At 43.0% G+C, this 922,746-nt stretch carries 856 protein-coding genes, 8 tRNA genes, 1 other RNA gene, 11 pseudogenes, 3 riboswitches and 2 other annotated features (2 of these 881 cut by a window edge); of the genes and pseudogenes, 160 read left to right on the top strand and 716 right to left on the bottom strand.

Translation table 11 applies throughout. The annotated features are described in order from the left end of the window. The 8 genes from BMW45_RS22050 to BMW45_RS22015 form a co-directional block, all read right to left on the bottom strand. A protein-coding gene (locus tag BMW45_RS22050; RefSeq protein ID WP_092249059.1) for an ABC transporter permease crosses the window boundary here: on the bottom strand, window positions 1-856 show its 5' portion. It extends 164 nt beyond the left edge of the window; the window shows 856 of its 1,020 coding nt (coding positions 1-856); the start codon lies at window positions 854-856; the stop codon falls past the left edge of the window. Between the two features lies 1 nt (window position 857). Next, window positions 858-2,369 (bottom strand): sugar ABC transporter ATP-binding protein, encoded by a 1,512-nt coding sequence (locus BMW45_RS22045; RefSeq protein ID WP_092249057.1) that lies wholly within the window; start codon window positions 2,367-2,369, stop codon window positions 858-860. 42 nt (window positions 2,370-2,411) lie between these two features. Further along, window positions 2,412-3,590 carry a sugar ABC transporter substrate-binding protein gene (locus BMW45_RS22040; RefSeq protein ID WP_025232801.1) on the bottom strand — a complete coding sequence of 393 codons (1,179 nt, stop codon included), beginning with the start codon at window positions 3,588-3,590 and terminating at the stop codon, window positions 2,412-2,414. A 508-nt stretch (window positions 3,591-4,098) separates the two neighbouring features. Further along, entirely contained in the window at window positions 4,099-4,845 is a 747-nt protein-coding gene (locus BMW45_RS22035; protein WP_092249055.1) for an HAD-IIB family hydrolase, read from the bottom strand. Continuing rightward, complete coding sequence (nagA, locus tag BMW45_RS22030; protein ID WP_092249053.1) at window positions 4,846-6,030, bottom strand: N-acetylglucosamine-6-phosphate deacetylase; 1,185 nt, start codon at window positions 6,028-6,030, stop codon at window positions 4,846-4,848. Between the two features lie 7 nt (window positions 6,031-6,037). Next, complete coding sequence (locus tag BMW45_RS22025) at window positions 6,038-7,360, bottom strand: family 4 glycosyl hydrolase (RefSeq protein WP_092249051.1); 1,323 nt, start codon at window positions 7,358-7,360, stop codon at window positions 6,038-6,040. A 118-nt stretch (window positions 7,361-7,478) separates the two neighbouring features. Continuing rightward, a complete protein-coding gene (locus tag BMW45_RS22020; RefSeq protein WP_092249049.1) occupies window positions 7,479-8,849 on the bottom strand; it encodes a class-II fumarase/aspartase family protein in 1,371 nt (456 codons plus the stop codon). A gap of 10 nt (window positions 8,850-8,859) precedes the next feature. Continuing rightward, on the bottom strand, window positions 8,860-10,434 hold the full coding sequence (locus BMW45_RS22015; protein WP_025232796.1) for a PTS transporter subunit EIIC: 1,575 nt from the start codon (window positions 10,432-10,434) through the stop codon (window positions 8,860-8,862). 179 nt (window positions 10,435-10,613) lie between these two features. On the opposite strand from BMW45_RS22015, the gene BMW45_RS22010 reads away from it, so the two are divergent. Then, window positions 10,614-12,161: a helix-turn-helix domain-containing protein gene (locus tag BMW45_RS22010; protein WP_166433442.1), complete on the top strand. Its 1,548-nt coding sequence runs from the start codon at window positions 10,614-10,616 to the stop codon at window positions 12,159-12,161. A 113-nt stretch (window positions 12,162-12,274) separates the two neighbouring features. Here BMW45_RS22010 and BMW45_RS22005 read toward each other — a convergent pair whose 3' ends face one another. Further along, window positions 12,275-13,462, bottom strand: coding sequence for a phosphopentomutase (locus BMW45_RS22005; protein ID WP_092249045.1), 1,188 nt, complete (start codon window positions 13,460-13,462; stop codon window positions 12,275-12,277). Between the two features lie 295 nt (window positions 13,463-13,757). Further along, a complete protein-coding gene (locus BMW45_RS28275) occupies window positions 13,758-13,952 on the bottom strand; it encodes a hypothetical protein (protein ID WP_092249043.1) in 195 nt (64 codons plus the stop codon). A 158-nt stretch (window positions 13,953-14,110) separates the two neighbouring features. On the opposite strand from BMW45_RS28275, the gene BMW45_RS21995 reads away from it, so the two are divergent. The 3 genes from BMW45_RS21995 (at window position 14,111) to BMW45_RS21985 (ending at window position 15,848) form a co-directional block, all read left to right on the top strand. Then, on the top strand, window positions 14,111-14,896 hold the full coding sequence (locus BMW45_RS21995; protein ID WP_092249041.1) for a GGDEF domain-containing protein: 786 nt from the start codon (window positions 14,111-14,113) through the stop codon (window positions 14,894-14,896). An 84-nt stretch (window positions 14,897-14,980) separates the two neighbouring features. Next, the gene (locus BMW45_RS21990) at window positions 14,981-15,340 is read left to right on the top strand and encodes a winged helix-turn-helix transcriptional regulator (RefSeq protein ID WP_092249039.1); all 360 of its coding nucleotides are present in this window, start codon (window positions 14,981-14,983) and stop codon (window positions 15,338-15,340) included. A gap of 88 nt (window positions 15,341-15,428) precedes the next feature. Further along, entirely contained in the window at window positions 15,429-15,848 is a 420-nt protein-coding gene (locus tag BMW45_RS21985; RefSeq protein ID WP_092251157.1) for a pyridoxamine 5'-phosphate oxidase family protein, read from the top strand. A gap of 208 nt (window positions 15,849-16,056) precedes the next feature. On the opposite strand, the gene BMW45_RS21980 is transcribed toward BMW45_RS21985, so the two are convergent. From BMW45_RS21980 to BMW45_RS21900, 17 genes are all read right to left on the bottom strand, one after another. Then, a complete protein-coding gene (locus tag BMW45_RS21980) occupies window positions 16,057-17,661 on the bottom strand; it encodes a PTS system mannose/fructose/sorbose family transporter subunit IID (protein WP_092249037.1) in 1,605 nt (534 codons plus the stop codon). Window positions 17,662-17,686: 25 nt separating this feature from the next. Then, window positions 17,687-18,919, bottom strand: a complete 1,233-nt coding sequence (locus BMW45_RS21975) for a M24 family metallopeptidase (protein ID WP_092249035.1) — start codon at window positions 18,917-18,919, stop codon at window positions 17,687-17,689. 24 nt (window positions 18,920-18,943) lie between these two features. Beyond that, window positions 18,944-19,423 carry a PTS sugar transporter subunit IIB gene (locus BMW45_RS21970; RefSeq protein ID WP_092249033.1) on the bottom strand — a complete coding sequence of 160 codons (480 nt, stop codon included), beginning with the start codon at window positions 19,421-19,423 and terminating at the stop codon, window positions 18,944-18,946. Further along, window positions 19,420-19,833, bottom strand: coding sequence for a PTS sugar transporter subunit IIA (locus BMW45_RS21965; RefSeq protein WP_092249031.1), 414 nt, complete (start codon window positions 19,831-19,833; stop codon window positions 19,420-19,422). Before BMW45_RS21965 ends, BMW45_RS21970 begins: the two co-directional genes overlap by 4 nt. Continuing rightward, window positions 19,826-21,715, bottom strand: a complete 1,890-nt coding sequence (locus BMW45_RS21960; protein WP_092249029.1) for a BglG family transcription antiterminator — start codon at window positions 21,713-21,715, stop codon at window positions 19,826-19,828. The genes BMW45_RS21965 and BMW45_RS21960 overlap by 8 nt, the downstream gene beginning before the upstream one ends. A 255-nt stretch (window positions 21,716-21,970) precedes the next feature. Further along, a complete protein-coding gene (gene rpoN, locus BMW45_RS21955) occupies window positions 21,971-23,341 on the bottom strand; it encodes an RNA polymerase factor sigma-54 (RefSeq protein ID WP_092249026.1) in 1,371 nt (456 codons plus the stop codon). Window positions 23,342-23,458: 117 nt separating this feature from the next. Beyond that, the gene (locus BMW45_RS21950; RefSeq protein ID WP_092249022.1) at window positions 23,459-24,487 is read right to left on the bottom strand and encodes a 1-aminocyclopropane-1-carboxylate deaminase/D-cysteine desulfhydrase; all 1,029 of its coding nucleotides are present in this window, start codon (window positions 24,485-24,487) and stop codon (window positions 23,459-23,461) included. Window positions 24,488-24,651: 164 nt separating this feature from the next. Further along, a complete protein-coding gene (locus BMW45_RS21945; protein ID WP_092249017.1) occupies window positions 24,652-25,962 on the bottom strand; it encodes an L-cysteine desulfidase family protein in 1,311 nt (436 codons plus the stop codon). A gap of 163 nt (window positions 25,963-26,125) precedes the next feature. After that, window positions 26,126-26,383 carry a glutaredoxin gene (locus BMW45_RS21940; protein WP_025232786.1) on the bottom strand — a complete coding sequence of 86 codons (258 nt, stop codon included), beginning with the start codon at window positions 26,381-26,383 and terminating at the stop codon, window positions 26,126-26,128. Between the two features lie 18 nt (window positions 26,384-26,401). Continuing rightward, on the bottom strand, window positions 26,402-27,676 hold the full coding sequence (locus BMW45_RS21935) for a dicarboxylate/amino acid:cation symporter (protein WP_092249014.1): 1,275 nt from the start codon (window positions 27,674-27,676) through the stop codon (window positions 26,402-26,404). A gap of 63 nt (window positions 27,677-27,739) precedes the next feature. Then, window positions 27,740-28,915, bottom strand: a complete 1,176-nt coding sequence (locus BMW45_RS21930) for a MalY/PatB family protein (protein WP_092249011.1) — start codon at window positions 28,913-28,915, stop codon at window positions 27,740-27,742. Between the two features lie 282 nt (window positions 28,916-29,197). Continuing rightward, a complete protein-coding gene (locus tag BMW45_RS21925) occupies window positions 29,198-31,282 on the bottom strand; it encodes a sigma 54-interacting transcriptional regulator (RefSeq protein WP_092249008.1) in 2,085 nt (694 codons plus the stop codon). Window positions 31,283-31,433: 151 nt separating this feature from the next. Beyond that, on the bottom strand, window positions 31,434-32,210 hold the full coding sequence (locus tag BMW45_RS21920) for an ABC transporter ATP-binding protein (RefSeq protein ID WP_092249005.1): 777 nt from the start codon (window positions 32,208-32,210) through the stop codon (window positions 31,434-31,436). Then, entirely contained in the window at window positions 32,207-33,199 is a 993-nt protein-coding gene (locus tag BMW45_RS21915) for a FecCD family ABC transporter permease (RefSeq protein ID WP_092249002.1), read from the bottom strand. Before BMW45_RS21915 ends, BMW45_RS21920 begins: the two co-directional genes overlap by 4 nt. Continuing rightward, window positions 33,186-34,130 (bottom strand): ABC transporter substrate-binding protein, encoded by a 945-nt coding sequence (locus tag BMW45_RS21910; protein WP_166433441.1) that lies wholly within the window; start codon window positions 34,128-34,130, stop codon window positions 33,186-33,188. The genes BMW45_RS21915 and BMW45_RS21910 overlap by 14 nt, the downstream gene beginning before the upstream one ends. Next, a complete protein-coding gene (nirJ2, locus tag BMW45_RS21905) occupies window positions 34,127-35,140 on the bottom strand; it encodes a putative heme d1 biosynthesis radical SAM protein NirJ2 (RefSeq protein ID WP_092251156.1) in 1,014 nt (337 codons plus the stop codon). Before nirJ2 ends, BMW45_RS21910 begins: the two co-directional genes overlap by 4 nt. 40 nt (window positions 35,141-35,180) lie before the next feature. Then, window positions 35,181-35,381, bottom strand: coding sequence for a hypothetical protein (locus tag BMW45_RS21900; protein WP_092248996.1), 201 nt, complete (start codon window positions 35,379-35,381; stop codon window positions 35,181-35,183). A 107-nt stretch (window positions 35,382-35,488) separates the two neighbouring features. On the opposite strand from BMW45_RS21900, the gene BMW45_RS21895 reads away from it, so the two are divergent. The 3 genes from BMW45_RS21895 to BMW45_RS21885 are packed head-to-tail and all read left to right on the top strand — an operon-like array spanning window position 35,489 to window position 38,450. Next, window positions 35,489-36,742 carry an ABC transporter substrate-binding protein gene (locus BMW45_RS21895; protein ID WP_092248993.1) on the top strand — a complete coding sequence of 418 codons (1,254 nt, stop codon included), beginning with the start codon at window positions 35,489-35,491 and terminating at the stop codon, window positions 36,740-36,742. Continuing rightward, window positions 36,739-37,440: a GTP-binding protein gene (locus BMW45_RS21890; RefSeq protein ID WP_038281541.1), complete on the top strand. Its 702-nt coding sequence runs from the start codon at window positions 36,739-36,741 to the stop codon at window positions 37,438-37,440. The genes BMW45_RS21895 and BMW45_RS21890 overlap by 4 nt, the downstream gene beginning before the upstream one ends. Continuing rightward, window positions 37,437-38,450, top strand: coding sequence for an ATP-binding cassette domain-containing protein (locus BMW45_RS21885; RefSeq protein WP_092248990.1), 1,014 nt, complete (start codon window positions 37,437-37,439; stop codon window positions 38,448-38,450). Before BMW45_RS21890 ends, BMW45_RS21885 begins: the two co-directional genes overlap by 4 nt. Before the next feature lie 91 nt (window positions 38,451-38,541). Here BMW45_RS21885 and BMW45_RS21880 read toward each other — a convergent pair whose 3' ends face one another. The 23 genes from BMW45_RS21880 to BMW45_RS21770 all read right to left on the bottom strand — a co-directional run bounded on the left by BMW45_RS21880 (window position 38,542) and on the right by BMW45_RS21770 (window position 66,171). Beyond that, entirely contained in the window at window positions 38,542-40,302 is a 1,761-nt protein-coding gene (locus tag BMW45_RS21880; protein WP_092248987.1) for an FAD-dependent oxidoreductase, read from the bottom strand. Further along, window positions 40,299-41,582, bottom strand: coding sequence for an FAD-dependent oxidoreductase (locus tag BMW45_RS21875; protein ID WP_092248983.1), 1,284 nt, complete (start codon window positions 41,580-41,582; stop codon window positions 40,299-40,301). Before BMW45_RS21875 ends, BMW45_RS21880 begins: the two co-directional genes overlap by 4 nt. A 10-nt stretch (window positions 41,583-41,592) precedes the next feature. Further along, complete coding sequence (locus BMW45_RS21870) at window positions 41,593-42,444, bottom strand: carbohydrate ABC transporter permease (protein ID WP_038281532.1); 852 nt, start codon at window positions 42,442-42,444, stop codon at window positions 41,593-41,595. Between the two features lie 122 nt (window positions 42,445-42,566). After that, a complete protein-coding gene (locus tag BMW45_RS21865; RefSeq protein ID WP_025232758.1) occupies window positions 42,567-43,463 on the bottom strand; it encodes a carbohydrate ABC transporter permease in 897 nt (298 codons plus the stop codon). A gap of 82 nt (window positions 43,464-43,545) precedes the next feature. Then, window positions 43,546-44,943, bottom strand: coding sequence for an ABC transporter substrate-binding protein (locus BMW45_RS21860; RefSeq protein ID WP_092248980.1), 1,398 nt, complete (start codon window positions 44,941-44,943; stop codon window positions 43,546-43,548). 157 nt (window positions 44,944-45,100) lie between these two features. Next, entirely contained in the window at window positions 45,101-46,738 is a 1,638-nt protein-coding gene (locus BMW45_RS21855) for a response regulator transcription factor (protein ID WP_092248977.1), read from the bottom strand. Then, on the bottom strand, window positions 46,713-48,560 hold the full coding sequence (locus BMW45_RS21850; RefSeq protein WP_242883209.1) for a cache domain-containing sensor histidine kinase: 1,848 nt from the start codon (window positions 48,558-48,560) through the stop codon (window positions 46,713-46,715). Before BMW45_RS21850 ends, BMW45_RS21855 begins: the two co-directional genes overlap by 26 nt. A 702-nt stretch (window positions 48,561-49,262) precedes the next feature. Further along, entirely contained in the window at window positions 49,263-49,643 is a 381-nt protein-coding gene (locus BMW45_RS21845) for a Rid family detoxifying hydrolase (protein ID WP_092248970.1), read from the bottom strand. A 61-nt stretch (window positions 49,644-49,704) separates the two neighbouring features. Beyond that, window positions 49,705-51,588, bottom strand: coding sequence for a TRAP transporter permease (locus BMW45_RS21840; RefSeq protein ID WP_242883208.1), 1,884 nt, complete (start codon window positions 51,586-51,588; stop codon window positions 49,705-49,707). Window positions 51,589-51,613: 25 nt separating this feature from the next. Further along, window positions 51,614-52,669: a TAXI family TRAP transporter solute-binding subunit gene (locus BMW45_RS21835; RefSeq protein ID WP_029701685.1), complete on the bottom strand. Its 1,056-nt coding sequence runs from the start codon at window positions 52,667-52,669 to the stop codon at window positions 51,614-51,616. A 10-nt stretch (window positions 52,670-52,679) separates the two neighbouring features. Continuing rightward, window positions 52,680-53,090, bottom strand: coding sequence for a PPC domain-containing DNA-binding protein (locus BMW45_RS21830; RefSeq protein WP_092248964.1), 411 nt, complete (start codon window positions 53,088-53,090; stop codon window positions 52,680-52,682). Between the two features lie 4 nt (window positions 53,091-53,094). Further along, complete coding sequence (locus tag BMW45_RS21825; protein ID WP_092248961.1) at window positions 53,095-54,456, bottom strand: FAD-dependent oxidoreductase; 1,362 nt, start codon at window positions 54,454-54,456, stop codon at window positions 53,095-53,097. A gap of 10 nt (window positions 54,457-54,466) precedes the next feature. Then, window positions 54,467-55,381: a dihydrodipicolinate synthase family protein gene (locus BMW45_RS21820; RefSeq protein ID WP_092248958.1), complete on the bottom strand. Its 915-nt coding sequence runs from the start codon at window positions 55,379-55,381 to the stop codon at window positions 54,467-54,469. Between the two features lie 325 nt (window positions 55,382-55,706). Further along, window positions 55,707-56,357, bottom strand: a complete 651-nt coding sequence (locus tag BMW45_RS21815; RefSeq protein WP_092248955.1) for a Crp/Fnr family transcriptional regulator — start codon at window positions 56,355-56,357, stop codon at window positions 55,707-55,709. A gap of 324 nt (window positions 56,358-56,681) precedes the next feature. Further along, window positions 56,682-57,437: a copper homeostasis protein CutC gene (locus BMW45_RS21810; protein ID WP_092248953.1), complete on the bottom strand. Its 756-nt coding sequence runs from the start codon at window positions 57,435-57,437 to the stop codon at window positions 56,682-56,684. 129 nt (window positions 57,438-57,566) lie between these two features. Next, window positions 57,567-58,271, bottom strand: coding sequence for an SIS domain-containing protein (locus BMW45_RS21805; RefSeq protein ID WP_092248951.1), 705 nt, complete (start codon window positions 58,269-58,271; stop codon window positions 57,567-57,569). Between the two features lie 89 nt (window positions 58,272-58,360). Next, window positions 58,361-59,182: a PTS system mannose/fructose/sorbose family transporter subunit IID gene (locus BMW45_RS21800; RefSeq protein ID WP_092248948.1), complete on the bottom strand. Its 822-nt coding sequence runs from the start codon at window positions 59,180-59,182 to the stop codon at window positions 58,361-58,363. After that, window positions 59,163-59,966 (bottom strand): PTS mannose/fructose/sorbose/N-acetylgalactosamine transporter subunit IIC, encoded by an 804-nt coding sequence (locus tag BMW45_RS21795; protein ID WP_025232742.1) that lies wholly within the window; start codon window positions 59,964-59,966, stop codon window positions 59,163-59,165. Before BMW45_RS21795 ends, BMW45_RS21800 begins: the two co-directional genes overlap by 20 nt. 3 nt (window positions 59,967-59,969) lie before the next feature. Further along, window positions 59,970-60,872 (bottom strand): PTS sugar transporter subunit IIAB, encoded by a 903-nt coding sequence (locus BMW45_RS21790; RefSeq protein WP_092248945.1) that lies wholly within the window; start codon window positions 60,870-60,872, stop codon window positions 59,970-59,972. A gap of 292 nt (window positions 60,873-61,164) precedes the next feature. Then, window positions 61,165-61,980 (bottom strand): MurR/RpiR family transcriptional regulator, encoded by an 816-nt coding sequence (locus BMW45_RS21785; RefSeq protein WP_092248942.1) that lies wholly within the window; start codon window positions 61,978-61,980, stop codon window positions 61,165-61,167. Window positions 61,981-62,118: 138 nt separating this feature from the next. Continuing rightward, on the bottom strand, window positions 62,119-63,141 hold the full coding sequence (locus BMW45_RS21780; protein ID WP_092248939.1) for an HlyD family secretion protein: 1,023 nt from the start codon (window positions 63,139-63,141) through the stop codon (window positions 62,119-62,121). 16 nt (window positions 63,142-63,157) lie between these two features. Beyond that, the gene (locus tag BMW45_RS21775) at window positions 63,158-65,476 is read right to left on the bottom strand and encodes an FtsX-like permease family protein (RefSeq protein WP_092248936.1); all 2,319 of its coding nucleotides are present in this window, start codon (window positions 65,474-65,476) and stop codon (window positions 63,158-63,160) included. Beyond that, window positions 65,470-66,171: an ABC transporter ATP-binding protein gene (locus BMW45_RS21770; RefSeq protein WP_092248932.1), complete on the bottom strand. Its 702-nt coding sequence runs from the start codon at window positions 66,169-66,171 to the stop codon at window positions 65,470-65,472. The genes BMW45_RS21775 and BMW45_RS21770 overlap by 7 nt, the downstream gene beginning before the upstream one ends. 210 nt (window positions 66,172-66,381) lie before the next feature. Here BMW45_RS21770 and BMW45_RS21765 point away from each other — a divergent pair, with 210 nt between their 5' ends. Next, a complete protein-coding gene (locus tag BMW45_RS21765) occupies window positions 66,382-66,957 on the top strand; it encodes a TetR/AcrR family transcriptional regulator C-terminal domain-containing protein (protein WP_092248929.1) in 576 nt (191 codons plus the stop codon). A gap of 208 nt (window positions 66,958-67,165) precedes the next feature. Here the strand turns inward: BMW45_RS21765 and BMW45_RS28070 are convergent, their stop codons facing one another. Further along, complete coding sequence (locus BMW45_RS28070) at window positions 67,166-67,318, bottom strand: hypothetical protein (protein WP_166433440.1); 153 nt, start codon at window positions 67,316-67,318, stop codon at window positions 67,166-67,168. Continuing rightward, window positions 67,315-68,184: a LysR family transcriptional regulator gene (locus tag BMW45_RS21760; protein WP_092248926.1), complete on the bottom strand. Its 870-nt coding sequence runs from the start codon at window positions 68,182-68,184 to the stop codon at window positions 67,315-67,317. The genes BMW45_RS28070 and BMW45_RS21760 overlap by 4 nt, the downstream gene beginning before the upstream one ends. A 106-nt stretch (window positions 68,185-68,290) precedes the next feature. Here BMW45_RS21760 and BMW45_RS21755 point away from each other — a divergent pair, with 106 nt between their 5' ends. Together BMW45_RS21755 and BMW45_RS21750 are read left to right on the top strand one after the other, a co-directional pair. After that, the gene (locus BMW45_RS21755) at window positions 68,291-68,947 is read left to right on the top strand and encodes a heterodisulfide reductase-related iron-sulfur binding cluster (RefSeq protein ID WP_092248923.1); all 657 of its coding nucleotides are present in this window, start codon (window positions 68,291-68,293) and stop codon (window positions 68,945-68,947) included. A gap of 32 nt (window positions 68,948-68,979) precedes the next feature. Continuing rightward, window positions 68,980-69,693: an oxygen-binding di-iron domain-containing protein gene (locus BMW45_RS21750; RefSeq protein ID WP_092248920.1), complete on the top strand. Its 714-nt coding sequence runs from the start codon at window positions 68,980-68,982 to the stop codon at window positions 69,691-69,693. Window positions 69,694-69,703: 10 nt separating this feature from the next. Here BMW45_RS21750 and BMW45_RS21745 read toward each other — a convergent pair whose 3' ends face one another. The 12 genes from BMW45_RS21745 to BMW45_RS21690 form a co-directional block, all read right to left on the bottom strand. Further along, window positions 69,704-70,516 carry an EcsC family protein gene (locus BMW45_RS21745; RefSeq protein WP_092248917.1) on the bottom strand — a complete coding sequence of 271 codons (813 nt, stop codon included), beginning with the start codon at window positions 70,514-70,516 and terminating at the stop codon, window positions 69,704-69,706. A gap of 121 nt (window positions 70,517-70,637) precedes the next feature. After that, complete coding sequence (dhaM, locus tag BMW45_RS21740) at window positions 70,638-71,018, bottom strand: dihydroxyacetone kinase phosphoryl donor subunit DhaM (protein WP_025232732.1); 381 nt, start codon at window positions 71,016-71,018, stop codon at window positions 70,638-70,640. Between the two features lie 17 nt (window positions 71,019-71,035). Continuing rightward, window positions 71,036-71,662, bottom strand: coding sequence for a dihydroxyacetone kinase subunit DhaL (gene dhaL / locus BMW45_RS21735; RefSeq protein ID WP_092248914.1), 627 nt, complete (start codon window positions 71,660-71,662; stop codon window positions 71,036-71,038). Between the two features lie 83 nt (window positions 71,663-71,745). Continuing rightward, entirely contained in the window at window positions 71,746-72,732 is a 987-nt protein-coding gene (gene dhaK / locus BMW45_RS21730; protein ID WP_092248912.1) for a dihydroxyacetone kinase subunit DhaK, read from the bottom strand. Window positions 72,733-72,767: 35 nt separating this feature from the next. After that, entirely contained in the window at window positions 72,768-72,971 is a 204-nt protein-coding gene (locus tag BMW45_RS21725; RefSeq protein WP_092248909.1) for a hypothetical protein, read from the bottom strand. Window positions 72,972-73,030: 59 nt separating this feature from the next. After that, window positions 73,031-73,390 (bottom strand): DUF1667 domain-containing protein, encoded by a 360-nt coding sequence (locus tag BMW45_RS21720; RefSeq protein WP_025232728.1) that lies wholly within the window; start codon window positions 73,388-73,390, stop codon window positions 73,031-73,033. Window positions 73,391-73,393: 3 nt separating this feature from the next. After that, entirely contained in the window at window positions 73,394-74,659 is a 1,266-nt protein-coding gene (locus tag BMW45_RS21715) for an NAD(P)/FAD-dependent oxidoreductase (RefSeq protein WP_092248906.1), read from the bottom strand. Window positions 74,660-74,677: 18 nt separating this feature from the next. After that, window positions 74,678-76,114, bottom strand: a complete 1,437-nt coding sequence (locus tag BMW45_RS21710; RefSeq protein ID WP_092248903.1) for an NAD(P)/FAD-dependent oxidoreductase — start codon at window positions 76,112-76,114, stop codon at window positions 74,678-74,680. A 138-nt stretch (window positions 76,115-76,252) separates the two neighbouring features. Beyond that, window positions 76,253-76,966, bottom strand: a complete 714-nt coding sequence (locus tag BMW45_RS21705) for an MIP/aquaporin family protein (protein ID WP_092248900.1) — start codon at window positions 76,964-76,966, stop codon at window positions 76,253-76,255. 54 nt (window positions 76,967-77,020) lie between these two features. Continuing rightward, window positions 77,021-78,529 carry a glycerol kinase GlpK gene (gene glpK, locus BMW45_RS21700; protein WP_092248897.1) on the bottom strand — a complete coding sequence of 503 codons (1,509 nt, stop codon included), beginning with the start codon at window positions 78,527-78,529 and terminating at the stop codon, window positions 77,021-77,023. A gap of 85 nt (window positions 78,530-78,614) precedes the next feature. After that, window positions 78,615-79,184: a glycerol-3-phosphate responsive antiterminator gene (locus BMW45_RS21695; protein ID WP_025232723.1), complete on the bottom strand. Its 570-nt coding sequence runs from the start codon at window positions 79,182-79,184 to the stop codon at window positions 78,615-78,617. Window positions 79,185-79,478: 294 nt separating this feature from the next. After that, window positions 79,479-80,135: a thioredoxin family protein gene (locus BMW45_RS21690; RefSeq protein WP_242883207.1), complete on the bottom strand. Its 657-nt coding sequence runs from the start codon at window positions 80,133-80,135 to the stop codon at window positions 79,479-79,481. Between the two features lie 503 nt (window positions 80,136-80,638). Between BMW45_RS21690 and BMW45_RS21680 the strand changes: the two genes are divergently transcribed. Further along, entirely contained in the window at window positions 80,639-81,232 is a 594-nt protein-coding gene (locus BMW45_RS21680) for a hypothetical protein (RefSeq protein WP_092248887.1), read from the top strand. A gap of 503 nt (window positions 81,233-81,735) precedes the next feature. On the opposite strand, the gene BMW45_RS21675 is transcribed toward BMW45_RS21680, so the two are convergent. From BMW45_RS21675 to BMW45_RS21635, 9 genes are all read right to left on the bottom strand, one after another. Then, complete coding sequence (locus tag BMW45_RS21675; RefSeq protein ID WP_092248884.1) at window positions 81,736-82,011, bottom strand: helix-turn-helix domain-containing protein; 276 nt, start codon at window positions 82,009-82,011, stop codon at window positions 81,736-81,738. 10 nt (window positions 82,012-82,021) lie between these two features. Continuing rightward, entirely contained in the window at window positions 82,022-82,894 is an 873-nt protein-coding gene (locus BMW45_RS21670; RefSeq protein WP_092248881.1) for a hypothetical protein, read from the bottom strand. A gap of 248 nt (window positions 82,895-83,142) precedes the next feature. Beyond that, on the bottom strand, window positions 83,143-83,775 hold the full coding sequence (locus BMW45_RS21665) for a nucleotidyltransferase domain-containing protein (protein ID WP_242883205.1): 633 nt from the start codon (window positions 83,773-83,775) through the stop codon (window positions 83,143-83,145). Between the two features lie 73 nt (window positions 83,776-83,848). After that, entirely contained in the window at window positions 83,849-85,336 is a 1,488-nt protein-coding gene (locus tag BMW45_RS21660) for a WD40/YVTN/BNR-like repeat-containing protein (RefSeq protein ID WP_092248875.1), read from the bottom strand. A 20-nt stretch (window positions 85,337-85,356) separates the two neighbouring features. Further along, window positions 85,357-87,624, bottom strand: a complete 2,268-nt coding sequence (locus BMW45_RS21655) for a YARHG domain-containing protein (RefSeq protein ID WP_166433439.1) — start codon at window positions 87,622-87,624, stop codon at window positions 85,357-85,359. 252 nt (window positions 87,625-87,876) lie between these two features. Beyond that, complete coding sequence (locus tag BMW45_RS21650; RefSeq protein WP_092248869.1) at window positions 87,877-88,911, bottom strand: Cfr family 23S rRNA (adenine(2503)-C(8))-methyltransferase; 1,035 nt, start codon at window positions 88,909-88,911, stop codon at window positions 87,877-87,879. A 161-nt stretch (window positions 88,912-89,072) separates the two neighbouring features. Continuing rightward, window positions 89,073-90,551 (bottom strand): Lsa family ABC-F type ribosomal protection protein, encoded by a 1,479-nt coding sequence (locus BMW45_RS21645; protein ID WP_092248866.1) that lies wholly within the window; start codon window positions 90,549-90,551, stop codon window positions 89,073-89,075. Between the two features lie 444 nt (window positions 90,552-90,995). Then, a complete protein-coding gene (locus BMW45_RS21640) occupies window positions 90,996-91,364 on the bottom strand; it encodes a hypothetical protein (protein WP_092248863.1) in 369 nt (122 codons plus the stop codon). A 36-nt stretch (window positions 91,365-91,400) separates the two neighbouring features. Continuing rightward, window positions 91,401-93,713 carry an HAD-IC family P-type ATPase gene (locus tag BMW45_RS21635; protein WP_092248860.1) on the bottom strand — a complete coding sequence of 771 codons (2,313 nt, stop codon included), beginning with the start codon at window positions 93,711-93,713 and terminating at the stop codon, window positions 91,401-91,403. A gap of 335 nt (window positions 93,714-94,048) precedes the next feature. On the opposite strand from BMW45_RS21635, the gene BMW45_RS21630 reads away from it, so the two are divergent. Together BMW45_RS21630 and BMW45_RS21625 are read left to right on the top strand one after the other, a co-directional pair. Then, entirely contained in the window at window positions 94,049-95,521 is a 1,473-nt protein-coding gene (locus BMW45_RS21630) for a sensor histidine kinase (RefSeq protein ID WP_092248857.1), read from the top strand. A gap of 1 nt (window position 95,522) precedes the next feature. Next, complete coding sequence (locus BMW45_RS21625; RefSeq protein ID WP_092248854.1) at window positions 95,523-96,212, top strand: response regulator transcription factor; 690 nt, start codon at window positions 95,523-95,525, stop codon at window positions 96,210-96,212. Between the two features lie 72 nt (window positions 96,213-96,284). On the opposite strand, the gene BMW45_RS21620 is transcribed toward BMW45_RS21625, so the two are convergent. Both BMW45_RS21620 and BMW45_RS21615 read right to left on the bottom strand, forming a co-directional pair. Continuing rightward, on the bottom strand, window positions 96,285-97,265 hold the full coding sequence (locus tag BMW45_RS21620) for a slipin family protein (RefSeq protein ID WP_092248851.1): 981 nt from the start codon (window positions 97,263-97,265) through the stop codon (window positions 96,285-96,287). Window positions 97,266-97,794: 529 nt separating this feature from the next. Next, a pseudogene (locus BMW45_RS21615) lies at window positions 97,795-98,961 on the bottom strand (RtcB family protein). 216 nt (window positions 98,962-99,177) lie between these two features. On the opposite strand from BMW45_RS21615, the gene BMW45_RS21610 reads away from it, so the two are divergent. Next, a complete protein-coding gene (locus BMW45_RS21610; protein WP_092248848.1) occupies window positions 99,178-100,443 on the top strand; it encodes a WYL domain-containing protein in 1,266 nt (421 codons plus the stop codon). Window position 100,444: 1 nt separating this feature from the next. Then, complete coding sequence (locus BMW45_RS21605; protein WP_092248845.1) at window positions 100,445-101,422, top strand: WYL domain-containing protein; 978 nt, start codon at window positions 100,445-100,447, stop codon at window positions 101,420-101,422. A gap of 97 nt (window positions 101,423-101,519) precedes the next feature. Here the strand turns inward: BMW45_RS21605 and BMW45_RS21600 are convergent, their stop codons facing one another. From BMW45_RS21600 to BMW45_RS21575, 6 genes are all read right to left on the bottom strand, one after another. Then, window positions 101,520-102,779, bottom strand: coding sequence for a cytochrome P450 (locus BMW45_RS21600; protein WP_092248842.1), 1,260 nt, complete (start codon window positions 102,777-102,779; stop codon window positions 101,520-101,522). A gap of 356 nt (window positions 102,780-103,135) precedes the next feature. Beyond that, window positions 103,136-103,408: a CPCC family cysteine-rich protein gene (locus BMW45_RS21595; protein WP_242883203.1), complete on the bottom strand. Its 273-nt coding sequence runs from the start codon at window positions 103,406-103,408 to the stop codon at window positions 103,136-103,138. 18 nt (window positions 103,409-103,426) lie between these two features. Then, window positions 103,427-103,831 carry a GNAT family N-acetyltransferase gene (locus BMW45_RS21590; RefSeq protein WP_207649137.1) on the bottom strand — a complete coding sequence of 135 codons (405 nt, stop codon included), beginning with the start codon at window positions 103,829-103,831 and terminating at the stop codon, window positions 103,427-103,429. Between the two features lie 188 nt (window positions 103,832-104,019). Next, entirely contained in the window at window positions 104,020-105,165 is a 1,146-nt protein-coding gene (locus BMW45_RS21585) for an MFS transporter (protein WP_092248836.1), read from the bottom strand. Next, the gene (locus BMW45_RS21580) at window positions 105,158-105,619 is read right to left on the bottom strand and encodes a MarR family winged helix-turn-helix transcriptional regulator (RefSeq protein ID WP_092248833.1); all 462 of its coding nucleotides are present in this window, start codon (window positions 105,617-105,619) and stop codon (window positions 105,158-105,160) included. The genes BMW45_RS21585 and BMW45_RS21580 overlap by 8 nt, the downstream gene beginning before the upstream one ends. 220 nt (window positions 105,620-105,839) lie before the next feature. After that, window positions 105,840-107,357, bottom strand: coding sequence for a VanW family protein (locus tag BMW45_RS21575; RefSeq protein ID WP_092248830.1), 1,518 nt, complete (start codon window positions 107,355-107,357; stop codon window positions 105,840-105,842). A gap of 466 nt (window positions 107,358-107,823) precedes the next feature. Here BMW45_RS21575 and BMW45_RS21570 point away from each other — a divergent pair, with 466 nt between their 5' ends. Together BMW45_RS21570 and BMW45_RS21565 are read left to right on the top strand one after the other, a co-directional pair. Continuing rightward, window positions 107,824-108,636 (top strand): motility protein A, encoded by an 813-nt coding sequence (locus BMW45_RS21570; RefSeq protein WP_092248827.1) that lies wholly within the window; start codon window positions 107,824-107,826, stop codon window positions 108,634-108,636. 10 nt (window positions 108,637-108,646) lie between these two features. Continuing rightward, a complete protein-coding gene (locus BMW45_RS21565) occupies window positions 108,647-109,324 on the top strand; it encodes an OmpA/MotB family protein (protein ID WP_092248824.1) in 678 nt (225 codons plus the stop codon). A gap of 111 nt (window positions 109,325-109,435) precedes the next feature. On the opposite strand, the gene BMW45_RS21560 is transcribed toward BMW45_RS21565, so the two are convergent. From BMW45_RS21560 to BMW45_RS21515, 10 genes are all read right to left on the bottom strand, one after another. Beyond that, a complete protein-coding gene (locus BMW45_RS21560) occupies window positions 109,436-110,578 on the bottom strand; it encodes an ABC transporter substrate-binding protein (protein WP_092248821.1) in 1,143 nt (380 codons plus the stop codon). Window positions 110,579-110,654: 76 nt separating this feature from the next. Beyond that, on the bottom strand, window positions 110,655-111,671 hold the full coding sequence (locus tag BMW45_RS21555) for an ABC transporter permease (RefSeq protein WP_025232703.1): 1,017 nt from the start codon (window positions 111,669-111,671) through the stop codon (window positions 110,655-110,657). An 18-nt stretch (window positions 111,672-111,689) separates the two neighbouring features. Further along, the gene (locus BMW45_RS21550) at window positions 111,690-113,183 is read right to left on the bottom strand and encodes a sugar ABC transporter ATP-binding protein (RefSeq protein ID WP_092248818.1); all 1,494 of its coding nucleotides are present in this window, start codon (window positions 113,181-113,183) and stop codon (window positions 111,690-111,692) included. A 153-nt stretch (window positions 113,184-113,336) separates the two neighbouring features. Then, a complete protein-coding gene (locus tag BMW45_RS21545) occupies window positions 113,337-114,353 on the bottom strand; it encodes a substrate-binding domain-containing protein (protein WP_166433438.1) in 1,017 nt (338 codons plus the stop codon). Beyond that, on the bottom strand, window positions 114,331-116,127 hold the full coding sequence (locus BMW45_RS21540) for a cache domain-containing sensor histidine kinase (RefSeq protein WP_092248813.1): 1,797 nt from the start codon (window positions 116,125-116,127) through the stop codon (window positions 114,331-114,333). The genes BMW45_RS21545 and BMW45_RS21540 overlap by 23 nt, the downstream gene beginning before the upstream one ends. Then, on the bottom strand, window positions 116,128-117,699 hold the full coding sequence (locus tag BMW45_RS21535) for a response regulator (protein ID WP_092248810.1): 1,572 nt from the start codon (window positions 117,697-117,699) through the stop codon (window positions 116,128-116,130). A gap of 523 nt (window positions 117,700-118,222) precedes the next feature. Continuing rightward, a complete protein-coding gene (locus BMW45_RS21530; protein ID WP_330390848.1) occupies window positions 118,223-119,851 on the bottom strand; it encodes a glycoside hydrolase family 43 protein in 1,629 nt (542 codons plus the stop codon). 21 nt (window positions 119,852-119,872) lie between these two features. After that, a complete protein-coding gene (locus BMW45_RS21525) occupies window positions 119,873-121,045 on the bottom strand; it encodes a glycoside hydrolase family 5 protein (protein WP_092248804.1) in 1,173 nt (390 codons plus the stop codon). Between the two features lie 23 nt (window positions 121,046-121,068). Continuing rightward, window positions 121,069-121,296 (bottom strand): HPr family phosphocarrier protein, encoded by a 228-nt coding sequence (locus BMW45_RS21520; protein WP_092248801.1) that lies wholly within the window; start codon window positions 121,294-121,296, stop codon window positions 121,069-121,071. A gap of 29 nt (window positions 121,297-121,325) precedes the next feature. Then, a complete protein-coding gene (locus BMW45_RS21515) occupies window positions 121,326-122,696 on the bottom strand; it encodes an MFS transporter (protein ID WP_025232698.1) in 1,371 nt (456 codons plus the stop codon). 243 nt (window positions 122,697-122,939) lie between these two features. Here BMW45_RS21515 and BMW45_RS21510 point away from each other — a divergent pair, with 243 nt between their 5' ends. From BMW45_RS21510 to BMW45_RS28065, 3 genes are all read left to right on the top strand, one after another. Continuing rightward, window positions 122,940-123,803, top strand: coding sequence for an AraC family transcriptional regulator (locus BMW45_RS21510; protein WP_092248798.1), 864 nt, complete (start codon window positions 122,940-122,942; stop codon window positions 123,801-123,803). A 367-nt stretch (window positions 123,804-124,170) separates the two neighbouring features. Continuing rightward, window positions 124,171-125,358 (top strand): collagen-like protein, encoded by a 1,188-nt coding sequence (locus tag BMW45_RS21505; RefSeq protein WP_092248796.1) that lies wholly within the window; start codon window positions 124,171-124,173, stop codon window positions 125,356-125,358. 731 nt (window positions 125,359-126,089) lie between these two features. Further along, window positions 126,090-126,266, top strand: a complete 177-nt coding sequence (locus tag BMW45_RS28065; protein ID WP_166433437.1) for a hypothetical protein — start codon at window positions 126,090-126,092, stop codon at window positions 126,264-126,266. Between the two features lie 1,148 nt (window positions 126,267-127,414). Here the strand turns inward: BMW45_RS28065 and BMW45_RS21500 are convergent. From BMW45_RS21500 to BMW45_RS21450, 11 genes and pseudogenes are all read right to left on the bottom strand, one after another. Next, window positions 127,415-129,607 carry a DEAD/DEAH box helicase gene (locus tag BMW45_RS21500; RefSeq protein WP_092248794.1) on the bottom strand — a complete coding sequence of 731 codons (2,193 nt, stop codon included), beginning with the start codon at window positions 129,605-129,607 and terminating at the stop codon, window positions 127,415-127,417. Window positions 129,608-129,613: 6 nt separating this feature from the next. Then, window positions 129,614-130,930: an ATP-binding protein gene (locus BMW45_RS21495; RefSeq protein ID WP_092248791.1), complete on the bottom strand. Its 1,317-nt coding sequence runs from the start codon at window positions 130,928-130,930 to the stop codon at window positions 129,614-129,616. A gap of 4 nt (window positions 130,931-130,934) precedes the next feature. Next, window positions 130,935-132,623 carry a TerB N-terminal domain-containing protein gene (locus BMW45_RS21490; protein WP_166433436.1) on the bottom strand — a complete coding sequence of 563 codons (1,689 nt, stop codon included), beginning with the start codon at window positions 132,621-132,623 and terminating at the stop codon, window positions 130,935-130,937. 506 nt (window positions 132,624-133,129) lie between these two features. After that, window positions 133,130-133,300 (bottom strand): annotated as a pseudogene (locus BMW45_RS29185) (peptidoglycan-binding domain-containing protein); the annotation flags it as partial. Between the two features lie 72 nt (window positions 133,301-133,372). Beyond that, window positions 133,373-133,606 (bottom strand): annotated as a pseudogene (locus tag BMW45_RS29180) (YHYH domain-containing protein); the annotation flags it as partial. 808 nt (window positions 133,607-134,414) lie between these two features. Continuing rightward, window positions 134,415-134,888 carry a GyrI-like domain-containing protein gene (locus tag BMW45_RS21475; RefSeq protein ID WP_092248778.1) on the bottom strand — a complete coding sequence of 158 codons (474 nt, stop codon included), beginning with the start codon at window positions 134,886-134,888 and terminating at the stop codon, window positions 134,415-134,417. A 170-nt stretch (window positions 134,889-135,058) separates the two neighbouring features. Then, window positions 135,059-135,685 (bottom strand): hypothetical protein, encoded by a 627-nt coding sequence (locus BMW45_RS28605; protein WP_092248775.1) that lies wholly within the window; start codon window positions 135,683-135,685, stop codon window positions 135,059-135,061. Between the two features lie 73 nt (window positions 135,686-135,758). After that, window positions 135,759-136,181 carry a hypothetical protein gene (locus BMW45_RS21465; RefSeq protein ID WP_092248772.1) on the bottom strand — a complete coding sequence of 141 codons (423 nt, stop codon included), beginning with the start codon at window positions 136,179-136,181 and terminating at the stop codon, window positions 135,759-135,761. A gap of 425 nt (window positions 136,182-136,606) precedes the next feature. Continuing rightward, window positions 136,607-137,062, bottom strand: coding sequence for a hypothetical protein (locus tag BMW45_RS21460; protein WP_092248769.1), 456 nt, complete (start codon window positions 137,060-137,062; stop codon window positions 136,607-136,609). 238 nt (window positions 137,063-137,300) lie between these two features. Further along, window positions 137,301-137,546, bottom strand: a complete 246-nt coding sequence (locus BMW45_RS21455; protein ID WP_092248766.1) for a hypothetical protein — start codon at window positions 137,544-137,546, stop codon at window positions 137,301-137,303. Beyond that, window positions 137,515-137,724, bottom strand: a complete 210-nt coding sequence (locus tag BMW45_RS21450; RefSeq protein WP_092248763.1) for a hypothetical protein — start codon at window positions 137,722-137,724, stop codon at window positions 137,515-137,517. The genes BMW45_RS21455 and BMW45_RS21450 overlap by 32 nt, the downstream gene beginning before the upstream one ends. A 275-nt stretch (window positions 137,725-137,999) precedes the next feature. On the opposite strand from BMW45_RS21450, the gene BMW45_RS28600 reads away from it, so the two are divergent. Genes BMW45_RS28600 through BMW45_RS28590 form a run of 3 tightly spaced genes read left to right on the top strand, consistent with a single transcriptional unit; the run spans window position 138,000 to window position 139,272 of the window. After that, the gene (locus BMW45_RS28600) at window positions 138,000-138,458 is read left to right on the top strand and encodes a tyrosine-type recombinase/integrase (protein WP_242883201.1); all 459 of its coding nucleotides are present in this window, start codon (window positions 138,000-138,002) and stop codon (window positions 138,456-138,458) included. Window positions 138,459-138,463: 5 nt separating this feature from the next. Further along, the gene (locus BMW45_RS28595) at window positions 138,464-138,859 is read left to right on the top strand and encodes a site-specific integrase (protein WP_242883199.1); all 396 of its coding nucleotides are present in this window, start codon (window positions 138,464-138,466) and stop codon (window positions 138,857-138,859) included. Beyond that, window positions 138,856-139,272, top strand: a complete 417-nt coding sequence (locus BMW45_RS28590; protein ID WP_242883197.1) for a tyrosine-type recombinase/integrase — start codon at window positions 138,856-138,858, stop codon at window positions 139,270-139,272. Before BMW45_RS28595 ends, BMW45_RS28590 begins: the two co-directional genes overlap by 4 nt. A 225-nt stretch (window positions 139,273-139,497) precedes the next feature. Here the strand turns inward: BMW45_RS28590 and wecB are convergent, their stop codons facing one another. The 10 genes from wecB to BMW45_RS21400 all read right to left on the bottom strand — a co-directional run bounded on the left by wecB (window position 139,498) and on the right by BMW45_RS21400 (window position 151,198). After that, a complete protein-coding gene (gene wecB, locus BMW45_RS21440; protein ID WP_092248760.1) occupies window positions 139,498-140,589 on the bottom strand; it encodes a non-hydrolyzing UDP-N-acetylglucosamine 2-epimerase in 1,092 nt (363 codons plus the stop codon). Window positions 140,590-140,593: 4 nt separating this feature from the next. Further along, window positions 140,594-141,859: a hypothetical protein gene (locus BMW45_RS21435; RefSeq protein ID WP_092248757.1), complete on the bottom strand. Its 1,266-nt coding sequence runs from the start codon at window positions 141,857-141,859 to the stop codon at window positions 140,594-140,596. After that, on the bottom strand, window positions 141,843-143,294 hold the full coding sequence (locus BMW45_RS21430; RefSeq protein ID WP_242883195.1) for a glycosyltransferase: 1,452 nt from the start codon (window positions 143,292-143,294) through the stop codon (window positions 141,843-141,845). Before BMW45_RS21430 ends, BMW45_RS21435 begins: the two co-directional genes overlap by 17 nt. Window positions 143,295-143,426: 132 nt before the next feature. Then, window positions 143,427-143,570, bottom strand: coding sequence for a hypothetical protein (locus tag BMW45_RS28060; RefSeq protein WP_166433435.1), 144 nt, complete (start codon window positions 143,568-143,570; stop codon window positions 143,427-143,429). 247 nt (window positions 143,571-143,817) lie between these two features. Next, window positions 143,818-145,572, bottom strand: a complete 1,755-nt coding sequence (locus BMW45_RS21425; RefSeq protein WP_092248751.1) for a DUF5050 domain-containing protein — start codon at window positions 145,570-145,572, stop codon at window positions 143,818-143,820. A gap of 167 nt (window positions 145,573-145,739) precedes the next feature. Next, a tRNA-Ala gene (locus BMW45_RS21420) sits at window positions 145,740-145,813 on the bottom strand. Between the two features lie 145 nt (window positions 145,814-145,958). Continuing rightward, window positions 145,959-147,338: a 23S rRNA (uracil(1939)-C(5))-methyltransferase RlmD gene (rlmD, locus tag BMW45_RS21415; RefSeq protein ID WP_092248748.1), complete on the bottom strand. Its 1,380-nt coding sequence runs from the start codon at window positions 147,336-147,338 to the stop codon at window positions 145,959-145,961. 169 nt (window positions 147,339-147,507) lie between these two features. Continuing rightward, window positions 147,508-147,801, bottom strand: a complete 294-nt coding sequence (locus BMW45_RS21410) for a hypothetical protein (protein ID WP_025232686.1) — start codon at window positions 147,799-147,801, stop codon at window positions 147,508-147,510. Window positions 147,802-148,017: 216 nt separating this feature from the next. Next, window positions 148,018-150,303, bottom strand: coding sequence for a DNA helicase PcrA (gene pcrA, locus BMW45_RS21405; RefSeq protein WP_092251154.1), 2,286 nt, complete (start codon window positions 150,301-150,303; stop codon window positions 148,018-148,020). Window positions 150,304-150,337: 34 nt separating this feature from the next. After that, the gene (locus BMW45_RS21400; RefSeq protein WP_092248746.1) at window positions 150,338-151,198 is read right to left on the bottom strand and encodes a patatin-like phospholipase family protein; all 861 of its coding nucleotides are present in this window, start codon (window positions 151,196-151,198) and stop codon (window positions 150,338-150,340) included. 114 nt (window positions 151,199-151,312) lie between these two features. Here BMW45_RS21400 and BMW45_RS29225 point away from each other — a divergent pair, with 114 nt between their 5' ends. Further along, window positions 151,313-151,402 carry a hypothetical protein gene (locus BMW45_RS29225; protein ID WP_465220286.1) on the top strand — a complete coding sequence of 30 codons (90 nt, stop codon included), beginning with the start codon at window positions 151,313-151,315 and terminating at the stop codon, window positions 151,400-151,402. Between the two features lie 18 nt (window positions 151,403-151,420). Here the strand turns inward: BMW45_RS29225 and BMW45_RS21395 are convergent, their stop codons facing one another. The 21 genes from BMW45_RS21395 to BMW45_RS21290 form a co-directional block, all read right to left on the bottom strand. Continuing rightward, entirely contained in the window at window positions 151,421-153,196 is a 1,776-nt protein-coding gene (locus BMW45_RS21395; RefSeq protein ID WP_092248743.1) for an ABC transporter ATP-binding protein, read from the bottom strand. Beyond that, window positions 153,172-154,914 carry an ABC transporter ATP-binding protein gene (locus BMW45_RS21390; protein WP_092248740.1) on the bottom strand — a complete coding sequence of 581 codons (1,743 nt, stop codon included), beginning with the start codon at window positions 154,912-154,914 and terminating at the stop codon, window positions 153,172-153,174. The genes BMW45_RS21395 and BMW45_RS21390 overlap by 25 nt, the downstream gene beginning before the upstream one ends. A gap of 481 nt (window positions 154,915-155,395) precedes the next feature. Next, window positions 155,396-156,883: an aldehyde dehydrogenase family protein gene (locus tag BMW45_RS21385; RefSeq protein WP_092248737.1), complete on the bottom strand. Its 1,488-nt coding sequence runs from the start codon at window positions 156,881-156,883 to the stop codon at window positions 155,396-155,398. A gap of 364 nt (window positions 156,884-157,247) precedes the next feature. Next, window positions 157,248-157,973: a DinB family protein gene (locus BMW45_RS21380; protein ID WP_092248734.1), complete on the bottom strand. Its 726-nt coding sequence runs from the start codon at window positions 157,971-157,973 to the stop codon at window positions 157,248-157,250. Between the two features lie 53 nt (window positions 157,974-158,026). After that, window positions 158,027-158,389, bottom strand: coding sequence for an MmcQ/YjbR family DNA-binding protein (locus tag BMW45_RS21375; RefSeq protein WP_092248732.1), 363 nt, complete (start codon window positions 158,387-158,389; stop codon window positions 158,027-158,029). 23 nt (window positions 158,390-158,412) lie between these two features. Next, the gene (locus BMW45_RS21370; RefSeq protein WP_092248729.1) at window positions 158,413-158,826 is read right to left on the bottom strand and encodes a DUF3788 domain-containing protein; all 414 of its coding nucleotides are present in this window, start codon (window positions 158,824-158,826) and stop codon (window positions 158,413-158,415) included. A gap of 155 nt (window positions 158,827-158,981) precedes the next feature. After that, complete coding sequence (locus BMW45_RS21365) at window positions 158,982-159,317, bottom strand: cupin domain-containing protein (protein WP_330390847.1); 336 nt, start codon at window positions 159,315-159,317, stop codon at window positions 158,982-158,984. A gap of 16 nt (window positions 159,318-159,333) precedes the next feature. Beyond that, window positions 159,334-159,804 (bottom strand): NUDIX hydrolase, encoded by a 471-nt coding sequence (locus tag BMW45_RS21360; protein ID WP_092248726.1) that lies wholly within the window; start codon window positions 159,802-159,804, stop codon window positions 159,334-159,336. A gap of 204 nt (window positions 159,805-160,008) precedes the next feature. After that, the gene (locus BMW45_RS21355) at window positions 160,009-160,368 is read right to left on the bottom strand and encodes a heavy-metal-associated domain-containing protein (RefSeq protein WP_092248723.1); all 360 of its coding nucleotides are present in this window, start codon (window positions 160,366-160,368) and stop codon (window positions 160,009-160,011) included. A gap of 401 nt (window positions 160,369-160,769) precedes the next feature. Beyond that, on the bottom strand, window positions 160,770-163,796 hold the full coding sequence (gene lacZ / locus BMW45_RS21345; protein WP_092248716.1) for a beta-galactosidase, LacZ type: 3,027 nt from the start codon (window positions 163,794-163,796) through the stop codon (window positions 160,770-160,772). A 90-nt stretch (window positions 163,797-163,886) separates the two neighbouring features. Then, window positions 163,887-164,720, bottom strand: a complete 834-nt coding sequence (locus tag BMW45_RS21340; RefSeq protein WP_025232673.1) for a carbohydrate ABC transporter permease — start codon at window positions 164,718-164,720, stop codon at window positions 163,887-163,889. Window position 164,721: 1 nt separating this feature from the next. Further along, window positions 164,722-165,612, bottom strand: coding sequence for a carbohydrate ABC transporter permease (locus BMW45_RS21335; RefSeq protein ID WP_092251152.1), 891 nt, complete (start codon window positions 165,610-165,612; stop codon window positions 164,722-164,724). Window positions 165,613-165,688: 76 nt separating this feature from the next. Beyond that, window positions 165,689-167,062: an ABC transporter substrate-binding protein gene (locus BMW45_RS21330; protein WP_025232671.1), complete on the bottom strand. Its 1,374-nt coding sequence runs from the start codon at window positions 167,060-167,062 to the stop codon at window positions 165,689-165,691. Between the two features lie 99 nt (window positions 167,063-167,161). Beyond that, window positions 167,162-168,715: a response regulator transcription factor gene (locus tag BMW45_RS21325; protein WP_092248713.1), complete on the bottom strand. Its 1,554-nt coding sequence runs from the start codon at window positions 168,713-168,715 to the stop codon at window positions 167,162-167,164. Then, window positions 168,712-170,493, bottom strand: coding sequence for a sensor histidine kinase (locus tag BMW45_RS21320; protein ID WP_092248710.1), 1,782 nt, complete (start codon window positions 170,491-170,493; stop codon window positions 168,712-168,714). The genes BMW45_RS21325 and BMW45_RS21320 overlap by 4 nt, the downstream gene beginning before the upstream one ends. Before the next feature lie 77 nt (window positions 170,494-170,570). After that, entirely contained in the window at window positions 170,571-172,271 is a 1,701-nt protein-coding gene (locus tag BMW45_RS21315) for a DUF2264 domain-containing protein (RefSeq protein ID WP_092248707.1), read from the bottom strand. 33 nt (window positions 172,272-172,304) lie between these two features. Continuing rightward, window positions 172,305-173,474 carry a glycoside hydrolase family 88 protein gene (locus tag BMW45_RS21310; RefSeq protein WP_092251151.1) on the bottom strand — a complete coding sequence of 390 codons (1,170 nt, stop codon included), beginning with the start codon at window positions 173,472-173,474 and terminating at the stop codon, window positions 172,305-172,307. Then, window positions 173,458-175,287, bottom strand: a complete 1,830-nt coding sequence (locus tag BMW45_RS21305; RefSeq protein ID WP_092248704.1) for a glycoside hydrolase family 2 protein — start codon at window positions 175,285-175,287, stop codon at window positions 173,458-173,460. The genes BMW45_RS21310 and BMW45_RS21305 overlap by 17 nt, the downstream gene beginning before the upstream one ends. Window positions 175,288-175,291: 4 nt before the next feature. Beyond that, on the bottom strand, window positions 175,292-176,128 hold the full coding sequence (locus BMW45_RS21300) for a carbohydrate ABC transporter permease (RefSeq protein ID WP_025232665.1): 837 nt from the start codon (window positions 176,126-176,128) through the stop codon (window positions 175,292-175,294). Between the two features lie 17 nt (window positions 176,129-176,145). Next, on the bottom strand, window positions 176,146-177,213 hold the full coding sequence (locus tag BMW45_RS21295) for a carbohydrate ABC transporter permease (protein WP_025232664.1): 1,068 nt from the start codon (window positions 177,211-177,213) through the stop codon (window positions 176,146-176,148). Window positions 177,214-177,396: 183 nt separating this feature from the next. Further along, window positions 177,397-178,740 carry an ABC transporter substrate-binding protein gene (locus BMW45_RS21290; RefSeq protein ID WP_092248701.1) on the bottom strand — a complete coding sequence of 448 codons (1,344 nt, stop codon included), beginning with the start codon at window positions 178,738-178,740 and terminating at the stop codon, window positions 177,397-177,399. 373 nt (window positions 178,741-179,113) lie between these two features. Here BMW45_RS21290 and BMW45_RS21285 point away from each other — a divergent pair, with 373 nt between their 5' ends. The 7 genes from BMW45_RS21285 to BMW45_RS21255 all read left to right on the top strand — a co-directional run bounded on the left by BMW45_RS21285 (window position 179,114) and on the right by BMW45_RS21255 (window position 189,029). Further along, window positions 179,114-180,949: a sensor histidine kinase gene (locus tag BMW45_RS21285; protein ID WP_242883193.1), complete on the top strand. Its 1,836-nt coding sequence runs from the start codon at window positions 179,114-179,116 to the stop codon at window positions 180,947-180,949. A 5-nt stretch (window positions 180,950-180,954) separates the two neighbouring features. Further along, window positions 180,955-182,571: a response regulator transcription factor gene (locus BMW45_RS21280; RefSeq protein ID WP_092248695.1), complete on the top strand. Its 1,617-nt coding sequence runs from the start codon at window positions 180,955-180,957 to the stop codon at window positions 182,569-182,571. Between the two features lie 14 nt (window positions 182,572-182,585). Beyond that, the gene (locus BMW45_RS21275; RefSeq protein ID WP_092248692.1) at window positions 182,586-184,391 is read left to right on the top strand and encodes a heparinase II/III domain-containing protein; all 1,806 of its coding nucleotides are present in this window, start codon (window positions 182,586-182,588) and stop codon (window positions 184,389-184,391) included. 145 nt (window positions 184,392-184,536) lie between these two features. Next, window positions 184,537-185,070: a DUF4489 domain-containing protein gene (locus BMW45_RS21270; RefSeq protein WP_092248689.1), complete on the top strand. Its 534-nt coding sequence runs from the start codon at window positions 184,537-184,539 to the stop codon at window positions 185,068-185,070. 138 nt (window positions 185,071-185,208) lie between these two features. Further along, the gene (locus tag BMW45_RS21265) at window positions 185,209-185,808 is read left to right on the top strand and encodes a DUF4489 domain-containing protein (protein ID WP_330390844.1); all 600 of its coding nucleotides are present in this window, start codon (window positions 185,209-185,211) and stop codon (window positions 185,806-185,808) included. Window positions 185,809-185,819: 11 nt separating this feature from the next. Next, a complete protein-coding gene (locus tag BMW45_RS21260) occupies window positions 185,820-186,560 on the top strand; it encodes a hypothetical protein (protein ID WP_092248686.1) in 741 nt (246 codons plus the stop codon). Between the two features lie 402 nt (window positions 186,561-186,962). Then, window positions 186,963-189,029 (top strand): collagen-like domain-containing protein, encoded by a 2,067-nt coding sequence (locus tag BMW45_RS21255; RefSeq protein WP_092248683.1) that lies wholly within the window; start codon window positions 186,963-186,965, stop codon window positions 189,027-189,029. Between the two features lie 105 nt (window positions 189,030-189,134). Here the strand turns inward: BMW45_RS21255 and cls are convergent, their stop codons facing one another. Next, a complete protein-coding gene (gene cls, locus BMW45_RS21250) occupies window positions 189,135-190,685 on the bottom strand; it encodes a cardiolipin synthase (protein ID WP_092248680.1) in 1,551 nt (516 codons plus the stop codon). A 165-nt stretch (window positions 190,686-190,850) separates the two neighbouring features. Then, on the bottom strand, window positions 190,851-192,134 hold the full coding sequence (locus BMW45_RS21245; protein WP_025232654.1) for an O-acetylhomoserine aminocarboxypropyltransferase/cysteine synthase family protein: 1,284 nt from the start codon (window positions 192,132-192,134) through the stop codon (window positions 190,851-190,853). A gap of 147 nt (window positions 192,135-192,281) precedes the next feature. Here BMW45_RS21245 and BMW45_RS21240 point away from each other — a divergent pair, with 147 nt between their 5' ends. Continuing rightward, complete coding sequence (locus BMW45_RS21240) at window positions 192,282-193,388, top strand: DUF362 domain-containing protein (RefSeq protein WP_092248677.1); 1,107 nt, start codon at window positions 192,282-192,284, stop codon at window positions 193,386-193,388. Between the two features lie 86 nt (window positions 193,389-193,474). On the opposite strand, the gene BMW45_RS21235 is transcribed toward BMW45_RS21240, so the two are convergent. From BMW45_RS21235 to BMW45_RS21200, 8 genes are all read right to left on the bottom strand, one after another. Further along, entirely contained in the window at window positions 193,475-195,403 is a 1,929-nt protein-coding gene (locus tag BMW45_RS21235) for an LTA synthase family protein (protein ID WP_092248674.1), read from the bottom strand. A 133-nt stretch (window positions 195,404-195,536) separates the two neighbouring features. Beyond that, complete coding sequence (locus BMW45_RS21230) at window positions 195,537-196,025, bottom strand: zinc ribbon domain-containing protein (protein ID WP_025232651.1); 489 nt, start codon at window positions 196,023-196,025, stop codon at window positions 195,537-195,539. 72 nt (window positions 196,026-196,097) lie between these two features. Next, a complete protein-coding gene (locus BMW45_RS21225) occupies window positions 196,098-198,275 on the bottom strand; it encodes a DUF6449 domain-containing protein (RefSeq protein WP_092248671.1) in 2,178 nt (725 codons plus the stop codon). Continuing rightward, the gene (locus BMW45_RS21220) at window positions 198,250-199,149 is read right to left on the bottom strand and encodes an ABC transporter ATP-binding protein (RefSeq protein WP_092248668.1); all 900 of its coding nucleotides are present in this window, start codon (window positions 199,147-199,149) and stop codon (window positions 198,250-198,252) included. Before BMW45_RS21220 ends, BMW45_RS21225 begins: the two co-directional genes overlap by 26 nt. Further along, on the bottom strand, window positions 199,115-199,540 hold the full coding sequence (locus BMW45_RS21215) for a GntR family transcriptional regulator (protein ID WP_025232648.1): 426 nt from the start codon (window positions 199,538-199,540) through the stop codon (window positions 199,115-199,117). The genes BMW45_RS21220 and BMW45_RS21215 overlap by 35 nt, the downstream gene beginning before the upstream one ends. 89 nt (window positions 199,541-199,629) lie before the next feature. Beyond that, window positions 199,630-200,472: a DUF4397 domain-containing protein gene (locus BMW45_RS21210; RefSeq protein WP_092248665.1), complete on the bottom strand. Its 843-nt coding sequence runs from the start codon at window positions 200,470-200,472 to the stop codon at window positions 199,630-199,632. Between the two features lie 168 nt (window positions 200,473-200,640). After that, a complete protein-coding gene (gene nifJ / locus BMW45_RS21205; protein ID WP_092248663.1) occupies window positions 200,641-204,180 on the bottom strand; it encodes a pyruvate:ferredoxin (flavodoxin) oxidoreductase in 3,540 nt (1,179 codons plus the stop codon). A gap of 241 nt (window positions 204,181-204,421) precedes the next feature. After that, window positions 204,422-206,140, bottom strand: a complete 1,719-nt coding sequence (locus BMW45_RS21200) for a VanW family protein (protein ID WP_092248660.1) — start codon at window positions 206,138-206,140, stop codon at window positions 204,422-204,424. 181 nt (window positions 206,141-206,321) lie between these two features. On the opposite strand from BMW45_RS21200, the gene BMW45_RS21195 reads away from it, so the two are divergent. Further along, window positions 206,322-207,176 carry a PHP domain-containing protein gene (locus BMW45_RS21195; RefSeq protein ID WP_092248657.1) on the top strand — a complete coding sequence of 285 codons (855 nt, stop codon included), beginning with the start codon at window positions 206,322-206,324 and terminating at the stop codon, window positions 207,174-207,176. Window positions 207,177-207,197: 21 nt separating this feature from the next. Here the strand turns inward: BMW45_RS21195 and hemB are convergent, their stop codons facing one another. Then, window positions 207,198-208,181, bottom strand: a complete 984-nt coding sequence (gene hemB / locus BMW45_RS21190) for a porphobilinogen synthase (RefSeq protein ID WP_092248654.1) — start codon at window positions 208,179-208,181, stop codon at window positions 207,198-207,200. A gap of 220 nt (window positions 208,182-208,401) precedes the next feature. Here hemB and BMW45_RS21185 point away from each other — a divergent pair, with 220 nt between their 5' ends. Then, window positions 208,402-208,656 (top strand): hypothetical protein, encoded by a 255-nt coding sequence (locus BMW45_RS21185; RefSeq protein ID WP_025232642.1) that lies wholly within the window; start codon window positions 208,402-208,404, stop codon window positions 208,654-208,656. Here BMW45_RS21185 and BMW45_RS21180 read toward each other — a convergent pair. Further along, window positions 208,653-209,696 carry a P1 family peptidase gene (locus BMW45_RS21180; RefSeq protein ID WP_092248651.1) on the bottom strand — a complete coding sequence of 348 codons (1,044 nt, stop codon included), beginning with the start codon at window positions 209,694-209,696 and terminating at the stop codon, window positions 208,653-208,655. The genes BMW45_RS21185 and BMW45_RS21180 overlap by 4 nt on opposite strands. A gap of 165 nt (window positions 209,697-209,861) precedes the next feature. Between BMW45_RS21180 and BMW45_RS21175 the strand changes: the two genes are divergently transcribed. The 3 genes from BMW45_RS21175 (at window position 209,862) to BMW45_RS21165 (ending at window position 212,461) form a co-directional block, all read left to right on the top strand. After that, window positions 209,862-210,101, top strand: a complete 240-nt coding sequence (locus tag BMW45_RS21175; protein ID WP_025232640.1) for a hypothetical protein — start codon at window positions 209,862-209,864, stop codon at window positions 210,099-210,101. A 249-nt stretch (window positions 210,102-210,350) separates the two neighbouring features. Continuing rightward, window positions 210,351-210,884 carry a PadR family transcriptional regulator gene (locus BMW45_RS21170; protein WP_092248648.1) on the top strand — a complete coding sequence of 178 codons (534 nt, stop codon included), beginning with the start codon at window positions 210,351-210,353 and terminating at the stop codon, window positions 210,882-210,884. Beyond that, window positions 210,881-212,461, top strand: coding sequence for a flavodoxin family protein (locus tag BMW45_RS21165; RefSeq protein WP_092248645.1), 1,581 nt, complete (start codon window positions 210,881-210,883; stop codon window positions 212,459-212,461). The genes BMW45_RS21170 and BMW45_RS21165 overlap by 4 nt, the downstream gene beginning before the upstream one ends. A gap of 48 nt (window positions 212,462-212,509) precedes the next feature. On the opposite strand, the gene BMW45_RS21160 is transcribed toward BMW45_RS21165, so the two are convergent. From BMW45_RS21160 to BMW45_RS28050, 4 genes are all read right to left on the bottom strand, one after another. After that, a complete protein-coding gene (locus BMW45_RS21160) occupies window positions 212,510-213,646 on the bottom strand; it encodes an AI-2E family transporter (RefSeq protein ID WP_092248642.1) in 1,137 nt (378 codons plus the stop codon). Window positions 213,647-213,658: 12 nt separating this feature from the next. After that, the gene (locus BMW45_RS21155; protein ID WP_092248639.1) at window positions 213,659-214,813 is read right to left on the bottom strand and encodes an alanyl-tRNA editing protein; all 1,155 of its coding nucleotides are present in this window, start codon (window positions 214,811-214,813) and stop codon (window positions 213,659-213,661) included. Window positions 214,814-214,947: 134 nt separating this feature from the next. Beyond that, window positions 214,948-215,238 carry a hypothetical protein gene (locus BMW45_RS29175; RefSeq protein ID WP_207649135.1) on the bottom strand — a complete coding sequence of 97 codons (291 nt, stop codon included), beginning with the start codon at window positions 215,236-215,238 and terminating at the stop codon, window positions 214,948-214,950. A 39-nt stretch (window positions 215,239-215,277) separates the two neighbouring features. After that, window positions 215,278-215,427 carry a hypothetical protein gene (locus BMW45_RS28050; protein ID WP_166433177.1) on the bottom strand — a complete coding sequence of 50 codons (150 nt, stop codon included), beginning with the start codon at window positions 215,425-215,427 and terminating at the stop codon, window positions 215,278-215,280. 77 nt (window positions 215,428-215,504) lie between these two features. Between BMW45_RS28050 and BMW45_RS21145 the strand changes: the two genes are divergently transcribed. Together BMW45_RS21145 and BMW45_RS21140 are read left to right on the top strand one after the other, a co-directional pair. Beyond that, window positions 215,505-216,071 carry a hypothetical protein gene (locus BMW45_RS21145; protein WP_092248633.1) on the top strand — a complete coding sequence of 189 codons (567 nt, stop codon included), beginning with the start codon at window positions 215,505-215,507 and terminating at the stop codon, window positions 216,069-216,071. Between the two features lie 57 nt (window positions 216,072-216,128). After that, entirely contained in the window at window positions 216,129-216,416 is a 288-nt protein-coding gene (locus tag BMW45_RS21140) for a hypothetical protein (protein WP_092248630.1), read from the top strand. 60 nt (window positions 216,417-216,476) lie between these two features. On the opposite strand, the gene BMW45_RS21135 is transcribed toward BMW45_RS21140, so the two are convergent. The 14 genes and pseudogenes from BMW45_RS21135 to BMW45_RS21075 all read right to left on the bottom strand — a co-directional run bounded on the left by BMW45_RS21135 (window position 216,477) and on the right by BMW45_RS21075 (window position 233,161). Then, a complete protein-coding gene (locus tag BMW45_RS21135; RefSeq protein ID WP_092248627.1) occupies window positions 216,477-217,811 on the bottom strand; it encodes a LysM peptidoglycan-binding domain-containing protein in 1,335 nt (444 codons plus the stop codon). 90 nt (window positions 217,812-217,901) lie between these two features. Next, window positions 217,902-218,984 carry a CPBP family intramembrane glutamic endopeptidase gene (locus BMW45_RS21130; RefSeq protein WP_092248624.1) on the bottom strand — a complete coding sequence of 361 codons (1,083 nt, stop codon included), beginning with the start codon at window positions 218,982-218,984 and terminating at the stop codon, window positions 217,902-217,904. Between the two features lie 204 nt (window positions 218,985-219,188). Beyond that, entirely contained in the window at window positions 219,189-219,845 is a 657-nt protein-coding gene (locus BMW45_RS21125; protein ID WP_143057075.1) for a hypothetical protein, read from the bottom strand. 7 nt (window positions 219,846-219,852) lie between these two features. Next, window positions 219,853-220,011, bottom strand: coding sequence for a hypothetical protein (locus BMW45_RS28045; protein WP_157803140.1), 159 nt, complete (start codon window positions 220,009-220,011; stop codon window positions 219,853-219,855). A 278-nt stretch (window positions 220,012-220,289) separates the two neighbouring features. Beyond that, window positions 220,290-221,321: a GDSL-type esterase/lipase family protein gene (locus BMW45_RS21120; protein ID WP_242883191.1), complete on the bottom strand. Its 1,032-nt coding sequence runs from the start codon at window positions 221,319-221,321 to the stop codon at window positions 220,290-220,292. Between the two features lie 17 nt (window positions 221,322-221,338). Continuing rightward, window positions 221,339-222,760: an MBOAT family O-acyltransferase gene (locus BMW45_RS21115; RefSeq protein ID WP_092248618.1), complete on the bottom strand. Its 1,422-nt coding sequence runs from the start codon at window positions 222,758-222,760 to the stop codon at window positions 221,339-221,341. Window positions 222,761-223,109: 349 nt separating this feature from the next. After that, window positions 223,110-225,524 (bottom strand): leucine--tRNA ligase, encoded by a 2,415-nt coding sequence (gene leuS, locus BMW45_RS21110; RefSeq protein WP_092248615.1) that lies wholly within the window; start codon window positions 225,522-225,524, stop codon window positions 223,110-223,112. Between the two features lie 110 nt (window positions 225,525-225,634). Next, window positions 225,635-225,884, bottom strand: a binding site (T-box leader). Window positions 225,885-225,970: 86 nt separating this feature from the next. Then, complete coding sequence (locus tag BMW45_RS21105) at window positions 225,971-226,882, bottom strand: CPBP family intramembrane glutamic endopeptidase (RefSeq protein ID WP_242883189.1); 912 nt, start codon at window positions 226,880-226,882, stop codon at window positions 225,971-225,973. A gap of 83 nt (window positions 226,883-226,965) precedes the next feature. After that, window positions 226,966-227,712 (bottom strand): GntR family transcriptional regulator, encoded by a 747-nt coding sequence (locus BMW45_RS21100; RefSeq protein ID WP_092248610.1) that lies wholly within the window; start codon window positions 227,710-227,712, stop codon window positions 226,966-226,968. 12 nt (window positions 227,713-227,724) lie between these two features. Further along, window positions 227,725-228,372 (bottom strand): hypothetical protein, encoded by a 648-nt coding sequence (locus tag BMW45_RS21095; RefSeq protein WP_092248607.1) that lies wholly within the window; start codon window positions 228,370-228,372, stop codon window positions 227,725-227,727. 16 nt (window positions 228,373-228,388) lie between these two features. Further along, window positions 228,389-229,360: pseudogene (locus BMW45_RS21090) on the bottom strand (hydantoinase/oxoprolinase family protein); the annotation flags it as partial. A gap of 236 nt (window positions 229,361-229,596) precedes the next feature. Next, a complete protein-coding gene (locus BMW45_RS21085) occupies window positions 229,597-230,448 on the bottom strand; it encodes an IS3 family transposase (protein WP_242883299.1) in 852 nt (283 codons plus the stop codon). Continuing rightward, window positions 230,415-230,975: a COG3415 family protein gene (locus BMW45_RS21080; protein WP_092248602.1), complete on the bottom strand. Its 561-nt coding sequence runs from the start codon at window positions 230,973-230,975 to the stop codon at window positions 230,415-230,417. Before BMW45_RS21080 ends, BMW45_RS21085 begins: the two co-directional genes overlap by 34 nt. Before the next feature lie 83 nt (window positions 230,976-231,058). Beyond that, window positions 231,059-233,161, bottom strand: coding sequence for an elongation factor G (locus BMW45_RS21075; protein ID WP_092248599.1), 2,103 nt, complete (start codon window positions 233,159-233,161; stop codon window positions 231,059-231,061). A gap of 267 nt (window positions 233,162-233,428) precedes the next feature. Here BMW45_RS21075 and BMW45_RS21070 point away from each other — a divergent pair, with 267 nt between their 5' ends. Further along, entirely contained in the window at window positions 233,429-235,516 is a 2,088-nt protein-coding gene (locus BMW45_RS21070; protein ID WP_092248596.1) for a sodium-translocating pyrophosphatase, read from the top strand. A 126-nt stretch (window positions 235,517-235,642) separates the two neighbouring features. On the opposite strand, the gene BMW45_RS21065 is transcribed toward BMW45_RS21070, so the two are convergent. From BMW45_RS21065 to BMW45_RS20980, 18 genes are all read right to left on the bottom strand, one after another. Next, window positions 235,643-236,584, bottom strand: a complete 942-nt coding sequence (locus tag BMW45_RS21065) for a BadF/BadG/BcrA/BcrD ATPase family protein (protein WP_092248593.1) — start codon at window positions 236,582-236,584, stop codon at window positions 235,643-235,645. Between the two features lie 21 nt (window positions 236,585-236,605). After that, window positions 236,606-237,670 (bottom strand): acyltransferase domain-containing protein, encoded by a 1,065-nt coding sequence (locus BMW45_RS21060; protein WP_092248590.1) that lies wholly within the window; start codon window positions 237,668-237,670, stop codon window positions 236,606-236,608. After that, a complete protein-coding gene (locus BMW45_RS21055; RefSeq protein WP_092248587.1) occupies window positions 237,648-240,086 on the bottom strand; it encodes a hypothetical protein in 2,439 nt (812 codons plus the stop codon). The genes BMW45_RS21060 and BMW45_RS21055 overlap by 23 nt, the downstream gene beginning before the upstream one ends. Before the next feature lie 4 nt (window positions 240,087-240,090). Then, window positions 240,091-240,957, bottom strand: coding sequence for a carbohydrate ABC transporter permease (locus tag BMW45_RS21050; protein WP_025232623.1), 867 nt, complete (start codon window positions 240,955-240,957; stop codon window positions 240,091-240,093). A 10-nt stretch (window positions 240,958-240,967) separates the two neighbouring features. After that, window positions 240,968-241,888, bottom strand: coding sequence for a carbohydrate ABC transporter permease (locus BMW45_RS21045; RefSeq protein ID WP_092248584.1), 921 nt, complete (start codon window positions 241,886-241,888; stop codon window positions 240,968-240,970). 73 nt (window positions 241,889-241,961) lie between these two features. Further along, a complete protein-coding gene (locus BMW45_RS21040) occupies window positions 241,962-243,389 on the bottom strand; it encodes an ABC transporter substrate-binding protein (RefSeq protein WP_092248581.1) in 1,428 nt (475 codons plus the stop codon). Window positions 243,390-243,590: 201 nt separating this feature from the next. Continuing rightward, window positions 243,591-245,396 carry a sensor histidine kinase gene (locus BMW45_RS21035; protein WP_092248578.1) on the bottom strand — a complete coding sequence of 602 codons (1,806 nt, stop codon included), beginning with the start codon at window positions 245,394-245,396 and terminating at the stop codon, window positions 243,591-243,593. Between the two features lie 15 nt (window positions 245,397-245,411). Further along, window positions 245,412-247,001 (bottom strand): response regulator, encoded by a 1,590-nt coding sequence (locus BMW45_RS21030; RefSeq protein WP_092248575.1) that lies wholly within the window; start codon window positions 246,999-247,001, stop codon window positions 245,412-245,414. Continuing rightward, on the bottom strand, window positions 247,001-247,987 hold the full coding sequence (locus tag BMW45_RS21025) for a reverse transcriptase family protein (protein WP_092248572.1): 987 nt from the start codon (window positions 247,985-247,987) through the stop codon (window positions 247,001-247,003). Before BMW45_RS21025 ends, BMW45_RS21030 begins: the two co-directional genes overlap by 1 nt. A gap of 498 nt (window positions 247,988-248,485) precedes the next feature. Next, complete coding sequence (locus BMW45_RS21020) at window positions 248,486-249,277, bottom strand: BtpA/SgcQ family protein (RefSeq protein WP_092248569.1); 792 nt, start codon at window positions 249,275-249,277, stop codon at window positions 248,486-248,488. Window positions 249,278-249,302: 25 nt separating this feature from the next. Next, a complete protein-coding gene (locus BMW45_RS21015) occupies window positions 249,303-250,289 on the bottom strand; it encodes a translation initiation factor eIF-2B (protein ID WP_242883187.1) in 987 nt (328 codons plus the stop codon). Window positions 250,290-250,352: 63 nt separating this feature from the next. Beyond that, on the bottom strand, window positions 250,353-251,081 hold the full coding sequence (locus BMW45_RS21010; protein WP_092248566.1) for an amidohydrolase family protein: 729 nt from the start codon (window positions 251,079-251,081) through the stop codon (window positions 250,353-250,355). A 23-nt stretch (window positions 251,082-251,104) separates the two neighbouring features. Beyond that, complete coding sequence (locus tag BMW45_RS21005; RefSeq protein WP_092248563.1) at window positions 251,105-251,932, bottom strand: PTS system mannose/fructose/sorbose family transporter subunit IID; 828 nt, start codon at window positions 251,930-251,932, stop codon at window positions 251,105-251,107. 16 nt (window positions 251,933-251,948) lie between these two features. Next, window positions 251,949-252,695: a PTS mannose/fructose/sorbose/N-acetylgalactosamine transporter subunit IIC gene (locus BMW45_RS21000; RefSeq protein WP_092248560.1), complete on the bottom strand. Its 747-nt coding sequence runs from the start codon at window positions 252,693-252,695 to the stop codon at window positions 251,949-251,951. 16 nt (window positions 252,696-252,711) lie between these two features. Then, window positions 252,712-253,200 carry a PTS sugar transporter subunit IIB gene (locus BMW45_RS20995; RefSeq protein WP_092248557.1) on the bottom strand — a complete coding sequence of 163 codons (489 nt, stop codon included), beginning with the start codon at window positions 253,198-253,200 and terminating at the stop codon, window positions 252,712-252,714. Window positions 253,201-253,214: 14 nt separating this feature from the next. Further along, complete coding sequence (locus BMW45_RS20990) at window positions 253,215-253,610, bottom strand: PTS sugar transporter subunit IIA (protein ID WP_092248554.1); 396 nt, start codon at window positions 253,608-253,610, stop codon at window positions 253,215-253,217. Then, a complete protein-coding gene (locus BMW45_RS20985) occupies window positions 253,607-254,347 on the bottom strand; it encodes an amidohydrolase family protein (protein WP_092248551.1) in 741 nt (246 codons plus the stop codon). The genes BMW45_RS20990 and BMW45_RS20985 overlap by 4 nt, the downstream gene beginning before the upstream one ends. A gap of 207 nt (window positions 254,348-254,554) precedes the next feature. Then, window positions 254,555-255,295: a GntR family transcriptional regulator gene (locus BMW45_RS20980; RefSeq protein WP_092248548.1), complete on the bottom strand. Its 741-nt coding sequence runs from the start codon at window positions 255,293-255,295 to the stop codon at window positions 254,555-254,557. Between the two features lie 279 nt (window positions 255,296-255,574). Between BMW45_RS20980 and aroF the strand changes: the two genes are divergently transcribed. The 3 genes from aroF to aroA are packed head-to-tail and all read left to right on the top strand — an operon-like array spanning window position 255,575 to window position 258,977. Then, the gene (gene aroF, locus BMW45_RS20975) at window positions 255,575-256,591 is read left to right on the top strand and encodes a 3-deoxy-7-phosphoheptulonate synthase (protein ID WP_092248545.1); all 1,017 of its coding nucleotides are present in this window, start codon (window positions 255,575-255,577) and stop codon (window positions 256,589-256,591) included. Continuing rightward, the gene (locus BMW45_RS20970) at window positions 256,588-257,685 is read left to right on the top strand and encodes a prephenate dehydrogenase (protein WP_092248542.1); all 1,098 of its coding nucleotides are present in this window, start codon (window positions 256,588-256,590) and stop codon (window positions 257,683-257,685) included. Before aroF ends, BMW45_RS20970 begins: the two co-directional genes overlap by 4 nt. A gap of 14 nt (window positions 257,686-257,699) precedes the next feature. Further along, window positions 257,700-258,977, top strand: coding sequence for a 3-phosphoshikimate 1-carboxyvinyltransferase (aroA, locus tag BMW45_RS20965; RefSeq protein ID WP_092248539.1), 1,278 nt, complete (start codon window positions 257,700-257,702; stop codon window positions 258,975-258,977). A 78-nt stretch (window positions 258,978-259,055) separates the two neighbouring features. On the opposite strand, the gene BMW45_RS20960 is transcribed toward aroA, so the two are convergent. After that, window positions 259,056-259,568, bottom strand: a complete 513-nt coding sequence (locus BMW45_RS20960; RefSeq protein ID WP_025232614.1) for a cysteine hydrolase family protein — start codon at window positions 259,566-259,568, stop codon at window positions 259,056-259,058. Between the two features lie 307 nt (window positions 259,569-259,875). Here BMW45_RS20960 and BMW45_RS20955 point away from each other — a divergent pair, with 307 nt between their 5' ends. The 4 genes from BMW45_RS20955 to BMW45_RS20940 all read left to right on the top strand — a co-directional run bounded on the left by BMW45_RS20955 (window position 259,876) and on the right by BMW45_RS20940 (window position 263,834). Next, window positions 259,876-260,616, top strand: a complete 741-nt coding sequence (locus BMW45_RS20955) for a GNAT family N-acetyltransferase (RefSeq protein WP_207649133.1) — start codon at window positions 259,876-259,878, stop codon at window positions 260,614-260,616. A gap of 85 nt (window positions 260,617-260,701) precedes the next feature. After that, window positions 260,702-260,946 (top strand) — a binding site (T-box leader). 90 nt (window positions 260,947-261,036) lie between these two features. After that, window positions 261,037-262,104, top strand: coding sequence for an ABC transporter substrate-binding protein (locus tag BMW45_RS20950; protein WP_092248533.1), 1,068 nt, complete (start codon window positions 261,037-261,039; stop codon window positions 262,102-262,104). A 79-nt stretch (window positions 262,105-262,183) separates the two neighbouring features. Beyond that, a complete protein-coding gene (locus tag BMW45_RS20945) occupies window positions 262,184-263,068 on the top strand; it encodes an ABC transporter permease (protein WP_092248530.1) in 885 nt (294 codons plus the stop codon). After that, the gene (locus BMW45_RS20940) at window positions 263,061-263,834 is read left to right on the top strand and encodes an ABC transporter ATP-binding protein (RefSeq protein WP_092248527.1); all 774 of its coding nucleotides are present in this window, start codon (window positions 263,061-263,063) and stop codon (window positions 263,832-263,834) included. The genes BMW45_RS20945 and BMW45_RS20940 overlap by 8 nt, the downstream gene beginning before the upstream one ends. Before the next feature lie 72 nt (window positions 263,835-263,906). Here BMW45_RS20940 and BMW45_RS20935 read toward each other — a convergent pair whose 3' ends face one another. From BMW45_RS20935 to BMW45_RS20895, 9 genes are all read right to left on the bottom strand, one after another. Next, window positions 263,907-265,850: a glycoside hydrolase family 127 protein gene (locus BMW45_RS20935; RefSeq protein ID WP_092248524.1), complete on the bottom strand. Its 1,944-nt coding sequence runs from the start codon at window positions 265,848-265,850 to the stop codon at window positions 263,907-263,909. A 27-nt stretch (window positions 265,851-265,877) separates the two neighbouring features. Further along, window positions 265,878-266,927: a LacI family DNA-binding transcriptional regulator gene (locus BMW45_RS20930; RefSeq protein WP_092248521.1), complete on the bottom strand. Its 1,050-nt coding sequence runs from the start codon at window positions 266,925-266,927 to the stop codon at window positions 265,878-265,880. Window positions 266,928-266,990: 63 nt separating this feature from the next. Further along, a complete protein-coding gene (locus BMW45_RS20925; protein WP_092248518.1) occupies window positions 266,991-267,842 on the bottom strand; it encodes a carbohydrate ABC transporter permease in 852 nt (283 codons plus the stop codon). 12 nt (window positions 267,843-267,854) lie between these two features. Next, window positions 267,855-268,778: a carbohydrate ABC transporter permease gene (locus tag BMW45_RS20920; protein ID WP_207649131.1), complete on the bottom strand. Its 924-nt coding sequence runs from the start codon at window positions 268,776-268,778 to the stop codon at window positions 267,855-267,857. Between the two features lie 128 nt (window positions 268,779-268,906). After that, complete coding sequence (locus tag BMW45_RS20915; RefSeq protein ID WP_092248515.1) at window positions 268,907-270,223, bottom strand: ABC transporter substrate-binding protein; 1,317 nt, start codon at window positions 270,221-270,223, stop codon at window positions 268,907-268,909. 362 nt (window positions 270,224-270,585) lie between these two features. After that, a complete protein-coding gene (locus BMW45_RS20910) occupies window positions 270,586-271,611 on the bottom strand; it encodes a sugar kinase (protein WP_025232604.1) in 1,026 nt (341 codons plus the stop codon). 73 nt (window positions 271,612-271,684) lie between these two features. Beyond that, window positions 271,685-272,716 (bottom strand): sugar kinase, encoded by a 1,032-nt coding sequence (locus BMW45_RS20905; RefSeq protein WP_092248512.1) that lies wholly within the window; start codon window positions 272,714-272,716, stop codon window positions 271,685-271,687. Window positions 272,717-272,764: 48 nt separating this feature from the next. Next, entirely contained in the window at window positions 272,765-273,415 is a 651-nt protein-coding gene (locus BMW45_RS20900; RefSeq protein WP_092251146.1) for a bifunctional 2-keto-4-hydroxyglutarate aldolase/2-keto-3-deoxy-6-phosphogluconate aldolase, read from the bottom strand. Between the two features lie 110 nt (window positions 273,416-273,525). Further along, a complete protein-coding gene (locus BMW45_RS20895) occupies window positions 273,526-274,287 on the bottom strand; it encodes an IclR family transcriptional regulator (RefSeq protein ID WP_025232601.1) in 762 nt (253 codons plus the stop codon). Between the two features lie 215 nt (window positions 274,288-274,502). Here BMW45_RS20895 and BMW45_RS20890 point away from each other — a divergent pair, with 215 nt between their 5' ends. Beyond that, window positions 274,503-275,504 carry a LacI family DNA-binding transcriptional regulator gene (locus BMW45_RS20890; protein ID WP_092248509.1) on the top strand — a complete coding sequence of 334 codons (1,002 nt, stop codon included), beginning with the start codon at window positions 274,503-274,505 and terminating at the stop codon, window positions 275,502-275,504. 29 nt (window positions 275,505-275,533) lie between these two features. Then, window positions 275,534-276,937, top strand: a complete 1,404-nt coding sequence (gene uxaC / locus BMW45_RS20885; protein ID WP_092248506.1) for a glucuronate isomerase — start codon at window positions 275,534-275,536, stop codon at window positions 276,935-276,937. 173 nt (window positions 276,938-277,110) lie between these two features. On the opposite strand, the gene BMW45_RS20880 is transcribed toward uxaC, so the two are convergent. The 15 genes from BMW45_RS20880 to BMW45_RS29025 all read right to left on the bottom strand — a co-directional run bounded on the left by BMW45_RS20880 (window position 277,111) and on the right by BMW45_RS29025 (window position 290,908). Beyond that, window positions 277,111-277,899 carry an RnfABCDGE type electron transport complex subunit B gene (locus BMW45_RS20880; protein WP_092248501.1) on the bottom strand — a complete coding sequence of 263 codons (789 nt, stop codon included), beginning with the start codon at window positions 277,897-277,899 and terminating at the stop codon, window positions 277,111-277,113. A gap of 15 nt (window positions 277,900-277,914) precedes the next feature. After that, window positions 277,915-278,493 (bottom strand): electron transport complex subunit RsxA, encoded by a 579-nt coding sequence (gene rsxA / locus BMW45_RS20875; RefSeq protein WP_025232597.1) that lies wholly within the window; start codon window positions 278,491-278,493, stop codon window positions 277,915-277,917. A 12-nt stretch (window positions 278,494-278,505) separates the two neighbouring features. Next, window positions 278,506-279,300: an electron transport complex subunit RsxE gene (gene rsxE, locus BMW45_RS20870; RefSeq protein WP_092248498.1), complete on the bottom strand. Its 795-nt coding sequence runs from the start codon at window positions 279,298-279,300 to the stop codon at window positions 278,506-278,508. A gap of 11 nt (window positions 279,301-279,311) precedes the next feature. After that, complete coding sequence (locus BMW45_RS20865) at window positions 279,312-279,923, bottom strand: RnfABCDGE type electron transport complex subunit G (protein ID WP_092248495.1); 612 nt, start codon at window positions 279,921-279,923, stop codon at window positions 279,312-279,314. A gap of 1 nt (window position 279,924) precedes the next feature. Next, window positions 279,925-280,848, bottom strand: coding sequence for an RnfABCDGE type electron transport complex subunit D (locus BMW45_RS20860; RefSeq protein WP_092248492.1), 924 nt, complete (start codon window positions 280,846-280,848; stop codon window positions 279,925-279,927). Between the two features lie 11 nt (window positions 280,849-280,859). After that, complete coding sequence (gene rsxC, locus BMW45_RS20855) at window positions 280,860-282,182, bottom strand: electron transport complex subunit RsxC (protein ID WP_092248489.1); 1,323 nt, start codon at window positions 282,180-282,182, stop codon at window positions 280,860-280,862. 529 nt (window positions 282,183-282,711) lie between these two features. Continuing rightward, window positions 282,712-284,583 carry an ABC transporter ATP-binding protein gene (locus BMW45_RS20850; protein ID WP_092248486.1) on the bottom strand — a complete coding sequence of 624 codons (1,872 nt, stop codon included), beginning with the start codon at window positions 284,581-284,583 and terminating at the stop codon, window positions 282,712-282,714. Then, on the bottom strand, window positions 284,583-286,322 hold the full coding sequence (locus BMW45_RS20845) for an ABC transporter ATP-binding protein (protein ID WP_092248483.1): 1,740 nt from the start codon (window positions 286,320-286,322) through the stop codon (window positions 284,583-284,585). Before BMW45_RS20845 ends, BMW45_RS20850 begins: the two co-directional genes overlap by 1 nt. Before the next feature lie 4 nt (window positions 286,323-286,326). Beyond that, window positions 286,327-286,830, bottom strand: coding sequence for a MarR family winged helix-turn-helix transcriptional regulator (locus BMW45_RS20840; protein ID WP_092248480.1), 504 nt, complete (start codon window positions 286,828-286,830; stop codon window positions 286,327-286,329). Window positions 286,831-287,022: 192 nt separating this feature from the next. Continuing rightward, window positions 287,023-287,646 carry a hypothetical protein gene (locus tag BMW45_RS20835; RefSeq protein WP_092248477.1) on the bottom strand — a complete coding sequence of 208 codons (624 nt, stop codon included), beginning with the start codon at window positions 287,644-287,646 and terminating at the stop codon, window positions 287,023-287,025. A gap of 32 nt (window positions 287,647-287,678) precedes the next feature. Beyond that, window positions 287,679-288,056, bottom strand: a complete 378-nt coding sequence (locus tag BMW45_RS28040; RefSeq protein WP_092248474.1) for a hypothetical protein — start codon at window positions 288,054-288,056, stop codon at window positions 287,679-287,681. Between the two features lie 253 nt (window positions 288,057-288,309). After that, window positions 288,310-289,443 carry an anaerobic sulfatase maturase gene (locus BMW45_RS20825; RefSeq protein ID WP_092248471.1) on the bottom strand — a complete coding sequence of 378 codons (1,134 nt, stop codon included), beginning with the start codon at window positions 289,441-289,443 and terminating at the stop codon, window positions 288,310-288,312. 323 nt (window positions 289,444-289,766) lie between these two features. Then, on the bottom strand, window positions 289,767-289,955 hold the full coding sequence (locus BMW45_RS20820; RefSeq protein WP_092248468.1) for a hypothetical protein: 189 nt from the start codon (window positions 289,953-289,955) through the stop codon (window positions 289,767-289,769). A 201-nt stretch (window positions 289,956-290,156) separates the two neighbouring features. Next, window positions 290,157-290,708, bottom strand: coding sequence for a DEAD/DEAH box helicase family protein (locus BMW45_RS20815; protein ID WP_092248465.1), 552 nt, complete (start codon window positions 290,706-290,708; stop codon window positions 290,157-290,159). Between the two features lie 80 nt (window positions 290,709-290,788). Further along, entirely contained in the window at window positions 290,789-290,908 is a 120-nt protein-coding gene (locus BMW45_RS29025) for a DUF6886 family protein (protein ID WP_334292946.1), read from the bottom strand. A gap of 241 nt (window positions 290,909-291,149) precedes the next feature. Between BMW45_RS29025 and BMW45_RS20810 the strand changes: the two genes are divergently transcribed. Next, complete coding sequence (locus BMW45_RS20810; protein ID WP_092248463.1) at window positions 291,150-291,641, top strand: DUF4489 domain-containing protein; 492 nt, start codon at window positions 291,150-291,152, stop codon at window positions 291,639-291,641. Between the two features lie 359 nt (window positions 291,642-292,000). Here BMW45_RS20810 and ssrA read toward each other — a convergent pair. The 11 genes from ssrA to BMW45_RS20750 form a co-directional block, all read right to left on the bottom strand. Further along, window positions 292,001-292,343, bottom strand: a transfer-messenger RNA (tmRNA) gene (ssrA, locus tag BMW45_RS20805). A 183-nt stretch (window positions 292,344-292,526) separates the two neighbouring features. Then, window positions 292,527-293,861 carry a H2O-forming NADH oxidase gene (nox, locus tag BMW45_RS20795; protein ID WP_092248460.1) on the bottom strand — a complete coding sequence of 445 codons (1,335 nt, stop codon included), beginning with the start codon at window positions 293,859-293,861 and terminating at the stop codon, window positions 292,527-292,529. A gap of 106 nt (window positions 293,862-293,967) precedes the next feature. Beyond that, the gene (locus tag BMW45_RS20790; RefSeq protein ID WP_092251145.1) at window positions 293,968-295,011 is read right to left on the bottom strand and encodes a ribonucleotide-diphosphate reductase subunit beta; all 1,044 of its coding nucleotides are present in this window, start codon (window positions 295,009-295,011) and stop codon (window positions 293,968-293,970) included. Window positions 295,012-295,057: 46 nt separating this feature from the next. Continuing rightward, window positions 295,058-297,316, bottom strand: coding sequence for a ribonucleoside-diphosphate reductase subunit alpha (locus BMW45_RS20785; RefSeq protein ID WP_092248457.1), 2,259 nt, complete (start codon window positions 297,314-297,316; stop codon window positions 295,058-295,060). Between the two features lie 236 nt (window positions 297,317-297,552). Then, entirely contained in the window at window positions 297,553-298,494 is a 942-nt protein-coding gene (locus BMW45_RS20780; RefSeq protein WP_025232528.1) for an ABC transporter permease, read from the bottom strand. Further along, the gene (locus BMW45_RS20775; protein ID WP_092248455.1) at window positions 298,495-299,529 is read right to left on the bottom strand and encodes an ABC transporter permease; all 1,035 of its coding nucleotides are present in this window, start codon (window positions 299,527-299,529) and stop codon (window positions 298,495-298,497) included. Further along, entirely contained in the window at window positions 299,526-301,055 is a 1,530-nt protein-coding gene (locus BMW45_RS20770) for an ABC transporter ATP-binding protein (protein ID WP_092248452.1), read from the bottom strand. The genes BMW45_RS20775 and BMW45_RS20770 overlap by 4 nt, the downstream gene beginning before the upstream one ends. A gap of 11 nt (window positions 301,056-301,066) precedes the next feature. Next, window positions 301,067-302,140 (bottom strand): BMP family protein, encoded by a 1,074-nt coding sequence (locus BMW45_RS20765; protein ID WP_092248449.1) that lies wholly within the window; start codon window positions 302,138-302,140, stop codon window positions 301,067-301,069. A gap of 36 nt (window positions 302,141-302,176) precedes the next feature. Then, window positions 302,177-302,938 (bottom strand): MerR family transcriptional regulator, encoded by a 762-nt coding sequence (locus tag BMW45_RS20760; RefSeq protein WP_025232524.1) that lies wholly within the window; start codon window positions 302,936-302,938, stop codon window positions 302,177-302,179. A 33-nt stretch (window positions 302,939-302,971) separates the two neighbouring features. Beyond that, window positions 302,972-304,366, bottom strand: a complete 1,395-nt coding sequence (locus BMW45_RS20755; protein WP_092248445.1) for an amidohydrolase — start codon at window positions 304,364-304,366, stop codon at window positions 302,972-302,974. Window positions 304,367-304,524: 158 nt separating this feature from the next. Further along, window positions 304,525-305,487 (bottom strand): tRNA dihydrouridine synthase, encoded by a 963-nt coding sequence (locus BMW45_RS20750; protein ID WP_092248443.1) that lies wholly within the window; start codon window positions 305,485-305,487, stop codon window positions 304,525-304,527. A gap of 139 nt (window positions 305,488-305,626) precedes the next feature. On the opposite strand from BMW45_RS20750, the gene BMW45_RS20745 reads away from it, so the two are divergent. Beyond that, on the top strand, window positions 305,627-306,577 hold the full coding sequence (locus tag BMW45_RS20745) for an N-acetylmuramoyl-L-alanine amidase family protein (RefSeq protein WP_166433434.1): 951 nt from the start codon (window positions 305,627-305,629) through the stop codon (window positions 306,575-306,577). 396 nt (window positions 306,578-306,973) lie between these two features. Continuing rightward, complete coding sequence (locus BMW45_RS20740; protein ID WP_092248438.1) at window positions 306,974-309,058, top strand: sodium-translocating pyrophosphatase; 2,085 nt, start codon at window positions 306,974-306,976, stop codon at window positions 309,056-309,058. A 100-nt stretch (window positions 309,059-309,158) separates the two neighbouring features. Here BMW45_RS20740 and rd read toward each other — a convergent pair whose 3' ends face one another. The 8 genes from rd to BMW45_RS20700 all read right to left on the bottom strand — a co-directional run bounded on the left by rd (window position 309,159) and on the right by BMW45_RS20700 (window position 316,598). Next, window positions 309,159-309,317: a rubredoxin gene (gene rd / locus BMW45_RS20735; protein ID WP_013272313.1), complete on the bottom strand. Its 159-nt coding sequence runs from the start codon at window positions 309,315-309,317 to the stop codon at window positions 309,159-309,161. Between the two features lie 111 nt (window positions 309,318-309,428). Then, window positions 309,429-309,773 (bottom strand): cupin domain-containing protein, encoded by a 345-nt coding sequence (locus BMW45_RS20730; RefSeq protein WP_092248435.1) that lies wholly within the window; start codon window positions 309,771-309,773, stop codon window positions 309,429-309,431. A gap of 34 nt (window positions 309,774-309,807) precedes the next feature. Beyond that, a complete protein-coding gene (locus tag BMW45_RS20725) occupies window positions 309,808-310,149 on the bottom strand; it encodes an arsenate reductase family protein (protein WP_092248432.1) in 342 nt (113 codons plus the stop codon). Between the two features lie 98 nt (window positions 310,150-310,247). Further along, window positions 310,248-311,861: a mannitol dehydrogenase family protein gene (locus BMW45_RS20720; protein WP_092248429.1), complete on the bottom strand. Its 1,614-nt coding sequence runs from the start codon at window positions 311,859-311,861 to the stop codon at window positions 310,248-310,250. A 13-nt stretch (window positions 311,862-311,874) separates the two neighbouring features. After that, entirely contained in the window at window positions 311,875-312,957 is a 1,083-nt protein-coding gene (uxuA, locus tag BMW45_RS20715) for a mannonate dehydratase (protein ID WP_092248426.1), read from the bottom strand. Window positions 312,958-313,220: 263 nt separating this feature from the next. After that, the gene (locus BMW45_RS20710; RefSeq protein WP_025232514.1) at window positions 313,221-313,895 is read right to left on the bottom strand and encodes a GntR family transcriptional regulator; all 675 of its coding nucleotides are present in this window, start codon (window positions 313,893-313,895) and stop codon (window positions 313,221-313,223) included. 115 nt (window positions 313,896-314,010) lie between these two features. Then, entirely contained in the window at window positions 314,011-315,888 is a 1,878-nt protein-coding gene (locus tag BMW45_RS20705) for a DUF4914 family protein (RefSeq protein ID WP_092248423.1), read from the bottom strand. Between the two features lie 344 nt (window positions 315,889-316,232). Next, the gene (locus tag BMW45_RS20700) at window positions 316,233-316,598 is read right to left on the bottom strand and encodes a Na-translocating system protein MpsC family protein (protein ID WP_092248420.1); all 366 of its coding nucleotides are present in this window, start codon (window positions 316,596-316,598) and stop codon (window positions 316,233-316,235) included. Window positions 316,599-316,959: 361 nt separating this feature from the next. Here BMW45_RS20700 and BMW45_RS20695 point away from each other — a divergent pair, with 361 nt between their 5' ends. From BMW45_RS20695 to BMW45_RS20680, 4 genes are all read left to right on the top strand, one after another. Beyond that, the gene (locus BMW45_RS20695; RefSeq protein WP_092248417.1) at window positions 316,960-318,258 is read left to right on the top strand and encodes an MFS transporter; all 1,299 of its coding nucleotides are present in this window, start codon (window positions 316,960-316,962) and stop codon (window positions 318,256-318,258) included. Window positions 318,259-318,291: 33 nt separating this feature from the next. Beyond that, window positions 318,292-318,699: an arsenate reductase ArsC gene (locus tag BMW45_RS20690; protein WP_092248414.1), complete on the top strand. Its 408-nt coding sequence runs from the start codon at window positions 318,292-318,294 to the stop codon at window positions 318,697-318,699. A 182-nt stretch (window positions 318,700-318,881) separates the two neighbouring features. Continuing rightward, complete coding sequence (locus BMW45_RS20685) at window positions 318,882-319,715, top strand: pentapeptide repeat-containing protein (protein ID WP_092248411.1); 834 nt, start codon at window positions 318,882-318,884, stop codon at window positions 319,713-319,715. 110 nt (window positions 319,716-319,825) lie between these two features. Continuing rightward, window positions 319,826-320,695 carry a helix-turn-helix transcriptional regulator gene (locus BMW45_RS20680; RefSeq protein WP_092248408.1) on the top strand — a complete coding sequence of 290 codons (870 nt, stop codon included), beginning with the start codon at window positions 319,826-319,828 and terminating at the stop codon, window positions 320,693-320,695. A 130-nt stretch (window positions 320,696-320,825) separates the two neighbouring features. Here the strand turns inward: BMW45_RS20680 and purD are convergent, their stop codons facing one another. From purD to BMW45_RS20600, 15 genes are all read right to left on the bottom strand, one after another. After that, window positions 320,826-322,100 carry a phosphoribosylamine--glycine ligase gene (gene purD / locus BMW45_RS20675; protein ID WP_092248405.1) on the bottom strand — a complete coding sequence of 425 codons (1,275 nt, stop codon included), beginning with the start codon at window positions 322,098-322,100 and terminating at the stop codon, window positions 320,826-320,828. Then, on the bottom strand, window positions 322,100-322,699 hold the full coding sequence (gene purN, locus BMW45_RS20670) for a phosphoribosylglycinamide formyltransferase (RefSeq protein WP_092248402.1): 600 nt from the start codon (window positions 322,697-322,699) through the stop codon (window positions 322,100-322,102). Before purN ends, purD begins: the two co-directional genes overlap by 1 nt. Beyond that, window positions 322,693-323,718: a phosphoribosylformylglycinamidine cyclo-ligase gene (gene purM / locus BMW45_RS20665; protein ID WP_092248399.1), complete on the bottom strand. Its 1,026-nt coding sequence runs from the start codon at window positions 323,716-323,718 to the stop codon at window positions 322,693-322,695. Before purM ends, purN begins: the two co-directional genes overlap by 7 nt. A 24-nt stretch (window positions 323,719-323,742) precedes the next feature. Next, window positions 323,743-324,261 carry a 5-(carboxyamino)imidazole ribonucleotide mutase gene (gene purE, locus BMW45_RS20660; protein ID WP_025232504.1) on the bottom strand — a complete coding sequence of 173 codons (519 nt, stop codon included), beginning with the start codon at window positions 324,259-324,261 and terminating at the stop codon, window positions 323,743-323,745. A gap of 242 nt (window positions 324,262-324,503) precedes the next feature. After that, window positions 324,504-326,318, bottom strand: coding sequence for a methyl-accepting chemotaxis protein (locus BMW45_RS20655; protein WP_092248397.1), 1,815 nt, complete (start codon window positions 326,316-326,318; stop codon window positions 324,504-324,506). A gap of 214 nt (window positions 326,319-326,532) precedes the next feature. Next, complete coding sequence (locus tag BMW45_RS20650) at window positions 326,533-328,608, bottom strand: aminopeptidase (protein ID WP_207649129.1); 2,076 nt, start codon at window positions 328,606-328,608, stop codon at window positions 326,533-326,535. A 5-nt stretch (window positions 328,609-328,613) separates the two neighbouring features. Then, the gene (locus BMW45_RS20645; RefSeq protein WP_092248394.1) at window positions 328,614-328,934 is read right to left on the bottom strand and encodes a calcium:proton exchanger; all 321 of its coding nucleotides are present in this window, start codon (window positions 328,932-328,934) and stop codon (window positions 328,614-328,616) included. Next, window positions 328,903-329,400 carry a VanZ family protein gene (locus tag BMW45_RS20640; RefSeq protein WP_025232500.1) on the bottom strand — a complete coding sequence of 166 codons (498 nt, stop codon included), beginning with the start codon at window positions 329,398-329,400 and terminating at the stop codon, window positions 328,903-328,905. Before BMW45_RS20640 ends, BMW45_RS20645 begins: the two co-directional genes overlap by 32 nt. A gap of 168 nt (window positions 329,401-329,568) precedes the next feature. Beyond that, on the bottom strand, window positions 329,569-329,718 hold the full coding sequence (locus BMW45_RS28035; RefSeq protein WP_025232499.1) for a hypothetical protein: 150 nt from the start codon (window positions 329,716-329,718) through the stop codon (window positions 329,569-329,571). 113 nt (window positions 329,719-329,831) lie between these two features. Beyond that, window positions 329,832-330,509 carry an orotate phosphoribosyltransferase gene (gene pyrE, locus BMW45_RS20635; RefSeq protein ID WP_092248391.1) on the bottom strand — a complete coding sequence of 226 codons (678 nt, stop codon included), beginning with the start codon at window positions 330,507-330,509 and terminating at the stop codon, window positions 329,832-329,834. A gap of 1,137 nt (window positions 330,510-331,646) precedes the next feature. Next, window positions 331,647-332,549 (bottom strand): dihydroorotate dehydrogenase, encoded by a 903-nt coding sequence (locus BMW45_RS20620; RefSeq protein WP_092248386.1) that lies wholly within the window; start codon window positions 332,547-332,549, stop codon window positions 331,647-331,649. Beyond that, a complete protein-coding gene (locus BMW45_RS20615) occupies window positions 332,550-333,326 on the bottom strand; it encodes a dihydroorotate dehydrogenase electron transfer subunit (protein WP_092248382.1) in 777 nt (258 codons plus the stop codon). Between the two features lie 9 nt (window positions 333,327-333,335). Beyond that, window positions 333,336-334,253, bottom strand: a complete 918-nt coding sequence (pyrF, locus tag BMW45_RS20610; protein ID WP_092248379.1) for an orotidine-5'-phosphate decarboxylase — start codon at window positions 334,251-334,253, stop codon at window positions 333,336-333,338. A 54-nt stretch (window positions 334,254-334,307) separates the two neighbouring features. Further along, window positions 334,308-334,964, bottom strand: a complete 657-nt coding sequence (locus BMW45_RS20605; RefSeq protein ID WP_092248376.1) for a YkgJ family cysteine cluster protein — start codon at window positions 334,962-334,964, stop codon at window positions 334,308-334,310. Window positions 334,965-335,110: 146 nt separating this feature from the next. Further along, window positions 335,111-335,992: a LysR family transcriptional regulator gene (locus BMW45_RS20600; protein WP_092248373.1), complete on the bottom strand. Its 882-nt coding sequence runs from the start codon at window positions 335,990-335,992 to the stop codon at window positions 335,111-335,113. A gap of 105 nt (window positions 335,993-336,097) precedes the next feature. Here BMW45_RS20600 and BMW45_RS20595 point away from each other — a divergent pair, with 105 nt between their 5' ends. The 4 genes from BMW45_RS20595 (at window position 336,098) to BMW45_RS20580 (ending at window position 338,328) form a co-directional block, all read left to right on the top strand. Next, a complete protein-coding gene (locus BMW45_RS20595) occupies window positions 336,098-336,664 on the top strand; it encodes a chromate transporter (protein WP_092248370.1) in 567 nt (188 codons plus the stop codon). Beyond that, window positions 336,661-337,230 (top strand): chromate transporter, encoded by a 570-nt coding sequence (locus BMW45_RS20590; RefSeq protein ID WP_092248367.1) that lies wholly within the window; start codon window positions 336,661-336,663, stop codon window positions 337,228-337,230. The genes BMW45_RS20595 and BMW45_RS20590 overlap by 4 nt, the downstream gene beginning before the upstream one ends. Then, window positions 337,227-337,718 (top strand): LURP-one-related/scramblase family protein, encoded by a 492-nt coding sequence (locus BMW45_RS20585; protein WP_092248364.1) that lies wholly within the window; start codon window positions 337,227-337,229, stop codon window positions 337,716-337,718. The genes BMW45_RS20590 and BMW45_RS20585 overlap by 4 nt, the downstream gene beginning before the upstream one ends. A gap of 196 nt (window positions 337,719-337,914) precedes the next feature. After that, window positions 337,915-338,328 carry an Hsp20/alpha crystallin family protein gene (locus BMW45_RS20580; RefSeq protein WP_092248361.1) on the top strand — a complete coding sequence of 138 codons (414 nt, stop codon included), beginning with the start codon at window positions 337,915-337,917 and terminating at the stop codon, window positions 338,326-338,328. A gap of 84 nt (window positions 338,329-338,412) precedes the next feature. On the opposite strand, the gene BMW45_RS20575 is transcribed toward BMW45_RS20580, so the two are convergent. Together BMW45_RS20575 and pepF are read right to left on the bottom strand one after the other, a co-directional pair. Beyond that, window positions 338,413-339,186, bottom strand: a complete 774-nt coding sequence (locus tag BMW45_RS20575; RefSeq protein ID WP_092248358.1) for a nitroreductase family protein — start codon at window positions 339,184-339,186, stop codon at window positions 338,413-338,415. A 34-nt stretch (window positions 339,187-339,220) separates the two neighbouring features. Beyond that, a complete protein-coding gene (gene pepF, locus BMW45_RS20570; protein ID WP_092248355.1) occupies window positions 339,221-341,005 on the bottom strand; it encodes an oligoendopeptidase F in 1,785 nt (594 codons plus the stop codon). A gap of 138 nt (window positions 341,006-341,143) precedes the next feature. On the opposite strand from pepF, the gene BMW45_RS20565 reads away from it, so the two are divergent. After that, window positions 341,144-341,914: a GNAT family N-acetyltransferase gene (locus BMW45_RS20565; RefSeq protein ID WP_092248353.1), complete on the top strand. Its 771-nt coding sequence runs from the start codon at window positions 341,144-341,146 to the stop codon at window positions 341,912-341,914. Between the two features lie 41 nt (window positions 341,915-341,955). On the opposite strand, the gene BMW45_RS20560 is transcribed toward BMW45_RS20565, so the two are convergent. From BMW45_RS20560 to BMW45_RS20530, 7 genes are all read right to left on the bottom strand, one after another. Further along, window positions 341,956-342,591 (bottom strand): GNAT family N-acetyltransferase, encoded by a 636-nt coding sequence (locus tag BMW45_RS20560; protein ID WP_092248350.1) that lies wholly within the window; start codon window positions 342,589-342,591, stop codon window positions 341,956-341,958. A gap of 276 nt (window positions 342,592-342,867) precedes the next feature. Further along, window positions 342,868-343,596 carry a YebC/PmpR family DNA-binding transcriptional regulator gene (locus tag BMW45_RS20555; RefSeq protein ID WP_025232458.1) on the bottom strand — a complete coding sequence of 243 codons (729 nt, stop codon included), beginning with the start codon at window positions 343,594-343,596 and terminating at the stop codon, window positions 342,868-342,870. Between the two features lie 158 nt (window positions 343,597-343,754). Next, window positions 343,755-345,161 carry a hemolysin family protein gene (locus tag BMW45_RS20550; RefSeq protein ID WP_092248347.1) on the bottom strand — a complete coding sequence of 469 codons (1,407 nt, stop codon included), beginning with the start codon at window positions 345,159-345,161 and terminating at the stop codon, window positions 343,755-343,757. 95 nt (window positions 345,162-345,256) lie between these two features. Then, window positions 345,257-345,604 (bottom strand): type II toxin-antitoxin system PemK/MazF family toxin, encoded by a 348-nt coding sequence (locus BMW45_RS20545; RefSeq protein WP_013272276.1) that lies wholly within the window; start codon window positions 345,602-345,604, stop codon window positions 345,257-345,259. 206 nt (window positions 345,605-345,810) lie between these two features. Then, window positions 345,811-346,998: an alanine racemase gene (alr, locus tag BMW45_RS20540; RefSeq protein ID WP_092248344.1), complete on the bottom strand. Its 1,188-nt coding sequence runs from the start codon at window positions 346,996-346,998 to the stop codon at window positions 345,811-345,813. 39 nt (window positions 346,999-347,037) lie between these two features. Next, a complete protein-coding gene (locus BMW45_RS20535; RefSeq protein ID WP_092248341.1) occupies window positions 347,038-348,546 on the bottom strand; it encodes an NAD(P)H-hydrate dehydratase in 1,509 nt (502 codons plus the stop codon). Between the two features lie 105 nt (window positions 348,547-348,651). Then, entirely contained in the window at window positions 348,652-349,323 is a 672-nt protein-coding gene (locus BMW45_RS20530; protein ID WP_025232454.1) for a redox-sensing transcriptional repressor Rex, read from the bottom strand. A gap of 252 nt (window positions 349,324-349,575) precedes the next feature. Between BMW45_RS20530 and BMW45_RS20525 the strand changes: the two genes are divergently transcribed. Continuing rightward, on the top strand, window positions 349,576-351,489 hold the full coding sequence (locus tag BMW45_RS20525) for an ABC transporter ATP-binding protein (RefSeq protein WP_092248338.1): 1,914 nt from the start codon (window positions 349,576-349,578) through the stop codon (window positions 351,487-351,489). Window positions 351,490-351,549: 60 nt separating this feature from the next. Here BMW45_RS20525 and BMW45_RS20520 read toward each other — a convergent pair whose 3' ends face one another. From BMW45_RS20520 to BMW45_RS20510, 3 genes are all read right to left on the bottom strand, one after another. Then, window positions 351,550-351,726 (bottom strand): conjugal transfer protein, encoded by a 177-nt coding sequence (locus tag BMW45_RS20520; RefSeq protein WP_166433433.1) that lies wholly within the window; start codon window positions 351,724-351,726, stop codon window positions 351,550-351,552. Between the two features lie 14 nt (window positions 351,727-351,740). Further along, the gene (gene mgtA, locus BMW45_RS20515) at window positions 351,741-354,500 is read right to left on the bottom strand and encodes a magnesium-translocating P-type ATPase (RefSeq protein ID WP_278320804.1); all 2,760 of its coding nucleotides are present in this window, start codon (window positions 354,498-354,500) and stop codon (window positions 351,741-351,743) included. 209 nt (window positions 354,501-354,709) lie between these two features. Then, window positions 354,710-355,771 carry an N-acetylmuramoyl-L-alanine amidase family protein gene (locus BMW45_RS20510; RefSeq protein WP_092248332.1) on the bottom strand — a complete coding sequence of 354 codons (1,062 nt, stop codon included), beginning with the start codon at window positions 355,769-355,771 and terminating at the stop codon, window positions 354,710-354,712. A 178-nt stretch (window positions 355,772-355,949) separates the two neighbouring features. Here BMW45_RS20510 and BMW45_RS20505 point away from each other — a divergent pair, with 178 nt between their 5' ends. Next, window positions 355,950-356,183: a hypothetical protein gene (locus tag BMW45_RS20505; RefSeq protein ID WP_025232449.1), complete on the top strand. Its 234-nt coding sequence runs from the start codon at window positions 355,950-355,952 to the stop codon at window positions 356,181-356,183. Between the two features lie 114 nt (window positions 356,184-356,297). Continuing rightward, window positions 356,298-357,278 (top strand): dimethylarginine dimethylaminohydrolase family protein, encoded by a 981-nt coding sequence (locus BMW45_RS20500; protein ID WP_092248329.1) that lies wholly within the window; start codon window positions 356,298-356,300, stop codon window positions 357,276-357,278. A gap of 175 nt (window positions 357,279-357,453) precedes the next feature. Here BMW45_RS20500 and BMW45_RS20495 read toward each other — a convergent pair whose 3' ends face one another. From BMW45_RS20495 to BMW45_RS20435, 13 genes are all read right to left on the bottom strand, one after another. Next, window positions 357,454-358,731, bottom strand: coding sequence for an adenylosuccinate synthase (locus BMW45_RS20495; RefSeq protein ID WP_092248326.1), 1,278 nt, complete (start codon window positions 358,729-358,731; stop codon window positions 357,454-357,456). 101 nt (window positions 358,732-358,832) lie between these two features. Continuing rightward, a complete protein-coding gene (locus tag BMW45_RS20490) occupies window positions 358,833-359,726 on the bottom strand; it encodes a LysR family transcriptional regulator (RefSeq protein WP_025232447.1) in 894 nt (297 codons plus the stop codon). Between the two features lie 66 nt (window positions 359,727-359,792). Next, the gene (purB, locus tag BMW45_RS20485) at window positions 359,793-361,223 is read right to left on the bottom strand and encodes an adenylosuccinate lyase (RefSeq protein WP_092248323.1); all 1,431 of its coding nucleotides are present in this window, start codon (window positions 361,221-361,223) and stop codon (window positions 359,793-359,795) included. A gap of 137 nt (window positions 361,224-361,360) precedes the next feature. Further along, a complete protein-coding gene (gene purF, locus BMW45_RS20480; protein ID WP_092248320.1) occupies window positions 361,361-362,803 on the bottom strand; it encodes an amidophosphoribosyltransferase in 1,443 nt (480 codons plus the stop codon). Between the two features lie 126 nt (window positions 362,804-362,929). Then, a complete protein-coding gene (gene purC / locus BMW45_RS20475; RefSeq protein ID WP_092248317.1) occupies window positions 362,930-363,637 on the bottom strand; it encodes a phosphoribosylaminoimidazolesuccinocarboxamide synthase in 708 nt (235 codons plus the stop codon). Window positions 363,638-363,783: 146 nt separating this feature from the next. After that, on the bottom strand, window positions 363,784-364,155 hold the full coding sequence (locus BMW45_RS20470; protein WP_025232443.1) for a hypothetical protein: 372 nt from the start codon (window positions 364,153-364,155) through the stop codon (window positions 363,784-363,786). A 207-nt stretch (window positions 364,156-364,362) separates the two neighbouring features. Further along, the gene (locus BMW45_RS20465; protein WP_025232442.1) at window positions 364,363-364,677 is read right to left on the bottom strand and encodes a hypothetical protein; all 315 of its coding nucleotides are present in this window, start codon (window positions 364,675-364,677) and stop codon (window positions 364,363-364,365) included. 79 nt (window positions 364,678-364,756) lie between these two features. Further along, window positions 364,757-365,512 (bottom strand): 4-hydroxy-tetrahydrodipicolinate reductase, encoded by a 756-nt coding sequence (dapB, locus tag BMW45_RS20460; protein WP_092248314.1) that lies wholly within the window; start codon window positions 365,510-365,512, stop codon window positions 364,757-364,759. Window positions 365,513-365,550: 38 nt separating this feature from the next. Continuing rightward, window positions 365,551-366,435, bottom strand: a complete 885-nt coding sequence (dapA, locus tag BMW45_RS20455) for a 4-hydroxy-tetrahydrodipicolinate synthase (RefSeq protein WP_092251142.1) — start codon at window positions 366,433-366,435, stop codon at window positions 365,551-365,553. Window positions 366,436-366,612: 177 nt separating this feature from the next. Further along, window positions 366,613-366,787, bottom strand: a riboswitch (Lysine riboswitch). Window positions 366,788-366,810: 23 nt separating this feature from the next. Then, window positions 366,811-367,314: a cob(I)yrinic acid a,c-diamide adenosyltransferase gene (locus BMW45_RS20450; RefSeq protein WP_025232439.1), complete on the bottom strand. Its 504-nt coding sequence runs from the start codon at window positions 367,312-367,314 to the stop codon at window positions 366,811-366,813. Between the two features lie 202 nt (window positions 367,315-367,516). Next, window positions 367,517-368,143: a single-stranded DNA-binding protein gene (locus BMW45_RS20445; protein WP_092248311.1), complete on the bottom strand. Its 627-nt coding sequence runs from the start codon at window positions 368,141-368,143 to the stop codon at window positions 367,517-367,519. Window positions 368,144-368,355: 212 nt separating this feature from the next. Beyond that, window positions 368,356-370,188, bottom strand: a complete 1,833-nt coding sequence (typA, locus tag BMW45_RS20440; RefSeq protein ID WP_092248308.1) for a translational GTPase TypA — start codon at window positions 370,186-370,188, stop codon at window positions 368,356-368,358. Between the two features lie 237 nt (window positions 370,189-370,425). Further along, window positions 370,426-371,082 (bottom strand): YigZ family protein, encoded by a 657-nt coding sequence (locus BMW45_RS20435; protein WP_092248305.1) that lies wholly within the window; start codon window positions 371,080-371,082, stop codon window positions 370,426-370,428. A gap of 259 nt (window positions 371,083-371,341) precedes the next feature. Between BMW45_RS20435 and BMW45_RS20430 the strand changes: the two genes are divergently transcribed. Then, window positions 371,342-373,993 (top strand): transglycosylase domain-containing protein, encoded by a 2,652-nt coding sequence (locus BMW45_RS20430; protein ID WP_092248302.1) that lies wholly within the window; start codon window positions 371,342-371,344, stop codon window positions 373,991-373,993. A gap of 83 nt (window positions 373,994-374,076) precedes the next feature. Here the strand turns inward: BMW45_RS20430 and spoVAE are convergent, their stop codons facing one another. From spoVAE to BMW45_RS20370, 13 genes are all read right to left on the bottom strand, one after another. After that, on the bottom strand, window positions 374,077-374,433 hold the full coding sequence (gene spoVAE / locus BMW45_RS20425) for a stage V sporulation protein AE (protein ID WP_025232434.1): 357 nt from the start codon (window positions 374,431-374,433) through the stop codon (window positions 374,077-374,079). Between the two features lie 169 nt (window positions 374,434-374,602). Then, entirely contained in the window at window positions 374,603-375,622 is a 1,020-nt protein-coding gene (spoVAD, locus tag BMW45_RS20420; protein WP_092248298.1) for a stage V sporulation protein AD, read from the bottom strand. Window positions 375,623-375,654: 32 nt separating this feature from the next. After that, complete coding sequence (locus BMW45_RS20415; RefSeq protein WP_092248295.1) at window positions 375,655-376,107, bottom strand: SpoVA/SpoVAEb family sporulation membrane protein; 453 nt, start codon at window positions 376,105-376,107, stop codon at window positions 375,655-375,657. 40 nt (window positions 376,108-376,147) lie between these two features. Then, the gene (locus BMW45_RS20410; protein WP_025232431.1) at window positions 376,148-376,576 is read right to left on the bottom strand and encodes a stage V sporulation protein AB; all 429 of its coding nucleotides are present in this window, start codon (window positions 376,574-376,576) and stop codon (window positions 376,148-376,150) included. Further along, window positions 376,563-377,189, bottom strand: a complete 627-nt coding sequence (locus BMW45_RS20405) for a stage V sporulation protein AA (RefSeq protein WP_092248292.1) — start codon at window positions 377,187-377,189, stop codon at window positions 376,563-376,565. Before BMW45_RS20405 ends, BMW45_RS20410 begins: the two co-directional genes overlap by 14 nt. After that, window positions 377,186-377,347, bottom strand: coding sequence for a hypothetical protein (locus BMW45_RS28030; RefSeq protein WP_166433172.1), 162 nt, complete (start codon window positions 377,345-377,347; stop codon window positions 377,186-377,188). The genes BMW45_RS20405 and BMW45_RS28030 overlap by 4 nt, the downstream gene beginning before the upstream one ends. Before the next feature lie 62 nt (window positions 377,348-377,409). Continuing rightward, window positions 377,410-378,123, bottom strand: coding sequence for an RNA polymerase sporulation sigma factor SigF (sigF, locus tag BMW45_RS20400; protein ID WP_092251141.1), 714 nt, complete (start codon window positions 378,121-378,123; stop codon window positions 377,410-377,412). 5 nt (window positions 378,124-378,128) lie between these two features. Further along, window positions 378,129-378,563 (bottom strand): anti-sigma F factor, encoded by a 435-nt coding sequence (gene spoIIAB, locus BMW45_RS20395; protein WP_143057072.1) that lies wholly within the window; start codon window positions 378,561-378,563, stop codon window positions 378,129-378,131. A gap of 10 nt (window positions 378,564-378,573) precedes the next feature. After that, a complete protein-coding gene (locus tag BMW45_RS20390; RefSeq protein WP_025232427.1) occupies window positions 378,574-378,915 on the bottom strand; it encodes an STAS domain-containing protein in 342 nt (113 codons plus the stop codon). Between the two features lie 231 nt (window positions 378,916-379,146). Next, entirely contained in the window at window positions 379,147-380,463 is a 1,317-nt protein-coding gene (locus tag BMW45_RS20385; RefSeq protein WP_092248286.1) for a tetratricopeptide repeat protein, read from the bottom strand. Between the two features lie 11 nt (window positions 380,464-380,474). Next, window positions 380,475-380,615: a hypothetical protein gene (locus tag BMW45_RS28025; protein WP_166433171.1), complete on the bottom strand. Its 141-nt coding sequence runs from the start codon at window positions 380,613-380,615 to the stop codon at window positions 380,475-380,477. After that, complete coding sequence (locus BMW45_RS20380) at window positions 380,608-381,933, bottom strand: bifunctional folylpolyglutamate synthase/dihydrofolate synthase (protein WP_092248282.1); 1,326 nt, start codon at window positions 381,931-381,933, stop codon at window positions 380,608-380,610. The genes BMW45_RS28025 and BMW45_RS20380 overlap by 8 nt, the downstream gene beginning before the upstream one ends. A gap of 316 nt (window positions 381,934-382,249) precedes the next feature. Next, a complete protein-coding gene (locus BMW45_RS20370; RefSeq protein WP_092248276.1) occupies window positions 382,250-382,633 on the bottom strand; it encodes a RidA family protein in 384 nt (127 codons plus the stop codon). Window positions 382,634-382,893: 260 nt separating this feature from the next. On the opposite strand from BMW45_RS20370, the gene BMW45_RS20365 reads away from it, so the two are divergent. Next, the gene (locus tag BMW45_RS20365) at window positions 382,894-383,514 is read left to right on the top strand and encodes a DUF1836 domain-containing protein (RefSeq protein ID WP_092248273.1); all 621 of its coding nucleotides are present in this window, start codon (window positions 382,894-382,896) and stop codon (window positions 383,512-383,514) included. Between the two features lie 49 nt (window positions 383,515-383,563). Here the strand turns inward: BMW45_RS20365 and BMW45_RS20360 are convergent, their stop codons facing one another. Further along, window positions 383,564-383,866: a YerC/YecD family TrpR-related protein gene (locus BMW45_RS20360; RefSeq protein ID WP_025232421.1), complete on the bottom strand. Its 303-nt coding sequence runs from the start codon at window positions 383,864-383,866 to the stop codon at window positions 383,564-383,566. Between the two features lie 85 nt (window positions 383,867-383,951). Continuing rightward, window positions 383,952-384,761: a Cof-type HAD-IIB family hydrolase gene (locus BMW45_RS20355; RefSeq protein ID WP_054789532.1), complete on the bottom strand. Its 810-nt coding sequence runs from the start codon at window positions 384,759-384,761 to the stop codon at window positions 383,952-383,954. Between the two features lie 155 nt (window positions 384,762-384,916). On the opposite strand from BMW45_RS20355, the gene BMW45_RS28785 reads away from it, so the two are divergent. Together BMW45_RS28785 and BMW45_RS20350 are read left to right on the top strand one after the other, a co-directional pair. Further along, window positions 384,917-385,048, top strand: a complete 132-nt coding sequence (locus BMW45_RS28785) for a hypothetical protein (protein WP_278320803.1) — start codon at window positions 384,917-384,919, stop codon at window positions 385,046-385,048. 78 nt (window positions 385,049-385,126) lie between these two features. Beyond that, window positions 385,127-386,134, top strand: a complete 1,008-nt coding sequence (locus BMW45_RS20350; protein WP_092248270.1) for an ABC transporter substrate-binding protein — start codon at window positions 385,127-385,129, stop codon at window positions 386,132-386,134. Between the two features lie 170 nt (window positions 386,135-386,304). Here the strand turns inward: BMW45_RS20350 and BMW45_RS20345 are convergent, their stop codons facing one another. From BMW45_RS20345 to BMW45_RS20320, 6 genes are all read right to left on the bottom strand, one after another. Further along, a complete protein-coding gene (locus BMW45_RS20345; RefSeq protein WP_092248267.1) occupies window positions 386,305-388,176 on the bottom strand; it encodes a sialate O-acetylesterase in 1,872 nt (623 codons plus the stop codon). Beyond that, window positions 388,173-389,057, bottom strand: coding sequence for a carbohydrate ABC transporter permease (locus BMW45_RS20340; RefSeq protein ID WP_025232417.1), 885 nt, complete (start codon window positions 389,055-389,057; stop codon window positions 388,173-388,175). The genes BMW45_RS20345 and BMW45_RS20340 overlap by 4 nt, the downstream gene beginning before the upstream one ends. Before the next feature lies 1 nt (window position 389,058). Beyond that, the gene (locus tag BMW45_RS20335; protein ID WP_310579774.1) at window positions 389,059-389,880 is read right to left on the bottom strand and encodes a carbohydrate ABC transporter permease; all 822 of its coding nucleotides are present in this window, start codon (window positions 389,878-389,880) and stop codon (window positions 389,059-389,061) included. Between the two features lie 232 nt (window positions 389,881-390,112). Then, window positions 390,113-391,498, bottom strand: coding sequence for an ABC transporter substrate-binding protein (locus BMW45_RS20330; protein WP_092248261.1), 1,386 nt, complete (start codon window positions 391,496-391,498; stop codon window positions 390,113-390,115). 100 nt (window positions 391,499-391,598) lie between these two features. Then, window positions 391,599-393,554, bottom strand: a complete 1,956-nt coding sequence (locus BMW45_RS20325; RefSeq protein ID WP_242883184.1) for an alpha-glucuronidase — start codon at window positions 393,552-393,554, stop codon at window positions 391,599-391,601. After that, window positions 393,551-394,684 (bottom strand): Gfo/Idh/MocA family protein, encoded by a 1,134-nt coding sequence (locus BMW45_RS20320; RefSeq protein WP_242883182.1) that lies wholly within the window; start codon window positions 394,682-394,684, stop codon window positions 393,551-393,553. The genes BMW45_RS20325 and BMW45_RS20320 overlap by 4 nt, the downstream gene beginning before the upstream one ends. Before the next feature lie 273 nt (window positions 394,685-394,957). Here BMW45_RS20320 and BMW45_RS20315 point away from each other — a divergent pair, with 273 nt between their 5' ends. Genes BMW45_RS20315 through BMW45_RS20305 form a run of 3 tightly spaced genes read left to right on the top strand, consistent with a single transcriptional unit; the run spans window position 394,958 to window position 397,833 of the window. Continuing rightward, window positions 394,958-395,773 (top strand): AraC family transcriptional regulator, encoded by an 816-nt coding sequence (locus tag BMW45_RS20315; RefSeq protein WP_092248255.1) that lies wholly within the window; start codon window positions 394,958-394,960, stop codon window positions 395,771-395,773. 14 nt (window positions 395,774-395,787) lie between these two features. Then, window positions 395,788-396,708 carry an NAD-dependent epimerase/dehydratase family protein gene (locus tag BMW45_RS20310; RefSeq protein WP_092248252.1) on the top strand — a complete coding sequence of 307 codons (921 nt, stop codon included), beginning with the start codon at window positions 395,788-395,790 and terminating at the stop codon, window positions 396,706-396,708. Between the two features lie 33 nt (window positions 396,709-396,741). Then, window positions 396,742-397,833 carry an aldo/keto reductase gene (locus tag BMW45_RS20305; RefSeq protein WP_092248249.1) on the top strand — a complete coding sequence of 364 codons (1,092 nt, stop codon included), beginning with the start codon at window positions 396,742-396,744 and terminating at the stop codon, window positions 397,831-397,833. A gap of 80 nt (window positions 397,834-397,913) precedes the next feature. Here the strand turns inward: BMW45_RS20305 and BMW45_RS20300 are convergent, their stop codons facing one another. Beyond that, window positions 397,914-398,870, bottom strand: a complete 957-nt coding sequence (locus tag BMW45_RS20300) for a D-2-hydroxyacid dehydrogenase (RefSeq protein ID WP_092248246.1) — start codon at window positions 398,868-398,870, stop codon at window positions 397,914-397,916. Between the two features lie 297 nt (window positions 398,871-399,167). On the opposite strand from BMW45_RS20300, the gene BMW45_RS20295 reads away from it, so the two are divergent. The 4 genes from BMW45_RS20295 to BMW45_RS20280 all read left to right on the top strand — a co-directional run bounded on the left by BMW45_RS20295 (window position 399,168) and on the right by BMW45_RS20280 (window position 402,220). Continuing rightward, on the top strand, window positions 399,168-400,115 hold the full coding sequence (locus BMW45_RS20295) for a 2-hydroxyacid dehydrogenase (RefSeq protein WP_092248243.1): 948 nt from the start codon (window positions 399,168-399,170) through the stop codon (window positions 400,113-400,115). Window positions 400,116-400,206: 91 nt separating this feature from the next. Further along, window positions 400,207-400,279, top strand: a tRNA-Ala gene (locus BMW45_RS20290). Between the two features lie 6 nt (window positions 400,280-400,285). Continuing rightward, window positions 400,286-400,359 (top strand) — tRNA-Val (locus BMW45_RS20285). A 577-nt stretch (window positions 400,360-400,936) separates the two neighbouring features. Next, window positions 400,937-402,220 (top strand): LysM peptidoglycan-binding domain-containing protein, encoded by a 1,284-nt coding sequence (locus tag BMW45_RS20280; RefSeq protein ID WP_092248240.1) that lies wholly within the window; start codon window positions 400,937-400,939, stop codon window positions 402,218-402,220. Window positions 402,221-402,356: 136 nt separating this feature from the next. Here BMW45_RS20280 and BMW45_RS28580 read toward each other — a convergent pair whose 3' ends face one another. The 4 genes from BMW45_RS28580 to BMW45_RS28780 form a co-directional block, all read right to left on the bottom strand. Continuing rightward, entirely contained in the window at window positions 402,357-402,635 is a 279-nt protein-coding gene (locus BMW45_RS28580; RefSeq protein ID WP_166433492.1) for a YmaF family protein, read from the bottom strand. Continuing rightward, complete coding sequence (locus BMW45_RS28575; RefSeq protein ID WP_166433404.1) at window positions 402,632-402,922, bottom strand: hypothetical protein; 291 nt, start codon at window positions 402,920-402,922, stop codon at window positions 402,632-402,634. The genes BMW45_RS28580 and BMW45_RS28575 overlap by 4 nt, the downstream gene beginning before the upstream one ends. A 679-nt stretch (window positions 402,923-403,601) precedes the next feature. Continuing rightward, the gene (locus BMW45_RS28010; protein ID WP_166433432.1) at window positions 403,602-403,853 is read right to left on the bottom strand and encodes a hypothetical protein; all 252 of its coding nucleotides are present in this window, start codon (window positions 403,851-403,853) and stop codon (window positions 403,602-403,604) included. A gap of 105 nt (window positions 403,854-403,958) precedes the next feature. Next, entirely contained in the window at window positions 403,959-404,435 is a 477-nt protein-coding gene (locus BMW45_RS28780; protein WP_278320802.1) for a hypothetical protein, read from the bottom strand. Window positions 404,436-404,535: 100 nt separating this feature from the next. On the opposite strand from BMW45_RS28780, the gene BMW45_RS20260 reads away from it, so the two are divergent. Then, window positions 404,536-404,838, top strand: coding sequence for a hypothetical protein (locus BMW45_RS20260; protein WP_092248231.1), 303 nt, complete (start codon window positions 404,536-404,538; stop codon window positions 404,836-404,838). Window positions 404,839-405,220: 382 nt separating this feature from the next. Here the strand turns inward: BMW45_RS20260 and BMW45_RS28775 are convergent, their stop codons facing one another. From BMW45_RS28775 to BMW45_RS29020, 6 genes and pseudogenes are all read right to left on the bottom strand, one after another. Further along, window positions 405,221-405,346, bottom strand: a complete 126-nt coding sequence (locus BMW45_RS28775) for a hypothetical protein (RefSeq protein WP_278320801.1) — start codon at window positions 405,344-405,346, stop codon at window positions 405,221-405,223. A gap of 205 nt (window positions 405,347-405,551) precedes the next feature. Then, window positions 405,552-405,794 (bottom strand): hypothetical protein, encoded by a 243-nt coding sequence (locus BMW45_RS20255; protein ID WP_092248228.1) that lies wholly within the window; start codon window positions 405,792-405,794, stop codon window positions 405,552-405,554. Between the two features lie 134 nt (window positions 405,795-405,928). Continuing rightward, window positions 405,929-406,150, bottom strand: coding sequence for a hypothetical protein (locus BMW45_RS20250; RefSeq protein WP_092248225.1), 222 nt, complete (start codon window positions 406,148-406,150; stop codon window positions 405,929-405,931). Between the two features lie 469 nt (window positions 406,151-406,619). Beyond that, window positions 406,620-407,210: a nitroreductase family protein gene (locus BMW45_RS20245; RefSeq protein WP_092251139.1), complete on the bottom strand. Its 591-nt coding sequence runs from the start codon at window positions 407,208-407,210 to the stop codon at window positions 406,620-406,622. Window positions 407,211-407,316: 106 nt separating this feature from the next. Further along, the gene (locus BMW45_RS20240; protein WP_092248222.1) at window positions 407,317-407,841 is read right to left on the bottom strand and encodes a GNAT family N-acetyltransferase; all 525 of its coding nucleotides are present in this window, start codon (window positions 407,839-407,841) and stop codon (window positions 407,317-407,319) included. Window positions 407,842-408,332: 491 nt separating this feature from the next. Then, window positions 408,333-408,446, bottom strand: a pseudogene (locus tag BMW45_RS29020) (rubredoxin-like domain-containing protein); the annotation flags it as partial. Window positions 408,447-408,802: 356 nt separating this feature from the next. On the opposite strand from BMW45_RS29020, the gene BMW45_RS20230 reads away from it, so the two are divergent. The 6 genes from BMW45_RS20230 to BMW45_RS20205 all read left to right on the top strand — a co-directional run bounded on the left by BMW45_RS20230 (window position 408,803) and on the right by BMW45_RS20205 (window position 412,997). Continuing rightward, window positions 408,803-410,476 (top strand): S8 family peptidase, encoded by a 1,674-nt coding sequence (locus BMW45_RS20230; protein WP_207649118.1) that lies wholly within the window; start codon window positions 408,803-408,805, stop codon window positions 410,474-410,476. A gap of 529 nt (window positions 410,477-411,005) precedes the next feature. Continuing rightward, window positions 411,006-411,269, top strand: coding sequence for a zinc ribbon domain-containing protein (locus tag BMW45_RS20225; RefSeq protein ID WP_092248215.1), 264 nt, complete (start codon window positions 411,006-411,008; stop codon window positions 411,267-411,269). 227 nt (window positions 411,270-411,496) lie between these two features. Further along, the gene (locus BMW45_RS20220) at window positions 411,497-411,826 is read left to right on the top strand and encodes a winged helix-turn-helix domain-containing protein (RefSeq protein ID WP_092248212.1); all 330 of its coding nucleotides are present in this window, start codon (window positions 411,497-411,499) and stop codon (window positions 411,824-411,826) included. Between the two features lie 72 nt (window positions 411,827-411,898). Beyond that, complete coding sequence (locus BMW45_RS20215; RefSeq protein WP_092248209.1) at window positions 411,899-412,486, top strand: DUF2238 domain-containing protein; 588 nt, start codon at window positions 411,899-411,901, stop codon at window positions 412,484-412,486. 119 nt (window positions 412,487-412,605) lie between these two features. Then, window positions 412,606-412,791, top strand: a complete 186-nt coding sequence (locus BMW45_RS20210) for an alpha/beta-type small acid-soluble spore protein (RefSeq protein WP_025232395.1) — start codon at window positions 412,606-412,608, stop codon at window positions 412,789-412,791. 17 nt (window positions 412,792-412,808) lie between these two features. Then, complete coding sequence (locus BMW45_RS20205; protein ID WP_025232394.1) at window positions 412,809-412,997, top strand: hypothetical protein; 189 nt, start codon at window positions 412,809-412,811, stop codon at window positions 412,995-412,997. A gap of 119 nt (window positions 412,998-413,116) precedes the next feature. Here the strand turns inward: BMW45_RS20205 and BMW45_RS20200 are convergent, their stop codons facing one another. From BMW45_RS20200 to BMW45_RS20180, 5 genes are all read right to left on the bottom strand, one after another. Next, a complete protein-coding gene (locus BMW45_RS20200) occupies window positions 413,117-414,916 on the bottom strand; it encodes a glycoside hydrolase family 2 protein (protein ID WP_092251137.1) in 1,800 nt (599 codons plus the stop codon). A 32-nt stretch (window positions 414,917-414,948) separates the two neighbouring features. Then, a complete protein-coding gene (locus tag BMW45_RS20195; RefSeq protein WP_092248206.1) occupies window positions 414,949-415,779 on the bottom strand; it encodes a carbohydrate ABC transporter permease in 831 nt (276 codons plus the stop codon). After that, entirely contained in the window at window positions 415,769-416,668 is a 900-nt protein-coding gene (locus BMW45_RS20190) for a carbohydrate ABC transporter permease (protein WP_242883179.1), read from the bottom strand. Before BMW45_RS20190 ends, BMW45_RS20195 begins: the two co-directional genes overlap by 11 nt. A gap of 75 nt (window positions 416,669-416,743) precedes the next feature. Then, window positions 416,744-418,159: an extracellular solute-binding protein gene (locus BMW45_RS20185; protein ID WP_092248200.1), complete on the bottom strand. Its 1,416-nt coding sequence runs from the start codon at window positions 418,157-418,159 to the stop codon at window positions 416,744-416,746. 346 nt (window positions 418,160-418,505) lie between these two features. Then, window positions 418,506-419,426 carry an ArsR/SmtB family transcription factor gene (locus tag BMW45_RS20180; protein ID WP_092248197.1) on the bottom strand — a complete coding sequence of 307 codons (921 nt, stop codon included), beginning with the start codon at window positions 419,424-419,426 and terminating at the stop codon, window positions 418,506-418,508. Between the two features lie 342 nt (window positions 419,427-419,768). Here BMW45_RS20180 and BMW45_RS20175 point away from each other — a divergent pair, with 342 nt between their 5' ends. The 3 genes from BMW45_RS20175 (at window position 419,769) to BMW45_RS20165 (ending at window position 422,907) form a co-directional block, all read left to right on the top strand. After that, window positions 419,769-421,130 (top strand): APC family permease, encoded by a 1,362-nt coding sequence (locus tag BMW45_RS20175; RefSeq protein ID WP_092248194.1) that lies wholly within the window; start codon window positions 419,769-419,771, stop codon window positions 421,128-421,130. A 143-nt stretch (window positions 421,131-421,273) separates the two neighbouring features. After that, entirely contained in the window at window positions 421,274-421,930 is a 657-nt protein-coding gene (locus BMW45_RS20170) for a GNAT family N-acetyltransferase (protein WP_092248191.1), read from the top strand. Between the two features lie 95 nt (window positions 421,931-422,025). Continuing rightward, entirely contained in the window at window positions 422,026-422,907 is an 882-nt protein-coding gene (locus tag BMW45_RS20165; RefSeq protein WP_092248188.1) for an EFR1 family ferrodoxin, read from the top strand. Between the two features lie 70 nt (window positions 422,908-422,977). Here the strand turns inward: BMW45_RS20165 and BMW45_RS20160 are convergent, their stop codons facing one another. The 10 genes from BMW45_RS20160 to BMW45_RS20115 all read right to left on the bottom strand — a co-directional run bounded on the left by BMW45_RS20160 (window position 422,978) and on the right by BMW45_RS20115 (window position 433,385). After that, complete coding sequence (locus tag BMW45_RS20160) at window positions 422,978-423,196, bottom strand: hypothetical protein (RefSeq protein ID WP_025232385.1); 219 nt, start codon at window positions 423,194-423,196, stop codon at window positions 422,978-422,980. Between the two features lie 119 nt (window positions 423,197-423,315). Then, window positions 423,316-424,020, bottom strand: coding sequence for a response regulator (locus BMW45_RS20155; protein WP_025232382.1), 705 nt, complete (start codon window positions 424,018-424,020; stop codon window positions 423,316-423,318). A 65-nt stretch (window positions 424,021-424,085) separates the two neighbouring features. Further along, window positions 424,086-425,579 (bottom strand): sensor histidine kinase, encoded by a 1,494-nt coding sequence (locus BMW45_RS20150; protein ID WP_092248185.1) that lies wholly within the window; start codon window positions 425,577-425,579, stop codon window positions 424,086-424,088. Window positions 425,580-425,702: 123 nt separating this feature from the next. Then, complete coding sequence (locus tag BMW45_RS20145) at window positions 425,703-426,788, bottom strand: sodium ion-translocating decarboxylase subunit beta (RefSeq protein ID WP_207649117.1); 1,086 nt, start codon at window positions 426,786-426,788, stop codon at window positions 425,703-425,705. Between the two features lie 409 nt (window positions 426,789-427,197). Further along, a complete protein-coding gene (locus BMW45_RS20140; RefSeq protein WP_092248179.1) occupies window positions 427,198-427,728 on the bottom strand; it encodes a nitroreductase family protein in 531 nt (176 codons plus the stop codon). Between the two features lie 49 nt (window positions 427,729-427,777). Then, entirely contained in the window at window positions 427,778-428,827 is a 1,050-nt protein-coding gene (locus BMW45_RS20135) for a glycoside hydrolase family protein (RefSeq protein WP_242883178.1), read from the bottom strand. 129 nt (window positions 428,828-428,956) lie between these two features. Beyond that, complete coding sequence (locus BMW45_RS20130; RefSeq protein ID WP_025232377.1) at window positions 428,957-429,394, bottom strand: RbsD/FucU family protein; 438 nt, start codon at window positions 429,392-429,394, stop codon at window positions 428,957-428,959. Between the two features lie 14 nt (window positions 429,395-429,408). Then, complete coding sequence (locus BMW45_RS20125; RefSeq protein ID WP_092248176.1) at window positions 429,409-430,098, bottom strand: class II aldolase/adducin family protein; 690 nt, start codon at window positions 430,096-430,098, stop codon at window positions 429,409-429,411. A 13-nt stretch (window positions 430,099-430,111) separates the two neighbouring features. Next, window positions 430,112-431,578, bottom strand: a complete 1,467-nt coding sequence (locus tag BMW45_RS20120; protein WP_092248173.1) for a rhamnulokinase — start codon at window positions 431,576-431,578, stop codon at window positions 430,112-430,114. A 13-nt stretch (window positions 431,579-431,591) separates the two neighbouring features. Continuing rightward, on the bottom strand, window positions 431,592-433,385 hold the full coding sequence (locus BMW45_RS20115) for an L-fucose isomerase (protein ID WP_092248170.1): 1,794 nt from the start codon (window positions 433,383-433,385) through the stop codon (window positions 431,592-431,594). A 245-nt stretch (window positions 433,386-433,630) separates the two neighbouring features. Between BMW45_RS20115 and BMW45_RS20110 the strand changes: the two genes are divergently transcribed. Then, window positions 433,631-434,488, top strand: coding sequence for an AraC family transcriptional regulator (locus BMW45_RS20110; RefSeq protein WP_092248167.1), 858 nt, complete (start codon window positions 433,631-433,633; stop codon window positions 434,486-434,488). 125 nt (window positions 434,489-434,613) lie between these two features. Here BMW45_RS20110 and BMW45_RS20105 read toward each other — a convergent pair whose 3' ends face one another. From BMW45_RS20105 to gcvT, 8 genes are all read right to left on the bottom strand, one after another. Next, the gene (locus tag BMW45_RS20105; RefSeq protein ID WP_092248164.1) at window positions 434,614-435,489 is read right to left on the bottom strand and encodes an AraC family transcriptional regulator; all 876 of its coding nucleotides are present in this window, start codon (window positions 435,487-435,489) and stop codon (window positions 434,614-434,616) included. Between the two features lie 19 nt (window positions 435,490-435,508). Then, window positions 435,509-436,627, bottom strand: coding sequence for a C45 family autoproteolytic acyltransferase/hydolase (locus BMW45_RS20100; RefSeq protein ID WP_092248161.1), 1,119 nt, complete (start codon window positions 436,625-436,627; stop codon window positions 435,509-435,511). Window positions 436,628-436,884: 257 nt separating this feature from the next. Further along, window positions 436,885-438,297 carry a dihydrolipoyl dehydrogenase gene (gene lpdA, locus BMW45_RS20095; RefSeq protein WP_092248158.1) on the bottom strand — a complete coding sequence of 471 codons (1,413 nt, stop codon included), beginning with the start codon at window positions 438,295-438,297 and terminating at the stop codon, window positions 436,885-436,887. 18 nt (window positions 438,298-438,315) lie between these two features. Continuing rightward, a complete protein-coding gene (locus tag BMW45_RS20090; protein ID WP_092248155.1) occupies window positions 438,316-439,314 on the bottom strand; it encodes a lipoate--protein ligase in 999 nt (332 codons plus the stop codon). Then, window positions 439,298-440,758, bottom strand: coding sequence for an aminomethyl-transferring glycine dehydrogenase subunit GcvPB (gcvPB, locus tag BMW45_RS20085; protein ID WP_092248152.1), 1,461 nt, complete (start codon window positions 440,756-440,758; stop codon window positions 439,298-439,300). The genes BMW45_RS20090 and gcvPB overlap by 17 nt, the downstream gene beginning before the upstream one ends. A 4-nt stretch (window positions 440,759-440,762) precedes the next feature. Continuing rightward, complete coding sequence (gcvPA, locus tag BMW45_RS20080; protein WP_025232367.1) at window positions 440,763-442,082, bottom strand: aminomethyl-transferring glycine dehydrogenase subunit GcvPA; 1,320 nt, start codon at window positions 442,080-442,082, stop codon at window positions 440,763-440,765. Window positions 442,083-442,095: 13 nt separating this feature from the next. After that, complete coding sequence (gene gcvH, locus BMW45_RS20075) at window positions 442,096-442,479, bottom strand: glycine cleavage system protein GcvH (RefSeq protein ID WP_025232366.1); 384 nt, start codon at window positions 442,477-442,479, stop codon at window positions 442,096-442,098. A gap of 25 nt (window positions 442,480-442,504) precedes the next feature. Beyond that, the gene (gcvT, locus tag BMW45_RS20070; protein ID WP_092248149.1) at window positions 442,505-443,587 is read right to left on the bottom strand and encodes a glycine cleavage system aminomethyltransferase GcvT; all 1,083 of its coding nucleotides are present in this window, start codon (window positions 443,585-443,587) and stop codon (window positions 442,505-442,507) included. Between the two features lie 164 nt (window positions 443,588-443,751). Beyond that, a riboswitch (glycine riboswitch) is annotated at window positions 443,752-443,834 on the bottom strand. Window positions 443,835-444,109: 275 nt separating this feature from the next. Here gcvT and BMW45_RS20065 point away from each other — a divergent pair. Beyond that, window positions 444,110-445,438 (top strand): sensor histidine kinase, encoded by a 1,329-nt coding sequence (locus tag BMW45_RS20065; RefSeq protein ID WP_092248147.1) that lies wholly within the window; start codon window positions 444,110-444,112, stop codon window positions 445,436-445,438. On the opposite strand, the gene BMW45_RS20060 is transcribed toward BMW45_RS20065, so the two are convergent. Both BMW45_RS20060 and BMW45_RS20055 read right to left on the bottom strand, forming a co-directional pair. Further along, window positions 445,430-445,792, bottom strand: a complete 363-nt coding sequence (locus tag BMW45_RS20060; protein ID WP_278320820.1) for a GGDEF domain-containing protein — start codon at window positions 445,790-445,792, stop codon at window positions 445,430-445,432. The two genes, BMW45_RS20065 and BMW45_RS20060, sit on opposite strands and share 9 nt — an antisense overlap. Before the next feature lie 214 nt (window positions 445,793-446,006). Further along, on the bottom strand, window positions 446,007-446,498 hold the full coding sequence (locus BMW45_RS20055; protein ID WP_092248141.1) for a Csac_0668 family 2Fe-2S cluster-binding (seleno)protein: 492 nt from the start codon (window positions 446,496-446,498) through the stop codon (window positions 446,007-446,009). Window positions 446,499-446,955: 457 nt separating this feature from the next. Between BMW45_RS20055 and BMW45_RS28005 the strand changes: the two genes are divergently transcribed. The 3 genes from BMW45_RS28005 (at window position 446,956) to BMW45_RS20045 (ending at window position 448,445) form a co-directional block, all read left to right on the top strand. Beyond that, on the top strand, window positions 446,956-447,108 hold the full coding sequence (locus BMW45_RS28005; protein WP_166433431.1) for a CPC_1213 family protein: 153 nt from the start codon (window positions 446,956-446,958) through the stop codon (window positions 447,106-447,108). A 55-nt stretch (window positions 447,109-447,163) separates the two neighbouring features. Continuing rightward, on the top strand, window positions 447,164-447,385 hold the full coding sequence (locus tag BMW45_RS20050) for a heavy metal transporter (protein WP_092248138.1): 222 nt from the start codon (window positions 447,164-447,166) through the stop codon (window positions 447,383-447,385). Window positions 447,386-447,554: 169 nt separating this feature from the next. After that, on the top strand, window positions 447,555-448,445 hold the full coding sequence (locus tag BMW45_RS20045) for a helix-turn-helix transcriptional regulator (RefSeq protein ID WP_092248135.1): 891 nt from the start codon (window positions 447,555-447,557) through the stop codon (window positions 448,443-448,445). 41 nt (window positions 448,446-448,486) lie between these two features. On the opposite strand, the gene BMW45_RS20040 is transcribed toward BMW45_RS20045, so the two are convergent. The 6 genes from BMW45_RS20040 to BMW45_RS20015 form a co-directional block, all read right to left on the bottom strand. Beyond that, window positions 448,487-450,334 carry an ABC transporter ATP-binding protein gene (locus tag BMW45_RS20040; RefSeq protein ID WP_092248132.1) on the bottom strand — a complete coding sequence of 616 codons (1,848 nt, stop codon included), beginning with the start codon at window positions 450,332-450,334 and terminating at the stop codon, window positions 448,487-448,489. A gap of 3 nt (window positions 450,335-450,337) precedes the next feature. Further along, entirely contained in the window at window positions 450,338-452,059 is a 1,722-nt protein-coding gene (locus BMW45_RS20035; RefSeq protein WP_330390832.1) for an ABC transporter ATP-binding protein, read from the bottom strand. A gap of 518 nt (window positions 452,060-452,577) precedes the next feature. After that, window positions 452,578-453,798 (bottom strand): FAD-dependent oxidoreductase, encoded by a 1,221-nt coding sequence (locus BMW45_RS20030; protein ID WP_092248127.1) that lies wholly within the window; start codon window positions 453,796-453,798, stop codon window positions 452,578-452,580. A gap of 74 nt (window positions 453,799-453,872) precedes the next feature. Then, window positions 453,873-454,430, bottom strand: coding sequence for a YeeE/YedE thiosulfate transporter family protein (locus tag BMW45_RS20025; RefSeq protein ID WP_310579650.1), 558 nt, complete (start codon window positions 454,428-454,430; stop codon window positions 453,873-453,875). 19 nt (window positions 454,431-454,449) lie between these two features. Then, window positions 454,450-454,677 (bottom strand): sulfurtransferase TusA family protein, encoded by a 228-nt coding sequence (locus BMW45_RS20020; protein WP_025232355.1) that lies wholly within the window; start codon window positions 454,675-454,677, stop codon window positions 454,450-454,452. Window positions 454,678-454,705: 28 nt separating this feature from the next. Beyond that, window positions 454,706-455,392 (bottom strand): YeeE/YedE thiosulfate transporter family protein, encoded by a 687-nt coding sequence (locus BMW45_RS20015; RefSeq protein WP_092248124.1) that lies wholly within the window; start codon window positions 455,390-455,392, stop codon window positions 454,706-454,708. A 251-nt stretch (window positions 455,393-455,643) separates the two neighbouring features. Between BMW45_RS20015 and BMW45_RS20010 the strand changes: the two genes are divergently transcribed. Next, a complete protein-coding gene (locus BMW45_RS20010) occupies window positions 455,644-456,543 on the top strand; it encodes a LysR family transcriptional regulator (RefSeq protein ID WP_092248121.1) in 900 nt (299 codons plus the stop codon). Here BMW45_RS20010 and BMW45_RS20005 read toward each other — a convergent pair. The 27 genes from BMW45_RS20005 to BMW45_RS19875 form a co-directional block, all read right to left on the bottom strand. After that, window positions 456,533-456,754, bottom strand: a complete 222-nt coding sequence (locus BMW45_RS20005) for a sulfurtransferase TusA family protein (RefSeq protein ID WP_092248118.1) — start codon at window positions 456,752-456,754, stop codon at window positions 456,533-456,535. The two genes, BMW45_RS20010 and BMW45_RS20005, sit on opposite strands and share 11 nt — an antisense overlap. A gap of 228 nt (window positions 456,755-456,982) precedes the next feature. Next, window positions 456,983-458,140: a Sapep family Mn(2+)-dependent dipeptidase gene (locus BMW45_RS20000; protein WP_092248115.1), complete on the bottom strand. Its 1,158-nt coding sequence runs from the start codon at window positions 458,138-458,140 to the stop codon at window positions 456,983-456,985. 3 nt (window positions 458,141-458,143) lie between these two features. Continuing rightward, complete coding sequence (locus tag BMW45_RS19995; RefSeq protein ID WP_092248112.1) at window positions 458,144-459,112, bottom strand: N(4)-(beta-N-acetylglucosaminyl)-L-asparaginase; 969 nt, start codon at window positions 459,110-459,112, stop codon at window positions 458,144-458,146. A 15-nt stretch (window positions 459,113-459,127) separates the two neighbouring features. Continuing rightward, window positions 459,128-459,652 (bottom strand): GrdB-related putative oxidoreductase, encoded by a 525-nt coding sequence (locus tag BMW45_RS19990; RefSeq protein ID WP_092248109.1) that lies wholly within the window; start codon window positions 459,650-459,652, stop codon window positions 459,128-459,130. 15 nt (window positions 459,653-459,667) lie between these two features. After that, on the bottom strand, window positions 459,668-460,999 hold the full coding sequence (gene celB, locus BMW45_RS19985) for a PTS cellobiose transporter subunit IIC (protein WP_092248106.1): 1,332 nt from the start codon (window positions 460,997-460,999) through the stop codon (window positions 459,668-459,670). Window positions 461,000-461,058: 59 nt separating this feature from the next. Then, window positions 461,059-461,379, bottom strand: coding sequence for a PTS sugar transporter subunit IIB (locus BMW45_RS19980; protein WP_025232347.1), 321 nt, complete (start codon window positions 461,377-461,379; stop codon window positions 461,059-461,061). 38 nt (window positions 461,380-461,417) lie between these two features. Further along, entirely contained in the window at window positions 461,418-461,756 is a 339-nt protein-coding gene (locus BMW45_RS19975; protein ID WP_025232346.1) for a PTS sugar transporter subunit IIA, read from the bottom strand. Between the two features lie 150 nt (window positions 461,757-461,906). Beyond that, window positions 461,907-463,826, bottom strand: a complete 1,920-nt coding sequence (locus tag BMW45_RS19970; protein WP_092248103.1) for a BglG family transcription antiterminator — start codon at window positions 463,824-463,826, stop codon at window positions 461,907-461,909. Window positions 463,827-463,873: 47 nt separating this feature from the next. Then, window positions 463,874-464,965 carry a DUF871 domain-containing protein gene (locus tag BMW45_RS19965; protein WP_092248100.1) on the bottom strand — a complete coding sequence of 364 codons (1,092 nt, stop codon included), beginning with the start codon at window positions 464,963-464,965 and terminating at the stop codon, window positions 463,874-463,876. A 135-nt stretch (window positions 464,966-465,100) separates the two neighbouring features. Then, window positions 465,101-465,358 carry an HPr family phosphocarrier protein gene (locus BMW45_RS19960; RefSeq protein ID WP_092248098.1) on the bottom strand — a complete coding sequence of 86 codons (258 nt, stop codon included), beginning with the start codon at window positions 465,356-465,358 and terminating at the stop codon, window positions 465,101-465,103. 311 nt (window positions 465,359-465,669) lie between these two features. Then, the gene (locus BMW45_RS19955) at window positions 465,670-466,149 is read right to left on the bottom strand and encodes a hypothetical protein (RefSeq protein WP_143057070.1); all 480 of its coding nucleotides are present in this window, start codon (window positions 466,147-466,149) and stop codon (window positions 465,670-465,672) included. A gap of 4 nt (window positions 466,150-466,153) precedes the next feature. Next, window positions 466,154-467,053, bottom strand: coding sequence for a peptidylprolyl isomerase (locus BMW45_RS19950; RefSeq protein WP_092248094.1), 900 nt, complete (start codon window positions 467,051-467,053; stop codon window positions 466,154-466,156). Continuing rightward, a complete protein-coding gene (gene srtB / locus BMW45_RS19945) occupies window positions 467,043-467,828 on the bottom strand; it encodes a class B sortase (RefSeq protein WP_092248092.1) in 786 nt (261 codons plus the stop codon). The genes BMW45_RS19950 and srtB overlap by 11 nt, the downstream gene beginning before the upstream one ends. Before the next feature lie 9 nt (window positions 467,829-467,837). Next, window positions 467,838-468,443, bottom strand: a complete 606-nt coding sequence (locus tag BMW45_RS19940; RefSeq protein ID WP_025232339.1) for a hypothetical protein — start codon at window positions 468,441-468,443, stop codon at window positions 467,838-467,840. Window positions 468,444-468,469: 26 nt separating this feature from the next. Continuing rightward, complete coding sequence (locus BMW45_RS19935) at window positions 468,470-481,081, bottom strand: hypothetical protein (RefSeq protein ID WP_092248089.1); 12,612 nt, start codon at window positions 481,079-481,081, stop codon at window positions 468,470-468,472. A 1-nt stretch (window position 481,082) separates the two neighbouring features. Further along, the gene (locus BMW45_RS19930; RefSeq protein ID WP_092248086.1) at window positions 481,083-481,883 is read right to left on the bottom strand and encodes a hypothetical protein; all 801 of its coding nucleotides are present in this window, start codon (window positions 481,881-481,883) and stop codon (window positions 481,083-481,085) included. 128 nt (window positions 481,884-482,011) lie between these two features. Continuing rightward, entirely contained in the window at window positions 482,012-482,557 is a 546-nt protein-coding gene (locus tag BMW45_RS19925; protein ID WP_092248083.1) for a hypothetical protein, read from the bottom strand. Continuing rightward, on the bottom strand, window positions 482,554-483,099 hold the full coding sequence (locus BMW45_RS19920; RefSeq protein WP_143057069.1) for a hypothetical protein: 546 nt from the start codon (window positions 483,097-483,099) through the stop codon (window positions 482,554-482,556). Before BMW45_RS19920 ends, BMW45_RS19925 begins: the two co-directional genes overlap by 4 nt. Before the next feature lie 38 nt (window positions 483,100-483,137). Beyond that, complete coding sequence (locus BMW45_RS19915; RefSeq protein WP_143057068.1) at window positions 483,138-483,983, bottom strand: hypothetical protein; 846 nt, start codon at window positions 483,981-483,983, stop codon at window positions 483,138-483,140. 175 nt (window positions 483,984-484,158) lie between these two features. Further along, window positions 484,159-484,986: a hypothetical protein gene (locus BMW45_RS19910; RefSeq protein WP_092248077.1), complete on the bottom strand. Its 828-nt coding sequence runs from the start codon at window positions 484,984-484,986 to the stop codon at window positions 484,159-484,161. A gap of 58 nt (window positions 484,987-485,044) precedes the next feature. Continuing rightward, window positions 485,045-486,667: a DUF11 domain-containing protein gene (locus tag BMW45_RS19905; RefSeq protein ID WP_092248074.1), complete on the bottom strand. Its 1,623-nt coding sequence runs from the start codon at window positions 486,665-486,667 to the stop codon at window positions 485,045-485,047. A 191-nt stretch (window positions 486,668-486,858) separates the two neighbouring features. Further along, on the bottom strand, window positions 486,859-487,377 hold the full coding sequence (locus BMW45_RS19900; RefSeq protein ID WP_092248071.1) for a hypothetical protein: 519 nt from the start codon (window positions 487,375-487,377) through the stop codon (window positions 486,859-486,861). Window positions 487,378-487,552: 175 nt separating this feature from the next. Further along, the gene (locus tag BMW45_RS19895) at window positions 487,553-488,281 is read right to left on the bottom strand and encodes a LytR/AlgR family response regulator transcription factor (RefSeq protein ID WP_025232330.1); all 729 of its coding nucleotides are present in this window, start codon (window positions 488,279-488,281) and stop codon (window positions 487,553-487,555) included. A gap of 693 nt (window positions 488,282-488,974) precedes the next feature. After that, window positions 488,975-489,223, bottom strand: a complete 249-nt coding sequence (locus tag BMW45_RS29170) for a LytTR family transcriptional regulator DNA-binding domain-containing protein (RefSeq protein ID WP_166433430.1) — start codon at window positions 489,221-489,223, stop codon at window positions 488,975-488,977. 486 nt (window positions 489,224-489,709) lie between these two features. Continuing rightward, window positions 489,710-491,554 (bottom strand): ABC transporter ATP-binding protein, encoded by a 1,845-nt coding sequence (locus BMW45_RS19885; protein WP_092248065.1) that lies wholly within the window; start codon window positions 491,552-491,554, stop codon window positions 489,710-489,712. Then, on the bottom strand, window positions 491,551-493,311 hold the full coding sequence (locus BMW45_RS19880) for an ABC transporter ATP-binding protein (RefSeq protein ID WP_092248063.1): 1,761 nt from the start codon (window positions 493,309-493,311) through the stop codon (window positions 491,551-491,553). The genes BMW45_RS19885 and BMW45_RS19880 overlap by 4 nt, the downstream gene beginning before the upstream one ends. A 122-nt stretch (window positions 493,312-493,433) precedes the next feature. Continuing rightward, the gene (locus BMW45_RS19875) at window positions 493,434-493,868 is read right to left on the bottom strand and encodes a MarR family winged helix-turn-helix transcriptional regulator (RefSeq protein ID WP_330390831.1); all 435 of its coding nucleotides are present in this window, start codon (window positions 493,866-493,868) and stop codon (window positions 493,434-493,436) included. A gap of 280 nt (window positions 493,869-494,148) precedes the next feature. Here BMW45_RS19875 and BMW45_RS19870 point away from each other — a divergent pair, with 280 nt between their 5' ends. Next, window positions 494,149-494,370: a hypothetical protein gene (locus tag BMW45_RS19870; protein ID WP_092248060.1), complete on the top strand. Its 222-nt coding sequence runs from the start codon at window positions 494,149-494,151 to the stop codon at window positions 494,368-494,370. 358 nt (window positions 494,371-494,728) lie between these two features. On the opposite strand, the gene BMW45_RS19865 is transcribed toward BMW45_RS19870, so the two are convergent. The 7 genes and pseudogenes from BMW45_RS19865 to BMW45_RS19835 all read right to left on the bottom strand — a co-directional run. Further along, a complete protein-coding gene (locus tag BMW45_RS19865) occupies window positions 494,729-495,976 on the bottom strand; it encodes a cation:proton antiporter (protein WP_092248057.1) in 1,248 nt (415 codons plus the stop codon). After that, entirely contained in the window at window positions 495,973-496,584 is a 612-nt protein-coding gene (locus tag BMW45_RS19860; protein ID WP_092248053.1) for a TetR/AcrR family transcriptional regulator, read from the bottom strand. Before BMW45_RS19860 ends, BMW45_RS19865 begins: the two co-directional genes overlap by 4 nt. Window positions 496,585-496,827: 243 nt before the next feature. Beyond that, window positions 496,828-497,724 carry a PHP domain-containing protein gene (locus tag BMW45_RS19855; protein WP_092248050.1) on the bottom strand — a complete coding sequence of 299 codons (897 nt, stop codon included), beginning with the start codon at window positions 497,722-497,724 and terminating at the stop codon, window positions 496,828-496,830. 1 nt (window position 497,725) lies between these two features. Then, window positions 497,726-498,883 carry an MFS transporter gene (locus BMW45_RS19850; RefSeq protein ID WP_092248047.1) on the bottom strand — a complete coding sequence of 386 codons (1,158 nt, stop codon included), beginning with the start codon at window positions 498,881-498,883 and terminating at the stop codon, window positions 497,726-497,728. Window positions 498,884-498,896: 13 nt separating this feature from the next. After that, window positions 498,897-499,895: an ROK family protein gene (locus BMW45_RS19845; protein WP_092248044.1), complete on the bottom strand. Its 999-nt coding sequence runs from the start codon at window positions 499,893-499,895 to the stop codon at window positions 498,897-498,899. Window positions 499,896-500,173: 278 nt separating this feature from the next. After that, the gene (locus BMW45_RS29165; protein WP_416388674.1) at window positions 500,174-500,401 is read right to left on the bottom strand and encodes a nitroreductase family protein; all 228 of its coding nucleotides are present in this window, start codon (window positions 500,399-500,401) and stop codon (window positions 500,174-500,176) included. A 143-nt stretch (window positions 500,402-500,544) separates the two neighbouring features. Next, a pseudogene (locus BMW45_RS19835) lies at window positions 500,545-500,949 on the bottom strand (family 1 glycosylhydrolase); the annotation flags it as partial. 253 nt (window positions 500,950-501,202) lie between these two features. Here BMW45_RS19835 and BMW45_RS19830 point away from each other — a divergent pair. Beyond that, window positions 501,203-502,000: a helix-turn-helix transcriptional regulator gene (locus tag BMW45_RS19830; protein ID WP_166433429.1), complete on the top strand. Its 798-nt coding sequence runs from the start codon at window positions 501,203-501,205 to the stop codon at window positions 501,998-502,000. Here the strand turns inward: BMW45_RS19830 and BMW45_RS19825 are convergent. From BMW45_RS19825 to BMW45_RS19680, 30 genes are all read right to left on the bottom strand, one after another. Continuing rightward, on the bottom strand, window positions 501,992-503,149 hold the full coding sequence (locus BMW45_RS19825; protein WP_092248036.1) for a glycoside hydrolase family 88 protein: 1,158 nt from the start codon (window positions 503,147-503,149) through the stop codon (window positions 501,992-501,994). The genes BMW45_RS19830 and BMW45_RS19825 overlap by 9 nt on opposite strands. 272 nt (window positions 503,150-503,421) lie before the next feature. Further along, window positions 503,422-503,697 (bottom strand): hypothetical protein, encoded by a 276-nt coding sequence (locus tag BMW45_RS19820; RefSeq protein WP_092248033.1) that lies wholly within the window; start codon window positions 503,695-503,697, stop codon window positions 503,422-503,424. A 412-nt stretch (window positions 503,698-504,109) separates the two neighbouring features. Continuing rightward, window positions 504,110-504,550, bottom strand: coding sequence for a hypothetical protein (locus BMW45_RS19815; protein WP_092248030.1), 441 nt, complete (start codon window positions 504,548-504,550; stop codon window positions 504,110-504,112). Further along, a complete protein-coding gene (locus BMW45_RS19810) occupies window positions 504,547-506,070 on the bottom strand; it encodes a Y-family DNA polymerase (RefSeq protein WP_092248027.1) in 1,524 nt (507 codons plus the stop codon). The genes BMW45_RS19815 and BMW45_RS19810 overlap by 4 nt, the downstream gene beginning before the upstream one ends. 261 nt (window positions 506,071-506,331) lie before the next feature. Then, on the bottom strand, window positions 506,332-507,144 hold the full coding sequence (gene ant(9), locus BMW45_RS19805; protein WP_092248024.1) for an aminoglycoside nucleotidyltransferase ANT(9): 813 nt from the start codon (window positions 507,142-507,144) through the stop codon (window positions 506,332-506,334). Between the two features lie 270 nt (window positions 507,145-507,414). Next, the gene (locus tag BMW45_RS29160; protein WP_416388673.1) at window positions 507,415-507,666 is read right to left on the bottom strand and encodes a GNAT family N-acetyltransferase; all 252 of its coding nucleotides are present in this window, start codon (window positions 507,664-507,666) and stop codon (window positions 507,415-507,417) included. Between the two features lie 152 nt (window positions 507,667-507,818). After that, window positions 507,819-508,223: a GNAT family N-acetyltransferase gene (locus BMW45_RS19795; RefSeq protein WP_092248018.1), complete on the bottom strand. Its 405-nt coding sequence runs from the start codon at window positions 508,221-508,223 to the stop codon at window positions 507,819-507,821. 99 nt (window positions 508,224-508,322) lie between these two features. Then, a complete protein-coding gene (locus BMW45_RS19790; protein ID WP_092248015.1) occupies window positions 508,323-508,844 on the bottom strand; it encodes a dihydrofolate reductase family protein in 522 nt (173 codons plus the stop codon). A gap of 89 nt (window positions 508,845-508,933) precedes the next feature. After that, a complete protein-coding gene (locus tag BMW45_RS19785; protein ID WP_242883176.1) occupies window positions 508,934-509,353 on the bottom strand; it encodes a MarR family winged helix-turn-helix transcriptional regulator in 420 nt (139 codons plus the stop codon). A gap of 366 nt (window positions 509,354-509,719) precedes the next feature. Further along, window positions 509,720-510,181, bottom strand: a complete 462-nt coding sequence (locus BMW45_RS19780; RefSeq protein WP_025232302.1) for a cupin domain-containing protein — start codon at window positions 510,179-510,181, stop codon at window positions 509,720-509,722. 39 nt (window positions 510,182-510,220) lie between these two features. Continuing rightward, complete coding sequence (locus BMW45_RS19775) at window positions 510,221-511,306, bottom strand: ethanolamine utilization protein EutH (protein WP_092248012.1); 1,086 nt, start codon at window positions 511,304-511,306, stop codon at window positions 510,221-510,223. A 24-nt stretch (window positions 511,307-511,330) separates the two neighbouring features. Then, window positions 511,331-511,603, bottom strand: coding sequence for a EutN/CcmL family microcompartment protein (locus BMW45_RS19770; protein WP_013272194.1), 273 nt, complete (start codon window positions 511,601-511,603; stop codon window positions 511,331-511,333). Window positions 511,604-511,616: 13 nt separating this feature from the next. Beyond that, complete coding sequence (locus BMW45_RS19765) at window positions 511,617-512,234, bottom strand: hypothetical protein (RefSeq protein ID WP_092248009.1); 618 nt, start codon at window positions 512,232-512,234, stop codon at window positions 511,617-511,619. Between the two features lie 5 nt (window positions 512,235-512,239). Next, complete coding sequence (gene eutD, locus BMW45_RS19760) at window positions 512,240-512,875, bottom strand: ethanolamine utilization phosphate acetyltransferase EutD (RefSeq protein WP_092248006.1); 636 nt, start codon at window positions 512,873-512,875, stop codon at window positions 512,240-512,242. A 10-nt stretch (window positions 512,876-512,885) separates the two neighbouring features. Continuing rightward, window positions 512,886-513,623 (bottom strand): hypothetical protein, encoded by a 738-nt coding sequence (locus tag BMW45_RS19755; protein ID WP_092248003.1) that lies wholly within the window; start codon window positions 513,621-513,623, stop codon window positions 512,886-512,888. A gap of 92 nt (window positions 513,624-513,715) precedes the next feature. Further along, a complete protein-coding gene (locus BMW45_RS19750; RefSeq protein ID WP_013272190.1) occupies window positions 513,716-514,015 on the bottom strand; it encodes a BMC domain-containing protein in 300 nt (99 codons plus the stop codon). Between the two features lie 59 nt (window positions 514,016-514,074). Next, window positions 514,075-515,553, bottom strand: coding sequence for an acetaldehyde dehydrogenase (acetylating) (locus BMW45_RS19745; RefSeq protein ID WP_025232297.1), 1,479 nt, complete (start codon window positions 515,551-515,553; stop codon window positions 514,075-514,077). Further along, window positions 515,540-516,088: a BMC domain-containing protein gene (locus tag BMW45_RS19740; protein ID WP_092248000.1), complete on the bottom strand. Its 549-nt coding sequence runs from the start codon at window positions 516,086-516,088 to the stop codon at window positions 515,540-515,542. The genes BMW45_RS19745 and BMW45_RS19740 overlap by 14 nt, the downstream gene beginning before the upstream one ends. A gap of 11 nt (window positions 516,089-516,099) precedes the next feature. Next, window positions 516,100-516,753 carry an ethanolamine utilization microcompartment protein EutL gene (gene eutL / locus BMW45_RS19735; RefSeq protein ID WP_092247997.1) on the bottom strand — a complete coding sequence of 218 codons (654 nt, stop codon included), beginning with the start codon at window positions 516,751-516,753 and terminating at the stop codon, window positions 516,100-516,102. Window positions 516,754-516,783: 30 nt separating this feature from the next. After that, entirely contained in the window at window positions 516,784-517,689 is a 906-nt protein-coding gene (gene eutC / locus BMW45_RS19730) for an ethanolamine ammonia-lyase subunit EutC (RefSeq protein ID WP_092247994.1), read from the bottom strand. Next, the gene (locus tag BMW45_RS19725; protein ID WP_025232293.1) at window positions 517,689-519,068 is read right to left on the bottom strand and encodes an ethanolamine ammonia-lyase subunit EutB; all 1,380 of its coding nucleotides are present in this window, start codon (window positions 519,066-519,068) and stop codon (window positions 517,689-517,691) included. The genes eutC and BMW45_RS19725 overlap by 1 nt, the downstream gene beginning before the upstream one ends. 19 nt (window positions 519,069-519,087) lie before the next feature. Continuing rightward, window positions 519,088-520,518, bottom strand: a complete 1,431-nt coding sequence (gene eutA, locus BMW45_RS19720; RefSeq protein WP_092247991.1) for an ethanolamine ammonia-lyase reactivating factor EutA — start codon at window positions 520,516-520,518, stop codon at window positions 519,088-519,090. Window positions 520,519-520,546: 28 nt separating this feature from the next. Next, window positions 520,547-520,891 (bottom strand): BMC domain-containing protein, encoded by a 345-nt coding sequence (locus tag BMW45_RS19715; protein ID WP_092247988.1) that lies wholly within the window; start codon window positions 520,889-520,891, stop codon window positions 520,547-520,549. A 24-nt stretch (window positions 520,892-520,915) separates the two neighbouring features. Continuing rightward, window positions 520,916-522,055, bottom strand: coding sequence for a 1-propanol dehydrogenase PduQ (locus tag BMW45_RS19710; protein ID WP_092247985.1), 1,140 nt, complete (start codon window positions 522,053-522,055; stop codon window positions 520,916-520,918). A gap of 22 nt (window positions 522,056-522,077) precedes the next feature. Further along, window positions 522,078-522,656 (bottom strand): cob(I)yrinic acid a,c-diamide adenosyltransferase, encoded by a 579-nt coding sequence (locus BMW45_RS19705; protein ID WP_092247982.1) that lies wholly within the window; start codon window positions 522,654-522,656, stop codon window positions 522,078-522,080. Between the two features lie 4 nt (window positions 522,657-522,660). Next, window positions 522,661-523,098 (bottom strand): EutP/PduV family microcompartment system protein, encoded by a 438-nt coding sequence (locus BMW45_RS19700; RefSeq protein WP_092247979.1) that lies wholly within the window; start codon window positions 523,096-523,098, stop codon window positions 522,661-522,663. Between the two features lie 16 nt (window positions 523,099-523,114). After that, entirely contained in the window at window positions 523,115-523,459 is a 345-nt protein-coding gene (locus BMW45_RS19695) for a BMC domain-containing protein (RefSeq protein WP_092247976.1), read from the bottom strand. Between the two features lie 217 nt (window positions 523,460-523,676). Continuing rightward, window positions 523,677-525,665 (bottom strand): FAD-dependent oxidoreductase, encoded by a 1,989-nt coding sequence (locus BMW45_RS19690; RefSeq protein WP_092247973.1) that lies wholly within the window; start codon window positions 525,663-525,665, stop codon window positions 523,677-523,679. Window positions 525,666-525,687: 22 nt separating this feature from the next. Beyond that, window positions 525,688-526,128: an aconitase X swivel domain-containing protein gene (locus tag BMW45_RS19685; protein WP_092247970.1), complete on the bottom strand. Its 441-nt coding sequence runs from the start codon at window positions 526,126-526,128 to the stop codon at window positions 525,688-525,690. Between the two features lie 2 nt (window positions 526,129-526,130). Next, window positions 526,131-527,402: an aconitase X gene (locus BMW45_RS19680; protein WP_092247967.1), complete on the bottom strand. Its 1,272-nt coding sequence runs from the start codon at window positions 527,400-527,402 to the stop codon at window positions 526,131-526,133. A gap of 178 nt (window positions 527,403-527,580) precedes the next feature. Here BMW45_RS19680 and BMW45_RS19675 point away from each other — a divergent pair, with 178 nt between their 5' ends. Beyond that, on the top strand, window positions 527,581-528,180 hold the full coding sequence (locus BMW45_RS19675) for a TetR/AcrR family transcriptional regulator (RefSeq protein ID WP_092247964.1): 600 nt from the start codon (window positions 527,581-527,583) through the stop codon (window positions 528,178-528,180). A gap of 120 nt (window positions 528,181-528,300) precedes the next feature. On the opposite strand, the gene BMW45_RS19670 is transcribed toward BMW45_RS19675, so the two are convergent. Beyond that, window positions 528,301-529,068 (bottom strand): AAC(3) family N-acetyltransferase, encoded by a 768-nt coding sequence (locus tag BMW45_RS19670; protein ID WP_166433428.1) that lies wholly within the window; start codon window positions 529,066-529,068, stop codon window positions 528,301-528,303. Between the two features lie 510 nt (window positions 529,069-529,578). Here BMW45_RS19670 and BMW45_RS19665 point away from each other — a divergent pair. Both BMW45_RS19665 and BMW45_RS19660 read left to right on the top strand, forming a co-directional pair. Further along, complete coding sequence (locus BMW45_RS19665) at window positions 529,579-529,944, top strand: RidA family protein (protein WP_242883174.1); 366 nt, start codon at window positions 529,579-529,581, stop codon at window positions 529,942-529,944. 345 nt (window positions 529,945-530,289) lie between these two features. Beyond that, window positions 530,290-530,946 carry a CatB-related O-acetyltransferase gene (locus BMW45_RS19660; RefSeq protein ID WP_092247958.1) on the top strand — a complete coding sequence of 219 codons (657 nt, stop codon included), beginning with the start codon at window positions 530,290-530,292 and terminating at the stop codon, window positions 530,944-530,946. Between the two features lie 86 nt (window positions 530,947-531,032). Here the strand turns inward: BMW45_RS19660 and BMW45_RS19655 are convergent, their stop codons facing one another. The 9 genes from BMW45_RS19655 to BMW45_RS19620 all read right to left on the bottom strand — a co-directional run bounded on the left by BMW45_RS19655 (window position 531,033) and on the right by BMW45_RS19620 (window position 539,689). Beyond that, complete coding sequence (locus BMW45_RS19655) at window positions 531,033-532,496, bottom strand: ABC transporter substrate-binding protein (protein WP_207649116.1); 1,464 nt, start codon at window positions 532,494-532,496, stop codon at window positions 531,033-531,035. A 68-nt stretch (window positions 532,497-532,564) separates the two neighbouring features. Beyond that, complete coding sequence (locus tag BMW45_RS19650) at window positions 532,565-533,458, bottom strand: carbohydrate ABC transporter permease (RefSeq protein ID WP_025232279.1); 894 nt, start codon at window positions 533,456-533,458, stop codon at window positions 532,565-532,567. Beyond that, window positions 533,458-534,423, bottom strand: a complete 966-nt coding sequence (locus BMW45_RS19645) for an ABC transporter permease (protein WP_092247952.1) — start codon at window positions 534,421-534,423, stop codon at window positions 533,458-533,460. Before BMW45_RS19645 ends, BMW45_RS19650 begins: the two co-directional genes overlap by 1 nt. Window positions 534,424-534,449: 26 nt before the next feature. After that, on the bottom strand, window positions 534,450-535,706 hold the full coding sequence (locus BMW45_RS19640; protein WP_092247949.1) for a Gfo/Idh/MocA family protein: 1,257 nt from the start codon (window positions 535,704-535,706) through the stop codon (window positions 534,450-534,452). Window positions 535,707-535,746: 40 nt separating this feature from the next. Continuing rightward, on the bottom strand, window positions 535,747-536,829 hold the full coding sequence (locus tag BMW45_RS19635) for a hypothetical protein (RefSeq protein WP_092247946.1): 1,083 nt from the start codon (window positions 536,827-536,829) through the stop codon (window positions 535,747-535,749). A 13-nt stretch (window positions 536,830-536,842) separates the two neighbouring features. Continuing rightward, window positions 536,843-538,132, bottom strand: a complete 1,290-nt coding sequence (locus BMW45_RS19630) for an acyltransferase domain-containing protein (RefSeq protein ID WP_092247943.1) — start codon at window positions 538,130-538,132, stop codon at window positions 536,843-536,845. A 10-nt stretch (window positions 538,133-538,142) separates the two neighbouring features. Continuing rightward, complete coding sequence (locus BMW45_RS28260; RefSeq protein WP_207649115.1) at window positions 538,143-538,826, bottom strand: DUF4832 domain-containing protein; 684 nt, start codon at window positions 538,824-538,826, stop codon at window positions 538,143-538,145. A 41-nt stretch (window positions 538,827-538,867) separates the two neighbouring features. Beyond that, complete coding sequence (locus BMW45_RS28255; RefSeq protein ID WP_207649114.1) at window positions 538,868-539,464, bottom strand: hypothetical protein; 597 nt, start codon at window positions 539,462-539,464, stop codon at window positions 538,868-538,870. Between the two features lie 12 nt (window positions 539,465-539,476). Beyond that, entirely contained in the window at window positions 539,477-539,689 is a 213-nt protein-coding gene (locus BMW45_RS19620; RefSeq protein WP_092247940.1) for a hypothetical protein, read from the bottom strand. Window positions 539,690-540,150: 461 nt separating this feature from the next. Here BMW45_RS19620 and BMW45_RS19615 point away from each other — a divergent pair, with 461 nt between their 5' ends. Beyond that, complete coding sequence (locus tag BMW45_RS19615; RefSeq protein ID WP_092247937.1) at window positions 540,151-541,173, top strand: LacI family DNA-binding transcriptional regulator; 1,023 nt, start codon at window positions 540,151-540,153, stop codon at window positions 541,171-541,173. Window positions 541,174-541,312: 139 nt separating this feature from the next. Then, window positions 541,313-542,779 carry a NosD domain-containing protein gene (locus BMW45_RS19610; protein WP_166433427.1) on the top strand — a complete coding sequence of 489 codons (1,467 nt, stop codon included), beginning with the start codon at window positions 541,313-541,315 and terminating at the stop codon, window positions 542,777-542,779. Window positions 542,780-542,828: 49 nt separating this feature from the next. Here BMW45_RS19610 and BMW45_RS19605 read toward each other — a convergent pair whose 3' ends face one another. The 11 genes from BMW45_RS19605 to BMW45_RS19555 form a co-directional block, all read right to left on the bottom strand. Continuing rightward, window positions 542,829-543,791: a transketolase family protein gene (locus BMW45_RS19605; RefSeq protein WP_207649113.1), complete on the bottom strand. Its 963-nt coding sequence runs from the start codon at window positions 543,789-543,791 to the stop codon at window positions 542,829-542,831. Further along, window positions 543,779-544,618 carry a transketolase gene (locus BMW45_RS19600; RefSeq protein ID WP_092247932.1) on the bottom strand — a complete coding sequence of 280 codons (840 nt, stop codon included), beginning with the start codon at window positions 544,616-544,618 and terminating at the stop codon, window positions 543,779-543,781. Before BMW45_RS19600 ends, BMW45_RS19605 begins: the two co-directional genes overlap by 13 nt. 18 nt (window positions 544,619-544,636) lie before the next feature. Continuing rightward, window positions 544,637-545,290 (bottom strand): fructose-6-phosphate aldolase, encoded by a 654-nt coding sequence (fsa, locus tag BMW45_RS19595; RefSeq protein WP_092247930.1) that lies wholly within the window; start codon window positions 545,288-545,290, stop codon window positions 544,637-544,639. 229 nt (window positions 545,291-545,519) lie between these two features. Further along, window positions 545,520-546,713 (bottom strand): ROK family protein, encoded by a 1,194-nt coding sequence (locus BMW45_RS19590; protein WP_092247927.1) that lies wholly within the window; start codon window positions 546,711-546,713, stop codon window positions 545,520-545,522. Between the two features lie 182 nt (window positions 546,714-546,895). Then, entirely contained in the window at window positions 546,896-547,636 is a 741-nt protein-coding gene (locus tag BMW45_RS19585) for a sugar isomerase domain-containing protein (RefSeq protein ID WP_092247925.1), read from the bottom strand. Window positions 547,637-547,639: 3 nt separating this feature from the next. Further along, window positions 547,640-548,371 carry a creatininase family protein gene (locus BMW45_RS19580; protein ID WP_207649112.1) on the bottom strand — a complete coding sequence of 244 codons (732 nt, stop codon included), beginning with the start codon at window positions 548,369-548,371 and terminating at the stop codon, window positions 547,640-547,642. A gap of 11 nt (window positions 548,372-548,382) precedes the next feature. Further along, window positions 548,383-549,372: a phosphotriesterase family protein gene (locus tag BMW45_RS19575; RefSeq protein WP_092247922.1), complete on the bottom strand. Its 990-nt coding sequence runs from the start codon at window positions 549,370-549,372 to the stop codon at window positions 548,383-548,385. Between the two features lie 93 nt (window positions 549,373-549,465). Then, window positions 549,466-550,761 carry a PTS ascorbate transporter subunit IIC gene (locus BMW45_RS19570; RefSeq protein WP_025232264.1) on the bottom strand — a complete coding sequence of 432 codons (1,296 nt, stop codon included), beginning with the start codon at window positions 550,759-550,761 and terminating at the stop codon, window positions 549,466-549,468. Window positions 550,762-550,784: 23 nt separating this feature from the next. Next, window positions 550,785-551,057, bottom strand: coding sequence for a PTS sugar transporter subunit IIB (locus BMW45_RS19565; protein WP_242883172.1), 273 nt, complete (start codon window positions 551,055-551,057; stop codon window positions 550,785-550,787). Window positions 551,058-551,072: 15 nt separating this feature from the next. Further along, window positions 551,073-551,507 (bottom strand): PTS sugar transporter subunit IIA, encoded by a 435-nt coding sequence (locus tag BMW45_RS19560; RefSeq protein ID WP_092247915.1) that lies wholly within the window; start codon window positions 551,505-551,507, stop codon window positions 551,073-551,075. 9 nt (window positions 551,508-551,516) lie between these two features. Further along, window positions 551,517-553,613: a BglG family transcription antiterminator gene (locus tag BMW45_RS19555; protein ID WP_092247912.1), complete on the bottom strand. Its 2,097-nt coding sequence runs from the start codon at window positions 553,611-553,613 to the stop codon at window positions 551,517-551,519. A 376-nt stretch (window positions 553,614-553,989) separates the two neighbouring features. Between BMW45_RS19555 and BMW45_RS19550 the strand changes: the two genes are divergently transcribed. Then, complete coding sequence (locus BMW45_RS19550) at window positions 553,990-554,256, top strand: hypothetical protein (RefSeq protein WP_092247909.1); 267 nt, start codon at window positions 553,990-553,992, stop codon at window positions 554,254-554,256. A 204-nt stretch (window positions 554,257-554,460) separates the two neighbouring features. Here BMW45_RS19550 and BMW45_RS19545 read toward each other — a convergent pair whose 3' ends face one another. The 24 genes from BMW45_RS19545 to hypB form a co-directional block, all read right to left on the bottom strand. Then, complete coding sequence (locus tag BMW45_RS19545) at window positions 554,461-554,643, bottom strand: hypothetical protein (protein ID WP_092247905.1); 183 nt, start codon at window positions 554,641-554,643, stop codon at window positions 554,461-554,463. A gap of 155 nt (window positions 554,644-554,798) precedes the next feature. After that, the gene (locus tag BMW45_RS19540) at window positions 554,799-556,115 is read right to left on the bottom strand and encodes a LysM peptidoglycan-binding domain-containing protein (RefSeq protein WP_092247902.1); all 1,317 of its coding nucleotides are present in this window, start codon (window positions 556,113-556,115) and stop codon (window positions 554,799-554,801) included. 167 nt (window positions 556,116-556,282) lie between these two features. Further along, complete coding sequence (locus BMW45_RS19535) at window positions 556,283-556,849, bottom strand: flavodoxin family protein (protein WP_092247899.1); 567 nt, start codon at window positions 556,847-556,849, stop codon at window positions 556,283-556,285. 14 nt (window positions 556,850-556,863) lie between these two features. Further along, window positions 556,864-557,400, bottom strand: coding sequence for a flavodoxin family protein (locus tag BMW45_RS19530; RefSeq protein ID WP_092247896.1), 537 nt, complete (start codon window positions 557,398-557,400; stop codon window positions 556,864-556,866). Between the two features lie 166 nt (window positions 557,401-557,566). Next, the gene (locus BMW45_RS19525; RefSeq protein ID WP_092247893.1) at window positions 557,567-558,469 is read right to left on the bottom strand and encodes a glycyl-radical enzyme activating protein; all 903 of its coding nucleotides are present in this window, start codon (window positions 558,467-558,469) and stop codon (window positions 557,567-557,569) included. Continuing rightward, the gene (locus tag BMW45_RS19520; RefSeq protein WP_092247890.1) at window positions 558,462-560,732 is read right to left on the bottom strand and encodes a pyruvate formate lyase family protein; all 2,271 of its coding nucleotides are present in this window, start codon (window positions 560,730-560,732) and stop codon (window positions 558,462-558,464) included. The genes BMW45_RS19525 and BMW45_RS19520 overlap by 8 nt, the downstream gene beginning before the upstream one ends. A 155-nt stretch (window positions 560,733-560,887) precedes the next feature. After that, entirely contained in the window at window positions 560,888-561,652 is a 765-nt protein-coding gene (locus BMW45_RS19515) for a DeoR/GlpR family DNA-binding transcription regulator (protein WP_092247887.1), read from the bottom strand. Window positions 561,653-561,776: 124 nt separating this feature from the next. Then, window positions 561,777-563,684, bottom strand: coding sequence for a PTS fructose transporter subunit IIABC (locus tag BMW45_RS19510; protein ID WP_092247884.1), 1,908 nt, complete (start codon window positions 563,682-563,684; stop codon window positions 561,777-561,779). Between the two features lie 546 nt (window positions 563,685-564,230). Beyond that, window positions 564,231-564,668: a GNAT family N-acetyltransferase gene (locus tag BMW45_RS19505; RefSeq protein ID WP_092247881.1), complete on the bottom strand. Its 438-nt coding sequence runs from the start codon at window positions 564,666-564,668 to the stop codon at window positions 564,231-564,233. A gap of 26 nt (window positions 564,669-564,694) precedes the next feature. Further along, window positions 564,695-565,552, bottom strand: coding sequence for a YitT family protein (locus BMW45_RS19500; protein WP_092247878.1), 858 nt, complete (start codon window positions 565,550-565,552; stop codon window positions 564,695-564,697). Between the two features lie 190 nt (window positions 565,553-565,742). Further along, a complete protein-coding gene (locus BMW45_RS19495; RefSeq protein ID WP_025232248.1) occupies window positions 565,743-566,414 on the bottom strand; it encodes a FadR/GntR family transcriptional regulator in 672 nt (223 codons plus the stop codon). A 123-nt stretch (window positions 566,415-566,537) separates the two neighbouring features. Continuing rightward, entirely contained in the window at window positions 566,538-568,640 is a 2,103-nt protein-coding gene (locus BMW45_RS19490) for an ADP-ribosylglycohydrolase family protein (RefSeq protein ID WP_092247875.1), read from the bottom strand. Window positions 568,641-568,702: 62 nt separating this feature from the next. Next, window positions 568,703-569,692, bottom strand: a complete 990-nt coding sequence (locus tag BMW45_RS19485) for an ADP-ribosylglycohydrolase family protein (protein WP_242883170.1) — start codon at window positions 569,690-569,692, stop codon at window positions 568,703-568,705. Window positions 569,693-569,712: 20 nt separating this feature from the next. Then, window positions 569,713-571,188, bottom strand: coding sequence for an extracellular solute-binding protein (locus tag BMW45_RS19480; RefSeq protein WP_092247872.1), 1,476 nt, complete (start codon window positions 571,186-571,188; stop codon window positions 569,713-569,715). Between the two features lie 62 nt (window positions 571,189-571,250). Continuing rightward, a complete protein-coding gene (locus BMW45_RS19475) occupies window positions 571,251-572,138 on the bottom strand; it encodes a carbohydrate ABC transporter permease (RefSeq protein ID WP_092247869.1) in 888 nt (295 codons plus the stop codon). 10 nt (window positions 572,139-572,148) lie between these two features. Next, window positions 572,149-573,069: an ABC transporter permease gene (locus BMW45_RS19470; RefSeq protein ID WP_092247865.1), complete on the bottom strand. Its 921-nt coding sequence runs from the start codon at window positions 573,067-573,069 to the stop codon at window positions 572,149-572,151. A 17-nt stretch (window positions 573,070-573,086) separates the two neighbouring features. Next, entirely contained in the window at window positions 573,087-573,407 is a 321-nt protein-coding gene (locus tag BMW45_RS19465) for a DUF4387 domain-containing protein (RefSeq protein WP_025232242.1), read from the bottom strand. A gap of 19 nt (window positions 573,408-573,426) precedes the next feature. Continuing rightward, window positions 573,427-574,791, bottom strand: a complete 1,365-nt coding sequence (locus BMW45_RS19460) for an acyclic terpene utilization AtuA family protein (RefSeq protein WP_092247862.1) — start codon at window positions 574,789-574,791, stop codon at window positions 573,427-573,429. Between the two features lie 122 nt (window positions 574,792-574,913). Next, window positions 574,914-575,225, bottom strand: a complete 312-nt coding sequence (locus BMW45_RS19455) for a PTS sugar transporter subunit IIB (RefSeq protein ID WP_092247859.1) — start codon at window positions 575,223-575,225, stop codon at window positions 574,914-574,916. Window positions 575,226-575,328: 103 nt separating this feature from the next. Beyond that, on the bottom strand, window positions 575,329-576,162 hold the full coding sequence (locus tag BMW45_RS19450) for an alpha/beta fold hydrolase (RefSeq protein WP_166433491.1): 834 nt from the start codon (window positions 576,160-576,162) through the stop codon (window positions 575,329-575,331). Window positions 576,163-576,458: 296 nt separating this feature from the next. Further along, entirely contained in the window at window positions 576,459-577,511 is a 1,053-nt protein-coding gene (locus BMW45_RS19445; RefSeq protein WP_092247852.1) for a DUF5692 family protein, read from the bottom strand. Window positions 577,512-577,644: 133 nt separating this feature from the next. After that, window positions 577,645-577,986 carry a hydrogenase maturation nickel metallochaperone HypA gene (locus tag BMW45_RS19440; RefSeq protein ID WP_054789404.1) on the bottom strand — a complete coding sequence of 114 codons (342 nt, stop codon included), beginning with the start codon at window positions 577,984-577,986 and terminating at the stop codon, window positions 577,645-577,647. A 20-nt stretch (window positions 577,987-578,006) separates the two neighbouring features. After that, window positions 578,007-580,697 (bottom strand): FAD-dependent oxidoreductase, encoded by a 2,691-nt coding sequence (locus tag BMW45_RS19435; protein ID WP_242883168.1) that lies wholly within the window; start codon window positions 580,695-580,697, stop codon window positions 578,007-578,009. Window positions 580,698-580,768: 71 nt separating this feature from the next. After that, a complete protein-coding gene (gene hypB / locus BMW45_RS19430; protein ID WP_092247846.1) occupies window positions 580,769-581,437 on the bottom strand; it encodes a hydrogenase nickel incorporation protein HypB in 669 nt (222 codons plus the stop codon). A 314-nt stretch (window positions 581,438-581,751) separates the two neighbouring features. Between hypB and BMW45_RS19425 the strand changes: the two genes are divergently transcribed. After that, on the top strand, window positions 581,752-582,453 hold the full coding sequence (locus BMW45_RS19425; protein ID WP_025232234.1) for a FadR/GntR family transcriptional regulator: 702 nt from the start codon (window positions 581,752-581,754) through the stop codon (window positions 582,451-582,453). 305 nt (window positions 582,454-582,758) lie between these two features. On the opposite strand, the gene arfA is transcribed toward BMW45_RS19425, so the two are convergent. From arfA to BMW45_RS19385, 8 genes are all read right to left on the bottom strand, one after another. Further along, window positions 582,759-584,267 (bottom strand): arabinosylfuranosidase ArfA, encoded by a 1,509-nt coding sequence (gene arfA / locus BMW45_RS19420; protein ID WP_092247843.1) that lies wholly within the window; start codon window positions 584,265-584,267, stop codon window positions 582,759-582,761. A gap of 39 nt (window positions 584,268-584,306) precedes the next feature. Next, the gene (locus BMW45_RS19415; protein WP_242883167.1) at window positions 584,307-585,872 is read right to left on the bottom strand and encodes a glycoside hydrolase family 43 protein; all 1,566 of its coding nucleotides are present in this window, start codon (window positions 585,870-585,872) and stop codon (window positions 584,307-584,309) included. Window positions 585,873-585,893: 21 nt separating this feature from the next. Then, window positions 585,894-587,312, bottom strand: coding sequence for a family 43 glycosylhydrolase (locus tag BMW45_RS19410; protein WP_092251129.1), 1,419 nt, complete (start codon window positions 587,310-587,312; stop codon window positions 585,894-585,896). Window positions 587,313-587,337: 25 nt separating this feature from the next. Then, entirely contained in the window at window positions 587,338-588,216 is an 879-nt protein-coding gene (locus BMW45_RS19405; RefSeq protein WP_092247840.1) for a carbohydrate ABC transporter permease, read from the bottom strand. A gap of 14 nt (window positions 588,217-588,230) precedes the next feature. Beyond that, window positions 588,231-589,130 (bottom strand): ABC transporter permease, encoded by a 900-nt coding sequence (locus BMW45_RS19400; protein WP_092247837.1) that lies wholly within the window; start codon window positions 589,128-589,130, stop codon window positions 588,231-588,233. Between the two features lie 80 nt (window positions 589,131-589,210). Continuing rightward, window positions 589,211-590,941, bottom strand: a complete 1,731-nt coding sequence (locus tag BMW45_RS19395; RefSeq protein WP_092247834.1) for an extracellular solute-binding protein — start codon at window positions 590,939-590,941, stop codon at window positions 589,211-589,213. A 153-nt stretch (window positions 590,942-591,094) separates the two neighbouring features. Next, on the bottom strand, window positions 591,095-592,792 hold the full coding sequence (locus BMW45_RS19390; protein WP_092247831.1) for a response regulator transcription factor: 1,698 nt from the start codon (window positions 592,790-592,792) through the stop codon (window positions 591,095-591,097). A 1-nt stretch (window position 592,793) separates the two neighbouring features. After that, complete coding sequence (locus BMW45_RS19385; RefSeq protein WP_242883166.1) at window positions 592,794-594,632, bottom strand: sensor histidine kinase; 1,839 nt, start codon at window positions 594,630-594,632, stop codon at window positions 592,794-592,796. A 113-nt stretch (window positions 594,633-594,745) separates the two neighbouring features. On the opposite strand from BMW45_RS19385, the gene BMW45_RS19380 reads away from it, so the two are divergent. Beyond that, complete coding sequence (locus tag BMW45_RS19380; RefSeq protein ID WP_092247823.1) at window positions 594,746-595,636, top strand: polysaccharide deacetylase family protein; 891 nt, start codon at window positions 594,746-594,748, stop codon at window positions 595,634-595,636. A 673-nt stretch (window positions 595,637-596,309) separates the two neighbouring features. Here BMW45_RS19380 and BMW45_RS19370 read toward each other — a convergent pair. From BMW45_RS19370 to BMW45_RS19310, 13 genes are all read right to left on the bottom strand, one after another. Next, window positions 596,310-596,789 (bottom strand): DUF4489 domain-containing protein, encoded by a 480-nt coding sequence (locus BMW45_RS19370; RefSeq protein WP_092247817.1) that lies wholly within the window; start codon window positions 596,787-596,789, stop codon window positions 596,310-596,312. A 303-nt stretch (window positions 596,790-597,092) separates the two neighbouring features. Then, a complete protein-coding gene (locus tag BMW45_RS19365) occupies window positions 597,093-599,051 on the bottom strand; it encodes an FAD-dependent oxidoreductase (protein ID WP_092247814.1) in 1,959 nt (652 codons plus the stop codon). 88 nt (window positions 599,052-599,139) lie between these two features. After that, window positions 599,140-599,907 (bottom strand): 3-ketoacyl-ACP reductase, encoded by a 768-nt coding sequence (locus BMW45_RS19360; RefSeq protein ID WP_092247811.1) that lies wholly within the window; start codon window positions 599,905-599,907, stop codon window positions 599,140-599,142. 83 nt (window positions 599,908-599,990) lie between these two features. Next, complete coding sequence (locus BMW45_RS19355) at window positions 599,991-601,019, bottom strand: zinc-dependent alcohol dehydrogenase (protein ID WP_242883165.1); 1,029 nt, start codon at window positions 601,017-601,019, stop codon at window positions 599,991-599,993. A 17-nt stretch (window positions 601,020-601,036) separates the two neighbouring features. Next, a complete protein-coding gene (locus BMW45_RS19350; protein WP_092247806.1) occupies window positions 601,037-602,407 on the bottom strand; it encodes an oxidoreductase in 1,371 nt (456 codons plus the stop codon). A gap of 21 nt (window positions 602,408-602,428) precedes the next feature. Beyond that, window positions 602,429-603,268 (bottom strand): sugar phosphate isomerase/epimerase family protein, encoded by an 840-nt coding sequence (locus tag BMW45_RS19345; RefSeq protein WP_092247803.1) that lies wholly within the window; start codon window positions 603,266-603,268, stop codon window positions 602,429-602,431. Between the two features lie 9 nt (window positions 603,269-603,277). Continuing rightward, on the bottom strand, window positions 603,278-604,291 hold the full coding sequence (locus BMW45_RS19340) for a LacI family DNA-binding transcriptional regulator (protein ID WP_092247800.1): 1,014 nt from the start codon (window positions 604,289-604,291) through the stop codon (window positions 603,278-603,280). Between the two features lie 106 nt (window positions 604,292-604,397). After that, the gene (ilvD, locus tag BMW45_RS19335) at window positions 604,398-606,056 is read right to left on the bottom strand and encodes a dihydroxy-acid dehydratase (protein WP_092247798.1); all 1,659 of its coding nucleotides are present in this window, start codon (window positions 606,054-606,056) and stop codon (window positions 604,398-604,400) included. Window positions 606,057-606,105: 49 nt separating this feature from the next. Beyond that, complete coding sequence (locus tag BMW45_RS19330) at window positions 606,106-606,810, bottom strand: ABC transporter ATP-binding protein (protein WP_092247795.1); 705 nt, start codon at window positions 606,808-606,810, stop codon at window positions 606,106-606,108. A gap of 3 nt (window positions 606,811-606,813) precedes the next feature. Further along, window positions 606,814-607,581: an ABC transporter ATP-binding protein gene (locus tag BMW45_RS19325; RefSeq protein WP_054789386.1), complete on the bottom strand. Its 768-nt coding sequence runs from the start codon at window positions 607,579-607,581 to the stop codon at window positions 606,814-606,816. Next, window positions 607,581-608,444, bottom strand: a complete 864-nt coding sequence (locus BMW45_RS19320; protein WP_092247792.1) for a branched-chain amino acid ABC transporter permease — start codon at window positions 608,442-608,444, stop codon at window positions 607,581-607,583. The genes BMW45_RS19325 and BMW45_RS19320 overlap by 1 nt, the downstream gene beginning before the upstream one ends. A 12-nt stretch (window positions 608,445-608,456) precedes the next feature. After that, on the bottom strand, window positions 608,457-609,329 hold the full coding sequence (locus BMW45_RS19315; protein WP_025232209.1) for a branched-chain amino acid ABC transporter permease: 873 nt from the start codon (window positions 609,327-609,329) through the stop codon (window positions 608,457-608,459). Window positions 609,330-609,356: 27 nt separating this feature from the next. Beyond that, window positions 609,357-610,574 carry an ABC transporter substrate-binding protein gene (locus BMW45_RS19310; RefSeq protein WP_092247789.1) on the bottom strand — a complete coding sequence of 406 codons (1,218 nt, stop codon included), beginning with the start codon at window positions 610,572-610,574 and terminating at the stop codon, window positions 609,357-609,359. Window positions 610,575-610,958: 384 nt separating this feature from the next. On the opposite strand from BMW45_RS19310, the gene eda reads away from it, so the two are divergent. Next, window positions 610,959-611,912 carry a bifunctional 4-hydroxy-2-oxoglutarate aldolase/2-dehydro-3-deoxy-phosphogluconate aldolase gene (gene eda / locus BMW45_RS19305; protein WP_092247786.1) on the top strand — a complete coding sequence of 318 codons (954 nt, stop codon included), beginning with the start codon at window positions 610,959-610,961 and terminating at the stop codon, window positions 611,910-611,912. A gap of 199 nt (window positions 611,913-612,111) precedes the next feature. Here eda and BMW45_RS19300 read toward each other — a convergent pair whose 3' ends face one another. The 4 genes from BMW45_RS19300 to BMW45_RS19285 form a co-directional block, all read right to left on the bottom strand. Beyond that, complete coding sequence (locus tag BMW45_RS19300; protein ID WP_207649110.1) at window positions 612,112-613,479, bottom strand: PQQ-dependent sugar dehydrogenase; 1,368 nt, start codon at window positions 613,477-613,479, stop codon at window positions 612,112-612,114. 94 nt (window positions 613,480-613,573) lie between these two features. Next, on the bottom strand, window positions 613,574-614,419 hold the full coding sequence (locus tag BMW45_RS19295) for a 2-oxoacid:ferredoxin oxidoreductase subunit beta (protein ID WP_092247783.1): 846 nt from the start codon (window positions 614,417-614,419) through the stop codon (window positions 613,574-613,576). After that, the gene (locus tag BMW45_RS19290) at window positions 614,420-616,087 is read right to left on the bottom strand and encodes a 2-oxoacid:acceptor oxidoreductase subunit alpha (RefSeq protein WP_092247780.1); all 1,668 of its coding nucleotides are present in this window, start codon (window positions 616,085-616,087) and stop codon (window positions 614,420-614,422) included. A gap of 607 nt (window positions 616,088-616,694) precedes the next feature. Then, entirely contained in the window at window positions 616,695-617,237 is a 543-nt protein-coding gene (locus tag BMW45_RS19285; RefSeq protein WP_092247778.1) for a DUF4489 domain-containing protein, read from the bottom strand. Window positions 617,238-617,859: 622 nt separating this feature from the next. Here BMW45_RS19285 and BMW45_RS19280 point away from each other — a divergent pair. Together BMW45_RS19280 and BMW45_RS19275 are read left to right on the top strand one after the other, a co-directional pair. Beyond that, window positions 617,860-619,872, top strand: a complete 2,013-nt coding sequence (locus tag BMW45_RS19280; protein WP_092247775.1) for a KUP/HAK/KT family potassium transporter — start codon at window positions 617,860-617,862, stop codon at window positions 619,870-619,872. 162 nt (window positions 619,873-620,034) lie between these two features. Beyond that, entirely contained in the window at window positions 620,035-620,418 is a 384-nt protein-coding gene (locus BMW45_RS19275; protein WP_278320819.1) for a TetR/AcrR family transcriptional regulator C-terminal domain-containing protein, read from the top strand. A 174-nt stretch (window positions 620,419-620,592) separates the two neighbouring features. Here BMW45_RS19275 and BMW45_RS19270 read toward each other — a convergent pair whose 3' ends face one another. The 7 genes from BMW45_RS19270 to BMW45_RS19240 all read right to left on the bottom strand — a co-directional run bounded on the left by BMW45_RS19270 (window position 620,593) and on the right by BMW45_RS19240 (window position 628,051). Further along, a complete protein-coding gene (locus BMW45_RS19270; RefSeq protein WP_092247769.1) occupies window positions 620,593-620,877 on the bottom strand; it encodes a DHHW family protein in 285 nt (94 codons plus the stop codon). A gap of 14 nt (window positions 620,878-620,891) precedes the next feature. Next, a complete protein-coding gene (locus tag BMW45_RS19265; protein ID WP_092247766.1) occupies window positions 620,892-622,298 on the bottom strand; it encodes an MBOAT family O-acyltransferase in 1,407 nt (468 codons plus the stop codon). Window positions 622,299-622,310: 12 nt separating this feature from the next. Next, the gene (locus BMW45_RS19260; protein ID WP_092247763.1) at window positions 622,311-622,919 is read right to left on the bottom strand and encodes an SGNH/GDSL hydrolase family protein; all 609 of its coding nucleotides are present in this window, start codon (window positions 622,917-622,919) and stop codon (window positions 622,311-622,313) included. Between the two features lie 156 nt (window positions 622,920-623,075). Then, a complete protein-coding gene (locus tag BMW45_RS19255; protein ID WP_092247760.1) occupies window positions 623,076-624,812 on the bottom strand; it encodes a sensor histidine kinase in 1,737 nt (578 codons plus the stop codon). Then, window positions 624,809-625,483 carry a response regulator transcription factor gene (locus BMW45_RS19250; RefSeq protein WP_092247757.1) on the bottom strand — a complete coding sequence of 225 codons (675 nt, stop codon included), beginning with the start codon at window positions 625,481-625,483 and terminating at the stop codon, window positions 624,809-624,811. Before BMW45_RS19250 ends, BMW45_RS19255 begins: the two co-directional genes overlap by 4 nt. 188 nt (window positions 625,484-625,671) lie before the next feature. Beyond that, window positions 625,672-625,854, bottom strand: a complete 183-nt coding sequence (locus tag BMW45_RS19245; protein WP_207649109.1) for a DNA-binding protein — start codon at window positions 625,852-625,854, stop codon at window positions 625,672-625,674. A 247-nt stretch (window positions 625,855-626,101) separates the two neighbouring features. Then, window positions 626,102-628,051: an NAD(P)/FAD-dependent oxidoreductase gene (locus BMW45_RS19240; RefSeq protein ID WP_092247754.1), complete on the bottom strand. Its 1,950-nt coding sequence runs from the start codon at window positions 628,049-628,051 to the stop codon at window positions 626,102-626,104. Window positions 628,052-628,240: 189 nt separating this feature from the next. Between BMW45_RS19240 and BMW45_RS19235 the strand changes: the two genes are divergently transcribed. Both BMW45_RS19235 and BMW45_RS19225 read left to right on the top strand, forming a co-directional pair. Next, on the top strand, window positions 628,241-628,537 hold the full coding sequence (locus BMW45_RS19235; RefSeq protein ID WP_166433490.1) for a winged helix-turn-helix transcriptional regulator: 297 nt from the start codon (window positions 628,241-628,243) through the stop codon (window positions 628,535-628,537). Between the two features lie 399 nt (window positions 628,538-628,936). After that, complete coding sequence (locus tag BMW45_RS19225; protein ID WP_092247745.1) at window positions 628,937-630,223, top strand: IS4 family transposase; 1,287 nt, start codon at window positions 628,937-628,939, stop codon at window positions 630,221-630,223. A gap of 227 nt (window positions 630,224-630,450) precedes the next feature. Here BMW45_RS19225 and BMW45_RS19220 read toward each other — a convergent pair whose 3' ends face one another. Together BMW45_RS19220 and BMW45_RS19215 are read right to left on the bottom strand one after the other, a co-directional pair. Next, complete coding sequence (locus BMW45_RS19220) at window positions 630,451-631,368, bottom strand: IS3 family transposase (protein ID WP_278320818.1); 918 nt, start codon at window positions 631,366-631,368, stop codon at window positions 630,451-630,453. Window positions 631,369-631,411: 43 nt separating this feature from the next. Next, window positions 631,412-632,089: a helix-turn-helix domain-containing protein gene (locus BMW45_RS19215; protein WP_092247739.1), complete on the bottom strand. Its 678-nt coding sequence runs from the start codon at window positions 632,087-632,089 to the stop codon at window positions 631,412-631,414. Window positions 632,090-632,236: 147 nt separating this feature from the next. Here BMW45_RS19215 and BMW45_RS28000 point away from each other — a divergent pair, with 147 nt between their 5' ends. Next, a complete protein-coding gene (locus BMW45_RS28000; protein WP_166433403.1) occupies window positions 632,237-632,380 on the top strand; it encodes a hypothetical protein in 144 nt (47 codons plus the stop codon). 133 nt (window positions 632,381-632,513) lie between these two features. Here the strand turns inward: BMW45_RS28000 and BMW45_RS19210 are convergent, their stop codons facing one another. The 4 genes from BMW45_RS19210 to BMW45_RS19195 all read right to left on the bottom strand — a co-directional run bounded on the left by BMW45_RS19210 (window position 632,514) and on the right by BMW45_RS19195 (window position 638,302). Continuing rightward, a complete protein-coding gene (locus BMW45_RS19210) occupies window positions 632,514-635,165 on the bottom strand; it encodes a cation-translocating P-type ATPase (RefSeq protein ID WP_092247736.1) in 2,652 nt (883 codons plus the stop codon). Between the two features lie 587 nt (window positions 635,166-635,752). Beyond that, window positions 635,753-636,067, bottom strand: a complete 315-nt coding sequence (locus BMW45_RS29155) for a DUF3837 family protein (protein WP_242883290.1) — start codon at window positions 636,065-636,067, stop codon at window positions 635,753-635,755. A 155-nt stretch (window positions 636,068-636,222) separates the two neighbouring features. After that, window positions 636,223-637,806 carry a S8 family peptidase gene (locus BMW45_RS19200; RefSeq protein ID WP_092247733.1) on the bottom strand — a complete coding sequence of 528 codons (1,584 nt, stop codon included), beginning with the start codon at window positions 637,804-637,806 and terminating at the stop codon, window positions 636,223-636,225. 226 nt (window positions 637,807-638,032) lie between these two features. Further along, complete coding sequence (locus tag BMW45_RS19195; protein WP_330390919.1) at window positions 638,033-638,302, bottom strand: LexA family protein; 270 nt, start codon at window positions 638,300-638,302, stop codon at window positions 638,033-638,035. Window positions 638,303-638,657: 355 nt separating this feature from the next. Between BMW45_RS19195 and BMW45_RS27555 the strand changes: the two genes are divergently transcribed. The 3 genes and pseudogenes from BMW45_RS27555 (at window position 638,658) to BMW45_RS29150 (ending at window position 640,302) form a co-directional block, all read left to right on the top strand. Then, the gene (locus tag BMW45_RS27555) at window positions 638,658-639,092 is read left to right on the top strand and encodes a hypothetical protein (protein WP_143057067.1); all 435 of its coding nucleotides are present in this window, start codon (window positions 638,658-638,660) and stop codon (window positions 639,090-639,092) included. A 37-nt stretch (window positions 639,093-639,129) separates the two neighbouring features. Continuing rightward, window positions 639,130-639,738, top strand: coding sequence for an ATP-binding protein (locus tag BMW45_RS19190; protein WP_166433426.1), 609 nt, complete (start codon window positions 639,130-639,132; stop codon window positions 639,736-639,738). 58 nt (window positions 639,739-639,796) lie between these two features. After that, window positions 639,797-640,302: pseudogene (locus BMW45_RS29150) on the top strand (accessory gene regulator B family protein). Between the two features lie 326 nt (window positions 640,303-640,628). Here the strand turns inward: BMW45_RS29150 and BMW45_RS19175 are convergent. Both BMW45_RS19175 and BMW45_RS19170 read right to left on the bottom strand, forming a co-directional pair. Further along, window positions 640,629-641,477 carry a PhzF family phenazine biosynthesis protein gene (locus BMW45_RS19175; RefSeq protein WP_092247718.1) on the bottom strand — a complete coding sequence of 283 codons (849 nt, stop codon included), beginning with the start codon at window positions 641,475-641,477 and terminating at the stop codon, window positions 640,629-640,631. A gap of 272 nt (window positions 641,478-641,749) precedes the next feature. Then, window positions 641,750-641,822: transfer RNA gene (locus tag BMW45_RS19170), tRNA-Ala, on the bottom strand. A gap of 211 nt (window positions 641,823-642,033) precedes the next feature. After that, a riboswitch (FMN riboswitch) is annotated at window positions 642,034-642,150 on the top strand. An 83-nt stretch (window positions 642,151-642,233) separates the two neighbouring features. Between BMW45_RS19170 and BMW45_RS19165 the strand changes: the two genes are divergently transcribed. Both BMW45_RS19165 and BMW45_RS19160 read left to right on the top strand, forming a co-directional pair. Further along, window positions 642,234-642,902, top strand: a complete 669-nt coding sequence (locus tag BMW45_RS19165) for an ECF transporter S component (RefSeq protein WP_092247715.1) — start codon at window positions 642,234-642,236, stop codon at window positions 642,900-642,902. 409 nt (window positions 642,903-643,311) lie between these two features. Continuing rightward, entirely contained in the window at window positions 643,312-644,112 is an 801-nt protein-coding gene (locus tag BMW45_RS19160) for a CPBP family intramembrane glutamic endopeptidase (RefSeq protein ID WP_092247712.1), read from the top strand. Window positions 644,113-644,305: 193 nt separating this feature from the next. Here the strand turns inward: BMW45_RS19160 and BMW45_RS19155 are convergent, their stop codons facing one another. From BMW45_RS19155 to xylB, 4 genes are all read right to left on the bottom strand, one after another. After that, on the bottom strand, window positions 644,306-645,784 hold the full coding sequence (locus BMW45_RS19155) for an L-fucose/L-arabinose isomerase family protein (RefSeq protein ID WP_054789381.1): 1,479 nt from the start codon (window positions 645,782-645,784) through the stop codon (window positions 644,306-644,308). A gap of 76 nt (window positions 645,785-645,860) precedes the next feature. Beyond that, window positions 645,861-646,487: a DUF4867 family protein gene (locus tag BMW45_RS19150; RefSeq protein WP_092247709.1), complete on the bottom strand. Its 627-nt coding sequence runs from the start codon at window positions 646,485-646,487 to the stop codon at window positions 645,861-645,863. An 18-nt stretch (window positions 646,488-646,505) separates the two neighbouring features. Then, window positions 646,506-647,159, bottom strand: coding sequence for a fructose-6-phosphate aldolase (gene fsa / locus BMW45_RS19145; RefSeq protein WP_092247706.1), 654 nt, complete (start codon window positions 647,157-647,159; stop codon window positions 646,506-646,508). 32 nt (window positions 647,160-647,191) lie between these two features. Beyond that, on the bottom strand, window positions 647,192-648,715 hold the full coding sequence (gene xylB, locus BMW45_RS19140; protein ID WP_092247703.1) for a xylulokinase: 1,524 nt from the start codon (window positions 648,713-648,715) through the stop codon (window positions 647,192-647,194). Between the two features lie 382 nt (window positions 648,716-649,097). Between xylB and BMW45_RS19135 the strand changes: the two genes are divergently transcribed. Then, on the top strand, window positions 649,098-649,703 hold the full coding sequence (locus BMW45_RS19135) for a sugar O-acetyltransferase (protein ID WP_092247700.1): 606 nt from the start codon (window positions 649,098-649,100) through the stop codon (window positions 649,701-649,703). Between the two features lie 8 nt (window positions 649,704-649,711). Here the strand turns inward: BMW45_RS19135 and BMW45_RS19130 are convergent, their stop codons facing one another. Next, on the bottom strand, window positions 649,712-651,562 hold the full coding sequence (locus tag BMW45_RS19130; RefSeq protein ID WP_092247697.1) for an ATP-dependent nuclease: 1,851 nt from the start codon (window positions 651,560-651,562) through the stop codon (window positions 649,712-649,714). A 130-nt stretch (window positions 651,563-651,692) separates the two neighbouring features. Here BMW45_RS19130 and BMW45_RS19125 point away from each other — a divergent pair, with 130 nt between their 5' ends. Continuing rightward, window positions 651,693-653,063, top strand: coding sequence for a citrate transporter (locus tag BMW45_RS19125; protein ID WP_092247694.1), 1,371 nt, complete (start codon window positions 651,693-651,695; stop codon window positions 653,061-653,063). A 27-nt stretch (window positions 653,064-653,090) separates the two neighbouring features. Then, window positions 653,091-654,941, top strand: coding sequence for an asparagine synthase (glutamine-hydrolyzing) (gene asnB, locus BMW45_RS19120; protein WP_092247691.1), 1,851 nt, complete (start codon window positions 653,091-653,093; stop codon window positions 654,939-654,941). A gap of 55 nt (window positions 654,942-654,996) precedes the next feature. Here asnB and BMW45_RS19115 read toward each other — a convergent pair whose 3' ends face one another. After that, window positions 654,997-656,286 (bottom strand): FAD-dependent oxidoreductase, encoded by a 1,290-nt coding sequence (locus BMW45_RS19115; RefSeq protein WP_092247689.1) that lies wholly within the window; start codon window positions 656,284-656,286, stop codon window positions 654,997-654,999. 216 nt (window positions 656,287-656,502) lie between these two features. Here BMW45_RS19115 and BMW45_RS19110 point away from each other — a divergent pair, with 216 nt between their 5' ends. Beyond that, window positions 656,503-657,297, top strand: coding sequence for a MerR family transcriptional regulator (locus BMW45_RS19110; RefSeq protein WP_092247686.1), 795 nt, complete (start codon window positions 656,503-656,505; stop codon window positions 657,295-657,297). 37 nt (window positions 657,298-657,334) lie between these two features. Here BMW45_RS19110 and BMW45_RS19105 read toward each other — a convergent pair whose 3' ends face one another. Both BMW45_RS19105 and BMW45_RS19100 read right to left on the bottom strand, forming a co-directional pair. Then, entirely contained in the window at window positions 657,335-659,269 is a 1,935-nt protein-coding gene (locus BMW45_RS19105; protein ID WP_242883164.1) for an APC family permease, read from the bottom strand. A 253-nt stretch (window positions 659,270-659,522) separates the two neighbouring features. After that, window positions 659,523-663,272 carry a phosphoribosylformylglycinamidine synthase gene (locus BMW45_RS19100; protein ID WP_092247683.1) on the bottom strand — a complete coding sequence of 1,250 codons (3,750 nt, stop codon included), beginning with the start codon at window positions 663,270-663,272 and terminating at the stop codon, window positions 659,523-659,525. 310 nt (window positions 663,273-663,582) lie between these two features. Here BMW45_RS19100 and BMW45_RS19095 point away from each other — a divergent pair, with 310 nt between their 5' ends. Further along, the gene (locus BMW45_RS19095; RefSeq protein WP_092247680.1) at window positions 663,583-663,900 is read left to right on the top strand and encodes a hypothetical protein; all 318 of its coding nucleotides are present in this window, start codon (window positions 663,583-663,585) and stop codon (window positions 663,898-663,900) included. 79 nt (window positions 663,901-663,979) lie between these two features. Here the strand turns inward: BMW45_RS19095 and BMW45_RS19090 are convergent, their stop codons facing one another. Both BMW45_RS19090 and BMW45_RS19085 read right to left on the bottom strand, forming a co-directional pair. Beyond that, window positions 663,980-664,591, bottom strand: a complete 612-nt coding sequence (locus BMW45_RS19090; RefSeq protein WP_092247677.1) for a histidine phosphatase family protein — start codon at window positions 664,589-664,591, stop codon at window positions 663,980-663,982. A gap of 18 nt (window positions 664,592-664,609) precedes the next feature. After that, window positions 664,610-665,218: a sigma-70 domain-containing protein gene (locus BMW45_RS19085; protein WP_092247674.1), complete on the bottom strand. Its 609-nt coding sequence runs from the start codon at window positions 665,216-665,218 to the stop codon at window positions 664,610-664,612. 141 nt (window positions 665,219-665,359) lie between these two features. Between BMW45_RS19085 and BMW45_RS19080 the strand changes: the two genes are divergently transcribed. Continuing rightward, window positions 665,360-666,235 (top strand): LysR family transcriptional regulator, encoded by an 876-nt coding sequence (locus BMW45_RS19080; RefSeq protein WP_092247671.1) that lies wholly within the window; start codon window positions 665,360-665,362, stop codon window positions 666,233-666,235. Window positions 666,236-666,282: 47 nt separating this feature from the next. Here the strand turns inward: BMW45_RS19080 and BMW45_RS19075 are convergent, their stop codons facing one another. Both BMW45_RS19075 and BMW45_RS19070 read right to left on the bottom strand, forming a co-directional pair. Further along, window positions 666,283-668,649, bottom strand: a complete 2,367-nt coding sequence (locus tag BMW45_RS19075) for an ATP-dependent DNA helicase (protein ID WP_092251126.1) — start codon at window positions 668,647-668,649, stop codon at window positions 666,283-666,285. A gap of 193 nt (window positions 668,650-668,842) precedes the next feature. Further along, entirely contained in the window at window positions 668,843-669,085 is a 243-nt protein-coding gene (locus BMW45_RS19070; RefSeq protein WP_025232174.1) for an HPr family phosphocarrier protein, read from the bottom strand. A gap of 437 nt (window positions 669,086-669,522) precedes the next feature. On the opposite strand from BMW45_RS19070, the gene BMW45_RS19065 reads away from it, so the two are divergent. After that, window positions 669,523-669,593 (top strand) — tRNA-Trp (locus BMW45_RS19065). A gap of 225 nt (window positions 669,594-669,818) precedes the next feature. On the opposite strand, the gene BMW45_RS19060 is transcribed toward BMW45_RS19065, so the two are convergent. From BMW45_RS19060 to BMW45_RS19020, 9 genes are all read right to left on the bottom strand, one after another. Next, window positions 669,819-670,322 carry a GNAT family N-acetyltransferase gene (locus tag BMW45_RS19060; RefSeq protein WP_092247668.1) on the bottom strand — a complete coding sequence of 168 codons (504 nt, stop codon included), beginning with the start codon at window positions 670,320-670,322 and terminating at the stop codon, window positions 669,819-669,821. 116 nt (window positions 670,323-670,438) lie between these two features. Further along, window positions 670,439-671,032: a TetR/AcrR family transcriptional regulator gene (locus BMW45_RS19055; protein ID WP_092247665.1), complete on the bottom strand. Its 594-nt coding sequence runs from the start codon at window positions 671,030-671,032 to the stop codon at window positions 670,439-670,441. A gap of 45 nt (window positions 671,033-671,077) precedes the next feature. Continuing rightward, window positions 671,078-671,848 carry a flavodoxin family protein gene (locus tag BMW45_RS19050; protein WP_092247662.1) on the bottom strand — a complete coding sequence of 257 codons (771 nt, stop codon included), beginning with the start codon at window positions 671,846-671,848 and terminating at the stop codon, window positions 671,078-671,080. Window positions 671,849-672,291: 443 nt separating this feature from the next. Next, a complete protein-coding gene (locus tag BMW45_RS19045; protein WP_092247659.1) occupies window positions 672,292-672,810 on the bottom strand; it encodes a hypothetical protein in 519 nt (172 codons plus the stop codon). A 375-nt stretch (window positions 672,811-673,185) separates the two neighbouring features. Next, window positions 673,186-673,950, bottom strand: coding sequence for a hypothetical protein (locus BMW45_RS19040; RefSeq protein WP_092247656.1), 765 nt, complete (start codon window positions 673,948-673,950; stop codon window positions 673,186-673,188). Window positions 673,951-674,371: 421 nt separating this feature from the next. Next, window positions 674,372-675,067 (bottom strand): hypothetical protein, encoded by a 696-nt coding sequence (locus tag BMW45_RS19035; RefSeq protein ID WP_092247654.1) that lies wholly within the window; start codon window positions 675,065-675,067, stop codon window positions 674,372-674,374. A gap of 22 nt (window positions 675,068-675,089) precedes the next feature. After that, window positions 675,090-675,590, bottom strand: coding sequence for a hypothetical protein (locus BMW45_RS19030; protein ID WP_092247652.1), 501 nt, complete (start codon window positions 675,588-675,590; stop codon window positions 675,090-675,092). A gap of 185 nt (window positions 675,591-675,775) precedes the next feature. Continuing rightward, the gene (locus BMW45_RS19025; protein WP_092247649.1) at window positions 675,776-676,105 is read right to left on the bottom strand and encodes an LPS biosynthesis protein; all 330 of its coding nucleotides are present in this window, start codon (window positions 676,103-676,105) and stop codon (window positions 675,776-675,778) included. Window positions 676,106-676,794: 689 nt separating this feature from the next. Next, on the bottom strand, window positions 676,795-678,078 hold the full coding sequence (locus BMW45_RS19020; protein WP_092247646.1) for a LysM peptidoglycan-binding domain-containing protein: 1,284 nt from the start codon (window positions 678,076-678,078) through the stop codon (window positions 676,795-676,797). 642 nt (window positions 678,079-678,720) lie between these two features. On the opposite strand from BMW45_RS19020, the gene BMW45_RS19015 reads away from it, so the two are divergent. After that, complete coding sequence (locus tag BMW45_RS19015; RefSeq protein ID WP_025232152.1) at window positions 678,721-678,921, top strand: cold-shock protein; 201 nt, start codon at window positions 678,721-678,723, stop codon at window positions 678,919-678,921. A 512-nt stretch (window positions 678,922-679,433) separates the two neighbouring features. Here BMW45_RS19015 and BMW45_RS19010 read toward each other — a convergent pair. Next, window positions 679,434-680,729: a LysM peptidoglycan-binding domain-containing protein gene (locus BMW45_RS19010; protein WP_092247643.1), complete on the bottom strand. Its 1,296-nt coding sequence runs from the start codon at window positions 680,727-680,729 to the stop codon at window positions 679,434-679,436. Between the two features lie 536 nt (window positions 680,730-681,265). On the opposite strand from BMW45_RS19010, the gene BMW45_RS19005 reads away from it, so the two are divergent. Beyond that, entirely contained in the window at window positions 681,266-681,880 is a 615-nt protein-coding gene (locus BMW45_RS19005; protein WP_092247640.1) for a peptidase E, read from the top strand. Between the two features lie 399 nt (window positions 681,881-682,279). On the opposite strand, the gene BMW45_RS29140 is transcribed toward BMW45_RS19005, so the two are convergent. The 5 genes from BMW45_RS29140 to BMW45_RS18990 form a co-directional block, all read right to left on the bottom strand. Continuing rightward, complete coding sequence (locus BMW45_RS29140) at window positions 682,280-682,687, bottom strand: HAD domain-containing protein (protein WP_416388671.1); 408 nt, start codon at window positions 682,685-682,687, stop codon at window positions 682,280-682,282. A 52-nt stretch (window positions 682,688-682,739) separates the two neighbouring features. Continuing rightward, the gene (locus BMW45_RS27990) at window positions 682,740-682,886 is read right to left on the bottom strand and encodes a hypothetical protein (RefSeq protein ID WP_166433425.1); all 147 of its coding nucleotides are present in this window, start codon (window positions 682,884-682,886) and stop codon (window positions 682,740-682,742) included. 28 nt (window positions 682,887-682,914) lie between these two features. After that, window positions 682,915-683,151, bottom strand: coding sequence for a hypothetical protein (locus BMW45_RS19000; RefSeq protein ID WP_025232149.1), 237 nt, complete (start codon window positions 683,149-683,151; stop codon window positions 682,915-682,917). Between the two features lie 448 nt (window positions 683,152-683,599). Then, entirely contained in the window at window positions 683,600-684,046 is a 447-nt protein-coding gene (locus tag BMW45_RS28250) for a DUF3955 domain-containing protein (RefSeq protein ID WP_207649108.1), read from the bottom strand. Beyond that, window positions 684,037-684,519, bottom strand: coding sequence for an RNA polymerase sigma factor (locus tag BMW45_RS18990; protein ID WP_092247637.1), 483 nt, complete (start codon window positions 684,517-684,519; stop codon window positions 684,037-684,039). The genes BMW45_RS28250 and BMW45_RS18990 overlap by 10 nt, the downstream gene beginning before the upstream one ends. A 472-nt stretch (window positions 684,520-684,991) precedes the next feature. On the opposite strand from BMW45_RS18990, the gene BMW45_RS27985 reads away from it, so the two are divergent. Continuing rightward, on the top strand, window positions 684,992-685,168 hold the full coding sequence (locus BMW45_RS27985; RefSeq protein WP_166433424.1) for a hypothetical protein: 177 nt from the start codon (window positions 684,992-684,994) through the stop codon (window positions 685,166-685,168). Window positions 685,169-685,478: 310 nt separating this feature from the next. Here BMW45_RS27985 and BMW45_RS18985 read toward each other — a convergent pair whose 3' ends face one another. Next, on the bottom strand, window positions 685,479-686,336 hold the full coding sequence (locus tag BMW45_RS18985) for a DUF6544 family protein (RefSeq protein ID WP_092247634.1): 858 nt from the start codon (window positions 686,334-686,336) through the stop codon (window positions 685,479-685,481). Window positions 686,337-686,767: 431 nt separating this feature from the next. Here BMW45_RS18985 and BMW45_RS18980 point away from each other — a divergent pair, with 431 nt between their 5' ends. Beyond that, window positions 686,768-687,223, top strand: a complete 456-nt coding sequence (locus tag BMW45_RS18980) for a hypothetical protein (protein ID WP_092247631.1) — start codon at window positions 686,768-686,770, stop codon at window positions 687,221-687,223. A gap of 408 nt (window positions 687,224-687,631) precedes the next feature. Here BMW45_RS18980 and BMW45_RS18975 read toward each other — a convergent pair whose 3' ends face one another. Then, entirely contained in the window at window positions 687,632-687,877 is a 246-nt protein-coding gene (locus BMW45_RS18975) for a hypothetical protein (RefSeq protein WP_025232143.1), read from the bottom strand. Between the two features lie 550 nt (window positions 687,878-688,427). Between BMW45_RS18975 and BMW45_RS18965 the strand changes: the two genes are divergently transcribed. The 3 genes from BMW45_RS18965 (at window position 688,428) to tnpA (ending at window position 691,583) form a co-directional block, all read left to right on the top strand. Further along, window positions 688,428-688,790 carry a BlaI/MecI/CopY family transcriptional regulator gene (locus tag BMW45_RS18965; RefSeq protein WP_025232141.1) on the top strand — a complete coding sequence of 121 codons (363 nt, stop codon included), beginning with the start codon at window positions 688,428-688,430 and terminating at the stop codon, window positions 688,788-688,790. 3 nt (window positions 688,791-688,793) lie between these two features. Continuing rightward, entirely contained in the window at window positions 688,794-690,878 is a 2,085-nt protein-coding gene (locus BMW45_RS18960) for a M56 family metallopeptidase (protein ID WP_092247624.1), read from the top strand. 243 nt (window positions 690,879-691,121) lie between these two features. Continuing rightward, a complete protein-coding gene (tnpA, locus tag BMW45_RS18955; RefSeq protein WP_092247621.1) occupies window positions 691,122-691,583 on the top strand; it encodes an IS200/IS605 family transposase in 462 nt (153 codons plus the stop codon). 179 nt (window positions 691,584-691,762) lie between these two features. Here tnpA and BMW45_RS18950 read toward each other — a convergent pair whose 3' ends face one another. The 17 genes and pseudogenes from BMW45_RS18950 to BMW45_RS18870 form a co-directional block, all read right to left on the bottom strand. Next, entirely contained in the window at window positions 691,763-692,371 is a 609-nt protein-coding gene (locus BMW45_RS18950) for a S8 family serine peptidase (protein WP_092247618.1), read from the bottom strand. Between the two features lie 138 nt (window positions 692,372-692,509). Beyond that, window positions 692,510-693,262: a MurR/RpiR family transcriptional regulator gene (locus BMW45_RS18945; protein WP_092247615.1), complete on the bottom strand. Its 753-nt coding sequence runs from the start codon at window positions 693,260-693,262 to the stop codon at window positions 692,510-692,512. Between the two features lie 153 nt (window positions 693,263-693,415). Then, window positions 693,416-694,765 (bottom strand): 6-phospho-alpha-glucosidase, encoded by a 1,350-nt coding sequence (locus BMW45_RS18940; protein WP_025232138.1) that lies wholly within the window; start codon window positions 694,763-694,765, stop codon window positions 693,416-693,418. Window positions 694,766-694,787: 22 nt separating this feature from the next. After that, window positions 694,788-696,335 (bottom strand): alpha-glucoside-specific PTS transporter subunit IIBC, encoded by a 1,548-nt coding sequence (locus tag BMW45_RS18935; RefSeq protein WP_092247612.1) that lies wholly within the window; start codon window positions 696,333-696,335, stop codon window positions 694,788-694,790. Between the two features lie 212 nt (window positions 696,336-696,547). After that, on the bottom strand, window positions 696,548-697,945 hold the full coding sequence (gene radA, locus BMW45_RS18930) for a DNA repair protein RadA (protein WP_025232137.1): 1,398 nt from the start codon (window positions 697,943-697,945) through the stop codon (window positions 696,548-696,550). A gap of 117 nt (window positions 697,946-698,062) precedes the next feature. Next, on the bottom strand, window positions 698,063-698,476 hold the full coding sequence (locus BMW45_RS18925) for an endosialidase (RefSeq protein WP_092247609.1): 414 nt from the start codon (window positions 698,474-698,476) through the stop codon (window positions 698,063-698,065). Window positions 698,477-698,578: 102 nt separating this feature from the next. Next, a pseudogene (locus BMW45_RS18920) lies at window positions 698,579-700,922 on the bottom strand (ATP-dependent Clp protease ATP-binding subunit). A 16-nt stretch (window positions 700,923-700,938) separates the two neighbouring features. Further along, window positions 700,939-701,970 (bottom strand): ATP--guanido phosphotransferase, encoded by a 1,032-nt coding sequence (locus BMW45_RS18915; RefSeq protein WP_092247606.1) that lies wholly within the window; start codon window positions 701,968-701,970, stop codon window positions 700,939-700,941. Continuing rightward, window positions 701,963-702,547, bottom strand: a complete 585-nt coding sequence (locus tag BMW45_RS18910; RefSeq protein ID WP_092247603.1) for a UvrB/UvrC motif-containing protein — start codon at window positions 702,545-702,547, stop codon at window positions 701,963-701,965. Before BMW45_RS18910 ends, BMW45_RS18915 begins: the two co-directional genes overlap by 8 nt. Window positions 702,548-702,569: 22 nt before the next feature. Then, window positions 702,570-702,956: a GntR family transcriptional regulator gene (locus BMW45_RS18905; protein ID WP_092247600.1), complete on the bottom strand. Its 387-nt coding sequence runs from the start codon at window positions 702,954-702,956 to the stop codon at window positions 702,570-702,572. 225 nt (window positions 702,957-703,181) lie between these two features. Then, window positions 703,182-705,029 carry a cadherin-like beta sandwich domain-containing protein gene (locus BMW45_RS18900; RefSeq protein ID WP_092247597.1) on the bottom strand — a complete coding sequence of 616 codons (1,848 nt, stop codon included), beginning with the start codon at window positions 705,027-705,029 and terminating at the stop codon, window positions 703,182-703,184. 24 nt (window positions 705,030-705,053) lie between these two features. Then, window positions 705,054-707,375 carry a dockerin type I domain-containing protein gene (locus tag BMW45_RS18895; protein WP_092247594.1) on the bottom strand — a complete coding sequence of 774 codons (2,322 nt, stop codon included), beginning with the start codon at window positions 707,373-707,375 and terminating at the stop codon, window positions 705,054-705,056. Window positions 707,376-707,673: 298 nt separating this feature from the next. Continuing rightward, window positions 707,674-709,086, bottom strand: a complete 1,413-nt coding sequence (locus BMW45_RS18890; RefSeq protein ID WP_092247591.1) for an oxaloacetate decarboxylase subunit alpha — start codon at window positions 709,084-709,086, stop codon at window positions 707,674-707,676. Between the two features lie 67 nt (window positions 709,087-709,153). Further along, window positions 709,154-710,302: a sodium ion-translocating decarboxylase subunit beta gene (locus BMW45_RS18885; protein ID WP_092247588.1), complete on the bottom strand. Its 1,149-nt coding sequence runs from the start codon at window positions 710,300-710,302 to the stop codon at window positions 709,154-709,156. A 56-nt stretch (window positions 710,303-710,358) separates the two neighbouring features. After that, window positions 710,359-710,772, bottom strand: coding sequence for a biotin/lipoyl-containing protein (locus tag BMW45_RS18880; RefSeq protein WP_092247585.1), 414 nt, complete (start codon window positions 710,770-710,772; stop codon window positions 710,359-710,361). Window positions 710,773-710,793: 21 nt separating this feature from the next. Further along, entirely contained in the window at window positions 710,794-711,564 is a 771-nt protein-coding gene (locus tag BMW45_RS18875; protein ID WP_092247582.1) for an OadG family transporter subunit, read from the bottom strand. 17 nt (window positions 711,565-711,581) lie between these two features. Next, on the bottom strand, window positions 711,582-713,036 hold the full coding sequence (locus BMW45_RS18870) for an acyl-CoA carboxylase subunit beta (protein ID WP_092247579.1): 1,455 nt from the start codon (window positions 713,034-713,036) through the stop codon (window positions 711,582-711,584). 300 nt (window positions 713,037-713,336) lie between these two features. Between BMW45_RS18870 and BMW45_RS18865 the strand changes: the two genes are divergently transcribed. Beyond that, the gene (locus tag BMW45_RS18865; RefSeq protein ID WP_092247576.1) at window positions 713,337-713,879 is read left to right on the top strand and encodes a beta-class carbonic anhydrase; all 543 of its coding nucleotides are present in this window, start codon (window positions 713,337-713,339) and stop codon (window positions 713,877-713,879) included. Between the two features lie 87 nt (window positions 713,880-713,966). On the opposite strand, the gene BMW45_RS18860 is transcribed toward BMW45_RS18865, so the two are convergent. After that, the gene (locus tag BMW45_RS18860; protein ID WP_092247573.1) at window positions 713,967-715,304 is read right to left on the bottom strand and encodes a CitMHS family transporter; all 1,338 of its coding nucleotides are present in this window, start codon (window positions 715,302-715,304) and stop codon (window positions 713,967-713,969) included. 126 nt (window positions 715,305-715,430) lie between these two features. Next, the gene (locus tag BMW45_RS18855; RefSeq protein ID WP_242883163.1) at window positions 715,431-717,608 is read right to left on the bottom strand and encodes an ATP-binding protein; all 2,178 of its coding nucleotides are present in this window, start codon (window positions 717,606-717,608) and stop codon (window positions 715,431-715,433) included. Between the two features lie 97 nt (window positions 717,609-717,705). On the opposite strand from BMW45_RS18855, the gene BMW45_RS18850 reads away from it, so the two are divergent. Then, complete coding sequence (locus BMW45_RS18850; protein WP_025232121.1) at window positions 717,706-718,392, top strand: response regulator transcription factor; 687 nt, start codon at window positions 717,706-717,708, stop codon at window positions 718,390-718,392. Here BMW45_RS18850 and citC read toward each other — a convergent pair. The 9 genes from citC to BMW45_RS18805 form a co-directional block, all read right to left on the bottom strand. After that, window positions 718,382-719,410 (bottom strand): [citrate (pro-3S)-lyase] ligase, encoded by a 1,029-nt coding sequence (citC, locus tag BMW45_RS18845; protein ID WP_092247570.1) that lies wholly within the window; start codon window positions 719,408-719,410, stop codon window positions 718,382-718,384. The two genes, BMW45_RS18850 and citC, sit on opposite strands and share 11 nt — an antisense overlap. Continuing rightward, a complete protein-coding gene (citG, locus tag BMW45_RS18840) occupies window positions 719,398-720,312 on the bottom strand; it encodes a triphosphoribosyl-dephospho-CoA synthase CitG (RefSeq protein WP_092247568.1) in 915 nt (304 codons plus the stop codon). Before citG ends, citC begins: the two co-directional genes overlap by 13 nt. After that, on the bottom strand, window positions 720,313-721,875 hold the full coding sequence (citF, locus tag BMW45_RS18835) for a citrate lyase subunit alpha (protein ID WP_092247565.1): 1,563 nt from the start codon (window positions 721,873-721,875) through the stop codon (window positions 720,313-720,315). A 1-nt stretch (window position 721,876) separates the two neighbouring features. After that, window positions 721,877-722,776 (bottom strand): aldolase/citrate lyase family protein, encoded by a 900-nt coding sequence (locus BMW45_RS18830; protein WP_092247562.1) that lies wholly within the window; start codon window positions 722,774-722,776, stop codon window positions 721,877-721,879. After that, the gene (gene citD / locus BMW45_RS18825) at window positions 722,773-723,075 is read right to left on the bottom strand and encodes a citrate lyase acyl carrier protein (RefSeq protein WP_025232116.1); all 303 of its coding nucleotides are present in this window, start codon (window positions 723,073-723,075) and stop codon (window positions 722,773-722,775) included. The genes BMW45_RS18830 and citD overlap by 4 nt, the downstream gene beginning before the upstream one ends. 104 nt (window positions 723,076-723,179) lie before the next feature. Beyond that, the gene (gene citX, locus BMW45_RS18820; RefSeq protein WP_092247559.1) at window positions 723,180-723,713 is read right to left on the bottom strand and encodes a citrate lyase holo-[acyl-carrier protein] synthase; all 534 of its coding nucleotides are present in this window, start codon (window positions 723,711-723,713) and stop codon (window positions 723,180-723,182) included. 39 nt (window positions 723,714-723,752) lie between these two features. After that, window positions 723,753-724,328, bottom strand: a complete 576-nt coding sequence (locus BMW45_RS18815; RefSeq protein ID WP_092247556.1) for a hypothetical protein — start codon at window positions 724,326-724,328, stop codon at window positions 723,753-723,755. A gap of 134 nt (window positions 724,329-724,462) precedes the next feature. Further along, on the bottom strand, window positions 724,463-725,308 hold the full coding sequence (locus tag BMW45_RS18810; protein WP_092247553.1) for a YitT family protein: 846 nt from the start codon (window positions 725,306-725,308) through the stop codon (window positions 724,463-724,465). 222 nt (window positions 725,309-725,530) lie between these two features. Continuing rightward, complete coding sequence (locus BMW45_RS18805; RefSeq protein ID WP_092247550.1) at window positions 725,531-726,847, bottom strand: D-alanyl-D-alanine carboxypeptidase family protein; 1,317 nt, start codon at window positions 726,845-726,847, stop codon at window positions 725,531-725,533. A 137-nt stretch (window positions 726,848-726,984) separates the two neighbouring features. On the opposite strand from BMW45_RS18805, the gene BMW45_RS18800 reads away from it, so the two are divergent. Beyond that, window positions 726,985-728,229, top strand: coding sequence for a DNA polymerase Y family protein (locus BMW45_RS18800; protein WP_092247547.1), 1,245 nt, complete (start codon window positions 726,985-726,987; stop codon window positions 728,227-728,229). Between the two features lie 5 nt (window positions 728,230-728,234). Here BMW45_RS18800 and BMW45_RS18795 read toward each other — a convergent pair whose 3' ends face one another. Together BMW45_RS18795 and BMW45_RS18790 are read right to left on the bottom strand one after the other, a co-directional pair. After that, entirely contained in the window at window positions 728,235-729,113 is an 879-nt protein-coding gene (locus BMW45_RS18795; RefSeq protein ID WP_092247545.1) for a YitT family protein, read from the bottom strand. 38 nt (window positions 729,114-729,151) lie between these two features. Further along, a complete protein-coding gene (locus tag BMW45_RS18790; RefSeq protein ID WP_092247543.1) occupies window positions 729,152-729,421 on the bottom strand; it encodes a U-box domain-containing protein 56 in 270 nt (89 codons plus the stop codon). 89 nt (window positions 729,422-729,510) lie between these two features. Here BMW45_RS18790 and BMW45_RS18785 point away from each other — a divergent pair, with 89 nt between their 5' ends. Next, window positions 729,511-730,434 (top strand): RluA family pseudouridine synthase, encoded by a 924-nt coding sequence (locus BMW45_RS18785; protein WP_092247540.1) that lies wholly within the window; start codon window positions 729,511-729,513, stop codon window positions 730,432-730,434. On the opposite strand, the gene BMW45_RS29135 is transcribed toward BMW45_RS18785, so the two are convergent. After that, window positions 730,397-730,603 carry a methyltransferase RsmF C-terminal domain-like protein gene (locus BMW45_RS29135; RefSeq protein ID WP_330390822.1) on the bottom strand — a complete coding sequence of 69 codons (207 nt, stop codon included), beginning with the start codon at window positions 730,601-730,603 and terminating at the stop codon, window positions 730,397-730,399. The two genes, BMW45_RS18785 and BMW45_RS29135, sit on opposite strands and share 38 nt — an antisense overlap. 11 nt (window positions 730,604-730,614) lie before the next feature. Continuing rightward, a pseudogene (locus BMW45_RS18780) lies at window positions 730,615-731,244 on the bottom strand (RsmB/NOP family class I SAM-dependent RNA methyltransferase); the annotation flags it as partial. Window positions 731,245-731,348: 104 nt separating this feature from the next. On the opposite strand from BMW45_RS18780, the gene BMW45_RS18775 reads away from it, so the two are divergent. Continuing rightward, a complete protein-coding gene (locus BMW45_RS18775; protein ID WP_025232106.1) occupies window positions 731,349-731,924 on the top strand; it encodes a hypothetical protein in 576 nt (191 codons plus the stop codon). 165 nt (window positions 731,925-732,089) lie between these two features. On the opposite strand, the gene yedF is transcribed toward BMW45_RS18775, so the two are convergent. The 25 genes from yedF to BMW45_RS18650 form a co-directional block, all read right to left on the bottom strand. After that, window positions 732,090-732,704 (bottom strand): sulfurtransferase-like selenium metabolism protein YedF, encoded by a 615-nt coding sequence (yedF, locus tag BMW45_RS18770; RefSeq protein WP_092247537.1) that lies wholly within the window; start codon window positions 732,702-732,704, stop codon window positions 732,090-732,092. A gap of 1 nt (window position 732,705) precedes the next feature. Then, window positions 732,706-733,074 carry a helix-turn-helix domain-containing protein gene (locus tag BMW45_RS18765; protein WP_025232104.1) on the bottom strand — a complete coding sequence of 123 codons (369 nt, stop codon included), beginning with the start codon at window positions 733,072-733,074 and terminating at the stop codon, window positions 732,706-732,708. 194 nt (window positions 733,075-733,268) lie between these two features. After that, window positions 733,269-733,601, bottom strand: coding sequence for a DUF1292 domain-containing protein (locus BMW45_RS18760; RefSeq protein WP_054789827.1), 333 nt, complete (start codon window positions 733,599-733,601; stop codon window positions 733,269-733,271). Between the two features lie 98 nt (window positions 733,602-733,699). Beyond that, window positions 733,700-734,224 (bottom strand): cob(I)yrinic acid a,c-diamide adenosyltransferase, encoded by a 525-nt coding sequence (locus tag BMW45_RS18755; RefSeq protein ID WP_092247534.1) that lies wholly within the window; start codon window positions 734,222-734,224, stop codon window positions 733,700-733,702. An 84-nt stretch (window positions 734,225-734,308) separates the two neighbouring features. Then, window positions 734,309-736,153 (bottom strand): ATP-dependent helicase, encoded by a 1,845-nt coding sequence (locus tag BMW45_RS18750; protein ID WP_092247531.1) that lies wholly within the window; start codon window positions 736,151-736,153, stop codon window positions 734,309-734,311. A 129-nt stretch (window positions 736,154-736,282) separates the two neighbouring features. Continuing rightward, complete coding sequence (gene gltX, locus BMW45_RS18745) at window positions 736,283-737,743, bottom strand: glutamate--tRNA ligase (protein WP_092247528.1); 1,461 nt, start codon at window positions 737,741-737,743, stop codon at window positions 736,283-736,285. A 126-nt stretch (window positions 737,744-737,869) separates the two neighbouring features. Beyond that, a complete protein-coding gene (mgtE, locus tag BMW45_RS18740; RefSeq protein WP_092247525.1) occupies window positions 737,870-739,219 on the bottom strand; it encodes a magnesium transporter in 1,350 nt (449 codons plus the stop codon). A gap of 349 nt (window positions 739,220-739,568) precedes the next feature. Beyond that, window positions 739,569-742,121, bottom strand: a complete 2,553-nt coding sequence (locus BMW45_RS18735) for a transglycosylase domain-containing protein (protein ID WP_092247522.1) — start codon at window positions 742,119-742,121, stop codon at window positions 739,569-739,571. A gap of 132 nt (window positions 742,122-742,253) precedes the next feature. Then, window positions 742,254-742,326 (bottom strand) — tRNA-Thr (locus tag BMW45_RS18730). A gap of 205 nt (window positions 742,327-742,531) precedes the next feature. Beyond that, the gene (locus BMW45_RS18725) at window positions 742,532-743,476 is read right to left on the bottom strand and encodes an L-lactate dehydrogenase (protein ID WP_092247519.1); all 945 of its coding nucleotides are present in this window, start codon (window positions 743,474-743,476) and stop codon (window positions 742,532-742,534) included. Between the two features lie 65 nt (window positions 743,477-743,541). Further along, window positions 743,542-744,609 carry a type IV pilus twitching motility protein PilT gene (locus BMW45_RS18720; protein ID WP_092247517.1) on the bottom strand — a complete coding sequence of 356 codons (1,068 nt, stop codon included), beginning with the start codon at window positions 744,607-744,609 and terminating at the stop codon, window positions 743,542-743,544. Between the two features lie 18 nt (window positions 744,610-744,627). Next, on the bottom strand, window positions 744,628-745,101 hold the full coding sequence (locus BMW45_RS18715) for a hypothetical protein (protein WP_025232095.1): 474 nt from the start codon (window positions 745,099-745,101) through the stop codon (window positions 744,628-744,630). A 13-nt stretch (window positions 745,102-745,114) separates the two neighbouring features. After that, window positions 745,115-745,525 (bottom strand): hypothetical protein, encoded by a 411-nt coding sequence (locus BMW45_RS18710; RefSeq protein WP_092247512.1) that lies wholly within the window; start codon window positions 745,523-745,525, stop codon window positions 745,115-745,117. Beyond that, window positions 745,518-746,009, bottom strand: coding sequence for a DUF4860 domain-containing protein (locus BMW45_RS18705; RefSeq protein ID WP_207649107.1), 492 nt, complete (start codon window positions 746,007-746,009; stop codon window positions 745,518-745,520). Before BMW45_RS18705 ends, BMW45_RS18710 begins: the two co-directional genes overlap by 8 nt. A gap of 15 nt (window positions 746,010-746,024) precedes the next feature. After that, window positions 746,025-746,348 carry a hypothetical protein gene (locus tag BMW45_RS18700; RefSeq protein ID WP_092247509.1) on the bottom strand — a complete coding sequence of 108 codons (324 nt, stop codon included), beginning with the start codon at window positions 746,346-746,348 and terminating at the stop codon, window positions 746,025-746,027. Between the two features lie 11 nt (window positions 746,349-746,359). Continuing rightward, window positions 746,360-747,412, bottom strand: coding sequence for a type II secretion system F family protein (locus BMW45_RS18695; protein WP_092247506.1), 1,053 nt, complete (start codon window positions 747,410-747,412; stop codon window positions 746,360-746,362). A 28-nt stretch (window positions 747,413-747,440) separates the two neighbouring features. Further along, window positions 747,441-748,424, bottom strand: coding sequence for a transglutaminase-like domain-containing protein (locus BMW45_RS18690; protein ID WP_242883288.1), 984 nt, complete (start codon window positions 748,422-748,424; stop codon window positions 747,441-747,443). Window positions 748,425-748,443: 19 nt separating this feature from the next. After that, window positions 748,444-749,181, bottom strand: a complete 738-nt coding sequence (rlmB, locus tag BMW45_RS18685) for a 23S rRNA (guanosine(2251)-2'-O)-methyltransferase RlmB (RefSeq protein WP_025232089.1) — start codon at window positions 749,179-749,181, stop codon at window positions 748,444-748,446. Then, complete coding sequence (locus BMW45_RS18680; protein WP_092247503.1) at window positions 749,178-749,636, bottom strand: Mini-ribonuclease 3; 459 nt, start codon at window positions 749,634-749,636, stop codon at window positions 749,178-749,180. The genes rlmB and BMW45_RS18680 overlap by 4 nt, the downstream gene beginning before the upstream one ends. Further along, on the bottom strand, window positions 749,621-751,024 hold the full coding sequence (gene cysS, locus BMW45_RS18675) for a cysteine--tRNA ligase (protein ID WP_092247500.1): 1,404 nt from the start codon (window positions 751,022-751,024) through the stop codon (window positions 749,621-749,623). Before cysS ends, BMW45_RS18680 begins: the two co-directional genes overlap by 16 nt. An 83-nt stretch (window positions 751,025-751,107) precedes the next feature. Further along, on the bottom strand, window positions 751,108-751,650 hold the full coding sequence (gene ispF, locus BMW45_RS18670) for a 2-C-methyl-D-erythritol 2,4-cyclodiphosphate synthase (protein ID WP_092247497.1): 543 nt from the start codon (window positions 751,648-751,650) through the stop codon (window positions 751,108-751,110). 92 nt (window positions 751,651-751,742) lie between these two features. Next, window positions 751,743-752,669: a diacylglycerol/lipid kinase family protein gene (locus BMW45_RS18665; RefSeq protein ID WP_092247494.1), complete on the bottom strand. Its 927-nt coding sequence runs from the start codon at window positions 752,667-752,669 to the stop codon at window positions 751,743-751,745. A 133-nt stretch (window positions 752,670-752,802) separates the two neighbouring features. Next, window positions 752,803-752,876 (bottom strand) — tRNA-Met (locus BMW45_RS18660). 36 nt (window positions 752,877-752,912) lie between these two features. Further along, window positions 752,913-752,985 (bottom strand) — tRNA-Val (locus tag BMW45_RS18655). Window positions 752,986-753,218: 233 nt separating this feature from the next. Further along, a complete protein-coding gene (locus BMW45_RS18650) occupies window positions 753,219-754,106 on the bottom strand; it encodes a LysR substrate-binding domain-containing protein (RefSeq protein ID WP_092247492.1) in 888 nt (295 codons plus the stop codon). Between the two features lie 129 nt (window positions 754,107-754,235). Here BMW45_RS18650 and BMW45_RS18645 point away from each other — a divergent pair, with 129 nt between their 5' ends. After that, the gene (locus tag BMW45_RS18645; RefSeq protein WP_092247490.1) at window positions 754,236-755,234 is read left to right on the top strand and encodes a YeiH family protein; all 999 of its coding nucleotides are present in this window, start codon (window positions 754,236-754,238) and stop codon (window positions 755,232-755,234) included. A gap of 79 nt (window positions 755,235-755,313) precedes the next feature. On the opposite strand, the gene BMW45_RS18640 is transcribed toward BMW45_RS18645, so the two are convergent. Continuing rightward, on the bottom strand, window positions 755,314-756,237 hold the full coding sequence (locus tag BMW45_RS18640) for an NYN domain-containing protein (RefSeq protein WP_025232082.1): 924 nt from the start codon (window positions 756,235-756,237) through the stop codon (window positions 755,314-755,316). A gap of 230 nt (window positions 756,238-756,467) precedes the next feature. Between BMW45_RS18640 and BMW45_RS18635 the strand changes: the two genes are divergently transcribed. Genes BMW45_RS18635 through BMW45_RS18625 form a run of 3 tightly spaced genes read left to right on the top strand, consistent with a single transcriptional unit; the run spans window position 756,468 to window position 757,572 of the window. Beyond that, window positions 756,468-756,656 (top strand): spore coat associated protein CotJA, encoded by a 189-nt coding sequence (locus tag BMW45_RS18635; RefSeq protein WP_025232081.1) that lies wholly within the window; start codon window positions 756,468-756,470, stop codon window positions 756,654-756,656. Continuing rightward, entirely contained in the window at window positions 756,656-756,952 is a 297-nt protein-coding gene (locus BMW45_RS18630) for a spore coat protein CotJB (RefSeq protein WP_025232080.1), read from the top strand. The genes BMW45_RS18635 and BMW45_RS18630 overlap by 1 nt, the downstream gene beginning before the upstream one ends. Further along, on the top strand, window positions 756,952-757,572 hold the full coding sequence (locus BMW45_RS18625) for a manganese catalase family protein (protein ID WP_025232079.1): 621 nt from the start codon (window positions 756,952-756,954) through the stop codon (window positions 757,570-757,572). Before BMW45_RS18630 ends, BMW45_RS18625 begins: the two co-directional genes overlap by 1 nt. Window positions 757,573-757,614: 42 nt before the next feature. On the opposite strand, the gene carB is transcribed toward BMW45_RS18625, so the two are convergent. Then, complete coding sequence (gene carB / locus BMW45_RS18620; protein WP_092247488.1) at window positions 757,615-760,818, bottom strand: carbamoyl-phosphate synthase large subunit; 3,204 nt, start codon at window positions 760,816-760,818, stop codon at window positions 757,615-757,617. Beyond that, entirely contained in the window at window positions 760,818-761,891 is a 1,074-nt protein-coding gene (locus tag BMW45_RS18615) for a carbamoyl phosphate synthase small subunit (protein ID WP_092247486.1), read from the bottom strand. The genes carB and BMW45_RS18615 overlap by 1 nt, the downstream gene beginning before the upstream one ends. A 278-nt stretch (window positions 761,892-762,169) precedes the next feature. Here BMW45_RS18615 and BMW45_RS18610 point away from each other — a divergent pair, with 278 nt between their 5' ends. Then, window positions 762,170-762,367 (top strand): hypothetical protein, encoded by a 198-nt coding sequence (locus tag BMW45_RS18610; protein ID WP_025232076.1) that lies wholly within the window; start codon window positions 762,170-762,172, stop codon window positions 762,365-762,367. A 107-nt stretch (window positions 762,368-762,474) separates the two neighbouring features. Further along, window positions 762,475-763,380, top strand: a pseudogene (locus BMW45_RS18605) (peptidoglycan-binding protein); the annotation flags it as partial. A 32-nt stretch (window positions 763,381-763,412) separates the two neighbouring features. Here BMW45_RS18605 and BMW45_RS29130 read toward each other — a convergent pair. Together BMW45_RS29130 and BMW45_RS18595 are read right to left on the bottom strand one after the other, a co-directional pair. Further along, on the bottom strand, window positions 763,413-763,649 hold the full coding sequence (locus BMW45_RS29130) for a LytTR family DNA-binding domain-containing protein (RefSeq protein WP_416388670.1): 237 nt from the start codon (window positions 763,647-763,649) through the stop codon (window positions 763,413-763,415). 15 nt (window positions 763,650-763,664) lie between these two features. Continuing rightward, window positions 763,665-764,207: a response regulator gene (locus BMW45_RS18595; RefSeq protein WP_092247482.1), complete on the bottom strand. Its 543-nt coding sequence runs from the start codon at window positions 764,205-764,207 to the stop codon at window positions 763,665-763,667. 286 nt (window positions 764,208-764,493) lie between these two features. On the opposite strand from BMW45_RS18595, the gene BMW45_RS18585 reads away from it, so the two are divergent. Further along, the gene (locus BMW45_RS18585; RefSeq protein ID WP_092247478.1) at window positions 764,494-764,805 is read left to right on the top strand and encodes a hypothetical protein; all 312 of its coding nucleotides are present in this window, start codon (window positions 764,494-764,496) and stop codon (window positions 764,803-764,805) included. Between the two features lie 62 nt (window positions 764,806-764,867). Here the strand turns inward: BMW45_RS18585 and BMW45_RS29015 are convergent, their stop codons facing one another. Further along, window positions 764,868-765,191: a YmaF family protein gene (locus BMW45_RS29015; RefSeq protein WP_242883284.1), complete on the bottom strand. Its 324-nt coding sequence runs from the start codon at window positions 765,189-765,191 to the stop codon at window positions 764,868-764,870. Next, window positions 765,188-765,502, bottom strand: a complete 315-nt coding sequence (locus BMW45_RS28560) for a hypothetical protein (protein WP_242883330.1) — start codon at window positions 765,500-765,502, stop codon at window positions 765,188-765,190. The genes BMW45_RS29015 and BMW45_RS28560 overlap by 4 nt, the downstream gene beginning before the upstream one ends. A 238-nt stretch (window positions 765,503-765,740) precedes the next feature. On the opposite strand from BMW45_RS28560, the gene BMW45_RS18575 reads away from it, so the two are divergent. Continuing rightward, the gene (locus tag BMW45_RS18575; RefSeq protein WP_092247474.1) at window positions 765,741-766,094 is read left to right on the top strand and encodes a hypothetical protein; all 354 of its coding nucleotides are present in this window, start codon (window positions 765,741-765,743) and stop codon (window positions 766,092-766,094) included. A 208-nt stretch (window positions 766,095-766,302) separates the two neighbouring features. Beyond that, window positions 766,303-767,586 carry a LysM peptidoglycan-binding domain-containing protein gene (locus BMW45_RS18570; protein ID WP_092247472.1) on the top strand — a complete coding sequence of 428 codons (1,284 nt, stop codon included), beginning with the start codon at window positions 766,303-766,305 and terminating at the stop codon, window positions 767,584-767,586. A 70-nt stretch (window positions 767,587-767,656) separates the two neighbouring features. Here the strand turns inward: BMW45_RS18570 and BMW45_RS18565 are convergent, their stop codons facing one another. From BMW45_RS18565 to BMW45_RS18380, 38 genes are all read right to left on the bottom strand, one after another. After that, complete coding sequence (locus BMW45_RS18565; RefSeq protein WP_092247470.1) at window positions 767,657-767,974, bottom strand: hypothetical protein; 318 nt, start codon at window positions 767,972-767,974, stop codon at window positions 767,657-767,659. Window positions 767,975-768,422: 448 nt separating this feature from the next. After that, window positions 768,423-768,854, bottom strand: a complete 432-nt coding sequence (locus tag BMW45_RS18560; RefSeq protein WP_092251122.1) for a DUF4489 domain-containing protein — start codon at window positions 768,852-768,854, stop codon at window positions 768,423-768,425. 134 nt (window positions 768,855-768,988) lie between these two features. Then, complete coding sequence (locus BMW45_RS18555) at window positions 768,989-769,822, bottom strand: hypothetical protein (protein ID WP_092247468.1); 834 nt, start codon at window positions 769,820-769,822, stop codon at window positions 768,989-768,991. A gap of 54 nt (window positions 769,823-769,876) precedes the next feature. Continuing rightward, the gene (locus BMW45_RS18550; protein ID WP_092251121.1) at window positions 769,877-770,299 is read right to left on the bottom strand and encodes a phage holin family protein; all 423 of its coding nucleotides are present in this window, start codon (window positions 770,297-770,299) and stop codon (window positions 769,877-769,879) included. An 11-nt stretch (window positions 770,300-770,310) separates the two neighbouring features. After that, the gene (locus tag BMW45_RS18545) at window positions 770,311-770,448 is read right to left on the bottom strand and encodes an XkdX family protein (RefSeq protein WP_092247466.1); all 138 of its coding nucleotides are present in this window, start codon (window positions 770,446-770,448) and stop codon (window positions 770,311-770,313) included. Further along, window positions 770,441-770,899: a hypothetical protein gene (locus tag BMW45_RS18540; protein WP_092247464.1), complete on the bottom strand. Its 459-nt coding sequence runs from the start codon at window positions 770,897-770,899 to the stop codon at window positions 770,441-770,443. The genes BMW45_RS18545 and BMW45_RS18540 overlap by 8 nt, the downstream gene beginning before the upstream one ends. A 13-nt stretch (window positions 770,900-770,912) precedes the next feature. Next, window positions 770,913-772,826: a hypothetical protein gene (locus BMW45_RS18535; RefSeq protein WP_092247462.1), complete on the bottom strand. Its 1,914-nt coding sequence runs from the start codon at window positions 772,824-772,826 to the stop codon at window positions 770,913-770,915. A 10-nt stretch (window positions 772,827-772,836) separates the two neighbouring features. Then, window positions 772,837-773,370, bottom strand: a complete 534-nt coding sequence (locus tag BMW45_RS18530; RefSeq protein ID WP_092247460.1) for a hypothetical protein — start codon at window positions 773,368-773,370, stop codon at window positions 772,837-772,839. Further along, complete coding sequence (locus tag BMW45_RS18525; RefSeq protein WP_092247458.1) at window positions 773,371-774,174, bottom strand: phage tail-collar fiber domain-containing protein; 804 nt, start codon at window positions 774,172-774,174, stop codon at window positions 773,371-773,373. Between the two features lie 12 nt (window positions 774,175-774,186). Then, the gene (locus BMW45_RS18520) at window positions 774,187-774,738 is read right to left on the bottom strand and encodes a phage tail protein I (protein WP_166433422.1); all 552 of its coding nucleotides are present in this window, start codon (window positions 774,736-774,738) and stop codon (window positions 774,187-774,189) included. Then, entirely contained in the window at window positions 774,731-775,882 is a 1,152-nt protein-coding gene (locus BMW45_RS18515; RefSeq protein ID WP_092247454.1) for a baseplate assembly protein, read from the bottom strand. The genes BMW45_RS18520 and BMW45_RS18515 overlap by 8 nt, the downstream gene beginning before the upstream one ends. Further along, entirely contained in the window at window positions 775,857-776,174 is a 318-nt protein-coding gene (locus tag BMW45_RS18510) for a GPW/gp25 family protein (RefSeq protein ID WP_092247452.1), read from the bottom strand. The genes BMW45_RS18515 and BMW45_RS18510 overlap by 26 nt, the downstream gene beginning before the upstream one ends. A 14-nt stretch (window positions 776,175-776,188) precedes the next feature. After that, window positions 776,189-776,587, bottom strand: a complete 399-nt coding sequence (locus BMW45_RS18505; RefSeq protein ID WP_092247450.1) for a phage tail protein — start codon at window positions 776,585-776,587, stop codon at window positions 776,189-776,191. Between the two features lie 88 nt (window positions 776,588-776,675). Next, entirely contained in the window at window positions 776,676-777,065 is a 390-nt protein-coding gene (locus BMW45_RS18500) for a hypothetical protein (RefSeq protein WP_092247448.1), read from the bottom strand. An 11-nt stretch (window positions 777,066-777,076) separates the two neighbouring features. After that, on the bottom strand, window positions 777,077-778,108 hold the full coding sequence (locus tag BMW45_RS18495; RefSeq protein WP_092247446.1) for a phage late control D family protein: 1,032 nt from the start codon (window positions 778,106-778,108) through the stop codon (window positions 777,077-777,079). Beyond that, window positions 778,101-778,328, bottom strand: coding sequence for a tail protein X (locus BMW45_RS18490; protein ID WP_092247444.1), 228 nt, complete (start codon window positions 778,326-778,328; stop codon window positions 778,101-778,103). Before BMW45_RS18490 ends, BMW45_RS18495 begins: the two co-directional genes overlap by 8 nt. Before the next feature lie 11 nt (window positions 778,329-778,339). Next, complete coding sequence (locus tag BMW45_RS18485) at window positions 778,340-781,924, bottom strand: phage tail tape measure protein (protein WP_092247442.1); 3,585 nt, start codon at window positions 781,922-781,924, stop codon at window positions 778,340-778,342. Window positions 781,925-782,076: 152 nt separating this feature from the next. After that, window positions 782,077-782,445, bottom strand: coding sequence for a phage tail assembly protein (locus BMW45_RS18480; protein ID WP_092247440.1), 369 nt, complete (start codon window positions 782,443-782,445; stop codon window positions 782,077-782,079). A 12-nt stretch (window positions 782,446-782,457) separates the two neighbouring features. Further along, the gene (locus BMW45_RS18475) at window positions 782,458-782,991 is read right to left on the bottom strand and encodes a phage major tail tube protein (protein ID WP_092247437.1); all 534 of its coding nucleotides are present in this window, start codon (window positions 782,989-782,991) and stop codon (window positions 782,458-782,460) included. Between the two features lies 1 nt (window position 782,992). Then, a complete protein-coding gene (locus BMW45_RS18470; RefSeq protein ID WP_092247434.1) occupies window positions 782,993-784,444 on the bottom strand; it encodes a phage tail sheath family protein in 1,452 nt (483 codons plus the stop codon). A gap of 6 nt (window positions 784,445-784,450) precedes the next feature. Further along, the gene (locus BMW45_RS18465) at window positions 784,451-784,768 is read right to left on the bottom strand and encodes a hypothetical protein (RefSeq protein WP_092247431.1); all 318 of its coding nucleotides are present in this window, start codon (window positions 784,766-784,768) and stop codon (window positions 784,451-784,453) included. Further along, a complete protein-coding gene (locus tag BMW45_RS18460) occupies window positions 784,765-785,307 on the bottom strand; it encodes a hypothetical protein (RefSeq protein WP_092247428.1) in 543 nt (180 codons plus the stop codon). Before BMW45_RS18460 ends, BMW45_RS18465 begins: the two co-directional genes overlap by 4 nt. Next, the gene (locus tag BMW45_RS18455) at window positions 785,307-785,897 is read right to left on the bottom strand and encodes a hypothetical protein (protein ID WP_092247425.1); all 591 of its coding nucleotides are present in this window, start codon (window positions 785,895-785,897) and stop codon (window positions 785,307-785,309) included. Before BMW45_RS18455 ends, BMW45_RS18460 begins: the two co-directional genes overlap by 1 nt. Next, window positions 785,894-786,226, bottom strand: coding sequence for a hypothetical protein (locus BMW45_RS18450; protein ID WP_092247421.1), 333 nt, complete (start codon window positions 786,224-786,226; stop codon window positions 785,894-785,896). Before BMW45_RS18450 ends, BMW45_RS18455 begins: the two co-directional genes overlap by 4 nt. Continuing rightward, window positions 786,223-786,492 carry a hypothetical protein gene (locus BMW45_RS18445; RefSeq protein WP_092247418.1) on the bottom strand — a complete coding sequence of 90 codons (270 nt, stop codon included), beginning with the start codon at window positions 786,490-786,492 and terminating at the stop codon, window positions 786,223-786,225. Before BMW45_RS18445 ends, BMW45_RS18450 begins: the two co-directional genes overlap by 4 nt. Before the next feature lie 4 nt (window positions 786,493-786,496). Beyond that, the gene (locus tag BMW45_RS18440) at window positions 786,497-786,826 is read right to left on the bottom strand and encodes a DUF2190 family protein (RefSeq protein WP_092247415.1); all 330 of its coding nucleotides are present in this window, start codon (window positions 786,824-786,826) and stop codon (window positions 786,497-786,499) included. Between the two features lie 23 nt (window positions 786,827-786,849). Continuing rightward, complete coding sequence (locus BMW45_RS18435) at window positions 786,850-788,370, bottom strand: phage major capsid protein (protein ID WP_092247412.1); 1,521 nt, start codon at window positions 788,368-788,370, stop codon at window positions 786,850-786,852. Further along, complete coding sequence (locus BMW45_RS18430) at window positions 788,367-789,017, bottom strand: HK97 family phage prohead protease (protein WP_330390817.1); 651 nt, start codon at window positions 789,015-789,017, stop codon at window positions 788,367-788,369. Before BMW45_RS18430 ends, BMW45_RS18435 begins: the two co-directional genes overlap by 4 nt. Further along, complete coding sequence (locus BMW45_RS18425; protein ID WP_092247409.1) at window positions 788,941-790,470, bottom strand: phage portal protein; 1,530 nt, start codon at window positions 790,468-790,470, stop codon at window positions 788,941-788,943. Before BMW45_RS18425 ends, BMW45_RS18430 begins: the two co-directional genes overlap by 77 nt. Window positions 790,471-790,475: 5 nt before the next feature. After that, window positions 790,476-790,712, bottom strand: a complete 237-nt coding sequence (locus BMW45_RS18420) for a peptidylprolyl isomerase (protein WP_092247406.1) — start codon at window positions 790,710-790,712, stop codon at window positions 790,476-790,478. Window positions 790,713-790,722: 10 nt separating this feature from the next. Next, window positions 790,723-792,567: a terminase gpA endonuclease subunit gene (locus BMW45_RS18415; RefSeq protein ID WP_092247403.1), complete on the bottom strand. Its 1,845-nt coding sequence runs from the start codon at window positions 792,565-792,567 to the stop codon at window positions 790,723-790,725. Next, entirely contained in the window at window positions 792,567-793,106 is a 540-nt protein-coding gene (locus BMW45_RS18410) for a DNA-packaging protein (protein WP_092247400.1), read from the bottom strand. Before BMW45_RS18410 ends, BMW45_RS18415 begins: the two co-directional genes overlap by 1 nt. A 292-nt stretch (window positions 793,107-793,398) precedes the next feature. After that, entirely contained in the window at window positions 793,399-793,806 is a 408-nt protein-coding gene (locus tag BMW45_RS18405) for a type II toxin-antitoxin system HicB family antitoxin (RefSeq protein ID WP_092247397.1), read from the bottom strand. A gap of 52 nt (window positions 793,807-793,858) precedes the next feature. Next, window positions 793,859-794,041 carry a type II toxin-antitoxin system HicA family toxin gene (locus BMW45_RS18400; protein ID WP_092247394.1) on the bottom strand — a complete coding sequence of 61 codons (183 nt, stop codon included), beginning with the start codon at window positions 794,039-794,041 and terminating at the stop codon, window positions 793,859-793,861. Window positions 794,042-794,151: 110 nt separating this feature from the next. Next, on the bottom strand, window positions 794,152-794,913 hold the full coding sequence (locus tag BMW45_RS18395; protein ID WP_092247391.1) for a DNA adenine methylase: 762 nt from the start codon (window positions 794,911-794,913) through the stop codon (window positions 794,152-794,154). A gap of 157 nt (window positions 794,914-795,070) precedes the next feature. Then, the gene (locus tag BMW45_RS18390) at window positions 795,071-795,589 is read right to left on the bottom strand and encodes a hypothetical protein (RefSeq protein ID WP_092247388.1); all 519 of its coding nucleotides are present in this window, start codon (window positions 795,587-795,589) and stop codon (window positions 795,071-795,073) included. A 3-nt stretch (window positions 795,590-795,592) separates the two neighbouring features. Further along, window positions 795,593-795,799, bottom strand: coding sequence for a hypothetical protein (locus BMW45_RS18385; RefSeq protein ID WP_092247385.1), 207 nt, complete (start codon window positions 795,797-795,799; stop codon window positions 795,593-795,595). A 62-nt stretch (window positions 795,800-795,861) separates the two neighbouring features. Beyond that, window positions 795,862-796,248, bottom strand: a complete 387-nt coding sequence (locus BMW45_RS18380) for a hypothetical protein (RefSeq protein WP_143057065.1) — start codon at window positions 796,246-796,248, stop codon at window positions 795,862-795,864. A gap of 304 nt (window positions 796,249-796,552) precedes the next feature. Between BMW45_RS18380 and BMW45_RS18370 the strand changes: the two genes are divergently transcribed. Beyond that, the gene (locus BMW45_RS18370) at window positions 796,553-798,301 is read left to right on the top strand and encodes a collagen-like domain-containing protein (RefSeq protein ID WP_242883160.1); all 1,749 of its coding nucleotides are present in this window, start codon (window positions 796,553-796,555) and stop codon (window positions 798,299-798,301) included. Between the two features lie 399 nt (window positions 798,302-798,700). Here BMW45_RS18370 and BMW45_RS18365 read toward each other — a convergent pair whose 3' ends face one another. From BMW45_RS18365 to BMW45_RS18305, 15 genes are all read right to left on the bottom strand, one after another. Continuing rightward, on the bottom strand, window positions 798,701-798,985 hold the full coding sequence (locus BMW45_RS18365; RefSeq protein ID WP_207649106.1) for a DUF3850 domain-containing protein: 285 nt from the start codon (window positions 798,983-798,985) through the stop codon (window positions 798,701-798,703). A 34-nt stretch (window positions 798,986-799,019) separates the two neighbouring features. Then, the gene (locus BMW45_RS18360) at window positions 799,020-799,244 is read right to left on the bottom strand and encodes a hypothetical protein (RefSeq protein WP_092247379.1); all 225 of its coding nucleotides are present in this window, start codon (window positions 799,242-799,244) and stop codon (window positions 799,020-799,022) included. Window positions 799,245-799,279: 35 nt separating this feature from the next. Then, window positions 799,280-799,720, bottom strand: a complete 441-nt coding sequence (locus BMW45_RS18355; RefSeq protein ID WP_092247376.1) for a single-stranded DNA-binding protein — start codon at window positions 799,718-799,720, stop codon at window positions 799,280-799,282. After that, window positions 799,717-800,871 (bottom strand): DUF4317 domain-containing protein, encoded by a 1,155-nt coding sequence (locus BMW45_RS18350; RefSeq protein ID WP_092247373.1) that lies wholly within the window; start codon window positions 800,869-800,871, stop codon window positions 799,717-799,719. Before BMW45_RS18350 ends, BMW45_RS18355 begins: the two co-directional genes overlap by 4 nt. Further along, window positions 800,864-802,246 carry a hypothetical protein gene (locus BMW45_RS18345; protein WP_092247370.1) on the bottom strand — a complete coding sequence of 461 codons (1,383 nt, stop codon included), beginning with the start codon at window positions 802,244-802,246 and terminating at the stop codon, window positions 800,864-800,866. Before BMW45_RS18345 ends, BMW45_RS18350 begins: the two co-directional genes overlap by 8 nt. A gap of 11 nt (window positions 802,247-802,257) precedes the next feature. Then, window positions 802,258-804,162 carry a PcfJ domain-containing protein gene (locus BMW45_RS18340; RefSeq protein ID WP_092247367.1) on the bottom strand — a complete coding sequence of 635 codons (1,905 nt, stop codon included), beginning with the start codon at window positions 804,160-804,162 and terminating at the stop codon, window positions 802,258-802,260. Then, entirely contained in the window at window positions 804,159-804,620 is a 462-nt protein-coding gene (locus BMW45_RS18335) for a Cas9 inhibitor AcrIIA9 family protein (protein ID WP_092247365.1), read from the bottom strand. Before BMW45_RS18335 ends, BMW45_RS18340 begins: the two co-directional genes overlap by 4 nt. A gap of 12 nt (window positions 804,621-804,632) precedes the next feature. Then, window positions 804,633-804,992 (bottom strand): RNase H family protein, encoded by a 360-nt coding sequence (locus BMW45_RS18330; protein WP_092247362.1) that lies wholly within the window; start codon window positions 804,990-804,992, stop codon window positions 804,633-804,635. Then, entirely contained in the window at window positions 804,992-805,399 is a 408-nt protein-coding gene (locus BMW45_RS18325; protein WP_092247359.1) for a VRR-NUC domain-containing protein, read from the bottom strand. Before BMW45_RS18325 ends, BMW45_RS18330 begins: the two co-directional genes overlap by 1 nt. An 8-nt stretch (window positions 805,400-805,407) precedes the next feature. Then, window positions 805,408-805,662, bottom strand: coding sequence for a hypothetical protein (locus tag BMW45_RS18320; RefSeq protein WP_143057064.1), 255 nt, complete (start codon window positions 805,660-805,662; stop codon window positions 805,408-805,410). After that, window positions 805,620-805,871: a hypothetical protein gene (locus BMW45_RS18315; RefSeq protein WP_092247353.1), complete on the bottom strand. Its 252-nt coding sequence runs from the start codon at window positions 805,869-805,871 to the stop codon at window positions 805,620-805,622. The genes BMW45_RS18320 and BMW45_RS18315 overlap by 43 nt, the downstream gene beginning before the upstream one ends. An 11-nt stretch (window positions 805,872-805,882) precedes the next feature. Then, window positions 805,883-806,704 (bottom strand): rolling circle replication-associated protein, encoded by an 822-nt coding sequence (locus tag BMW45_RS18310; RefSeq protein ID WP_242883159.1) that lies wholly within the window; start codon window positions 806,702-806,704, stop codon window positions 805,883-805,885. 238 nt (window positions 806,705-806,942) lie between these two features. Beyond that, a complete protein-coding gene (locus tag BMW45_RS27970) occupies window positions 806,943-807,107 on the bottom strand; it encodes a hypothetical protein (RefSeq protein WP_166433421.1) in 165 nt (54 codons plus the stop codon). Between the two features lie 34 nt (window positions 807,108-807,141). After that, window positions 807,142-807,312: a hypothetical protein gene (locus BMW45_RS27965; protein ID WP_166433420.1), complete on the bottom strand. Its 171-nt coding sequence runs from the start codon at window positions 807,310-807,312 to the stop codon at window positions 807,142-807,144. Window positions 807,313-807,397: 85 nt separating this feature from the next. Then, window positions 807,398-807,595 carry a hypothetical protein gene (locus tag BMW45_RS18305; RefSeq protein ID WP_092247347.1) on the bottom strand — a complete coding sequence of 66 codons (198 nt, stop codon included), beginning with the start codon at window positions 807,593-807,595 and terminating at the stop codon, window positions 807,398-807,400. A gap of 131 nt (window positions 807,596-807,726) precedes the next feature. Here BMW45_RS18305 and BMW45_RS18300 point away from each other — a divergent pair, with 131 nt between their 5' ends. Further along, the gene (locus BMW45_RS18300; RefSeq protein ID WP_092247344.1) at window positions 807,727-808,107 is read left to right on the top strand and encodes a helix-turn-helix domain-containing protein; all 381 of its coding nucleotides are present in this window, start codon (window positions 807,727-807,729) and stop codon (window positions 808,105-808,107) included. A 49-nt stretch (window positions 808,108-808,156) separates the two neighbouring features. After that, entirely contained in the window at window positions 808,157-808,522 is a 366-nt protein-coding gene (locus BMW45_RS18295) for a hypothetical protein (protein WP_092247341.1), read from the top strand. A gap of 43 nt (window positions 808,523-808,565) precedes the next feature. Here BMW45_RS18295 and BMW45_RS27960 read toward each other — a convergent pair whose 3' ends face one another. Further along, on the bottom strand, window positions 808,566-808,709 hold the full coding sequence (locus tag BMW45_RS27960; RefSeq protein ID WP_166433419.1) for a hypothetical protein: 144 nt from the start codon (window positions 808,707-808,709) through the stop codon (window positions 808,566-808,568). A gap of 348 nt (window positions 808,710-809,057) precedes the next feature. On the opposite strand from BMW45_RS27960, the gene BMW45_RS18290 reads away from it, so the two are divergent. Further along, window positions 809,058-810,557 carry a recombinase family protein gene (locus BMW45_RS18290; RefSeq protein WP_334292945.1) on the top strand — a complete coding sequence of 500 codons (1,500 nt, stop codon included), beginning with the start codon at window positions 809,058-809,060 and terminating at the stop codon, window positions 810,555-810,557. 37 nt (window positions 810,558-810,594) lie between these two features. Beyond that, window positions 810,595-810,984, top strand: a pseudogene (locus BMW45_RS18285) (peptidoglycan-binding domain-containing protein); the annotation flags it as partial. A 93-nt stretch (window positions 810,985-811,077) separates the two neighbouring features. Here BMW45_RS18285 and BMW45_RS18280 read toward each other — a convergent pair. From BMW45_RS18280 to BMW45_RS18235, 10 genes are all read right to left on the bottom strand, one after another. Beyond that, complete coding sequence (locus tag BMW45_RS18280; RefSeq protein WP_092247338.1) at window positions 811,078-811,980, bottom strand: DUF368 domain-containing protein; 903 nt, start codon at window positions 811,978-811,980, stop codon at window positions 811,078-811,080. Window positions 811,981-812,132: 152 nt separating this feature from the next. Further along, complete coding sequence (locus BMW45_RS18275; RefSeq protein ID WP_029701569.1) at window positions 812,133-812,903, bottom strand: N-acetylmuramoyl-L-alanine amidase; 771 nt, start codon at window positions 812,901-812,903, stop codon at window positions 812,133-812,135. Window positions 812,904-812,995: 92 nt separating this feature from the next. Further along, window positions 812,996-813,451, bottom strand: coding sequence for an Lrp/AsnC family transcriptional regulator (locus tag BMW45_RS18270; RefSeq protein WP_025232072.1), 456 nt, complete (start codon window positions 813,449-813,451; stop codon window positions 812,996-812,998). Between the two features lie 103 nt (window positions 813,452-813,554). Further along, on the bottom strand, window positions 813,555-814,784 hold the full coding sequence (locus BMW45_RS18265; RefSeq protein ID WP_092247335.1) for an LL-diaminopimelate aminotransferase: 1,230 nt from the start codon (window positions 814,782-814,784) through the stop codon (window positions 813,555-813,557). A 17-nt stretch (window positions 814,785-814,801) separates the two neighbouring features. Continuing rightward, on the bottom strand, window positions 814,802-815,614 hold the full coding sequence (dapF, locus tag BMW45_RS18260; protein ID WP_092247332.1) for a diaminopimelate epimerase: 813 nt from the start codon (window positions 815,612-815,614) through the stop codon (window positions 814,802-814,804). A gap of 15 nt (window positions 815,615-815,629) precedes the next feature. After that, entirely contained in the window at window positions 815,630-816,178 is a 549-nt protein-coding gene (locus BMW45_RS18255) for an ANTAR domain-containing response regulator (protein WP_092247329.1), read from the bottom strand. Window positions 816,179-816,220: 42 nt separating this feature from the next. Beyond that, the gene (gene glnA, locus BMW45_RS18250; RefSeq protein WP_092251116.1) at window positions 816,221-817,558 is read right to left on the bottom strand and encodes a type I glutamate--ammonia ligase; all 1,338 of its coding nucleotides are present in this window, start codon (window positions 817,556-817,558) and stop codon (window positions 816,221-816,223) included. Window positions 817,559-817,712: 154 nt separating this feature from the next. Beyond that, complete coding sequence (locus BMW45_RS18245) at window positions 817,713-819,581, bottom strand: heavy metal translocating P-type ATPase (RefSeq protein ID WP_092247324.1); 1,869 nt, start codon at window positions 819,579-819,581, stop codon at window positions 817,713-817,715. Between the two features lie 16 nt (window positions 819,582-819,597). After that, complete coding sequence (locus tag BMW45_RS18240; protein ID WP_054789816.1) at window positions 819,598-819,822, bottom strand: cation transporter; 225 nt, start codon at window positions 819,820-819,822, stop codon at window positions 819,598-819,600. A gap of 39 nt (window positions 819,823-819,861) precedes the next feature. Next, window positions 819,862-820,245, bottom strand: a complete 384-nt coding sequence (locus BMW45_RS18235) for an ArsR/SmtB family transcription factor (protein ID WP_029701568.1) — start codon at window positions 820,243-820,245, stop codon at window positions 819,862-819,864. Window positions 820,246-820,624: 379 nt separating this feature from the next. On the opposite strand from BMW45_RS18235, the gene BMW45_RS18230 reads away from it, so the two are divergent. From BMW45_RS18230 to BMW45_RS18220, 3 genes are read left to right on the top strand one after another with little or no spacing between them, the layout of a single operon-like run. Beyond that, on the top strand, window positions 820,625-821,425 hold the full coding sequence (locus BMW45_RS18230) for an ABC transporter ATP-binding protein (protein WP_092247321.1): 801 nt from the start codon (window positions 820,625-820,627) through the stop codon (window positions 821,423-821,425). Between the two features lie 12 nt (window positions 821,426-821,437). Continuing rightward, window positions 821,438-822,241: an ABC transporter permease gene (locus BMW45_RS18225; protein ID WP_092247318.1), complete on the top strand. Its 804-nt coding sequence runs from the start codon at window positions 821,438-821,440 to the stop codon at window positions 822,239-822,241. Between the two features lie 13 nt (window positions 822,242-822,254). Continuing rightward, a complete protein-coding gene (locus BMW45_RS18220; RefSeq protein WP_092247316.1) occupies window positions 822,255-823,040 on the top strand; it encodes an ABC transporter permease in 786 nt (261 codons plus the stop codon). A 71-nt stretch (window positions 823,041-823,111) separates the two neighbouring features. Here the strand turns inward: BMW45_RS18220 and BMW45_RS18215 are convergent, their stop codons facing one another. The 9 genes from BMW45_RS18215 to BMW45_RS18175 all read right to left on the bottom strand — a co-directional run bounded on the left by BMW45_RS18215 (window position 823,112) and on the right by BMW45_RS18175 (window position 834,482). After that, window positions 823,112-823,462, bottom strand: coding sequence for a NifB/NifX family molybdenum-iron cluster-binding protein (locus tag BMW45_RS18215; RefSeq protein WP_092247313.1), 351 nt, complete (start codon window positions 823,460-823,462; stop codon window positions 823,112-823,114). Window positions 823,463-823,479: 17 nt separating this feature from the next. After that, a complete protein-coding gene (locus BMW45_RS18210) occupies window positions 823,480-824,850 on the bottom strand; it encodes an MATE family efflux transporter (RefSeq protein WP_092247310.1) in 1,371 nt (456 codons plus the stop codon). Window positions 824,851-824,871: 21 nt separating this feature from the next. After that, complete coding sequence (locus tag BMW45_RS18205; protein ID WP_092247307.1) at window positions 824,872-825,822, bottom strand: glycoside hydrolase family 25 protein; 951 nt, start codon at window positions 825,820-825,822, stop codon at window positions 824,872-824,874. Window positions 825,823-825,876: 54 nt separating this feature from the next. Next, complete coding sequence (gene ytvI, locus BMW45_RS18200) at window positions 825,877-827,004, bottom strand: sporulation integral membrane protein YtvI (RefSeq protein ID WP_092247304.1); 1,128 nt, start codon at window positions 827,002-827,004, stop codon at window positions 825,877-825,879. A 56-nt stretch (window positions 827,005-827,060) separates the two neighbouring features. Next, window positions 827,061-828,113, bottom strand: coding sequence for a histidinol-phosphate transaminase (hisC, locus tag BMW45_RS18195; protein WP_092247302.1), 1,053 nt, complete (start codon window positions 828,111-828,113; stop codon window positions 827,061-827,063). After that, the gene (locus tag BMW45_RS18190; protein WP_092247299.1) at window positions 828,110-829,318 is read right to left on the bottom strand and encodes a pyridoxal phosphate-dependent aminotransferase; all 1,209 of its coding nucleotides are present in this window, start codon (window positions 829,316-829,318) and stop codon (window positions 828,110-828,112) included. Before BMW45_RS18190 ends, hisC begins: the two co-directional genes overlap by 4 nt. An 85-nt stretch (window positions 829,319-829,403) precedes the next feature. Further along, the gene (locus BMW45_RS18185) at window positions 829,404-832,382 is read right to left on the bottom strand and encodes an EAL domain-containing protein (protein WP_092251115.1); all 2,979 of its coding nucleotides are present in this window, start codon (window positions 832,380-832,382) and stop codon (window positions 829,404-829,406) included. 220 nt (window positions 832,383-832,602) lie between these two features. Next, complete coding sequence (dapF, locus tag BMW45_RS18180) at window positions 832,603-833,463, bottom strand: diaminopimelate epimerase (RefSeq protein ID WP_092247297.1); 861 nt, start codon at window positions 833,461-833,463, stop codon at window positions 832,603-832,605. Next, complete coding sequence (locus BMW45_RS18175) at window positions 833,460-834,482, bottom strand: D-alanine--D-alanine ligase family protein (protein WP_092247294.1); 1,023 nt, start codon at window positions 834,480-834,482, stop codon at window positions 833,460-833,462. Before BMW45_RS18175 ends, dapF (BMW45_RS18180) begins: the two co-directional genes overlap by 4 nt. A 145-nt stretch (window positions 834,483-834,627) precedes the next feature. Between BMW45_RS18175 and BMW45_RS18170 the strand changes: the two genes are divergently transcribed. Together BMW45_RS18170 and BMW45_RS18165 are read left to right on the top strand one after the other, a co-directional pair. Continuing rightward, window positions 834,628-835,470, top strand: a complete 843-nt coding sequence (locus BMW45_RS18170; RefSeq protein ID WP_092247292.1) for an AraC family transcriptional regulator — start codon at window positions 834,628-834,630, stop codon at window positions 835,468-835,470. Between the two features lie 113 nt (window positions 835,471-835,583). Beyond that, window positions 835,584-836,561 carry a DUF4349 domain-containing protein gene (locus BMW45_RS18165; protein ID WP_092247289.1) on the top strand — a complete coding sequence of 326 codons (978 nt, stop codon included), beginning with the start codon at window positions 835,584-835,586 and terminating at the stop codon, window positions 836,559-836,561. Window positions 836,562-836,630: 69 nt separating this feature from the next. On the opposite strand, the gene BMW45_RS18160 is transcribed toward BMW45_RS18165, so the two are convergent. From BMW45_RS18160 to BMW45_RS18110, 11 genes are all read right to left on the bottom strand, one after another. Beyond that, complete coding sequence (locus BMW45_RS18160) at window positions 836,631-837,923, bottom strand: O-antigen polymerase (RefSeq protein ID WP_092247286.1); 1,293 nt, start codon at window positions 837,921-837,923, stop codon at window positions 836,631-836,633. 99 nt (window positions 837,924-838,022) lie between these two features. Further along, window positions 838,023-839,738, bottom strand: coding sequence for a phosphoenolpyruvate--protein phosphotransferase (ptsP, locus tag BMW45_RS18155; RefSeq protein WP_092247284.1), 1,716 nt, complete (start codon window positions 839,736-839,738; stop codon window positions 838,023-838,025). A gap of 34 nt (window positions 839,739-839,772) precedes the next feature. Beyond that, a complete protein-coding gene (locus tag BMW45_RS18150) occupies window positions 839,773-840,036 on the bottom strand; it encodes an HPr family phosphocarrier protein (RefSeq protein WP_025232049.1) in 264 nt (87 codons plus the stop codon). A 37-nt stretch (window positions 840,037-840,073) separates the two neighbouring features. After that, entirely contained in the window at window positions 840,074-841,378 is a 1,305-nt protein-coding gene (locus BMW45_RS18145; protein ID WP_092247281.1) for a CdaR family protein, read from the bottom strand. Beyond that, window positions 841,356-842,228 (bottom strand): diadenylate cyclase CdaA, encoded by an 873-nt coding sequence (gene cdaA / locus BMW45_RS18140; protein WP_092251114.1) that lies wholly within the window; start codon window positions 842,226-842,228, stop codon window positions 841,356-841,358. The genes BMW45_RS18145 and cdaA overlap by 23 nt, the downstream gene beginning before the upstream one ends. 23 nt (window positions 842,229-842,251) lie before the next feature. Then, on the bottom strand, window positions 842,252-843,199 hold the full coding sequence (locus BMW45_RS18135; protein ID WP_092247278.1) for an ABC transporter permease: 948 nt from the start codon (window positions 843,197-843,199) through the stop codon (window positions 842,252-842,254). Continuing rightward, on the bottom strand, window positions 843,196-843,624 hold the full coding sequence (locus tag BMW45_RS18130) for a hypothetical protein (protein WP_092247275.1): 429 nt from the start codon (window positions 843,622-843,624) through the stop codon (window positions 843,196-843,198). The genes BMW45_RS18135 and BMW45_RS18130 overlap by 4 nt, the downstream gene beginning before the upstream one ends. 192 nt (window positions 843,625-843,816) lie before the next feature. After that, the gene (locus BMW45_RS18125; protein ID WP_092247272.1) at window positions 843,817-845,028 is read right to left on the bottom strand and encodes an ABC transporter permease; all 1,212 of its coding nucleotides are present in this window, start codon (window positions 845,026-845,028) and stop codon (window positions 843,817-843,819) included. A gap of 14 nt (window positions 845,029-845,042) precedes the next feature. Then, a complete protein-coding gene (locus BMW45_RS18120) occupies window positions 845,043-846,251 on the bottom strand; it encodes an ABC transporter permease (RefSeq protein WP_092247269.1) in 1,209 nt (402 codons plus the stop codon). Continuing rightward, the gene (locus tag BMW45_RS18115) at window positions 846,245-847,036 is read right to left on the bottom strand and encodes an ABC transporter ATP-binding protein (protein WP_092247266.1); all 792 of its coding nucleotides are present in this window, start codon (window positions 847,034-847,036) and stop codon (window positions 846,245-846,247) included. The genes BMW45_RS18120 and BMW45_RS18115 overlap by 7 nt, the downstream gene beginning before the upstream one ends. Window positions 847,037-847,048: 12 nt before the next feature. Further along, window positions 847,049-848,431: an efflux RND transporter periplasmic adaptor subunit gene (locus tag BMW45_RS18110; RefSeq protein ID WP_092247263.1), complete on the bottom strand. Its 1,383-nt coding sequence runs from the start codon at window positions 848,429-848,431 to the stop codon at window positions 847,049-847,051. Window positions 848,432-848,706: 275 nt separating this feature from the next. Between BMW45_RS18110 and BMW45_RS18105 the strand changes: the two genes are divergently transcribed. Then, on the top strand, window positions 848,707-849,369 hold the full coding sequence (locus tag BMW45_RS18105) for a superoxide dismutase (protein ID WP_092247260.1): 663 nt from the start codon (window positions 848,707-848,709) through the stop codon (window positions 849,367-849,369). A 290-nt stretch (window positions 849,370-849,659) separates the two neighbouring features. Continuing rightward, a complete protein-coding gene (gene larE, locus BMW45_RS18100) occupies window positions 849,660-850,496 on the top strand; it encodes an ATP-dependent sacrificial sulfur transferase LarE (protein WP_207649105.1) in 837 nt (278 codons plus the stop codon). Between the two features lie 159 nt (window positions 850,497-850,655). On the opposite strand, the gene BMW45_RS18095 is transcribed toward larE, so the two are convergent. Continuing rightward, complete coding sequence (locus BMW45_RS18095; protein ID WP_025232031.1) at window positions 850,656-851,048, bottom strand: pyridoxamine 5'-phosphate oxidase family protein; 393 nt, start codon at window positions 851,046-851,048, stop codon at window positions 850,656-850,658. A 143-nt stretch (window positions 851,049-851,191) separates the two neighbouring features. Here BMW45_RS18095 and BMW45_RS18090 point away from each other — a divergent pair, with 143 nt between their 5' ends. After that, entirely contained in the window at window positions 851,192-851,614 is a 423-nt protein-coding gene (locus BMW45_RS18090) for a winged helix-turn-helix transcriptional regulator (RefSeq protein ID WP_054789796.1), read from the top strand. Between the two features lie 100 nt (window positions 851,615-851,714). Here BMW45_RS18090 and BMW45_RS18085 read toward each other — a convergent pair whose 3' ends face one another. The 23 genes from BMW45_RS18085 to allC form a co-directional block, all read right to left on the bottom strand. After that, on the bottom strand, window positions 851,715-852,887 hold the full coding sequence (locus BMW45_RS18085) for an efflux RND transporter periplasmic adaptor subunit (protein ID WP_092247254.1): 1,173 nt from the start codon (window positions 852,885-852,887) through the stop codon (window positions 851,715-851,717). Between the two features lie 26 nt (window positions 852,888-852,913). After that, window positions 852,914-853,594, bottom strand: a complete 681-nt coding sequence (locus BMW45_RS18080; protein WP_092247251.1) for an efflux RND transporter periplasmic adaptor subunit — start codon at window positions 853,592-853,594, stop codon at window positions 852,914-852,916. Window positions 853,595-853,613: 19 nt separating this feature from the next. Continuing rightward, the gene (locus tag BMW45_RS18075; RefSeq protein WP_092247248.1) at window positions 853,614-855,449 is read right to left on the bottom strand and encodes an ABC transporter ATP-binding protein; all 1,836 of its coding nucleotides are present in this window, start codon (window positions 855,447-855,449) and stop codon (window positions 853,614-853,616) included. Then, window positions 855,446-857,176, bottom strand: coding sequence for an ABC transporter ATP-binding protein (locus tag BMW45_RS18070; protein ID WP_330390810.1), 1,731 nt, complete (start codon window positions 857,174-857,176; stop codon window positions 855,446-855,448). The genes BMW45_RS18075 and BMW45_RS18070 overlap by 4 nt, the downstream gene beginning before the upstream one ends. 107 nt (window positions 857,177-857,283) lie before the next feature. After that, a complete protein-coding gene (locus tag BMW45_RS18065) occupies window positions 857,284-857,772 on the bottom strand; it encodes a MarR family winged helix-turn-helix transcriptional regulator (protein WP_092247243.1) in 489 nt (162 codons plus the stop codon). A 311-nt stretch (window positions 857,773-858,083) separates the two neighbouring features. Continuing rightward, on the bottom strand, window positions 858,084-858,830 hold the full coding sequence (locus BMW45_RS18060; RefSeq protein ID WP_051515252.1) for a MurR/RpiR family transcriptional regulator: 747 nt from the start codon (window positions 858,828-858,830) through the stop codon (window positions 858,084-858,086). Between the two features lie 239 nt (window positions 858,831-859,069). Next, the gene (locus tag BMW45_RS18055) at window positions 859,070-860,452 is read right to left on the bottom strand and encodes a 6-phospho-beta-glucosidase (protein ID WP_092247240.1); all 1,383 of its coding nucleotides are present in this window, start codon (window positions 860,450-860,452) and stop codon (window positions 859,070-859,072) included. Between the two features lie 164 nt (window positions 860,453-860,616). After that, window positions 860,617-861,300 (bottom strand): RpiB/LacA/LacB family sugar-phosphate isomerase, encoded by a 684-nt coding sequence (locus BMW45_RS18050; protein ID WP_025232022.1) that lies wholly within the window; start codon window positions 861,298-861,300, stop codon window positions 860,617-860,619. Between the two features lie 32 nt (window positions 861,301-861,332). Then, a complete protein-coding gene (locus BMW45_RS18045; protein ID WP_092247237.1) occupies window positions 861,333-862,328 on the bottom strand; it encodes an aldo/keto reductase in 996 nt (331 codons plus the stop codon). A 23-nt stretch (window positions 862,329-862,351) separates the two neighbouring features. Further along, a complete protein-coding gene (locus BMW45_RS18040; protein WP_025232020.1) occupies window positions 862,352-862,801 on the bottom strand; it encodes a PTS sugar transporter subunit IIA in 450 nt (149 codons plus the stop codon). A gap of 13 nt (window positions 862,802-862,814) precedes the next feature. Continuing rightward, on the bottom strand, window positions 862,815-864,776 hold the full coding sequence (locus BMW45_RS18035; protein WP_092247234.1) for a BglG family transcription antiterminator: 1,962 nt from the start codon (window positions 864,774-864,776) through the stop codon (window positions 862,815-862,817). A 24-nt stretch (window positions 864,777-864,800) separates the two neighbouring features. After that, entirely contained in the window at window positions 864,801-865,685 is an 885-nt protein-coding gene (locus BMW45_RS18030) for a class II fructose-bisphosphate aldolase (protein ID WP_025232018.1), read from the bottom strand. An 85-nt stretch (window positions 865,686-865,770) separates the two neighbouring features. Continuing rightward, entirely contained in the window at window positions 865,771-866,877 is a 1,107-nt protein-coding gene (locus BMW45_RS18025; protein WP_025232017.1) for a PTS fructose transporter subunit IIC, read from the bottom strand. A gap of 45 nt (window positions 866,878-866,922) precedes the next feature. Then, window positions 866,923-867,231, bottom strand: a complete 309-nt coding sequence (locus BMW45_RS18020; protein WP_025232016.1) for a PTS fructose transporter subunit IIB — start codon at window positions 867,229-867,231, stop codon at window positions 866,923-866,925. 194 nt (window positions 867,232-867,425) lie between these two features. Further along, the gene (locus tag BMW45_RS18015) at window positions 867,426-869,057 is read right to left on the bottom strand and encodes a PucR family transcriptional regulator (protein ID WP_092247231.1); all 1,632 of its coding nucleotides are present in this window, start codon (window positions 869,055-869,057) and stop codon (window positions 867,426-867,428) included. 142 nt (window positions 869,058-869,199) lie between these two features. Then, window positions 869,200-870,420, bottom strand: coding sequence for a dicarboxylate/amino acid:cation symporter (locus BMW45_RS18010; RefSeq protein WP_092247227.1), 1,221 nt, complete (start codon window positions 870,418-870,420; stop codon window positions 869,200-869,202). 14 nt (window positions 870,421-870,434) lie between these two features. Next, window positions 870,435-871,283, bottom strand: a complete 849-nt coding sequence (locus tag BMW45_RS18005; protein WP_166433418.1) for an oxamate carbamoyltransferase subunit AllH family protein — start codon at window positions 871,281-871,283, stop codon at window positions 870,435-870,437. 4 nt (window positions 871,284-871,287) lie between these two features. Then, window positions 871,288-872,553 carry a YlbE family protein gene (locus BMW45_RS18000; RefSeq protein ID WP_092247221.1) on the bottom strand — a complete coding sequence of 422 codons (1,266 nt, stop codon included), beginning with the start codon at window positions 872,551-872,553 and terminating at the stop codon, window positions 871,288-871,290. A 40-nt stretch (window positions 872,554-872,593) separates the two neighbouring features. Then, window positions 872,594-874,360, bottom strand: a complete 1,767-nt coding sequence (gene fdrA, locus BMW45_RS17995; RefSeq protein WP_092247218.1) for an acyl-CoA synthetase FdrA — start codon at window positions 874,358-874,360, stop codon at window positions 872,594-872,596. 38 nt (window positions 874,361-874,398) lie between these two features. Then, window positions 874,399-875,448 (bottom strand): ureidoglycolate dehydrogenase, encoded by a 1,050-nt coding sequence (gene allD / locus BMW45_RS17990; RefSeq protein ID WP_092247215.1) that lies wholly within the window; start codon window positions 875,446-875,448, stop codon window positions 874,399-874,401. A 32-nt stretch (window positions 875,449-875,480) separates the two neighbouring features. Then, window positions 875,481-876,272 carry a (S)-ureidoglycine aminohydrolase gene (allE, locus tag BMW45_RS17985; protein ID WP_092247212.1) on the bottom strand — a complete coding sequence of 264 codons (792 nt, stop codon included), beginning with the start codon at window positions 876,270-876,272 and terminating at the stop codon, window positions 875,481-875,483. Window positions 876,273-876,296: 24 nt separating this feature from the next. Then, the gene (locus BMW45_RS17980) at window positions 876,297-877,550 is read right to left on the bottom strand and encodes an MFS transporter (protein ID WP_092247209.1); all 1,254 of its coding nucleotides are present in this window, start codon (window positions 877,548-877,550) and stop codon (window positions 876,297-876,299) included. Window positions 877,551-877,567: 17 nt separating this feature from the next. Next, complete coding sequence (allC, locus tag BMW45_RS17975) at window positions 877,568-878,797, bottom strand: allantoate deiminase (protein ID WP_092247206.1); 1,230 nt, start codon at window positions 878,795-878,797, stop codon at window positions 877,568-877,570. A gap of 634 nt (window positions 878,798-879,431) precedes the next feature. Between allC and BMW45_RS17970 the strand changes: the two genes are divergently transcribed. Continuing rightward, window positions 879,432-880,790 (top strand): MATE family efflux transporter, encoded by a 1,359-nt coding sequence (locus BMW45_RS17970; RefSeq protein WP_092247203.1) that lies wholly within the window; start codon window positions 879,432-879,434, stop codon window positions 880,788-880,790. 3 nt (window positions 880,791-880,793) lie between these two features. Here BMW45_RS17970 and BMW45_RS17965 read toward each other — a convergent pair whose 3' ends face one another. The 10 genes from BMW45_RS17965 to BMW45_RS17915 form a co-directional block, all read right to left on the bottom strand. Further along, a complete protein-coding gene (locus tag BMW45_RS17965) occupies window positions 880,794-881,009 on the bottom strand; it encodes a DUF6485 family protein (RefSeq protein ID WP_092247200.1) in 216 nt (71 codons plus the stop codon). Between the two features lie 155 nt (window positions 881,010-881,164). Then, window positions 881,165-881,389 carry a sporulation initiation factor Spo0A C-terminal domain-containing protein gene (locus BMW45_RS17960; protein ID WP_092247197.1) on the bottom strand — a complete coding sequence of 75 codons (225 nt, stop codon included), beginning with the start codon at window positions 881,387-881,389 and terminating at the stop codon, window positions 881,165-881,167. Window positions 881,390-881,494: 105 nt separating this feature from the next. Continuing rightward, window positions 881,495-882,274 carry a hypothetical protein gene (locus tag BMW45_RS17955; RefSeq protein WP_092247194.1) on the bottom strand — a complete coding sequence of 260 codons (780 nt, stop codon included), beginning with the start codon at window positions 882,272-882,274 and terminating at the stop codon, window positions 881,495-881,497. A gap of 351 nt (window positions 882,275-882,625) precedes the next feature. Then, a complete protein-coding gene (locus BMW45_RS17945; protein ID WP_166433417.1) occupies window positions 882,626-883,483 on the bottom strand; it encodes an ATP-binding protein in 858 nt (285 codons plus the stop codon). A gap of 447 nt (window positions 883,484-883,930) precedes the next feature. Then, a complete protein-coding gene (locus tag BMW45_RS17940; RefSeq protein ID WP_166433416.1) occupies window positions 883,931-884,644 on the bottom strand; it encodes a LytR/AlgR family response regulator transcription factor in 714 nt (237 codons plus the stop codon). A 338-nt stretch (window positions 884,645-884,982) separates the two neighbouring features. Continuing rightward, window positions 884,983-885,825 (bottom strand): carbohydrate ABC transporter permease, encoded by an 843-nt coding sequence (locus BMW45_RS17935; protein WP_092247181.1) that lies wholly within the window; start codon window positions 885,823-885,825, stop codon window positions 884,983-884,985. A 3-nt stretch (window positions 885,826-885,828) separates the two neighbouring features. Beyond that, window positions 885,829-886,734: a carbohydrate ABC transporter permease gene (locus tag BMW45_RS17930; RefSeq protein WP_092247178.1), complete on the bottom strand. Its 906-nt coding sequence runs from the start codon at window positions 886,732-886,734 to the stop codon at window positions 885,829-885,831. A gap of 93 nt (window positions 886,735-886,827) precedes the next feature. Further along, window positions 886,828-888,207, bottom strand: coding sequence for an ABC transporter substrate-binding protein (locus tag BMW45_RS17925; protein WP_092247175.1), 1,380 nt, complete (start codon window positions 888,205-888,207; stop codon window positions 886,828-886,830). 22 nt (window positions 888,208-888,229) lie between these two features. After that, complete coding sequence (locus BMW45_RS17920; protein WP_092247172.1) at window positions 888,230-889,414, bottom strand: trans-sulfuration enzyme family protein; 1,185 nt, start codon at window positions 889,412-889,414, stop codon at window positions 888,230-888,232. A 93-nt stretch (window positions 889,415-889,507) separates the two neighbouring features. Further along, window positions 889,508-890,191, bottom strand: a complete 684-nt coding sequence (locus tag BMW45_RS17915; RefSeq protein ID WP_092247170.1) for a FadR/GntR family transcriptional regulator — start codon at window positions 890,189-890,191, stop codon at window positions 889,508-889,510. A gap of 589 nt (window positions 890,192-890,780) precedes the next feature. Between BMW45_RS17915 and BMW45_RS17910 the strand changes: the two genes are divergently transcribed. From BMW45_RS17910 to BMW45_RS17900, 3 genes are all read left to right on the top strand, one after another. Further along, the gene (locus BMW45_RS17910; protein WP_092247167.1) at window positions 890,781-891,344 is read left to right on the top strand and encodes a GNAT family N-acetyltransferase; all 564 of its coding nucleotides are present in this window, start codon (window positions 890,781-890,783) and stop codon (window positions 891,342-891,344) included. Window positions 891,345-891,468: 124 nt separating this feature from the next. Beyond that, the gene (locus tag BMW45_RS17905; protein ID WP_092247164.1) at window positions 891,469-892,377 is read left to right on the top strand and encodes an AraC family transcriptional regulator; all 909 of its coding nucleotides are present in this window, start codon (window positions 891,469-891,471) and stop codon (window positions 892,375-892,377) included. Window positions 892,378-892,402: 25 nt separating this feature from the next. Continuing rightward, window positions 892,403-892,894, top strand: a complete 492-nt coding sequence (locus BMW45_RS17900; RefSeq protein WP_092247161.1) for a pyridoxamine 5'-phosphate oxidase family protein — start codon at window positions 892,403-892,405, stop codon at window positions 892,892-892,894. 442 nt (window positions 892,895-893,336) lie between these two features. Here BMW45_RS17900 and BMW45_RS17895 read toward each other — a convergent pair whose 3' ends face one another. From BMW45_RS17895 to BMW45_RS17885, 3 genes are all read right to left on the bottom strand, one after another. Further along, entirely contained in the window at window positions 893,337-894,218 is an 882-nt protein-coding gene (locus tag BMW45_RS17895; protein ID WP_092247158.1) for a DMT family transporter, read from the bottom strand. A gap of 16 nt (window positions 894,219-894,234) precedes the next feature. Beyond that, window positions 894,235-895,035 (bottom strand): thioesterase domain-containing protein, encoded by an 801-nt coding sequence (locus tag BMW45_RS17890; protein WP_278320817.1) that lies wholly within the window; start codon window positions 895,033-895,035, stop codon window positions 894,235-894,237. A gap of 109 nt (window positions 895,036-895,144) precedes the next feature. Then, window positions 895,145-895,372, bottom strand: coding sequence for a hypothetical protein (locus BMW45_RS17885; protein WP_092247152.1), 228 nt, complete (start codon window positions 895,370-895,372; stop codon window positions 895,145-895,147). A gap of 658 nt (window positions 895,373-896,030) precedes the next feature. Between BMW45_RS17885 and BMW45_RS17880 the strand changes: the two genes are divergently transcribed. Both BMW45_RS17880 and BMW45_RS17875 read left to right on the top strand, forming a co-directional pair. Beyond that, on the top strand, window positions 896,031-896,636 hold the full coding sequence (locus BMW45_RS17880; protein ID WP_029701553.1) for a helix-turn-helix domain-containing protein: 606 nt from the start codon (window positions 896,031-896,033) through the stop codon (window positions 896,634-896,636). A 267-nt stretch (window positions 896,637-896,903) separates the two neighbouring features. Continuing rightward, a complete protein-coding gene (locus BMW45_RS17875) occupies window positions 896,904-897,560 on the top strand; it encodes a phosphatase PAP2 family protein (RefSeq protein ID WP_207649104.1) in 657 nt (218 codons plus the stop codon). Between the two features lie 229 nt (window positions 897,561-897,789). Here the strand turns inward: BMW45_RS17875 and BMW45_RS17870 are convergent, their stop codons facing one another. The 13 genes from BMW45_RS17870 to BMW45_RS27955 form a co-directional block, all read right to left on the bottom strand. Continuing rightward, on the bottom strand, window positions 897,790-898,545 hold the full coding sequence (locus BMW45_RS17870) for a LamB/YcsF family protein (protein WP_092247146.1): 756 nt from the start codon (window positions 898,543-898,545) through the stop codon (window positions 897,790-897,792). A 10-nt stretch (window positions 898,546-898,555) separates the two neighbouring features. Continuing rightward, window positions 898,556-899,365, bottom strand: coding sequence for a putative hydro-lyase (locus BMW45_RS17865; protein WP_242883157.1), 810 nt, complete (start codon window positions 899,363-899,365; stop codon window positions 898,556-898,558). 32 nt (window positions 899,366-899,397) lie between these two features. After that, window positions 899,398-900,426 carry a 5-oxoprolinase subunit C family protein gene (locus BMW45_RS17860; RefSeq protein WP_092247141.1) on the bottom strand — a complete coding sequence of 343 codons (1,029 nt, stop codon included), beginning with the start codon at window positions 900,424-900,426 and terminating at the stop codon, window positions 899,398-899,400. A gap of 4 nt (window positions 900,427-900,430) precedes the next feature. Next, complete coding sequence (pxpB, locus tag BMW45_RS17855) at window positions 900,431-901,120, bottom strand: 5-oxoprolinase subunit PxpB (protein ID WP_092247138.1); 690 nt, start codon at window positions 901,118-901,120, stop codon at window positions 900,431-900,433. Further along, on the bottom strand, window positions 901,108-902,199 hold the full coding sequence (locus BMW45_RS17850) for a DUF4392 domain-containing protein (protein ID WP_330390806.1): 1,092 nt from the start codon (window positions 902,197-902,199) through the stop codon (window positions 901,108-901,110). Before BMW45_RS17850 ends, pxpB begins: the two co-directional genes overlap by 13 nt. Window positions 902,200-902,205: 6 nt before the next feature. Continuing rightward, window positions 902,206-903,063 (bottom strand): aminotransferase class IV, encoded by an 858-nt coding sequence (locus tag BMW45_RS17845; protein ID WP_025231958.1) that lies wholly within the window; start codon window positions 903,061-903,063, stop codon window positions 902,206-902,208. After that, window positions 903,060-903,719, bottom strand: coding sequence for a cytidylate kinase-like family protein (locus BMW45_RS17840; protein ID WP_092247133.1), 660 nt, complete (start codon window positions 903,717-903,719; stop codon window positions 903,060-903,062). The genes BMW45_RS17845 and BMW45_RS17840 overlap by 4 nt, the downstream gene beginning before the upstream one ends. Window positions 903,720-903,731: 12 nt before the next feature. Then, window positions 903,732-904,430 carry an ABC transporter ATP-binding protein gene (locus BMW45_RS17835; RefSeq protein WP_092247130.1) on the bottom strand — a complete coding sequence of 233 codons (699 nt, stop codon included), beginning with the start codon at window positions 904,428-904,430 and terminating at the stop codon, window positions 903,732-903,734. Next, on the bottom strand, window positions 904,423-905,208 hold the full coding sequence (locus tag BMW45_RS17830) for an ABC transporter ATP-binding protein (protein ID WP_207649168.1): 786 nt from the start codon (window positions 905,206-905,208) through the stop codon (window positions 904,423-904,425). Before BMW45_RS17830 ends, BMW45_RS17835 begins: the two co-directional genes overlap by 8 nt. 23 nt (window positions 905,209-905,231) lie before the next feature. Continuing rightward, window positions 905,232-906,248 carry a branched-chain amino acid ABC transporter permease gene (locus BMW45_RS17825; RefSeq protein ID WP_092247124.1) on the bottom strand — a complete coding sequence of 339 codons (1,017 nt, stop codon included), beginning with the start codon at window positions 906,246-906,248 and terminating at the stop codon, window positions 905,232-905,234. Window positions 906,249-906,259: 11 nt separating this feature from the next. Further along, a complete protein-coding gene (locus BMW45_RS17820) occupies window positions 906,260-907,150 on the bottom strand; it encodes a branched-chain amino acid ABC transporter permease (RefSeq protein ID WP_092247121.1) in 891 nt (296 codons plus the stop codon). A gap of 50 nt (window positions 907,151-907,200) precedes the next feature. Further along, window positions 907,201-908,433 (bottom strand): ABC transporter substrate-binding protein, encoded by a 1,233-nt coding sequence (locus tag BMW45_RS17815; RefSeq protein WP_092247119.1) that lies wholly within the window; start codon window positions 908,431-908,433, stop codon window positions 907,201-907,203. A 331-nt stretch (window positions 908,434-908,764) separates the two neighbouring features. Then, window positions 908,765-908,908: a hypothetical protein gene (locus BMW45_RS27955; RefSeq protein ID WP_166433415.1), complete on the bottom strand. Its 144-nt coding sequence runs from the start codon at window positions 908,906-908,908 to the stop codon at window positions 908,765-908,767. 458 nt (window positions 908,909-909,366) lie between these two features. On the opposite strand from BMW45_RS27955, the gene BMW45_RS17810 reads away from it, so the two are divergent. Further along, a complete protein-coding gene (locus BMW45_RS17810) occupies window positions 909,367-910,743 on the top strand; it encodes a collagen-like domain-containing protein (RefSeq protein ID WP_092247116.1) in 1,377 nt (458 codons plus the stop codon). Window positions 910,744-911,090: 347 nt separating this feature from the next. Here BMW45_RS17810 and BMW45_RS17805 read toward each other — a convergent pair whose 3' ends face one another. The 12 genes from BMW45_RS17805 to murQ form a co-directional block, all read right to left on the bottom strand. Beyond that, complete coding sequence (locus tag BMW45_RS17805) at window positions 911,091-911,771, bottom strand: fructose-6-phosphate aldolase (RefSeq protein WP_092247113.1); 681 nt, start codon at window positions 911,769-911,771, stop codon at window positions 911,091-911,093. A 19-nt stretch (window positions 911,772-911,790) separates the two neighbouring features. Continuing rightward, window positions 911,791-912,717, bottom strand: a complete 927-nt coding sequence (locus BMW45_RS17800) for a glycyl-radical enzyme activating protein (protein WP_092251113.1) — start codon at window positions 912,715-912,717, stop codon at window positions 911,791-911,793. Window positions 912,718-912,749: 32 nt separating this feature from the next. Beyond that, window positions 912,750-915,104: a glycyl radical protein gene (locus BMW45_RS17795; RefSeq protein WP_092247110.1), complete on the bottom strand. Its 2,355-nt coding sequence runs from the start codon at window positions 915,102-915,104 to the stop codon at window positions 912,750-912,752. Window positions 915,105-915,127: 23 nt separating this feature from the next. Beyond that, on the bottom strand, window positions 915,128-915,826 hold the full coding sequence (locus BMW45_RS17790) for a histidine phosphatase family protein (protein ID WP_092251112.1): 699 nt from the start codon (window positions 915,824-915,826) through the stop codon (window positions 915,128-915,130). 356 nt (window positions 915,827-916,182) lie between these two features. After that, on the bottom strand, window positions 916,183-916,803 hold the full coding sequence (locus tag BMW45_RS17785) for a hypothetical protein (RefSeq protein ID WP_092247107.1): 621 nt from the start codon (window positions 916,801-916,803) through the stop codon (window positions 916,183-916,185). Then, window positions 916,793-917,296, bottom strand: a complete 504-nt coding sequence (locus BMW45_RS17780) for an RNA polymerase sigma factor (RefSeq protein WP_242883155.1) — start codon at window positions 917,294-917,296, stop codon at window positions 916,793-916,795. Before BMW45_RS17780 ends, BMW45_RS17785 begins: the two co-directional genes overlap by 11 nt. A gap of 220 nt (window positions 917,297-917,516) precedes the next feature. Continuing rightward, window positions 917,517-918,044, bottom strand: coding sequence for a hypothetical protein (locus tag BMW45_RS17775; protein WP_092247104.1), 528 nt, complete (start codon window positions 918,042-918,044; stop codon window positions 917,517-917,519). A gap of 111 nt (window positions 918,045-918,155) precedes the next feature. Beyond that, a complete protein-coding gene (locus BMW45_RS17770) occupies window positions 918,156-919,097 on the bottom strand; it encodes a Gfo/Idh/MocA family protein (protein WP_092251110.1) in 942 nt (313 codons plus the stop codon). Between the two features lie 128 nt (window positions 919,098-919,225). Further along, the gene (locus BMW45_RS17765; protein ID WP_092247101.1) at window positions 919,226-919,849 is read right to left on the bottom strand and encodes an HD domain-containing protein; all 624 of its coding nucleotides are present in this window, start codon (window positions 919,847-919,849) and stop codon (window positions 919,226-919,228) included. Between the two features lie 217 nt (window positions 919,850-920,066). Continuing rightward, entirely contained in the window at window positions 920,067-920,663 is a 597-nt protein-coding gene (locus tag BMW45_RS17760; protein WP_092247099.1) for a GNAT family N-acetyltransferase, read from the bottom strand. Window positions 920,664-921,304: 641 nt separating this feature from the next. Continuing rightward, window positions 921,305-922,315 carry a serine hydrolase domain-containing protein gene (locus BMW45_RS17755; protein ID WP_092247096.1) on the bottom strand — a complete coding sequence of 337 codons (1,011 nt, stop codon included), beginning with the start codon at window positions 922,313-922,315 and terminating at the stop codon, window positions 921,305-921,307. Between the two features lie 4 nt (window positions 922,316-922,319). After that, window positions 922,320-922,746, bottom strand: partial view of an N-acetylmuramic acid 6-phosphate etherase gene (gene murQ / locus BMW45_RS17750; RefSeq protein WP_092247093.1) — the end only. The gene runs 485 nt beyond the window's last position; the window shows 427 of its 912 coding nt (coding positions 486-912); the start codon falls outside the window, past its right edge — the gene reads right to left on this strand; it ends in the stop codon at window positions 922,320-922,322.

Genomic DNA, 922,746 nt, shown 5'->3' with positions numbered 1-922,746 from the left:
TGGCTTTTCCGGCGCCCAATACAGAAAACCCGATATAGGCCGCACATACAGATGGCATTAAGTACGAATCACCTGCTGAAATCTGCGCCGTTCCTACACGTGCTGCCAGACAGATTCCGCCGATTGACGCAAAGATAGCTGACAGAAAGTATGCAAGGATCTTATACTTTGCTACCGGAATTCCGGAAAGCTGGGCTGCCTCAGGATTTCCTCCTACAGCATACATGTATCTGCCGTGTTTGGTGTAATTTAAGAAAAAGTATGCAAACAGTACCACGCAGATCATGATGATGATCAGCCATGGTTCCTTTCCCAATGCCCGGAAGGCTTCGGGAACAAGGCCGGGAGCCTGGGTCCCATCGGCGCGGGTCATACGCTCTGTGATGGCGCCGCCCTTGGAATAGGTCATGGAAACTCCCTGATACATAAACATTACGGAAAGTGCCGCAACCATATCCGGTATCTTGAATTTAACGATCAAAATGCTGTTGATGACTGCAACGCTTAGGCATATGAGCACCGTAAGAATGATGGAAACACCTATATTGATGTTGTGCCATACAAAGCATGTCATAACAAAAACATTGGCAAACTGAGCCGTAGCTCCAATGGAAAGATCCATGCCGTTTACCGCCAGGGCAAACGTAAGACCGATAGCGATGATGGTGGTGATGGATACCGCACGGAGGATAGTGATCATATTAGACTGGGTCAGAAACATGCTCGCTCCCGTATCCTTGCTCCAGTTTCCAAACGTAAACAGGATGAACATGATAAGCATCGTTGCGATGGTACCCCATTTTGTCACAAAATCCCCGACGTTCCTTTTCTTTTTTACCTTCTCTGCCCCAGACATATCATTTACCTCCTGTCGAATAGTAAAGCAGTTCTTTTTCGTTCGTATCTGCTGCGTTTAATTCTTTAATGATTTCTCCGTCATACATCACATAGATGCGGTCGCAGATACTTAATATTTCCTGGAATTCGCAGGTGGCATAAATAATACCTTTTCCCCTGGCTGCCAAGCCTTCAATTAACTCATACATATCCTGCTTGGCTCCCACGTCGATCCCTTTGGTCGGCTCGTCAAAAATATAAACCTCTGAATCCTTATTCAGCCATTTACCAACGACCACCTTCTGCTGGTTTCCGCCGGACAGAAGGGCGACAACCTGGTTCTCGGATGGGGTCTTAATTCCAAGGTCGCGTATCATATTTTTGGCGTCCACTTTTTCCCGTTTCTTATTTACTACAGAAAGGCGGTTCGTATATTTTTCCATGGCTGCCACAGAGATATTGGAAACTACCGGGTCCGAAATCAGGACACCTTCTTTTCTCCGCTCCTCCGGAACCAGTGCAAGCCCATGTTTCACGGCCTGGGTAGGCCCTTTTGCCTTGATCACTTTTCCGTTTAACTTCATGGTGCCGCCTGACTGCTGGTAAGCGGAGAACAGGGTCTTGCAAAGCTCTGTTTTGCCAGCGCCCACCAAGCCTGCCACGCCGATAATCTCTCCTTTGCAAACGGTCATGTTGATATCTTTTACTTTGCCTTCCCTTTCGGAAAGGTTTTCTATCTCAAGCAACGGCCCGCCGATCTCGCACTTTTTCTTGATGTAATTATCCTCATAGCTACGGCCTAACATATATTCGACAAGAGTATTTACTTCCAGTTCTCTAGAAAGCGGCAGTTCAGTCACCAGTTTGCCGTCTCTCATAATGGTAATATTTTCACAAATCTCGTAAAGCTCACTTAACCGGTGGGAAATAAACACAACTCCCACATTCTCTTTCGCTAACTCACGCACCACCCGGAACAATTCCAGTGTCTCGGAATTGGATAGAGGGGCCGTGGGCTCATCCAAAATCAGGAACCGGCACTTTTCCGCCACGCATCTGGCTATGAGAACCATCTGTTTTTGTGCCAGAGTAAGTCCTGATACCTTTTTATTAATATCCACATCTACATTTAATTTCTTTAATACCGTTTCTGCTGCCTGCCTGATTTCTTTCCAGTGCACGATTTGCTTTCGCCCCATTTTATTGACCAGCGTGTTGAACATTACATTCTCAGCCACGGTCAGATAGGGAATCAGCGCGGTGTCAACTTCCTGAAATACGATTTCTATCCCAAGATTTTTAGCGTCTTTGGGGCACCGGATTTCCACCGGTTCCCCTCCAACGTAAATTTGTCCTGTATAATGCGTATTGACACCGGCAAGCACTTTCATTAAGGTGGACTTACCTGCGCCATTGGCACCCACAAGCGCATGAATCGTACCACTTTTCAGACCAAAATCAACTCCATCCAAAGCCTTAACTCCAGGAAATTCGATGGATATATCTTTCATTTCAAGTTTTACTTCGGTCATGGCATCTCTTCCTTAATTATGTAATGAATACAGAGCGTTTCTTTAATTTACATATTTGTTCTTGATTGTATCAGTATAAAGAGCGCCCTTAGGATCTTCGGCATCGCCCCATCCATCAATGATGCTGCTCAAATCACTCATGGTTGTCTGAGCATTGAGCTGGGTTGTTTCGATGTTGCATGCATTTAAGTTAAAGTAATCCGGTGTTTCTTCTCCCATAAATTTAAGAGCTAAAAGACGGGCATCTACAATACCGATCAGTTTCGGATCAACGGCTGCGGTAGATTTCCACACATCAGGATTCTTTACCATTAACTGAATGTCATCGTTGGATACGTCAATGGTGTACATTGGGATATCGGTACGTCCTGCATCGTTTAATGCCTGCAGTACACCCTTTGCCAGCTCATCGTAACAGCCCCAGATGGCATCTACGGAACCTTCCGGATATTTGGGAAGAATAGCAGCTGTCTTATTGGTCATATCGCCGCGGGCATTGGCTGAATCAGATGGTGCAATTACTTCCAGAGTCTGGATCTTGCCTTCTGCTTCCAGCTTGGTATAGATTTCGTTACGTCTGTCTAACGGAGGGATTCCAGGGCCCATGAAGGTCTTTAAAACTTTCATTGGGTACTTTCCGCCTTTTGCTTCAAACTCTTTCATCATGTAGCCAAGGGAAAGCTCGGCCAGCGCCTGATCGTTCTGAGCGGTAGAAGTTACTCCGGAAAGAAGCTCGCCGCTTGCATCGCCGCCCTTATATGGCATGGTATCAAAGGTAACAACCTCCATGCCTTTGTCTCTGGCAGGCTTTAACATATCATAGGAATAAGACAGCTGTCCGTGAGATACGATAATTCCCTGATAATCTTTTGCAATAACCTGAGCCACAGTCTCCTGAGCCTTTGCATCATCGCCGTCCGTTACAAAAGTGTCTACGGTCCAGCCAAACTTCTTCCCCTCGGATACACAGCCATCTAAAAACTGCTGGGTATGGTCTCCTGCTGCCAGGTTCCGCACAACGGCGATTTTCTTTCCTGCCAGAGAGCCTGTGGACTGGGCGTTTTCTACCTTCTCCGCTGTAGTCGCCGGTTCCGTCTTAGCTGCTTCCGTCTTTGCTTCTGTGGATGCCGGTGCAGCTGTTGCTGCTGTGCCGCTGCTGCCGCATGCAGTTGTTGACAATACCATTGCTGCCGCAAGCACCATTGCTAACCTCTTTTTCATAAAGTAAACCTCCTTTAAAAATATAAAATATAGTTTTCTATTCCGGACACACCCAACCTGTCCTTCCTGTAGAAATTGTAGCATATTGTATCCGGTTTTGCAATATTTTTATTTGATTTTATTTATTTATTTTGTTTTATACTGTATTTCATTGTGTTTTATGTTGTTTTATGTCCTATTCAGGATGTATTTTTCATTATTATATATATCGACCCATTTTCTTCCATATAAAATAGTGTTAAACAAATAAAAAGTATTTGTAATCAAGCTTATCATTGTTTACTTGTGTTTAAAGTAATGTATTCCTTGTTTTTTATCTTACTCCATTCTTCCATAGCCAGTTACACGGCAAAAAAAAGAGGGAAACAGCAGCCTGCAGGCCAGATCCAGCAAAAACTGTTTCTAACCGGCAGGGTACTGTTTACCCCTTTTGCCATTCTATAAGAAAGCCTGAAAATATCCGTACGGGCTGCACCTTCAGCCTCTCAAAGGTGATTTATGACGTTCTTTAAGGCATTGATAAATATTCTGCCACATCTTCTACTATCAATGAGGCAGCCGCCTGAACCTCAGGATCCCCGCTTTGCAGGGTCGCACCGCCATAATCTTTAATCATCTGTAAGTCATTGAAACTGTCGCCAATGGTCCTGATTTCATCAAACCCGCCCCAATACCTGGAGATCCACTCCACAGCCGCCGACTTGTTCACGCCCTTTGCCACAATATCCCCATTCCAGACATTGGCGTAAGCGGATATCAAAGGGAACCGCTCATTCAGCCGGGCACACAGCGTTCGGATCCACTGCACATCCTGCCTGCGCCTGTGAACCTGGATGATCTCTTCCAGGCTATGGATCTGGTCAATGGAAACCTGCCCGTCACAGGGCTTTTGAGTGGTAGCCCCGGAGCTTGAGAGAACATTCACCTTTCCGTTTCGCATGGATACACCGCTTCCTTCCTCACCAAGACCGTGAAGGTACCAAAGCACTTCTCTGGCCGTTTGATCATCTATGGTCCTGCAAAACAGCTCTTTTCCCGTTTCATCTAACAAGAGAGCGCCATTGTTTAATATAAGGGCATCAGGCTTTATCGAATACTTCTCCAAAAACACACGGACTGAAGATTCATTGCGTCCTGTGGCAATGACAAACCGGTTTCCTGCTGCCTGCCAATCACCGATCGCGTTTAAGTTTTTGGCACTGATACAGCCATCTATATATAAGGTCCTGTCAAAGTCACTTACAGCACATTTCATCTATTCCCGTATCTCCTTTCCACGGCAAAAAACGCTGACCAGATTCAAATTTGAATCCACGATCGTTAGGTCCGCATCCTTGCCGGGTTCTATGCTGCCCTTCCTGTCATCTGCATGAATATACCGGGCAGGATTTAAGCTGGTCATCCTCATGATATCAAACCAATTCACAGAGGTATGTCTGGCCATGTTCTGAATGGAGCCTATGTAACTTAACTCCAGTTCTCTGACTGCCTGATAATTCTTAGGGTCCATCCATTCCTCCCTGCCGTCATAGTGAGATATCCGTACCTTATCTCCCTCCTTTATAAATTTCATTTTCCTGACATAATGATCAAATTCCGTCCGGGTCTGGGCAAGACCGCTGCAATCCGTAGTCATGATAATGCGTTTGCTGCCTTTGATCCGGAAAGCAATGTCAAAGGCCTCATGAGACACAGTCATACCTGTCTGCTTGGCAAATTCACACATCATATCATCAAAATACAGGGCAGCTCCCGCCACTCCCAGCTCCCGGTGATGGAACCCACGCATTCCGCTGAAGGTATGGGTAAAACCGCCGATGCCGGCATCCTTTATCTCTTTGATCTGGGAAAAGGTGGCCCCGCTGTGGCCGACAGATGTCTGTATTCCCTTCTCTTTGCAGAATTCCAGTACCTCTCTTGCCCCATCCTGTTCCACCGCAATGGTCATATACCGGCAAAGCTCTTTGTTCCGGAAGCTGTTATAGATGTCCTCCATCACCTTAAGGCTCGGAAGTATGCAGCACTCTTCCCTCTGCATCCCCCGGTAAAGGGGATTGATAAATGGCCCCTCCAGATGAACTCCTAACATCTCAGCTCCCGGATAATCTGCCTCATAGGCATCATCCGCAGCTTTGATGCAACGCTCGATTTCCGGAATGGTATCCGCTCCCGAGGTCGCCAAAAAAGAAGTAACTCCTGCATAGGGAAGGGTGCGGCACATTTCTTTTAATGCGTCTGCACTCTTCTCAAACCAGAAAGAGCCTGTCGCCCAGCCATGGATATGGATATCAATGAATCCGGGCAAGATGACAAAATCAGAAAAATCTTCGTATTGCCCTGTATAATCCTTATGCAGCGCCTTTATTTTCCCATGTTCCATCTCTAAAAATCCGTCAAATTCCTGGTTTTCAAGAATTATATGTTTTGAATAAAGTACCATAATCCACCTACCTTAACGTCCAATAATCTTTATTTGCAGCCATCAGGTCATCTAACACCGCTTTTGCCTTGGAAGGGTCCACAACCGTACGGTTCAGCGTCAGCGCCATCAATGCCTTTGTATAATCTTTTTCCAAAAATGCTTCCACAGTCAGAAGCTCATAGGCATACTGCCCTTCCATCAGTCCCTTGTAATAAGGCTTTATGGGCCCAAAGGGATACCCCTTTGCTCCGTCTTTTCCAATGGTTCCTGCCACCTCTACGATTGCCTCCGGTTCAAAATTATCAATGATCCCCTGGTTTTTCACCATCACAATAAATTCCTTATTCAGATCATAGGCAATGGATTCCGCAACCTCCACCATCAGGTTTCCAAACACACTGTTCGTAAGCATTTCCAGTCCATCCATGTGGTCTTTCCCAACAGCCCTGGCGCAAAGTTCAAACACTTCCTTTTCCCTGGAATCCCGGGATTCATCGGCACGGGTGTAATCCGGGTCGCTTTCCTCCACGATTTCATCGGGAAACATGTAATACTGCATATAGGTGGTAGGAATATATTCATCCATTAATCTCATGTATTTGTTCACCCTTACATAGGTATCCAGCCATGATTTTGAACGCTGCTCCGCATTAAAAGGCTTAAAGTCATGATCTTTTAAATAAGACCGCAGCGTGTCAAAGTAATCATTTCCCTCCGTATCCGTAAGCTCCGTAAACCACCCGAAATGATTCAGTCCAAAGTAACGTGCCCGAAGGCTTTCCTGGGGCACTCCAAGAATTTTGGAGTAGCTTTTCATCAAGGAAAAAGGCTGGTCGCACAGGTTTAAAATACGCTTATCATCAGGAAACAGCCTGTCAAGACCCAATGCCACAATAGCGGCAGGATTGGTATAATTTAAAATCCAGGTGTCCTTAGAATAGGAACGGACCTTTTCCACCATCTCCTTCATGGCTCCCAGAGAACGCATCCCGTAAGCAAATCCGCCGGGACCGCAGGTCTCCTGCCCGACCAGTCCGTAACGCAGGGGAATCTTTTCATCCAGAGAGCGCATCATTGTCTTTCCTACCCGCATCTGACAGAAGATAAAGTCAACATCCCTGTAAGCTTCATCCTCATCCGTTGTAAATACCACCTCACATTCCGGATAATAGGATTTTAATACCAGACGGTCGTAAGCCTCCATTAATCCCATGCGCTCTTTATCTATATCATAAAAGATAATTTTTGAAAGAGGAAAACGTTCCTTATAATTGACCAGCGTACCCACAAGTGCCGGAACACGGGCACTCCCCGCTCCGGAAATTGTAATCACATGTTGTTTTCTCATGTTACTCTCCTTGTATTCTTAATCATGAAAGGGAATGCCGCAAATCACTGCCGCATCCCCTTGTTTGAATAAATACTGCTTTTTATTCGCCAGCCGCAGCTTCCGTAACGCCGTTTTTCTATTCTGACTCCAGCTTTTCCTTCAGCTTCTTTGCTCCTATAAGAGCCTTCTGGGCCATCTCCTCTGCAAGCACGCTGCAGAGCCCTGTGTAGTTTGCGGGGTCGATCATGGATTTTAATTCATCTGCCGAAAACATGGAGGCAAGGGTTTCATCCTCAGTCAGCACATTATAATAATCATTTCCTTCCAGCTCCACCATCATGGCTTTTTCATACATGAGTTCATGAGCTCTGTCCTTGCCGATTTTTTCAGCCACATTCATCATTACCAGTTCGCTGTTATCAAGGCCCTGATTTAAGTTCACATTTTTAAGCATCCACTCTTTGTTGATCTGCAGGGTGCGGCTTAGTTCTTCGGCTCTTATAAGGACCTCGGTCGTCAGCTGAAGGCCTTCCTCCATAATTCCTTCAAACAGCATATAGGAGCTGCTGTCCCCTTCAAACATCCGCACTGCAGAATAAAGCCCGACAGAGGGAAGGGAGTAAAGCTTCTGGGAATTGGCGATAATCCCCTTGGCTAACTTGGGATTGATCTTCTGTGGCATGGTGGAGCTGCCGATGGTTCCCGGGGTAAAGGATTCGCTGACCTCAGAGAATTCCTCAACGCCGGTATAATAAACCTCTTCCGCTATTTTGTGAAACGTATTACATAGAAGAGACAGATTCATTAAATATTCCAGTTTCATCTGACTCATGTTCCGGCTGGGCACGTCCATAGAGCCCATACCCAGTTTATGGGCAACCCGATTCTGGATTTTGCGGCCAACAAGACCCGTAGAATTAAAACCTCCTACTGCCCCTCCCATCATGGCTACAAACACCCGTTTCTCGCTTTCCTCCAGCCGTTCCAGAGTGTTCATCAGCTCGCTGATCCAGACGGAAACCTTATATCCATAGGTAATGGGTATGGCATGCCTGCCATGGGTTCTCCCAGCCATGACTGTATCTGCATGGTCTAAGGCCAGCCTGCCCAGATTTTCCAGGATATCTGCAAGAAAGCTTTTGAAAACAGAATTTACCTGCTTTGCGATATAAAGTTGGGAAGTCTGCTGGATGTTCTGGGTTGTAACCCCGTAGTGGACATATTTTCCGCCCTCGTCACTGCAGGCCTTCACCAGCACCTTTACAAAGGGGACAAACCCATGGCCCACCTTTGCCTTGATCCGGTCCATTTCCTCAAGATCCAGATCTTCAAACCGGACCGCCCCAATGTTCTTAGCAGCTTCCATTGGTATGAAGCCTTCCTCTGCCTGGGAAAGAGCCAGGGCAGCCTCCACTTTAAGCCACGTCTCATATTTGAATGTTTCACTTAACAGTCTTTTAATCCCTCTGTCATCCAGTTTACTCTTAGAATCATAGAAAGCTCTCATCGTACACCTCTTATTTCTTCATAGCATCATCTACCGCATGCCGGACAAATTCCACATGTGGCCCAAATACAACGTGAATGTGATCCGTTGACGGGAAGAAGATACCCGCACAGCCAGAATCCTTGATTTTTATCTGATCCACCTTGGTCGGATCTTTTAAGTCCACCCTCAGGCGGGAAATACAGTTTTCCACACTCAGGATATTGTCCTTGCCGCCCAATCCCTTAATAACAACTTCCGCAATTGCCGGCCAGTTCTTTTCCTTCAGAAGAATGCTTGCTGATTCTTCGATTTCAAACCCTTCCCGTCCCGGTGTCTCCAAATTGAATTTAACAATAAACCATTTGAACACCAAGTAGAACACGATGAAGTTTCCAATTCCCAGAAGGATAAGGTTCAGCCAATGTGTATTTTCATACAAAAGTCCAAAAATACCAAAGTCAAAAATCGTTCCGCGGATATAACCAATGGAGATATGAAGCATCTGGTAAGGAATCGATCCAATACCGCTCATAATGCAGTAGAGAATAAACAAAGACGGTGAAATAAACAGGAATGAGAATTCCAGCGGCTCTGTGATATTACCTAAAAATGCAGTCAGGCAGCAGGTAAGGATTACGCCTTTTGCGATCTTTCTGTTCTTTAAATAAGAGGTTCGGTACATTGCCAGCCCCACAGCCGGTACACGGAATAAAGTTGTTAACATCTGTGCGCCTCCCAGATAACTAGTAAGGGTAGGCATCAGCTGACCCCAGTATTCACTGCTGGGCCCTAAGTTAAAAAGAACTTCATTGGTGGCATTTAAGATTCCAACATATTCGGTCCCATTAATCATATAGGTTCCGCCGGCTTCAGTAAAACGAACCATGGAGGAAAGAACGTGATGCAAGCCAAAAGGAATCAGCGCACGGTTTAATGCATAATAAATGGCATTTCCTATGTACGGTGTTGTAAAGATAAAGGAAATGCTGATAAGGAAATTAGTCAGCAGATTCCAGAACACCGGAATGATCAGTCCGATAGGGATTATTGATACAAACGTAATGATGGGAATGGATTTCTTCCCTCCAAAGAAGGCAAATGCAAGGGGAAGCTCCAGGCGGTAAAACCGGTCTGCTACCTTGGCAGCCACCAAACCTGCGATCAGGCCCCCCAGCGCCTCGATCTTCAGTGTCTGAATACCAAGAACCGTACCCTGCCCCACCTGAGCCGCGACTTCCGGATCAGCCAGAGTTCCCGTCTGTTTCAGATAAATACCCATTACCACGTTCAGTGTTAAATAGCCGACTACTGAAGAAAAGACAGCAATCCCTTTTTCATTTTTTGCCATTCCCTGAGCAACGCCCATGGCAAACAGCAATGGAATATTGTTAAATATAATGCTTGTAATGGTCTGTAAGCTGGATAAAATAAGCTTTAGAACCTGATTTCCCAAAAACGGAAATTTCTCTATCATGTAGGACTGCCCTAACGCACTGCAAATACCCATAACCATACCAATAGGTGCAAGAAGCGCGATTGGCAGAAGGAGAGACCGCCCAAATGTTTGGATGCTGTCTTTCCAGCTAGACTTTTTATTGCTCATATTTTTTCCCTTCCTTTGTTATGACATTGTGTGTTTTAGGCGCCTTTTAAACTGTGTACATTATGGCAGATTCTACGAGTTGCTTCAAGGCAAAATATTTACATTTTATTGTTGCGTTTAGTTGCCCTTAACTTTATAATGAAACCATTATAAGCATAACAGTAATGGAGGTATCTTTCATGGGATTAAGCTACAATGATTTAAGCCTGCTGCGGTACATACAAAAAAGACAGCGCATTTCCCTTTCAAAGGTTGCCCTGCAGTTTCAAAAGGATGAAATATCCATACGCCGGACCATCGAGCGGATCAACCTTTTCTCCCACAAGCCCCTGGTGGAAATACAAAAGGGCTTCTGCCTAAGCCCCCTAAACTACAAAGAATTTGTGGATTTTATCCAGCAGATCACCATGACTGACTATAACAGTTCCTACATCGAGCGGATCCGCATCATGATCGTGACCATTTTTTTCGACGGTTATGTCAATGCTTCTTCTCTATATGAAAACTGGGGACTTTCCCTGACCACAAAAAAGCAGGATACCGCCCATTTAAGGCAATTCCTGTCCGGGCACGGTCTCAGCCTTGTGACCTTAAAGAAAAAGGGGCTTACCATTGAAGGCGATGAACTGCAGCTTCGGTTTCTTGTTATCGACATCCTTCATCCCTTGTTAGAGTTTACGCCGGAAAACCGGATTGCGGTCCGCAAGGCCAATACTCCCCTGGAAAAACAATGCTACGATCTGGCAAATACCGATCTTCAGTCCGTCTCCCATCAGGCAGTGGAACGGCTGAACTTCTTTTTAACAGAATACAATCTGTCTTTAAACTATCCTTCCAAAAAGTTTCTACTGCTGTTTATCTGTATCATGGAGATCCGGCCTGTTGACGAATCCATGAAATTTTGTTACCGCCTGCCCTTGGCGCCATTAAATATCCGCTTTGTTGATGACATCAAGGAAAACAGGCTGTACAATGTGGCCTTCAGCATGATGAACTTTTCCCGCAGTCTGGATTTCCCTTTTGACAAGCGGCTGTGGTATACCACCGAGCAATTTACGGAGCAGGTGGTGAGTCATTTAAAGCACCCTTTTACCATCCAGGAAGAATTCATCAATGAGCTTTACAACTATCTATACCGGGAAATCACCCTGGATCACTTTCATTGCACGTTTGTGGACAAGACCGTAGAAAATACGAAAGAACAGTTTTCAGACCTGTATGATACTGTCAGAAAGTACGAGGTGTACTTTAAAGCTTCCTATAATTTTTCTTTCATGGATGAGCATCTTTCTACCCTGACCCTGATGGTGCAAAAGCACATCCTACGCAACCGTACCATAAACCGCCAGTATAAGAAAATCGTTGTGATGACCAGCATCAACTTTGAACGGGTCAGTTTTTTCCTGGAACAAATTAAGGAATACGTGGAACTGCAGTGGATGGGGACCTTAAACATTAACGAAATCCACAGACTGAAAGACTTGGATTATGATTATATCTTTTGCTTCTCATCCCGGATTTTTAATATCCTTCATGCTCATAACCTTCCTGTCATCCGCATGAATTTCTTTGTAGACAGCAGTGATATGAAAACCCTTCTGGCAAACGGCTTTTCTACACGGAAGCACCGTTTCCTGACCACCAGCTTTGTTTCGGAAATCGGAGGAAAAAGCGAATCTGAAATAGAAGCATATTTGAAAGAAAATTACGGAGATTATTTTGTGTGAGAAATCGAAACAAGGATAATTCCTTATGAAAGACAACTAAAAAAAGCACCTGACTTTGTCTATGATAAATTTTGTAAAATCATCATCATAGACAAAGCGGTGCTTTTAGAATCCTAAAGCAATTCCTCTATTGACTCTCCAATCATATCCTGAGCTTTTTGCAAACCGAAATTATCCAAAACCGTTGCCCCGATCACTGCAAATGTATTCTGTTCCTTTAATTCTTCGCAGTTGGCATAAGAAGCCGAATAGGCCAGGAAAGGCACCTGTTCCTTTGTATGGTCGCTTCCCTTAAAGGTGGGATCGTTGCCATGGTCTGCCGTAATCAGAAGCAGGTCATCATCATTTAAAAGCGGCAAAAGCTCTCCCAGCTTTTCATCAAACCGTTCTAATTCAGCCCCGTAGCCAATCGGATCCCGGCGGTGTCCCCACAGGGCATCAAAATCAACCAGGTTCACGAAGCACAGACCGTTAAATTCTCTTTTCGCGATCTCTATGGTCTGTTCCATGCCATGAACACTGCTTTGGGATTTATTGCCTTCTGTAAGCCCTTCGCCATCGAAAATATCATAGATCTTTCCTACGCTGATCACATCCAGGCCTGCATCCTTTAATACATTAAGAGCAGTGGTTCCAAAGGGCTTTAAGGCATAATCATGGCGGTTTGGAGTTCTTTTAAACTCGCCTTTCTTCCTGCCGACATAAGGTCTTGCAATGACCCTGCCGACCTTCCATTCATCCCTTAAGGTAAGCTCCCTTGCAATCTCACAGCAGCGGTAAAGCTCCTGCAAGCCAAAGGTATCCTCATTGGCACAGATCTGTAACACGGAATCTGCAGAAGTGTAAACGATCATGTCCCCGGTAGCAATCTGATGCTCTCCCAGTTCATCCATGATTTCCGTACCGCTGGCGGATTTATTTCCGACAATCTTGTGTCCGGTGCGTTTTTCCAGTTCATCAAGCAGTTCTTTAGGAAAACCTGTATCCGTAAACGTTTGGAAAGGCTTTGTAATGTAAAGCCCCATCATTTCCCAATGACCTGTCATGGTGTCTTTTCCCACACTGGCTTCATTAAGTTTTCCATAATAAGCCTTAGGTTCAGCTACTGGCTTTACATGCTTTAAGGAACGCAGGTTTCCCAAACCAAGCTTTTCTAAATTAAGCAGATTAAGATGATCCACTGCAGCATCAATATGGCCCAGGGTATCGCTGCCCTCATCGCCGTACTCTGCGGCATTGTTCATAGCACCTATTCCTAAAGAATCAATTACAACTACAAATATACGTTTAAATCGTTTCATATTACCTCCCTGCGCTTTGTTCGCAACATAAGTCTTATACATCTTGCAAATAATTGTCTTCCAGGATCATTGAACAGGCTCCGATTACGATTTCCTGAAGCCCTCACCCTTGTCTGCTTTATTATTTTATTCAAACATTCCCTGTCTGACTCATGATATTTAAAATTCGGATCCAGATACACACACCGCCGGTATTGCAATTGGCATAGATCTTTTGAGCATATCTTTCCCCTATATTATACAATTTTGTAGAATTTTTGCAATCTTTTTCTCTGTTTTCTATGAATTTTCCAAACTATCTGGCCGGATCGTACCCTATCACAGTCCAGATCCCGGTATCATCCTGACGTACAAGCCGCTTTAAATAAACATACTTTGCAACAGATTTTTCATCTTTGATTTCTGCAATGGCATCAATTCCGTTATTTAAAATGATCTTGATATTTTCGTAAGCAATTGGATAATCTCCTACTATGCCCTCCGGCGACAATAGCAGGCTTACAAAAAACCTGAGTGCTAATAATATTTTATAAATTTCCCCGTTCTTTTGCTAGGCCTATCGTTATTACTTCTTCGTTGACAAATACCATGGGAAGAATTAAGATGTTTGTAATTATGAGTAATCGGAATTCGTATTAGCTGGGTCTGATGAAGCTCAAATCAGCTAAAAGGAGCAAATTTGGTGAACAATGTCTTATTAAGCATCCTCTTAATCATATCTTCAACATTACTTGGGAATTTAGTTTTATATGGAATCAGGAAGAAAGAAATTCCCGATTCTTTCCTTCTCTTGCAAAGATAAAAATCGGGGATTCCATTCATTTAGTCCAGGAATTAAAGGATTATAATTTTTCTGCCAAACAGTCCTTTAACGAGATTCATGGCAAGATACTTCGCTTTAAAGTCATTAATATAAAGAATGATAAAGTGAGAATATACGTTGTTGATGATATTACGGAATCAGAGCGGGCTAAGAAACAACTGGAAATTCTGGCTACGGAAGATGCCTTGACAGGGCTTTATAACAGGCGGTATTTTATGGAAAAGGTAGAAGCCGGTACAGAAGAAGGAAATATTGTAATTATTGACTTAGATCATTTTAAATCCATTAACGATACCTTTGGTCATATAGAGGGAGACAGAGTTTTAAGAAATTTCGGTGGTGAGCTTAAGCGTTTCTTTGATCATCAGACCGTATGCCGGTATGGGGGTGAGGAATTTGCCATATTTTTGAAGGGTGTTGACATGGAAGAAGGATTTAAACAAATAGAAACCTTGAGAGAAAAAACAGCGGGTATGGATTTTTCCAGGAGGGTCACCTTTTCAGCAGGAATGGCGGAATGCAAGGATTGTAATGTGTCAGAAGCATTTATCAATGCTGACCGAAAGCTTTATGAAGCAAAGGAGAACGGAAGAAATCAGACCAGGTACTAGTAACAGCATTTCGCATAGAGGTTATGCACAGAAAATCCAGAAAACGCCGGTATATATATAAAGGAATATTTTGCAGGTGAAAATATGAAAATACGCGATGAATACACATGCCCTTTGGAATTGACACATGATATTACGAAAGGCAAGTGGAAACCAATCATTTTATGGCAGCTGGGGAAGGGAGTTATGTCTTTGACCCAGCTTGAAAAAGACATTAAAGGTATTAATCAGAAAATGCTTCTTGAGCATCTGAAAGAGCTTATGGATTACGGAATGATAGGCAAGCATTCTTTTGAAGGATATCCGTTAAAAGTTGAATATTTTTTGACCGAACGCGGCAAAAAGCTGTTGGATGCCATCACAATCATGCAAAGCATAGGCATTGACATCATGAAAGAAAACAATATGACTGACTTTTTACAAGAAAACGGTTTTATAGACTGAGCATACCTACAAAAATGTGAGTAATTTACTGCCTGATTCTTTTATGCTATAGTTTTCCCATAAACAAACTCAGGAGGAATATAAAATGATGAGGGATGCAGAGAAAACGATCGGCAATTTGATTGACAAGCAGGGAGTTTCTTTTATAAGCTCATTGGATGATGAGGGATTCCCCAATACGAAAGCAATGCTGCCGCCAAGAAAACGGGATGGGATTAAGACCTTTTATTTTACTACAAATACCTCTTCCATGCGTGTCAAGCAATTTCGCAGCAATCCAAAGGCATGTATCTATTTTTGTGACAAACGGTTTTTTCGCGGTGTTATGCTAAAGGGTACAATGGAGGTCTTAGAGGATGCTGCAAGCAAGGAAATGATCTGGCAAGAGGGAGACACTATGTATTATCCAAAAGGAGTTACGGATCCGGATTATTGTGTGCTGAAATTTATTGCACAGACAGGCAGGTATTATGCTAACTTCAGTTCTGAAAACTTTATGATTGATTAACACATGTAATTTCATTATTTCTTATATCATGACTGCCTATAAGAATCAGCGGGCAGATATAAAATATCTGCCCGCCTTTCGTCGTTTATTATCTTTTTGCATTAATCATACCTATCTGCAGGGGCGCTGGTGGCACGTCCCCACTCTGTTTTCACCTGGTTATTAACTACCATAACGTCATAGGAATAAATACCTTATAATATAGCTTTTAAGCAATAAGCCCAAGTATACCGATGTAATATCCGATGATACCAATCAGCATAAGAATCAATACAACGAGGACCGGTGAAACCTTTCTTTTAAGCAACAGCCAAGTTCCGATAATAAGGCCAAAGGGAAGCAGATTGGGCATCAGTCCATCTAAGACACTCTGTAAAACAACGGCAGTCTGGCCAATATTTATCTGAAGAGGGACATATACCAGTACTTTCTGCGCGCCCATGGCACCTATCACCATGAGACCTAGAATACCAAATGCATCCGTAAGGCGGGTGATCGATCCTGAGCCTTCACCCAGAATATTCATAACCGATTTGCTGCCCTGTTTATACCCCATGTTATACAAATTATATCCGAGAACCATCATGATTCCGGAAAAAAACAGGAAAAAGAGTATCGGACCCGAAAAATTACCTTTTAAGGCCAACGCACAGCCAATTGATACTAAAATCGGATAAATAATGCCTCCTACAAGGCTATCGCCCACTCCGGCAAGCGGGCCCATAAGACCCGACCGTAATCCATTGATCATTTCATCTGAAATATCCGCTCCATTTGCACGTTCCTCTTCAAGGGACGCACAGATACCCGGAATAATATTTCCGATAAAAGATGGTTCTGTGTTAAAGAATACCAGATACCGTTTTAAAGCTGCTTTGATTTCTTCCGGTTCCTTATAAAGACGTTTGATAACAGGCAGCATAGCCAGTACATTGCCTGATGCCTGCATCCTCTCATAATTATATCCCACCTCAGCACCCAGGCCAATTAACCAATGTTTTATGAGATCCGATCTATGCAGCCTGATATTTAATTCTATCTTCGAAGCCACCTCAATACTGTCCGAATACTCTTCAATTTCCTTCTTCGTATTTGCATAATAGACAATAACAGCAATGCATGCTCCCAAAATAGCAATTGCTATAATGCTCAAATCCAAAAACGTAGTTAAGAAAAATCCGATAACAAAAAAAGGAATCATCTTTTTCTTTCCCAAATAATTCAATAGCATAGCGACACCGAGGGCCGGAAGAAGATTACCGGCAATACTAAGTGCATTAACGAAAGATAGTGGGATTTGTCCCAACAGACGGTTAAAAAAGTCTCCGCCCAGGAACATCAGGATAAAAGCCGGTGTTCCGTTGATAACAAGAGCCGTCAGCTGAGGAAACAGCCAGGCATTGAAGAATACTTTACCAAGCTCTCCTTTTTCAGCATTCGTATCAAGCCGGTGTACCCAGAATACGTTCAGAGTCATCTGCAGATTCCACAGCAGAACGCCCAGCAGCCCAATTGGTATTGCTAGTGTAATTGCCAGATCAGGAGCAGCTTTTGCCAGTATGGTAATTGCAGTTCCATACACTCCTGCAATGCCGATATTAGAAGGCATGGTTCCACCGGCAGAAATCCAACCTATATATGCCAAGTTGATGGTAGCCCCAGCCATAAGCCCCAGCAGTGGATCACCTAAAATAATACCGACTACTGTACCATTGATAAGCGGATAACAAAATGGCCAGGTAATCGGGCTCCACACTCTGCCGCTTGCCAGATTTGCTGCAATTGCCAGTAATAAAGCTTGAATAATTATCATATTTAACCTCCTATCTGTTGTTGAATTAACAAAAATCCCCCAGTGTATAAAGTGCCTTTCCCGGCCCGGATAACCATTCCGCTCCGTTTTCCGTGACAAGCGCCTCATCTTCCATACGGAAAGAAATCCGGATTGTCCCTGCTCCCTTTTCAGAATCATATGGATATACGCCATTTTCCAGAGCAAAAACCATTCCAGGTTTTAATATCTCATCACAGTCGTCGCTGATATTAGGATATTCCGTAACATTAAGACCGGTGGAATGCCCACTGGAATGTAACACTTGACTGCCACATCTGGATTGTCTTAAATATCCTTCAATCGCCTTATTAATATCTGATACCCTTGCCCCGGGTTTTAATATATCAAAACCTGCATGAACACAGCTTCTGGCCGTTTCTGCCATCTCTATGTATTGCTCTGGGGGCGAACAACCAAGATAAATCACTCGTGTCAAATCAGAAGCATACCCGTCTATATGCCCGCTGATATCTACAAGTACAATATCTCCGTGGTCTGTAATACGGTCTGTAGCATAGCTGTTAAATGTATGGTATTTATCTTTGCCGGAATTAATTGTCAGATACGATATTTTATCCACACCTCCTTCTGCCATCCGGCTTGCTATTCCTCTGGCAATGTCTTTTTCTGTAGTAATTCCGGGACGGATTTGAAAAAATGTATCTATAATCGCCCGCTCTGTTATATATCCGGCTGTGCGGATCCTTTCAATTTCCCAGCCGGATTTTATCATACGGGCCCTGTTTATTGCCATTGTTCCATCAACAAATTTAATCCCGCTAAAAGTTTCAACCAGATTTTTCAACATATTAAGCGACCAGAAAAAGTGTTGCCCATCTCCTGCTTCCAGTCCTACCCTCTTGACGGGTAAATCAAGTTCTCCCATAAACTTTTTCATAGCATCAACGGGATCTTCCGAATTAAGGGGTCCCAAATTACGGCTTTTCGTTCCAGAAGCATAAATGCGGGTACACCAGCTGACATTTTCTACTGTGGATTTTTCCAGTATTCTTAAGGATATTGCCGGTTCACCGATTCTTGGCACAAATACCAGTACCGGCCTGAACAAGCTGGATGTGTACCAGGAACGATACGCCGTAGAGTAAAAAATATTTTCGGGCGAAGACAGCAAGAGCATATCAATACCTGCTATTTCCATCTCTTTTTGCAGCTTTTGAATATGGTCCTCATACTCTGCTTTTGGGAATGATTTTAAGTAATCCGGATGTTCCTTCATAACTTGCTCCTTTCTCATTCTGTGTTATGACAAAAGCTTCCTTATATTCACTTCTTTATCTCCAGGAACCAGCTGATAGCAAATCTCTACGCCGCTCCCGATTATCCGTTTAAAACACTCCCTTTCTTCTTCATTGGCAGAAACATTTTTATTAAACGTCATTCTTCCTGCCTTTGCCCCCATGCCTCCTAATATGATTTTAGGTACTTTAATCCCTGCGCGTAGCAATGCTTCCAATATTTGAGGTATCTTTACCAGAATCATGACATTCTCTTTAACAAGCGGATCCTCTTTTAAAAAATCTATTGCATCTTCTTGATCCATAATAATAACTTCTACCCCCACCGGAGCTGCTGCCTTATATATCCTTTCCATCAGCTTGTTTTTCGACAATTCATCATCTATTATAAGAATTCTATTGATTGGATAACGCTTTATCCATGCAGTCACCACTTGACCGTGAATTAACCTGTCATCAATCCTTGTCACCAATATATTTTTCATGGTATATTCTCCTCACTTAAAAATGTATCACAATTATAAACGCTATTTTTAGCAGCCTCTTCCAGGCCATTTATGGCTGAGAGCATATTTTGGGACATACGCCTGTTAAGGACTTCCAGTAAAAGCGGAAAATTAATGCCTGTAAAGTGACTGAACCTGCACTCTGTCCCCAGCTGCATCATAGTATTAAACGGAGTCCCGTTCATAAGATCAGTTAAGACAAGTACCTCCTGCCCCTTGCTTGTGGAATCCAATATGGAATTCTTAATGCTGTTTCTTAATTCATCCACATCACAACCTAAATCCAATCCATATGCAACTGTCTCCTTTTGTTCGCCAAATACCATGGCAGATGCCCGTATAAATTCTACCGCAAGATTACCATGCATAAAAAGAATAATTTTAAACATTTGACTCTCCTTCCGTAAAAAAATTGATAAAATCAGGAAGCACAGCATCCGGACAATTATCCAACAAATACACTATTTTTGAAGAAAACAACATGAAATCAAAGTTGCACATGTCAATGTGTACTTCCAGTATTCGTTTGCTGCTGTCATCCAGCACAAACACACAACGATTTTCTTCCTGTTCATTAATAGAATACCTATAGCGAATATCTTTTAAGGCCTTTATAGTTATCAAAACAGCATTATTCATGGCCGGATAACAAGTAAGAAAGTCAACATCACAGCCTATATCACGCAGATCATAAACAATCCGGACCAGCTCTAGCTGATAAACAGAGAATTTTTTATCTGTCTTCCAAAATAACTCCTGTATATTTCGGAAATCTTTATCATCCAGTATGGGAGAGACGTATACATAAGGAATCGAATCTTCTTCCAGCATGAATGTAGAGATACAGAAATCGCAGTTCCCTTTTTTCGCAAGCCTGTATCCTTCCATAGTGCACATGTTAATATTCCATTGCGGAAACCGCTGCTGAAGCCTTAACTTCATGAGATTCGCCACACTTTTAGCCATATCTGTAACAAATAATACCCTGGCATGCTCCGATTGTCTCACAATCTCTCCTAGAATATAAAGCATTAAAAAACTGATTTCGTCTATGCTGAGTTCCGGGATCTGAAACTTTCTAGCCAATATACAGCATATAATCTTGCACACATTAAGCGTACTCTGATAATCCTTTATCAACAATTCCATCAGCGGATTGCTGGCTGGCGTACCGTTATACAGCCGGTTAAGCATAAGAATGATATGGGAAATAACATTTTCACAAAATACGGGATTTTCCCTTAAATTAATATTGGTTATTGCAGCAAAAGCGTCAATAAAATCTTCACTGAAAAAGTGAAACACATCATCTGCACAGATACCGTTGTCTATTACCCTGCTCAAATATGATGCCAAAAATATATTTCTGATTCCCTCACGTTCCGAAAGAGCCAGGTTTATCCGATACTGCCCGTATATCTGTTCTGTAACCTCATCCACAATCTCTTTTATCCCTTTTACTTCCCTCAAGTTGGTCCTTCCGGTATCTGCGGCTGTTCCCAGACGGTAACCGTTTTTGATTCTATATACCATAACAAGCAGACTTAAGGTTACATTTTCAAATTCATTATCATCAAACTTGTAACTATACTTCTTCTCAATCCAGCATACAAGACGGTTTACAAAGCAGATATCATCCTCTCTGAATATATCCAGTATAATGCCCGGTGCATTGGATTCTGAATCTGAGTCTCTTTGATCATTGCAAAATGTTCCGTTCTTCATTAATGCCGTATTTATATCTAAAATTTGAGAAATAATGTATACAAGAGCCTGACGTATGTTGCGTTCTTCTCCACATATCATCGTTCCATTCACCGATTTTCCGATTTTTAATGTGAAGCGCCCCAGCATTTCATCTAAAAAAAGCAAATCATTATTAATTGTGCCTTTACTGACGTAATATTTATAAGCCAGGGAGGACAGGGAGGTATATTCATTTGAATACAACAGCAGGTTCAAAACAATATCCATTCTCCTGGAGCCTCTCTCCATGAATTGTTTTTCTAAAGACTGGCCCGCATATGAAAGATATGCTATATGGTTATTCATCTGTGCGCTGAGATCCTGGTTTATTATGATTCTAATTCCCACCCCGCTTTTCTTTTCAATTTCGGCTTTGAACTTTTTCAAAAATCCTTCAACCTGTTCCAAATCCCTTTGCAATGTTTTTGAAGACACCTGAAGTTTCTCAGCATAAAACCCCATGGGTAATAATTTACTGCTGTTATTTAAAAGCAAATTTAAAAATGATACCTGCCTTTTATTCATTTGACGTCCTCCTAATTTGAATTATAACGATTTTCCAATCAAAACTAAAGGAAAGGCTTTTTGAAATTATGTCCATATTATTATGGACATAGATGTACACCTGTCCATTTTTAATTTCCTGTGTTTTTATTTGAGGTTTGAAATACCTACATTTATTTTAACACAGGAGTTATTTATATCTAAAGATATTCCCTCCCCGCAGAGAAGGGGAGTATTCTTACTGTGACAAAAAACGAGTCAACTAAAACTTTAATTTTAGTTGACTCGTTTATTCATATCATTTTTCATTTTCCGTTCAAAACTACCTGAGATCCCTATCTCTTCCCGGTATTTGGCGATAACTCTGCGGGAAAGGCGGCACCCTTTTTCACTAAGTAATTCTGCAAGTTTTGAATCACTAAATGGCTTTTCTTTGTTCTCTTCATTCACGAGTTCACGTATTAATTCTTTGACGCCATCCGAATTAATCAGGCTGCCGTCACTTACGGGAACTGACGCAGAAAATAAGTTTTTCATCAGAATACAGCCTGCGGGAAACTGAAGATATTTATCCTTAACAGCACGGCTTATGGTGGATGTACTAACTGACAGTTTTTCTGACATTTGTGTCATGGTACACGGTTTAAGCTTCCCGGAGTACCGGAAAAACTCATCCTGCTCTTCCAATATTGCATTTGTTATTAGGATAATCGTCTTTCGCCTCTGTTCCACTGCATGAATGAGAAATTTTGCCCGCTCTAGCTTCTTCTTAAAGTATTCAAAAAGCTCCTGTTCTTTTACTTCCGCCATCATCTGGAGATAGTAATCATTTAACTGATAGTCGCCGCACCAATTATCATTGATTTCTATATTCCATTTCCCATCCGGGCCCATAGTAACGATAACATCCGGAACAATATATTGCTTTTCGTTCTCTCCAAACCCCTGCAGCGGCCTTGGATTCAATGTACTTATAAGAGCAATATATCTCCTGGCCTGAGCCGATGAAATATCCAATGCACGGGTGATTGAACTGATCTTCCCCTGAGATATGTCTGTTAAATGATTTGTGATCATTTTTTTTAGAATTTCATCATCCAATCCCAGAATTTCGATCTGAATTAATAAGCATTCTGCCAGATTCTTTGCGAATATACCGTATGGCTCCAACTTTTTTAAATCTGATAAACAGACTTCAATCACCTGTTCATTCACACCGGTTAACTGTGCAATCTCCGGAACTTCCAAATCGATAAACCCATTACGATCCAGGCTTTGAATTAAAAAATCAATAACACCTAATTGTTTATCCGTGTAACGTTCTAACTCCAGCTGCTCATAAATATAGGTATAAATATTTTTCGTATTTGAAGTATCAAACTCCTGGCTGCTGCTCTCATTGCCTTCCTCTAAAAAAACTGCAGTATTTTTTAAAGGCTTGCAGTAATTTGATTGATACCACGCTTGATAATCTTCCTGAGTATAAGATTCGGCTCTGGAATTTATTTGTTCCAGTAAAGGATTTTCCATATATTCATTTTCCATATACCGGCTCAGCTCACAATTGCATAATGCAAGCAATTCCAGTGAAGATATCTGGTTTTGAGATAGCAGCTGACGTTGTTCAACCGTTAATTTATGTTTCATGGCGACCTCCCTTTGCAACCATTGCGTTAGAAATATTATACCACAAGGCAGTCTGAGTAAAAAGAGCGAAGTTTTAAATCACCTCGCTCACTTTTATCACGGAGTATGTCACTTTATTTATTCAAGAATTGTAACCCCATCAATTAATTCCTTTTCAAATTCCATCCTATGATGCTTCGTGTATAATCCTGGCGCTCCTCCTGTATGGATCATGATGATCTTCTCACCTTTTTTGATTTTCCCTTCCTTAACCATATCAATGATTGCGGCAAAACATTTTCCTGTGTAACAGGGGTCGAGCAGGATGGCTTCTTTTCCTGCCATCAGACGAACCGCATCTCTTACCTCCTTTGAAGGTAGATTGTATCCGCCCCGGACATAATCCTTTTCAATATGAAAATCTTTTCGTCCAGCACTTATTTTCATTCCATACTTTTCTTTTACGCTGTCAAACAGCGCAACAATGCTATGCTCTTTGTAATCATCAAAGGGAGAAATCGCCACACCGGTTAATTCCAGGCCGGAGTCTTCATTATGGAATCCACAATATAAGCCCATATAGGTCCCTAAGCTGCCTACTGCAGAAATAACCCGTGCATCTCCGATTCCCATGGCAGCCGCCTGCTTTGTAAGTTCAACTGCACATTCATAGTACCCCAGGATACCGACATCATCAGAACCACCAAGGGGTATGTAATAAACAATCTCTCCCTGAGCTTCATATTTTTTGATTGTGTCCCCGACCAACTCTTTATACTGATCAAGAGATGGACGGCCGTCATCTTTTTTAATGATTACTTCAGCGTCCATTAACCGGTCCAACAGTAAGTTTGCCGACAATTCTCCTGGGTAATCCCCAATTGCAACAATCGCACACCTCATATTGTGCTTAGCTGCCACAGCCGCCGTCAAACGGCCATGATTTGTTTGTACGCCGCCCTCAGTGATAAGCATGGTTGCCCCTTTGTTTTGTGCTTCTTTTAAAATATACTCCAGCTTTCGAAGCTTATTGCCTCCCATGCCCAGACCAGTCATATCATCACGCTTAAGATACATTTGGATCCCTAATTCTTCTGATATATTTTTAAGATACTCCAAAGGAGTGGGTAAATTCAATAATGAGACTTTCTCTTGACCTAAAACCATAATAATACCTCCTTACATAGATGCCAATATTTTCAGCTGTAAATATAAATGAATCAATCCGATATTCGCAGTCCGCCTCGCTGCTTGATGAGGGTCAATTGCCGACGCTGTAAAAAAAACGGCCTTTTGTATATTACATGTGGCAATGACCGTTTATATTCCAGTTACTCGCCAATCATGATCTTAACAATTTCGCGGTCTGTCTCACGCATTCCTTCCTTGCCAAGCCGCCCGACATTACGTATGGTCTCCTCAACATCACGGTTAATAATTCCTTCACCAGAACGAAACTGTTGCTCCCCATTTTTAAACATGTCATGGCCTAAGAGCCCTGCCATAATGCTGGTGGCTATTTTCCCTGCACAGGAAGGCTTGGCTCCGTCACAGATCATGCCAGATGTAATGACAACAGAATTTACAAGAGTATGTGCTATCTCCTCAAATCCGCCGCCTAACAGATAGGCGATACCGCAAGCGGCAGCACAGCCAGCACTGACAACACCGCAATAAGCTGACAAACGGCCGATACCAGTCTTTTCATGGATGGATACCAGGTTTGCAAGAGCAAGGGCACGATATAATTTATCCCTTGTTACCTCCAAATCATTTGCATACTCAATCACGGGCACTGAAACCGTGATCCCCTGATTACCGCTGCCGGAGTTAATGATTACCGGTAGTTCACAGCCGCTCATTCTTGCATCACTGCCGGCCGCTGCCTTGGCAATTGCGCGGTTACGGACATCATTTCCGTAAGAGGCCAGCCAGGTGCTTCCTATGTTTGCGCCATAATCATTCTTTAACCCCTCTTCAGCAATCGCCATGTTGTAATTGATTTGAGGATCTAATATGCCTTTTACATCGTTGACCTGCAGAGAATCAGCAAATTCGATAATATCGTTTAAGTTTAGCAGGCTTTTATCTGTTAAGCCCACCTCCAGAGTCTTTTCAACACTATTTACGCTCCCTGGTTCACAGCTGGCTTCAAAATTAAATAATGTTTCTCCATTTTTCTCAAGCAATATGATATTTGTATGATATTGGGCGATTCTCAGTTTTACATACTCATTCCCTTTAAATAAAATGAGCACGATATCAAACGTCAGTTCTCTGTCTATCGCTTTTACCGTAATTGGCACATGATTCACAAAGTCTCTTATCTCTGACTTTTTATCGTTACTAACTACGGAAATAACCTCCAGATGCTTGGAAGCGTCACCTGCAACAATTCCTGCTGCTACTGCTGCCTCAATTCCCTTTAAGCCATCCGTATTAGGTACCACAACGCTTTTTACATTTTTAATAATATTATAGCTTACATGTACTTCTACTTTATCAGGCAAGCCGCCAAGCACCTCTCTTGCTTTTGCCGCACCATATCCTAAGGCAATCGGTTCTGTACATCCCATTGCCGGTACTAACTCTTCTTTTAAAATCTGCACATATGTTGTATAACGTAAATCTTTCGTATCCATATCAATCCTCCCCATTGCCTTAGACTTCCGACTTATTATATCATCAATCGGATATTCGCAATCCGCTTCGCTGCTTGATGAGGTTAAAAAGCGGGGTTTATATGGAAGTTTCCTATATACCCCGCTTTCTTAAAATTCAGAATCCACTCACCTTTTATGGATATTACAGTTTTTCCAATACCTCATCTAAGTCTAAGGTTTTGGTACCGTCTTCAAGAATAAAAAATGGAATTCCAATACCACCGTTCTCTTTAACCGCTTCATATGCCGGTTCCGATTCACGTGCAGCAAGATATGCTTTTAAATCCTTTAAATCCGCTGATAAATTTTTAAAATCTACGCTGGCTTTCCTATCGATCAGCTTATTCAGCGCGTACAGTGTGTCTGGACATAAGTGGCTTCCAATAATTGTTATTTTCATAAGTTTCTATCCTTTCTTTTATGCAGTAATATCTGATTTTTCGACGAATTCTTTGTTGTTGCTTGTTAAGTGATTATTAATCCATTCTTTCCCTTCAACCATTCTGGCTACCATCATGGAAGCTATGGCATCACCAGATGAATTTAAGCAGGTAGCAGCAGGGTCAAACAGGAAACCTAAGGTTGCAATTAACGGAAATGCCTCTGGTGGAAAACCAAAAAGACCGACGATCAGCATTTCGCCTACCAAACCTCCACCCGGCGCACCGGATAATACAAATGCGGATAAAATCGCTACAACAATTGACATTGCATAAGTACCAACTCCTGTGAACGGTTGATGAAACACTCCAAACAAAAATGCAATCTTAACAATGGAAGATAATACCGAACCGTCCATATGCATGGTCGCTCCCATTGGAAGAACAATCTCTCTAATATCCTTTGGAACTCCCATTTTGTCACAAGCGTCCAGATTTACAGGCAGAGCAGCCATTGAGCTTTGAGTTGCGAAAGCCGTCAATGCAGGAGTGGGTACAAATTTCAGCATACGGCGAACCCCTTCTTTACCACCTGCCATATAGGAATATAACGGGAAGAATATTACAACATAAATTAAGCAGAGTGGATAATACAAAATCATGGAACGACCGTAATCACCAATCAAACTTGGTCCAAACTCGCCTACTAAGTTGGCAAAATATGCACCCAGACCAATCGGAGCAAATTTCATGATTAAATTGACCATCTTCATGATGACATTATTTAAGTTCGTAAGCATTTTTCCCACAGGACTTTCATCACCGCCACATGCACTTACACAGAATCCAAACATGACAGAAAAAATAATCAATGGAAGCATGTTCTGGCGGCTTAAAAGTTCAGGGAAATCAGAAACAGTAAGAGCTCCGACAATCATGTCACCAACAGCGGTAGCTTCTCCGACTTCCGATGCCCCCATAGCAATTGATGTGCTTGCTGCAGGCGGGAAAATATTCACTGCAAACAGAACCAGCACAGCTGCGACAGCGCCAGTGCCGATAAAAACAACGATAAGATTCACTAAAATACTACCAAGGCGTTTCATATTTACCATGCTTCCCACGGCACTGGAAATAGATACCATAACCATCGGAACAACGATTGTAAACATCAAGTTAAGGAAAATATCACCAAGCGGTTTAACAATTGCAGCCTTCTCACCTGCAACCAATCCAAAACCAGATCCGATCAGGATTCCCAGCACCAACAGGATAGGGAACCGATAGCTTTTCCAGATATCTTTTTTATTCATAAGTACACTTCTCCTTTTTACCCCATAATTTTGATTTCAAGTGACTTTCATAATTCCTTTATCTTAAAGACGATTTACCGCATCCTCCAGCTGTTTCATGGCTATTTCCAGCACGCTTCTCGGACATGCTGCATTTAACCTCATATAGCCGGAAAGGCTCCGGCCAAAGGTATAGCCTTCATTTAATCCCAATTTTGCTTCTTCAATCATAAACTTTCTTAATCTTTCATTATTCATTCCCAATTCCCGGCAATCCAGCCATACCAGATAAGTAGCATCCGGTACATTGGGTTTGATTTTAGGAATGTACTTCTCACAATAATCTCTGATAAACTCAAAGTTTTCAGAGAGATATGGAAGCAGTTGTTCTAACCACTCTTCCCCCTCGTTAAACGCCGCTTCCATGGCTACGGAGCTGAATGCATTATTCCTGTGAATGTCTAAATTCATCCAGAACTTATCAAAAGCCGCCTTCATCTCCAGGTTCGGGAAAACATTCGTTGACGCCTGTAATCCTGCAAGATTAAATGTTTTTGTACCAGAAATACAACTTATGACATGATCTCTGGCCGTTTCTGATATCATAGCGGTTGGAATATGTTTCTTGCCATGGAACACCAGATCAGAATGTATTTCGTCAGAAACCATCAGCACGTCATTGGCATGACAAATCTCAAACATCTTCTGCAGCTGCTCTTTCGTCCAGACGATCCCAAGAGGATTATGGGGGCTGCACAAAAGAAAGATTTTCACATTCGGGTCTTTTGCTTTCTCCTCAAAATCCGCAAAATCAATTGTCCACTTTCCATCCTGTTCAACCAGTTGGTTTTCAACTACGTTTCTTTCCCATGCCTCTGTTATATCGTAGAACTCAGAATACACGGGAGTCTGAATCATAATAGAATCCCCTTTCCTGGTAAACACCTTGACAATTGCAGACAGTGCAGGTACAACTCCCAGGCTCCAGCTTACTTTTTCCTTATCAATCTTCCAGCCATGCCTGCGGAATTGCCAGCCAAGTATTGCATCAAAATAGGAGTCAGGCCGATATGTATATCCCCAGATCCCTTCCATTGCTTTTTCTACGCATGCATTGATGATTGGCTGTGCCGTTTGGAAATCCATATCTGCGACCCAAAGCGGAATCACATCCGCGGTACCAAACTTTTTTTGCCTCTCATCGTATTTTCCAGCGCGATTTTCACTTCGGTCAACTACGATGTCAAAATTATACTTCATATGAAGCTCCTTTCAGTTTTATATTTATATATAGAGCAACACACATGCCAACTTTTTATGAAATAGAAAATATATTAATAAAAACGTAGAAAAAGCCTGTAAATACTGCCTTTTCTACGTTTATCCTTTTATAATCATCATGCAGAACTTTGCCGAGAAATAAAGCCCTTTTCTTCCCGGTCTTTAATTGGTTGTAAACTGTCTATTATTTGGTTGTTAATTGGTTGTTAATTAGTAGTTAATAGACAAAAATGTGGTCATATGCCAGATTATCTTAGTCAATTAATTGGTAATCCAATCGACTCCTTTTTTAGTAATACTACTTCCGCCTCTGCCCCTTGCAACAATTACGTAGCCGTTTTCCTCTAATCTGCCTAATATTTTACGCACCTGAGGCTGAGTCAACTTTACCTTGCGCTTCTGCGCTTCCAACAGTATTTTATCCCGTCCAATGGACTGTCCTGTACGTTCTGCATTGTATAGAATTTCCAGAATCACCCGTTCCTGTTCGGTAGGCATATGCGATGCATTCTGGTACTGAAGCGGCTCATCTGCGGCGTACAGTTTCAGTTCAGCATCTTTTATCTCACCCGCCTCTTCGCAGTATTTACCTATACGAAAAACCGGAGGTAAATCATCAATTGTTATGACGGTATGGCCGGTAAAGCACAAATAATCTACGACATTACGCAGTTCCCGTATGTTTCCCGGCCACTGGTATTGGCGAAATAACTCCTTGATATCATCACTTAAACGGAATTTTCCTCCAAGTTCTTTACGAAAACTATCCAGAATTAAGAATACATCTTCCGCTCTCTTTCGCAGCGGAGGGATTAACACCGGCAATGCGTTCAGTCTGTAATAAAGATCCTGCCGGAACGTACCTTCCGCTACCTTTTGCTCAAGCTCTTCATTTGTCGCAGCAACGATCCGCACATCAACATGAATAATTTGATTTCCGCCAACCCGCATAATTTCTCGTTCCTGCAAAACACGCAGCAGTTTTACCTGCAGCGCAGGGCTCATGCCTTCCACTTCATCTAAAAACAGTGTCCCTTGATGTGCGAACTCAAATAAACCTGGGCGGCCTCCCTTTTTCGCACCGGTAAAAGCTCCTTCTTCATAACCAAACAGCTCACTCTCCAATAAATTTTCCGGCATAGCCGCACAGTTAATTGCTACAAAAGGCTGTTCCCTGCGCTTTGACGCATTATGGACGGAATGTGCAAACAGTTCTTTACCGGTTCCTGTTTCCCCAATTAACAATACCGGAGATTCTGTGCCGGCCATTTTATTTAAGATAGATTTAGTCTTTAAGATAAGGTCGGACTCTCCAATCACATCATCAAAACAATATTTGGCTCTATGTCCCTGGCCCTTTTTCATCAATTGAACCCGAAGTTCGTTTTGCCGGCGCTCCATCTCATTGAACTTCTGCAAGATGGCAAAAGCACCAATACAGACATCCCGCCTTAACACCGGCCGCACATAAAGGCTTACCAGATTTCCTGCAACCCTCACTACTTGAGGATTCGTCTCTTTTTTCTCCTCTAAACATTTCCGGAATGGGATATAAGGGAATTCTTCTTCCCCCATGTTTGTAAGACTAAGATTTTCAGGAACACGGGTGATATCGGCAGCATTTTTGTTGATTGCATATATTTCACCATGTTCATTTACCGCGATCACTCCCTGATCAAGTACTTCCATGAGAATATCAAACTGACTCTCCAATCTCCTGGAACGGTTGAACATCTGGTCAAAATAATAGGTATTGGTGCATACCGATTCCTGATACTGTTTAAACGAGGCTTCTTCCAGTAAATCATCAAACCCCAGCCTGAAGGCGGCTTCAATCATGGTATCGGCAGAGCAGGTTCTCTGTCCCAGATTTATAATTGTGGGAATTCCGCTTGGCACATAACGCTCTTCATCCGGAGTAACAGCAATCTCTGCCATATCAGTCAGCTTGCTTCCCGGCGCATAGAGTATAAACTTTAAATGGGTTATCCCCAGCTGCTCCAGCTGTGTTACCGCTTCCCTGGCCATAACCTCAGTGATATTAACAAAAATGACTTTTGTTCCCTTTGGAATCTCTTCCAAACGGCGTACAGCTTCTTTAAAATAAGTAACCTGAATTTCCATCCGCTGTGCATCTGACGGAATATATCGATTCGTATTCCCCATGGCGTCAAAAGCATCTGTCGAGCCCATATACAAATCGCACGGTTCCATATTCGCTGCCGTTCCATCCATCATGCTATAATTTCGTACAACAGCCCGTTCCTCAAACACCGACTGAACCTGCTGCGCATATGCTTTTCCCGCAAAAGGGTCTAATGCAATAACTGCAATACTTTTTTTCATGCTTTACCTTCCTGTGATGACAAAAGAATCAAACATCAGCTTACGCTTTTCTTACTCCTGCTGCTTTTAGTATAACATAGCAAAAAAGGCAGGTAAAGCCATACCTATCGATCATTTCCGTATGAAATGGATGGTGTATAACAGACGCTTATTATAATTTAAAGGAATAATAATAAGACTTCCCCTTTTCTGTCAGCCTCCGGATATCTACCCTAAAGATATCACTGATGCAGCGATGAACCCTGTGGTCCGAAGCTTCCTCATAAGCGACCACCTTTCCATTTTCCATCACAGCCAGCCGGTCTGAGTAATTAAGAGCCAGATTAAGATCATGCAAAACCAGCACAATGGTTTTTCCAAGTTTCCTGTTTAAACTGTTTATAAGCTCCATAATTTCAAAGGAGACATTAATATCAAGATACGTTGTGGGTTCATCCAGAATAATAACCGGCGTATCCTGAGCCAGTACCATGGCAAGAAAGACACGCTGGCGCTCTCCTCCGGAAAGCTGGCGCATATTTTTGCTTCGCAGAGACTGGCAGTATGTCATTTCCATGGCATATTCCGTCAGCCGTTTATCCTCGGCAGAAGAGAAACTGATTGGAGACTGATGTGGATATCTACCTGACATTACCGCATCTTCCACTGCCATATCCGGTATGTGGCTGCTTTGAAGCAGCACAGATACACTCCTGGCAAACTCCTTTCGTTTCATAACGCCGATCTCTTTATTCTCTAAAAATACCTTTCCCTTATCCGGATGCAACAGACGGGAAGAAAGCTTTATCACCGTGCTTTTTCCACACCCATTGGGCCCGACGATGGTGGTTATCTTTCCTTTTTCAAACGTTAAATCCATCCCATGGATCAGCGGCTGCCTGTTATAAGAATAAGTCACATCCTCAAGCCTGATCATAATTTCCATCATTCCTTCCGCCTGTTTTTTAGAATCAGATAAAGAAAAAACGGTCCTCCCATCAAGGACATCAAAATACCCACCGGCAGCTCATAGGGCAGGAATAAGGTTCTGGCAAGCAGATCACACAAAATTACGAAGATACCACCTGTCAGAGCGCTTGCGGGTATGACATACCGGTTGTCCTGACCGATCATTAATTTCACCCCATGGGGAACCAGAAGGCCCACAAAACCGATCATCCCGGCGAAGCTGACCGCCGCGCCTGCAAGTATGGCTGCAATAGCCAAATAGGCACAACGGCAGGCATTTACATTCATTCCCAGGGTTTTTGCACTGTCTGCCCCAAGATTTAAAATGTTTAAACCCTTGGAGCAAAGCAGTGCCAGAATAAAGCCTGCAGCTATAAAAACCGAGGGATAGACAAGTACATTTGAAGTAACAGAGGAAAGTCCTCCTACCAGAAAATTTCCTGCACCTACGTAGGCATCGGGATATAAAATCATAATCGTATTCATTCCTGCGCTGAAAATACTGTTTACCGCAAAGCCTGTCAAAACCAACAGAACCCTTGACAATCTTCCGGTCATGGTAATGGCAAGAACCAGCATACAGGCAAGGAGGGCACCGGAAAACGCCGACAAAGGCAGGAGGAGCGGGTCTGCCGGAAGAAATGCAGATGCCAGCAAAACAAAAAGTCCGGCTCCTGCATTCACGCCTATGATATTAGGACTTGCCAGAGGATTGTTTAACACGGACTGAATGATCGCACCGGATACTGCAAATGCGCTTCCTGCAAGCAAGGCTGCTGTGACCCTTGGCAGGCGGACCGTAAGAAGAATCCGGTATAAAAAATCTTCAGGCTCTCCTGCAAACAGGGTAGCTACGAGAACAGTTGGCCGGATGTTACTGGCTCCCAGACATAATCCCAGCAAAACCGAAACCGCAAGCCCCACAGTTGATAAAAGGATAAGCAGCCTCGCATTATTATTTCTTCCCATATAGAATCTCCGAAAGGTATTGATAGCTTTCTGCCCATTTTTCATTGGGTTTATAAAGGAACTTTTCCTTTGGCAAAAGAATATAACGGTTATTTTTAACGGCGGTAAGGCCATTCCATGCCGGATTTTTTTCAATGCTTTCCTTTAAATTCTTCATGGCAAGGGTATCGTCATTTCCCATGGGGATCACAAAAATATAATCCGGATCTTCTTTTACGATGCTCTCCATGTTAAACTCCTTTAACAGGCTCTGATTCTCGTCAGCTATGTTTTTACAACCCAGATCATTTAACATGTTTCCTGTCATGGTCTTGGAATTTTGCGCCACCGCTCCGCCGGAATAAGTAATGAGAAGTAAAACAGAGGGAGGCTCCTCAGCTTTTGCCCTGTCGAGGATTTCCTCAATCTCTGTTTTTACAGCCAGCCCATTTTTTTCATACAGCTCTTCTCTTCCGGTTATTTCCGTACAGGTCTTAAGCATGGACAGATAGTCATCAAAATATGTGACTTTAAAATAGGCAGCCGTAATGCCCGCTTGTTTTAAAATCTCTTTAAGCGCTGCATGCTCCTTTGTTTCTGATGACAATAGAACCAGATCCGGGTTTAAGGCTATGATTTTTTCTACATTGGGATTGTTATATTTCCCCACGGATACAGTTTCCTCCGAAAACTCCAGTCCTCTTTCATCAAATGCATCATCCGTAACACCGGCCAGACTGCCTCCGGCTGACAGCCAGACTTCTGCAAAGCTCCCCATTAACGCCACCACACGCTCCGTTTTCCTGATCGTCACCTCCTGCCCAAGGGCATCGGTAAAGCAGTATCCCTCCGGCATCACAGCAGCCGGTTCCCCTGTCTTTTTGCCGCACCCGGCAAGCATATTTACTATCATAAAAAGCATCACTGCATACACCATAGATTTTTTCTTCAATTTATTAAGGCACCTTCTTTGCATAATTGTTTTCCGTAAGCGCAATAGCTGTCTTCTGCCATATAATCGCCGTCATGATAATATCCTGCCCGCGCACGGCAGCCTCCGCACTCTTCTTTGTAAATGCAGTCACGGCATGTCCCCTTGTAATTCCGGGTGCGCAGGGTTTTAAACAGGCTGCTGTTTTTCCATATTTCATCAAACGGTTCTTTGCGGATATCTCCTGCTTCCTCAACCATATAGGCACAGGGGCGGACCTTTCCAACAGGGCTTACCACGCAGTAGGAAAGTCCGGCCAGGCAGCCTCTGGTAAAACGGGTATCAACTTCCAGCTCCTTTGCCACTCTTGTAAATTGAGGGGCACAGGTGGGTTTGATATCAATGGGAACTTCCTTCTGCTTCTTCATGATAGTCTGCAGAAGCCTTTCGTACTCCTTGACTTTCAGCGAGGTTTCTTCTAAATATCTCCCTCTGCCAACCGGAATCAGAAAAAACAGGTAATTTGCTACAGCGCCTGATTTCACGCTGAAGTCAATAATATCTTCCACTTCCTCCTGATTCCAATCCATGACCGTAGTATGTATCTGAAAGGGCAGGCCGGCTTTTTTACAATTTTCGATTCCCTCTAAAGTCAGCCGGTATGCATTTTCATCTCCCCTGAATCCGTTATGTTTTTGTTCATCCAGGCTGTCAAGGCTGATCCCCATGACTGCAGCTTTGCATTTCTTTAAATTCTTAGCCGCTTCCTCCGTAATCAGCATACCGTTGGTGCCAAAAACAGGTCGAAGGCCCACACCGGCTGCATAGGATACCAGGGTATAGATATCCGGGCGCATTAACGGTTCCCCTCCGCTGAATATCATAATGCGAAAACCAGCCCTGGCGATTTCATCGATCAGCCTTTTGGCTTCTTCCGTTGTTAATTCATCTGCCTTTTTACTGCCGGCATCCTGGTAACAATGCTTGCACTTAAGATTACACTGGTTTGTTGTCATCCACGAAACGATCATATGCTTTCTCCTTGTACTATTCTTTAAGCCATTTAATTCATCATAATTCCAACAGCTCTTTTTCATTCCATAATTTTTTGATTTTTACCGATATATTAAAATAAAACGTTGTTTTCAGTGCTTTCCAAAAGTCAAATCCATTATATGTTCCGAATTCAAAACCAGAGGAAATATAGATAAATTCTTTTAACCATTCATGGGAAACAGGTGTTATAATATAGTTTTTAATAAATAGTATCAATAACGGTTCCTCATGTGTTGTAATTACAACAACAAAATGGGAAATCATATGTTATGATAAACATATCGAATAACCCAGAATTTTATCGCATACAGAAAGGAAGAAAAATGGCACATTATATAAATATTACTGACACCATTTACGATATAACCGAAAAATTCCCCGAAACAATCGGACTGTTTGTTGCAAATGGTTTTGAGCAATTAAACAATCCAATCATGCGCAACACCCTTGGTAAGACGGTCACTCTGGAAATGGCCTTATCCATGAGAAAGCTAAATCAGGAGCTTTTTATAGAAAAACTGGAAGAAACCATTAACCAAAACCTTCCGGACCTCACTTCCGGACTTACCCCTACGAGAAAAGAAGAAGGCGGTGATATCCGCATTGAAGGGGTACTCCCCTGCCCCATTCGCCTTCCTCTTTTGGAAAAGTTTGAAGCCTGGATGGCTTCCCAGAAGGATTCCATGGACTATAAGGTGGACTACAATTTAAAATCTGCCAACCTTGGACTTGATGATGTAAAGGAACGGATCATCGCCGCAGACGGCAACGCTGATGCCTTATCCGATCTCTATCTTTCAGCTGGCTTTGACTTGTTTTTTGATAAAAACCTGATGGGACGTTACCGGGATTCCGGTACCTTTGAAGATATTTCTGATATGAAACAAATAAATCCTGATTTTGACAATGACGCCATTTCTTTAAAAGATCCAAAAAACCAATATGCCATCATCGGCATTGTTCCTGCGGTTATTATGGTGAATACCGCTGTTTTAGGAGACCGTCCGTTTCCTGAAAGCTGGGCGGATTTAATGAAGCCTGAATTTGAAAACAGCGTCAGCATGCCAATGAAGGACTTGGACATGTTCAACGCATTTTTGCTGCATATCCACCGGTATTACGGGGATGATGGCATTGAAAAAATGGGAAAGTCTCTTTTGCGCAGCATGCATCCGGCCCAGATGGTAAAATCCCATATATCAAAGGATGGAAACAAGGTTCCCGCTGTTACGATTTCCCCTTACTTTTTTGCCAGTATGGCAGATGAGAAAAGTCCCCTCCGGCCCGTATGGCCAAAGGATGGTGCGATCATCAGCCCGATTTTCCTTTTGGCAAGTACAAAGAACAGGGAGAAGGTCAAACCATTTGTGGACTTCCTGTATTCCAGAGAAATAGGTGAAATCCTTTCCTCTAACGGGAAATTTCCTTCTACCAATCCGCTGGTAGACAACCACTTAAAACCAGATCAGAAATTCATGTGGCTTGGCTGGGATTATATTCACAGCCATGATATCGGAGCGCTTATCAAGACTACAGAACAGCTGTTTTATCAGGCAGCGGAAAAGGAGGCTTTATGAATCTGATTATTGTATCAGGCCCCCCTTCCTCCGGGAAGACGTCTGTGATATTAAAAACCATCGCCTCTTATCAGAGCAGAAATATAAAGGTAGGTGTTGTCAAATTTGACTGTCTTTATACGGATGACGATGCTGCCTATGAAAAAGCCGGTATACCGGTAAAAAAGGGGCTTTCCGGTGCCTTATGCCCAGACCATTTCTTTGCTTCCAATATTGAAGAGGTGGTAAATTGGGGCAATGAGGAAAAGCTGGATTTACTCATCACAGAATCCGCCGGTCTTTGCAACCGCTGTTCCCCCTATTTAAAGGAAATCAAGGGAGTTTGCGTCATTGACAATCTTTCCGGCATCAATACTCCGAAAAAGATCGGCCCCATGTTAAAATCCGCTGATTTTGTGGTGATTACAAAGGGGGATATCGTGTCCCAGGCGGAACGTGAGGTTTTCGCCTCCTGTGTAAGCTCCGTAAATCCCCGTGCCGTCACCATGCATGTAAACGGCTTAACCGGGCAGGGAGCCTACGAGCTTGGAAGCCTTCTCTATGATGAAAACCAAAACATTGAATCCGTCCAGGGCATGCAGCTTCGCTTCCCTATGCCTTCTGCTCTCTGCTCCTATTGTCTTGGAGAAACAAGGATCGGAGAAGCATTTCAGATGGGAAACGTTAAAAAAATCAATTTGGGGGCAGATAAGACATGATGGAATTAAGCTTAGACCAGCTTCTTAAGGAATATCCCTTTGTAAGCTCATACTTTGAACAAAACAGACTGGATATTGCAGGGTATGGAGATAAGACCTTCCGGGAATATTTAGAACATTTTACAGAGGAGGAATTAGAGGACCAGGCCATTGACAAGGAAAAACTCCTGTCCAATCTTCCTGTTTACTTAGAACAGATGAGTGCATTTCTGGGTCTTGAAAAAAGCAACCGGGTCCTTTCCATGACAATCCTGGCGGGAAATGACAAATCCGGCAATCCGGAAGGCTTTACAGAACTAACGGTGGAAACCTCTCAGATTATATCCATCGTAGGGCCTACAGGGTCCGGCAAAAGCCGCCTTTTGGCAGATATCGAATGGGCGGCGCAAAAGGATACGCCTACAGGCCGCAGCATTTTGATCAACGGAAAGAAGCCGGATAATAAATGGCGTTTCTCCTCCAACAACCGGCTGGTGGCACAGTTATCCCAGAACATGAATTTTGTTATGGACCTTACGGTAGAAGAATTTTTAAGGATGCATGCCGTAAGCCGTCTGGTGGAGAATCCCCAAACTGTTATTGAACAGATCATCCTGGCCGCCAATCATCTGGCAGGTGAAAAATTTGACATAACCACTCCTGTCACCAGTTTAAGCGGAGGGCAGTCCAGAGCCCTGATGATCGCAGATACTGCTATTTTAAGCTCTTCTCCCATTGTTCTTATCGATGAAATCGAAAATGCCGGAATTGACCGTAAAAAGGCTCTTGAGCTACTGATCTCCTCCGATAAGATCGTGTTAATGGCAACTCACGATCCTCTACTGGCACTTATGGCAGACAAGCGGATCATCATTAAAAACGGCGGTATCAGCAAAGTCCTGGATACCAGCGAGGAAGAAAAGCTCTTGTTAGAGGAGCTTGAAAAGATGGATTCCCTGATACAGACTGCACGTCAGGAGCTGCGTAAGGGAAGTACCTTGTCTGCGAAAACCCTGGACATAGGACTATAATACTATTTAGAGAAAAGAAGAATCCTGTTTGTCAGGGGAGTGTTCAGACATCCTCCGGCAAACAGGATTTTTGCTTATCCTATCGTAATACTTATTTACAGGAATAAATCCTCACTTCAAAGATCCCTGCTTCCCTGCTTCCATATGTAGAAATTGGGCTGATCCTGATGGTGTCTCCTACCGTACCGCCTATTAAGAGCTGCTGAAGTCTCTGTCCATGGGACTGGGCCGCAATATGCTCCACAACTTCCCCTTCCAGAAGGATATCCACTTCATATTCTTTTAAAAGCTCCGACGGCGGCCCGGACTTCTGTCTGGATAGCACGCCCTGGTTTATGGAAGGAGTAATCTCCCTGCTTAAATTGGAATCCAGTACCAGACATATTTCCCGGATAGGCGTCTTCCCTGGCAGGGATAGGAGCAGGGAAGGGCGGTCTTCCATGGCTGCACGCCAGCAGTTTGACTCTTCAGCCACCGTTCTTGCCACTCCGTTTACCGCCTTTTCCGGCTCACATCCCGGAATATGGTGGGTCGCTGTCACCACTGCCTGCCTGGCGAAATCATCAGCATCCTGGTTGACAACAAAGGGGATATAGCAGCCATCCTTTAAAAGCTCCTGCTGCAGTTCCCCCACACAATCAAGGATTTCCCTCGGCCCCAGATTCCTTTTTACTGCCATGGAAGCGGCCGTACCTACCGCCTGACCAACGACCGCACAAGTTCCCATAACCCTTGTGGAGGAAAATGCCACATGGGAACAGCTGATTGCCCTGCCTCCTAAAAACAGGTTCCGGATGTTTTTTGAATACAAGCACCGGTAGGGTATGGAGTATATGCCGTTTACCTGGTTCCAGACCGTTGGATCATCGCTCTCATTTAAAAAGCCTTCTACCGTATGGATATCCATAGGCCAGCCCCCATAGGCTACGGCATCATCAAACCGGGTGCTCTCCAGACAATCCTTTTCTGTCAGAACATAATCTCCTATGAGCCGGCGGCTTTCTCTTTTTCCAGGCAGAAAGCCAACCCATTCCAGTTCCATACGCTCCGCACCGTGTTCTCCGCCGTTTTTAATATGATCCCATACTCCAAATACAGCCTTTAACAGATCATCCCGAAGCTCTTCCCCTTGGGAAATTACATCCCGTTCTCCGCCTCCCAGCTCGATCCACCAATACCCGGAGGTGACATCACTGTGATCCCTCAGCCTAAGCTGCTCCTCGGTATAGGTATTGGCCCAGAAAGGCTTTATAAAGGGCACCTCATGTCCCATGTCCCGAGCCTTGAACATGAGGGAATTTCCCATGGTATAGGGGTCTTCTTTTTCCGGAGCAAGGGACTCTCCATATTGGGAGCTGCTTTCCCTTCCAATCCGGTACTCCGCTCCCGCCTTAGCCCCCAGAACGCCGTCACCCGTGGCATCCAAAAACTGAGTACCGAAAATGCGGAACGTTTTCTCGGTTGTCATCTGCAGAGCACATACCGCCTCGATCCTGTCACCATCGCACAAGACCTCCGTCATATGAGTATTTAAATAAAGGGTCAGGTTTTCCTGATAATGAATCTTTTCCCATAGAACGGAATCAAAAATCGGATACACCATCTCTGGATTTCTCCGCTTGTTTTCCAGAAGTATTTCTTCTATTATTCCGGTTTCACGGGCATTTGAAACCGCCATGTGATGGTCTGCCCCACAGATATGCATCCGGATTTCGGAGCTGGCATTGCCGCCTAAAACAGGCCTGTCGTGGATCAAGGCCGTTTTCGCACCTCTTCTTGCGGCAGCAATGGCCGCGCAGATGCCGGACATACCGCCTCCGACTACGACAAAGTCATAATGATATGTGTTCACGGATTCACCCCCAATTCCATAAGGCGGCTCTGAATCTTTTTCACTTCAAGGTCTCTGGGCACTGTTTCAGAAGCGGCGCACATGGCTGCTGCAATCCCCACCGCCTGCCCCATATTGGCGCAGATCGGCATGACCCGGTAATTGGAATGGGCCATGTGGGTTCCTGAAATATTTCTTCCCGCCAGATACAGATTGTCAATTTCCAATGGTACGAAACAGCCGTAAGGGATGGTATACCCTTTTGTCTGAGGAAAATGCTTTTGACTGCCGGTTTCGTCTAGGCCATTGCCGGTTAAATTGTGTACATCAAAATTAAAGCAGGCCTTTGCCACCACCCAGTTGTCAAATACCCTGGCCTCCAGGATATCCTGCGGACGAATGGTCTCCACTCCCTTAAAATGCCTTGTTTCCCTGATTCCTACCAGGGATGCAGAGCTGATGATATAACAGTTTTCAAAGCCCGGTACATATTTTCTAAGGAAAGCAACTATTTTCTCCATCTGCTCTCTGCATACAAGGGTTGCCTTCGTCAGATCCTCGGCATTTGTACCGTCCACTCCGGTACAGTTGGTCATATTGCAGGTGACCACTCCCGGAAGCGTTGTCTTGTAAAGGAGCACATGTCCCGCAGGCTCTGGCAGATGCTTCTTCCCCAGCTCCTGTAAATCCCCGTCGGGAAGGTCAAAGCTTTCTTCAAAGCCGCCGGGAAAAACACCTCTCTCCTCATCAACGCCTGCCACCTTAAACATGATTGTAGCCGGCTGCATGAGTCCGTCGCCTTCTCTGCCCTTAAAATAGGGAGCCCCGGCCTTTGCCGCTATGTCACCATCACCTGTAGCGTCAATGACGATCTTCGCAAGAACAGCCTCCCTGCCAGACTTGCTTTCCAGGATCGCTCCCTTGATCACATTCCCCTCCATAATAACATCACTGGCAAAAGTATACAGCCTGAGACTTACCCCTGCCTCCATAAGCATGCGGAGAAAAACCGTCTTTAAGCGCTCAGGATTAATGATCTGCCGTCCTTCCCCGGAAAACTCTGCCGAACGGCTCAGGATTTCCTCGTAAAATCCCCCTTCCGTGCTTCCCGTCCAGTGGCTCATAAGTCCTGCCGTGGCAATTCCTCCCACATCTCCTGCCTGCTCCACCAGCATGGTCACAGCGCCTTCTCTTGCCGCTGCAACCGCTGCCCCGATTCCTGCCGGTCCTCCCCCCAGCACCAGCACATCCACCTCACGTATTACAGGTATCTCTCTCTTATTTTCCGTTATATATTTCATATCCTCAACCTTATCCTTTCACTGCACCAGCCACCAAGCCCTTGACAAGAAACTTCTGCCCCAGTAAAAATACGAGAAAAGCCGGAATCAGGGCAGAGGCCGCTGCTGCCATGACCAGATTATACTCCGTCACACTCTCTTCTATAAAATTCGTAAGGGCAATAGGAATTGTATACAATCGCCAATCGCTTAAAAATACCAATGGCTCCAGATAACTGTTCCAGTTCCACAGGAACACCACCATTGCAAGAGATGCCATATTAGGCTTAGCAATAGGAACCATGATCTTTAACCATATGAGAAACTCGTGGGCCCCATCTACCCTTGCCGACTCTCTCAGTTCATCCGGAATCTGCATAAAATACTGGCGCATGAGAAATGTGCCTGTAATGGTAATCAGCCCCGGAAGAATAAGGGTTAAATGGGTTCCGGTGAGCCCCATTTTATTAAACATAACAAACTTGGGGATCAGGGTCACCTGACTGGGGATCATCATGGTGGCCAGATAGATCAGGAAGAGGATATTCCGTCCTCTGAACTTTATTTTAGCAAAGGCATACCCTGCCAGAGTGCTGGTAAGCACTGATCCCGTCAGATTGATGACGGCGATCTTTATGGAGTTCCAATATGCTAGGCCGAAATGGTAATCCCTGACTGCCAGGCCTCCCACATTCCACACTTTCTTGTAATTATCAGGATAAAAATATTTTGGTATCCATTCAATCGGAAGCTTCATGACATCCAGAGGAAGCTTCATTGATGCCGAAAGCATCCATAAAAACGGGGTGACCATGGAGACAGCCAGAGCCCCTATGACTACGGTAAATAGGACCCTAAGGATGATCCGTTGATGTTTCTTCATTCCAGGCGCCACCTTTCTTCTTTATTGCCCATGTCCTTTGGGCATACAGGTATACCCGCAGGGTGTTTCTTCTTTATTGCCCATGCCCCTTGGGCATATAGGTATACCCGCAGGGTGTTTTCTTAATAGCTGACCCATTTTTTCTGCCCCGCCCATTGGAACATGGTTATGCCAAAGAGGATCAAGAACAATATCCACGACATGGCGGAAGCATATCCCATCTTGTAGAAGGTAAAGGCCGAAGTGTAAATATAGTAAACCAATACATTGGTGGCCGTTCCGGGGCCGCCTCTTGTCATGATCTGAATAGGCGCAAACACCTGGAACGAAGTGATGAACGTAGTAATGATCAGGAAAAATGTAGTAGGCGATAAAAACGGGATCGTGAGCTTAAAGAATTTCTGAACCTCTCCTGCTCCGTCAATATCCGCCGCCTCATAAACATCCTGAGGAAGTCCCTGAAGTGCCGATGTATAGATCATATTGGCATATCCCACTCCTGACCATACGGTCATAAGCATCAGCGCGGGCAAAGCCCAGGTTGTATCTCCAAGCCACTGAGGAGGATTCTCCACTCCAAATAACTTCACCATCTGGGTAAATGGCCCCCAGGGGGAATACATCATCACCCAAACAATGGCAACCGCTACGATATTGGATATGTAGGGCATAAAAAGCGCCAGCCTCATGGGAAGTCTGGCAACGCAGTATTTATCAATGATGACCGCTAACACCAGTGCCAGAAAAACGGTCACCGGTACCACTCCAACCGCAAAAATGATGGTGTTAATCAGGGAACTGGTAAACCATCCATCCTGCCACATGTCAATAAAATTTTTAAGTCCGATAAAATCCCAGTTGCCGATCCCTTTGGTATAATCCCAGTTCGTAAAGCTGATGATCAGAGAAAAGATCATGGGAAATAAGGTAAAAAGGCATACACCGATAATATTGGGCAGAATGAAAGCATAGCCGGTTAGATCCACCTTTAACTGTCTGCTAAGCCTGATTTTCTTCATGTTCAGTGGTTCCCTCCTTTCTTCTTTTTATTATCCCGGGGCTGCGTAATGGAACCAGCAGCCCCAGGGAATTTTTCTCTGATTATTTCTGCAAAAGCTCATCAGCTCTGGCTTTGGCTTTATTCATACCTTCCTCCGCCGTCTGCTTTCCGATAAATATCCCTTCCAGTTCTTCCACCGCGATTTTCTTTACCTCTGCAATATGGTTGGTGATGGAAGGTACCGCGTAATTGTCTGCCGGTGTTATAAGGATCTTCTGGGTAGTTTCCGCATCTAAATAATCCTCGGCTCCCATGACAAACGCCTCTGTTACCTCAAGGGCATTATAAGTATTGGAAGCCGGCACCCGGCCTCCTTCCACTACGGGAAGCATTCCCTCGTTAGCGTACCATTTTGCAAATTCCCATGCTGCCTCAATGTTCTGGGACTTTGGATTGATGCACAAATGGTCGCCATAGCCTCCCTGGGTATAATTTCTCTGTCCTTTTTCCACCACAGGATAAGGAGCAAATGCCGTCTTAAAGTCATGGGGATAACTGGCCTGGTCCTTAACGCTTCTTACAATCCACGGGCCCACCGTCATCGCAGATTTTCCGGTCAGGAACATGCTTTCCTGAGACAGCTTTTGGGTCACAGAATCCGTATGAGTAGGAGATGTTTTATCCACATTCATCATGTTATTGATCAGCTCAACGGATTTAAGCACTACAGGATCATCAAAGCTGGTTTCCTTGTCATTTTTATACATAGGATCTCCGCCGCTTGTCTGGGCCACCAGGTAAGTGAAAAGATAGGTCAGATCCTGCTGGGAATTCCAAAACATGCCGTATACCTTATCCTGACCTTCTCCATGAGTAAGCTTTTTGGCGATCTCACGGAATTCGTCAAATGTCCATTCCGTAGGAATCTCAATCCCGGCTGCTTCAAACATGTCTTCATTTAAAACGATTCCATACTGATCCAGCTTTGTAGGAATGGAATAAGGCTTTCCGTTTATGTAATACGCCTCTGCCAGGGTCCCGAAATATTTTGTCAGTTGGAAATCATCACGGGCAATCAGTTCCGAAAGATCCAGTGCCATGTTACCTTCCGCGCGCTTTGTCAGAACATCGGTGCTGTATGTCATATAAAGGTCCACACCGTCTCCTGAGAGAAGATTTGTTTCCAGCTTTAAATTTCCCGTATCATCATTTACAAACCGTTCGTACTCTACCTGTATCCCTTTGTCCTTGTAGAGCTGGTTAAAATTATCACAAACAGCCTGAGGACCAGCTTCCGCAGGAACGCCTCCCCACATCCGCAAAACTACAGGTTCTCCATTTCCTGCTTTTGGCGCTTCTGTTTTTGATTCATCTGTTTTAGCCGTCTCCGCAGACGCAGTTACCTGTTCTGTTTTCTGGCCGCTCTGGCAGCCGGCCATCACTGACATTGCCATTAGAGATGCCATGCCGAGTGCCCCTAACTTTTTCCACTTTCTCATTATACCTTCCTCCAATAGTTTTGATTTCTTTTATACTATAGCAAAAACAGCAGACAAGTGATATCCCTCTGTCTGCTGTCTTTCTTTCAATTCTTTCGATTTCCGGCTTCACTGGTTTCTTCTTTTGCCAATACTTTAAAATCCTGCTATTTTTCTTTCAGATTCTGCTATTATCCTCCGCTTTCTTTAACCAAGCCTGGCGATATTCCAAAGGAGACTGTCCCACACTCTTTTTAAACTGCGTGCTGAAATAATTGGGATTAAAGATTCCAACCTCATCTGCAATCTCATTTACCTTTAAATCGCTGCTTTCCAGTAAGTATCTGGCATGCTCCATTCTCACCCGGTATACATATTCCAAAAAGCTAATCCCTTCCTCCTTTTTAAATACGTGGGAAAAATAACTGCCGCTCATGTTCACCATTGCCGCAATTTCTGCAACCTGCAGTTCTTCCTTCATATGACTTCGGACAAAACTCTTTGCTTCGGCAACCTCTTTTCTCAATATTCTGCCGCTGTTTGATTCATACTCCTTTTTATACTGTTCCAACAATTCCAATACGGATTGCCTGATTTTTTCAAGATATGTATAATCATTGATGGAAGCCTCCATGTTTATTCCGTTCTTATCCAGGAACAGATCTATATCAGCTCTGCTGCGGGCAAAGGAGGCTGCCAGGGTTCCATAGGCCTTTCTCAGAAGATAACGGATTTCCTCAGGCTCCCACCGGTTCTTTTCTTTCAGGAATTCAAATAAGTCCTCCAGAAACTTCCTCATCCCGAAAAAGTCGTGTTCCGCCGCCAGACGTTCTAAAACAGAGCTGTGAAACTCGGCCGGAAGAACCGCCTCTTCCTTAACGCTCCTCTCGTATGGATGAAGCTTTCCAGGTTCTGAAAAAAAACGCATGTTTAATGTACCCCGGTTCTGAGCAATGGCCTCCTTTAACGCTTTGATCCCAGTACATTCCCTGCTCAATGCTCCGCTTACCTCCAGACCGTAATACTGTCTGGCGCAGCTGGAAAAGATGCCAAACTCCTTCTCCATTGCTGTAAAAAAGGTCTTATGATCCTGATTTTCTTCCAGGTTTACTGCCACGGCAAAATCATATTCCCCATATTGGAACACTTCTGCACGGTGATGGCGGTTGAACAATTCACTAAGGATATTTTCCATGGTAAATATCAGGAGCTCCAAATCCATAAAATCCCCCTTTTTTCTTACCACCTTAAAATCATCGATGGTAATGGAGAGGATATGGAACGGATGGTCAAAATTTACGGAAAGAGGCAGCCTCATCAGTTCCTCTAAATATTTCTTCAAAAAGGTTTCAGAGTTTAAAATTCTTTTAAACAGTCCCCTCTTTATGACTTCCAAATTGCGTTCCGCCAGTGCAGAGGTTTCCTGGACTGTATCGGTCCCTTTCCCTGAGGAGGTGGCTTCATCCATGATTTTCAGCAGTTCCTCCGGCTTCACCGTCAATTTAAAAACATAATCAAACGCCCCCATTTTCATGGCATTTCTTACATTGTCAAAATCATTATAGCTGCTTAAGACAACAAACTGGATGTAAGGATATTTTTCCCTGCACTCAGAGATCAGCTCAAAGCCATCCACCGGGCTCATCTTTAAATCCGTAAGAACGATATCCGGCTGGTACTGTCTGATCTTTTGAAGTGCCTCTTCCCCATCCGATGCATCACAGACAATCTGGTATCCATAGTTTTCCCATTTGATCAATGACTGGATTCCCAGGCGCACCAAAACCTCATCATCTACAATCATCACCCTTTTCATCCCCTGATTTCTCCTCTCTGATTACCGGAAGTGTGAACAATACCACCGTCCCTCTTGTTTTAAGACTTTCTATGGTCAGCCCATACTCATTGCCGAAGGTAATTCGGATATACTCATCCACATTCTTGATTCCGATGCCTGTCAGCTTGCTTTCCTTTATCCGGCCTTCTCTGGAGGCCTCAAATTGCCTGATAACATTAGGGGAAATACCTACTCCGTCATCCTCCACATATATGTTAAGGCTGTCCACCTCTGCAGATCCGTAAATCCGGATCAGGATTTCTTCCCTTTCCTTGTCATATCCATGTATGATAGCATTTTCTACAATGGGCTGAAGGATAAATTTAGCTGTTTTCAAATTCAGAATGTCTTCCTCAAGTTCCATTTCCAGCCTGCAGTGATTTCCGTAGCGGCAGTTTTGGATATAAAGATAATTCCTGATATTCTCCACCTCTTCCGCCACCGTTACCAGGCAGTTTTCCCTGCTCATGCTGTATTTTAATATATGGGCCAAAGCATCAATTCCATCTACGATATTATCCGCACCTCTTATGATCGCCATCCAGCGGATAGTAGACAGGGTATTGAATAGAAAATGGGGATTTAACTGTGCCCGCAAAGACTCATACCGGTATTTTTCCTTTATCTCGTGCTCATTTTTAAGCTCTTCAAACAAATGGCGGATGTTAATGGACATTTGCCGGAAGGAGCGGTTTAACTGGCCGATCTCATCGGACCGCTTCATATCGATATCTTTCAAATCCATATCCAGCGTGTAATTTTCCATTTGGCCGCTGAGTTTTACAATGGGCTTAACCAGCATCCTGATGGAAAGATACAGAATTAAGACAAGCGCGCATATGACGATCAGGATGATCAGATTCATCCTGCTCCCGATCATTTCCACCTGATTGGTCACTTCCTGATAATTGGTGAAATGAAAGACTTTCATCTGCTGATCGTTAAACACCCACGGCTTTGGTATGGTGTAATAGCTTATAAGAAAGTTTCCTCCTGCAGACTGATACCGCAGGCTCCCGCTTTTTTTCTTCTCCGTCTCCCGGAACAGATTCCTTATATCCTCTTCATGAATGAGCCCCTGGGTGTCATTCTGCATTAGCACAGTTCCTTCTCCCACACAGACATAGGCCATGTCACCGGCATAGGCGTATTCCATCAAAAGGTCGCTGAATTTTTTCTGGTCAATGCTGATGATAAGCGTTCCTATGACATTACCCGTTGTATAATCATTGAGCAGGGATTTTGCCAGAGAAATGTAGGTCTGATCTTTCTGTTCCCCAATAATATAGGCCGGATTAAACATTGCCCATACAATATGCCCATTGTTCTCCCTGCTCTTTTTCACCCAATCCTGATCCAGGAGAAACTGGTAATCCTGGTAATTCATGCTCCAGTTGGAGTATATCCTGCTGTAATCATCAAACAGAATGATCTTCATATCCTGAACGAAGTCAAATCCGCTGGCAATGCTCAGCTTATGTATCATCTGGTCAAAATACTTCGTGTTTTCATATTCAGACGTATTGGAATCTGTAATACGCCTTTGCAGTTCTTCGTCATATACAAAGACGTTGGTCAAAGCGGCTATGTTTTGTAAATTATCGCAGATATTCCGTTCTCCCCTTGAAATGTTCTGAATAACTTTTTCACTCAGCTTTTCCTGGATAAAATGTTCCATGCTGACGCGTACGTAAATACAGGTTCCTGCCAAAGGCATGACCACACATAGCAGTAACAATAGAAACATCCGAACAGATAATTTAGAAGGCTTTTTCATCCCTTTTCCTCTTTCCGGTATCATTTATATGAAGCTCCATATATCCGTCGCAATGAGCGTTTGAAAATATGGCAATTTTTATTATAGCAAATATTTTATTTCCTGCAAAGATGGGCATTTTTTTAAATATGATAACATATCTTAAAACCCTCTTGGTATTTTCGCTTCAAATCCCGTATATTTTAATTGATTTTATTTCAGTTTTTAAATAGTTTTTTCAATGTGTCCATAACCTGTAATATCCAGCCGCACTCCGGCGAATGCTTTATCTGTTCCTTTTTGTTCATACGCCCTCGTCCATTTCCACGAAAGAGCATAATAAATGGGACGCGTTATTTTTAACTGCGTCCCGTCTTACTTTTCCCGTTACCTGACTTCCAATAAAGAGTTTGTTTTACTGGATTTCTTAGTGTTTTTTATTCAATTAGTATAACAGTTAACTTGCTAATCCAGATTCTCTTTAATTTTATAATTGTTTTTATGATGTAAATTTCGGGAACATTATGCCTGTCATCTACAAAATAGTCAAACAGCATATGAACAGCCTTGTATCCTTGGGTCCATGGATCCTGGCAAAGAGTAAAATAAAAACTCCCTGATACATAAACTGACGTACGGTCTCCACATCGTCAAAACTTATTACATGCGCACTTGCAAGGATAGCCGTAATGGCCAAGTAGGCGCAACGGAAGGCATTTACTTTCATGCATGAGCTATATCATTTAATTATTTTACTGCAATTGCTTCAATTTCTATCTTTGCATCTTTTGGTAGTTTTGCTACCTGGAATGCTGCTCTTGCCGGAAAAGGAGCCGCAAAATATTTTGCGTACATTTCATTCATGGCTGCAAAATCCTCCATATCCTTTAAATAAACAGTTGTCTTTACAACATCAGACATGGTATATCCAACTTTTTCTAAAATTGCTTTTATATTTTCCAGAGACTGTTTTGTATTTGCTGTAATATTATCATCTGAGAAATCACCTGTATTGGGATCAATCGGAATCTGACCTGATACGAAAATCATACCATTTGACAGAATCGCCTGAGAATAAGGTCCAATAGCTTTTGGTGCAAATTCTGTTTCAACACTTTGTTTATTCACTTCTATATCCTCCTAATAAAATTTATTCTGAAGACTGCGTTCTTCATTCGTATTTATATACCTATGCTAATACACGATATTTTCTCCGTGCTTCTATCTGCCGTCCACCATATAACACGACAAACAATACAATACCAATCGCTGAATGAACAAAAAATGGAGTGATTGCTAATACAATTACAACCAGATAGCCTATTCTTTCAAATATAGTAATCCTGGATTCAACATATCCCTGTAGCAGGCAGGCCAGTGAATAGCAAATTACGATACTAGATAAAATAGTCATCAATGTTTGGAAACTAAAGGTTAAGGTTACATAATCCGTATTCAGAACGAATGCAAATGGAAGGATAAATCCAGTTATACCAAGCTTTACAGCAGTCAATCCAACCTTCATCGGATTTTCTTCTGCTATACCAGCCGCCGCATACGATGCAACGGCCACGGGGGGAGTAATAGCAGAAAGTGAGGCAAAATACATCAGGAACAAGTGTGCTGGTAAAAGAGGTACTCCTAAACCGACTAAAGCCGGTGCAATTGCTGTTGCACATACGATGTATGCAGCAGTGGTCGGAAGCCCCATTCCAAGTACCGCACATACAAGCATAGCCAGTATAAGACTGGGAATTAAAGAATTTCCTCCCATCTGAACGATAAAGTTAGAAAATTTAAGGCCAAGTCCTGTAAGAGAGAAAACTGCCACAACGATTCCTGCTGTTGCACAAGCACCTACAACGGAACACAAGGACTTTCCTGCACTTACTGCTCCATCTATCATATCCTGCAATTTCATGCGATTTTTTCCGTCCAATAATCCCAAAATAATAATAGATGCTGTTGCAAAAATAGCTGCCTTCATTGGAGTTGTTTTAAGTACAAGCATCATGAATAGAAGAACTGCAACAGGAACAAATAATTTCATACCACGCTTTAAGGATTCGCCTAAATCTGGTATTTCACTTTCATCCAAACCTTTAATACCATATTTTACTGCTTCTAAGTCCACCATTTTCATTAAACAGAAGTAGTACATAAATGCTGGAAGCAATGCTGAGATACAAACAGTTGCATACTGTACGCCAGTAACATCTGCTAACACAAATGCTGCTGCACCCATAATGGGAGGCATAATCTGACCACCAGTAGATGCTACTGCTTCGACCGCTCCAGCTACATCTTTTCGATATCCACTTCGCTTCATAAGTGGTATAGTAAATGCACCGGTACTAACTACGTTGGCTACACAACTACCAGAAATTGTACCAAAAAAGGCACTGGCAATAACCGCCATTTTCGCGGGTCCGCCACGTTTTTTTCCAGCCAATGCAGTTGCAATATTTTGAAAAATCTCATCCGCACCAGATACATTAAGAAACGCAGCAAATAATAAAAACAGGTACACATTTGTTGCAGAAGTTCCAATCGGTGTACCATATACACCTCTATCACTAAAAATTGCCAGTACAACTCTCTGCATGGAATAACCTCTATGACCAAATAGCCCCGGTATCTTATTACCAAAGAGAGCATAAATTATAGCAACAATTGCGATAAGAGGAAGCACATTTCCAAGAACTCGCCTCCCTGCCTCTAATACAATCAGGGTAATGATAATGCCGAATACAAACAGCTGATTATTTAGTTTATTGTTTTGCATATTAAACACATAAGACTCATAGTTAATAATTACGTAACCACTTACAACGATGGTAAGAATAATTAAGGTCCAATCTGCAACGCGGCAGGCCATTTGAATGGAGGGAGATAACTCTTTTCCCTTTCCCAACGGATTCGTCAGAAAAATAAAGAACAGGCCCAAAAACAAATGCCATGCATAAAATAAGATACTAGGCATTGTAAAGAAAGTATAATTGCCTACATGAATCACTACCGCAAAGAGTGCTAAAGCTATTATCATAGTTTTATTAATTTTTTGGTATTTCATTTTTTCCCCACCAATCTTTAGTTTTCTATTCAACATACTCCTCGGGAATTAACTCTGCTGGTATATCTGATCCGATTTCCTTTAAATACTGAACAGTCCCTGCATGTAGAGGAATGTTAAAGTACTTACAATATTCAGGAACAGCATGAGTTAAACTTTTATGTATTTCAACTAACTCCGGATTGCTTTCAAATAACGTTTTTGTAAGAAGATAACCGTACTCCTGAGATACATCAGTACTTCCGACTAACATGTTCCACTCAGTTACAACAGGCAGATCCTCTGTTATGCCTTTATAAGAACCTGCTGGCAGCACATCCGGACTATAAAACGGAAACATATCTGTTAACTGCTTTTGCTCTTCTTCTGTTAGCCCAATAAAGCCCAAATCTTGTGTAGCTTCCAATTCTGTAATGGAGGAAAATGGAGGATAAGAGAACATAACCGCCGCATCTAACTGGCCATCTCCTACTGCTGATGCTGTAGCTCCAAAACCGTCATTATAAATCGAAGAAGGTTTAATTCCCATCTCATCAAACGCCTGACGAAGTACACTGTCCATCGCCGCTCCCTTAGAGCCCAAACCAATAATTCTGCCATTCAAATCTGTTAAAGTGTTAATATTGGCAGATTTTAATGAATACATTGTCATGTAAGAAGGATATAACGGTACCATTCCTCTAACTTTATCAAGTGGCTCTCCGGTGATACTCGGATCAAGTGTTGAGGTCATTGCAATACCGATTTCTGCTTCACCGTTTTGTATCATGGTAAGATTTGCTGTGGAACCTCCGGTTTCTTCTGCTGTAATAACAAAATAATCCGGAAGTTTATTATTTAATATGGTGGTAGCACCACCACCAATCAAATAGAAATTACCTCCTGAAGAACCAGTTCCTAAGGAATACCGCAGCGGTGATGACGGTTTTTGAATGTTTCCATGATCTGCTGCTCCTGAGCTGGAATTATCTGCTTTATCTGCTACAGCTGCGGTTGTTCCTCCTCCTGAATTCTCGCTACATGCAGTTAATAAAATACCTAATGCTAACGAAAGTGCGACTAATCTTATTATCTTCATCATAACCTCCCAATTAATTATTGTTTTTTAATGGCACCATAAAAACGCGAAGCGAACGAAATGCCTTCCCACATTTAAGCCCTCCTCCATACACATGTCCCCCTGCAATGGCACAGCTTGCATGAATATGGACAAACAGTGGACTGTTTTTGTCAGGATATACTGACTCCAATTCCGGATCCATCTTCTCCCTTCTCATAATTTCTCCACTAAAAGATAAGATTTCAGCAGCTCCGAAGCACGGAGTAACGCCTGTCCTTAGCGGCAGCCTATTCTCAATCGGAGACGTAAAGCTGATATCTTGCACAGATCCCACTGCTCCTATTACGCTCACTTCTTCCCAATCCTTTTTTAACACAAATTCCGTAATTGCTTCACGAATATCCTCCCCTCCCGGAATTATGACATCATATAATTTTGCCATTTCTTCACTGCCTTTCTACCATCTTAATCGCTTGACTGGCCGCAATCAAAACCGGATCGTATACAGGTGCAACCGGTGGTGCATAGACCAAATCCAGTTCACTGATTTGTGTCACCGTCATTCCACAGGTAATAGCAGCTGCAAATACATTGATTCTTCCTGCTACACTCTCACTTCCGATACCTTGGGCTCCTAAGAGGCGTCCTGTACTTTTATCTAAGATAAGGCAAATCTTATTGTCTTTTCCTCCCGGATAATAGGAGGCCTTATCTGCTTTGGTGATAATTGATATTGCAGGATTCAACCCTGCCTGTTTTGCCTGTTCTGCAGAAAGACCGGTGGCAGCAATCGTTAAATCAAATACTTTGGTTACCATTGATCCTAGCACACCAGGGAAAATCTCTTTTCCACCTGCCAAATTTTCCCCTGCAACTTTTCCTTGTTTGTTGGCAGTAGTCCCAAGCGGAACATAAGTCGGGCGCCCTGTGACCAGATGTTTCATCTGAACGCAATCTCCACAAGCCCAGATTGATAAATCGTTTGTCTGCATTCCATCATCAACGACGATTGCATCCTTTATGCCAAGCTCTAATTCCGCCGCTTTCGCTAAATCAGTAGCTGGCTTAACGCCAATTGACAATAGCACGAAATCAACATCCTGCCTCTCACCTTTTAAGGTCATTACCGCCTTTACATGACCATTTTCCGTTTGAAACTCGCCTACTTTTGTATTAAGATGAACTTTAACACCATTTTTTTCCAAATTCTCTTTTACTATATCAGAAAAATTGGCATCCAAAAATGGTAATAAACGGTCCATCATTTCATACAGATGGACTGATATGCCTCTTCTCATCAGTTCTTCCGCCATTTCAAGACCAATAAACCCTCCACCGATTATCGCAGCAATTTTCCCAGAAGTTAAAGCCCTTTCTTTTAAGATGATTCCATCTTCCACTGTTCTTAAATAATAAACACCATTTGAATGCACACCGGGAATCGACGGTTTTATCGGAACAGCACCGGTAGCAATTACAAGCTTATCATACATATAATTTCTAGTTTCTTTTGTATTCAAATTCATGACCGAAACGCTTTTCTTTTCCCGGTCAATTTTAGTTACTTCATGATGAGTGAAAGTGGAAATATTCCTTTTTATTGTCAGATCATTTGCAGAAATTGCAATCAAATCTTCCGGTTCATCAATTAAACCTCCCACAAAATAGGGTAATCCACATGCACCGTAACTTACATATCCGGACTTTTCGAATACTTTAATATCTAACTCCGGGTTTAAGCGCCTCGCTTTTGAAGCGGCGCTTAAACCTGCAGCAGTTCCTCCTATTACAATTAGTTTCTCTCCCATAGCTGTCTCCCTATTTCATCCCATACTTATCTATGACGCCCATCTCACCCATCATCGTCTCCAGTTCTGCCAGGCGGTTCCCGCCATATGCTTGATACGGCTTTCTTAAATGTCCTCCAGGCAAACCTAAGATATTAAGTGCAGCTTTGATAACAATAGGATTAGAAAAATCATAAAGTTTCTGCAATAATGGGAACCATTTGAAATAATCACGGCGGCAATCTTCCACAATTTCCATATTGGTCCATGGCCTGGAGTAAGAGGCCGCTTCTTCCGGAATAATATTTCCTCCAATATTAGCGGTACCAGTGCCACCTACTGCCAAAGTTGGAATAACAATTGAATATTTTGGATAATCACAGCACATAATTTTGATCTTATCTCCGCAAAGTCTCTGAACCTGAACTAATTGTTCTACACTTGGCATTGCCTCTTTATCAACAACAAAATTCGAATGGTTATCAGAGAGTTTTTTGATTGTTTCCGGCATAATCTGTACGCCTAATCTTGATGGATTATTGTAAATACCACAAGGTATGTCAACAGCACTCATACAAGTATTCAGATGTATATAAGCTGCTGTCTGCGGAATCAGTACATAAGGGGGGACTGTAAAGATTACACCATCTGCCCCTTCTTTTTCACAAAATTTTGCAAATTCTACGCTTTGATCCGTTGTCATTGCAGATGCACTAAAGAATACCGGAATTTTTCCCTTTGTCATTTTTATAACTTCTCGTACAATGTCCTGTTTCTCTTCCTGCGTTAGGAGGGTAACCTCTCCTGCGGAACCTAATACAAATAGCTGGGATGTACCATATTTTATTTGACGTTGGATTAAGGTATCAAACCCCTGATAATCAATTTTGTCATCCTCTGTAAATGGTGTGGGCATAGCTACCCAAGATCCTTGTAAATTTGTCATGAAAACTTTTCCTCTCTTTCAATTGAATATATCTCTTCACAAGTTATATGTGATAGGATTTCCTTAATTTTGGTGCTTTTTATATGTTTCCTTTTTTCCTCTTGAACCATCTTTATTTATTTCGTATACAATCCATATTTGTTTTTTGTTTTTTTATTATAAACGGTATATTCATATGCTTCAACATAAGAGTAAACAAAGTATATTTTACTAAAATGCAACATTTCACACATCAATTCAAAAACATTTCCCACAAAAAAGACACAACAAAAAAAGATCACAGACATCTCAGCCTATGATCTCAATATTATTTTTCCATTTTAGTTCAATTATCAGAATAATCTTTACATTTTGCAACATTAACCTGAATATTTCTATTTAAAATTCGTATAAACCCATCTGAACAAAGTTCATTTATTAACTTGTTAACAGTAACTCTAGCGCCTCCAACAATCGTACTCAATTCGTATTGTGTATAAGAGACCTTTAGTTTATACCACTTATTTTCGACTATTTCTGATGTATCTATAGTAGAACAAAAAAGTTTTTTCAGTCTGTCTTTACAGGAATTAAAGGTTAAATTAGCTATTTCATATCTCATTATCAGCATTTTTTTTGAATAACTTTCAAATACAGCATCACGAAATAACTTATTGTTGTCTAATAATTCTTGATAAATAGATGAAGGAATTTTATATAAGGTCGTCTTGATCTCTGTTTTAGAAAATAATCCAGTGGGTTCCTTAACCGAACAGGGTGTCTCTCCAAAGAACCAACCGTCACTTAATGTATAAAGAATTTTTTCGGCTCCGTCACTTCCCATCATGTAGTGTCGCGTTCTACCACTTTTAATGTATATGACTTCTTTTAAATATGTACCTGGCTCTAAAAAAATATGCCTAGCTGGATAAACACATTCTTTACCATATTGTTTTATCAGATCTTCAAGTTCTACATTCGGTTCAAGTGGTACCATTAGATTACCTGTATCAAAATTTATATCGTTCACCCCATTTCATATACATTAATTATATACAAAGTATACCATAGTTAATTTCTTTTAGCAACGTACTTTACCCTCAACATCTATGACATCAAATGGTCAGCTGGCAATCCCATCAGTGTCTTTTGGGGTATCAAAAAGAGAGGGGATTGAACACCTCTCTCTAAATTAGATTTAAAATAATCTGCCAGCATTGTTAAAACTTAAATACTCCAGGGCAGTTGAAACCAGTCTTTGATTTCTAGAGCTGTATACTTAATAATCAGAACACAGCCCCTGCCGGAATTCTATTTCGCTTTACTTAATCGAAACATTTTTTAAAACTTGAACAGCCTGTTTTGCTTTTTCCTCTGATGTCTGCCAAAGGGCATATTCATCTCTTTCAGGAAGCCCCATGCTACTTCCTGCTTTTCGATATGTCATCATGCTTCCCACCTCAATTTTTCCGGACATATGATAAGAGGTGATTCCGGTAAGAGGAATTAATTTATCCATTACTTCAGCATTAATCCCTCCTGCTGCCAGGATTTCGATTCTTCCTTCACTTTTCTCATAAAGCTCTTTTAACATCTCTCTGCCGTCCCATGCATTGCCACATTGTCCGCCAGTCAAAATGGTTTCCATTCCCAAAGAAACTGCCTGTTCCATCGTTTCCATTGGGTTTATGCAGGCATCATATGCTCTGTGAAGTGCAGTGTCCATGTCTCCGGCTAATTTTATCAGTTCGGACATTCTTCCCTCGTCCAGTCTGCCATCCGGCCTTAAAATTCCCATTACCACACCGTCAGCTCCCAACTCACGATACATCTGTACTTCTTCTTTTAATTGTTCAAATTCATAAGCATTATAACAATAATCACCGTATCTGGGACGCAGAAGGACACGGACTTTTATATCCGTATATTTTTTTACCAGCTTAAACAGCGCCATTCCAGGAGTCACACCGCCGATTACCAAATTGCTGCAAAGCTCAATCCTGTCTGCTCCTGCGTTATCCGCATTTACCGCAGACTGCACACAATCTGCACATACTTCTAATACCGAATGCTTCATAATAACCTCATACTCTCAGAATCATTATTTTACCAGAAACTCGCCTGCCTATTCTATCGCTGATATGCTTTGATCCATAACTTCTTTCCTTAAATAATCGTAATGGTAAATCACAGGCACTCTTTGTTTTTAAATATGCCAGATTCTATCTGCATATTTCTGTTCAAGAGTATTATTAAATTCTCTTCCTCCGTCAATATTAGCGCTCTTGTAAACCGGAGGCTCATATCCTTTTGCCATCATATCTTGTACCGCTTCATAAATCATTTGCTGCAGAAGAAGGCATGTGCTGAGTGAAGAGGTTCCGCAAACTTTGTAGTCCAACCCTTCAACTTCCAGGGCTGCATCCCCAAATGTGGAATGGTTATCCAAAACCACATCTGCGAACTCATATAAAAGCTTACCGGAAGAATGTCTGGAAGTTGAGCTTTTTGATACTTCCAGTGCAGTTACTACGATCAGCTTGTTGCCTTTTTTCTTTATGTAATCAGCCATTTCTATTGCGAATGGGTTTCTGCCGGAGTTAGAGATCAGAATGAAAATATCATTCTCTCCTATGTTCACCTGCCGCATTAAAAACGGAGCATTACCTTCCACACTCTCATACATTCCTTCCGCCTTGTCACGGATAAGCTTGCTTGGAATCAAGCCTCCTGCTCTTCCGCATACTTCAATTGCACCTGCATAGGAATGCCCGCTACCAAATGCCTGCAGGATTCCTCCGTTTCTGATAGAATCAGAAACTAATATAGCCGCCTCATGAATGTGCTCCTGTTCTGCTGCCTCCAGTTGTTCCATAATCTTTTTTGATTTGTTAAAAAACTCTAATCCCATAATATCTCTCCTAACTGTATCATTTAATTTATCCACCATTCCCTGACCGGAACATTTCTGCCCATTGCTGGAAACGATATGTTGTCTGTTTATCCCAAAAATCCAATTGCAGCAAATATGATGGATGCTGCCATAACAATCAAGATTGCCTTCGTAGAGGTCATCTTTTTCTTACCAAGTAAAACATAGATCGCGGCTACAACCAGAACCGGAACAAGGCTTGGCATGATCTGGTCTAAAATGTCCTGTCCTGCCAAAGTGACATCTCCAGATATAAACGTTGCTGTAACATTCGCATTTACTACAGTCGGAATCAAAGCACCGACCACGGTAATACCAAGCAGTGTTGCCGCACTTGTCAATGCGTCCAGTTTATCTTTTGCAGAAACAATTAATTTTGTTCCCTCTCTGTATCCAATTCCAACTGTGATATAACGGAATGCCATGATTGCAATGTTAACCAATATCCAGATAACGACACCTGTCACATTCCCCTGCTGTCCCATATATGCGGCTATGGAACCGCAAATCGTCGGTATCAGGACTCCAAATATGGTATCACCGACGCCTGCAAAAGGCCCCATCAGACCTGTTTTAATGCCATTTGCGGTTTCAACCCCATCTGTGCTGCTGTTTTTTCCTTCTGCCTCTGTTGCAACATCAATGCCCAGTATAAATCCGCCCATATGGGGAGTCGTGTTAAAAAACTGCACATGATTTCTCATTGCTGCTTTTAACTCATCATCTTTTTTATATAATTTACGCAGAACCGGGAGTATGGAATATAGATAGCCTATTGCCATCATCTTTTCATAGTTCCATGTAATCTGTGATGCCAGAATCCATCGTTTGCTTACACTATTTATATCCTGGCTTGTAATCTTTTCCTGATTAATCTTCATATTCTCCATCTAACAATCCCTCCTGAACTGCACCCTGATTTACTACAACAACGTTCTGGTTTTTCGCCGCCTCCTGCTTAAATGCGATGATTGCTAATGCAACTCCCATGATTGCTACTCCAACCATAGGTACTTTCAAGTACGCTGCTGCAATGAATCCAATGAGCAGATAAGCAATGTAATTTTTAACAGGAAGATATCTAAGCAGGATTGCAATGCCCACTGCAGGAAGCAGTCCTCCTGCAACTGACAGACCGCTCATTAACCATTCCGGCATATACTCTGTAATGGCATTTACAAGGTTCTGCCCGAAAATCAACATCAGGAAAACCGGAATTGCTCTGGAAAGCCCCCACGAAAAAGCTCCCAGCCATGTATTCCTTGTAATCCCCTTAAAGTCCAATCTTTCTATTGCTGCCTCGACTCTCTTGGAAAAGAACACATTGGAAAATCTTGCAAGGACATCAAGCTGTACCATCAAAAGTCCTACAGGCACCGCCAGTCCCATACCAAACTCCATTCCTTTTCCCGACGTGATTGCAAATACGGTCCCAATCATGGCTCCAGTTACATAATCAGGTATGGATGCCCCTCCATATGTACCTACTCCAAGGATCATCAGCTGAAGAGTCGCCCCTACTGCCAGTCCTGTTCCTATATCGCCCATAACAATACCGGTAATTGTCCCAATGATAACCGGTTGGTTTGCAAATATAGAAGTAGATAATCCTTCACAAATAAAAAAGAAAGCTAATAATGTCAATACTAGAATCTGCCACACTTGAATTCCCATTCTCTATGCCTCCTTGTTTAAAAAAGATGTGAATTTCTTCTTATCGTCATTCGGTACCATCTGGGCATATACCCGCACGCCGGATTTCTCTATATCCAGAATATCCTTAATTTCTTCCTTCGTGCAGTATACGGATTTAGTTATTTGCTTCCGTCCGTCTTTCACTCCCATGTTTCCAATGTTTACTTCCTTTACTTTGACCCCTGCATCAAGTAATTCACGGATTGTATCCGTCCTCCTTACTATGAGGAATACTCTCTGTCCTGCGTACGCACCTTTGTTCAGCCTCCTCGCTGCATTAGCTACTGACAGGACGCTTAGCCTGATACCTGACGGAACTGCTGCCTGCAGAGCATTTTTGCCAATTTCATCAATCAAGATATTGTTGTCTACTATCATAATTCTTGTAACGCCTAGAGTACGTGTCCAGAAGGTTGCCACCTGACCGTGAATCAGACGTTCATCCAGTCTGAAATTCACGATCCCGTTATTTTCCACCGGTTCAGAAGATTCAACTACTTTCGTAGTCTGTTTTACGGCAGATACCCCTTCTCCGGTAATTATTTCCCTTGACTGTTCAATCGCATTCTCCAGCGTATCACCTACATTCAATGCAATCAGCATGCCCAGACATAGTCCTGATACCAGCGCAACAGATGGATACTCATGTCTTATGACAATTGCTGCATTATAAGGCGTCCCCCCCTTTATGTCAGTAATAATCGCCTGACACTGTTCTGCTCCTTTTTCCTCAAGAATCTTTCTGTAAGCACTCTCAACCGATTCTTTCGTCATTTCTTCTGTAAAAGTCACTACTAAAAACTGGGGTGCTGCTCCAGTAATCATTTCGCAGCTCTTTTTACAGGCCTCGGCATATTCGCCATGCGAAGCAATAATAAAATACATATCCCTTCCTCCTAACGTTTTCACTATCTTTTTATTGGCAATGTCACCCTCCCCATAATTCTACGGCTATTTATAGCCCTCGTACATCTCTAACTCCTTTCATGACTAAATTTAACAACTTATTATACATAACGACTTGCAACTCATTATAAATAAAATCATTTCAAAAATCTTTGAATTTCGCTTTTTGGAAACTTTTTTAGCAACTTCACCTTAATTATCCAAACAAAATTTAGTTATTTTTAACAAAAAAAACAGACTCTTCATGAAAGTCTGTCTTTTATCGGTTTATCTATTTTTCACTTTTCTCTATCCTGACTTTTCTGTAGCTGTCCACAATCAGATTCACGACGATACGTTCAACAATCAGATGATTCTGCACATCCGTCGTTAAGTGATATAAGACCGGGTATGTGATACAGGGGTCATATGCAGCCGCTTTGTTCGAAGTAATAAGTGCTATCCGGCCCTTGGTTTTTTTGATAAATAATTTGGATGAATTCAAAGCTTTCAGCCCATCCCGATAGATGTACTGTCCAGAATTAGAAAATATAATAATCAGAGTATCCTCATCTGCCTGATTAATAAATTGTTCCTGCTTTGTATCAAAGAGATTTGTTTTTATATATTTCCTCTCCTCAGCAAACATATACATAAAATCCATAGCAACCGTTTCCGAATAAACGGCTCCGAATGCAGCAACTTTATCATAATCATAAATTGCTTCTGCCAGTTTTTGAATCTGTACCATATTAATTCCGGACAGAAAATTCTTAATATCACCAGATAGGATATTCAAATATCGTTCAATTCCTTGTGCTTCAATAAACTCGTTCATCGACAATTTTTGTTCGTTTCCGGTATATCTGCTTCTTTTCTTCTCATTCCTCACATTATCCCTAAACTCTTTGTAATCCTCAAAACCAAGGCGCTTTATGAATTTAGAAAGTGTTGACTTGGAAATGTGGCATTTTGCCGCGACCTGATCAATCGGCATAAATTCAACCTCGTATATCATATCCAGCAGATTTTTCGCGATATGTGCATCCGTAGAACCAAACTCACAGTCATTCAGTAAATTTAACAAACGATAAGCTACAATATACATCCATCATCATCCCCAATGCAAGAAATGTCTATATTTCTTTTATAGTAAGTATATTGTATATTCCAAATTTGTCAACTTCTTTATCCTCAGCTTTCACCGAATATTCTTCCGTGTCCCGGGAAGCTCTTTATTAGTTTTTTATTCCGGTTCCTTATCTGTAAAATAAACATCTACCGTATATCCCGGCTTTAATATTTTTTCCTCATCATCAGGCAGGACCCAAACCTTTATAATCCGGTTTCCGTCCTTTTCCTCCGCCATGGCAGCAATCTGGGATACGGAACCTTTCAGCTCCAAATCCGGATTCATGACCGGAACGATCCTGACCGAAGAATCCAAAGTGATCTCACTGATATACTCTTCGTCAACTTCCGCACTGATGTATGCAGAATCCTGGTCAATGATATCCATAACCAGTATCTGTTTTGAATCACTGCCGAGAATTGTCCCATTTTCTACCGTTATATTTTTAACGATTCCATTCTCTACATTGGAAACGATCTGATTTCCTTTCAAATAAGGCTTATTCAGTCGAGACTTATAAATATCCAGTTCCTTATCAAGGGCCGCATTGCTGCTGGCCTGTTGGTTTAAGTTGCTGCTGTTGCTCTTTGTCAGCTGATCCAACTGAACCTCCAGCACTTTTAAGCCGGCTTTCTGGGATTCTAAATTAGTCACATATTTGTCATAATCTGTTTTAGAGATATCCCCTGCATCAAATAATACCTTTGCATGATTCAAATCTGTCTGGGCTACCTCCACATTTCTTCTCTGCGAGCCGATCTGAGCCGTTACGCCGGCAGTATTCTGATCAATTCCTTCTAAAGCCGCTTCCCCTGCAGTTCTCTGATCTTCCAGTTTGGCAATTGTCTTTGTAAACTCATCCATATTTAATATTGCAAGGACATCTCCTTTATGGACCACATCTCCTTCTTTCACTTCTATCGAATCCACAATTGCCGGAAAATCAATGACCATCTGGTAAGAAGTGCGGTATTTTACTTCACCCCAGGCATCGATCTCTCTGTTTTGCTCCTGTTCCGTCTCCGCCTGCTGTCTTTCACCGGCGCTATCTGCTTTCTTTCCGCCGCATCCCGTCACCAGCAGGCTTGCACACAGGAACATTGCAACACCATGTTTCCAAATATATTTCTTTTTCATTCTTCATCCTCCTCGATTATTCTACGCTTTTCAGTGCTTCCAGCATATCAATCCGTTTCATTTTTCTTGATACAACTGTGTTAACCAAAATCATGAATAACAGGGTCATCACTGCTGAGATCCCAATGTTTACGATACTCAGGCTGCCGTTTAAATCAAAATCATCCCCGAATCCGGCAACAAAAATAGTGGTTATCATTTTACCAACCGGTATCCCCAGGACGATTCCGGCGACTGTTGATATGAAATTTTCAAAAAGCACCAGATAGCGTATTTCTTTTTCATAGAATCCAAGGACCTTCAGTGTTGCCAGATCCCGGACTCTTTCAAAAAAGTTTAAATTACTCATATTATAAATAACAACAAAAGCCAGGCTGCTTCCGCTGACAATCAGCATGATTGCGGCAACATTTACAATATTGATATTCGATTCAAAATCCTTTTTCTGCTGGGTTCTTAAAACTGCGCGGACGATCCTGCTGCTGTTCAGTATGTTCTGATCCGGCTCAGCATTCCATTTTACCAGAAGATAACCCGGCTCATAATCTCCGCCCAGGGCTTCCCAGTAGCTGTCGCGGGCATAGATACCCTGACCGATCGTCATACTGGCTATCCCTATTATCTTAACCGTTTTATTGCCTTCACCAGGTATTTTCAGTTCTACTCTGTCTCCTTCGGATGCTCCTAAAAGCTCCGAAAGTTTACGGGTGATAATGATTCCTTCATCCGGTACAGAAATCTGCTGTCCTTTTAGGTCAGTCAGATATATCAGAGGACTTTCTTCCGGCAATAGCGTCAGTTTTACCACCTTCCTCATACCGGAATCCGTGGTCACCTGAACACTCGTTTCCTCCATATCCTGAAAATCCCCATCAATCTTTAAATTTTTAATAAAGCGGTGGCTGACTCCCCTGTCCAGCTTCAGACGCTGGTCATAGGTGTACATTTCGCCAAACGTCTGCTCTGACAGACCATTTATCATGGTCTTTAAAGATAAGGCTCCTATGATCAGACCGGAACAGCCCATGACCCCCAATATGCTCATTCCCATACGGGCCTTATTCTTTGAAATATTCCTGGCAACCAGCTTACTGCTGAATTTCATGGAATCCCATATTCCGGTAAAGCGTTCCAGAAGAATATGATTCCCTTTTTTAGGAGGCTTTGTCCGCAGCAGCTCTGCAGGAACTTCCCCAAGAAGCTTTAAGCAGGAGTAACAGGAGATTCCTCCTGTGCTGATCACAATCAACAGCGTACATAATATTATTTTAACAACATTCAGTTCCAGACTGTAATCAGGAAAAACAAAGAGCGATTTTAAGTTGCTCATTAAAATTCTTCCTATGATATTTGGACCTGCTATGACGCCTGAAATTGCACCCAAAACTCCGACATATATGCCATAGGAGGTATAATGCCACATGATCACCCGTTTCTCATAACCGGAAGCTTTTAAAATACCAATCTGATTCCTCTGATCCTCCACCAGACGTACCATGGTGCTCAGTGTAATCAGTGCCGTAACGAGAAAGAAAATACTGGGGAATATCATTGACAGAATTCGGAATAGATTCATTCTTGCATAGGTATTTTCCAGACTGGTATGATCTGTATGATTTACAATACCTCCCAAACGGTCACCGAATATCTGCTCCAATCCTGCTTTTACATCAGCTTCCTTTGCATCAGCCGTCAAGCGGACAGAAACCTGGTTATACACCTTCTGACCGCCGAATGCTTTGCCGACAGCCTCAATATCCACCATGATAAAGCCATATTTTCTGGAATCAGGAATCATAGAAGAGGAATCCTGAATGGATAATATATGTTCACTATTTAACGCCAGCTCTTCAATGGGAAATTCAAGCCATACTTCATTCAACTTCACACTGATTTTATCCCCGACAGAAAGGCCGTGAGCTTTGGCAAAGGACTGGTCTAATACAGCTCCGCGCTTTGTCGTCTGACGGCCTTCCGTCTTATAGGGCATATCCATCGTATAGCCCGAGGGCATGGCATAAATCCGTAATACCGGGGAGTCCGGAAGATCTGCATCACAGTTAATAACCAGGCGTCTTTCCGCTTTCTTTACCCCTTTCAGGCGCTCTGCTTTCCACATATCCCTCTCTGACGGATTTGATGCCGTCAGCCATAGGTCTGATAAGCCTGTGCTTTGATACATGCCCTCGGAGCGCAGCTTCATCGTCATCCAAATACTGTCCAGACCTGTTACGATGCTGATGGCAATCATCGACATTAAAAATATGGATACAAACTGGACCAGGGATTTTTTCATATCCCGCAGGGATTTAATAAACAGCGTATGTTTTACCATACAATCTCCTCCACGTCCTTTGGTTCCAGATTCTGCCTTATCTCATAAACCTTTCCATCTCTCATATGTATGACCTTCTGAGCCATATCCGCTATAGGTGCATTATGTGTGACAATGATTACTGTTTTATCCATATCTCTTGCAATATCTCTGATTGATTTAAGAACCTTTCTCCCTGTTCCGGAATCCAGCGCACCCGTTGGTTCATCACACAGTATAATATCGGGATTTTTCGCAAGCGCCCTGGCAATGGAAACCCTCTGCTGCTCCCCTCCGGACATCTGACTGGGGAAATTATCCTTTCTGTCGCTTAATCCTACCCGGTTCAGTATCTCCCTTGCATCCAGAGGATCCTTACAGATCTCTCTCGCCAGCTGAATATTTTCAAGAGCGGTTAAATTCGGTACCAGATTATAAAACTGAAATACAAACCCAATCCTGTGCCTCCGATATGCAGTCAGCTCTTTTTCTGTCATTCCGGAAACCCTGGTATCTCCCACCAGAATAGTCCCCTTTGTTGGGCTGTCCATGCCTCCAAGCATATTCAAAATGGTTGTTTTACCAGCTCCGCTCTGACCGAGGATCACATTAAAGGATCCCTTTTCTATTTCAAAGCTGATTCCATCCACTGCTTTTATGATGCTGCCTCCCACGTGATATTCCCGCTCTATATCTTTTAATTCGATAAAACTCATGTCAGATTCCTCCTTTTGCAGCTGAATACAGTCGATCTCATTCCTCCTGCATTTCATTAATATAATACTTAAAAACAATTTATGGTACGGTCAATTAACCCGGTTTTGTGTGAAATACGGACAAAACCCGGTTAATTGTTGGCTAAATACAGACGTTTTATTGATTTTTTTAAGGTGGGGTTATATAATCAATCCATCAGGAGGATATCTATGAAGCATGAGACCACAACTTTAATGACAAAAAAAGCCATTGCGGCATCGCTAAAAATAATTATGGAAAAAAAGCCCCTGGATAAAATCACAGTTAGGGAAATCATTGAGGACTGCGGTATAAACCGGAAGACCTTTTATTATCACTTTAGGGATATCTATCATCTGATTAAATGGATTTTTGAAGAAGAAGCGATCGAAGTCGTTAAGCAATATGATCTGATCGTAAATTATTATGATGCAATCCAATTTGTTCTGGACTATGTGGAAAAAAATAAACTGATTTGCAACTGTGCCTTCGATGCCATTGGCCGGGACGAATTAAAACGTTTTTTCCAGAAAGACTTTCTATTTATCATCCAAAACATTGTGGACCAGTTGTCGGAAGGTAAAAAGGTTCCAAAAGACTACCAAGCATTTCTGGTGAATTTCTATACAGAAGCGCTTGCATCTCTTCTTATTAACTGGTTACGTGATAAAGAACATTATGATAAACAAAAAATTATCCGGTATGTACATATTACCTTATTCGGTTCTATCGAATATGCATTGAACAATGCGGAAAAAGAACTCTGATCTTGACTCATGGTCTATCAACTGTTTTTTACAGATTTCGGTCTTTTCCCTTTTTTTTATATTATAATGCAAATTCCAGGCATGTCAAGAAAAGCTGTATTATGACTGCACAGAAAGCTTATAGTCAAGATAAGTATTTTTTAAAATAGATCTCAAGAAGCTTTCGCCATGAATCCTCTCACAGCTCATATAAAAAGCAGATCTTCCTCTAGCCGAAGATCTGCTTATTGCTGCTTTCAACACGATCTGACCAGTTTTCATCTTCTGCCAGCTCAAAATTATCCTGTAATTCTTTGTTTCTCCACCATGAAGAAAAATTACCTATCACAGCAAACAGTGCTTTGAGTGTTATATTTATCAAACAAGTCCCCTGACAATATCTAAAAATGTACTTTTGGCATTTGATAAATACTTGGAATTATCACTAAGTATGATGCCTATGGGGATAAAAGGGTCCTCCATTTCTATCGGAAGCTCTATAACATCATCGGAAAATGCAGGGTTTGATATAACTACACCGACAGAAGGGAATTCGTGAATTAAATATGGTATTGCGGTAATTTGGCTGACAGTATAGCAAAAAGGCGTTGTATTAACATGGGAATACGATTTTCTGAATTTCAAATTATATAAGCATCTTTCTCCACCAATTAGCAAGGGATAATTTGATAATTCCTCAAGAGAAGTTATGCAGTTCATGGTTTCAGCATATTTTCTTGAAATGATAAAACACATTTTTTCCTTATAAAGCTCTTCAAAATAATAGGAAGTGGTAATATCGGCAGGATAACTGCCAATGGCAAAGTCTATGGTTTGCCTGTTGAGATTTTCACAAAGCTCACATGAGTTGTTTACTACAAAATTGCAGATTATATGTGGTTTGATCTCTCTGAATTTCTTTATGGCCTTTGACAAAATATGAATAGCAACAGTTTCATTTATACCAATATTAAGTATTCCAACTTCTTCCTTTTCTACCTTGCTTGAATGCTCAATCACATAATGCCAGTGGTCAATAAGACTATCCACTTCTTTGGCGAATAATTCGCCTTGAGCTGTTAGCTTAATTTCTGCCCCTCGGTCAAACAAGCTGAATCCAATTTCTTTTTCTAATTTCTGAATTTGTGTAGTAACCGTAGATTGTGCATAGTTAAGATTTTGTGCCGCTTTTGAAAAACTACCTTCTTTCAAAATTGTTTGAAATGATCTTAATTCTTTTAAGTCCATCTTAGCCCTCCATTCAATATATTGATAGCATACTTCATTTAATTCAATTTTACAAATAAATTAATTTAAGTTATGATATAGGAAATAGAGAGAAGGAGTGATTTAAATGAAAGAAGTTTTTGCGCCAGGGTGTGCTTTATTACTTTATAAACCAGCGTTGGCGGATAAAACAATGAGTTTCTTACGAGAATATGTTGATAGCAATATGAAGGGACATATGATTTGTTGCAGGCACGAGCCGAGGTTAGAAAACGATACGAAAGTAATCAATACATGCCCGGGGTGTGATCGGCGGTTTAGAGGGATTTACGAGGGCGTGTCTACTATCTCACTATGGGAAGTGATCGCGGAATGCAAAACCTTTCCATTTCCGAATTATAACGGAATGGAAATGTCTGTTCACGATGCTTGCCCGACCCGCACCGAAGAAAGGGTACATAATGCTATTCGCAAGCTCTTGGCACACATGAATATCCGTGTTGTCGAACCTGAAAACACCCGCCATAAAGCATCTTGCTGCGGCGACAGCTTTTATGATTCGCTTCCTGTCAAACGTGTCCATGAACGTATGAGAATAAGAGCCAATGAAATGCCGAGAGAAGATGTTGTGGTTTATTGCCTTGATTGTGTTAGGTCGATGTCAATCGGTGGGAAAAAGCCTCATTACATTCTTGATCTGCTCTTTAATGAAGAAACAATACCGGATGAGCTAACTCCCGAATCTTGGCGGGACAGGTTGAATGATTACATTGAAAAACATTGACATTCAGATTTTATTTGACAGGAGGACGAATAATGACAACACGCGTTAACGAGATAGAAAAAGATATATACAGAATATCGATCAGCTTCGATGAACATCGATTAGACCCCGCAAGCGGTTTTGAGTTTAATCATTTTTTGATCAAGGACAAAAAAAGTATGCTCATTCATACAGGCGGCAAAAATTTATTTGAGGCACTCAAGTCCGCTGTTTCTGAACTTATTCCGCTAGAGGATTTAAGCTATCTCGCATTCTCACACTTTGAATCCGATGAATGTGGTGCTCTTAATAATTGGCTGGAAGCAGCGCCTAATGCAATTCCACTTGTAGGTGAGTTTGGCCAGGATACTGTGGAGGATTTTTCATCGAAAGCACCTGAGCTTGTTGAAGATGGGCAACTACTTGCTCTTGGACGCAGAAGCATTCTTATACTTGAAACGCCCCACATTCCGCATAATTGGGATGCCATGCTCTTTTTTGAAACAACTAGTGGCATTTTATTCAGCTCTGATCTTGGAGCGCATGGCGGCATACGAGTACCAATAACGGAAGAGGATATGACACAAACAATACTGGAGTTTCAAGAAGAGGCACGATTCATTCCTGATGGCAAGGATTTAATAAAGGTTGCCAAAAGACTTGAACAACTCGATATATCTTATCTGGCAACAATGCACGGTTCAACATTAAAAGGCCCATATATAAAGAAATTACTTCAAGCATGGAAAGGAGCAGAGCAACAATAGCTATTCTAGCTTAAACATCGGACGATTTAACATGTTTTTGTTTATTCATGTAATATCTCTTTTTATATTTCACACCGGCAAATTTACTGATTTTACGGATGATGCTATAATTAACAAGGCCTCCCACCGCTCCTATCAATGGGATACCCTGTATGAATTTTGCAGTTAATAACGACTCCGATAGTATTCCTGCTGTAGTTTTTATAATTTCGTCCAAATTAATTTCCGGAATAATTTTATAATCGATGTCCTCGCCTAATTTTTCAAGTTTTTGATAGAATTCTTTCTGCTGCTCCTGTTTCGCCATTGCAGTACAGATCAAAAGCAGGATATAAGCTTTTTCTTCCTCTGTTTCATAATGATATCCATAGCTTAAAGCAATTTCATAAACAGATTTCATGACCAAGGATAAAAAAAGCGGGATATCTGGCAAGCCGATTCCTAATGCCCCCAAAACTCCTCCTTCCAGTACAGAAATGGAAGAATTAAACATCTGGGACTGCTTGGAATGCCGGTCCAGACGTTTCAAATATTTTCTTTTGGTTACTTTGTCAATGGCATAATTATTTAAATCATATTCCAACTGTATCTTATCTTTATCATAAGTTTTCTCTATATAAATATAACCTTTTTCAAAAACCAGTCGGAAGCCTTTATAGAATGCCGTCTCCAGGGCGGTTTTCAGTTTGTTTGGAATATAACTTTGAATTTTATCAGCAACAGGCTCTATGGAAGCTTTTAATAATGGATTTTCCTTTTTGTTAAGCAATTTATTTTCTTCTTTTTTTATCTGCTTCACCTGCTTATCGAATTGCCGTCTCATATATGTCAGCCTCCCCTTTCCGTGAGTCCTTGGTTTTAGATTACTTTATCAAACATTGATCATACAAAAAGAGCTATGTTACCATTTTTTACGGTGGTTCATAGCTCTCTTATTGCCATATTTAAAACTTCCTGGTCCCTCCTACTTTCGCAAGATCTCCCTTAATCGTTTCAAAATCCATTCCGGCAGCCGCATCTATGGAGGCTACAACCGCACCTTCCACTAATGGGCAATCTACCATTTCCACCTTTTTGTCCTCCAGCATTTCGATTACCATCTCAGTGGTCATGACGGCACTGCCCATATCCATGAGCACCAACACTCCGTCGTCGGTATAAACAGATTCAATCGCAGCCTGTATTTTCTCAAAGCTGGTGCCAAAGCTTCCATCTTCGAGCCCGCCTGCCGGGGCAATCTGCGCATTGGACGCCATGATTTTTGTCAGTTCCACAACACTTTTTGCCAGCGAATCACTGTGAGATACGATGACTAATCCAACCATCAATGATACACCTCCCTTCAGCCTGCCACTTTAGAAATCACTTCCAACATAAAAGAATAAGACGTAGCCCCCGGGTCCTGATGCCCCAGGCCCCGTTCACCCACATAACTGGCCCGGCCTTTGGTGGCAATCAGATCCTTTGTATGCTCCACTCCTGACCATGCTGCCTTGACTCCTGCGTTAAGAACTTCCCCAACTGTTTTCCCTTCCTGAGCAGCCTGATCCATGGCCTGATAGGACGGCACCATAGCATCCAACATGGTCGCCTCCTCCACCACTGCCTTACCACGCTGTTCTACTGCTTCGATGGCAGTCTTTATGACCGTCAGAAAATCGGTGATATCCACATCTTCCTTTCCAGCCATGGCCTGTCCAGCCTTCATGAAAGCAGATCCGTATAACGGACCAGAAGCCCCGCCGACAGTTGAAACAAGCGTCATTCCTACTGTCTTTAATATGGTCCCGATATCCTTGCCTTCCAAACCGGTTAGCTTTTCATTTACCGCAGCAAAACCACGGGCCAGGTTAATACCGTGATCACTGTCTCCAATCGGCTGGTCCAGTTCCGTAAGATAATCCTTTTGTTCTTCCATTTTTAAACTGATTGCTTTTATGATTTCTAATACCTTTTTACTGTCTGCCATGGCAATCCACCTTTCTGATCCATATTTACATTGATAAAGTCCCCGCAATAAGCGGGGACTGAAAAAATACAAAAAATATCCCTTTATTTCCAAGCAGGCGTATCTGCGACCGCATCTAAAAGCTGCTTCATTTCATCATCCAGACGAAGAAGGGAGATTGAAAAGCCCTGCATTTCGATGGAGGTCATATATTCTCCGACAAAGGTTTTATGTATCCGTATACCTTTTTCTGCCAGAACATCAGTAACACGATTGTTAATGATATAAAGCTCCATCAGCGGTGTTCCGCCGGCACCATTAATCATAACTGCTACTTCGCTGCCTGCATAATCGATATCTTCAAGAATCTGACTCAGCAGCATATCAACGATCTCATCCGCCTTCTTAACCGGCTCTTTATGGGTTCCCGGCTCTCCGTGGATGCCGATTCCGATTTCCATCTCATCATCGGAAAGGGTAAATCCCGGTTTCCCCGCAGCCGGTACCGTACAAGGTTCAATCGCTGCTCCCATCGTTCTTACATTATCAATTACTTTTTGCGCAGTTGCCTGCACTTGATCAAGATCTGCACCAGTCTCGGCCATAGCACCTGCTATTTTATGCACAAAGACTGTCCCTGCCACTCCTCTGCGGCCGATCGTATAAAGACTGTCCTTTACTGCCACATCATCATTCGTGACAACATGCTTCACGGTGATGCCTTCCATCTCCGCCATCTCTGCGGCCATCTCAAAGTTCATGACATCACCGGTGTAATTCTTTACGATCATAAGCACACCAGCATCCGTAGCGACCGCTTTAATGCCCTCATAGATCTGATCCGGAGTCGGGGAGGTAAAGACCGGACCCGCAACTGCGGCATCCAGCATTCCGGTTCCGACGAAGCCGCCATGAGCCGGTTCATGCCCGCTTCCGCCGCCGCTGATTAAAGCCACCTTACCCTCTTTCTTCTCGGCCCGCACAACAACATTACCGCAATCCAGCTTTTTCAAATGCCGGGGATAAGCCTTCACCATCCCTAAAATCATCTGTTCTTCCACCAATGCCGTATCGTTGATAAATTTTTTCATTGAGAACCCCCTTGTCCATTCATTATATTATGAATTTATTCATCTTCACCCAAACAATTCATATCATTTAAGCCGCAAGTTTTATCCTCTTCTTCATCCTCTAAGCAGTTCATATCATTGATACCGCAGGTTTTATCGTCTTCTTCTCCAAGACAATTCATGTCATTCAAGCCGCAGGTTGTATCTTCATCTTCGGTTAATCCGTTCATATTGTTGATATCCATTTTCTTAATCTTCATAGAAAGTCCTCCTTCGACTAATCATTCACAGCAACACAGAGCCTCAAAAAGGCCCACTGTCATCTACACTCTTTCGTCGCCACGATATCTACTCCTGTTCCTGCCACATCAGGCAGGATCACATCGCCGATCCGGACAGGCGCTTTCACCGTGATACCTTTGAGTGCTTTTACACATTCAAAGATTTTATCTTTGGGTATATCCTCTCTGGTTTTAACCGATACCATGTCGGATTTACCGCCTTCCACCTTCACGGTGGAGGTGACGATCCTTGTGGGATTGGTAACTTCCTTTCGGCCATATACCTCACCTCGATTACAGGTATTTCCTGTAATGTTCACGATTTCTCCGCCTTCCAGTTCCACGGTCAGAGGACAGCCCATAGGACAGCTGATACAGATAAGTTCTCTTTTTTCCATGACCTATGCCTCCTCTATCCTTATTGTAATCCTGTCAACATCCGGATGCAACAGTAACTTTTCTTTTTCCAGCTTTATTTCTTCCATTTCTCCTGGTGCCATCACCATCCGTTTCCGATGCAATACCCTCTCGTTATTAAAGTATACACCGATATAGCAATTTTTATAAACATTTCCAACCCGGAACCGAACGATTTGAGTTGCCTCCATACGTTCTGGGATAATCGTGCTTGGAACCGTATAACGGACCCCATCAGTTCCCTCAAGACTGATTACCCGGCCGCCCGTTTTCTGCGTTCCATTTTTCACATATGCTGAAGCATTCTTTCCGGCAGCAGCAGCTTCTTCCGAAACAAAATCCACCAAATCATGCACATGAAGCACGTTCCCGCAGGCAAAGACTCCTTCCACATTTGTTTCCAGACTTTCATCTACAATCGGGCCTGATGTGACCGGATTTAAAACCACTCCCATGGCACCGGAGAGTTCATTTTCCGGTATCAGCCCGACCGATAAAAGCAAGGTGTCACAGGAATATTCCTCTTCTGTTCCTGCAATTGGTTTCCCCCTGTCATCCACTGCCGCCAGAGTAATTCCCTCCAGCCGCTCCCTGCCTCTGATCTCGACTATCGTGTGGCTCAATTTAAGCGGAATTCCATAATCATCCAGGCACTGGACAATATTCCTTTTAAGCCCTCCGGAATATGGCATGATTTCAGCCACCACCTTAACCTTGGCTCCTTCCAGAGTCAGTCGTCTGGCCATAATCAATCCAATATCACCGGATCCAAGAATCACTACTTCGCGCCCGGGCATGTAGCCTTCCATATTTACAAGGCGCTGTGCTGTACCGGCTGAAAAAATACCGGCCGGCCGGTATCCAGGTATATTGAGAGCTCCCCTGGAGCGTTCTCTGCATCCCATCGCCAGGATGACCGCCTTGGCCTGGATATCAAACAGTCCCTCCTCCCTGTTCATTGCCGTAACTACCTTGTCAGGGCTGATTTCCATAACCATTGTATTTAGAACATATTCAATCTTATGCTTTTCCACTTGTTCCGTGAAACGAGCCGCATATTCCGGCCCTGTCAATTCTTCCTTAAATGTATGCAGTCCAAAACCGTTATGAATGCACTGATTTAATATCCCTCCGAGCTCCTTATCCCTTTCCAGGATCAATATGCTTTCAGAGCCGTTATCCCGGGCCGCAATCGCCGCAGCAAGGCCAGCAGGACCGCCGCCAATTATCACAATATCATATTCTTTCATCCGAAGCGCGCCCCCTTTTTATATTCTGTCCTTGTTATATCCGACTAACAGCTGTGAATTCCCGCCGGATTTCGTTATTTCTGTCATGGGAATGCCCAGTTCCCGGTGCAGAATCTCCATTGTTTTAGGCATGCAAAAACCTGCCTGACAGCGTCCTGCTCCTGCCCTGGTCCGGCGTTTGATACCATCTAAGGTACGGGCGCCCAAAGGCCGGTGAATGGCGTCTAAAAGCTCCCCTTCCGTTACCATTTCGCAGCGGCAGATAATATTGCCATATGCCGGTTCCTTCTCAATCAGAGCTGCTTTCTCCTCTTTTGACAAAGTATCTAAATCAATGTTTCCTTTTCGGGTTCCGTTAAAATCAGGATTTACGTTTAAATCCAGCTTTTCCCGTAAAATTTCTGCTACCATTTTGCCGATTGCCGGACTGCTTGTAAGACCGGGCGATTCAATGCCTGCACAGTCCACAAAACCCGGTGCATCATCAAGCTCCCGGATTATAAATTCATGATGGTCTTCATGGGCCCTTAAGCCCGCAAAAGAAGTGATCACTTGTCTCATCGGCAGATTCTTCACGTTCAGACAGGCCTTTGAAAGTTCATCAAGGCCCTCCCTGGTGGTCGCTGTGCCTTCCTTATCCTCTATATCAACTGCGGTTGGGCCGATGATAAGATTTCCATGAACCGTAGGAGTTACCAGTACCCCCTTGCCATATTTACTCGGTAGTGCAAAAATTGTCCGTTTCACATGCTTTCCTGCGTTTTTGTCCAATAGAAAGTAATCGCCCCGCCGGGGAGTGATATGGATCTTTGATTCACTGACCATATTATGAAAGCGGTCTGCATAAACACCGGCCGCGTTCACCACATACCGGGTCTCATGCACACCCTTGTTTGTTTCCAGCTTCCAGCCACCTTCGATCTGCGTTATACTCTCTACCTCAGTATCAAATTTAAAGTCAATGCCATTGGTATAAGCATTTTCTGCCAATGCAATATTCAAATGAAAGGGACATACAATCCCTGCTGTCGGAGCAGATAAAACTGCAATCACCTCATCTGCCAGGTTTGGCTCCATTTCCCTGATTCTTTCCTGGTCTGTAATGATTTCCAGATCCTTTACACCATTTTTAACGCCCCGGTCATAAAGGGTCTGCAGATTCGGCAACGATGCTTCATCCAGGCATACAACCAAAGACCCGCACTGCTCAAAAGGAATATCAAGCTCCTTAGAAAGCTCTGGCATTATTTGATTTCCTTCTACATTCAGCCTGGCCATCAAGGATCCTTCTGCCGCATCATAGCCGGCATGGATGATGGCACTGTTGGCCTTGGTGGTGCCACAGCACACATCTTCTTCCTTTTCCAGAACGCAGGCATTCACCTTATATCGGGAAAGTTCGCGTGCGACGGCACTGCCAGATACACCCGCTCCAATAATAATTACGTCATACATACTTTTGTGTCCTCCCTTTCATATATTACCAGAAGCGGCACAAACAAGACGTGTTTCCACGCCTATTTGCGCCGCTCCATTCTCCCGCAATCCATATATGATATTATCGATCAGGATGGTTATATGATTATCTCAATATTATGCCCAGGGAATTGCCTGATACAGCAGTACCGCAGCAACCGCACCAATGACCGGGCCGACAATCACAACTGGAGCATATCCCCAGTTAGAATCGCCTTTGTCCTTAATCGGAAGAACACTGTGGGCAATACGCGGACCAAGGTCACGAGCCGGATTAATCGCATATCCGGTCAGTCCGCCAAGAGACATACCAACAGAAACGATAATACCAAATACCAGGAATTTATCCAGACCGGTAGCAATGCCGCCAACCTGTGCAATACCCTTAATACTAAACATCAGTACGAATGTACCGATAGCTTCACTTAAAATGTTGCGTCCCATATTGGGAATGGCAGGTCCTGTTGAAAATACACCCAGCTTGGTAGCTTGAGATTCCGTTGCATCAAATTGATCCTTGAAGAGAAGATAAACAAGAACCGCCCCACAAAATGCACCGGCAAACTGAGCCACTATGTAACCGGGAACCAGACCCCAGGCCATGCTTCCATCCAAAGCTAACGCAATTGTTATTGCAGGATTAAAATGAGCACCGGAAGCTGCGCCGAAGATAAAGGCCGGAATTAAAACAGCAAGACCCCATGCAAAGGTAATTTGGATTGAACCAGCACCTTTCATACCAGACTTGTTTAATGTTACGTTTGCTACAACGCCATCGCCTAAAAGAATCAGAATCATTGTTCCGATAAATTCTGCTATATATGGCAACATAATGTATCCCCCTTGTTCATTTTTGCAAATCTGTCAATAGTTACAAAAATAGTTTTAGTCTTCGTTTTTTTCTTCCTTTGACCATCCAAAAGAATACTTAACGGCTTTGTTCCAGCCATTTATCATTGTTTTCCTCTTATCCTCTGAGATTTCCGGAGTAAAGGTTTTATCAATTGCCCAGTTATTAATGACTTCTTCTTTATTTGCCCAGTAGCCAACTGCAAGCCCTGCCAGATATGCAGCTCCCATCGCGGTCGTCTCGACACATTGTGGGCGGTTAACCGGTGCATCAATGATATCTGCCTGCGTCTGCATCAGATAATTGTTGGCACTTGCGCCACCATCTACCTTAAGAGCAGCCAGCTGAATGCCGGAGTCAGCACGCATCGCCTGCAGAACATCGTTTACCTGATAGCAGAGGGAATCCAGAGTTGCCCGGATAATATGATATTTGTTTACACCACGGGTAATTCCAACTAAAGTACCTCTGGCATACTGATCCCAATGAGGTGCACCAAGACCTGTAAACGCCGGAACCACATAACAGCCGTTGGTATCCTTAACCTTCTTTGCCATATACTCGGAATCCTGAGCAGAATCGATCAGCTTTAATTCATCCCGCAGCCATTGAATCGCAGCACCCGCCACAAAGATTGAACCTTCCAGTGCATAATTCACTTTGCCGTCCAATCCCCAGGCAATCGTTGTTACGAGACCATTCTTAGAGAATACCGGCTTCTCACCGGTGTTCATCAGCATAAAGCATCCGGTTCCATATGTATTCTTTGCTTCACCGGCATTAAAGCAAGTCTGGCCAAACAATGCGGCCTGCTGATCGCCTGCGGCGCCGCCGATCGGAATGATGCCGCCGAAAAACTGCGGATCACTTTCCCCATATACGCAGCTCGATGGCTTAGCTTCCGGAAGCATTGATTTCGGGATATTAAGTTCTGCCAGAATTTCATCATCCCACATTAACGTATTGATGTTAAACATCATGGTACGGGAAGCATTGGAGTAATCCGTTACATGAACCTTACCCTTCGTCAGCTTCCAGATCAGCCAGGTCTCTACCGTACCAAACAGTAATTCACCCTTTTCTGCACGTTCCCGTACACCTTCTACGTTATCAAGAATCCATTTTAACTTTGTCGCTGAAAAATAAGCATCAATTACTAAACCTGTTTTCGCCCGGAAGGTGTCAACTAAGCCTTTTTCTTTCAAAGAGTCACAGTATTCGGCGGTTCTCCGGCACTGCCATACAATCGCATGATATACGGGCTCCCCAGTCTCCTTATCCCATACAATTGTTGTTTCACGCTGATTCGTGATACCGATTGCCGCGATATCTTCTGCGCGTGCACCGATCATTGATATAGCCTCAACTGCAACTCCAAGCTGTGTTGACCAGATTTCATTTGCATCATGCTCTACCCAGCCTGGCTTTGGAAAATATTGTGTGAATTCTTTTTGTGCCACACTGCACATCTCACCCTTTTCGTTAAAAAGGATACATCTGTTACTTGTCGTACCCGCGTCCAATGCCATTACATACTTCGCCATAAAAACCCTCCTTCTTAGTCGTTGATCCCATTCTTCAGTGACATTTATACTCAACTGCTTTTCTGCAAAACAGTTCAGTTCCTTTTTACATTTTCCATACCATCGGATTGGTTGTGGATACGGATATCGCACCTGCTGCAAGGGCTTCCATCACATCTTCTTTGTCCGATATCAATCCTCCGGCTATCACCGGCACCTTGACCAGACTGCATACCCTCCTAATCACCTTTGGCATCAGACCGGGCAATATTTCAATGATATCCGGCCTGGCTACGTTCATCAGCCTATCTATATTTTCAAAAGCCATCGAATCCAGGACAAATATTCTTAATGTTGTAAATAATGATAATTCTCTGGCCCGCTTAATCAGTGCCGGCTTCGTTGAGATAATACCGTCCGCTTTCGTATTATTCTTAATGAAATCAACTGCAATTTCTCTACCGCTTAAACCGGTAATCAGGTCAATATGTACCATAGCTACTTTATCCGCATCTTTGATCTGCTTAACAATCGAACTTAAATTGCAGATATCCCCGAACAGGATAAATACCACCCGGATCTCCTCCATGTTACAGCAGTCGGCAAGACCTTTCATATCCTTTACCGCCGCGATAACCGGATTGCTCTCAAACAAGTCGTAATATTTCTGGTCCATTGGAGCTCCTCTCTTTTTTGCATCGATATCCTTTTTGACATCTGGCCGCAAAAGCCTGCCAGTAATTATCCGAAACGGAAAAAAGAGCATAGTTTAGAATCAACATTTCTGTTGTTCTGCTATGCTCTCATCATCTCCGCATGATTATTACCTTGAACTCAATATAGCACATTGTATATGCTCTTTCAATAGTTCAAATTTTTTTCTACAAAATCAAACAGTTTATCGGCATCTTAAACTACATTTTTGTACAATTTGTATATTATTTTAAATTTTTATTTTTATTTTTAGTTATTATTTTAACAATGTGACAATTTCCTCTATTGCTTTGTTCCCCATATGGATTTCTTCATCATTGAATATGATCATCGGCACACGCTCAATATTATACTTGGTAACCAGATCCGTATAGAGTGCCGCATCGATCATTTCCGCATCGATATCCGGATTTAAAATGGCAATCTGCTGACAGGCCGCCACTACCCCAGGACAATGATGACACGACAAGGATACACATATCTTTATATTGGTTTTTGATTTGAGCTTTAAAATCTTTTTTCGCAGGCCTCCCGATATCTTCTGCCCCGGACCTGCAAGATTATATATAGCCAAAATAAAAGAATTGATTTCTTTCCCGCCCGGAATTCCGTGAAAAGCACAGCGGCCATAGCTTCCCGCCTTGTAAAGACCGGTGACCGGCAGAAAAGTCGTATCCAGCTCCGGAACCTGATCCCCCTCCTCCGGGGAGTAGAGCTCCAGGCCTAGCTTTTCACTGAGAGAGACAATCGTTTTCAAAAATGAAGCCATCTGCAGATCTTTCTCCCGTGATATATCCACCACCGCTTTGATCGTCACCGGGTCTTTCATTTTTTTTAATATATCAGACAACTGCTCTTTCAGATCCTGATCAATCAAATCACTTTCTGCCGATATTGTTGTAATATCAAGCATAACAGGCACCTCCTCATATGTTGTTAGTTTCTATACCTCATTGATTGAGATACAATCATAAATATTCTTCTGCAAGCTTATTTTATCGAAAAAAATGCTGACTATCAATAGTAATTTTTTAATTTGTCTCACAACAAATATTATTGGAGAAATAAGACGCCGCATTTTTTACAAAATGAGCATCTTTCTATCATTATATCAGCGAAAGCTTATCCAAAGCCCTCTTCAACCTCTTAAGCCCTTCCATCAGCTTTCAAGGCCGGGCATGTTAAAGGTTAAAGGTCTTGCTGGCGGAGCTGACCAGATACAGCTGGTCGTATTGATTCCCCCCTTTAAGCTTTTCCGGAGGGTGACTGATTTACACTGCACCGGCATCATATCTTCCGGAAATGGCACTCTCTTGATTTTCTGTCACTCAATTTCCCTTTCTTTGGAATAACACGTATCTTAAATTTATTTACGCATATATTATAAAAATTGGTAAAATCCTTAAGAGGCCACGAATGCACATATGTAATTCAGGTACAATCACGCAAATTGGACGAATGCTGCAAATCCATAATGCAGTGGTTGATGAGGTTTTTCTTATTAATAATAATATCGGATATTTAGACATTCTCTACGCCAATTATGGACAAAATGAAACTATATCAGAAGCCTTAAGACTTAATGTAACCATTAGCACTGTCATACTAAATTCATACGGCTATCATATATTATTATCCGACATCGAAGAGGGCATGTTGGTAGATTCCTTATTTTCATCGATTAATGCAGGACTCACTCCACCACAGGCTGATGCAACTTTAATTGTTGCAAGGACATACGATCAGCCGCCACTGAACTTTATTATAGACCGAATCGCAAAAGTAGATATCGATAACTCTTTTCTCTTTACTGGCGATCCTAATAATACAGATAATCAAATAAGATTTAATATCAGCAACATAACTACGATTCGAGACAAAGACAGTAACCCTGTTCCTCTTCGTTCACTTCATCCAGGTTTATTAGTAGACGTGATCGTGGCTCACATCAATTTTCAAAATTCGGTTATTCCAAATGAAGCCGATGCTCTGCATGTTCAAATATTATAACTATTACTTAATGTTTTAAATTGGGGAAGAGAATTGACTATAATGGAAATATAAAAGAAAGCATCCACTCCAAAAGTGAATGCTCCCAAGTTTAAAAGTTAAATATCCTTACAGACACCGCCCAACCTGTTGGCAGACAGGGTGGGCATTTTTATTTCCACTTATTTCTCTTATCGAGAAAGGCAAGAAACCTTCGACCCTGCCTGATGTTTTTCGAGTGTAGAAATTAATCCATGGTTTTTAACTTTTCTTTCCTTTCACAAACTCTTCACAGATTTATCAAACTCCCGTCACAATTTACAGGTATATTAATAACTGTAAAGAGGCCAATAACCCTTTAAAATAAAACTTTTTTTCATACAGCCGGCAGGATTCCCCCGATCTTGCCGGCTCCTCCCTTTTATCAGACAAAACACATCTGCTCCTGATTCTTACAATCTTAATTACATTATAATCCTCTGTTCCACTCCGGCCACATTGACCTCTGGAAATTACTATCTCATCTATTCCTGGTCTTTCGCAGATTCCTGAAGCAGTTCCTTTATCTGCGGTATTGTTTTGCCGCTCTGACGCATTTCCCTTATTTCCTCAATACGGGTGATTGCTTCTACACGTCTGAATCTCCTAGTCAGATTCGTTTCAGCCTGTTCAAAAGGCAGCATCCCCTCTTCTGTATAGAACTTTAGGGTACTGTATCTGGTATCGGTCAGTCGTACCAATTCTCCGATTGATACATATTCTGATTCCATTATTTTTTCAATTGTTCGCTGTCTTGACATGTCCAGCTCCTTACAGATTGTAACGACGTAATCTTACTCCATGAATTGGCATTCTGCCGCTGATTGCTTCAGGGATTAGTTCATATTTAATATTATCAATTTTTACAACCGGAACTGCCCCTTCTCGAAGTACCTCATATACATGCCCCTGTGAAGATATTCGATCCAATACATTCTTCAATCGCATCTGTGCGTTTGGAAAATATTCTTCCGTATCGATAAAGATCGATTGTTTTCTTTCAAAGAACGGGAATATGAAATTAAAGCCTTTTCCTGTCTCAGTAGCAGCTGCCTGGCTTTTCATACGTAAAAAACCAGCCACTACAGTCCCCCATAAAGAACGTACCCCAATGGGATAAAGTGCTTTTGCCAAGGTACTTTCACTGCGAATGCCTGTCATCCGCGCTGTGATTATATTCTGTTCATAGACAGAAAAGACCTGAAAGAAGCAAAGGGACTCTAATAACAGCCATACCAAAATAATGCTTTCCTCTGAGATTGGTCCATCTTCAAAAAACTCAGCCCTTAATAAATCTAACTGGCATTCATACTCCCTTGAATCGCTTACATAGGTTTTTAGCTTAATATTTTTATCGTAATATAAATCACAGCCTAACAAATTAGGAACCTTAGAAAGCAGCTGTTTGCTTTGTAATCGTTCCGCGTAAGTTCGTTCCAATGCTTTTTTATCTGCTTTTTTCATGGCATCTTTAATTCCTTCTTCATTAAAGTTCCATTTACCCGTCCCAGAGTCGTAGTTTTCCTCCAAAAATACAGCAGCAGCTAATACTTTTAATACATTCTGCTTAGCAGTTTCTCTATGCTCGCTCTCATTACCGTTAAAGCCAATTAGTACAAAACGTTCTGATAATGTTAAATCCATAATAATCCTCCTTTAACTGTATTAATAATTTGGTTTACTTACTACTTACTACTTACTACTTACTACTTACTACTTACTACTTATGATTTATATTATCACTTTGTGAATAAAATTACAATAGCTTGCGGTGTTAATTCCAGATAGTTATTTGAATTTTCGGATCAGATACTTTTACTCGTTAAATGTTTGCCCTCCAGGAACACTAAAAAAGCAGCCCCTACATAAACAGGTGCTGCTTTTATTGAAAATTATCCCAAAATCTTTAGAAAAATATCATTTAGATTTTCCCAGTCACGCTTTCTGCCATCTGAAATACCTTCCACATAGGCCTTTTGTCTTCCTATTTCATCGATGATGAAATCCCGGATAATCGGAATTTGCATGCATTTTTCTCTTTCATCGCTCCTTTTTTTAATTTCCAGCAGCTCGTCAATTCCATTTCGCAGTTCTGCCGTCATATCCATTTTCATAAGATCATCAAAAGATACTGGAGGCGGGCATTGGTATTCATGTATGTATTTTCCTGCAAGCAGCGGTCTTAACGCATAAAAATACTTTTTATATTTTACCGACTCTTCCTGCAAATACTGGCTATACGTACTAATTGCAGTTCCATAATAATGATATGCTGCCGCTTTCACAGAGAAGTAGGTTTTTGCCTCATCATATATCTGTTTCCATAAATCTGTTGTCTTATATACAATCGGGGACTTACTCCATTCAAATAAAGTCGCATTTCCTCTGTAAAACTGCTTTAATGCTTTCTTTAAATCCCAACCATTGATATCCAGCACTTCATCAAGCTGCCATTCTATAACATCTCTTGATTCATTGAGTTTAAGATAATCTTCTTTTCTCCTGACATAAATAAACCGGACCACTTGTATTCTTTAACTTCTTGAAATCTTTCATTTTCTCTCCCCAGTATTCACTATCGTCATTATTTCTCTATTACTATCTGATCTCCATGACAAATTCCCAGCTGATTCCTCCATCTTCTGAATGGTAAAAAACCTCTTGTCCCCCATCAGCCCCCTGTCCTATCACCATTTTCAAAATCCCATCTTCTTCATATGGCATTTGGGGGAAATCAAACGGGGAATCCTGATTCGGATCTTTTTCCATAACGGAATACGGAAGCTGTACTGGCTCTGTCGTTTTTCCACCATCATCTGTCCGGTATAGCTCTGCCTCATCGCCGCCATTATGTGAAAGACAGAAAAATCCCAGCTTTTCGTCAATAAAGGCAATACCTGCGGCCACCCCGGCCTGACCTAAAAACGGATCTTGATTCACAACCTTCCAGCTTTTTCCTCCATCATCACTGCACTCCAGGTTGTAATAGCGGCTGCCAAGAGCGGCATCTACTACATTCAGGCGGAACCAGTCACCATTTTTAAATTGAAATTCTTCATCTGGATTGATTGCAGCAGGCTTCTCTTCAGCCAATGCTTCTCTGTCAGATTGCTCTTCCTCTTCTGATGCCGCCAGATAGCGTATTGGGGTAATTTCATTTTCTTTGCCCGGTATAAATAAAGAAACTGTATACCCTCGAATATTGGATCCGGTCTCAGAATTCGCCGGCCTGCCCTCATTTAAATCCACCCAATTGATTCCCGTCGAATCATTTCCCCAATCCCGCACTCCATAATAAATGATTCCGTATTCTTCTTCCCCCCATTGTTGTACGGCCTCTTCCAGAACTACTTGTTTTAGTATATCAACCATCGGCTGCAATTTCTTACGGTCTTTGTCCTGCTCTGATACTGATCCATCCAAATAAACAGTCGCACGTTTTGACTTGCTCCCATCATAGTTTATTAAATAGGTCTTTAAATTTCCTCTGTCATCATTACCATACAAATAGGTTTCCAACGAAGTTATGGTTCCATCTGGTTTGAAATGAAGATTAAAACTGGTAGCTACATATAGATCATCCGGCATTTGAAGCTTCTGCCCCAAATCCGCTATCATTTTATCGATTCCACCTGAAAAAACATTATCATGAGCAATCTCTACAGTCCTTTTATGGGTTTTTTCATATAAAAACCATGATAATTTCCCATTAAAATTACTGGCGCTAAGTACAATTTTCTCTCCGTAAAACAATGTAGTTCCAATAAAAAATAACAGAAGCACCGACATATAACCTCTATATAACCATCGGCCTTTATTCTTCTTTCGTAATTCGGTTTCTTTCACAAAATTAGTTTGTTCTTCTGTCCTTCTCCCCTTTTTAATAGCCGCTATAATCGCTATCAAAAGCATCATACAGAAAAATATCATACAGCCTGCTAATATCGGTATATTCCTTCTCTTTCCTCCAAACTGGCACAATCGGTATAAGCGTTGCAGAAACACAAGATATACCGCTGCTGTCAGAGGATTTATCAACAAAAGCCAAAATGCTTTCCAACTAATTCTTCCTTTATTCTCTTGCATGGGATACAGCCTCCAAATTCCTACTCCATACTTTTCTGCTGTTCCTGAATCAAACGGATATTGAAACGCTCTGTTTCATTCAGCACATCTTCTTTAAAATCTTTTGGATCAATCATTCCTTCATACCAGCTGCATTGATTAAAATACCTCTGCAATTCTTCATCAGCAAACCGCCTGCCATGTCTTGCATAAATCTCGTTTCTTGCAATCCGCAGCTGACTGGCTGAAAGATTCCATAAATCCGGCTCCTGCAAAAGGCTATCACTGCTGTTAGGAAATACAAATTCAGAGCCGTCATATTTTGCAGTATCAGACTGAATCCGGAAAGTATCCTGTATTTGACTGATTTCAAGATGCATTTTATTGTATTCTTCCATTATGGAACTGTCTTCCATATAAAACGTCACATCTGTGGGCAGTGACATTACATATACATAGGGACCATCATATCCCCATATGTCATAGTCTGGCAGATTAACATAGCTGCAGTCCGAGTACGCCTGAATATAGAATAAAACCCCATCCCCCATCAAATCATAAGATTTTTTCTGATGGTAGCTGCACCCTCCTTTAAACTCATTTCTGACCGCCAGGCGATTCCATTCTTTTGGCAAATTCAGCTCAAAGCCTGGCGCCTGGGAGTTAGAAGCCTGAATAGTCGGCTCCTGCTCCGTTTCCGACATCTCTGTTTCCATCGGCTCTTCTTCTGCCTTCTCGGTGGCATTTGTTTGCTGTATGAGTTCTTCAGCTTTCGTCTCTTCATATACTCTCGTTTTGCTTGTTCCCCAATGATGTGAACCCATAAACATAAGAATTACAAACAGCACCGTGTAAATGCCAAGTACTCCGGTTAAAACAATCCGGCACACAAGTCCGGTCTTATCTTTCAGGAAGCCGGGAGATTCCACATAGGTACAAGCTCCATATCCCATCGCCTCCCTGACTGCTATATTTTCAGGGCTGTAGGAAAGCAGATTACCGCAGATATTTTTTGCCTTCTCCATTTCACCTGCTTGTTCATAAACGTTCATCTGAATAGGCATGAGCGGCATGCAATGATATGCATCTGGATAACGATCACAATATACATTTACATAGGCTTCCACCTGTCCAAATTTCTGATCTATATAAGCCTTCCTGATTTCAGATAACAGAAGCATCGCATCTCCTATCCTTTTTAGTTGGGGATGATTTTTAACAAGCTGCTTCTGGTGTGAATATTCTGCTTCGGCATCTTCTTGCCTTCCCAGCTCTATGAAGCATACGTAGCATAGATTGCTTTGAGCCAGCTGCATCAGTTTCTTTTCCTGAACGCCCTTCCAGCCAAAATCAGCCAGCTTCAGCGCCTGCTCATATTTTCCAGCCCTGGCAAGTCCGGCGGCAGCATTATGTACTTGTTTTTTATAGTAAGACTGCAGCCGATAGGGACCATAGGCTGCCTCCATTAAAAAAGCTGCCGCCGCAGTAAGGGGCCGGTTCTCTTTTGTAAGTACCTCCATATGCTTTTTTGCCCAATAAGCTTCCAAAGCACCGCCTAAGCTTAAAATCACCAGAGTTACTATAAAAACAGTTCCTATGTAGTCTAATGAATTCAGAAAGACCCACTTGTATAAATATTCCTGGAAAATGTAAAAACCTGATCCGCAGGCGAATAATAATATCAGGCATCGGTTCCAGTATCGTCTCCTGTCATGAATCAAAAACCACCGCTTCCCCGCCTCAAATGCTGCCTGATTCTCTGCGTCATCCATAAATTCCAGTAATCTTTCTTTTGCATAGTCTCTCTTTTTACCATTATTTTTAAAAAGCAGAAAAATGCCCGGTACCCCAAATATGGCAACGGCAAACAGGTAAAGGTACACCCGAATATTTGCCATCTCTCCCTGACTATAGTGAATCGAAGACAACCCCACAGAACTTAACAGTTCCCATTGCCAATTATCTGTGTTGTCAAGGCCAAACAACAAAAGATGGATCGGCGTACTATCTGATGTTTTTCCCCTGATATTTCCCTCTATTGTCTGTCTCGTCTGCTGCTCTTCCAATTTTCCGGTATAGCTGACCGTAACATGAACGCCTTTTTCCGCAGCAAAGATATCAACGTCCTCGCCATTTGCCCCAATATTAATTACAAAGCTCTGCTTTGCTGGCATAATTTCTATATCCAAATAATGCAGCCGCTTTCCTTCAATCAAAGAAATCCACAATACAAAGCAGCCGATTAAAATGCCCAACCCATAATACAAGTAACGCATTTTGCTTAACTTTACTCCGCCTTTTTTATTCATTCTTCCTCCCCCGCAAATACATATAGAATAATTTAATGATAGCATAAAAATTAATGAAAGGAATAACGAAATCATAAATATTTCCAAACGAATTATATTAACAGCAAGCAGATCACCGATGGATTGATCCAGGAATCCCTGCAACATGCAAAAAAACAAGGTACAGATTTTTATTTCTGTACCTTGTTTACTACTATTGGCTTATGAACAAATCATAAGTGTAGGTGCCTGGTATAAAATTTTCGGCTAGCATCATAATTCATTATCATAATGCAGCTGTCCGCATGCAGCACTAATTTCAGAACCAAATTGCGTTCTAATAGTTACGCTTATACCGGCCTTCTTTAGGGTGCCGCCAAATTGTCTGATAGCACCTGAAGATTGAAATTTTAAAGCTGTTTTATCCGTGGAATTATAAGGGATTAGATCAATGTGATATAAATGTCCCCATGAACCGCGACTTTTCAATAAACTTACAACTGCTTCTGCATGATCTTTGGTATCATTAATTCCTTCAAGCATAATATAAGCAATAAACACTCTCCGCCCCGTATGAATGATATGTTCATCTAATGCTTTCATTACTTCATTCAATGGAAACTTTTTATTTATTGGCATTAAATCGCTTCGTTGTTTATCAAATGGTGAATGAAGGGAAAAGGTCAGATTCACTTGTGGAAATTCTCTGGTCAATCTTTGAATTCCCGGTATAATGCCAATTGTTGAAACAGTTATTCTTCGCTGCCCTAACCCAAATAAACTTTGATCCGTTAAAATTTTTACTGCGTCAAATAACTCCGGATTTGCAAAAGCCTCACCCATTCCCATAAACGAAACACTATTGAGTTTATGAGAATTAAAAAGGAAATAAAGTAATTGGTCAGTGATCTCATCAACAGTAAGATTACGTTTAAAACCAGCACTTCCCGTTGCACAAAAGCGGCAGCCAAAACCGCAGCCGCATTGGGTAGATATGCAAAACGATTCCCAGCCCTGCTTATATTTTAGTCCAACAGCTTCTATTTTTTCTCCATCAGATAATTCAAACAGCAATTTTTCAGCTTGTTTGGAATCTTGTATAAAAACAGGTTTTACACTTGATACACGATTTCCAAACTCATTTACTAAAGCCATCCTTAACGCTTTTGGCAGTATCTGCATATTATCAAAATCATCTATTCTTTGATGAAAAACAGCATTTATAATCTGTTCGTATCTATAATCAGGTAATTTCATATCTGATACTATTTGTTTCATTATTTTATATTTTGTTTTTGTCTGTTTCACGCAGGCTTCCTCCTCACTTTAAATCGTTAGGAAGCAAAGCCAGTATGATTAGCGACTTATACTACTCCATGCAAGCGTCGCCCAAAACATCCGGCTTTGCATGGAGCCTATTGTGTGTTGCTATTATTAACTCTTTATACATATTAATTTCCTTTTCTACTTTACAATTTAATCGTTTTTGTTGCCACATTTTCACAAAATGTTCTGTCATGCTCGACAAACAAAATTGTCAGTTCATGCTCTAATAATAATTTCTCAATCTGCATACGGGAAATGACATCAATAAAGTTCAATGGCTCATCCCAAATATATAAATGTGCCCGTTCACACAGACTTTTAGCAAGCAATACCTTTTTCTTCTGTCCTCCGCTAAAATCCTCGATATGTTTTTCAAACTGTTCTCTTGAAAAATCAAGCTTTCTAAGCATGGATTTAAATAAGCTCTCGTCAATACCGTTCTTATCCGCATACTCAGATAAATCACCATATAAATCTGAAGTATCTTGTGAGACATAGGAAATGATTAAGTTGTTGTTCTTTCTTACAATTCCACTATGAGGGGTGTCATCTCCATTAATCAATTTTAAGATGCTTGATTTTCCACTGCCGTTCTTTCCTTGAACAGCAATTTTTTCACCTTGCTCAATGGTGAAACTTATTCCTTGACAGACAATTTTATCATCATAATTAATTGCAACATCTGTTAACTCTACAAGCTTTTTATCATGGAACTTAGACGGTGCTAATTTTAAGCTTTCATTTGATTCAATATTTTTAAGAAGCTTTGACTTTTCCTCTATCATGTTTTGTTGTCTGGATTCTATATTTTTAGCACGCTTCATCATTTTTGCAGCTTTATGTCCAACGTATCCTTTATCTAATTTGCTTCCGGAATTAGTGGTTCCAAACTTACTACTTTCAACATTATCTGACCAGGTGGATGTCCGTTTCGCCGAGCTCGAAAGTCTGTTAATGTCCTTTTTTAATTTTTCATTTTCTGCAAGCTCAAAATTATCTTGTAATTCTTTATTTCTCCACCATGAAGAAAAATTTCCTTTTTGTATTTCGATATTAGTTTTATTAATAGACAAGATATGATCTACACAATTGTCTAAAAAAGACCTGTCATGGGAAATCAGGATAAATCCTTTCTTCTTTTTCAAGTAATCACTCAGTTTTTGTCTGGCTTCAGCATCCAAATGGTTGGTTGGCTCATCGATCAGTAAGAAGGATTTCTCCTTCAAAAACATAGCAGCCAACAGTGCTTTCGTCTGCTCTCCTTTCGATAGTGTATAAAACTGCCTATACAAAGTGTCATAGTCCACATCTAATAATGACAATTCTTTAACTATCTCCCAATCCTCTGAATTTGGACTGATTTCCCTTATGATATCTATGGTGAAATTACTTTGTTCCTCCACTTCATAAGGAAAATATTCAAACGTCACATTCGCTGAAATGCTTCCGCTATATTCGTATTTACACAACAAAAGATTTAGAAAGGTAGTCTTCCCTCTGCCATTTCTTCCGGTAAAGCCTAATTTCCAATCGGTATCAATCTGAAAGCTTACATTTTCAAAAATATTATCATAACTACCTTCATAAGCAAAGGTTAGGTTTGCTACATTTATTAAAGACATATTTTTGTCCTCCTCTGAATTTAATCATATAAATAACAAAGTCGGAACGATAGGCGACTTTATTATTACACCATATATGTGTCGCCTGCAGTATCCGACTCTATATGGATATTAACATGTGTTATCAAAGTGTCTGTATTTATCATAATTTATTTATCCTCCTTATGAAATTTTATAAAAAATAAGAGCTGCAAGAATTAATTATTCTTACAGCTCATAAATATACGCAGTTAAGCTAAAAATTATAGCACAACACAAGTGTATAAATTAAGAGAAAAAAGAATATCTTTCTTGCATGAGTACACAAAACAAACAGGACAGCCCTGTTTCGCCTTGTATTAAGTGTACTGGAAAAATTAGCAAGAAAAATTAATCATTTTTTCACCTCGAATTATTTTTTATTATTATACTATTATTTACTTGAAAAGTCAACAAAGAGTTAATTTACGGTGTTCGATTCGATATCTCCTTCTCTATAAAGTCTTTTGAAATATTCATTGCATCTATGATCGGAGTGAATCGCCTGTACGGAATTGCTTCTTTGTCATATTTAATTTGAGACTTCTCAGTTTTGCTTATGATTGACAGAACAGGCGGTAATGCTTTTATTAAATCAGTTTTAGTATACCTCCCTATATTACTATCTTTTTCTATTAAAGCTTTTGAAATATACAAAGCCTTAATTCTATTCTTTAAAAGAGAATGCTGCGATGTACCTTCTGCAAATTTTAATTGCATTTTTTCACAATTTTTGATGGTAGTAAATATGAGCTGTAATGCAGCATCCAGCTCTTTTTGCGAATAATTTTCCATGTATTTCACCTCGTGAGATTAGCGTCAGGCTGGAATTTAGCCAAGGTTTTCATGCTTCTCAATTTTGGGGGTTATACAGATCAGAAGTGTCAAAATTAGCAAGAGTCCCACAAACACTTTCCCTATATAAGACAACATCGCCGTTGTTATGGCAGAAATTTCAAACAACTGAGGCAGTATCCACAGCGCCCCAAATGCCCCTAACACCATTGTAACACAAATAAATACACGCAGCTTTGTAAATGGAATACAACTTTTAATAACCGAAAGCATAGATACGAGAATTAAAAGCATGTACATAATCGTCTGCCTTTGCTGTGTATCAAATGGTAAGGTAAGGCTGATAAAAATGATTCCGGCTGTAATAGTCAGCGCAAATGGCGCTGCATTTGCCAATGCTGTCCTTAAGAAAGAGCTGCGGACTCTCTTTGTATTCGATTCAAAAATTGTCAGAAACGATGGATACGCTTCAATAAAAGCGTCAATCAGCGTAATTTGAATTGGAATAAACGGAAAAGGCATATTAAACAGCAGGAAGAAAATAGACAACAGCAAAGAATAGATCGTCTTTATAAAGAATACCCCTGCGGTTCTGGCAACATTATTAATCACTTTTCTTCCTTCCAACACCACCTGCGGCAGATTTGCAAAATCTGAATCCAATAATACGATCTGTGAAATCTGGCGGCTGGCATCACTGCCTTCGGCTATTGCGATAGAACAATCTGCTTCTCTAAGGGCTAAAAGATCATTCACTCCATCGCCAGTCATCGCCACCTGATGTCCTGCGCGCTTCATAGCCATCACAAGCAGCTGCTTTTGTTTCGGTGTCACCCGGGCGAATACAGTATACTTCATGCATATGCTGTCATAATCCATATCCTCTCCAAAGGAGGACAGATCGACTGCATTTTCCCAATCCTTTAATCCTGCTTTCTTCGCGATGATAGAAACTGTTTTGATATGATCACCGGAAATAACTTTTACGTCAACGCCTTCTTTACGAAAATACTCCAGCGTTTTTGCAGTGCCTTTTCGAATGTTATCTTCTAAAATAACGGCGCATAGTGGTTCAATCTCATCCGGCAGTTCTCTTTCATTTTGCCATTCACCATCGTAAATGCCTATTATAACAGCACGGCAGCCCTTTTCAATCTGGTGCTCTACAGCCGCAGGCAATACGTTCATAATCCGCTCAGCCGCACCGATGAATACTGTTCCGGCAGTGTTAAAGCTGACCGCGCCCCACTTCCGAAGGGAGGAAAAAGGAATTTTATATGTCTTCTGGTACACGGAATTTGTTCCAAAATGTTCTTGAAGAGCTTGAAAGGTTGCGTTATTATCATCACTCGCAGCAAGATAAGACTGAATCAGCGGTGACAGTTCTTTATTTGGAAAATCCCTTAACGGAAGCACTTCCTTAACCTTCATCTTACCGTCTGTAATGGTTCCCGTTTTATCAAGGCACAGAACATCCACATGCGCTAGTGTCTCCAGAGAATAGATATTCTGAACCAGAATCTTCATGTTTGCCAGACGGATAACGCCGTTTGCAAGCGAAACAGCAATCAGGAGCACCAATCCTTTGGGAAGCATCCCCAAAAGTGCCGCCGAAGAAGATATTACCGCATCCGAAACCAATACTTGCCTGAGCATGATTGCCTCAAGGAACAACAGAATCCCCAACGGCACAATAAGAAAGCTTGTAAAGCGGGTTACCTGTTTCATGGAACCGAGCAATTCAGACGAAACTCTCTTGGTTTTTTTTGTTTCCTCCATGAGCTTCACGGCATAATTTTCACTGCCTACGTGCGTTGTTTTCGCATAACACTTTCCAGTAACGACAAAGCTTCCGGAATAAAGCTCGCTGCCCTCTGTCTTTAATATGGCATCACTCTCGCCGGTTAGCAGCGATTCATTAACTTCTGCCATACCGCCAAGCACAATCCCGTCATTACAGATTTGATGTCCGCTTTCCAGTACCATTACATCATCTATAACGATGTCCTCGGTTTCTACAACGATCTCTCTGCCGTCTCTTACCAATTTTGCCTTTGGCCGGTTTAAGATCGACAGCTCGTCTATCAGTTTTTTCGCTTTTAGTTCCTGTGCAATCCCGATTACAACATTAATTATAATAATGACAATAAAAATCATATTGGAATAAGCACCGACAGCAAAAAGCGATGCAGCAATTATAAAATTGAGCAAATTGAATAATGTAAAAATGTTTTCTTTAAATATCTGCGCTTTGGTTTTTGTAATGGAACCTGGTTGTTTACCCAAATCTCCCCGTTCTTTGCGATCCATTACTTCCTGCGCAGACAGACCTTGCATTGGTGCCTCCATATTTTCCTCCATTTATATCGTCTTATTTTCCGTTTATTAACCATATCATCTAACATTAACCACTTTTCATCATCGGATGGACAGACTGAACAACATCAGTCCTTTTATCTTCACATGCTATACCAGTTCAGATAAGTTATATTATCTAAACATAAAGTCCAGTTAAATTAAAGTTAAACTCTTCATAAACTAAACAGCTTCCCTGATTTGGCAAAACTACATTTCATGCGATATAAGAAAGCAGCAAATATTTTTTATTTGTTTATGCAGGGTTAAAGACTAATAAAAAAAATTATGCTATACTTTTAAATATTGTTTACAAGGCGGTGTTTTATATGAAAATAAAAGCAATATTTAATAAAAATATAACAATAAAAAAACGGCTTGTTATTTCCAATATTCTGATGATCATTGGACCGGTAGTAATCACTTCATTTATTGGAATTGTTTGTGCTGGCATTCTCTGGTTTGTCGTCACATCTGGCTCGGGTCTTGGTTTTAATGACAGCGAAGACTTTTATAAGGCCAGCCGGGGCATTTCCATGATCGTCGAGAAATCACTGAAAGAAGAAAAGAACGCAAACCTTGCGGAGGATCTGGCTGGGATCAGCAGGATACTGGACAAAAACTCCATAGCATTATCTGTGGATTCTTCCGGTAAAACTCTCTATCAGTATGGGAGTGCAACCGAAGCAGATAGAATTCTGATGGAAGCTGAAGCGATATTGGGAGGAAAAGGCTTTGTTTCCAACGGGACTCGTGAGCTTTATGTTCAGCAAGTCGAAAATAATGGCGCCGTTTACCGCATCGCCATTTTTGCCAGCCCTTCAAAGCTATCCTATAGTATCTTGAAAGTTGTTCTTGTTATATTGGCGGTTATTCTTTTGATTGCCATACTCTTCTCCATCCTGCTTACTAACCGATTTCTTACGAAGTTTGTGTTCCATAAAATCGAACAGCCGCTGAACATTCTTTCTGACGGCGTAAGACAGATCAGAGATGGAAATTTAGAGCACCGCATTGAATATGATTGTCAAGACGAGTTCGCACCTATCTGTGCCGATTTCAATGAAATGGCCGCCCGGCTCAAAGCCTCGGTGGAACTGACTGACCAGCATGAGCAAAGCCGCAAGGAACTTCTGGCAGGTATCTCCCATGACCTGCGCAGTCCATTGACTTCTATACGGGCTTATGTGGAAGGGCTACTGGATGGGATTGCCAAAACACCGGAAAACCAAAAAGGATATTTAGAAATCATCAAAAGCAAAGCAGAAGACATTGACCGTATGCTGTCCAAGATTTTCCTATTCTCCAAGATGGAGCTTGGTGAATACCCAGATAACCCGGAGTTCCTACGGCTTGACGATGAAGTACGGCAGTTCATACGGGCATTAGGGACAGAGTATGAGGAAAAGGGACTGGTTTTATCCACTAATGCCCTTGTTCCAGCTGCGGTGTTGGTTGACCCGGACCAGCTTCGGCGTGTGATGACCAACATTATGGAGAACAGCGCCAAGTATAAAACAAAGGATAAAGGTACTCTGACCATCTCCCTGTGGGAAGAAAACGGCGGATACATCCTTTCCCTTTGTGACGATGGACCAGGTGTTCCAAATGAAGCACTGTCCCACCTGTTCGAAGTGTTTTATCGCAGTGATCCTTCCCGGCAGGATCCTCATCGCGGCAGCGGTCTTGGTCTTGCGATCGCCGCCAATGCGATACAACGCATGAATGGAACGATTGACGCAAAAGCTGGCAAAAACGGTGGTTTGGAAATTGTAATTTGGCTGCCAAAAGCGGAGGAATAATATGGAGAAAATACTGATTATAGAAGATGATACAGCAATCGCAGCAATTGAGCGAGATTACCTTGAGATCCATAATTTTGAAGTGGAAATTGCGACGAATGGAAATATCGGTTTGGAAAAAGCATTACAGGGCTGCTACGATCTGATCCTGCTTGATCTAATGCTTCCGGGTATTGACGGTTTTACCATCTGCCGCAAGCTGCGGGAGACACTGGACATTCCTATCCTGATGGTCACGGCCCGTTGGGAGGATATTGATAAGATACGCGGACTCGGACTTGGCGCAGATGATTACATTGAGAAGCCTTTTTCTCCCAGCGTGCTGGTAGCACGGGTTAAGGCGCACCTGGCTCAATATGCCAGATTAAAGAAATCGGATAGGACTGCGCCGATACAGATTACCTTTGGCAATATCTGCATCAACACCGATACTCGCAGGGTCTATGTAAATGACATTGAAATCGAACTGAAAAACAAGGAATATGAGCTTTTACTGTTTATGGCACTCAACGAAGATGTGGTCTTCAACCGGGAAACGCTTTACGAGCGTATCTGGGGTATGGAGGCCATGGGCGATAATGCCACTGTCGCCGTCCACATCAACCGTCTGAGGGACAAAATTGAGGAAGATCCAGGCAACCCCCGGTATATCCAGACGGTGCGGGGTGCGGGGTATCGGCTTAAGGCGTAAATTTCACAAACAGGCACCCCTGGTACATTTCCGAGCCAAGGGCAGCCCATTTGTGAAATCTGTCATTTATGTTTATGCGTATCCGCCCATCAGCTTTGCCGTATTCAGAAGTGACCGAGTGGAAGCCACTTCCTCTCTCCTGGTGATAACATTTGCCTGAGCTTTCCGCTCAGCGATCAACACAGTATTCATAATCTCCCGGATCTCTCCAGGTAAAATAATATCCTTAATCCCTACAGTCAAAAATTCGATGCAGTATTCATCCTGCACTTCTTTCAGCTGTGTGCAGATAAAACCGGAGATTTCTTCTTTTTGCTCCAGAATCTCATCCAACCGATATTTGCCGATATATTCTCTGACCACCAACTGCACGCAGGCATATATCTGAGCTTCTTGATTCTTAATGGTCTCAAGCATTCTTTTCACCTGAGTGACCCGGTAAGTACATAACAGATTGACTCTGATACCGATTCGGTCGGCTGTCAGGATTTCCTGGCCGTTGATCTCTATGGATCTTGCTCTTAAATCAACTACCTGGCATACTACGTCTTTGGCATAAGTCCAATAAAAGTAGGTACCGGCCGCTAATTCGCCCACAATCTGATTGTCAAAATATAAAATACCTGTTTCGCCCGTTTTAATCTCAATTTTCTTATAATATTTTAACGGAATATGAGCCAGGTAGGATTTGGTGATCTCCGCCTTCATCTTCGGCTCTCTCATATCCAACAGTTCATAATCATATCGATTCCAATTGTTCCAATACAGATATACCGGATCGGTCAGCACCTGCTGTACCACACCATTTAATCGCAGAATGCCAATGTGTCCCTCGGGGATCTTAATATGTAAAACTTTATCAGCAAATATTTGATCCTGCAATAATACCTCTACAGGCAATGTGCCAAAACCGACGGAACCTTCCATTTTTTCTATTACAACTTGATAACCGAGCATTCCCGGATACCAGTACTTTCCGCAGTATAAGGTTTTGATAAAAATACCGTCCTTCATTAAAAAACCACATTGGTTCTGATTAATTATATATTTCATAGCTTTCACCTCTTATTTATTATTCACGCTTGTTATAGATGTTGTTTGGGAATGTAAGCCTGATATCTGCCACAGAGATGCTGCGGACCGATCGGCTTCAGCCTGGTTTCTGATCTGGTTCCCGGCCGCCCGGAAAGCCGTCTTCTGACTTTCCTTCTGGCCGGGCATGAGAATCGAAAACTGTACTGCAGCGAATGATCAGTGCGAGGCTGCTTCTCTGTTGCCATAGCCGCGTTACGGGACCGATACCGGCGTCCCCGGGTTACCGGAATTAGTCGGTTATCTGGTTCCGCTGGCAGGCAGATACCATGTTTACATTTCATAAAGTGGGACACTTAGCAGGTGTCTTTTTGATTTCTCTACCATTGAGATACGGTTCCATAACCGGCAGGATTTGAACCTGCAACAAATCAATTTGAGCGATCTTGTGGATTTTCCTTCCACCTCGCATTTATATAATTCCTGCGGCATACCGAACTGTATCACAGCCGGCACCATCCAGCTCTGGATGCTGGTATATAGCAGGTAATTACCCTTTTACCACTGCGACGGTCTTTAGCTGAGAGACAATTTCTACCAAATCGGTCTGATTTTTCATCACAGTCTGAATATCTTTGTAAGCAAATCGGCTTTCTTCTGCCACATCTGCCTTTTTCGTTTTACCCAGGACAATTCCCTGTTCTTTCAGATCATTTAAGACCTCTTCACAGCGAAAAGCAGCCATTGCGCCCTTACGGGAATAAGCCCGGCCAGCACCGTGGGAAGATGTACAAAAACTCTCTTCATTTCCCTTTCCTTTGACCACATAGCTGTAGGATCCCATTGCACCAGGAATTACTGCCAGTTCCCCATTGCGGACTCGGGTAGCACCTTTGCGGTGTACCCAGACATTCTTATCATAGTGATTTTCCAAAGCTGCATAGTTATGATGGCAGTTAATCTCCTGACCAAACAAGACCTCCTGGTTTAAATACTTCTGAATTTTAGAGGCAACAATATCTTTCACGTGTTCCATCATCCGGGCCCGGTTTTCAAAGGCATAATCCATAGCCAGATTCATCCAGGTAATGTATTCCTGACCTTCTGTTGAATCAACCGGCAGAAACGCCAGCCGATATTCATCGGGTACCTGTGAATACCACGCCGTATTCAAGGCTCTGGCTTTCTTATGGTAAACATCACAGATGCTCTTGCCAAAATGGCGGCTGCCGGAATGTAACATAATTCATAAGTAGCCATCCTGATCTTCCTGCAGTTCAATAAAATGATTTCCGCCGCCCAGGGTGCCTATCTGGTAATAAGCAGATTCAATCAAAGGAAACAGATCCGGATTGCTTTGGTATTGTTCAGCACGAGTAAGAGCTTGATCCAGTACCTGGGATAGCTGTTTTTCTTTATGGGATTTAAAACCCACAGGAACATTTCGCATAATATCTGCGATGATAGTCTGCACCAACGTGCCGTTACCGGTCATTACTTCTTTTAGCGTGGCAGCCTTAATATCGGTAGAGACAAAGTTCATTCCGCAGCCGATATCCACGCCAACTGCGTTTGGAATAATGACGCCGCTGGTGGCAATCACACCACCGATGGGCATTCCCATGCCGGTATGCGTATCCGGCATCAGGCACACCCACTTATGTACAAATGGCAGATCAGCCAGGTGGTACGCCTGCTCCAAACAGCTTTCTTCCATCTGATCTATATTTTCCAGCCAGACCTTGATCGGCTTTCTTGTTCTATCATTATAAATAACAAACATTCTTTCATTCCCCCATTTCCATTTTTTACCATGGCTATATCATAACACCGTATTTTATATTAATCATTTAAAAAAAGTTGCGAACTTAACCATTGTCCTTATATAATAGTCTCAATGAATATTTTTTTAATGAAGCAGGAGCACAAAATCATGGCAGAATTCAACGAGCTGATCAAACATTTTAATAAAGTACGTACTTATGTACGAGATTTCTATGTCTATGGTTTCAAATCGCGGATGGATTATCCGGAATCCGTCCGACGCACTTACGACAATGAGCGGCGACGGATTGAAAGCTGGTTTGCCGATTATATTCAGTACGACTATGATTCCAGCCATAAAAAATCGGTTGCCATCACTATGGACAGCAACCGGATCGACAGTAATCCGTTATTTAATGTATGGAAAACCAAAAGCTTTACAAATAATGATATTATGCTGCACTTTTTATTGCTGGATCTGATGCAGGATGGGAAATCCCGCAATGTGGATACCATAAACGATGAATTGATGGAACGTTATCAGGTTCTGTTTGAAGTACAGACGGTTCGTAAGAAACTGATGGAATATGAGCAGAACGGGTTGTTTATGGTTAAAAAAGAAGGCCGACAGCATGTGTATACGGCTTACCCGGATTGGCTGACCAGCCATCCGGATTTATATAATGGCCTGAAAGAAGCAGCTTCTTATTTTCAGACCGCCGCCCCATTTGGTTTTGTCGGAAGCACCATCCTGGATTCACTCCGATGCCAGAATGATCATTTTCGGTTTCGCCACGATTATCTGGCACATACCCTGGAGGATGAGGTGCTGCTGCCACTGCTTACTGCCATTAAAGAAAAACAGCAAATTTCAATACAGATCAAGCATATCAGAAGCGGGCATATAAATGAGTTTGAGTGTGTTCCGCTAAAGATCCGGGTCAGTACCCAGACCGGCCGCCGCTACGTGTGTGTCCGTAGGCTGGCAAACGGGCGTCTATCGACTTACCGGCTGGACAGCGTTCAGAATGTTTCGCCGCTTAAATCAGAACCGGATTATGACCGATACTTAACTGGCTATGAGAAGAACAGCCGCTATACCTGGGGTGTTTCCTTTGGCTGCCGCCGGGAGCCAGAACGAGTTTGCATGCAGATAAGCCTGGATGAAATGACGGAAGGCTATTTGATCGACAGGCTTAATCGGGAAGGCCGCCAGGGCCAGCTGAAACGTATCCAGCCAGATATCTACGAATATACGATTGAGTGTTGGGACAGTGCTGAGATGATTCCCTGGATTAGAACTTTTACCGGACGCATTCTTAATTTCACCTGTTCAAATAAGCAGGTAGAACTACGTTTCTGGCATGATATGAAACGAATGCAAAAGATGTATGCCGAGGAAACCAGCGAAACCATGTCTTTAGGAGGACAGTAACATGGAACTTTTTTCAGAAATATATAATTGTTATTATCAGGTTGTTGCCCGAATATTGGAAGAAGCATCCCAGACACCGATCAGTCCGGCCGAAATGACTAGAATTGCCGAGAAATATGGTTACGACGAAAGCGTGCTTACCATCATTCCTCATCTGCTTGATGGCGACTGGGCTTTGCTTACACCGGACGACAGTGGTAAGAATTTTACTTCCCGATTGTCGCAGCCAGTCCGCTTTCCGCTTACCACGCTTCAAAAATCCTGGTTGAAGACACTGCTTGAAGATGAACGGATCGGCCTGTTTTTCACTGACAAACAGTTGGAACTGCTCCAGCGGCTATTGACTGATACCGCCCCACTGTTTGTTCCATCCGCTTTTCAATACTTTGATCACTATCAGGATCGGGATGTGATTAACTCCTCTTTTCGGCGGCACTTTCAGCTGATTCTGAAAGCTATAGAACAACACCAGACACTTAAAATCTCCTATTACTCGGTTAAGGGACGACTGATGGAGTTTACCTATCTTCCCTGCAGGATTGAATATTCCGCCAAAGACGGCAAGTTCCGGCTCTGCGCCCTTTATCGCCGACGAAATGGCTGGCGCATGGATATTTTACATATCGGACGAATATTAAAGATAGAAGAAACAGGATATTATATCGAAGAGCCGGTTGATATGGACCGATTTACAGAAGATGCCCTCTGTGAGGAACCGATTGTTATGGAAATTTCAGATGAGCGAAATGCTCTGGAAAGAACCATGCTTCATTTTTCCTGTTATCAGAAAAAGGTTGAAAGAGTAGATAAAACAGGTAAGTATCGTTGTTCCATCTATTATGATAAAACCAGGGAAACCGAGCTGTTAATTCAGGTTCTGGCTTTTGGCCCAGTGGTACGGGTACTAGGACCGGCTTCGTTTCTGAATCAGGTCAAGGAGCGGGTTAGTCGGCAGCAAAAACTGATCTTATCCTTTTAGGGGAACCTTTTAGTTAGTATTGAACTTCCCAAATCAATAACTGACTAATCGGTTCCCTTGTCTTCAATCCGCTTAATCCGCCCTTGCAATGTGTCTGTTACAATTTCTTTCTAATGTTTTTCATGATAAATCCGCTTTCAGGCAAAGTGGGTATTCTTGAAAGGCTGTAGTTTAAGTCTTGTTCTGGAACTTCAAAGTCAACTTTGTTAACAAGAAAGTTTAAACTTGCTTTCATCATTTCAATCGTAATACCTTCACCAGGACAGCGATGCCCCTTTCCTGGATCACCACCGCCTTGAGGGATAAAACTAAATGTCCGGTCTTTTTTTTCTTTAAAGCGCTCCGGCCGAAATTCATCAGGATTACTCCATATTTTAGAATCATGATTCATCCCATAAACATCAAGCAATACAAGTACTCCCTTTTTAAATTCATAATGATTCCAGTCAAAGTCCTTGTGTACCCTTGCTCCTAAAAATGGGGTAAACGGATAGTATCGGCGAACTTCCTGTACAAACAATTCAAAATAATTGTTATCACCACGCATCAGTTCTTCATGACACTCAGGATGTTCATACATTGCTAAAGCTGTAAAAGTAATGTATGTTGAAATAGCGACAATTGGTCTTATTACGTTAATAAGCTCTTTTGCAGCCATAAGCAACTCCATTTGGCTGCCATCAGACTCTCTGTGAAAAGCCATTAAATGAAGTGCGGAATCATCTTTTACTATCAGCTTCTCTTGTCTCACATCGTCTATGATTCCTCTTATCCATTCCTCGGTTCTGTTCCGTGCCGTCTTTCCTTTCCAGTATCTGGGCCCAACTCCGCCCAGCCCATCAATCATTGCGCAAAAATCATCTGCCCTGCTTTCTACATCAGATTCCGGCAATGGAACTCCGGTCCAGAAACATGCTATCTTGCATATAACATTTTTAGCTTCGTGAAATAGTATAACTTCATCCATATTCTCCCATTTATGAACGGAAGCTTCCATTTCTTTCTCAAAAAGCTCAGCAAGTTCCTTTTGATGAACCTCAGTCATTAACGACATAAATAATAGTTTTCGCTGAATATGTGCTTTATTATCCATCCCCTGAATGGCATTAACTCCAAACAGTGTTTTTTGTATTCTCTTTGGCATTGCACCTTTTCGTTGAAATAACTCTTCATTATAAAAAATCTTACATGCCTCTTCTCCACTTATGCAAATTGCTTTTTCTCCCATGATATGGGTTTCGAAAATATTGCATTTATAAAGATCCATTCTATTTTTGATAAAAAGATATCCTTCTTCCAATAATTTAAGAGTGTGATCTAAGCCTTTATCCTGTACAATTCTCTCTTTAACTTCCATTCCTTCTCCACCTTCAGTTTCTATTATAATTTTTTAATATTGTAGATACTTTTGGGTTTATTATCGCTCTATTATCGATAAATATTCATAGAGAACAGACCTTAAAGCACGGTTTCTTTGCAATGAAAGCAAATGGTTACTGATAAAGAGTTCTCAGTTTAAAAAGAAATAAAGTTTAAACATCATTAAATCATCAACATTGTATTTTCAGTTTTATCTAAACCTACTCATGCTATAGGCTCCATGGCCTCTGGTAGCAATGATTTTTTAAAAGGCGGCTGCCATTTAACAACAAAGGGTTGTCAAATGGTAGCCGCCCAATATAGGATTTCTTATTTCCAAAACTAAAGTCCCCGCTATTTTGTACCTGTTATCTCGCATTCTTTTGGAGAACGGACATTTGATATCATCGTCTCCTCACAAGCACCATATTTTTTATAATTGCTGCGTCCTTCCAGAATTGTTAATCCATGATTACAATCACTTGGCTCATTTTCAGAAGAAATAAAAACATCATTTTCCCAGAAGCATACAGGGCAAATGAAACTAACAGCCTCTTTTGTAGGAACAGGATATGTATAATAATCGCAGCATGGGCATTTATATCTCGATGCCAAAACCTTTTTCAATTTCTCTGTTTCCTCCAGTTATATTTTTTTCACCATGCCAACAGACTTTGGAGCCGAATATTCAAATCCAAATTTTTTATATAGTTCATCTGCCGGAACATCAGCAATCAGACTAACATAAGAATTTTTCGGAATGTTATTCTCCAGGTATGTATTTATTTCTGACATAATCAGTTTACCTAGGCCATTTCCCTGGTATGAGGGGGCAACAGCAATGTCTACAATATGATAAAAGCATCCTTTATCCCCTATAACTCTTCCCATGCCAATTAGTTTATCAGAGTCCCTTAAAGTAACAATAAAGATAGAATTTTTCAATCCTGCTTCTGATGCCGATACATCTTTTGGGCTCAAACCAGAAATTATTCGTAAATTATTATATTCCTGTGCATTTGGAATTTCATACGAAACAGCTATATCCATATACATATTTCCTTTCCCTCTTTTTTATATTGAAAATCAACTTTCTATTTTATCCCTCAAAATATATCCGATATTAAATGGTACGGCTTAATTGTGAAATAAAAATTTAGGTAACCTCGCATCTTGTTTCATCACCAAACGTAACACCCAACGGTACCGTTTGCTCCTTGATGTCATTGGTAATTATACTACTTTTCTGCTCTCCTTTTAAGTCTTAAATCAATAAAATAAAGGATCCCCGCTAAAAATGGGAATATAGCCATCAATGCAAACATCATCTCGTATCCTGCAAAAGTAGATATGATTCCTGCCAAAACTGCACCGGCTCCGATTCCACCATCAAAACCCGTAAAAAATGTAGCATTTGCGGCACCAGTTCTTTCCTTAGGGACTTTAATAATTGCCATTGTCTGTAAACTGGATTGAGCTGCACCTATGCCGGTTCCATAGATCACCGCACAAATCAGGATAGTAATTAAGCTGTTACTTACCGAAAGCAACAGTAATGCGATCGGTATAAGAAGTACCCCCGACCAGACACCCATGCCAAAGCCCCTGCGGTCAACGAGCTTTCCAAAGTATGGACGGGTAATCAGCATACTTATAGCATATACAGTAAAAAAAGCTCCTGTACCTGAAATGGATTTTTGCACTCCATACAGCGCTAAAAAGGTAATGATCGCCCCCCATGTAATCATAATTAAAAATATAACAACAGATGGTAGAGCAGCTTCTTTCGCATACAAAGATGGTCTTGGAGTCATTGAACTTTGTACAGCAGGACGGTTATTAAAATTCATGACAAAAACCAAAGAAATAGCAATTATTAAAAATACAGCTGCCAGCATAATATTATTCTGCATTCCAAGCGACAAGGAAATCGCCGGAGCAAGAGCCATAGCAATACTGCTCGCAAGGCTAAAATATCCCATACCCTCAGAAAAGCGTTCTTTTTGTATGTTATCAGAAGCTGCCGTGCTGCACGCTGTGTTGGCAATTCCCCAAACCATTCCATGTACACATCTGATGACTATGATAATTTCGATCAAAGGAAAAAACCAATACGCCGTTGTTGTTAATAGCATACCGATTAATCCCATAACAAAAATCCATTTTCGCCCGTATTTATCCAATGCAATGCCGGCAAAGGGACGAATAAGTAATGTGGCAATTGTCATGATTCCTTGCAGCCATCCCAAAACGCTGTCATTCGCTCCAAGTGATTTCAAATAAGGCGGTAATGCGGAAGGAAATAATTGAAATGAAAAAAACATAAAGAAGTTTACTAATGTTATGATAACTAAATTTCTTGTCCAGAGCTTTGTTTTATTCATTTTCGTACTCTTTCTCTGACAATAGCATATTCTCAGAAATAATATTATTCAAGACCTTCTGCATGAGGGTTAGGATCTGTGAAATTTCAGTCTGAGATAGATCTCTTGTGGATACATCAATAATTTTCTGAAATATACTCTGGACAAAAGGAGATTTTTCCCGCCCCTTATCTGTCAGATACAAATGCTCTAACCGGCCATCCTCTTTGTCTTTTTGTCTTATGACATACCCCTTTTCCGTCAGGTTTTTCACTGCCTTTGCGGTAGTAGATTTGCTTATGTGCAAATGTTCACTTAATTCTTTTTGTGACAGACCTTCTCTCAAAGAAATAACAAGGAAAAAGTCATATTGTCCATTTTTTATATCTAAATCATTTAAAGTACTACTAAGCAGAATTTGTATATTGCGATAGATTGCGGCATTCACCTGCCCTATGGTAACGTTATTTTCCATATTAATCACCTCTTTTAATATAGTTGCAAAGGAAACTATCTCTAGCTTAACACAAATTAGTTTCCTTTGCAACTAATTTTTATACTGGTTGCTGTTGCATTTACTCATGCCGCATTCTATGCCAAAAATATAACCAGGCTTTATCGACTGACAGCGGCAGATTTACAAAAAAAGGTACTCCAACCGTTTGTAAAACGTTTGAAGTACCTTTTTCCATATCTTATTCTGCTCCAGGAACCACCGGTATGTCCGTCTCAGGAACAGTAGATTCAGAACCTCCACCCCCAGGTCCGATCTCAGAATTCTCTTGCACTTCCGTGGTCTGCGGCTGTGTCTCCGGAGACGTCTGGGACTCGGTTTCCGCAGGAGGCACCGTGGTATTCCGATTAATGACTGCAGGTTTCCCTTTATAAGTACTATTATGAAGCGGCTCTTCCTTAATCACCGTATCTCCCTTTTTATACACCCGGTAGCTTTTATAAACGCCGCCAATGGTGCCCTTATCGACTACCTTTTCCGTTCCATAGGGCAATGAAGGGTTTTCTTCGTATACAGGCTCCATCGGCTCCAAATCACGAACCTTCTCGGAGCGGATTGTCACTTTTACCCCATCCTCAAGGACAGGAAGCCCCACCAGAGAGATCTTTAAGCTTTTCCCGTCCAGTGCAGCCCGGACCGCCATGGTATGACCGCTGGTATTTATAAATTTTAGATCCGGACCTGCGTAGCCGTCAAAGCTGACCATAGCATCCTGTCCCTTTTCCACATAGGACGGTGCAAAGCTGTGGGCATTGCGCTCCGTAGTTTTAAAGCCGACTTCAATGATGGCATGATACAGAGTGGTTGATACCTGGCACACACCTCCTCCCGGTTCTTCAATCAGGACTCCGTTCCGGTATGCACCAGCGGGCTGGTATCCTTTTTCCTTTGTACGGTTCCCTGTGGTATTGTTAAAGGAAAATTCTTCTCCCGGCTTAAGTATTAGGCCATTGAGAGAATCTACTGCCAGACGGATGTTTTGATTTCTGTTTTTATTATCCGTCGTCGTCGTGGTAAAGGTTCCAACGACCTCATACTGCTCTTTAGCCTGGGCCTGAGTCATTTCAGGAGATGTTTCCTTAAAACCTGCCATGATTTCAGCCTGGTAATTCTCTGATTTTACCGCTTCCATCAGCTGTTCCACCAGCTTTTCCTGATCCAGAATCCGGCCGTTCTGTTCTTTTGTATACACGAAAGCTCCGCTTGTCTTATTGAAAGACTCCAGCTCGGAGTTGACTGCACTTTTATTCCAGCGTTCTGCAAGCGAAGCCGCCTGACTGATAAATGGCTCTCTTAAGGCCTCATAATCAATTTCATACTGCTGTGTCTGATCCGGGGGCGTTCCCTCCAATTGCTTTATTATCGCCTGAAGCTGTGGTTCTAAGAGATTGTCTAATAAAACTGAATCCTTCCCGTCACTGACAATCAGCTCCCACTGATAACGCTCATTCAGGGTTTCTTCTGCCTCCATTACCGTAAGCCCGGTCAAGTCTGTCTGTCCCACCCTGGCTGCGAAAAGGATTTTATCCCTCAAGTCCGCGGCAGTTCCCTTTTCTGTCTCTCCCACTGACTGCGTGCTGTTGGAACCGGCCCTGGAATACAGATATCCTCCTGCTGACAGGGCTGCTAAGAGCAGCACGCCAACTGCTATATTTCTATTTCTTTTAATTTTTCTTCTTCTTTCCCTGTATTTACCCATAGATTCAATTCCGCTCTCCTTTCATCGTCTGCTCATTGATGCTTTTCATAATATCCTCGGAAAGCTGTCCCCTTGCATAGCCAAATGCAATTCCAACCCGCGCCTAGAACCATCAGGGCATCGTTCCCACACTCTTATCAATGGAAAACCCTAATGTATCTCTTTTGCAATACGAAGGTTTTTGATTCTGTACTTTAATCAGTTACAGTTTGTAACTGTAAATATATCATTTACACTACTTTGTGTCAAGAGTTCTGGGAAGATTTCATAACAAAATTTGTCTTCATAAAAAGCATTTTATCTTAACGAAGAAAATCGATTCCAGTAGTAATATAAAGATAGCATAAAGAAAACATTTGATCCCTTAACTGCCATTAAATCCTATGTTTAATCAACCGATATAAGATTGTCATGCAAAATACCTAAGAGGTTTATACTTCTGAAAATTACTGTTAGGAGGTTTTCAATGTTTAAATTTACAAGCTCAACATTGATCGGACTTGTATTTGGTGCATCTCTGATAGTCGGATCTGTATTTGTATCTGGTCATGCAGAATTATTTTGGAACGTGCCCTCGGCATTTATTATTTTCGGTGGAACCATAGGAGCCACTATAATGGCATTTCCTCCTCAAAGGCTTAAAACCATAGGAACTGTAACTAAAAAGGCATTTTCAAATTCACATTTTGATTTAAAAAAGGATATTGCTTCTTTAGTCAGATGCGCTGAAATATCCCGTAAGAATGGGCTTCTGGCTCTTGATAATCATATTGATGATTTAACTGATGATGCATTCTTGAAGATGGGAATTCAACATATCATTGATGGTGCGGATGAAGATCAGTTGAGAAATTTATTGGAAGGTTCTACCTATTTCATGAAACAGCGGCATCAAAAGGGTGCCGCAATGCTGGATATGATAGCGGCTACCGCTCCTGCACTGGGGCTTCTCGGAACCTATGTAGGCCTTATCCCCATGCTGAATAATCTGGATGATGCAAGTACGCTGGGCCCCATGATGGCGCTGGAACTGGTTTCTTCTTTTTACGGAGCTTTTGTCGCCTACGTCATCTTTGCGCCTCTGGCTAAGAGGCTGAAATTTATGAATAAAGAAGAGGAAACAAGAAGAGAGTTGTTGATTGAGGGACTGGCCGGAATACAGCAGGGGAAAAATCCAAGGCTGATCAGAGAAGAATTGCAGGCGTTTGCAAATATAGCCCTGGATACGGAAGGGGAAGATGCTGAAAAACCGAAATTTCGTTTTAAATCAAGGAGGTGACTGATTAGTTATGGGCAGATTCCATAGGATTGAAGAGGAATATGAGGAGGAAGAGGCAAGCTGGCAAGACAGCTACAGTGATTTGATGACTGATTTGCTTGCTATTTTCGTAATTTTGTTTGCATTTGCCATGATGAATCAGGCACTTACAATTCAGGAAAACAAAAGAGAAAAAGAAGCAGCTGCAATCCAGCAGCAAAACAATTTCGTATCGAATGCAGAAGAGTTCAACAAGCTCTATGAATACATTAAAACATATATAGAGGAAGAACAGCTTACCAATGAATTAAGCGTTACAAAGCTGGGGAACGATCGGATATTGTTACGTGTTGCGGCTTCCGTATTTTTTGATTCGGGAAGAGCCGAAATCGATGACGCTGCAGAACCTGTGCTTCAGAAAATTTCCGAAATATTGGTAACATATCAGGACTCCTTTAAAATGGTAAGAATAGAAGGCCATACGGATAACCGTCCAATCAATACTCATCTCTATGCCAGTAACTGGGAGCTTTCAACAAGCCGTGCCGTCAACGTTCTTAGGTGGCTTCTGGATACCTCCGGAATTGAAGCGAAAAAATTTTCTGCCATAGGCTACAGCGAATATTATCCTGTCGAAGATAACTCTACCAGTGAAGGCAAAAGAAAGAACAGGCGGGTGGACTTTTTTATAGAGGGAACAAACGATTAAGCCAGGATTTGATATATCCATTGTGTAGAAACGTAAAATGAAAAGAAAGCCATTTCCCAACTTCCTAAAAACTGGAAACGGAAACGGCTTTCTTTTCTCTTAAATCATGTTTTATTTATACAGACATGGCGCTACTTCTGCTGAGTCCATATTCGAGGCGTCGTACCATAGACAGCCTGTGTCAATATCGTTAACCGGTTGTCCAGTTGCCGCCTTTGCTGCCAGCATAACCGCCTGATAACCGATTTGTACCGGATTCTGGGTAATGGAGCCTGCCAGAATCCCGGCCTTTACGGCGTCAAGCTGAATGGAGCCGGAATCAAAACCTACACCGATCACTTTATCCGGTCCCAGCTTCTGAAGGCTTTCATTGGCAGTCACCAAATTCTTTGCCGTAAACTCATTGGAAGCATAAATGGCAATCAGATCGTTCTTATTTAACAACGTACTGGCTACGATTACGCAGGCTGCGTCATCTACGGTTGCCGGAATTCCCACGTCAATAATCACCTTTGCCCAGTCAGACTTTACGTTGTACTTGTCATGTCCTTCCACCGCACAGTTGCTTTCTCCGATCAGGGTACGCATTTTATCGATAAAGCCTCCGGTTCTCTCTCCAATAGACTGGGAGGTGGCATCCTGAGAAACCACTCCGATTCTTACTACCTGGGCAGGATCTGTTACCTGTTCCTTGATGATGTCGTACATCTTTTCAGCTGCCAGACCTCCTGCCACATAATTATCCGTTGCAGCATTGGCTACAATGGCGCCTTTTGGCGCATCCGGAACACCGGAGTCAAAGCCTACGATAGGGATGCCTGCCGCCTGGGCATTGGAAATGGCATCCATAGAAGACTGAGTGTCAAGAGCTGCCAGACAGATGGCGCTGGGTTGTTTATTAACCGCATTGTTTAACTGCTCAATCTGTTCAGCTACGGCGCTTTCATTGGCCGGTCCTACAAAATTGGTAGATTTTAAACCTAATTCCTTTGCCGCCTGCTCTGAACCCATCTTAACTGCCTTCCAAAAATCATGCTGAAATCCCTTTGCCACGATCTCCACCGAAATACTGCTGTAGTCAATTGTACCACTCTCCGCTATCTTCGGACTTTCGGTCTTTGAAGCCTCTTCCTTCGCGGCCGGAGCGTCTGTAGAAGCAGGTGCCGGAGCCTTTGTCTCTCCGGAACATCCAATCAGAACTGCAGAAGTCATTGCCGCGCATAGAAATGCACCAAGTAAACGATTTTGTTTCATTTGAAAACCTCCCTAAATAATTTTTTATAATTTCCCGCTTTTAACGGAAGATTATTTAATAATAAATGGAATCACTTTAAGCCTTTCCCTGCTTTCTCCGGTTCAGCACATCCACAAAAACTGCTATCACAAGGACAAATCCGGTAATTAAAAGCTGGTAATGAGGCTGCACCCCTATAAAAGGAAGACCGGTTTTTAAAACAGCCATGATAAATACGCCAATCAGGGTTCCCGCAATAGAGCCTACGCCGCCCGCCAGGCTGGTTCCGCCGATAACAACTCCTGCAATGGCATCCAGTTCAAAACCGTTACCCGTACCAGGCATCAGAGTGGAATATACGGCCGCATAGGATACCCCTGCCAGGCCGGCAAATAATCCACTGATGACAAAGGCCAGAGTTTCATATTTCATCACATCCACACCGGACAGCCGTGTGGCCTCTTTATTGCTTCCCAAAGACAGAATGTAGCGGCCCGGTCTTGTTTTATTCAGAAGAACAGCCATAGCCACAGCCAGAATGATAAGCAAAATAAAGCCTGTTGGTATTCCTGCCTGGGGAAGCCCCGGCGCCTTCAGCTTAAAAAGGCTTCGAAAGGCCCCTCCGGAAGCCGTTGCCTGCGGGAAGGTTACAGTAGCTGTATTGGTGACAATAGAGCCTAAGCCTCTGGTAATCATCATCGTTCCCAATGTGGCGATAAAAGCCGGGAGTTTCATAACCGATACCATAATTCCGTTAGCCAGTCCGAATAAACCTCCCAGAAGAACAGCCAGAACCACGCACACTGGCATAGGCAATCCGGCCTTGGTAAACAGGGTTCCCGTTATAAGAGAGCAGCAGATACAGGATGTTCCTATGGATAAATCAATACCTCCGGTAATGATGACAAAGGTCACGCCGATTGCCATGAATCCGATATAATAAGAAGAATCCAGGATACTGATAATGGTGCTGTATTTTGCGAAATTTTCCCCAAAAAACCAGAAAAACAGGAATAACACTACTAATGCGATAATTGCGACTAATTTTTGAGTACCGATTGCCTGAAGCAGGCTTCCATGTTCTTTTTTTGCCTGATTGTTTTTGTCTTCCATTTTCATAATTCCTCCTAGTTAATTTCTTATGGTAGCAGCATGCATGATCTTTTCCTGGGTCGCCTCATCAATGTTTATTTCTCCCGTCTTACGCCCCTCACACATTACCAGAATACGGTCACTCATCCGAAGGACCTCGGTCAGCTCTGAGGAAATCATGATAATTGATTTTCCCTGTTTGACCAGCTCATTCATCAGCGTGTAGATTTCACTTTTCGCACCTACATCGATCCCTCTGGTTGGCTCATCAAAAATCAGGATTTCACAGTCCCTGGTAAGCCATTTGGCAATAACCACTTTCTGCTGGTTCCCTCCGGATAGATTTCTCACCTGCTGATGCACAGAAGGAGTCTTGGTCTTTAAGGCTTTCACGTACTTCTCCGCGGTCCTTACCTCCGCCTTGTTGTCAAGAAACATCCCTCTGGTAAACTGCTTTACAGAAGACATGGTGGTATTTACCACCACCGACTTTTCCACGATAACACCATACCGTTTCCGGTCCTCAGATAAATAGCCGATTCCTGCCTTTACCGCATCTTTAGGAGAACGAATATCCGTCTTTTTTCCATTGACGAAAATATCTCCGCTATCCTTTTTATCCGCTCCGAAGATAGCCCTGGCAGCCTCCGTGCGCCCAGCTCCCATAAGCCCGGAAAAGCCCAGAATCTCCCCCTTATGAAGTTCGAAGCTTAAATCCTTTACGGTTCTTCCTACATTTAAGTTCTCCACCTTAAGAACCACCGGAGCATCATCCGGCACGCTGCTTATTGTCTTAGGCGCCTCATAAACAGTCCGCCCCACCATCATGCGAATGATATCATCCTTCGTACAATCCTCAGTAATGAGAGTCCCCACATATTCGCCGTCACGCATGACGGTAACACGGTCCGTGATCTGATTGATCTCATCCATCCGGTGGGATATGTATATAATTCCGATTCCTTTGTCACGCAGGCCCCGGATGATTTTGAACAGCTCACTGATTTCAGACTCCGTCAGTGCCGCCGTCGGTTCATCGAATACAATTACCTTGGCCTCTGTGGAAATAGCCTTTGCTATTTCACACATCTGCTGCCGCCCTACCGTCAGGCGCCCCATATTTTCCTTTGGATCTATTTTTATATTCAGCTTACGAAAGAGCTCTGATGCATCCTCTGCCATCCTTTTGTCATCTACAAGCCTTCCGCTCATCCTCTCTCTACCGATAAAGATGTTCTGGGCGACGGTCAGATGATTCATCATATTTAACTCCTGATGAACGATTACGATTCCTGCGTCCTGGGCCTCCTTCGGGTTTTTAAACTGTACTTCCTGTCCTTCAAAAACAATGACTCCCTCGTCCCTGCTGTAAATGCCGGTCAATATTTTCATCAACGTGGATTTTCCTGCGCCGTTCTCTCCCATAAGAGCATGAACCTCTCCCCGTTTCAGCTCCAGACCGGCCTTGTTCAGCGCGTAAACCCCTGCAAAGGATTTATCAATATCCTTCATGGTCAAAATAACCTCTCCCACTGATCTCCCTCCGTTCCTCTCCGTCTCTTTAATCTTGCATCAGTATATCAAGATAAGGGTTTTAAAAAAATTGAAAAACCTCCCAAAATAGGTTAAAATATTACTTTTTCAAGTATTTTAACCCTTTTTGGAAGGTTCTTTTCCTTCTACATTCTATTGGCTGTTGATTTCTTCTTTTTTCGTTGCCCTGCTTCCCAGAAAAGGAAACAGCAGCTTTTCATTTTCTTCGGTATAAATATCCTTTACAGTAACCAGCTTGGAGCCAGAGTTTAAAAATAGATCGGTTTTACTTCCTTCTATGCGTTTAACTGCCTCTTCAATCCCCAGATACCCCATATTAAACGGATTCTGAATGGCCAGAGCCTGATATACACCGGATTCCAGAAGCTGAATCTGAGATACGGAGCTATCAATTCCAAAGGTTTTCACCTTACCTTTAAGCCCCAGATCCCGTACTGCGCTGGCGGCACCGAGGGATGAATATTCATTGAACCCGGCGATAATATTGATTTCAGGACGCCTTTTTAAAAGCTGTAAGGTTACATCATAGGCCTCCTGATAGATAGAATCACAGAATACCACCTCTTCAATGGCTTCAGCCTCTTTTCCCAGGCCGGCCCGTATTCCCTTCTCCCGGTCTATGGCAGTAGAGCTGCCTTTTACATGCCCTACCAGTCCGATTTTGGGATTCTCCGGAAGAAGTTCCTTCATATACTCCCCCAGCCTTCTTCCAATTTCCACATTGTCCGTGGCAACAAGAGGAATCGACAAACTTTCATTGATATTGGAATCAATGAGAATAACCTTGACTCCCTGATTTACTGCCTGTCTGATGCTGGAGGTAGTCCCCTCATAGGAACAGGGACTGACTAAAATCGCATCCGGCCTTCTGCCCGCCGCCTCCAAAATCAGCCGGTTCTGCCCTTCTACATCCGATTCCGTTTCCGGAGCCATCAGGCTTAATTCTACGTTATACTCTTTTGACGCAACCTGGGCTCCCGCTATAACGGAGGACCAGAATTCGTTACTCTCGTCAATCTTTTTGGGAATCAGAATAATCTTAGGCCCTGCCTTCTCTCCTGTTGTTTCATAAAGCTGATAGCAGATTCCAAAGACTGCTCCCAGAAAAAGCAGGTATGCTCCCAGCTTAAATGCCGTGCTCTTTTTCACCTTCACCGCCTCCCTCCATGTCCGGAATACGGACAATTGCTGCAGTTCCCACGCCGGGGCAGCTTTCATAACAGAGCCCGTATTCCCTGCCATAATACAGTTTCAGCCGGGTCTGCACATTATACACTCCCACTCCATTTCTCTCATAGTTGACCTTATGCTTTTGGAATATGGATTTCATCTGTTCTTTGGTCATCCCTTTTCCGTTATCCGTTACCTTCAGTATAATATCCCTACCCTCCTGGTAGGCCTCAATCCGGATAAGCCCCCTGCCGCCCTTATATTTTATGCCGTGGTAGATGGCGTTCTCAGCCAGAGGCTGCAAAACCAGCCTAATCACCGGTTTCTCCAATATAGCTTCATCAATGACCATTTCATAATCCAGCTTGTCCTTATAGCGCATCTGCTGAATATCCAGGTAGTTTTTTACATAATCGGTTTCCTGCCTTATGGTAAAAAGCTCCTGATCGCTGCTGATAGACCGCCTTAAAAGCCTGGCTAATGCCATGGTCATATGGACCACTTCACGGTTCTTTCCGGCTTCGGCCATCCACACAATGGAATCCAGGGTGTTGTAGAGAAAATGGGGATTAATCTGAGACAGCAGGGCCTTCATTTCATTCCTGCGTTTTTCCTCCTGTTCCCGGATGTTTTCCGCCATCAGCTTTTGAATCTCATCTGCCATCATGTTGAAGGCTTTTCCTAAGGTCCTGATTTCATGGTCAGGAACTCGGGTTAGATCCACCTGTTCAAATTTTCCTTTTTCCACCCTTTTCATGGAATCCTGCAGAAGAATCATGGGCTTTGTTATTCTGCGGGAAAGAATTGTCACGGCTGCGGTCAGAACCAGGCACAGCAGCAGGGTAACCAGAGTATAGATCAGCTGAGTCTGGGAACGGTTCTTTAAAAGCTCTGAAGTATAGGCCACTCCCACTACTGTCCAGCCTGTTTTTTGGGACTCTGTTATGGTATAGAGCTTCTGCTGCATGCCCTTGCCGCTTAAGAAATATTCCTCCCTGCACTCAAGCACTTCTTTCATCTGTTCTTCCTTTAAGCCGCTGTAGATCAACTGCTGCTTGGGGTGGTAGAGAATGTTCCCCTTTTTGTCCAGAATAAATACATATCCTCTGGCTCCCAGATCGATTCGTTCGCACTGCTCCTCAATGGCCTTGTAATTTAAATCAATAAAGAAAACTCCTTGATTTTTCGTGCTGCCCGGATATCTTAAGGGACTGCTCAAGGTCACTACCCAGGGGTATTCGTCCGTGATGATGTTCTGCACCCGGGAGGATGAAAGAACCGTCATCCCTTTACCGGCCTCCAAAGCGTCCCGGTACCAGGCTTCGTGAAGAATATCCGCATACGGATTTAAAGTCTGGGTTCCGTCATTTATCAGGATATTGCTCGGACCGGCCACGGCGCCGATATTGTAAATATCATTCCGTGTTTCCCTTACCAGCCGGAAACGTTCCAGTACGCTGCTTCTTAGCTCTTCCCTGCGGATCGGATCCCTTTCCGAAAACAAATACCGCAGCAGGTCCTTATCGCCTGACATCAGATAGGATATATTCTCCATATAATCAAGATAGGAATCTATGTTATGGTTAGCCTGCTCAATCAGCTGCATGGTGCCGTTCACGGAATTGTTTAGGACATTTTTTTCGGTATACCGGAAGGAAAAGCCATAGATTAGAAGCAGGGCGGAAAGGATGATGGGAAGGAAGCAGATCAGCATACCGGAGCGGATGCTTTTAAATTGAAAACGGAACCTCATTTATCTCCTCTTTTCCTTTGCATATTCTGTAGGCGTCTTTCCGGTGGCCTTCTTAAAGGCAAGACTGAAATAATGGGGATCTCCGAACCCGGTCTTCTCGGCTACCTGATAAGTTTTTAAGCTGGTAGTTTCCAGGAGTTCTCTGGCCTTTTCCATGCGGGTATCACTTAATACCTCTACGAAGCTTTTTCCGATACATTCCCGGAACATGGCGCTGAAACGGCTGGGACTCATAGCCAGGTAGCTGCATATGGACTGAAGGTTTAAAGAGCTTTCGCCATAGTGGCTCCTAATATAATCTACGGCTAGTACCGCCCGCTCATTCCCCTTCCTATCCTTTACCTCTGCCACTGCATCTACAAGTCCTCCAAAAATTGCCTCCAAAGCCGTCCGTTCTTCCTCCAGTGACTTTTTTCCGTCTATTTGCGAGATATATTTATTTACCTGCTCATACGCCTCAAAGCCTTCCATACCCATTACCTCCAGCATGGATCTGGCCTCAGAGAGCGTATGAATGATGATGCTTTTGGCACGGTCCTTTTTTAAAAAGGATTCCTGTATCCGCAGGCAGAGGCTGTAAAGAGCCACTCCTGCTTTCTTTTTTTCTCCTTCCCTGACCGCGTTAAGTAAATCCTCCTGAAGTTTTTCCCATTCTTCGAAAACAGCCGCTTTCTCAGCCCTTTCCCTGTACAGAATGGCTCCTGCCTCCTGGCTGTAGCGGTATTCCAGCATATCCTCTGCCTCCTCATAGGACAGATAAAGCTGCGCCGTACTATTTACAGGACTTCCGATTCCAATGGTAAGCCTGATACCCATGCAATTTTTAACGCTATCTGAGATCATTTGAAACAGTTTTTCTGCCTTTTCCCCCCATCGTTCATGAAAGTTCCCCAACAGCAGAAAAACCAGATGGTGATCCAGCTTCTGAATCACATACCCAATACCTGATCTTCCAATGATCTCAGCTGCAATATTATAAACAGCAAAGCACAGAAGTTCTGCTGACTCCTTATCCTCTCCCCTGATTTCCGCATCCCCGACAGCAACCATACACTTAGATCCACGAAGGGCAATGCCATAGGATTTAAGCTCTGCCTCCAGTTCGGCAGCAGAACTGTTCCCGCAGATCAGGCGCATCAGAAGCTTTGACTTTAAAACCTCTCTATTCTTAAGCAACCTTCTCCTTTCCCGGCTTTCCTGATCCAGCTTTTCGCGGATGCCGTCAAGGGCCTGTCCCAGCTCTTCAAGAGAAAAAGGCTTCAGAATATACTCTCTTACCCGGTATTTTAAGGCCTGTTTGGCATATTCAAAATTATCATAACCGCTTAATATGACCACACAGATATGCGGGTATTCCCTGGAAATCAGGCGGCTTAACTCCAGGCCATCCATATAAGGCATACAGATATCCGTCAGAACTACCTCTACCGGATTGTCACGGATATAATCCATGGCATCCTCCCCATGCTGAAAACTCCCCTTCAGTTCAAATCCCCTGCTGCCCCAGTCCATGGTTTCCTTTACTGCCTCACGGACTAAAAATTCATCATCAACAAGAATCACACGATACATAAACCTTCCCCATTTCTGACTCTCATTATAATACACAGTACTTCTTTTGCCTAGAAAAAAACAAGGCTTAAGCAGACGAATCCTCTTAAGCCTTTGGTTTTTTGCTATTCTGTTATTTTGGGATCCACGTCTATGGTTACCGCACCATAGAACCGGCAAGGTGTTACGGTAAGAGTAATATCCACTCCTAATTTTTAAACTGGTCTGCACAGGTTGCGCTCTCTGGTTCCCCTAAGGGCTCCCGGACCTTTAAGTACTCCGTCAGCGGTGGACCGGATGCAGATTACCGGATATTGATCGATTGATCAACTTGCCGCAATATTGATTCTTCCTGAATATTTTTAATAAGTCTATTATACTATTGCCGTCATTTTGTTTCTTGTGATATAGTAGCAAAAAGCATAATTATATTCATGTTTTTTCCAAATATTGCCGGATATCTGAGAGAAGGACCTGCTCTATTATAATCATAACAAACAAAACCAGGTATGCACTCTTGGCTTTTATTGTTTTTATGTATTATTTAGGAAAGATCTTCGTATTCAAAAAAATCAAAATCTGCAAAATGTTGGTGAAGCATTCGATCTGCACAGGTCATACCTACAAATGTTCCTGTAAACTCTCCATATTTACAATATTCATCTGAAAACTTCGTAGTATCAAACTCTTTGCCAATACGGAAATACTGTTCTCCATCGTAACTCCATTCAAAAAAGGTCTTCCTATTCTCAATCCGGAGCCGGAGATAAACAGGCACATCCTTCACCGGAGTTCTGGTATCCAGATACTCTGTTCTTGTTCCGTTTTCCAGCTGTATCACGGAAATAGCACTTTGTCCCAATGTCTGACTATAATATTTTCTTAAATTGATATAATTCATATTATCATAATACATAATCAATCCTGCACTATGCTGATATATCTCCGGCTTAAATTCCATTTTAGTGGTTATGACGGCATTTACTGAGGTTAACTTTCTGGCAAGGATGCTCGCTTTGTTTAATGATGTTCTTGATTCCTGGCCTCGAATACGCACATATCCCGGCCTTGCTTTGACATCCGCAAAGCTTTCCGGTGAAATTCTTGGTGCATAATACTGGATCCCTAATGTATCACTGTTAAAATCATCAAAGTCCGGGATCTGTGGCATCGGGTATTCCGGAAGTTTGCTTTCTTCAAAATTTTCTTTTGCAAAATTGCTTTTATCTGCCATACGCAGCCACCCGTCATCTGTCCACATCATTTTCTGCATGGCTGTTTCTCTTCCCAGCGTACACCGCAGCTCTGGTACAAACGGTCTGGCTGTTAAGTGTACCAGATAAACTTCTCCCAATTCATTTTCCACATAGCTGCCATGCCCTGATTTTTGCAGCACGGACTCCGGATTGTAATATTTCGGTTTTAAATGATCCGGATCTTTTCTTTCGTTAAACTCTCCGGGAATAGAAGTCACGATTGGATTCATGGGATCTTTTTCATAAGGACCCCAGACATTTTCTGAACGTCCCATAGTTACGCTGTGGCCATACCCCGTACCACCTTCCGCACACATGATGTAATAAAATCCTTTGCGCTTATATAAATGCGGTGCTTCAATGCAGCCTCTGTCTGTCCCCCCATACCAGAAACGTTTGGGATAACCGATAATCTTCTTTTTAACAGGAGAATACTCTGCAATACAGACTGCCCCCGGCTTTTCATATCCTTCCCTCGTCTCCCATTCCAGTGAAACAATATATTTCTTACCGTCATCATCATGAAGGATAGACGCATCAAAGCCTGCCGAATGAAGATAGATTGGTTTACTCCATGGACCCTTTATATCACTGGCTGTAATCAGATAGTTATCTACATCGAAATATCTTGCGTTCATAGAATTCATGACACCATAAATCACATAAAACAACTTCTCTTCTTCACAATATGTTAAGCATGGTGCCCAGATTCCTTTCGCGGACGGTAATTTTCTAATATCCGCCTGTTTTTCACTGCGGATGACATGAGTATACAATTCCCAGTTTTTTAAATCTTTAGAATGATAAATAGGAAGTGCCGGCATCCATTCAAAAGAAGATACTATGACATAATAATCATCACCTGCTTTGCATATACAGGGATCGGGATTAAATCCTGGAAATATTGGATTTTTCATGATATGATTCGCCCCCTCCTTCTATACATGTTCAACAGGAAACCACCCCTGAGCGACTGATTTACCAAAATCCCAGGAATCCCAGCCAATCCATACCGGTTCATTGACCGTATCCAGCAACAGCTTATAATTCCAGTAAAAATATCCATTTCCGCCATTCCATGCATCCAGCTGTACTTTTGCAAGTTCCTCATAGATTTCCTTTTTTTGCTTAGGCGTATAAAATTCCTTTTCCACACCTTCTATGCCATTGAGTACTGATTGTCCGCCTTTGGTGTCATGTCCGCATACAAGCGAATTAAACAAACACCATTCTCCGCAAATTACAGGGCAATACTGCGCCATCTCTTTGATGGATGCCTGATATTTTTCTTTCACATAAGTAACATATCCTTCCACACTTTGCGGACAACCGTCTATTTCTGCCATCATCAGATATTGATGGGTATCCAAAATAATATTTTCAAACTCATCTTTCAGCATGAAATCCTTCCAGACAGAAAAATTAAATCCATCGTGAAATACGACTGACTTTTCTGCCGTCATATGTTTCCGAATCCTCCTATACGCTTCCATATAGAATTGTTTGAGAAACTCCATGGGAACCGGGGCATTATACTTTGCCATCTCCTTATCTACCGGTTTGTACCTTTCCTCTATATTGAAAGAATCCCATGCCGCTTCCGTCAATGGTTCATTGACAGGTTCTATGCCTAGAAGGCCTTTTCTATTTCCATATCTTTCCGCTAATTTTTCCAAAAGCTCTAATGTGAATTCTACATTCTCTCTGCTGCTTGCCCAAGTACACACCCCGGATAAACCACCATTATCAAATCCGTTCTGGCTGCCTGGCACTGTATGTAAGTCAATCAAAATCTGCAATTCATACTTTTCTGCCCAGCCAAACGCCTTATCCAGTTCTTCAATACAACCAATAAATGGGGGGCAGTCACCAAATATAAAATAAGGAACCGGTATTCTGACTGCATTCATATGATGAGATTTAATAATCGCAAAATCCCTTTCCGTGATATACTCACTGCGATGCACCTTTATTCTTGCCTCATACACTTCTTTTGACAGCTGTCTGGGAAGATAGTATTCATCTTCAGCTGTTGTTCCGGCAAATAATGCCGGACTCATCCATTTCTCCAGCACCAGCCAATTTCCAAGATTTACGCCTTTTATCTGCATTGTTCTCCTCTCCTCCTTGTTTACTATACAAGAAAATCTCTGAATTTTTCTGATACTTCTATATCATCATCACTATCCACCAGTAATGTCAGCGGATGTTCCAAATCTAAACTGAAAATTCCCATAATAGATTTTGCATCTACATAATATTTTCCCGTCTGTAGATCTACATCACAGCTATATTTTGAACATATATGATTAAACTTCTCTACTTCTTTCATGCTGTTTAATTTTACACTTTTTTTAATCAATATCTTTACCTCCGGTGTTTTTTCTATTTTTATTTGACTGCACGTTCTTTTAAGTCTGCAATAATTCCATCAAATTCTTTATCCAGATTCCAGAACTTCATAATAACCAATCCGATTGCATATACCCCTATCGGTATCAATACAAAGCAAATACGAATAGAGAACAGTGCAGAAGCTGACTGTACTGCCGCTCCTCCTATGTATCCTCCCGCTGCCAGAATCCAGCCAAGCATTGCAGAGCCAAGACCGCTTCCAACCTTGTACCCGAAACTGCAGGCGCTGTTTACTAGTCCAGCCGTCCGATATCCTGTCTTCCACTCTCCATAATCAATGGTATCCGATACCATTGCCCACATAGTAGCTCCGCCGCAGGCTCCACCGATACCACGAATGATACTGGAAATTATAATTAACATTGCAGAACCACCTGAATAGGTAAGAACCAGCATTCCCACAATATTTACAACTAACCCTGCCACAAATACATTTCTTTTTCCAAATCTCTTTACAAAGTTTGCTATAAGAAACATACATGCAATCTGAGCTACATTCATTGTGCTGTTAATGGTTGCTACCAAATTAGAATCGCCAAGAATTTCTCTTGCAAAATAAACAGTTGCTCCTCCATTGATAGAAAGATTCAGAAAGAAGATTGCAAGCACTACCGTTATCATAATCCAATACTTATTTTTAAACAGAGCTTTAATTCCTTCTTTAAATGAAACGACAGTTGCTTCCCCTGTTTTCTCCTCTTCCACAGTTTTTACTCTTTCCTTCGTGCCAAAGAAATTAATTAAAAATGCAACCACTGACAATAGCCCTAACACACAAAATGTCTTTGTCCAGGCACTGGCATTATTTCCAAAGAATTCCACTAACGGCAGGGTAAAAGTGTTAATGATCAATGTACCTGCCGTTGCCAGCAGATTTCTGAAAATACTAAGTACGGAACGTTCATATGGATCCTGTGTCATTAACGCATTCAATGTAGAATATGGAACATTAATTGCAGTATAGATAATGGTAGAGGCCAAATTGTAAGTAATAAATACATACACTAGTTTAGGTGTCTGTGCCCATCCCGTTGGTACTGAAAACAATAAAATTCCCGACACTGCAAATGGAATACACATTCTTAACAGCCAAGGTCTCGCTTTTCCAAAACGAGATTTTGTTCTATCTACAATCACACCCATAATAATATCACTGATTCCGTCAAAAACTCTGGATAAAAGCATAATCGTTCCTACTGCCGCTGCACTTACCCCAGCGTAATCTGTGTAATAAAATAACAGAAAAGCCGTCATTGAAGTATAAATAATATTACACCCGAAATCTCCACACCCATAGGAAAAACGCTCCACAAATCTTCGCAAAGTCAATTTTGTCTTTATTTCCATAGTTTTCTCCTTATTTTCACAAAAAACATTTGCATTAAAAGTTTATATTAAGTTCGGCGCGCCTTATATTGTGTTTAAAATATATCATAAGTACTTTTTTCATCATAGATTTTATCTTGACGATAAAGTAGGTCAATATTGACTTTTTTTCTCCATGTATTATACTTAATTTGAATTAATTCAGAACTGGGCAGAAATCATTGAACATAAACTATCATAACTTGGTTTAGGAGAGGCGCCTATATGAAAGAACCAGCAGAACAGCTTCGTATGCATGAATATGTGGAAATACCATCTACAAAAGATATTTATTTTAAACATTATTTTGATCAGGGGCGTCTGGTCTCTAACCACTGGCACAATGAACTGGAGATTATTTATTTGTTAAAGGGAAATCTGGATGTCTCCATTGGCAGTAGGACTTTGCATTATCAGAAAAACGATCTTGTTCTTATTAATTCCAAAGTAGTTCATTCTACCATATGTACAGCACCTAATGAATCTATATTGGTACAAATCCCTTATACTTTTTTAAAACGGTATATTCCGGACGTCGATAGATATATGTTTCATATAGACTGTTTTTCTACAAATCCGATTGTCCAGACAAAGATTACCCAACTAAAAGAAACACTTCAAAAAATGCTCATTGTTACAGAATATCACCCTGAAGGAGAATGGTTACACTTTGGTTCTCTTCTATTTGAATTGCTATATCTTCTATACCACGATTTTAAAATTACAGATCCTCAAGCCGGGTTTCAACAACAAGCAAAAAACCTAAACAAATTGGATTCAGTTTTAGATTACACACAAAAGCATTACAGCAAATCGATTTCGCTGAATGAAATTGCCGATATTGCAGGATTCCAGTCCCAATACTTTTGCCGTTTGTTTAAAAAAAATATGGGAGTAACTTATCTGCAATATCTAAACGAAATCCGCTTATCACACATTTATCAAGATTTAATTACAACTGAACTTCCTATCCAGGAAATATTGGAGCTTCATGGATTTACCAATTATAAATTATTCCGGAAAGTATTTGCTCAGAAATTCCAAATGACACCTTCAGAGATCAGAAATTTACAAAACAAAAAGCAATAATAACTGTACTTCCTTGCCGAGCAGCTTCGATGAAATCTTGAAATCTTCCCCAGCTTTTGTCGGCAAATCTCTTTTTTATGGCAAATATTCTGGAAATTTCAGTTTTCTTTTCTAACCCATTCAATCTTTTTTCCACACCCTGCTATTACGAAAGCATTTTATAATGTGATTTCTCAAAGTTAACACCCTCAATACAATCTAAACTTAGCAAAAATATGGAATAAAGGGTTTCTTCAATATTTTATAAGCAAGTTCTTGACCTGTATTTAACATATTTGTACAAGTAAACATATGTTATATGTATAAAGAAAAAATTTCTTTATGATATTTTAGATAATAAGTTAATAATTAAAGTAGGTGAATATATATGAATGATAATCAATGCTGTAAATGTCGTTGTTCATGCCCAACTGAACCTAAATGTTGTCGTCAAGGGCCTACTGGACCAACTGGGCCTACTGGACCTACTGGACCTAGAGGCTTACAAGGGCCTACTGGACCTACTGGGCCTACTGGGCCTACTGGGCCTAGAGGTTTACAGGGACTACAAGGGCCTACTGGACCTACTGGGCCTACTGGGCCTAGAGGCTTACAAGGGCCTACTGGACCACAAGGGCCTATTGGGCCGACTGGACCACAAGGACCTACTGGACCTACTGGACCACAAGGACCTACTGGACCACAAGGACCTACTGGACCACAGGGGCCCATTGGACCTACTGGACCACAAGGACCTACTGGACCTACCGGACTTACCGGTGCAACAGGCCCTACTGGACCTACCGGACTTACCGGTGCTACAGGCCCTACTGGACCTACCGGACTTACCGGTGCAACAGGCCCTACTGGACCTACCGGTGCAACAGGCCCTACTGGACCTACCGGGCTTACCGGTGCAACAGGCCCTACTGGACCTACCGGACTTACCGGTGCAACAGGCCCTACTGGACCTACCGGACTTACCGGTGCTACAGGCCCTACCGGACCTACCGGACCTACCGGTGCGACAGGCCCTACTGGACCTACCGGACTTACCGGTGCAACAGGCCCTACTGGACCTACCGGACTTACCGGTGCTACAGGTCCTACTGGACCTACCGGCGCAACAGGTCCTACCGGACCTACCGGTGCAACAGGCCCTACTGGACCTACCGGAACGCAAGGGCCAACAGGACCAGCCGCGTTTACCCCAGCCTATGGGACTTTTTTCAATGACGAGACATTGGTAGATGTAACTGGACCCTTACCGTTGTTAACATTTTTGTCGGTGCCTCCTGTTGGCCTTAGCCATACACCGGGGTCTCCTATGGTAACGGTATTGAACGCAGGTGTATACAAAGTCACTTATGAAGTGAACGATTCCTCAAGCACTCCATTCGCGTTGAGCATAAATGGAGTCGCTTTACCCGGTAGTGTCTTAATTCCTCTCACCGGAGGCTTTTTTTCGGGTGTGGCGACACTTGCGCTGGCAGTGGGTGATACGCTTGAGATTGTACTTTTAGGGACTTCTGGTCTCGTCAACCGTGTGCTCATGGATGTTCTAAAGGTTAGTTAATAACGGAACCGATAGAAAAGCTGCCGACAGGTGGTAACTCTTTGCTTAATGGAGGGAGTCAAGTTAAAATTCTCTGAATATTTTTCTTTCCAGCAAAAAAAACATGAGCAGATATGATAAGAAAGAAAAAATAGAAAAATGTAAAAACAGAAAAATTTTATAATCATTGTAAATGCCACTATTTTCTTAGGAATAGTGGCATTTTGCTTGTACATGATTTATCAACGCTGCTCAGGGAAAACAGTACAGGTTGAGGTACTTGAAGAATTTTTCGAGTTTTTTGAACTACCGCAAACTGATGAAGACTATGAGAAGTTTAAAAATAGTTGTACTGGAGTTGCTAATGAATAGTTAAGTAAATACTAATTTAGCGGTTTAAAATGGGTTTCCAAACGCTTCTTTGATATCTCAATCCACTCAAGTCCAGTTAAATTCTAAAGCCGCAAGTCTGCACCTGTCATATTATTGGTGGCAGTCATATCATTTTTCTACATGGATCCTTTTCTGATGTTGACTGCACTTTCTCTTTCAACGGAACCGGCATCATCAATCAAATCAACGTGAAAATCTTTTGTGCACTCATAAATCATTATATTTCCTTCCTCCCAAGACTCTGGGAAATACTAATTTTCATAATATGTTCCTTCCTGCTCCATTAAGCAAATCCTTAACATTTTGTATATTATTTTTTGTTCTACAGACACTACTAAAAAGCGAAAGGAGCGTCAATCTTGAATAGCAAAGATATATCTTCCAAAAAACAGGGCAGTGCTACAGACAATAATGTCAGTAATAAAAATGTTACCCATACAGATCATCGTTCGAAAACCGCATCAAATAGCGATTATATTGATCCATTTTATACTCCTCCGGGTGAAGGCCCTAAACCTAGAATTACATCCAATTAGGCATCATCCGGTAACGCAAGGGAGGTTTAAATCTCCCTTGTTCTTCTTTGCATCATCTTTCCAACACCTGTTAAGCATTCCTGGCAAATCTTACAGTGGGATCATTTGGCCTTTTCATCAGCTTCTTGTCGTGAACCATAGTTAGGTTTCTTTCATATTTTTGAGGTGATATGATGGAAAACAATTTATCTAAATTACTTTTTAAGAGTACCAGCACTAGACGTTACTTTATAACACTCCCAGTATGGCTGCAGATAATACTGCACGAAAATCATTCATACATTGATACCGCTGCGCAATTGCACCATGTTGCCGGGATATTATTACAGCAGAAAAACTGGGTTTAATAAATCACGTAGTGGACATAAGACCATATCTCCCAGCATTATATTCGCATACTATGATTCCTTCGGCTTCTCACACCGTTCATACTCTATTATCCATACACGGGGATTTGCTTCCCAACCATAACTGACAAGTATTCCCTGGAAGTTTCCGGGCTGAAATAGTTTTCTGCCGTTAATATCATGCTTACACATCCTTGCTATTTGCAAATACGTCCGATGCCTGCTGTGGTTTTTCTTTAGAAATGTCCTTAACTTCTCCTTCAACCGCACATCCAATTCGTGAATTAGAAAAATGCACCCTTGCAAAGAACGCTGACGCTCTGTAAGCATTAATTCCGGGAAAGAGGAAGAAAAATCGGCATGGTATTTCGTAACACCGAAGACCTGTTCTTCATTCCGCACAAGAAAATTTGGCGATAATCTTTATACCGTATTGAAAAACACATATATAACACATAAGAAAAACCGTATTCTTTATGGTTAATATTATATTGACCACTATTTGAAACAAGAGAAAGATAAAAAGGGGAATTATGGAGAATGGGGCAGACCCAAAAGACGTTCAGACGAGACCGGGGCACAGCAATTTAGCTACCACCTTACAGGTATACACCCATACTATTGATAAAATGGCAGACAGGAGTAGCTATATTTGAGGAAGCTGTCAACAACTGAAAATTACGTTGATAAATCGTTGACAACTTCCTTTCTTTATTCTTTTTATTCTAAAATGTAACGTAATTACAAGGATAACAGGCAAATAGTTTTGACATTGTTCCCCATAAATACAACACCCCTGTACTAAAATGCCTCTTTTAACCCCTCAAAATCCAAATAGTCCTCTATAAATTGTTTTCGTAGTAAGTTAAAAGGAATAAACTCGTTATATTTACCGTTAATCTGCACTTTCTCAGGTAAAGGAAGCTCATATAAATCTAATTCAGATTTAATAATATCGGAAATTATATATTCCAATTCTTCTTTCGTTCCAGTAAAATTCACCTCTAAATAAACACAAGTAATCCAAGGGTGTTTACTTCTTATGTTCCTTTTCAATAACGCATAGTGAAGAGTCAATAGCTGTCGTGTCCCCACCCAAGGGAACACCGCGTATTTTTTATCGGAAAGAGGGGTAACCAGATTTTCTAAAATACCGCTGTTTCGAGCAATGTATTGTATTTCCGTTAATCGTTCACGGCACCTCTCACTCAAGTACGGATATGGCAAATCACCTTGAAGAATGCTGCGGATTTTTTTTACTAAAACAGTATGCAGCTCCGCATCGAAATCTACGTCCCAGTCAACTACAGAAATACCTGGTACTTTTTTAACAAAAACAACCTTTGATTTTGTATTGACATCAACCGTTTCCCATGTCATGCCCGCCAATGCAAAACGAGTACCAACAGGGTAAATCTTATCAACAGTACCGATTGTGCGGTTTTCATCCTTAACTAGCAAATATTCTGGAGCAAGGAAAACCGTGAGAAAATGATGATTATTTACAATTTTTTCTCCTTCTCTGCCGATAATCAAGCCCCCATGTTCTGTTCGCTGTAATTGCTCAATATTAATAAGATGAGTCAATAACTGTTTATAATCCTCCTGGGAAATATGGCTAAAGCAACCCAAAGTAAGGATAGCCTGTGCAAGAGCTGCAGGGGAAAGTTCACCACTGCTTTTTAAGTGACTCATCGTTTGATGATACAGAAGGTTATACGCATGATGATGCGGATAAATTGGCTCTATCCAATGATCCTTTATATACAACTCAATAATAGCAATCGTTCGGATAAACTCCCAATTGATAGGCCCCAGTGTATCAGCTGAATTGATTCGGATATCTTCAACAAAGGTGAATAGCAGTTGTGGAACCTGACCTCGGCGCCCACATCTGCCAAGCCGCTGTGCAAAGCTAGAAACGCTAAGCGGGGCGCCGACCTGTACTGCCTGATCGAGCGAACCAATGTCAATACCTAACTCCAATGTAACGGTTGCACCGGTGACAATTTTATCATCACTTGATTTCATCTCATCCTCTGTGTTTTCGCGAAGCAACGCAGAAACATTTCCATGATGGACCCGGTAAACATCGGGCGCTTTTTTTTGTATCGCAATTTCACGAAGATTCGCCATAACAAGTTCGGTTTCTTCCCGGCTGTTTGTAAAGATGATAGTCTTTTTATCAAGCGTCATCTTAAATAAATATTCGTAATGCTCGCGATCACCCATATTCCCGCCTGTTGCAACCTTGTTATCGCTTGCATCGTTGTCAGCGATATCACGCTCATCGTGTAGGTTAACAAAACGTTCGACATGAAGTTTGATACGCTTCTTTCCATCTTCCGCTATAGGAGCGGCACAGTTACGGCCGGTTCCTGTGTTGAGCCAGTTCTGCGCGAAAGACACGTCACCGAGGGTTGCCGAAAGGCCGATACGCCTTGGATTTACGCCAGTCAGCTTCTGAAGACGTTCTAAGATGCACAGCAGCTGAACACCGCGTGCATCACGCATAAACTGATGTACTTCATCAATAATGACAAATCGCAAATCAGAGAACATTTGGAGGCAAGCGCCACGCTTATTGGTTAGAAGGCTTTCTAGTGATTCCGGGGTGATCTGGATAATCCCTTCTGGATGCTTGATTAACTCATTTTTCTTGGTTTGTGATGCGTCACCGTGCCATTTACAAACAGGAATATGTGAATCAACAAGTAACTGCTCAAGGCGTTTGAACTGGTCGTTAATAAGAGCTTTCAGCGGTGAAATATACATTATGCCTACCGAACGGGAAGGTTTCTCATACAGCTCCGTAAGCACAGGCAAAAAAGCCGCTTCAGTTTTTCCAGAGGCTGTGCCAGAGGAAAGCAGTAAATTGTCATCGCTGCCCAAAATGACCTCGCAAGAGGCAACCTGAATTCCACGTAATTCCTCCCATTTGTTCTGATATATGAAATCCTGTATAAAAGGAGCAAGTCTGTTAAATACATCCATCTTAGTTTACACCTCGAAATCTAAAAAATCACTGTGTATAGTTTCATCGGACAGACCACCCTTGGCCATTTCAAAGCTGTTGCTGCCTAAAATATCAGACACACTTTTCTTTGGGTTCTGATGCAGAATATTAACAAGTTCGATGAAATCACGGATGATTTCTCTCGGAGTGATATGTGTGCCTGCACCAACACGATTATATTCCACTGTCAGAAAGTACAGTAAATCCTCGTGACTCATCGTAGGGGTATAGTTGTATAGCTGTGCATGAATGTCCCGCAGTTTTTCAACGAGTACATACACCTCTTCTTGCGTAAGCATTTGCAGCCTAATAATGGGAGCGGTTAAGTCCTTCATCTCATCAGTGGCAAAATGTCCTTCTGCAAGGCGTGATCGAAGAGCTTCATAACTGAACAAACCTTTGTATTTATCTTCAATACACTGAGGTGTACCGCCGATTAAAAATCCAATATGCTTTGCTTTGCCCTGTAGCACATCGTTATACATAGTCAGAATTTTTTCATAATTGTTTTGTCTTGTGATGGAGTTTGGAATCTTAAAGATATTGACAAGTTCATCAATGAAAACCAATAGCCCTTTATATCCGGCGTTTACTAAAAAAATAGCAAATAATTTCAAAAAGTCATACCATGTTTCATCCGTAACAATGAAATTAATATCCAAATCTGCCTTTGCTTCTTTGCGGGATGCATATTCGCCGCGAAACCACTTCAGTACATTTGATTTCATTGCAGCATCATCTTGTTGGTATGCTCTCCAGTAAGTAGCAACTGCCTTGGCGAACTCAAAACCGTTGACCATACCCTCAAGAGAACCAGCTACGGCATATATCTGTTTTTCAACTAATAGATTGAACTCTTCACCTTCTGCTTCGGACTGTGCTCTTATAGACGCCTGTATGCCTGAGATCCATTTTTCCAGAATCAACGGCAGTGCACCACCATCCGGCTTTGATTTCGTTGAAAGGTTTTGGATAAGTTCTTTGTATGTTGCAAGTCCCTGCCCTTTTGTTCCCGCAAACCGTCGTTCAGGCGAAAGGTCAGCATCAACCACCGCAAAGCCTCTTGCTGTAGCATAATTGCGTATGGTTTGAAGTAAAAAGCTCTTACCACTGCCATACTTGCCAACAATAAATCGAAAAGAAGCACTTCCATCCTCAATCATATCAATATCATGTAAAATCGCTGCGATTTCCTGTGTTCGCCCTACGGTGATGTATTCAAGTCCTACGCGGGGAACGACACCACCCTTTAATGCATTTATTAGTATATTGGCTATCCTCAACGGCAATTTATTTTCCATTAGATTACACCATTTCCTTAATTTTATTTATATATTCTTCATATATAGTCAAACAATCGTCAAGTTCAAGAATGTTATCACCAATTGTGTCAATCGCCTTTTCATTAATACTGTCAGCCAACACTTCCAGCATAACCCCGTTGGCATCTGCAAAATGCTTCAGATTTGTATCCCCTTGAAGTATTAATTTAAGTGCATTCACTTCTGTTTCTTCGAGTATATTAAAAAGACTTGTCCAATTGTCTTGCATTGCCACAGAGGAATCGGCAAAAACAGTTTGAGATATAACAGGATTAGTCTCTACTGTGCTTGATTCAAAATACATCATAGGTTCGGTATCTGGCACGATTAGTTTTTCCTGAGTGTCGTCAGCTTCAAGTCTTATTTTATGAAGAGAAGTTTCATCCACGGATACAACAATTTTTGTTGCTTCTTTGTAATACTCATTCACCGCTTCGTGAATTATATTTTCAAGGGAAAGGCCCGCATATTCAAGTTTTTTTATAAGCCCACTGTCAACTAAATTAATATCAGCAGACAGCTTGTGTTTGAATTTTGTAACTTTTCGTAACTCGGATTCTGTTTGTTTCATAATATAGCCAATGAGTTGCCGACCGCTATTCATAGATAATGTGGAACTAAAAGACCAATTGTTTTTAGAACATATATATATTTCTTTATCAGAAAACACAACTTTCTTATCCGTTATCTTAATTGATGAATGAAACAATGCATCCTTGAAAGGCGTCCATACAGACATCTTATTCGTCGGATAAAAAATCAAATCGTCAAAAATGATACCAGCTCTATTAAAAATAACTCTAAGTTTATGAATTACAGTACAAAAACAATCACTAAGCTGCTCTTTTGTCTCATCGGTAAAGAAAATTGATTTTCTGATATCATACTTTGAAACATTGCAAAATAGATCAAAATTGTCGTTCATGTCTGATTCGTACATGAATACTTTGGCATAATGTGCTTGAAGATTATTTTCGCAGACAAATTCTTTAAATGGCTTCGGGAGATCATAATAAATATGATAGTCCTTTATCCACTTAATCACATATTTATCAATCGAAGAGTCAAAACGCTTGAAAGCTCTCCAGAAAGACATAAGCTTATCAAGTCCTTCCTGAGAGTCAGCCACTCCGATATTATGAATCAGCTCGTAAATATAAACAAAGGCATATGATAATGAAACGTTTGTGACATTACCTTTTCTTACATCAGTCCGCCATGTAAAATATGTTCTGAGCTGCGCATAACTCATTTGTTGGTAATAAGGAAAATAGTTTGAAAACTCTACATAACCATTGTAATCATCCTCGTAATCCTTCATGAAAACTGCTTGTTTATAGAATACTTTTGAATTACTAATCCGTGTTTGTTTGTTATAAAAATGAGAATTGAAATTAGAAGGAAGCTGAATATCTCTTGCTATTTGTCTCATTTCATTAAATATTTTACGATTCTCATCAACGATAGGATTTACTACTTGCGGCTGAGGGGTAGAAAATGCCTGATTGCTGTTTGTTCCTCCATCAATTTCAATCTCTGCAAAAACCTCACCTTCAAAGGAAACAGAGGTGACATTTTGTAAAAACTGTTTTAATTGATTTTCCTTTTCTTCAAAAAAAGATATTTGGCCCGGTATTTTAACAGATTTATATTTCTTGTCAAATTTGTTCATACGCATTTTAATTACGAGAAATACCCGCTACCTCCTTTTTTGATAAACTTCTCTTAAAAGTCTATTCCTTTCAATCTTTAACAGCTGTAAACAAACTTAATTCATCATCATCTTCATCACAATTCTTTTATTGCGACCTATAGAGATAATATACCATATTATTATGGATAAAGCAAACAAATGTTCTTACCGTTAATTCCCTCCACACTGTGTGTTCAAAGCAAAACTCTCAATAGAAAACAAGGCACAGGTTATTATCCCTGTCCCTTGTTTTCTACTATCGGCTGTTTCTCCACACCATTCTCAACAGCATAAGCATTTCCATTTTCTGATTCAATAAGACTAGCCTTTGACTCTTTTTTTGATCACCAACGCGGAAATTGTAAATTTACTAATTTTAGAATCGATGACATCTTCCAACAGCAAAAACAGTTATAATTTTAAATGGAACAGGAATAGCCCTGTTCCAACGATATATAATCGGTACTAAATATACCATTATGCTATTACTGCAGGTTGATTTCCAGTGCTATTGTCACTTGCTCACCAATGATTCCATCTACAGTCAAACCATTGTCTTCCTGAAATTTCATCAATGCACTTTTAGTCTTCTTCCCCATAATTCCGTCTGGCGTTCCACAGTCATATCCTCTTTCATTCAGTGCTTCCTGTACCGCCTTTACCGTTTCTGTGTCTTTTGATACCGTCTCTACCATAGTTGTTGATACAGTTGTTGATGCCTTTGTCTTATAAGGGCAAACACCGCCACTGTGTAAATGAGGTGGGTATCCACCACAATGATAATGGTAACTTCCAAGCCCACTCTTATTTTTGTTGTCCTTATGCCCACCACTTGAATCAGTTCTTCCCGAATGAGCTTGTGCAGTAATCACAACTGGGTTTTCGAATGCGGATACAACAGGTAATACCGTGACAATAAATGCCAGCAAAACAGCTAATAGTAATTGACAACTCTTTTTCATCAAAGTCCCCTCCGGATTTAATTATTTCTATAATCTTACCATGTTATAGTCAATACGTATATTATAATCTAAGTTTTCATTCAACAAATTCCGACATTGGCATGCAGATATTCTTTATGCCTCTCCATACTATACTTCGTCAAGGAATGGCTTATCGATGGAATAAACATGGATCTGTTCCCATAGAAAATAGTATAGTTATATAGAAAGAGGATGTCACTCCATCACTTTATTTTAGTGATTTTGCAACACCCTCCAAATTTTTAATTAGATGGTGATTCCTACCAAATTTCTCAGCTATTCGATGTTTGATCCGACATCTGCATTAGCGTTAATCCTCATGAGATTAGATAAAATAACACAAACTAAAAAATAGAAAGACTTTTTAATAGTCTTCATATAAACCTTTCTTACTAAAATTTATCAATGTTTTTTTACAAAACAAATTCCATATTATTTTGGTTCGATCAAATATTAGAAATAAAATAACGATTATCACAATACAAGTGATTGTTCTGTAGGAAGTAAGTGTTGATCTGGTAATGACACCAACAACATAAAAAAAATACACAAAAATTATTAACAATATTTCATAGATCTTAATTTTCTTTATATCATAATAATCTTTTTCTTTATCACTTAAAATCCTAAAACTCTTGAAGTGAGCTTTTTTATCTTCTAGTATTCGTCTAATAATCATAAAAAAAAGAAATCCAAATGCTAATATATTCATAAAATCCATAAATATCAAATTAGCTTCCCCATTTCAGAAAATTGTTAGGTATTCTTTAATATTCTTCACCTTATCTCAGTGCTTCAACTTTACCGGGATAAAAACCTCCATCTGTCCCCATCCCTGTGCGTCCATAACAGCTTTTGGCGTGATAATATGCCCCATGGAATAGTGATTGGGACGAATATCCAATTTTAAAAAGTCAGAAGCTTTAATATAGTCGTATACTTCCTTTTGCAATCTGTCATGGGTTTCTCCGTCGCCGTCCCGATAAGCAAATGTAATGTACAGACCTCCCTCAAACTCAACGGTTTCAAAGCCGCCGGTTTCTCCGCTTTCCGTCAATGCCCAAAGCCACACCATTCCCCCGTTTTCTTCATCATAATAAAGAAAATCCCTCTGCATAAAGCTTTCCTCTGGTTTCGGTATGACACCTGAAAAGAAATTGTCAAAGCTTCTCAAAATTCCTTCATCGGCAAAATCGCCGACTTTGTCTACCCCTGATGTTACCGCCTGAAAGGGCGGTAATGAAATAATTATGAAATTCATATAAGTAATTTTACGTGCTTTTTTCTACAGTCGTCCGTTTTCTTAAAAGAACCAGCCGTTTTAAAGCACGCGTAATAAATCAGCCATTCTTCTCTGCTTTAAATCGTTCAATCACGGCCACAACCTGGTCCATACAATCGGCAGAGTCCCGCAGTTTATGAGCAATCCTTTTACGCATGGATTTCATCCTGTAACGCATCCAGCGTGACGTTAAAGCCACCGCCTATTGCTTCTAAATCTGTGCCATTATCATTATTCCAGTAGCGTCCTGTTTGCGCATAAAGTGCAATCACGTCATTGATAAAAGTCATATCAGGATTCAGCTCAAGTGCCTTTTCCAAAAAGCCCTTACAGCCGCCGCTGTTTGTAGCAAGACAGCAAACATACACGGTATGCATATCCCAGTTATTAAATTCACCGGTTTTTACCCGCTCAAAATAGCCGCCGTCAATTTGGTCTGCCCATATGCGAAACGCCTTTACTCCAAAGCAGTAATGAATGTTTTCATAACCGAGCATCCGCGGCAGGGATAAAATCCGCTCCCGGTAAATTTCCCCTAAAACCCTGTTTTCCTGCCTTTCACCGATAAACAGCCAGCCGTGGCAGTGCCCCGTTTCGTTCTGATAGTCGTCCGTCAATAAATCAGCAGCTGAAATCCGATCCGGCTCTTTTCCGCCTCCACACATATACAACATTCCTTCTGGGAGATTTAGTTGACTTACAATCTCAACTAACTTCAAGCCTTTTAAGTACATGGCCTTTGCCTGTTTTATTCTTTCATCTGGTGCTCTTGCCAAGCCTCACCACCTCACTTGTGTTGTTTTATTGTATTAAAAAAGAGACGGAGTCGACCGCCTCTTAAATTATATATTAATTATAATCTTTTCTAATAAACACCTTCACTTTGCTAGCATTAATGGTTTCATCAGATAGTCCTGACTGTCTTAAGCAATCATAAAATACATCTCTTCCTTTTGTATCAGCTAAAAAGATTGTATTATTAGTGGCAATTATACATGATTGATTTAATTCGCTGCATGAAGTAGTCGATGATACAATTCCGCTTACAGCATAAATTGTATCATTGACACACCGCACAATATTATCCATATCATTTTCAGCTACATTCGGATAACTAAAACCAATAACTATATTATATTCTACAGTCCTGGTACTAATGCAGGAATACTCAACCTCATTACACTCCTCAAAATAACAGGATCTCCTATTGCATTTAGTTATATATGGCTCTACGGTTTTAATTTCATATATCTTGGTTTCAAAGTATGGCATGTTACTCCCTTTATATAACCTTTTAATATAACATATACAATTACATCAAAAAAGTACAGTACGTTCTACAAAGAAAACACCCATCGAACGACAAATTTCGACAGGCGATTCCTTAGGAGGTGTATTATGATGAAGCTGAGAGCCAAGGCAAAGGAATTCTAAGTCTTACGACCTACTCCCATTCGGGAACCCAGCCTTTTAATCGGTTCCCCCGGAATTGGATCGGGATCTACAGCCAGGGGGTTTGCTGTTGCTCTGCCGTTGAGCTATGAACCGATATGCCGGTTGTCCGGCATGCCCTTATTGTTTAAAGTCTATTAATGGATAACTTTTAGACTTGACACTAAATAGTGATTGATTGGATTTGCTGTACAGTTTTTCCATTTTAATTATATCACATGACCCCCGTGACAAACGTGACACTTTCACTTGACACGCATAAATCTAGAGAATTTTTGCTTGCAGGCTTCTTCTGTATACCCTTCTCCCATGGCGGCAGCTACATCTTTCCAGATCATTCCGTCGATGCAGCTAAACAAGAGGATATTTCTAAGTTCACTTTCTTCCAGGCTATATATGTATGTCTCTACATCGATTACTCTTTTTTCTAGATCAACCACATGCAGTTCCTTTTTGGCTCTCCGTTCTCTCAATTCTGTTCTTTTTTTATTTATGTCCTGGTAATCACCATTGCCTCGTATTATACATATCCCCAGGGGCTTCTTACCTCTTTTCCCTTTAGTAACAACGTCCGTTACTTCTCTTTCCGTGGGAATCATGCTGTCAATCTCTCTCTGCAGTTTGTCGATCCGGATCTCTTCTGCTTCAATCTCTTTTTTTATGGAGAGATATTGCTTTAGAACATTCTTATCCAGCTCCATGCACTTTCCTCCCGCTTGCCAATAACTCAAATCTTGCTGCATTCCATTTCAATTTGAAAAGGTCTTGTTCTTTATCCTCTGGTATGAAAAGATATTTACTCTGGTATCTGGTCTGCTGATCTGCATAAACAGATACCTTATTCCTTGATACCCCTAATAGCTTTTCCGCAGCCTCTGCAGTGTAACTCCCTATCCTTTCATTATCAGCGTATACGCTTATATTTTCTTTGCTCCCATGCTATCCCTCCTGTCCTATAATAGCTTCAATTTCCTTTTCAATGTTATCCAAAGCCTTCCACGCACTCTGCTCTGCCGCTTTTTTCTTCTGGTCATGTGTCATTACCATGGTGTCACTGTGATTTTGCTTATGTATTGCAATCACTATCCTGATCTGGCTTATCTGGTTCTCGGCCCGTTCTGCTTCTGCAGCACGCATTCTGAAATATTCCCGGTCATGTTCCATCTTCATTTCTGCCGCTGTCATGTGCCTTACCTCCTCCGCTTAACATTGACAATACAATTATTGAAATAACCAATCCACCCACTCCTAGTACTGGCATTGCAATACCTGTCACCAGGGCCAACATGGCGGTCATTGTAAAAACATACATAACGAATAACTTAACCATCATTGTTACCGCTTCTTTCATTATCTCTTTCATGAGATATCCTCCTTCATACCATCTTCCCGACGTTGGCAATATGGTTAATCAACAAGCAAATATCAGACAACTTAACAGAAAGCGAATTAAATTTTATAATAGAAGTTATAGAAGTAATGAAAGAACACAAAAAAACAATTAAAAAAACCGCCCCCAATTTTATTGTTAGGGACGGATTACATAGATTACCAATGACAAGTCACTGATATACCTAGCTTGCACCTACAGTATATCAACTATGGCGCTAACTGTCAATTATTGGCATGGCGTTATTTTTGTACCCAAATTTAAGGAGGGCAATACAATGGGACAACAGAAAAAGAGGTAGCAAATGGGAATATTCCTTCGAGGGGGCCTCTGTTGCCGGAAAAAGAAAGACTATATCAAAATCTGGCTTCCGGACAAAGTCCGATGCACTGACCGCGGGAACACAGGCCATGAATGAATATAATAATTCCGGTAAAACTTTTTCACCTGCCGAAATTAGCATATCAGATTATCTCGATTACTGGTTTGATAATTACTGCAAATTAAATCTTAAATATAACACACAACTTGGGTATATACAGTTAATAGAAAATCATTTGAAGCCAACATTCGGAGCTTATAAGTTAAAGTCATTAACATCTGCTGCCGTACAGGAATACGTTAATCAGCTCAGATTGAGAGGTCTTGCACGATCATCCGTTGTTGGCATTTTATCAGTATTATTACCTCTTACGAATATGCGATAGAACCTTTGGGTTATATAAAAGAAAACCCTTGTCAACGTGTCAAAATGCCACGTTTTGAGCGAGGAGCAAAAGAAAGGTATATTATCCAGCCTGATGAATTTAAGCGAATTATCGAACGCTTTCCTGAAGGAAGTCCGTATTATGTTCCTCTCATGATAGGTTACTACACAGGACTTCGGATTAGTGAAGCATTTGGACTCACTTGGAATGATATTGATTTTGATAATAGAACGATTAGCGTAGATAAAGCAATAGTTAAAAGAAATTATGGAGTTGATGCAAGAAAGGTAATTGAGCAAAAGTGGAAAAAGGAAGAAAAATCGGCATGGTACTTTGGAACACCAAAGACCCGTTCTTCAGTCCGTACCATAAAATTTGGTGATAACTTTATACAGTATTGAAAAAGAAAAACCGACTTCTTTATGGTGAATATTATATTGACCACTATTTGAAACCAGAAAAAGATGAAAAGGGCAATCTTATATATAGAATTATTCCAGCGGAGCGTTGTATTGAATGCGCATTGGAAAGAGTTGAAATGATATGTGTTCACGAAAATGGCGATTATGTTAGTACTGACTCCTTTAAATATTGTAGCCGAGTGATACATCATGAATTGAAACTTGCCTTTGATTATCACTCTCTCAGACATACTCACGCTACTGTTTTAATGGAGAATGGAGCTGACCCAAAAGACGTACAGATGGGACTAGGGCACAGTAATATAGCTACTACCTTACAGGTATACACCCATGCTACTGAAAAAATGGCAGACAGAAGCGTAGCTATATTTGAGGAAGCTGTCAACAACTAGAAATTCCGTTGACATATCGTTGACAACTTCCCCATTTTTTGTTCTGTTGGTTCTAAAAATACACGTATTTACAGGGATAATAGGCAAATAGTTTCCACGTTACTCGATGCTGTGATTCGGATGCCGGGAGGGCGTGGTTGAGCCTTGGCGGAGGTTCGCCATTTCTTAAACATTCTTTAGAAAATCTTTTTGTTCAGAAGATTCACAATATAAGGATTCCCCTTGTTATTGCAGCAATATATCCACGATCTGCTCACTGGCAGAACCATCACCATAAGGGTTCGCCACTGCACTCATTTTTTGATACTCTTTCTGATCTGATAAAATCAAATGAGCAGCTTGATAAATATCTTCCTCATTGGTTCCTACCAGTCTCAGGGTTCCGGCGGCAACACCTTCGGGACGCTCAGTCGTATCCCGCATAACAAGGACCGGTTTGCCAAGGCTCGGAGCCTCTTCCTGAATCCCGCCGCTATCGGTTAATATGAAACAAGATGCTGCCATGATATTATGAAATTCCAGAACATTAAGTGGATCGATCAGATGAATTCGATCATGCCCTCCCAGAATCTCATTGGCCGCTTTCTGCACTGCAGGGTTTCTGTGAACCGGATAAATGACCTTTACATTCTCAACCGTATTTACGATCCTGATAACGGCACGGAGCATATTATCCAGCGGAATACCGATATTCTCCCGCCGGTGTGCTGTCAGAAGAATCAGTCGGCTCTCTCCCACCCATTTAAGCTGCTCATGCTGATAGCCATTTTGTACCGTTGTTCTCAAAGCATCAATCGAGGTGTTACCGGTTACATGAACGGTATTCACATCTTTTCCCTCGATAATCAGGTTATCGGCTGCTGCCCTGGTTGGGGCAAAATGCAGAGATGCAATAAGCCCCACGCACTGCCGGTTGAATTCTTCCGGAAACGGAGATTTCATATTATGAGTACGAAGTCCGGCCTCTACATGGCCAACCGGAATCGCCAGATAAAAGCATGCCAGCGCTGCTGCAAACGCTGTCGTAGTATCGCCGTGCACAAGAACTATATCCGGCTTGACTGTTTCCAGAACCGCTTTCATTCCGCCGAGAATCAGCTGCGTAATCTCAAATAAAGTCTGGCCGCTCTGCATCACCGACAAATCATAATCCGGCTCCACCTCAAACACTGCCAATACCTGATCGAGCATCTCCCGGTGCTGCCCTGATACGCAGACAACCGTCTTTACATTCGCTCTCTTTTTTAATTCTTTTACCACGGGACACATTTTAATTGATTCCGGGCGTGTTCCAAACGTAACCATAATTGTTTTCAAATACCTACCTCTTTTTTTCCTGAGGAATCATTTTCAATGAATTCATCACATCGATCCACGCCTTTTTCGTATTTTCAAAGTCCGTAAAATGCTCATTCACAAGTGCCCGATATTGGCGAAACTCTTTTAATATAATCTGAAAATCATTGTTACCGAAATACTGACAAAACTTTGGCAACACCGCTTTCAGGGCTTCCTCAATGCTTTCCATCTTCTTTAAATATTCCTTCGGCTGAGTGATATACAGCAGCAGCGGCTTATAGCGAATCCAGCCGATTGCCGCCTGCAAAAACCTCTTTGATGCAAAGGGAGTTTCCGTATCTATCGCCTTTAGGTGTTCCGGCAGTATACCGCTGAGCAATTGCCCATATGCAGAATAAGCATCATGAAAGGTATAGCACCCTACCTTAAGAACCCGGCAATCGCTGATGCAGGTACTTAAAAATGTATCTTCCCCTCTGGCACCAGGCGGATTATAGAACGGAAATATCTTATCGGTTTCCTTTAGGCAGATTGCCAGGTTTGCTCCGGAAATAAACTTCATACCATCTACCGCTTCCACCCATTCGGTCTGAGTATGCTCCATGATCTCCGCACTGGCATAAGTAACACCTCCGGCTTCCATCTTCTCTTTGACTGACTCCCAATTAATAATATCGTTACTGATAGCTCCAATAAAAGTGTGAAACTCATCTTCAGACAGCGTTTCATTAAACCGGAACTGAGGAATTGGCGATATATAGCCACAGTGATGTCCATGAGTCATATCAGCCTTCTGAATCCCTTTGATATGAGCAGACAAAATCTCCTGTCCTTTCCAGGCGATGCCCTGCTCCAGTCGGATATTGGCAATCGGATATTCGTCATCATCAAGAAATATAATGGAATCCATCTTATTCTTAACCGCAAAATACAAGACTGCATTCCGTAACATTGCATAACCTTCGCCAAAGATCAGCTTTGCTTCCCTGGCTGTAATTACTTTGTCTTTCACAAGAGCGTCCGCTTCTGTAGAAATAGCGGACGGCCCCAGATAGTGAGCCGAATCAACAGCACCCAGAAGCTCCTCGTCCGTAATCTGATAATCACTCACCTGGGTTCCCTTATAGTTCAGATCATAAGCAACAAAAAGATGAAGGGCATACTGTTCGCAATCCAGCTCATCATTTTCTGAAAAGCTCTGAATATAGGCTTTGGCAACTTTTTTAAAATTTTTCCGGCCGGTTACAAAGCCAATCCCAACATTGATTTTCTTATTGTTTTTTCTCATCAACCATCCATTCTGCCAAATCAGGACTAGCATCCAGAATCGAATCATACTGCTCCCTGATCCCGAAAACAGCATCCGGGTCCAGCTGCTGATACCGATTCTTCTTCCTAATTCGGTCAGCTTCCCTGGCCCAGCCGAAATGCTGAATCCGATATGAAGTTTTATAACTTAATTCCTCTCCATCATAAGCAGGGAACCGTCCACAGTGCTGAGCCTTCGTATTCCACTTATAAACCGTCTCCGGCTGATATCGGAGCAAAAAAGAATGATGTCTTTTATGAGCATTCCAAAATTCATCATCCCGGTATTGTGTTTCATTCCACATATCATACAATGGGAAACTGAACGCATTGGCTGACGCATTGTCATTGATGAGTTTATCAATATCTTTCCAGAATGCCTCTTCCATTATCTCATCCGCATCCAGATTTAATATCCATTCCGGATTGGTTTTTATTGTTTCTTCCCATTGCAGCTTTCTAAGACTTGCTTCATCAGCAAACATAGATTGCTGGTTGGTAATCAGATGCACTACAACCTCCGGCATCGCTTCCCGACAGATTTTTGCCGTATTATCCGTACTTGCATCATTAATAATAACAGCCTCATCAATACAGTTTTGGAGACTGGTAAGCATTTTCTTTAAATAACGTTCTTCTTCATTTCTGACAATCATAGACAGTGTGATTTTGTGGTTGCTCCGCTTCGGATGCCGGATCTGGGGAATGCCGTTTTTACATTGCCGTACATAATCAGCCGCTCCCGGCAAATCCCGTTCCCGATAGATATGATAAGCAGGATATGTTGTATCTACATAAAGAGACAGGCCCAGAACTTCAGCCCGAATACAGAAAAAACGATCCTCGCCATGAATGGTCAGATTCATAATCGGCGAAAAATCAACTCCTTTTAGCAGAGCTGCCCGGCTAAGCAAGGTACAGGCTCCCAGCCCCCCAACCTTATATACTCCTGGTATTTTAAGTTGGTCGAGAAAGGCATCTCTTCTCTTTTGCATTTCTTTTTCATCCAATTCCTCCCCTAACTGCCGGGGAACCAAATCATATTCATCAAATAACCATACATTAGGTTCCAGTGGTGTATTGTAATGCCACCTGCTCCAAAATATTTCTGAGACAATATCCGTTTTAACTGATTTTAAATGTTCAATCAAATCCGGATGCAGAATCAAATCAGAATCAACAAAAAACAGATAATCGTAGTTATGCCGGATTGCATGCTGAATCATCTTATTCTTATACTTTGCCACCCGAAACATCAGTGCATCACTCCAATAGTGGGATCCTTCATCACACATATAAGTGCTTCCCTTATCACCCAAAAGAATCGTTACCGCCGACTTTTCCGGTTTGAATAACTCCAGCAACCGGCTTGACTGTGGATCCGTATTATCATCGGTAAATATATAATCAATCATGATGGATTCTCTTTTCAACTGCTGTAGGGAACCTAGAAATGTACTCAATATCTCCGGCTTTTGAAAGACCGGACTACCAATTAAAACTGTTTGTTTCTTCAGTTAATTCACTTCCCTTCTCCTAGCCTGTGATTATCTCCCCCGGTTCTGTTTCATCTGTCGTTTGCTTGGGACCTGTTCTACAGCTGGCTCTGGTTTTAATGAAGCCGGGTTAAGATTAACATCAGTTACCACACGTTTTTTCTTTTTTTGTTTCTTAGGATTCTTATCTCCCATAATTTATACCTTCCTTTCTTTAAATTAATACAAAAAAGCCACCTACCATAATGGGAAGTGACTTGGTTACCTATTTAATCAAGTTGTCTGCAATTGATAGCTGCTGACTGCTTAAGTATAGCACAGTTTGGGAGATCGTGTCAAATGCTGCTTACCTTTAATCAAAAAAACGATGGTTCCGTCCATCTTGTGGCTTTAACCCCTGCTTTCCTTCTAAACCACAATACGTCATCCGCCTGTGACCATATTAATCATTTTGCTTTCCAGATAAGCTCCCAACCTTCCACTTTTTCAATATCCAACGCGGATTATCCAACTGCCAAAGATTGTCGTTGATATAACCTGCAGCAGACAGCGCATTATCAAAGCTCTCTTCCTGTATAACATCGTCCCGAACGATTTTCATTTTCCTATTTACAAGCTTTTGTTCTATAAAATGATAAACCTCATTTGTCAATTCATAAGACAAACTATTCGTAACCACGAACTCACCGTCAATAAACTGATAAATATCCCACTCTTGTCTGCCTGCTCCCGAGCCTCCGGTTGAGTAAATATATTTTTTCTCTGGGTCAAGCGCGGGATTGCAAATGCCGGCAAACGATTCAGATTTGACAAATGACGACGTTTCCGGGTTCCATAGCCAGCAATCATACCACGTATTGGAATGTGCACCGCCAAAAGTATTCAAGATAATCACATCTTTATATCCGTCAAAATTTACATCTGCAACATGCAAACCCATTGTGTCCATCATTTCAGTATAAACGTAGTTTCCGACCACTACATCATCAATAGTCTGTGAAAAGTCTGCCGAGAGGATGGAACGACCGTTTTCATCGTAGACCTTCAGACCCATAACATAGCCTGGCATCCAATCGCCCGTCTGCGTTATCCCTGTGGCCACAAAACGGTATTCCGGCATATCTTTACGCAGACGAGCGTTGATTTCATAGGTCACATCCTTGTACACATTGCTTGTTAAATCCATTAAAAGCTGTTTGTCTTTGCCATCTATGTTCATAGAATAGATATTTGCGCCGGTTATTGTATAATAAATCCGGCTATCTCCAACGACGAGCCAGTCCGCGCTATCGTCGGACAGGAGTTTCCTATCGCTGCCGTCTGAATTTATGCTGTAGATTTTCCCCTCATTTCCATTTTGGTAATAAATTCGGCCATCAACCACATTTATACTTAACGTATAGTCGTCGTTCAGCTTATGCCTATCACTGCCGTCGGTTCTGATAGCATAAAGTTTGGAACCGTCATTCTCATTGTTATAATAAATCCAGCCGTCTGCCACACTCAAAAGATATGGGCTGTCATCGGTCAACTTTATTCTATCGGTTCCATCGGTTTTTACGCTGTAGATACCCTTGATACCGCTAAGTTCACCGGAATAATAAATCCGGTCACCGACCACATTCATATACAAGGGAATGTCACCATTCAATTTTTTCCTGTCACTGCCGTCGATGTTCATACTGTAAAGTGTAAAGCCGTCATCAGTATTGCTATAATATATCCTGTCGCCGATGATATTAATATTCCCAGAATCATCGTCATTCAGCTTTTTCCGCCCGCTGCCGTCGGTATTCATGACGTAGATATTCATCCCGTCATTCCCATTTTGGTAATAAATCCGGTCGCCGGATGCACAGAACCACGGCGTCCAATCATTGTTAAGTTTTCGGTTATCACTGCCGTTGACATTCATACTGTAAAGTGTTCCATTATCATAGCTGTTAGTATAATAAATCTTTTCGCCTTGAATCACACAGTTCCCACAGTTATTTACAACCTTTGATGTGATTACCGGGGTGCCAGACAGTGCATTTTCCGATTCTGACGTTGTAGAGAGCGCGGAAGGTTTGGCATCGCTTGCTTCGATTTCCGGAATACTAGTTACTACTTCCGCAAGTTTCTTACTTTGAGTCCCGCAACTGCTGAAACTCAGAATAGATAATAAAACGATAAAAATAGCCACACTTTTTTTCATACCTGCTCCTTTTTAGTAGGAAAGACCATCATGTTAACTATTTTATAACCATAACAAGCAATTATTTTCTTGCTTATGAATTTCCCATTATATAAATAATATTTTGATTTATGTTATTCACTTATTGCTCCTTTCCACAAATTGGTGCCTGTGACTTACCGTTTAAGTGAAGATAGTGGGATTCGAATCCATGACCTCTTGAATGCCATTCAAGCGCTCTCCCAGCTGAGCTATACCTTTCATTTCCTGCCTATCTATATTAATAATTTAGAAAGGTTTTACCTTCAATTATCTTATGTCATCCGTGGAAGCAGCGAAAAAACGGGGCCAAAAATCGCATTTTTTAGTCCTGGTATTTTATGCTAAAAATCACAACATCTTGTGGTCTAACCCTGGTTTTTGTCCTCATTACCACAATACGTCATCATTATCACCGTCTCAACGTTCGCCGTCGAAGGAAACATATCCACACAACAAACCTTCTCCACCCGATACCCTCTCTCTTGAAGAACAACCAAATCCCTAGCCAAGCTAGTCGGCTTACAAGAAACATAAACCATCCGATCCACGCCAAAATCAACAATCTTCCCCAACGCCTTAGGATGAATCCCATCTCTCGGCGGATCCAAAATAATCAAATCCGGCTTATCTTTTAACTCGTCAATGATCTTAAGTACATCCCCGTCAATAAATTCATAATTATCAAGACCATTCAGTTTTGCATTCTCTCTTGCCGCTTCCACCGCCTCTTTAACGATTTCCACGCCAACCACCTTTTTGGCAACCGGAGCAATGATCTGAGCTATCGTACCTGTTCCGCTATATAAATCAAAGACCACCCTATCCTTAGTCTCTCCCACATATCCTCTGACCGTCTCATACAAAACTTCCGCCCCAAGGGAATTGGTCTGGAAAAAAGAAAACGGGGAAATTTTGAACTTCAGCCCTAAAAGCTCCTCATAAAAATAATCCTGTCCATATAAAATATCAGTCCTGTCACTCTTAACCACATCTGCTAGACTATCATTTAAAATATGGAGAATACCCACAATCTTCCCATTTAAAGAAAGCCCCAGCAACAGATCCGTAAGAGGCTTCAAATCTACCTCTTCCTGCGTTGTAGTAACCAGGGCCACTAAAATCTCACCGGTCTTAACAGCCCGGCGCACCAAAAGATGACGCAGATATCCCGTATGCTGCATCTTCTTATAAAAACCGGTCCCTAATTGTTCGAAATACTCCTTTACTGCCTTCAGGATGTCACAAAAATCAGGATTGACAATCTTACATTCCGTAGTAGTCACCACGTCATAAAAACTTCCCCTCTTATGCATTCCCAAAGCAAGAGGGCCATCCTTATATTCATCCCCAAAGGAAAATTCCATCTTATTCCGGTATTCCGCTTCTACAGGGCTTGGCAGAATCCCTTCAAATTCATAATCCTCGCAGACTCCGTCAATAAGGGCCTTAACCTGCTGCTCTTTGATCTTAAGCTGCTCCGCATAGGGAATTGTCTGATAAACGCAGCCCCCGCAGCTTCCGAAATGAGGACATGGATTCTCTGCCGATTCCAGGCTTGAATGCTCCAATACCTCAAGAATCCGCCCCTCACAGCGCCCTCCTCTTTTTTTGTTTATCATAACCCGGACCTTCTGGCCGGGAAGTGCATGCTTTACCGTAATTTTCCCCTCCGGAAGTTCAATGATTCCCTTGTCAGGAAAATCAAATCTTCCTATCGTACCTTCGTATATCTCACCCTTTTTCACTATGCGTACTCCTCTTCTATCTTTATCTCTGCAGGCAAACCGCCAGGCGCAAATATTTACATTTCTGCATCTGGCAAATGCTGCAGGCCATATGACTTTTTCTAATTCCAATCGAGCAAAAAAGCGTGTCTCACTATCTGAGGCACGCTCTCTCTTTATAATGCCGATCCTACTCTTCAGAACCTTCGCCCGGTTTATCATCTTCAAAGAAATCATCGTCGAAATCATCATCAAAATCGTCTTCGAAATCTTCTAAATAGTCCGGTGTGAAGAAACGGTATACGGTATAGGCAATTCCTGCCACCGCCGCCACTGCACCTATGATAGCCAGTATCCAGAGGATACAGTTTTTCTTCTTTTCTTCCTGTTCCCTTCTATGAAGCAATTCATTTACTCTGCTTGAGTTCATAAGATCTTCCAGCTTACTCATGGCTTCTTTACTCATTGCATCAAATCTGTTCATAACTCCACGTCCTTTCTGAGAGCCTTGCTATTTTATGCCCATTTTTCAGGGCAGAACCCACCACACTTTATTGGGTGTAAAGGGATGCCTGTAAGGCATTTCCTTCATATCTTCCGGCTAAGTTTTAGTCTCTCTGCCTGTCGCAGTTATTATACCATTATATTGATTCTTTTACTATCATTTTTGCTTTTTTTTAATAAATTATGTATTTTTAGATCAAACTCGTACAAGTTTCAGCTTGGCAAAGGAAGCAAACATTTTTTTGATGCCTGCCTGATCAAACTGGACTGTGACTTCAAAATCCCTTCCGCCGTCCTTGATTTCCAAAACCTCGCCTTCCCCAAACTTCACATGGCTGACCCGGTCCCCTTCTTTATAATTTAAAGAAGCTGATTTTTCTACGGTAAATGCTTTGCCAAAGCCAGGGGTTGATACGGGCGTTGCGGTTTTTGATGCATATGAGTTGTTTCCAGGTCCAAAACTGCTGACACCCGCGGTCCGGCCGGATGATTTCGTTTTTCCCCATGGGAGACCGCTGTCATCGTAATCCGTACGAGAGGCAGACAATCTTGGCTCCAGCTTATTTGAATCCAAAAGCACATCAGGAATTTCATCTATGAATCGACTGACCTTGGAATATCTGGTTTCTCCATTGACCATACGCTGCCTCGCCGCCGTCATCATCAGGAAATTCTGAGCTCTGGTGATTCCAACGTAGCAAAGCCGGCGTTCTTCTTCCACATCTTCCTTATCATCTGAGGAAATGGACATCATGCTTGGGAACAGCCCGTCCTCCATGCCGCTTAAATACACTCTTGGAAACTCAAGTCCCTTGGCGCTGTGAAGAGTCATAAGTGTTACTCTGTTTTCCGAGTCATCCATCCGGTCCACATCAGCTACCAGGGCTACCTCTTCCAGAAACTCACTTAAGTTGGGATGCTCATGCTCCCCTTCAAAGCTGACCGCCTTATTGATCAACTCTTCTATATTTTCCAGACGTGTCTGGTACTCGATTTCACCTTCAGCCTCTAATTCCTTCTGATAGCCGGTTTCATCAAGGACATCTTCGATCAGTTCATGGATCGAATACGTCTCTTCTTCAAGCCTTCCCCGGAAATCCTCGATCTGTACTGTAAATTTAAGAACCTTCTCCGCCGTTTTACCAAGTCCCGGCACAGCCTTTGCACGGCAAAAAGCATCATAAATGGAAAATTCATGTTCAGAAGCAAAAGCCTGCACTTTTCCCAGACTGGTCGCTCCAATTCCCCTCTTGGGCACATTGATGATTCTTAAAGAGGCTAAGTCATCCTGTGCGTTGGCAATGGTCTTTAAATAGGACAGGATATCCTTAATCTCTTTTCTCTGATAGAAATTCACGCCTCCTACCATACGGTACGGAACATTATGCTGAAGGCATTTTTCTTCAATCAGACGGGACTGGGCATTGGTCCTGTAAAGGACAGCGCAGTCCTGGTAGTCAGAAGAGCTGTTTAAAATATCACGGACAATGGCATCTGCCTCTTCCGAAGCGTTATCAAACTGCTTAAACTGTACCAGTGGACCTTCCTCATTGGCAGTCCATAGGGTTTTATCCTTCCGCCCCCGGTTATGGTGGATCACCTCATTGGCTGCATTTAAAATGCTCTTACTGGACCGGTAGTTCTGTTCCAGCTTAATCACTTTTGCTCCCGGATAAGCCTTTTCAAAGTTTAGGATATTTTCAATGTTAGCGCCGCGGAATTTATAGATGGACTGGTCGTCATCTCCAACAACACAGAGATTCCTGTATTTTCCTGCCAGCAGGCTTATGAGCTTAAACTGGGCCGTATTAGTGTCCTGATACTCATCCACCATAATGTATTTAAAACGTTCCTGATAATAATCCAGGATTTCCGGATTATTCTGGAACAGCTGCACGGTTTTCATGATTAAATCATCAAAGTCCAGGGCATTGTTCTTTTTTAGCTGGCTCTGATATTCTTTATAAATCTGCGCCACTTTTTTCTGCCTGAAATCACCGCCGGCATTCAGTTCAAATTCCTGGGCCGTTACAAGCTCGTTCTTTGACGTGGAAATAAATCCAAGCATCGCCCGGTCCTTATAGATCTTGGGATCCATATCAAGGCCCTTTAGTACATGGCGCATCAGAGTTTTCTGGTCATCGGAATCATATATGGTGAAATTCGTCGTATAACCAAGGCTTTCAATGTGCCGTCTGAGAATGCGCACACAGGATGAATGAAAGGTGGATACCCAGATGCTGTCCGCACCAAAGCCCACCAGACGGTCTACACGCTCCCGCATCTCACCTGCCGCTTTATTGGTAAAAGTGATGGCCAGGATATTCCATGGATTGATGCTTTTCTCTTCTATTAAATAGGCAATGCGGTGTGTAAGAACCCTGGTCTTACCGGACCCGGCTCCTGCCAGCACAAGAAGCGGTCCGTCCGTATGGAGTACCGCTTCCTTTTGCATTGGATTCAATGTATCATAAATGCTCATAAATTGTACCGTACTTTCCTTTCCTCTTTCATTCTCACTCTTCAATCTCTAAATACTTTTTCAGCTTCCCCATATGTTCTTCCGCCAGACGCCGCCCATCCCCGTACAGGGCCTCCAGCTTTCGCTTATCTTTTTCAGTTCTCTGAACTGTAACATGCTTATCCGGACGGATGACATAGATTCTTCCCTCTTCTTCCAGCCGGTCAATCTCCTCCTGCATCCGGTTATACCGGTCCGGGACCTCATTTAAAACCTTCATAAGCTCAGGCAGAGGGGCGAAATAGCGTTCATACCCTTTTTTCGTCCATTTGTCAAGCTGAGGTTTCCGATATCCGTGCTCCCTGGTGAGAATCACAACGATCTTATCATATCCCAGATCAATGGCTCTCTGATATGCAATGGACATGGAACAGCCTCCATCCAGATACTTTTTTCCTTTTATCGGGATCATACTGGATAAAATAGGAAGACTGCTGGAAGCCTTTACAGCGCTGATAAAATCATCGCAGGAACTCTTTTCAAAATATTCCGGCTTACCTGTCTTACAGCGGGTGGCAACCACCTCAAAGGTCTGCTGGGACTTCTCAAAAGTATCATTATCAAAGGGAACCAGTGTATCGCACAATTCCCCAAACAGGAAATCAAAATTAAAAATGGAGCGGTTTTTTACCATATTCCGAAAGCTTAAAAACCGTTTATCATTGACGTAATCCAAATCCACTTTAATGGTACGGCCGATCTGTTTGCTTACATAGCTCATGCCGCACATAGAACCGGCTGATACTCCGTTCACATAGGACATTTCAATTCCCTGTTCCATGAATACATCCAAAACCCCGGCCGTAAATACGCCCCTTAGGGAACCCCCTTCTAAAACCAATGCTCCTTCTGTCATCTTATATCACCTCGCCTTCTATTCTATTGCATTTCGACCGTTCGGTCAATCTTTTTTCCAAACCATGGTATTTTTGAAAGCTCATTGCCTTAATCCGCACGCCCACTTTGTGGTATATTTGCCCCTAATTCAGCTGGTACAGTGAACTGCAACACCTTCAATTGGAGCAAATCCCCCACAAAGTATGCGCACATCTTGCAATAATCAGTTTCCAGATACGCCCTAGGAAAACTGGCTCTGGTAGAGTTTATAGTAGGCGCCTTTTAGTTCCATGAGTTCCTCATGGCTTCCGGCCTCCATGATATTTCCCTGGTCAATAACAAATATACGGTCAGCCTTGCGGATCGTAGAAAGGCGGTGTGCAATGACAAAGGAAGTCCTGCCCCGCAGAAGTGCATCGATTCCCTGCTGTACCAAAAGCTCGGTATGGGTGTCAATGCTGGAAGTAGCCTCATCAAGGATCAAAATCCCAGGCATTGAAACCATGGTTCTTGCAAACGCCAGAAGCTGCCTCTGTCCGATGGAAAGGCCTGCCCCTCTCTCGCTGATTACCGTATCATATCCGTTTTCCAGCTTCATGATAAATTCATGGGCATTGACTGCTTTAGCTGCCTCTGTCACCTCGGTATCAGACGCATCCAGACGTCCGTATTTGATATTGTCCCGTATGGTTCCGGAGAACAGGAAATTATCCTGGGTCATGATTCCCATCTGACTCCTTAAGCTATTTAAAGTCACTTCTTTTATTTCGTGTCCGTCAACAAATATCTTTCCGCCGGTTGTTTCGTAAAAACGGCTGATCAGATTTACAATGGTGGTCTTTCCTGCGCCTGTTGGTCCTACTAACGCAATGGTTTCTCCAGGCTTAACGGAAAAATTAACGTCATCAAGAATCAGCCGGTCCGGCTCATCTCCATAAGCAAAGGATACGTGCTCAAAGACCACCTCACCCTTAATTTCCGGTAAGATCTCTGCTCCCTCCTGATCAGTAATTTCCGCTTCCGTATCAATGATATCAAAAATACGTTCTGCTGCGGAAATATTGGTGGTCAGTTTATTATAAAAGTTAGCCAGATTCCGAATCGGGCTCCAGAACATAGCGATATAGGTTGAAAACGCAAGAAATGTACCGATTCCGATATTCTCCACTCCAACAATCCGGATTCCTATAAAATACAGCAGGAAACCACCCAGTCCCCAGGTTACTTCTACAAGCGGGCCGAAGCCATCCGCTACAATAACCGCATCCATGAAGGATTTATAATGCTGGTTAACCAGGTCATGAAATACCTCTTTTGTCTCTGGTTCTGCCGCAAAGCTCTGTATGATCCGGATCCCGGATAAATCTTCATGTACATAAGCATTTAAATTTGATGTTTTTTTACGGTAGATCTGCCACCTTCTATGAACCGTGGTCTCAATCAGAAACATGCCCACAGCCAATATAGGAAGCGTCAGCAGTGCCGCCATCGCCAAGCGGTAATTCTTTATCAGCATGATGACCGCCACACAGACGACCGTAATCAGATCCGGTATCAGCTGAGTCACACTGTCTGATAACACATCCTTTAAAGCATTCACATCTCCAATAATTCTTGCAAGTATCTTTCCCGTTGGCCGGCTGTCAAAAAAGCCAAAACCAAGAGTCTGAATATGCTTATAAAGCTCTTCCCTGATATTCAAAAGCACACGGTTTGATACGTCCGCCATAAGGCGCATACGCATCTTGGTGCCTGCAAGGAATAAAAGGAATAGCACGATTGCACCAGATCCCAGCCATAAAAGGCCTGTCATATCCTTTTTAGCCACACAGGAATTGATGGCATATTCCATCATAAGGGGTGCTGACATACTGATGGCTATGGTTCCAGCCATGATAAAAAGAACGATGACGATCTCCTTTTTAAAATCCAGGAGATATCGGTACAGGCGAAGCAGGGTATCCTTTTTAAAAACTTCCTTGTGATCTTCATCTATTCTGCTTGAATTGACTGCCATTTCATCTCCTCCTCTCCATACTGTACCTGATAGGTTTTATAATACTGTCCACGCATTTCCATAAGCTCCACATGGGTTCCCCGTTCCACGATCCGTCCTTCATCTAAGATCAGGATCTCATCGGCACGGCGCACTGCAGAAATGCGGTGGGCGATAATGATTTTCGAACTGTCCTTTAATTCTGTAAGATGGGCCTCGATCTCTTTCTCTGTCTCCATATCAAGAGCTGAGGTGGAATCATCAAGGATTAACAGAGGCGTTTCTTTTGCAATGGCTCTGGCTATGCTGATCCTCTGCTTCTGTCCCCCGGAAAGCCCGACTCCCCGCTCCCCGATTACCGTATCATACTGCTCGGAAAGCTTCTGAACGAAGCCGTGGGCTCCTGCAGAAATGGAAGCTTGCTGCACGCTTTCCCATTCCGTCGCATCCTTATTTCCAGTCTTAATGTTTTCCGTAATACTGTCTGAAAAGAGGAATACATCCTGCATGACCACCGATACCTGACCCCTTAGAAATGCTAAGGGCAGATTCTTTACATTGATCCCGTCTAAAAGGATTTCTCCCTTTGTTACGTCATAGAAGCGCTCGATCAAATTGACAATGGAACTTTTACCGGAACCGGTGACCCCCATGATGCCAAGGGTTTTTCCCTTTGTTAAGGTAAAATCAATGTCACTCAAAATACTCTTTCCATCCAGTTCAAAGTCTACATGCTGAAAGACCAGTTCTCCCTGGATCGACTCCGGCAGGACCGGATTCTCTGGATTGCGGATGACCGGCTGCTCCTCCATGATCTTTTTGATCTTTTTGTTGGAAGCCACCGCTGCTGCAATATCATTACTGAGCCAGCCCACCATTTCCATCGGCCAGATAATGTTATTGGCATACTCGGAAAATGCCCCCAGATCTCCAATGGTCATCTTATCGTTAATGACCAAAATACCGCCTACAACAATAACTGCCATTAAAAGAACCTTAGACAAAAAGGAGATGTTAGGCTGGTAGCGGACGATCAGTTTGGCCTGCTTCATGTTTAAATCGTAATACCGCTTATTGTGTTTCCTGAATTTCTCGATCTCGTAACCTTCTCTGGCAAAGGCTTTAACGGTACGGACCCCGGCCAGATTCTCCTGTGCAACCGTATTTAATTCGGCGGTCTGCTCACTGATCTTATCGTAAACCTCTCCCAAACCGTTTTCCATTTTAACCGCATACCAGGCGATCAGAGGGAGAATTACCAGCGGAATCAGAGTAAGGCTGGGACTTAGACGGTACATACAGACAATAACAATAACCGTGTGAATGGAACATTCTAACACCAGCATTCCCACAAATCCGAAAGCGTTCCAGATTCGTTCCGCATCATCCTTGATTCTGGCCATCAATTCTCCTGTATTATGGCTGTCAAAATACCCCATGGACAGGGTCTGGATGTGGTCAAATAAATCCTTCCTTAAATTGCAGCCGATCCCGGATGCGGCATAGTCAAATATAAATTCCTTTGTGTACTGAAGTACCGCTCTTCCAAGTCCAATTCCCACAAGCCCCAAAAGCAGCCTCATAAGAATCTGCATCTCTCCTCCCACAATAACATCGTCAATAATATGCTTTGTGATCTGGGGAGCCGTTGCATCCAAAAGGATGCTGACGACCATAGCCACAATCGCCAAAGCATACAGAAAACTGTACTTCTTTCCATACTTCCATAGATTTTTCATACTTTTCCTCCTTTATTTACTGCAAGCATGAATGGGTTTTCAGCCCTTATATGTAAAAAAACCGAAAAAAACTGCATAGTGCGGTCTTTTTCGGTAAATTGCAAAAAAATAGCCGCAGTCAATTCAGACTGCGGTTAAAACTCATTGAAGCAGCTCCTGATTAGAGCCGTCACTCATCCCTTGACGTCGATCATCATGAGATTCTATCTTCACTGAGGCAGACTGAATTAATATAAAATAATTTTTCTATTCTATTCATTCCATTTGCACAATAGTTGCGTTTCATAGTATCTGCCTCCTTTTCTTAGAATTATTGGTATTAATTGTACAATTACTAGAATACTGCCAATTTTTTATTTTGTCAAGCAATATATCACTTTTCTTTATCTATTACATTTTTCGATTCGGTCAATCTTATTTCCATGCAAAAAAGCGGCTTTGGAACTATGTCGTCCAAAGCCGCTTTCTGCCTACTTTTTAATTATTTAACCGGATAAAAACCTGACGGAGATTCACTTAAATTAATCATGATATTCTTTGTCTGGGTGTAGTGTTCCAGAATGACCTTATGTGTCTCACGGCCGATTCCCGAAGTCTTGTATCCTCCGAAAGGAGCTCCCTCAGGAATGGAATTATAGGTATTAACCCACATACGTCCGGTCTCCACCGCTCTGGCAACCCTTATTGCCCTATTGATGTCCCTGGTCCATACTGCTCCGCCCAGTCCGTACTGGCTTTCATTGGCCATGGCCACAACCTCATCCTCTGTCTTAAACTTAATAATACATGCCACAGGTCCGAAGATCTCTTCCTGCGCTACCCTCATGTCGTTTGTCACATTGCCAAGGAGTGTAGGCCTTAAAAAGGCTCCGTTTTCCAGTCCGTCTTCCAGAATCTGCTCTCCGCCACAAAGTACGGCAGCACCTTCCGATTTTCCTATCTCTATGTAGCTTAAAATCTCCTTCATATGCCCTTTGCTGATCTGGCTTCCCATCTGGGTATTTTCATCCCACGGAAGGCCGACCTTTACTTGGTTAAACCGTTTAACCGCTTCTTCCACAAACTTGTCGTAAATGCTTTCCTGCACAAAGACCCTGGAACCCGCACAGCACACCTGGCCCTGGTTAAAGAGAATACCCAGCTGTAAACCATCCATGGCCATCTCCCAATTACAGTCCTCAAAGAAAATATTAGCTGATTTGCCTCCCAGCTCCAAAGTAGCCGGAATCAGCTTTTCCGCTGCTGCAAGGGCCACGTTCTTTCCTACTTCCGTTGAGCCGGTAAATGCCAGCTTCCGGAAACCTTCATGTTCCAAAATATACTGCCCTGACTTGGAACCTGCTCCGGTAATAACATTAAACACCCCTGCCGGGATCACATCCTGGATCAGCCTTGCCAGTTCCAGAACGCTGAGCGAAGTGGTGCTGGAGGTCTTAAAGACTGAACAGCAGCCGCTTGCCAGTACCGGTGCCAGCTTCCAGGCTGCCATCAGGAAGGGAAAATTCCAGGGAACGATTTGCCCAACCACGCCGATAGGCTCTTTGAGGATCAGACTTAGGGTATTTTCTCCCAGCATATTGGCACTGCCCTCTTCCGCAAGAATGCAGCCTGCAAAATAGCGGAAATGCTGAGCTGCAAGAGGAATATCGACCGCCATTGTTTCCCTTATGGGTTTCCCGTTGTCCAGGGTTTCCACCATGGCAAGATGTTCCCTATTTTCATCTATGATATCCGCAATCTTATTCAGAATGGCAGCTCTCTGGTTTACCGGTACATGCTTCCAGGTGTCAAAAGCCTTCCATGCTTCCCGGACCGCCTCATCAACGTCTTCCTTTGTTGCCTCGGCACACTCAGTCAGCACCCTACCATCGGCCGGACAGATACTTGGAAATGTTTTTCCATCGGAAGCATCCTTCCATTGTCCGCCTATGAATAACTGATATTTTTTTTGAAGCTCTACGTTCTGCATAATTTTATCTCCTCTCTTTTATTGTCTTTGGTTCAGATATCTTAATTTATGTATCCATTATACCCCTGCAATTTAATCTGTCAATTTAAATATATTTTTAACATTATTGATATTTAATTATCCTTTAATGTTTATTTTTTAACATTATGAATTATTTCCCCATATTAAATAAATTCTTTTAGAAACCTATCTCTTAAACAGGATTAAATTTATCAATGCTTAAAATTTCTTCTATCCCAATTCGAGTTGATTTTATTAATAGTTTGATATTTTTTTCACATTTCACTTCTTTTTCAGCATAAGATTTTTTAGGGTATTTTCATTAAATAAAAAACCGCAGTTCTTCCTGACTGCGGTCAAAAACTTATTGAAGCAGCTCCTGATTAGAGCCGTCACTTATCCCTTGATACCGCTTCTTCGTCCGGATAAATTCCTTCCACTTGCAGCAGTCATTTAGATGAAGCATAACATGGCGGGTAGGCGGCATCAGTAAAATCCCTGCCACGTCCTTTTTACCCCAAAAATCCAGAAGCCAAACAGAATCTTCCTGTTTTGTCACTCCGCCTTCTGAAAGGATTTTATCAAGACCTGATGACGGAACTTTCGTTCTCATATCGGCTGATGATAAATTTTTAACTATATTCCTGGTTCTGATTCCGACCTCGTTCCTGTAATGAAGCAGCTCTGTAACATTGATTTTTCGGCTTAGGTCCATGATCTCGTCGTCTGACAGGGAATTGCCGGTGTCAGTGATTGGAGAGTTCATTCTTTGTTTCCACCCGTCATCAAAGAGCTGGTTCCCGCCTCCCGCCAGGATTCCCATGGTCAGATCTTCGATCCTGGCAATATGCCATAAAACCCATGCTATGGTTTCATCCTTACCGGTTGGCATGATGGCGTACTCATCTGCTTTTAGATCTCCAAGAAGTCTGTCCACTTCATTTTCTTCCCCTTCCGACACTTCTGAAAGGTGAAGTTCCCTATGCAGGTCTAAAAAGAGAGATTTTGCCCGCTCGATTTCATCTTCCTTACGGATTATTTTATTTAAAGCCTTATGCACATCGCTTAAACCTTCTCCAAAGTATTTCATATGTGTTCCACCTGTTTTCCCCTCTTTGCTTACCGGGGAATCCTATAGAAAGTTCACTCTCCCAGCAATTCACTTTGTTTCTTCTTCGTCAGCCCGGTTAATACCAGACGGTATGATTTTTCAAGTAAATCCTTCAGCAAATCATCAGGAACGTTTCCATCTGCTTTTATGGAATTCCAGTGAACCTTATTCATATAATAGCCGGGGATGATATCCTCATACTGCTGCCTTAAGAACTGCCCTTCTACCGGTTCCAGCTTTAATGTGATCAAAGAGTCCCTGCCTTGGTCATCCTTGCACACCGCCGCAAACATCTTGTCACCAAGAAGATACCTGGTCCAATTCCATTCCTCCTTGAAATCACTGGATACACCTTTCATTGATTTCAAGTATTCATCAATCCACTGATACCTCATATATTTCCTCCGAATCATTTATATTACTTTTTATTGGGCCTTCTTTTTATCTTTAACAACTGCACCATATCATCAAAAAGCGATTGATCCTTTATCATAAACATGATCCATTTTCCATCGTGGTAGGTCGTTGATTCATCGTATACTTTCTGGACCTCCGGGGAATAGTTCTGCCTTTCCCGTTCAAAGGTTTCCCGTTCCGCTTGTCCCAGAATTACCATGAATCCAAAGCAGTTTTCTTTGGCATACAATGCACAAAGGGTTTTCCCGCCTCTGCGGTATTTGTACTCGTACTTCCACCTTTTGCCGCCGCTGTTCCACTGGCGTTCCATATCATACTTCTCTTCGATTCTTTCACAAAGGCCTTTCCATGCTTCAAATAAAGTCTCCCCTATCAGGGAAGTCATTTCTTCTTGTGATGGTATCTTTTCCAGCATAATATCCCCCTCACTTAATAAGTTTTACGTGCATAGGTTACCGGTGCATCCTTTCGCTTTGACGTTTTCTTCACGGTCAGCCCGCTGTCTTGAAAACGTTTGCATACAACCTTCATATTTTGGCATTATACCATCCCAAATATGACAACAGTATGTCACTGTTGAGGAACAACCGCAAAGAAAATCAGGTCAGCCCCGCTGTCATTGATCATGCTGTGAGCAAAGCCTTTGGGACAATAGTGACACAGTCCAGCCTGTATGGCTTCTTCTCCGCCGTCAAACAGCATTTTCCCTGTTCCCTGTAGAAAATATATGATTTCACTGCTTGTATCGTGGGTATGCATTCCTATGGTTGCGCCCGGCTCCAGCTTTCCATAGAGAATCTTATTGCTCTTATCTACAAGCATTTTTGCCTTAAATTCTTTTTCTCCGCCGTTAAAACGGGGGAGTATGGTTTCCTCTATCTCGTCAAAATTAATAATCATGATCATCCAGCCCTTCTTAATCTTATTTATCCAGTATCTGCGGCTTTTCTACCCGGCCATTAAGAAAACAGAGAAGAATCCTATCCATCAATGCCGGCATGATCTCAGGATACGTCAGGGAATCAGGCATCTCATCCAATAGCCGTATCTTTTCTATCTCAAACCCCGTCGGCATTTCTCCAAGTTCTTTGACTTCACTATAAAACAGCATTCCAAAAGATTCTTTTGAACTCTCCTCGTTCTCATCAAGATTCCGAACCGAATATCCACTGACCGGCTTCAGGATATATTCTGTTGCTCCCGTCTCCTCATAAAGTTCCCGGTTGGCAGTCGTTACGATATCTTCCCCCTTTTCCCGGTGTCCTCCAGGAATTTCAAGGGTGTCCCGGTCCTTGTGCTTACAGAATATCCATTTGTTCTGATACCGTGAAGCAATGACTGCATACTCCAGTAAATGATCTTCAACAGAATCATAAAATGTTACTTCTATCATCAGATCCCCTCCTATCTGATATCAACTTACCATGTATGAAAAAGAAAAACAATCTATTTTTTTAATAATTTAGGACTATAAAAACAAAAAAGCAGCAGACAATCATGGATTCGAAATAAAACCATCTTAGTCCGCCGCTTACTGCAATCAATCTTTTTTCATATATCTTATGACCTGTTTATTCTGTCATACCAGTTAATGCATTTATTTGATCTTCCCGGGTGTATATCCTGCTTTTCTTACCATCTCTTTCAGCTCATCCTCTGACATCTGATCTTTCATATGTATGACTGCCAGTTTCTTCTTCAAATCCACGGAAGCATATAATCCTTCCCGGCTATTAAACTCATTCTCTACTCTCTTTTTGCAATTGCCGCAGGTCATTCCTTCTACCTCCAGGGTTCGCGTATAGGGATAATGGGAAATATTTTTATCAGCAGCTTTTATTTTCTTCACTTCGCTGCCGCCGCTTCCGCAGCAGCCATATTTCGTCCTATTTATGGTGCTTCTTAATCCAAAGTAGCAAATTACAATTAAGATCGCACAAATAATTGCAGTAGACATCCTGTAACCTCCTCTGTCCTTTTTCTTCATTTTATACACGAATGCATCAATGAGATATGCCTTCCTATCCGGTTGATGCCCGGTAAATCGGGGTATGCTGCTCATGAACTCAAGTTTATAAGATTATTTCTTTCAGCAACCCATTCTTTCCAGTCATTCCAGCCATTCCAGCCATTCCAGCCATTCCAGCCAATCCAGCCATTCCAGCCATTCCAGCCAATCCAGCCAATCCAGCCAATCCAGCCAATCCAGCCAATCCAATTCTATTATAATACAATATCATGAAAAAAGGACACGATTACCTGATTATTTTTATCAACAATCTAAATTTTCCTCCCACAAAAAATAAAAGCGGCAGACCGTAAGTGCTATTTCAAACCCCTGCCGTCTGCCGCCTTCATTTATGATCTTCTTTCAATAATAAACTCTGTTACAAGCTCTTCTTCCCCGCTTATGCAGTACTCCCGGTGAACCGGCGCTCCCCAGCTGTCATCGCCGCCGATGCCTCTCATGGCGCCTAAAATGTTCACTACCGTATATCTTGGTGACGGAAGCTCCTCTCTGTGGGTAGCCGCTTCCAGTTCCTCCGCCGTATAGGGAAGTACGGAAGCATCAAACGCCTGGCCTGCTGCGCAAAAACTGATGGAATGACCCTCCATGTCCGATACCTTAAGCCAACGGACTCCGGTTCTGTTGCCACACTCCTGAGGCACCAGATAACGGGAAAGGTTGTTATCCGGAGTATCCTCATAGATTCCCAGCCTCGCACCTTCATTCCTGTCGCAGTAATTTTCCTCAGGTCCTCTTCCATACCAGGTGAATTTCTTAGCTGCTTCCGGTGTGATGAGCCTCATTCCAAAGGCTGGAAGCTCTGGCAATCCCTTTTGCCCCCGGAATACGGCCCTTACATGAATCGTTCCCCTTCCATCTACTTCGTAGGTAACCTCTGTTGATGCCTTAGGAACAGTAGAAAGGCCATAGGTATAGGTCACCTTTATGCTTCCTTCCTTCTCTTCCACCGCACAATTCTCATAATAAGGGAACCTGCCTGCTCCATACCACACAGAACTTGCCACGGAAAACTTATTTCCTTTATCATTATCCGTAGTCGCCCTCCAGTACACCGGCATCATCGGTCTTCCGATCCATTCTTTTCCGTCGTAAACCAGGGAAACGATACCGCCTTCCTGCTTGGAGAACAGGATCCGGAATCCATCTCCCATAACGCCGACGTTGACGTCGCCATGAATTACTTTCAAAGGCTGTCCGCTGCATTTCTCCTGCTGCCCTTCTTCTATGACTGAAACCGTCTCACCAAAGGCTGTTTCATAGCCGGAATCTGCCCATAAGGTATCACTTTTAAGTAGAGCCGAAACCTGGCAGACATATTCTCCAGGCTCTGTGAAATCAGGTACCGTGACGGCTTCATACCTTGTATCCAAAGGCTTAACCGATGCATCAAAGCTCTTCTGATAAACCGGTTCCCCGTCCTTTAAAACCGAATATACAAACTCAAGGTCAGAGGTATCTGTAAATAATCTTCTGTTTTCTATGGATACGCCTTTGGAGTCAGGAATCAGGCGGATATCCTGATACAAGTATTTTACCTCCTGAGCCTTTGGAGAGATGGTCCTGTCTGCATAAGCGATCCCGTTTCCGCAGAAGCTGTAATCCGTGGGCCTGTCGCCAAAATCCCCGCCATAGGTCATATACTCCTTGCCGTAAGCGTCTTTTTTCATCAGAGACTGGTCAATATAATCCCAGATAAAGCCGCCCTGATACATCTCATACCTGTCTTCCAGATCCGTGTACTTTTTCATCCCGCCAAGGGAATTGCCCATGGCATGCATGTATTCACAAAGAATAAAGGGCTTCTTTGGATCTGTATTTAAGTATTCCTCTACCTCAAATGGTTTGGCATACATCCGGCTTTCCATATCGCTGGTACGGTCAAATTCCCGGTTCCAGAACACGCCCTCATAGTGAACCAGCCTGGAAGGATCCCGTTCTTTGAAAAACTCTGACATAGCAAGAATGTCTTCTCCTGCATAGGATTCATTTCCGCAGGACCATATCAGCACACTTGGATGGTTTTTGTCCCGTTCCAGCACTGACTTTGCCCGGTCCACCACGCAGTCCTTCCACTCAGGCAGGCTTCCGGGTACATTCCAGGATGGTTCACAGGCTCCCATCTTCTGCCAGGAACCATGGCTTTCCAAATTCGCCTCATCAATGAGGTAAATCCCATATTCATCACAAAGCTCATACCACAGGCTCTGATCCGGATAATGACAGGTCCTGACCGCATTGATGTTGTGGCGCTTCATAAACCGGATATCCCACATCATATCCTCTTTTGTAATGGAGCGGCCTCTTCTTACATTGAACTCATGACGGTTGATTCCCCTGAATACGATTCTCTTTCCGTTTAAGCACATCAGCCGGTCTTTCATTTCAAAACGGCGGAATCCCACCTTCTGAGGAACGATCTCCTTCACATTTCCCTGCTCATCGTACAAGATGATGGTGAGTTCATACCGGTATGGATCCTCACCGCTCCATAGATGGACATTGGATATGCAGGCGGTAAATTCCACTACTTTCTTTGCCGGAATAGGTTCCCAGGAGGCAACTGTTTCTCCAGCTTTATCCTTTAATACAGCACGGATACTTCCCTTTATTTCTCCTGTAAGGGTCAGTTCTCCACGGAACAGGCCATCCCGGTAGTCATCGGATACGTCCCCATGAATGAATAAATCCTCCACATGGCATTCCGGAACCGCATATAAATACACATCCCGGAAAATCCCGGAGAACCGGAAGAAATCCTGATCCTCGATCCAGCTGGCGCTGCTTCTTTTATAAACCTCTACAGCAAGGCGGTTGGATCCTGGCCGTACCGCATCCGTAATCTCAAACTCAGAGGGTGTAAAGGAATCCTCTGAATATCCGATAAAGGTTCCATTCAGCCAGACATAAAAGGCTGTTTCCACTCCCTGAAAGGACAGGAACAGTCGTTTCCCTTCTAGCGGCTCCTCCAGTTCAAACTCCCTTAAGTAGCTTCCCACCGGATTATTCTGCCAGTCAACATGGGGAGGCCTGATGTCAGCCAGACCATCCCATGGGTACATGGTATTGATATACTGGCATCCGCCATATCCCTGAAGCTCCATATGTCCCGGAACCTCAATGGTGCCAAAGCTGTCCAGATTAAAATCACTTTCGTAGAAAAGCTCATTCCGCTCCCCGGGATTCTCTGCATAGGAAAATCTCCATGTCCCATTTAAGGATTGGCGCTGTCCCATAATCCCCCTTAGAGCTTCTGCTTCCGTTTCATAATAGCAGTGATCGGAATGGGCAGCCAGACGGTTTACCGCGAAAACCCGCGGATCCTCCAGCCATTCCAGTTTTGCGGTCTTCTGATCCATTGAAAGAAACCTCCTTCTATAAATATTAAGTCCATTATAATCCACCACTTTAAAAGAATCCATGGCATTTCTTACGATTTCCTATATCTTTTATTCTTTCACCGCCCCGGCAGCGATTCCCGCCAGAATGTATTTCTGGAAGAAAATATAGATAAGGATCGTCGGCAGCATGATGATGATGATACCTGCCGCCAGCTTCTGCCACGATCCCTGCTGGGCATTGGCATAATTCATCAAAAAGGTTGTTAACGTACGAAGCTTATTCTTTGGCATATATAAGTATGGAATATACATATCATTGATGATGGTAATTGCCTTGATGATCACCACGGTAGCTGTGGCAGGCGCCAACAAAGGAAATATGATCCTCGTAAACAGACCGAAATAAGAACAGCCGTCCAGGAGCGCGCTTTCATCAAGAGACACCGGAAGGGTAGAAATGAACTGCCGGTAAATATAAAGCTGCATCAGATCCGATGCCACATAAATCACGATGGGTGCCCCAAGCGTATTGTAAAGGCCAATGCCGTTAATGATTTTAAATCTGGCAATTTCCGTTACAAAGCTGGGAATCAGCATACCCAGGAAAAAAAGGCTCATAATCACTTTTTTAAGCTTAAACTCAAAACGCTCCAGAATAAATGCAGTTATGGTTCCAAACAACACATTAAACAGAATGCTGACTGCAAGTATGATGCCCGTATTCTTAAAACCTATCAGGAGATATTTATCTCCCACCACCTTTTGAAAGTTTGAAAATGTGATCCGTTCCATAGGCGGCAAAAGCAGGGGAGAGGTATTCACCATATCCGCCTTTGTCTTGAAAGCGGCAAACAGGGTTAAAAGGATAGGCGCCAGAACGACCAGGACCATACCCATGCAGATGATCTGTTTTAATCCCTGTTCCATTGTACGTCTTTTCATCTTATTTTCTTCCCCCCTTCAAAATTCCGTGAATGATCTTGTTCTGGACCAGATAAATGACAACGATCATGACCATAATCGCCACCGCCATGGTGGAAGCAAGGCCAAAGTTGCTATATTTAAAGGCTGTATCAATGGTATAGAGCGTAAAGGTGGAGGAAGCATATCCCGGTCCTCCGCTGGTCATGACATAGGGGATATCAAACACCTGAAGAGCGCCCCGGATGTTGTCGAAAAGGACAAAATCCACCATGAGCATAATAGACGGTATCTGAATGTACTTGAACATTTGCCACGCATTTGCTCCATCCACTCTGGCTGCTTCCTGTACATCCTGGGGAAGAGACTGCAGGGCGGCCATAAAAAGGATGACATGGTACCCGGAAAATCTCCACAGGGAGACAAATGCCAGCACGAAATTGACGATTTTAGGGTCGGACAGCCAGTTTCTTATCAGGCTCTCCAGATGAAATAAGGTTAATATCTCATCAAATGCTCCGTTTATAGGAGAAAAGAAATAGGAAAAGGCATAGGAAATTGCAACCCCGTTGATGATATACGGCATAAAAACCATGGTTTTATAGAATTTTGACGCCCTAAGCCTTGAGGTTAAAAGCACTGCAAACATCAGCTCAATGGGAATGAATATCAGATGCCCGAAAAAATACACCCCATTGTTGCGGAGGGACAACCATAAGTCCCTATTCCGAAACATGGCTGTGTAATTGCCAAAACCGATATGATCATAGGTTTTGGAGTATCCGTCCCAGTTTGTAAAGCTCATGCGGATTAAGTCAAAGGCCGGAAACACCACAAACCCGATGAGCAGTACCATAGGAACGACAAGGGCGCATACAATAAATCTTTTTTTCTGTTTTTCCAGAGAATTCATAGATACCTCCTGATTTAAGTCCTTGGAAGAAAAGGGGGGCAGGGCTTCCATCACCCTGTCCCCCTTTCCACTCTGTTTATTTTATTCCAAGCTTGGTTCTGGCTTCCGCCCATTTTGTATTGAGTCCATCCAGTTCTGCTTTTAAATCAAAGCCATTGGTAAACATCTGGGCACCCAGCTTCTTGTAATCAAATGCGATATCGTTCTGGATCGCCTGGAAATTATCTCCGCCGCCGTCATACATAACCAGTTCCTTATCCGGCTGCTGATCATCTGCCTGGGCAAGGATCGGGTCCTTTTCCTTGGGGAAGTTCTTCATGGAAGATGCACTGGTTACATAATTGATATATCCCGGGTACCATTCTTCGCTGTAAAACCATTCTACGAAAGCCTTTGCCAGCTCCGGATTCTTGCTGTGAGTGGTTACTCCCATAAAGGAGTCGCCCTGTACGATAACCCGGAAAGGATCGTCTTTGGAATCTCTTACCGGAAGGTAGAAGGTGCCAAGTTCCGAAGCATCATCGGTACCGCTCTGAATGTTCTGCAGGCCCCAATCTCCCAGAGCAATGATAGCCGCTTTTTTCTGGGCAAACAGGGATGTTACCTGATCGTTGCCCATGCCAAGTGGATCTTTGCCGAACACATTTTTGCTGAATAAGCTGTTAACCTTATTGTATGCCTTGTTAATGTCGGTTCCATCTGCGAACGGAGCGTCTGTCTTTGCCATGTCGTTCCAGTTCTGTCCATTGCCGCCCTGAAGTGCAGGCATAAATTCCATGTAAGGATAATCCGGCCATTCATCCTTTGCGCCAAGAGCGATAGCCATGAAATCCGGGTCGTTTTTCCCATAATAATCCTGAAGGGTCTGAGCTGTTTTCTCAAAATCTTCCCATGTGGTGGGAACCTCTACACCGGCTTCCTTAAACATGTCTTTCCAATAATAAACGTATTCATAACCTGCTGTCATTGGAATTCCCAAAACCTTGCCTTCCATTGCATATCCGGAGGCCAGCTCGTTGTTTTTCGCTGCTTCCAGCCCGGATAAATCCACCAGATAGTCCTTGAACCTGGATAAGGTGAAGGGCTTGTTAAACATAACATCCGGAAGCTGGTTTGCTGATGTTCTCATCTTCATGGCATTCCAGTATTCGGAATCATCCTTGATCTTTTCTACTTCAATATCTGCATTGGGATATTTCTCCTGGAATTTCCCAACCATATCATTTTCATCAATATAATCCATCAGGTTGTTGTCCCATATGGCAAATACCAGACTGCCTTTTATATCTTCCTTTGCCTCCGGTTTTCCCGCTTCTGTCGGGGTCTCATCCTGACCTTTCGCCGTGGTTTCTTTTGGAGTTTCCCCGGTTCCATTTGATGAGGAACAGCCGGTCATAACCCCTATTGCCATTGCTGCACAAAGCCCCAAAGCCAACACTCGTTTTCTCATTTCTGTAATACCTCCCTTGTTTTGATGATATTATCTTACCATTTCAAAACAGCCTTCTCCATGAGATATGGTTTGAAAACTTGATCTATCGTCAGGTCTTTATTTCCGGTACCCGCCCGGACTTACTTTGCACAGTTTTTTAAATACTCTGGTAAAATGCTCCACACTGTTATAGCCAACGCTCTGACTGATTTCATAAATCTTTAGATCCGTTGTCTCCATCAGCTCTCTTGCCTTTCGAATGCGGACCTCGGTCAAATAGTTGCTGAAGGTCATCCCTTCTTCTTTTGTAAATCTGGTGCTGAAATATTTTTCATTCAAACCGATAAAACTTGCCACACTTCCCAGCGTAAGCTCCGGATTGGCATAATTGTCCATAATGAACCGTTTCGCCCGGATCATCATATCCGCCTGCTTCCGGTCTGCATGGTGAGCATTATAATCCATGATCCAGCGGCAATAATTATTCAGCCATAATTCAAGGCTCCGCATTTCATCCAAACGGCCGATTTTCTCATAATAATTGACCTCTTCCGCAAACAGGGCGCTGATGTCGTCGTGGTTATCCGAAAGCTGCCAGGCTATGCTGCAGATGAGATGGAGGCAGACCTCTTTGGCAGCTTTTAATTCCATTTTATAAAGTTCTGAAAAGAAACCTTTCTTTTCCGTCCATACGGCCAGCTCATCGCCTACCATCAGGCCCTTTAAAAGCTTTTCATAATCCCGTCCGGCCTGCCGGACCTGCTGGAAGGAGACCGTATCTTTTTCCCATGGATCGCAGATCTTCCCTTTCCCCTTTAAATACTTTAGCCTTAACTGCTCTCCTGCCTCTTCAAACCGGTTTAAGAAATCCTTTGTGCCATTTCCGGGCCTGCTGATCCCTGCGGAAACGGAGAGATTCATAAAATGCTTCCACACATTGCATAACTGCTTACAGGCGGAAACTGCATTCTCCCTATACTGCTCCGGATCGGTGATGCGGTACAGCAAACAATAGCGGGAAGGCGCCACTGCTCCAAGAATGCAGCGGGAAGCCACTCTGGGGATCTGTCCAGCCAGCTCTAACATGGGCTTTATTAGTTCTTCTTCAAAATCCTCTCCAAAACGGGCCGATGCCTTATGAAAGTCTTCTATTTCAAATTGCATCACCAGGTATTCATGTTGAAAAAAAGTCTCATCAAGGGACTGTCTTCCCATGGCCATATCTACAAGAAGGACAGAATCCGGTACTTTTACCACCGGATTTTTCTCTTTCCCTGTTTCATTGATGTGATCGTGAAAGACCTCTTCATCCAAACGTTTCAGCATAGCTGCAAGGGTTTCCTCTGTTAATCCAGTCTTTAACAGGTAATCGCAGGCTCCCAGACGGAAGGCATCCCGGACCAGCTTGAAATCATCATAACCGCTTAAAACCAGTACTGCCGGCATGGTTTTTAAGCTGCTTAACTCCTCTAATAGGCCTATTCCATCCATAACCGGCATTTTCATATCGGTGATTACTAAATCCACCGGATGATCCTTGATATATTCCAATGCCTGCTGGCCATGAATGGCATCCGCGGCAATCTGATACCCCATCTCTTCCCAGTTGATCAGGGAGCGCAGGGTAATCCGTACTATAGTATCGTCATCCACGATCAGGACATTTCTCATTGGTCTTCCGGTTCCTTTCTTCTTATGGGAATGCGGATGGAGGTTCTTGTGAACCGGCCCTTTCCGCTTTCCATCACAAATTCACAGCTTTCGCCATAATTAAGTGTAAGCCTGGTTTTTACATTAGTAATTCCGATGCTTACATGATCCTTTTTCCCTGCCTTTTCCTCTTCCCCATTCAGGATCCGGCTCATCTCTTCTTCAGACATTCCCTTTCCGTTATCCCGGATCTCTAGGAACAGAAATCCATCTGCTTCACGAGCCGTCATCCAGATGATTCCCATTTCATCCATAAGGCCGCTAAAACCATGGACTATGGAATTTTCCACCACAGGCTGTAAAATAAGCCGCGGAACCAGGCAGGAAAGGCAGGATTCCTCTATTTCATATTTTATATCAAACCCGTCGGAATAACGGATTTTCATCAGATAGATAAAACTGTCTAAAACCTCCAGCTCCTCTTTTAATGAATAAAATCCCGTATTGCTGCGGAAGGAGCAGGATAATATTTTTATGAGCGCCTCCGCCATGCGGGCAATGGACTCATACTTTGACATCTGCGCGATAAACCGGATAGAATTTAAGGAATTCACCAGAAAGTGGGGATTGATCTGAGACTGCAGCGCCCTGATTTCTGCCTCATGCTTTTTCTGCTGCTGTTCCTCATTTTCTTGTATCAGCTGTTTTAACCGTCTTGTCATACGGTTAAAGGAGTGGATCATCAGGCGCAGCTCTTCCTGCCCTTTTGGTTCTACATGAACCAGAAGATTTCCCTCCTCCACCTTTTTCATGCCCTCAACCGTATGATGGATGGGGTCAATGATGCTTTTTAAGAAGTAGCTGGAAAAACGGTAAAACAGTGCAAACAGGAAAAGTGTAACCGCTACAATGACGGCTGCAGTCCTGTTAAAGCTTCTTGTAAGGGCTTCATATGACACTACGCTGATGATCTTTAAGCCGGTCACCGGTTCTTCGGTCACCACTCCCATATACCGTCTGCCATTTGCCTGATACCGGAATTTGGGCTGCTCCAGGGAAATTTTCCGGGGCAAAAGAGCCATCGTACCTTCTGCGTCGAAAATAACCTTTCCTGACTTGTCCACAATCATGGTAGATCCCAGCAACCGTTCCTTATTATAATCTTTTATAAGCCCCCCGGTCCTGGATGTAACAAACAGCGCCGTCATCTCTATGACCCCGTCCCGGTCTACATCCATTCCGGGTGACAGGCCTGCGGCAATGGTCAGGGTATAGGCATTTTTTCTGGAATTTGTTACACTGCGGTCATAAAAACCCACCTTAACCACGTTAGGTGCTGCCAAAGCCTCCTGATACCAGGAGGAAGCCCTCAGTTCCTCCATGCCTAAGGTAATATCATCCTTCATATACGTATGGTCCCCGTCTTTCATATAAAATACGGCAGACAGGATGTCCTGCACCGGAACCATGGCATAATGAAAGGATTCTGTCAGGATCTTCGTATATAGGTATTTTTCAGCCACATCTTTTGTATTGGTCTTTGCTGCATTTTTTATAACTTCATTGTCGTTGACATATACGAAATGGGATAAACGGAGAGATACATCCTTTACTTCGCCGCCCAGAGTGGAGGCGATGTTATCCTGGGCACGCCGGATGTTGGAAACTGCGGAATCCACCATCATGGTACGGATAATGAGGATGGACAGTAAGATTATAAAAAGAATAGGAATCACAATGAGGGCGAAGAAGCTGTTATAATAAGAAGCCTTTAATTTCTGCTTTTTATTCATCCACATCTTCTCACGCCCTCCTCGCTGCTGCCTGTTTATGACTTTATTATACAGCGGAAAAACATTAAAATCAATGCATCATTCTATCGGATTATGCTTTCCACCTTTGTTTCCAGCCGAATGGTTTCCCCTTTTTTAATGCGATAGGAAACCGCCGGTATGGAAGCATTGGGATAAAGCACATTGGTATTGGGATCAGCCTCTATTACCAGGCCTGCTGCCTCCGGGCCTTCGCCGGATACCATACAGTCCTGTTCTCCAGAGGATACAAATGCTCCCTTCCCCTCTGCCTTCTGCTCATAATTTTCTGTGAATTTTTCCACAGAAAAGCCGCAGTCATAGGCGGTACAGTCGTACTGGCTCTCAATCACATGAATCCTTAAATGGCCGTACTCTTTCGGAATAATGGTAGAGGTAACCGTAATCCCCTGGAAGGGATGCCATCTGCTGACCACCCGGTCTTCCAAAACCTCATAGGAGTCGCTGTACTTCCGGACGAATACGTAATCATCTCCGTCAATGACAAAGGCCAGGGAAGAATCCGGAGCATTTTCATGAAGCACAATCTGGCTTTTTGCAACGGAAAATCCAAACCGGGTGGAATAGGCAAATTTGGAGTACTTCTCCGGTACATGGCCGTGTCCGTATTTCTCACAAACTCCTGCCGGGTAGGCAATCACATCCTTTCCATGGCGATGCATCACCATATCCGCCTGCTTTAACATTTTTACCGGCTCCAGCTTTGGTAAGTCCTCCGCCTTTGCAGACCAGAAGGGATGATCATCGGGAAGCCCCAGACACAAAAGGGTCTTCATCCCCCAGTAAGGGGAGCCTGGCGCATTGTAGCGTTCCGCCATGACTAAGTTGGGATATCCGTACCCAATGGTCAGCACGCCGTCACGGTCAAAGATCTTCTGCTCCGTCCACCAGTTCAAATGGCGTGCCAGGATTCCCTTTACAACTCCTGCCGGAATATCATCAAGCCCTGCAAATACATAGGCAGACCAGAAGGCTGCTTCTCCAAAACGGTAGGACAGGCTTCTTCCGTAAGGGAGAGCGGATCCGTTTTCGTCAAACCAGTATATAAAATCTCTGGCAAACCGCTTTGCCCGTTCCTTAAACAGGAGGCACCGTTCCGGCTCTTCCTCCTCCATTGCCACCGCATACAAAAGCCCGTAATAATGAATGGCAAAGGAAATGTAATAATCCTTCTGACTGGAACCTCCATCCCGGTACCAGCCATCTTCAATATAATAGCTTTCGATTTTTTCAAGACCGGAAGCCAGCCGTTCTTTACTGTACCGGCAGCCCAGCTTTTGCAAAGCAACGTTCACAAGAATCATGAAAAACTGCCAGTTGCAGTCAGGTATGATATATTCATTGATTCCGTAAAGCCATTTTGCCAGATTCTGCTTTTCTTCCCCGCTTAAAGGCTCCCATAATTTTTCCGGAGTGAAAATCAAGCCACTGGCGATAGCCGCCATTTCCACAAACCGCTGGTCATAATCCTTAAAACCACCCCAGTATTCCGGATGAGAAGGATCGGTGCCGCTTGCAAGGCCTTTCTGATAAATCTCCTCAAATCCCTTGCCTCCCCCAAGCCACAAAGGAACCAGTGCCCACAATGGCCGGGAAAATGCCTCCATCTCTATACTCACCTTAGGATATGTGACACCGCTGTCTCCAAGAGAAAGCCTGGCACACCCTTTGCTGTACAATGGCTTTAAAGGATTTAACACCTGGAACATCCATTGCCTAAAATCCTGTTTTGTTTCAAGTTTCATCTATATTCGCCTCTTTTCGAATTGTTTCGATTATTACCAATATGGATTCCAATCCTTAGACAGCCTGGTTAAGGCCTCCATGTAGAAATAATCTCCCCAGATGTTGCACTCATCCACACCTTCCGGTGTGCAGGTATTGTAAGGAGATTTCTTGGAATACGTGCTGTGAAGCACCAGTCCATTGGATTCCTGTAAATCCTTAACCGCATAATGTTCCACAACGGACTCCATGATCTTTTTTGCTATGGATACGTAGCAGACGGCGTCAGACTCATCCATATACTTTGCCATTTCAAGCATTCCGCAGGCTGCAATGGAAGCTGAGGAAGAATCCCTCGGCTCCTCAGAGCCTTCGCCAAATTCCAAATCCCAGTAAGGTACCAGATCCGAAGGAAGGTGGTCTAAGAAATATCCGGTCACATGCTTGAAATCTTCAATGTATTCCGGCCGCTTTGTATACCGGTAAGCAAGGGCGCATCCATAGATTCCCCAGGCCTGTCCTCTGGCCCAGGCAGAGCCATCCTTATATCCCTGGCAGGTGGCCCCATGATCCGGCTTCCCTGTCTCCATGTTCATGAAAAACGTATGCCAGGTGGAATAGTCCTCCCTTATAACATTTGCAATGGCAGTATGGATGTGTTTTTCTGCTATCTCGCGGTATTTCTGGTCTCCGGTTTCTTCCGTGGCCCAGTATAATAAAGGGAGGTTTAATAAGCAGTCAATGATAAAGCGGTAATTTTCCCGCTGGTTCATGGGACCCCAAGCCTGAATAAACTCACCCACCGGCTGAAAACGGCTGATCAGCTGGTCTGCCGCCTTGATTGCCGCATCCTTTGCGGTTTCATCACCCACCAGTTTATAGGCAGCCACACAGGAAGGGGTATACAAAAACCCCATATCATGATGATCCACTTCCACCTTGCGGTCGATCCGGTCTAAAAAGCTTTTCGCCTGGATCTGTCCGGCCTTTTTCAGTTCGTCTGTCTTGCTCCACTCATAAGCCAGCCATATCTGTCCGGTCCAGAAGCCAGTGGTCCAGTTTACATTGGGAGTTGGATGATAGAATCCATCCTCGCTGTATGCTTTTTTAAAGGAATCCGTAAATTCTTTTAAATTATCCTTCACCTGTTTTACAGCGAAATCCATGGCCCCCAGGCACTTTGCCTCTGTGAGTTCCTTTTTTTCTTTAAGCAAAGTCTCCATCTGTCTGTTCACGTTTTCTTACCTCCTCGTAATATTCCTTCATGATTAAAAAGGCAGGCTTCTCCCGCATCCGGTCCGCTGTTACAAGACCCTTGATGTTGTATCCCTTTTGATACTTTCCAAGCCGTTTCGGCGTCCGGTAATCAAATAGAATCCAGGGCGCAGTACCCTGAATATAATCGATCTTTCCAAACATTTCAACCTGCTTTTTATAAATTTCCTTCTGTTCTTCCTCAGAGCCCCGTACCTTGCCGCCCTCTGCACTGGAAGCCAGATAACCGTCCCCTCCGAATTCGCTGATAACAACTGGTTTCTCGGGCTTAGACCCTTCTAAAATATCAGCCAGCTTTTCGTAATCCGGATCATACCAGCCATAGTATTCATTAAATCCAATGACATCCAAATGCTTTTCCAGTCTGTCGGAGATCCTTAAGTTCACCGCATCCACCAGACAAGCGGCGGATACCAGGCGGCTGGAATCGAATTCCTTTGCTGTTTCTGCTAACTCCTTCATAAAGTGGTAGCGCTCATCGGTATCAGGATTTTCATTTCCTACGGACCAGATAATCACACTGGCCCGGTTATAATCCCGGTTCATCATCTCGGTCAGCTGGTTTTTACCATCCTCTAAGGTCCGGGGATTTGCAAAATCGATCCACCAGTAAACCGGAATTTCTTCCCATAGAAGAAGGCCCGCCTCATCTGCCAGTTCCGAAACCCACTCCGTATGAGGATAATGAGCCAGACGGAGGAAATTGCAGTTCATCTTTTTTGCCCAGTCAAATGCCTGACGGATGTCCTCCTTCGTAACCGCCTTTCCATGGTTCTCTGTCTCCTCATGAAGGCAGACACCCCGAAGGAAAACCGGCGATCCATTTAAAAGAATTTCTCTGCCTCTGGTTTCCACGGTACGAAAGCCCACACGGTCTTTCACCTGATCCAGAGTTTTACCGCCGGAACGAAGATTCAGGAAAACCTCATACAGCTTAGGACTTTCCGGGCTCCACAGAGAAAGTCCGCTGATTTCCAGTGTCAGCTGTCCCCGTCCATCTGCTCCCAGGGGAACCGCTTCTTCCACCTGAAGCTCTGGTATGGAGAAAACTGCTTCCCCTTCCTCAAAGTCCTCAAAACCTCCAAGAGTCACGGATACACTGATTTCCTTTTTTTCCCGATCTGCAAGGGATACCTTCATCTCCTTAATATAAGTCTGAGGTACGCAAAGAAGAGATACACTCCGGTATATGCCCCCGTATAAAAACCAGTCCGTATTCTCACTTGGTATCTGATCCTGCCGTCTGGTGTTGTCAGCAACCACGATCAGCCTGTTATCCTCTTTTAAGTCTTCTGTAACTTCAACACAAAATGGGGTTGAACCCCCTTTATGGACACCAAGGAATTTTCCGTTTAAAAAGATCCTGGCCTCATAGGATACTGCACCAAACCGCAAGAACACATGCCCTTTGGAAGAATCCTTAAAAGAGAACCGGCGGCTGTATACCGCCGGTCCCTCATAATAAAAATATTCCGGCTTCGCAAGGTTCCATACTCCCGGTACCTGGATCTCCTCCCAGTCGTCAAAGCCATAATCCAGAGGAACCCTAAGCCCCTCTGAATTCACCTCCTGCTCCAGAAACCATTTGGCCCTTAAGCAGTTATCATACATATCGACGGAAAAGTTCCAGGCTCCGTCCATGGACCGCTCTGTCCTGCCGCCTGGAAACACATAGGAATTGGTCCCCAGGCAGGGGGAGGCGTAGCTGTCCTTATAAGCCTCGTTATGGATGTTATCCACGAAATTTTTTATTGTTTCCATTTCTTTATCCTTTCACTCCGGTTGCTGCAATGCCTTCTACGAAGTATTTCTGCAGGGACAGGAACACGATGAGGACCGGGATCAGGGAAAGTACCGATGCAGCCATGATCAGGCCATATTCGGAACTGTACTGGCTGATAAACATCTTAAGCCCTAACTGCAGGGTCTTTTTCGCTTCTGTTTTCAGATAGATCAGGGGCCCTAAAAAGTCGTTCCAGGTACTTACAAAGGTAAAGATGGTCAAGGTTGACAGCGCAGGCTTTGACAATGGGAGCATGATCCTTCCATAAATCTGATACTCGCTCATGCCGTCGATCCTGGCAGCCTCGCACAGTTCATCGGGAATCCCCTGATAGAACTGGCGCATCATGAATACGCCGAAGGCAGAGAACGCCTGAAGGAAAATGATCGCAAGATGGGAATCATTCAGCCCGAATTTTCTCATCATCATGAACTGGGGAACCATATATACCTGCCATGGAACCGCAATGGTGGCGATGTAAGCCATGAATAAGAGATTGCTGTATTTGAATTTCAGCTTTGCAAATGCATAGGCAGCAAAGCTGCTGGTCAATAGCTGTAAAAAGGTAACGATCAAAGTGATCTTCACCGTGTTTAATACAAAGGTCATAAGCGGGATCTTTGTCCAGATATCCAGATAATTCTGCCATCTTGGATTTTCCGGTATCCACTGGATCGGGAAAATAAATACGTCCTTATCCAGCTTTAAGGAAGCCGAGAACATCCATGCAAATGGAATCAGCATAACAACTGTCAGAATGATCAAAACCACATAGAGGAGGCATCTGCTGATTTTATAATTTGTGCTTTTTACTTTCATTTCGTTTCCTCCTTATTCTAGTTTGCATATTTCTTCTCGCCGCGGAACTGAACCAGCGTGATGGCAAGAACCATTAAGAACAGCACCATTGCTACCGCACTTGCATAACCTAAATTCCAGTTGCGGAACGCCTCTTCGTAAATGTGGTAAACCAGAACCATTGCCTGGGAACTTACAATTCCGTTGGAACCGCCTGCCAGCATGTAAACGATGTCGTAAACCTTAAAGCAGTTGATGGTCAGAATGATGGTAACAAAGAAGGTGGTAGGCTGAAGCTGGGGCCATGTGATATACCGGAACCTTTGCCAGGAATTGCAGCCGTCAAGGCCTGCCGCCTCATAAAGCTCTCCATTGATTCCCTGCAGTCCGGCCAGATAGATAACCATGTAGTAGCCCATATTTTTCCAGACGCTGAACAGTACAATGGTAAACATCACCCAGTGAGGATCCGCGGACCACTTTGGAAGACTTTTTGCATTGACGCCCAGATGATAAAGAATCATGTTTATGGGACCGCTTTTCTGGGGGCTGAACAGCATATTCCATACGGCTGCCACCGCTACTAAAGACGCCACATAGGGGAAGAATCCCACCGTACGGAAGAAATTTCTTCCCATTACTTTCTGGTTTAAGACCACGGCCAGTCCTAAGGCACAGGCCAGTGTCAGAGGAACCGTTGCAATACAGTATACAATGGTATTGATAAAGGACGAATGGAATCTGGCACTTCCAAGCATATCAATGAAGTTCTTAAGTCCGGCAAATTCCAAGGGGCTGTTGCCATCCCATTTCATAAATGCCAGAATAAAAGCAAAAATAATGGGGCCAAGTGTAAATACTGCAAATCCGATAAAGTTGGGGGCGATGAAGGAGTATGCAACCATATCCCTCTTTTCCTGACGTGTGAACCGTTCCCCTGTCCGCACCTTTTTTATTTTCTCATCTATTGTCTCGATTTTCGCAATCAGGACTTCCCGCTTACGGGTTCCTTCAGTCTCTCTCAATAAAAGGCTTAAAGCATCCCGTTTCTTATTTAACTCTGCGATTTTTTCCTGTTTTTGCGCTTCTGTTATTGTCTTCGCCATATTGCTTATCCTCCTTTTCCCGTTTTTATCGTCTATAGAATCAAGCGGATATGCTTTCCTATCCGTTGACGCCCGATGAAGCGGGGCACGCTGTTATTTCAATCGTCAAATCAAATCAGAAGTTTCTTTAAATGAGGCGGGCTTTTTTCTGCCCGCCTCTGTGATATCGTTTTTGTTTACCTGTTACTTAGCCAGAATTGCACTTACCTTTTCATTCATCTGGGCAATGCCTTCATCTACGGACATGCCGCCTGTCATGATCGCATCATGGGCTTCGTTTAATACAGTCTCAATTTCGGAGTTCTTTGCATTTACAGGCATCTCTAAGTATAAGTTAGAGGTGTTAAGAGCTTCTACGCTGGTTCCGTCATCCTTAGGGAATCCGTCTGCACTGGATACCAGATCAGCAACCGTGTTGTTCATAACGGCTGGGATCGTGCCGGTAGATGCAAGGATTTCCGCACCTTCTTTTCCGCTTACGAAGTTAATAAATTCCCAGGCAAGATCCTTATGAGGAGCTTTGGCCGGAATTCCTAAAGAGGTTATGGTCGCAAGGGTGGAGCCTGGTTCTACTCCATCTGCGTGTGGATATTTAGCAATGCCCCAATTGGTGCAGTCTGTGTACTCGCCGGTACGTACCTTATCCATTAAGGTAGAGATAAACCATGTACCCATGTTCATCATAGCTACATTTCCCTGGGCAAATGCGCCGGAATAATGTAAGCCGCTAGTCTTTAAAGTAGCATAGTCCTGGCTTACTCCGTCTTCCTGCTCTCCAAGAATCATTTCATAATACGGTTTTAAGAATTCGTATTTTCCATCCAGAATGGTGTTCTTTCCATCCAGAACGCCGAAAAGCTGTACGGCGGATCTCCATGTATGGTAATGAGCGCCATAAACCTCCTGTCCGGGAGTGTCTACGGTCAGGCTTCTTGCCAGAGCGTCATACTGTTCAAATGTCATATCATTGGTTGGATAAGCAACGCCTGCTTTGTCAAAGATATCTTTATTATAGAATATCACCCAGAAATCATTGCGGAACGGAAGCTGATATAATTTTCCGTCAACCGTAATCTGATCGGTAAGGCCTTTGTACTGTGTCAGATCAACATCTGAAGACTGGATATAGCTGTCCAGGGGTTCTAAAACACCTTTGTTCACAAGCGTCATATAGCCAGGAACATCCTTTATGGTAACTACGTCAAAGTCAGAACCGCTTCCGGTAAGCTCTGTTGCCAGAACCGTCTGATAATCGGTGGACCCTAAATCAACCATTTCTATCTTCACATCCGGATGCTCCTTTTCAAAAGCATCGATGAGAGGCTGGTAATAGGTTGTTAAGCCGATATCCCATACGGACCATTTTAATGTAGTCTGCCCTCCTGCTGCCTCTGAGGCTTTCGTAGCATCCGCTGCAGCACCTTCTGTGGAAGCTGCCGTGGTTTCCTTGGAACCGCCGCCGCATCCGGCCAGACTGGCTGCTGCCATAGCACAGGCCAGAACAATACTCAGTGTTCTTTTTTTCATTGTAATCCCTCCTGATTTGATTGTTTTTCAGTAAACCCAGCATAATTCCCGTGGTTTACCATGGATCTTATTATAACGCTGGATTGCGGTTTTAAAAATGGAATTTATCTTTCATAATATTCACTTTTTATTCACACTTCTTTTACACTTTGTTAAAACATGCACTTTTTTATGATAAGCAGTAATATTTCTCTTTTGTATACAAATTAACACGTTTGTATATAAAAAGCAGCCGATTTTTCATTGACATTTTACATTAAATAGGCTACCTTTGTAGATGTTAAAACCATTATCACAAGCTATCCATTGAAAGAAGGGACTTTATTTTATCATGTGGAAAAAGCTCATCCCAAAGACCATAAGAGGAAAAATCATGGTACTGACGGCAGCCATTACGCTGCTCATCACCATTCTGACTACAACTGTCTGTTTCTCAGTTTTCCAGTCCTTCTTAAGAAAAAACCAGATCCAGTCTGCGGAATTCAGCCTTCAGGTCGTAAGCAACAACATTAGTGCTGATATGAAGGATATTATCTATTTCAGCAAATGGTGCTGTTCCAACAGTGCCGTACTGGATTATCTGGAAGCGTTTAAAGACCAGCCAAAGCTTCCTACCGCCACCAGGGACTTTGATAATCTGCGCCCTATGGCCCTTTCCTCCCACAGCCGTTTAAAGGAAGAATATTACAATACCAGGTCCAATGAATACATGTCCCGGGTCATTGTTTCTTCTTCCAATGAAAACAATTACCTTCAAATAGCGGCTTTGGCAAACTACTCCTCCTCCTATGCAGCCAGGATCATTAAAAACGAACCATTCTTTGAAACACTTTACAGATCCGATGATTTTCTCTGGCTCGGCCTGGTAAAAGATCCATTTTCCAATATAAGCATGGACCAATTTATTCCCATCGTACGTCCGGTTTCCAACAAATTTAATTCTGAAGTCATTGGCTGGACTTATGTGGAAATTTCCTCCCGGATCTTCACCGATTATCTGGCCTCCTATCCTCTTCCAGAGGACAGTATTCTATTTATTACCATTGGAGATAAAATCTATGGTTTTAATTCAAACGGCTTAAAGGAAATGGAAATGCCCTACATCAATCCTGAAAAGCTGGCCGGAAACGACTCTCTCTCCAAAGGAACCAGAGTTCTCTCCGTTACCATGAACGATGGAAAAAAACGCACCCTGGTGGAACGTCCCATCGAGGGTATGGCCGGCTGGAGTTTATCCCAGGTACTTTCTGAGCAGCAGCTTGGCCAGCAGAAAAACTTATACACCCTTTTAATCCTGGCAATCTGCCTTACCATTGTCTCTTTGGGCATACTCCTCGCCTTCCTGTTAAACAAGATTATCATGGACCCCATTCACAGGCTCAGCAGTAAAATTCATGATATCTCAACCGGGGATTTTTCCAGGGATACGGCCATTGAGTGGAATCATGAGCTGGGAGAAGTCGGTAAGGGAATCAATAATATGTCAGAAAACATTAACACCCTGATGGAAAAACGGGTAACGGATGAAAAACAGAAAAAGGATTTGGAATACCAGATTCTGCAAAGCCAGATCAATCCCCACTTCCTATATAATACATTAAATTCCATCAAGTGGATGGCAACCATTCAGAATGCAGACGGAATTGCAGATATGACCACAGCCCTGGCCAGGCTCCTTAAAAATGTTTCAAAAGGTACCACTTCCATGATTCCCTTAAGGGAAGAGCTGGATCTGGTAAAGGATTATTTCCTGATCCAGAAATATCGCTACGGCGGAAGTGTCACCATCGAATATTTCATTGAGACAGAGGATCTATACAATTGTGAAATTCACCGTTTTACCCTCCAGCCCATCATTGAAAATGCTCTGTTCCACGGAATAGAGCCTGCGAAAACAGCTGGAAAGATCACTGTTTCAGCCCGTAGCATAAATCTGGGTCTCAAAAAAGCACTTAAAATAGATATAACCGATAACGGCATAGGAATGTCCAAAGATACCATTGATAAGGTTCTCCATGAGAAGGCCGACAGCCAGAACAAAACAGAATTTTTCCGGCAAGTTGGGATCAGCAACGTAAACAGGCGCATCCAATATGATTTTGGCCCGGAATATGGAATCACCATTGACAGCTGTCCTGGTAGCTTCACTACCATGACCATTTTAATACCTTATGCCCTTTATACAGAAAATCAAACAGCCGAAAGGTAATATATATGATAAAATTATTGATTGCAGATGATGAGCCATTGGTTCAGATCGGATTAAAATCCATGATAAACTGGGCGGATTACGGCATTGAGATCTGCGGCACTGCTATGAACGGGCAGGATGCCCTTGAAATGATCGCAGAATATTCACCGGAAATTGTCATTACCGACATCCGCATGCCAATTATGAACGGGCTTACCCTGGCAAAGACCTGCCGGGAAACCTACGGAAAGATCCCCCTGTTTATTTTTCTAACAAGCTACGAAGAATTCCAGCTCATCAAGGAGGCTATGACCTATGAGGCCGTAGACTACTTAATCAAGCTGGAATTAAATGCAAAGGCCCTGGAGGAAGCCGTAAAAAAGACCCTCTCCCGTCTGGAAACCATTCAGGTCTCCATGGGATATAAGGATTCAGGACGTCCCTTATTACAGAGCTATTATGAAAAATTTTTTATGCGGCTCCTGCATAACCTTTTTGACAGTGAGGAACAATTTGAGCTTCAGACCAGAGATTTAAGGCTGGACTTTACGGAAACCTGTTATTTTACCGCTCTTTGCCAGATCCAGGAAGAAACCAGCAGGGAAATGGATTATGGAAAACTCATGAACCTTTATAACAGCGCTTTGCAAATGGCAAAGGAAATTATCAGCAGGCATCTTCCCGCCTATGTGGTAAGTCTTGATATGAAGCACTTTGCAGTGGTATTTCACCTCTCCGATTTGGCAGTTTATAGAACAGAAGCTGTTTTTGATGCATTTCGCAATGTGGCAGATATGATCCGGAATTATTTTAACGTTTCGGTTCTCACGGGAATCGGAACTCCGGTCAGCCAGCCCTTAAAAATCAGCGAATCCTACCAGGAAGCCCGCCAGGCATTTGGACGGGCCGGTACCGCACAACCCATCGTGATGTTCACCGGCAATGATACAGCCTCGATCCGCAATGCTTTTAACATCTCCGTATTTAAAAGCGAGATAACCAAGGCCTTTAATGAGTTTGATACGGATGTTTTATACCGTACTCTGACCGAAATCATCCAGCTGTTTGAAACACATCCCCTTCGGTTTTCCCAGGCCGCAGACGGAGCCTGCAACATTCTTTACTTAGCGCTTTCCCTTCTTCCCGACGGAGAAGAAAATATGTCAGAGATCTTTTCTTCCTACAGTGACGGGTACCGCTCCATATATCGTTTTACCAATGTGGAACAGATCGCCGAGTGGATGACGATTTTCCGGGACGGCCTTTGTGAAGTGCTGAAATCCAAACGAAAAACCTACAAAGCTCATGTTATAACCAATGTACAAAAGTACATCATTAACCATGTATCAGAAAAACTCACCTTAAACGAAGTGGCCGGAGTATTCGGCTTAAGTCCCAATTATTTAAGCATCCTGTTTAAGAAAAACTGCGGGACCGGCTTTTCAGAATTCATTGCCCAGGCTAAGATCAACCGGGCCAAGGCCCTCCTTATGGAGCAGGATATGAAAATCTATGAGGCCGCTGATCAGCTTGGCTTTGAGAGCGCCTTTTATTTCAGTAAAGTTTTTAAAAAAGTCACCGGGCTTTCTCCCCGTGAATTTATACAGCAAAATACCGTCAACCCTGACGAAAACAAATAAGGAGTGTACATGCCATGATTACAGAACTTGCAAATGCGTTAAAGAAACCTTTGTCCTGCTTTTCTCCCTTTCCCCAGGCCTCTGACCGGGATACCTGGAATTCTCTGCCTGAGGATCTGACAAGCCGCCTCATTAAAAACGGAGAAGCATTTTTAAACTTTGATTATCCTTCACTGACTGCTGTAGATTACATGGAGTTTACCAGAAACGGAAACAGAAGCCGTTTTCAGGATAAGCTGTTCTTAAGAAGGACCGCTCTTGATGCCCTTGTTCTGGCTGAATGCGCAGAATATAAGGGACGATTTCTTGATGATATCATCAACGGACTTTCTTTGATCTGCGAAGATAACGCATGGCAGCTTCCTGCCCATAACTCCTACATCCGCGACACACCACCCTCTATCCTTCCTGATGTTACCCGCCCTGTCATTGATCTGTTTGCAGCGGAAACCGCCTCCGTACTGGCCGTGGCAGAGTATCTTTTAAGGCAGGAGCTGGATTCCGTCACTCCCTTCCTCTCAAAGATGATCAATAAAAACCTTGAGGAGAGGATTTTCACTCCTTACCTTAATGAACACTTCTGGTGGATGGGTGACGGGGCCAGCCACATGAATAACTGGACAGTCTGGTGTACCCAGAACGTACTTCTCTCCGCCTTCACAAGAGAAATGCCAAAAGCCCAAAAAGAGGATATATTTAAAAAGGCATGCAAAAGTATTGATTATTTTCTGGTTGAATATGGAGAAGACGGCTGCTGCGATGAAGGCGCCCAATACTACCGTCACGCAGGATTATGCCTGTTTAACTGCCTTGAAGTTTTAAATGGAATTTCAGATAATGCCTTTATTCCTGCGTACGAAATCGAAAAAATCAGGAACATTGCCTCCTACATACTGACCGCTCACATTCATGATGTTTATTACGTGAATTTCGCCGACTGCTCTCCCATTGCCGGACGATGCGGAGCCAGGGAATACCTCTTTGGCAAGCGGACGAAAAATGAGGAGCTTATGTCTTTTGCCGCAGAGGATTACCAAAGCAGTGAAGATCCCTTAACGGTTGAGGAACATAACCTGTTTTACCGTTTACAGACTGTATTTACCCATAAGGAAATGACTTCCTTTGCCAAATCTCCAATTGCCCACCGGGATTTCTGGTATGAAAGCGTTGGGCTTTTCATCGCCAGAGATGAGCATCTTTATCTGGCCGTAAAAGCCGGGGATAATGACGACAGCCATAATCACAACGACACAGGGAGCTTTACCATTTACAAGGATGGGAAACCCATGTTTATAGACGTTGGGGTAGAGACCTATACGAAAAAAACCTTTTCAAAAGACCGGTATGACATCTGGACCATGCAGTCCCGGTATCACAATCTGCCTACCTTTTTTGACGGCGGGACCCAGATCATGCAAAGGGCTGGATCTGATTACCGGGCAAAAAACGTGACCCATCAATTAGGAACCTCTGTCTGCCATATTTCCATGGATTTAGAAGCTGCCTACCCGGATCAACGTATTAAATCCTACACCCGAAACGCTGTACTGGAAAAGGGAAAAGAAATCACTATATCCGATCATTATGAAGGAGATCTCCCATGTCCCGTTCTGTCCCTTATGTTCTATGAAGAACCCACTGTATGTGAAAATACCGTACAGATCGGCGATTTGGGCAGCCTTCTTATCGATGGTGCATCAAATATACAAAAAGAAGTGATCCCAATTACGGATGAACGTTTGAAAACTTCATGGAAGCATGATGTTTACCGGTTACTGGTTACTATGGATCATAAGGATCTGACCTTAAAGATCCGCTGATTGCAGGATCGGCTGCTAAATTATGGTTTCATAAGATATATTGTCTATTGAGTTGTAGCATATTTTTTTCTTTATAATATAATGTAGTATACCATGATGGTATAACGAAACATTCCTAATTATTAAGCAAAATGGAGGTCACATCATGAATGATCTTGATATGAGAATATGTGAATGCGATTGTGATGAATGTGAGGACTGCACATGTAATTTAACATGTGAACGGTCAAGAAAGCACTTAAAACCAAACAGGACAATTTTAAAATGCGGTAGCCAAGGTGGCGTAACCCTGCCAGTAGCAACTGTAGCAGGCGCAGCATTTACTTTGGCTACGGTAAACGTAGATACAAAAGGATTAAAGAACCCTTGCATTAAATTTGAATTTGCAAGTAATATCGTAACAACAGCTGCTGTTTTAACTCTGAATTTCCAGGTATTCAAACAGTGTAGAGGCATACTGACTCCTATTCCGGTAGGACCTATCTGGACTTTCTCACGGCTTGTTGCTGTTACTGAAAGTGACTCCTTCTCCTTCTTCGTTTGTGACTGTGATATGTGCGACGATGACTGCTGCACTTACAGCGTTGTTGCTACGGTTGCTGGCGTTGCTACGGTTGGTGTTACTTCAATTCACAATGCAATCCTTGCTGCGATCATCGTAGATAACGACTGCTTTTAATTTCGGGTTCAAATGGTGGGTACAAGGGCTGTATGTCCAATAGCTGCATAAAATAACTTTCTATCATAGATAGAGTATTTGGCCAAACCCGGCTGAATGCTCTATCTATGAGCATTCAAATAAGGAGCTGGGCCCATTATGTATAACCGCTTATTCAGTATGTCATGCCGTCCTAATTTTTCATATCGCAGTACAGCCAATAGGAATCCGCAGCCTCCCCAGCCAATCCAACCCCAAAAACCTAACCAAAGCCAGTATATACAAAATAATCAGATGAGTTCTTGTGATTTACCCCCCGCAGACCAGGTTTTAATAAAGAGTTCCGCTAAGGGAGGAATCATTTTACCTGAACATACAGAAAAAAACGCTACATATAACGTAGCTTCACTTAATATAAATACCAGCAGCTACAGGAATTTTGTAATTCATTTAAATTTTTCCTGCAATATACTTACCTCCAGCGCCCGCATGCATCTAAGGTTTCAGTTGTTTAAGCAAGAAAGTAATCAGGCGGCTCCGACTCCTGTCAGTTCCAGCCTGGTTTACAGCAGAAATGAGAATAGCAGGGAAACAAATACTTTTTCTTTCATGGCCTATGATCTTGACTCCATGGGGTGCAGATGCTGCAATTACAGCGTATATGTGGAAATTATGGGCTTTGATACCATTGGCACCATTATGATTACAAATCCAGTTCTTATAGCATCTATCATTGAAAATAATAGTGGAATTGTATAGAGGGGAATTTCATGACAAATCAAACAAATATAAGATTTACAGACTCTACTATAACTATTGAAGAAAATACGATTAGATGGGAAAATCATATGATCAAAACCGCAAATATTTCTCATATATGGCTGGGAAACTGCTGCTCGGATAAAACATTTCCATTCCATTTTGTTCTCATCTTATTACTCATAGCTTTGTCTGGTACCAGCCCTGCAAGCATCATCGGTATACTGCTGGCTCTGATCCTTTACCCCGCCGCCTGGTTTTACTGGAATAAGAAGCAGGAAAGTTCCTTAGGTATCAATTTTGAAATCAGCTCCGGTAAAATTTACTCTTTTGTTTGCAATAACGAGGAATTTACCCGTCAGGCCTACGACCTGATCATCGATCTTATTTCAAAAAGGTATACGAACTCAAGCCTTCAAATCAGCTTTCTTGGGGATGGAAAGATCATAGATAATTCCGACAAAGAAAAGGAATCTTCTTCCGGTACGCAAACGATGAACCTTATGGCAGGCGGTATGAACGAACCAGTTATCAAGGAACTGCAAAAGTTATCTATGCACTATACTAAAAATAGTGAAATTAATAATGAAATTTTGAATTTGATTGAAAAAACAATCCAATCATTAAATATGAATGATAAAACTGAGGCAAAAAAATTCTTCAGCAGTTTTATTACTATGGGACTTATTAACGATTGCAATGAATTGGGGCTAAATGCTCTGATTGATGAAATAAAAGCTAATATCTATTGATCGGTATCTATTATGAAAGTTCTCTTGACCTTATACCATAAGAATAAAACGGCTTGTTCGTTTATGATAGACGCTCCTTTTTGATAAGTTTTGTGCTTATCGAAAAGGAGTATTTTATATTGTGATAAATTCTATAAGCCTATGGGGCAAGCCTTGGCTTTGACGCTCACGCTATCTATAAATCCAGTAATCTACCTACAATCATCCGTAATATTTCCTTTCTAATTCGCAGTGATTTTGCCGCTATTATTAAGTTCAACCATTTCCTAACAAACTTGTCATTTAATACATATCATAAGGTATAAAGGAGAACGAAAGTCCTTTATATTCTGATTTTTATCTTGTATAAAACGCTTATAAGCAGAAAATCACAATATTACACCTTAACAGGAGGGAGCTATAATGAATAATTGCAGAAATTGGGATGATAGACGCTGCTGTGATGAATGCTGTTGCCCAGGCCCCCGAGGCTGTCCAGGACCAACTGGCCCTAGAGGCCCTCAGGGACCAACCGGACCAACTGGACCTAGAGGGCCTCAGGGACCGACCGGACCAACTGGACCTAGAGGGCCTCAGGGACCGACCGGACCAACTGGACCTAGGGGCTTCACGGGACCGACCGGGCCACAGGGACCGACTGGGCCTCAGGGACCGACTGGGCCTAGAGGCATCCAGGGACCGACTGGACCGACTGGACCGCAAGGACCTCAAGGGCCGCAGGGACCTGCCGGACCACAGGGACCAATAGGACCTCAGGGACCTCAGGGAATACAAGGACCAACTGGACCGACCGGCGCTACCGGACCGACTGGACCTAGAGGGCTTCAGGGACCAACTGGACCGACCGGCGCTACTGGCGCTCAGGGACCAACTGGACCAACCGGACCTACCGGTGCTACTGGCGCTACTGGTGCCCAGGGACCAACTGGACCGACCGGCGCTACTGGTGCTCAGGGACCAACTGGACCGACCGGTGCTACTGGTGCTCAGGGACCAACTGGACCGACCGGCGCTACTGGCGCTCAGGGACCAACTGGACCGACTGGACCGACTGGCGCTACCGGCGCTCAGGGACCGACTGGACCGACTGGACCTAGAGGGCTTCAGGGACCAACTGGACCGACCGGCGCTACCGGCGCTCAGGGACCGACTGGACCGACCGGACCGACCGGCGCTACTGGCGCTCAGGGGCCAACTGGACCGACTGGCGCTACCGGTGCTCAGGGACCAACTGGGCCAACTGGACCGACTGGACCTAGAGGGCTTCAGGGACCAACCGGACCGACCGGTGCTACCGGCGCTCAGGGACCAACTGGACCGACTGGCGCTACCGGTGCTACCGGTGCTCAGGGGCCAACTGGACCGACTGGCGCTACCGGTGCTACTGGCGCTCAGGGGCCAACTGGACCAACTGGGCCAACTGGACCGACTGGACCTAGAGGGCTTCAGGGGCCAACTGGACCAACCGGTGCTACTGGCGCTCAGGGACCAACTGGACCGACCGGTGCTACTGGCGCTCAGGGACCAACTGGCGCTACCGGTGCTCAGGGACCACAAGGACCTCAAGGACTTCAGGGACCACAAGGACCGGAAGGACCCGAAGGACCCGAAGGACCACAGGGACCACAGGGACCTCAAGGAATCCAAGGACTTCAGGGGCCACAAGGACCAGAAGGACCCGAAGGACCGGAAGGACCGGAAGGACCACAGGGACCACAGGGACCTCAAGGAATCCAAGGACTTCAGGGGCCACAAGGACCAGAAGGACCGGAAGGGCCTGAAGGGCCGCAGGGACCGCAAGGACCTCAGGGACTGCAAGGACCACAAGGACTTGAAGGACCCGAAGGACCGGAAGGACCGGAAGGACCTCAGGGGCCGCAGGGACCGCAAGGACCTCAGGGACTGCAAGGACCTCAGGGACCTCAAGGACTACAGGGGCCAACTGGACCGACCGGACCTACTGGACCAACTGGTGCTAATGGTGCTACCGGTGCTACCGGCGCTACTGGTGCTACTGGCGTTCAAGGCCCAACCGGACCTACTGGACCTGCAGGACCATTTACGCAATTACGTGGATTTGACCTGCAGCTCACTGGAGGTACCTCAGTAGCAAATGGAAACCGTGTAATATTCAATACCATTTTAAACAATCAGAGCCTTAATATTTCTTATAACACAACAACAGGCGTTGCAACGCTTAATGCAGAGCAAAATTACTATGTATCATGGTGGGTAGCTACAAATGGCGCAGGCCCAGCTACTTTTGTGGAATTTTCTTTAGAGATCAATGGAAGCAGCGGTATAGCATCATGCTCGCCAATCGTAACAGGCCAGTTAAGTGGAATCACCCTGATTACTGTAGGCGCTATCCCATCCACCATTGCACTCGTTAACACAACAGGGCAGACCGTTTCTTACGGTGCGACCCCAGTTCAGGCACACATGACTATTTTCCAGGTTTCCCAATAATTACTGATGCAAAGTATTTTTAAAGATCTATGATTTTAAAAAATGCGTCGGGAGTATATGCTTCCGACGCATTTTTACATAAACAGCAGTATATTTCCTGTTGCTCTACATAAGCGGTGCAAACAGTCTGAGCGCCCGCCCTGCCAAAACTTCATACCAGGGATAATTCCTGCAATCTTCCATGGTGATTCTACGGCATTGGGCCAGAGTGTTATGAAAATCTCTCTGTATATCCCGAATAACTTCATTCCGATACAGGTAGACTGCACATTCAAAATGAAGGTAAAGGCTTCTGAAATCCATATTAATAGTTCCGACTACTGCCTTGATGTCATCGCTTGCGTATACCTTTGCATGGACAAAGCCTGGCATATACTCGTAAATCTGGACCCCGGCCCTTAACAGTTCTCTATAGTGAGACCTTGCAAGCAGGAACGCGTATTTCTTATCCGGTATCCCCGGCATAACGATAACGACCTCCACGCCCCGCTTGGCGGCAAACGTAAGAGCCTGGATCATTTCATAATCAAGAATCAGATATGGCGTCATAATGTGGACATAATGTCTGGCAGAGTTTATGATGTCCAAATAAACTTGTTCCCCAACCGATTCCTGATCCAAAGGGCTGTCCCCGTAAGGAATCACAAATCCATCCATGCTAAGCTCCAAGGGATAAAAATATTCCGGATCTCTTAAATATTTCCCATAGTCCTCAGGCTCCTTTTCAGAAATGTTCCACATCTGCAGAAACATCATGGTAAAGCTGGTAACGGCATCCCCCTTCAGCATGATTCCTGTATCCTTCCAATGGCCGAAACGCACACGCCGGTTAATATATTCGTCTGCCAGGTTTACTCCTCCGGTAAAAGCGGTAAGACCGTCCACCACAAGGATTTTTCTATGGTCCCGGTTGTTCTGGTAAGTGGTGAATGCAGGCTTAATGGGAGAAAACATCTTTGCATTAATTCCCCTTGCCTGTAATTCCTTTGGATAGCTAAATGGAAGCAGGGTCAGGGAACACATGCCATCATACATGAACCGGACTTCCACCCCCTCTTTTGCCTTTCTCTCCAGAATTTCCAATATAGCTTCCCACATTTCTCCGCGTTCTACAATAAAAAATTCCATAAAAATAAACCGCTTTGCACCCTCCAGCTCCTTCTTCATCTCTTCAAACATGGTTTCACCCAGCGGAAAATACTGCACATTCGTATTTTTATATGCCGGGTAATGGCCTGAATGTTTGATATAGTAAGCCAGATTGGCATTTCGCCTGCTGATTCTGGACAAATCCTCCATGACCCTTGGGCTCTGGGTCAGATAGGTTTCCGTATCTTCCATGTTGACCCGCAGCCGTTTATTTGCCAGTTTTCCCACAATCTGTAGCTCAACAAACAGATAAAAGAATGTTCCAAACACAGGAACAGCCGCGATTGGGATCATCCAGGCCAGCTTAAAGCTGGGATTTTCCTCTTTGTTCAGAATATAAATGATAACAAATGCACCCAGCAGAGCAGAACCACCATAGAAATATGCGAGGTAACGGCTTAAAAAGCGGTATGCCGCAAAAAGAATAGCCACTTGTATGATAAGAGAAATGACCGCAAACGTAGTCCGGCCAAAAATAATCCTCAGCATTCTCCTGATCAGTTTCATCTTGTGCACCTCCTATGCTGCCAATTCAACAATCACATCTTTTTAATTATACAGCCTGCATCTTTATCTTGCAACATCCGGAAGGCTCTGTATCCTTTTCAAAGACGTCAAAAACAACGGGAAAACCGCTGATACCGCAGTCTTCCCGCTCCTCATACTTTTCTTTTACTGTTCCAGCGCCTGTCTGATATCTTCCATAATATCCTCTGCATTTTCGATACCAACACTCAGCCGGATCATGGACGGATCAACTCCTGCTTCAACAAGCTGTTCATCCGTCAGCTGTCTGTGGGTATGACTTGCCGGATGTAAAACGGAAGTACGCGCATCTGCCACATGAGTCACGATAGCCGCCAGTTTCAGTCCATCCATAAACTTAACCGCAGCTTCCCTTCCTCCCTTTAAGCCAAAAGAGATTACGCCGCAAGTGCCATCAGGCATATATTTTTTTGCCAGTTCATGATATTCGTCTCCCTCAAGACCCGGATATTTGATCCAAGCCACATCTTCCCTTGAGCTTAAATACTGCGCCACTTTTAACGCATTTTCGCAATGACGGGGAACCCGAAGATGCAGGGTTTCCAGACCAAGGTTTAAAAGGAAGGAGTTCATTGGGGAGGGAATCGCACCAAGATCTCGCATCAGCTGAGTAGTCGCTTTTGTAATATAGGCCTTTTTTCCAAACTTTTGGGTATATACAATGCCATGGTAGGATTCGTCGGGTGAGGTAAGCCCCGGATACCGCTCAGCATGAGCCTCCCAGTCAAAGTTTCCGCTGTCAACGATACAGCCGCCTACGCTGGTGGCATGTCCATCCATGTATTTTGTTGTAGAATGTGTTACGATATCTGCGCCCCATTCAAAAGGACGGCAGTTGATCGGAGTTGCAAACGTATTATCCACAATCAGAGGAACACCGTTCTTATGTGCAAGCCTCGCAAACTTCTCAATATCAAAAACCACAAGAGACGGATTGCCGATGGTTTCACCAAATACTGCCTTTGTATTTGGCTTAAATGCCTTTAAAAGCTCTTCTTCTGAAAGGCCCGGATCCACCAGAGTGGATTCAATGCCCATCTTTTTTAAAGTTACGGTAAACAGGTTGGTGGAGCCGCCGTAGATTGTAGCAGAGCTGATTACATGATCTCCCTCCTGGCAGATGTTAAGCAGCGCATAAAAATTGGCAGCCTGTCCGGAAGAAGTCAGCATAGCAGCCTCCCCGCCTTCCAGCTCGCAGATTTTAGATGCCACCGCATCATTGGTAGGATTTGCCAGTCTGGTATAAAAATACCCCTCATCCTCCAAATCAAACAGCCTTCCCATCTTATCGCTGTCATCATACTTAAATGTAGTGCTCTGAAAAATCGGAAGCACCCTGGCATCGCCGCTTTTCGGCTGCCAGCCGCCCTGTATGCAAACCGTCTCTCTGGAACGAATGTTCTGACTCATCTTATATCCTCCTGTGAACCGTAGTCATTTGCTTCTCCTAGTTTAGCATAAATAGTTCTGGAAATAAAGTCCAAATTGCCTTCTTGAATTCCCTGATTATTTACAGTATAATAAGCGGTATCATATCACGGATTAAAGGAGACCGAAATGGAAAAATCAAAGGTTTACTATACGAGCTTTCATGCCACCTTTCAGGAAAACCTTCCTCAGAAATTTAAGAGACTTATAAAAACTGCCGGAATGCTGGAGCAGATTGACTTTCAGAATAAATATACAGCCATAAAGATTCACTTTGGCGAGCTTGGAAACCTGTCATTTCTACGCCCCAATTATGCAAAAGCAGTGGTGGATCTTGTAAAATCCCAGGGCGGAAAACCATTTTTAACGGATTGCAACACGTTGTATGTGGGAAGCCGGAAAAATGCTCTGGACCATTTGGATACCGCTTATGAAAATGGCTTTTCCCCTTTCTCAACCGGATGCCATGTTTTAATTGCCGACGGCTTAAAAGGAACGGACGAAAGCCTGGTTCCCATTAATGGGGAATACATAAAGGAAGCAAAAATCGGACGGGCTGTAATGGATGCCGATATCTTTATTTCTCTTACCCATTTTAAGGGCCATGAAAGCACCGGCTTTGGCGGAGCTTTGAAAAACATTGGAATGGGCTGCGGCTCACGGGCAGGTAAAATGGAGATGCATAACTCCGGAAAGCCACATGTAAGCGAAGAAACCTGTATCGGATGTCATGCCTGTGAAAAGAACTGCGCCCACAGCGCCATCTCTTTCCAGGATAAAAAGGCTTTTATTGACCATAACAGGTGCGTAGGCTGCGGCCGCTGCATCGGAGTCTGTCCTGTGGATGCCGTTGAGACTGACTTTGATGAGTCCAATGACATCCTGAACTACAAAATTGCAGAATACACCCAGGCAGTTCTCGGAGACCGGCCAAATTTCCACATCAGCCTGGTTATGGATGTATCTCCTTACTGCGACTGCCATTCAGAAAACGATATCCCCATTATACCTAATGTAGGTATGTTTGCTTCCTTTAACCCGGTAGCTCTTGATATGGCCTGCGCAGATGCCGTAAACCGCCAGCCTGTTATGGCAGGAAGCATACTGGAAAAGCACGGCAGCCATCACCATGACCATTTTAAAGACACTCATCCCAACACAAACTGGAAATCCTCCATTGAACATGCGGTGAAAATCGGTCTGGGCAGCGCGGAATACGAATTAATTTCGCTGTAATACAGCATTGTTTAAGATATACCCTTTTATGTGAGACATAAAGAGGGGAGGCGCAAAAGTATTGCGCTCTCCCCTCTTTTTCCTACTCAATTCAAATCTCTGATCCTGTTCGTCCAGTGATGGGTTTTGCTCTCTCCAAGTGGGACCTTGTCCCTTCCGATCTGCCAAACGGAAAGCGCTGAATCCTTCATCTTCTTTTCAGGAACACCTTTTGCAATAATAAGCTCCGGCCATACAAACGTGGTTTCCACAGCCTTTCCGTCAAAACATATCCTGGAATAAGGAGTAAAATTTTCCCCGTAAACCAGAACATTGGAATCATTGTACACCACATGGTCAACAACGATATCATCAATTCCCATTTTAAGGTTTGTGGACTGGTAAGGACTCTCTCCGCCGTAAACTTCTCGGCTTCCATAAAGAATATCATATTCCAGAGTTTTCATATCCCTTAAATAACTTTCTTCTTCTGTTTCAGGATTACTGAAATATTTCTGATGAAACCTCATCATAGTTCCCTCATGAATGTTAAGCATATCCAATACATGAGCTGCAAGCTGATAAGCCTCCACATTCTTTTTCTCCACAGGAAGATTCATGTTGTTCCATATCACATATTCGGTTTGAAACAGGGAACGGTTCTTCATCTCATCCTCTGACCACTCAAATCCAGGTAAATGGTCCCCGTACATGACCAAAACAATAGGTTCCTTCCTGGTACGCAGGGTGTTGACAAGAGAACGGATAAACTGATCCATCTCTCCGATCTGCTGGCAGTAATACTCAAAGTTTGGATATTTCCCATGTCCCTGAACAGAAATGGTATAGATAAAATCAGGGCCTGCCGTAGAATCCAGTGTCCTGATGATCTCACCGGTGAGAATCTTGTCCTTGCACCAGCCCGTTGGATTTCTTTCTACGTTATTCATATATTCAATGGGGGTAAAGGTATCAAAGCCAAGCTGGGAAAACACCCGGTTCCTGTCATAAAAAGTTGCCTCGTTGTTATGGATCGCATGGGCACTGTAACCTAAGTTTTTTAGATCAAAGGCCACGCTTTCGCAAGGAGTTTTCTTTAGCACGGTTTTATAGGGATACTCTCCTGGGCCGAAAAAATCCAGATTCATGCCTGTAATCGTTTCAAACTCCGTATTTGCGGTACCTGCACCCACAGAGGGTACACTTAAATAGCCTCCCGGATAGCTCTGTTGAAGGTGGTGGAAAAACGGGATGGGATCATAATTTACCGGATTGTTTTTCCATAAAGAAGGATCAAAAAAGGATTCCAGCTGAATCATGATCACATTCGGCTTTGTATCCTCAGACAGAGCATACGTGTTCTCCGGAACCAGTTCCTCATCCCGGATCTCTTCCATTGTCTCGGTCCCATATCCCTCCGGCTTGGAAATACCGGTGTTAAACATGGAATTGGAAAAGCAGTATGGAAAACCATAGCTTTTAAATGCCTCTCCGATATTGCCGAAATGAACTGCCACCAGTCCCGTATTCATAGCGGCGCTTGTCAGTCCCAGCACAACCACTCCACTTATGACAATAAGCCCTGTTCCAAGGCCGTACCGGACTTTTTCCTTAGAAACAGGCGCTTTGCGCCAAACTGCGGCTATAAATATAACTGCTGATACAATGCCAGCCCCAATAAAGATAATCTGCATCCAGGTAAAATAAACCGTGGCCAGGCTGACCGCATACTTTATCAGACGAAAATCTGCCGCAGTAAAGGGGGTAGTCCGAAAGATAAGCAGGATGCCGTTAACCACTCCCATAAAACACCATATCAACGATATGGTAATGCAGGTAAATGCCTTCCGCTTCGTCACAAATACAACGGTAAAGGGAAGGGCGATGATCAGTGTATTCAATAGAAAAACCGGAAAACTTCTCCATATATAAAAACCAAGGCTTGGCAGCGATTTTCTGCTGACCAGTTCAATAAAGACATTGATAATGGCAGCAAGTGCAAAAAGCCTTCCAAACCATTTGACATATAGTTTCATGATATACCTCATTGCAGCTTATTTCTTTTCAGAGTCGGATTTAGTCTACCACATTTTACGGAAAATTTACATACTTTTTTTAATTGAAAATAATAAAATAAAGGCCGGCTTTTTAAGCCGGCCTTTTAAGTAACTATTCCTGTTCTTCTGTAGGTTCAAATGCGTCTTCACTAACCGTATTAATTCCGGCAGTTGGATTTACTTCCTCTGCAGGCGCTTCCGGTTCCACTTCCTCCACAATATCTTCTTCTGTATCAGTCTTCTGGGCTGCTTCCTTTACAGGAGCTCCACACTTTCCACAGTAATAGGAACTTTTTGGAACTTTAGCTCCACACTCCGCACAGATACGGGTTCCCTCGCTTTGGCTCAGTTCGATCTCCAGAGCGGCAATTCTTTCCCGGCTGGCCCTAACAGCTTCGTAAGCCTTTGCATAAGCTTCATCCGGCTCTTTGTTCGCTTCGTAAAATTGTTTACCGATGACCGCATAAGCTTCTTCCAGCTTTGTTTTCTCTACACTGATCTGCGTCTTTAGCTGTATCGTCTCAGTCAGCGCTTTTGCCTTGGTTGCAACCTCTTTGCCGGTATCACTAAGTGTCTTTCCCAGCTCTTCAAAAAATGCCATCCGTGATTCCTCCTTTGACTTATGCTCCTATCATTTTAACGTCATTGGAAGAAAAAGTCAATGAAAGACTGCTTACACGTCTTTTTTTATCTTATTGATTTCATTTTTAACGGATTCCGGCAATTGATTCAAAGGAATGGTACAGGAAGTTTCACTTCTTCTTCCCCCTGATTCCGTTACTGCTGAGAAGCTAATCCGTTCCTCTCCCCTGCCGCCAAAAGGATTCATGTTGGAATACCCATCGATTGCCGCAAAGCTCATGATCTGACTAATCTGTTCCTCATCGGTAATTGTTAAATATTGAGAGTCTTTATCTTCATATGTGGAACGGTAATCATTGAACTGATAGGCATCGATATTGATTTCTTTGACATTTTCCAGGCTATTCCAGCTCTCTACGTCAACCTCACACTCTTTCAATAGTTCCAGAGTGTTTTTAAAGGAAGGATAAACCGGATAATACCCTCTTGAGGTAACATCGCTGTATTTCCAGGAGCTCTGGATTTCTTCCCGCTTTGTTTCCGCATTTGCCTGCATCTTCGTTAAAAACTGGATGGTAGCCACCGGATATTCCTTTTCCATGGTTTCCACTTTTAAGTTTTTTAGATCCTCTTGATAGGCAAGGAGTAATTTATCTGTCATGGCTTTCTCTGTACCGTTTCTGTCACGGCTGACAACATTGGTCTGCTCTCCCCTGCTTATCCTAACCCAGGCAGTATCTTCCGGAGTCTGGAGAAGGATGGGATAAACCGCTTTTGCAAACTCCTGGTTCTCAAAGATCTCCGCGATCTCAGGCCGGACTTCATCTCCGGATAAATGGTAGGTGCGGTAAATATTCTTGCCGTTTTTAAGCGTGTATTTTATGGAAAAATTATAGCTTATACTTCCATTGTCCCACGTATCAGAATAATCATCTCCATGATGCAGCTTCTGGTTCCAGTCCACAGCATCACGTACCAAAGCCAAAACCGGCGCCGTATCCTTAAGCTTCATATGATTGAATATATATTCATCGGAATCCTGATACTCCCAGTAATATTCTCCCAGGGAATTCTGCTTTGCGCTTCCATAAGAAACCCAGAAGTTCACATCCGACATGGAAACCGCAACGGATTCGATGGAGGCTTCAGACGGTATATATCCGTCATACCCAAACAAATCATAACGGAAGCCGCAGAATATCACTGCTGCCAACAAGGCACAGGCTCCCATCTGTTTCCAATGGCAAAACAGTTTTCTGAATTCAAAATGATAAATGATCTCAATGACGCAGTGGGATAAAAGCATTCCGCAAATCAGTCCGAATATACCCCAGCCTACGCTGGAACGCATGGACCAGAAAAAAATGCTTCCGCCAAGAGACGATAAAACCACAATCGGAATCCTGATTACCGGCATGCTGATCTTAAATGCCATGGCTCTTCCTGCTGCTTCTGAGCCTCTCTTTTTATACAGCCAGAAAGAAAGGAGGGTCAAAACTACTGTTACGGCAAGAACCGCTAAAATCCTGACAGTCTTAGTTCCTGCCGGACTCCCTGGCTGCAGCCGATCTAAGTTTACCATGAACAGGGCAAATGCCGAGCATTTATCCATGAACCGGTTAAATACATTCCCGCCTGCGCGGTAGCTGGTATAGAAAAAGCTGCTGTAGCAGTATTCCAGAATTCCGATCACACATACAAAATAAAATTGCAATACCAGATTTCCAAGAATTCCAACCAGAACATTTCCTGTTAGAATCATGGATATCACAGTCACGGAATACATCATGCAGTAGTGGATCATAAACAGCAGGAATCCCGAAAGGGCTGTTTTCCATACCTCCACAGGAGAAATGCCGTTCACTGCAATCACTCCCATGGCAATGATTAAATTCACCCCATATACGGCTGCCGGAATAAGAATACCATTAAAATAATTCACCCAGAACAAATGCTTCCTGTTTACTGGAATACCGTGATAAAAATCCACCTTCTGCCTGGAATGAAGATAAGAAAAGCTGGTCACTCCCATAATAAGTGACAGGAGTATAATCACTGCCGCAACCCAGCCGTTCTGAAAGCCCAGCCAGGATTTCAGGGTGGATATAATATACGTAAGATCAATTTCTCCTCTCATTCGTTCACTTAAAGAAAGTGCGATTCCCACCGGAAAGGTAAAGAAAAACACTAAAAATGACAGTGCCATGGACCAAAGGCGTCTTTTGCCATCTTCTCTTAATAGATTATAAAATAAGCTTTTTGATGTCATATCCTGCCACCTCCGTCTCGCTAATGAATATTTCTTCCAGAGATAATGGGATAATCTCATAAAAAACCGGTTGGTAAGATTCCATCAGCCCTTCCACTTCTTCTCTGGTTCCCCTAACCGTAATGGTATAGAGTTTTCCTCTTGTTTCTGTCTTAATACGCTGCAGGGCCGTTAAGTCTTCGGCAGTCATCCCATCCTTTAAAACACACTGCAGCTTATGGATGTTGAGTTTCATATCATCTAAATCCCTGGAAAGCAGTATCCCACCCCTGTGAAGAAGACCCACATGATCGCAGATATCCTCTAACTCTCTTAAGTTATGGGAAGCAATGATAGGAGTTAAATTTCTCTCAGACATATCATTTGCAAATATGCTCTTAACTGCCTGGCGCATCACCGGATCAAGTCCGTCAAAGGTTTCATCACAGAAAAGATAATCCGTATTGGCACATATCCCGCAAATGACGGAAAGCTGTTTTTTCATACCCTTAGAAAAAGTATGGACCTTTCTCCGGGCTTCCAGTCCGAAACTTCCCAAAAGATTGTGGAAGCGTTCCTTGTTAAACTGGGGGTAGATCCTGCTGTAGAACTCCATCATATCAAGGGGTGAAGCGTTATTAAAATAGTATTGGTCGTCGGAAATGTAGAAAAACCGGCCTTTCACCTTTTCATTTTCAAAGATCTGTTCTCCATCGATGGTAACATTTCCTTCATCAGGCTTTAAGATACCGCTCAGCATCCTTAAAAATGTACTTTTTCCAGCTCCATTGGTTCCAATCAGGCCAAATACATTTCCATCCCGTATCTGTGCGCTTACATGGTCCACTGCCACTATATCGTCAAATTTTTTTGTCAGATTCTCTGCTTTTATCATCCTCTCTCTCCTCCCCGGTCAAATATTCCTGTCTTACCCATTCCTCTGCAATCCATGTATGAGCTTTATCCTCTGTCAGACCTGCCCGTTTTGCTTCCTGGATCCAGTTAAGAAGCTCCTTTTTCAGTTCACTGTTCTTAAGCGCACGAATGGAACTGGAATCTGCCACAAAGCTGCCTCTTCCTTTCACGGAATAGATGAATCCTCTTCGTTCCAGCTCCGCATAAGCTCTCTGAATTGTATTGGGATTAATGGATAAATCTGTTGCCAAAGCGCGGACAGACGGCAGCTGCGCATCCTGTTCCAACACGCCGCAAATCATAAGATCCTTTAGCTTTTCTACAACCTGCTCGTATATTGGCCTGCGGTCTTTGTAATCAAGCAGTATCATATTCCACCTCCTAGTCTGTATTAATACTCTTAATACACTTAGTATAGCAAAAAACCTCTGAACTGTCAATCAGAGGTTTCCAATTTTTTCTAAGGCCTTCGGTCTTCGACAATCAGAATACGAATGGCATCCTCCACATTACTCCAGTTAAATACGTACAAGGTATAGGAAGCATTGCCCCGTATATAAATATCAGAGGTCAAAAGGAGGTTTCCGTTATGAGTGATGCTGTTAGACACTGAGACCATATAAAAGCCTGTTGAGACATACTGGAAGCTGGTCACTTGCATATAATTTACATCAAAGAACGTTACGCTTTGTCCATTTAGGATCACATGAACCCCTTGGTTTGTTATGGATAAGTTGCATACACGGAAACAGCCTGTGTTAATTCCGGCATTGCAGTACATATCCAAAATTACCATCAAATCCAGTCCGTGATCCGTATTGATGATCGCGACAGTAACCGCACGGTCAACTGGAACCGTAATCTGCTTTACAACGTATGCATATCCATCCTGGCCGCCTACGGTTATGGTCTGCTCTCCTGCAGAAACCCGGCCATGCTGGCTCATTTCTCCGTTACTCAATCCGTTCACAGCCAGCTGATTGTTGATATAAATAAGAAACGGATTATAGCCGGCTACCGCATTTAAAAACCGGACAAGACCGTTTTGATCCGTCACACAATAGTAGCACGGAATGATTGGTTTTGGGAATACCGTAATAATAGAGGTCCCGGTACCATCAGGGCCTGTTTCAGAAAGTGGAAAATCGGGTACAGGCTGTGGTGGTTCCTCTAATGGTTTCTCCCCAGTTTCATCTGTATTGTTCCCGTTTTCTTCATCCGCTGGAAACTCGTCTTCTTCCGGAGCTGGCGGCATGTTCGGCTCCATATCCGCATCATTCTGCATATAAAATAAACTTTCCATAGAAGCCCTCAATTTTATCGCTATATAGTAAGTTTATTCTCTCATAAAAGCCCAGTGCCTGTATTATTTTAAATACTCCCGCCTTTTTGTGTAAAATCTTTGAATCCATCTATAAAAACAGGCCCGGATGGTTTCATCCGAGCCTGTAACTTATTATATAAAGATCAATTAATCATTGCCGTATAAAGTAACCAGCTTCCGCAGGTATTCATACCGCTCTTTCGCATCTGCCTCATTCTTTGCAAATAATTCAGCTGCTCTCTCAGGATTCTTCATAGCCAGGGAAGCATAACGAACCTCGCCCTTTAAGAATTCCTGATATCCTTCTAATGCAGGAGCCTTGCTGTCTAAGGTGAACTTCTTCTCAGCAGCTGGATTGTAGCGGAAGTTGTTCCAGTAACCGCACTCAACAGCCAGCTTCTCTTCTGTCTGAGCCTTGGACATGCCCTTCTTGATACCATGGCTGATACATGGAGCATAAGCGATGATCAGAGATGGTCCTGGATATGCCTCTGCCTCAGCGATTGCCTTAACAGTCTGTGCATAATCAGCGCCCATGGCGATCTGTGCAACGTATACATAACCATAGCTCATAGCGATACTTGCAAGATCTTTCTTTCTTGTTTCCTTACCGCCTGCTGCGAACTGTGCAACAGCACCTGTCTTGGTAGCCTTAGAGGACTGTCCGCCGGTATTGGAATAGATCTCTGTATCAAATACCATAACGTTAATATCCCTGCCGCTTGCAAGTACGTGGTCAACACCGCCGAAGCCGATATCATAAGCCCAGCCGTCGCCACCGAATATCCACTGAGATTTCTTAGCAAGGAAATCCTTATCCTTAATGATAGTCTTGCATGTATCACACTCAATGCCGTCTAATGCTGCAACTAACTTATCGGTTGCAGAACCATTGGTTGCGCCTGCCTCAAATGTATCCAGGTATTCCTTACAAGCTGCCTTAATTTCATCGGAAGCCTTCTCGGAATTCATAACCTCTTCAACTTTGGCCTTTAAGCCGCCTCTGATAGCGCTCTGAGCCAGCATCATACCATAACCGAACTCTGCATTATCTTCGAATAAGGAGTTTGCCCATGCAGGACCCTGTCCCTTTGCATTTACGGTATACGGTGTGGATGGTGAGGAGTTGCCCCAGATAGAAGTACATCCGGTTGCGTTTGCAATATACATTCTGTCGCCGAATAACTGGGTGATCAGTTTTGCATAAGGTGTCTCGCCACAGCCTGCACATGCTCCTGAGAACTCAAGAAGAGGTTTCTTGAACTGGCTGCCCTTAACGGTATTCTCTTTAAACTTGTCGATAACTTCCTGCTTGATCGGAAGTGTCTGGCCGAAATCATATACTTTCTGCTTCTCTTCGCAGTTTTCTTCCATGTTGACCATAACAAGAGCCTTCTCGCCCTTCTTTCCAGGACATACGTTTGCACAGGAACCACAGCCTGTACAGTCAAATGCGGATACAGTCACAGCGAACTGGTATCCTGGCATGCCTGTCATCGGAAGAGTCTTCATCTCCTCTGGCTTTCTTGCTGCTTCTTCCTCAGTCAGAGCTACGGAACGGATAACAGCGTGAGGACATACATAGGAACAGAAGTTACACTGGATACAGTTTTCTGGAACCCAGCCAGGAATAGTAACTGCAATACCGCGCTTCTCGTATGCGGAAGAGCCGGATGGTGTGGAACCATTGACATAATCGCTGAATGCGGATACAGGCAGGGAATTTCCTTCCTGTGCATTTACCTTAGACTGAATGTTATTAACGAAATCAACGGCATCCTTTCTGCCTTCCGTAATAAACTTATAATCAAGACCTTCATCTTCGCAGTTTTTCCAGCTTTCAGGAACGTCTACCTTAATAACGCCCTTTGCACCTGCATCGATGGCTGCCCAGTTCTTCATAACGATTTCTTCACCCTTACGTCCGTAGGTTGCCTTTGCAGCAGCCTTCATCAGTTCGTTCGCCTTCTCGGAAGGAATGATTCCGGTCAGCTCGAAGAATGCGGACTGAAGGATGGTGTTGATACGTGTCTGGCCCATACCGGTCTCAATACCGATCTTTACACCGTCGATGGTGTAGAATCTGATATTGTGGTCAGCAATGTACTTCTTCACCTGTCCTGGAAGATGCTTCTCAAGACCAGCTGCATCCCATGGGCAGTTTAATAAGAAGACACCGCCGTCAACCAGTTCCTGAACCATGTTGTACTTACGGATATAAGCAGGATTGTGACAAGCCACAAAGTTAGCCTGACGGATCAGGTAAGTGGACTTGATCGGCTTGTGTCCAAAACGTAAGTGAGACATGGTAACACCGCCGGACTTCTTGGAGTCATAATCAAAGTAAGCCTGAGCGTACATGTCTGTGTTGTCACCGATGATCTTGATGGAGTTTTTGTTGGCACCTACGGTACCATCTGCGCCAAGACCCCAGAACTTACAGTTTGAAGTTCCTTCCGGAGTGGTAACGATTGGTGTGCCTGTCTCAAGAGATAGATGGGTCACATCATCTACAATACCGATCGTAAACGGACTCTTCTCCTTGTTATCATAAACAGCAACGATCTGAGTTGGTGTTGTGTCCTTGGAACCTAAACCATAACGACCGGTTAAGATCTTCACCTGATCAAACTTAGTTCCCTTAAGAGCTGCAACAACATCAAGGTATAACGGCTCGCCTAAGGAACCTGGCTCTTTTGTTCTGTCTAATACAGAAATGGTCTTAACGGTATCCGGGATTGCATCAATGAAAGCCTGTGCAGAGAAAGGACGGTATAAGCGAACCTTGATTACACCTACCTTGTTTCCGGAAGCCAGAAGATAGTCAAGAGTTTCCTCAATGGTATCGTTTACGGAACCCATGGAAATGATTACATGCTCCGCATCCGGTGCGCCGTAGTAATTGAATAATTTATAATCAGTTCCGATCTTTGCGTTAACCTTATCCATGTATTTCTGAACAATTGCAGGCAGAGCATCATAATAAGGGTTGCAGGCTTCTCTTGCCTGGAAGAAAATATCAGGATTCTGAGCGGAACCTCTTAATTCCGGATGGTTTGGATTTAATGCACGGCGACGGAATTCGTCAATCGCGTCCATACTTACCATCTCTTCTAAGTCCTCATAATCCCAGGTTTCGATCTTCTGGATCTCGTGGGATGTGCGGAAACCGTCGAAGAAGTTGATAAATGGTACTTTTCCCTCGAGTGCTGCCATATGAGCAACCGGAGTTAAGTCCATAACTTCCTGTACGCTGGATTCGCATAACATAGCACAGCCTGTCTGACGGCAAGCATATACGTCGGAGTGGTCACCAAAGATAGATAAAGCATGGCTTGCAACTGCACGTGCGGATACGTTGATTACACCTGGTAACTGTTCGCCTGCGATTTTATAAAGGTTCGGGATCATCAGTAAAAGACCCTGAGAAGCTGTATAGGTGGTGGTCAGCGCACCTGCTGCTAAGGAACCGTGTACTGCACCTGCTGCACCTGCCTCAGACTGCATCTCTGTAATCTGTACTTTCTGACCGAAGATATTGGTTCTTCCGTCTGTCGCCCATTCATCTGTTGCTTCAGCCATAGGTGAAGATGGGGTAATTGGATAGATAGCCGCTACATCAGTAAATGCGTATGACGCATGAGCTGCTGCATGGTTACCATCCATGGTTTTCATTTTTCTTGCCATTCTTGATTTCCTCCTGCAAATGTGAATAATGTATAAATTGGTTCCCGTATAGGGAAAGTGACCTGACATTATTATAACAATTATTCAACAAAAAGCAAATATTAAAACAGGAAAATTAAGTATTATTTTCGAAACAATCCGATAAAAAGGGACTGGAACGAGTATTCTGTCCAGTCCTGTCTTTTTTTGTTTTGTTTTTATTTTGTTTTTATTTTGTTTTTATCGTGTTTTTATTTTGTTTTTAGTTAAAAGGGTTGGGAGGAATGACATTCTGGCCTCCGTTATCGCCTGCCGCTTCTGTGGTAGAAGACGGTCCCTGGGGCTGGGTAGGCTGAGTTTCCGTGGTACCGGGGCCCTGAGGTCCTCCGGAATTTCCAGCCGTCTCATTATCGTGAGGTGCGGTGGTCTCTCCCGGTCCCTGGGGACTTACTCCAGTGGTTTCAGGGGCAGAAGTCGCCGGATCAGTGGTCGGAATGACAACTCCGGATTTATTCCGCTTGATGGTAGCCGACTTTCCGCGGTACGTACTGTTATGGAAAAACTCATCGCTAACCACAACGCCATTCTTTTTGGTAACCAGATTGGTCACCCAGCGGCTTCCCTTGGTCTCAGCCTTAACGATCTTTTCCTCCGTAGGCTGAAGTGTCTGGTCTTCCTCGTAAACCGGCGCCGGAGCATCTAATTCTGCTGTTTTCTTCGATGTCATGGATAATGTGACACCCTCCTCCAGAATCGGAATTCCCACAATAGAGATCTTAAGCTTCCGGTCGGCAAAGCTGGTTCTGATGGCTATTGCAGTGGTAGAATTATTGACAAATTTCATATCAGGTCCGCCGTAGCTGACCATAGCATCCTCTCCCGGTGTTACATAGGAAGGCTCGTAGCTGTGGGCGTGGCGCTCCGTAGTAGAAATCCCTGCGAATACTACCGCATTATATAAGGTAGAAGACACCTGGCATACGCCTCCTCCGGGCTCCTCAACTAATTCTCCGTTCAAATAAGCGCCTGCCGGACGATATCCCTTTGCAGTGGAACGCTCCCCTGTGGCTTTATTAAAGGAGAATTCTTCTCCCGGCTGCAGAATTACCCCGTTCAGGGCCTCAGAAGCCAGTTCGATATTCTTATTCCTTGCACTGTTAGCCGTAGTAGTTGTAGTATAAGTACCTATGACCTTATACATTTCCTTTGCCTGGGCTTCCGTTATCTTAGGGGCAACTTCCTTGCCTTCCGCCGCGATAACCGCCTGGAAATTCTTATCCTTGAGCTGGGTCAAAATATCCAATGCCAGCTTATCCTGATTAATCACAACTCCGTTTTTCTCTCCGGAATAGACAAATTTCCCGGCACTTTTATCAAATCCTGAAATAGAACCGTTCTTGGCCGCAACATCCCATTTTCCTGCGATGGCTTTTACCTCAGCCTGAACGTCTTCATCCAGTCCGTCAAATTCAAGGGTATAACTTTCCTTTGGTTCACCTGAATATATTTCTTCAAGCAGGGAATCCAGCTTTTTGTCCAGCAGATTCTCAATTTCGTACTGATCGTCATGATAGGTGACCTTCATTCCCCACTGATAATTCTTTTCAATGGCATCCCGGGCCTCGTCCCTGGACATGCCGGCGATGGAGATTCCATCGACTTTAACTTCTTTCCGTAATTCCGGCTCTGAAACGGTTGTGGTATTGACCTCCGTCTCCTTTGCCCTACGGCCTCCAATAAGCTTAACAGCCGCCATAATGCAGATAAAAGCAGCAACAGCCAGAATGATCGCCAGAAGAATCTTTGTAATGTTATACTGAGGGCCTCTTTTTCTTTTCTTTCCCCGCCTTTGCTGATAGGAGCTGCCCGTTCTGTAAGCCTGTCCTGTCCTGCGGCCTGTTTCCGATGCATTTTTACTGCTTCCATTCCGGGAAGAATTGGTTCTTCCCCCACCTCTTTGTCTGTTATCTATTTGATTCATTAACTTCACCTTTTTACATGATTTTGTAGCTTTACATTGAGTAGTATACCATACTTTGTGGGAAATGCTATTACGATTTTATGAATTTTCTTAATTATTTTTCGTCTTTTTTCAACATTTTACAGAATGAAAAAAACATGTTACTATAGTGTTACCAATCTATTTCATTTTGGAGGTTTTTATGAAATTTATCGATTTGCATGTTCATTCCAATGCTTCGGATGGCACATTCACTCCCTCCGAAGTGGTGGCCCTGGCCGTAGAAAAGGACCTGGCTGCCATTGCACTGACCGATCATGACACCATTGACGGTCTTTCAGAAGCCCAGGCTGCTGCTGCCGGGCTTCCAATTGAAATCATCCCCGGAATTGAACTCTCCTGCGTGTACCAGGGAGAAGAAATTCACATCCTGGGGATTTATGTCGATCCAACGGACCGGGTATTTATCTCAGAAACGGATGCTCTTAAAGAAATTCGAAAAAAAAGGAATGAGGAAATGATACGCCGTTTCCAAAATGCCGGCATTTCCATCACATTAGATGAAGTAATGGCAGGAAATCCTGACACGGTCATAACCCGTGCTCATTTTGCCCGGGTTCTTCTTGAAAAAGGCTATGTAAAGAATATGGACCAGGCATTTAAAAAATATCTGAACTATAGCGGCCCCTACTGCCCACGCAAAGAAAAGATCACGCCGGAGCACGCCATGAAAATCCTTACCGATTGTAATGCTTCCCCTGTTTTGGCCCATCCATACCAATATCACCTGGGAGATAAAAAAACAGAGGAACTGGTCTGCTATTTAAAGGATCTGGGGCTTCAGGGTCTGGAGGTCTACCACTCTTCCAATAATCAGTATGAAAGCGGCAAATTAAGAAAACTGGCCCGGAAATACGACCTCTTTCCCACAGGCGGCTCTGATTTTCATGGGAGCAACAAGCCTGATATCAGCTTAGGTGTCGGACGGGGAGGCCTTCGGATAACTGCGCTTCTTTTAGACGATATTAAAAGGATACGGAGGGAGAAGGGCCTTTGATCCCCTCCCCCGCCATCTTTATCAGCCGATTTTTCCTTCATCCATGAAACGGGCAAGTTCTATTGCGTAATATGTAATAAGGATATCCGCCCCTGCGCGGTATATACTCACTGCTGACTCACAAACAATCTTTTCTTCCTCAATAAAACCAGCTTTAGAAGCCGCTTTTATCATGGCATATTCACCGCTTACGCTGTATGCGGCCACAGGAAGGTCGTGACGGTCTGCCACTTCTCTTATGATATCCAGATAAGAAAGTGCAGGCTTTACCATCACGATATCGGCTCCTTCCGCCACATCTAACTCCACTTCCTTTAATGCTTCTTTCCTGTTATGATAATCCATCTGATAGCTTTTCCGGTCTCCAAAAGCCGGCGCAGATCCGGCAGCCTCCCGAAATGGCCCGTAAAATGCGGAGGAATATTTGGCAGAATAAGCCATGATCGGCACATTCACAAATCCTGCCTCATCAAGGGCCTGTCTCATGGAACCGATCCTGCCATCCATCATGTCGGAAGGGGCCACCATATGAGCTCCTGCTTTTACATGGGATAGGGCTATCATGTTCAAATATTTCAGGGTCTTGTCATTATCAACCGATTCTCCGTCAAGGATTCCACAGTGACCATGGGATGTATATTCACACATGCACACATCCGTAACAATGTATACCATAGGATAATGCTCTCTGATAAAGCGGATGGCCCGTTGTACAACGCCCTCCTCATCGTAGGCCTGGCTGCCGCAAGTGTCTTTATGAGCCGGAATTCCAAACAACAGGACTTTTTCCACACCGGCATTTACGAGCCGGTCCATAATTTGCGGGAGCCGGTCCACGCTGTAGCGGTATTGGCCTTCCATGGAAGGGATTTCTTCCACAATTTCTTTTCCATCCACCACAAACAGCGGATAAATAAGAGATTCCTTTGAAACTCTGGTTTCCCGTACCATTTTCCTTAAGGTATCTGATGTTCTTAATCTTCTTGGTCTGTATAATAAATCCATATCCAATCCCTCCATTTTATTTTACGCAGGCTATGAGCCAGGCTGCATTCTTTCAACTGGCAAATGCTGTAGGAACAAATTTCCCTTAGCTTACTGCGAGGTATTTGACCTTGTCCATTATACACCCTCTAAAATAAGATTCAAGTAATTCTTGCAGCAATGGAAAAGATTGCTTATAATAGTATCCATATAAAATGAATCAGAAATGAGGTACTGCTTTATGGAAGAATTCTATCAGGCAATTGAAGAAGCCATCCGCATGACCGGCTATAAAGGCCCGGTGGACGGGGAAGAAATCTACGACGAGATATGCGATGAGATTGAGGATAAGGAACCGGGGGCCTATGTATTCATGTCAAAGAAAACGGATGATACTTTTTTCGAATATAAAATCCAGGTTTTCGAAGACCAGTTTAATTTAAGCTCCATTGACATTCACTCGCCTGATCAGGTTTATCACGCAGATTTTGATTAAGACCGCTCTTTGGAAAGCCACAGGTCCGTCAGGGAATGTACCACATTACCTTTGCAGCCTGTGGTTGTTTTTGCCATGGCAAGAGAATTGAGGACCGCTTCCTCCGTCGCTTCTGCCGCAGCCGTAAAGGCCGTCTCCAGGGCACTTTCTTTTAGAATGCGGATGGAGAGCAGTTCTTTTTCTGCCTGTTCCGATATCCGGTTTGCCGTGGTAAAGCCAATCATAATATCTCCGCTTCCGTGTCCCATATAGGAACCTGTTCTGGAAAGCCCTACCCCGGCCCGCTTTATAATTCTCTTTAACTGACGGTCTGAGACAGGAAGATCCGTAGCTATGACGGTCATGATAGAGCCTCTGTCCAGAACCTGCGGCTTTGTTATCCGGGCAATTTCCTCTCCAACAGTCCGCCCGCCTATCATCAGGTTCTCGGTGCTTCCAAAATTCGACTGCACCAATACTCCAAGGGTATAGGTCTCTCCTCCGATTATAAACCTTCTGGAAGCAGACCCGATTCCTCCCTTTAAGCCATAGCATACCGTGCCGCAGCCGGCTCCTACGGCCCCTTCTTCAAAATCCGGCACAGCATCTTTAACAGCCGCCATCACCTCTTTCAGTCCTATAACCCTTTCGCTGATGTTATTTAAGACCGAATCATTGCACTCTCCCACTACAGGATTTACAGAAGCTAACTCTGCCCCCTCTTTCCTGCATCTCTCAAGCATTAAATCCACCAGAGCATCGTGAACCTTCCCCACATTTAACGTATTGGTAAGGGCAATGGGTGTTTCTAAAGTTCCCAGTTCTTCCATCTGGATCAGTCCCTGGCTTTTGCCAAAACCATTATGAATATAAGCCGCTGCCACCAGCTTTTTTTGGAAGGGATTGTCCTTACAGGGAATGATGACCGTGACTCCTGTTTTGTGATCCATGGTATCGATCGTGTTATGTCCCACCAGAACACCTTCCACATCCGTGATTTTATTAAGGGGTCCCGGAGCCAGTCTCCCCGTGATGATGCCATATTCCCGCATCCTCTTCATGATCCTATCCTCCCTTTTCACATTTATGTTCTTATTATACATAATAAACAGTGGTTTAACTTCTTTTTCTTATTTTTTCCATATTGTACCAGAGAAAGAACACTGCTATAATAAGGACGTAGGAAATGACATTCATTTCACGGACATTTCAGAGGAGGGATTCACATGAAAATTCAAAATATCACAGATGTAGAAAAATTTTTCAAGGTAATCGAGCAGTGCAAAGGCACCGTTGAGCTGGTTTCCAAGGAAGGTGACCGGATCAACTTAAAGTCCAAATTAAGCCAGTACTTATCCATGGCCACCATTTTTTCCAACGGCAGCATCATCAATGAACTGGAGCTGGTTGCTCATGACCCGGAAGATGTAGAAAGACTCATTAAATACATGTATCAGGGAGAATAACAGAAAAAAAGAGATTATGTTTCTGATAAAAACCGTAGGATCATTGTGTCCTGCGGTTTTTATCTTGCTCTGACCCCTGCCCTTTTTGCGCTCTGCCAGCCATAGAATCATGCACGCCTCATAGTTATCTGAAATAGTGTGAAAAACAACAGGTTAAACTCGACACTATACCCCCTTTATTATATAATCAACTTGTTGAATATATAATAAAGGGGGTATATATATGTCGCTGAAGCATGGTCTGTTGGATTGCTGAATTATGGCTCAATGACGGGCTATGAGCTGGATAAGGCATTTAAGGATTCTCTTTCGTTTTTCTGGCAGGCAAAGAACAGCCAGATTTACCGTGAACTGGATGCCATGGAGCGCTGCGGCTGGCTGACCAGCGAGCGTGTGATCCAGAACCAAAAGCCCAACAAACGGGTGTATAGCATAACAGACAGCGGAAAAGAGGAACTTGGCAGCTGGCTGTCCTCGCCGGAATCGGATATTGCCGACGCAATGCGTATAAGAAGTGCATTTCTGATGCGCGTATTCTTCGCCGGAGAGACAGATATCGATCAATCATTGGAAATGCTCCGCACCTATCGCAAACAATGTATGGAAAGCAGCAAGGAAATGAACGCCGCCCATGATATAATCTCTGAATATGGAGCAATTGTCGGCGACGACCGAAAATCAAAATATTGGGAAATAGTAGCGCTTTACGGAGATGTGTTTTTCGACGCCGGACTTAACTGGGCAGACAAGGCGATTGCTATGTTAGAGGAGATGAAACGATGAAAATTTTAGTTGTAAATGGTTCTCCCAAAAGTAAAAGCAGTAATACCATGTACCTTACCCGTGCATTTTTAGAGGGAGCCCAATGGGAAGATGCCGAGATTATTGACGTAGCAAAAGCTAACATAAAGAACTGCCTGGGATGCTTTGCCTGTTGGAGTAAAACACCGGGAACGTGTGTCATAAACGACGATATGAGTGAAATTCTCGCCAAAATGATTGCAGCCGATGTGATCATCTGGTCTTTTCCGCTGTATTATTTCAGCGTTCCCGGCGATTTGAAAAATCTCATTGACCGGCAATTGCCACTGAATTTACCTTTCATGGCGGAGGGAAACGAAAGCGGAAATCATCCGGCAAGGGTTGATTTGACCCATCAAAAACACCTTGTTATTTCGACTTGCGGCTTTTGGACACAAAAAGGTAATTATGACGCTGTTATAGCCATGTTTGACCACTTATGCGGCAAAGGCAGCTATACGTCAATTCTATGCGGGCAGGGAGAACTGTTTCATTTTCCGGAATTAAAAGGCCGCACGGATGCGTATCTGGATATCGTCCGCCGTGCCGGGGCGGAATATGCCGCCGGAGGAATTCGTTACGGGACACAGGCAGAGCTTACGGAGCCTTTATATCCCCGAGATGTGTTTGAAAAAATGGCTGATGCCTCCTGGGGTATTTCTAAAAACGATGATGCCGCTACGGAAGATGACAGCTTAAACTTCACGATTCAGATGTCGGCTCTATATAGGCCGGATGGTGTGGAACGTGTATTGGAGTTTTATTATACCGACATTGATAAAACCTATCAGATCATGCTGACAAACCAAGGGGCCGAGGTCATAACGGACGGTTTCAAACCTTATACCACAAGGATTGAAACGCCGTATTCCCTCTGGCGTTCCATCTCCCGCGGTGAAATTTCCGGACAGGATGCGTTATTTAAACGGCTTTATAAAATACTCGGCGATTTTAACCTCATGCTTAAGTGGAATGAGTTGTTTGGTACACCGCCATCAAATTCAACCAGTAAAATACCGCAGCGCAAAACCAACATGATGACCTTTCTCCTGCCCTGGATTGTCATTTGGACAACAATAGCCATTAATCCCACGATTGGTGCTGCAGCCGGCATTGTCACAGCTGCGTCTGTGACCTTATTATGGTTTGTGTTCCAGCCTGTTATCTATGAGCAAATCAGCATCCCGATTGTAACCGGACTTTCGCTGGCAGTCTTATTCGGCGCAGATACGAGGCTGGTCGTTTCCGGCAGCTATTTGATATTCGGATTGATATGGATCATCGGTGCGTTTCCCAAAATACCACTGACCGCCCATTACAGCGCAGCGCACTATGGCAATGAAAACGCATTTTCGAATCCGCTGTTCATGAGAACAAACCGCATTTTGACCGCTGCCTGGGGAGGCTTATATGTAATTACACCGATTTGGACCTATATTCTGATGGGTACCGATTTCTCATCTTATATCGGTTTAATCAATTCTGCTTTGCCTGCGTTTATGGGTGCTTTTACCGTATGGTTCCAGAAATGGTATCCGGCGCGGTGGGCGAGAGGATAGGGACAGAAAGCTGCCCTGCTGGCCGATAGAACCAGCAGGGCAGCTTTTTTATTTTTTGTTTTTAGGATTCTTCTGCTTTTCCAGCCTTTCATTCACAATTTCCCGGAGAATGGCATACACCACGGAACAGAGTGGAATAAAAATCAGCATTCCTACAATTCCCATGGCGCTGCCGCCGATGGTGACTGCAACCAGGACCCAGATGGAAGGAAGTCCCACGGAATTTCCCACTACATGAGGGTAGATAAAGTTTCCTTCCACCTGCTGAAGCACAAAGAAGATGATTAAAAAAATAAATGCATCCAATGGCCTTACCATCAGCATTAAAAACGCCCCGATGGCACAGCCGATAAATGCCCCGAACATCGGGATCAGGGCTGTAAATGCAATCAAAACGCCGATAAGTATCCCATATGGAAGGCCAAAGGCCGTCAGGGTCAAAAAAAACATACTCCCAAGAATGACTGCTTCCATGCACTGTCCCGTAAGGAAATGGGAAAAGGTTTCAGAAACCAGCGTTAAAATCTCAAGCGTCCGTAAGGACACCTGTTCCGGAAGAAATGCCTTCATCAGCTTTTGTATCTGCCGTGAAAGAGTCTCCTTCTGAAGAAGAATATAAATAGCAAAGACAAGGGCGATTAAAAAGGCGGTCATCCCACTGATAATGGAAAGAGCGGCCGACACGGTGGAAGAAAGTACCGAACCCGCTCCCGCGGATAAAAATCCAACCACGTTTTCCAGAAAGGATTTCCAGTCAATCTCAATGCTGTTGATATAATCCGCGATTTCAGGATTCTGGACAAACAGCCTCTCCGCTTCCTCTTTAACACCTGCAAGAAACGCCGGAATGCTGTTTTGCAGGCTTATAACGGTATCAATAAGCTGAGGTAACACTACAAAAATAACAAGCAGAAGGAGCCCAATTACAAACACCAGGGTAAGGCAAAGGCTTAACGGCCTTCGGATTTTGTTATCTTTCTTTACCGGCAGCAATTGCTCGATCCTGCGCATCGGCACATTGAGGATAAAAGCCATAACGCCTCCCAAAAGAAAGGGCGAAATAAATCCCACCATCTTCATCGCCAGGGCAAACAGGCTGCGATAATTCCAGCCCGCCACCACCACGATTACGGCAAATACGATCAGGCCCCGTATTTTTTTAATTGTACTGTCATTAAATTCCATCATACTCTCCTTTTATGACTCCTCTTCAAAAGCTTGTCTGATATCTTCCTGTAAGGCCTGAAAGGTGCCCTGGGCCATCAGGGAGCTTCCACCCCCCCGGCCATTTAATCTTCCATTTAATGCTTTGCTCAACGCCCTCATGTCCTTCTGACCGCTTCCAAGTGCATACTGAAAGATACCCTCATCTCCGGAACATGCCAAAACAACGCTTCCCTTCTTTCCTTCATACAGCATCGTGCAAAACTGTCTCAGCTGTACCGGGGATAAGTCACGTTCAAAAACCAGAAGAGGCGCATCCAGTTCGGGATAATCTCCGGCCTTTCTTTCTAAAAGTTCTTTGGAAAGCTGGCCGATTCTTCCATCCTTTTTCTGCCCTTCTTCTTTCAATCTGTCAACTGCCTCCAGGAGATGATCCGGTTTTGCCGACAGCAGGACGGAAATTCCGGATACTGCCTTCTGTTTTTTGCGGTAATCTTCCAGAGCCATCCTTCCGCACAGCATGGTCACCCTGACACCGCCCTTATTATGAATCATCCCAGTCACTTTCAAAAAACCGATTTCTCCCGCCGTTATCACATGGGTTCCGCAACAGGCACACACATCGCCTCCCGGAAACTCGATCAGCCGGACTTGCCCGCTCAATTCCTTTTTGCTCCGGTAATCGATAAGGGATAGATCTTCCTTTGACGGATAAGACTCCAGAACCGGGATATCCTGCCAGATGAGTTCATTCACTTCCGTTTCTACCGCCTCTATCTGTTCCATGGTGAGGATTCCGTTAAAGTCCACGGTCACCTCATCCTTTCCCATGTGAAATCCTACGTTATCAAGGCCATAATGCTTATGTACGATTCCCGACAATATATGCTCTCCGGAATGATTCTGCATATGGCAGAATCTCCTCTCCCAGTCTATGATTCCATTCACCCTGCTTCCAGCCTTTAGGGGCTTATCCGTTATGTGAACAATGCCTTCCGTCTTTTCCCTAACATCAAGGACCGCCGCTTCCCCCAGACTACCAGTATCAGCCGGCTGTCCGCCGCCCTCTGGATAAAAAGCCGTCCTATCTAAAAACACCTCAAAAAAGCAGTCCTTTCCCGGCCTGCAATCTATCACTATCGCTTCAAATGTTTTAACATAAGGTCTGTCATAATATAATTTTTCCATCTTTTGCTCCTCATTTCTCTGTTGTACTAATTATACACAACAATTGGATAAGTTCAATCATAACAAATCTAAAATTTTTAGAAAAATTGGAAACAGTGGCAAGCTGACATTCATACACTTACATTGTAAACAAATTATTTGGAGGAACCAATATGAGTGATCTGGCAGCAACTAACTGTGGATGCGGATGTGATGGAGGATGTGGCAATAATGGATGCGGCTTCAATATTATCTGGCTGATCATTATCCTGTGCTTCTGTGGCGGTGGCGGCGGCTTCGGTGGCGGTTGCGGTGGCGGTTGCGGTAACAGTTGCGGAGGCGGTTGTGGTAATGATGGTGGATGCAGTTGGATAATCATCATTCTTCTGCTCTGCTGCTGCGGCGGCGGCGGAAATAACTTCTTCTGCTAAGCAAACATAAAACAAGGCCCGATCTTTTACAGATCGGGCCTTGTTTTTTATTTATTAACGGCTCTGACCATTGTTTTTTCCAGGTCGTTGAAAAGAGTTCTGGCTGCTTACTCCTTTTAAGGAGCTCTTGTTCTGTTTTCTCTTCATGCAATCTTCATCAATTTCATATACTGAATTTCCATCTATGATTAATCGGCTTTTCATATCTAAATCACTCTCCTGTAATACTAATATATGCAGACGCATATATTGTCAACAAGAAAAGTAAGGAATCTTATGCCATGAACAACGAGCAAAATATTCGCGCAAATGATCTGGACTCCCTTATCGGTGATAATCATCTTCAGATGATGAAGGCTGCCCTGCCTTATATGAGTGTTTCCCAGCAGCGTTTTATGTCCTACTTCGTTAAAATAAACGAGCTGCGCCGCACCATTGATCTTTTTGAAGAAGGAGAGGTAGCTGCCATGGGACTCAACTCCTCAAGGGAAAGAGAGCGGAATAACAACCCCCTTGACATGCTGAACACCATAAAGTCCTTTGCGAATCCGGCGGAACAGGATCTCATTGACCTTATTATCAACTTCTCCCAGGGCCTTAGACTGGCCAACTCTTCCCCGGATCCAAGCCCGGTACCAAGTTCCACCATTCCGGTCCAGGCCCAATCCCAGTTCCAATCTCAATCCCAGACTGAAGGATCCAGCAAGCCTACTGGCAACCACCGGCAGAATAATAACTCCTTTGGACGGATGCCACTGGATCAGCTCAAGAATTTCATGCCACCGGATCAACAGGCCAAGTTTGAAACCATGCAGCTTATGATGTCGGCCATGCAGCAGATGAATTAATCCATGTTTCTCCCTGGCTCCCTTACCATATACCATAGAAAGGAAAAATGACAACCTATGAATATTAATTGGAAACAAGACCCCAGACTTAGAAATATGAATCCGCAAAAACTCTCCATGCTGTCCGAATTTGCAAAGCGGGTAGAATCCACTCCAAAAGACCAGCTTGTTCCAACACTTTTAAACTTAAATGCAGAAGCAAGCCGAAAAGGCATTCAGTTCAGTAATGAAGAGACTGACCTTCTCATTTCCATTATGAGCGCCAACATGACTCCAAACGAGCGGAAACGAATGGATACCTTGCGCATGCTTTCCCAAAATATAATGAAGCGCAATACAAAATAAGAAAAAGGACATTATGGGCGGTCCCAATAGGGATCCGCTATAATGTCCTTATTTTACCACTCAGCACTTTGGCCTGAACCTTGGTCGGCATCCTTGCTTCGTCACACTCTCCATAAGCTTCTCTATGTAATATTTAGTATTAATAATAAACCACATTTGAGCATCAAACCTCATAATTGTCCAAATAGATAAGCCCTGGAGGTTATATTCTTCTGCCAGCCCTGCTCTTGCGTTAAAGCTTCTTGCATCTTTAAACCAAACTACATGCATGTTCCCATCACAATCCTCATAGTAAAAGTAAGGCGCCTGTGCTGCATCATTAAATTGTATCGGCAGATCGTTTTCCGCTGCAATTTGTACCGCTCTATTATTAGTCATTACAATAGCAGCTGTGGCACCTGGAACATATGGAAGTGTCCAATCATAACCTAGGGTGGTAATTCCAAAAATGATTTTTTCATTAGGAATAATACTAACTGCGTAATCTAATAATTCTCTTAAAACATAAACCGGGAAAACTGAATTAGGGTAGTTGTAAATCCTTGCCCAATCATAGGAGGCAAATATGATTCCATCTACATAATCAGACAATTTAGCATAATCTAATTTTTCAAAACTGACGTAAGGGGTATCAATATTCGTGATAGGTGTTACGGTAATCAAGATCCTGAAACCTTCTGCATGAAAAATCGCCGAGGCTTTCTTCAAATAATCCGCAATGCTATTGATATTGTCAAAGGTGATGTCTTCGACATATATGTTAATCCCGTAATAACCTTTCCTTTTTAATATTTGAAGAGCATATTCAATAAGACGATCTTGTATTGTAGGATTATTTAAAATTTCATAGTTCACATCATGGCTCACTATTCCTTCTTCCGTGATAGTAGAAACAAACAACATGGGCGCAACTCCATATGCTTTAGCCAACTGGATAAGCTCAGTGTCGTCAGCCCTGGCAATAATTTCTCCCTCACTTGTAGCCCTGTAATTGAAAATAGTTAAATAAGTTAAAAAAGGCAGTGTTTTTATTAAAACCGAATTATCAATATATGGAAAGGCATAGCCTCCGGTGTTAATTGCTCTTGTTCTATTCGTTTGATAATTTATAACAATCGTTTCACCGGAGTACAAAAATTCTCTATCTGAGAGATAGGGATTGTTTCTCAGTAATTCTATCCGTGAAACATTATGCTGCTCCGCAATACTATTTAAAGTATCGCCGGGCTGGACGGTATAGATTGTTTCCGGTTGAACAATCACAATGGTTTGACCTATTGCTAAATTATCAGGATTTGTAATTCCGTTTTCTAATATTAATCTGTCAACAGGAATTTTGTAATATTCTGATATTGATTTGATGGTTTCGCCGGGTTGGACAACATGTATGATCATGGCTTTCCTCAAATGATCTTATTAATTCAATTATATGCTAATCCTACATGTTCATACGATTAAAATTTCACAGTCATCTGACTGTGCCTATTATTCCATCGTATCCTGCCATTGTGCCAGTTCTTCCAATTTCTTCATCTGCCGATCCACTCGTTCATCCATTGTTGGAAGTCTCCGGCTATGGTTTTTAAAATAACTTGTAAAAATAACACCTGCAAACAACAGTGTATTGACCACTAGTAATACAATCACACCATTCCATGTTACGTCCTGATTTTGCAGAACTTCCTCCGTATAATTTCCGGTAATAATCGGAACCAGATTATTGTTAATAAAATGCAAAATAACAACCGTCCATATATTATCGGTTTTTAAGTAAGCCCAACCATAGAATATTCCCAATGTAACACATGTAATTAATTGTCCTGTCAAGCTTATAAGCCCAGCAGAGGGAGAGGAATAATAAAAGAAATTAATGGGTAAATGCCACACTCCCCAAGCAATTCCAAGAACTAATACACCGCGAACCATTCCAAACTTTTTTTGCAGTATAGGCTGAAGAAAGTACCTCCAACCATATTCCTCTCCAAAAAATGCAATAAATATTAAAAAATAGTTTATGGGCAACGTGATTAACATCAGCCAGGTAACAGGCTTTTGTATTAATTCAAACATGGTTTGCATTTGACCGCTTAAGATATACATGATAACGGTTCTGCCAAAGTAAAGAATTAAATACAGCAGAATAATAAGAGCAGTTTTTTTCCAACGCCCTCCTTTCAAGCCATAGGCAATGCGCTTATCTTTCTTCTCAGTAAGCAGTAAAATCCATGCGATAACAGAACCAAGTATCATTAAATATTGTGAAATAACATTCCAGCTCATTCCAGGTACAATAATACTCGCTACTGTACAAACCAATAACAAGAAACTAAAAAATAAATAACCAATAAAAAATCTCTTAGGAATCAGAGGATCTTCTTTGTGTGTAATTATAGCAGCCAGTATCGCTCCCGAAGCAGGGTAGAACATTTGGGCCGAAGGGAAAACCGATACATCAAGCCCCTTACTATAGCCAATTCCCATTAAAATCCCTAAGATATAAGGTAATGCAAAGGCCACACCCAGAAAAATAAGCAACTGAGTTTTCTCATAATTTTTTTGACGTTCCATTTTGTTCTCCTTCTTTAAATGGCCTCAGCCAAAAGCTGGACAGCCAACCTTGCAGTATCGTTATTATCAAGCACTGTTACCATTATAAATGCGTTAAATGTATAATAAAGAATAAATTTATAAAACCATACACTCACACATGAACAAAGTACTTGAAACAACAATGATATTACCCTTTCGACACATAGTTTTTGAACAAATACCCTAAAAATCTTCATTTAAGAGATAAACAGCAAAAGTGATCCCGGTCTGTGTATCATAAATAACGGATATATAACCATCTTTATATTTAAAATGCATGTCGCCATTTTGATCACTAATCGGCTCCCCAAAGGCATTCTGAAAGCTTTCCGCTTTATCACCGATTTTAGCACCTTTGAAGTCCAAATCTTCCCGCTGTGTAAATACCTGGTTGACAATACCAGTATCTGAATTAAACCATACTCTAATTCCAGTCTCTTTATATTCCAAACCGCCCTCGTCTACTGGTTCCGGCTTCTCACTTATGTTATTGTTCAGTTCTTGTTTACTCAAACCCAATAAATTAAAATATATTTCAAAAGAGCTGACTTCGTTATCAGAGGAAGACACTTGGTCATGAGTAACTGACTCCTCTTCGGAAACGGCAATAGGGGGAGCCTGTGCGACAGAATTCTCACTGACCTTTGAACTGCTTTCCGTTACTGCGGTATCTTGCGGATTCGTCCCGGGGGAAGAACTGGACGTACTTGAGCATCCATTTAATAAAATAAGGCACAGCAACATTATTACAGTCCATTTAATGGGTGTTTTTTTGTATTGTGAAATCATGATAATTCTCCTTTTATTTTGATTTGCTGCGGTTTTTACGTTTAAAGTCAATGAACTATTATAAAACCCCTTCATTCTTTAAAATTGACTTAACCGACTTTTTCTCCAAACAATATATTCCAGCAACCTTTCTGATGTCTCCACATTTTATATATTCATCAATAATATCCTGTTCAGTAAACTCATAATTAATTGGTTCATTCATGTATTCGGTCATAAAATTACTCTCTTTCCAGTATTTTTTATCATTATACTATTTCATTAACATAAAAGCCACCAGATTTTCATAATCCAATGTATATCCGCCGTATAAACTTTGATTTGACCATGAAGCAATCTGATAACCAGCTGCATCATTTTAATTGTCCCTGTATCAATGTACATAGAAGCTATATCATCCACTAATATTCACTAAAAGAAAACACCCATCGATTAAATTTTGACAGGTGTTTAACTAAACATCTTAATAGGTAATACCATAAAGTTCAAAATTAATTAAACCTTTTTTTCCTTCAGCCATTTTACCCACTCGGCATAATATTTTCCCAATATATGGGAACCGTCTGTCGAGTAAGCCTGGTTCAGGCTGCCTCCTTCATCGTCAAATATTTCATTAACATCAATATAATAGCAGCTATTTTCTTCTGCTATCTTCTGTATTTCCTGATTCAACCGATTAATTTTACTGTTACTGTAAACAGGACTTTTTTCTGATTTTTCACTGGTAATGTGGAGATTTGCTTCTAAGACCATGATTGCTTCTGGCTGCATTTCCTTGATTTTGTCCAAAACCTCATTATATTGTTTTATAGTCTGGGACATATCATAACCCAGTTCGTTGATCCCAAGCATAAGGTAAATCATCTGGTAATGTTCGCTTGAAAGAACCTCATCCAGAGTTAGTTTCTCACCTCCTGATGAGACGCGGGCAGTTAATACATTGAAAACGCTCATGCCGGAGTTTGCAAATACTGAGGCATTCCCCAAATCTCCATACTCGGAAAGCCCCATGGTTCTTGAATCTCCAATAAAAAGTACGCCCTGGAAATTTTCAGGCGGCTCCGGCCTTTGTCCTGGCTGCAGCAACATGGAAGACGGCCTAAATTCTGCATTCCTATCATTTGACCCGCTCGTATTGCCCGTTACATCTGCACCACTTGCTACGCTTACACCGTCCATTGCGTGCTCATCAGCAGTTTCGCTTGAACTATCGGTGGTGTCTTCACCACTTGCTTCGCTCGCACCGACAATTGCACTCTCATCAGCAGTTTCGTCTGAACTTTCAGTTTCGTTTGAATTTTCAGTTTCGTCTGGACTATCAGTTTCGTCTGGACTATCAGTTTCATCTAAATTGTCAGATTCGTCTAAACTATCAGTTGTATCTATACTGTCTCCATGCGACCATTTGCTTCCTTCCAGGTTCAGCCTCAGGGTTGTTAACGGATCCACGCTTCCTGCTGATGCATGCAGAACTGCAATCAGTACCAGACTGACGGCTAAAAGAAGGGTAAACCAGTATTTTCTCATTGCTTATTCCTCACAATCTAAAAATTGAAATACATAAACGGATCATTTGCGCCCATTTTCATACAATAGACACACAGCCAGAATATGATCAATAGGGCGATTGCTGTACATAGGCTTTCCCGTTTTCTGTCATACAGTCTTCGCGGAAGACCAGTCATGAAAATGAGACCAGCGCATAAGGACAATCCATAGCTCCTTCCGTATTTCAGGAAATCTCCGGCAAAATATGTATATTTCCCGACAGGCGACAGAAAGGGAAATAGCCGTTGAATATAAATTCCCAACTGTGAAAAATCCGTTATTGCAAATAACATCCATGTAAGAGGAATTGCAAACAGCATATACACATGTCCCACAACTCTCCAGCGTTCCAGTAGTTTTCCCAGTCCCAGCTTCTCCAATGATATAAGCGCAAACAGAACAAATCCCCATAAGAGAAAGTTGGAGCTTGTTCCGTGCCACAGTCCGGTCAGGAGCCATACGACAAGCATGTTTCGAAAGGTTTTTAAGAGTCCCTCACGGTTTCCGCCCAGCGGAATATATACATAATTCCGAAACCAGCCGCCCAGAGTCATGTGCCATCTGCGCCAAAAATCTGTCATGGTCAGAGCCATATAGGGATGGTTGAAGTTATCAGGAAGAGGAAATCCCAACATCATCCCCAGTCCCCTGGCCATCAGGGAATAGCCATAGAAATCAAAATACAGCCGTAGGCTGAAAGCTGCCAGTCCCATCCACGCAAGTGGCGTTGAAATACTCTCATATCCTACTGCTCCAATTTGGCTCCACAGTCCTCCTATCTGGTTTGAAAGCAGCACCTTCAATCCCAGTCCAATTGTAAATTCCCGAAGTCCTGCTTCCACTTGTTCCATAGTATGGACCCGCTTTTTAATTAACTCCCTAAGAGAAGTATAGGTTACAATCGGTCCGGATATGAGCTGAGGAAACATGGTCATATACAGGGCAAAGTCCAGAAATGATTTTTCTGGTGCCACATCCTTCCGATACACATCGGCCAGATAAGAAATGGCCTGGAAAGTATAAAAGCTGATTCCCAGCGGAAGAGCCAGATGAAGGGCAGGAACGGCCGCTTTCTCCAGCCCTCCATTTTGTAGTAATAAGCTGATCTGTTCAATCAAAAAGCCTGAATATTTAAACAGAATCAGCCAAAACAGGTTGTAGGCAATTCCTAAGCGATACCATTTCCTGCGTCTTAAGCGAGATTTGTATCGTTTCATTTTCTTGCCAACCCAGAAATTAACGCAGACAGATAACAGCAAAAGCACCATATAGGCCGGATGCTCCGCAACTCCATAAAAATAAAAAAACAGGCTTCCTGCAAGTAGGCAGAAATTTTTTGCTCTATCCGGGCATACAGAATAAAGAAGCAGAAATATCGGCAGAAATTGAAATATAAACTCCAAGCTACTAAAAATCATTTAACATTTATTCCTAACATATGTATTTATTATATTAGACGAAATAAGAGACCGGAAAGTTGCAGAATCCTGAAAATTTTGTACTATTTAGTAATTAAACTACGATTTAAAGCATCAGTTCCACTTAGAGTCTCCTATGTTTTCCTTTAAACTTAAAATGAAACACATGTTTCAAAGTGCACCTTTACAATGCATCTATGACGCACCATATTGCCCATATTGCCCTATTAACGACATGGGCGGGGATTTTTACATACATTATTTCAACACTAAATAAGGACATTATAAGCCATTTTTCAATAGCCTATAATGTCCTTATTTTAAAGGTTATCCGCCTATAAAGACGGTTTTATTTGCACACGATATTTACAATTCTTCCAGGAACATATATTTCCTTAACAATGGTTCCGGTTATCTTATCCGGGATCAAAGCCTTGCCTGCTTCAATGGCATCTTCCTTAGATACGTCTGCAGGAAGTTTTACCACTGCACGGGTTTTTCCGTTCACCTGAACTGCAACTTCGATCTCGTCATCCTTCATGGCCTCTTCATCACATTCCGGCCACTGAGCATGGAATACGGAAGCCTCGCCGCCAAGCTGCTGCCACAGCTCCTCACCGATATGCGGAGCAAAAGGAGCAACTAAAACTACAAAGGCTTTCAAGGTTTCTTTGTCAATGCCGCCGGTCTTCTTGGCCAGGTCGATTAATTTATTGTTATATTCCATAAATCCGGAAATTACCGTATTTAAGTTAAACTGATTGAAACGCTGTTCAATATCAAAGATCAGCTTGTTGCGCAGACGAAGCATTTCTCTTGTGGCTTCTATATCCTTATTGCTGCTATCCGCTACCAGATTCCAGAAGCGGTGCAAGAAACGGCTGACACCTTCGATTCCCCTGTCATCCCACTCTGCATCCAATTCCGGCGGCCCTACGAAGAGCTCATACATACGGAGAGCATCACAGCCATAGTCTCGCACCAAATCATCAGGAGATACCACATTTCCCTTTGACTTGCTCATCTTGATTCCATTCTTTCCGTTGATCATGCCCTGATTAAACAGCTTGGTAAAGGGCTCATCAAAATCCACTACACCGATGTCGTTTAAGAACTTGGTGTAAAAACGGGAATACAGAAGGTGAAGGACAGCATGTTCCACACCGCCGATATACATATCAACCGGAAGGTATTTTTTCGCTTTCTCCTTGGATACCAGTTCATTATCGTTATGACTGTCAACATAGCGAAGGAAATACCAGGAAGAACCGGCCCACTGAGGCATGGTGTTGGTCTCTCTCTTAGCAGGAGCGCCGCATACCGGACAGGTGGTATTCACCCATTCATCAATATCTGCCAGCGGAGATTCTCCCGTACCGGTAGGCTGGTAGCTTTCCACCTCCGGAAGGGTGAGAGGAAGCTGGTCTTCCGGAACCGGAACATTGCCGCAGTGCGGACAATGAATAATAGGAATAGGCTCTCCCCAGTAACGCTGTCTGGAGAATACCCAGTCACGCAGCTTAAAGTTTACGGTTTTCTTTCCAAGACCCCGTTTCTCGATCATAGCCGGAGCTTCTTTTTTAAGAACAGAGGACTCCATTCCGTTCCACTCACCGGAATTGATCATCGTTCCGCTGGCATCGGTATAGGCTTCGGTCATGTTTTCGATTTCCTCGCCGTCCTTTGAAATAACCTGGACAATGGGAATGTTGAACTTCTTCGCAAACTCAAAATCCCTGTCATCATGGGCAGGCACGCACATGATTGCACCGGTACCGTAGTCAGCAAGCACATAATCGGAAAGCCAGATGGGTACCTTGGCGCCGCTTATGGGATTTACTGCATAGCTGCCGGTAAATACACCGGTCTTTTCTTTATCCTGAAGACGGTCCACGTTTGACTTCATGGATGCATCGTAGATATACTTCTCAACCGCTTCTTTATTTTCCGGAGAAGCAAGGCCTGCGGCAAGGGCGTGTTCCGGCGCAAGTACCATAAAGGTGGCTCCGTATAAGGTATCAGGTCTGGTAGTATAAACTGTGATGTTCTCCTCTTTTCCGTCTACCTTAAAATCAACCTCAGCTCCATAGGATTTGCCGATCCATTCAGACTGCATCTTCTTGACCTTTTCCGGCCAGTCAAGCTTATCCAGATCGTTTAATAAACGGTCTGCGTAAGCGGTGATTTTTAACATCCACTGTCTTAAGTTCTTCTTTGTAACTCCGGTTCCGCAGCGCTCGCAGCAGCCGTTTACCACTTCTTCATTTGCAAGTCCTGTCTTACAGGATGGGCACCAGTTGATAGGGAATTCCTTCTCATAGGCCAGGCCCTTTTTAAACATCTGAACAAAAATCCACTGGGTCCATTTATAAAATCCGGGATCCGTGGTATTAACCTCCATATCCCAGTCATATACGGCTGCGATCTCATTGATCTGACGCTTAATGTTCGTCACGTTTTCCGCCGTGGATTTTGCTGGATGGACTCCCATCTTGATGGCGTAATTCTCCGCCGGAAGACCAAACGCATCCCAACCCATGGGGTGAATCACATAGTGTCCCTTTAAAATCTGATACCGGCTCCAAACATCAGAAATAACATAGCCTCTCCAGTGGCCTACATGAAGACCGCTTCCTGAGGGATATGGAAACATATCCAGACAGTAATACTTCTGCTTCTTTCCATCATCAACATTGATGGGGCTCTTTGCCCAGTTTTCCCGCCATTTTTTTTCAATGGCGCTGTGGTTGTATGACGCTGCCATAACAAAATTTCCTCCTTTTACGACAGGGTTTTTCCCTGTATCAAATGTCTGCAGATAAAACAATATCCGTATGAACGTATAAAAAAAGCGCCTCAGACCGTTCATACGGCCATAGAGACGCAGGATCTACCGCGTGGTACCACTCTATTTCATACAAGTTTCGTATGCTCTCACTGGATATGAAAAAACATATCCGCCCGCTGTAACGGTCAGGACACCGGCAATGCCTACACAGAAAGCAGAGCTTCCTTCAGCACGCTACTCAAAGGCGAGTTCGGCTGTCATTCCCAACCGGCTTCCACCACCCGCCGGCTCTCTGTATGTTTCAGACAGCTTACTACTCCTAATCACAGTATTTTTGCTAACTACAAATTTAACATAATTGACGAATTGTGTCAACCGTATTTTAAGAAACCCAGAATTTCTATGATTGTCTTTCTATTTCATTAACTGGACGAAATGATAAAGGTCACAGCCGAAACAAGAAAAAACAAAATCATTCCAAGATTTAAAAATAGTATTTTAAATGCCCCTTTGCCCCATGTCTCCATAAGTCCGGGATGAAACACCAACTTTTTTTGATTGATAAAAAACAAAACAGTTCCGGCAATTACCTCTCCAAGCATAAAAATAGAGTAGATTACGGTAAGCTGCGGATCGTCTCCTATATGAAGAGCCACAACAGAGCCGAGGAAATTAATGATCATATGAAAAATAATGGTATAGCGAAGCTTCCCCGTCTGAATATAAATATAGGCTAACACCACACCGATTCCAAAGGCATAAAAGAACTGATAAAAGTTTCCGTGACTTAAGCCAAAGACAACGCTGGATACTAAAATCGCCGCCTTATCTCCATAGAGCCGGATCCGGTCAATTAAGATCTTACGAAACAGGATTTCTTCACAAATTGGGGCCATTACCACCATGGTAACAAAAATTGACCAGGTGCTTAAGCCCTTCATCACTTCCTCTACCGGGTTGACCATAGGCTTTCCCAACAAAGCACAGACTATACTCATAAGGCTCTGACCCATAAGATTTCCAAAAAACAGGGCACTCATACAGACCAGGAATCCGGAAACCAGCATTCCTGCCCCGGCTTTTCTTGACACGGGTCTGCATAAAACCGGCATATCCTTTATTATCAGCCAGGCAACGACCCCTCCCACAAGGTAATTCGCCAGGGAAACAAATACCATATACCAGTTTCCAAAGGTTATATTCATGCCAAACCGGGATAGTAAAAGAGCAATGACTCCTACCTCAAGCTGTATAACAATCGTTACAAGAAGGAATGCTCCATATCCGATCCCCACTCTTGTAAACGCCTTCCATGCATTTCTTCTGTCTTCCACTATTCTCATACCTCCTGCCAGTTGGTATCAGTTTATCACAGATCAGAAAAAAGCGCAATTATTCAAAGCTCCCCTCCTACTGGCTATGCATGATATTTCAGTTTAGTGTCCACCAAAAAGTCAATGCCCAGCTCATCCGGTTCTCTTCTAATTTCTTTATTTTCACGATCAAACAATTCCGGGTATTTGGATACCAGAGGCCGTTCCTTGCTGATCAGACGGTTCAGATGATGGTTTAAAACTCCATGAAGCTGTTCAGAATCCTTTGCAAGGATGGCATCCACCATTTCTCTATGCTGCTTTACAACCCCGGGTTCAATTCCGGAGTCCGCCATCGCCAGCATCTGGATTCTTCTGTAATGGCCGGAGTTTGCCGCCAGAATATCATTGCAGTATCCCTTGTTGGCTCCTTCGTAAAAGATGGAATGAAAATACATATCCTCTGCCCGAAATGCCCGGATGTCTTTTGTTTTTTCAAGCAGCTCCTGTCTGTCCAAAGACATCTCCAATGCGGTGATCGCCTTTAAATTGCATACCGCCATAAATTCCAGCATCACATTTTCTTCCACGCAAATCCTAAGAAACCGCTCATTGCGTACCTTATCATAATCAATCTTAGATATCATGGTTCCGCGCTGGGGAAGAAATGTAATGAGCCCCTCCTTGGAAAGGCTGATTAATGCGTCCCTGACCGGAGTTCTTCCAACCTCATAGGACTCGCTGATGTCCTTGATGCTGAATATCATTCCAGGGCGCAGCTTCAAATCCAGTATATCGGATCTCAATACATCATAAATGGTATCTTCCTGGTTGTTTTCTATGACGCCCATGAATGCCTCCTGTTAATAACTTAATACTTCCCTGTACATCTTCAGGGCTTCGTTTGAATTATAATTATAATACAAAAGAATATCAAGAGCAAATGGTGAATAAAGAATTCCATTTATTTTCTTTGAAAAATACATGCCGGCAATCTCAGATAACGCCCTGATGGTTGATTTATTCTTGTAGCCGAACAGTTTCCACAGAATCACTTTTTCTCTTCTGGTATAGATTCCCTCTTCCTCTTCCTCAAGAAAATGAAAAATCTCATGCCCCAGGATCAGCCTTTCAATCTGTTCCATGGGAAACAGGCATTCAAACAGGCCATTTTTCGCCGCCAGCTCTATGGGTTCCTTCATAATCTGTATCTTGTCCGGAGGGGTAAAAAGAGCAAATAACACCCTGTCTGCTATCTGCCCACTGTCCGCGTACTCCACGCTAAGTTTTAATTTTTCTGCCAGTTCCCAGGGATCCCACGTTCCCAGACTGCTCATAACCTTATCTGCCATTTCATATCCGCAGCGGATCGCCTGTTCAATCATCCTCTTTTTTTCCGATTCGCTGACTTTGTCACGCAGGATGTCCCTGGAGAATGCATACATTCCCCAGGACAGATCATCCACCTGCGCAAGGCTTTCTGCCATTTCCCGCAATATCATCTCCGACATATCCGTCTCCATACATTTAATTTTGTTTTACGTTGGCTCCGACAATCATAATTTCTTCATCTGGCTCCAAAGATGATACCTCCAGATCGATCAGAAGTTCCAGCTGTTCAAAATCCTGGGCAGCAAAATCCGTGACCCGGGCACCCATACAAATGTAATAATCCGGCCTTATAATCAGGTCCGTCTGGTAAACAGCCATATCATCCCAAAGCTGTTTTAACGCTTCCAGATAATCTGCCGCTCTGACCTTCCGGCACATACCTCTTCCCCTCTGCACCTTAATAAAGCCCTTTTTATCAACGATACGTATGGCACCGGGAGAGTCGTCCTCCACCTTTTCCCCGTAGATATAGAAGTAATCCGAACTTGCCAGCAGCTTTGTTTCCCTATCTGTAATCCGCATATCCTGGGCAGCTAGATGCCTGGCTTCCGTTTCATCGCATTCCTTTAAAAGATCTGCTGTTTTAACCTCCGTGGATCCGGTTGCAATTGCCGTTACCTTGGAGGTCTGAGGATCAATCTCAATGTGGATTTCTACTGATTCTGCAGTTGCTCCGGACTCAATGGCTTTGTTTAAGGCCTCATTCTTAATGGCACGGATATCTTCCTTAGATGGAGTGGGTATAATGCGTTCCACCACATCCCGCACCATGGAAAGAGCAACACCAATGGAAGAAATGACTTCTGCATTTTCCGGTATGGAATATTTAACGCCCATCTTTTCACTAAAATAGATAATCAGGGAAGCCGCTCCTCCACCTACGCCGACCAGGGAGATCTGATCTTTTTCCAGCTTATATTTCTCCGCCAGTTCCAGTATGACGGGTTCAATCTTTGCATAGGCCTTTTCCATGATCTGCTTTGCAATATCTTCCGCCGTGGTGCCGCAGTAATCAGCTAAAGCCGCCATGGCCTTTCTGGCAGATTCCACATTTCCGTAAGAAAAATGCTCTGGCTTTACCAGTCCCAGCACATTGGCCGCGCAGGAAATCCGTCAGCACTCCATAAGCCTTCTAAAAGCCGAATCCCAGTTGTCTCTTGAAGATCACTTAAAACATCGGTACTTTCTCAAGCCTTGTATCAGACGATATTCAGGCCCAGTATAAGGAAATCGCTGAGCAGATTAAGTCCGGAACCTTTATCCAGTAATGAGAAAACCCCATTGCAGGGCATACAAGTGATATGTACCCAGTTTTCTGGACACATCATTATTCAACTGGATGATTAGGCACTCTTGATGGATGTCTTCCTGTATATTACAGGAGGCATCCATTTTGTTTTTGATTGAATTCTCCTGTTATTATAATAATCTATATATTCATCTATTGCTTTCTTAAATTCATCGAAGGATCCAAAATCCTTTTCATGCCCATAAAACATTTCGGTCTTTAGTCTTCCGAAAAAAGTCTCCATAATGCAATTATCGTAACAGTTTCCTTTACGAGACATAGATTGAATTATTCCATATTTCTTTAATTCATTACGATAGTACGCATGTTGGTACTGCCAACCTTGATCGGAATGAAAGATGATTCCTTCAGTATTACTAAATTTCCGAAATGCTCTTTCTAACATGTTAGATATTTGCTCCATATTTGGACTTTTTGACAAATCGTATGAGATAACTTCATTTGTATTCATATCTAAAATAGGCGAAAGATAACATTTTCCCCATGGCAGGTTAAATTGAGATACATCTGTTGTCCATTTTTGAAGTGGAGCAGTTGTACAAAAATCTCTATTAATTAAGTTGTCAGCTATTCTGCCAACTTCGCCCCTATATGAATGGTATTTCTCTTTAGGTCGTTTGCCGGCCAACATCATCTTATGCATTAATCGTTGTACTCTTTTGTGGTTTATGGAATATCCTTTATTTAATAATTCCTGATGAACTCTGCGAACACCATATCGTTGCTTATTGTCTTCAAAAATCTTATTGATTTCATCCATAAGTTTCTGATTTTTGATTACGTCAAAACACACATGATTTAATTCATAATAGTATGTAGATTTTGATAATCCTACAGCTTTCAATAAATGCTTTAAGGCATATCCTTTTTCTCGGAGTTCCTTAATGATTGCTGCTTTTTCGCCTTGAGTTGCGCAGCTTCTTTTTCTCGTCTCAAGGCGATAGATTTTTTTATTGATTCATTTTCTGCTTTAAGGTACTCTGTCTCTGCCCTTAATCTAATTAATTCTTCTCTTTCAGAAGGTGAAAGTTCTTTTGGTTTATTGTCTTTTTTCATGAAGGGCTCCTTACCATGTCTACCTTTCTTTAAATACAGACCATCGTACCCTTTTATTTTATATATCTGTACCCATTTAGACAATAGGCCTGAATCAATTCCAGCAATTATTGCAACACTTTTTTGTGATTCTCCAGCTAAAACTCTAGCTACAAGAGAATACCTTTCTTCAGCTGTACGTTCTTTACATGTTGAAGGATGCTTTAAAGCATCAATTCCATAAATATCTGCAATTCTTGACCAAGTAACAATTCGTTTTCTAAAATTCTTTTGACCAATTCCTGCTGGTGTTTCAGGCCATTGGCCATTTCTGTATAGCTCGACACAATTTAATTTAAATACAAAATCATATTTCACGTAAAAACCCCCTTTACTGGTGCTGTCCAGTAAAGGGGGTACATATCAAAGCAGGCGCTGCAATGGGGTTTCCTATGACTTATTTAAACTTCCATCCTATCAATCTTTGATGCTCTTTCTTCTACTTCTCTCTTCTGCACATCTCCCGGAGCCAGTTCATAGCGGCTGAATTCATATTCATAGGTTCCGATGCCTCCAGTCATGGAGCGCAGATCCGTATTATAGCCATACAGTTCAGACATAGGCACATCTGCCTCAATGACCTGCTTTCCGCTATGGTTGGAATTCATTCCCAAAACGCGCCCTCTCCTGCGGTTTAGATCTCCCATAACATCTCCGGTAAATTTATCCGGAACCGTAACCTTAAGGAATGCGATCGGTTCAAGCAGAACCGGATTTGCATCCATAAAGCCTTTTTTAAAGGCCATGGTTGCAGCCATCTTAAAGGCCAGCTCTGAGGAGTCAACCGGATGGTAAGAACCGTCGGTCAGCGTAGCCTTTAATCCCACTACCGGATAAGCGGCAAGCGGTCCTTTTAAGACGCACTCGGCGACTCCCTTTTCAACTGCCGGGAAATAGTTTCTTGGTACAGCTCCGCCAAATACGCTTTCAGCAAATACATAAGGGGCTTCTAAATCCCCGGAAGGTTCAAAGGACATCTTTACGTCGCCGTACTGTCCATGTCCGCCGGACTGTTTCTTATACTTACCCTGGACCTCCACTTTCTTACGAAGGGTTTCCCGGAAGGCAAATTTCGGTTTACTCAGTTCAATGTCAACCTTATAGCGGTTTAATAATTTGCTTACAACCACCTCCAGCTGCTGGTCACCGATGGCATAAAGGAGTGACTGGCGGTTTTCCGTATCAGTGACTGCCTTTAAGGTCCAATCCTCTTCCGTCAGCTTTGCCAGAGAGCTTGAAACCTTATCTTCGTCGCCCTTTGTCTTGGTCTTATAACGCATATACGTATATGGAGTGGATATCTCCGGTTTATGATAGACGATCGGTGCAGAGCGGAGAGCTATGGTATCGCCGGTCTGCGTCACGTTAAGCTTTGACACGGCTCCGATGTCTCCCGCTTTTAATTCCGTAACTTCAATGGCCTCTTTCCCTCTTAACACGTATAGCTTCCCGACCTTTTCCTCTGTATCCTTATTCACGTTATAAATGGCGGAATCAGGATTTAAGGTGCCGGTACAAATCTTTAACAGGGAATACTTTCCAATAAACGGATCCACAATCGTCTTAAACACACGGGCTGACAAGGATACATGATCGTTATACTTCGCTGTAAAGCGCTCACCCGTGGAAATATCCACGCCGATGCACTCAAAATAGTCGGGGGACGGAAAATACTTATCTATAGCCTGAAGCACCATCTTGGCGCCCTGGGCGTTAATTCCGGAACCAAGCATGACCGGAACGATATTTCCTTTTATCACATGTTCCCGAAGGGCTGAAGAAATCTCATCAAGGGTAAACTCATCACCGGAGAAATAGCGTTCCATATATTCCTCGCTGGTTTCTGCTACGGCCTCCATAAGAGCTTCACGGGCAATTCCCAGGTTCTTCTGGCTATATTCAGGAATCTCACATTCTTCATAATCACTGTTGACGGTAAAACGCCGGCCTGCCATTTTAACAATATTAACAAAACCTACGAACTTTTCATTTTCACGAATCGGGAGGTGGAACGGCGCAATCTTTCTTCCGAACTCTTTATCAAGCTTTAATAACAATTCACGGAAACTTGCATGGTCGTCATCCATATTTGTCACAAAGAAAAGTCTGGGAAGCTTGTACTTTTCGCAGAGTTCCCACGCCTTTAATGTTCCAACTTCAATACCTGCCTTACAATTCACAACTATTACTGCTGCATCCGCAACACTGATGGCCTCTTCAACTTCGCCAACAAAATCAAAATATCCGGGAGTATCAAGCAGGTTGATCTTGATGGGGCCATCCTCTCCTTTATACTCCAAAGGAATCAGGGTAGTAGAGATGGAGAACTGTCTCTTAATCTCTTCTTTGTCATAATCGCTGATGGTATTGCCATCGGTAACTTTTCCCATTCTGCTGATGGCTCCGGTAATCAACGCCATAGCCTCTGCCAGGGTGGTTTTACCGGCGCCCCCGTGCCCAAGTAAGGCGACGTTACGGATCTGTTTGGTTCCATACACGTTCATAAACATTCCTCCTGTTCGGTATTTAAGTCTATAACGATATTTTACTAAAAATGTCTTATAATTGCAAGCAAAAGGTGCAATTTGCACAAACATTTTTTATACATATCCCAATTCAATAAAAGAAGCGGTTGCTGTTATGAAAGATGATAAAATATTTATACAATCTTAACAACATCTGAGTTGAAATATACAAAAATCGTGATAAAATATACAATGAAATAATAGCAAATTTTTTCAAACTGAAGAAAGTAGGAGGTTAATGGTGCTATGGGTAATTTAAGCTTATTTCTAATCATTTCCATTCTTGTTTCTATTTTTGCGTTTGCTTTTGCAGTGTGGTTGTACCGCTGGGTATCTGCACAGCCATCTTCAAATCAACGGGTGAAAGAGGTTGGGAGCTACATCAGACAGGGGGCAAATACATTTTTAAAAAAAGAATACATTGTTTTATCAAAGTTTTGTGCGGGAGCAGCGCTTCTGATTTTTCTGTTCCTTCCGGCTCCCATCTGGAGCGGGGGCACGGTTTTACATAACCTTACCATTGTTCTGGCATACCTATGCGGAACTGTTTTTTCTGCCGTCGCTGGTAAAATAGGAATCCAGGTAGCTACCATAGCTAACATTAAGACGGCTGAAGCAGCTCAGAGAGGCGGCTTAAAGCCTTCTTTTCTGTCTGCCTTCCGTGGCGGTGCCGTTATGGGAATGGCAGTCGTGGGAAGCTCACTTTTAGGAGTGACTCTTGTTATGATGATAAGCGGAGATTCCGTTGCACTGTTGGGCTTTAGCTTTGGTGCCAGCTCCCTTGCTTTATTTGCCAAGGCAGGCGGCGGTATTTTTACAAAGACCGCGGATATCAGTGCAGATCTTGTTGGGAAGGTAGAACTTGGGATCCCTGAGGATGATCCCAGAAATCCGGCGGTAATTGCCGATAATGTTGGAGATAATGTAGGAGATGTTGCCGGAATGGGCGCAGATCTGTTCGATTCTAACGTGGCTTCCACAGTATCCGCCCTGGTTATGGCGATCGCTCTTAGCAAAAAGATAGGCGTCGACTATGCAGCCATGGTATTCTGCTACGCTTCTCTGGGACTTTTATCTTCGATCATTGGAGTTATGGCCGCCCGTATGGGAAAGAAGGGCGATCCTACCATGGCTCTTAATATGAGTACATATATTACCACCGGCATATTTGCCGTACTTACTGCCGGGGCAACAATCGTGTTTCAGTTTGACTGGCGTATCTGGGGAGCAACGGCTATAGGCTTATTTGTTGGTGTCATTATTGGAATTACCAGTGATTATTTTACAAACGATAATAAAAAACCTGTACGTAATGTTGCAAAGGCCTCTGAGTCAGGACCTGCATTCACCATTCTTTCCGGTGTTTCCTATGGTTTTTTAAGTGTACTGCCTGCTATGGTGGGAATCGGTATCTCCGCCATGATTTCCTATAACCTTTGCGCTTCCATCGCTCCTGAGGATCCTACTGCAGGAATGTTTGGAATTTCTATGGCCGCGGTTGGAATGCTTTCCATCGTCGGCATGATCATCTCCAATGATGCGTATGGTCCGATTGCCGATAATGCCAGAGGACTTGTGGAGATGGGAGATCTGGGAGATGAAGCACTTGAAATCACAGACTCGCTTGACAGCGCTGGAAATACAGTAAAAGCGGTAACAAAAGGATTTGCCATTGCGGCAGCCGGATTGACCATTATCTCCTTGCTTGGTGCATTTATGAGTGAGGTAAACGATGCGGCCGGTACTACAGTACTTACCGGATTTGATATTATTAATCCCACAGTATTTTTCGGAATGCTGGTAGGAGCTTCCGTTCCGGCTATTTTCTCTGCTATGCTGATGCTTGGGGTAGACCGCAATGCACAGAGAATGGTATCGGAAATCCACCGTCAGTTCAGGGAGATCAAGGGACTTAAGGAAGGCAAGCCGGGAGTGGTACCGGAATATGACAAATGCATTGATATCGCTACCAATGGTGCATTAAAGGAACTGATTCCTGCCGGACTCGTCAGCATTCTCGTGACCATTGTGGTCGGGTTTGTAGGCGGTGTTGAATCCGTCGGAGGATACCTTGCAGGCAATATTATCAGCGGTCTCCTGCTCGCCCTGTTTATGAGCAATTCCGGAGGGCTGTGGGATAATGCAAAGAAATACATTGAGGCCGGAGGAAATGGAGGAAAAGGAAGTGAAGCCCATAAGGCTGCTGTAGTAGGGGATACGGTGGGTGATCCCTTCAAGGATACAGCTGGCCCGTCCATCAATACACAGATAACGGTGGTTTCTCTGGTTGCTTCTTTGATGTCTTCCTTATTTTTGGCATTTTCCCTGTTTTGATTGATAACGGCTGGACTTAATATGATCGCGGCAGACCGCCGCGCACAGACTATAAAAAAACGGTGTCAGGACACAAATCCTGGCACCGTTTTTAAGATTCAGTGAAACCTATATCTTTCAAACATTTTATAAAGTTCTTCTTTCAGTTTCCTGCGCCCTGGCAGCCTTAAGAGCCGTATCCAGCGCACTCATCTCTGGTATCCCGATCTCAGTGCCCGGCAGTCCTACCCGGACCTTCGCTTCCACCATACTCCGGATTATATCATTTTTAACCAGTACACTGCCCCAGAGCCAGAGGTTTAACTTGTCCTCAGGACTCTTTCCAGCCATCTTTGCTTTCGTATCCCGAATAAGCCCCCACAAGGCATCCCCGCATTCCCGGTGAATGCGAACGGCTTCATGATCACCAAGGGCTGCCGCCTGATATGCAAACAAGGATATTCTGGCGATCTCAGACTTTTCCATAAGATTGGCATTGATAAAATCATCTATTTTCTCCAGCGTATCAAGCCCTGTCTCCTTAATAATAAGTGGTGTGAGAACGGGACATTTGATTCGTCCGGACAGATCATCTCCTACTGCTTTTAAGGTTTTTAGCCCCATGTCAAACCCGCTTCCCTCGTCGCTAATGATGTGATTCCAGCCGCCGGTCCGATAGATACTTCCTTTTTTATCTCTCCCAAAGCATACCGAACCGGTCCCTGATATGACTACCAAAGCCGGATCCTCTGTCATGTGAAGAAAGACCTCGCAGTCATTTAACACCAGCAGCCTTTCATGAGGAAATCCCATCTCCTCAAAGCTGGACCTGCAATCATGCTCATCAGACGGAGAATCGATCCCGCTGGCTGCAACACAGATGCCCAGGCAGAAGCCCGGTTTCAGATGAAGTTCTTGAAGGGCCGGAAGTACCAGATCCCGGTATCGAAGCCGGCTTTTCTCCGCCCCATCCGTATTGAGACTGCAGCCCGGTGCTGTAAATTCTCCAAGTACCTCTCCATCCGAACCGCAGATTTTAAGCCTTCCATTGGTTCCGCCAATATCCAATCCTGCATAATATCCTTTCATAATGCCTCCTCCATATTGGTTTCATTTCCACGGCAGAAAGCCTGCTGTGGTAAACATCTCCTTCCCTCCAAGAAGATATTTTTTTAACGATATTTGCAGCGAGGTGCTGCATGGGTAATTCTCCAGTTTTTCCATAGAACAATCAAACCCCAAAACCCGTTCCAGAATCTGGGGCTGTACCACCTTTAAGGGCATTTTGTTAAAGCGCTTCATAAAACTTATAATCCGGCTTTTCTCCGGCAGAATAGCCTCCAGATGAGGATCCAGCAGCCAGCTGTCACAGACCAGAAGGCTTCCTGAATAATATTCTTTTGCCGTTTCCAAAGCAAAATCAATTTTATCAGGAGAAAGGTCTGCCCCTTCCGGAATGTGAACTGCTACCGCCTTTTCTCCCGGAGCCAGTTTAAGCTCCCAATCAGACAAATTAAGCGTTACCGTTTTCTCCATCTCAAGCAATCCCTGCTTAAGATCCGGCGAAAAACCAGTCACCGTTTCTTTCAGAACATTTACATATGTTTCGGACTCCCTGTTAAATTTTCTGCCATTGGTCCCCGAAAAATAACCATCCTGATCTACTTTAAGTCCAGGACATGCCAAAGCCTTATATTCGCCGGTCTGCCTGTTTTTATAAATCAGGAAAGGTAATTCATAAGTCACCTCCTCAAACTGCAGGCTGCCAAACCGACGCACCCTACCGGAAATGGACCGGAACACCCACTCAATCTGATCAAGGCCCACCTTATCCCCATGGTATCTCCGGTAAACCTTAATCCAGATTTCTATATCCTTCATGGATTCCAGAAGAACCCATTCCGGGATCCCCTGATTTTTAAATTCCTCAATAGCCTCCGGCAGCATCCAGTCTATATAAACGACCGGAAGCAAATAAGCATCCAGGTTCAGCATTTTCGCATGCCGGATCCCCAGCTCCACCGCTTCTGCGGCGTGTTCCGGGTTCTTTCTTTTCAGCAGAAGCTCCTTGCACCATATGTAATTACTCATAAAAAAAGGATAACTGCGGAAAACGGCGGATGCAGAAGCAACCGCCTTTTGAGTATCTTCACTAAATATATTGTGTCTTATCATGATTTTCCATAAACCTCACTATTAACCCGCCTGCTGCCAGTACACGGTCCTTTTCATTAAATTCCGGCCGTAAGCTTTCCGCATAAGCCGTAAACTCATCCAGGGATTTAAAATCATGGCTGCTGCCGCATACGCAAAAGTATGCCATATCATCTCCATAGGTCCTGTATTCACAATCAAAAAGCTGGTCATTAACAGATTCCATCACGCCGCTGCACCACAAAGCGGCAAATCCATTCTTCTGCCTGCCCAAAAGCCAATGATCCCGGATCACGACCTCCTGGAATTTTGGAGCCGGGAAATAGGCGTGGGTAAAATGTATTGGATGCTCCTTAGGAATGTGGTAAACCGCGCCCAGAAGATTCCCCTTTTGAGCCAGAGCCGGCATCACTCCGTTTCCATACCAGAAGCCCGGTCTCATGGAACTGGAGTCACAGGTCCCTCCCGGATGGTTGGTGAACAGATCCGTCTCTTTATCCAGGGCTGCATACCACATGTGCTGCTGGTAACCGTAAACTCCCGGTTCAAAACAGGTGGTTCCGTGGAATCTTTCATTGAGGGACTTGGTGTATTCACAGGTTGAAGGATCTGCATCCGGATCCAGAGTCAAATTCTTCCAGCGCTCAAATCCCGGATCCAGTCTTGGGGACTGAACTGAGGTCATACAGTATTCCGGAGTCTTTTTCAGGCAGATCAGGGCATTTCCCGTAGAATAGCTTTCATCTGCCGATTCTTCCATAAGCTGTATCAAATCGGCTGGCAGCCGGTATCTGCTGCTGGCATAAAAGCCCAGCCAGCCCTCTCCAAAGGAATAAGGAACTTTGGGATTGATTAAATTCATCAGCGCCTGGGCCCCCTGTTCAAAGGGATGGACCACTTCCCGGTATACACGTCCCATGGGAGCGATAATGACCCCATCGTAGGTGTGACGGCAGAGCATCTCTAAAAGACGGTCCGTAATTTTTACAGCGCGTGCAGAGATCTCTGGCTCCGAATAATCAATGACATTTAACAGGGCGGCAAAGGTGACGCACATATAAACTGTGCTTAAGAATTCTTCAAAGCCGTGTTCTTCCACATCCTCCAGCCAGCGCTCCACCTTGGCCTTTCCTGCTTTCAAAAGCTCCCTTCCGGTCATATCCGCACGGGGGAAGTAATCATCCGGATACATTTCCCCTGCATTCATGGCACAGGTATAGAACATCAGGGAATGATTCTCGCTCCAGAAACACATGGCATCGGAGCCTTTCTGGTCCATCCAGTACCTCCAGTTAAGAAGTACCTCCTTTACCCGTTTTGCCATGCTTTCATCCACCGGATAATTCTTTAAATACCGGATCAGGCCGCACACCAGGAAATCAGAGCAGTCATACCGGCTTTCGATCTGGTCAAGGGTCTCGTAAAGCAGGTCTATATCCCTTCCATCTTCCATGCTAAGGGCTTTCCTAGCAAGGATGTTTGAAATGGAAAAGCCAAACTTGTCTCCTCTGGATAAGCTTTCCGCATTCCCAATCCTGTGGAAAATGGCATCCCTGTTTTCTTCAAAGTTCTTTCCATCTGAATACACCGGCTTCTGGGCCAGAATGTTCTCCACCTTTCTGGTGAGAACGGCATGTTCCTTCCTGACGCTTACTATAATCACTCCAGGCTTTTCTTCGTCTAAGACCACTTGATTCCTGCCGCTGATCTCCTGCCACTCCTTCCGGCTCTTAACTTGAGCAAAATCAGGACTCTGGCTGTCATAAGCCAGCCAGGTGCCCTGGGGAGCATTTCCTTCATAGGTCATAACAGAATCCCGTATGCAGAGAGAACTAAGCCAGTTCTCCGTACGAACCAGTTCATCGGTTTTTTCACTATCAGGAAGAACAACGTTGATATCAGATGTATGATCCAGGATCTGGATTCCGAATAAGGTTCTGGTATCCCGGACGCCAAGAGTCTGAAGGCTGACATAGATCTGGTTGATGCCTTTCTTTAACCGAAGCTCCATGGTCTCTTTCCGGATGGGTTTGTAGACAGGCGGGTCCATATGGCACATAGATTCCCCGTTGCACCAGACATCCACTGCGGCATAAGACCATACAACGGCCTTTACCGTCAAATCCCTCTCAGCCAGGATTCCGGTAACTGCATCCAGCTCCACCTTCTGAAGGGTGGAATAAAAGGTGCTTTCATCTACAAACCAGTTTCCATAGTGGTAATAGTATCTCCATGGCATACCAAGCCGGCTGGTTTCTCCCAAAGCCACAGGCCCTTCCGGAAGGGCCATGCTTTTGTCTGCCACCAATGATCTTAAATATTTCTCATAGCGCAGCTGATTGTCATCGGTTTCTTGATTGATAAAATCCGTTTCCCTTGGGCCGGATACCAGGTAATTGGTAAGAAAGCCCGATCTGTTTAAATGTAATTTTTCCATCTTCTTATCCCTTTACCGCGCCAGCAGTCAACCCGCTCATGAAGTAGCGGCTGGTGCACATATATATGACTATGATCGGTATGATTGAAATTGTAGAGCCTGCAAACATCAGGTTCCATGCAGCCGTTCCGTCTCCGCTGTTCTTTAACATGACAACGCCCACGGTCAGAGGGCGGAGCTTGTCGTTGGACATGGTGAACACCAGCGGCATGATGTATTCATTCCAGCCGGTACGGAACGAAAGGAGTCCAATGGTCGCAATGACCGGTTTTAAAAGTGGTAATATTATTTTATAATAAATCTGGAAAAAAGTACAGCCATCTAATTTAGCCGCCTCATCAAGTTCCTTGGAAATGGTATTCATAAATCCACGTACCAGGAAAATGTAGGTTGCCTGTCCCATACCAGTGGAAATCAGGATTATGCTTAGAAGAGAGGTGTTCATTTTCACCTTCACAGCGAGTTCAAACAGTGGTCTTAAGCTTACACTTCCCACGTTGACAAACATAAAGGCCACAAAAATGCTGTACAATAACTCTTTTCCTTTGAATTTTTTTCTTGCGAACACGTATCCGGCCATGGTCGTTGTCAGGATGGACAATACCATGACACCAAGGCTTATCATAAGGCTGTTCACAGTATAGACCGCGAAATTGGCCTTTTCCCAGGCCTGCTTGTAGTTGTCAAAGATAAATGTTTTAGGCAGAATGTCAGTGCCTCCTAAAAGCAGTTCATTATTCGCCTTAAAAGATCCCAGTATAATATAGATAACCGGGTAAAGGGTGATCAGCGAAATAACCAGGAGAAGCAGGAACAGAAGGCTTCGCATTACTTTTGTCTTTTTTGAATATACGGTATGTGTCTTTTCCATATCTGCCTCCTTAAACCACATCATCCAGTTTTCTTGCAAGGTACATGTAAACGGCTGTAATCACGCCGATAATAAGAGCCGCCATAATGCTGAGTACGGTTGCATAACCGATCTGGGGCGTTGTCTGCGAACCGAATATCAGCTTATAAATATAGGTAAACATTACCTCAGATCTGCTGTTTGGTCCTCCATTTGTAAGTACAAGGATCGATTCATAATCCTTCAGTGCCGTAGTTATAGCCAGCATTAAGATAACCTTTAAGACAGGACTCAGCATGGGAAGGGTAATATAAAAGAATGACTGTACCCCATTAGCCCCGTCCATCTTGCAGCTTTCGTATATTTCTTCCGAGATGCTGGAAAGACCTGACATGAACAGTATCATATAGTTTCCGAATCCACCCCATACCGCCACGATGATAATGGAAATCATAACGATGGAGGCGCTTCCAAGCCAGTCAATAGGGGAATGAATCATTCCAAGCTTCTGCAGATAAGCATTCAATACGCCGTTGTATACGGCAAAGATAAATCCGAATATAAGGCTGTAAACGGCGGAGCTTATGACCGTAGGCATGAAAAAAACCCCACGGAAGATTCCGCTTCCCTTGATCTTCTGATTCAGCAATACAGCAAGAAGCAGGGATAAGGGTATGATGATGATTAACTTCATCACAGCATATTCAAAGGTATGAAGAACGCTGCGCCAGAAAACGGCATCCTGAAACATTCTGGTAAAGTTTTTAAATCCTATATAGTAGGCTGTAAATCCGTTATAATCATAGAAAATATATCGGAAAAGCCAGCAGAAAGGATAGATGGATATCACCACCAGCAAAAACACTGCCGGAAGCAGCATGAAAACAGAAGCAAAATCCCCCCTGCTGCCTGCCCGTTTCAATCGCTCCGCAAAGCTTAATTTTTCTTTCATGAGTCGTATCACCTTTCTTTAAAACAGGGGCTGCTTTTAGTTAGTCTAAAAACAGCCCCTCTGCTCTCTGCACTTATTTGTCTAAGTACTCAATAGTTCCTGCATTTGGATGCATCGGGTCAAAGTCCTTGATGATAAGTCTCTTAATCTTGCCCATGCTTACATCATTGTCAAGCGCCTCATTGTATCTCTTGTTTAAATCTTTGATCGCATCATCAGCACTGACATTGCCTAAGATCGCATTCCAAAGAGTTGCTATATAATCATCACCCTGGATAGCCACTGCCGGTACTGCCGGATATACGCTTTCGTAATCCTGTAATTTGAAATCTGCCAGTCTGCCGGTCTTAGAGGAATCGATCGCATCGCTCATATAGCTGGAGATCGGAAGGCAATAGCCGCCCTCTAAGTAGCCCTTTAAGAAATCTTCGCTGGAAAAGAACTTAATAACTTCCCATGCAGCGTCTTTATTCTTGGAAGAAGAAAGCATCATGTACCCCTTCTGAGGCTGAATGGTTAAAGCACCCTTTACTTCTCCGTCAAGAGTCGGAACGGTGGATACTCCCCAGTCAAATTTAGTAACCGGGAACTGGTCGGTAAACACGCCTGCTTCCTGAGATGCATTACCCCAGAGAGCAAATGCACCCTCTGCAAACTGTGCTCTCATGGCGTCAACGCCCTGGGATACGGATCCTGGAAGAACGCTGTTATCTTTAAAGAACTGGTTGCTCTTTTCGATCACCGGTTTGTAACCGTCAAAATTAAATTCGCCATTCTTATAGTCGTAACGGTAGATACCGCTTGTCTCACAGGTTCCTTCAATCCATCTGATGAAGGGAACGCTTGAAGTAAAGGCAACACCGTAGTTTTTCCCACCGCCGTTTTCCGTTACTTTCTTAGCCAGATCAATGACACCATCTAAGGTATTCGGGAATTCGGTAACACCCGCAGCTTCCACCAGAGCCTTGTTGTACTCCATTCTTACACCGCTTCTCATGCCTGTGGGAATCCAGTATACATTGCCGTTGATCATGTCGATTCCTTCATACTGAAGCTTGCTGGCCTCGGTAACCTTCTCATAATCAGCATCTGTAATTCTATCATTTAACGGCTCCAGGATTTTTGCATCTGCAAAGGTCTTTAAATCAAAGCCGCTCTGGCCTGCACTGATCCCTGCAATATCAGGTGCCGTGCCGGAGGAATATGCCATGGAAAGCATATTTGCATAATCGTCTGTTACCACAGTCATCTCTATCTTGATGCCCTTGTCATTGGTCTCATTGAATTCGCTGATCTTCTGATCCACGTACTCGGAGTCATGACGGTCATTGGTCCAGACCTTAATCACGGTTCCCCCTGCTGAAGCGGCTTTTGTGCCCTCCCCTTCTGCCTGATTCTGCGCTGCAGTTGTGCCGGCCGTACCTCCTCCGCCGGAACAGCCGGTCAGTGTTGCAGCAGCCAGGACTCCTGCCATCATAAAACTCAAAGCTCTTTTTTTCATAACTTTCTCCTTTCCAAACTTATCATAACGTATTTGCCTTGATGCTATTATTTTAACCATTTCAAGTTTATTATGACATGGCATTTTCCATGTTTAATGTAACATTTTTAAACATTGTACCGCTGCAGACAGCCAAATGAAAATAAAAGGAGGCATCCCGCAGGCCATTATCCTGCATTTGGGATACCTCTCTTACGCTTCTTATTTTCCTGGAATGCGGATCACCACACTGTTCCTGTAATATGGAATCGTCTGAAAATCCATCTCCGCTTCTCCGTAATAGATTTTCAATCTTGTATAAACATTATGAAGACCGATATGATGGCCGCCCGCCGGTTCATTCCGGTAAATGGTGTCACGGGCTTTATCTATATCAATGCCGCAGCCATTATCAGTAACTTCAATGTAAATCCAGTCTTCTTCCCGGTAAAAACGAACATCAATGGAAGGAATGCACACCGCCTCCCCCCACTTCTCATCCCGAAAGCCATGTTTGATGGAGTTTTCCACCAGGGGCTGTAATATCAATTTGAGAATCCGGTACTCATTAAGCTCCTCCTCTACATAGGACTGGAAGGAAATAGACTTATTGGTCCTGTGGTTCATGATATTGATGTAAGCTTCCACATGGGCGATTTCATTTCTGACCATGATAAGCTCATCCCCATAATTCAAACCAATCCGCATAAAGGTCCCAAGGTTATTGATCATGGATGATGCCACCAGAGTGTGGTTATTCAGCACTTCAAGGTTGATGCCTTCCAGTGTATTGTAAAGCAGATGGGGATTAATCTGTTCTGCCAGAAGCTGTATCTCCAGCTGGTATTTTTCATGCTCATCTTCCTTGATCTGGCTGATTTGGGACTGAATGGTACTGTGCATGGAATTGACCGCTGCATTCAGTTGTCCGATCTCATCATCGTATTTTGTTTCATATGGCTCTTCATATTGATTCTCCTTGATCTGCCGGATGCTCTCCATAAGCCGTTCCAGAGGCGAGGTGATAAACTTAGATAAAAGAGCGGAAAATATCACAGAAAATATCAGACCGGCGCCGCCCATTAAGATGATGAATTGATTCATGGCTGCGATTTTCCTGTTTAAAGATTCTTTGGAAAGAACGCTGATCAGCTGAAGGTCCGAAAAGGGAAGCATCTGGGAATAAACCACATTGTCCGTCAAATCCGCAATCTGGCGGATCTGGGTATCCTTATTATTTCCCTTTACTCCCCGGATAAAATCCTGGCTTTCTAACACCATTCTCATGGACTGGGGATTTTTAATGCTGATGTTATTCCCCCTGGAATCCACCACAAAATAAGAGCGTTCAAAATAATTGGCATTGGATAAGGACAGCCTGCTCTGAAATTTCTGCAGATTTAACAGGACCACCAGTCTGGTGGAAACTTCTTCTCCCTTTGTGGTGATCACCACATTATCACCGGGAATCAGCGTTGATAGGGGAATCACAATGGGAATCACGTCCTGCTGCTGCAAAAAAGGGCTCAGACAGTTAGGAAGCCAGGTAATCTCATCAATGGTTCCATAATCAGCAAGGAAATCGGATAAGTTTTTCTCCGGTCTCACTCCATATGCATAAACCGTATTGCAGGTTCCATCCTTATTGACCATAAACACCGACTCAATCATGCTGTTGCTGCTTATAAGATTGATGAGCTGGACCTGAACCCCTTCCTGGTTTAAATAGTTGTTCTGATCCCGGCCGCTTACTACCACCCTTTGTATGGCAGGGGTGGAAGCAAAGCTGATTACATTGGTAAGCAAGGTATCATACATGTTATTTAAGGATTCCGAAATTACATTCATGGTATCCTGCATCTGCATTTCCACTTCTTCATAATAGAGTTTGTTAAAATAACCCCTTGCAAAAATGCAAATAAAAATTGTCAGCATGATGTCGATGCTGAACATGCAAATCCGGATTTTGGAAGCGATCTTCCTGTCTCCAATAAATTTAAAAACTGTTTCTTTTAACCGTTTTATCATATCTGCCTTTCCAAATTACGGTGTTTTTCCGCTGTTTCTGTTGTAATCCGAAGGAGAGACACCCGTGTTCTGTTTGAATACCCGGTAGAAGGAACGGTAATCGTCGTAGCCGGTTGCAGCGGCCACTTCCGCCACCGGCATATCCGGCATCCGCTCCATAAGTCCCTTGGCATGATCCATTTTGATCCGGATCACATAATCCCTGAAATTAATTCCCGTCTTTAATTTAAAATAGCTGGTAAAATAAACATCACTGAGATTTACGTGCCTTGCCACGTCCTTAGCCAGAATCTTTTCTCCCATATGGGATTTGATATAATACTCCGCCGCCTGAATGATCTGGTTCTTCGGCCCGTTCTCTCCGGATCCCTGCTTTCCCGCACACGCTTCCAGAAAATCCTCCATATAAGCCTTCAGCTCTTCAAAGGTACGTATGGTATTAATGGGGAGGATGACTTCCGCCTGGGAAAATTCTTTGCCGCTACCCAGTTCCTTCTGAATGTCCGTAATCAGATAAATACACATCCCACGGATATAATTGGGCGGAGGCATCGGCACATAAAGAAGCTGGGAAAAATATTCCCGGCAGAATTCCCGTATTTGCTCCGTCCGGTTCATAGCAATCGAATACATCAGATTGTTATAATCCATCTGGTTTGCTGCTGCAGGCGGCGGCGCAGTGCACAAGATGCTCTCATCAAAGATCCTATGATCTGTCTCATAAAAGCTGTAGGACAGGCACATAAGGGCTGTTTTATAGGAATTGGAGCAGTCCGTAAGCGAGGCTCCTTCCTTACCGATTCCGATCGTTAAGTCCATAGTCGAATCCCGGTTCACCCGTTTTAAGCACCGGACCGCAAGGAAACGGTAATTCACAGGCAGATCTCCCGGCTGCATGGTATGGATGATCGTTAAAAGCTCGCTGGAGCTTGAGATAAGAAATTCATATCTGGTTTCCTGAAGTTCTTCGCTCACAATATCCATCAGATAATTGATCTGCTGAAACTCATCCTCTTGTTCCCCGTCTTCTTTCCCCTGAATGGAAAAAACCATGACCCGAAAAGGACTGTCATTTAACTTAAGTTCCAGCCGTCTGATTTCATCCTTAATCTCATCATAGGAATAAAATTCGTTCTTTAACAGTCTCTTTAAGAATTTTTCTTTTGGCTCAGACTTGACATTTAAATAGGCAGAATAAGAATGGATATGGTTGGACTGGAGGATCTCCTCTTTCTGCTGCCTGATCTCCGTCACTAGTTCATCGATCTTAATGGGCTTTAGAAAATAATTCTTAGCCCCCAGCTGAATTGCCTTCTGCGCATATTTAAAATCTCCATATCCGCTTAAAATAATAAAATTGGTATGCAGCTTTTCGTTTTTTACCCGTTCCATCAGCTGCAGCCCATCCATGCCCGGCATGCGGATATCGGTAATGACAATGTCCGGATTGCAGGACTTAATAATCTCATAAGCCTCCCTGCCATCCTCTGCAGTGCCCACGATGGTAATGCCAAACTGCTCCCAGGGAACAACCGTAGACAGCCCATTGCGGATCGTCGCTTCATCGTCCGCAATCAATAGGGTTATATTTTTATTTGCATCCATTATTCTGATTTCCTCCCAAGTACAGCCAAAAGCTTTTGCTCCGCCTCCTGAAACCACTGATCTTCAGGATTCACTAAAAGAATATACTGTATTCTTCCCAAAAGAGAAATAAGATACTGATTCTCCGGAATTCCCGCAGTACTTTTGTTCCTCTCCATATGGGACTTTGCCCCGTATTTCTGGCAGTAAAAAATCTCCTGCCTCAGTTTCCTTCTGTAATCCCGGGAAACCTGCAGTTTCTCATTGACCACGATTCCCGTGACCGCCTGCCTCCCGTTGCGGTATAAGATCCTGGTCTTAGTTTCATTCAGTTCAAACCCCATGGAATTTAAAAAGCCGGATACCTTCCGGATAACCAGGTCCGGATTAAAATCACCGGAAAACGTCATATCATCACAGTACCTGGTATAGGAAATTCCTTTATTTTCGCACCATTTATTTACGGATTCATCAAAATGCTTCATAACCAGGTTGGAAACTGCAGGCGAAGTGGGAGCCCCCTGAGGCAGAAAATCGTTGCAGCAGCATAAGGCAGTCAGCATGGTTCCTACAGCAGGAGGAAAATACCGGACGGGAAAAACGCTATTTAAAATCATTGGAAATGAAATACTGCCGAAAAAGTCTTTGATATCCAGCTTCACCACCACATGTTTTCCTGTATGGACCCTGGCATTGGACACCACTCCTGCACCTTTGTGGTAGGCGGTGGCACAGCTGGGGACCTCATATCCATCCAGGATATGATGCAGGATATTCCTCTGTATTCTCATCAGCATATAATCCGGTACCATGAGACTCCGCTGCTTCCCGTCTCTCTTTGGAATACGGACGGTGCGGTAATGGCGTTCTGTATGGTTGCTGAACGCATAAAGACATGCCATTACCTTCTGGTCCGGCCAGCTGGTATTCCCCAGAAGCCGGAAAGATAATAGCATGTCCCTGCAATACTCCTTTGTGCAGTATTTCCATAAATCTGTCTGATACATCGGCTCCTCCATCGTAGTTATATTCTGAAATTCTTTCTTATTCTTCAAAAAACAACAGAAGCAATACAAACATGATGCCGTAAGATGCGAAGATGTACAAGCCGCAGGCGCAGGCACATGCAATGTGCGGTAGTACTTCGCAGCAGATTATGGCCTTTTCCTATCCCATGAAAATCCCGGCAGCGACTCGCTGCCCGGCCGCAGGCTCATTACTCGCGGAAAAACTATTGCTTCTGCTGTTATGATATTTATTCTAACACAACTCCTCAATATTTACGAGATATGTTTTTTACGATTTCACGGACTATTAAGCCTGGTACAACAAGCGACGCGCACCCGCATAGCGGGTAGTTTATATTTCGCACGCTATGCGGGCCCAACAGAGTCACGACCCATAAAAAATGCGCGGATCAGGACTTTCATACGTCCTGATCCGCGCATTCGATTATGGAATATTACGCCCGTCAGCGGTACGGGAGATTATGATTACCTTAGGCTTCACGATCCCCCTTCTCTCGCCTCATTTATAAAAATCCTGGCCCGTTCCGGATCAATAGGATTTTTCATATCCCCGTTCTTAATCCAGGTGGCAACGGAGACACCGTCAAAATATTTCATCAGTTCACGGATATTTTCTCCGGTGGCTCCCCCTCCGAGAAAAATCGGTGTGTCTTTCACGCGGGGTCTTGCTTCTTTTATCATCTCGATGCTCTCCGCGGCATCCTTTCCGGCCATGAACAGGCCGTCCGCAAATGCCTCATTCACACACTCCCAGGCAGCGTCCCCAATGGGTTTCCTGCCAAGAGGTATTCCGTGCACCTCGTAGACATCCGCATACACCGGCACCGTAGATCCGGTGCGTTTTCTCAGCGCGGCAATATCCACACATTGAGCCTTAAGAATTCCTGCGCTGGTTATGCTTGCTCCTGTATACAAATGCTCCACCCGCACAAAGTCAGCTCCCACTGCATCGGCCACCGAAAGCCCTGCTACCCCATCCCAGTTCATCAAAATTCCCATGATCAGCTCCGGAAAGCGCTTCCGGATTTCATATGAGATTCTTGTCATATACGCAATTGCCTCAGGATTTGATTCCTGTCTGACAGGCATATCATTCATATTCTGCACGATAATACCGTCAAAATGATTCCTGGCAACCATCTCCGTTTCTCTGAGAGCCCTGTCCACAATCTCCCCAATTGCCATATCCCTGTGGCGGTAACTGCCCGGAAGCGGCTCCGGCTGTATCATGGACAATATGATCTTCTCCGTACGGCCAAAACAATTCATCTGATCCTCATCCCTTCTTGACTTATTATAGTTCTCCCCTTAAATTTTTGCTGTATTCCATGCTGATCCCATACATTTGCCCCGAGGGAATAACACCTATCTCCGTAATAAACGCGCGAATCGCCCCGGGTTCCACACCTACTAGCTCCGGTGTCACAAAATCAATGCCTTTCTTATCGATATCATCGTCCCATCCAGCCGTGAGCTTATCTTTTAAGTCATTGTATACCAGGTACTTTCTCCTGCCGGTCACAGGTCTGATATCGAGCTTGATAAAAGGTGTCAGAAAATAGAGAGGAATCTTATAATAGCCGCATATAAGTCCCACAATATCGGAGCCGGTAGTATTAAATCCTGTCCCATCAGGATAAAATGTCTCCGCCCCCATGAATACACCGTCACAATCCCTCAGATAATACATCATAGCGGCTTCCGGTATGAATTTAATCTTATGCCCCGCTTCCTGGCAAGCTCTTACAAAGGGCCTTCCGCCGTCGATCACCCTGCTCTCCGCTATATAGATTTCGTACTGTTTTCCATTTTCCTTCAAGCCGCGAAGGAATTTCTCAACCGTGCTGGAATAATCATAGACAAATATTTTCTGCATCGGCTCCGCCAGTTTGACACCATAGGAGACACACTGCCTGACCGCATCGGCCGCTGTGGCCGCATAACTGTTCTTATCCTCAATCATGCGTTCAGCGGCCGATTCCATATCCATACCTGCATATTCTCGCACATTGTGTATCATCAAAAGGATGGCATTGCTCACAGCCTGACTGGCCTCTCCTCTCGTGGCGATGAAGAATTCCGCCACCGTCAATATCTCATGGATCACCTGGCTTACAGGCCGTTTCTCTTCCTTTCCCCGCAACGCTATGGCCTCTATCATATCGCCAACCATCGCGATGTGATTGCTGGCCCCGAGAACCTTCTGCTCCACAATCGAATCAAACGCTTCTCTCATATTATGAGGGAGTATCTCCCTAACTTCATTCGTCATCAAATTCATTCGATAGATCTCCCCTCTTCCCATCTTGAATTTTTCCGGACACACATCCTGGTGAAACCGCTTTTAGACATAGCCCAGCAGTCCGGCCGCATTCTCGCCAAACAGAAGCCTCCTGTACTCGTCATCCAGATGGAACATATCGAATACATCCAGGGAGCACCTGGTCAGGCGTTCCGGATAGGAGGAGCCGAATACCAGCTTTTTTGCTGGCAGTGATCCGATGGCCTTTTTTAAAATCTGAACCTCATACTGATTGGAGGTTTCCAGTAAAATATTGGAATAATGCGCCGCCAGATCCACGCAGCCGTAGCCGTAGTCAAAGCAGCCCATATGGAGGAAAATAAAGGTAATATCCGGATGTCTCTTTACGTGCCCCAGCCATTGCTGAGGCATGGATCGGGCGCCAATACCTGTAAACACCTTCACCGGGACCCCTTTTTTCTCCGCAACCTGAAGCACCCTGTCTATACCATCACACGTATCAGGATAGTAGCCGTGCTCCACCGACTGAAATTCCAGCATCGCCATCCCCGGAAGCGTCAGAACTTCTGCCGCTTTTTTATCACAGTCCTCCTCCTTGGGATTGATCACCGCACACCCAACCAGACGTCCGGGATGGGCGGATACAAAGCCGGAAATATATCTGCTGCCCTCCTCCACAGTCCAGCCGTCCATCGCCGATACTACCCGGACGTCCACCTTGTTTTTTTCCATATCAAGGAGAAGTTTTTTTTCCTCTTCCTCCTGACAGGACAGATTCCGTTTTATATGAGAATGGATATCCACTATCATGAAAAGACACCTCCTGTTTATCGTTATCCCAGAATTCCGCAGTAAGCACCGACGATTCCCACTATCATCGTGATGAGAATCAGTCTGATCGCAGATATTTTCTTCTTTGATATCAGAAAATACATCAGTCCGGTATAAAGCATCCCCAGAATGCCCGGCATCAGCCCGTCCAGGGTTTCCTGAATGCTCAAAACAGTATCTCCACTCTGATATACAATGGGAATCGAAATGACTACCAGGGCCGGTATAAAGCCCCCGACAATCACATAGGCCGCAATCGCCGCCAGCTCGGAGATCCTGCTGATAAGCCCGCTGGACTGAATCTTCTCCACGAATTTTACACCCTGCTTATAGCCCTGGAATACCCCCAGATAACGCACACCCAGCGAGACAATGGACATGCCGATAATAAAGAATATAGGACCCGCCCATCCAAGGCCCGCTGTGATCAGGGATATGGCGATACCGGCAAGTATAGGTCTGGCAGTACCATTTAACAGAGAATCGCCCAATCCCGCCAGGGGTCCCATCAGCGCCGTCTTCACAGCATTGATGGAATCGGCATCAATGTCCCCCTCCGTTGCGTACCGTTCCTCCATCGCGGCGGCAACACCCACGGGTATTGCCGATGTAATATCGTTGGTTAGAAAGTATTCCATATGCCGCGCATATGCCTCTTTCTTCTCATCGGGATCATCATGGTACTTTTCAATCACAGGCATCATGGCTTCTGTAAAGCCTGCGTTCTGCTGACGTTCATAGTTGTTGGCTCCTCTAATAGTAAGCTGATGTAAAAATACCTTCCATAAATCACGGTTTGTCAGCTTTGCATTATTGTGCTCTGCATTCATATCATTTTCCTCCCTGTCATGCTTTTTCATCTGCAATCTTAAAATAATAGTACATCGCCACACAGATTACGGCCAGCAGCGCCACCCCGATCATATTGATACCCAGATAGGAGGCCACAAAAAATCCCAGAAGAAAGAATGGCCATAATTTCTTCACCTTGATGGAATTGAGCAGCAGCGCAAATCCAACCGCTCCGATCATGCTCCCTCCCACGGAGAGTCCCGTGATCACCTTCTCAGGTATCGCATTGATAATTCCCTGCACATAGGCAGCTCCAAAGTAGATGGCCAGAAATGTGGGGACTCCGTAGAGAATCGCGTTAACCGCCATGGGAAAGACCAGATTATTCGCGACAATCCCTCTTGGATCCAGCCTCTCTGCGGCTTTCTCAACCCGGTGCATAAAGAAAACGTTGATCACTGAATTCTGAAAGGTCTCCGCCATCTGTCCGATAAAGGAAACAGGAAGAGCGGTAGCCACAGCCAGATCGGTTCCGCCGCCGCCCAGGATTGCAATTCCGGTGGCAATAGCTGTACTGATGGTTGGGTTGGGGGGTACCGCAGTTCCCACAAAGATAACCGCCAGGAACATCAGCTCCACCGTAACCCCCACATCAAATCCTGTCTTTACATCCCCCATGATAAGTCCAACCACTGGGCCGACTACTATCGGACGAAAAATATGTGTCTGCGTTGTATGGGAATCAATAAATGCAATCGTCACAAATAATGCCACTAAAAATGCCTGCGTAATTAAGCTCATGTTTTTCTCCCCCTTATTAAGCCAGTTTGTTTTTCTTCAAAAGCTCCAAGACATCCTGGCCGCGGTCACTGGGAATCGCACGCACTTCCAGGGTCACTTTGTTGTCATAGATCTTCTTAATCATCTCCACATCCTCCGGGAACACCCAAAGGTTACCCAGCACCTTTGTCTTGCCCTTCTTCATATTCAGATTACCTACATTAATACTCTCTTTCACAACTCCCGACTCAACCAGTTTAAGAGCCTGCTCCGGTCCTCGCACTAGCAGCAGAACCTTTCCCTTGTCCTCTCCGGACCGAAGATATTCAGCTGCATCATCAAGGCTCAATATCTTCAGGGTGACGGAATCAGGCGTCGCCATCTTAAGCAGGCTCTGCTGAAACTCATCCTTCGCTGCCTTGTCATCTGCCACAACAATCGTCTTTGCATCAGAGTAAGCAATCCACGCCGTGATAATCTGCCCATGAATCAATCTGTCGTCAATACGAAATACACTTACGTCCATTTCTCTTCCTCCTACTATAATCTACTCAAACCGATAGTCGAACCACTCTGCTGCTCAAGATAGGATGTCAACTCCTGCAAACTTACCTCACTACTCTGACTCCTAACAATCGCCTCAACCAATATCGGAAGATTCATTCCATATATTACAGCTACATTGTCATTCTTAAATGAATATCTGGAAACCACATTGAAGGGTGTTCCGCCTTTGATATCGCACAGAATCAGGTACTGGTTGTCCAGCGAAGTATCAGTAATCTTTTCCCCAATCAGCTCGTCCAGCTCATCTGCCCCCATCTCCTCGCCAAAGGTGACAAAGTCCAGGTTATCCTGTTCTCCCATCAGCATCTTTACCGACTGCATCATTCCCTGGGCCATGCCTCCGTGTGAGGTCATCACAATTTTTATCATGCTCTCGTCTCCAATCTCCACAAATATTCTGCGTTCTTCTGGAAGATGTATTCCAGCTTTTCCTCAGAAATATTTAACTCATAGAACTTCTCCACCTCAATATTCACCGGTTTGTAGGGCCAGTCTGTTCCGAAACACACTCTCTGCGGACCCAGCACTTCAATTGACCGAAGCAGAACCTCCACATCCATCTGCCCGGAAGTCTCCACCCACACATTCTTCAAATCCTTGACGGCCTCTATGGTAGAAAGACCGAATTCATAATATCCGATATGGGTGAACAAAAAATCGATCCCCGGAAACCTTCTGGCATATTCAGCCCATGTATATGGGGTGGAAAATGGCGCCGTACCCACATGTGTCTGAACGTGGACACCGTATTTCTCAACCTCAGCCAGAATGTCATTTAAAGCCGGCGTATTATCCGGATAGTATCCGTGTTTCCATGAATGGAACTTAATCCCGTCCATCTTATAATCTCCCAGGCAGCGGTTAACCTCGTCAATGGCATCCGGCGCCTTGGGATTGATAAAGGCATAGCCCTTAATAATATCCGGAAATGCTTTCATAGCTCTGTAAACCAGATCATTCTGCTCCCTCGTGGAAATACCCGATAAGCTGCTGATCCCCACTTTCTCAATACCGTAAGCCTTCAGATCATTCACCAGTTCTTCCGGAGAGTTTTCATCCCCTGAGCTCGTCTTGCCCAGATGAGAATGAATATCATAGATAAGCATGCGACCATCCTCCTGACTCTCTTTAACATATTAAGATTATAACGTTATGACGTTAGTTTAATCAATTTATGGCAGTTTGTCAATAGTTTTTCCAAAATAAATAAAAAAAGAAGATCTCGACCAGAAAATTGACCAAAACAGATCAAAATAATGACGAAATCTTCTTACAAAACCAATAAAGCCCAGGCCAGCCTGTCTCAACCATTGTCAATCCAGCTGCAGCTCTACCTTATATTTATAATATTCAGGATTATAAAACATCTCTACATACTCAAAAGGTATCCTGTCACCCGAATAAGTTACACGTTCCTTATAAAAGACAGCCGTCCGGGCCACAAGTCCCAGTACCTCCAAAATCCGCGAAGATGGAACCTTTACCTCGAGCAGTTCCGTGGCCGTGGTGGGAATGATACCGCCTGACTTAAGAATTGCGTAGAGGGAAACATCCGGGCCAAACTGCCCGGCCTTAAGCTCCAGGCTCGGAAGTCTTTTGATATATGATTTGTGAAGACCCACCACCACTCCCTCACGGTACCGTTTTCTCTCAACATAATACACCGTCTCTCCGGCCTTAAGCTCCAATGACTGTGCCACCTTCTGATCCGGTACCATCTCCTTAAAATCCAGGAGCTCCGAACTGGCATTTTCCCCATACAGCTTTACATCATCCGTAAAGCTGGTCAGCTTCTTCATATCGTAGGCATGCTTTGACTTACAGACAATCGTTCCCTTTTTTCCCCTGTTTTTTTCAACCAGCCCTTCCTGGGCCAGCATTTCGACCGCTCCCCTTACAGTAACTCTGCTAACCCCATATATGCGCTCAAGCTCCGGTTCCGAGGGAATTTTGTCGCCTGTTTTCAGAACGCCACTCTGAATTTTTTTGAGCAGATCCAGATATATCTGATAATGCAGAGGTACCTTTATTTTTTTATCTATCACCGAATCCATGTTGCCACTTGACCTCCTGTACCTTTCTCATACTACACCTAAAACATTATAACCTTATGACGTTATTATATCACCATAACACAAATTTATCATCACCTTTTTTATAACTTTAAAAAAATCAGAAAATTGAAAAGTTAAATTCCACTTCTCTATATGAAAACCCTTTCCTGATAATAATTTGCGTTAAAGCGTCGAAGTTTAACGCGTAAAAGCGTTGACAACTTTCCTGCAATGGATTACAATGGGGAATATATTTGCAAAAGAGAGGACATAAAAAACATGATCATTATTATGAAACCTAACGCTTCTGAGGAAGCTGTTGGTAAAATAAAAGACTTAATCGAATCAAACGGACTTCAGGCTCATTTATCAAAAGGGACGGAAGTGACAATCGTAGGCGTTGTAGGCGATAAGACAAAACTCCAGGGCGCAAACATTGAGATGTTAGAAGGTGTTGACAAGATCGTTGCCGTAACCGAAACCTACAAGCTGGTGAATAAAAAATTTCATCCGGAAGATTCCATTATAACCATTGGAAACGCAAAAATCGGACCCGGCCATCTCACCATAATGGCAGGTCCATGCGCCATAGAAAATCACGATATGGTACTTGAAACTGCTTTTGCAGTAAAAAAAGCAGGCGCCCAGTTCCTGCGCGGCGGAGCCTATAAGCCAAGAACCTCTCCATACGCATTTCAGGGTCTTGAGGAGGAAGGGCTGAAATACATGAAAGAAGCCAGGGAAGCCACCGGGCTTAACATAGTCTGTGAAGTCACAAGCCTGCGGGCTCTTGAAACATCCGTAAAATATGTGGACATGATCCAGATCGGTGCAAGGAATATGCAGAATTTCGAGCTTTTAAAAGAAGCAGGAAAAGCTGGCATCCCGGTTCTGTTAAAGAGAGGCCTGTCCGCTACCATTGATGAATGGCTGAATGCCGCAGAATACATTGCTTCTGAAGGTAATACAAATATCGTGCTTTGCGAACGGGGGATCCGTACCTTCGAGACTGCTACCAGAAACACCCTGGATATCAGTGCCGTACCGGTTATCCGCGCTAAGAGCCACCTACCAATCATCATTGACCCAAGCCACGCCACCGGAGTACGGGCTTATATTGAGCCGATTTCCAAGGCTGCCATAGCAGTAGGTGCTGACGGGATCATCGTGGAAGTTCATCCATGCCCATCCTGCGCTCTGTCCGACGGCCCCCAGTCCCTGACCTTTGAACAGTTTGATAATTTGATCGATGAATTAAAACCTTACGCCAAGCTTGCGGGGAGGACATGTGAATGAGCGATGCCACCATTGCCTTTATCGGGCTTGGTCTCATCGGCGGTTCTATCGCCAGAGGGATCAAGCGTGAAGAACCAGATACAAAAATCATGGCCTACATGCGCACCCGTTCCAGGCTTTTGCAGGCAAAGGAAGACGGGATCGTTGATGTCATCTTAGATGGAGTCGGAGAAGAACTCCGGGAATGCGATCTTATCTTCCTCTGTACTCCTGTGGAGTACAACGCAAAGTATTTGTCAGAAATCCAGCCTTTCTTAAAGCCTGGAGCCATCATTACCGACGTAGGAAGCACCAAGACGGATATCCATGAGGAAGTAAGCCGTCTTGGCATGGAAAGCAGGTTTGTGGGAGGACACCCTATGGCCGGTTCGGAAAAGACCGGATATGAGAACTCCACCGACCATTTGCTTGAGAATGCTTATTATATCATTACCCCTACCCAGGCTTCTTCAGAGGAACAGGTAAGCCGTCTGGTGCGGATCGCAAACATGATCGGCTCCATTCCCCTCGTCCTCAATTATGAAGAGCATGACTTTATCACCGCAGCAATCAGCCATCTGCCCCATATCGTAGCCTCCAGTCTGGTAAACCTTGTAAGGGCTTCCGATAATGAAGAAGGGCTTATGAAACGGCTTGCTGCCGGAGGTTTTAAGGACATTACAAGAATCGCTTCTTCCTCTCCGGAAATGTGGGAACAGATCTGTATGACAAACAACCAGAATCTTTCTGTGATTCTGGAACGCTATATTGCCTCTTTAAGTCAAGTCCTGGGTGAGCTTAAAGCAAATGACAAACAATCGATTTACCAGCTATTTGAAACCTCCAGGGATTACCGCAACTCCTTTTCAGAAAAGGTACCGGGACTCATTGCTCCGGATTATTCCTTCACGGTGGATATGGCTGACGAAGTAGGCGCTATCTCCACCTTATCCGTCATCCTGGCCGCTAAAGGCATCAGCATTAAGAACATCGGCATCAACCACAACCGGGAGCACGGAGAGGGAACTTTAAGGATTGCGTTTTATGACAAAGAAACCATGGACAACGCATGGAAACAGCTGGAACGGTACCACTACGATTTAATTTCAAATTAAAAGAGAGGATTCCTATGAAATTCACAAAAGCCTCCCCTTTAAAGGGCGAAATAACCATACCAGGTGACAAGTCCATCTCTCACCGCAGCGTGATGTTTGGTTCTATTGCAAAAGGAACCACGGAAATCAGCCACTTTCTCCAGGGGGCTGACTGTCTTTCCACCATCTCCTGCTTTAAGAAAATGGGAATTCAGATTGAAAACAACCATGACACTGTCATTGTCCATGGCAATGGACTCCGGGGCTTAAAAAAACCGGAAACAATCTTAGACTGTGGAAACAGCGGAACCACCACACGCCTGATCTCCGGTCTTCTGGCTGCCCAGGATTTTGATGTAACCTTAACCGGTGACGAATCCATTAGGAAACGACCTATGAAGCGCATTATGGAGCCTTTATCCTTAATGGGGGCTGATATAAAGAGCGTAAAGGAAAATGGCTGTGCTCCTCTTTCCATAAGCGGTAAAAAGCTTCACGGCATCCATTATACAAGCCCGGTAGCTTCCGCCCAGATAAAATCCTGCATCCTATTAGCCGGACTGTATGCAGAGGGCGAAACAATGGTGACGGAACCTTATGTATCCAGAAACCATTCGGAAATCATGCTGAACTATTTTGGGGCCAATGTTAAGACAGAAGGAACCACCGCCTGCATCGCTCCCGCCGAAGAACTCTACGGGAATAAGATCGTTGTTCCGGGGGATATCTCTTCTGCTGCTTACTTTATTGCGGCAGGCCTGATGATTCCGGGATCAGAAATACTGATTAAGCATGTCGGAATTAACCCTACCCGGGACGGAATCATACACGTTTGCCAGGATATGGGAGCTGATATCACTCTTTTGGAAGTAAATACGGATTCCGGGGAACCTACTGCGGATATTCTGGTAAAATCAGGCTCTCTGCACGGCATTACTATCGGCGGAGCTATTATCCCTACCCTCATCGATGAGCTTCCCATGATCGCCGCCATGGCCTGCTTAGCAGAGGGTGAAACCATTATTAGGGATGCGGCGGAATTAAAGGTAAAGGAATCCAACCGTATTGAGGTTATGGTGAGGAATTTATCTGCCATGGGAGCCGATGTAGAGGAAACAGAGGATGGCATGATCATCAGAGGCGGAAAGCCTCTTCGCGGTGCTGTCATAGACAGCAAGCTGGATCACCGGATCGCCATGACCTTTGCAGTTGCAGGGCTTTGTGCAGAAGGAGAAACAGAAATCTTAGGCGCAGAATGCGTGAATATCTCTTATCCTGGCTTCTATCAGGATCTGGAGAGATTGATGAAATAAAATAGATCAGCCATACATTTATGTCTGATTACAAAAATGCCGGGAGAACTTAAGTTCAACCCGGTATTTTTATTGATTCTATAAAACTTCGATTTGGCACATCTTCATAGCCTCTAACGAATTTTCATGGCTTTTTACAGTCACACCCGCACAGCAGGAGGAGTCCACCAGCACCGGAGTCTCAGGAAGAAAAGCTTTGACCAGCAGGGCATTGGAAATTACACAGATGTCCGTACATAAACCAACAAGTTCAATGGATTCATATTCTCTTTCTGTCACATATTCTCCAAGCACTGAGCTTCCAAACGTGTTTTTTTCAAAACGTATTCCCTGAAATTCCTTTAAGGAATTATCAAGCTCCCATCCGGCTGTTCCCCTGACACAATGAACGACTGGAAGCTTTTTCCCCTCCTGAGAGTTAAGATAATTCTCCTCGTGGGTATCCAGGGTGAAGATCACTTCATCTCCTGCTGCCTGATATTCCTCTATTTTTCTTTTTACCTTAGGAACAATAGACACCGCCTCGGGCGTTCCCAGGGAGCCGTCGATAAAATCCTTTTGCATATCTACTACGATTAACAACTTTTTCATGGACAAACCTCCGATAATAAATAGTGTTTATAGTTTAACACATTTGCACTCATTAGCATATTATTTTTCTTCACATTTTTGCTGGAATTATTTTTACTTTAATGCCATCTTCGTTTACATCTATATAAGATACAAGGAGGTATAAAATTACGTTCTCTCCGTTCCCACTTACGAAAAGTGAAATTTCCGCAGCAATCAATAAAAAGAAATGTATGGATGGATAGCAATTAATATAGTATAATTTTTCGATAATAATGAAAGTTGATATAAAGATAATTTATATTAGTTTTGATCAGAAAGTAAGGTGATGAAAATGCACAGCAATGTTGCAGCCATGTTTAACGATTGGGAAGAAGCTCTAATATGGTCATGTTTGCAAGGCCATATGGGAAATATTATCTTGGATAATGAAAAAAATCCCTCGTCTGCAATGATTGAAATCGGTGACTTCTGCTTTTTCGCAGGCCAGCCAAATACCGCCCTTTTTCATGATTTAGAAGGAGAAAAGCTGCTCATACCGAAAGATAAGGCTTGGGAAGCACTGATCGAGAATTTTTTTGATGGGCGGGTGAGTAAAATATTTCGCTATGCAATTAAAAAGGAACCAGATGTTTTTGATAAAGCAAGATTGGCTTCTTTTATTAATGGTCTCGATGATTGTTATGAGCTTCGGATGATAGACAGGGAAGTATATGAATTAGCTGGACAGGAAGCATGGTCCGTGGATTTATGTTCTCAGTTTAAAGATTATGCTGACTATCAGCGGCGTGCATTCGGGGTATCAATATTACACAATGGTGAATTGGTGGCAGGTGCTTCCCCCTATGCTGTTTATAATAATGGTATTGAAATAGAGATAGATACAAAACCCGATTATAGAGGCAAGGGACTAGCGACAGTATGCGGCGCCAAATTGATTCTTGAAAGCCTGGAACGAAATGTTTATCCAAGTTGGGATGCTCATGACTTACGTTCTGTAGCTTTAGCGGAAAAACTCGGTTATCACCTTTCTCATCCATATGTAACATATGAACTGATAGGCAGGTAGGCAGACAGGCAATTTCTGACTTTTTCTAATTAACAGTTGACAAATCCATACAGACGTATTAATATACTGTTTAAATGAAACAAAAATAAAACCGTTGAAAAAGAAGAGTAAGCTTTCCAGGCAATATTTCAGAGAGCCGCCGTTGGTGCGAGTGCGGTATAAAGCTGATAGCTGAATGGACTTTTGAGGGCGGCCCCGAACCATTGTTCCAGTAGGGGCTGACGGAGACCACAACCGTTATTTCTCGTGGCATATATGTTAGTATATGAAAAGTGGGCTTTAATAAAGTCAATTTGAGTGGCACCGCGGATTGTATGATTCGTCTCAAGTACGTTTTTTTGCGTACTTGGGACTTTTTTTATTTTCAGGATATCCGTTCCCTCTTCTTGCCAACGGAAACCATCTTAAGGAGGAAATATTATGAAAAAATCGATTAAAACCCTGTTACTGGCTGCTGTGGCAGCTGCCGCACTCTCCGGCTGTTCTTCCAAGGCAGCTCCGGAAAAAACTGCTGATAATAATTCTACAACCCAGGCATCTTCTGGTACTGAGGCTGGAAATGCTGCAGACGGCACATCCTATACCATCGGTGTCGGACAGTTTGCAGAGCACGGTTCCCTTGATAACTGCCGGGAAGGCTTTATACAGGGCCTTGCAGAAGAAGGAATCGAGGAAGGGAAAAACTTAACCGTCATGTATGAAAATGCTCAGGCTGACGGAGGAACCGCAAGCCAGATCGTTAATAACTTCCTTTCCAGAAAAGTGGATTTGATCTGCGGCATCGCTACCCCAATGGCACAGGCTGCCTATAGCGGAGCAAAAAAGGCCAGCGTTCCCGTCATTTTCACAGCAGTTACAGATCCGGTTGCCGCGGCTCTGGCTAATGAGGATGGAACTCCGGTTGGGGAAATCACCGGAACCAGCGATAAGCTTCCAGTGGAAAAACAGCTGGAAATGATCCGCAAGATTCTTCCCGATGCTAAAACCATCGGCATCCTTTACAGCACCAGTGAGGTGAACTCAGAAACAGCAATCAAGGAATATAAAGCCGCAGCCGCTTCCTATGGCTTTGAAATCGTAGAAGGCCCGGTGTCCGCAACTGCTGATATCCCCCTGGCAACTGACAGCATTCTGGAAAAGGTTGACTGCTTAAACAACTTAACGGATAACACCGTAGTAAGCTCTCTTCCACTGATCCTGGATAAGGCCGGAAAGAAGAACATACCAGTATTCGGTAGTGAAGTAGAACAGGTTAAAATCGGCTGTCTGGCTTCCATTGGTCTTGATTATGTGGATTTAGGCAAACAGACCGGTAAAATGGCCGCAAAGGTATTAAAGGGCGAAGCAAAAGCAAGCGAAATAAACTTTGAAGTGATCAAAGAAGCCGCATTCTACGGAAATTCAAAGGTTGCCGAAAACCTGGGAATTACCCTTCCGTCAGAGCTTACCGATTCCGCTGCTGAAATTTTTACAGAGATTGCCCACTAGTAGCAAATCGAGGATTCGCAAACCGCGACCCTACCTGCTTAAGTTAAATACAAGGAATATAATTGGAGGAAGTTAAACCATGTCAATCATACTTGGCGTTTTGGAAGAAGGCCTGGTCTATGCCATTATGGCGCTGGGCGTTTACATCACTTATAAGATTCTGGATTTTCCGGATCTTTCAGTCGATGGAACCTTCCCTTTGGGAGGCGCAATTACCGTTACCATGATCCTGGCCGGAATAAACCCGGTGGCAACGCTATTTATTGCCTTTGCTGTCGGTGCCCTGGCCGGATGCATCACAGGCTTTATACATGTAAAATTAAAGGTACGGGATCTTCTGTCAGGTATCATTGTCATGACTGCCCTCTATTCTGTGAACCTAAGGGTAGCCGGAAAGTCCAATGTCCCATTTTTTAATAATGATTCCATCTTTGAAAACAGTTTTGTAAGCCGCCTGTTTCCCGGGAAGCTTGCAGATATCAGCGTTATGATTATATTAGCGGTCATTGTGGTGATCGTTAAGCTTTTGCTTGATCATTATCTAAAGACCCGCTCCGGCTATTTGTTAAGGGCTGTGGGTGACAATGAAACCCTTGTTACCTCTCTTGCCAAGGACAAAGGCATGGTAAAGATCATCGGCCTTGCCATCGCAAACGGCCTGGCTGCACTGGCCGGTTCCGTATACTGCCAGCAAAAAGGTTTTTTTGAAATCAGTATGGGAACGGGTACCATTGTGATCGGCCTTGCCAATGTAATCATTGGAACAAAGCTGTTTAAACGGGTTGGGTTTGTAAAATCCACCACTGCAGTCATTATCGGATCTATCATTTACAAAGCCTGCGTGTCTTTTGCCATTTATCTTGGAATGGAAGCATCGGATTTAAAACTGATCACATCAGTGCTGTTCCTGGCTATTCTGGTGCTCAGTAACGGCAGGGAAAAGAAGGTGAAACAACATGCTTGAACTTCAAAACATCAATAAATACTACAACCAGGGAACGGTCAATGAGACGTGCCTGTTCCAGAACTTTAATCTCACCATTAAAGACCAGCAGTTCGTATCTGTGGTAGGAAGCAACGGCTCCGGTAAGACTTCCATGTTAAACATCATCTGCGGAAGCATTCCTTTGGACAGCGGTTCTATCCTGGTAGGCAGCGTCGACATCACCAACATGCCGGAATTTAAGCGCCAGCGCCGTATCGGAAGAGTCTACCAGAACCCGGCAATGGGCACATGTCCCAATATGACCATCCTGGAAAATATGGCTCTGGCCGATACCAAGGGAAAGCCTTTTAATCTTCTTCCCGGTACAAACAAGCAGCGGATAACCTATTACAGGGAGCAGCTTCGTTTCCTGGGCCTTGGCTTAGAGGATAAGCTGCATGTAAAGGTGGGCGTTCTTTCCGGCGGTCAGAGGCAGGCTATGGCTCTTCTCATGTCCACCATGACTCCCATTGAATTCCTGATCTTAGATGAGCACACCGCTGCCCTGGATCCCAAAACTGCCGAGAACATCATGGTACTGACAGATAAGATTGTAAAGGAAAAGCATTTGACCACCATTATGGTTACCCATAACCTTCGGTATGCAGTAGAATACGGAAACCGCCTGCTGATGATGCATCAGGGAAATGCCATCATTGATACAGAAGGGGACGAAAAGTCCAATATGGATGTAGAACACATTTTAGATAAATTCAATGAGATCAGCATTGAATGCGGTAATTAGATCATTATAATTATTTCAATAAAAGAAGATCCGGCAAGGTACCTTGCCGGATCTTCTTTTGACTGCCCATTCTTACTTTTCACGCATCCACACAATCATTTCACCCTTGCCCCGGTTATTCCAGCAGCAATAAGGAATCGCTTTAAACGTATCATTCCTATAAGAAGGTCTTTCTTCCTCATAGAGAGAATCGCCTACCCTGGAGTAATCAATGCGCATGCCTTCCAGCCCGGCACACATGGTTCCGCCGAGCAATGATTCGTCAAACTCTTCCTTAGGCGGTACCGAACTGTCCATGATGTCTGATGCCAGATACTTGCCGTTATCCGCTTCCTCAAGACAATACACCATAGGCCCTTTCATCAGGCAGACCTTCCCGATGTTGTCACGAACTCTGGGATTGCATCTTACAAAGCGGAAAGAAACATCAAAAACCACTGTGATCTTATCTCCTGCCTTCCATTTACGTGTCAGATATATGTATCCTTTTTCCAGGCAAATGGCTTCCTTGACACCATTGACACTTAGTTCCGCTTTGCCGGAATAGGACGGTTTCCGGATCCCTACAGTAAACTCCTGCCCGTCTGTTTCCGGAGTAACTTCCAGTACTACATCATCTTTTACCGGATAATCAGAACTGAGTAGAAGCTCCACACGGCCAGAGGACAGGCCGGTTTCAATCCTGCTGCCGATAAATAAGTTCACGTATACAGTATTCTGCTCTGAAGCATACATATAATTGCCCAGGGAAGTAAGGGTCCTTGCAATATTAGGGGGACAGCAGGATACGCCAAACCAAAGCTGCCTTGTGGTCTTTACATGGCGGTAAGTCGGATTTTTCTCTGCAATCTCCGGAACCACCTCTAAAGGATTGACATAAAAGAAATGCTTCCCATCAAGGGCGATTCCCGCCAAAAGTGTGTTGTATAATGCCTTTTCTACTATATCTATATATTTTCCATCCTTTGTGATCCGAAACATCCGGTTGGAAAACATGGCAAGCCCCACTGTGGCGCAGGATTCCGAATAGTTTGAATTGTTCGGCAGATCATAATCCGTGGTAAATCTCTCCCCATAGGATGCAGAACCAATGCTTCCGGTGATGTACATCCGTTTTTCCACAATGTTGTTCCACAGGGTTTCGCATTGTTTTAACAGTTCTTTATCCTGATATTCATAAGCTAAGTCAGCCATAGCGCTGTATAAATAAACTGCCCGCACCGCATGCCCTTCCGCTGTTTCCTGTTCCTTCAAAGGCATATGGGATTGGTTATAATCCAGGTCAAAATCTTTAAATTCCGGAAAGATGAAATTCTGATTCTTGATACAGTCTTCGTTTAAAAAATAACAAGGTCTTTCCCCTCTGGTACGCACAAAAAAATCAGCCAGTTCCAGATATTTTGTCATTTTTGTTACCCGGTAAAGCTTTACCAGAGCCAGCTCTACTTCCGGGTGCCCCGGATAGCCATGGATTTTCTCCTCTTCCCTGCCAAATACCTTACACATGAAATCGGCAAACTTACAAACCACTTGAAGAAATCTCTTCTTGCCCGTTGCTTCATAATATGCCACAGCCGCTTCGATCATATGTCCTGCGGTGTAAAGCTCGTGACCCTCAAACAAGTTAGACCACCGCCTATTGCCTGTAATTGAGTAATACGTATTCAAATATCCATCTTCGCACTGGGCTCTGGCAATTAAATCGATGGCGCTGTCAGCGGCGGCTTCCAGTACCGGATTCTTCTTTTTAGCGAGGGAATAGGCGACGGCTTCCAGCCATTTGGCAACATCCGTATCCTGAAATACCACGCCCTTGTGTTCTCCCTTTTCATCGCCGCAGGCAATTCGGAAATTTCTGATGCAATAGCTTTTTTCGGCCCCTTCTACCCGATCATTGATCAGCTCCCATTGAAAGGGTAATATAACATTATCCACCAGATCAATATACCTGTTCCAGAATGGATCATTAATTATAATGCTTTTTAAATCCACTGTTGTCAACTTACCAGCTTCCATATCTTTTCCTCACTCATCAATTAGTTTTTATTCATAAACCTCAGATTCGTTCCGATTCTTTACCGACTCTCCTTCGATCAGGGCGCAGGGCAGGGTGATGTTTACATCTCCCACACTGGTTCCATGAATGCTTTCCAGCAACAGCTCCATGGAACGGTATCCCATTTCCTGAAGAGGCCTTTCCACCGTGGTGATTCTTGGAGTCACATACTGGACAATATCTCCATTATCAAAACCCGTAACTGAAATATCGTCTGGAATTTTAAGTCCGAGCTCTCTCGCAGCATCATAAACACCCACTGCCATATCGTCGTTCATCGCTACAATCGCAGTTGGAAAGTTCTTTTTATTAAGAAGCTTTCCGGCTGCCTCCTTTCCGTCCCGGTACTTCCAGTTTCCGCAGACAATGTTCTCAGGCTTTAATTCTATCCCTGCCTCGTCCAAGGCTCTCTGAAAGCCTTTAAACCGGAGGGCAGCAGGCTCTGATCCCTTAAGCCCGTTGATCACGCCAAACTCCTTGTGTCCATTGCTTATTAACATCTGTGTCATCTGGTAAACTGTTTTTTCGTTGCTATAGCGGACCGAGGATCCTTCCTCATCCGTATAGCAGTAGCAATATACCACCGGTTTTTTTATATCATGAAGCACATGGCTTATTTTGCGGTCATGCATCCCCACATAAATAATGCCATCCACCTGCATTCCGATTAATACATCCACCGCCTTGTCGATGTCCTTCTGAAAATTTGAAATATGTTCAAACTGGGATTCTATCTTGCTAAGAAGCCTTAAATTGTTTAAGATGGTATTATATCCTCTGGCTTCCGCAATTTCATTGATCCCGTCAATGATATGAGCCGTATGCCAGACGGTAATGTCTTCAACAATCACACCGATCAGGAACGATTCATTTGTCCGAAGACTTTTCGCCAGGATATTGGACCGGTATCCTGTTTCTTTTATGATCTTTTTTACCCGTTTTCTTGTCTCTTCACTTACCTGAGCCGTATTATTGAGTACATATGATACTGTTGCTGCGGATACACCGGCCATAGAAGCAATTTCTTTTAATGTCATGGTAATACTCCTCTTTCCTCTTTTTCCGTTCCTTTATCCATCACTTCATGGCAGCCCATTTCCCTATCCTTTTAAACCGGAAGTTTTGATCCCCTCAACCAGGAATCTGGAACCAAACAGGTAAAGAAGCATCGGGGGCAGAATCATAAGAGATGAAGCTGCCATAATTGACGGCCAGTTAATAACAAATGCATTACCAGAAGTATACATAAATGTCGTCATTAATGCAATGGTCAGCGTTCTCCACTTGTCGCTGTTAATATAGAACACCGGCTGGGTCAGCTCATTCCACCAGAATACACTGGACAGCACGCCAATTGTGGTAAAGGTGGATTTTGACAGAGGCAGCAACACTTTAAAAAACACGCCCAGCTTGCTGCATCCGTCTATGGTTGCTGCTTCATCCAGCTCCTTTGGGATTGACCGGAAAAATTGCCGGAAAAGAAATACATTATAGGGATAAGCAAAAAATGACGGGACGATCATGGGGAGAAGGGAATCAAGCCAGCCGATCTTCCCAAACATAATGTACTGTGGAATAATCAGGGCAATACCCGGAATCATCATCGTTCCCACAATCAATGAAAATATTAAGTTCTTCCCAGGAAATTCCATTCTTGCAAGAGGATAGGCTACAAAGGAAGAGGATATTAAAGTCCCTAAGGTTGTACCTGCCATTAATAGAACAGTATTTCGTACATATAAATAATAGTTGGAATGAAAGAAGATGTAGTTAAAGTTCTCCAGGGTTACATTCTTAGGGATAATATCAGAAGAGGTGGTGAACTCTGTTAAATTTTTAAAACCTCCCGAAAACACCCATATGATCGGAGAAAACATGATAACAGCAACAAGAATCTTAAAAATAAAAATTAGAATCCTGCCTGCCTTTTTCTTTGCCTTTGCTGAATTCATGGCCTCTCCTCCTTAATTTTCGTAGTAGACAAGTTTTTTTGATACTGCAAATATGCCGATCCCAAAGCCACAGGCGATCAGAAACAGAACCACCGACAGAGCACAGGCATATCCGACCTTCATATTGCTGAAAGCTTCCTTATAGATCAAAAGGCTTAAAACCTGGGTCATCCCGTTAGGATCCCCGCTTTCCCCTGTCAATGGATAAAGCAGTGCAAAGGAACCGTTAAGCGCGCTGATGCAGCCCATAACCGCATTAAACAGAACAATGGGGGAGATCATGGGAAGCGTTACGCCGAAAAACTTCCGGAACGGGCTTGCACCGTCAATGTCACACGCTTCATAAAGTTCTCCGGGAACATCATTTAAGCCTGAGCGGAAGATCAGCATCATCTGTCCGGTGTTGTATGTAAACAGGGTAATAAAAAATACAGCAAGATAAATGGTGTGTTTGTCATACAGCCAGTTCACCATGATATTTTTTGCAGTTAGCTGTGAAATTATGGCATTTAAAAGACCTGCCTCTTTTCCGAAAATCGTACGGAATGTATACGCCAGCGCAACCGTCGGTATAACGGAAGGAAGAAAATAACAGAACTGGAATATGCCGTTTAATTTCTGTTTATAATTCAACAGCATAGCAAGAATCACTGCCCAGATCGTAGTAACCACCATCATAACAACCGTAAAAAACAAAGTCACTTTTATGGAATTCCAAAAGGTAGGACTTTGAACCATATTTACGTAATTTGCCAATCCTACAAAATTTGAAATACCGTTTAATTTCCGGTTTGTCAAACTCACTGCAAACATAAAAACGATGGGAAATAAGGTAAAACATATAAATCCTATAAACCATGGGGCACAAAAAGCATATGCAGTCAGATGATTCATAAGCTTCTTTTTATTTATCGGCTTCCTTTTCTCATTTTTCATAGCATTCACGATCCTTTCACTTAAAGGCACAAATGATTTCTCTTTACGGCCGCTTCCCTTCCGCTTTCCGTCTGTTCTGCGGCCGTTCCTGTACCTGGCTTAATTATTTCATCTGGCCTTATGAAAGCTTAATAGCCAATCGTCTCCTTTGCATACTGGGAAGCATTCTTAACCGCATCTTCCGGAGTTTTCTGTCCTAATACCGCTGAGTTAAATTCACTGATCGCATTGTTGGTTACGCCGGATGGCAAGCATGTATATCCAAATACGCCGGCTTTTAAGGAGTCTGTTATGGCATCCCAGTTTTCTATTGTAGTTACGCTCTCCACCTTCCAGTCTCCTTTTTCTGCTATGGATTTGATTGCAGAAGGATTGCCGCTTGCCTTAGAGTTAATGGCCTGCCCTTCCTCTCCCATCAGGTATTCAATTACCTTAAACGCGGAATCCTGATTCTTGCTCTTTGCGTTAATGCTGTAAAAACCGGTATGTAACGTGTTATATTTCAGTTTGTCGGTAGGTATTGAGGCTATATCCCAGTTAAAGGCAAGACCGCTGCCATAAGTTCCGATATTCCAGCTTCCCTGCCAGCTCATAGCCGCTTTTCCGGCTGCAAAAAGATCTGCAGTATCGGAAGAAGGTTCCGGCATGATGCCGTTTTTGACCATCTGTGTCACATCGGAGACAAAAGAAACTGCACCGTCGCCGATCACCATCTGGCCCTTGGCCGGGTCAAAAACCTGATCTCCTGCACCGCCGATCCCTGCCCACCAGGTCTGAGTGTTGGGAAGTGCGCTTCCATATACCTCAGTCGTGCCGTCAGCTGCCTTTTGGGTAAGCTTCTCTGCCGCTGCCTTATAATCTGCATAAGACCAGTCATTCGTCGGGTAGGCAATGCCTGCTGCATCAAACATATCCTGGTTGTAATACAGAATTTCCGTAGCCGCACACCACGGCAAACCATAGGTACCGCCCAGGCCCTCAGACAGCTTTGCTACCGCATCAATAAAATCATCCGTTTTAATTGTGGATTTGGCCAGATAATCATCAAGCGGAATAATTCCTCCTACCTGGGCAAAGTTAGCGATGTCATTTTCCCAGATCACATAGATGTCAACGGAATCATTCCCGGTTGAAACCATCTGGTTCAATTTAGAAGAATAATCACTTTCCGGGATTACTGTCACTTCCACGTCAATACCTGTTGCTTTTTCAGCCTGTAAATACATATTAAGTGCTTCGTCTTTACTCGGCTCATTCCAGACCGCAATGGTTACCTTCTTTCCTGCTTCGGCTGAATCTGTCTTACTGCTTTCCCCTGCCTTTGATTCAGTACTTCCAGCCACAGTCCCTTCCGGCTTTTCTGTTCCCTTGGCGCCGCAGCCGGCTAATGAACCACATGCCACAGCTGTTGACAGAAGCAATGCCAGTAATTTCTTTCTTCCCATAATAAACCCTCCAATAAATTATATTATTTTTTATTTAAACGATTAAATAACTTTTTTAAATTTTGGCTGATTGATATTAATATCTATCAGCCATACATAATCCATTTAATCGTTTAAATTAAATTTCAAAAAAAATATACACTATAATGTACAACTTTAATATATAATCTTTTTATTTATTTGTCAATATTTTAATTATAATTTATCTAATTCTTTTTTTATTAGTCATTTTTTATTTAAAGGTTTAAATTGAAAAGTTGGATTAATGCCCTGCTTCTGTAATTTGTCAATCACAGGACTGAATATGAAAATGAGGCAGGATTTCTGGAAATCCTGCCTCATCTGCCGGTATTACCTTTATTTTATCTGCTCATCTCGCTCTGAGGTCCCTTGTCATTATGGTCTTTTATAACGGTATTGACCTCACTTAAATCCGAAGTAGGAAGATCTCCTGGTATGGTATTCTTTAAAGCTGCGGTTGCATTGCCGTACTGGACTGCCTTCATGCAGTCCCCTCCGCTGCTTAAAAGTCCATAAAGAGCACCTGCAATATAAGCATCTCCACTTCCGATCCGGTCGACAACATCAATGTTGTGGTATGGGTCTTCCTCATAATATTCTTTTCTGGAAGCATCGTAAATCACGGAGCCAAAGGTATGGCTCTTGGGGCTGTGCACAATCCTTTGGGTGGAAGCCACAACGGAAATGGGATATTCCTCCGTAAAGCTCTTCATCATTTCCTTAACGGTCCCTTCCTTCTTAAAGGTCAGTCTGGCCGTTTCTTCTGAGCAGAAGAAAATATCCACATAGGGAAGAATCTCTTCAATGCATGCTCTGGCTTCCTCTCCGGTCCAGAGATTGCCGCGGAAATTCACATCGAAGGAAATGATGGTTCCTGTCTTCTTGAACTTTTTGATCATATCAATGGCTGTCTTCCTGGTATTTTCACACAAAGCCAGGGTGATTCCTGTGGTGTGGAAACAGGTAGTTGCCGTATACATCTCCTCAGGGAACGAAGAGGTGCTGATCTGGACAAAAGAACTGTTCTTTCTGTCGTAAATGACCTTGGGTTTTCTTGGATATGCTCCGTATTCATAATAATATAGCCCAAGTCTTGCGTTCGAGCTGTTATCGTAAACAAAATAGTCATCACTGATTCCATAGGAACGGACTTTGCTCTTTACAAAATTTCCTATATCATTAAACGGAAGCTGGGTAACCACGCCGGTATGAAGCCCTAAAAGAGCCGCGCCTACGGCAACATTAAGTTCTGCCCCGCCCACCTGTTTTTGAAAGGAATCTCCCCGGACAAGCCGTTCCACACCTTCTGGAGACAAGCGTAACAACAATTCTCCAAGGCTCAGTAAATCAAAAGGTCTGTCACTCATCTTGAACTTTCCTCCATAGTTTTTTAAAAGGGGAGTCATTGCCCAATGACTCCCCTTCTCTATTTCTTATCGATTATCTCTGAACACGTCCTGAACCGTCACCGCCAGCCAGAGTATCTACGTCTTCTCTGGTTACCAGGTTAAAGTCTCCAGGAATGGTGTGCTTTAATGCAGATGCTGCAACACCAAACTCCAGAGCACCCTTAAAGTCCTTACCGTCAGCCAGGCCGCAGATTACGCCAGCTGCGAAGGAATCGCCGCCGCCTACACGGTCAACGATAGGGGTAACGCGGTATTTTTTGGAGTGGTAGAACTCACGGGTTGCGCCATCCATGATGCATGCAGACCAGCCGTTATCGGAAGCTGAGTAGCTTTCACGCAGGGAGCTGATCACATATTTGAAGTTAAACTTATCGATCATCTGATTGAAGATGTCTACATAACCCTGTAATTCCAGTTCGCCGGAAGTTACATCGGTGTTGCCTGGCTTAAAGCCAAGTACCTTTTCTGCATCCTCTTCGTTACCGATGCACACATCAACGTACTGCATCAGGTTTGTCATAACTTTCTGAGCCTTCTCAGAAGACCATAATTTCTTACGGAAGTTTAAGTCTACGGAAACGGTTACTCCATGAGCCTTAGCTGCCTTTAAAGCTGCTTCAGTCAGTTCTGCCGCTTCATCGCTTACTGCCGGTGTGATTCCTGTGAAATGGAACCAATCTGCATCCTTAAAAATCTCGTCAAAGTTAAAATTTGCTGCAGTTGCTGTGGCGATGGAGGAATGTGCTCTGTCGTATACAACTGCAGATGCTCTCATGGCTGAACCTGTCTCTAAAAAGTAGATACCAAGTCTTTCGCCGCATTTTGCAATGTGCTTTGTTCCTACGTTGTATTTTCTTAAAGCAGCTACCGCACACTCACCGATGGGGTTCTTCGGAACTGCTGTTACAAATTCAACTTCATGTCCATAGTTTGCTAAGGAAACAGCTACGTTAGCTTCTCCGCCGCCATAGTTTACATCAAACTCATCTGCCTGAATAAATTTCTCATTATTGGGGGTAGATAATCTTAACATGATCTCGCCCATGGTTACAAGTTTTGCCATTTTGTATACTCTCCTAAAATTCTATTATTATTTTTTATAATTAGTTTTTTATTTGCGAGCTGCTGCTACTGCCTCAACAAATTCTTTTGCCTTCGCTGTTACTGCTGCAAAATCACCTGTCTTAGCGCCCTTTGTCAAGCTGCTTCCGGTACCAACAGCATAGGCTCCTGCCTTGATCCACTTATCAACGTTGTCAACGTCAACGCCGCCGGATGGCATGAAGTCACCCTGAGGAAGGGGTCCTTTAAAGGAGCTGATCGCATCCGGTCCCATGATGTTACCTGGGAAGATCTTAATAACGTCACAGCCGCACTCCAATGCGGTAATTGCTTCGGTAGGTGTCATAACGCCTGGAAGCATAGGAACTCTGTAACGGTTGCAAAGCTTGATGGTTTCTACATTTAAGCCTGGGCTTACGACATAATTAGCACCTGCAAGGATTGCTGCTCTTGCTGTTTCCGGGTCAAGAACTGTACCTGCCCCAATAACAACATCTTCATTTTTTCTATATTTTTCAGACATTTTTGCGATGAATTCAATTGGATTTCCTTCATCCATGGTCATTGTGATTTCAATAAAATTGATGCCGCCTGCAATGATGGCGTCTACTACCTTCTCGCCCTGCTCAAAGTCTTTTGCACGAACAACAGCTACAAGACAGTCTTTTTTCATCTTTGATAAAACCTGTTCTTTTTTCATCATCCTTATACTCTCCTTCTTCAATTTCGTATATACGAATTAATTTCATATTTACGATTCCTATACTTGAAATATTAATCGTTTCCATCCATTTTGTCAACAGGTATTCCTTATATTTTTCCAAGAAAGCCTAACAAACGGGAAACCTCCATGCTCTTTTCTGAAACCAGCTTTCCCAAAGCCTCATAATCATTCGAAGGCTTATAAAGACTGGATACGCTGATGGCTCCCAGCACATTGCCATCCCGGTCAAAAACCGGGGCCCCCACACACTGCATATGCTCCTCCATCTCCCTGGCATCAAATGCATAGCCTCTTTCCCTTACCTGCTTCAGTTCTTCCAGAAGCTGCCCTTTGTTTCTGATGGTTCTCTCGGTGTACTGAGTGAATTTCAGCCGGTTGATCATCTGCTCTCTGGCCTCCTCATCGCTGTAGGCGAGAATCACTTTTCCAAGAGAGGTACAATACATGGGATTCTTAGAACCAACGGTGGCTGTGGTTATAATAGGGTTTTCCGGTTCGAACTTACATATGTATACCACATGATGATCCGACGGAATCCCAAAAAATACCGTTTTTCCCACTTCCTTGGAAAATGCCTTGAGCACCGGCTCAATGATTCCGATAAAATCCAGATTATTGGTATAATTAATCCCGATGCGGTAGGCCATTAAGCCTATGGTATAATTCTGCTTTTGTCCCCTTGCTACATTCACCATGCCCATCTCGGCAAGGGTTGTCACAATATCGTAGGCGCTGGTCTTGGGCAGATCCAGCTTTTCACATAGATCGTCCAGAGTCGCTCCCTCCGGTGTTCTGGAGATCAGCTTTAAGATCTCAACGGTTCTTTGAGTCGTTCTGTTTAGTTTCATGGTTTGGCCTCCATTTCTATGTCCTAGTATACTCCGGAAAACCGGAAAAAAGCAAGATGATTTTCGCATATACGAAACATTTGTAAGCGTTTACAAAATGATAGGGATTTTGTTGGTTTATTTACGAAAACAATAAATCAGGGATTGTAATATTTATCATAATTATGTATAATGAACTGGGTATGTAAATACTTACAATTACGGAGGTGATGTTTTTGAATATCTATGATGTTTCCGAACATGCTCACGTATCGATTGCCACCGTTTCCCGCGTTATCAACGGAAATCCCAATGTCAGCGAGAAAACCAGGAAGCGGGTTCTCGCCGTCATGGAAGAGCTGGGTTACACCCCCAATGTATTCGCCAGAAGCCTGGGGCTAAATACGATGAAGACCATTGGAATCATGTGCGCCGATTCTTCCGACCCATGGCTGGCGGAAGCCATCTATTATCTGGAAAAGGAATTACGGGGCAACGGATATGATTCCATTCTCTGCTGCACAGGCTATCTTCCTGAAACCAAGAAGAAGTATCTGGAACTTTTGCGTTCCAAACGGGTGGATGCCATCATCCTGACCGGTTCCCATTATATAGAAGCAAAGCCAAAGGACAATGCCTATCTTCTGGAAGCAGCAAAGAATCTCCCCATTATGCTGGTAAACGGACAGCTGGAGGGGGAGCAGATCTACAGCACGGTCTGTGACGACCACGCCGCAGTTTACGATGCCGCTTTACGGCTTTACCGCTCCGGCCGTTCCTCGGTGCTTTATCTTTATTCCGGAAACTCCTTCAGCAATTTACACAAGCTTTCCGGCTACCGGGACGCGGTAAGAGATGCCGGTTTTATGATCCGGGACGAGCTTATGGTACTCTGCAGCAAGGACTTAGATGCTGCCATGGAACGTCTGGACATGCTTTCCCGTTCCGGAGTCTATTTCGACGCAGTACTGGCTTCCGAGGATATTCTGGCTGTTGGAGCCGTAAAATATGCAGACAAGGCTGGGCTTACGATCCCTAAGGATTTAAGCATCATCGGATACAACAATTCCATTCTTTCCAGATGCACAACTCCGGAAATAACTTCCGTAGACAATAAGGTGGAAGCCATTTGCACCACCACGGTGAATACTTTAATGAAGGTTCTGGAAGAGGGAAACGTACCGGGAAAAACTACCATCACCCCGGAGCTGATAAAACGAGGTACTACTAATTTTTAATTTCACATATTGAAGGAGGACTCTCTATCATGAAACAGTTTATGGACAAGGACTTTTTACTGTCAACCGATTCAGCAAAATCGCTTTATCACACATATGCAGAAAACATGCCTATCGTAGACTATCACTGCCATATCAACCCCCAGGAAATCTATGAAGACCGCAAGTTTGACACCATTACCCAGGTATGGTTAGGCGGCGATCATTACAAATGGCGTCAGATGCGTTCCTGCGGCGTGGATGAAAAATATATTACAGGAGATGCTTCCGACCGTGAGAAATTTCAGAAATGGGCAGAGATTCTTCCGAAGCTGATCGGCAATCCGCTCTACCACTGGAGCCACTTAGAGCTTCAGAGATATTTCGGCTATACCGGCCATTTAAACGGCAATACAGCGGAAGAAGTATGGAATCTGTGCAATCATAAGCTTCAGGAGGATTCCATGAGCGTCCGCAACATCATCAGGCAGTCAAATGTCAAGCTGATCTGTACCACCGACGATCCTGCCGATACCCTGGAATGGCATCAGAAAATTGCAGCTGATAAAACCTTTGAAGGAAAGGTACTTCCTGCCTGGAGACCTGACAAGGCCATGAACATCGAAAAACCGGATTTTGCCGCCTATATGGCAAAATTATCTGATGTCAGCGGTGTGGAAATCAAGGATTTCGCTTCCTTAAAAACCGCTTTAAAGATCCGTATGGAGTATTTCACCAGCCAGGGCTGCGGCGTATCCGACCATGCGCTTGAATATGTTATGTATGCTCCTGCTGATGAGGCCGAGCTTGATACGATCTTTGCAAACGGACTTTCCGGCAAAGCAATCTCTAAAGAAGATGAATTAAAATATAAGACTGCCTTCATGCTGTTCGCAGCAAAGGAATACAACCGCATGGGCTGGGTGATGCAGCTTCATTACGGCTGTAAGCGTGACAACAATGCCATGGCATTTGAAAATCTGGGACCAGACACCGGTTTCGACTGCATAAACAACTACGCTCCTTCCGCACAGATGGCTGATTTCTTAAATGCATTAAGTGCAACCGATGAGATTCCAAAAACCATCATCTACTCCTTAAATCCGAATGATAACGCGTCCATCGGCACAATCCTTGGCTGTTTCCAGAGCAAATTCCCAGGAAAGATCCAGCAGGGTTCTGCATGGTGGTTTAATGATCACAAGACCGGCATGACCGAGCAGATGACATCTCTGGCTAACTTAGGCTGCCTTGGAAACTTCATCGGAATGCTTACCGATTCCAGAAGCTTCTTATCTTATACCAGACACGAATACTTCCGCAGAATCCTCTGCGAGCTGGTCGGCGGCTGGGTAGACAACGGAGAGTATCCGGATGATCAGGATTCTCTGAAAGAAATCATTGAGGGAATTTCCTTTAACAATGCGATAAAGTATTTTAGTTTTGATATTTAATTAAGAAAATGCGTATTGAATGAGAGCTTAATAAAGCCCAATCAATACGCATTTTATGTTCCAGCATCTCTTTATTTTACCTGTTTTTTAGTAAAATATTTTACCTCTTGCAATTTTTCAACGAAAAAAGGGGTTCGATCCTTTCCAAAAAGATCGAACTCCCTTTTTTTATTTTACTGAATCACCTTCACAGGACATTTTGCAGCGCATTTACCGCAATTTGTGCATTTCTCATAATCGATAATTGCAACATTGTTATCCATGTGAATGGCATCAAATTCACACTGCTTTGTACATATCATACAACCAATACAGCCAACTTCACATTTAGCCTTTACATCTTTGCCTCTGTCATGGGAATTACACTGAACCAGATGCTTTGACTTGTATGGAACCAGGTCAATCAGATTGTTAGGACAGGCAGAAACACATTTGCCGCAGGCAACGCATTTCTCCTTATCCACTACTGCAATTCCGTCAACCACATGGATGGCATCAAATTCACAGGCTTTTACGCAAGAGCCGTATCCCATACAGCCATAGACGCAAGCCTTTTCACCGGAGCCGGGAACCACCGACGCCATCCGGCAGTCATCAATTCCGTAATAGTTATACTGAACCTTTGTCTTATCGCAGGTTCCTTTACATTTTACAAATGCAACCTTCTTATCCGTGGAACCGGCCGCAACTCCCATGATTTCGCCGATCTTTTCGGCTACTGCTGCGCCGCCTACCGGACAGGCAGAAACATCCGCCTGGCCCAGTACAATGGCTTTAGCCAGAGCATCACAGCCTGCATATCCGCAGCCGCCACAGTTGTTACCTGGAAGCTCGTTTCGGACAAGAATCTCTTTTTCATCAACTTCTACTTTAAACTTTTCGCTGGCAATTCCCAGGAACACACCGATCAAAATTCCGATGATGCCCACAACGGCTGCCGCAAATATTATACCTGTTACCATTCTTTCGTCTCCTCCTTATTTAATTAATCCGGAAAATCCGAAAAATGCAATTGCCATCAGGCCGGAGGTAATCAGGACAATGGGAGAACCCTTAAAGGAATAGGGAACATCATTGTTTTCGATTCTCTCGCGGACACCTGCCAGCATAACAATGGCAATGGTAAAGCCTACGGAAATACCGACACCGTTGATAACACTTTCCAGAATGTTATATCCCTTCTGCACGTTGGTCAGGGCCACGCCCAGAACCGCACAGTTGGTTGTGATCAAAGGAAGATACACACCCAGCGCCTCATAAAGAGCGGGCATGGATTTCTTTAAAAACATTTCTACAAACTGCACCAGAGCTGCAATAACCAGAATAAATACAATGGTCTGTAAGAATTCCAGATGAAGCCCCACTAAAATACCCTTATAAATGACACTGGTTGCAAATGCTGCAATGGTAATTACGAAAATAACGGCTGCGCCCATACCGGCAGAGGTCTTCACATTTTTGGAAACTCCAAGGAATGGACATAGGCCAAGGAACTGGCTGAGCACTACGTTGTTAACCAATGCGGAGCCAATGGCTATCAATAATAATTCTTTCATCTATCCATCCTCCTATTCATCTTTCCTGGAAGCTGCGGTTTTGGCTTCCGCTTCTTTTTTGGCTGCCTGTGCCTTCTTTGCTGCCAGTACTTCCTCTTCCATCTGCTTCTTCTTGTCCTGAAGGACCTCATGATTGGACATGCAGGAGGAACCGGAACAGGAAGCGCAGTTGCCGCCGCAAGCTAACTTAGACGGAGGAACAGAACCGTTGGTAGCGGAAGGTGCCTTAAACTTATTCTGAAGTGCCGTTAAAACAGACAGCACAAAGAACGCGCCCGGAGCGAGGACGAAAATGGAGATATGAAAATCCTCCGGAATAAAGGTAAATCCAAATATAGCTCCGGAACCTAACAACTCACGGACAAGACCGATGCAGGTAAGAGCGATGGTAAAACCAAGTCCCATACCGATTCCATCAAAGGTAGATTCCATAACACCATTCTTGGAAGCATAAGATTCTGCACGGCCTAAAATAATACAGTTTACAACAATAAGAGGAATGTAAATTCCAAGTGCAGAATACAGGCTTGGTACATAGGCCTGTAAAAGGAGCTGCACAATCGTAACCAGAGTCGCAACGACAACGATGTAAGCCGGAATCCTCACCCGGTCCGGAATGATATTACGAAGGGCAGAAATAAGCATATTAGAAAATAGCAGTACCACGGTTGTGGAAAGCCCCATGCCCACACCGTTCACCGCTGACGTGGTAACAGCCAGAGTCGGGCACATGCCAAGCATCAGGATGAAGGTTGGGTTTTCTTTTACAATACCGTTAAATAAACGTTCCATACATTTCTTGTTCATCTTCCCACCTCCTAACGGTCAATATTGTGCACGTAATACAATGCGGCATTGACTGCATTGGTTACTGCGCTTGATGTAATGGTTGCACCGCTGATGGCATTGATCTCTCCATCACCGGCATTGCCGGATTTCGTAACGGTAAGGGATTCCTGGTTCTTTCCTGCATACTGACCCTTAAATGCCGGTTCCTTTGCCTTTAAGCCAAGACCAGGGGTATCACTGATTGCCAGAAATTCAATGCCGTTAATGGATCCATCTTCTTTGATACCAACGGAAATCTGTACGACTCCGCTGTAACTGTCATCGGAATGAGCGGTAATTACATAACCCAGAACACTCCCGCTTCCATCCACTGCTTTAAAAGCATTGTCCACGCCGACTTTTCCAAAATCCTGGGAAAGCAGTTCTGCGTTGCAGGCTTCTACAGCCGCTTCCATCTTTTCATCCGATGTAAAATCAGCCGCATCCGGAAATACCTTCTTATATGCCGCCAGATTGGCTGCCTCAGTTGCCTTATCAATGGGATCCTTTGTAATCTGATAAGCGCCGCCCAGCAAAAAGCCGGAAATCAGAGTGATCACAAATAAAATCAATGCGTCCTTCATATATCCGCCGTTTTTCATCTTACTTTCCCTCCTTTCCAAATGCTACCGGAATAGAGATCTTCTCAATCAGAGGCACCAGAATGTTGCTGATGATGATGGCATAGGAAACGCCTTCCGCAGAACCGCCGAAAAGACGGAATAATCCGGTCAGCACGCCTAATAGAACGCCGAAAAGGATCTGTCCCTTTGGAGTGATGGGGCTGGTCACATAATCGGTAGCCATGAAGAATGCACCAAAGATAAGACCGCCGCCGCATAAATGAGTCAGCACGAACATGAGATCATGCTGGCCGAAAATAAATACAAATGCTGCAAAAGTGATCAGATAAGCTGCCGGGATCTTTATGGAAATCACTTTTCTGAACAAAAGGTAAGCTGCACCCAAGAGCAGGGCAATCACAGATACCTCACCAATGGTTCCTGAAATTTTCCCGATAAACATGGATGTTATATCAACTGCTTCTCCCGCCTTTAATGCAGCAAGGGGAGTAGCGCCTGAAACCGCGTCACTATATGTAAAGTCAGTCATCTTGCCTGCAAAAGAAATAAGCAGGAAACATCTTGCCGCCAGGGCTGGGTTCATAAAGTTCTGTCCCAGGCCGCCGTAGAGCTGCTTTACCACGATAATGGCAAATACACCGCCCAGAAACGGAATCCATAAAGGAATGGCCGGAGGCATGTTAAGGCCCAGGATCATTCCGGTCACCAAGGCACTACCATCGCTCACGGTAATGGGTTTTCCCATGAGGGATTCAAATACATATTCACTAAGAACACAGGATAATACACTGATCAGCAAAATCAGCGCTGCTTTCACCCCGAACTGATATACACCATACGCAGACGCAGGAATCATGGCAATGGCAACATCCAGCATAATATTCTGTGTTGTAACCTGATCCCTGACATGAGGTGATGATGATACGTTTAACAATTTACTCATGCTTCCTCCTCCTACGCTTTCTTTCTGCTTGCCGCAACTTCTTTGCGCATTTCTTTAAATGCCTGGGTAAGAGGTCTTCTGGCCGGACAAATATATGCACAGCAGCCGCATTCGCAGCATTCCATGCCGTTTAATTTTACAAACCGTTCCAGGTCAGACCGTTCCGCCGCATCCATGATCATCTGCGGAACAATATTGCCCGGGCATACCTTTACGCATCTTCCGCAGCGGATGCAGGCAGTAGGCGCATTACCTGCCACCTCGTCCTTTGTCAGACAAGTAAGGGCAGAGGAAGTCTTTGTGACAGGAATATTAAAGTTAAACAAAGCCTGCCCCATCATAGGACCTCCGGAAATCACCTTTTCCGGTTCCGTCTTAAAGCCGCCGGAAGCCTCTATAAGCTCGGTGTAGCTGGTCCCAGTTCGAACATTATAGTTCTGTGGATTTGCTATGGCATCACCGGTCACCGTAATGATACGGCGGATCAAAGGAATTCCCTTTACAACCGCATTATAAATAGAAATCACCGTATCCACATTGTCTACCATGCAGCCTGCATCTGCCGGAAGCATGGTGGAATTGATCTTTCTTCCTGTTACGGCATAGATCAGAGTACGCTCACCGCCCTGGGGATATTTGGTCTGTAAAGGACAGACAGTAATCCTTGGTTCATCCTTTACAAGCTCTGTCATGAGCTTGATCGCTTCCGGTTTGTTGCTCTCAATTCCGATCACGCCCTTTGCATTGTCAAACAGCTGAAGGATTATATTAAGCCCTTTTATGATGCTCTCCGGCTCCTCCAACATCATCCGGTAATCAGAAGTTAAGTACGGCTCGCACTCCGCACCGTTGACAATGATCGTATCGATCTTTGATTCATCCTTTGGTGTCAGCTTCACATGAGTGGGGAATCCAGCGCCGCCAAGACCTACAACTCCTGCTTCTTTTACAAGATTCCTGATCTCTTCCTTTGATAAGGTCTTTGGATCACGCTCTTTGCCAAATCCCTCCACCGTCTGATACTTCCCGTCGTTTTCAATGATAACAGACGGAACCATAGAGCCGTTGGCAACCATTCTTGGTTCAATGGTTTTTACCGTTCCTGAAACAGAGCTGATCACACATGCAGAAATAAAGCCTCCCGGCTCCCCGATTTTCTGTCCAACCAGCACCTGATCACCTGCCGTAACCAAAGGCTTCGCCGGCGCACCGATATGCTGGGATAAGGGGAACACCATCTCGCCTTTTGGCTGCAGCACTTGTACAGGTTTATTTTCCGACAATTCTTTTCCTTCATAAGGATGAATGCCGCCTTTAAATGTAGCCAGACCCATTTAACTAACCCTCTTTCTCTACAATTCTTTATCTCTCCTGGCAAAATTTCAGCATTTTGCCACCTGAAACAGTATAACATAATTTAGTAACCGAAACAATGCATAAATACATATTGTATACTGTGTTTTATATACAATTTTCCTTATTTACATGAAAAAACCTGGTCTCTGACTTTGTTTTTATGTTAAATAAATAACAATTTTATTATAAGCAGCTCTAGTATGTTTTTGTAAAAATACATTTATTTCTCCATTTTTTTTAAAATTCCTGATTATCAGCCATTTTTCAACAGTATTTTTAATTCTGTACACTATTCCTCGTTAAATTTTTGTTATATTTTTGTTAATTTATAGATATATATAAGGACTCTTCTCCTGGTTTTATTAAGTAATATCATAGTTCTTCCCTTTTATTTATTAGAAATTTTAATAAATAAAAGGAAGCATTGTGATAACGAAATCACGAATGGCTCCGTGACTGCCGTTTTTCCCAATGCTCCCCTTAAGGTATGCAGACCGGAGTTATTGTTTAATCCAGTTCCACTGCCCCGGTATAAAGCTGATAATACCTGCCGTTTTGTTTCAGTAAATCCTCATGATCTCCTCGTTCAATAATCTCACCGTTTTCCAAAACCATAATGGCATTGGCATTGCGCACCGTAGACAGGCGGTGTGCAATCACAAACGTAGTCCGGTTCGCCATGAGGCGGTCCATGCCCCGTTCAATATGCTTTTCCGTTCTGGTATCCACGGAGCTGGTCGCTTCATCAAGAATCAGAACCGGCGCCTTTGAAATCGCTGCCCTGGCGATGTTTAAAAGCTGTCTCTCCCCCTGGCTTAAGTTGGCCCCGTCACCTTCTAACAGCGTATCAAAGCCGGCAGGCAGTCTCATGATAAAGGAATAAGCGGAGGCAGTCTTTGCCGCCTGGGTCACCTCTTCATCCGTTGCATCAAGCCTTCCGTAACGGATGTTTTCCATAACAGTTCCTGTAAATAAATGGGTATCCTGAAGGACCATGGCAATATTATGGCGCAGGTTTTTCCGTTTGATGTGACGGATATCCACTCCGTCAATGGTAATTTCACCGCCCTGAATATCGTAGAAACGGTTCAGAAGATTTGTGATCGTGGTTTTTCCTGCTCCGGTAGAGCCCACAAAGGCGATCTTCTGCCCAGGTTTTGCATAAAGACTTAAATCCTTTAAAATCACTTTGTCTGGGTCATAGCCAAAGGTCACATGGTTTAATTCCACATATCCGTTCATCGGATCAAGCTCTGCCGCATCTTCGTCATCTGCAGGCTCCGGCTCCTCATCCATAACAGCAAATACTCGTTCTGCTCCTGCAAGGGCGGAGAATACATTGGTCACCTGCATGGACATCTCGTTGATCGGACGGCCGAACTGCCTGGAAAAGCTTAAGAATACGGTCAGTCCGCCCACGTCAAAGCCTCGGAGCACACAGAGAAGTCCTCCGATGCATGCAGTCAGAATGTAGTTCAGCTGGCTTAAATTTCCCATGATCGGCATCATCACCCCACCGAAAAACTGTGCATGGATCATGTTGTTCCTTAGATCCTCATTGAGGATTTCGAATTCTTCTTCTGCCACGTCTTCATGGCAGAACACCTTTACAACCTTCTGGCCGCTGATCATTTCTTCAATATATCCGTTTACAGCGCCAAGGGAGCTTTGCTGAGCGGAGAAAAACTTCTGGCTTCTTGACGCCACAAAGCCGCCTACCCTCATCATAACAGGAATCATGATAATGGTCACCAGAGTCAGCCATATATTTGTATATATCATAAGCGCCAGGGTACCTATAATGCTTAAGACTCCGGTAAAAAGCTGGACCAGGGTGTTGCTTAACATCTGACCGATGGTATCCACATCATTGCTGAACCGGCTCATCAGATCACCGGTGTTATTGGTGTCATAAAACCGTACCGGCAGAGTCTGAATTTTGCTGAATAAATCATCCCTGATCTTTTGGAGGGCATTTTGCGCAACCGTAAGCATGATTCTGGATTGGGCATAATTAGCAATAACACCGATGAGAAAAACGGCAGCCATTGCCGCAATGCCTTTTGCAAGTCCTGACACACTCCCCAGCCCGCCTCCGGGAGGTGCGATATATTGATTTATGATGGGTCTTAACATATAAGAACCGGCTAACGTCGCAAGCGTACCGACAATGACACAGACAAACGCCGCTCCCATGTAAAGCTTATATTCATTTAAATAAGACATAAGGCGCCGGATGGTTTCCTTGGCATTTTTCGGAAGTCGGCCCTTGATCTGCCGGCCGCCTCCATTCCCGCCCATGGGCCCATGGTTCTTGACTGGCTGGGAAGACCGGCTATAACGCCTTTTTAAGCTTTTTATTTTCTTTTGCTCATCCATTATGCACCTGCCTCCTTATCCAAATCTCTCTGGGAATAGTAAATTTCCTGATAAGCCTCGCAGGACTCCATCAGCTCTTCATGGGATCCCATACCTACGATCTGACCGTCATCAAGCACGATGATCTTATCCGACCCTTCCACGGATCCGATCCGCTGGGCAATGATGAATTTGGTAGTGTCTTTCAGGGTCGTCTGGAAGCACTGGCGGATACGGGCTTCGGTTGCCGTGTCCACAGCAGAGGTGCTGTCATCTAAAATCAGTATTTTCGGCTTCTTTAAAAGAGCCCTGGCAATGCAAAGTCTTTGCTTCTGACCGCCGGATACATTGGAACCACCCTGGCCCAAATCCGTGTCATATCCATCCTTAAAATTAGAAACAAAGCCATCGGCCTGAGCACTTTCCGCCATGAGGATGATTTCTTCCATGGTGGCATCCTCATCACCCCAGCGGAGGTTTTCTTCAATGGTTCCTGAAAAAAGGACATTCTTCTGTAAAACCATTCCGACACCTTCCCTAAGGTTTCTGATGGAATAATCCCTTACATCAATGCCATCCACCAGAACTTGTCCTTCATCCGCATCGTAAAGGCGGGGGATCATTTGCACGAGTGAAGTCTTTCCGCTTCCAGTAGAACCAATGATTCCAATGGTTTCTCCAGGCTCTGCAGTAAAATTAATGTGTTTTAAGACCATTTCATCCATTCCCTTTACATACTGGAAGGAAACATTACGAAATTCTACCTTACCGTTTGTAACTTGGGCTGATAGTTCAGAAGCATGTTCATCTGTCAAATCGATCTCTGTATCCAAAACCTCTCTGACACGCCTTAAGGACGCCATGGCCCTTGAAGCCTGCAAAAATACCATGGATAACATCATCAGGGACATGAGGATCTGTACGATGTAAGTGGTAAACGCCGTTAAATCACCGACAGGCATCTTACCTGCGATAATGAGATTGCCCCCATACCAGACCACAGCAAGGGTCGTGACATTCATGGCAAGCATCATCACTGGCATACTGATTATAACAATCTTCATGGCATCAAGGCTGCCTTCCTTTAGATCCCGGTTAGTGGCTTGAAATTTCTTTTCCTCAAAATCTTCCCTGACAAAGGATTTAATGACGCGCACATTGGTCAAAGCCTCCTGCACACCGGAGTTTAAGCGGTCGATCTTCTTCTGCATTACCTCAAAGCGCGGAAATGCTGCCTTTAAAATCAAAAAGATACCAAAGACCAGCAAAGGAATCACCACCAGAAGTATCACCATCAGCTGGCGGTTCATCAGATAGGCCATAATAAGGCCGCCGATCAGAAGCCCCGGTGCCCTAAACAGCAGACGCAGGCTCATCATGACCACATTCTGAATCTGCTGGATATCATTGGTCAGCCTGGTAACCAATGACCCTGTGCTGAAATCATCAATATTCTTAAAGGAAAACTGCTGAACTTTATGAAACACATCCTTTCTCAAATCTGTGCTGAAGCAAATAGATGCTTTGGAGGAAAAATAGGATGCTCCGATTCCTCCCGCTGCCATAACAACAGCGATTGCAACCATTCTGCCTCCCATTTTTAAAATGTATTCTACATCTCTTGTGGCAACTCCGTTGTTAATGATCAGGGACGTCAGCCTGGGAAGCATGATCTCGCCAAATACTTCCGTTAACATTAAGAGGGGCGCCAGTATAAAGGCTCCCAGATACGGCCTGATATATTTCCAATATCGTTTCAAGTTATTAATCCTCTCTTTCTTTCGTGTCCTTTTCCAAGGGAAGATGAGATAAATTATCATATACGCGGTCCAGGAATTGCCCCATAGCAGCCATTTCTTCCGCAGAAAAGTCACGGAACATCCGTTCTTCTACATTGTGAAAAAATTCACGGCTATGCTTTACCGTGTGTTTTCCCTTCTCCGTCAGACAAAGCTTATTCATCCGGTTATCCTCCTGATCCACCACCCGGGTGATATAACCACCTTTTTCCAGCTTCTTTACCGATACCGCTATGGTGGCAGTGGAGACATAAAGGCGTTCTGCAATCTCCTTCTGGGATACATTGGAATGATCAGCCAGCATCATAAGAATCTGATGCTGGCTGCGGTATACCCCTGTCTCCTTCAGACGTTCATCCAAAATATACCGGTGCAGCTTCATGATCCTCATATATCTTACCATCACGCCGTGGGCCGGTGAAAAATCTCCCTTCAGTCCCTTATCCCGGAACGGGCACATTGGTTTCATTTGCAAATATTCCCCTTTCTGTTAGCTTCCTAATAATTAGCTAATTAACTATGTAGCAGTATATCACCAATTTTCCCGGTTTGCAACCCGGAAAATTTTGAAAATTTTGTGAATTTTCTTAATATCATAACCTATTTTTAAACTTCCATTCCATGTCCAAAAAACTTTTGTGCCCACTCTGCCTGTAAGATTCTACACCCGTTCTATTCCCCTTGGAATCTCCATGGCATTGGACAGCTTAATCATCTGATCCCTCAGCTCTAAGTACTCTTTGCTGCTCATGTCCTTGATCGGCCTTTGCCTTTCGTATAATTCATGCATTTCCCCATTTTTCATAGAAAAGCTTTCCGGTGTATGATACTGTAATTCAAAAATCTGGCCGTAAGGCGAATATAAGGTGGTGTTAATCCCCTTATAAGGACTCTGCCTGTCAAGCCAGTAATTTTTAATTTCAACCGTATGAAAGCCTGCTTCCCAATAAAGCTCCATGGATATTAAAACCTTCTCCGCAAGCTCTTCTGCTGGAGCTGTATAAGTATATCTCAATATGTCCTTGACCTCGTATGCCTGGCAGCAAGGGTCGTATTTCCTATGAATCTTTTCTAAATAAGAATCCCTGGATTTTATGCGGTTTTCCACACCTGCCATATCCATTCCTGCCCGCCCTGCCATTGCTCTGACCTGTCTTGTAATTTTAGGTTCATACACCGCAGCCCTGATGTAACAGGACATTCCTTTTATCTGAGGCCTGATAACCCCATGATTATACTGCTTTTCAACGGCCAGACGGTTCCGCCATATTTTCTCCCCACGCATTGTACCAAATTTCCTTTGACATTTTTATCATATCATTCAGTATATGCACCATTTCCGGAAATTGTGTCTGTAATATTACCTGACCGGTTAAAATATTCCTGCAGCCGGATATTTATGTAAAAGCGGAGGCCTGAATTTATATACAGGCCCCCGCTTCTATAATCTCTATTCGCAAAAATCTTCAAAATTACGTCCAAAATCACGATCACAATCGCGGTCACGATCACAGTCACGATCACGGTCACGATCACGGTCACGCCGGCAGCAGTGGCACCGTGGATCATTACATCCTGCTCTGAATCCAGCACAGAATGCTCTTCTTCTTTCTTCTTCACATTCATCACGCTCGCGTTCACCTTCACAATCACGATCGCGGAAATTACGACATCTGCAGCATCTGCAACATCCACAGCCGAATCTGCAATTATTTCTACATCCTCCGAAAAAACAGCACATATATAACACCTCTCTTTTTTTAATTGTAATATATTATATGGGATACATAGACAAGGTGTGAAATCTGCCTGTTTCAAAGGTATTCTGGTTTAAAAATCCTGATGTCACTCTGCTCCCGCGGCTGCATTCATGCAAAGTGTTGCCTCCATTTCAACTGCCATAACCCCCATCTTAGAGCAAGAATTTACCGCTCTTTCAAGAAGCCGGTTACCCCTTCCTCATTTCTGCCCGCATCAGCTGTCTGGCAATCTCTTCCATCCTTATATGGGTTTTCTCAAAAAAGTACTTAAAGGATGAACAGAAATAATTCTGGCCAAGTTGGCCGGCCTCATCGATCTGACGGTTCCTGCGACATCCGCCGCGGCATAGATAAGCATAGTTGCAGGTTTTGCACTCTTCTGGCCTATTTAGGGAAGCCTCTACAAACCCGATCTCCAATCCCCTGTTTCCCATCTCCTCAATAGAATCTTCCAGGAAGTTTCCAATTTTATATTCATCCATTACATAGAAATCACAGGGGTAAACAGATCCATCCGCTTCTACTACATGCTGGATGCTACAGCACCCCTTCATATCACATGCTTCCGGCGGATATCCCATCAAAAGGCTGATGTAATTTTCAAACTGACGAATGTATGGCTGTTCTCCCTTCCAAAAATCCAAATACCAAAGGTCAAAGAGAGTTACAAGAAACTCTCCATAAACCTCCGGTGTCAAAGAATACTCCCGGCTGCCCTTAGGTTCTCCAAATGGATCAAGACAAGCGATATACTGCTGATATTTCCAGTTGTTTTTCTTATAAAATTCATAAATTCGAGTAATCCGCTCCGCTGTTCTTCGGTTTACAACCGTAAGGATATTATAATTCACCCCTTTTTTGTCGAACCTCTCAAGGGTCTTCATAATCTCCCCAAAGGATCCTTCACCCACTGAATTCTCCCTGTAGGCGTCATGAGTATACTTAATCCCATCCAGGGACACACCTACCAGGAAATTATTTGCAGCAAAAAACTCTGCCCATTCTTCATCCAGCTTGTAACCATTGGTCTGAATAGAATTCAATATTTTTACGTTTCGTTTGTTATAAATACGCTCAAATTCCAGCAGTTTTTTATAAAAATCAAGACCCACCAAAGTGGGTTCCCCTCCCTGAAATATAAACTCACACTGACGCTCACTATAAGCCAGTACCTTTTTTACGATCTCCTCCAGGGTATCCAAAGACATAAATCCGTAATTTTGCCTCTCCCGTTTCTGCATTTCATCATGATAAAAACAATATTTACATCTTAAATTACAACTTCCGGAGGACGGCTTAATCAGTAACTGTATTGGTGGCATACCTATATCTCCTTATATAACTATACTCCGTATTCTTTTCCAGCAAGGTTTTCCTTACATTCTTTAAATTCATAACATTTACCTTATTCCTCTTTTTACCGCAGTCTGTCTGGTTTTTGTCTGATTATGGTCGTATATTATTATCTTCGTCCAGATTTCTTTATTATACATGACCATATACTGAAAGTGAATTATTATTTTAATAGTGCTTATCCGATTCATCGCCTGGATCAAAGACTTTCAATCTATTCCCGCATTAGGGCAATAAAAAACTACCAGCTAAATATTTTAATAGCTGGTAGTTCGGCTTACATTGACTTTTATTAAAAAAATAACCACCAAAACGGAAATCTTGAGTCAAAGTCTTGTCTCCTATCGAATTCTTCTCTTCGTTCCGATTCTTGTCTTCTGTCAAAATCCATTCTTCTATCGAATTCTTCACGCATACCTCTTCTGTCGAAACCTCTTCTGTCGGAACCTCTTCCGCCTACGCCTCTTCCATCAGAGCCCATTCTGGGATCACCTTGAGAACAATCCATATAAATATTCCTATTTCTATAATTTTATATGATTAATGTATGCAAGGCTATATTGCTATGCCACCTTAAACGAACTATTAATTTCAATTTTTTCGAATAATTTGTTACGAAAAATTTGAAAGCGTAACTACTAATCGTAAGCAGCTTTTGTGGATTCAATTTTGAGGCTTCGTGCTACAATTGAAAGAGGGTTTTTATTTTTTGAGCAACAATATCAGGTGAAATATACGAATTATCAATCTTAATGTAATTATCAAATGGTATTTCTCCGTCATTACTTACTAAACGGTATTTTCCATCATCACCTATTAATCTTTGATTAGAAATATTAATATCCCGTTTCGATGCCTTGTTACGCAATCTATTTTCCGTTGTATTTCTTTCCAAACGTACTTCTCTTGAAGCAACAAGTTCAACATAGTAAAATTCAGTTTTGTATGGTCTGAATATATCTTTTACATGCTCAATATAATCCCAATCGGACTTCTGGTCAAACGCCCACATATAAGTAAACATAAGTCCGTAATTATTAGATGCTGCAAATTCTTCAAAAACCACTTCTCTTAAACGAGAAGTTATTCTTCCATTATAGGAACCAAAAATCTCAATTACCGGCTCAATTGTCATATGATTATGAAACAAACGTAAGTCTGTAATTTTCATCAATTCCTGCCCAACAGTCATTTTTCCTACAGACGCATTTCCAATTATAAATACAACTTTCATAAATTCATTCCCCCCAGCATGAAATAAACAACTTTATTAATAGAATACCATCCTGCTTACCAACTATCAATAGTAAGGTTTCAATGCTGTTCATCTATTGCCCATACTAAGCCAACACTTTTATCTAAGTCATTTCTTTCTGGAATTCTTGGATTAAAAATATCAATATTATTTTCTTCACTTACATGAAATAGTCGCATGTTACCCACTTTCCTTTACACAATAATTTTAAGATTATATTAACGCAAAGACTACTAACTATCAATATTTAACTTTCAATATACAGTAATTCATCAAATCCTGATTTTAATGGGCATTCAAAGCTACTCACATATTTAAATTTTTTATAATATAATATAATATAATATAGTACAAAATTGGGAAATCACTTTAAATATTATCAATTAATGTATCCAATTCCTGAATAGCGGAGGTCTCTATATGAGCCAGATAAATAAATGCGATTACGATGTAAGTTATTGTGAGAAGAAACAAGGAAAACCAACCCGAACTGAGTTAAAATGCGGAAGCCCCAGTTTTGTTGCGTTTCCTAATTTAACCGCTGCAGGCACAACAGTAACAATTGCAACATTGTCGATAGATGCTTCTGAATTTGAGCATCCCCACATCCAACTTTCATTTACTGCAAATGTAAGTACAGATGTAATAGACGGCTTTAGTTTTCAAATTTTCAGACAGTGTTTAGATCCGCCCACACCCATTCCGGTCAGTGAAATTTATTATTATACAAGAGCTGTTGCTACAACAGAAGCTGATTCCATTAATTTTACTGTATGTGACAATGATTTTTGTATAAATGGCTGTTGCAATTATTTTGTCGTAATTACTGTTACTGTTTCTACTGTTTCTGTATCGTATATAAGTAATGCTACACTCAGCGCCATTATTAGCGACAATATCAATAACTGTTAAACTAAGAATTCACATCTCGCGTACAAGCCTGAGTAACCTTCATTTTCGTTACTTGGGCTTTTTTCCCCCACTATTCCCTTCTACATTAATACTTAATTTCATTCTCATATGTATATCAATCTGACGAATTTGATTAATAATCGACCGCTTCCATATTTCATCGTCTGACTTCACTAAAACTATTGTAGACACTGAGCCAATAACTATCGAATTAAATCAAAAAAAAATCCGCCCGGTGCTGGTAACACCGAACGGCTTTATATAGATTTTCTCTTACCATTTGGCAGTTTATTTCCATTGATAAAATGCAAGAACTCTTGCAAACACGAGACTTTCCCGCATTTACAAGAGTTCTATAAGAGTGGAGCAGACGGGAGTTGAACCCGTGTCCAAAAACCAATTCCCTGTTCTTCTACTATCATAGTTAGTTTATTGACATTCCCTCCACCGCCCGGGAACTAACACCCTGACAGCTTCAGTAGCTTCATAATACGACCGCATGCTCAAAGCTTTGCATTCGTCGTTTCTCACATAGTCGATGCCGGGATCTTAAAGTGTGAGTGCCTTAAGGCCGACAAGCTGCATTAAGCAGCTAATGCTAATTCGTTATTGTTAGCGTTTATATTTAGGTTTGCCATTTAACGCATCGCATGCGGATAGCTTCACCAGCTGCATAGCCCCTGTCGAAACCAGTACTGCCCCTGACTGGTACTCTTCTGGAGAGCATTCTCATACTAACATGAAAAAAATCAATTGTCAATACCTGTGCAATTCCTGCTGCTATTATCTTGTGGCAACACTGCCTGAAGATTCACCTTATTCCTTTTTTTGGTTTAAGAATAAAATCTGTTTTAATCAGCAGGAAAAGCACACGCCTGCTGCAGCTTATTTTGCCTGCAAAGCAGCCATTGTAAAATAATTATACGGCTGATTAAAATGAGGCAGGAAGAAAATATCCGTCAGCTTTAACCGGTCGATGGTTACCTGCTCCTGGATCGCAAGAGAGAACATGTGTATTGCCATGGAAATATCATATTCCGAACATAATTGTGCACCCAGAACGATGCGGGTCTTCTTATCGTATACGATCCTGATTTTTACCTTGTAATTGTCTTGTTCAATAAAGGCCGGTTTTTGAGTATCCTCATAATCCACCGCCTCAGCGTCATACCCCAGCTTTTTGGCTTTTGCATAGGTGATTCCTGTTGAAACCATTTTCAGATTCCAGATGCAGATTCCATTGGATCCCTGAACGCCAATGGATTCCAGGGGTGTTCCGCAGACATTATGAGCTGCAACGATTCCGGACCGCACAGCATTGGTTGCCAGAGCAATATAGTTTGTCTTTTGGATGGAATTATCAAAAACAGTGGCACAGTCGCCGATGGCATATACATCCGGCCGGCTGGTCTGCTGCCGTTTGTCAACGAGAAATGCTCCGTTGCAGAACAGTTCAAGATCCTCCTTGCCTAGCTGGTTGTTAGGTTTGAAACCAATTCCCAGTACTACCATATCGGCATGGTATTCATTTTTGTCAGTGACCACTTTTTCCACTTTTCCGTTTCCTTCAAGCTTAGTCACGATTTCGTTATAAACCAGCTGAATGCCATGGCTTGATAAGTTTTCGGACATGATATCCGAAAATTCCTGATCATAATAGCTTGACAGACAGGTGTGCATATTGTCAATCAGGGTAACATTCTTTCCGACACGGCGGAATGCTTCTGCCAGTTCAACGCCGATATACCCTGCCCCTACAACCACAATATCCTTCAAGGAATTGTTATGCAGCTTGTCAATGACATCTTTCGCATTCTGAAATAACTTTACAAATTGAACGTTGTCCAGTTCTTTTCCTTCAATATCTGGTGAAATAGGAAGAGAACCGGTTGCAAGAATCAGTTTATCGTATTCCTGCTGGTATCTCTGGCCATACTTTCCCTCAGCGAAAACAACCTTTTTATCATAATCAATGCGCTCCACTTTGGTTTCCATGTAGACCTTTGCGCCCTTTTTTTCAAAGATATCTTTGCTGCAATAAAACAGGCCTTCAGAGGAATGAATCTGGTCCCCGATCCAAAGAGCCATACCACAGCCCAGAAAACTGATGTTATCATTGGAATCAAATATAACAACTTTGTTGTCTTTATAATTATCTAAGATAGTATTGATTGCAGCTGTCCCTGCATGGTTTGCTCCAATTACTACAATACGTTCCATAAATAGCCTCCTTAAGAATTGTTTTTCTTAATTATAACACATCGTTAAAATAAAAACAATTATTATTATTAAAATCACAAACTTTTTTTAGGCGGACCTTCGCTTACTACAGATCATCCACCAGAGCGCTGCTTTTTGCATATGCCGTGCTTTTCGCTTCAAAAAAATCCGTTTTGATCAGATTGGCATTGCTGTACTGGTTGACCCACAGCATACTTTCCGGCTCCCTGTCATGGCCCTCATAAATCCGCTCCCAGCCAAGGCTTGCACAGCGTAAGTTTCCCAGATACATGATATAGTCTGTAATCATTTCTTTTGTAAGTCCGGGAACCTCATCTCCAATGGCATAGCATCCCCAGGCGATCTCCTGCTCACAACCTTCTCTTATCATACTCCGGTAAACTTCTATCCGTTCTCTGGTAAACAACTCCGGCTCTTCCTTCATCAGTTCCAGAATGATATTGCGGAACAGCCATAAATGAGTGTTCTCATCTCTGTTGATGTAACGAATCTCCTGGGAGGAACCGGTCATTTTATGATTCCGCCCAAGGTTATAGAAAAACATGAATCCGCTGTAAAAATACACACCTTCCAGAATAAAATTAGCCACAACCGCCTTCATAAAAGCAAATGCGCTCTTGTCCTTTTGGAATTCATTATACAGATCCCCGATAAAGGTATTGCGCGCAAGAAGATGAGGGTCGCTCTTCCACTGATAGAGCACCTCATTCCGAGTCTGAGGCTCGCAGATGGTATCCAGCATATAACTGTAACTCTGGCTGTGCACTGCCTCCTGAAAGGTTTGAATGGAAAGACAGAGATTGATCTCATTGGCCGTCACATATTCTCCAAGGGCCGGCAGATTAGCGGTCTGGATGCTGTCCAAAAACACCAGAAAGGATAATATCTTATCATAAGCCCTCCGTTCCTGTGGACTTAATAAGGGATAATCCTTCCTGTCTCTGCTTAGATTAATTTCCTCAGGAATCCAGAAATTATTCATGGCCTGCCGGTACCAGTCGCTGACCCAGGTGTATTTCATATTGTTAAAATCATTGAGGTTCGTAGTGTTGCCGTTGATCATCCGCCGTTTTCTTACCTCAATCTCCCCATCCGGATGAAAAAGGGGTCTTTTTTTTAATTGTTCCATATCGTTTTCTCCGCACTCTCTTGTTTTATTATTCTCAACCGTTTTGTCAGCTGGAGCAGGCCTCGCATTCATCCACTTCCAGGCTTTTGGAACGGACGTAGTAAATGGTTTTCACTCCCTTTTCCCAGGCCAGGATATATAACTCCAGTACCTGACGAAGGGTGTAATCATTGGTTATATAAAGGTTCATGCTCTGGGCCTGGTCCACATGGCGCTGGCGGATTCCCGCCGCCCTTACGGACCATCTCTGATCAATGTAATGAGCATTTTTATATTTCCAGAATGTTTCAGGCGTTAAGTCCGGGGCTACCCGGGGAACCAAGCCGTTCTTTTTTTCCTCAAGATAATACCGGTTCATAACAGGGTCAAGCCCGGCCGTGGTACCGGCGATCATGCTGGTGCTGCTGGTAGGCGCTATGGCAATGAGCCAGCCATTTCTCATGCCATTGGCTGCTACTTTTTCCCGAAGGCCCTTCCACTTCTCTGAAAAATATCCCCGTTTGTCAAAATATGCCCCTGTCTGCCATTCACTTCCTTCATACAGATCATATCTTCCCTTTTCCCCGGCAAAATCACAGCTTGCTTCAATTGCCGCATAATTGATTGCCTCAAACACCTTGTCCGCAAATTCAAGATGCTCCTCTGACTCCCAGGAGATTCCGTTCTTTGCCAGCATGTGATGATATCCGCTTACTCCAAGTCCCACCGGGCGGTAACGGAGGTTGGTGACCTTTGCATAGGGCACGGGGAAAAAATTCAAATCAATGACATTGTCCAAAGCACGTACCGCACTTCTAGTAAGCTCTGTAAGCTCTTTTGTATCCTTAAGATCAATATTCCCCAGGGAAAGACTGGCCAGGTTGCACACAACAAAGTCTCCCGGCTTTGTTACGGTAACCACCACGGTCTCCCCGTCCACTGTCTGTATCTGCTGGTCCACCTGTTCCACCCCGCTCATATTCTGAGCTATTTCCGTACACAGATTGCTGCAGTAAATGATGCCGCTGTGGCTGTTTGGATTGGCTTCATTGACGATATCCCGGTTAAAGGTAAAGGGAGTTCCTGTTTCCACAGCGCTCTTTAATACCAGACGGATGATATCTTTAATAGGAATGATCCGCTTGTGGATACGGCTGTCATTCACACAGTCCAGATATCGTTCCTCCCACTGGGCTCCATAAGAATCCTCCAATGCCCAGCCCTTTATCGTCAGAATCTCATGGGGGCACATTAAATACCAGTCCCCTTCTATGTTCTCTTTTGCCTGCTTCCAAAACAGGTTGGGATAACAGACAGCCGGGAAAACATCATGGGCCTTCATGCGGTCGTCTCCGTTATTGGTCCTGAGTGTTAAAAACTCCGGAAGATCCTTGTGCCAGACATCTAAATAAACCGCTACAGCTCCCTGCCGTACCCCCAGCTGGTCCACTGCCACAGCCGTATCATTGGCCAGCTTGATCCAACGGATCACGCCTCCTGCAGCTCCCTTAAAGCCACGGATCGCACTCCCTGCGGCGCGGACCTTACCGAAATAAAGCCCCATGCCCCCTCCGAACTTACTGACCTTTGCAAAGCTGTCAATGCTCCGGTAAATGCCATCCAGACTGTCCGGTACGGTATCGATAAAACAGGAGGAAAGCTGATGGTAAGGCTTTCTGGCGTTTGAGAGGGTGGGCGTTGCCATGGTGACCTTCAAAGTACTTAGCATATCATAAAACCGTTTTACCCAAGTATCCCGGTCATCCTTTTCCAGCATGGCAAGATGCATGGCAATTCCTAGAAACATTTCCTGTGGTGACTCTAAAGGCGCATTCTGCCGGCTGCGGATCACGTACCGGTTAAGCAGCAATTCCAGCCCAGAATAATTAAACAGATGATTTCTGTTCTGAACCATATAGCTTTCATACCGGTCAATTTCTTCCTTCTTGTAATTCTCCAGAATGTAATCCCCATAAAGCCCATCCTCTGTCAGAAAGCGAATTTTATCATAAAAGCTTCCAATCTTTCTGCGATCCAGCTCTTCCTTTAACCTGGTTTCATAACGCAGCATGGAGAGCCTGGCCCCTATATACTCCCAGTTCGGGGTCTCCTGGGTCGTCAGCTCCACAGCCGCCTGGATGAGCGCCTCAAACCGTTCTCCCAGGCTCATATTTTTCTTACAGAACCCTGTGAATTTTACGGAGAGGTGTTCCAAATCATATGGTGAAAAACCCCAATCCTTCCGGATTCCCTCTAAAACGCCATCAAGCTCCGGCACCTCTTTAAAATATTTCAGAATTTCCTTTTTTCCATCTGTCTTGTCCATTCATAATTCCTGCCATTCCATGTTTTATATTAGTATCAATAACTGTTATTGGATCTCATATGTAAAAATATACCACAACATATAGTTAATTTCAACTACCGATACACAAAATATTCGTTTTCTAATGACTTTTTTCTTTTATCATTTCCAAACAATTGCTAGAAAATTAATTATTAAAAAAACGCTTAAATTCTTACAAAGTAAGATTTCAAGCGTTTTCATTAAGAGGAAAATCTTTATCTTGCACCGCGCACATAAGGCTTCCCAAGGCTTTCCGGCCCATGATTCTTGTGGGCGGAGCCAAGCAGGGCTGCTAATGTAATCAGATAAGGAAGCATGGACAATGCCTGGGAAGGAAGGGGCACTCCCACCGCCTGAAGACGGATCTGCAGCGCATTGGCAGCACCGAACAAAAAAGCAGCTCCCAACATTCCAAAGGGAAGATAACGTCCTAAGATGACAGCCGCCAGAGCGATATATCCTCGTCCTGATGTCATATTTTCCGAAAAATTCCCTACCTGTACCAAGACCAGATAAGCGCCCCCAATTCCGCCCAGAATTCCGTTTAACACCATGGAGATGTATTGGTACCGGTAAACCGGTATCCCGGCTGAATCCGCGGCACGGGGACTTTCACCGATGGCGGCAAAGGAAAGCCCGGTGTTTGTCTTCTTATAAAAAAATGATACTCCCATGACCAGAAAATATATCAGATAAGTTAGAATATCCTGATTAAAAAGAGCATTGCCAATGAGAGGAATGTCGGCAAGCAACGGTATCCGCACTTTTAACAAAGGCTCGATCTGTTGGTAGGACTGTCCGCCGGACATCAGTTTATACAGGAAGCTGGTAACACCAAGTATAAAAATATTAATGGCGATCCCGCTGACCGACTGGTCCTTGGACAGCCTGACTGACAAAACTCCATGAAGCATACTGACAGCCGCTCCCCCTGCCATACCGCAAAGAAGCCCTACAAGAATGCTTCCTGAGAAAAATGTACCTGCAAAGGAGAAAAAAGCGCCGGAAAGCATGACGCCCTCCATTCCGATGTTCAGTATTCCGCACTTTTCCGATATCGTCTCCCCAAGCCCCGCATAGGCAAGAGGTACAGCCATTCGCACTGCTGCCGATAAAAAGGCAGTCAGAAAGCTGGCGGTTAAAATCTGATGCATCATCTATTTCTCCTCCTTTGCTCTCATTTTTCCAGTCAGAAGCTCCCTGCCCAGTATAAGCAGAACGATAAATCCAATGAGAAAATCTACGATCGCAGAGGGAACTCCCATCTGCCTCTGCATGGAGTTTGCCCCAACTTCCAGAGCCGCAAATAAAACAGAAACCAAAAGTACGCCGCCCGGATGGTTAAAGGCCAAAAGAGTTATGAGGATTGCCGTATAGCCGCAGCCACCTGAGATTCCTTCAAGCAGCTTCTTCTGAACTCCCAATACCTCCACAGCTCCCGCAATTCCTGCAAGGCCTCCGCTTAATACCGCTGACAGGATTATGTTCTTCACCACAGAAATGCCGCTGCATGCTGCTGCCCGTTTATTAAAGCCCACCGCTTTGAATTCATAACCTGAGGTCGTCTTTTCCATAAGAAACCATACAAATAACACGGCTCCCAGGGCTATAAAGATGCCCGTATGTACTCTGGTTGGTTTTAAGAAGCGTAAAAGCGTGACAGATGCATCTATCTTTTCAGATTGGGGAATGCTTCCCGCCGGATCCATGAGAAAGGTGCGGACTGCGATGCCCAAAAGGTTCATGGAAATATAGTTAAGCATAATGGTGCATATAATTTCTGATATTCCAAGCTTTGCCTTTAATATGGCTGCTATCAGAGCCCATAAACCGCCAAAGAGAAAGCCGCAGCCAATCGCAAGGATGATCCGAAAAACCCCGGTCACACCAGTGGCATTTAAAGCCACCCAGGCAGACGCAAGAGCTCCTATGTAGAATTGTCCCTCTGCACCGATATTAAAAAAGCCGGTCCGAAACGCCACCGAGCAGCCAAGTCCGGTGAGAATCAAAGGAGTCGCTTTTACAAACACTTCCCCGAATCCGCTCACATTGCCGAAGATTCCATTAAAAAACATCCGGCCTGCCGTAAGAGGATCGGCCCCTGATAAGATGATAAGGATGGCCGCCATTGCAATGGAAAGGAGCGCGATCTCCATGACTTCCATTGCCTTCCATTTTTTCATGTGATTCATGGCCTTCCTCCTATTTCCGTCACTCCGCCCATATAAAGTCCAATTTTAAATACATCCGCTTCTTCCCTGTTAAGAATCCCCATAATCCGACCTTCAAACATCACTGCAATCCGGTCGCTTAAGGAAAGGATCTCATCTAAATCAGCTGAAATGAGCAAAACACTTTTTCCCTGGTTCTTCTGCCTGATCAAAGTCTGATGTACAAATTCTGTTGCTCCGATGTCCAATCCTCTGGTAGGCTGGCTGGCTACAATAAGCCTGGCCTCTTTCGATATCTCACGGGATAAGATCACCTTCTGCTGATTTCCGCCGCTCATAAGCTTGACCGGCGTCCTGGCCCCGCTTTTTCCCGATGTTCGGATTCCATACTCTTCTATGGCTTCTAAAGCCCGGTTCTCCGACTTTTTATGATCCAGAATCCATTTTTTTGAAAAAGGCAGACGGTTGTAGGTGCGCAGGATCATATTTTCTGTTACCGTCATGTCTACAACCAGACTATCCATGTGACGGTCATCGGATATATAAGAGATGCCACTATGAAAACGCTCTCTCACAGACCGGCTGTCAATTGCTTTCCCGTCAAATGTGATGGTTCCCTCCGTATGCTTACGGATTCCTGTGATAACCTCGGCAAGCTCCTTTTGTCCGTTTCCTTCCACTCCGGCAATTCCAAGGATTTCCCCTTTATAAACCGTAAGACAGATATGATCCAGCGCCTTTTTGCCGGCCCGTTTTTTTGATAAAGAAACGCCTTCAAGGCTTAATGCTGCTTCCTTTGATGCCTTTTTCCTGTTTTCCGTTTTAGGGGAAAGGGGCCTGCCTATCATAAAGGCAGATAATTCCTCCGGCGTGGTATCTGATGTGACCAGATCCTTAACCGCCTTTCCATCCCTTAAAATGGTAACTCTGTCGCTGATCGCCATGATCTCACTTAAGCGATGGGTAATGATGATGATGCCATGGCCTTCAGCCTTTAACCGCCTTAACACATGAAAGAAGTTTTCTGTTTCCTGAGGAGTCAAAACTCCTGTGGGTTCATCTAAAATGAGCAGGTCCGCCTTTCGGTACAGTGCTTTTAAAATCTCCACCCTCTGCTGTTCTCCTACGGAAAGGCTATAAACCGGTTCATCAGGCTTTACAAAAAGGCCGTACTTTTCCGCCAGCAGGCAGATCTCTTCTGAGGCCTGTTTTCTGTTAAGAACCTCTTTCCTGCTGCCAGATCCCAGAATGATATTGTCAAGCACTGTCATCCGGTTTACGAGAGAAAAATGCTGATGGACCATGCCGATACCATGGCTTATGGCATCAGCTGGAGACTTAAACCGGACCGCTTCTCCTTTGTAGAAAATTTCCCCGCCATCAGACTGGTAAATGCCAAATAATATGTTCATCAGCGTAGTCTTCCCGGCTCCGTTCTCCCCAAGTAAGGCATGGATCTCCCCTTTTTCTACGGAGAGGTTGATATCCTCATTGGCATACACTCCGGAAAATGCCTTTGTAATATGTTTCATTTCCAATAATGGCATATGAATACTCCCTATCTGATCTTTGTATCACATGTTACCGTAAATTCTCCGGCTGCAATGGATAATACCTTTTTCTGAATCTCCGCCTTCACCTCATCCGGGACTTTGGCCTCCAGTTCATGGTATGATGCGATGCTCACTGCGCCTTCCTTCATGCCAAGATCATAGATTCCTCCTGCAAAGCTTCCGTCTGCCACCGTCTGAAAGGCTACTTCAATCACATGGGGGATATGGTATACAGAAGAAGAAAGAACCGTTTCCGGAGCCAGTCCATTCTGATCATAGGAATCTCCGGTTGCATAAACCTTTGCTTCCTTTGCCGCATTGATGGCTCCTGTACCGGATTCGTTGGCACAATGGCCGATGACATCAGCTCCATTGTCGATCATAGCCTGGGCAGCTTCTTTTCCCAGAGCCGTATCCGTAAAAGAACCGGTCCATGCAGTCTGGACTTCAATATCAGGTTTTACGGACTTTGCACCATCCTCAAAGCCATTCATGATTTTAACAAGGGAAGAGCCCTGAATGGGTCCTACAAAACCAATTTTATTGCTTTTTGACATTCCTGCTGCAAGCATTCCCATGATGTAACCGCCTTCTTCGCATTTGGTGACATAGGAAGCTACATTGTCAGCGGAAACCTCTCCCTCTGTTACAATGAATTTTGTATCCGGATACTGTTCTGCCACTTCAATGGCAGGATCGCCGAACTCATAGCCGTGGCCGATCACTACGTCAAAGCCATTGGCAGCATAATCGGCAAATGCAGCTTCAATGTCATCAGGAGTCAGATTTTCCGTATAGGCAGTCTCACAGCCATAATCGGATTCCAAAAGCTTTAATCCTTCATAGGCGGACTGGCACCAGCCCATGTCATTGGCCGCACCGGAAAGACAAAGTGCTACCTTCAAAGTTTTAGAGGTCTCAGATGTTTTAGAAGTCTCAGATGTATCAGAAGTATCAGCTGTTTCAGTTGTTTTAGGGGTCTCCGTTTTTGTCTCTGTGTTTTTACTGCATCCGGCTAAGGATGCGGCCGCCATGGAAGCGGTAAGAACCAGGGCTGCCAGTTTTTTTAAGTTTTTCATAATGATTCTCCTCTCTTGTTGTCGATTACGAAGTTGTTAAGGTTTCAATATCCGAATCTGCGTATGAGTGATGTAATTGGAGCTTTGGTTTTCCACAAACTGATCCAGAATGTTAAAATTAATGGTAAGGTCTTCAAATTCCAGATCCGGTCTAGCGTTCCGGATCCGCTCTATGGTAGCTGGAACCGTCTCATAAGAGCCCAGGTGATAGCCGCACAAAAAATCGCCGCCAGGAATTTTACGGATCTGATCCTTTCTTATGGTCTCCGGCAGCGGTTCGCCAGAAGGATATAAATAAGCTCCGAAATATTTCCCTTCTCCCTGATAAAAGGCAATGGTAGGATAAAAATAGAAGGAATTCTGCCGATAGATCATTTCTTCCTCACCAATGGCAAGATAGGCCCTGTCCTCAAAATGGCGGATGGTGATCTCATCCGTGCGGATATTTTCCATTTCTTCTTCAATAAAACGAAGTTTTCTCTGAATGGCCTCATCAATGGAAATCAGCTCCATCCATTGCCTGTGAAGCTCCTCTGAACGCTGCTTTAAGGAATCCAGAGCGGAACCAGCATGCTGTGTGCTCCGCTGCTTTGTAATTTCCTCCAGGGAGTATCCAAGCTTTCGCATGTAGCATATGGTTGCCAGTTCATAAATCTGGTCAAACTCGTATTTTCTCCTGCCGTTTTTTAAGTCCCGCATCCTTGGCTTAAATATGTCTATGCTGTCATAATAATACAGGGTCTGTATATTCAGCCCGAATAGTGATCCCATCTCTCCAATGGATAAAAATTCCTTCAAACCGTTTTCCTCAACTTTCTATGATCAGGCGGCTTATAAAAACGGACGGAATGCCTCGCTTGGTTTTCGTATCACTCTGGTGCAGACCGCCTCTCCCTCAGAAGCCAGCCGTCTCTCGTCCACTCCGGTGATCACACCATCTTTATAAACCACGTTTCCATTAATCATAGTGAGCCATACGTTTCCTGTCAAGCCAACCCTTGCAAGGAGATTTTTAGGATCATGGATTGCTCCTGCAAGCTCCAGAGCTTCTGCATCTACCATAAACAGATCGGCTGCCTTTTCCGGTTCAAGAGAACCAAGTTCCGGTCTTCCCAGTGTCTTTGCTCCATTTACAGTAGCGATTTTTAACATATCATAGGCAGATACACAGCCGCCCCTTTCCTTTGCATGATAAGTCTGCATCAGATAAGCCGAGCGAAGGGCATCAAGAAGATTGGAGCTGTCATTGGTCGCGGATCCGTCACAGCCAAGGCTTATAAGCACTCCTGCCTCCTCCATGGCCTTGATATCAAGAATCGGGAAACCTCCCAGCACAGCCGGCGCAGGACAATGGGAAATTCCGGTTCCTGTTTCAGCAAGCAGCCTGTATTCTTCCGGCAGCACTTCCCAGTTATGGGCATACCAGACGTCTTCTCCGATAAAGCCGATGTCCCTGCACCATTCCAGAGTGCGTTTTCCGTAGCGGGCCTTGATCCCTTCCGTCTCCCCCTCTCCTAAATGGGTGTGCATCCTAACGCCCATGCTTCTGGCTGCGGCAACGGTTTCGGTAAATGTTTCCGGCCTGCAGTTGATCGGCTGGCAGGGCGCCATGACGATCTGCTGCATGGAATAAGGATTGGGATCATGGTAGAGACGGATAAGCCTTTCGCAGTCTTTTATAAATTCATCTGTGGTCTCCAGCATATTATCTGGAATCGAGCTCCCCTCATTCCTTGGAAGCGTGTTACTGCCCCTCCCTGCATGATAACGGATTCCCATAAGATTTGCTGCTTCCATCTGCCGGTCCACCGGATCCTTGCCGGTTTTCTTCGTATAGCAGTACTGGTGGTCAAAGGCGCAGGTGCAGCCGTGCTTGATTAAATCGGCAAAAGCCGTAAGAGTGGAATAATAAATGACATCATTGTCAACGATCTGAAAAATCCGGTAGATCTTATCGATCCAGTCCATGACCGTCAGATTCGGATAATCAATGGTGATCAGATTCCTTACAAAGGTTTGAAAGAAGTGATGATGGGTGTTGATTAGTCCCGGGTATACAAATTTTCCTGATCCGTCAATGACCTGTGCTCCTTCTTCCTCTATCCCAGGGCCTATTGACACAATCTTAGGCCCTTCAATCAGGATATTGGTGTCTTTGTACACATGGTCATTTTCATCGCAGGTTATAATTGCTTTGGCATTCTTTATTAATAATTTTGAAGCCATGTTATCCCTCCATTTTCAGTACGGCTCCATGCCGTCATTTTAAATCGAGGTCATTATATATCCTATAGTTACTATAGGTTCAAGTTTGAAACGTAAATTCATTAATTAAAAAAATTTATAATCATTTTATATTTTTCTTATAAACGATCATTTCATTCTTATACGCCGCCAAAAGCCCCTCCCGATTCTTTTAAATCCAGTTCCCCAAACAGGCTGTCAACCACTGCCCTGTAATCTGCAAGATGCTGGGATTTTCTGATCTTTTTCCCGTATTTTTCGCTGCAGTCGAACATCTGGATCATATAAGCCCACAGCTCCTTCATCTTAAACAGGACATTGCGGTCCCCGGATATGATCTCTTCATATCCTTTCAGGATCTCATCATGAAAGGCTTTCAGCTGCCCCTTTTCCATTTTCTCCCCGTTTTTCATTTCTCCTGCTAGTCCGGGATTGGCCACCATTCCCCTTCCAAGCATGATATGGTCTATGGAAGGAAAAACCGTGGTAAATTCCTTATAATCTTCCGCGGAAAACAAGTTTCCGTTGTAGCACAGGGGGTTTTTGCTTAAAGAGACTGCCTCCTTCATCACCTCCCAATTGGGTTCATTCTTATAGAGATCCTTCTGGACCCTGGGATGGATGATCAGCTCCTCTATCGGATATTTGTTATAAATTTCCATGAGCCTTCCAAATTCCTCCGGGCTGTCCTTTCCGATCCTGGTCTTTACAGAAATTTTCATATCCAAGGCAGAAAAGATCTGATCAAAGAAGATTTGAAGCAGCTCAGGTTCTCCAAGAAAGCCAGATCCCCGGCCCTTAGTAACCACTGTGGGAGAAGGGCAGCCCAGATTTAAATTCACCTCTTTATACCCGAATTGTTTTAGTTCATTTGCCGCCCATATAAAATCTTCCCCCTTATTGGTGAGAATCTGAGGAATCACATGCAATCCTATATTATGCTCCGGCAAAATGTCATTTTTTTCTCTGGATGTAAATTTCCGGTTCTGGGTGGGCACAATAAAAGGAGTCACATATATATCTACCTGATCAAAAAATTTACGGTGAGCGTTACGGTAAATGTAGCCGGTGATCCCCTCCATGGGGGCAAAATAATACTTCATGTTTCAGTCTCCATTTTCTGTTATTTCTATATCGGTACATTTTACCACAATAAGCGACAAATTCATAGAAGGCCATTTACAGAATCTGCCAAAGAGTGTTATAATGTAATGCAAAATGCATTATTCTGGAGGATCGATCATGACACACTTAAAGAACTTACTGCCTGCAGCCGCCAAGGCCCTTTTACTTGCTGTTCTTATTTCTACCACCTCCTCTTCCGTCTCATGGGCAGAAGAAGAAACCGGGCCGGCCTTTGCACCTCCGGTAACCAAGACAATTACACCTGAAATAGGACCGGGCATACGAAGCAACAACTCCAACTTTATCGTAGTCCTGGATCCGGGCCACGGCAAGACAGGCGGGCATTATTCCGGATGCAACTTTGTATATAATGGAGTCACCTATTATGAAGATGAGATCACCATGAAGATCGCTTCCTATACAAAGAAGTATCTGGAACAGTTTTCCAATTATACGGTTTATTTAACAAAGGACAGTGCAGAAGTCACCGTCCCTCTGGATCAGCGGGCCGCCTTTGCCGCCTCTGTGCAGGCAGATCTTTTCGTAAGCCAGCATGTAGATTCGGCTTTGGGAAACGGTACAGTGAAAAATGCTTATGGAGTGAGCTCCATGGCCCCCAGAACCGGCCGCTATAACAACGAACTGGCCCTCCAGTCCCAGGAAGCCGCCAGTACCATCCTAAAGCAGTTAAATAGTCTGGGACTTAACAACCGGGGACTGATTCTCCGGGATTCGGAGAACGGGACCTTATTCCCCGACGGAAGCCAGGCCGATTACTATGCGATTCCCCGTTATTCCCAGATGTATGGAATCAGAGGCTTTATCATTGAACACGGCTTTTTAAACCATACCAGCGACTTGACCCTGTTTTTGTCAACAGAGGAGCAGTATAAGGCACTGGGAGAGGCGGATGCAAAAGGAATTATGGAATATCTGCAAAAAGCAGGTAAATCTACATTTATCCAGACAGCTCCGGCCACTCAAACAGCTCAGAATACCAACAGCCAGAATGAAGGGACTGTTGCTCCACCCTCTGTCTCCGAAAGCAAGGGTCCCGGTGTGAGCTAAGCATTACAGTCAATGACCTGCAAATGAAAGAAAAATGCCAATGGCAGCAAGAACTTCCTGCCCCTCATTTATGAGGGCAGGGGGTTCTTTTTAGTTGGAAAATCTTTTCCTGAAAAAATATCAAGTCCAAATAAAATAAAATTATAATTTTACCGATAATAATCCGGCAGAAATCGAATATCATCATTATTAGAGATCCATTGAAACCGAATAATCACAGACATAAGGCGCAGTGTTAAGAAAGTGTTAAAAAATAACAATCAAATCCATATTTCTTCATAATCATTGGCAAGTTTTTACCTTTTTTTAGTGAATTCATTCATTTATTTGTTGAAAATATATATTAATTGGTACTATAATGAAATCATCAAAATATAAAACTGGAGGTATGAAGTAATGGATGCAATTTATTTTGTATCAATGGGGTCATTGTTGGGGATTATCTTTGCCTGGGTCATGTTCCTTCGTGTTAAAAAACAACCAGAGGGCACCTTAGAAATGGCCCGGATCTCTGAAGCTGTGAGAAAAGGGGCAAATGCCTACTTGAAACGTCAATATTCAGGGGTTGCCATATTTTTCATTGCTGTTTTTTGTATTTTACTTATTATGGCATTTAACGGTTTCCTAAGCTTTTTTACCCCGTTTGCATTTTTAACGGGTGGTTTTTTCTCAGGTCTTTCCGGCTTCATAGGTATGCGCACTGCAACTATGGCCAACTGCAGAACTGCAGAAGGAGCTTCAAAAAGCTTGAACAAAGGACTCCAGGTGGCATTCTCAGCCGGTTCCGTTATGGGCTTTACGGTAGTCGGACTTGGTCTTCTGGATCTTTCTATTTGGTATTTTATTTTAAACGCAGCATTTCAACATCTTCCGGTCGAACAGCGCATTGCGGAAATCACAGCGAATATGCTGACCTTTGGAATGGGTGCTTCCAGTATGGCCCTCTTTGCCAGGGTTGGCGGCGGTATCTTTACCAAGGCAGCAGATGTGGGGGCAGATCTTGTCGGTAAGGTAGAAGCCGGTATTCCAGAAGATGATCCGCGTAATCCGGCTGTTATAGCCGATAATGTAGGTGATAATGTAGGTGACGTAGCCGGAATGGGCGCTGATCTCTACGAATCCTATGTAGGTTCTATTGTATCAACAGCAGCTCTTGCTGTTGCCGCAGGATACGGAATCAAGGGCGTGTCCATACCGATGCTGCTGGCAGCACTGGGTGTTATCGCTTCCGTTATTGGTACCTTTTTTGTCAAGACAGAGGAAGGTGCCTCTCAGAAGAACCTTCTAAAAGCACTTAGAACTGGTACTTATATTAGTGCGGCAATTATTGTTGTTGCAGCGTTTTTTATAATAAAGCTGATGCTTCCCGATCATATGGGACTTTATGCAGCCGTTCTTTCAGGACTAATTGCAGGTGTTTTAATCGGAGCCATTACAGAATATTACACATCAGATACCTATAGCCCAACTAAAAAAATAGCAGAGTCCAGTGAAACCGGAGCCGCAACCGTCATCATCAGCGGATTATCCCTTGGCATGCTTTCTACTGTCGCACCGGTCATCATCGTAAGTATTTCTGTCCTTGTAAGCTACTATTGTTCCGGAGGTGCCAGTGATTTTAACCTCGGACTTTATGGAATCGGTTTATCTGCAGTCGGTATGTTATCCACTTTGGGTATTACACTGGCTACGGATGCTTACGGACCGATCGCTGATAATGCCGGCGGCATTGCTGAGATGACACATATGGATGCTTCCGTAAGACAGAGAACAGACGCTCTGGACTCCCTTGGCAATACCACTGCTGCAACAGGAAAAGGATTTGCCATCGGTTCTGCTGCCCTAACCGCTCTTGCCCTGATTGCTTCTTATGTTGATAAAGTACATCAGATCCAACCGGATCTAAACCTGGATTTAACCATAACCAATCCAAAAGTGCTTGTAGGGTTGTTTATAGGCGGTGTATTACCTTTCTTATTCGCAGCTCTCACCATGGAGGCCGTAGGCAAAGCCGCACAATCCATCGTATTGGAAGTCCGCCGTCAATTTAAGACCATAGCCGGAATTATGGAAGGAAAAGCGGAACCGGATTATGCTTCCTGTGTTGATATGTGTACAAAATCGGCACAAAAACTAATGATTGCACCAGCTCTGATAGCCGTTGTTATTCCCATTGTCATTGGCTTATTATTAGGGCCGGAAGGCGTATGTGCTCTTCTTGCTGGCAATACCGTTACAGGGTTTGTTCTTGCTGTCATGATGGCTAACTCCGGAGGCGCATGGGATAATGCAAAGAAATATATTGAACAGGGCGCACATGGCGGAAAGGGGAGTGACCAGCATAAAGCTGCAGTTGTAGGCGATACGGTAGGTGATCCATTTAAGGATACTTCCGGACCATCGATCAACATTCTCATAAAGCTTACTTCCATGGTTTCCATTGTATTTGCATCACTTGTTCTGGCTTTCCATTTATTATAATAGTTACACACTGATCCGCAAAAAATAAAAAACCTTCAAGCCCGGCAGATCATCTGCCGATAGCTTGAAGGTTTTATTTGCTGGCCAAACGGCTGCAATCTTACTCTTCAACAAACATGTCCTTACCAACTCCGCAAACTGGGCATACCCAATCTTCGGGTAAATCTTCAAATGCAGTACCTGGCTCAATACCAGAGTCTGGATCACCGATTTCAGGATCGTACACATATCCGCATGGCTCACAAACATACTTTCCCATCCCTATCACCTCCTTTAACTTCACTGTGCTTTCTTTATAGCATATTATACCATTTTTATCAATAGATTTATTTCACATGTCCTATTTTTATTTCTCCGAAGACCCTGTTATTTATAAAAAATCTTCTCTCATAGGTGTAAAAATATCTACCAAAATCCCCTTTTCAAGGCAAACGCATCCGTGTACGATGCCATCCTGCTTTAAAAGAGTATCTCCTGCCTCTACGACATTCTTTTCATCACCAATGGTGAACTCAAACTTTCCGCTGGCAACATAGGTAATCTGGGTATGGGGGTGGCTGTGGAGGTTTCCAATAGCCCCCTTCTCAAACTGGTTTTCCACACACATCATTCCATCACAGTATGCCAGAACCTTTCTGACAACGCCTTCGGAAGCCTGAACACCTTCTATATCCTTATTAAATACCCACATCTGATCTTTCTCTGGCTTTTTCATCATGTCTTCTCCTCGCTCCTTTCATTCTATAAGCCTAACTCCAATTCTTCCACACCTCCGGCCGGTATCCAACCGTAGCCAGCCTTCCGTTTCTGACAATGGGAGTTTTCAGTACCTTCTGGTTCTCTAAGACCTTTTCATCTTTATCCTCACCGGCAATGTATCTGATAAGCGCAAGGGCTTCCTGATCCTTGCAAGTTTCATCAAGCATCGCGTCCAGTCCTCCTACCGCCTGCTTGACCCCATTGTACTCGCCTTTGCTCAGCCCTTTTTCTTTCATATCAATAAACTGATATTTGATTCCGCGTTCCTTAAAATAGCGTTGTGCCTTCTTGGTCTCAAAACATTTTCCGGTTCCAAAAATTTGTATGTTCACGGGCCTTGTCCACCTTTCTGGTACTTTCTTTCTGACAGGCCCATTATAACACAGGGAACCCCTGGTTTCAATAACCAGGGGTTCCCCATTTTATAGTATTATTTTACATACCGCTGCAGTGTCTTTCTCACTGCTCCTGGACCTTCTAGCATTTCATAAAGCATGGTTTCAATTTTTCCGGAAAGTCCTGCTTTAACCAAATCAGTTCCAAAAAGAACAGGATTGGACAGGATCTCTTCAAGTCCCTCTTTTCCTTCAGGCTTTTCTCCCAGCCTGATTCCCTTTAACTGTTCTTTTAATTCTGAAAGCATGGGATCACTGCTGATCTCCATGGCATTTCCCTCATCATCCACACCCAGGAGATAACGGAGCCAGCTGGCAATCGCCAGCGGAATTGCGGTTAAGGTCTGCACATCCAGATTTTCATCTGCCAGATAAGCCTTTATGGTCTCTCCAAAACGGATGGGGATCTTCTGGCTGGTATCGGTTGCAATTCTCTGCGGGGCATCGGGAATAAATGGATTTGGCAGACGGTATTCAATAACCTCTTTGATAAAATCCTCAGGGCTTAAGATTCCCGGATCTGTAACCACCGGAAGGCCTTCTTTGTAGCCGATCCGCTCGACAAGGGCTGTTAAGTCCTCATCTCTCATCTCTGCAGCAATGCTGTTATATCCCAACAGACACCCGTATACTGCCAGTGCTGTGTGCAGAGGATTTAAGCAGGTGGTAACCTTCATACGCTCTGTCTTATTTACCGTATCCCGGTCTGTCATGTATACCCCAGCCTTATGAAGTGCCGGACGTCCGTTTGGAAAGCGGTCTTCTACCACTAAATACTGAGGAATTTCAGCATTGACAAATGGGGCAATATATGTGTTTTTGCTGGTGATGATGGGCGCCATATCTTCGATTCCATCTTCCTCCAGTAATTTTTGCACCACTTCAGCTGGCCGCGGAGTGATCTTATCGATCATGGACCAGGGGAAGGAAACCTTGTTTTCATCCTGAACCCAGGAAAGGAAACTCTCGGAAGCATAACCCTTCTTTGTCCATGCTTCAGCGATGGATACGATGCTGTCTCTTAATTTTTCTCCGTTATGGCTGCAATTGTCCATGCTGACCAGTGCCAAAGGTGAACCTCCTGCAAGATACCGTTTAAGAAGAAGGGCTGTCACCACGCTCATAGCATGGGTGGCTTTTTCCGGACCATCTTCCATATCCTTTTCCACAACAGGAAAAAGCTCTCCGCGGAAATTGGCTAGGGCATATCCTTTTTCAGTGATGGTAAAGCTTACCATCTGAAGAGAAGGGTTCTCAAACGTCTGCACCAGATATCCGAAATCTGTTTCATTGCTCACATCAGCTTTTACGCCCCTGGCAACGCTTGCCACTACCTCCCGGTCCATGGTTCCGTCCGGTTTTAAACTGACCATCATGGTCATATTATCAAAGGGGGTATATATTTTATCAATAATATCATAATCAAAGGTATCTGTCGCGATGATTCCGCTTTCCTCAAGACCTTCGTTTAGCAGGCTTTGCTGCAAGACTGCGATGAATCCCCGGAAAATATTCCCTGCTCCAAAATGAATCCATTTCGGCGACTTATCCGTGGTCGACCTCATTTTTTCCCAGTCAAATTCCGGCAGCTTTACAGAAGCCTTTTCCCAGGCTTCCCGGTTTGTTAAACAGGACCGATTCAGTTTCATAAATCCATGCCTCCTATTTTCTTTTTTTATGGGTTTTATCAATGGCTTCCCAAAGACCTAACAGGTAATTTGCTCCAATGGCCCGGTCATACAGACCATATCCAGGACGAGCCTGTTCTCCCCAGATCATGCGGCCGTGATCTGGACGGATATATCCTTCAAAGCCAGATTCATACAAAGCCTCTACGATGGCAAACATATCTAAATCCCCGCAGGAAGAAAGATGAGCCGCTTCATCAAAATCCTTATCCGAAATATGGTGCACATTCCTGATGTGGGCAAAATGAATCCGCTTCCTGTTTCCAAACTCCCGCATCATGGCTGGAATGTCATTGCTTAAATCGCTTCCCAGACTGCCGGTGCATAAGGTCAATCCATTATAGGGATTGCTGTTTAAATCAAGAAATGTCCGGATATTTTCCGCATTGGTAATGACCTTTGGAAGTCCATAAAGAGGCCATGGCGGATCATCTGGATGAATTGCCATCTTAATGTCATACTTCTCCGCATAAGGAACTACCGCATCCAGGAAATATTTCATATTATTCCAATATTGCTCCCGTGTCATGGACTGATAAAACTCAATGTCCTGAGCCATGGCATAAAGCCGCTCCGGCTCCCAGCCTGGAAGAGAATATCCTCTGGCTTTTCCCTCCATGGCCTTTGCCATCTTTTCCGGATTCATCTGTAAAACCTCATCATGGCGGTAAGCCATAACATAGCTTCCGTCGTCTGTCTGATAAGCAAGATCACTACGTGCCCAGTCCATCACAGGCATAAAATTATAGCAGAGACACTTGACCCCAACAAGGCTTAAATGCTCCAGGGTCTTTATATAAGCATCAATATACTCGTCCCTGGTAGAAAGGCCTTTCTTTATGTCTTCATGGATATTGACGCTTTCGATTACCTCCATCTCAAGACCGGCCTCATTGATCTCCTTTTTCAGGGCTTTTAAGGTCTCCAGGGGCCATACTTGTCCCACAGGAACCTTAGGCAGGCAGGTGCCCACACCGGAAACCCCCGGTGTCTGGCGGATCTGGCCAAGGGTCACGCTGTCATCCCCAAAGGGAAACCAACGCATAATCATTTTCATGTTTGAATACCTCCGTTTCCTTACTTCTTATTCCTATCCAAATGCAATTGTTTGTGACTATTAAGTCCTGACATAAGTATATATCTAGTATACTAGTAGTTCAATCAGCACATTTCATAAATATCTTCTTTTTTTTTGTTTATAATGTATAAGTCAATCGTTCTCAATTGCCTGACATCAGATCACAAAAAAGCGGTAATAAGAGAAAGAGGCTTTCCTTCTCTTATTACCGCTTATATTATATTTAAATCATAAAGCCAACATCACAGAAAATACTCCGAATATTCCTTTCGCAAGGCTTCTTCATCGATTTTATATCTGGATAAATGCTTTTCCATCAATCCTTTTGCTTTGCTTCCATCCTTTGCAGCAATGGCTTCCACAATGGCCTGATGGTCGGAAATTGTCTTTAGATCCTTTACTGCAATCAGAGACATGCTGCGTATCCTGTCAAAGTGAATGGTAATGCTGTCCATGAGCTGATAAACCTGGTCCTTGCCGGTTATGTGAAACAGCAGCCGGTGAAATTCATCATCCAGCTTAAGAAGCCGCTCCGGAGAACGATTTTCCAGATAAAACTCCTGAAGCTTCACATTCTCTCTCAACCCCATGACTGCTTCTTCCCCAGCCGTCTTACAAGCCAGTTCCACAACTGCGCATTCCAGGACATTGCGCATAAAAATCGCCTCTTCCACCAGCTTATAATCGATCAAAGCCACTGCGCTTCCCTTTTGAGGATAAATTTCCACGATTTTCACCTTTGACAGCTCAATCAGTGCTTCTCTCACCGGAGTCCGGGATAAATTCATCTCTGAGGACAATTCATTCTCGCTCAGCATACTCCCGGGAACCAGATCAAGATGTATGATATTATCCTTTAACATCCGGAGTGCATATTCCCTTCCTGTCTCTTTGGAATACCGTTCTGTCAGCCGCATATCATGACCTCTTTTCTCAAATTCTGTTCATACTTAGAATAAGCGAAAATAATCTCATTGTCAAGCACTAGTATACAAGTGCGCTGTTTCCAGAAACACCGGCCTCCGGACAATCCTAATATCTCATAGGGATGATTTCCAGATATTCCTTAACCGTAGCACCTGCCAGGAACATATCTATGATCTGCTTTCCTAACGGATTTAAATCATCGGTATAATATTTCATCAGCTCCTGTTTAAAGAAGTCTGTCAGGATTTTTGCTCCGTCGTCATATCCCTGAATGCCTACTTCCTGCTGGGTTTCCGGCCTTAAAAATGCTCTCCTGATGTACTGTCCGTCAATTTTTAAGGAATCAAGGCCAAAGCCAAGAAGCGGACAGCGGGCTTCCACAAGATGCTCCGGTTTAAACTTGGCGCTGCCTCGGCGGGCAATATACTCTCTGGCAACCCACTGGGGCATAAAGCTCACCTCATATGCACCGATGTGCTGGTTGGGGATCAGGACATACCGGGTGTTGGTTGAATTTAAAATCTGGTCAAGCAAAAGGTTTGCCTGGGTCACCTTTTTACCGGTTGCAAAAGGCCAGTAGGATCCTACTCCTTCGCTGGTCATTTCCAGGGAATCGATAATACTTGGATTATTGAATCCTCTTGGGGCTACAAGACGCCATAACCAGGCCAGTGCCGGAGGCAGTATGTGGAGGATACCAAGAATTCCATATGTCGGGTTTTCCTTCGTACATGCCGGGGTCCGTACGCCAAAGCTTCTCACGTCTACTTCCACAGGTGTATCAATGGCTTTGGGAACCAGTCTTCTTGGCAAAACAACACGGGGGTTGGGGCAGGGCTTTCCGTTTTGATCCAGGGTATGTTCCCAAGCCAGACAGGTGGCACCAGGTACTGCCTGCATGTTTAAGAAGATAAGGGGCTCTTCCGGCTGAATCAGTATTTTCTCATATTGGGGAGAGGAACCATAACACTTGATGTTATCAAGGCGCAAGAACCATGCGGATTCCGCATCCTTAACCACCAGCTTTTTGCTGTCATTCTGGATCTTGGGGTGGCATAATGCCATGTCATCTGTCACCGGTATCAGATCACAGGTTTCACTTAATACCAGATAGTTCTTTTCACCTGTAACCGTATTTCTTCCTAATATAGCTCTTCCATCCATTTCCTTATGAATGTCTTCGATCATTTCACTTTTTCCGCCGCCGGAAGCACCTTCGTGCATGATGACGATCTCATTGTCATAAGGAGTGATTACTTTTACCGTAGATGCATGTGCCGTTACCCAGCCTTCTTCTTCTCCAATATTGAGAAGAACTCCGTAGATGCCCTTTTTGGCACTTGGGCCGGGATATAAATTATAGGAATAAACTTCATGAATTTCATCCAGACGGTTATGAACCACGATCTGCTTACCGTCAAAATGGGTATGCCGAAACGGAGGAGCCAGAAATACAACCGCTATTGGATTAAAATCAGAAGAAATCTCGTCAATATTTAAAAATCCCTGCAGATCTGCAAGTCCGGCAGCGAAAAATCCGGCGTTTAAGGGGGCGATCAGGATTGAATCATATCCATACTCAAGTCCGCCTGACTTAAATGGGAAAAAAATCAGCTCCTGCTTTTTCAGCCAGTCAAAGGTTTCCGTTCTCAGGGTTTTAAAATCAGACTGATAAACCTCCTCGTATCTCGGTTTATCTGTTGGTTTATTATCCGCAATCAACAGACAGTCAGGATCACGTCTTCTCATGTAATCGTCCGTATAATTGACTACGACTCCGTTTTTACATTTCGTAGCAGTAGCTTCCAATACCTTGCCTTTTCCTTCTACTTCATATTCAATGTAAAACTCGGTATTTTCGGAATTCCCCATTGCCAGTGTCAGTAAATCTTCCCTGGTCTTTGGAATAACAACACCTTTTGACTCAGTCAATATATCCATTACATACTCGGGTAAATTCATATCACGTAAACATTCCAGCATATTTTCCTCCGTTCCTGCGCAAGCCCTTATGCACATCTGAAGTTCGCGCCAAACATGGGGCAGGCGCAAACCATGTAGTTATAATGATCTTCTTCAACCTCTGTTTCCCAATTTTATTAAGTATTACATAGTTTCTATTTTAATATTCCAGGCATGTGATTGTTCTGTTATTTTTCCAAATGCCCTTTTCAAAATCATGCCGAATACCTTCTTATTTCGTGTTAAAGTATTCTCCTATTCATTCATCGCCTCCTCCCTCGATATATATAAAGCCGATATCCAGTTCATGGATATCGGCTTACTTACAACTTAGAATTAATTCTACTTTGTGACGTCTTCCGGTGTTATTTAGCTGTATATAGCTCTTCCAAATTTCTATCAACCGTAATAACAATGATCTTTTCACCTGTTTTCGTGCTGATATCCGAGTGAGTGCTGATAATGGACACATCCATAACATCTGTTAATATTTTCTCCAGATATTCTCTTCCGCCCTCGAACAGGGAAGTCCGGACTTTCTTAAGCAGCTCAATACCCTGTGTGCTTTCCGTCAGTTTCTTCTCTGAAGGGCTTAAGAATCCTATTAACCTGACTATGATCATATCATTTAATACATAGGTACGGATCGTCTTTGGACCCCTTCCCATATATTCAACTTCAAATTTACTGACAACTTCACTGATTTTAGCTTCCAGCTGACCTTTTGTCATATTACATCACCTGTCAGATACAATATCATGAAAACCTGGGCCTGTCAATGATTTTTTAACCTCATCAAGCAAGCCCCCGAAAGCCCCTTTTTGACAAACTGAGGTAGCAGCTATGCCCGGCATCATTTTTATTATGGATTTTTGATATTATTTATGATAGAATATATAAAATTACTTCTCGGCAATATTGATACCAAACGTAAACCGGGATATAAAGGAGAATAAAAATGCTACTCTGTATTGGCACTGCTCCGTGCAAAGTCTGAAACGGACGAAACTGCACGGAGTAGATTGAATTCGTCCGTTGGACTTTGCACTTTCAATAAATCATAAAGATTTTATTTGAAAAAGGAGCAAAGTCATGTTAAAAAATTTAAAAACAAACATCGGGGAACTTCGTAATTTCCTGATTTTATGGATCACACAGTCATTTTCGGCCTTGGGCAGTGCAATGACCAACTTCGCGCTGGTGATCTGGTCTTATCAGCAGCAGGGGTCGGCTCTCACCACCTCGTTATTGGCCATCTGTTCCTATGCACCCTATGTCCTTTTAAGCATTTTTGCAGGTGCACTGAGTGACCGGTGGAACAAAAAGGCTACGATGCTGCTCAGTGACAGCTTTGCGGCATTGTGTACTGTTTCGGTGCTTATTCTGATGACAACTGGTAAACTCCAGATTTGGCATCTGTATTTAATCAACACCTTGAATGGATTGATGAACACGGTACAGCAGCCTGCATCGGATGTGGCCATCAGCCTGTTGGCCCCGCAAAAGCATTACCAGAAGGTAAGCGGGATGCGTTCCTTATCCAATTCGTTGGTTACCGTACTGACGCCTATGTTGGCTTCCGCCCTGCTTTCTTTTGGAAGCATCCGTCTTGTCATCCTGTTCGATTTAATTACATTTTCCATAGCGTTCCTATCGCTGTTATGCTTTGTTAAAATCCCGCAGGCCACAGAGGGCCGAGGCCTGGAGAGGGAAACGGTATTGCAGTCTGCCAAAAGCGGCTTGCGGTATCTTAAAGATAACCGGGGAATTCTGGATCTGATTCTGTTTTTGGCTGTTATCAATTTTACTGCTTCTATCTTCAATGCCGCCCTGCCCGCTATGGTACTGTCGCGTGCCGGCGGCGGAGAACTGGCCCTTGGCATGATCAACACTGTTACAGGAATTGCAACAATGGTTGGAAGCATTTTGGTTTCTATGCTGCCTCCGCCAAAAAGCCGGGTTCGAGTGATTTGTAATTGCCTGCTTTTTTCCATGAGTACTGAGAACTTTATCCTTGCTTTTGGCAGGAGTACTCCTGTATGGTGTTTTGGCGCAGTCCTTGGCTGGATCTTTATTCCTGTTATGAACGCCAACATGGATGTTCTTTTCCGCACAATGATCCCTATTGAAATGCAGGGCCGCGTCTATTCAGCAAGGAATACCTTACAGTTTTTCACCATTCCCCTGGGATATCTATGCGGCGGTATTTTGGTAGACCGGGTGTTTGAACCGTTTATGGCAGGGCAGACGGCGGGCAGTCTGTGGACCGCACTGTTTGGGACAGGAAAAGGCTCCGGCGCGGCGATGTTATTTTTTGTGATCGGGTTATTGGGTGCATTATCATGTCTGCCCTTTAGGGCGGACAGAAATATTTGGAAACTGGAGGAATAGTTATAATAAATAAAAACAGGGGGTAGTTTATATATGAATAAACCCAAAGTAGCGTTTGTATGTGTCCATAATTCCTGCCGAAGCCAGATAGCCGAAGCTCTTGGCAAGCACCTCGCCTCAGATGCCTTTGAAAGCTATTCTGCCGGGACAGAGACTAAACCGCAAATTAACCAGGACGCAGTGCGGCTTATGAATCGACTTTACGGAATTGATATGGAGCTATCCCAGCATAGCAAGCTCCTATCTGAGATTCCTCCGGTAGATATTGTTGTTACAATGGGCTGTAATGTAAAGTGCCCGCTCCTACCCTGTAAATACCGGGAAGATTGGGGACTTAACGATCCCAGCGGCATGGATGATACCGTATTTTTAGAAACAATAACCCTTATCCGGGATAAAATTTTAAACCTTAGAGATCGTATCCAAAACGAAACTTTATAAAAGGGCTGGCAGGTGCTTTGGCACTTGCCGGCTATTTTATTACATTCCGGCAATCACACGGTTCATGCCTGTGAAAGCTGGTTAAAATTATCTTCAATATATGGTAAGATATTTATATGAAAAAATTGTTTACTCATTTTGAATAACAGGAATTTAATCAATAATTCTAAGGCGGTGATCTTGTGACGAAGGATAAAGTAGATAGTAAATATGACGATTTAATAAGAAAGCTGAAAATTGATTGTAAAAAATGCAGCGGCTTATGCTGTGTTGCTTTGTACTGCACAAAAACAGATGGTTTTCCTGCCAATAAAGAAGCTGGAACCCCATGCAAATATCTGGATTCAGATTTTTGCTGCAAAATTCACTCCAGACTGGCTGACAAAAATTACAAAGGTTGTTTGGCCTATGACTGTTTCGGAGCGGGACAAAGAACGACTCAACTATATTTACCAGATGGAACATGGAAAGCAAATTTTGAACAGAAAGATAAACTCTTTCAGATATTTATGATTGTATATCAGTTACATCAGATGCTATGGTTCCTGGTTGAGGCATTTACTTTGACATCAGATGAACTTCTAAAATCAACGATTGATTTGCTTATCTCCGAGAATGAGCAAATGATACAGCAGCCCATGGATCATATTGCAATGCTGGATCTCTCAGAATACAGATTAAACGTGAATAACGTATTGAAACAGATAAGCACCGATATTTCAACAAATGATACATCAAATCAATTTCACGGTTTAAACTATTTAGGAAAAAATTTTAAGAAAGCAAATCTTGACAGAAAGAATTTCAGTATGTCATTAATGATCGCTGCAGACTTATCAGGATGCAGCTTATGGAAGACTAACTTTTTAGGTGCTGACCTCCGGGACGCAAACATAAAAAATGCCGATTTGAGTAAAAGCATCTTTTTAACACAAATGCAGATTAATTCCGCAATCGGAAATTCGAATACAAAAATCCCCATAAATTTAACACGTCCGGCTACATGGGAAAAATGAGCTGGTTTTTCCGGCATGGTTACGTGGTGAACTTATACCCGATTAGCAAAAATAGTCGAGAAGTTTCTCTCACAGTCAATGTAAGATAAGGAGCATAAGGTGGTGAAAAGATGGAAGAAAAAATCGAGGCTGTCCAGCGGATGCAGGACTATATAGCGGAACACTTATCAGAAACTATCACACTGACTGCTTTATCAAGCGTTTCCTATTATTCGCCATGGTACTCCTATCGTCTGTTCTTGCAGCATACCAACATGACGCCAGCCGATTATATCCGGCGCCTGCGGCTCTCCAAGTCAGCAATCAAGCTGCGAGATGAATCCTGTAAAATTATAGATACTGCTTTGGATCTTGGATTTGGCAGCGTGGATGGCTATCAGCGGGCGTTCTTCCGTGAGTTTGGATGCAATCCCAGGGAGTATGCGAAAAGCCCTGTTCCGCTCTATCTGTTCACACCTTATGGAGTCAAATATCGAACATTTAGAAAGGAGAAACAGATGGAAACTGTAAAAAGTGTATTTGTGCAGGTTATCGAAAAGCCGGAACGAAAGGTACTTATCAAAAGAGGGATAAAAGCTGTCGACTATTTTGCTTATTGCGAGGAGGTTGGCTGTGATGTGTGGGGGCTTTTGCAAAGTATCAAATCCATTAGCGGTGAACCGGTTTGTATGTGGCTGCCCGCAAAATTAATTGCTCCCGGTACCTCGGAGTATGTGCAGGGAGTTGAAGTGCCTGTGACTTATGATGGTGTTGTTCCCGATGGATTTGATGTTATTGCGCTTCCTGCCGTAAAATATCTGATGTTTAAAGGAGAGCCCTTTGCTGAGGAGGAGTACTGTAATGCCATTGAAGATGTGCAGACAGCAATCAGTAAATACGATCCAGCTGTCATTGACGCACAGTGGGATTCATCAAACCCTCGCATCCAGCTTGAGCCTATCGGCACAAGAGGTTACATTGAACTTCTGCCAATCAAATGACAAAAAAGCGACAAAGAAGCACAAGATGGCTTAAATAAGCCGTCTTGTGCTTTTTGTCAAAAGATGAGAATCGACCAGTTATACAGCAGCGGTGTTCCCGCCAAGAGACTCTTAATTTCCCGCTTCTTTTTTAAGTCTGGTCAATACTCTTACCAATATCCCGTCTCATATACTTATTCTCAAAAGATACCCATTCCGCCGCCTGATAGGCATGTTCTCTGGCTTCCCTTAAATCCGCTCCGATTGCCGTCACTCCCAACACTCTTCCGCCATTGGTCACCACTGTACCGCTGCCGTCAAACTTGCTTCCTGCATGAAAGGCAAAATATTTCTCCTGTCCCTTAAATGCTTCCACCCCGGCAATGGGATACCCCTTTTCATACTTCTCCGGATAGCCCTCTGACGCCAATACCACGCAGACCGCCGCATTATCTTCAAACTGCAGGTCTATCTGATCCAGAGTTCCGTCAATACAAGCCTCAAAAACCTCCACGATGTCATTCTTCATCCGAGGAAGCACCACCTGTGTCTCTGGGTCACCAAACCTGGCATTGTATTCCAATACTCTGGGGCCTTTTTCCGTCAGCATCAGTCCAAAGAATATGATACCCTTAAATTCCCGGCCCTCTGCTTTCATGGCATCCACGGTCGCCTGATATATATATTGCCTGCAAAACTTATCCACTTCTTCCGTATAAAACGGACTTGGAGAAAAAGTTCCCATTCCCCCTGTATTAAGACCCTGGTCTCCGTCTTTTGCCCGCTTATGGTCCTGGGCGGATGTCATAATTTTAACAGTCTTTCCATCCACAAAGGAGAGCACCGATACCTCACGGCCCGTCATAAACTCTTCCACCACGATCCGGTCTCCTGCGGAGCCAAACAGTTTATCAAGCATTAAATCCTTTACTCCGAGTTCCGCCTCTTCCCTTGTGCCGCAAATCAGGACTCCCTTTCCCAAAGCCAGGCCGTCAGCCTTTAACACAATGGGCATTGGGGCTGTTTTCACATAACTTAATGCCTCTTCCAGAGAATCAAAGACTTCATATGCCGCTGTGGGAATACCATACTTTTTCATTAAGTCCTTGGAAAATGACTTGGAACCTTCCAGCAAAGCCGCACGTTTTTGCGGGCCGAACACCCTTAGTCCGGCTGCCTCAAACGCATCCACAGCTCCGGCAACCAGAGGATCATCCGGTCCTATGATGGTCAGATCGATTTCCTTTTCCCTAGCAAATGCTACCTGCCTGTCAAAATCCATTACCCCCATATCCACGCATTCTGCAATCTCTGCAATTCCTGCATTTCCAGGGGCGCAATATATTTTATCAACCTTAGGGCTTCTGGAGATTTTCCATGCAATGGCATGCTCACGCCCGCCTCCGCCTATGATCAAAACCTTCATTACGATTCCTCCTGTCCGTATGCAATCATCTGTATGGCCTGGGGAAGGATCAGCCACTCTGCCTCTTCCATGACACGCCGCTGCAAAGTCTCCGGTGTATCTCCTTCCCGGACCTCAACCGCCTTCTGTAAAAGAATCGGCCCCGTATCCATTCCCTCATCTACATAGTGGACCGTAGCACCCGTAACCCTCACCCCACGGGCCAGGGCAGCTTCATGAACCTTAAGCCCATAATATCCCTTTCCGCAAAAAGACGGAATAAGGGATGGATGAACGTTGATGATACGGTTCCTGTACTTTTGTATCATGGATACCGGAATCGCAACCAGATATCCGGCCAGAACGATCAGATCAAGGCAGTACTGGTCAATCTTTGAAAGAAGCGCTTCATAAAAGTCTTCCCTCTCCTGAAAATCCACAGGTGATATGCAGAGAGCCTCAATTCCATGTTTTCTAGCCCTTTCCAGGGCATATGCGTTCTGGTTATTGCTGATGACCACTGTTACCTCTGAATTGGTGATCCTTCCACAATCTATCGCATCTAAGACTGCCTGAAGGTTGGTTCCCCCGCCGGAAACCAATATCCCGATTTTCAGCATAAGGTCACACCCTTCTCTCCTCTTTCCGTATGGCCGATCACATAGGGAACCTCCCCAGCTCCGCGGATTGCTTCCATAGCCGTATCCACATCCGCCGGACTCACTGCAAGAATCATTCCGATTCCCATATTATAGGTATTGTACATGATCTCTTCCTCAATACCGCCTTTATCCACCAGCAGACCAAAGATGGCAGGCACCTGATAGCTGTTCTTTTCAACAACCGCCCGGATACCCTCAGGAAGCATACGGGGAATGTTTTCATAAAAACCGCCTCCGGTGATGTGGCTGCAGGCTTTGATCACTGCTCCGCTATTTTTTACGCTTTTTAATGCATTAACATAAATTTTGGTAGGAGTAATCAGCACTTCGCCAAGGGTTTTTCCCAACTCTTCATAATAGGTATCCAGGCTTTCTTTTGTCATGTCAAACACCTTGCGTACCAGAGAAAAGCCATTGCTGTGAATTCCGGAAGAGGCGATTCCTATGAGCACATCCCCCTCTTTGACATCAGCCCCGGTAATAAGATCCTTCTCATCCACCACACCTACTGCGAAACCGGCCAGATCGTATTCAGCCTCAGGATAAAATCCCGGCATCTCCGCTGTCTCACCGCCGATCAAAGCAGCATTGGCCTGCTTGCAGCCGTTTGCAACTCCGCTGACGATCTCTGCGATTTTTTCCGGGTAATTCCTGCCGCAGGCAATATAATCCAGGAAGAACAAAGGCTCCCCGCCTGCACAGGCGATATCATTGACACACATGGCCACACAGTCGATTCCAACAGTATCGTGCCTGTCCATTAAAAATGCAAGCTTCAGCTTTGTGCCTACCCCGTCGGTTCCTGATACCAGAGTCGGTTTTTCCATGTTTTTAAAGGCTGACATGGAAAATGCCCCGGAAAATCCCCCAAGCCCTCCAAGAACCTCAGGTCTCATGGTTTCCTGCACATGCTTTTTCATTAATTCAACCGATTTATATCCGGCTTCAATGTCCACTCCTGCATTCTTATAATCCATTTTTTCTCCTCGCCTCCGATTTTCTCACTTCTTCATCTGGGTTAAATATTCCTGATAGCCGATCTGATCTAATTTCTCCGCTTTTTCTGCCACCTCGTTTTTTAAGTTTTCCGAGTATTCTTTAAGCCTTCCTAAAAGCGCCTCGTCACTGACCGCTAAAATTTTAGCTGCAAGAATTCCAGCATTGGTCCCTCCGCCAATCGCAACGGTGGCAACTGGAACTCCAGAAGGCATCTGGACGATAGAATAAAGAGAATCCACTCCGCCAAGGTCCGAAGTCTTCATGGGAATGCCGATCACCGGCATTGGGAACAGAGCAGCACACATTCCCGGTAGATGAGCAGCCTTGCCTGCACCAGCAATTATGACCTTTACGCCTCTTGCTTCTGCCGTTTTCGCATATTCGAAAAATATATCCGGTTCCCTGTGGGCGGAGATCACCGTCATCTCAAACTCCACTCCCAATTTTTTCAAAACATCTGCAGCCTGAGCCATAACAGGCATATCAGAATCACTTCCCATAACAATCGATACTTTTGCCATAGTAAATTCTCCTTTATTTTGTTTGATGTGAAGATTCATTATTTACAGTAATACAGTTTATTAGATAAATTAATAATTGAAGCTTATTATTTTATCCTTACTTATTAATTATAATACAAGTTTTTTTCTGCTTCGTCAATGGTTTTCTAAAAATTTTGCCATCGCTCATGGGGAGTACAAGAAGGGCGGGAGAACCGGAAAGATATCTTAATCTCTCCGGTCTCCCGCCTGACTATGTATGTTTAATACTTTCCGCCTCCAAATGAGGGTTCTTCAAAATAAACCGGATCAATGTTAAGGACCGGGACATCATGAGCTTCTCCATAAACCGGCTTTTCTGGCCGGGAATTTCTAGGTTTTGAGGATACCTTTTCCTCCTCGCCCTCATAAAGGTCAAAGCCCTCAACAAGTCCCTTCATAATCTGGGCCTGGCCTGACAGTTCTTCACTTGCCGCAGCACTTTGCTCCGCTGTGGCGGAGTTCGTCTGAACCACGCAGGAAATCTGGTCAATTCCCTGTGCCACCTGATCAACTGCCACCGCCTGCTTGTCAGAGGCCAATGCAATCTCTCCAATTATTGTGTTAATGCGCCTGCTTCCTTCCACGACTGCCTGCATAGCCTTCGCTGTCTCAGCAGTAATCTTAGTTCCGTTTTCCACGGCCTGCATGCTTTCTCCTATGAGAAGCGTGGTGTTCTTTGCTGCTTCTCCGGATTTGCTTGCCAGGTTACGTACTTCATCCGCCACAACTGCAAAGCCTTTTCCGGCTTCGCCGGCACGGGCGGCTTCAACGGCCGCATTCAATGCCAGGATATTGGTCTGGAATGCGATATCCTCAATGGTCTTTATAATCTTTCCAATTTCATTGGACTTATCACTGATCTTCATCATTGCCTGGTTCATTTCCGACATTTTCTCACTGCTTTTCTCCACATTCCTGGTAGATTCCTCTGATGTAGAACGAGCCTCTTTTGCATTTTGGGCGTTGACATTTATCTGATTTGATATATCGCTTATAGCAGCCGCAAGCTCCTGAATGGAAGAAGCCTGTTCCGTTGATCCCTGGGACAATGCCTGGGCACCGGAGGATACCTGCTCCGAACCATTGGCTACCAGATCCGCTGATTGGTTAATGCGGAAAAGGGCTTCGCTTAAATTATTCCTGATTCCGTGCATAGCCATAAGAATAGGCTCATAATCCTGGACATATTGTTCCTGGTGCTTGGAGCTGACCCGGAAATCACCGATTGCCAATGATGTCAGCAAGCTGCTGATATCGTCAATTATATTTCCAATGTTGGAAATGGTAGTCCGCATGCTGTCGGCCAGAACGCCCAGTTCATCCTTTGACTTGTAATTTAACTGGATATGAAGGCTTCCCTTTGACATTTCTTCTGCTGCCTTCTCAATCTCTTTGACCGGCGAAACAATGCTTCTTGTGGTAAAAATCGAAAAGCCCAAGGTGGCTAATACAGCAATGAACTGTAAAGCGACCACTACAATCTGAGTGAATCTCGCCATTTGCTGGGCGGTATTATAATTGCCATCGGCGTTCTCCTCGGCGATGTCACTGATCGTTACCAGCTCCTCCTGAACCTTTATGAAATAAGGGTTTAACGATTCAAAGAATATATCCGCTGCCTGTCTGGTTTTATTATCCCTAGCAAGACCAAACACCTGATCCTTGAAAGGCTGAGCCTCATTTAAGGTATTTTCGATGCTGTCCACCAGGGACTGGTCCCCCTGATAGTTTTCCCTTAAAAATTGCATCTTGTCACGGAACATTTCTAAATCCGCTTCCGCAGCATCAATATAATCCCCGGTAGTCTTTAAATCAAGGCTCATGGTTGCATATCCTACATTTTTAGCTGCAGACTGAATATCACGTCTCATCTCAAGTGTCTTTACATCGATCTGGTGTCCGTTGTTAAAAAAATCTACAAACTTACCGTTATTTTGCCTTAAGCTTATTACGGAGATTGTGGAAACTAATAAGAACAGCACGAGGATAGCTCCAAAAGCAAGTCCAATTCTTTTACCAATCTTTAAATTCTTCACCTTTGTCCTCCATTCACTTTATCTATCCTATATTGTATACGAATGAATCAAGGCGATATAATTTCATATTCCGCCGATTCTTAAACTCAAGGTTGAAAGAAATTTTTCTTTCAACCTTAAACCTTTGTATATCTTATCGGCATGTTCTTTTATTTTATAAGCTTTTTTAATAATATTTAATAAATATTTGCATATTTTTAGTTATTTTAAACAATTAGAGATTTGCCAATGGAATATTTAATTCCTCGGTGCCCTTTAATACAAATCTGCCGTCATCAATAATTAAAATCCTTTTACCGGAAGCCGTGACAGCCTCGATCCTATCCAGTTCCGCATAAGGTATGGTAATATCCGTATGGCAGCTGAAATAGGCCTTTGATACATCTTCTTTCCTGAGAATGGAAACCTCATTATCTCTGGCGATGATCTCCTTCCCATTGGGGTTGTAAACAGGGCTGTCCTCCGCCCAGCTGTAGCAGGTGTCACCCACCGCAAAGTGGGGGCCCATCTTTTCCACAATGAGGATAGGCAGTTTATCGAGAATTCCGAACTTACGGGCCATGGCATAAGCCGTGGTATTGGTTCCTATGGCAAATTCTCCCATGGGAAGGGTATCTTGGTTCTTTAAGATCACCTGTTTTACAAGTGCTTTTCCTTCCTCCTGATCCTCAAAATTGCTGCAGGAATAGTCCTTTATCATACCATTTTCAAAGGTCATGACAAGGTCTTTGAACTGGAAATCCGTAATATATACCGTACTGACAGCCAAAGTTCCTTCTGTTCCTGTAAGTCTTGGGGACGTAAACACCTCTCCAAGGGGAATGTTCACATCAGCCACACAGTTTTCAAACTTTGTTTCCTTATCCCTGTCATTCAACGGGTGAAGGGCTACTTTTAAGTGGGTTTTGTTGTTTCCTTTTCCCGTTACCTCCACGTAATCAGCCTCATCGAGAACATCGATAACCGCCTGCTGGATCGCCTTATATTTCTCATAATCAAGGGTGTTGATGGCAATGGTCTCTTCAAAAATCTTCTCAAAGTCTTCTCCGATTTCCGGTACCGGGAAAGCTATAATCGTAAAGCTGGTCTCATCTCCTGGTACGTATTGATTGAGAATTCTTGAAGTTTCATTAGACATTTCCGCTGAAAGCTTTTCCTGTCTGGCATCCAGACGGTTTGCTTCCGGCTTATTTACCGGTTCAAAGCCTTCTTTTCCAAAGGTTTCCATTACCGCTGGGCCGGCAAATGCTGCTGCCTGTTCTTTGTAGGTTTCATAAGCCACCTTCAAAACAGCTGCTTTCCGGTCTTTAAACGCTTTATTCAGATATAGAGCATCGTCGTACCTATGATCGTAAACATACTGCCTGTTGGGAGATGTGCTGTAGTAACCGTTCTTCCGGCCGGCATTGGTATTGACTGTCCAGACAGCCGCACGGCAAAGGATCACTTGAAGGCCAAGCTTTTCAAAATTCTCCATGGCATACTTCACCATACGTTCAAAGCCCAGTTCATAGCGAATCTGCACCGCTCCCTTTTTCTTTAAATCCCTTCCCATTACCTCAAAGCCTTTGCGGTACCCTTCTGTGTAGGTATCCGCCATAAGACGTACCGTTTCCTCTGGCAGGGAATTTAAGAACTCTGCGGTTTTTAATTCTGATTCGGAAATATACTCGCCAAAGTAATACAAATACCGAAGATCATTTAAATCATTATCCCGGATAATATCCGTTGCAAAGGAAAGCGTCGGGTCAAGCCCTTCTCTGACCCGGAAAGTAACCGTATGATCTGTATAATCGCTGACAAACCAGTAGATCACTTCTTTTATCCGGGAAATCTCAGGGATTTCCTCCTCAAATACGTTGTAAATTTCAATAAGCGTTTCATTTAATATGGTTAGATCCGTAAGTCTCCACTCGTGGACAAAAACAATGTCTCCCCGGATCTCTTTATACAGATACGAAAGAAGCTGGCCATAGCCCTCTCCCAGATTTGATACTGCATACGCCGGATTTGCATAGCTTTCCTCATAATGGCCTGGTAAAATATCCTGGTATAACTTCTGGTTCCATTCTCTTAAAATCTCTAACGAAGCTGCTTTCTGGTCTCCGGACTCAATGAACCGGAGATACTCCCCCATCATGGCGATAAAGGATGCTGTCCTGATAAAATAATCACGATACGGTTCCGGCACGGTCTGTTCCGATGCCATCTGACCGATCCGCTCCATAGACAGATCAAAGCGCTCCTTAATATTCTCATTTTCCTGCTGAAACATCATTTGATAATCCATAATCCTTACCCCTTTATTCCTATAATGATAAGAACTGCCCAAAGAATGATAAGGATCAGACTGATCCCCATTCCTACTTTAGACAGTATGTATTTTTTTTCTCTTTCAAAGAAAGAAAAAACACCATAAACCATTGAAAAAAATGAAATCAACAGGCTGCAGAAGCAAACAGCCGCCACATTAAGCTGTGCCTGTCCTTCCGCCATTACAGAACTGATGATTCCAATCATTCCAAGTACAAGTGCCCCAACCGCAAGTCCCAGGCATAGAAAGCTTCTCTTTGCAAAGGATTTCCTAATATAGGACACTTTTTTCTGCTTTTGCACGCTTTTTCCTCCTTAATCTTACTCTTGTATACTGTACGATTTTGTAAAGGATGTATCCCAGGATACCCCCCAGCGTATTCAGTATCATGTCGTCTACATCAAAGCATCCCACCTTGAACACAAGCTGGATGGTTTCAATGCATAAGCTGAACAGAAAGCTTAACAACGTCGTATTAAACCAGCAGCGGCTCCTGCGGCTGATGATCGGAAGAAAGAAACCACAGGGCATAAAGCCCACGATGTTTCCCACAATGTTCAGCAGAAAGGACTTCATTCCGACCACATGGCGGTAAATAATAAAGCGCCGTATTTCTTTAAACGGGGTTAAGTTGTATGCATATTCCTGCTGAGCATGACTCCCCCTGCCGAAATAATCGGAAAAAAATAAAAAGTATGCCAAAAAGATCAGGTAAAAAATAAAGATTACCCAACCCATCTTCTGCCGTTTTGTCGCATTTCTAATCATAACAGCTCCATCTATATGCGGCGCTAAGGAAAACAAGTTTTCCTTAACTGCCGCAGTATTCGCCTAATGAATATGCAAACATATTCATTCCGCTCATTACTCGCGCAAAAAAGAGAGAGGCTGCTTAAAGCAACACCTTTCAACCAGCATCCTCTCCTATAATAACAGTTAAAATGTAATTTCAGATTTCCTCTTCAACAAGAACGCTCCGTTTATAATTGATATGGTCCCGGCGGCAATTCCAATAACTGTCACTACAATTCCAACACCAATGCTTAAAGCTCCAATATTTCTCATCGTTTTATAAACTCTTTCCATACCAAGTCTCCTTTCCTCTCTCGCCCACGCTCCCTGGGCATTAAGGTATACCCGTAGGGTGTTTCCTCTCTCTCGCCCATGCTCTCTGGGCATAAAAGTATCCCTGGAAGGGATTATTTTATACCATAGACTTCGTAATAAGCGTCAATGGCCTCTTTTATACCATCATTAATAATAACTTTTCCATTATACTCCCTGTTATGCAGATATTCAATAACTTCTGCCATGGAAACGATGGCGGCGGCTTTAAATCCATACTTTTCATGGATCTCATCCAAAGCTCCCTTGTCCCCTTTTCCCTTTTCCATGCGGTTTAAGGAAACCATAAGGCCTAAAATCTCCACATTTCCCTGAGCCTTGATAATGGGGAAGGTCTCTTCAATGGATTTTCCGGAAGTAGTCACATCCTCAATGATCACCACCCGGTCTCCCTCCTTTATGGGGCTTCCGAGGAGGATCCCGGCATCACCGCCATGGTCCTTCTCTTCTTTTCTGTTTGAGCAGTACTTAATTTCCTTTCCATACAACTCATGAAAAGCGATGGCAGTGGTAACGCTTAAGGGGATTCCCTTATAAGCCGGCCCGAACAGAACATCAAAATCATCACCAAAATTATCGTGGATAGCCTTTGCATAGTATTCACCCAGCTTTTTAAGCTGTGCTCCTGTCACATAAGAACCTGCATTCATAAAAAACGGGGATTTTCTTCCGCTTTTCAATGTGAAGTCGCCAAATTTAAGGACATTGCTGTCTACCATGAATTCAATAAATTCCTGCTTATACTGTTCCATATTGTCATTTTCTCCTTATTTCATGCACTTTACAATCTCTTCTATATGTATTGAACTTGATCTACTACACCATTACTACACCATTTAATCATTTAAGCATGTTTCTATTTACCTAACATTCTTAGACAAGAAACAATTGTGTAAGCTGATAGCTTTTCGTAACAAATACAAGATTCTCATAACCTTCCAGCGTTTTTTCCTCAAAGATATTATCCTGTTTCTGCGCTTTCTGCCTCTTTAACGCCATGACAGCTAGGTCAGAGGTATAATTCTTTTTCCATTATTTGTTTTGGTACCTTGCTTCTCAAATAAGTATTTCCCATCTTTACGAAAATAACATATTCTCCAACCCAATTCTTCTTTTATCCGTTTATAGTGAGTAGCGTAAGATCCCTTTGACGAATTTCTGCAACTATTTTTACAAATGCTCAACTATATGTGATACCATTCATTAAGCGTAATAGCGTAATATTCTTTTTGACGACATTGACTTGTTTTTCATCTTCATACTGCTCAGAACGTAGTTTTTTGAATATTTCATTGTTTGTTTTACCATAAATAGTCTGCCTATTGCCAAATCTATTAACAAACTTGGATTGATAAAGTACATCGTCCTAGATATACCTTTTCCAAGTTCTTTCCCTTTGAGTGATTTAACCAATATGTCCTCCTTCCTGCGTAAATTCGGGGAAAGGAATACTGTTAGAACATCCGTCCCTAATTTTACCATACTCAATACGTATTTTCAATTAACAATCATATAAAATTTGATTTAGTAAACCATTTGTCCAACTTACCCTTATGGGCATACAATCTATTGCCAATTTTAATTGTAAACCATTTTCTGGGTCATGCAACCAACTCCTTTGCTTTTGTTGGTTTTATAGATAAATACTCTCTGTTATCAATGTTATATGTTAAATGATAAAAATAGTCGAATAATTTAATAGACATATCCCTTAAAAGTTTTAGAAAATAATATTAACAAACTGGTCGGTCTAAACTGTATTGTAACAATAGCATCAGTTATTATTGGGAAAGGTAAAGCATTATCAATGGTAAAAATAGGCCAGGAGCGATTATACTCCTGGCCTGGGTTTTTCTATGAATACAATAAATCCATTCAAAATAATGCTGTTACCGTACAGCTCCTATCAGATCCCTGATATCTTCTACGTCATATTTCTTCATGTAATCCTCTATGCCTCTGACTACTTCTTCCGCTGCATAAGGATTCCGGAAATTGGCTGTTCCAACGGAAACAGCCGTAGCTCCTGCAAGAATAAATTCTATGGCATCCTCCGCATTCATGATCCCGCCCATACCGATAATGGGAAGTTTCACCGCATTGGCCACCTGATATACCATGCGTACTGCAATGGGCTTAATAGCCGGACCAGATAAGCCTCCTGTTTTATTGGCGACTGCAAAGGTGCGGCGGTTAATGTCAATTTTCATACCGGTTAAGGTGTTAATAAGGGACAGTACATCTGCTCCTCCGGCCTCTGCTGCCTTTGCCATTACCCCTATGTCCGTTACGTTGGGGCTCAGCTTCATGATAACCGGCTGCTTTGCATATTTTTTAACTTCCCTTGTTATGGCCTCTACCGCTTTGGGATCCTGTCCAAAAGCGATTCCTCCCTCTTTCACATTAGGGCAGGAAATGTTGATTTCCAGCATATCCACCGGCTCATCCGCCAACCGCTCCACAACTTCGATATAATCCTCTGTGGTCTTTCCGCATACATTGACAATGATTTTCGTATCGTACTTCTTTAAAAATGGAATATCTCTCTTAATAAAAACTTCCATTCCCGGATTCTGAAGGCCGATGGCATTGATCATGCCTCCGTAGGTTTCCGCGATTCTGGGCGTGGGGTTACCTGGCCATGGCACATTGGCCACGCCTTTTGTAACCACAGCTCCCAAATGATTTAAATCAATCATCTCGCTGTATTCCTCACCGGAACCAAAGGTGCCGGAAGCAGTCATAACCGGATTCTTAAGCTCCACTCCGGCCAGATTCACTTTCGTATTCATCTAAAATTCTACCTCCTCAGCCTTAAATACCGGACCATCCTTACAGATACGCTTATTGTGAACCATGGAATGCTCGTCCACTGACTTACTTTTGCATACACAGGCAAGACAGGCTCCAATGCCGCAGGCCATCTTTTCCTCCAGGGAAAGATAACATTCTATTTCATTATCCAGAGCATAAGCCTTAAGAGCCTTCAGCATGGGGGTAGGACCGCAGGCAAAGATCACATCGCCTTTTAAGCCCTGTTCCCGGATTGCATCTAAAACATTGCCCTTCGTTCCGGTGCTTCCGTCCTCTGTTGCAATATAAGTGTCTCCATATGGACAAAATTCTTCATTTAAAAACAGGGCATCCCGGTATCCAAGTACCACCTGTTTCTCACAAGGCAAATGCTTTGCCAGTTCAAGCATAGGTGGAATTCCGATTCCGCCGCCGATCAAAAATGCCTTTTTCCCTTTTGTACCGGCTTCCAGGGGAAATCCATTGCCCAAAGGTCCCAGGACCTCTACGGAATCACCTTCCTTGTAATGGGAGAACTCTTCCGTTCCGCCCCCTACTACCCGATACACCAGCCTTAAAAGTCCCTTGTCCTTATCTGTCTCGCAAATGCTGATGGGGCGGGGCAAAAGCTTTGCGCCATCCTTTGTATATAGGTCAACAAACTGTCCCGGCTCTGCCTGGGCAGTGATATCCTTTGTTTTAATCCACATACTGTATACATCATCTCCCAGCCGTGTCTGGCTGGCAACCACTGCCATTTCCTTTACCTTTGCCATGCGATCCCCCTATAATACCCTGTTGATGTCGGTGACCATGTCAATAACCGCCTGTCTGGAGGCTTCACCGAAATGCTCTTCGCCAAACCGGGCGTAGTTTTCAGATTTATAGGCTGCAATAATTCCCCTGGAGGAGTTTACAATCGCTCCCAGGCCGTCCTCGTTAAAGCATGGCTTTAGATCCTCTGCCGTTCCTCCCTGGGCGCCGTATCCCGGAACCAGGAAATAGGTGTTTGGCATCAGTTTGCGGAGAATCCTGCTCATCTCCGGATAGGTGGCCCCTACAACGGCTCCCACATTGCTGTAAGCGCCATCCATACAGTCTGCTCCCCATTCCACAACCTTTTCTGCAACCAGTTCATACAGCGGCCTTCCGCCAATCAGCTGATCCTGGAATTCTCCGCTGGAAGGATTAGAGGTCTTCACCAGAACGAAAAGTCCCTTGTCTTCTTCCTTGCATACATCCACAAAGGGCTTTACGCCATCGGTCCCCAAATATGGATTGACCGTAAGGAAATCTGTACCGAAAGCAGAAAAACTTTTGTTTCCAACCTTCACCTGCCCGATATGTGCTGTAGCATAAGCGGCTGATGTGGAACCAATATCTCCTCTCTTAGCATCTCCAATGACGAAAAGCCCCTTTTCCTGGCAATAGTTAACAGTCTTTGTATACGCTTTCAAGCCTTCGATGCCAAACTGCTCGTACATGGCAATCTGTGGCTTAACGGATGGGATCAGATCATAAACATGATCAACAATTTCTTTATTGAACTGCCAAATAGCTTCCGCAGCGCCTTCTTTAGTTTCACCGAATTCTTCAAATGCCTTTTTTATAACATGCTCTGGTATATAGTTTAACATGGGGTCCAAACCTACGCAGATTGGGGCTTTTGTTTTCTGAATTTTGTCTATTAACTGCCTGATCATAGCTTCCTCCTTGGATCTCTTTTCCCTTATTTTTTTTTATTCTTACCAATTCTATCATAAGAAAGAACTGGCTTCAAGCCTTTTGCCAAACTGATCGAAAAAATCCTGGTCCCTGTCATAGGGCATAAGATAAAACTGCTTTAAAACATACATACTGATTTTATTTGCCAAGGTCTGATCTCCATCCTCTTCCAGCTTTCTTTCCAGCCGCTTTAATAAGAAATGCCAGTCAGACACAAACTTTTCATACCGCTTTGCATCAGGGGTATCAATCCATTTGCGTACCTTGACCTTTGCCCTGTTTTCCCTCCTGCACTCATGTACCTGGAGAAAATACTGAAATCCCTGCTCATCATAGATCCGCCCTAAGGGAAACAGGCGGCAGATTCCCGGCCGGATGCTATGAATCCCGCATCGCCCTTCCTGGTTTAAAAAGCCGCACTTTTCCTCATTTCCCCCCATTTTTAAGTTTGGAAGCACGATTCCATCCACCACATGAAGTTCCAGCTTCTCTGCCAGCAGTTCCTCCAGAGTACAATTAAGATTTACCGTCAGCCGGAAACAGTCAAGGGGATCCAGGGTAACCGACTGCCCCATCCCCTGACAGCAGGCCGAGCAGCCTTTGCAGTCGCCGCAATCCGCCTTTACCATATCGTTTAAGCTATATAATTTTCCATCTGAGATCTCTTTCCAATCGATTTCCCGTTTCATGAATAGTTTTCCTCAACTTTCTTTTTAGCAAACATGGTTATTCTACCATCTCCTGCCCGTACATTCAATGGGGATTCAATTCTTTATTAAAACTAGCAGCGGCCGGAATGATATGATTTTCCGCTGCAAACGTATGGCAGGGAAAATTATACTTCCCTGCCATACGTTTTACAGAGCTCCATGAAAGCGTTCATAGTTGAAGTCAGATATTTGCTGCGATGATAAATAATATTAAAGTTTCTTTTTAAGCGTGGATTTATTGGTACCCGTTTCACAATGCCTTCGGCTATATCTTTTTCAACGAGAAGATATGGCAGGACGGAAATCCCAATGCCTGAAGAGACACCCTTTACAATCGCCTGTGTGCTGGTACTTTCCCACAGTGGATGTACTGATAATTGTTCCATGGAAAAGTAGCCCTCTAATATCTCACGGCCTGCACTTCCTTTTTCCCTCATCAGCAAATCATAATCTGCAATTTCAGTAAGTGTAATGTGATCTCTTTTGTTCAAAGGGTGGGAAGGAGATACAATCGCACACAAAAAATCTTCCATGAATGGCTCATAAACCATATTCTCCTGCTCTGGAACCGTTTCTATCAAGCCGATATCCACACCATTATCAAGAATATGCTGCTCGATGGCAGCTGAGTTCTTGATGACTGCTTCGATTGTAAGATCTGGAAATAACAGCTGCATTTCCTTTATGATACCGGGTAAAACATGCGTGCCAATGGTTATGCTTGCCCCAATCCTTAAAGTACCGAGAGTTTCCCAATTACGGATTTTCTTTTCCATCTCATCAAATTGTGAAACGATATGAAGCGCATAACTGTAAAATTCGCTTCCGCATTCTGTCGGCAGGATACGTCTTCCGATCCGTTCAAATAAACGGATGCCATAGTATTCTTCAATTTCCTTAATTGCAAGGCTTACGGATGGCTGCGCTAAATGCAATGCGTCTGATGCTTTAGTAATGCCTCCGTTTTGGTATACAGAAACAAAAATTTGAATATGCCGGAGGGTCATGATCTTATCCTTTCAATTCATAATGAAATCATTATATATTTAATAGAATAATACTATTTTACTTAATAATCAACAGTAAATATAATAAATGTAAGGAGGCGAAAAATGAAAACGAAAAAACAAATTTTATTAAAGCTATTTATATCCACCTTGTACTTAAGTGCCTTTACTTTTGGCGGCGGATACGTGATCGTCACTTTGATGAAGAAAAAGTTTGTGGATGAATACCATTGGATCGAAAATGATGAAATGCTGGACTTAATTGCTATTGCCCAGTCAGCCCCTGGTGCCATCGCTGTAAACGGTGCTGTTGTTGTAGGTTATAAGCTGGCTGGAACCGCGGGCACCATAACAGCGATCATTGCAACCATTATTCCGCCATTTGTAGCCATTTCGGCTATTTCTGCTTTTTACACAGCATTTAGAGACAATGCAATGATCAGCCTGATGCTTGAAGGAATGCAGGCGGGAGTTGGGGCCGTGATTGCCTCCGTAGTCTATGAAATGGCGCGGGGCGTTGTACAGGGACATAGTAAAAGTTCAAATCTAATTATGATCGGAGCTTTTATAGCCACTTTCCTCTTAAACGTGAACGTAGTATATGTGGTGCTTGTGTGTATCTTAACAGGAATTCTCCGGACTTGGTTTGAAATGGAGGGAAGGAAAAAATGATTTACTTACAACTTTTTTTGAGTTTTCTCCAGATAGGAGCATTTAGTTTTGGAGGCGGTTATGCTGCCATGCCGCTGATTCAAAGTCAGATCGTATCACATCATAAATGGTTAAGCATGACAGAGTTTACGGATTTGATTACCATATCCCAGATGACGCCAGGTCCCATAGCAGTGAACTCGGCAACCTTTGTAGGCATTAAAATAGCGGGGATTCCCGGTGCAATGGTTGCGACTGCTGGCTGTATTCTTCCTTCCTGCATTATGATTACGCTAATTGCAAAATTCTATTTCAAATACAGAGAAATGACCGTACTTCAGAGAGTATTAAATTCCTTGCGTCCCGCGGTTGTGGCAATGGTAGCGGCTGCCGGTATATCAATTTTGCAATCTGCATTCTGGGGCGGCAATTTATCTGTAAATTTAGCGAATACCCGGTGGAGTTTAATTATTATATTTTGCATATGCATAATCTTACTGCAGAAATTTAAAATGAACCCGATCTGGGTCATGTTACTAGCAGGTGTCATGAAGGTCACTGTTTCTTTGATAGGAGGAGGATTATGAAGCTGATTGTCAGGCAGAAATTAAAAAAATATATTGTTTACGATGAAAACAACAGTGTCATTGGAGAATGGAAACAAAGCTATTTTAAAGGCGCAAAAATGGAATTTCTTGATATGGGCGGAAAGATTTTATATACTGTAAAAAAATGCGGAAATAAAATTAAGATAAAGGGGAATGACGGCTTCATATCTGAATGCCGGTTCCAATATGCTCAGGATGAGAATGGAAACATCGTACAGAAGGGTCTATTCAGGCCACCTATGGCAGAAAAATCAGTGCTGGCTTCCGGCGATATTGTCATAGTACAGGATAAACAGAGAGAGTTCACTATATTTCTAAATGGTATTGAAGCAGGAAAAATGACCCACATGATGTCTTTGCGGAAACAGCTTATAACAGATTCCTATAATATATCAACGGAGCTGTGTTGTATTATCTTTATATTGGGAATTTATATGCTCCATGATGATGACATAGAGATTGTATAATAGCTCACGACTCTCAGAAACAGTTCGATATTTTTCCTGGACCGGTGTCTATTTTGTATGAGTCACAAAATTTTCACAATTCAATTAGCACTCACCCGTTGACAGTGCTAACAATGTGTGTTATATTACATGTAGAACAAATAGCAATGCATCGGATAACCGGTGACATACAAATTTCCAAAAGGAGGAACCCTTTATGTTATTAACAAGAAGAAATAACTTATTTGATGAATTTTTTAATGATCCGTTTTTTACGGATGCATATCACAACAGACAGTCCCTGATGAAAACCGACATTGAGGACAATGGAAACGACTATGTCATTAATATCGAGCTTCCAGGCTATAAAAAAGAGGAAGTGCAGGCCGAATTAAAAGAAGGATATCTGACCATATGTGCAGACTCTGTTTCCGAAAATGAGGGAAAGGACCAGAAAAACTATATCCGCAGGGAACGCTACAGAGGCTCTGTAAAGAGAAGCTTCTATGTAGGCTCCGGCCTGAAACAGGAAGATATCAAGGCATCGTTTGAAAACGGCATCTTGAAGCTTGTTGTTCCGAAGGAAGCTCCAAAACAGATCGAAGAAAACCACTATATCACCATTGAGTAATCCGATACAGACAAAAAGGGAAGGCCCCATATGGAGGACCTTCCCTTTCTTTCTGTATCAGTGAACGATCTTATCAGCATTTTATCAGCATTTATACTCTTTTAAAAATGCCGTAGTCACATATGCCCCGCTTTTATAAGACTTTTTCTCCATGGCTTCCTCTGCTTCCAGTTTCACATTAATCCACATCTCTTCCGCAGTAATGGTTAAATGAGAAAGCATAATCCCGGTGCTGATCTCCCGCATGGATACAAGAGAATATGACGGCAGGAATTCCCTGCAGGAAAACACATAGATTTTGTCATGATAAACGATAAAACGCCAGGGCTGGGTATTCATGGCCGACGGAGCGAGGCGGACAGCCTTTAAAATATTTTTCATGGATTCTCCGGCTTCTTCCTTAAACACGCATAATTCCTTTAAAGGAAGCCGTTTTGCCGTTGCAGGATCCCGGTAAAGCAGGGTCTTTGGATAACCAAAGGCAACAACGATCACCTGCTTCATTCCTGCCGGCCCTGGCTCCGGAACCTTGGTGCTCCCGAGATAACAGGTGCCTAGTCCTTTTCCGGTCATATATAAAAGAACATGCTCAAGCACATATCCTGCATTTGCCAGATACCCTTCCTTTTCCTCAGAATAAAATACCAGATAATAAGGCGCCTCTACCTTCCACAATCCCTTAACAGGCAGATGCTCTTCCATATTTTCACTTATTTCCAGCTTAATCTGAATATCCCCGTGCAGCCTTGGTATATTATCCCCAAAATAAAGGATGTCCTTTAGCAGCTGCTCCGGGACTTGTTCCTTCTTAAACTTCCTGATCGATCTTCTTTTAAATATCATCTGATACAGATTCATACCTGCTCCCCTCTCCTCTATCCAACAACCAGACTTAAATAAGCCGGCTCATTTCCTCCAAAAGCCCGGCAAACACCTGGAGTGCATCCTTCACCGGTTCTGCTGTCCCCATGTCAACGCCGCAGAGCTTTAACAAGTCTATAGGAGTCATAGAATTTCCGCCGCTTAAAAATTCATAATATCCCTTGACCGTCTTCTCTTCTCCCTTAAGAATCCTGCTGCTGATGGCAATGGCAGCCGAAAACCCTGTGGCATACTGGTATACGTAAAATGGTGTGTAAAAATGCGGAATTCTGGACCATTCATAATCGATTTCCTGGTCAACCACCATGTCCGGGCCAAAATATTCCTCATTCAGCCGGTGGTATATTCTGCAAAGAACCTCGGCAGTAAGCACCTCTCCTTCCCCTGCACGGCGATGGGTCTCTGCTTCAAACTCCGCAAACATGGCCTGCCGGTAAAGAGTCCCCCGGAAACTGTCCATAAAATGATTCACAAGGTAAGCCCGTTCCTTTTTATCTGACGTGGTTCCCAATAAATGCCGGATGAGCAGTGCCTCGTTACAAGTAGATGCCACCTCCGCTACAAAGATCTTGTATCCTGCATCTATATAAGTCTGGTTCTTATCGGAAAACCAGCTGTGGAGGGCATGCCCCATCTCATGAGCCAGAGTAAAGACACTGTCAAGAGTTCCGTTAAAGTTTAACAATACATAGGGATGGATCCCGTAAACACCCCAGGAATAAGCGCCGCTCCGCTTTCCTTCATTTTCATATACGTCGATCCACCGGTTATTAAAGCCTTCTCTTAAAAGGGATAAATAGTCCTCTCCCAGTGGCTTAAGGCCTTCTAACACCATGGCCTTGGCTTCCTCAAAAGTATATTTACGTTCTTCCCTTGATACCATGGGCACATATAGGTCATACATATGCAGCTCATCCACTCCAAGGGCCTTCTTTCTTATGGATACATATTCATGGAGACTGGACAGACCCTCATGAACCGCATTTAAGAGATTGTCATACACCTCCTCCGGAATCTCATTCTCCCCAAGGGAATGAGCTCTGGCAGAGGGATAATTTCTTGCCTTTGCGTAAAAAGCCGCCTGTTTCACATTGGAAGAAAAAGTAGCAGCCAGAGTATTGCCAAACTGTCCATAGACGCTGTACAGGGCCTCAAACGCTGATTTTCTTACCCTTCTGTCCTGCTTTTCCATAAGGGCAACATAATTTCCATGGGTGATCCTGACAGGCTGATTCTTTTCATCCATGATTTCAGGAAACTTCACGTCCGCATTATTAAACATATTAAAGATTTCCGAAGGGGCGGAGGTAGCTTCCATGGACTTTGCCAGCAAGGCTTCCATAGGAGCCGACAACGTATGGGCCTTCTTCTTTAAAATAATTTCCAAGGTTCTGTCATAACGTGTAAGCTCGGCCGTATTCTTCCGGTATTGTTCAAGGGTCTCCTCCGTCATTTCCAGGATTTCCGGTATCAAAAATGATGACAGCCCTGCTGCCTCATAGGAAAGGGACCTTGCCCTTGAGGAAAATTCCTGATATCTGGCATTGCCTGTATCCTCATCGGATTTCTGCTTTCCGTATACAAACAGTGTTTCAATCTTTAGGGATATCTCCTCATCAAACTTCAGACAGGAAAAAAGCATCTCGCCTGAATCTGCCAGATGTCCTTCAAATCTTTTATAACCTGAAAGCGAGCGTTCTGTTTCACGGAACAGATCCTCCCATGCACTCTCAGACGGCAGAATATCCGCCAGGTTCCAGGTATCGCAAACCGGTATTTCTTCTCTCTTTTTCAATTAAATCCCTCCACTCCTTCACTTGTGTTTATTCTATCACCCATATTTCAAAGAAACAATCAGCAATATGGAAAATATTTGATTGAATTTATACATTTTATTGTATTATACTATACGAAAACGAAACAGGAGTCCCAAATGAATATTATACGAACGAAAACCCCCAGCGAAACGCAAATCAGTGACTTGCTCCACCTGCAGGATGCCTGCAGAAAGCATGACCATATTTCTCTTACTTTTCCTATGGAAGAAGAATGTATTTTTTTCTTATTATACGAAGAAGACAGCCTCTTATCCGCTCTTTGTGCATTTTTTAATGAAAACGGGGACTATGAATGCTGCGCTTATACCCTTCCGCCAAACAGGCGGTGCGGATATTTCATGATGCTTCTGGAAGAGCTGTTGAAGGAGATGGGAGACAATGATCTGATTTTTCCTGCAGAGGAAACCTGCAAAGATACCGCCCTGACCATTAACGCCATAGGAGCCGATCTTTGGTATCAGGAACATTTAATGGAGCTTACTTCTTCTGATTTTTTGAAAACCGGTCTGGCAAAGAACAACCGTTTTTATGAGACTCTTACGCTCTCCATGACCCGCGATAATAAAGAGGAACCTTCCCTTTGTACCTTTCTGATAGAGGACACCCCTGTGGGCTTCTGTTATCTGGATTTCAGGGGACAGTCTACCTCCTATTTTTACGGGTTTGAAATTACCGAAAATTTACGGAACCAGGGGCTCGGTGGCGCCTGTCTTTCTCTGCTTTTGGAAACCTGCTTTTTAAGGCCCGGCTCTGAAAAGCAAAAAAAGATTTCTCTTCAGGTGTCCGGCCAGAACGGTCCTGCTATGGCCTTATATAAAAAGGCAGGCTTCCAAATTACGGAAAGCCTGTCCTATTATATTTATTAAACATAATTATATATACGGAACACTACTTTATATACGAACTACTATTTTATATCCCGGACCATGCAGTACTGTTTTAAACGAAAACGCTTTTCCACAATACTGAAAACCTCAAAACCGAAATGTTCATAAAATTTTACATTGCTTACATTATGTGTTTCCAGGGAAATCATGAGCTTATTTTTATCTGCGTAGTCAATGGCTTCCCTTAAAAGAAGAGAGGAAATCCCATGATGCTGCATGGCAGGCCGTACAGCCAGATAAATAAGATGCAGCCGTTTCTCCTGGTTAAGACGGTCCGTCCAGCTGGAATTCAAATACTCCCTGCCCTGGAAAAAATTCCAAAATGTTTTTAAAGAAGGGTCCTCCTTGATCAGATAGCCGTCCGTTTTTAAAAGGGCGGCTGCTTCTGCCAGATAGTAATGAAAGGCATTATAAGGCTGAGATTCATCATCCACCACAAGGATCCCGTTAATATCTGGACTGTCAGCATATATTTCGCAAGTCTCTAAAAATTCCTCCATATCACATTCAAATAATTCCGGGAGCAGACGGCTCCTGGTCTTCCCGTCAGGGATCAACCTGCAATAAAGCGGATCACCGGCAAAGCATTCAGTCAGCAGTTCCTTTAATTTCTCCACATCTTCTTTTTTTACCCGGTACAATCGGTCGCTATCCATAATCTTAAACCTCTTCCATTTGCTTTAAACTCCGTACCATTTTTCATGGCGTGCTTCTATTGCTCTTCTTCTTTTGTTCGTTACGTTGTTTGTAATTCCCCCTTCAATATTATATAATATAATACGTAAAAGTTGTACAGTACTTTACTACAGAAAGAGCGGCAAAAAGAGTGTGATCGACATCAAAAAGCACTGAAGCTGCAAAGAGGATCCAGATATAAAAAAGTGAGGAAGCCTGCTGCAGGGCTTTTCCTCACTTTTTCTTTTTGTGTCCTGTTATTCACTCCAGTTATGGTAAGTGGCCTGTACGTCATCCTCCACATCAAGAAGATCCATAATCCGGTTCATCTTCTTAATGGAATCTTCATCCGTAAGTTCCACCCATGTCTGAGGAATCATGGTAACGTCTGCTTCCACCATGGGGATGCCTGCGGCCTCTAATGCCTCTCGCACTGCGCTGAATTCCTCAGGTGCGGTAATTATTTCAAAGCTGTCCTCTTCTTCCGAAAAATCTTCGGCCCCCGCATCCAGGGAAACCATCATCAGTTCATCCGGATCCATCTCACATTCTTCCTTATCAATGATGATCTGGCCCTTTTTATCAAACATAAAGGACACGCAGCCAGGAGTTCCCACATTGCCGCCGCCTTTTGTAAATGCGTTTCTTACGTTTGCTGCAGTCCGGTTCTTGTTGTCTGTCAGCGTATCTACGATAATCGCAACCCCGTTAGGGCCGTATCCTTCGTATGTAATTGTCTCATAATTAACGGAGCCTGCATCGCCAGCTGCTTTTTTAATGCCGCGGTCAATGGTATCGTTTGGCATATTATTGGCTTTTGCCTTTGCGATAATATCACGGAGTTTACTATTGTTTGCAGGGTCTGGTCCGCCTTCTTTCACCGCTACCGCCAATTCTCTTCCGAGGATAGTAAAAACCTTGCCTTTAGCCGCATCGTTTCTCTCTTTTTTGTGTTTAATATTCGCGAACTTCGAATGTCCTGACATTGTTCCAACACTCCTTTTCTTTCTCTACTTCGTCCTTATAATATCTAATAAGTCAACATCTTTTCCATTTTAGCACTATTTTTTTCATCTTGCAAGAAAAATAATGCACAGCTGCCGATTCCCTCTTTTTCCGAGAACAAATGACAGCTGTGCCGATATTACATTTTTATGTCCGAGAATTCCTCACGAGCCTCAATATGTCTAAGCTCCTGTTCTTCCTCATGCTCCTCTTCCGGCAGCTCTTTCCGAACCCGGATGGTATGAATGATCTTATTTTCCACACGAAGGATTTTAAAACAATATCCAAGAATAGACACCTCTGTCTCTTCTCCTTCCTGGGGAATCCGGTCCAGCCTGGAAATCAGCAAGCCGTTGATGGTATCATAGGAGTCATAATCCTCTTCATCAAACTCAATATTCAAGGCCCTTTCCACTTCTTCCAAAGGAGTCATGCCGTTGATTACATAGGAACCGTCATCTGAGGGGACAATGTATTCTTCATCCACATCATATTCATCCATGATATTGCCCACAATCTCTTCCAAAATATCTTCCATCGTCACAATACCCGCTGTCTGACCGTATTCATCTACTACGATTACCATATGGATCTTTCTGGACTGCATTTCCTTAAACAGAGTATCAATATTCCTGGTTTCCGGAATGAAATGAGCTTCTCTGAGAAGCCCTTCGATCTCCCATAGCTGGCGGGATGCATTCCTTTTATTTTCTACAGCAATAAGAGCATCCTTCATATGAAGGATCCCGATAATGTCATCCACATCCTTTTTGTAAATCGGATAACGGGAATTAAATCCCTCTTTCAAGATGAAATTCACTGCCTCCCGAAGAGTAATCTCGCCGTCCAAAGCGACCAGATTCTTTCGGTGGGTCATAATATCTCCGGCTTCCTTATCATTCAGTTCGAAGATGTTTGTAATCATCTCCGCTTCTCTGGCCTCTAAAACGCCCTGTTCATGGCCCTCGTTCACCATGGACATGATGTCTTCTTCCGTAACGTTCTCATTATCTGATGCCATATCGATTCCAAACAGCTTCAGGACAAAGTAAGCCACCACATTTGCCAGCCAGGTAAAGGGAATAAGGGGTATCATGATGAGGGATACTACAGGCAGCATAAGATAACCCCATTTTTCAGGGTTCTCTGCCGCACAGCGTTTTGGAATAATGATACCAAAGCTGATCAAAAGCACGATCAGTACAACAGAAACTAACAACAGACTTAAAAGGGATATCCATTGGCTTGGATAAGCCCCGTCTCTTGTTAAGACGGTCCCAAGCCTTGCTCCCAGCTGCTCTAAAACAAAAGCCCCGGTTACCATACCGATTAAATTTGTGGTGATTTGTATCGTATTTACAAATCTGGTCGGTCTGTTAACTATATGTAACAGCTGACCGGCCTTTTTACTTCCTTCCTCCATCTGATGCTCCAGTTCGCTTGTATTCACGTTTTGGATTGCTGATCCAAACCCATAAAAAATAGCGTCCAATACGATAAAAGCAATAAAAATAATCACGCGTATAAGCGGATTGCCATCGTCCATTCTAAAAATCTACTCCTTTTGTTATTTATCATTCGTATTTTTTCTCGTAACTATTTAAAAATATACCATTTTATCAGCATTCCGTCAATGGTGAACTATGTATCCAGTTCCAGGCTCACCCTTAATGCACAGTCCACTTCCTGCTGAAGTTCATCGTCGATATGACAAATCTTTTCTTTCAGCCTCTGCTTATCAATGGTGCGAAGCTGCTCTAAAAGAATCACCGAATCTTTTATCATATCGCATTTTTTTGTATCCAGCTCCACATGGGTGGGAAGCTTTGCCTTATTCATTCTTGATGTAATTGCCGCACAGATCACAGTAGGGCTATGTTTATTGCCTATGTCGTTCTGTATAATAAGAACCGGACGGATCCCGCCCTGCTCAGAGCCTACTACCGGCCTTAAATCAGCATAATAAATGTCTCCACGTCTGATAATCACACTCTCACACTCCGTCAATTATTTAGGAAGTTCGATTCGCCTATAAGCTCACCGAACGGCTAATCTGCCAAATCCAGGCGGTATATGACCTTTGCCTTCATTCACAAATTATGCCTAAGTCTAGTATTGACCTTCTTTGACTCGAGTATTCACTTAAGTTTTTCCGCCGCATACCTTATCATATGTTTTGGACATGGTGTTTGTTATCAGCCCTTGCAAAACCCTTCATAACAATCGTAGAAATAATCTTTCGTACCTATGACCCTGCCGTTTTCAAGGTAAACCCGGGGCACCCGTTTGCCTATGTCACAGACGATTTCATAATGGAAGCCGCCTCCGACTGCAGCCAGCTCTTCTACCGTAATCTCTTCGCTTCCCTGCCTGCCGATCAAAACCACCTCATCCTCTTCCTCTGCGCCCTTTATTCCGGTCACATCCACCATGAACTGGTCCATGCAAACACGACCTAATATCCTGGCACGCTGCCCCCTTATGAGCACTTCCCCTTTGCCGGAAAGATTTCTTGAATACCCGTCGCCATATCCTACGGGAATCGTCGCGATCGTCATCTCCCGGTCAGCGGTAAAGGTTCCTCCATAGCTTACAGAAGTTCCCGGCTCTATTTTTTTTATGTAAGAAATAAAGCTTTTTAATTCCATCGCAGGCTGAAGCCTGACCGTTTCCCTGTCAACCTCTCCTGACGGATAAATGCCGTAGATGGATATTCCGGCCCGTACTGCATGAAAGTTGGCCCTCTGAAGGTCCAGGATTCCGGCGCTGTTGGAGCAGTGAAGGACAGGGATCGTGATCCCCCTGTCAGAAAGCATGGTTACGAACGTTTGGTACTTTTCTATCTGTTTATCTGTGGCGCTCTTATCCCTTTCATCTGCCTTTGCAAAATGAGTGAACAACCCTTCCACTTCAATTCCCGGAAGGCCGCAGATTTTCACTGCCTCCTCTGCAGCCTCCTCTGTGACCGGATATCCGATCCGGCTCATGCCTGTATCCACCACCAGGTGTATCACTGCCTTTTTTCCCGCCTTTTCCGCCAGAGTGGACAGACGTTCCGCCCGTTTAAGCTGAAATACGGATGAACTGATCCCATATTCTACCAAAAGACTGTATCCTTCATAAGGTACTACGCCAAGGACCAAAATAGGCTTTTTGATTCCGTGTTTTCTTAAAATTACGCCTTCTTCCACGGTGGCAACCGCATATCCCCACACATAAGAATCCATGGCCCAGGCTACCGGAACCGCTCCGTGTCCGTATCCGTCCGATTTTACAACGCCGATTATCCTGGTCCCTTCCTTTAGATTTGCCTTCATGGCCTCCATGTTGTGGCGGATGGCATCTAGATCTACTGTTTCATAAACCCTGCTGTATAATTTCATCACTTTATCACCTCGTTTATTTCTACAGGCATTTGTTCCTTAACGTATTGAATGTATCCCTTCCGCCAGTTCCCTGGCAAGAAGGCTGTGATCTCCCTGCTTCTCTTTTACCATGTCTCCGGCACGGCCATGAAGCCATACACCATAGGCCGCTGCATCAGACTCTTCCAGACCCAGAGCCAGAAGTCCGGCTATGATCCCTGTCAGCACATCTCCTGACCCGGCTTTTGCCATAGCACTGTTGCCGCTTCCATTGACATAGGTTCTCTGATCCTTTAAGGCCCCAATCGTCACCGCGTCCTTTAACACGCAGGTAATACCGAACCGGTCCGCATATTCTCTGGCAGTGGTGATCAGCTGCTTTTGTATGGTTTCCACAGCGCTTCCCGTAAGCCTCGCCATTTCTCCCAAATGAGGAGTCACAATGATGTTTTCCGTGAAATAGCTGGTCAGCTCCGGGTTTGAAGCAATGGTGCCAAGCCCATCTGCATCCAGAACAATGGGGACATAAGCATTCGCAAGGACCTCTTCCACCAGATTCCTAACATAGGCTTCCTGCCCTAGTCCCGGTCCCAGAACAATGGCGGTGGCCCACTCACACTGCTTTACCAAAAGCTTTTTAAATCCTTCTGTCCCTGCTTCTGCATCCCCGGCTTCATAGGTGGTAATGATGGCTTCCGGAAGTCCGGTTTGAAGGATGGTCCGGTTTTCTTCTACTGTGAAAATTTTCACCAGGCCTGCTCCTGTCCGGTAAGCGGCAAGGGCGCTTAAATAGGCAGCCCCGCTCATATTTTTAGATCCGGCCACCACAAGGACCTTTCCAAAGCTCCCTTTATTGGAATAGGCCGGGCGCTTTGGAAGCATTTTCTCATCTTCCGGATCCAGGGTAAAATACTCTGCCTTAAGGCGTTCTAAGCTCTCCTCCGGAAAACCGATGTCAGCTACAATGACCTTTCCGCTGTATTCCTTTCCGGGATAGAGCATAGTTCCCAGCTTTTCATAGCCGAATGTGACGGTTATGTCTGCCTTTAAAGCAATCCCCATGATCTGACCCGTATCCGAATGAATACCCGAAGGAATATCCACGGCCACCGTAAATTTCGGCCGGCAGCGGAGGATTGTCTCCAGGATCTCCCGGTATCTGCCAAGAATCTCCCGGTCCAGACCCACGCCAAAAAGTGCGTCAATGAGAATATCGCAGGTACCCGGAATGAGATCAGAAAATCCTGCCAGATTGACCCCCGTACGTTCCGCGATGGAAACCTGAGTCAGATATTCACTGCTTCCCTTGTCTTTTCCGGCAGCCAGTAAGGCAAAAACCTTATATCCTTTCAAATGCAGCATTCTGGCAGCCGCGACCCCATCCGCTCCATTATTGCCGTTTCCGCATAAAATCCATATCCGGTCCGTTTTCTGCCCATGCTTCATCACTTCTTCTGTAACCGCCAGGGCAGCCCGTTCCATAAGCACCAGAGAGGGAATCCCTATATTCTCTATGGTGTAGCGGTCCACCTGCTTCATCTGTCCTCCTGTAACCAGATATCTCATATATCTCCCACCTTTCCGCTTTCCTGCCCGCGCTTTTGGGGCATAAAGGTCTATAGAAAAACTACCGGCAGCGAAGAGACTTCCCTTCACCTGCCGGCAGGCATGTTACTCCATTATTTCAGATTGTCTGTTTCTTTCTTCCTCACTGTCCTGTATACTGCATACCCGGTAGGATAACCGCATCAGGCTTTCCGATAGATGGACATTCTCAACAACCACATCATCCGGCACGCTTAAATCCGTATGGGCAAAATTCCAGATCGCCTTGATTCCTGCCTTCACAAGGCGGTCTGCAATCTCCGGCGCCTTTGTCTTTGGAATGGTCAGAGCTGCGATCTGGACATCATTATCTTTTACGAACTGCTCCAGATCATCTACGCTGCGGATCTCTATCCCGCGGACCACTAGGCCGATCAGACGCGGATTGATATCAAACATTCCTTTGATGAGGAAGCCCCGCTTTTCAAAGTTTGCATAATTGGCAATTGCCTGTCCTAAATTTCCAGCGCCTATGATAATGATATTATGCTGCCTGTCTATTCCCAATATCTTCCCGATCTCTGCATATAAATACTTTACATTATAACCATAGCCCTGCTGGCCGAATCCGCCGAAATTATTCAAATCCTGGCGGATCTGAGAAGCGGTCACTTTCATTCGTACACTTAAATCATTGGAGGAAATACGTTCCACTCCATCTTCTAGTAATTCGCCCAGATACCGGTAATATCTCGGAAGCCTGGTAATCACTGCTTTGGAAATTTCTTTCTCTGACACTTCTTCACCTTCTTTAACTTAATCTAACTAACATTATTATAACTGCGTGACAAAATAATGTCAAACGGGTTTTATCATTGTATCCTTGAAAAAAGGAAGGACCTATATTATACTATTTCTGTTGCCTTACATTTATACAGGAAGAAAACACCCTTCGAATATACTTATATGCCCTAAAAACAGGCTGGAAAGAGGAAATACCCCAGAGTATACCTTTATGCCATAATACAGGCAGGAAAGAGGAAATGAAACATGATTTTGTCATGCAATAATATAAGCAAAGCATTTGGAAGCAATCAAGTGATCAAGCATGCTTCCTTCCATATAGAAGACCATGAAAAAGCCGCCATTGTAGGAATTAACGGCGCCGGAAAATCCACACTGTTAAAAATCATCATCGGAGAGCTTCCCACCGACGAAGGAGATGTGATTGTTTCCAAGGGGAAATCCATCGGCTATCTGTCGCAGCACCAGGATTTGTCCGGAGAGCGGACTGTTTATGAAGAAGTCCTGGAAACCAAGCGGCCTGTCATGGAAATGGAAGCAAGGATCCGCCAGCTGGAAGTGGATATGAAGCACGCCACGGGCGAGGAGCTGGAATCCATGCTTACCACCTACAGCAGACTCAACCACGAATTTGAGTTGATAAACGGATATGCCTATCAAAGCGAAGTAACAGGAGTACTAAAAGGACTTGGCTTTACGGAAGAAGAATTCCATAAACCTGTCATGTCATTATCCGGCGGCCAGAAGACCCGGGTATCCTTAGGCCGGCTCCTTCTCACCAAGCCAGATATCATCCTGCTTGATGAGCCTACCAACCACTTAGATATGGAATCCATTGCATGGCTGGAAGGATATTTGATCAATTATGACGGCAGTGTAATCATCGTTGCCCATGACCGCTATTTCCTAGACCGGGTGGTCACGAAAATTATGGAACTGGATAACGGCCTTATGACCGTATATCAGGGAAACTACACCGATTACAGCGGAAAGCGGGCCATGATCCGGGAAGCCCAGATGAAAGCATATTTAAACCAGCAGCAGGAAATTAAGCATCAGGAAGAGGTCATTGCCAAATTAAAGTCTTTTAACCGGGAAAAATCCATCAAGCGGGCGGAAAGCCGGGAAAAGATGCTGGATAAAATCGAAGTTCTGGAAAAACCAATGGAAATAAATGATGAGATGCGGATCCGTCTGGAACCCAATATCATCAGCGGAAACGATGTCCTCACGGTCCGCAGGCTGGGAAAAGCCTTTCATCAGAACCGGCTCTTTGAAAACGTTAATTTTGAAATCAAACGGGGAGAGCGGGTAGCAATCATCGGCGGCAACGGAACCGGAAAAACTACCATTCTTAAAATGTTAAACGGTATTTTAGAACCGGATGAAGGAGAAATCTCCTTAGGCTCCAAGGTACATATCGGATATTATGACCAGGAGCATCAGATTCTGAATATGGAAAAGAATCTATTTGATGAACTGCAGGACACCTACCCTTCCATGAACAATACCCAGATCCGTAACATCCTGGCCGCTTTTTTATTTACCGGTGATGATGTATTCAAGCGGGTAAAAGACTTAAGCGGCGGCGAACGTGGCCGGGTATCCCTGGCAAAGCTGATGCTTTCCGAAGCCAATTTCCTCATACTGGATGAGCCTACCAACCACTTGGATATTACCTCCAAAGAAATCCTGGAGGATGCCCTGGTCAACTATACGGGAACCATTCTCTATGTGTCACATGACCGTTATTTCATTAACAAAACCGCAACCAGAATCCTGGATTTAACCAATCAGACTCTGATCAATTACATCGGCAATTATGATTACTATCTGGAAAAGAAAGAGATCATGACCAGCTTGTACACAGCCCCTCTTTCTGCTAAGGCTGCTGCCTCGGAGGAGATCACCGAGACCAAGCTGGACTGGAAGGCGCAAAAGGAAGAGCAGGCCCGTCTTCGTAAACGCCAGAATGAATTAAAGAAAACAGAGGATGAGATCCACAAATTAGAAACCAGAGACGGAGAAATTGATGAACTGCTTGGTAAGGAAGAGATTTTTACCGATGTCTCAAAATTGGTGGAGTTTAATAACGAAAAGGAAACGATCCGGCTGAGGCTGGAAGAGCTGTATGAGCTGTGGGAAGATCTGGCAGAATAAACGTTAGAAAAAGAGGGCTGTCCTTTGTAAAAGGGCAGCTCTATTAAATTTACTCATCTCCTACTTATCTCCTGCCGTGTCAGCATCGTTCCTTTTCGGTTTCACCCCCCAAAAAACAACATTCATCACAACCACAATGAGCGCACACAGGAGCATGGAAACCCAAAAGCCTATGTCAATGCCCATCCATTGAGTTGTACCAAAAAGTTTTAACCAGATATTGGCCCAATTTATCATTGCTCTCCTTTCCTTTAGAGAAGATCACCGTAATACCGTACATATGCCTTCTTCAGGCTCGTAGCCAGTGCCATGTACAATATAATACACGGGATCAGGTACGCAAAGTAGGCGGTTGGCAGCGGCAGGAATCCCAGCGTCCCTCCAAAAGCGGTAAATGGAATAATGGTCAGCACCACAATACCGGCAAAGGTCAGCAGTGTTAACGAGGCGGATGCACGGCTTTGGATGAACGGGAGCTTTGGCGTACGAATCATGTGAATCACCAGGGTCTGGCTCCACATGGATTCTACAAACCAGCCAGCTTGGAACAATGCCACATAATTCGTCTGCATCCGTAACAATTCCGTACCGGAAAAGTGATTTGCCAGGTCGTTATATAAAATTCCATTGGACACAAACAACGGGCAAAAAACAAAGTACATGAACGCATAGGTAGTCCAGTCGAAGATAGAGCTGGTAGGTCCGAGCCACAGCATAAAGCTTCCAACAGAAGACGCATCCCATTTGCGGGGTTCCTTAAGGAACTCCTTATCTACGTTATCCCAGGGGATTGCTGTACAGGATAAGTCATAAATCAGATTAAGAAAGATTAACTGCAGGCTCATCATGGGCAGGAATGGAAGTAACGCTGAGGCAGCAAGCACCGAGAACATGTTGCCAAAGTTTGAAGATGCTGTCATCTTGATATATTTATTCATATTGGCATAGGTCTTACGCCCTTCGATAATCCCTTCCTCCAAAACCATCAGGTCTTTTTCCAAAAGAATAATATCAGCGGACTCCTTTGCAATGTCAACTGCGTTATCCACAGAAATGCCGATATCGGCGGATTTCATTGCGGCCGCATCATTGATTCCGTCACCCATGAAGCCCACGATGTGCCCGCTGTTACGGAGGACGGTGACGATACGGGTCTTCTGATCCGGTGAAAGCTTTGCAAACACAGCGGTTTGTTCCGCCGCCTTTGCCAAAGCAGTATCATCCATTTTGTCAATATCAGAGCCTAACAGCAGGTTATTGACCTTAAGCCCTACCCGTTTGCAGATAAAACGGGTTACCTTGTCATTGTCACCGGTCAGGATTTTGGTAGTAACGCCATACTCCTTGAGAACCCTGATTGCTTCCTGAACCGATTCTTTCGGTGGATCAAGAAAAGCCAGATACCCGATCAGCACCATGTTATGCTCATCTTTTACTCCAAAAGCACCGACTGGAGATGGATTGGTCTTTTGTGCAACAGCGATAACCCGCATCCCATCTTCATTCAGGCGATCTACCGTCTGAAGAATATTAGTTTTAATTTCTTCCGTAAGAGGTTCTACTTTACCCTGATATTCGGCATAAGAACAGATAGAAAGCATCTCCTCTACAGCGCCTTTTGTAACCATCTGGGTCTTGCCGGTTTTATCACTGACCACGGTGGAAAGACGACGGCGGGTGAAATCAAAAGGAATCTCGTCCACCTTTGTGTAGGTTTCAGACAAATCGATCAGTTTTGGGTCGGAGGCTTCTTCTTCCTCTGTTTTGCGGATGATTGCCACATCCATTAGATTCTTGTAGCCTGTCTGAAAATAGCTATTTAAGTAAGCATGGCGAAGCACACGGGTGTCTCTGTTTCCCATTACATCCATAGAATACTCCAATACCACACGCTCTTGAGTCAATGTACCGGTTTTGTCCGTACAAAGAATATCGATCGCTCCAAAATTTTGAATGGAGTTTAAATTCTTTACGATTGTCTTCTTTTTAGACATAGATATGGCACCTTTAGCCAGACAAGTGGTGACAATCATGGGCAGCATTTCAGGAGTCAGGCCGACTGCAATGGAGATACCGAAGAGGAACGCCGCGATCCAGTCGCCTTTGGTGATCCCATTGATGACAAACACAATGGGTACCATAACAAACATAAACCGGATGAGAACCCACGAAACGGCATTCACACCCTTTGTAAAGTTGGTCTCAACGGCTTCACCTGCAACCGAAGAAGCCATGGAGCCAAACAGGGTATCATCGCCGACGGAGATTATAACTGCGGTGGCACTGCCACTGATTACGTTGCTGCCCATAAATGCGATATTGGAATACTCTGTAGCCGTATTTACTTCATCCTTACCAACAGACGCAAACTTTTCCACAGGTTCGCTCTCGCCGGTCAGGGCCGATTGGCTGATAAACAAATCCTTTGCCTCAATCATTCTTACATCCGCAGGTATCATATCACCGGCTGAAAGATGGATGATATCACCGACCACCGCTTCGACAAGAGGAATTTCCTGCTTTTTTTCTTCCTTCCGGTCAACCGTACAGGTTGTGGTAATCATCCCTAAAAGTTTTTCGGCAGCATTGCCGGAGCGGGATTCCTGAACAAAGCGCAACGCGCCAGAAATCATAACCATTGTCATGATAATAATAACCGTAAGTGGATCAGCTTCTTCCGGCGTACCCTGTACCACCGGCAAAATTATATCTGTAATTGTGGATACAATGGCAAGGCAAAACAGAATTGCCGTAAAGGGGTTGACAAACGCCTCCGCCAGCCTTTGAGGCAGTGTTTTTTTCTTTTCCCGTGTCACCTTATTTTCGCCATAGTAACTGCGGCTTGCAATAACTTCTTTTTCAGAAAGACCACCCAGTGAAGCATTGAATTGTTGTAAAACGGTCTCAAGCTCATTAGCTGCAGCGAAAGTAATGGTTTCGTTGGCTCTTTCTCTGCGGGTGAAGCTCTCTGAGATTTTTCTTGCATTCGCTCTTTTCTGTTTCTTGTTCACGAGTCTATTCCTCCTAAATTGCGCCTTGTAAAATTGGAAGCGCCGGACTCTATTTATCTTGCCCCCTTTTATAGTAAATTATGACATTACAGATCAGGGTTCCGGGCAAGATAAAAGCCACAGGACATCAAAGTCCTGCGGCAATATCAAAAAAGCAGTTAAAAGAGAAAATCTCTTTTAACTGCTTTCCATTTTTATTAAACTGCTTACTATGTATACAATATCCTTTTTAATATTTCCGTCACACGGGGCGCCTCTTCTTCCATCTCTCCCCTTGTATAGGAACTCCCTACATACGCTGCCACCAGCTTTCCAAAATAAAACCTCATATCATCGGAATAATAATCTGGGATGTACACAAAATCCTCCACGGAATCCCTGCTCATAATCAGATCCGTAGCATCCTGGCTGTTGCTGCCATAACAGCCGGAGGCATATCCGATGTACTCCCCAAAAGCTGCCGTCAACTCTTCCGCCTGGCAAATTTTGATTTTTTTATAATTCGTATCCAGTTTATAGCATACGTAATAAATGCCGCTATCCGTCATTGGCGCAGAAAAATACTTTTTTCCTGGATAGTAGATGATCTCCCAGCCCTGATCTTTAAACTTCCTGATCCAATCTCTGGGAATATTCTTAGTGGCCTCTGTAATGGCATCTTTTACTTCAGAAGACACGGATGCAGAAGTTTTCTTCCCATCAATACTAATATCGAATTCCTTGTTTCTCTGACCGTTTTCATCCATGTAGAAAAGGCCTATATACTGATTTGCAGCCATCTGTCCGTTATCATAGAAATAATATCGTTTTCCCGCTACGTTTTTATAGCCGGAAGAAGCCATCTCCCCCTTTGTGGAAAACCAGTACCAGCTTCCGTTTTTATCCTGATACCAGCCTTTTTGGGCAGTACCGTCTTCGTTATAATAATGCCACTTCTCTTCGTCGTCGTTGTAGCACCAGCCAAGCTGCAGCTCCCCCGTCTCAGAAAAGCAGTAGTTCATTCCGCCGATCCTTGTCCAATCAGAAACCATATACCCATCATTGTCAAAGTAATACCAATATCCATTTATCTCTTCCCAGCGGTTCTTCTTAAATTCTCCCGCGGCATTGACATATTTCCAGCCGCTTGAGTCTTCCTGCCACTGCCGGTCCGATACTGACGCCTGCTGGCTTTCGCCCTCTTCCTGTATCTTCTCTTCCGCTGCCATGGAAGTCATCATGCTTCCCATGATGAGAATGATACTTGCTGCCGCTATCCATCGTTTCCTCAAGAGTTTTGCACTCCTTCCAGGCCTTCCATTTTTTATAATAAAATATTACTATATTTCCGCAGAAAAGTACAGGTTTCAAATTTAAAGTTTTTATTAACAAGGAAAAGCCCTCCTTCCTATTTTTCCATTTATAGGCTATAATTATAAAATATCAATTTTAAAAAGGGAGGTAATACTTGTGAAATGGAAACGTTTTCTGGCTATGGCCGGAGTAGTACTCATTCTCTCCATGTACCTTATCGCCATAATATCCGCCTTTTCCCATAATCCGGAAGCAAAAAACTGGCTGATGGCCGCTATTTTTTCCTCTGTCGTCGTCCCCGTCTTTCTTTATGCCGCTCAGCTTGTTGCCCGGGTGATCAGACATGATAAAGATGAAACGGATACAGCCGGAAAAAATAAAGAACTGTAAAATAAGCCTTATAATGTCCTGTTGCAGGGAAGTTGTCAATGATATTCGTTCCTGAGTGGAATGATATGAAATGGTCTTAATTAATAAAATTATATGGAATGGAAATGATTTCATATGGAAACGAACAGAATAAAAGTAAAAAGTGAATTTGCACCTTTAAAAAAAGTTGTCTTAACGCAATCCGAATTTATCTTTCCGGCCCGGACAGGAAATTCTAAAGATGATGCATTTCTTTCAGAGGAAAGCCTAGGCCTGCTTGAAGGCGTAGATACAGCAGGAAGGAATTATAAAGAGGTTTTCCCTGAGCGTCAAAGAAAATGGGAAAAAGAACGGGAAAACTTAAAAGAAGTTCTTGAGAAGTATGGAGTTGAAGTCGTTCGTCCCCGGTTGCTGACTGATTACGAGAAAGAAGCCGGCAGGGAATTCGGCTCCTGTAATTTCTTTGTACGTGATCCTTTCTTTACAGTTGGCCCCTCCATTATTGAAGGGTCGTTACGCTTTTTCCATCGTAGGAATGAAGTTTTGCCGATCAGAGATATCCTTGCTAATGAAGCTTACCGCACGGGGGCCTTCTATGTTTCTGTACCAAGACCAGATAGTTCAGAAGGGATTGATGCTGAGCAGGGTCCTTTTTTAGAAGGCGGAGATGTTCTGGTCTTAGATCAAACAGTTTTCGTGGGTAATTCAGGCTTGGCCTCTAATCATAACGGTTATCTATGGCTTCAAACATTTTTATCCCATTTTGGCTATGAAGTGGTGGAGGTTCCGTTAAAACAGGATGTACTGCATTTGGATTGTGCATTAAGCCTTGTAAGAGACGGACTGATGATTATTTGTGAAGAGGCCTTTATAAATGGAATACCGGAAGCTCTAAAGGATTGGGATAAAATCTCTGTCCCTTACAAAGATATCGCCTATTTGGCGGTGAATGGACTTCCAATTAATGAGTCTACGTATATATTAGATCCTCAATTCGAATATATTGCAGAGCAGCTAAAGGCAAGAGGTATAACCGTGGAGTATATTGATTTTGAAATTTCCAGGAGTCTGGGAGGTTCCTTTCGGTGCAGTACACAGCCGCTTGAAAGGGCATAGTGAAAAAGGTGGTTTCACTATATGCAACAACTCATCATATTCCCATTAACTTTCACCACCTGACGATGTACCATGCATGGCGCAACGAATAAAAAGCCGCAGGACTTTAAAATCCTGCAGCTTTTCTCAAAAAACAAGTTCTTTATTCTCTATTTTCCTGTTTATTCCCGTATGATCATTTGCGAAAAATAATTTCATCTCTTCCCGGTCCATTGGAAACCATGGTTATGGGCGTTTCGATTTCTTTCTCTATGAATTCAATATAATTCCTGCAGTTCTCCGGAAGATCCTCGTAATTTTTAACTCCTCTAATCTCACATTTCCAGCCGGGAAGGCTTTTGTATACCGGTTTTGCTTTGTTAAGTTCTACGGTTGTGGGGAAATCTCTGGTAACCTTTCCGTCAATCTCATAGCCCACACATATCTGAAGCTCGTCAAGATATCCCAGCACATCAAGAACGGTGAGGGCAACCTCTGTAGACCCCTGGATCCGGCATCCGTACCTGGACGCAACTGCGTCAAACCAGCCCATACGCCTTGGCCTTCCGGTAGTTGCTCCATATTCGCCGCCGTCTCCTCCGCGCCGTCTCAGTTCATCTGCCTCATCTCCGAATAGTTCGCTGACAAACGCTCCTGCCCCTACTGCACTGGAATAAGCTTTTACCACAGTGGTAATGTTCTTAATCTCATAGGGTGGAATGCCTGCGCCAATGGCGCCGTAGGCCGCAAGTGTTGAGGATGACGTAACCATAGGATATATTCCATGGTCAGGATCCTTTAAAGATCCCAGCTGGCCTTCCAAAAGGATATTCTTACCCGCCTTGATTGCCTCATGAAGGTATTTGGACACATCACACACATATGGCTTCACCATCTCACGGTATTTAAGAAGAGTCTGAAACAGCTCCTGCGGGTCCATGGCCGGCTTGTGATAGAGATGCTCCATTAAAACATTCTTTGTTTCACAAACCCGGTCAACCTTTTCCTTTAAAGATTCTTCGTCAAAAAGCTCACTGACCTGAAATCCGATCTTTGCATATTTATCTGAATAAAATGGAGCAATCCCTGATTTTGTGGAACCAAAAGACTTTTTGCCAAGGCGTTCCTCTTCATACTGGTCAAACAGAATGTGATATGGCATTAAGATCTGGGCACGGTCTGAAACCAGAACGTCAGGCTTTGGAACACCCTTACTTACCAGATCCTCAATTTCCTTTACCAGGAACGGGATATTTAATGCCACACCATTACCGATGACGCTGGTGGTATGATTATAGAAAACGCCTGATGGCAGAAGGTGAAGGGCGAATTTTCCGTAGTTGTTGATGATCGTGTGTCCGGCATTGCTGCCTCCCTGATAACGGATAATGATATCCGATTCCTTTGCCAGCATATCCGTGATCTTACCTTTTCCTTCGTCGCCCCAGTTGGCTCCTACAATTGCTCTTACCATATGATTGCTCCTCCTTCGAGTGAAAAAATGCCTGTTACTTACCTATGATAACTCATGAATACGCATAAGTAAAATTAATATTATTTATATTTGACATAAGTTTAAATTATGTCATCTGTCATCAGTTGTAAAAGGCGCTTACCTGCTGGAGATACGGGCGTTTTGATATCAGTGACAATGGTAAAGTGGCGTTTCGGCATTTCTTCCCGAAACTTAAGCTCAAAAAGACTCCCCTTCTCCAACTCCATCTGTGCAAACCCTGACATCACACAGCCGATTCCAAGATTCCGCATGGCAAACTGAACGATCATGTCACTGGTGGAAAGCTCAAACTCCGGTTCTACCACGATCTCATGGCCTGCCAGATATTCATCCATAAATGTTCTTGTGCTGGTATTCTTTTCAAGAAATATACAAGGCAGTTCCTTTAAAACATCATAATCCAGCTCCTGATCCTTTAAATAACAGAATTTATCTCCCGCCACAAACACGTTCCTGATTTCCTTAACATCGGTCCGCATGACCTCGCTCTTTGCCTCAAAGGGAGTGCTGACCACTCCGAAATCAATCTTGCCGTCATATAAATACCGGAGTGTTTCAGGCGTAGGCCCGTTGGAAACACTTACCTTGATACCAGGATACAGCTCATGGAACTTCTCCAGATAGGGCAGTAAATAAAACTGAAGCGTCATATCACTGGCTCCGATCCGCACCTCGCCCGTATCCAGATCTTTAAGCCTGTTTAACATACTTTCTCCATGCCAGATGTTTTCTAAACCTGATTTTACATATCCGTAAAAAAATTCTCCCTCCCGGGTCAGACGAACCCCTTTGGAGGTCCGCAGAAACAGCTGACTGTCCAGAGCTTTTTCCAGCTGCCTGACAGCCTGACTCACAGCAGGCTGGGATATGCACAGCTTCTCCGCCGCCAAAGTGATGCTTTTAAGCTGGGCCACATAATAAAACACCTTGTAATACTCTAAATTGCTGCTCATGACTACCTCCTGATATGAAAAACAAAGGCAGACCTCTCATAATCTCTGACGTCTGCCTTCAGGCCTTTATACGTGAATCTCTGCTTTCATCCCGAGAAGTTCCCTATTATCTTCAAGAAGAGGCTTAACCACTTCTTCCAGATAAGCAGTCACCTGGGCCGGAGCGCAGCCCACATATCTATTGGGATCCATGCTTTTCTTTAAATCTTCCAAAGAAAGGTTGAAGGAGGGATCTGCTGCAATCAGCTCCAGCAAATTGTTGTCAAGTCCATTGACCTTTACATTCCGGCCTGCTTCCATAGACAGTACCCTGATCCGTTCGTGGAGCTCCTGCCTGTCCCCGCCGGCCTTAACCGCATCCATCATGATATTTTCCGTAGCCATAAAGGGAAGCTCTGCCATCATGTGCTTTTCTATTACCTTGGGATATACCACAAGCCCATCCACAACATTCAGATAAAGATCCAGAATTCCATCAACCGCCAAAAACCCTTCCGGAATGCTTAATCTTTTATTGGCAGAATCATCAAGTGTTCTCTCAAACCACTGGGTAGAAGAAACCAGCATAGGATTCATCACATCTGCCATGACATAATTGGACAGGGAAGCCATCCGTTCGCTTCTCATAGGATTGCGCTTATAAGCCATGGCGGAAGAACCGATCTGACTCTTTTCAAAAGGTTCTTCCACTTCCTTTAAGTGCTGCAAAAGGCGGATATCATTGGAAAATTTATGGGCACTCTGGGCAATGCCTGCTAAAACATTGACCACCCGGCTGTCCACCTTTCTGGAATAGGTCTGGCCGGAAACCGGATAGCAGCCTGCAAATCCCAGCTTCTCAGCAATCATGGAATCTGCCCTTCTCACCTTGTCCATATCGCCGTCAAACAGCTCCAGAAAGCTGGCCTGTGTTCCTGTGGTGCCCTTAGAGCCAAGGAGGCGAATGGAACTTAGGATATAGTCCAGATCTTCTAAATCCATGGTCAGATCGTGAAGCCAAAGCGTAGCTCTTTTTCCTACGGTGGTGGGCTGAGCCGGCTGGAAATGGGTAAAAGCAAGGGTCGGTAAGTCCTTATATGAATCAGCAAACCGGGACAATTCTTCAATCACATTGATGAGTTTCCTGCGGACCAGCTTTAATGCTTCTGTCATGACGATTAAATCGGTATTGTCACCCACATAGCAGGAAGTGGCTCCCAAATGGATGATTCCTTTTGCCTTAGGGCACTGGACGCCATACGCATATACATGAGACATAACATCATGACGGACCTCTTTTTCCCTCTGTATTGCCACATCGTAATTAATCTCATCCTGATGGGCTTTTAATTCCTCTATCTGCTCTTCTGTTATGGGAAGTCCCAGTTCCTTTTCTACCTCCGCAAGGGCAACCCACAGCTTTCTCCATGTCTTAAATTTCCTGTCCGGTGAAAAGATATACTGCATCTCCTTACTTGCATAGCGCTCAGACAGCGGGCTTTGGTATCTATCTGTCATGGTTCTTATATTCCTCCTTGGACTTCATTTACATTCATAGTAACATATTTTTTAATTGATGGGAAGAGAAACCGGGGACCCTCCGGCTGGATAAACCCAGTCATCACGGCGGCCCCCGTCTCTATTAATATCCATTTTTACTCCGTGTATTCTCCACGGATGTCCTCCTTAGGCGGCTCAATGGGATAATCTCCGCTAAAGCATGCGGTACATATCGGAAGTCCTTCTGCCATTTCATTCAACCGTTCAATCTTTAAGTAAGACAGAGAATCCGCTCCCAGAAGATCTCTTATTTCATCAATGGTTCTGTTATGTGCCATCAGCTGATCCTCGTTAGGTATATCGGTTCCGAAATAACAGGGATGGAGAAATGGCGGGGAACTGATCCGGATATGGACCTCCTTTGCCCCTGACTCCCGAAGCATATTGACAATGAGGGCGCTGGTAGTACCACGGACTATGGAATCGTCGATCATGATGACACGCTTCCCCATTACCGCTTCCTTTAACACATTAAGCTTAATTCTGACCGCGGATTCCCGGTTGCTCTGCTTTGGCTTTATAAAGGTCCTGCCTACATAAGAATTCTTTACAAAAGCGGTTCCATAAGGGATTCCGGACTGAAGGGAATATCCCAGTGCAGCGGCGTTGCCTGATTCCGGAACTCCGACCACAAGGTCCGCCTCCACCGGAGAATCCATCGCTAACGCACGGCCGGCGCACATCCTGGAATGATAGACGCTGACACCGTCAAACACGCTGTCCGGCCTGGCAAAATAAATATATTCAAAAATACATCTGGCTTCTTTTGACTTATCCGTAAGGCAAAGACTTGTATCGGAAGCGATCCCCTCCTTTGTAATGGTCACGACTTCCCCGGGGCAAACGTCCCGGACAAACTCTGCACCAAGGGTATCAAGGGCACAGCTTTCCGATACCAGGATATAGGCGTTATCACGTTTTCCAATACACAGAGGCTTAAATCCATAAGGATCCCTGGCTCCGATTATCTTACGGGGACTCATTATGACAAGGGAATAAGCCCCTCTAAGCTTTTTCATGGCATTAACTACAGCAGCCTCAACGGTAGCAGCTTTCACTCTCTCCCTTGCAATATGGTAAGCGATCACCTCTGAATCAATCGTGGTCTGGAAAATGGCTCCGTTATATTCAAGCTCTCGTCTTAACTCCGGTGCATTGACCAGATTGCCGTTATGAGCCATGGCCAATGTTCCTTTCAGATAATTGAGTACAAGCGGCTGGGCATTCTCCCGTGTGCTGCTGCCTGCAGTAGAATAACGAACATGACCTACGCCGATGTCGCCGCGGAGGCCTTCTAAAATTTCCGGTGTAAAGACCTCATTACATAACCCCATTCCCTTATAGGCACTTACCTTTGCCTTAGAACTGCCGGTATCGCTGACCGCGATTCCGCAGCTCTCCTGGCCTCTGTGCTGCAATGCAAGCAATCCATAATAAATGGTGGAAGCAACGTCGCCGCCGTCAAAATCGTACATTCCGAATACGCCGCATTCCTCATGCAGCTCATCCTCAAAATTGAAATTCAATTCGTTATTCATTTGATGTCTTTTCCTCTTTTCTGCCCAAGCCCTCTGGGCATACAGGTATACCCGTAGGGTGATCCTCTTTCCTGCCCGTTTTATTGGGCATAAAGATATACCCGCAGGTATTTCTCTCTATGCTGTTTACCGGATGCCAAGACGGCGGAACACTTCCTCGTATGCGTCCTCTACGCCCCCTAAATCCCTGCGAAAACGGTCCTTATCCAGCTTTTCATGGGTATCCTTATCCCAAAGTCTGCATGTGTCAGGAGAAATCTCGTCAGCCAGAATGACCTGTCCATGATAACGACCGAACTCAATCTTAAAATCAATTAAATCAATGTTTAAACCGTCAAAATATTCTTTCAGAACTTCATTTACTTTAAAGGCATATTCCGTAATTTTGTCGATCTCTTCCTGAGTGGACAGATTAAGGGCCAATGCGTAGTAGTCGTTGATGAACGGGTCGCCCAGATCATCATTTTTATAACTGAATTCAAGAGTCGGACAGGCGAATTTCACGCCTTCTTCCATTCCCATCTTCTTGGCAAAGCTTCCAGCGGAATAGTTTCTGATGATCACCTCAAGGGGAATGATCTCCACTTTCTTCACTGCAGTCTCCCGGTCGTTCAACTCTTCCACCAGATGAGTGAGAACGCCTTTGGCTTCCAGCTTTTTGAAAATAAAGTTGGTCATCCGGTTGTTGACCGCGCCTTTCCCTACAATGGTGCCTTTTTTAAGGCCATTAAATGCTGTGGCATCGTCTTTGTATGAAACAACCAATACATCCGGATCCTCCGTTGTATAAACCTTTTTCGCTTTTCCCTCATACAGCAATTCTCTTTTTTCCACGGTATCCACCTGTCCTTTACTGAATTAATTTATAAGTTTTTCAAATAAAACTACGGTGTTTCAGTAGAAATTATAATACAGTAAAAATAGGATTGCAACTGGTTTTATTATTATAAATACTTATGACCCTTCTATGATTTTGTTTCTCAATCAGGTCCCTGAAGGATCACACGCTCTACTTTTTGCCAGAACTTAACCTTGCCTTCCTTCCAGTCAACAGAAAGCCCCTGTTCTTTTGTCTCCCCGGTTTTCCGGCCCCAAAAGGCTTCAATAAACGATTCCTTATTAACTTTTGCCTCTCTGTAAACAGGAAGAATTTCATGAGGATTACTTGCAAATGTTTCTTCATACGGCAGGATAAATACTGCCGCCTCCAAAAGGATTAGAAGCAGCAAACCTTTTCTCAGACGGATATTTAAGCCTTCCTTGTGAGGAATCGCTTGTTTAAGACTTCTCCACGGCTTCTTCCTTTTATTATTATACCGCTGATATTTAAAATAATCAATTTTCCTTTTCATAGGCGTTTTGCCTCTCTGCCGGGAAGGCTTTTGTTATTATGGCATAGTCTCTGAATATTTGGCCAGAATATGGTCTTTCTGATATATAAAATAGAACCAATGATTAAATACTGCAAGATATGTTTCAACCATATTATATCTTATAATAAAAAAAGCTTCAAGCATAGATTCCATGCCTGAAGCTTTTTTATTGCAAATCTCGTTCTATTATGGTGCTTTTGTGGCTCCTGAAGTAGGCTGGCCATTGCTTTCCCCTGTAATTTTGTCAACCCCTTTTTCTACATCATTAACAACACCGTTAATCACACCAGTGCTCTCATTTGCTCCTGTGCCTGTTGTTTCAGTCATAGTAGTAGTTTCAGTAGTAGATCTGGTTGTTGCCGCTGCAGTTGTCTGGGTTGTTGCACCTGTGGTACCTGCTGAGGTTCCATTATTATTTTTTTTGGTGGTGCCGCAGGCTGTCAGACACATTACTGTCATAATGACAATAAGGGTGATTGCTAAAGGTTTTATTCTTTTCATAATACATTCTCCTTTCATTTTCTACGATTAGTATGTGTAAAGGATGAACGAATTATGGTGGAAGATATTGGAAAATTTATTATTTTATAACATCTTTCATTGTATATAATCCCGGAGCTTTTCCTGCCAGGAATTTTGCCGCAGAAACAGCGCCTTTTGCAAAAATCGCCTTGGAATATGCGGTGTGATGGAAGGTAATGATCTCATCAGTTCCGGAAAAAATTACATCATGTTCCCCGACAATCGTTCCTCCACGGACAGACTGGATCCCGATCTCCTTTTTGTCTCTGGCCTTTCTGGCCTGGCTTCTGTCATAAACATAATGATATTCCTGATCCATGGCCTCATTAATGGAATCCGCCAGGGCAAGAGCCGTTCCGCTTGGGGAATCAAGCTTTTTATTGTGGTGTTTTTCCAGTATTTCAATGTCAAATCCTGAGGCCGCAAGGACCTGGGCTGCCTCTTTTACCAGCTTCATAAGCAGGTTGACGCCAAGAGACATATTGGCAGACCTAAGGACTGCAACATGACTGGAAGCCTCCTCAAGCTTTTTTATCTGTTCGTCCGATAGTCCGGTGGTACAAACTACCACAGGTATTTTTTTCTTAACACTGTAATCAAGAAGGCTGTCTACTGCTTTAGAGGAGGTAAAATCCACGATCACATCCGCCTCTTCCCCGCAGGCTTCCAGCGACGGAAATACCGGATACCGGTTCTGCATGGTATCATGGGGATCAATTCCCGCAACAATGGTTATATTCGTTTCCTCTGCCGCAATCTGGGATACCACCTGACCCATGGCCCCGTTACAGCCGTGCATTATCATCTTAATCATGTAATCCTCTTTTCTTCTATAGGTATATCGTTTACCGATTATAAAATTCCATACGCTTTCAAGGCTTCTCTTAAGCGTTCCTGATTCTTAGGTTCCATCTCAGTAAGAGGCAGACGCATAGGACCTGCAGCCTTTCCCATAAGATTTAGGGCAGCCTTAACCGGAATAGGATTAACCTCACAGAACAAGGCATTGATAAGAGGAATAGCAGCAAGCTGAAGTGCAGCGCTTCGTTTTACATCTCCCTTAAAATAAGACTCACAGATTTCATGGGTCTGGGAAGGCGCAATGTTGGAAAGGACGGAAATAACGCCTTTTCCTCCCAGGGACAGCATGGGGACGATCTGATCGTCATTGCCGGAATATAAATCCACCCGACCGTCCGTAAGGTTCATGATATCCGCTATGGCTGAAAAGTTACCGCTGGCTTCCTTTACCCCTACAATGTTAGTGACATGTAAGCATAAATCCGCTATGGTCTCAGCCGCAATGGTTACCCCGGTTCTTCCAGGGATATTGTAAAGAAGAATGGGGATTTTCACCATATCAGCGACTGCTTTAAAGTGAGCCTTCAGTCCATTCTGAGTTGCCTTATTGTAGTAAGGAGATACGAGAAGAAGCCCGTCAGCACCGTGTTTTTCCGCCTCTTCAGACAGGTAAACAGCCGTTTCCGTGCAATTAGAACCGGTTCCTGCAATGACTGGGATCCGCTTTTTCGTTACCTGGCATACGAATTTGATCACGTCCAAATGTTCCTCATGAGTCATGGTGGACGCCTCGCCTGTTGTGCCACATGCAATGATAGAGTCCGTTCCCAGAGCAATCTGTTCTTCTACCAGTTCCTCCAGCTTCTCATAGTTTACATCTCTGTTTTCCTTAAATGGTGTGACAAGAGCTACACCTGCGCCTTCATAAATTGCCATGATATCTTCCTCCTGATTCTTTTTCATCATACTCAGTAAACTTTCATCCGGCCCATGCGGGTCGTACGCATCCGTAACGGAGCGTTTTTCTTTCACCGGACTTAAACTCTTATGAATTAAAAATAGAGCTGACAACAGGGTCAGCTCTTAAAGTTTAGAATCTGGTAATCTCATCCTTCTTTAAGTAGCTCCCCATCCAAAAAGATGACAGTCATATGGCTCTTAACCATATGCCCAGAACAGGCATGCTCAGGCCATACCGTTCTTCGGCGTTTCTTCCTTCCCCCTGCCCTCATCTGTACCTGATACATCGGACAGGGTACTTATAAGCAACGCAACCTCTACTCTAATATGTATGTTACCATACTATCATTATTATATTGTGTTGTCAACTTTAACATGGTTGATTTCCAGAATACTGTCTACATACGGTTCCATTTCCTTTTGAAAAACCTTACCGGTTAATATGACTTCCATCTCATCAACTTTGGACTGAAGCAGCTTTGCAAGTTCCTCTGCTTCTATGATTTTCTGGTCCAGAAGTCCGAGGATTTCATCCAGGATCAGCATATCGCATTCTCCTGTTGATACGACCTTTCTGGCGAAATTCAGACCGTTGCGGATATTCATCCGCTCCTCTTCCTGCTGTTCTTTAGAAAGGCTTTCAAAAAAGCAATCAGACTTTTCAAACCGGAATATTTTCATCTCAGGTTCCAGGCGTTTCATAATATCAAAAGAATCCCGGCCAGGGCAGCCCTTTAAAAACTGTATCATGATCACAGTTTTGTTTTTTGTCAGAGCTCCGATTCCCATACCCATAGCGGCTGCAGTCTTTCCTTTACCTTCCCCGCATATAACCTGTATCGCACCTTTATTCATCCTTAAGCACCTCATAATAGCTAAAAAGCAATTATTTACATATTATGTTAGAACCTGATTATAGTATCATGATTTTAATACTTTTGCAAGTTTTCTTACCATTTCCTTAATATTTCCCAAGCATTCCGGGAAAATCCGCCCTGCGTTATCGGGCGAAACGGCATGCCTGTAAGGCGTTCCACATATTTATAAATAACAGCGTTTATTCCGCACATTCCAGTTTGCTGACTGATACTTCATAAGCCACTCTTTTTTCACACTCTGTTTCAGTTAACTTTTTGGTGTATTCCCTGCTCTGGACTCTACCCCATACTTTTACTCTTGTTCCTACTGTGAATCCGGAAGCATATCTGGCATTTCTTCCCCAAGCGATGCAGGGTATGTAATCTGATTTCCCGTATGGGCGGTTAACAGCGAGGAGCAGGTCCGCAATTTCCCTTCCCAAAGGTGTTTTTCTGTAAATGGGGGCTTTACATATGTATCCATCCAGAAAAATTTGATTGGTCTTTGTATAATCCGTAAACTCTTCTATAAAATGAACTTCTCTCACAAAGACAGAAAGAACCAGCCGGTTTTTGGTTCCTTCATGACGGTTATAGGAACGGAACTGGCCAATGGCTTCCACCGTTAAGTTTGAGTAATCCCCTTCCACGTCAATAAGACGTTCTGAAATCATGAGCGGTATGATATCTGCCTGTTCACTAAGACGATTTACCGCAACATCCACCATATAGAATCCTTCTCCAAATACTTCATGGCTGAAGGTGAAGCCGGAGACGATCTCTCCGATGACGCTCACTTTGTTGTTTTCAATCATTTTTTCTGACATTGTATTTCCCCTCTTCTTTCACTTATTTGCTAATATGCTTCACAGCTAATATTAAATTTATGTGGGAGAATGCTTTAAAATGATAGAAAACAATCCAAAAATATCGACATATCAGGGCAGAAAGCGCCGGAAAATAAAAGAAGATACTGCTTCTTTGCCGAATTTTCGGCTAACGAAGGCAGTATCCTCCTTTATATTACATTTTACGCCAATTACTTTTTATTAATAGAAGACCTTTTTCTTATGGTAGGGTCTAAAATTTTCTTTCTGATCCGAAGGCTTGAAGGAGTGATTTCCAGAAGTTCATCGATATCAATAAAGTCAAGACACTGTTCCAGGCTCATCTCCCTTGGAGTAGTCAGTTTAAGAGACTCATCTGCACTGGAAGAACGGGTGTTGGTCAGTTTTTTCGTCTTACAAACGTTGATTTCGATGTCTTCTGCCTTTGGATTCTGTCCGATAACCATGCCGGAATAAACCTTTACTCCAGGCCCGATAAACAGGCTTCCCCTTTCCTGGGCGCTAAACAGGCCGTAGGTAATGGATTCTCCTGACTCATAAGCGATCAGGGATCCTGTCTTACGGTAGGATAACTCTCCCTTATAAGTCGCATAGCCGTCAAATGACGTATTCATGATTCCGTTTCCTTTTGTATCCGTCATGAATTCTCCCCGGTAACCGATCAGACCTCTGGAAGGAATTGCAAATTCCAGTCTTGTGTAGCCACCATTGGCAGGGCTCATGCCCTGAAGTTCTCCCTTACGGCTTGTAAGCTTCTGAATGACTGCCCCGGTAAATTCCTCGGGAACGTCAACATAAGCGATCTCCATGGGCTCTAACTTGTGGTTTCTCTCATCATAATGGTACAAAACTTCAGCCTTGCTGACAGCGAATTCAAAGCCTTCTCTTCTCATATTCTCGATCAAAACAGACAGATGAAGCTCCCCGCGGCCGGATACCTTAAAGCAGTCCGGAGAATCGGTCTCTTCCACCCGAAGGCTGACATCCGTATTCAATTCCCTGAATAAGCGCTCTCTGATATGACGGGAGGTGATGTATTTTCCTTCCTGACCGGCAAGAGGGCTGTCATTTACCATGAAATTCATGGCGATCGTTGGCTCTGAGATCTTCTGGAACGGAATCGCCTCCGGTTTTTCCGGAGAGCAAAGGGTATCACCGATGTGGATATCCGCAATTCCGGAAATGGCAACAATGGCACCGATGGTAGCTTCCTGAACCTCCACCTTATTAAGGCCTTCGTATTCATACAGCTTTCCAACTTTAACCTTACGGAATTTATCCTGATCATGATGGTTTACGATCACGCACTCCTGGTTCACTCTGATCCTGCCGTTATCCACCTTGCCCACGCCGATGCGTCCAACGTATTCATTGTAGTCAATAGTACTAATAAGCAGCTGGGTATTTGCATCCGGATCACCTTCCGGAGCCGGTATATGATCAATGATAGTCATAAACAAGGGTGCCATGTCGGTTCCCTGATCATCAAGGTCTTTTTTAGCAAATCCGGTCTTTGCGGAAGCATAGACAAACGGACAGTCCAGCTGTTCTTCGCTGGCGTCAAGGTCCATGAGAAGCTCCAATACTTCTTCCTCTACCTCCATGGGTCTTGCCTCCGGACGGTCAATCTTATTGATGCAGGTTACCACTGAAAGTCCCAGCTCCAATGCCTTCCGAAGCACGAATTTTGTCTGAGGCATAACTCCTTCATATGCATCTACAACCAGGATTACACCGTCTACCATCTTTAAAACACGCTCCACCTCGCCGCCGAAATCCGCATGGCCAGGGGTATCAATGATGTTGATCTTGGTTCCGTTGTAATGAACAGCCGTATTCTTGGATAAAATGGTGATTCCCCGCTCTCTCTCGATATCATTGGAATCCATTACACGCTCCACGACTTCCTGATTCTCGCGGAAAATGCCGCTTTGCTTAAGCAGGGCGTCTACCAGTGTTGTTTTACCATGATCGACGTGGGCAATAATCGCCACATTTCTTACGTCTTCTCTTTTCATCTTCATAAATGTACTCTTCTTTCTCTTCTTTAAACAAAGAATGTACCCCGGCCTCCCGGAGGATATACCGGCCAAAGTACATTTTTATAATACAGGCAATCCTGTTCCCATATCATAAAAAACTAAGGACCAACTCTGCCCTTAGTTTCATTTACCTTATCACGATTATTCAGTATATCATCCTATATTTCATATTGCAAGATTTTTCTTCTTTTTTCGACAGTTTATTAAAACCTTCCTTTTTTATCCTGGAAACAGAATCACCTCTTTATTAAAAATACCGTAGTAGACCTCTCCTGTCAGAAGGAGTCCTGCTCTCCCGCCTGTCACCTCTGTAATATCGGCCCGAAGCTTATCTATGGCCTCATCAGGAACCAGGGCAGTAAGCTCCACCCGGTCTGTGTATTCAGTTCCAAGAGTCGTGATTTCCCGCTGTCCCAGAAGATACTGGATCTTTCCAATTCCGTTATAATCCGTAGTAATAGAAAGCTTCACCGCCGGTTCTGCGGTTAAAGCCGTACAATTCTTTAGCCCTTCCTGCACTGCCTTTGAATAAGCTCTTACCAGGCCTCCTGTTCCAAGAAGAGTCCCTCCAAAGTACCGGGTCACCACTGCACAGAGGTTTACAAGCTTATCACCTTCCAGAACATCCATCATGGGTTTTCCCGCAGTCTGGCTGGGCTCCCCGTCATCACTCAGGCGCTTTTCCTCCCCACCCCTCCCGATAATCCAGGCGTAGCAGTTATGTCTTGCATCCCAATACCTTTTTCTTGTTTCCTCTATAAATGCCAGCGCTTCTTCCTCTGATTCCACAGGTTTTAAATTAGCAATGAACCGGGATTTTTTCTCTGTAATTTCTCCTGTGCCGCCCTGATATAAAATCCTGTAAGACTTTCTCATAAACTTCCTCATTTCTTCTTTTTAACCGATCACCCCCATTATACCCAAAAGTATAAGCCCAGGCAAGCTTCCATGTATATTTTGCCGGATTATCTCCAAAAATGGTAGGTGTTGAATTGCACGACAATTTTTGGTATAATATACCGGTAATGCCTTGCAGGCATACCTTTACACCCAAAAGCGTGTAAAGTGGAAATACCCTGCGGGTATACCTTTATGCCCCAAAAGCATGGGCAGTAAAGTGGAAAGGAGATTTCCTATGAATTATGGCAAACAATCAACAGAAAAAAAGATCAGATCTGCCAATTCAAAAGCAAGGAAATATACCACTAAGGTCTTTCTTGCCTTTTTAAAGAGTCTATTTGTGCTATGCTTATTTGGCAGCATTGTTGTTGCCAGCATCTGTTTCGGCATGGTAAAAGGAATCATAGACAATGCTCCTGACGTAGATATCGCAACCATTGTTCCAAATGAATATGCAACAACAGTCTATGACAGCGCCGGCAACGTCACTGAAACCTTGGTAACTGCAGGTTCTAACCGGGAGGAAGCCAGTTATGAGGAACTTCCGAAGAATCTCGTCAATGCTTTTGTTTCCTATGAAGATTCCCGGTTTTGGGAGCACAATGGAATCGATTTGCGTTCCATACTCCGTGCCGTAAGGGGTGTACTGACAGGAGATTCCACGGCAGGCGGGGGAAGCACCATTACCCAGCAGTTAATTAAAAACAGCGTATTCGGAGGCGGAATGGAAAAAAGCTTCGGGGAACGGCTGGAGCGAAAGCTGCAGGAGTGGTTTTTAGCCGTTAAGCTGGATGAGGCCATGTCCAAGGAACAGATCATAACCAACTATATGAATACCATTAACCTGGGAAGCAATTCCCTGGGAGTTAAGGTGGCTGCCAGAAGATACTTCAATAAGAATATATCGGACTTAACCTTATCAGAATGCGCAGTCCTTGCAGGGATCACCCAGAACCCTTCAAAATTTAACCCGATTACAGGGCAAAAAGCCAATTCGGACAAGCAAAAGGTTATTCTTCAGTATATGCATGACCAGGGATATATCACAAAGCAGGAAGAAGATGAAGCCCTGTCCGATGATGTTTATTCCAGGATCCAGAACGTAGATACCGCCACCAAGGAAACCTCTACCCCATACAGCTATTTTACAGATGAACTGGTGGAGCAGGTCAAAAAAGCCATGAAGGACCAGTTAGGTTATACGGACACCCAGGCCCACAACATGCTTTACAGCGGCGGCTTGTCGATTTATACCACTCAGGATCCTGCGATTCAGGCCATTGTAGACGAAGAAATCAACAATCCTGAAAACTACTCTGCTGCCAGATATTCCGTTGAATACAGGCTGTCTGTTACCCATAAGGATGGAACGACCACCCATTACTCCGAAGAAAATATCAAACGTTATCACAAGGAAAACGGAGATACGGGGTTTGACGGCTTATACAATACCGAAGAGGCAGTCCAGGCCGATATAGACGGATACAAGGCTTATCTTTTAAAAGATGGGGATACCATTTTAGGAGAAAGCCTACACAAGACACTGCAGCCTCAGGCTTCCTTTGTTCTCATGGACCAGAAAAGCGGAGAGGTAAAAGCCATAAGCGGCGGACGGGGGCAAAAAACAGCCAGCTTAACTTTAAACCGGGCCAGCGGCACATACCGTCAGCCAGGTTCAACCTTTAAGATTCTGACAGCCTTTGCACCTGCCATTGATACCTGCGGAGCCACCCTTGGATCTGTTTATTATGATTCCATCTATACGGTGGGCAATAAGACCTTCTCCAACTGGTACAGCTCCGGTTATCAAGGCTACTCCAGCATACGTGATGGAATTATCTATTCCATGAACATCGTGGCAGTCCGCTGCCTGATGGAAACCGTAACGCCTCAGCTTGGTGTGGAATATGCCAAGAATTTTGGAATTAACTCCTTAACCGATACCGATTATAACCCGGCTCTGGCCCTTGGAGGAATCACCACCGGTGTTTCCAACTTAGAACTGACCGGCGCCTTTGCTACCATCGCCAACGGCGGCGTTTACAAAAAGCCCATATTTTTTACCAGAATACTGGATCATGACGGAAAGGTGTTAATTGACAATACGCCGGAAACCCACCGGGTATTAAAGGATTCCACCGCATTCCTTTTAACTGATGCCATGGCAGGTTCCATGGAAAGCAGCAGAAAGTTCTCAAGCTCGGGACCAGGTTCCACCAGCGCTTCTGCTCGCATTCCCGGCATGTCAGGAGCAGGAAAAAGCGGTACCACCTCTGCAAACAATGATATCTGGTTCGTAGGCTACACCCCTTATTATACCGCTGGTATCTGGGCCGGCTGCGACGACAACCAGAAACTGACGAAACAAAACGGAGGCACCTCCTTCCACAAACCCATATGGCGGAAGATCATGACCAGAGTCCATGAAGGAATGTCTGATCCTGGCTTTCAGGTGCCTGACAGCGTAGAAACCGCTCAGATCTGCCGTAAATCCGGCAAACTGGCAGTCTCAGGCGTCTGTAACAACGACCCCAGAGGCAATGCGGTATACACAGAATATTTTGCTAAAGGTACGGTTCCCACCGACGTATGCAACAATCATGTACGTGCAACGGTCTGCTCCGTATCCCACCGTTTGCCAACTCCTTACTGTCCGGAACGGACCACCGCCATATTCATGGCAATTCCTGCGGGAGAAGAAGGAGCAACGGATGACTCCAAATTCGCAATGCCAGGTTATTGCACCATTCATTCTGCAAACTCCATTATCCTTCCTCCGGGAGATAATCTGGATTCACCAAGCGGTCTTCCGCAGCAGTATGGACCTGGGCATACACCTCAGAATCCTGGCGGCACAACGCAGATTCCTCCCTGGGGAGGCTATTAAGAAAAACATAAGGGTGCCTTAAAAACCAAATTGGTTTTTAAGGCACCCTTTTTGTAACGGAACTATGTTCCTTCCTGATCGTATCAGCTCTTCATTTTAGGCTTAAATAAAATGGATCCCAGATAACCGAAGATCAGAGCTCCGGAGATTCCTACAGCGCTTGCAGTAAATCCCCCTTTAAAGATTCCTAAGAATCCATCCTCTCCCATGCTCTTTGAAACACCTTTCCATAAGGTGTTTCCAAAGCCAAGAAGAGGAACCGTTGCCCCGGCTCCGGCCCAGTCAGCGAAGGGCTGGTAGATACCAATCGCGCCAAGGATGCTTCCGGTTACTACCAGAAGTACCATGATTCGTCCGGGCATCAGTTTTGTATTATCCATTAATATCTGCACCAGGGCGCAGATCGCTCCTCCTACTAAAAATGCTTTCAAGTATTCCATGGATGTCTCCTTTCTTTTAACTGTTAATGTGTTTGACCATGCCATTCATAATTTGGCGAAAATGCATCGCCAAATTATGAATGCGGGCTGCGCCCTATAGAAATATTTGTACTGTTTGTGCTTAGTGAGCAAGCTCCCACACACAAACAGTACAAATATTTCTGCATGGCTATAGGTTTCCCATATTTTCGATCACAACTGCATGGGCAATCCCAGGGATCGTCTCACCTTCGTTAAAGCTCACTGTAGAAAGGAGGGCGCCGGTGGGCACGAACAGGACTCGTTTCCACGTACCGCTTTGAACTTTAGGAAGGATATAGGAGCAAAGGGTGGAAGCCGCACATCCACAGCCGCTTCCTCCTGCATGAGTATCCTGGTCTTCGCTGTTAAATATCTCGATCCCACAATCCGTGTGGATCTTTTCTAAGTCATGTCCTTTATTCTTCATAAAATCAAGCAGGATCGTCCGGCCGACCTGGCCTAAATCTCCTGTAATGATTTTGTCATAATAGGATTCATCCACCTGAAAATCATCAAAATTCTGCTGAATGGTATGGAAGGCGGCAGGAGCCATGGCAGCCCCCATATTCATGGAGTCTTTGATGCCCATATCCACCATGCGTCCGGTAGTGATTCCGGTGATGGCTGCGATTCCTTCTTTTCTGTACTTGGTGAGTACCACCGCACCGCAGCCGGTGACAGTCCAAGAGGAGGAAAACGGCCTCTGGTTTCCATATCCCAGCGGGAAACGGAATTGCTTTTCAGCCGTTGCAAAATGACTGGAAGCCATGGCCATGACTTTATCCGCATAGCCCCCTGCTACGGTCATAGCCCCCAGATTGAGAGCTTCTCCCATGGTGGAACAGGCTCCGAACAAACCGAATAAGGGAATTTCCAAATCTACCGTTCCAAAGGAAGTGGCGATCAGCTGGCCCAGTAAGTCTCCTGCAAATAAATATCGAATGTCCTTTTTCCGGATATCTCCCTTTTCAATGGCCAGATCAGCTGTCTGTTTTTGAAGGGCACTTTCTGCCTTTTCCCAGTTGTCCGACCCAAACATGTCATCCTGCTCTACTACATCGAACAAACTTCCCAAGGGACCCTGGCCTTCTTTTTTACCGACTATGGAAGCCATGCTTTCGATAATCGGAGGTTCTTCAAATCTAATACTTGCTTTTCCTATCTGCATTTTCTCTCTCCATTTCTCTGACCGGTTCATTCCTACAGCATTTGAAAGGCCTTTAATACATAGGCGATGATTCCAAGGATCCAGGAGCTTAATATCCCGTATAATATGACAGGACCGGCAATGGTAAAGATTTTACAACCGATACCGAACACCTGGCCCTCTGCCTTAAATTCCACAGCCGGAGCCACAACGGAATTGGCAAAACCCGTGATCGGCACCAAAGCTCCTGCTCCGCCAAACTTTGTAATCTTAGGGTAAATATTAAGTCCGGTCAGGATGACAGTGGCTGCAATCAGAACCAGAGTGGTCCAGGCAGAGGCCGCTTCCTTTTCCAGACCTGTATTCATGAATAAAGTTGTAGTATACTGGCCAAGGGCGCATATGATTCCCCCCACCAGGAAAGCCTTTATAATCCCCGGCCACTTTTTGTGCACCGGAGTCACCTGTTTTACATAAGCCTCATAAGCTTTTTTGTTTATTTCCATTATTTTCCTCCTTCTCGTCCATACAATCCTTTTCCTGATGCTACTGTCCGAAATTCGCTGTAAAATAGATCAGAGAACCGATCAATTTACCAAGCCCCAGGGAAAGGATCAAATATTGCAGACCAACAGCCAGATGAATTCTTCGGCCGATGACTGGCAGGGCTTTCAAGGTCTCCGCAAGGGACATGACAAGGATTCCCACAAAGATTCCAACGGAAAGTCCATATATTCCAAGAGCCAGATTTCCGCCAAACCCTATGGGAATTTTATAAATATCCCATACATTCCCAAGCACACCGCCAAGAATGATGACCGATTCAAAGAGCAATATGTGCTTTTTCGTGTTGGTCGCTCCGATCAATCTTGGAAATACACCAATAATTACCAAAAAAGCAAAAACGCCGGCTGCTATAATGCCGCCAGCGCTGAGCCCAATAAAAACAAGAAATACTTCTCTAAGAAACATCAATATCCGACTCCTTTCTTCCATCGTTCTGGATCAGGGTCTTACTGATATTGTCTTCGTAAAGCCGCATTTCCACCTCCAGCGGAGTTGGATCGGTATTGATCTTGTATTTTGCGAAATGATTGAAGAATCCCACAATTCCAATAGTCAGTCCAACGGAATAACTGACCTCCAGAATCGTGAATCCGCTTGACTCCTGCTTCATGATGATCCGGTAAATTTCCTTAAAAACGTCCGTAACACTGGCATCATTATTAAAGGTCATAATGGCAAAGGATGCACCGCAGAAACATACGATGCAGACAAAAATGGTTTTGATCCACTGCCAGACCCACATGGGTGATTTGGGCTTATGGTAGTCTATAATAAAGTCTACCTCCCCCACATTATTGATCTGAAGAGTCGAATCCATTTCCATCAGTTTCTGGATTACATCCAGAGTTTTTTCTATATACCGCTTGTTACGGTCCAAATGGATGGTCTTGATCCTAAGGGCTTTACACTTATTCATGATGGCCGTATCGTCGCAATAAACATCTGCCACATCCTTTAACTGGATATTCTTATGCCGCACCTCTGTAATCTGGCTGATATTCAAATAAACGGTCTTGCTCATGAAACCATCATCTCCCATCCCGGAATGGCTTCTACAAGCGTCCCTTCTTTTTCTGTTCCATCCGGCATAACCGCAATCATATACCAGATAGCAGCGGCTACTGCAATCAGGCATAACACAAGAAGCGCCATGACAAGCTTATGTTTTATGGATTCCATACGTGCTCACATCCTTTTCTCTGGTTTTCAAAGCTAGTATGAGCCGTATAAAATATTTTATTCTACAATTTTTCCCGCATCTGTTTTAAAATCTTTTTTTCCAGTCTGGAAACCTGAACCTGAGATATTCCAAGCTTTGCGGCAATTTGACTTTGAGTCTCATTATAATAATAACGCCTGATAATAATTTCTCTGTCCTTATCGGAAAGCGCCGTTAAAAGTTCCCGAAGCACCATGCGGTTTAATAGTTCTTCCTGGGCGGAACTTTCCTCTTCAATTTTATCAATGAGTAAAATGCTGTTTTCGTCATTTTTGTTAACAGACCGGTATAAGGATTCCACTTCCGCGCCCGCCTCAATGGATGCTGCCACTTCTTCTTTGCTGGCCCCTATTTCTCCTGCAATTTCTTCCAACGTAGGTTCTCTTCCAAAACGATACACTAACTCTTCCCTGACGTTTTTCACTTTAAGCCCCATTTCCTTAATGGAGCGGCTGACCTTGATCATTCCGTCATCTCTTAAAAAGCGTTTGATCTCTCCTGTTATCATGGGCACCGCATAAGTGGAAAATTTCACCTCATAGGATAAGTCAAATTTATCAATGGCTTTCATTAAGCCAATGCTGCCGATTTGAAACAAATCCTCAGGTTCATAACCACGCCCTGTAAATCTGCGTACAATGCTCCAAACCAGCCCGAAATTGTCGGTCACAAGCCGGTCCCTTGCCGCTTTATCTCCTTCGTGAGCCATTTCTATCAATCTCATGGTCTCATCCATAAGGCTCACCCGTTAATCTTCTTTGTCATGGTTACGGCAGTACCCTCTCCAGGAGCCGACTTTACTTCCACCTGATCCATAAACGCTTCCATAAAGGAAAATCCCATGCCCGACCGTTCTCCATCCGGATCCGTGGTGTACATAGGCTCCATAGCCAGCTTGATATCGGGGATACCGATACCCGTATCTCTGACGGTTACGGCAATTTCCTGGCCATCAATCTCCACTTCCAGGTAAATAATTCCTCCGTTCCCCTGATATCCATGGATGACTGCATTTGTGACTGCCTCCGACACGGCTGTTTTTACATCATCCACCTCTTCCAGGGTGGGGTTCAACCTTGCCATAAAAACTGCCACTGCCACTCTGGCAAATTCCTCGTTCTTTGACAGGGCTTCCAATTCCATTTTCAGAATTTCTGGTTTATTCTGTTCTGACATACGTTCCTCCTCAACCTGTGACTGCTGCTTCCTTAGAGTCATATAATTTCATTAATTTTAATATCCCCCCTATTTTAAGAATGCGGAGAGCCTGGGGGCCTGCACCGTAGATGGCTATGGTCCCCCCGCTTAAAGCCATCTGCTTATACCTGTTCAGTAAAATACCAATTCCCGAGGAATCCATGAACCTGGTCCTTGAAAAATCAAAAACAATGCGCCTGATATAGTTCTCGGAAAGGATTAAATCGGTTTCGTATTTAAGCCCTGAACAGTTATGATGATCCAACTCCTCCGGCAGATGGACGATCAGTGTCTGCCCTTCTGCTTCATATGTAAAGTATGGTTGATTCATATGCAATACTCCTCCATTCCTTATTGTCTGTCCGTAATACCAAAAAGAGCACCACCCGGCCGCCGGAAACGTACCGGGAAAATGAAAAAAAGACACCACAAAAAAATCGTTCTTCTGTAGTGTCTTTCATTTGCTAAAAAAACAAAGGAAGTTCGATTCACTTTCGTTCATCGAACGACTAATTTACTAAACTCAGGCTGCACTTTGCTTGCCTTCACTAAGTAAATTATGTCAAAAACCTCGCTCTGATTTTGCCTTAGCAGATAGTTCTTCATCTTTGCTGTTATTTATAATGTCGGAGAACAGCCCGTTGGCCTGCTCCTTCTGGTCCATTCCCTTATAGATGACCGCCGTCTTAAATTTGGCCTGCCAGCTGGCTGGTTTTAAATCAATACATTTTAAGTAATAAGCAAGTGCAGTCTGGGCATCAGCTGCTTCCATCGCCTTGTCCCCAAAGCCTTCTAAAATCGGACAGCCATTTTCCGCCATATCCTTCCTTATCTCACCTACGATTGTCTGGACATCTGCGGAAGCGATGAGATCCGGGTTAAGCCCGGCATAAATCCGCACTGCAGCCGGAAAATCATCCTTCTTATATGCCTGAAGGATCCCGATCACGGCCTGATACTGGGCCAGAACACTGTCTGAATCACTGGTGAGAGAGGCTAAAGAAGCCTCTGCAGTCTTTTTTTCTGCTTCTATGGATTCCAGCTGTGCCGTAAGACCGTCTGCTTTTTGGTTGGCCTGGCTTAACTGCTCGCTGTATTTTAGTATCTCCTGATTATGGAGCTCATTTATGGATTTAGTATTCGCCGGCATTACCAGAAAAAAGACCACTGCAGCCCCAAGTAAAAGCCCTGCAAGAATATTCCATACCGCCTGATCCTTGGTATTCTCCCGATAGCTTGGAGGGATGATCACATCGTCATCTTCCATCTGCCTGTGGGAAAGTACATTCTTCAGCTTTCTTTTTTCCGGCTCCCGCTCACTTTTTCCAGTTCCGGCCGTATCCTTGACTAAGGACTTGTAGTAAAGCGCCTTTGGATGATTGCGGTCGATCTGTAATACCTTGTAAACGGCTTTACCAGCCTTCTGATAATCCTCTCTGGCTATGCAAAGGAGTGCCAGCAAAAGCTGGGCCTTTACATAGTTAGGCTTGCTTTCCACAACCTTAATGAGCTGCAGAATCGCCAGATCCTCACTGCCGCTTTGGGCGTAAATCAAGGCCTGGTTGAATCTTCTCACTGCACGCCGCTCCGTCTCCATGATACCTGATTTTCTCTGTATCTCACCGAGGTAGTTATCCGCCTGGTTTCCTTCTGGTTGGAAGTTCATGCTGATTACCCATTGAACAAGAGCTTCGCCCACTTCTCCGACCTCATAATAGATCAGACCCAAAAGGTTCCTTGCATCTGTCATATACTTGTTAAAATGGAGGCTTTTTTTCAGACATTCGGAAGCTCCTGACAAGTCCCTGAGCTTTGCCCGTTCCAGCCCCATATTGTAATAGCTGTTTGCGATTACCCGGGTTTTTCTTTCATAATCCATATTTTAACCGCCTATTCCTTGTTGATTTCTTTTATAAGATCCATCATCAGGTCATTCATATCCGTCAAATCACTCCTTACAATGGCATCTTCAATGGCATCAACCTCCAGGCTTGGCCTGTAACTGTTAATCTCAGCTTCAAAATCAATCATATCCGTTCCTCCTTAAAACCGCTTTTATCTCCCCCATCAGGTAAAGTGAACCTACACAAAACAGCAGATGCTCTTCATCCCTTTTATGAAGCATGTATAAAACCGCCTCTTCCACTGTCTGAAATCCTTCCACACCGCAGCCGCAGGCACTTTGAAACTCTTTAAGCAGGACCTCCGTTTCCAGTCCTCTTTCTGAATGAATGTGAGCCACTGCCACTTGATCAAGGGGCAGCGTGCCTGCAATCTCCTTTATCATTTTATCATGATCCTTATCGGAAACTGACGAAAACAAAAGATCAGCCCGTTTCTTCCTTGCCTCACAAAGGCCTGCTGCAGCCTTTAAAAAGGCTTTAATACCACCCGGATTATGGGCTCCGTCCAGATATACTCCAGGCAGCACTTCTTCCATTCTTCCCGGCCAGTACATGTGAGCGATTCCTTCCTTCATCTGCGACCGGCTGATCTCTAAGTCCATGACCTCCTTAAGCCCTGCCGCTTCAAGAGCCTTAAACGCAAGGAAGGCATTCATCACCTGATATTCAGCTACGGTCGGAACAGTAACTTCAATAAAATCGCTTTCCGTTTTATAAAATCTTGCCTTGCAGCCCTGATCTTCATATCCGGTTATCTCATATCCCTGCCTGTCCACTTCACAGAAAGGGGAACCAAGCTCCTCTGCCCTGCTGCGGATGACCTGGGAAGCCTGTCCATCGTTTCCATCAAAGACGACTGTCACACCTTTTTTTATAATTCCAGCCTTTTCCCATGCAATTTTTTCAATCGTATCTCCCAGATATTCTGTATGATCCAGGCTGATGGAGGTAATCACCGATACCAGGGGAGACTTAATAACATTGGTCGTGTCAAACCTTCCTCCAAGGCCGGTTTCCAAAATTACAATATCCACTTCTGTCTTATGGAACATGTCCATTGCCATATAAAACAGAAACTCAAAATAAGACGGATGGCAATATCCTTTCTCCATCATATTCTCCGATAGCATTCGGACGGTCTCATAGCTTTCTTCAAAAACCTTTTCCGATACCATCTCTCCGTTTATGCAGAAACGTTCCCTGGTTTCAATCAGATGAGGGGAGGTAAAGGTCCCCACCCTGCAGCCTGCTTTCTTTAAAATAGACTGTAAAAATGCACATACCGACCCTTTTCCATTGGTACCTGCTACATGAAAAATTTTCATCCCTTCATCCGGTTCCCCCATCTCACAGAGGTACTTCCGGATATCTTCCAGAGAATTTTTCTTTCTGGTCCACATAGGAATCCGGCCCAGATATTCTTCTGCCGTTTCGTCAATCTTCATCGTTAGAGTACCAGCTTCCATATGAATTTCAGACCTGATTTTCATGATGAACGCAAGCCTTAGGGGGCTTACATTCAGAAAACCGGCAGCCCGATAGCCATAAAACAAATCGGACTATCTAATTTATTATAATATATGTCCGTCAATATGCAACCCATTTCTTTCGCAAAAAGCCCTTTATTTCTACAACTGCCCTTTTCATATACCTTAAGTTTACAGAAATACAAAAAGAGAGCAAAGCCCTCTGAAACACTTTTAAGCATCTCAAAGGATCCTGCTCCCTGCATTCGTTTCTTTCGATCAATTCCTGGAAAGACTATATACCGCAATATGCGATGGCCTCGATTTCAACCAGAGCGTTCTTAGGAAGAGCTGCCACTTCATATGCGGCTCTTGCCGGGCATTCTCCTTCAAAGAAGGATGCATAAACTTCGTTCATTGCTCCAAACTCACTGATATTCTTTAATAAAACGGTTGTCTTAACCACGTTAGCCATGGATAAGCCTTCGCTTTCCAGAATGGACTTGATGTTTGTCAATGACTGCTTTGTCTGGGATACGATATCCTCACCTGCAAATTCACCGGTAGCAGGGTTAATAGGAAGCTGTCCTGATATAAATACGTAATCGCCCCCGCGTACGCCCTGAGAATATGGGCCGATTGCTGCCGGCGCTTTTTCTGTTGCTAATACTTTTTTCATAATGATGTGTCTCCTTTCGTTCATTTCTCTGATAATTCTAGATTAGCACACATTCCACAAAAGTCAAGAAACTTTTTAAGGTATTCTTAAAAAATTTTAGTCCTTTAAATCCTTTTCCCCCTTGTCATCTGGTATTGAATACTATATAATATGATATGATAAAGGGGATCATCCCTCATGTGCGGCAGCGGGCGTACAGAAGGTCGGCGCCCTGTGAGTATGCCTTTATGCCAAGTCATGGGCAGGAAAGAGGAAAACATATGAAGACCAACGACGAAAGAATGCAGGACATCCTGAAGCATCTGGAATCCTTAGACCATATCAGGCCGGAAACCATTCCCAATATTGATCTGTACATGGATCAGGTCACCACCTTCATGGATGAGCATTTAAAAGACACCAAACGCTATCCAGAGGACAAAGTCCTGACCAAAACCATGATCAATAATTATGCCAAGAACAATCTTCTTCCGGCTCCTAATAAAAAGAAATATTCCAGAGAACATATTCTGCTGCTAATATTTATATATTACTTTAAAAATCTGCTCTCTTTTCATGACATTGAGCAGCTCTTTAAGCCTATTACGGAAAACCACTTTAATTCTTCGGAAGGGATTCCTTTGGAGGATATCTACCGGGAAATTTTCTCCCAGGTAGAAGGCGGTATTGACCGTATCAAGGAGGATATCCTTCAAAAATACGAGCACGCCGGTAAAACCTTTGAAGACAAAGGGCTCCAGAAAGATGATCTGGAATATCTCCGCCTCTTTTCCTGGATCTGTGAGCTTTCCTTTGATGTGTACTTAAAGAAGCAGATTATTGAGCAGATCATTGATGATTTAAGAGAAACCGAGCCCATAAACATAAAAAAGAAAAAATGACAGATGAAAACAGGGGCAAGTATCGGTACCCGGCTTGTCCCTGTTTTTATCAATCTTCTCTCTTTTCTTCTTCCAAACGCTTAAACACCATATCATATCCATCGTTCCCATAATTTAAGGAGCGGTTCACACGACTGATGGTCGCAGTGGACGCCCCCGTCTTTTCCGCGATCTCCAGATAAGTACGGCCCTCTCTTAACATCTTTGCAACCTCATATCTTTGGGATAAGCTTAGCAATTCATTGACTGTGCATACATCCTCAAAAAAAGTATAGCATTCCTCTGATGATTTCAAGGTTAGAATAGCTTCAAACAGATGATCTACCGCATCTGTCTTAATCTTTTTATTCATAATATCGTTCAATCCCCTTTTTATTGTTTTTTCCCTTAGTAGCATTTTAACATACTAAAGTTGTAAAGTCCACCCTTCGCGGACATCATGAAAGCATAAATTTTTCTATAACATGAGCCACTCCGTCATCATTATTGGAAAGGGTCACATAATCAGCTGCCTTCTTCACCGGGAGAACTGCATTGTCCATTGCAACGCCAAGGCCTGCATACTGGATCATGGACAAATCATTGTAACCGTCTCCGCAGGCAATCATCTCATCCTTGCTCATGCCAAGCTTTAAAAGCAGACGTTCCAGACTTGCCGCCTTGTCCACTCCTTTCGGGAGTATCTCCAAAAAATAGGGTTCTGAACGGTAAACGCTGTAATCCCGCCCTAAGGCCGCCTTTACCTTTGGCTCTACCATTGCAAGATAGTCGCCTTCATCAAGCATCATGAATTTAACAACCGGAAACTGTACATAAGCCTCCATATCCTGGATTTCTTTTACTTCCAGCTTATTGACAGCCGCTTCCTTTTCTACATATTCATCCCTGGCATTGGGAGTGACGATCAAATCATCCTCATAGGTTAGGATGTTCACTCCATGGTCCTCTGCCATGCGGATAATCCTGGAATTTGAGGACACCGGCAATTCCCTTGCAAAAACCGTTTCTCCGGTTCTGCAGTCAATGATGCGCCCTCCGTTAAAGGACAGGATGTATCCTCCTGACTTATGAAGCTCCAATTCCTTGGCAAGGGGCATCACCCCGTAAGTGGGCCGTCCGGAAGCCAGTACAATAATTCCGCCCTGTCGTTTTAATTCAAAAAGTGCCTCTTTGGTCCTGGGTGTGATCTCCTTATTCCGATTGGTCAGCGTCCCATCCAAATCCAGCACAATCATCCGATAGTCCATTGAATTTCTCCTGTTTTGTAAATTTTACTATAGCAGTATAACACAGTTTCTCCTCTTATTCCATCTTAAAATACAGAAAAATATAAATGTCTGGAACCGCAGCCTGGCCCCCCTCATACAATGCCAATAGGAGATACTAAGAAAGGGAGAACGATATGAAAAAGGCAATCGCTTTACTACTGGTTGCATTCATGCTGGCCGCCTCCCTGACAAGCTGCAGAATCTCGGCCAGAAAGCATATTAGACCGCTTTTTTATAAGGTATCCGGTACGTTTACGGTAATATAAAAAATTTTCATAAGACAAAGTACCTTCCCATATTCTCATAATAAAATGTAGTATTAAGATTTCCCTAAGGAGGATTTTATGAGAAAAGCCTATCACTTTTTTCTGGCGGCCATACTCACCGGAGCTTCTTTACTTAGCCTGACTGCCTGCGGCCCAAAAGCAAAGGCATCAGAATTAACTCCGGTCACACTAAATGAAGTTGCCCATTCTATCTTCTACGCTCCCCAGTATTCAGCCATTGAACTGGGATATTTTGAGGATGAAGGCATTAACTTAACCTTAGTCAACGGAGCCGGCGCCGACAAGGTTATGACTGCTCTGATATCAGGCGATGCCGATATCGGATTTATGGGTTCCGAGGCCAGCATCTATACTTACGCGAACGGTTCGAAAGACTATGCTGTCAACTTCGCCCAACTGACCCAGAGAGCCGGAAACTTTCTTGTAGGAAGAGATAATCAGCCTAACTTTAAATGGACGGATCTTAAAGGCAAAAAGGTACTTGGCGGAAGAGCCGGAGGAATGCCGCAAATGGTATTTGAGTATATCCTGAAAAAAAATGGCATCGACCCTGTTACGGACTTATCCATTGACCAGAGTCTAAACTTTGGCCTGACTGCTGCGGCATTTACCAGCAATGACGCAGACTATACCGTGGAATTTGAACCATTTGCCACAGGGCTTGAAAAAGAAGGCAGCGGACACGTTGTAGCTTCTCTTGGCGTTGATTCCGGATATATTCCTTACACTGCCTACAGCGCAAAGAAAAGCTATCTGGAAAAGAATCCGGAAACCATCCAGAAATTCACCAATGCAATCCAAAAAGGCCTGGAATATGTTAATTCCCATTCTTCGGAAGAAATTGCAAAGGTGATCCAGCCCCAGTTCAAAGAAACCGACGTAGCGACGATTGCAACCATTATTGAACGGTATAAAGCACAGGATACCTGGAAAAAGGATACGATTTTTGCAAAAGACAGCTTTGAGCTTTTGGAAAACATCCTGGAAGAATCCGGACAATTAAAGGATCGGGTACCTTATGAGGAACTTGTAACGACCACTTATTCAGAAAAAGCAGCAAAGTAAACCCCACCCTTTTTTAACGTATCTGGTGATATAATAAAATATACAGGGCCGCATCTACTGCGGTCCTGTATATTTTATACCCAAAAACAGATGATGCTCAAAACGCAATATTGAAGCAGGATTCGAAGGAATCCCACCCCAACGATTGATTCAGCATTCCTGCCGTCCAGTCAGACGATCGTTGCTTCAAACGGCGATACCGGCAGTCCCTGGGCTGCGTACAGATTCGCAGCCACCGGATTGTTTGACCATGCATAGCGTACTCCGGTAACTGTCTTTCCTTTTTGGACATTCAAAGTAACCGTCCCCCCCTGGGTCCGGACATTGATGTAATCTGAGATCCATTCACCTGATATGCAGACTTCAAACCCGCCCGGTTTGCCGTCTGATACATTGAATCCTCTCCCCCCATGATTAAAGTGAAGTATGATCTCATCACCCTTCCTTTCAGCATGGGAGAATACAGGGGACAGCCACTCTCCCGGCTCATGGTATGCAATCTCATACGCCGCCATGGCCATTCTCTCTCCTACCGTCTTCTTATCTGTTGGATGCAGGTCATTATACTCGCCGCAATCGATGGTAACCACCATAGCGCTGTTTGGAAGCTTTGCAAGGCTCTGCTGCATATTTCGAAAACGTACCCAGTTCCCTGCATCTTCAAGATCATAATTCGGTAACTGTACGTAAATAACAGGAAACTTTCCCATATGCCATTTCCGTCTGTAATCCTCGATCATGCGCCCAAAATACTGAGGATAGGAATGGTCGTCGTCTGCATTGCTCTCTCCCTGATACCAGCACATACCGCAGATAGGAAAATCATGAAGAGGCGCTATCATTGACTGGTACATACCCATGGGCTTTCTCTCAAAAAAGGTCGGTGGTATAAGAGCTTCCGCATATGCGCCGCTCTTATACGTCCAGCCTTCAGAGATAGACAACGTTTCTCCTGTTTCAAAAATCATTTGATAAGACTTCCCTTTGGTAAAGTCCAGCCGCCCGGCCACCGCGATCGCGCGTATCGTGATCTCATGGTCCCCTTCGGTAAGTCCCTCCAGGTGATATTCCCTGGGCGGGTACCGATATGTGGTATTACCGATGCGCTGCCCGTCAACGTAAGTGTAGTCCGCATCTTTGATGGTTCCAAGGGAGAGACGAAGCGGTTTGCCTGAAAGTTCAGGAGGGATTGTCACAGTCTTTTTAAACCAGAAAGAGCCTGGTTTTTCAAAATCTTCATTTGCATAGAAATCATCAGTAAGGCTGACTGTTTTCCATGTATCCCGGAAACCGGAATTCAGCCAGTCTTCTAAAATCCCCGCATCCGCCTCATCTAATTTCTTATACCACGAGGAAGCCCCCAGTTCATCTTCTTTTTGTATATTCCTGACATATTCATCTGATTTGCACTTGTCAGCTGCTTTTGCTTTACCGGAAAAAACCGCAAGCGCTTTTCTGCTCATCCATGCCTCTATAGGCGTACCGCCCACTGCAGTAAGTATAAGGCCTATGGGTACCGGATATCTTTCCCGCAATTTTGCCCCGAAGAAATATCCCGCTGCTGAAAAATAAGAAGCACACTCCAAAGAATAACTTTCCCATGTTCCTCCTGACAGTTCATCTTCAGGAGCTTTGAAATCCCATTTGATCGGGACAGTGAACTGCCGGATAAGCGGATCTCCGTCTTCACGATACTCCGTTGGGAAGCGATACCTTACCCTCTGCATAGGCAGCTGCATATTCGACTGACCGGACATAAGCCAGACATCTCCTATATAGATATCAGAAAATTCTTTTCTCTCACCAGCGCATATAACGGAAATAGAATATGGCCCCCCTGCCTGCATAGGCATAAACAAAAGCTTCCAGTTTCCGTCTTCATCGGTCAAGGTCTCTTCTATAAAATCGGCACCCCCATCTTCCTTTGAGAATATTGTCACTACCCGCGCTCCCGCATCTGCTGTACCTCTTACGGGAATAAACTCATTTCTCTGCAAAACCGCATGATCTGAAATGTACGGGGTGACACGAAAGCCGCTCATCCTTTCACTCCAGAACTGGTCACTCCCTCTACAAAATACTTCTGGCAGCAGAAAAACAGGATCAGTGCAGGAAGCAGAGCCAGGAACGACATCGCCAGGATCTGATTCCATTCCACAATACCGCTGCTTTGATCGATTGACATCTTAAGAGCCAGTGACACGGGATATTTCGCAAGGCTAGTCACATAAATCAGGGGGCCTAAGAAATCGTTGAAACTCCATACGAACTGAAAGATCGTACAGCTTATCAGTGCCGGTTTCAATGCAGGGAGCAGTATCATCGTCAAGATTCCAAATGAGTTGCAGCCGTCAATCGTCGCCGCCTCATCTAAATACGTCGGTATGGAACGCATAAACTGGATCAGCATAAATACGAAGAACGGTTCGTTGGCAAATACGGTTGGTGCTACCAAAGGTACATATGTATTTAAAAGTCCAAGGTTTTTCCATAAAATATACAGCGGTATCCTGGTTACGACTGACGGTAAAAACATTGTCGCCATAAGTATGGAGAAACATATCTTTTTTAGCGGGAAATTGAATCTGGCAAATCCATACGCCACCAGTGTACTTGATATCAGACAAAACAATATCTTAGGTATCACAAAACTGAATGTGTTTAGAAAAAACGTAGTAAACGTAAATTTCGTTCTTGTTTTCCAGCCATTGATATAAGGCGTAAAGTCTATTTTGCTCGGTATGAAATTTATTGACGTAAATATCTCATTGTTCGTCTTAAATGTAGCTCCCACAAGCCAGATGATGGGATAAATCATAACGAGGGCCACTGCCGTAAGTAAGGTATATCTGAAAGCAGCATTAATCATGTACTTTCTTCTTCTGCGTCTTTCGACTTCGCTGATCAAAATTGTCCGTGCCATGTTATTCCCCCTTATCCGAATAAAATACCCAGCGATCCTGGGTAGCAAATAACACTACCGTAACAGATACGATGATGAGAAACAGTACCCAGCTGGCGGCGCTTGCGTAACCCATATTGAAAAGCTGGAAAGCATTGTCATATATGAACATAGAGGTAAGGTAAGTGGAATTTAAAGGGCCTTTCTTCGTGATAAGGTAAGGTCCGTTGAATTCCTGGAAAGCATTGACCAACTGCATGACCAAATTGAAGAAAATTGTAGGTGTGATCAACGGAATCGTGATCTTAAAAAACGAATATGACTTCGTAGCTCCGTCCACACTTGCAGCCTCGTAGAGATCCTGAGGCACATCTTTAAGAGCCGCCAGGAATATCAGCATGGCGGAACCGAACTGCCAGACTTTTAAAAGTACAATAACAGCCATAGCTCCGGATGCGGAAGACAGCCATTTTACAGGACTCACACCGAATATACCAAGAAAATGGTTAACAAATCCATCTTGCTGGAATAAAAATCGCCATAATACGGCAACCGCCACGTTTCCGCCCAGAAGGGAGGGAACATAGTATGCCGTCCGGTAGAAATTAATAGCCTTTAATTTAAAATTCAGGATAAACGCAATAAAAAGTGCAAATGCAAGCTGCAAAGGCACTGTAATTACTGTATATTTCAGCGTCTGCCTCAGCGTGCCTAAAAAGTCTTTATCTTTAAATAGCTTTGCATAGTTGGCAAATCCTATGAAATTGGGTTCTCTGACCAGGTTGTAATCCGTAAAGCTGATAAAAAGTGCATTAATAAACGGATACAACGTAAGAAAAACCATTCCAATTATCCAGGGGAGAATATACAAAAGCCCGATCTTGCTGTTTTTCAAAAAAATTCCTCCTAGCTAATAATGATATAGCCACTAAGAGCTATATAGTTAATAAGTTCCTATATCAGATTTGACGTTTTTTGGCCGCCGCAGGCGGTGAAAGGATCCAGCTTATATAAAGTGAATCCTTCACCTGCTTTCCGGCAGACTGACACTGAGGAATGTGGCAGCTTTATTTCAATTATTTCCCATATTCTGCTTTCAGCTTTGCAACCTGAGCGGATGCTTCATCATAGAATGCCTGAGCCGCTTCATCTACGGTACTTGCACCCAATTCATATTTCTCATAATTGCTTTCATAAGAACTTGTAAATACGGCATCTTCAAAGATAGGGGAGTTATTGATAACTTCTGCTTCATCTGTAAAGTCATAAGCCTGCTTTACGGCTCCCGTGATCTGACCGTCAGCTTCAAGTGTGGCTTTTGCAGATTTTGATGCCACCATACCTCTCTTTGAACCCATAAGCTTGGTGCCTTCCGGATCATTTAAAATATACTGCAGGAATTCTGCCGCTTCTTTTGGGTGCTTGGAGTTCTTTGAGATAGCAAATGTCAGTGACGGTTTTGCCATGGTACCTTTAAATACCGCTCCGTCAATCGTTGGAAGGGGTGCTACAATAAGCTCGTCTCCTTTATCTGCAAGTGTCTGTGCATTGGAAGCGATTCCACCTGTCCACTCAAGTACTCCCAAATATCCGCCGTCAATAAATTTTGCATTCTGGGCAATGGATACAGGGTCATTTCCTACATTTTCAAGGTAATCCTGTCTGGAACAGAATACATGAAGATCTGCCAGTTCCTTATACCAGGTCATAGCTTCCTTGTAGTCCTCTACCGTATAATTCATATTCAGATTTTCATCGAATTCACCCTTACCGGTCTTCTGCTGCAGATAATAAACGGCTGCAAAACGGAATGTCGGGCTTACGATCAGATAAGCGTTTGGATTCTGTTCCGTAATAGCTTTAGCAGCTTCCTTGTACGCTTCGAATGTAGACGGAATTTCATTGATACCGGCTCTCTCAAATGCGGATTTGTTCAAATAAACGCCCAGAGTATTTTGTCCGTAAGGAATGGCCTGCATCACACCGCCGGTCTTTCCTGTCTCTAAAAATCCTGCATCATACTGTGAAAAGTCAATGATATCCGCAACCTTGTCTAAATCATAGAAACCGGTACCGTCCGGACTGTATTTGATAAGCCACGGATAGTTGACAGTCATGATATCAGCTTCCGTACCGCCCGCATAACGGGTAGCAAAAGTCTCTTCCAGGTTACCGAAGCCGGAAGGCTCGCCTGTCACTTCGATTGCGCCTGCATGAGCTGCGTTGAATGCATCAATGGCTTCCTGAGTCGCCTGATGGCGGTCATCATTGCCCCACCAGGAAAAGCTTAACTTGGCCAGTTCACCAGCCGGTGCCGCATCTGATTTAGCCTCTCCGCCGTTGCCTGATGCTACCGTAGTAGCCGGTGCAGTGTTTCCTCCGTTGCTTCCACATCCGGTGAAGCTGACTGTTGCCGTTAAAACTGCTGCAAGTAAGGCTGAACTTTTCTTCCATTTTTTCATAATACTAATTCCTTCCTTTTCTTTTTTATTTGCAGGGTCTGTAAAACCCTATACCACCAATTCTTACGATGCCTGGTAATACATAATACAGCTGATATTTTTAATCATAGATCATTCTGCCATGGGCATCAGGAATTCCTGACTTACGGTAGAAATAGGTATTGATCTGATCCCGCCAATTGATTGCATTTTCTTTTTGTTTCTTAAGACGTTCTCTCACATTCCTATAGCATTCTTCATCTAAAAGCGGTTCCAGACTCTCCCAAACTTCCTCGTACTGCTCTACTTTCTCCACTCCCGCAAAATGTGTGTCATATATATGCTGTATAACAGTCTTTCCTGAGCGAAGGATATGGGTATACGGCACATGATGGAAAAACAGCAAAAGCTCATCCGGACAGGTAGATAAATCTTCATATTCTCTGAATCTGTCATCGGAGTACTGCCTTGTATATCCGGTACCGTTTGCGACCGAACGTTCTCTTCCTACGCCGTTGCGGTCCGCATAATGATAGGTCCCCCATCTGTCATATTCGTATCCGTCTATGTCCACTCCGTAGTGGATCGTCGGTTTGCACATAAATCCAACTGCCAGAGGACAGGTATAGTCTTCATATACATCTCTGGAGGTGGTAAGGATCTCCATGATCTTTACGGCCTCGTCCCGCGGAAGATCAAAGGTTAAATTTACCCATTCTCCGGCTATGGCTTCAGAACTGAGTGAATTGTCCCATACAAGCCTGCCGTATCCATAGAGATTTGCCTGAGCGAGCTTGTTGCCTGTCCAGTTTGTGTCCATTCCTACACTTCCAACCGCCGCTATTCCTGACAGTTTGGGATCCGGGGAGTTCCTTTTGATCTCATTCCTGATATAAGCATCTTTCCCGTAGCGGGTGTCAAAATCCAAAGTTTCCTTCCACATAGGGATCAGATAACAAATATCAACCTGATGCCCTGTGTATTCCTGGGTGATCTGGAATTCCAGTATTTGATTTGTCTTTTTAAGTGCCCCAAATAATGGAGAATTAGGCTCTCTGATCTGAAAATCTATGGGACCATTTTTAATCTGAAGGATAACATTGTCCTCGAACTTTCCGTCGTGCTCCATAAATATATCATAGGCAGCCATGGCGCGGTCAAGGGTTCTGTCTCTCCAATCCTGCCCACAGTTGTATACAAAACACCTCCAGATAATGATGCCTCCTAGGGGTTTTATCGCCCGTGCCAGCATATTCGCACCATCTTCGTGGGTCCTGTTATAGGTAAATGGACCAGGCTCCCCCTCTGAATCCGCTTTCACGATGAAACCGCCAAACCGGGGAATCTCTTTGTATATTTCAGCAGCCACTTTCTCCCACCATGCAGCAACTTCCGGTACAAGAGGATCCGCTGTGTCAAGCCCGCCTACCACGATGGGAGCTGCAAAGTTGATGGCAAGAAAAGTTCTGATACCGTATTCGCCAAACACATCAGCGATCTTTCTGATTTCTTTCAGATTTTCGTCTTTTATGAAGAAGGTCTCTTTTTTATGTACATTTACATTGTTGATTGAAATGGCATTGATCCCTGTACTTGCAAGCAATCTTGCATAAGAGCGGACGATCTCCATATCTCCTCTAAAATTGTTACTATCATAATAAATTGACTCTCCCGCATAACCGCGCTCAATGGAACCGTCGAAATTGTCCCAGTGGTTTATCATGCGTATGCTCTGATCCGGTCTGTTCTTAAAGGGAAGCGTACCTTTTGTGATCAGAATACGGTGCAGACTGAATACTCCATAAAGAAGACCTGTCTCCGTAGATGCTGTTATTTCGTAGCCTGTCTCTGTCTTTCCTATCTCATATCCATCATTGCCGTCATCACCTGCAAGTGATAACACCAAAGAGGATCCCGGTTCATCCGATGGTTCTGCACCTTCAAACAGCAGTGGCAGCTCTCTTTCTATTGTTTTCAATACAATGCTGTCTTTTTTATCTTTGATATGATAACCGGATATATCCGGCTGATGTACTTTCTTATTCAGCCAGCACAGATCCCTTGTTTTTGTAATCAATTCAGTTCCTCCTGATTTCCGCTGCCAGCGTTCTGTTTCGCTGCAAGGAAATTCTTTCCGTTTTCAATTATTCCGTTTTTCTTATACAAAAGACTGTCCCTGTCCAGAGGCAAACGGACCGTCGATTTCGTAAATCCGGATTCATAGATCGCCGTAATAACTTCAAGAGCCAGGCGGCCATCTGCACTGTCTTCCGGATGGTTCTCACCTTTTTCTATAAAGCGGATCGCCCGCTCTATCTGTGCCTCATGCTTCGTTCTATCCGACTCTGGAATTGCTTCCCGTACTTTCTCAAGCTCTGCTGCTGCATCCGGGTCGTCTACGGGGAATCCTGTGTCAGTAGAACGGCTGCTCGTGATCTGATAGGGGGATGAGATACCCGCTTTTTCACACTGGAAGGCAAGTCTTTGATACTGGCCATGTGTCACCAGGTTTACTGCAAAGGTCACTACTGCTCCGCTTTTATAGGTGAGTATTGCAGCTGACAGATCTTCTGTCTCAGCATTATCATGTGCAACATTTGTCAGAACAGCCGTTACAGTCTCAGGAGGGCCCATGATCCAGTTAAGTAAGTCTATCTGGTGTACGCCGTGATTAATGATACAGCCCCCGCCTTCCTTCTCCCAGGTGCCTCTCCACCAAAGATCATAATAACTGTGACCGCGGTACCAGAATGACTCCACCTGGCCAAAGAGCACTCTGCCTGCAACTTTACTCTCTATCAGTGTCTTTAATATCTGATTATCTTTCGTGAAACGGTTCTGGCATACGACTCCCAGATAAGCGCCAGTCTCCTTTTGGACCTCTATCATTTCGTCGCATTCCGCCAGTGATAAGGCCATGGGCTTTTCCACCAGTACATGCTTCCCTGCCCGCATACATGCTATAGAAACAGGCAAATGGGTGAACGGCGGGGTGCACACACTTACAAGATCGATATCCGTTCTTTTAAGCATCTCGTTATAATCCCCATAGACCTCCGCTGCATCCAGACCATACTTCTCTTTCAGACTTTGCGCTTTCTCGGGAAAGATATCACAAAGCGCAGCCACTTGACATCTGTCCGAAAGTGCAAGGTATGCCTTAAGATGAGTTTCTGCAATAACGCCCGTTCCGATGATACCTACCATAATAATTCCTTTCTTGAAACAGTTTCATTGGGTCTGTCAGCATTTTGATTAAATAAACGTTTATTATGCTTTACATTTTAGCCATATCCTCCAATTATGTGAATGTAATATTAAAATACCATTTGTAATTTTTAAATATATTTTTTGCTTTGTATTCTCTATTGCACATTTTTACCGGACAAGATATACTAAATATACTAAAAAATCCTGCATCAGTAACAGCCACTGTATTTTTTCTAAAAAAGTCACAATAAAAAATGGGAGGCGCAGCTTATGGAAGTGAATTTTGATAACATGATTCCCGATCTGCACTACTACATTCACAGAAAATGTACTGCGAGTTGGAAGATCGATCCGGATTACATATCTTTCATCGACATCACATATGTCATAGCGGGAAAAGCCAGATATTTCATAGACGGGACAGAATATATCGTCCGGAAAGGTGATCTGATCTGCATACCCAAGGGCACCCACAGAGCAGCGGTCAGTGTACCGGAGGATCTGATGGAATGTTACTCCACAAACCTCTTTCTCACAGATCAAAAAGGCAACGATATCACCCTGCCCATTGACCTCATCAGCCATATAGGCAATGTTCCCCAGCTCATATCATGCTTTCATGAGATCCATGAAGAATGGCTGAAGCGTGAGTTCGGCTACAAATTAAAGGTGCGGGCCAGCATGTGTCTGATTCTATACCATATACTGGATCTCCTTATCAATGAAAACCGGATCAGCAGTAAGGACATCCGCATCATCAACAGCATCCGCTATATGAGCACTCATTTTGCAGAAGATGTAAGCATCGATACCATGGCCAGTCTGTTTCATATTCATCCGGTGTACTACGGAAATCTGTTTAAAAAAGCGCTGGGCATGACATTCAAACAGTACCTGATCTCTCTGCGGCTGAACCATGCGGAAAACATACTGAGGAGTGGTGAGGCCAACGTAGGCGATGCAGCTCTGCAAAGCGGATTTTCCGATATTTATTATTTCTCAAAACTATTTAAAGAAAAAAAGGGAATCCCGCCTTCAAAACTGCTCCCGCCGGAGAGGAAGAAACATATAGAGATATTCAAATAAGGAGGAGATTCCGTATGAAGAAGAAAGCACTGATTATCGGAGGAAGCGGAGGCCTAAGCGGCCGTCTGGCTGCACTTGCAAAAGATGAATATGAAGTTTGGGCGGTTACCAGAGGACAACGGCCCTTAGGGGACGGGATCCATCTTTTAAAAGCCGACCGAAACGATACTGAAAATTTCCGGAAAACGATTTTAGAAGCGGATACAAACTGGGATATCGTCTTTGACTGCATTTGCATGAATGAAAGACACGCCTTACAGGATTTAGATGTATTACCCGGGATAACGAAACGTCTGGTCGTGATTTCCACGGATTCCGTGTATGATCCCTTAAGAAAAGACACGCCGCAGAACGAAGACGGATATTTCGTCGAGGAAGAAGGCGAACCCGAAGCACTCACCTATGCAGGCAACAAACGCCGTATGGAACATATCTTTATCAACAACTTCAGCACCTCCTTAGTGGTTACATTATTCCGCCCCGGGCATATCTACGGACCTGGTTTTCTCATAGGGTGTTACCCGGAGCATAGCAGGCAGAAGGAATTGCCCCAGCTCATCCTGGACCGGGAGCCCATATCTCTTGTTGGCGGCGGAATCTATCTCACGCAACCAATATTTGTGGACGATCTGGCAAACTCCATGCTCGACTGTGCAGAAAGGCAAGGCGCTTTTAACCGTATTTTCTGTATCGGGGGACCAAAAGCAGTGGAAAACCGCAGATATTACGAGATCATTGGACAGCTGCTTGACAGGGACTTGACTATAAAGGAGATCCCCCTGACTGGATACCTTGAAGATCACCCGGAGTACAGCGGCCATCTGTGCCATCGGATCTATGATCTGTCTGCCCTGCGGGAAGCGGGTGTACGGCTGCCCGATACACCCCTAGAGACAGGATTAAACTTACACTTAAAATCACTCGGTTATCTTTAACACTCATTCTGAACGAAACCTGGAGGTATTTATATGTATTACAAACAGTATGGAAACACCGATATGAAAGTCTCCGCCATCGGCATGGGCTGTATGCGGTATGACTCCGATGATGTCAAATCAGGTAATTTTGAAAAATGCGCGGAAGTTGCGTTGTATGCCCATGAAAAAGGCATCAACTACTTTGACACTGCTCCTTTTTACTGTGACGATAAGAGCGAGATCATCACAGGTATGGCCTTATCACAGCTGCCCAGAGACAGCTACTATATTTCTTCAAAGACCAACTTAGGCACCGTAGGCGGCAGCTACACAGAAGCAGATTTCCGAAGGAGACTGGAAACCACATTAAGCCGGTTAAAGGTGGATTATCTTGATTTTTATCATCTGTGGTGCGTATTGAATCTGGATTCTTTTTCCAATCAGGTGGAAATCCTTTATTCATTCTTTGAGAAAGCCAAATCAGAAGGACTGATCCGCAATATCGTGTTTTCATCCCATATGCAGGGCAACGAGCTCGAAACTGCCGTAGCTTCCAATCTATTTAAGGGAATGCTCATTGGATACAATGCACTCAACTACCGTTTCCGCCAGACCGGCATTAAAGCCGCCTATGACAATGGTATGGGCGTCGTAGTCATGAATCCCTTAGGAGGCGGTCTTATACCGGGAAATCCAGATACATTCCGCTATCTGACAGAAGGAACAGACCTTACCGTGGCACAGTCAGCCTTAAACTTTGTGGCATCCCACAAAGAGATTACAATCACTCTCGCAGGCTGTACCACAAAGGAACATGTCGATGATGCCGTGAAAGCCGTGGAAAACTTAGCCGAGCGCCCCGCTGCTGAAATCTATGAAGAATATGAAAATAAGGGCATGATCAGCAACGACCTCTGCACCGGCTGCGCTTACTGCAAGCATTGTCCAAAAGATATCGATATCCCCAAATTCATGGATGCCTACAACATGAAGCTGCTGGGAAATGATATGTATGATCGCCTGAAAGGCCATTGGCAGATATCAAAAGACTCTGCCGGAGACTGTATCAAATGCGGCAAATGCGAGAAGCTGTGCACACAGCATCTGCCCATAATAAATAGACTGGCTGAGATAGCAGGATAAAAAACCGGCAGCCTGCCATGCAGGCTGCCGGTTAGTTTATCGGTCCACTGTTAAATAACTAACGCTGATTCAACAGAGCATCAGGAATTCACCACATTCACCGGTGTCTTTTCTAGAAAAGCACGCAGATTTTCGGTTGCTATGTTCATCAACCGCTCACGGCTCTCTTTCGGTGCCCAGCTGATATGTGGGGTGATCAGACAGTTTTTAGCATTCAGTAAGGGATTGGCGCCCCTGATCGGCTCGGAAGAAACCACGTCCAATCCTGCGGCATAGACCTTACCGGTATTTAATGCCTCCGTAAGGTCTTGCTCGACGATCAGGGGGCCGCGGCTGTTATTAATAAGGATAACTCCATCTTTCATTTTAGCAATGGTATCTTTATTAATGATGCCCTCCGTTTCCGGAAGCAATGGGCAGTGAAGAAAAATCACATCGGATGAAGCAAGCAGTTCATCCAGTTTTACATAGTCGGCAATGGCCCGTCCTGACTCTGATTCTTGACCGCCATAGGCCAAAACCCTCATATTCATAGCCTTGGCAATGGCACCAGTTGCCTGTCCGATTTTTCCAAAACCAATGATCCCCGCCGTCTTGCCTGACAACTCAATGAGAGGATAATCCCAGAAGCACCAGTCCGCATTATTTTCCCAGCGCCCCTCATACACTGCATTGCTGTGATGAGCCACATGATGGCAGATCTCAAGGAGCAGTGCAAATGCAAACTGTGCCACTGATGCCGTACCGTAAGCCGGGATGTTGGTAACCGTTACTCCCTTTTCCTTCGCTGCTTTCACGTCTACAACATTATATCCGGTTGCCAGGACCCCCACATAGCGAATGCCAGGACAGGCGTTCAGTACTTCAGCACTTATGGGAGTTTTGTTTACGATGACAGCCTCTGCATCACCGATCCGTTCTATAATGGTCTCTACAGGAGTCCTGTCATAAACAGTCAGTTCCCCTAGCGCCTCAAAGCCGCTCCAGCTTAAATCTCCCGGATTTTCCGTATACCCATCTAACACAACTATTTTCATGACAGTTCCTCCTTAATCTTCTAACAATGCAGCTTTTTTTCAAATACTAAGGGTAACAGCCGCTTCTTCATTCTTTTAGATTTTATCATCTTCTATCTCATTTTTCCACTTCTTATGAATAGGTGAATCTATTAGTTTTTCCTACAGTACTCTACGGCGAAAGGGGTTTTCCACATGGAGCCGGAAGTAGCAAAATAAATCCCATCTTTTTTAATCCTTCAATCAGTGCTATAATAGGAAATGCAGGGCCTTCTTACTGTGACCCTGTAATTTTATGCAATGATTGGAGTGATACCTATGAATATCGTATTATTAGAATCCCTGGGCATTCCGGACAGCCTTTTGAATGAATACGCAAAACCGCTGACGGAAGCCGGCCACTGCTTCACCTCTCATCCGAAGGATACGGACCCTGAAGTCCAGATCCAACGGGCAAAACTGGCAGATGTCATCATGATTGCCAACATGCCTCTTTCCGGGCAGGTAATATCTGCCTGTGAGAATTTAAAATTCATAGATGTTGCATTTACAGGGGTTGATCACGTAGACCTGGAAGCAGCAAAAACAAAAGGGATCAAAGTCAGCAATGCAGCCGGATACTCCACCGAGGCCGTTGCAGAGCTTACGATCTGCCTCATGCTCTCCCTGCTTCGCAATGTTCCCCAGGTGGAAACCCGGTGCAGAGAAGGGAAAACCAAAGATGGCCTGGTAGGCTGTGAAATCATGGGTAAAACCGTAGGGATCATAGGCGCCGGCGCTATCGGTACAAGAACTGCAGAACTCTGTTCCGCCTTTGGTTGTAAGGTTCTGGGATACAAACGGCACCTGACTGGAGACGAGCCTTCATTTATTGAATTCGTATCCCTTGACGAGTTATTATCCCGTTCTGACATTGTAAGCCTCCATTGTCCTTTAAACGATGAATCCCGCCATTTAATAAACCGGGACACCATTGCAAAAATGAAAAAGGGCGCATACTTAATCAATGCCGCAAGAGGGCCTGTAGTAGATTCTGAAGCCTTGGCTGAAGCGTTAAATAACGGTTACCTTTCCGGTGCTGGAATCGATGTCTTTGAAACTGAACCTCCCCTTGATCAGGATCATCCACTTCTTAAAAGCAAGAATACCATCGTTACCCCACACGTGGCATTTGCCTCAGTACAGTCCATGGATGCCAGGGCAAAAATTGTCTTTGACAACATCAAAAACTGGATGGAAGGCTGCCAGTCTAACATCATTCTTTAAAATTGAAGCCGAGTAAAAAATATGGTAATTTTTGTCTCATTTGTATAAAAAATACTTGTAATTCAGAATCTTCGTGCTATAATTTAGACATGGGGATATAGCTCAGCTGGGAGAGCGATGCGTTCGCAACGCATAGGTCACGAGTTCGAGTCTCGCTATCTCCATGTGACGGAAGTATAGCTCAGCTGGGATGAGCGTTCGCCTCACACGCGAAAGGTCATGGGTTCGAGCCCCATTACTTCCAGTATCATAAGAAATGCAAAAACACCGGAATCCCTTGTAAATACGAGGTTTCCCGGTGTTTTTGTTTTGTATAAAACGGCAAGCAAATGCCACAAAAATATGTGTTTTGCCATTAAATGCAACACGAAATGCAACACGAAATTATTAGAGTCCAGAAATATACTCTGGGAGTTTCAGCCGTTTAATATTAGCTAAGTTAATAAAATTTTCGATACATAAATCTCCTACATTATCTTCTCTTAAGATTTTACAGAGTACATTAAGATAAAATGTACGGATAATAAATGCTATGATGGTTTGTCAGCAAATCAGTTTAGATGCGAGGCTGTGATCGGCGGTATACTATATGGGTTTAAGCTGATCTTCTACGCATTGGAAAACAAATGGGTTATAATAGTTTAATGAAATATGGCGGGCCCGGAATACCGAATACCCGCCTATGTCTTTGACTTTCTATCGCAACTGCTTAAACCAGTTATTGCGTAAGATTATTGAGATACATTATTATCTACGCCATGATGTTATGAACATGTAAGATTAGCATATAATAGTATTAATAAGATCATTTGAGGGAATCCATGGTCATACACGTTGTCCAACCCGGTGATACCATAAAATCAATATCAGATTATTATAAAATCCCAGTAGACAGATTAATATTGGAAAACGGAATTACAAACCCTGGCAATTTAGCAATAGGCCAAACTATTGTGATTGTCCAACCGGAAACACTCTACACCGTCCAGGCCGGCGATACTTTGGAGAGTATTGCTGCGCAGCATGGTGTTACGTCAATGGAAATATTAAGAAATAATCCCTATCTTTCCGATAGAGAAATTTTGTACGTCGGCGAATCCATAGTTATAAGCTATCAAACGAATAAAACAAGAACTATTGCCACTAGCGGTTATATCTTTCCTTATATAGATATATCTGTTTTAAAGAAAACACTTCCTTTTTTATCTTATCTGACCATATATAATTATAGGGCTACAAGTGAAGGAGAAATTGTCTCCAGTGCTGACGACACTGAACTTATCCAGCTGGCTAAAACTTATGGTACTGCACCCATGATGTTTGTTTCCACTATGACGGGAGAGGGAATAATTAGCCGTGAAGTGGCCTTTGAAATTTTAAGTAATCCTTCACTGCAGGATCGCTTGATTGATAATGCTCTTCAAATACTGAAAACGAAAGGTTTTTATGGTATAAACATATATACGGAAGCCATCACCTATGGTAACATAAATATCTATGCAGAATTTTTGGAAAGGGCCGCTGCAATATTTCATTCAGACGGTTTCAGGGTAGTAATTACCATAACGCCTGCTACAAATATTAATACCCCTAACATTAGCTTTGAAAAAATCGACTATTCAAAATTATCTAAATTTGTAGATGGAATCATGTTTTCTTCTTATGATTGGGCAAGGACTTACAGCTATCCAAATGCAATTTTTCCGGTTAATATTTTAAGAGAGTTGTTAGATTACATGGTTAGTATAATGCCCCCTGAAAAAATTTTACTTGGAGTTACTGCTTTAGGATATGATTGGACACTTCCTTATGTTCCCGGCGCCACAGAAGCTACTGTAATATCATATGACAGTGCAGTACTAATTGCTGCGAATAATGGTATACCAATACAATTTAATGAAGCAGCACAGTCACCCTACTTCTACTATACGGATAGTGATGGGAATCTACATGTAGTGTGGACTAAAGATGCAAGAAGCTTTGATGCAAGGGCAAAACTGGTGGAAGAATATAATCTCCAGGGCTTATCTCTTTGGACCGTTATGAAATTTGATGCACAAATGTGGTTTGTTATTAATACTCAATACTACATCCAGAAGTTTTAAATGTCCATGTAGGCAAATTGCAAAATACTTTTTAAGGCGGGACCGGAATTTGGATACCCGCCATTTAATTTAAAACACTTACGTTTACAATTTATCTCTTAAACTCACCTTTATTAGATTTATTTGAATATAAATTTTAAGCTTCTTCACCGATAGGATCTTCAATCAAGGTGGCCACTCTAAAGTCATGAAAGTGACCATCGCTTACTTCTGTTACTGATTCCAGAAAATGAACATGTCTGCCCCCACCAACAGGAATTGCAAGCGATGTTTTGCCACGAAATTCATGAAAATGATTTTCATAAAAATCTGTTCTAAATTTCACTTCATGAAAGTGGTTCTTACCAGCAGGAATTGCTTCACCTGAAACCGTAGCAAAACGATGATTATGGGGATCTTCTTCGCGTTCTGCTATCTGTACGCTGCCTTGAACTTCATGAACGTGTGACTGCCGCTTATGATCTTTGTCGCAACGATCTTTGTCGCAACGATCTCTGTTACAACGATCTTTGTCGCAACGATCTTTGTCGCAACGATCTCTGTTACAACGATCTCTGTCGCAACGATCTCTGTCGCAACGATCTCTGTCGCAACGATCTCTGTCGCAATCATTATCGCAGTCGTTATCAAAATTACAGCCGCAGCCGAAATTACAACATCTATTAAACCCGCATCCAAAACATCTATTAAACCCGCATCCAAAATTACAGCCACAATGTCTATTAAAGCAACACATATATTATATACCCTCCTTAGCTAAGATTGTACTATAATGTATGAGCTAAATAGACAAGGTGTGTTTATAGCATTAAACTAAACCCTCTAATAGTCCCCACACTTCCACGCAATAAAAAAGCCATGGATCAGGGCTTGTAAAAGTATTAGAAGAATTAAAAGAAGAAGTATTAGAATCTATAGAAAGAAAATCAGATGATGAAAAAAGGGAAATACTGAGAAAAAAATTTGATATTGATTGGGACATTCCTAGATGTGGTGATCATAGACCATGTAAAAATTAGTATGCTCAAGTTTTCACTTACTGCAGCACAAGAGAGTTAGAGAAAGAATTAAATTTTTTCTTATTCTTAATCAACCTTTAAATTCTTTATTATACAATTGTATTTAAGGATTAGTAATCTTTCTATATAATAGTGCTTGAGGTTTCCCGGGTCATTTGCCGGGGGAATTCTTTTGTTTTATCGAGTAAAGGTTGAATTGTATCCAAGTTGAATTTTCCGCAGGCAGATTGCAAATGCTTTTAAAAGCGGGCCCGGAATACCGAAGCCCGCTCTTATCGTTAACTATCTTTCAAACTCGCCACATGTTTTCTTTCCGACTGCATTTTCTGCAGCCGTCTTTAAAGTTTTTCCAGTAGGCTTTTTTATTTCTTATTTTTACCAGTCACGTTCATGTTCGCATTCACATTCGCGTTCATGTTCGCATTCACATTCGCGTTCACGTTTGCATTCACATTCGCACTTGGGTTCGCATTCCCATTTGATTTTGCATTCGCATTCACATTTAGGTTCGCATTCGCATTTACGTTTCTTTTCGTATTCGCGTTTTGGCTTGCATTCACATTCGCGTTTTGGTTCGCACTTTTCAAAACTTTTACATCTACATTTAAAAGCATCACTACTCATATACTTTCACTCCTTTCATATCGTACTACACAATATTATATGGGACAAATAAGTGGGGTGTGAATTTTGAGAATGTGTAGAAAAAAGGCCCCAGTTCAGATCGCCGGAGCCCACTTTGTTGGAGTTATATATAACAATAATTGCCTTGTACAATTTATTGTATGCAGCAATTTAAAATAGTTACTTACGCTATCATCGTCTACTCTGCCAATCCCGGATACATACAAGGCACATTCCAACGGCTGCCCGGCTCTTGGTTCAAAGTAATAATCCTTCCCATCAATAACCTGCCAATTAGTGACTGCGTATCCGTCCTTGTTGAAATAATATTTATGGCCGTTGATGATCTGCCAGCAGGATTTATAGTACGTAGTCTTAGAAGCTGCGTACCACCAGCCATTCTTGTCCTTATTCCAACCAAACGTATATTCGACAGGAGCTTCCAGAGCCGCCTTAAAGCTGTCCAAGGTATGCCGTGTGTGATTGTAGACGTAAGGGTTCGGGCAAATCTTTCCTGTTACATAATGATGACGGATCACCCGGTCCGCAGGTACGTTATATTTCTCTATCAATGCCTTTATCAGCTCGATCGCTGCCTGTACCGTAACAAGAACAGAATATCACCAGTCCGTTGGTGGATAATCAATAAATCATAGAAATGAGGTTTTTAATATGAATAAAAAAGATACATTTATTCTTTCTCCAATTGGTATTGCTCCACCATGCATCTTTGAGATATTTATATTTCAGTGTTTTCGGTTTGCAGATTGGAGAAATGACTTAAGTCAAGAAATTCAATTTCGGATATTATGGGGCTCATTGGCTATTGTAATCTTTTTTGTTTTATATTATGTTTCCATTTTTATTTGGGTAAAAAAATACTATACAGAAGAAAACAAAACAAAACAACTTCTAAAAATCAGTTTATTTGCTATTCTAGGCTTTTTGTCATTTGCTATTAATTATTATTTGTAGTAAGTTACTTATAAAGCAACGCAAATGACTTAATCAGTATTATAAAAGATAATAGAGTGGTTCCTAGTAAGGCGGGCGTGGAAAGATGCCCGCCTTTTGCGTCATTTATTCTGTGATCATGAATATTGCAGTGCTCCATCCTATTTGAAAGGTAATGGTCCCTCCATTATCCCCAATGTCTACACCTGCAGCAACCAAGCCAAAGATCTGATCTATTGTTCACAAATGCTCCTTCCTGCCTCACGGGCATAAAAAAAGAGCCAGTAGACTCCGGTTAATTGCTTATTTGGTTTTATAAATAGTAATCGTGCGCTTACCCATTCCTTTGGTAAATAATAAAAGTACCAGCTAAATGTGGTTAGCTAATACTCTTATTGATATATCATGAATTCTTTTTAATGTATATTTTTAATGCTTTTATTACCAGATATAACACATATATACCCATTCCTATACCAGCAACGATTAAGAGTAAGACGATTAAATTCACAACACTTAAAATAGCCATCTATTCGTACCTCCTTATAAAGTAATTTAATAAAAGCAACAATATTATAATACCATAACGAAATCGTTTTTACTATATTTTTACTTTCTTAAAAGAAATCGGTAATTCGCCTGCTCATCTACTATATAGTAATTTTGATAACTTAGATTGATGTAACGGCTCCGATTGGTCGGACCTACGGTAATTAATAATCTTATTCTGCAGTTTAAGGTAATATAATTTTTATTAACCCTAAACCACCAAGTATTGATAATATTGAACCTAAATATCTAAATTTAATTATTGACTGTTCCAAGTAGATCGAATATATATTTGTATCCATGTTACCACCATTCATTTGCATAATGCCTGACATATTATAAGCACCCAGCTCAGTACTACCAATTAGTATTGCTATGCCGATTATGAATATTGCTCCAAATAGTGCCAATATCAAATTCTTATTCACCTTATGTTCCTCCAATAATTTTTTTCGTCTTACCAAACTCAATAATAAGAATTCGACAAATGTTTTCTGATGAAGCGAATTATGAATGATAAATCTCATTTATCGATCAACTATTCAACCTGGTTATTGACTTTCTAGTACAACGATACGCTATCACAGCCTTTATTTTTCACATCTGCTCCTCCGTAAAACCTTTTAAGTCCAAACATCGGAACCATTCTTACTTCAAAACAATATAGAATACCACTTTCATCACGTTTTCCACTTACTTGGTAAATTGTACTTACTGGTAAACCATTCTTACCTGAATTTAATTTATCCTTTTTTATATTTTTCTTTAGTTGTCTCTTATTCACCCTAGTCTCCTCGCTGCTCTTTGTTCAAGTCCCTAGATCAGTTAAATAATATCAATGAAACCTCCAAAATCTCCTAATATTGATACTACAATTATATATCACCTGTATGGACATTGCTATCCTTTTCATTAGATTTTCATTGTTTTCCACCTACCTCGTCTTCCGATCTTTGTATAATAATGACTGAAACCCTGTAATAACTTGCAATTTTATGTCGTATTTTCAGACATTAACAGTTAATCCACAATTATTTCCACAACATTGTGGATAAGTGTCATTTTCTATATAATAAGTTAATCAAGAAAACGCCCATCGTACAAATTCCGACAGGCGTTTTCAAAAAGGAGGCACAGTATGTACAAATCACTATGGATTATTATGTCGTAGTCATTTAGACCATTACACCTTTAAGATATAAATCTTCGACATGTCCTGTGACTATCTTCGATATCTTTTTATAAAATTATATTTACATTCTCCACTCGACTATATCTTCCATGCTTTTACGCGGCCGCGGCCTGGGGCATTCATCTAGATGTCCAAATGACATAGCTGCGACCAGGGTACCTTCTGTACCTAACCACCTGCTCAATTCCTCATAGGCAAAGTAAATATCGCAAATCCATAAACTTCCCAAACCTAATTCTGTAGCTGTAAGTGTCATGTTTTCCATGGCGGCACCTATGGATTGAGCATTGCAGATTTCATAGATTCTATCTTCCTCATTAAGGCTATCCGATAATTCAATACCCAGAGGATTGGTTACAAATACTGTTATCGGATCTTGTTTCATAATTTCCAGAGTATATTCAGCCGCCGCCAAATGTTGCCTGCTGTTAGGAAGCAGGGATACGCCTTCTCTCTCTCGTAATAGACCTTGTTTCATTGACAAAAGCATTTCATTTTTTGATTGACCGCTAACAACAGTAAATTTCCAGGGTTGTCTATTCTTTGACGACGGCGCAAGCCTTCCTGCATTTAAAATCTCTTCAACCATTTCTTTTGGTATTGCTGTTTCTTTAAACTTTCGAATGCTGCGCCTATTAGATATCGATTTTATCATTTAATTCTCCTAACTCAACTGAGAAATCCGCTTTACAGTGTATCATAAACTTTACTAACCATCAATTTTCAATTCTGCAGCCTTCGAATAACGTTCATAATGGCTATCTTAATTTTTTGCTGAAATATAGATTTAAGTCATCATCGTTGCAATAAGTTTTATGCGGTTCTGCTATTTTATCTTTATACCATACACCTTTTCCATCGGGTATGTAACCTCGCTTATGGTACATTCTTTGAGCGCTGCCATATCCGCTGTGTAAGCCTACACCAAGATAAACGGTATCCGAATATTCTGAAGCAATTTTTTCAGCAGCGTCCATAAGTTTAGAACCTATTCCATAGCAACGGTATTTTTCTAATACACCAAAATCAACAATTTCACAATATCCCATCTTTGCAAAAGAGCCCCATAAAGCATTGATATATACATTGATATATCCAGCAACGTTACCTTTATATTCCGCAACAAGTGCAATGGATTTACCAGCAGCATTATCCGCCAACCTCTTCAAATACTTCTCTTCATTTGCCTGCCACCCTTGTGCTATTTCTTCCTTACAAATAACTTTAGGGTCGGATTCAATCATTGTTCTTATTAGAACCTCTTCATCTAAGTAATAAACCATACCTGCTCCTCCCATTATAGAATTAATAAGTAATTCAAACTCTTGCTACAGTATAATTTTATCTAAAAAACCGCGAACTATCAATATATAGTTTAAAATTAGATAACATTAAACCAGGACTGTAAAAGTATTACATAGGCAACGACAGTGCCCCATCGTTTCCCGGTTCCCGCAAAAAAGCAAAAAACACCGGATTTCCTTGTAATTACAAGAATTCCCGGTGTTTTTTCATGAACATTAAAATATTTCTTGCCGAGGCACTTTTATCGCAATTAGTATTTACCCAATTTCATATGTCCTGCAAGTTCTGTTTTTGATCTTTGTTTAATTACCCATGCTTCATCCTTTGCCTGGGTGAAAGCGGATACACATTTAGGATCTAAATTATCCTCAATTCCTTCCTTGCTTAATGAGATGATTTTTTCTGCTAACGTGATGATTTCCATATGAATGGCATTGGTACGGTCAGAACGATATATTTTCTCCGCATCTTCTTCACTAAGCTCTTCGAATTTCTCAGCACCCATTTTACACTTTGGACATTTTTCCGGTGCAGCCTCTCCTTCATAAACATAGCCACATACTGTACATCTAAATAACTTCATAATAATATACCTCCTTAGTTAAAGATAATTTTAATACCTAATGAATATTATATTACCTGCTTTGCTATATTTGTCAATCTATTATAGATATTTTATCATTTTATTTTATAATTTCTGCTAATTCCTCTGCCAAACCGGTCCCCTTTTTCAGCCCCTTCCTTAGTATCTGCAAGGGTTCTGCTATTTATGGAATACTGGGATAATCCTGCCGCCGGCAATCGGCAGGATAGACAAGCACATTGTCAAAATCTTTATCAGATCCAGGATAAAACAAACCTCTATGCTGCTCATAATAGCACTCCTGCTGCATAATATAAAACAAATGCTCCTTTTGAATCAGACCTGGAGGCTGAAATTTGGAAAAAGTTCTGGACAATGACTACTATGACCTTATGATCAACAATGTTTCAATCCCCATGTATGATACCGGGGACAACATTACTACGCTGAATTTCAGGAACTCTTTAGTTCATATTCTTAAGACAAACTCAGATCCCTGCAACCTGGGCGTTTATCCTTATCACAACTTTCCGACTCTCTATGCGCCGACTTCCACTATCAGCATTGAAAAATCAGGAATCGGCACGGTTCAGAGAAATCCTTTTTTAGGCCTGTTTGGGCAGGGAATCATCGTTGGAGTCATAGATACCGGGATTGATTACCAGCATCAGGCCTTTCTATATAATGATGACACCACCAGAATCCTTTCCATCTGGGACCAATCCATACAGAACGGTCCTATTCCTGAGGGTTTCACATTTGGTACTGAATATAGAAAGGAAATTATCAATCTGGCCCTGAAATCAGATAACCCCTTATCCATTGTACCTTCCGTCGACACCAACGGCCATGGCACATCAATTGCCAGCGTAATCGCCGGCAAACCAAATGCCGAAGGTACCTTTTCCGGCATTGTTCCGGAATCCGAACTGGTGGTTGTAAAGCTGAAAGACGCAAAACAAAATCTAAAGGAAATCTTTTTTGTACCGAATGACACCGTGTGTTTTCAGGAATCCGATATAATACTTGGAATACGCTATTTAATTTCCTTTGCGCAAAGTGTAAGCCGTCCTGTGGTTATATGCATCGCCCTTGGCAGCAGCAGCGGCGGGCATGACGGCAGCGGCGCGCTCAGTAATTACCTAAACTACCTGGGAAGACTTCCCGGCATCGGCCTTTCTGTTTCAGCAGGGAATGAAGGAAATGATCGCAGGCATTACTTTAACAACACAAAAGAGCCGCCCTTTTACAATGACTTTGAATTACGCGTAGGAGAAAGGGATAAAATGTTTTCCATGGAAATATGGCCTTACGCTCTTGGACGGTTCGCCGTTGATATTTCCACGCCAAACCGGGAATCCACTCAGCTGATTTATCCCACCATTGGATCCTGCAGAATGTTTAACTTCATTTTTACCCCAAGTGTGCTCTGGGTGAATAATTTTATATTTGAAGAGGAAACCGGGGACCAGCTCATATTGCTGCGTTTTAGGGATGCCCTTCCCGGAGTCTGGAGCATCCGGATTCAAAGCATTGATAATGAGCCCATATCCTTTCACTCCTGGCTGCCTTCCGGAAATCTTCTTTCAAATGAAACCTTTTTTCTTAACCCGAATCCGGATACCACTATAACGTCTCCCGGCAATGGTCTCCATCAGCTGACGGTCACTGCCTATAACCAGTTTAATGACAGCATACTCTTAGAATCAAGCAGAGGCTATACAAGAAGCGGGCAGGTCAAACCAGATATCGCCGCCCCTGGCTACGAGCTTCCTTGTGCCCTCCCCAGGAATCAGTATGGATCCATTACCGGAACAGGGGCTGCAGCCGCACATACGGCCGGCGCCATTGCCATGATCCTGGAATGGGGCATTTCCAGAGGAAATTATACTTCCATGACCGGATACGATGTCAACCGACTGATTATAAGAGGGGGCCGGCGGGAAGGGGCTAATGTTTTTCCAAACAACATATGGGGATATGGCCAGTTGGATGTAAACAATCTGTTTCGCAGGCTTACCAATGTATAATCTGTCTGCCAGGGCCGGCATAAGTCAGCCTCTGTATTCCGGATCACGAAATAAACCATCGGGCAAGATCCGGCAGTTTGATACGCATAAGGGTGCCCCCTTCTTTGAAAACCATAGTTCAGGGACACCCTTTAAGATTCGGATTTTATGCGTCGCTCAATCCATTAAGGATATGTTATATTTAAACTTCCTGTAAAACTTCCATATAATAACAGCAGGCATACTAAAAAACAGATACAGAGTGGACAACCCACCTATGATTGCATAAACAACAATCAATAAAATAATAACGGCATTCATATATCACCCCTCCTTTTCTGTCTCCATTTTAGTGAAAATTACCAATAAAAGGAATAGGAAAATGATAATCTTAACACCATCTTAACAACTTGCCATCGGAACAAATCCCATAAAAGGAGTCGGGCATTGCCGTTGACAATCCACATGGCACTCCTTTATAATAAAGTCAGCTTGTATTGACAATATAAGCTGACGATTGATAAGTTACTCTACGAAAGGAATGATAAATATGGCGGAAGTGACAATGTGTCAAAGCTGTGGTTTACCTTTTAACAAAGAACACTCTCATTTCATTGCAACAGAGCCTGACGGAAGCAGAAGCATTTATTGCACGAATTGTTATAAAGACGGTAAATTTATTGAGCCTGATCTAACGATAGAAGAAATGACTGAGATGATTGTACCTGTCTTAGGGAGATCCATAGGCGAGGAAGAAGCAAGAAAAGAAATAACAGCTGTGCTGCCAATTCTTAAACGTTGGGAGAAATCATAAACTGACAAGGAAAGTGATCCCTGTTGGTTATCATTTTCCTAATAAGACTGCGCATCAAAAAACTGCTGATTTAGTCTACATTGACAGTCAGCAGTTTTTTCAATATCCCATCAATATTCCATGAGACCGATTGTCATAAATAATCTAGCTAACATTTTTTTCTTTCATTCATAATCCACTTGCCACAAATCCAAAATCTCTGTATAGTAAATCTGAGGTGATAAATCATGCGCGTAGTTACAAGAATAAGAATCGGTAAAGATAAAATTTTTATTGGCAAAGGCGTAAAAGAAATGTTAGATGCCATTGAGCTGTATAAATCCATAAAAAAAGCAACAGAACAAACAGGAATTTCCTATCCAAAAGCCATTCGAATGATTCGGACTCTGGAAGAAGAACTGGGATTTCCTGTTGTTATTTCTGAAAAGGGCGGAAATGAACGGGGAGGAACACGTTTAACCGAAAAAGGCAAAGAAGTTCTTGAAACGTATCGAAGGATTGAGAAAGCCGTGGAAGAATATGCGGAAAATCTGGTTGAACAGGAATTCCGTTTTTAATAGAAGGGCTTAATATTACCAAAACGTATAATTTTTCAGCCGCTGCGCATACTCAACTCGTGAGGTGATCATATGAAACTTTTGAGTCTCTTCGAGATTATTTTTCGGTGCGCTTTATTTGCGTTGGCAGTTTATCATGTTTTCAAACGGGAATATAAGTTAATGAAATCCGTTATCTTAGTATTTGCATTGTCCTTCTTACCGGAACTTTTAAATGCAGTATTTAAAATAAGAATTGACGGCTTCAGCATCTTCGTGTATTTTACCATCATATTCATGGCACTATACCTGGGGAGCTCATATCATTTTTATGATAAATATAAATGGTGGGACCGGGCAATCCATTTCCTGTCCGGCGTTGGGTTTGCTGGCTTTGGAATTGCATTTGCCGGTACAGGCTCCGGCATTATGAAATTGGTGATCCTGTTGTTTGGTTTTACTTTTTCCGTAACACTTCATGTAATTTGGGAAGTGCTTGAATATATAAGCGACTGTATCACTCATGGGAATGCGCAGCGCTGGCAAAAGTTCCATACTTCGAATAACCATGTATCTGAAAAAGCACTTCAGCCTGCCGGACTTGTGGATACGATGAATGATGCAATCTGCTGCATAACCGGAGCCGGCCTTTCCATTCTTGTCTGGTGGTTTTTTATTTAATTTTTTTCTGTACCTCCCTTTCAAGCAGTGTCTGCCGGGAAGGGAGGTTATATTATGCTTCTGAATATTTTTTCTAAAAAGCCTCATAATACTTATAAAACGAATTGAGGTGATTCTATATGCCAAACAGAAATGTAATTCCGGAAGCAAGGGAGGCTCTTGACCGGTTTAAGTATGAAATCGCCGAAGAAACCGGCTTCCCTATAAAAAGTAATGATTATAGCAAAATGACATCTTATCAATATGGTTATATGGTTAAAAAGATGATTGAAGAGCAGGAAAAACAGATAATGGAAAGATCTTAGTGCAAAGAGGTTTAAAGATGGGAAATTATACAAGCGGTGCAGAATTGCCGGTAGGCCTTGGTTTGGCGCTGGAAGAATATAAAGCAATGGATTATTTTTTCTCCTTACCCACCCAGGCGCAGCAGCAAATCATCGATCATACTCAAACGGTACAGTCCAGAGAAGAAATGCTTTCTTATGTACAGTCTATCGTAGCATCAAAATAAAAGAAACAAATCTCCAATAAAAAAACAGTCACTCTTGTAAAAGGGCAAATGCCCTTACAGGAGTGACTGTTTTTTATAAATATCAATGATAAATAATAGACTCTGACAAGAGGCGTATACTACCGGAGTTCATCTCTCCAAAATGCCACTCTCTTCTCATTAATTTCCTTTATCTTCTCAGGATCCACTTTAAAGTTTCTCCTGATATCCATTAATCCATTGACTTCCTGCTGCACATCCGTAACCTGGGTGTAGCAATAGCCGCATACATACGGGATCTCCTTAATGGCAGTCGTAATACTCTCAAACCTATTTAAAAACTCCTCTTTTGTATTAACCTTATTCCCATACCCCCAGCCCTCTTTGTCGCTGTCAAACGCGATGCCGCCAAACTCACTGATCATCACCGGCTGGCCCTTGTAAGAAAAGCCATTGGCAAAAGCTGATTTAGATGTGGAGTGGTAAACCTCTGCCGCCAAAATCTCATCCTTATATTCTGTATAACGCTTTTTGAGCACCTCCCCCTTCTCCTCGTAGTCATGCAGGGTGATGATATCGGAAACCGTATGCTCCCAGCCATCATTTACAATTACCGGACGGTTTTTGTCAATGCTTTTCGACAGGTGATAAATCCCTTCGGTAAAATGCTGCTCACTCCTGTTCGTCTCGACCCGGGGAATCCCCCAGGATTCATTTAACGGAGTCCATGTAATAATAGAAGGATGATTATAATTCTGTTTAACAATATCAAGCCATTCCCTCGTAAACAGTTCCACTGCGCGGTCGGAATAAACATAAGCGGCAGGCGCCTCACTCCAGACCAGCATCCCCTTAACGTCACACCAGTAGAGAAACCTTTCATCCTCTATCTTCTGATGCTTCCTCAAACCGTTGTACCCCAGGGCATGAATTTTATCAATATCTTCGATCAGTGCTTCCTCATCCGGCGGTGTTAAATGGGTTTCTTCCCAATACCCCTGATCAAGTATCAGTCTCTGATATAATGGTGCCCCGTTTAAAAGAATGTTTGGACCATCGATCCGGATCTCACGCATTCCAAAATAGGACCCAACCTCGTCACACACCTCTCCATCATAAAGGGTACGGAAGCAGATATCATAAAGCCGGGGCTCCGCCGGGGTCCATGTACATATCCCCCATGGGTTATTTGCCTCGGCTGCTTCCAGGTCAATGAAAGCCTTTGTGGGATTTTTCCCTATGCCGGTCAGCGTCTTTATCACAAACCTGCCACCAAAACTGACAGCTGCCTCTACCTCCAGCCTTCTCCCATCAAGGGGATTTGGACAGTCCACGGTATATTCCAGCTCTAGCCCGCCTGACTGTAAATTGGGCGTCATTTTTACCGAGTTTAAGCTGATGTCCGGTACATACTCCATCCATACAGTTTTCCAGATTCCTGTCGTCTGCACATACCAGCAGCCAAAATTTTCAGAAATCCAACGCTGCTTTCCCCTTGGCTGCTGGGGATCCATATGATCCTCGGCTTTTACGACTACAAGGTTCTCTCCATCCTTTACAAGGTTTGTGATATCAAAGGAAAAACGGGAATATCCGCCTTCATGCATACCGGCCAATTGCCCATTGATCCATACCTTCGTCAGGAAGTCGCTTCCCTCGAAATGTAGAAACAGCTTATTACCCGATAATTTTTCTTTCTCCGCCTGGAATCTGCGGCCATACCACACATAATGGTGTACCCCTTCGTCATGGATATTACTTTTCTTTGTTTCATAAGTAAAGGGTACGCATATCTCTTTTTCCGTATGGAAACCCTCATACCAGCACTTAACTTCTCCTGTATTGTCATCATCAAAATCGAAGTCCCAAACACCGTTTAAATTGATCCAGTCCCTACGGACAAACTGTGGTCTTGGATAGTCTTTCTGATAGCATAGCATGTAATAATTCTCCTTTCCTCTTTCCAGCCTGTTCATCCCTTAACGCCGGACATCGTGATTCCCTGCACGATCTGTTTTTCAAATATAAGATAAATGATGATGGCAGGGATGGATGCGATCATATTAGCCGTCATCGGTTTCACATAATCCACGGTATAGGTTCCGGCAAAAATGGGAATACCCACAGGCAATGTAAATTTACTGCTGTCCATGGCGCAGAGAAGAGGCCACAGATAATTATTCCAGCTTCCGATAAATGCGAAAATGCTGATGGTAGAAATCACTGCCTTTGATAAGGGCATGATGATCCGGGCAAAAATCATAATTTCTCCAGCTCCGTCGATCCTTGCGGCTTCGATGAGGGAATCCGGAAGGCCCTTAAAAAACGTCACCATGATAATCAGATTCATGGATACCGCCACGGACGGAAAAAGCAATCCTGCGTATGTATCAATCAGCTTTAATCCATTGGCAGTAATAAACAGCGGCACAATAGTCGCTTCCCCCGGTACCATGAGTCCTAACAAAAAGTAAATATACAGCTTATTTCTCCCCATAAACTTAATTTTTGCCAGAGCATAGGCTGCCATGGCGGAAAACAGGACTGTTAAAACTGTAACAAGCACAGCAACGATCACAGAATTCAACAACCACTTGGCAACATCGGAACCGATGATCAGATCCAGATAATTCCGAAATGTATAAGGGGGCGTAAACCAGCTGCCCACGCTTATGATCTGCTTTCCCTCATACTGCAGGGATACGAAAAAGGCCCAGATCACAGGTGCCAGAAAAATGACGGCCAGTCCTGCGGATAAAAGAGTCAACGCAATGCTCCCTGCTTTTACTTTCTTACGCTTCATCTTCCTTTTCCCCCTTCCTCTGAACCGCCTTCTGAATAAGCGTACATACGATCAGAATGGCAAACAGCACATAGGACATGGCCGCAGCATAGCCCATATTGTTCTTCGTAAATCCTGTCTCATAAATATATTGAATCAAGGGTTTTGTACTTCCTGCCGGCCCTCCTGCCGTGATTAACTGGATCTGGCCGAACACCTTGAAGCTGGCGATGATCTGCAGCATGACGATTAAGTAAGTGGTTGGCTTTAATAAGGGCAGAACAACGGAAAACAACTGCTGCCATTTCGCCGCTCCATCGATTTCAGCTGCCTCGTAAATCTCCGGTGAAATATCCTGCAGAGCCGATAAATATAATAGCATGGAAAATCCCACGGTCCACCATACGGTCATCATCGTTACTACCGCCCATGCATGATTTGTGTCAATAAGCCACTGGATTTCCGATCCGGGACCTAAAATTCCGGTCAGATGCAGAACTCCGTTTACAAAACCCATATAGGGTGCAAACATATATTTTGCAATAAAGGACGCAACAGAAACGGATATAATACTTGGAAGATAATATGCGACCCTTAACCCCCGCCTGATTTTCACCGGCCTGTTGGCAAACAGCGCCAGTATCAAAGCCATAACCACCAGAAAAGGTACGGAAAGGATGACAAAGATAATCGTATGTTCCAGTGCGTCAACAAACTTCTGATCCGATAAAAATTTAGTATAATTATCTAGTCCTACAAATTTTACCTTGCCCATTAAGGACCACTTATGCAGGCTCACATACAGCCCCTGAATCACCGGCCATATGGTAAAAACCGTATATAAGACCAAAAAAGGCAGGCACAATCCCAGGCCTGTAGCCATATCTCTTATTTTTCTGCTTCTGCTCAAATTACTGTCCTCCCTAACCATGCAATCCTTTTTACAAAGAGGGGAGAACGATTCCCCCCTCTGTTTCATTAAAAGTTACGGAAGGTTTGACTCAAGCTCATCATATAGGGCATCAATTCCGGAGGCAGCATCTCCCTTTCCGGTCCAGATGGTATCCAGGCTGTCGATCATCCCTTTCTTCATTCCGTTGAAGGTAGATACCTTTGCCGGAAGGACTGCCTTCTCCACCTCAGACATGTAGCTGCTTCTGTATGGAAGTGCCTTATAGGCGTCACTTGCAAGAACCTCCTTGCATGCCGGAATCTGGCCGGAGCCTGCCCAGGTCACGCCGCCTTTCATGGATGCTGCTACCATGAATTCTACCGCTGCTTTGCTGTCGGCTTCATTCCTTGAATTCTTTGTAGGAAGAATGAAGGTATGGGAATCAGCCCAGCAGTTATCGGTATCAAAAAGCTTGGGGAATGCCATGGGGACAAAGCTTAAGTTATCCGTCTGCTCAAAAGCACCTACTGCCCAGGTTCCGCCGATGCAGATTCCCGCTTTTCCGGTCTGGAAGAATTTCTGGTGGTCATCAATGCCTTCAGCAACGTAACCCTTGTCATACAGTCCCTTTACAAATTCCGCCGCTTTTACTGCCTTATCCTTATCAAGGGTAACTTTCTTGCCGTCATCGCTGACGATAGGGGTTCCTCCCATCTGGAAATAGGTTGCCCACCACAGACGGTACGGATCGTCTCCGTTATTGGTAATAGCAATGGTTGTGCCATCTTCCGGGATCACAGCCTTGATCTTATCACAAACGGCATAAAAGTCATCCGCGCTCTTAATATCAACGCTTCCTGCCGCATTCAAGGTCACGCCGGCCTTTTCCAATATCTCTTTGTTGAAATACATGATCTCTGCATGGGTGTCCAAAGGTACCGCATAGACTTCTCCGTCAAAAGTCACGGCATCAATGGAGGCCTGTGAATAATTCTGGCTTAAATCGATCCCCAGCTCGTCTAGATAGGAAGTGATCGGCTGTACCACACCGTCTTCCACCAGCTGAGGAAGAGAAGATGCGTGGGAAATGCCGATATCCGGCCCTTTTCCGGCAGCAACAGCTGTCTGGAGCTTTGTATAATAATCCGCCCATACCAGCATGATGGACTGTACCTGTTTCGTCGGGTTTGTGCCGTTGTACTCCTCAATCATCTTGGTCATAAAACCGCCGTCACCGCCGCTGAACAGAGACCACATGACCAGCTTGTTGGCATCCACTGCCACCTGCTCCGGATTGTTAACCGTTCCGTCGTCATTAACATTCTTTGTTTCTTCCGCAGCTGCTGCCGACGTTTCTCCACCGGAAGTTTCCTTGCTCTCCTGGGCCCCCTGTGCCCCCTGGGTACCCGCAGTTGTCTGCGTTGATGCGCTGCTTCCGCATCCTGACATTGCCGCCATAACCAGTGCCGCTGCGCCTAATGCAGCCATCCATTTTTTGCCCTTTCTCATAATTACCTCCTTGTCTTGTTTAGTTGCCTCGCAAACCATAAAACAGTCTGTCGTATTTTGTCCAATAAAAGCTTGGCTAACAACAGTATTACTGTTTCAATAAATCAACAATACACCTTTTCGTTGTGTTAGTCAATATATTATACTCTATTTTATTTTATATTTTGTATATTTTATCTATTTACAACAGTATTACTGTTTTATTATTTATTTCTATCATTTAGAAAAATAGAATCCCTGTTATAACACATCGTTTTCTTCTCCCATGCGTAAGGCAGCAAAAAAACAACCGCCCGGAAAATATGCATATTTTCCAAACAGTTGTCTTATCTATCCCCATATATCATCAATATTCGATTTCCATAATAATATCCTGGGCATAATCGCCGAAGGTCTTACCAAAAAGATTAAAGCCGCCCTCATATTTTGCATCCTTACGATTCCCGATGGTCATGCTGATAAAGGCGTTCTCCGACAGCCCGATGTCATTGATTCTGACTTTGGAGGCCCGCTCTCCATTGATATAGCTTCCGTCTCCCTTAATCTCCCATTTTACCAAAAGACCGTATTGGGTAGAACCATTAGGCCATAGGGAGGGAGTAAGTCTCCCTCTTCTGGATCCGAAATCCCCCGGACAGCACCAGGTGGCACATTCCACACCGTTTATCCACATAGTAATGTCGGACTTCCAGTCCTCCGCATACCCAGGCGCTTCCGAGCATATCTCCATGGAAAAGGACAGCCGTACAGGCCGTTTTCCTGAAGGAAGCTGATTGGGGAACCGGTATTCCACATGGCCTTTGGAGGTCCACAAAAGACCGGCCTCCATCCGTTCCGGCAGATAAAAGCTGTATACCTTATCCTCCATTCCCACCACTCCAGAAGGAGTATATAAGCCGCAGGTAGGAGAAATACTGCAGTCCACAAATGCGCCCACCGGCATATCGACGCTTAACACCTCATTGATCTGGCTGCTTCTGGGCAGAAAGCAAAGATTGGCATAATCCTGTTTCCGGCTGCATACCTTCATGGTTCCATGGCTCCCCGGCTGTTCTTCCATGCGGATCAAATCCGCCGCCTCAAGAAGTTTCAGATGGAAAGCAGCACTGGACTGGGGAAGTTCAAGAGCTTCCGCGATCTGGCTGATTGAATAATTGTCCTGGTATAACAGCTTTATGATCTCCAGCCGGACAGGTGACGAGATCGCCTTACCAAACTCACAGATCTCTTTGATATTTTCCAGAGTATACTCCTTTATTTTTGCCATGACCCTCTCTCCTTTTACTCTTTTTTGCGCCTCAGGCGCGCAAAGACTTTCCCCATATTTGATATTTATCATACATTACTTCCGGTAACACTGTCAATCCCGGCCATTCTTTTGTGCCTATATTTTCCTTTATTGGAAAATTATTATCTTAACGAAAAATAAACTTTAAATAGAAAAAATATTGCTGTTTTATATTAAATTTTATGATAAAATAAAAAAAGTTTCCTCATTAATAAATAGGGCCGTAATGTTATCAAATCTGGTTGTATGGCATTTATTTTCTTTGATGATGAAAGAATAATAAAAAAAGGAATCCTATGGAATGATAGGACTGGTTAAACTATGGAACCGAAATTAGAAAAGAAATATGGCCTTTTTACAGCCATTGCAATGGTTGTAGGCATCGTCATCGGAAGCGGTGTATTTTTTAAGGCGGAAAAGATCCTTACGGCAACCGGCGGTAATTTAAAGGAGGGCATCCTGGCGTGGGTGATCGGAGGTATCATAATGATTTCCTGTGCTTACACGTTTTCTGTCATGGCTACCAAATATCAGTTTATCAATGGTGTGGTAGATTACGCAGAAGCAACAATGGGGAAAACGTATGCTTATTATGTCGGCTGGTTTATGGCAGCGATTTATTATCCCACAATTACCTCTGTACTTGCATGGGTCTCCGCCCGATATACCTGCGTAATCTTTGGCTTTTCCATTACAGGCGGAGAATGTATGACCATAGCCTGCCTTTATCTGGTTTCAAGCTTTACAATGAATGCTTTATCTCCTGTACTGGCAGGAAAATTCCAGGTAAGCACTACGGTTATCAAACTGATTCCCCTATTCTTAATGGCAGTTGTCGGAACGTTTGCAGGACTTCGAAGCGGTATGACCATGTATAATTTCACCCACTACGTATCCCAAAGCACTACCAACGGGTTGTTTACGGCTGTTGTCGCAGCAAGCTTTGCCTACGAAGGCTGGATTATTGCAACCTGCATTAACGCAGAATTAAAAAATGCAAAGAAAAATCTTCCTTTGGCTTTGATTGCAGGTACTTTTATTACTATGTCTGTTTACATCCTGTATTATATCGGTTTGGCAGGAACGATTAAAAATGAGGTGATGATGGCTGGTGGCGAAACCGGTGCCAAACTGGCATTCCAAACAGTTTTCACCTCGGCAGGCGGTTCCCTTTTATTTGTATTCGTCATCATATCATGCCTGGGGACTTTAAACGGGCTGATGCTTGGCTGCACACGTGGAATTTATTCTATCGCTGCAAGAGGCCTTGGTCCTAAGCCCAGAGTGTTCAGCCAGGTGGATCCGGCGACTAATATGCCTGTTAATTCCGCAATTATGGGGTTATTTCTTTGCAGCCTCTGGTTATTTTATTTTTATGGGGCAAACTTAACCGACAACTGGTTTGGGTTCTTCAGCTTTGATTCTTCAGAATTACCCATTATTACAATTTACGCCCTGTACATTCCTATTTTTATTATGTTCATGAAAAAAGGGAAAGAGCTTAATTTTTTCAACAGGTTCCTTATGCCCTGCATATCCCTTGCAGGTTGTATATTTATGATTGCTGCCGCCTGGTTTGCCCACGGAATTGCTGCAATCGCATATCTGGTTGTGTTTTTTGTTATTATGGCATTTGGCGCTGTGCTTTTGCATAGTACGAAACAGCCAGCGAACGAGATTTAACAAAATATAAAAATAATACTACTAACCTGGCGGCCGCTTTTTGTAAAGAAAAGCGGCTTGCTGTTTATAATATTCCTTTACAAATTTGCTTTGCAGATATACAATATATCGAAATATGATATGAATGTTTGGAGGGAAAAATCATGCAAAGGGAGAATATTCGGTTACGAAGAGAAAAAGCATCCGATTACCGGACCGTTGAAGAATTGACACGGGAAGCGTTCTGGAATCATTATGTACCGGGCTGTAATGAGCACTATTTGGTGCATATGATGCGGGAATCAGAATCATTTATAAAAGAACTGGACATCGTCGCCACTGAAAATGAAAAGCTTGTCGGAAACATCATGTATACAAAGGCAAATATACAGTGTGATAACGGGGAGATATATCCGGTTACCAGCTTTGGTCCAATTTCAGTTTTTCCTGAGCTTCAAGGGCAGGGAATCGGAACCTTACTCATCGAACACACCAAAAAGCTTGCAAGGAATTTGGGCCACAAGGCAATTTTAATTTATGGTGACCCCTCCTATTACAGTAGATTTGGTTTTGTTCCGGCTGAAACATACAAAATTGGTACTTCTGACAATATGTATGCCGCTCCATTACTGGCTTTTGAACTGACTGAGGGGGCATTGTCCGATTGCTCCGGCCGTTTCTTCGAGGACCCGATATTTGATATTGACGAAGCAAAAGCAAAAGAATTTGACAAAAGTTTTCCATACAAAGAACTACAAGATTCTTCCCCATCGCAGGAACGATTTCTTCAGCTGGTTAAAATGCGGACACCAAGATTATGAGCATTTTTAAGCAGTAAGTTCTCCTGGTACACTGTAATTCTACTTAATTACCAATAATAATGTATATACATGATTTCATATCAAAGGAGACTTTTATGAAAGATAGAAAGCGTAAAGTTAAGACTGTTACTTTAGCATATTTCTCTGGAACAGGAGGCACAAAAGCCATTGTATCCTGCTTTGAAACCCAGTTTATAAAATCGGGAATACATGTAAATGTAATTGATATATCTTGCTGCAATACATATCATGAGGAAAAAGCACCGGATCTTCTGATCATCTTCTCTCCTGTATACGCCTTCAGGCTGGCTTCTATCGTGGAACACTGGATAAAGAATCTGCCCAAAGCACAGAATATGCCTGCCGCAGTTATCTCAGTTTCCGGCGGGGGTGAAATCTCACCCAATACCGCCTGCCGCGTTCACGGTAAGCGTTTGCTGGCAAAAAAGGGATATCATATAATCTATGAAAAAATGTTTGTTATGCCGTCTAATTATGCTTCTCAGGCGGATTACCAGTTAAATCTCCAATTGCTTAATGTCATTCCGCTAAAAGTAACCCAGGCCATCACAGAGATTTTATCAGGTAAAATACACCTTACAAAGACCCGGGTTCTTGATTATTTTTTTGCATTTATAGGCAAAGCAGAGCACTTTGGTGCAAAAATCTTCGGCTTATCTATCCATGCCTCAAAAGAATGTACCCAATGTGGTCTATGTGCAAAAAAATGTCCAGCTAATAACATTAAGATCCAGAACGGCGTCCCAAAGTTTGGATCTAATTGCATGTGGTGTTTGAAATGCATCTATGATTGTCCCCATCAGGCCCTTTCACCGGGAGTTTTTAAGTCCTCGGTTTTAAAAGACGGCTATAACTTAACAGAAATGAGTGAGAAGGCGAAAACACAATTAGACCCAGAATATCAGCCCTCTGGAAGTATACTCTGGCAGGGAGTTATCGATTACTTAAAAAATTAGCTTTCTGAAAACATACAATAAGCGGGGTGCCGCTTCATAGCTGGTTCACAGCTGCGAAGCGGCACCCTCTTTATGAATCACCGTCATGCTTATTTCCCGTTTTGTAATCGTCTCTAGCCCAGTTTGGAGCATTGACCGGACCGGCCTTGTCATTTCCATTTTTCGCAGCACCCTGGATTTCCGGCACATGGGCCTGCTCATTTTTTGGTCGATGCATTTTCTCATGATTCTCCGTTCCATGATTGTTTGAATCATAAGGACTCGGTCTTCTCATACCTGCTTTTGCCATAATGATACCTCCTATCTGTCGATAGTTTTTGTATTTCCCCGGAAACTATGCAGATTAAATCATGAAATGACAGGCAATTACTTTTTTAACTTCTTATGTTCCTTTACAAACTCTTTCGACTATCCTATATCTTCTAACAATCTGTATCCAACTCCCATTTCTGTAATGATGTATTGAGGATTCGCCGTATCTTTTTCAATTTTCCTTCTCAGGTTTGCAACATTTACCCGAAGGGCTTTGCTTTTGTTCACATAAGGCCCCCAAAGTTCACGGCAAAGAAATTCATGTGTCAATACAGTGCCTGCATTCAAAGAGAGAAGAACGATAATCCGATATTCAATAGGGGTTAAATGTACCGCTTCTCCGGCTACCGTAACGATTCTCTTATCATAATCAATATATAAATCCGCCGATTGAAATGGCTGATTTAAAATGCTGTTCTTTATTTTCGATATATGCCCTCTTCGTAGAGCAGTTCCGATTCTTGCCACAAGAATTGCATTGTTGAAAGGTTTTGTAATATAGTCATCTGCACCGCTGTCAAGAGCAGATACAATGCACTTCTCATCATTCCTTGCCGAAATAATTATCACAGGAACCATACTCCAGCTTCTGATCGACTTAAGTACTTCCATGCCATCCATATCCGGCAGTCCCAAATCCAACAAAATTAAATCTGGGCAATGGGATGATGCAAAGGAAATGGCTTCTTGCCCATTGACGGCTTTCAATACCCTATAGCCTTGTAATTCCAATTTTACAGAAATAAATTCGATGATTGCGTCTTCATCCTCTACTATCATAATAACGTGTTTATTTTCCATAGCAACACCTTTCTATAAACTGCATTCTTTGAGCCGCAGGCGCAAACAATCTTTAAAAATCATTACTATTCATCAAACGGTAACGTAAACGCAAATTGTGCTCCGCCTTCCGGCCGATTATTTGCTTGTATTTCTCCTCCATGGGCTCCGATTATGGTTTTACAAATGGAGAGCCCGATTCCCAAATTTCGTCTTGAATCTTTATATGGGTTCTCCTGCGTAATCGTAAAGTTAAATAGCATAGGAAGAATCTTTGGATCTATTCCCGGACCTGTATCTGTTATGATAAAACGCACAAAATCACCCTCTTCTTTTACCTCTAACGTCACATCCGATCTCCGGCCCCCTGCATGTCTTTGTGTATTTTCCAGAATATTAGTAAGGACTTGAGAGATCAGCATAATATCCATGGGAAGTAAAATCACATTATCAGGCTGATTAATCGTAATTTTAGTATTAGGAAAGCGCTTGTGAAAAGTTAAGACGGCCCCTTCTATCACCTCTTCAACGATTTCTTCGGATTTATCAATCACCATATCATTATTCTGAATTTTTGTAATGGACAATATGTTTTCAATCATGTTTAAAAGCCATTGGGAATCATTTTGTATCCCTTCTACCAGTTTGGCCCGTACTTCATAAGGAACTTTATCCCCCTCTTCCAGTAAAGTAGAGCTGGCACCTATAATACCGGTAAGCGGGGTTCTTAAATCGTGAGATATACTCCTTAAAAAGCTGTTCTTTACTTTTTCCGTTTCCATCATTACCTTAGTTTCCTGCTGCTCTGACATAAGCCGGTACATTCTAAGTGCCTGAGCCGTTTGCTCCGCAATTAATTCCAGAAACATCTTTTGCTTCTTGTTCAAATCCTTCTCACTAAAAGAAAAAGCAAATACTCCATAAGTAATGTTCTGAGTCATGATAGGCAAAAAATAGCCATAGTCTTTATCCTCCACAGCCTCCTGCTTATCCGAAGCAAGCCTTACGAAGTTGAATACTTCCTCTCTCTTAAAAAATTCAATCCCAACATCTTCTTCTTCATATAAGAAGTAAGGAGTCAGCTTTCCATTAGGTTTGATATCTTCAAAAAAAGCTACAGAATGCATTAACTCATCCTTTAAGTAATCCATCGAGTACCTTATAATCGTATCAAGATCCCTTGTAGAAAGAAGCTTCCGGTTAATACTGTATAGCAGTTCAGCATGCTGACACTTCTGCCTTGCCTGTTCCGCCTGTTTCTTAATGCTGGTTGTAATAATGCTGCTTGTTAAAACAACTAGCAGCAGTACAATAAGAGTTACCGGAAAGTTCACAGTAAAACTAAAACCAAATCTTGGAGAAGTTATGAGAAAATCATAAGTAAATACCCCTATAACTGCTGATGATACTCCATAAATATATCCTTCTGTAACAGCTGTAATAATAAATATTGCCATAGCCATAACAATATTTATATTCTGATATCCAAAATTATTACGGTAAAGAACTTCGCAGATAAGTAATGTACCGCAAAGAATGCAGAAAGAGAAAATAATATTTTTAGCCCTTTTCTTATTCACTTCAAGTCACCCTACACTTTTTCATATGTTATTAAAAAATCTTTTCCTGCCTCATTTGGCAGTGCTCGTTGCTTATATGACTAGTATACCATTGTTTTAGCTATTTTAGCTATCATTAATTTATTATCCGAACATGGAAATAAAAATTCCTGCTATAATTGCTGAACCTATGGTACTTGCAACAATAGGTCCCATTGCATGCATTAAAAGATGGTTTGTCGGATCGTATTCGTGACCTAATCTTTGTGATATTCTGGCAGCCATTGGCATCGCAGATACTCCTGCATTTCCAATGAGGGGATTTACTTTTCCTCCTGTCAATTTGCATAAAATTTTAGCTACCAGTACTCCTCCTGCGGTCCCCATGATAAATGCAAAAAGACCTAAGATAATAATAAAAACTGTTTTAATATTTAATACCCTCCCAGCGGTTGCACTTCCTCCAATGGATAAACCAATTAATAAGGTAAGAAGATTCAGTAAATCGCCCTCAAGCATTCTGACTAACCTTTCTGCCACACCGCTCTCTCTGATAAGATTGCCAAGCATCAGCATTGATATTAATGTAGCAGCGGAGGGTACAAAGATTAGAACTAACAAAGTAGTTGCAATAGGAAAAAGAATTCTCTTTTTCCTGGACACCTCTTTCGGAATAGGCATAATTACCATTCTTTCTTTTTGAGTGGTGAGTGCTCTCATGATCGGCGGCTGAATAAGAGGAACTAAAGCCATATAGGAATACGCTGCGATCGTGATTGTGGGAAGCAGATGACTTGCCAGCTGCTTTGTGATATAAATAGAAGTCGGACCGTCTGAACTTCCTATTACTCCGATGGCTGCCGCTTCCTGCATGGTGAAGTTCACAAAACCGGGAACAAAATAAGAAATTATATGTCCTAAACCTAAAGCTCCAAACATCGCCGCAAAAATACCAACCTGACCTCCAAGACCAATTAATGCTGTCTTAGGTGATGATATTAAAGGACTGAAATCTGTCATTGCACCAATGCAGATAAAAATCATGGGAGGATAAATACCAAGCTCAATGCCCTTATATAAATAATAAATCAGTCCTCCTTCATCATAAGAGGACAGACCCGCATTCGGTATATTGGCAATGAGCATTCCAAATGCCAATGGAAGAAGAAGCAGGGGCTCATATCTTTTTTCAACCGCCATATATGCAAGGGCAAGCGCCAAAATTATCATTATTATTTCCGATATAGTTAAATTGCTTATTATGTAAGTAATATAATTAATAACGATCATCTCCTAATTGTTTGTATTATTACACGATTGTGCGCCTATTAAAGTTAATAATTATATCTATAATTGGGTTTTCTTTAAATATTTTATATTAAATGGTTTTGGTAGATAAGAAATAATCATCTTTCTCGGGGAATTGATTGCAAAACTACAATTTTCTAACATAGTTTTCTCCTTTTTTATCATTATTTTATTTATTTGTATTAATTATAAAAGAAATATGTATAAAGAAGATGTTAAGAAAATCTGAGATACCTAATAATCCCCCTGTCTCCTACATCACCTTCGTGTTGGCAAAAGAAAAAGTCAGTACAATGCCATAGGCAATATACTGACTTTTAGAATTAGATGTTTAAACAAACCTGACAATTTCATCAAGTGACTTGCGGGTTTTCTTCCGTACCGACTGATCAACAGGATATCCAGCTGCAATTAACCCGCAGATATGCTTTTCCAACGGAATATCCAGCAGCTTAGCAACTTTTTCTCTATCAAACATTCCCAATATACAAGTACCGATTCCCTGTGATTCGGCTTCTAGGCAAAGATAAGCCATTGCTGCTCCAATATCCCCGGGAGCAAAATACTGGCTGTCCACAAGGCTTTTTACATGAGGCATTAAATTTGCGTGTTCTTCAACCACAACAAAGAACGCCCGTGCTTTAGAAGCAAATCCATTCCCCAACTGCTGTGCAGTTTCCGCTATCTTTTCCATAAGTTCCGGATTTTCGACTACCACAAAGCTCCAGGGCTGACCATTACAGCCGGAAGGTGCCAGGTGGGCCGCCTCAACACATTTAACCAGCTTTTCATGTTCTATTGACTGATCTTTAAAATTTCTGCAGCTTTGCCTGCGAAGGCATAAATCCATAAAATCTTCCATTCTAATTGCTCCTTTCTAAGAAAGCCTTCTATAAGGCAGAATAAATATTTTAATCTTGTTTTAAAGGGATCACCATATTCCAGGTGTTTTCCGCATCAAAAAAGCTTTCTGTCCCGTCGCTCGTTGCAAAGAACATATGGGTTGCCGTACCGTTTTCAAATAAGATAAAGGGACGATCTAAATTACCCATCTGGCGAACTTTTCCATCATCCCATAACACCTGGCGGGAATAGATCCGTTCTCCCATGTTAAGAGTCCAATCAAGTCCGTTCTTGGAATAGCCATGGACCCCTCCATATTTTTCACCGCATATGTTTCCATGCATGTCTTTTGCAATCATCTGATAGTAAGGACCTTCCTTCCAGATAAACGGGTCCTCAATCTCTATGGATTCATCTACAAATAATGGTCTTTCCTGCATCACTTGATATGGTCCGGAAACTTCCTTTGCCATTGCCACTCCGATAGTCATCTGTCCATACGTATCTCCTGTATATGGCATCGGTTTATATGACCTCGCTTTGAAAAGCAGAACGACCGAACCATCTTCTTCTATGCATGGTGCCGGATTCGATGTCAGGAAATTGTCAAAATGTCCTGGCCTGGTTGGAAGTATCGGGCTATCATAACGTGTCCATGGTCCAAAGATGTTTTTTGCAGTTGCAATTCCAACTCTTTTATTCGCACGGGCTACAATCGAACGATAGTCGTTGTGGACCAACCGCTCTCCCTCTTTTAAATCCGGAAATGGATGGGTGGAACCTGTATAATACAATACGTATGTATCTCCACATTTTATAATTTGAGGATTATGTGTCATCCTCCCATCCCAATACTCGGCTCCTCTGGCCGGGAGTATTACCTCTTCAAACTGATATGGTCCCTCCGGCGTATCGGAACTGGCACGTACAATTTCCGACAGGGAAAGCCAGCCCGGATGCATCGGCTGTGATTTTGGCCAGCGCGATGCAAACATATGATACCGGTTATCTTCCCCTTTGATCACAGATCCACACCATACCCAGTATCCTTCCATCCGAAAGCCTCCGCCAACTGGAGCCGGAAGCATTCTTTTTGTTAAATCACTTGGATTTCCCATCAACATTTTCCTCTACTAAATAATCAACGTCAGACAAAAACTGTACTATAAGACAATCAGTACAGTTTTTACCAGTTGCTTCTATTTTATTATATCATCCCATACTGCATTTATTAAGTAAAATTTCTATTATTTTACAACTCCTTTTTGCAGCATGATATTGGCATACAAGGCCTGTTCCCCTGTTGCGATTACAGCATAGGCTTTCTTCGCCTCCCGATAAAAATCAAAACGCTCCAGATACCCTGTTGCTTCCTCACCAAGTCCCTCTTTTTGCTTCATTATCCGTTTATAATCTTCCCAGATCGGAACTTCCGTCTGATCGCCTTCCACCACTTTCATTAAGTGTACCGGTTGTTCTACATAGCGGTCAAGAGGAAATACTGACAGCACGGCTTCCAGAATATCCGGGACGGAATGCCCATCCATACGAATCACATTCCCGTCTTTTCCAACTGATTCAGCGGGAAAATTACCGTCAGCAATCACAAGCACGTCTCCATGCCCCATCTCACACAATACCTTCAGAAGTTCCGGCGACAAAACCGGAGGAATTCCTTTCAGCATACCTGCCTCCCCATTTATTTATTATATTTTTTGTAACCAGGATGTCTTCCTGTTACTCCGTAGCCTTCTCTCATGGAAATCAGCCGGTCGATATTCTCCTCGGAAATTTCCTTTGCTCCGCCTAACAAATGGGCATTCAGGCTGATTTTTGCAAACAGTTCCAGGGTTTCCATCCGGTAATAAGCAGTGAGCAAGTCAGCTCCTACCACCAGAGCACCGTGATTTTGCAGCAATACGGCATCATGATTTTCCAGATACGGTGCAATCGCATCCGGCACTTCATATGTGGATGGAGTTCCATAAGGGGTGACCGGTACGGAGCCTAATGCAATTATGGTCTCAATCATGGAGTATTCGTCCAGGGATTTGCCGGCCACTGCATATCCTGTTGCTACCGGTGGATGGGCATGTAAAACGGCCCCTACATCCTCTCTCTCTTTATAACAGCGCAGATGCATTTTTATCTCAGAAGACGGGCGAAATCCATCAATTCCTTCTAAAACATTTCCATTCTCATCAATGCGAAGCAGCCTTTCCGGCGTAATGAAGCTTTTGCTGATGCCGGTAGGCGTCACTAGGAAGCTCTCATCATCCAGTTTAACTGAAACATTTCCATCATTGGCTGCCACCCAGCCTAACTGCCACATCTTGTGGCAGATATCACAAATTTGCTCTTTTAATTCTTTATATTGGCTATCTATCATCGTTCTTCCTTTCTTAGAGATTCCCGCGGTACCACTGATACGCCTCTTCCCACCGTTCTGTATGCTTTGGTTCATATAGGATCGGCTCCACAGATTCCGCCAGTACCTTTCTTGCTTGCTGCAAATCCGCAAACTCATGATCCGCTATATACTGGACCATCACATTACCAAATGCAGTTGCTTCTATTGGGCCGGCAACCACCGTGCAGTTACAGGCGTCAGCAGTCATCTGGCAAAGCAGCCTGCTCTGAGCGCCTCCTCCCACAAGATAAATCATGGAATATGTTTTTCCCGTACACTCTTCAATTTCATCCAGAGCTTTCCTATAGGCCATAGCCAGACTTTGGTTTATGCAGCAAATGATTTCCCCTTCTGTCTCCGGTACCGGCTGACCGGTCTTTCTGCAAAAACTGCGAATCCGTTCTGGTACATCACCCGGCGGTAGAAACTCCGGAGCCTCCGGCGTAATAAAACTTTTTAATATCTCAGCCTTAGAAGCCATCTCCTCCAACCCGGCAAAATCGTAGTTCTTTCCTTCCCGGAGCCACTGTCTCTGGCTTTCCTGTACCAGCCAAAGTCCAATGATATTTTTAAGGAACGAATACTTTCCCTCCACCCCAAGCTCATTTGTTATGTTATATTTCAGCGACTTTTCGCTGATTACTGGTGAATCAAGTTCTGTTCCCAGAATGGACCAGGTCCCGCAGCTTAGAAAGATATAATCTTTCTCCTGTGTCGGAATTGCTGCCATAGCGCTCTGTGTATCATGGCCGGCGACTGCAATGACATTCGCCGGCAGTATTCCAAGCTCTTCGCAGATCGAGCTGCTTACTTTTCCGCTTACGGATCCCCAAGGCACCAGGGGTGTGAACAATCTTTCCGGCAGATTAAGCCGCTTTATCACTTCCCATGACCATTGTTTTTCCCTCATATCAAAAAGCTGGGTTGTTGATGCGATGGAGCATTCACTATTTTTCTCCCCTGAAAGAAAATAGCGGAATAAATCCGGCATAAGTAAAAGGGTGTCTGCTTGCTTAAGGAGTTCGGGCGAATCCGCATTATAAGCCAGGAGCTGAAACGCCGTGTTGATTTCCATGAACTGATTACCCGTAATCTCATAAAATCTTTTTTTATCGATCATCTGCTCACTTTTTTTAAGATAACCTTCCGTACGGTTATCCCGGTAATGGACCGGATTGCCCAAGAGCCTTCCCTTAGAATCAAGAAGGCCATAATCCACACCCCATGTATCAATTCCGATACTGCCAAATCCGCCATAGCTTTTGGCCTTTAAAAGTCCATGTTTTATCTCATAAAACAATCGGGGAAAATCCCAGTACATCGTATCCCCCATAGTAACCGGATCATTTGAAAAACGATGGATCGTTTCTAATGTGATTCGTTTGCCATCATATCTCCCTGCCATGACCCGCCCGCTGGACGCTCCAAGATCCGCTGCCAATACTTGTTTTTGAGTCATAATTTCCCCCATCTTATTTATAAAGAGGACCGTATGTCTGGCATGCCCGGTAATCCTGCCCCTCTTTATCCATACCAAAAGCATTCCATGCGGCCGGTCGAAAGATCTTTTCTTCCGGAACATTATGCAAGCTGACAGGAATTCTTAATATGGAACACAAGGTGATCAGGTCAGCTCCCACATGTCCATAACTGATTGCCCCATGATTTGCGCCCCAGTTATTCATCAGGTCATAAGCACTTGCAAATGCACCCTGGCCTGTGATAATCGGAGTAAACCAGGTACAAGGCCATGTATAATCGGTTCTCTTCCAAAGAACATCCGACACTTCCTCCGGCAGATGAACCGTATACCCCTCTGCAATCTGCAGAGATGGCCCAAGGCCTTTGACCAGGTTTAAACGGATCATGGTCACTGGCATCTCACAGTCAGTAAGAAAACGGGAAGAAAATCCGCCGCCTCTAAAATATCCGAAATCAGCCTGATTCCATGTGGTCGCTTCCAATATCTGTTTTTGGTCTTCTTCCGTCACCTCAAACCAAGGCTTTATCATGCGGTTTCCGCTTTTATCCACAGCCTTTCCACTGGCATCCAGACAAGCGGCCCCGGAATTTATTAAGTGCAGGAACCCACCGGCTTCTTTTGAACGTCCCTCCAGGTTATAATCTGTGACACGTTTTATGGCTGCTTCACTCCAGTAGGTACGAACATCTGCAAAAATCTGTGCCCGATTGGTAAGAAGTTTTAAGAATAGCATACCGATCCCATTTAAAACATCATTTTCTGTAGCCAATATGTATGGTTCCCTGGCGCCATTCCAATCAAAGGAACTATTAAGCATGGCCTCGGCAAAGTCGCCATTGGGATAGAAATCCGTCCACTGGCGCTGTCCCTGAAATCCTGCAGCAATTGCATTGTGGCCTAAGGATTCTTCTTCGAAGCCTTTTTCCAGATTCGGATTGCCATTCATCAGATCCTTGATAATGCACATCATCTTTACTACAAATTCCCAGTCTTTCTCTGTTTCTTCCTGACTCTTTTGTACCGCTTCCGGGTTTTTGTCAAAGCCTATCACACAATTTTTCTTTGTCCATGCCATCGCCCTGTCAAATTCTTCTTTATCATAAATGCCTTCTGTCATCCTCCGGATGATTTCCACTTCATCCACAGATTCAACTCTCATGCCTAAGTATTCTTCTATGAAAGATGGATCAATGATGGATCCGCCGATTCCCATACAGATAGAACCAATCTGGAGATAGGATTTTCCTCTCATGGTAGCCACTGCCACGGCTGCACGGCCGAAACGGAGCAGCTTTTCTTTCACATCCTCAGGTATCCCTGTTTCATCGGCGTCCTGCACATCATGTCCATAAATCCCAAAAGCAGGAAGGCCTTTCTGAGCATGAGTCGCCAGCACCGAAGCCAAATATACAGCACCCGGACGCTCTGTTCCATTAAGTCCCCATACCCCTTTGATGGTTTTCGTGTCCATATCCATTGTCTCTGCCCCATAACACCAGCATGGGGTCACCGTCAGGGTAATATCCACACCTGCCCTGCGGAATTTATCCGCGCAAGCGGCTGCTTCGCCCACACCACCAATGGTGGTATCTGCAATCACTACGTTTACAGGATCCCCGTTGGAATAACAAATGTTACTTTGGAACAACTCTGCCGCTGCCTTAGCCATATTCATGGTCTGGTCTTCCAGCGATTCCCTTACTTTCAAGTATCCTCTTCTTCCATCAATCACAGGCCGAATACCTATCACCGGGTAGCCTCCAATTAATCTGCTCACTGCCATATTCCTTCCTCCTTCTATTTGCGTTAGAAAACGATTATTTCTAACTGTAGTGTATCATATTGGGCCCGATGATTCTTGGCTGATATTTGCAAAAAGTATGATAATATTCATATGTTTATCTAAAATATCATTGATTTTTTAATTCTGTTGGTATTATAATATCAAAAGATATTACTGTTTGCTTACTGCATACCAATTATAACTATTGACCTTCACTCAACTCCAGATCGAAAGAGGTGAAAGCCATGCAATATATTAAATATAAAGAAAACAAAAGTCACGGTACATCTGAATTTCCTGTTGGCTATTACTATGTGAATCATCTGCATCCGCAATATACAATGCCCTATCACTGGCATGAAGAGCTGGAACTTATTCATATTATAGAAGGGGAGTTCGAGGTGACGATTGATGAGAATAGCCGGCTCGCCCTGCCTGGAGATATCCTCATCGTCAACAGCGGCTGTCTGCACGGAGGCATACCTCATGACTGTACTTATGAGTGCATTGTTTTCCCCTGCAGCCTCCTGTTGGGGAAATCCTTTGCTTCTCCCTTTTTGGACAAATTAAATAGATTTGAACTGAGATTAGATGAGTACTATCCATATGATCCAAAGAATAAAATCTATTCCCTCATGGAAGATTCCTTTCAGATTATGGGGTGTATAACGGCCAGACAAGAGTTAATTGCCGTTGGGTTATTAAATCAGATCATAGGGTTTATCTATTCTGAAAACCGCTATGTCATCCCTGACCAGGCGGAACGTTCCAAGCACAAGAACATTTACCTTTTAAAAAATGTATTGGATTATATTGATCATAATTACTCCTATAAAATAGAACTGAATGATTTAGCAAAAATTGCCGGAATGTCTCCTAAATATTTCTGCCGTTTCTTCTTCGAAATGACTTCCCGGACACCTATCGATTATGTAAATTATTATCGCATTGAACGGGCCTGCTATCAGCTGATAACCACCAATGACTCCATAACAGAAATCTCCCTTTCCTGCGGATTTAACGATATCAGTTATTTCATTAAGACTTTCAAGAAATACAAAGGGAAATCACCCAGACAGTATTTTAAGGAACTTATGCCATAACTACAAAACCTGCGGACCGAATCTAAAAACGGTCATTATACACTGGATTCATACCATGCATAATGACCGTTAAACTAAGAAATTAACTCGCAAGAGCGTTCGGAATAGCCACTGTTCGTAGCTGTCTATCTTACTGGAATATACAAATCCACTTCAGAGTCCGGATGATCATATCCTAGGAAGCGATCATCATAAAGCTCGAAGTCCTCCCGCCAGTCTAATTCTTCTTTTGTGGTGAGAAACCATGTGCTCCAGATGTAGTCAAAGGTCTGAGGCAGCATCCGCAGAGTACCTCGGTGTGTAAAAACCGCATAGCGTCCCCCAGGGATTACCTTCTGTACAAAGGGTTCGGTTAGTCCCTCAAAAGACGATACTTCCGTTCCCGCTACTTCGGTGAAAAGGATATCGTCATTCATGGTGTACAGCGTATTTTCTGCACATGCCTCGCAGATACCGAAGGATCTCCCGCCTGGGATTCGGTTGGGAATTTGTCGATATAGAGAATTAGCCCTATCCCATAGTTCTCGCAGACGGTTGTCTCGCAAGGTGGTTTTTCCCCGAATCCCCGCGACCTTGATCTCCAACAGTTCAACGATCCGCGGATGGACAGTCACATTACGGGCCAGATGATCCAACAATCCTGTATCCAAACGTTCCTTACCGCCGATGAAGATGTCCAGACGGTTTTGACGATAGCTCTGAGGACTGACCTTATAGATTGCTTTAAATGCACGGCTAAAAGCTTCCGGAGAATCAAAACCGTATTCAATCGCAATATCTATAATTTTAAGATCGGTATAGAGAAGCTTCTTTGATGCGTCAGCCAAACGGCGCTTCTTGATGTAGCTGCCTATACTTTCACCCAGGATCGCTGTGAATTGTCGATTTAGATGATAATAAGAATATCCGGCAGCCTTTGCCACCTCCTCGACCATGATATTGTATCCCAGATGGTTTTCAATGTATATAACCGCCTGCTCCAATGATTTTCGATAATTCACAGCAATCCTCCTTCCGATTTTAAGTCAGCGGCTGCCAATCGTAAGTGCCTGGTGTCGCTTTCTCCAAATTGATCTCCACAGCTTGCATACCATCTTCTAATGGTTTGTTAATATCATAGGTATGCCAGCCATTTTCGGATCGGCCACCCCAGCAAAGGTTAATGATACCATCTGATGGCGAAATCACCATGCTCTTAGTGGTTCCGAAATACTCTTCAAAGTAATGACAGCATAGGCCTTCCGGATACTTAGCCAACAGCATTTCCTTGAGCTGTGCTTGCGTTATTTCGCTTTTATGTGCAATCTTTTTTTCGATATATTCGTATCGTCTTGCTGAATGCGCCATCACCTGTGGTTCCATCGACTGAAGATCTGGAAAAAGTGCATGGTTTGTAGCATACAGCATCTGCTCTTGGGAATCTGGATTAATCTGCTTGACAGCAGTGCGGCCATCCATCGTTTCTACCAGAGCGGCATTGCCTGCCTTATCTAGTAGAAGCATGTTGAGGTTGTAGGCGATGGGCATCCCTTCCAGATATTCGAGTGATTCCATTACGTCCTTACAATTTTCCAGCAGAGCGCGGGTAACCGCCCAAAACTGGAGACCTTTAAACTTCGGTGATCGCATATATGGAAGAGCCCCTACCGGAAAGCCACAGGAACTCATCGTGACGGCGAGGCCGTGTTCGTTAAAGCCATCATCCCGTCCGAAGTGGAGTACGCTGGTACCCATATGCGAGTATTTTCCTGTCACGCTGGTTTTAATCAGACAGAAATCCTCAGCTTCGTGACTGAACTCATAGTTGCGGGCGAGCAGGGGTTTCCTCTCGGCAGTACGGCTTGGCAGCAGTGCAATATGACTGCACCGGGGTAGCAGAAAGGTCATTCCGTAAAAAAACACCTGCTCAGGTTTTACCTTCAGCGCATCAGCAAAACCGCAAAGCTCTTCTGTGAGACCGGGACACCAGCGGTCAAAAAGTTTTGCCGCCTCCTCAGCCTGCTTTAGTCCAAAGTCCTCCATTCCGGCAGTATGTGTTGCTTGCAGCTGCGGAATTGCAGCGGTCAATTTTCCAAACTGATATCCAATTTCATAGCTTGTACCGACAAGTTCTGCGGTATAGGTTTGTATTTTTAGCATAGTATTGATTCCTCCTTGTATTCGTTTTCTTTAGTTTACCGAAACAATGGAGGGGCTGCATGATATTTTCTGCTGTTTTGCAATGTGTTTTCTGATAAACCATTATACCATAGTGGAGTTTGAAAACAAAGCAATACACTTACAGCATTAATAAAAGGTACATCTTCTTAACAGAAAATGTACCTTCATTATTGATCCTAAATTTTTACCAGGTGACCTTCCTATTTAATAAATATAGCTAAAATTCCTGAAACGAATCACCTGCGAGGCAGCGCATGAATCGCTCCGCCAATACAATCCTCAAGCGCTTCCCCTACGGATTCATTATAGGTAGGATGAGCCCGCATAGCTTTTAAAATCTGCTCTGCAGTAAGTTTATTGGTTATGGCAGTTCCCATCTCTCCAATCATATCCGTAGCCCTGGCGCACATCATCTGTGCTCCCAGCAATGCGCCCGTTTCCTTATCTGTTACAACTTTAACAAAGCCTCTCTCTTCCTTTGTTATAAAGGATTTACAGTTGGCATGGGTTAAGGTTTTCCCGGTAACGGTCTCAATTCCTTTCCCTTTTGCTTCCTCTTCTGTTATACCGACGCATGCAATTTCAGGATCCGTATAAACACATGACGGGATAACCGACAGATCGATGGACGGCTCTCTCCCGTTCATAAGTTCCACAGCACAGATGCCCTGGGAGCTTGCAGCGTGGGCCAGCTGGATGCCTCCGATCACGTCTCCGATCGCAAACACACCCGGCATACTTGTTTCAAAGTTTTCCTTTACCACAATCCTGCCCCGGTTCATTTCCAGCAGGGCCTCTTCCTCCAGCAGTCCGTCCGTATTGGGAATGCGTCCGGTGGCAGAAAGCAGGTATGGCGTCTTTATGACCTCAATCTTTTCTTTGTCTTTTGCCATCTCCCCATAGGTGCAGATAAAATCCCTGCCCTCTTTTTCAATTTTCCGGACAAATGCTCTGGTATGAATGTCAACGCCTCTCTTTTTCAAAATCAGCTTTAAATTCTGTGAGATTTCTTTATCCAGACCGGGCAGAAGTCTATCTTCCGCCTCCAGCAAGGTGACCTTGGAGCCAAAGGAAGCGAATACAGTGGCAAACTCCACCCCAATGACTCCTCCGCCTATAATAATCAGGTTTTCCGGTACATGATCAAGCTGAAACAACTCATCGCTGGTCATGACACCGGGAAGACGGATTCCTTCTATAGGCAAAATGGCTGGTTTCGATCCTGTTGCCAGCAGGATATGTTTTGCCTGAAGGAGTTCTTCCCCTTCCTCTGTCTTGACCCTGACCTTTCCATCCTTGGTCAGTGTTCCTGTCCCGTGTATCCGATCAATTTTATTTCCCTTAAGAAGCTGTTCCACACCAAGTCTGAGACTTTCGGAAGTTTCATTTTTATAGGACATCACTTTTCCATAATCACAACTCACCTCTTTTGAGATGATTCCGAATCTCTCTCCTGTCAGGACCTCCTGATATAATTTAGCAGCATGCAGCATGGCCTTTGCAGGAACGCAGCCGCGGTTTAAGCAGGTACCGCCCACTTCCCGGTTTTCGATCACAGCCGTCTTCATTCCAAGCTTTGCAGCCTTAATCGCTGCTACATATCCTCCGGGGCCTGCACCAATAACTAGCAGATCATATCGTTCTTCCATCCTATCCCTCCCTGGTCTCTATAATTCTGCAGCAGCAAAAAACTCTTTTAAGTCTATTATCATGGCCGACTGGGCCTGGGTTTCTGCGGGCACCTGATCCAGCTTATTGCAGATATCTTCATTCTCATATCTGCTTCCCTTTATATACCCGGGGATCCGGTCCATAAGATCCGGTTCCATGGAATCGGAAAACAACTGCAGATCCTGTATGATCCCGCTGTTCACCTGAATCTGCCAGATTACATTTCCCCAGACAAAACGCTTGGACAGTTCGTACTGAAAATCCATGTTGCGCCCGTACAGCCAATCCCAGGAAGAAAATTTCTTTCTTCCCTCAGACAATGCTTCCTGGTCTAAATCCTCCTGCCTGCAGAATACCGCCTTACGTCCATAAGTTTCCTCAAATGCTTCCAGAAGCTTTTCCTTTAGCATATCAATGGTTAAATCAGCCCGGTATTCCGAAAGATTGGTTACTCTGGATCTGACGGAATCCACTCCTTTTAATGCCAGCTTATCCTTTGAAACCTGCAGGTATTTAGAAAGCTTCTCCATATCTGCATGAACCAGCAGGGTCCCATGATGATAGCATTTCTCCCCTCTGGTATAAAAGGCATTGCCGGAAAACTTCCTGTCTGATACGGTGATATCATTTCGTCCGGACTTTTCTGCATGTATTCCCAGTTTCTTGACCCCATTCAAAATGACCTCAAGCTGTTTATCCAGATCATAATGTTTCTTATTAACAAGAAACGTAAAATTTAAATTGCCAAGGTCATGGAATACGGCGCCGCCTCCTGAAAGCCTTCTCACCAAGTGACCGCCATCCTGCTCCAGTTCCCGGATCCTGCATTCCTTCCATGGATTCTGGTTTTTACCGATTACAACGGTATTTTCATTCTGCCAAAGATATAGGATACAGGTGTCCCGCCCTGCTGTTTCTAATAAATACTCCTCAATTGCAAGATTCAGATACGGGTCATGGCTGCTTCCGTCTATATATTTAATTTCCTGTATCATCTTTATCCGTTTCCTTATCTGAGAAGTCGTACTTTAACTTTGGATTTCTGGCTGCTCTTACTTCATCAAGTCTGGTGACCGGTGTATGGATGGGTGCCTGATGTAGAGTTTCCGGATGAGTCATTGCAGTTTCATGGAGGCTGCGCAATACAGATATCACTTCATCCAAGGTTTCTTTTGACTCTGTTTCCGTAGGTTCTGCCATTAAAGCTTCTGGTACGATCAGTGGGAAATACATGGTCGGTGGATGGATCCCATGGTCCAAAAGTCCTTTTGCTATGTCCATGGCTGATACACCGGTTTCTTTTTTAAGCCTTGCCAGGCTCATGACAAATTCGTGCATACAGGGTCCCTGGTATGCCATATCATAAACATCCTTTAATTGCGCCATCATATAATTGGCGTTTAATACGGCATGCTTTGAGGCTTCCGGAACGCCTTCCTTTCCAAGCATAAATAAATATGTCATGGCTCTGACCACAATTAAAAAATTACCATAAAAGCTTTTCACCTGTCCGATGGTACTTGCAGGATGATGAAACGTATATCCCTTATCTTCCTCCACCATACTGCCCGGTAAAAATTCAGCCAGAAGATCCTTGCAGCCAACTGGTCCGCTGCCCGGGCCTCCGCCTCCGTGAGGAGTAGAGAATGTCTTGTGGAGATTTAAATGGACCACATCAAATCCCATGTCACCTGGTCTAATCATACCCATAACGGCGTTTAAGTTAGCTCCGTCATAGTAGTTAAGTCCTCCGGCTTCATGAACGATTTTTGTAATCTCCAGTATGTTTTTATCAAAAAGTCCTAATGTATTGGGATTGGTTAACATCAGTCCGGCCGTATCTTCCCCGACCGCTTTTTTTAATTCCTCCAAATCCACTCCGCCGTCTTCTGCAGACGGGATACTAATTACGGAATAGCCCACCATTGTCGCACTGGCAGGATTGGTTCCATGAGCGGAATCCGGTACTATGATCTTTGTTCTTTTATTGTCGCCGCGGCTTTCGTGATATGCTTTTATCAGCAAAAGTCCGGTAAATTCCCCGTGAGCTCCTGCTGCCGGCTGAAAGGTCATACGGTTCATTCCAGTAATCTCACATAAGTACTTCTCTGCTGTCTTTAATACTTCCATGCAGCCCTGCACCGTATGCTCCGGCTGCAACGGATGAATCTGCTTAAAGCCAGGAAGACCCGCTATGTCTTCATTGATCTTGGGATTATATTTCATGGTGCAGGAACCCAAAGGATAAAAGCCGTCATTGACACCATATGCCTTTTTTGCTGTTTCTGTATAATGCCTGCTTATATCATTTTCAGACACTTGGGGAAGATTCAGGCTCTTTTTTCTAAGGCTGCCTTCTTCCGGCAGGCTCACCGGCACATCACATTCCGGCAGAATGCTCATCTTTCTTCCTTCCTGTCCTTTTTCAAATATCAGCATAACCTTACACCTCCTTCAGAATGCCAATGACACGGTCAATGTCATCCTTTGCATTCATTTCCGTGCAGCACCATAAGATCTGTCCGGCTCTTTCACCGGTTAAGGGATAGCCCCCAAGAATTCCATGTTCTTCCAGTATCCCCAGCACCTGTTCCGCCGGGATTTTTGAAGTGGTCACAAATTCATGGAAGAATTCTCCGCAGTTTACAACCGGATATCCGATTGCTTCCAATTGCTTAGCCATATAATGGGCTTTTGACATACACTGTATGGCAGTCTGTTTCAGTCCTTCTGCTCCCATAGCAGATAAATAGACTGTCACTGCCAATGCGCAAAGTGCCTGGTTTGAGCAGATGTTGCTTAATGCTTTTTCTCTCCGGATATGCTGTTCCCTTGCCTGAAGGGTCAGGACATATCCTGTTTTTCCATTGGAATCAACAGTTTCCCCGACGATCCTTCCCGGAAGCTTTCTGATCAGTTCTTTCGTACATGACATGAAACCGATATACGGTCCGCCGAATGCCAACGGCAGTCCAAGGGGCTGCCCCTCTCCCACTGCAATATCAGCACCGTATTCTGCCGGTGTCTTAATGATTCCCAGGGAAATAGGATTCACGCCCATAATATAGCGTGCATTGGCTTCCCTGGTTATGTTGCCGATCTCTTCTGCCGGTTCCAGACTTCCGTAATAATTTGGATGCTGAATGTAGACACACGCGGCCTGGCTATCCAGATGTTCTTTCAGAAAATCCAGATCTGTTATGCCGTCTTTCTCGGGAATAACCGTCAGTTCCATCCCATTTCCAAAACAATAGGTCTTTATGGTTTCCATCACCTGAGGATGAACCGCTGCAGAAACAAAGGCCCTGTTTTTCTTTCTGTCTCTGCACATTGCTACCGCTTCTGCCGCCGCTGACGCACCGTCATACACGGAGGCATTGGCAGTGTCCATTCCGGTGAGCTCACAGATCATCGTCTGGTATTCAAATATGGATTGTAAAATACCCTGGCTGATTTCCGCCTGATATGGGGTATAAGCCGTGTACAGGGTTTCCTTGGATAAAACGCTTTTCACAATGGAGGGAATATAGTGTCTATAAGCACCTGCCCCCCGGAACATGACAGGAAATACCGTATTCTTTGCTGCGATGTCTTCCATCTTCTTACATACTTCCATTTCAGACATTCCACCGGGAAGATTCAATCCTTCCTTTAAAATAACTTCCTGGGGAAGCTGCCCAAAAAGGTCTTCTACGCTATTAATACCGATCGCTGACAGCATTTCTTTTCTGTCTTGATCAGTTACCGGTACAAATGAACCCATATGCAGATCTCCTTTATTCGATTTCATTTTTTACAAATTCTTCGTACTCTCCAGGACTTAAGAATTCTTCTTTATCCGTGATATCGGTTATCCTTGCAAACCAGGCTTCATAAGGAGCTTCGTTGATCTTTTCCGGTGCATCAAGAAGTTCTTCATTGATTTCCGATACAACTCCGGTTACCGGGCAATATACATCTGAAACAGCTTTTACTGATTCCACATCGGCAAATACTTCACCGGCTGTCGTCTCGTCGTCTTCTTCCGGAAGATTGACGAAAACAAGTTCTCCCAATGACTGCTGGGCATGATCCGTAAGCCCGACCAAAGCTGTTGTTTCATCTTCAAACTTCACCCATTCATGTGTTTTAGTGTAAACCAGATCCCCTAATACTTTCATAATTAATTCTCCTTTTCCTTGTGGATTATTTTGATTTTTTATAAAATGGAAGGGTAACCACTTCCGCTTCTACTTCTCTTCCCCGGACGATTACCGTTACCTTCGTACCTGCTTTTGTATATTCTTTATCCAGGATAGCCATGGCTGCCGGATAGCCCAGATATGGGCAATGGGTTCCCGATGTTGTAAAACCTGCCTTCTTCCCGTCTGCAAGAACCTCTTCCTGTTCCCGGATGATTCCCCGTCCGGTTACCCTTAGGCCTACTCGTTTTCTTGTGAGAGAATCTTTATTCGGCAAATGGCTTTTTCCGATAAAGTCTTCCTTCTGCATCTTCACTGCAAACCCAAGACCGATTTCCACCGGATTTATATCATCGTTCATTTCATGTCCGTATAACGGCATGCCGGCCTCCAGCCTCAGAGTGTCTCTGGCCCCCAGCCCGCAGGGGATCAGTTCATATTCCCTGCCAGCTTCCATGAGCGTTTCCCACATTGTCTCAGCATATGCATTGTCTAAATATAGCTCAAAACCATCCTCCCCTGTATAACCGGTTCTGGATACCATACATGTAATTCCGGCCACTTTTCCATCAAAAATTGCATGGTAGTATTTTTCAGGAATATCAGTGGTCAGTTTCATAAGTATTTCCTGTGATCTGGGACCCTGCAGAGCGATTTGTGTGATTTTATCAGAAATGTCTTCAAACACCACTTCTCCTAATTTATGTTCCAGCATCCACTGGTAATCCTTTTCTTTATTGGACGCATTAACAACGATAAAATACTCCTCTTCTTTTTTCTTATAAACGATCAGATCGTCCACCGTTCCCCCGTGCTCATTGCACATGGGACTGTATCTTGCCTGTCCGATCTCCATATCGGTAAAATCATTGGTCAGCAGCCGATTAAGATTCATAAGTGCATCTTTCCCCTTACAGATGATCTCCCCCATGTGGGAAACATCAAAAAGCCCTGCCCTTGTTCTTACTGCCATATGCTCCTTTATGATCCCCTCTTCATACTGGATGGGAAGAAGATACCCGGCAAAAGGGACCATCTTGCCGTGATACTTCAGATGCATTTCATAAAGCGGTGTTTTTAGTTCCATGTTTTAATCCTCCTTAAATATTTTATATGATAATATAGGAACATCATCCGTTTATATGCACAAAAAAAGGCAGAAAGAAATATTCCTATAGGATATTCCTGTCTGCCTCTGTCCTTTTACCTGAAAGATTAACTTCGTCGGTACATAAATGTTCTCCAGAGTTACGTCCGAATCCGATCCTTTTGCCTGAGAGTTTCTGCCTTCCCCTTCGGCGGCACAGGTTTGTGCTCTCTCTCTGATTCATCATCCGTTATTTATTATTGATATTATCAGAGTATTTTGGCACTGTCAATCATTTTTTACACAACCTTTTAGAATGTTTCTGACAACTATGATGCTGTCTTTCATATGCCTCCAAACGGCCTCTTAAATCATCTTTTTTTGTTAAAATCATAACAAGGAAAATGGTGTACTCGATGTTATTGTAGCACAGGCAAATGATTATAGACAGAATATAAATTAGAGGTATAATGTGTTATATTAGGATTAAAATGAAAACCCCTTAAAGGAGGAAAAATAAGCATGCAGCTGCTTGAAATTGTTTTAATGCTTATTATTTATGATATCTATTATTTTAGCTATTTCAAACATATGTTTCCGGCAAAAAGAGACCATTTGTTTTTTTATGCGGCCGCAGTTTTCATCAATATCAGCATTACTTTACCGGCCTATCTGTTTCTGGATCATCGGATCGCAGTCTTATTTATAATGGGTTCGATTATGTTAGACTTAATTCTGCTGTTTCGTGTAAACCGGGTACAGATTATTTATGCCGGCAGCGTCTACATGTTTTCTATCTATAGCAGCAGAGGGATTGTCTGTTCGATCTATTCGATGGTTCTGCATACCAGCATCCAGGATGTCCTGCAGAACGATAAATATTATAATGCGGTAACAGCGTTAGCCGTACTACTATCTATACTAAGCATCACGTTTGTCCGAAAGATAATTGTTCCGGATAACAAGGCCAGGTATGCATTTAATAATAATGAGCAGCTTGGTTTTACCGTCGTCTGCCTGATTAGCCAATTGTTTTTTCTTATGTTTATTAACGACGGACGCTATTATAATGAAATCAAATCAACCTGGTATTCTGCTTTATATTTGGGAGCCAGCATTATAAGTAAGCTATGTATGCAATTTGTTTTTCACCATACTGCCAAGGTGGTAGAATTACTTGAATACGAGCTGCATACCCGCAAGCTGCAGGAGCAGCTATCCAGACAAATGCGGCATTATCAGGCGTACCGTAAGTTTACGGAAAGCTACCGCATATTCCGCCATGATTATAAGAACATGATGACTTCCGTTAAAGTCTTAATGAACAACAATGAATATGAGAAAGCGGCACGTATGTTAGATGATATCCAAGATACGATGCAAAGGGAGGTACTTATTCATAAAACTTATTCTGATAATATCCTGCTGGATGCCATCCTGCAGGACGCAGCCAATGCCTGCGGGGAAAAGAGCATCCGTTTTTCAGCACATGCACTTCTTCCTAAAGATGTACGGATGTCAGAGCTGGACATTGTCCGTATTTTTTCAAACTCAATCGATAATGCCATAGAAGCCTGCAGTAAAATATCAGATAAAGAACGCTTTATTGAAATCGCAGGCGCCGGAAGCCGGGAGTGGGCGACAATTGAGATAGCTAATTCTTTTAACGGCAAACTGTCCCTATCAGGAGGAGAACCGGCAACTACAAAGGAAGATAAGGAGATCCATGGATTTGGACTGCGAATTATAAAGGATACGGTTGAAGGCCTTGGAGGTCTGGTAATAACGGATCCGGATCAGGAAAAAAGAATATTTAAAATCAGGATCTGTATTCCCAGAAGCTCATTTTGAGATATGACTTTGTAAATTTAAGCCCACGACAGCTGATGGTTTCCGAGAATATTTGGAATTTTTATTATTGTACATAAAACTGTCAGCAGCGGCGATTGCAGCCTCCACACTATCAAACATGGTAAAATCTACGATTCCATAACTAAAGGATAATGAGTGGCCGGTACCGTTCTTAGCCTTTGCTTTTAAATCTTCCTGTATATTACTAATTACTGCATCAGCGTTCATAACATCGCATGCAAACAGAATAAGAAATTCATCGCCACCCCACCGGCAAACCATATCCTCCTTGCGGATGCGCCTGGAAATGGCGCGGGCAACCGTGTTAATTGCCTCATCGCCTGCAGCATGTATTTGTTTTTTTATGTTCTGAATTTATATTTGCCGCCCTGAAAAGTTTTCGTAATAAAAAGGTGCTCAAACAGAACCAATATCCATTCAAGCACCCCTTATATTTTGTAGAATTGTGTTTTACTTCTTTGCAGCTTTCTTCTATAAGCCGCCGTTACCATATTTGAGTACCTTATTCATAGTTTACCGCACAGACAACTGGTAACATTAATTAAGATTATTTCATGGATAGTGCCTTATCAATTGCGTCTTGAATAATTTGATGACAGCACTTACCCAGTGGATTATTCTTCTGGCACTGTGCAGCGTTCATTGCTCCGGTGAGCTTTAAAACCTCCTCCATACTATCAGCACCATCTGCCAGAACAGCATGTATGACTTGTTCCTCTGTAACTTGACTACAGTAACATGCATATTTAGGATTTGCATCTTTCTTAAACCATATTGGTACTTTTATTTGCTGTTTATTGAATCCAATGTTAGATTCTTTGTTGTAATAAGTAATATCACAGTCCTCATTCAGGCATAAAAAATAATCCTTATCACCGATCAGCCCTGTTAATTCGTCAAGTATCAAATGCTTTACTGTGATGTTTTTAACAAGGGCACCTTCTTTCCCGCATACCGGACACAAATGATTAGTTTCCGTATTACAGGAATTCTTTTCCGAATGACAGCAGCTGCAATTAATTAGAGTTTTCTCTCCCATGATTTATATTTCTCTCCTACATTCATATTCTATTTTATTTTCTTTTCTCCCAACACCGCCGTTATAATAATTCGGAATATTTCCGGCCTTCTAATTTCCATACGCTGCCGCTTTTCCGCTATTTATGTACGGCATTAACTTTTATACCACACATTGTACCATTTATTTTGATAAAAGTGTATTTATTAAATTTTCACAATAATAATCTTATGATATTTCATGTAATTAATATTTGAATATATAAGTTCTTTAATATCAAAAAAATAGCATAATAATTACTTTATTATATAAATAGGTAATATTTAGTCTTTCAGTATATGCTTATATAAAGTCTGGTTTAACACTCTATCGATCATGCACAATACAATTTTCTGGTTGATATGGAAACTAGTTAAAGAATGAGACTTATAGCGGAATGGCATACTAAAAAAAGTAATATACGAAAAGGAGGCAAATCATGAGTAAAGATAATTCAAAAAAAAGTACTAAGAATCATAAAAAGGAAGATGGTACTTTTCATTCAAAACATATTAATCATAATCCACAAGCAGAAAGCGCTCGTGCTGTATTCGGTTTAAAGGCAGATAATTCGAAAGATAAAGAATCTTAGACAATATCATTGAAATATTTCGTAAAGTAAATTTAAACGGTAAAGGAGTTAACTTATGAACAAAATTCATTATGATATATCAGGCATACAGAATTCGGAGATTAAAACACAGCTTAAAAATGCATTAGATAAAGTAGACGGAATTTCTATGGTCAATATTGATGCAGCAAGAGGTTCCATAGAAGTTGGATATAATCAATCAACGGACGAAAATTCTATTAAATCTTGTATTGAAAATGTTGGTTGCACTATAATGAGACAATCTGATGAATTCTAGAAATTGAGTATATGAAATAAGAGTAGGGAGAGAAAAAGTCCCTATTCTTTTTTTGTTACAATGAACCTAAATTCTGAAATAACAAAAAACTATGTATTGTAACTATTGCAATTTTATATTACAATTTAAATAGTACACTGTACAATTTTAAACCCAGGGAGGCATAGCCATGGATTCACCGATCAGCCGGCATGATAAATATATCTATTCAAAAGACCGTATCGTACTGACGCAGCAGGAACTGAACTTGCCGGGTATACGGCTGTTTGCCATGCACAATATCCACAACACGATCTTTCCTCTTATCCCGCATTATCATGAGAATGCGTTTGAATTTACCTTTATATCCAAGGGAAGCTTTTCCTTTCATATGCAGGAGTCTGAATGTGAAGTATCCGGTGGAAATATCTTTATTTCTTTTCCTGGCGAAGTCCACGGCACAAAAGAAATCCCCGTTTCCCTGAATGAGCAGTACCGGCTTCAGGTCGATATCAGCGATCCAAAAAAACTGTTATTTTTAAATGAGGAAACTGCAAAACAATTGATCCAAGATTTAAAAAACATAAAGAGACATATCATATCCACGGATATCAAGGAAACCCGTCCCCTGCTAGATAAAGCCTTTGAGCTGGCCCTGTCCGAAGGAAGCCACCTGCTCATTGCCGGATATCTGATTATCTTCTTCCAGTTAATGATCGCGGCCTCCAAAGAGGACAGATATTATCTGACCCATGATATCGAAGCAGCAGTCCAGTATGTGGAAGATCACGTCACGGAAGAATTATCACTGCATACCCTGGCTGGAATCTGTAATCTGTCCGTCTCACAGTTTAAACAGAAATTCAGGCGGATTGTAGGCATCTCTCCGCGGAATTATATCAATAAGAAAAAAATTAACTTTTCAAAAATGCTGCTTCTCAAGGATATCCCTGTAACAGAGGTGGCCATGCAGTTGAATTTTAATACCAGCAGCTATTTCTCAACTGTTTTTAAAAAATATACAACGATGACTCCCAGCGAATACATTCAAGCAAAACTGCGTAATAAGGAAACTGAATAGTGAATTGGGAAGATACTGCTGCGTGGTCTCGCCTGTAATCACTACATTTGGAGTGACTTCCCCATCTGACTCATAACCATTTCATAATACCGGCCTTTCTCGTTCATCAGACTTTGGTGATTTCCATTTTCCAGGATCTGCCCTTCACCAATTACCATGATGTGGTCCGCATCGCGGATTGTTGAAAGACGATGGGCTATCAAAAAGCTGGTCCGGTTCTGCATGAGTCTGACCAAGGCCTTTTGTATCTCCTTTTCCGTCTTGGTATCAACACTGCTTGTTGCTTCATCAAGGATCAAAATTGGGCTGTCACATAGAACGGCTCTTGCAATGGATATCAGCTGTCTCTGTCCCTGACTTAAATTATCGGTAGCTGCGGAGACATTCGTCTCATAACCTTTCGGAAGTTTATCGATAAAATCGTGGGCATGGGCAATTTTAGCCGCTTGGATCACTTCTTCCTCCGTGGCATCATTCTTAGAGTAACGGATATTGTCCATGATCGTTCCGCTAAAGAGACTGGTATCCTGAAGCACAACGGAGAAGCATCTTCTTAAATTGTCCCGTTTGATATGGGTAATAGGTACCTTATCAATCATGATTTCACCGCCATCCGCATCATAAAACCTTGTTAAAAGATTGACAATTGTTGTTTTACCAGCACCTGTTTCTCCGACTAATGCAATGACCTCTCCTGGATTTACGTGAAAACTTATGTTTTTTAGAATCGGCTTTGTTTTATCATAAGAAAAACACACATTATGAAAGGAAACTTCTCCGACCGGATGTTGGATCTCAACCGCATCCATATGATCTTCAGTTTCTTCCTCATGATCCAATATTTCAAAAACCCGCTCGGCTCCTGCCAGTGCAGATTGTATCGTATTAAACATTCCTGCCACCGAATTAAGCGGTTGTGCAAACTGCTTTGAATAACTTAAAAAGCTCACTACCGTACCTACTTTCAGGCCATAGCTTACCGATAAGATACCACCTAAGATTGCAACAACAGCAAATACAAAATTATTAATGACATTCATTAATGGCATCATATACCCGGACCAAACCTGGGCTTTACTGCTGCTTTCACATAAGCGCTCGTTGATTTCTTTAAACTGCTGAATAATATCCTCTTGTCTATCAAAGGCTTTCACCATTTTTAAACCAAGAATGTTCTCCTCGATGACACCGTTTAGTGCTCCAAGGCTTCTCTGCTGTGCCAAAAAATAAACACGGCTTTTGGTGGCAATTGTTTTTGTCAATAAGGAAACTAACGGCACGCACAGCAGAACCATAAAGGTAAGCGGCAGGTTCAAACGGATCATGACTGCCAGAGAACCCACCAGGGTTAAGATGCTGGAGATCAGTTGTGTTGTTGTCTGCGCAATGGTGGAACTGATATTGTCCACGTCATTTGTAATTCTGCTCATGGTATCCCCATGAGACCGAGTGTCGTAAAATTCAAGGGGAAGCTTCTGCATTTTCTCAAAGAATTCTGTACGAAGCGTAAAAACCAGCTTCTGGGAGATCCGCAGCATCATTACACCATTAATTAAATTAAGCAGCCAGTTGATCAGATAGAAACTTAATATGATGATAAGAAGTGAAACCAGCTTGGCGGAGTCCACACTCCTGTTCGTGATATCAAAGGTATTGAAGGTTTTACCCACATAATATGGAATCGCTACTGATATCAAGGAAGAGAGGATGGTCAGAAGGATTGCCACAAATATGGTCTTCCCCCACCGCATATAGATTTTAACAATCCGAAGCAGCGTTCCTTTTGCATTCTTGGGTTTTGCAGTCGGAGCAAAACGATTCCTTCCGCCTCCCGGACGCTGACTCATCGTCGGTACTTTTGGCTGTTGCTGACTGTATTTTTCTGCCATACGTTATGCCTCCCTACCGCTTTCAATCTGTGTGTGATAGATATCCTGGTAAACTTCACAGGACTCCAGTAATTCTTTATGAGTGCCAAAACCCACCTTCCGGCCATTCTCCATAACCAGAATTTTATCCGCAGACATGGCAGTTCCGCAGCGTTGTGTGATCATAATCACAGTCTGTTTTAATTCTTTATCCTTAAGACCTTCCCGTACCTTTGCCTCGGTAACGGCATCAAGCGCACTGGTCGCGTCATCTAAAATCAGTATAGAAGCATTTTTCAGGATCCCTCTGGCGATGGAAAGACGCTGCTTCTGCCCTCCGGATAAATTAACTCCGCCGCTTCCAAGAATACTATCATAACCATCAGGCATCTGCATGATAAAGTCTGCCTGTGCTTTATCGGCAGCCTGCCGCAGCTCATTAATGGCGGCGTGTTTATCCCCCCATTTAAGATTATCCGCTACTGATCCCGAAAACAGCACCGGTTTCTGCGGAACCACCGCTACATTACTTCGGACTTCATCCGCACCCAGCATTTTAATCTCGTAATCGTCCAGAATTATTTTTCCGCTGTCCACATCATAAAAACGAAGCAGAAGCCAGGTAATCGTTGATTTTCCGCTCCCGGTGGGGCCGATAATCGCAAGGCTTTCCCCGCTGTTTACAGAGAAAGAAAGATCTTTGATTGCCGGAATCCCGCTGCCGTTTGGATAGGCGAAGGTAACATTTTCAAAGGTGATTTTCCCACTCAGTTTTCTATTTTCATAACTTCTTAAACAATCTTCTTCACAGTCAAAAACTTCACCAATCCGGGCCGTAGAAGCTTTGGTACGGACGAACATGGTAAATACATTCGTTATCATAATCAGAGAGGAAAGTATCTGTGCCATATAGATTGTAAACGCCGTAATATCCCCTGTATTCGCAAGGTCCATTGTAAATAGTCTGCTGCCAATATAAATCACAACAGCTGTTCCGATTCCCACAGCCAATGTTAAAAGAGGTGAGATGACTGTAATGACCATTTGGGTGGAGATTCCTTTCTGCATTAAATTCTCGTTGGCCTCTTCAAATTTATCTTTTTCCTTTCCAAAAGTACCAAATGCTTTGACGAGCCGCACACCGATCAAGTATTCCTGTACCTTTGAATTAACCTGATCCATAGCCTTTTGCAGCTGGTAGAATCTTGAATAGCTGATTTTCATGCTAAAATAAATTAATATGGTAACAACAGCTACTACTCCATATATGATGAGACTGAGCCGGATATTGAGCAGGCTTGCCAGTACCATGCTGCCGATACAGACAACAGGAGCCTTAAGGAAAATACGCATCATTCCATTTACAAATTGTATAATTTGAGAGGTATCATTTGTCATCCTGGTTATGAGCGAACCGCTTTCAATCTTATCTGCACTTACTTCCGAAAAAAACATGATTTTCTCAAATAAGTCTGCCCGTAAATCCGCTCCCATTCTTTGAGAAACATGACTTGCCAAAATATTTCGCGCTACAGCAAAGCAAGCGCCTATCAAAGTTACAAGGAGCATCAGCATGCCCCAGTGATAAACCCCTGTCAGAGAGCCTTTTTCAATTCCGCTGTTTACGATATGTGACATCAGCGTCGGTCCAAGCAAATCGCAGACCGCTTCCAGCGTCACGCACAAAACGGCTATGAAAAACGGCTTTTTATATCTTCTGAAATATTTGCTATAAAGTTTCATCATTCTCCTCTGCTTCCAATATAATCTTATTCCTGAAATCATTGCCAAATGTGATAAAATATAGTATATCACGCAAGATGCCGAAAGTTAATAATTTCAGAGTTTTTCTTTTGCAGTCTATTGATTTTTGAAATCCGCTCCGGTATTTGATGAGGTTAAACAAAGTTGACAACTTAATTTGCTGTCTGTCCCTGCATTTTTTTATTTTCTAAATATTTCCATCATATTTTTTTGGATTATGCTCATAATAACATTGTGTTCAAAAACACATCATTATAGACGGAGGTGTCAAGCTATGGATGGCAATGCGGAAATAACAGTTTAGCTGTTAGCGATGTGTTGTTAACAGCTTAACCCTAAGTACGAAAAATGTCCCAAAATTTAATTTTGGGGCATTTTTCTTTTTATCTTACATTCCACCAAATTTATCATAAACACTTACTATGTACAACAAAAAAAATACGCCCTGGGCCAAACTGGCCGCAGGACGTTTCAATAAGAACCTGATCAATTGTTTTTTTCTATTTGCAAATGCTGTTTATGCGCTCCGGAGTTATTTCACCGTAATACTTCTCCTTAATCTGACCATCTTTGATCCAGACGAAACAGGGAGTACTCTCAACATCAAGTCGTTTTGCAATGCCATCTGATTTATAAACGTCGATGCAGGATACCCGGATATCGCTGTGATCCTGTTCAAACTCTTTGAAAACCGGCAGCAGTTCTCTAGCTTGAGGGTCGATTGCATTATATATGTATACCAGTGAAGATTTTCCTTCATTCATAATCTGCTTTTCAAATATTTCACATTCCGATACATATTTTTCTGCGCCGTATCCGGCAACGGCACCGTCTCCTACCGCTGTTGCAACCTGCTTTAAGTATTTGTCCCGTACATCTCCCACTGCAAATACTCCGGGGATGTTTGTCTCCATCCGTTCATTTGTTAACAGATAACCGCCTCGGTTCATGTCCAGGATATCACGGAATATTTCTGTATTTGGCAGATAGCCGATAAAAAGGAAACAGCTGTCCACGTGAACGGGAACTTTTTCCTCTGTTTTCACATTTTTTAACACAACTGTGTTCAGTCTTTCGTCTCCTTCAAAGCTGTCTACAACCGTATTCCAGATAAATTCCATTTTCGGATTTGCCAGTGCCTGTGCCTTTGCAATCTCGTTGCAGTCCATTTTGCCATTCTCATGCATAACAGATACCAAAACTTTATCTGCAAATTTAGTTAAAAATATCCCTTCTTCAATGGCTGCATCTCCGCTTCCGATGACCATAACAGTCTTTCCGGTGTTTGCCGCTGCGTCACAGGTGGCACAGAAAGAGATTCCTTTGTCATAAAGATATAAATCCTCATTTTTTGCACCGGTCAAACGTGGCTTGCCGCCGCTTCCGACAATTACAACCTTTGCCTGGTAAATGGTACGAAACGTCTCTACCTGCTTGATATCTCCTTGCAGAGATACGGATTTTACATCAGTTAATTTAAACTCCACACCGAACTTTTTAGCCTGTTTATGAAATAATTCCATCAGTCCAAGGCCTGTCGCCCCATCCGGAAAACCGGGATAGTTCTCTATTTCATTGGTATATGTGGCAAGCCCGCCTACCAAAGTTTTTTCTATGATCAATGTTTTCAGCTTGGCTCTGCCGCAATATATTCCTGCAGTTAAGCCGGCTGCTCCGCCCCCTATAATTACAACGTCATATGATTCTGTTTTTTTAGTCATTGCAACCTGTTCCTCTCTGAATATTCTTATATTTTTATAGGGGCAATCAAATATGATCGCCCCATGATTACAAATTACATAAAATATTTGGCTAATAATTTGCTTCCCAGAAAAGCTCCTACCAGCAGAAACGCACCGAATACCCATCCGGATAAGGAAAAGGATGAAATTGCGGTAAATAACGCTCCTATATTACAACCATTTGCAAGTCTTGCTCCATAGCCCATTAACAAACCACCAAGAATAGCCGCTATTACCTGACGTAAAGACTTGATCTTCTTGATCTTAAACTGTGATGCAAATAACGTTGCCGCAAAAGCACCCAGTACAATGCCCAGATTGCGGATGGAAGCACCGTCTGCCAGAAAGCTGGTATTTAGTTCCTTCTGCATCTTTTCTGAGGCATAATATACCCAGCCGCTTGCGTCACCGCCAAGAGCCTTGTAGATCCAGGTGCCCCAGTTGGCAAATGCGCTTGTTACGCCCCAGCCGCTGCCAAGAGCTGCAAAATGGGCAATTTGAAATACTGCAAGCAATACAGCACCGGCCACGTATGTTAAGGGTTCTTTTAACAGCTTTTTGTAAATGGGATGATCGCCAAGCTTAATAAAAAATTGTTTCAATTTATTCACCTGCTTTCACGGAAGTTATCTACTTCGTCTTCTCGATGACAATTTCCCATTCTCCATCATCTACTTCTTCAATTTCTACGTTATGTCCCTGTTTTCTTGCCCACTCAGGAATATTCTTCATTGCGCAGCTGTGATCGATGGATACAGCCAGAACGTCTCCTACGGATAACTCATTGATTTTTTTCTCAGTTTTCATAAGCGGGACTGGACAAGCCTCTCCCAGACAATCTAATGTAAATTCAGCCATTTTATATCTCCTTTAATTTTAAATTATTTTATTCTGCACTTCCCATTTTCTTTTCCTGCCATTTGACAGCCGCTATGTATAACAGCACAATGATCAATCCCTGTACAACGATTGCACCAAACCAGCCAAACACGTCCGGTAAAAAGATCTTCGGAGCATTTGTATTGAATTTGCTCCAGAAGTTCATATCATGTGCACCCCAGAAAGAGCCTGCTATGAAAAATACCAAAGACAGCATTTGCATGGTAAAGCCCTCTCCAACGCGCATCAAGGTTCCGGATGCACAGCCGCCGGCAATGACCATTCCGATTCCAAACAGAACCGCACCAACAGCCAAGGGTAAACCGATAGGCGCTACGCCAACCATGTTGAGATTGGAATCCGCATTTGCCAATACACCGGCATACTTAATTGCCCAGAAACCAACGCTGCCAACTGCAACTGCAACCAGTACTGCTCTTGTAACAGATGTGCTTCCTGTTATGCATGGATCACGGAATGCTGCCGTAAAGCAGAAACGTGAACGCTGCAGGATATACCCGAATGCAATACCGAATCCCCAATAAACAGGCAGCTTATTGCTCCCTCCTGCCAAATAAGATCCAAAAGCAATAATCAGGATTGTAACCAGAATTGCGTATGGGATCTGGCTTTTTTTCGGTTTTCTTGGCTTACGCACTCTTTCCCCACCAACTTTTGAGTTAACCTCTGACACGTAAATCCCCCTTTCTTAAAAATAGTATTTGTTAATATTATAACAAAATCACAATTCAAATTATACCATACTTATCAGAATCCGGTTAACCAAGAATCTGATATGTCATAAGATTTACTTATAACCCATTATTTTATCACACTAGCCACACCGAATTATATTTGCTATAATAAAAGAACAAAAAAAGAACTGTTAAGTTTTTAACAGCTCGAACGACTGATTCATAGTTAAATTCAGAAAGGCGGGGTAATATGAACATTCATAACCTGAAAATGTTTATAAAAATAGTGGAATCCGGCAGCATATCAAAAACTGCCGAACAGATGAATATCAGCCAGTCCGCATTAAGCCAGCAGCTGCGAGTCATGGAACAGGAATTCAGTGCGCGGCTTTTTGAACGGAACTATCAAGGTGTGATTCCGACTAACATCGGTATGATTGTTTATAACCGCGCTCTTGAGATTTTATCGTCCTATGACAGAATGCTGGTTGATATCACCAACGCACAGAATCAAAATAAAACCGTACATATCCTCGCTTCTCCCTGTGTATATTCCTATGCCCTGCCATGCACGTTCTACCATGTAAAAAACAAGTATCCGGAATATATCCTTAATATGGAGATGATGTCCAGCAGAATCATAGAGGAAAAAATATCAAAAGGCGTTGCTGATATGGGAATCATCATAGGCAAGCCAAAGGATAAAAATCTATCTGCCAAAAAAGTATTTACCGATCGTGTTTTTCTGGTTGCAGGAGAAAAAATGAAGGTTCCTGCCCAGTTAGACTGCCAGGATCTTTATCATTATCCACTGCTGATGCTGGTAAAAGCCCAAAAAACAAGGCAGGTACTGGATAAAATGCTGAACAAAAACGGAGTCTGCATCAATCAGCTGCATATCCCTTATGCTCTTGAATCCACGGAATCCATTAAGCTGTCTGCGATTAATGGTTTCGGGCTTGCTTTTCTTCCCTACATGGCGATCAAAAAGGAACTATACAATAAACAGCTCCGCATTGTTGAATGTCCATGCCTGGAGTTTGATAATGAATATTATTCCATAAAAAATGCCGGCAGTGTTCCTCTCAATTATGAATCGTCTAAACTTATTAAGTATATGGAAGCGATATTAAAAGAAACTATTTGTTAACAGAAATGGTGACTTCCCATACACCGTTAATGACTTCTTCCGCATCATATTTCAAATGATTGGCAATGCAAAACGATTTAATATTAGAAATTGTGCAGCTATGATCCGTAACCAACATGCATTCCTCACCTTTTTTTATGGAATCCATAACATTTTTTAGTCTCAAGACAGGTACCGGACACATATCACCAAGGCAATCAATTTTAACCATAAGCGCTCCTTCTGCACATTCCTATACCTTCACAGGCTGCTGTGCTTAAGATCTAACAAAAAATAGGGGACAGATTCATTCTATCTAAAATATTGCCGACTATCAATAGGGAACTTTCAATATATCCTGCAATAAAAAAAGCTGCCGCTATATAGATTTCTCATCTATTTAGCAACAGCTTCTTTTTATCCCCTGTCTTCCTGCTATCCAATGCTGGTAAAAAGCAGGCTATAATTGTCCCAGACGGTACAGAGCTAGTGCATAGATCTTAGCATTGGTCATTAAGTCTTCCACACTCATCCACTCATTGGGATTGTGACTGATGCCTTTCTGACCCGGGAAACTTGGGCCAAAGGGGACAATTCCCGGCATGGCTTTGGCATAAGTGCCGCCTGTGGTGGTTACAGGGGTACCATCCTGGCCTGTGACCAGTTCATAGCTCTCCTGCATGGCCTTAACCATAGGAGTGTCTTTGGGAAATACCACCGGGTCATAATTCTGTACGAGTTCGGCATTAAGCCCCTCTGCCCCGGCCTTAATGCAGATGCGATTCATGATTACCTCTATGGTAGCGCCGCCCGGATAGCTTAATGTCACATCAAAAGCCGCCTGTTTCCCCCCGCAGAGACTGTCCGGAGCTACACTCAGCTTATATCCCCGCATCTCCATCATGCCATATTCCTCATGGCTAAAATCAATCCCCAACCGGTCGCCTGTATTCCTGGTTCCGATAAAATATTTGTTTACAAAATCAAAGAATGTCTCCAACTGGTCCATACTGCCTGTAACCCGCACCACAGCTCTTCCCCGCTCGCTGTAAACCACCGGATACTTGCAGTCCGGTGTAAATCCATAAAGGGGCGATCTCTCCTTTGAGAGATAATACTTCAGATCCTCAAATCCGGATTCTTCGTCGCATCCGAAGATGATGCGCACTGGATTCTTAAGAGCAAGTCCTGCCTCTTTAATGGCTGCCAGGCCATAGAGGCATGCCATGATTGGTCCTTTATTGTCCAGCACTCCTCTGCTGTAGATGACTCCGTTTTCCAGATAGCCGTTAAAAGGCGGCTGCCTCCAGCCTTCTCCTGCCGGAACCACATCCACATGACCGATGGCGCAGACATAGTCTTCTCCCACGCCATACTGGGCATATCCCATATATTGATCCAGGTTCACGGTGTCAAATCCCAGCTGACCGCTGATATCCAGGGCGCATTCCAATGCATGCTTCACACCATTGCCAAAGGGAGCCCCATCACAGGCCTCCCTTTCCACACTGTCAATGCGTACCAGCTCCTGGACACTGCTGATGAACCGGTCCTTTAACCGGTCCACGCAATCCAGGATCTTCTTATCTGATTCATTTTCAATCGTTCCATATCCCATATCTTATTCCTCTATGGGCGCCATACGCGTCTTCATATAATTTTCCATCCATTCCTCAGAGGCTTTCTTATAAGTGCAGCGGCCGCCCTCCCCGCGGGTTACCAGGTAAACCGTGGGTTCCAGCTCCTCCGTAACCACTGCGAAAGAAAATCCCTCAATATTTGTGGCAACACCCCACTCCCCCTTAGGATTCATGGCAATGAGGGATATGTCACCGGCTTCGCCCCGACGTTCCCGAAGTTCCCCATCCAGACGGTTCACCGCTGTCTCACAGGCTTCCTGAGGATGCATTCCTTCTCCCATAAGCCGGACGATCTCATAAGAAATGCAGCCTTTCATCAGATCTTCCCCCAGGCCGGTGGCGCTGGCAGCTCCTTTCTTGCTGTCGGCATAGAAGCCGGAACCGGATATAGGAGAATCGCCTACCCGGCCCTTTTTCTTCATGAACAGGCCGCTGGTTGAGGTGGCTGCCGTCATCTTGCCGTTCCCATCCAGGCAGGCCATACCCACGGTGTCATGGCCGGAATAAGGTTTAAGCTCCTTAGCTGCTGCCTTGGCCGCCATCTCCTTTACCCGATTCCTGTAATGTGCCCTGGCTCTGTCTGTCAACATATTCTTGCGCTCAAAACCTTCCTTGTGGGCAAATTTCTCAGCCCCCTCAGCCACCAGCATGCTGTTGACTTTCTCCCGGCTTAAGCGTCTGGCAATGGACACCGGATTGGCAAAGTCCCTGATAGCAGCCACAGCTCCTATATCCAGTGTGTTGCCATCCATATAGGCGGCGTCCATTTCCACTTCCATTTCCTCATTAGGCAGTCCGCCGTAGCCCACGGATTTATAATAAGGGAAGTCCTCCACCTGACGGATGGCCAACTCGATGGCATCTCCTGCGTCGCCGCATTCCTTTAGCATCTCAGCTCCCTTTGCAATCCCTTCTACGGCCATACGCCAGGTTGCTATTATCCCCCACATGGCAAAGGCCTCCTTTTATTTAAAACAGAATTCATGAATCAGATCTGAAGTGTCCGCACCGTCGGCCAGGGCCCTGGCCAGAGTGCACATATTTCTTAAGGCATCATTAAGGCCCAGACCGCCCTTTTTCGGTGTCTCCACAATCGATACTTTATCCTTATAAGCTGCAATGGTATCCGCATTCTCCACAGACATGGCTGCAAATGCCTTTGCCTTGGTGGTGGAGTTGATATCGCAGGCCACTTTGGCGCACATCTGCGCGTAGTCCGCATAGTTAAAGGCTGGCCCGCACATTACCACATCCGGCTGCAGCTTGTTCACCATGGCACAAAGCTTGCGGCTGACCTCCTTAGGATCAGCAAGGTAAGTGCCATTGCCACAGCACAGGCAGGCCATGATGTGTCCGTCCACCTGTTTTAAGAAAGGTTCCATCATAATTGCTGGTCCGATGGGCTCTTTTTTCCCTGTAAGGGGAACCATGGTGTCGTCCTTGGTTCCAAGTCCTGACTGAATCTGGTCATATATCATAATAAGCTTCATACCGTACACCTCTTTTTATAGATCATCAAAAGAAAGATCGTTAAGATCAATATCGTCATCATCGGTTTTCTCAGTTTTCCTGGACTCTTCTTCCATGTACTGTTTATCCATCATCTTGATGAACGGCATATAGATGAATACGCCCAGAACAAGAAGAATGAACTGAAGCACGGCGCCCTGCCAACCAGTTGCAAGGAATCCGGAGAGGATCACAGGCATGGTCCACGGGATTGCTACACCAGAGCACAGAGGAACCAGGCCGATGCTCATGCAGAAGTAGGAAATTACAATGTTGATGGTGGGCACCAGCATGAAAGGAATGAGTATCATTGGGTTCAGTAAGATGGGAAGGCCGAACACAATGGGTTCATTAATTCCGAACAGGCCAGGGATAAATGCCAGTTTCCCTAACTCCTTAATACGCTTGGAGCGGCAGAAAAATAGCATTGCAATCAGCAGCGACAACGTGGAGCCGCAGCCGCCAAACGTGGCAAACAGATCCTGGAACTGCTGGGATATAATATTTGGCAGCGGCTGGCCTGCCTGGAATGCAGCCAGGTTCTCCGCAGACAAGGTTTGAAGGATGGGATTGAATACCGCGCCTACCACGGAACCGCCGTTTACTCCGAAGAACCAGAAGAGATGGAGGAAGATATAAGCGATTACCATAGCCGGAAGGGTGTTGCCCAGCTTAAGGAGAGGAGTCTGCAGGATGGTGAACACAAAGTTGAATGCATTATCATATGGAGTCATGGCAAAAATAATGTTTATGATGAAGAACACCATCACGGAAATTCCGGCAGGAATCAGGGCAGAGAAAGACTTTGCTACTGTAGGAGGAACACCGTCAGGCATCTTGATGATCCACCCTTTTTTATTGACCCACGCGTAGATGTGCACAGATAAGAATGCTACAATAATTCCTACGAAGATTCCCTTGGAACCCACCCAGCCCAGTGGAATGCCGGATACAGCAGTATCATTTACCATGATCTTATAAGGCATGATCAAGAACCAGCATACCAGTGATACGGCAGCGCCGAACAGCTTATCTACCTTCATCTGCTCGGAAAAGGAATAGCCGATTCCAACGACTGCCAGCATTGCCATGATTGAGAACGTGGCATCGGTTGGCTTGGCAAAGTAGGCATCCCAGTTCTCCCCAAAGAACCTTGCCCAGAAATTTGTCCACCCGGGAATCGGGAAATTGGCAATGAGCAGGAAAAAGGAACCCACGATTAACAGCGGCATGGACAGCAGGAAGCCGTCACGAATTGCAATAAGATACTTGTTCTTTCCGATTCGCTCTGCCAAAGGCATGAGTATTGACTCTAATTTACTTAACATATTGTTATTCCCCCGTTTTTATTTGTTTTTGCTATTATGGAAGTTCTGCTTTTATAGCCTTATTTGGAAGCTTTTAAAAGTTTTATTGCTGATTTAAGGACCTTCTCACCATTCATCATGCCGTAATCGGTCTGGTCAATGACCTGAATCGGGATTCCTTTGCTTCCGAACTTTTCCACAATCTCACCATAACGGTACTTGACCTGGGGTCCCAAAAGGATCACATCCGGATGCTTTTCATCGATGATCTGTCCAATCTTGCCATCCGGGAAAGCTTCCACTTCAATGGGAAGGTTATGCTCGTTGGCTACGCTCTGCATCTTGCTTGCCAGCATGCTGGTTGACATACCTGCACTGCAGAATAAATACACTCGTTTCATTGTAAAATCCTCCTTGCTATTTGCTTTTTTTATTTCCATTATTTACTCCCCAACTTCTCTTCCAGCTCTACGATCCTCCTGTAGCTGGCAATCATCTCTTCTGCGATGATTTTGAATCCTTCCGCGCTCATAAGCTGGTCTTCCGCATGGATCAGAATCAGGGAACCGCCCACCGGCTCACCCTGGGCCTCTTTCTGGATCAGTTCAAAGTGTGCCTCATGTCCTGCCAGAAACATATCCTGACCGGCTTTCATGCATTCCCCGGCACCACCGAAATCCCCATGCTTTGCTTTCTGGATCGCCTCAATATAGCTGGACCTTGCTCCGCCTACATTGGATATGATTTTAAAGCAAATGGTCTCTAATCCCTCTAACATATTGCTGCCTCCTGAATGTGTTGATGATATGCAAAATGCAGCAAAACCGTTTTGTTTGCTGCATCTTAACTTAAGCTGCCTTAATTAATTATAATTATAAGGCTTATATTCACTTTTTTCCTTAAAGGCATTTCCTAGCTCTTAGGAAATTCACTCCATGATCCGGTCGATAAATTCCTCATATCCGCAGGGAGCCGCCAATTTTGCCAGCTCCTCAGGCTGATTCACGATGTTGGATATCCAGTCAAAGAAGATCTTAATCATCCTGGCATCCCCTATATTGATGGCAAACAGCATCACCAGCCGCACCTCAAAGACACCCCATTTCACTGGATTCTTAAGCTGGGCCACCGCAATGGTGGAATTCCCGGCAAAGGCTCCGAACGCATGGGGAATCGCAAATGTATTCACAAAGGAGGTTGGGGACATCTGCTCCCTCTTTAATACCACATCAGTAAACTCCGGATCCACAATCCCATCCTGTACCAGACCAGAGCACAGCATGCGGATAATTTCCTCCGGGTTTGTACAGTTCACCTCTGTATGGTAATGTTCCCGACGGATTAAGCTGCCGATGTGGGAGGAGAATTCCAGCCGGAATCCTTTCTTATCCAGCCGGTTGATGGCTTGGAGAATCCTGGACTCTGTCTCGGAATCCACGAATAAGTTAATGGAGACGGTCTCTACGTTCAACCTATGTTCCAGGGGAAATGTACTGAGCAGAAGATCCGGATCCAGAGAAGACACTACCTCCTCTTCAAAATAACCAAAGACCTTCACCACTTCCATCCTCTCACGAAACATATCGGAAATTTTCTTCACGCACATATCAGAAAAAGACTGGTTATGAGGTAAGATCATTACGGCATGATATTTTCTTTCTGTTTTCATACGCTCACTGGCGGCTCCCAGATGAAGGGCGATATAGCAGCTCTCTGCATCGGATATGGGAGTATTAAGCCTATCTTCCAGAAATTCCACCACGTAGATGCCCATCTCGAAGACCAGAGGGTATTTGCGCTTGATCTCTTCCACAAACACATCCTCCATACGGACCTGGTTCCTGACACGCTCTACCAGGCCGTGGATGTGCATCTTAAGGCCGGCAACAAGATCCCCATCCTGCCGGAAATCCAGCCCGAACAGAGTGTATATCTGCTCCAGGGCCTCGCCTACCAGCTTCCTGGTACTCAACCACCTGCCGCCGAAATTCACGTAATCGTCGGTATAATTGGAAGCTTTTCTGCCCATGACGACCAGAGCGAACATCCCCACTTCTCCCTCATGGATCTTTATATGCAGGCGATTGGAAATGCGGTCAAAAAAGTCCTTTGAAATCTGGTACTCGATGGTATCCTCTAACCCCTGTATCTCCTCTTCCATACTGATGTAGTTGGCGCAGTTCATTCTCTCAATGCTGGTGCCGGCGTGCAGGATCAGCATGGGAAACATGGATTCATGAATGGAATAATCGTATTCCTTCAGTACATCCACGAATATGTCCTTTACCTCAATTAAGTTGAAGCTTTTGTATAGATTGGCCAGCATATTTAAGTTGAGGAAATTCTCCTGTACCTCGGCCATCAGTAAATCCCTGTAAAACCGCCGTTTACCGGCCTCATCCCCCTTTAAGGATATGCATTCCTTATTGCGGACCAGCCTTAAACCGGGATAGGGCTCCAGCATCTTGCGTATACGCTTTAAGTCATTGTCAATGGAGGCTCCGCTGACATAGATCTGGCTCTGGAGAAGGGTAAGGTTCAGTTCCTTCACCTCGAATAACAGCTTCTGAATCATATATGCGCAGCGGGCACCCGGAGTCTGGGGAATATCCGTCCCCCTGGATTCTTTTGGCGGCAAAGGCGACAGACTGGCATTTTCACAGATTCGGTAACCCCGCCGCACATTCGACTCTATGGGAGGCGGGGTCATGTTTCTGTTAATGGATTCTACATCAGAGCGTATGGTACGGTCCGACACCTGCAGTAGAACAGCCAGGCGTCGGCTGGTTATCCAGTCTCCCAGCTCTGATAATATGGTAAGCAGCTGCTCCTGTCTTTGATTCTGCATGTCAAAATACTCCCTTTCTTGCTTTGTTCTTCCGTAAAATCCCTTGTTTAGAGGATGCAGAATGCAAATACCGTCCATGGATTTGCGTAATCCAGCAGAACATGTTCATACTCAGGAAGATGACCGATCACGTTCTTGCGGCCGTCATTTGGCATGTCTTTGGTAACGATTTGCAGTTCTCCCTTATATTTGGGATAGCCATCATTTAATATAACCACATCGCCGGGTTTTAAGTCTCTGGTATTGGCGGCAGGAATTGACCGGTCTGCAAAAGTGACTCTTGGGCCGGAGGAACGGATCATATAGTCGTTCAAATCACCTCTTACCACATGACGGAGTTCATAATCCAGGATCTGGTGCTCGGTCTGAGTCAGTTCTTTCTCCAATTGAATACCAAAGGTCAGAATGCTGGTATTTAAGTCGGCGCAAGCCTTGAGTTCCTCATCAGTAGCATAGGCATTGGCGATAAGCACATCATCTATCATACCGGTAGCAAGCAGATGGCGCACCTGAAAATCAATCGGAAGGCCACGGTGCAACTCCAGAGTACACAGTCCTTCGTTTACAGGCCAAGGACCGTATGCTCCTGGCGCGTTGCTGGACACAAAGGCTGCTACCTTAAGCCCAAGTGATTTCATCTTATCATTACAGGTATTAAATTGTTTAAGGCTCAATCCTGTATACTTCTGCGGATAAAAATTGTGGCAGGTAATCAGCTTGTCACGATCCGGATGGTGGTCTATGACATTCTCCACATACGCCAGCTTGGTGCTTGCATTGAGCTCTATCTTAAGCCCCTGGGAGTTATAAGTCATAAGACTTTCTTTCATACCGTCAAAACCTTCGTCCAGACGGATGCCATCCACATGCATTTCCTGAAATACGGATAAGTTCTCGTAGGAGATTCCCAGCCGGGAGAATACGGCAGGGCTCACATCCGGTATGACCTCCATACCGCAGGCGTGAGCTTCATCCGCCAGTCTCCGAAAACGGCCGATTACCTCTTCCCTGCTTTCCTCCACGCTTAAGAGGCAGGTAAAGATTCTCTTATACCCCAATTTCCCTGCCTTTCTGATATAATCCATGTCCTTTTCTTCGGTAGAATGTTCCGGATAAACGGAAATACCCAATTTTGCCATAAGTTTAACCCCTCTCTTATATTTAACCATCCGGTACAAACGTACCGGATGGTTCTTTGATATTAACTATAGTCCGTCAAGAAAGAGTCTGGAGGTAAATCTATTTCCTAATTGCTAGGAAATATCATGTTTCTGTTATAAATTGGTCTGAAGAAACTCTTTAAGGAAATCGATTGCCTTGTTTTCATCCTGTCCCTCTATAATAAACTCCAGGCATTCTCCATGGCGTGCTCCCAGACTTATGAGTGAGAGTACATTCTTACAGTCCGCTGTGCCTTTCCTGCTTTTAAGGGTTATACGGCTCTCGTATTCCGATGCCGCCTTGCTCAGCCTCAAAGCATTGATGGCGTGAAGCCCCTGCTTGTCCGATACAATGTATTCATAACTAATCATCTCATCATCACCCTTTACGATTCATGCGAAAACGACGAGCCAATGTCAGAACGGCATGACACTGGCGGTTGCAGTAGGTTGACTCCCGCTATTTTAGCAGGAGAGAAATCCTCTCCATATTTTAACATACAATCCATAATTATCCACAGTGAAATTATACAGATTTTGTCACCACAGCTTAATTGCATGAAGTGAATAATTGGGGAATTGTATAATTAGAAAAAGCGTATTGCCTATTGCTTAGACTTTACGCTTTATATATGATTCAATCCAATTGGTTATGATATATGTTGTGATTCTTTAATAAAGCCTCATTCTACAATCAATAAAACCCCCGCATCAACTTCTGTAATCTGCTCCATACTCTCCGGATCATACACCATGAATACAGCAGTAGCGGTATGCTCCCCGGCTTCTGGTACCTGTTCCAGATCTACATAAGCATTTCGCTCTCCCGGCTTCAGTATATCTGAACAAAACAATTCTTCCCCCGTGTCATCCAGAATTAATTTCACCTTTACATACTGCTCATTCTCTGTTGGATTTCCGATCATCAAATTGCAGCGTTTGCCTCCCCTTGATACCTTTGGACTGGCATTCACCTGGATCATAAAATAAGAAGGTTCCTTTTGGTCTTCATTTTGACCCGGGCCATGGGTTGGGAGTACATATTCTCCATCCTTTGCATCCTCTGCAAACTGATAAGCACTCTCCCTGCTGCCACTTTGTGAACAGCCGGCGGTGAGCAGGGAAGCAAGGGTAATTAACAGCCCGGCTATTATGGCTTTCATATTTTTATTCAATGATCTTATCAACGATTTCAACGCTCTCAATCACCACGTCTTTCTTCGGCTTTCGTTCTTCAGCCGATACCTTTACCTGGGTAATTGCTTCTGCTACATTCAGTCCCTCTACAATCTGGCCAAATACCGTATGACCATAATCCAGCCCCCAGGCACCTCCGACCTGGCTGTACCGCGCTGCGACAGGTGCATACTTTTCCTCATATTCACTTGGTATGCCATCGGTTGCAATGGCCTGAATTTCTTCATTTAAATCGTCCTCAAATTTTTGAATTTCTTCTTTACTCAGCTCTTTTTCCTTGCCAAGCTCTTCCAATTCTTTCAGACGCAGATTCATCAGGTCATTCATATAGCAGTTAGCCGGAATAATCCGGTCATCTTCCGGGATTTCCTCTCTTACAAGCAGATAAAACTGGCTCAAGTTACTGTTGCGGGTATTGCCCCCGTCTCCGGCCATTGCTACCGCACCTTTAAAATGATACAGTCCATTGTCAACCTCATCTTCAAACGGATCCCCCCAAAGACTTCTCTCCTCTGCTTCCGGATCTCCCGGTTTTCCGCCCTGGGTCAGCTCCCCACGCTTTGCATAATAAAATAGACTGCCATTGTAGTATCCTTCTTTTGCTAAACCGCTAAAATTCTCTACAGCTTTGGGAGCCTGTTCCGGGTACAGCAGAATGGTAACATCTCCAGCCGTTGTATGGAGAATTGCGTAAGGTCCATTGGATTCTACTAACTGCGGATTCTCTGCCGGTTCTGCTTTAATGGGAAAACTGTCTGCAATATCCGGAGATACTTCTGCATAGCTCTGTTTCTTTACGCAGCCGGTGACCAGCACAGCAGTCAGGCCCGCCAAACATACCAGTGGAATTATCTTACTCTTATTTCTCATTCTGTTCTTCCTCCATATCACTTAAAACTCCATATACTACATATCTGGCATTGTTATATTCATAGGAGCATGTACAAAGTGCCAATATTCGATCAATTTCTTCTACTGCAACCGGACTTTTAAACGTCGAAGAAACTAAAAGCTTTTTTAACCATCTCTCCCGCGCATCTGCACTTTCAAATTTTAATGGAAATGACCCTTTTTGACCATCCAGTACCTCTCCGGCAAATAAATCTACCCGGTAATCCTGATCCGGAGTATACAAATATAGAACAGGATGCTCCTCATAATAACTTTGTGTCTTATAACCAGAAAGAGAGGAGAACATCCGCCCTCCTCTGATATGATGACCATACAGAACGGTCACATCATCCTGAAACTCTTTCTGGTTTTGGCTCTCCATGAAGATGGAGCCTATGATACTTCTCTCACCATCCGCTGTATGATTCAGATAATAATCATTATCTGTTCCCTGTACAACAGGATAATCAATATCAGATCCCGGCGACCAGATCCAGCCTGCAATATCCGGATTCCATTGTAACAAGGTCTTAAAATCCGGCCTTTTTCTTGTATATGTATTCGCGGCCGTAATATCTTTATTACCATCCATCACAGCATCGGATTCCCGGAAAGCCCTCTCTCTTATCTGGTTATATACCTGCTCTGCTAAAACCCTGGGTTTCATCTCCTGATAAAAATTCCAGCCGCAAAAAACAGCTCCTGCCAGACATGATAAAGTCAGCCCCAAAAATAATAATCGTTTTTTCTTCATTCTAATATCCTAATTAAGTACATTCACCTGAATCTTTACCTGAACCTGCCCGATATCATCCAATGACTCCGGATCGGTCGCAATGACCTGTGCAGTACAAGCGTAGTTTCCAGCCGGAAGATTTTGCTTTAATTTTATCTTATCAATATACTGTCCCGGTTTTATACCCTGACTCTCGTACAACACTTCATTTGTGTCATCTCTGCGTATCACCACACGACAGTAATAACGGTTCTCTGGAATATTCTCCAATCCAATAGAACCTTCACTTTTTGCATCATTGAAAATCGCTTTTGCATTCATGGATACATTAAACATACCTTCTTCCACAACAGAGTTTAGAATCCCCTGAACTTCTGTAGGTGTTTTTCCCTGCAAAGAACCATCCTGAGCCAACCTGTCAAACCAGTATTTGGTTGTCGCATCCATCACCTGATTGTGTGTATACCACCAATATCCACCACCGGCACCGGCAATGATAAGCAATAGCAGGATCAGAAGAAGGGCCTTTTTCTTGCCCTTCTTCCCTCCTTTTTCATTGTTTACCTTACCAGCTGCCAGGGCTTTTTCCGCGGTTTTCTCTTGAATATTTTGTGTTTCATTCATTTCTTCCAACGCTAAAACCCTCTCTTTCGACTGTGTTAAGGAGTCCTTCTGGACGGGACAATCTCTACTTTATATTTTAACAGATATTTTGCTCTGGCATTGATTACACCGGTGTCAGAAGTTCCGTCCATGTATTTTTGTACTTCGGTCTTGGTAGATCCTTCAATCGGGAAAGAGGCATCCATAAACTTATCCACAAACCCATTACCTACGGCTCCGACAAAGGTAAAGTTACCAGACGTCTGCGTTTTCAATGTTCCAAGCACAATCGGTGCTGCGGTAACTGTTGATTCTGCATAGTGCTGTAACGAGGTCTCTGAGATATCAAATCCCGTACCGCCGATGGCATCATCCAGGCCTTTTACAGCAAGGTATAAATCATTCTCAGCTGTTGTTACCGCCGCACTGGCGGTCAGATTCATCAAATAAGCCGGGTCAGTTGTAATACCTGCCTCTATCGTCTTATTCTCAAATTCGCTAATCGATACTTTCGCATCATAGATACCCTTGTTTTTAATCGTATATTCCGGTGCAGTAAATAGATCCATACCTGCAGAAGAATCATTAACACTCATTAATTTGTTCGTACTGTCATAAGAACCTCTCCGACGAACGACTAGGTAAATATCAGCCGGTACTTCAACTTTTAAAACTTCCCAATCCTGTAATTCGAGAACATCCGGGTTGCTTTCAGCTTCTACCAGGAATAAGTTCTCCGGTACCGTACTTCCCAAGCGGAAATGCTCATGCTCCGCATCTGCATTGGGATTATAAGCCGAACTGCTGGTAAACTGTACCACATCTCTGCCTTTTACCGCATGATCCATATCGATATCAAAGATCTGATTCTTCGGTATTTCCACCGCCGTCTGAATCACGTGGTCAGTTCCCCAGACCGGATTTGCTGCTGTTCCGGTATTCACAGAGGTCAGGTAGAATGTATTCTGATGACCAGCCAGTTTTTCCGGAGCACTAACAATCGTAAAGGTTCCGTCCTGATATGCCACAGACCCTTTTGCAGCCTTGTTATTCTCAAACAAAGTACCGTCAACCGTCGTCGTGCCGCTGTTAAAGATGGCACCGCCATTCTGGCCATTAAGGTCAGTTTCCAGATCATAGGTATTGTTATTATTATAAAGGGTTACATTCAACAGAAGGCTCAAAGCTCCGCCTTTTTCAACGGTTATTAACGGTGCCTTTGCTTCACCATTCCGGCTTACGACCGCACCGATCGGAAGATCGATACTGGTCTTTGGTTCACTGTGTCCGTCAAAGTATACGTTCGCACTGAACTGGGCGGTTGCACCATCCTTGACATTCAGCAATACACCGGTATAGTCCTCCACATCATATTCCGCCGCTGCTCCGGCCACCGGATCCTGAACTGCAAAATCCGGCTGTATATATCGGACAATGTTAATCTTATTGGTACTTCCAAGCATAACAGTACCACCTGTGCCGATATAAGACTGTCCCGTCACCTGGATATCACTGTTTACCTGAATGGAGCCGACTACATAAATCGTATTTCCTCCCCGGGTTTTTAATAACTCAAAAGCTCTTGCCAACGTTTTTACAGGAAACTTCGGAGTCGAACCGGCATACCGGTCTCCCTGGTCATCGATACCGTTTGTACCGTCAATATAGACGGCGACCGGCACCTGCAGCTCCAGGATATGCGGATATCCGCTGCGGTTTGACAGACAGAAGAAATCTTTTACCCGCTCTTCCAGCAGGAAATAACCGGCATCATTGACTGTTGCGTTGATTCCAACCTGGTAATGAACCATATCTCTGCCCATATACGAATCTCTCACCATAACATGAAAATTATTTTGTATTGGAGTACCATATACATCTACGGTCAGATAACGGCTGGTATCATGGTTTGCCTCTTTGGTTCCGAATCCCTCCAGGAATACACTTCCGCCAAAGTTCGTATAACGGCTGAAATGCAGGTATCCATTGCTGTATACATCCGTACCTCCGGAAACCACTTGATCGCCTAATGCAAGGTTGGAGAATTCAGTATACTCAAGAATGCAGGTTCCATCATCCAGCAGCTCAATACCAGCGCTGCTGCCTTCCATAATATCAGAATCATTTAAGTGGCCGACGATATATTCCGGTCCATTTTTATTTTTAGTATTGAAATTATTAATAAATAACGTTGCGGTAGGAACACCATTGCTCACGCCCTCCGCGCGGTAACATCTCAGCACACCGCTTCCTTTTACGGTAATCAGTGGGGACTGAGCCACTACGGCCGGTGCAACTAAGGTTGGATTAATGCTATCACTGCTGATTGAATGGCCATCCAGATAAATACCGCTTAAAGTCAGTTTACCGCCATTGCCGATATAGAACAGACTGTCAAGTAATGTTTCATTGCTGTATCCATCATAAACAGGATCAGCAGCATCATACCCTTTTGGCTGAGAATATCGCTTGAAATATACCTGGCCCCGGATATTAACAGTCTCACCCGGATCCTTATAGTATCCTTCATAGTGGGAGGATCCGTTGCTATTGTAAACCTTAATATTCATCAGTTGAATATCGGATGGTTCACTGGTTCCATCAGTAATGTCCAAAGTATCTACAATATAAATCAGGACACCATTGGTACCTGCCTGGTTTCCAATTGCCTCAAAGGTACGTTTTAATGTTTTAAACGCCTTTTCCGGAGTTGTACCATCATGACTTGGATCATCTGACCCACTTTGGCCATCTAAATAAATTACTCTTCTCAGACTCAATTCCAGAATGGAAGCATTGGAACTGTTGTTTACAATATCATACAATGCATTGATAGCATCATCAAATGAATAATATTTCAGTTGTGTCTCACCCGGCACGGTACCGTCCTTATATCGAATCAATGGACGGCCATTGTAGTCATTGCTGACAGAAATCTGTAATGCGGTTGAAGGCACATAGGAAGCCTCCGGCTGTATATACGCCGATGTTGTATCAGCTGTACCATTTAAATATACTTTACCGGATATTACCGGTGAACCAGACAGATACAGTTGTCCGAAGGACGATGGATTGATTTCATTTGCATGGAGATAAATTGCACTTCCATAAGTTGCATTATTACCTTTTATCTCGCCGCCATTGATTGTCAGGATTCCGCGTTCGGCTACCTGAAAAGCACCGCCTTTTGAATCCAGGTTATCCACAAATCCATCTTCGGCAATATAGTTGCCGCTGTTGTTGTTATTCGAGAAGACTGCACCGCTTTCTACTGTTACACTGATCCCGGTAGGAATATTCACCAGACTGTCACCATTGCTTACCGTACTGTCTATACTTCTGCGTCCCTGAATCGTGATATCTTTCAATGTCAGGTTATAGTCCGGCTGAATCAGACAACCGTAATATGCCCGCTCAAGCTCCGGTGTCTCAGTACCATCGCTTTCATAAACAGCAAATCCGGTATAACGGCACATATAAGCAGTTTCCGGTAATGTCCACACATTTTCACTGCTTGTATTAATTGCCTTACCGCATACATAAATCACATAATGTTCAGTGGTACCGTGAGTCGTTAATACTCCCACACTCTTGGCTTTGGTAAAGCTTTTTACGGCCTGGCTCGGCTTTAATCCGGTGTTCGTATCTTTCCCGTTTACCGAATCAAGATAAATTGCCTTCATCAGAATTAAACATTGTTCTTCTTTTACCCCGCTTACATTTCCGGCAAGGTTACTAGTTCTTCCCCGATCCAGTACATACGGATTCGACCGTACATCAAAATATGGGAGATAGGAACCAACGTTTGTTACCTTATTACCATCTGGCTCTACGACTACACTGCCTTTTCTAAAGTAGCTGGTTCCCTGATTTAAGTATACATGGTAGGAACGTCCGGTCTGATAAATATGATCACTTACTTTAATGGCACTTAAGGTTTGGTATAAATAAATACTGTCTCTGATATCCGCTCCACCGCCATACAGTTCAAAGCCCCTCTGCATAACAAAAATTGGCGAGTATTTATTGATAGACTGCTGTCCAGATGCATTTGTCGTATTTCCGCTGATCTGCCCGCCGGAGAAAATCATCTGGGAAGAACTGTTAATACCCTGATGGAAAATTGCACTGCCGCATCCACCTTCATTTCCACGGATAATTCCGCCGCTGATTGTCACAGCACCGTCATAATTTACGATCGCACCTGCTGCCCCAGGATTTGTATCTCTTGAAACAACCTTGTTATTCTCGATCAGACCGCCCCTCATCTCCATACCACTGGGAGCGGAAGTAGTGCTGTGTATATAAATCGTTCCGATACGGGCACTGGTACCTTGTGCATTTGGAGCATTTAGTTCATTATTTATTATCTGCCCCGATTTCATTATTAAATTACCCGGATAAGCAGTACTGACCCCCTGAACCATTACCGCAGAGGCAAAGTAGTAACTACTGAAACTAAGGCTTGTTTGTCTTACTATATTCCGAATAGTTCCGCCGCTTATCTCAAGAGTACCGCCATAAACCTTCACCCCTAATGCGGAGGTATTGCTATAGGTGGTCGTTACTGCCTTGTTGTTCTGCAATACTGCGCCTTCTCCAAGGACAGCAGTCCTTCCTCTGCCAACCATCAGCAATTGATCATTCACGGCTGTTGTCAATACAATACCATTGGCTGAGCCGCCGTCTATTGTGATATTTTTAAACGTAACGGTAGATGCATAAACCGTACTGGTACTATCGTACAACGTAATCAGTATACCGCCATACCCTTCATAACGGGTTACCAGCGGCTGCCATCTTTGCCCACTCAAAGAATTCGTTACGAATCCGCCGGGCTCAAATGACCAGTCTTCATCCTCTGCCAGTACATTAACGGTTGAAGTACAGATAATAATATTCGCTCCGGTCGTGTAATAACCGCCGCCCTGCAGCAGTTCTCTGGCACGTTTAAAGGTTTTGACCGCTGTAGATGGAGTGTTGCCAGAGTTGGCATCATTTCCGCTGCCTGACAGATAAACATTATTTTCTCCCAGCAGCACAAGGTTTGGTGACAGCTCGACGATCGGCCGCATGGCTGCCATTCCATCAGCACCGGCCTTATGGAAATATGCCAGCTGGCTTCCCGCACCCGTAAGATCTGTAATACCAACCATATCCGGCTGAACCACTGTCTTACCGGCAAAACCTTCAACCAGATGCAAATCATACTTTGGCGCCTGGCCGGTCGCAGCATGGGTCATTGTAATTGGTTTGGTACTGTTGTTCATATAAATCAGACCCTTAACCGTGCTTCTTCCATCCAACTCAATGTATCCATAATTATCAATTACCCGGGCCACATAAGAGCTTGATGCATAAGGACTGTCACTGATCTTCACCAGTGCTTCCCCCTTAAGCCGCAAGGTTGCGTCATCCCCTAAGTAGACCGCATCTGTATTTCCCTGAATAGACGGTGTAGAAAAGCTTCCATCATCCTTAATTCCATTTAATTCAATAATGACTTCATTGTGATAGCTTGTTGTGGAGTCGCCGATCGTTGCTGCATAAACACCGCCGCCTTTGTTATCACAAATAGAAGCAGAACCATTTAAGGTAATTCTAGCTGTTCCGGCCCGATGATAGGAGGCAGTTGTTGAACGTGTCAGGTAAATCCCCGAACTTGCTGTGCTGCCATTATTAACACTGGTGCCATTTCCGGATATTTTTGCAGTTCCGTTCATTGTCACCTGAATCGGACCGTTGGCATATATTCCGGCTCCCTGATTTCCGGAATCAGCATCAGTGTTGCTGTAATAATCACTGCCGCCGATCATTGCATTGTCATTTAAAGTGATTTTTTGGTACCCAGTGCTTTCTGACCAGTTGTTCTGAGTATGGACCAATTGAATTCCTGAACTGGAGTTACCGGATATTCTGGAGTCACCAAACATTTCTACGTTCACCTGTGATGCCCCATAGGAAGTACTTCCAGTCACTGTCGCTTCGGCGATCCCCATATTATTCTGTTCAATCGCTGCATGGTCTTCCATCTGAATGTTAATTGGACTGCTATTAACCTGATAAAAGTAAATACCATAGGTGGTTTTATAAATCCTGCTGTAATCTTTCATCAGAATATTAGCTGTTGATGTGGTGCTGCTGCGTCCAGTCAAATATATTCCGTCTGTTCCACCAGTAATCATAGCCTTCTTTCCCATTGAAACAGTGCTGTTTTCTGCCGCCCCAAGGTAAATGCCATGGCTCATATCCGTAATCGAAACTGATTCTTCTTCGGATCCGTCAGCTTCCATATTCAGTAAAATCATTACATCTTTTGCATTAGAACTGCTTGTAATAATCCCACAGGTAAGACTCATAACATTCGGATTACCAGTAATTCTTGAATTGTTTAACAATTCAATCTTCGGCGATATTCCGTTGTTCACAGAGATTCCATAAAACCAATAGGATGTTCCTGTGGCTGTACTATCAAGTATGATCGCTGCATGATCCTGCATCTTTACCGATGCCGTTGTCGTACTCGTGGGGGCCAGATAGATACCATAGGTCGTGGTGTTGCGATACCCTCCATAAGTAATGTTAGCCCGGTCTGACATCGTAAGAGAAAAATTGGCACACCCATAAATGCCATATTGCCAATATGCACCCTCCAGCGTTGCAATGCTGGCATCTGCTGACATATTAATTGTTGAATCACTACCGGAAATATAGACAACACCGCTCACGGCGTTACCGACTTCTAATCTTGCGTTCTCCTTCATTTGAATGGTGGTATTGGCATAAGTGGAATAAATCAGATAGCTATTCAGCAGTGTGGAACCCGGTCCCTGCATGATAGCACTGTTACCTTCCATAGATACGGAGACATTCGTTCCTCCCATCCATATAGCATAGCCGGAAAAGCTGGCAACCTTTTCAACTGTATTATCTGTGATTATCTTTGCCTCTCCCAGCATCGACATTTTGGCTGAACCATACAACCTGACCGTATACTGTGACTGGTTATTATATAGCTGCTTATTCACTTCACCAATTTCGCCGCTAAGTGTTACTTCTCCATAAATGTCCAGTGCACTGAAGTAATTATTCCTGATCATCGAATCTCCGGTCAGAGTCACTAAAGTGCCTGCAGAGCCATAGATCACCGGGCTGTATGAACTCTGATCAGCAAGAACGACTGTATCCGCCATGCCATCAATAATCAGCCTTCCTGTAGTAAATGACACTGTATTGCTGCCATTACCTACTTTAATCATCGGCTGCCGCACAAAAGAAGCAAACCGGCGTACCTGCGGCTCATATACCTGGGTTCCATTACGTTCTTCCGCAATCGCATAATATTCATTTACATCGGTATACAGCGGATCCTCATAATTAAGTTCCCAGGATTCATTGGCATTAATATCCACCTGACCGCAAATGTAGATAAATGGTGCAAAGCCTTCCCTTTCTTCCTCCGGAAGGTTACTGTCATGAATAGCAGTCTCGTTTATCCTATTTTGTAAAACCTCTTTTGCTCTATCAAACGTTGCAACCGCATCAGCCGGAGAGGTACCCCCATTGCTGTCATTTCCGCCGGTTCCATCACTTTTATATCCGGCCAAATACACACCCTGGCCGACAATAATGACATTCGTTCTGGTGGTGTTAACTGCATCTCTAAATCCGCCAAGTTCGCTTCTTCTTGGCAGCTCACCACCGCGAAAATGATCTAAGTTGCCCATTGCACTCAACAATGCGGGATATTGCCTATTTACCTGAGTCGCAGCAGATAGATCAGCATTTGGTTCCATCATTGCCCGGGTCGCAGCATTTCCCAATGGTTTCAGTACTACACTGCCGGATTGAAACACCTCACTGTTTAAATCAATCGGAAAGGCACCATAAGCCGTATTATCATCTAGCGGCGCTGCAAGTACTGTCAGGAAAGAGCTTCCTGAATTTAAAAAGATAACATCGGGATTGGCTCCATCTTTCCTATCAGCGGTCACCTTACTGAAATCAAAATTCTTACTGTAGGTACTGGTTGATGTATCATCAATATAGATATTGTATACGCCCTCCACCTGTTTTGATGGAACTGGCTGCTTAAAATAACCTTTGAAAATATCAATGTATGCATAACCGCTTAAATAGAAGTTGCTTCCCTGTACAGCCGCACTGTTCTGGATCGGGCCGGCAATATCCATCATAAATGAGTAACCAGTTGTAATAGCAATCCCGCCGCCATAGTCCGCATGGTTATCCTTTATTTCAAATTTTCCATCTTCCGTTTCAGACAGATACACATAAGCACTGGTACTTGACGTGTAAATACCGCCGCCCCTATTGGTCGCAGTATTGTCTGTAATGGAAGAGTCCTTCATATAATAACGTCCGCTGCTAATTGCCAGTGCAGCGCCATCCCCTGCCCGATTGTCAGAGATCATCATGTTCCTGAAATAAGAGTAAGAGGTTGAGCTGGTGGAATAGATTCCTCCGCCCTGTGTAACCGCCTCATTGTTACTGATCCGTACATTCTCAGCATGCCAGCTGCCGCCGCTGTGAGTGACACCGCCGCCATAAGTACCGTAGCTTCCCGTATTGGTGATTTTATTGCCGCTGATTTCAATTGCTCCCGGAGTGGTTGCCATCATATAAGTGTGGGAAGAAGCAGCAGAAGCACCACCTATGTAAAGTCCGCCGGTACTCACTGTTGCAGAGTTATTAATAATCTTAGTTCCATCTTCCAGAGTAAGAGTCCCATATCCATAGAAGTAAATACCTCCGGTATCTCCATAACTGCTGGCACGAGATGATCTCGCTTCATTTCCCTCTATAATGGTTTCTTTTAAGGTTAAAGCAATATCCTTTCCGGAGCTTCCGTATGCATAGATTCCTCCGCCGCGTCCGGCTCTGTTATTAGAAACCGTTGTATCTGTTATCGTAAGGGTATTGCCGCCGGCAAGATATATACCGCCGCCCTGGTTATAATTGTAAATATCAGAGTCAGTATAGTACTCATATCCCGTTTGATTCGTAGTTATTGTACTTCCGGTGATTGTATGACTGTTTGTACCGGCGTCAATATAGATACCTACACCTCTTACGTAGCCATATGTGGTAAATGCACCATGGTTCCCATTCACTAACCCGGCATTCATCGCAAGCTTACCATCAGCCCCTATATAAATTCCGACTCCTAAATTAACATTCGTATAACTTTTGTATACTCCGCCAGCTTCATTATCAGATATGGCCGCATGATCAATATTCAGGCTGCCATTCGTATAAATACCGGTACCATAAGCAAAATATGATTTATTGTTACTGATTACCGTATCTTCCTGTTCCCCGTTCCCATCACCGATGTTTACGATTGTACCTGTATCCGCAAATATACCGACCCCTTTTGAAAACAGTACGGTGCTATTTGTGCCTGAAATTTGATAAGTCAGTATGCTGTTACCTGTGATCTTTCCCTTATTCATAATAAAGGAGGTCCCTGCATCCACAAGATAAACACCGGCGCCATATTGATAGGTCTGGTTTCCGGTAATGGTACCGCCGTTCATAGTAAACCTGGCGCCATCGCTTAAAACCACACCGCCTCCGGCCTTATGAGTGGTTATTCCGGCAGTATAATAATCTGCACGGTAAGAGTTGTTCTTCTGAATAAAACCATTGTTCATCTCAACTGTGGTACCGCTTCCGGCAGCAACCACACCCTGCTCCCGGTTCTCAATCGAACCAGTCCAGCCCGCTTCCATCACAAAGCGGCTGCCTCCGGTAACCGTTACGTGGTTACCCAGGGTGAGAGCTTTCTGATCAAAACCGGTACTCTTAAGGCGGGTTCCGTTCAGGGTAGTCTCTCCCCTTAAGTTCAGGGTTCCGCCTGCCTCTACCTTAATCGTAACACTGTCAGTATCATCCACCATATTACGGATAAAAACGTCACGTATGCTTAAAACACCGCTTCCAGTTACTTTGATCAAAGTCTTTGGAGCTTCGTGACGCGGCACATTGGCGCTTCCCTCTCCCTGACTTGCAATTTTATCAATATGAGATACAACTTCTGTCTTAACATCAGTACCTCTTGCGTAGTCATAACGGGATTCCAGCTCCCATTCCGGTTCACTGGCAGAGTCTACGGTCACAGTATTACAGATATAAATTACCTCCGGCATCGGATAGTCGGCTTCAATTTTATCTAATGTCATACCGGCTGCATCCTGTCTGGCCTGCAGACTCTTGGTCATTTCATCCTGCCAGATCGCTCTTGCTCTGGCCCAGGTTTTCACCGGATAGTCGCAGGATGCACCGTAATTTCTGTCATCGCCATCCACACCGTCAATATAAATTCCATCGAAGTAATAAATTGCATAAAGTTCAATATTCTGAGCATTTACAATACTGTCATCCTCGGCCGTATCCTGCCGCAGTGACCAGTCAATACTTGAAAGACCGCCATTTGCCACAGACCGGTTGGTACTGTGCAGCTTTATCCGGCCAAGCAGCGCCTGGCCTACGGAATCTGCTTTTGCAATCGGGTCTGCATCATCGGTAATTGATGATGCCAAATCTCCGCCAGGTATCACAACATCTACATACCGGTAAGCTACGTTCTTATTAATACCGCCAAAGAATATTCTTAAATCACCATCATGGATAGAATCCACACTGCATACCTGTACCGGATGATTCGCTAAATCAAGAAAAGCATTTATCTGAATATATCCCTTTTCTTCTGTCCTGACATTCTTTTCGATAATAAGGTCTCCCTCATTTACCAGGATCGTCTGAGCTTCGGTCTCATTGCCGCTATTATCATACATTCCGCCAAGGTAAAGATTTTCTACAATCAAGGTCTTGTTTTCCGGTACGATGATTGCCGGCTGTGAAGTAGAATTCCATGTGCCAAGAGGAGTTATCAATGAAGCTTCGGCAGAAGCCAGGTAAAACTCTCCGTCCGAAAGCTGCTCCAGATATTCACCGGCGTTATCATCCCCCAAATTCAGGGATCGCATGGCTACAACCATTCCATTGGACTTCTTAGCCTCCTCGGCTGCTGCACTCCAGGTTTTAAGCGGAGCACGTGGGTTTGATCCATCATATAAAACATCATCGCCTGCCGGATAAATCTCCCCATCAATGGTCATAGCAGCTCCCGGATTCCAGTAAATAACCTTTGCTTCACCCAAAGAACGGCTTGCAATCAGAGTCTTGCTGGTCAAAGTATCTGCCTCAAAGGCAAAGGACCGGGACATGATTTTATTTTCTGAACCCGTATCTCTTAACTGAGCAGCTGCCTCAGTCTCGACCTCCAGGTTCCATTTATCAGATTCTGCCAGAGTAAAATAGCCTAAAAACTCTTCATCAGTTGCATCATCCGCATAAAGGGTTGTCACCAGTTCACGTGATTCTGCCTTGCCATCATCCCGTAATTCCAGAAGATATTCGCCGCTGCCACCGTCAAATCCTTCCATCAACTCGATAATCGGATCTCTCCATGTACTGGCGGACATCTTATCTACTATCAGTTCAACATTATCTTCATCGGTGTCCAAAACATAATTATCAATATCAAAGGCCGCTTCTCCTGCCGCCTTTGCTTGACTGGCGGTTGAAGCCAGCGGTTGCAGCGTAAGTGTTTTCTCAATTCGTTCGTTTTCTGCTGCTGCCGTATTATCTGTATCCGCAGCATTGGAAGGAGATGCCGTATCTTCTTTCCACTCTATATCTTCCTGCTCACTGCAGTAATCCATTACAACACAGCCATTAATATTGACATTCTGTCCCATTTGAAGGACACCGCCCCGTACATAAACCAACTCTGTCTCATCAGGATCATGATCCGGATCTTCTGCCTCAAGCAGAACATTCGTCAATGTTAATTGTCCGCCATTCACATAAAACAACGCGTCACTTTCATAAGGACGTTCCGGCCAGGATGCTATGCGGATATTCCCTGCATTTAATACATACAGTTCTCCGTCTGCCACCTCCATCGGATTCATTGCATAAATAGTAATGTCCGATGGATCCAGTCCTTCTTTCTCCATCAGATCTTTTGCGCGCTCAATTGCCTTTTTAAGAGTTTTTACAGGCTTTGCAGGACTCAACCCATTGGCAGAATCTTTTCCCATTTTTGCCCTGGATGGAGTTGCATTGGACACGGTTGCTGCTGCATTCGATGCGGTTGCCAGTTCTGCAGGCAGCTGACCACCCGGATTCCAATAAATTGCATAACCATCGTCCTCCAAAGGTTCTAACGGCAATGTTTCCTTAATACGGCCGCCTCCACCCTCAATTGGTTCTAATGGCAATGTTTCTTCTATACGGTCTGTTCCATCTTCCATTGGTTCTAAAGGCAGAGTTTCCTCAATGCGGTCTGTTCCATCTTCCATTGTTTCTGACGGCTGAGTTTCCTCCACACGGTCTGCTCCATCTTCAACTGTTTCCGACGGCTGAGTTTCCTCCACTCGGTCTGTTCCTTCTTCAACTGTTTCTGACGGCTGAGTTTCCTCCACGCGGTCTGCTCCATCTTCAGTTATATCTGAAGATGGCATTTCCTCGATCCGTGCATAATCCATTGATGTGGTTTCTGCCAGAATCATAAGTTCCTGAGTGGGAAAGATCATAAGGAAGCACAAAAGGAACGCTGTAAATCTTTTGAATTGTGTCATTCTAATCTCTCCTTTTCGTTTTTTTGCTCTCATTATCCAACTTTGACAATTTCCAGATTGCTCCCCCTGCAAGCAGAAAGAATATTAAGCCATATGCCCAATAAATAAGAGCTCCTTCCACTCCGGTTTTGGGAATTCCTCCCACGTAGCCCAATGGAGGCGTATTATCCGGAATATCAGAAGGGAGCTTATCTAAAGGTGGGCCTCCGGGAAGGTTTCCCCCCGGAACAGTTTTATCAAGTACTGTATCTTTGTCATCACCACCATCACCATCTTCGCCGTTCTTCTTCTGATACAATTTTATGGTAATCGTCTCAGGAACCTTATCCCCCTTCAATAGATAGCTCCCGTTGTAGGGGTAAGGAAGCCATCCGGCTTTATAAACCCGGTACTGAATATTATTATCGTTTAGATACACTAACGTACCATTAAACGTATAGTTCTCATCGTTCTTAATAAACTGGTCACTGTCCGATACAGAAGAGGCCATGTTATATGCCACATCCAACTCATAAATACCGGCACTATCCGTTAAACCAAACAAAACATAACGGTTCAGACTCGGAATAAAGATTTCCACTGACACCCCTTCAATCGGATTATTATTGTCTCTGTCCAAGACCTGAAAACGTAATTTCCCCATATAATCAACAACCACACCTGCAACAATATCGGTCCGCCCATTTCTTTTTGGTACTGTTCCTCCTCCCAGACTATTATCATCTGCCCAGACAGGAAAACAGACAAACAGAAACAACAGGTTACATATCAGCCATGATAAAAGGAATCTCTTTCTGCCCATAATATCCACCTCCGTTCTACTACAATGTATTTATGGGTAAGGTTCACGGCTCCAGCCGTATCAACTTGCAGCCGTTCGGTTTATACAGGCTGAACTGCTGTACTTTCTTGCAAATCTTATCCGTTTTCTCATGACGATTTATTCGCAGATTTAATAATTACGACTACTTTCCATGCTGTCTCGCCTGCATATTCTTCACCTTGTGTATAAAAACTCCAAACTGCAGTGCAAGGATAAAACCCTTGTTTAAGACCGCCGGTCAAGTGAATTTCTTCTATGTAATATCCAGGCTCAATCAAACCGGATTCATAAATTACTTCTCCGGTTGCATCCCTTACAATCCTTAATGTACAGCTAAAATTATTCTTACTGTCGTTTGCAATCCTGGCTTCTCCGGGTTCATCAGAATGATCAAAATAAATCTGACGTTCCAAAGAAACATATTTCATATTTTTGACCAGTTCCTGGTTTCTCAAATCTCTTACAATTGCATCATCTTCACCTTCAGCAAGCTCCTGTTTCCATTCAAGTTCTGATTTGGCATATTCTTTACGGGTCTGCTGATTACTGAACATTTTCTGTAAGCCCATGCCTACAAAAAATGATCCGGCCAGCAGGCAGATAACCGCTAAGAACATGAAGCAACTGCGAATTTTGTTGTTATTTAATTTCATTTATAAAAAAGACCATCCATCACATGAAGTACAATTTTTACATTTGCTTCCGAGATCTTATCCTCAGTCTCATCCAAAGAGTATGTGGTAAAGTGTGCTGTCGCCTGATAATCCCCGGCCTGAAGCGTTTTATTTAACTCGATATATTCAATATAAAATCCTGGGTCTATCAGTCCCGACTGATAAATAATATCTCCAGTGTCATCCAGCCTGATATCTACCTGGAAAGAATAATGGTTTGCTGCTATATTTTCGATTGCAATCCGACCTTTCTTTCCTCCATTTTCAAATACCGGACCGGCCGCGATTCCGATATCCACCATACCTTCTGCTACCTTGGTACTTAAAATATCCACGATTTCCTGGTCTGTCTTACCCGGAAGCATACCACCCAAAGCCAGCGCATCTCTTGTTAAACGGCTTAAATTATTGTCTCTGGTCATCTGGTAATAGATACCTGATCCAACTCCAATCAGAAGCAACAGGAGAATAATAATGATCCATAATAACTTACTTTTTTTCTTTTCTTTTTGCACTGTCATCTTTCCAGTCCTTTACTTTCTTTCTATTTACAAATAACTTACGGCGTTACTTCCGGAAGTTCACCCGGTATCACCTGCCAAAAAATCGCTCCGACTTTTAACGACTCTTCAACCTGCGAATATTCGCTCTGCATTCCGCCTACTTTGACGCCTACATTGACGTATGTTTCTGAAGGTACATTTGCCGTTCCCGCCGCAGTATATCCATTTGTCAGTACATCTTCCGGTGCGTTCAAAGCAATTTTATCTGCATACCAAAATACATCCTTAAGCTCCGTACTGCTGTCTTCATAACTTATTGTCACCTGGCCGGGATCAGAAAATGCAACATGATCCATCAGCATCTGATACTCTTTAAAATTCGTCTGTGACGATGCTCCATCCCATGTAGGGTCATATCCTACCGCCTTCCAGTAATGCGTCTTACCTTCATCACTGTCATCGCCGGCAATAAAAGGCTTTAACTCAACCGGCAATCCCTCTCTAGGTGGATTCTCTTCTTCCAGATGCTCTTCTCTTACATCAGTTGAGTAATTCAGGATTGGGATTGTATGTTCCGAAAACGTCTGCAATTCATACTCAGCGGTTATTCCTGCTCCGGAATCGGAAGGTACGCTGACATGTACTTTTACATTCGGCACAAGTAAGTTTCCATTCTCGACTGACACCGGATATGTATCACTGCTGTCAACACTTCCACGCACAACAAATCCATATGCCAAAGGTACGGTTACCGATATCCTTGCTTCTGATGGTATCTGAGTTACACTCAACCACACATTGGACGTCGGGCCTTCGCTTGCTAACGCAGAAAAGCGCAGGCAGGCCGTACATACAAATCCAACTGCGGTAAGTTTAACTATATATTTTTTCCATCGTTTCATAGGATTCATTTATTTTCCTCTTTTCCATTCTGGCTGTTTCCGGAAATCTCTTGCAAATAAACTGTCCTGCCCCCTGCTGTTTATTTGCAACAAATCTCCGGAGAATCTCCGAAAGGAGATTCTCTGGGGATTATAACTAATCATCCTGGCGTTTATAAACTGTCCTCAAATTTAATTAAGGCTGAAGGTAATCCTCGGTAGGTGCAGTGTCAACATCATTCTGCATCTCTACACTGATCGTCCATACGATGTTACCAATCTTTGCAGACTCTTCTACCTGCTTATACTCGCCCTTTTTTCCACCTACAAGTACATCAAACTTTGCATGGTGAGTCTCTCCAACAATTGCATAATCATCACTGTCTACGTTAGAGTAGCTTGAATCACCTAATGGGTCTGTGTTAGGTGCTGCCAGATTAATACCGGTTCCAGCCATCTGGAGTCCGCCGTTTGCCACTGTATCAAAATTGTTACCATCAACGCTTATATTGTACTTCTTAAAATCATTCAATCCGGTATTGCTGCTGGTTGTATGCGTCCAGTATTTTCTGGATGCGTCATCCCCTTCATTCTTGATGTTTCCATTGATCTTAACAGCCAGACCTTCTCTTTCTCCTGAAGTATTCTTGAAGGTAGAATAGTTTGTAAATGGCAGCTTTCCTTCAACAGTAAGATTTCCTTCTGTCTGCAGGTTATAAACTGCACCTTGCCCGTTATTTGACGGAGTGGTTACGTCTACCTTTACATTTGGAAGATAAATATCTCCGTTTGCGCTGGTCACAGGACTGTTATCACTTACTGTAGTCGTACCTTTTACTACGAATGCAAACAGTGTCGGAACTTCTACTTTTACTTTTGCATCCATATCTTCGATAATAACACCTGCCCATACATCAGTGCCGGTTGATGCAGGAACAGCTCCTCCTGGATCTGCCATTGCTGGTATCACCATGCTTGTTGCCATTACGCCTGCTAATAATGTTGTTATGAGTCTCTTCTTCATCTTTCATTCTCTCCTTTTTGATAATTAAAGTTATATGATAAAAAGAACAATAACCTTTCTATCCAACGGTGATCATTGGAAAGTCCACCTGATTCTCAGGCCTTTCCTGATTGTTTACGGATCTGCTGTCATCTGCCTGCCAGTAAACCTGATTCCTGACCGAAAAATCCGGCGGTGTACAAAGAAACACCTTTACCTGAAAAGTTAATTCCTTTTCTTCACCCGGAAGGATACTCTCCAGCATCCAGGTTATATACTGCTGTCCGTCGACAACTCCATATATCCCATCGTCTTCCACGGAAACAAAACTGGTATGCTCCGGAAGGTAATCCCGGATACGCACATCCTTAATCTCTTCCTCGCTGTCATTGGGAAGTACCATTCTATATGTAAGTATCTCATTGGGAAGTACCCGGGACTGCATTCCATGGCTGGCAGCTACTTCTGCACCAAAGGAAATATTGATATCCATTGCCTCACCGGATCCCCCAGCATCTCCAGCTGATTGCTCATTTTGTGAATGCTGTTCCTGGGCCTGAGATCCTTCTGACTGCGGATCTGTCGCTTTCTCAATCTCTGTTGAGCTTTCCGGAATCGTTTCCGGACTTGTTGTTTCTTTTGCTAAAGTAGTTTTTTCTCTATCTGAACCAGAATTCCCTCCTGAGCCATAATCTTTTGTCGGATTATGTGTCTCTGGCGTTGTTTCCTCTGCAGTTGTCTCTTCCTTTGTTGTCTCCTGCGGACTACTTTCCTCCGCTGTTGTTGCTTCCTCTGTTGTCTCCTGGGGACTACTCTCTTCTGTAGTTGTTTCTTCCTCTGTTGTTTCCTGCGGACTACTCTCCTCCGCTGTTGTTTCTTCCTCTGTTGTCTCCTGCGGACTGCTCTCCTCCGCTGTTGTTTCTTCCTCTGTTGTTTCCTGAGGACTGCTTTCCTCCGCAGTCGTTTCTTCCTCAGGAACAAGCACCGCTGGAATCGGTTCTTCATATCCCGGTAAATCAAATATAATGCAGGTCGGTTCGCTTACCGGAACAAAACCACTATCATACCAATATGTAATTGTAATACTGGAATACATGCTTACTTCTTCTTTAAACTCTGTATAGAGAATGACATTGCCGTCCTCAGTGTAACAAAGCATTACATCTCCTACATGGACTCCGCCGGTTAGAACTAACTCTTCCCAGAATTCACTATCCAGGGAAAGTCCTTCAATCCGTCCAAGATTCCATGTTACGCTGTCTCCTTCGCCCAATCCATAAGCTTGTGGATATATCGTCACTTTTAATTGGTGTTTAACAGCAGTATTGGGTTTGATTTTCTGATTTTTCTTTAAGGTAATATTCCAATTATTACTGTCAACAATAGCAACTCCATTCAATGAAACCTGAAACCATGTAGGAATAATTGCATTCTCATTGTCTGCTTCCTGTTCCAGTAGTTCCTGCAAACTCAGTTGGCCCGGAAGCCCTGTAGATAACGGCGCCGCCAATACACTCGTCGCTCTTGAAGGCGTTGCCAGTGTGCTGGCTCTTACTCCCTTTGCTTTTACACCAAACACACTTTCAATGCGCCTCGTCCCTGCGAAGGAGGCTGACGAAACAACAGCGATCAAGGCTACTATCAAACCCGCACTTGCATATAGCTTGGCAAGCCATTCAATTCTCTTCCGGTTTTTAACCATATCTTCACCTCTGTTTCACACGATCAACATTGTGCTACTACTACACCTTCACTGACTTCTTCGTTCACAACATCGCCTAAACCATCCAGATCTTTGACCTTTCGGTTACTGCCTATAATGATGTAGAGAGCAACCGGAATGCTGCATACTAAAATAATCAGTTCAATAATATTACTTACTGAAATAAGTCATCACCTCCTCTTAAGTGCTTTTGCACTTTCTCTTTTGTACCAGTTAAAAACTAAACTATTGTACCAAAGAGCTGCTATCGTACACCCCCAGACTCCTCCAATCGATGCGGATAATACAAAATCCATCCGATTGATACCAGGCTCATCTTCCTGAGCAGGATCAGAATCCGGAGACGTAAGCTCAATTCTGACTGTCCGTACCTCACCACGATGGCAGCCCTGACACTCTCTCCGCTCAATCCTTATCCCTGATTCCGGTCTTTCTTCCATCACTTTCCAGTCTCCATAATGATGACCGGTCGCCGGCAGATGTTCTATATAAGTATAACCGCACAAGGTACACACATTTTCAACTAGACCTTCTGAATCTTCTGAGTTCAGTTTTAATATATGGCTTTCAAATTCATGCTGCTGACCACCGGTGCAGGCAGGATGCGTATCAGCATACCCGACTCCACAACATAGGATAGTTAAAAACAGCGTACATAGCAACATAAGAAGCTTTTCTCTTACTTGCAATTACCTGCCCCCCCATCCTATCTTTTTAATAACCAGATAATTGTAAATATTTCATCCGCATATGTATTTTGGTTATTTCCTTTATTTTGATTAACAATTCCGTTCAACATTACATTAACCTATCTTTCCCAACTTGTGTTGATTCTTGGATAAACAGCAGTCTATTCGCTCCAAACTACACTACGTTTCTCGTTTCAGCGTATTCTTCCATTTCCCGTTTTAACTCTGCGTAATAGTATCTCCCTACCGGCAGCCTCTCTCCCGTATCTAATACTATTTCTTTAAAAGAAATAGTTCCGATATGAGATTTTGCTACCACGTAAGACTTATGGATTCTGACAAAACCATAATCCTTTAACCTTAATTCAATTTTTCCAATGGTCGAATAGAAGCTAAACTGGTCACTACCGTAATAAACGGTCACTATCCGTTTTGTGACTTCAAAGTAATGAATCTTTTTAATCTCAATCTTTCGGAATTCACCAGCCCCTGTACACATAATATATTCCGTTTGCTTTTCTTGTACTGATTTTACCGCTCGCATAAAAATATCTTCGAATTTTTCTACCGTTGTTTCTCCTTTCACAACATAATGCAATGCTTTAACATCAAATGCCGTGGTGTAAAAATCTTTAGAAACTGTAAAAAACACAATTTCACTGATACACCCTTGACTTCTCAGCTTTCTGGCGACCTCATCCCCCTGAATCCCATTCATTCTCATATCTAGATAAATAATGTCTGGGTAACTTTTGTGATCCCCTTGTAAGCGGAACAGCAGTTCTTCACCTTTGTGATATAAGGAAAACACCACATCAACTTGATGAATTGACGCTAACAGTTCCAACTGTTTTTTACATTGTTCCAGTTCTTTTTCATTATCATCACAAATTGCGATAATCACGATTTATCCTCCTCTTTAAGTCAAGCACCAATTAATAAGCACCTGCATTTAATTTTTCTGCAACTATTGTTCTGAAATTGCCTTTATTCGTTTATATCCCCACTAATATAGGCAACAGTTATTCTACAATATGGGCAGTGACTAGATTTCGTAGGATAACATGAACATATGTCCCCTCTTAAGATGTTCCGAATCACACAATCCTTTGTAACCTATAAGCTCACCCAAATCGTAGTATCAAACTTATCCAGATAAGCATATAAAAAACTCAGTTTTCCTGGAAGCACATGTATTTAATTTGAGTTCTCATGTACTAAATCAGTTTCAAGAAGCGATAAATCATAATTAATTGCATGAAAAAGTTGGATAAGGTTTTTATACCTTATCCTCTACTTTTGGTCACTATATCGTGATGAAACTTAAATTATGCTTGTTTTTTCTAACCACTTGACGATCTTTACCGGTATTTAAAATTGTAAGGATCAGCAGAAATTCAAATATCATCAGCCATCTGAGTCTTTAAGTTATAAGCTATCCTGTCTTTTTAAATAACCTGATAGTTATAAACATTTTATCTGTATGTAGATCTTGGTTATTTCTCATATTTCAATAAACATTTTTTCAGCATTACTTTACTTCTTTTTTTTTAATCTGTAATAAATAATTGATAAACAGCAGTCTTTTTGTTCCAAACTACACCACTGTTCCCGCTTGCGCATATGTCTCCATTTCCCGTTTCAAATCTGCGTAATAGTATCTCCCCACTGGCAGCACCTCCCCCGTATCCAATGTTATTTTTTTAAATGAAAAATTCCTAATATGAGAGATTGCTGCCACATAAGACTTATGGACTCTTACAAAACCATGATCCTTTAACCTTAATTCAATTTTTCCTATTGTTGAATAAAAATGAAACCGGTCATTGTCGTAATAAACGGTCACAACCCGTTTTACAATTCGGCCCTGATGGATAACACTTCGCCATTTTGATTTTTTCTAGATAAGAATATTAAAAAATAGATTTTACTGGAATTATATTGTTCCCAAATTGTGTTTTTTTGTACTCAAATTGTGTTTTTTGTTCTTGATTTGAATTTATATGTATTATCCAATTACGGGATATATAAATCCCATGATAAATAAAACGGCCATCAGCATTGAGCTGCTGCTCAAACAAAAATGCCCGTCACCTCCCAGCAGGAGTTAGACAGAGAAGATTGTGGCATGTAAAATGGAGAAGTGTGACAGGCAGATAAACGCGCAAAAAGGGTACTACAAAAACACAAAAACAGCTATATAATGACCTGAGGATACTCTCTTTTTCTAAAAAAAAGAGAACGGTTACTAAGCCGTTCTCCATTTTTACATTATCAGATGATAAAGTAAGATATTCATACTATTAAAGATTACAAATCAACGGATCAAGATCTATGCAGCAGGTTCAAACTGGCTGTTGTAAAGTTCCGCATAGAAGCCTCCCTTTTCTAACAGTTCCTTATGATTGCCACTTTCGATAATGTCCCCATCTTTCATGACCAGAATCAGGTCGGCATTTTTGATGGTGGACAGGCGGTGTGCGATGACAAAGGATGTGCGTCCTACCGTCAGCTTATCCATAGCTTCCTGAATCAAGATTTCGGTGCGTGTGTCCACAGAACTTGTTGCTTCGTCCAGAATCAGCATGGGAGCGTTTTGGATCATCGCTCTGGCAATCGTAACAAGCTGTTTCTGCCCCTGTGAAAGACTTGCCCTGTCATTTAACAATGTGTCATACCCTTGCGGCAAGGTTCTAATAAAATGATGAAGACCTACTGCCTTGCAAGCAGCAATCACCTGTTCATCTGTCACCTCCGGCTTGCTATAAATAATATTTTCCTTGATGGTGCCTTCAAAAAGCCATGTATCCTGCAATACCATACAAAATTGCTCATGGACATTCTCTCTTGGCACCTGGCTGATTGGAATGCCATCCAGCAATATTTCTCCACCGTCCAGTTCATAAAAACGCATCAGCAGATTGACCATTGTTGTTTTTCCTGCACCGGTCGGTCCCACAATGGCTATCTTCTGACCGGCTTTAATTTGAGCTGAAAAGTCATTGATAATCGTTTTTTCCTGGGTATATCCAAACTTCACATGACGGAATTCCACATCACCTTTCACATTGGTGAGCTTCTTTGCTTTTTGACTCTCGTCAGACAGCTCTTCCTCATCAAAGAACTCAAACACGCGCTCACTGGCAGCAGCGGTTCTTTGCAGGTTCTGGAATGCCTGAGCAATTTGTGAAAGCGGTTGGGTAAACAAACGGATATACAGCATAAAAGCAACGATCACGCCAAAACTGATGGTTCCGTTCATAGCCAGCGCCGCACCTACCACACAGACGGCCACATATCCAAAGTTACCGATAAACGTCATAAGCGGCATCATCAATCCGGACATAAACTGGCTCTTCCAGCCGCTGTTATACAGGCTCTCGTTCACATTCTCAAAAAAACATCTGGCCTCTTTTCCGCCGTTATAAGCCTTCACCACATTATGGCCGGAATAAACTTCTTCAATATGACCATTAGCGACACCCAGATCTTCTTGCTGCTGAACGAAATATTTCTGCGATTTTGACATGATAACACCCATGATAATAAATCCCAAAACACTCGAACCCACAGCAGTCAATGCCATAATCCAGTTATTGTAGAACATCATAATTGCTGTACCCACAAGCATGGTTACTGATGTAACCAGATTTCCGATGCTTTGGTTCATGGTCTGACCGATGGTATCCACATCATTGGTCACCCTGCTGAGAATATCACCATAGCTTACCCGGTCAAAATATTTCAAAGGCAGCTTATTGATTTTTTGTGATATACCGGTACGCATATTTTTGCTGATTTTTTGTGTTACAGTTGCCATCATAAAACTTTGAATAAAGTTGAGGAGCGCTGAACCTGTGTATAATGCCACCAACAGTAATGCAATGCTTTTTATTATACCAAAATCAATTGCACCCGCGACCGGAACACCATTGATCAACGAAGGTAATCCTTTTGAGATCTCGTTGGTCATATCTTTCAGTTTATCCGGACCGATGATTTGCAGCACTGTTCCGATTGACGCCATAACAAGAGCGAGAATCACTACAGGCATATAATTTTTACAATAGGCAATCAGTTTTCCCCATGTCCTTTTAAAATCTTTTGGCTTTTCAACAGCCCCCTGTCCCATAGGACCTCCGGCTATCGGCTTTCTGTTCGTTCTTTGTTCACTCATGATACAAGCTCCTCCTCACTTAACTGACTCATGGCAATTTGCCTGTATACCTCACAGTCCTGAAGCAGATCCTTGTGTTTTCCTTTGCCCACAACTCTGCCTTCGTCCAGTACGATTATCTGATCAGCATCCATAATCGTGCCGATACGCTGTGCCACAATCATACTGGTCACACCTGCTGTTTCTTTTTTCAATACATTACGCAAAATCCGATCCGTCTTATAATCCAATGCTGAAAAGGAATCATCAAATATATAGATTTCCGGCTTTCGACAGACCGCGCGGGCAATGGCAAGCCGCTGTTTCTGCCCGCCGGACACATTGGTACCGCCCTGGGCAATGTCTGCTTCATAGCCACCCTCCATACGCTCAACAAAATCCGTTCCCTGTGCAATTGCAACAGCTTTTTTGATTTCGTGCTCAGAAAATCCATTGCCACCATTATCTCCGTATGCCACATTGGACGAAACCGACCCCTTGAATAGAACCGCTTTCTGGGGCACGTAACCAATTTTATTGTGGAGTGCCTCCTGTGTATACTCCTTAATATTCACACCGTCAATCAGGATTTCTCCTTCTGTCGCATCAAAAAAGCGCGGCACAAGGTTTATCAGTGTTGATTTACCACTTCCTGTGGAGCCGATAAATGCAATCGTTTCCCCCTGCTTTACCGTAAAGTTCACATCCTCCAGCACATAATCCGCCGCATCCGGATATTTGAAGCCCACATGTTGAAACGTAACCTCACCTTTCAAACCAGGGACTCCATTTGTATGGCTGCCATCAAGGATTGTAGGCTCGGTGTCCAGCACTTCATTGATTCGCTTAGCGGAAACACTGGCACGGGGAAGCATGATGAAAATCATGACCAACATCAAAAATGACATAACAACCTGCATCGCATAGCTGGAGAAGACGACCATGTTAGAAAACAGCGTCAGTTTATCCGTCATCTGCGCCGCATTAATTAAGTAGGCGCCAATCCAATAGATGGAAAGGGACAGTCCACTCATAATCATGTTCATGACCGGCATCATAATTGCCGTAGCACGGCTTGTATACAACTGGGTACCGGTTAATTCCTCATTCGCTTCTTCAAACTTCTTTTCTTGATAATCCTCGGCATTATAAGCTCTTACCACACGAAGTCCTGTCAGATTTTCACGAGTAACCCGGTTCATGTTATCTGTTAAGGCTTGCATTTTCTTAAATTTCGGTATCACAAAAATCATGATAATACCAATCATAACAACCAAAATTGCAACCGCCGCGCCTGTGGCGAGTGACCATTCAAAACCCTTTCCAGCGATTTTGGTAATTGCCCATACAGCCATAATCGGAGCTTTTATAATCAGCATTAATCCCATGGTAATCAAAGTCTGAATCTGTGTAATATCGTTTGTTGAACGGGTGATTAAGCTGTCCGTGGAAAAGCGGTTGATTTCCTCCATGGAAAAGGATTCCACTTTATTAAAAAGCAGACTGCGCAGACGTTTAGAAAATGCGGCGGCAATCCGTGCCGCAAAATAACCAACAATAACAGCACTTGCCAAACTGCCGAGTGTGCAGAGAAGCATTTTACCCCCAGCAAGCCAAATTTCACTCATCGCACTACCGGGCGTTTGTACTAACATGGTTATTTCTGACATGTAATCCGGTGATTTTAAATCCAGCCATACCTGGACCATCACAAATATCAAGCTAAATAAAGCCATCAGCCATTCTTTGGGCTTGAGATATTTAAATATTCTAATCATAGAAAAAGCCTCCTTGTTATTAGTGTTCACATTGAACGCTGTTAGTTATGTGGTCCTAAAATGCAGACCTCGTTTGGTCTGCATTTTTATCTCACTATCTTTATTCCCCGGTTTCGATTATTCTATTCAAAAGGATCTGGCATCGTGCGCTGGGCGATCTCAAAGAACCGCGTGGAGAGACGTACAAATTCTCTTGCGTCTTTTTCACCCATCACAGTTAATACTTGAATCAAATGATTTTGCATTCGCTGCATGTTTGCCCGAATCCGTTCACGACCTTCTTCCGTAATCGTAACCAAAATAAAGCGTCTGTTCGTGGTGTCGATTTCACGGTGAATCTGCCCTTTCTTTTCGAGGGTACGGAGTGCCGCAGAGATTCTGGCCGTACTGCTGTTCAGCGCCTCACTCAATTCAGATGGCGATGCAGGTGATTCTTTCGTATAAAGATATCTTAAAATGAAAATTTCGCCTTTTCCAGAACGATTAAATTCATCCATGACTTTTCCACGGGACATCAGCTCACCCAATGAATCGACCAATTCTTCTATACTACTCAATCTATTCACCTCCACCTTTCAAACAGGTATTAGTATTCATAACTAACACTGTTAATAGTGTATACTATTGCGCAAACATTGTCAAGAAAATTTTTCACATCTAAAATACCCACTGGATAGCCACTGCGCTCCCCTTATTTCATATTGCGCATTTACCTTCTTTACCCAACTTCCAATTTTTTTTGCAGAACTATGATAAATCTCCTAATGGATTACGCCTATATCCTGTTATTCTTAACATAAAGCTCGACAACAAAAAATCAAAAGGAGGATATATATTATGACTTTCGGCAATGTCTTTATTTTAATCACCGTATTGGTTGGTGCCGTTCTCTTGAACCAATTGATTCAGCACCGAAAGGGCGCCCGCAGAGAAGCCGCGCTACAGCGCACCAAAGAAATCGAAAAAGCACATTGGCGGCATGTGCTTCGAAATTATGATTTTGTTTTTGCTGATGACATGGAAGATAACACAAGTGAAAACTGTAAAGCTGTGTCTTAAAATCACCTTATATCTCCGGAAGACAGCGATATACATACCTTTTCTACGTACCTCATTATAGGAAGCTGTCCGGTATAATTTTGAAAATTTTAATTTTTCCTCTGTTGCTTCTTGGTTCGCTTGCTGTTGCCAAAAAGCGACAAACAAAAGCTTTAAGATATACTTTCCCGTCACTTCCCAGGTTGTGCTCCTCTTCCTAAGCAATTCTATATTGTGTATATTTTATCAAAACCACCCTATTTTCACTATCAAAACACGCCATCTGACATTAGTTAAGAGACAACAATATGATAACGTAATTAAAAGGCACATCCTCTCAGCTTAAGATGTGCCTTTCATTATTTATCCTTACTTTTTATCAAGTGTTCCGTCCCTGTAAGTTAGAATTAAAGCCGTGAAATTCGCCTGCCCATTCAAAGCCCTTCTTCGCTGTAATGACGGCGATAACCTCATTGATTACCGCTGCGGCCGCAATCGTGCCTTGAATGATTTTTGCGCACTCCGGCGCGGGAGCCGCTAAAACAGAAACAGCGATTCCTGTAAATACCAGCGAAACACCGGAATGAGGTAAAAGCGTAAAACCAAGATATTTCTGCACGGTATCAGGAAGACCGGTTGCTTTCGCACCGAGACGTGCCCCGTAATACTTTCCAAGTGCGCGTGAGACAATATAGATAAAAGTAAACAGTCCTGCACCGAGAATCGCATGATAATCCAGCGGTGCACCGAGATTCAAAATCACAATAACCATGGAACCACTGAGAAACGGATTGAAATCACGGACAATCTGCTCCAGACGTTCTTCAGTTACCAGGTTGGAAAAGGCTGCCGAAAATGCCATCCCCATCAGCATAAAATTGAGTAACGGAGACCTCATCAGATAGGTATTACAGACAAAGCCAATGAACGCAGTCACCAGGATCAGCCCAATGAGGATAAAGAGAGTCAGCGGTTTGGAGCGTTCCTTTTTTAACAGCAATCCTGCGGGCAGACCAGTGACAGTGCCAATCAGCAGCGGCAGGAAAATCATTACTGGAATCATGTAAATCGGCATATTGCCACCAGTAACTTTTCTTGCAACAATGGCGATTGTGGTAAAAAATACGATCACCCCGACCATGTCGTCCAGTGCTGCCATGGGAATCAGCGTTTTGGTTACAGGGCCATCGGTATGAAATTCCCGCACGATGGAGAGTGCAGGTGCAGGTGCCGTGGCCAGCGCGATGCCGCCAAAAATAAATGCCAGATAAATCGGAATGCCGCTGACGGCAAAGATGATTGTGAAAACAGCAGACACCAAGATGAACGTGCCGAGGGACTGGGTCAACGTGGTGATGATCAAGGCTTTACCGTATTCTTTCATACGGCTCCAGACAAGTTCTGTGCCAATCATCAGGCCGACGGCGCACTCCAACACATGAACGATTGCCTGATACTTTACGCCGTCCATAAGGGCTTGCGGTATCAGCTTCAGTGCATGGGGACCTAAAATCATTCCGGCGATAAGCCAGCCGAGAATAGAGGGGAGCTTTAATTTGGAAACCAGCTTGCCCATAAAAAAGGCAAGAACAATGGCGGCAATCCACCGGAGTAAGAGCATTATCATTTTTCATTTCCTCTTTCTACAATGCCATAAAGCATAAAATCAAGCAGTTTCGTAAGATTGGTTTCATGTGCAGTCATGCGGTCTGAAAAAGACATATTACGGCAGGCTGGGCTGCTGAAATAGCCGTTAAACATATTTTGCATGATGGCAAAATAGGCCATGGCTTCCTCACGGGTAACGCCCTGCCGCAACTTAAGAGAATCCAGAATTTTTTGATACAATTCAGCATTTAATTGGTCAAATTCCTGCCGTAAACCCGTAAGCTGATCACACAATGCCTCCGGCGGCTGGAAAATCGTTTCAAAAAATAGACGAGTTTCCTGCTCATGCTCATGAAAGAACCGCAGTCGGGCGTCCATATACTTCTGTAAGTCACTTCCGATATCGGCAGCTCTTAGATATTCCGTTAAAGTGGAAAAACACTGCCCAACGCAGGCAAGATAGATGGCATCTTTATTCTTAAAATTGTGATAAAGCAAACCTTTGGGAATTCCAGCGCTGCAAATATTATTTAGCGATGCTCCTGCATAACCGTTCGCACCGAATTCTTCCATCGCTGCTGCTAATATTTTTTGCTTGGTTCGTTCGGTTTTCTCTTCTTTTTTCATTTCAACCTCCTGAAAGTATTATTGACCGCTTGGTCTATTATACACAAAATAGACCATTAAGTCAATAATATAGTATTGAAACAACACAATCATTAATTAATGAACCAAAGAAGTTTTATTCCCAGAAGGAAAATATCTGATTCTTGCCGGGAAAGGGGGGCTATCTATCGTTTATAAAAAGCAAAAGGACTAAACCACGATGGTTCAAGTCCTTTTACTTTAATATTCGATGAGTAAATACTTTTATAACGACGCCTCATGAAGTTTTTTCTTGAATTGTTGATAAATATCTATTTCTTCATGGCAGCTCATATACCCCAGTTTGATTGCCGGCTTTGTTTTCCCATGAAAATCGCTGCCCATTGTTTTCAGTAAATGAAATTTTTCAGCCTGCTTACTGTAAAAAGCAACCATGCTTTCATCATGATAACTACTGTATACTTCCATCCCATCAATACCACAAGAAACAATGCCTTCCAGAATCTTCTGATCCTGCCCGATATTAATCCCTGGGTGAGCAAGAACAGCTATACCTCTTGCTTTTCTAATCAATTGTATGGCTTCGTTCAGCCCAAGAAACTGAATAGGTACATAAGCCGGCTTCCCTTGGGAGCAAAAGTCCCAATAAAAATTCACATAAGGATTATCACTACGCTTCCCGTTCTTTCGATATGGTTCCAGAAGAGGATTGTTCTGATTTCTTTTATCTTCCAGAGCAACTTCAGCAATCATTTCACCTGTCACTACACCTTCTATGGCAAGATCCAAAACTGCTTCTATTACAAGATGAATACCTAAATCCTGCACTAGATGTATTAGTTTTGAAGAAGCATCTTGTTCTTTCTTTAAGATATCCATTTCATTTTTTTCAAATTCAGGTACTGTTGGATCAATCCCATATCCCAAAAGATGCAGATTAACGCCTTCAAATTGACAGTCAAGCTCAATAGCACGAATAAATTCGATCCCTAATTCATTTGCTGATTTCTGAGCATCTTCGATCCCTCGTACGGAATTGTGGTCAGCTAATGCAACCGTTTTTAAACCATGTTGTTTACACAGCTGCATGAGTTGTGATGGCGAGTATTCCCCATCGTTGCTAATATTGGAATGCATATGTAAATCTAACTGATTAGACATTTCAAGCCCTCCTTGCTACGATTTTATTAATTTTCTCACTGCTAACAAACATCGTTATGAGTAACACCATAATAAATATGGGATAGAACTGTATCCCCACCACACTTGATAATACCCCGATTGCTGGTGGCACCAGCATCGTTCCAATGTAAGCAAACGCCATTTGCACACCCATCAGTTTACTTGAATTGTTTTTGCCAAAACGGACCGGCGTTTCATGCAACATAGAAGGATAAATAGGTGCACATCCCATTCCAATCAGAATAAATCCCAGTAAGTTGACATATTGATTGGAAATCAGTAATAAGACAGCCCCAATACCAATGATAAATTGACCACCTCGAATCAACATAGGATTACTCCACTTGGCAGTAATAAACCCATTGACTAACCTGCCTATGGTGATGCCAAGGTAAAATACGGATATCCAACCCGCGGCAACATCAGAAGAAACACCTTTTGCCTGCACCAGATAACTGGCGCCCCATAAACCGGTGGTAGCCTCTAATGCACAATAACAAAAGAAACCAAGAAGTGCTGAGCGTATCCCCGGCATTTGAAATACATACTGGCTTTGATTTTCTTCAATTATACTTTCTTCCCGACCTTTACCAAACAATCTCCAAAGCGGCAATGAAACCAGCAAAATAATCACTAAAAAAATCTGAATAATTGCAACAGAAAAATAACCCTTTTGCCACGACCCGTTATGGGAAATGGCAACTGACATAATAGCGGGACCAGCAGTTGCACCAATTCCCCAGAAACAATGAAGCCAACTCATATGTCTAACCGAAAAATGCAAAGCCACAAAATTATTTAAAGCAGCATCTACGGCCCCTGCTCCTAGTCCTAATGGAATTGCCATCAGACATAACCATACATAGCTTTGGCTAAAGGAAAAACCCAGCAAAGCCATGGCTGTTATAAATACACTGATTAATGTGAGTTTGCCAGTACCAAGTTTTTGAATCAGTTTCCCACTCAGAATACTTGAGATTATGGTTCCCCCGGATATAATCATGGAGATTAATCCTGCCCCGGCCATTGGCAGGGATAAATCAGCCCGGACCGTTGGCCATGCAGCGCCAAGCATAGAATCAGGAAGCCCCAAGCTGATAAATGCAATATAGATAATAATCAATAATAATGTCGTCATGGTATCTCCTACCTTATCGTTGCCATTTTGGTTCCAATGGTTTTAATGAGATTTGTTTAATGCCCTCTGCAAAATCTTTGCCAAAGTCACTTGATACAATAATGTCAGGCATTACTTCTGACTTGATTGTTTTTTTACAGTCCTCTATAATGAGATCAATCGCTACTTCGGCGAAATTTTCTCTGTAAATGACGAGGATATCTGGATTTAAAAGGCAGGTGAACGTAATGATTAATTTCTTAAGTGCCACTGAAATATTTTCTGAAACATATGCTGGATTATTCCAATCAAATCCATCCGGAAGAAATTTAGCTTCGCCAGCAAAGCCATCTTTTCCTTTATACATATCACCGTTGATAAAAACACCTGCACCTAAAGGATATTTCTCTGGAATATAAACGCCAACCACGTTTTTATCGTCACATTGATTAGAAGTACAATATCCTAGAACAGCTGCGTTAACATCATTTTCAAAGACTACAGGAATTTGAAATTGGTTTCTCAAATGTTCCACAAGGGATTTCCCTTCAAGAGATATATAATCACTGACCTCCATCTTCCCTCTGATTTCCTGCCCTGGCATACCAATGCCGATCAATTTAATGTTAGGATACTTTTTCAGCATTTTCTCGATTATCAGATCAAAACTACGTTCAGATATTTCATCTAAGACAATCTCGCTGCCTTCAATCACTTCCCCATATAGATTAACAACGGCAACATGGGTTAAATCCTTCATTTCATACTCATTTGTATAAATGACTAATGCCATACTGTATTCCTCATTAAAGGAATAGATGACTGCTGGTCTGCCGCCACTGGACACTTCCAGCTCATCAAGAAGTATCTCTCCATCTCTCAAAAGCACTTCAACAAGTGAATTAATTGTTACCACGCTTAATCCTGTCAAATTTGCCAACTGAGGCTTTGTTGCTTTTTTATTTTCTTTTAATACCCGTCTAACCGTATCTAAATTAATTTGTTTCATTAAATTTACATTCCCTACTGCCATACTGCCCTCCCTTATTAAAGGCACTTTATAAAGTATCTTTACTTTATCAGAAATTCAGCTGGTAGTCAAGGTAATTATATAGAAATTCTGTTCCTGCATTAGCTGCCTTTGCCTTAGAAAGGGTCTGTCTTTTACTATCGTTTGCAACTGCTCAATCTAAATGTTCCTTAATACGTTCTTATCGGGTGCCTGTATGGCGATCCCTTTTCTTTTATATGATTTAATACTCCCCTTATGTCATCTATCATTAGTGGTGTAAATTAAATCCCACAGTTTCATCACCATTTTTCGTATCTCACAATTTCATCCATCGATTTTCTAGGCCGCTGTTTTGGTACCTCGGCCCCATATCCAATCGTAATGATTCCGCACACATACTTATCATCCGGAATGCTCAGAATAGGTCTGACCACATCTTGCTCAAACCAGGCCGTCCAACAGGTCGCTAGTCCCTGATGTTCTGCTTCAAGCAATATATGTTCTATCGCAATTGCTGTATCCCGGATAATTTGTTTAAGCTCTGTTTCAGAGCTTCCCTATAAGATAAAAATAAAATAAAATAAAGTAAAGGTACATTTTCATCTGAAAACGTACCTTCTTACCTCCCAATCATTCAGATAACTGAGCGAGACTCATTTATCTGCGTTGTTTAATGATACACGCTTAAACCATTGGATGCAATTACTTCTCTATACCAATAAAAACTATCTTTTTTCATTCGTTTTAAAGTGCCGCAGCCAAAATCATCCCGGTCCACGTATATGTAACCATAGCGCTTGCTCATTTCTCCGATAGTTGCGCTGACCAGGTCAATGGGACCCCAGGTGATATAGCCAAATAGATCTACCCCATCTAAATCAACTGCGTCCATTGCTGCTCTGATATGCGCTTTCAGATAATCGATGCGGTATTGGTCATGGATCTTCCCATCCGGCGAAATCTCATCTTTAGCGCCAAAGCCGTTCTCAACAATCAGCAGCGGCTTTTGGTAACGGTCATACAGTTCATTAAGTGTAATTCTTAAACCGATGGGATCAATGCCCCACCCCCATTGATCAGTTTATGATAATACTTATTGACAAGCTCTTCAATTTCGATAACCATAGTTACATTCCTCCTTTGGATCAGATGGGCCATGATTATATTATACTATGCGTCGGAGGTATTACAACTAAAATATAGGAACTGGAAGCGGAATCGGAAGAACTGAAATCACAGTACTTCATTTATTCGTTACGCAGATTCCGGCTTCCCACCTATGTAAAAAAGCGTTATAATAAGGCTATCTCATGAAAAGGAGCCAGCAGATGATTTCTATTCTGAATTGCGGTTATGAATCCAGACATCAAAAACCATTTCACATGCTTCGCCCGGAAGGCTCTTCCGACTATACCCTTCTTGTAGTCAAATCCGAAGCCTTTTTTGAATACAACCATACTAATAGGAATCTCCCCGCCAATACGGTGATTCTTTATGACAAATATGCTTATGTCCATTACGGCTGCCGCACACCGGATTATAACGATGACTGGATCCACTTTGATCTGGGTGAAAAAGATCTTCCTTTTTTTATGGATTTAAAAATCCCATTCCAGACGCCGGTTACTTTATCTGATGCAGGGCAGCTTTCCGAATACAGCAGGCTGATCGTAATGGAAAAGCATTCCTCTCACCCTTTCCGGGTGCAGATTCTGGATTCCCTTATGAGGACTCTCCTTTTCACCCTCGCTTCCCAGATCCATGAAAAACCGGATAAAGCGTCTTCTCATAAATATTATGGGATCATGAACAGCCTTCGGGTATCGATTTTAAATACCCCTCACAGCAAATGGACCATAGATACCATGTCCCAGTCGGTCCACATGAGCCCCTCTTACTTTCAGCATCTTTATAAGGAGCTTTTCGGAACCTCCTGCATGCAGGATGTGATATCCGCCCGTTTAAAAAACGCCTGTTTCTATCTGCGGACCACGGAAATGTCCATCCAGTCCCTGGCAGGCTTTTGCGGATACGAAAGTGAATTTCACTTTATGCGGCAGTTCAAGAAATATAAAAACATGACTCCCAGTCAGTACCGCTCCCATTACAGGAACGTATCACCATAGGAAAAAATCCTGGCCTTTCAACTTAAACAAAGCCTCCATAAAGAAATAGTCCCCGTAAATAATAGGAAATTCATGTTCCTGGCTATGATAGGAACCGGTTCCCTTTTGGAGAATGGAATCATTTTCTTCCGTAAAAACACAGTGATTCTCATACAAAGCCCTTAACAGCTTTTCCGCTGCCTTGAAATACATATCCTGCTCCAGTTCCCCTGCCCGTCTGCCTATCTCGATCAACCCGCAGGCTGCAATGGCTGCCGCCGTATCATCACACCATGCAGGCTCCTTTGGCTGGCGAAAGTCCACCGGTATGATGCCGTCTTCCGGAATGGCTGCCATAAAATAATGGGCGATCTTTTTTGCAGTATCAAGGTATTCCTGTTTCCCGGTATGGTAAAAGCTCATAAGAAATCCATAAAGCCCCCATGCCTGGCCTCTTGTCCAGGAAGATCCTGTCTCATAGCCCTGTCCCCCGTAATCCCTTACCCGTTCTCCTGTAAAAGGATCAAACTCCACAATATGGCGTACTGAGCCATCCCCTCTTACAAAATGCTCCATCACCGTGTCCGCATGGAGCATGGCAATCTGTTTGAACCTGGGATCTTTTGTTTCCTCACTAGCCCAGTAAAGCAGAGGAATATTAAAGAGACAGTCAATAATCGCCCAGCCTCTTGTATCATCACTGTTTCCCGGTTTATCATTCCAGGCCCGTATAAAACGGCCGATGGGATTAAACCGCCCTGCTAACAGACTTGCGGCGTGAAGCCCTCTTTTTCTGGATTCCGGATTCCCGGTGAGACGGTAATCTGCCACAGCCGTCGGAAGGTACATAAAGCCAACATCGTGATGAAGGCCATAATAATCCTCAAAGCACTGATCCAGCTTTTCCTCTGAAATCCGGGCAATCTCCATATACCGTTCCTTACCGGTCTTATGATACATCTGCCACATCATGCCGCCCCAAAAACCATTACACCACCAGCTGATCCCATTATCTCCTGCTAATTCACTGCCTTTGCTCCGATCGTCATGAACGCCATTTACCGTGGTATAGGGAATTTTGTTTTTTGATTTTTCACTGACCCACTCCATCTTTTCCATGACCTTTAAAACAGCCTGGTCGATCCATGAACTTTCCTGTTCTTTACACATAAGCTTTTCTTTCCTTTCCATTTCAGAATATTATATTTTTGTGTCTGTATAGTATAATCTGTTATCTTTATACCCAAAGCAACGCAGCTTTACAATGTACGTTTCAGTTTAATACTGACTTATCCTGCTTTCTTATACATATCTAATTAAAGCTTAATCAGAGTGGCCCATCTACTGCTCGAAACTGCCTATAACTCCCCCATACTCAACTGGCTAAAACCCATAAAAAAAGGAGCTGTCCATATGACAACTCCTTCTTTCATAAAAATAAATCAATTTTCCTTATTGTCTTCTTTTATCCCGTCCGCTTCTTCTCCCGGACGTTCAAATTCTTTCCGCAGCAGCTTTTTCACAGACCATCCCACAAGCAATACCCCTACCACAAGGAATATGACCAGCGCTGTCATTTGAACCAGATTACGGACACCGAAAGACATGGAAAGCTCCGGTATCATCTGGAATCCAAGGTAAATCAGATAGCCTCCGCCCACAAGCCGCAGGGCCAGGGTGCTCTGAGACGGATTGGAGGAACCTCTTTTCTCACTCATTCGCATTCTCCTTTGATATAAATTTCACAGATTCCCTTTCAACGGCCTCCGAATCAAAGAGGTAATTCCCATCAAAGCATGGATTCTCTATTAGCTTTATCATATGTTCCATTCCCAGGGCCTCCATGGGATGGGGATTCCAGACAACAGGTTTGCCACCTCATCATGGACTCGGCAATGTATGGTGTGTTGATATCACCAGCATGTATGGAACAATCAGCTTTGGTAAGTTCAGCTATAACAGGCTCTCGCAACAGACCATGAGTATCGGATAAGATTGCAATCTGCTTCATGAAATTCTCTTTCTTAATTGTAATTTTGTTAATGATCTCAGTGCTTATAAACAATGATACTGTCAGACAGGATTATATAATTAACCCAACGGCTGAGTAAAGTCCTATTTATCCGTTATTCATTCATCAGACGAAAGGAACACCGTAGTTTCGAATATCTGCCCATCTATGCTAATTATTTCATCAATGGGAATCACTATGCCATCAGACATAACGACGACCCGTTCATATTTGTCTATCTTTTTGGCCGCACTGACAGCAGTAACATAGGTGCCGCCATTCTTCTTCCCATCCGGCTGAAAGTAAGTGATGGCAATTTCGGGTTGCTCTTTAAGCCGGTCTGCTATGATTTGAAGCTTATTGCTCAAAGCGTCCTTCATGGATTCGTCCAATTCTACCCTCTCATCAGTCAGCCTTGCAGTTTCTTTAATGGCGGCATCATAGCCGGTTAGTGCAGCGAAAGGGGAAAACTGAGCTGCCCGGTCAATGGCTGCCATATGGGGGTGAGTCGTAGAGACATGGTGGGGTAGATCGATGATATCGTCATATGCCTTCGTCATGCCTTGTGTCCTCCTATCTGCTTATTACGGTCTAATGTGGTAGCGCCTTCCTCCAGATTCATACCCTTTAGGATGGCGTTTTTTCCATATTTCTTTTTTATCTCCAGCATAGCTTTCTGCATACTTTTTTCACGTGCAAGCTCGGCTTCTTCCTCTTCTTTTTTTGCCTGGACAGCACTGTAATCCGTAAAGAGATCAAGCTGTTCAAAGTTATCTGATTTTTGAACGGTTTCCTCATCCACAACATGATTTGCTGTGATGTTGACTCTCCTGACAAGGAGGTTTTTGTCAACAATGCGCTCAAACAACTCCGTGACAGCATCCATGATCAATTTTGTAGAGGAGGTCTGTCTGCCAAGGTTTGCCGTACCATGCGCAGATTTCGGAACGGCACGTCCGTAGTGGTCGGTGGTAACCGCACCGTGGTATGAGTTCTTGATCTTCGGGTTTTTCAGATTTTCAATATCATATCCGACTGTCAAAACAAGCTGGTCGGTCACAAGCTTTTTATCTACCAAATCAAGTACCAGCAGATCGGTCATTTCCCATACAATCAGCTTTGCTTTATCAAAGGTATAGGCGCTTTGCAATACTTGTCCCGATCCAATACTGTTTGTGCTTGGTTTATACGCTTTAATATCGGCAATCGTGCATGGCTCCCACCCCCATGCATGGTCTATCAACAACTCCGCATTGATTCCGAACAATTTATACAATAAATCTTCTTTATAATATTCGTTGGACTTACCTATCGAGCATCTTGCAATATCTCCCATGGTAAAGAGGCCTTGTTCCTCCAGCTTCTTAGCATATCCCCTGCCAACACGCCAAAAGTCGGTTAAAGGCCGATGTGACCACAGCAGGCGTCGGTAGCTTATTTCGTCTAATTCTGCTATCTGAACCCCGTTTTGATCCACCGGAATACGCTTTGCCTGAATATCCATAGCAATCTTGCAAAGGTACAAGTTTGTGCCAATTCCCGCTGATGCTGTAATACCGGTCGTTTTAAGAACCTCCAGAATCATGTTTGTGACAAGCTCACGGGCCGAAAGATTGTAGGTGTTCAGATAATCGGTGGCATCGATGAATACCTCATCAATAGAATAGACATGAATATCTTCGGGCGCGATGTACTTTAAGTAGATATTGTAAATCCGTGTGCTGTACTCGATATAATGCGCCATTCTCGGTGGAGCAATAATATAGTCTAACGAAATACCCGGTGAGGATTTCAATTCCGTATCACTGAAAGAGGCACCGGAAAATGCTCGTTCCGGTGCTTCACGCAGCCGTACCGCATTTACTTCCCTGACCCTCTGTACGACCTCAAACAGCCTCGCCCTACCGGGAATCCCATATGCTTTGAGGGAGGGAGATACGGCAAGACAAATGGTTTTTTCGGTGCGGCTTGCATCAGCGACAACAAGATTCGTAGTCAACGGATCAAGCCCTCGTTCCATACACTCGACCGAAGCGTAGAAGGATTTTAAATCGATTGCAAAATAGGTTCTGTTCTTCATGTTTATTCTCCGGCCGCCTCCTTAACTTTATCATTTAAGACTATGTCTCTATCATAGTATGTACAACCGCAGCTTCAAAAGCTCCATATCAGTATAATTTTTTATATTGAATCTGTATTGATTATAACATAACACCTTTCATTTTTCGATGTTAAATTGGGGGAAGATAAAACTGATAAGACTGTCCCTGGATGTTCAAACAGGCCTGTTTTGTGTAAATAAAACAGGCCTGCCCTTTTCGTCTTATACCTAATTATACGTTTACTTAGTCACATCGGAATTATCTATGCTATCAAACAAATTTTCAATGGAGTTGTTCATAAAGGCAACAAGAGAAGTTATTTCAGCTTCTAAATCGCCCCAGCAATCTTCACATTCGCCCATATAGGCATTTCGAGCTATTTCAAGCAGCACAGCAAGATTTTGCGGAAGTCTGGGAATTGCCCATTCTGCTGCCATATCTTTTGAACAAATTTCGCCGGTGGCTATTGTAAACCACATTCTGGCTAATGTTAAAAGAACATTGCGTTCATCGCCTTTTACACCAGCAATCAAATTCGGTAAAGAACATCTGATTGCCTTTTGGATGTCATTCATTGATATGGGCTCTATTACTTCAATCGCTTCCGGTCCTTTCAACGATAAACTATGGCTTCTTGCCTGCCACAAGAGTATTGCCACGTCAGGGTCATAACATGCTTGAGGAATATCTCCTGCCTCCATTTGCTCCCTTAGCCATTCTCCATACATGAATTCACATTTAGGTGGAAACTGCCAGGGAATAATATCATCTTGATTGATTATAGTAACTTCAAGCGGCCTATTTAAATTTTTACATCCAATTTTGCCGGATAAAAGCATTAGGCGCTTAGTTAATTCATTTCTTGTTGCTTCTGTCAAATCTTGATTAACAATCATCAAAATGTCAACATCACTGTTAATGTGCAGGCCTCCAAGTATCGCTGAACCATACAGATATATTCCTATTATCTGATTTTCAAATAGATCTTCGATTGCTTCCGCTACCTGAAGGGCTTGATTTGGAACACTTTTAAGATTTATACTATTTGCCATATAAATTTCCTCCTTCAATCCCCAAATTGCCTGTATGGCATAATGCTAATCTATTTTCCAAGTCATTGCAGCTATCAGATATACCTTAAGTTTTTTACCAATACCTATTCCACGTCCCGTCGTAAAGCCTTGACTTGCTCCAGATCAGGACTGCATAAAGCTTCAAGATGGGTTATGACATTTTTTATATAGCAAATATTTTTATCTCTTCATTTGGGTAAATTGCATTTGGATCTGGTCCATATTGCATGAATATTTCCTCCTAACATCTTATCCTTGTTGACCGTTTTTCTGCTGCATACAATGTACTGTTACTTCAAATGATTCATTACCAGGCATTGCACCTGAACATGTTTCAGTGGTTTCAAACCCCATCGAGTTATATAATTGCAGTGCCGGACTGTTTCCAGCTAAAACTTCCAACTCAATTGGCCGCTGTACAGTGCTGTTCATTACATGCATTATTAAACTCTTTCCGACTCCCCTGCGCATCGACTCCGGAGACACATAGAGCCATGCAATTTCACTCTCTGAATATCCGACATATTATATTTCCTCCTTCACCCTGCTTTAAAATGTACCTTGATGTCAAAATAATTAATCAACTTTGCGTAGCTTTTCTATTCCAGTTAAATCGTTATTGACTTTATAGGTTCTAATCACCGCGCCTCCATCTAATTTTTAATGTTTTTTATTTGCATACCGACTGCAAATTTTTCAAGTCCTGCTTTCTTATAATACGGAACTAAGCTATCTTCGCAGAAAAGCTGCATATGTAAATTATTTTTAAGACTATGCGTTATCAATCTTTTACTTATTTCTGTTCCGATTCCCCGATTTCTAAAATTAGAATCAACACCTAACCCACATAAATAGGCATTAATAATCCCGTCTGAAACAATCCTGCCTGTTGCAACAAGTTTATCTCCACTGTACACATAAATAGAATACCAGCTTTGCATCATTGCAATTAACAACTGTTCGGGGGACAGCTCTAAAAAATCATTCCAGCCAAGATCCTCATAAAGAACATATAAATCTTCTTTTGCCGGGAACCTTGTTGTATATCTCAACTCCATACACTGCCTCCTATTATATAAACCATACATTCAAAAAACGTTTAGCCACTGGGCTGATTAAAAATCTAGGCCATAGCATTTTATTGCGCTGGTTTCCTTTTATCGTTTTGAGTAATGAAACACAGCAATTCCATCGCTAATGGTGTATTTATCAAGATGAAGCTGTATTGTCGGATTGTTTCCTAAAAACAGAGGGCGTCCCTTTCCAAGTATCGTCGGAATGATTCCCACAATATACTCATCAATAGCATTGGCCTTAACAAAGTGATCTACCAGACCGCCGCCTCCAAACAGAAATATATTTTTACCATTGTCCTTTTCCTTTTCAAATAAGCTGACAATATCGCCTCGGATAAAACGGATATTCCCCTCATCTTCTTTCTCTTCACTTGTAGCTACATAAACCGTTTTTGTTGGATACTCTTTCGCAAAACCCTGATCATAGCAGTTTTTGCCCATAACAATAATTTCTATGCCCGCAAGAAACTCTTCAAATTCACTTCTTTCTGCTGTATCAATAGAGGTATCGCCTTGTCCAACAATCCAGTCAAAGCCTCCGTTTTCATCAGCAATATATCCGTCAATGCTGATGGCTAAGTTCATAATAATTTTTCCACTCATTGTATCTACTCCTTTTGCATCGTGTGTTGGCACAGTGGATTCGGAACCGGGTCTAGCCACAGGTAGACACCCATATAATCCTGTAAGTGTTACTTTTCAATTCCATTTATATAATCTGCCATAAAATTTAGTACTTCCGTGAAAATAGCTTTTTTATCCTCGGAAAATGCCTTTTCTACTGCAGCCAGTACAGAATCCGCTTTTGTACTTTGGCTGCTCTGCTTTACTCTATCGGATAATGAGATGTAAAAGAACCGCTTATCTTGTGTAGACTGGACTTTTTGAATAAGCCCCAACTCTTCCAGCTCATTTACCTTTTGAGTCACGGCAGGACGGGAAAGTCCCAATGTTTCTGCCAGTTCGCTGACCGTCGTTTTTTCTCTGTGTCCAATGATAAACAAATGCAGAATATTGATATAACTGGTTTCTTTGCCCCAATCGCTATGTTTCATTTCGTTATATTGATCCATGTCGATAGCCCGCATGAATCGCTCAAATGCTTCTCTCAAGAATACCTCCAAATATAATAGTTTCAAATACAAAACTATTATATCACTCATAAAAAAAATCATCAAGTAGTTTCGTTTTTGAAACTACCATTCAAAGAACTTAACAAATATAACTCCAGCAACCATCAAAACGCCCAAAGTGATCCAGGTGTTTTGGCGGCTACCTGCTTCGCCACAATTATGCTATGTAAATAAAAAGAGTGTGCGAATAGCCCCTACTCTTTTCATAAAAAGATTGGGCAGTATTCCAACACAAAAAGCTTCTGTTTTGCTTATAGATACTGCCTCGTAAATTTTCATCATACCATGAATAAATTAGAATAAATAATAGTTTGGGTATACGGACTATTTCCACTATTTGCCTTTTTATTTATTTTGCCAATCAGCCGGATAAGTCACATAGATAAATCTTGCCTTTCCTTCAACGGAAAACTGAATCCTTGATCCACTTGGAATCAAAATCAATTCTCCTGCATTGGCAGTTATACGACGGCCATCTATGATAATAGTTAAAGTTCCTTCGATGATATAATCAATTTCATCATACCCTAACGTCCAATCGAAGGTAGTATTTTCCATTACCATTAGTCCACAACCTAGTCTGGGACTTTCAGAAAGTGACACTAAATCCTTTGTATACACTTTATGATTCGGGTTGCCTGTGTCCAATCGGTCTTCTTCACTTACAGAAAACAGTGGCAACGAAATGGACATTACACCACTAGAGTCAACATGCCTCTTTGAAGAATCATTTAACTTATTGCTGTATTCTTCCATTATAATACTACGAACTAGCTTTTCAATTTCTGATCTGTCTATATTCAACATCTTACCTCCATCCGTACTTAAATCTCCATCGTATTCTCTTTATTCAATCCTAAATACACGTTTAGATAAAAATATGGCAACAAAAATAGCAGAAATACCACCGACTAGCTTGCCAATAATCATTGGAGTAATCAACTCTGGGGCAACACCGGCTGTAAATCCTAAATGGTCACCAAATGTAAAAGATGCTGAAACTGCAAAAGCGATATTAATCACCTTTCCACGTTTATCCATATCTTTTACTGTTTGGAACATGGCAATATTATTTGCAAGAGATGCAATAAGACCTGCTGCTGCAATATCATTCATTCCTAACAGATGGCCTAGTTTCATCAATGGTTTCTTGAATATCTTCGTGATCAAGAATACCAATCCATAAGCACCAGCTAAAGTAATGGCAATACCACCAACTGTCTGGAATCCAACTTCAAGGGTATCTTGATTTTCAAATACTTTGATACCTAATAGTAAGTCTAATCCTCCAATTGCCAACCCAATAGCTCCAACAGCCACTATTACTTTCCCAAATACATTGAACCCTTTAATCATACCTTCAGGGATTTTAAATAGTCCAATTGAAATTAAAATCGCCACAACTATGATAGGTATTAAATTCATAAAGACTTTAACGATTGGCATACCCATCATGATTCCTGAAACTAATGCTCCAATTGGAATCGTCACAATCCCACATAATACTCCTTGTGCCAGATACTTTGTATCTTCGTTACTGATAATCCCCAATCCAACTGGGATTGTAAATACAAGTGTTGCTCCCATCATGGCACCTAAAATACCACCTGAGAAAAGAACAATTAATGGGTCAGAAGTCATTTGTTGCGCCAAGAAAAACCCACCCATATCATTTGCTAATAGAGTTCCTGCAAACATTGCCGGATCTGCTCCTAACACTTTGTAAACAGGAACAATGATAGGACTTAGCCAGTCCGATAACTTCGGTGCTAAAACAATGATACCAGCCATTGAAAGTGCTAAGGAACCCATAGCCAGTATACCTTCTTCAAATTGTTTACCTAAACCAGTTTTATTGCCCAGTGAACGGTCGATTGCACCTATGACCATTATAATTACCATAAGCCAAATTATAATCTCATTAATACTCATTCATTTCACTCCATTCAGTTTTTATCATTCCTTTGGATAGTCCACAGTGTCTATAATACCGACAATAACCATATCAACAGGAATACTTTTACCATCAAAAGATAGACGGCCAGAGCTGCCAGTCGTAATCAGTACAGATTCTCCAATGCCCGCACCTACATGATCAACTGCAACAACCAAAGCAGGATCAGCCTCATGTTCGTTTCGTTGTTTTTCAATAAGCAGGAACTTTAAACCATTTAACTTTTCATCCTTGCGAGTAGCCCATAAGCTGCCAACAACTTTTCCAATGAACATAGCATGCTCCTTTCTATACGATCTCAACACCTAAATCTCGTAAATAATCCCTGGCCAATGCTGTAACAATGATGTTCCTATCTGTTTCAAAGATGTCTCCTGCATGTAAGTTCAGTTTTCGCACTTTTGCTATGGTAAGAAGCTCTTTCCTATCACTCTTATTAGTTATATCTTTTACTTCCTGATTGATCGTTTCATTTATCTTTTCAAAATGCTTTAACGGAAGTATAGAAGCACCATATCTTACCAATTGGTTTTTATAATTCTCAAGGACCTGCAGCAATGCTCGCGGGGCCACATGCTGACTTGCATGAAGTTCCATTCCTTCTTCTAAGAAAAAAACTTTCTTCTTATTTAATAAACGTTGAAAAATAATAACTTCATCTTCTGTTTGAGGAAGTCCCAGTGCAATGCGGTTCATATTTAAAATAGTTAGTTCAGTAACGATTACTATATCCGTATCAGATTCATCTTTTACAGAAGCTATTTCATAGCCTCTATTTTCATAGTAAGTCCGAATACTTGAATATTCTTTCCCTAAAAAAACAACGGTCTTTCTATGTTCTTCCTTCTGCAAACGTTGTATGATAATATCAGTGATTTTTTGCACTATTATCTCATTATTGTCCATCCATATCACCTCTTAACAATACACCCACGAACACCCTTACTATGACCACAAGCATTTGCTTCATCATAATCAATGTGCATATAAGTCTCAAACTTGGGACTTATTCTCACCATAACATCCTCAAATATAAGTGGTCTTTTACTAAACACTTGAACAGATACTCTCTCTTGATCTTTAACACCTAACTTTACAGCATCTGTATCTTTTACATGAATATGGCGTTTTGCAACTATAACACCTCTATCTAAAACAATAGTCTTAGAGCCTTTCCTCACAATAATCCCTGGAGTGTTATCAATATTACCACTTAATTGAACTGGCGCATTTACACCTAGCGAACGTGCATCTGTTAATGAAACCTCCACTTGACAGTTTTTTCGCTCTGGTCCAAGAATTATAACATCGTGAATCGTGCCTTTAGGTCCTTCAATACTCACTCGTTCTTCTGATGCAAATTCGCCTGGCTGAGATAAATACTTCGTTGGGTGTAATTGATACCCCGCACCAAAGAGGGTATCGATTGCCTCCCGATCCAGATGGATATGGCGTCCACTTGCTTCAATTTCAAAAGATTGATCCATTACTTCTTGTATACGAGAGACAACTGTATCTACAATTGTATCAATACTATAATTAGTCATATTATCACCCCTATTTTACTGAATTTTCTTTCATCTGCACCATCAGAATCCAACAATAATCCTTCAAAGTAGTTGCAATCGAAATGCATTTTATATAATCCTCAAGTTTCAGGCCTTCCTTCATTTCTTTCGCAATAAAATGTTCTAATTCTTGTAAATATGCATGTAACTCAAATAAAGCAATGACACATTCTTCATCTTTATAGGTTGGAATAAAGGAACCTTCTGGATATTTACTGTCAATGTATGGCCTTTTGTCTTCCAATAACTTTTCAATTTCCTGTACCAGATCTAACCTGTATGAAGCTAAAGTCTCCATTGTTATTGTCTTGACTACCATTAGAATAGTATTTAAAGCATCTGCCAGCTCCGTATTTCCTATACAGTGACTTTTCTTTTGTAAAGTCACTATATGGCTTATTGTAATATTAATTTTAATTCCAAATTGATAAGTTAAGTGACTTTTCCACATAACTTGTCCATTTCCATTGATATATATTAAAACATCTTGGATATTTTTTGCATTTGGGGGTTCCTTTGCTTGCAACTGGGTCATCGGGAATACTGCTTCTTGAGTCTTAGTCTCAGATGCTTCTGGTATTTTCATATATTCAATCGTGATATCCTTTAAATATTCTTTTGCAGAAGGTGTAATCACAGTCCCAGGTTCTAAAATTAAGACTTTTGTTTCTTTTAAGTTCGTCGTACGTAGCAGTCTTTTTATTTTACTTTCCGTTAAAATGGCCATTAGTACTCACTTCCCCTCGATAAAGTAAAGGCTGGGCATATCCTTTTATTATGCCTCAGCCTCACTTTAAATCTTGCAACTTTAAGCGTTCATCATGAGTTCGAAGCCTGTGAATCGTATTTTGGCAGGATTACATCTACTTCCATATGTGGACGTGGAATTACATGAACAGATATTAATTCACCAACTGCTTCTGCAGCTGCAGCTCCAGCATCTGTTGCGGCTTTAACAGCTCCTACATCCCCACGAACCATAACCGTTACCAGTCCGCCACCTACTTGTTCTTTTCCAATTAACGTTACATTTGCTGCTTTAACCATTGCATCTGCTGCCTCTACTGCAGCTACCAATCCTTTTGTTTCAATCATTCCTAATGCGTTTGTATTAGCCATTGTATCTTCCTCCTAGATTATATTTTTATTTTGTTATTAATGATTGTGCTGCTCTTTGCTTATTTTAGCTTTTGCAGAACACGTTCTACGAGTAAATCGATTAATTGATCCTTATTAAGTCCCAAGTCTTCAACAGCTTTCTCACTAACATCTCCAAATTTATCTTCTCCACGTATTTCATCTAATGTCCTAACGCCATATACAACCCGGCGAAGATTAAATAAATTCTGTGGGCCAACATTGTCAGAAGTAGAACTACCTCCTACAGCTCCACAACCTAGCGTCAAGGCAGGTCTAAGGTTAGTCGTTGCTCCGATTCCGCCTAATGTAGCCGAACAGTTTATAAGTAGTCGGGAAACCGGTACTTTTAAGGCAAAATCTTCTGTAATTTTATTGTTTGCTGTGTGAATAACCATCGTGTGTCCTGCGCCTTCAAAGTTTAAAATCTTGATGCTTAAATCACGGGCTTCTTCCCAGGTATTTACCGTATAGAAGGCTAAAATTGGTGATAATTTTTCTCTTGAATACGGTGCAAGATCACCAACACGTGTTTCTTCGGCAATAAGAACTTTTGCATCTTCTGGTACAGAAATACCAGCTAATTCAGCAACAACCTGCGCCGTCCTTCCAACGATCTTAGGATTCATTGTACCGTTTGGTCTTAGAATATACTTTTCAAGTTTCAGTGCATCATTTTTTGATAAGAAATAACCACCTTGTTTCTTGAATTCCGAAATCACTTTTTCTCTACTGATTTCTTCAACAATAATCGACTGTTCCGATGCACAAATTGTACCATTATCAAATGTCTTAGATTCAAGAATAAGCGCAACTGCTTTCTGGATATCTGCACTACGTTCTATAAATGCAGGTCCATTCCCTGGCCCTACTCCAATTGCCGGTGTTCCAGAGGAATATGCTGCACGTACCATTGCAGAGCCACCAGTAGCAAGAATCAAATTTGTATTTTCATTTTTCATTAATTCATTAGTTGCCTGTGTTGTAACTGTTGTAATTACACTAATAGCACCATCTGGTAAACCAACGCTTTTTCCTGCTTCATTTATGATGCGAACTGTTTCCTTGATACAATTTAATGCACTTGGATGAGGTGAAAATACAATCGCATTCCCTGCCTTAATGCTTATTAGTGCCTTATAGATCACTGTTGATGTCGGATTTGTTGAAGGAATAAGGCCTGCCACGACTCCAACAGGAACAGCTACTTCCATATATTTTGCTTCTATATTGTTTGTGATTATACCTACTGTCTTCATATCTTTTATCGAATTTAATAAATCTCTTGATGCAAAGGCATTTTTAAGGACCTTGTCCTGCCATTTTCCAAACCCGGTTTCTTCTTGTGCCATTTTAGCCAGCTTTAAACGATTGTCAAAAGCTGCTTTTGCCATAGCCTTACAAATAGTGTCGATTTCTTCTTGAGATAACTTGGCTATTTCTATTTGCGCTTCTTTTGCTTTCTTCAGTAAATCCCTGGTTTCTTGAACTGAAACAAGATCTTTATCAATCAATCCCATTATGCTTAACTCCTTTATCCAGCAATGTTTCAATAAGCACTGCTTTGTTAGCAGATTTAATTTCTGACTTCTTTATGGTAGAAAGATTTGATTTATATGCAAGTGAACGTAAATCGGTCACTCTCATTTTTTCCAGCCGTTCTTTATCAAAGGATGAATCTACATCTTTCTCTATTACTTCTACAATCAGTTGATTTGATTCATTTGATTCATTTGATTCATTTGTATCATTTGTTTCCGAAGGATTACCTTCCTTTTTACCAAATGATTTCATCAACATCTGCTCAACTTGGTCATCCAAGCGTGGGATAACATGACTACTGATAAGACAATTCTTATCTGCCACAGCAACTTCACCTGCCTTAATCGCTGCTTTGACTGCCGCAATATCTCCAATAATATGAATTGTTGTCAATCCTCCACGGATTGTTTCACTTCCAAGTAGAATTACATTTGCCTCCTTTACAGCTGCATCTGCTGCCAGGATTGCTCCTAATTTTCCACGTACTTCAATTAAACCTAAAGCTTTAGCCATATGAATGCCGCCTAGTAACTAGTTGGGTTGTCAGCAACAGCTTCTACAGCTTTAGCAAATGATTCACATGCTGATCTACAAGCAGATTGAGACCCTGTTAGTAATGCTCCTGCAAAGTTTGTTTCAGATGGCGGCCCATAAAATACACTCATTTTTACATCAGCAGCTTTCAAAGCCGAATCGATAGCCACCATTGCTTCAAGCGGTGGTGCTATTAAATAAGCAATGGCTTCTCCTTCTGTCACATTAGCTCCTTTCGAAAGATAAGAGCCAGTTCTCGATACACAATGGGCAAAATAAATGATTGAGTTATCATCATTAGCACTATAAAAGCTAGCTTCGTTATTTATTACCTCAATCGCACGATCCAGGCCACTTCGTACCTCTGCCGGACTTGGACCAGCTAAAATACCGATAACTTCTCCTGCTAATTTTGTAGAAGCATTCGCTGCTCCGGCATACATACTTCTTGCATATACAACTGCTACATCAGATGCCTTCGTTGCTTCATCTAATGCCACATAGGTTACATCATCAGAATCAGAAGTAATAATTCCTAGACTTTTTTGATTTGATGCTAATTTTAATTCCTTTGCCAATCCATCATCAACATTGGGAATGATTTTTACGCTTAGAACATTTGCACCTAATCGTTCGTTTTTCATTAGGAAACCTCCTTTTAAATCAAACGGTTTTTATTTTTCTTTCAAATCTAGCCCAGACACTTTTTTATCTAACATTCTCTTGATAATTTCAGCAATATATGCTCCAGCTTCAACTGCCGGGGTTCCTTGTCTGTGAATATTGGAAACGACTGTCCTTCTTGCTTCTGGCATACCAACGGTTGGTTTATATGCGATATACGCACTCATAGATTCTGCAGTAACAAGACCTGGTCTTTCTCCAATAAAAAGACAGACGACTTCAGCTCCTGTTGCTTCACCAATTGGATCCATAGCTGGGACGCGGCAATGTTTTATAAAAACAACCTGTCCAAAGTCAAGTCCAAACATCTTGAGTCCTTGTTGTAAAGAAGGTAAAACATCTCTGATATTTGCCTCTATTGCTGCTGAACTTAAACCATCACCAACGATAACTTGAACTTTCTGATTTGGTTTCACCGCATTTTTTATTGTATTTATTGCTTCATTTGAAAACTTACGGCCCAAGTCCGGACGAGTAACATATTCGTCTTTATCCTTGCATTCTGTAGCAACCTCTACAAATCCCATCTCTTTAATTAGATCTTCATTCACATAGGAGAATACAGCATCTTGGGCAGCAGCATGGTCAGCACGGAATCGAAGACTAGGCTCCGTTAAATATCTTGTACCTGTCCTCCACAATCCCAGGCGAGCTGGTGTATAGGATTTCATTTTTAAATAACCCTCTTTATCTGCTGCATTTGGAACTAAAAATTGCTTGCGTATGTCTACTTCTGTAATATCTGGTATAAATCCCTCTTCCACTACACAGGACTTTGCAGATTGCTTGGTGCTTACAGTTGCCTCTTTTGATGGACCATTTGTAACTGGCGGCACTTCATTTACCATTTCATTTAAAATCGATTTAATCATTTCTTTTAAGTTTAATTCGTCCATTAGTTATCCCTCCTCTGCTTCAAAAATACAGATGCATCGCCAGCTTTAGAAGTTAAATGTCCATTATCGCTGAACCCCATTTTTTCTAACCATTGGTCAAATTCTTTTATTGTTCGTTTGTTTAATAATTCTCTAATGGAAGCACCTTCTTGGTACCCTGTGGTTTGATAATTCAACATAATATCATCACCATTTGGAATAGACATAATAAAGTTTACACCAGCTGTTGCAAGTAAAACTGTTAAGTTCTCAGCATCATTTTGATCTGCCTTCATATGGTTCGTGTAACAAACATCGCACCCCATAGAAATACCAGTTAATTTACCCATAAAATGATCCTCCAGACCTGCACGGATCACCTGCTTGGAGTCATACAAATACTCTGGTCCAATAAATCCAACAACTGTATTAACAAGGAATGGATCAAAATACTTTGCAAATCCATAACATCTGGCTTCCATCGTCAGCTGATCTACACCATTATGAGCATCAGATGAAAGCTCAGAACCTTGTCCTGTCTCAAAGTACATAACATTCGGACCAACTGCCGTACCTAGCTTCAAAGCCATGTCCTTTGCTTCTGAAAGCATCTTTGCCGTAATTCCAAAAGCTGTATTTCCTTTTTCAGATCCTGCAATCGATTGGAATACCAATCCTGTTGGTGCTCCTTGTTCCATTGCTTCCATCTGAGTCGCTACGTGAGCTAAAACAACATGTTGTGTTGGTATTTCCCACTCGTTAATAAAATCATTGAATTTATGAAGAATACGCTTTACACTTTCTGTTGTGTCGTCTACTGGGTTTAGACCTATGACTGCATCACCAGATCCCATAGATAGACCTTCCATAACGGAAGCCATGATACCATCCACATTGTCAGTCGTATGATTTGGCTGCAGACGGGTTGAAAAAGTTCCAGGGATACCAATTGTCGTATTTGCAGTCTTAGTTACTATGATTTTCTGAGCACCTACTATCAAATCCAGGTTGGACATAATTTTAGCAACTGCTGCAACCATTTCAGAAGTTAAACCATTTGATATACGATGAATGTCATAGTTTGTCGTATTGCAATCTAAAATCCATTCTCTTAATTCAGCCACTGTCCAATTTTTAATCTTTTCATAAGTTCTAAGATTCACATGATCAATAATAATGCGTGTTACCTCATCCTTTTCATATGGCACAGCAGGGTTGTTAAATAAATCTGAAAGCGTTAAATGTGATAAGACAACTTTAGCTGCGACTCTTTCTTCCGCGCTGCCTGCTGCAACTCCAGCTAATTTATCCCCCGATTTTTCTTCATTTGCCTTCCCCATAACTTCCATTACAGATGAAAATTGATAGGTTTTGCCAAAAAGTTTTGTTTTTAAAATCATTGTGCAACTCCTTTTATCATTAATTAAATACTAATGTCTTTACGATTACTGGTAAAACAGAGCCTTCTGCAATCGGCATTCCGATATCGATATAATCTCCATTTCGTACATGAACACTATCAATGCATACAAAAGGATAATCCTTTGGAAGATGTGCATAAAGGCTATGTCCTAATGCCTTAGCCATGTCTTCTTTTACTATAATAACAAGTGGCAATTTCTCCTTAATCAACAAATCTAAACCTTTTATCATTTCTTTAGCCAGGCCTTGAATAAACTGGAAGGAAGGGCTATGTGCACCTTCTATCCCTAAACCAATCGTTTGTACTTCTCCATCCACCATAAACCATTTTACTTTTTCTTCAATAATATTCCCTAAATTCCCACTATTATTGGCACTTTCATCATCTTTCGATAATTGTAAGATAGGGATATTCTTAAGTGGAAGTATTTCCTCTTTATAGGTGATTGTACTTCCAGAAACATCAGTGGTGTGCGATCCTGCTCCTACTACAGTTGCACGAATAGTTTCTACAGTTGGAATCAACTTAAGGGCAGTCATAAGGAGGGAACCACTTATTTTCTTACCTAACAAAAGTCCAATATCACCATATTTAAATGGATTTTGTAAATTTTCTTTTGTAATACCATCTGCTACGCCACCCGAAAATGAAATACATTTCATTTGAAGCTTTGTGTTCAATGCTTTGTTGGTTATCAACAAGTCAAAATAAGGACTCTTATTCCCTAATCCAATGCTATTTTCCAGTACTTGTACAAATATATCTAAGAGTTTATCTAATTCCTTAAGATTTATCTTTTCATCTAGGTGAATATCTAAAGCTTCTCTTTGAATGATCTCCTTCACTTTGGGTGAAATATAACGAATGATTTCATTTGTGTCCACCTTTATCAAGCGGCCTCCAATATCAAAGCAAGCCGTATCCTCAACATCTCCATCGTTAAATACTACTAGATTTGTTGTCCCCCCTCCTATATCAAAGTTTACCGCCGTTGTGTATTGGCTTTCTGAATAGGAATAAGTCCCTGCCCCTTTACCAGCGATAATACTCTCTAAATCAGGACCAGCCGTTGCCACAACAAAATCTCCAGCAAAACCACTTAAAGCTTTAGCAACTGCCTGGGAATTCTCCTTTCGAACTGTTTCCCCAGTTATAATGACAGCCCCGGTCTGAATATCTGCTTTTGTAATACCTGCTTTTTTGTATTGCTGCTCTACAAATGCCTTTATACCATCGGAATCAATTAGATTGTTTTCTAATATAGGAGTAAAGATAATATCACTCTTAAATATCACCTTTTTATCCTTAATGGAAACCCTTGGAATTGTAAAAACTGATGCTATATTTTCAATTGAAAGCTCTGATAAAATTAATTGTGTTGTTGATGTTCCAATATCGATACCAACGCTTAATAACGTTTCAGTCATCTTATCTACTCCCTTTGAATATGTTTCATTAAGTGCTAGATAAAGGTACAACTGTAAAATCTAAAAGACTTTCCATGGTTTTTAAAATGTTTTCTAAAGCAATCTTAACCGAGGAAACATCCCCAATGATAACCACTGCACCTGAAAACCTGTCAACAAAACCAATTTCAACTTCAGCGGCTTTTGTTGCTATATCAACAACGATAATCGCTGCTTCACTTGGTGTTATCGTTAAAATACCGACTGCTTCATTTCCAGATTGTGCTATCCCAATCTTTTGATATAATTCTGTATCAGGTTTTGCAATAACATGTGCAACGGTGATTTGTTTACCAGGAACATATTCCTGTATAATTCTCTCATTTACAGCCAAGTAATCACCTCATTTAATCATAATTTATATAAATGATTTCCCTAGAACGCTAATTATATCCTCTTTCGTTGGAACGATAGGGTTTGTTGCTGTACAACGATCTGCAAGAGCAGCTTCTGCTATTACATTTTTATCTGATTCAAATTGATCCTTGTTCACCCCCCATTCAGAAAGACTCTTTGGAATTGAAAGTGCCTTTTCAAGTGCAAGGATTGCGTTAACTAAACTTCGTACACCCATTTGTGGATTTCCAGCATTTAATCCTAAGAATTTAGCTATTTTAGAATAACGACTTGCAACAGGGGTAGTATTTTTACTGTAGTTTCCTTCAATAATTCCTGCATTATAACGAATAATATTTGGCAATAAGATACCATTTATTCTTCCATGTGGAATATGCCAACGTGCTCCTGCTGCATGTGCTATGCCATGGTTTAACCCAAGTGATGCTATATTAAAAGCCATTCCTGCCATTGTTGATGCTATATGCATTTTTTCACGTGCTACTTTATCATTTCCATCTTTATAAGCTCTCTCTAAATAAGTGAATACATAGCATATGGCTTTTTCACTTAAGGCATCAGAGATATCATTGGCTTTAGTAGAAACATAAGCTTCTATCGCGTGAGTAAGAACATCAATACCCGTATCAGCAGTTTGCTTTGGTGGTAAACCTGCAACAAGACCAGAATCTAAAATAGCCTCATCTGGCAATATTTGATCCGTAACCAAAGGATATTTTGTTCCCTTTTCAGCGTCAGTGATAATCGAAAAATTCGTAACCTCTGAACCTGTTCCACTTGTTGTAGGGATCGTGACAAATCGTATCCCACGAAATCTATCCGTCAATTTGCCAAAATAGAGCATAGCTTTTGCTGCATCAATCGCAGAGCCACCGCCTATTGCTAATAAAATCGTGGCTGAAAAACCTTTGCTGGATTCTAACCCGGCAACAATGTTATCAATTGGGGGATCTGGAATAACTTCAGAAAACACCATTGTTTCAGTGCTGCTATCAATATAACTTTTAATATGTGAAAGTAACTCTGATGAAGCAATAAAAGAATCTGTTACTATCAAAATCTTTTCATTCTTAAAATCTGACAATCGTTTCAAGCTATCTTCACCAACGTACAATGTTGTTCCAAATCTTATTTCTTGCATAGCATACTCCTCCTTTCTAATTTTATAAATCTTCTTTTTTCAAATCTATATGGAATACCTTTCCACTTCTTTCATAAAGCACATCTTCTATGCCTTCATTTACATTCGCAACACGTGCTACGGAAAAAAAGTAATCTGATAAGCGATTAACAAATATCAAAACTTCTTCATTCATATCATTCGTCCATTGGAATGTTACTATTTCTCTTTCTGCCCTCCTGGCAATGGTTCTGCAAATATGCAAAATACTTGCTGCTTGAGAGCCACCTGGCAAAATAAAAGACTCCACTTCTGGAGGAATATCTACATGTGCATCAATACACGTTTCAATCCACTTTGTTAAAGCAGATGTAACTCGGTATGTTCCTTTTCCATTCGGCGTTGCTAAATCATTTCCACAATCAAACAAACACTGCTGGATCTGTGCTAATTCCTTTTTCAAAGAATCATTGTTTTTTATAAGTGTAATAGCATAACCTACAAAACTATTTAATTCGTCAATTGTTCCATATGCGTTAATACGTTCACTATCTTTTGCTAATTGCATGCCACCGATTATCCTAGTGTATCCTTTATCACCTGTCCTAGTATAAATTTGCAATTTATTATTCCTCCTTAGAAAGATAGGCTATCAACTCTGCTACTCCTTTATCTTCAACAGCAGAGAGACGAAAAATTTTCTCAACACCAGCTAACTCTAATCTTTTCTCAGCGTTTATAATAGCCTCTTCGTTTGATGCTAGATCTATCTTTGTAATTATTCCTATACATGGTTTTGTAAAGTTTTGTGCAAAATAGGGCGAAAATGTCTGGCTAAGTTCTGTCACGCTACAGATGAATCCAATGATATCTGAACTAGCAGCCATCATTTGTAACGCACTATAGAATCTTCTATGCAAAACAAACTCGCCTGGTGTGTCAATCATCTGAGAATAGAACTCAACTGCTTGTGTCTTTTTATATTTAATCATCTCTCCTTGAATCCTTTGGCAAAGGGTGGTTTTCCCACTTCCAACTGATCCAATTAACATAATTTTCTTCATTTTCTATACCTACCTATTATGTTCTTGTTACTTTGGGGACAGAAAACTGCATAAATTCGCTTAAATAAATAACAACCTGTTCTATAGCAGATTGTACAGCTGCCACATCCCCCAGGATAAATACAGACCCACTGAACCTATCAACAAATCCTATTTTAATAGGTGCAGTCTTTTTAGCTATATCTACAGCGATGATTGCAACCTCTGGTGGGGTTATGGTTAAAATACCAATTGCATGATACTTTTCTTCATTCAAGCCTAATTTCTCAAAGATTCGATCATCGGGATTTGCAATAATATGTGCTAATGTCACTTGTTTACCTGGTACCGATTCAAATATCTTTCTTTCTAATACATTCATATAGCCCCTCATTTCATAGTGAAAGCACAACACACATTATATTCTTTGCTTTTATTGCCATATTATGTACTTTATTAACAAATTCTAGTCTCTTATAATTTTTTTATTTTTATTTCACTATAGTCAACTTAAAATGCAGAAAAAAGCGCCTTCTGATTTCCGTTGAAATCAAAAGGCGCTGCATAAAATTTATTCTATTTACGAAATATTTATAGAGTTACAGTTCTCTGGCAAGCTCGTATGAATTCCAGATGGAATACATAATATTATGTACCTTCTGGGAATCTCCAATATTGTGGACAGGTATATCCAAATCCTTCAGTTCATCATAAAGTGAATGATTTTCACGGTAGCCGATGGCTGAAATAACCGTATCCACCGGGAATGAACGTTCTCCTTCCGGGGTTTCTGCAGTCACCTTACCCCCCTCTATACTCTTCACAGTACTGCTTGTAAAGACGTCCACCTCATGGAATGCCAGCAGATCCACAAGCATATCGTGATTCATATGCGGAAGCGCACCGTGACCGCCCAGAATGTCTTTCAGCATTTCGACAACTGTAACCTTGGAACCGTTCTGTGCAAGCCATAGAGCTGTTTCGCATCCAACCAATCCACCGCCGATCACAACGACATTTTTTCCTGCCTCTGCTTTTCCAAGAAGGATATCATCTGCGGTAGTCGCAAAAGTCTCCGATCCAAACTTGCTCTGAATCGGCTTCGAACCGGTTGCCGTAATGATTTCATCCGGCTTGAAATTGGAGATATTATCTGCAGTGATCTCACAGTTCATCTTGACTTCCACATTCAGAAGCTCAAGCTGTCTCTGATACCACTTAACAAGGGCTCTGTCATAGCGTTTGAAATGAGGAACACTTCCCGGAATCAAATTTCCTCCAAGGCTTCCGCTCTTTTCACATAGAGTAACGCGGTGTCCCCTTTCGGCCAGCACTCTTGCTGCTTCCATTCCTGCTATTCCGCCTCCAATAACAAGAACATGCTTCTTCTTATTGGCCGGTACGAGTCCGTAAATTTTTTCTCTGCCGCAGGCCGGATTCACGGCACAGCTCACAGGGGCGTTTGAAATTCTGCCCAGGCAGCCTTCATGGCAGCCGAGGCACGGTCTGATTTCATCTAGCCTTCCCGTTCTAACCTTTTCCGGATAATACGGATCAGTCAAAAGCTGTCTTCCAAGTCCGATGATATCGCAGGAATCGCCGAGGGCTTCTATTGCCATCTCCGGATTTTCCATTCTTCCGGCCAAAATAACAGGGACATCTACGTTCTGCTTTACAAGTCTGCCGAATTCACGGTACATTCCATCTTCAAAATACATCGGCGGATGATTCCAATACCAGGAATCATAGGTTCCCGCATCCACGTTCAATGCGTCATAGCCTGCTGCCACCAGAATTTTAGCAGCTTCGATTCCTTCTTCGATATCCTTACCAGCTTCTTCATAATTTTCTCCCGGCAAACCGCCGCGGCGGATTCCCTTCATGCAGCTTTTCAGACTGTAGCGAAGGCTGACAGGGAAGTCAGGTCCGCAGGCTGCTTTGATACCTTTCACAATATCCGTTGCAACCCTCAGCCGGTTTTCCAACGAGCCGCCATATTCGTCCGTTCTGCGGTTGAAAAGGGCGATGGCAAACTGATCCAGGAGATACCCTTCATGAACCGCATGGATCTCTACGCCGTCAAAGCCAGCTTTTTTCGCAACCGCTGCGGACATGACGAATTTCTGAATCAAGTTCTTGATTTCTTCTATCGTCATTTCCCGGTGCTTGATTCGGGGATCAAATCTGTTTTCATTCTCTGACGGCGCGATAAACTTGGTAGCAAATCCGGGCAGCGCACTTCTCCCAAGACCTCCGGTAAGCTGAAGAAAAATCTTTGTGCCGTATGCATGGATTCTTTCATTCATCTGATACGCTTCATGAATAAAAGCCAGTGGATTCTGAGTCGGACATGGGAGACCCGGTTTGACCAAACCTTCAATTTCCAGATCCACACTACAGATTCCAGTAATAATCAATCCGATTCCGCCCTTGGCCCGTTCCACATAATACTCCTGCAGCCTTTGATTCATAGCTCCCAGTGCATCGGCATATCCGACAGGGCCCATTGGTGCCATGGACAATTTGTTTTTTATTTGTACGTTCCCGATATATGCAGGCTCAAAAAGCTCTTTGAATTTTGTACTCATGTGTTTCCTCCATTTCTCTCCATTAAAATACTGTTACAGCGCCATCTTCCGCGACTTCCACCGTCTGCCCATCCTGAACCGACTCCAGGAAGCGATCACCCAGCCCATCAACCGTAACGATCTTTGTGTTTTCCCAAATATCCGCCAGCAGAACACCCGAGATCGCCAGGGACTCGGCTGTTGCTGAAAACAGCATTGCTTTCGGCTGAATCCCCATAGCTGCGACGGTCTGAATCAGCATACCCGCCGTAGTGGAACCGATCACCTGTGGAATGCAGAGGATGGCTCCGGAGAGATCCTTCTGAAACAGGTCCGGATTGTTCTGGTCAGTACACAGTGTCTGTTTACCGTTTGATACCAGCGCCCCCATATAGGATGAAAGCACATTGAATCCCTTTTTGGACACCATAGCGTTTCCCCTGACCTGTCCCGGTATGACTGCTCTTCCCTGAAATTTATCCATTGCTAAAAACCTCCCTTTACAACAAGATTTACAAGCTCCTGGTCGTCTACGTACCGTGCTGAGGAATAAGTTCTCAGTTTATTTGAATTTGTAATAATTGGTTTTTTTGCACAAAGCGGATTTGACATATACATCAGAGGACAGATGTGAGACACCTTCACTCCCGTTTTCATAAGCCGGTCATAATACTCTGTCCCTCTGAATCTTGCGATTACATCGGGTGCACTGGTTATGATGGTATCCACCAGGATTTTATCCTGTCCGCTCTCCCTGAGGGCCTGTTCAAAAATTTCGGTCCATTCTGTCAGCTGGTTGAAGGATGCATGGGGACATCCGATAAATGCCCTGTCAGGTTTTGCGTTCATATCTGCCCATAGAACCGGATAGGAGCTTACCACTCTCTGAAGCTCCGCGTCATCGATGACATAAACGGACGCATTCTCTCTGATCAGTTCTTCTCCGTATTTTTTCGCCTCCGGTGTCAGGTTTTCCGCATGGTAAAGCGCTACCGCACCGTTTGATGCAGTTGCTGCTCCCATATCCTTTAAGTAGTCCTTTACCGCCGGAGTCAATTCAGTTCCGAGAAACTGATCCAAGCCTTTTATGTATGGTACCTTTTCCACTACCTTCATTCCGATGGCGCTTCCCAGAATCTGTGGACGAGGAATTTGGGTTGTTTTCAGTTCTATGATCCAGTCAGCATTTCTTCCTTCATCGGTCAGGAAACCGAATTTCGGCGTCTTTCCGATAATTCCGCTGAAGAATTCCATAACGCCAGAGGTCCTGTTTGTTCGGGCTCCCAGTACAGAGTTGGCATAAACCACCGCCGAGGATTCCGCCCAGGCCAGATTGTCTCCGAAATTCGGAGTGTTGCCCACCTCATCAAAATAACAGGCGCAGGTATAGGCATTTTCATCCTTCATTCCAAGCTTCACCAGCATGCTCTCGTATTCCTGCTGGGTGCCGTATAACAGTTGATACATCTCCTTCTCCTGCTGGTTAGCCGGCACATTCTCGTAATCAAGAGGCTGGGGATCCGCCGTAAAAGGCAGCTTGGTCCTGATTCCGGCATCAATCATCTCTTTCATAATTCTTGATAGAGGCTTCAGGGCCGGCATTCCAAAGGAACACACAAGATGCACAGGCCCATCTAAAGGTACAAGGCATTCCGCGTCATACATTTCTCCGTACCTTACAAGTGTTTCCATTGTTTTTTGCAGAATATCTCCGTGTTTGCCATTGAGTATATCCTGCTCTTCGTTTGTTAACTTCATAATCTTCTTCTCCTTTCATTTATTTTGTTTTCAACAAGCATTTTTAACCGAACGCTGTTATGTTAATATTAGCACTTTGTTATTCTTTTGTCAATTAGGTCCAATGAGTTCACCTTGCAATTTTTTTAAAAAAAGTTTATGATTATAAAAACTGTATCTAATTGGAGCAAAATCATTTATGGCAAGAAAGAAAAGAGACGAGCAGGCCGCCCAGACAAAAAATAACATCATAAGGGTCGCCTTAAATTTAATTCAAAAAAAAGGGTATCACAACATGAGCATCCGGCAGCTATGCCAGGAAGCTGGTATCTCTACGGGAGCGTTTTACCATCATTTTAGTTCCAAGGAAGAGATGATCAACAAGGGCTTTGCCCTGTACGACGATGCTTTGGATCTTCTGCTGCAGCGCTATGAATTCCACAATCCCGTTGAAGACATAAAATTTATATTATTACACCAGACAAAATTTGTTATGGAAGAGTCAGCCAACCTGACAAAAGAGCTGTATATCGCTCAGTTATCAACAGATGTGAAATATTCCGTAAAACCGGTAAGAAAGTACTATCAGACAGTAGAAGAACTGGCGGAAAAAGCGTTAGAGAAAGGTATGATTCATACCGATATGACGGTGCATGAGCTCACATCCTTTCTGATCCGAATCAACCGGGGCGTGATTATTGACTGGTGTCTCAACGATTATTCCTATGATCTGATGAAACAGGCAGAAAAGGATCTGATATTCGTTCTGGACAAGCTGACAGCTCCTTTATCCATCTAACACGACCATCAAAGAACGATCCCCATGCTGAACAAAATATAATTTTAAAATGAGCCAGAAACTAACAGGGAGTTAGTTTCTGGCTCACTTTTTGAAACAAATCAAATTGAACATTCCAATCTAATACTTCAGAGGTTGATCATCATCAAATAAAAGTGGTTTTTCCTTCAACAGCCCTATGACCCAATCTGCCATAGGCTTCACTTCGACAACATAGGAAACAGCATCTCCAATTTTTACTTCCTTAGCAATCCCCATATGTATCATTGGAATAAGTAGCTTGTCATAATTCTTTGACACATCTCCACGAGTAGAATAATGACCACGATAATCAATTTCATGGACATCTTTGTCTCCATATAAAAGTTTTATTTTTTTTGATTGTGGGTTGATACGATCAGGAATATTCAGCCATTCTTCAATACTGTGAATAAATGTGTTGGTCTTAAGTGTCGCACCCAAAAATAACAATTGTGCTTCCTCATCGTAAAGTCCGCCGAAACAACCATTTCGAGGACAAGGTGTATAAACATCTCTGTCACGCAGAACATATGCTTGTGCTCTGCTTCCCATGGCTGTCACCGAATGGGTAGGATGCATCGAGCGAATAGCCCCTGCTTTTTTCATAAAAAGATTGGGCAGTATTCCTACACAGGCTGGTTCTGTTTTGGGGTCATAGATACCGTCTTTTAAATTTTTGTCAGACCATGAATGGGTTGGAAATAGTAATAGTCCGTCTTTCATATATTCGATAAAAGCATCCAGAACCGAATCACCTCCACCTTCTACCACTCCAATCGCTTTCATAGAAGAATGGATGAGCAAAGTTCCATTTTTTCTAATTCCTGTTTGTTCAATATCTTTCATTATAGAGTTTTTCGTATGCATATGAGGTCCTTTCTCCTTCCAGAATTTCTTTATTATAATCATGGAATCAAACTTCCATTTCTTTTATTTCCATATTGGCTCTGTTCTTATATATCTCCGCTCCTATTTTTAAAAGAAGTTGGGAATTCTATGTATAATTTTTCTATCAACTTGTCAACAGATCTATATAAATAATGATATAATATCAGATATATATAAGCTATGCAACAAGATATAGTTATAATGATGATAAACAAATCTTAAACTAACAAAACGCAATCATCTGTGTATGTTTTATTGACAAATTTCACTATAATACATATAATTGTGCCGTAGGAGGTGTTGGAATGGAAAAACTTATATATACCTGCAGCATTGAAAACAATAGATATTCCATCTCTGTATTTGTTAAATAAATTTCTATCAACGGATAACTTTATATTATGAAAATATATAGTGGTAGAAATTATTTTATCCCAATACAGAAAGGTCTATAATAATATGAATCATAATGTAGTTAGCAGATTAAATTTGTCAAGAGTAAGTAAAGCAGTAGGTAATTATACTCACGTAACAAAAATAGAGCCTAATGCAGCATTTTACACATTTTCTGGTCAAATTGGAGCAGATTTGGACGGTAATCTTCCTGAAGAATTTAATCAACAAGTAGACAATACATTTTTAAATATATCAAATCTATTAAAGAGTATCGATTTAACACCGGATAGTGTTATTAAGGTTAATATATGGTCAACGGAACAAATTGACTGGGATTACTTTGATAAAGTATATGATGACTTTTTTGGTAAGCCTTATCCTTCAATGACTGTTGCCTATGTAAATGCCTTAGGGTTAGAAGAGATAAAATTAGAAATTGAAATATGGGCAGCAAAATAATTTTATTTCATACTCCCAGATGAAAATATTTTATAATAAAAAATGTCCTCGCTGTTCTAAAAACAGTGAGGACATTTTCCATGCTGGTAAAAGCATCAAAAAATGGTGATCCATGTAAAGCTACGGAATGAGGTGGAAAAGTAAATCAAATCATGATACAATTTAACCACCGAAAACAATACCATTGTTTTTTAGTTTATGCAGTGGGTAATGGCAAATAATGAATCGATTGTCACTGCAGGCAAGGAGAAAATGCAATGAAAGAAATGCGTAAAAAAAGAGCGATAGCCACGGAACCGAAAAATACGTTCGGAGGTGATAATAAATAGAATAGGAGCTTTTTTTATGAACAATATTCCAAACCCAAATACGGTTTTTCCAAATAAATACAAAACATCATGTTTCTTAAAAAACGTGATTACTGCCCCCAATATTTTTGTTGGGGATTACACCTATTATGATGACCCAGTTGACCCGACTGCGTTTGAACGCAGCAATGTATTATTTAACTGGCCGGAATTTGGAGACAGCTTATATATCGGCAAGTTTTGTTCAATTGCCAGCGGCGTGCAATTTATCATGGGCAGTGCCAATCATCGCATAAGCAGTATCAGCACTTATCCATTTAATGTTTTTGGTGGTGCATGGGCAGAAAATACCCCGCCTCATCTCTCTCAACTTCCTTTCAAGGGAGACACCATGATCGGCAACGATGTGTGGATAGGGCGGGATAGTGTCATCATGCCCGGCGTGAAAATTGGTGATGGGGCGATTATTGCTGCTTATTCCGTGGTAGTGAAAGACATAGAACCCTATACCGTCGCGGGCGGCAACCCAGCCAGGCCAATTAAAAAACGCTTTGACGAAGAACTCATTGAATTGCTGCTTAAGCTCCAATGGTGGGACTTTGAACCTGAAAAATTGTTTGCTTTCATGCCAATACTTTGCGATGATGATTTGGAATTGGTACGGCAAAAACTAAAACAAACGTTAGAGCGATAATATAGCCCCATTATTGGGCAAAGACGAACCTTAATCAAGAGGGCGAAGCAACGAATGCTTCGCCCTCTTTGAATGCTGGGGCATGTTTATTTATTCTTTGAAGCCTGGAACTCATCCATCTGCTTCTGCACCTCTGCCACATATTCATCAATGCCTGCCTTTTTCAGTGCCTCCAAAGCCTTGGGATACTCTGTGTCAAAATCCACGAATCCGTAGAGAATCGGTGCCATCTGCTTTCCTGCCACCTCTTTGATTGCAGTTTCAATTACCTTTACCTTTTCGTTATTGAAGCGGAAGCCAAGCATATTGGAGGTGACTGCCTTATCGTCCCAGCTTTCATAAGTATCGATGTAGCTCTGGTCAATATCGGGTGCAAATAACTGATAATTCTTGTTACGGAACATCCATTCATAGAAGAACTCATCATTTACCAGCTTTTTAATTCTTCCGTCAACGATATCATAATCTTTCCCCTTCACGCCGTATAAAGCCATCAGGTAATTATCCTGTGAAGAGTAGAGCCAGTCAATAAATTTCACTGCACCTTCCGGATTGGGTGCCGTCTGTGGTATGCAAAGGACTTCGCCGCCGGTGGCTATGATATAGCGGGGTTCCTCCGGTTTCAGGATATAGTTCTTTAATCTGGCATCAGGAGCATTTGCCTTCACGCTGCTGATAATCTCATTTTCTTTGCCAAGAGAACCCTCTACCCATAAGTATAAGCCGGTCTGCATACGGGAATCCCTCTCATTGTATTTGGTCGTTAAATCATCGGAATATAAGCCTTCATGATACATCTGGCGGTTATACTGTGCAACCTTCTTGAACGCATCGGTTTCATAGTAATCATAAACCTTATTTGTGGTATCACCATATACAACGGCATCTTCATTGGCGCACCAGGTAAGCTGCTCATCGGCAAAATATCTGGTCAGGGGTTTAAAGATGGGGTCTGCAGGCCCTTTCATTTCCGGATACAATTTTTTTGCCTTTTCTGCAAATAATTTCAAATCCTCTGTTGTCTTAATCTCCGTCATACCACAGGCTTCCAGAATATCCTGGCGGACACATACCATCTGGAACATTCCGGAGGAAGGTGCATAAGCGGAGGGGATCCCATAAACCTCTCCGTTAATGGTAGCACCCTTTAACTGTTCTTCAGGAAGCACCTTCAACAAATTCTGGCCATATTTGTCAATTAAATCATTCAGAACAGAAGCCTGTTTTTTATTCACAATGGTGGCAAGATCGGGAAGTCCGTCCCAATACAGGTCGATGGGTTCCTGGGCTGCCAGCATGATATCTTTTTGTTCCCAATACTGGTCCCATGGAGTATAAACCATTTCCACCTTAATGCCTAAATCCTCTTTCATTTTCTCAGCAAACTCATTACTCATAAATTCTGACATTCTATCACTTTCATCACCGGGATAAAGAATCGTTACGGTTTCGGTATTCGTGCCTTCTTTCGATTTACCCTTGCTGCTGCATCCCCCAAGTAAACCGATTGCCATGATAACGGCAGTTGTCAGTATAAATAGTCTTTTCATTACAATACCCTCCTTTTGGTTTATGTTAAGCCTTTCTCCTGGCCTACCAATGATTTTTATTACAGGGTTTATTCCTTAACTGCACCAGTCATAATACCCTGTACGAAATATTTTTGTACAAAGGGATATAAGAAGATAATCGGGCCTATGGTTATAACCGTAACTGCCATTTTCATCGTTTCAGAGGGCAGTGTGATTCCCGCGGCAGCGCCGGAAGGAACACGCCCCGAACTAATGGCATTTACATTTGAAAGAATTGTGTAGAGGTAATACTGGAGAGGAAACAAATCCTTGTCATTAATAAAAATCAGGGCATTCCACCAGTCATTCCAGTATTGCAGGGCATACATAAGGCCTACGGTAAGCACTGCCGTTTTACTGAGGGGAAGTGCAATCCTCCAATAAATCAGCATATAACTTGCTCCATCAATTTTAGCTGCCTCGTATAAGGAAGGCGAAATGCTTGAAAAATAGGTTCTCATAAGGAACATGTTCCAGACACTGAAAATAGAAGGAAGAATCAATGCCAGAATGTTATTCTTTAATCCGTAGTAATTCACACAAACCACATACCAGGGAATGAGTCCCGCTGAAAATACAATGGTGAAGTTACATAAAAAGGCAATGACATTACGGTACTTTAAGCTCTTAATCGATAACGCGAAGGCAATCATACTGGTAATGATCATAGCTCCAACGGTTCCGGCAACCGTAACAAAAATGGTGACTCCGTAAGACTTTAAAATCCTCATACCACTGTTTGCAAAAATATAAATGTATGTATTAAGGGTAAATTTCTGCGGAATAGCAGAATAACCATGCATGACGATTTCACGTTCCGAGGACAGGGACACACCTAAGGTAAGAATAAGGGGATACAGACAAAGCAGCCCGAATAAGCCTATAAATAAATAAGCAAGGATCGTTACCAGGTGATCGCCGAATGATTTGCTTTTTCTCATTAAAATAATCCCTCCCCGTCATTATATTTTTTTGCTAACCGGTTGGCAACGGATACCAGAATCAGGCCCATCACCGACTGGAACAGTCCAATTGCGGTTGCATAGGAAAAGCCCAGGGTTCTCATGCTTTGATACACATAAGTGTCAATTACGGTTACCGCATCAATCAATACCGGATTGTTGCCTACAATACCGTAGATCATGCCGAAATCACCGTAGAAAATACGTCCGATACTCATAAGGGTCAGTACAACGGCCGTCGGTTTCAGCATCGGAATGGTGAGATACAAAATTCTCTGGAACTTGTTTGCACCATCCACTTTTGCAGCCTCGTATAAGGAACCGTCGAAAGTCGCCATGGCCGCCATGTAAATGATGGAGCTGTATCCGCTCCACTTCCACATACTGGCGGTAATTATGATCCCCTTCCAATACTTTGGTTCCGCATACCACTTTACCGGTTCCATTCCCAATGATCGCAGCATATTGTTGATAACGCCCACATCGGTGGAAAAAAATCCGTAGATAATCGTACCTACTACGACCCAGGAAAGGAAATACGGAAAAAACATAAAGCTTTGTGTCAGTTTCTTAAAGAGCTCGCTCCTGATTTCATTGAAAAATATGGAAATACTGATTGGAACAATCAGACCCAGTACGATTCCAAAGAAATTGATAAACAGTGTGTTATAAGTTACCCGCCAGCCCATGCTGCTCTCGGAAAAGAAATACTTGAAGTTATTTAAGCCTACAAACTTGCTTCCGAAGATACCATCCATTACATTGAAATCGGTAAATGCCATCCAGGTTCCTGCAAAAGGAATGTAGCAAAACATAACCAGTACAATCAGAGCAGGCATACACATAAGATACAGGCCTTTGTTTCTTTTTATTTCACGCAGGAATTCTTTTATCCGGTCTTCTTTAGGCCCCGGTGCTTCCTTTTGAATTCTTTTTGATTTCATCACTCTTCACCACTCTTTTCCGTTTTTTAAGAGTTTCGCAGCCGGCTTTTTAATGCATCCACATCAATTATTTCGCCGGTAATTCTGGATTGCTCTGCCGCATATGCCATCACATGGCTTTCCACTGACTGGGTTATGGAGGATCTGCTGTTGTTGCTGTGTGTTTCCATCTGACTGACAAAATCATCCACCAGGGCCACATCTCCTCCTCCATGGCCTCCCTGGGGCTGACCGGTATGAATGATTTTCTGCTCAAAACCATCAATTGCATTGGAGGCAAATTTTGTAACCTCAATCTGGTTCAGACTGTCATCCCCTCTGATTTCCCCATTTTCGCACATAACCTTGATCGTCCGGCTAATTTTATTCGTAAATCCGCTTAAATTAAAGCTGACTGTTACGTCATTCTTAAATTCGATTAATACTACCTGATTGTCGCATACGTCGTTGTCACAGCGGTATACACAACGTCCATAGGGGCCTTCAGCCAAAGCTTTGTTTACCCCCTCTTCCGTCTGGTCCTGGGTAAGAACCGTAGCCGGCCAGCTTCCCATAATCGGCAGGTAGGCCTTGCGGGCATCAAAGCGGCAGTCTCCGGCAGCCTTACAGGTCAGGCAACGTTCGGAGCTGCCCTTTGGAGCACTCTCTTCTTTAAAGTATTTTAAACTGCCAAAAGAAACTATTTTTTTCGCCTCACTGCCCACCAGCCAGGCAAGGATATCCATGTCATGGCAGGATTTTTGCATCACCAGGGGACTGGATAAATCACTTCTTCTCCAATTTCCTCTGACAAAGGAATGGGCAATGTGGTAATTACCTACATTCTCATTATGCTGGATGGTAATTACCTTCCCCAGCTCTCCGCTGTCGATAATTTCCTTAATCGCCGCAAAAAAATTCGTATATCTGAGTACATGGCATACAATAACCTTACAGCCCTTCTGATTTGCCTTATCCTGAATCATAAGACATTCCTTTGGATTGGGAGATATGGGCTTTTCAAGAAGAATATCATATCCAAGCTCCAGAGCAGCCAGAACCTGTTGGCAATGGTCCTGGTCCATGGATGCAATGATAACGGCATCGGCAATCCTGCCCCTCCGGTAAAAATCCTCTATATTTTTAAACTGCATTTCAGACGGAATACCGAAATTTTCCGCCGCAGCTGATCTTCTTTCATCCTCCGGCTCCACCACCGCTACAATATCTGCCTTTTTTGTTTCATAGGCCTGTTTGGAATAAATCATTCCCCGCTGTCCTGCACCAACCAATGCAATTTTCAATTTTCTTTCCTCCTGCTATTATTTTCTGTCGTCCATCCAATCAATCGGGAAGCTGCGGATCCTCCAGCGGATAATAGCCATCGGGATAGAAATCATCCCAGGCATGTGCCAAATCCACCGCTGTGTCTTTACACACCTCCACCGTTCCCAGCCTGTAATAACCGTCCTTTTTCTCCATCTGGATATCCAGCTCCATGGGGCTTTCATCAGCAAAGAAAATCCCAACTGACAAACCGTATTCACCAATAGGCAGTATCGGTAAGGAAATAATCTCATTGTGGGTAATATCCCCAACTTTCCAGGCACCTTTGTCAATGTTTAAGACAAATTCCTGCTCCTCCCCTCCCCTTTCCAGACGAAGCCTTAAGCTGTAATCCAGATAACAAGGCGCACTGCCCCTATTTACAAACCAAAAGCGGAGGGGAAGTGCTCCCTTTGATGCGATCTTCTTTGGATATGTCAATCTTCTTATGGAAAAGTCATACCCTACATCCATGAGGCGGCTGGAGAGACCGGCAGGCCATCGCAGGCCTTCCCGGCGGATATTCTCTCCAGGGCTCTCCTCTTCTATTTGAAGCAGTACCGGCATCCGCTGCCAGGTATTTTGAAGCCGGTACCCGGCAAATTTTTCGCAGCAGCTGATCCAGTTATCTTCGCTGCAATTTACAATAAGGCCAAAAGGGTATTCATGATCCTTTAGATACTGCAGCAAGTCCTCCTGCTCAAGACTAACCAATAACGGAATGCCCTCAAAGGCTTCCAGATAAGCATCCCAGATTCCCTGGCTGCTATCTTCCGTAGAAACCGCAACACCAATAAGCTTTTCATTGTTCAGGGCGCTTGCAACTCTGCGGATTAAGTGTTTAAAGCTTTCCTCTTGGCCCTTCTTTAGCCAGGCCGGAAAGCCCTGTTTTATGGAAAGGACCGGATTATGAACCTCTGCAAGTGCTTCTTTTAACCGGTTTAGGTTATATTTACCCCGATGAGGCTCCAGCTCCTCCCAGGTGAGTTCAACCATCCGGTACTGCCCTCTGCCAGGATTAACTGTGGCCTTAGAAAGGTGCAGCGGCCGTATTTTATAAGTTTCATAGGGACTATAATGTTCCAGTGCATATTTTCCCATGGGCAGCTCCTCCTTATTTTAAATGGCTGTCAGCAATTTGTCTGAAGCGTGCAATGTCATCCTGTGTGATATAAGGCATTTGATCCGTTTGATCCGCTTCTTCCTTTAGAACCACCATACTCAGGTTATTAAAGCACGCTCCTGTTGCCATATAGGCAGCAGCCGCTTTTTGCAGGGAGGTCTTAAGCTCCACCTTTGTTTCATCGGCTTTCCAGTCACCAAATACCTCATATCGAAGCATGGCATCTCCCTCTTTAATCGGATATAGATAAAATTGACGCTGGACCTTTATAATATTGCTGGTATCATGATCAAGCACCAGAGACAGTCTTGAATCATACAGCCAGCTTTCACTCCAAAAGCCTTTGACCGGCAGTTCCGGAAAATAAGTCTTGTAAAACTCCAGCGCCAGCACCATGGAATTCTTAAGCCTCTCAGGGTTATATCCCGGACCGGAAGGCACATGAAGCGCCAGAAGCATATCCCCCTGGGTTAAGGCTTCCTCCCATTCCTTCTTTAACAGCGTTACGGGATCCCTCTCCACAAAGCCCATGGGATTGATGGGATTTGCAGTAATCTCCTCCTCCGTCTCCTGCCAGAGGGAAAGAAAGGCTCCTGCTTTATCATAAACTCCGTTTATTCCATTAAACTGCCCGTCTCTGCGGAATTCCTCTCCGCCATGTTTTAGGGCGGTTACCTTCCCGGAAACCTTATTCCGGTACATGGTAAATGTATCGCCAAAGCGGCAAGGAATAAACAGGAACCGGTCCATAAGAAAGATGGAGCAGGTATAAAAATTCATATCCCAGGGAAAATCACTTACGCTCACATCATCCCGAACCAGCTTCTCTAATTGGGACTTTATAGGCTGGAAAGGAATATCCCGATAATAATGCTCCGGAACGCCCCGTTCCTTTAAAAGCTTTATGGAAGGAACCACACAGGCCAGCAGAAGGAGGAAGGAATAAAGTTCTCCGTACTCTGCCATACACACAGGAGTCATATTTTTATAGTTATCCACGTCACATCGGTTTCTTGCAGAGCACATATCCCATACCAGGAATTTGGAGAAATGAAACAGTCTCGGGTCCCCTTCCACTGCTTCTGCCGCTTTTGTCAGTAGCCTTTGCTTTTTCTCCGGAAGGTTGAATTTTTCAAATATTTCCTTTAAAAATCTTCTTTCTATAAAATGGCTGTCCTCTACCCCGGGATAGCCGGCATAGAATTGCTCCAGCCCCTCAGGCAGATTGTCAAAGCCGCAATAATCCACACATTCTTTGAATCCATACGATAAATGTCCCATGCTCATCCCTCTATTCTACGATTATTTTTCCGAAACAATAGTAACCGTCTTTTAAACCTTCAATTGCCAGTTTTATATTTCCAAGCTCCGGTATCCCGGTTTCAATTCCTATTTCCAGAGAATACTCACCGGCCATTCCTTCCAGGGCGAACTCTTCTTCCCAAAGGATATCCATATCCGGCAGCCAGTTTCTGATATCCGTTTTACTGGTAAGTCTGATGACTTCTTTCTCATTTTTCAGGCGGACTACCAGGGGATACCTATGATATATAGGAGCAACACCAGTATTGGCCCACAATCCTCTGATTCGGAAGCCTTCTCCTTTTTTTACCACCGGATGATACGTGAGCTTTCTTAATTCAAAGCGGTATCCCATTGTATTGAGCCACCTTTTAACACTCTCCTTCCATGTCTCAGGGACGGTAGTGCCCTTGCTGTTAAAGGAAGAGATATGCCACTTTAAGGATTCATCCACAATATAATCGATATCCCAGCCCTGGAGGTACCAGTCATTCATGTGCCAGCAGGCTTCAAATACCACCGGTGCCTTTTTCCATGCATCCTCCATTTCAAAGTTACAGATATTTTCCGGATAAAAATCCAGCATATGGGACCATTCTTCCTGATGGAAGCCTCCCATATCCCCCAGGCAATCCACCCGAAATCCTATATTTTCCTTTCTCTCACGGATCATCTTTACCGACTTTGGATCATGGAGAAGGGCCTGCAGCGGGGTTATTTAAAATTGTCGATATAAGCTCCTACCATCTGCCTGATACTTTCCTCATCAAGAAACTCGGTGCCTCCGCCTTCGCCCCAGGCTCCTACCAGTGCCATATCCACTGAGCTTATTACCGGATGTCCGTCAAAATGTTCTGCAAATTCCGCAATAAACTTAGACCAGTAAGTGACATAGGGGGAATGCAGGGGGTCAACTCTCCAAAAGGGAAATTCCGGTTCCTCCCGGCATTCCCTTCGAAACCAATCCGGGATATCGTCCTCTTCTGCCAATGCATAGGGAGAGCAGCGTACAATTGCCGTACAGCCCAATGCTTTTGCCTCCTCCAGCTTTTTCTCAAGGATATCCCACCGGTATCTGCCCTTTTCAGCCTCCAAATCTCTCCACCGGACTCCACAGTAGGTAATCCTGCTGTCGGGATGATTTGAGGTTCTGCTGCTATCGGTAAATTTGTATTTTTCCACCGGATTGCCCCGGTTATCATGTATTGACCCTGCCGGTTCCATCAAACCCGGAGCTGCAATAAAGCCAATCCCCGGATTATCAAGGAGTTCGTCAGTTATTTTAGGATATGTAACATAGGTATCACTCATAGGCTTATCTCCTTAGGCTGTATAATTTGTTTGAAACAAGAGGCAGCCGCTGCTTTTATACTGTTCTGCCAGCTCCTGCAGTCTGACAGTATCACAGCAGAAGTACTCCGATAAACACTGATAGCAGTGTAACGTCCCGATTTGCTTTCCCAACAGCTTAAGGTTAAGCGCAATCTCGTTATTGCTTAATTCCTTTGCACACTTATGGCAGCGGATACTTTTCATCCCAACACTCCCTTTCTGTTTGCTGCTCTGCATCGATAATTCTGTTAAAACTAGTCAGGTTCTTTTTATTATTGCTTTCTTTTTTGTTACTTTTTGTTACGTTTGTTTACTAAACTTTATAGCTGGATTATAACATTTGCCCTGCCCTGTGTAAATACTATTTTTAAAATAATTATGAAAAAAATTATAAAATATTTTACAAATAACGTTCCTTATCATGAAAAGGTTTGTTGTTCTCATACCTTTTATTTCATAAGTTTTTATGGAAATATTCCGGGATACTGTCATAGAAATCCTCAAACTGGAGTGATTTTTCCATAAATGCCACTTAGCGGCTGGAAAATTAAGTATTGACAAAATCAGTGAAACATTATTATAATTTAACTGTATGTAATATACGCAGTTTACGTAAACATACTAAACAAAAATTTCACAAGCTGTGATTAAGGGGGCAAACTAATTTGAGCACAATCAGAGACGTAGCCAATCTGGCAAAGGTGTCAATAGCTACTGTATCACGGGTATTAAATAACGATACCCAATACAAAATGACCGACGAAACCCGGGCACGGGTATGGAAGGCTGTTACAGATTTGAACTATACAGTAAAATCCCCCGCAAACTCTTCCTCCGGTGACAATAAAGCCCATTCAGGCAATGCACTTGTAAAAATAGGCTGTGTCCTAAGCGTAACGAAAAATAAATATAACGACCCTTATTTTATGTCCATCTTGTCCGGCGTAGAAGAACAGCTTCAAAACAACGGATATGAACTTACCTTTATAAAGACCGGTGCCGAGCTGGAGGATAAAAAGGCCTTATACAACGCCTTTGGCAATCCGGTCTCTGGTCTGATTCTGATGGAATCACTCAACAGTGAAATCTACCAGTTCATACGAAATCAGGTTCCAAACATTGTCGGAATCGATACCTGGTGGGAGGATATCGACAATGTAGGTTATGACCATTACAGGGTAGCAAGTGTGGCAGTGCAGCACTTAATTGACAAGGGGCATAAAAAGATAGGCTTTATCGGCGGCAGCGGTATGAGCGGCGATATAAAATCCAGCCAGAGGTACCGGGGCTATTACGCCTCCCTGCACGCTGCCGGCCTGCCGGTAAATTCTGACTGGGTTATTGATTGCGCCTGGGATGAGAACCTTTGCATGGAAAAGGTCAACCAGCTCTATCAGAAAGAAGATTCTCCCACCGCTTTCTTTGTAGCCAGTGATTTAATGGCCATGGCCGCCTTAAGCAGCCTGTATAAAATGGGAATAGCCGTACCGGACAAAGTAGCAGTAATCGGGCTGTCCAATATCGAAATATCCAAATATTCCAATCCTCCTCTGACCACAATTGAAATCCCTACAAAGGAAATCGGCATGGTTGCAGTTGATCTGCTCCTTGCAAGGATTAACGGGTATCAGCTTCTCCCCAGGAAAGTAATTCTTCCTACCAGCCTTGTTCTGCGCAACTCTACTTGAAGTCCTATGGGAATCCGGCATTATCATGGAATTCTGTCTATTAAAAAGCCATAGGAAGATAATTACTATCTTCCTATGGCTTTGGAATATTTTACAGGCAGCCAGGCACACGATCATTGGGAGGAGTAAGATAATATCTATGAGATATGTAAAAAATATTGTAATTTCGGTTTTCTGCGGTATATGTCTAATTGGATGTGATCCCGCAGTAGGCACCCCCTATGCATCGTCAAGGATTGTTCCTGCAGATAATGTGCTGCACGTTTCAACCAATGGCGATGATAAAACCGCCGACGGCAGTGATACGCACCCTTTTACTACCATTCCAGACGCGCTTGCAGCCGTAAAGCCCGGCATGACTATTTCCATCCACGCAGGTACGTATCAACCGTTCGAGGTGAATGCCCAGTGTTCGGGGACAGAGATGGCTCCGGTAACCATCCGCGCAGCCGAAGGAGAGAAACCTGTCATTCAGAGCACGAACGATATTGGCATTCATTTGATAAACGTTGACAATTTCGTAATTTCCGGCCTGGAGGTTGTAGGGGGCACCCATGGGATCTATTATGAAAGTACACCGGATCAGGGGGAAAAAGCACTTGAAAATATCATCATTCAAAATTGCGTAGTCCATGACATAAACGGCACCCACGGAATCTGTGTTTATGCCGCCAACTACAAGGCGCCGGTCAAAAACATCACGATGGAAAACTGCGAGGTTTTTGACTGCCGCTGCGATTCCAGCGAGTCCACTGTTTTCAACGGCAACATAGACGGCTTCACAATCCGCAATAATCAGATTCACAATAACAATAATATCGGCATCGACATGATCGGATTTGAGGGTACTGCCAAACACAGAGATGACTATAAAGGCAATCCCTATGATGTGGATTATGCCCGTAACGGCAAGTGCTACGGTAATGTGGTTTATGCAATCAGCACTCTTGGAAATAATGCCTATCTGGAAGGTACGGGTTACAGCCTCTGTGCCGGAGGCATCTATGTGGATGGGGGCCAGAACATCGAAATTTACAATAACTTCATCTTCAGCTGCGACATTGGCATTGAGGTTGCAACGGAACATAGCCCCAAGGACAATCCATTGTTTCACGTATCGGGTGTAGAGGTGCACGATAACATCATAGCAAACTGTCAGGGATATTGCGGGCTGGCTTTTGGCGGTTATGATGCAGATCTTGGACGGACTGAGGATTGCATTTTCCGCAATAATACCTTTATCGATAATCCCGTGCAGATGGTTGTACAGCGCAGTGCCCGTAATCAGATTCATCATAATCTGTTCGTCGGCGGTGAGGTCGGAATCGAATACAATACAGACTGTGCCGAAACGGATTTAGTTAACGATTTTGGTGAAAACTTTTTCTGTATGTATGGCGAAACAAACGTTTTGCTCTCAAACAAACGTTTTGGGAATTCCCTGATCTTCCCGCAGGAAATGCAGGAGCTGCAGAGGATAATGGAGAATAGGGAAAATGCGCTAAGCGGCTTGCGTTCCAACGTGGACGGATTTGGTTCTGCCTTTGTACCAAATGAAGCGATGATATCCCTCTATAAGTCGTATCTCAATAATACGTGCAAGTGAATTTTAAAAGCGAAAGAGAAACCTTCCGGTTTCTCTTCCGCTTTTATTTTTAAATTCCTTTGACAAATTCCAGCACCTGCCGGTATATTCCCATCTCATCCAACTGATATTTCTGCAATAATTCCTTTGCTGGTCCAGACTCTCCGAACACATCCTGAATTCCTATTTTCTTCACCGGCACCGGGTACTCTTTGCACACAGCATCACAGACAGCGCTTCCCAGTCCGCCGATAACTGAATGCTCTTCAATCGTAACAAGCTTCCCGGTCTCCTTCGCCGCCCTGCAGACAAGCTCCTCATCTAACGGCTTGATGGTATGGATATTGATGACTCTTGCAGAGATCCCATCGGATTCCAGCCTTTTTGCTGCGGCAAGGGTTTCCGACACTTCAAGCCCGGTGGCAATCAGGGTCACATCCGTTCCCTCTCGCAGCACAATGCCCTTTCCCAGTTCAAACGTGTAATCCGGCGTGTCGTTAATGACAGGAACTGCCAGACGTCCAAACCGCATATAAACCGGTCCATCATGTTCCACTGCTGCCCTTACCGCTGCTTTCGCCTCTATGTCATCTGATGGGCAGAGCACAACCATCCCAGGGATTGTCCTCATAAGGGCAATGTCCTCGTTGCACTGATGGGTGGCGCCATCCTCACCGACAGAGATACCTGCATGGGTAGCCCCGATTTTCACATTCAGGTGCGGATAACCGATGGAATTCCTGACCTGTTCAAAGGCCCTGCCTGCTGCAAACATGGCAAAGGTACTTGCAAACGGTATCTTGCCGGCAGCAGCAAGACCGGCGGCAATTCCCATCATATTGCATTCTGCAATCCCGCAGTCCACATGGCGCTCCGGAAATGCCTTTTTAAAGACTCCGGTCTTTGTCGCTGCCGCCAGGTCTGCATCCAATACGATGATTTTGTCATTTATCTGTCCCAGTTCCACCAGGGCATTGCCATAGCTTTCCCTGGTGGCAATCTTCTTTGCAGTCATTTCCTTTATCTCCGGCATAGCGCTTCACCTGCTTTCTCCAAATCTGCCATCGCAATTTCATATTGAGCGTCATCGGGCGCCGTCCCATGCCATGCCACAGAGCCCTCCATGAATGAAACGCCCTTGCCTTTTATGGTTTTTGCAACAATGGCTGTCGGCATCCCTTTCGTCTGCTTTGCTTCCTCAAACGCGCATTCGATCTGTGCAAAATCATGCCCGTCAATATTGATGACATGGAAATTAAACGCCTCAAACTTTTTATCAATCGGATAGGGAGAGCAGACATCATCTATGGGGCCATCAATCTGAAGCCCGTTATTATCAATAATAACCACTAGATTATCCAGCTTTCTATGGCCGGCAAACATTGCTGCCTCCCAGACCTGGCCCTCTTCTATCTCACCATCGCCAAGGAGCGTATACACGCGGAAAGGTTCTTTGCTGAGTTTTGCAGAAAGCGCCATCCCCACTGCTGCAGAGATCCCCTGTCCCAAAGAGCCGCTGGACATATCCACACCCGGAATATGCTTTCTGTCCGGATGCCCCTGTAAATAGGAGCCGGTATGGCGCAGGGTCTTTAAATCCTCCACCGGAAAAAATCCCCGGTTTGCTAAGGTTGAATAATATCCCGGCGCCACATGACCTTTGGAAAGAACAAACCGGTCCCGGTCTTCTTTTGCCGGATATTCCGGGTCAATATTCATCTCCCTGAAATAGAGCCAGGTGAATAGATCTGCTGCTGACAGCGAGCCGCCGGGGTGACCGGATTTTGCGCTATGTACTGCCGTCACAATCCCTTTGCGGATTTCATTTGCCACTTTTTCTAATTCCAGATAATTCCCCATCTTCTCTCTCCTCCCAGCTTACTCTCCAAAGACAGCACGATAATCCGCCTGGAATTTTTCAATTCCCTGATCAGTCAGCGGATGTTTTGTCATCTGCTCCAATACACCGTATGGAACCGTGGCGATATCCGCCCCTGCAAGTGCACAGTCAATCACATGAATCGGATTCCTCACACTGGCGGCAATGATCTCCGTTTCAATCCCTGAGATACGGAATATATCAGCAATCATTCTGATTAAGTCCATTCCTGGCTGAGAGATATCATCGAGACGCCCCAGAAATGGGGATACATAAGTAGCACCCGCGCGTGCTGCTAAAAGTGCCTGGTTCGCACTGAAAATCAGAGTCACATTGGTTTTGATTCCCTCTGCAGTCAAAACCTTCACCGCTTTTAAGCCTTCGACAGTCATTGGAATTTTAACAACCATGTTGGGATGGATTGCCGCAATTTCGCGCCCTTCTTCGATCATTCCTTTGGCATCTGTCGTCGTAGCTTTTACTTCCCCGCTGATTGGTCCGTCTACAATTGAAGTGATCTCCTTGATTACTTCCACAAAATCTCTGCCTTCCTTTGCAATCAGTGACGGGTTCGTCGTTACCCCGCAGATAATCCCCATATCATTTACCTTTTTGATATCCTCTACCTTTGCTGTGTCAACAAAAAATTTCATTTTCTTTCCCCTTTCATTGGCCTTAATATTATTTTCATTTTATGTATTAATTCATTTAATTAATATATCCTATTAAACAATAACATTTTTTGCAAAATTGTCAATAGGTTATTTGTATTTTCATATCTTTTCTTTCTGAATCGGCAAACAAAAAAACAGCACCAAAGTCATCTTTCGCGCAAACGTTCCATGACCTTAATGCTGCTTCAGCATAATTCAATATTCAGTTCTATATAAACTGTCCCGGACTGTCAAAGACCCTGTCAATCGCCACGATCGCCGCACCGGTCAGGATGGGATCCCCCTGGTATGCACTGATGGAAAGCGTAAGCTCGTCCCAGACATCCGGCAAGATTCCCTTTTGCACCGTCTCCCGCACAGTCTGTTCCATTAATTCCGGATTCGGACGTGCCATATCATCACCGATAATAATCCGGTCCGGGTTAATCACATTGATAATGTTTATGATCCCGATGCCAAGGCTCTCGCATGCCCTGCGGTAATGCTCTGTATCGGTTGTATCACCGTTTCTGATCTGCTGCTCCAAATCCTCAAAATTACAGCCTTCCATACCGGCACGCTCCCCATACACCGCTTTTACAAGTTCCAGTGAAGAGGCATAGCGTTCCAGGCAGCCCCTGTTTCCGCAGGCACATGGTTTCCCATTTCTGTCTATCGTCATATGTCCAATCTCACCTGCCGTCCCCAGCGCCCCTTCGTAGATTCTGCCATTCATCACAATTCCTGCGCCAATCCCCTGACCGGCGGCAATGTAAACAAGAATGTCATCATGATAGGCCTCCTTCAAATCCCACATATGGGCATAGGCTCCGGCATTGGCGTTGTGTTCCAGGAACACCGGGATATCCATCTCCCGGTCAAAAAACGCCTTCAACTCGATATCTTTCCATATATCCGCACCCGTTATTAACGCAATACGGCTTTTTTTCGCTATAAATGGTCCTGGCACTGCAAGCCCCGCGGCCAGCACAGAGTCCTTTCCATACTGCTGAATCAACAGGCGCATCCGCCCCACAATCTGATTTAAGATTTCTTCCGCACCGGGCTGCTCATCCGGCTCAAAATCCACGCGCTCTTTCACAATCTGCTTGCCTGTCAAATCAAATAGTCCCACGCTGTAATGCTTTCTCGCAAGCCGCACGCCGATGACACGGTAGCCGTCAGGATTGATGGACACTCCAATCGACCGGCGCCCTTTGCTGCCATTTAAGAAACCAACCTCCTTAACGATTCCCCAGTTTAAGAAATCTTTCATGATGTTAGTCACAGTCGCCTGTTTAAGCCCCGTAAGTGCTGCAAGATGCGCTCTGGAGCATACGCCTTCTCTTCTTAAACTTTTCAAAAGGAGAGACCGATTCATCTCCTGTGTCACGTCCTGGTTAATTCCCCGGTTCTGATTCATTTCCGTCTTCCTCGCCGCTCTATAATATGCATCAGATATAGTTTCTGTCAGCTTTTCATATTATATCATGTTTTTTTAACAAACGTCAAATAATCGTTTTTCTTTCTATTTTCCCAATAAAAACTGCTGCAGGCATAAACAAATCAACCCGCAGCAGTTCTCTTTATCTTAAATTACTCCCTTTATAAATAATGGATACAGTCTTTGTATTCTTCAAAAATCTTATTGTTGATCTCGTCTCCCCCATCCGCATTTGCACTGTGAAGGACAGGCGGCTGAATTCCTCTTTCAGCCAGAATTTCAGCAGCCCTGACGGAAATGCCATTGACAATGGATGCTCCGATTACCGTGGATGTGGCTCCTGCCTTTTCGTGGATTCCTTTGATTTCAACACAGCCGTCCCCAAACTCTCCCCCATTGTCTATGCAGATGTCACACAGTTCAAAAAGTCTTTTTCCGCTGCTGTGGCGGGAAGTGTTCTTCTCAGAATATGCCAGATTGGTAATTCCGATGACGGTCATATTCATGGCTTTGGCTTCCAGAGCCATTTCCACAATTCCTGCATTCCTTCCGGAAACTGAATGAATGAGAATCACATCTCCATCTTTTGCACTGGACTCTTCAAGAAGAGCCTTTGACTGGCCTTCCAGCCTTTCAAATCTGCTTGTCAGAGTAACCGGGCGGACATTGAGCATAAGAGATGGATTAAACAGAGGATTGATCACTGCCAGGCCTCCGGCACGGTAAAACATTTCCTCTGATAGAATAGCTCCATGGGAGCAGCCAAACACATAGATGGAACGCTTTTGCCCGATTGCATCTGCAAGGCACTTTGCAGCGGCTTCCATAGCCTCTCCCTGGCTTTCCTGTACGGAATCCAGAATCCGTTCAATGTTATTAAAATAAGTCTTAATACCGTTCATGAATCACCTCTCCTTTGCTTTTTCGATGAGAGAAACCATTCGGTCCAAAACATATTCGATGACTTTACGGCCTTTCTCCTCTGTTGCATCTTTTGCATTCCCCATAACCGCGGTCTCAGTAAATTCACTCCACCGGATAGGCGTTACGTCTATGAGCTCAGGTACCAGCGGGGTTTCATTGACAGCTTTAGACATGTCCACATGTTCCTTGCACAGATACAGCATATAAGAAGTTTCAATTTCATCTGCATGGAAAAATCCGCCGTGAAAATTGCCTGCTCCCATCACTTCTCCCAGAATTTCTCCTGCGCCGGGGTAGGTGAAATACAGGATCTTAAAGTCCGGTCTTTCTTTCAAAGCCTTCCTGGCTGCCTCTTTTATGGCACCGTTATTTCCCAGATGGGTATTGATCACAACAGCCATACGGAATCCATTACGTTCTGTTTCCAACAGGATTTCACAGAGCAGCTGTGTTAACAGCTCATTGCTGATACTGACGGATCCTTTCATTTCTCCCAGACTCCAAACCTGGGTGTAATGAATCACAGGAAGAATCAGGGAAGGAACCCGCTCAGAAAGCTTTTCACACAGCTTTTCAGCAAGAAAGGAATCCGTACCTATGGGCAGGTGTGGGCCATGGACTTCCACAGTTCCTAAGGGGAGCAGTGCGATATCATGGGTTGGAATTAAGTCTCTGATTGATACCCCATCCAGTTCATTCATTTTATTGTTCATTTTCTCCCCTCCTATCGAAAGGAAAAGCATCGTTTGGGGTTGTCTGCCAGGAATTTATCTGCCAAAGTCCTTCCATCTAAGCCTGATGCATCTGCTTCCTCTATGAATCTGGGAATCCACTTGTCTAATATAAATTTCAAACCGATTCCGTAGCTGTAATTCCTGTAATAGGATTTTCTGGCAAGATCATGGCTGATCAAAAGGTGATCTTCATATCCTCTTTTACACAGCTCCAAAATTACATGAATCCTTGCAGACTCCGGTGCATATTTTATTTTCCCAAGTCCGTCAAAGCTTAAAAATCCTCCGTGGGACAAAATCTTCTCATAATAATATAAATCCAGGTTCCGGTCCATATGCCCAAAGGAAACGCGGCTGATGTCCACCTTTTCCCTCTCCAGAATCTCAATCTGCTCCAGCGCCATGGTTCCTGCTTCTGTATGAAGATGAACAGGGGCCTTGGTCTCATGATGGGCTGCTGCGATCGCAACAATGGTCTTGACCTCTAAGGGATTAATGCTGTTATAGCCCGTACCGGTTTTTACCTGCCCTGCTTTATAAGGGGTTCCTTCCAACCCTACTTCGACTTCACGGATTACGTGATCCGTTAGCTGATCAACGGTTGCCTGTTCCATCCACTCCTGATAAGTATGATAATTTCCTACAATAGGAATTAAATGCTCCGGCAGCTTTGCAGCCCATAAAAAGGACTTGTTAAACCCTGCGGTTGCAATGATTTGAATATCCAGCTCTTTCGCCAGTTCTGCAACTCCGGAAACATTTCTTCCATAATCAATGGCGGTGGCATCCACTATTGTACGGCCGCCTAATTCTTTAAAATCCTGCATATCCCCTTTTGTTTTTTCAGGATCATCAAGAAGCAGGTCATCTGCATTTCTCTCCTTCCAATAAGGCGGTACGCATAACAAATGTTCATGGGAATAGGTAATTCCCATTTCCACCGGTGAAATATCACCGAAAATCGTTCTGACAAAACTCATGATAAATCCTCCTGTCTGTCCGTGAATTCTACGGGAAAGCATAGCCGTAAGTTTTTTGAAAAACTCCGGCTATGCAGGTAAAATCATATTTTTTTAGAATAAGAAGCCGGCAATGAACCGGATAATCGGCCCAATGATAAACATATCGGAATCAGCAGCCCACATAACTACATCTGGAACAGTCGTTGGTGCCAGGAACGTAACCATGACATACTGGCCGATTGCAATGATTGTTGCCGTAATAACACCTGCAAACAGTGCTCCTCTGATTCCACCTGTTTTATTGCCAAAAACTCCTGCTGTTCCAGCATGGAAGAAAATAGCAATCATAGTGGGAACAAACACATAACCTACGGTATTTCCTAAAACTACAAGCCAGATTAAGCTTGCCACAAATGCTCCAAGGAATCCGATAATAACCGCATTGGGCGCATAGGGATAAACAATGGGTGCATCAAGGGCAGGTATTGCACCTGGAACGATTTTCGTAGCAATTCCCTTAAAAGCAGGTACCATTTCACCAATAAACATGCGGACTCCGAAAAGTACCACCGCAATACCGCCTGCAAATTGTAAACTGGTTAATATGGAGTATATGATAAAGCTTGTATCTCCTGAGGTTACAAGAATTTCTCTGGCACCCTCTGTATTTTTGATCATAAGAAGGATGGTACCAATGATGAACAAAACTGCCATCGTAATTCCGGTAACAATGTTGGAATCCCTTAAAAATCCCCATTTATCAGAGATAACCAGGTCTTCTGTGCTCTTGTCCTTATTTCCCACAAATTTGCCTGCCACTGCACCTAAAAATGCAACAGAAGCTGATGTATGTCCCAGTGCCACACTGTCATTTCCCGTGATTTTTCTTAAGAAAGGCTGTGTCAAAGCAGGCTGTAATGTCCAGTAAACGCCCAATACAATTGATAAAAATACAGTTACTGCAAATGTATTTGCATTGATATTCTGATCAAAAATGATTCCTGCAAAAATAAGAGAAGTCCAGAACATCATATGACCAGTTAAATAGATATACTTAAATTTTGTAATCCGTGCCAGAAGTACATTGATCAGAAATCCAAATGTCATTGAAAGGGTAACTACGGTACCGAATCTTTGAACAAAATCATTCTGTCCCATATATTTGCCAAGACTCTGTGCTTCCAGTCCAAACACCTCAGCCCACATAGGCTGGAAAACGTTCAGAGAGGAAACCACAATTCCTGAACCAATTCCGATAATCTGAAAACCGATAATCGCTTTAATCGTTCCCTGAACCGTCTGGCTGAATGACTTCTTTTGGAGAATCAACCCCAACATAACGATAATTCCTAATAAAAAGCCGGCATTCCCAAAAATATTAGTTGCAATCCAATTTACTACTGCCATACCTAAACCTCCTCCGTTTGTAATTAGAAAACATGGTTCTCCTTTAACACTCTTTTAATTTCTTCTTTGTCGATAAAATTTTCAAGAATAATTACTTTTCCCCTTGGATTTTGAAGTGACTGTGCAATTTCTTTTGTTGTAACAATGAAATCACACGCTTCGCCGCTTGCTGCAGAAGCATCGCTGTGTTCCACCTCCGCTTTCACTCCCTCTGCCTTAAACACATCCTCAATATTCATCCGAAGGATAAGAGAGGACCCCATACCCAATCCACAAACTGCTAATACTTTCATCATTTTCGTCTCCTTTGCTTAATTATTGTTTATGATTGACATGACCTCATCAGCTGTCACGCACTGATACAACCTGTCTATCACATGTTCCTTTCCTAAAAGTCCGGCTATTTTCGTCATAAACTCAAGATGTTCATCATCGCTGCTGGTTGCAAGTGCCATAATCAGCTTCACCGGATCGTTGCTGCTTCCAAAAGAAACCGGATTTTCAAGGGTAATTAAGGATATTCCGGATTGAATGACTCCATCCTCCGGCCTTGCATGAGGCATTGCAAAACCAGGTGCAATGGCAAAATAAGGGCCGTTCTTTTCGAAGTTTTTCAGCATCGCATCAATATACTCTTTCCTGATATACCCCTGATGAAGAAGCACCTGCCCGGCTTTTATAATCCCCTCCTGTGCGTCAGAGGCATCAAGCCTTAATGCTATACATTTTTCATTGATAATACTCATTTCATTCACCTACTTTAATTTTTTTATATAATCCAATAGCTGGCTTGGTGTTTCCACCTTTTTTTTATAGTCCAGGAAGGACTGGTTCTCGCTTAATTCCATGAGAGCCGTCAGTGCTGTTGTATAATCATTGCCTGCAACATTACAGAAACTGATAACCGTATCAATCTCTTTCCCATTATCAAATACTACCGGCTTTTTTAGTGTAATCAGGCTGAATGCGGTCTTTTTCACATTATTCTTATTTCTGGCGTGAGGCAGGGCAATTCCATTGCCTATGGTGATATAAGAACCGAACTCTTTGATATTATTGATCATATCTTCCACATAAGACTGCAAAACACAATCCGTCCCTACCAGAAGACCGCCAGCCGCATCAATGGCTTCCTGCCAGTTTTTATAAGTTTGATTGACAAGGATCCTGCATTCTGGCAGATACTTTAATAAAATCTCATATTTAGAATGTTTCAAATCTCTGATTCCATTTAATTCCTTTAGTGCTTTTTCTAAACGGGGACGATTGGTTATCACTGCATTCTGCTCTATTAACTGCATCAGCGTGGATAAATCATTGCCCACGCGGACCATTCCTGCTTTTATCAAAGCTTCTGCATCCTGCTCTGTAAGCAGCGGATTCACCTCCACCACATTGCTGACTGTATTTATCTTTACAGGGACAGTTGATACGAATAAATCGATATTCTTATTATCCGCATAAGTGTCCAGCCTATAATAAGGAATTACATCTTCGATCAACACATCAAACTTCTGCATGATTTTATTTTTCACCATTTGGGCGGTTCCAAAGCCCAAACCACAGATAAGAACAATCCTGCGGACCCGTTTCTTCTGTTTGTGGACCTGGGAAATGATATTCTCTATCAACAAGGTGAAATATCCGATATCATCTTGTGAAAATTTCTTTTCCAGATAATTTTCAAGCCCTTCTAAACTGCTCTCAACATCATGAAATGCCTCCCCGTATTCTTCTTTTATGTCCTGAAGAATTGGATTCTGAATATAAATGTTTCTCCTTACTCTCTCCACCGCTGCATAGAAATGGTTGTAGAGCATATCCAATGCTTCGTTTAAGCTGTATTCATTTATCAGTGACCCAAAAGACTGGTTTGTGTATTTCTGCAGCAAATCAGAAACCAGACGATGGATCCAGATCATACTTCCAATTAGCAGATATTGGTCTTTTTCATTGCTTTCTATGGAATAACCTTTGTTTAAAACAATGACAAATTTAAAAAATTCTTCACAGGGCAGTTTGATCTTTAAATGTTTCTCACAGGAACTGCTGATGACTTCTGCCAGCTTTCTCCCTTCCAATCCTACGTATTCCTTTGCATCTGCTGAAACGTAATACCCGCTTCCTGTTCTGTAAAATACCAGAATCAGGTTCAGAACTGCCAGTATATAAATTTCATCATTCTGAATCACCGGCAAATATTCCCATATAGAGGATAGTAAAACCTCCGCTTTCTGTTCTGATTGATACTGGTTAAAAACCGCTTCGATCCATTCTCTTAAATAAGGATTGCAGTTGCGGATTGCAAGCTTCCTGTGTTTACTGTCCTGATTTGACAGGCCGCAGTATTTATAAAGAATATCCATGAGTGCTGAACGGATTACCGTTTCACTTCCATTTAACTCAATCCCCATTCTCTTATGGTTTACAAGTTCCAGACCGTATTTCCCGCATTCTTCCTTAACTACTGCAAGGGATTTCTTTACCGTAGATTTACTCACAGCCAAATAGTCTGTAATTTCATCAATTGTATAGTGTAAATCAGCAAGATACCGGAAGAAAATAGTTTCACAGCGGTCTTCCTTCGAAAGGTAATACTGTTCTTTTGTAATATGATCCATAGTAAACTTCATGGATAGAGGGGCATTTTTTAGATAGCATCTCTTGTTGCCAAGTACGAAACAGGCCTGTTGGGAGTTTTCTTTCAGAAAACTATTGATTAAGTCGACTGCATATTTAAAAGAACGTTCCGTATATCCAAATCTCTCAATTAACTCTCTGTAAATAAACCCATCCTTCGATGAATTTACCAAATATAGAAGTTCGATTTCGCGCTTTCCGATTTGAAACATAGCTTAACTCCATTCTTTTAATAACCACTAGTTAATTTTATAATATAGGATAGTAATTTTAATGTAAAGGTCATCCTTGTGCTGTGTTTTTTACATCAAATACCCCAAATAAAATATCGTATTCCTCACTTTTTTGGCAATTTTACCCTGAATGATCAGTAACACCAAGATTCAATGATGACTTCCCCTGGTGCCGGCCTGCTATATATTGTTGGCAATGCGTCGATATTTTATGTTTGCGTCTTAGAGTAACTGGAGTTTGCTTATCCATGAATCAAAGAATTGAATGAAAGGACAATAGAGTACATTGGAATTTTTATATTGATAGTTAGCGTTCTTAAGAGTAATATGGTATAAAAAAGAAAGAAGGAATAAGATGATTACAATATTCAATCGAAAAGAGCTGATCAGCACTTATGACATGAAAAAGCAGGTAGAAGTTCGTGATTTACTGAATCAATTTAAAATCCCTTATTCTATCAATGTGATTAATAGAAAAAGCCCATCGTTATTTGGTGCCGGTTCCAGAGCAAGAACAGGAACGTTTGGTGAAAATTTGAAGTTGGAATATCAATATATTATTTTTGTCAGAAAGACGGATTATGAAAAGGCATATGCCGTTATAAATGGAAAAATCAAATAATGCATTATAAAACTGACAACAATCAATAATAAGCCAGTGGCAAAACAAGATGCCGTAATCTGCTGCGAGGTACTTCCGTACATTGCAGCCGGCAGCCGATTACGCTAATGCATAATTACTTTAAAGTATAGCAAAAGCGGCCCCAGGTGTTTTTTAAATTGCACTTAGAGCCGTTTTTATGAATATATCAATAGCAAAGAATGATTACCTATTATTCAGATATTTACATATGTTATCAATGGTTATATCTTTTTCATCTATATCTTCGGTTATATCCTCAATTAAATCCTTTGCCAGAAGATATTCTTTTTTAATCCGTTTTTCGTCCAGAGATATTACTGCTTGAGTAATTCCGGTATCAGAGACAGACGATGAATTTATTTTCAAACTTTTTGTTTCAATTTCTTTTAACTCTTTTTAATCTTGATTTAAATATCTTATTTTACTCTCACAAAAGAGACGATAGGGAATAGTTCTACCGTCTTTTTACATCGAAACAATTCTTTCATCTTAACCGTACCGACCTTGGGTACCGAATAATACTAAGCAAACACACACGATTGACAGTTAATCCCCGTAAGTCTCTCTATGTAATATCGAGTATTAATAATAAACCACATTTGGGTACTGAATCTCATAATCGTCCAAATAGATAACCCCTGGAGATCATACTCTTCTACCAATCCTGCTCTTGTGTCAAAACTTCTTGCATCTTTAAACCATACTAAATGCAGAGATTCATCACTATCCGTATAGAAGAAATAAGGTGACTGTGCTTCTACATTAAATTGTATTGTTATACCATTTTCCGCTGCTATTTCTATCGCACGATCATAACTTATAGCAGCGGCTTCTGTGACGCCAGGAACATAAGGAAGTATCCAATCATAACCTAGAGTGGTGATTCCGAATAAAATTTTTTCAGGGGGAATAATTCTAACTGCATAATCTAACAATTCTCTTAAAACATTAACCGGGAATATTGAATTTGGATAGCTATATGACAATGCCCAATCATAAGATGAGAATATAATTCCATCTACTGATTCAGTTAATTTTCCATAATCTATTTTTTCAAAACTGACATTTGGAGCCTCAATATTCGCAATAGGCGTAATCGTAATCAGTATCTTATAACCCTCTGAATGAAATTTTTCAGAGGCTCTTCTCAAATATTCTGCAAAGCTATTTAAGTTCTCATAAGTGATGTTTTCAGCATATATATTAATACCACAAAAACCTTTCGCTTTCATTATGTTAAGAGCGTTATCAATAACACGATCCTGCACAGAAGGATCATTTAAAATATGATTGGTCACTTCCGGGGCGACTAATCCATCTTCCGATAAAGTGGAAACAAACATCAGGGGTGCAACACCATAAGTTTTAGCTAGATTGACAAGTTCAGTATCGTCCGCTTTGAAGATAATTTTTCCTTCAGTTGTAAACCTATAATTGAATATAGACAGAAAAGTTAAAAAAGGAAGTGTTTTTATTAAAATAGGTTTATCTATATAAGAAAAGGCATAGCCAATAGTTGTAATTGTTCTTGTTCTATTCGTTTGATAACTTATAACTATCGTTTCACCTTCGTACAAAAATTCTCTGTCGGAAAGATATGGATTGTTTCTTAATAACTCCATTGTCGTAGTATCATGCTGCTTTGCAATGCTCTCCAAGGTATCACCGGCCTTAACCGTATAAAGTGTTTCAGGCTGAACAATCACAATCGTTTGGCCTACTGCCAGGTTGCCAGGGTTTGTTAATCCGTTTTCCAATATTAATCTGTCAACAGGGATGTTATGATAATCTGATATTGAATAGATGGTATCACCGGGTTGGACAACATGTATGATCATGGCTTACCTCGCTGATCTTATTAATTCTATTATATGCCGCACCTACGTGTTCATAACTTTATGTCATAAATTGCCATAGTTATCCACCGTTTGACTTTGTAAGGTTTACTTTTCACTATCTGATTGTATCCTATTGTATTTCACTAACAATATTCTAAAATAATAAATCAATATTGCATATCAAAGCCTTCTGCCAACCGGACCGCATAAGTTTCTCCGGCCTTCTCTAATGTCGGAAGCATATAGCCTTCGTTATAGCGAATTACCGGAAGCCTGTCATAAGCCCTCATGCTCATATGCTTCAAAGTTTCCTCCATACTGTGCAGGCATTCTACTGCTCCCAGACCGGTACCTCCGGCACAGGCTACAAGAAGACATCTTTTGCCTGCTAAATATTTATTGTGTGCGGTCTCACATCTGCGCAGACGATCCAAGAATGCTTTCATACACTCGGTAATGTCATGCCAATAAACGGCTGATACAATTACAATGCCGTCTGCCTGAACCAGCTTTTCATAGGCAGCTGCAAAATCATCATTTATAATACACTCACCTTTTGTTCTGCAAATTCCCCAGCCTTTTCCACAGGCTTTGCAATGCTCCATTTTCATTTGATTCAGATGAATTTCTTCTGCTTCAAAACCTGCGTTTTTAATTCCTGTAATCACCCTATCTTTTGCAGCTGCTGTAAGTCCATTTTTATTAGGGGATGACCATACTACTATAATTGCCATAATCACATGCCTCCTTATAATCCGCGTCCAAGCTCATATGCCTGGTTCGGGTAATCCGTATTCTCAATATCAGACCGGCGGCGACAATCGTAAGCCAGAATCTTACCGCAGTCCTGCCAGCCAAGGTATTTGAGCGTAGTTTCGTAGGTTGCAGTAATACCATGTAATACCCACTCCTCTGGATATGCTGCAGTCACAATCAAAATCGCCTTTTTCCCCGTCCCTCGGATAAGGTTATTAATCCCATGATAACGGTCTATTGCCGCTTTCAACTGCGCGGAAACATTGTGATAATAAAGGGGTGTCACATAGGCTACCAGATCAGCTTCTATCAGTTTGGGGTAAAGTTCCAGCATATCATCCCGAAAAACGCAAGGATTCTTTCCATACTGACATTTGTCACAGCCAATACAGGGGTGAATCTTCTTAAAAGCAGTATCAAAGCGGAAAACCTCATGGCCTGCTTCAACAGTTCCTTTCATAAAATTCTCCGCCATTAATGCCGATGTACCATCCTTATGAGGACTTCCGGTTAAAACAACTATTTTCATACCTTTTAACCTCCATTGACTTTTTATACTCATTTTATCATTAACATAATGCATCAACAAGTACGCACCTTTAGTACATATACTCTACTTTAGTATAGTAACTACACCCAAGCATGCTAAAAAACAGGAAGGACCTCATATCATGTTCCTTCCTGTTTTTTTGCTTCTATCCTCCGATTCTGGATTCCAACCCAATCTTCAATGCATATTGGTGATATTCCTCTAAATCTTCTTCATGAAGCATTTTATCAGTCATCTGGTAAACTCTTCCCAATTTCTCGTATTTCGCTTTTCCAAGTGTGTGATAAGGAAGAAGGTTTACGCGTTTAACTCCCAGTTGCTGTAAGTATTCCAAAGTCTTTTTTATTAATGCGGAATCAAAGTTGAATCCAGGAATAATCGGCATGCGCACCGTTAACTTATCTGGACACATCTCTACCAGATATATCAGGTTATCTTTAATCTGTCTCCCATTTCCTCCTGTAACCCTTTTAAGCACTTCGTCATCCAGATGTTTAAAATCGTAGAGAAAATGGTCGATATAGGGTTCCGCAGTCTGCAGGGCTTTTAAAGAATAATTCCCTGTAGTTTCTACTGCCGTATTCAATCCCCTTTCCTTACTTGCTTTGAGAATGGCGATCAGCCCCTCCAGCTGTACAAAGGGCTCCCCTCCGCTGACCGTGATTCCCCCGCCGTCGGAATTATCATAGTAATCCTTATCCTTCATCACTTCTTCCATGATGAAATCCAGTTCCATATCTTTTCCAAAAAATTCAATTGCATTCTGCATACAATTTTTCTCACAGGCCAGGCAATCGGTACATAAGTTCCTGTTATAATGGAACGTTCCGTTGTCATCAAAGGTAATAGCCTTAGTCCCGCATCCCTTTTCGCATGAACGGCACCCGATACACTTCGACTCGTTGTATAACAGTTCCGGATAAGATGTCTGTGTCTCTGGATTGGCGCACCATGGACAGTACAGGGGGCATCCTTTTAAGAAAACGGTGGTACGGATTCCCGGCCCGTCATGGGTCGCAAAGCGTTCAATATTGGTCACTCTAATCATACAATGCCCTGCTCAGCAATTCTTCCTGGATATCCTTTGTCAGATTCACAAAGACCGCACTGTAACCGGCCACCCGTACAATTAAATCCGGATAATTCTCTGGATTCTTTTGTGCATCCTCAAGAACGCCATAGTCCACCACCGTTACCATGAGCTGGCAGCCCCCTTTCTTAAAGTATGTATCAAACAGCATCTTAACTTTTTTTCTGTCTTTATTGAACATACGGGGCGTAAATTTGATATTCTGCACGCTTCCCCCATGATATTTTGCCTGGAACTTAACCAGGGAATTCAAGCAGGCGGTAGGCCCGTTTTTAGCCGCTCCGCCCTGGGGATTATTAGCTGGATTCAAATAAACACCTGTTTTCCTTCCGTCCAGGCTGGCAGATGTCCCATGGCCCCAATCTGTATTTGTCTGGTTATTTGAAATAACAATCAGAAAATATCCCATGCCATAATCAATCCCCTTCTGGCGGATCCCTTTGGCTACAAATTCAAATAAATCATTTGCGAGATTATCGCATTCCGTTTTGTCATTGCCGTATTTATCCTGATCCAATAAATCTTTTCGAATCCTCTCATATCCTTCAAAATTGGCAAGCTGTGCCTGGTGCAATTCACTGAGACTATATTTTTTATCGATATACACCAGCTTTTTAATCGCCCAGAGTGAATCGCTGGAATTGATGTTACCGTATGTTTCATTGGTTCCGCCAAGGATTTCCACTCCTCCATCCAGCCCTGCTTTCCCTCTATTGATACAATCATCCATTAAAACGGAAGTAAACAGAAAGGAGACTTTTTCATTCATGATCTCGTAAGAACGGTATTGAGCCTGTATGCTTAAATCAAAGTAATAATTCAACAACTCCTTATATTTATCAAACAGTTCGTCATAGGTTTTGAACTGGGAACATTCCGGAATCTCCACGGGTCCGCTTTTTCTTTTCCCGTCCGTAGGGTCTATTCCGCCGTTTAAGGTAATATTAAGGATTTTTAAAAGGTTCAGTAAAATATTCGGTGTCCCTACGCTCTTACCCTGAATGACAAATTCACCGCATCCAAATGGAACGTACTGTTCAGCGATCTCCCGATTCACACGCATGGAATACATAACAGCAGGTACATTCACATCATCATTGTATAAAGTCGGGTAAGTAGCACCGCTTCCGATACAATCATAGGCCATATCCATTATGTACTCTGGGGTATCCTTGCTAAAGCGCAGGGTAAACTGGGGTTCTACATAACGAGTGTCCTTACACACCCTCATACAGATACGGGCAAATGTATCTGCTTCTTTCGGATGTTCCCGACCTACACCGCCTACTATAATACGCCCGTTAACCGTGGTACGCCTGTTCTCAATCATCTTCCACAAGGATTTCAGATACCGGTAAGACTCTTCTTCATCAATCAAGCCATGATCCAGATCATGCTGTAAAAATGGTCCCAGCACGTCATCCAGCCGCCCATAGTTAATTACTCCGGCACAAAGAGCGTAAATCCAAAACAACTGCAAAGCCTGGTGGAACGTGCGGGGTTTGTTCTTCTTAATATACCGCAAATCATTTTCCATTAGTTCCAAATCTTTCAAACGGGACTGGTCTGCACCGGTTCTTGCTTCTCTCACCAGCTCCATCTGACGTTCCATTACCTCCTGCAAAAGACAAAGGCTTTCATAACTGCATTCCAGGAATTCATTCTGTTCTTTTGAACGGATCAGTTCTTTTAAGCCTTCCACTCCATATTCCATCAGCTTTTTATAATTCAACATCATACCCGACAACCTGGCTGTTGCCATCAGAGGATAGGAGCAATCAATAAACCTTCCCACGGTATCCTCTGTCAATACCTCCTGACAGTAAATTGCTTTCGTATCGTGTTCCTGCCAGTAATCGTAAAGCGTATCAACTCTTGCTTTTTCTTCTTCGGTCGACAGCGTTTCTTTAAATGCCCTCAGCTTATGGAATACGCAGTAATGGCCTACGCCTCCGATACTTGTTACGCTGCCAAAACCAATGGGCAAAAAATCAAGTCTGCCTGCCAGCAGATCATCACTTTCAATCGAACGGAAGAGAACCGGGTATATTGCTTTCAGGCAATTAATCTCTCTTCTCGCCTTATCCAGTCCCTCACTGTTTCTATGCGCCTCTGTATAGGCTTCCATAATAGACAACTGCTCCCGCGGTGTTTTTTCACTGGGAATTGGGATTGACACCTCTACGTTCTGAGCGCCGTCAATGTTAATTTTCTTTTTCACTGCAGAATCTCCTCCTCTATCGAATATTACTTGAAAAATCACTTATGTTCTTTAGCTTTCCTCTTACTGCCCCGTTCTGCAGTCCTGTTCCGGTTCTGCACTTTTAGTAAAAAAAAGAGGGCGCTTAACTGCGTCCCCTTTTCTTCCAATGTATTCTAACTGAGACAAACGGTAAAATTATCCGGTGCCTCACCTGTGTCAGGGAGACGATTGACATACACGTTTGTAAAATCCTCCAGACTTGCCCATGAGAACATTGCCTTAATATGATACTTGGAGTCATCGATCAGGAGATGATTGTTCTGGCTCTTCTTCATGATCTCCTTTTTCATCGTCCCAATCTCCATGTCGAAAATGTAAACCTCGCCGCTTTCCATATTAACCCCATTGGTACTGAAAAAAGAATGGTCAAAATTAAAATTCCGAATCATATCCACAGCCATGGATCCTGTACTCAGATCATAATCTGGCGAAAAACGACCACCCAGCAGATAGATATCCCCTTTGTACGTAATGGGAATCTTTTTGATTAAGTAAATGCTTGGAGTTACAATCTTTACATGGTGCGCAAGCAGCTGCGGCAGCAGGTAAACAGGGGTGGTGCCGGAGTCCACATAAACGCAGTCCCCGTCCTTTACATTCGTGACAGCCCGCTGGCAGACAATCTCCTTTGCCTCGGCACACAGACTCTCCTTGTTCACGGTAGGAACTTCGTTGAATACCGTCAGTGTAGAAGAAACCTCTCTGCACATAGCTCCACCCCGCTCCCTGCTGACCAGCCCCTGTTCCTCCAGTTCAATCAAATCCCGGGTTACCGTGGATTTTGACACATTTAACTGTTCCATCAGTTCCTTTATGGTTACAAAAGACTGTTCTTTTACGATACTCATGATATGATAAAGCCTTTGCTGTGATAGCATAACGTCACCTCCTTCGCCATTATCATATCAGAGGAGGAAATCATATGTCAATCTATCATTCTTTCGATCGATCTTAACCGGTGCAATGCCTCTGTTCCGGTTATCCTTGCCGCAGTTGATACAATTAGTTTCGTTTTAATTTAAGACGCTTTAAAGTTATACAGACAATTGCAGTCACCACAGTTCCCGCAGCCATACAGATCAGCCCCATAAACGGCTTGTTCACTGCTCCCAGGATCAGCACAATTGGGCCGCCATGAGCAACAGAATCTGTAATGCCGAATAAGAATCCCATCGTACATGCCACTACGGATCCAATCATATTGGCCGGAATGACGGCCAGCGGATCGCCCGCAGCAAACGGGATAGCTCCCTCGGAAATTCCCACCAGGCCCATGGCAAGAGCCGCCTTTCCGTTGGCAGTTTCCTCAGGAAGAAACAGCTGGTGCTTACGGTCTAAGAATGTAGCCAGCGCCATGCCTAACGGTGCAACCGGAATCGCCATAGCCTGAGCTCCCATAAACTGAGGCTGTCCTTCGGCAATTAAACCAACCGAGAACATGAATGCCACCTTGCCAAAGGGACCGCCCATGTCAAAGCCCTGCATCAGACCGATTGTAATACCAAGCAAAATCATACTTCCGGCGGACATGCTTTCCAGCATGGCGTAAAGAGCCGTCATCAGTGACGAAATGGGTGCTCCGATAATAAATATAAATACAAATGCGATAAACAAAGATCCAATAATAGGAATAATCATGATCGGAACCAACGGCCTGATCATCTCCGGCCAACGAAATTTCTTCATCCACCTTACAAAGTATCCGGTCAGAAAACCAGCCACAATGGCTCCGATAAAGCCGGTTCCGGCTGACGCTCCGTAAAAAGAACCGTTGTTGGCGATCCAGCCGCCAATCATGCCAGGAGCCAGAGCCGCCCTGTCACCGATAGCAAATGCTATGTAGCCGGCGAGAATCGGGATCATCAATGTAAATCCGGCGCTTCCCACTGCAGAAATCTGATTCCAGAAGCTGCCTTCGGGGATCACAAGACCCTGGGGTGTGGGTTTTCCTCCCACTGCCAGTGCAACTGCAATCAGCAGGCCACCGATTACCACAAACGGGATCATAAAGGAGACTCCGTTCATCAACGCTTTGTACAGCATCTTTCCACTAAGCGCACCGGCAGGTTCCTCCGCCTTCCCACTGGCTGCCTGCTGAACACGCTCTGTGGACCTCCCGCCAAAAACCGGGGCCTTTCCATCCAGAACCTTTCTGATCAGCTCCGTCGGATGGTCGATTCCTTCCTTTACGGTGGTGGTAACTACCTGTTTTCCCCGGAAACGTTCCATATCCGTCTCCTTGTCGCTTGCAATGATTATCCCCTCAGCTCGTTCAATCTCTTCCCTGGTGGGAACATTTTCCGTGCCGATGGAACCGTTTGTTTCCACCTTTATGGATACGCCCATCTCCTCAGCAGCTTTTGCCAACGCTTTCGCCGCCAGATACGTATGTGCTACTCCTACCGTACAGCCGGTCACCCCGATTAAAAACCGTTCAGACCCTTTGTTCTCTGTCCGCACCTCCTCTGTGCAAAGTGCCGCCAGAATATCTTCCGGCCGTTTTGCCTCCTTTAGATATTCCAGGCAATCACAATCCAGCAAACGGGAAGTAATACCGCTTAACAGTGTAATATGCGTGTCGTCCGCATTGTTTGGCATAGCGATGAGAAAGATGATATGGCTGACCGGGCTCCCCTCTTCGAACCGGATTCCCCGTTTGGATATTCCAATTGCCACCGCCGGTCTCAGTACTGCATCCGATTTTCCGTGAGGCAATGCCACTCCGTTCTCCAGATTTGTGGGTACCTGTGCCTCTCGTTCCAATACATTCTGAATATAGATGGCTTTATCCTTCAGTACATGTTCCTTATAGAGAAGTTCCGCCAACTCCTCTATCGCCGCATTCTTATCCCCTGCCTGCATGTTAACTTTGATCAGCTTAGGCGAGAGAAACTTTGTTATATCCCCCATTTTGATTCCTCCTGATTATAATAATTTTCTGCGGTTTCGTATCTTTCTATGTATCATGTTCCGGCTCCACCCATTCAATACTGCTGTTCGTACCTCCTTTACACTGATTCAGGTGCTACTTCCCCGCCGTATTCAATAAATCAACTATAGCACCATTTTGATTTATTGTCAATCATTTTGATTCATATTGATTCATTTCAATTCTTTATGATTCACACTCATAGAGATTCTCTTTTTTTCTGCAAAAAAATAAAGAACGGTTACCACGCCGTTCTCTATTTTTACTCTGTAAGATGTAAGCAGTCTGATCTCTTTTTTGTCCCTGTATCTAAACGCGGCTTATGCCAGTATAATAATCCTGGTCTCATAAGGTTTTTTGTCTGCAGGGTACCATGCACATTCTGTTTCCGGATTTCCGGACAGGGCCTCATTGATATGTTTCAGATTCTGATTTCTTTATAAAACAAAAGGCGCTGCATAAAATTGATACTATTTACTATAGCTTAAGCTTATAAATACGATATACATATCTCACAATACTTCTATTTATATTTTTTTATTCATAAACACAAGGGTTGAATCAGTTTCATATCCATTTTTATTGTAAAATCCTTCAGTCCTTGGGTCTTTCAACGTGAGTAAGTTAATATTTTCTATCCCTCTTCTCTTAACATCCTGTTGAAGCAAAGACAGCATTTTTGTTCCTAGCCCCATTCTGCTAAAATCTACAGAAATTACAAAATCCTGTATATGAAATTCTTTAACTCCTAAATAGGAGATTATGTATCCCATTAAAAATCCAACTATATTTCCATCTTGTCGAGCTTCATATCCTAGAGCCATCGGATTCTGAAGATAATCATTTATCCTCATACCAGCCATATCCAATGTCCACGTTTCATTCCAAGGTTTCAAACGAAAAGACTTTACATATAGTTCTAAGATTTCTTCTGAAACATTTCCTTGAATAATTTTTAATTCCATAATAAACCTCCCCTCATTGTAAAATATTATAAATATTTTTTTCCTATACTAAATCCTCTGCCTCTTACCTCATTAACATGGCTAATAATAACAAAGGCCTCTTCGTCTATTTCATGAATCAGCTTTTCAAATTTAGATAAATCATTATTAGAAATAACCGTTAGTAAAATATCCATCTCTCTTTCCAGATATCCTGATTTACTATGCAAAAGCGTGACTCCTCTATCAAATTTCGAAATTATTGCATCTTTTATTTCCGATGATTTGCCGCTTATTACTTTTATCTGTATTTTATTTGTACCAAGTATAAGAAGTTTATCTAAAACGATGGAATAAATCATAACTAAAACAATGCCATAAAGAATTTTATTTTTATCACTAAAAGCTACCTGCAGAGCAAGTATGATACAGTCGCCTACGTATAAACTGACAGATACTGGAATATGCATATATTTGTTCAAAATTAAAGGCGGTATACTCATTCCTCCAGTACTTGCCCCAACTCTGATTACAAGAGCAATCGCACTTCCTATACAAATTCCTCCAAATATTGTACATAAAAAAATGTCATCTGTAATTACAAAATTTGCGAACAGTTTTTGCAGTACTTCTAAAGATAATGGAAAGAATAATGTACTGATCAGTGTAGTTAACGCGAATTTTTTTCCCAAAACAAACAATCCTATCATAAACATAATTACATTAAAAACTAATACAATACTTGATATAGGTAATTTTGTATAATGATTAACAGCAATTGCAATCCCAGTAGTTCCTCCGGTAATCAAACCTGAAGGCATAATAAAAAACACAATTCCTACCGCATAAATAAAATTCCCTAATATGATCGTTAAAATTTCCAATACTAATCTTCCCTTTTTCATCCTATCCTCCAAAAAAAAACACGTTTGCTAAGATTTTCCCTAGCAAACGTGGATCAAGGCATATGCCTAATATCTAAAAATTTATTTTTTATAATAATAACATAATCACTTTAAAAACTCAACAACAATCGTATACTTTTTTAATAAGATCATCTATGATGAACAGATACCCGATGAACTCATTTTACTCTCAATCGTTTTTGATATTTTGTAATACATTTTCAAGATGGCTTACCACTGCTGCTTTTGCCTTTTCTTTATCTCTTTCCTTAAGAGCTTGAATGATCTCACAATGTTCTTTATATATTTCCTGTCTGCGGTTTGTATTCTTAGTTGTATGGGTAACAACCTCATCAATGATATCATAATAGGAATCAATAAAATTCATAAATATCGCATTATGGGAAAGCTCTGCAAGACGATAGTGAAAATAGTGATCGATGGAACGCGCTCCTTTTTTCTTGTCTGTTTCTGAAATCAAATCATATAATTCTACAATCTCTTCATCCGATGCAGTTTCAATGATTTTCTCCACAGTCCTTTGTTCCAAGCATATACGCATTTCAATTAAATCGCTGTAAGTACCTTCTTTTAGTGTAATTCCCGCAGGAACATTCAAAATTTCCGAAATATTCGGATTAACAAATGTACCCTCTTTCGGCTTTCTACAGATATAATTTCTTGCTTGTAATATCGTTAGGGCTTCTCTTAGAATTCCTCTGCTTACGCAGAATTCATCAGCCAGATCAAGTTCATTTGGTAATTTATCTCCAGGTTTTAAAGTACCGTCTTTTATCTGTTCCATTATAACCCGTACAACTTTATCTGATAGTCTTTCATTCTCAATTGGAGCAAAACCCATATTGATACCTCGCTTTATCTCTAACTTAACATTTAAAAGGTCTAACACATTAATTATACCTGAATTAATAGATAAGTCAACGAATTGCGTCGACCTCTTCCTTGTCAGGAGTGGAACTGGCCGCTAAATCTCCATAATTTCAAAATCACCAAATAATGTTCTCCCCATGCCAATGGAACCACAGCCAAACATGCCGTACCGGAAGCTGTCATCCTTCATCTCTATTATTTTCTCATCATCAATGGACAAGGTAATCATATCACCAACCGCTTCCAGAGTTAGTTTATAAGCAGTACCAAGTTTCCAGGCAAAATCAGTTTCTATCATTTTTTTATAACCAAAATCATTTTTATAAATTGCGGCTTTACCCTCTTCTGAAAATCCGGCAATATATCCACGCATTGCACCTTGAGCACGGATTTGTAACAGGTGGCTTTCCCCATTGATCGGAGTAACCGGTACTGTCACCCTTACATCTTTTGAAAAATAATTACCGGCATAGGCAAAGGCCGGCTCACACCTCATTAGAGACAGCTTATCTCCGTCCTTTCCCCAGGCTCCATGATTGACAGAAAATGGGGTAATTGTACCAAATTCATTTCGCTGCTTTGCAATTTTAACTGTATACTTACTTTTACCTGTAATAAAAAATTCGTCTAAGTATAAGAATCCCAGGGTTTTGGCTTTTGCAATGGAATAACCTTCCATTACAATACCTACTTCATCAATTAAATCCCCGTCTACCTCCGGTATCACAAAGGTCACGTCAATCCATTCCCCCTGCACTAATTTAATATATCCCTGTAAATGCTCTTTTTTATCGCTCATAGAACGAACATAAGGCGCTATCCCAAGTGTTTCCCAGCCATTCCACTGATCCAGATAAAGCTTCATAGATACTGTCTGGCCCGGATATACCGTAGGCGTAAATACCGGCATATAACGCTCATCAGAAAATTCTTCCCGGCGGTAAAAAGGTTTATAGAACAGCTTACATTGATTTCCGCGTGTCATCCGATCGACTAATATCTTTAACGAACCGTTTCCTTTATATGCTACATCAGTGGAATGGCTTGCAGTACAATAAAATGAATTAGATACCCGCATATTATGAGTAGATCCCGGAAGTTCAAAATCAAAATGAACTTCTCCTTCTTTTATACTATCAAGCAGAGAGACCGGAGCTTCTTCCTCAGCCAGTCTGTAACCCAGCAGAGCAACCTCTTTCGCGTAAGTAGGTACATCCAGATTGTTTAAATAACCGGAAATTCCAGATAGAATAATGCCATCATTCATTGGCTTACGATACTTTTTCGGCAGTCCTTCGATCCCACACATAACACCCAGCACGGTTCCTACATTACCTGCATTACAGTCTGTATCCCAGCCGCACATGGTGGCAATTTCAACGGTCCTTGCAAAATCTCCATTCCCATATACCATGGATAATGCACATACACCTGCGTTAGGTATAATATGGCAGACACCGCCGTATTTATCATATCCCCAATCACGCACCAGCATGTTATAACAATCCCGCCAATTATTGTTTTTTTTATAAAAATCAAGGACTTCATTAACAACCTTTGCATATATGCTATGACCAGGGATTTGTGACAGCCCCACTTGAATAATTTCATGGATATCCTGGCACCGAAAGGCATTGGCAATACATGCACAGAAGAAACGGGCACCATAAATTCCTTCTCCATCATGGGACACACTGGCGGCACTCTGCCCGAATTCTGCTGCTTTGTCCGGCTGGCACGGATTTACCAGTCCCCAGGTATCAATAAATATCTGGCCTCCGATCTGTTCAGCAAGTAATTGGCCATTTTGATTCATGGACCCGGATTGCGGTGCAGGAATACCTTGCTTTAAGTTTAAGTATGCAGTATGCTCCGTACTGATACCATAGCCGCCCCACCAGAACATGCTGACACCCTCACGGGCATAATTCAGCCATGCCCTGGCAACATCCTGGGGTTTTAAATTACCGTCTTTTGCATCATCATATAAAGCCCGAAGAAAATAAACCGGCCCATTCACATCATCATCTGCAGCAAAATTTTTATAGTCCTTTACATAATCCGTAATTTCGCCATATGTATTTAAAATACGTTCATAAGTCCATATGGTCGGCTCTACAGGAGCCCCTAAACGAATACCAATATTCATCCCCAGAAATCCGGAATATACCTTTTCCAAATATTTATCAGGTATCATATTCTCATTCTCCTTTGATAACTATGACCTGTCTGTCAATCAGACAGACAGGCCATATGATATTATTTAATTAAGGCTGCTAATTTGGCTGCGCGGTCAAAGATATCAATTCCTTTTGTAAAACCTAAACAGGTTCCGGAAGGATATCTGGTTTTTTGCAGCCACTTCTCCGGTATGCCTTTTGCACCGTATTTTGCTCCAAGAACAGCCCCTGCTACAGCTCCAATGGTATCAGCATCCCGTCCAAAATTACCGGCGAGAATCAAACCTGACTTAAAACTGTCATGTTCTAATTTTAAGCACCCAAATACTTCCGGCAGCGCCTCTGCCACCGTAGAACGGTGTGTGGAGAATAATTCATAATGCAATGGCATCCAGGCATCTGCAATATCACCTTTTGCATCATCTACAATTTTAAAGGCACGTAATAATGTTTCCCTGAACCAGGACCCTTCCGGTGCAGTTTTTAAAACAGCGTCTAAAATTTCGTCCATGGAAGCATCAACCATTGCCAAGGATACTGCAACAGCAACGGCCTGTGCTCCCCAGACACCATCCATATGATGGCTTACGCTGGCATCAATTTCCGCCAGTCTGGCTGCTCTTTCCGGATCACCTGCGCATAGGATACCAATTGGGCCGCTTCTCATCGCAGCACCATCGCTTAAATAGTAAGCATTGAACCTTCCTGATTCCGGCGGACGCATGCCTCTCCGCAGATTATTGCATGCTTCCACTTCGCTGACACCGCCACGTTTCAGCTCATCTTCTGTTGCCACATGTCTTAACCACATATTTACTACATCTTCTGAGGTAAAATCACCGCCGGCTTCAATCATAGTTTCAGCCGTCAAAAGGGCAAATTCCGTATCGTCCGTACTCCAGGAAGAACCCTTATTAAAATCTGTAGTTATTCCATAATCTCTTTGGTTTTCCGGGCTTCTTGCAGCATCCCCGAAGGAGTCACCGATCGCCAAACCACCGAGTGAACCGATTGCTTTATCCAGAGCAACTTCTTTATTTTGAATCAGATATTCTCTTGTTAACATCATACATTCCTTTCTTCTCTTGATTATTTCAATATCGTGTTCGCATATTCTGTAATTTCTGCTCCGCCTAACGCATTCCAATCTGCAACAAATAGATCGAAATCATCAATGGAACGGTTACCGCTTATTACATCCGCTGCAAATTCTATGTAAAGTGCCTGACTTGCATCCCAGTTTGTTGCATATTCATCCGGTATAACAAATGCATTGTCAAAAGAAGAATAGGTATTGACCATATCTAAAGATTTAAGGGCTGCTTCGCTAAAATACGGAGTCTTACTTGATATGGGCGCATCAAAATTTGCAATTGATTCATGGAAACGAGGCCACCATTCCGATATTTTATCGGTTAATACAATTTCATTATTCTCTATATTGTATTCTTCACCTTCGTAACCCAATTTATCGAGAAGCTGACCTTCCTTACCGGCCATATACTCTAATACTGCAAAAGCAACATCCTTATTTTCAGAATATTTGCTGATTGCCCAGCCGCGGGATTCCTTACTGACATCACCTGGAGTATATCCTTGTGCTGCACCTTTTGCCGGCGGAAGAATAACCAGCTTAGCATTTTCACCATTTTGTGTTACCATCTTATTATTGTAAACATTAACGACACTGCCTTGGGTTCCGCTTACAACTCCAACTTCGCCATTATAAAAGGCACTTTCTTTTGTATCCCACTTTTTTGTCAGCCATTCATTATCCAATAAGCCCTCTTTATAAAGCTCTGCATAAAATGCCAATTTTTCTTTTTCTGCATTTGTAACTTTACTGTAAACAAACTTTTCACCTTCTTTTATCCAGGTTGCCTTAACCCCAAAGGCCAGGTTAAATACGGTATCCAGCTCGGATATATCTCCGGGAACAGTAAATGCTGCTTTTAAATTGTTGTTCTCTTTTAATTCCTGGAAGAATGCTTTATAATTGTCCGTAGAAGGATTATCCAAAAGTGCTTTACTTGATTTTGCTGCATCAAACCAGTCTTGTCTCACAACCGGAACCTTTATTCTATCCGGTGACAACCATAAAAGATATGGATAGTTCGCTAATCTTTCCTTGTTAAATGGCTGCATTAATGCTTTAACATTCGTTGAATTATTGACATATTGAGTCAAGTCTTCCAAGATTCCCTGGGTAATGGCAAATTGATAATCGCCGCCCTGGAAATACATCAGATCCGGAATTTCACCGCTTTGAAGCAGCAGACTCATACTTTCTGAATAAGTACCATCAGAGATCGGTGCCAGTTCAATATGTACTTCCCGGCCAAGCTCTTTTGATACACCGCTGCTTACTGCCTCCAGAAATTTTACGGAAACTTCATCATCTGCTGATAAATCCTTTATTACTGCCTTAATTGTTACAGATGATGAATCATTCGTGCTATCCTGTGTGCTCTGTACATTGGAACCGGAATCAATCTTTTTTCCGCAGCCAGCCAGGGACAGTATTGCCATTCCCATAACTAATAAATATGAAATTGTTTTTTTCATTGCATACCCTCCATATAATCAATATAATTTTTTCTATGCCTTCCCGCAAAGCAAACGATTATCTACTCTTTCACACCTCCTGACATAACACCATTCGTATAGTATTTAAGAATAATAGGATATAATAATAAAATTGGTACAACAGCCACTACAATGGTTGCAGCTTTTAAGGAAGCGTTATCCAGTTGCGCAATATTATTATTCGCTAAAATATTGGATGCACCGACAATTACCTGTGAATCTGAATTAACAACAAATTGTCTTAAAAGCACCTGTAAAACAGTATGATTTTTGCTGGTTAAAAAGATACTGGATTTAAAAAATTCATTCCAGCGGAACACCGCATAAAACATTCCTACCGTAATTAATGGGATTCTGCATAAAGGAATCATGATCTTAAATAAAATGTTATAATGCCCAGCTCCATCAATTCTTGCAGCTTCCTGAATGGAAGCCGGAACCTCTTCCATAAATCTCATTAATATGATCAGATAATAGACATTTACACTTCTGTAAATAACCATGGAAAACAGATTATCCAATAAATGAATATTTTTCATCAAAAAATATTCCTGTACAATACCCGGCTCAAATATCATCATAATAATAAAGAAGTACATAAAGACCTTTTTACCAACCAGGCCCGGCCTTGTTAAAACATAAGCCGCACTGGATGTCAATATAATATTTAAACACACGCCGGCAACCGTAATAAATAATGAGTTCAGTATACTTCTGATTACAATAGGCTGTCCTAAAATAACCTGATAATTAACCGTGGTAAATCCTTTGGGCAGTATATCATATCCTTTCAGGCCATGAACTAAATCCGGTTGTGAAAGAGATCTTGCCAGGATATTCAATAATGGAACTAACATACATAAAGCTAAAAGCATCATAATAAAGCCGCATAGAAGTTTACCAATTGATATTTTCTTTCTTATTTTCATACCTTTCCTCCTACCATGCACCCTTACCAGTCAGCTTTTTAGAAAACAGATGGGTAGAAACAATTAAGAGTGTACCGATTACACCTTTAAATAGATTCGCTGCTGTTGCCAAGGAATACTGGGAATTTTGCAGACCAATCCGATAAACATAGGTGTCTATGATATCAATCTTAGAATTAACTGCAGCATTGGTAAAGTTCAGCACCTGATCCAGACCTGCATTCATAAAGAAACCGATATTCAAAATTAAAACAGTAACCATTGTTACAGCCAAAGCCGGCAAAACGATACTTCCAACAATCTGAAAGCGGTTAGCCCCATCTATTTTTGCTGCTTCATATAGAGTTGGATCAATCCCCATAATTGCCGTTAAATATACAATAGAATCCCACCCAATGGATCTCCAGGATTCTGATGCCAGCAGAACCCATCTTATTGAACCTTTGCTTGTTAACAAATTTACTTTTTCAAAACCTAAACCGGTCAAAACGCTGTTTAGAATCCCGGTAGAAGGGGATAAAAATTCGAACCATATTCCCGCTATTACAACCCAGGAAAGGAAATGCGGCAGATAAGAAATCACCTGTACACTCTTTCGAAAAGGACCTGCCTTGAATTCATTTAACATAATTGCAAAAATGATAGGCATCGGAAAAAACAGGAATATCTTCATCGCACTGATAATCAAAGTGTTTTCCAGTATCTGAAAAAATACCGGAGTCGAAAATAACTTTTTAAAATATGTAAATCCTACAAATACATTATCACCTTTAATCCGGTAATCATAAAAGGCCAATTTCATACCAATGATCGGAATCACATGGAATACAAAGAAATATATTAAAGTGGGCAGTAAGGTAAGATATAATAACCTATCCCGCCAGATGCGCTTTAACTTTGATTGTGCCCCCCCGGCTTTTTGTTTTGCCATCACCCGACACTCCCTTTCTAAATGCTGACTATTAATTCACTTAAAGGTGCATGTTGTTGTGCCCCATAAACATCGGTATCGTAACAAGTACCTGATGATATTTTTCTCGCAAATGTAATCTTAAACCCCAATGCCTTGTCATAAAAAACAATTTGCGTGATTTTATCCTCAGTTAACCGGTATAGATTGCAAATCGTAGTTTTATTAATAATATTACTGTCTTTTATTTTTTGATATATTACCGGATCATCAAAAAGAACATCCAGAGTAATCTCAAAAGGTCCACTATTCTTTGAACGTATTACTTTCGCGCAATCATATAAACAGCATTCCGCCATTTTTATCTCCTCCTTTCCATTACATATCAGGGTATTCAATGGGAAACATCTGACAACTATCTTCCACTTCCATTAAGTGATAAACAGAAAATTCATATACTGGACCAAATGAAATATCACTTGGCGCGAATGGGAAAGCCAGATTTCCGGCAGTTGATTTTCTTCCGATATAACCATAATGAAGTAAACTGGATCGAAGCGAACCGCATACTGCATCAGCAAGTTCCTGGGACTTTGCAATTACCTCAAAAACGATTCCGACTTCGTGGGGTAATTCTTTCGAAGGTTCCAGCTCTCCCATTACACCATTCATTCCATAATTAATAAAGTGAATCGTATAATCTTCCTCCGGTATATCCGAATAATAAGTTCTGACTTGTTCTTCTGCAAGTCTCTCTATTTCCTCTAACCGTGATATCATAAGAGAATCTCTTACACCCGCTACCACAAAGGTTCTGTAGGCAACTTTCATGGCTCCCTCTAATTTAATACAGTAAGGATTCGATTGTTCAATCCTGCTTCCGGTTACAAATACACTCTTTTCATCAACCTGTTTAAATTCACAATCTTTTAAATTTAAGGTTATTCCCGGACCATGAAGGATATATGGATGATCTTTTTCATAAAATGTATGGGCTGCCACAGAAAGAGGCGTGCAAATTCTATCATCAGATAATGGTGTAATCAAAAATCCTTCCTCTGTTATGGTTCCAAGCATGCAGTCTTTCGTAGTTCCCGGTACGGCACAAAGGGCTGCACACTCAAGAATCTTACCAGCATGATATCCATAGCTCAGCGGAAATCCGTGATACACGGCTACTGCCGCAAAGGGAGATGGGTCATAAGCTCTTCCGCAGATTATGATATCAGCTCCCGATTCTAATGCTTTTACAATCGGTTCATGCCCCATCTGAGCCACAATACCATTGGTTAATTCCAGCCGTTCTTCCGTCAACTCTTTTACAGAAAGACCCAACGGCTGAACTTTGCCATTATGTAACTTTTCTTTTACCGCTTCCTTAGGAATATCCGCCCATATGATCGCTACCTTTTGTGATTGCAATGCTTGTTCCTTAAGAATTTCTTTTATAATATTCCAGGTCCATTCAACATGAACTCTTCCCCCGCTTCCTCCGGCTGACCCGATGATTACCGGGATCCCAGCTTTTGCCCCCTCCGTAATCATGATTTCCAAGTCTTTTTTACAGGCTTTTTCACTTACAATTGCTACTCCGGCACCTAATTTATGCGGTCCTGCATCAGTACTTCCCGCATCAACAACAATCGCATCCGGTTTATAAGACATTCCTTTTAAAAAAGAGGATTTGGGATATCCATAACCAAGGATTCCACAGGGTGCCAGTATTTTTATTTCCTTTTTCATATGACCTCCAGAATTCAATGTACTATTAAAGCTCATAAGTTTATTAATCTAATTGTTTAACAATTAAATTATAGCACAATTATCCATCAAGTCAATAATTTTTAATGATTTAATATTCAAATTTACCAATCAAACTTTTCTGCCATATCATTAAATATTTTTTCACCGTTCATCATCCCATAGTCTTTCATATAAATAACCTCAACAGGAATATCCGGGTACTTTTTCATTATGGTATCCTTCATATATCCTACCTGAGGCCCAAGCAAAATTACATCACTCCCCGGGGCTGCCGACTGCAAACTATGAACAGAATAGGCTTCGCACTCTGTACCTGCATAGCCTTTCTTTTCTGATGCTGTGATAATTTTCTTGCACAGCATACTGCTTGACATACCGCCAGCACAGGCAAGTGTTATTTTAAGTTTTTTCATATTTCTGCTCCTTTTCTTCTCTTTGATTTTATTTCTATTATATCAGTACCCTCAGGCCCTTTCAATTTTTCCAGCAAGCTTGCAGTAATAACTTATTATCACGTCAATCACGCCCCGCCTCGTAAAGCTTCCACGCAACCATATCCGGCCTTGTGAGAGTATCCGTAAAGTGGTCCCCATCGCCGACAATAAGGCGGAACTGACCAAGCCGTGCCGACATATGTGGATTCCAGCCGTAGCCTTCTCCTTGCGGCAATGCATTGTCTTGGAAAAAGTACACATAGCTTTTGGATATAGACAACCCATAGAATGCTTTAAGGTCCAGCTTTTCGAAAAGCGGTCCAGCCGGCTCCGGAGTGACGCGGGCATACAGCCATCCGGCTTCTTCTAAGGTAGCCGTATTGACAAACAAATCTCGAAATAGTGGAAATGGAAGCATAATCGTATCATCCGTTGATTCCGCCCGGAGCTGCTCGAAACCCTGTCGTGTTTTTGGGGGGACCTCGTCGGCAACCGACTCTCCATCTTCCAATACGAATGCATCCCAGAATATGAGGCGCTTAATGCGGTCTGGTACCTGTTCTGCAACCTTTTGGATGACACTTCCACCGAAGCTGTGCCCAACCAGAACGAAATCACTCAGATTCCGTTTTGTTATAAAATCAACGACTGACTTTGTTATCATCTCATGAGTAACATCTTTATTCGAGTCCTTACCATGGCCTGCGTATTCTGGCGTAAATACTGTATGCCCTTGAATACACAGCACTGCTGCTACGCCATCCCAGAAGTGAGCATCAGCCCAAGAGCCATGTACAAGCACGTAAGTAAGCCGTTGCTGTGCTGGTAAAAGATATTTTTCATCCGATTCGAGAGCACCCTTGCTCCTAAGCCATCGTCCTTCAGAATAAGGGGAATTATAATAATCATAAGGCATAACCCTATCATCGTGATAAGTAAATGGGTGAATTTCTTGGGGGTAAGGAAACATGTATAAGACAACTCCTTTCATTTAGTAGCAATGTAGTAACTTATCAATTATCTTATAATATGTAAAGCACCTGCCTTAGTGAGTATAATTTTCTACAGGCACAAAAATATGCTCTCTTCTAAGTGACAAGCTTTATTATTTCACTTGTCAACCTGGAAGAGAGCATATGAGATTTCATAACAGTCCATCTATACAGTCAATCGGATATTGGCAATCCGCGACCCTACTTGATGAAGTTAAATTTACTCCGCCAAAGCCTTAATCTCCTGATACTTCTTATGATCCGTATATAATTCTCCGGTATATGGATTTCTCTTTGTCTTATACATTCTGTAAATCATATAGACAAAGACTCCGATATTTGCGAGGAGAGCCAGCAAACTCATAACAAACAAAAAAGTAGTATCCGGTGATACACCTGCCACCGGTTGGATTCCTGTTCCGGTCAATACCGTATACCCGTCAGGGGAAAGCATTCCTTCCCGTATCGCTGCTTCTGCAATAGCTTTACTGGATCGGGAATGCACCAGAAAACTGCTGGCATCCTGAAATACCGGAAACGTCTGGGCAAACATACACCATAGTGCCAGTGTCTGGGCACGATGCTGCAGCCATGCTCCCTTGCCCACTGTAAATGCACAAATTGTGGGGGCCAGTAAAAGTGCTAATCCGCAATACCATGCATGAGTCGGAAGGCAGTTATAGGTATAAGCGAAATTCCATAAATCATAGGCGATAATCCAGAACCACATCATATCAGGCCAAAGCATATCCTGGCTTTTATCCTTACTGGTCTTCTTTCGAATACAGATTCCAAACCAGCCTGTAATGGTCACAATATTTAAGAGACCTGCAATCCCGTTCATGACATTCCATGAACCACCGATATAGTACTGGACCTGGTTGTTCATAAACTCCATAACCGGTGTCGCATACTGGCTTACTTCAAAATCACGGATACAGGCTTCCAGGATATTGATCGCCAGAATTAACGGCGGGAAACACAACGCAATTTTATTATGCTGCAGCTTTTTGATATGACGGATACACCAAAAGCCAATACACCCCGCCGTAGAGGAGTAAACCTTTGCCAGATGAAACCAGTCCATATAAGAAGTATCCTTTAACGTCGTCAGCCATAAAACTGTTAAAACAACCGGAAGCACAACAAAGCAGCCAAACCCCACCCACTTAAAACGACGGCTCAATTCATTTGCGGCAAACAACGATATAAACACCCCAAGCCATACCAGTAAAACCAATATTGTAGGAACACTTTCTGAAAACACAAACATACCCATTCCTCCTTGTTTCACACGCTTCAATTTCCTTCATATTAAATTCATGAGAACGTTCTGGCATTCACCTTTGACTTTTAAATTGCGGCTCCTTCTTCCACAGTCTCCGCCGCTTCTTCGTTAGAATCCTTTAGTTACACACGATTTCCTTAATTATCATGTCGTCGCCTTCCAGGATTTCCATATCCATACTGCCGCAGCCAGGGCAATTTAAATCACTGTAAACGGCATTAAATACCCTGCCGCAGCCTTTACATTTAACAATACCGGGAATGACGATAAGTTCCAGTTCTGTTTTTTCCATAAAAGTCTTATAGGAGGCAGCAGGCCAGCTTTGCTCTAAGTATCTGGGCACGATACCGGAAAGCTCGCCAACTTCGATGACAAGCTTGCGGACCTCTGTTATATTCTGCTCCTTTACGATACGCTCAATGGTGTGGACCATAGAGTTTAATACACCAAGCTCATGCATTGTTGCCTCTCCTTTTCTTGTTAGCTTCTTCTGCCAACGCTTTCTTTGAGGGTGGTTGCAGCAATCTTTCCGGTACGAACAATGGCGTTGGCGGCAATCTTGACAGGAAGCTTTTCATAGGTATTTGGAACCGTGTTATAGGTTCGCTCTAAATGAATTGCATCAAATTTGCATTTGGTAGTACACATGCCGCAGCCAATACACATATAACTGTCGATTTCTACCGCACCGCAGCCAAGGCAGCGTTCCGTTTCTTTCTTTAACTGTTCCTCGGTGAAGGTCATACGTTCATCATAGAAGCTGCCTTTTTTCTCAGGAGAATGGCCTGGTCTCTGGCGGGGAGTCGTATCAAAATCCTGTAATCCGATAGCAACGTTATTTTTATCAAAAGCATGGTATTCCCGGCGGTCACGGCCAAAGACAAGAGACTGTCCCGGCTGTACATAACGGTGAATAGAGATTGCACCTTCTTTTCCGGCTGCAATGGCATGGATCGCAAATTGGGGTCCGGTAAAACAGTCACCGCCAACAAAAACGTCCGGTTCCGAAGTCTGTAAGGTCAGACTGTCAGCTTTGGCAGTACCGCCGCGTCTAAGCTCAACCTTACTTTCTGAGAGAAGTCCGCCCCACTCAATAGTCTGGCCAATGGAAAGCAGTACGGTATCAGCTTCCACAGTAATGGTATCATTTTCATCGTACTTTGGAGCGAAACGTTGGCCTTCATCGAATACACTGATGCAGCGCTTAAATTCTACACCGGTAACCTTTCCATCTTCTGTCAAGATGCGCTTAGGGCCCCAGCCATTATGAAAGGAAACTTTATCTTCCTCAGCCTCTGCAATCTCATCCGGTAATGCCGGCATTTCACTGGGACTTTCCAGACAGTAAAGATTGACAGCAGCAGCTCCCTGTCTTACCCCTGTACGGGCTACATCAATTGCTACATTTCCGCCGCCGATCACAACTACATTTCCGGAAAGCTCTGCCTTTCTTCCAAGGTTTACATTGCGAAGGAAATCAACGCCTGAGATAACACCGTTAGCTTCCTCCCCTTCAATGCCAAGACTTCTGCCCCCCTGTGCGCCGATTGCCAGATAGAAGGCTTCGTAACCTTCTTTCCGAAGTTCATTAAGAGTAATATCTTTTCCGACTTCAATTCCGGTTTTAAAGGCAACACCCATTTCACGCAGAACATCTATTTCAGCATTAAGAACCTCCTTTTCCAGGCGGAAGGAGGGAATACCAAGGGTAAGCATACCGCCAAGTTTTTCTTCCTTTTCAAATACGGTTACCTGATAACCATCAATTGCCAGGTAATATGCACAGGAAAGACCGGAAGGACCGGAGCCGACCACTGCGATTTTATTTCCAAGGTGATAACGCATAGGCGGGATATAGCGGATCGAACCATCCAGCTCTTTATCCGCAATAAACTTTTTGATTTCATCGATGGAAACCGGTTCATCGATATCTCCGCGGGTGCACTCGCTTTCACAGCTATGAGGACAGATGCGTCCGCAGACAGCAGGGAAAGGATTTTCTTTCTTTATCAGCTCTAATGCTTCATGGTAGCGGCCGGAAGCAGCAAGCTTTATGTAACCCTGTACGGAAATATGAGCCGGACAGGCAGTTTTACAAGGAGATGTACCTTCTTCTGTAACATCTTTACGGTTCTCACGGTAATCCACATTCCAGTTGTTTTCTCTCCAGACATGGTCACGTGCGGTAGGTTCAGCCTTTATGGCAACAGGCGTCTTGGAACAGAGTTTTTGGCCAAGTTTTAAAGCATTAACCGGACAATTTTCCACACACTGTCCGCAGGCTACACAGTTTTCCTTTTTTACCTTGGCAGTAAAGTTAGAACGTATGGAATCCGGAGTATTAAAAAGGGTTGCAAGACGCAGGGAGAAGCAGGAGCAGCCACAACAGTTGCAGATTGCCGCTGATTCACCAAGTCCGTCGGTATGGGGCATTTCATGCATCAGGCCATTATTTTCTGCAAATTTAATAATTTCTTTTGCTTCTTCCCGTGATATCTGGCGGCCTCTGCCTGTTTTTATGTAATATTCGGCACCTTCACCCATCTGGATACAGATGTCTTTTTCCAAATGGCCGCAGCCCTCATCCAGTACACGGCGTGACTGGCGGCAGGAGCAGTCAGATACCGTGAACGTATCATATTTATCCAGGTAATAAGAGAGACGTTCCCAGGGCTTTGTACCAGGGATATCCTTGATGGCCTCTTCGACTGGAATGACACGCATCATTGCCATTCCTTGAGGGAATTTTGCTGCCATAGGCGCAAGACGCAGTCTGGTATATTCTTCGAAGGCTTTGCCGATTTCAGGATGTTCATTAAGCTGTTCACGGTTATTTACCATCATTTCTAACATACCGGGGGCAAATATATTCACAAAAAACCGCTCTTTATGATCTTCCTTATCCTTCCATACTTTGGCGACTCCTGTGTAGGCCAGCTGCTCTAAGAGGGCCTTTGTCTCTTTTTTACTCTTTCCGGAGCGCTTGGCAACATACTCGAAGGTTCGGGGTTTACGCAGCCCGATAATCATAGCAATATCAGCCATGTCATCTGTTACGACACAGTTTAGAGCGTAGTATTCGGGAGAATTTTCATCGATTTTGTTCATGGCTCCGGCTATACCGCCTACCATCTTCGCCAGTCTTACAATCTTAGGTCTTAATTCACTCATAATTTCCTTTCCCGCGCTTGTTTTGCGCATTTGAAGTTTATGAATACCTTTTTATGATAGTTATGCTTTTATTATTCACACCAGGATTTTACTGCATTGCTTAACCAGTCGGTCCATTCCTTTATACCTTCATCTTTTAAAGCACAGATGGGAATGATCACAGCGTTGGGATTACGAAGTCTAATATTAGCTTTGCATTTTTCCATATCAAAATTAAAATACGGCATTACATCCATCTTGTTAATCAGTATCACATCGCAAATAGAAAACATCAGCGGATATTTAAGAGGTTTATCATCTCCTTCCGGGACGGAGAGGATCATCGCATTTTTTACTGCACCGGTGTCAAATTCTGCAGGACAGACCAGGTTGCCTACATTTTCTAATATTACAAGGTCAAGTCCTTCTGTATCAAGTCCCTCTAATCCCTGGCGGGTCATTTCCGCATCCAGATGGCACATACCACCGGTATGCAGCTGGATAGCCTTTGCACCAGTTTGCTGAATGGTACGGGCATCCACGTCAGAATCAATATCCGCTTCCATAACACCAATGTTAAAGTCGTTCTTTAGGGCATTAATCGTACGTGTCAGAGTCGTGGTCTTCCCGGCTCCGGGACTGGACATCAGATTAAGAAGAAAAACCTTCTTTTCCTTTAATTCTTCACGAAGCTTTCCGGCTTGTATGTTGTTGTCAGCAAAGACACTTGTTTTTATCTCAAGAACTTTAAAATCTTCCATGTGTCAAGCTCCTTTCTTTATATTCTCTTTTCTGTCATCTGTTGGCTTTAAATCACTTTTTGGAATTTTCCTTTTTTCAGAGGTCTTTCAACCGTCAGGAAGAAGGAATATTTTCCTAAGTGCTCTGGTTCAGCCAGGTGAATCGCTTAGTTTATTTTTTAACAATATTATTATAAAATATTCTATGGAAACTAGCAATATTGTAAAAAATTATTGTCACTATGACTTATTTATTTGTTGAATTTTTGTAAGAATGTATGATAAAATGGTATTGATTTCTGGTATGGCCAGAACCAGAACAAGGGGGGGAAACGATGGAATTTCAGAAACTTAGCGCTTTGAGCCTAAAAGAAATGTTTATTTGTCAGATTCGGGACATGATTTTATCAGGGCATATCCCTGTTGGAAGTAAATTACCTCCTGAAAGGGAGATTGCGAGGCAGATGCAGGTTAGCCGTGCAGTGGTTAACAGTGGGTTCGCAGAACTTGAAAAACAGGGTTTTTTGGAAGTGCATCCAAGGCAGGGGGTATTTGTAGCAGATTACGGCAAGAACGGAAATATCAATACCTTAAATGCCATTATGGAATATCACGGAGATACACTTGGGCAAGCAGAAATTTACTCAATTCTTGAAGTACGCCGGGCATTGGAACATCTGGCAACGGATTCGATTATAAAGAATTCAACGAATGAGGATATTCTTGGATTAGAAGGATTATTAGTGGAAGTTGCTGATGCAACTTCGATTGAAGAAACGGTCTCAGCCACCTTTTCTTTTCATCACAGACTTTCCGTTATCAGTGGAAACAGTATTATACCTTTAATTTACATATCTTTTAAACCTGTTGTAACACAGCTTTGGAAGCGCTTTTGTCTGCGTTACGGGAAAGAGGCACTATACGATAGCGTACTTTGTTTATATAAATGCCTAAAAGAGCGTGATGCAGAGGCCGCAAGAAGATGTACCGATAAACAGCTGGATGAGGCCTTGGAAGGTGGGCATCAGATATATTGAGCGAATACAATAAGAGGGTTCGGAAAAGGATCCACTTTTAAAATTAAAGCAATTGTTCTATTGCTCCTTTCTAGAAAACAAAAAAGCCGGACAATTGAAGTGCATCTTGTACTCCGATTCTCCGGCTTATAGATTGATTTTATATTTTTATATACCCTCAAAGCGGTGCCGATGGTTACAATCTTTGAACGGTCTGCCGTTAAATCCTGCAGTAAGGCGCCAGAGCCACCTGCTATTGAGATGACTTTTTTCCAAAACGGCCAATTAAGCATTTTCTCAATTATTTTGACTGGTAGAGATATCTATTATTGTACGCCTTTTTTCAGGCGCACCACATTCCAACTATGTCTTCCGAATACAGTTGAAAAGTTACCATTTTCCAGTCTGGAAGCATTGGAACTCGTTGGCTTTACTGTATCAGGAGCTGTCTCCGTATTCTCTGCTTTCATGTCATCATGAGTCAGCACCAGATGATCTTTCACCTGATACCCCTCAAACTGCCGTAAATCACATGCAGCTTCCACATCTTCCTCCAGATCCTTATTCACCGCAAAGATCGTAAGTGTCTCCAACTCCTGATCCCAGATGCATACGCTGTCCAGTATGGACACGGTTCCGTAAGTCCTGCTCTCATATACCGGCGCCTTAATCTGAGTCAATAGAACAGTTCCTTTTCCATAGACGGAAGCATGCATGTAAGGATAGAATATGGTCTGACGCCATGCGCCTGTATCCGACGTCATGATCGGAGCGATTACATTCACCAGTTGGGCCATGCACGCGATCTTCACTCTGTCCGCATGTCTTAAAAGGGTAATCAACATGCTGCCCACTAAAAGTGCATCTTCAAAGTTATATACATCCTCAAGCTGATGGGGCGCCTTATCCCATGGTTTGATCCGTTTATCCTGCTCGTTGCTGTGATACCAAACATTCCACTCGTCAAATGATAAGTTAATCTCCTTCTTCCCATGTTTTTTCGCCTTCACCGCGTCGCAGATAGATACGACTCCTGATATAAAATCATCCATCCCCTTCGAGCAGGCAAGGAAATCTGATGTATCATTGCTGCGGTTCCCGTAATACTGATGCAGAGAAAGATAGTCCACTTCGTCGTAGCACTCGTTTAAAACCTGATATTCCCATTCACCAAACGTAGGCATCATCAGACCGGAGCTACCGCAAGCCACTGTCTCGATATTCGGATCCAGCCATTTCATCATCCGCGCGGTTTCTGAAGCGATCCGACCGTACTCCTCTGCTGTTTTGTGGCCCATCTGCCACTTTCCGTCCATTTCATTGCCCAGGCACCATACCTTGATGTTGTGTGGTTTCACATAGCCATGTGCCTTACGCAATTCGCTGTAATAAGTACCGCCCTCAAAGTTACAGTACTCCAGAAGATTCTTCGCATCCGCCGGACCTCTTGTACCGAGGTTGACTGCCATCATGATATCACTTCCGGCCATTCGAGACCAGTCTGCAAATTCATTTAAACCAAACTGATTTGTTTCGACCACCTGCCAGGCCAGTTCCGTCCTTGCCGGTCGCTGTTCCTTAGGCCCCACGCTGTCCTCCCAGCAAAAACCAGATACAAAATTACCCCCCGGATAGCGTACGATCGGCACCTCCAGCTCCTTTACCAGTTCCAGAGTATCCTTTCGAAATCCCTGCTCATCAGAATTTACGTTTCCCTCCTGATAGATTCCGCCGTAGATAGCTCGTCCCAAATGTTCAATGAAAGAACCGAATATCCTCTGATCAACGCTGCCTGTCAGAAAATACTTATCGATTATGATCTCTGCTTTTTTCATTCTTATATTCTCCTATTTAATTAAGCTCCATACTGAAGATCAAGATACCTTAAAATAATCAAACGAGGCAAAACCGCCTGTTTCTTTCGTCGCATAGCTAAACAAAGCGAAGCGATAGCCCACAAAATGTGTTAATCTGTATGACATATTCAATTGTCTGCCAATCTCACTCCATCTGCTGCCGTCTAAGCTATAATAAAAATCAGCAGTGTCAGCCATGTCACGTAAATCAAAGTCGATGCGAAGATATATTTCTCTCTGGTTTAAAGGTATGCTTTCTACTATTAACTCTGGCTTTCCCGGCTCATATCGCGTATTAGCTGGCTCAAACGGTTCAGGTTTTGCCATTGCCATAATGACCTTCGCTCCATCATCCGCCATCATAACTCCCACATACCCATACTGATCTTGAAAAGCACTCAAACCTGCAAAATCACCATTCATCATATTTGATGTATCAATCAAAACCTTACCAGAGCAGATAGGGCCAAAGGTTCGTTGTGTCAATGTATTACGGGCATCGGATATATTGTGACAAAGCGTACCATTCGTCAATTTGAGCCATCCTGGTCTTTCGCTCAGCGACCAGTATCTGTCATCGCAATTATGATTCCACTGCCACTGGAGAGATAACGATGTTTGATGATTAAAATCATCAGATTTAACGATATTAAGGCAGTTGAAATTTTCCGAATTTACAGTGTTTATATTGGGCAGCTTTCCATAGGCCTCAAACACCGGCCAACCCTCTTCCCAGATAAACGGGACAAGAACCGGAATCCTGCCAACCGAACCATGATCCTGAAACATCAGGGAATACCATTCTCCACTCCCGGTATCAAAAATCCCTCCCTGTGCAACCCCCTTATTGTGAAATCCCATATCATTTTCGAAAATTACTTTTCCCTCATACTCACCATCAATTCTATCTGAGCGATAACATATTTGAATTCTCCTTCCCGTAGACCGAGGGGCTGAAGGCCATGCTATCAAGAAAATATAGTACATTCCATTCCGTTTATATAGGTGAGAGCCTTCGGCCGGAAGGCCGCCTTCTCCTCCCACGTCAGCTTTAAGAATAATCACCTTGTCCATGCCTTTAGGTTTAATAGCCTTTGCATCGGTGGTTAATTCAATGACCCGGATCGTTCCACCCCCGAACACCATATAAACCTTACCGTCTTCATCAAAAAGCAGAGACATATCATGGTAAATACCCTCAAGCGTGTACCTGTCCCATTTATTGCTTTCTATATTTTTAGTCTGGAATATATATGTTTTATTCGAATTGTATGCCGTGAATGCAACATAAAAAGTATGATTAGCATACCTCAAACAGCTCGCCCATGATCCTCTGCCATAATCATGTTTTCCATTTTTCAAAGTCATTTCATCGCTGTTTTCCAGAATATCATAAACATAACTTACAATTTCCCAATGAACCAGATCCTTTGATCTCATAATTGGACAGCCTGGTGTAAAGTGCATGGTAGTGCTGGTCATATAATATGTATCATCAACCCGGATCACATCCGGATCCGGGATATCAGTCCACCAGATATGCGTTTCCCTTTTATCTTCTATCGTTTCGCCATATTTCTGCATCCCCTGCTCCTTTCACTCTCATTATTCTAAAGTGAATGAATTTAAGCTGATTCCACCCTCGCCTTTAAATTCGTAAAATAAAGCTTGAACTCCATCCGGAATCATGATATCAGCAGAATTTACCACCCAGACGTTTGAATAACCTACCGGAATTTTCCCTAAGGTTTCCCCATCCCACAAAATTTTCACTTCAAAATACCCGTTTCCATAACCTCTCGTTTTAAGAGAAATCCTTGTGATACCCTTGCATTCAAAGTACTTAAATCCTGCTATTGTGGAATCCTGCATATTGGCGATATATCCCATTTCTTCATCACCATCCCGTCCATCCTGCGTGATTCTGGGATATTTCCCATCAATCCAGCCAGCATGATGAAGCAGATGGTCGTTTTTCATCGATTTAGAGAACAAATTACAGGCAATATATGCAAAGTACTCCCCCTTTCCAATTAAAGGGCCGCCATTTAAACCGCACGATGTCATTTCAACTTGCTCAATTGAGCCGTCCTCCTTAATCCGAACTGGTTCGGCACAGCCCTGGCGGCTGAAATTGGTTCCATTTGTATGTCTATGATAAAAAATATACCACTGCCCAAGTACTTCTACCATGCCGCCATGATTATTCCCAGGAACATACGTGTGCATCCCGGCCGGTTTCCGGTAAGTAATATTCTCATCACAATTGCTCACAATCGCGCCCCGATAAGTAAAGTCTTTTGTGGGACACATACTCGTTGCATAGCATAATTCATGCATCTGTCTCGAAGAATAGACAAAATAATAAGTATCTCCATGCTTTCTGATAGATGGTGCTTCAAAGAACTCATGTCCTTCAAACCCTGTCCCGCTGCCATAGCAATTTCCAGGAACTATTATTACAGGCTCCTCAATCATTGTCAGCATATCTGGCGCAAGTACTGTCGCCATAGCGCCTTTGCGCGATTTATCTCCAGGGCCGCAAAAACCAGTATACAAGTAGACTTTATCACCCTCCGCTAAAACTGCCGGGTCAAATTGCGGCTGATCATTGGTTCTCTCTCCTAGTCGTGTTCCATCTATATCACGTACATACCCATAAAAGCCGTATTTTCCGGCAGGGGTATCACTTACCGCCACCGAAACAATCGGAACTTTATCTAAAACATAATATAGATAATATTTCCCATCCGGTCCTCTGACTACATCAGGCGCATACAGACACATGCTGCCATCTGCATTTAAAGGATCATTTGTCATTTCATAAATAACACCCTCATACCTCCAATCGCTCAAGTCATCTACCGGAGCAGAATAACATACATAATCATTTAAGCAATATGCAAAACCATTGAATCGATCATGTGAACCGTACACATATACTCGTTCCTCAAACACATGTGGTTCGCCGTCGGGAACATATTCCCATGACGGCAGATAGGGATTAAACACCTGTTTTTTCATTTCGCATTCACCAGCCTTTTCCTTCTTACCCCTTAACTCCACCTAATACTATTCCTTTCACAAAATATTTTTGCAGGAAAGGATATACCACAACAATGGGCAGGGAGCCTAAAAATATTTGTGCAGATCGCAGGGTTCGGTCCGATATCGTTGCCATCTGCTGAATTTCTTCTCTCGTCATCATGCTGAATGAGCGCTGAACCGCAATGGTTTGTATGTAAGTCTGTAGTGGATAATTATCTGGATTGTTCATGAGAATCAAGCCATCAAACCAACTGTTCCAGTTTGCCACCAGCGAGAATAGCAGGAGTGTTGCAAGCGCAGGTTTTGACAAAGGCACATATATTGTCCAAAGGGTGCGCCAATGCCCGGCTCCATCAATAAATGCCGCCTCTGCAAGTTCTCTGGGAACTTCACGAAAAAAGTTAAGTAATAGAATAACACTGAAGACAGGTACGGCGCCGGGAAGGATCAATGCCCAAATACTATCCAAAAGACCGAATTGTCTTATTACCATGTACCATGGAATTAACCCGGCATTAAAAATCATTGTAATAAAAAAGAACCAAGCATAAACTGTTCTGAATCGAAAGCTTCCCTTCGGCTGAGATAACGGATACGCCGCCGTAATCGTAAGTAAAATGCTTAAGCCTCCACCCAAGATAATTCGTGTAACTGAGACTCTCATTGAGCGCCAAAAAGCAGGACGCTTTGCAACAAATGTGTATGAATTTGTCGTAAAATCCTTAGGCCATAATGATACATCTCCGGCGGCGGCCGCTGCGCTGGAACTGAATGAAACAGCAGCGACATGGACAAGCGGTATCACGCAGATCAAAGCCAGCATGACCAGGATAGCAGTATTCAATACCGGAAACCACTTAAATTTCTTATTCCTTTTCATATACGATTCCTTTCCTAAAACAACTGATAGTCTGCAAACTTAATAGCAAACCAGTATGAAACCGAAATTAAAGTCAGCGAAATAACTGATTTAAACAGACCTACCGCAGTAGCAACTCCAAATTGTGCCTCTAACATACCAATCCGGTAAACAAACGTATCAATAATATCTCCACTTGCATACACCGGTGGACTATACAGGTTGAACACCTGGTCGAATCCGGCATTCAGTACATTTCCAAGACTTAATACCATTAATAGAACAATAACCATTCGCATACCTGGAAGGGTAATATGCCATATTTGCTTCCAACGGTTTGCCCCGTCAACCTGTGCTGCTTCATACAAGCTTAGATCAATACCTGTTATTGCTGCCAAATATACAATCGTTCCATATCCAAATGACTTCCATGTCTCAGTTACTATTAAAGTAAATGGGAACCATTTATTATCACCCAGAAAGAATATCGGCTGACCACCGAAAGCTTTTACAACATGATTAATCAGTCCGTCCCCGGGAGCGAGTATATCTATAAATATACCCCCTAATACCACCCATGATAAAAAGTGGGGTAAGTAAATAGCCGTCTGAATACCTTTTTTCAATGAATTATTTTTTACTTCATTAATGAGAATCGCAACTACAATCGGGATCAAAAGTCCGAAAATTATCTTCATTATGGCAATAAAAAGAGTATTCCAAAGTACGCTTATGAAATTTGGCAATCTGAACAGATAAATAAAGTTGTCAAATCCAATCCATTTCTGGTCACCAAATAGTCCTTTGGCAGGCACAAACTTCTGGAACGCAATAACAATCCCTCCCATCGGTAAATAACTGAAACAAATGAGCATTATCACACTGGGTAAAATCATCAAATGCAATGGCAGTTCCCGCATTCGTCCATGTTTCATAAAAATAATCCTCTCTTTCCTGTTTGAATAAAAACGAGAGGAAAAGTTTTTGTTAAACCTCTCCTCTCGTAAAATATTTTCTAGTTTTTAATGGATTGATACCATTCATTAACTTCCTTTGTCATCTGAGCCCCGCCAAGAGCATTCCAGTTTTCAACGAACTTATCAAACTCATCTATGGAAACATCACCCATGATAATCCGGACAAACATCTCCAGTTCCATCGTACGCAGAGAAGATTGTTTATCTACCATAGTCGGCGTAGGTGCACCTACAAACTCTTCTCTCATCACCTGACCATTTTCAATATATCCATTCAGCGCATTAAAGACTCCAGTTGGTCCATATATTTTCTCCCAGCCCCACTGAGAAGTATCACCGCCATAGTAAGCTTCCAGATTTCCTTGAATTACAGCTGGTTCACCTTTCAGAATACTCATATCCCCCAGCTTGCGTGCTTTTTGAATCTCATTAAATGCCTCAAGGTTCTTATTGGTTGGAGCCGGTGCAACCGGTGAGAACTTCCAAACACCTACAGCTCCATTTTCAGCCGGCATATAATAATAATCAAATTCATTGTTCTCACCCCAGTTTTTCTCAAGGTGCAGATTAATCAATTTAACTACGGCTTCAGGATTCGCATAATCTTTGCGGACAGCATAATACCATTGAGTACGGAACTTCTGCGGAACTTTAGGTAATGTATCATCAATTGATACGATAGGATAGCCAACCCAGTCCGCTTCCGGATCATTTTGATAGTTGCTGATCAGCGGATACATCGGATTCCATTGCTCACCAAAATTAATACCCAATTTCCCTGCTGCTATCATCTCTGCAACCTTGGCGCCGTCTTTGATTCCAAATTCCGGATCAATTTCGCCGGCCGCATACATTTCAGCTAAAGCCCGTAAAGCTTCCTTTGTTTCCGGCAATACACTTCCCCAGGCTAAAGTTCCTTCATCTGTTTTCACCCACATATTCGGATAAGAATGATATCCTGCAAAAAAACCTTCTGTACCCATGGCACCGCTATATAAATTTTTTGTGATTGCCATTGCGTAGGTATCGTCTTTGCCATTTCCATCGGGGTCAAGCGTGGTGAATGCTTTCGCAATTTTCAATAAATCCTGCATGGTCTTGGGTGGTTCCAGGTTAAGCTTATCCAGCCAATCCTGACGAAGCCATAGATATTGTGTACTTTCCACTGATGCATCTGCATAAGGCACAGCCATTAAACGCTCATTAAAAGTAGCAGATTCCAGGATTCCAGGGCCTTCTGAATTATAAACTTCCTTCGTCAGCTTACTGGCATACTTGTCATAATACACTGTCATATCTGCGATCATATCTGATTCTGCCAATTGTTTCAGCTGTGTTCGATTTACGATCAGTACATCCGGTAAGTCTCCGGATGCAATAGTAACATTTAACTTCTGTGTATAAGCATCATCATTGAGACCACCTCTTACAGTCCAGGCATAGCTAATGTCAATGCCTAAATCCTTTGAATACAAATCCAACCATCTGTTGCTTTCAATTGTTTCGCCTGGAGTTTTCGGCAGTATGTTGTCATTCAGATCATTATCTACTGTACGGGCAAACGTCATTTTAACAGATGGATCATATTTTCCAAATGGATCCCCATCTTCTGCTGCAACAGAGCTGTTTTTTTCAACAGCAGAGCCTGTTTCACTTGATCCGCTTGCAGAAGACGATGAAACCGCCGAACGATTGCCTCCGCAGGCAGTCAGCAGCAAGCCGCCAATCAATACAGCAGATATACCTGTGCTTATAATACGTTTTCTCATATAACCCTCCTCATTTTATACTTTATAACCAATTTCTTTTCATATTATAAACACATTTTTTGTCATTTTCTACAACCATCTTTTGATTTACTTAACTTTTTTTTACCATAAAAAACTTATGCCTTTACATATTTTTACATCTATTACTTATTTTTAGTTTTTCAGCCTTTTCATTGCAATAAATGAGTCCCGGTATTCCTGAGGCGAGATCCCCTCTGCTTTTTTAAAAAAGCGAGTAAATGAGGCTGCTGTGTCGTATCCCACCTTCTTTGCAATTTCATATATCTTTTCATGAGGATTTTCAAGTAATTCTTTAGCTTTTTTTATTCGGGAATTTTCTATAAAACTGGAAAGCTTATGACCGGTCGTCTGATGATAAAGCCGCGAAAGGTATGAAGGATTCAAATAAGTCTTTTCAGACAAACTGGTCAGTGATAAATCTTCAGACAAATGATTTTCGATATGCCGCCGCACAAAATCGATTGTATCATTTGTCCTTTTGCTCTGTTCTTCTTTTTGCATGTCAAAAAGTATATGAGACAATTCAAAAAGATGCTCTGCCGCCTCTTTCCAGGTAGTGTATTTTTCGCCGTTATACAGCCTGTTTAAATTTTGGGATTCAGAAAACCGTGGTGCCAGCTGGAATCGATTTACACAGGAAAGAAAGAATGTTATGATCGTCTGATATGCCTCTAATGCGATCACATCATTTTTATCCTGTATTTCACCAAGAGGTTCGAGCCATCTTCGCAGAGAATCATAGTAATCCTGTTCCTCTCCGGTCTCTATGGAATGATGCAGATTACTCAAGTCTTTGCGGTACAGCAATCCCTGCAATAAGGTGGTCGCGGTATTAGAATTGCCCCCAAAAGACGGAATAAATGTCTGTCTCTGCTTCCGAAACTCCCTTTCATCAATGATTGTTTCCATGTCATGCCCAACTTGATAATTGAGTAAATCAATGAGGGATACATATTTCTCTGCAACTTCCTCCCATTTACATGGTTTTTCTGCTAAAGCAAAACTTACAGGAGCATTCAGCCTTTCCCGGCAGGCTGACTGAACCATTTCCAAAGTCCCTTTTAAAAAGACACTCATACTGTCATATGGATTGTCCGGATATGATTGTATTTTATGGGGCTGAGCAAAAACAGCTATTTTTTCGTCCTTAAGCGGTACTACCAAGCTGTTGATATGCATGGCAAAGTATCTGACGATCAGCTGCTTTATGGAATACATAATCTGGTTTTTCTCCCAAAAGTCTACCGTTTTAGGCAAAATCAATATTTCGCCTAAAATCAGCATCACAGGCTCGTCTGCCTTTAGATGTATAAAGAGCCTTTCAAATTCTTCCGCATTAATCTTTAACGAATTATCATTATTAAGTAGTGCATAAAAATACTTCTGGCAAAATAAATCCTGAGCAAGATTTATTTGGTCCTTGGCATTTTGTATCAATTCATTTGTCTGATTTTCATCTTTTAACTCCTGTACTACACGTTCAACTGTTTTTATGATCTTGCCATATCCCTCGGTCTTCAATATGTATCTTACATTGCTATATTGAATTGCCTTATATGCATAGTTAAATTCACTATGCCCTGTAAGGAAAATCACACGGCACCATGGCCAGCGTTTCTTGATTTCATCCAGCAGCTGAAGACCATCGATTTCCGGCATATTTATATCTGTCAAAGCAATATCAATTCTCGTGCGTCCCAGCCACTGTATCGCTTCTTCGCCAGAATATGCTTTATAAACATCCAGTTCCAAATTTTCAAGACTCGAAAAGATGTCATACAACCCATTAACGATAATCTCCTCATCATCTGCGATTAAAAGTCGATACATTTTACTCCCCCCTAAGCCCTAAAATTAGTTCTACTCCAAGTCCTCCCAACAGACTTCGCTTAAGTAACACTCTGCTAACTTCATCGTACTGCAATTGTAAACGTCTGTTAATGTTAAACAATGCTGTTACTTCTGCGTCATCAGATTGTGATGTCAACATTCTTTGCAGCTCTGAAAGTTTTTCATCTGTCAAACTGGTTCCATTATCTTCAACAATAATATGTAGTCTTCCATTATCACTTTCAAAAGAGATGGATATGATTCGATCTTTCATTCTCTTTTCCACCGCATGTTCAAAAGCGTTCTCGATCAAGGGCTGTATAATGAGCCGGGGAACGGGATAATGTGCAAATTCCTTTGGGCAGGAACTGAATTCAACCTTAAGATTCTTTGTAAAACGCATGGACAGAATACTGGTATAAGTACGTGCATGTTCAACTTCTTCATTAAGAGGGATAATATCTGCGGCATTCCTGGTAAGATAGCGGTAATATTCACCCAGATGATTGGTAAACTCTATCAGATTTTCATCCCCCATCTGAGCCATAGTATTGATAATGAAAAAACTGTTATATAGAAAATGCGGCTTGATTTGTGCCTGCAGCTGCTTTAATTCGGCACGTTGGGTCAATATTTTCTGCTTATAGGCCTGATCGATTAACATATTTAAGCTATCAACCATTTTGTTGAATCTGGTATACAGATAGGCGAATTCCTTAGATCTAACGTCATTTGTATCTAAACTTATCTGCAGGTTCCCTTTTTCTACCTGCCGGAAAACCTCTACCAATTTTTTAATAGGTTTATTTATAAAGCGGTTCATGGATAATGTGAAGATTATAATTACTGTTATTGATACCATGATGAATACCCATATCCAGCTGGTAAAATTTCGCATCGGTGTAAATACCAAATTTTCCGGCAAATATCTGAGTAATAGCATATTTAGATACTCTGACTTCGCATACACGGAATAGCAATGATAATCTTCTATTTTACTAAGATTAGTGCCACTTTTATCAACAATACTAAGATCACCCAATATCTCATGGAACTGCAGAGGCTTCCCCGTATTGGCCATGGCGATTTCATTCGAGTTTGTAAGATCGATCAAAAACGATCCACTATCGGGATAAATATTAAACTGCTCCAAATCTTCCTTAAATACATCTTGATCCAACTCTATCTCTATGACATAGTTACTGTTTGGGCCTGTATTGTCCGAAGGATAGACTGTTGTAAGATATAAACCATCTTCATATCTGATGATTTGGGCTCCCCTCAGCCCTGCAGCGGTCCTTGTACGTTCATATACCATGTTATCTAAATCATCCACTCCCCTGGAAGATGAGATCGTTTTATCGATTGAAAACACATGGGCGCTGACATTTTTTACATAGCTGCTGCTATACGCAATTGTTATAAGACGTGCCTGAAGCTGTCTCATATTGCTGACTATATCATAATCACTCATAATGCTATACTGGACTGCGAGACGGTTAAGGTGCTCATCATTTAAGCAAGTGTATTGCAATATTTTAAGCCGTTCAATTTCTTTTTCCAGCTGGCTTAAATAAAATTCAATCTGAGCAGTTGATGATTTTGACAGCTCTTCACGTACCGTGTTGGCTCCCCAATTGCGGATATAAATTCCAAGTATAAAAATTGGAGCTATAACTATTAAAAAGATAGTTATTATTTTCTTGAAAAGACTGATATTGGGCTTATGAACTAATGAATGCATATTTCCCCTCCCTGGTATGGCGTTTTTACGTTGCCTCTGAAAGATATCTATAATCCATGCTTTTTTAAGCATATCAGGTAAGGTTCTTTTTAACAATCACATATTCTTCTTTTTTACCTGTGTTCCACAGCCAATCTATTAAGGAAATAATATGAATTAATTCACATCTTCGGCATACAATTGTTATAACAATATATAAGGGCATAATTATGGACCGAATAAAAAAATATAGAAATATTCTAAAAAATATTATATTGATCATTACATACAGCCTATTATCTATTTCCATAATAAAAAGTATATATAAAATCCATACGACCACTTCCGTACAACCTGCTGATGGGATTTTAGTTCCGATTATAATGTATCATCAAGTAAAAAACAGTGGTTTTGGCAATGATGTCATTAGTCCCAATGAATTTGAAAGTGATTTAAAGTATTTAAAAGAAAATGATTACAATACTATAACAATGACGCAATTAATAGAATATGTTCATGATAAAAAGGAATTACCCCCGAATCCAGTCATTCTTTCTTTTGATGACGGGTATCTTAGTACCTATTTAAATGTTTATCCTCTGGCAAAAGAATATAATATGAAAATAGTTTTATCTGTAATTGGAAAAAGCGTCGATGATTTTTCAAAAGTATGCGATGAAAATATTGAATATTCTCATGTAACATGGGATGAAATAAAAGAAATGCAGCAATCTGGACTTGTTGAAATACAAAGCCATTCCTACAATTTACATAAAATTTCTAAAGGACGCTATGGATGCTGCCAAATGGATAATGAATCATTAGAGAACTATGAAGAATTCTTATCGAATGATTTAAATAAGCTGCAGGAAGAAATTTTGTCTGTTACAGGTAATAGTCCAAATACGTTTACCTATCCATATGGCAGATATAACGATAAAATAGAAACTATCATTAAAAATCTGGGTTTTAAAGCGACCCTGACTTGTAAATTCGGGGTGAATGTGATAGATAACGATCCCGATACTTTATACAGTCTAAAGAGAATACGTCGAGCCCATAATCAGAGCATTCAAAAAATGTTAAAAGAAGGAATGGAAACTGTGAAAAATAATAAGTAAATGTACAGTAACCAGAAGGCCAACTATTTTAGCTTATAACATCAAAAAAAGAAAGGTACATTATCATAAATGAAAATGTACCTTTCTTTATGCGCATATATTCATCAAGTGTATAATGATGTATTAATACTATTAAGCGGTAGATTTATACACATTAGAAATATTTTTAGAAATTCTCTATTATCCCCACCGCAAAAGAACATACATTCGGCCAAAATATTGGTGTGGAAGTTGCGGGCTTGCGGAAGAAATAAATTGTCAAAGACAGCCAAAGTGGTTTGAACAGTATTATGATAGGCAGGAATAATGGAAGTATTGGGGATCGGAACTAATAAAAAAAGAATTGATAGTGATATAAAAAGAGGCAAAACATACCCTATTACCTGCATGGCTTGGTATTCCCCTAGCCGCCCGCCGCGTCCGATGCTTTTTAAATTTGAGGGCGAGGATTGCATTTTAAAGACTACAACCGATCTTAAAATAAATTATACTGATTATAAATGCTATGATGGTGAGCATGTTAAGAATTACAAGTGTGACGCGGTAATCGGCGGCATTTAATTTGGATTCAAGCTTATTTTTACATCTTGAACTGCCAATAGGTTATGGTTGTGTCGTCTACTCTCCCATTGTTTTATTGAATATTCATAGCTCGTATTTATCTGTACTGAATCTAGCTGTGGCAAACATTATCGGTAATAATGGCGCTGAGTGTTGCACTACCGATAAGAGGACTGACATTAAACGTAACTACAACCAGATAGGTGCAGCAGTCATTCATACAGGAATCACAATCACATACATTAAAATTAAAGGTATCAGTTACCGTTGTAGCAACTGTTCTGGAATATTCATATATTCCGCTAACTGGAATAGGGGACTTACCTGTACACTCTTTAAAGATTTGAAATCTATAGTTGCCTGCTACACCTATAACAATATTCGCAGTAAATGACAGTAGGATGCAAGGATTCTCAAATCCCGAAAGATTAACCTGTAATTCGGCAATCGTACGCGTTATATCCACTCCGGTTAAATTAGGAAATGCAACAAATCCTGGACTTCCGCATCTTAATGCAGTTGCGTTTGATTTTTCTTGTTTCTCACAACAACAGTCATCACAGCAGTATTCACATTCACTGTCATGATTCATATAAAAACCTCCATTGTTTAGGAATTATATTTAATTTGAAGAAAATTGAATAAATTTACCTAATTTTTATACATTATTATATTACGATAATTTTAAAATTGTGAGTGGACCCGAATGGTTGGCCATTTAAATGACATCCTTATGAATAATCAGGGTTAAAAGTCCTATTCCTACATTGAATAATGTGATCGACGAACTGCAGTAACCCAGTTGAATAAACCCCGTACAACCATCGTTATCAGAGCATTTTGCTTCCTATAATGGTTGTACAGGGCCAAGCACCTGATATATAGTAATATATTACTAATAAATATTCTGATTTTCTCTGAACTGCCTCCACACATTCTCAAAGAAGTTATCATCTTCAGGAATCGTTCTTACCTTTCTCCATTCAAATTGAACCTTCCCATTTCTATATGAAGCTTCCTGTATCAAATCTGCACTGCCGCCGTCATCAAGGCAGAATGTAAATTCTTCCGGCAGCCTTGGATCTGGCTTTTGTCCGCTAAGATCCGTGTAAAGAGCGCTGCCTCTGCTCCTTCCTTGATGATCTACATAATCTTTCATAGCAGAGAGATACACAAACTGGCTGATAAGCATATCTCTCAGCCGAAAGGCGCGCCAGAGTTCCTTCCCGTCTTCCACCCAGGCGAAATCACCCAAATGCGAAAGTTCCTCTTGAACCTCCTTTATGGCCAGTTCAATCTTTTCGGGATTCCGTATGGCCGCTCCGAACCGACTCATGCGGACGGCTGCTCGGTTCCAAAGCTCTCTCACTGCGATTCGACCTTCTTTTTTCCCCGTAACCTGGGATACCATCTTTTCCGCATCATATACCGCTTTTCCGGCAATATCTTTAAAACTTTCGCCCGTATTATCAGGCTCTCCATGTCTCCTGGCTGCTATGTACTGCGCAGCTCTTGATGAGCCGACCTGGCCGGAATTCAAAGCGCTTCCGCCCGGGCGATAGACACCATGGCTACCGCAAACCTCGCCGGCTGCAAAAAGTCCCTCCACATCCGTATGCCACCATGCATCAGCTGCTAAACCTCCATTATTGTGCTGAGCACACACTGCAATCTCAAGAGGCTCTGTCCTTAAATCTACTCCTCTTCCAAGATAAAATTCCACCGCCGGCATATTCATATGGCTTAATCTCTCGATCGGTGTCCCATAACATGCACCTGCCCTGTTTAAATATTCAAAGGCCTCCTGATCCAGATTTTCAAAATTCACCGGTTCCTTACCGGGATTCTCGCGAAAATCAAGAAATATCCGTCTGCCTCTGCTTCTTTCAATATATACCAGAATATCAATGATCGAACTTCCTCCTGAAAGCTTTCTTACGTCAAAAGGCCATTGATATCCTTTTAAAAAAATACTGCTGAGCATAGCATCCCGGTTTTCAAAGAAATCCGATAAAAACTCACGCTCATCATTTCCACTTTCATCCGTAGAAAAGAAACGGGGAAGCGCTTGCATATAGGTTCCCGATACGTTCCACCGCGGATGAATGGACGCTATCCCATACTGCCATTCTGTCAGATTTTTCCCTTTGGCCCCCGCCTCAAATGCAAGACCGCTGGATCCATAATGTCCGGCCGGATACACGCTGTCCGCATACATCCCGGCCGGCCCGCCGGTGGCAAACACAATATTTTTACAGGAAAAAAGTACAAATCGTCTTTCTTCATCATCCGGGCAGCTCAAATCCAGACAAAGAAGTCCATACACCCTTTCTTCGTCGGAAAGAATCTTAATTACCTGCATCCTGTCAAAAATCTTAATATTCTTTTCCCTGACTGCCTGTTCCAGGCACTCTGTCATCTGTTTTGAAGTGTATGGGCCTACACTTGTGGCACGGCACCTGGGATCGTGGTCCGTCTTGTAGCCAACGAATTCCCCCCACCTGTTCTGGGGGAAGTTCACGCCGAGGTTAACAAGCTTTAGAAAACATCTGGCAGATAATGACGCTTCACACAAGGCAATGTCGCCGTCCATACACTGGCCGCTGAACAGCGTCTCTGCCATATCTCCCACGCTGTCAGGATCGTTTCCGCAAAGCGTCAGCTTATAATAGGTCTGTTTATCAGAACCGGTGTTGCGGGAGGTTCCCGCTCCCACATGATCGGTCACAATCGCAATATCCTTCTGGCCTAAAGCCCATAGCTGATCTGCCGCATTAAATCCGGCTGCTCCGGTTCCCACGACAACCGTGTTCATCTGATACAACTGTACTTTATTAAACATCTGTAGTTTCATCTAGTCCGCCTTTCTTTACAGAATTAATGGGGCTGCTGCCGATTTCACATTCTGCAGCAGCCCCATTCACATGGTTTTATCAGGCTTATTATAACCTCTGGATATGAAAGCCTCCATCTACATCAATATAATTTCCGGTTGTATAGAGGAATTTATCACTGCAGAAAACGCTGACCGCATTGGCCACGTCCTCCGGCATCCCCCACCTGGTAATCGGGAATGCGCCCCGCTCAATAAGTGTGTCATACTTTCCCTGCACCGTACTGGTCATATCCGTAGCAATCACTCCCGGGCGGATCTCATGGACAAAAATGCTTTCTCCTGCAAGACGGTCCGCGTAAAGGGTTGTCAGCATAGATATGCCTGCTTTAGAAACACAGTACTCTCCGCGGTTTGTACTGGATACAACGGCAGAGCAGGATGAAATATTGATGATGGTTCCCCGCTTTTTCCCTTCTACGGGCTGTTTCAGCATCTGGTTTGCAACTGCCTGTGTCAGAAACATATTTCCTTTTGTATTGATGCCTACAACACGGTCAAAGCTTTCTTCTGACATCTCCAGCAAATCCGCCCTTACATTTGGGGCAACACCTGCATTATTGATAAGTACGTTAACAGCACCATATCTCTCCACCGTTTTTCTGACAAGATTCTCTCTGTCTTTGGAATCACCAATATTTCCTTGGACATATGTATATTCAATCCCGGCAGCTTTAAGCATGCTCATATTTTCCTGATTTTTATCTTCGGCAGAAGTAGCCATGATGACCACATTGTAGCCGTCAAGGCCCAACTGATAAGCAATGGCAAATCCAATGCCGCGGCTTCCTCCTGTTACAATCGCTGTTTTTTTCACTTTCTCTTTCACCTTTCATCTGTTCGCCCATGCTTTTTGGGCATAAAGGTATACCCGCAGGGTGTTTCTCTTAAATCGTGTCTCTAAGGATGTAAAAGGACCTTAATACTGCCCGATTTCCTATCAAGGCAAGTTTCAAGAGCTTTCTGAATATCATCAAGAGGAAAATGATGGGTGATCAGAAGTTCAAGGTCTAATTCTCTGGCAACTTTAAGTGCAATCGGGAAATCCCAGCAGTATCCCTGAGCACCCTGGATTTTAATTTCATGGGTGACAAATCTACTTGCAGGAATATTGATCTGCGGATTCTCAAAGATTCCAATAACAGTGGCCAGGCCATTTTTCTTTAACGTCATCATCGCTTGTAAAAAAGATGCTTCAAGGCCAACACATTCGAAACTCTTATCAACGCCCTTTCCATTTGTAATTCGACGTATCTCGTCCTCCAGATCTGTTTTTCCCGAATTTACCGTTATAGTAGCGCCCAGCTTTTTCGCTGCTGCAAGCCTTTCATCAGAAAAATCCGCAATAATAACTTCGGCAGCTCCGCTCTTTTTGCATATGGACGCAATCAGCATTCCTATCGCACCTGCTCCGATAACAAGAACTGTCTCTCCAAGGCGGATATCTGCGCGGCGTACCGCATGGGTTGCCACGCTCAAGGGTTCAATCAGGGCACCTGTATCATAAGTCAGGTATTCAGGAAGCTTATACACATACGGCTCATTGACCAGAATATAGTCAGCCATGGCTCCGTCGCCATTTCTGTATGTAAACGATATATTCTCACAATATCCGTAATCTCCATGACAACAGGCATCGCATGTTCCGCAGACAATACAAGGTTCCACCGTTACCCGGTCTCCTATAGATACATTGGTAACGTCTTCTCCAATCTCAACCACATCTCCCGAAAATTCATGCCCAATGGTCATAGGAAGGGGGGCAGAAGGGTGTTTCCCTTTAAAAATATGGATATCACTGCCGCAAATGGCACTTGATTTAATCTTTATCAGAACCTGTCCCTTTTTCGGAGGCTGAATATCCCTTTTCCCGATGATTGCTTTCATGGGCTCGGTTACTTTCCCAATTCTGCTGGTTTTTACACTCACTTTTTTTAAGTCCTCCTTCATTGGAAACTTTTCTCACGCATGGAAGCTTCCTCTCTGTACTCCTTATAAAAGCCCGCGTAGATTTCACTGTCTTTGATGACGCAGCCGGTTCTTCCATGGTCTCTCATAATCTGAGTGCATTTTGAACAGGTGACGCAGCACTGCTTCGGATCCATTTCTCCTTTCAGCAGAATATCGCGGGGGGCATCCGGATATGCAAAGCCTGAGCGCCCCAGACCCACAAATTTACAGCTTCCGTCGGCCAGGTTCGCCGCACCTGCATAAGAAAGGAACTGCCTCAGCCATGTATAACCATTTCCCACAACAGGCACATCACCTGCTGCTTTCTGAATCTGCCGTGTGAACTCAAACAGACGGTCCATGCTTTCAAGGGGATGTTCATCCGGAGTGGGGACTCCCATGCTGGATAAGTCGAAAGGCCTTGTTACCTGAGGATAAATATAATAGGGATTTCCCGCAGAATTGCTTAAAAGATCAACGCCCTCTTCCACCAGCATCTGTACAAGAGCCATAGGCTCTGTGGGATCAAACTTCCACATGTCTTTCTGATCACAGCCGAAGCCATAGGGATAAGGATGAGCGTCAAATACATTGAAACGGCAGGCTATAATAAAGTCATCGCCCACAGCTTCCCGGACGGCACGGATTGTCTGGCGAAGAAACCGGCTCCTGTTTTCAAAGCTTCCGCCGTATTTTCCCTCTCTTGTGTGGCTGGCAATCAACTCACTCAAAAGATATCGGTGGCAATTCTTTATATCCACACCGTCAAAACCTGCTTCCTTTGCCAAAACCGCACTTTCCACATAATGAGCTGTTAAATTGTCCAGATATTCATCGGTCGCGACAGGTGCATCTGCCGCAAGCCCGACTCTCGGATCCAGAATAGGGTCATGCTGGGGAACAATAGGCGCTCCCTTATGGCCTTCCGGTCTGGAATAGCGGCCGGAGTGTGTTAACTGTAAAATATTCAGTGGTTTTTTTCCATTGCGGGCAACTGCCGACTGATTGCACCGCTCAACAACTGCCTTAAACTGCGGCATATTCTCCTTAGTAAGCATCATCTGGAGCGGATTGGCCCGTCCTTCCACGACAACCGCACAGGCCTCCCACCAAAGTAATCCCGCTCCACCTTCCGCAAACCTCTTATACCTTCTTTCAACAAGCTCAGAAGGAGAACCATCGGGATTTGAATCACAACCTTCCATTGGAAGAATTGCAATTGCATTGGGTGCAATCCGTTTTCCTACCTTTACCTCGGCACGAAGCGGAGATAAATCTTCGCTGAATTTTATATTCACACCAAGAGAATTTACTTTTTCTACAACCTCATTCAATGTCTTAAAATTAAACTTTTCATGTGATGCCATTGTTCAGTCATCTCCTTATTATTAATGCCAGTCATGCTGCTTCATATAGAGGATTCCAGATTCGGCAATCTCATCCGCACTCTTTTGCGGCTGAACCCAACCAGCGTCAAAGCCGCCGGGCGCAAATGTTTCCATTGTGATATGCCCTTTATAATCGTATTTTTGCATCAACACCCATAAATCCTTCCACGGAAAGAATCCCTGGCCCGGAACTCCTCTGTTATTTGAGCAGGCATGAAAATGATACATTTTTTCTTCCTTCAGCACGGCTTCAAACGCATCCGTGATGCTGTCTTCCTCTATTCCGGCCTGATATGTATCAAAATGTACCCCTACGTTTTCCTCTCCAATATCGGAAACAAGCTTTAACGCCTGAGCTGCTGTATTGACAACGCTGGTCCGATACCGGTTTAAAGGTTCAAGAGCAAGCCGCACACCGCATTCTTTTGCTATAGCAGAAACTTTACGGATACCCGTTACTGCAAGCTCCCACTCTCTTTTATCATCATCCTCAGAAAGCCGGTGTTTCTTCCCTCCCCCTGTATAAAGAGGGCCGGCAAATACTTTTGCGGAAACTGCTTCCGCCGATTTTAAACATTCCGTCATATATTTTATTGTGTTCTTTCGGATCGTATCATCAAAATTGGAAAGATCACGCCCAACTCCAAGTGCGGCGCAAAGGCTCACTTCCATATCCAGGGAACGGATTTCCTCCACAAGTTTCTTCGGAATCTCAGGAACAGTCATGGGAAGTTCCACTGCCGTAAATCCCATCTTAAAGGCTTTTTCAGACAATCCTACACATTTAAGTCCCAGTTCATTCTCCCAATTCCAAAGATTAATTCCCCAGTGGTTGCTCATATATATCTCCTATCTTGTTGAAGCCCGTATAATTAAATCTGTCTCCAACAGCTCTTTTAACGGCTGGGGGAGCACTCCCTTCTCATCTTTATATTGAATTTGATGAATCAGATTATTGGTCGCTCTTACACCTATATCATAAAATGGCTGTGCCACAGTGGAAAGCGGCGGCTCCACCATCCCTGAAAGGGTTACATTGTCAAAGCTGAGTACAGAGACGTCTTCCGGAATACGGATCCCCATCTCATGAAGGGCATGAAGAATAACAAATGCCTTCGGGTCGCTGGTCGCAAAAATCGCATCCGGCCTGTCTTCCGAGTTCATCAAAGCCTGTGTCATGCTGTAGAAGCTGCTGCTTCCTGTAGCCTCCCTCATAACCAGGTTTTCATTATAAGGGATGTTATGATCTTCAAGTGCCGCCCGGTAACCCCGATGACGCTCATTATACAAATAGAGGTTCTCCCGCCCCAGAGCCAAAGCAATTTTTTTATGTCCGGATCCGATCAGGTAACGGACTGCATTATAGGCCGCTTTAAAGTTATCAATGGCAACAATATCTATTTTTCCCTCGTCCTTGGCATAAAAGCGGTTTATAAGCACAAGGGGGAATCCTTCTGTGCGGAGGTTTCTTATATGGATAGAGTTTGGAAGCATGGAGCCTACAATAAACCCATCCACCAGACGTGATTTCATTGTAGAAATATAGTCTTTTTCAACACCGCTGTTCTCGTCGGTATTGCATAGAATTACTGTGTAATTTTTTTGTCTTGCCGCATCTTCGACCCCCCGCGTAATCATGGGAAAAATAAGGTTCTGGATATCCGGAAGCATAAGGACTATGGTATTGGTCCTGCCCATTTTCAGACCTTTTGCCATGACGTTGGGGCTGTAGCCTGTTTTCTGGATGGCGTCCATGACACGCATCCTTGTGTCATCACTTACATAACTTTTTCCACTTAAAACTCTCGATACGGTTGTCGCTGAAACACCTGCCAATTCTGCAACCACTTTAATATTTGTCATTCCAATCACCTCAATATGTGAATTCCATAATATGGATTCTTTTCCCTAATTTTATCACACATTGTCAGAATATACACGAAAATTCAGCATAGTCGTTTAATTGCATTCAGTCTTCCCAAAATACGGTTGCTCCACGGTGTGCTGAGGTACAATTTTTGCGGTAAAGATTTAACCACCCCTTAGCCGGTTTATGAACGGGTTCGAAACATTTTCTTCTGTCAGCAAATTCCGCTTCCGTCACATCTACCGTCAGCATTCTCGCCTCAACATCGATATAAATCATATCTCCGTCTTTGATCAAAGCCAGGTTTCCGCCTTCATAAGCCTCCGGACTCACATGACCGATTGCGAGACCTCCGGTTGCTCCCGAAAATCTGCCGTCCGATACAAGGGCAAGCCGGCTGCCAAGTCCTTTTCCGAGAACAGCTGCCATAAATGTCTCCATATGGGGCATTCCCGGGCTGCCCTTCGGTCCTTCATACCGGATGATTACAACATCGCCGGCCACAATTTCATCCCTTAAAATCGCATTCCAGGCATCGTCCTGAGAATCGTAGCACTTGGCCCGTCCAGAAAATTTCCATGCCGCCGGATCTACCGCACTGAATTTGACAATCGCACTGTCCGTTCCGATATTGCCGTGAAGAACGGCAAGTCCACCCTGTTCATGGATGGGATTTTCCACAGAATGAATCACATCCATATCCTTATTTTCAGCAAGTTCCGCCTTATTGCCGATGGTGCCGAACATACCGCCCGCTGCCGTATCGATTTTCCCCGCTTTGGCAAGTTCCTTCACAACAGCCCCAAGCCCTCCGGCCGCATCAAATTCTTCCATTGTATAAGTTGGATGGTTGGGATAAATGGTGCTGATAACGGGCACTTCACGGCTGATTCTATCAAAGGTTTCAGGGACAATATCGCATTTTACCTGACGTGCAAGTGCCGGGATGTGAAGCAGGCTGTTGGTAGAACCTCCCGTTGCCATCATATAGCGTACGACGTTCTCAAAGCTCTTTTGTTCTATAAAATCACTTGGCCGTCTTTCTTCCTTTACTGCCTCCACAATCTTTTCAGCCGCTTCCCTTGCCATCTCATGCCACCGGGGGGTCTGGCTGCGGACACTTGCATTACCGTGAGGAGAAAGGCCAAGAACTTCGGCCATGGCGCACATGGTATTCGCCGTTCCCATAAAGGGACAGGCTCCCGGAGTCGGGCAGGCATTTCTCACGATTCCTTTGTAATCCTCTTCGCTCATATCACCCGCAATGTAGGCTGCATAAGCCTGCTTTGTATGGGTCAGAGTCAGCATTTTCCCCTTATAATGACCTGCAGCCATGTATCCGCCTGTAAACATAACGGTTGGAATATCCACCCTCAAAGCGCCCATGATCATACCCGGAACAACTTTGTCACAGGTTGCCATGATAATCATGCCTTCCAGCATGTTTAATTCTGCAACCGTCTCCACTTCACTCGATACCAGATCTCTGGCCGGAAGCGTGTAACGGTCCCCCGGTGTATTGGAGCAAATTCCGTCACAGACACCGGTGATAGGAAGTTCCAGTGCAAGTCCACCGGCTTTATAGATTTCCTCCTTCATCTCTGCGATGACATCTTTAAAGGGGAAATGTCCCGGATTCATTTCATTCCATGAGTTTACCAGGCCGATTATAGGTCTGGCCGCATCCTCAGGCGATATTCCCATCGCATAAAGCAGTGTATTGCGATGATCCATAGACTCTTCATTCCACTGACGTATCATCTTTTCTCCTCCTGTCATTATCCCTAAATTGATACTTAATGACGCTGTATCAACCTCCCAGATAAGCTTTCCTTACAACATCAGACTTCATCAGTTCTTCACCTGTTCCGCAGATGTTTACCATACCGTTTTCAAGAACATATGCTTTATCACAGATCGAAAGCGCTTTTCTCGCATTCTGCTCAACAAGCAGCACGGTAATTCCGGAATCCCGGATCTCCTTAATTAAATCATATACCTGGTTTACAATAATTGGCGCAAGTCCAAGGCTGGGTTCATCAAGCAGCAAAATCCTGGGATGCTCCATAAGTCCTCTGCTGATAGCCAGCATCTGCTGCTCGCCGCCCGAGAGAGTTCCGGCAAACTGGTGCTCTCTTTCTTTCAGAATAGGGAAACGCTTAAACTGCTCTTCGATATCTTTTTCCAGCTGTTTTCTATGATGTAAATACCCGCCGACCAGCAGGTTATCACGAATGGTAAGGCCTGAGAAGGTTTTACGTCCCTCCGGCACGTGTACAATTCCTTTCGCAACGATTTTGTTAGACTTGGAAGGTATTGCCTCCCCCAGGAATTCGATGGTTCCTTCGACCGGTTTCACCAGACCGGAGATGGTCCGCAGGAGGGAGGTCTTTCCTGCTCCATTGGAACCGATGATACTGACAATCTGCCCTTCATCCGCTTCCACATGGACCTTTTTCAGTGCCCTGACATGACCATAGGTGACGCTTAAATCCATTACTTTCAGCATTGCCATGTGTTATCCCTCCTCCTTTCCAAGATACGCCTCAATTACTTCAGGATTTCTCTGTATTTCTGCAGGGGTACCCACTGCAATCGTCTTTCCGAAGTTCTGGACATGAATGATGTGTGAAATGGTCATAACCAGCTCCAGCCTGTGTTCTATCAAAAGAATTGCGAATCCAATATCTTTGGAAAGTCTTGAAATCAACTCCGTCAATTCCTGGACCTCTGTAGGATTCAGTCCGGCAGCCGGCTCATCTAAGAGCAGTACCTTTGGATTACACGTCAGCGCCCTTGCGATCTCAATACGGCGCTGCATGCCATAGGCCAGGTTTTCCGGCCGTTCATTCTTATAGTCAGCCATCCCCACCATTTCCAGGTAATGTTCGCAAAGTTCAATTCCTCTCTTTTCCTCGCTTTTGCGTTTCGGTGTTGGAAAAAGGCCTCCGATTATGGAATACTTCGACTGGGGATCAAATGCGCACATAACATTCTGCAATACGGTAAGTCCCTTAAATAAGCGGATATTCTGAAAGGTGCGTCCCATTCCTTCTCTCGTAACGAGATATTGTTCTTTTCTGGTTACATCCTTCCCATCCAGCATCACAGTTCCCTGATCCGCCGTGTATACATTGGATATAACATTGAAAATAGTTGTTTTTCCGGCTCCGTTTGGTCCTATAATTCCATGGATCTCTCCTGCATCTGCACGGATAGAAAAATCCTGAATAGCCTTTACACCGCCAAAGCTTTTATAAATATTCTTAACCTCCAGCAAGCTCATCAGTCTTCCTCCTTCTGCAGCTTTACCCGGCCTTTTCTTCTTAACAAATCTGCAAGCTCATACTCACCTAAAAGTCCCGAAGGTTTAAAGTTGATAATTAACAATACCAGGATTGCATAAATAATGCTTCTGTAATTTGCAAGCCCTCTTAACACTTCCGGGAGACCGCTTAAGATCGTGGCCCCCAGGATTGATCCTGTCAGGCTGTTCACGCCTCCGAAGAAAACCATGATTACCCAGTCGGCGCTCTTCTTCCAGCCGAAAATGCTGGGATCCACGTATGTAATATAGAAAGCATACAGGCAGCCACTGAAGGAGGTAAGGGCAACGCTCAATAGGAACGATGTGATTTTGATTTTTGGGACATTGATTCCCATGGCCTTGGCCGCAAGCTCATCTCCCCGGATCGCAATGCACTGGCGTCCGTATTTGCTGTTTTTAAACCAGTTTACCAGCAGGATTGCAATGACTGCAAACGTGAATGCCATCAGCGTTGTGGTTTTTTTCGGAATACCGATGAAACCGGAAGCGCCGCCTGTAAGCTTTGTCGTTCTGTTTAACAGAGCGGTAATCGCCTCTCCAAATCCAAGTGTAACCAGGGATATGTAATCCCGCCTTAACCTCACGGTTGGAATACCCACCACAAAGCCAATACCAACCGCGATTATAACAGCCGCGATACAGGCAAGGGGAAACGGGACACCCAGTTTTACGACAAAAATACCGGATACATAAGCTCCAACTGCCATGAATGCCGCCTGCCCAAGGCTGAACATTCCCGTAAGTCCTGTCAGAACATACACGCCCGCAACTGCTACAAGCGTAATACATATCTGCGTGAAAATATTCATGTATAATATCATTGTGAGTACCCCCTATGCCTTTTCCTGAATATTGCTGCCGGCAATTCCGCTTGGGCGGAGTAACAAAAATACAAGCATAATAAGGAAAATAAATACCGGGGTGTATCCCGAACCCACAGTACTGATTAACAGTGTCTCAAGCAGCCCGAGAAGCACGGCTCCGATGATCGCGCCCGGCAGACTTCCCAGACCTCCGATTACCGAAGCAATAAATCCTTTTACTACCAGGCCGCCCAGAGTCGGATACAATGTGTAGTTAATGCCCAGAAATACACCTGCAAGTCCGGCAAGAGCACCTGAAACCACAAACGCAAACTGAATAATCCGTGTAGCATCAATACCCATCAGGTTCGCAGTATCCCTGTCAAAACTGACGCTTCGGAGTGCCCTGCCGATTCTGGTTTTCTGAATAATATAGGCCAGTACAAGGAGTGCAACAGCGCTGGTGCAGAACATCAGGAGATCTGATGTAGAAACAACAACCGACCCAAACTTAATTGCCGCCTTTTTAAAGAACTGAGGATAGCTGTAAAAATTTGCCCCAACTTTCAAGGTAACAAGTCCTTCATACAGCGTTCCTAATGTAATAGAGGAAACGAAAAAGTATACGGAAGAGCTGTTACGCTGTATTATACGGCGAAATGCCACAAATTCTCCAATCAGTGCAATGCAGCCGCCCGTTACTATCGCAACCAGAATTGTCGGAATCAACCCCAGTCCTTTGGAAGCTACCAAAAAGTATCCAACAAACGCACACAGCGTCATGGTAGCACCATGAGAAAAATTTGAAAACTTTAAAACATTAAATATCAATGAAAAGCCTGTCGCAATCAGCGCGTAGACAGATCCCGTCGCAAGGCCGTTGATTATAATCTGCAGTGACATGATATGCCTCCATCCATTTTAAAAGCTTTAGTTATCTGAGCTGAATCTTTCCAACATTTTTGGTGTTGTTCCTTCATAGGTAAACATAACCATATCAAGACCGGTAGTCATATGAGTATTTGGATCAATGGAGATATTTCCGGTAAGGCCTTTAAAATCCTTTACATTTTCAATCGCAGTACGAAGAGCAGCAGGGTCATCTGTTCCTGTTTCTTCCAGACACTTAACTGCAATTTTAACGATGTCATATCCAAGGAAAAATTTGTTGGTAGCTTCTACCCCTGTTTTTTCTTTAACCGCTGCAATCATTTTCTGAAGCTCCGGCTCCGTGTCATCCACATTGTTAATGCAGTATACGCCATCACTGCTACCGCCAAGCATAGTGTTGAAAGGCGGACATGCATCCAGGCCGCAGATGATTGCGCCTTCATATCCCAGCGCACGTGCTGCCGTAACAATGTTTACAAGATCCTTGGTGTAGTTTGGTGCATAGATGGCATCAACATTTGCATTCACGATAGGGGACAGTAAGGTTTTAAAGTCTGTATCGTTTGCATTATAAGCAACCTGCTGTTTCCCATCAACCGTACCGCCGTTTTCAGTAATTGTGGAAATGAAAGGATCTTTCAAAGAAAGCGAGTAGGCATTACTTTCATTATAAATAACGCCGAAGGTCTTAAAGCCGTTCTTCATAGCGTACTTTGCCATAATGGCTCCCTGCTGGATCGCATTGGGCTGAAAACAGAACATGTTCTTATATGGAGTGCCATCCGCCTTAAGCTGTGCGCTGGGATCCATGGCAAGGCCCATAACCGGAACTTCATACTGCTCCGAGGTTTCCTTAATAGCCAGAGCGATATTTGCAACTGGCGGTCCTACGATAAGGGAAACCTTGTCAGAAGTAACCGCTTTTGTATATGCGTTAATAGCTTCTGTTACATCCGCCTTGGTATCATAGGTGTTCATAACAAGCTTTTTCCCTTTTACTCCGCCATTCTCATTGATTTCATCCACGGCCCACTGCGCTCCTGCCTGCACCATCTGGCCAAGGCTGGAAGTAGCGCCCGTAATGTCCTGGAGACATCCGATTAAGATTTCTCCATCCGTTGCCGTTCCCCCCGCTTTGGTTTCTGTTCCTGATGATGCTGCATTTGCAGCGGTGGTTGAAGGCGTCTGGGAACTTCCGCATGCCGCCAGATTGAATGTCATCAGACCCGCACAAATAATTGCTATTGCTTTTTTCATATACACTTCTCCTTTTCTCTTTTGAAAGAATAAGCACCCCTTGTCAGATACTTTCCTCCGTTTTTTCGTGATACTTTGACAGTTTCCCTTTTAACCATCAATATGTTATCGTTTTCATACTGATTTTTAAAAAATTTAAAGAGTATTTTTCGCTATTTCGCTCAAATATCACTCTTTAAATTCAAAAACATCATACATCTTTTTTATATTTATGTCAATATATACAAAAAAACTTTTTTAAAATATTTATTTAGTATATGAAAAGGTTGTCATATACAGCGTTTTTTATGCCTTTTTGTTGACAACGATAAAGATGTGAGTATAATTTAGATAATCAGGATTAATAAAACACTATAAATTATCGTAATTAAGGAGTATTCAACTATGAATGAAATTCTGAATAGGATTCATAAAATCGGCATTATGCCGGTTGCAGTACTTGATGATGTAAAAAACGCGGTTCCTCTTGCAGAGGCTCTCTGCGGCGGGGGGATTCACTGTGTAGAAATTCCCCTCTCCACCAACGCAGCCGAAGAATCCATTCGCATAATGACAGAACGGTTTCCCCAAATGCTGATCGGAGCCGGCGACATTCTGACAGCCGCACAGGCCAGCCTCGCAGTTAATGCAGGAGCAAAATTTATCGTTAGTCCGGAGTTCTCATCATCTGTTGTAAAATATTGTATCGACAGGGCCATACCAGTAATACCGGGTGTTTCCACTCCGGACGATGTTGAAACGGCAATTTCATTTGGGCTTGACGCTGTAAAAGTTTCCTCTGCCGGACAGGATAGGGGCCTCCATATGAACCAGACCACGTATTCATCCTATAATCACATAAACTTCATTCCGGCTGACGGCATTAATGAGAAAAACAGCAATTCCTATCCGGCTTTCGATAATATTCTGGCCTGCAACTTTATGGTGGAACAGGAATTGATTCAAGCAGGGGAATTTGAAAAAATACACGAGCTGACAGCGAAGGCCATCCAGACTATGCTGGGTTTCGAATTCACCCATATTGGAATAAACCTCAGTACCGATGAGGAAGCAGAAAAAACAGCGGGAATATTTGAGGCAATGTTCGGATTTCAAAAAAGATCAGGAGCCGGTTCCATATTTGCCGGAACTGCCATTGAATGTATGAAACCTCCTTACTTCGGTACGAAAGGTCATATCGCTATCGCCACCAACTCCATTGTCCGTGCAAAAAATTATTTTGAAACAGCAGGTTATAAGTTCAATGAAGCTTCTGCAAAATTCAATCATGATAAAATGATTGTAATCTATTTTGAAGAGGAAGTCGGAGGCTTTGCTGTTCACATTCTTCAGCGGTGATTTGAACTGACAGAATTTGTTTCGAAATTAAAAGGAGGGATACCGATAGCTGAAAATATACCTTTCATCATTTGTCTTTGCTTCTTACCAAGTGTCCAGTCTCTATAAGATAAAATGAAAGCCGCAAGCATTCATGCCTGCGGCCTATAAATGGAGATAGTAGGTATTCCTTTCTTTTTCGAAGGTACTATTTTTTGCACTAATCCGTCCGGGTTACTCTCCAGATGACCCCCGTATTCGGAATAAACACATCCGGGTTCCCCTGAATATTCAGTCCGGTATCTACGATATACATTGCCCCGTCAGGACCGAATAACAGATGGACCGGTCTCTCAAGACCTCCTCCGTTTGACAAAGAGGACGGAAACCCAGTTCGATTGATAGCAAACGTGCTGATGGTCCTGGATTTCATATCGATTTTGGATATTCTGTGTCCTGCATTCGCATAAGATATGGTATCGCCGACCTGGGTGTGTATGGTGCTGCCATATTCAGCGATGTACACATCCCCGTAGGGACCGAATTTGGGATTATAGTTAAATTCAAACCCTCTTATGGAGGAATTGGGCGGAAAAGTCACGTAGGGCCTTGGGGGAATATTGGGCTGATTTTTAAAGAGAAGAGAAGGCTGTACACCTCCACTAGGCGTAAAACGCGGCGAGTTTACGGGTTCGCCTCCGGAATAATCCGGCCATCCATACCACAAATTAGGTGTAATATAATAAAAATCATCTGTAGCATTCTCGATGGGCCTACTTCCCACTGCCTGATAACCGTTATTGACCGCATACAACTGACCGCTGTAGTCAAATCTTAGGTAAGAAGGATTTCTGAATCCCCATGCGACCTGTTCTAAGTTGGAGCCGTCAAGATTTGCCCTTAGAATACTTCCCGACGCCTTGATATACCGCTTTCTGATCTCGTACTCTATATTGGGAATGCCATAGGGAGAAAAAGCCCCCGTTAAAGCGATATCATCGGGCAAGCCTTCTGTCAGTATGTTATTTGTTGCGAAGTTTTGTCCATAAAGCATGGTGTAATCTCCTGTGTAATCACACAGAAGAGGAGAAACTGTCACCCACTCATTGTCATTCCCAACAACACCGCTGTTAGTCACCGTTCCTTGTCCGAAATACATCTTATTATCCGGAGAAAAGGTAACCGGGCTGTTATAGTTATCGCCGTTGCTGGGCAGCCCCATAATGATATTCTGCCTTGTACCATCTTTGTATATCTTTGTGATAAATCCTCTGTGCGATACGTAGATCACACCGTTTAAATAATTAATCCCTGATATGGGGGTAATAAAATCATCTGCGATCGTTTCAAACTGACCATTGATCATCTGCAATATCCGGGGATTTCCGGAAGCCAAACCGGAATCAGCCACCAGGATCTCCCCGTTTTCATTAAAAACCATCCCAATCGGAGAATTCAGACTTTTTATAAATACTTCTATCTGATAACCTGTGACAATATAAATATCAGATGGATTCAAATACCTTTCCGTAAAACCATTGTCTTCATTGCAGGAGCTGATTTTTCTCCCATTACTATTATAGAACATTGGCTTTTTCCAGGAAATTTTTTATTACATTATATTCATGATTGTTAAAATTATACAGTTATGGGAAATAATGCAGCAAGCTTATTCCATTGAATTATATAAAGCTGTGAATCAGGTCCTTGAGCACGCTTTCCTCTGTTTTTTGTTCTATCAGTGGCAGTCCGTCTTTTAAAAGCCTGTTTTTTCTATGGAACTCCATTTTTTCTTCCCGATAGAGGATGCCGGTGGGAATTTTTTCACTGACTTCCATCGACATTTTAATGGCTTCCAGCCGATCCGTCGGGTCATAATCGTCTCCAAGAGGCGCCGCCATGTTTTTATAATAGGCAAAGGTATTGATTTTGTTGAAGCTGATGCAAGGCTGCAGGATATCCACAAACGCATACCCTGGATAAAGGATAGCCTCCTTCATGATCCTCACCAGCTGCTTTGAATCACCGCTGAAGCCTCTCGCAACAAATCCCGCTCCCGAAGCAATGGCCAGGAGCACTGGATTTAAGGGCGTATTTCTGTTGCCATCGGTCTGAACTCCCGTAATGAGTCCTTCACCGCTGGTGGGTGATGCCTGCCCCTTGGTAAGGCCGTATATCTGATTGTCATGAACAAAATGTGCGATATTGACATTCCTTCTTATGTTGTGAATAAAGTGGTTGCCTCCTTCGCCGTAAGAGTCCCCGTCTCCGGAATTTACTATGACAGTGAGCTCTTCATTAGCTATCTTGGCGGCAACTGCAGCCGGAAGTGCCCTTCCGTGAAGCCCGCAGAAGCTGTTGGCGCTTAAATACTGAGGCGTTTTCGCTGCCTGACCGATTCCTGCCACCATCAACACTTTATTTGGCTCTATGCCCAGCTCCTCCAACGCCGTTTTCAGGCTGTTTAATATGGAGAAATTTCCGCACCCCGGACACCAGGCTGTTTCATAAGTTGTGAATTTATCCATCTACTTGGAACCTCCTTTCAACACCTGCTTTGCAATTTCTTCTCCGGATATCTGTCTGCCGTCATATTTCAAGATGCTTTTATGGCATTCTATACCTGTCTGCTCCCTTATGAGAGAGGCCAGCTGGCCCGTGGCATTCTGTTCCACGTTGATTAAGATCCTGCCCTTTGCATAGATGTTCAGTTTTTCCTGAGGAAGGGGATAAATATCTCCAAATACCAAAGCTCCATATCTTCCATCCCCATTTTTATTCAGCAGGGATACGGCCTCCCTGATGGGACCATAGGTAGACCCCCAGCCTAGGAGAAGGGTTTCGCACTGCTCTTCTCCCATAAACTCCGGCTCCGACAGCTCCTGGATAAGGCCCTTTAATTTTCTCATCCTCTTATCCACCATTTGATTCCTGACTTCTGCCAATTCCGTTATCCAGCCTCTTTCATCATGCTCATCACTGTCAGCGGCCACAAGATGGCTGGTCAGTCCCGGGATAAGCCTGGGAGAGATACCGTCCTCCGTTATCCTGTAACGCAGATACTCCCCTTCCGCTTCACTGGCATGGCTGACCAGTTCCAGCCCGGATGTGTCAAAGGGCTTTACACAAGCCGTTGTATCTCCCAGATATTGATCACTGAGCAGTATGACTGGTATCTGGTATTTTTCAGCCAGGTTCAGCGCCCGGAAAGTCTGATAAAAAGCATCCTCATGATTTCTCAAAGCTATGACCAGCCTGGGGAATTCCCCCTGTGATGCAGAAATAACGAACTTTAAATCGCTTTGCTCTGTTCTTGTGGGGAGACCGGTCGCCGGGCCGGGCCTCTGCACATCCACGGCCACCAGCGGAATCTCCGCAATGCCGGAGAATCCCAGCGCTTCTACCTTTAAGCAGAAGCCGCCTCCGCTGGTCCCGGTCATGGCCCTTGCTCCCGCAAAGGAAGCGCCCAATGCCATATTGACCGCGGCGATCTCATCTTCCGCCTGCTCCACCACGATCCCAGCCTCATATCCAACAGAAGCCAGATATTCCAAAACAGCCGTGGAAGGAGACATGGGGTAAGCGGAATAAAACTTAAGCCCACCAGCCACCGCACCAAGTCCCAGGGCCTTGCTGCCCGAAATGAGCATGTAATCCTTATATCCGCCATCCAGATGCTTAAATTTCGCTTCAACGGCTGTGTAGCCTGCTTCAACCGCCTTTACATTGACCTCAAGGAACTCTTTCTTCATGACACCGGCCATGACTTCACCTGCATATGTAAATGGCTCGCCAAAGAGCTTCAATACCGCGCCCACCGCCACGCTGCCGGAAGCCTTCATATTCCCCAGTTCTTTCGCTATTTTATTCATGGGAAGCTTAATGATTCTGGAATCCTCATCCGGATAAGCAAAGCTGCTGTCACATAATATAAATCCTTTGGCCGTCAGTTTATGCTTATGCAAATCAATGGTTTCCTCATTTAAGGCTACAATCCCATCCAAAACATCGCTGTGTGAGGTTATTTCCTCCGTCCCGAAGCGAAGCAGGGAAAAATTGTGCCCGCCGCGCACGCGGGACATGAAATCTCTGGTGGTATAGATATAATATCCGGAATGCTTCAGCAGCTTTTCCAGAATTGCGACCGTGGTGTCAATGCCCTGCCCGGCAGCACCACCAATCAGAATATTATACATAGACTTTCCTCCTTTTGAATTTTGACTAATTATATCTTATTTTTGCAATATTATCAATATTCCTCTTGATATACTCGAAATATTTACATTTAATTTGTTAATTTTTTATTTATTCCAACAAAATATTTTATAATTCATAATTAGCAGACTAATCAATGGACCAGCTTGGATGAATTTCCTTTTATTTTGCAGAATCATCGGGCTTCAACCGCTTTTCGTATTCCGAATACATAACCCCTACTTTTATTTCCGATGATAAAAAGGCACATCCTCGTAGTTTAAGATGTTCCTTTCATTCTTTGTCGTTAATTTAAATCAAGTATCCGTCCTTAAAAGTAAAAAAACGCAAGTTTTTATACCTGCGGCTTATCTTAAAAGTGGGGATAGTGGGATCAGAACCCATGAGCAAACATTAGTGCAAAAGCCTGTAAGTACCGGAATTCCTTTTAAATACGAGGTTTTCCGGTACTTTAATCTTGTAGATTAGAGCAGCAAAGTGCTCTAAAAACAATACATTTACATCACGATGCAACACGAGATACAACACATTTCGTACTTTTCTACTAATTCCAAATTTTAAGCATTTTTTGTATTTAAGCATTTCCTACTATTTACAGACATTGCAGTCATTATCTACTATAAGCGCGGAAAGTGAAGCATGATTAATAGAAGTAACGCCTACTGTAACAATACTTGCAACCCTTATGACAACGCTATATGTGCAGCATTCATCATCACAGATATCACAGTCACAAACAAAGAATGAAAATGTGTCACTATCAGTAATGGCTAATGACCGTGAAAACGTCCAAATAGGTCCGATGGGAAAAGGTGTCACTATACGTTTGCAACGCTTGAATATATGAAACTCAAGTATGAGAGCTGCATCCGTAGTTGCAATCTCACTTGTAAATTCAAGTTTAATACAAGGTTTTTTAAAATCTTTAATATTAACGTTAACTGTAGCAAGAGTAAAGCGGGTATCGGCTCTAGTATTAACTGGAAGCACTAAAGACCCTGAATTACCACACTTTAACATTGTCCTATTTGGTTTAAGTTTCTTTTGATGGGTTTCGCACTTAAAATGTCGTTCACATTCTTGGAATTCATCACTATCACATTCACAATCTTGAATATAGCAATCACTCATAAAGCTACCTCCTAATATATAGACAGACAAAATAATATTTGTACCAACCGATATTCCATTATATTATTAAAAAAGGAGTATGCTACACTTTAGAAGGTACAATCTATTTATGGGCCCCAAATACCGGATACCCGTCTATACAAAATGCTTTGCCAAACCCGGATACTGCAGTAGGACCACTATTCTCATAAGTGACATTCCTATTGTTCCATGAGTCTTTCACATTTGTCTAACAAATATATTTCATAGGAACTATTGAAAATAAGGAGGATTAGTGCTAGCATACAATAATCAGGACCAATGGCTTCACATTAGCAGAAAGAAGTACTTGATGTTGTCTGCCACCAAATCCTGCACAATTTTGCAGCTTCGCAATCAGCTTAAGGAATATTTAATTTGACATACCTAATTCTTTCTTGTAGAATACCCATATCAAAAGGGAGTAGTTTGCACTGAATAGGTGTTTGCGATAGCATCAATACGATTATAATCAACGCTTTTAAAGCATACTATAATCTGCATCGCAACGAAGTAACAAGACTTTTGTTGTAATGTTTATGTTACAGCAGGGGTTTTTTTTTGACTTTTTTACAAAAAAGCAAAATACAGCAAAGGGGATATCATGGAATTATCATCAAAACACTCTGACATTTCAAAATTAACACTTGGAGGAACTCTGGTAACATTAGGAGTCGTATACGGGGATATCGGTACTTCTCCGCTTTATGTTATGAAATCCGTTATTTTCGGGAATGGGGGAATCCAACATGTTTCAGAAAATTTTATTCTGGGAACCTTATCTCTGGTATTCTGGACTCTCACGATTTTAACAAGCATAAAATATGTTTGTATTACACTAAAGGCAGACAACAATGGAGAAGGTGGCATCTTCTCACTTTTTACACTTGTCAGAAGCCGTTCCAGGTGGTTGATCATACCTGCCATGATCGGAGGTTCTGCACTGCTAGCTGATGGAATGCTGACACCGGCAGTAACCGTTACATCAGCCGTCGAGGGACTTAAATTGCTCCCAGTATTTCAAGATCTTTTTGGCAATAGCCAGAAAAATATTGTTTTACTTGTTATTTTCATAATCTGCGTCCTGTTTTTTATCCAGCATATAGGCACTGAATTTATTGGGAAACTGTTTGGTCCCATTATGTTTTTATGGTTCTGCAGCCTGGCTTTTTTTGGTATTATCAATTTAGTGGAAAATCCATTCCTGCTGCGCGCATTGTCCCCTCATTATGCAATCAATATCCTGTTCAGCGACGATAACAAGCTTGGCTTTTTTATTCTGGGAAGCATATTTTTATGTTCTACCGGAGCAGAAGCACTCTACTCTGATATGGGACATGTAGGCAGAAAAAACATCTACTTTACATGGCCATTTGTCAAAATATGTTTATTGCTGAACTATTTTGGACAGGGTGCATGGATTTTATCTGCAAAAAATAATCCTGCTCATGCCTTAATAGAAGATATCAATCCTTTTTATCAGATGATCCCTCATGGTATGCTGATATATGGTATCGTAATTTCTACTTTTGCCGCTATTATCGCATCACAAGCTTTGATTTCAGGTTCCTTTACTCTTGTATCGGAAGCAATCAAGCTGAATCTGTTTCCAAAACTTCACACGTTATATCCTTCCCATTTAAAGGGCCAGCTTTACATTCCTGCAATCAACCGGATTTTATGCTTTGTCTGTATCGGAATCGTTCTTTACTTTCAAAGTTCCGAGAAAATGGAGTCCGCGTATGGTCTTGCCATAACAGTTACCATGCTTATGACAACCATTCTGTTATTTAACTATATGCTGAAGAAAAAAACACCCATTGTGCTTGCGGTCATCATGCTTGTTTTCTTTATGAGTTTTGAAGTTTCTTTCTTCCTGGCAAACGTTCTTAAATTTTTCCATGGTGGATTTGTTGCTGTCATTATTGCAGTTACCATCTTATTTGTTATGTATCTCTGGGACAGGTCTCATATTATAAAGATGCGCTACGTGGAGTATGTACCGATTAAAAACTACATTCCGCAGCTAAGCCAGCTATGCGCTGATCCAGAAGTTCCAAAATACGCCAGCAACCTTGTATGCTTAAGTAACTGTTCTAATCCAAAGGAAATCGAACGTAAAATCATGTACTTCCTTTTAGATAAACGCCCCAAAAAAGCGGACGTCTACTGGTTTGTAAACGTTTCCGTAACAGATGAACCTTATCAGGCTGAATATGCGGTTGAAAACTTTAATACGTCCAATATTATGAAAATAGATTTAAAACTTGGATTCCGTATCGACCAGAGTCTGAATGTTTTTTTAAGGCAAATATCAACAGATATGGTAAAGAACAAGGAAATAGAACCACAGACCAGCACATACTCCATTTTGCCTAACCGCAGCCTGGGAGATTTCCGATTTGTGTTTATTCAGGAAATCCTTTCCCATGAATCCGCTTTATCCGCCTGGGACTCTCTTCTGTTAAGAACCAAGTTCTTCATACAGAAATTTACCGCATCCCCAACGAACTGGTTTGGACTTGATACCAGTGATGTTTATATTGAAAAGGTTCCGATGTTTCTTGGGCATTCAGATCACGTTGTCTTAAAAAGAAACGATGGGAAAAAGAGTTAATAAGATAAAAAGTTAAGGACTTCTATGAAAATCAATTCATAGGAGTCTTTTTTTTGTAACCACCGCACAGATACATAATCTAGCATAGTGCGGTAGCCTTAATATTTACAATATGTCAAAATTTAATCATTCTTTAAAAGAAAACTTAAATTCACCACCTGAATTTCCTACAAAGGCAATTGTACGACTTATCCAGATGGAGCAATGCTTCATGCGGGCTCAATTCCTATTCATAATGATCTTATTCAGTTAGCACCTAAAATTGAATATCTTGTACGAGCGGGTTTTTCCAAGAGAGACTCTCAAATGGCAATGCTTACAATGAGCCAATTTACTTTAGGATGTGTAGTGGAAGAACAAGCACGAAATAATAGAGATGTATTAAAATCATCACCAGTAGAGAAGTTTAAAGAATCTCAAAGTGATACAGATATGGATTCGTTGACTTCTGATGTGATAAATATATCTGAAAACGGTGCACAGGATACTTTTAAATTCGGACTAAATATCATCATTAGTGGACAGAGAAATATAATGATACAATAAGGAACTATTTGTATTTAAGGATTCTTGGCACTTTCTCTAAGCTCTTAATATAGTCCCTGATAAGTAAAAGACATGGCAAACAGAATACGCATAAAAAAGCCCTCCAAACCCGCAAGTCTGGAGGGCTTATATGGTATCACCTAAGTTAATCGTAATACTCAGCCGTTGGCAGCGTTACTGCCCATAGTGTAATACTAAGTCATTCTGAATATGAACCCAAAAATTCCGGAAAGGGAACTGATCTGAAAAGTATGCTTCTACTTTTGTCTTATAGCTACCATCCATTACCCTATTAACATGGAAGGTAGGCCATTGAGCTAAATAGCGCATTTCATCTCTTGAAAATGTTTTATCCGGTAAAATCAGATGCAACATCAACATGACAAATATAAATAAAAGCGGAATTACACGTACGATACTCTGTAAAGCAGCAGAAGTTTTTTTTCTATTTATTCGCATTGCAATCCTCCAGATTAAAATCGAAAATAAATAAATGGGTTATAGGTTGAGGCAACCATATATACGGTTGAAAAGAACATTAGTATACAATAATATGCGTTAATAGCTAAACTATAAATATTACAATGATTATCTCTAAAATACAATGACACTTTTTTAGGCCATGGAGTAGCGGCAATTATACCAACAATAAATAAAATAGCATAAGCTTTCAGCTCCACAATTGCTTGGCTGTTAATAAGCGCATTGCCTCTCACTCCAAACATGCTCATCAGAAAATTTAACGCATCCGGCAGATTTGTAAATTCAAAAAACACCCAGCCTATCACAACAAATAGCAATGAGTATATATGGCAGACAGCTTTTGGCCATCGTACCATTCTCTTCTGTAAAAACAATTTTTCTATAAATATTAAAGCCCCAAAATACATTCCCCATAAAACGAAATTCCAGCTTGCACCATGCCAGAGCCCTGTAAGAAACCATACGATAAACAGGTTTCGTATCAGTTTCCACTTACCTGCGCGGCTCCCACCAAGAGGAATATATACATATTCCTTAAACCATGACCCAAGGGAGATATGCCACCTCCGCCAAAATTCCGAGATACTTTGCGAAATATATGGATACTGGAAGTTTTCTTTGAAATGGAAGCCAAACATTTTTCCCAACCCTATGGCCATATCTGAGTACCCGCTAAAATCGAAATAAATCTGCAGTGTAAATGCAATAATCCCTGTCCATGCCATGAGTACTGAAATTTCTGTACCGGGCATGACTTTTACTTCGGACCATAGCAGACCTATATTATTGGCAAGAAGCACCTTTTTCGCCAAACCACAAAGGAAGCGTCGCATCCCGGATATGAATTCTTTAAAATTCACACTCCTGTCAGCTAACTGTACTTCAATGTCTGCATAGTTCACAATAGGCCCGGCTACTAGTTGCGGGAACATTGTAATATAAAGAGCAAAAAGATTTAGACTTTTCTGCGATTTTATTTTCCCCCTGTATACATCAATCACGTAGGATAGAGCTTGAAAAGTATAAAACGAAATCCCTATAGGAAGTGCTGGTATTACTATATTTAAATTCCAGCCACTAATGGAGGCTATTGTACTTATTAACATGCCTAAGTATTTAAAATATGCGAGACAGCCTAAATTAAACACCAGACTTATTATTAATAAAAGCTTCCGTTTTTGTCTGCTGGTATTATTATTGTCTAAAAAAGAACCTATGCAATAATTAATCATTATGGAGTTACACATCAATAACACATAGACTGGCTCTCCCCATGCATAGAAAAACAGACTTGCTACAAGCAGTACAATATTCCTCAATTGCTTTCCTAAAGAATAATATAAAATAACTGTGACCGGTAAAAATGCAAATGTAAAAAAAAGACTGCTGAAAACCATATTTCCCCCCCTCTATAATAATTCAGAGAGTTTATTCAGCCACAACTGATAAAATTCTTTCTTGAAATGAACACCGTCTTCAGCAAACAAATCTGAGTTTTCCTTTGCCAATGCTCCTATGTCTACATAATTTACTGATAACTCGTCTGCTAAATCCTTTAAAAGTTCGTTATATTCCTCTATTCTTTCATAGCGAGATTCTAGTTCTAATGCCTCCTGTGTGACAGGCGTTATAGATTGGATATAAATCTTACTGTCGGGCGATTCTTCTTTAATCTTATTGATGAACTTCGTTAAATCATTTCTGAATAATTCTTTAGGATCATCCACAGGCATAAGCATATCATCCGAGCCCAGCATAATGAAGACGTTATCTGGTTTCTTTTCAGCTAAATCATCCATATACTCTTCATAGATATAACCTGCTGTAGCTCCTGCCCCAGCCATCACAGATTCGTTCGGTAGGATTTCATAAACAGCAAAACCCTCGGTAATGGAATCTCCCATAAACACACTGCTCTTAAACTGATTTGTAGCATCCTTTTCAGCCGTTTTATTCCCGCAGGCAACCGTGCCTATCAGAAGAATGCCTATCATGAAACACATCATTAATTTTTTCATATAAATACCTCTTTTCTTTATTTGACACATAGATATTACATCAGCCAAGTGCAGAACAGGTGCAGATGAGATAAATCTCAGATATTATTTTTGCAGAAAAACAGCCATGAAGTATCCTTCATAGCTGTTTTGCTAGTAATTATTATTATTCATTTCTTATAATTGGATCGGCAGTGAAAAGAAAAAGCAGACGCCATCTTTTGTATTTTCCACACCATACGCTGCTTGATGAAGCTCCAGTATTTCCTTGGATATGGAAAGTCCGAGCCCCGTGCCTGATTTAGATGTCCGTGACTCTAAACTGTTGAATTGGTCCCATATCTTTTTTTTATCTTCCTCTGAAATCGGGTTCCCTTGATTTTCCACACTGATTTCTGCTGTCTGTCCGTTGTCATTTACGGTAATTATGATTGCATGTCCATTATCAGTATGCCGGATTGCATTACTGAGAAAATTAGTAATAACACGACTGATTAGCCCTTTATGCCCTACTACCATCTGAGAACTAAATCTCAATGTAAGAGAGAGATTTTTCTCCTGTATTTGTCCAGCCAGCGACCTGCATACTTCTGTAATCACTTTATCTATTTCAAAAGGAGCCATTTCAGGCTTATAGGTGCCAGATTCAAACTTAGCCAGATCCAGCATATTAACAACCAGCATATCCATTCGTTGTATTTCGTCTTCCATTGCCTGAAAGTAATGTTCCCTTTTTTCGGCTGCAATTCCGTCTCTTAAAATAGATAGGCAACTTTTCATAACAGCAAGAGGCGTTTTCAACTCATGAGATACCCCTGCAATAAATTCCTTCCGTGTGTTTTCCAGCTGCTTCTCTTTATCTAGGTCCTGTTTCAGCTGACCAATATATGATTCCATCTGGTTCGATAGGTAATTGATATTTTGGGATAGTTGACCAATTTCATCGGCGGAACGCACCGGCAGCTTTTCCGTAAAATCCATGTTTGCTATTTTCCCTGTAATCTTGTTGATGAATATCAGCGGTTTAGCCAGCCACTTAGAAAAAACAAATGCCAAAAGAATAACGCATAGAACAGTAAATCCAAAAAAGTAAGGATAGAATTGTCGAATAACCGATATTGCTTCGCCTACCGGCTGAAGAGAGGTCATGGCAAAAATATATTCCGTCACCCCATTTTCAACAACCGGTTTGATAATTATCTTGTATTCTGCAAAATTTTCTGTTGCACTATGCTCTTCCGTATGCTGAAGGGGTTTCGCATCATCAGCCAGAAGCCTGGCTTGAAATTCTTTTATCTGTTCCAGAAAATACTGTTCATTGTAGGGAAACTGAATATCCAGCGCACGTTCCGGAAATACAGCTTTCGCTATTGTACCCCTTAATATACCGACTGCAAGGTGACTATAAGCCTTATCAGCATCAGGGCCATGTAGCTTATTTGCAATGCTCATATTTAGAACTCCGATTAAATCAGTCTGTATATTGTAAGGTATCGTTTCACCTGCTATATTAACGGTATCAATAACCACCTCATCACCGACTTCTAATAACGAGAGTACATCGGAAGAATAGTCTCCTTGAAATGAGTACATTGGGATTCGCAAATTATCCTGGGATTCATTATCCAGTTTCACTTCGATATAGTAATTTTCCACATCACAGATACGTCCATATTTATCTAATTTTGTTATCCATATATGGTTATTCTTATAAAATTCTCCTGATGCTGCTTCCGTTCTTTTTTTCGCTGCCGTATCTGTGTATTCGCTCATGTACATTTTAAGAGAATCTGACTTCTCATTAACGTAATATTTCTCAAAGAAGTAATTTTGAGCGATACCTATGAATAAAAGCATTGTGGAGAATAGCATAGTTGTTAACAAAAACCATTTAAAAACAATACTTTTTTTCATAGCTGTTCCTCTTCGAATTTATATCCCGAACGGATAACCGTAACAATGCAGCTGCCTCTGCTGCCTAACTTTGCACGCAGATTTCTGATATGGCTGTTCACTATCTTTTCATCACCATAAAAATCATAACCCCATACTTTAGCGATCAGTTGCTCTCTGGTAATTACAATCCCTTTATTTTGCATTAAGTAAGAGAGAATTTCAAATTCTGTATGTGTCAGATTAATTGTAATGCCATCTACAGAAACAAGTCTTGATCCCATATTTATGACAATACCGCCAGATGATATCAGCATTCCATCTATAGTACCTGAGTATTTTTCAAGAAAGCGTTTCACTTTTGCCATTAAAACACGGGGACTATATGGTTTGATCAGATAATCATCCGCTCCCAACTCATATCCTAAAAGAGAGTCGTCCTCATCTGAACGAGCGGTTAAAATGATGATCGGGATACTGGAATTTTTCCGTATTCTTCGGCATACTGACCAACCGTCAACCTTTGGCAGAACAATGTCTAAGATAACTAAATCAACAGAATTTGATTGAAACAGCTCTAAAGCTTTTTCACCATCTGCAGCCTCTAATACCTGATATCCATCCTCAATCAGATAGTCGATTATCACTTCGCGTAAAATATCTTCATCTTCAACAACCAATATTTTATTCATTATATAGCCTCCATAACATCTAAAGTATAGGCGCTGCATTTTGATAAACAAAACCCTTCTTCGCTCGTACAGCGTATGTCCGATTCAAGACTCTCTTTGACTACACACTTTTTAAGTAACACCACTAATTTTATATTATCAGTAATTAGAATTTTGTTTCCCATTTTCGATGCCTCCCTCCGAATTATTTACACATTTATCCTCTTTTTTTCTTTTTGCATCTGTAGGCTTTTCTGCATTTTCGGTATTGCCCTGGCATGTCCAAATCGGATTGCTCCGACGATTCGTTTTTCTTCGCAGAGCTTTTGAATTCTGCGTTCAGAAATTCCCCATTTACCAGCTACTTGCCGGACGGAAATATAATCAAGCATATTCGTCTCCATATTGAATATATCTTTTAGTATATACGGAGAAACGAATAAAATCAAACAAACTTTAAAATATACATTATGTCACTGTCACCCCATTAAGTTAAATGCATTCGGTATCGTTGAAACCAGAACTGGCAGCAGCACCTATGTTGTCTAATATACGAAAAGTCGCCATTTTCCCGATTCGGAAACGGCGACTTTACTATTTTTAATGAATGCATCCAAATTCTTGATATGTCTTCATTGCTTATATGAGGTATGCAACATCCATAGCACTTCTGGTTGCTGAACGCATGTTTCCAACCTTAACACTATCGCCAATTTGGTAAACTGGAATTCCTGCAGTACCTAAGCTGTCAATGATTTCTCTGCCATATGGACGACTGCCGACTGCCGAGATAATTAAGTCTGCCCGAACCACCGCTTCCTTTCCTTCAGCAGTTTCAAACATAACCTCGTTGTCAGCAATTTCCGTTACCAAAACCCCTGTTTCAATCCGTATATTTTCTCGCAGATATGCTTCTAAAAATTCCCGGTGCATTGGTTCTTCATCTGTACATATCACATTTGATTTTTCAAGAATTGTAATCTTATAACCTTTCTTGTGCAGAAAATGTGCCGTTTCACAGCCAACCATACCTCCACCGATGATCACAGCTATCTTTCCCCGTAAAAGCATTTCTTCATTACCACCTAAAATATCCCATGCTGTGGTAACCTTTTCTTTGCCCATAATCGGAGGTTTCACGGGCCTTGCTCCTGTTGCAATAACAATCGCATCAACAGCAATAGAATTTAGCATTTTGGCATCTGTCTCTGCATTTAACTTTACTTTTATGCAAAGCCGTTTAATCTCCTGCTGATACCAATGCAATGCCTTCTGAATTACTTCTTTATGGGGCGCCATACCTGCCAATATCATTTGCCCTCCCAGTTTGTCGGTTCTTTCTGTGATTGTCACATCATGACCTCTTTTAGCAGCAATAATTGCCGTCTGCATACCCGCAATACCACCACCGACAATCATTACCTTTTTACGAATACCGGCAGCTGGCACATTGTGTTCGCTGTATTGATGCTCATAACCAGTATATGGATTTATTGCACAACGCAGATTTCCATGTCGAAATAATTGATCTATGCAGCCATCATTGCAATTCAGACAAGGTCGAATTTGCTCTTCTTGACCATACTCAAGTTTTCTAACCCAGAATGGATCACATAGTAGCTGGCGACCAATGCAAATAAGATCGGTTTTCTCTTGTTCTATCACTTCATTACAGAAAGATGGGGAGCGAAATTTTCCGACTGCCGCCACTTTTGCTGTTGTCATGGCTTCTTTGACCGGAGTAGCCATATATAACCGACCGCCTTCGTCCTGCCATTGGCTCTCTGTATCCATGCATTGACTTTTGAAAAAGCCCATAGTGGCGTTTATCATATCAGCACCTGCCGTTTCACATAGACGGGCCACCTCAACCCCTTCTTCAATACTTAACCCATTAGAAATCTCTAAATCTTTGATAGCAAGACGAACACTGATCATAAAATTGCCAGGACACCTCTTTTTTATTCCAGAAATAATTTCTGTCAATATGCGTGCCCTATTTTTCAGTGCTCCACCATACTCGTCCGTTCGATGATTATATTCAGGCGTTAAGAATTCATTGATCAGGTATGTTGAGGAAGCATGTACTTCGACGCCATCTAAGCCAGCCTTATAGAGCATTTCTGCAGCAAAGATATGTTTTTCGATGATCTCGTTTATTTCATCATGTGACATTTCTCTGGCCTTAAACCAAAGGTCGCCATCATACCCCGAAGGCGACATAGAAAGTTCTCCATTGTTATATTCCGGGTCTGAAAGAAAACCACCATGATGAATCTGTGCAATAATCTTTGTGTCATAGCTATGTACAGACTCCGCCAACCGACGCCAATCCGGCATTACGGAATTGCTGTTCACCTTTGGCTGACGCTCAACGATCAAACCATGGGGAAAATCTACTGCTGAACATTCTGTTATGATTAATCCAACACCCCCTCGTGCTCGTTCTGTGTAATAGGCAATGGAATTGGGGCTAAGTGTTCCGTCAGCATTCGCCAGGTTATTCGCCATCGGCGGCATGATAAAACGATTTTTTAATGTAATTGAGCCAACCTGAATTGGCTCAAATAATTTCCTATATTCAGTCATCTTTTCTCCCTTCAGATCGATTAAGTTAAATATGTACAATTCCGTTAACGTTTTGTGATTTCATTATAACTACCCTCCAAACTACTTGCAAGAACGCACTTTTATGATATATACTGACATAAATGATAGATAGGGGGAATAATTTTGAAACGGAAACCAGAACATTATCGTTGCGCTGTTGAAGCTACCATGGACTTAATCGGTGGAAAATATAAATCGCTTATATTATGGTATTTGAATGATAACAAAATTTTGAGATTTAATGAATTATCACGTTATATTCCTGATGCAACGCCAAAAATGCTGACCCTACAGTTGCGTAACCTTGAACAAGATGGCTTGATTGAGCGAAAAGTTTATCCCGAAGTGCCACCTAAAGTAGAATACACACTTACAAGCTTTGGCAAAAGCCTTTTTCCAATTTTGAATGCTATGGATAACTGGGGGCTTAAATACCTGGATGATAACGGTATTATTATTGGCTAAAATTTATAATGGATTTAATGCCTTGACGAAAAAAGCCGCCAGTCGGCTGGAGAATGCCTCTTTTTTAATCACATATCTGAAATTTTCCGGTCAGCACAACTTTTTTAATATTGAAAGGTACATTTTCATAGCTGAAAATGTACCTTTCAATATTTGTCCTTGATATTTACCAAGTGTCCCGTACCTATAAATAAAATTAAAGCCACAAGCTTTTGATATGCCCCCTGTCAAGTCAATGTCATTAAGTTAAGAAGAGCTAAACGCTTACACCTACAATACAAAATGTAGGATAAGCGTTTTTTCTTGTGCACACATATAAAAATTTTGAAAAAACACTTGACAAGAATACAAAAGTCTGTAGCCAAGCCTTGAAAGACATTTTTTCAAGGAGGCAAAGTAATGGAACCTAAAAAGATCAAGAAAATATTATCCGATATAATCCAATTTATGTCACATAACCCCGCAGATTTCGTGAAAAGAGTTGATGTTGACTTCACACGAAACCGGAAATTATCCTTCGAAACAGTACTGAAGATGTTGATAGGAATGGGTGGAAACAACTTATGCAAGGAGTTGTTTGAGTGGTTCAATTATTCTGAGTCTACGGCATCTGTTTCAGCCTTTTGCCAGCAAAGAGACAAGGTTTCTTCCTCAGCGCTAGAATACATTTTCAAAAATATGGTTGCTCAATGTGACGAACATGTTTTATTCAAGGGATATCGTCTTATGGCAGTTGACGGCTCAGATTTGAGGTTACCCGTTAACCCGAATGATAAATATTCCTTTATTAGGAATGATGAGAATACAAAAGGATATAATCTTCTGCATCTTGATGCAATGTATGATCTATTACAACATATTTATGTGGAGGCTTCTGTTCAAAGCAAACGAGGAATGAACGAGCATAAAGCACTCATATCAATGAACGACCAATCCAACATTCAAGGAAAAGTAATCGTAATAGCAGATAGAGGATATGAGTCCTTTAATAATATCGCACATTTCCAAGAAAAGCATTGGAATTACATAATAAGATCCAAGGAATCATACGGGATTAAGATTAATCTTCCAACGGATAAAGAGTTTGACATTGAAACAATTATCACTCTTACCAGAAGACAAACAAAAGAATCTAAGGAATTGATGAGGGTAGATCCGTATAGATATCGTTGGATCCAACAACACACAACATTTGATTACTTACACCCAAGAGAAAATAAGCTATATGATTTACCTATCAGGATTGTTCGCTTTAAGATTTCTGAGAATTCCTATGAAACACTCTTTACTAATTTACCAGCAGATGATTTTCCGGCAGAAACGTTAAAGCTCTTGTATAAAATGAGATGGGATATTGAAACGTCTTTTCGGGAGCTAAAGTATAATATTGGCTTGGCTAGTATTCATAGCAAGAAATATGATTTGATACTTCAAGAAATTTTCTCGAAACTGATTATGTATAATTTTTCTGCATTGATAGCATATCAGATAAAAACGCCTCCAAACAAAAGAATTAACTTCTCAAATGCAGTAAACTTTTGTCGTCAGTATTACAACGGGAAGATAACTGAAAAGATTTTGCTTGCATTGATACCAAAGTACTTATCTTCTATACGTCCTGATAGGATATATAAAAGATATCAAAACATAAAAAACGCAATTGGATTTGTATACCGGATTTCCTAGCCGCTACTAATGGAATACGAATTTGCAGATGATCATAAATGCTCATCTGTTTTTGGCATGCGCTTTTACACAAAAATGGCGAACTCATAATTGAATTCGCCACCTACTTCATAATCTTATCTATTGACTTTCTTCTTAACTTAATGACATTGCCTGTCAAGTAGACAGGATAAATATCTAAAATGAAGTGCTTAAAAACGGTCACACATATTTGTGTGGACGTTTTTCTATGCACACCATTTCTCTTTATATTTCTCAATTCGTTTGTTTTCAGGAATCGGATATTCCTTTGGCCTTTCGGAAGATAGCGCTTCGGTTCTTACCTCCAGCGGTGTTTTACAATGATATCTATCTTGAGGACGCTCTTTTCTATAAAACCTTATATAATCCTTTATTGCATATCTCAATGATTCTTCATCCATGATTTCATACATTTGGTACATCTCTGTTTTAATGATACCCCAAAAGCCTTCTGTAGGACCATTATCAATACAGTGACCAACTCTGGACATTGATTGTTCCTTTTCCTGAACTTTTAGTTTCTTTTGGAATACTTTGCTTGTATATTGAAAGCCTCTATCACTATGAAAAATAGGTTTTGCATGGGGATTTGAAGAGATTGCTTTATCAAATGTTTTAAATACCAAATTATTATCATTCCTGCTGCTGATTACATACGAAACAGGATACCTGTCATACAGATCTATGATTGCACTTAAATACAACTTCTTTTTCTCTCCCGGAACTTTGAATTCGGTTACATCTGTTGTCCACTTTTCATTTGGCGCTGTTGCATAGAAATCTCTATTAAGCTTATTCTCAGATGTTGTTTCAGGTGTAGTTGAATTATATTTCTTCTTTTTCTTTCTGATGACTGAATGTATACTCAACTTCTTCATAATCCTGTGTACTCTGTTTTGGCTATAGTTGGTATGATTGAAGTTATTAATCCATGAAGTCATTCTGCGATAGCCCAGGATATGACGAAAGCGTTCATCGTATTCTTTGATAAGTTCTGCAAGCTTAATATTACCTAATTCCTGTTCCGGAGTCTCACGATGTAACCATTTATAATAAGCCGCCCGGGATATTCCAAGCTGTTTGCACATCCATTCGATGCTCCATTTCTTTGTTTCATAAAATATCCAACAGCTAAATATTTTGGTTCATAGCGCAGTTTTCCAAGTCTCACATCCTTTCGAATTCTTTCACTTTTTTTAACAATTCAACTACCATATCTTTTTCTTCAAGTTGGCGTTTGAGCCTGAGATTTTCCCGGCGCAAACGTTCTAATTCACCTATCTCATCATCGGTCTTATGACGACCACGTTTATCTGATAATCCCTCTTCTCCATTCGCATCGTACTTTTTCACCCACGAATAGACCTGACTGTATGAAACATCATAGATGCTTGCAGATTCTTTATAATCACGATTATGCTTAAGACAGTATTCAACGATTTCTTTGCGTTCTTCAATGGATGTTCTTCTTCTTGCTACTGCCATATAGACCTCCTTTTTAGGATCATAATCCTTAAGTTCTCTATTGGCATTATAACGCTTTATCCAGTTTCTGAGTACCGCTCTGGAAGATATATTGTATTTAGCAACGATATCATCTACACTTCCTTCACCTGATAAAACAGCTTCAACACACATAGTTTTAAAATCAGATGAATAGGAAGTGTTACCTGATTTGTGAGCGAATGCTGCAATTCCATAAATCCTATATTTTGAAATCCATTCTCTTAAGGTTTTACTTCCAATGCTATATTTAGCAGATATATAATCGTAGGAACCAACTCCATCAAGATACTCCTGTGAAACCTTTGCACGGAATTCAGGAGTGTGTGGTGATTTTGCCATAAAATAATGCTCCATAAGTAGATTTTGGTTATTTACCATATCTACTTATGGAGGATCATATCACTTATTAGCCTGTGGTTCATTTTCTTTTGTATGTACAGCATGTATAAATTTATAAAATAAATTATTCACGGAGCAAAACTGATTATGAAAACAAATGAAACACAGATAAAAGATGTTGAATTACAAAAGAAGAAAATTCGTGAGCGATATAAAGGCATTGATCCAGTTGAGCTCGAAGTTATTCCTGCCGCACCACAAGAAAGCTTTGATGCATGGTTCAGCCCCTAAAACGTAGCATAGCAAAACATATGATGAACCGTACCCTTCTAATATTTTCTTTGCTTAGTTCCAAGTCACAGTCATCTTAACCTTTCCAGGATACTTGCAGAGGGAGAGGCGAATCCCCCTCCACCAATCCAGTTTAACATACTCTAAGTCGCTTTACCCATTTCACAACTTCCACCTGAATAATGGAGAGCAGAGACAGGACAATCACTACCAGCCATTGTGTGCCGGATAACAGGGTCAGCCGGAAAGCGTTTTGCATTGCCGGGATAAAGAGGATACATAGCATAAGGAGCGCCGATACTCCGAAGGAAAGGAACAGCCACGGGTTCACCCCTTCCGCCCGCACCCAGATCGGCTCCGTGTTAGAGCGCTGATTAAAAGCACGTAGCATTTGTGAGAAGGCTAGTGTACAGAAGGCCATGGTCTGGCCCACGGTATGGTTCTCCATGCTCATGCCGATCCAGTAGGCCACAATCGTCATAGCCGCTACAAAGATACCCTGCATTACGACCCGGCGAACCAAATCTTTCTCAAACAAGGTGCCGGATTTTACAGGCTTATGCTTCATAATATTTTTGCTGGCAGGGTCAACACCTAGCGCAAGTGCGGGCAAGGTTGCCGTGGCAAGGTTTACCCAAAGTATGTGTACCGACAACAGCGGTACATCCCAGTTAAAAATAGTAGCCACGAACAAGGTCAGGATTTCGGCAATATTCCCCACCAACAGGAATTGGATTACCTTCTGAATGTTGCGGTACACCCGACGGCCTTCTTTAATGGCGTATGCAATGGTGGTAAAGCTGTCATCCAGCAAAATCATGTCGGACGCATCCTTGGCAACATCTGTGCCGGTTACACCCATTGCCACACCAATGTCCGCCGCCTTCAGGGCTGGTGAATCATTTACGCCATCGCCGGTCATGGCCGCCACCTCGCCGGTTCGCTTCAGGCTCTCAATAATGCGCAGCTTATCAGCCGGCGATACACGGGCAAATACCGTGGTCGTTTTTACCGTTTCGTCCAACTCGTCGTCGTTCAGGGCATCCAGCTCGTCGCCAGAGATTGCCGTATTTCCCTCTCGGTAAATATCAAGTTCTTTTGCAATAGCGAGGGCCGTCACCTTATGGTCACCAGTAATCATAATTGTTCGGATACCAGCCTTGCGGCAGGTACGTACTGATTCTGCCACTTCCTTTCGGGGCGGATCAATCATACCCACTGCACCTACAAAGGTCAGATTATATTCCAAGTCATCATCATCAATGGGGAGTGTGGAGAGTGTCCGCATGGCAAAGCCTAGCACACGTAGAGCGTTTTCCGACATGGTAAGGCACAGCTTTGAGATATTGGTCTTGTCGATTTCTGTAATAGACCGGACACCATCCGCCGTCAGAATATGCGTACACAGTGGAAGCATTTCATCCACCGCTCCCTTGGTATAAGCCGACCATCTTCCTTCTATCCGGTGAACAGTTGTCATGCGCTTCCGGTCGGAATCGAAGGGCTGCTCAAAGATACGTGGATATTCATCCTCTAAGGATTCATGGTCGATCCCAAACGTCTGCGACATATAGATCAGTGCGCCTTCGGTGGGATCACCAATAATCTCGCCCTTCCGGTCAGGGTTAAGACTTGCGTCGTTGCAAAGTGCTGCCGCATAGACCAGCTCTTTATACACCTTTGGGTGCTGGTCGGCGGCAGTCTCTATAGGTGTTGTCTTTCCGGCCTCAAAATCCCCGTTGACCGCAATATGGGTCACGGTCATTTTATTCAGGGTAAGCGTACCCGTTTTGTCAGAGCAGATTACCGTGGCACTGCCCAGCGTTTCCACTGCAGGGAGATTGCGGATCAAAGCGTTTTTCTTTGCCATACGCCGAACGCCCATCGCCATGACAATAGTGGCCGTGGCGGGCAGGCCCTCCGGAATAATGGAGATAGCCAGAGAAATTGCCACAAGGAATTGTGGGATAAGTGGGCGCTGGTACAGCGCACCAATTGCAAAAATCAGGACACATATAATCAGGCCCACAACCGTCAGCGTTTTACCCACCGCATTCAGCTTGCGTTTGAGCGGGGTTTCCAGATCACCCTGATTGTCAAGCATACCAGCAATGTTTCCCACCTCGGTATTCATACCGGTTGCAATTACCACGCCCATAGCGCGGCCATAGGTGACAATTGCGGAAGTATAAACCATATTGCTGCGGTCGCCCAGTACACAATCTTCCGACAGCAGTTCGTCTTCATCCTTTTCCGAGGGTACGGATTCCCCGGTGAGTGAGGCTTCCTGTACTTTCAGGTTTGCAGAATTGATGAGGCGCATATCGGCGGGAACCATATCTCCGTCGCCAAGCAGCACCACGTCGCCCACTACCAACTCGCTGGCTGGGACAATACTTTCTTCCCCCTGCCGCAGAACCCGCGCCGTGGGGGCGCTCATATTGCGTAGAGCTTCCAATGAGGATTGCGCTTTTTTCTCCTGCACAATACCAATCAATGCATTGATTACCACGATTGTAAAAATAACTAACGCTTCTGTCCATTCCTGCAATATGGCGGAAAATACCGCCGCGCCTATGAGAATCAATACCATAGGGTCAACAATTTGCGCTTTCAGCATTTGAAGAATGGTTTTCGGCGGTTTCGAGCGCAGCTCATTTCGCCCATTTTTTCTTAGCCTTTCGTTTGCCTCGGCATCACTTAGCCCCTCCTCCGAAGTATGTAATACTCCATATACCTCTTCAAGCTTTTTAGTGTGCCAAGGCACCTGTCTGTGATTATCCATTTAGGATATACCACTCCTTTCTTTGATTAAATTATGATTTATATTCTGACCGCCTTTAGGCAGAGGTCAACAAAAAAGAAATATAAAAAGACATAGCCTACTAACCCCTTAAAAAGGGCGCAGGTTATGTCTATATATGAAAACAATTTAAGTTACAAACATTATGTGAGTTACTTCGGTCAGCGTCGCTACTGTCGGCGTCGTCCATAATCGCAGTTTAATTCCTTTCCTCAAATATATTTGTGTATTATTATATAGGATGTGGAGTGTGGTGTCAACATGGTATCGTAAAAATTTACTTTACGAACTTTGAAATGCCCTAAATGTGTGACTTCTAAGTTGGCTATGAAAGTCTTAAAACTGCATTATTAGAACAATACCGAAAGGTCATGCGCTCTGGGTAAATTTGTTCTGCTTTTTTACCATACCATAACCTTTGGCAGCCATAATCAAAATAGATAATTACCTTTACTATGCGTCTTGGCAGAAATATCTTAGTTGGATAAAACATATCCTGATGCTAACATATTTGACAATCTTGCCCGAAGTAATAGCCTTTTGTCAACTAAAAAAAGCTCAAAAGGCTATTACCTTTTACCTATATGTCGGTACTTTGTAAGCTGGTTCAAATACGCGCTGCTCATTATAATATATTGCAACAGGTCATATAATTCATTTGTAATAGTCCCTGACTTAATATATCCAAGCATGTTAATTATTTTAGCTGCGTACTCAGATGGCACAGGCTTACCAGTAATTTGCTTATAAAGTTCATCCTTCATATCCTCCAAAGCATCACGCTTTTGTGGTACAGGAAGCCCGTATATCTTTGCCAGAATTCCAATTGCACAACAACATTCATTTGCAGATGTTAGTGTGACCCCTTGGAACTGTAACTTTATCTCTATAGCTTGCTAGTTGATGTAAAATACCATGATGATTTTCCTTTGTTTATTTTAACATACATTCTATGAATATAGTAAATAAAATAAAGCAGTATTTCGGCCAGAAATATGTACACTACGGGCAATTTTTACAGGAAAGAGAGCAGAGGATTTTAAAGGCTTAAGCCACTGAAAACACCCAGAATATTAATTTGTCCGTATCCCCACATGTTATTTGGGTATGTGATAGCGGCACTCCGGGTAGCCCCACGTATCATAAGACGGTTGATCTCTTTTCCTGTAATGGTTGTAAAATTTCCTCGGACGATTGCCCATTCCAAGAGCATAGCAATGATACCGGAGGCATGTGCGGCTGCAGCTCCTGTACCGGTGGCACTACCATAACGATTGCCGGGCAGAGGACATGTAATCTGGTATCCAGGTGCTGCAAGATCCGGAACAACCGTACCGGAGGTGGAAAAACCTCTGCTTGAATTGATTAGAATACTGTCATTAAATTGATTGTAAGCGGTTACGGTAAGCGGATTGCCGGCATTTCCTGGATTCGTTATAGTGATTTCAGGAGTAGATTCAAGAAAGAATGTTTCCTCGGAGATAATAGGCCCCGAAGGCAGCCAGGCATCAAAAATGAGTGGCTGATGATCTATATTATCAATTCTTATCTTCCATAGGCCTGCCATAGCCTGCTGAAAGCGCACAATGATGAGCTGGGCTCCAGCTTCTTCCTCCAGGATAAAGTTACTTACATAAAGTATGGTGGACTCAAAAACTAAATTAAATCTACGGCATTCTTTTAAACGAGGATAAATGACCTGCGTAGTTTCACCGGTTGGTGAGGTAAGCATAATGGTCAACCGGTACGGAGAGAAATTCCAGAGTTCAAAAAAGAAATCCGTGTCATGATCTCCGATGCCTAATTCAAAATCCCTGTAGAAATCGGGCGACGTAAGGGCTCCTCTGAAATGTCTTCTGTTATTTCCTTCATTTCCGGCGGCAATGCATGGTAATATACCGGGATAAGTCGCCAGATTGTTTATGTATGACGGAAATAGTCCAGTTCCGTTATGTCCACCCTGGCTTGTGCCGACTCCAATGCACAGAACCAGCGGCCTGTTAAGTTGTTCGGCCACAGAACGGATATATTCAATACCCAACAGAATATCTGATTCTTGATAGCAGTCAATGTCGTTCCTGACAAAAAAGATTTTCCGGTTATATTGCTTTGCCTGTTTTAGTTTGACAACCACCAGTTCCGCTTCCGGGGCAACACCTTGGAACTCCTCAGCCGGATTAGGGCTCCCGGCAGCGATACCGGCCAGCATGGTTCCGTGGCCATTGTCATCCCGTGTAGATACGATGGATGCAGGGTTGATGGCTCTCAACGCAAGGTTTATGCTTTCTCTTTTAAATTCTGTTCCAAATGTAAATCCCTGAGGAGGGTCTCCTTCTTCCAATGTCTGATCCCAAATGGAAAATATCCGGGTGGTTCCAGCCGGGTTAAGAAATGCCTTATGCTCATAATCAATTCCTGTATCAACAAAACCTATTAATATTCCCTGTCCAAACAAAGCAAAATTAGGGTTGTTCTGTATGACCGTAATACTAGATTTTTCCAGGCTAATAGTGGAATCGAGTGTAAAAAGAAGCGGAAAAGTAGAGTATTGCTGATCTCCGAGAAGGCACATGTTAAATTGGCTGACTGGAATATGATAGATAGAATATCTGTCATTAATCATAGTCACATTTCCATTTACACGAAGCTGATCTGCTAATTTATTGTCTATTATTAGATCAAAATAATTTTCATCAATAATTTCGATGTCAACCCCTCCTTTACATCAGGTTTCATTTTTAATATTTTATGAGTGGATAGGGCTTGAAATGAACAGAATGAAAATTTCTTTTATCAGAACAAAGTTCTTATGATAGTAAAAATTGTAAGTTTACATGGAATAGCTCTAGTTAACGTATTCCAGCTCTAAAAACTCCAATTAGCTTTCCTAAAATTTCAATATGATCCACAATGATTGGTTCCATTGTATCGTTTTCTGGCTGAAGGTGATAATGTCCGTCCTCCTTGAAGAAGCACTTTACTGTAGCCGAATCATCTATTAAAGCAACAACTATATCACTGCTGTCTGCACTAGAGTCGACATTGACGATAATCATATTACCATCTATTATCTTGGCATTAACCATACTATTCCCTTTTACCTTTAGCAATGTGGTAATAGTACCTGACAGCCAGTCAGATTTTTATCCATCTCGTTTCTTAAGCTGTTAGAATGTAAGGAGCAATAGGTATGGCGGATCCTTTCTTGGTCTTCGCGTCCGTATGAAAGACTGTTAACCAGCTCCTCATTCGCAGAATCATAAGGATCTTAGGCTGGTTGGATGTGCCAGCAACTTAGGAATCAATCAGCAAAACTTGTCCCGTTGGAAAAGGGAACTGAAAGATTCTGGCGAAAGATGATATGAATATTGGGCTATCTATTGTTGAGCGGTTTGCTGAAATTTCCACCATTGCCTTACATATTTACTTTTTATATCGTACCCTGGATACAAAAGTAGGAAGAAAAAACAAATAGTGGCAGGAATCGTTTTTGTATGTATAAGAATGGCCTACTATACTTTAGGTTTCCCTTATCGACCGTACTTCTCAGTAGTCTCTGGAATAATTTATGCCAGTTTTGTGTTTATAGGTAAATTCAAATCCTATGGGATTTGGACAATTATTCCGGTTGCATTAGATGGAATTGTTGAAACGGCAATCATAAGCCTTTACCTCTTGTTACCCAATACATTTTCTGAACAAGTGGATTCTTTTGGTTCAGTTCGTTTAGTAATGATATTTGCATCCAGAATCATTTTGTTCATCGTTTATTATTTTATAACACTAAAGGTTGATAAGAGCCATACAATGAAATGGCGTGACTGCCTTCCATTGCTCATTGTTTATTTTGATCCTGATGATAGCAAGCATTATTTCATTATACAATTGGCTCACGGTAAACGGAAATGAATTAGCACAATCCAAACTGCAACTTCGTACGGCAGAAATGACGCAAGATCATATCAGCCAAATTCAAGATATATATTTAAAGCTATCTGCAGTCTGTCATGATCTCAATGGTCATTTTTCTGCCATATCAGGGTACCTTAATGCAAAGGACTATAAAGCATTGGAGCAATATATAGGAAACCTAACTGGATTTGATATCGGAACGCAGGAATATGTCAAACATCCTGTGTTAAACGCACTCATTAGCTCAAAGGAAAAAATAGCTCAAAATCTCAATATGAATTTTACTGCTCACATTGAGATGCCTGATAATCTGCCGATCTCAGACGTTGAGCTATGTATTTTGATAAGCAATATTTTGGATAATGCTTTTGAAGCCAACAAAAAGACGGTTGAACCACCTTTTATCGATTTGTGTACTCGTGTAGTAAATTCTTATTGGGTAATTGCTTGTCGCAACGCCACTTATAAGGAGGGGCGGTTCAGGGCTGCTGGATCTTTAAAATCAACGAAGGAAGAGGCTGGGGTTCAGGGCATTGGAACAAAACAAATTCAAAGTATAGCTGAAAAAAGCGGTGGATTTGTAACTTATCGACATGAAAATCATGAGTTTACGACGCTTGTAATGATTAAGCTATCCAAATAAAGAAATTGGGTGTTTTAACAAAAACATTTACATAAGAGTGCTGGATGTGTTAGAAAAAATGATGAAGAAAAGTACAGATTACTTAATACGCAATCATTTTATAGATGAGGACGATAGAGATGTTTACGAGTATGGTTTTCACTCACTATACAATAACATTATTGACATTACTTCTATACTAATTATTTCCGTTTGGCTTAAGCAGGGGGATTCCATGCGAAAACGCATTTTCGTTGCTTTATTATGTCAACATCAATATGGTTGCTTTCTTTATGGGGGATTTCGCATATTGCTGCTACGGAAGTGTGCATTGCTCTTGCAAGATTGTCAGTTTTTTTTGTATGGTTAAAGGCTCCGATAGAACATGTAAATAATCCTTTAAGTATGAAGAAACGTAAGCACATGAAAATATTTAGCCGCATTATAGTAATAATCTTTTTCGTAATAGTTATAGCAACATCTGTTTTGTTGGCAGATAAGCATAATTGGATAGCCGCATCATTGGCATATGGCATGGCTAAACAAATGTTGCTAATCTTGGCAACACTTGTCACAAAGGGTTAAGTAATATCTTGTTTATATATGTAGACATAGGAGTTTGTAGAATACATCTGGTATACTCCTGTGTCTCCTGTGTCTTTCTCATGCTATTTTTTGCCTCCAACTATCCTATGTCATCCGTGGAAGAGCCAAAAAACGGGTCCGAAAACTGCATTTTTCAGCCCCGTTTTTTGCTCATTTTTCACTCAAAAACCACAACATTTTGCGATTCACCTCTGCTATTTCTTCTCTTTACCACAATATATCATCATTGTCACTGTTTCAACATGTGTGGATTGTGTGAAAAAGATACTTCTTGAATCTAGTGAGATCTTGGTAGTAGCGTATATTTAAATTAAAAGTTGTCCTTTCGCAATTATCTTAACATCTCCGGCCACCTTAATGTGTCCTGTGGATTGATCCGCAAATACTTTTATCTTGCTGGGTCTTCCTACGAAACCGCCTTGATTAATTAATATATCTTCATCAGCATTGCAAATATTCCATTTATAGAGATAAGCTCCAGTCGGACCAGCTGCACTGCCGGTTGCTACATCCTCGATCAATCCTCTGTTATCCCAAGTACGACCTTCCATTCTATCTACACTAAACAAATAAACAAATTTAGCTTGAATTTTCTCTAATTGTTCCTCAAAGTCTTTGGTACTGATTTTTGCCTTTTCTAACCCTGTAGCAAGAGGAACAATCAAATATGGTAATCCAGTTGAAACGACCTCCATTGGAAGCGTGGGATGAAGATGGTCTGTTGTAAGATTTAGCGCATGCAAAAACATATTGACCAATTCACCCTCAACAGTTCCCAAAAATCCGGGTACCCCCTGATTCATCGTAGCTTGAAAATAGCCTTCCATTTTTACTGATTCCGCTTGCAAGGTTTTATTGTTTAACTCAAAAACTGCGGTTGCGTTTTGTATTTCTGCATACAGTTTCTCGTGAATTACTGCCATGGCTCCTAAAATCGGATGCCCGGCAAAATCCAATTCCTCTTCCACAGTAAAGATTCTAGCGCGAAAACGCTTCTCTCCGGTCTGTCTGAGAAAAATAGTCTCAAATTGCTTGAACTCCTGCGCAATTGCCTGCATATATTGCATACTCATATCTTCTTCATGAAATATAACGGTCAAGCCATTCCCTGACAGAATTTCAGAGCTAAACACATCTACATGATAATAAATCATTTGCTTTCTCCTTCTTCACCGCATAGCATTTATTTAACAAGTTGTTTTTTATATGGTACTCTCCAGCAAGCAAATCACTTTTGTATACCCCGTATAAGAAAACCTATCTACGGGTTTCTAAAACATAATCATCAGTTCAATTTTGACGAGTAAAAAAAGGCACATTTTGAAAAATGAAAACATACCCTTTTGTCCTTAATTTACCAAGTGTCCCGTCCCTATAAGTTATAATTTAAGCCACAAGCGTTCATGCCTGTGGCTAATTGTTTAAGTGGAGATAGTGGGATTCGAACCCATGACCTCTTGAATGCCATTCAAGCGCTCTCCCAGCTGAGCTATACCCCCATATGGTCGAAAACCCTTTATCTATACGGGTTTCCAGCATTTTACTTTTTTAAATCTACTTCTTCTTTGAGGGGTCGTTTACCGGACATCTCGCGCTCCCAGCTGAGCTATACCCCCATGTCCGCTATTATAGCAAAGCATTAAAAAAATTGCAACAATATATTGCATTTATTTTTTAAAATGTTATAATAATTCAAGAACATTTGAATATAGTTGTCTTCAGGGCAGGGTGAAATTCCCGACCGGCGGTAAAGTCCGCGAGCGCAAATTGCGCAGAATTGGTGTAATTCCAATACCGACAGTATAGTCTGGATGAAAGAAGATGTGTTAAATAGTGATAATACACCTGTTTATTTTTAACACCTGAAAGGCATACTTTCAGGTGTTACTTATTTTTCAGGAGGCTTTACCATGAATATGACAAAGCAAACAAGTAAACTCACCCTCATGGCCATGCTTTGTGCGCTGGCCTTTGTAGCCGTTGTGGCGATCCGGATCCCTCTGATCCCCATGCTGCCTTTCCTGGAGTATGAGCCAAAGGATGTTATTATCCTCACCGGTGGCTTCCTATTCGGGCCAATGTCAGCAGCAATGATCTCCGTCATCGTGGCTTTTGTGGAGATGTTTACCATCAGCAGCACCGGAATCATCGGACTGATCATGAACGTTCTTTCTACGGTGGCATTTGTCTGTCCGGCGGCTTACCTCTATAAGAAACGCCATTCCCTTTTGGGTGCATTCCTTGGCATGGTGGCAGGTACCTTACTCATGACCCTGGTCATGGTTTTGTGGAACTACCTTATCACCCCAATTTATATGGGATATCCAAGGGAAGCCGTGGTAAAACTTCTACTCCCTGCATTTGTCCCTTTTAACCTTTTAAAGGGAGGAATCAACACAGCCCTGACGCTTCTTATCTATAAGCCGTTAGTCACCACGTTGAGAAAATCCAATCTCATGATTCCGGCTTCCACGGATGCACCAAAAAAGCGGACTTTCAATCTTGGCATGACCCTTGCTGCAGGAATCATCTTAGTAACCTGTATTCTGGCTGTCCTGGTTATGAAAGGTATTATCTAAGTCAATCGGATATTCGTGATCCGCTCCGCTGCTTACTACAGCAAGCGTGCCCCGCTTCACCGGGCATAACCTCATAGCTGCTATGACAGCTTGTCAGAGCTTACCAGAAGAGGCTTGCACCCCTACAATAAAAAAGTATTTTAAAGCACACGGCATAGTCAGTTTTGGCTATGCCGTTTTACTTTTTGTTCCAATCATACTCGTAGTTCAATCCCACTGACCCAGTTGTAATGGATTTCCACCCGCTGTCCCCATTTACCGTTGCTCTTGCCGGTAGCATGGATAATGATTTTTTCAAAACGAAAATTTCCAGCTTGTGGTAAGATGTGGTATAATGAGGCTAGAAAAACAAAGCGGGGAAAGGCGGGGAAAATTTAATGTATACTTCAAAATGTGAGGTGATGAAATCGTGAAAAACAAAAAGATCACAGTACAATTTACGATACTGACATTTGCCATAGCCTATCTTGTGTCAGGTACTTTGATTGCTCTTGGGCAATTTGGATATTCCGTTCACAATTGGGTCCACACGCTACAGCAATTCGGGATGAATATTCCATTTGCAATCTATATTTTGTCACCCGCTATTGCTTCATATATCGTTCTGAAGAGAAATAATAAAATAGCGGATTTTAAGGAATGGTTGAAAACTGTTTTTTACGCCAAAAATAACATATCTATCTATTTGTTCGTTGTTGCTGGGCTTGCACTGTATTTTTTGACACATATTGCAGTTTCGGGCCGCGTGGAAATGGTGCTTCCATTTTATACGTTCTTTCTATCCCTGCCTGGTAACCTTATTATCGGTGGCATGGAGGAATCTGGCTGGATGTACATATTACAGCCTGAGCTTGACGAAAAATATGGCTTTGTTTTATCTGCTGTTTTTGTTGGAATCATTTGGACTTTATGGCATATCCCACTCTTCTTCATTCCGGGAACGAATCACGGAGAGGGACTCATTAACTTTTGGATGTTTGCAGTCCAACTCATGGCGTTTCGGTTTTTTAACGGGGCAATCTACAAAATATCAGGAAAAGGCTGTGTGTTTATGTGCGTATTGTTCCACACCATGTTCAATGCAGCATCACCCATTTTGGGTACCACGACTATGACTTGGGCAGGAACAATTGCCGCAAATTCCATTCTTGTTCTTGTTTCAATTGTAACCGTTATGATATACGAAAAAAAGAGCAGGCGAATCGTATAAGCATTAAGGGCATTCCTTTGGAACACCTATTGTGCGTGTCATGGCTTCGCCCTGTACCTCTTAACTTAAAAGGCGGACTATCAGCTTTACACCGATAGTCCGCTTTTTATTGTCATATTCTGCTTGCCGGCTGCCCAATTTGAACGTTCCTAGATACTTCTTTATTAGGTGACAGCTAAGTCCTATAACCTTTTTAACCAAATGGGTTTTCTGATTTATAAAGCATTCCCTTTGGCTGATTAAATCCAATCTCTTCTACCCCAAGGTACTTAAATACTTCAAATATAGCCTTGCCATAATGTCCGAAAGCAACCGCTCCATGATGAGGGAAGTTCTTTTCGATCAGCACATGTCGGTAAAATCTTCCCATTTCCGGAATAGCGAAAACTCCGATGGAGCCAAAGGAACGGGTGGCTACAGGAAGCACTTCTCCCTGAGCAACGTATGCACGGAGTAAATTGTCTGCTGTGCTCTGAAGGCGGAAGAATGTAATATCACCAGGAGCGATATCGCCCTCAAGGGTTCCCTGAGTAACCTCCTCTGGAAGCGCTCTTGCCATGATCATCTGGTATTTCATCGAGCAGGAAGAAAGCTTTCTGGAGCAGGTATTTCCGCAATGGAAGCCCATAAAGGTATCCTGGTGGGTATAATCATACTTACCCTTAATATCTCCATCATACATATCGGCAGGAACCGTGTTATTAATATCAAGCAGGGTTACGGCGTCCATGCTGATGCAGGTTCCGATGAATTCACTGAGAGCTCCGTAAATGTCCACTTCACAGGAAACCGGGATGCCCATTCCTGTCAGACGGCTGTTTACATAGCAGGGAACACAGCCAAACTGGGTCTGGAACGCTGGCCAGCATTTTCCTGCAATAGCTACATATTTCCGGTATCCCTTGTGGGCCTCCACCCAATCCAGCAGGGTGAGTTCATACTGGGCAAGCTTTGGAAGAATTTCCGGCTTCTGATTACCCTCTCCCAGCTCCTTTTCCATATCCTTTACCACATCAGGGATCCTTGGATCGTTTGCATGCTTATTAAAGGCCTCAAATAAATCCAGCTCTGAATTTTCTTCAATCTCCACGCCCAGGTTATACAGCTGTTTAATCGGGGCATTGCATGCCAGGAAGTTTAAGGGGCGCGGGCCGAAGCTTATGATTTTTAACTGGGAAAGTCCTACCAGAGTTCTGGCAATGGGAAGGAATTCCTCGATCATGTCAGCGCATTCCTCAGCTGTTCCAACCGGATATTCCGGTATGTACGCTTTAATATTTCTAAGCTTTAAATTATAGCTTGCATTTAACATTCCGCAGTACGCGTCCCCGCGTCCCTGGGTTAAGTCATCTCCGCTTTCCTCTGCTGCTGCAATAAACATAACCGGTCCGTCAAAATGCTTTGCAAGAAGGGTTTCTGAAATCTCAGGTCCAAAGTTTCCTAAATAAACGACCAGTGCATCGCATCCGGCTTTCTTCACATCCTCCAGAGCCTGAACCATATGGATCTCGCTTTCCACGATACATACTGGACATTCGTAAATATTGGCGGCATCATACTTTGCATTATATGCCTCCACCAACGCTTTTCTTCTGTTCACTGATAAAGTTTCCGGGAAACAGTCCCTGCTTACCGCTACAATTCCTACTTTTATTTCTGGGATATTATTCATTCTATAACTCCTCCTGTTGTTATTTAGGCATGTTCCTTAGGATTATATGCCTGTTGATTTTATTGTTAAGCATTTGTCAAATAGACAGATTTTCTCCTGATATTCCAATATAAGCATGTTCCGGAAGTCCGCCCTCTTTGTGCCCAATGAGCCATTTGTTCTTAGCAAACAGCAGTCTGTCTTCTTCATTCACTGCTTCTCCTACCAGCTCTAAGTCAGTATTGGTATCCTTTGGCAGGATCACAACACATCGGAAACCGCCTTCCTCCGCATGGCATGGCGCATAATGAAGGGTCGTTGCATAAACCTCGATCACAGTTCCTGCCGGTACGAGGAATGCTTCCATCTTACCTGAATCGTATGTATAATCAGGGGTAATATCCTGCTGCCTTCCTAAAATCAGGATCAGATCCGTCACAGCAATATTGATCTCTGAACTTCTGTGGTATTCCACCGCATTCAGCTTCTTATTGTGGCCGTTGCAGTAACCTACCTGAATGGGCAGCTGGCCGTAGAGATTCTTTTCCATCTCCTTAGAAACCGCCAACTCCTCTAATTCTACTACCGAAGGAACATAAACCACATCTTCCGGAAGGGGCGTCTCCTTCATCTTTTCCAACAGTTCCCCTGCATCATATCCTGTAACCACTTTCCCATAAGTCTGAAAGGCAGGATCTGTCACTGGTTTGATAGTTAATCCCATGGTTTTACCTCTCCTTTTCTATTCTCCGAATACAGCCAGATAATCCTTTTTAAATTTTTCAATGCCCTGGTCTGTGAGCGGGTGGTGTGTCATCTGAACCAGAACCTTATACGGCACCGTTGCAATATCTGCTCCTGCTCTGGCACAATCGATCACATGAATCGGATTGCGCACGCTGGCTGCAATGATCTCCGTCTCGATCCCATGTATCTGGAATATCTCCATAATATCTTCAATAAGATTGATTCCCGGCATGGAGATATCGTCCAAACGCCCCAAAAATGGGGAAACATAGGCGGCACCCGCTCTTGCTGCCAAAAGCGCCTGGGCAGCGGAAAACACCAGGGTAACGTTGGTTGGGATATTTTCTGCGTTCAGTACTTTTACTGCCTTTAAGCCTTCTGCCGTCATGGGAATCTTCACGACCATGTTCGGATGGATCGCCGCGATTTCCCGGCCTTCCTTTATCATGCCTTCCGCATCAGTCGTGGTGGCCTTTACTTCTCCGCTGATCGGTCCGTCAACAATAGATGCGATTTCCCCGATCACCTGCTTAAAATCACACCCTTCCTTTGCAATCAGGGAAGGATTTGTGGTAACTCCGCAGATAATCCCCATTTCATTGGCCGATCTGATTTCTTCTACATTTGCCGTATCAATAAAAAAACGCATATCTTCACCCTCCTGTTTTCCTTTGTCTTAAATTACAAAGCTGCAAGTTTCTTATAGCTGCCCTTTAGATCCTCATACAGTTCTTTATATAACTGATGGTATTTCTTATAAAGGCCGGCCTGGTTTTCCTCCGGTCCCGTAGTCTTATCCGCAGAGATCAGGACATCACAGGCAGCTTCCACGCTCTCAAAAATACCGCACCCGACGCCTGCCAGAATAGCGGCTCCCAGAGCCGGTCCTTCTGTCTGAGCCACGGTCTTTACATGACAGTCATACATATCCGCCAGCATCTGACGCCATACCGGGCTCTTTCCGCCGCCGCCGCATGCCATCATCTCTCCTACTCGGATCCCCATTTCATTGAGGATATCATTGCAGTCGCTGAGAGAATAAGAAACTCCTTCCATTACGGCCCGCAGCATATGCTTTCTCGTATGGATGGCAGAAAGTCCAAAAAATACTCCCCGGCAGTCCGGGTCCAGATGAGGAGTTCTCTCCCCCATTAAATATGGAAGGTAAATAAGCTTATCACTTCCTGCTTCCACCTGGCTCACGTCCCGGTTGATGAGATCGTAAACATCAATCCCCTGTTTTTTTGCTTCTTCCACATAGTCCTGGCAGAAATTATCCTTAAACCACTTTAAGGACAGCCCCGCCCCCTGGGTCACTCCCATGACATGCCATGCTCCCGGTACTGCACAGCAGCAGGTATGGACTCTTCCTTTCGGGTCAATGGTAACCTGGCTGCTGTGAGCAAACACAACCCCGGAAGTTCCTATGGTGGTAAAGGCCGTTCCATCCTTCACAACCCCTGTTCCGACTGCAGCTGCCGCATTATCTCCGGCACCTCCCACGACCTTTGTCTCCTCCGAAAGTCCGGTTCTCTCTGCAATTTCAGGAAGGAGTGTTCCCGTTACTTCACAGGATTCAAAAACTTCTCCCAAAAGCTTTGGATTAATATCTAGCTTATTTAAAACTTCCTCGGACCAGCATCTTCCAGGAACATCTAAAAGCTGCATTCCGCTGGCATCGGAAACCTCAGTAGCGAAAACTCCGGTCAATATGTAACGGATATAATCCTTGGGAAGAAGGATGTGCCTGCACCGATTATAGTTCTCCGGTTCATTCTTCCTTACCCATAAAATCTTGGCTGCCGTCCAGCCGGTAAGAGGCGGATTCGCAGTGATCTCGATCCAGCGCTCTTTTGGCATAATCGAAAGCATGTCTTCCACTTCGGCTGCGGTTCTCTGATCGCACCAGATAATAGAAGGGCGTATCACCTCATTCTTTTCATCAAGCATCACAAGTCCGTGCATCTGGCCTGAGATACCGATTCCTTTCACATCCTCTTTTAAAACTCCTGACTCCGTCATGACCTGGGAAAGGGTATCAAGAACCGCATCTCTCCAGTCTTCCGGCTTCTGCTCCGCCCAGCCATTCTTAGGCTGATAAAGGGGATATTCCCTGGATGCAGAAGCAATCACACCGCCCGTTTCATCGAACAGGACGGTCTTTGTTGCCGATGTCCCCACATCAATTCCAATCAAATACTTCATCCTAATACCTCCTCGAAAGATCTCTATTCTGATTATAATATACATGCCTGAAAAAAGCGTGCGCTTATTTGTCCAAGTAGTAGCACTTTCTTGCACTTTTGCAATGAGCAGTGCGAAATAGGCCATGAAAAGATTTTCGTTGTGCTTGCACATAAGAAAATCTTCTCATGGCCTATTTCATAGGGCGAATGCCCGTGAGCGAACGAAACCGCAGGTTTCGCGAGCTGCACTGCGGACTAATGGCACATTTAACCCAACAGCCATATATATACCGTTGCCCACCGCCAATCATCTGATCACATAGACATTTAAAGATCAACAAGGTATAATAAAGAAAAAAAGAGGCTGTCTGCCCGACAGCCCCATTACCAAGGAGGTTTTCATGGATTTAAAAGAAAAAATGAGAAGCGGAAAACTCTATAATTGTGTTGATGATGCCCTGATCGCGGAACAAACCAGCTATCTGGAAATCCTCTATGACTTCAACCAGACCCGCCCATCCGAAGGCGAAAAGCGGCAGGAAATTTTAAAGAAGCTTTTTGCCGAAATCGGAAAAAACTGCTACATAGAACCCCCGCTTCACGCCAACTGGGGAAGTCACGTACACATGGGCAATGACGTATATGTAAACTTTAATTTAACCCTTGTAGATGACGCCGATATCTATATAGGAAATAACGTCATGTTCGGCCCAAACGTTGTGGTAGACACAGCCGCTCATCCCATCCGCCCCGACATCCGAAAAAGGCAGATCCAGTTTAACGTCCCCGTTACCATTGAGGACAACGTATGGATCGGAGCCGGAGCCATCATCCTTCCAGGCGTCCGGATCGGTGAAAACAGCGTAATCGGAGCCGGAAGTGTTGTGACCAAGGATATCCCCGCCAACGTGGTAGCCTATGGAAGCCCATGCCGAGTTATAAGAGAAATCGGCGAGCGGGATATGAAATACTATTTCAGAGACTGGGAAATCGATCCCGAAATATAGACTCTTCCCTAAGCCTTTCTGCTTTCAAAGTAAACGAACTTATCAATCGCATCTAAAATATCGCTAAAATCTTCCCGGGGAGCCAGATCAATGTATTGTTTTAACAGCTCCCCTTCCTGCTTTTTATATGGCCCGTAAAAAATATCATACAGGTTATGTCCCCGCATATAAATCTTAAATTCCTCCATATGGGTCTTTAAATCTTCCGGAGATTCCATATCCTTCCCTACTGCCTCCACAAACTGTTTTCCGCTCTTTAACCGGTAAAGGTATTCCTTCCATTTATCAAACAGCGTCCGGTAAAATGCATCTTCATCTTCCACCACTCCAAGCTTTGCCATGATTTTGGGATTCAGGAAATAATTTTCAAAAGAATAGTACTTTAATATAAGCACATTTTTTCTGGTGACCTTTGGAAGCTTGTCGATATCCTCCAGACTGCGTTCATCATAATACCGGCAAAGTTGGCCTGCCAGTTCCTCAGGGTTCTTTCCGTCTCCATCCCGGATCATCAGAAACTGATCCCTTAAATAAACCTGGTTCATATACTTTAAATTTGCATACGTCTTAATATTGGTACAGCTGTTGGTTGTGATAATGGAGATTCGGGATAAGTTTCCCTCCTTATCATAGATTTCCGAATAATATTTTTCCAACAGCAGCGGCAGACGGCTCTTATCCTGCTTCCCCTCCACAATAAACACAAAGCTGACCCCAAGAAGATCGTTGGCTCCATAGCCCAAATCGTCCAGAATAGCATCTATATCAGTTCTGTCCCTGACAATAGAATAACCGTCACGCTCCAGCACCACCTGCCTGATCTGGCGTCTGGTAAAATTAAACAGCATACTGGGTGAATGAGTAGTAAATATCACCTGATTCTTCTTGGATAACCGGTAAAGGATCTCACTGGATATTTTCTGAAGCTGGGGATGAAGGAAAATCTCAGGGTCCTCTACGATGACAATGCTGGGAATCCGTTTTTCATCCTCTGTATAAGTCTCCAAAAGAGACAGCATGTAAAGGCTTTTCATACCATTGCTCAAGTTGTTTATAGGGCTTAGTTTTCCTCTTTCCACATGATAAGTCTCCGCTGTTACTTTAAACAATTCACAAGGATTGCAGTTTAAGGAAAAATGGATTTCCTCATAGCCGCCGTTTTTTCTGTAATTGTCATTGACCTTTTCAGCAAAATTATTTAGGTTTAGCTGATACATCTTATATTCCAGCAGCTTAGCCGTCTCATAGATCTGCAGTTCCTCCGGCTTCTTCTGGTTAATCAGTCCGATGCATTTAAAGCACTGGTTGCATTCCCTGGCGCTGTCAAACATGCACACGTGGGTCCTTAGCTTTGAGAGCTGGTCATCCTCCTGGAAAAGCAGCAGATCATTCTGAAACTGGTTTAAATCCCGTTCCGAGTCAATGTAATAAAGCCTGGGAAAAATCTCCCTGATATACCGGTTATTCTTCCGGTATCCATCCTTAAACCGGACGACCCCGTTCCAGTTTACCTGATAGGTGAAGGTCAGGCTTCCTTCCCGGTAGGAAGGCAGCTTTGTTACAAAATCGTGGAGCCATGCATCAAACCGCTTATACTGGCTCACCACCCCTCCCCTATGAAAGGAAACCAGATCCTCCTGCGTAATTGCCAGGGTCATGGTGATCTCTATATTCTGCTTCTTCTCGTTAAAATCCTCTTCCGTAACTTCGTAGGCACCTGCAGCTGCGCGTATGGCATCTAAGACACCTGTTTTTCCCGTATTGTTCTTCCCCACCAGTATCAGGGCATTTTCCACATTTTGAATTTCCATATCCCGTATAGATTTAAAATTTTTAATATGTACCGATGTTATCTGCATAGGCCTCTCCTTTATAAAACTCAGTATAAAAGGCTGACAGGAAAATTTCAAGTTCTGCCTGAAAAAAATCACACTGTCCTTTCCTCTCTATCATAGTATAGAATATATTCTTATCACAGGAGTGGTTCCTATGTTTGATCCTTATCTGGTGCTCACACCTACGCACTATATTTATCTCATCGGCGTCATTGTGATTCTGACTGTCATGGTTCTACGAAAGGATACGCCCCTGGTCTGTATCCTTTTTCTCTTCCTCCTTGGCCTTGTAGGCCTTAAGTCCCTGACCGGAGGCATCATGACTGTATTCAACGCCATCTTGTATGCTTCCAGGGAGTTTATGGATATCATCGCCACCATTGCCCTGGTCACAGCCCTGTCCAAATGCTTAAAAGACTTAGGAAGCGACTATCTGATGATGATTCCCATGTCAAAGGTCATGAAAACTCCCACCTTTACCTGGTGGATCCTTGGATGTACCATGCTGGTATTTTCCCTCTTTCTCTGGCCTTCTCCCTCCGTGGCTCTGGTGGGAGCGATCATGCTGCCATTTGCAGTCAAAGCCGGTCTGGATCCTCTGGCAGCTGCCATGGCCATGAACTTATTCGGCCATGGAATTGCTTTAAGCTACGATTTCGTCATCCAGGGCGCTCCGTCCATTTCAGCGGCAGCAGCCTCCATTACCACCGACCAGATCCTGATCAAGGGGCGGCCTTTGTTTTTGGTAATGGGCATTGTTACCGTGGTTTCCGCATATCTGTTAAACAGGAGCGAAATCGCTGCCTGCTGTCAGGAAGTCCATATCCAGAATGCCGAAGAACACCATGATATCGGGATTGCCGCGGTTATAATGGCGATCCTGACCCCTCTTCTTTTCCTGGCCGACATCTTTCTTATGCTGGCTTTTAATTTAAAGGGTGGAGACGCCACCAGCATGGTTTCCGGCACAGCCGTCTTAGTTATGTGCATTGGAGCGATTTTAGGCTTTGGCAGGCATTCTCTGGAAAAAGTAACATCTTATGTTACGGAAGGCTTTCTTTTTGCCATACGGATCTTTGCTCCCGTCATCATCATCGGGGCCTTTTTCTTTTTAGGAGGAGAAGGAATCTCCTCTATCATGGGGGAGCAGTTCCAAAGGGGAATTATGAACGACTGGGCCATCTGGCTGGCTCACAACGTTCCTCTCAACAAATATATGGCTGCATTTTTCCAGCTGGTGATCGGAGGCTTGACTGGCTTAGACGGTTCTGGTTTTTCCGGGCTGCCCCTTACCGGTTCCCTGGCCCATACCTTTGGGACGGCAGTGGGAGCTTCGGTTCCTATTCTGGCTACCCTGGGACAGATTGCCGCAATTTTCGTCGGCGGAGGTACCATCGTCCCCTGGGGACTTATCCCCGTTGCAGCCATCTGCAGTGTTAATCCCCTGGAGCTTGCCAGAAAAAATCTTCCTCCGGTTATGATCGGTTTTCTTGCTACTTTTATTGCTGCCTGTTTCCTTTTATAGATAATCCAGCTTTAAGGAGGGATTTCCATGTGTGGAATTGCTGGTTTTTACAATCCAGATCACGATTACCAGAAAGATAAAGCCTATTATGAGAACATCCTGGAACAGATGTCAGAAACCCAAAAACACCGGGGACCTGACGATTCAGGGATCTGGCTCTTTCCTCAGGGAGGTATGTCTCATGCCCGTTTATCTGTCATCGACTTAACAACCGGCCGCCAGCCCATAACAAAAACCGAGGAGGGTAAAACATTTGGGATTGTGTACAATGGAGAAATTTACAATACCAAGGAGCTTCGCCGGGACTTAGAGGAGCGGGGCCATTCCTTTTCCACCACCTCTGATACAGAAGTGATTTTAACCGGATATATGGAATATGGGCCTGATTTTGCGAAACAGTTAAACGGTATATTTGCCTTTGCCATCATGGACCCATTCCGGGAACGCTTATGCCTTTGCCGGGACCGTTCCGGCATAAAGCCTCTCTATTACACCATACGGGAGGGAGAAATTATCTTTGCTTCGGAGCTCAAAGGAATCTTTGCATATCCGGGCGTACGTCCTGTTTTAGACCGGAAAGGCTTAAACGAGGTTTTCTCTCTGGGACCGGCTCATACCTCCGGCTGCGGAGTTTTTAAAGGAATCAATGAAATCCTCCCGGGCCACATGCTTCTCTGTTCTAAAGACGGCTTCCACTTAAAATGCTATTGGAAGCTGGAAAGCAGGCCCCACGAGGACAGCTATGAGGAAACCATTGAAAAAACCTCCTTCCTGGTTCAGGATTCCATCCGCCGGCAGATGGTTTCCGACGTTCCTATCTGCACATTTTTGTCAGGAGGGGTGGATTCCAGCCTGGTTTCGGCAGTCTGTGCTGCAGAACTGAAAAAACAGGGCAAACAGCTTACTACCTTTTCCTTTGATTTCATCAACAATGATAAATTCTTTAAAGCCAGCACCTTCCAGCCCTCGCAGGACCGCCCCTTTGTGGACCAAATGGTTAAATTTTTAGATTCCGACCATCATTATCTGGAATGTGACAATGGCACCCAGGCAGACCGGCTTTATGACTCTGTCCTTGCTCATGACCTTCCGGCCATGGGAGACATTGACTCCTCCCTTCTCCACTTCTGCTCCATGGTCAAACAGTTTAATAAGGTGGCTTTAACAGGGGAGTGTGCAGATGAAATATTCGGAGGATACCCCTGGTTTCATAAGGAAGAATGCTTTAAAGCTCAGACTTTCCCCTGGACCATGGACTTAGGAACGCGCAAAGCCATCTTAAAGGATGAATTTCTGGATTATCTTAAAATGGATGAGTATGTTATGGAAGCTTACGAAAAGTCTGTGGCGGAAACTCCCGTCCTTTCTGAGGATAATCCAAAAGAAGCAAGAAGAAGAGAGATTTCTTATCTGAACCTCCGCTGGTTTATGCAGACCTTATTAAACCGGATGGATCGTGGCAGCATGTATTCCGGCCTCGAAGCCAGGGTACCATTTGCAGACCACCGGATCATCGAGTACGTGTGGAATGTCCCCTGGGATATGAAAACAAGGGATGGGGTGGTAAAAAGTCTCCTTCGCCAGTCCGGAAGGGGGCTTCTGCCTGATGAGATCCTGTTCCGCAGGAAATCTCCGTATCCCAAAACCTATGATACCAATTACGAGACGCTTTTAGCCAGACGGGTAGAGGAAATGATAGCTGGCGGTTCCGCTCCGGTTATGGAATTTTTAGACGAAAAGAAACTGGAAAAACTCCTGGCCAGTCCTTCAGATTACGGAAAACCCTGGTACGGACAGCTCATGGCTGGTCCCCAGATGCTCGCCTATATCCTTCAGATCAACTACTGGCTGGAAAAATATCATATCTCTGTGGAATAACATCAAAGAGGTGCAAAAGTCTCCCAAAAGACCTTTGCACCTCTTTATTAATCCTTTATTCAATCTCTTCCAGGATTCTTCCCATATCTGACGTATCGCCAATGAGTATGGCGCCCGTCAGCTTTCCTTCTACAGAGTAATACACCTTGTAAAGCTTCTTATCTCCATCCTCTTCCCGGCGCACCTCATAGGTTCTTCCAGGGTCCTTGCCCGGGTCACCCACCGCAAATAAGGAAGTATCCATGCCATTAAATGTGAGAGCTGCTGTCACGGTTTTATAGGTAATCCTTTCTCCGGCGGCATTAGCTCCTGCTGCCTTACCCATCTCCACGGCCTGAGGCCAGATAGCATAATTGATTCCTTCATATTCCGCACAATCCCCGCACGCATATATGCCAGGTACCGTGGTTTCCATATGCTCATTAACGATTACTGCCCGTCCGGATTTAGCCCCCGCTTCTTCTGCCAGAGATACATTGGCCCGGACTCCTGCGGATATGACCACCAGATCTGCCGGCAGAACTGTACCATCCTTAAGGCGGACACCGGTCACCTTCTCTTCCCCTTCTATCTCCTGGGTAACTGCCTGGAATTTCACATCGATCCCCTTTTCCAGTATAATGGATCTTAAAAACTCACCGGCTTCCTCATCAAGCTGGCGCTTCATGAGCTGGTCGCCCTGCTCCAATATCGTCACAAAAAGACCTGTCCTTTTTAATTCCCAGGCTGCCTCCAGCCCCAGCACGCCGCCGCCAATGACCACGGCCCGCTTTGAATCGGAAAGGAGGGAATTAAGCTTCTCTATATCAGAAAGCCGGCGTATGGCGACCACTTCATTTTTTTCGCTTCCAGGTATCGGAGGAATGAAGCATTCCGATCCCAATGCATAGATGCATTTGTCGTATTTAAGCCGGATTCCATCATCAAAGGTGACTTCCTTTTCCCTGGTATCGATCTTCTCCGCCTGTTTTCCCGTAAGGTTTAAGATTCGTTTCTCTTCGTACCATGCCGGATCATGAAGAAGTAATTCTTCTCTTTCATCCTTTCCCATCACGGATTTCGTCAGCATAGGCCTAGAATAAGGCAGGCAGTCCTCTTTCGTTACCATGACAATGGAACAGGTGGAATTTCTTTCACGAATCGCCTCAGCCGCACTGACACCAGCCGCACCATTACCAAGTATGAGGTATAACTCCTCCGTGTTTTTATGGTAATTCCTTTCTTCCTCCTCATAAGGGACAAAATTTTCCGGTCCTACACCGCATACCGGACAAACCTCATTTCCCTCCTCAAATACGGCACCGCATACCAGGCATTTAACCATTTTCTTCTTACCTTCTCCCATGTAAAAATACCCCCTTCTCAAGCTTCTTTTGTAAGTACAAGCTTTATTTCTGCTTCTATCATAACATAGTTTTTTACGATTTCAAACTTCTTTCCGTTAATAATTCGTAAGCATAGAAAGAAAACCGTAAAGCTGAAAATACGTGTTTTTATGGTAAACTATCTACGTAAGCAAGTTTTGACCCGTTTGAAATGCGGACTGTAAAGAGGAATCAAAATGAAAAAATACACCATTGGAGAAGTTTCCGACCGTTTAGGTCTAAGCCGTGATACCCTTCGCTTTTATGAAAAAAAGGGAATCATACAACCGGAAAAGCAAAAAAATGGTTACCGAACCTATACATATGAAGATATTAAAAAACTTTCAAGCATCATGTTTTACCGCAGACTAAACTTCAGTATCGAGGATATCGGCCGTATCCTGTATAAAAGCTCCTTTCCTTCCTACTGCTCCATGATTCAGGAAAAAATTACTGAAGAAAAACAACAGATGGAAAAGCACCGGCAATCCCTCATCCATCTGACTCATTTGCAGAAACACTATAAAAACGTAGAAAAATATTTAAACCGTTATGACCAAAGGCCCATGCCTCCCCATTACCAGATGCCGGATAATCACTTCATCAATCAAGAAGGTATCTCTGATTTATGCTATATCTGCCAGGAATATGGGATAGAGGAGAACCAGGCGAACCAGATAAACGAATTCTTCATGATCGCTGAGGATACTGCTTCCATTATGAAATTAAAACAGGCATTAAACGGCTATCCCTTACTAAAGCAGGAACGCTGTGTATATACCGTGGTTGAATCAGAAAGCCCTGTTTTAGTATCACAGGCCGTTTTAGACGCGGCTGACTGGGCAAGACAAAAAGGATATTCTCCTCTCGGAGTTGCCTACAGCGGGCACTTATTAAGCTGCGCCTTTAAGGATACCGCAAAAGAAAATCAGGAAAAAATGGCAGATACACCTATCAATTACATTGAAGTGTATCTGCCGATTCAGGCATAAAGGCTTTACTGCATGTTCTTTATGTTCTTTATGTTCTTTATGCCCTTCCTTTTTCCGTATTTTCGTCTATCTGCTTTGGAGCAGGCTTAAATGCCGTACTGTAAATATATGGGACCAGAACCATAGAAACATTTCTGTGCTTTCTCAGCCTCTGAATTATGAAATAAGTGGTCTGGTTATGAAGAATATTGGCAAACCAGCTCTCTTCCATAAAACGGGACATAACCACTGTGATCATTTCTCCCGGAAGCAGATCGGCTTCTTTTTTGCTGATATACTCTTCCACCGGTTCAATAAGCTCCCGGTAAGGAGACATGATGACCTCAAGAGGTATATCAATTCCTGTTTCCCTCCATTTTTTCTGAAGCTGCTGACTTTGTTTCTCATCTGTAGCTATGTGCAGAGCAACCACATTGGTAGTGATTAAATTTGCATAATTTAACGCTTTCAGCACGGACCGGTTAATTCCTCCAGTCAGTACAATGCAAAGATTGGTGTCATGACTGGTGCTTTTGTGATAATGGGACATAAAGTCGTTTACTACCAGCTGCCGGCCGACAAACTGATAGTGAGTTTCAATACGGTGCATAATATAAACAAGAACCGGTATGAGAATGGCAAGCGCCCAGGCACCTTGTGAAAATTTAGTCACAAATACAATGACTGTTCCCGTAGCCGTCATAATTGCACCAAGGCCGTTTATACACATTTTATACCAATAGCCATTTCCTTTCACCCGGATCCATCTGGCCAGCATTCCATACTGGGACAAGGTAAATGACAAGAAAACTCCGATGGCATAAAAGGGGATCAGATAATGGGTCTCTGCTTTAAATACAATCAGCAAAAATGCTACTGCAAAAAAGATGAACATAATTCCATTGGAAAAGCTGAGCCTGGTCCCGCGGTGCATGAATTGACGGGGCACAAATCCATCCTCCGCGAGGATCGCCAGCAACGTAGGCAGACCGTTATATGCAGTATTTGCAGCCAACAACAAAATAAGGGAGGTTGCAAACTGTAGAATATAAAACATTGGCCCTGGTCCAAACACTGCCATGCCAAGCTGGGAGATCACCGTCTTTCCCTCTAAAGGAATGATATTTAAAGAAGTAACCAGCAGCACCGAACCTCCGAGAATGGTGATAATGATCCCTACCAGAATAAAAAGTACACGTTTGGCGTTCCGCTGTGACGGTTCACGAAAGCTTGGAACCGCATTGCTCACGGCTTCCACTCCAGTGAGGGCCGAACATCCGGAAGAAAAGGCTCTGAGCAGCAGGAACAGTGAGATCGTTCCGGCTCCGCCTGCAACAGGCTGAATCGTTTCTGAATAATGGACTGGCGGTAAATTCCCCGTTATCAGCCTTACAAATCCGGTTGTAATAAGTACCAGCATAATAATGATAAAAACATAAGTAGGAGCTCCGAATAGCTTGGAAGACTCCTTCATTCCCCTTAAATTAAGGAGTGTAATGGTACATAGAAAAAGCAGGGCAAACAACAAGCGGTAATCTGCAAATTCCGGAAAAGCGGAAATGAGGGCTGCCGTTGCAGCAGAAAGGCTGACTGCTACCGTCATTACATAATCAATAATCAGGGCTGAGGCGGCTACCATTGATGAGCCTCTTCCAATATTTTCAGAAGATACGATATAGGCGCCTCCGCCATTAGGGTAGTTAGCAATAATCTGCGAATAGGAAAAAGCTAAAACTAAAAACAGCAGTATGATCGGTAATGTAATATATCCAAGGTAATGAACCGCCGACAGTCCCAGAACCGGAGCCAGAACCAGCAGCATTTCTTCAATTGCATACGCCACTGAGGAAACCGCATCACTTGACATAATGGGAACTCCCCAAAGGATCCCCATCTTTTCGCCTTCCAGATCATTGCTTCTCAATGTATTTCCCAACAATATATTTTTTATCTTTCTCTTTGAATGCATATCCGTATGTCCTCTCTGATACATAATCCTCTTTCCTTAATTTTAGTAATGCCAATGATCTCAATACTATATAAAAATACACCTGATGAATCATAGGCTTAAATTTATGGATTGTCAAGCGAGAATACATCTTTCGGCCGTTAAAAAACGTTACGATTTTAACCGGCTAAAAACAAAAAGCGTTTCTTCCCCGGATGCCATCCGCAGAAGAAACGCTTTTTGCTTTGTATTACTATATTTTTATGAATGATTTCTACATACAGGGAACTGCCTAAGCTCACTGGAAATATTTCACACCGGATTCAAAAATCTTCATATCCTGCTCACCGTAAATGTTCATGGCCACCGATTCGCCGCGTCGTTCGGAATGAGCCATCTTGCCCAGGATCCGCCCGTCAGGGCTTGTAATGCCCTCAACCGCCATGAAAGATCCGTTAGGATTCCAGCACTCATCCATGGTAGGGCATCCCTTGTCATCCACATACTGAGTAGCTACCTGTCCATTGTCAAACAGACGCTTGATCCATTCCTCCCCTGCAATGAACCGTCCTTCTCCATGAGAAGCCGGATTGCAGTAAACGCCTCCTAATTCTGCCCCTGAAAGCCACGGTGACTTATTCGTCACCACCTTTGTATAAACCATCTTGGAAACATGGCGGCCAATGGTATTCATCGCCAGCGTAGGGGAATCTTCCCTTTGCTCTGTGATCATTCCTTCCGGCACAAGCCCTAGCTTTATTAAAGCCTGAAAGCCATTGCAGATTCCTAACATCAGGCCATCCCTTTCATTTAACAGCTTCCCGATTTCCTCCTTGATCACCTGATTCCGGAATAGGTTGGCAAAGAACTTGGCAGAGCCATCCGGTTCGTCGCCTGCGGAAAATCCTCCGGGAAACATGACGATCTGGGCTTTGGATATTTCCCTGCGGTAGACTTCCACCGATTCCCTGATATCCTGGGCCGTTAAATTCCGAAACACCTTTGTCACCACATTGGCTCCTGCTCTATTAAAAGCTCTTTCACTGTCGTATTCACAGTTTGTACCAGGAAACACCGGAATAAATACATTAGGCTTTGCTACCTTATTCCTGCAGACATAAATATCCTTTGTATCATAAAGCCGCTCTGAAACAGGAGTCTTTTCTGCCCCTGACACCGTTGGGAATACATCTTCCAGTGGTTTAGTCCATGCGTTCAGCGCCTCATCTATGGCAATGGCTGTGCCGCCGTATTCAAACACGCCCCCATCAGTGACTTCACCGATGACAGTATAGGAGACAGTCAGTTCCTCAAGCCTTTCTTCCGGAACTTCACATATCACATCTCCCCAGCCGGCCTTAAAGAATTCACCTGGGTCTACGTTATTACTGATCCTTATGCCCATTCGGTTTCCAAAGGCCATCTTGCTGACCGCCTCACAGATCCCGTGGCTCTCTACGGCATAGGCGGATAGGATGCGCCCTGCGCAGATATCTTCAAACAACGCTTCATAGCCTTTCATGACCTGGCTGTATACCGGAAGATCATAGGAATCCTTTACAATCCGGAATACCACGATCTTGCTTCCCGCCTTCTTAAATTCCGGCGTAATGACATGCTTCCCTTCTGCAACATCCACAGCAAAGGAAACAAGGGTGGGCGGCACATCAATGTCACGAAAGGTGCCTGACATACTGTCTTTTCCTCCGATGGAAGGAAGCCCAAATCCAATCTGGGCGCTGTATGCCCCAAGGAGGGCGGAAAAGGGCTGGCTCCAACGCGCCGGATCATCAGTCATCCTGCGGAAATATTCCTGGAAGGTAAAGCGGATTCTTCTGTAATCGCCGCCTGATGCCACGATTTTTGCAACAGAGGACAATACCGCATATACTGCGCCATGATAGGGGCTCCAGTTTGACAGATAAGGATCAAAGCCGCAGCTCATCATAGTTACGGTATCCGTCTTTCCATGAAGCACCGGAAGCTTTGCCACCATGGTCTGAGTCTCTGTCAGCTGGTACCTGCCCCCATAGGGCATGAACACGCTTCCCGCCCCTATGGAACCGTCAAACATTTCCACAAGACCTTTCTGAGAGCAGACATTTAAGTCAGAAAGCAGCTTCAGCCAGGCTTCCCTGACATCTGCGATCTCCTGTCTCATAAATGCGCCTGGTTCTCTGTCAGGGACTTCCACAACAACCGAGGCTTCCTGATGGGCTCCGTTAGTATCCAGGAAAGCCCGGCTGATGTCTACAATGGCCTTTCCTCTCCAATTCATCACAAGCCTTGGCTCTGACCTTACCTCTGCGACTACTAATGCCTCTAAGTTTTCCTCTGCCGCATAGGCCAGGAACCGGTCTGCATCTTTTGGATCAACCACAACCGCCATGCGTTCCTGAGACTCAGAAATGGCAATCTCCGTACCATCCAGTCCTGCGTATTTCTTCGGAACCTTATCTAAATCGATCAGCAGGCCGTCTGCCAGTTCTCCTATGGCAACCGACACTCCTCCCGCACCAAAATCATTGCATTTCTTAATGAGCCTGCTCACTTCTTCTCTTCGGAACAAACGCTGTATCTTTCGTTCTGTAGGCGCGTTCCCCTTCTGGACCTCTGCTCCGCAAGTCTCAATGGAGGCTTCCGTATGGACCTTGGAGGAGCCGGTGGCTCCGCCGCAGCCGTCCCGTCCGGTACGGCCCCCAAGGAGAATGATCAAATCTCCCGGATCTGAAGTCTCCCGGATGACATTTTTTCTTGGGGCAGCACCTATGACGGCGCCTATTTCCATTCTCTTTGCCACATAATCCGGATGGTAAATCTCCTTTACATATCCGGTTGCCAGTCCGATCTGGTTTCCGTAGGAACTGTAGCCGTCTGCAGCTCCTGTCACGATCTTTCTCTGAGGAAGTTTTCCCTTTAATGTTTCGCTCAATGGCTTTGTTGGGTCAGCTGCTCCTGTTACCCGCATAGCCTGATATACGTAAGTGCGGCCGGAAAGGGGGTCACGGATCGCTCCTCCAAGGCAGGTTGCCGCACCGCCAAAGGGCTCGATCTCCGTAGGATGATTGTGGGTTTCATTTTTGAAATTCACCAGCCATTCCTCTTCTACACCGTCAATCAGGACCGGGACCACGATGCTGCAGGCGTTGATCTCATCGGATACTTCCAAATCCTCCACTTTTCCCTCCATGCGTAGCTTCTTCATCGCCAGGAGAGCAAGATCCATAAGACACGCAAACTTACCGTCTTTTCCCTTTAAGACCACCTCCCGGTCTGCCAGGTACTGTCTGTAGGTATCCTCAATGGGTTTGCGGTAATCTCCCGAACGAAATGTCACATCCCTTAATTCCGTCTGGAAAGTAGTGTGGCGGCAGTGATCCGACCAATAGGTATCAAGGACCCTTATCTCTGTCATTGACGGGTCTCTTTGTTCTTCCTTTTTATAGTAATTCCGGATATGAAGAAAATCCTTAAAGGTCATTGCCAGATTTAAGGACTCATATAGTTCCATTAATGCATCTTCTGTAAGATCCGTAAAACCATCAAACATAATCACATCTAAAGGAGTATCAAACATTGCGGCAAGCGTCTCCGGCTTTCTTTCCTCTGCTTCTCTGGAATCCACGGGGTTGATGCAGTAGGATTTGATGTCGGCAATCTGGGCATCTGTAAGTACGCCGGAAATCACATAGGTGGTTGCGGACCGGATCACAGGCTCTTCATCTTCTTTTAACAGCTTTACGCACTGCTCTGCGGAATCAGCCCGCTGGTCAAACTGGCCCGGTAAGTACTCTACGGTAAAAAACACATCCCCTTCCTCTTTTGGGAAAGCCTCTTCATAAACCTCATCCACGGGAGGCTCTGAAAATACAGCGGTAAGAGCCAATCCATAAACTTCGTCGGACAGGGCCTCCACATCATAGCGGATCAGCACCCTCACACCGGTCACCGTATTGATACCAAGATAGCCTGCAATTTCTTCTCTTAATTCCATCGCCTTAACGGCATAGGCCGTTTTTTTCTCAACATACACTCTTCTTACACTCATATTTTCCTCCTTGCAAAAACTCCCCATGGTTTATCAGGACAGGAATTTCCCTGTTATTCTCGTGTATTAATCATACCACAAGTTATATAGATTAGAGAAATTAATATATCTTATGTTATTAATCAGTATAGTTAATATAATTGATGCCATCGGCAGAAGAAAATCATTAGCCAGCCTTATGTTTCATCTGGTCTCCTTCCCCTTCGACGCAATTTGACAAAATTCGACATTTTTTATAAAAATACTTGAAAATTTGAAAAATTTGAACTATAGTAATAAAAGATTTTTTTAATAAAGGAGTGCTAGATTTATGGATCTTCATCAGCAATTAAAGGACTTATCCCAAAAATATTCATTTGAAAACGCCCGCTTAAAGAAAGAGGAACAAAGTCCCTATCTGGAGGTGTGCCTGCAGCTTCAAGAAGAACACATTAAAAAGTTCATTGAAAAGGCCGGGCAGCTTAACTCCATTGTGGAATCATGTGCAAACATGGTCAGCATCTTTGACGATTCCGCTCCAATGGAGGTTCTTATGCAGACCTCCCTGCGCTGTGCTGGAAGGGATATGCTTTATATCCGCACCACCCCTTCCATGGTGAAAATCCTCATAGAAACACTATTTGATTAAGTACTGGTTCAAGAGAAGCAAGGAGGCCAAAAGGCTTCCTTGCTTCTTCTATTCTTCCCCTCTTTAAAAGGGGCTTTTTTTATTCCTCCATGTGGGAAATATCGTTCATCTCCAGCAGCATGAAATCTTCCGTCAGCGGACTGTAATTAACCGTTGTAATGCTTGCATTTTCTACAATAATGCTTTCCACCTCCGGATGATTTTGCATCATATAGGAGACAAGATAGGCGATGGTGGCGCCGTGGGATACAATAGCAACATCCTCTCTGCCGCCGGTGATTCTTAATATTTCCTTCACCGCCCACACACAGCGGTTTAAAACCTGGTCCCGGTTTTCCCCCCCTGGAGGAGACGCTTCATCAGGACATAAAGCCCACCGTTTATATTCCTCTGGATACGCTTCCATGATCTCATCCCACGTCATGCCTTCCCATTTGCCAAATTCCACTTCAATAAGCTGGGGCATGGAACATATTTCCACCTTTTGCCTGCTTCTGATCTTTTCGGCTGTTTCCATGGCACGAGTTAAGGTACTGGAAAAGATCCTTAAAACCGGGCGTGAATCCATGCCCTTTGCCAGCAGCTCCGCCTGCCTTCGGCCCGTTTCATTAAGAGGAATATCGTGGCTCCCCTGGATTTTACCCTGGATGTTCCAGTCAGTTTGTCCGTGGCGTATCAGATATATTTTCATCTCATCTCTCCCAGTCTCTTATTCTTCGTAATCGTAATCATCAGCCTCTTCATCCCCTGTGATCTCGATGCCTTCCACTTCTGCCAGGGCTTCTAAATCCATGGTTTCCGCATTCATGCTCATGGCATCCATTGCAATCTTCATAATTCCCTTTATTTCTTCCACGGTCATCTTCATTTTGTCTGCCAGCTCTTCTACCGTTGCCTCCCGTCCCAGTTCCCCTGCAAGAAGCTGTGATATCTGCTGAAGCACATTCACCCGGGCAGCCAGCTCTTCTTCTGTCTGCTTTGCAGACTGCTGTTCCTCCACAGCTGCATCAAGGGCTTCCTTGATTCTCCGGTTTTTAAAGCTGTCAAATTCCGGTCTGTCTTCTGAATTAACATACTCTTCCACAGCCATCATGAGAGCCATATTGGCTTCCTGGACCAGATCTGTCATAAGAACGCCCCTGCCGTCATATTCCCCGGCATATTCCAGGGCAGCACGTAGGTTTCCTTCTACAAGCCTTTTTTTCGCTTCTTTCCTGCCCTGTGCTGCTTCCTTTAAAAGGTCTTCCTGCTCTCCCCTGGTACAGGGAGGGATATGTCCCATCTCTTCCAGATACATCTGATAAAAATCATCATGCATACTTTTATACCGCTCCTTCTCTTTTTCATATCCTGGCTCCTGTGCCCGTACTATACCGCACCCCAGGAAATTTGTCAAACGCCTTTACAAACCAATCAGATCCATGATAGAATATCCATATGTTTATAAGGAGGACTAATAATGGATATTAATTATGAACTTTATAAAGTCTTTTACCACGTTGCCACCACCTTAAGCTTCTCGGAGGCATCCAAACAGCTTTTCATCTCCCAGTCGGCAGTCAGCCAGTCCATCAAGGTGCTGGAGAAAAAGCTGAACCAGACCCTTTTCATCCGGAGCACGAAAAAGGTGCAGCTTACTCCGGAAGGAGACATCCTCCTAAAGCACATAGAACCAGCCATTAATCTGATTCAAAAGGGAGAAAACCAGCTGCTGGAGGCCAATACCTTAAATGGCGGCCAGCTGCGGATCGGTGCCAGCGACACCATTTGCCGCTACTACCTTGTTCCATATTTAAATAAATTTCATAAAACCTACCCCAATGTACACATCAAGGTTACCAACCAGACTTCCATTGAATGCGCTCATCTTCTGGAAAGCGGGCAGGTGGATTTTATCATTACCAATTATCCCAACTCAGGGCTATTAAGCTCTCAGAATACCCGGGTCATCAACGAATTCGCCGATGTATTTGTCGCCAATCAGGAATATTTTCCTTTGAAGGGACAGACCGTAAGCCTTGGGACTCTCCAGACCTATCCTATTCTGATGCTGGAGAGAAAAAGTACGACCAGTGAGTTCCTTCATCACATGTTCCAAAAGGAGCAGCTTGATCTGGTCCCTGAGATCGAACTGAGCAGCAACGATCTTTTAATCGACTTAGCCCGCATTGGCCTGGGGATCGCATTTGTTCCGGACTTCTGCATTCCTGAGAATGACAGGGATTTATTCCAGGTAAAGCTTTCAGAAAAGCTTCCTACCCGTCAGATGGTCGTAGCTTACAATGAAAACTTGCCCGTTTCCCAAGCTTCCAAACAGTTTATGGATATGCTTTAACCGGTAATGACTGGATTTCCACTGCCGCCCCCTTTGGGCGGCAGCTTTTACTTTCGCCCGGCCCAAAAATTCTGGACCACTTCATCTACATTTTTTAGCTTCACTTCATAATACCCGTCCCATTCCCTTGGAAACAGGGCCTGATAGTCTGGCTTTATAAAACGCTCATCAAGCAATGCGATGACTCCCTCATCCCGGACGGTACGGATTACCCTTCCTGCTGCCTGCATGACCTTATTCATCCCCGGATACTGGTAAGCATAATCAAATCCGTTCTGCTCCCTGGAATCGAAATACCCCTTTAAGATCTCCTGCTCCGTACAGACCATGGGAAGTCCGGTGCCAACGATGATGGCTCCGATCAAACGCCCTTCCTTTAAATCAATTCCTTCCGAAAATACGCCTCCCATAACGCAGAGGGCCACAAAAGAATCCTTTCGGTCCTCCGAAAATTCCTTTAAAAACTCCTCCCTCTCCTGTTCGCTCATGTGAGATGCCTGGGACATATAAGCAAACTCCTGTTCCAGTCCTTCTGTTTCCTCAAGAATCGCTTCTACTGCCTTTAAATACTGGTATGACGGCAGAAACACCATGTAGTTTCCTTTTCGGGCTGACACGATTCTTCGCATATAATCCACTACCTTCTGGTATTCCCGGCGGTTTCTTCTGGTATAGCGGCTGCTGACATCAGAAGCAACAAGGAGTAAACGTTTCTCCTGATCAAAGGGAGACTGGGCATATACTGCATATTCTTCCTGGTCACCGCTTAGAAGCTCCTTATAATACCTCACCGGGAGCAATGTGGCAGAAAAGAACACGGTACTGTTTCCCTTGTCCAGACATTCTTTTAAGTTTTTCGCCGGATTTACGCAAAACAGCCTGAGTATAAAACGTCCGTCAGACAAAAGCTCTGTATAGATCCGGTAATTCTCATCCAGACGGTCATAGATATTTAAAAGATCCCGCAGTTTAAAATAGAAATCAAGAACCAGGTCCCGGTCTTTAAATTCCTCACCGGTTTCCATAAACTTCTCCATTTCACCGAAAAGGGTCATGATACCGGTCATAAAAAACCGGATGTCTTCCAGGATCTGAAACTCCTCGCATTCCCGTTTCATTTCCAGAAGCTCTTTGTTGCACCGCTCCAGCATCCGGACAAGCTTTGGGCTCATGGATTTCAAAATCTTTTTAATAAGAAGAAAGTCCTCCTTATAGACCGTTGCGCTGTACATTTCCCTGGCTCTTGGAACAAGGTTATGGGCCTCGTCTGTCAAAAACAGGTAATCTCCTGTGATGCCTTCGGAAAAATACCGTTTCAAACGGACATTAGGGTCGAATACGTAATTATAATCGCAGATAATGGAATCCACCCAGTTGCTGATATCCAGGCAGAATTCAAATGGGCATACCTTGTATTCCTCTGCATAGCGAAGTACCGTTTCCCTGGTGATTCCGGCCTCTTTGTGGATAATATCATAAACTGCATCTCCAACCCGATCAAAATGGCCCTTGGCATAAGGACAAGCATCCGGGTTGCATTCCGTTTTTTCAAGGAAGCACAGTTTTTCCTTTGCCGTAATAGTCACTGAGTTTAAATAAAGCCCATGCTCCCGCAAGATATCAAAAGCTTCTTCCGCAACACCTCTGGTTATGGTTTTTGCAGTCAGATAAAACAATTTATCTCCAAGCCCTTCCCCAATAGCCTTTATGGCCGGATAAACGGTGGAAAGAGTCTTTCCGATTCCCGTAGGAGCCTGAATAAAAAGGTTCTTCTTTCTGGCAATACTCCGGTATACGGCCACCACAAGCTCCCTCTGCCCCTTCCGGTAGGGATAGGGAAAGGAAAGCTCCTTTATGGACTCATCTCTTCTTATTCCATGGTTATATAAATATCTTGCCCATTTAATATACTCGTGAATCAGGCCCTGAAACCAGCGTTCCAGCTCCTCAAAGGTTTTTTCCACTTTAAAACGCCGTATCTCCTCTGTTTCAATATTGCAGTAGGTCATCTGCATGACAGCCCCATTCAGCCCGTGGTCATAACAGTAAAAATACCCATAGCACATGGCCTGGGCTAAATGTACTTCAATAGGCTCTGATAAATAGGACAAATCCATATACATGCCTTTGATTTCATCAATGGTCACCCCTTCCGGTATATCAATGATGCCATCGGCCCGCCCCTCCACCAGAATTTGAAACTGATCCACTTCTACCTCATGCTTTAACACCACTTCAGCCCGGTAGTCCGCTCCCATGCGGCGCTGGATCTTCCTGTGTATCCGGCTCCCTTCCTGCATGGCGGTCTTTTCAGCCCCGCCAGTCCGCCGGTTATCCAGGTCGCCGGAGCGCAGAACAAGCTCAACTAAATTCCTGACAGATATTTTCAGGACTTTTTTCTCTGTCTCCTCCACTCCGGCGTCCCCTCCTTTCTTTTCTTGCCCGTTCTTTTCTTTTTCATCTAAATACAAAGAGTGTGCATCCACAGCGGAGCTTTTTCCTATGAAGGCAATCGGATATTCGCAATCCGCTTCGCCACTTAATGAGGTTAAAAAAAGGGAACTGCAGGCCGTACGGCATACAATTCCCTCTTTCCGTTGCATCTGTTTATGCTGCTGAACATTTACCTGGAGCTTTCGCTGCCAGAAATGCCTCAAACTCTGCATCTTCCCCGTTAAATTCAACGGTCAAAACCTGTGTCAAATCTAAACTCAATACTCCTAATATAGACTTTGCGTCAATGGTTACTCTATTGTAATACACGTCTATGTCAAAATCACATTTAGCAGCAGCAGCAACAAAATTCTTCGCCTCGGCAACATTCGGCAACATAATCTTTAACTGTTTCATAATCACAACTCCTTTTTATGGTGAAGAAAAAGTTATAGAATATATATATCATGTTTGACATGATTTGTCAAATTATGTTTCATATACGATTATATGGCCCTTTTTTGTGCATATCCTGTAATTATATCTGAGGGAAAGCTTTGTAGATAAGCATATTTTTGATGAGACAAGTTTTATTTTGGGAATGATTATCAATGATACTTTTCATTCTAATTCAATTTCACGGTTTTATCTAATGATTTTCATATAAAACGCCAAACCAAGCCCATGAAATATAACTTTTGTCCATGGACTTCCTTTTCTATAATATTTTACCACAAACAGGGATTCAATAACAGCAGAATTAATTTTTTATTTTTTCCTAAAAACTGTTGCAATTTAAAAACTTCTATGCTATACTCTCTAAGTGCTCAGGCAGAGATATAATGCCGACCCATAGGGGAATAGTTCAATGGTAGAGCAACGGTCTCCAAAACCGTAAATGGGGGTTCGAGCCCCTCTTCCCCTGCTGTTGTGTTGCTCTGATTCCTTTATTTATAAGGGTTTCAGAGCTTCTTTTTTTTATTCTTGTGCCCAACTGTGCCCGAAGTCATTTTCAAAAGGCATTCTGTATCATTTCCAAAGTTTCTTCTTTTGGAAGTTTCATTTACACATTAGCCATAAATGATATCTTCTTTTCTAATTCATTTGATTATCACTCACGCGAATCTTATCCAGTTTTCTTTTCTGCTTGTTAAAAAAGTTCTTGTATCTTATTTTTTAAATCAAAAGCAATTCTTGGATCGCCATTCGCTACATGGATAATCCCACATTTTTCAAAACCATTTTTTAAAATAACTGCCTGCATAGGCTTGTTGTCTGCATGAGTATCTATTCTAAGATAGTCTATTTTGCTCTTACAATAATCAAAGCAAGCTTTCGATACTCCTTTTGCCTGTCCACTCCCGGCTAATCTGTGAATGGTGCCATACGGCATATCATAATGCCAGTTTCCTTGTTCAATCATATGGTAAGTAGGTTCTTCCCCAATGATAAATGCGAAAGTACCAACAATAGTCTCTTTTTCAGTGCAAACATAACAATTCCCGTTTTTAATATCTCTTTTCACCACATCTACATTTGGATAGGCAGGACTCCATTGGGTCGGATTTCCACTTTCTATCATGAACTTACGGGCATATTCATAAATCTTCATAATTGCCATTGCATCTTCTTCAACTGCTCTTCTAATTTTCATTTTATCTAAAACCAGCCTTTCGTTAGCACTTATTTACTCGCTCGTTAAAATATCCTCCATCCCATTAAATAACGCTTCAATACTATCTAGGACTTCATATATTTTACTATCAGCAGCTACTCCCTGTTATGTGTTCCGCCGCCGGCTAAGCCTTTCATCGTAAACTCTGTGAGGTAATCCAAAACCTGAGGAAAGTGCTGAAGCCCAATTTCCTCTTTATGGGTCTCGACGGTAACGATTGCCGTGAATATGGCCATGATCATCCCGCTGTCAATATCGTTCCTCATTTTCCCGTCTGCCTGCCATTTTTTTATGATCTCCGAAAAATCATTATACATGAAATCAAGACGTTCCATCCCTTTATCTTCACGGAAATGCTGCTCTATTTTGTCGAACACGTCCCTGTTATACCACTCTTTAAGGATTGGATTTGACTTCATGCCTTTTAAATTCAATAACATCAGTTCTTTGACTAGACTCCGCGGATCCTTTTCCAATTCAATTGATTTCAGTATCTTTTTCTTTAGCTTCTCGTTTTCTTCCATGAATATGGCCATGAACAGTTCCTCTTTTGAGGAATAGTAATTATAAAACGTACCTGTCCCTATTCCCACGGATTTTGTGATGTCGGATACATTGGTATCCTTAAAGCCATTCCGGCTGAACAGTTCTTTACCGCAATTAAATAAATCTGTTTTCGTATCTTTCAATAATAACCCTCCCACATGTTCTGTATATCAGACAGAGCTGAATCCCTAACTCTGCCTCGACATCCGACGCCCCATAAAATCAAAAATCCAGCCCGCCAGCTTTTTGATAGGATTCAAGGAGACATCGTGATAATAATCCGACTCAAACCAGCCCTTTGCTTTGTAATGCCGATAGTCACAATATTCATCGTTGAGCATTTCTTTCATGGTTGTCCGCGACATACGGAACATCATTAGCCTGAAAAAAGAAGGGTTTGGAGGAGACGGACGCATAAGCACTCGGCAAAACCTTGCAGTAGCTTTTTTGATTTCACGCGAGTTTTTTTCTTGTGCGGCTTTTGTGATCGGCTCCAAAGTCTTCAATACACAGCCTTTCGCAACACTATATCCAGAATTTTCTCCCATATTGCCAAGGTACCTCACAATAGAGTTTCCTCCGAAAATACCCTGAGTAACAATGGAGGTGAAAGCCTTGCCGAAAAAACGTGGCCGATGAAAAACAAAAGCCAACCGATCCAGTAGATTCTTCATGGGCGCTGAAACATGAAAGGAATAATTAGGGGTGGCAAATATAACACCGTCGGAATGGTTTATCTTATCAATCAGTAAATCCCGGTCGTCCTGTATGGGGCAGAATTCTTCTCCTTTATCGAAGCATAGCTTGCAACCCCTGCAAAACTCGAGCCGATAGTCCTTTAAGAAAACATACTCAAATTCGATTTCCGTGTACGAATTCAAATTTCTCTCAAATTCACGGACTGCTTCATAAGTTGCTTGCTTGCGGGTACTTCCTATAAACGCGGTTACCCTTTTCATTTAAGTCTTCCTCCTAATCGGCAAGATATGAATGAATGAATGAATAAATTATTATTCATTCATATCTTAGCATCTGTTTGTTTACCCGTCAAGCTAATTTCTCCCTTATATTTGACCATGAGGAACAAAACATTACTCGATGCAGAATAATATAGTAACCTCATAATGGAACATGGATAAAATTAAATTAGTCGAGCAGGCTAACTTTGCAAAAAAAGAATGTTTTATTCCCACTATATAGCCACTAGACATTTAATCTAATGGTTTCTGACTAAGAATAAATTTGCATCAAAAAAGCACTCTATGTAAATTTCTACACTAGAATGCTTTATTTCCTTGTATTTATCGCTATTAGAATATTTTTATTCACTTTTAGAAATACAAAGAGAACATTCTAAAAATATGGAGCTCTCTTTTATTTTGTAATCAATACCTAAATGATATTATTTTTCTACATAGAAATTTGTTACTTTCCATTCTCCACTAATGCAATCCATATCAATTCCTAAATAATCAAAGCTGTCTTTTTGCGCTTCCCTTATTTCATATTGTGCATTTACTTGCCCCGTATTTTCTCCGGAAGGTATAAAATTGTTAACTTTTAAGACAAGCCAGCTAATATCATCTAATGATTTTCTTTCTTCTGGAAAGCCGGAAAGTAAATCTATATCATCCGGATTTGCCATTAAACTTTTAGCGGTTTCAATATCAGCTAAGAAATATGCTCTATAAAATTCATACGCAGCTCCTTGATACTGGTTTCCTTCAAAGCTAACTAAAAATGTGTATCTATCAAGGAGTTCTTTTTCCGCTTTTATCAATGACGCTTCTGTCGAGGGGGTTTCAAGTTGGGTTGGTGCCGGAGTTTGGGAATTGTCGTTTGTTCCGCTATCTGAAACATTGCAAGCCCCGACTATTGTTGATAATAAAACGGGCATTAAAATAGCTGCAATTCTTTTCATAACAATTTCTCCTTTTTATTATGATAATTAAAATGCACACGAAAGTTCCAATTGCATAACAATTTTACCATAACACCCGAGCAGAATCTAGCTTAACCAGTCGCCACAAAACGTGCATTTTATCCTAATTCATGAATATTTAAACTATAACCATCAAATGGTATTACTTCAATTACCTTTTTTAATTCGTTCCGCTGTTCGTTTGGCAAGCAAGTCTTTTGTTGAAATGGAGAACTTTATGGCTTCAGCATGTGAAAAGGCCGTAAAGAAAACTTGCTAAATAAACAGTTCTTTCATAAAATCTCAATTATAGATTTAAAAACGGAACTATCGTTCCAGTAGAATATTTACTACTTCTTCAACAGCCCCTTCTTATTACTTCTCCGCATTAATAGCTATAATTTTTAATCCTTGGGACTGCATATCTTCATCCAACACCTCTCCAATCCATACTTCTCCATCCCCAAGCATAATACCCTCCCCATTAGCAAAAAGGTTCTTACAAGAAGCTGCCTTCAATGCCTCTTTATATTCCTCACTTAACACAATATCCGCATGCGCAAGACTTTCCGCATCCACATATTCTACTCCTTGTATCGTAATCGGGTAAGCAGTCGTTTCAGAAACCGCCGCCCAGTTATCATTCAAGAAGTTTACCTTTACCGCCTCCGCAAATGCTTCCACCTCCTGTTTTGACTTCGAGGTACACACGCTATAATAATCCATATCCTCAGAAACAAGACTTTCTTTGTCAACTACATCACTATGGCTTTTCTCTGACTTTCCACCTTCAGAGTTTTCTGCTACACCTTTATCAGCAATCAAACTCTCTTCCGTTTCTGTTTGGGGCGCTGCTGTTCCTTTCCCTCCATTGCCACACCCCATTAGTATCATAACAAAAGATGTGGCTACTAGTGCAAATATATATTTATTTTCTTTTTCCACTTTATTATAGGCTGCCTTTTCAGAAGGTGTAATAGGAGCGTCCTTGTAGAGAGTTGTGAACTGAAGTTTATTTGCTGCAATCCAATATTTATCGCCATTATGCAACCATTCCGCTGCCTCCTGTGTCCCCGGCTTCGGTCTTTTATACTTGTGCCATACATATGCTATAAAAATAATTCCTAACAATGTCCCCATAATTAAGCTACCTCCTTAGACAATGTAAATCCAGCGTTTTCAAGTGCTTCTTTCATATGATCATATCATACATGGTTGTCTTTTTCATTACAAATTATCTTGTCTCCGGGATTTAATACCGGCTGCTTATCTTTACTCATATTATCTTTTTTCCCTTCTAATAAAACACGGATTTTATATAAATTCCCGTTTCCTTGCTGAACTATATATGATTTTTCAGATTTATTTCAGTAAAGTATGATATTCTATTTAAGAACTGGCATCATATGTTCATACTTCGGCCGATAAAATCATACCCAGGTTTTGTCGGCCACTCTCTATTTATGCATGTATTCTGGAAAATATCAGTTTACTACAACAAAAAACTACTAAACGATATTGACAGCTAGTAGTCTAAGTTAACCTTTATTAAATTGAATTTTTATGGGAATACATATTCCTTCATGTAAGTAAAATCTTGATGTTCAACATAATATACCGTATTTACCTTTTTATCAAAAACAAGAGAGAAATCTGTAATCCAGTCTATTTCGTTCTGCCTCACATCATTTAATAATTCAAAAGCCTTACTTACATCAAATTTTACACTCTGATTTAATACTTCCTTCACTTTCTTATATCGACCACAGGAAATATTATTCTCTTCATGGGCATCTAATATAGCGTCATTTGTCATTATTTCAAATTTACCATTTCCCAACTCTCTATATCTATTTCCTCTTCCAGGCTCTATAATCCACACATTTCCATATTCCGTACAAATCATGTTATGGGTACTCCAATCTGGAACATTTACGATTTCTGTCTGTGATAAATATCCTTCCAAACTTTCCACATCAATTTTTCCGTCAATAATTCCCGATAAAAATTTTGCTGTATGTGTTACATCCGATGACCTTCTATAACCCCCTTTTCCATTAGAATTAACGCAGAGATTATTAAAGAATACGCCTGACTTATGGATACCAAAGCTTGGTGTGTTAATTTTTCCTGTATCAACATATACAATAAACCAATCTTTCTTTCTGGTGTTTACGGTATATCTCATCCCATTATTATCAAAGTTCATGCCTATTAGCCAATTATCTTCAGTCTTTTTAATAAAGCTTGTACACATAAATCACTATCTCCTTATATACTTAAATTGAATTTTGTCCGCACCAGGGAACGTATACGTCCATATAGTGGACTCCATCTATATCATATTCTTCTTCGAATGCAAGTCTATTTTCCCATGATGATGTTTTAGCAAATTCAAAAAGCATGTGGTATGCCTTGGTTATGTTCTCAAAAGAATTACTGTGCGGATTCGTTATAGTAATTGTTGCATAAGTATCCTTTTCTATATATGCGATTTCAGCTCCTTCACACTTTGGAACAAAATTCTCTGGTATGACGTACGCTGCAACATAGCCCCTTAGTCCGAACTTTTCCTGCTGTTCTTTTGTAACAAACGGAAAATCCCAACCAATTCGTTTTCTTTTGTAGCCCTCAATATCAAATAAGCCGCTTTTACCCGCCCACTTATCTATATAGGCAATAACATCCATTTCCGGAGCGGGACTGATAATAACATATCTAGCTACTCTAAATCTTTCAAGTGTAACGGTTTTGATATCACTATAAATATTTTTGTCCATTTGATTTCCTCCACAAATAAAAATAATCTACAGTTACAATTGCTAAACTAATTTCAGAAACACCTTACTAATTTAAATAATTTAGATTATGATTGTTTTGAATACATTGTCATAGACACCCCTGTGCCTTGTGTTATTGTATCGTCAGGCATCTTACTCATTAAATAATTTACATAAATGTCACTTTAATTTTCTCGTCTCAAAATTTCATTTGGTGGCTCTATTTCATTTGCTATTGTATGTTCAGTAAGTTCCGATAAAAGCTTAATTTTTTGGTTCACGATCGGTCGCATACAATTTGGTAGATGCTCTTGATGTGCTCTATGGATAGCTACACATTCTTTACAATTCCCATGATACCTACAAGCTTTTTTGCAAGAACAATGATCTTTTTCTTTATATTCCTCACGGAATTCTGCTGCAAATTCTTCCTGCAATTTTAGGCCCTCTGCCCTGTTGCCTTGCCGAAAAGCTTTCATAGCTTCCTTCTCTTTTGGATTTCCATCTATGATCATTATATTTCTCCTTCTAAATTTATATTTAATTAATATTTTATCTTAAAAACTACAAGCTATCAATACCAAGATTTCAGTTTAATTCGCAATAATTTCTTGTATAAGCCTCGTTATTAACGCAAATATCATTTTTACTTCTTATATTCTAGTATCATCTTACTTTAAACCACTTATTTCATTTTCTCAATCATCTTCCATACTCTTTCAATTTCATCAATCATATGGGGTGTCCCCCACGAAAAAAAGAATCTCACTGTTAACGATACGAGTGTTATTTCAACTATTTCTCTTCATATTCAGCATACAAATAAGCCGATCTTTAGACCGGCATACGTTTATCCTCTATGTTAAATGTACTAACAAAAACTCTTTCTTCATCTTTATCAATCACACTTTGAGTACTAGATTCATTAAGATTATATTGAGTCACTTTACCAGTCTCAGTATTTGTTATTGTTACACGCGCACTAGGTACTGGAACAGTTCCATTGCTTGCATAGATAGTTCCGGTATCGACATAATGCCTAATACCAAACTTGATTAATGTTTACAAAACACAAGGATGAATTGTTATATGCTTTACTCTCCGCTTTTCAGCTAAAAGAATAGCTTTCCGCAAAAGCTCTTTTATCGGGTTATGGTATGCTAATTAAAGCAATTGTTTTTTTGCAATCTGCTTACATGGACATTTAAAACTTCTGGATGTAATATTGCGTATTAATAACAAACCACATTTGTGCATCGAATTTCATAACGGTCCAAAATGATAAGCCTTGTAGACCATATTCTTCTACCAGTCCAGCCCTTGCATCAAAGCTTCTTGCATCTTTCGTCCATACTACATGAAGATTCCCATCACTATCCGTATAGTAGAAGAAGGGTGACTGTGCTGCTTCATTAAATTGTATTGGTATACCATTTTCCGCGGCAATTCTTACTGCACTGTCATAAGATATTATAGTAGCTTCTGTTGCACCTGGAACATATGGAAGTGTCCAATCATAGCCTAGAGCAGTAACTCCTAGAAAAAATTTTTCAGCTGGAATAATACTAACCATGTAATCTAACAATTCTCTTAAGATATTAACCGGGAAAATAGCGTTTGGATAGCTGTAAGTCCTTGCCCAATCATAAGAAGATAATAAAATTCCATCTACAGATTCAGATAATTTTGAATAGTCCATTTTTTCAAAACTAATTTTAGGGGTATTAATATTTGTAGCAGGCGTTATGGTAATTAGTACCCTGAAACCTTCTGAATGAAATTTTGCAGCGGCCCTTCCCAGAAATTCTGCATAGATATTTATGTTATCATAGTTAATGGCTTCAGTATATATGTTTATACCATAAAAACCTTTCATTTTCAGTATTTGAAGAGCATTATCAATCAGGCGATCCTGCACAGAAGGATTACTTAAAATTTTAAAGGAGACTTCACGGCTAATTATTCCCTCTCCCGTCATAGTGGAAACAAACATCATGGGCGCAGTACCATAAGTTTTAGCCAGCTGGATAAGTTCAGTGTCATCAGCACTGGAGACAATTTCTCCTTCACTTGTGGCCCTATAATTAAATATGGTCAGATAAGATAAAAAGGGAAGTGTTTTTTTTAAAACAGATTTATCTACATAAGGAAAGATATAGCCACTAGTGGCAATTGTTCTTGTTTTATTAGTTTGATAGCTTATAACTATGGATTCACCGACATACAAAATTTCTCTATCGGAAAGATAGGGATTATTTCTTAATATTTCCATTGGTGTAACACCATGCTGCACTGCAATACTCTCTAAAGTATCGCCGGCCTGGACGGTGTAGAGTGTTTCAGGTTGAACAATCACTATAGTTTGGCCTATTGCTAAATTAGCAGGGTTTGTAATTCCGTTTTCTAATATTAATCTGTCAACAGGGATTTTGTAATAATCTGATATTGATTTTAAGGTTTCGTCTGGTTGGACAACGTGTATAATCATGGTTCCCTCAAATAATCTTATTAATTTAATTATATGCTAATCTCACATGTTCATAACATAATAATATAGATATTAATGTATCTTAATATGCAGTAAAACTTGGCACAGACGGTTCCATTGTATTGAACTTAGTCCTATATGAATCAGAATCTTCATATATCTTAACCATACCTTTGATTGGTTTACATATATTATGTACTACTTGCCCTCCATACCATCTATTTCTATCAAAGTCGATATTAAAGGCACAACCATAAACTACTTCTCTGTTTTTAAAATCTTTTACTTGTAATTAAGCCATCTTTTATCTTCCAATTAAACGATGGTTTCTTACCATCTTACTTAAATTCGGATTAGGTCCTAGCTTTATGATATCTTACCAAATTCAGCCAGGAACACCTTTCCGCTTCGCGTTGTTCACTTATCTCTTTATCTCTTTTGTTAATTTTCTCATATCATCTCTTCTTTTCCATTATTTTTTCTTGACTTATTTCAAACATTGTGTTATATTAAATTAGTATTTTAAATAAGGTCTTGATTTCGCATGTATATGTAAGTCATTATTCTATTGATGATTTACATATATATGCGATTTTTAGTTTTAGTAAAAATATAATATTATTATTTAAGGAGGTATCTTTCATGACTAAAGGTACAGTAAAATGGTTTAATCCACAAAAAGGTTTTGGTTTTATCTGCGACGAGCAGGGCAACGATATATTCGTTCATTTTTCCGGTCTCGCAATGGATGGGTTTAAAACCTTAGATGAGGGACAGTCTGTAACATTTGATGTAACAGAAGGTAATCGTGGATTACAGGCCGTTAATGTTTATACGGTATAAACTACGTGAAAAAAGACTGCTAATAAGTGGTCTTTTTTTATTTATGTCTTCTACCTCCATAATATATAAATATCAGTTTATTCCACTAAACTTTGGGGCCTATGGCCCAAACATCGTCCATAGTGAACCCATATCAACCCAAGATATCTTTCATTTCAATACAAACATGACCATTAAATAAGACAGTTTGTAATGCACATTCAGCATCAGCCACACATCCTCCCGTAAAATCATCTAAGTCACTATAATTATACCATCTATTTCCTTGCACCCTTGGATTTTAAAATCCAAATTGTACCTTGGTGTAAAGAACGTATCCAATACCCCACATTCATTGCAGCTTCTTTTCATACATGCATCTGACTTGAGAGGTGTAAAGATAAATTCAATTCGTTTATTCGTATCTTCGAGTGAACTTAAATAATATGAATCTTATAATCTTATAACAATAATAACATATCTTATTTTATATCCTTCTTCTTTCATCTCAACCATATCAGCCCAGGTAATTCTTAGTCAATACCCATAAGCCTCTCTATGTAGTATTTAGTATTGATAATAAGCCACAATTGGGTGATGAATCTCATAATAGTCCAAATTGATAAACCTTGGAGATTATATTCTGCTACTAACTCTGCTCGTGCATCAAAGCTTCTTGCATCTTTAAACCATACGACATGTAAAATCCCATCGATATCCATATAATAGAAGTAGGATGACTGTGCCGCTTCATTAAATTGTATTGGTATATTATTTTCCGCTGCAATTTGTACCGCTCTATCATTAGATATTATTATAGCTTCTGTGGCACCGGGGACATATGGAAGTGTCCAATCATAGCCTAGAGCAGTAACTCCAAGAAAAATTTTTTCAGGGGGAATAATACTAACCACATAATCTATCAATTCTCGTAAGATATTAACCGGAAAAATTGCGTTTGGATAGCTGTAAGACCTTGCCCAGTCATAAGAGGAAAATATGATTCCATCTACAAATTCAGATAATCTTGAATAGTCTAATCTTTCAAAAGCGACGCTGGGGGTATCTACATTCGTAGCTGGTGTTATGGTAATCAGTACCTTATAACCCTCTGAATGAAATATCGCAGAGGCTCTTTTTAAATATTCTGCAATGCTATTTATATTGTCATTGGTTACGTTTTCGGCATATATATTTATACCATAAAAACCTTTTGTTTTTAGTATGTAAAGAGCATTATTAATAAAACGATCCTGCACAGAAGAATTATTTAAAATATTATAGGTTACTTCACGTCTAATGATTCCCTCTTCAGTCATAGTGGAAATAAACATCATGGGCGCAGCACCATATGTTTTAGCTAGCTGGATAATTTCAGTATCATCAGCACTGGAGATAATTTCGCCTTCACTTGTAGTCCTATAATTGAAAATAGTCAGATATGTTAAATAGGGGAGTGTCTTTATTAAAACAGATCTATCTATATAAGGAAATGTATAACCTATAGTACCAACTGATCTTGTTTTATTCGTCTGATAACTTATAACAATCGTTTCACCAGCGTACAAATATTCTCTATCGGAAAGATAGGGGTTATTTCTTAATAATTCCATTGGCGTAGTACCATGCTGCTCCGCGATACTCTCTAAGGTATCACCGACCTGGACGGTATAAAGTGTTTCAGGCTGAACAACCACAATAGTCTGGCCTATTGCTAAATCTTCAGGATTTGTAATTCCGTTTTCCAATATTAATCTGTCAACAGGGATTTCGTAATACTCTGATATTGTATAGATTGTTTCACCTGGCTGGACAACATGTATGACCATGACTTCCCTCAAATGATCTTATTAATTCTATTATATGCCAACCTACCTGTTCATACGATTAAATTTTCAATTTCTACCGATATAAAAACCGGATTTTATGGTTCATTTATATTTGCCTATAATTCATCTGTCCTATTGCTTATCATCTTCATCAATGAAAAGCATAGCTATCTGTAACTACTTCAAATGAGTTTCTTCTATTCAATATTAACTATACTAAAACCTTGTTTATTCAACTTTTCATCAAAATTCTCCCCGTCTATGTGAATACAATAAACTTGACTTCGATATTGTTTAGGTACTAGTCTTTTAACTTCACATTTACGCCTCCTTTTCTACTTTGAAATTGTGGTTTTATTGATATATAACCTTCTTAAGTGTTTTACTAAACAACTGTACGTTTAGAAATGCCATACCTGTTCATAATATCTTTAAACTTAACTATAATCAAATCATTAATTAAATAGTTTCACAAACTGACACCATTATACATTATACTATAATCAGCACAGCAACTAAAGGAGATTAAAGAAGCTATGAAAAAACTATTTTTGGTTTCATCTTTTAAGGATGTAGTTAACATATTTACAGATTTTGAAAAAGACTTGAGCGGCAAAACTGTAACCTTTATCCCTACCGCAAGCAAAGTGGAAAAGGTTATATTTTATGTAAATGCGGGTAGGAAAGCACTCGAAAAAATCGGTTTAACCGTTGACGAACTAGAAATATCAACTGCTACAACTGATGAAATAAGCTCTAAAATAAAAAACAATGATTTTATTTATGTAACGGGTGGAAACACATTCTATTTATTACAGGAATTGAAAAGAACAGGTGCAGATAAATTAATTATTGATGAAGTCAACTCTGGTAAACTTTATATCGGTGAATCTGCCGGAGCAATGGTTGTATCAGCGAATGTTGAATATGCAAAGGGAATGGATAGTATTAAAAAAGCACCGGACTTAGAGAGTTTCGATGCTTTAGGTCTTGTAGAGTTTTATGCTGTACCACACTATAACAATCCCCCTTTCAAGAAAGCTGCACAAAAAATTATTGATACTTATTCTTCTACATTAAAATTAACCCCAATTAGTAATAGTCAAGCAATATTGGTCAACAATAATGAAATAAAAGTAGAAGGCATCTAAGGTCAAAATAAAGCGCATACTAAAATTACAGAATCGCTGCAAAAGAGGAAAAAGAATAAAAATTTTATAAAGGAACAGTGGTTTTGAGAAATATTGCCCAAAGCCTCTGTTCTCTTTATTGGCAGAATAACAGATATCTTGTCACATAAATATATTTATACTTCCTCCATCTCATATTTACATTCTCCTTTCCATCATTGAATCTTGTTTTTATAGTAATAAAATACCACCGGAATCCAGTGGTAATCTATCAATTCTTTCTCAACTTGTTAAACAGTTGCCAAAAGTTTGATCTGTTGCAGTTTACTTTGCTTCTTAGTGAATAATATTCTTGTAAGCAATTCCCCTTAATGTCATATGCCTCATCAGATATATAGATAGTTGTATCACCATATTCTTTTAACGCATTCGATACAAACCAAGCTGCCGAGCAGGAAAATCTGTAAGTAAATCCTCTTCAATAATTAAAAATGACTCTACTGACTCGCTCCTCCAATTGTCTAGCCATGATTTAATCTCTTTACCACGATATCTACTTGGCAATATCGGAGTTCTTGAGATAAATATGATCTCAGATTTCTTTAGCCTTTCTTCTAACCTGTTGAAATCTTCTACGTGTTGACTATGTAGACCATAATCTCTATCAAACCAGCCTATTCGCCAGGTTGAAGATAGGACAATCTTTGCCCCTGTTGCATCAATAATTTTCTTTAGCAGTTTAATCCTGTTATCATTTACAAAATAAATTCCGCCAATTTTATCTCGACATCCGTTGAAATTTAATACACCATAAATATCTAAAAATATTACTATAATAAAATCATTCCTTTATTGAATGTCCTGTTTGTTGTATTAGTTCTCAAAACAATTCATTATGAGATGAATCAGAGTCATCATCTGTTATTTCAACTTCGCCATACCTATCCTTCATTGCGTTTGCCATTACAATTGCCTCTTCCTCTGAAAACCCCAAATCTACCCATGCTTGCACATCTTCGTTTAGCATCGTTTCTTCCTCCAATACAACAGCTAGATTATTTGCGACTCACAATCATCGCAGCGATATACCCCAAACCAAAAATCACACCAGCAACCAACCATGATAAAGCACATTTGATTATTGTCATCATCGTAAGTGCGGACGTTAACGCTCCAGCCTTTGATGCCGATACACAAACCATAATAGGCTTTATGAATAAACTCCAATATCCAATATAAGCAGCCAAGATTATCCCGATAAAAAAAATCACAATAGACAAATAACCTCGCATAAATTCACCTCCTTATTAACCCTTATTATATATTATTCACATTATTCCCAAATGAAACATTATTATCATTCAGTTTCGTTTTTACCCTTACCTTTTTTAATAGAGCACGATTCGTTATTCAACTAACATTTTCTGTCTTTATATCCTTTCCTAAGCTTCTTCCAATGACTCTATCTCATCAATTGCTATGACTTGCCTCCAGAAAGGAAAGCTGTAACCCACTCAGCAACTTGTTTATCAGAAAGCCCACTTTCTATCGATTTCTGTGTATCCGCTCATGGCCTTCTCAGTTAGAGTACAATATTAATATCCTCCTTTAAATAGTTCTTTTATCTGTAAAATATCAGTTTTCTAGACTAAATTACTTCAAAAAAACTACTAACTAAGTTACATATAGTTAGTAGTTTTTTAGCTCATTTATATTATTGGCTACACATAATGATCATGATCATTTAAACAATTTAGAATTTAGCATGTGCCTTTTTATAGACAGAACCCCTAGAACAAGTCCTGACAAAAATGCAGCCAATCCAAACAGGTAGGTTAGCGGAATCAAAGCAAACGGTTCCACCAGAAATCCTTCTGCAGTTACATAACTGCCGATTCTATTATATGCCACCACGCACCCCACACTGGCAATAATAGAAAAAAGTAATGTGCCTGTAAAAAATGATGACAGTCTATCCTGTTTCCATTTCTTTGCAATATTATTCATAATTTTTACATCCTCCGTATTTTTAACAGCTTTTATCTCAATGTCAATCTGCTTCAGTTCGTTACGGCACATTTCACACGTTGATAAATGATCTTCAATTAATTTTCGGCTGTCTTCACTGCATACATTATCGTAATACAACGGGAGCAGGTCCTTTATAATTTCACAGGTTATTCGCATTCTATTTTCTCCTTTACTTTCATTTTAGCTCGATGGTAAGTGACTCTCGCCCAACTTTCTGTTTTTTCAAATAGGCTCCCTATCTGTGAAAAGGATAAATCTCCAAACACCCGCAGCATAAAAACCTCCTTATAGGGTTCGCCTAAGTTATGAAGCTCTTTGTGAATTTTAAATACAGATTCTTTTGTTAACAAGCTCTGCTCAATCGTTGAATCAGCAAGAATATCTTTCGCCTCAGTTAAGTCCTCATAATACTTCTCTCTCTTTTTGTATGTGAAGAATGTATTTTTTGCAATTTGGCATAACCACACATAGAGCTTGCACTTTCCATCAAATTTATCTATATTTTTTAAAGCTTTAAAAAATGTCTCTTGTGTTATTTCTTCCGCAATCATTTCATCTCTGCTTATTGACAAAACATATTTATAGACATCCTTGAAGTAAAGACTGTATATTTCATTGAAGTCCGCCACTTTTTCACCTCGCTTTCATACATAAGACTACGGGGGATCGAATTCGTTACAATTATTTTTACTTTGACATAATAATTAAAGATTACCCTATATCCAGCTAACTATCAATATTAAGTTTCCAATGTACAGTAATCCGTCAAATCCTCGTATAGTAGTGTTATCCCTTATGGGATGGCACTATTTTTTTCTTCGTCTTGCTTTCACGATTGACAGTAATCCACCTTCCGTTACTTCATTTCTGTTCTGCACTTCTTTGATAACCTTGTTATAAGGTTTACATAGGATTTCATGTACTTTCATAGTGTCGTAATCATATTTTTTCAGCAAGTTTTCAACATAATCAGTTGGGTAAGGATAGCCCACTGCAAATTTTTCAATCTATTTGTCATATCATTCACCTCGTGAAATTCCAACTTTTGTATATTATTTTTTGTTCTGCAGACACTACTAAAAAGCGAAAGGAGTATCAATCTTGAATAGCAAAGATAAATCTTCCAACAAACAGGGCAGTGCTACAGACAATAATACCAGTAATAAAAATGTTACCCATACAGATCATCGTTCGAAAACCGCATCAAATAGCGATTATATTGATCCATTTTATACTCCTCCGGGTGAAGGCCCTAAACCTAGAATTACATCCAATTAGGCATCATCCGGTAACGCAAGGGAGGTTTAAATCTCCCTTGTTATTCTTTGCATCATCTTAGCACCTGTTATGCATTCCTGGCAGATCTTACAGTGGGATCATATGGCCTTTTCATTCAGCTTCTTGTCGTGTACCATAGTTAGGTTTCTTTCTTCTGTAAATACAATTTTTACTGACTAAATTATTGCATAAAAAACTACTAACTAATATTGATAGTTAGTAGTTCACGATTACCATATTGAATTAGAATTTGATAGTTTCACATTTTGAGATAAAATAGAACCTATTACTGCGCTGTAAAATAATTTAGTCATAAAATTGCTTCATTAATTGAGTATAGAACCTCAATATGGTCGCTCACAAAATATGTATCGTCACCATCAGGGAGTCTCCAATTTACACTAACACTTCCCGGCTGAAAGTAACCATTCTGTTCTTTGTAATCAGAATAGGTTATATACCATGGTACCAGCGAACTGCCTTTCCCGTTTTTATCCATATATCGGTCATTGGTGTCAAAACGTATAATGTTGCCATTATTATCAAAAGTAAATCTTCCTCTAGCAATAACGCCCTTCCATGATATCTCACCTTCAATCGTGCAATTGTCAACGACTGTCCATGACACATATTCCTGTAAAAACAAGGACGGCATATATACTGCGTCTGCCAACGCCGTTATCAACTGACCTTGATCCATTTCTGCCCCAGTGGAACGGAAAAGCTCGAACTGTTTGGCAAGCATACCTATCATAGAGCCGAATCCGTCCAACACGCTGTCTTTGGCGTGCAATGGAATACCCGCAATTCTTCCTGTCAAAAATGCGTGTCGATCTGGTCTATTTACAAAATTAACCTGCATGAATTTAATTTTAATTGGCTTTTTACCTGCTGACATACGAAACCTAGTGTCATGAAAATGTATCAGCATGTTATCCATAAAAGGCTTTCCAATATAGCCCCCATTGATGATGTGCTGCCGGAGCAGAGCGGGCAGTTCAGCAACACACTCTTCAGTAAATATACTCTGTGTGCTTCTTTGACTGTTTGTTTCGGTCAAAGAACATTTTACATCTGTAAGATATTGCTTCCAAAGTCTGCCCCCAGGTATTGCTAAATACATCACTATGATTGCTAGCATAATCAAAACTATCGCTACCCAAAGCATATATTCCTCCTCTTATCTCTATAACAATTATACGATAAATTCGATTTTAAATTAATAATACAATAAACTCTTCCAACTATCAATATTAGTTTTTAATATACTATATTCTGTAAATACTAATTTCCCGGATATTTCTTTTATTTACGGGGACTATAATAGTGACCCATCTCGTGTATAAGCCTGAGTAACCTACCTTTTCGTTGCTTGGGCTTTTTCTCCCCAACAGATAGTGTAATCCATTTGCACCATATTTACCCTGGTTCTTCCAGTCAGGTTGGAAGCAGCTTGTTCACATATTTTATATAAACCAACTGCATCTTTAAATCTCATTTATATCCTTTCTTCCTATACTACGGTAAGTCCTAAAATAAAAAGCCAAGCTCTCTTAGAATAAATATTGCATATACTATATTAAAAACAGGTAATACAATATGAATGACACTAATTTTTTTGGCATAGGAGAAAATAAAAGCTTGATTATTCCTGCTCCTATTCAAACACAAATCAATGAATTTTCTAATATCCAAAACGATCAAATATCTATGAAAAATATAGTTATAAATTATCAGGGTGATAGAAACTTATTTGAATCTCCTGGCTATATAATATCGGGCTTAATAAACCCTCTTGATTTATATAATTTCATCGGAAGATGGGTTATTCTAATAACAGGACCGACAATAGACGGACCTTTTACGGCCAACCTTGTAAATATATTTCAAATCTTTCAGCCCAACACCACTCAACCCAACTATCCGTTTTACACATTTGTTGCTTTTACATGGCCTCCCATTATATCTCCTGGTATGCCTGCTCATTATCCTCTCAGACCTTTCTCGGAACTAACAACTTGGGCAATTTATTTTTATAACCCAGAGTATCTTTGAAAATCCAATTCTCTGGCCGGAATCGAAAACCCGGCCAATCTAAATTAGTACAACCTTTGTGTTTACTTTTCTAATGCTGCAGGGTTTAATCGCTGATACTTACTTCTGCTTTCCTTTCTCCGTTAAATACTCATAAAATGATTGATTCATTGGCAAAATTTAACTCGCTTATATTCTTCTGCGATTCAACCACTAATTTTTGCTTATCGGCTGGTTCAAAAAATCTTACCTCGCAAATGGTCTTTACTCACTGGTTTTATGGCCGACTTAACAATGAATATTCCTTCATGACATCTGACAGCGATACCTTTTTATGTTATATTATAACATTCAGCAGAAAAGCGCAAACATATGTTCTATATAAAAATATACCGAAAATCTTCATTACGAAGACTCTCGGTACAAAATTCAGCTACCCTGTTCAATTTCTGCTTTGGATATAAGTAATTCCTTTAATTCCGACAAGGACATGTTTTGTTCTTCTAGTATTGTTGATACTTCTTTAAATTCTTCTAACTTAATTTCTTCTTGTATTTGCTTCTCTTTTTCCTGAAGTGTTTTGATTGCAGCTTTGTATTGTTCTATTGAATCCTGTGTATCTTTTAGCTCATCTCTAAGTTTTACGAGTGGTGATTTGCGTACTCCACGGGGCATAATATCCTCTCCTTTACCTATAAATATTAACATGTAAATTATACCACATATTACCAAATCTATTCACTGGATAATCATGGTAAATAGATTCATCTACAAGTATACTTAATTAATATTGATATTTAAATACATTTGTATATAAATTTATTTGCATATAAAATATTTTGACTACAAAATTGAATACATGTGCGGATGAAATGTCTTTTCCTCCTTTATTTTTAACGTTTTGTGGAATATATATCCTTCTTCCCCTGCTTTTGTTAAGCCTTAAATTCCTTATTCTATATAGGATTTTTATCTCTTTCTTCTTTATATTGAAAATACTTGAAATTAAATCAAAATTAGAAATATGTTTTCCCCTTAACATTTTATATATTTATTAATTCTTTCAATACAGAAATTCCTGATCTTGGTGAATCATATATTCTCCATTTTATCAAAGGTAAATGTCTAATTTTCAAGTAGCACAAATATCTCTTGACAATCAGGTCTACTTGAAGTAAACTTCAGCTAAGGTTTACTTCAAGTAGATCAATAGGAGGATTGTCATATGATTGATTATAGATTGGCAGAAACGGAATCGAGATTCGCCGATTTGATTTGGGAAAATGAGCCGATTAATTCAACAGAGCTAGTCCGGCTGTCAGAGGAAGTTATGCAGTGGAAAAAATCTACCACATACACCATCCTGAAGCGGTTATGCGACAGGGGGATTTTCAAAAACGAGGGTGCAGTCGTTACGTCAGCGTTAAGCCGTGATGAGTTTTATGCGGGTCAGAGCCGCCGCTATATCGAGGATACGTTCGGCGGTAGTCTGCCACGTTTTCTTACTTCGTTTATTGGCGGTAAAAGGTTATCCAACAAGCAGGCGGAGGAACTTGTGCGCCTAATTAACGAACACAAGGGGGATTAAGATATGGAAAGGATTTTTCTGTCAGTCCTCAATATGAGCCTGACGGCAAGTTTTGTTATCGCCGCAATTATCTTAGCGCGGATACCGCTTAAAAGAGCTCCGAAGATAATCTCCTATGCGCTGTGGGCAGTGGCTGGGTTTCGGCTCGTATTCCCGTTTACTTTGGAGGGCGCGTTCAGTTTGCTCCCATTCAACTCCACACCTATCCCGCAGGACATCGCAGTGCAAGCTGTTCCGCGCATTGACAGTGGGATAACCGTAATCGACAAAGCCGTAAGCGCCGCGTTACCTGCTGCCACACCCGTCACAAGTATAAACCCATTGCAGACATGGATTTTTATCGGTACTTGCATTTGGCTTCTCGGCATTGCCTTTATGCTTATTTACAGTTTTGTATCAATCGCTGTGTTAAAACGCAGACTTCGCAGCGCGACGCTTATGGAAGGAAATCTTTATGAAGCCGAAAACCTTAAAACACCGCTTGTAATCGGGATTCTCAAACCGAAGATTTACATTCCGGCAGGACTGACCGACGAGGAACATTGCTTTATCGTCCTTCATGAGCGGACGCACATCAGGCGTCACGACCACGCGGTAAAAATGTTCGCGTATCTTGTGCTCTGCCTGCATTGGTTTAATCCGCTGGCGTGGGCTGCGTTTGTTCTGATGGGTGCGGATATGGAAATGTCCTGCGATGAATGCGTGATACGCAGACTTGGCGGGGAGATTAAAAGCGCATATTCGTTGTCGCTCGTCCGTGTAGCGTCAGGGCATAAAATCTTGAACGGAAGTCCCCTTGCGTTCGGGGAGGGCGGTATGAAAGAGAGGATAAAGAACGTGCTGAATTTCAAAAAGCCGTCGAAGGTGATTATTACGCTTGCCATTGTGCTTGTAGCGGTGATGAGCGCTGGGTTTGCGGTGAATCGCACTACGGATGGAAGCATTTTAGATCTGATAATACCAATGTCTATGCACAATATCGCGAAAGAGCCACACTTTGCCGGAACGGTAACCGAAGTGAACGATAATACCATCCTTGTGATCGTCGAGGAGGGCGAGGAGGTGCGCAGGAACAGCGATTTGATAAGTGTCTCTCTCAATATGAAATTAAGAGATAGCATAACCCATTTTAATGTCGGTGATAGAGTTATTGTCTATTATAACGGTGAAATCGCGGAGTCCTATCCGGCGCAGATAAATAACGTTTACGCGATTGTTTTGACAAGCCCTGATATGAGAATAATTATGGACGATATCTATGCACTTTCTGCAATGCGGACACCTTATGTGGGCAATAACAGCGAGGTCGGAAAAATCATAGGCGAGCTGCCAAGTATTGACAGAGAGTATACACAACAGTTTTTTTCAATTGGTGACGATTACGGAACTGGCCGTGCGCCCTATACACTCACTATTTACTATGAACCTAACGATTCAGAAACGTCCGCTATAGGGAATATAACAGTTACGCCTAAGAACTCCGTACTATTATTCGTGCTGATTGATAATCTTGAGGAAGTGAATATTGCTTTTCGTGAAACGCCGAGTGACGGCGGGCTTGACAAGGAGGAATACACTTCACGAGCAACGTACAGCAAGGAGGATATATCCGAATATCTTGAATCTATCGGGCTTGGTTGGGAAGATTTTCGGAACAACTGGAATCTTTCAATTGAAAAGATGTTCTCTGGAAGCGCCTCCGATATTACAGGCTTAGGTACAATACCAGTCATGGTAACGGAACCGAATATTGTGGACGGGAGCGTTATCAGAATTGTGGATTTTGAAATCGGAGATAGCTGCTCTTTGTATATCGAAGTTCTTGCTCCTAAAGGTAATATGGTTGAAAATAGCGGCGAGACATCATATGAAGTGGTCAGTAACACGAAATTAATACTTCCTGCTGACGTTTTGGTTAGTTACATTGATTATGAAAGCAGCACAGGCACAAACGGTAAAAAGCTCATCAGTTACTTGAATCAAGGTGGCAGTTACTTCAAAGAACCGACAATTGCAAAGTTAATTGTCCATACTGATGAAAGCGGCAATAATATAACAGAACTGACAGAGGTTTATGAACCGTTATAGAAACTGTAATTTGAGAGCAAATTGACTATGCAGAAAATACTGTGCAATAGGTTTCCATGGGGAAAGATCATTTTTTCGGTCTTTCCCCTTTGTTATGGGTCGTGACCCTGTTGAGCTCGCGAAGCGTGCGAAATATCAACCACCCGCTATGCGGGTGCGCGGTGTTTGTTATACAAAAAAATCACCTTTCCGTTATAATGAGGTTGTTCAAGCCAATTTATAACGAGAGGAAAGGTGATTTTAATGGCCAATAAGGCAAACAGTTTAGCACACACCAAATGGATGTGTAAGTATCACATAGTGTTCACACCAAAGTACAGGAGAAAAATAATTTACAACCAGTACAAGGAGAGCATCAGAGATATTTTGAAACAGCTATGTGGATACAAAGGCGTAGAGATATTGGAAGGGCATGTAATGCCCGACCATGTCCATATGCTAGTAAGTATTCCGCCTAAACTTAGTGTATCACAATTTATGGGATACCTCAAAGGAAAAAGTGCGCTAATGATTTTCGATCAGCACGCAAACTTAAAGTATAAGTTTGGAAATCGGCATTTTGGGGCAGAGGGATATTATGTGAGCACAGTTGGACTTAACGAGGCAACTATAAAGAAATATATCCAGGAACAAGAAAGTCACGATGTTGCAATGGATAAATTAAGCGTCAAAGAGTATGAAGACCCTTTTAAGGGTAGCCGGTAGTACAAATGCCCTTTCAAGGGCTGCGACGAGTCAAGGGCGTTAAGGCTTGAACAAAGTGAAAGCCAGCGTCTTTAGGCGCTGGCCGGTAACAGAGGCTTATAGCCTCAGAGCAAACCACCCGTTTGACGGGTGGTCATGATTTGGATTATAATGCGGATTCCGATCATGTCAAGAAGAGCTTAAATCCTTGTAAGCCGTTCAAACAAAGCATTAATATCAATTTGACCATATCCCCATACAATATTAGGATAGGTGGTTGTACTAGGGCGCCGCGCTCCTCGAATAAGCAGACGGTTCACATCGATTCCCGTAATACTTGTATAATTTCCTCTTGAAACTGCCCATTCAAAGGCCATAGCGATAATCCCCGCCGCATGGGCTGCTGCAGTTCCGCTTCCAGTGATGCTTCCATACTGGTTTCCCGGAAATGCACAGGTAAGCTGGTATCCCGGTGCCGCTATATCTGGCTTCATAAACCCTGTCCTTGTATAGCCTCTTCCTGACTCCGGCAGTATGCTGTTACTGAATTGATTGTAAGCGGTGACGGTAAACTGAACCGTTCCGACACCAGATCTTTCAAGGCTTACCGTAGAACTTAAGGTAGCAATGGAAGGAAATGCATTATAAGGGTAAACTCCTAAATCACAAGGTTTCACAGGATTATTGGGAACATGGGCTAACGAATTTCTTATATTCATATGCGTTATATTATCTCCGGTATCATAGTACGGAATCATGATGTTACTAATTATTAGGTCATAATAGTTATCGTCTAATATTTTATTCATGATCAGTTCTCCTCATCTACAGCAATGGCGCATATGATATAATTTATGCAATGAGAGTCCCGTTAAGAATTGGCATATCCACAACTGCCGGAGAGGAAGGAAACAGCATAAGAAATGCGGCCAGCAATGTGGCCGCAACTATCCTTCACTCACCTCAATATAACTCAAAAACACATACTCAATAACAGTTAAAAAGTTAACAAAGGAATTATGATATAGGTGTTCACCAATCTTAACAGGACTGCTGACAGCATACAGGCTGTAATCACTCATACCCGCCAGTAAATTACTTTGAAGATTTGTAATGGAAACGATCTTCACTTTCTTCAAATGAAGCAATTGCAAAGTATCCTTTATTTTCTGCACATTCCCGGACAAAGATATCACAATTACTAAATCCTCAGGCCCCAGATTCATTGACAGCATACAAAGCTCATCACTTGCACCTACATGATAGATATATTTATTCATCTGCATAAACAAACGCTGCATTTCCATTGCACAATGGCGCTGGGCCTGTCCCGTACCATAAACAACAACATTTTGGGACTTATGAATTTCCTTTGCTATGGCTGACAGATTCGCAGAGGATTCTATCTGCTGGCACGTATTTAAGAAATCGCTTCTTATGTCTGATTTGATATCCTTATCATTCCCTTTTACATGTTCTTTCTTCTCCCATTTCAGATAGTTCTTAAATTCACTGTATCCGGAAAATCCCAGCTTCTGGGTTAATCTTAAAATCGTGCTTTTCGATGTATTGCATTCGTTTGCCAGGTCTTCAATACTCATTTCAGAAATTTTATATACAATCGACATGATAATAGAAAGACTTTGAATGTCTGATTCATTTAATTTATCATAATTTTTATTAATCGCTTCAATCAGCATGATGCCACCTCAATTTCGTATTTCTTTCATAGTATCATATCCCGGGCAAAAAATATACCACCGATATCCGGCTCTGACATAAGAAAAATGACAGAAAGACTCTGTCATTTTCCAATAAACGATATAAACGATCCACACTTTTACAAGTTCATCTTACTTCAGTTCCGGCCAATATTCCTTATTTACTTCATATAGATCATCTAAAATCTGTTTTGCAACCGTAACACTTGGAACCGTTTTGGACAGCGCAATCGCCTGCCATAATTTCTGATAAGAACCTTCCATCCAGGCATCTACCACCAGTTTCTCAACCGCTGCCTGCTCTTCCATCATACCCTTCTGGAAGGTGGGTATGGTACCAACGGACAAAGGCTGAGGCCCTGAGGAAGTCACCAGACAAGGTACTTCTACCATTGCTGTTTTATCAAAGTTTTCAATAACTCCATTGTTTTCAACAATCAGAAGCATTCTGGCATAAGTATTGAACTTTAATGCCGTTGCCAGATCCACAATATAGGAAGCATGTTCATCCAAAGATAATTCATCGCCTTCAAACGCATTGTTCTTAGCAATCTCGCGGCATGCTGTGAAAACCTCTTTTTCCCTTGTATCCATGACCTGGTTTGCCCTTGTGTAATTAATATCTGAATGCTTTACAACCGTATCCGGTAAAAGATAATACTTCAAATACGTATTGGGCAGGGTATCCGGATCAATTGCATAAATGTCTTTTGCCATACGGTAGGTTTCATTCCAGCTGGAATCTCCATGCTGCTTTGCCTCATCTGCATCTGACGGAATAAAATATCCCATTTCTTTCACATGTTTTTTTAACTCAGGCATCAGGTCTTTTCCATCCCTGCTTCTTACGCCATACCACCAGCCAAAATGATTGAGTCCATAATACTGAGTAATAATATCACTTCGTTTCTCATAGCCTAAAATCTTTAGCATATTATTTTCAATGCTGATGGGCATATCACAAATATTAAGAATCTTTGATTTCGGCCGCAGCCTTCTGGTGGCTTCTGCTACGATAGCAGCCGGATTGGAATAGTTTAACAGCCATGCATCCGGCGAATATTTTTCCATGTAATCAACCAATTCTAAAACACCCTGAATGGAGCGCATTCCATATGCAATTCCGCCGGGACCGCATGTTTCCTGGCCGACAACCCCGTATTTTAAGGGAATCTTTTCATCAAGCTCCCGCATTTTGTATTTACCAACACGAATGTGTGCCATAACAAAGTCAACATCAGTGAATGCTTCCTCAGGATCACAGGTTGCCAGAAACTCAATCTCCGGATGCTTCTTATGAATAATGATCTCACATGCATCTGCAATTACCTTCTGCCTTTGTGGGTCATTATCATAAAACTTAATCTTTCTTAAGGGAAAGCGGTCTAAATGTTCCAATAACATGAGTATGATTCCCGGGGTGTAGGTGCTTCCGCCGCCGGCAATAACAACTGAACTTTTTTCTAATTCTGTATTTAACATTTTATCCACCTCTTTTATTCATTTATAACAGTTTTTCAAATTCATTTTTTACATTTTCTACATCAAAACCAATGATGACCTGAATTGCTTTCCCTTTACGGACAACGCCTTTTGCATTATATTTCTTAAAATCCTCATCTGCAGCAACAAGGCTTTCATCTTTTATACTGAGGCGCAATCTTGTCATACAATTTGTAACGCTTTCGATATTTTCCTTCCCTCCCAAAGACTGTAAAAAGCCAACGGCTTCGTCATGAAAGACACTGGATGCAGATCCGGTCTGCTTTCCTAATTCTACTTCACTGCCCATATCCTTTTCTCTGCCGGGAGTCATAATATTGAATTTCTTTATCGCCCAGTAAAATACCACAAAATAGATAACAGAGAAGATTAAGCCGATCACAATATGAGTAATAACTTCTCCCATATGATTCTTCATCATCGGCATCCAGTTATAGGTAATGTAATCCATGAGTCCGCCGCCTTGATAACCAACGACCCCAAACATGTACAAAACAGTGGAGAGCAAAGCAGCAAGAACCGCACCTACTGCAAACAGCATGGGTGATATAAATAAGAATGTAAATTCAATAGGCTCAGTAATACCGCATAATACTGCAGGGATCGTAGCAGAAATCAGCATCGCTGCAACTTTCTTTCTATTTTCCGGACGGGCTGTTTTATACATAGCAAACGCTATGGCAGGCATTCCCCAGACGGCACAGTTTCCATATAATGCAAATCCGCCGGTAGGAAATAATTCCTTTAAGGGAGCTGTGGAAGCAGCGTATTCATTTACATTGGCCATCCAGTGTGTCCAGTTGCCATCTGCAATGACTGCAGGACCTAAATCAAACGGCGTCCATAAGAAATGATGCAAGCCGGTAGGAAGTGTTATACGTTCTAAAAAGGTAAACAGGAATACGCCTAAATTACCGGACTTTGATAAGAATTCCTGCAATCCTAAAATAGCGGATTGAACGCCAGGCCATACAACGCACACAGCAAAAGCCATTGGTATCATGAAAACAAATCCTATAATGACAATTAAGGCTGAACCTTGAAAAGAGCTTATTAAGCTGGGAAGCTTCTTATCATACCAGCGGTTGTGGATCCATACGGCAATGGCTGCAATCATAATGGCTCCAATCACGCTCATATCCATGGTTTTAATTCCAGCAACCATTGTAAGTCCGCTTGTACCGCCTATTTCCTGGGCAAAATCCACATGGAACATGGTATCACCAAAGAATGTAAGCAGGGATTGAATAAAGTAGTTAAAAATAATATAGATTACAAAAGATTCCATCGCCGCACGCCCTGCTGCCTTTTTAGCCAGGCCAATGGGCAATGAAATTACAAATAATAATGGAAGCTGATTAAAAATTGCATATCCCCCATCGTACATCATGGACCAAAATTTATACCAGAGCGTAGTGTCTGCTGCTAATGCCCCCATAATATCTGCATTCATGAAAATGGTCGAGAATCCGATGATAATACCGGCAAATGGCATAAGCATTACGGGTGCCATCATCGCTCCTCCAAACCGCTGCAGTTTCTCCATCATAATAATATCCTCCTATAGGTAAATGTGATTTTTCGCGAAAATCTTCATCCGTAAATAACATATCATACAGGCATGTAAAAAAATAGCCTTGCAAGCACTTTCGGCACAAGGTAAGGACATCTGTTATTTTTCCCATTATTGCGGGAAATTTCTCAATTATTTATGGAGAACGTAATATCGCTAAATAAATAAGGGTGAAGCCTTAAATGGCTTCACCCCATAACTCTCACAATCGCCTCTCTTACATTCGTGACTCCAATCAGCCGCATCCCTTCCACCTTCCCCATCTTTCCCAGGGAAATCTCCGGCAGCACGCAGGTGTTAAATCCCAGCTTCTTTGCCTCATTCACTCTCTGCTGTGCCATGGACACGGCCCGCACCTCTCCTGCCAGTCCCACTTCTCCAAAGATAATGGTTTTCGGATCTACGGCCTTGTCCTTCATACTGGACACAATTGCCATTATAATCGCTAAGTCTAAGGCCGGCTCATTCATACGCAGACCGCCCGTAATATTCACATAAGCATCAAAATGGGACAGGTCATAATGGCATCGCTTTTCCAAAACAGCCATCAAAAGATTCACCCGGTTATAATCCGTACCAGCCGCAGTACGCCTTGGCATACCGAAAGCCGTTGGGGTGACCAGAGCCTGAACCTCCAGCAGCATGGGCCTGGTGCCTTCCATGGAACAGGCTACCACTGCACCGGAGGCATCCTCCGGCCTTCCGCTGAGCATATATTCCGAAGGATTCTTCACCTCGGAAAGCCCGCTTTCTACCATTTCAAAAACGCCGATCTCGTTGGTGGATCCAAAACGGTTTTTCACTCCCCGGATAATCCGGTAAGAAGCGCTTCGGTCTCCTTCAAAATACAAAACCGTATCAACCATATGCTCTAAGACTCTGGGACCGGCCACCACGCCTTCTTTTGTCACATGGCCTACGATAAATATGGCGATTCCCGCCCCCTTGGCGATCTGCATCAGGATATTGGTGGATTCCCTTACCTGGCTGACACTTCCCGGGGCGGAAGAGATTTCTTCCCGGAACATAGTCTGTATGGAATCAATGATTACCACATCTGGCTTTTCCTCTTCAATGGCACTTTCAATCAACTCCAGGCTGGTTTCACAAAGGAATAACAAATCCCCCTTCACTTCCCCGATTCTGTTTGCCCGCAGCTTAATCTGTTTTAGGGATTCTTCTCCTGATATGTAAAGCACCTTCCTGCTGTCGGCCGCCAGATTGCGGCAAACCTGTAAAAGCAGGGTGGATTTTCCAATGCCTGGATCACCGCCTACCAGCACGAGTGAGCCTTTGACAACGCCGCCGCCTAAAACCCGGTCCAGCTCCTCATATCCGGTCTTCATCCGGTCCTGCTCGTCTAACTGAATATCAGACAAACGGGAGGGCTTGGCATTCAGGAAATGATTTCCTGCGGTCCCGTCCCCTTTTCCACTGATTCCCCGCTTAGCAGCTGGCTCCTTTTTCCCGGAAGGCTCCTCCACAAATGTATTCCATTCTTTACAGGCCGGGCACTGTCCCAGCCACTTTGCCGATTCAAATCCGCATTCCTTGCAGAAAAATGCGGTTGTCTTTCCCTTTGCCATGGGAATTTCCTCCTATTTGCCAAAGGAATATGCAGGCATATTCGTCCGGCTCATTACTCATGCAAAAAATCTGGGCCCGGCTCTTTATAAAAGGGCCGAACCCAGCTTCTCATCCTGTTATCTTCGTTTGATCTTCACTGCTACAGGTGTTCCTTCATTCAGTTCCACGCTGATGGACAGCTTTCCGCTCATGTTGGTTCTCATGCCACCCACGGCAGCATCATCCACATAAACCTCATATTCGGTATCCTCTGCCAGCTGAACGGTCAGCTGGGCATCCTTATCACCTTCTACTAAAAAACCTACCCCATCATCGGATACGGTGAAATTTATGGCAGCGGTTCCCGGAACGGATTCGTATACGAACATGCCGTTTCTTTCCAGCTTGGTTATCTCGTAAAAAGTCTTTACTTTATATAAATCACCGTCGTGTTCAAAATCCTGTAATTTTGACTTTGTCTTTAATTTGTAATTACCAAAACTGATCGTCCCGTCTTGCTCTGAGCGGATTAAATCTTCAATTACCGGCATTGGTTTGCCCTCCTAGTATTTTGTTTACTTATCCTTTTTTAAGGCGATGAACTAATGATCTCGCTTGTAGCTATTATACACGAATTGATATAAAATGGCTAGTTATTTTACCAGCTCCCTGACAGAAAATTTTAGTCCGTCCTCACCTGCGGCCACAACTACGTCATCCCCTGTCTTTATCGTTCCATTTAAGATCTCTTCTGCCAGTTTATCCTCCAGGCAGTTTTGAATGGTACGCCTTAACGGCCTTGCACCGTATTTCTGATCATAGCCCTTATTGATCAGGTATTCCTTGGCATCCTCTCCGATATCCAGGGTGATGCTCATCTGTTCCGATGTCCGTTTCATAATATCCTTCATCATGATCGTCACAATATCCTTCATGTGAATCTTATTTAACGTATGGAATACAATGATTCCATCGATCCTGTTAATAAATTCAGGTTTGAACAGACGCTTTACTTCCTCCATTACCCGGTCCTTCATGATTTTATAATCAGCCTTTTCATCCGCAACTGCGCCAAAGCCCAGACGTTTAGGAGATATGATGTTCTCCGCTCCTGCATTGGAGGTCATGATGATGATGGTATTCTTAAAATCAATCTTCCTGCCCTGGGCATCTGTAATATGTCCGTCATCCAGTACCTGAAGCAGGATATTGAACACATCGGGATGAGCCTTTTCGATCTCATCAAACAATATGACGGAATAAGGATTCCTGCGGACCTTTTCACTAAGCTGTCCGCCTTCATCATAGCCTACGTATCCTGGCGGTGAGCCGATCATCTTGGAAACGCTGTGCTTCTCCATATACTCGGACATGTCTACCCGGATCAAAGCATTATCCGTTCCAAACATGGCTTCGGAAAGGGCCTTGGATAACTCGGTTTTTCCAACACCCGTAGGTCCTAAAAACAGGAAGGAGCCAATGGGGCGCCTGGGGTCCTTAAGTCCCACTCTCCCCCTTCGTATGGCCTTTGAAACAGCGGTAACCGCTTCCTCCTGGCCGATCACCCTCTCATGGAGGATGGCTTCCAGATTGCGAAGGCGTTCACTCTCTCCCTCTTCCAGCTTTCTTACGGGGATCTTAGTCCAGCTGGATACCACATCAGCGATCTCTCCCTCATCGACTATGAGGTTCTTTGACGTTTTTTCCTTTTGCCAACGTTCCCGGATCTTTTCTATTTTTTCCCGCTTCTTTTCCTGCTTCTTCTTAATGGCCCCTGCCTTTTCGTAGGCTTCGGTTTTAATGGCGGCTTCCTTCTGATCCTCCATCTGCTCGATCTCAGCTTCCAGTTCCTTAATTTCACCCGGCTCTACAAATGTGGTCAGGCGTACCTTGGAAGAAGCTTCGTCAATGACATCAATGGCCTTATCCGGAAGAAAACGGTCATTAATATACCTGGAAGACAGCTTTACAGCAGCCTTTATGGCATCGTCAGTAATGATTACCTTGTGATGGTCCTCATACCGTCCCTTAAGCCCTCTTAATATGACGATAGCAGCATCTTCCGACGGCTCCTCCACCGTAACCGGCTGGAAACGCCGTTCCAGGGCAGAGTCCTTTTCGATATATTTGCGGTACTCTTCAATGGTGGTGGCACCGATCAGCTGCAATTCCCCTCTTGCCAGGGAAGGCTTTAAGATATTGGAGGCGTCAATGGCTCCCTCCGCTCCTCCTGCACCGATAATTGTATGGATCTCATCGATGAAGAGAAGAACTTCCCCATCATCAATCACTTCGGCAATCACCTTCTACTATCATCTGAGCCAGGCCTTCCACAACTGCAGTTTTCCCAACTCCAGGCTCTCCGATGAGACAAGGATTATTCTTGGTCCTCCGGCTCAGTATCTGGATCAGACGCTTGATCTCCGACTCTCTTCCGATGACCGGATCAAGCTTTCCCTGTACTGCAAGCTCTGTTAAATCTCTGCTGTAACTGTCAAGAGTGGGCGTACTGCCTTTTGACTTTGGTGATTTCATAAGCTCTTCCTTATTGGCAGGAGCATCCTCACCCATCGCAGACAGCACATCAATGTATAGCTTTTGAATGCTGATTCCAATGGTATTTAAAAGCCTGGAAGCGACGCAGTCATTGTCACGGATTATGGAAATGAGCAAATGCTCCGTACCGATTAAGTTTGCCTTAAACCGCACGGCTTCCCGGTAGCTGTTCTCTAAAACCCTTCTGGCACCCGGAGTATACCCGTTACCTTCTTTCAGCCTGACTGCCTGGTCAGGAGCGATCAGCTGGCTGATCAGGTTTAAAACCTTCTCCTCTTTTACACCATTCTCTTCCAGAACTCTGGAAGCAACTCCGCTGCCCTCTTCTAAAAGCCCGATTAATAAGTGTTCCGTTCCCACATAGCTGTGGCCGAGACGTTCCGCTGCCTGAACGGCCAGATTAATGGCTGTCCTGGCCTTTGTTGTAAATCTGTCTATCATAAATGCAATCCTCCTGTCATAGTTCCGGCAATTCTCTCCGGATAAATTCCGCCCTGGCTCCATCCAGTTCTTCCTTGCTTAATGGGCGGTCTGAAAGCTTCTGCAGATTCGCCGGCTGGATTCCAAGCATCAAGCGGTAGACGGAAAAATCTTCCTCCGTATGGATCAGGCCGTCTGCCAGCCCTGCCATGATCTGTGATAGGAAAATCATAGCATCCCTGGAAGTCAGCCGTCTGGAGTATTTTAATACCCCATAGGATTTGTAAACTTCATCCTCTCTCTCGTCCCTGTGCCTCTGGAGAGAAAGCTTCCTCACCTGAAACTCCTGATTGGTCAGCTGTATCGCTGCCTTTGTAACTGTATCAATAATTTCCCGCTCCGTCTGACCCAGGGTTTTCTGGTTTGATATCTCATAAAGGGAACCGAAATTCTCATCCCTTTCCCCATAGACGCCCCGGACTGAAGCTCCGAAGCGGCCCATATCGCTGATAAGACCCTGGAACTTTTTCCCTTGGGACAGCATGGGAAGATGAACCACCACCGATGCCCTTAAGCCGGTCCCCATATTTGTGGGAAACGAGGTGAGATAACCGTAACGGTCATCAAATGCATAAGCAAACCGCTCATTGATATAATCATCGATCTTATCTGCCCTTTCCCAAAGCTCCTCTAAGTGAAGGCCCATCTGGAGAAGCTGGATCCGGATGTGATCATCGCAGTTAAGCACGATTCCGGTGTCTTCATTCTCTGAGATAAAAATACCGGCAGGCTTTTTGTTTAAAACAGCTGCGGAATTAAGAGCTCTCCGTTCTTTAAGGGCCACCCGGTCCAGCTCTTCCAAGTCCGAAAGCATGGAAAATTCAAAATTCCGGCCTTCTTCCTTGCCTAAATCCTTTAAGCCGAACTCCAGCCTGCGGACCATCTCTTCGCCTTCTTTTTCACTAAGCGCAGAAGGAAACTGGTAATCCTGCCAGTTTCTTACCAGACGGATCCGGCTGCTTATCACTCCAGGCCGACCAGTGTCCTTCTGTTCAAACCATCTAAGCATCAGTCTCATTTCCTTTCTTCAGCTCTCTTATCTTATCGCGGCAAACAGCTGCCGTTTCATAATCCTCAAATCGCAGGGCTTCCTTTAATTTGACATCCCACCGAAAGATTTCCTCATAGTTGGCAGCGCTTTCTGGGTCTATTGGTGTCCCCGCAGAGCGGCCGTTCCCATGGCCGGCCGGATCCATACTGTCCTGCCTCTGGTAAACCGGTGTTTTTCCCGTGTGAATAAGATTTCCATGAAGCTGCTTTAAACTGTCCTCCATAAGGGGACCAAATACGCTGTAGCAATCTGCACAGCCAAATCTGCTGTCTCTTACAAATTCATCGTAACCGGTCCCGCAGGTCGGACACAGGATCTGATGGAGCTTATCTGGCTCCTGATCCTTATCTTCAATCCCCAAAAGGCCGGAAAGCAGCTTTCCTAAGGGAAATTCCCCGTCAAAAATAGCTGCATACACTCCGAAATCCATCTCTTTCGCACATTGGGCACAAAAATGGTGCTCTTTCTTCGTGCCATTTACAACTTCTGTATATTGTATATTTGCTTCGCGAATTTTACATTTCTCACATAACATAAAGAACCTCCAATCCAGTGAATCACTCTTCCCCCTGGTCCCTTAAAAACGACTGGAATATCTCATCAACCAGCTGGTGAACCTCTTCACATGATATATTCTTACAGACTCCTCTGGCAAGGACAACTCCTAAATCTTTGCGCATTTCATCAAGGACCTGGATTTTATCCACGTCCAGCGATACTACGGCCCCTTTACGGCGGTCCAGCTTGACAAACCCTTCCTGTTTCAGCACAGAGTACGCCTTATTTACCGTATGCATATTAATCCCTATGTTGTCGGCCATCTGGCGCACGGAAGGCAGGGGGTCACCTTCTCTTATACTTTCTGTGGCGATTCCTATGATTATCTGGTTCCGAAGCTGAATGTAGATCGCTTCATCACTGTTAAAATCAATTTGTAAAAACATATTTTCACCATCTTTCGTTATACCTGTTATACACATAATAGCACAATCTATTGCCTTTTTCAACACAAAAAATCATCTGGCATCATTCCCCATTTTATACGTCATCTGCGCTCTGTCAAAACAAACCGGAGGTCCTGTTCCCTATGTTCAAAACCAATAACGAAAGAACAAAAGCACCTTCATTCAGGTGCTTTCGTCATTGTTAATTCAATTGTTTAAAGTACTTTAATCATCTAAGTCCAAATACTCAAAGTCGTCTTCGTCCCTATCTGGCTCTTCCGTTTCCGAAAATTCATCCGGCTCCTTATGGACAGGCCTTGAACCGCCTTTTTCCTTTGGTTTCCCGGAATTCCCTTCACCGGAAGATTTAAGATCCCGTTCAAAATCTTCCAGACTGGTTTCTTCTATGAAATCATCCTCTTCGAAATCATCCTCTTCCCGGACTTCTTGTTCTGCATCATCTGCATAAAGAGGCTCGTCCAAGGTTTCTTCCTGGTATTCCGGATCCTGTTCGGTTTGGGAGTTTTCTCTGTCAAACTCTTCCCTGCTGTATCGTTTGATCTTGCTTGTTGGAATTTCTTCCTCTGGCTCTGCCCACAGCCGGTTATCTTCCGGTTCTTTTTCTTTTCCTTTTCCAGATCTGCCGCTGCCGGTCCGGCCGCTGCCTGATCCGTTTCCTTTTCTTGCAAGGACGATGACTGCAACAAGCAATCCAAGGGCAACAACGCTCACTCCAATGAGAAGGTAGAGCTGCCTGTAGTAATCCTTAGCCAGCTGATCATATGTGTTGGCCATTTCCACATACTTACTATTGGAAACTCCGGAAGCATAGTATCTTTGAATGGTCTTTTCTGAAATATCATAACGGTAGAAATGTTTTTCTCCGTTCCAGTTCATTGCATAGAAAAGGCAATACTGAGGCTCAGCCTCTGAGTTTTCCACCCAGCCGGTCACTCGCGCACCATCGATATCGGCCTGCCGTTCACGGAAACCTTCCGGCACAACCGTATCCTTATCAAGAGGAATGATGACAATGGCTTTTGCTACGGTCTCAACCTGAACGAACTGGGCCCAGGAATCCGATCCTTCATTGTAAATGTAGAATCCGCCGTTTCCTCCGGAATCCTTTAAATAAAGCAGAAGCAGGTCTTTTTCCAGTCCTTTTCCAGCCATGACTTCTGTTCCTTTATAGGAATAGGTCTCAGACTCAAAGCCTTCTGGAAGCGTTGATTCATCAAAGGATGATGCAATGCTGTAATCGGTTCCGTTAATGGTCACCACTGCTTCGCCGAATTCGGCCTCAGACGTTTCTGTATTTCCGCCTGTAGTCGGGGCGGTTTGTCCCCCATCTGCTTTATTAACCTGAATTGTATAATTCTTAACGGTCTGCCCATCTTCTGCGGTTACCTTGATAACCACCTGGTTTGCACCGGACTTTAAGCCCTTTTCTCCCTGAAGTGCTACATGAGCGCCTGCATTGGCTGCCACCGCATTTACTACCAGGTCCGCTGTGTTTCCATCTACCTCTGCCGTATAGCTTTCTACAGACGCAGAAAACGCCGGAGTCAGAGTCCCTGGGGAAATCTTTAATGATTTAAGCGTTGCATCCTTTGAATATGTGGCAGGAGATGTGACCTTGACCGTTGAACTCCCCTGCTTGCTTAAAGAAAGTGTCTGGGAATCCACATCATAAATTTCCTGGGAGGTCACGTTGATCTGGGTATTTCCAGCCTGCAAAGCCTTAAACTTTAAGGTAAAGCTAAAAGTTTTCTGATCGGCAGAATCCATGGTTCCCAGGACCTTAATAGCTCCTGCTCCGCCATTTGCATTGGTTCCGCTTACAAACTCCAAAATATTCGGATCATAAGACAGCATGACTTCCGCCGTACCCAGGGCACTGTCACTGGTCACTTTCATGTTTACTGTTACTTCGTTTCCCACCATGACCGATGGGTCAGAAAACGCGATCTTAGCATCTGCGGCCCAGGATACCAGCCGTCCGGCAGGACAGGATATGGCAATCACACAGGCCAGCATCAGACCGGCCGTTAGTTTTTTCAGTTTCCTATTCATATTGTCTCCTATTTCTGTTGGACTTTAAAGTCCGAGGATTTTTTTCTGCAAAAGCAGAAGATCCTGTGAATTCACCTTGCCGTCTCCATTTAAATCAGCTGCCAGCTTGCCCTGCTCAGGTATGGTTTCCAATCCCAGAAGGTATCGCTGAAGCTTCAGTACATCCAGGCTGTTTAATTTTCCATCCCCGTTAATATCTCCTATTCCATAGGCGGAGGACTGGCCAGCGGCCGGAGCCTGGGTCTGCTGGGGACTGCTTGTGGCGGCTTCCGTCACTTTGATGTCAGTTCCAGGTCCCTGGGCTATGACTCCCGTGGAAGTCTGAACGGAAATGCCTGTGGAACCGTCAGGAGCTATGGATACATTGCTTCCTCCCGGTGTTCCAGCATGATCCGTACCGGAAGAATTTGATACTCCTGGGCCTGTGTTGCTGCCAGGGCCGGAAGAAGAATTGCCGCCGGAGCCGGAACTTGTTCCGGTACCAGCGCCTGAGGAATAAGTCGGGCCGTTGTTCTGGCGTACCACATGAAGGACGTATTCCCTGACACTTCCATTTTGTGCCGTAATCGTCACCTTGATATCATTATTGCCGCTTGAAAGCGCAATGGTACCTGTCCCTTTGACAGATGCCAAGGAACTGAGGGCGGTTGCATTCACATTGATGCTTGATACTCCGGGATCCACAATCAAATCGTATGCAAGAGTATCGCGGCTAAAGGTGGGAGTCATGACAAATCCTTCCACGCTTAAACCGGACAGCTTATTGTTTGGATTGCCATCGCCGGTAGGCTGGCTGCAGGCGTTATCAGGCATGTTGTTATAAATTGGTATCTTAAACTCAAGCTCTGTCTGTTTCATGTCGCTGTTATAGGCTTTTGAATAAACAGCACCCTCTGATGCAGCTCCCTGTACATTGGTCATATACTGGTGTTTATATAAATTAGACCCCTGTACGTTAAACTTCTTCAGATAAAATGTATCCTGCCCAACTTTTACATAGTTATTACCATAATAGAAAGCTCCGCCTAAAATTGATTTTTCAGGAGAATTCCATGGCCTTTCATAATTGCCGGACTGGGACGCCCACCATAAGCCTCTTTGCACCGCAGTCATAGTTCCTGACTGATATGCTTCAATATTAAAAAAATTATAATATCCTTGGTAACCGGATTCTGTTCCTGAAATGCTTTTGCCTGTACCGGAAGATCCCTGCTCCTGAATGATCATAGCTGCAAGGACGTAAGGGTTCACTCCTGACTGAGAAGCCGCATTCATGATCATGTTCACATAGGCGTTGCTGCCTGAAACTGTTCCAGTGGTATTGGTATTGGAATTGGTATCGGATGAGGACGGCCCCGTAAGGCTGGCTCCCGGTCCGTATTCCATAACGATAGGAAGGTTTTTAGGCGTTATGGAAGCTTGCGGCCCTTCCAGACTGACCTTTCCTGAATCGGAATTGGACTCCGATCCCGCCCCCGGGTTAGTAGCCGCTCCCGGCCCAATGGCCGCACCTGGCCCTATGACCGTGCCGCCGCCGGAAGAACTGTCCGTATTCCCAGAGTTACTGCTTCCGCCTGAAGATTCGCCGGATAGAAACGTACCCTTTACCATGGTTTTTAATCCATCTGCCGTATGCTTATTGCTGTCATATGTATGGGTCATAAACTGGAAGACATTGGTCTCATCAAGGAAATTCCTGGGGTCCATATAATATCTTACAATGTCTTCAGAAGCGGTGACCCAGGTGCTACCGTCAAAACCGATCCATGTGCTGGTATCCCAGCTATATGCGCCATCTACTGTGGACTTCCAGGATGACAGGCTGTTGGTGTGGACCAGAGTTTTTCCTGCCTGGCTTTCTTCCTTAATAGCCGTGTTCCAGTCCAGGTTCGTATGCTGGGCACGGAATACCCACTTGGGATACTGGGCATGCAGCGCACGAAGCTTTGTCTTATAGCTTTCCGGAAACCCTTCCGCCGTAAGCCGGGACTCAAAATCCGCATCATTGGTATAAGAGGCGGGAAACTTAAGATAGCTTTTGGAAACATATCCGGTAACCGTCTGGCCGCCGGAACCGGACACACGGATCTGATACCAGACCGCTCCATCCGATGCGTTCTTCTCATCGATCACCGTAACCGATGCCCCATTTGTTAATTTTGTAACAACTGAATAGGTCGTACCCGGGCCGCTTCTCACGTTTAAAGTGGTGGCATTGACCGTTGCTGCCTTTTCCGTATAAGCATAAGCATTTATGTATGGCGAAACCGCTCCCATGTAAGAGTCCATCACCAGGACACTGGCCAGAATGACGGCCATCTTACGAGCTTTTTTATACTTTTTCATCTGTTTCTCCCAATATGTCCTCTTGTATTTAATAAATTTCCAATTACATGTAAATTATACATTTATTTATTATAATGACAAATGATACCATGTGTCAACTGAATCAGGTAAAGTTCAGACAAATGGAATTATTTGTAAGAAAATCTTTATACTTATAAGAGAATGTCTTCGGTATCCCAGCTCCTTTGCTCCTCCTCAGTTAACCGTGGAGCAAAAGAAGGTCCAGGGCTAAGGGTACATTCATTTTCCTATAAAGTAAAAAATGGTCTCCCAAAATTGGGAGACCATTTTTATGAAGTTATACCGGATAAGCCTTATTTTCTTTATCTGCCAGAGACGAGTCCACGCCGGTCTGCTGTGCGGCCCGGTACTGGAAGAATTCCTTGGCAACCGTTGGGAACAGGGCATAGGAAAGTACGTCTTCATCCTGCTGTTTCCACTGTGCGCAGTCCTTCTCAAACTGAGGAAGCTGGGGAGGAATCAAATCGGCCGGGCGGCAGGTGATCGGCGTCTCATCACCGATGATCTTCTTCTGGACTTCTTCATTAAATGGTTTAACCGTCTGTCCGAATTCGCCCATAAAAATTTTCTTTGTCTCTTTCGTTACCATTTTATAACGTTCACCGCTAATGACATTTAAAACGGCCTGGGTACCGACGATCTGGGATGATGGGGTAACAAGAGGCGGTTCTCCAAAGTCTTTTCGTACCTTTGGAATCTCCTGCAGCACTTCCATGTATTTGTCTTCCTGACCGGCTTCCTTTAACTGGCTCACCAGGTTAGAAAGCATGCCGCCAGGTACCTGATACTGAAGGGTCTTAATGTCTACGCCCAATACCTTTGGATTTAAGCGTCCGCTCTTTAATGCTTCCTCTCTGATCGGCTGGAAGTATGCACAGATTTCTGCCAACAGGTTCTGATCGTAGCCCGTGTCATAGGGCGTATCGCGGAAGGTCTCAACCATAACCTCAGTCGCCGGCTGGCTGGTTCCAAGAGCAAGGGGAGACATTGCGGTATCGATGATATCACAGCCTGCTTCAACTGCCTTTAGATAGGTCATGGAAGCAACGCCGGAAGTATAATGGGTGTGTAAGTCAATCGGAAGCTTTGTGGATTCTTTTAATGCCCGTACCAGCTCATCCGCCTTGTAGGGTATTAAAAGACCTGCCATGTCCTTGATACAGATGGAGTCAGCACCCATATCCTCGATCCTCTTTGCTATGTCCTTCCAGTAATCCAGGGTATAGGCTTCCCCAAGGGTATAGCTTAAAGCTACCTGCGCATGGCCTTTTTCTTTATTGCAGGCAGTCACTGCGGTCTGTAAGTTGCGAAGATCGTTAAAGCAGTCAAAAATGCGGATAATATCGATGCCGTTAGCCAGAGATTTCTGGACGAAATACTCTACCACGTCATCGGCATAATGGTTGTATCCCAGGATATTCTGTCCCCGGAACAGCATCTGCAGCTTTGTATCCTTAAATCCATCCCTTAATTTTCTAAGCCTCATCCAGGGATCTTCCTTTAAGAAACGCAGGCATGCGTCAAAGGTTGCTCCGCCCCAGCACTCTACCGCATGATAGCCAACCTGATCCATCTTTTCTATGATGGGAAGCATCTGCTCGGTTGTCATTCTTGTAGCAAACAAAGACTGATGAGCGTCACGAAGGACTGTCTCTACAATCTTAACCGGCTTTTTCTCTATTTCTGCCATTGTCTTACCTCCAGGTTTGTTCATTCTTCTGTTTACCGGAAAGGCTGAACGCCTTTCCAGGGAAAAGTTACCTAACTCCGAATATTGCCATAAATGTACCAGCCGCAACTGCAGTACCGATAACTCCTGCCACGTTTGGTCCCATGGCATGCATCAGCAGGAAATTGGTAGGATCTGCCTCAGAGCCAACCTTCTGGGACACACGGGCTGACATAGGAACCGCAGATACGCCTGCAGAACCGATCAGTGGATTCACCTTACCGCCGGATACCTTGCACATCAGCTTGCCAAACAGCACGCCGGCGGCTGTTCCTACCGCAAATGCTACCAGGCCTAAAATAACGATCTTGATGGTATTCATATTTAAGAATGCCTCAGCGCTGGTCGTCGCACCTACGGAAGTTCCTAACAGGATGACCACGATATACATCATGGCATTGCCTGCAGTTTCCGTTAACTGCTTTACCACGCCGGATTCTTTAAATAAGTTTCCTAACATCAGCATGCCCACCAGGGGAGCCGTTGTGGGAAGAATGAGACATACGACCGTTGTTACGATGATCGGAAATAAGATCCTCTCAAGTCTTGATACAGGACGAAGCTGTTCCATCCGGATCTTTCTCTCTTTTTCCGTGGTCAGAAGCTTCATGATCGGCGGCTGGATAATAGGTACCAGCGCCATATAGGAATAAGCCGCAACCGCAATGGGGCCCATAAGGGAGGTCATTCCCAATTTTCCTGCAAGGAATATGGAAGTCGGTCCGTCGGCTCCACCGATGATTGAGATGGCAGCTGCTGCCTTATCGTTAAAGCCCATAAAAATAGCCAGAAAATAAGCGGTATAAATACCGAACTGAGCAGCCGCTCCTAAAAGAAAGCTCTTTGGATTGGCAATTAAAGGTCCAAAATCCGTCATGGCACCTACACCCATGAAAATCAGGGGTGGCAGGATTCCCCATTCATCCAGCTTAAAGAAATAATTCAGCAGTCCGCCTCCGGAGCCATCTGGTCCAGCCTCCTTCATAATATCCGGGTAGATATTAACTAACAGCATACCAAAGGAAATCGGTACCAGCAGCAGGGGTTCAAATCCTTTTCTGATAGCCAGATATAAAAATATAAAGGCTACAAGAATCATGATCATATTCCCTGCGGTCAGGTTTAAAAATGCGGTCTGCTGAAGAAGATTTGTAAATGTATTACTTATATAATCCATGTTAATCCCTCCATATGAAATCCGCTCTGTTTATCTTTACAGCGGATTCTTCCGTACTAGTTTAATGTAGCCAAGGTTGCTCCTGCTTCTACTGAGTCACCGATCGCTACATTAACACTGGCAACGGTTCCATCGGAAGGTGCTACGATCTCGTTCTCCATCTTCATAGCCTCAAGAAGAACCAGCACATCTCCACGTTTCACTGCCTGTCCCGGGTTTACCTTAAGTCCAAGGATCTTGCCTGGCATGGGAGCCGCTACCTTTAGATCGCCTTCTGAGCCGACGTTTGCCGCCTTCACAGGAGCTGCCGGTGCAGGCGCTGCCTTCGGTGCAGAGGGAGCTGGTGCGGCTGGTGCAGAAGGCGCAGGTACAGTTGGCATCTTAGCTGCTGCCGGGACACCTGTGGTTAAGCCTTCTTCTACGGTTACTTCATAAACATTCCCATTCACTGTAATTGTATAGTTTTTCATGATGTTAATCCTCCTGATTGATTAAGCTTTTTTCCATTTTCCAGCTGGCGCCCGTCTGATCGAGCGGACCACCAGGCCGCTTGGCGAGCTCCCTTCAGATGCCGCAATTGCCGCAGTAATTACTGCTACCAGCTCTAAGTCATCCACAAGTTCTTCGTTCTCTTCTGCTGAAGGAGCAGAAACTTCGGGGAGGGGTACGGGAGCAGGCTCCTGTGCCTTCCCGTTTAACTTATCTTCAAGCTTTCCGATATACTGGAAGCAGCCGATAAGCCAGCTGATGAAAATCAGCACAATAAAGACTGTTCCCATTCCCATCAGGGTATTGAACACGGCTTTTTCCATCCGTTCACCTAAAGTATATTCCGGTACAAATGCCACACTGGTGACCTTCGTTAGTTTTGAATCCGTTGTAATGGAAAATTCCATATCTCTCTTTTCAAATACTGCATTAATTGTAGCACTGTACCCATGATCAACAGCCTCTACCTTCACCGTATCGCCGATTGATACCAGGGCACCAAGCTCATCCTTTATATTCTCCCAGGAATCCACACCTTCAGCCAGGGCAGCATACTCATCCTGGGACTGCATGTTCTTCTTAAATTCAGTAACCTGGCTGTCCTCAAGACCGGTATACAGTTCCAAGAAGGAACCGGGAAGCTGCTCCATCTGTGTCTGGATCCTGGCATCGATTTCTTCGGCTGCGGTATCGGCTTTGCTGCATGCAGATAATGAAAAGAGGCAGGCTGCCATAATAAGTCCCAATGCTACTCGTTTCATATTCAGTTTCATATACCTGTCACCTCATTCTAAATCGTGCCATGTTTTTTTGCCGGACGATCCTCTCTCTTTGTGAACAGCATCTCAAATGCCGCTATGACCCGTGCTCTTGTTTCGCTGGCATCTATGATATCATCAACATATCCTCTCTTTGCCGCAGAAACGGCACTGGACTGAAGTTGCCTGTAGTTTTCTGCCTGATCGCTGATCAATGCTTTTCCATCCTCAGCCTTTGCAATCTCATCCGCATACATGATCTTTACCGCTTCAGCCGGTTCCATCATGCCGATACAGGCCGACGGCCAGGCATAAACTATATCTGCTCCAATGGACTTGCTGTTCATGGTCAGATAGGCGGTTCCAAGGGCCTGCCCAAGAATAACCGTTACCTTTGGGACTGTGGCATTGGCAAAGGCATAGGTAAGCCCTGCAGCCGCCCTGGCAATCTTTTTCTCAGAGCATTTGGTTGATTCATACCCTTTTACATTTACAAGGGTAAGTACCGGAATATTGAATGCATCACAGAAATGAATAAATCTTGCAGCCTTTTCACAGCCCTGCCCGCTTAAGAGAGCATCATATTCCCCTGTCTTAATGCCGCTTTCATTATAGGATTCCGTTCTGTTTGCAACACAGCCCACTGTCATGCCATTTAAACGGATAAAACCGGTTACCATGGAAGCCGCATATTCCTTCCTGGTCTCCATAAAGAAATGATTATCGGAAATCTGAGCCAATGCAATCGCTGTATCCCCGATATAATTCTCCAGGTCGGAGCATACACGGTTTAAATCGTCATTGCACTCATCATAAGACATGTCATCTTCACTGTTTGAAGGAAGAATGGAAATAAGAGTTCTGATATTATTTAAAATGTCATCCGCTTCTCCCGTGAAATCCACCATACCGGTTTCGCGGCTTTGATAGTCTGCGGAAGCAGTGTTGCATTTTTCTGTATAATTTCCCTGAATGGCATTAGGGGAATTGACAAACAATCTGCCGCCCTTGGTTTCCATAAAGGTAAAGTCAGACATTGCTGCAGATACAGCCATGCCGCCGCCGCAAGTCCCAAATATTGCTGTTATCTGAGGGATTACTCCGGATGCCAGAGTCTGGCTCATATAAATCTCGCCAAATCCATTTAAAGAGTCGGTTGCTTCCTGAAGCCTTAATCCAGCACAGTCGACCAGACCAATCACCGGCGCGCCGGTCTTCATAGCCATGGTGTAGAGCTTTGTGATCTTTCTTGCATGCATCTCCCCTACGGAGCCGCCCAGTACCGATGCATCCTGGCTGTACACATAAATAAGGCAACCCTCAATGGTACCATAGCCAGTAATAACACCGTCAGCAGGAGTTTCTTTTGCTGTCATGTTGAAGTCTGTGTTCCTTGCGGTAACATAGCCGCCAACTTCAACAAAACTGTTCTCATCAAGCAAGGCATGAATACGGTTGCATGCTGATGTTTCTGTTGAATTACTCATATTGCAATCCTCCATTTTGTAATTTTTTACAGTCATTTGTTAAATATTTAACAAAATCCTATGCAATAACACCAATTTCTGCCAATTATAATTGTATAACTAATTTTGGTAAATTTCAAGTACCAGACCATGTATTTTTCACATTATATTAAAACTTTCTTCTTTAAACACAGCACAATATAGGCTAACCCACCTAAAGGTTCATGATAAAACAAACTAAACAATCTTTAAGACAGTATTTTATCCAATATTAAGGTTTCTCCTCTATCATTGGCCTATATGATAAAGAGGAGGCAGATTATGATTCGAGAAATTTTAAAGCACAATGATGTTTTTGTAAACAACGGTACTTTTAAATCCTTTGCTTCAAACAAATGTCCCAGAAAAAAGCTTGCCATACTAACCTGCATGGATACCCGGCTGGTAGAGCTTCTGCCGGCCGCACTTGGAATCCACAACGGAGATGTAAAGTTAATAAAAAATGCAGGCGGCTTGATCTTAGATCCATTTGACAGCACAATCCGCAGCCTGCTGATCGCTGTTCTGGAATTCGGCGTGGAAGAAATCATGGTTATCGGTCATACCGACTGCGGTGCAGCTGTTCTATCACCGGAAACCATCATCACCCATCTGATCCAGAGAGGCGTAGGCATGGAAACCATACTCCAGCTGAAAGAGGAGGGACTGGACTTTGAATCCTGGTTTCAGGGCTTTGAAAACACGGAAACCGCCGTTCAAAAATCCGTTTCCCTGATTAAAGGCCATCCTCTCATGCCACCCGATGTAACGGTTCAGGGCTTTGTAATGGATATTACCTGCGGCAGGCTGGATCAGGTTTCCTGATTCTTACATAGGAAAGAAAGATGCCGGAATCAAATTCCGGCGTCTTTCCCATTTAATTTTATTTTAGGATTTTATATCAGGAATCTATTATAAGGTCAGTACGCCGAGTAAAAGGCCGGCTACCAGACATACCATACTCACACCCCATACCCACAGGAAGCATGTCTTTATATGATCTTTGATCTCCACACCCGCCAGGCCGATTCCCAGGAATGTGGCCGGCACAACAGGGCTTATGAAGGTTGCGCAGTTTCGGCAGACCACCATGGTGATGGCAGTTTGGGCAGGATCTACGCCAAACTTGCTTCCTATCCCGATCAAAACCGGAAGGAGACCATAGAAATAGGAATCTGTACAGAACAATAAGGTCAGCGGCACGGATAGTATTCCAATGATAAGCGGCAGAAAACGACCCATGGACTGAGGGATAAATGCAGCCATTGCGTTAGCCATGTAGTTCATGATCTCACTGTCTTCCAATACTCCAAGGAATACACCGGCTGCCAGAATGGTAGATGCCATCATAAGGCCAGGACCGGCGTGGGACTTAATGATCTTATTTTGAAGCTTCGCACCAGGATAATTGACTAAAAGTGCTGCGACACATCCTATCATAAAAATAAAATATGACGGCATCGGCATGAAAACAAGAGCTATAATAACAACTAAAGTCAGGATTACGTTGAAAACAAACAGCTTTGGTCTAGCCAGTTCTCCCAGATCGGAGGCAGAGGCACTTTCTTCCAATGCTTCGTAATCATCAATTACAAGAGTGCTATTGGCTCCTGCCCCTCTCTTCTTTTCAACAACTCCCCAGAAAAACGCGGTAAAAAGAGCAACTACAATACCAACCGCCTGCATCGGCAAAAGCTTCATCCAAAGGACATTGGCTTCTACCTCCAATACGGAAGCAGCACGCATGGTTGGACCGCCCCATGGAAGCAGGTTCATAACACCCATGGAAGTAACGCATATTAAAAGCAGCGTTGTCGGACGCATTTTTAATTTCTTATAGACCGGCAGCATGGCTGGAATGGTGATTAAGAACGTAGATGCTCCGCCTCCATCCAAATGGCCGATTATGGCAATAATGCTGGTCATAAAAGCTACACCTACTACATTGTTCCCCACTTTTTTCATAAGCGCATCAATGATGCGGTCAAACATTCCTGCATCCGTCATAATTCCGAAAAACAATACGGAAAATATGAACAGAGCAGCGGTCGAGTGTACCCCGGATACCCCCTTGGAAATGAATTTCCCAACTTCACTGACTGTGAAGGTTCCGGTCAAAACCAGGATCAGCGCACTTACGCTGGATACACCGATAAATGCCAGCGCCGGAACAGTAACATTCCTCAGCAGTAAAACAATGATCATGATAATGGTTGCAAATCCTAATAATGCAAGCATTGTCTCATTCATGTTTTCTTCCTCCTCTTTACTTTTTATTTATAGGAACAGTATAAAAGCCTAACCTTACACTCTTCCTCCTTCTCTCTTTCATTTCTTTAAGAGAAAAATTAATAGTTGTTAAGATTAGGCTTTCTTTTATACTCTTTCCTTACAGTTCTTTACTGCTTTTAAAATCACGGAGTCGGAAACCGGTTTATCGATGTATTCATCAATGATTTTCCGTTTCTTGGCCTCCAGGATTTCTCTCGTTACCCGGTCCGTCATAATGATCCTGATAATATCCGGATACTTTCCCTGAAGGGACATATAAAAATCCGTGCCGCTTTTCCCGGCAATTTCCTGTTCCGTCACAATGGCATCGATTTCCTGCTCCTTTAGTATTCTTCTGGCCTCTTCAAAATCCATGCAGGCTGTCAAAGGCACATGAAGCCTGCTAAAGCTTTTTTCCAGAAGACGTAATACCTTTGGGTTATCGTCGATGACCAGAAGCCTTAAAGAGTCCCCACTTTCCTCCTCTGTTTCCTGCTGCCCTTCCTTATCTTTCTGTTCATTCACAGGAAGGAAGATATGAAAGACACTGCCCTCTACCAGTCTGCTTTCCGCAAAGACATACCCTTTGTGGGAATGAATGATCTGCTCCACCAGAGAAAGACCAAGGCCCGTTCCGGTTCCATTTTTCTTTGTTGTGAAAAACGGATCAAAAATCTGTTTTAACACCTCTTCGCTCATGCCTTCCCCGTCGTCTGCAATGTCAATCCGCAGGTAATAATTCCACTCCTCTGAAACTGAGGTGAGCTTGTATTGTTTTAATTCTTCCGAACTTACTATGCTTCCATTTATGGTAATGGTTCCTTCCCTGTGTCCGATCGCATGAATTGCATTCACACAGATGTTTAATATGACCTGATTCATCTGGGTTTCGTTTCCCAAAAAACATTCATCGGATAAATCAATCTCTTTCCTCAGATGCACATGGGCAGGGCATACGGAGCTTACCATTTTTATGGCACGGCCCAGTACCTTTGCGGCGATTAAGTTTTTAAAGGCGGTCTCCATATTTTTCCGGCTTAAGGATGAAATCTGCTGGATAATTTCTTTTGCCTTTCTGGAGGCTTCATAAATCTCTGATGCGCTGTCATAATTTTCCTCCCCCTCCGGAAGTCCATACATCAGCAATTCGGCATATCCCATGATCGGAGTCAGCAAATTGTTAAACTCATGGGCAATACCGCCGGTCATGGTTCCCATGATCTGAAGCCTCTGCTGATGGGCAATGGTTTCTTCACTCTGTTGCATTTCCTCTAAAATTTTATTAAGCTCCCAAAGATATGCGATCTCTTCCGTGTCCTTTTTCTTCTGAACCCGCAGATCCCCGATATAAAGCACCATTCCAAGGAGTACGGAAACAATTCCTAAAAAGACAAGGCCCAGCTTGAAAAATCCGGCTGCAACCGGGATATAAATATCATTGTAGTCAATCACCGCACTGACTACCAGAAATCCGTTTCCAATGACAGCCGGTGAATAAGCGCTGACCTTTTTCACCTCAGGAACCCCCGGATCCAGCCACCAGTAGGAATAATACTCAGAGACCCCTGCCTCTCCTCTGTTCTGGTTTTCTATCATCTGCTGCAGGCTGGTTAAATCCTTGTCAGGAAACATCTCCTGCCTGCCGGAAATCACATTGATCCCCCACTGGCTTTCCTGAGGGTGAATGAGGATGATCCCTTCCGAGTCCTTGATTACCACATACCCATTAGTTCCCAGGCGGATATTGGAAACAAGGGAATTATAATAATTCTTTTCATTTAAGATAATGGAAAGGGTTCTGCCGCCAGGAAGAATTTTCCTTAAAATCAAATACATTTCTCCATTATCCAGTTTACACTGCCGGAAGCTCACATCCTGGCTGATCTCTGTTACGGAATAAGTATCAGTCACCCCATATCCATTGACACTTTTTAATAATCTTCCGTCCTGATCCTCCAAAATAACATCAAAAACAAACCGGCTGTGTTTCGTCACATAGCTCTCTAGTATGCTCCATTCTTCCCAGCCTGTCTTTTTATAGTTCTCGTTTTCTATGTCGCACAGGGTGTTTAAATCTGCCTGATATCCTTCAATAAAAATCTTTAAATTTTCTCCCATGCTCTGGGTTGTCAAAAGCATCTGTTTCTTTTGATTATTTATAATCGTTTCTTTATATTCATTCCAGATACTGAGTACAAGACAACAGAAAATCAGCAGCACGGAGGCCATGGCACAAAACATAAAAACCGTCCCATATCTCTTATTTCTCTTTATTTTACTCATGAAATCATCCTCTATTTGCCTGTTCCTCATTGACTTGTCTCCGGGTTAATATTATAATAATTTTAGACTTTACATAAATTTTACTTAGGGGGAAGCTATGTCTGATAAAGTATTAATTGTGGATGACGATCCGGCGGTTTGTAAGTTATTGGAGAAAGTCATGCACAGCAACGATCTGGAAACCAGCGTTGCTGACAGCGGACTTACCGCACTGAATCAACTGAAAAACCACACTTACGATATGATCCTCATGGATGTAATGCTGGGTGATATGGAGGGCTTTGAGGTTATCAAACGTCTGCGCAGCCAGGGCATACAGACTCCGGTTATGATCGTAAGCGGAAGAAACGAAGATTATGATTCCCTATATGGTCTTTCGGTTGGCGCAGATGATTACATAACCAAGCCATTCCGTCCCCTGGTGCTGGGAGCCAAGGTAAAGGCGTTAATCCGCCGCAACAAAAATCAGGTGCTGTACAGCTCGGATGTTCTGGAATGCGGATCTTTCACTTATAATACTTCCACCATGCGGTTTTATAAAAACGGAGAAGAGATTGTTCTTTCTTCCAAGGAAAGCAGTCTGATGCTCCTGTTTTTGAAGCATCCAGGCCAGGTATTTACAAAAGACATGATTTACGATCATGTGTGGGGAAACAGCGTTGCCGTAGACGATAATGCCATCATGGTGTACATCAACCGCCTGCGTGGTAAAATCGAAGAAAACCGGCAAAAGCCGGTCCATATCGTAACAGTCAGAGGTCTTGGATACCGGTTTATCCCTTAGGCCTCTGGCCTTTTTTTTTCTTTTCAAGGTATTCCAATGTGGTTTCAGGCACCAGGTTTCTCATTCCTTCAAAGTCCCCCTTTTCATACCATTTCCGGACTTCAGTTGCACTGATTGCCTCTCCCCCGGAACGCTTCCTCTCGATTTCCATCACAGAAATCCCATGCCGGGGAAGGATCTTTTTCATCTCCTCATTGTAATGTCCGGTTACCGCGCATACCGGTTCTGTCCCCACGAAACGCGTTGTTATCTTAAGAGCCGGGGCGATGCGCTTGCCGAAAAGCTCTAAATCCAGCTGGCAGCCGGCCCTTTCCCCCCGGACCTTCTCCTTTATGAAATAGGTCGGAAAGGTTGCTGCGGATATGACATAATCAGCTGCCTGATGAACAATCGCCCGGGGCAGATCTCTTAGTCCCTCCCGCACCATAAAAAATCGTTCATCTGCTCCAAAACTGCTTCTGTTATCGGCAAGAACCAGTACATGGACATAGTCACAGCAGGCAAGGGCCTGTTCTGCCAGATACCGGTGACCGTAAGTAAATGGATTGCAGTTGGCAACGATGGAACCGATGACCATATCCGGATTCAGAGCCTCCTTAGGAGACTCTGAGATCAGACGGTTTACAAACTCTTCAAATCCGTTTTTCCTGTTTTCCATAAAAAGAACTTCATCGGTCATAAGAACCGGATAAAAACCAAGATCTCCAAACATCTCCCTGTTTTCCGGCTTTGTGTATATGAGAATATGGGATCTGCCGTTTTCAAATTCATACTGGGTCAGGGATGAGATGATCGTTCCGGATAAGCCAAACCCACGTGCGCTTTTATCAACCGCAATGCATTTTAAGACATTCTGTTCTGCTGAGCCGGTGGCCTGGATCCGATAATTCTCATCAAGCAGGCATACGCTGTATTCGATTCCCTGGTCATAATCCAGATCATTCCGTTTTAAAAAATCCTTTAACAGTTCCAGCTCTTTTCCTTTTAACGGCCTTCCCACCAGCTTTACGAATTCCATAGAAGCCTCCCCTTCACCGGCTCTTCTGCCAGATCATGCATGAAAATTGCAACAGCCAGAAGATCTGCACATCCTCCGGCACTTATATTTCCCTTTATAAAATCCGCATCCATTCGCTTTAAAGTCACCATGCTTTTGTCCCCGTAGGCCCCGCCATCAAGCAGGAAATTCCTTGCAATGGACTGAACCTTCAAAAGAACGGATGGATCATGTCTAGCAATGATGTTGGAGTCCTCTACCCTGCTCATGAGCATAAACAAAGTTTCTAGTTTGATCCGGTTCCATTCCCGGCCTTCCTTAACCCCTTTTGCCATGACAGGAAGGGCGATCCTGCGTACGGAAGCATAGCCGCTTATGGCCTCTCCCCTTGCACCGGTAAGCCCATATTGATTCAGATTTTTTTCTCCATTGCTTGTAAACTCCTGCATCTCCTTTAATTCCTTTATAAGGGTCTCTCTTGCCATGGCCTGCTCCATTTCCACCAGGCACCCGGTGGTCACGGTTCCATAGGCCTCCATGCATGCCCCGGCGGCTGCACTTAAGATTCCCAGGTGAAAGATCAGTCCCTTATGAGTATTTACCCCTGCCGTAGCCTGATACATGGCTTCCTCTGCAGACAGACCGATCCGGCGGATGCGCTCAAATAACAGCCTTGGCATGCGTGGAAGCCTCATGCCTTCTAAGGCCATGGAAACAAAATACGGCTCCAGGGCTCTGGCACTTTTTTCAAAGGAGATAACATCCATATCTTTATGAGCGCCTGTGGAATACAGATCCACCAGGCCGGGCTTGGGAGTCGTATAAACCTCCTCAAGCATGGCCCGGTAAGCCAGGTTCCCAATGTGAACAGCTGCCTCTTTCATTGTCTCTTTTGGTTTCACGCAAGAACTGCTAGTCATCATTTATTCTCCTGTAAACTGAAACTCCCTGATCTTACGCACCACATCCATAACGGTACCATCTCTGCTTTCAATGATTCCTACCACCTTATTATCAAACTGCACCTTTTCCGGTTCTCCTGTAATGGAGTATGCGATATCCCGCAGTTCCTCAATGGTCTTAAACGGCAGATCCACATCTTTCATACACTGGATTAAATCCTGCCTTCTTGGATTGACTGCAATGCCATAATCAGTGATCACCACATCAATGGATTCGCCAGGAGTCGTAACTGTTGTTACGTCTGTGCAGACAGCCGGAGTCCTTCCCTGCAGCAGCGGAGTAATCACTATGGTACATTTCGCTCCGGCTGCAGTGTCCGGATGCCCTCCCTGAGCGCCGGTAATCATACCGTCAGAACCAACCACAACATTGCAGTTGAAATTCACATCCACTTCCAGGGCTGCCAGGATCACAAAATCCAGTTTGTTTACAACAGCTCCCTTGTTAAAGGGGTCGGCATATTCACCTGCACTGATTCGGAAATGCTTGGGATTGATGACGGATTCCACTGCATCCAGATCAAAATCCTGGGTATCTAACAGGGCATCTACCTGACCGTTCTCCAATAAGTCGCACATGGGTTTCGTCAGCCCTCCCACTCCGAAGCGCATACGCACATTTCTCTCCTTCATGATTTTTGCAAGAGAAATGGTGGAAGCGATGGAAGCACCGCCTACTCCGGTCTGGTAAGAAAATCCATCCTTAAAATACGGGGTATTCACGACAAACTCGGTACAATAATCAGCCATCATAAGCTTGCGCATATCTGTGGTTGGCTTTGCGGCTCCGGTAGCAATCTTTTCCGGATTTCCGATCTCATCAACAACTACCACATAATCTACCTTTGTCATGGAAATATGGGCTGGGAAGTTTGGAAAAGGAACCAGGCAATCCGTGATTGCAACCACCTTATCCGCATAATCTGCATCCACCATGGAATAAGAGAGAACGCCGCAATCGGATTTCCCGCCGATACCCCGGCAGTTCCCATAGTCATCGCAGGTGGGCGCACCGATAAATGCGATATCGATTCTCACCTCTCCGGTTTCAATGGCACGGACTCTTCCGCCATGGGAACGCATAATGGCCAGGCCCTTTAATTTTCCTTCTGATATGGCCCTGCCGATCTTTCCCCTGACGCCGGAGGACTGAATCCCTGTAATGGTCCCATCCTCGATGTATTCAACCAATTTATCATGGGCTTTTCCAAGAGAGCTTGCACAGATGGTGATATCCTTGATTCCCATATTGTGGATCTCCTTCATCACCAGGTTTACTACATAGTCGCCTTCCCGGAAATGATGATGAAAGCCCAGGGTCATGCCATCCCGGATCCCGCATTTCACGAGACAATCGTGAATGCTGTCCACCATCTTGCTGCCCTCTGAATTGATCACGCATTTTGTAAACGGACCATCTTTTTTATACACAGATCCATCAAAGTGATGAATTCCCATAAAAGGTTCTTTTCCTGTGATTTTTAAGATTTCTTCCGGAATATCTCTCCCTACTGCATTAATCATCTTACAATCCTCCCTTGTATACACCAGAGGCCTTGGCAAGCTCTATGGTTCTCTTGGCTCCGTCATAGAACGCAATGTCGATCATTTTTCCGTCTACGATAAATACTCCGATTCCCTTTTCCCTTTTGTCCTCGATTTCCATAACGACCTTTTCTGCAAAGATGATATTCTTCTGTTTCGGTGTAAAGATATCATGGACAACTGGGATCTGGCGGGGATTGATAATGGACTTTCCGTCAAATCCCATCAGATGAATGGTTTCCACATCCCGCCGGAAGCCCTCCATATCATCAAGGTCAGTATAAACCGTATCAAAGCACTGGATTTTTGCTGCCCTGGCCGCAATGATCAAGTTCTGCCTGGCTCCCATCAGTTCAACACCGGTTCCTGTAATATAGGTCTGTAAGTCCTTGGTATAGTCCCCGCCGGAAAGTGCGATTCCAAACAGCCTCTCGGAAGCCTCACAGACATCCAGTGCCTTCACCACACCTCTTGCAGATTCTATGGCAGCCATAATGAGGGTCCTTCCTTCCGGAATGCCAAAATCCTCTTCTGCAGTCCGGATCTCTGCCTCCACTGCTTTTACATCCTCAGGCCTTTCTGTTTTCGGAATCCGGATCGCATCACAGCCGCCTGCAACCGCACAGCGGATGTCCTCCTTCCAATAAGGAGTATCCAGTCCATTGATCCGGACTACCCGCTCGCAGCCCCTGTAATCAATCTCCTGAAGTGCATGATAAAGGGAAAACCTGGCTGCATCCTTCTGATTTTCTGCGACCGCATCTTCTAAATCCAGCATAATGGAATCCGGTTTATAAATATGCGGATCCTTAATAAGGCCTGGTTTCTGGGCATTTAAAAACATCATAGTTCTTCTGAGCCGTTTCTTATTCCGATTCATCGTTTTCTTCTGCCTCCCCAAAGAATATTTTCAAACTGGTCTGTGGAACGGGATACCGCACCTTCCACCCGCGCCTTAATGGTGCAATCCAGTGCTCCCTTATCAACAACCGTGATTCTCACATTGTCGATTCCCAGATTCTTAAGGGTTTCCATAATTACCTTCCGAATCCTGTTGCCATACTGGTTTATTACTGCGCTTTCCAGCACAAAATCGATTTTACCATCACCTGGCTCTACAGTCACCTGACAGTCGCTGGACTCCAATGTACCGGCCATGGCTGGTTTCTTAATTTCCATTTTGCTTAAAGCCTCCCTTTTATGTTCTATACTTTCATTTTAAAGGGAGAATCTTAACCAGGGAAAAAAGGAATCTTAAAATTTATTAAGAAAGGGGCAGATTCTCATCTGCCCCTTTCGATCAACCAGGAATTTATCATACTCTCAACACGTCCGTAAAGCTCCTCTACCGTATGGCTCCGGCTGCGGCCGCATAGCTTTGCATCCTTTTCACATATCAGGCATCTGCGCACAGGGTATCCCAATTCCGCTCTGCCGATCCCGTTTCCAGCCTTATCGTAAACGTCGATATCAAACAGCCTTCCAAGAGGATGGGTTTCTTCCATGTGAATCGTTATCTTTTTCACAAATAGGGGATCCTGACTTTTCACTGCATAGAGCTTTAAATAGCCGGCCTTCTCTTTTACCACGGTCTCTTCCGTCACAGTCAGCCCATGTTCCAAAAACAGGCGGTTAAGTTCTTCTCCCCCTGCGGAAAATGCCAGAAAGATACCTGGAGAGGTTTTCCTCGGACCGGGAATGTTCATCCCAAGAGCCACAATCGTGGCTTCCTCATGCTTTTTTTGAAGTGCTTCCTGCATACTTACTTTCTTTTCCCGGAAAGAAAGCATCTCATCTAAAGTCACATTCTCTTCCACTTTTGTCTTTTCCTCTTTATTTCCTGTTAAGGGTATTGCTTATTCCCTGATTTCTACTATTCCAAAGCTTCCGTCTGACCGTTCCTGAAAGATGATTTTCGATGTTCCTTCTCCCATGGTCACGCCTTTATCCGTCATGTTCAGAGAAACTGTATCCACATTGGCCACTGATACCATCAGATCATCTCCAAACACCATATCAGGGTTCTGCTTAAATAAATCTTCCCGGTTTTTAAGGGTGATCGTCTCCTCATCCGCAGTTACGAAAACACAGGGATAAAACAGCAGGCCTGCAAATGCTTCCAGATCCCGGTCTCCTACCGCTTCCTGAATCTTTTCGGCAAACGCCTCCACCTTTTTTCCCGCTCCAGCGCTTACTTCACTCTCCACGGCCTCTATTCCCGGCCCTGACTGGTCCATATCCTCTTCCGGAACAGTTTCCTCATCTCCTTGATTTGTTCCCGATCTCTCCATTTTTACGGCCGCAGTCTCTGTCTTTGCCGCTTCCGAAGGAGCTCCGCCCAAATCTGCAGCTTGCTTCCTGCCGCAGCCAGCTGTCAACAGCACAGCAAAAGCGATAGCAAAACAAAATAAACTGATTTTCTTTTTCAGCATTTCCTGGTTCCTCCCTGCGTCCATTTTCTAATCCGGGTTCAGTTTAGCACCTGCCAGACTGTTAAGTCAATAGGGTTTCTAAAACCGTAAACCTTAGTCATCTTTCCGTAAGATTCTCGTTTGTTCTTTATCCACTATTTATATTCTTTATGAAGGGTAAATCCCCTTCCCCGTACCTCATTGACCTGGTTAATGATCATAAATGCACTGGGATCGATCCCCATGACCAGTTCGTTCACCTTTGAAAGCTGTCTCCCGGAAATTACGGTAAGAACCGTAAAGGAAGCCGTTCTTAAATATCCTCCTTCGCTGGCAAGCAGGGTGGTTCCTCTGTCCATCCGGGATTGGATCGCCTGGCTGATCTCCTCATACTTTTCACTTATGATTTTTACCTGCATCTGGTTGCGGCCGATTAGGAGCACCTTATCAAGAACCGTGCTGTAGGTAAGCACCAGCAGGATTCCATAAAGGATCTGCTCCTTATTGGAAAATAACATCTGTGACAGAAGGATCAGGCAGTCAAAGGCCGACATGGTCATAGATACGGACAGATTCATTTTTTTATTAAGGATCAAAGGGGGAATATCCATTCCTCCGGTGGAAGCGCCGGCCCGTATTACCATGCCGATGCCCACGCCAATCAAAAGTCCGGAAAAAACAGTGGCCAGCATCCGGTCATCTGTCATAGCGGCCTGACCGAACAGATTTTCAAATACTCCTAATATAAACGGATAATAAAAAGTACTGATCATGGTTGTAAATGCAAACTGCTTTCCCAAAAAGAAGGCTCCCGCCACAAACATGATAATATTAAAGGCTCCGATAAAGGCAGCTACGGGAATGCCCAACTGGTGATGGGCCACCAAAGCAAGACCGGTTGTTCCGCCTGTGATCAGTCCCCCCGGCAGAATAAACAAGGATACGGCCAGAGCATAAATGGTATTGCCCACAAGCACTGTTGCGATCTTTTTCATATTCATACTTTTGTAATTTCCTTTCCTTGTATAAACAAACACTCTTAATATACCATGGGACAATGTTTTATACAATTTATTTTCTGCCGTTTATGTGAGGAATCCCTATGAAATATCAGTATCTCCCTTTAACCGGAATGTAATCCGGCTTGCCGTTAATAAAGAACAAAAAATGAGACGTAAGGGAACGCTTAAGTTTCCTTACGCCTCATTCTTTTATGTATTCGGTCAGTTAGGGATAAGTCCCATGACTCCAGGCATGGATAAATATCTATTGAAAATATTTTTTATACACCAGGCCGTTGTCAGGCGGTCTGCTCCAGCCGTCAGATATACCGGATAGCTTTTTACGACCTCTCCGTTTAAGCGGTAAATGACAGTCCCCACCGTCTGCCCCTTACGTACCGGAGCATTTAATTCCTTGGGAACCTCAGTCTGTACCGTGACCTCTTCCTCATCCGCCAAAAGGAGGTTTAAGCTCTTTTCTTCTTCCCCGCCTATGCTGCAGGATACCAGGACCGGTTCATCTAAGCGTCCTGAGGAAGGAATCCCCTCTTTTACGGGAATATCCGGAAGACTGACATCTTCAAATACGTTCCTGTAATGAAAGCGTTCCATCCCGTATTGGAACAGCTTTCTTGCATCTGACCATTTATAAGCCTTATGAGGCGGCCATCCGCAGCCTAAAAGGGCGATGGTATAAACTCTTCCCTCATCCTGGACAGCTCCCACATAAGAATAGCCGGCTCCTCCGGTAAACCCTGTCTTTCCTGAAAACGCCCCGTCCATCATGGCAAGAAGGGTATTGTGGTTATTGCAGGAAAAGAAACGTTTTCCTTCCAGATCAGCAAAGGCATAGCTACTTGTTGCCGTAATCTCAAGGAATTCTTCTTTTTTGGGTGACTGGCCGATGCAGTAATTCATGATCCTGGCTAAATCCGCGGCTGTCGTGGAATGGATCTTCACCTGTCCATCCTTTTCTTCTTTGGCATCAAGCCCATTGGGTGTGATAAAATAGGTATCTTCGCAGCCTAAATCCCTGGCCTTCTGGTTCATCAGACTGGCAAACCCCTCCTGGCTTCCTCCTATGTGCTCTGCGATCATCATGGCTGCATCGTTATGGGATTCCAGCATCAGGCTGTAAAGTAAATCCTTTAGCAGAAACGTCTCTCCCTTATAGACTCCTAAATGAACCTTAGGCTGGGAAGCCGCATTCTGACTGGCAGTTACCGTATCAGAAAGATTCCCGCTCTCCAGGGCGAGGATGCAAGTCATGATTTTTGTGGTGCTGGCCATGGGCCGTGCCAGATTCTCATTTTTTCCATATAAAACGCGGCCGGTTGAGGCATCCATCAAAACTGCTGATTGGGCATAAAGATTCAGCTCATCCTTTGTCTGAATCGTTGTATTTTTTTCTTCCTTCTCCTCTGTTACTGTTGTGTTTTCATTAACGGCCTCTTTTCCCGTCAGCCAGACCGCGGCAGCCCCTGTCCCTATAAGAAAGACAAAAGCTGCTGCCAGCAGGATTCCTATGGCATGCCTCATGAAAGAGCCTCCCCCATGGATTTATTTTATCCTATTCCAATGGTTTTTTAATTATTCCCCTTTACTTTCCGAACGTATTTTCGATATAATAGGAAGAGAAGGAATTTTAAGTAAAAAATGCCCAAGGAGGGACTGACATGGCTCCGGAGCCCTTAATTTTTCACATAGACGTAAACTCCGCATTTTTAAGCTGGGAATCTGTCAGCAGGCTGGAAGCTGACTTTAACGCCCTTGATTTACGTACCATTCCATCGGCAGTAGGCGGCGACGCCTCTTTAAGGCATGGGATCGTTCTGGCAAAATCCACGCCCGCAAAAGCATATGGAATCATAACCGGAGAGCCCATCAGCCAGGCTCTGCGCAAATGCCCTGCCCTCACGGTTGTTCCGGCCCGGTTTGATATATACCTTGATAAATCCCGGAAGCTTATGGAGCTTTTATCCGATTACACTCCAGACATTGAAAAATTCAGCATCGACGAGGCATTTCTTGACATGACCTCTACCATCCACCTCTTCGGCCCCCCGTTTGCGGTGGCAAACCAGATACGGGAAAGGATCTGGCAGGAACTGAAGTTTACGGTGAACGTCGGTGTGGCTCCCAATAAGCTCCTGGCTAAAATGGCATCGGATTTTAAAAAGCCCAATCTCTGCCATACCCTGTTTGCCCATGAAATACCTTCCAAAATGTGGCCGCTTCCCATACAGGAACTTTTTTTTGTGGGCCATTCCGCCCAGAAAAAGCTGGAAGGCATCGGCATCCACACCATAGGGGAACTGGCGGCCTGCAGCGTAATCCATTTAAAACCCCTGCTGGGGGAAAAGTATGCCCTGCTGATCCATGATTATGCCCTGGGCATTGATACCTCTCCCGTGGAAGAACGGGAGCCCTTAAACAAGGGTTATGGAAACAGTACCACCCTTTCCCATGATATCGACGACTTAGACGTGGCCTGTCAGGTTCTCCTGTCCCTATGCGAAACCGTAGGAGCCCGTCTCCGTTCAGACCATGTCTTATCTGACTGTGTCTGTGTGGAGATCAAAGACTGGAATTTTCATACCCAGTCCCATCAGATGACCTTAAACAATCCTACGGACTCCACGACTGTTATTTATGAAAACGCCTGTAACTTACTTAAGGAGCTTTGGGACCGCACCCCTCTTCGCTTAATCGGCGTGCGAGCCACCAAGATCTCTGAGGAAGGGTTTTGCCAGCTTAATCTATTTGAGTCAGAGCAGGCCCGAAAGATGAAGGAAATGGAAAAAGCCGTGGATCATATCCGCGGCAAATTCGGAACTGACAGCGTTAAAAGAGCCAGTTTCTTAAAAAAGGATTCAATTGTGGACCATACATCCGGCCGGGGGAAATCCGGCATAAAATAAGGGGGCTACAGCTGGCCTCCAATGGCTTTAAACCCTTCGCCGTAAACCTCATTGGAATCCGTGATGATGAGAAAAGCCTCTTTGTCTGTTTCATGAATGGCACGGCGGATGGGCACAACCTGACTGTTATTGCAGGCGCACATGATCACCTTCTTTTCATCCAGGGAATAAGAGCCCTGGCCCTTAAGAAAGGTGCAGCCTCGTCCGGTACTTTCCTCGATTCTCTGTGCTGCCTCTTCTGCATGGGAGGTGACCACAAAAACAAGTTTACCGGCTCCCAGGCCATACATAATCTTGTCGATCACCATGGTGGTTACAATGGTAGAAAGCATGCCCAGGATGACCGCATCCAGATTGCGGAATACCAGTCCACCGGCGATGATTACCACGGCATCCACCACAAGGGATATCTGCCCGATGGTCAGGTGAGGAAAAATCTTCCGGATTGCCATGACCAGAAAGTCCGTACCTCCTGTGGAGCAGTTTCTTAAATAAACGATGGTTAACCCCAGACCGGAAAAGATTCCGGTGCAGGCGGAAGCATACAGAGGATTTCCCTGATAAACCGGCAGATAAGGAACTACATAGTCCAGGACAAGGGCAAAGATGATCATGCTCTTCATGGAACGAAGCAAAAAACCCCTTCCCAAAAGCCTGTAACTGACTAACACGATGGGAATGTTTAAGACTATGCTGGTAATGCCCATTGGCAGGTCGAACAGATAGCGCAGAATCAGTGCGATACCAGATACCCCAACGGGAGCGAACTCCGCATTTACTGCAAAATTATAGATTCCAATATTAAATAAAATTGCTCCCGCCAAATCACACAGAAGATCGATCCCCAGCTCCTTTGGCGAATATTCCTGTTTGATTGTCATCATGAGTGTGCTGCCTCCATTTCTTCCGACCTGTTTTCTCCTTATAGAAAATAATCATTAATTTCAAATTCCTTTTTCCCGATCCGCACCTGCTTCATGAGGATGTTAACTTCCCCCTCTTCTTCGGAGCAGATTCCGGTCACCTGAATCTGTGTCTTACCATAGGATTCCGTCAAAACCAATTCTTTATCCATAATTCCCCTGTCTGCAAGCGCTTCCGCCAAATCCAGCAGAACTTCATCCACATCTTCCCTAATGTAGTTTCTTTCTAATTCCATTTCCAAAGCTTCATAAATATCCTGATCTAACATTATCAAAACCCCACTTTCATTTTCTACCAGCTAATTATAACCCATAGATTCTCCTTGTCAATCACCACCCGCCATGTTAGAATCGGTTTATGAAAATGACTATGAATTATACCATAACAAAAACCTTTGAAGATATGACTGTAAAGCAGTATTTATTAAATCTGGGATACTCCCAGAGCCTCATAAGACAGCTTCGGAACCAATCAAACGGAATCACTGTGGGAGGAGAGCCGGTCTATACAACACACGCCCTTAAGCCTGGCGAGCTTTTATCCATTTTTATCTGCGAAGAAGAAAGTTCTAAGAATATTGTTCCCACTCCCATGCCGATCCATATCCAGTACGAGGATGAACATATCCTGGTCATTAACAAGGAAGCCGGTGTCCCCATTCATCCGTCCCAGGGGAACTTCGATCATACCCTTGCTAACGGGATCGCCTATTATTTTGAGGAAAAGAATGAGTCTTTTATCTACCGGGCCATTAACCGCCTTGACCGGGATACCACCGGACTTTTGGTAGTGGCTAAAAATCCTTTAAGCGCCTGCATTCTTTCGGATATGGTGAAAAAAAGAGAGATTCGCCGCCGTTACCTTGCAGTTGTCCAGGGAGAGCTTCCTTTAGAAGGGACTATCGACGCTCCGATTGCCCGGGCAGACGGCTCCACCATTGAACGGTGTGTGGACCCGATAAATGGAGAAGAGGCCCGTACTCATTATAAACGGCTTTTTTATGACCCTGCGACAGGGCATTCCCTTGCAGGTCTTTGCCTGGAAACCGGCCGCACCCACCAGATCCGGGTCCATTTAAAATCCATCGGTCATCCCCTTCCAGGAGATTTCCTTTATCATCCGGACTACCGTTACATTACCCGTCAGGCCCTGCATTCCTTCCGGCTGGATTTCCTTCACCCAATCAAAAAGGAGCCTCTTTCTTTTGAGGCGCCCCTTCCTGAGGACATGCAGTTTCTTGGGATCACATCCACCGAAGGCCTTTGGGATAATGATTTTTAAGAATTCCCCCGGCCAGCTTGGCAAATCCGATGGAATATCCGTCGGTATTAACAAGCACCCAGCCTTTTTTATTGCCAAGTGAAAGGGAAGTCTCTCCTGCCAGAGTTTCCCCCTTTAAATACTTTAAAATTTCCTCTCCGTCAGCCGGCAGATCGATGAAACGGTTCACTTCTTCCTTTCCTGACGGTCCGCGCAGGCTATTACATGCCCGGGCGTCCATTCCAGTCTGGCCGCCTCATCCTTGCGGAACATGCCTTCTCCGGAACAGGGAGCATCCACCACAATCCTGTCAAAAAAACCGGGAAACCGAAGAGACAGGCTCCCTGAATCCTCGCTTGACACAACCGCATTCCTGATTCCCAGTCGTTCTACGTTTTGGGAAAGAATTCTCGCCCTTGCCGGATGGATCTCATTGCTTAGAAGGAAGCCTTTACCCTGCATCCGCCCCGCAATATGAGTGGTTTTTCCTCCTGGGGCAGCGCATAGGTCAAGGATCTTTTCTCCGGGCTTTGGATCTAACAGTTCCACAACGGCCATGGCGCTAGGCTCCTGGATATAATAAAGACCTGCCTCATGGTATGGATGCTTTCCCGGCTGCTCGGCCGGCTGGTAGTAATACCCTTCTGCTGCCCATGGAATCTTTTCCAGATGAAATGGGCTGATCTCATCAAATTTCTCCCTGGAAATCTTTAAGGGATTTACCCTTAAGCCCTGTACCCGTTCCTTATCATAGCTTTCAATAAAAGAAGCATACTCCGCTCCTAAAAGCCGTTTCATTTTTTCTCTGAACTCATCCGGTAAATGAATCATTGTTTTTCCTCTGAAATTAAATTTATATAAAAATAATACTTGTTTATTATTATTTTCCGAAGTAAATGCCAAACTAGGAAGAGACGAATGACCGGAGGTGCCTTATGTCCCTATTAACTATTACTGCTTACTTCATTATACCCATATATACCATTCTGTTTGCCTGGGGAACCGACTGGTTTACATTAAATTTTTCCGTATTGGGAAATTTATCCTCCAGAAAAAATCTGTTTCTCCTATGGGGTATCATCATAGGAACGTACTTTTATTACATTTTAAAGCGGATCATAAGCGGACTTCCCCGAAACAGAAAAGAAACCGTAATGAGCATCACTGCCCTCTTGCTTCTGGTTCTGGCAGTCATCACGCCTTATCTGCCGGACTCACAGCCTCTTCATGCGGTCTTCCATGTTATTTTATCCTTTTTAGCATCTATTTCTCTTCTTATCTGCCTGTATATGATCGTCTGGAAGCTTTACTGCATGAATCAGGAGGTTTACCGTCCCTATCTGCATTGCTTACTGGTGATTACGGTATTATCTGCCTTTTTATTTTTCCTGACCGGAATCGTGAGTACCGTACTGGAAATATTTTTCATCCTCTCCAGTACCTTTCTGCTCCAAAGGCTTTACCGCAGGGTCCTGGCCCCAAAAAACAGGTGGAGATACGATCGATTATGATAAAATATGATAAAAAAGGAAAGTGCCCGGAAGAAAGAAATTTTCTTACGGGCACTTCCACTTTTCTGGTGCCATGCCAGATTTAAAAATAACTGAATGAATTATAAAACCAAAACCCCTGCTTTGTCAATAAAAAATATCCTCTGCCCATGAAACCGATGATGGTTAAGGACGGATCACCAGACGGGCTCCTGCCATTTTTTCTGCAATTTCATACATATTGGTTACTGAGCCAACCTTCAGCTTGTCTGATAATTCATAATAATTTAAGCAGGTTCCGCAGGTAAGGATTTCCACTCCCTGTGCTTCTAAATTTTTTAAATCCTCCAGGGACTGGGAGCCTTCCACGGATAACCTTGCCCCTCCATTGTAGAGCAGGACCGTTTCAGGGAGTTCTTCCAGCTGGGTAAGGGCATAAACAAATCCTTTCATCAGAATTCGACCAAGCTCTTCATTGCCTCCTCCCATCTGATCCGATGAAAGCACCGCTACAAGGCCTTTTTTTCTGACATCGGGAAGGCATTCTTCCTCTTTTACGGTTTCTTCAGTAACGCCGGATTCTCTGTTTACGTGGAACAGGATCTCAAATTCCCCTTCCGCTTTTTTCTCTGAAACCGGAGAAACACCCTCATAATTCCCCAGCTTCATTACATTCTGAACTGCAATTTCATTGTCCACAAGGACTTTTAATAACCCCTTTTCCATACCCTTTAATGCCTCTTTTGCCTTAATAACCGGCTGCGGGCAAGTCAGGCCTCTGGCATCAACAATTTTCTCCATATTACCGTTCTCCTTTGCTTCTATTTTCTCTTTCCAGTTCTTCCATTACAATAATCATAGACCTTAAAAGCCGCCTGTCATTCTTTGACAGCATCGCCGCCTTCTGCACCATCTCAATGATTTCATAATCATTCTGGCCAGATTCCCCGTCTTCTGCCTCTTCCTCTAAAAGGGAAAAGAAATCCGACATTTTAAGGCCATACGCCCTGCAGATCCTGCCCAGCTTCGGCAGGCTGATATTGGCTCTTCTTCCAAATAAACTGGACAATGTAGACTGAGCGATCCCGCTTTCTTTTGATAACCTGTACATAGACCACTCTTTGCTTCTGTTGATTTCCTCGATTTTCTTAAGTACCGCCTCGTTGTCCATACAGCTATCCCTCACTTCCATAGATACAATTATAGTAGTATATAGAATGCAGCTTTGATAGATTGCAATACTCGCTGTATATGCTTCTATTATTTGTAGTGTCTATGATATGTAAGGTTTCAAAATCACATATTCCTGATAAATCTTAAAACCGGGACCAGTCCTTATTAGGACCGCCCCGGTTTTTCCTCTGTCTATTCTTCGTCTTCGCCTACCAGCTCATCATATTCCGCTTCGTCCAGTAATTCGTCAAAGGCTTCCGCAACGATCTCATATTCATCGTCATCTTCGATATTTTCAAGATTTGGCTGCCCATCTTCCTTCTCAGAATAACGGTACAGATAAACTTCTCCCTCTTCCTCCTCAGGGCCATTCATAGGAAGCAACGCAATATAATCTCTTTCGCCTGCTGTGAAAATGGTAAGTACTACGCATTCCAGCTCTGATCCGTCATCCAAGGTCAGTGTAACTGTCATTTCCTCCTGGGGTTCCATATCATCCCGCTCTAAATTAGGATCCTGTGCCATTCTGATACCTCTCTTTTTTCTTAATCTAGTTGTACGGCGCATCTGTCGCCTGCTTCCACTCTATCAAACTATCCGGCAAAAATCAAGGGATTTTACCGTTAATATTCAATTCCCTGCCTTGCTGAAATACCTCTGTCGTATGGATGCTTTACCTTTCTGATTTCCGACACATAATCCGCTATTTCTATAAGCTTTTCTGAAGGTTCTCTACCTGTGAGAACCACTTCAAGCCCCTCAGGACGTACAGAAAGAAACTCCAAAACCCGCGTTTCCTCTACAAGGCCAAAGTTGCATACAGCCATGATTTCATCAAGGACAAGCAAATCATACTTCTCCTTCACCGCCTTATTTAGAGTCGTTTCCAATAGCTGGGAATAGTAGATCCCCGCTTCCTTTTTCTGATCAGGGGACATTCTGGAAAAAAAGCCAAAGCTTCGCTCACAGGGCGTTACCGTAATACGGTCAAGCCCGCATAATGCATTAACTTCACCGGAATGATCGGTTTTTAAGAAACGGGTAATGAGAACCCGCTTCCCACTGCCACAGGCACGCACAGCCAGTCCTATGGCAGCTGTGGTTTTTCCCTTTCCATCCCCACAGTATATGTGTACACAGGATTTCATATTTCATTCACCTTTCCTTATTATTGCCCATTTTTTCAGGGCATAAAGGTATACCCGCAGGGTGTTTCCTTATTATTGCCCCGGTCACTCCCGTTCCAGATATTCCCGGACAAAACGGGAAACTTCCTGTTTTTTGCTGTATCTCTCCCGCACATAATTGACGTGAAGCCGTTCCTTAGACCTTGTCATGGCCACGTAAAACATCCTCCGCTCCTCTTCCAAATCGGCAGGGAGCACTGCCTTCTGGTGAGGCGTCACGCCTTCATTGGCATCCAGGATGTAGACGATCCTGTATTCCAGGCCCTTGGAGCTGTGCATGGTCATAAGGGCGACTCCCTGGGAATTTCCTTCCCTTAACTGGGCCTGAGTTTTTAATTCCTCTCCATATTCCTTCATATGACGGAACCATTCCTCTGCAGTGGAATAACCGGCTGCGCTCTCCTGAAGCTGATCCAGCACCTCTAAAAGCTCCTCCGGCTTCATCCTCCGGTACTGGGCGTATTCCCGAATGTAATCGTCATATCCTACCGCTTTCCGGATATAGTTTACAGCAGCCACAGGCGCCATATTTCTTATCATCTTTAAATCGTATTCCAGCTGTTCGATCCGTTCCACCATCCAGCCCCTGTCCTGATAAAAGGATTTTACCGATTCCCAGTTCACTAGATTATTTTCCACCGCATCCCGGCTGATATAGCGATTCGGGCGGTTGACGATCTGGAGCACATTGGCCCTGGACAAATCTCCGGACGCTGCCTGGATATAGGAAATTATGTTTTTTGCAATCCAATGGTCGTATAGGTTGGGGACGGAATCCTTCATGGAGAAGGGGATGTTATACTCCATGAACTTTTCGATTAAGAGCCTGGGGCCCAGATTCGTCCGGTAAAGAACCGCAATCTCCTGCCAGGCAAACCCGGCCTTTGCATAAGCCATGATTTCCTGAACAATCTCTAAAGTTTCCTCCTGCGGATCCTGCCATACTCTTGTAACAACCGGCTTTCCATGTCCTTTTTTTGTAACGATCTTTTTGGGAAACCGCATCTCATTGTGAGCGATCAGCTTTCCGGCAGACTCCACGATTTCTCTGGTGCTTCGGAAATTGATATTTAAAAGAACCTTTTTTGCTCCCTGGTAATCCTTTTCAAAGCCCAGCATAATTTCCGGTTTTGCTCCCCGGAAACGATAGATGGACTGGTCATCATCCCCAACGATAAACAGGTTGTTTTCCGGCGCAGCCAGCATCCGGACAATTTCATACTGCACCCGGTTAATATCCTGAAACTCATCCACCAGGATATACTGGTACTTTTTCTGCCATGCTTCCAGGATGTCCTTCCTCTGGACAAATAATTCATAACACATCACCATCATATCGTCAAAATCAATGAGATTGGCCTTACGAAGCCGGTCCTCATACGTAAGATAAAGCTGTTTGAATATTTCTTCAGAGCAGTTTTTGGAATAGTAGTGATCCAAGTCAATCATCTCTCCTTTTACAGAGCTGATTTCCGACAGGATGGAAGTCACGAATTCCGCCTCATCCTCCACCTCTACCTGGTTCTTATCCATGGCTTCCTTTATGTACTGGATCTTCTGCTCCTCCCTTACAATGCTTCTGGCATCGTACCGGTAGGCAAACTTAAGGATCCGAAAAAATATGGCATGAAAGGTTCCAAAGCTGATTGCAGACGGCCTGCCGTCCACAAGGCTTTCAAAACGTTCCTTCATCTCCCTGGCAGCTGCTTTTGTAAAGGTGATGACCAGGATATTAGACGGATCCACACCGTATGTCTCAATTAAATGGCATATCCGGTGGGTGATGGTAAAGGTCTTTCCTGAACCTGGCCCGGCGAGGACCAGCATGGGACCTTTGTGGTGAAGGATTGCCTCCTTCTGGGCTCCCTCATATGTGACCTGTTCCTTCATGTTTTCCTCCGTTTTGGGAATCATGCCTTAAGCAGGATTCCAGTCATCAGTTTGGCGGATCGTCCCGTCAAGTCAAAACAAAAGCAGAGGCCCGGTCACATCCGGAGCCTCTGCTTCTGCAATTATCATTTAACACGCTCCATTGCTTAAAAGCTGGATTCCCTTTCTTATTCTCATAAGGGTCTCCTCTTTTCCAAGGACCTCCATAATCTCGGTAGCGCCTGCGGGAGTCATCTGCTTTCCAGAAACTGCGGTGCGGATGGGCCACATAACAAAACCGGTTTTATACCCCTTTTCGGAAACATACTTTGAAAGCGTTTCATACAGCGCATCATTGCTGTAATCCTCCTGAGCTTCCAGAATCGGAAGCATATCCTGCAATAAGTCAAGGGAGGTTTCGCTGCCTGTCTTCATCTTCTTATTGGTGTACATGGCTGTATCGTATTCCGGCAAAGTCTCAAAGAAATCAATATGGTCTGCAATATCCGGAAAAACTTCAATTCTTGTTTTAACCATGGCTGCGATCTTCTTTAAGTCCATATCCTTCTTAATAACAGCCTTCAGATAAGGCTCTGCCAGCTGGTAGAACTGCTCAAAGTCCATGGATTTCATATATTCACTGTTCATCCACCGCAGCTTGGTCATATCGAAGACTGCCGGGGATTTGCTGATATTGTGGAAGTCAAATTCCTTTATCAGATCATCCAGGGAGAAAATCTCCTGGTTGCCCACCGGAGACCAGCCCAGAAGAGCAACGTAATTCACAACAGCCTCAGAAATGAAGCCCTGCATGATCAGATCCTCATAAGAGGAATGGCCGCTTCTTTTACTCAGCTTCTTGTGCTCCTCGTTGGTAATCAGCGGACAGTGCACATATACCGGAACGTCCCAGCCAAATGCTGCATAAAGACGGTTATACTTTGGAGAAGAGGACAGATATTCGTTCCCTCTCACTACATGGGTAATTCCCATGAGATGATCATCTACCACGTTTGCAAAATTATATGTTGGATATCCGTCGGATTTGATGAGTACCATATCATCTAACTCTGAGTTATCCACGGAAATGTCTCCGTAAATCTCATCATGGAAGGAAGTCATTCCTTCTGTAGGATTGTTCTGTCGGATGACATAAGGCATACCTGCCGCCAGATTGGCTTCTACCTCTTCTTTGGAAAGATGGAGGCAGTGCTTATCATAAGTCATGATCTCCTGGCCATCCACCGTCTTTTTAAGGGAATCCAGCCTCTCCTGAGTACAGAAGCAGTAATAAGCCTCCCCTTTTTCTACAAGCTTTTTCGCATATTCCAAATAAATACCGGAAGCCTGGCGCTCACTCTGTACATAGGGGCCTACGCCGCCATCCTTGTCCGGACCTTCGTCATGGATAAGCCCGGTCTCTTTTAAGGTTCTATAAATGATCTCGACAGCACCTTCCACATAACGTTCCTGATCTGTATCTTCAATGCGGAGAAGGAAATCGCCGCCCTCATGTTTAGCAATCAGGTAAGCATACAATGCAGTTCTTAAATTTCCTACGTGCATACGGCCCGTAGGACTCGGTGCGTATCTTGTTCTTATTTTACTCATTGTGAACACACTCCTATATCTTCTTTCTCGTTTGGCCGGTTAAAGGAAGTCACGCCAAAGCCACGTAGTCCATTATATAACGAACCACTGGAAAAAACAATGATTTAGCATAATTTTCCAAAGCAATTATAATCCCAGAAGCTTGCAGGCTAACCGGAAATATATGATCAGGCTGACCGCATCCACGATAGTGGTAATAAGGGGAGCCGCCATAATAGCCGGATCCATATGAAACACCTTGGCTGCAATGGGAAGAATTCCGCCGATGGTCTTTGCCACAATAACTGTGATCAAAAGGCTGAGCATCACGGTAAGACAAAGCATCTCCTGCCCGGGATAAAGGAGGATCAGACGGATATAATTCACAATCCCCAGAATCAGCCCCACAAGGATCGCTACCTTAAACTCTTTAAAGATTACCCGGAAAAAATCTTTTGTTTCGATTTCTCCCACTGCCATTCCTCTGATGATCATGGTACTGCTCTGGCTTCCTGCATTGCCGCCTGTATCCGTAAGCATGGGAATAAAGGTCACGAGCAAAGGAATTACTGCAAAGGCCGATTCATATCTGGCCAGGATCCCACCGGTCACCATGCTGCTGATCATCAGTACAAGAAGCCACATGATCCTGTTTTTAGCCAGCTGGAACACGCTGGTTTTTAAATACGGCTTTTCACTGGGAATCATGGCGGCCATCTTTTCAAAGTCCTCTGTGGCTTCCTGCTCCATAACATCTACAACGTCATCGACGGTAACGATTCCCACCAGGCGGTCTTCATGATCCACTACAGGGAGACTTAAAAGGCCGTATCTTCGAAAGCTGTCCGCAACGGCCTCCTGGTCTTCTGTCGTGACCGCCTTTATGACATGGGTATCCATGATATCACCGATGGCAACCTCATAGGGATTCATTAAAAGATCCTTGACCGTGACCACTCCCTCCAGCCTTCTCGTGGCATCCATCACATAGCAGGTGTAAATGGTTTCTTTATCCACTCCATGCAGCCTGATATAGTCAAAGGCCTGCGCCACGGTCATGGCCTTTTTAAGCCCCACATACTCAGCCGTCATAATGCTTCCGGCGCTGTTTTCCGGATAGTTTAAAAACTGGTTGATCAGCTTTCTGGTATCAGGGGTCGCATTTCGCAGAACCCTTTTTACCACGCTGGCCGGCAGTTCCTCCAGCATGTCCACCGCATCATCCACAAACAGATCTTCTACAATTGTTCCCAATTCATGATCAGTCATGCTGTTTATAATGTGTTCCTGCTTCTCCACCTCAAGGCATGCGAACACATCACTTGCCAGCCCCTTGGGAAGCATCCGAAACACCACCACTGTTTTTTCTGAATCCAATGCTTCAATGAAAGCTGCAATATCTACTTCATTGTATTCCATCAGCACATCCTTCAGTTTTCTAAACTGACGGCTGTCAGCCAGCTCCATCAGTTCTTCCACATTGTAATTCTCCTGCATCTCACTCTTCCTCCACATGAACCTGTTTTTCCGTCGCGGCTATATGGAAGCAAAACAAATTCTGCCATGCAGGCAGTTTCCTGCAACGCAAAATAGCCAGAATTACAGGGCTGCCTGTAATTCATGGCTATCATAAACGCAAAGAACCGTACTCTTTTAACGGCAGCGAATCCAGAGCAGACCCGAAGTACAGGATTCTGCCCTCACTGCCTTACGCCTATGATCATTGTCTGCTTCCATCGTCTGACTCCGACCTTCCACTCTGGTTCACTTCCTTTCCTGAATGATTTTCTTAATTAAGGATAACAGCTGCCATGATAAAAAGCAAGCCCTAACCTGTCCTTCTCTCTTATTCCATACCCGGCCCTACTGCCTGTGCACCAGAATCAGGGCCTCCCGGACCAAAGCCGGGAGCATAATCCTCATCTGAATCCATATCCCCAGGAAAAACCGGAGGAACCGTTTCCTTCGGCTTGGTGACTCCCGGACCGATCTCCTGGGGCTTCCCGGAAGAATCCTCCTGCCAGGTCAGGGATGAGGCATGGCTTGCCGCCTCATCAAGCTGAGTCTTTAACCCATCATAATATTCGGTGCCAGTCAGCTGGTCTAAAAGGGTGTAAGCAGTACTTATGGTTTCCTCAGTAGAGCTGTCCCTGTGGCTCAGTGCAGATAGTTCTCCGATCAGGGACTGAAGGGCAGAAACTGTCTGTTCCACCGCCTGCCTGGCTTCTTTGGAAGCATCTTGCTCTCTCTGGGCCTGGGCCTCCAGCTTTTTACGTTCTTCCTCTTCCTTCCATTTACTTCCATTGGCTTTGGCCGTTTGTTCTGCAACAGAAGAAAACAGATCCTTCCTTCCTGTTTCAGCGTCGGTTTTTTCCCCTGTGGAATCCACATTCTTAAAGGAAACGGTTGCCGGCATATCCCAATCCAGAACCGGAAGACCATCGTTTATCTCAGCCATAAATTCCTGCCAGATCTTTCCCGAATAGGTTTTACCGTAAACTCCTGGCATGGCCTTTGGAGTGTCATATCCTACCCAGACAGCTGTTGTGTAATGCTTTGTATACCCGCAAAACCAGGTATCTTTATTGCTGTTGGTGGTTCCGGTCTTTCCGGCGGCCGGAACTCCAAGCCCCAGGCCATTGCCTGTTCCGTAAGGCTTATCCAGAGTACCCTTTAACACATCGGTGATCATGTAAGCAGTATCTTCCGTAAATATTCTTTCATCCGCCTGGTTTCCATTGTATATCTCGCCGTCATACTGGCTTTCTAAGCTGACGATACATGTTTTATTGCTGTACAGCCCGTTGTTCGCCAAAACGGAGTATCCCCTTGCCATATCCACAACTCTGGCACCTTCCGTAAAGCCACCGATGCTCATACTGCTGTTTCCGTTATCCTGATAGCTTATGCCTGCAAAATGCATCTTTCCCAGATAGCTTATGCCTTTGTCAACGCCGATGTCTCCCAGCACCTGCCAGGCCACCGTATTAAGACTTCGGTTCAATGCCTCTCTCACGGAAATATTTCCAAAATATTTTCCTCCGCTGTTTTTGGGCCCTTTATCAAACAGATGGTCATTCACCAGCCTGGAGGGATAATAATATCCGGTTTCAAAGGCAGGAGCATAATCGATCAGCGGTTTTATGGTAGATCCTGGCTGACGCTTGCTTAGGAATCCCCGGTTGTACTCATCATCCGTACCCCGGCCGCCCACAATTGCCACCACATATCCGGTCTGGTTGTCAATGCATACCGCTGCCCCCTGTAAGGCGAATTTCCCATTCTCCTGCAGATCCTTAAAGCCTTTCAGCCGGTTGTCAATAATCTCCTGCAAGGAGTTCTGGATAGGTGTCTCCAGGCTGGTATGTATTTCAAAGCCTCCGTTTCGGATCATATCACTCTTTGCCTGATAAAGTTCCTGGTACTGTTCTCTATAAGATTCATAAGAAGCCTGGTTATTAAAAACATACTGGAAAACAAAATCTTCGTTCTTCATTAATTCCAAAGCAGCGCAGTGTATGGCATAGCTTGTCAGATAATTCTCCTTTGTTCCCGGCTCATAGATCTTGGCAACTGTCAAAGGCTGGGCCTTGGCGTTTTCCTTTTCCTCTTCCGTAATAAACTTACAGAGAGCCATATTATCGATGATCTGGTTCCTCTTCCACGTTGCGTTTTCCGGATGGGCCACCGGATCATACCTTGACGGATTATTACTGATTCCCGCTAAGGTAGCCGCCTCCCACACGGTTAAATCCTTTGCTTCCTTATCAAAATAATAGCGGCTGGCCTCAGATACGCCGTAACACCGGTTGGCAAAGAAATTGGTATTGCAGTAAAATTCCAGGATGTCTGACTTGGAATACTTATCCTCCATGCGGGGCGCTGCAAAAAATTCGGTCAGCTTTCTCTGGATCGTCTTCTCCTGGGTCAGATAGGTATTCTTAATCACCTGCTGGGTGATGGTGCTTCCTCCCTGGGTGGCTTTGCCTTTGTTTTTTAAGTATACGACACCTGCACGCATTAACCCCTTGTAGTCGATGCCATGATGCTTATAAAATCTTCTGTCCTCCTGGGCTACATAGGCATTCTGAAGATTCATGCTGATCCCTGAAATCGGGACATATTCATAGTGACCGGAATTGATAGTTCCGATCAAAGTTCCGGCAGAATCATAGATTCTCGTATCCGTTGGCTGGGAAAAATCAGTCTTGACCGTCTTGCTTATAATGGCATCCGCTTTTTCTTTGCAGGCCATAATCTCATTCTGATATTTTAAGAATACAATGCCGCCGGCAAGGCATCCTAAAACCATAACTCCCAGAAATACGAAAAGAATGACTTTAATGGGCCGAAAGAATATGGACCATGGACTTTTTCGTTTCTTTTTATGTTTTGCCATATTAATGTGCCTCCTTTTCATCAATATCTGTACGGTGTTTATAAGCTTAATGCTGATAGATATCTTTCTTTCAATCTCTGTATATGACAAAAACGGGAAGCCTCTTTATTAAGACTTCCCGTTTGTTTTCAGAGCTGATGACGGGACTCGGACCCGTGACCTCCTCACTACCAATGAGGTGCGCTACCACCTGTGCCACATCAGCATCTTTTCTCGTTCATCGCTGAACCTCGTATATCATAGCATGGAGAAATCTGTTTGTCAACGATTATTTTAATTTTTTACTAAAATACATAAATTAGGTAAAACTTCAGATTTTTACCATAAAATTCATTCTTATGTCAGGATTCACAAACCAGGATGAGAGCAGGAAACCGGATTCCAAGTTTCCTATTCTCTTCCTCCATTTCTTATAATATGCCATCAAAACTATCCCGAAGGGTATCACACGAATTTTGAAACTGTTTCATCTCTCCATCCGTTAATGACAGGGAAATGATCCTCTGAATCCCGTTTTTATTGATGATACAGGGGACACCTGCATATACCTCAGACTGCCCGTATTCTCCCCTCAGCATAGCAGATACCGTAAAAACGCTATTTTCATCCCCGAGGATAGCCCTGGTGATCCTGGTGAGAGCCATGCCGATCCCATAATAAGTGGCCTGCTTGGCCTCAATGATCCGGTAAGCGGCTCCCCGGACCTCGTCTTCGATCCGTTCCAGTTCACTCCTGCATACCATGCCCTCCTCTTCGCAAAGGGAAAGGATGGGCTTTGTGGCGATCATGGCCTGGCTCCAGGGCACAAACTCACTGTCTCCGTGCTCCCCCATGACATAGGCATGGACATTTCTTGGATCTACCCGCAAGGAATCCCCTAACAAATACCGGAGCCTGGCAGTATCGAGAGTCGTGCCGCTTCCAATCACCCGCTTGGGATTAAAGCCTGACAACGAATAGGTAATTCTCGTCATGATATCCACCGGATTAGTCGCCACCAGGAAAATCCCGTTAAAGCCTGATTCCGTTACCGGCTGCACAATGGACCGGAATACGGCTGCATTACGCTTTAGCAAATCAAGCCTTGTCTCCCCGGACTTCTGGGCTACTCCAGCGCAGATCACAACAATGTCCGCATCCGAGCAGTCTTTGTATTCTCCTGCATAAATCTTCATATGGGATGCAGAAAAAGCAAGTCCATGGTTTAAGTCCATTGCCTCGCCCTCCGCTCTTTTCCGGTTGATGTCAATCAAAACAAGTTCATCGCAAACTCCCTGGTTCAAAAGGGAATAGGCATAACTCATTCCGACCATGCCTGTACCGACTAATACAATTTTTCTTTTATCTGTTCTCATAATCCGGCCACTCTCCTCTCATTGTTAGGGATAGTGTATCTGCCTGAAATGCAAACTATGCACTCTTACAGTCCACGATCGATTTTTTTTGCCATCAATTCACTGTTTCCGCTGTAGATGATGGCGTTTTCCCTTGTGATCTTTCCTTCTTTATATAAATTTAATATACTGGTATCCATAGAAATCATACCTTCTCCCTGACCGGTGGCGATTACAGAATCGATCTGATGGGTTTTGGACTCGCGGATCATATTCCGGATGGCATTATTGAAAAACATGATTTCAAATGCAGGATAGACACTTCCATCCACAGCAGGAATCAGCTGCTGGGAGACCACGGCCTGAACTACCATGGAAAGCTGCATCCGGATCTGCTGCTGCTGGTTTGGCGGGAAGTTATCAATGATGCGGTCAATGGTATTGGCCGCTCCCACCGTATGCAGGGTTGAAATCACCAGATGACCGGTTTCTGCTGCTGTCATGGCGATCCGTATGGTTTCATAATCCCTCATCTCACCCACAAGGATCACATCCGGTGCCTGGCGCAGAGCCGCCCGAAGGCCGGTCACATAGCTGTCCGTGTCTGTGGTTACCTCCCTCTGAGTCACCACGCTCTTCTTATGGCGGTGCAGATATTCAAGAGGATCTTCCAAAGTAATCACATGGGAGTTACGGGTATTATTGATCTTGTCAATGATACAGGCCAGGGTGGTAGTCTTACCGCTTCCCGCCGGCCCTGTGACCAGGACAAATCCCTTTGTCATCCTGGCAACCTCCATAACAACCTCAGGAATATGAAGCGTTCTGTAATCAGGCAGTTCAAAGGTCACCACCCGGATTACAGCTGCAAGGGAACCTCTCTGACGGAATATGCTGGAACGAAACCTGGAAACCCCAGGAAGGGCAAAGGAAAAATCATCATCCCCATGCTCCCGCACCTTCTCCATGGTTCTGTTTCCCGCCAACTCATACAATTCAGTGATCAATACCTCCATTTGATCCGAAGATAGCTTTTCTTCATTCTGATTTATGATCCTGCTTCCTATTTTATATGAAAACGGCATACCTGGCACCAGGAAAATATCCGATGCTTTCTGCGCCACAGCAGCACTTAACAAATCTTTTACTTTCATCGCCCTGTCTCCTGTTTCTTAAGTCTCCCCACCTGTCCACACTGGCATGGAATGATCAATTTCAAAATCCTCTGTCTGAATTACCTTCCATTTTGATATCTGAATATCCTCTTCTCCCTCCGGAAGGAAAACCAGTTCTATAGAAAGAGCCTGGGAACGTTCCATGGGGATATTTACAGTCACGGTTCCCTTATCCGGCTCATAGACATCTCCCAGTTCCCGGGACAAAAGCTGTTTCCGTTCCTGTGGATCCTGGCTCTTTTCCCGGACTTTCGCCGCCTTATTTAAAACCATCTGATAAAAAGCCTCTCCCTCTCCGTCAGCCCGGTAGTACTCTGTCACAGCAGAAGCATTGCGTTCTGCCAGATTCCGCTCACTTTTGGCGGTACTAAGGGAAAGCATCCCAAAGGTTATCAGGCACATGACAATAAATATGAGTATAAGGGAAGGACTGCCTATATTGGCCCTATATCCATTTTCCTGTTTTGCCATGGTTCCACCTCCGTCATTGTTGAGTCACATGTCTGGTCACCGTAAGGGTAAAAATTCGTTTCCCGTTTTTGCTTACGGTCACTTCTGCATGTCCCGGCCCGGCAATGTCTGCTTTTACATCAAAAACAGCCTTCTCTTTTTCACAAGGATTACCGGACTTATCAAGACCCATAGTATAGCCTAAAGAACTGTCCTCCTGCCCATAAGCCTGAAACCTATTTTCAAGTCCCTCCGGGCCCTCCGCTTTCCAGACCTCTGCTACGCTTTGGGCGATCAGCACACCCTGATTTAAATCCGCTGCCTCCCGGCTCATGAAATCCGCTTTTACAAATGTTTTTATGCAGATGCCTGCACAAAGGATAAAGAAAAAAACAACGGCAATCATCTCCATCATAAATACGCCTGAGGGGTGTTTTCTATTCATGGTCTGCCCCTCCGCTTCTTAAGGAAAGCCAGAGGCGGTCTCCGCCTTCCATCTCCGTTTTTATATGCAGAAGCCTGCCATCCATTTCCATGGAAACCGGGCTGCATTCCAGAATCTCATTCCCGTCTCCTACTCCCAGGCCGCTTTCTTCGTCTGTAAATAGCTCCCACAGCCTGCCATCCTGGTAATAAATAAGGGTCACATAAACCGAATCCTGTATCTCCTGTTCCAGCTTAAGGACAGAAGTTCCTGACATCTCTGTCAGAGTAACCCTGCCAGCTTCATCCCCCTGCCTCACTTTGTTGGCTATGTAACTTAAGGCTACATCCTTTTGGTAGGTATTCTCTGCTCTGGCATTGATGTTCTCAAAAACTTTGCCTCCGATGAGCACCGAGAATAAAGCGCAGAGCACAAATACAAGGAACAGCAGTATGGTAAACAGAGCATTGGCCATCTGGCCTCTCTGATATTCTTTTCCGCTCACTTGCCCACCTCCCGGTTATCGTTCATGGGGATTGACCGTAATATCCGGCATAAAGTTTGAAGCAAAGCCGCTGTAAAACACGTCATACCGGTTTCTGTCAATCTGTATTCCATAATTTTCTTCCAGATATTCCACGTTTGGCGGATATCTTCCCTCAATGGCATAGCACTGCACCGAAGCCCTGCGTATGGCATCCCGAAGGGTATCAGCTCCCTTTGCATCTGCTTTCCTCGAGAACATGAGAACTCCTGAAACAAAAAAGACAACCGCACAAGCGAAAGCCAGCAAAGAGAACAACTGACCGATAACCTCTCTGGGAGATTGTTTCCATTTAATCATCAAGACGCCCCCTATCCGATCGCCGACAAGACACTGACAAGAGGAAGCATGACAGACAAAAGCACCAGTCCCACCGCAATGGCAAGCACTGCCACCACCGTAGGTTCAAACCGGCTGACCATATGTTCCATGGCCGTATCCGCTTCATCTTCATAGCTTCTGGAGATTTCCTCCATGACCCGGTCCAGCTGGCCGCTTCTGGTTCCTACCTTTATCATCTGCGCGTAGAAGCCGTTAAACAGCCCGGTATTCTTCATGGCGGTATAATAATCTGTTCCAGTTTCAAGCTCTTTCGCACAATGTCTGATCTTTTCTTCCACTATCTGATTCTCAACCAGCTGCTCTGCCAGTTCCATCCCCTTTTCCAGCTCTAATCCGCTGTGAAGAGTAAGTGCCAGGACCGCAGTAAAACGCCGGTTGGATATTGCAAGAGCCATGCGGCTTCTTTTTTTAATCCACTGGATCAGCCGTTCCGCAACCAAAAGCTTTTTCCCTTTCCTGCCGAAAAGCCATACCAGGGCAGCTGCAAGAGCCAGAAGGATCCCAAGAACCAGGGCAACTGCACAGAATACGCCTCCAAGTCTTGTTGCAGCAAGAGAAACCGGCGACATCTCTGCCCCCAGCTGTTGGTATACTTGTTCAAATATGGGCATAACTCTGGTGAATAAAACCAGAAGAACCACCAGAAGCATAAAAATCATGATGATAGGGTAAGTAACTGCATTCCTGATGTTTTTCATAAGGATATGCTCTTTTTCATAATATCCGGCCAAGGACTCCATGATCTGGTCCAGAGTCCCTGTCTCCTCCCCCAGCTTTGACATCCGGATCACATAGGCTGGATAAAGGCCTGTATTCTCCAGTACTTTTGAGAAAGGAACCCCTAGCTCAGCCTCTTCTGCCATTTGCTTAAGAATTTGTTTCTCTTCCTCCCATACAGAATCCTCCGCCATAACAGACAATCCCTCGTCAAGAGGGATTGCAGCATGGAGTAGAATTGATATTTGAAGGCAGAAAGCGGAAAGTTCCCTTGCGGAATATCGCTTTTTCGCTTTCATTTTCATCTGTCGTTTCTCCTTTAAATGAAGTTCTTTAGTATGTATATTTTGCCTTATAATTGGAGTTGTTTGTGATATATTGCTGTATGGACGGATCACTGCCTCCGGAGGATGCAAACGTTGGGTCCATAAGCTTCCAGTCATATCCGTCAAAATAGATGATATTATCCACCCAGCCCTGGCCTTCAATATAAACATTGACCCAGGCATGATACAGGCTGCCTGTATAACCCACCACAAGTTTTGTGGGGATATCCTGGGAACGCAGCATGGCAGTCATAACTGCCGCATAGTCAAAACAAATTCCCTTTTTCTGAGATAGCACCTGATCCACATCAGGCAGATAGCCGGACTGAACAGAGCTTGCCAGTGCCGTGTCATAGGTAAAATTCTTTACAACAAAATTATAAACATTGGTGACTACGCCAATGGCATCAGGTGCAGAAGCTGCAAGCTCCTCCCCCTTTTTCACCACCGCACTTCCGGTGGAAAAATTCACATATTGATTGGGGTAAAGGAACGGCTCAAACTGGTCTGCAAGTGTTACATTAATATCACTGCTGGATTTTATGGCGTACTGGTTCCCCTGTACCTGCTCTAAAACCCGGACCGTATATTTTCCGTTTCCTTCTGTTAGAGGAAATACCTCATAGGCAGATCTGGCATTTAAATCATAGGAATAAGTCTCTCCTCCGTTTTTTATTACCTGGACTTTTATCTTGGATGAATTTCCGCTATACTGGACCATCACATAGCCATGACTGGCGTTGGACGCATCTACCAGTGCTGTACCATTTCCATAGGTAACCGTTCCCGGAGCCTGAGGGATCTTCACTTTGCTCCCGGAAGGCTTTGAATATAGAGGAACCGCTTCATCCCCAATGCTTACTACAGTCTTCCACTCAATACTTTCTTCTATGCTGTCCGCCGCAGCAATATCACCAGCTGAAACAAATCCGCTGAAAGTAAACAGAATCGCTGCACAGGCAGCCACCATAGCCGTACCATTCTTTTTTATGATCATCACACCTCATCTCTTATCCCAAACGTTGTCTTACGATCTCATAAGCCAGTACACCTGCCGCCACAGAAGCATTGAGAGAATCAATATCCCCCTTCATGGGTATGGATGCCACCATGTCACAGGTTTCTTTGACCAATTTTCCCACGCCGCTTCCTTCGCTGCCGATCACAAGGCCGATCGGTCCCTTTAAATCAAGACGGTACATGAGTTCTCCATCCATATCTGCACAGACAAACCACATCCCTTTTTTCTTTAATTCTTCCATGGTAGCTGTGAGATTTGTAACCTTAGCCACAGGCGTATAATTAAGCGCCCCGGCTGAAGTCTTTGCAACCGTTGCCGTAAGACCAACGGCCCGGCGCTTAGGGATAATAACCCCATGGGCTCCTGCTAAATTTGCTGTACGGATGATCGCTCCCAGATTGTGAGGATCTTCAATTCCGTCTAGCAGAAAGAGGAAGGGAGGTTCTCCCTTTTCTTCGGCTGCCTTAAGTATATCTTCAACCTCTGCGTATTCATAAGCCGCAGCATGGGCAATAACGCCCTGGTGATGCCCTTCCTCGGACATCTGGTCCAGGCGCTCTCTTTCTACAAAATTAATGATGGTGTCTTTCTTTTTCGCTTCCCTGATAATGGACTGGATGGGGCCATCCTGGACTCCCTTTTGTACATACAGCTTATCAATGGTTTTTCCGGAGCGGAATGCTTCTAATACCGCATTCCTTCCTTCTATGGTAAATTCCTCTATCATTCCAGTTCTCCTATTCGTTCAAGTCCTTTGCCTACCAGGGTGATCAGACGGTCTAAATTGCCGTTTAAATACAGATAGCCACACAGGGCCTCAAATCCGGTTGCAGTCCTGTAATCGGCAACAGTTGCGTGTTTCGCGGTTGTCGCAGACTTGGCATTGCGTCCCCTTTTGTATGTTGCCACCTCTTCCGGAGTTAAGTCTTCGTCTTCAAGAAGCCGGCGGATGATCTCTGCCTGCGCTCCTGCGTTTACCAGCCTCGCACTCTTCTTATGCATATTATTCACCTGAGTGCTTCCATGGTTCATCACCTTCGTACGTACGATCAGTTCATAAACTGCATCTCCGATATATGCCAATGCCAGCGGGGAATAGGTTTTCACATCTACTTCTTTTAGTTTTAACGTATCCTTAAAAAAATCAGAAAACGCTGCCAGTGATGTTATATTCTCTTCCATTTCACACCTTCCCTGGTGTCCTCCAGAACGATCCCCTTTTCTAAAAGCTTTCCGCGGATTTCATCGGCAAGGGCGAAATTCTTGTCTTTTCTGGCCTGCTGCCTGCCTGCGATCATGGCTTCGATTTCATCAGCCAGGATCTCTTCTTCCTTTTCCGTAATGATTCCAAGAACATCGCACAGTCTTACAATGGTTTCCTTTAAATAAGCCACATATTCTTTCGAGCTGTTTTCATCTGTGGTGGAATTGCTTAATTTTACCAGCTCAAAAACAGCAGAAATGGCATCTGCCGTGTTAAAGTCATCATCCATGGCTGCCTCATATTTGGAAACCAGCTCCTGTACGGCATTTTTATCCTCATGATCAAGAAGTTTTTCTGTCTTCGCAGAAGCTTCCAGATCCTTTAATTTACCGACTGCAGTTAAAATTCTATCTAACCCGTTCTTTGATGACTCCATCAATTCGGCACTGAAATTAATAGGGCTTCTGTAATGAGCACTCAGCATGAAGAAGCGCAGCACCTGTAAATCGTATTTCTCACTGATTTCCCTGACCGTGAAAAAATTGCCCAGAGACTTGGACATCTTTTTATTGTCAATATTTAAGAAACCATTGTGCATCCAGTATTTAGCGAATTCTTTTCCATTCGCTGCTTCACTCTGGGCGATCTCGTTCTCATGATGGGGAAAGATTAAGTCTTCTCCACCTGCATGGATATCGATCTGATCTCCAAGATATTTCCTGGACATTACGGAGCACTCAATATGCCAGCCAGGCCGTCCTTCGCACCATGGGGATTCCCAGTAAGGCTCTCCTTCCTTTTTCGGCTTCCAGAGCACGAAATCGGTGGGATCCTCTTTTCCGTCTTCACCGGTCACCTTGATTTCACGGAAACCTGACTGCAGATCATCCAGATTCTTATGGGACAGCTTTCCATATTCCTCAAAGGAACCGGTTCGGAAATAAACCGTTCCGTCCTTTGACGCATAGGCATGACCGGAGGCAACAAGCTTTTGGATCATTTCCAGCATGCCGCATATTTCCTCTGTAGCCAGCGGACTTCTGGTTGCCGGCTTTACATTCAGCCCTTCCATATCCTTTTTGCATTCCTCAATATAACGCTTGGAAATGGTGTCTGCATCCACGCCCTCTTCAATGGCTTTTTTAATGATCTTATCATCTATATCGGTAAAGTTTGAAACAAAGTTAACTTCATATCCCTTATATTCAAAATATCTCCGGACCGTATCAAATACGATGATGGGTCTTGCATTTCCAATGTGAATGTAATTGTAAACGGTTGGTCCGCATACATACATCCGAACCTTTCCAGGTTCCAGGGAAACGAATTCTTCCTTTTGTCTGGATAATGTATTATAAATTTTCATAGTTTCTTCCTTTCTTTTTTATAGCCCACACCTTTCGGGCATATAGGTATACCCGTAGGGTGTTTATTCCCGCAATCCTCTTCTTATCTCTTGCAGCCTCCGCAGCAGCCCTTACAATCAGCAGACATGATCCTGTCGTCATAACAGTAATCGTCCATGGAGGTTAACAGGGCTATGGCCTGTGAGGATATCCCCTCTCCCATTCCGGTAAAGCCAAGTCCTTCCTCTGTAGTAGCTTTTACATTGACCTTTCCTTCGGTCAGCTTCAGAGCTTCCCCAATGTTTTGTGCCATGGAACGCCGATAGGGAAGAAGTTTTGGTTTTTGTGCAATGACAGTGGCGTCAATGTTCTCGATCACATATCCCTGCTCCTCCAAAAGCCTGCCTACGTGCTTTAAAAGTTCAATGCTGGATACTCCTTTATACTTAGGATCCGTATCGGGGAAATGTTCTCCGATATCTCCCAAAGCTGCCGCACCTAAAAGAGCATCTATCACTGCATGGACCAGCACATCTGCATCAGAATGGCCCAGAAGTCCCTTTTCATAAGGAATCTTAACGCCGCCCAGGATCAAATCTCTTCCTTCCGCTAATTTATGCACATCATATCCCTGTCCAATCCTCATAATTCTTCCTTTCCTCTTTCTTGCCCATGCTTTTTGGGCATAATGGTATACCCGGTATACCCGAAGGTGTTTCTTCTATAATATATACATTTCTATACAATCATACGCAATTTTTTGCCAATACACCGAAGCTGCACATCGTTTTGGCAAAAACAGCTTTCTCCATCTACATGAACTGCCATTGGATGATCCATATGGATCATAACTTCCTCACAAGTATAAAACCTGATGCCCCTGTGCAAGGACTTTCTTCCCATAAGGGAACGTATCAGTACAGGGATCAGTTTCCTTTTATTCCGGCTGTTCATAACACAAACTGTTAACTGCCCGTCTTCAAAGTTTGCATCCGGTGCAAATTTAAATCCGCCGCCCTCATAAGGATGGATGTGGACGGATATAAAGTAAGCGTGGTTAAACTCAATCTTCTGGACTCCGTTAAGGAGAATATACCCTTTTGAGGGCCTGGCAAGAATCAGCTGCTTGATTCCTATGAGAATGTAAACAAGCTTCCCAATGAAAAGTTTACGGAGCAGTCCCTTTGACTTTGAATAGAGGATATTATGACAAACGGCCGCATCCATTCCAATCCCCGCACTGACCATAAAGCGGCGGTGGGATATTTCCCCATCGCCATAGGACAAAACTCCGTAATCCATGAGCTTATAATATTTTGGATGCAGTATTTTCTTTAGGCATCGGACCGGATTCTTAGGAAGTTTTAAGCTTCTTGCCAGATCATTACCGGATCCGGCCGGAATATACCCAAACGTAACAGAACCGCAGAAGGAAAGCCCATCAAGGATTTCATTTACAGTTCCGTCTCCGCCTACTCCAATGATAACGCTTGATTCCCTGCAACCCTCTGTCAGTTCCCTGGCAAATCTCTTGGCATCCCCAGGCTTCTCCGTAAGAAATGCCTGATATTCCACATGCCCGGCCTTTAACACTCTTTCCAATTTTTTCCAAACGTTTCTTCCCCGTCCGCAGCGTGAGTTCGGGTTTACAATAAAATAGTACATGGAATCCCTCCACCTTTTACTATTTGTAAGTATACCATAAAACAGAAAAAATGAATATAAGAAAATAGAAAAAGGAATCCGCAATGTCGAAATATAAAAAACCCTGCAATTTTTCAATCACAGGGTTTAACAGTAGCGGAAGGGAGATTCGAACTCTCGACACCACGGGTATGAACCGTGTGCTCTGGCCAACTGAGCTATTCCGCCATATTCAATTCACTGGATAAGCGTTACGCTTATCAATGGGACCTACAGGGCTCGAACCTGTGACCCTCTGCTTGTAAGGCAGATGCTCTCCCAGCTGAGCTAAGATCCCAGTACTTTCCTTGGTCAGGAGCTCGTTTTTTTCTCTCGTTCCCGACTGCTTCATTAGTATAATATTAATTGTATTAATTGTCAACACTTTTTTGTCAATATTTTTCATTTTTTCCTATCTCTTTAAGAAACCTCGATTTTAGGGGATTTCCGCCATTTTTATGTCCTGATGAATCGATGGGATATGACGGTTATTCCCTTGATCCGCAAAATGAGGGGTGAAAGATGTCATTCTCAGCCTTCGTTTCCATGAAGGATGTCAAACATCTCTTTATAATAGGATTTATAAATGCTTCCCTTTCTCCATATGAATGTAAAATCATGTGTCAGCTGAAAATCTTCCAATTCAATTCTTTTTAAAACGCCCCTGTCTAATTCCTCCTTAACAGCAGCTTCATAAAGAAATGTGATTCCCTGCCCTTTTGCCACCATTTGCTTCATGGCGCCAATGTTGCTGATTTCCATTAAATTAGGAAAGTCATGGAGCAGTAAATTCTTTCCTTCCAGGTACCGCTCAAAGACATATCTGGTTCCGGAACCAGGTTCCCGGATAAACAGTCTCTCCCCAAGAAGATCCTCCACTTTTACGGTTTTCCGGCAAAACTTATAATCAGGCGCACAGACAGCGGCAAACGGCTCCGTAGCAAAAACCAGAAAATCATATTCTTTTTTCTGGAAAAAGCCCTCCACCAAAGCGAATTCAATCTCCCCGTCATTCAATTTCCCAAGCAGCTCCCTGGTATCTCCAACCACCATCTGAACCGCGGACCCTGGATAAACATGAAGAAATCTCGTCAGCGCTTCCGGCATCACGTACTCTCCTATGGTCATGGTAGCGCCAAATACCAGCCTCCCGCCTTTTCCTGATTGCTGCTCCATGATCTTCTTTAAATGCAGTTCATCATCCTTCATGGTTATGGCAGCAGATAAAAAGACTTTTCCCGCCTCCGTCAGATTTACCTTTTTCCCATTATATTCAAACAATTTGACCCCATATTTTTTCTCTAAGTAATGGATATGATGGGATACCGCAGGCTGGGTGATATGAAGTTCACTGGCTGCCTTTGTAAAATTCATATAACGGCATACCACAAGAAAAGTATCAATCCGAAAATCCAACATGAGTTATCTTCTCCTTTCATCTGCTCCATTAACCATAACATATAATTATGATTTAATAAATATAAATAATTTTATTTTATTGTTATTTTCAAATATAATAAAGCCAAATCAAATAGGAGGATTTAACTCATGAAAAAATACGTCTCAGGCGTTCTGCTCTGCCTTATTATATCTGCTCCCGCATGGTTTTTGGGAAGAGCCTTTCCAGTCATCGGCGGCCCTGTGTTTGCTATCCTTTTGGGCATGGCAATGGCCCCCTTTTTAAAAGGAAAGGATTTTTTACGGCCGGGAGTAGCTTTTACTTCTAAAAAAGTCCTGCAATACGCTGTGATTCTCCTGGGTTTCTCCATGAACCTGGCCACAGTTCTTCAAAAGGGAAGGGAAGCCCTTCCCATCATACTTGCAACCATCTCCACTTCCCTGGTGATTGCATTCATACTTTCCCGGGCACTGAAGCTTCCCGGCAAAACTTCCATATTAATTGGCGTGGGCTCGTCAATCTGCGGAGGTTCTGCCATTGCCGCAACTGCTCCTGTAATTGAAGCCGATGACGATGAGATCGCCCAGTCCATTTCCGTCATCTTTTTTTTCAACATCATTGCCGCTCTGCTTTTTCCGGCATTAGGCTCTGCTTTAGGGCTTTCCAATGAAGGCTTTGGCCTGTTTGCAGGAACCGCCATTAACGATACCTCTTCCGTTACGGCCGCCGCATCCGCCTGGGATGGCATGCACGGCAGCAACACCCTGGAAGCAGCCACCATAGTAAAACTGACCAGAACTCTGGCCATCATCCCCATTACACTGTTTTTAGCATGTTACCAGACTGGAAAAGAGAAGAAGGCTTCCGAACGCTCCATCTCCATTCAGAAAGTTTTCCCGTCTTTTGTACTCTTTTTCCTGCTGGCTTCTATCATTACTACCGTTTTTCCTATACCTGCAGGCGTTACCGGTTCATTAAAAGACTTAAGCAAGCTATTTATTATCATGGCTATGGGAGCCATCGGAACCAATACGGACCTGGTCAAGCTGATACGGACAGGCAAAAAGCCTCTTTTATTAGGTTTTTGCTGCTGGCTTGGAATATCAGTGGTAAGTCTGGTCCTTCAAGTGGTCCTCGGAATCTGGTAAAGCCAGGATCACTTCTTATAGAAATAAGACGGCCAGGAAACGTGGATCCCGTGGATCTCGTTTTCCTGGCCGACTTCATTTAGTCTTCTTTTTTCAAATACACTGTCTTATTATTGTTTTTATTCTCCCGTACCTCTAATTGTCCAATGCTGTTGACAAATTTTGAGAAGGTGGAATACCCGTAATCCTTTACCTTGAAATCAGTAAATTTCCGGTGTATGCCATTACCCAGAGCCGCCAGTTCCATACCGTTCTTTCCGCTGCCCTTAACCAGCCCCACTGCAAAATCATCCAGTTCCTGCTTTTTGATGCGGTTATCCTTCATCCGAACAGTTACCACATTATTGGATTTTTTAAGCTCAAAGCCCCCCATTTCCTCCAAAAATTTGGACAGGGAGCTGTAGCCGTAGTTTCTTACATCAAAATCAGAGTATTTTTTCACAAGGCGGTTGCCGATCTCTCCCAGGCCTGTTGCCTTATTTTTATCTTCATTTTCTAAAAGAATTGAAGTGATATCCTGTTCGATCACCTCTTTTCCTATGGCGCCTCCGCCTGTACCATCCTCTTCCTGATCAAGGAGGACCTCAAGATTGGTGAAAACCGTGCAGGCCGCCCGGAACGATTTGGGAGTCTTATCCTCTCCCATTCCGATGACTTCCTTGCCGGACTCCCGAAGTCTGCTGGCCAAGCGGGTGAAATCGCTGTCACTGGATACGATGCAGAATCCATCTACATTGTCCGTGTAGAGCAAGTCCATAGCATCAATAATAAGGGCTGAATCGGTTGCATTCTTTCCTACGGTATTGGAGAATTGCTGGATTGGGGTGATCGAATTCTCCAAAAGCTCCATTTTCCATTTTCCCATTTGGGAGCTTGTCCAATCCCCATAGATCCTTTTGTAAGTAATAACACCGTAGCGGGTCATTTCATCCAGAATACTTGTAATATACTTTGCGGAGATATTATCCGAATCAATCAATACTGCAAATTTCTTGTCACTCAACACTCTGCTCTCCCGTCTTTTTTATTTTCTTTTTTTCTGTCAATTCGATTCTGCTTTTCCATTATATTTCATTTTTCTAATTATTACAATATCATTACAGTGGTTAAAATGGGAGAATTTTTGTAACGTATTTTATTTTGTTTCAACCATACTAAAAAAGAAAGCTCAATGAATCAATGAAACACCTTTGCCCTGAAAGGATGGGCAGGAAAGCAGAAAGGAGTGTTAGTATGAATTCATGTGAATGCGGCACAACAAAGGCCAACCTTGCTACGCCAACAAAAACAGTTCAATTAGGTATTGCAACGATTCCCATGCAGCCCTGGGAACAACCTTATGATCCTCAGACAGCTTTAAAACATGGGACTATTTTTCCATCTCTCAATCTTCCTTTTTATGTAACGGGAGGTGAACAGTAATGGCAGATCAAAAAACTCTTTTAAAGCAGATTACAGAAGTAAGCTTTACTGTTAATGATTTAACATTGTATTTAGATACTCATCCAGTGGATGAAAATGCATTAACAGCCTTTAAGCAGGCCATGGAACAAAGGAAACAGCTTTTAAAAACCTATGCAGAAAACTTTGAACCTCTTACCATAAACTGTGTCTGCCCTGATACCAACAACAAAACAGAAACTAATACAAAATATGCGGGTCAAAAGCATTTTACCTGGGTAGACGGCCCGATGCCTTGGGAAGGAGGTAACTTATAATGTGGAATTACGAAAAAAGATTGCAGTTCCCTGTAAACATCAAAGAAACATGCCCGAAAACAGCTTCTCTCATTATCAGCCAGTTTGGCGGACCTGATGGAGAGTTGGCAGCTTCCATGCGTTATCTTTCCCAAAGATATTCCATGCCATGCAAGGAAGTTGGGGGACTTTTAACAGATATTGGTACGGAAGAGCTTGGACATCTTGAGATGATCTGCGCTATCATTTATCAGCTGACGAAAAATTTAACTGTGGAACAGGCAAAGACTGCAGGGTTTGATGCCTACTATATTGATCATACAACAGCCCTCTGGCCCACTGCTGCGGCCGGAGTTCCTTTTAATGCCTGTGAATTCCAGTCCAAGGGTGATGCCATTACCGACTTGATCGAAGATCTGGCAGCCGAGCAAAAAGCAAGGACAACCTATGACAACTTAATCCGGATCATACCGAATCCTGATGTAAGGGAACCGTTAAAATTCCTTCGGGAAAGGGAGATCGTGCACTTTCAGCGGTTTGGCGAAGCTCTTGAAAATATCAAATCCAATTTGAATCCTAAAAACTTTTATTATTATAACCCGGAATTTGATAAACAATTTGTTAAATCCACTATGCAATAAGAAAAAAGCTGGAACAGATTTTTCTCCTGTCCCAGCTTATTTTTACTTATTTTTAATTTTGGCAATATCGATCAGAGTCAGTTCTTTGGCTTTATTCTCCATGCTGGTCACTAAGGCCGCCGCTGTATCTAAGGAAGTTAAAACCGTTACACCGGTCTCAATGGCATTTCTTCGGATTACAAATCCGTCCCTGCTTCGGTCCGCTCCCTGTGTCGGCGTATCAATGACCAGATCGATCTCATGGCCCAGGATTAAGTCCAGAAGGTTTGGTGATTCCTGTTCCAGCTTGCGGACCATAAGAGCTTTTATCCCATGACTGTTAAGCACTCTTGCCGTTCCTGATGTGGAAAATATCTTATATCCCTGAGCCTGGAATCTTCTGGCGATGTCAATGATCTCTTCCTTATCAGAATCCTTCACGGTTATGATCATGTTTTTATGCCTTGGAAGCTTGATTCCTGCTCCTGCAAACGCCTTGTAAAGAGCTTCATTAAAGGTCTTTGCTATTCCTAAGCACTCTCCGGTGGATTTCATTTCCGGACCAAGGCTTACATCGGCGCCCCGAATCTTTTCAAAGGAGAATACCGGCATTTTAACGGCGATATAATCTGCTTCCGGCGAAAGCCCGGGTTCATATCCCAGCTCCCTGATGGAATGCCCGCAGATGACCTGGGTTGCCAGGGGGACGATGGGAATTCCGGTCACCTTGCTGATATAAGGCACGGTACGGGAAGACCGGGGATTTACCTCAATGACATATACATCCTCCCCGCTTACAATGAACTGAATGTTGATCATTCCCTTAACGTGCAGGGCTTTGGAAAGCCTTCTTGTATATTCCACCAGTTTTTCCTTTACCGTTTCACTTATGCTCTGAGCCGGATATATGGAAATGCTGTCGCCGGAGTGCACGCCGGCTCTTTCTATATGCTCCATGATTCCGGGAATCAGAATATCCTCACCGTCGCAAACCGCATCCACTTCAATTTCCTTGCCTGGGATATATTTATCTACCAGAATGGGGTGATCCTGTGCGATCTGGTTGATGATCCCAATAAATTCATCGATATCCTGGTCAGAGATGGCTATCTGCATACCCTGGCCGCCCAGCACATAGGAAGGTCTTACTAGCACCGGATAACCAAGCTCTCCTGCCGCACTCTTGGCTTCTTCCGCCGTGAATACCGTCTGGCCCGCAGGTCTTGGGATCCCGCAATCCTCCAAAATCTTATCAAACAGCTCTCTGTCCTCTGCTGCATCTACATCCTCTGCAGACGTTCCCAGAATGGGAATTCCCATATTCATCAGGGCCTCAGTCAGCTTAATGGCTGTCTGGCCGCCGAACTGGACCACCGCTCCGTCTGGCTTTTCCATGTCAACGATGCTCTCCACATCCTCCGGGGTAAGGGGTTCAAAATACAGCTTATCTGCGATATCAAAATCCGTGCTCACTGTCTCCGGATTATTATTGACAATAATCGTCTCATAGCCTTCCCTTCGGAAGCTCCATGTGCTGTGAACCGAGCAGAAGTCAAACTCAATTCCCTGGCCGATGCGGATGGGACCTGAGCCAAGAACCAGCACCTTCTTTTTTCCTGTTGTTTTTACCGCCTCATTCTCACTTCCAAAGCAAGAATAATAGTAAGGAGTCTCAGCGGCAAATTCGGCGGCGCAGGTATCCACCATTTTAAACGCGGCTGTAATACCGTTATCCTTTCTCATGCGGCGTATTTCTTCCAAAGGAGTCCCTGTCAGCCTGGAAATGACTGTATCCGGAAACTCAATCCTCTTTGCTTCCTTTAGAAGTTCCAGAGTTAGAGGCCCATTCTTAAGGGCTTCTTCCATTTCCACAAGAATTGCCAGCTTATCAATGAACCACACATCAACTTTTGTAATATCATGGATCTGTTCATAGGAAAAACCTCTTCTTAATGCTTCGGCAATGACCCAGATCCTCCTGTCATCCACAAGGTGAAGGGTTTCAGCCAGCTCTTCATCTGTTAGCCCTGTAAAATCATAGGACATCAGGCTGTCCACATGCTGTTCCAGTGAACGGATAGCCTTCATAAGGCCCCCCTCAAAGTTGGTGCAAATACTCATAACCTCACCGGTAGCCTTCATCTGGGTTCCCAGGTTCCTCTTAGCGCTTAAGAATTTATCAAAAGGTAGGCGGGGCATCTTGACCACGCAGTAATCTAACATCGGCTCAAAGCTGGCGTAGGTTTTCTTTGTCACCGCATTCTTTATCTCATCCAGAGTATAGCCCATTGCGATCTTAGCCGCAACTTTTGCAATGGGATAACCGGTTGCTTTAGAGGCCAGAGCCGAGGAACGGCTGACCCTGGGATTTACCTCGATCACGCAATACTCGAAGCTTTCCGGGTGAAGGGCATACTGCACGTTGCAGCCTCCTGTGATTCCCAACTCGCTGATGATCTTTAAGGCAGAGGTGCGTAACATCTGGTATTCCTTGTCCCCCAGGGTCTGGGAAGGGGCCACCACAATGCTGTCTCCGGTATGAACGCCCACCGGGTCGATGTTTTCCATATTACATACGGTGATCACGTTGCCGGCGCCGTCACGCATTACCTCGTATTCGATCTCCTTCCAGCCTGCGATGCAGCGTTCCACAAGAACCTGTCCCACGCGGGATAAGCGGAGTCCATTCTCTAAAATCTCCCGGCACTGCCCTGGATTATCGGCAATTCCTCCTCCGGAGCCTCCCAGGGTATAGGCAGGACGAAGCACCACAGGATATCCGATGGCTTCAGCCACCTTAAGGCCGTCCTCCACATGTTCTACGATATCAGAGGGCGCCACCGGTTCGCCGATCTTTTCCATGGTCTCTTTAAACAGCTCCCGGTCCTCCGCCTTCTTAATGGTAAGAGCCGTAGTTCCGATCAGGCGCACCTTATGTTCTTTTAAAAATCCCTTATCTTCCAGCTCCATGGCAAGGTTTAAGCCGGCCTGTCCACCAAGAGTGGGAAGGACGCTGTCCGGCTTTTCTTTTAAAATGAGCTGTTCCACCACTTCTACGGTCAGGGGTTCAATGTAAACTTTATCCGCAATATCTTTATCCGTCATGATGGTTGCCGGGTTGGAGTTTAGCAGGACTACTTCGACCCCTTCTTCTTTCAGGGAACGGCAGGCCTGGGTTCCGGCATAATCAAATTCAGCTGCCTGGCCGATGATAATAGGCCCGGAGCCAAGAACGAGCACTTTTTTAATATCCTGATTCTTCGGCATTATTTTCCCACCTCCATCATTTTTATAAACCGGTCGAATAAGTAGCTGGAATCCTGGGGACCCGGGCAGGCCTCCGGGTGGTACTGCACAGTAAATATGTTTTTGTTTGTATATTTCAGTCCCTCATTGGTCCCGTCATTTACATTGATAAAGGCAGGAACGGCCACTGACGGATCAATGGTATCCACATCGACTACATAGCCGTGATTCTGAGAGGAGATATACACCCGTCCGGTTTCTAAATCCTTTACCGGGTGATTGCCGCCCCTGTGGCCGTATTTCAGCTTATGGGTATCCGCACCTGTGGCGAGTGCCATGAGCTGATGTCCCAGGCAGATGGCAAAAATCGGCACATTGGATTCGTATAATTTCTTTATCTCTTCAATAATCTCCACACATTCCTTGGGATCCCCAGGCCCGTTGGATAACATGATTCCGTCAGGACAGCCGGAGAGGATCTCTTCTGCTTTCGCCGCTGCAGGGTAAACGATCACCTCACAACCTCTCTCCTGTAAGGAGCGGGCAATATTTTTCTTAGCTCCAAGGTCCAGAAGAGCTACCTTTTTCCCACCGCCGGGAAGAACATATTTCTCCCTGCAGGTAGCTTTCTCCACCACACCAGTCACAGAATATGTTTTCATACGCAAAATGACTTCGTCAAGATCAAAACTTTCATTCGTAGTGATCATGCCGTTCATGGTTCCTTTTTCTCTTAGAATTTTTGTAAGGGCTCTCGTATCGATACCACTGATACCTGGAATGTTGTGTTCATTTAAGAAATGCTGAAGGGTATCCCCGCTTCTAAAGTTGCTGGGAATTCTAGATAATTCTCTGACAATGTAGCCATCCGGCCAAGGTTTTAATGATTCCATGTCTTCATGACATATACCGTAATTACCAATCAGGGGGTAAGTCATTACAACCGCCTGCCCCGCATAGGAGGGGTCGGTTAGGACTTCTAAATAACCTGTCATGGAAGTATTGAATACGATCTCACTGATCACTTCCTGGGTTGAACCGATGCTCGATCCTGTAAACACAGTACCGTCTTCCAGTATTAAAAAAGCTTTCATACGCAAAGTCCTGTCCTTTCTTAATGCTATGGTTGTTGAGCCTTTCTGAATGCTACTGCATGTTGAACAGTAATGCCCAAATTGAATAGATTATACATGATACTGCGACATTTTTCAACTGTTTTCTTCTTATAAATTTTTTAAATATTTACTTATAAATACTGCATATTTAATTATCCCTGCTTAAATACTTGCATAATAATACAAAACACATGGTAATTCTTTCAAAAGTATACTTTCGGGACAATCCGCACAGACTAAGGCTGAGGTGATAAATCATGATTGATAACAGCGAACTGCCCATTGGCTTTACCATGGAGTTAGCGCAGCACTCGGATATTCTGACCCGGTTTGCCGGCCTCTCGGATAAAGAGAGAGACAGGATCGTAGACGGAGCCAGAAACGTAGATAGCCGGGATGAAATGCGAAACTATGTGGAGTCCATGTTTCAAGAAACAAAATCATCCTTTTTCTAAAAGCTTCCCGCAGGATTAAAATTTATCTTAACCTGCGGGTGCTTTTGTAATTATTCCTTTTACCCCTTAATATATTTAATAATAATCAATTCATTAAGGGGCATTCTATGAAAAAATACATAACTGCCGTGGCTCAGGAAACCAATGCTTCCGGCGACCAGGAAGTCATTTCTTCCGGCAATCTTCAAGTAGACGTCGTTTCCCAGGAAAACAACTTTCCAATCCGGGATGCGGAGGTTTCCATTGCCTACAAAGGAGATCCGGAAAGTACGGTGGAACAGCTTACCACCAATTCTTCCGGCCAGACGGAACAGGTCAGCCTTGCTGCTCCTCCCGTTGACTTAAGCTTATCACCTGGCCTTGCCCAACCTTACTCGGAATACATCGTTAACATCCGGGCCCAGGGATTTGAGCCCGTCGCCATATCCGGCACGGAAATCTTAGCGGACACCACAGCCATACAGCCGGTACGCATGGTTCCGATCCAGGAAGCAGTATCTCCGGACGTTCCCATTGTTATTCCGGATCACACCCTATATGGAGAGTATCCCCCAAAAATTGCGGAAGCTGAAGTAAAAACAGTGGCGGAGACCGGAGAAATCGTTTTAAGCCGCGTGGTAATCCCCCAGACAATCGTAGTCCACAACGGAGTCCCTACCGATCCAACGGCTACCAATTATTACGTTCCATATCTTGATTATATTAAAAACGTGGCTTCCAGCGAAATTTACGCCACATGGCCCAAGGCCACTATAACCGCCAATGTTCTTGCAATCATGAGCTTTACTTTAAACCGGGTTTATACAGAATGGTATAGAAACAAGGGATATGATTTCACCATTACATCTTCCACAGCCTTTGACCATAAATGGATCTATGGACGAAACATTTATGAAAGCATTTCCCAGGTCGTCGATGAAATCTTTAATAGTTACTTATCCCGCCCCGGCATCAGGCAGCCCATTCTTACCCAGTACTGTGACGGCAACAGGGTCCAATGCCCTAACTGGATGCCCGTATAGCAAGAACGTATAAACTTTTTTATCTACCTATTTGAAAGAAATTCTATGTAATACTTTTCTAAATTTTTCAGCTGCCTTATTGCAATCTTTACTTCTCGACCATTCGCCATTATGGCAATACATCTTCTATGATCTATTTCCTTTATGTGATTCAAATTGACTATATATGATTTATGGCACTGATAAAATGTTTTGTCAAGATCTTCCTGTATTTTATGAAGCGTCAACGATGCTTCTATATATTTATCCTTTTCGTGTATTCTTACTTTCCCCAGTTATAATGGTATTGCTTCTATAAAATATATTTCATATAAATTTTTAGCCATTGGTGCCTGATTGCTTATAAAGCTTATCTTCTTTGATATTTGACTTTCAGGCATGGTACAAAATAATTCAAGCGCATGTATCATACAGTCTCTAACTCTCACAGGTATACTTAGTGGCTCATCCTTTTCTATAAAATCCATTGCTTCAATCTTTCGCCTGATTGTAAGGATTGCCATTTCTGAATGCACTGTTACTATAACAATATATCCTCTTGGATCTATTTCTCTAATTTTTACCCCTAAGTCTAAACCATTCATATATTGCCCTAGGTCTATATCTAAAAAATACAGTGATTGCTTTGGGTTCCTGTACAAATAATCTATAATATCCAGCGGATTTGTAGATGCACATACAATTTCCATAGATTCACTCAAACCTACCGTTTGTATTATATCTGATATGATTCTCCTAAGTCTCTCCAGTTGCCATTTATCATCTTCACACATATATCGGTAACATTTTGTATCTACCTTTTTTATTGATATTACCATGTATTGTCTTTGGATCTTCTGGAATATTTTTCCATAATTTACCTTTTGACTTATAGAACATATGTTTGTATACTTATATCGGGAGGTGATGTCAGATGTTTGGAAGTTGTGATCTTGCGCCAGATATAAATAAATGCCCTAACTATAATGTAGATACGGCAAATTGTATTATCAATAATAATGCATGTGGCTTTTTTAAGGAATCAGCTGGGAACAATGAAGATAGAAATGAATACAAAAGAAAACCACGATGGTACGAACAGTATTATAATAGGTAGGTATCTATATGGGAGTTTTCGGAATCGGGACCAATGTAAAAAGAATTGATAGTGGAATAATAAGGGGCACGATGTACCCCATTGCTTGCATGGCCTGGTATTCCCCTGGCTGCCCGCCCCGACCGCTGCTTTTTAAGTTTGAGGGCGAGGACGGAATTTTACAGACCATAACAAATCTATGCATTAAAAGTACTGATGATAAATGCTATGATGGAAACCGTGCAACTGAATATAGATGTGAGGCTGTGATTGGCGGAATACGATATGGATTCAAGCTGATTTTCTATATTATAGACAATAGATGGGGCATGGTGATTTGATTAATAAAAAGCAAAAAGCGAGCCCGGAAAACCAGATACTCGCCATTTAATATTAACAACACTTACATATATAATTTATTTCTCAAACTATCCTGAGATGTGGTGGACTTATCTTCTTCACCGATAGGATCATTAATCAAGGTGGCTACTCTAAAGTCATGAACGTGACCATCGCTCACTTCTGTTACTGATTCCAGAAAATGAACATGTCTGCCCCCACCAACAGGAATTGCAAGCGATGTTTTGCCACGAAATTCATGAAAATGATTTTCATAAAAATCTGTTCTAAATTTTACTTCATGAAAGTGGTTCTTACCTGCAGGAATTGCTTCACCTGAAACCGTAGCAAAACGATGATTATGGGGATCTTCTTCGCGTTCTGCTATCTGTACACTGCCTTGAACTTCATGAACGTGTGACTGCCGCTTATGATCTTTGTCGCAACGATCTCTGTCGCAACGATCTCTGTCGCAACGATCTTTGTCGCAACGATCTCTGTCACAACGATCTCTGTCGCAACGATCTCTGTCACAACGATCTCTGTCGCAACGATCTCTGTCGCAACGATCTCTGTCGCAATCATTATGGCAGTCGTTATCAAAATTACAGCCGCAGCCGAAATTACAACATCTATTAAACCCGCATCCAAAACATCTATTAAACCCACAGCCAAAACATCTATTAAACCCACAGCCAAAATTACAGCCACAATGTCTATTAAAGCAACACATATATTCTATACCCTCCTTAGCTAAGATTGTACTATAATGTATGAGCTAAATAGACAAGGTGTGTTTATAGCATTAAACTAAACCCTCTCATAGTCCCCACACTTCCCCGCAATACAAAGGCCATGGATCAGGGCTTGTGTCAAAAATAATTATATTGAATATTATTATATTGTAAGTAAATATTTAAGGGGGCGCAATATTGTTATGAAAATACAGGAAAATGAATTAGAAGAATTAAAACAAGAAGTATTAGATTCTATAGAAGAAAAATCAGATGACGAAAAAAGGGAAATGCTGAGAAAAAAATTTAATATTGATTGGGACATTCCTAGACGTGGTGATCATAGGCCATGTAAAAATTGGTATGCTCAAGTTTTCACTTACTGCAGCACAAGAGAGTTAGAGAGAGAATTGAATTTTTTCTTATTCTTAATCAACCTTTTTGGTCACATTTTTGGTTTTTGTTTTAATCAAGAGGATACAGTTTTTTTAGGCTGTACATGCCCTTGTGGTAATAAACAAATAATTCTTTATTATACAATTGTATTTAAAGATTAATCGAGTTACCGCCTATTGATGGTGTTTGAGGTTTCCCCGGTAAATTTACTGGGGAAATTCTTTAGTTTTATGGAGTAAAAGTTGAGTTGCAATCATTACCGCAGGAGATTGCAAAGAACGACAGAATATCGGATACCCGCATACTATGATGTTATAAACAGGTAGGATTAGCATATAATAGAATTAATAAGATCATTTGAGGGAAGCCATGGTCATACATGTTGTCCAGCCCGGTGAAACCATCTATTCAATATCAGAGTATTACGAAATCCCTGTTGACAGATTAATATTGGAGAACGGAATTACAAATCCTAACGATTTAGCAGTAGGCCAGACTATTGTAATTGTTCAACCTGAAACACTTTATACCGTCCAGGTCGGTGATACCTTAGAGAGTATTGCGGAGCAGCATGGTACTACGCCAATGGAACTATTAAGAAATAACCCCTATCTTTCCGATAGAGAATATTTGTACGCTGGTGAAACGATTGTTATTAGTTATCAGACGAATAAAACAAGATCAGTTGGTACTATTGGTTATACATTTCCTTATATAGATAGATTTATTTTAACAAAGACGCTCCCTTATTTAACTTATCTGACTATTTTTAATTATAGGACTACAAGTGAAGGCGAAATTATCTCCAGTTCTGATGATACTGAAATTATCCAGTTAGCTAAAACATATGGTGCTGCGCCCATGATGTTTATTTCCACTATGACTGAAGAGGGAATCATTAGACGTGAAGTAACCTATAATATTATAAATAACCCTACTGTGCAGGATCGCTTTATTGATAACGCTCTTTACATATTAAGAACGAAAGGTTTTTATGGTATAAATATATATGCCGAAAACGTAACCAATGGCAACATAGACAGCATTGCAGCATATTTGAAAAGAGCCTCTGCAATATTTCATTCAGAAGGTTATAAGGTGCTGGTTACCATTACACCGGCAACGAATGTAGATATACCAGGCGTCAATTTTGAAAGATTAGACTATTCAAAATTATCTGAATTTGCAGATGGAATTATATTTTCTTCTTATGACTGGGCAAGGTCTTATAGCTATCCAAGCGCAATATTTCCGGTTAATATTTTACGAGAATTGTTAGATTATGTGGTTAATATTATTCCCTCCGAAAAAATTTTTCTAGGAGTCACCGTTCTAGGTTATGATTGGACACTTCCATATGTTCCAGGTGCCACAGAAGCTGTTATAATATCTAATAATAGAGCAGTGGAAATTGCATCGGAAAACGATATACCAATACAATTTAATGAAGCAGCACAGTCATCTTACTTCTACTATATGGATATCGATGGGATTCTGCATGTAGTATGGTTTAAAGATGCAAGAAGCTTTGATGCAAGGGCTAGACTTGTAGAGGAATATAATCTTCAAGGTTTATCTATTTGGACTGTTATGAGATTCGATACCCAAATGTGGCTTATTATTAATACTCAATATTACATTCAGAAGTTTTAAATATCCATGCAGACATTTTGCAAAGAACTTTTTAAAGGCGGGCCCGGAATACCGAAGCCCGCTCTTATCATTAACTATCTTTCATACTCGTCATATTCTTCGTAATCTTCATACTCATCATACTTTTCACGTTTGTCACATTCGTGTTTGCATTCACATTCGCACTTGGGTTTGCATTCCCATTTGATTTTGCATTCGCATTTAGGTTTGCATTCGCATTTACGTTTCTTTTCGCATTCGCATTCACGCTTCTTTTCGCATTCGCATTCACGCTTCTTTTCGCATTCGCATTCACGCTTCTTTTCGCATTCGCGCTTCTTTTCGCATTCGCATTCGCGTTTTGGTTCGCGCTTTTCAAAACATTCACATCTACATTTAAAAGTATCACTACTCATTTACTTTCACTCCTTTCATTCCGTATTCATAATATTATATGGGACAGGTAGACAAGGTGTGAATTTCGAGAATGGCTTATATAGAAAGTGGACCCCAGGTCAAAGAACCGGAGCCCACTAATTAGGAGTAATAAATTATTGACTTCACAATATATTATATGTAATACTTTTAATAATGACCCTTTGTATTCAATGATCACTCCGCGGACACTGCAACACCCGTTCTGATCTTGAATGGACAACAGATGGGTTATGGTAATTAATAAAAATAAAGGGCGGGCCCGAATATTGGATACCCGCCTATACTTTACTCTATATCTTAAATTCTCTTAATTCCCGAATACCCATACCATAAGCACGTCATATTCCGTACTTTTCTACTAATTCACATTTTTAAACATTTTTTGTATTTAATCATTTATTTGTATTTAATATTTCCTACTATTTACAGGCATTGCAGTCATTATCTACAATAAACGCGGAAAGTGATGCATGATTAACAGAAGTAACGCCTACTGTTACAGTACTTGCTACCCTTGTAACAACGCTGTATGTGCAGCATTCGTCATCACAGATATCACAGTCACAAATAAAGAATGAAAATGTGTTACTATCAGTAATGGTTGATAGCCGTGAAAAAGTCCAAACAGGTCCGATAGGAATAGGAGTCGCCATACCTTTACACTGCTTGAATATCTGAAAATCAAGTGTGAGAGCCGCCACTCTAGTTGCAATGTCGCTTGTAAATTCAAGTTTAATACAAGGTTTTTTAAAACCCTTAACATTAACGCTAACTGTAGTGAGAGTAAATCTTGCACCGGCTCTAGTATTAACTGGAAGCACTAAAGACCCTGAATTACCACACCTTAACATTGTCCTATTGGGTTTAAGTTTTTTTTGACGTTTTTCGCATACGCACACAAAAAGGCCCGGAATACCGGTTACCGCCTATACATTACCCCGCCAGCCCCGGAAACTGCAGCGCACCATCCTGATCTGGAGAGAGTTTAAATGTCATCATTCTTGTTAATAGTCCATATCTCTTGAGCGCCGTTATCTTTGGTATGCCAGCAGGCACCTTCCAGAGGTCCATCTTTCGTGCTGTCAAGGAAATACCATTCTCCTGATCCATCATCTGGATCACAGATTTTCCCGTCCCAGCGATGCCAACCAGTGACCATATATCCAACTCTGTTGAATAGGTAGTAATGATGATTGATAATACACCACTTATCAGCAGGGTAACTGCCATTTTCTCTGCGATACCAGTAGCCTTTCTGATCTTTTATCCAGCCCGGTTTATCATCTTCAACATAGTCGATATAACAAAACCCTTTTACAGTAGCGTCATTCCACGGCCTTGTCTTGATCTTAACCTGTCCACCATTACGATCTGATAGATTCGATGATGTATTACCCTCTAGACAATCCCACCACTTCTGTCCATTTTGAGAGTATATTCGGATTACTCTTCCGGCATGGGAAAAATCAAATATAACCACAGCTCCAAGTTGGGGAGTCATGCCTACTTTACCAGCCTTCTTAAAGGCGTTGTAGGTGGAAAAACAGTTATACCCTACATAGGTGCTGTGAGTCATATTCCAGTGCAGCAGGGCAACATCTTTGCCGTACTCATAGCTTTCTAAAGCAAATTGCATTGTGCAACACCAGGGTTGTCCCTGACACCCCATCAGCCCCCAGGCATTAACATCTCGTGAGTATTTTGTGTAGTTGTTGCTGCCCTTATTAGCTGTCTTAGAATCCAACTGAGCGTTGGTTTCCTTTTCAATATATCCTTCTTCTTCTACCCCTCTGCTGATTAATCCTTTTAATGATCCCATATGTACCTCCAATTGAAAAAGGCCCAGGATAATCCTAGGCCCAAAAGTTAAATGTTATTCTGTTACTTCTGCTTTCTTCTTAAGCACGTCAATGGCTTTGATCAGAACTGCCGGAAGCGGCAGACCCATGAGTCCGGCATTCTCCACGATAGAGATCAGTTCATTTGCCATGAATCCAATAATCACCATGTCCCGTATGTAATTAGTCCCTATGGCCAGATCCAGACGGTAGGCGATAAGGACAAATAGAAGGGTCATGCATTTGCGGCACAATCCTTTAAAGCCCGCTTTAGATTCCAATGCACCGGTTTCTGTTTTGGTACTCCTCTTGAAGATTCCGGCCACTGCCAATCCGGAAAGAAAATCAATGACCATAAAAAGGACCAGAGTACCGATCCCGGTATCCCAGCCCCCAAATAATGACGTTATGAAGCTTCCCACTGCTCCTGCCACTGTACAAAGCGCTTCTTTTTTCATTCTCATATTCCTCACTCTTTCCCATACTCTTTCCCGGTGATATCCAGGTATTCTTTTTCGGTAATCCAGCGGCCTACAGCATTCCATACCATTCCAATGGACCACAATTTTGCATTGTAAAATTTTTTTACTGTTTCAAATTTATTCATGACCTACCTCCATTTCAATACCGGACATCATGGACAGATAAACTACCTGAGCATTAAGCACCTTATTTTGTTCCTGCAGTTCTTTCACCTCGTCTTGGATTGTTGGTGTCCTGTACTCAGCTATGAATACCTGACCCATGACCTCTACATTGCCGTATGTGGGCGCACCATCTTCTGTCCCGATCTGTGTATACTCGATACCGATCGGGAAGTCAGACCGCATGAATATCCGACCAGTGTAGACTAGGTTGTCCTTCTTCCATTCTTCCTTGCCATCAATATCATACTTAGTAATGACATTGCTAGAAGTCAAAATCTTGTGAATATCGTCAATCGTATTTGAGCCTATTACAATAGCAACGGTAGCTGTATCTCCTACACGATCTAATCCACAACTACCCTTAGCAATCTCCAGAACCATATCACCAACTTTAATACTCTCATGTTTCATAATATTTCCTCCTTTATGATGTTGTTAAGTATGTATGTGTGAATAATATCCCATATGGCATCGATAGCGCTTTATTGAATTTGACATGTATAACACCAGACGCATCTATAAAACAGGTATCGACTATGGTTTGTGGAGAAACGGACAGTGCAGCATTACCACCATAAGCCCCGGGGAATCCAGATACTGTATATTCAACACCAGCACTCAGATTTGTATTTATTACCACACCGATCTGTATCGTCACCATTGCAATACCAGTCAGGTTACCATTCCTGATATATCCATTCTGGATTGTACCCCATGTACATGATAATCCAGATGTAATTACGTTCGAAATCTGTGTACCGTTCTGTCCGATAAATACTCCACCGTTAAAAGTCTGCCTTGGGGTAGTTGCACCGGGAATGGTACCAATTATGTGTACGTTAGAAGTACCTGATGCTACAACTCCAATAGTATTGTTCGATCCTGTACATGCCCAAATATAACCGTCTGAATCTACAAAATCCATTGCTTTGTTCTTCTGGGAAATGTCACAATAGTATATTCTTATCTGATTTGTTACAGCAGCGTATATACCAGTTTGGCTAGTCACAGAAGCATCGATCTGTAGGTAATGCAAATATACGCTGTTACTGTTAGAGACATTTACTGCTATAGTGCTTGAACTGTTTGTGACTTTAATGCCCAATACTGATACTTTCGCTAGGCAACCATTTATAGTTATCCTATCCACGTTTACGTTAGAAGATATTATATCTGGTGTAGTACTTGTAATTATTAAGTTACCATTGTAAAACCCTTGGATTGTTACTTCCTCTGGATATGTTCCATTATTTATAATAATTTTGGCATTACATCCACCGAGATTCTTTGGTATTGCCTTTAGAGCCATTGATATTGTAGTAAATGGGTTACTCCATGTACCATCACCAGATTCTACACCATTACCAGCAGTGACATAATATAAGATATCATCAACTAATTTATCTGCACCAGTACTGAATAATATTGCACCAGTACCTTTCGAGCTAAATGGAACTAAAGATGAAGGATATGTAATCTGATCAACGTTAACGGTTGTTTCTTCACTAGTAATACCAAAGTGGTTACTAGTACCACCGCACCTAACGTAGCAATTCCCACACCTTTTGAAATATATTGCTCTATATTTATTTGATACTGAACCATTAATGATTTGTATTGATGCACTAGTATCACAACTGATACCTGTCACATATCCATTATTTATATCTGTTGTACCAACTATGTTTGTACTGAGAACTTGTACGCTTTTGCATTTACTTATCTTTAGTGCATACTTGGTACCATCAGTAAATATTCCAATCCCTGATATACTAAACGAATTTATTTCTATATGTGCATCACACGAACTGATATATGCAGACTTAACCCCACGCTGTGCAATATCTCCGTTTGCACCTACTTTAATATTTCCATTATAATATCCAGATAGAAATAAATCTGAATCAGACGCACCAATCCACAACTGAACCGTATATCCATTCAAATTTTTAGGGATTAAACTAAGTGCCTTATCAATACTTTTAAATGCCATCTGCGATGAAGTACCCGTATTGTCATCCGACCCTGTTGAACTATTAATATAATATGTAACATCGGCTTTAAGAGTACTGCCATTAAAATCCTCAATAAATTTCTTTACTTTACCCAAGAACCGCTTAATAGTATCTCCCGCAGCCGGAACAGGAAACTTTGTATCAATGGTTTCCACGGTATTTACAATGGTTTCTGAAATATCGCCTTCTGATTTGTCCACCAAGTTTTCAAGTTTTGCCTTTACTGATGTTCCATCTTCCAAAAAAACCACATCTGCTGACGTATGCGTATAATAAACATTACCCTGACTATCTTGGAGTTCAACTTTTAGTTTTTCACTCATATGAATCCTCCTAACTCAAAAGCTTAAAAAATAGCTTACGAGATTCTCCTGTTTCATAAGACGTTCCAACTTTTATACTATCTCCATCTTTTCCGTCTTTTCCGGCTAGACCTGTACCCCCTGTCGCCCCTAAAATACTCCCTGCATACACCCATTTAGCAGTTGAAGCATTACCCGCAATAGTACAGCGATACATACGTCCCCGATCTGCTCCTGTCCCGGTATTCTGATAATAGTCTCCCACAAGTGCAGTCGTGACACCTGATCCGCTAAATACTGTATCGGTTGTGTTTGTTCCAGTTATCCCGGTACCGTTATACCACTGACTGCCACGCTGACCATCGCTTCCTTTGGCACCAGTTGCCCCCGTGGCTCCATCTTTCCCGGCTGGACCTGTAAGCTTTCCCACTGTTAGTTTTTGTTGAAACGTTTCTCCATCAGAAAAATACACTAAATCTGCTGTTGTCTGCACATCAGCATCACCTAACAATTGCCCTGTCGTTTCATCGTATACCTGCACTCTTACTTTATATACATCAGCCATTTATACACCCTCACTGTTCTTTGATATAATATTTAATCCCATAGTTGAGCTTATCTTAATGTTGTCACCAGTTCCGACTGTCTGTTTATCTGTCACCATTAAATACCATGTATTCTTCTCACGATCCTCTACAGGTATATCTTCTTCCATCACAAATATATATGACTTTTTTGCCACTAAATCCATTAAGCTTTTTTGAAGCTTCCCAAAGAAAACCTTTGTTTTCTCCCCTGCATTTGGAATAGGAAACATCGTATCAATAGGTTCTAAGTTTTCAATTACTGTTTCTGAAATATCTCCACCAGTGGCATCCACCTTTTCCTTTCGCAATTCTTCCACATCCTCTGCGGATGCCATTGCACCGGTCCCCATTCTGATTGTTGCCGACTCCGTATTTGATATCACTGTATAAGTGTCAAATGTGCTTGTTGCACCTTCCAGCTCAATTTCAGATGGCTGATAATCCATTTTGTTCTTTACGCCAAGAGCTATACTATACAAAATCTCTCCGTCATTAGGATCTTGTGCATAAACCCCGACCTCACTTATGTAATAGCCTTCTTCAATCCCTACATTGTCAATAACCGATCGTAATCTTACTGTATTACTTTCTGTTATTGAAATACTGCTTATGCCAAATGTCTGTTTTACGGATTTCATAGCCGTGGCAGCGATCAAATCCTCGGACCCGTTATATGTACCATCACCAAGTCTGATCGTAGTAAATACCGCATTGGTTTTTCCAGCTATTATTTTCGCATCAAGTGCCAGACCCTTTGCAGTAATGACAGCTTTATTAAACATTGCTTTCCTCCCTTACTTCACAATAATGTGTGGTATGCGGCAATTAAAAACAGCTGCATAACACGTATTTTTAATCTCACGACTAATTTTTACATTAGTAAGGTGTGATCTTATATTTTTTACCTTGTCAACGATTTCGTTAAAGCTCTTTATTATGTCCGGAGATAATTCTGTGTTAGTTTTTATATAAAATGTACCTGGCTCCCCGTTATATTCATACCATTCCACCACTTCACCTTCACCAAATATGGTTTGTACCATCTCATCTACAGCTGATACCGTACCCCCTTTTGCATACCATGCAATAGAGTTTTTTACGATATCCCTCTTAACATCAATATCCATTGATTCGTCATAATATTGACTTTTAAACTCCAATGCCAGAAGATCTACTATATTATCAGGTAATCCGTCAATATTGGCACATAGCGATGATAATCCTGCATAAGCAAGCATTTTTTCCATTCCTTTTTTTATTGCATAGCTCAACGCCTGTATATCAACATTTTCTTTAAAAAATGGAGGCAATAATGAGATTAATTCTGCATCTGATAATTTAATCATCTTCCAGTCCTCCATATGTTACGCTTGAAGTTCCAAGATAAGCCACGGATTCGATGTCCACCAACCCAAATTCTGGTGTTTCAATCTCTATTCTTTTTGCTCCTGCTGCCAGGACTCTCTTGGTTAGTTCGTTTGGATTAATATCCCTTCCCATCTTTGACCTTTGCCATATGATATACTCATTTATGATGTTTGAAACCTTTTGCTGTATAGATTCAGCACGGTTTTTATCACTCTGATTGATATAATATTTTGCAATTAAGTCATAATGGACTAATTGTGGTGCCATTACCTCAATCAGATCTGTCAATGGCTTAATTGTTGGTTCCTCAAGATATTCCTTTAGTTCATTTATTGATTCAATACCTGGGATCGCTCCTTCTTCTAATAAATATCTTATCCTAACCACACATGGTTCTGGACTTGTGACTTTTATATCTGAAATATTTGAATTAAATTCCCGTATATGATATTCATAAGCCGCTTCTGTTCCAGCCGCGGAATAAGATGCCGGAGCAATATAGATTCTTTCACGCAGAGAATCATCACTTTCAACATCAGCTCCATTTTCAGGCTTCGTAATGTTTCTTGCCGAATCCACAAATGGTACCGAATCCACAATAATTGCCAGATCCCCGATATCGTAATTGTTTCCGGCGCTCCCCAAGGCATTACACGTTGCTCCTATATCTACGAAAGTTTCCCCTGCCAAAATCTCACAATATTCATTGGTTGTAAAATACACACCATCTCCAGCGGTCACTCTAATTCCTTTTGGTATTCCAGTTGTTGTACCTCTAGCTTCTTTAACCGTAAATCTGATAGTTGTTGTGGCCCCGGTTGCTTTTTTTCTGTAGATATGTTTTAATGCTCCAAGGTTCTCCAGGAACTCCCCTCGGCTATACTTTAGTAACCCCATTTTTCCTGCATCATCGGAGAACATATATCCTTGAAAAATGAAATAAGCCGCTGTTTGTAGAATAATTCTCCGGTCATCTGCAGGCGCAAGTACAACCTCTTCTCCCGTCAGCTCCTTCTTTTTTTCCTTGAACCAAGAAATCATATCATTTTCCAATCTTGATATTGTGTAACTGTCAATGAAACTAATATCCGGATATTCATCTATCACGTTTAAATTGCCCATATCTATCCCCTTTCCGCAGGACGATATTTGCGTTCACCGTTCCGCTTTCATCATATTCCAGAGTAACTTCCGCAACTGAAATCCTAGGCTCATATTTTTCTACTTTTTCTATGATTTCTGTAGCAATATCGTTTTCCAGGTCTGGTGGAATCTTAGAAATGTTCGTCCAACTTGTTCCAAGTCCTCTGGCAAGTGGGATTGAACCGGATGGAATACTTAAAATGTTGTTGATACATCTTGATATATCTTCCATCTCTGATATATCATCATTGCCTATTAAGTTTAATTGCACGGCTCCTCCCTCCTTTATCGATACGATGCTATCATTGTCAGATCAATTGTCATTGACATGATTTCACCTTTTTTTAAAATAATATTGTAAGCACTGCCTATACTTGTTAGCATGGCCCTGCTGCATACATTCCTTCCCCCGATTACCAAAGGTGCTACCACCCCTTCAGCAAGGCTATACCATAGTTTATCTTCAATTACTTTAGGTCTTACACCCAGCATGGCATTTAATTCTACTGTAAATGTAGTGGTTTGTAGATCCGGACCTACAAACTCTACAATTGGCCAACCGTTTATCATATTATGCTTGCTGATCCTGGCAGAAAAGTTATATTTTAATTTATCAATGGTAAGGATCCTTTTGTCACTTGTCTGGAATTTAATGACGCTTCCCCAATTTCCTATCGTTGCCATTTTTCCTCCTTTTTGCCTTATTTAGTTGCGCCAGCGCTTTTTCGCCGTTTTCCTGGCATTTTTGTGGATAACTTTCTTTTTTCAGTTTTTACCCCAATGCCTCCACTTTTGATTCCAGTTCGTTTACCTTGTTCTGCAATAAATCTACTTTTCTCATCAAATCTATAACTTGTCTCAATGTAATAACTCCATCCGGATCCTTTAGGGTAAGGCTGTCATTATTTACATAGATACTTGCCTTCGGGGCATCACCATCCGATAGACATTCCCCCATGATGAATCCCGCTGCGGATCCGGTCGGCAAATGAAGTACCAGGACCTGATCCCCTTTTTTTAATACCTGTAACAGACCGCATGGTGAAAATATTGGAAGTTCTGCTGTCACATCATGAGATCGGTCCGGATAGTATATTGATGCTGTACCATCTTCTGCATTGTATGTACTTATATATCCCACTCTGATTCCACTGTCTGTCATGTCTTTCCTCCCTATAGCCGATCAAAAATGCGGTAGGCTGATACGTTCATGGAGTATCCGTTTCCGCCTGATACCTGGTGTATAACCTTATTCACAAAATACTTTCCATTACATCGGCCCATGCCGTATATTTCAATATTGCATGTGGCCACCACATTAGGATCCCCCATGGCAGCAAAGGCAAAGGTAACTGCTTTTTCATTTTCCTCATTTACCTTTGCCTTTGCAATCCTCTGCGCTTCACCCTCATTTTCTGCCTTTTCATTGATATGAAGAATCCTTTGTCCTTGCCCCACTGTAATGTCGATTACTTGTGCCTTGTCTCCTTTTTTATACCCCTTTGTAGGCCTTGGAATTGTGTATGATATGGTAGCACCTGTGTAAGTTCCATGCAGGGTGCTATTCCATTCCCAATTTCCATCAAAATCAGATTCTGTGAAGTATGCTGTAATTCCCCTGGGTTCATATAAAGCTTTATCAAATATAACCAGTGCCTTTTTATATATTTTAAGAAACATGCCCTGCTTCTGGCATATATCATATAAAAAGGCACTGTCAGTCTGTGCGTTCTGCTCTATTGAATCAATCACCGGCTCAGATCCCCAGTAATACAAATCGCTCATGCCGTATTTACTCATCATTTCCTGCGCTATTTGCTTAAGAGTGACCTTTTTCCAAGTCTTTGATATGGGATCAACCTGGAAAGATTGTGCTGCTGGTACAGATACTCCCTTTATCACGCACTGGCGTGGACTTCCTGAATATGTTAGATCATCGAGTAGGAAGTTTCCACAATGATATTTCAATAAATCACCATTGTTCTTCCAATTATGTAGCCAGATTGTAACATCAAGATCATGTCCCTTTTCCGGATAAAAGTCATCTTTAAGCCAGTCAGCATCCCTTCCGCTGAAAGTAAGGATAATTTCATCTGATACTCCGGAAGAATTGTCAGTATAGCTTAAGCTTTCCAATTTATCGGATAAGCCTATTTCTTTCCCATCGTATAATACTTCACAACTTGCATGTCTTGCTTTATCCATTTAACATCGCCCTCCATGTAGGATAGTCGCTTGAAACGGATGTCTGTACCATGCTTTCAATGCTTGGAAGTTTAAGTACGATCCCATCCGGAAATACAAAATATTGAAGTTTATCCCGATTGGCATCCATAAGCTTATCGCAATAATGTTCATTGCCATAGACTTCATAGGCGATCTGGTCCCAGGTTTGCCCGCTAATAGTAGTGTATGTCTTATCCATCGCCTACCTCCTTAAAATGCCAAGCGTTTCAGATCTTTCTCATATTGTCTCATAAAGCGCTCAAACCTTTGATAATCATCACTTAATATTTTTTTAACCATTTCCTCTGATGAAGCAGGAACACTGATAACAGGGGCATAAACTATTTTGCTTTCGCTATTGTCATTATTACCACCAAAAGAATTGCCATTTCCTCCTCCTGATTGTGAGCCGCCTCCAAGTACTCCAAGGGCCTCACCAGCTTTTTGCCAGATTGATACAGCATGAGATGATCCGTCAAGAGGTATAATTGCTTCCGGCCAGCCTGCTTCTGCAACAAGGCCCAAATGAGGAGTACTAAAAATACCTCCCTCTGCATGAGGCTCAAACACTTCTCTGATACTGTTATTATTATTTCTTCCGGCGTTTGGATTCGATGTGGAGGACTGTCTTGTTGCCACGCTTCCGACTTCCCAATTAAAATCCACCTCTCCATAAACCGTCATATGTCCAAATTTACTTTCAAGCTGCGTTTGCGCATGATCATAAAGTAATCTAATGCCCTCATCAACTTTATATTTACCGTTTATTATCCCTTTTGCAACTTCTTCCGTGATATTAATTCCATACTTCCCCATCCCCTCTACAAGGCGCTGATACTCAGCACCGTTTGTAGTTGCTTCTAGTAATACCCATAGAGCGTTTACGTCACCTTCCAGGACTCCTGCCGTTGCTGCATCTCTGATTCCTTTTGCCAACGATTCCGGTATTTCTTTCCCTCTATCCTCGTATTCCTTTTTAAGTATAAGAAGATCGCCAAGTTTCGGTTTTAATTCTTCCCATTGGCCTTGAAGTTCTCCCTTTGTCAGATCATTGAAATCTTGGATATTTAGCATATCAATTAATGCATTTGCTACATTTCCCGAAAAAGAAAGGTAATCAATTAATTCATTCTTGTTTTCATTTATCCTCTTTGAGAGTGCACCAGATACTGCTTCTAGTTGTAGGTCAGTGATCTTTTTCTCAACTTCAGCATTTCTTTTTTGGTGTGCTTCTTTTTGTTTCAGCTCATTGTTTTCCGCATCGGTTATAGCCTTATCTTTTTCTTCCCTCGAAATGGTTGGGTCTGACAATGTCTTATCTAGTTTCAAATTGTTTGCCGTAAGAGCTTTTCCGTATGACCGCAGATAAGTCTCTTTATCTTTTTGGGCTTGATCATTTGCTCTTTTTGACAAATTTTCATATGATTCTCTAGTAAGCTGCGATCCGTCTAAGATTTCACCTTTTAAAATTTGCCATTCTGCCTGAGATTCAGCTTCCATTACCTGGTTTTTAAGATCTGTAAAGTTATTTATCAGCTGGTCAATTCTCTTCTGCTCCATCGGAGTGATGATTTCATCTTCCATAGCAACTCTGTATGCTTCTCCCAATGTATTGCCCGCTACTTTTACTTCATCTTCCACACCTCTATAAAATTCATCAAGGCTGGTAATAATATCTTCCCCGCCCTCACCTTTGAACAAAGTCTTTACTGCAATGGTCGCAGCATAGTGTTCCTGTTCAACTGCACTTATAGACGATTCAATGTATTGATATATCGTTGATTCATAACTTTTTAGATCTGAGTCCGTTAGGTCCATTCCCATTGATATCTTCCAATTGATTTTTTTTAATGACTCTTCTTGTTGTCGCAACGTTCTTGAGATATCAGCGATTTTACCCATTTGATCGATAAATGAATTGATATTTTTTCTGTTTCCAGTATCAAGGATTCGTTCTGTAACTTCATCTAATTCGCTTAAAGAAAGCGAAATTGTTCCAAAAGATTCATCTAGGCGCTGTTTCCTTAATTCTGCATTCGCCATTTTAACCTTTGTAGATATTCCCACGATTGCTCCACCAGCCAAAGCCGCTAGTCCTATTGCCGCTGTGACCGGATTGCTTGCCATGGCAAAATATAATCCTTTGATAGAATCTGTAACATTGGTGATTGTCTGGGCCAACTTTAATGAAGCAATCGCTGTCCCAATTCCCACAAGGGTTCCCGCAACCACATCTGGATTTTCGATCATCCAATCCCCAAGTTCTATAAATGGACCTGCAAAGTCTACAACCGCATCCTTTGCCTCACCAATTTGCCTGATAACTGTTGGAATGTTCTTCTGAAAATTTTTAGCCATGCCATCAATATAGGCCGGATCAAATAGATCTGCTTCTTCGGTAAATTCCAGAGCCACATCCAAAACATCTGACAATGGATCTCTAAAATCCTGATACAGGGTGATTCCCATATCCGTTACCCGGTTCTTTACCATGTCAAGGCGGCTTTCAAATGTTGCGTATCTTTGGTCAGCTTCTTTTGTGAGTGCAGTATTTTCCTCAAATGCCCTATTGGCCATGTCGATAGATTCATTAAAGAGGCCGCTTGCATTCGCCGCCCTTAATAAGGTATCTCTCAACCTGACCTCTTTAATATCCATTGAATCCAATGTAACAATTGCAGACTGCCCCAATCTTTCAGTATCGTTTAAGCCAGAAATAAAGGCCCCCATAGCTTTTGCTGCGTTATCTTTAAAAGCCGCAGCAAATTCTTCTGATGTCATATTTGCCACATCCGCAAAGTCTTGTAGGCTACCTGCGGATTTTTGAGCTTCTTTCACTGATTCCCTTAATTGCTTGCTATTTTGTCCTGTAGCTGCTGCAAAATTTTTTAATGCGCTCCCGCCTTTTGCTACAGCGTTTTCTGCCTGCTCTGTTGTGCGTCCCGTCCTTGCCAAAGCTTCTTCCAAAGGTCCCCATGCATCTAGTCCTGTTTCAACTGCAAGCTGCATCTCAATCATCATCTTGGACATAGCAGATCCGCCCATTTCTGCCTCTATACCAACGCTGGATAATGCGGCAGCAAAACCCATTATATCTGCCTCATTCATTTTTACCTGCGTACCGGCACCAGCAAGACGCATCGCCATACTAACGATATCCAACTCTGTTGTAGCCATGTGATTGCCCAAATCAACAACAGAACTTCCCAATCTGTCAAACTTGTCCTGGGCCATGCCTGTGATGTTTGCGAACTTTGCAAATTGTGAGGCACCTACATCTCCAAGGTTTGTGGCTACCTTTAAATCAGCCATAACATTCGTAAACTCTTCAATATTTTCCGTATGTATTCCAAGCTGTCCGGCAGCTTCTGCAATCTCTGCCAGTTCTACTGCTGTCTGCGGCTTGTTTTTTGCCATCTCTCTAAGGCCTTCTTCTAAGTCAGCTAATTGCTGATCTGTAGCATCTACCGTCTTTTTAACTCCGGCAAAAGCAGATTCAAAGTCAGAACCAACATGGATAATCAGTCCACCTGCCACGCCTGCTGCTGCACCTGCTGCCAGTAATGCTTCTGCTGTGGTTTTCACTGCTGTAGTTGCACCATTCCAAAGCCCGTCAATTCCGCTTCCAGCCTTTCCCATGGCATCTGTAAAGCTTACGCTTTCATTGCTCGTTGCCGCTGCTTCTTTTGCAACTGCTTTGAGTTGTTTCTTAGTGAGGTTACAGGCCTCGCCCAATGACCGATCAATCATTCCAGCAATTTCTATCGCCAGCTTGTACTGTTTATTATCTGCCACGTTTTTTCTCCCTTCTTACTCTTTTTTTGCTGCTACCGCAAAAATATTTCTTAGTTCATTAAGTGGCAGTCCAAACAAATAGTCTAATCCGGTATGGGTTAATAAAGAAAGCTTAAGGCAATTACGCCTGATTATTTCCGAATCATCCGCTCTTATCCCGGCATGTAAAAAAAACCTGCCACCACGTTTTTTATTCTTACGGCATCCCTTGCCTTCATATGGTTGCACCATTCCCACGGCTTATGATTAACCCTTGCCGCAGTTAGTAATGCATACCTTCTTGTAATTTCTGGATTTGAACCAGAATATCCATGAATACGTATCCGCTCATCAACAGCAAACATATCTTCCGCTGTCATATCATAGAGTCCAGATAAGTTAATCTCTTTTACCTCCACGCCATCAAAAATATAAGGATCATACAGTTTTACAATGACCTTTGGCCCACCGGATGTAGAAGAGGTCGCTTGTCCGGCGGCCTCTTGTAATATCTCTTCCTTATTCTGATTTTTAATATCCATAATGTCCTCCCATTAACATAACTTTCGAACTTTTTCCATTAAGTCTGTGCCGTTAATTCGGTAGATGTTGTTAAGCTTATCAATCTCAATAAGCTTAACACCGTCAATCTCATACAATATATATGTCGCCTCAATACTCAGCTTTGATCCCATGACATCGCCTGGTTTAAGGTTTCCTGGAGATAAGCTTTTACAGCGCCCACCCACCACGTAACGGAATCCCGTAAAATCTGATACGCCTGTAGATTTGTCTGTTACCTGGATTGCACCCCTAATATTAAACCTTACCTGTTTCATGGGATTTGCGAACTCAAGGACCGGCCTGTACAAAATGCGAAATGGGATATCCTGGGTGATAGAGTCAAAATGACCTAATATAGGAACATCGTACGACCCAGGGATTCCCGCCCCCGTGATGGTTGCTGTTTTGCTGGCTAAGTCCGCCATGTTCATTTCATCAGTAATCCCTATAAGCTGATCGCCATCTCCATCGTATACTCTAAAACCATGAATTACTTCTGGAATGATTTTATTGTCAAATTCCATATTATTTACCTCCTAACGCTGTTTGGATAATTGTTGGATCAAACTCAATCTTGTTCAGGATGTATTCTGCAGGTGTCCAGAATGCAAGCTTAGTATAAAAAATAATTGCTCCGTTAAGGATTGATTCAATCGGATTGTCCTCTTCGCTAAAACTAATAGACCCGCCGGCAATATCTCCTGTCGATGTTAGACTGTTTAAATATAGATTCTCCGCATCTACAATAGCCTCAATCAAGCGGTAATTGGCTGAAGCATCACACTTTGCTCTATATGTAAGAATAAAACGATTCCGATACCAGCTCATCATCCTGCGGCAAGCAATCCAGCGGTCCTTCGGGTCAGATGATACAGGATATACCGCCGTATTATTTCCCCATGATCTCCAACCCCCATCATTGATCGCAGTTACTATACCGTTCGAATTAACGACCTCTGCCATGGCGGTATCTAACAAAATTTCGGTTCCATCAGATAGAACGGCTGCACTTACATTAAGAAGCTCATTTGATGGACTTTTTACCGGAATATCATTGTTCTTTGCATCAGTGTAAGCTGTCATAGCAGCCCAAATGGCGGAATATGCATAAATCTTCTTTCCTAACCTAAGTTTTGGCCAAAGAAGTATGGCGTGTTTGTTCGTAACAGCCATTTCTGATTTTGCATCTTTAAGCGCTGTATATACTTTTGTATTCACGGTATCCATATCAATTGCTGTTTCACAGGTAAATGCCCCGTTTATATCTTCTGTCTTAGCACACATAACCGCTGCCACTGTGGGATCCTGTGACCAGCCTGGTGCAATAAGGATTCCTGGTGTAAACCCGAACTTAGGATATACTTGCCGGATCAACTCCATACCGGTTTCCTTTCCGCTTGCCACATCATATCCGCCAATGATATCTGTTTCCGTGACCATAGACGGATCAATTTGATCTCCTGAAGCCTTAATCTTTGTCACTGTAGCGGTCTTTTGTGTTGATAGCAGGGTAATATCAATACCACCTGCCTGGTTAAATTCTGCGATATAATCCACATTTGCTTCAAGGCTGCCTTCTGCTTGATCCTTAATTTGAAGAGTTTTAATGATAATACCTGTATCTTCAATCATGGCTTTCTTTGCCACGACAGCAATATCATCTTTTGTATATGCTTTCTTGTGCTTTGATGGATCCAGAACATTGATAAATACTACCGGTGCAACAGAAAACACACGAAAGCTGGCATCCATTGACTGGCAAAGCGTATAATTTTTAAAATCATCACTATAACCCAGCTGCCTCTGAGCCTCCGGAAAGCTATAGGCAATAATAGGTACGTTTGCCACCGCTGCAGGATCCTCCGCCATATTCACAGGCGCTGTCCCTACAACTACCTGAAGCCCTGCCGTACCTTTTATAGGGATTGTGATCTGTGTATCAATTTCTTGAGTAGAAATACGATGATTGTATCCCATTTGATTTTATTCTCCTTTCCTATATTTTTCTGCCAGATCATAAAATTTGTTCAGTGCAGAATTCTGATCAGCTAATTCTTTTCCCGCCTCTACAAGCCTTGACAGAGGCACCACCAGCTCAGTGATTACAGGAACATCTTTTATGGCATCTTGCAACATTAGAGGCAAATCCCCACTAAAAACAGTACCACTTGTCACACCTTTTAAAGTTGGACCCAAATAAATCCTGGCCTCTTTTTCCAACGATCCCTTTGTTTCCGTTTTTAGTGGTTTGACATCTGTGGTTACGATTTCATTTTCCACTGCTTTATCTACATTTTTCATAAAAACTTATTCTCCCTTCTATATCCCATAAATTTAAAACTTATGCCTATTCCCCCAAAAAAATGAGGGTATGTATCTTCTTCCTGCAACGCCCATTCAAATTCTCCAGTACAGGTATACTGGCTGTCCAATATAGGGTCAACCGCAAATCTGGAATATATCCTTTGAAAGAGGTTCAATATTTCCCGGTGTCCCTGATTGCTAACATCATCATTAAAAATTCCAAAGCAAACCACAACCTGTATTGCCTGTTGTTCATTTATCCCCGGTATATTTCCACCTTCGATTTTGACAATGCACCATGGACATTTAAAAATAGGCTCCTCTATCTGGCTCCCCTGGTATTCTATGTTACTAAAATCTTTACTCTCTGCCGTGCTTTCTAAAACCGGAATAGGAAGAGATTGTACAAAGACCTCCAATTTAACCAATTCCTGGCTTTTAGGCGAATGAAATAACATATCACCTGTGATCTTTTTAATCTCATTAACAAGTGCTTCTTGTAAGAAAAGTGGTGTTCTCGCTCTTGTTGATTCCATTACCTACCACCCCCCAATACTTTTGACATGATTTTCCCTAACTCTTCGTGAAGTAGTTCTGTAACTTCATCTGGTTTGTATACCTTTTCCCCTCCAATCATCTTCATGTATGAAGGGCCTAATAGTTTCTTAAGTTTCTCTTTCTTTGGATTGCTTTTCATTTTCGCACCTTGCACACGCTGCACAACTGCTTGATGTCCGCTTTTAAACCGAACCACAAACGCTTTTCCAGATGTTCCTTCCAGTGTTTTTGACGCTCCTCTTAAAACATTACCCTGCATAGTCCTGGTAGCCACAAGACTTGATACATGGAATTCTTTAATTTCATGCACAGTGGAACTAAATCGAATAACAGTAGTTGGGTTTTTAACCTGACCTTTTATGATCTCAGAAGCCGATTTTATACGCTCCTGGCGGGCCACTTCTCCAACATAGGTTTTTCCTGCTCGCTTGATAAGTAGCCGCTGTGCCCGTTTTGCAGTATTATTTACTGCTGTCTTAAGTACGGATTCTTCTGATTTCTCAACATCCCGCATAGAACGGATTATTTTAGAGTAATCGTCCTTATTTAATTCGATTTTTATATTCATGCTTTTAAGTACCCTAATGTGATAGAATATATCCCATCCTCATCAACTGCATCTACAATCCGCCATTTGGTGTTATCCACGATCAGTAGACCACCAATTCCAGGCAACCTTCCGAAATCACTCTTTGAAACATAAAGGAGTATCCGTCTTTCATACACACCATCAATACGCCCATGTTCAGCCTGCTTTTTACTACGTTCCGTAATTTCTGTCTCATCAATAATAACCGGCATCTCTCTTCCACCGACTGTATGCAGTTCTCCGAATTCTTCCGGATTCATAAACACAGCTTTGATATCAGCAGACAGCAGTTCCTTGAAACTTTTCACTTCCTGCGCCTCCCCTCAGTTACCGGCACTCTTCCAACTAAATTCTCATCCAATTCAGAATTTACAGCAGTACCAGTAAGCCCGGATTGCGCCATTACTCTCCGGGCTTTTGTTACCTTCGTTTCTACTGTTTCATCACTATCTTCGAATGTAGCACTTCCGCAATCAATCCATACTTCCTGCATATCTGTGCCAATTGGAAGCTCATCACCTGGATAGTACTGCATATTTCGATAAAGAATATGGCTTACTGCGATCAGCTTCATTTCTTTAACCCAACAGTTTTACGATAATAGAATTGTCCCCTGCTGCCGCATCTGCTGCCGCATACCCTGCCGGTGTATCTGTCCCAGCCGTTGCAGTGATGCCTGTCCCATCAAAAAACACAAGCGTTCCCATTGTGATTTCATTTGCATCTGTTTTTGTGATTTCAAATACACCGGTCATATGTATGGTTCCCATCTCTCCCGGTAGGATATCTCCGCCAATTACTCCAATCCTGCTTTTTAATGCAACAACCGTTCCTGCATCAATCGTCTTTGTCGTAGTGTTGCTGTAATCTAATGATTCCCCACGTTGCCAGTAAGTTGCTTTGCTCATCTAAATTCTCCTCTCTTCAAAAATTAAACAATTGGTGTGCCTGGATTTTTGGCAATTCCTCGGAAGTCACGAACTGCAATACCCCAGTCCAAATACATATCCCATACAAATCCCAGGGTCCCTGGAGCTTCCATTCTTCTTACAATCGGCGTTTCCTGACCATTCAGATAATCAACCTGGATTGACTTTGCGCTCATTGCATTCGCAACCATAAACCATGGTGCAGCACCAGCACCAGCCAAGACATTGAGAACAGGAGTCTGTACAATTTTCAGCGGATAGTTGTACAGTGGATTAATGTCGTTATCGTTGGTTCCAGTTACCTGTGCAGAACGCAAAATAACTGCCAAGTCAAACTCATATCCAACCGGAACAATAATGTGTTGAGGTGTGATATAGATTGCCTCTCCAAACTGATCAGTCTGTTTCTGCATTTGTAAAATTATTGCTTGGATAGCTGCTTGAGAAGGTTTCGCTCCAGTTGTAATTAAATTTTTGTGTTTGTTGTCAAATAGGTTTACTCCGTCAAATATTTTTCCATTGTTAAACAGTAAGCTGTAAACCTGCTTATCAATGGTTTTCTTTGCTCTCGTTGCATATAATCCTGGAATCTCTGTCAAGAATCCAATATCGTCATTGATGAATGCCTGCCGGGTCATGCTAAACTGTCGGCCATAAGTACCTAATTTACGTTTTGGAAGCAGCTGGGTTTCAGGTGTATCCGCCTTTAATTCCCCGTTTTCTGGTACAAGTAAAAAGTCTCCTGCTCCACCGATTACATACTCATGATCACTGGTTTCCTTAAAGTCTTTCAAGCTACCTTTTGTGGTCCAGGCCTGGAAAGTTGTAGGAACCTGATTATATAGCTGAACAATGCTTTTTTTAATGGTGTTATCCAGAATAGCCGGAAATGCGGCTGTCGGGTTATAAAACTGCCGGCATAAATTGTTATACATATCTGTAGGATCCATTCTTAATAGGGTTCTGACATCCTCCCCTTCCCTGGATAAACATTCTACAGCCAAGTCCCTCATGCTCATGCTGCGCATCTGAGTTGCCCCATCTGTAGGAGCAATGACTGCAATCCCTGACCGCATCAATAGAGCATCAGAAGCACGTTCCCGGAACTTGTCTCCTTCATCTGCGGTAACACGCACACCCACCGGGCCATTGGTTTTCTTCAGCTGATCAAGTACTGCTGTTCTTACTGCTTCCATACTGCTTCCATTCCTAATATATTCATCAGGAGAAATTTCGAAATTTCGGCATAAGCTTGTAATATCTGCTGTCCTCTTCCGTTCTGCTTCGATTGCTCTTTGTGCTGCCTGATCTGGAGTAATACCGTTTGCAGGTCTTTCTATTCCCGTGTTTTCGGTACTTCTCTGGCTTGCTGATTCTCCTCCCCCAGCACCGGCTTCCATCTGATCCAGTTCTCTTTGCAGATTGTCAAATTCTGCTTTTTCTTCATTGGTCAGGTCTCTGTGTTCAGTTTTTGCAGTACTTAAAATCTCTTGCTGCCGTTCCATAATTTGTTTTCTTGTCATAATTCCCTCCTGAATTTATTTTTATTTATTTGAAGCTGCCTGCTATAAAAGTCCAGCATTCTTCCATTTGTAATATAAGTTGCGTTTTCAAATTCACGTCCAACTCCCACGGTTGGATCTGCTGGTACTGAAACAATTGATATCTCAAACGGTGTCCATCTTTTTGCGATATCACATGGACCGGTAAACCTCCCGTCTGCAGACTTTTTCCCTGGCATTACCTCTTCCCATGACTCCACAACATATCCCACAGATACACCTTTTAGTGTTCCGCTCTGAACCTTCTTGTAAATGATATCTGATGCTTCATCATCATCAAATTTTACTTTTGCGTAACATCTGCTGCCATCATTCGATGAATCAATTATCTTTCCAATCACCTTATCCCGGTTATGGTTAAATAAAACACAACCAATGCTGTTAATTCTGTTTAAATCCACACACCCTTCTGAATGATCCAGGACTTCTACTCCCCACCATCGGCCATATGGTTCTTCAGATGAAAATGAAAGTTCAACCGTTCGTTCCTCACCCTCCACAGAACGTATAGAAGCAGCCGGAAGTGAACGGTTAAGATTTTCCCTTATTTCCGTCTGCTTCTGCTGTATCTGGCTCCTTGACAGGTTCTGTTTTGCTGTTATTTCCAAATATTACACCTCCCATATCAATTCCTTTTTCTTTTCCATACTCTATTATTTCAACCATTTCATTGATTTGCTCTTTCCAGTCTTTTCCGTTTTCTGATGCCATATCAGCCCATGTTTTTTGTCCGGTGTTGAGAGCCGTTTTATTTGCATTCGTCTCTTTTAGTGGATCAATCCAGCGCTTAGGCGCCTGTATCCAGCTATGATCCAGGTAAATTTCTTTCTTTTCCCAAAAATCCTTAATATTGATTTTGCCTGCGAGTACCAAAGATATAAGAAAGCTCTCATAAATTTCAGTCATGACTTCCATCAGTAGGCTTTTTTCTTCCGCATAGGTTAACTCATCTTCGATCAGTCCCTGCCTGGCAGAACTATAGTTACTTTCTGACATGTCCCTGCTGATTGTCTCATAGCTTAATCCTTGTCCTGACCCAACTAAGCGTATTTCCTGCTTAATATAGGCAGTTGCATCTGTTGCCTGACCGCTTGGATTTACAACCTGTGCTTCATCACCTTTGTTAAGGTACTGAATCATACCAGGAGTTAATGTTTTCCCTTGATAATCGTATGTTTTGTCATCTTTTCCTGATGATCCTATTGCTCCTCCTCTACCAACTCCGATCCCAGAAGGCGGCAGCTCTCGCTTTATAAATACAGATAAGCAAGACAATATTCTTTCCTTTACCGATACAGCCCTCATAAATTCGTTCGAATCACGTATCCTTGTGATCGTAGGAGTCATATCAGACATTTCCCGAACCTGTGACGGTCTTGTTTTTGTAAAATAAAATATAATATCTTTTGCTTCTATATAAACTGGTTCCGTTATGATTGTCCCATCAAGACTGTATTGTCGGATAAAGTAACCAACTGGGCGGCTGTGTGAATTATATTCTATGCCTCCAACCACCCGATTTCCTTGGTTTTTAGGTGTTATCGCAGTAAGATCTAATTCATCGACTTCTAAAGCCTGAAGTTTAAATGGTATAAATCCTTCGGAAGTATAGCGTTTTAAAAAAATAATTCCTCCATCAATTTTTTTCCGTTGAATAGCCATCCGCATCATGGATTGAAAGCTCTGTGTCCCTGTAACATCACAATTCTGCTTCTTACACCATATCTTCCATAGCTTTTCAATCTGTGTATTCAGTTTTTCATCGCTGCAGTTTGCCCTCAATCGGTATCCGGCTCCATAGACATTTCGTTTATATGCTCCTGTTACTGCATTCATAATATCCGAATTGCGTTCCAGGTCCCTAGCCCTTGCCCTAACCGTATCCCTACTATACCGGTCTGTCATTTCAGCAGATTCATTAAATACCCGCCAGTTTGAGTTGATCCGGTCATATCCAGCAGCATCATAATTCTTGTATTCCTCTAAGGCTTTTCGATACGCCTCTCTTCTGTATCCTGCTTCAGGTGATATCCAGCCTATGGTTTTATCAAGCCAGTTCATATGAATTACCTCCCATCAAATACAGCTACTACCGTATCCGGAAATAGGTGATTTTCTTCCTTTCCGACAATTTGAGCCTGAAGCTTCAACTGCATGTCATATAGCAAATCTAAATTTGCTCTGGTAAGCTGCCGAGTACCGATTTTATATGATTGACCACCTTTTAAAATTGCATAGATGGCTTCATTGACAACTGCCAGTTGTTCTTCTGGTTGACCGAATAACTTGATACTATCTGCCATATAATCCTCCTTATATCCAATTTTCCTGTTGTTCTATCCATGTTTCCTCCGGCGTATATTCTGTGTTTTCAGTTGGATTCTGCTGCTGTTCTGTATCACCCTCTAAATGCAGCCTTCTGACCCCAAGAATTTCAGCTGCCGCCATGTTATAAACTTCGCAATCTAGATAATGGTTATCTCCATGTGATTTTTTTAATACCCACTGGATCCGCTTTGCTCCATTTGCTGCTTTTACCATGACTTTGTGCTCAGATGTCACCTGAGATGCATATTCTTCATCACACCCTTTATACACCATCCAACTTCCGGTACCATTTTCCCTTTGCATACGTGCCATGATAGAGTCCTTAAACTGGCCTCCATCTATTAAGACAAGTTGCATTCCAAACGCTTTAGAATTCGCTTTATCCACTTTGCTGATCTTATATCTATCCCTCATTGGGTTTGATGCGCCTTTACACGGTAATGCCCAATCAGAATTATTTACGCAGAAGTCATATGTATCATCCGGCTGATACCCGGAATCTATCAACGCAAGATTAACTATCATCTTTCTGCCATCTTGCGTATTCCATTCTGTATTCATGATACTTTCTATGTCAGCAAATGACAGGACCTGACCATGTGTTATATTCTGACTAGTAGTAAAATCTCCCCAAGCTCTGACCGAATAATAGAGGCTAGTTTCCTGCACATCGACACCTGCAGTTATCAATTTTGCCCATTCTGGAATTATCATTTCCGGCAAATCTGTCTGACGTTCAAGCACTAACTCACTAGAAGTTTTAAGCTTCGTATCTTCCCATGGTTCTCCAAGCCATGAGTTTACAAAGTTCTGCAGCAATTCTGGATCATCTTTTGATTTTATAAATTCTTCTGCAATATCGGCCCAAGTTAAGAAGCGGCTATATAGGGAACTTATCCAGAAACCAAGTGTTTTAGGTCTTCCAATTCCACGTTTTTTTACAGTTTGCCAATGCCCTTCTCGTAGCATTTTAGGTTTATCTTTATCTTCAATAAAACAACCGCACTTCTGGCAAACATATCGTGCGGTTTTAGCTCTATCATATGGACTTAATCTTTTTTCTTCATCCTTATCAAATTTGATCTGTTCCCACAATAGTTCTATCATTTCGCCACAATGAGGACACGGTACATAATAATGCTTTACTTCATCCGCTTCATCGTGCAGTTTCCAGATGTGGTTCGTTGCCAGTGTTGGAGTAGAACAGGCGTATACTTTGCTTTGGGATTTATATGTTTTAACTCGCTCCATAGCAAGGTTGTAAGGTGATGCCTCTTTTTTAGATGCACCTCCAATTTTATCTATTTCATCAAAGAAAAGATATTTTATAGCTTTTGATGCCAGTTTTGAAGGTGATCCGGCACCACGCAAATACAATACCATGGTTTTAAATTTCAATCTCAATTCTTTTGATGCATTTTCCATGAATACCCTTTTTATTTGCGGAACCAAATTAAAAGCAGGTTTAAGCTTATCATTTGATATATCCTTTGCCAGATCATCAGAAGGGTATACAACCATTGTTGGAGCGGGGCTTTTATCAATAATATACATAAGCATATTTATGAGAACCTCTGTACCGCCAAGCTGAGATCCTTTACAGAGATATATTTCCCGGATATAGTCATCGTTTAATGCATTCATGATCCCTATAAGATATGGCGTTACATCATTTGACCATCTCCCCGATAAGTTACTGGATTCATCAAGTATTCGATATTTTTCCGCCCACTGGCTGACTGTCAGTTCTTCTGATTTTTTTAGACTTTTTCTTATAACCCGGCGAAAAAGATTTGCTGTTTTCTTTCGTTCCCTTGCCCCACGTGACATTAATCATCACCCCATTCTTCTTCCCCCTCTTCTTCTTCAGCTTCCTCAATATTATCCAGATCGGTCCGCCCTAAACCGTCTATTTCATCGGGATTATATTCAGATAGTTCTTCTAAGGCATCTGACAAATTTTTTCTTAAAACTTGTGTCATTTGATTTACGTCATCCATTCCGCTTAATTCCATTGATATTTTCTCCGGTAGTGAGAGAATGCGATTTCTGAAATGAATCAACATATCAGATAAAAAAGCTTCAACATTTGTTGCAGTATGAAGTTCCCGGCGTAATGCTCTCAGCCTTAAAAGTGATATCTGTTTCTTCACTTCCTCATGTTCCGCCTGCACTTCCTCTTTTGTAACAGATGTCCTCCTGCCCATTTCCGCATTTATCTTGAAATTTATATACTCTTGGATGCACTTTTCTAAGTTGTACCCTCTCCCATTTTGCAATGTATTAAACAGACCTTCTTTACTAAGGTTTCTTACTTGGCGGCTTGATATTCCAAGACATTGTGCTAATTCCTTTTGATTTACTTCCAATCTATTTCATGCCTCCTTTCGGTATCAGCTCGGCTCCGATGCCCAACACAGAAAAAGCGGAAGGAAGTCACCTATTTTTTTTGCCTTTATAGCCAAAAATACTGCGCCTTCCTCGCCCCGCATAGGGGCCTACCCCCTGGAAAGTACCTTTTGTAAAATTCTGACAATTTAATTTATTTTCTCTTAATTTCATTAGCTGATTACATTTCATGCAATATAAAAGCATCGATTTTTACCGATGCCTATAGAAAAAGCGCCCAGATAACTGAGCGCCCGAAATGAGGTCTATTTACTACTGAATTGAGGACTGTACCATTTTGCTTAGTGCTTCCTGTAAAACAGCTGAACAGCTTATATTATTTTCTTCTGCATAAGTATTAAGATATGCAGGAATCGTAAGGGTTTTCTTAACAGCCTTGTTTCCGTACTTTGCTGCATAGGAATCCATATCTAAAGCGATCAGATTCACAAACTGTTCATCTTCTATTTTTATTACTGCGAAATTTGAAGCTTCCGGAATTTTATGGCCTTCTTCCAGTTCCGTTAATAGCCAACCACTGGCAGCATCTTCTGCCATGAAAATGGCTTCTGCCATATCATCGCCTCCGGTTACACAACCCGGTAAGTCTGGAAACTCAACAACATAACCGCCACTTTTATCTTCATACGGTGTAAATACTGCTGGATATGCTAATTTCATTTTTTCCTCCTTTTTAGATTATCCGTTTTTTATTCGCAGGAATCAGGGCTTTTTACAGCCCTGCCTGCTTAAGTATTGACTTTACAACTGATGGGTTTATATCTTTCCCTTTATGTTCTGGTATTGTAACTTTTCCAGATTTAATAGGGTGTTTGTATTGGTGATGAGAACCAACTTGATTTACTTGATACCAACCATCTTGTAAAATCAGCTTTTCTACTTCTCTAAACCTCATCTCTGTCCTCCTTATGTTAAGTATAGCACGTATTACACGTATCGTCAAGCATTTATTACGTATTATACGTATAATACAAATATTAATCTCAACGGATTTTAAGGTTGCAATTAGAAATTTTTGATAATAAGCTCTTTATATTTTCGGCTTTCGCTCTTGGTAACAAGATTGTCCGCCCGTTCTGCCTCAACAAGCGTATACCCCTCATACAGCTCCCTGATCTGGGGGCAATCGTTATAGGACAAAACAAATTTGCCTTTAATGCCACCAAGGCACTCACGCAACCGGTTGTGATCCTCTGGATTAAAACGATCCGGATAATACTTTTCCGCTTCGTAATAAGGCGGATCTAAGTAAAACAAAGCATCTGGACGATCATATGTCTTTATTAACCGCTCAAAGTCCTGATTTTCAATAACAACTCGGTTCAGCCGGCTTGATACCTCTATGAGATAATCTACTGCCTTTTTAATATCAAGCGGACTTTTAGATGTAGCTCCAAAAGATTTCAGACTGGATCCAAAACTTTCTTTGATCATACAGAAAAATCTTGCTGCTCTCTGAATATCAGTCATGCCTCTTGTATTCCGGCTAAGCTCATCAAAAAACTGTTCCCTGGATACCAGCAGCCACTCCAGTTCCTTCTGTAAAGCTTCAGGGTGATGTTTTACGATTCGATATAAGTTGATCAACTCGCCGTTTGCGTCATTAAATACTTCCATAGGTGCATGTTTATCACTCGCAAACAACACCCAACCGGCTCCCCCAAATACCTCAATGTATCGTTTAAAGGAATCCGGATCTGGAAACTGCTCCAGGATCTTTTTGCGTAAAAGCTTTTTACCACCTATCCAACTTATGAAACTATTCATGCTACCATCTCCTTTTCAAATGATGATAACAAAATTCCTGTCGGGATTAAAAAAGGGCCTCCTGCTCGGAAGCCCAATTCCACACTATTAGTATAACACACCTTTTTCAAAACTTTTCCATTTGTTATCCATTTTTTTCCACTTCTTTCCACTTCTTTTAGCATGCACGCTTAAAATCCAACTGGTGTATTCTTTCAAACTTCGCCAAAGCCTCTCCATGTTTGTTTACTATGTACTTATATGTATACCCCATCTCGTAGGCCATTTTAGTAAAATCTCTTTCTCCTCTGACATATCTCCTATACAAAATATCAATATACAATTCGTTATTCAAATCATGTATTTGATCGATAATTTTGTTTTTAGTTTCAATGTACTTGATTATTTTATCTTTAATATCATTCTCTATTGTAACAATTCTAATAGCTTGTGTTTCAGTCTGTTTTCCGTTCGATCCAACAAAAGAGGTTTGAACTTTAACGCTTTCTGTTCCATCAGATTTAATTACAATTCCAATATTTTCTTTAATATCTTTAAATTCTTGCTTTTTCTGATTTATTTTAGTTGTCAGTTCTCCAAGTTGACTTAAATATTCTTTTGCAGTCAATGTATCGCCTCCCTGCCCTGCTGCCATGCCTGCCTTTTGCAGGCTATTCTTGCATTTGTTCAAACTCATTCTTTAAAGCTTCATGCTGCACCTTCTTACTTGTACTGCACAAGCTGGGCCTGTCCTTAAAGCCGGATCTAGACACAGGCTTGTATATGAATAAGCTGGCATTGTTGCACTGAAGGTATCAGCTTTAGATCCTTTAAGTATGTAATCTTGCTTCGCAGCCCTTGCGTGTTCCGTGGTTAGCATTACCGCATGCTCTTCTTTACTTCCCAATTTATCCCTCCTCTAAAAGTATTAATGTCTTGTGTTGCTGCCTGTTGCCTTTCATGAAGATTTCAGTTTGATTGATGTATTCTTGGTAATGGCATCCATGCCAATACTTCAACTCTTCTTCCAGTGCTGTCTTTAAATTCACCAGTTATTATATTAAACGTTCTTCGCTGTGCTGTACTTTGATACTTTTCAGTAGTGAGGAAACAGGGGCACATGTTATCCGAAATATCTTGTACCGTTGGCAGCCGTTCCGATATCGGAATCCACCGCTGTTCTTTCATGGCTTTTTCCGCTCTCGTAACTGCCGATTCTAACTCCGCAAATGAAGCAGAATCATATTTACAGGCATTGCCGACTTCCTCTCTTTTATGGCAAATGCTCTGGAAAATATTAATTTCCTTTCTTATCCTTGCATTCTTGACATCGTGCATGCCCGTTCTTTTTAACAATCCATCCTTGATCTTTAGCTATCTTTTTTAACCTTGAATTATAATTACCAGTGCCAGAAAAACCATCAAGAACGGTGCAACAATCGTCACAGACAATTTCATGCCATAGCATATAGTTACCTCTCCAGAATATCAGTTTAATACTTATTGAATATAATACATTAGGCGTCAAATTACGCTGTTAAATAATTTATAGGAGGGAGCTTTATGCAGCCTAAGGAAATTCAAGGAATGAATATATGCGATTGTGGTTGCACAAAAAAATGTTCATCAGATAGTTGCTCCAATCATGGAAATATAAAATGTGAACCTTGTACGTGCAAATGCTGTCGTTGTAAAGGACCAACCGGGCCTACTGGGCCTACTGGGCCTACTGGGCCTACTGGGCCTACTGGGCCTACCGGACCTACTGGTGCTCAGGGACCTACCGGGCCTACCGGACCTACTGGACCTACCGGACCTATCGGCCTTACCGGCGCTACTGGACCTACCGGACCTATCGGCCTTACCGGCGCTACTGGACCTACCGGACCTATCGGCGCTACTGGCGCTACTGGACCTACCGGACCTATCGGCCTTACCGGCGCTACTGGACCTACCGGACCTATCGGCGCTACTGGACCTATCGGCGCTACTGGACCTACCGGACCTATCGGCGCTACTGGACCTACCGGGCCTACCTATCGGCGCTACTGGACCTACCGGACCTATCGGCGCTACTGGACCTACTGGCGCTACTGGACCTACCGGGCCTACCGGCGCTACTGGCGCTACTGGCGCTACTGGACCTACCGGACCTATCGGCGCTACTGGCGCTACTGGCGCTACTGGACCTACCGGGCCTTCCGGCGCTACTGGACCTACCGGACCTATCGGCGCTACTGGCGCTACTGGACCTACTGGACCTACCGGGCCTACCGGCGCTACTGGACCTACCGGACCTATCGGCGCTACTGGCGCTACTGGCGCTACTGGCGCTACTGGCGCTACTGGACCTACCGGACCTATCGGCGCTACTGGCGCCACTGGCGCTACTGGACCTACCGGGCCTATCGGCGCTACTGGACCTACCGGACCTATCGGCGCTACTGGCGCTACTGGACCTACTGGACCTACCGGGCCTACCGGCGCTACTGGACCTACCGGACCTATCGGCGCTACTGGCGCTACTGGCGCTACTGGACCTACCGGACCTATCGGCGCTACTGGCGCTACTGGCGCTACTGGACCTACCGGGCCTATCGGCGCTACTGGACCTACCGGACCTATCGGCGCTACTGGCGCTACTGGCGCTACTGGCGCTACTGGCGCTACTGGACCTACCGGACCTATCGGCGCTACTGGCGCTACTGGACCTACCGGACCTATCGGCGCTACTGGACCTACTGGCGCTACTGGACCTACCGGGCCTACCGGCGCTACTGGACCTACCGGACCTATCGGCGCTACTGGACCTACCGGACCTATCGGCGCTACTGGACCTACTGGACCTATCGGCCTTACCGGCGCCACTGGACCTACTGGTGCCACAGGACCTACCGGCCTTACCGGCGCTACTGGACCTACCGGACCTATCGGCGCTACTGGACCGATAGGGCCTACCGGTGCCACAGGACCTACCGGACCTTCTGGTACCGCTGGTTTATCAGAATACGCTTATATCTACAATCTGGATGCTCAAGTTGTTGCTTTAGAGGCAGATATACTATTTAGTACCAATGGAATTATCGTCGGTACCATCACACATGCACCCGGAACATCCACTATCCAATTTGGTAGTGCTGGTGACTACGCGGTTTGGTTTTATGCAGCGGGTGTAGAGCCAAATCAATTTACTGTTTTTCAAAATGGAGCTCCCGTTGCTGGTGCAGTATATGGATCAGGAGCAGGTACCCAAGCGAATCCAGGGATGGTAATTATTACTGCTGCTGCATCCGATATCTTAACTATACGAAACCACACAAGTTCTGCTGCGGTTACGCTACAAACTTTGGCCGGAGGAACACAAGTAAATGCTAATGCTTCAGTATTGATTCAAAAGTTAAGCGCTTAGGAATATACGATTCATCAGACAGTGGATCAACCAAAGCAGCTGAACAAACCGTCGTCCAACTGCTTTGGTTAAATTGCATGCCCAATATCGGCCAGTCAATCCTTGTTTAAAGACAGTGGAAAAATTCAGCAACACGTAATATGATTGTGGAAAATAGTTATTTAAATCCTAATTAACAGCTTGTTCACGCTTTTTATGTAAACGCATATATTATTGTTACGAACAGATTATCAAACGTAGGGGAAATTCTTTGCACTTCTTTCAGAGAAAGAACACCTCATTATTACTTCTTCGCCCTAGTTCCTGATATGAAGTTCTACAGTACTTCCCGATCGTGATTGTAATGTACTCCAGGGGTGGAAATCATAGGTTTTCACCCCTTTTAGGTTAAACTTTGGTTTACCAGCCGAAAATACAATACCCGTCTTCCAGCCCATACTCTTTACAATCTTTGAGAACATAGGATATTACCCCAGCATACCACCTGCCTGTATAGGCCCAATTTTCATATTCTCTGAGTAAGAAAATATCTCCGGCTTGATAGTCCCTATCATTGAGCCTCAACTCAAAACATTTCTTTTCTGTCAAAACATCTTTGAAAAACAGAGGAAGTATTTTTAAATCATGCTTTGCTTCTCTTGATAGTTGCAACCGCATGGCTGGGGTTATTTCTGATTTTCTCATGTTTTGCCTCTCCCTTTCCTGCCGCCCTGGCAGCCTACTTTTGCACAATAGGTATAAACTGAAACATCCATGCTTCATCGTGTATCTCAATTATGTTCCCGTCCTCATTTATTGCTAACACAGTGATAAACTTCGGCTTATTAATCGTGTGCTTTTGATGTTCTTCCCAGTCCCCGTCAAAGCTTACTTCCTGCAAAGATATGGCATTAAGTACCTTCTCGCCATACACCACTTTGAATCTGCTTAAATCAATGTTCATTTATAATCACTGTCCTTTCTCCGTTAAACCCGCTTTTACTCAAACGGTAGCCCTTCTTCCTCCACTCCATCTGGAATATGCATGAATCCGTCCCCGGCATCGGTATACTGGTTTTGGTTAATGCTTTGGCTGTTTCCTGCTGCCGCGGCTCCCTTGCTATCTGCAAACTCCTGATCTTCTACCACAATATCCGTGGTATAAACCTTAACTCCTTCCCGGTTCGTATAACTTCCCGTCTGAATTCTGCCGGAAACCAATACCCTCATACCCTGTCGGAAATACTTCTCTGCAAACTCCCCGGCCTTGTTAAAAGCCACGCAGTTGATGAAATCCGCTGTCTGCTCACTGTCCTGGTTCCGCCGCCCCCTACGGTCAACTGCAAGGGTATACCTTGAGACTGCCATAGCTCGCTCTCCCTGGGAATATCTTACTTCAGGATCCCGGGTTAATCGGCCCATTAATATTACATGGTTCATTCCTTCGTCTCCTTCATGCTGCTAACCTGTCCCATTATTACCTTTATTCCATTAACCTCCACATTTTCATTGAATCCAATTACAACGCATGTACGGCCATCAATAATACGTGTTTCCACCAAATGTGTCTTATCAGCTTTTACCCTTATGCTTACATCTGGTGTTTTTATTTCAAAACTTTTCTGGTTTGCTACATTGGTAATTAATAATTCCGGCTGCTGCCCCCCGATATCATTATAGCGGCTTTCAAAATCTTTCAGTTTTTCTTCACTGGCTCCATTCCCCTCCAGCATCCCTTTTAGCTGATCCTTATCAATGATGAACTGCTCTGATTCATCTTTTGATTCCTCTGCCAGTTCACAAAGATTATCATGGATATTTTTCACTACTTCAAAGGTACAACCGTCTCCCAAAACCTCCTCAACAATCCCTTGAAAAGTTTGTGCCTGATCCTTTGCCGACATAGGCATAACACAGCCAAGAGTTTCATTGATTAGGCGCTCCGGCATCTGCTCTGGATTTTTTGTGTAAAATAGAAGGCTGTGAATATCTGTACTCCTATCATTAAAGGCAGGGAAGATAAAACCGGTATCTGGCGCTTCTACAAGCCAGTCTCTATTCCTGTTTTCGATCATGTTCGCTTCTGTGTTATAATACAGTCCGGCTTTTGACAGCTTCACGGGACAGATAACGCATTGAATGAAATCATATACATAATCAGATGCATCGTCCAGATCCTGTCCGTCCGTTCCCTTTCCCGGAATGTCATAAATACAATGGATAAGAATTATGTAATAGTTCTCCCCGTAGTCGTAGCTGGCGATCACCTTATCATAGAATTTTTCTACCAGTACCTCGTTCTTTAATCCACTATCCCGCAGATTAAGCAAGAAATCCTGTGTTCCTCCTATTTCTTCTGTTGCCAGCGGAAAACTCATGTTAATCATGTTTTTTCCTATCGTCCCAGACAATGCTCCTCTGAAAATTGTGAAATACTTAAAGGTTTCTGTTTCCGGAAGAGATAAGAATGCTCCTTTTACCTCCATCCTCCGGTCCTTCTCTGCATCTACGTAACAGCCGCATATCCGACTGATGGCACAATTTGCAGGGGAGAATAGTTTCTTGATCTCACTGATTTCCCTTTTATTCATCTTCCAGCTCCTCCTTCATAATTACAAAGTCATCCATAATCATTTTTAAATAATTAATACCTGAGTTTAATTTCCGGCTTGTCTCCAGATCCGGTTCTTCTCGATTTGATATTTGTGTATGCAGATCATTAATAAACGACTGGATCTCTTTCCACTTTTTATAGGTTTCTGTCTCTTGGACAACACTTCCATCATGGCATTTTATATAACCTTCAGGCAAATATTCCGGATATTCCTCTATCTCCATTTGTTTTATATCAGATTCCTCTTCCTTCTGGTCCTTCTGCGAATCTTCTATAGGATCCTGCTGCCATTCTCCATTATCCTGATCGTTCTCCTCTGTATCAGTTTCAAGGGTTTCTTCCTCTTCATGCTTCTTTATTTCATCGGATCCCGCATCAGTTTCCGGATCGTTTCCCTCTTCCAGTTGCGCTGGCGCTTTTTCGCTGTTATCCTGGCTTTTTTGTGGATAACATTCTTGTTTATCTTCTTCTTTTTTACCTAATCCCTTTCTATCCACATCAGTTTTGGTTCCTGGCCCTGGCTGCTTCTCATTGTGTACCGGTTCCCGCGTTTCTGCTTTTTCCGGTTCTGGTTCTGATACTATTCCATAGATATTTTCCCACGGATCCAAGCTGCCACCCTGGTTGCGACTTGTGAAAATTAGGTGCACGGTCTTTGCAAACGACAAGTAACTTAACTGGTGATTCTCGTTCTCTCCAAATACCTTGTATTTTAATCCATGTGAGGCATCGTAAAGAAAAAGCATGTATCTCCCTGTGCGGAATGTACCGTTCCCTTTTGGGTTTATCTTCTCCTGTATAAGTTCCTCCTGGGTCAATACTGAATCCTGAAGCTTTCCTTCTACGATCTCCAGTACTTCCATTAGAAGTTCATGTAAGGCCCCGGCCGGGCGTCCTGCTGCCGGCCGGAAAAACTCCATGATGATATTCTGGATATCACTGCCTTGCTTTTCCGGAATATCTTCTTGAGACTGATTGTTAAAACGTTTCAGCTCTCTTATGTCCTCTCTGGTTGTTTCTGGTGTAACTAAATCAATATCCGAATCCGGAAGATTCAACATTTCTGACAGCTTCGTCTGGGCCATACCCTTGAAACGGTCTGCCAGTTCGATTGAATTTCCATTGACAGAGTATTTATCATTGATTCGAATAAAGCGATATGTATCATCTTTTTGCAGTCCGTATTCCTTTTGTGCAAATTCCAAGATGTCGGAATATCCATCCTGTTCATATTCCCGGCTTTCCCTTACCTGTTTCAGCTGAAATCCGATATAAACAAAATTCTCTGCTGTTTCCCTGAGTTTTCTACGGATCTCCTCTTTCCTGCTTTGATAACTCATTAATTCGTTCATGTACGCCTCCTTTATGCCGGTATTCTTATAGATAGTTCTTTGCGCTTCTCAATCTCTTTTTTAAACCTTGCAAGGAATTTCTTAACTTCTGGTGTCTGATCCTGATTATATTTCCCCCTGCATTGAACAATGTTTACATCTTGTATCTCCATAGTGTAAAATGGTTTTTCCGGTGCCTCTTCCTGCCTAACAAAAAGAATACATGTTCCTCCTGCTGCTACCCGTTTTACGTAGGACGCAACACAATGATGCTGCTCATTACCTTCTTTTACGATATCTTCCAGGGATTCCGGAATTATAACAATTAAACCTTTATAGGAAAAAGAATACTGCTCAATATACTGGCGGGCTATTTCCTGATACTTTTCGTTTCTTTCAATATCCTTCATTGTCTCAATGGCTTTCAGCATCTTATCATGTTCTTCCTTTAGATTCCGTGGGAACATATTTGCCGTAGTGAGCCGCAGTCCTGACGCCTGCTGCATCCGGATGTAATCCTTCCAGTCATTGATAAAATATCCTGATTCCTTTTTTTGTCCAAGCTGGTTCTTTAAATATCTCAGAAACTTTGTCATTCCGGTGTATTCCTCAATTTCAAGCAGGCTTCCAATATTTACCTTGTATCTGTCAATGATCCCTGCCTCTTCCGCTGTAAATGATCGTTTCATAGTGCTTTCCACCCGTAATCGGTGAAGCGCAGTTATTCCTCCATTGATCCGGATCAGTTCGTTGATCTTGTCCTTTGGAAGCTTCAGCAGCTTATCTGGGCGAGTCTGGTTATAATCCAGTCCAGCTCCATAAGGGGTCTCAAGGTATTCATTTGCGAACTTATACAAGCGCATTTTTATCATGTATTCGATAAACGGATGCTTTTCAAATAATTCCAGTAATCTAGTATGATGGATCGGCCCATCTGTGTTTTTCTGAAGGTCAGCCATAGCACAATATTTAAACGGGGTCCCGTCCAGTACTTCATTAAGATTCTTTGTGTATACATATCCGGTACCTTTATTAGTTCCGGTTTTGTTTGCGTCTGTCCATCGCAGATCATCTGAATAATATTTAGAGGTATACGAATAGTAATCCCTTATACATTTTCCATCATACAAGCGCCTTGCCGCCTCAAATGCTTTTATTGATTCCCCTGTTTCATTTGCTTCATAAGTCAATTCAAAATACCTGCTTACAAACCCTTTTTCCGTTTTTTGCATTACAATGGCCTTTTTCTCTAGACTTACATTGTTTTGCTTTCCCTTTGCTTTATAAATTCCTCTCTTTTTACATACTGGGCACCGGCACGGCTCGTTATGCTGTGGTTTCTCATTCTCCCTGTCATATTCTATTTCCGCCGAACAGGAGGAGCACACGCCTGCTGCCTTCTTTCTTGTTTGGGTTTCATAAAAGATGAAATGGTCCGTTTTAAACAGTTTTATCATCCATTTCTTTGCCCCTGCCGGTAGTTCTTTTACAAGCTTCATCTGCTTGTCTATGCTGTTTTGATGATATTCTCTTTTTTTATCCGCTTTTTCACGCTTTATATTCCGTTCGTTCTCCTCCAGGCGTTTTTCTGCACTATCTCTCCACTGTGCAACCGGAAGAAGTTCATATATTGCCGTTTCTTCCCCTGGTGGAAAATGAAGTGAAGGCATGCAATACCAGTCTCTTTCTAACCCCGATTTCCCCCATGAATTTGTATTGCCTGGAGTGTATGTCTCATAATCCTTTGTATCAGTTACATATCGTTTTTCCGGCATTAATTTCTGCGCTTTAGTGATTTGACGAGTATCGTATAAATCCAAGATTAGGGTCTTTTCTCCTTTTACATCAAGAACCTGCGTAAATGCCGTATATTCCGTTTTTGTTGGCTTCAGTTTTCGCTCAAGCATTGGGACCGCTTCAATGGCTTTTCTTTTCATTTCCCGTTCACCCCCTCGTAATACTCCCGGATCATCTTAAAACCTTCTGATGGCGGTATGCAGGCACACTGGCATCCGCTCTTGGTCTTTACCTGCTTCTTGGCCTCTGTCTCCATGTTTTTTATGCAGGCTATAAGAGACCTTCCTTTGCGGCGTACCATGGTAGCGAACTGCACTCTGTCACAAAGACTTTTTACATATTCTCCTACACATTCCGCTGTACTACCGTAAGCCTTTACCGCCTCCGGCAGCTCCATATCGATCTTTCCCATGGCAGCCATGGTTGCATCAGCCAGCTCCGTAATTTCTCCTGCAATGTAGAGATTGGCAAAATCCTCCGGAATCCCGTTTTCCTTTGCAAGTACCAGGATATTATCCATATCGTTTTCATTAAATAGTCCTTCTGCTGCCCGGTTCAACTCTTCTGTAGAATCAAACTCTCCAAATATATCAAACATATTACAACCTCCTTATATCTTGATAAAGCGAACCGAATGGCGGGCCAACAATCCAGATAAGACCTGCCACTGTTCCAAATTCTTGACATTTGTTCCTTTTGCATTCTTCCATCCGTTTTTCTGCCATGATGCAAGCCAGCCATTGTGGATGGCGCCGATCAGATAATCGTTGTCCGTATGGATATCCAGAAGGCAGATGCCATTCAGTATCTTTACTGCATCAATGGCAGCCTGTAAAGCGTTGCTATTTGCTGTTGCTTTTTTACCGCCCTGTATACTCTTTTCATGAAGCTTTCCGGCTTTATCAATAAATTCCATATTCGACCAGTAATTACTTGGCGTTGCGTGGATTTCTATGGTGACTACATACATTACTTCAAGATCACTCCATTCTCCATCTGCATTTCCTGTTCAGGTCCTAAATTGACATATTCTTCAATCACATTTACCGCATTATCGTACCCATAGCAGAAGCAAGCATAATGTCCTGCTGCCACCATACCAGCAACCCATTCTTTCTGTGACTTTTGAATTGTGCCTTTGTCATATTTCATTTCTATGTACAGGCCTATGTATTTTCCTTTTGCAATCGGCAAATGCAAATCCGGTACTCCTGCTTTTACTCCCTGGGCTTTTAGGCGTGCAGCTTCGGCACGCTGTCTGGACCCTCCATTGGGGCAATGGTGAATCCACTTAAGGTCTGGATAAAGACGTTCATGATGAAAGCACCATGACATGACATTCTCCTGCTCCGTTGCTTCACTTCTTAAATGGTTCATGTTGTCACTCACTCCTTTTTGAAATTAAGCCATATCAATCCTTTTCTCTGGAATAGGATTTCTTTATATGTAATCGTTCTCATTACCTTTTCTGGCTTTTTTGGGTCTCCTACCAACACCAAATGAGGAAACTTTTTTAATACAAAAACCTTTTCATCCTTTGATAGCTTGTCCCCGATTCTTAACGTTTTTCTCGGCTTGTCCACATCTTTGATGCTGATCATAATACGCTTACATCCATCTTCCTGTTTCGGCCTTTCCATTTATACCTCTTTCTCTCCTTCTCTTTTCTTCTCATTTCTCTATCAAAATCATTTTCGAAAAAATAATCGGATCCTTTTTTATAATAGTGATATATTTTTCCATTCTTATTTTCTGATCCAATATATTCCCCAGGAGGATCATCAGGAAAGGACCACACTTCTTTCATTTCTTCTTTTAATTGAGGATCTAGTTCTATTAATGGTCCCAAAGTTTACCCTCCTATCCTGGTGGGAAACCTTCACACGGCTCCCAATCTGCTTCTGTTGGATTGAGTTTGATCATCACATACCGCTGATACGGATATCCCAGCTTGTCCAACCCGTTGTAAAGGGTTTCTTGGTCTATGTAGTAACCTGGGCGTGGTTTGGGGGCCATCTTCCACATTGTTTTAGTTTTTCGAATTCTACTTTGTGGCTTTGGATTGATCAGATTACGGGAACATGCATATCTTTGGCGTACCGGGCTATCTAATTTCCGAAACGTTTTCTCAGTTTCTTTGATAAAATAATCCGCTAACTTTCTGTATTCCCCATCTTCATACAGCGGTATAAACTTTGGACTTCCCTTATCTCTCCACAATTCCCTTATATAATCAGTTGTGGTTTTTTTTCCATCATTTATGTTATTAATTATTATGTGATGATGGATTGACTTGCTTTCATATTCCGTCACATATATATATTTCAATTCAAATCCGCATTTACGGTAAATCTTTCTCAGTTCTTTAATCAGCTTTTTTAAATTCTCCTGTGCCTCCTGCGGATCCGGCCTAGCTGTCTTTCTGTATGTCAATGTAAGATGCCAGTCCCCCGGCCTGAAGTTAGCATTTATCTTTCTTGCCAGCTTGCGGGCAGCCTGTCTCATATTAGCCTCTGCTATTTCCCCACGGGTTTTCTTTATGGGATCCCTTATCCTTACCTCTCCCTTCCTGCACCCCCTTGGCATACACTTAATAACTTCAACAGTAATTCCGGCTTTATATTCTATCTGTTTAAATCTATGCATACCGTTCTCCTGCTCTAAGTTTAATCCTTTTATCAAGTCTAAAAACCGGGTCTAAACCCTTGATTTCATTGACTTTTTGGCATGCACAGCTTATAATAAAAATGTGAGTTTAATAGCTGTGCATTAAAGCTTTGCACCTATCATTACTGGAATAATGATAGGTGCATTTTTTTAATCTTTTCCGTTTTCATAATTAATTTACTGATGCTCCTCCATGGTTTACATAACATTTTTGATGCCTTGGTCAAGTACTTGTCCACTGAATATCTATATCTCAGCTGCTACCATCATCATGGAGTCTTTTACTCTTTTCAAAGCCAATAATGTATCCATCATTTATACATACCGGCGGATAATATCCTTTTTTAATCAGGTTGTCCAAACTATGCACAGTAAGGCTGTTTACCCGCTTCCTTCCCTCATCTGATAATAGTCTCAATGGCTTGTCCTCCTGGCCGGATTTAACCGGCTTTCTATGTTGCTTCCTCAACTATGTAACCCAAAGCTTCCATCGGGCGGCGTCTTACGTAATTACCAAAGTCTTGCTGCACCTCTTTAGGCAAATCCTTGAGGGGAACATAATCGTTCCCGATCTTAACCCAATTACGAAATGTTAATTCCTTCTTTTTCGGCTTATCACTCACGCTATCGCCTCCTATCTGCTTAAGTGTATGTGATACTGTTTGTACTTGTTTCATTGATTTTCAAAGTGCTGTCCTGCTGCCAAGCCTATGCCAGCTTACGTTCCTCCGACCCTTCCTCATCTGCATTTAAAACAAGCCTTCTCTCACGCTCTTTCTCTAACTTAAGAGCCAGTAAAGTATTTGCATCTCTTGTAAGTAGATGAATACCAGTAAGATCAAGCTGTTTCAGTATCGTGACCATGGTATCAATCTCCTGTTCCCTTTTTGCGTCAAGTTCCATCATATTATTTTCACCTCACTTTTGTTTTGTTGTCTATGTCAACATGATAGTTCAATTATTCAACTTTGTCAATACTTTTTTGTTGACTTATTTAACTTTTTTTGATACTATCATTTTGAAAGGTGGTGATCGATGTGAATTCCAGAATTAGAGAATTAAGAAAAGCATTAAAATTAAGCCAGGAGGAATTTGGAAGCCGGCTTGGTGTTGGAAAATCCGCTATTAGTTATTTAGAATCTGGTAGGAGTAATGTTACAGAACAAATGATTCTTCTTATTTGTAAAGAATTTAGCGCTAATGAAGATTGGCTCCGATCTGGAGAAGGAGAAATGTTTGAACAACTAACAGAACAACAGAAAGTATTGAAATACACTGCCATGTTATTAAAAGATACTGATTCTGTAGTTGTAGATGCTATTAAAAACCTAATTATTACGTATGAGCAGTTAGATGATCCCAGCAAAAGAGTTCTTGAACAAATTGCTTTAAAGTATATTGAAAATATGAAAAAATGAAATTAAATAGCCTATAGATTTTAAAATTTTTAGGAAAAGAGGAATGGGTATGAAAAGTATTTTGAAGGTAATCGCAATAATCGAATTGGTTGGAGGCGTTATTGCCAGTTTCTTCTTCGCAAGAATCGGGGGAATGAATTTCTTAATAACGGGTGCCGCCGAAAGAGATTGGCCATTAACTATTATTATTTTTGTTGCTGTACTATTTGGCTGTTTTGTCAATTTTTCTATTTTATATGCTATATATGAAATCCTTGATAATCAAGAACAAATTTATGGAAAGCTAAGCCAAGTAGCAACAAAAAATGAATCAGAAACAATAGATGAATCCTCCCCAGATAAGTGGAAGTGTCCAAAATGCGGTAAATATAATTTCCATTATGTCGGAACCTGTGGTTGTGGATATTCAAAGTGAAATTAGCATATTAAAAGGCCAGTATTTTTCTGGCCTAAATCTTTTATGATAAATATGTAATTATAAATACGTCCAAATCCTTTAACTGATCCAGGGTGGCAGATTGCAACAGCTTAATAATTCGTGCAATTTGCCGCTCCTTTTTTTCAGATGTTTTAAAATATGTGTTCTCGCTCTTATTTGACATATATGTAATCCCCCTGTCCCTATTATTGTCTGTGTTTTTTCCCTCATATACATTATAGTGTGATTATATTATGTTTTAAGCGTAATTACCATGGAAGGATTTTCCATTTATTTTCTATATTTCTAACCTTTTATGTATTATTTCATACTTTTTGACGTTCGCTAACTAAAACATAACGTTCGCTATATTTGTATGAAGGTATCTTTGTAAAAAGTGACAAATGTTCCTTTTGAAAAGGGAAAGTAAATCATCCAGAACAGGTGTTCTTTTTTATATTATAGGACAATGTACAATAAAATGCAATGAGTAGTTTTATTTTACCTTTTGAAAAAGTAAATTGTATAGGAGGTGAAACTTTTGAGCAAAGAAAAATTAATGATTGGTGCAGCTTATATCCGAGTAAGTACAGGTAAACAAGAAGAGCTTTCCCCTGATTCTCAAAAAAGGTTAATACTGGATTATGCCAAAGCAAATGATATAGTCATTCCGGAAGAATATATTTTTATGGAGAACGGTATTTCTGGTCGAAAAGCCGATAAGCGCCCTCAATTTCAAAAAATGATTGCCCTGGCAAAAGCCGGCAAATTTGAAATCATCCTACTTTGGAAATTTTCTCGTTTCGCCCGGAACCAGGAAGAAAGTATTGTGTATAAATCTATGCTCAAAAAGGTTGGGGTTGATGTAGTTAGTATTTCCGAACCGCTCGTTGACGGTCCGTTTGGTTCATTAATCGAGCGTATTATAGAATGGATGGATGAATTCTATTCTATCCGCTTATCTGGAGATGTAACTAGGGGCATGACTGAAAAGGCAATGCGTGGCGGTTATCAAAGCAGACCGCCGTTAGGGTATAGGGTGCCCTATCACAATGCTGTTCCTGAAATCGTACCTGAGGAAGCTGATATTATCAGGAAAATATTTGATAACTACGTTAATGGCAACCTATCAACCTATCAGATTGCTAAAAATATGAATGCACTTGGTTTCAAAACCAGCCATGGCAAGAATTTTGAAAAGCGTTCTATCGAATATATTATAGATAATCCATGCTATGCTGGTTATGTACGTTGGAATAGGACCGAGAATTCCACGAACATTATCAAGCCGCAGGAAGAATGGATTATACGAGAAGGCAACCATGATGCTATCATTTCTAATGAAATGTTCGAGGCTGCACAGGCACGTAGAAAAGCCGAATATTCCCCAAGGGGCCAGCGCCCAAGCGAAACATATAAACACTGGCTCAGTGGTGTGTTAAAATGCTCATCATGCGGTAGGACACTTGCAATCGCTTATCGAAAAAATAGATATGGTGTTATGTATGCATCTTTCCAATGCTATGGTTATAATAAAGGCAAATGCTTAAAGTCGCATAATATCAGTTCCCTTAAAATAGAACCCATTGTCATGGAAGCATTAAAAGAAACCATTGAAACTGGAAGTATTAATTATTCAATCAAGCAGCCAGATCGCCAGCAATCTGATGATGAATTATACCTCTTAGAGAAGCAGCTTGAACGTTTGGAATTAAAGGAAAAAAGAATTAAAGCTGCATACATTGATGGTATAGATACATTAGATGAATATAAAGAGAATAAAACGAAATTAGATAATGAGCGGAATATGATCTTGGAAGAATTGGAAGTATCAAGTCAGGCAGATGAACAAAACATCGATTCCATTATGTTGAACAATGTTCGGAGTGTTTATGACATCTTATCTTCCAATGCAGATATTTCCGAAAAGAGCGAAGCCATTAAAAGCATTGTAGAGAAAATCGTATTCAACAAGGAAGAAATGAATATTGATGTTTATTACTACTATACCCCTTTCCGCAAACCCTCATAAAATAAGGCTTTTCTAGTGTTTATACGTTCTTGTTACTTGGTTGACTCAGTGGGGAAGTTTAACCCTTGGAGAGCAAGGCTACTCCGCTATTGAAATACTGCGGCACTTTTATGGAAGCAATATGTATATCAACACCGCCGAACAAGTATCCGGAATCCCCTCCTCCTTCCCCGGTTACAACTTAACCATCGGAGCCAGCGGAGATAAGGTTCGCCAGGTCCAGGAGCAGCTTGATACAATCGCTGGCGTCTATACTGCGATTCCACGTATCACGGCCGACGGAATCTATGGCCAGGCAACCGCAAACGCCGTCCGGCAGTTCCAGTCCATCTTCGGGCTTCCGGTAACCGGTATCATCGACTTCGCAACATGGTACAGAATCTCTCACATTTATGTAGGGATTACCCGAATCGCAGAATACTCTTAAAAAACTAGTTCATAAAGCCCTAAGATATATCCGCATTTTTATCAGGCAAGCATATAAAAAAGGAGGAAACCATTCCTCCTTTTTTTATACACTCTATCCTTCTCCCCCCAGCATCTCGGCTGCTACATATCCCAGCAAAGCAAGAGCGATTCCTCCAAGCAGCTCATACAATTTCACCATTTCCCACGGCATATCCCATAAGATGACAAAAGGAGAGGAAAACACCAGGCCTATAATAACCCGGTACATCTGGCGTCTATAGCGGGTAAGAAGGCGTTCCACCACTTTTGCAAATAGAAAAACACCTATCACAAGACCTGCTGCATAAGGCGCAAGCACCCTTCCATTGAACAAAAGGCTTTGGACATCAAAAGATGTGAGAGCTCTTATGCAGGCATTGTTTGTTTGCAGGATAGGTTCATAAAAACCTAGCATCATCATAATCATGGACCCGCTCACTCCCGGAACCACCATGGTGGCTGCAGCTACCAGCCCCACCAGAAACAGCGTAAATACCCAGAACTTTTCGGAAGAAAGATAAGCCGCACCAGATGCCATATTCATTCCCTCTCCGCTGCTGCCGGAGGTAATGGTTGATTCAGCGATAAAGGTAATGAGAATGACCACGCCGCAGGTAAGGGCAGCTGTTAATATCCCTTTCCTTCTGTCTGCCCGGTCTTTTGAAAATGATTTTTGAAACAAAGTAGGGAGCCCGCCCCCAATCATACCCAAAAATGCCATTTTGGTTTGGAGCGGATATGTATGGAAAAGATATTCAAATGCCAGAGACAGAAAAACAATGCCGGCCATCGCTCCCACCCCATAGGGAAGGAGAACCCGCAGGCTTTTTAAAGGCTCCCGAAACAGCTGCGTTACCGCATGAATGATCTTATCATACACTCCCATGGTAATGGCTAACATACCCCCGCTGATGCCGGGAAGTATGTTCGCCACACCAATGATAACACCCTTTAGAAGTTCACTGATATACTCCAAGCAATTCCTCCTGAATTTATAGATATGGTATATCCTATGCCTTTTTAACCGCTTCTAATACATTTTTCCCCTGGTTCCAGACATTACCTGACAGCACGTTAAGCGGATGACAAAAAGCCGCAAGGGCATTGCCTGCTCCCTGCGGCCAGATTTCAAAAAACAGCCGGTCTTTTTACCATGAACGTATTATATCCGTTCCGCCTGAGTGTATGCTCCATGCGCACCGCATTATCAATATTGCGAAATGCTCCCACACGAACCTTATAAAGTCCATCTTCATAAACAACAAATGCCGGGAACCCCTGAGCCTTTAAAGTATTAACCTGATCTTCGGCCAAAGTGTGAACCCGGAATGCTCCTGTCTGCACCTGATAATATTCTGGGCGTATCGCTGCCTGTTCATATATAGAATTCAGAGTGCCTTCTGCAATCCCCTGGGCAATCATCTGAAAATTCTGATCAAACAGACTATTATCCTCTTCATTGTCAATAAATCCTGCTTCCACCAGAACCGATGGCAGCTTTGTCCGTCTGAGCACTACCAGCCCCGGACGTTCCACTGTTCCTAAGTTGGTAAGTCCAGACTTATTTAAGGCTTCACCTATGTTTCTTGCCAGCTTGCCCGGCACCCCTTTATCTTCAAATACAAGAACCTCTATTCCGGAACCGGTACCTGGAACCGGCATGGCATTTCGGTGAATGGAAACGAGAAAATCAGCTTCCGCATCGTTGGCCATCACGGCCTTCTCAAGGGGCGTATTGTAGGTATCGTCAGTTCTCGTATACCTGACATCCATTCCGTTGTCTGCAAGAATTCTTCCCACAGCCATCGCAAGCCTTAAGTTATCATCTTTTTCCTGCCGTCCGTCAAAGGTCGCACCTGGGTCTGTGCCGCCGTGACCGGCATCTATTACTACGATCATTCTCTCAGCCAAAAGAAAAACTCCCTTCACATACTTCTATTATATAAAGTATGTAAGGGCAGCCTTCTCGGTACCATTTTTTCGTACTACATTTATTCTTTTTCTCCTAATTCCGCCATTACATCCATGTCTCTTGGCCCTACCGGAGTAGAAAATACAATCTGGGTGCTGGTCTTTCCATATTTCTGAAGCTGCCCGATAAAAACATCCAACTCCATGGTGCTTGGAAAGGCCACCTTGACCAGCATGGAGTATTCTCCTGTGACGCAGTTGCACTCCAACACATTGGGAATGGACTCCATATCTTCATAAAACCGGATTTTATCTGCCGAAGAAACATCAAGACTTATAAATGCGGTGATATGATATCCCAGCTTCCTTGAATCCACCGCCGCATGATATCCGGTGATGATTTTATCCCGTTCCAGCTTTTCAATTCTGGCAGAAACTGCAGGAGAAGACAGAAAGGAAATTTCCGCTATATTTTTTAAGGATGCCCGGGCATTATTTTGCAGGGTCTTCACTATTTTTTTATCGATATCGTCCATTACTTCCTCCCAAAAATAAGAAAAGCGTCAGTACCACCAGGGCACTGAACGCTTTTGTTCTTCATAAATTCATCATAATCAATCATCAAAAACTTGTCAATGTTTATTTTTTAAGGGATGGCATTTCTTTCATCCGATCAATGGCTTCTATGGTATTCTCATAGGTTCCAAATGCGGTCAGACGGAAATATCCTTCGCCGCTTGGCCCGAACCCGCTTCCAGGAGTTCCCACCACACCGGCCTCCTCAAGAAGACGGTCAAAAAATTCCCAGGAGGTCATTCCAACCGGTACCTTTAACCAGATGTAGGGCGCATTGACACCGCCGTAAACTTCACACCCGGCTTCCTTTAATCCTGAGTAAATGACTTTCGCATTTCTCATGTAATAAGCCACCTGTTCCTTTAACTGGGCTTTTCCCTCAGCCGAATAAACCGCTGCCCCTGCTTTCTGAACGATGTAAGGGGCTCCGTTAAATTTGGTTCCATGGCGTCTGGCCCACAGGGAATGAAGGGAAACCCCTCCCCTTTCCAGAGCCTTGGGAATAACGGTAAATCCCAGACGAACCCCGGTAAAGCCTGCATTTTTGGAAAAGGAACGGAATTCAATGGCACAGGTCTTCGCGCCTTCAATCTCATAAATGGAATGGGGTACATCATCCTGAGCGATATAGGCTTCATAAGCTGCATCATAAAGAATCACCGCACCTTTTTCATTGGCGTAATCCACCCAGACCTTTAACTGGTCCCTTGTCAATGTCGTGCCGGTAGGATTGCCCGGAACACATAAGTAAATGAGATCCGGTGTCTCTTTCGGAAGCTCAGGCACAAAATGGTTTTCAGCCGTACAAGGCATATAAATCACATTGCTCCACTTACCGGCCTCTTCCTCATATTCTCCTGTTCTTCCTGCCATTGCATTGGAATCCACATAAACCGGATAAACCGGGTCACAAACTGCGATTCTGCAGCTTTCATCAAAGATCTCCTGGATATTTCCGCAATCGCTCTTGGCTCCGTCCGAGACAAAGATCTCATCAGGGGATATCTCACAACCTCTGGCGGTGTAATCTTCCTTTGCAATGGTTTCCCTTAAAAATCCATAGCCCAGATCCGGCGCATAACCGTGAAAGGTCTCCTTTTCTCCCATCTCATCCACTGCTTCATGAAGAGCCTTAATAATAGCAGGTGCAATGGGCTGGGTCACATCTCCGATCCCCAGTCGGATGATCTTCTTATTTGGATTTGCTTCGGTAAAGGCATTTACCTTTTTTGCAATGGTGGAAAAAAGATAGCTTCCCGGTAACTTTAAGTAATTTTCATTAATTTTTACCATTGGTTCCTCCTGTTATCCTAAAGATTTTTTATATCAAACTCTCCCTCAAACACCTCTACCGCCGGACCGGTCATGAACACATGACCGCTTCCCTTCCGGTCCCAGTGAATGGTCAGATTGCCGCCCTTTAATTCCACTTCCACCGTATCGAAAGTGCGGCCGCTTAAGGCAGAGGCAACTGCGCTGGCAGCCGCTCCTGTTCCGCAGGCCCAGGTTTCCCCGCTGCCTCTCTCCCATACCCGCATACGGATGTACTCAGGACTTACCACCTCAATAAATTCGGAATTCGTGCGTTCTGGAAAACGCTCATGGTTTTCAAAGGCAGGTCCCATAGCCTGAAGATCCAGACTGTCAATGTCAGACATGTAGTAAACGGCATGAGGATTGCCCATGGATATACCGATAAACTCATAGTCCTTTCCTTCCATGCGAATTAACTCCGGCACCTGGCTGGTGATCTCCGGTACTCCCAAGTCCACCGTAATCTGAACAGCCCTGCCATGCTCCGGCCTAACCTTTAAGTGTTTGATCCCTGCTCCGGTTTCCACATCGAATTCCGTTTTATCCACCAGATGATGATCGTAAACATATTTCCCTACACAACGGATGCCATTGCCGCACATCTGACTTTCCGAACCGTCGGCGTTAAACATTCGCATGAGGCAGTCCGCCGTTTCTGACGGACAAATGAGAATCAGTCCATCCGATCCGATCCCAAAATGGCGGTCACTGACTTTTCTTGCAAGCTCCGCCGGATCTTCCACGGATTCCTCAAAACAATTAATATAAATGTAATCGTTTCCTATTCCCTGCATTTTTGTAAATTTCATCATTCTCTCCCATAGCTATCGATTGATCAGGCTCACGATCATCTGGGCGGTTTCCACCATATTGGTACCGCTGTCCATGCTGCATTTCTGGATGTAACGGTGCGCCTCTGTTTCGGACATATGGTTTCGTTCCATCAAAAGCTCCTTTGCCTGTCTGATTATTTCCTTTTCTTCTGTGCTCCGTTCTTTTGGCTGGCTTTTTAATTTCTTCCGCCTTCTTGTAAGGGATTCTACCATCATTTCCAGAGTGCTTACTAAGTCCTGTACCTTTAAGGGCTGACTTAGGCAGACCACGCCCTCAGACACTCTGCCGCTCCACTGGCTCGGCGACACAAGAAGGAGCATCTCCATGCCTCCCGGAAGGCATTCGTAAATCTCATGAAATACCATATCAGCAAACCTGCAGCCGCATACTACGATTCCGCTGCCAAGCTCATCAGCACTGTTTACCGCCTGGGCGCCGGAGGTGCAGACCGCCGCCACCGCAAAGCCATTTCTCACAAGAATATTTCTAATATTTTTTGCATCCTCTTCTCTGGAAAATGCCACTATCACATTGGTCAAACACTCTCACCTCCAGATAACCGTATCAGAAAACAGGAATCATCAGTACTTATACAGGTATTCTTCCACTTCCCAATCCGTCACCTGCACCCGGAACATATGCCATTCGGTTTCCTTGGCTTCCAGGTATTTGGTGTAGATATGTTCGCCCAGCACTTCTTTCATAAAATCGTCTTTCCGGAAGGCCTCGATGGCCTCACCCAGGGTCTCTGGCAGATGTTCAATGCCTTTTTCCAATATTTCCTCCGGCTGCATGGTGAATATATTACGGTCAACGCTCTGTGGCGGAGTCATATCTTTTTCGATCCCGTCAAGACCGGCAGCCAGGCAGGCGGCCAGAGCCAGGTACGGATTAACGGCAGTATCCGGGCAGCGAAGTTCGATCCTGGTGCCCGCTCCTCTGGAAGATGGGATTCGGATCAGGGGACTCCTGTTTGCCTTTGCCGACCATGCAATATAAACCGGAGCATCGTATCCGGGAACCAGACGCTTGTAGGAGTTGACCAGGGGATTGGTGAGTATGGTCATTCCCTTCATATGATAAAGGATTCCGGCTATAAACTGGTAGGCAGCCCTGCTTAAGCCCAGCTCATCTGCCTCATCCTCAAACATATTTCTGCCATTTAAATCAGACAGGGACATATTAATGTGCATTCCGGAGCCATTGACCCCTGCTTTTGGCTTTGGCATAAAGGTTGCGTGAAGTCCGTGGCGCTTGGCTATGGTCTTTACCGCCATCTTAAAAGTCATGATGTTATCTGCCGTCACCATTCCCTCTGCGTATTGAAAATCAATTTCATGCTGTCCCGGTGCAATTTCATGATGGGAAGCTTCGATCATAAATCCCATTTCCTCTAAAGTCAGCACCATATCCCGGCGGACATTCTCAGCTAAGTCAATGGGAGCCACGTCAAAGTAGCTTGCCGTTTCATGGGTATCTGTTGTGGGGCGTCCCTCTTCGTCCATATGGAAAAGGAAGAATTCACATTCCGGACCCGCGTGAAATTCATATCCCATGTCTCTGGCTTTATTTAACACCTTTTTCAGCACAAACCTGGGATCTCCTTCAAAAGGCATCCTGTCCGGACAGTACACATCGCACATCAGGCGGGCAACCTTACCCTGCTGGGGACGCCATGGCAGGATCTCAAAGGTATCAAGATCCGGATATAGATACATGTCGGATTCTTCCATTCTTACAAAGCCTTCAATGGAAGAACCATCGAACATGCAGCGGTTTTCCAAAGCCTTCCCAAGCATGCTTCTGGTAATTGCAACGTTCTTCAGCATACCGAAAATATCAGTGAACTGAAGCCGGATAAATTCCACGTCTTCTTCCTCTACAATCCGGAATATATCTTCTTTGCTGTACTTGTTCATAATGCTTTCTCCCTTCTTAAAAACCATAAGAAACACGTTTTCCTGAAATAGGAAAAGGGGTAGGCAAATACAGTCTCACATCAATGGACCATCTTTGCACCACCCCGTCATATGTGTAAAATATAACAGCTAGAAAAAAATTTGTCAATATTTTTTATTGATTACTTTGATATGCTAAAGCCCGGATGGCATTTAATATGGCAAGCACCGAGACGCCTACGTCTCCAAATACGGCTGCCCACATAGTCGCTATTCCGGCCGCCGATAATATCAGAATGAGTACTTTCACTCCAATGGCGAAAATAATATTCTGCCTTACAATTCTTGCGGTTTTTCTTGAAATCGCAATGGCGTCTATAAGTTTTGACGGTTCATCCGTCATAATCACCACATCCGCAGCTTCCACTGCGGCATCGGAGCCGATTCCTCCCATAGCGATTCCAACATCGGCACGGGCAAGGACCGGAGCATCATTGATGCCGTCACCCACAAAGGCCAGGTTATGTCCTTCCGGTTTTCCCCGCAGCAGTTCCTCTACCTTTCCTACCTTGTCACCGGGAAGCAGTCCGCCGTGAACCTCATCAAGCCCCAGCTTTTCGCCAACCGCCTGACCAACTTCCGGCTTATCGCCAGTCAGCATTACCAGTTTCCTGACTCCGGCTGCTTTTAGCCCTTTTAAGGCCATGGGCACATCCTCCCGGATGGTATCGGATATGGTAATGGAACCAAGATAACGCCCTCCATCTGCCACATAAAGGGAGGTTCCCGTCACAGGCCCCTGGTCAGTGATTTCAATTCCCTTCTGCTTCATAAGCCTTGCATTGCCGATATAAAGCTCCTGTATTCTTTCCCCATCTTTAAGCTCTGCCTTGATGCCATATCCTGCAATCTCTTCCACACAGCCGATCAATGCCTCATCAACAGACTTTCCGTAAGCTTCCTTTACCGATAAAGCGATGGGATGGTTGGAATGAAACTCGCCATAAGCCGCCAGCCTTAAAAGCTCTTCTTTTGTTCCTTCTAAAGGATCTACATCTGTCACCTGGAATTTCCCTGTTGTAAGAGTTCCAGTTTTATCAAAGACAACCGTATCTAAAGAAGCCATGGCTTCCAGATAATTGCTTCCCTTCATGAGAATCCCATGCCTGGACGCTGCTCCCAGTCCTCCAAAAAAGCTAAGAGGCACGGAAATCACCAGGGCGCACGGACAGGAGACAACCAGGAAGCTGCAGGCACGGTAAATCCAGGTGCCCCATTCACCGCCAAAAAACAGAGGCGGAATCACTGCCAGAATAAGTGCCAGACTCACTACTACCGGTGTATAAATTTTTGCAAATCTGGTAATAAAGTTCTCAGCTTTTGCTTTTCTGAAACTGGCATTTTCCACCAGCTCCAGGATCTTTGCTACCGTTGAGTCATCAAACAGCTTTGTTACTTCAACCTCCAGTACACCGTTTAAATTGATGGAACCGCTTAATATGGCGTCGTTTTCCTTCACTTCCACCGGCATGGATTCCCCAGTCAGGGCCTTGGTGTCCAGTCCTCCGGTCCCTTTTACGACGATACCGTCAAGGGGTACTTTTTCTCCCGGCTTTATTACGATTCTGTCTCCAACGGAAACCTCATAAGGGTCAACCTTCTCTTCCTTCCCATCCTTAATAAGGTTCGCATATTCCGGATTAATATCCATAAGATCGGTGATAGATTTTCTGGATTTATTTACCGCATAGTCATTAAAAAGTTCACCTACCTGGTAAAACAGCATAACTCCTACCGCTTCTTCCAAAGCACCTATGCCGATGGCACCGAAGGTTGCCACTGACATAAGAAAGTTTTCATCAAAAAACTGGCCGTTCATAATATTCCGTGCTGCTTTTAAAGGTATGTCATAACCTGCTGCCAGATAGGAGATCAAAAAGAATAACCAGTCCCAGGCAACCTTTCCTTCCACAAACATCCCTGCTGCAAAAAACAGGGCGCTGGCTAAAAGTCTTATTGCCATCCGTTTCTGTTTCTTTGTCATAGCTGCTCCTTTGTTCTTACCGAAGTACCTTAAATTCTGCTTCCGGTTCAATCTTATTTGATATCTTTCTGGCTGCCTCTACGATTTCCTCCGACTTACTGTCCTCTATATCCATGGTCATCCTTTGAGTCATAAAGCTTAAGGATGCACTTTCCACACCAGCCAGTTTTTTTACCTCTTCTTCAATCTTAGCCGCACAGTTGGCGCAGCATAAACCTTCCAGTTTAATAATCTTTTTCATAACTATTCTCTCCTTTTATGTTTTTTATTAGCGTCTTCATCACTCATTGATATGCTCCATCCCCTGAGCCAGAATTGACTCGATGTGGCCGTCGGCCAGAGAATAAAATACGGTCTTTCCTTCTCTGCGGAACTTCACCAGGCGCATCTGCTTCAACACCCGAAGCTGATGGGAAATGGCTGACTGCCCCATCTTTAAAAGATTAGCGATATCGCACACACACATCTCCGACTGGCTGAGAACATAGAGTATTTTTATTCTGGTAGCATCACCAAATACTTTGAAGAAATCCGCCAGATCAAGAAGTTCCTGATCCTGGGGCATGACCTTTAGCACCTGGTTCACAACGTTTTCATGAACGCAGATAAAATCGCATTGGTCGATCTCACAATCCCGAATGTTCTTTTTGTTATCCTGCTCCATTTGGTACCTCCTTGATCCTCATATTAATATATGAATAATTGTTCATATGTTTATATTATCACTTTTTTATAAAATGTCAAGAGATTTTTCCTCCTCACTTGACAGCTATTATCGGCGGTGGTAGACTAAAGGTCCTTTTCCAATCTAATTTCACATCTGACATTCAGGAAAAGAGAATATTGATACCACGGTAGAGTCCCCGGAAGAAGAAAATTACGGATTCCGGAGAGCAGCGTTTCCATTGGTTTCCCCAATGGCGCTCACCGCTTGGAAAGATATTAGGATCCTCTGACTGGTTATGACAAGCTTCTTTTTTACAAAGAGCTGCCCGCTGCCGGAACGAACGGATTCACAAATATTACTACCAGGAGGAACTTATATGATTCAAGTGGAACACATGAACAAGACCTTTAAGGTCGCAAGAAGAAGTGCCGGCTTTTCAGAAGCAGTGAAGGCCCTTTTTCACAGAGAGATGGAACTCATCCAAGCTCTTAACGATATTTCCTTTACCATAGGAGACGGAGAAATGGTAGGCTATATCGGACCGAATGGAGCAGGTAAAAGCTCCACCATCAAAATTCTCAGCGGAATACTGACACCGGATAACGGCACCTGCAAGATCAATGGCCGCATCCCATGGAAGGAACGCAAGGAACATGTAAAGGACATTGGCGTTGTCTTCGGCCAGCGCAGCCAGCTTTGGTGGGATGTCCCCATTCTTGATTCCTTTGAGCTGCTCCGCGACATCTACGAAATTCCCACACACCAATACCAGGAAACCCTTGACGAACTGACCGGGCTTTTATCCTTAGGCGAACTTTTACGCACTCCGGCCAGACAACTTTCATTGGGCCAGCGGATGCGCTGTGAAATTGCAGCTTCCCTTCTCCACAGACCTAAGATCCTATTCCTGGACGAACCCACCATTGGTCTGGATGCAGTATCCAAACTTGCGGTCCGGGACTTCATCCGAAAGCAGAACAAGGAGCACAAGACAACGGTCCTCCTTACAACCCATGATATGCAGGACATCGATGCCCTGGCAGACAGGGTCCTCTTAATTGGTAGAGGCCGGCTGTTACTAGATGGCACCCTCTCCGATTTAAAGTCCCACCGTCCCAGAGAAGAGGCCACACTAGATGAGATCATTGCCGCCCTTTACCAGGATTACCGGATATAGGAGGAAGAAATCATGAAAAAATACTGGTCCTTTTTCCGCATCCGTTTTATCCACGGACTTCAATACCGGGCAGCAGCTCTTTCCGGCATGGTTACCCAGTTCGTATGGGGAACTATGGAGATTCTTTTATTCCGGGCTTTTTATGAGGCCGCTCCGGAAAGCTTCCCCATGGAATTCCAGGCTCTTTCCACCTACATATGGCTTCAGCAGGCTTTTCTGGCCCTTTATATGACCTGGTTCTGGGAATCTGAGCTATTTAATTCCATTACTACCGGAAACGTGGCCTATGAATTATGCCGTCCCGTCCGTCTTTACCATATGTGGTTTATCAGGGGTCTGGCTGTCCGCCTTTCCAAAGCAGTCCTGCGGTGCATGCCCATTCTGGTTTTTGCCTGGCTGCTGCCTGCTCCTTACGGGCTCACACTTCCAGGAAGCTTCCATACCTGGTTTTTTACCCTTTTGTCTATGACCCTGGGACTTCTTTTTGTAGTCGCCTTTGGCATGGTGGTATATATGTCCGTTTTTTACACCATTTCCTCTCAGGGAATCAAACTGATCGTCACCTCCCTCTCCGAATTCTTAAGCGGTGCGATCATCCCCCTTCCATTCCTGCCGGACAGGATCAGGGAATTTGTGAACTTTTTGCCTTTTGCATCGGCCCAGAATGTCCCTTTCCGGATTTTCGGCGGTGATTTAAAAGGACATGATATGTACGCAAGCCTTCTGGGACAGGTATTCTGGCTGGCGGTGTTCCTTATTATCGGGCAGGTCATGGAGCGCAATGCCTTAAAACGTGTTGTGATCCAGGGCGGTTGAAAGGAGGGATACGATGAATTCAACCCGGTTATACGAAAAATATCTTCTCATACACTTAAAAAGCATGATGCAGCATAAGGTTTCTTTCCTTTTAACCACCATAGGACAGTTTTTAGTATCCTTTAATATATTTCTTGGAGTCCGTTTTATGATGGACCGTTTTAAAGAAGTAAAGGGCTTTTCCTACGGAGAGGTTCTGCTCTGTTTTTCCATTACATTGATGGCTTTTACTATTGCTGAGACCATCTTCCGAAGCCTGGACACCTTTGAAACCATCATCGGTAACGGAGAATTTGACCGCATTCTACTCCGGCCAAGGGGCAGCCTGTTTCTTGTCCTTTGCAGCAAAATAGAGCTGACCAGAATCGGCCGGCTTTTACAGGCTGTGGTTATGCTTATCTACGGCCTTTATTCCAGCTCCATCATCTGGACCCCTGTCCGCATTATGACCGTTGTCCTCATGATCATAGGCGGGGTGGCGGTGTTTGCAGCCATTTTTCTGATTTTTGCCTCCATATGTTTTTTTACCCTGGAGGGCCTGGAATTTATGAACATATTCACGGACGGAGCCAGGGAATATGGGAAATATCCCATCGGCATCTATGGGAAAACCCTTTTAACCATCTGTACTTACCTGGTTCCCTTTGCCCTGTTTCAGTATTATCCCTTTTTATATTTAACAGGACGGACCTCTGATTCATGGTACAGCCTGCTTCCTCTGGCCGCCTGCCTCTTTCTGATACCGGCCGGCCTTTTATGGAATTTCGGACTGTCCCGTTACCAATCGACCGGTTCTTAAGCCGAAACAAAAAGACCGGGGAGCAGACGGAATCTTAAGATTCCATTTGCTCCCCGGTCTTTCTTTATGGTTTAGTGCCCATCTTTTCCATGATGGCTGCAGCACGCATCCAGGTTATAAACTAAGCTGCCGTCCAATAAGGCTTCCACCGCAGGATCAGCTGTACCGGTCACTCCAGGATACAACTGGATCCCAGCCTTACCTAAAGAGGTTCTGGCACCTTCTCCAATTCCCCCGCAAATTACGGCATCAGCGCCAAGTCCTTTTAAGAAGTCTGCCAATGCACCATGTCCGTTTCCTTCTGTATTAACCACTTCCGCAGATGTTATTCTTTTCTCTTCTATCTGGTACACCTTAAACTTCTCTGTTTTTCCAAAATGCTGGAATATTTCTCCGTTGTCATAAGTTACTGCAATCTTCATAAAAACGACCTCCATTCTCAGGATCCTTTGTTTACCGCCTCGTCTTTTTTAATGACCCGGTCAAACACCAAAAAAGTCACTATCAGCGACACGGCTACGCTGATAAAATCTGAAACAGGCTCCGTATAAAATATCTTATCGATTCCAAACCAGATCGGAATCAGGGCAGCACCGCCTAAAAATATCACCTTCCGGAACATGGAAAGAGAAATTGCAACTTTTGCGACTCCCATCCCCACAAATCCGTCTACAACCGCATACTGCAGGGCCAGAGGTATGATGCCCATGGTATAAATCTTAATTGCCCATACTGTCAGTTCCACGTAAGCCTCATTCTTCGTAAAGATGAGGACAAAATACTTGGGAACCGTATGAGCGAGGATAAACATGATGGTAGTAAAACCAAGGGCCAGACCTGAAATATGAAGGCTTGCCTTTTTAATCCTGTCAGGCCTTCCGGCTCCGTAATTATAGCCTAAGATGGTCTGGGTTCCGCCGGTAATTCCCCCAAGCGGCATGGTAACCATTAACATAAAGCTCTGCACAATGGTCATGCAGGTAAGGAGCATGTCTCCCTGGCCCTCTCCGCCAAAACGCTGGATCATCATATTTAAAGATATTATCAAAATATTATCAAATGCAATAATAAGAAAGGGGCTTAGGCCCAGCACCAGAACGCGCTTCATAACCTGCCAGTCGTAATTGCCAAAAGTGATCCGGATAGGGGGCTTGTTTCCAAACAAAAACCGGAGCACATAGATGCAGGAAGCCATCTGGGACAAAACTGTGGCGATAGCAGCTCCCTTTACTTCCAGACCAAACACAAACATAAACACCGGGTCCAGAATGATATTGCAAACGGCCCCCAAAAGAACCGACTTCATACCGACCTTTGCAAAGCCCTGACAAATGATGAACTGGTTCATCCCCGTAGACAAAAGGGCAAAAATAGTGCCAAGTAAGTATATGCTAATGTAATCATTGGCATAGGAAAAGGTAGCCTCGCTGGCCCCAAACCACATCAAAAGCCTTCCCTTTCCCATAAAGGAAAGAACGGTGATCACCACCGATAAAATCGTTAAAAGTAAAAAACAGTTTGCAAGAATCTGACTTGCTGCCCGATGGTTTTTCTCTCCCATGCGGATACTCATTAAGGGGGAGCCGCCTACTCCTACTAAAAATGCAACAGAAGAAATCATGGTCACAATTGGCCCGCAGATTCCTACTCCTGCCAAAGCAATCTCGCCTATTCCGGCGATGTTTCCTATGTACATTCGGTCTACAATGCTGTAAAAAACACTGACAAACTGGGCAAGCATGGAGGGAATCGCCAGTCTCCATACCAGTCCTTTTATTTGATCCGTATCTAAATTATTTTCTGTCTTCACGTCAAAACTCCATTAATCCGGTCACTGAACCATGGCTCCGTCAGAGCCAAAGGTATAGGTAACTCCGTCTATATCCATAGTCGTATCATGAATCATGATACCATTGGAATCAAGATAATACCAGGTGCCTCCCACCTGGATCCAACCAGTCTGCTTTATATAATTTTTAGTATAATACTGGTTTCCGTCAATAATCTTCCAGCCTTCCGAAGGGATCAGTGCACTGTAATCCGCAAAGGAAAATTCAATGGTCACATCGCCGTCGATTCCTTCCACTCTTCCCTGGTCCGTACACTGCCAAATGGTACGGTTCTTGTAATTATTGACAGAACCGTATCTGGCATACCAGACATCATACGGGATCTGGTTTATATCAATGTAATTGGTCAGCCATTTGTTATTGGCATAAACCACCGGCCGGTATCCTGCGTCTGAAATGGTCTTGCAGAATGCATTGATGTTATCCGTAATCTGCTGCTTTGATAAATGATTATCAAGCAGGTACTGGGATTCCACATCGTATGCAATCGGATAGGAAATCTGGTAATCCTTCACCATCCGGAGCACATACCTGGCTTCCTCTACCGCAGTCTGGGTATCAAGAGCCTGGGTATAGAAAAACACGCCGGTCTTAAGCCCGCCTGACGCTGCGCCTGTCATATTTACGGTATAATAAGGATCCATGTCATTGAGATAACCGATCCGCACCATGGCAAAGGAAATTCCATCCTGTGCCACTTTCTTCCAATCGATTCCGCCGGTTAAGCCATTCTGACGGTTCTGGTACTTTGATACGGTAATTCCTTTTTCCAGCGCGCCTGCGATGGGAATACCGGAGGCATCCACATATTGTCCGTTTTCCAGCTTCCATGCCTCCGCAGAAAATCCTTCCTTCGGCACAGCCGTGGCTTTTAACGTCATCAGTCCGGCAACAAGACATAAGGCTATTCTTATCTTTGTATTCTTATTCATCATTTCCTCTTTCCTGTTCATGCTTTCCTGGCATACAGTATACCCACAGGGTATTTAATCCGGTCCCCTGCGAAACGCATTTATATCATGGAGCAAAGTTTTCACGCTGTTAATAATAGAATCAAAGGCTCCGAATTCATATAGATTTAAAAACAGCATACCAATGGGCACCGCTAAAATCATACCGGCAATCCCACTGATCTTAAATCCCAAATATAAAAACAGCAGTGTCATGAGGGGGTCAAGTCCCATGGTGTCCCCTACGATCTTTGGCTGTATGACCTGCCTTAATACCAGAGTCAGAACATAAATGACCACCAGGCCGACACCAAAGGCATACTCTCCTGCAACAAGGCGGACCAATGCCCATGGAATCAGAATGGTTCCGGTTCCTAATATCGGCAGAAAGTCTAGAAGCGCTATGATAACTGCAAGAAGAAGCGCATATTTTACTCCCAGTACCAGAAATCCCGCAGCCAGTACTGCAGCAATAACAAACATGATTTTAAACTGGGCAAGAAAATAACCGCTCACCAGACGCTTTGCATCTTTTTTAAGATACTGGTAATATTTTGTCCCTCCCTCCGGTATATACCGGCGAAGTATTTCCATAATCCTATCCCGATCCACAATAAACAGATAGGAGGAAAAAATCGTAACTATTGTATAAACTAAAGCTGCCGGAATGCTCTTTACCACATTTCCCGCCACCGTCACCGTAGGAGAAGCGATCTTCTGAACCATTACATTTAAATATTCGCCCATATGGGTAAAAAACTGGTTCACAGAATCTTGAATGTTCTGAGGCAAAAACTGCAAAAGCCTCTCCACCTGCAAAAGCAGCTTCTGGGTCTCAATCCAGGCAGATTCATAATACTTTGGAATATCTCTTGCAAATCCGGCAGCTTCATAAACCAGCTTAGAGATCATGAAATAAAGCACCGTAATAATAAGGGCCAGCACTGCAACTACGATGAGCACAGAACTGTGTTTCCTGACAATCTTCAGACGTTTCTCCAGGAAGCGCACCAGAGGATTCGCAATGACCGAAATGATCCAGCCAATGACAAAGGGAAGGAAGAAATTTAAAATCCTCGGTCCCCATACACAAATCAAGTATATAAATAAAATTGGTATAACAATATTGAGAATCAGTCTGCAATACTTTCTAACTTTTTCCATTTTAATCACCCATTATATGATACTACCTAAAAGCCTTTCTGGCAAACGAAAAAAATCTAAAGAAATTCTTTTAAAAAAGTGTACAGCCCTTCCATCTCTTCATCCGTTCCTATGGAAATACGCAAATGATTGTCAAGCCTTGGCTGATTAAAATACCTGACATAAATATCGTTTTCCCGGAGAGCCTTGTAGATCTCCTCTGCCCTGCGTTCTTTATGAGAGGCAAAGATGAAGTTTGCCATGGAATCCGGGAAAGTAAATCCAAGTTCCCCAAGCCTTTTCTTGGCCTGTTCCCTTGTGTATATGATCTTATCCAGAGTTTCCTTAAAATATTTGTCATCTTCAAGGGCTTTTGCTCCCAAAACCAGGGAAGGAATATTCATGGTATAGGAATTGTAGGAATACTTCACATCATTGAGTGCACGGATCAGATCCGGATGCCCGAAAGCACAACCGATTCTCATTCCGGCCATGGAACGGGATTTGCTGAAGGTCTGCACCACCAGGAGGTTCTCGTATTTTTCAGTCAGCCTTAGCGCGCTTTCTCCCCCGAAGTCAATGTAAGCTTCGTCCACAATCACCACTGACTCCTGGTTATGGGCTATGATATCTTCTACTTCGGAAAGAGGCATAAGAAGACCGGTGGGCGCGTTGGGATTCGGGAATATGATTCCCCCATTTTCCCTGTAATAATCTTCCTTCCGGATACAAAATTCCTCATCAAGGGCAGGTGTTTCATATGGAATCCGGAATAAATCCGCCCAAACCTTATAAAAGGAATAGCTTACATCAGGAAACAGGAGAGGTTTGCCGGAATTGAAAAAGGTCATAAAAGCTACGGCAATCACATCATCAGAACCTACACCTACGAAAATCCGGTCCTCTTCTATCTCATAAGCTTCTGAAAGGGCTTTAATAAGAACTGTGGCAGCCGGGTCCGGATATTTGCGGAACCAGTCGCAGTCCATCTGGGCCAAAGCCTGCTTAACGCCGGGAGACGGCGGATAGGGATTTTCATTGGTATTTAACTTAATTAACTTCTCTCCTTTTGGCTGCTCCCCAGGCACATAAGGGGCAACTCTGCGGATGTTGGCTTCCCATGGCTTCATTCTGCTTCCTCCCTTTTTCCTGTAAGGCCATACTCCTCTGCTATCTTCTTAAATGCAGGCAGAGAGCGTTCGATCTGCTCATAGGATACGCAATAAGCGATCCTTACATAGCCCGGACATGCAAAGGAAGTTCCAGGCACCAGAAGTACCCGGTGCTCTTTGCAGGACTGGCAGAATTCCTTATCATCAACAGGAGATTTTACAAATAAGTAAAAAGCCCCTTCCGGTTTGATGCAGTCTAACCCATATTCCTTTAAACTGCTGTAGAGAAGCTCCCTGTTCCGGTCATAGGCTTCCAGATTTACTTGGCTATCCACACAGCGGACGATCACCCGCTGCATAAGGGAAGGTGCGTTGACACAGCCCAGCACACGGGTGGCAACAGCGGCGGCAGCTATGACCTTAGGGGAATCCTCCACTTCATCGGGAATTACCAGATATCCGATCCGTTCCCCAGGCAGGGATAATGATTTGCTATAAGAATAGCAGACTATGGTATTATGATAAAACGGTGTGACATAAGGAACCTCCACCCCGTCATAGGCCAGTTCCCGGTAAGGTTCATCGGAGATCAGCACAATCTGGGTACCAAGCTCTGTCTCCTTTTTCATAAGGATGCCTGCGATCTCCCTGAGAGTTTCCGCAGAATAAACCACACCCGTAGGATTATTGGGGGTATTGATGATCACTGCCTTTGTCATAGAGGTGATCCGCCGTTCAAACTCCTTTAAATCAGGCTGAAAGCTGGACTTATCCGGAGGTACTGTCACAAGCACGCCGTCATAATTCCGAACATAAGAACCGTATTCCATAAAATAAGGTGCGAATACCACCACTTCATCACCGGGATCCAAAATGGTTTTTAATATGACGTTCATGCCGCTGGCCGCTCCAACGGTCATAAGGATATTCTCCAGACGAAAATGAGTTCCAAACCGCCTGTTTAAGGACTGAGCTACTGCATCTCTTGCATCTTCAAATCCTGCATTGCTCATGTATCCATGGATGAAAGTGGTTTCCTCTTCCCTGATAATGTCAAGAATGGCCTGGTTTACCGCCGGAGGAGCCGGCACATTGGGATTTCCAAGGCTGAAATCATAGACATTCTCCCTGCCGTATACGGCAGCCATCTTCTTTCCTTCTTCAAACATGGCACGGATGGCGGAATTGTTTTCTACGAGGGGTCTCATCTTGTCTGCTATCATAATCTTATTCCTTTCCCTGAAGTGAATTTATCTTCGTACTCTTGCGCTCACTTGCGCTCATTGTACCACAAGTGCCGGAAGCGGTCTATTCCAATTTCACACTTTCTCTATCTGAAATCTTACTGGACTGTATCAGAGCCAATCTTGCCTTATCACAGCAATCTTCAAAATTCTTCTCCTGAGCCTCGATCACAGCAAAGGCGGTATTGATCCAAAACAGAGGGTCTTTCTCATTTCCCTTAAGTTCCCGGGTTAAAGCATTTGCCACCCGCTTAAGCTTATGTTCCATATCACTGCTCCGGATATTCTTGCATAATACCATTGCTTCATATACACCATTCAGGCAGATGATATCATCTTCCCTGAAAAAGCGCTTTAAGCAGTCCACATAAGGTGCAAAAATCGGCTTTTCTGCCTTGCAGCCTTTTCTGCTTATATCTTCCGGCCCCAGGATCTCAAACAAAACCAGAGCAGAAGGCTGGAAGCGGCGGCGCATCACATAAGACTCCATCATGGAAATGGCGGCATGACGGTCGGGCAGCCTCTCAAAGGAAAGGTCTCTCCCGGAAAGCCTCAGCACATCTCCTAATATTTTCTGGGAGGCCTCAAGCTTTTGGCGCTGCTCCATCTGTTCAGTCGCATCCCTTACCGCTCCATAGTACAAACGGTGCTCATCCTGTTCCCTTAAAAAGAATACGCGAAGATGTACCCACATCAGTTCCCCGCTTAGGCGGTACTGCCGGAAAATACCTTCCCCTCCCCGGATCGGATTGCTGTATGCGTTCTCAAATATATTCAAAACCCAGTCTCTGTCATCTTTATAGATCCGGTTTAAGAGAAACCACCTGCGGTCTTCCATATCCACCGGATTATCTCCTGTAATGCGGTAATATTCCTGATTTACCCGGAGAACCTCGCACCGGTCCTCATACACTTCATACAGGGCGATTGCTCCAAGCATGTTATTTAACATCGCCTCACTGGTGATGTTCTCATTAAATAAATCCTCCAGTTTCAGCTGCCCCAACTGGCGGGCCTGGATCCCCCCGTAATCCACGTGATCCTCCTGCATCAGGAGCTGCTCCGCTTCTTCCACAGGAAGCGGCCTATAATAATAATATCCCTGCCCGTAAATACAGCCGATATTTCTTAAAAAATCTACCTGATCCTTTGTTTCGACTCCTTCCGCAATGATCTTCATCTGCATGACCCTTGCCATTCTCACAATGGTCTCTAAAATTCCCATTCCACGGCTCTGGCTGTTCTCATTCATATCCAGGAATTTGGTGTCGATCTTAATGACATCGACATTGACATCTTTGAGCATGTTAAGTGAGGAATAACCGCTTCCAAAGTCATCCATGAACACCGGAAAGCCTGCCCTGCGCAGGTCTTCCAGTACCCTTTGCATCTTATCATCATCCTCTGCATAGGCGCTTTCCGTAATCTCGATTTCCAAGTATTTTGGATCGATCTCGTACTTGCCCACCAATTCCTTGAATTTCTCCACGACATCAATGGCATAGATATCCATGCGGGACATATTGACGGAAATGGGTATCAGCTTTTTCCCGGCCTTCCCCCAGATGTTTAACTGTCTGCATACCATCTCCCAGATATAAATATCCAGATATGTAATAAACCCATTCTGCTCCAAAAGCGGTATGAACTTTCCAGGAGAGATCAACCCACGTAAGGGATGCCTCCATCTGACCAGGGATTCCAGACCGATGATCTTGCCTGTAAGCATATTGCACTGGGGCTGAACGTAAAAAATAAACTCCTTCTTTTCCAGGGCGCTCTGAATTTCTGAGAGAAGGATCTGATCATTTTCCATCTTTTGTTTCATGCCAGGGTCATACCAGCCTATTCTCTTGGCATAATTGCCCTTTACGGAGTTCAGTGCGATGGCCGCCCTGTCATACATCATACTGACTGAAAGGCTGCGGTCCTCGATCCGGTAGACGCCAAATGCCGGAAGAAATCCTGCATTACCGCCATATTGTCTGGCATAGTAATTGATCTCGCCTTCCAGGTTTTTTAAAATGGAGATATCTTCCGGAAGTATGACGACAAAATCGTCGCCTCCCATATACCCTGCGATGGACCCATACAGCAGTTCCAAGGACTTTAAATATTTACCGATCTTTATCAGGAACCGGTCCCCTTCCTCTTCCCCATACCATTCGTTAAAAAGTTTAAAATGCTCAATGTCAATGGCCACCATAAAATACCTTGTGCCGGATTGAGCTTTTAAAAGCTGCTCCGCTTTCTCAAAAAAAGGACCGTATCGGAAAAGCCCTGTCATGGAATCCGTTTCTTCCCGCTTTTCCTTAAGTTTTTTCTTATCTTCCTCTTCCTGCTTCTTTTTTATGTCAACATCCTGGACATAACTCATGATAATAGGGTCCGCGCAATCCCCGCACCGGAACAAAACAGCGATGACACTGGTCCAGCAATAATTTCCGTCCACCAGCAGCCTGCGGAATTCTCCCCTAATGATCTTTCCATTGGCATGAAGGCGGTCCAGCAGAGTAGGCGCATCCCAGAATTCCAGGAACTTCTCCCTGTCTTCCGGATGAATCATGAAATCTGCCACCTCCAGGCACATGGCATCTAACTGCCCTTCCAGCTTTGGAATCTTAAACTTATCTTTCTGGTGAAACAGGATCCTATAGGAATTCGCTGCCAGGTTCAATTCAAAAAGCTCATCATAAACGGTGTTGTCCGTCAGATGATAAAAAAGATTCTTATTCTTTACAGCCACCGGCCGAAACATGATCAGCTTGCATCCGTTGTGTCCCGGCCAGTCAATTGTGCCTGAGGATACATCCATCCAAAGCTCTGAGGCAGAATTATATAATATCACATGCCCGGACTTTCCCCCTGCACCAGGACAGTCTTTACAGGGTTCTGGTCCTTTCCCAACCCCCTGATAACAGTACATACCTTCTCTTAAATCCGGATAATATGTTTTAGCCGCATCATTGAGATAAATGATTCTGTAATCCTGGTTAACTATGTAAATACCGGCTTCTACATTTTCAGCCGACATAAGATTCATAAGCCCCCGCCTCTCCTGCATCACATTATCTGCGACCATATAAATTATTGTAATATTATAGTATGAAAACGCTAATTCCGTCAACCGGTTCAGCCCCAGATCATGAAACAGGAACACGAAAGAGGCACTACGATCCTCCGTTTATCCCAGACAGGGCAGTTCTCTCCTGCTCTGAGTTTACGGTGATCGTCGTGCCTGTTTTGTTTATCATTATATTTATTTACCGGAGCGCCCGCAGCTCCTCCGTCATTTCATGAGAAAGGGTAAATCTTCCCACGTAACCGACTTCTCCTGTCATAAGCACGCTGCCATCCTTTTCAATCTCTACCTCAAGCACGCCTCCCGGCATGTGCACGTACATCTTGGGATCTGTAAGCCCCATGCGGTATGCCGCACCAGCAGCCGCGCAGCCGCTGGTTCCAGAGGCAAGGGTATATCCGGCTCCCCGTTCGTAAATCTCAATTTCAATATTGGTCCTGTCCACAACCTTCAAAAGCTCCGTATTAATCTTTTCCGGGAAATAATCAGCTGCTTCTGAATGCTTTCCGATCCGGCAGGCCAGTTCCTTTGATATGTCATTCAGCCAGATGACGCAGTGAGGATTGCCTATGGTCACACAGGTAACCCGGTAAGGGATGCTTCCAAACATCATGGTTTCATTCAGTACCTCTCTCCTCGGTCCTGTTACAGGAATTTCATCGCTGTAAAAGCTTAGTTTTCCCATGGATACCTTTATTTTGGTCCCGGTCTCATTTAAGTACTGGATCGTCTGCTGCCCGCTTAATGTATTGACAATAAAGCGGTTTTTCTGTACGTATCCGGCATCCTTTAAGTATTTTCCAAAGATCCGGACTCCGTTGCCGCTTAACTCAGCTTCGCTTCCATCAGGGTTTAAGATTTTTAGCTCCAGCTTATCCTGCCCCAGAATCGGACCAACCAAAAGCCCGTCAGATCCGACACCAAAATTCCGGTTGCAGATCAGCCGGACACTTTCCTCTGTCAGCTCCAATTCATTTTTATTGGGATCAAAAATCAGATAATCATTGCCCAGTCCATGGTATTTTTCCAATGTGATATTCATGATAAAACTCCTTTCCCGTGTCTTGCAATATCCTCACATAACTCATAATATGAAATTCCGGCAGCCTTAGCCTCCTGCGGAAGAAGGCTGAAAGGCGTCATTCCCGGCAGCGTATTGGCCTCCAGACAATAAAGACTGCCATCTTCCTCCATGAAGAAATCCACCCTGGAATAATAGCCAAGCCCCAGAGCGCGGTGGACCTTTAAAGCCATAAAACCCAAGGCCTCCTCCTCTTTTTCTGTCAGCCTTGCCGGGCAGACCTCCTCTGTCATGCCTGCCTGATACTTATTTTCATAATCATAAAACCCAGACTTTGGTATGATCTCGATTGAGGGAAGGGCCCTTTCTCCCAGGATACCAACAGAAAATTCCCTGCCAGTAATTTTTACTTCCGCCAGTATCCGGTCTTCATAGGCAAAAGCAGAATCAAGGGCCTGCTCCCATTGTTCCTCCTTATCCACCATGGTAATACCTACACTGGATCCGCAGTCGCATGGCTTTACCACACAGGGAAATGAAAACGGTTCCAAAGGCTCCCCTCTCGTATAAAGACGCCAATCCGGGGTTGGTATGCCTGAAGCCTTCATCAGGAGTTTTGCCATAGGCTTATCCATGGCTTTTAAACACCCTTCATAACCAGTTCCGGTATAGGAAATGCCGTAAGCATCAAAAACGGCTTGTATCTGTCCGTTTTCTCCCGCCCCTCCGTGCAGGGCCAGAAATACTACATCTGCCAGCCTGCAGATTTCAATGACCCGGTTTCCTATATATCCTTCCCCCTTTCGTTCTTCGCTCAAACGATCAAGCTCCGGTACCTTTCTTCCGATTTCCCAGGAAAAGTCTGTACCATCTTTAAGGCTTTTAAAGCAGACCGCTTCTCCGTCAGCAACTCCCAGATAAGAATCCAGCAGGTAAACCTCATGTCCGTTTTTTATCAGAGCGTTTGTGATCATCGCACCTGAAGATAATGAGACTTCTCTTTCCGGGCTATAACCGCCCGCCAACACGACTATTTTCATTCTTGTCTTCCTTCTGTTCCTGCACATTTGTTTTATATACTCCATTATATACAGCACTATTTATCATTTCCATCAATATAATGCTTTTTTTATTGCAAATTATGTTGTATTATAAAAGGCAGTATACAGGAGGATTAAGATTGATATGGACAACTACGAAAAGCGGGGATATTTAAACAGTGATTTCCGTCTGTTTCATCTGACCGATACAAAAAAACAGGATTTTGAATACCATTACCATGATTTTGATAAAATTATCATATTCATACGTGGATCCGTAACTTACCGGATTGAAGGATGCGCTTATAAACTGAAGCCTTACGACATCATACTGGTCCGCCATAACGATATTCACAAGCCTGACATCGATCCTTCGGTGCCTTATGAACGGATTATCGTCTATCTTTCCCCCGGCTTCTTACTGGCTTACCGGTCCGACAGCTATGATTTGAGCACCTGCTTTCAGAAATCGAAAGAGCTTCACTCCCACGTCCTGCGGATTCATTCCATGGAAAAGAGCGGCATATACCGCACATTGGCGAACCTGGAATACGCCTGTACCCATGACGGATATGCCAGAGATTTGTACTGCCAGGTGGTTTTTCTGGAATTCATGATCCAGTTAAACCGGGCCTCCCTGGCCAACCGGGTACAATACCTGCCCCCTTCCACCGGTGACCGACGCATTATTAACATTATGGACTACATCAACAATCACTTAACAGAGGAGATAACCGTGGAAACAATTGCAGAGGCCTGTTATATCAGCCGTTATCACCTGATGCACTTATTCAAAGGGGAAACCGGCTACACTCTGTTTGATTATATCACGGAAAAACGTCTGACTTTGGCAAGGGATCTGTTAAGAACAGGAATGACGGTTACCGAAGCATGCTTTGCCAGCGGTTTTAAAAACTACTCAACGTTTTTCAGAGCCTATAAAAAACACTATCACGTTTCTCCATCTGAAACTATTAAAAATGTGTAAATATATAAGTTTTTCTTAAGCTTCCTCTGCCTTTGTTGAAATGGTCAAGGCGTCATGCTATTCTAAGGATATCACATGATTCTTAGAAATATGCTGATAAAAGGAGGGGTTCAATGAGAATAAGAAAATGGGGATTTATTCCGTCTCTTCTGTTCGTTCTCTGCTTAAGTGCATGCTCAAGCAAGTCCGCAACAATGGCCCAGAACGCCGCATCAGATTATGGGGGTGCTATGCCTGCAGAGATAAATGACTCGGTTAGCGCAGACAGCCAGTATGAAAATGAGACGGGGGAAAAGTCGGTAACATCACTGGCAAGCGAAGCCGGAGGCGGCCAGATGCTTCCGGCTGGAAGAAAGCTTATACGGAACATATCCATGAACGTGGAAACGAATGAGTTTGAAACACTACTGTCAAACCTGCAGTCCAAAATCACACAGCTTGGCGGAAATGTGGAACAGTCCGACATGTCAGGCAGCCGGCAGGACCGTATGGGAAGTCCGAGTCCAAGGTTTGCCAATATGACTGTCCGGGTTCCCGTTAACCAAATTGACAGCTTTATCGATACAGTAGAAACAAACGGAAATGTCACGAATAAATCCGAGTCCACCCAGGATGTCACACTGCAGTACAGCGATCTGGAAAGCAGAAAGAAGTCTCTGGAAATAGAGCAGGAAAAGCTGTGGGAATTCCTTGAAAAGGCGGAATCAATTGATACGGTCATCACCCTTCAGCAGAGGCTTTCTGAGATACGCTATCAGTTGGAATCCATGGAATCCCAGCTTAAGCTTTACGACAATCAGGTGGATTACAGTACGGTTTCTCTCAGTATCAGGGAGGTCACCACATTTACTCCCATTGCTCCGGAATCAGCCGGTACCCGCATAAGTAATGGATTTACAAGCAATCTTAAGCTTTTTAAGAATGTCGTGTTAAGCCTTACGATCGGTATCATTACTACGATTCCATTCTGGTTCCCCATAGCAGCAGCCGCCACTGCCATTATCTTCTTCCGCCGGCGAAGAAAGAAAAAACTCCCTGCCATTGCTCTTACCAAGGAGGAGAAAGAACCTTCCGGCACACCCAAAGTTTGACTTCTAATCATGACATATAAAAAAAGCTCCCGGATTTTTTCCAGGAGCTTTTTTTATTTATCATCCACGTCATCCATGTCTTCCATTGTTCTTCCACGAACAGAAAACGAATAAAAACCCTGTCATCACAAAATAAAACCAGGTGGAGGGATTGCTGAACCAGGTCGTGAAAAAAGAAAGGATCATATACATGGCAAATTGGGCATAGAACAGATAGCCGATGGGATTTCGGATACGCTTTACCATCTTCACCAGGAAAAACGCAACTCCGCCAAGAATACATCCAAAAAGCAGGACACCCACGATTCCAAAATCATAAAAGGAATCATAAAACAGGGTAACCGTAGTCAATTCCTCTTTTGTCACATAGATGGGAAAATCCACAAGAGCCGGGACAAGGAATTTAAGCCCTGTAAGCGCCCATAAGGGAAAGAGCATCCGAAGACCAAAGGTATGAGACGGAAGCCACTCCACCAGACAGTTGAAATTGTCGTAGTTGTTCGCAATGTACATATAAGGCTGGGTGATAAATATGGGCATCTGGCTGTTTTTCATCTGAAAAATACCATTTAAATAGGAGACATCATGACCTCTTGCAATGGTGAGGATCACATAAATGGGAATCATACCGATCGCCAGGCCCACCCCATAAGTGATCTTCAGCCTGTGCTCCATCGCAATATAGGTGAGAACTGCCAATCCCACAGAAAGGATCAGCTGGAACCTGGACACACATAAAATCGGAATCAAACATGCGATAACGTCCATAAGTATGGCCAGAATCAGCCTTAAGCCGTTTCTCCCTTGTTCTATGCAAAAATAAAGGACCGACAACGCAGGCACCAGTACACAGGATACAGTGAAATAGTGAATTCCTGTTATATGGAACGTAGAGTAAGCATGGGGCACTCCTTTTACAAAGAAGGGGATGAATCCCAGTACCGCCGCCTCAACGATAAAGCCGGCAAGGGATACAAAGGTGACAAAAACCATAGATAGAAACAGAGGCCTTTCATAGCCTTTAAAACTGAACCAGCTGGAACGCTGCCCTCCTGATTCTCCCTGCAGCTTTGCAAAAAATTCAAAGGTGACCCAGAATCCCAGGAATGCAACCAGAAAGCAGAGCCACGTAATAATATTCCAGTCAAAAGAAAGCTCCGAGAGCTTAAAACAGGCGATGCCTTCTCCTCCTACCCAGAACAGAGAAAACAATCCCCTCAAATGAATGATATTCTCGGTTCGGCGGTAATCCCGCCAATACAGGAAAAGAGCTGCCAGTATTAATATAATACCAGACAGCCAATAGAAACCTGCTCTTGCAAATAAAAAAGACGCTCCATAGCTGATCAGATAAACACTCATCACAAAATATCCCCTTTTGCAAATAATAGAAACGCCGTCTTATATGGAAAAAGGCAGCCGCCGCCCTAGCGACAGCCGCACTTCCCCTTTGGTCGTCCATTATATATGACTAATAAACTCTCTCATGTAATCTTCTACCTCTTTTACAGTGGAATAGGACATTGCCTTTTCTGCCACTGCCTGTAAATCCTTAATGCTGTAGCCGGTGATCAGCTTTCTGGCGTTTAAGATAGCCGACGCACTCATGCTGAATTCATTTAAGCCAAATGCCAGAAGCAGAGGGATGATCATGGGATCGCTGGCAGCCTCCCCGCACATTCCAACCATAATTCCTTCTCTGCGTCCGCATTCAATGACATGGCGGATGCTTCTTAATACTGCAGGATTTAACGGGGAATATAAGTAGGATACCTTATCATTTCCCCTGTCCACGGACATGGTGTACTGGGTCAGGTCATTGGTTCCGATGCTGAAGAAATCAACTTCCTTTGCAAATGCATCCGCCATCAAAGAAGCGGCAGCTGTCTCCACCATGATTCCCACCTGTATGTCCTTTTTATATGCTATTCCCTTTTCATCAAATTCTTTCTTAAGCTCCTCGACAAGTGCCTTTGCTTCCCTGAACTCTTCCAGACAGGTCACCATGGGAACCATGATGCGGATGTTCCCGAACGCGCTGGCTCTTAAAAGGGCCCGCAGCTGAGGCTTATACACATCTTCCTTCCGGTCCAGGCAGAAACGGATCGCTCTGTATCCTAAAAATGGATTTTCGTCCTTTTCAAGGCCCATGTATGGGATTTCCTTGTCTCCACCGATATCCAGAGTCCGGATAATCACGGGCTTGCCGTTCATAGCAACCGCAACCTTCCGGTAAGCTTCATACTGCTCGTCCTCTGTTGGCATTGATGTACGGTCCATAAACAAAAATTCTGTACGGAACAGTCCGATTCCTTCCCCATCATAATGTAGAACCTTTTCCACATCCTCAGGCTTTCCGATATTGGCTACCAATTCAATGGTCGTGCCATCCTTTGTCACAGTAGGCTTTCCGATGTATTGCTCCAGTTCCTTCTTTTCCTTTAAAAAGGCTTCTCTTTTTACGGAATACTCCGCTTTTAACGAATCTTCCGGCTTTACGATGACAATTCCCTGAGAACCATCCAGTATCATATCATCTCCATCGGATACCTGGCCTAAAAATCCCTCAATGGCAACCACTGCAGGAATTTCCAAGGCTCTTGCAAGAATTGCACTGTGGGATGTTTTTCCTCCCAGTTCTGTGACAATACCTACTACCTTTTCCGGATTGATCCCGGCTGTCATGGAAGGTGTTAAATCTCTTGCTACAATCACACTTCCTTCCGGCAGAGCGGAAATATCCACAGAGCTTACCCCCATAAGTATCTTCTGCACACGGGTTTTGATATCGTGCATGTCCGTTGCTCTCTGCTGCATGAGCTCGTCTCCCATAGAAGCAAACATATCGGCATAAGTATTGCATACATTTTCAACCGCATATTCGCTGTTAACCTTCTCCCCTGTTATGGAATTTTCGATCTCACCTGTGAGCATTGGATCGGAAAGGAGCAATAAATGACCATTTAAAATCTCCGCTTCCTTCTCTCCCACTTTAGTTGCCAGATCCTGTGCCAGAAGGCCTGTCTCTTCCATGGCCTGTTTGACTGCTGCCTGAAAGCGGGCCTTTTCAGCCTCCGGATCCGTTATTGCCTCTTTCCTGATCTTAAGTTCTGCTTCTTCCACGTTAACGGCCTTCCCAATACCGATTCCCGCAGATGCACTTGTTCCTTTAAACATAATTAGCCTCCTTATTAATTACTAGATCATTAATCTATTCGCCAAGACCCTCTTCAACAGCCTTGACCATGGTTGCCAGAGCTTCCTCCTCATCTGCTCCCTCACAGACAAAAGTAATCTCATCCCCGCTTTTTACGCAGGCACCCAATACGCTAAGCACGCTTTTCGCATTGGCGGTGGTGTTCTTAAATCGAAAACTCACCGAAGAATTAAAGTTCATGGCTTCCTTACAAAGAATCCCCGCCGGCCTTAGGTGCAGGCCGGTAGGATTCTTTATAACAACTTTAGCACTAACCATACTGAATTCCCTCCCTCCATTCCTTCATCAAACGTTCTCATTGTGACTCAGGCACTTCCGCAGAAGTGGCTGTAGTACTTTCATCCGTTCCGGGTCCAGGATTCTTATGGGTTACCGTCACATTGAAAGGTGTATAACCAACCACTTCAAATCCTCCTGAAACCTCAAATGTCACCATTCCGGCATGAGGGCCAGCCTCCTGGTCCGTTACGTCAAGAACTGCATTCAAGTTCGTTTCCGTCAATGCATCCAAATCTGCTTTGAGCCCTTTTACCGTAACATCAGAAGTTTCTTTATCAAAACTGTAATCGTAATCAGCTTCTGCACCTTTTTTATCCAGATTCTTCAGTTTTAAAGTGAATACCCTGGTAGTCAATGGTTCTACCTTCAGCTTCACGGTTACATTCTTATATTCTTCCCCTGCAATAGAGGTGTTTGGCGGCAGATACTGGCTTAAATCCAGCTGAACCACCTTATCAGAGGTGGCGCCGTCAATATTCAGCTTATCAGAAGAAACAGATAAGCTGGTCAAGGAGGCAAGAAGGGAATTCGTACCTACCACCGGCACGGATTTAAAGTTAGATTCCAATCCCGTATACCGGTATCCTTTTGCCACTTCCCCTGAAACCTCGAAATTGATCGTGAGATTTTTTGCCTTTAGCACAGATACCGTATATTCGATCTCATGCCTGTTGACAGTTACCTTATTTTCCAGTTCCGGCATCTTGTTGCCGTTGGCATCGTAAAAGACCGGATTAGCCACTCCCTTTATATCCGCATTGGCATTATCCACATCAATTTCGATTCCCATATGGTTGATCTGGCCGATCTGGGATTCAGGACCTTCCACTGTCACATAATCCGGTGACAGGGTGATCATTCCCAGTTCATACCCGTCCTCCTGGCTTCCTTTGGTCTGAACCTGAAGATCAAACTTCTTGCGCTGAAGCTCTTCCGTTCTGATCCGCATCACCATTGGCTTAGCCGTAATGGTATCGCTCTTTACAAGGTTTTCTTTATCTTTATTAATTTCCACCGTGATTGGAATGGCTCCAGTTACGTTATAGTCCTTTAAATCAACATAGGCATGAAAATCCGAAGCCCTCAACAGGGAACGGTCTCTTGTTCTCACCTGATAACTGACTGTTACCGAATCCTTTCCCATATTTTCATAGGTTAAATTTGCAGCCTCCAGCACGTCCTCATTGCGCGCCTCCACCGGAACTATCTGGGAATCGTCAATGATGGGATTGGAAATGTTGACAATAGCCATCCATACTGCAAAGGCAAGCACCAGAGACGAGAGCTTCAGTCCAAGATTATTTAACAGCTTTTCCTTCATTCTTACGCCTTCCCTTCAAAATCCTGAATCTGCTTCCTTCCTCCTGCGCCTGTTTTACACCTGCAAGGACTGACCGGAGCATATCAGCATCTGTAATCTTTCTAAGACCGCCTTCCAGGGCCACCGTCACACGCCCGGTTTCTTCCGATACCACAATGGTAATGCTGTCGCTCACTTCACTGACACCTACTGCGGCCCTGTGTCTTGTACCCAGTTCCTTGCTGATGCTCATATTATCGGACAGAGGCAGGTAACAGGTAGCCGCTGCAACACGGTTTCCCCGGATTACCACCGCTCCGTCGTGAAGCGGTGTATTATGCTCAAAGATGTTGATAATAAGCTGGCTGCTTACAACTCCACCTACTTCTATTCCAGTTCGTTCGATCTCCTTTAAAGAATCCACTCGTTCGATTACCATGAGCGCTCCGGTCTTGACTTTTGCCATCTCAAAAGTAGCCTTTACCACCTCGTTGATGGTTTTATCCGTAAAAGCGGAATTATCCCGGCCGTCATCAAAGGTGAGAATTCCCGTAAAGGGATTCTTGCTTCCTAACTGCTCCAGAGCCTTCCGAAGCTCCGGCTGAAAGATCACAATCGCCATGGTAACAGCCGGCGTAGCAATTTTATTGAGAATCCAAAAAATATTATCCAACCGGAATACATATGCAAAGAGATAGAAAAGAAGGATCACAATAATTCCCTTTAATAATGTCCATGCTCTTGTATTCATGATCCAGGTCAGCAGCTCATACAGCAGAACGGCTATGATAATAATTTCAACTAAGTTTGTTTTCGATATTCTGGGCAGGAACGATACCCAGGAGTACATTCCGTCTAAAAAATCTGCTATTGTCTCCACCTCCCTTTATTTTCCTACCTCTGCGGCCTTTGGAGCTTTCTGGCATTGATTTTCTGAACTTTCACGTCAGGCGCGCTGACTGTCAGTTTAGGAACTGCCTTGACGTAATAATAATAATCATCATCTTCAAATTGTACGTATTCTGTCCTGGAATAATCCACTGCAAAGACAAAAAATGTATAAATCCCTGCAATTACGATGGAAAACAGGATTCCTACCAGGAGTCCGATAACCGATACCGATACATCTGCAACGATATCTCCCACAAAAATTACACCAAGCTGTGCAATGGTACCTGCCACAATGGCAATGATCCAGGAATAATCCATGGATAAGCTACGGGTAACCGCCACCACTACAAGAGAAAGGGCAAACGCCGTAACCATCACAAGCATCAGCTTATTAGACAGCAGAACCTTCATGAGCTGCATGAATTTAACGATTTCATCCACCGACATATCGTTGGTCAGCACTCCTGCATTCTGCTTCACATATAAAAGCGTATAATAAATAAATACACCGCAGCTTACCGGTATCACAGATATGGCGCTCCCTGAAAGCCCTACGATCAAAGGGATCGCATAAGGGATCTTTAACAGGAAAAATACCGGGGTCAGCACCAGCAGATAACTGTCACCCGGCTGGAATCCGTAATAAAGAAGTCCTGCCACCACAATAAAAACAGCCATGACCAGAGTGATCTCAAGGGAAATTCCCGACAGATGGGCAAGCATAAAGCATGCCGCCAGAAAGGAGATGGCTCCATAGGGCAAAAAAGAGCATACCAGAGCCAGTACTAATGGAATGTATGGCTCCGTTAGCTTTGTCATAAAGCCAATATTCTTATTCATCAGAGAAAACGCCAGGAGACTGAATAGAAATTTGATCACAGGCGTTATATAAATTTCATACCTGGCATAAAACTCTTTCAATCGTTCTTTAAATACAAGAAGGCTCATCATGATGTTCGTCCTCCCTTAGTTCTTTTTAAAGGTCTGGTATTTCCCTCATACCGCTTGTCCAGCCTTTTTAATTTTGCCAAATATACCTTTGTACCACGGCTGGCATATTCGTATCGCTTCATATATACAGCAGCACTGATTCCCAGGTAAATGATCAGTCCAACGAGATAGATCAGTCCAATTCGCATCCCGGCCGCCGTCAGGCCCTTTAACTCCATGGTACCCAGCAACTGTTCCATATCATATAATTCCCATAAAACCAGACATAAAACAAAGCTCAGGGTGTAGCTGAAAAAAGAACGGAACAGCTTACTGCTGATGTAATCACTTTTAAAGTACCGGTTGATGGGAAATATCCTTTTTCCTTCGTGTTTTTCAAACATTGCAAGGCTGGTCATGATCTTTATTTTCTCTTCACTAAGCATATAGTTCCCTCACTAAACCATAAGATATCACCCTATTATATCATAGAACCTTTTACTTTGCGAGCCGTTTACGGAATTTTTATTATTTTATATCATTTCTGGTATATCATGAATGATTTCAGCAAAGTCAGAAGACTGCGGGACGCCGCTGTTATGAATGAAAGAGCGCAGCGGATGTGCTGCGCTCTTTTATTATTCATACCTCAGTGCGTCAATAGGATCAGCCTTTGCCGCCTTGGAAGCAGGATAAATACCAAAAAATAAGCCTACCAAAGCTGAAAATCCCACTGCTATCAGGATGACAGACGGCTTTATGACCACCTTCATGCCAAACAGTGCTCCTCCTGCTAACACAAGCCCCCCGCCGACGCCGACACCCAGGATTCCTCCCAGGGCGGAAAGTATGGCGGATTCCGTTAAAAACTGGATCAAAACATCCTTTGTTTTAGCACCTAAAGCCTTACGAATCCCTATTTCCCGGGTCCGTTCCGTAACGGATACCAGCATGATGTTCATGATTCCGATCCCTCCAACTAATAGGGAGATGGCTGCGATTCCGCCTACAGCAGCAGATAAGCCGCCCATTATGGTGTCCGCACTTCCCATTTCACTGGACACCGAATAGAAGGTGATATCTTCCTTGCTCCGGTTCTTGTTCTTTGCCAGATAGGAAGTGAACATTTCAGAAAATGCATTCATGTCAGTTCCTTCTTTTGCATAGAGACGCAGACCGTAAATGTTGTCATTGGGCCAGGTTAATAAAGAATCCGGTACATATCCGGCCCTGGTAGCGTTGGTTCCCGCCATCATCGCCTCAAAGGGATTTAAGTCCTCTCTGTAGACTCCCACTACATTATAATCGTCCGTATTGCCATAAATAGTGGTGCGGAATGTCTTTCCCACTGCATTTTCCGTGCCAAAAAGCTCTTTTGCTCCCTTTGCCTCCAGTACAACATTATTCTTTCTTCCTTTTACATCGGCTTCGTTTATATTACGGCCATAGATAATATTGATCTTCTGGACCTGAGGATAATTGGAGAAAATACCTTCAAACTGGTACTTGACTTTATTGCGGCCGACAACGGCCTCTGCTTTTGTGCTGGCATTGCTGTCTATGTAACTGATTTCATCTCCGAACACTTCTTTCAGCCGGTCCATTTCATCAAGAGTAAAGTAGTCGCTATCCCTCATATCCCCGCCGTCCTTTGGCCAGACGTAGACATAGGCAAGGGTAACTCCCGCATTCTTATAGAGATCAGATACCATGAACCGCATGGTATCACCAATGGACACGATGGCAATTACAGACCCAATGCCTATAATGATTCCAAGCATGGTCAGAAAGGACCGCATCTTGTTCGCCTTAATGGCATGAATTGCCATACTCATATTTTCCAGCAGCATGATGTTCTCCCCTCCTATTCATATCTTAACGCTTCAATGGGATCCTTTTTAGCTGCCTTGGAAGCCGGATAAAGACCAAAGAAAATACCCACAAGAGCCGAGAAGCCAACAGCCATGATCACTACGGCTGGCCTGACGACCACAGTCATCTGAAAGGCGGCTCCTCCTGCTTTCACGAGACCTACTCCAAGAAAGATGCCGATAATCCCTCCGCAGGCCGACATAAAAGCAGACTCCGTTAAAAACTGGATCATGATGTCTCCTGTCCTCGCGCCCAGGGCCTTTCGGATCCCGATCTCCCTCGTCCGCTCTGTGACAGAAACCATCATAATATTCATGATTCCGATTCCGCCTACCAGCAAAGAGATGGCAGCAATTCCACCTACCGCTGCCGCCATGGCAGAAAGGCCGGTATTCACGCTACCCATTTGCTCTACCACTGACATGGTCCGGATCTCCGATTCCGGACGGCCCTTTAATTTTGCAACGTACCGGGTGAGTTCTGCAAGGAATGCTTTCATATCTACTCCATCCCGGACATAAAAATTCAGATCCTGAAAGTAATCATTGGATTTTGTGAGAACTGTATATGGCAGAAATCCTGACTGCGTCTGCCCGTTTCCCAAAAGCATGGCCATCATGGGAGAAATATCCTTATGATAGACTCCCACAACCATGTATTCCTGAGTGTCCTTATTTATGGTCATGCGGAAGGTTCTGCCCACGCAGTCCGCCGTACCGAACAGCTGCACTGCCCCCTTATCCTCCAGGACCACGTGATTTGCCGCCCCTTTGATATCCGCAGTATTGAGGGCTCTGCCGTAAATAATATCCAGCGGCTGCACATCGGAATAATTGGAGTCAATTCCCTGGAACTGATACTTAACCTTTCTGCGCCCATTGACGGCCTCTGCCTCGGTGTTGGCATCGCTGTCAATATACTGAATTTTATCCTGGTATACTTCCCTGACCCGGTCCATCTCATCCCGGGTAAAATAATCCGTCATGCGGAAATCTGTTACATCCCAGGATACCATGATAACGGCCCGGTTAAAGCCCACATCCTTATAGGCATCGGAAAACAGGTTTTTCATACTGTCACCTACAGATACAATAGCAATTACTGCTCCAATACCAATGATGATTCCCAGCATGGTCAAAAAGGACCTCATTTTATTGGACCGTATGGCGTGAAGCGCCATACTCATATTTTCTATCAGCATGGCGCCCCCTCTTTCTCCGTATTAGCAGCCTCCTCCTGTCCCTGACTTTTAGGGACATTGGGTAAATCGCTGACCAGCTGCCCATCCCGAAACCGTATGATACGCCCTGCAAATGCAGCAATATTCTCTTCATGGGTTACTAACACCACAGTGGCGCCTTCCCGGTGAAGCTGGGAGAACAGCTCCATGATCTCCACGGAGGAAGCGGTATCCAGATTGCCCGTAGGTTCGTCAGCCATAATGAGAGGCGGCTCATTGGCCAAAGCCCTGGCGATGGCTACTCTCTGCCGCTGTCCGCCGGACAGCTCATTGGGCATATGTTCGTATCTTTGTCCAAGACCCACCCGTTCCAAAAGCATTATGGCACGTTCTTCCCTTGTTTTTTTGGAAATATGGGCATAAGTCATGGGAAGTTCCACATTCTTTAAGGCAGAAGTCCTTGCAATTAAGTTAAAGGACTGGAATACAAATCCTATCTTGCGGTTTCTGATTGCCGATAAGTCATCAGCAGAAAGTTCTGCCGTATCAATGCCGTCAAGATAATAATGTCCCATGGTGGGCCGGTCCAGGCATCCCAATATATTCATAAGCGTTGATTTTCCCGAGCCGGACTGCCCCATGATGGCTACAAACTCTCCTCGTTTAATGGTTAAGTTCACCCGCTTTAACCCCAGTACTTTAATGGATCCGGTATCATAAACCTTCACCACATCCACCAGCTTTATCAAATCTTCCCGAACATTCTCTGTTACACAAGCGGGAAGTTTCTCTTTCTTTTTCCACATACTGCCTCCCCCTTACTGAACGGTTGGAATCACGGTTACTGTCATTCCTTCTGTAAGCATGGAGGACGGAGCATCGATTACCTGCAGCCCTTCTGTTAAGGCCCCTTCTTCCTCTGGAATGACTTCCGCCTGGATGTCACTCTCCACCCCGGTTTTCACCGGAATGAATGATACGGTGTTATCCTTTACACAAGCGATCGCTATGCTGCCATCCGGCTGCTGGACAACAGCGGAAATCGGGACAACCCATACATTTTCCACTTTTTGAAGCTCTATTTTCGCCTTGGCAGTAATGCCTGCGATCAGCCGGGTGTTCTGATCAATGATCCGTATGGTGGTCGGGATGACTCTCTCCGTGGAACCATTCCCCTTCTCTTCACCGGTTGGTGATATGGCGGTGACCTCACCTCTTGCGGTTTCACCGCTTAAAATATCGGCGCTGATTTCCACCGGCTGCCCGATGGCTACCTTTCCGATGGAATACTCGCTGACATTGATCTTCATCTCCAGTACATCCAGGTTGTTGATAATGAACATGGGTTTGTCATCGTCGGTTTTATCCGCAAAGCGGCCTACCTTGCAGTTAACTCTTACTACGGTTCCTGCAATGGGGCTGGTAACTTTGGTATTCGTAAGCGCTTCCTTCTTCTGTTCCAGTTCAAAGGCCTCTTTCTCGATCTGCAGGGCATAGGACTCATTTGCCACAGGTCTTCCGTTCTTTAATGTATATGTACTTACTTCCCTCTGTGCGTCGTTCATGGTATTAGAAGCAGCTTCAAGCTCCACCTGGGAAGCGCTTCCTCCCTGGTAAAGAGCCAGTGTCCGGTTATAATTGGCCTTGGCTGTTTCATAATCCTGCTTTGCCTTTGCATATCCGTTCTCTGCTTCCAGCTGCTTATCCTGATAGGTGCTGACAGCCAGATCATAGGCGTTCTGGGCAATGTCCACTTCTTTTTTTGCGTCCTTGTCATCAAGTAATGCCAGAACCTGCCCTTTTTCTACCCTGTCCCCTTCCTTTACCGGAAGCTCCAGGATCTCCGCATGAAGATTGGATACCACTTCCACGCTGTCCGTTCCCTGGACGGGGCCGCTGACTGAGAGCATATCAACCACCTCTCCCTTGGCCAGAGGTGAAACGGTTACCGGTAATGCTACGCCGCTGCCCCCTGCAAGTACTTTAAAGGCAATAAAAAAGGCCCCAATGGCCGCTGCTCCAATGGTTATGATCTTTCTCTTTTTGCTCCACTTTTTTCTTGAGCCTTTCTTTTTCTTCTTTTTGCCGGTATTTTCCTCTTCCATAAGATTTTCTAACTCTTTATCAAAGGCTTCATCAGACATTTGCTCCATTTCTGTAGTTTCGTCTGTTTCTTCCACTTTGCTCTTAAATCTATTCATGCCCGTTTCCCTCCTGTGCTTGACACTTCTTTTTTCTTTATTATAGCGGGCTGATATAACTTTTTTAAGTATAAAATTCTTATTATTTTCTAAACTTTTCCACTTTCCGGAACTTCTTCCAGGATGGACGCCAAAAACAACGGGGAAACAAGGAAAGTTATCCACTAATTATCAGACAAACATTAAAATAAAAAAATAACAAATTAATTTTTACCCTCACATGCTTATATTTTCTGAATATAATTATACAAATGACAGAAATAGGAAACTATCGAATGAACGAGCATTATCCATTTGTAAATCCTCCCCTTCCATATGCTTACGATGCACTGGAGCCGTGCATCGACGCTCTGACCATGTGTCTCCATCATGACAGGCACTTACAAACCTATGTGAACAACCTTAACGAAACCTTAAAAGACTGTCCGGACCTGCATAACTGGTCACTGGAAAGGCTGCTCTGCAATGTAGACTGTCTGAAAAAAGATATTCGGCGGTCCATTCGGAATAACGGAGGCGGCGTTTTCAATCATATCTTTTATTTTAACGGCATCTCAAACTCCGAAACACGCTGTCAGGCTGGAAAACTCTATGATGCAATTGTGGCCGAATTCGGGTGTGTAGAGGCTTTTTTTTATGAGTTTAAAGAAAAGGCACTGTCTGTTTTTGGTTCCGGATATGCATGGCTGGCTGTAGACCAAGACTGCAAGCTTCAAATCATAACTACAGCAAATCAGGATACTCCTATTGTCCAAAACCTTTGTCCGGTACTTACTATAGACGTTTGGGAACATGCCTATTACTTAATGCATTACAATGACCGGGAAGCATACATTCAGAACTGGTTCAATGTGGTGGACTGGGAGTGTGCCAATATGCATTACATGGAATGCCTGGAATGCTTTGAATGCAATGAATGCAATAAATGCCGGAACTAAATCCCCGGCCTCCTTCTTCCCCATTGGGGGACGGAACGTTTTTATCAGCATTTCTCTGGCCCATAGATTGACATATTCTTATGCTTGTAGTAAAATAATGGAAATTCATATCATGAAGGTATGATTGCAATTCTTTCAATAAAAGCAAACGGATGCCATGAAGGTATCTTGCGTGACAGCAGTAACGCAAGTGTCTTTTGGCATCTTTTTTATTTTGTGGAGAATAAGAGATTTTACATAACCGGATCCCAAACTGCCTAACAGCTCAATAATCAGGAGGATAAAGAATCATGGAGGCAAAACAAAAACACGAAAAACTAAAAGGTTATCTGCAGGATTTAGGAAGTGTTGCAATCGCGTTTTCCAGCGGTGTCGATTCTACGTTCTTATTAAAATGCGCTCATGATGTTTTGGGCAATAAGGTCATAGCCGTTACAGCCCGCTCATGCTCTTTCCCAAAGAGAGAGCTTGACGAAGCAGCCGCTTTTTGCAAAAAAGAAGGGATTGCTCATATCATATGCGATTCTGAAGAACTTGAGATAGACGGGTTTTCTAAAAACCCCACAAACCGCTGTTATCTTTGCAAACAGGAATTGTTCACAAAAATCTGGAAGGTCGCAAAAGAACACGGGATCGCCCATGTCGCCGAAGGCTCTAATATGGATGATAACGGTGACTATCGTCCCGGTTTGATTGCAGTTGCGGAGCTGGACGTAAAAAGCCCTTTGCGCTATGCAGAATTGAGCAAACAAGAAATCCGGCAGCTTTCAAAAGAAATGGAATTGCCGACATGGAATAAGCAATCCTTTGCCTGCCTTTCCTCCCGTTTCCCTTATGGTGAGGAAATTAACAACCCGCGTTTAACAATGATCGATAAAGCAGAGCAGTTTCTTTTAGATATGGGCTTTCGCCAGGTGCGGGTCCGCTATCACGGCAAGCTTGCGCGAATCGAAACAGACGCGGATGGATTCTCTATCATGCTTTCCCCTGACAACCGCGAAAAAATCCATTGCGCGTTTAAAGAAATTGGATTTACATATATTACCTTGGATTTATTGGGCTACCGTACCGGGAGTATGAACGAAATGCTTAAAGACGATATAATAGAAGCCGGTAAGCATATGTGATTAAAAACGGTGTTAGTCCAGTCTCCCCAAAAAATCTCCGGAAGCAAAAAAACACCGCCTTGTGCACGCCCGGTCAATTTGCAGTCAGGCATGCACGAAGCGGTATCTTGGATGGTTCCATTGACCATAAGGCCACGGCAATTCGGGCAGGTAGTTTCGTTAAAATTGAATGACCTTTGGCTCATCCGTAAAAGAAGAGATCGTTGCGGTTGCATTTTTAAGATAAAAAACCTCGGTATTGCCATCATCAGCCCCATAATTTTTCTTCAGAATGGGGTAAGCATCCAGCATATGCTGCCTTGCTTCCACCCTGTCATCCTCAATAGCAGCAGCTTCTATGCGGATCCACTTCCCATCAGCCATACCGGAAATTTCAATTTTCGGGTTGGCATGAATCTGCTTTGATACTTTTTTCACCTTGCCGGTTTGAATATAAAGTTTGTCTTCAAATATGTCCACTGTGCCAAATGGGCGGACCCTTGGCTGGTCGCCATCCATGGTTGCAATATAATATGTTTCACACTTTTTTAAAAATTCATAAACTTCTTTCACTCACTTATCCTCCATGTTCGTAGGGATTGACTGCTGTTTTTCTTTGCTATATAATAGTACGACAATAAGATATGCTTTACAAGTAGGCATATGATTATGACATAGTCATAAAAATATGACTATCAGAAAAGGAGCGGAATTTGATGTCAGATAAATTTGATGCAAACAAATTATGTCCCGTAAATGTAACGCAGAATTTATTGATGGGCAAATGGAAATTAACTATTTTATGGATCGTCAGCCGCAAAACAAGACGGTTTGGTGAGCTGCAAAAGCTTATACCCGATGTGTCCCGCGGGGTCCTGGTGCAGCAACTGAAAGAATTGGAACGAGATAATCTCATTCATAGAGAAGTATATAAGGAAGTGCCGCCAAAAGTAGAGTATTCCATAACGGGCATTGGGGAGAGCTTTATTCCCGTAATGACTCAAATTATGGAGTGGGGTGCATCATACATAAATAAAACGACCACCTGCAATGTTGATATCTGCATCGCCAATAACTTTCCCTGTTCTAAATGTCATGAAATGTTAAATCTTGAGAAGGATTCCATTGAGGATTTATAATAATTCGTCTATAAACTGACACCGCCTTGTACATGCATGCTTAACTGGCCAGGCATATACAAGGCGGTGCTTTTATTATGTTCTTTTACCCGATTCCAGCTTACTTTACAGTCAGTACATGAACCTTTTTTCCGTCTTCCAAAGGACTGCTGCTCTGCATTACCACTTCATCCCCTTCGGACAATCCCTGGGATACCTCATAATAAGCGTTCTTTTTCTTCCCCTCTGTGACTGCCGTCTTTTCCACAGTTCCACTTGAAACCTTATAAACGAAAGACCCGGAATCATCAGACTGGATGCACTTTGCCGGAATGTATACAGAAGTATTTTCCTTATTATCGGACACCCTTAGATCCGCCGTCATGCCGATATAGCTGACCTTGCTTGCCTCTTCCAGCTGTACGGTTACCGTGAACATCCCTGTGGAAGCATTGCTGACTGCAGATATCTCGGAGATCGTTCCCTGGCAGCTCTCACCCAATGACTGAAGGCTGACATTCATAGGCATTCCTGTTTTCAGCTGGTCAATGTCCATATCGGCCACCTGAATCTTCACCTTCTTGCCGCTCTCGTCAATCACCGCCATGGCCTTAACCTGCGGGGAAACCATTTGACCAACTTCCACATAAACATTTGTTATCATTCCGGATAAGGGTGATGTAACCGTGCAGTCATCATATTTTTTCTGCACAATATCCAGTGCAGCCCTGGCGCTGTCCATCTGGGCCTTTGTGACCTCATAATTGCCTGTCTGCCCGTTTCTTGCCGCCTGAAGCTGTACGGACGCCGAATCCATCTGCGCTTTGGCACCCTCATATTCTGCCTGGGAAATAGCTCCGCCGGAATATAAGGCTTCCATCCGGCTAAAATTATCTCTGGCTGTATTAAAGGCAATTTCCGCCGGCCTTACGCTTGTATTTTGCTGGCTTGCCTTCTCTGCATTTTTAAAAGCGGCTTCTGCTGCCTGGTAGCCTGCCTTTGCCTGTTCCAGCTGAAGCCCTGCATCCTGATTATCTACCTGGAACAAAACGTCTCCTGCATTTATATGATCCCCTTGCTTTACCGGGATCTCTATAATTTTTCCATTGCTGTTTGGCATCACGTCAACACTGCTGAGTGCTTCCACGGTTCCCTGCCACACCATGGTGGACAAATCCTTACCTGATTTCGCTACCGCTACGGTTACCTCAGTCTGTTTACTCTCTCCCGCACATCCGGTAAGAAGGCCCACCAGCATTGCCGTCGCCATAAAACCTGTGATCAATTTTCTCATCTTTTCCGACCTCCTGTAAGCCCTTTTCATTTCAGATGTATTTTAACAGATGCATTCATCCCAAAAACAAGGGGAAGATCTTCTTCGTTTTCAATCGTCACCTTAATTGGTATCAGCTGCGTCACTTTTGTATATTCCCCGCTGGTGTTAAAGCTCATATTACCGGAAAAATAGGTTTGAGTGGCCGGGTCGATCTCCGTCACCTGCCCCTTAAAGGTTTTTCCGGGATATGCATCGATTTTCACATCCACCCGCTGTCCTAAGTGAACCTTCATGATATCTGTTTCTTCCACATTTACCCCTATGTATAGATTTGAGGTATCGGCTACCTGCGCCAGTTCTGATCCCAGAGCCACCGTCTGATTCACGGCTCCGTCATTTTTTACCACAGTTCCTGTAATGGGGGAACTAATGTAAGGAAGAACCTCCTGCCGCCCCATCACCTGATCCTGCTCTACTAAATCCCCATTTTCCACATCCCATGATAAAAGCTTACCACTTGCTACTGCTTTTATGGAATACAGCTTTGCCGTTACTTTTGCATTATCGGTTTTAAAGTAAGAGACACTGGAATCATAGATATAATATCCGACTCCGCATCCGGCAAGCACCAGTATGATCAGCAGGGGAGCTAAGATCTTTTTTAGTTTTCCTATTCCTGTCTTTATTTCCTGATCCTCAATATTAATATGTTTGTTTTCCTGCATATTTTTTCTCTCCATTCTATTATTGATCTGCAAACTGACTTTGGTACAGATCTGCATAAAAGCCTTTCTTTTCCAACAACGATTCATGATTACCCTGTTCTATGATATCGCCGTCCTTCATTACCAGAATCAAGTCTGCATCCCGAATGGTGGAAAGGCGGTGGGCGATTACAAAGCTGGTTCTGCCCTGCATTAATTTACCCATGGCCTTTTGGATCAAGACTTCTGTTCTTGTATCAATGGAACTGGTTGCTTCATCCAGTATCAAGATCTTTGGATCCGCTAAAATCGTCCTGGCAATCGTCAAAAGCTGCTTTTGCCCCTGGGATAAGTTACTGGATTCCTCGTTGATCACCATGTGATAGCCACCCGGCAATGACCGGATGAATTCATCACAGTGAGCCGCTTTTGCCGCCTCTATGACTTCTTCATCTGTCTTATCAAAATTTCCATACCGGATATTATCCATAACGGTTGCATTATAAAGCCATGTCTCCTGAAGCACCATACCGAACATGGATCGTAAGTACCCTCTTGTAAAATCCAGGGTGTCATGACCGTCGATCAAAATATGACCGGAATTTAATTCGTAAAATCTCATCAGCAATTTCACCACCGTTGTTTTACCCGCTCCAGTGGGACCTACGATGGCGACCATCTGGCCGGCATTTATGGCGGAAGAGAAATCGTGGATGATCATTGTATTGGGCGAATAACCAAAATTAACGTTTTTAAATTCCACATTTCCCTGGATCTCCTGCAGCTGGATCGGCGCCTCGTTTTCCGGCACCTCATCCTGCTCATCTAAAAACTCAAATACACGCTCAGCTGCTGCTGCTGTGGACTGCAGTGTATTAGATACGTTGGCAATCTGGGAAATGGGCTGCATAAAGGACCTCATGTATTGGATAAATGCCTGAACGTCTCCAATCTCGATTACCTTTTCTACCGTTAAATATCCGCCTAATAAACAGACACCGACATAGCCTAAGTTGCTGACAAAGGTCATGATGGGCATCATCATACCGGATAAAAACTGGGATTTCCAGGCTGACCCATATAATTTGTGGTTGATGGTCCGGAATTTTTCAATTGCTTCCTGTTCTCCGTTAAATATCTGAACCACATTATGGCCGCTGTAAATTTCTTCAATATGGCCGTTTAAGTATCCAAGGCTCTCCTGCTGCTTCTGGAAATATTTCTGGGATTTCTTTACCACACCCATAATCAGGCCCATGGAAACGAAAAGGACCAAAACAGCCACCAAGGTCATCCGGATGCTGATGGATATCATCATGATCACGATTCCCACCAGTGTAGTCACTGAGGTGATGATCTGGGTCAAACTCTGATTCAATGTCTGGCTCACCGTATCCACATCATTGGTGATCCTTGATAAAATCTCACCATGAGTTCTTGTATCATAATAATTAAGGGGAAGACGGTTCATTTTCTCTGAAATATTTTTCCTGAGCTCATAAGTGACCTTCATGCTGATGCCGGACATGATATAACTCTGCAAGTAAGAAAATGCAGCTGATATCAGATAAAGCACAACCAAAAGCAGCAGACGGTTTCGGATATACCGGAAATCCGTCAATAATCCGGTCCCCATCGCCCAGGCAATCAGGCCTTCAAACAGCTTTGTCGTGGCCTTTCCTAAAATCTTTGGTCCTGCAATGGAAAATACGGAGGAACAGCTGGCAAAAAGAATTACGATAAATACAGAGTTTTTATATGGCTTTAAATAATTGACCAAGTGCAGCATGGTTCCTTTAAAGTCCTTTGCACTTTCCGGTTTATGCATTCCGCCTCCTGGGCCCATGGGGGAACTGGATGGTTTTTTCTCTGTCATTTCAATTCCTCCTCGCTAAGCTGTGACAATGCAATCTCCCGGTAAACCTCACAGGTTTTCATCAGTTCCCGGTGAGTTCCTTTTCCGGCAATCCTTCCATGCTCCAAAACAATGATCTGGTCTGCATTCATGATTGTACTGATGCGCTGAGCCACCAAAAAGATCGCGCTGTCACCGGTTTTTTCACGAAGGGCCGCCCGAAGCTTTGCATCTGTTTTAAAATCCAGAGCGGAAAAGCTGTCATCAAATACGTTAACAGGAGCTCTTTTTACAAGTGCCCGGGCAATGGAAAGACGCTGTTTTTGTCCGCCGGATACATTTCCTCCTCCCTGGGCAATGGAGGACTCTAAGCCATCCGCCTTGGAATGGATAAATTCTGTAGCCTGAGCTGTTTGTGCAGCCTCTTCTATCTGTTCCTTGGTGGCCTTCCGGTCTCCATACATCAGGTTGCTTTCAATTGTCCCTGAAAATAGGATCCCTTTTTGGGGAACAAATCCGATTATCCCCCGTAATTGGTGAATGGGCCAATCCTTGATATTTATTCCGTCAATCAGGATTTCTCCTGACGTCACATCATAGAATCTGGGAAGTAAGTTCACTAATGTGCTTTTTCCGCTTCCCGTAGCGCCGATAAATGCCGTGGTACGTCCCGGCATTGCCGTAAACGTAATGTTATGTAACACATCCTCATCTGCATCCGGATACCGGAACGATACATCCCGGTATTCCACAACCCCTTTGGGAGATTTAGGAATATCAGCCGCAACCATGGGATCTGCAATGGAGGCCTCCGTCTGAAGCACTTCAACAACACGCCTGATGGAAACGATCGCTCTCGGGATCATAATAAACATCATGGTCATCATCAAAAATGCCATGATGATCTGCATAACGTACTGCATATAAGCCATCATATCTCCCACCTCCATACGGAAGGAGGATACTGCCTTTGACCCTACCCATATGATCAGAAGATTGGTCAGATTCATAATCAGCATCATGGCCGGCATCATACCGGAGGTGACTCTATTGACAAACAAATTTGTCTCAGTCAGCCTTGCATTCACCTTTTCAAACCGTTTTTCCTCAAAACGCTGGGTGTTAAATGCCCTGATCACCAGTGTTCCTTCCAGGCTTTCTCTTACTACCAGGTTTAATCGGTCAATGAGCTTTTGAACAAATTGAAAACTTGGCATAACAACCGCAAGCATACTAAAAACCACTACTAACAATAACGCCACGGAAAGTGCAATAATCCATGACATTGATTTGTTTTTGTCCAGTGCATGGATCACGCCTCCAACTCCCATGATCGGAGCGTAAAATACAATTCGGATCACCATAACAATCAACTGCTGGATCTGGGTAATATCGTTTGTTGTCCTTGTGATCAGGGAAGAGGTAGAGTATTTTTCCAGCTCTGTATTGGAAAAGCTCTCTATCTTCGCGAAAATGTCCTGGCGCAAATCCCGACTGACACCGGCCGCAATTCTGGCGGCGATGAAACCTACTAAAATCGTACAACAGGCACTAATAAGGGCAATGCCTAACATTTGAAATCCCACTTTCAGAATGTAAGAGGTGTTGCCCGTTGTAATTCCTTTATTTACAATATCAGACATGAAATCAGGAAGTGATAAGTCACAAGTAGCCTGACTATATAACAGTGCTACAGACACTGCTAAAAATAAAATATATGGTTTAAAATACCGAAAAAATATTTTCACATTTATTCCCTCCTTTCCTTTCATCTCTAATACTTTCTTTCAAACGTTTTGTAGATCTGTCTGTCTTTTCTAAATCTGTCTTTATCCTCTGCAATCTACTTTATTCCTCACATATCCTTTTCTTTCATCAGTAAATCCACTTCTTTTTCCATTAGTTCTGTAAACTTTTTCCATAATTCAATTAATTTACATGCATCCTCTTCTCCCATTCCAATAACTACCCGCTCCAGAAGGTCACTCATACCTCCCGAGCACTTCTTCCATAGTTTTTCTCCATTTTCCGTTAAGGAAACACAGATATTTCTGCGGCTTTTGGGATCTATTTCTCTGTATATCAAGCCCCTTTCCTCCAGTGAATTCAGCATCCGGGATGTTGCTGACAATGCAATATTCATCCTCTTGGCCAAATCAGATACATGAATCCCCTTCTTTTCCGGATTCTCATTCATACCGGTCCATATTTGATGCAGTGCAAAGAATTCGCTGCGCGTGACGCCTTCCGGAATACAGTTTCTATGGAGGCTTTGCTTTCTTCCCATCATCATCGCTAATTCCGTTTTAAACTTCTTTATGTACTCTTCCTGTCCATCCTTCACTATAAAACCCCCCTATTTTCTTCACTTAACAATGTTAACAATTTTCAATGTTTATCATTCTACATCCGATTAAACGATGTGTCAATTATTTTTTCGTTAAGATTCGGCACATTACTGGTAATTCATCCAGTACAAGCCAGAGACAAAAAATCATAGGCACATTGTGAAAATACCGGTGATAATGCCCTCTTATAAGAGCATTCCATCGGTATTCAATGCAATTATCCCAAAAAAAATGGGATCGCCTGTGGTGATATACAAGCAAATCCCTATCCTGAATCTATTTCATGTTAAGTTTTCTTTACCACTTCTTAACCCTGTTTTCTCTGCACCGCCAACTTTGCCAAAGCCTCTACAATATATACAGCCGGCAACTGGGAGGTTATATCCACCTTCATCTTCTTATAGACCGTCCGCTCTCTCTGGATATAATAAGAGATATTGTAATCAGAAATCTTGGCCAATGTACTGCTTTTACTGTTGGTAATCGATACTACCGTACTGTTGCACTGCTTAATGATCTCTGAATTCTCAATGAGTATGTCCGTTTCTCCCTCCACGGAAAGAATGATAATAATGCTTTCCTTTGGAAACTCCAGATTAATTGGAAACATGGGATTATTTATCCCTGTGGCAAATATCCCGATATTACAGAAATACCGGCTGGCATACTCTGCAATAATTCCTGAATTGCCTATTCCCAGAAAAATGATCTGTTTCTTTTCTGCGATAATATTGGCGATAGACTTAAGCTGTTCATGAAAAGATTCTGTCTCGATCCTTTGGAAAAAATCTAAAATAGAGCTGGAATCGAATCCCTGTTTAATTGTCTTTGTACCCTCCTTCTCCATCTTATATCTGATCTTAAACTCGGAAAATCCATTGCAGTTTACTTTCCTGCAGAACCGGGTAATGGTCGTTGTGGAAACATGGGCCTCGTTTGCAAATTCCCGAATGGTCATATAAGGAATCTTCTCATTGTTTTTCAATATGAAATTATAAACCTCATAATCAAGTTCACTAAACTGGTTCAGTACCTGATTGGAAAACATCATCATATTCCGCTACCGCCTTTTATATTTATTAAGTCAAGCGGATATTCGCAATCCGCTATGTTTATGATTCGTTTAAAATCTGATATTCCAATTACAGCTGTAAGTTGTCTTTTTTATATTAACATAAAAGGGGTGTATTTTCAATGAACAGGGTATCTTTAACCATCAAAAGGAGTCATTGCAGCTAACTTAGCATGCAATGACTCCTTATACAGCAGGAAGTACTAAAAATAAGCGGAAACTTAGCTGTTCTTAGCTTCCAAACGATCAATCGTCTCTTTAAACTGAGGTAAATGCTCCTTATGAGCGACTAATAATTCATCCAAAACCGTCTTGGCAATTTTGCCGCTGGGAACCAGAGGATTTATGGTAAATGCCTGTTGGGCAGTTCCGTAATCACCGGTTACCGCTGCCTTAATGGTAGTTAATTCCATATCTTTCATTAACTGCAGCAGTCCTCTGCAGGAAGGTTCAAAGGAACCCCAGGAGATCGGAACCGGGCCGCCTGATGTTATGATGCTGCTTACTTCCACTACCACGTCATCGGGCAGATCTGAAATAGCTCCATTATTTCTCGTGCTGACTACCATGTGAGTACGCTTATCATTATAGATAGAATTAATTAATTCGCAGGCAGCATCAGAATAAAAAGCTCCGCCCCGCTTTTCTAACTGCGGCGGTTTAATGCTCAGATTCGGATCCTTATACAGTTCAAACAATTCAGCCTCCGTACGTTTTACAAGTTCGGCGCGGGTCTCACCCTTTGCAAAGGCCTCCAATTCTTCCTTCAGCATGTCATCTGTAATATAATAATATCTGTGGTACATACAAGGAATAATTCCAAGATTTAAAATCTGTTCCGGTAAAAACGAGATATTTGGAATGTTCTGCACTCCTGAATTTGCACTTGTAAAGCTTTTCAGCGCATTTTTCATATTTTCAACACTGGTATAAGCCGTTTCAAGTACCTCATTGGTCCTTTCCCCGCCAGCTTTGTCCCATACCCTGTGCCAGTGAAAATGATTCAGGCCGCCAAAACGGAAGAACAGATTCTCCTCGTTCTCCTTTAAAGCTCCTGCTGCAATCTTTCTGCAAAGAATGGGAACATTGCATAGACCTACCACCTTATTCCAGTTGCCATAGCGCATAACAGCTTCTGTAACCATGCCGGATGGATTTGTAAAATTAACAAGCCATGCATCGGGACACAACTCTTTCATGTCCTCTACAATATCTAAAATAACTGGAATGGTACGGAACGCTTTGAACATGCCTCCGGCGCCATTGGTTTCCTGGCCCAGGATTCCGTGGGATAATGGGATTCTTTCATCCTTGATACGTGCATCCAACAGGCCGACACGAAACTGAGTCGTGACGAAATCTGCATCCTTAAGAGCTTCCCGCCGGTCTAATGTCAGGTGGATCTCCCAGTCAAGTCCTGCTGCCTTCACCATACGCTTTGCCAAATTTCCGACAATCTCAAGCTTTTCTTTTCCTGCTTCAATATCAACCAGCCAGATTTCTTTTATGGGAAGGTCGTCTTTTCTCTTAATAAACCCTTCCATTAATTCAGGAGTGTAACTGGAACCGCCTCCAATGGTTACAATTTTAATTTTCTTGTTCATATAAAGCCCTCCTTTTTATATAAAAATTATAATACAAAAAAGAGGGGAAGAAAACAGAGGCGGCCCATCCAGTAACATGACAAACCGTTTAGGTACATGTTTCTCGTAAAAGACACCTTGTATTTTTCTGCAGGAATTACTTCATATAGAGTAAAAACATATGATTAATTTCCATTTGCTTCCGCGGCCATCTGGTCCACAAAAGCCTTGATTTCTTCATCCTTACATCCCTCATAAAAGCAATCCAGAAATCTTGGAATCATGCATTCCTTTACCATTTGGGGATCCAGGGATTTAAGAGCTTCCAAAAGTGGTTTTGCCACCTGTTTTTTTACTTCAAAAAGAAGGTTGGCATTCCTGTTTTGCGCCTCTTTCCTGTCTTCCGGGTATCCCATTCCCTTTGGGGAACCAAATGCCCTGGTGAAAATATTATTTAAGTTAAGTTCCGCTCCCCAGCCAAAGCCCTTGGCAAAAGGAAGGGATAAAGCATTTCCGTTATTGATCTGCAAAAACAGATAGGCATCCGTTGGCTCTATGCAGTAGCCGCACACGACTCCCGGATACATATTTAAGGACATCAATGCTCCCTGTCCCGTACCGCATCCGGTAACTACAAAATCAACCGCTCCTGAATTTAAAAGAAGGGCTGCCTGAATGCCTAAATGCAAATAAGTAAGCCTGGGATTTTCCTTGGTGTATGCCTCAGGCACATCCTGGTCTGACAGGGGTTTTTCCATAGCTGTATTATATACCTGATACCCCATTGGTTCTGCTACTGATTTTAACTCCTTTAATATAATCCCGTTTTTAGGCGACTGACTGAATTCATTTAATAATGCAATTTTCATTTGTTTCCATTCCTCTCCGTCTATTTATTTTTCTAAACCTGCTTTCCTATGGCCTTGTCCGCATCCCTTCTCATCCTTAAATAGTCCTCCTGTGACATAGGAATGTCCATGGATTTTGCGGTATCCTCGATCTGGGACAGTTTCCTGGCTCCGCAAAGCACATTGATATTAGGAGAAACCATGGAATTCCACTTGATGCACAGGTTTGCAAGGCTGCACCGGTACTTATCCGTTAAGTCCTTCCAGCCTGCCAGCATCTCATTTGCTGTCCTGATATTCTCCTGCTTCCACCAGGTTTTTCCGTCCCGGACTTCTCCCTTTGCTGGTATATAATCATCCGGGGCTTTCCCGGCAAGAAGTCCCTGTTCTATGGGGGAATAGGTCTGAAGGGTGATCCCGTTTGCTTCGCAGAATGGAAGGAGGTCTGTTTCCGCTTTCCTGTCCAGGATGCTTAATTTTTCCTGAATCACATCCAGCTCTCCTGCGGCTACATAGTCCTTAAGAACTGTCAGATCCACGTTGGAAGCACCGATGGCCCGGATCTTTCCCTCTTCCTTCATTCTTAAAAGTTCTCCCATGGTCTCAGCCACTGGTACCTTCCCATAGGTTTTGCATTGCCAGTGCGTGTAATATACATCAATATAATCCGTTCCCAGGGTTTTTAAGCTCAGTTCCAAATCCCTCCGTATGGCTTTGGGGGATAGATCCCTGCTCACGGTATTGCCTTCTTTTGTAAAATGCACCTCTCCGCCATGGTCATACCACTGGAGTCCGCATTTGGTAGAAAGGATGACACGGCTGCGGTCCGTCTGTTTTAACGCCTGCCCGATGACTTCCTCACTATGTCCAAAGCCGTAAACCCTGGCAGTATCAATCCAGTGGATCCCCAGTTCCAGTCCTCTTAAGATGGTTTTCACTGACATTTCATCGTCATTGGCTCCCCACCATTCTCCGCCGCCGATTGCCCAGCAGCCCAGGGCAAGGGCATTGGTCCTGATTCCAGATTTTCCTATCTCTCTCATTTCCATAACCAAACCTCCATGATCTTCCTTTATGAAAATGCGTCCAGTAAATCTTCATAAGTAGACGCAGCCTGCAGTTTTCCCATGATGGTCTCATTTCCAAGCTTACCCGCCAATTCTGCAATCAGGCGAAGATGGTCTTTGGAACCTTCACTATCGGAGGGCACTGCAAACAGGAAGAAAAGGTCCGCAGGCTCCTCATCGTAGGACTCCCATTCCACCATCTGCTCCGTTCTGCCCACTGCAATCCCTACCTTATCCACAAAATCGGATTTACCGTGGGGAATGGCCACATGTCCTCCGATCCCTGTGATTCCTTCCTCTTCCCTTAAATATACATCCTTAATGTAGCCTTCCAGATCCTCCACGTATCCCGCCTTCTTTAAGAGGCCTGCCAGATGGCGGATCACCTCATCCTTATTACCTGCTTTCATATTTAAATCAATGACTCTCTTATCCAGAATCTCTTTTACTGCCATCTTGTTTCTCCCCTTACTTGATAAAATACTGATAGACTTCCAGAGATGACTCCAACCGTTTCATTGCCTCCATATTCTCGTCATTCTCTGTAAGCAGCAGAAAATCTTTATAAAACTGCTTTGTCCTTTTTATCTCAAATTTTGACGTCATTTTTGTTGCAAGAAGGAATATGGTATCAACCATATCCTCATGCCATTTGACCGGTTTATCTAAAATAGCCACCACAATGCGGGCTTCATTCACCTCTGCCATGTTTCCATGAGGAATAGCGATGCCTCTGCCGATACTAGTCGTTGTAGCCCTTTCCCTGTCAAATACACTTTCCAGATAATTCTGAGTCACATCTCCCTTTTCTTCCAGCCTCTTCACCATCATGGTGATCAGCTGGTCTTTATCCCTGACCTGAGGCCTTACCAGGATTAAATCGACCTCAAACAACTGGTGGCATAAGCTGTTAAACTGGAAATCCGGTTTATTCCTTAGCCTGGAAACCTGGGCGGCCTTCCGCCGTATGATCTCAATTTCCTTTTCGCTTATACGGTCTTCCACTGTAACCACCCTGGAATCATCTAAATCCAGGCCGGATCCATTGATAATGATATCCGTTTCCGGATGAAGGGACAATTTAAAATCATGGCGGCTGACCGCCTGTATGTCCGTGATCTCAGGAATACTGTATTTAATCATCTCAATGGAAAGCTGGCAGGCAGCCATGCCCCTCTGGCTCACCAGCAGTGCGGTCAGGGGTCTCCCCTTTTTTCTGCGGATTATGGCAGCCTGGATATAAAGTGCGATTCCTGCCAGTTCATCCTCTGTCACCTGTACATCGTAATACTCCTCAAACAAGCTGCTGGTCGACCAGGCAGACAGAAAGGTCTGCTTGTATTCGTTCTTAACATACTTGCTTATGCTGTCTCCCGCAACCGTGGAATACTTCATCCGGAATATGGCCGACCTCATATGGATCAACAGGCCTTCATACAGCATCTGGTCCCCGGAAATGTCTGCTTCCAGCAGATCACCAATGGTTTCGATCACCAGTTTTACAAAGTGCTCCAGATTCTTATCATACTGCATGGCATAATCTTCGTCACTGACATCGGTAAAAGTTTTCAGTTTTTTAGCCGAAAGCAGCAACACCGCCAGTAGAACGGTATCATCCTCTGTTAAGTTAATCTGATATTCCCTTCCGATCCTCTGGTAAATGGATTCGGCAAAGGAATATTCATTATAGCGCTGGATATTTTCCTCGTGCATATTGCTGGAAAGAAGTCCATCGTCAAGACCTTTTCGGGAAACAGAGAGGCAGGTCATGATCCATACCATCTTAAAGGAATGGTCGGCAAGCTCGATTCGCCAGGCGTTTTCCGCTTCCACGACCATGCGCCGGATGCGGGCCGCATCCACTCCCGGTGCATAGGTTCCAAAGAGCGCCTCCATGATTTCCGGCAGCATATCCAGCATATAGTCCTTGATTGCAATCCGGAAGCTGTACTCCTTCCCTATCAGGCATATACCTTTGTTCCGTACGGCTGTTATTTTTATGTTCCGTTCCTCAAACCATGACCTTATATCTTTCAGCAGATTGCTGACAGTGGGAGGGCTTAAATAGAGGCTGTCTGCCAGCTGCTGAAGAGTCACGACTTCTCCAGGCTTCATTTTGAGAAGCTTGCCTATAAGCTGTATATTCCGGTTATCCAAATCCCCGGCAGGGTCTTCCCCCTGCTCCAGGCGGCCTTCGAGGATCTTTCTCTGCCTGCCGTCAAGCTCCAGCCATATCCCGGTTCCCTGCCTTTTTTCTATTTTGCCAAGCCCTTCCGCCTCCAGCCATTCATCAAGCTGTTTCATACGGGTCCTCACCGTTTTTTCAGATAATCCCACATTATCGGCAAGCTGCAGTATGGTGTAAGTTTCTCCGTTTATCAGGCACTGCAATATTTTATTGTTATATAATGCGATCTTATCTTCCTTCAAGTAAACACCCCAATTCTTTAGGAATTACTCATTTCCTGCCTGCTTTGCTGCTCCATATATATATCTTCCGCTGGAACCGATCACCTTCATATAGTCCTTTACAAACTGTTTGATCCCTGCTTCCGCCGCCATGCAAAGATGCATATAATCGGTCTCCGGATTCTGCCCAATTTCCATAAGCATGGCCTTTTTTCCTGCTTCAAAGGCATCCGTGCATACATTGATCTTATTAATGCCTCCGGCAACTGCCTTTCTTAAATTTTCTTCTCCGGAACCGGAACCGCCGTGAAGTACCAATGGCATGTTCAACGTCTCTTTTAACAGGTGAAGCCGTTCAAAGTCCAGCTTCGGTATCTTTCCTTTTGGATAAGCCCCATGAGCCGTGCCAATTGCCACAGCCAAAGCATCGATGCCTGTCTTTTCTACAAAATCCATTGCAAGGTCAGGATCGGTATACAAATCCGTATCCGCATCGTCCTCATGATCCGCCTGGCCCACATGTCCCAGTTCCCCTTCTACGGAACAGCCCATTCCATGAGCAAGAGCAGTGATGATAGCCGTGCGTTTAACATTCTCCTCATAAGGCAGGGAGGAACCATCGTACATAACATTGGTAAATCCACGGTTGATGCAGTCCGCAATGGTGTAAAAATCAGAACCATGGTCAAGGTTTAGGGCAACCGGTACATGGACTCTTGCCGCCAGCTCCCTTATCACCGGAAGCATTTCTTCCGCATGGGCATGATTTTTCATCTGTCCAGGTCCAAACTGCATAATAATGGGAGAATGCTCCTCTTCTGCTGCCATAATTCCCGCCCTTGCCATCTCTATATTAATGCTGTTCATCGCCATAACACCGTAGTAATTTTTATTTGCATCATCAAGGATGGCTTTCATTGATACTAACATGCTTTCCTCTTCCTTTCCTTAATTATGCCCATGTTTTCTGGGCATAAAGGTATGCCCGTAGGGCGTTCCATATTATCCTTAAGTCTTACTGGATATTAATATCCAAATCAAAGTCAAGTTCTTCCTCTTCCTTTTCCACCTGTTCGTCTAAAGGACGCTTAAGAACTGCATAGATTACTCCTGTCACCAAAGACCCAATAACCAGGGCAATTAAAAACCACATAGGATTCTTCATCATGGGAACTACGAATATACCTCCATGACCTGCTACTGACTCGCAGCCCATGCCTACTGCAATGGCACCGGCCACAGCCGAACCGATCATGCTGCTGGGGATTACTCTTGCAGGATCCGCTGCCGCAAAGGGAAGAACACCTTCCGTAATAAAGCAAAGACCCATGGGAAGCGCCGTTTTAGCAGTTTCCAGTTCCACTTTTGAAAACCTGTTTTTCCTTAATAAGGTTGCGATAAATATTCCGATAGGAGGGGTCATACCTCCGATGATCTTGGCCGCCATAGGACCGTTAATTCCATCTGTTCCCAGAGCGTTAGCAGCCATGGAAGCGGTCTTGTTAATGGGACCGCCCATATCAAATCCCATACAGGCGCCGATAACTCCACCGATTACAGCCTTTGCTCCTCCGTTTAAGGAGATGATCCACTGCTGGAACACATTCATAATAAAGGAAAGTGGAATTGAGAACACGCAGAGGAAAATCATGCCGCATACCACGGTCGATATCACCGGTATGAACATAACCGGCATCAGCCCTACGCACCATTTTGGAAGCTTCCAGGTCTTCATCCAGTTTACAAAGTAACCGATGATAAAGGCCATCAGTAATCCTCCCAGGAACCCTGCCTTGGATTGGGACGAACAGTAGCCGATTACAATACCAGGCACAATTCCAGGCCGCCCCGCTATCGAATAAGCCACACCGGCCGTCATCACCGCTACCGCAAAATCCATTGCTACGGAACCTAACTTATTCACTCCCCACCAAAAGCCTAACCATGAAAAGGGATTTAAGTTTGTAAACGGTGTTGCCCCTGCCTCTACGGCATTGCCGATGTCATATCCGCCAAACCCTTTTGCCAGTGCACAAAGAATTCCCCCGCATACAACAATAGGAATCATATAAGAAATTCCAGTCATAACATGTTTTTTAATATCAAGTTTTTGCCTTGCCATTGTATTCCCCTCTTTCTCCATATTCTTTTCTTTGCTGCGTTTCGGCTACTTCCCCAATTTTTCGTGAATCTTTGAAATTACTCCTTTTGGAGATTTCATTACCATGCTGATTGGAATCTCAACGACCGGTTTTCCTGCAAAACGGTCTTTGTTTACCCGGATATCCGCGGAAATCAAAATCACATCCGCATCACGGATATCCTCAGGGGTAAGCTCATCTTCCACCCCAATGGAGCCCTGAGTCTCTACCTTGATATAGTCTCCCAATTCCTTTGCTGCATTTTCCAGCTTTTCCTTGGCAATGTACGTATGGGCGATTCCTGCCGTACATGCCGTAATGGCTAAGATCTTCATACACTTCCTCCTCGCTTTCTTTAGGTTATATTAACTTTATCACTCAAATGACGTCAACGGTAAATGAAAAGCGGCATAATGATACGGTAAATTTTTGTTTGTTTCAAATGGGTAAGATACAAAAAAGCCCTGCAGGCTTTTAAACTTTCTGCAGGGCGTTTTCCCTTTTTATCCGTTATGCTATCATTCCTTTTTCATTCATTCTGTTCTAATAACACCAGACTTAACTGCAATTGAAAGCAGTAGTTGGCATCAACGATTTCCCTGCCGAGAATTTCTTCACACTTCTTAATCCGGTATTTAATGGTATTCCTGTGAAGGAACATATGATTGGCAGTCTCCGTGACGCTGCATCTGCAATCCAGATACGTCTTAAGTGTCCTCCTAAGCTCCAATGTCATCTCATCTTCAGGATTCGTTAAGCCCTTTAAATGGTATAAGCAGTATCCTTTGATCTGTTCACTGGATACCATTTTAAACAGCTCATTGGCATCGGTTGACTTGAAATATTTAATATAGGGAATATTCTCCTTCTCTTCCCCATACTGATAGCTTTCCAATGCCGTAATATAGGAATTTCCGATGGTTTCCAGCTCCATCACACCATTTCCAAAGGAAAACGTGACAGAGACCTGTAAAAAATGCTGCAAAGCCTCGTGGTATTCCTCCAGAATCTTCTCCAGCTCCCTGTAATTTCCCTGTATCAGCAAAATATACTGGTAAGTCAGGGTCTCCGGAAAAATGATGATATCCCCATGGAATTTCTCCTGCAGCTTCCTGCTAAGCCAGTCATAGATTAAGATGTACCGTTCCTCCCTGTGGGATAAGTTTAGGAAATCAAACTCTCTTCCTCCAAATGGCTCCAGGGTCGCCAGGATTATCTTATAGCCGGCTGCCGGCTTTAGCCCATACTTCTCCCCGACCGTGTATAGCTGGGCAGAGGACCACCGTTCTTTCTTATATTTATTGACAAGGATATGTAAAATCGCTTCTTTTTGCTTTAATGGATTGCATCTCACATACAGGTTCTTATATAGAAAGATGCCAAACACCAGTACCAGCTGTTCGATCACCATGCCAGACAAGGTATCTTCCTTTTCCTGGCCGCCATAGATGTAAAGATAATAAGGATTTTTTCCCACCGTCTGAATCGGATAGATGCAAACCTTTTCCTTAATCTTTGACACATAAACGAAATTCTCAAAACTGTCAGTTCTTCTTTCATAAAGTGACAGATCATAGAACAGGTTTTGTGCCGCCTTTAAATAATCCTTTTGACACGTATGGGTCGCAGCCTCAACTTCACCAAAGGGATTTAATAATGCGGCCGGCTTCTTAATGACAAGCCCTAAATTGTTCATCATGACACTCATGCAAGCACCCTGAAGAAGCAAAGCAGAAAATTTCTTCTGCGTGTTTAAGACAAAGGTCAGTTCTGCGTTCTGATTATCCCAGATATAAGCCAATAATTGCTGAAAAACTTCACCCAATGTCATGTGATAAGGAATCTGAATCAGGGGAAATTCCAGCTGGTCTGCAAGGTCTATGACCTCCGGCTCCAGATGATCGATAAAACGTCCCAGCTTAATAGCAAGCCCAGCACAGGGCAGGCGGTTAAGACTTAGAATAAATTCACACAATCCAGACTGGTTTTCCTTAAACGCCATCCCGGTAGTGATCAATAACGTATTCTCCGGCAAATAAGACGCAACATCCGGCGTTTCCGTGGACTCAACCGTGAAAATCTCTCTGCTTAAATCAGCCTTTTTATTCAGCACCTTTAGATTTTGAAATATTGGTTCTTCCAGTAATCTCCCTATGGTCATATTAAGCCCCTCTTTTTACATTCGGAATCGTTTATCGTCATCTATCGTTCGCTCATTGTGCAAGCACATTCTTCTCACCTGCGCTCATTATACTATGTCCCTGCCAGCCTGGCAATCCGGCATTTATAAATAAATCCTCTGATTATTGATTTCCGTTTAAGATCCCGTAATCCAGTTCCTTTTCATCCTTTGCTATCATCATGGCAACCAGGGCGTCAATATCCACATTCAATATGGTGCGGAACATCCCGGAAAACCAGTCTATGCTGGATAAGAAAGCAATGCTTTCCATTGGAAGCCCAAGTGCAGGAATTACAATAGCCAGTGCCACCAGGCCTCCTCCAGGCACTGCCACCGTACCCAGGCAGGCTAACGTTGACAAAACTATCACACGTACTAATTGGGGCATGGGAAGGGGAATCCCATAAATCTGCGAAACCGTAATACATGCCAGGGCAAGAAACATGGATAAGCCATTGCTGTTCAAAGTCATTCCAAGAGGATTTACGATTCCTGATACTTTCTTGCTGACTCCCAGCTTCTTCTCACTGTCCTCCATTTTCGTGGGAAGGGTAACTGCGGAAGAGGTTGTCGTAAATGCTACGATTGTCATATTAAACAGCTTTTTTCCAACATTAAACGGATTGGTTTTACAGTAAAAGGAGGCAAATATGATGATGAGGACCAGATACAGGAGAGAGCCGCACCCGAATATTAGGAGAAACCTGATCAATGGCATAATGACCTTAATACCTGTTGTGCCCGCGGTATAGGCTAACAGGGCACCGATCCCCAAAGGAGCCAGGTTCATGACCTTATGTACAATTCCCAATATTACTTCATTAAATTCCTTTATGACTCCCATAAGCTGGCTGCTTCCCTTTTTTACGCGGCAGGATCCGAGAGATGCACCGAATAATACGGAGAATATAATTACCTGGATCATATTGGAGTTTGCCATAGATTGAACGATATTGCTGGGTAAAAAATCAAGAATGATGTTATAAAGCCCTTTATCTGACGTCTGAACAATCTGGTCGGAGGCAGGGAGAAAAAGTCCTTTTCCAGGCAAAAAGAATTGGCCCAAAGCTGCTCCTGCTGCTGCCGCCAGTACCGTGGTCAGCAGAAACCAGAGCAGCATCTTTACCCCAAATCTCCCCAATTCTTTAGGATCTAAATTAGCCACCGATTCAGTGACCGCCCCCATGATCATTACCACGACAGACATTTGAATGAGACGCAGGAAGATATCTCCAATCAACTTGATATCCTTCACCTTATCTCCCAGACAGATTCCAAGCAGCAGTCCCGCAGCCATTCCAATCATGATCTGCACTGTCATTGATAATTTCATTTTTTTCATTCACGGACCTCCCATTATATGTTTGCTTCACCTTTGATAAAATTAACCCCTGCTGCCATACCTAACAACATATCGCAGCCGGAGGTAGAACCTATCATCTTTATCCTGTCTATACACATCTTCATTTGCGGAGAGTTCTTTTGAATCAAGGCGTCCAGCAGTTCCACCAAAACATAATTAAAATACCCTTCCAATGCACAATGATAATAATGTCCGCTGATATCTGTGGTGTATTGATGGTCAATGAGTGCCTTTAAGCTCTGAAGAAAAGGCATTTCCAATATAGGGCAAATTCTGTCCATATATAGAAGCCCCATAAGAAAGTCATCACCTGAAGGCGTCAGCCCCCTCCCTCTTCCGATCCATCTCTTTATCGTTTTCTCAGCCTCTTCTTTTGGTTTGGAAAATGCCTGATATAATTCCTCCACTTCTTTTTTCTCTGTTATCAAAAAAGAGCCTATGGATTCCCCAAATCCTGTAGGAAGATTCCAATCAATGAGCCTCTCAAACATGGAAAGCCCTTCACAGTCTATGGAATAATCCCTTTTCTGAATAAAGCTGCTGTATTTCCGGGTATTTTTTAAGCAAAGCCGGATGGAATCCGAATACAAGGTCCTTTCTTTCTCATTCCACCGAAAACAGCTGGAGGAGGCTGCCTGTTTCAGTAATACAGGCAGATCCTCCTTATCTAATAAAATACCATATGGAACCAGGGCTTCGTTTTTATTTCCAATAAAGCAAAGGAACGGAGGAAGCGCCAGATTGCATCCACTCTCAAATTGGCTGTGGATTCTATAAGCTTCATCTTCTTTTAATGCTTCAAACAGCTCTGACGCTGCCAACTTTACTGATAAGCTTCTCATATCTTTACCCTTTATATCCCAGTTTTTTTGCATAAGCCATCACTGCTTTTTGGAAGCATTCAATAGGCGGATGAACGGTTCCCGCTCCTATCTGCCCTACACCGGCTTCCTTATGGGCGATTCCCGTATTGATCACAGGAGTGATCCCTGTTTCTACTACCTTTCTCGCATCAATGCCCAGGCAGGTTCCCTGAAAATCCCATGTAGGAATGGTAAAATTGGGATTCTGGCCAATGACAATCTCCATCATCTCATTGCTGATGCGAAGTGCATCCTGAAAGCCGCCTGTTCCTACAAACCTGGTAACAGCAGGTGCTGCGATCATTGCCATTCCTCCTACGCCAAAGGTTTCCGTGATGGCGCTGTCTCCTATATCCGGACTGGCATCCTCTCCGGAATATCCTGTAAAGTAAAGGCCCTGGGGAGTGTTTACAGGAGCTGTAAACCACTCATCCATCATGCCGCTGATCCTGATCCCAAAGTTTTCTCCATTTCTGCACATTGCTGTCACAATGGTACCTTCTGTGATCTTTCGCGCCCCATCCATTACCGCCTTGGCAGCTGCCATCATAATATTTAAGAAGAACTGATCCGTGTCAGCCAGAAACTGAATGACTTCTTTTTTCTTCTCCTCTTCTATGGAAAGACCTGATATGACTGGGGACATCTCTTTTAAGAATAGAAGGGAAGCTGCAATATTCCTTTGATGGAATTCATCCCCCATGGCAATGGCCTTTGCGATCATTGGATTAATAGCAAGCCCCTTTTCAGACTCCTTAAGCGCTATAGAAAGTACCGGTCCCAGTACATCTCTCATCCAGCCTAATCTTAGGATCACCTCACTGGAATATGCACCAAACCTGAGAACTTTGCCAATTCCTTCATTCATGGAACAATAGGCCCTGTTCCCATCCGTGGTATTTTCTACTACAAATACTGGCATGTTAGCAGAAGTAATGCCTCCCATAGGTCCTACTGCATCCACATGGTGACAGGGAATAAAATCCACCTCTCCCTGGCTTAAAAGCTTCACTGCTTCCTCCTTGGTAGCCGCCCATTTTTCAAACAGGGCGGCACCTATACAGGAGCCTTTCATAGAGCTGGTCATATTTTCCCACCGGATAGGCGGTCCTGCATGGAGAAGTACCTTACCCTGATTTAATTCTTTCATCACGGTTTTAGCCGGTATCACATCCAATAAAACCGGTGAAGCAAGGATTATTTTCTGTATGACCGCCTGATTTGCATCGTCGATTGTATTGTACAACATAAGAACCTCCTTATATCCACATAAGTCTTTTTACCGATTCCTACAGCCCGGAAAACTTGTAACCTCTTAAATACTGCAGGGCTTTGATCATCTCTAAATCCCCTCCTGCAGGCGGCGTCCATTGATACTGCACGACCTTACATGAGAATTCTTCCAGTACATCGGCAAAACCTTTCAGTCCGATATTGATGACTCTGGGTTTTTGCCCGAACAATTCCATAATCTTTTCGGATACGGTATGATCCTTATCTGCCTTCATCTTTTCCCTGGGAAGAATCGTTTTTTCCTTCTCCACGTATGGATGGCCGATCAGTGAGAGAGCTGTTTCCACCGCTCTTTTATTGCTGGTACAAAGTATGACACCGATATCTTCCAGTTTTTTCTTCTGCATATCATAATTCTGCATATCCCCTCTGGTTCCGCAAATCGTCGATACAAAATAAACCTTTCGCCCCTGCTTTTTCACCTGTTCCATCATATCCAGGATCCCCGGAACAAGAACTCCGGCCATGTCCTCATGAGAACCATATCCCAGTACCAGATCGAACAGAATGACTCCTGTCTGCTCTTCCTCCAGGGCCTGCTTCATGCATGAGATCCTGTTTGTGGGGTCGATCATGGGATGCGGTTTTCCCACGGTATAGATGTCATCTCCCAGATCTATGATGGTATAGCCCTGTGTATTAAGCAGATAACCTTCCTGCTTTCCTCCTGCTCCGGTAATGCCAATGGTATCCTTTATAAGCATTACAGCCTCCGCCGCCAGAGTTCCTCCGGAATAATAGCCTTTTATCGTCTTATGGTCTTCCTTTTTAAATCCTTCCTGTACCTCCGGTTTCCATGTATCCTTTGCAATTTCTTCGTTTCTTACTAAAGAAACCGCGATCCTGGCTGCCTCATCCAGGGTGCAGGCATGGTAGAAATTCTCCTCATGTATCTCCGGCTTCTCCCCAAGGAACAGGGTCACCACAGGCTTTTCATAATCCCAAAGCCTGTTTACAATCACATCTCTTACTTCTTTTGCCGGAGGCTTTGACAGGATGACCACCACCTCTACCTGGGGATCCTTTTCCATGGCGTCAATGGCATCAAGCATGGTGATTCCGCCTACTTCCCCCGATAAATCCCGGCCGCCTGTGCCGATGGCATTTGCCACCCCTTCCCCAAGATGGTCTATGATGGTGGTAACCTCCTGGATTCCTGTACCGGATGCACCAATGACTCCAATCTTTCCCATCCTGACATGGTTGGTAAAGGCGATGGGAACCCCCTTGATAATACCAGTCCCGCAATCCGGTCCCATGACCAGAAGGCCTCTTTCATGAGCCTTTTGTTTCAGATATATTTCATCCTTTTTTGATACATTGTCGCTGAAAATAAATACGTTTAAATTCTCATCAAGTGCCCTTTCGGCCTCAGCCGCCGCATACATACCAGGTATGGACAGGACTGCCAGATTGGCATCCGGCATTCTTTTAATAGCCTGTTCCCAGGAGGATACGATGTGTTTTTCTTCATTTCCGGAGGAACTTTTGGACTGGTTGTTTAGAAATTCCTCCGCCTCTTTTAAAACCTGCCCTATGATCTCCTCTGATTCCACATCTACCACAATTGCCATATCATTGGACTGAGCTTCCATTAATTCAGGAGTCTCCAGACCGCTCGCCTTAAATAAGTCTTTGTTTGCGGGTGTTGCCATCATAATGGAGACTTTATGTATTCCCGGCATGGAGGAAATTTTATTTGTCAGCAACATAAGAACCACGGAATCCTGATAACTTCCTTTACGAATTATCGTTTTAATCATGTTACGATTCTCCTTTTAACTATAATCATTGCGCGTTCTTACTCGGCAAATTTGTTCTTGTGGTCGTAGCGGTTGTAATGGATATCTTCACTGATCAAGTATTGATAGATATCATCTACGATTTCTATCCCATCCTTGTCATAACCGGCCTTTCTCAAAAGCCCCCGTTCTCCCGGATAGCACACCTTTTCAAAACCTTCTGCCGGCTTAATAGCGGCCAGTTCCTCCATGGTAGTGGTTATGTTTTCTTTAAATTGATCCAGGCCTACAAATTTGTTTGGATCCAGTACAATATGCAGCTGTCCCAGATCTCTGCCTTTTGATAAGTCTTCGTACATGCTGCTTACATGTTTTCCAAAGGGCAGGCCCAAAAGGATGCCTGACAGCACATCCACCATCATCATCAGTCCGTATCCTTTCGCTTCTGCAATAGGGACAAGGGCATTTACTAACGTGGAATCGGTTGTGGGGTTGCCGTTTACATCCACTGCCCAGGTGTTTGGAATGGGTTCCTTCTTAGACCTGGCATACAGTACCTTTCCCCAGGCCTGAACCGTAGTCGCCATATCAAATATGATATTTCTGCCATCAGCTCCCGGAGCTCCAAAGGCAATGGGATTGGTTCCATAGTAAGGTTCTGATCCTCCGTAAGGAACTGCCATTGGGTCGGACTGGCACATGGAGATGGAAACCAGGTTTTCTTCAGCGGCCATCTCCACATAATATCCCAAGCTGCCGCTGTGGGAAATATGCTTGGCTCCAACCACTGCAACCCCTGTTTCCTTCGCCATTTTAATGGCTTCTTTCATGGAAAGCACTGCCGCTGCATAGCCTGAGCCATTGTCTCCATGGAATATTCCGCTTGCCGGGCCTGTTTTCTCGAATTTAAATTCCGGCTGAATGGTGATACCGCCTTTTGCTATCCGTTCCGAATAATACTCTACTCTGACGGCTCCATGGGAATGGATCCCTCTTGCATCAGACCATGTAAGGATATCTGCGGTAATATCCGCATGTTCCTTGGTAAGCCCTGCCTTTTGAAGCTTATTGCTGATTAATTCATGTAATTGTCCTTCCGTTAATCTCATAAGATATGCAACCTTTCTTCGGTTATATTTTTTTATAGTTCTGCATCCCTGTTACAGTCTTTTGAATACACATAGGCAAATTCTTCATTTCGTCCTACTCCATATGCAGCCTGCAGGCTATAAGCACCCATAAACAGATAGTCACCCTTTTTAACAGGAATCCAGTGATTATCCAGGTTGTACATTCCTTCCCCTGAATAGATGTATGCGCCATGCTCCTGGATATGGGTTTCAATATAGCCATGGCAGGCCCCGGGCTTAAAGCTTAAGATATGAAAATTCATATCAAATCCAATGTCAGATGCTGACGGCAGAAAGTCCTTAACTCCTACATCTTCCATTCCCTCATAAGGAGTAAACGGCACATCTCCAATATTTCCGCAAACCGTATAAGCCTGGTGTCCCTCGATTCTGTTATAGCGCCTCTTATATAAAAATGCCCTTGCCGGGGTATCTCCTATATTTTCAAAGCTTACCAAATTTCCATCAGGAGAATAAATGTAACCGCCTTCTGTCAGTTCTTCTTCCTTATCTACATTTTTCACCTTTACCCTGCCTTCCAGAATATAGAGGAATACTTCGATCCCTTCTCCTCCAAATCCCTTTGGATGGCCTCCGCCCTGCTCCATTGTTACCAGATAATCTACGAAGGAAGCTCCCAGCTTTGGAGAGGCTAAAATAGTAACTGCGCATTGTTCAAATCCAGGTACCACATTTTTCACCAGGCCATCCGGTTCTATTAATGCGAAGTTCCCCCTTTTTACGATGGAACGGCTTGATAAAATGTCTTCCCGGTACCCTGTTATGTGATTTAGATAGCTCATGATAATTTCTCCTTTATTTTGTAATTATTTTGCTTTACTGAAAAATGTCCTTGCATTAAATATAAGGAATAGTATGGTTCCTAAAATCAGCAGCAATGCTCCGATATAAAAGCCTGCGGTGCCTGATCCGGTTTTATCTATAATAAATCCTGTTACCGCCGGTGCGATAATGGATGAGGACATTCCGAAAAAGTTAAACAGTCCCAAAGTGGTTGCCATGTTCTTTTTATTGGCTCTGTCTGACACATAGGATATGAGGACAGGGTCAACGGCCATCTTACCCAGGAACCCATACAGCAGTAAAATGATGGTCAGGGATAACGCATTGGGCATTGACATGGATAATGCCACCAGTACAAATGCGGAAAGCTCTAAGCCAATGATGATCAGGGCCTTTTTTCCTCTGAACTTATCGGACAGTCCTGCAAAGAACAGCGCTCCCGGTACTGCCGTAACCGATATCATGGAAACAACAAGGCCAATCATTCCGCCGGTGATCCCCCTCTCAGACTCTAAAAACTTGGGAAGCCAGGTTACGATCAGATAATAGGCATAACAGGTGGAAAAATACAGTATGTAGCAGGAAATCATGTTAAGTGAAAGCAAAGAAACCTTTTTCTCTGATCCTGAAACTGCATCTTGTGCTTTTTCTTTATTTTCTTTCTGAATGTCATGGTGCCTTCCCCTGTCCTTGATCGCAATGGCGAACCAGATAACTAAAAGTACGATGAGGCTTCCTGAAATCGTCACCATTGTCTGCCAGGGCATATGCAGGGTCTTAACGATAAAGCTGGAACCTGTCATTCCCAGGATTAGACCCAGAGCAGAACCGCTGTTGACAATCGCCGTAGCAATCCCCTTTTTCTCAGGCGGCACGTGTTCCGCTGTTAAAGAAAAGGCGGCGCCGTAATACGTTCCGCAGCCTATTCCAGCGCAAACGCTGCCAATGTAAATCGTATTAAGGGACCTTGACATGGCAATGCTGAAGGCTCCTATAGCAAAGAGGAGAAAGCCCGGTATGAGAACCTTTTTCTGTCCGAATCTGTCTACTAAGAACCCAGATGGTATCTGTAACGACGTATATCCAAAGAAATAACAGCTTGCTATGAGTCCCATTGCTGTATTAGAGTGCTGCCCGACTGTCCCCTGGATTTCCGAATAGATGGGCGACAGCATGGACCGGTAGATCCAGATGACTACCCAGCCTAAACAGAAGGTAAATACGATTGTCTTCCAATAATCCTTTGGCAGTTGTTTTGCTAAACTTTGATCTCCCATAATGCCCCTCACTTTTCCTATTGATATGATAATTCATATAGAGATGACGTTAATGCCTCAATTCCCTGCTTCAAATCCGATAGTTCTGTCTGTTCCGCCGGATTATGGCTGATTCCCTTAATGCTTGGGACAAAAAGCATGCCGGTAGGAATCCTGGGCGCTATGATCTGGGAATCATGGCCTGCACCGCTGTGCATCATCCGGTAATTCAAGCTTTTTTCCCTGCAAACCTTCTCTATGAGCCGGATCATTTCATCATTCATTGGAACAGGCTTCTCATCCATCCATATGTCTAAATCTATTTCCACCCCATGTTTTTTTGCGATATGCTTCATGTTTTCTTCCAGCTCGGTAGTTATGCTTTTTAAAAGAGCTTTATCCGTATGGCGGCAATCCATTGTGAACAAAGCTTCTCCCGGGACCACGTTTACGGTATTGGGTTTTACTTCTATTTTTCCAAAGGTTAAAACCAACGGGTCCCCTATGGCTCTGGCTTTATGTAAGGAATCATATACGATTTCAGAAAATACCTGGACTACATCCTTTCTGTATTTCATGAGAGTTGTGCCGGCATGGTTTGCTTCACCTTTTAAGGTGATGTTATATCTTCTCTGCCCCACGATTCCAGTGATCACTCCTACGGATTTTCCTTCCATCTCAAGGGTATTTCCCTGCTCGATATGCAGCTCAATAAATGCCTTTACATCGTTCATGGAACCAACAGCATCCTTTTTAAAGTCAAATCCGCACTCATGCATGGCATCCACGAATTTGATTCCTTCTGAATCTGTGAGATTTTCGACCTCTTCTTTTTTTGCCAGGCCAAATAAGTTTTTGCTTCCCCAGAAAACATAGGGGAATCTGCTTCCCTCCTCTTCTGCCATGGAAATGACCTCCAGATTCTTTTTCGGTCTTCCATGGTTTTCAAGAAGGTTCTTAACAGCTAAGTATCCTCCAAAGATTCCAAGCTGACCGTCTAAGTTCCCTCCATTCACTACCGTATCCACATGGGAGCCTGTGGCAATGGTACCGGATTCCGGTTCCGTTCCAATAATCCTTCCATATAAATTCCCCACTTCGTCAAACCTAGTTTCCATTCCTATTTGCTCAAATTTTTCCTTTAAGGCCAGCTGTACTTCCAGCCAACTCCTGGAATAAAGGAGCCTGGTCATTCCTCCTATTTGGTTTTTCCCATAAGAGGACATCCAGTCCAATGCTTCCCTGATCTCATTGATGGAAATATCCATTTGTGCTACCTCCTGAATCTTTTTTCTATCGATTCGAATCCATGGTTTTATTTTAAAGAAATTTTTCTTACAATACATCATCCAAACCAGATAATCCATTTTTTAATTTTTGTATGATTCGCACAATGATTTACGTTTTACTAGACATTTAATTAACAATGTTTTTAATTATTTTTCAATCTCGTCGATTTTATTTAGCAATTTATACACCTAAAAAATGGAAAATACATATTTTTAGCTTGTATGCCTCATCAATTGTCAAGAATACCATCTCATGCAGGGTGGAGCTGGAACGGGATGCTGCCGGGATAAAAGGATTGGTAAAAATGATGCTGTATATGCTTCACTTTCATCATGGTTTTAGGCACGAAAAAAGACGCTCATTTCTGAACGCCTGATTAAGGTAAAAGAAAAGCCTTTTCTAAGGCCCTTAGGAAGTCTTAATGTTCCTGCTTTGCGGCTCCTTTTTACCAATATCGCTATTTCCTTACTTATTGACAAAAGGATGTTCTAATGATACCCTTTATGCATTGCATAAATAAGGGGTTACATGACACAATGAAGTTTTAAAAATTGTTCACAAACTGATTTTCCCTGCCGCAATTAATACTTTGAAAGGATTCTATAGTTAAACATGAATACTACAAGAGATCTGATCAACGGCAATGAAACAAAGGCCATGATAAATTTTGCTATCCCCATGATCATAGGAAACATATTTCAACAATTATATAATGTTGCAGATACGGTGATTGTTGGAAAGTTTATTGGTTCCAATGCCCTTGCTGCGGTAGGCAGTTCATTTTCTGTTATGGTTTTATTGACCTCTATCATCATTGGATTCTGCATGGGAAGCAGTGTGGTGTTTTCCCTGATTTATGGTGCAAAGGAAATTGATAAACTAAAAAACTGCTATTTTACCGCTTTTGTTTTCATTGGAATCGTCACAGTTATTATCAATGTGTGCTCCATCATTTTTATTGATGAGATTTTAACCTTTATCAATATTCCTGAGGAAATTTTCATGGACGCAAAGATTTACCTGCAGATTATTTTTTATGGGATTAGTTTTACATATATTTATAATTACTTCAGCGCTGCTATGCGGAGCATAGGTAATTCGGTAGTGCCGCTTATCTTTCTAATTCTATCTGCTGTTATTAATATCGTGCTGGATATCATATTCGTTGTTCCACTTCAGATGGGGATTGCCGGTGCTGCCTATGCCACAATCATTGCACAAGGATTTTCTGCCATTGGCATTGCTCTTTTTTGCATGCTGCGCGTTCCTCTGATCCGTCTTAAAAGGGAGCATTTGTATTTTAATAAGAGTATTATTAAAAAAATTTCAAATTTCTCCATACTCTCCAGCATTCAGTATTCGGTTATGAATTTTGGAATTTTGCTGATACAGGGTTTAGTCAACAGCTTCGGTGTTTCTGCAATGGCAGCTTTTGCTGCAGTTGTTAAAATAGAAAGCTTTGCTTATATGCCGGTGCAGGATTTTGGCAACGCCTTTTCTACCTTTATCGCCCAAAATATGGGTGCAGGAAAGCAAAAACGTATTTACACCGGAATACGCTCCGCAGTTAAATTAATAACCATTTACTGCGTTATTATTTCCGTCTTAATATTAGTATCTGCAAAACCTTTGATGTATATCTTTATTAATAAAAGTGAAACAGAGATATTGAGGATTGGTGTACAATACCTTTCTATTGTAGCTGGCTTTTATTGCCTGATCGGGTATCTGTTTATGTTTTATGGCCTATTCCGTGGGATCGGAAAGCCAGGGGTATCCATTGTACTTACCGTTGTAAGCCTTGGTACCAGAGTTATCCTGGCTTATATACTGTCCGCTGTGAATTGGATCGGAATGGTTGGGATCTGGTGGGCGATTCCTATCGGATGGGCTCTTGCAGATGTGATCGGCGTTATTTTAATCAGGCAATATTATGTAAACAACCGCCGGACCGGTGAAGGCTTAGCGTAACGTCTATTCTTTATTTTTTAAATAGAACTGGACAAAACTTTCAATAGTAAATTCTTTAAGCTGAGATGTATCATCACTGATTAGGTGAAAGAAACAGCCAGGGATTTCTCCTTGCTTTAAATTCTTTCGGATACATGGGTCACAGCCAAGATTGTGATTGCATGGGTTTAGTTTGCAGGTGGTTTCTGTGCAGGTGCAAAATTGGTTTTGGTTTGCCATTGGGGTCGTTCCTCCAGATTGTAATTATTCTGTTTATTATATTTCAAATTGTGAGAAAAAACAATAAGAGTATATTCTATAAAATTACACGCCCAATCATTCAAATGACTACGTATATCTGCTATGAGGTATATGTAGTCATTTTTTATTCATTATTATGATCTGTTGCCTTTTAATTTACGAACCGAGGCGTTAATAAGTTCTTCCGCATCAGGCACTTCTCCCTTACAAGAAAAACTCTCTTGAATAACCCTTTCACGCTCAGATTTATCATTCTTTTTATAAGCATAGTCAATTGCCGATTGCATTTCTCTTTTTACTTCTGCAACCGATACACCATGCCCTTTAGCGATTTTACGATATATGTTTCTTAAACTCATAGCTGATCCCTCTTTTATCTTATTAATTAGTATCCTGCAAACTTGAGTTTAAACTTTTACGGTTTACTTATACCCCTCAACAGGATTATGTATAGTTTGCTATTACTATGAATGAGAAGAAAGCATCATTTTACAGTATTTATTATGTTCCTTCTCCTGTATGACACTGCAGTCTTTTGTATCAATCTGTGGGTTTTGTTCTTGAAGCATCGTTAAAAGAGCTTTGCCAGCTTCTATTGAAGTTTCTGCTAACGTTTGAATGCATTTATTTGAAACAATAGTTATTGTTAAATATCTAACAGGTTTGCGGGTATATTTATTTTCATTAATATAAAATGTCCGTTCTACAAGAAAAGCCCCAACAATATCGCTGCGTTTCATAACAATATTATTACAATCGGCTAAATAGATGAAATCTCTAGTCAGTATCCCATCTTTCTGCCCGGATAACATAGCTTTCATCTTCCCTGTGAGCGCAAGAATAAAGCTATCGGAAGCCATTGCCTGAAGCTCAAATTCGCGAATTTCACTTTCGTTACACTCACTATTTTTAGCGCTTTTTTTAATCAACCCCTCGGCACCTAGGCTATTCCGCTTATGGGTGAATATTATTGTAAAAATCGAAATAGCAAAAATGACAAAGAAAAACCCAATGATAAATAAACCTGGAGCAACCATATCACTTTCCCCTTCTTTTATACATCCTATCGTTGTTACGATCCCCCAAGCAGTTCCCAATCCTGACATCACCATAAGAATACCAAAGAAGGCATAAATACCTATTCCATTTTTCTGATTAGATTTATTAACCGAAGAAAATACGGAACGGTTCGGGTAATGTTTCTTAATATAATCCTCGTTCATTTGTACAAAATATGATTGCATAATTATGACCTCCTATTGATTCCACTTAATCACTCGGAATCTTTAGCCTTTCTTTAACTGGTTCTTAGATTCTTACTTTATTAATTCCTTATCTCTCTCAAATCGCCAGACCAAACCTTCAAAATACATTTTCGCAACCTGAATGCTTTTTAAATCTTTATATCAGCAAAGAACCTCCCCTTTATTTTTTTACAATATACTATATTTTTCGCGTTTTTCCCCTTCCATGTAATTATTAACGGTTTATATGTAACTTTTAAATGAAATGGAACCAATAAAAAAGACAAAATGACATCCAGCTTATGCTTCAATGTCATCCTGTCTTTCATGAAATCGTTCTTTTAAATTTAATTATATATCATCGTATAATATAGTTTCCAATGAAAATATATCTCCCTCCCAATCCAATTCCACATGACCATGATATTTTTTTGCTATCTTCTTCATCGAGTGAATCCCCCAGCCATGAAATGCCTCTTCTTTCTGGCTTTCCAGTCTGTTTTCTTTATTATACTCTATTTTTCCCTGATAGCGGTTTCTGACGAAAATATACAAATATCCTTTTTCATACGTTATCTCTATCCAAATCTCTCCCTTGCCCCTTTTTACATGTTCTGAAGCCTCTACCGCATTGTCCAAGGCATTTCCCAGCAAAACCCCCAGATCTTCATCTTTTATCTTCATCACATGAGGCACATCCAGCTTTGTATGTAAAAGTATCCCTTTTTTACAGGTCTTTTCCCACACATGATTTACAAAAGCATCTATTATCAAATTTCCTGTTCTTGACTCCAATCGTCCTATGCTCCCTGTTTGGCCGATCAAATGTTCCAAAGTCACTAATAATTTTTCTTTTTGATCAGATTTTGTCAGCTCTTGTAAATAGATCAGGTGCTGTTTCATATCATGTTTCATTTCCTGTATCTCTTCTGCCGCTGCTTCCTCCAGGCCATGCTGTTTTTCATAGCTTTCCAATTGTTTTACATACATAGAAGAATTCCTTTTTAGCTGAATGGTTTCCACTAATCTTAAGTAAATGGGGTACATGGATAGATTCATAACCGTTAATATCAGCGCTGCCATAAACAGCCAGCCAAAGGTATCCGTTCCTTTTATTTCCGATGTTTCTACCAGCATATAAAAGATAGGATATAACACCATTCCTGATAACAAAAATATGACTATATGGGCGCCTCCGCCATAAGCCACTCTTCCACCTCCATGGCGGTTCATAAACCGTCGGATTCCCATCACTACTAGAAACAATAAGACTTTTGAAGAAATAGAGTTAAACAAAAATGTCGGACTTTGCCCATTATTCAGATATGAATAGGCAGCTTCTGCTATCCCTTCCAAAAGCATCCACATCATCACGAAAGTTAAAGGAAATGAACACCGCTTCCAAAATATCCCTTCATAAGAAATAATACCAACTGACAAAATTGACGTTAATGTCATTATCAAATTTATTACCGGATGGAAAAAAAATATTTCCGTATTGATGCAAATCTGCCATAGGAAAAAAAGCAGCCAACCAACCACCCTCGTACATCCGCTCCTCTTTACAAGAAAAATATCAAGATATACTTTCAGTAAATAAGTAGAATATAACGACATACTTATACCTGTAAAAATCATTTTAACTGCATTCATTATTTACCTCTTTTTAAACTGTCTCAATTTTTCTTCTACCGACTTTTTGTACGTCCTGCTCAAGGGCAATATGATTCCTTTCGGCATCTCTATTTCTTCATACCCCATTCGAATAACATGCTGGTAATTTACCAGATAAGACTTATGTATCCGTAAAAATCTCCCTGTGCTTTGTTCCAGGCTTTTTTCTATATCATTTAACGCTCTATATTCTTTTAAGCAGCCATCCTGCAAAGTAATTTCAGCCACCCGAAGCTTGCTTTCAAAATACAGAATATCACGTATTGCCACTTTATAATCCGACTTCATATACCGGAAACGGTAATACGCATCCTGTTCCTCTACAAGCCTTAATGCATAATAAAAGGTTTCCTCAAATTCTTTCTTTTTTATGGGTTTTGTAATAAATCCAATTGGTGCAACCCGGAAGGTTTCTTTCATGCATCTGTCATGAGATGTCACATACACCATTTGCACTGTACGGTCTATTTCACGTATTTTATATGCCGCTTCCAGGCCATCCATATGTCTCATCCGGACATCCAGATAAATAATGTCATACCGCTTTCCTTCGTTAACTACTTTAACCAGGTCTTTTCCGTCTTCATAACATTCCACGTCTACCTGAATCCCCGCACTCTTTCCAAGTTCATACAAACATGTTTCCAATTCTCTCAGCAAGTAACGTTCATCATCACAAACAGCTATCTCAATCACAATCATTTTCCCCTAAAAGTATTACTTTCTTATTTCTATATCTGTCAGCCAAAATTCTATTAAGGTTCAAATATCTCCTGGCGATCATTTCTTAACATATCAAAGATAAGAAGCAAAGCAAATTACTCCGAAACTTATAAAGCTTAAACCAATGATAACATTATAGATTTTACAAAATCTTATGTCAATACGCATACCGATTCTACAGAACTACTTTCTAAAACCAAAAGGGAACCGCATCATACCGTTCCCTTTAAGTTTCCCCCTATATGAACTTTCTTCTGTTTTCCGTCCTATTCAAATCCCAAGGTAAAAATTACATTCCCTCATATCCTCAATCATCCTTTCACCGATCCGGCTGTAAGCCCTTCTATCATATATTTCTGTGCAAAGGTAAACAAACACATGGTGGGAATCAAGGACATAATGGTACCTGCTGCCATTTCCCCCCATTTTATATCATATTTTAAGATCAGAGCGTTAAGTCCTACCGGTATTGTCTTAAATTTATCCACATCAATAAACATAACCGACATAAAAAGTTCATTCCAGGAATTGATGAATGCAAAGATAAATGTGGCGGCGATGCCCGGCATAATGACCGGTACAATCACCTGAAATAATGCCTGCAGATAGCCGCAGCCATCAATCCATGCCGCTTCTTCCAGAGATTTAGGTACTCCGTCAAAAAAGCCGCATAAAGTTACAACAGAAAAAGGTATCATCATATTTGTGTATAGCATTGCCAGGCCATACAAATTATTCAGCATCCGCATCTTGCCTAACATCTGATACAATGGTGCCAGCATAATGAACATCGGTATCATCTGCGTAACCAGGAAAAACAGCAGCAACACATTTTTAAAGCGGAAACGGAATCTGCTGATAACATAACTGGCAAGAATGGAAATAAAGACCGCACAGGCAGCTGCCACAGAAGATGTAAAAAATGAATTACATAAGTATCTGGCAAAATTACCTTTCCAGAGCATTGCCGCATAATTGACGAAAGAGACCGGATCCGGCAGATATCTCACCGGGAATGCGTAAATCTCGCCCTGAGATCCCTTTAATGAAGTAAGCAGCATCCATAGAAAAGGGAACATGGTCAACACAAGAAAGACAGAAAGTACGGCAAACTTAAAGATTTTCCACACCTGTTTTTTACTTGCTGCAGTCATATGTCATGCCTCCTTATCCGTATATTTGGTAAGCGTCAGGTAAAATGATGCAAATATCATTAAAAAAATGATGCACAATACCCCAACGGCGGAAGCCATGCCATAGTCTAAACTCTGGACGAGCTGCATCATGTAGGACGTGATGATATTGGACGATCCCGCCGGACCACCCTGTGTCATGGAATAAATCAGATCCGGGAAATTAAAGATCCAGATCACCCTAAGCAAAACAGTCAGCAATAATACGGACCGGATACAGGGTACTGTAATACCGGAAAATTTCTGGAATGGATTTGCTCCATCCACATCAGCAGCTTCATATAGTTCTTCCGGTACCCCTCTTAAGGCAGCCGTAATCATGATCGTGAAAAATGGGATCCCATACCATATATTTGCTATAATGCAGGAATACAGCGCCGTACTTTTATCTGCCAGCCAACCCACCGGCAGGCGGATCAGATGCATTTTTATCAGCATGTCATTGATAACGCCGGAAGTACCATTAAACATCCAACGCCACATGATCCCGATAATAAATCCGGACACTGCCCAAGGGAAAAAAATCAGGCCCTGGTACACACCGCTTCCCTTAAATTTCTTTTTTAAGAGCAGCGCCATGGCAAATCCTGCCATGAACTGGAATAACAGTGAAATCCCGACCCACTTGACGGTATTCCACATGGTGGAATAGAAGGTATTGCTTGCACTGTGCTGGAATAACTTTTTAAAATTATCAAATCCCACCCATTTGATATTTTTAATATTCATCAGATTATAACTCTGGAAAGCCATCATGGATCCCTTGATCATGGGATAATATGTAAATATAATAGGAATGATAATGGCGGGAAGAACCATAAGAAAGATAAAACAGGCTCTTTTCAATTGAAGTCTCGATTTTTGTTTCATACCGTTCCCTCCTCTTTACTGCCTCTCATCTATAAGGAGTCTGGAAGGAGATCCCTCCCCTTCCAGATATACTTATGATTATTTAGTTCCTGCTTACCACTTCTGTCCTTCATCCTGATATGCTTTTGTCCAGAATTCATCCAGCCATTTTAACAGGTCATCATCCGTAATCTCGTCGGTGAGATACTTCTGATACATGGTATCAACCTCTGTTTTATATGTGGCAAACGCTTCATACATCTGAGGATATGCCGCATGACGGTATACAGCCGGCTCTTTTGCCATGTCCATATACATCGCGAACCGTGCCTCTGAAAAATAACTGTCTTTATCTGCTGCATTACTGTGAATCGGGATTGTGGAATAATTCTTTGCAAAGTATGTATTATTCTCGGAATTGGACAAGTACAAAAGGAAATCCGCTGCCTCATCCGGATGTTCTGTAAAGGATGTCATGCCCCAGCCGGCGAATCCATTTGGAAAAACAGCCTGGCCGGACGGTCCCTTGGGGAAGGGAACTAAATCCCACTGGTCATCCTGTAAATCGGCGGAGCAGGTCGCAATTACTTCCGGATCCTGAATCAGCATAGAGGTGGTTCCTCCCACAAAGCCCTGTACCATCTCCGAAAAGCCCCATGCTATGGAATCCGTTGGAGAAGCATTTTTAAAAAGATCCTTATAGAAATGAAGTGCTTCCTTTACCTCTGGCAGTGTAAAAATGGTTGCCCCATTGCCATCTTTCAAATAATAGCCGGCATTGGGATCTGCAAGCTTATCTGTACCGATCCAGCTCCAGTAAATCGTATCTGCATACTGGTAACCGCTTGTGCCGCCACGGAAAGAATAACCAAAACGGCTGTTTGCCGGATCCGTAACGGCAACTCCCGAGTCATAGAGATCCTGCCAGGTTTCAGGCTGCTTCAAGCCTTTTTCCTTAAACCAGTCGGCCCTGTAGTAAAGACCTCTCTGATAAAATCCATAAGGAACCATGTAAGCTCCGTCTTTCATGTAATGGATTACTTCTTTTGCAGAATCTGTTAAAGTGTCTTTTTCCGACCAGCCATCCAGGTATTTCTGAAGATCTGCAATCCATTCATTGGTCACAAACTGGGTAATTGTGGAATCTCTTACTTCTACGATATCCACACCGCTTCCATTCATCAGCATCTGGGTGATTTTCGCATCAGCATTCTCCAATGGCGGGGATACAATATCAATCTTGATATTGGGATGCTCTGCCTCATACTTGTCCGCAATTCCTCGTAAAACAGCCGTACGTTCCGGACTGGTCAGGGATTCTACCAGGCTGATGGTAACCGCATCCCCCGGCTTACCATTGTCTGTCTTCGCAGCTTCTGTCTTTGCTGTTTCCCCGTTTGCTGATGCTGTTGCTTCTGCGGCTGTCTTCCCGCTGCATCCTGACAGAATAGCCGCCGCTGCCAACACCAATACTGCTGCTCTTTTTTTCCTCATCTGTTCTCCTCCTTTGATTTGTTTATATTTGAGCAAGAGCCGATTCCAAATCTGAAATCAAGGCATCTGTACCTTCTAATCCGCAATGAATACGGATAATATTCTGAGATCCTCCTAAAACTTTGCATGCATTCTCTTCCAGCCTTGCATGGGGTAAAAATGCCAGACTCTCAAAACCTCCCCATGATACGCCGATCTTAAATATCCTAAGACTTTCCGCTGCTTTTACAGCGTCCTTTAATGTTCCATTGATCTCAAAGCTCAGCAATCCGGTATTTCCTGATTGTTGTTTCTTCATCAGCCCATATTGGGGATGGGATTCCAGACCAGGATAATACACATTCTTTACTTTGGGATGCTTTTCAAGGAACTTCGCAACCTCCATAGCCGTTTCCTGATGCTGCGCAATGCGGACTGACAATGTACGAAGGCCGCGGATCATCAGCCATGCTTCCATTGGTCCTGCAATGCCGCCAAACAGCTCCCTGTTTGCTGTTAGTTTTTTCATCAGTGCAGGATCTTTTACTGCCAGCATGCCGCCTATTATGTCACTATGGCCGCCAATATATTTTGATGTGGTATGCATCACAATATCTGCACCAAGGGTAAGGGGCTGCTGGTAAATGGGAGTGCAAAATGTGTTATCAATATAAACAAGTGCCTGATGTTCTTTTGCAATCTTTGAAATCGCTTCAATGTCCTGCAGGGAAAATACAAGAGAAGAAGGGCTTTCCAGAACAATCAGATCCGTTTTATCCGTTATGCTTCCTTCAAATTCCTCTACACAGTCACCTTTTACAAACGTGGTGGAAATATCCAAGTGTTCTTTGCAGTATCCGGTCAGAAAATCTTTTAACGGTCCATAGGAATTATGGATGCATATTACATGGCTGCCTGTCCTGCATGCGGTCAATACTGCTGTTGTGGCAGCTGCCATACCCGATGCAAATGCTAGGGCTCCGGCTCCGTGCTCCAAAGCCGCAATTTTATCTTCCAGAATCCTGACGGTAGGGTTCTGTACTCTGCCGTAGCAATATTTATGCTTATCAGTACGGTCAAAATCGTAATATTCGTCTATGGTTTCAAATACATTCAGTGAATTCATGAAAACCGGCGGAACTACAGCATTATAATAATGCTCATATTCCTCACCGTAATGTGCGGTAATTAATTTATCACTCTTTAAATACTGGCTCTGATCTGACATAATGTTACCTCTTTTCTCCTTTGATTTCTCAACCTATATGCTATATGCTATAATATAGGTTTGATTATTATGATACATATTTGTTATAGAACATTATATTTGTTTTTTAATATCCCGGTATACTGCATCTAACAATTGTTCATTGATTAGCTGTGCTTTCTTTACATTTTTTTCGCAAATCGCTTCATACAATTTTTCATGCAATGGCAGACTTTCTAAAAAAGGATCTTCCATATTGAGCGGAAACTCCCAGAATTGATCCATTACATGACTGATGGATAAAATCAATTGATACATAATATCATTATGGGACAAACGGTATATGGTATAATGGAACTGTTTGTCCTCTTCTGTCTGTCTTACTCCCTGATGAAATTTTTCCATTAAAACCTTAGTTATATCGCCCAGTTCTTTCAGTTCTTCTTCGTTAACCGTATGAATCACCATTCGGAGGATTTCCCGTTCCAGAATCTTACGTACCTCCAAAGCATCTAAAAGCTTACCTTTTTCCCTGGTAAAATCCATCAGTGATAAAAATGCACTTTCCTTCTGACTGCCTACGTAAACGCCCTTTCCGTTCCGTACTTCCAGTACATTGCGTGCTTCCAGGGTTTTCATAGCTTCTCTGAGTGAAGTTCTGCTTACCCCCATCATTTCCAGTAGCTGTTCCTGGGAAGGAAGCCTGTCCCCTGCTTTTAGATCATTTTCTTCAATATAATTCTGTATATAACGAATGATCTCTAACTGAAGCGATGTCCGTTGTATCTTATTAGCCATCTGTTATCTCTCACATATCTTTATTTACTTTTAACTTACCATACGTGAGTTTGTATGTCAATAATTTATTATATCTTATTTTCTTTCCCCTAAAAATATGTGCAAATTGTACAATTACAAACACGAATATTAGTTTAAAGCATGATGACTTCCTGCTCTTCTTGACAGATACAAAAAAAAGCATGACAGTTCTGTGCCACACCTTTGTATTGGCCACATTATAGTCTTGGCTGTATTTTGTGTCAATGCCATTTCATTCTTTCTTTGAATTATTATGCAGATACATTTGAAAATGAATCAATACCCTTTACATGCTTCAATAAAAAAAGACGCCCGGCCCACTCAGCGTACCCTCTACGCGATTTTATTTATCAATCATATATTATCGATCTTTTCTCCATATATTTACGATCATACTTAATCTAATACGTACCATTCTGATACAAAAATAATGAATTTTAAAGCAAGAAAAGCAATTTATATATAGTGCTTTTTAATATTTGTAATTTTGTATTTTATGGTATATACTCAGATAAATTGATAATTATTAAAAGCAAAATAGTTAGTATTCATATGATAAGGGGGAACTATGAATCATTTAGGAACGGAACAGATAGAAACAGATCGATTGCAATTACGCAATTTTATTATATCCGACTCACGAGCACTGTTTAATAATTGGGCAAACGATGTAGAAGTAACAAAATTTTTAACATGGTCACCTATTATGTCTGTCGAAGCAGCTGAACGTATAGTATCAGATTGGATTAATCGTTATTCTGACAATAAATTTTATCAATGGGCAATCGTATTAAAAGAAAATAGCGATGAACCTATTGGTACAATTAGTGTTGTACATATGAACGAAAAAATTGATATGGTACATATTGGTTACTGTATCGGGAGAAAATGGTGGCATAAAGGGATAACCACTGAGGCGTTTAAGGGGATTATTCCATTTTTGATTGAAAAAGTCGATGTTAAACGTATTGAATCTCGACATGATCCAAGAAATCCAAATTCAGGTAAGGTGATGTTAAAATGTGGATTAACGTTTGAGGGAACATTGCGTAATGCTGACATTAATAATCAAGGAATTTGTGACGCTTCTATGTATGCACTTTTAAAAGAAGATTATTATAATTTAAAATAATACACCTTACTTGGTAATTTTTAAGGTGTAATTTATTCGAGCTGTTGTTCAGATAAAAAAGAGCAGACACAGTTAAGCATTCGTTTTTCGTCTGTGGTATATTGTCTTAAAGAGAGGAATCTATATGCATGCATGGGAAGCCATACAAAAAACTCTGAACCACATCGAAGAACATCTCGGTGAAGAAATCCACATCGAAGAACTGGCTGAAACTGCCGTATTATCACTGTTTTATTATCAGAGACTATTCACACGTTTGGTAAAAACATCGGTTCGGGATTATATTAAATTGCGCCGGTTGGCAAAATCTCTCCCGATGCTGCGAGATAAAGAAAACCGCATTATCGACATTTCAATGGAATTCGGTTTTGGCAGTCACATAACTTTTACGCGAGCATTTAAAGAAACCTATGGGATTACCCCTTCACAGTACCGAGATAAACCGATTGGCTTACAGAATTTTGACAAACCCGATTTATCACTTGGTTATATTGTGGTTGATGAGGGTGTACCACTGATCAGTGATGGATTGGTTTTGGAAATGAACCGTAAATTTCTTGAAGAACCAATTAACTTTCTTGGTGTTACAGGATATTATCCATTCAAATATGGTAAAATGTTCGGCGAAAGAACCGGCGTTGACACGGTTGGCGAGATATGGGACAGGTTTTTTAGGGTTCTTCCGAATATCTCACATATCTCAGAGGGGCGCAGGGTTGGTGTTTCTTATCACGGCGATGCACCAGACGGTTATTCGAGTTATTTTGTTGGTGCAGAAGTAAAAAAAGACGAGAAAAACCCTGAATTTACAAATTGGCAACTCCCCATACGAGAGTATGTCGTCTGTGGCTTTGAATCAGAAAATCATGAACAGATGATAATTGGTCTGGGTAAGGCAATGAAATACACTCGGTTTTGGCTTAAAAAGCACAATCTGATTGCCGATGGATTTTTCCCTGAGATGTACTATAAAAGTGCGTCCGACATCTCTTATGTAGAATTGTGGATTCCTTTTAAGATACGAGAAAAATAAATAATGAATGTTGGAGGAAAAGCAAATGAGCAATTACGATGAAGGATTAAAATTAATCGAAGAAAAGTTCGGAAACGGCAAAGACAATGTTATTTCCCTCGCGACGATTGCGCGGGAGCCGGGCGCTAACGGAATGCCCCGCCCAGTTGTCCGTAGTGTGGACGCCTATTATGAAGACGGCACATTTTATGTTGTAACACATGGAAAATCAAACAAAATGCAGCAAATCTCGCAAAATTCGGAGGTTTCGGTTGCGGGTTGTTTAGAGATGTTCACCGCTAATGGAGTAGGTGAAAACCTCGGTTGGGTGCTTGATCCAAATAATGCCGAAATAAGAACCAAACTCCGTACAGCTTTTTCCGAATGGTACGATATGGCAAATAATGAAAAGGATGAAAACTGTTGCTTTTTAGCAATCCGTCTCACTAAGGGAACATTAAATATTAATCATTGGGAAAAATTATACCATATGGATTTTGTGAATAAAACTGATATGGAAAATGGAGGCATTTTTTAATCAATATAACATTTCAAACGATCCGCACGGCAGCTTTACATTTATGACAGACAATGCATCATACCTAAAACATTTGATATTAACAGTAATAAGGTCAACTGCTGATCGTGTTGTTTTCCCATGTTTCCAGTACTTATTTATTGCGGTACTATGAGATTTCATCTATGTAACGCATTGTCCATATAATATAAATACTAACAAAGAAGCAAGACATACGCCTTGCTTTTTTGTTTTTTATTAATAGTCATTAATATTCATAAGTCTTTAGTATGCGTTAAGTCCCTTTATTTTGTGAATTGTAAGTACCATTTCAGCCCGGATAATTAATATTCCTTAAATGACAAAAAACTTTCTATAAAAAGTCAGCGTAGTGTCGACCCTAGGCATTTCAAGCACAACATCAAAAAGCTTAACACAACCACTAAATCGGTCAATTTTCTCTTCATGTAGCAGTATTTCTTCTACTGCAAATTTCTGTAAGCAACATTGAAGCAATGAGTAGGATACATCCTATTGCCTTCATCGACGAAATCATTTCTATTGTACCGTCTAATTTTGGTATTAATAAAGCAAAAACCGCACCAAACACAGGCTCCAGGATAAAAATAATTGCCACATGAGAGGGTGTAGTATATTTTTGTATGTACGTTTGTCCTACAAATGCTAACGCTGTGCCCGCAATGCCAGTGATGAGAATAGTTATAACTACAATAGTATTTATTTTAAAGGAAAAATTTCCGCCTCCAATGAAACACATTATAAAATAAATTATTGCAGCAATATTAACCTGCAAACAACCTAAGGTAATCGGTTCTTCATCTCTAGCAAAAATATCTGTTAAAATAATTTGAGCCGAGATACACAATGCACATAAAAGCGCAAAAAAATCCCCACGATTAAATCTTAACTCCACACCGCCTGAGATAAAGAACAAGCCGAATAATGCCAATATAATACTTATTTTTTTAATTAGATCAATCTTTTTCCTCAAAATAATATTTGAAGCAAATGGTACAATAACAATATTCAATCCTGTAATAAAAGCGACATTTGAGGCGGTTGTAAATTGTAATGCAACAACAGTAAAACCTAAAGCACCAGATAATGAAATACCTAACAACACACCTTTAAATAGAACTGTCCTATTGATTTTCTTATATTTTCTACGAAATATAACTAACAAAACCAAACTCGCCAGTGTAAATCTATAAAACAAATATGTAATTTCAGAGATAAAAGCCAGAGAATTTCTCATAATTGGAAAGGACAATCCCCATATAGCAGTAATTAATATCAATAACAAATCTGCATTCTTACTTTTCACTTTATTTATATTCTCCTTAAAATTCTAAGATTTCATTCAGTATTACTGAAAAGTCCAGCACTCTAGGATAACGTAACACGGAAAAGTTATTTCCCTCTATATTATACAAATTAATTTTTCCTTCACAATATTTATTCCATAATAGAGCATTTGCTGCTTCCTCTTCTGTGGCCATAAAAAAATGGCATTGTGTTTTTAGCTTTCTTGTGGGTATATATAAGGCCCTAACATTATCAAAAGTACGTAAAACATTTATGTAATATACAATATCCTGGACTTTTATGTTTTCAGCATCAAAATTGGGAATCGCTCTATCCATATCATCATAAACATATTTCTTTAGTTTCTCAACAGGCAATTTTATCTCTTCATATAATTTTAATAGTTTTGTCCATATATCTTGAATGCTGTCAAGCTTATTATATTTCTTTTTAAAAGTTGAGTATTCAGGCAGATTGCCAATCTCATCTTCTTCCGTACTAATGGTGAATTCAGGAACCTCACCCCAAAATTCTCTATCCGGTGCAAAGCTATTAATCATTCCGAAAAAGCTAAGTTCTTTTCCTTTCTCTTCGAGTTGCAACGCTATTTCAAATGCTATACTTCCTCCTATACACCATCCAATTATGTTATAACTCCCTTCCTTTTGCACCGATTCAATTTTTTTTGCGTATTCCTGGGCAATCTCCTCCAACTTTATGTTTTTAGGAGAATATTTATCAAATCTATCCGCTCTAATCCCCCACATATTATAGTCTACTGATAAATTATCACACAAATCTATAAATACTTCAGCTTCTCCATTTCCCGCATGAATGATAATATATTTTTCGTTGAATCGCTGCCCTTTTTTAGCAAAATTAGATTATTATCTTTTACTATTGTTTCCTCCAACGATTTTCCACTCATTAAAGTTGCCATTTGCCTTATTGTAAATCCAATAAGATATCGGCTACAGCATCAGATGCAGCTTCATCCTTAATCTTCATCTTATAATCAACCTCTAAAAAAATATCTGCAAGAAACAAATCGCTATCAATATTGAGGTTCACATTTTCTTCCAGGTTGTTAAAATACTTCAATAAAATTTTTTGCCTATTTGTATATTTATATATTAAACAACCCAAAGCAGTAATACCAGTTGCTACATACATATCTGTGTATGCGAGACTTCCAAAAAAAAATTCATTTTCAATTCCGTCATTTGTATTTATTCCCTTTTTCTAATCTTTTGAAATAGCAGCAAATATGGGTGATACTTTGGTGCATTTAATATCCCTTAATAATATAAAAAAATTTAATATAAAATCGGCTGGTTTTTGCTGTAAAATTGAAATGTCTTTCTTATCTCCTTTCTATTTCTTCATTTGATTGTAGAATTATTTTTTTAAGTCCATAAATTTGCTACTTGGCGGTTTATTATAAAGGTCTATTTCTATAGTGGGAGTAATTATATCCTCAATTGATTTATTTTTGTTCTAAACTACAAATTTATGGTAATTATTTTATATTAATGGGTAAATGTAAAATTTGTAACCTATTTTCCAATTTTGTTATCACCTGCAAATTTTGTAATCAGCTTTCCTCTGATGTAATCAAAATCCCCACTTGGGGCTCTCATTGAATCTCTTTATGTGGTATAATTCTTCCATAACAAGTTAAAGTATAATAATCATGGAAGTGTCGCTATGATCGTAACAAATGAAGCAGCCATGATACCGGGCATATCTGATAGGCGGGTATTGCAGCTGTCCCATATAGGGTGTCTATTGATGGCAGCAGAAAAATTGATGACTAATAGGGGTATTGTATATGGAATTCGGTGAAAAATTACAACAATTACGAAAAGGAAAAGAATGGACGCAGGAACAGCTCGCAGAAGAATTATTTGTGTCCAGAACGGCTATATCAAAATGGGAAAGTGGAAAGGGATACCCGAATATCGATTCGCTCAAAAATATATCAAAACTTTTCTCGGTATCTATTGATGATTTGTTGTCAGGTGAGGAGTTGATTTCCCTTGCGGCAAATGAGAACCGCACTAATATAAATAAGATTTTCAGTCTGGTTTATGGTACTTTAGATGTTATGACAATCTCTTTTTATTTCCTTCCACTTTATATTCGACAGGATAGTGACCTGATTCGGGCAGTGAGTTTATTTTCAAACCCAGACGTAAGCACAATTACATGGATAATTTATCTTGTTTCGCCTATTCTAATGGCAATAATGGGTATCGCACAAATAATTGCTCAACATTTTTTGAATGAAAGATGGTATAGCATTAGCAGAACCAGCTCTATTCTATTACAGGCTTTTTGCATTCTTATTTATGTTGCAACTCGTCAACCTTCTGCAACTTCTCTCCTTTTCCTGTTTTTTATGATTAAGGTAGTTCTTTTGATAAAGAGCAGCTGAATAAAGTAAATTGTTCTGAAAAGCTTGCGAAAAACCCTTCGACACGAAAAGTGTCGGAGGGTTTTTGCCGTTGTGACGATTCGTTTCTTGAATATTTCCATACTTGACCACACAATGATGATGTGGCTGGCATACACAAACATACCAATATTACTGAAAGGATTTTACAAATGGAATTTATCATTAAAACAAACAGATTAGTAAAACCACATGGAACACGGCTTGACTTAAATAATTTATCGCCCTATGTTCAGAAAGGAGGAAGATATGATGAAAAATAAAAAGTGTTTTATTCTTGCCGGAATTCTATTCTTGTTATTCATACTATTTACAGTAGCTGTTTTAACAATTGACGTCAGCCCCATAGGTCCGGAGCAATCCAACGTTGGATTTTCTACATTAAATGGCTTTATGTTCAAACTGCTTGGGGAAAACTTACTTTGGTACCATATCACAGACTGGATTGGTGTTGCAGCTATCCTTGTCGCTTTGAGCTTTGCTATATTTGGATTAATGCAGCTAATAAAAAGAAAAAGCATCAAGTGTGTAGACAGTGATATTATATTACTTGGAGTGTTTTATATCATCGTGATATTTTCATATGTATTGTTTGAAATATTTATTGTTAATTACAGACCGATTATTTTGGTAAGTACATTAGAACCGTCCTATCCATCTTCCCATACGATGATTGTACTATGTATCATGGCTACCGCAATTATGCAATTCCATTCCCGGATACAAAATAAGTCAATTAGATTTTTTGCGGAGGTCATATCTGTTGCTATCATCGCCGTAACGGTGATTGGGCGTTTTATTTCAGGGGTGCATTGGTTCACCGATATTGTAGGAGGTTTATTATTAGGCTCTGCGCTTATTACAATATATTACGCTACGGTTAATCAGGTATCAAAGAAAAAATAATTACAGGAACACCGTTATAGACTAACGGCGGTTTTGATACGATATGCTTCCTCCATTTCAACATTTTTTCACTGTCTACTAAGAAGAATCATTCGTAAATATCAAAACCGTCCTTATTTTTAAAGAAATGGATGCAGAAGTTCTATGTGATAGATGAATTAAGCTTTTCTGTAATCGAAAAAATACAAAAAAGGCATGACAGTTCCATGCCACACCTTTTTATTGGCCGCTAAAAGCATTTTACCTCTATTCCCGCTTCTAAAAAACCTTCTCGTAGCCTCTTTACAAATTCCAGAGCCTTCCCTCCATCTCCATGAACACATACAGAATCCGCATCAATGGAAATCGTGCTTCCGTCAATGGCTTCCACCACCCCTTCTTTCACCATTCTGATCACACGCTTTAATGCCAGCTCCTTATCTTCAATCACCGCGCCTTTCCGGCTTCTTGGAACCAGGCTTCCATCCCTTTCATAGGCCCGGTCTGCAAATACCTCACTGGCAGCAGACACTCCTGTATCCTTGGCAGCCCGTATCATCTCACTATTGCTGAGAGCCAGGAGAACCAAGCTGCCATCCACTTCTTTTATCGCCTGGCATATGGCTTTTGCCAGTTCATAATCGTTTGCCGCCATGTTGTACAAGGCCCCATGGGGTTTTACATGACAGAGCCTGATTCCGGCTCCTCTGCAAAAAGCGTTCAAGGCCCCGATCTGATACATAACACTGGTTTTTACTTCGTTGGGAGTAAGGCTCATATTTCTTCTTCCAAATCCCGCCAGATCAGGGAAACCCGGATGGGCCCCTGCCCTCACTCCATATTTCTTACATAAAGCCACCGTCTGTTCCATTACCACAGAATCTCCCCCATGAAAGCCGCAGGCAATGTTTGCCGATGTAACATAGGGCAGCACCTCTTCATCCAGTCCTATTTTATAAGCACCGAAGCTTTCCCCCAAATCGCAGTTTAAATCAATGACCGGCATATTCTCACCTCTAATTTTTTATCTCTGCATTTTTTAAATCCGTAATAAACATGTGTCCCGGAGCGTGAGTAATTACAAAGGGGGGCCTGCTGTTCATGACCACTGCCTGGGGAGTTACCCCGCAGGGCCAGAAAACAGGCACCTCTCCATCATATATGGTCACCGGATCCCCAAAATCCGGTTTGCAGATATCTTTTATTCCAAGAGCTTCCGGATAACCAATGTGAACAGGCGCCCCATGCACCTTTGGCATGGAGGCGGTTATAACAACCGCACCGGAAACCTGGTGATAAGGTATGGGCCTCATGCTTACCACCAGGTTACCTGAAAATATTCCTGCGGGCATACATGGAATGTTCGTATGGAACATAGGAACATTTACCCCCTCCTCAATCTGTCTCACCGGTATCCCAGCCTCCAAAAGTGCTGTTTCAAAAGAAAAACTGCAGCCAATAAGAAAGCTTACCAGCTTTCCCCTGGTTCTTTGATACTCCTCAAATAGTTCTGATACATCTGTGTATTCACCGGTGCACGCGCCATATTCATACACCCGGTATCTGGGAATATCCCTTGGAATATCACTTCCTTCTGCCGTCAGGGGAAAACTCCTGCTCCCTGCATCCGATACTTCCAGGAGCGGGCAGGCCTTGGGATTTCTCTGGCAGAACAAAAGAAAATCCCAGGCCAGCTCTTCGGGAAGGATCACCAGATTTCCCTGGGCATAGCCGCCGCACATTCCGGTGGTAGGGCTGTGGATCACACCCTCCCTGATCAGCCGGCGGACTTCTTTGGGTTGTCTGTGTCTATACTCTGGTTCCATGTTCATTCCTTCTTTCTTGTCTTATGGTCTATTTACCGGTAAATGATATTCCTAAGCCGTTCCTTAAAATTCCTCAGCTTATCTTCTTCCTTCCGGCAGATTGCCACGGCTTCATCTGGAGTTACATACTGAAATGCCACCCGCTCCCCCGGCTTTCGCTGGGCCAGTGCAGGGATATCCGTGCTGATCACCGTAGCGATTTTTGCATATCCTCCGGTAGTTTGATGATCTGCCATCAAAACCATAGGAAGTCCAGAAGATGAGATCTGAACTGAGCCTTCTACGATCCCATCAGATATAATATCTGCTCCATTCTTCATTTCAATAGGTTCACCCTCCAGTTTGCAGGCCATGCGGTCACAGTCAATGCTTAACCGGAAAGGGTTCCGGATCAGAGTGTTAAGTCCCAGTTCCGTAAAAGCATTTTCCTGGGGGCCCATTACGGCACGCAGAAGAACCATACGGTCATCTCCATAAAAGCGATAAGGTGTTGACGAATGACGTAGCCATGGTTCATTCTCTCCCACGGCTGCCAGCTTTTCATTCCCCTTTAATTTCTTTCTTATTTTCTTAAACTGTCTGAGATCTTTTCCTGACTTCAGACGATCCCCTTCAAGGAGTGCCCTTCCCTCTAAGCCTCCTATGCGGCATTTTAAATTGGTGGAACGGCTTCCCATGACAGAAGGAACCTCTACTCCTCCATAGACCGCCATGTAAGTCCGAAGGCCGGAGACCGCAAGCTCCATGGTCAGAATATCTCCTGTCCTTACCAGAATCGGGGAAAAAATGGGAGCCGGAATTCCATTGATACAGGGTTTCATATCCCCACCTGCAAGGGCGATAATCTCGTCAGAGTTAAAACGGATCTCACCGCCTTTTAACGTAAATTCGATAACTGCCGCTGTTTCCGGTTCTTCCAGATTCCCGGCAAGAAGATTAGCAAGCTTCATGGAATACTTGTCACAGGCTCCGCTTTCTTGGATGCCCTGGCTTAAAAATCCTCTTCTCCCTTTATCCTGAACCGTGGACAAGGCTCCAGGACGCAAGATTTCAAATCCCATCCCGTCACCCCTTTTCCTGTTTTCTTTTTATTTCTTTGTATTCTTCCTGACTGATAGGCACAAAACGAATGGAATCACCGGCTTCATAAAGAGGTTTTCCCACCTGCTCCGGCTTAAAAAGACAGTAAGGCGTACGTCCGATCAACTGCCAGCCTCCCGGAGAATCCATGGGATAAATTCCTGTCTGCTCTCCTCCGATTCCTACGCTCCCCGCCGGTATCCTAGTTCTGGGCGAGCTTAACCGGGGAGTGAAAATGCGTTCATCCATTCCTCCAAGATAGGGAAAGCCCGGAAGAAATCCCTGCATATAAATATGGTAATCCCTGCTGCTGTGAATCCGGATCACCTCGTCCTCCGTGATCTTTCCATGCTCTGCTACAAAGGAAAGATCCGGTCCGAAGCTGCCTCCGTAGCAAACCGGAATTTCCACCAGCTTTCCTCTTATTCCAGTTCCGCCTTCCAATGATTCTGACAGCCGCGATAGAACCTTTAATACCGCGTCATAATCTGTTTTCATAGGGTCATAACATACGAGAACAGAACAAAAGGCAGGTACTGTCTCAACAATCCCTTCCACCGAAAACTCATGGATTCTCCGGTTTAATTCCATTACCTTCGCATTTACCTCCTCACTGATGGAATCACCCAATTCCACCAGGGCGCCGCAATCACCGACCGGTTTTATTTGAACCATGGCCCATCCCCTTCTTCAAAAAATCCTTTTTCCAGCACAGAAGTAAACCAGTGATCGGAATTATGGGAATATCGGACCGCATAAGCCGTACACTGGCGCATCAGGCTGACAATTCCTGTATTCAGCCGGGTACTAAATCCATCGATTCCAGGGATCAGTGAACCGGTCATATCAATAAGACCGGTTCTCGACGCCGCTCTCATCAGTTCCGCTTCCATTTCTTCCCGGTGTAGAATCTCCATATCCCGCTTTAAGTAAGCCAGTGCCGCGATCAAACCGTAGCAGCCCCAGTCAGAACAGGTTGCCGTTATCACGTGGTCCGCTCTGCTGGCCGCTAGAATTCCGCCTCCGCAGCCGCACACACATTCCCCGGGAGCCGTTAAAGGTATGTATTTTTTAATATGATCTGCTATGGCTCCCATGCCGATCTCATTGCCAAGATCACCGATGGCTATGTTTAGGACTCCCTTTTTCCGAAGCATTTCCCATAGTACATCTGTCTTGGCTTCCAGCTCTGTTACATTGTCTCCGGCTGAATTGTGATAAACACCATTTTCATTGGAACCGGGAGCCTCCACAGAGATTACCGCTCCGGGAAGCCCTTCTTTTATCAGCCATTCCGCTTCGATTTCTGCCCTGGCCAGATTTTTTGTAAAGGCTATCACTCCCATGCTGAGAGGAAGTTCCCTTACGGTTCCAATATCCTGGTAAATATGAAGGCCTACCACGCAGGCACATTTCACTACCGACTTCACACAGTCCTCAGGGCAGATGATAACAGGCTTTGCCCCAAAAGCCATGACCAGGGCTCTTGCCAGCAGCATGGAACTGACCATTCCATCCATCTCCGGCTTCTTATGAGGAAGAAGCACAAATCCTGTCAGTATATAAACCAGATCATTTTCTTTCACCGTTTCACACAGCTTTTCCGCCGCTCTCATGGTAAGAGGCTCCCCCATCTGCTCCCGGCTTCCGGCATAAAGAATCCGGCATACCCCATAGCCCCTGGGATCTAAATTCATCAGAGCATCCAGGTTTTCTCCCACATTTCTCTTTTCCAGCCCGCCTCTATCCATCATCCACTCCTAATCAAATATACTATCTCTTCCTGTATACTCTAAGTATTCTTCCAAAACAGCATCCTGAATCTTCTTTAACGTCGCCGGATCCTTTCCACCTACCGGCTTTCCGTCAATAACGTCTGCATGAAGGCAGAAATTAGAGGAAGAGGTCACGATGACCTCATCGGCATCCATAAGCTCTTCCATGGTAAATGCCCGCTCCAATACCTGGATTCCAAGCCTGTAGCAGGCCTGAATCATATGGGTCTTTGCAATCCCCCGAAGGATCAGGTTATCATTGGGATGGGAAAGGAAGGTTCCGTTTTTTAAAATGGAAACATTGCTGTGCGCACACTCCGTCACCATATCTCCTCTGTGTAAAACAGTTTCCATAGCTCCAGCTTTTAAAGCCTCCTGAGAGGCCAGCACGGACGGGAGAAGATTTAATGTCTTAATATTGCAGTAAAAAAACCTGGTATCTTCCATTGTTATCAGGCGGATGGGAACATCAGGGTCTTTTAGTTTATTAGGCCTTATCATGACCCACAGCTTTCCAAGCATTGCCTCGTCATAAGCATGATCCCTGGGAGCTGTTCCTCTTGTCACCTGCCAGTACACAAAATGAGTATTCCCCTCCACCATGGAAAGAAGTTTTGTCAGAAGTTCTCCAAGCTCCTTCTTATCCATGGGAATCTTAATATCCAGGGCTTTGGCACTGGAGTAAAAACGGTCCAGATGATCTTCCAGAAGATACACTTTGTGATTCCCACCAACGGTAGCATCATAAACTCCATCTCCAAAAAAATGAACCCGGTCCTGAAAGGGAACCATCAATTCCTCAGGGGCTCCGATCCTTCCATCATAATAAGCAAGCTCTTTCATAATATCTCCTTTTCACTGGAACAAATCCCAAATTTTAACTCCATAAATTTCTTAATTAATTCCACACAATGATCCAGCCCCAGACTTTCCGTATTCAGACAAAGGTCATAATTTTCAGGGTTCTTCCACTGCCTTCCAGTATGGTACATATAATAGGAATTCCTGTATTTATCCAGTCTGTCTATATACCTTGCAGCCTCCTGTTCGGATATTCCCTGCCGCTCCATCTCTCGTTTTAAGCGGAATTCATAGGGGGCATCCAGATACACGGATACTACATTGGGCTCATCCCTTAAGACAAAATCCGCTGCCCGGCCGATGCAGACATAGGATTCATGATGAAGAAGCTCCTGCAGAACCTTTGCCTGATAATTAAAAAGGTTCTGATCCGATAAAAAATTGCCGCTTTCCTTTGGAATGACTTCGCCACTGTAGACTCTTCTTGAGGCACGGTATAAAAAAGTTTTTTTCGTATTTTCATCTGCATTTGCAAATATCACCTCATTGATTCCGCTGTCTTCTGATGCCAGACGCAAAAGCTTTCTGTCATACACATCGATCCCGTAATCAGCCGCCAGTTTTTTACCGATGAAGCTTCCGCCTCCGCTTCCGCAGGTACGAGTGATGGCAATGGCAAAATACTTCTTCTCATCCATAATCGTATCCTCCTATTGTCCAAGATATGCCTTCTTTACCCTGTCATCCTTTAGCAGTTCTCCGGCATCACCTTCCATGGTAATCTTCCCAGTCTCCATAACATAGGCTCTGTTTGATATAGATAGAGCCATTTTTGCATTCTGTTCCACAAGCAGAATGGTGATTCCTTTTTTGTTCACTTCTCTGATGATAGAAAAGATTTCCTTTACCAGCAATGGAGAAAGTCCCATGGACGGTTCATCCATCAGGATCATCTTGGGTTTTGCCATAAGAGCCCGGCCTACGGCAAGCATCTGCTGTTCACCGCCGGATAAGGTTCCTGCCAACTGTTTTTTCCGTTCTTTTAAACGGGAAAAACGATCAAATACATCTGCCATATTGGCCGCCATGTCTTTTCCATCGGTAAATGCCCCCATTTCCAGATTCTCCTCTACGGTCATCTGGGGGAAAATATGACGGCCTTCGGGTACATGTGCCAGTTTTAAATCGAAGATCTTGCTGGGTTCTGTTTTTAATAAATTGACTCCGTCAAAGAGTATCTCTCCCTTATCAGCTTTTTTTAATCCTGAAATAGTTCTTAAAATAGTGGTTTTTCCAGCTCCATTGGCTCCGATAAGGGAAACGATTTCTCCATCATGAACTTCCAGGGATGCCCCATGAATGGCTTCAATGGCTCCGTAAGATACTGCCAGATCCTTTACTTTAAGCATCTTTCTCTACCTCCTCATCGTCTTTTCCCAGATAGGCTTCAATGACCTTTGGATGATTGGCAATCTCCTCCGGGGTCCCGGATGCAATGGTAGTACCGAAATCAAGGACAGAAATCCGTTCGCAGATTTTCATGACCAGGCTCATGTCATGCTCGATAAGAAGCACGGAAATCTTAAATTCATCACGAATATAGTTGATTATCTCCAGGAGTTCTTCCGTTTCTGTCGGGTTCATCCCTGCCGCAGGCTCATCAAGAAGAAGGAGTTTCATATCCGTAGCCAGGGCTCTTGCTATCTCCAGACGCCTCTGTTCTCCGTAAGGAAGATTACCTGCTTCATAATCTTCTTTTCCACTTAGATGCACGATTTTAAGCAGCTCCCCGGCTCTTTTTGTCAGTTCTTTTTCCTGCTTCCAGTAAGCCGGTGTACGAAAAACGGCATGGAACAGATTGTAGGAAAGCTTGGCACTCATGGCTGCCTTTACATTATCGATTACGGTCATTTTCTTAAATAATCGGATATTCTGGAATGTTCTTGCAATTCCTGCTTCAACAATCTGATGAGTCTTTTTCCCATTCATGGACTGGCCATTTAAGTAAAAGGATCCTTCCGTCGGTTTATAAACACCGGTGATCAGATTAAACACTGTGGTTTTTCCAGCACCGTTTGGACCAATCAGCCCTACCAGCTCTGATTCTCCGATCTCCATATTGAAACTGTCCACCGCTTTTAATCCGCCGAACTGGATTCCCAGGTTCTGTGCTTTTAATACCGGCATGGCTCCTTCTGCTCCTGTCATATTTATACACCTCCTTCTGTTTTTTTCCGGTTCTTTTCCCAACCGCCTTTTCTGCCTGTCAGCCGTTCATATACACGAATGAGGGAAAATTCCCACGCTCCAAAGATACCGCCCGGTTTGAATACCATGACCAGTACCAGTACTACAGAGTATGCCAGCATACGATACTGGGAGAACTGGCGCATCATCTCCGGAAGAGAAGAAAGAAAAGCCGCACCGATTATGGACCCGGTAATGGAGCCGATCCCTCCGATAATTACCTCCGAGAGAAGCTCCGCAGAGTACATAAAGTTAAAGTTGGTGGGAATCATGGCTGTCATATAATGGGCATAAACACCTCCGCCGATTCCTGCAAAGAAAGCGGCTACGGTAAAGGTAAGCACTTTATAATAAGTAACATTGATTCCAGAAGCAGACGCTGCTATGTAATCTTCCCGAATGGCTTTCACCGTTCTGCCAAAGCGGCTTCGTACGTACATGTACATCATGGTGATACAGATTACCATGATCCAGAAGCTCCAGTAGAAGTTGGAAAGTTTTATAATACCGCTCATGGTTTTTCCACCGCCTGTAATCGAAAGATTGCAAAAGAGAACCCGGATAATTTCTGCAAAAGCAATGGTCACAATGGCAAGATAATCCCCTCTTAAGCGTAAAGCCGGAATTCCAACCATGACTCCGGTCATACCGGCTGCAATCCCTCCTGCAAGAAGAGCAACCAGGAATAATGCGATATCGGGCAGCCCTTTTCCGGCAAGTCCATTGGATACAATGGCAGAGGCATATGCTCCCACTGATACGAAACCCGCATGGCCAAGGGAGAACTCGCCCATGCAGCCCACCACCAGATTTAAGGAAGCCACCATAATGATCGTATAGCAGGCAGTGGTACTGATTCCCTTGATATACTGAGTGGATCTGCCAAAAGCATTGTTTTCAAAAAGCAGGAAAAACAGGAAAAAAACTGCCAGAACACCCAGGAAATTAAGGAAATAGGAAACTTTAAACCTCTTTTCCATGGTCCACCCCCTTAAACTTTCTCGCCCACATTCTTACCAAGAATGCCGGACGGCTTCACCAGAAGAATCACAATCAGAATGGCATAGGTAATCGCTTCATACCAGCCCGGTGCAAATAGCTTTACATAAATCTCAATGAGGCCAACTAGAATTCCTCCAAGCATGGCTCCGGGAATGACACCGATTCCTCCGAGGACAGCAGCAATAAAGGCCTTAAGTCCCATCATGGAACCCATATCATTGGTGACGCGTGGATATTTGGTACAATACATAAGAGCTGCAACTGCTGCCAGCGCGGAGCCGATGGCAAAGGTCATGGTGATCACCTTGTTGACATTGATTCCCGCAAGAATGGAGGCATCCCGATCCTGGGGAACTGCCCGCATGGCTTTCCCCATCTTGGTGTTCTTTATAAATATCTGAAGGCCCGCCATCATGACCACCCCGATGCCGATGGTCAGGATAACATTCAGAGGAAGGACCACTCCAAGCACATTTACAGAGGGTAAATCAAATATCTTCTGGACATTATGGGGCTTTGCACCAAAGAGGACCATGGCCAGATTTTCAAGAAACAGACTCATGGCAAGTGCTGTAATAAGAGCTGACATGGAGCCGGCCCTGCGGACCGGCTTATAGGCTATCACCTCAACCATGACTCCCACCGCAGCGCATATGACCACGGCAAGGAAGACGGAAATCCATGCAGGCATTCCCGCATGGATCATGAAAGGAATGGTATAAAATAAGGTATAGGATCCAATCATGATAAAATCGCCATGAGCAAAGTTAATCATTCGGATGATTCCATATACCATGGTATAACCAAGTGCAATCAAAGCATAGATAGCGCCCTGGTTCAGTCCGTTTATCAGGCTTTGAAAGAATAATGAAAATGTCATAGGATCTTCCTCCCTATCATTTTTCAGACCTTCTTGTTAGATTTATGCCGCTATTCTTTTGTTCCTTCCGGTGAAAGAGTCATAAGCCATTTCACCTTACCGCCTTCAAAAGTATTGATCGCTACGGATTTCTCCGGATCACCATTTTCATCCATGGTAAAGGTTCCTCCTACTCCTGTAAAAGTCATTCCTGTCATCCCATTTACCAGGGAAACTGTATCAGATGCACCGCTGTTTTTGGCAGCTTCCACCAGCATGTAAATAGCATCATAGTAAAGAGCCGCACAGGCATTTAAGCTTTCCGTACCGTACTTTTCCGTATATTTGGATACAAAATTGACTACAGCCGGAGCGGTATCTTCGGAAGAATAGTGGTTGGTAAAATAGCAGTTTTCAAATTTATCTTCAAAACCTGCCGTATCAGTTCCATCCCAGCCATCACCGCCCATAACGGCTCCGTCAAAGCCTGCATCCCTTGCCGCACCTACCAAAAGTGGAACCGTATCAAGGAATGCGGGATAAAACAGAAAATCTGCTCCTTTTGCCACTACCTGGGAGGTCTGGGACGAAAAGTCTGTATCCTTTGTGGTGCATTCTCCCACATATACCACTTCAATTCCGTTTGCCTCGGCATTCTCTATAAATGCATCTTTTAAGCCGTTGGAATAATCATCATCCTTGGCATAAATAACGGCGGCTTTGGTCCAGCCTTTTTCCTTCGCAAACTGGGCAGCCATTTTGCCCTGATACGGGTCAATAAAACAATTCCTGAAAATGGTGGAGCCTTTTAAAGTTACATCTTTATTGGTAGCTCCTGTTGCAAGAAGGAGCATATTATCTTTGGAAGCCTGTTCGGCAACGGGAAGAGTAACGGAGGAAAAAAAGCTTCCCACGATAGCACTGGGGCCTTCTTTCATCAGACTGTTGTAAGCATTAATTGCCTGCTTGGCATCACCGCCGTCATCTACTATTTTTCCGCCATTTACAATTTCAACCTTATAACCGGAATCTCCGTAGTTGATTTCTTCAACTGCCATGGCAATGGCGTTCTGTGCGCCTTCCCCATAAACAGCAGACCCTCCTGTGACTGGACCGTACACGCCGATCTTAATGGTTTTCCCGTCTTCTCCTTCCGGGGCAGACGCTGCTTCCTGGGAAGACGTTGAGCCTGCAGCGGCTGTACTGCCTCCTGCAGCACTCTGCTGTGCAGATGAACCGCAGCCGGCAAGGAACGCTGCCGTCATTGCTGTAATAAGAGTTACGGGTAATAATCTTTTTTTCATAATCGCTTCCTCCTCAATCTATTATCATAAAAGACGAAAATAAAGACGGAACAAGGAGGCTTCCCAAAAATGCAGGGAAAACCTCCTTGTTCTCCTTAAAAGACTTATTTGCCTTATGGACTTGGATCCATGCAATTACAAAATTTCCATAAGCAAAAGGAGCCGCAACCGTACTGTGTACGCTTGAGACTCCCTTGTTCTCTCGTCTAATATGTTGGTAGGATTATAGCATTTGCATATTTAAAATTCAAGTGATTTTGTCAGCTTTGTGTTTTTGATGGTCTTGACTTAATTTTCTTAATTATTCAGCCTGTTTCTGTAAACTCACGCCCTACTCCTGATATCTCTCAATAGCTGCTTTCAGCATATCTTCTTCAGATAAATTACTGACGATAAACTGATCTGATAACTGCTTTGTAAATCTTGTTGGCTCATGTGCATTTAAAGTAGATAAAGATAAAGCGTTATCTATCATTTTTTCACGCTCTTCTCTGGTCGTTTTCTGAGTCAATCCTTTTTTATCTAATAAGCTTTTTAATTTAAAACGATTAATATAAACTCCTCCTTCCCTCTATTATATAGACTACGTTTGGAGTTAATTATCTACAATTATTTACGTTAGGAGTAAATTATTTCCTAATATAACTGATTAAATTACTAACTTTTTTTAAAAACATTAATACTCCTGCTTTTGCCTTTTATGATGTAATACAATGTCTCAAAGTTAACAAACCTTAATACGAAACTAATCAGCCATTATACGAAGCAAAAACACGGAATTCTTCTAGGTTTTATTAGCAAGTTCCATATAACGTACTGTATGACCTGAAATTAACATGTTTGTACAAGAAGACATATTTTATAAATATAAAGAATGAAACTTCTTTATGATGTTTTAATTGATAAGTAAATAATTATAGAGGGTGAATTTATATGAATGATAATCAATGCTGTAAATGTCGTTGTTCTTGTGGGCATACCGGACCTAGATGTTGTCCAGGACCGACAGGACCTACTGGACCGACAGGACCTACTGGGCCTACTGGGCCTAGGGGCTTACAAGGACCTACTGGACCCACTGGACCTACTGGACCTACTGGACCTAGAGGCTTACAAGGACCACAAGGACCTACTGGACCCACTGGACCTACAGGACCTACTGGACCTAGAGGCTTACAAGGACCACAAGGACCCACTGGACCTACTGGGCCTACTGGGCCTACTGGACCTACTGGACCTAGAGGCTTACAGGGACCACAAGGACCTACTGGACCTACCGGACTTACCGGTGCGACCGGGCCTACTGGACCTACTGGACTTACCGGCGCGACCGGACCTACCGGACCTACCGGTGCGACTGGACCTACCGGACCTATCGGTGCGACCGGGCCTACCGGACTTACTGGTGCGACCGGGCCTACCGGACCTACTGGACCTACTGGGCCTACCGGGCCTACCGGACCTACCGGACTCACCGGTGCGACCGGGCCGACTGGACCTATCGGTGCGACCGGGCCTACCGGACTTACTGGTGCGACCGGACCTACTGGGCCTACTGGGCCTACCGGACCTACCGGTGCGACCGGGCCGACTGGACTTACCGGACCTACCGGACTTACCGGTGCGACCGGACCGACTGGACCTACTGGACTTACTGGTGCGACCGGACCGACTGGACCTACTGGACTTACTGGTCCGACCGGGCCTACCGGACCTACTGGACTTACTGGTGCAACCGGGCCTACTGGACCGACCGGACTTACCGGTGCGACCGGACCGACTGGACCTACTGGACTTACTGGTCCGACCGGGCCTACCGGACCTACTGGACTTACTGGTGCGACCGGGCCTACTGGGCCTACTGGGCCTACCGGACCCACCGGACCCATTTTACAGCCATTTGTAAATGCGAATATAATCCAGCAAACAGTACCTGGTATGCGGGGAATTGTTACATTTGGAGCCACTACAGCAGTGGGAATTGATTTTATTAATAGCAATACGTTTGTCATTACAAGAGCTGGCCTTTATGCATTGGTGTGCTCGTTGAATTTTGCAGTAGGAACGCCGGCAAATACCTATTTTTGGGTATTACTAAATAATAACCCGACGGAGGGTGTTGCACCGGTTTCAAACGCGGGCACCGTAGGGGAGATAACGATTTCAAGAGTCAACTTCTATAATGTTGGCGATATCGTCCAGATAGCATCTGGCAACATCGGAACGAGCACGACCCTGGAAGAATCACCTGGAGTTACAGGCAGCGCCGGCCACTTAATTTTCTATCGGTTTGCGGATGGAGCACAGTAAAAATTAAATAAAGAATATTCCACAGTTGGTGTTGAGAGTAAATCGGATATGATGCAACGAATCGAGTAGGAGACTAGCCATTAATTGAATAGCCGCCCCCTCACACCACCGTGCGTGCCGTTCGGTAGACCCTGGAGTTTTCGTAGAATTTCAGATAATAGTCAGTCATGTGCATAAAGCCTTGGGTGACTATTATTTTATTCGTAAGCAGGCAGACTGTTCAGCATTATAGATTCTCTCCATATGCCTATCCTGCAATTCGCAAGCTCGTGTACCTTCCATTCGGATAAATTAGGCTTTCTTAATTGTATCTCGTTTTGATTTTCTTCCACTGCTCAGGCAAATGATTACATGCAGTCCATCATGGTCCTGCCTGCACCGCACAGTCCTTCAAAATCCTTGGTAAAGGCGCTTACCGCCACCGTTACAGAATCATTTTTAATCAGCCCCTCTATGACATCCGGAGAAATCGTAGACGCGCCGACCCCATACTGGCAAAGCTCCAGGACCTGCTGGGAATTCTTGAAGCTGGCTGCCAGTACTTCTGTCTTTAACCCATTTTTCTTGAAAATGTCGTGGATGTCTTTGGCCGTCCTCACGCCATTTGCTCCAAGATTATCGATCCGGTTTACATACGGTGCAGCATAGTCTGCCCCGGTTTTTCCTGCTAAAAATGCCTGCATCTGGGTGTAGATGGCCGTGGCTGTCACATTGGCCCCTTCTTTTTTCAGAGCTTTCATGGCTTTCAGGCCTTCTTTTGTGGTAGGGATCTTCACATAGGTATTCCTTCCGAGCTCCTTTTGGATCCTGTGAGCCTCCTCAACCATTTCCCCTGCATCTGCTGCAACCACCTGTACATGCAGCTCCGCTTCCGGCCCAATAAATTCACGTATTTCCCTCAGGGTCTCAAAGGGCTGCTTACCGTTTTTCGCCAGAATGCTGGGATTGGTCGTAACGCCATCTACTGCAAATGTGTCGTATACCTCTTTAATCTTCTCAATGTTTGCATCATCAATAATAAATTTCATGCCTGTGCTCCTTTCCTTCTCATGATTCTAAGATGATATGTTTTACCCCGTTAGATCTGGCGATTTCAGCAAACCGCTCCATGTCCTGACGGGAGTAGGGTACTGGGTTATCTAAAAAACAATAGGTTTTGTCTACCAAATGGTACTTAGCTTCCCCCAGGGGGTTGTAATTCAGTATTTCATATGACACTTCATTGTAAACCTCTGAAATAAACTGGCTGATTCCTGCAATGTTATCTTCCTCAGTGGTAAGCCCCGGAATCATTGGGGTACGAATGGTAACATGGTCTCTATTCTCAGATTCCAGCAAAAGACGTATGTGTTTTTTGATCCGCTCATTGGTCACACCGATATTTTTTTTATGGGCTTCCGGTTCAAAAATCTTAAAATCCGCATAAATCAGATCCAGCCATGGAAGTACAGCCTCCAGTGTTTCTGTTGGCACATGGAGAGCCGTCTCAATCGCCGTATGGATGTTCCTTTTCTTCATCTCCTTTAAAAAGGAAAGGACAAACTCCGGCTGGAGCAGAGGCTCTCCCCCTGAGAGGGTAACACCACCGCCGTATTTATAAAAAGGGGCATCCTTAAGTATCTCTTCCACAACTTCTTCCACGGTCAGCCTGGTGCTGTCCCATAGGATTGCCCCAGAAGGGCATTCCTTTATGATTCGGTCCCAGTCCTCCGTTTTTGTGATATCAAGCCTGATTCCCTTTTCTGTCATGAAAATACCGCCGTTTACAGAAAGACGGCAACAGATCTGGCATCCAATGCATTTGTTCGGGAAGTACAATGGCCTTACAGACCTGCTGATCCCTTCCGGATTATGACACCATACGCAGGATAGGGGACAACCCTTTAAGAATACGGTTGTACGGATTCCCCCGCCGTCATGGGTGGAAAAACGACGGATATCAAAGACAGTTCCTTTTACCGTCCTCTCCTCCATATTGATTCCCTCCATATGTTTTATATTTCCCATCAGATATCCGCATAACTGGTCCTTGCGATGATTTCATTCTGAAGTTCATCGGCAAGCTCCGTAAAATAAGCGGTATACCCGGCAACCCGGATGGTAAGGCTTCGATACTGTTCCGGATTTCTTTTTGCCGCAATCAAATCTTCCTTCCGGACCACATTGAATTGGATATGAGGAATCTCCAGATCCACAAAGGCCCGCAAAAACAGGACAAACTTATTGATTCCCTGCTCTGTCCGGAATAATTCCGGCAAAAACTTCATGTTAAGAAGCCCTCCGTTTGTGGTCAGGTTTTTGTCCAGTTTTGATACGGACTTCAGCACCGCCGTAGGTCCCGTGATATCCCTTCCATATACAGGAGACATTCCGCCATCAGCCAGGGGCTGTCTTGCATGCCTTCCATCCGGGGAAGCCCCTACATTCTCTCCCATGGGAACATGAGCAGAAACCGTATACATGCCGGTATGGTATTTTCCGCCTCTGTAATTGGTATAACGGGACAGGCGATTTTTAAAATATTCCGCCCACTTGACTCCCATCTGGTCCACCCAGTCCACATCATTGCCATATTTGGGTACTTTATTTAAAAGCATGGTGTTAAGCACTTCTTTTCCTTCAAAATCATTTTTAAGCGCTTCCAGCAGCTCTCCGGCATCTACTTTATGTTTATCAAATACAAGAAGCTTTATAGCAGCCAGACTGTCTGCTAAATTGGCTACCTGAATCATCTGGATTCCGGAGAAGTTGTAACGTGCTCCTCCTGCAGTTACATCTATTCCCTTTTTCATGCATTCATCAATGACGGAGGACAGAAATGGGGAAGGCAGCAAGTCTATATGAGCTTTTTCCACCGCTTCACATGCCTCTACCATTAAATCCATGTATTCATCTAAGTATCTCTGAAATACAGCTTCCAGTTCTTCAAAGGTTCCATAGGTGGTTAAGTCCCCATAGTTGGGGGCCAGCTGTTCTCCGGTCAGAAGACATTTCCCTCCCGTTAAAGTCAGTTCCAGAGCCTTGTTTAAGTTAAACATGGCAGCATCGCTCCAGCCCAGATTGTTTCCCTGGGTAGTTAACTCCACACAGCCTACAATGGCATAATCCCTGGCTTCCTTTGTGGCCACCCCCAGTTCTTCCATGGATGGAATTACCGCCTTATCATTGAAAAACTGAGGCATGCCGCTTCCCATTGAAACCACCTTGACCGCCTGTTTTAACAGAGAGTCTCCCGTATGTTCATGGAGCCTTACGGAAAGATTGGGCTGGGGAAGCCCTAAGTGCTCCTGGGCCTTTAGCAAAAGAAACGAGAGATCATTGACGAAATCATTTCCCTCAGCATCCTGCCCGCCTATGGCAATATTAAATCCGATGGGAAAGCCTGCGAAAAACTTGGCGCTGTTAGCATTGCGCATATATACGATCTCATTGAATTTCAGCCAAAGGCACTCGATGATCTCCAATGCTCCCTGTTCACTAAGACGCCCTTCTCTTCTGTCCCGGTCAAAATATTCCCCGAGGTATTCATCCATCCTTCCCGGCGAAAAGGAAGAGGCATTGGATTCCATATGAAGGATCACAAAAAGGAACCATAAGGACTGAACTGCCTCATGGAAGGTTTCCGGCGGCTGTTCGGAAAGCTTTTTGCAGATGCGTGCCACTTCTTCCATGCTGCACCGCCTGTCTGTATCCTCTTCCCCTTGTGCCATGTCCAGCAAAAGCTTTTGATAGCGCTGCATGAAATGAATAGATCCGCTCATTACAATCGACACACTTTCAAAAAATTCTCTCTGCTGCCTTCCAGCGATCCTTAAACGGTCATCCGCATCCTGTTTAATTCCTGCCGGACCTTTATGAAGCCATTCCTTACAGTTTGGGCATATATGGCCCTGGGCATGGTCTTTCTGGTTGATTTTTACCACCTTTGCAATATGATCGATTTCTTTTCCATAACGTTCCCGCAGCACGTCTTCTAAGGACTTCCCCCTCCAGTAAGGCGTGATTTTCTCACGGAAATATGTAATGTCTTCCTGTCTGACTCCAAATCTGTCCTGTGGTCTGGTTGGCAAGGTTTCAAATTCCCGGTCCACCCAGGTACTTCCGCTTTCCGGAAAGACAACCCCATACCGTACCCCGGCCGTCCGGTTACCTACAATCAGTTCTTCCGGCTCAGCATGGATTTCCATCTGCTTTAATGCAGCCGTTAAAGACAATGCCCGCTGGATGATTCTCGGTTTTTCTTCATTTGCCTTGTAGGTATCCGTGATGATCTTTGCCTGCTCAATGGATGCATATCTTGGCTCTGCCAGCATCTTTTTCATCAGGATACTGATACGGTCTGTCATTATCAGATTCTCCATTTACTCTCTCCTTATTTTTATATTTATCTTGGAAAAAAACCGGCGTTTGAAGATGGCTCGTCTTTCACATATAAATGAGCCGTGTCTCCCATTCCCTTACATCGGAAATAAGCCTCCCCCTCTATCCTCTCTTCTGTCTCCAGTGTGGTGACCGATGAAGGTGCCAGAAAAAAACCATGCCATAATAGAGGAGCCGGAATTCCCAGCAAATGGGACAGCATAACGCAGATCACACCAAAATGGCAGAACAGGACGATGGTATCATCACTCCCCGGAATCGCCCGATACATTCCGCCTTCCCTCTGATACCCATGTTTCTTTAATATTTCATCTAGTCCGGCAGCTACTTTTTCATATTCTTCTTTTACAGGCCCTGTTTTCATCCTCTCATTTTCAAACCATAAATCCCTGTCATAAAGCTCCTTCTGGTTTGTCCAGTATCCGGGCATAAAATCCCATGGTATGGTTTTGGTTTCTCCGGCCCCATTATTAACCGGAGCATGGAATTCTCTAAGCCAGGGCAGAATCTCTGCCTCAGTATGGAGTGCCTGCATTGTTGCTTTTGCAGTATCCTTTGCTCTTCCAAGAGGTGAGCAGTAAAAAGCGGAAACAGAAAGTTTGCTGATCCTTTCGGAAAGCAAATCTGCCTCTTTCCAGCCTTTTTCTGTGAGAGAGTCAATGGAATAGTCTGGTTCTCCGTGTCTTATTAGAATTAGCTTCATATTGTCCTCTTTTCTGTGCTGATTATAGTCCTTTTTATCATAGCATTTATTATAATCAAACACAATAAAACACAAACTGAAATGCCGACCGCTTTTCATCTTCCGGTATAATGATATTTTCTGCCTAAATTAGAATCGTTTAATATCACTGTGTTCAACGTAATCCTCTAATAAGGATGTATACGATATCATTGTTGTTTCGCGTACAGCCTTGCCACTGATGGGGAGAACAGCAGCAAAGTAATAAGTAAATAAGGCAGATGCGAATGGCTTTGTAGACCATCGCATCTGCCAGAATAATTACTCCTTTGATTAAGCTAAGTTATAATAAGAAAACAAAAATCTCTTTTTATAACTTATTTTATACTCTGTATTGTATCCAGCATTTCCTGTTGGGAAACTGGTTCAATGAATTGCACAGAGTAAGAATATCCGTTATTTTGCCAAACAGCAAGTAGATACTGTCCATCAATTCCTTTCATCGTAACGTCGTAACCATTTATCTCATGGCTTTCTACACTTGTAAACTCGTTATAGTATCCGCTAACATCCTTATCACCAGAAGCCATTCTAAAAATAGCTGTGTTGTCTGATCCAACGTACTTTATTTCTGCAAGTTCCCCCCAATAAGAAGTGAATTTTACAGACTCAATTTCAAAAGGCAATTCTTGGATCTCCTTTACTGCAAAGCCTATGGCATCAGATAACTCCGCAACAGAATGATACGACACAATATTGGGTGTCATCTGTAACGGAGGCTCACTTGGCATATTAATGGTATTATGAACAATTACAGAACCAACAATCAAAATCGCAAAACAAGCCGCTATGGACAGATATTTTTTGTACTGTGGGAAAGGAAGCGTCTTTTTATAAGTTTTTTCGAGATCAAGTTTACTGATGTTATTTAGAATTCTATCCCGCATTTCATCGGTAACTTCGATGTTTTTCATAACTTCATCATACTTATTCTTCAAGGTCATACACCTCCTTCAGCACATCTTTAAGCTTCATTCTTGCCCTTTTCAGCAAGGAGCGGACAGTTGCGTCATTTTTTGATAACAACGAAGCAATTTGAGCCGTAGAGTATCCCTCATGGTAGTAAAGGTGAACAACCTCACTGTACTTGGCTGGCAGTTGCTTTACAGCATCCCATACAAAAGACAGGTCCTCGGTTTCGGCAATCGCCAACGTTTCGCTTAATTCATCTGTTTTTCGGATTTTGTTATAGGTTATCTTATTTTTGCTGATATTAATTGCAACACGCAAAAACCATGCTTTTTCATGCTCTGTTGTCTCAAACTGGGGCTGAGTTCTAAGGAACTGTATCAAGGTATCCTGCAATACGTCCTCTGCATCGCTCATATTGTGGAGATAAGAGTAAGCAAGGCGCAGAACGCTGTTCCCATAGGATTCCATCAAGCGCCCGGCCTGCTTGTTAATCTGTTCGGATCGCAACGCTTCCTGCATAGGAATCGCCTTTTTATTGCTTTCCATTTTTACCGAAGAAAGCATCAGACAAATTAGTTTGTATACGAACTCTTTAAGAAAGGATAGATATTCTCCGAGTCCGTTTTGTAATATGTACACATGAACCATACTGTCACCTCTCTTGATAACGAAATGGGGATACTGCAATTATACAGTATCCCCATATGCCTATCGTTTACTGTTTTTTAGCAGATACCGTTTAGGCATTATTTGTATCCATACTGCTAATCATATCGTTGATTGCCTGATTATCAAGACCCTTACCACCGGGATTTACCGAAATGGCAAAGGAAAACTCTCCGCTGACCCATGTGGCTAGATTTACCTTTCCGCCATTTCCTTTTACGATAACCGTCAGGTTTCCAACTGTCAAGGTATTGTTTTCCTTGTACTCGTTGTAATCACCGCTGACATCATCATTTCCCTTGGCCTGACGAAACACGATTTTATTCTCATCGTTCTCATAGATGATCTGAACCGTATTATCTTTTACAGCCTCAATAGATTTCTGAGTGTAACCGTCCGGAATGGTATTTGGAAGTGTTGCAGTAAAACCGGCCAGCTTCTCTGCATCAGCAATGTTTTCACAGACCACCCAAGGATTGGGGATTTCCTCATGATTAGTTTGCTTTTGAGGATCAGCCTTTGCTTCGGGTTTATCATTGAAGCAAGCGGTAATGGATAGAGCCATAACGGCACAAAGTGTGATTGTAATAAGTTTTTTCATGGTTTTATTCTCCCTTTCATCATACGGTTAATGTAGTAACCGTTTTTTGTGGTTCTGAACCGTATACAAACGGGAAGAGAGTAATGTTGCAAAAATTTAAAAATAATTTATTTATGAGTTTAACGATTCCACGATCTGATCCACAAGCCCGCAGCAGTGAAGTGTTCTTTCAGCAGTCATAACCGGGCTCTCCGTCAGCCCCTGTCTGATGCATGCTTCCGCATGTACCACCTCATATTTCATTTCAAAATCTACCGTTTTCTCAATCAGCTCAACGCTCTGGCCGGTATGTATTTCGCAGCGGTCCGCCTTCCAGTATTCGTTGGCCTTTATAAATCCCTTTTCAAAATAAAAAACAGCAAAACTTTCTGCCTGTCCCCGCATGGAAATTCTGCTGCTGATGAGAACATCATCCATTTTTATATTAAGGCTGACAGAGTCCTGGACCCCTGTTTTCCCTCTGGTCCCCAGTGCCTGCACGACTACTTCGGCAGGCTCCAGCAGATAATCAAGATATTCAAAGGTATAGGAAGCACTTCCATAAACAACTCCCCCCTGATCCATTTCATGCATCCATGAAGCCTTTGGGCTTTGAAAGGAGGCACTCATATTCACTTGATGGAGTTTTCCTAACATTCCTGAATCAATATATCTTTTAATCAAATCTGTGACAGGAAGAAAAAGGCTCTTCTGCATCTCCATCACAAACAGTCCTTTTTCCTTAGCAAGCTGAAAGATTTCTTTTGCCTGCGTTTTTGACAGCGTAAATGGTTTCTCACATAATACGTGCTTTCCGTAATTCAAAGCTTGCTTCATTTCATGAAAATGCTCTCGGTTTATTGTTGTAATATAAACAGCCGTAATCTCTGGGTCCTGATAAAGTTCTTCATAAGATCCATAAGCCTTTTCGATATTGTTTTCCTGACAGAACGCCCTGGCCCTTTCAAGTGACCTTGAAGCTGCCGCAGTCACCGTTCCTCCATTGGCTCTCACTGCACCGATAAACCGTTTGCCAATTGCAGCCGTTGAAATAATTCCATAATTTATTTTCATAGTAAGCCCCTCTACATTCATTAATTTCTTTAACCTTCCTTTATTATAGTACAATGATGATCATTTTCCTACTGAATGGAATTAATGATTTAATTTATTATGAGAGACTGAAAGAATGGATCAAGATTTCATACTTTCCGCATTTTCTTAAGAAATAACCTGACCGCCTTTGCTTCATCTTCCGGGTCGCTTCCACCCCTTCCGATCCGGTCGCAAAGCCCAAGCAGTGCAACTTCATCGATATCTGTCTCCCGCTTCATGCCTTCGATATCGCCGAAAGGAAGACTTTCTGTCACATACAAAATGTGCATATGATACCGAACCAGTTTTGCGACTGCCCCGATCCACATGGCATCGTCGGAAAAACAAGACAAGAAATCCTCCGTGAGATGTTCCCCCTCAGAATCATGATTATATGCGGTAATTTTATCTTTTCGGATTTTCGTCACCACCGGTTTGCCGATATCATGAAGTAGTGCCGCCCACATCAAGATTCGGGCATCTTTACTCTTATTCTTCTGTTCCGCCGACTGATCCACTACCATCATCGTATGATTCCATACGCTTCCTTCCGGATGATATCGTTTTGACTGCGGAGTTTCCTTCATCTTGCCAAGCATGGAAAATGGGTAATCCATAAACCACGGTTCCTTGCTGATTTGTTCCAGATATTCCGATGGACGTTCATCATGAAGTAAATGATAATCTATCTGTTGGAACAGTTCTTCCATATTATTTTTTTCCTCTGCCATAACATCTGCCTTTCTGTTTATAGGATACTACTATACTATCCAATTTAAGATAGTATCTATTATTTCAATTATTTACTGAAATAAACAAAATTCTTACTTTCGTCAGTTGCAGATGATATCCTTCCACATGCAGGCTGTAAAACAGACTGCTGACAACAAACGGCGATCAGCTCCCAAAAATGGTAGCTGATCGCCGTTTTGCCGCTGGTTCTGATTATTATATTTTTTGTTCCACAAAATGATCCATATACTTATCCCAATACTCCATATACGTTCTATCATCATTTCCATCAAAATTAAGCTGATACATTCGAAATGTTACAGGAATATCTTTTGGCTGCCACTGTTCCACGTATGAGTATTTGTAGACCATGCCAAGCTTTTTCATTACTTCGCCGCTTCGAGAATTATTCACATCATGTGTGGCTGTAATATAAGGATATCCTGCATCTTTGATTTTTTCCATAACCGCTTTTGCTGCTTCTGTGACGATTCCTCTATGCCAGAATTCCTTTTTTAACCCGTAACCAAAATCGTGGTTTTCGCTTTCACTCAAACAAACGTATCCAATCGGTTTGTTATCTTCTTTCAGGCAGATCGCGTACCGATAAGCGCTAGGCTTGCTATCATATGCGAAGTATCTATCTGTTAAGAATGTCATTGCCTCCTCAGCAGTCTTTAGCGGAAACCAAGGAAGAAAAACATTCACTTCCTTATCACTCATAATTTCAAAAAAATCATTTACATCTTCTGGTGTAAATTTTCGTAAAATTAACCTTTGTGTTTCTATAACCGGTGTGTTTTCATTAACCATCTGATTCCTCCACTCAAATATCTCTTTTTCCGCATTCAAAGTATCATAGCCCTAAAAAGCATCTCTCTTTACTCATTTTGCTATATTTGCACAAACATTACAATTCTAATTATCCCATATTGGAAGCATCGAGGCCGGAAGGATATAGAGGATTCCCTTTCCATGGATTAGATTGAAGACAGCAGAATCATGATCAGTCATTTAAGAAAAGTAATTGCACACTGAAATGGGATATGTTACCATAGTGACATGGGACAATCGTGTCACTGCAAGGGCGTTGGCCTTCCATTCATAAAGATGGAGGGTTAGCCTTCCATCGTACATAGATGGGAGGTGAAGCATGATGAATTTTGACTTTAAAGACCTTATGACTTTTGGTATGTTCATTATTGCATTACTAACCTTTTAATTGTAAGTAGCGTTTTTCTATAAAGTCCCAGTAATGGGCAATAGAAAATCCCCCTTGTATACTTGGTCGGTACGGGGGATTTCTATCATCTTATTGGCCACCCCCTTGTATTGGGGCGGTTGTTCTTTTTGTAATTCTAATATAGCATATCTGGCAACTGAATTCAAGAAAGATTTACTCAAGGAGTAATATAAGCGTATAAATTTACTCAAAGCGTACTGGCTCAATGAGTTTAATCGGAAATTTTTCGGATATAAATTCCATTCATTTTCTTTCTCATCCTCAGAAATTCCTCATTGTTCCGACTGGGATGGATCCTGTTCGTCAGCAGAACAAAACCTTTTCTGCCCTTCAAATCCATCAAAACAGAAGTTCCTGTAAAGCCGGTATGGTAAAGCGTATCCCTTCCATACTCCTTGCTCCAGCCCAAAGTACGTTCAAACTTTATAGTACTGCAAAGTTTTTCAAACATCTCTTCTCCGAACAAATGCCGGGAATGTTCCAGATAAGCCTTAACAAATTTCGCCACATCTTCCAATGTAGAAAACAAACCGGCACTGCCACATTGCCCCAGCAGATGAGCCTTCGAGTCATGGACTTCTCCACAGATACAGCCTCTTTGCTCCGTGCATTCTGTCGGGATGCAGCGCTCCCTGCTGCCCTGAACCAAATAGGAGGTTTCCGTCATTCCAAGAGGGCGGAAAATATGCTCCCGGAAGGTCTCCTCAAGAGTTGTTTTGTCCAGCTCTTCTATGATCTTTCCCAGTAGGATAAAGCCCACATCCGAATACAGGAAGCCTTCTCCGGCTTCTCTTTCCCTTGGTGTGGTATAGAGATATTCCAATAGATTTACCCGGCTCCAGCTTTCTTTGTCTCGGATCTCGGCAGGAAGCCCGCTTGAATGAAGCAGCAGGTGTTCTACCGTGACATCCTCATAGGAAAACCGACCCAGGATCTCTTTTACCGGAGTAGAAAGGCTTATTACCCCTTTTTCCACCAGCTGAAGAACCCGGGTGGTAGTCCCAATCACCTTAGTCAGTGAAGCAATGTCATAATACATACCTGCTTCCACCATCTGGTCACAATAGGGAACCACCGCACCCTGCTTTCCGGCGTACTTTAAGCGGATCCCCTGATCACTGACAAAGCCCCAACTGGCTCCACAGATCACCTGATCCTGAACAAGCTGCTCTGCCATTTCATCCAAAACCATCTCATTTTTATCATTCCAGGCTCTAATCATCTAACTAAACTCCATTTTTCATAGCTGCAATTGCTTTCCTCACCTGACCACCGGATTCTAAAAGGGCTTCCCTTGCCTGTTCTTTTCTGCAGCCACATTCGATCATCACAATGGCAGCGGCCACATCCTTATCTGCCTCATAAAACACTTTGAGAGCCAGCTCCTCTTTCGCACCAGTTAAGTCTACGATCATCTTAACCGCCCGCTTCACAAGCTTTTCATTGGTAGGCTGCACATGAACCATATAGTTCCGGTATACCTTTCCAAGCCTTATCATGGCTCCGGTGGAAAGCATATTAACTACCATTTTCTGAGCGGTTCCTGCCTTCATCCTGGTGGATCCGTTGATTACCTCTGGTCCCACTACCGGAGCAATGGATATATCCGCGATCTTTGCCATGGCGCTGTCCTGATTGCAGGTGACAGAAATG

The sequence above is a fragment of the Lacrimispora sphenoides genome (assembly GCF_900105215.1).
GTDB classification, from domain to species: domain Bacteria; phylum Bacillota; class Clostridia; order Lachnospirales; family Lachnospiraceae; genus Lacrimispora; species Lacrimispora sphenoides_A.
This window is presented reverse-complemented; position numbering and strand designations above follow the sequence as displayed.

What these genes read in the sequence shown, in the direction of transcription:
- BMW45_RS18720 (WP_092247517.1), bottom strand. Translation starts at nt 744,609, where the DNA reads ATGAAAGTAAAAGATTTGTTAAGTGCTGCTGTGGCGCAGAAAGCATCG.
- BMW45_RS19590 (WP_092247927.1), bottom strand. Translation starts at nt 546,713, where the DNA reads ATGAATCAGAACCGGGGAATTAACCAGGACGTGACACAGGAGATGAAT.
- BMW45_RS18785 (WP_092247540.1), top strand. Translation starts at nt 729,511, where the DNA reads ATGAAAATGACTATGAATTATACCATAACAAAAACCTTTGAAGATATG.
- BMW45_RS19925 (WP_092248083.1), bottom strand. Translation starts at nt 482,557, where the DNA reads ATGAAATTAAATAACAACAAAATTCGCAGTTGCTTCATGTTCTTAGCG.
- BMW45_RS20370 (WP_092248276.1), bottom strand. Translation starts at nt 382,633, where the DNA reads ATGAAAAAAGTATTAGCAACAGAAAAAGCGCCGGCAGCAATCGGCCCA.
- BMW45_RS19400 (WP_092247837.1), bottom strand. Translation starts at nt 589,130, where the DNA reads ATGAAACATGGACGAATGCGGGAACTGCCATTGCATTTGATGATTTTA.
- BMW45_RS18025 (WP_025232017.1), bottom strand. Translation starts at nt 866,877, where the DNA reads ATGGCAAGGCAAAAACTTGATATTAAAAAACATGTTATGACTGGAATT.
- BMW45_RS17780 (WP_242883155.1), bottom strand. Translation starts at nt 917,296, where the DNA reads ATGCAGGAAGCGTTGCGATCCGAACAGATTAACAAGCAGGCCGGGCGC.
- BMW45_RS20335 (WP_310579774.1), bottom strand. Translation starts at nt 389,880, where the DNA reads ATGGTTTTTCTTACGTTGTATCCGTTTATTAATGCACTTTTTATCAGC.
- BMW45_RS21830 (WP_092248964.1), bottom strand. Translation starts at nt 53,090, where the DNA reads ATGGCAAAATTATATGATGTCATAATTCCGGGAGGGGAGGATATTCGT.
- cls (WP_092248680.1), bottom strand. Translation starts at nt 190,685, where the DNA reads ATGAAACTGATCAGGAGAATGCTGAGGATTATTTTTGGCCGGACTACG.
- BMW45_RS19460 (WP_092247862.1), bottom strand. Translation starts at nt 574,791, where the DNA reads ATGAAAAAGGAAATAAAAATACTGGCACCCTGTGGAATCCTTGGTTAT.
- BMW45_RS20000 (WP_092248115.1), bottom strand. Translation starts at nt 458,140, where the DNA reads ATGGGATATGGAACGATTGAAAATGAATCAGATAAGAAGATCCTGGAT.
- BMW45_RS19680 (WP_092247967.1), bottom strand. Translation starts at nt 527,402, where the DNA reads ATGAAGTTAACAAACGAAGAGCAGGATATACTCAATGGCAAACACGGA.
- BMW45_RS18150 (WP_025232049.1), bottom strand. Translation starts at nt 840,036, where the DNA reads ATGGTTAGTGCTAAAGTTGTTATAAAGAATCCTACCGGCCTGCACCTA.
- BMW45_RS18170 (WP_092247292.1), top strand. Translation starts at nt 834,628, where the DNA reads ATGGACAACTACGAAAAGCGGGGATATTTAAACAGTGATTTCCGTCTG.
- BMW45_RS19235 (WP_166433490.1), top strand. Translation starts at nt 628,241, where the DNA reads ATGGACTTAATCGGTGGAAAATATAAATCGCTTATATTATGGTATTTG.
- BMW45_RS21915 (WP_092249002.1), bottom strand. Translation starts at nt 33,199, where the DNA reads ATGGGAAGAAATAATAATGCGAGGCTGCTTATCCTTTTATCAACTGTG.
- BMW45_RS19190 (WP_166433426.1), top strand. Translation starts at nt 639,130, where the DNA reads ATGACGCAAGATCATATCAGCCAAATTCAAGATATATATTTAAAGCTA.
- BMW45_RS19440 (WP_054789404.1), bottom strand. Translation starts at nt 577,986, where the DNA reads ATGCATGAGCTTGGTGTATTAAACTCTATGGTCCACACCATTGAGCGT.
- BMW45_RS28250 (WP_207649108.1), bottom strand. Translation starts at nt 684,046, where the DNA reads ATGCGAATAACCTGTGAAATTATAAAGGACCTGCTCCCGTTGTATTAC.
- BMW45_RS21640 (WP_092248863.1), bottom strand. Translation starts at nt 91,364, where the DNA reads ATGGAAAATTATTCGCAAAAAGAGCTGGATGCTGCATTACAGCTCATA.
- BMW45_RS19550 (WP_092247909.1), top strand. Translation starts at nt 553,990, where the DNA reads ATGATTACAATATTCAATCGAAAAGAGCTGATCAGCACTTATGACATG.
- BMW45_RS21290 (WP_092248701.1), bottom strand. Translation starts at nt 178,740, where the DNA reads ATGAAAAAAAGAACACTGAGTATTGTTCTGGCCTGTGCTATGGCAGCA.
- BMW45_RS17760 (WP_092247099.1), bottom strand. Translation starts at nt 920,663, where the DNA reads ATGGTTAATGAAAACACACCGGTTATAGAAACACAAAGGTTAATTTTA.
- BMW45_RS20100 (WP_092248161.1), bottom strand. Translation starts at nt 436,627, where the DNA reads ATGCTAAAAATACAAACCTATACCGCAGAACTTGTCGGTACAAGCTAT.
- BMW45_RS18945 (WP_092247615.1), bottom strand. Translation starts at nt 693,262, where the DNA reads ATGCTGATTGAAGCGATTAATAAAAATTATGATAAATTAAATGAATCA.
- BMW45_RS19825 (WP_092248036.1), bottom strand. Translation starts at nt 503,149, where the DNA reads ATGTGTAAAGAACAGGAAAGTTCATGGATCGACCAGGCTGTTTTAAAG.
- BMW45_RS19905 (WP_092248074.1), bottom strand. Translation starts at nt 486,667, where the DNA reads ATGGTTAAAAACCGGAAGAGAATTGAATGGCTTGCCAAGCTATATGCA.
- BMW45_RS17935 (WP_092247181.1), bottom strand. Translation starts at nt 885,825, where the DNA reads ATGACTGCAGCAAGTAAAAAACAGGTGTGGAAAATCTTTAAGTTTGCC.
- BMW45_RS19910 (WP_092248077.1), bottom strand. Translation starts at nt 484,986, where the DNA reads ATGAAGAAGAGACTCATAACAACATTATTAGCAGGCGTAATGGCAACA.
- BMW45_RS17825 (WP_092247124.1), bottom strand. Translation starts at nt 906,248, where the DNA reads ATGGAAAAGAGGTTTAAAGTTTCCTATTTCCTTAATTTCCTGGGTGTT.
- BMW45_RS18230 (WP_092247321.1), top strand. Translation starts at nt 820,625, where the DNA reads ATGATTCAAGTGGAACACATGAACAAGACCTTTAAGGTCGCAAGAAGA.
- BMW45_RS19605 (WP_207649113.1), bottom strand. Translation starts at nt 543,791, where the DNA reads ATGCCGGAGATAAAGGAAATGACTGCAAAGAAGATTGCCACCAGGGAA.
- BMW45_RS21200 (WP_092248660.1), bottom strand. Translation starts at nt 206,140, where the DNA reads ATGAATCAAATAGATAACAGACAAAGAGGTGGGGGAAGAACCAATTCT.
- BMW45_RS21335 (WP_092251152.1), bottom strand. Translation starts at nt 165,612, where the DNA reads ATGAATTCTCTGGAAAAACAGAAAAAAAGATTTATTGTATGCGCCCTT.
- BMW45_RS18440 (WP_092247415.1), bottom strand. Translation starts at nt 786,826, where the DNA reads ATGAGCAAAGCAACTTACTGGCAACGTGGGGAATCATTAGATTACAGC.
- hisC (WP_092247302.1), bottom strand. Translation starts at nt 828,113, where the DNA reads ATGAAGCCATGGGAAGCCAACATCCGCAGAGTTGCCCCTTATGTGCCT.
- BMW45_RS17925 (WP_092247175.1), bottom strand. Translation starts at nt 888,207, where the DNA reads ATGAGGAAAAAAAGAGCAGCAGTATTGGTGTTGGCAGCGGCGGCTATT.
- BMW45_RS21960 (WP_092249029.1), bottom strand. Translation starts at nt 21,715, where the DNA reads ATGAATAAAAGGCAGGTATCATTTTTAAATTTGCTTTTAAATAACAGC.
- BMW45_RS17955 (WP_092247194.1), bottom strand. Translation starts at nt 882,274, where the DNA reads ATGCAATCATATTTTGTACAAATGAACGAGGATTATATTAAGAAACAT.
- BMW45_RS21495 (WP_092248791.1), bottom strand. Translation starts at nt 130,930, where the DNA reads ATGGAAAATAAATTGCCGTTGAGGATAGCCAATATACTAATAAATGCA.
- BMW45_RS19830 (WP_166433429.1), top strand. Translation starts at nt 501,203, where the DNA reads ATGATTTCTATTCTGAATTGCGGTTATGAATCCAGACATCAAAAACCA.
- larE (WP_207649105.1), top strand. Translation starts at nt 849,660, where the DNA reads ATGGAGGCAAAACAAAAACACGAAAAACTAAAAGGTTATCTGCAGGAT.
- BMW45_RS19510 (WP_092247884.1), bottom strand. Translation starts at nt 563,684, where the DNA reads ATGGGGGATATAACAAAGTTTCTCTCGCCTAAGCTGATCAAAGTTAAC.
- BMW45_RS21120 (WP_242883191.1), bottom strand. Translation starts at nt 221,321, where the DNA reads ATGAGAAAATACTGGTTTACCCTTCTTTTAGCCGTCAGTCTGGTACTG.
- BMW45_RS21855 (WP_092248977.1), bottom strand. Translation starts at nt 46,738, where the DNA reads ATGAAAAGGGTGATGATTGTAGATGATGAGGTTTTGGTGCGCCTGGGA.
- BMW45_RS18760 (WP_054789827.1), bottom strand. Translation starts at nt 733,601, where the DNA reads ATGGCACAGGATCCTAATTTAGAGCGGGATGATATGGAACCCCAGGAG.
- BMW45_RS19630 (WP_092247943.1), bottom strand. Translation starts at nt 538,132, where the DNA reads ATGGGACATTTATCGTATGGATTCAAAGAATGTGTGGATTATTGCGGC.
- BMW45_RS17900 (WP_092247161.1), top strand. Translation starts at nt 892,403, where the DNA reads ATGAGCAATTACGATGAAGGATTAAAATTAATCGAAGAAAAGTTCGGA.
- BMW45_RS21070 (WP_092248596.1), top strand. Translation starts at nt 233,429, where the DNA reads ATGGGTAATTTAAGCTTATTTCTAATCATTTCCATTCTTGTTTCTATT.
- BMW45_RS20700 (WP_092248420.1), bottom strand. Translation starts at nt 316,598, where the DNA reads ATGACAAAAGGTCAGCTGGAAGCTAAAATCAGTGAAGTTGTCAGTAAA.
- BMW45_RS21045 (WP_092248584.1), bottom strand. Translation starts at nt 241,888, where the DNA reads ATGAAAGAAAAATTAAGCTTTGCGGAGCGATTGAAACGGGCAGGCAGC.
- BMW45_RS20560 (WP_092248350.1), bottom strand. Translation starts at nt 342,591, where the DNA reads ATGGATAGCGACCGATTGTACCGGGTAAAAAAAGAAGATGTGGAGAAA.
- BMW45_RS20345 (WP_092248267.1), bottom strand. Translation starts at nt 388,176, where the DNA reads ATGAGCGGCTTTCGTGTCACCCCGTACATTTCAGATCATGCGGTTTTG.
- BMW45_RS28060 (WP_166433435.1), bottom strand. Translation starts at nt 143,570, where the DNA reads ATGGGAGATAAGAATCCTAAGAAACAAAAAAAGAAAAAACGTGTGGTA.
- BMW45_RS19915 (WP_143057068.1), bottom strand. Translation starts at nt 483,983, where the DNA reads ATGAAACGATGGAAAAAATATATAGTTAAACTTACCGCAGTTGGATTT.
- BMW45_RS19695 (WP_092247976.1), bottom strand. Translation starts at nt 523,459, where the DNA reads ATGAATGTATTAGAAAGAAAGATATTTGAATCGGTACCAGGTAAACAA.
- BMW45_RS19485 (WP_242883170.1), bottom strand. Translation starts at nt 569,692, where the DNA reads ATGATGTTAACAAGAGAATATCTGATTCAAAATAAAGAAGTTGCTCTG.
- BMW45_RS20040 (WP_092248132.1), bottom strand. Translation starts at nt 450,334, where the DNA reads ATGGCAGAAAAATACAGTCAGCAACAGCCAAAAGTACCGACGATGAGT.
- BMW45_RS18475 (WP_092247437.1), bottom strand. Translation starts at nt 782,991, where the DNA reads ATGGAATTTGACAATAAAATCATTCCAGAAGTAATTCATGGTTTTAGA.
- BMW45_RS19495 (WP_025232248.1), bottom strand. Translation starts at nt 566,414, where the DNA reads ATGGGTTTTGCTCCAATTGAGAATGAAAGACTATCAGATAAAGTTGTA.
- BMW45_RS21225 (WP_092248671.1), bottom strand. Translation starts at nt 198,275, where the DNA reads ATGACATCAAAAAGCTTATTTTATAATCTATTAAGAGAAGATGGCAAA.
- BMW45_RS21315 (WP_092248707.1), bottom strand. Translation starts at nt 172,271, where the DNA reads ATGAAACTTGAAACAAAACAGGATTTTAGGCAATGGATGTTCCAGGTG.
- BMW45_RS19870 (WP_092248060.1), top strand. Translation starts at nt 494,149, where the DNA reads ATGACTTTCGGCAATGTCTTTATTTTAATCACCGTATTGGTTGGTGCC.
- BMW45_RS17795 (WP_092247110.1), bottom strand. Translation starts at nt 915,104, where the DNA reads ATGGAGAATCTGATAATGACAGACCGTATCAGTATCCTGATGAAAAAG.
- alr (WP_092248344.1), bottom strand. Translation starts at nt 346,998, where the DNA reads ATGAAATTATACAGCAGGGTTTATGAAACAGTAGATCTAGATGCCATC.
- BMW45_RS20695 (WP_092248417.1), top strand. Translation starts at nt 316,960, where the DNA reads ATGTTAAAAAATTTAAAAACAAACATCGGGGAACTTCGTAATTTCCTG.
- BMW45_RS22025 (WP_092249051.1), bottom strand. Translation starts at nt 7,360, where the DNA reads ATGAGAAAACAACATGTGATTACAATTTCCGGAGCGGGGAGTGCCCGT.
- allE (WP_092247212.1), bottom strand. Translation starts at nt 876,272, where the DNA reads ATGAGCTATCTAAATCACATAACAGGGTACCGGGAAGACATTTTATCA.
- BMW45_RS18560 (WP_092251122.1), bottom strand. Translation starts at nt 768,854, where the DNA reads ATGTTAAGGTGTGGTAATTCAGGGTCTTTAGTGCTTCCAGTTAATACT.
- BMW45_RS18880 (WP_092247585.1), bottom strand. Translation starts at nt 710,772, where the DNA reads ATGAAAAACTATACAATTACAGTGAATGGGAATGTTTATGAAGTAACC.
- BMW45_RS17980 (WP_092247209.1), bottom strand. Translation starts at nt 877,550, where the DNA reads ATGGGAGATCAAAGTTTAGCAAAACAACTGCCAAAGGATTATTGGAAG.
- purM (WP_092248399.1), bottom strand. Translation starts at nt 323,718, where the DNA reads ATGGATTATAAGAATGCAGGAGTGGACATTGAAGCCGGATATAAATCG.
- BMW45_RS21010 (WP_092248566.1), bottom strand. Translation starts at nt 251,081, where the DNA reads ATGATAGTGGATATCCATTCTCATATAAAACGGAATCTGTCCTGTCAG.
- BMW45_RS20065 (WP_092248147.1), top strand. Translation starts at nt 444,110, where the DNA reads ATGCAGCTGCTTGAAATTGTTTTAATGCTTATTATTTATGATATCTAT.
- hemB (WP_092248654.1), bottom strand. Translation starts at nt 208,181, where the DNA reads ATGGATTTATTATACAGACCAAGAAGATTAAGAACATCAGATACCTTA.
- BMW45_RS21490 (WP_166433436.1), bottom strand. Translation starts at nt 132,623, where the DNA reads ATGAACAAATTTGACAAGAAATATAAATCTGTTAAAATACCGGGCCAA.
- BMW45_RS21465 (WP_092248772.1), bottom strand. Translation starts at nt 136,181, where the DNA reads ATGCCATACTTTGAAACCAAGATATATGAAATTAAAACCGTAGAGCCA.
- BMW45_RS19650 (WP_025232279.1), bottom strand. Translation starts at nt 533,458, where the DNA reads ATGAGAAAAAGCAAATCATTCGGCGATCACCTGGTAACGATCCTTGCT.
- BMW45_RS21160 (WP_092248642.1), bottom strand. Translation starts at nt 213,646, where the DNA reads ATGGAATTTAATGACAGTACAATTAAAAAAATACGGGGCCTGATCGTA.
- BMW45_RS20955 (WP_207649133.1), top strand. Translation starts at nt 259,876, where the DNA reads ATGAAAATGCACAGCAATGTTGCAGCCATGTTTAACGATTGGGAAGAA.
- BMW45_RS20705 (WP_092248423.1), bottom strand. Translation starts at nt 315,888, where the DNA reads ATGCTGGAATGTTTACGTGATATGAATTTACCCGAGTATGTAATGGAT.
- BMW45_RS19935 (WP_092248089.1), bottom strand. Translation starts at nt 481,081, where the DNA reads ATGACACAATTCAAAAGATTTACAGCGTTCCTTTTGTGCTTCCTTATG.
- BMW45_RS19270 (WP_092247769.1), bottom strand. Translation starts at nt 620,877, where the DNA reads ATGCGAATAAATAGAAAAAAAACTTCTGCTGCTTTACAGAGTATCGTA.
- BMW45_RS21945 (WP_092249017.1), bottom strand. Translation starts at nt 25,962, where the DNA reads ATGGATACGAAAGATTTACGTTATACAACATATGTGCAGATTTTAAAA.
- BMW45_RS21710 (WP_092248903.1), bottom strand. Translation starts at nt 76,114, where the DNA reads ATGTATGACGTAATTATTATTGGAGCGGGTGTATCTGGCAGTGCCGTC.
- BMW45_RS20790 (WP_092251145.1), bottom strand. Translation starts at nt 295,011, where the DNA reads ATGGAACAATTAAAAAAAAGACCCCTTTTTCATCCGGATGGGGAGATT.
- BMW45_RS20200 (WP_092251137.1), bottom strand. Translation starts at nt 414,916, where the DNA reads ATGCTATGCTATCAGAAAGACTATCCAAGACCACAGTTTGTCCGTAGG.
- BMW45_RS19105 (WP_242883164.1), bottom strand. Translation starts at nt 659,269, where the DNA reads ATGTATCAGAGAGGACATACGGATATGCATTCAAAGAGAAAGATAAAA.
- BMW45_RS21865 (WP_025232758.1), bottom strand. Translation starts at nt 43,463, where the DNA reads ATGAAGAAAATCAGGCTTAGCAGACAGTTAAAGGTGGATCTAACCGGC.
- BMW45_RS21310 (WP_092251151.1), bottom strand. Translation starts at nt 173,474, where the DNA reads ATGGAGACTTTGCTTAAAGAAAAAAAGGAACTCACAGAGGCAAAGTGC.
- BMW45_RS17910 (WP_092247167.1), top strand. Translation starts at nt 890,781, where the DNA reads ATGAATCATTTAGGAACGGAACAGATAGAAACAGATCGATTGCAATTA.
- BMW45_RS21870 (WP_038281532.1), bottom strand. Translation starts at nt 42,444, where the DNA reads ATGAAGAAACATCAACGGATCATCCTTAGGGTCCTATTTACCGTAGTC.
- BMW45_RS18125 (WP_092247272.1), bottom strand. Translation starts at nt 845,028, where the DNA reads ATGCTGCTGGAAAATATGAGTATGGCAATTCATGCCATTAAGGCGAAC.
- BMW45_RS19350 (WP_092247806.1), bottom strand. Translation starts at nt 602,407, where the DNA reads ATGGCATCACATGAAAAGTTTAATTTTAAGACATTGAATGAGGTTGTA.
- purF (WP_092248320.1), bottom strand. Translation starts at nt 362,803, where the DNA reads ATGAATAACGAATTGAATTTCAATTTTGAGGATGAGCTGCATGAGGAA.
- BMW45_RS20840 (WP_092248480.1), bottom strand. Translation starts at nt 286,830, where the DNA reads ATGAAACCAATGTGCCCGTTCCGGGATAAGGGACTGAAGGGAGATTTT.
- BMW45_RS20365 (WP_092248273.1), top strand. Translation starts at nt 382,894, where the DNA reads ATGAAGACCAACGACGAAAGAATGCAGGACATCCTGAAGCATCTGGAA.
- BMW45_RS19795 (WP_092248018.1), bottom strand. Translation starts at nt 508,223, where the DNA reads ATGGAGTTGAGATATACAACAAGGTTCCCGGCAAAAGAAGATTTATAT.
- rlmB (WP_025232089.1), bottom strand. Translation starts at nt 749,181, where the DNA reads ATGATAGAGGAATTTACCATAGAAGGAAGGAATGCGGTATTAGAAGCA.
- BMW45_RS19390 (WP_092247831.1), bottom strand. Translation starts at nt 592,792, where the DNA reads ATGTATCGACTTTTAATCGCAGATGATGAGGAGATTATCGTTAATGGG.
- BMW45_RS20405 (WP_092248292.1), bottom strand. Translation starts at nt 377,189, where the DNA reads ATGAGCAAGACCGTTTATTTGAATATCAGCCAGATTACAGAGGTGCGG.
- BMW45_RS17845 (WP_025231958.1), bottom strand. Translation starts at nt 903,063, where the DNA reads ATGAAAGAGCTTGCTTATTATGATGGAAGGATCGGAGCCCCTGAGGAA.
- BMW45_RS18110 (WP_092247263.1), bottom strand. Translation starts at nt 848,431, where the DNA reads ATGAATAGATTTAAGAGCAAAGTGGAAGAAACAGACGAAACTACAGAA.
- BMW45_RS18090 (WP_054789796.1), top strand. Translation starts at nt 851,192, where the DNA reads ATGTCAGATAAATTTGATGCAAACAAATTATGTCCCGTAAATGTAACG.
- BMW45_RS19475 (WP_092247869.1), bottom strand. Translation starts at nt 572,138, where the DNA reads ATGAAAATAAGAAAGAAAATATCAATTGGTAAACTTCTATGCGGCTTT.
- BMW45_RS19525 (WP_092247893.1), bottom strand. Translation starts at nt 558,469, where the DNA reads ATGATTAGAGTGACCAATATTGAACGCTTTGCGACCCATGACGGGCCG.
- BMW45_RS19370 (WP_092247817.1), bottom strand. Translation starts at nt 596,789, where the DNA reads ATGAATCATGACAGTGAATGTGAATACTGCTGTGATGACTGTTGTTGT.
- BMW45_RS20925 (WP_092248518.1), bottom strand. Translation starts at nt 267,842, where the DNA reads ATGAATTCAGCAAAGGCAAAGAAAAAGGCAGGCAGGATTCTAATTTTT.
- BMW45_RS21980 (WP_092249037.1), bottom strand. Translation starts at nt 17,661, where the DNA reads ATGATAATTATTCAAGCTTTATTACTGGCAATTGCAGCAAATCTGGCA.
- eda (WP_092247786.1), top strand. Translation starts at nt 610,959, where the DNA reads ATGAATGAAATTCTGAATAGGATTCATAAAATCGGCATTATGCCGGTT.
- BMW45_RS20640 (WP_025232500.1), bottom strand. Translation starts at nt 329,400, where the DNA reads ATGATTAGAAATGCGACAAAACGGCAGAAGATGGGTTGGGTAATCTTT.
- BMW45_RS21780 (WP_092248939.1), bottom strand. Translation starts at nt 63,141, where the DNA reads ATGAAAAAGAAATATATTTGGAAACATGGTGTTGCAATGTTCCTGTGT.
- BMW45_RS21245 (WP_025232654.1), bottom strand. Translation starts at nt 192,134, where the DNA reads ATGAGTCAGAACATTCGTTCCAGAGAGACGGTTTGCATACAGGGCGGC.
- eutC (WP_092247994.1), bottom strand. Translation starts at nt 517,689, where the DNA reads ATGGACGAATTAAACTTAAAAGAAATGATTAAATCGATTTTAAATGAA.
- BMW45_RS21505 (WP_092248796.1), top strand. Translation starts at nt 124,171, where the DNA reads ATGAATGATAATCAATGCTGTAAATGTCGTTGTTCATGCCCAACTGAA.
- BMW45_RS19260 (WP_092247763.1), bottom strand. Translation starts at nt 622,919, where the DNA reads ATGAAAAAATTAATGATGTGTTTCATGATAGGCATTCTTCTGATAGGC.
- BMW45_RS17810 (WP_092247116.1), top strand. Translation starts at nt 909,367, where the DNA reads ATGAATGATAATCAATGCTGTAAATGTCGTTGTTCTTGTGGGCATACC.
- BMW45_RS19585 (WP_092247925.1), bottom strand. Translation starts at nt 547,636, where the DNA reads ATGAACGGTATTAAGACTTATTTTAATAACATTGAACGGATTCTGGAT.
- BMW45_RS20240 (WP_092248222.1), bottom strand. Translation starts at nt 407,841, where the DNA reads ATGGTTTATTACTTAGATGAAGAGGTTCTAATAAGAACAATGATTGAA.
- BMW45_RS19025 (WP_092247649.1), bottom strand. Translation starts at nt 676,105, where the DNA reads ATGATCATAGATGGAAATCCAAAAGAGAAGGAAGCTATGAAAGCTTTT.
- BMW45_RS21360 (WP_092248726.1), bottom strand. Translation starts at nt 159,804, where the DNA reads ATGATAGAAGTAACATTTTATGATTCTGTTGAAGATCATTTACTGGAG.
- BMW45_RS19035 (WP_092247654.1), bottom strand. Translation starts at nt 675,067, where the DNA reads ATGTGTACAAGCTTTATTAAAAAGACTGAAGATAATTGGCTAATAGGC.
- BMW45_RS21770 (WP_092248932.1), bottom strand. Translation starts at nt 66,171, where the DNA reads ATGAGTTTTATCGAATTAAAAGATATAGAGCGGGAATATCACGTGGGA.
- BMW45_RS18275 (WP_029701569.1), bottom strand. Translation starts at nt 812,903, where the DNA reads ATGATCGTAGTAATAGATGCCGGTCACGGCGGCACAGACCCAGGTGCG.
- BMW45_RS21230 (WP_025232651.1), bottom strand. Translation starts at nt 196,025, where the DNA reads ATGGCATTTTTTGAAGAGCTGGGAAAGACACTTAGTGATACCGGCAAA.
- BMW45_RS21240 (WP_092248677.1), top strand. Translation starts at nt 192,282, where the DNA reads ATGGAAAAATCAAAGGTTTACTATACGAGCTTTCATGCCACCTTTCAG.
- ispF (WP_092247497.1), bottom strand. Translation starts at nt 751,650, where the DNA reads ATGAGGATTGGACAGGGATATGATGTGCATAAATTAGCGGAAGGAAGA.
- BMW45_RS18000 (WP_092247221.1), bottom strand. Translation starts at nt 872,553, where the DNA reads ATGTTGTACAATACAATCGACGATGCAAATCAGGCGGTCATACAGAAA.
- dapF (WP_092247297.1), bottom strand. Translation starts at nt 833,463, where the DNA reads ATGAATATCACATTGGAAAAATACCATGGACTGGGCAATGATTATCTG.
- BMW45_RS20775 (WP_092248455.1), bottom strand. Translation starts at nt 299,529, where the DNA reads ATGAATCACATGAAAAAATGGAAGGCAATGGAAGTCATGGAGATCGCG.
- BMW45_RS21215 (WP_025232648.1), bottom strand. Translation starts at nt 199,540, where the DNA reads ATGATACTGCTTGATTACAAAGACCGCAGGCCAATATACGAGCAGGTT.
- BMW45_RS21255 (WP_092248683.1), top strand. Translation starts at nt 186,963, where the DNA reads ATGAATAATTGCAGAAATTGGGATGATAGACGCTGCTGTGATGAATGC.
- BMW45_RS19255 (WP_092247760.1), bottom strand. Translation starts at nt 624,812, where the DNA reads ATGAAAAAAAGTATTGTTTTTAAATGGTTTTTGTTAACAACTATGCTA.
- BMW45_RS18445 (WP_092247418.1), bottom strand. Translation starts at nt 786,492, where the DNA reads ATGAAGCTGATCGCAGTAAGCCATATTCTTTATCGAAATATGCAGTAC.
- BMW45_RS17835 (WP_092247130.1), bottom strand. Translation starts at nt 904,430, where the DNA reads ATGCTTAAAGTAAAGGATCTGGCAGTATCTTACGGAGCCATTGAAGCC.
- BMW45_RS21020 (WP_092248569.1), bottom strand. Translation starts at nt 249,277, where the DNA reads ATGAATTGTTTTGGCCGTACGGAGAAGATCATATTGTCCATGATACAG.
- BMW45_RS28010 (WP_166433432.1), bottom strand. Translation starts at nt 403,853, where the DNA reads ATGCTTTTAAATGTAGATGTAAAAGTTTTGAAAAGTGCGAACCAAAAC.
- BMW45_RS20865 (WP_092248495.1), bottom strand. Translation starts at nt 279,923, where the DNA reads ATGAAAAACGGCGGATATATGAAGGACGCATTGATTTTATTTGTGATC.
- BMW45_RS21365 (WP_330390847.1), bottom strand. Translation starts at nt 159,317, where the DNA reads ATGATCATGATTATTAATTTTGACGAGATAGAGGAAACCATACTCCCC.
- BMW45_RS17875 (WP_207649104.1), top strand. Translation starts at nt 896,904, where the DNA reads ATGATGAAAAATAAAAAGTGTTTTATTCTTGCCGGAATTCTATTCTTG.
- BMW45_RS20740 (WP_092248438.1), top strand. Translation starts at nt 306,974, where the DNA reads ATGGATGCAATTTATTTTGTATCAATGGGGTCATTGTTGGGGATTATC.
- BMW45_RS20900 (WP_092251146.1), bottom strand. Translation starts at nt 273,415, where the DNA reads ATGAAAAAAGAACAGGTTTTATCAAAGATGAAAAAAGACTGTCTTGTA.
- BMW45_RS20565 (WP_092248353.1), top strand. Translation starts at nt 341,144, where the DNA reads ATGAATATTATACGAACGAAAACCCCCAGCGAAACGCAAATCAGTGAC.
- BMW45_RS21065 (WP_092248593.1), bottom strand. Translation starts at nt 236,584, where the DNA reads ATGAAAGGATATTATGCAGGATTGGATATTGGCGGAACCAATGGAAGG.
- nifJ (WP_092248663.1), bottom strand. Translation starts at nt 204,180, where the DNA reads ATGGCAAGAAAAATGAAAACCATGGATGGTAACCATGCAGCAGCTCAT.
- BMW45_RS19480 (WP_092247872.1), bottom strand. Translation starts at nt 571,188, where the DNA reads ATGAAAAAAACAATTTCATATTTATTAGTTATGGGAATGGCAATACTG.
- BMW45_RS17755 (WP_092247096.1), bottom strand. Translation starts at nt 922,315, where the DNA reads ATGATTAGAGCCTGGAATGATAAAAATGAGATGGTTTTGGATGAAATG.
- aroF (WP_092248545.1), top strand. Translation starts at nt 255,575, where the DNA reads ATGATCATTATTATGAAACCTAACGCTTCTGAGGAAGCTGTTGGTAAA.
- BMW45_RS20920 (WP_207649131.1), bottom strand. Translation starts at nt 268,778, where the DNA reads ATGAAAAATGAGAAAAGGAAGCCGATAAATAAAAAGAAGCTTATGAAT.
- BMW45_RS19115 (WP_092247689.1), bottom strand. Translation starts at nt 656,286, where the DNA reads ATGGGAGAAGGTAAGAAGAAAATGGTTAAATGCCTGGTATGCGGTGCC.
- BMW45_RS19995 (WP_092248112.1), bottom strand. Translation starts at nt 459,112, where the DNA reads ATGTGGGGGATAATAGCAACCTGGCGTATGGCCGTAGAAGGGATTGCA.
- BMW45_RS20520 (WP_166433433.1), bottom strand. Translation starts at nt 351,726, where the DNA reads ATGATAAATTGGGCCAATATCTGGTTAAAACTTTTTGGTACAACTCAA.
- BMW45_RS20820 (WP_092248468.1), bottom strand. Translation starts at nt 289,955, where the DNA reads ATGGGCTCTGATGGAAGAGGCGTAGGCGGAAGAGGTTCCGACAGAAGA.
- BMW45_RS17800 (WP_092251113.1), bottom strand. Translation starts at nt 912,717, where the DNA reads ATGGAGGAGAGGACGGTAAAAGGAACTGTCTTTGATATCCGTCGTTTT.
- BMW45_RS20780 (WP_025232528.1), bottom strand. Translation starts at nt 298,494, where the DNA reads ATGATGCATCAGATTTTAACCGCCAGCTTTCTGACTGCCTTTTTATCG.
- BMW45_RS19775 (WP_092248012.1), bottom strand. Translation starts at nt 511,306, where the DNA reads ATGAGTATTAATGAGATTATAATTTGGCTTATGGTAATTATAATGGTC.
- BMW45_RS21220 (WP_092248668.1), bottom strand. Translation starts at nt 199,149, where the DNA reads ATGATAAAAGCAGAGAATCTGACAAAAAAATTTGACGATATAGTGGCA.
- hypB (WP_092247846.1), bottom strand. Translation starts at nt 581,437, where the DNA reads ATGGAAGATTTTAAAGTTCTTGAGATAAAAACAAGTGTCTTTGCTGAC.
- BMW45_RS20580 (WP_092248361.1), top strand. Translation starts at nt 337,915, where the DNA reads ATGTTATTAACAAGAAGAAATAACTTATTTGATGAATTTTTTAATGAT.
- BMW45_RS20450 (WP_025232439.1), bottom strand. Translation starts at nt 367,314, where the DNA reads ATGAATAAAGGTGCGATACAGGTTATATGCGGGGAAGGTAAAGGAAAG.
- BMW45_RS20745 (WP_166433434.1), top strand. Translation starts at nt 305,627, where the DNA reads ATGACACACTTAAAGAACTTACTGCCTGCAGCCGCCAAGGCCCTTTTA.
- BMW45_RS20260 (WP_092248231.1), top strand. Translation starts at nt 404,536, where the DNA reads ATGAATAAAAAAGATACATTTATTCTTTCTCCAATTGGTATTGCTCCA.
- BMW45_RS19770 (WP_013272194.1), bottom strand. Translation starts at nt 511,603, where the DNA reads ATGTTCATTGGAAAAGTTGTTGGCAGCTTATGGGCTACTCGCAAGGAT.
- BMW45_RS21570 (WP_092248827.1), top strand. Translation starts at nt 107,824, where the DNA reads ATGTTTAAATTTACAAGCTCAACATTGATCGGACTTGTATTTGGTGCA.
- BMW45_RS18145 (WP_092247281.1), bottom strand. Translation starts at nt 841,378, where the DNA reads ATGAAGGAAAAGCTGTTAAATAATCTTGGACTGAAGCTCTCGTCTCTG.
- BMW45_RS21630 (WP_092248857.1), top strand. Translation starts at nt 94,049, where the DNA reads ATGAAAATAAAAGCAATATTTAATAAAAATATAACAATAAAAAAACGG.
- BMW45_RS20320 (WP_242883182.1), bottom strand. Translation starts at nt 394,684, where the DNA reads ATGGTAGGTATCATCGGAACGGGCGTTATTGCAGAAACTCATCTTAAG.
- BMW45_RS18610 (WP_025232076.1), top strand. Translation starts at nt 762,170, where the DNA reads ATGATTGATAACAGCGAACTGCCCATTGGCTTTACCATGGAGTTAGCG.
- BMW45_RS20620 (WP_092248386.1), bottom strand. Translation starts at nt 332,549, where the DNA reads ATGAATACGAAAGTGAATCTGGCCGGAGTGGAGCTTAAGAATCCGGTT.
- BMW45_RS17830 (WP_207649168.1), bottom strand. Translation starts at nt 905,208, where the DNA reads ATGCCGGTATTAAAAGCACAGAACCTGGGAATCCAGTTCGGCGGATTA.
- BMW45_RS18810 (WP_092247553.1), bottom strand. Translation starts at nt 725,308, where the DNA reads ATGAATATGAAAAAGATCGCAACAGTGCTTGTGGGCAATACCATTTAT.
- glpK (WP_092248897.1), bottom strand. Translation starts at nt 78,529, where the DNA reads ATGGCGAAGTATGTAATGGCATTGGACGCGGGTACGACAAGTAACAGA.
- BMW45_RS18715 (WP_025232095.1), bottom strand. Translation starts at nt 745,101, where the DNA reads ATGGCAAAACAGGAAAATGGATATAGGGCCAATATAGGCAGTCCTTCC.
- BMW45_RS21355 (WP_092248723.1), bottom strand. Translation starts at nt 160,368, where the DNA reads ATGTCTACTGCAATTATTTGTGCGATCTTAATTGTAATTTGCTACTTT.
- BMW45_RS20970 (WP_092248542.1), top strand. Translation starts at nt 256,588, where the DNA reads ATGAGCGATGCCACCATTGCCTTTATCGGGCTTGGTCTCATCGGCGGT.
- BMW45_RS18030 (WP_025232018.1), bottom strand. Translation starts at nt 865,685, where the DNA reads ATGTTAGTATCAATGAAAGCCATCCTTGATGATGCAAATAAAAATTAC.
- BMW45_RS18630 (WP_025232080.1), top strand. Translation starts at nt 756,656, where the DNA reads ATGGCAGATCAAAAAACTCTTTTAAAGCAGATTACAGAAGTAAGCTTT.
- BMW45_RS19005 (WP_092247640.1), top strand. Translation starts at nt 681,266, where the DNA reads ATGAAAAAACTATTTTTGGTTTCATCTTTTAAGGATGTAGTTAACATA.
- BMW45_RS21810 (WP_092248953.1), bottom strand. Translation starts at nt 57,437, where the DNA reads ATGAAGCATTCGGTATTAGAAGTATGTGCAGATTGTGTGCAGTCTGCG.
- BMW45_RS20225 (WP_092248215.1), top strand. Translation starts at nt 411,006, where the DNA reads ATGGCGGAAGTGACAATGTGTCAAAGCTGTGGTTTACCTTTTAACAAA.
- lpdA (WP_092248158.1), bottom strand. Translation starts at nt 438,297, where the DNA reads ATGGAAGAACGATATGATCTGCTAGTTATTGGTGCAGGCCCCGGAGGA.
- BMW45_RS20055 (WP_092248141.1), bottom strand. Translation starts at nt 446,498, where the DNA reads ATGGGAGAGAAAACTCTAATTAATTGCAGCTGCTGTCATTCGGAAAAG.
- BMW45_RS21805 (WP_092248951.1), bottom strand. Translation starts at nt 58,271, where the DNA reads ATGGGATTAGAGTTTTTTAACAAATCAAAAAAGATTATGGAACAACTG.
- BMW45_RS28775 (WP_278320801.1), bottom strand. Translation starts at nt 405,346, where the DNA reads ATGGCTATTTTAAGTGTTGTGAATTTAATCGTCTTACTCTTAATCGTT.
- BMW45_RS18175 (WP_092247294.1), bottom strand. Translation starts at nt 834,482, where the DNA reads ATGAAAATAGTCGTGTTGGCGGGCGGTTATAGCCCGGAAAGAGAAGTC.
- BMW45_RS18795 (WP_092247545.1), bottom strand. Translation starts at nt 729,113, where the DNA reads ATGATGACAATCAAACAGGAATATTCGCCAAAGGAGCTGGGGATCGAT.
- BMW45_RS18330 (WP_092247362.1), bottom strand. Translation starts at nt 804,992, where the DNA reads ATGTATGTAGTCACCATAGAAATCCACGCAACGCCAAGTAATTACTGG.
- BMW45_RS18665 (WP_092247494.1), bottom strand. Translation starts at nt 752,669, where the DNA reads ATGTACTATTTTATTGTAAACCCGAACTCACGCTGCGGACGGGGAAGA.
- BMW45_RS18950 (WP_092247618.1), bottom strand. Translation starts at nt 692,371, where the DNA reads ATGAATAAAATATTAGACGATAACTATTATGACCTAATAATTAGTAAC.
- ytvI (WP_092247304.1), bottom strand. Translation starts at nt 827,004, where the DNA reads ATGGAAAAAGTTAGAAAGTATTGCAGACTGATTCTCAATATTGTTATA.
- BMW45_RS19085 (WP_092247674.1), bottom strand. Translation starts at nt 665,218, where the DNA reads ATGCATGATGATTTTTATCAGATGTATCTGGAAGAGATGGGACATATC.
- BMW45_RS21675 (WP_092248884.1), bottom strand. Translation starts at nt 82,011, where the DNA reads ATGTCAAGACAGCGAACAATTGAAAAAATAATGGAATCAGAATATGTA.
- tnpA (WP_092247621.1), top strand. Translation starts at nt 691,122, where the DNA reads ATGGCCAATAAGGCAAACAGTTTAGCACACACCAAATGGATGTGTAAG.
- BMW45_RS18075 (WP_092247248.1), bottom strand. Translation starts at nt 855,449, where the DNA reads ATGACAGAGAAAAAACCATCCAGTTCCCCCATGGGCCCAGGAGGCGGA.
- BMW45_RS18710 (WP_092247512.1), bottom strand. Translation starts at nt 745,525, where the DNA reads ATGAATAGAAAACACCCCTCAGGCGTATTTATGATGGAGATGATTGCC.
- BMW45_RS18915 (WP_092247606.1), bottom strand. Translation starts at nt 701,970, where the DNA reads ATGCTTAGATGGTTTGAACAGAAGGACACTGGTCGGCCTGGAGTGATA.
- BMW45_RS21400 (WP_092248746.1), bottom strand. Translation starts at nt 151,198, where the DNA reads ATGACAGAAGGAGCATTGGTTTTAGAAGGGGGTTCCCTAAGGGGCGTA.
- BMW45_RS21705 (WP_092248900.1), bottom strand. Translation starts at nt 76,966, where the DNA reads ATGTTGCCATATATAGCAGAATTTATCGGAACAATGATTCTGATTCTT.
- dapF (WP_092247332.1), bottom strand. Translation starts at nt 815,614, where the DNA reads ATGAAATTTACAAAAATGCAGGGAATAGGAAACGATTACATTTATATT.
- BMW45_RS21800 (WP_092248948.1), bottom strand. Translation starts at nt 59,182, where the DNA reads ATGGAGAATATGAAGATTAATCAGGAAAAGATTACAAGCCAGGATATA.
- BMW45_RS17970 (WP_092247203.1), top strand. Translation starts at nt 879,432, where the DNA reads ATGAATACTACAAGAGATCTGATCAACGGCAATGAAACAAAGGCCATG.
- eutA (WP_092247991.1), bottom strand. Translation starts at nt 520,518, where the DNA reads ATGACTGAAACGTTATTAAGCGTTGGTATCGATATTGGAACATCAACA.
- BMW45_RS20315 (WP_092248255.1), top strand. Translation starts at nt 394,958, where the DNA reads ATGGAAGTGAATTTTGATAACATGATTCCCGATCTGCACTACTACATT.
- BMW45_RS18160 (WP_092247286.1), bottom strand. Translation starts at nt 837,923, where the DNA reads ATGAGTGTTTATCTGATCAGCTATGGAGCGTCTTTTTTATTTGCAAGA.
- BMW45_RS20145 (WP_207649117.1), bottom strand. Translation starts at nt 426,788, where the DNA reads ATGATAATTTTGGCGCTTGCCCTTGCATATATGGCGGTTGAAAAAAGA.
- BMW45_RS21765 (WP_092248929.1), top strand. Translation starts at nt 66,382, where the DNA reads ATGAAGCATGAGACCACAACTTTAATGACAAAAAAAGCCATTGCGGCA.
- BMW45_RS17775 (WP_092247104.1), bottom strand. Translation starts at nt 918,044, where the DNA reads ATGAAAAAACTTATTACAATCACACTTTGTGCCGTTATGGCTCTATCC.
- BMW45_RS21265 (WP_330390844.1), top strand. Translation starts at nt 185,209, where the DNA reads ATGTATAACCGCTTATTCAGTATGTCATGCCGTCCTAATTTTTCATAT.
- BMW45_RS18790 (WP_092247543.1), bottom strand. Translation starts at nt 729,421, where the DNA reads ATGTTAGATCAGGATATTTATGAAGCTTTGGAAATGGAATTAGAAAGA.
- BMW45_RS18985 (WP_092247634.1), bottom strand. Translation starts at nt 686,336, where the DNA reads ATGCTTTGGGTAGCGATAGTTTTGATTATGCTAGCAATCATAGTGATG.
- BMW45_RS18935 (WP_092247612.1), bottom strand. Translation starts at nt 696,335, where the DNA reads ATGATGGAGAAACTGCAGCGGTTTGGAGGAGCGATGATGGCACCCGTA.
- BMW45_RS21435 (WP_092248757.1), bottom strand. Translation starts at nt 141,859, where the DNA reads ATGAGAAAAAACAATAAGAAAATCAATGTTGGGATTGGCTTTGTAACC.
- BMW45_RS19980 (WP_025232347.1), bottom strand. Translation starts at nt 461,379, where the DNA reads ATGAAACGAGTGTATTTATTCTGCAGTGCAGGTATGTCAACCAGCATG.
- BMW45_RS18340 (WP_092247367.1), bottom strand. Translation starts at nt 804,162, where the DNA reads ATGAAAAGAAAAGCCATTGAAGCGGTCCCAATGCTTGAGCGAAAACTG.
- BMW45_RS19060 (WP_092247668.1), bottom strand. Translation starts at nt 670,322, where the DNA reads ATGAAAATTAGAAGAGCAGTTGAAGAAGATGCAATGGCAATTATGAAG.
- BMW45_RS18860 (WP_092247573.1), bottom strand. Translation starts at nt 715,304, where the DNA reads ATGAATGAGACAATGCTTGCATTATTAGGATTTGCAACCATTATCATG.
- BMW45_RS18240 (WP_054789816.1), bottom strand. Translation starts at nt 819,822, where the DNA reads ATGAAAAAGATTATTAAACTGGAAGGTTTATGCTGCGCCAACTGTGCG.
- citG (WP_092247568.1), bottom strand. Translation starts at nt 720,312, where the DNA reads ATGATGACTAGCAGTTCTTGCGTGAAACCAAAAGAGACAATGAAAGAG.
- BMW45_RS18505 (WP_092247450.1), bottom strand. Translation starts at nt 776,587, where the DNA reads ATGGCAACGATAGGAAATTGGGGAAGCGTCATTAAATTCCAGACAAGT.
- BMW45_RS20935 (WP_092248524.1), bottom strand. Translation starts at nt 265,850, where the DNA reads ATGGAAGCTGGTAAGTTGACAACAGTGGATTTAAAAAGCATTATAATT.
- ilvD (WP_092247798.1), bottom strand. Translation starts at nt 606,056, where the DNA reads ATGATACGTCAGTGGAATGAAGAGTCTATGGATCATCGCAATACACTG.
- BMW45_RS19970 (WP_092248103.1), bottom strand. Translation starts at nt 463,826, where the DNA reads ATGCAGAATCAAAGACAGGAGCAGCTGCTTACCATATTATCAGAGCTG.
- BMW45_RS19635 (WP_092247946.1), bottom strand. Translation starts at nt 536,829, where the DNA reads ATGGGAAAATATGCACTGGAACATTATAGTCCCTATGAAACTTATAAA.
- BMW45_RS18455 (WP_092247425.1), bottom strand. Translation starts at nt 785,897, where the DNA reads ATGAATATAAAAATCGAATTAAATAAGGACGATTACTCTAAAATAATC.
- leuS (WP_092248615.1), bottom strand. Translation starts at nt 225,524, where the DNA reads ATGGCAGCGTCATACAACCACAGCGCCATTGAAAAAAAATGGCGGGAA.
- BMW45_RS19745 (WP_025232297.1), bottom strand. Translation starts at nt 515,553, where the DNA reads ATGGGATTGATTGATAAAGATCTTGTTTCAGTTCAAGAAACCAGGGAT.
- BMW45_RS21185 (WP_025232642.1), top strand. Translation starts at nt 208,402, where the DNA reads ATGGAAGAATTCTATCAGGCAATTGAAGAAGCCATCCGCATGACCGGC.
- BMW45_RS19740 (WP_092248000.1), bottom strand. Translation starts at nt 516,088, where the DNA reads ATGGCTAAAGCTTTAGGTTTAATTGAAGTACGTGGAAAATTAGGAGCA.
- BMW45_RS18895 (WP_092247594.1), bottom strand. Translation starts at nt 707,375, where the DNA reads ATGAAAAAGTATAAAAAAGCTCGTAAGATGGCCGTCATTCTGGCCAGT.
- BMW45_RS18395 (WP_092247391.1), bottom strand. Translation starts at nt 794,913, where the DNA reads ATGAATAGTTTCATAAGTTGGATAGGTGGTAAAAAGCTTTTACGCAAA.
- BMW45_RS19965 (WP_092248100.1), bottom strand. Translation starts at nt 464,965, where the DNA reads ATGGCAAAATTGGGTATTTCCGTTTATCCGGAACATTCTACCGAAGAA.
- BMW45_RS18775 (WP_025232106.1), top strand. Translation starts at nt 731,349, where the DNA reads ATGTCCCTATTAACTATTACTGCTTACTTCATTATACCCATATATACC.
- BMW45_RS18535 (WP_092247462.1), bottom strand. Translation starts at nt 772,826, where the DNA reads ATGAGTGAAAAACTAAAAGTTGAACTCCAAGATAGTCAGGGTAATGTT.
- BMW45_RS21970 (WP_092249033.1), bottom strand. Translation starts at nt 19,423, where the DNA reads ATGAAAAATATATTGGTGACAAGGATTGATGACAGGTTAATTCACGGT.
- BMW45_RS21695 (WP_025232723.1), bottom strand. Translation starts at nt 79,184, where the DNA reads ATGGACCAGAAATATTACGACTTGTTTGAGAGCAATCCGGTTATCGCG.
- BMW45_RS18595 (WP_092247482.1), bottom strand. Translation starts at nt 764,207, where the DNA reads ATGGTAATATCAATAAAAAAGGTAGATACAAAATGTTACCGATATATG.
- BMW45_RS21990 (WP_092249039.1), top strand. Translation starts at nt 14,981, where the DNA reads ATGAAAATACGCGATGAATACACATGCCCTTTGGAATTGACACATGAT.
- arfA (WP_092247843.1), bottom strand. Translation starts at nt 584,267, where the DNA reads ATGAAAAAAGCAGAGATCATAATCGATAAGTATTTTCTGACAGGCAGC.
- BMW45_RS20350 (WP_092248270.1), top strand. Translation starts at nt 385,127, where the DNA reads ATGAGAAAAGCCTATCACTTTTTTCTGGCGGCCATACTCACCGGAGCT.
- BMW45_RS21450 (WP_092248763.1), bottom strand. Translation starts at nt 137,724, where the DNA reads ATGAAAGAGATAATGAAAGAAGCGGTAACAATGATGGTTAAGTTATTC.
- BMW45_RS17860 (WP_092247141.1), bottom strand. Translation starts at nt 900,426, where the DNA reads ATGGGATTTGAAATCTTGCGTCCTGGAGCCTTGTCCACGGTTCAGGAT.
- rsxC (WP_092248489.1), bottom strand. Translation starts at nt 282,182, where the DNA reads ATGGGTCTGGCTACATTTAAAGGCGGCATTCATCCTTATGAAGGAAAA.
- BMW45_RS20835 (WP_092248477.1), bottom strand. Translation starts at nt 287,646, where the DNA reads ATGCGTGGGGAGAAAATATGGCGGAACCGTCTGGCCGTTGAAAAGCAG.
- BMW45_RS21385 (WP_092248737.1), bottom strand. Translation starts at nt 156,883, where the DNA reads ATGCAGAACGTAGAGCTTCAAAAAAAATATCAGTTATTCATAGGCGGA.
- dapB (WP_092248314.1), bottom strand. Translation starts at nt 365,512, where the DNA reads ATGATTAAGATGATAATGCACGGCTGTAACGGGGCCATGGGTCAGGTG.
- BMW45_RS19660 (WP_092247958.1), top strand. Translation starts at nt 530,290, where the DNA reads ATGAACAATATTCCAAACCCAAATACGGTTTTTCCAAATAAATACAAA.
- BMW45_RS20815 (WP_092248465.1), bottom strand. Translation starts at nt 290,708, where the DNA reads ATGAAAGTTGTATTTATAATTGGAAATGCGTCTGTAGGAAAAATGACT.
- BMW45_RS28255 (WP_207649114.1), bottom strand. Translation starts at nt 539,464, where the DNA reads ATGAGTGATACCTATGTTACATATCCTAAAATAACTGACGAACTCCTT.
- BMW45_RS17850 (WP_330390806.1), bottom strand. Translation starts at nt 902,199, where the DNA reads ATGATGGATAGAGGCGGGCTGGAAAAGAGAAATGTGGGAGAAAACCTG.
- BMW45_RS21625 (WP_092248854.1), top strand. Translation starts at nt 95,523, where the DNA reads ATGGAGAAAATACTGATTATAGAAGATGATACAGCAATCGCAGCAATT.
- BMW45_RS18975 (WP_025232143.1), bottom strand. Translation starts at nt 687,877, where the DNA reads ATGCCCCGTGGAGTACGCAAATCACCACTCGTAAAACTTAGAGATGAG.
- BMW45_RS21645 (WP_092248866.1), bottom strand. Translation starts at nt 90,551, where the DNA reads ATGTCTTTAATAAATGTAGCAAACCTAACCTTTGCTTATGAAGGTAGT.
- BMW45_RS18045 (WP_092247237.1), bottom strand. Translation starts at nt 862,328, where the DNA reads ATGGAAATGAGAGAGATAGGAAAATCTGGAATCAGGACCAATGCCCTT.
- BMW45_RS18585 (WP_092247478.1), top strand. Translation starts at nt 764,494, where the DNA reads ATGGGAGTTTTCGGAATCGGGACCAATGTAAAAAGAATTGATAGTGGA.
- BMW45_RS21755 (WP_092248923.1), top strand. Translation starts at nt 68,291, where the DNA reads ATGAAAGAAGTTTTTGCGCCAGGGTGTGCTTTATTACTTTATAAACCA.
- BMW45_RS18645 (WP_092247490.1), top strand. Translation starts at nt 754,236, where the DNA reads ATGAAAAAATACGTCTCAGGCGTTCTGCTCTGCCTTATTATATCTGCT.
- BMW45_RS21985 (WP_092251157.1), top strand. Translation starts at nt 15,429, where the DNA reads ATGAGGGATGCAGAGAAAACGATCGGCAATTTGATTGACAAGCAGGGA.
- BMW45_RS20170 (WP_092248191.1), top strand. Translation starts at nt 421,274, where the DNA reads ATGCAAAGGGAGAATATTCGGTTACGAAGAGAAAAAGCATCCGATTAC.
- BMW45_RS17920 (WP_092247172.1), bottom strand. Translation starts at nt 889,414, where the DNA reads ATGTCAGATCAGAGCCAGTATTTAAAGAGTGATAAATTAATTACCGCA.
- BMW45_RS18435 (WP_092247412.1), bottom strand. Translation starts at nt 788,370, where the DNA reads ATGACAAGAAAACAAATTATGGAACGGCAGCAAGAGATTTTAAGTACT.
- BMW45_RS19560 (WP_092247915.1), bottom strand. Translation starts at nt 551,507, where the DNA reads ATGAGTATTATCAATGAAAAATGTATAGCATTAAGGCTTGATGCCTCT.
- BMW45_RS18165 (WP_092247289.1), top strand. Translation starts at nt 835,584, where the DNA reads ATGAGAATAAGAAAATGGGGATTTATTCCGTCTCTTCTGTTCGTTCTC.
- BMW45_RS21475 (WP_092248778.1), bottom strand. Translation starts at nt 134,888, where the DNA reads ATGAATTTCATAATTATTTCATTACCGCCCTTTCAGGCGGTAACATCA.
- BMW45_RS19155 (WP_054789381.1), bottom strand. Translation starts at nt 645,784, where the DNA reads ATGAATAATATCCCAGAAATAAAAGTAGGAATTGTAGCGGTAAGCAGG.
- carB (WP_092247488.1), bottom strand. Translation starts at nt 760,818, where the DNA reads ATGCCGAAGAATCAGGATATTAAAAAAGTGCTCGTTCTTGGCTCCGGG.
- BMW45_RS20385 (WP_092248286.1), bottom strand. Translation starts at nt 380,463, where the DNA reads ATGGATTATGAAAGAAAAACCCGGGTAATCGCAAACAGCTATTACAAT.
- BMW45_RS18270 (WP_025232072.1), bottom strand. Translation starts at nt 813,451, where the DNA reads ATGGACGATATCGATAAAAAAATAGTGAAGACCCTGCAAAATAATGCC.
- BMW45_RS28785 (WP_278320803.1), top strand. Translation starts at nt 384,917, where the DNA reads ATGAAAAAGGCAATCGCTTTACTACTGGTTGCATTCATGCTGGCCGCC.
- BMW45_RS20930 (WP_092248521.1), bottom strand. Translation starts at nt 266,927, where the DNA reads ATGACATTAAAAGAAATTGCTTCTATGGCCGGTGTATCCGCAGCAACA.
- BMW45_RS22020 (WP_092249049.1), bottom strand. Translation starts at nt 8,849, where the DNA reads ATGAGAGCTTTCTATGATTCTAAGAGTAAACTGGATGACAGAGGGATT.
- BMW45_RS20185 (WP_092248200.1), bottom strand. Translation starts at nt 418,159, where the DNA reads ATGAGAAAGGGCAAAAAATGGATGGCTGCATTAGGCGCAGCGGCACTG.
- BMW45_RS18855 (WP_242883163.1), bottom strand. Translation starts at nt 717,608, where the DNA reads ATGAGTAAAATAAAGAGAAATAAGAGATATGGGACGGTTTTTATGTTT.
- aroA (WP_092248539.1), top strand. Translation starts at nt 257,700, where the DNA reads ATGAAATTCACAAAAGCCTCCCCTTTAAAGGGCGAAATAACCATACCA.
- BMW45_RS19395 (WP_092247834.1), bottom strand. Translation starts at nt 590,941, where the DNA reads ATGAGAAAACGTATTATAAGCACAGGTATATCTGCTGTATTGATTGGC.
- BMW45_RS20600 (WP_092248373.1), bottom strand. Translation starts at nt 335,992, where the DNA reads ATGACCCTCCGGCATATTCAAATTTTTGTTTCTGTATACCAAAACGGA.
- BMW45_RS18960 (WP_092247624.1), top strand. Translation starts at nt 688,794, where the DNA reads ATGGAAAGGATTTTTCTGTCAGTCCTCAATATGAGCCTGACGGCAAGT.
- BMW45_RS21670 (WP_092248881.1), bottom strand. Translation starts at nt 82,894, where the DNA reads ATGGATTTAACATTATCAGAACGTTTTGTACTAATTGGCTTTAACGGT.
- BMW45_RS19405 (WP_092247840.1), bottom strand. Translation starts at nt 588,216, where the DNA reads ATGAAAAGGAATAAGAAATTTAAGTGGTTTCCGGTATTGAATACTGCT.
- BMW45_RS21885 (WP_092248990.1), top strand. Translation starts at nt 37,437, where the DNA reads ATGATGGAATTAAGCTTAGACCAGCTTCTTAAGGAATATCCCTTTGTA.
- citF (WP_092247565.1), bottom strand. Translation starts at nt 721,875, where the DNA reads ATGATTAATGCAGTAGGGAGAGATATTCCGGAAGAAATCTTAAAAATC.
- BMW45_RS19225 (WP_092247745.1), top strand. Translation starts at nt 628,937, where the DNA reads ATGGAACCTAAAAAGATCAAGAAAATATTATCCGATATAATCCAATTT.
- BMW45_RS21580 (WP_092248833.1), bottom strand. Translation starts at nt 105,619, where the DNA reads ATGGAAAATAACGTTACCATAGGGCAGGTGAATGCCGCAATCTATCGC.
- BMW45_RS18080 (WP_092247251.1), bottom strand. Translation starts at nt 853,594, where the DNA reads ATGCAGGAAAACAAACATATTAATATTGAGGATCAGGAAATAAAGACA.
- BMW45_RS19990 (WP_092248109.1), bottom strand. Translation starts at nt 459,652, where the DNA reads ATGAAGCTTATTATGATATATGACCAGATTCAGTCAGGACTTGGAACC.
- BMW45_RS21820 (WP_092248958.1), bottom strand. Translation starts at nt 55,381, where the DNA reads ATGACAAATTTACAAGGATCTTGGGTAGCTATGCCCACACCATTTACA.
- pyrE (WP_092248391.1), bottom strand. Translation starts at nt 330,509, where the DNA reads ATGGAACAGTATAAGCAGGAATTTATTGAATTCATGGTAGACAGCAAT.
- BMW45_RS20825 (WP_092248471.1), bottom strand. Translation starts at nt 289,443, where the DNA reads ATGCCACCAATACAGTTACTGATTAAGCCGTCCTCCGGAAGTTGTAAT.
- BMW45_RS18765 (WP_025232104.1), bottom strand. Translation starts at nt 733,074, where the DNA reads ATGGACAACGAGGCGGTACTTAAGAAAATCGAGGAAATCAACAGAAGC.
- BMW45_RS21610 (WP_092248848.1), top strand. Translation starts at nt 99,178, where the DNA reads ATGGCAGAATTCAACGAGCTGATCAAACATTTTAATAAAGTACGTACT.
- BMW45_RS19435 (WP_242883168.1), bottom strand. Translation starts at nt 580,697, where the DNA reads ATGAGTGAATTAAGACCTAAGATTGTAAGACTGGCGAAGATGGTAGGC.
- BMW45_RS19470 (WP_092247865.1), bottom strand. Translation starts at nt 573,069, where the DNA reads ATGGCAAAACAAAAAGCCGGGGGGGCACAATCAAAGTTAAAGCGCATC.
- BMW45_RS19515 (WP_092247887.1), bottom strand. Translation starts at nt 561,652, where the DNA reads ATGCTATCACAGCAAAGGCTTTATCATATCATGAGTATCGTAAAAGAA.
- BMW45_RS17880 (WP_029701553.1), top strand. Translation starts at nt 896,031, where the DNA reads ATGGAATTCGGTGAAAAATTACAACAATTACGAAAAGGAAAAGAATGG.
- radA (WP_025232137.1), bottom strand. Translation starts at nt 697,945, where the DNA reads ATGGCAAAGGGAAAGACAACCGCATTTTTCTGCAAGGAATGCGGATTT.
- BMW45_RS18295 (WP_092247341.1), top strand. Translation starts at nt 808,157, where the DNA reads ATGAAAAGTATTTTGAAGGTAATCGCAATAATCGAATTGGTTGGAGGC.
- BMW45_RS18420 (WP_092247406.1), bottom strand. Translation starts at nt 790,712, where the DNA reads ATGGCAGATAGTATCAAGTTATTCGGTCAACCAGAAGAACAACTGGCA.
- BMW45_RS21600 (WP_092248842.1), bottom strand. Translation starts at nt 102,779, where the DNA reads ATGGAAGTTAAAGAGAGAATTGTACAGGATAAAGGCTTAGATCACACT.
- BMW45_RS20500 (WP_092248329.1), top strand. Translation starts at nt 356,298, where the DNA reads ATGGAAACGAACAGAATAAAAGTAAAAAGTGAATTTGCACCTTTAAAA.
- BMW45_RS21390 (WP_092248740.1), bottom strand. Translation starts at nt 154,914, where the DNA reads ATGAAAAATCTATGGAAGTATGGAAAGAAGTACAGTTTTCTGTATGCT.
- BMW45_RS18005 (WP_166433418.1), bottom strand. Translation starts at nt 871,283, where the DNA reads ATGAGAAGCTTATCAGTAAAGTTGGCAGCGTCAGAGCTGTTTGAAGCA.
- BMW45_RS18400 (WP_092247394.1), bottom strand. Translation starts at nt 794,041, where the DNA reads ATGAGGTTTAGAGAAGTAGAAAAGCTGATTTTACAAGATGGTTGGTAT.
- BMW45_RS20110 (WP_092248167.1), top strand. Translation starts at nt 433,631, where the DNA reads ATGCAATATATTAAATATAAAGAAAACAAAAGTCACGGTACATCTGAA.
- BMW45_RS21605 (WP_092248845.1), top strand. Translation starts at nt 100,445, where the DNA reads ATGGAACTTTTTTCAGAAATATATAATTGTTATTATCAGGTTGTTGCC.
- dhaL (WP_092248914.1), bottom strand. Translation starts at nt 71,662, where the DNA reads ATGGCAGACAGTAAAAAGGTATTAGAAATCATAAAAGCAATCAGTTTA.
- BMW45_RS17960 (WP_092247197.1), bottom strand. Translation starts at nt 881,389, where the DNA reads ATGAGTTTAAGAAACATATATCGTAAAATCGCTAAAGGGCATGGTGTA.
- BMW45_RS18205 (WP_092247307.1), bottom strand. Translation starts at nt 825,822, where the DNA reads ATGAATAAGAATACAAAGATAAGAATAGCCTTATGTCTTGTTGCCGGA.
- BMW45_RS20415 (WP_092248295.1), bottom strand. Translation starts at nt 376,107, where the DNA reads ATGGAAATAAACAAAAAAGCTTATGAGGCTTATGTAAAACAGGTGACT.
- BMW45_RS27960 (WP_166433419.1), bottom strand. Translation starts at nt 808,709, where the DNA reads ATGTCAAATAAGAGCGAGAACACATATTTTAAAACATCTGAAAAAAAG.
- BMW45_RS20995 (WP_092248557.1), bottom strand. Translation starts at nt 253,200, where the DNA reads ATGGACGTAAGTGTATTTCGTATTGACGACAGATTGATTCATGGGCAG.
- BMW45_RS21535 (WP_092248810.1), bottom strand. Translation starts at nt 117,699, where the DNA reads ATGTATCGTGTGATTCTTGTTGATGATGAATTTTTAGTCCGTGAGGCA.
- BMW45_RS21015 (WP_242883187.1), bottom strand. Translation starts at nt 250,289, where the DNA reads ATGAATTTGATGACGAATGAAGTTAGGGAGATACTCCCTCATAATATG.
- BMW45_RS20465 (WP_025232442.1), bottom strand. Translation starts at nt 364,677, where the DNA reads ATGAAAAGAATAAAACCTTTAGCAATCACCCTTATTGTCATTATGACA.
- BMW45_RS20090 (WP_092248155.1), bottom strand. Translation starts at nt 439,314, where the DNA reads ATGATACAGGAAATTAAATATATAGACGGAAGCAGCCATGACCCGTAT.
- BMW45_RS20720 (WP_092248429.1), bottom strand. Translation starts at nt 311,861, where the DNA reads ATGAAACTGAATCGGTCCTGTTTAACAAACCGGGAAGCCTGGGAAAAG.
- BMW45_RS20355 (WP_054789532.1), bottom strand. Translation starts at nt 384,761, where the DNA reads ATGGACTATCGGATGATTGTGCTGGATTTGGATGGGACGCTGACCAAT.
- BMW45_RS21925 (WP_092249008.1), bottom strand. Translation starts at nt 31,282, where the DNA reads ATGAAAAAAAGTATTGCAGTTATTGCATTAGACCCTTTTGCGGGAAAA.
- BMW45_RS28260 (WP_207649115.1), bottom strand. Translation starts at nt 538,826, where the DNA reads ATGATCCGTGAGAGAAAGGAAAATATAGGATTTCGGGTGGATTGCCTG.
- BMW45_RS18865 (WP_092247576.1), top strand. Translation starts at nt 713,337, where the DNA reads ATGATTCGAGAAATTTTAAAGCACAATGATGTTTTTGTAAACAACGGT.
- BMW45_RS20310 (WP_092248252.1), top strand. Translation starts at nt 395,788, where the DNA reads ATGAAGAAGAAAGCACTGATTATCGGAGGAAGCGGAGGCCTAAGCGGC.
- BMW45_RS21975 (WP_092249035.1), bottom strand. Translation starts at nt 18,919, where the DNA reads ATGAAGGAACATCCGGATTACTTAAAATCATTCCCAAAAGCAGAGTAT.
- BMW45_RS21210 (WP_092248665.1), bottom strand. Translation starts at nt 200,472, where the DNA reads ATGGAAAGTTTATTTTATATGCAGAATGATGCGGATATGGAGCCGAAC.
- BMW45_RS21040 (WP_092248581.1), bottom strand. Translation starts at nt 243,389, where the DNA reads ATGAAAAAAAGAGCTTTGAGTTTTATGATGGCAGGAGTCCTGGCTGCT.
- BMW45_RS21795 (WP_025232742.1), bottom strand. Translation starts at nt 59,966, where the DNA reads ATGGGAATTCAAGTGTGGCAGATTCTAGTATTGACATTATTAGCTTTC.
- BMW45_RS19095 (WP_092247680.1), top strand. Translation starts at nt 663,583, where the DNA reads ATGGATCTTCATCAGCAATTAAAGGACTTATCCCAAAAATATTCATTT.
- BMW45_RS20305 (WP_092248249.1), top strand. Translation starts at nt 396,742, where the DNA reads ATGTATTACAAACAGTATGGAAACACCGATATGAAAGTCTCCGCCATC.
- BMW45_RS19530 (WP_092247896.1), bottom strand. Translation starts at nt 557,400, where the DNA reads ATGAAAATAGTTGTTTTAACCGGAAGTCCTCATAAGGATGGTACATCG.
- BMW45_RS21030 (WP_092248575.1), bottom strand. Translation starts at nt 247,001, where the DNA reads ATGGATGCAAATAAAAATATAACCCTATTGATTGCGGACGATGAAGCG.
- BMW45_RS19580 (WP_207649112.1), bottom strand. Translation starts at nt 548,371, where the DNA reads ATGAACAATAAAATGAATGAACTGGATGGGGTATCAATCAGAGACTTA.
- spoVAD (WP_092248298.1), bottom strand. Translation starts at nt 375,622, where the DNA reads ATGCAGATAGGAAAAGCAAGTATTAGATTTGAAGAACCTCCGATTATC.
- BMW45_RS19100 (WP_092247683.1), bottom strand. Translation starts at nt 663,272, where the DNA reads ATGAGTGTAAGAAGAGTGTATGTTGAGAAAAAAACGGCCTATGCCGTT.
- BMW45_RS19300 (WP_207649110.1), bottom strand. Translation starts at nt 613,479, where the DNA reads ATGTTCTATAATAGTAATGGGAGAAAAATCAGCTCCTGCAATGAAGAC.
- BMW45_RS18345 (WP_092247370.1), bottom strand. Translation starts at nt 802,246, where the DNA reads ATGAACGAATTAATGAGTTATCAAAGCAGGAAAGAGGAGATCCGTAGA.
- BMW45_RS18635 (WP_025232081.1), top strand. Translation starts at nt 756,468, where the DNA reads ATGAATTCATGTGAATGCGGCACAACAAAGGCCAACCTTGCTACGCCA.
- BMW45_RS20340 (WP_025232417.1), bottom strand. Translation starts at nt 389,057, where the DNA reads ATGGCACGGACAATTTTGATCAGCGAAGTCGAAAGACGCAGAAGAAGA.
- BMW45_RS18530 (WP_092247460.1), bottom strand. Translation starts at nt 773,370, where the DNA reads ATGGCTGATGTATATAAAGTAAGAGTGCAGGTATACGATGAAACGACA.
- BMW45_RS19750 (WP_013272190.1), bottom strand. Translation starts at nt 514,015, where the DNA reads ATGGCTAATACAAACGCATTAGGAATGATTGAAACAAAAGGATTGGTA.
- BMW45_RS18885 (WP_092247588.1), bottom strand. Translation starts at nt 710,302, where the DNA reads ATGGATTATATAAGTAATACATTTACAAATCTTCTTCAGCAGACCGCA.
- BMW45_RS21715 (WP_092248906.1), bottom strand. Translation starts at nt 74,659, where the DNA reads ATGAAAGAATATGATATTGTGATAATTGGCGGCGGTCCTGCTGGCCTT.
- BMW45_RS21950 (WP_092249022.1), bottom strand. Translation starts at nt 24,487, where the DNA reads ATGGTTTTAGGTCAAGAGAAAGTCTCATTATTGAATTTACCCACTCCT.
- BMW45_RS21300 (WP_025232665.1), bottom strand. Translation starts at nt 176,128, where the DNA reads ATGAAAGTAAAAAGCACAAATTATAAAATCAGCAGATGCCTCCTCTAT.
- BMW45_RS19125 (WP_092247694.1), top strand. Translation starts at nt 651,693, where the DNA reads ATGTTTGATCCTTATCTGGTGCTCACACCTACGCACTATATTTATCTC.
- BMW45_RS20050 (WP_092248138.1), top strand. Translation starts at nt 447,164, where the DNA reads ATGAACAAAATTCATTATGATATATCAGGCATACAGAATTCGGAGATT.
- BMW45_RS20730 (WP_092248435.1), bottom strand. Translation starts at nt 309,773, where the DNA reads ATGAAAAAGCCAGAGAAAGATCAGATGTGGGTATTTAATAAGGATATA.
- BMW45_RS19755 (WP_092248003.1), bottom strand. Translation starts at nt 513,623, where the DNA reads ATGGCCATTTTAACGGAAAGTAAAATAAAAAGACTGCTACGTACGACG.
- BMW45_RS20215 (WP_092248209.1), top strand. Translation starts at nt 411,899, where the DNA reads ATGAAACTTTTGAGTCTCTTCGAGATTATTTTTCGGTGCGCTTTATTT.
- citC (WP_092247570.1), bottom strand. Translation starts at nt 719,410, where the DNA reads ATGGAATTCGTAAAGCTGGTGGGAAGGCCGTTAAAAGGAAAAGAGCTG.
- xylB (WP_092247703.1), bottom strand. Translation starts at nt 648,715, where the DNA reads ATGAAGTATTTGATTGGAATTGATGTGGGGACATCGGCAACAAAGACC.
- BMW45_RS21540 (WP_092248813.1), bottom strand. Translation starts at nt 116,127, where the DNA reads ATGAGGTTCCGTTTTCAATTTAAAAGCATCCGCTCCGGTATGCTGATC.
- BMW45_RS18625 (WP_025232079.1), top strand. Translation starts at nt 756,952, where the DNA reads ATGTGGAATTACGAAAAAAGATTGCAGTTCCCTGTAAACATCAAAGAA.
- BMW45_RS22005 (WP_092249045.1), bottom strand. Translation starts at nt 13,462, where the DNA reads ATGAAACGATTTAAACGTATATTTGTAGTTGTAATTGATTCTTTAGGA.
- BMW45_RS18870 (WP_092247579.1), bottom strand. Translation starts at nt 713,036, where the DNA reads ATGAGTAATTCAACAGAAACATCAGCATGCAACCGTATTCATGCCTTG.
- BMW45_RS21285 (WP_242883193.1), top strand. Translation starts at nt 179,114, where the DNA reads ATGGTACTGACGGCAGCCATTACGCTGCTCATCACCATTCTGACTACA.
- BMW45_RS20490 (WP_025232447.1), bottom strand. Translation starts at nt 359,726, where the DNA reads ATGAGCAGCAATTTAGAGTATTACAAGGTGTTTTATTATGTGGCCCAG.
- BMW45_RS19790 (WP_092248015.1), bottom strand. Translation starts at nt 508,844, where the DNA reads ATGAGTGGAAAAATTATTATGAACTTAGCCATCAGCATTGACGGATAT.
- BMW45_RS20770 (WP_092248452.1), bottom strand. Translation starts at nt 301,055, where the DNA reads ATGCCATTATTGGAAATGAAACATATTACAAAGGCATTTTCCGGAGTG.
- BMW45_RS19540 (WP_092247902.1), bottom strand. Translation starts at nt 556,115, where the DNA reads ATGATCATACATGTTGTCCAACCCGGTGATACCATCTATTCAATATCA.
- BMW45_RS21555 (WP_025232703.1), bottom strand. Translation starts at nt 111,671, where the DNA reads ATGGAAGACAAAAACAATCAGGCAAAAAAAGAACATGGAAGCCTGCTT.
- BMW45_RS19045 (WP_092247659.1), bottom strand. Translation starts at nt 672,810, where the DNA reads ATGAAAAGAATTGCAGCTATTTTAATGCCCGTTTTATTATCAACAATA.
- BMW45_RS19080 (WP_092247671.1), top strand. Translation starts at nt 665,360, where the DNA reads ATGGATATTAATTATGAACTTTATAAAGTCTTTTACCACGTTGCCACC.
- BMW45_RS20030 (WP_092248127.1), bottom strand. Translation starts at nt 453,798, where the DNA reads ATGACTAAAAAAACAGAATCATATGACGTTGTAATTATAGGGGGCGGA.
- BMW45_RS18925 (WP_092247609.1), bottom strand. Translation starts at nt 698,476, where the DNA reads ATGCCGGTAATTGAAGATTTAATCCGCTCAGAGCAAGACGGGACGATC.
- BMW45_RS19610 (WP_166433427.1), top strand. Translation starts at nt 541,313, where the DNA reads ATGAGATATGTAAAAAATATTGTAATTTCGGTTTTCTGCGGTATATGT.
- BMW45_RS21760 (WP_092248926.1), bottom strand. Translation starts at nt 68,184, where the DNA reads ATGGACTTAAAAGAATTAAGATCATTTCAAACAATTTTGAAAGAAGGT.
- BMW45_RS21890 (WP_038281541.1), top strand. Translation starts at nt 36,739, where the DNA reads ATGAATCTGATTATTGTATCAGGCCCCCCTTCCTCCGGGAAGACGTCT.
- BMW45_RS19855 (WP_092248050.1), bottom strand. Translation starts at nt 497,724, where the DNA reads ATGTCTAATCAGTTAGATTTACATATGCATTCCAATATTAGCAACGAT.
- BMW45_RS20210 (WP_025232395.1), top strand. Translation starts at nt 412,606, where the DNA reads ATGCCAAACAGAAATGTAATTCCGGAAGCAAGGGAGGCTCTTGACCGG.
- BMW45_RS21590 (WP_207649137.1), bottom strand. Translation starts at nt 103,831, where the DNA reads ATGGATATAGCTGTTTCGTATGAAATTCCAAATGCACAGGAATATAAT.
- BMW45_RS20910 (WP_025232604.1), bottom strand. Translation starts at nt 271,611, where the DNA reads ATGAGTGACAGACCTTTTGATTTACTGAGCCTTGGAGAATTGTTGTTA.
- BMW45_RS19090 (WP_092247677.1), bottom strand. Translation starts at nt 664,591, where the DNA reads ATGAAAATATATCTGATACGCCACGGACAAACTGACTGGAACATCCAG.
- lacZ (WP_092248716.1), bottom strand. Translation starts at nt 163,796, where the DNA reads ATGGATCAGAAGACCGCAAAACTGGAATGGCTGGAGGATCCGCGGGTT.
- BMW45_RS21060 (WP_092248590.1), bottom strand. Translation starts at nt 237,670, where the DNA reads ATGATAAGACACAATATATTTAGTGAAGATACTCAAAAGGCGGTTGCT.
- BMW45_RS21455 (WP_092248766.1), bottom strand. Translation starts at nt 137,546, where the DNA reads ATGACAGCGGCAGAAATGAAGATGGAACATGACCGGGAATATTTCAGA.
- BMW45_RS18680 (WP_092247503.1), bottom strand. Translation starts at nt 749,636, where the DNA reads ATGGAAGAGAATATAACATCACTGGCAGCGTTTTCTGATTTTTTTAAG.
- BMW45_RS19175 (WP_092247718.1), bottom strand. Translation starts at nt 641,477, where the DNA reads ATGATTTATTATCATGTAGATGTGTTTAGCTCTGAAATTCTGTCAGGG.
- BMW45_RS21380 (WP_092248734.1), bottom strand. Translation starts at nt 157,973, where the DNA reads ATGAAATACTTTGGAGAAGGTTTAAGCGATGTGCATAAGGCTTTAAAT.
- BMW45_RS19575 (WP_092247922.1), bottom strand. Translation starts at nt 549,372, where the DNA reads ATGAGTTTTGTCAGAACGATTTTCGGTGATATTTCACCGGTGGAAATG.
- BMW45_RS20940 (WP_092248527.1), top strand. Translation starts at nt 263,061, where the DNA reads ATGCTTGAACTTCAAAACATCAATAAATACTACAACCAGGGAACGGTC.
- BMW45_RS21330 (WP_025232671.1), bottom strand. Translation starts at nt 167,062, where the DNA reads ATGAGAAAACGAGTGTTGGCTTTGGGGCTTTGTGCAGCAATGGCAATA.
- BMW45_RS18135 (WP_092247278.1), bottom strand. Translation starts at nt 843,199, where the DNA reads ATGATGAGCCTTCTTGTATTTAAAGAACGATTGAAAGAGTTTTATGCC.
- BMW45_RS18525 (WP_092247458.1), bottom strand. Translation starts at nt 774,174, where the DNA reads ATGTTTAATAAAGCTGTCATTACTGCAAAGGGTCTGGCACTTGATGCG.
- BMW45_RS19285 (WP_092247778.1), bottom strand. Translation starts at nt 617,237, where the DNA reads ATGAGTGATTGCTATATTCAAGATTGTGAATGTGATAGTGATGAATTC.
- BMW45_RS19165 (WP_092247715.1), top strand. Translation starts at nt 642,234, where the DNA reads ATGAATATGACAAAGCAAACAAGTAAACTCACCCTCATGGCCATGCTT.
- ptsP (WP_092247284.1), bottom strand. Translation starts at nt 839,738, where the DNA reads ATGTTTAAAGGAACAAGTGCATCTGCGGGAATCGGTATTGGGAAGGCC.
- BMW45_RS21410 (WP_025232686.1), bottom strand. Translation starts at nt 147,801, where the DNA reads ATGAACAGATTTGATGCAATGAGTAAAGAAGCCATGAGTAAGCTGGAA.
- BMW45_RS18850 (WP_025232121.1), top strand. Translation starts at nt 717,706, where the DNA reads ATGTCTGATAAAGTATTAATTGTGGATGACGATCCGGCGGTTTGTAAG.
- BMW45_RS19240 (WP_092247754.1), bottom strand. Translation starts at nt 628,051, where the DNA reads ATGACTGAATATAGGAAATTATTTGAGCCAATTCAGGTTGGCTCAATT.
- BMW45_RS21875 (WP_092248983.1), bottom strand. Translation starts at nt 41,582, where the DNA reads ATGAAATATATAACGGAAAATAAGAGAGAGATACCTGTAATACGTGAG.
- BMW45_RS20810 (WP_092248463.1), top strand. Translation starts at nt 291,150, where the DNA reads ATGAGCCAGATAAATAAATGCGATTACGATGTAAGTTATTGTGAGAAG.
- BMW45_RS18365 (WP_207649106.1), bottom strand. Translation starts at nt 798,985, where the DNA reads ATGAGAAAATCAGAAATAACCCCAGCCATGCGGTTGCAACTATCAAGA.
- purN (WP_092248402.1), bottom strand. Translation starts at nt 322,699, where the DNA reads ATGCTGAAAATCGGGATATTGGTTTCCGGCGGGGGAACCAACCTTCAG.
- BMW45_RS19850 (WP_092248047.1), bottom strand. Translation starts at nt 498,883, where the DNA reads ATGACGACATTATTATTGATTATTATCTATATTGCATTTATCAGCTTG.
- BMW45_RS18405 (WP_092247397.1), bottom strand. Translation starts at nt 793,806, where the DNA reads ATGAAATTAGCATATCCAGCAGTATTTACACCGTATGAAGATAAAAGT.
- BMW45_RS17770 (WP_092251110.1), bottom strand. Translation starts at nt 919,097, where the DNA reads ATGAAAATAAATTATGGAATTATTTCAACGGCTGCAATTGGCAAACGG.
- BMW45_RS17765 (WP_092247101.1), bottom strand. Translation starts at nt 919,849, where the DNA reads ATGGCAGAGGAAAAAAATAATATGGAAGAACTGTTCCAACAGATAGAT.
- BMW45_RS18305 (WP_092247347.1), bottom strand. Translation starts at nt 807,595, where the DNA reads ATGATGGAACTTGACGCAAAAAGGGAACAGGAGATTGATACCATGGTC.
- BMW45_RS19110 (WP_092247686.1), top strand. Translation starts at nt 656,503, where the DNA reads ATGAAAAAATACACCATTGGAGAAGTTTCCGACCGTTTAGGTCTAAGC.
- dapA (WP_092251142.1), bottom strand. Translation starts at nt 366,435, where the DNA reads ATGGCAATTTATGAAGGCGCAGGTGTAGCTCTTGTCACACCATTTAAG.
- BMW45_RS21750 (WP_092248920.1), top strand. Translation starts at nt 68,980, where the DNA reads ATGACAACACGCGTTAACGAGATAGAAAAAGATATATACAGAATATCG.
- BMW45_RS21940 (WP_025232786.1), bottom strand. Translation starts at nt 26,383, where the DNA reads ATGAAAATAACAATTATTGGAAGCCACTTATGTCCAGACACACTGTAC.
- gltX (WP_092247528.1), bottom strand. Translation starts at nt 737,743, where the DNA reads ATGAGTAAAATAAGAACAAGATACGCACCGAGTCCTACGGGCCGTATG.
- BMW45_RS28045 (WP_157803140.1), bottom strand. Translation starts at nt 220,011, where the DNA reads ATGACCGAATACATGAATGAACCAATTAATTATGAGTTTACTGAACAG.
- BMW45_RS18220 (WP_092247316.1), top strand. Translation starts at nt 822,255, where the DNA reads ATGAATTCAACCCGGTTATACGAAAAATATCTTCTCATACACTTAAAA.
- BMW45_RS19865 (WP_092248057.1), bottom strand. Translation starts at nt 495,976, where the DNA reads ATGATAATGCTCTTACTCCGGTGGATTGCCGCCATTGTTCTTGCCTTT.
- BMW45_RS17840 (WP_092247133.1), bottom strand. Translation starts at nt 903,719, where the DNA reads ATGGATGAGAAGAAGTATTTTGCCATTGCCATCACTCGTACCTGCGGA.
- BMW45_RS20850 (WP_092248486.1), bottom strand. Translation starts at nt 284,583, where the DNA reads ATGGATGAGCAAAAGAAAATAAAAAGCTTAAAAAGGCGTTATAGCCGG.
- BMW45_RS20905 (WP_092248512.1), bottom strand. Translation starts at nt 272,716, where the DNA reads ATGGCAAAACTTGTAACCATGGGCGAGATCATGTTAAGATTATCTACC.
- mgtE (WP_092247525.1), bottom strand. Translation starts at nt 739,219, where the DNA reads ATGCAGGAGAATTACAATGTGGAAGAACTGATGGAGCTGGCTGACAGC.
- BMW45_RS18415 (WP_092247403.1), bottom strand. Translation starts at nt 792,567, where the DNA reads ATGTCACGTGGGGCAAGGGAACGAAAGAAAACAGCAAATCTTTTTCGC.
- pyrF (WP_092248379.1), bottom strand. Translation starts at nt 334,253, where the DNA reads ATGATCAGGCAGTTAATAGACAAAATTCAGAAAACAAAAGCCCCAATC.
- BMW45_RS21530 (WP_330390848.1), bottom strand. Translation starts at nt 119,851, where the DNA reads ATGAAAAATCCAATATTTCCAGGATTTAATCCCGATCCCTGTATATGC.
- BMW45_RS21895 (WP_092248993.1), top strand. Translation starts at nt 35,489, where the DNA reads ATGGCACATTATATAAATATTACTGACACCATTTACGATATAACCGAA.
- BMW45_RS21325 (WP_092248713.1), bottom strand. Translation starts at nt 168,715, where the DNA reads ATGAGAAATGTCCTGATCGTGGATGACGATACTATAGTACGGATTACC.
- BMW45_RS18805 (WP_092247550.1), bottom strand. Translation starts at nt 726,847, where the DNA reads ATGAGGCATGCCATAGGAATCCTGCTGGCAGCAGCTTTTGTCTTTCTT.
- BMW45_RS19645 (WP_092247952.1), bottom strand. Translation starts at nt 534,423, where the DNA reads ATGAAATCAAAAAGAATTCAAAAGGAAGCACCGGGGCCTAAAGAAGAC.
- BMW45_RS19000 (WP_025232149.1), bottom strand. Translation starts at nt 683,151, where the DNA reads ATGCGAGGTTATTTGTCTATTGTGATTTTTTTTATCGGGATAATCTTG.
- BMW45_RS21460 (WP_092248769.1), bottom strand. Translation starts at nt 137,062, where the DNA reads ATGGAGCTGGATAAGAATGTTCTAAAGCAATATCTCTCCATAAAAAAA.
- BMW45_RS18465 (WP_092247431.1), bottom strand. Translation starts at nt 784,768, where the DNA reads ATGAAAAATGTAGATAAAGCAGTGGAAAATGAAATCGTAACCACAGAT.
- BMW45_RS18980 (WP_092247631.1), top strand. Translation starts at nt 686,768, where the DNA reads ATGAATGACACTAATTTTTTTGGCATAGGAGAAAATAAAAGCTTGATT.
- BMW45_RS20120 (WP_092248173.1), bottom strand. Translation starts at nt 431,578, where the DNA reads ATGACTCAAAAACAAGTATTGGCAGCGGATCTTGGAGCGTCCAGCGGG.
- BMW45_RS20860 (WP_092248492.1), bottom strand. Translation starts at nt 280,848, where the DNA reads ATGAGTAAATTGTTAAACGTATCATCATCACCTCATGTCAGGGATCAG.
- BMW45_RS20020 (WP_025232355.1), bottom strand. Translation starts at nt 454,677, where the DNA reads ATGGCTGAATTTACATTAGATTGTCTGGGAGAGGCTTGTCCAGTCCCG.
- BMW45_RS18910 (WP_092247603.1), bottom strand. Translation starts at nt 702,547, where the DNA reads ATGTTATGTGAGAAATGTAAAATTCGCGAAGCAAATATACAATATACA.
- BMW45_RS19765 (WP_092248009.1), bottom strand. Translation starts at nt 512,234, where the DNA reads ATGGACAATAATGAGATAATAGTGCAAAAAATCACTGATATTATCATA.
- BMW45_RS21095 (WP_092248607.1), bottom strand. Translation starts at nt 228,372, where the DNA reads ATGTCGGAGATGATATTGCGGGAAATGGCAGAAAGCCTTGCGCAGGTG.
- BMW45_RS19280 (WP_092247775.1), top strand. Translation starts at nt 617,860, where the DNA reads ATGGAATTATCATCAAAACACTCTGACATTTCAAAATTAACACTTGGA.
- BMW45_RS20045 (WP_092248135.1), top strand. Translation starts at nt 447,555, where the DNA reads ATGGATTCACCGATCAGCCGGCATGATAAATATATCTATTCAAAAGAC.
- fsa (WP_092247706.1), bottom strand. Translation starts at nt 647,159, where the DNA reads ATGCGTTTTTTTATTGATACGGCAAATGTAGAAGAAATCAGATCGGCC.
- BMW45_RS21340 (WP_025232673.1), bottom strand. Translation starts at nt 164,720, where the DNA reads ATGAAAAGACGTACAATGGAACAGGGATTAAAACAGATCATCTGCATG.
- BMW45_RS17870 (WP_092247146.1), bottom strand. Translation starts at nt 898,545, where the DNA reads ATGCCGGTCATTGATTTAAACTGCGATTTGGGGGAAAGCTTCGGTGCT.
- BMW45_RS19030 (WP_092247652.1), bottom strand. Translation starts at nt 675,590, where the DNA reads ATGGACAAAAATATTTATAGTGATATCAAAACCGTTACACTTGAAAGA.
- BMW45_RS21840 (WP_242883208.1), bottom strand. Translation starts at nt 51,588, where the DNA reads ATGAAATACCAAAAAATTAATAAAACTATGATAATAGCTTTAGCACTC.
- BMW45_RS21825 (WP_092248961.1), bottom strand. Translation starts at nt 54,456, where the DNA reads ATGGGAGAGAAACTAATTGTAATAGGAGGAACTGCTGCAGGTTTAAGC.
- BMW45_RS18020 (WP_025232016.1), bottom strand. Translation starts at nt 867,231, where the DNA reads ATGAAGATCTTAGCCATTACGGCATGTACGGCAGGAATCGCCCATACG.
- BMW45_RS21275 (WP_092248692.1), top strand. Translation starts at nt 182,586, where the DNA reads ATGATTACAGAACTTGCAAATGCGTTAAAGAAACCTTTGTCCTGCTTT.
- BMW45_RS19505 (WP_092247881.1), bottom strand. Translation starts at nt 564,668, where the DNA reads ATGGAATTAAAAATTATTCAAGGAAATGTTTCAGAAGAAATCTTAGAA.
- BMW45_RS20380 (WP_092248282.1), bottom strand. Translation starts at nt 381,933, where the DNA reads ATGAAGATTGACGAAACGGCAGAAGAATATCTGGGCCGGATTCCTATG.
- BMW45_RS17865 (WP_242883157.1), bottom strand. Translation starts at nt 899,365, where the DNA reads ATGGAACCAGAGTATAGACACAGACAACCCAAAGAAGTCCGCCGGCTG.
- allD (WP_092247215.1), bottom strand. Translation starts at nt 875,448, where the DNA reads ATGAGATTAACGGAAGGACAATTACATGAATTAATCAGCAATAAGCTT.
- BMW45_RS17805 (WP_092247113.1), bottom strand. Translation starts at nt 911,771, where the DNA reads ATGAAATTTATTATTGATGATGCAAACATTGAGAAGATTAAAGAGGTA.
- BMW45_RS19250 (WP_092247757.1), bottom strand. Translation starts at nt 625,483, where the DNA reads ATGAATAAAATATTGGTTGTTGAAGATGAAGATATTTTACGCGAAGTG.
- BMW45_RS20895 (WP_025232601.1), bottom strand. Translation starts at nt 274,287, where the DNA reads ATGAAACTAAACAGAACGACTCAAAGAACCGTTGAGATCTTAAAGCTG.
- BMW45_RS19445 (WP_092247852.1), bottom strand. Translation starts at nt 577,511, where the DNA reads ATGTTTGTGTTTTCAGAAAGTGTTCCTACAATATTGGTTTTACTGGTA.
- BMW45_RS19620 (WP_092247940.1), bottom strand. Translation starts at nt 539,689, where the DNA reads ATGAAAAGTATCCGCTGCCATAAGTGTGCAAAGGAATTAAGCAATAAC.
- BMW45_RS19450 (WP_166433491.1), bottom strand. Translation starts at nt 576,162, where the DNA reads ATGCCTTATGATTATTATAATTCCCCTTATTCTGAAGGACGATGGCTT.
- BMW45_RS19210 (WP_092247736.1), bottom strand. Translation starts at nt 635,165, where the DNA reads ATGGATAATCACAGACAGGTGCCTTGGCACACTAAAAAGCTTGAAGAG.
- BMW45_RS21305 (WP_092248704.1), bottom strand. Translation starts at nt 175,287, where the DNA reads ATGGAAACAATAAAAAATTTCGTGGATAACATCCATAACGAGGCTTAT.
- BMW45_RS22045 (WP_092249057.1), bottom strand. Translation starts at nt 2,369, where the DNA reads ATGACCGAAGTAAAACTTGAAATGAAAGATATATCCATCGAATTTCCT.
- BMW45_RS21720 (WP_025232728.1), bottom strand. Translation starts at nt 73,390, where the DNA reads ATGGAAAAAAGAGAACTTATCTGTATCAGCTGTCCTATGGGCTGTCCT.
- BMW45_RS18900 (WP_092247597.1), bottom strand. Translation starts at nt 705,029, where the DNA reads ATGAATAGGAAACTGAAAAAACTAACGGCCGGTCTGATGCTGGCCTGT.
- BMW45_RS19725 (WP_025232293.1), bottom strand. Translation starts at nt 519,068, where the DNA reads ATGATTTTAAAAACAAAACTTTTTGGCAAAACCTATCAATTTTCATCT.
- BMW45_RS18540 (WP_092247464.1), bottom strand. Translation starts at nt 770,899, where the DNA reads ATGAAACATGAGAGTATTAAAGTTGGTGATATGGTTCTGGAGATTGCT.
- BMW45_RS19565 (WP_242883172.1), bottom strand. Translation starts at nt 551,057, where the DNA reads ATGATGAAAGTATTAGCAGTTTGTGGATTGGGTATGGGGTCCTCTCTT.
- BMW45_RS21145 (WP_092248633.1), top strand. Translation starts at nt 215,505, where the DNA reads ATGAACAACGAGCAAAATATTCGCGCAAATGATCTGGACTCCCTTATC.
- pcrA (WP_092251154.1), bottom strand. Translation starts at nt 150,303, where the DNA reads ATGAGCATTTATGATACATTGAATCCAATGCAAAAGGAAGCGGTACTC.
- BMW45_RS19130 (WP_092247697.1), bottom strand. Translation starts at nt 651,562, where the DNA reads ATGCAGATAACATCGGTACATATTAAAAATTTTAAATCTATACGGGAT.
- BMW45_RS18550 (WP_092251121.1), bottom strand. Translation starts at nt 770,299, where the DNA reads ATGAAAAAAGAAGCGCTTTGTACAGTGGCAGGAGCAGTGGGAAGCTTC.
- BMW45_RS20160 (WP_025232385.1), bottom strand. Translation starts at nt 423,196, where the DNA reads ATGGCAAAAGCAGGTATGAGAAGACCGAGTCCTTATGATTCAAACAAT.
- nox (WP_092248460.1), bottom strand. Translation starts at nt 293,861, where the DNA reads ATGGAACGTATTGTAGTAATTGGAGCAAACCATGCAGGGACAGCTGCA.
- BMW45_RS21995 (WP_092249041.1), top strand. Translation starts at nt 14,111, where the DNA reads ATGAAGCTCAAATCAGCTAAAAGGAGCAAATTTGGTGAACAATGTCTT.
- BMW45_RS21745 (WP_092248917.1), bottom strand. Translation starts at nt 70,516, where the DNA reads ATGAGACGGCAATTCGATAAGCAGGTGAAGCAGATAAAAAAAGAAGAA.
- BMW45_RS18355 (WP_092247376.1), bottom strand. Translation starts at nt 799,720, where the DNA reads ATGAACCATGTAATATTAATGGGCCGATTAACCCGGGATCCTGAAGTA.
- BMW45_RS20615 (WP_092248382.1), bottom strand. Translation starts at nt 333,326, where the DNA reads ATGGCAAAGGTAAAGGAAATGGCAGTGGTTGCCAGCCAGACACGGCTG.
- srtB (WP_092248092.1), bottom strand. Translation starts at nt 467,828, where the DNA reads ATGAAGAAAAAACGATTATTATTTTTGGGGCTGACTTTATCATGTCTG.
- BMW45_RS20295 (WP_092248243.1), top strand. Translation starts at nt 399,168, where the DNA reads ATGAATATCGTATTATTAGAATCCCTGGGCATTCCGGACAGCCTTTTG.
- BMW45_RS28000 (WP_166433403.1), top strand. Translation starts at nt 632,237, where the DNA reads ATGAAAACAAATGAAACACAGATAAAAGATGTTGAATTACAAAAGAAG.
- BMW45_RS19950 (WP_092248094.1), bottom strand. Translation starts at nt 467,053, where the DNA reads ATGAGAAATAAGAGTAAGATAATTCCACTGGTATGTTTGGCGGGCCTG.
- BMW45_RS19365 (WP_092247814.1), bottom strand. Translation starts at nt 599,051, where the DNA reads ATGAAACTACAGATGTTTAATAAAGTACAGTTGTATCAGATGAACACG.
- BMW45_RS20595 (WP_092248370.1), top strand. Translation starts at nt 336,098, where the DNA reads ATGAAAACGAAAAAACAAATTTTATTAAAGCTATTTATATCCACCTTG.
- BMW45_RS19535 (WP_092247899.1), bottom strand. Translation starts at nt 556,849, where the DNA reads ATGGCAATTATAGTAGTATGGTCATCCCCTAATAAAAATGGACTTACA.
- BMW45_RS17820 (WP_092247121.1), bottom strand. Translation starts at nt 907,150, where the DNA reads ATGACATTTTCATTATTCTTTCAAAGCCTGATAAACGGACTGAACCAG.
- BMW45_RS18940 (WP_025232138.1), bottom strand. Translation starts at nt 694,765, where the DNA reads ATGTTAAATACAGAATTAGAAAAAAGTTCAGTTGTTATTGCCGGCGGC.
- BMW45_RS20390 (WP_025232427.1), bottom strand. Translation starts at nt 378,915, where the DNA reads ATGAATCAACCATACTTTACATATGAAGCAGAAGGGCAGACACTGATC.
- BMW45_RS20535 (WP_092248341.1), bottom strand. Translation starts at nt 348,546, where the DNA reads ATGAGATATCTGGTTACAGGAGGACAGATGAAGCAGGTGGACCGCTAC.
- BMW45_RS19415 (WP_242883167.1), bottom strand. Translation starts at nt 585,872, where the DNA reads ATGCAGAAATATGGCGAAACGATAGAAGATAAAAGGGAAACGCATATC.
- BMW45_RS19135 (WP_092247700.1), top strand. Translation starts at nt 649,098, where the DNA reads ATGGATTTAAAAGAAAAAATGAGAAGCGGAAAACTCTATAATTGTGTT.
- uxuA (WP_092248426.1), bottom strand. Translation starts at nt 312,957, where the DNA reads ATGAAAATGATTATGCGTTGGTTTCCCTTTGGGGATGACAGCGTGACC.
- BMW45_RS18265 (WP_092247335.1), bottom strand. Translation starts at nt 814,784, where the DNA reads ATGGTAAAAATTAATGAAAATTACTTAAAGTTACCGGGAAGCTATCTT.
- BMW45_RS18085 (WP_092247254.1), bottom strand. Translation starts at nt 852,887, where the DNA reads ATGAGAAAATTGATCACAGGTTTTATGGCGACGGCAATGCTGGTGGGC.
- BMW45_RS22015 (WP_025232796.1), bottom strand. Translation starts at nt 10,434, where the DNA reads ATGAGCAATAAAAAGTCTAGCTGGAAAGACAGCATCCAAACATTTGGG.
- BMW45_RS19810 (WP_092248027.1), bottom strand. Translation starts at nt 506,070, where the DNA reads ATGAAGAACAGAACCTATTTTGCAATCGATTTAAAATCCTTCTACGCT.
- BMW45_RS19710 (WP_092247985.1), bottom strand. Translation starts at nt 522,055, where the DNA reads ATGCAAGAAATAAGATTTGGAACAACATTGTACGTTGGTGAAGATAGC.
- BMW45_RS22040 (WP_025232801.1), bottom strand. Translation starts at nt 3,590, where the DNA reads ATGAAAAAGAGGTTAGCAATGGTGCTTGCGGCAGCAATGGTATTGTCA.
- BMW45_RS18390 (WP_092247388.1), bottom strand. Translation starts at nt 795,589, where the DNA reads ATGAGTTTGAACAAATGCAAGAATAGCCTGCAAAAGGCAGGCATGGCA.
- BMW45_RS20585 (WP_092248364.1), top strand. Translation starts at nt 337,227, where the DNA reads ATGAAGCTGATTGTCAGGCAGAAATTAAAAAAATATATTGTTTACGAT.
- spoVAE (WP_025232434.1), bottom strand. Translation starts at nt 374,433, where the DNA reads ATGGAATACTTGAAAGCATTTTTAGTAGGAGGAGCGATCTGCGCCCTG.
- BMW45_RS20360 (WP_025232421.1), bottom strand. Translation starts at nt 383,866, where the DNA reads ATGAATAAAAAGATTAAGACAGATGCGGTAGATCATCTGTTTGAAGCT.
- BMW45_RS18320 (WP_143057064.1), bottom strand. Translation starts at nt 805,662, where the DNA reads ATGGAAAGGCCGAAACAGGAAGATGGATGTAAGCGTATTATGATCAGC.
- BMW45_RS20220 (WP_092248212.1), top strand. Translation starts at nt 411,497, where the DNA reads ATGCGCGTAGTTACAAGAATAAGAATCGGTAAAGATAAAATTTTTATT.
- BMW45_RS19920 (WP_143057069.1), bottom strand. Translation starts at nt 483,099, where the DNA reads ATGACAGTGCAAAAAGAAAAGAAAAAAAGTAAGTTATTATGGATCATT.
- BMW45_RS21270 (WP_092248689.1), top strand. Translation starts at nt 184,537, where the DNA reads ATGAATGATCTTGATATGAGAATATGTGAATGCGATTGTGATGAATGT.
- BMW45_RS19200 (WP_092247733.1), bottom strand. Translation starts at nt 637,806, where the DNA reads ATGATTAATGACAGATATTCTATCTATCATATTCCAGTCAGCCAATTT.
- BMW45_RS19500 (WP_092247878.1), bottom strand. Translation starts at nt 565,552, where the DNA reads ATGAAAAAGGGAAGATTAGTATTGGAAATTTTAACGATCATATTAGGG.
- BMW45_RS19265 (WP_092247766.1), bottom strand. Translation starts at nt 622,298, where the DNA reads ATGGTTTTCAGCAGTCTTTTTTTTACATTTGCATTTTTACCGGTCACA.
- BMW45_RS21165 (WP_092248645.1), top strand. Translation starts at nt 210,881, where the DNA reads ATGAAAATTTTAGTTGTAAATGGTTCTCCCAAAAGTAAAAGCAGTAAT.
- asnB (WP_092247691.1), top strand. Translation starts at nt 653,091, where the DNA reads ATGTGTGGAATTGCTGGTTTTTACAATCCAGATCACGATTACCAGAAA.
- BMW45_RS20710 (WP_025232514.1), bottom strand. Translation starts at nt 313,895, where the DNA reads ATGCGGCTGACAGAACGGTATTCCAAAGAGACAGGAAGGGAATATGCA.
- BMW45_RS18335 (WP_092247365.1), bottom strand. Translation starts at nt 804,620, where the DNA reads ATGTTTGATATATTTGGAGAGTTTGATTCTACAGAAGAGTTGAACCGG.
- BMW45_RS21965 (WP_092249031.1), bottom strand. Translation starts at nt 19,833, where the DNA reads ATGTTTAAAATTATTCTTTTTATGCATGGTAATCTTGCGGTAGAATTT.
- BMW45_RS18060 (WP_051515252.1), bottom strand. Translation starts at nt 858,830, where the DNA reads ATGATGATGTTTTCCAATCAGGTACTGAACCAGTTTAGTGAACTTGAT.
- yedF (WP_092247537.1), bottom strand. Translation starts at nt 732,704, where the DNA reads ATGGAGAAAATTGTTGATGCCAGAGGCCTGACTTGCCCGCAGCCGGTT.
- BMW45_RS20195 (WP_092248206.1), bottom strand. Translation starts at nt 415,779, where the DNA reads ATGAAGCGTAAGAAAGTAAAAGCAGGGAGCATTGCGTTGACTCTTTTA.
- BMW45_RS21370 (WP_092248729.1), bottom strand. Translation starts at nt 158,826, where the DNA reads ATGCTGGAAAAGATACCATCACAAGAAGAAATGACTTCCCTGATAGGG.
- BMW45_RS19245 (WP_207649109.1), bottom strand. Translation starts at nt 625,854, where the DNA reads ATGCTTGATTATATTTCCGTCCGGCAAGTAGCTGGTAAATGGGGAATT.
- BMW45_RS19040 (WP_092247656.1), bottom strand. Translation starts at nt 673,950, where the DNA reads ATGGGGACATTGTTAGGAATTATTTTTATAGCATATGTATGGCACAAG.
- BMW45_RS19815 (WP_092248030.1), bottom strand. Translation starts at nt 504,550, where the DNA reads ATGACGAAGGCATATGACGATATCATCGATCTACCCCACCATGTCTCT.
- BMW45_RS19845 (WP_092248044.1), bottom strand. Translation starts at nt 499,895, where the DNA reads ATGGCAGTAGGGAATGTAAATTTAATGAAACAAATTAATTTAGATACG.
- BMW45_RS18460 (WP_092247428.1), bottom strand. Translation starts at nt 785,307, where the DNA reads ATGGAATCAACAAGAGCGAGAACACCACTTTTCTTACAAGAAGCACTT.
- BMW45_RS21815 (WP_092248955.1), bottom strand. Translation starts at nt 56,357, where the DNA reads ATGGTACCACTTGAACCGAATGTAGAACTTGAAGATCTGATAAAACAA.
- BMW45_RS22035 (WP_092249055.1), bottom strand. Translation starts at nt 4,845, where the DNA reads ATGAAATGTGCTGTAAGTGACTTTGACAGGACCTTATATATAGATGGC.
- BMW45_RS21135 (WP_092248627.1), bottom strand. Translation starts at nt 217,811, where the DNA reads ATGATCATACATGTTGTCCAACCCGGCGAAACCATCAAATCAATATCA.
- eutD (WP_092248006.1), bottom strand. Translation starts at nt 512,875, where the DNA reads ATGACTAATTATAGTATTGATACAATTGTAGATACAGTTGTCTCTCGT.
- BMW45_RS18500 (WP_092247448.1), bottom strand. Translation starts at nt 777,065, where the DNA reads ATGACAGACAGTGGAATCAGAGTGGGATATATAAGTACATACAATGCA.
- BMW45_RS21000 (WP_092248560.1), bottom strand. Translation starts at nt 252,695, where the DNA reads ATGAGCTTAATTACGCAGGCATTTTTAGTGGCATTATTTGTGACGATT.
- glnA (WP_092251116.1), bottom strand. Translation starts at nt 817,558, where the DNA reads ATGAACAAGTACAGCAAAGAAGATATATTCCGGATTGTAGAGGAAGAA.
- gcvT (WP_092248149.1), bottom strand. Translation starts at nt 443,587, where the DNA reads ATGGAACTAAAAACACCGCTTTATGAAATGCATCTGAAGTATCACGGC.
- gcvH (WP_025232366.1), bottom strand. Translation starts at nt 442,479, where the DNA reads ATGAAAGTATTAGGGGATCTGGTTTACACTAAAACACATGAATGGGTG.
- gcvPA (WP_025232367.1), bottom strand. Translation starts at nt 442,082, where the DNA reads ATGGGTTCATTTGTACCGGTAACTGATCAAGACAGAAAAGAAATGCTG.
- BMW45_RS20950 (WP_092248533.1), top strand. Translation starts at nt 261,037, where the DNA reads ATGAAAAAATCGATTAAAACCCTGTTACTGGCTGCTGTGGCAGCTGCC.
- purE (WP_025232504.1), bottom strand. Translation starts at nt 324,261, where the DNA reads ATGGCAAAAGTATCGATTGTTATGGGAAGTGATTCTGATATGCCTGTT.
- BMW45_RS18555 (WP_092247468.1), bottom strand. Translation starts at nt 769,822, where the DNA reads ATGGGATCATTAAAAGGATTAATCAGCAGAGGGGTAGAAGAAGAAGGA.
- BMW45_RS20650 (WP_207649129.1), bottom strand. Translation starts at nt 328,608, where the DNA reads ATGGATTATCAAATGATGTTTCAGCAGGAAAATGAGAATATTAAGGAG.
- gcvPB (WP_092248152.1), bottom strand. Translation starts at nt 440,758, where the DNA reads ATGCTGATATTTGAAAAAGGACAGGAAGGAAGAAAGATGAGCATTCTG.
- BMW45_RS21115 (WP_092248618.1), bottom strand. Translation starts at nt 222,760, where the DNA reads ATGATTTTTAGTAGCTTGGAGTTTATATTTCAATTTCTGCCGATATTT.
- BMW45_RS18350 (WP_092247373.1), bottom strand. Translation starts at nt 800,871, where the DNA reads ATGAATAAAAGGGAAATCAGTGAGATCAAGAAACTATTCTCCCCTGCA.
- BMW45_RS21725 (WP_092248909.1), bottom strand. Translation starts at nt 72,971, where the DNA reads ATGAAGATTAAGAAAATGGATATCAACAATATGAACGGATTAACCGAA.
- BMW45_RS20175 (WP_092248194.1), top strand. Translation starts at nt 419,769, where the DNA reads ATGGAACCGAAATTAGAAAAGAAATATGGCCTTTTTACAGCCATTGCA.
- BMW45_RS21775 (WP_092248936.1), bottom strand. Translation starts at nt 65,476, where the DNA reads ATGGTAAAACATACGCTGTTTATTAAATCCCTGCGGGATATGAAAAAA.
- BMW45_RS17965 (WP_092247200.1), bottom strand. Translation starts at nt 881,009, where the DNA reads ATGGCAAACCAAAACCAATTTTGCACCTGCACAGAAACCACCTGCAAA.
- BMW45_RS19410 (WP_092251129.1), bottom strand. Translation starts at nt 587,312, where the DNA reads ATGAAAAAACAGGTGTTTAATCCCTATCTGCCGTCATGGGAATATGTT.
- BMW45_RS19685 (WP_092247970.1), bottom strand. Translation starts at nt 526,128, where the DNA reads ATGGATAAATTTCAGGGAAGAGCAGTCATACCGGGACAGGTCAGGGGA.
- rpoN (WP_092249026.1), bottom strand. Translation starts at nt 23,341, where the DNA reads ATGAAACATAAATTAACGGTTGAACAACGTCAGCTGCTATCTCAAAAC.
- BMW45_RS20435 (WP_092248305.1), bottom strand. Translation starts at nt 371,082, where the DNA reads ATGAGAAAGTCTTACAGGATTTTATATCAGGGCGGCACAGGAGAAATT.
- dhaK (WP_092248912.1), bottom strand. Translation starts at nt 72,732, where the DNA reads ATGAAAAAATTTATCAACGATACGGCATTGGTGGAAGAACAGATGATT.
- BMW45_RS17885 (WP_092247152.1), bottom strand. Translation starts at nt 895,372, where the DNA reads ATGTATGTAGCAACTGGTATTACTGCTTTGGGTTGTTTAATATATAAA.
- BMW45_RS19295 (WP_092247783.1), bottom strand. Translation starts at nt 614,419, where the DNA reads ATGGATAAATTCACAACTTATGAAACAGCCTGGTGTCCGGGGTGCGGA.
- BMW45_RS21295 (WP_025232664.1), bottom strand. Translation starts at nt 177,213, where the DNA reads ATGGCGAAGACAATAACAGAAGCGCAAAAACAGGAAAAAATCGCAGAG.
- BMW45_RS20125 (WP_092248176.1), bottom strand. Translation starts at nt 430,098, where the DNA reads ATGATAGATAGCCAATATAAAGAATTAAAAGAGCAAATTTGTGATATC.
- BMW45_RS21425 (WP_092248751.1), bottom strand. Translation starts at nt 145,572, where the DNA reads ATGAAAAAAAGTGTGGCTATTTTTATCGTTTTATTATCTATTCTGAGT.
- uxaC (WP_092248506.1), top strand. Translation starts at nt 275,534, where the DNA reads ATGAAACAGTTTATGGACAAGGACTTTTTACTGTCAACCGATTCAGCA.
- BMW45_RS18890 (WP_092247591.1), bottom strand. Translation starts at nt 709,086, where the DNA reads ATGGCAGAAATAGAGAAAAAGCCGGTTAAGATTGTAGAGACAGTCCTT.
- BMW45_RS20280 (WP_092248240.1), top strand. Translation starts at nt 400,937, where the DNA reads ATGGTCATACACGTTGTCCAACCCGGTGATACCATAAAATCAATATCA.
- purB (WP_092248323.1), bottom strand. Translation starts at nt 361,223, where the DNA reads ATGACAGATAGATACCAAAGCCCGCTGTCTGAGCGCTATGCAAGTAAG.
- BMW45_RS19380 (WP_092247823.1), top strand. Translation starts at nt 594,746, where the DNA reads ATGGACCGAATAAAAAAATATAGAAATATTCTAAAAAATATTATATTG.
- BMW45_RS20980 (WP_092248548.1), bottom strand. Translation starts at nt 255,295, where the DNA reads ATGGATTCGGTGATAGATAAAAAAATAAAGGTACCTCTGCATTATCAG.
- BMW45_RS18695 (WP_092247506.1), bottom strand. Translation starts at nt 747,412, where the DNA reads ATGAAAATGAAAGCGAAAAAGCGATATTCCGCAAGGGAACTTTCCGCT.
- BMW45_RS19820 (WP_092248033.1), bottom strand. Translation starts at nt 503,697, where the DNA reads ATGAGTGAGAAAAGAGGTTCCTCCAATCCGTCTCAGAGCACCCTGGCC.
- BMW45_RS20765 (WP_092248449.1), bottom strand. Translation starts at nt 302,140, where the DNA reads ATGAAAAACTTAAAAAAACTGGCAGCCCTGGTTCTTACCGCTTCCATG.
- BMW45_RS18470 (WP_092247434.1), bottom strand. Translation starts at nt 784,444, where the DNA reads ATGGGATACAATCATCGTATTTCTACTCAAGAAATTGATACACAGATC.
- BMW45_RS19015 (WP_025232152.1), top strand. Translation starts at nt 678,721, where the DNA reads ATGACTAAAGGTACAGTAAAATGGTTTAATCCACAAAAAGGTTTTGGT.
- BMW45_RS21180 (WP_092248651.1), bottom strand. Translation starts at nt 209,696, where the DNA reads ATGAAGAGGATGCGGGAATATGGCATCATCACGGGGAGACTGGCTCCG.
- BMW45_RS21130 (WP_092248624.1), bottom strand. Translation starts at nt 218,984, where the DNA reads ATGGAACGTCAAAAAAATTATGAGAAAACTCAGTTGCTTATTTTTCTG.
- BMW45_RS19150 (WP_092247709.1), bottom strand. Translation starts at nt 646,487, where the DNA reads ATGGGATTAACTATCAAACCAGTGACAGATCCTGCCTTTCAGACTTAT.
- BMW45_RS21585 (WP_092248836.1), bottom strand. Translation starts at nt 105,165, where the DNA reads ATGAATAAAACAAAGCTCTGGACAAGAAATTTAGTTATCATAACATTA.
- BMW45_RS21055 (WP_092248587.1), bottom strand. Translation starts at nt 240,086, where the DNA reads ATGGAAAAATTACATTTAAACAGATCGGGCTTTCTTACCAATTACCTG.
- BMW45_RS21835 (WP_029701685.1), bottom strand. Translation starts at nt 52,669, where the DNA reads ATGATGAAGATAATAAGATTAGTCGCACTTTCGTTAGCATTAGGTATT.
- BMW45_RS20140 (WP_092248179.1), bottom strand. Translation starts at nt 427,728, where the DNA reads ATGGAAGATTTTATGGATTTATGCCTTCGCAGGCAAAGCTGCAGAAAT.
- BMW45_RS18800 (WP_092247547.1), top strand. Translation starts at nt 726,985, where the DNA reads ATGGCTCCGGAGCCCTTAATTTTTCACATAGACGTAAACTCCGCATTT.
- BMW45_RS21525 (WP_092248804.1), bottom strand. Translation starts at nt 121,045, where the DNA reads ATGCAGATAAAAGGCGTAAATCTTGGAAATTGGCTGGTGCTGGAGAAA.
- fsa (WP_092247930.1), bottom strand. Translation starts at nt 545,290, where the DNA reads ATGAAATTTTTTGTTGACACAGCAAAGGTAGAGGATATCAAAAAGGTA.
- BMW45_RS28030 (WP_166433172.1), bottom strand. Translation starts at nt 377,347, where the DNA reads ATGGAATCCATAAAACATAAGCTTGTCATGGCGCTTCTTGTGTTATGC.
- BMW45_RS20330 (WP_092248261.1), bottom strand. Translation starts at nt 391,498, where the DNA reads ATGAAAAAATGGAAGAAAAGTTCAGCCTTACTTGCAGCAGTTTTAACG.
- BMW45_RS18735 (WP_092247522.1), bottom strand. Translation starts at nt 742,121, where the DNA reads ATGGCAAAACATAAAAAGAAACGAAAAAGTCCATGGTCCATATTCTTT.
- BMW45_RS20525 (WP_092248338.1), top strand. Translation starts at nt 349,576, where the DNA reads ATGATTTTGTCATGCAATAATATAAGCAAAGCATTTGGAAGCAATCAA.
- BMW45_RS18055 (WP_092247240.1), bottom strand. Translation starts at nt 860,452, where the DNA reads ATGAACAAGAAAATTAAAATTGTAACCATTGGAGGCGGTTCCAGTTAC.
- BMW45_RS19655 (WP_207649116.1), bottom strand. Translation starts at nt 532,496, where the DNA reads ATGAAAAGACTATTTATACTGACAACTGCCGTTATCATGGCAATCGGT.
- BMW45_RS20880 (WP_092248501.1), bottom strand. Translation starts at nt 277,899, where the DNA reads ATGGTAACAGGTATAATATTTGCGGCAGCCGTTGTGGGCATCATCGGA.
- BMW45_RS20990 (WP_092248554.1), bottom strand. Translation starts at nt 253,610, where the DNA reads ATGATAAAAATTGTGATGACCTCACACGGAGGCATGGCCCAGGGAATG.
- BMW45_RS18755 (WP_092247534.1), bottom strand. Translation starts at nt 734,224, where the DNA reads ATGAAATCCTGTGTACACATATACTGTGGGGATGGAAAGGGAAAAACC.
- BMW45_RS21155 (WP_092248639.1), bottom strand. Translation starts at nt 214,813, where the DNA reads ATGGAAAAATTATATTATGACAGACCTTATGTTAAAACATTTGAAGCG.
- rsxE (WP_092248498.1), bottom strand. Translation starts at nt 279,300, where the DNA reads ATGAACAAGAAATGTATGGAACGTTTATTTAACGGTATTGTAAAAGAA.
- BMW45_RS21680 (WP_092248887.1), top strand. Translation starts at nt 80,639, where the DNA reads ATGCACATATGTAATTCAGGTACAATCACGCAAATTGGACGAATGCTG.
- BMW45_RS20550 (WP_092248347.1), bottom strand. Translation starts at nt 345,161, where the DNA reads ATGGACGATGGCAATCCGCTTATACGCGTGATTATTTTTATTGCTTTT.
- BMW45_RS18115 (WP_092247266.1), bottom strand. Translation starts at nt 847,036, where the DNA reads ATGTGGAAAAAGAAAGAGAAACTTCCCGCTTGTGTAACAGAGAATGTT.
- BMW45_RS19860 (WP_092248053.1), bottom strand. Translation starts at nt 496,584, where the DNA reads ATGAAAAAAGAAGAGAAAACCGAACGAACCAAGCAAAAAATATTAGCA.
- BMW45_RS19465 (WP_025232242.1), bottom strand. Translation starts at nt 573,407, where the DNA reads ATGGCGGAATGCTGTTTATATGATTGCGCGAAAGTAATACGTTCAAAG.
- BMW45_RS21195 (WP_092248657.1), top strand. Translation starts at nt 206,322, where the DNA reads ATGAAATTTATCGATTTGCATGTTCATTCCAATGCTTCGGATGGCACA.
- BMW45_RS19050 (WP_092247662.1), bottom strand. Translation starts at nt 671,848, where the DNA reads ATGAAAAGGGTAACCGCGTTTATAGGAAGTACCCGCAAGCAAGCAACT.
- citD (WP_025232116.1), bottom strand. Translation starts at nt 723,075, where the DNA reads ATGGAAATTAAGAAACCAGCCATGGCCGGTACATTGGAGTCCAGCGAC.
- BMW45_RS21075 (WP_092248599.1), bottom strand. Translation starts at nt 233,161, where the DNA reads ATGAACGTGTATGGAACCAAACAGATCCGTAACGTCGCCTTACTTGGG.
- BMW45_RS19330 (WP_092247795.1), bottom strand. Translation starts at nt 606,810, where the DNA reads ATGGCAATGCTGAAAGTAATGGATTTAAGCGTCACCTATGGTCATGTC.
- BMW45_RS28025 (WP_166433171.1), bottom strand. Translation starts at nt 380,615, where the DNA reads ATGATTGATTTTGAAGCTGAGATTAACAGTTACAGGCCAAGCCTGGAG.
- BMW45_RS28035 (WP_025232499.1), bottom strand. Translation starts at nt 329,718, where the DNA reads ATGGAAAGAGTTTATAAAACGATGAGAAATATTGGAGCTTTAAGCATT.
- BMW45_RS20680 (WP_092248408.1), top strand. Translation starts at nt 319,826, where the DNA reads ATGGAAGAAAAAATCGAGGCTGTCCAGCGGATGCAGGACTATATAGCG.
- BMW45_RS19020 (WP_092247646.1), bottom strand. Translation starts at nt 678,078, where the DNA reads ATGATTATACACGTTGTCCAACCAGACGAAACCTTAAAATCAATATCA.
- BMW45_RS17815 (WP_092247119.1), bottom strand. Translation starts at nt 908,433, where the DNA reads ATGAAAAAAAGATTATTACCCGTAACTCTTATTACAGCAATGACGGCA.
- BMW45_RS21655 (WP_166433439.1), bottom strand. Translation starts at nt 87,624, where the DNA reads ATGAATAAAAAAGGCGGAGTAAAGTTAAGCAAAATGCGTTACTTGTAT.
- BMW45_RS19070 (WP_025232174.1), bottom strand. Translation starts at nt 669,085, where the DNA reads ATGAAACAGTTAAAGATTATGTTGCCGAATGTTGCCGAGGCGAAGAAT.
- BMW45_RS18235 (WP_029701568.1), bottom strand. Translation starts at nt 820,245, where the DNA reads ATGGAGCAGGATAACAAAAAGAACATTCGGGATTGTGAGATCGACCAA.
- BMW45_RS21235 (WP_092248674.1), bottom strand. Translation starts at nt 195,403, where the DNA reads ATGAAACTATATGTCAAATGGTTTGGAAGGCTTTTTGCACTTGCTGCC.
- BMW45_RS18185 (WP_092251115.1), bottom strand. Translation starts at nt 832,382, where the DNA reads ATGAATCTTATGTCGGCTGAAAATGTAGAAGCCGGTATTTACATAGTT.
- BMW45_RS21510 (WP_092248798.1), top strand. Translation starts at nt 122,940, where the DNA reads ATGAAAGAACCAGCAGAACAGCTTCGTATGCATGAATATGTGGAAATA.
- BMW45_RS18965 (WP_025232141.1), top strand. Translation starts at nt 688,428, where the DNA reads ATGATTGATTATAGATTGGCAGAAACGGAATCGAGATTCGCCGATTTG.
- BMW45_RS18245 (WP_092247324.1), bottom strand. Translation starts at nt 819,581, where the DNA reads ATGACAAAGAAACAGAAACGGATGGCAATAAGACTTTTAGCCAGCGCC.
- BMW45_RS20430 (WP_092248302.1), top strand. Translation starts at nt 371,342, where the DNA reads ATGAATTATGGCAAACAATCAACAGAAAAAAAGATCAGATCTGCCAAT.
- allC (WP_092247206.1), bottom strand. Translation starts at nt 878,797, where the DNA reads ATGGATATTTCCATCAATGAGATCAGGGAAGCATTGGACTGGATGTCC.
- BMW45_RS18520 (WP_166433422.1), bottom strand. Translation starts at nt 774,738, where the DNA reads ATGATTAAATTATCAGATGCAGAATTAATCTCATTATTGCCTCCATTT.
- BMW45_RS20605 (WP_092248376.1), bottom strand. Translation starts at nt 334,964, where the DNA reads ATGAAACGGGAAATCGATTGGAAAGAGATCTCAGATGGAAAATTATAT.
- BMW45_RS18225 (WP_092247318.1), top strand. Translation starts at nt 821,438, where the DNA reads ATGAAAAAATACTGGTCCTTTTTCCGCATCCGTTTTATCCACGGACTT.
- BMW45_RS18050 (WP_025232022.1), bottom strand. Translation starts at nt 861,300, where the DNA reads ATGAAAATTGCATTATTAAATGAATTCAGTCAGTCGCCTAAAAACGGG.
- BMW45_RS19930 (WP_092248086.1), bottom strand. Translation starts at nt 481,883, where the DNA reads ATGGGCAGAAAGAGATTCCTTTTATCATGGCTGATATGTAACCTGTTG.
- BMW45_RS28050 (WP_166433177.1), bottom strand. Translation starts at nt 215,427, where the DNA reads ATGAAAAGCCGATTAATCATAGATGGAAATTCAGTATATGAAATTGAT.
- BMW45_RS20495 (WP_092248326.1), bottom strand. Translation starts at nt 358,731, where the DNA reads ATGGTAAGAGCAATTGTAGGAGCCAACTGGGGCGACGAAGGAAAAGGT.
- BMW45_RS18325 (WP_092247359.1), bottom strand. Translation starts at nt 805,399, where the DNA reads ATGAACCATTTAAGAAGTGAAGCAACGGAGCAGGAGAATGTCATGTCA.
- nirJ2 (WP_092251156.1), bottom strand. Translation starts at nt 35,140, where the DNA reads ATGATCGTTTCGTGGATGACAACAAACCAGTGTAATCTTAAGTGCAAG.
- BMW45_RS21375 (WP_092248732.1), bottom strand. Translation starts at nt 158,389, where the DNA reads ATGAGGTATCAGTGGATTGATGAATACTTGAAATCAATGAAAGGTGTA.
- BMW45_RS17915 (WP_092247170.1), bottom strand. Translation starts at nt 890,191, where the DNA reads ATGGCTAATAAGATACAACGGACATCGCTTCAGTTAGAGATCATTCGT.
- BMW45_RS27955 (WP_166433415.1), bottom strand. Translation starts at nt 908,908, where the DNA reads ATGATAGATAACGCTTTATCTTTATCTACTTTAAATGCACATGAGCCA.
- BMW45_RS20180 (WP_092248197.1), bottom strand. Translation starts at nt 419,426, where the DNA reads ATGGCAAAAATAAAGGAGTATACTCTGGAAAATATCAAAGAGATCTGT.
- BMW45_RS18360 (WP_092247379.1), bottom strand. Translation starts at nt 799,244, where the DNA reads ATGAACATTGATTTAAGCAGATTCAAAGTGGTGTATGGCGAGAAGGTA.
- BMW45_RS19315 (WP_025232209.1), bottom strand. Translation starts at nt 609,329, where the DNA reads ATGTCACTGCAGATTATAATCAACGGCCTTGCGACGGGATCTGTCTAC.
- BMW45_RS19455 (WP_092247859.1), bottom strand. Translation starts at nt 575,225, where the DNA reads ATGAAAAAACTTAAAATAACACTTGCCTGTGCTGGCGGTATGTCAAGC.
- nagA (WP_092249053.1), bottom strand. Translation starts at nt 6,030, where the DNA reads ATGGTACTTTATTCAAAACATATAATTCTTGAAAACCAGGAATTTGAC.
- BMW45_RS27990 (WP_166433425.1), bottom strand. Translation starts at nt 682,886, where the DNA reads ATGCTAAACGAAGATGTGCAAGCATGGGTAGATTTGGGGTTTTCAGAG.
- BMW45_RS21930 (WP_092249011.1), bottom strand. Translation starts at nt 28,915, where the DNA reads ATGAAGTATAATTTTGACATCGTAGTTGACCGAAGTGAAAATCGCGCT.
- BMW45_RS21035 (WP_092248578.1), bottom strand. Translation starts at nt 245,396, where the DNA reads ATGATAAAACGGTTAAAAGAAACAGTTTTTAAATTTATTGGAGACAGG.
- BMW45_RS18700 (WP_092247509.1), bottom strand. Translation starts at nt 746,348, where the DNA reads ATGATTAAATGGAAACAATCTCCCAGAGAGGTTATCGGTCAGTTGTTC.
- BMW45_RS19425 (WP_025232234.1), top strand. Translation starts at nt 581,752, where the DNA reads ATGGAATTTCAGAAACTTAGCGCTTTGAGCCTAAAAGAAATGTTTATT.
- BMW45_RS17790 (WP_092251112.1), bottom strand. Translation starts at nt 915,826, where the DNA reads ATGAAGCTAATTCTAATAAGACACGGAGAACCAGACTATTCCATTGAC.
- fdrA (WP_092247218.1), bottom strand. Translation starts at nt 874,360, where the DNA reads ATGATTAAAACGATAATTCGTAAAGGAAGTTATCAGGATTCCGTGGTT.
- BMW45_RS20300 (WP_092248246.1), bottom strand. Translation starts at nt 398,870, where the DNA reads ATGAAAATAGTTGTGTTAGATGGGTATACGGAAAATCCGGGAGATTTA.
- BMW45_RS19290 (WP_092247780.1), bottom strand. Translation starts at nt 616,087, where the DNA reads ATGTATAATATTCTGATTGGTGGTGCTGCCGGGCAGGGCATTGACACC.
- BMW45_RS18120 (WP_092247269.1), bottom strand. Translation starts at nt 846,251, where the DNA reads ATGCTGATAGAAAATATGAGTATGGCGCTTCACGCCATACGGTCCAAT.
- BMW45_RS19690 (WP_092247973.1), bottom strand. Translation starts at nt 525,665, where the DNA reads ATGAGTACAAAATTCAAAGAGCTTTTTGAGCCTGCATATATCGGGAAC.
- BMW45_RS21690 (WP_242883207.1), bottom strand. Translation starts at nt 80,135, where the DNA reads ATGCTTGATATTACAACAATATCGGCAGAAAGTGATTTGATTGATCAG.
- BMW45_RS21175 (WP_025232640.1), top strand. Translation starts at nt 209,862, where the DNA reads ATGAAAATTCAAAATATCACAGATGTAGAAAAATTTTTCAAGGTAATC.
- BMW45_RS19880 (WP_092248063.1), bottom strand. Translation starts at nt 493,311, where the DNA reads ATGATTAGAATATTTAAATATCTCAAGCCCAAAGAATGGCTGATGGCT.
- BMW45_RS19325 (WP_054789386.1), bottom strand. Translation starts at nt 607,581, where the DNA reads ATGAGCTTGCTGGAGGTTAAGAATATTTATAAAAGCTTTGGCGGTGTA.
- BMW45_RS20960 (WP_025232614.1), bottom strand. Translation starts at nt 259,568, where the DNA reads ATGAAAAAGTTGTTAATCGTAGTAGATATGCAAAAGGATTTTATCGAC.
- BMW45_RS20035 (WP_330390832.1), bottom strand. Translation starts at nt 452,059, where the DNA reads ATGATGAAACTTTATAGCAAATATTTCAGAAGATATAAAAAGCCGTTT.
- BMW45_RS17930 (WP_092247178.1), bottom strand. Translation starts at nt 886,734, where the DNA reads ATGAAACAAAAATCGAGACTTCAATTGAAAAGAGCCTGTTTTATCTTT.
- BMW45_RS21050 (WP_025232623.1), bottom strand. Translation starts at nt 240,957, where the DNA reads ATGGAAAAGACACATACCGTATATTCAAAAAAGACAAAAGTAATGCGA.
- typA (WP_092248308.1), bottom strand. Translation starts at nt 370,188, where the DNA reads ATGAAGATGAAAAGAGAAGACGTAAGAAATGTGGCGATTATTGCCCAC.
- BMW45_RS20445 (WP_092248311.1), bottom strand. Translation starts at nt 368,143, where the DNA reads ATGTCAGAAAAAATGATTGAAAACAACAAAGTGAGCGTCATCGGAGAG.
- BMW45_RS20130 (WP_025232377.1), bottom strand. Translation starts at nt 429,394, where the DNA reads ATGCTGAAAGGAATTCCTCCGGTTTTGTCGCCGGAACTTCTGAAGGTA.
- BMW45_RS20155 (WP_025232382.1), bottom strand. Translation starts at nt 424,020, where the DNA reads ATGGAAAATAAACACGTTATTATGATAGTAGAGGATGAAGACGCAATC.
- BMW45_RS20915 (WP_092248515.1), bottom strand. Translation starts at nt 270,223, where the DNA reads ATGGGAAGAAAGAAATTACTGGCATTGCTTCTGTCAACAGCTGTGGCA.
- BMW45_RS21500 (WP_092248794.1), bottom strand. Translation starts at nt 129,607, where the DNA reads ATGGATGTATTTAACAGACTTGCTCCTTTTATACAGGATTTCATATAT.
- BMW45_RS19215 (WP_092247739.1), bottom strand. Translation starts at nt 632,089, where the DNA reads ATGGCAAAATCACCACACACTCCTGAATTCCGTGCAAAGGTTTCACAG.
- BMW45_RS19780 (WP_025232302.1), bottom strand. Translation starts at nt 510,181, where the DNA reads ATGTTGAATATAGACAGATCAGAAATTGAAAAGCTAGTTCGTAGTATT.
- BMW45_RS21260 (WP_092248686.1), top strand. Translation starts at nt 185,820, where the DNA reads ATGACAAATCAAACAAATATAAGATTTACAGACTCTACTATAACTATT.
- BMW45_RS21575 (WP_092248830.1), bottom strand. Translation starts at nt 107,357, where the DNA reads ATGGGTAAATACAGGGAAAGAAGAAGAAAAATTAAAAGAAATAGAAAT.
- BMW45_RS20785 (WP_092248457.1), bottom strand. Translation starts at nt 297,316, where the DNA reads ATGGACAAGACAGATGGAAAAAAGGAAATTCTGAAATATTTTAAAGAG.
- BMW45_RS18015 (WP_092247231.1), bottom strand. Translation starts at nt 869,057, where the DNA reads ATGACCATAGGGAGATTACTGGAAGAACCAATATTTCAAAATCTAAAG.
- BMW45_RS28005 (WP_166433431.1), top strand. Translation starts at nt 446,956, where the DNA reads ATGAGTAAAGATAATTCAAAAAAAAGTACTAAGAATCATAAAAAGGAA.
- BMW45_RS18190 (WP_092247299.1), bottom strand. Translation starts at nt 829,318, where the DNA reads ATGATAGCAGACAAGATGAGACCCCTCGTAGAAAACAATTCCGCCATC.
- BMW45_RS18545 (WP_092247466.1), bottom strand. Translation starts at nt 770,448, where the DNA reads ATGAATAAATTTGAAACAGTAAAAAAATTTTACAATGCAAAATTGTGG.
- BMW45_RS20750 (WP_092248443.1), bottom strand. Translation starts at nt 305,487, where the DNA reads ATGAAGTATTATTTTGCCCCCATGGAGGGGATCACCGGCTACATTTAC.
- BMW45_RS21320 (WP_092248710.1), bottom strand. Translation starts at nt 170,493, where the DNA reads ATGTGGATGAATAAAAAGCAGAAATTAAAGGCTTCTTATTATAACAGC.
- spoIIAB (WP_143057072.1), bottom strand. Translation starts at nt 378,563, where the DNA reads ATGTCAGAACAGAATAAACCAGAAATTCTGAAAATGGAATTGGAAGCC.
- BMW45_RS20590 (WP_092248367.1), top strand. Translation starts at nt 336,661, where the DNA reads ATGATTTACTTACAACTTTTTTTGAGTTTTCTCCAGATAGGAGCATTT.
- BMW45_RS21790 (WP_092248945.1), bottom strand. Translation starts at nt 60,872, where the DNA reads ATGTATTTTATTATTGCTTCGCATGGCGAATATGCCGAGGCCTGTAAA.
- BMW45_RS18480 (WP_092247440.1), bottom strand. Translation starts at nt 782,445, where the DNA reads ATGGATATTAAAAATCAGAATAAGGAAGAGATATTACAAGAGGCCGCC.
- BMW45_RS20470 (WP_025232443.1), bottom strand. Translation starts at nt 364,155, where the DNA reads ATGAAAAGGAAAATTGATTATTTTAAATATCAGCGGTATAATAATAAA.
- BMW45_RS20165 (WP_092248188.1), top strand. Translation starts at nt 422,026, where the DNA reads ATGAAAGATAGAAAGCGTAAAGTTAAGACTGTTACTTTAGCATATTTC.
- BMW45_RS19310 (WP_092247789.1), bottom strand. Translation starts at nt 610,574, where the DNA reads ATGAAAAAAGCAATAGCAATTATTTGTGCGGGTCTGATGACATTCAAT.
- BMW45_RS19570 (WP_025232264.1), bottom strand. Translation starts at nt 550,761, where the DNA reads ATGGCAGTAGTAAATTGGATTGCAACTAATATTTTTGGGAATGCCGGC.
- BMW45_RS20755 (WP_092248445.1), bottom strand. Translation starts at nt 304,366, where the DNA reads ATGGCTTCAAAATTATTAATAAAGAATGCCAAAGCAATTATAACCTGC.
- BMW45_RS17905 (WP_092247164.1), top strand. Translation starts at nt 891,469, where the DNA reads ATGCATGCATGGGAAGCCATACAAAAAACTCTGAACCACATCGAAGAA.
- BMW45_RS21920 (WP_092249005.1), bottom strand. Translation starts at nt 32,210, where the DNA reads ATGATGGAAATTATGATCAGGCTTGAGGATGTGACTTATTCTTATAAC.
- BMW45_RS21620 (WP_092248851.1), bottom strand. Translation starts at nt 97,265, where the DNA reads ATGAAATATATAATTAATCAGAACCAATGTGGTTTTTTAATGAAGGAC.
- BMW45_RS18130 (WP_092247275.1), bottom strand. Translation starts at nt 843,624, where the DNA reads ATGCTTAGTGAAGAGAAAATAAAGATCATGACCAGCCTTGCAATGTTT.
- BMW45_RS18215 (WP_092247313.1), bottom strand. Translation starts at nt 823,462, where the DNA reads ATGAAGATTGCAGTAACTTATGACAACGGAGAAATATTCCAGCATTTT.
- BMW45_RS18615 (WP_092247486.1), bottom strand. Translation starts at nt 761,891, where the DNA reads ATGAAAGCTTTTTTAATACTGGAAGACGGTACTGTGTTTACAGGATCG.
- BMW45_RS21005 (WP_092248563.1), bottom strand. Translation starts at nt 251,932, where the DNA reads ATGAATGCAGAGCACAATAATGCAAAGCTGACAAACCGTGATTTATGG.
- BMW45_RS21560 (WP_092248821.1), bottom strand. Translation starts at nt 110,578, where the DNA reads ATGAAACAAAATCGTTTACTTGGTGCATTTCTATGCGCGGCAATGACT.
- BMW45_RS19345 (WP_092247803.1), bottom strand. Translation starts at nt 603,268, where the DNA reads ATGAGCAACCACTGGGGAATTAATCTTTGGAATTGGGAGAATGAACTG.
- BMW45_RS18905 (WP_092247600.1), bottom strand. Translation starts at nt 702,956, where the DNA reads ATGTTTTTACAAATTGATTTTAACAGTGATGAAGCGATCTACATTCAG.
- rsxA (WP_025232597.1), bottom strand. Translation starts at nt 278,493, where the DNA reads ATGAAAGAATTATTATTGATAGCCATTGGCTCCGCATTGGTTAACAAC.
- celB (WP_092248106.1), bottom strand. Translation starts at nt 460,999, where the DNA reads ATGTTAAGTAAATTAGAGTCAATACTCATGCCTTTGGCAGAGCGAATC.
- BMW45_RS19700 (WP_092247979.1), bottom strand. Translation starts at nt 523,098, where the DNA reads ATGAAGAAAATTATGTTAATTGGATCAGTTGGAAGTGGGAAAACCACC.
- BMW45_RS21860 (WP_092248980.1), bottom strand. Translation starts at nt 44,943, where the DNA reads ATGAGAAAGTGGAAAAAGTTAGGGGCACTCGGCATGGCATCTCTAATG.
- BMW45_RS18725 (WP_092247519.1), bottom strand. Translation starts at nt 743,476, where the DNA reads ATGAGAACAGATAAAAGAAAAATTGTATTAGTCGGTACAGGCATGGTC.
- BMW45_RS21785 (WP_092248942.1), bottom strand. Translation starts at nt 61,980, where the DNA reads ATGTATATTGTAGCTTATCGTTTGTTAAATTTACTGAATGACTGTGAG.
- BMW45_RS19670 (WP_166433428.1), bottom strand. Translation starts at nt 529,068, where the DNA reads ATGCATACGAAAAACTCTATAATGAAAGATATTGAACAAACAGGAATT.
- BMW45_RS21430 (WP_242883195.1), bottom strand. Translation starts at nt 143,294, where the DNA reads ATGATTGATTATATATTTACCGATGATAATACGGATCCACAGTCAAGC.
- BMW45_RS21515 (WP_025232698.1), bottom strand. Translation starts at nt 122,696, where the DNA reads ATGGAAATAAAGACAAAATTGACTTTGCGAAGATTTGTGGAGCGTTTT.
- BMW45_RS20945 (WP_092248530.1), top strand. Translation starts at nt 262,184, where the DNA reads ATGTCAATCATACTTGGCGTTTTGGAAGAAGGCCTGGTCTATGCCATT.
- BMW45_RS22010 (WP_166433442.1), top strand. Translation starts at nt 10,614, where the DNA reads ATGGGATTAAGCTACAATGATTTAAGCCTGCTGCGGTACATACAAAAA.
- BMW45_RS18570 (WP_092247472.1), top strand. Translation starts at nt 766,303, where the DNA reads ATGGTCATACATGTTGTCCAGCCCGGTGAAACCATCTATTCAATATCA.
- BMW45_RS21935 (WP_092249014.1), bottom strand. Translation starts at nt 27,676, where the DNA reads ATGAATAAAAAAGATATCTGGAAAAGCTATCGGTTCCCTATCCTGTTG.
- BMW45_RS20690 (WP_092248414.1), top strand. Translation starts at nt 318,292, where the DNA reads ATGAATAAACCCAAAGTAGCGTTTGTATGTGTCCATAATTCCTGCCGA.
- BMW45_RS18495 (WP_092247446.1), bottom strand. Translation starts at nt 778,108, where the DNA reads ATGGATAAAGCAAGACATGCAAGTTGTGAAGTATTATACGATGGGAAA.
- BMW45_RS29025 (WP_334292946.1), bottom strand. Translation starts at nt 290,908, where the DNA reads ATGCGACTATTTCATGTAAGTGAAGAAAATAATATTGATATTTTTAAT.
- BMW45_RS21660 (WP_092248875.1), bottom strand. Translation starts at nt 85,336, where the DNA reads ATGCAAGAGAATAAAGGAAGAATTAGTTGGAAAGCATTTTGGCTTTTG.
- BMW45_RS20005 (WP_092248118.1), bottom strand. Translation starts at nt 456,754, where the DNA reads ATGGTTAAAATTGATTGCCTTGGTGATATGTGTCCGGTACCTGTCTTG.
- BMW45_RS21635 (WP_092248860.1), bottom strand. Translation starts at nt 93,713, where the DNA reads ATGGAGGCACCAATGCAAGGTCTGTCTGCGCAGGAAGTAATGGATCGC.
- BMW45_RS21100 (WP_092248610.1), bottom strand. Translation starts at nt 227,712, where the DNA reads ATGGGCGTCATAGAAAACAACCAGGAAGATACCATTTATGATGTATTG.
- BMW45_RS19340 (WP_092247800.1), bottom strand. Translation starts at nt 604,291, where the DNA reads ATGACAAATATTAAAGTGGTTGCAGAATTGGCAGGTGTTTCAGCGACA.
- BMW45_RS20135 (WP_242883178.1), bottom strand. Translation starts at nt 428,827, where the DNA reads ATGGGAAATCCAAGTGATTTAACAAAAAGAATGCTTCCGGCTCCAGTT.
- BMW45_RS19490 (WP_092247875.1), bottom strand. Translation starts at nt 568,640, where the DNA reads ATGATACCTGATAAATATTTGGAAAAGGTATATTCCGGATTTCTGGGG.
- cysS (WP_092247500.1), bottom strand. Translation starts at nt 751,024, where the DNA reads ATGAAAATTTATAATACATTATCCAGACAAAAGGAAGAATTCGTTTCC.
- BMW45_RS18010 (WP_092247227.1), bottom strand. Translation starts at nt 870,420, where the DNA reads ATGAAAAAAATGAAATTATCAATGACAGTGCAGATCATGATTGGAATG.
- BMW45_RS19885 (WP_092248065.1), bottom strand. Translation starts at nt 491,554, where the DNA reads ATGAGTGAACAAAGAACGAACAGAAAGCCGATAGCCGGAGGTCCTATG.
- BMW45_RS20575 (WP_092248358.1), bottom strand. Translation starts at nt 339,186, where the DNA reads ATGAATCTGTATCAGATGATATTTAAAAGAAGATCGATCAGGAAGTTT.
- BMW45_RS19600 (WP_092247932.1), bottom strand. Translation starts at nt 544,618, where the DNA reads ATGGGGAATTATCTGGAATTAGAAAAAGTGGCAAATGAAATCCGCAAA.
- BMW45_RS18750 (WP_092247531.1), bottom strand. Translation starts at nt 736,153, where the DNA reads ATGAAGGAACAGGTCACATATGAGGGAGCCCAGAAGGAGGCAATCCTT.
- BMW45_RS18815 (WP_092247556.1), bottom strand. Translation starts at nt 724,328, where the DNA reads ATGCTGAAAAAGAAAATCAGTTTATTTTGTTTTGCTATCGCTTTTGCT.
- BMW45_RS21140 (WP_092248630.1), top strand. Translation starts at nt 216,129, where the DNA reads ATGAATATTAATTGGAAACAAGACCCCAGACTTAGAAATATGAATCCG.
- BMW45_RS21850 (WP_242883209.1), bottom strand. Translation starts at nt 48,560, where the DNA reads ATGATACCGGAAAGAGGAAAAGGGATGAAAAAGCCTTCTAAATTATCT.
- eutL (WP_092247997.1), bottom strand. Translation starts at nt 516,753, where the DNA reads ATGAAAAACGAACGATTAGGTGCAAATGTTCTAAGCGTAAAAATCATT.
- BMW45_RS21565 (WP_092248824.1), top strand. Translation starts at nt 108,647, where the DNA reads ATGGGCAGATTCCATAGGATTGAAGAGGAATATGAGGAGGAAGAGGCA.
- rd (WP_013272313.1), bottom strand. Translation starts at nt 309,317, where the DNA reads ATGGGAAAGTATGTTTGTGAGCCATGCGGATATGTGTACGATCCTGAA.
- BMW45_RS18425 (WP_092247409.1), bottom strand. Translation starts at nt 790,470, where the DNA reads ATGAACTGGCTTGATAAAACCATAGGCTGGATATCACCTGAAGCAGGA.
- BMW45_RS18490 (WP_092247444.1), bottom strand. Translation starts at nt 778,328, where the DNA reads ATGGATAAGACATACACTACTATTAGCGGGCAAACCTGGGACCAGATC.
- BMW45_RS20010 (WP_092248121.1), top strand. Translation starts at nt 455,644, where the DNA reads ATGAACATTCATAACCTGAAAATGTTTATAAAAATAGTGGAATCCGGC.
- BMW45_RS18575 (WP_092247474.1), top strand. Translation starts at nt 765,741, where the DNA reads ATGAAAATACAGGAAAATGAATTAGAAGAATTAAAACAAGAAGTATTA.
- purD (WP_092248405.1), bottom strand. Translation starts at nt 322,100, where the DNA reads ATGAAGGTTTTGATCATAGGCGGAGGCGGGCGTGAGCATGCCATTGCA.
- BMW45_RS18105 (WP_092247260.1), top strand. Translation starts at nt 848,707, where the DNA reads ATGAACGAGCATTATCCATTTGTAAATCCTCCCCTTCCATATGCTTAC.
- BMW45_RS20205 (WP_025232394.1), top strand. Translation starts at nt 412,809, where the DNA reads ATGGGAAATTATACAAGCGGTGCAGAATTGCCGGTAGGCCTTGGTTTG.
- BMW45_RS19955 (WP_143057070.1), bottom strand. Translation starts at nt 466,149, where the DNA reads ATGAAAGCCATAATAGCCGGGCTGTTAATTACCCTTGCTTCCCTGCTC.
- BMW45_RS18830 (WP_092247562.1), bottom strand. Translation starts at nt 722,776, where the DNA reads ATGAATCGGAATAAGAAACGGCTCAGAAGAACTATGATGTTTTTAAAT.
- BMW45_RS18875 (WP_092247582.1), bottom strand. Translation starts at nt 711,564, where the DNA reads ATGAAACTGAATATGAAACGAGTAGCATTGGGACTTATTATGGCAGCC.
- pxpB (WP_092247138.1), bottom strand. Translation starts at nt 901,120, where the DNA reads ATGGTTCAAATAAAACCGGTCGGTGATTGCGGCGCCCTGGTGGAATTG.
- BMW45_RS19960 (WP_092248098.1), bottom strand. Translation starts at nt 465,358, where the DNA reads ATGATTAGTTATGAATACATTGTATCGGACAAGCAGGGGCTTCACGCC.
- BMW45_RS19675 (WP_092247964.1), top strand. Translation starts at nt 527,581, where the DNA reads ATGGCAAGAAAGAAAAGAGACGAGCAGGCCGCCCAGACAAAAAATAAC.
- dhaM (WP_025232732.1), bottom strand. Translation starts at nt 71,018, where the DNA reads ATGGTTGGATTAGTCATCGTATCTCACAGTGATTCGCTGGCAAAAAGT.
- BMW45_RS20115 (WP_092248170.1), bottom strand. Translation starts at nt 433,385, where the DNA reads ATGGCAGTGAGCAGATTAATTGGAGGCTACCCGGTGATAGGTATTCGG.
- BMW45_RS19320 (WP_092247792.1), bottom strand. Translation starts at nt 608,444, where the DNA reads ATGATATTATACATGAATATTTTCACGCAGATATGTATTACGCTTGTA.
- BMW45_RS21395 (WP_092248743.1), bottom strand. Translation starts at nt 153,196, where the DNA reads ATGGCAGTCAATTCAAGCAGAATAGATGAAGATCACAAGGAAGTTTTT.
- BMW45_RS21280 (WP_092248695.1), top strand. Translation starts at nt 180,955, where the DNA reads ATGATAAAATTATTGATTGCAGATGATGAGCCATTGGTTCAGATCGGA.
- BMW45_RS18040 (WP_025232020.1), bottom strand. Translation starts at nt 862,801, where the DNA reads ATGGCAGTAAAAGAGATTCTGGATAAGAGAGTCATTGATTTAAATATG.
- BMW45_RS19555 (WP_092247912.1), bottom strand. Translation starts at nt 553,613, where the DNA reads ATGTTTCAAATCGGAAAGCGCGAAATCGAACTTCTATATTTGGTAAAT.
- BMW45_RS21025 (WP_092248572.1), bottom strand. Translation starts at nt 247,987, where the DNA reads ATGTATCAGACAGATTTATGGAAATACTGCACAAAGGAGTATTGCAGG.
- BMW45_RS20555 (WP_025232458.1), bottom strand. Translation starts at nt 343,596, where the DNA reads ATGTCAGGACATTCGAAGTTCGCGAATATTAAACACAAAAAAGAGAGA.
- BMW45_RS20985 (WP_092248551.1), bottom strand. Translation starts at nt 254,347, where the DNA reads ATGCTTATCTATGATATTCATTCTCATCTGGGCAAGACGAGCTCAGGG.
- BMW45_RS19010 (WP_092247643.1), bottom strand. Translation starts at nt 680,729, where the DNA reads ATGGTCATACATGTTGTCCAGCCAGGTGAAACAATCTATACAATATCA.
- sigF (WP_092251141.1), bottom strand. Translation starts at nt 378,123, where the DNA reads ATGGATGAGACCATGAGATTGATAGAAATGGCTCACGAAGGAGATAAA.
- BMW45_RS18650 (WP_092247492.1), bottom strand. Translation starts at nt 754,106, where the DNA reads ATGTTGGATTTTCGGATTGATACTTTTCTTGTGGTATGCCGTTATATG.
- BMW45_RS19975 (WP_025232346.1), bottom strand. Translation starts at nt 461,756, where the DNA reads ATGTTAGAGGGATTAGAGACCATTTGCTTTAAAATCATATCCAATGTA.
- BMW45_RS18515 (WP_092247454.1), bottom strand. Translation starts at nt 775,882, where the DNA reads ATGGGCAATTTAAACGTGATAGATGAATATCCGGATATTAGTTTCATT.